The organism is Halomonas sp. E14 (assembly GCF_052568415.1).
Genome location: NZ_CP199423.1, coordinates 2,417,911 through 3,316,596 on the forward strand (window position 1 = coordinate 2,417,911; position 898,686 = coordinate 3,316,596).

The 898,686-nt window shown below is 66.5% G+C and carries 834 protein-coding genes, 12 tRNA genes, 3 rRNA genes, 1 other RNA gene, 3 pseudogenes and 2 riboswitches (2 of these 855 cut by a window edge); of the genes and pseudogenes, 318 read left to right on the forward strand and 535 right to left on the reverse strand.

Going from position 1 to position 898,686, the window contains the following annotated elements:
* The 12 genes from murC to rsmI all read right to left on the reverse strand — a co-directional run.
* Positions 1-924: the 5' portion of a UDP-N-acetylmuramate--L-alanine ligase gene (gene murC / locus ACT7B3_RS11270; RefSeq protein WP_445158008.1), read on the reverse strand. It extends 489 nt beyond the left edge of the window; only the first 924 of its 1,413 coding nucleotides appear in the window; it begins with the start codon at positions 922-924; its stop codon lies off the left edge, out of view.
* A 58-nt stretch (positions 925-982) separates the two neighbouring features.
* Positions 983-2,038 (reverse strand): undecaprenyldiphospho-muramoylpentapeptide beta-N-acetylglucosaminyltransferase, encoded by a 1,056-nt coding sequence (gene murG / locus ACT7B3_RS11275; protein ID WP_445158009.1) that lies wholly within the window; start codon positions 2,036-2,038, stop codon positions 983-985.
* Positions 2,039-2,067: 29 nt separating this feature from the next.
* Positions 2,068-3,294: a putative lipid II flippase FtsW gene (gene ftsW / locus ACT7B3_RS11280; RefSeq protein ID WP_445158873.1), complete on the reverse strand. Its 1,227-nt coding sequence runs from the start codon at positions 3,292-3,294 to the stop codon at positions 2,068-2,070.
* Positions 3,295-3,305: 11 nt separating this feature from the next.
* Positions 3,306-4,688: a UDP-N-acetylmuramoyl-L-alanine--D-glutamate ligase gene (gene murD / locus ACT7B3_RS11285; protein ID WP_445158010.1), complete on the reverse strand. Its 1,383-nt coding sequence runs from the start codon at positions 4,686-4,688 to the stop codon at positions 3,306-3,308.
* A gap of 38 nt (positions 4,689-4,726) precedes the next feature.
* Positions 4,727-5,809, reverse strand: coding sequence for a phospho-N-acetylmuramoyl-pentapeptide-transferase (gene mraY, locus ACT7B3_RS11290; RefSeq protein ID WP_445158011.1), 1,083 nt, complete (start codon positions 5,807-5,809; stop codon positions 4,727-4,729).
* A 9-nt stretch (positions 5,810-5,818) separates the two neighbouring features.
* Complete coding sequence (locus tag ACT7B3_RS11295) at positions 5,819-7,186, reverse strand: UDP-N-acetylmuramoyl-tripeptide--D-alanyl-D-alanine ligase (protein WP_445158012.1); 1,368 nt, start codon at positions 7,184-7,186, stop codon at positions 5,819-5,821.
* Positions 7,179-8,693 (reverse strand): UDP-N-acetylmuramoyl-L-alanyl-D-glutamate--2,6-diaminopimelate ligase, encoded by a 1,515-nt coding sequence (locus tag ACT7B3_RS11300; RefSeq protein ID WP_445158013.1) that lies wholly within the window; start codon positions 8,691-8,693, stop codon positions 7,179-7,181. The genes ACT7B3_RS11295 and ACT7B3_RS11300 overlap by 8 nt, the downstream gene beginning before the upstream one ends.
* 31 nt (positions 8,694-8,724) lie before the next feature.
* Positions 8,725-10,431: a peptidoglycan D,D-transpeptidase FtsI family protein gene (locus ACT7B3_RS11305; RefSeq protein WP_445158014.1), complete on the reverse strand. Its 1,707-nt coding sequence runs from the start codon at positions 10,429-10,431 to the stop codon at positions 8,725-8,727.
* Positions 10,428-10,757, reverse strand: a complete 330-nt coding sequence (gene ftsL / locus ACT7B3_RS11310; protein ID WP_444677300.1) for a cell division protein FtsL — start codon at positions 10,755-10,757, stop codon at positions 10,428-10,430. The genes ACT7B3_RS11305 and ftsL overlap by 4 nt, the downstream gene beginning before the upstream one ends.
* Positions 10,758-10,765: 8 nt before the next feature.
* Positions 10,766-11,722 (reverse strand): 16S rRNA (cytosine(1402)-N(4))-methyltransferase RsmH, encoded by a 957-nt coding sequence (gene rsmH / locus ACT7B3_RS11315; protein WP_445158015.1) that lies wholly within the window; start codon positions 11,720-11,722, stop codon positions 10,766-10,768.
* 71 nt (positions 11,723-11,793) lie between these two features.
* Positions 11,794-12,161: RNase P RNA component class A (gene rnpB, locus ACT7B3_RS11320), an RNA gene on the reverse strand.
* 53 nt (positions 12,162-12,214) lie between these two features.
* Positions 12,215-13,072 (reverse strand): 16S rRNA (cytidine(1402)-2'-O)-methyltransferase, encoded by an 858-nt coding sequence (gene rsmI, locus ACT7B3_RS11325; RefSeq protein ID WP_445158016.1) that lies wholly within the window; start codon positions 13,070-13,072, stop codon positions 12,215-12,217.
* Positions 13,073-13,177: 105 nt separating this feature from the next.
* On the opposite strand from rsmI, the gene ACT7B3_RS11330 reads away from it, so the two are divergent.
* The 4 genes from ACT7B3_RS11330 to ACT7B3_RS11345 are packed head-to-tail and all read left to right on the forward strand — an operon-like array spanning position 13,178 to position 16,497.
* Positions 13,178-14,932: a penicillin-binding protein activator gene (locus ACT7B3_RS11330; RefSeq protein ID WP_445158017.1), complete on the forward strand. Its 1,755-nt coding sequence runs from the start codon at positions 13,178-13,180 to the stop codon at positions 14,930-14,932.
* Positions 14,916-15,284: a YraN family protein gene (locus ACT7B3_RS11335; RefSeq protein ID WP_444677297.1), complete on the forward strand. Its 369-nt coding sequence runs from the start codon at positions 14,916-14,918 to the stop codon at positions 15,282-15,284. The genes ACT7B3_RS11330 and ACT7B3_RS11335 overlap by 17 nt, the downstream gene beginning before the upstream one ends.
* Before the next feature lie 35 nt (positions 15,285-15,319).
* Positions 15,320-15,913: a phosphoheptose isomerase gene (locus ACT7B3_RS11340; RefSeq protein WP_444677296.1), complete on the forward strand. Its 594-nt coding sequence runs from the start codon at positions 15,320-15,322 to the stop codon at positions 15,911-15,913.
* Between the two features lie 5 nt (positions 15,914-15,918).
* Entirely contained in the window at positions 15,919-16,497 is a 579-nt protein-coding gene (locus tag ACT7B3_RS11345; RefSeq protein ID WP_444677295.1) for a BON domain-containing protein, read from the forward strand.
* A gap of 141 nt (positions 16,498-16,638) precedes the next feature.
* Here ACT7B3_RS11345 and ACT7B3_RS11350 read toward each other — a convergent pair whose 3' ends face one another.
* The 8 genes from ACT7B3_RS11350 to zapE (ACT7B3_RS11385) all read right to left on the reverse strand — a co-directional run bounded on the left by ACT7B3_RS11350 (position 16,639) and on the right by zapE (ACT7B3_RS11385) (position 22,939).
* Positions 16,639-17,097 (reverse strand): ClpXP protease specificity-enhancing factor, encoded by a 459-nt coding sequence (locus ACT7B3_RS11350; RefSeq protein ID WP_444677294.1) that lies wholly within the window; start codon positions 17,095-17,097, stop codon positions 16,639-16,641.
* A gap of 57 nt (positions 17,098-17,154) precedes the next feature.
* Positions 17,155-17,781, reverse strand: a complete 627-nt coding sequence (gene sspA / locus ACT7B3_RS11355; RefSeq protein WP_444677293.1) for a stringent starvation protein SspA — start codon at positions 17,779-17,781, stop codon at positions 17,155-17,157.
* A 159-nt stretch (positions 17,782-17,940) separates the two neighbouring features.
* On the reverse strand, positions 17,941-18,708 hold the full coding sequence (locus ACT7B3_RS11360; protein ID WP_444677292.1) for a cytochrome c1: 768 nt from the start codon (positions 18,706-18,708) through the stop codon (positions 17,941-17,943).
* Positions 18,708-19,967, reverse strand: coding sequence for a cytochrome b (locus tag ACT7B3_RS11365; RefSeq protein WP_444677291.1), 1,260 nt, complete (start codon positions 19,965-19,967; stop codon positions 18,708-18,710). The genes ACT7B3_RS11360 and ACT7B3_RS11365 overlap by 1 nt, the downstream gene beginning before the upstream one ends.
* The gene (petA, locus tag ACT7B3_RS11370) at positions 19,967-20,557 is read right to left on the reverse strand and encodes a ubiquinol-cytochrome c reductase iron-sulfur subunit (protein ID WP_444677290.1); all 591 of its coding nucleotides are present in this window, start codon (positions 20,555-20,557) and stop codon (positions 19,967-19,969) included. The genes ACT7B3_RS11365 and petA overlap by 1 nt, the downstream gene beginning before the upstream one ends.
* 210 nt (positions 20,558-20,767) lie before the next feature.
* Positions 20,768-21,157 (reverse strand): 30S ribosomal protein S9, encoded by a 390-nt coding sequence (gene rpsI, locus ACT7B3_RS11375; protein ID WP_444677289.1) that lies wholly within the window; start codon positions 21,155-21,157, stop codon positions 20,768-20,770.
* Positions 21,158-21,170: 13 nt separating this feature from the next.
* Entirely contained in the window at positions 21,171-21,599 is a 429-nt protein-coding gene (gene rplM, locus ACT7B3_RS11380; RefSeq protein WP_444679308.1) for a 50S ribosomal protein L13, read from the reverse strand.
* A 155-nt stretch (positions 21,600-21,754) separates the two neighbouring features.
* The gene (gene zapE / locus ACT7B3_RS11385) at positions 21,755-22,939 is read right to left on the reverse strand and encodes a cell division protein ZapE (protein ID WP_445158018.1); all 1,185 of its coding nucleotides are present in this window, start codon (positions 22,937-22,939) and stop codon (positions 21,755-21,757) included.
* Positions 22,940-23,134: 195 nt separating this feature from the next.
* Here zapE (ACT7B3_RS11385) and ACT7B3_RS11390 point away from each other — a divergent pair, with 195 nt between their 5' ends.
* Entirely contained in the window at positions 23,135-23,584 is a 450-nt protein-coding gene (locus ACT7B3_RS11390; protein ID WP_444677288.1) for a ZapG family protein, read from the forward strand.
* Between the two features lie 47 nt (positions 23,585-23,631).
* Here the strand turns inward: ACT7B3_RS11390 and ACT7B3_RS11395 are convergent, their stop codons facing one another.
* Positions 23,632-24,393, reverse strand: coding sequence for a Nif3-like dinuclear metal center hexameric protein (locus ACT7B3_RS11395; protein ID WP_445158019.1), 762 nt, complete (start codon positions 24,391-24,393; stop codon positions 23,632-23,634).
* 98 nt (positions 24,394-24,491) lie between these two features.
* Between ACT7B3_RS11395 and ACT7B3_RS11400 the strand changes: the two genes are divergently transcribed.
* Positions 24,492-25,712, forward strand: coding sequence for a Do family serine endopeptidase (locus ACT7B3_RS11400; protein WP_445158020.1), 1,221 nt, complete (start codon positions 24,492-24,494; stop codon positions 25,710-25,712).
* Between the two features lie 92 nt (positions 25,713-25,804).
* Here ACT7B3_RS11400 and hisD read toward each other — a convergent pair whose 3' ends face one another.
* From hisD to ACT7B3_RS11445, 9 genes are all read right to left on the reverse strand, one after another.
* Positions 25,805-27,136 carry a histidinol dehydrogenase gene (hisD, locus tag ACT7B3_RS11405; RefSeq protein WP_445158021.1) on the reverse strand — a complete coding sequence of 444 codons (1,332 nt, stop codon included), beginning with the start codon at positions 27,134-27,136 and terminating at the stop codon, positions 25,805-25,807.
* Positions 27,137-27,194: 58 nt separating this feature from the next.
* Positions 27,195-27,854 (reverse strand): ATP phosphoribosyltransferase, encoded by a 660-nt coding sequence (gene hisG, locus ACT7B3_RS11410; RefSeq protein WP_445158022.1) that lies wholly within the window; start codon positions 27,852-27,854, stop codon positions 27,195-27,197.
* Between the two features lie 36 nt (positions 27,855-27,890).
* Positions 27,891-29,153, reverse strand: coding sequence for a UDP-N-acetylglucosamine 1-carboxyvinyltransferase (gene murA, locus ACT7B3_RS11415; protein ID WP_445158023.1), 1,263 nt, complete (start codon positions 29,151-29,153; stop codon positions 27,891-27,893).
* Between the two features lie 13 nt (positions 29,154-29,166).
* Positions 29,167-29,436, reverse strand: coding sequence for a BolA family protein (locus ACT7B3_RS11420; protein ID WP_445158024.1), 270 nt, complete (start codon positions 29,434-29,436; stop codon positions 29,167-29,169).
* A gap of 153 nt (positions 29,437-29,589) precedes the next feature.
* A complete protein-coding gene (locus tag ACT7B3_RS11425) occupies positions 29,590-29,928 on the reverse strand; it encodes an STAS domain-containing protein (protein ID WP_444677285.1) in 339 nt (112 codons plus the stop codon).
* The gene (locus ACT7B3_RS11430; RefSeq protein WP_444677284.1) at positions 29,925-30,578 is read right to left on the reverse strand and encodes an MlaC/ttg2D family ABC transporter substrate-binding protein; all 654 of its coding nucleotides are present in this window, start codon (positions 30,576-30,578) and stop codon (positions 29,925-29,927) included. Before ACT7B3_RS11430 ends, ACT7B3_RS11425 begins: the two co-directional genes overlap by 4 nt.
* Positions 30,579-30,620: 42 nt before the next feature.
* Positions 30,621-31,085 (reverse strand): outer membrane lipid asymmetry maintenance protein MlaD, encoded by a 465-nt coding sequence (gene mlaD / locus ACT7B3_RS11435; protein ID WP_445158025.1) that lies wholly within the window; start codon positions 31,083-31,085, stop codon positions 30,621-30,623.
* A gap of 37 nt (positions 31,086-31,122) precedes the next feature.
* Entirely contained in the window at positions 31,123-31,905 is a 783-nt protein-coding gene (gene mlaE, locus ACT7B3_RS11440) for a lipid asymmetry maintenance ABC transporter permease subunit MlaE (protein ID WP_444677282.1), read from the reverse strand.
* Positions 31,902-32,714 (reverse strand): ABC transporter ATP-binding protein, encoded by an 813-nt coding sequence (locus ACT7B3_RS11445; protein WP_445158026.1) that lies wholly within the window; start codon positions 32,712-32,714, stop codon positions 31,902-31,904. The genes mlaE and ACT7B3_RS11445 overlap by 4 nt, the downstream gene beginning before the upstream one ends.
* Before the next feature lie 140 nt (positions 32,715-32,854).
* On the opposite strand from ACT7B3_RS11445, the gene ACT7B3_RS11450 reads away from it, so the two are divergent.
* The 11 genes from ACT7B3_RS11450 to ACT7B3_RS11500 all read left to right on the forward strand — a co-directional run bounded on the left by ACT7B3_RS11450 (position 32,855) and on the right by ACT7B3_RS11500 (position 40,976).
* On the forward strand, positions 32,855-33,802 hold the full coding sequence (locus ACT7B3_RS11450; RefSeq protein ID WP_445158027.1) for a calcium/sodium antiporter: 948 nt from the start codon (positions 32,855-32,857) through the stop codon (positions 33,800-33,802).
* A 32-nt stretch (positions 33,803-33,834) separates the two neighbouring features.
* Positions 33,835-34,851, forward strand: a complete 1,017-nt coding sequence (locus ACT7B3_RS11455; protein ID WP_445158028.1) for a KpsF/GutQ family sugar-phosphate isomerase — start codon at positions 33,835-33,837, stop codon at positions 34,849-34,851.
* Positions 34,852-34,871: 20 nt separating this feature from the next.
* Positions 34,872-35,429 (forward strand): KdsC family phosphatase, encoded by a 558-nt coding sequence (locus ACT7B3_RS11460; protein ID WP_444677280.1) that lies wholly within the window; start codon positions 34,872-34,874, stop codon positions 35,427-35,429.
* 8 nt (positions 35,430-35,437) lie between these two features.
* On the forward strand, positions 35,438-36,046 hold the full coding sequence (lptC, locus tag ACT7B3_RS11465; protein ID WP_445158029.1) for an LPS export ABC transporter periplasmic protein LptC: 609 nt from the start codon (positions 35,438-35,440) through the stop codon (positions 36,044-36,046).
* Positions 36,043-36,552, forward strand: coding sequence for a lipopolysaccharide transport periplasmic protein LptA (gene lptA / locus ACT7B3_RS11470; RefSeq protein ID WP_445158030.1), 510 nt, complete (start codon positions 36,043-36,045; stop codon positions 36,550-36,552). The genes lptC and lptA overlap by 4 nt, the downstream gene beginning before the upstream one ends.
* A 1-nt stretch (position 36,553) precedes the next feature.
* Positions 36,554-37,285 (forward strand): LPS export ABC transporter ATP-binding protein, encoded by a 732-nt coding sequence (gene lptB, locus ACT7B3_RS11475; protein WP_444677277.1) that lies wholly within the window; start codon positions 36,554-36,556, stop codon positions 37,283-37,285.
* A gap of 154 nt (positions 37,286-37,439) precedes the next feature.
* A complete protein-coding gene (locus tag ACT7B3_RS11480) occupies positions 37,440-38,849 on the forward strand; it encodes an RNA polymerase factor sigma-54 (protein WP_445158031.1) in 1,410 nt (469 codons plus the stop codon).
* A 108-nt stretch (positions 38,850-38,957) separates the two neighbouring features.
* Positions 38,958-39,266 (forward strand): ribosome hibernation-promoting factor, HPF/YfiA family, encoded by a 309-nt coding sequence (gene hpf / locus ACT7B3_RS11485; RefSeq protein WP_444677276.1) that lies wholly within the window; start codon positions 38,958-38,960, stop codon positions 39,264-39,266.
* A gap of 6 nt (positions 39,267-39,272) precedes the next feature.
* A complete protein-coding gene (gene ptsN, locus ACT7B3_RS11490; protein ID WP_445158032.1) occupies positions 39,273-39,743 on the forward strand; it encodes a PTS IIA-like nitrogen regulatory protein PtsN in 471 nt (156 codons plus the stop codon).
* Between the two features lie 40 nt (positions 39,744-39,783).
* Entirely contained in the window at positions 39,784-40,704 is a 921-nt protein-coding gene (gene rapZ / locus ACT7B3_RS11495; RefSeq protein ID WP_445158033.1) for an RNase adapter RapZ, read from the forward strand.
* A 2-nt stretch (positions 40,705-40,706) separates the two neighbouring features.
* Complete coding sequence (locus ACT7B3_RS11500) at positions 40,707-40,976, forward strand: HPr family phosphocarrier protein (protein ID WP_445158874.1); 270 nt, start codon at positions 40,707-40,709, stop codon at positions 40,974-40,976.
* On the opposite strand, the gene pmbA is transcribed toward ACT7B3_RS11500, so the two are convergent.
* Positions 40,973-42,313: a metalloprotease PmbA gene (gene pmbA / locus ACT7B3_RS11505; protein ID WP_445158034.1), complete on the reverse strand. Its 1,341-nt coding sequence runs from the start codon at positions 42,311-42,313 to the stop codon at positions 40,973-40,975. The genes ACT7B3_RS11500 and pmbA overlap by 4 nt on opposite strands.
* Positions 42,314-42,445: 132 nt before the next feature.
* On the opposite strand from pmbA, the gene yjgA reads away from it, so the two are divergent.
* Positions 42,446-42,952 carry a ribosome biogenesis factor YjgA gene (gene yjgA, locus ACT7B3_RS11510; protein WP_445158035.1) on the forward strand — a complete coding sequence of 169 codons (507 nt, stop codon included), beginning with the start codon at positions 42,446-42,448 and terminating at the stop codon, positions 42,950-42,952.
* 72 nt (positions 42,953-43,024) lie between these two features.
* On the opposite strand, the gene tldD is transcribed toward yjgA, so the two are convergent.
* From tldD to ACT7B3_RS11545, 7 genes are all read right to left on the reverse strand, one after another.
* Positions 43,025-44,479: a metalloprotease TldD gene (gene tldD, locus ACT7B3_RS11515; protein WP_445158036.1), complete on the reverse strand. Its 1,455-nt coding sequence runs from the start codon at positions 44,477-44,479 to the stop codon at positions 43,025-43,027.
* Positions 44,476-48,306, reverse strand: a complete 3,831-nt coding sequence (locus ACT7B3_RS11520) for a YhdP family phospholipid transporter (RefSeq protein ID WP_445158037.1) — start codon at positions 48,304-48,306, stop codon at positions 44,476-44,478. The genes tldD and ACT7B3_RS11520 overlap by 4 nt, the downstream gene beginning before the upstream one ends.
* An 8-nt stretch (positions 48,307-48,314) precedes the next feature.
* Entirely contained in the window at positions 48,315-49,778 is a 1,464-nt protein-coding gene (gene rng / locus ACT7B3_RS11525; RefSeq protein WP_445158038.1) for a ribonuclease G, read from the reverse strand.
* Positions 49,779-49,830: 52 nt separating this feature from the next.
* On the reverse strand, positions 49,831-50,421 hold the full coding sequence (locus ACT7B3_RS11530) for a Maf family protein (RefSeq protein WP_444677272.1): 591 nt from the start codon (positions 50,419-50,421) through the stop codon (positions 49,831-49,833).
* Entirely contained in the window at positions 50,418-50,918 is a 501-nt protein-coding gene (gene mreD, locus ACT7B3_RS11535) for a rod shape-determining protein MreD (protein WP_445158039.1), read from the reverse strand. Before mreD ends, ACT7B3_RS11530 begins: the two co-directional genes overlap by 4 nt.
* Positions 50,918-51,796, reverse strand: a complete 879-nt coding sequence (mreC, locus tag ACT7B3_RS11540; RefSeq protein WP_444677270.1) for a rod shape-determining protein MreC — start codon at positions 51,794-51,796, stop codon at positions 50,918-50,920. The genes mreD and mreC overlap by 1 nt, the downstream gene beginning before the upstream one ends.
* Before the next feature lie 72 nt (positions 51,797-51,868).
* A complete protein-coding gene (locus ACT7B3_RS11545) occupies positions 51,869-52,906 on the reverse strand; it encodes a rod shape-determining protein (protein WP_444677269.1) in 1,038 nt (345 codons plus the stop codon).
* Positions 52,907-53,089: 183 nt separating this feature from the next.
* Between ACT7B3_RS11545 and gatC the strand changes: the two genes are divergently transcribed.
* The 5 genes from gatC (at position 53,090) to ACT7B3_RS11570 (ending at position 58,890) form a co-directional block, all read left to right on the forward strand.
* Positions 53,090-53,377, forward strand: a complete 288-nt coding sequence (gene gatC / locus ACT7B3_RS11550; protein ID WP_444677268.1) for an Asp-tRNA(Asn)/Glu-tRNA(Gln) amidotransferase subunit GatC — start codon at positions 53,090-53,092, stop codon at positions 53,375-53,377.
* 85 nt (positions 53,378-53,462) lie between these two features.
* Positions 53,463-54,923, forward strand: coding sequence for an Asp-tRNA(Asn)/Glu-tRNA(Gln) amidotransferase subunit GatA (gene gatA, locus ACT7B3_RS11555; protein WP_444677267.1), 1,461 nt, complete (start codon positions 53,463-53,465; stop codon positions 54,921-54,923).
* On the forward strand, positions 54,923-56,377 hold the full coding sequence (gatB, locus tag ACT7B3_RS11560) for an Asp-tRNA(Asn)/Glu-tRNA(Gln) amidotransferase subunit GatB (protein ID WP_445158040.1): 1,455 nt from the start codon (positions 54,923-54,925) through the stop codon (positions 56,375-56,377). Before gatA ends, gatB begins: the two co-directional genes overlap by 1 nt.
* A gap of 54 nt (positions 56,378-56,431) precedes the next feature.
* Complete coding sequence (locus tag ACT7B3_RS11565; protein ID WP_444677265.1) at positions 56,432-56,983, forward strand: cupin domain-containing protein; 552 nt, start codon at positions 56,432-56,434, stop codon at positions 56,981-56,983.
* A 209-nt stretch (positions 56,984-57,192) separates the two neighbouring features.
* Positions 57,193-58,890, forward strand: a complete 1,698-nt coding sequence (locus ACT7B3_RS11570) for a methyl-accepting chemotaxis protein (RefSeq protein WP_445158041.1) — start codon at positions 57,193-57,195, stop codon at positions 58,888-58,890.
* Between the two features lie 25 nt (positions 58,891-58,915).
* On the opposite strand, the gene ACT7B3_RS11575 is transcribed toward ACT7B3_RS11570, so the two are convergent.
* The 4 genes from ACT7B3_RS11575 to ACT7B3_RS11590 all read right to left on the reverse strand — a co-directional run bounded on the left by ACT7B3_RS11575 (position 58,916) and on the right by ACT7B3_RS11590 (position 64,101).
* On the reverse strand, positions 58,916-60,292 hold the full coding sequence (locus tag ACT7B3_RS11575) for a DNA recombination protein RmuC (protein ID WP_445158042.1): 1,377 nt from the start codon (positions 60,290-60,292) through the stop codon (positions 58,916-58,918).
* An 81-nt stretch (positions 60,293-60,373) separates the two neighbouring features.
* Entirely contained in the window at positions 60,374-61,879 is a 1,506-nt protein-coding gene (locus ACT7B3_RS11580; RefSeq protein WP_445158043.1) for an aldehyde dehydrogenase, read from the reverse strand.
* A complete protein-coding gene (locus ACT7B3_RS11585; protein ID WP_445158044.1) occupies positions 61,876-63,291 on the reverse strand; it encodes an aspartate aminotransferase family protein in 1,416 nt (471 codons plus the stop codon). Before ACT7B3_RS11585 ends, ACT7B3_RS11580 begins: the two co-directional genes overlap by 4 nt.
* A gap of 24 nt (positions 63,292-63,315) precedes the next feature.
* On the reverse strand, positions 63,316-64,101 hold the full coding sequence (locus ACT7B3_RS11590; RefSeq protein ID WP_445158045.1) for a gamma-glutamyl-gamma-aminobutyrate hydrolase family protein: 786 nt from the start codon (positions 64,099-64,101) through the stop codon (positions 63,316-63,318).
* A 241-nt stretch (positions 64,102-64,342) separates the two neighbouring features.
* On the opposite strand from ACT7B3_RS11590, the gene ACT7B3_RS11595 reads away from it, so the two are divergent.
* Positions 64,343-65,719: a glutamine synthetase family protein gene (locus ACT7B3_RS11595; protein ID WP_445158046.1), complete on the forward strand. Its 1,377-nt coding sequence runs from the start codon at positions 64,343-64,345 to the stop codon at positions 65,717-65,719.
* Positions 65,720-65,895: 176 nt separating this feature from the next.
* Entirely contained in the window at positions 65,896-67,809 is a 1,914-nt protein-coding gene (locus tag ACT7B3_RS11600) for a Na+/H+ antiporter NhaC family protein (protein WP_445158047.1), read from the forward strand.
* 130 nt (positions 67,810-67,939) lie between these two features.
* Here the strand turns inward: ACT7B3_RS11600 and ACT7B3_RS11605 are convergent, their stop codons facing one another.
* From ACT7B3_RS11605 to hemA, 13 genes are all read right to left on the reverse strand, one after another.
* A complete protein-coding gene (locus tag ACT7B3_RS11605) occupies positions 67,940-68,527 on the reverse strand; it encodes a glycine zipper 2TM domain-containing protein (protein ID WP_445158048.1) in 588 nt (195 codons plus the stop codon).
* Between the two features lie 192 nt (positions 68,528-68,719).
* On the reverse strand, positions 68,720-70,012 hold the full coding sequence (locus tag ACT7B3_RS11610; RefSeq protein ID WP_445158049.1) for an NAD(P)/FAD-dependent oxidoreductase: 1,293 nt from the start codon (positions 70,010-70,012) through the stop codon (positions 68,720-68,722).
* A gap of 22 nt (positions 70,013-70,034) precedes the next feature.
* Positions 70,035-70,871, reverse strand: a complete 837-nt coding sequence (locus ACT7B3_RS11615; protein WP_444677260.1) for an ABC transporter permease subunit — start codon at positions 70,869-70,871, stop codon at positions 70,035-70,037.
* Positions 70,872-70,873: 2 nt separating this feature from the next.
* Positions 70,874-71,782, reverse strand: a complete 909-nt coding sequence (locus tag ACT7B3_RS11620) for an ABC transporter permease subunit (RefSeq protein ID WP_445158050.1) — start codon at positions 71,780-71,782, stop codon at positions 70,874-70,876.
* 56 nt (positions 71,783-71,838) lie between these two features.
* Positions 71,839-73,020: an ABC transporter ATP-binding protein gene (locus ACT7B3_RS11625; RefSeq protein WP_445158051.1), complete on the reverse strand. Its 1,182-nt coding sequence runs from the start codon at positions 73,018-73,020 to the stop codon at positions 71,839-71,841.
* 55 nt (positions 73,021-73,075) lie between these two features.
* Positions 73,076-74,179, reverse strand: a complete 1,104-nt coding sequence (locus tag ACT7B3_RS11630) for a polyamine ABC transporter substrate-binding protein (RefSeq protein WP_445158875.1) — start codon at positions 74,177-74,179, stop codon at positions 73,076-73,078.
* A gap of 134 nt (positions 74,180-74,313) precedes the next feature.
* Positions 74,314-75,660: a glutamine synthetase family protein gene (locus ACT7B3_RS11635; protein WP_445158052.1), complete on the reverse strand. Its 1,347-nt coding sequence runs from the start codon at positions 75,658-75,660 to the stop codon at positions 74,314-74,316.
* Positions 75,661-75,695: 35 nt separating this feature from the next.
* Positions 75,696-76,991 (reverse strand): NAD(P)/FAD-dependent oxidoreductase, encoded by a 1,296-nt coding sequence (locus ACT7B3_RS11640; RefSeq protein WP_445158053.1) that lies wholly within the window; start codon positions 76,989-76,991, stop codon positions 75,696-75,698.
* A 396-nt stretch (positions 76,992-77,387) separates the two neighbouring features.
* Positions 77,388-78,137 (reverse strand): HesA/MoeB/ThiF family protein, encoded by a 750-nt coding sequence (locus ACT7B3_RS11645; RefSeq protein WP_444679306.1) that lies wholly within the window; start codon positions 78,135-78,137, stop codon positions 77,388-77,390.
* 5 nt (positions 78,138-78,142) lie between these two features.
* Complete coding sequence (locus ACT7B3_RS11650; protein WP_444677258.1) at positions 78,143-78,643, reverse strand: Lrp/AsnC ligand binding domain-containing protein; 501 nt, start codon at positions 78,641-78,643, stop codon at positions 78,143-78,145.
* 180 nt (positions 78,644-78,823) lie between these two features.
* Positions 78,824-79,660, reverse strand: coding sequence for a peptide chain release factor N(5)-glutamine methyltransferase (gene prmC / locus ACT7B3_RS11655; RefSeq protein WP_445158054.1), 837 nt, complete (start codon positions 79,658-79,660; stop codon positions 78,824-78,826).
* Positions 79,660-80,748 carry a peptide chain release factor 1 gene (gene prfA / locus ACT7B3_RS11660; RefSeq protein ID WP_445158055.1) on the reverse strand — a complete coding sequence of 363 codons (1,089 nt, stop codon included), beginning with the start codon at positions 80,746-80,748 and terminating at the stop codon, positions 79,660-79,662. The genes prmC and prfA overlap by 1 nt, the downstream gene beginning before the upstream one ends.
* Positions 80,749-80,759: 11 nt before the next feature.
* A complete protein-coding gene (gene hemA / locus ACT7B3_RS11665) occupies positions 80,760-82,025 on the reverse strand; it encodes a glutamyl-tRNA reductase (RefSeq protein ID WP_445158056.1) in 1,266 nt (421 codons plus the stop codon).
* Positions 82,026-82,227: 202 nt separating this feature from the next.
* Here hemA and ACT7B3_RS11670 point away from each other — a divergent pair, with 202 nt between their 5' ends.
* The 8 genes from ACT7B3_RS11670 to ACT7B3_RS11705 all read left to right on the forward strand — a co-directional run bounded on the left by ACT7B3_RS11670 (position 82,228) and on the right by ACT7B3_RS11705 (position 89,279).
* A complete protein-coding gene (locus ACT7B3_RS11670; RefSeq protein ID WP_445158057.1) occupies positions 82,228-84,024 on the forward strand; it encodes a tetratricopeptide repeat protein in 1,797 nt (598 codons plus the stop codon).
* Positions 84,021-84,644 (forward strand): lipoprotein insertase outer membrane protein LolB, encoded by a 624-nt coding sequence (gene lolB, locus ACT7B3_RS11675; protein WP_445158058.1) that lies wholly within the window; start codon positions 84,021-84,023, stop codon positions 84,642-84,644. Before ACT7B3_RS11670 ends, lolB begins: the two co-directional genes overlap by 4 nt.
* Positions 84,637-85,488, forward strand: a complete 852-nt coding sequence (gene ispE / locus ACT7B3_RS11680; RefSeq protein ID WP_445158059.1) for a 4-(cytidine 5'-diphospho)-2-C-methyl-D-erythritol kinase — start codon at positions 84,637-84,639, stop codon at positions 85,486-85,488. The genes lolB and ispE overlap by 8 nt, the downstream gene beginning before the upstream one ends.
* Positions 85,489-85,584: 96 nt before the next feature.
* Entirely contained in the window at positions 85,585-86,526 is a 942-nt protein-coding gene (locus tag ACT7B3_RS11685) for a ribose-phosphate pyrophosphokinase (RefSeq protein ID WP_444677253.1), read from the forward strand.
* A gap of 126 nt (positions 86,527-86,652) precedes the next feature.
* A complete protein-coding gene (locus ACT7B3_RS11690; protein ID WP_444677252.1) occupies positions 86,653-87,282 on the forward strand; it encodes a 50S ribosomal protein L25/general stress protein Ctc in 630 nt (209 codons plus the stop codon).
* An 81-nt stretch (positions 87,283-87,363) separates the two neighbouring features.
* On the forward strand, positions 87,364-87,948 hold the full coding sequence (gene pth / locus ACT7B3_RS11695; RefSeq protein WP_444677251.1) for an aminoacyl-tRNA hydrolase: 585 nt from the start codon (positions 87,364-87,366) through the stop codon (positions 87,946-87,948).
* A 100-nt stretch (positions 87,949-88,048) separates the two neighbouring features.
* The gene (gene ychF, locus ACT7B3_RS11700) at positions 88,049-89,140 is read left to right on the forward strand and encodes a redox-regulated ATPase YchF (protein WP_445158060.1); all 1,092 of its coding nucleotides are present in this window, start codon (positions 88,049-88,051) and stop codon (positions 89,138-89,140) included.
* Positions 89,141-89,202: 62 nt separating this feature from the next.
* Positions 89,203-89,279: transfer RNA gene (locus tag ACT7B3_RS11705), tRNA-Met, on the forward strand.
* 50 nt (positions 89,280-89,329) lie between these two features.
* Here ACT7B3_RS11705 and ACT7B3_RS11710 read toward each other — a convergent pair.
* Positions 89,330-90,628, reverse strand: coding sequence for a M18 family aminopeptidase (locus tag ACT7B3_RS11710; RefSeq protein ID WP_445158061.1), 1,299 nt, complete (start codon positions 90,626-90,628; stop codon positions 89,330-89,332).
* A gap of 126 nt (positions 90,629-90,754) precedes the next feature.
* On the opposite strand from ACT7B3_RS11710, the gene ACT7B3_RS11715 reads away from it, so the two are divergent.
* Together ACT7B3_RS11715 and ACT7B3_RS11720 are read left to right on the forward strand one after the other, a co-directional pair.
* Positions 90,755-92,818 carry a carboxy terminal-processing peptidase gene (locus ACT7B3_RS11715; protein ID WP_445158062.1) on the forward strand — a complete coding sequence of 688 codons (2,064 nt, stop codon included), beginning with the start codon at positions 90,755-90,757 and terminating at the stop codon, positions 92,816-92,818.
* Between the two features lie 389 nt (positions 92,819-93,207).
* The gene (locus ACT7B3_RS11720) at positions 93,208-95,826 is read left to right on the forward strand and encodes an EAL domain-containing protein (RefSeq protein WP_445158063.1); all 2,619 of its coding nucleotides are present in this window, start codon (positions 93,208-93,210) and stop codon (positions 95,824-95,826) included.
* 105 nt (positions 95,827-95,931) lie between these two features.
* Here ACT7B3_RS11720 and ACT7B3_RS11725 read toward each other — a convergent pair.
* From ACT7B3_RS11725 to ACT7B3_RS11740, 4 genes are all read right to left on the reverse strand, one after another.
* Positions 95,932-96,007, reverse strand: a tRNA-Asn gene (locus tag ACT7B3_RS11725).
* Between the two features lie 45 nt (positions 96,008-96,052).
* Positions 96,053-96,128, reverse strand: a tRNA-Asn gene (locus ACT7B3_RS11730).
* A gap of 31 nt (positions 96,129-96,159) precedes the next feature.
* Positions 96,160-96,235, reverse strand: a tRNA-Asn gene (locus ACT7B3_RS11735).
* Positions 96,236-96,354: 119 nt separating this feature from the next.
* Positions 96,355-96,431 (reverse strand) — tRNA-Met (locus tag ACT7B3_RS11740).
* 257 nt (positions 96,432-96,688) lie between these two features.
* On the opposite strand from ACT7B3_RS11740, the gene ACT7B3_RS11745 reads away from it, so the two are divergent.
* Positions 96,689-99,136 (forward strand): acyl-CoA dehydrogenase, encoded by a 2,448-nt coding sequence (locus tag ACT7B3_RS11745; RefSeq protein WP_445158064.1) that lies wholly within the window; start codon positions 96,689-96,691, stop codon positions 99,134-99,136.
* An 86-nt stretch (positions 99,137-99,222) separates the two neighbouring features.
* On the opposite strand, the gene ACT7B3_RS11750 is transcribed toward ACT7B3_RS11745, so the two are convergent.
* The 3 genes from ACT7B3_RS11750 to ACT7B3_RS11760 form a co-directional block, all read right to left on the reverse strand.
* On the reverse strand, positions 99,223-101,097 hold the full coding sequence (locus ACT7B3_RS11750) for an SLC13 family permease (protein ID WP_445158065.1): 1,875 nt from the start codon (positions 101,095-101,097) through the stop codon (positions 99,223-99,225).
* Positions 101,098-101,290: 193 nt separating this feature from the next.
* A complete protein-coding gene (locus ACT7B3_RS11755) occupies positions 101,291-101,854 on the reverse strand; it encodes a carboxymuconolactone decarboxylase family protein (protein WP_445158066.1) in 564 nt (187 codons plus the stop codon).
* 10 nt (positions 101,855-101,864) lie between these two features.
* Entirely contained in the window at positions 101,865-103,193 is a 1,329-nt protein-coding gene (locus ACT7B3_RS11760; protein ID WP_445158067.1) for an aspartate aminotransferase family protein, read from the reverse strand.
* Between the two features lie 128 nt (positions 103,194-103,321).
* On the opposite strand from ACT7B3_RS11760, the gene ACT7B3_RS11765 reads away from it, so the two are divergent.
* Entirely contained in the window at positions 103,322-104,227 is a 906-nt protein-coding gene (locus tag ACT7B3_RS11765; RefSeq protein ID WP_445158068.1) for a MurR/RpiR family transcriptional regulator, read from the forward strand.
* 108 nt (positions 104,228-104,335) lie between these two features.
* Here ACT7B3_RS11765 and ACT7B3_RS11770 read toward each other — a convergent pair whose 3' ends face one another.
* A complete protein-coding gene (locus tag ACT7B3_RS11770; RefSeq protein ID WP_445158069.1) occupies positions 104,336-105,313 on the reverse strand; it encodes an NADPH:quinone reductase in 978 nt (325 codons plus the stop codon).
* Positions 105,314-105,395: 82 nt separating this feature from the next.
* Positions 105,396-105,956 carry a hypothetical protein gene (locus ACT7B3_RS11775; RefSeq protein ID WP_445158070.1) on the reverse strand — a complete coding sequence of 187 codons (561 nt, stop codon included), beginning with the start codon at positions 105,954-105,956 and terminating at the stop codon, positions 105,396-105,398.
* A 149-nt stretch (positions 105,957-106,105) separates the two neighbouring features.
* Between ACT7B3_RS11775 and ACT7B3_RS11780 the strand changes: the two genes are divergently transcribed.
* Positions 106,106-106,876 carry a glycerophosphoryl diester phosphodiesterase gene (locus ACT7B3_RS11780; protein ID WP_445158071.1) on the forward strand — a complete coding sequence of 257 codons (771 nt, stop codon included), beginning with the start codon at positions 106,106-106,108 and terminating at the stop codon, positions 106,874-106,876.
* A 12-nt stretch (positions 106,877-106,888) separates the two neighbouring features.
* Here ACT7B3_RS11780 and glsA read toward each other — a convergent pair whose 3' ends face one another.
* The gene (gene glsA, locus ACT7B3_RS11785) at positions 106,889-107,740 is read right to left on the reverse strand and encodes a glutaminase A (protein ID WP_444677243.1); all 852 of its coding nucleotides are present in this window, start codon (positions 107,738-107,740) and stop codon (positions 106,889-106,891) included.
* A 196-nt stretch (positions 107,741-107,936) separates the two neighbouring features.
* Here glsA and nadE point away from each other — a divergent pair, with 196 nt between their 5' ends.
* Positions 107,937-109,280 (forward strand): ammonia-dependent NAD(+) synthetase, encoded by a 1,344-nt coding sequence (gene nadE, locus ACT7B3_RS11790; protein ID WP_445158072.1) that lies wholly within the window; start codon positions 107,937-107,939, stop codon positions 109,278-109,280.
* An 86-nt stretch (positions 109,281-109,366) separates the two neighbouring features.
* On the opposite strand, the gene ACT7B3_RS11795 is transcribed toward nadE, so the two are convergent.
* The 16 genes from ACT7B3_RS11795 to ACT7B3_RS11870 form a co-directional block, all read right to left on the reverse strand.
* Positions 109,367-110,779, reverse strand: a complete 1,413-nt coding sequence (locus ACT7B3_RS11795) for a xanthine/uracil/vitamin C permease (RefSeq protein WP_444677242.1) — start codon at positions 110,777-110,779, stop codon at positions 109,367-109,369.
* Positions 110,780-111,163: 384 nt separating this feature from the next.
* Positions 111,164-112,615, reverse strand: coding sequence for a cobyric acid synthase (locus ACT7B3_RS11800; RefSeq protein ID WP_445158073.1), 1,452 nt, complete (start codon positions 112,613-112,615; stop codon positions 111,164-111,166).
* Positions 112,616-112,619: 4 nt separating this feature from the next.
* Complete coding sequence (cobO, locus tag ACT7B3_RS11805; protein WP_445158074.1) at positions 112,620-113,231, reverse strand: cob(I)yrinic acid a,c-diamide adenosyltransferase; 612 nt, start codon at positions 113,229-113,231, stop codon at positions 112,620-112,622.
* A 9-nt stretch (positions 113,232-113,240) separates the two neighbouring features.
* Positions 113,241-114,572, reverse strand: coding sequence for a cobyrinate a,c-diamide synthase (locus tag ACT7B3_RS11810; protein WP_445158075.1), 1,332 nt, complete (start codon positions 114,570-114,572; stop codon positions 113,241-113,243).
* 1 nt (position 114,573) lies between these two features.
* The gene (locus ACT7B3_RS11815; protein WP_445158076.1) at positions 114,574-115,341 is read right to left on the reverse strand and encodes an ABC transporter ATP-binding protein; all 768 of its coding nucleotides are present in this window, start codon (positions 115,339-115,341) and stop codon (positions 114,574-114,576) included.
* A complete protein-coding gene (locus ACT7B3_RS11820; protein ID WP_445158876.1) occupies positions 115,341-116,315 on the reverse strand; it encodes a FecCD family ABC transporter permease in 975 nt (324 codons plus the stop codon). Before ACT7B3_RS11820 ends, ACT7B3_RS11815 begins: the two co-directional genes overlap by 1 nt.
* A gap of 13 nt (positions 116,316-116,328) precedes the next feature.
* Positions 116,329-117,198 (reverse strand): cobalamin-binding protein, encoded by an 870-nt coding sequence (locus ACT7B3_RS11825; RefSeq protein ID WP_445158077.1) that lies wholly within the window; start codon positions 117,196-117,198, stop codon positions 116,329-116,331.
* Between the two features lie 46 nt (positions 117,199-117,244).
* On the reverse strand, positions 117,245-119,083 hold the full coding sequence (locus tag ACT7B3_RS11830) for a TonB-dependent receptor domain-containing protein (protein ID WP_445158078.1): 1,839 nt from the start codon (positions 119,081-119,083) through the stop codon (positions 117,245-117,247).
* 128 nt (positions 119,084-119,211) lie between these two features.
* Positions 119,212-119,434: riboswitch (cobalamin riboswitch) on the reverse strand.
* Positions 119,435-119,486: 52 nt separating this feature from the next.
* Positions 119,487-119,915 (reverse strand): bifunctional adenosylcobinamide kinase/adenosylcobinamide-phosphate guanylyltransferase, encoded by a 429-nt coding sequence (locus tag ACT7B3_RS11835; protein ID WP_445158079.1) that lies wholly within the window; start codon positions 119,913-119,915, stop codon positions 119,487-119,489.
* Entirely contained in the window at positions 119,867-120,508 is a 642-nt protein-coding gene (locus ACT7B3_RS11840; protein WP_445158080.1) for a histidine phosphatase family protein, read from the reverse strand. Before ACT7B3_RS11840 ends, ACT7B3_RS11835 begins: the two co-directional genes overlap by 49 nt.
* Positions 120,460-121,218, reverse strand: a complete 759-nt coding sequence (gene cobS, locus ACT7B3_RS11845; RefSeq protein ID WP_445158081.1) for an adenosylcobinamide-GDP ribazoletransferase — start codon at positions 121,216-121,218, stop codon at positions 120,460-120,462. The genes ACT7B3_RS11840 and cobS overlap by 49 nt, the downstream gene beginning before the upstream one ends.
* Positions 121,215-121,772: a bifunctional adenosylcobinamide kinase/adenosylcobinamide-phosphate guanylyltransferase gene (locus tag ACT7B3_RS11850; protein ID WP_445158082.1), complete on the reverse strand. Its 558-nt coding sequence runs from the start codon at positions 121,770-121,772 to the stop codon at positions 121,215-121,217. Before ACT7B3_RS11850 ends, cobS begins: the two co-directional genes overlap by 4 nt.
* The gene (cobD, locus tag ACT7B3_RS11855; protein ID WP_445158083.1) at positions 121,769-122,869 is read right to left on the reverse strand and encodes a threonine-phosphate decarboxylase CobD; all 1,101 of its coding nucleotides are present in this window, start codon (positions 122,867-122,869) and stop codon (positions 121,769-121,771) included. The genes ACT7B3_RS11850 and cobD overlap by 4 nt, the downstream gene beginning before the upstream one ends.
* A 16-nt stretch (positions 122,870-122,885) precedes the next feature.
* Complete coding sequence (gene cbiB, locus ACT7B3_RS11860; RefSeq protein ID WP_445158084.1) at positions 122,886-123,881, reverse strand: adenosylcobinamide-phosphate synthase CbiB; 996 nt, start codon at positions 123,879-123,881, stop codon at positions 122,886-122,888.
* A 10-nt stretch (positions 123,882-123,891) separates the two neighbouring features.
* Positions 123,892-124,947 (reverse strand): nicotinate-nucleotide--dimethylbenzimidazole phosphoribosyltransferase, encoded by a 1,056-nt coding sequence (cobT, locus tag ACT7B3_RS11865; RefSeq protein WP_445158085.1) that lies wholly within the window; start codon positions 124,945-124,947, stop codon positions 123,892-123,894.
* Between the two features lie 57 nt (positions 124,948-125,004).
* Positions 125,005-127,254, reverse strand: a complete 2,250-nt coding sequence (locus ACT7B3_RS11870; RefSeq protein WP_445158086.1) for a heavy metal translocating P-type ATPase — start codon at positions 127,252-127,254, stop codon at positions 125,005-125,007.
* Positions 127,255-127,371: 117 nt separating this feature from the next.
* Here ACT7B3_RS11870 and ACT7B3_RS11875 point away from each other — a divergent pair, with 117 nt between their 5' ends.
* On the forward strand, positions 127,372-128,454 hold the full coding sequence (locus tag ACT7B3_RS11875; RefSeq protein ID WP_445158087.1) for a PA0069 family radical SAM protein: 1,083 nt from the start codon (positions 127,372-127,374) through the stop codon (positions 128,452-128,454).
* 4 nt (positions 128,455-128,458) lie between these two features.
* Here ACT7B3_RS11875 and ACT7B3_RS11880 read toward each other — a convergent pair whose 3' ends face one another.
* The 16 genes from ACT7B3_RS11880 to ACT7B3_RS11955 form a co-directional block, all read right to left on the reverse strand.
* Positions 128,459-129,454 carry a zinc-dependent alcohol dehydrogenase family protein gene (locus ACT7B3_RS11880; RefSeq protein ID WP_445158088.1) on the reverse strand — a complete coding sequence of 332 codons (996 nt, stop codon included), beginning with the start codon at positions 129,452-129,454 and terminating at the stop codon, positions 128,459-128,461.
* A 75-nt stretch (positions 129,455-129,529) separates the two neighbouring features.
* The gene (locus ACT7B3_RS11885; protein WP_445158089.1) at positions 129,530-130,393 is read right to left on the reverse strand and encodes a DUF2797 domain-containing protein; all 864 of its coding nucleotides are present in this window, start codon (positions 130,391-130,393) and stop codon (positions 129,530-129,532) included.
* On the reverse strand, positions 130,377-130,661 hold the full coding sequence (locus ACT7B3_RS11890) for a YeaC family protein (RefSeq protein WP_086511675.1): 285 nt from the start codon (positions 130,659-130,661) through the stop codon (positions 130,377-130,379). Before ACT7B3_RS11890 ends, ACT7B3_RS11885 begins: the two co-directional genes overlap by 17 nt.
* A gap of 45 nt (positions 130,662-130,706) precedes the next feature.
* Positions 130,707-131,549, reverse strand: a complete 843-nt coding sequence (locus ACT7B3_RS11895) for a rhomboid family intramembrane serine protease (RefSeq protein WP_445158090.1) — start codon at positions 131,547-131,549, stop codon at positions 130,707-130,709.
* A 312-nt stretch (positions 131,550-131,861) separates the two neighbouring features.
* A complete protein-coding gene (locus ACT7B3_RS11900; RefSeq protein WP_445158877.1) occupies positions 131,862-132,848 on the reverse strand; it encodes a metallophosphoesterase in 987 nt (328 codons plus the stop codon).
* Between the two features lie 19 nt (positions 132,849-132,867).
* Positions 132,868-133,764: an NAD(+) kinase gene (locus ACT7B3_RS11905; RefSeq protein WP_445158091.1), complete on the reverse strand. Its 897-nt coding sequence runs from the start codon at positions 133,762-133,764 to the stop codon at positions 132,868-132,870.
* Positions 133,765-133,828: 64 nt separating this feature from the next.
* Positions 133,829-134,698, reverse strand: a complete 870-nt coding sequence (locus tag ACT7B3_RS11910) for an EamA family transporter (protein WP_445158092.1) — start codon at positions 134,696-134,698, stop codon at positions 133,829-133,831.
* Positions 134,699-134,776: 78 nt separating this feature from the next.
* Positions 134,777-136,441, reverse strand: coding sequence for an FAD-dependent oxidoreductase (locus tag ACT7B3_RS11915; RefSeq protein ID WP_445158093.1), 1,665 nt, complete (start codon positions 136,439-136,441; stop codon positions 134,777-134,779).
* Positions 136,442-136,582: 141 nt separating this feature from the next.
* A complete protein-coding gene (locus tag ACT7B3_RS11920; RefSeq protein ID WP_444677232.1) occupies positions 136,583-138,319 on the reverse strand; it encodes an ABC transporter substrate-binding protein in 1,737 nt (578 codons plus the stop codon).
* 80 nt (positions 138,320-138,399) lie between these two features.
* The gene (locus tag ACT7B3_RS11925; protein WP_444677231.1) at positions 138,400-138,672 is read right to left on the reverse strand and encodes a DUF2160 domain-containing protein; all 273 of its coding nucleotides are present in this window, start codon (positions 138,670-138,672) and stop codon (positions 138,400-138,402) included.
* A gap of 16 nt (positions 138,673-138,688) precedes the next feature.
* Entirely contained in the window at positions 138,689-139,582 is an 894-nt protein-coding gene (locus tag ACT7B3_RS11930; RefSeq protein ID WP_444677230.1) for a carbohydrate ABC transporter permease, read from the reverse strand.
* Between the two features lies 1 nt (position 139,583).
* Positions 139,584-140,468, reverse strand: a complete 885-nt coding sequence (locus ACT7B3_RS11935; protein WP_444677229.1) for a carbohydrate ABC transporter permease — start codon at positions 140,466-140,468, stop codon at positions 139,584-139,586.
* On the reverse strand, positions 140,465-141,562 hold the full coding sequence (locus ACT7B3_RS11940) for an ABC transporter ATP-binding protein (protein ID WP_445158094.1): 1,098 nt from the start codon (positions 141,560-141,562) through the stop codon (positions 140,465-140,467). The genes ACT7B3_RS11935 and ACT7B3_RS11940 overlap by 4 nt, the downstream gene beginning before the upstream one ends.
* The gene (locus ACT7B3_RS11945) at positions 141,562-142,650 is read right to left on the reverse strand and encodes an ABC transporter ATP-binding protein (protein WP_445158095.1); all 1,089 of its coding nucleotides are present in this window, start codon (positions 142,648-142,650) and stop codon (positions 141,562-141,564) included. The genes ACT7B3_RS11940 and ACT7B3_RS11945 overlap by 1 nt, the downstream gene beginning before the upstream one ends.
* A gap of 85 nt (positions 142,651-142,735) precedes the next feature.
* On the reverse strand, positions 142,736-144,250 hold the full coding sequence (gene glpK, locus ACT7B3_RS11950) for a glycerol kinase GlpK (RefSeq protein ID WP_444677227.1): 1,515 nt from the start codon (positions 144,248-144,250) through the stop codon (positions 142,736-142,738).
* Positions 144,251-144,766: 516 nt separating this feature from the next.
* Positions 144,767-145,285 (reverse strand): YqaE/Pmp3 family membrane protein, encoded by a 519-nt coding sequence (locus ACT7B3_RS11955; RefSeq protein WP_445158096.1) that lies wholly within the window; start codon positions 145,283-145,285, stop codon positions 144,767-144,769.
* A gap of 227 nt (positions 145,286-145,512) precedes the next feature.
* Here ACT7B3_RS11955 and ACT7B3_RS11960 point away from each other — a divergent pair, with 227 nt between their 5' ends.
* The 6 genes from ACT7B3_RS11960 (at position 145,513) to putP (ending at position 152,749) form a co-directional block, all read left to right on the forward strand.
* Positions 145,513-145,920: a CBS domain-containing protein gene (locus ACT7B3_RS11960; RefSeq protein WP_444677224.1), complete on the forward strand. Its 408-nt coding sequence runs from the start codon at positions 145,513-145,515 to the stop codon at positions 145,918-145,920.
* Positions 145,921-146,384: 464 nt separating this feature from the next.
* A tRNA-Gly gene (locus ACT7B3_RS11965) sits at positions 146,385-146,458 on the forward strand.
* A 158-nt stretch (positions 146,459-146,616) separates the two neighbouring features.
* Positions 146,617-146,991, forward strand: a complete 375-nt coding sequence (locus tag ACT7B3_RS11970; protein ID WP_444677223.1) for a hypothetical protein — start codon at positions 146,617-146,619, stop codon at positions 146,989-146,991.
* A 61-nt stretch (positions 146,992-147,052) separates the two neighbouring features.
* On the forward strand, positions 147,053-147,862 hold the full coding sequence (locus ACT7B3_RS11975; RefSeq protein WP_444677222.1) for a helix-turn-helix domain-containing protein: 810 nt from the start codon (positions 147,053-147,055) through the stop codon (positions 147,860-147,862).
* Positions 147,863-148,034: 172 nt separating this feature from the next.
* On the forward strand, positions 148,035-151,226 hold the full coding sequence (putA, locus tag ACT7B3_RS11980) for a bifunctional proline dehydrogenase/L-glutamate gamma-semialdehyde dehydrogenase PutA (RefSeq protein WP_445158097.1): 3,192 nt from the start codon (positions 148,035-148,037) through the stop codon (positions 151,224-151,226).
* A gap of 44 nt (positions 151,227-151,270) precedes the next feature.
* Positions 151,271-152,749, forward strand: a complete 1,479-nt coding sequence (gene putP / locus ACT7B3_RS11985) for a sodium/proline symporter PutP (protein WP_445158098.1) — start codon at positions 151,271-151,273, stop codon at positions 152,747-152,749.
* Between the two features lie 74 nt (positions 152,750-152,823).
* On the opposite strand, the gene ACT7B3_RS11990 is transcribed toward putP, so the two are convergent.
* Complete coding sequence (locus ACT7B3_RS11990) at positions 152,824-153,093, reverse strand: hypothetical protein (RefSeq protein ID WP_444677220.1); 270 nt, start codon at positions 153,091-153,093, stop codon at positions 152,824-152,826.
* Positions 153,094-153,428: 335 nt separating this feature from the next.
* Between ACT7B3_RS11990 and ACT7B3_RS11995 the strand changes: the two genes are divergently transcribed.
* Entirely contained in the window at positions 153,429-154,031 is a 603-nt protein-coding gene (locus tag ACT7B3_RS11995) for an OmpW/AlkL family protein (protein ID WP_444677219.1), read from the forward strand.
* A gap of 220 nt (positions 154,032-154,251) precedes the next feature.
* On the forward strand, positions 154,252-154,881 hold the full coding sequence (locus tag ACT7B3_RS12000) for an OmpW/AlkL family protein (protein ID WP_445158099.1): 630 nt from the start codon (positions 154,252-154,254) through the stop codon (positions 154,879-154,881).
* 96 nt (positions 154,882-154,977) lie between these two features.
* Here ACT7B3_RS12000 and ACT7B3_RS12005 read toward each other — a convergent pair whose 3' ends face one another.
* The gene (locus ACT7B3_RS12005) at positions 154,978-155,310 is read right to left on the reverse strand and encodes a YqcC family protein (protein WP_445158100.1); all 333 of its coding nucleotides are present in this window, start codon (positions 155,308-155,310) and stop codon (positions 154,978-154,980) included.
* Positions 155,311-155,601: 291 nt separating this feature from the next.
* Here ACT7B3_RS12005 and ACT7B3_RS12010 point away from each other — a divergent pair, with 291 nt between their 5' ends.
* The 4 genes from ACT7B3_RS12010 (at position 155,602) to ACT7B3_RS12025 (ending at position 158,587) form a co-directional block, all read left to right on the forward strand.
* Positions 155,602-156,633, forward strand: a complete 1,032-nt coding sequence (locus tag ACT7B3_RS12010; RefSeq protein ID WP_445158101.1) for a DUF3549 family protein — start codon at positions 155,602-155,604, stop codon at positions 156,631-156,633.
* 23 nt (positions 156,634-156,656) lie between these two features.
* Entirely contained in the window at positions 156,657-157,094 is a 438-nt protein-coding gene (locus tag ACT7B3_RS12015) for an ATP-dependent zinc protease family protein (protein ID WP_445158102.1), read from the forward strand.
* 30 nt (positions 157,095-157,124) lie between these two features.
* Positions 157,125-158,033, forward strand: coding sequence for a 30S ribosomal protein S6--L-glutamate ligase (gene rimK / locus ACT7B3_RS12020; protein WP_445158103.1), 909 nt, complete (start codon positions 157,125-157,127; stop codon positions 158,031-158,033).
* 110 nt (positions 158,034-158,143) lie between these two features.
* A complete protein-coding gene (locus ACT7B3_RS12025) occupies positions 158,144-158,587 on the forward strand; it encodes a hypothetical protein (protein WP_444677217.1) in 444 nt (147 codons plus the stop codon).
* Positions 158,588-158,596: 9 nt separating this feature from the next.
* On the opposite strand, the gene ACT7B3_RS12030 is transcribed toward ACT7B3_RS12025, so the two are convergent.
* The 8 genes from ACT7B3_RS12030 to ACT7B3_RS12065 form a co-directional block, all read right to left on the reverse strand.
* Positions 158,597-159,322 (reverse strand): SanA/YdcF family protein, encoded by a 726-nt coding sequence (locus ACT7B3_RS12030; protein WP_445158104.1) that lies wholly within the window; start codon positions 159,320-159,322, stop codon positions 158,597-158,599.
* A 64-nt stretch (positions 159,323-159,386) separates the two neighbouring features.
* Entirely contained in the window at positions 159,387-159,959 is a 573-nt protein-coding gene (sufT, locus tag ACT7B3_RS12035) for a putative Fe-S cluster assembly protein SufT (RefSeq protein WP_445158105.1), read from the reverse strand.
* Positions 159,960-159,961: 2 nt separating this feature from the next.
* Positions 159,962-161,221, reverse strand: a complete 1,260-nt coding sequence (locus ACT7B3_RS12040) for a cysteine desulfurase (protein ID WP_445158106.1) — start codon at positions 161,219-161,221, stop codon at positions 159,962-159,964.
* A 15-nt stretch (positions 161,222-161,236) separates the two neighbouring features.
* On the reverse strand, positions 161,237-162,607 hold the full coding sequence (gene sufD / locus ACT7B3_RS12045) for a Fe-S cluster assembly protein SufD (RefSeq protein ID WP_445158107.1): 1,371 nt from the start codon (positions 162,605-162,607) through the stop codon (positions 161,237-161,239).
* On the reverse strand, positions 162,604-163,356 hold the full coding sequence (gene sufC / locus ACT7B3_RS12050; protein WP_444677213.1) for a Fe-S cluster assembly ATPase SufC: 753 nt from the start codon (positions 163,354-163,356) through the stop codon (positions 162,604-162,606). The genes sufD and sufC overlap by 4 nt, the downstream gene beginning before the upstream one ends.
* Positions 163,357-163,554: 198 nt before the next feature.
* Positions 163,555-164,997, reverse strand: a complete 1,443-nt coding sequence (sufB, locus tag ACT7B3_RS12055; RefSeq protein ID WP_445158108.1) for a Fe-S cluster assembly protein SufB — start codon at positions 164,995-164,997, stop codon at positions 163,555-163,557.
* A gap of 69 nt (positions 164,998-165,066) precedes the next feature.
* Positions 165,067-165,531, reverse strand: coding sequence for an SUF system Fe-S cluster assembly regulator (locus tag ACT7B3_RS12060; protein ID WP_444677212.1), 465 nt, complete (start codon positions 165,529-165,531; stop codon positions 165,067-165,069).
* Positions 165,532-165,834: 303 nt separating this feature from the next.
* Positions 165,835-167,568: a putative bifunctional diguanylate cyclase/phosphodiesterase gene (locus ACT7B3_RS12065; protein ID WP_445158109.1), complete on the reverse strand. Its 1,734-nt coding sequence runs from the start codon at positions 167,566-167,568 to the stop codon at positions 165,835-165,837.
* A gap of 244 nt (positions 167,569-167,812) precedes the next feature.
* Here ACT7B3_RS12065 and ACT7B3_RS12070 point away from each other — a divergent pair, with 244 nt between their 5' ends.
* Both ACT7B3_RS12070 and ACT7B3_RS12075 read left to right on the forward strand, forming a co-directional pair.
* The gene (locus tag ACT7B3_RS12070) at positions 167,813-168,301 is read left to right on the forward strand and encodes an Lrp/AsnC family transcriptional regulator (protein ID WP_445158110.1); all 489 of its coding nucleotides are present in this window, start codon (positions 167,813-167,815) and stop codon (positions 168,299-168,301) included.
* Positions 168,302-168,337: 36 nt separating this feature from the next.
* Positions 168,338-169,240 carry a complex I NDUFA9 subunit family protein gene (locus ACT7B3_RS12075; protein WP_444677208.1) on the forward strand — a complete coding sequence of 301 codons (903 nt, stop codon included), beginning with the start codon at positions 168,338-168,340 and terminating at the stop codon, positions 169,238-169,240.
* Between the two features lie 152 nt (positions 169,241-169,392).
* Here ACT7B3_RS12075 and ACT7B3_RS12080 read toward each other — a convergent pair whose 3' ends face one another.
* The 4 genes from ACT7B3_RS12080 to ACT7B3_RS12095 all read right to left on the reverse strand — a co-directional run bounded on the left by ACT7B3_RS12080 (position 169,393) and on the right by ACT7B3_RS12095 (position 172,496).
* Complete coding sequence (locus ACT7B3_RS12080) at positions 169,393-170,070, reverse strand: phosphate signaling complex PhoU family protein (protein WP_444677207.1); 678 nt, start codon at positions 170,068-170,070, stop codon at positions 169,393-169,395.
* Positions 170,071-170,094: 24 nt separating this feature from the next.
* Positions 170,095-171,303, reverse strand: a complete 1,209-nt coding sequence (locus tag ACT7B3_RS12085; RefSeq protein ID WP_445158111.1) for a Na/Pi symporter — start codon at positions 171,301-171,303, stop codon at positions 170,095-170,097.
* 127 nt (positions 171,304-171,430) lie between these two features.
* A complete protein-coding gene (locus ACT7B3_RS12090; RefSeq protein ID WP_445158112.1) occupies positions 171,431-171,868 on the reverse strand; it encodes a nucleoside deaminase in 438 nt (145 codons plus the stop codon).
* Between the two features lie 91 nt (positions 171,869-171,959).
* Positions 171,960-172,496, reverse strand: a complete 537-nt coding sequence (locus tag ACT7B3_RS12095) for a hypothetical protein (protein WP_444677204.1) — start codon at positions 172,494-172,496, stop codon at positions 171,960-171,962.
* Between the two features lie 263 nt (positions 172,497-172,759).
* Here ACT7B3_RS12095 and ACT7B3_RS12100 point away from each other — a divergent pair, with 263 nt between their 5' ends.
* A complete protein-coding gene (locus ACT7B3_RS12100; RefSeq protein ID WP_445158113.1) occupies positions 172,760-172,957 on the forward strand; it encodes a hypothetical protein in 198 nt (65 codons plus the stop codon).
* A gap of 129 nt (positions 172,958-173,086) precedes the next feature.
* Here the strand turns inward: ACT7B3_RS12100 and ACT7B3_RS12105 are convergent, their stop codons facing one another.
* Both ACT7B3_RS12105 and ACT7B3_RS12110 read right to left on the reverse strand, forming a co-directional pair.
* Positions 173,087-173,989, reverse strand: coding sequence for a ribose-phosphate diphosphokinase (locus ACT7B3_RS12105; RefSeq protein WP_444677202.1), 903 nt, complete (start codon positions 173,987-173,989; stop codon positions 173,087-173,089).
* On the reverse strand, positions 173,989-175,581 hold the full coding sequence (locus tag ACT7B3_RS12110) for a thymidine phosphorylase family protein (RefSeq protein WP_445158114.1): 1,593 nt from the start codon (positions 175,579-175,581) through the stop codon (positions 173,989-173,991). The genes ACT7B3_RS12105 and ACT7B3_RS12110 overlap by 1 nt, the downstream gene beginning before the upstream one ends.
* 217 nt (positions 175,582-175,798) lie before the next feature.
* Between ACT7B3_RS12110 and ACT7B3_RS12115 the strand changes: the two genes are divergently transcribed.
* Positions 175,799-176,731, forward strand: a complete 933-nt coding sequence (locus tag ACT7B3_RS12115; protein ID WP_445158115.1) for a 2-dehydropantoate 2-reductase — start codon at positions 175,799-175,801, stop codon at positions 176,729-176,731.
* Positions 176,732-176,797: 66 nt separating this feature from the next.
* Here ACT7B3_RS12115 and thpD read toward each other — a convergent pair whose 3' ends face one another.
* On the reverse strand, positions 176,798-177,709 hold the full coding sequence (thpD, locus tag ACT7B3_RS12120) for an ectoine hydroxylase (RefSeq protein WP_445158116.1): 912 nt from the start codon (positions 177,707-177,709) through the stop codon (positions 176,798-176,800).
* A 258-nt stretch (positions 177,710-177,967) separates the two neighbouring features.
* Positions 177,968-178,444, reverse strand: a complete 477-nt coding sequence (locus ACT7B3_RS12125; protein ID WP_444677197.1) for a YbhB/YbcL family Raf kinase inhibitor-like protein — start codon at positions 178,442-178,444, stop codon at positions 177,968-177,970.
* Between the two features lie 75 nt (positions 178,445-178,519).
* Here ACT7B3_RS12125 and ACT7B3_RS12130 point away from each other — a divergent pair, with 75 nt between their 5' ends.
* Positions 178,520-178,981 (forward strand): flavodoxin family protein, encoded by a 462-nt coding sequence (locus tag ACT7B3_RS12130; RefSeq protein WP_445158117.1) that lies wholly within the window; start codon positions 178,520-178,522, stop codon positions 178,979-178,981.
* A 118-nt stretch (positions 178,982-179,099) separates the two neighbouring features.
* Here the strand turns inward: ACT7B3_RS12130 and ACT7B3_RS12135 are convergent, their stop codons facing one another.
* From ACT7B3_RS12135 to fadB, 3 genes are all read right to left on the reverse strand, one after another.
* Entirely contained in the window at positions 179,100-179,288 is a 189-nt protein-coding gene (locus tag ACT7B3_RS12135) for a CCGSCS motif protein (RefSeq protein WP_444677195.1), read from the reverse strand.
* Positions 179,289-179,452: 164 nt separating this feature from the next.
* Positions 179,453-180,631, reverse strand: coding sequence for an acetyl-CoA C-acyltransferase FadA (gene fadA / locus ACT7B3_RS12140; protein WP_444677194.1), 1,179 nt, complete (start codon positions 180,629-180,631; stop codon positions 179,453-179,455).
* Positions 180,632-180,659: 28 nt separating this feature from the next.
* Positions 180,660-182,837: a fatty acid oxidation complex subunit alpha FadB gene (fadB, locus tag ACT7B3_RS12145; RefSeq protein WP_445158118.1), complete on the reverse strand. Its 2,178-nt coding sequence runs from the start codon at positions 182,835-182,837 to the stop codon at positions 180,660-180,662.
* Between the two features lie 302 nt (positions 182,838-183,139).
* On the opposite strand from fadB, the gene slyA reads away from it, so the two are divergent.
* Positions 183,140-183,583: a transcriptional regulator SlyA gene (gene slyA, locus ACT7B3_RS12150; protein WP_444677193.1), complete on the forward strand. Its 444-nt coding sequence runs from the start codon at positions 183,140-183,142 to the stop codon at positions 183,581-183,583.
* Positions 183,584-183,655: 72 nt separating this feature from the next.
* On the opposite strand, the gene ACT7B3_RS12155 is transcribed toward slyA, so the two are convergent.
* Positions 183,656-184,192: a preprotein translocase subunit YajC gene (locus ACT7B3_RS12155; protein WP_444677192.1), complete on the reverse strand. Its 537-nt coding sequence runs from the start codon at positions 184,190-184,192 to the stop codon at positions 183,656-183,658.
* A gap of 100 nt (positions 184,193-184,292) precedes the next feature.
* Between ACT7B3_RS12155 and ACT7B3_RS12160 the strand changes: the two genes are divergently transcribed.
* On the forward strand, positions 184,293-184,748 hold the full coding sequence (locus ACT7B3_RS12160) for a universal stress protein (protein WP_444677191.1): 456 nt from the start codon (positions 184,293-184,295) through the stop codon (positions 184,746-184,748).
* A 135-nt stretch (positions 184,749-184,883) separates the two neighbouring features.
* Here ACT7B3_RS12160 and ACT7B3_RS12165 read toward each other — a convergent pair whose 3' ends face one another.
* Entirely contained in the window at positions 184,884-186,809 is a 1,926-nt protein-coding gene (locus tag ACT7B3_RS12165; protein ID WP_445158119.1) for an ATP-binding cassette domain-containing protein, read from the reverse strand.
* A gap of 100 nt (positions 186,810-186,909) precedes the next feature.
* On the opposite strand from ACT7B3_RS12165, the gene ACT7B3_RS12170 reads away from it, so the two are divergent.
* Positions 186,910-187,803: a TatD family hydrolase gene (locus ACT7B3_RS12170; RefSeq protein WP_445158120.1), complete on the forward strand. Its 894-nt coding sequence runs from the start codon at positions 186,910-186,912 to the stop codon at positions 187,801-187,803.
* A gap of 1 nt (position 187,804) precedes the next feature.
* Entirely contained in the window at positions 187,805-188,281 is a 477-nt protein-coding gene (locus ACT7B3_RS12175) for a hypothetical protein (RefSeq protein WP_444679302.1), read from the forward strand.
* On the opposite strand, the gene ACT7B3_RS12180 is transcribed toward ACT7B3_RS12175, so the two are convergent.
* Positions 188,267-189,355, reverse strand: coding sequence for an ACP S-malonyltransferase (locus tag ACT7B3_RS12180; RefSeq protein WP_445158121.1), 1,089 nt, complete (start codon positions 189,353-189,355; stop codon positions 188,267-188,269). The two genes, ACT7B3_RS12175 and ACT7B3_RS12180, sit on opposite strands and share 15 nt — an antisense overlap.
* Entirely contained in the window at positions 189,352-191,580 is a 2,229-nt protein-coding gene (locus ACT7B3_RS12185; protein ID WP_445158122.1) for a thiamine pyrophosphate-dependent enzyme, read from the reverse strand. The genes ACT7B3_RS12180 and ACT7B3_RS12185 overlap by 4 nt, the downstream gene beginning before the upstream one ends.
* A 96-nt stretch (positions 191,581-191,676) precedes the next feature.
* Here ACT7B3_RS12185 and ACT7B3_RS12190 point away from each other — a divergent pair, with 96 nt between their 5' ends.
* Positions 191,677-192,528, forward strand: a complete 852-nt coding sequence (locus ACT7B3_RS12190; RefSeq protein WP_445158123.1) for a LysR family transcriptional regulator — start codon at positions 191,677-191,679, stop codon at positions 192,526-192,528.
* On the opposite strand, the gene ACT7B3_RS12195 is transcribed toward ACT7B3_RS12190, so the two are convergent.
* Positions 192,486-193,070: an elongation factor P hydroxylase gene (locus tag ACT7B3_RS12195; protein ID WP_445158878.1), complete on the reverse strand. Its 585-nt coding sequence runs from the start codon at positions 193,068-193,070 to the stop codon at positions 192,486-192,488. The genes ACT7B3_RS12190 and ACT7B3_RS12195 overlap by 43 nt on opposite strands.
* A 136-nt stretch (positions 193,071-193,206) precedes the next feature.
* On the opposite strand from ACT7B3_RS12195, the gene ACT7B3_RS12200 reads away from it, so the two are divergent.
* From ACT7B3_RS12200 to ACT7B3_RS12210, 3 genes are all read left to right on the forward strand, one after another.
* Positions 193,207-194,655: an MATE family efflux transporter gene (locus tag ACT7B3_RS12200; protein ID WP_445158124.1), complete on the forward strand. Its 1,449-nt coding sequence runs from the start codon at positions 193,207-193,209 to the stop codon at positions 194,653-194,655.
* Complete coding sequence (locus tag ACT7B3_RS12205) at positions 194,627-195,679, forward strand: DUF3080 family protein (RefSeq protein WP_445158125.1); 1,053 nt, start codon at positions 194,627-194,629, stop codon at positions 195,677-195,679. The genes ACT7B3_RS12200 and ACT7B3_RS12205 overlap by 29 nt, the downstream gene beginning before the upstream one ends.
* A 135-nt stretch (positions 195,680-195,814) precedes the next feature.
* Positions 195,815-196,528, forward strand: coding sequence for a hypothetical protein (locus ACT7B3_RS12210; RefSeq protein ID WP_445158126.1), 714 nt, complete (start codon positions 195,815-195,817; stop codon positions 196,526-196,528).
* A 24-nt stretch (positions 196,529-196,552) separates the two neighbouring features.
* On the opposite strand, the gene tusA is transcribed toward ACT7B3_RS12210, so the two are convergent.
* Complete coding sequence (gene tusA, locus ACT7B3_RS12215; RefSeq protein WP_444677181.1) at positions 196,553-196,804, reverse strand: sulfurtransferase TusA; 252 nt, start codon at positions 196,802-196,804, stop codon at positions 196,553-196,555.
* 30 nt (positions 196,805-196,834) lie between these two features.
* On the opposite strand from tusA, the gene ACT7B3_RS12220 reads away from it, so the two are divergent.
* Complete coding sequence (locus ACT7B3_RS12220; RefSeq protein ID WP_444677180.1) at positions 196,835-197,122, forward strand: antibiotic biosynthesis monooxygenase family protein; 288 nt, start codon at positions 196,835-196,837, stop codon at positions 197,120-197,122.
* Positions 197,123-197,149: 27 nt separating this feature from the next.
* Here the strand turns inward: ACT7B3_RS12220 and rlmM are convergent, their stop codons facing one another.
* Complete coding sequence (gene rlmM / locus ACT7B3_RS12225; protein ID WP_445158127.1) at positions 197,150-198,235, reverse strand: 23S rRNA (cytidine(2498)-2'-O)-methyltransferase RlmM; 1,086 nt, start codon at positions 198,233-198,235, stop codon at positions 197,150-197,152.
* A 279-nt stretch (positions 198,236-198,514) separates the two neighbouring features.
* On the opposite strand from rlmM, the gene gdhA reads away from it, so the two are divergent.
* Positions 198,515-199,867 (forward strand): NADP-specific glutamate dehydrogenase, encoded by a 1,353-nt coding sequence (gdhA, locus tag ACT7B3_RS12230; protein WP_445158128.1) that lies wholly within the window; start codon positions 198,515-198,517, stop codon positions 199,865-199,867.
* Between the two features lie 100 nt (positions 199,868-199,967).
* Here the strand turns inward: gdhA and sugE are convergent, their stop codons facing one another.
* From sugE to ACT7B3_RS12290, 12 genes are all read right to left on the reverse strand, one after another.
* Positions 199,968-200,282, reverse strand: coding sequence for a quaternary ammonium compound efflux SMR transporter SugE (gene sugE, locus ACT7B3_RS12235; RefSeq protein WP_444677177.1), 315 nt, complete (start codon positions 200,280-200,282; stop codon positions 199,968-199,970).
* A gap of 132 nt (positions 200,283-200,414) precedes the next feature.
* Positions 200,415-200,530: ribosomal RNA gene (gene rrf, locus ACT7B3_RS12240) — 5S ribosomal RNA — on the reverse strand.
* An 81-nt stretch (positions 200,531-200,611) separates the two neighbouring features.
* Positions 200,612-203,501: ribosomal RNA gene (locus tag ACT7B3_RS12245) — 23S ribosomal RNA — on the reverse strand.
* A 223-nt stretch (positions 203,502-203,724) separates the two neighbouring features.
* Positions 203,725-203,800: transfer RNA gene (locus ACT7B3_RS12250), tRNA-Ala, on the reverse strand.
* A gap of 86 nt (positions 203,801-203,886) precedes the next feature.
* Positions 203,887-203,983, reverse strand: a tRNA-OTHER gene (locus ACT7B3_RS12255).
* A 16-nt stretch (positions 203,984-203,999) separates the two neighbouring features.
* A tRNA-Ile gene (locus ACT7B3_RS12260) sits at positions 204,000-204,076 on the reverse strand.
* 93 nt (positions 204,077-204,169) lie between these two features.
* Positions 204,170-205,710: ribosomal RNA gene (locus ACT7B3_RS12265) — 16S ribosomal RNA — on the reverse strand.
* Together the 16S, 23S and 5S rRNA genes with 3 tRNA genes alongside form the textbook arrangement of a ribosomal RNA operon.
* Before the next feature lie 694 nt (positions 205,711-206,404).
* Entirely contained in the window at positions 206,405-207,583 is a 1,179-nt protein-coding gene (prpF, locus tag ACT7B3_RS12270; protein WP_445158129.1) for a 2-methylaconitate cis-trans isomerase PrpF, read from the reverse strand.
* A gap of 67 nt (positions 207,584-207,650) precedes the next feature.
* Positions 207,651-210,266 (reverse strand): Fe/S-dependent 2-methylisocitrate dehydratase AcnD, encoded by a 2,616-nt coding sequence (gene acnD / locus ACT7B3_RS12275; RefSeq protein ID WP_445158130.1) that lies wholly within the window; start codon positions 210,264-210,266, stop codon positions 207,651-207,653.
* A gap of 75 nt (positions 210,267-210,341) precedes the next feature.
* Positions 210,342-211,469, reverse strand: a complete 1,128-nt coding sequence (prpC, locus tag ACT7B3_RS12280) for a bifunctional 2-methylcitrate synthase/citrate synthase (RefSeq protein WP_444677175.1) — start codon at positions 211,467-211,469, stop codon at positions 210,342-210,344.
* Positions 211,470-211,518: 49 nt separating this feature from the next.
* Positions 211,519-212,424: a methylisocitrate lyase gene (gene prpB, locus ACT7B3_RS12285; RefSeq protein WP_444677174.1), complete on the reverse strand. Its 906-nt coding sequence runs from the start codon at positions 212,422-212,424 to the stop codon at positions 211,519-211,521.
* A gap of 32 nt (positions 212,425-212,456) precedes the next feature.
* The gene (locus ACT7B3_RS12290) at positions 212,457-213,167 is read right to left on the reverse strand and encodes a GntR family transcriptional regulator (RefSeq protein ID WP_445158131.1); all 711 of its coding nucleotides are present in this window, start codon (positions 213,165-213,167) and stop codon (positions 212,457-212,459) included.
* Between the two features lie 237 nt (positions 213,168-213,404).
* Between ACT7B3_RS12290 and pabB the strand changes: the two genes are divergently transcribed.
* Entirely contained in the window at positions 213,405-214,763 is a 1,359-nt protein-coding gene (gene pabB, locus ACT7B3_RS12295; RefSeq protein ID WP_445158132.1) for an aminodeoxychorismate synthase component I, read from the forward strand.
* A 110-nt stretch (positions 214,764-214,873) separates the two neighbouring features.
* Complete coding sequence (locus ACT7B3_RS12300) at positions 214,874-215,620, forward strand: phosphoadenylyl-sulfate reductase (protein WP_445158133.1); 747 nt, start codon at positions 214,874-214,876, stop codon at positions 215,618-215,620.
* 92 nt (positions 215,621-215,712) lie between these two features.
* On the opposite strand, the gene cysB is transcribed toward ACT7B3_RS12300, so the two are convergent.
* The 3 genes from cysB to fdhF all read right to left on the reverse strand — a co-directional run bounded on the left by cysB (position 215,713) and on the right by fdhF (position 220,333).
* The gene (gene cysB / locus ACT7B3_RS12305; protein WP_445158134.1) at positions 215,713-216,684 is read right to left on the reverse strand and encodes an HTH-type transcriptional regulator CysB; all 972 of its coding nucleotides are present in this window, start codon (positions 216,682-216,684) and stop codon (positions 215,713-215,715) included.
* A 197-nt stretch (positions 216,685-216,881) separates the two neighbouring features.
* Positions 216,882-217,367 carry a DUF1641 domain-containing protein gene (locus ACT7B3_RS12310; protein ID WP_444677171.1) on the reverse strand — a complete coding sequence of 162 codons (486 nt, stop codon included), beginning with the start codon at positions 217,365-217,367 and terminating at the stop codon, positions 216,882-216,884.
* Complete coding sequence (gene fdhF / locus ACT7B3_RS12315; protein WP_445158135.1) at positions 217,367-220,333, reverse strand: formate dehydrogenase subunit alpha; 2,967 nt, start codon at positions 220,331-220,333, stop codon at positions 217,367-217,369. Before fdhF ends, ACT7B3_RS12310 begins: the two co-directional genes overlap by 1 nt.
* A 469-nt stretch (positions 220,334-220,802) precedes the next feature.
* Between fdhF and trxA the strand changes: the two genes are divergently transcribed.
* On the forward strand, positions 220,803-221,126 hold the full coding sequence (trxA, locus tag ACT7B3_RS12320) for a thioredoxin (protein WP_444677169.1): 324 nt from the start codon (positions 220,803-220,805) through the stop codon (positions 221,124-221,126).
* A 71-nt stretch (positions 221,127-221,197) separates the two neighbouring features.
* Here trxA and ACT7B3_RS12325 read toward each other — a convergent pair whose 3' ends face one another.
* Positions 221,198-222,343, reverse strand: a complete 1,146-nt coding sequence (locus ACT7B3_RS12325; RefSeq protein ID WP_445158136.1) for an AI-2E family transporter — start codon at positions 222,341-222,343, stop codon at positions 221,198-221,200.
* A 146-nt stretch (positions 222,344-222,489) separates the two neighbouring features.
* On the opposite strand from ACT7B3_RS12325, the gene ACT7B3_RS12330 reads away from it, so the two are divergent.
* A complete protein-coding gene (locus ACT7B3_RS12330; protein WP_445158137.1) occupies positions 222,490-223,254 on the forward strand; it encodes an SIMPL domain-containing protein in 765 nt (254 codons plus the stop codon).
* On the opposite strand, the gene serS is transcribed toward ACT7B3_RS12330, so the two are convergent.
* Positions 223,232-224,521 carry a serine--tRNA ligase gene (serS, locus tag ACT7B3_RS12335; protein ID WP_445158138.1) on the reverse strand — a complete coding sequence of 430 codons (1,290 nt, stop codon included), beginning with the start codon at positions 224,519-224,521 and terminating at the stop codon, positions 223,232-223,234. The genes ACT7B3_RS12330 and serS overlap by 23 nt on opposite strands.
* A 182-nt stretch (positions 224,522-224,703) precedes the next feature.
* On the opposite strand from serS, the gene ACT7B3_RS12340 reads away from it, so the two are divergent.
* Together ACT7B3_RS12340 and ACT7B3_RS12345 are read left to right on the forward strand one after the other, a co-directional pair.
* On the forward strand, positions 224,704-227,976 hold the full coding sequence (locus ACT7B3_RS12340) for an FAD-binding and (Fe-S)-binding domain-containing protein (protein WP_445158139.1): 3,273 nt from the start codon (positions 224,704-224,706) through the stop codon (positions 227,974-227,976).
* An 85-nt stretch (positions 227,977-228,061) separates the two neighbouring features.
* Positions 228,062-228,262 (forward strand): DUF2905 domain-containing protein, encoded by a 201-nt coding sequence (locus ACT7B3_RS12345; RefSeq protein ID WP_444677168.1) that lies wholly within the window; start codon positions 228,062-228,064, stop codon positions 228,260-228,262.
* Between the two features lie 21 nt (positions 228,263-228,283).
* Here ACT7B3_RS12345 and trpC read toward each other — a convergent pair whose 3' ends face one another.
* From trpC to ACT7B3_RS12360, 3 genes are read right to left on the reverse strand one after another with little or no spacing between them, the layout of a single operon-like run.
* Positions 228,284-229,084 carry an indole-3-glycerol phosphate synthase TrpC gene (gene trpC, locus ACT7B3_RS12350; protein ID WP_444677167.1) on the reverse strand — a complete coding sequence of 267 codons (801 nt, stop codon included), beginning with the start codon at positions 229,082-229,084 and terminating at the stop codon, positions 228,284-228,286.
* A gap of 43 nt (positions 229,085-229,127) precedes the next feature.
* Positions 229,128-230,147, reverse strand: a complete 1,020-nt coding sequence (trpD, locus tag ACT7B3_RS12355; protein WP_444677166.1) for an anthranilate phosphoribosyltransferase — start codon at positions 230,145-230,147, stop codon at positions 229,128-229,130.
* Positions 230,148-230,173: 26 nt separating this feature from the next.
* A complete protein-coding gene (locus ACT7B3_RS12360; RefSeq protein WP_444677165.1) occupies positions 230,174-230,758 on the reverse strand; it encodes an anthranilate synthase component II in 585 nt (194 codons plus the stop codon).
* Between the two features lie 339 nt (positions 230,759-231,097).
* Here ACT7B3_RS12360 and ACT7B3_RS12365 point away from each other — a divergent pair, with 339 nt between their 5' ends.
* On the forward strand, positions 231,098-232,084 hold the full coding sequence (locus tag ACT7B3_RS12365; RefSeq protein WP_444677164.1) for a metal ABC transporter solute-binding protein, Zn/Mn family: 987 nt from the start codon (positions 231,098-231,100) through the stop codon (positions 232,082-232,084).
* 110 nt (positions 232,085-232,194) lie between these two features.
* Here the strand turns inward: ACT7B3_RS12365 and trpE are convergent, their stop codons facing one another.
* Genes trpE through rpe form a run of 4 tightly spaced genes read right to left on the reverse strand, consistent with a single transcriptional unit; the run spans position 232,195 to position 235,368 of the window.
* Positions 232,195-233,682 (reverse strand): anthranilate synthase component I, encoded by a 1,488-nt coding sequence (gene trpE, locus ACT7B3_RS12370; RefSeq protein WP_445158140.1) that lies wholly within the window; start codon positions 233,680-233,682, stop codon positions 232,195-232,197.
* Positions 233,679-234,380 carry a phosphoglycolate phosphatase gene (locus tag ACT7B3_RS12375; RefSeq protein ID WP_444677163.1) on the reverse strand — a complete coding sequence of 234 codons (702 nt, stop codon included), beginning with the start codon at positions 234,378-234,380 and terminating at the stop codon, positions 233,679-233,681. The genes trpE and ACT7B3_RS12375 overlap by 4 nt, the downstream gene beginning before the upstream one ends.
* Positions 234,365-234,658, reverse strand: a complete 294-nt coding sequence (locus ACT7B3_RS12380) for a GIY-YIG nuclease family protein (protein ID WP_445158141.1) — start codon at positions 234,656-234,658, stop codon at positions 234,365-234,367. Before ACT7B3_RS12380 ends, ACT7B3_RS12375 begins: the two co-directional genes overlap by 16 nt.
* Positions 234,655-235,368, reverse strand: coding sequence for a ribulose-phosphate 3-epimerase (rpe, locus tag ACT7B3_RS12385; protein WP_444677161.1), 714 nt, complete (start codon positions 235,366-235,368; stop codon positions 234,655-234,657). The genes ACT7B3_RS12380 and rpe overlap by 4 nt, the downstream gene beginning before the upstream one ends.
* 211 nt (positions 235,369-235,579) lie before the next feature.
* On the opposite strand from rpe, the gene cysP reads away from it, so the two are divergent.
* From cysP to ACT7B3_RS12405, 4 genes are read left to right on the forward strand one after another with little or no spacing between them, the layout of a single operon-like run.
* On the forward strand, positions 235,580-236,593 hold the full coding sequence (gene cysP / locus ACT7B3_RS12390) for a thiosulfate ABC transporter substrate-binding protein CysP (protein ID WP_445158142.1): 1,014 nt from the start codon (positions 235,580-235,582) through the stop codon (positions 236,591-236,593).
* A gap of 21 nt (positions 236,594-236,614) precedes the next feature.
* Complete coding sequence (gene cysT / locus ACT7B3_RS12395; protein WP_444677159.1) at positions 236,615-237,478, forward strand: sulfate ABC transporter permease subunit CysT; 864 nt, start codon at positions 236,615-236,617, stop codon at positions 237,476-237,478.
* Positions 237,478-238,305, forward strand: a complete 828-nt coding sequence (gene cysW, locus ACT7B3_RS12400; RefSeq protein ID WP_444677158.1) for a sulfate ABC transporter permease subunit CysW — start codon at positions 237,478-237,480, stop codon at positions 238,303-238,305. The genes cysT and cysW overlap by 1 nt, the downstream gene beginning before the upstream one ends.
* Positions 238,302-239,399 (forward strand): sulfate/molybdate ABC transporter ATP-binding protein, encoded by a 1,098-nt coding sequence (locus ACT7B3_RS12405; protein ID WP_444677157.1) that lies wholly within the window; start codon positions 238,302-238,304, stop codon positions 239,397-239,399. Before cysW ends, ACT7B3_RS12405 begins: the two co-directional genes overlap by 4 nt.
* 15 nt (positions 239,400-239,414) lie before the next feature.
* Here ACT7B3_RS12405 and ACT7B3_RS12410 read toward each other — a convergent pair whose 3' ends face one another.
* Positions 239,415-239,855 carry a GNAT family N-acetyltransferase gene (locus ACT7B3_RS12410; protein ID WP_445158143.1) on the reverse strand — a complete coding sequence of 147 codons (441 nt, stop codon included), beginning with the start codon at positions 239,853-239,855 and terminating at the stop codon, positions 239,415-239,417.
* A gap of 158 nt (positions 239,856-240,013) precedes the next feature.
* Here ACT7B3_RS12410 and ACT7B3_RS12415 point away from each other — a divergent pair, with 158 nt between their 5' ends.
* Entirely contained in the window at positions 240,014-240,604 is a 591-nt protein-coding gene (locus ACT7B3_RS12415) for a YajG family lipoprotein (RefSeq protein WP_445158144.1), read from the forward strand.
* Between the two features lie 19 nt (positions 240,605-240,623).
* Here ACT7B3_RS12415 and ACT7B3_RS12420 read toward each other — a convergent pair whose 3' ends face one another.
* The 3 genes from ACT7B3_RS12420 to ACT7B3_RS12430 all read right to left on the reverse strand — a co-directional run bounded on the left by ACT7B3_RS12420 (position 240,624) and on the right by ACT7B3_RS12430 (position 242,401).
* Entirely contained in the window at positions 240,624-241,256 is a 633-nt protein-coding gene (locus tag ACT7B3_RS12420) for a thiopurine S-methyltransferase (RefSeq protein ID WP_445158145.1), read from the reverse strand.
* A 19-nt stretch (positions 241,257-241,275) separates the two neighbouring features.
* A complete protein-coding gene (locus ACT7B3_RS12425; RefSeq protein WP_444679299.1) occupies positions 241,276-241,872 on the reverse strand; it encodes a TIGR04211 family SH3 domain-containing protein in 597 nt (198 codons plus the stop codon).
* A 199-nt stretch (positions 241,873-242,071) separates the two neighbouring features.
* Positions 242,072-242,401, reverse strand: a complete 330-nt coding sequence (locus tag ACT7B3_RS12430) for a DUF1820 family protein (RefSeq protein ID WP_445158146.1) — start codon at positions 242,399-242,401, stop codon at positions 242,072-242,074.
* Between the two features lie 277 nt (positions 242,402-242,678).
* On the opposite strand from ACT7B3_RS12430, the gene miaB reads away from it, so the two are divergent.
* The 5 genes from miaB (at position 242,679) to lnt (ending at position 248,088) form a co-directional block, all read left to right on the forward strand.
* On the forward strand, positions 242,679-244,022 hold the full coding sequence (gene miaB / locus ACT7B3_RS12435; RefSeq protein WP_444677155.1) for a tRNA (N6-isopentenyl adenosine(37)-C2)-methylthiotransferase MiaB: 1,344 nt from the start codon (positions 242,679-242,681) through the stop codon (positions 244,020-244,022).
* Positions 244,023-244,086: 64 nt separating this feature from the next.
* Positions 244,087-245,178 (forward strand): PhoH family protein, encoded by a 1,092-nt coding sequence (locus tag ACT7B3_RS12440; RefSeq protein WP_444677154.1) that lies wholly within the window; start codon positions 244,087-244,089, stop codon positions 245,176-245,178.
* A complete protein-coding gene (gene ybeY, locus ACT7B3_RS12445) occupies positions 245,175-245,705 on the forward strand; it encodes an rRNA maturation RNase YbeY (protein WP_444677153.1) in 531 nt (176 codons plus the stop codon). The genes ACT7B3_RS12440 and ybeY overlap by 4 nt, the downstream gene beginning before the upstream one ends.
* Complete coding sequence (locus tag ACT7B3_RS12450; RefSeq protein WP_444677152.1) at positions 245,702-246,577, forward strand: HlyC/CorC family transporter; 876 nt, start codon at positions 245,702-245,704, stop codon at positions 246,575-246,577. The genes ybeY and ACT7B3_RS12450 overlap by 4 nt, the downstream gene beginning before the upstream one ends.
* Before the next feature lie 29 nt (positions 246,578-246,606).
* A complete protein-coding gene (lnt, locus tag ACT7B3_RS12455) occupies positions 246,607-248,088 on the forward strand; it encodes an apolipoprotein N-acyltransferase (protein ID WP_445158147.1) in 1,482 nt (493 codons plus the stop codon).
* Positions 248,089-248,188: 100 nt separating this feature from the next.
* Here lnt and phaC read toward each other — a convergent pair whose 3' ends face one another.
* The 5 genes from phaC to prmB all read right to left on the reverse strand — a co-directional run bounded on the left by phaC (position 248,189) and on the right by prmB (position 253,347).
* Positions 248,189-250,030, reverse strand: coding sequence for a class I poly(R)-hydroxyalkanoic acid synthase (gene phaC / locus ACT7B3_RS12460; RefSeq protein WP_445158148.1), 1,842 nt, complete (start codon positions 250,028-250,030; stop codon positions 248,189-248,191).
* Positions 250,031-250,239: 209 nt separating this feature from the next.
* Positions 250,240-250,677: a phasin family protein gene (locus ACT7B3_RS12465; RefSeq protein ID WP_444677151.1), complete on the reverse strand. Its 438-nt coding sequence runs from the start codon at positions 250,675-250,677 to the stop codon at positions 250,240-250,242.
* Positions 250,678-250,821: 144 nt separating this feature from the next.
* Positions 250,822-251,226: a DUF6489 family protein gene (locus ACT7B3_RS12470; protein ID WP_445158149.1), complete on the reverse strand. Its 405-nt coding sequence runs from the start codon at positions 251,224-251,226 to the stop codon at positions 250,822-250,824.
* Between the two features lie 51 nt (positions 251,227-251,277).
* Positions 251,278-252,363, reverse strand: a complete 1,086-nt coding sequence (gene aroC, locus ACT7B3_RS12475; protein WP_445158150.1) for a chorismate synthase — start codon at positions 252,361-252,363, stop codon at positions 251,278-251,280.
* 30 nt (positions 252,364-252,393) lie between these two features.
* Complete coding sequence (prmB, locus tag ACT7B3_RS12480; RefSeq protein WP_445158151.1) at positions 252,394-253,347, reverse strand: 50S ribosomal protein L3 N(5)-glutamine methyltransferase; 954 nt, start codon at positions 253,345-253,347, stop codon at positions 252,394-252,396.
* A 119-nt stretch (positions 253,348-253,466) separates the two neighbouring features.
* Between prmB and ACT7B3_RS12485 the strand changes: the two genes are divergently transcribed.
* Positions 253,467-254,042: a Smr/MutS family protein gene (locus ACT7B3_RS12485; protein ID WP_445158152.1), complete on the forward strand. Its 576-nt coding sequence runs from the start codon at positions 253,467-253,469 to the stop codon at positions 254,040-254,042.
* Positions 254,043-254,052: 10 nt separating this feature from the next.
* Here the strand turns inward: ACT7B3_RS12485 and ACT7B3_RS12490 are convergent, their stop codons facing one another.
* Genes ACT7B3_RS12490 through ACT7B3_RS12500 form a run of 3 tightly spaced genes read right to left on the reverse strand, consistent with a single transcriptional unit; the run spans position 254,053 to position 256,807 of the window.
* Entirely contained in the window at positions 254,053-255,108 is a 1,056-nt protein-coding gene (locus ACT7B3_RS12490) for a patatin-like phospholipase family protein (RefSeq protein ID WP_444677149.1), read from the reverse strand.
* Between the two features lie 29 nt (positions 255,109-255,137).
* Positions 255,138-255,995, reverse strand: a complete 858-nt coding sequence (locus tag ACT7B3_RS12495) for an alpha/beta hydrolase (protein ID WP_445158153.1) — start codon at positions 255,993-255,995, stop codon at positions 255,138-255,140.
* Positions 255,992-256,807, reverse strand: a complete 816-nt coding sequence (locus tag ACT7B3_RS12500) for an alpha/beta fold hydrolase (RefSeq protein ID WP_445158154.1) — start codon at positions 256,805-256,807, stop codon at positions 255,992-255,994. The genes ACT7B3_RS12495 and ACT7B3_RS12500 overlap by 4 nt, the downstream gene beginning before the upstream one ends.
* A gap of 227 nt (positions 256,808-257,034) precedes the next feature.
* Between ACT7B3_RS12500 and ACT7B3_RS12505 the strand changes: the two genes are divergently transcribed.
* A complete protein-coding gene (locus ACT7B3_RS12505; RefSeq protein ID WP_445158155.1) occupies positions 257,035-257,982 on the forward strand; it encodes an AEC family transporter in 948 nt (315 codons plus the stop codon).
* Between the two features lie 8 nt (positions 257,983-257,990).
* On the opposite strand, the gene ACT7B3_RS12510 is transcribed toward ACT7B3_RS12505, so the two are convergent.
* The 8 genes from ACT7B3_RS12510 to ACT7B3_RS12545 form a co-directional block, all read right to left on the reverse strand.
* Positions 257,991-258,299: an antibiotic biosynthesis monooxygenase family protein gene (locus ACT7B3_RS12510; RefSeq protein ID WP_444677147.1), complete on the reverse strand. Its 309-nt coding sequence runs from the start codon at positions 258,297-258,299 to the stop codon at positions 257,991-257,993.
* A gap of 13 nt (positions 258,300-258,312) precedes the next feature.
* Positions 258,313-258,783, reverse strand: a complete 471-nt coding sequence (gene sixA / locus ACT7B3_RS12515; RefSeq protein ID WP_445158156.1) for a phosphohistidine phosphatase SixA — start codon at positions 258,781-258,783, stop codon at positions 258,313-258,315.
* Complete coding sequence (locus ACT7B3_RS12520; RefSeq protein ID WP_445158157.1) at positions 258,780-259,853, reverse strand: NAD(P)H-dependent glycerol-3-phosphate dehydrogenase; 1,074 nt, start codon at positions 259,851-259,853, stop codon at positions 258,780-258,782. Before ACT7B3_RS12520 ends, sixA begins: the two co-directional genes overlap by 4 nt.
* A 119-nt stretch (positions 259,854-259,972) precedes the next feature.
* Positions 259,973-261,415, reverse strand: a complete 1,443-nt coding sequence (locus ACT7B3_RS12525; protein ID WP_445158158.1) for an NAD(P)(+) transhydrogenase (Re/Si-specific) subunit beta — start codon at positions 261,413-261,415, stop codon at positions 259,973-259,975.
* A gap of 16 nt (positions 261,416-261,431) precedes the next feature.
* Entirely contained in the window at positions 261,432-263,003 is a 1,572-nt protein-coding gene (locus tag ACT7B3_RS12530; RefSeq protein WP_445158159.1) for a Re/Si-specific NAD(P)(+) transhydrogenase subunit alpha, read from the reverse strand.
* Positions 263,004-263,260: 257 nt separating this feature from the next.
* Positions 263,261-265,165 carry a molecular chaperone HtpG gene (gene htpG / locus ACT7B3_RS12535; protein WP_444677145.1) on the reverse strand — a complete coding sequence of 635 codons (1,905 nt, stop codon included), beginning with the start codon at positions 265,163-265,165 and terminating at the stop codon, positions 263,261-263,263.
* 92 nt (positions 265,166-265,257) lie between these two features.
* The gene (locus ACT7B3_RS12540) at positions 265,258-265,728 is read right to left on the reverse strand and encodes a PaaI family thioesterase (protein WP_445158160.1); all 471 of its coding nucleotides are present in this window, start codon (positions 265,726-265,728) and stop codon (positions 265,258-265,260) included.
* Entirely contained in the window at positions 265,721-266,239 is a 519-nt protein-coding gene (locus tag ACT7B3_RS12545) for a PaaI family thioesterase (RefSeq protein WP_445158161.1), read from the reverse strand. The genes ACT7B3_RS12540 and ACT7B3_RS12545 overlap by 8 nt, the downstream gene beginning before the upstream one ends.
* Positions 266,240-266,435: 196 nt before the next feature.
* Here ACT7B3_RS12545 and ACT7B3_RS12550 point away from each other — a divergent pair, with 196 nt between their 5' ends.
* Positions 266,436-268,388 (forward strand): transglycosylase SLT domain-containing protein, encoded by a 1,953-nt coding sequence (locus ACT7B3_RS12550; protein ID WP_445158162.1) that lies wholly within the window; start codon positions 266,436-266,438, stop codon positions 268,386-268,388.
* A 28-nt stretch (positions 268,389-268,416) separates the two neighbouring features.
* Here the strand turns inward: ACT7B3_RS12550 and ACT7B3_RS12555 are convergent, their stop codons facing one another.
* Positions 268,417-269,058 carry a LysE family translocator gene (locus tag ACT7B3_RS12555; RefSeq protein WP_444677142.1) on the reverse strand — a complete coding sequence of 214 codons (642 nt, stop codon included), beginning with the start codon at positions 269,056-269,058 and terminating at the stop codon, positions 268,417-268,419.
* 344 nt (positions 269,059-269,402) lie between these two features.
* Here ACT7B3_RS12555 and ACT7B3_RS12560 point away from each other — a divergent pair, with 344 nt between their 5' ends.
* Positions 269,403-269,609 (forward strand): cold-shock protein, encoded by a 207-nt coding sequence (locus ACT7B3_RS12560; RefSeq protein ID WP_238977855.1) that lies wholly within the window; start codon positions 269,403-269,405, stop codon positions 269,607-269,609.
* 219 nt (positions 269,610-269,828) lie between these two features.
* On the opposite strand, the gene ACT7B3_RS12565 is transcribed toward ACT7B3_RS12560, so the two are convergent.
* The 3 genes from ACT7B3_RS12565 to ACT7B3_RS12575 form a co-directional block, all read right to left on the reverse strand.
* Positions 269,829-270,515, reverse strand: coding sequence for a hypothetical protein (locus tag ACT7B3_RS12565; protein WP_445158163.1), 687 nt, complete (start codon positions 270,513-270,515; stop codon positions 269,829-269,831).
* 133 nt (positions 270,516-270,648) lie between these two features.
* Positions 270,649-272,610, reverse strand: a complete 1,962-nt coding sequence (locus ACT7B3_RS12570; protein WP_445158164.1) for a M48 family metalloprotease — start codon at positions 272,608-272,610, stop codon at positions 270,649-270,651.
* A gap of 32 nt (positions 272,611-272,642) precedes the next feature.
* Complete coding sequence (locus ACT7B3_RS12575) at positions 272,643-273,239, reverse strand: LemA family protein (protein ID WP_444677139.1); 597 nt, start codon at positions 273,237-273,239, stop codon at positions 272,643-272,645.
* 238 nt (positions 273,240-273,477) lie between these two features.
* On the opposite strand from ACT7B3_RS12575, the gene ACT7B3_RS12580 reads away from it, so the two are divergent.
* From ACT7B3_RS12580 to ACT7B3_RS12595, 4 genes are read left to right on the forward strand one after another with little or no spacing between them, the layout of a single operon-like run.
* Positions 273,478-274,971: a DUF1538 domain-containing protein gene (locus ACT7B3_RS12580; protein WP_445158165.1), complete on the forward strand. Its 1,494-nt coding sequence runs from the start codon at positions 273,478-273,480 to the stop codon at positions 274,969-274,971.
* Positions 274,968-275,318 carry a P-II family nitrogen regulator gene (locus tag ACT7B3_RS12585; protein WP_445158166.1) on the forward strand — a complete coding sequence of 117 codons (351 nt, stop codon included), beginning with the start codon at positions 274,968-274,970 and terminating at the stop codon, positions 275,316-275,318. The genes ACT7B3_RS12580 and ACT7B3_RS12585 overlap by 4 nt, the downstream gene beginning before the upstream one ends.
* A gap of 22 nt (positions 275,319-275,340) precedes the next feature.
* Positions 275,341-275,727: a CBS domain-containing protein gene (locus ACT7B3_RS12590; protein ID WP_444677135.1), complete on the forward strand. Its 387-nt coding sequence runs from the start codon at positions 275,341-275,343 to the stop codon at positions 275,725-275,727.
* A 13-nt stretch (positions 275,728-275,740) separates the two neighbouring features.
* Entirely contained in the window at positions 275,741-276,028 is a 288-nt protein-coding gene (locus tag ACT7B3_RS12595) for a hypothetical protein (protein ID WP_445158167.1), read from the forward strand.
* Between the two features lie 140 nt (positions 276,029-276,168).
* On the opposite strand, the gene pepN is transcribed toward ACT7B3_RS12595, so the two are convergent.
* The 5 genes from pepN to ACT7B3_RS12620 all read right to left on the reverse strand — a co-directional run bounded on the left by pepN (position 276,169) and on the right by ACT7B3_RS12620 (position 281,165).
* The gene (pepN, locus tag ACT7B3_RS12600; protein WP_445158168.1) at positions 276,169-278,802 is read right to left on the reverse strand and encodes an aminopeptidase N; all 2,634 of its coding nucleotides are present in this window, start codon (positions 278,800-278,802) and stop codon (positions 276,169-276,171) included.
* A 95-nt stretch (positions 278,803-278,897) separates the two neighbouring features.
* Positions 278,898-279,302 (reverse strand): YbaN family protein, encoded by a 405-nt coding sequence (locus ACT7B3_RS12605; protein ID WP_444677133.1) that lies wholly within the window; start codon positions 279,300-279,302, stop codon positions 278,898-278,900.
* Between the two features lie 143 nt (positions 279,303-279,445).
* Positions 279,446-279,976, reverse strand: a complete 531-nt coding sequence (locus tag ACT7B3_RS12610; protein WP_444677132.1) for an Hsp20/alpha crystallin family protein — start codon at positions 279,974-279,976, stop codon at positions 279,446-279,448.
* Between the two features lie 168 nt (positions 279,977-280,144).
* Positions 280,145-280,630, reverse strand: coding sequence for a YajQ family cyclic di-GMP-binding protein (locus ACT7B3_RS12615; RefSeq protein ID WP_444677131.1), 486 nt, complete (start codon positions 280,628-280,630; stop codon positions 280,145-280,147).
* Between the two features lie 67 nt (positions 280,631-280,697).
* Positions 280,698-281,165, reverse strand: a complete 468-nt coding sequence (locus ACT7B3_RS12620; protein WP_444677130.1) for a GNAT family N-acetyltransferase — start codon at positions 281,163-281,165, stop codon at positions 280,698-280,700.
* 175 nt (positions 281,166-281,340) lie between these two features.
* Here ACT7B3_RS12620 and ACT7B3_RS12625 point away from each other — a divergent pair, with 175 nt between their 5' ends.
* Positions 281,341-282,837, forward strand: a complete 1,497-nt coding sequence (locus ACT7B3_RS12625) for a RimK family protein (protein ID WP_445158169.1) — start codon at positions 281,341-281,343, stop codon at positions 282,835-282,837.
* Between the two features lie 89 nt (positions 282,838-282,926).
* Here the strand turns inward: ACT7B3_RS12625 and ACT7B3_RS12630 are convergent, their stop codons facing one another.
* From ACT7B3_RS12630 to ACT7B3_RS12680, 11 genes are all read right to left on the reverse strand, one after another.
* Positions 282,927-284,222, reverse strand: a complete 1,296-nt coding sequence (locus ACT7B3_RS12630; RefSeq protein ID WP_444677128.1) for an adenylosuccinate synthase — start codon at positions 284,220-284,222, stop codon at positions 282,927-282,929.
* A 104-nt stretch (positions 284,223-284,326) separates the two neighbouring features.
* On the reverse strand, positions 284,327-285,502 hold the full coding sequence (locus ACT7B3_RS12635; protein ID WP_445158170.1) for an ATP phosphoribosyltransferase regulatory subunit: 1,176 nt from the start codon (positions 285,500-285,502) through the stop codon (positions 284,327-284,329).
* Between the two features lie 174 nt (positions 285,503-285,676).
* The gene (gene hflC, locus ACT7B3_RS12640; RefSeq protein WP_444677127.1) at positions 285,677-286,561 is read right to left on the reverse strand and encodes a protease modulator HflC; all 885 of its coding nucleotides are present in this window, start codon (positions 286,559-286,561) and stop codon (positions 285,677-285,679) included.
* On the reverse strand, positions 286,562-287,806 hold the full coding sequence (hflK, locus tag ACT7B3_RS12645) for an FtsH protease activity modulator HflK (RefSeq protein WP_444677126.1): 1,245 nt from the start codon (positions 287,804-287,806) through the stop codon (positions 286,562-286,564). It lies immediately after the preceding gene.
* 147 nt (positions 287,807-287,953) lie between these two features.
* Positions 287,954-289,270: a ribosome rescue GTPase HflX gene (gene hflX / locus ACT7B3_RS12650; protein ID WP_444677125.1), complete on the reverse strand. Its 1,317-nt coding sequence runs from the start codon at positions 289,268-289,270 to the stop codon at positions 287,954-287,956.
* Between the two features lie 9 nt (positions 289,271-289,279).
* The gene (hfq, locus tag ACT7B3_RS12655) at positions 289,280-289,531 is read right to left on the reverse strand and encodes an RNA chaperone Hfq (protein WP_444677124.1); all 252 of its coding nucleotides are present in this window, start codon (positions 289,529-289,531) and stop codon (positions 289,280-289,282) included.
* Between the two features lie 123 nt (positions 289,532-289,654).
* On the reverse strand, positions 289,655-290,593 hold the full coding sequence (miaA, locus tag ACT7B3_RS12660; RefSeq protein ID WP_445158171.1) for a tRNA (adenosine(37)-N6)-dimethylallyltransferase MiaA: 939 nt from the start codon (positions 290,591-290,593) through the stop codon (positions 289,655-289,657).
* Between the two features lie 12 nt (positions 290,594-290,605).
* On the reverse strand, positions 290,606-292,537 hold the full coding sequence (gene mutL / locus ACT7B3_RS12665) for a DNA mismatch repair endonuclease MutL (RefSeq protein ID WP_445158172.1): 1,932 nt from the start codon (positions 292,535-292,537) through the stop codon (positions 290,606-290,608).
* Entirely contained in the window at positions 292,534-293,916 is a 1,383-nt protein-coding gene (locus tag ACT7B3_RS12670) for an N-acetylmuramoyl-L-alanine amidase (RefSeq protein WP_445158879.1), read from the reverse strand. The genes mutL and ACT7B3_RS12670 overlap by 4 nt, the downstream gene beginning before the upstream one ends.
* Positions 293,917-294,014: 98 nt before the next feature.
* Positions 294,015-294,515, reverse strand: a complete 501-nt coding sequence (tsaE, locus tag ACT7B3_RS12675) for a tRNA (adenosine(37)-N6)-threonylcarbamoyltransferase complex ATPase subunit type 1 TsaE (RefSeq protein WP_444677121.1) — start codon at positions 294,513-294,515, stop codon at positions 294,015-294,017.
* A gap of 5 nt (positions 294,516-294,520) precedes the next feature.
* Positions 294,521-296,047 carry an NAD(P)H-hydrate dehydratase gene (locus ACT7B3_RS12680; protein WP_445158173.1) on the reverse strand — a complete coding sequence of 509 codons (1,527 nt, stop codon included), beginning with the start codon at positions 296,045-296,047 and terminating at the stop codon, positions 294,521-294,523.
* Positions 296,048-296,148: 101 nt separating this feature from the next.
* Here ACT7B3_RS12680 and queG point away from each other — a divergent pair, with 101 nt between their 5' ends.
* Complete coding sequence (gene queG, locus ACT7B3_RS12685) at positions 296,149-297,249, forward strand: tRNA epoxyqueuosine(34) reductase QueG (RefSeq protein ID WP_445158174.1); 1,101 nt, start codon at positions 296,149-296,151, stop codon at positions 297,247-297,249.
* Between the two features lie 153 nt (positions 297,250-297,402).
* On the opposite strand, the gene orn is transcribed toward queG, so the two are convergent.
* Positions 297,403-297,987, reverse strand: a complete 585-nt coding sequence (orn, locus tag ACT7B3_RS12690; protein WP_444677120.1) for an oligoribonuclease — start codon at positions 297,985-297,987, stop codon at positions 297,403-297,405.
* 88 nt (positions 297,988-298,075) lie between these two features.
* Between orn and rsgA the strand changes: the two genes are divergently transcribed.
* Genes rsgA through asd form a run of 3 tightly spaced genes read left to right on the forward strand, consistent with a single transcriptional unit; the run spans position 298,076 to position 300,870 of the window.
* On the forward strand, positions 298,076-299,110 hold the full coding sequence (rsgA, locus tag ACT7B3_RS12695) for a small ribosomal subunit biogenesis GTPase RsgA (RefSeq protein ID WP_445158175.1): 1,035 nt from the start codon (positions 298,076-298,078) through the stop codon (positions 299,108-299,110).
* Between the two features lie 37 nt (positions 299,111-299,147).
* On the forward strand, positions 299,148-299,978 hold the full coding sequence (locus tag ACT7B3_RS12700) for a sulfurtransferase (RefSeq protein WP_445158176.1): 831 nt from the start codon (positions 299,148-299,150) through the stop codon (positions 299,976-299,978).
* Positions 299,979-300,009: 31 nt separating this feature from the next.
* The gene (gene asd / locus ACT7B3_RS12705; protein ID WP_445158177.1) at positions 300,010-300,870 is read left to right on the forward strand and encodes an archaetidylserine decarboxylase; all 861 of its coding nucleotides are present in this window, start codon (positions 300,010-300,012) and stop codon (positions 300,868-300,870) included.
* Positions 300,871-300,876: 6 nt separating this feature from the next.
* Here asd and epmA read toward each other — a convergent pair whose 3' ends face one another.
* Complete coding sequence (epmA, locus tag ACT7B3_RS12710) at positions 300,877-301,863, reverse strand: EF-P lysine aminoacylase EpmA (protein WP_445158178.1); 987 nt, start codon at positions 301,861-301,863, stop codon at positions 300,877-300,879.
* Positions 301,864-302,046: 183 nt separating this feature from the next.
* A complete protein-coding gene (efp, locus tag ACT7B3_RS12715; RefSeq protein ID WP_149327530.1) occupies positions 302,047-302,613 on the reverse strand; it encodes an elongation factor P in 567 nt (188 codons plus the stop codon).
* Between the two features lie 102 nt (positions 302,614-302,715).
* On the opposite strand from efp, the gene epmB reads away from it, so the two are divergent.
* Positions 302,716-303,762 (forward strand): EF-P beta-lysylation protein EpmB, encoded by a 1,047-nt coding sequence (epmB, locus tag ACT7B3_RS12720; RefSeq protein WP_445158179.1) that lies wholly within the window; start codon positions 302,716-302,718, stop codon positions 303,760-303,762.
* A gap of 141 nt (positions 303,763-303,903) precedes the next feature.
* On the opposite strand, the gene leuA is transcribed toward epmB, so the two are convergent.
* The 5 genes from leuA to ACT7B3_RS12745 all read right to left on the reverse strand — a co-directional run bounded on the left by leuA (position 303,904) and on the right by ACT7B3_RS12745 (position 308,228).
* On the reverse strand, positions 303,904-305,619 hold the full coding sequence (leuA, locus tag ACT7B3_RS12725; protein WP_445158180.1) for a 2-isopropylmalate synthase: 1,716 nt from the start codon (positions 305,617-305,619) through the stop codon (positions 303,904-303,906).
* A gap of 40 nt (positions 305,620-305,659) precedes the next feature.
* Positions 305,660-305,806, reverse strand: coding sequence for a hypothetical protein (locus tag ACT7B3_RS12730; RefSeq protein ID WP_445158181.1), 147 nt, complete (start codon positions 305,804-305,806; stop codon positions 305,660-305,662).
* Between the two features lie 145 nt (positions 305,807-305,951).
* Positions 305,952-306,293, reverse strand: a complete 342-nt coding sequence (locus tag ACT7B3_RS12735) for a protealysin inhibitor emfourin (protein WP_445158182.1) — start codon at positions 306,291-306,293, stop codon at positions 305,952-305,954.
* The gene (locus tag ACT7B3_RS12740) at positions 306,290-307,333 is read right to left on the reverse strand and encodes a M4 family metallopeptidase (protein WP_445158183.1); all 1,044 of its coding nucleotides are present in this window, start codon (positions 307,331-307,333) and stop codon (positions 306,290-306,292) included. Before ACT7B3_RS12740 ends, ACT7B3_RS12735 begins: the two co-directional genes overlap by 4 nt.
* Before the next feature lie 64 nt (positions 307,334-307,397).
* On the reverse strand, positions 307,398-308,228 hold the full coding sequence (locus ACT7B3_RS12745) for an ion transporter (protein WP_444677112.1): 831 nt from the start codon (positions 308,226-308,228) through the stop codon (positions 307,398-307,400).
* A 252-nt stretch (positions 308,229-308,480) separates the two neighbouring features.
* Here ACT7B3_RS12745 and ACT7B3_RS12750 point away from each other — a divergent pair, with 252 nt between their 5' ends.
* Positions 308,481-309,335 (forward strand): SDR family oxidoreductase, encoded by an 855-nt coding sequence (locus ACT7B3_RS12750; RefSeq protein WP_445158184.1) that lies wholly within the window; start codon positions 308,481-308,483, stop codon positions 309,333-309,335.
* 79 nt (positions 309,336-309,414) lie between these two features.
* Here the strand turns inward: ACT7B3_RS12750 and ACT7B3_RS12755 are convergent, their stop codons facing one another.
* The 6 genes from ACT7B3_RS12755 to pgi all read right to left on the reverse strand — a co-directional run bounded on the left by ACT7B3_RS12755 (position 309,415) and on the right by pgi (position 317,782).
* The gene (locus ACT7B3_RS12755; RefSeq protein ID WP_086511902.1) at positions 309,415-309,675 is read right to left on the reverse strand and encodes a TIGR02647 family protein; all 261 of its coding nucleotides are present in this window, start codon (positions 309,673-309,675) and stop codon (positions 309,415-309,417) included.
* 85 nt (positions 309,676-309,760) lie between these two features.
* Complete coding sequence (gene serB, locus ACT7B3_RS12760; protein ID WP_445158185.1) at positions 309,761-310,981, reverse strand: phosphoserine phosphatase SerB; 1,221 nt, start codon at positions 310,979-310,981, stop codon at positions 309,761-309,763.
* Positions 310,978-313,230 (reverse strand): DNA topoisomerase IV subunit A, encoded by a 2,253-nt coding sequence (gene parC, locus ACT7B3_RS12765; protein ID WP_445158186.1) that lies wholly within the window; start codon positions 313,228-313,230, stop codon positions 310,978-310,980. Before parC ends, serB begins: the two co-directional genes overlap by 4 nt.
* Before the next feature lie 238 nt (positions 313,231-313,468).
* Positions 313,469-315,349 (reverse strand): DNA topoisomerase IV subunit B, encoded by a 1,881-nt coding sequence (parE, locus tag ACT7B3_RS12770; protein WP_445158187.1) that lies wholly within the window; start codon positions 315,347-315,349, stop codon positions 313,469-313,471.
* Between the two features lie 90 nt (positions 315,350-315,439).
* Positions 315,440-316,063, reverse strand: coding sequence for a YqiA/YcfP family alpha/beta fold hydrolase (locus ACT7B3_RS12775; RefSeq protein ID WP_444677110.1), 624 nt, complete (start codon positions 316,061-316,063; stop codon positions 315,440-315,442).
* Between the two features lie 39 nt (positions 316,064-316,102).
* Positions 316,103-317,782 carry a glucose-6-phosphate isomerase gene (gene pgi / locus ACT7B3_RS12780; RefSeq protein WP_445158188.1) on the reverse strand — a complete coding sequence of 560 codons (1,680 nt, stop codon included), beginning with the start codon at positions 317,780-317,782 and terminating at the stop codon, positions 316,103-316,105.
* 210 nt (positions 317,783-317,992) lie between these two features.
* On the opposite strand from pgi, the gene cmoA reads away from it, so the two are divergent.
* Together cmoA and cmoB are read left to right on the forward strand one after the other, a co-directional pair.
* Positions 317,993-318,736, forward strand: coding sequence for a carboxy-S-adenosyl-L-methionine synthase CmoA (cmoA, locus tag ACT7B3_RS12785; RefSeq protein WP_445158189.1), 744 nt, complete (start codon positions 317,993-317,995; stop codon positions 318,734-318,736).
* Position 318,737: 1 nt separating this feature from the next.
* On the forward strand, positions 318,738-319,730 hold the full coding sequence (gene cmoB / locus ACT7B3_RS12790) for a tRNA 5-methoxyuridine(34)/uridine 5-oxyacetic acid(34) synthase CmoB (protein ID WP_445158190.1): 993 nt from the start codon (positions 318,738-318,740) through the stop codon (positions 319,728-319,730).
* 71 nt (positions 319,731-319,801) lie between these two features.
* On the opposite strand, the gene ACT7B3_RS12795 is transcribed toward cmoB, so the two are convergent.
* The 9 genes from ACT7B3_RS12795 to ACT7B3_RS12835 all read right to left on the reverse strand — a co-directional run bounded on the left by ACT7B3_RS12795 (position 319,802) and on the right by ACT7B3_RS12835 (position 327,512).
* The gene (locus ACT7B3_RS12795; RefSeq protein ID WP_445158880.1) at positions 319,802-320,476 is read right to left on the reverse strand and encodes a zinc metallopeptidase; all 675 of its coding nucleotides are present in this window, start codon (positions 320,474-320,476) and stop codon (positions 319,802-319,804) included.
* 87 nt (positions 320,477-320,563) lie between these two features.
* Entirely contained in the window at positions 320,564-321,049 is a 486-nt protein-coding gene (locus ACT7B3_RS12800) for a 20S proteasome subunit A/B (RefSeq protein ID WP_444677108.1), read from the reverse strand.
* A gap of 144 nt (positions 321,050-321,193) precedes the next feature.
* Complete coding sequence (locus tag ACT7B3_RS12805) at positions 321,194-322,291, reverse strand: App1 family protein (protein WP_445158191.1); 1,098 nt, start codon at positions 322,289-322,291, stop codon at positions 321,194-321,196.
* 108 nt (positions 322,292-322,399) lie between these two features.
* Entirely contained in the window at positions 322,400-323,842 is a 1,443-nt protein-coding gene (gene cysN, locus ACT7B3_RS12810; protein ID WP_445158192.1) for a sulfate adenylyltransferase subunit CysN, read from the reverse strand.
* Positions 323,842-324,807, reverse strand: a complete 966-nt coding sequence (cysD, locus tag ACT7B3_RS12815) for a sulfate adenylyltransferase subunit CysD (protein ID WP_445158193.1) — start codon at positions 324,805-324,807, stop codon at positions 323,842-323,844. The genes cysN and cysD overlap by 1 nt, the downstream gene beginning before the upstream one ends.
* Before the next feature lie 144 nt (positions 324,808-324,951).
* Positions 324,952-325,686, reverse strand: a complete 735-nt coding sequence (locus ACT7B3_RS12820) for a phosphodiesterase (protein ID WP_445158881.1) — start codon at positions 325,684-325,686, stop codon at positions 324,952-324,954.
* Between the two features lie 2 nt (positions 325,687-325,688).
* The gene (locus tag ACT7B3_RS12825) at positions 325,689-326,135 is read right to left on the reverse strand and encodes a DUF1249 domain-containing protein (protein ID WP_444677105.1); all 447 of its coding nucleotides are present in this window, start codon (positions 326,133-326,135) and stop codon (positions 325,689-325,691) included.
* A 1-nt stretch (position 326,136) separates the two neighbouring features.
* On the reverse strand, positions 326,137-326,775 hold the full coding sequence (locus ACT7B3_RS12830) for an NUDIX domain-containing protein (protein ID WP_445158194.1): 639 nt from the start codon (positions 326,773-326,775) through the stop codon (positions 326,137-326,139).
* A gap of 101 nt (positions 326,776-326,876) precedes the next feature.
* On the reverse strand, positions 326,877-327,512 hold the full coding sequence (locus tag ACT7B3_RS12835; protein WP_445158195.1) for a hypothetical protein: 636 nt from the start codon (positions 327,510-327,512) through the stop codon (positions 326,877-326,879).
* A gap of 163 nt (positions 327,513-327,675) precedes the next feature.
* Here ACT7B3_RS12835 and greB point away from each other — a divergent pair, with 163 nt between their 5' ends.
* A complete protein-coding gene (gene greB, locus ACT7B3_RS12840) occupies positions 327,676-328,221 on the forward strand; it encodes a transcription elongation factor GreB (protein ID WP_444677103.1) in 546 nt (181 codons plus the stop codon).
* Here greB and ACT7B3_RS12845 read toward each other — a convergent pair.
* Genes ACT7B3_RS12845 through ACT7B3_RS12865 form a run of 5 tightly spaced genes read right to left on the reverse strand, consistent with a single transcriptional unit; the run spans position 328,194 to position 335,961 of the window.
* Entirely contained in the window at positions 328,194-329,198 is a 1,005-nt protein-coding gene (locus ACT7B3_RS12845; RefSeq protein ID WP_445158196.1) for a methyltransferase, read from the reverse strand. The genes greB and ACT7B3_RS12845 overlap by 28 nt on opposite strands.
* On the reverse strand, positions 329,188-330,000 hold the full coding sequence (locus tag ACT7B3_RS12850) for a methyltransferase domain-containing protein (RefSeq protein WP_445158197.1): 813 nt from the start codon (positions 329,998-330,000) through the stop codon (positions 329,188-329,190). The genes ACT7B3_RS12845 and ACT7B3_RS12850 overlap by 11 nt, the downstream gene beginning before the upstream one ends.
* Positions 330,001-330,034: 34 nt before the next feature.
* Positions 330,035-331,543 (reverse strand): amidase, encoded by a 1,509-nt coding sequence (locus tag ACT7B3_RS12855; RefSeq protein ID WP_445158198.1) that lies wholly within the window; start codon positions 331,541-331,543, stop codon positions 330,035-330,037.
* A gap of 27 nt (positions 331,544-331,570) precedes the next feature.
* Positions 331,571-334,708 carry an efflux RND transporter permease subunit gene (locus tag ACT7B3_RS12860; protein WP_445158199.1) on the reverse strand — a complete coding sequence of 1,046 codons (3,138 nt, stop codon included), beginning with the start codon at positions 334,706-334,708 and terminating at the stop codon, positions 331,571-331,573.
* Complete coding sequence (locus ACT7B3_RS12865; RefSeq protein ID WP_445158200.1) at positions 334,705-335,961, reverse strand: efflux RND transporter periplasmic adaptor subunit; 1,257 nt, start codon at positions 335,959-335,961, stop codon at positions 334,705-334,707. The genes ACT7B3_RS12860 and ACT7B3_RS12865 overlap by 4 nt, the downstream gene beginning before the upstream one ends.
* A 174-nt stretch (positions 335,962-336,135) precedes the next feature.
* Between ACT7B3_RS12865 and ACT7B3_RS12870 the strand changes: the two genes are divergently transcribed.
* Together ACT7B3_RS12870 and ACT7B3_RS12875 are read left to right on the forward strand one after the other, a co-directional pair.
* A tRNA-Arg gene (locus ACT7B3_RS12870) sits at positions 336,136-336,212 on the forward strand.
* Between the two features lie 172 nt (positions 336,213-336,384).
* Positions 336,385-336,642 carry a hypothetical protein gene (locus tag ACT7B3_RS12875; protein WP_444677095.1) on the forward strand — a complete coding sequence of 86 codons (258 nt, stop codon included), beginning with the start codon at positions 336,385-336,387 and terminating at the stop codon, positions 336,640-336,642.
* Positions 336,643-336,786: 144 nt separating this feature from the next.
* On the opposite strand, the gene fnr is transcribed toward ACT7B3_RS12875, so the two are convergent.
* From fnr to ACT7B3_RS12930, 11 genes are all read right to left on the reverse strand, one after another.
* Entirely contained in the window at positions 336,787-337,536 is a 750-nt protein-coding gene (gene fnr / locus ACT7B3_RS12880) for a fumarate/nitrate reduction transcriptional regulator Fnr (RefSeq protein ID WP_445158201.1), read from the reverse strand.
* 212 nt (positions 337,537-337,748) lie between these two features.
* A complete protein-coding gene (locus ACT7B3_RS12885; protein ID WP_445158202.1) occupies positions 337,749-338,918 on the reverse strand; it encodes a porin in 1,170 nt (389 codons plus the stop codon).
* Between the two features lie 409 nt (positions 338,919-339,327).
* Complete coding sequence (locus ACT7B3_RS12890; protein WP_445158203.1) at positions 339,328-340,314, reverse strand: ProQ/FINO family protein; 987 nt, start codon at positions 340,312-340,314, stop codon at positions 339,328-339,330.
* A 107-nt stretch (positions 340,315-340,421) separates the two neighbouring features.
* The gene (locus tag ACT7B3_RS12895; RefSeq protein WP_444677091.1) at positions 340,422-340,970 is read right to left on the reverse strand and encodes a dihydrofolate reductase; all 549 of its coding nucleotides are present in this window, start codon (positions 340,968-340,970) and stop codon (positions 340,422-340,424) included.
* A complete protein-coding gene (locus tag ACT7B3_RS12900; protein ID WP_444677090.1) occupies positions 340,967-341,806 on the reverse strand; it encodes a thymidylate synthase in 840 nt (279 codons plus the stop codon). Before ACT7B3_RS12900 ends, ACT7B3_RS12895 begins: the two co-directional genes overlap by 4 nt.
* Positions 341,807-341,869: 63 nt before the next feature.
* A complete protein-coding gene (gene lgt, locus ACT7B3_RS12905; protein WP_445158204.1) occupies positions 341,870-342,658 on the reverse strand; it encodes a prolipoprotein diacylglyceryl transferase in 789 nt (262 codons plus the stop codon).
* 7 nt (positions 342,659-342,665) lie between these two features.
* Positions 342,666-343,460 carry a sulfite exporter TauE/SafE family protein gene (locus ACT7B3_RS12910; RefSeq protein ID WP_444677089.1) on the reverse strand — a complete coding sequence of 265 codons (795 nt, stop codon included), beginning with the start codon at positions 343,458-343,460 and terminating at the stop codon, positions 342,666-342,668.
* The gene (locus ACT7B3_RS12915) at positions 343,457-344,839 is read right to left on the reverse strand and encodes a response regulator (RefSeq protein WP_445158205.1); all 1,383 of its coding nucleotides are present in this window, start codon (positions 344,837-344,839) and stop codon (positions 343,457-343,459) included. Before ACT7B3_RS12915 ends, ACT7B3_RS12910 begins: the two co-directional genes overlap by 4 nt.
* A gap of 45 nt (positions 344,840-344,884) precedes the next feature.
* Positions 344,885-345,706 (reverse strand): NRDE family protein, encoded by an 822-nt coding sequence (locus ACT7B3_RS12920; RefSeq protein WP_445158206.1) that lies wholly within the window; start codon positions 345,704-345,706, stop codon positions 344,885-344,887.
* A 6-nt stretch (positions 345,707-345,712) separates the two neighbouring features.
* Positions 345,713-347,974, reverse strand: coding sequence for a phosphoenolpyruvate--protein phosphotransferase (gene ptsP, locus ACT7B3_RS12925; RefSeq protein ID WP_445158882.1), 2,262 nt, complete (start codon positions 347,972-347,974; stop codon positions 345,713-345,715).
* A gap of 142 nt (positions 347,975-348,116) precedes the next feature.
* Entirely contained in the window at positions 348,117-348,608 is a 492-nt protein-coding gene (locus ACT7B3_RS12930; RefSeq protein WP_444677086.1) for an RNA pyrophosphohydrolase, read from the reverse strand.
* Between the two features lie 205 nt (positions 348,609-348,813).
* On the opposite strand from ACT7B3_RS12930, the gene ACT7B3_RS12935 reads away from it, so the two are divergent.
* Positions 348,814-349,470 carry an HAD family hydrolase gene (locus tag ACT7B3_RS12935; RefSeq protein ID WP_445158207.1) on the forward strand — a complete coding sequence of 219 codons (657 nt, stop codon included), beginning with the start codon at positions 348,814-348,816 and terminating at the stop codon, positions 349,468-349,470.
* Between the two features lie 190 nt (positions 349,471-349,660).
* On the opposite strand, the gene ACT7B3_RS12940 is transcribed toward ACT7B3_RS12935, so the two are convergent.
* Positions 349,661-350,635: a malate dehydrogenase gene (locus tag ACT7B3_RS12940; protein ID WP_444677084.1), complete on the reverse strand. Its 975-nt coding sequence runs from the start codon at positions 350,633-350,635 to the stop codon at positions 349,661-349,663.
* Positions 350,636-350,857: 222 nt separating this feature from the next.
* Here ACT7B3_RS12940 and ACT7B3_RS12945 point away from each other — a divergent pair, with 222 nt between their 5' ends.
* Both ACT7B3_RS12945 and ACT7B3_RS12950 read left to right on the forward strand, forming a co-directional pair.
* Positions 350,858-351,964, forward strand: a complete 1,107-nt coding sequence (locus ACT7B3_RS12945; protein WP_445158208.1) for an efflux RND transporter periplasmic adaptor subunit — start codon at positions 350,858-350,860, stop codon at positions 351,962-351,964.
* Position 351,965: 1 nt separating this feature from the next.
* Positions 351,966-355,097: an efflux RND transporter permease subunit gene (locus tag ACT7B3_RS12950; protein ID WP_445158209.1), complete on the forward strand. Its 3,132-nt coding sequence runs from the start codon at positions 351,966-351,968 to the stop codon at positions 355,095-355,097.
* Between the two features lie 50 nt (positions 355,098-355,147).
* Here ACT7B3_RS12950 and rsd read toward each other — a convergent pair whose 3' ends face one another.
* The gene (gene rsd / locus ACT7B3_RS12955; protein ID WP_444677079.1) at positions 355,148-355,636 is read right to left on the reverse strand and encodes a sigma D regulator; all 489 of its coding nucleotides are present in this window, start codon (positions 355,634-355,636) and stop codon (positions 355,148-355,150) included.
* A 316-nt stretch (positions 355,637-355,952) separates the two neighbouring features.
* On the opposite strand from rsd, the gene ACT7B3_RS12960 reads away from it, so the two are divergent.
* The 5 genes from ACT7B3_RS12960 to ACT7B3_RS12980 are packed head-to-tail and all read left to right on the forward strand — an operon-like array spanning position 355,953 to position 360,509.
* Positions 355,953-357,095, forward strand: a complete 1,143-nt coding sequence (locus ACT7B3_RS12960; RefSeq protein WP_444677078.1) for an ABC transporter substrate-binding protein — start codon at positions 355,953-355,955, stop codon at positions 357,093-357,095.
* 60 nt (positions 357,096-357,155) lie between these two features.
* Complete coding sequence (locus tag ACT7B3_RS12965; protein ID WP_445158210.1) at positions 357,156-358,076, forward strand: branched-chain amino acid ABC transporter permease; 921 nt, start codon at positions 357,156-357,158, stop codon at positions 358,074-358,076.
* Complete coding sequence (locus tag ACT7B3_RS12970) at positions 358,069-359,091, forward strand: branched-chain amino acid ABC transporter permease (RefSeq protein WP_444677076.1); 1,023 nt, start codon at positions 358,069-358,071, stop codon at positions 359,089-359,091. Before ACT7B3_RS12965 ends, ACT7B3_RS12970 begins: the two co-directional genes overlap by 8 nt.
* Positions 359,084-359,827, forward strand: a complete 744-nt coding sequence (locus ACT7B3_RS12975; RefSeq protein WP_445158211.1) for an ABC transporter ATP-binding protein — start codon at positions 359,084-359,086, stop codon at positions 359,825-359,827. The genes ACT7B3_RS12970 and ACT7B3_RS12975 overlap by 8 nt, the downstream gene beginning before the upstream one ends.
* 1 nt (position 359,828) lies before the next feature.
* Positions 359,829-360,509, forward strand: coding sequence for an ABC transporter ATP-binding protein (locus ACT7B3_RS12980; RefSeq protein WP_444677074.1), 681 nt, complete (start codon positions 359,829-359,831; stop codon positions 360,507-360,509).
* A gap of 76 nt (positions 360,510-360,585) precedes the next feature.
* On the opposite strand, the gene ACT7B3_RS12985 is transcribed toward ACT7B3_RS12980, so the two are convergent.
* The 7 genes from ACT7B3_RS12985 to yrfG form a co-directional block, all read right to left on the reverse strand.
* Positions 360,586-361,119: a disulfide bond formation protein B gene (locus ACT7B3_RS12985; protein ID WP_444679295.1), complete on the reverse strand. Its 534-nt coding sequence runs from the start codon at positions 361,117-361,119 to the stop codon at positions 360,586-360,588.
* Positions 361,119-362,738 carry a glutamate--cysteine ligase gene (gene gshA / locus ACT7B3_RS12990; RefSeq protein ID WP_445158212.1) on the reverse strand — a complete coding sequence of 540 codons (1,620 nt, stop codon included), beginning with the start codon at positions 362,736-362,738 and terminating at the stop codon, positions 361,119-361,121. The genes ACT7B3_RS12985 and gshA overlap by 1 nt, the downstream gene beginning before the upstream one ends.
* A gap of 115 nt (positions 362,739-362,853) precedes the next feature.
* Positions 362,854-365,199: a Tex family protein gene (locus ACT7B3_RS12995; RefSeq protein WP_445158213.1), complete on the reverse strand. Its 2,346-nt coding sequence runs from the start codon at positions 365,197-365,199 to the stop codon at positions 362,854-362,856.
* Between the two features lie 253 nt (positions 365,200-365,452).
* Complete coding sequence (locus ACT7B3_RS13000) at positions 365,453-367,009, reverse strand: phosphoenolpyruvate carboxykinase (protein WP_444677073.1); 1,557 nt, start codon at positions 367,007-367,009, stop codon at positions 365,453-365,455.
* Between the two features lie 312 nt (positions 367,010-367,321).
* On the reverse strand, positions 367,322-368,197 hold the full coding sequence (gene hslO / locus ACT7B3_RS13005) for an Hsp33 family molecular chaperone HslO (RefSeq protein ID WP_445158214.1): 876 nt from the start codon (positions 368,195-368,197) through the stop codon (positions 367,322-367,324).
* A 39-nt stretch (positions 368,198-368,236) separates the two neighbouring features.
* Positions 368,237-368,623, reverse strand: coding sequence for an RNA-binding S4 domain-containing protein (locus ACT7B3_RS13010; RefSeq protein WP_445158215.1), 387 nt, complete (start codon positions 368,621-368,623; stop codon positions 368,237-368,239).
* Positions 368,616-369,326, reverse strand: a complete 711-nt coding sequence (gene yrfG / locus ACT7B3_RS13015) for a GMP/IMP nucleotidase (protein WP_445158216.1) — start codon at positions 369,324-369,326, stop codon at positions 368,616-368,618. The genes ACT7B3_RS13010 and yrfG overlap by 8 nt, the downstream gene beginning before the upstream one ends.
* Before the next feature lie 109 nt (positions 369,327-369,435).
* On the opposite strand from yrfG, the gene nudE reads away from it, so the two are divergent.
* Positions 369,436-370,023 (forward strand): ADP compounds hydrolase NudE, encoded by a 588-nt coding sequence (gene nudE, locus ACT7B3_RS13020; RefSeq protein WP_445158217.1) that lies wholly within the window; start codon positions 369,436-369,438, stop codon positions 370,021-370,023.
* 90 nt (positions 370,024-370,113) lie between these two features.
* Here nudE and ilvD (ACT7B3_RS13025) read toward each other — a convergent pair whose 3' ends face one another.
* From ilvD (ACT7B3_RS13025) to ACT7B3_RS13040, 4 genes are all read right to left on the reverse strand, one after another.
* A complete protein-coding gene (gene ilvD, locus ACT7B3_RS13025) occupies positions 370,114-371,958 on the reverse strand; it encodes a dihydroxy-acid dehydratase (protein ID WP_445158218.1) in 1,845 nt (614 codons plus the stop codon).
* A gap of 112 nt (positions 371,959-372,070) precedes the next feature.
* Positions 372,071-372,616: a hypothetical protein gene (locus ACT7B3_RS13030; RefSeq protein ID WP_445158219.1), complete on the reverse strand. Its 546-nt coding sequence runs from the start codon at positions 372,614-372,616 to the stop codon at positions 372,071-372,073.
* Positions 372,617-372,711: 95 nt separating this feature from the next.
* Positions 372,712-374,517: a TRAP transporter permease gene (locus ACT7B3_RS13035; protein WP_445158220.1), complete on the reverse strand. Its 1,806-nt coding sequence runs from the start codon at positions 374,515-374,517 to the stop codon at positions 372,712-372,714.
* A gap of 62 nt (positions 374,518-374,579) precedes the next feature.
* Positions 374,580-375,557 carry a TAXI family TRAP transporter solute-binding subunit gene (locus ACT7B3_RS13040; protein WP_444677066.1) on the reverse strand — a complete coding sequence of 326 codons (978 nt, stop codon included), beginning with the start codon at positions 375,555-375,557 and terminating at the stop codon, positions 374,580-374,582.
* Positions 375,558-375,681: 124 nt separating this feature from the next.
* On the opposite strand from ACT7B3_RS13040, the gene ACT7B3_RS13045 reads away from it, so the two are divergent.
* On the forward strand, positions 375,682-376,410 hold the full coding sequence (locus ACT7B3_RS13045) for an SDR family NAD(P)-dependent oxidoreductase (RefSeq protein ID WP_445158221.1): 729 nt from the start codon (positions 375,682-375,684) through the stop codon (positions 376,408-376,410).
* 17 nt (positions 376,411-376,427) lie between these two features.
* Here the strand turns inward: ACT7B3_RS13045 and lon are convergent, their stop codons facing one another.
* The 10 genes from lon to ACT7B3_RS13095 form a co-directional block, all read right to left on the reverse strand.
* Positions 376,428-378,863, reverse strand: a complete 2,436-nt coding sequence (lon, locus tag ACT7B3_RS13050; protein WP_445158222.1) for an endopeptidase La — start codon at positions 378,861-378,863, stop codon at positions 376,428-376,430.
* A 233-nt stretch (positions 378,864-379,096) separates the two neighbouring features.
* Positions 379,097-380,338, reverse strand: coding sequence for a DUF945 family protein (locus tag ACT7B3_RS13055; protein ID WP_444677064.1), 1,242 nt, complete (start codon positions 380,336-380,338; stop codon positions 379,097-379,099).
* A 43-nt stretch (positions 380,339-380,381) separates the two neighbouring features.
* Positions 380,382-380,855 carry a phosphatidylglycerophosphatase A family protein gene (locus tag ACT7B3_RS13060; RefSeq protein ID WP_445158223.1) on the reverse strand — a complete coding sequence of 158 codons (474 nt, stop codon included), beginning with the start codon at positions 380,853-380,855 and terminating at the stop codon, positions 380,382-380,384.
* Positions 380,852-381,805 (reverse strand): thiamine-phosphate kinase, encoded by a 954-nt coding sequence (thiL, locus tag ACT7B3_RS13065; protein ID WP_445158224.1) that lies wholly within the window; start codon positions 381,803-381,805, stop codon positions 380,852-380,854. Before thiL ends, ACT7B3_RS13060 begins: the two co-directional genes overlap by 4 nt.
* Before the next feature lie 12 nt (positions 381,806-381,817).
* Complete coding sequence (gene nusB / locus ACT7B3_RS13070) at positions 381,818-382,324, reverse strand: transcription antitermination factor NusB (RefSeq protein WP_445158225.1); 507 nt, start codon at positions 382,322-382,324, stop codon at positions 381,818-381,820.
* Positions 382,321-382,815 (reverse strand): 6,7-dimethyl-8-ribityllumazine synthase, encoded by a 495-nt coding sequence (ribH, locus tag ACT7B3_RS13075; RefSeq protein ID WP_445158226.1) that lies wholly within the window; start codon positions 382,813-382,815, stop codon positions 382,321-382,323. The genes nusB and ribH overlap by 4 nt, the downstream gene beginning before the upstream one ends.
* Positions 382,816-382,867: 52 nt before the next feature.
* Positions 382,868-384,022, reverse strand: coding sequence for a bifunctional 3,4-dihydroxy-2-butanone-4-phosphate synthase/GTP cyclohydrolase II (gene ribBA, locus ACT7B3_RS13080; protein ID WP_445158227.1), 1,155 nt, complete (start codon positions 384,020-384,022; stop codon positions 382,868-382,870).
* 261 nt (positions 384,023-384,283) lie between these two features.
* Positions 384,284-385,432 (reverse strand): bifunctional diaminohydroxyphosphoribosylaminopyrimidine deaminase/5-amino-6-(5-phosphoribosylamino)uracil reductase RibD, encoded by a 1,149-nt coding sequence (gene ribD, locus ACT7B3_RS13085; protein WP_445158228.1) that lies wholly within the window; start codon positions 385,430-385,432, stop codon positions 384,284-384,286.
* Between the two features lie 43 nt (positions 385,433-385,475).
* The gene (nrdR, locus tag ACT7B3_RS13090; RefSeq protein ID WP_444679294.1) at positions 385,476-385,967 is read right to left on the reverse strand and encodes a transcriptional regulator NrdR; all 492 of its coding nucleotides are present in this window, start codon (positions 385,965-385,967) and stop codon (positions 385,476-385,478) included.
* 153 nt (positions 385,968-386,120) lie between these two features.
* Positions 386,121-386,600, reverse strand: coding sequence for a copper chaperone PCu(A)C (locus tag ACT7B3_RS13095; protein ID WP_445158229.1), 480 nt, complete (start codon positions 386,598-386,600; stop codon positions 386,121-386,123).
* Positions 386,601-386,836: 236 nt separating this feature from the next.
* Here ACT7B3_RS13095 and dsbG point away from each other — a divergent pair, with 236 nt between their 5' ends.
* Complete coding sequence (gene dsbG, locus ACT7B3_RS13100) at positions 386,837-387,610, forward strand: thiol:disulfide interchange protein DsbG (protein WP_445158230.1); 774 nt, start codon at positions 386,837-386,839, stop codon at positions 387,608-387,610.
* 102 nt (positions 387,611-387,712) lie between these two features.
* Here the strand turns inward: dsbG and ACT7B3_RS13105 are convergent, their stop codons facing one another.
* The 6 genes from ACT7B3_RS13105 to ACT7B3_RS13130 all read right to left on the reverse strand — a co-directional run bounded on the left by ACT7B3_RS13105 (position 387,713) and on the right by ACT7B3_RS13130 (position 393,227).
* On the reverse strand, positions 387,713-388,123 hold the full coding sequence (locus tag ACT7B3_RS13105; RefSeq protein WP_444677057.1) for a DUF6691 family protein: 411 nt from the start codon (positions 388,121-388,123) through the stop codon (positions 387,713-387,715).
* Entirely contained in the window at positions 388,120-388,581 is a 462-nt protein-coding gene (locus ACT7B3_RS13110) for a YeeE/YedE family protein (RefSeq protein WP_444677056.1), read from the reverse strand. Before ACT7B3_RS13110 ends, ACT7B3_RS13105 begins: the two co-directional genes overlap by 4 nt.
* 32 nt (positions 388,582-388,613) lie before the next feature.
* Positions 388,614-390,380: a SulP family inorganic anion transporter gene (locus tag ACT7B3_RS13115; protein WP_445158231.1), complete on the reverse strand. Its 1,767-nt coding sequence runs from the start codon at positions 390,378-390,380 to the stop codon at positions 388,614-388,616.
* Between the two features lie 9 nt (positions 390,381-390,389).
* Positions 390,390-391,259: an MBL fold metallo-hydrolase gene (locus ACT7B3_RS13120; RefSeq protein WP_444679293.1), complete on the reverse strand. Its 870-nt coding sequence runs from the start codon at positions 391,257-391,259 to the stop codon at positions 390,390-390,392.
* Positions 391,260-391,442: 183 nt separating this feature from the next.
* Positions 391,443-391,634: a YgaP family membrane protein gene (locus tag ACT7B3_RS13125; RefSeq protein WP_444677055.1), complete on the reverse strand. Its 192-nt coding sequence runs from the start codon at positions 391,632-391,634 to the stop codon at positions 391,443-391,445.
* Between the two features lie 183 nt (positions 391,635-391,817).
* Positions 391,818-393,227: an MBL fold metallo-hydrolase RNA specificity domain-containing protein gene (locus tag ACT7B3_RS13130; RefSeq protein WP_445158232.1), complete on the reverse strand. Its 1,410-nt coding sequence runs from the start codon at positions 393,225-393,227 to the stop codon at positions 391,818-391,820.
* A 287-nt stretch (positions 393,228-393,514) separates the two neighbouring features.
* Positions 393,515-393,589: riboswitch (cyclic di-GMP riboswitch) on the forward strand.
* 106 nt (positions 393,590-393,695) lie between these two features.
* Between ACT7B3_RS13130 and ACT7B3_RS13135 the strand changes: the two genes are divergently transcribed.
* Entirely contained in the window at positions 393,696-394,961 is a 1,266-nt protein-coding gene (locus ACT7B3_RS13135) for a calcium-binding protein (RefSeq protein WP_445158233.1), read from the forward strand.
* Positions 394,962-395,051: 90 nt separating this feature from the next.
* Here the strand turns inward: ACT7B3_RS13135 and glyA are convergent, their stop codons facing one another.
* The 4 genes from glyA to ACT7B3_RS13155 form a co-directional block, all read right to left on the reverse strand.
* Positions 395,052-396,317: a serine hydroxymethyltransferase gene (glyA, locus tag ACT7B3_RS13140; protein WP_444677050.1), complete on the reverse strand. Its 1,266-nt coding sequence runs from the start codon at positions 396,315-396,317 to the stop codon at positions 395,052-395,054.
* Between the two features lie 122 nt (positions 396,318-396,439).
* Positions 396,440-397,849 (reverse strand): hypothetical protein, encoded by a 1,410-nt coding sequence (locus ACT7B3_RS13145; RefSeq protein ID WP_445158234.1) that lies wholly within the window; start codon positions 397,847-397,849, stop codon positions 396,440-396,442.
* Between the two features lie 104 nt (positions 397,850-397,953).
* A complete protein-coding gene (locus ACT7B3_RS13150) occupies positions 397,954-400,578 on the reverse strand; it encodes an ABC transporter permease (RefSeq protein ID WP_445158235.1) in 2,625 nt (874 codons plus the stop codon).
* Complete coding sequence (locus tag ACT7B3_RS13155) at positions 400,575-401,327, reverse strand: ABC transporter ATP-binding protein (protein WP_445158236.1); 753 nt, start codon at positions 401,325-401,327, stop codon at positions 400,575-400,577. Before ACT7B3_RS13155 ends, ACT7B3_RS13150 begins: the two co-directional genes overlap by 4 nt.
* On the opposite strand from ACT7B3_RS13155, the gene ACT7B3_RS13160 reads away from it, so the two are divergent.
* Positions 401,326-401,994, forward strand: a complete 669-nt coding sequence (locus ACT7B3_RS13160) for an arylesterase (RefSeq protein WP_444677045.1) — start codon at positions 401,326-401,328, stop codon at positions 401,992-401,994. The two genes, ACT7B3_RS13155 and ACT7B3_RS13160, sit on opposite strands and share 2 nt — an antisense overlap.
* Here the strand turns inward: ACT7B3_RS13160 and ACT7B3_RS13165 are convergent.
* Positions 401,985-402,872, reverse strand: a complete 888-nt coding sequence (locus tag ACT7B3_RS13165; protein ID WP_445158237.1) for a DMT family transporter — start codon at positions 402,870-402,872, stop codon at positions 401,985-401,987. The genes ACT7B3_RS13160 and ACT7B3_RS13165 overlap by 10 nt on opposite strands.
* 26 nt (positions 402,873-402,898) lie before the next feature.
* Complete coding sequence (locus ACT7B3_RS13170; RefSeq protein ID WP_444677043.1) at positions 402,899-403,168, reverse strand: SelT/SelW/SelH family protein; 270 nt, start codon at positions 403,166-403,168, stop codon at positions 402,899-402,901.
* Between the two features lie 54 nt (positions 403,169-403,222).
* Here ACT7B3_RS13170 and ACT7B3_RS13175 point away from each other — a divergent pair, with 54 nt between their 5' ends.
* From ACT7B3_RS13175 to ACT7B3_RS13195, 5 genes are all read left to right on the forward strand, one after another.
* Positions 403,223-404,539, forward strand: a complete 1,317-nt coding sequence (locus ACT7B3_RS13175; protein WP_444677042.1) for an MFS transporter — start codon at positions 403,223-403,225, stop codon at positions 404,537-404,539.
* A 113-nt stretch (positions 404,540-404,652) separates the two neighbouring features.
* Positions 404,653-405,087, forward strand: a complete 435-nt coding sequence (locus ACT7B3_RS13180) for a PAS domain-containing protein (RefSeq protein WP_444677041.1) — start codon at positions 404,653-404,655, stop codon at positions 405,085-405,087.
* A 291-nt stretch (positions 405,088-405,378) separates the two neighbouring features.
* Positions 405,379-405,591 carry a PA3496 family putative envelope integrity protein gene (locus ACT7B3_RS13185; RefSeq protein WP_444677040.1) on the forward strand — a complete coding sequence of 71 codons (213 nt, stop codon included), beginning with the start codon at positions 405,379-405,381 and terminating at the stop codon, positions 405,589-405,591.
* 145 nt (positions 405,592-405,736) lie between these two features.
* On the forward strand, positions 405,737-407,398 hold the full coding sequence (ettA, locus tag ACT7B3_RS13190; protein WP_445158238.1) for an energy-dependent translational throttle protein EttA: 1,662 nt from the start codon (positions 405,737-405,739) through the stop codon (positions 407,396-407,398).
* Between the two features lie 97 nt (positions 407,399-407,495).
* Complete coding sequence (locus ACT7B3_RS13195; RefSeq protein WP_445158239.1) at positions 407,496-408,839, forward strand: DUF2254 domain-containing protein; 1,344 nt, start codon at positions 407,496-407,498, stop codon at positions 408,837-408,839.
* Positions 408,840-408,847: 8 nt separating this feature from the next.
* Here ACT7B3_RS13195 and ACT7B3_RS13200 read toward each other — a convergent pair whose 3' ends face one another.
* From ACT7B3_RS13200 to ACT7B3_RS13265, 14 genes are all read right to left on the reverse strand, one after another.
* Positions 408,848-409,009, reverse strand: coding sequence for a DUF1328 domain-containing protein (locus tag ACT7B3_RS13200; RefSeq protein ID WP_444677038.1), 162 nt, complete (start codon positions 409,007-409,009; stop codon positions 408,848-408,850).
* 89 nt (positions 409,010-409,098) lie between these two features.
* Complete coding sequence (gene lpxL, locus ACT7B3_RS13205; RefSeq protein ID WP_445158240.1) at positions 409,099-410,058, reverse strand: LpxL/LpxP family Kdo(2)-lipid IV(A) lauroyl/palmitoleoyl acyltransferase; 960 nt, start codon at positions 410,056-410,058, stop codon at positions 409,099-409,101.
* A gap of 38 nt (positions 410,059-410,096) precedes the next feature.
* The gene (alr, locus tag ACT7B3_RS13210; RefSeq protein WP_445158241.1) at positions 410,097-411,212 is read right to left on the reverse strand and encodes an alanine racemase; all 1,116 of its coding nucleotides are present in this window, start codon (positions 411,210-411,212) and stop codon (positions 410,097-410,099) included.
* A 170-nt stretch (positions 411,213-411,382) separates the two neighbouring features.
* On the reverse strand, positions 411,383-412,816 hold the full coding sequence (locus tag ACT7B3_RS13215) for a TolC family outer membrane protein (protein WP_445158242.1): 1,434 nt from the start codon (positions 412,814-412,816) through the stop codon (positions 411,383-411,385).
* A 112-nt stretch (positions 412,817-412,928) separates the two neighbouring features.
* Positions 412,929-413,915: an RNA polymerase sigma factor RpoS gene (gene rpoS, locus ACT7B3_RS13220; protein ID WP_445158243.1), complete on the reverse strand. Its 987-nt coding sequence runs from the start codon at positions 413,913-413,915 to the stop codon at positions 412,929-412,931.
* 146 nt (positions 413,916-414,061) lie between these two features.
* Positions 414,062-415,183 carry a peptidoglycan DD-metalloendopeptidase family protein gene (locus ACT7B3_RS13225; RefSeq protein WP_445158244.1) on the reverse strand — a complete coding sequence of 374 codons (1,122 nt, stop codon included), beginning with the start codon at positions 415,181-415,183 and terminating at the stop codon, positions 414,062-414,064.
* A complete protein-coding gene (locus ACT7B3_RS13230) occupies positions 415,176-416,162 on the reverse strand; it encodes a DUF368 domain-containing protein (RefSeq protein ID WP_444677034.1) in 987 nt (328 codons plus the stop codon). The genes ACT7B3_RS13225 and ACT7B3_RS13230 overlap by 8 nt, the downstream gene beginning before the upstream one ends.
* Positions 416,159-416,839 carry a protein-L-isoaspartate(D-aspartate) O-methyltransferase gene (locus ACT7B3_RS13235; RefSeq protein ID WP_445158245.1) on the reverse strand — a complete coding sequence of 227 codons (681 nt, stop codon included), beginning with the start codon at positions 416,837-416,839 and terminating at the stop codon, positions 416,159-416,161. Before ACT7B3_RS13235 ends, ACT7B3_RS13230 begins: the two co-directional genes overlap by 4 nt.
* Positions 416,826-417,572, reverse strand: a complete 747-nt coding sequence (surE, locus tag ACT7B3_RS13240; RefSeq protein ID WP_445158246.1) for a 5'/3'-nucleotidase SurE — start codon at positions 417,570-417,572, stop codon at positions 416,826-416,828. The genes ACT7B3_RS13235 and surE overlap by 14 nt, the downstream gene beginning before the upstream one ends.
* Positions 417,573-417,614: 42 nt before the next feature.
* The gene (gene truD, locus ACT7B3_RS13245) at positions 417,615-418,694 is read right to left on the reverse strand and encodes a tRNA pseudouridine(13) synthase TruD (RefSeq protein WP_445158247.1); all 1,080 of its coding nucleotides are present in this window, start codon (positions 418,692-418,694) and stop codon (positions 417,615-417,617) included.
* On the reverse strand, positions 418,687-419,178 hold the full coding sequence (ispF, locus tag ACT7B3_RS13250) for a 2-C-methyl-D-erythritol 2,4-cyclodiphosphate synthase (RefSeq protein WP_445158248.1): 492 nt from the start codon (positions 419,176-419,178) through the stop codon (positions 418,687-418,689). The genes truD and ispF overlap by 8 nt, the downstream gene beginning before the upstream one ends.
* 1 nt (position 419,179) lies before the next feature.
* The gene (gene ispD, locus ACT7B3_RS13255; RefSeq protein WP_445158249.1) at positions 419,180-419,917 is read right to left on the reverse strand and encodes a 2-C-methyl-D-erythritol 4-phosphate cytidylyltransferase; all 738 of its coding nucleotides are present in this window, start codon (positions 419,915-419,917) and stop codon (positions 419,180-419,182) included.
* Positions 419,910-420,266, reverse strand: coding sequence for a septum formation initiator family protein (locus ACT7B3_RS13260; protein ID WP_445158250.1), 357 nt, complete (start codon positions 420,264-420,266; stop codon positions 419,910-419,912). Before ACT7B3_RS13260 ends, ispD begins: the two co-directional genes overlap by 8 nt.
* Positions 420,267-420,322: 56 nt before the next feature.
* Positions 420,323-421,456: a GNAT family N-acetyltransferase gene (locus ACT7B3_RS13265; RefSeq protein WP_445158251.1), complete on the reverse strand. Its 1,134-nt coding sequence runs from the start codon at positions 421,454-421,456 to the stop codon at positions 420,323-420,325.
* A 111-nt stretch (positions 421,457-421,567) separates the two neighbouring features.
* On the opposite strand from ACT7B3_RS13265, the gene ACT7B3_RS13270 reads away from it, so the two are divergent.
* The 4 genes from ACT7B3_RS13270 to ACT7B3_RS13285 all read left to right on the forward strand — a co-directional run bounded on the left by ACT7B3_RS13270 (position 421,568) and on the right by ACT7B3_RS13285 (position 426,905).
* Positions 421,568-422,962: a coniferyl aldehyde dehydrogenase gene (locus ACT7B3_RS13270; RefSeq protein WP_445158252.1), complete on the forward strand. Its 1,395-nt coding sequence runs from the start codon at positions 421,568-421,570 to the stop codon at positions 422,960-422,962.
* A 113-nt stretch (positions 422,963-423,075) separates the two neighbouring features.
* Positions 423,076-424,962 (forward strand): phosphogluconate dehydratase, encoded by a 1,887-nt coding sequence (gene edd / locus ACT7B3_RS13275; protein WP_445158253.1) that lies wholly within the window; start codon positions 423,076-423,078, stop codon positions 424,960-424,962.
* The gene (glk, locus tag ACT7B3_RS13280) at positions 424,959-425,927 is read left to right on the forward strand and encodes a glucokinase (RefSeq protein ID WP_445158254.1); all 969 of its coding nucleotides are present in this window, start codon (positions 424,959-424,961) and stop codon (positions 425,925-425,927) included. The genes edd and glk overlap by 4 nt, the downstream gene beginning before the upstream one ends.
* Before the next feature lie 15 nt (positions 425,928-425,942).
* Complete coding sequence (locus ACT7B3_RS13285; protein ID WP_445158255.1) at positions 425,943-426,905, forward strand: aldose epimerase family protein; 963 nt, start codon at positions 425,943-425,945, stop codon at positions 426,903-426,905.
* Between the two features lie 63 nt (positions 426,906-426,968).
* Here ACT7B3_RS13285 and ACT7B3_RS13290 read toward each other — a convergent pair whose 3' ends face one another.
* Positions 426,969-427,646 carry an ArsR/SmtB family transcription factor gene (locus tag ACT7B3_RS13290; RefSeq protein ID WP_444677029.1) on the reverse strand — a complete coding sequence of 226 codons (678 nt, stop codon included), beginning with the start codon at positions 427,644-427,646 and terminating at the stop codon, positions 426,969-426,971.
* 103 nt (positions 427,647-427,749) lie between these two features.
* Here ACT7B3_RS13290 and ACT7B3_RS13295 point away from each other — a divergent pair, with 103 nt between their 5' ends.
* Both ACT7B3_RS13295 and ACT7B3_RS13300 read left to right on the forward strand, forming a co-directional pair.
* Entirely contained in the window at positions 427,750-428,094 is a 345-nt protein-coding gene (locus tag ACT7B3_RS13295) for a DsrE/DsrF/TusD sulfur relay family protein (protein WP_445158256.1), read from the forward strand.
* Positions 428,095-428,134: 40 nt separating this feature from the next.
* Positions 428,135-429,334: an MFS transporter gene (locus ACT7B3_RS13300; RefSeq protein ID WP_445158257.1), complete on the forward strand. Its 1,200-nt coding sequence runs from the start codon at positions 428,135-428,137 to the stop codon at positions 429,332-429,334.
* 110 nt (positions 429,335-429,444) lie between these two features.
* Here the strand turns inward: ACT7B3_RS13300 and ACT7B3_RS13305 are convergent, their stop codons facing one another.
* The 3 genes from ACT7B3_RS13305 to zwf form a co-directional block, all read right to left on the reverse strand.
* Positions 429,445-430,107 carry a bifunctional 4-hydroxy-2-oxoglutarate aldolase/2-dehydro-3-deoxy-phosphogluconate aldolase gene (locus ACT7B3_RS13305; RefSeq protein ID WP_445158258.1) on the reverse strand — a complete coding sequence of 221 codons (663 nt, stop codon included), beginning with the start codon at positions 430,105-430,107 and terminating at the stop codon, positions 429,445-429,447.
* 68 nt (positions 430,108-430,175) lie between these two features.
* Positions 430,176-430,853 carry a 6-phosphogluconolactonase gene (gene pgl, locus ACT7B3_RS13310; protein WP_445158259.1) on the reverse strand — a complete coding sequence of 226 codons (678 nt, stop codon included), beginning with the start codon at positions 430,851-430,853 and terminating at the stop codon, positions 430,176-430,178.
* Position 430,854: 1 nt separating this feature from the next.
* The gene (zwf, locus tag ACT7B3_RS13315; protein ID WP_445158260.1) at positions 430,855-432,363 is read right to left on the reverse strand and encodes a glucose-6-phosphate dehydrogenase; all 1,509 of its coding nucleotides are present in this window, start codon (positions 432,361-432,363) and stop codon (positions 430,855-430,857) included.
* A 189-nt stretch (positions 432,364-432,552) separates the two neighbouring features.
* Here zwf and ACT7B3_RS13320 point away from each other — a divergent pair, with 189 nt between their 5' ends.
* From ACT7B3_RS13320 to ACT7B3_RS13335, 4 genes are all read left to right on the forward strand, one after another.
* Positions 432,553-433,416, forward strand: a complete 864-nt coding sequence (locus tag ACT7B3_RS13320) for a MurR/RpiR family transcriptional regulator (RefSeq protein WP_445158261.1) — start codon at positions 432,553-432,555, stop codon at positions 433,414-433,416.
* Positions 433,417-433,486: 70 nt separating this feature from the next.
* Entirely contained in the window at positions 433,487-434,344 is an 858-nt protein-coding gene (locus ACT7B3_RS13325) for a putative selenate ABC transporter substrate-binding protein (protein ID WP_445158262.1), read from the forward strand.
* On the forward strand, positions 434,344-435,108 hold the full coding sequence (locus ACT7B3_RS13330; protein ID WP_445158263.1) for an ATP-binding cassette domain-containing protein: 765 nt from the start codon (positions 434,344-434,346) through the stop codon (positions 435,106-435,108). The genes ACT7B3_RS13325 and ACT7B3_RS13330 overlap by 1 nt, the downstream gene beginning before the upstream one ends.
* A complete protein-coding gene (locus tag ACT7B3_RS13335; protein WP_445158264.1) occupies positions 435,105-436,628 on the forward strand; it encodes a PhnE/PtxC family ABC transporter permease in 1,524 nt (507 codons plus the stop codon). The genes ACT7B3_RS13330 and ACT7B3_RS13335 overlap by 4 nt, the downstream gene beginning before the upstream one ends.
* 11 nt (positions 436,629-436,639) lie before the next feature.
* Here ACT7B3_RS13335 and ACT7B3_RS13340 read toward each other — a convergent pair whose 3' ends face one another.
* The 8 genes from ACT7B3_RS13340 to ACT7B3_RS13375 form a co-directional block, all read right to left on the reverse strand.
* On the reverse strand, positions 436,640-437,014 hold the full coding sequence (locus ACT7B3_RS13340) for a RidA family protein (protein ID WP_445158265.1): 375 nt from the start codon (positions 437,012-437,014) through the stop codon (positions 436,640-436,642).
* Positions 437,015-437,066: 52 nt separating this feature from the next.
* Complete coding sequence (locus tag ACT7B3_RS13345; RefSeq protein ID WP_444677022.1) at positions 437,067-437,921, reverse strand: universal stress protein; 855 nt, start codon at positions 437,919-437,921, stop codon at positions 437,067-437,069.
* A 16-nt stretch (positions 437,922-437,937) separates the two neighbouring features.
* Entirely contained in the window at positions 437,938-439,428 is a 1,491-nt protein-coding gene (locus tag ACT7B3_RS13350; protein WP_444677021.1) for a SulP family inorganic anion transporter, read from the reverse strand.
* Between the two features lie 329 nt (positions 439,429-439,757).
* Positions 439,758-440,666, reverse strand: a complete 909-nt coding sequence (locus ACT7B3_RS13355; RefSeq protein ID WP_445158266.1) for a DMT family transporter — start codon at positions 440,664-440,666, stop codon at positions 439,758-439,760.
* A 62-nt stretch (positions 440,667-440,728) separates the two neighbouring features.
* Complete coding sequence (locus tag ACT7B3_RS13360; RefSeq protein WP_444677019.1) at positions 440,729-441,538, reverse strand: slipin family protein; 810 nt, start codon at positions 441,536-441,538, stop codon at positions 440,729-440,731.
* A 49-nt stretch (positions 441,539-441,587) separates the two neighbouring features.
* Complete coding sequence (locus ACT7B3_RS13365; RefSeq protein ID WP_445158267.1) at positions 441,588-443,075, reverse strand: NfeD family protein; 1,488 nt, start codon at positions 443,073-443,075, stop codon at positions 441,588-441,590.
* Positions 443,076-443,252: 177 nt separating this feature from the next.
* Positions 443,253-444,647 (reverse strand): hypothetical protein, encoded by a 1,395-nt coding sequence (locus tag ACT7B3_RS13370; protein WP_445158268.1) that lies wholly within the window; start codon positions 444,645-444,647, stop codon positions 443,253-443,255.
* Between the two features lie 48 nt (positions 444,648-444,695).
* Positions 444,696-445,697 carry an SDR family oxidoreductase gene (locus tag ACT7B3_RS13375; RefSeq protein WP_445158269.1) on the reverse strand — a complete coding sequence of 334 codons (1,002 nt, stop codon included), beginning with the start codon at positions 445,695-445,697 and terminating at the stop codon, positions 444,696-444,698.
* Positions 445,698-446,333: 636 nt separating this feature from the next.
* Between ACT7B3_RS13375 and glgA the strand changes: the two genes are divergently transcribed.
* The 10 genes from glgA (at position 446,334) to ACT7B3_RS13425 (ending at position 466,784) form a co-directional block, all read left to right on the forward strand.
* The gene (glgA, locus tag ACT7B3_RS13380) at positions 446,334-447,923 is read left to right on the forward strand and encodes a glycogen synthase GlgA (protein ID WP_445158270.1); all 1,590 of its coding nucleotides are present in this window, start codon (positions 446,334-446,336) and stop codon (positions 447,921-447,923) included.
* On the forward strand, positions 447,920-449,731 hold the full coding sequence (gene treZ, locus ACT7B3_RS13385; RefSeq protein WP_445158271.1) for a malto-oligosyltrehalose trehalohydrolase: 1,812 nt from the start codon (positions 447,920-447,922) through the stop codon (positions 449,729-449,731). The genes glgA and treZ overlap by 4 nt, the downstream gene beginning before the upstream one ends.
* A gap of 24 nt (positions 449,732-449,755) precedes the next feature.
* On the forward strand, positions 449,756-451,873 hold the full coding sequence (gene malQ / locus ACT7B3_RS13390; protein ID WP_445158272.1) for a 4-alpha-glucanotransferase: 2,118 nt from the start codon (positions 449,756-449,758) through the stop codon (positions 451,871-451,873).
* The gene (gene treY / locus ACT7B3_RS13395) at positions 451,866-454,640 is read left to right on the forward strand and encodes a malto-oligosyltrehalose synthase (RefSeq protein WP_445158273.1); all 2,775 of its coding nucleotides are present in this window, start codon (positions 451,866-451,868) and stop codon (positions 454,638-454,640) included. Before malQ ends, treY begins: the two co-directional genes overlap by 8 nt.
* A gap of 18 nt (positions 454,641-454,658) precedes the next feature.
* The gene (locus ACT7B3_RS13400) at positions 454,659-455,393 is read left to right on the forward strand and encodes a DUF2934 domain-containing protein (RefSeq protein ID WP_444677008.1); all 735 of its coding nucleotides are present in this window, start codon (positions 454,659-454,661) and stop codon (positions 455,391-455,393) included.
* 42 nt (positions 455,394-455,435) lie between these two features.
* The gene (glgX, locus tag ACT7B3_RS13405) at positions 455,436-457,649 is read left to right on the forward strand and encodes a glycogen debranching protein GlgX (protein WP_444677007.1); all 2,214 of its coding nucleotides are present in this window, start codon (positions 455,436-455,438) and stop codon (positions 457,647-457,649) included.
* Between the two features lie 60 nt (positions 457,650-457,709).
* Entirely contained in the window at positions 457,710-459,719 is a 2,010-nt protein-coding gene (locus ACT7B3_RS13410; RefSeq protein ID WP_445158274.1) for an alpha-1,4-glucan--maltose-1-phosphate maltosyltransferase, read from the forward strand.
* 31 nt (positions 459,720-459,750) lie between these two features.
* On the forward strand, positions 459,751-463,101 hold the full coding sequence (gene treS / locus ACT7B3_RS13415) for a maltose alpha-D-glucosyltransferase (RefSeq protein WP_445158275.1): 3,351 nt from the start codon (positions 459,751-459,753) through the stop codon (positions 463,099-463,101).
* On the forward strand, positions 463,094-465,310 hold the full coding sequence (gene glgB / locus ACT7B3_RS13420) for a 1,4-alpha-glucan branching protein GlgB (RefSeq protein WP_445158276.1): 2,217 nt from the start codon (positions 463,094-463,096) through the stop codon (positions 465,308-465,310). The genes treS and glgB overlap by 8 nt, the downstream gene beginning before the upstream one ends.
* 79 nt (positions 465,311-465,389) lie before the next feature.
* A complete protein-coding gene (locus ACT7B3_RS13425) occupies positions 465,390-466,784 on the forward strand; it encodes an MFS transporter (RefSeq protein WP_445158277.1) in 1,395 nt (464 codons plus the stop codon).
* A gap of 10 nt (positions 466,785-466,794) precedes the next feature.
* On the opposite strand, the gene ACT7B3_RS13430 is transcribed toward ACT7B3_RS13425, so the two are convergent.
* The 8 genes from ACT7B3_RS13430 to doeA form a co-directional block, all read right to left on the reverse strand.
* Positions 466,795-467,484, reverse strand: coding sequence for a haloacid dehalogenase type II (locus ACT7B3_RS13430; protein WP_445158278.1), 690 nt, complete (start codon positions 467,482-467,484; stop codon positions 466,795-466,797).
* Positions 467,485-467,560: 76 nt separating this feature from the next.
* Positions 467,561-468,520 (reverse strand): cyclodeaminase, encoded by a 960-nt coding sequence (locus ACT7B3_RS13435; protein ID WP_445158279.1) that lies wholly within the window; start codon positions 468,518-468,520, stop codon positions 467,561-467,563.
* Between the two features lie 32 nt (positions 468,521-468,552).
* Entirely contained in the window at positions 468,553-469,551 is a 999-nt protein-coding gene (gene eutB, locus ACT7B3_RS13440) for a hydroxyectoine utilization dehydratase EutB (RefSeq protein ID WP_445158280.1), read from the reverse strand.
* A 127-nt stretch (positions 469,552-469,678) separates the two neighbouring features.
* Positions 469,679-471,103 carry an aminotransferase gene (locus ACT7B3_RS13445; protein WP_445158281.1) on the reverse strand — a complete coding sequence of 475 codons (1,425 nt, stop codon included), beginning with the start codon at positions 471,101-471,103 and terminating at the stop codon, positions 469,679-469,681.
* 196 nt (positions 471,104-471,299) lie between these two features.
* Positions 471,300-472,799 carry an NAD-dependent succinate-semialdehyde dehydrogenase gene (locus ACT7B3_RS13450; RefSeq protein ID WP_445158282.1) on the reverse strand — a complete coding sequence of 500 codons (1,500 nt, stop codon included), beginning with the start codon at positions 472,797-472,799 and terminating at the stop codon, positions 471,300-471,302.
* Positions 472,800-472,988: 189 nt separating this feature from the next.
* On the reverse strand, positions 472,989-473,462 hold the full coding sequence (locus ACT7B3_RS13455) for an Lrp/AsnC family transcriptional regulator (RefSeq protein ID WP_445158283.1): 474 nt from the start codon (positions 473,460-473,462) through the stop codon (positions 472,989-472,991).
* Between the two features lie 64 nt (positions 473,463-473,526).
* Positions 473,527-474,540 (reverse strand): N(2)-acetyl-L-2,4-diaminobutanoate deacetylase DoeB, encoded by a 1,014-nt coding sequence (doeB, locus tag ACT7B3_RS13460; protein ID WP_445158284.1) that lies wholly within the window; start codon positions 474,538-474,540, stop codon positions 473,527-473,529.
* Positions 474,541-474,654: 114 nt separating this feature from the next.
* Positions 474,655-475,854, reverse strand: coding sequence for an ectoine hydrolase DoeA (gene doeA / locus ACT7B3_RS13465; protein ID WP_445158285.1), 1,200 nt, complete (start codon positions 475,852-475,854; stop codon positions 474,655-474,657).
* 208 nt (positions 475,855-476,062) lie between these two features.
* On the opposite strand from doeA, the gene ehuR reads away from it, so the two are divergent.
* The gene (gene ehuR / locus ACT7B3_RS13470) at positions 476,063-477,469 is read left to right on the forward strand and encodes a MocR-like ectoine utilization transcription factor EhuR (protein WP_444676996.1); all 1,407 of its coding nucleotides are present in this window, start codon (positions 476,063-476,065) and stop codon (positions 477,467-477,469) included.
* Between the two features lie 41 nt (positions 477,470-477,510).
* On the forward strand, positions 477,511-478,446 hold the full coding sequence (locus ACT7B3_RS13475; RefSeq protein ID WP_444676995.1) for a 2-hydroxyacid dehydrogenase: 936 nt from the start codon (positions 477,511-477,513) through the stop codon (positions 478,444-478,446).
* A 58-nt stretch (positions 478,447-478,504) separates the two neighbouring features.
* Here the strand turns inward: ACT7B3_RS13475 and ACT7B3_RS13480 are convergent, their stop codons facing one another.
* A complete protein-coding gene (locus tag ACT7B3_RS13480; protein ID WP_445158286.1) occupies positions 478,505-480,493 on the reverse strand; it encodes a methyl-accepting chemotaxis protein in 1,989 nt (662 codons plus the stop codon).
* 436 nt (positions 480,494-480,929) lie between these two features.
* On the opposite strand from ACT7B3_RS13480, the gene ACT7B3_RS13485 reads away from it, so the two are divergent.
* Positions 480,930-481,622 (forward strand): hypothetical protein, encoded by a 693-nt coding sequence (locus tag ACT7B3_RS13485; protein WP_445158287.1) that lies wholly within the window; start codon positions 480,930-480,932, stop codon positions 481,620-481,622.
* Between the two features lie 107 nt (positions 481,623-481,729).
* Here the strand turns inward: ACT7B3_RS13485 and ACT7B3_RS13490 are convergent, their stop codons facing one another.
* Positions 481,730-483,790: a methyl-accepting chemotaxis protein gene (locus ACT7B3_RS13490; RefSeq protein WP_445158288.1), complete on the reverse strand. Its 2,061-nt coding sequence runs from the start codon at positions 483,788-483,790 to the stop codon at positions 481,730-481,732.
* A 353-nt stretch (positions 483,791-484,143) separates the two neighbouring features.
* Here ACT7B3_RS13490 and ACT7B3_RS13495 point away from each other — a divergent pair, with 353 nt between their 5' ends.
* The 6 genes from ACT7B3_RS13495 (at position 484,144) to ACT7B3_RS13520 (ending at position 492,555) form a co-directional block, all read left to right on the forward strand.
* Positions 484,144-485,070 (forward strand): lysine exporter LysO family protein, encoded by a 927-nt coding sequence (locus ACT7B3_RS13495; protein ID WP_445158289.1) that lies wholly within the window; start codon positions 484,144-484,146, stop codon positions 485,068-485,070.
* Positions 485,071-485,166: 96 nt separating this feature from the next.
* Positions 485,167-486,441, forward strand: a complete 1,275-nt coding sequence (locus ACT7B3_RS13500) for an efflux RND transporter periplasmic adaptor subunit (protein WP_445158290.1) — start codon at positions 485,167-485,169, stop codon at positions 486,439-486,441.
* Complete coding sequence (locus ACT7B3_RS13505; RefSeq protein ID WP_445158291.1) at positions 486,438-489,563, forward strand: efflux RND transporter permease subunit; 3,126 nt, start codon at positions 486,438-486,440, stop codon at positions 489,561-489,563. The genes ACT7B3_RS13500 and ACT7B3_RS13505 overlap by 4 nt, the downstream gene beginning before the upstream one ends.
* Complete coding sequence (locus tag ACT7B3_RS13510; protein ID WP_445158292.1) at positions 489,560-490,987, forward strand: ATP-binding protein; 1,428 nt, start codon at positions 489,560-489,562, stop codon at positions 490,985-490,987. The genes ACT7B3_RS13505 and ACT7B3_RS13510 overlap by 4 nt, the downstream gene beginning before the upstream one ends.
* 13 nt (positions 490,988-491,000) lie before the next feature.
* Positions 491,001-491,720, forward strand: coding sequence for a response regulator (locus ACT7B3_RS13515; RefSeq protein WP_445158293.1), 720 nt, complete (start codon positions 491,001-491,003; stop codon positions 491,718-491,720).
* Between the two features lie 175 nt (positions 491,721-491,895).
* The gene (locus ACT7B3_RS13520) at positions 491,896-492,555 is read left to right on the forward strand and encodes a hypothetical protein (RefSeq protein WP_445158294.1); all 660 of its coding nucleotides are present in this window, start codon (positions 491,896-491,898) and stop codon (positions 492,553-492,555) included.
* A 124-nt stretch (positions 492,556-492,679) separates the two neighbouring features.
* Here ACT7B3_RS13520 and ACT7B3_RS13525 read toward each other — a convergent pair whose 3' ends face one another.
* The 13 genes and pseudogenes from ACT7B3_RS13525 to pedF form a co-directional block, all read right to left on the reverse strand.
* Positions 492,680-493,999: a TRAP transporter large permease gene (locus ACT7B3_RS13525; protein WP_444676984.1), complete on the reverse strand. Its 1,320-nt coding sequence runs from the start codon at positions 493,997-493,999 to the stop codon at positions 492,680-492,682.
* The gene (locus ACT7B3_RS13530) at positions 493,996-494,592 is read right to left on the reverse strand and encodes a TRAP transporter small permease subunit (RefSeq protein WP_444676983.1); all 597 of its coding nucleotides are present in this window, start codon (positions 494,590-494,592) and stop codon (positions 493,996-493,998) included. Before ACT7B3_RS13530 ends, ACT7B3_RS13525 begins: the two co-directional genes overlap by 4 nt.
* A gap of 115 nt (positions 494,593-494,707) precedes the next feature.
* Positions 494,708-495,937 (reverse strand): annotated as a pseudogene (locus tag ACT7B3_RS13535) (TRAP transporter substrate-binding protein).
* A 308-nt stretch (positions 495,938-496,245) separates the two neighbouring features.
* Complete coding sequence (locus ACT7B3_RS13540) at positions 496,246-496,665, reverse strand: secondary thiamine-phosphate synthase enzyme YjbQ (RefSeq protein ID WP_444676982.1); 420 nt, start codon at positions 496,663-496,665, stop codon at positions 496,246-496,248.
* A gap of 14 nt (positions 496,666-496,679) precedes the next feature.
* Entirely contained in the window at positions 496,680-497,591 is a 912-nt protein-coding gene (locus ACT7B3_RS13545; protein ID WP_444676981.1) for an NAD(P)/FAD-dependent oxidoreductase, read from the reverse strand.
* Positions 497,592-497,703: 112 nt separating this feature from the next.
* The gene (locus tag ACT7B3_RS13550) at positions 497,704-498,861 is read right to left on the reverse strand and encodes an iron-containing alcohol dehydrogenase (RefSeq protein ID WP_445158295.1); all 1,158 of its coding nucleotides are present in this window, start codon (positions 498,859-498,861) and stop codon (positions 497,704-497,706) included.
* A 137-nt stretch (positions 498,862-498,998) separates the two neighbouring features.
* Entirely contained in the window at positions 498,999-500,519 is a 1,521-nt protein-coding gene (exaC, locus tag ACT7B3_RS13555; RefSeq protein ID WP_444676979.1) for an acetaldehyde dehydrogenase ExaC, read from the reverse strand.
* A gap of 145 nt (positions 500,520-500,664) precedes the next feature.
* Complete coding sequence (locus ACT7B3_RS13560; protein ID WP_444676978.1) at positions 500,665-501,264, reverse strand: cysteine hydrolase family protein; 600 nt, start codon at positions 501,262-501,264, stop codon at positions 500,665-500,667.
* Between the two features lie 72 nt (positions 501,265-501,336).
* Positions 501,337-503,118 (reverse strand): PQQ-dependent methanol/ethanol family dehydrogenase, encoded by a 1,782-nt coding sequence (locus ACT7B3_RS13565; protein ID WP_445158296.1) that lies wholly within the window; start codon positions 503,116-503,118, stop codon positions 501,337-501,339.
* Positions 503,119-503,451: 333 nt separating this feature from the next.
* Complete coding sequence (locus ACT7B3_RS13570) at positions 503,452-504,396, reverse strand: quinoprotein relay system zinc metallohydrolase 1 (protein ID WP_445158297.1); 945 nt, start codon at positions 504,394-504,396, stop codon at positions 503,452-503,454.
* 1 nt (position 504,397) lies between these two features.
* Positions 504,398-505,246, reverse strand: coding sequence for a quinoprotein dehydrogenase-associated SoxYZ-like carrier (locus ACT7B3_RS13575; protein WP_445158298.1), 849 nt, complete (start codon positions 505,244-505,246; stop codon positions 504,398-504,400).
* A 16-nt stretch (positions 505,247-505,262) separates the two neighbouring features.
* Positions 505,263-506,225: a substrate-binding periplasmic protein gene (locus tag ACT7B3_RS13580; protein ID WP_444676974.1), complete on the reverse strand. Its 963-nt coding sequence runs from the start codon at positions 506,223-506,225 to the stop codon at positions 505,263-505,265.
* Between the two features lie 71 nt (positions 506,226-506,296).
* The gene (gene pedF, locus ACT7B3_RS13585; RefSeq protein ID WP_445158299.1) at positions 506,297-506,752 is read right to left on the reverse strand and encodes a cytochrome c-550 PedF; all 456 of its coding nucleotides are present in this window, start codon (positions 506,750-506,752) and stop codon (positions 506,297-506,299) included.
* A 353-nt stretch (positions 506,753-507,105) separates the two neighbouring features.
* Here pedF and ACT7B3_RS13590 point away from each other — a divergent pair, with 353 nt between their 5' ends.
* The 5 genes from ACT7B3_RS13590 (at position 507,106) to ACT7B3_RS13610 (ending at position 511,387) form a co-directional block, all read left to right on the forward strand.
* Positions 507,106-507,591, forward strand: a complete 486-nt coding sequence (locus ACT7B3_RS13590; RefSeq protein ID WP_445158300.1) for a copper-binding protein — start codon at positions 507,106-507,108, stop codon at positions 507,589-507,591.
* Positions 507,592-507,657: 66 nt separating this feature from the next.
* On the forward strand, positions 507,658-508,842 hold the full coding sequence (locus ACT7B3_RS13595; RefSeq protein WP_445158301.1) for an ABC transporter substrate-binding protein: 1,185 nt from the start codon (positions 507,658-507,660) through the stop codon (positions 508,840-508,842).
* A 33-nt stretch (positions 508,843-508,875) separates the two neighbouring features.
* Positions 508,876-509,859 (forward strand): YVTN family beta-propeller repeat protein, encoded by a 984-nt coding sequence (locus tag ACT7B3_RS13600; protein WP_445158302.1) that lies wholly within the window; start codon positions 508,876-508,878, stop codon positions 509,857-509,859.
* Positions 509,856-510,584 (forward strand): ATP-binding cassette domain-containing protein, encoded by a 729-nt coding sequence (locus tag ACT7B3_RS13605; RefSeq protein WP_444676969.1) that lies wholly within the window; start codon positions 509,856-509,858, stop codon positions 510,582-510,584. The genes ACT7B3_RS13600 and ACT7B3_RS13605 overlap by 4 nt, the downstream gene beginning before the upstream one ends.
* Positions 510,581-511,387 (forward strand): ABC transporter permease, encoded by an 807-nt coding sequence (locus ACT7B3_RS13610; protein WP_445158303.1) that lies wholly within the window; start codon positions 510,581-510,583, stop codon positions 511,385-511,387. Before ACT7B3_RS13605 ends, ACT7B3_RS13610 begins: the two co-directional genes overlap by 4 nt.
* A gap of 22 nt (positions 511,388-511,409) precedes the next feature.
* Here the strand turns inward: ACT7B3_RS13610 and ACT7B3_RS13615 are convergent, their stop codons facing one another.
* From ACT7B3_RS13615 to ACT7B3_RS13625, 3 genes are read right to left on the reverse strand one after another with little or no spacing between them, the layout of a single operon-like run.
* Positions 511,410-512,078: an ABC transporter ATP-binding protein gene (locus tag ACT7B3_RS13615; RefSeq protein WP_445158304.1), complete on the reverse strand. Its 669-nt coding sequence runs from the start codon at positions 512,076-512,078 to the stop codon at positions 511,410-511,412.
* Entirely contained in the window at positions 512,071-512,832 is a 762-nt protein-coding gene (locus ACT7B3_RS13620) for an ABC transporter permease (protein WP_445158305.1), read from the reverse strand. The genes ACT7B3_RS13615 and ACT7B3_RS13620 overlap by 8 nt, the downstream gene beginning before the upstream one ends.
* A complete protein-coding gene (locus ACT7B3_RS13625) occupies positions 512,829-513,809 on the reverse strand; it encodes an ABC transporter substrate-binding protein (protein ID WP_445158306.1) in 981 nt (326 codons plus the stop codon). The genes ACT7B3_RS13620 and ACT7B3_RS13625 overlap by 4 nt, the downstream gene beginning before the upstream one ends.
* Before the next feature lie 215 nt (positions 513,810-514,024).
* Between ACT7B3_RS13625 and ACT7B3_RS13630 the strand changes: the two genes are divergently transcribed.
* Together ACT7B3_RS13630 and ACT7B3_RS13635 are read left to right on the forward strand one after the other, a co-directional pair.
* Entirely contained in the window at positions 514,025-514,651 is a 627-nt protein-coding gene (locus ACT7B3_RS13630) for a rhodanese-like domain-containing protein (RefSeq protein WP_445158307.1), read from the forward strand.
* A gap of 25 nt (positions 514,652-514,676) precedes the next feature.
* Positions 514,677-515,354 (forward strand): response regulator, encoded by a 678-nt coding sequence (locus tag ACT7B3_RS13635; RefSeq protein WP_444676961.1) that lies wholly within the window; start codon positions 514,677-514,679, stop codon positions 515,352-515,354.
* On the opposite strand, the gene ACT7B3_RS13640 is transcribed toward ACT7B3_RS13635, so the two are convergent.
* The 5 genes from ACT7B3_RS13640 to pqqA form a co-directional block, all read right to left on the reverse strand.
* A complete protein-coding gene (locus tag ACT7B3_RS13640) occupies positions 515,351-517,912 on the reverse strand; it encodes a NahK/ErcS family hybrid sensor histidine kinase/response regulator (RefSeq protein WP_445158308.1) in 2,562 nt (853 codons plus the stop codon). The genes ACT7B3_RS13635 and ACT7B3_RS13640 overlap by 4 nt on opposite strands.
* Positions 517,902-519,092, reverse strand: a complete 1,191-nt coding sequence (gene nosP, locus ACT7B3_RS13645) for a nitric oxide-sensing protein NosP (protein ID WP_445158309.1) — start codon at positions 519,090-519,092, stop codon at positions 517,902-517,904. The genes ACT7B3_RS13640 and nosP overlap by 11 nt, the downstream gene beginning before the upstream one ends.
* A gap of 157 nt (positions 519,093-519,249) precedes the next feature.
* Entirely contained in the window at positions 519,250-520,977 is a 1,728-nt protein-coding gene (locus tag ACT7B3_RS13650; RefSeq protein WP_445158310.1) for an ATP-binding protein, read from the reverse strand.
* Positions 520,978-520,999: 22 nt separating this feature from the next.
* Complete coding sequence (gene ercA, locus ACT7B3_RS13655; protein ID WP_445158311.1) at positions 521,000-522,163, reverse strand: alcohol dehydrogenase-like regulatory protein ErcA; 1,164 nt, start codon at positions 522,161-522,163, stop codon at positions 521,000-521,002.
* A 191-nt stretch (positions 522,164-522,354) separates the two neighbouring features.
* Entirely contained in the window at positions 522,355-522,426 is a 72-nt protein-coding gene (gene pqqA, locus ACT7B3_RS13660) for a pyrroloquinoline quinone precursor peptide PqqA (protein ID WP_445158883.1), read from the reverse strand.
* 201 nt (positions 522,427-522,627) lie between these two features.
* On the opposite strand from pqqA, the gene ACT7B3_RS13665 reads away from it, so the two are divergent.
* Together ACT7B3_RS13665 and ACT7B3_RS13670 are read left to right on the forward strand one after the other, a co-directional pair.
* Positions 522,628-523,044, forward strand: coding sequence for a tetratricopeptide repeat protein (locus tag ACT7B3_RS13665; protein ID WP_445158312.1), 417 nt, complete (start codon positions 522,628-522,630; stop codon positions 523,042-523,044).
* A 105-nt stretch (positions 523,045-523,149) separates the two neighbouring features.
* Positions 523,150-524,406, forward strand: a complete 1,257-nt coding sequence (locus tag ACT7B3_RS13670; protein WP_445158313.1) for a PQQ-dependent sugar dehydrogenase — start codon at positions 523,150-523,152, stop codon at positions 524,404-524,406.
* 138 nt (positions 524,407-524,544) lie between these two features.
* Here ACT7B3_RS13670 and ACT7B3_RS13675 read toward each other — a convergent pair whose 3' ends face one another.
* Entirely contained in the window at positions 524,545-524,982 is a 438-nt protein-coding gene (locus ACT7B3_RS13675; RefSeq protein WP_445158314.1) for a cytochrome-c peroxidase, read from the reverse strand.
* Positions 524,983-525,098: 116 nt separating this feature from the next.
* Here ACT7B3_RS13675 and tnpA point away from each other — a divergent pair, with 116 nt between their 5' ends.
* The 3 genes from tnpA (at position 525,099) to tnpC (ending at position 527,428) form a co-directional block, all read left to right on the forward strand.
* The gene (gene tnpA, locus ACT7B3_RS13680; protein WP_008175582.1) at positions 525,099-525,476 is read left to right on the forward strand and encodes an IS66-like element accessory protein TnpA; all 378 of its coding nucleotides are present in this window, start codon (positions 525,099-525,101) and stop codon (positions 525,474-525,476) included.
* Entirely contained in the window at positions 525,473-525,808 is a 336-nt protein-coding gene (gene tnpB, locus ACT7B3_RS13685; protein WP_008175580.1) for an IS66 family insertion sequence element accessory protein TnpB, read from the forward strand. The genes tnpA and tnpB overlap by 4 nt, the downstream gene beginning before the upstream one ends.
* A 75-nt stretch (positions 525,809-525,883) precedes the next feature.
* On the forward strand, positions 525,884-527,428 hold the full coding sequence (gene tnpC / locus ACT7B3_RS13690; RefSeq protein ID WP_008175578.1) for an IS66 family transposase: 1,545 nt from the start codon (positions 525,884-525,886) through the stop codon (positions 527,426-527,428).
* A gap of 250 nt (positions 527,429-527,678) precedes the next feature.
* Here the strand turns inward: tnpC and ACT7B3_RS13695 are convergent, their stop codons facing one another.
* The 7 genes and pseudogenes from ACT7B3_RS13695 to ACT7B3_RS13725 all read right to left on the reverse strand — a co-directional run bounded on the left by ACT7B3_RS13695 (position 527,679) and on the right by ACT7B3_RS13725 (position 533,958).
* Entirely contained in the window at positions 527,679-528,242 is a 564-nt protein-coding gene (locus ACT7B3_RS13695; RefSeq protein WP_001097412.1) for a chlorite dismutase family protein, read from the reverse strand.
* A gap of 23 nt (positions 528,243-528,265) precedes the next feature.
* A complete protein-coding gene (locus tag ACT7B3_RS13700) occupies positions 528,266-528,628 on the reverse strand; it encodes a cupin domain-containing protein (RefSeq protein WP_001201003.1) in 363 nt (120 codons plus the stop codon).
* A 201-nt stretch (positions 528,629-528,829) separates the two neighbouring features.
* A pseudogene (locus tag ACT7B3_RS13705) lies at positions 528,830-529,266 on the reverse strand (IS66 family transposase); the annotation flags it as partial.
* Positions 529,267-529,515: 249 nt separating this feature from the next.
* On the reverse strand, positions 529,516-530,100 hold the full coding sequence (locus tag ACT7B3_RS13710; RefSeq protein ID WP_445158315.1) for a cytochrome c peroxidase: 585 nt from the start codon (positions 530,098-530,100) through the stop codon (positions 529,516-529,518).
* Positions 530,101-530,280: 180 nt separating this feature from the next.
* Positions 530,281-532,494, reverse strand: a complete 2,214-nt coding sequence (locus ACT7B3_RS13715; RefSeq protein ID WP_445158316.1) for an ATP-binding protein — start codon at positions 532,492-532,494, stop codon at positions 530,281-530,283.
* 25 nt (positions 532,495-532,519) lie between these two features.
* A complete protein-coding gene (locus ACT7B3_RS13720; RefSeq protein WP_445158317.1) occupies positions 532,520-533,038 on the reverse strand; it encodes a molybdopterin-dependent oxidoreductase in 519 nt (172 codons plus the stop codon).
* 104 nt (positions 533,039-533,142) lie between these two features.
* Positions 533,143-533,958 (reverse strand): DUF2189 domain-containing protein, encoded by an 816-nt coding sequence (locus ACT7B3_RS13725; protein ID WP_445158318.1) that lies wholly within the window; start codon positions 533,956-533,958, stop codon positions 533,143-533,145.
* 301 nt (positions 533,959-534,259) lie between these two features.
* Between ACT7B3_RS13725 and ACT7B3_RS13730 the strand changes: the two genes are divergently transcribed.
* The 4 genes from ACT7B3_RS13730 to soxZ all read left to right on the forward strand — a co-directional run bounded on the left by ACT7B3_RS13730 (position 534,260) and on the right by soxZ (position 537,893).
* Positions 534,260-534,637 (forward strand): c-type cytochrome, encoded by a 378-nt coding sequence (locus tag ACT7B3_RS13730; protein WP_445158319.1) that lies wholly within the window; start codon positions 534,260-534,262, stop codon positions 534,635-534,637.
* Between the two features lie 11 nt (positions 534,638-534,648).
* Positions 534,649-535,965 carry an FCSD flavin-binding domain-containing protein gene (locus tag ACT7B3_RS13735; protein WP_445158320.1) on the forward strand — a complete coding sequence of 439 codons (1,317 nt, stop codon included), beginning with the start codon at positions 534,649-534,651 and terminating at the stop codon, positions 535,963-535,965.
* Positions 535,966-536,050: 85 nt separating this feature from the next.
* Positions 536,051-537,073: a YeeE/YedE family protein gene (locus tag ACT7B3_RS13740; RefSeq protein WP_445158321.1), complete on the forward strand. Its 1,023-nt coding sequence runs from the start codon at positions 536,051-536,053 to the stop codon at positions 537,071-537,073.
* 19 nt (positions 537,074-537,092) lie between these two features.
* The gene (soxZ, locus tag ACT7B3_RS13745; protein ID WP_445158322.1) at positions 537,093-537,893 is read left to right on the forward strand and encodes a thiosulfate oxidation carrier complex protein SoxZ; all 801 of its coding nucleotides are present in this window, start codon (positions 537,093-537,095) and stop codon (positions 537,891-537,893) included.
* 85 nt (positions 537,894-537,978) lie between these two features.
* On the opposite strand, the gene ACT7B3_RS13750 is transcribed toward soxZ, so the two are convergent.
* From ACT7B3_RS13750 to ACT7B3_RS13765, 4 genes are all read right to left on the reverse strand, one after another.
* Complete coding sequence (locus ACT7B3_RS13750) at positions 537,979-538,407, reverse strand: universal stress protein (RefSeq protein ID WP_445158323.1); 429 nt, start codon at positions 538,405-538,407, stop codon at positions 537,979-537,981.
* A 12-nt stretch (positions 538,408-538,419) separates the two neighbouring features.
* Complete coding sequence (locus ACT7B3_RS13755) at positions 538,420-541,017, reverse strand: TRAP transporter permease (protein WP_445158324.1); 2,598 nt, start codon at positions 541,015-541,017, stop codon at positions 538,420-538,422.
* A 135-nt stretch (positions 541,018-541,152) separates the two neighbouring features.
* Positions 541,153-542,133: a TAXI family TRAP transporter solute-binding subunit gene (locus ACT7B3_RS13760; protein ID WP_444676943.1), complete on the reverse strand. Its 981-nt coding sequence runs from the start codon at positions 542,131-542,133 to the stop codon at positions 541,153-541,155.
* Positions 542,134-542,492: 359 nt separating this feature from the next.
* The gene (locus tag ACT7B3_RS13765) at positions 542,493-542,720 is read right to left on the reverse strand and encodes a DUF2798 domain-containing protein (protein WP_445158325.1); all 228 of its coding nucleotides are present in this window, start codon (positions 542,718-542,720) and stop codon (positions 542,493-542,495) included.
* Positions 542,721-542,960: 240 nt separating this feature from the next.
* Here ACT7B3_RS13765 and ACT7B3_RS13770 point away from each other — a divergent pair, with 240 nt between their 5' ends.
* Positions 542,961-543,491 carry a macro domain-containing protein gene (locus ACT7B3_RS13770; protein ID WP_445158326.1) on the forward strand — a complete coding sequence of 177 codons (531 nt, stop codon included), beginning with the start codon at positions 542,961-542,963 and terminating at the stop codon, positions 543,489-543,491.
* On the opposite strand, the gene ACT7B3_RS13775 is transcribed toward ACT7B3_RS13770, so the two are convergent.
* The 3 genes from ACT7B3_RS13775 to ACT7B3_RS13785 all read right to left on the reverse strand — a co-directional run bounded on the left by ACT7B3_RS13775 (position 543,488) and on the right by ACT7B3_RS13785 (position 546,339).
* Positions 543,488-544,792: a TRAP transporter large permease gene (locus ACT7B3_RS13775; protein ID WP_445158327.1), complete on the reverse strand. Its 1,305-nt coding sequence runs from the start codon at positions 544,790-544,792 to the stop codon at positions 543,488-543,490. The genes ACT7B3_RS13770 and ACT7B3_RS13775 overlap by 4 nt on opposite strands.
* Complete coding sequence (locus ACT7B3_RS13780) at positions 544,782-545,261, reverse strand: TRAP transporter small permease (protein WP_445158328.1); 480 nt, start codon at positions 545,259-545,261, stop codon at positions 544,782-544,784. Before ACT7B3_RS13780 ends, ACT7B3_RS13775 begins: the two co-directional genes overlap by 11 nt.
* Positions 545,262-545,322: 61 nt before the next feature.
* Positions 545,323-546,339: a DctP family TRAP transporter solute-binding subunit gene (locus tag ACT7B3_RS13785; RefSeq protein ID WP_444676940.1), complete on the reverse strand. Its 1,017-nt coding sequence runs from the start codon at positions 546,337-546,339 to the stop codon at positions 545,323-545,325.
* Positions 546,340-546,518: 179 nt separating this feature from the next.
* Here ACT7B3_RS13785 and ACT7B3_RS13790 point away from each other — a divergent pair, with 179 nt between their 5' ends.
* Complete coding sequence (locus tag ACT7B3_RS13790) at positions 546,519-547,379, forward strand: DMT family transporter (protein ID WP_445158329.1); 861 nt, start codon at positions 546,519-546,521, stop codon at positions 547,377-547,379.
* On the opposite strand, the gene ACT7B3_RS13795 is transcribed toward ACT7B3_RS13790, so the two are convergent.
* From ACT7B3_RS13795 to puuE, 13 genes are all read right to left on the reverse strand, one after another.
* Positions 547,362-547,904 carry a DUF192 domain-containing protein gene (locus tag ACT7B3_RS13795; RefSeq protein WP_445158330.1) on the reverse strand — a complete coding sequence of 181 codons (543 nt, stop codon included), beginning with the start codon at positions 547,902-547,904 and terminating at the stop codon, positions 547,362-547,364. The two genes, ACT7B3_RS13790 and ACT7B3_RS13795, sit on opposite strands and share 18 nt — an antisense overlap.
* Complete coding sequence (locus ACT7B3_RS13800; protein ID WP_445158331.1) at positions 547,901-549,052, reverse strand: ABC transporter ATP-binding protein; 1,152 nt, start codon at positions 549,050-549,052, stop codon at positions 547,901-547,903. The genes ACT7B3_RS13795 and ACT7B3_RS13800 overlap by 4 nt, the downstream gene beginning before the upstream one ends.
* The gene (gene modB, locus ACT7B3_RS13805) at positions 549,045-549,713 is read right to left on the reverse strand and encodes a molybdate ABC transporter permease subunit (RefSeq protein ID WP_445158332.1); all 669 of its coding nucleotides are present in this window, start codon (positions 549,711-549,713) and stop codon (positions 549,045-549,047) included. Before modB ends, ACT7B3_RS13800 begins: the two co-directional genes overlap by 8 nt.
* Positions 549,713-550,570, reverse strand: coding sequence for a molybdate ABC transporter substrate-binding protein (modA, locus tag ACT7B3_RS13810; protein WP_445158333.1), 858 nt, complete (start codon positions 550,568-550,570; stop codon positions 549,713-549,715). The genes modB and modA overlap by 1 nt, the downstream gene beginning before the upstream one ends.
* Before the next feature lie 100 nt (positions 550,571-550,670).
* Positions 550,671-551,405 (reverse strand): GntR family transcriptional regulator, encoded by a 735-nt coding sequence (locus ACT7B3_RS13815; RefSeq protein ID WP_445158334.1) that lies wholly within the window; start codon positions 551,403-551,405, stop codon positions 550,671-550,673.
* 121 nt (positions 551,406-551,526) lie between these two features.
* A complete protein-coding gene (gene pyk, locus ACT7B3_RS13820) occupies positions 551,527-553,014 on the reverse strand; it encodes a pyruvate kinase (RefSeq protein WP_445158335.1) in 1,488 nt (495 codons plus the stop codon).
* Positions 553,011-554,315 carry a glycerate kinase type-2 family protein gene (locus ACT7B3_RS13825; RefSeq protein WP_445158336.1) on the reverse strand — a complete coding sequence of 435 codons (1,305 nt, stop codon included), beginning with the start codon at positions 554,313-554,315 and terminating at the stop codon, positions 553,011-553,013. Before ACT7B3_RS13825 ends, pyk begins: the two co-directional genes overlap by 4 nt.
* A gap of 217 nt (positions 554,316-554,532) precedes the next feature.
* The gene (locus tag ACT7B3_RS13830; RefSeq protein WP_445158337.1) at positions 554,533-555,417 is read right to left on the reverse strand and encodes a 2-hydroxy-3-oxopropionate reductase; all 885 of its coding nucleotides are present in this window, start codon (positions 555,415-555,417) and stop codon (positions 554,533-554,535) included.
* Positions 555,418-555,720: 303 nt separating this feature from the next.
* On the reverse strand, positions 555,721-556,500 hold the full coding sequence (gene hyi, locus ACT7B3_RS13835) for a hydroxypyruvate isomerase (protein WP_445158338.1): 780 nt from the start codon (positions 556,498-556,500) through the stop codon (positions 555,721-555,723).
* A gap of 92 nt (positions 556,501-556,592) precedes the next feature.
* Positions 556,593-558,368, reverse strand: a complete 1,776-nt coding sequence (gene gcl / locus ACT7B3_RS13840; protein ID WP_445158339.1) for a glyoxylate carboligase — start codon at positions 558,366-558,368, stop codon at positions 556,593-556,595.
* 158 nt (positions 558,369-558,526) lie between these two features.
* Positions 558,527-559,012, reverse strand: a complete 486-nt coding sequence (locus ACT7B3_RS13845; protein WP_445158340.1) for an ureidoglycolate lyase — start codon at positions 559,010-559,012, stop codon at positions 558,527-558,529.
* 300 nt (positions 559,013-559,312) lie between these two features.
* Positions 559,313-560,146 carry a bifunctional allantoicase/(S)-ureidoglycine aminohydrolase gene (locus tag ACT7B3_RS13850; protein ID WP_445158341.1) on the reverse strand — a complete coding sequence of 278 codons (834 nt, stop codon included), beginning with the start codon at positions 560,144-560,146 and terminating at the stop codon, positions 559,313-559,315.
* Positions 560,147-560,391: 245 nt separating this feature from the next.
* Entirely contained in the window at positions 560,392-561,324 is a 933-nt protein-coding gene (gene puuE, locus ACT7B3_RS13855; protein WP_445158342.1) for an allantoinase PuuE, read from the reverse strand.
* 632 nt (positions 561,325-561,956) lie between these two features.
* Between puuE and ACT7B3_RS13860 the strand changes: the two genes are divergently transcribed.
* From ACT7B3_RS13860 to ACT7B3_RS13870, 3 genes are all read left to right on the forward strand, one after another.
* Entirely contained in the window at positions 561,957-562,697 is a 741-nt protein-coding gene (locus ACT7B3_RS13860; protein WP_445158343.1) for an aspartate/glutamate racemase family protein, read from the forward strand.
* Positions 562,698-562,817: 120 nt separating this feature from the next.
* A complete protein-coding gene (locus ACT7B3_RS13865; RefSeq protein WP_445158344.1) occupies positions 562,818-564,197 on the forward strand; it encodes an NCS1 family transporter in 1,380 nt (459 codons plus the stop codon).
* Positions 564,198-564,306: 109 nt separating this feature from the next.
* Positions 564,307-565,107, forward strand: coding sequence for an aspartate/glutamate racemase family protein (locus ACT7B3_RS13870; RefSeq protein ID WP_445158345.1), 801 nt, complete (start codon positions 564,307-564,309; stop codon positions 565,105-565,107).
* Between the two features lie 110 nt (positions 565,108-565,217).
* On the opposite strand, the gene ACT7B3_RS13875 is transcribed toward ACT7B3_RS13870, so the two are convergent.
* The 3 genes from ACT7B3_RS13875 to uraH all read right to left on the reverse strand — a co-directional run bounded on the left by ACT7B3_RS13875 (position 565,218) and on the right by uraH (position 567,717).
* On the reverse strand, positions 565,218-565,961 hold the full coding sequence (locus tag ACT7B3_RS13875; protein WP_445158346.1) for a GntR family transcriptional regulator: 744 nt from the start codon (positions 565,959-565,961) through the stop codon (positions 565,218-565,220).
* Positions 565,962-566,091: 130 nt separating this feature from the next.
* Entirely contained in the window at positions 566,092-567,294 is a 1,203-nt protein-coding gene (locus ACT7B3_RS13880) for a urate hydroxylase PuuD (RefSeq protein ID WP_444676924.1), read from the reverse strand.
* Between the two features lie 69 nt (positions 567,295-567,363).
* A complete protein-coding gene (uraH, locus tag ACT7B3_RS13885; RefSeq protein WP_445158347.1) occupies positions 567,364-567,717 on the reverse strand; it encodes a hydroxyisourate hydrolase in 354 nt (117 codons plus the stop codon).
* Between the two features lie 171 nt (positions 567,718-567,888).
* Between uraH and uraD the strand changes: the two genes are divergently transcribed.
* The 3 genes from uraD to ACT7B3_RS13900 all read left to right on the forward strand — a co-directional run bounded on the left by uraD (position 567,889) and on the right by ACT7B3_RS13900 (position 570,992).
* Positions 567,889-568,416: a 2-oxo-4-hydroxy-4-carboxy-5-ureidoimidazoline decarboxylase gene (gene uraD / locus ACT7B3_RS13890; protein ID WP_444676922.1), complete on the forward strand. Its 528-nt coding sequence runs from the start codon at positions 567,889-567,891 to the stop codon at positions 568,414-568,416.
* A 369-nt stretch (positions 568,417-568,785) separates the two neighbouring features.
* Positions 568,786-570,168 (forward strand): uracil-xanthine permease family protein, encoded by a 1,383-nt coding sequence (locus tag ACT7B3_RS13895; protein WP_444676921.1) that lies wholly within the window; start codon positions 568,786-568,788, stop codon positions 570,166-570,168.
* A 212-nt stretch (positions 570,169-570,380) separates the two neighbouring features.
* Positions 570,381-570,992: a phosphoribosyltransferase gene (locus ACT7B3_RS13900; protein WP_444676920.1), complete on the forward strand. Its 612-nt coding sequence runs from the start codon at positions 570,381-570,383 to the stop codon at positions 570,990-570,992.
* Between the two features lie 80 nt (positions 570,993-571,072).
* On the opposite strand, the gene ACT7B3_RS13905 is transcribed toward ACT7B3_RS13900, so the two are convergent.
* The 3 genes from ACT7B3_RS13905 to ACT7B3_RS13915 form a co-directional block, all read right to left on the reverse strand.
* Complete coding sequence (locus ACT7B3_RS13905; RefSeq protein ID WP_444676919.1) at positions 571,073-571,420, reverse strand: phasin family protein; 348 nt, start codon at positions 571,418-571,420, stop codon at positions 571,073-571,075.
* A gap of 116 nt (positions 571,421-571,536) precedes the next feature.
* The gene (locus ACT7B3_RS13910) at positions 571,537-572,226 is read right to left on the reverse strand and encodes a glutathione binding-like protein (protein ID WP_445158348.1); all 690 of its coding nucleotides are present in this window, start codon (positions 572,224-572,226) and stop codon (positions 571,537-571,539) included.
* 19 nt (positions 572,227-572,245) lie between these two features.
* Positions 572,246-572,953, reverse strand: coding sequence for a glutathione S-transferase N-terminal domain-containing protein (locus tag ACT7B3_RS13915; protein ID WP_444676918.1), 708 nt, complete (start codon positions 572,951-572,953; stop codon positions 572,246-572,248).
* Positions 572,954-573,311: 358 nt separating this feature from the next.
* Here ACT7B3_RS13915 and ACT7B3_RS13920 point away from each other — a divergent pair, with 358 nt between their 5' ends.
* Complete coding sequence (locus ACT7B3_RS13920) at positions 573,312-575,150, forward strand: L-lactate permease (RefSeq protein ID WP_445158349.1); 1,839 nt, start codon at positions 573,312-573,314, stop codon at positions 575,148-575,150.
* A gap of 96 nt (positions 575,151-575,246) precedes the next feature.
* On the opposite strand, the gene glcC is transcribed toward ACT7B3_RS13920, so the two are convergent.
* On the reverse strand, positions 575,247-576,023 hold the full coding sequence (glcC, locus tag ACT7B3_RS13925) for a transcriptional regulator GlcC (protein ID WP_444676917.1): 777 nt from the start codon (positions 576,021-576,023) through the stop codon (positions 575,247-575,249).
* 196 nt (positions 576,024-576,219) lie between these two features.
* Here glcC and glcD point away from each other — a divergent pair, with 196 nt between their 5' ends.
* The 5 genes from glcD to ACT7B3_RS13950 all read left to right on the forward strand — a co-directional run bounded on the left by glcD (position 576,220) and on the right by ACT7B3_RS13950 (position 581,240).
* A complete protein-coding gene (glcD, locus tag ACT7B3_RS13930; RefSeq protein WP_445158350.1) occupies positions 576,220-577,716 on the forward strand; it encodes a glycolate oxidase subunit GlcD in 1,497 nt (498 codons plus the stop codon).
* A gap of 11 nt (positions 577,717-577,727) precedes the next feature.
* A complete protein-coding gene (glcE, locus tag ACT7B3_RS13935; RefSeq protein WP_445158351.1) occupies positions 577,728-578,819 on the forward strand; it encodes a glycolate oxidase subunit GlcE in 1,092 nt (363 codons plus the stop codon).
* An 18-nt stretch (positions 578,820-578,837) separates the two neighbouring features.
* On the forward strand, positions 578,838-580,085 hold the full coding sequence (glcF, locus tag ACT7B3_RS13940) for a glycolate oxidase subunit GlcF (protein ID WP_445158352.1): 1,248 nt from the start codon (positions 578,838-578,840) through the stop codon (positions 580,083-580,085).
* Between the two features lie 216 nt (positions 580,086-580,301).
* The gene (locus ACT7B3_RS13945; protein WP_444676915.1) at positions 580,302-580,703 is read left to right on the forward strand and encodes a GlcG/HbpS family heme-binding protein; all 402 of its coding nucleotides are present in this window, start codon (positions 580,302-580,304) and stop codon (positions 580,701-580,703) included.
* 285 nt (positions 580,704-580,988) lie between these two features.
* Positions 580,989-581,240 carry a hypothetical protein gene (locus ACT7B3_RS13950; RefSeq protein ID WP_444676914.1) on the forward strand — a complete coding sequence of 84 codons (252 nt, stop codon included), beginning with the start codon at positions 580,989-580,991 and terminating at the stop codon, positions 581,238-581,240.
* Between the two features lie 181 nt (positions 581,241-581,421).
* Here the strand turns inward: ACT7B3_RS13950 and ACT7B3_RS13955 are convergent, their stop codons facing one another.
* Positions 581,422-581,844, reverse strand: coding sequence for a hypothetical protein (locus ACT7B3_RS13955; protein WP_445158353.1), 423 nt, complete (start codon positions 581,842-581,844; stop codon positions 581,422-581,424).
* A gap of 221 nt (positions 581,845-582,065) precedes the next feature.
* On the opposite strand from ACT7B3_RS13955, the gene ACT7B3_RS13960 reads away from it, so the two are divergent.
* Positions 582,066-582,965 (forward strand): DMT family transporter, encoded by a 900-nt coding sequence (locus tag ACT7B3_RS13960; RefSeq protein ID WP_445158354.1) that lies wholly within the window; start codon positions 582,066-582,068, stop codon positions 582,963-582,965.
* Positions 582,962-583,534, forward strand: coding sequence for a gamma-glutamylcyclotransferase (locus ACT7B3_RS13965; RefSeq protein WP_445158355.1), 573 nt, complete (start codon positions 582,962-582,964; stop codon positions 583,532-583,534). Before ACT7B3_RS13960 ends, ACT7B3_RS13965 begins: the two co-directional genes overlap by 4 nt.
* A 9-nt stretch (positions 583,535-583,543) precedes the next feature.
* On the opposite strand, the gene ACT7B3_RS13970 is transcribed toward ACT7B3_RS13965, so the two are convergent.
* The 5 genes from ACT7B3_RS13970 to ACT7B3_RS13990 all read right to left on the reverse strand — a co-directional run bounded on the left by ACT7B3_RS13970 (position 583,544) and on the right by ACT7B3_RS13990 (position 588,841).
* The gene (locus tag ACT7B3_RS13970; protein ID WP_445158356.1) at positions 583,544-584,311 is read right to left on the reverse strand and encodes a MauE/DoxX family redox-associated membrane protein; all 768 of its coding nucleotides are present in this window, start codon (positions 584,309-584,311) and stop codon (positions 583,544-583,546) included.
* Positions 584,312-584,362: 51 nt separating this feature from the next.
* A complete protein-coding gene (locus ACT7B3_RS13975; protein ID WP_445158357.1) occupies positions 584,363-585,205 on the reverse strand; it encodes a carbohydrate ABC transporter permease in 843 nt (280 codons plus the stop codon).
* Positions 585,206-585,213: 8 nt separating this feature from the next.
* A complete protein-coding gene (locus ACT7B3_RS13980) occupies positions 585,214-586,074 on the reverse strand; it encodes a carbohydrate ABC transporter permease (protein ID WP_234270427.1) in 861 nt (286 codons plus the stop codon).
* 158 nt (positions 586,075-586,232) lie between these two features.
* Complete coding sequence (locus tag ACT7B3_RS13985; protein ID WP_444676908.1) at positions 586,233-587,567, reverse strand: ABC transporter substrate-binding protein; 1,335 nt, start codon at positions 587,565-587,567, stop codon at positions 586,233-586,235.
* Positions 587,564-588,841 carry an ABC transporter ATP-binding protein gene (locus ACT7B3_RS13990; protein WP_445158358.1) on the reverse strand — a complete coding sequence of 426 codons (1,278 nt, stop codon included), beginning with the start codon at positions 588,839-588,841 and terminating at the stop codon, positions 587,564-587,566. The genes ACT7B3_RS13985 and ACT7B3_RS13990 overlap by 4 nt, the downstream gene beginning before the upstream one ends.
* Before the next feature lie 205 nt (positions 588,842-589,046).
* Here ACT7B3_RS13990 and ACT7B3_RS13995 point away from each other — a divergent pair, with 205 nt between their 5' ends.
* Complete coding sequence (locus ACT7B3_RS13995) at positions 589,047-590,618, forward strand: GNAT family N-acetyltransferase (protein WP_444676907.1); 1,572 nt, start codon at positions 589,047-589,049, stop codon at positions 590,616-590,618.
* A gap of 4 nt (positions 590,619-590,622) precedes the next feature.
* A complete protein-coding gene (locus tag ACT7B3_RS14000; protein ID WP_444676906.1) occupies positions 590,623-591,453 on the forward strand; it encodes a zinc-dependent peptidase in 831 nt (276 codons plus the stop codon).
* A 21-nt stretch (positions 591,454-591,474) separates the two neighbouring features.
* Here ACT7B3_RS14000 and ACT7B3_RS14005 read toward each other — a convergent pair whose 3' ends face one another.
* Positions 591,475-592,416, reverse strand: coding sequence for a LysR family transcriptional regulator (locus ACT7B3_RS14005; protein ID WP_445158359.1), 942 nt, complete (start codon positions 592,414-592,416; stop codon positions 591,475-591,477).
* A gap of 104 nt (positions 592,417-592,520) precedes the next feature.
* On the opposite strand from ACT7B3_RS14005, the gene ACT7B3_RS14010 reads away from it, so the two are divergent.
* Entirely contained in the window at positions 592,521-593,402 is an 882-nt protein-coding gene (locus ACT7B3_RS14010) for an alpha/beta fold hydrolase (RefSeq protein ID WP_445158360.1), read from the forward strand.
* A 24-nt stretch (positions 593,403-593,426) separates the two neighbouring features.
* Entirely contained in the window at positions 593,427-594,500 is a 1,074-nt protein-coding gene (locus ACT7B3_RS14015; RefSeq protein ID WP_444676904.1) for a tartrate dehydrogenase, read from the forward strand.
* 102 nt (positions 594,501-594,602) lie between these two features.
* On the opposite strand, the gene ACT7B3_RS14020 is transcribed toward ACT7B3_RS14015, so the two are convergent.
* Positions 594,603-595,253: a cytochrome b/b6 domain-containing protein gene (locus tag ACT7B3_RS14020; RefSeq protein WP_445158361.1), complete on the reverse strand. Its 651-nt coding sequence runs from the start codon at positions 595,251-595,253 to the stop codon at positions 594,603-594,605.
* Position 595,254: 1 nt separating this feature from the next.
* The gene (locus ACT7B3_RS14025) at positions 595,255-596,814 is read right to left on the reverse strand and encodes a tetrathionate reductase family octaheme c-type cytochrome (RefSeq protein ID WP_445158362.1); all 1,560 of its coding nucleotides are present in this window, start codon (positions 596,812-596,814) and stop codon (positions 595,255-595,257) included.
* Positions 596,815-597,164: 350 nt separating this feature from the next.
* Between ACT7B3_RS14025 and ACT7B3_RS14030 the strand changes: the two genes are divergently transcribed.
* The gene (locus tag ACT7B3_RS14030; protein ID WP_444676901.1) at positions 597,165-598,070 is read left to right on the forward strand and encodes a PRC-barrel domain-containing protein; all 906 of its coding nucleotides are present in this window, start codon (positions 597,165-597,167) and stop codon (positions 598,068-598,070) included.
* A 94-nt stretch (positions 598,071-598,164) separates the two neighbouring features.
* On the opposite strand, the gene wrbA is transcribed toward ACT7B3_RS14030, so the two are convergent.
* Positions 598,165-598,761 carry an NAD(P)H:quinone oxidoreductase gene (wrbA, locus tag ACT7B3_RS14035; RefSeq protein ID WP_445158363.1) on the reverse strand — a complete coding sequence of 199 codons (597 nt, stop codon included), beginning with the start codon at positions 598,759-598,761 and terminating at the stop codon, positions 598,165-598,167.
* Positions 598,762-598,913: 152 nt separating this feature from the next.
* Positions 598,914-599,801, reverse strand: coding sequence for a class I SAM-dependent methyltransferase (locus tag ACT7B3_RS14040; RefSeq protein ID WP_445158364.1), 888 nt, complete (start codon positions 599,799-599,801; stop codon positions 598,914-598,916).
* 107 nt (positions 599,802-599,908) lie between these two features.
* Here ACT7B3_RS14040 and ACT7B3_RS14045 point away from each other — a divergent pair, with 107 nt between their 5' ends.
* The 6 genes from ACT7B3_RS14045 to ACT7B3_RS14070 all read left to right on the forward strand — a co-directional run bounded on the left by ACT7B3_RS14045 (position 599,909) and on the right by ACT7B3_RS14070 (position 604,865).
* Positions 599,909-600,457, forward strand: a complete 549-nt coding sequence (locus ACT7B3_RS14045) for a lipocalin family protein (RefSeq protein ID WP_444676899.1) — start codon at positions 599,909-599,911, stop codon at positions 600,455-600,457.
* A 103-nt stretch (positions 600,458-600,560) separates the two neighbouring features.
* Positions 600,561-601,547: a succinylglutamate desuccinylase gene (locus tag ACT7B3_RS14050; protein ID WP_445158365.1), complete on the forward strand. Its 987-nt coding sequence runs from the start codon at positions 600,561-600,563 to the stop codon at positions 601,545-601,547.
* 211 nt (positions 601,548-601,758) lie between these two features.
* Positions 601,759-602,529, forward strand: a complete 771-nt coding sequence (locus tag ACT7B3_RS14055) for an ABC transporter ATP-binding protein (protein ID WP_444676897.1) — start codon at positions 601,759-601,761, stop codon at positions 602,527-602,529.
* A 10-nt stretch (positions 602,530-602,539) separates the two neighbouring features.
* Positions 602,540-603,241, forward strand: coding sequence for an ABC transporter permease (locus tag ACT7B3_RS14060; protein ID WP_444676896.1), 702 nt, complete (start codon positions 602,540-602,542; stop codon positions 603,239-603,241).
* Between the two features lies 1 nt (position 603,242).
* Entirely contained in the window at positions 603,243-603,974 is a 732-nt protein-coding gene (locus ACT7B3_RS14065; protein ID WP_444676895.1) for an ABC transporter permease, read from the forward strand.
* Positions 603,975-604,097: 123 nt separating this feature from the next.
* On the forward strand, positions 604,098-604,865 hold the full coding sequence (locus tag ACT7B3_RS14070) for a transporter substrate-binding domain-containing protein (protein WP_444676894.1): 768 nt from the start codon (positions 604,098-604,100) through the stop codon (positions 604,863-604,865).
* A 44-nt stretch (positions 604,866-604,909) separates the two neighbouring features.
* Here the strand turns inward: ACT7B3_RS14070 and ACT7B3_RS14075 are convergent, their stop codons facing one another.
* Both ACT7B3_RS14075 and cadR read right to left on the reverse strand, forming a co-directional pair.
* Positions 604,910-605,527: a C39 family peptidase gene (locus tag ACT7B3_RS14075; protein ID WP_445158366.1), complete on the reverse strand. Its 618-nt coding sequence runs from the start codon at positions 605,525-605,527 to the stop codon at positions 604,910-604,912.
* A gap of 13 nt (positions 605,528-605,540) precedes the next feature.
* Entirely contained in the window at positions 605,541-605,996 is a 456-nt protein-coding gene (cadR, locus tag ACT7B3_RS14080; RefSeq protein ID WP_445158367.1) for a Cd(II)/Pb(II)-responsive transcriptional regulator, read from the reverse strand.
* Positions 605,997-606,237: 241 nt separating this feature from the next.
* Here cadR and ACT7B3_RS14085 point away from each other — a divergent pair, with 241 nt between their 5' ends.
* Complete coding sequence (locus ACT7B3_RS14085) at positions 606,238-608,526, forward strand: heavy metal translocating P-type ATPase (protein WP_445158368.1); 2,289 nt, start codon at positions 606,238-606,240, stop codon at positions 608,524-608,526.
* On the opposite strand, the gene ACT7B3_RS14090 is transcribed toward ACT7B3_RS14085, so the two are convergent.
* Together ACT7B3_RS14090 and ACT7B3_RS14095 are read right to left on the reverse strand one after the other, a co-directional pair.
* Positions 608,436-609,638 carry a cation:proton antiporter gene (locus ACT7B3_RS14090; protein WP_445158369.1) on the reverse strand — a complete coding sequence of 401 codons (1,203 nt, stop codon included), beginning with the start codon at positions 609,636-609,638 and terminating at the stop codon, positions 608,436-608,438. The genes ACT7B3_RS14085 and ACT7B3_RS14090 overlap by 91 nt on opposite strands.
* Positions 609,625-610,356 (reverse strand): glutamine amidotransferase-related protein, encoded by a 732-nt coding sequence (locus tag ACT7B3_RS14095; protein WP_445158370.1) that lies wholly within the window; start codon positions 610,354-610,356, stop codon positions 609,625-609,627. The genes ACT7B3_RS14090 and ACT7B3_RS14095 overlap by 14 nt, the downstream gene beginning before the upstream one ends.
* A gap of 146 nt (positions 610,357-610,502) precedes the next feature.
* Between ACT7B3_RS14095 and ACT7B3_RS14100 the strand changes: the two genes are divergently transcribed.
* Positions 610,503-611,300, forward strand: coding sequence for a TraX family protein (locus ACT7B3_RS14100; protein WP_445158371.1), 798 nt, complete (start codon positions 610,503-610,505; stop codon positions 611,298-611,300).
* Here the strand turns inward: ACT7B3_RS14100 and ACT7B3_RS14105 are convergent.
* The 3 genes from ACT7B3_RS14105 to ACT7B3_RS14115 form a co-directional block, all read right to left on the reverse strand.
* A complete protein-coding gene (locus tag ACT7B3_RS14105; protein WP_445158372.1) occupies positions 611,226-613,643 on the reverse strand; it encodes a putative bifunctional diguanylate cyclase/phosphodiesterase in 2,418 nt (805 codons plus the stop codon). The genes ACT7B3_RS14100 and ACT7B3_RS14105 overlap by 75 nt on opposite strands.
* Before the next feature lie 152 nt (positions 613,644-613,795).
* Positions 613,796-614,152, reverse strand: a complete 357-nt coding sequence (locus ACT7B3_RS14110) for a cytochrome b5 domain-containing protein (RefSeq protein ID WP_445158373.1) — start codon at positions 614,150-614,152, stop codon at positions 613,796-613,798.
* Complete coding sequence (locus tag ACT7B3_RS14115; RefSeq protein WP_445158374.1) at positions 614,149-615,444, reverse strand: ferredoxin reductase family protein; 1,296 nt, start codon at positions 615,442-615,444, stop codon at positions 614,149-614,151. The genes ACT7B3_RS14110 and ACT7B3_RS14115 overlap by 4 nt, the downstream gene beginning before the upstream one ends.
* A 220-nt stretch (positions 615,445-615,664) precedes the next feature.
* Between ACT7B3_RS14115 and ACT7B3_RS14120 the strand changes: the two genes are divergently transcribed.
* The gene (locus ACT7B3_RS14120; protein WP_445158375.1) at positions 615,665-617,686 is read left to right on the forward strand and encodes a PhoX family protein; all 2,022 of its coding nucleotides are present in this window, start codon (positions 615,665-615,667) and stop codon (positions 617,684-617,686) included.
* Between the two features lie 64 nt (positions 617,687-617,750).
* On the opposite strand, the gene ACT7B3_RS14125 is transcribed toward ACT7B3_RS14120, so the two are convergent.
* From ACT7B3_RS14125 to ACT7B3_RS14165, 9 genes are all read right to left on the reverse strand, one after another.
* Entirely contained in the window at positions 617,751-618,890 is a 1,140-nt protein-coding gene (locus tag ACT7B3_RS14125; protein ID WP_444676879.1) for a 5-(carboxyamino)imidazole ribonucleotide synthase, read from the reverse strand.
* Positions 618,891-618,929: 39 nt separating this feature from the next.
* Entirely contained in the window at positions 618,930-619,451 is a 522-nt protein-coding gene (gene purE / locus ACT7B3_RS14130; RefSeq protein WP_444676878.1) for a 5-(carboxyamino)imidazole ribonucleotide mutase, read from the reverse strand.
* Between the two features lie 113 nt (positions 619,452-619,564).
* Positions 619,565-621,586 carry a TRAP transporter permease gene (locus tag ACT7B3_RS14135; RefSeq protein ID WP_445158376.1) on the reverse strand — a complete coding sequence of 674 codons (2,022 nt, stop codon included), beginning with the start codon at positions 621,584-621,586 and terminating at the stop codon, positions 619,565-619,567.
* 10 nt (positions 621,587-621,596) lie between these two features.
* Positions 621,597-622,064, reverse strand: a complete 468-nt coding sequence (locus tag ACT7B3_RS14140; protein ID WP_445158377.1) for a DUF1850 domain-containing protein — start codon at positions 622,062-622,064, stop codon at positions 621,597-621,599.
* Positions 622,065-622,125: 61 nt separating this feature from the next.
* Entirely contained in the window at positions 622,126-623,085 is a 960-nt protein-coding gene (locus ACT7B3_RS14145) for a TAXI family TRAP transporter solute-binding subunit (protein WP_445158378.1), read from the reverse strand.
* A gap of 229 nt (positions 623,086-623,314) precedes the next feature.
* On the reverse strand, positions 623,315-624,529 hold the full coding sequence (locus ACT7B3_RS14150) for an NnrS family protein (RefSeq protein WP_445158379.1): 1,215 nt from the start codon (positions 624,527-624,529) through the stop codon (positions 623,315-623,317).
* An 11-nt stretch (positions 624,530-624,540) separates the two neighbouring features.
* Positions 624,541-625,533: an ABC transporter substrate-binding protein gene (locus ACT7B3_RS14155; RefSeq protein ID WP_445158380.1), complete on the reverse strand. Its 993-nt coding sequence runs from the start codon at positions 625,531-625,533 to the stop codon at positions 624,541-624,543.
* A complete protein-coding gene (locus ACT7B3_RS14160; RefSeq protein WP_445158381.1) occupies positions 625,530-626,273 on the reverse strand; it encodes an ABC transporter ATP-binding protein in 744 nt (247 codons plus the stop codon). The genes ACT7B3_RS14155 and ACT7B3_RS14160 overlap by 4 nt, the downstream gene beginning before the upstream one ends.
* Position 626,274: 1 nt before the next feature.
* Positions 626,275-627,066 (reverse strand): ABC transporter permease, encoded by a 792-nt coding sequence (locus ACT7B3_RS14165; RefSeq protein WP_445158382.1) that lies wholly within the window; start codon positions 627,064-627,066, stop codon positions 626,275-626,277.
* A gap of 194 nt (positions 627,067-627,260) precedes the next feature.
* Here ACT7B3_RS14165 and ACT7B3_RS14170 point away from each other — a divergent pair, with 194 nt between their 5' ends.
* Both ACT7B3_RS14170 and ACT7B3_RS14175 read left to right on the forward strand, forming a co-directional pair.
* Complete coding sequence (locus ACT7B3_RS14170) at positions 627,261-629,363, forward strand: TonB-dependent receptor (protein WP_445158383.1); 2,103 nt, start codon at positions 627,261-627,263, stop codon at positions 629,361-629,363.
* Positions 629,364-629,524: 161 nt separating this feature from the next.
* Entirely contained in the window at positions 629,525-629,800 is a 276-nt protein-coding gene (locus ACT7B3_RS14175) for an XRE family transcriptional regulator (protein WP_445158384.1), read from the forward strand.
* 99 nt (positions 629,801-629,899) lie between these two features.
* On the opposite strand, the gene ACT7B3_RS14180 is transcribed toward ACT7B3_RS14175, so the two are convergent.
* Positions 629,900-630,088: a hypothetical protein gene (locus ACT7B3_RS14180; RefSeq protein WP_445158385.1), complete on the reverse strand. Its 189-nt coding sequence runs from the start codon at positions 630,086-630,088 to the stop codon at positions 629,900-629,902.
* Between the two features lie 90 nt (positions 630,089-630,178).
* Positions 630,179-631,867 carry a dihydroxy-acid dehydratase gene (gene ilvD, locus ACT7B3_RS14185; RefSeq protein ID WP_445158386.1) on the reverse strand — a complete coding sequence of 563 codons (1,689 nt, stop codon included), beginning with the start codon at positions 631,865-631,867 and terminating at the stop codon, positions 630,179-630,181.
* A 210-nt stretch (positions 631,868-632,077) separates the two neighbouring features.
* Here ilvD (ACT7B3_RS14185) and ACT7B3_RS14190 point away from each other — a divergent pair, with 210 nt between their 5' ends.
* Positions 632,078-632,752, forward strand: coding sequence for a hypothetical protein (locus ACT7B3_RS14190; RefSeq protein WP_445158387.1), 675 nt, complete (start codon positions 632,078-632,080; stop codon positions 632,750-632,752).
* 68 nt (positions 632,753-632,820) lie between these two features.
* Here the strand turns inward: ACT7B3_RS14190 and ACT7B3_RS14195 are convergent, their stop codons facing one another.
* From ACT7B3_RS14195 to ACT7B3_RS14205, 3 genes are all read right to left on the reverse strand, one after another.
* Positions 632,821-633,408, reverse strand: coding sequence for a peroxidase-related enzyme (locus ACT7B3_RS14195; RefSeq protein WP_444676860.1), 588 nt, complete (start codon positions 633,406-633,408; stop codon positions 632,821-632,823).
* A gap of 75 nt (positions 633,409-633,483) precedes the next feature.
* Positions 633,484-635,340: a sensor domain-containing diguanylate cyclase gene (locus ACT7B3_RS14200; RefSeq protein ID WP_444676859.1), complete on the reverse strand. Its 1,857-nt coding sequence runs from the start codon at positions 635,338-635,340 to the stop codon at positions 633,484-633,486.
* Between the two features lie 128 nt (positions 635,341-635,468).
* Entirely contained in the window at positions 635,469-636,968 is a 1,500-nt protein-coding gene (locus ACT7B3_RS14205) for a CoA-acylating methylmalonate-semialdehyde dehydrogenase (protein WP_445158388.1), read from the reverse strand.
* A 182-nt stretch (positions 636,969-637,150) separates the two neighbouring features.
* Here ACT7B3_RS14205 and ACT7B3_RS14210 point away from each other — a divergent pair, with 182 nt between their 5' ends.
* Positions 637,151-638,083: a LysR family transcriptional regulator gene (locus ACT7B3_RS14210; protein WP_445158389.1), complete on the forward strand. Its 933-nt coding sequence runs from the start codon at positions 637,151-637,153 to the stop codon at positions 638,081-638,083.
* Between the two features lie 51 nt (positions 638,084-638,134).
* Here the strand turns inward: ACT7B3_RS14210 and ACT7B3_RS14215 are convergent, their stop codons facing one another.
* Positions 638,135-638,920 (reverse strand): GntR family transcriptional regulator, encoded by a 786-nt coding sequence (locus ACT7B3_RS14215; RefSeq protein ID WP_445158390.1) that lies wholly within the window; start codon positions 638,918-638,920, stop codon positions 638,135-638,137.
* Positions 638,921-639,294: 374 nt separating this feature from the next.
* Here ACT7B3_RS14215 and ACT7B3_RS14220 point away from each other — a divergent pair, with 374 nt between their 5' ends.
* The 10 genes from ACT7B3_RS14220 to ACT7B3_RS14265 all read left to right on the forward strand — a co-directional run bounded on the left by ACT7B3_RS14220 (position 639,295) and on the right by ACT7B3_RS14265 (position 649,959).
* Positions 639,295-640,272, forward strand: a complete 978-nt coding sequence (locus ACT7B3_RS14220; protein WP_445158391.1) for a Bug family tripartite tricarboxylate transporter substrate binding protein — start codon at positions 639,295-639,297, stop codon at positions 640,270-640,272.
* Positions 640,273-640,284: 12 nt separating this feature from the next.
* A complete protein-coding gene (locus ACT7B3_RS14225) occupies positions 640,285-640,734 on the forward strand; it encodes a tripartite tricarboxylate transporter TctB family protein (RefSeq protein ID WP_445158392.1) in 450 nt (149 codons plus the stop codon).
* A gap of 19 nt (positions 640,735-640,753) precedes the next feature.
* Complete coding sequence (locus ACT7B3_RS14230; RefSeq protein ID WP_445158393.1) at positions 640,754-642,271, forward strand: tripartite tricarboxylate transporter permease; 1,518 nt, start codon at positions 640,754-640,756, stop codon at positions 642,269-642,271.
* Positions 642,261-642,875, forward strand: a complete 615-nt coding sequence (locus ACT7B3_RS14235) for a cysteine hydrolase family protein (protein WP_445158394.1) — start codon at positions 642,261-642,263, stop codon at positions 642,873-642,875. Before ACT7B3_RS14230 ends, ACT7B3_RS14235 begins: the two co-directional genes overlap by 11 nt.
* Positions 642,876-642,900: 25 nt before the next feature.
* A complete protein-coding gene (locus ACT7B3_RS14240) occupies positions 642,901-643,761 on the forward strand; it encodes a LysR family transcriptional regulator (RefSeq protein ID WP_445158395.1) in 861 nt (286 codons plus the stop codon).
* A 363-nt stretch (positions 643,762-644,124) separates the two neighbouring features.
* The gene (locus ACT7B3_RS14245) at positions 644,125-645,048 is read left to right on the forward strand and encodes an isocitrate lyase/PEP mutase family protein (RefSeq protein WP_445158396.1); all 924 of its coding nucleotides are present in this window, start codon (positions 644,125-644,127) and stop codon (positions 645,046-645,048) included.
* A 68-nt stretch (positions 645,049-645,116) separates the two neighbouring features.
* Positions 645,117-646,124: a TAXI family TRAP transporter solute-binding subunit gene (locus ACT7B3_RS14250; protein ID WP_445158397.1), complete on the forward strand. Its 1,008-nt coding sequence runs from the start codon at positions 645,117-645,119 to the stop codon at positions 646,122-646,124.
* Positions 646,125-646,126: 2 nt separating this feature from the next.
* A complete protein-coding gene (locus ACT7B3_RS14255) occupies positions 646,127-648,067 on the forward strand; it encodes a TRAP transporter permease (RefSeq protein ID WP_445158398.1) in 1,941 nt (646 codons plus the stop codon).
* Positions 648,064-648,720, forward strand: a complete 657-nt coding sequence (locus ACT7B3_RS14260) for a cysteine hydrolase family protein (RefSeq protein ID WP_445158399.1) — start codon at positions 648,064-648,066, stop codon at positions 648,718-648,720. Before ACT7B3_RS14255 ends, ACT7B3_RS14260 begins: the two co-directional genes overlap by 4 nt.
* A 150-nt stretch (positions 648,721-648,870) precedes the next feature.
* Positions 648,871-649,959 (forward strand): TauD/TfdA family dioxygenase, encoded by a 1,089-nt coding sequence (locus ACT7B3_RS14265; protein WP_445158400.1) that lies wholly within the window; start codon positions 648,871-648,873, stop codon positions 649,957-649,959.
* Between the two features lie 87 nt (positions 649,960-650,046).
* Here the strand turns inward: ACT7B3_RS14265 and ACT7B3_RS14270 are convergent, their stop codons facing one another.
* Genes ACT7B3_RS14270 through ACT7B3_RS14295 form a run of 6 tightly spaced genes read right to left on the reverse strand, consistent with a single transcriptional unit; the run spans position 650,047 to position 655,577 of the window.
* Entirely contained in the window at positions 650,047-651,459 is a 1,413-nt protein-coding gene (locus tag ACT7B3_RS14270; protein WP_445158401.1) for an FAD-dependent oxidoreductase, read from the reverse strand.
* A gap of 11 nt (positions 651,460-651,470) precedes the next feature.
* Positions 651,471-652,406 (reverse strand): polysaccharide deacetylase family protein, encoded by a 936-nt coding sequence (locus ACT7B3_RS14275; protein ID WP_445158402.1) that lies wholly within the window; start codon positions 652,404-652,406, stop codon positions 651,471-651,473.
* Between the two features lie 3 nt (positions 652,407-652,409).
* Positions 652,410-653,360 carry a polysaccharide deacetylase family protein gene (locus tag ACT7B3_RS14280; RefSeq protein ID WP_086508308.1) on the reverse strand — a complete coding sequence of 317 codons (951 nt, stop codon included), beginning with the start codon at positions 653,358-653,360 and terminating at the stop codon, positions 652,410-652,412.
* A 17-nt stretch (positions 653,361-653,377) separates the two neighbouring features.
* Positions 653,378-654,052, reverse strand: a complete 675-nt coding sequence (locus tag ACT7B3_RS14285) for an isochorismatase family protein (RefSeq protein ID WP_445158403.1) — start codon at positions 654,050-654,052, stop codon at positions 653,378-653,380.
* Positions 654,053-654,083: 31 nt separating this feature from the next.
* Entirely contained in the window at positions 654,084-654,959 is an 876-nt protein-coding gene (locus tag ACT7B3_RS14290) for an isocitrate lyase/PEP mutase family protein (RefSeq protein WP_445158404.1), read from the reverse strand.
* 45 nt (positions 654,960-655,004) lie between these two features.
* Positions 655,005-655,577 (reverse strand): nuclear transport factor 2 family protein, encoded by a 573-nt coding sequence (locus ACT7B3_RS14295; protein WP_445158405.1) that lies wholly within the window; start codon positions 655,575-655,577, stop codon positions 655,005-655,007.
* A gap of 156 nt (positions 655,578-655,733) precedes the next feature.
* Here ACT7B3_RS14295 and ACT7B3_RS14300 point away from each other — a divergent pair, with 156 nt between their 5' ends.
* The 6 genes from ACT7B3_RS14300 (at position 655,734) to ACT7B3_RS14325 (ending at position 661,702) form a co-directional block, all read left to right on the forward strand.
* Positions 655,734-656,561 carry a GntR family transcriptional regulator gene (locus tag ACT7B3_RS14300; protein WP_445158406.1) on the forward strand — a complete coding sequence of 276 codons (828 nt, stop codon included), beginning with the start codon at positions 655,734-655,736 and terminating at the stop codon, positions 656,559-656,561.
* Positions 656,562-656,682: 121 nt separating this feature from the next.
* On the forward strand, positions 656,683-658,080 hold the full coding sequence (leuC, locus tag ACT7B3_RS14305; RefSeq protein WP_445158407.1) for a 3-isopropylmalate dehydratase large subunit: 1,398 nt from the start codon (positions 656,683-656,685) through the stop codon (positions 658,078-658,080).
* A gap of 13 nt (positions 658,081-658,093) precedes the next feature.
* The gene (gene leuD / locus ACT7B3_RS14310; RefSeq protein ID WP_445158408.1) at positions 658,094-658,732 is read left to right on the forward strand and encodes a 3-isopropylmalate dehydratase small subunit; all 639 of its coding nucleotides are present in this window, start codon (positions 658,094-658,096) and stop codon (positions 658,730-658,732) included.
* A 68-nt stretch (positions 658,733-658,800) separates the two neighbouring features.
* Positions 658,801-659,802, forward strand: coding sequence for a TRAP transporter substrate-binding protein DctP (gene dctP / locus ACT7B3_RS14315; protein ID WP_445158409.1), 1,002 nt, complete (start codon positions 658,801-658,803; stop codon positions 659,800-659,802).
* Positions 659,803-659,882: 80 nt separating this feature from the next.
* Positions 659,883-660,389 carry a TRAP transporter small permease gene (locus ACT7B3_RS14320; protein ID WP_445158410.1) on the forward strand — a complete coding sequence of 169 codons (507 nt, stop codon included), beginning with the start codon at positions 659,883-659,885 and terminating at the stop codon, positions 660,387-660,389.
* Positions 660,389-661,702: a TRAP transporter large permease gene (locus ACT7B3_RS14325; protein WP_445158411.1), complete on the forward strand. Its 1,314-nt coding sequence runs from the start codon at positions 660,389-660,391 to the stop codon at positions 661,700-661,702. Before ACT7B3_RS14320 ends, ACT7B3_RS14325 begins: the two co-directional genes overlap by 1 nt.
* Positions 661,703-661,709: 7 nt before the next feature.
* On the opposite strand, the gene ACT7B3_RS14330 is transcribed toward ACT7B3_RS14325, so the two are convergent.
* Positions 661,710-663,188, reverse strand: coding sequence for a protein adenylyltransferase SelO (locus tag ACT7B3_RS14330; protein WP_445158412.1), 1,479 nt, complete (start codon positions 663,186-663,188; stop codon positions 661,710-661,712).
* Positions 663,189-663,375: 187 nt separating this feature from the next.
* On the opposite strand from ACT7B3_RS14330, the gene ACT7B3_RS14335 reads away from it, so the two are divergent.
* From ACT7B3_RS14335 to recD, 5 genes are all read left to right on the forward strand, one after another.
* Positions 663,376-664,329, forward strand: a complete 954-nt coding sequence (locus ACT7B3_RS14335) for a D-2-hydroxyacid dehydrogenase family protein (RefSeq protein ID WP_445158413.1) — start codon at positions 663,376-663,378, stop codon at positions 664,327-664,329.
* Between the two features lie 19 nt (positions 664,330-664,348).
* Positions 664,349-664,624: a hypothetical protein gene (locus tag ACT7B3_RS14340; protein WP_445158414.1), complete on the forward strand. Its 276-nt coding sequence runs from the start codon at positions 664,349-664,351 to the stop codon at positions 664,622-664,624.
* A gap of 82 nt (positions 664,625-664,706) precedes the next feature.
* Positions 664,707-668,357 (forward strand): exodeoxyribonuclease V subunit gamma, encoded by a 3,651-nt coding sequence (recC, locus tag ACT7B3_RS14345; RefSeq protein WP_445158415.1) that lies wholly within the window; start codon positions 664,707-664,709, stop codon positions 668,355-668,357.
* The gene (gene recB / locus ACT7B3_RS14350; protein WP_445158416.1) at positions 668,354-672,136 is read left to right on the forward strand and encodes an exodeoxyribonuclease V subunit beta; all 3,783 of its coding nucleotides are present in this window, start codon (positions 668,354-668,356) and stop codon (positions 672,134-672,136) included. Before recC ends, recB begins: the two co-directional genes overlap by 4 nt.
* Complete coding sequence (gene recD / locus ACT7B3_RS14355) at positions 672,133-674,487, forward strand: exodeoxyribonuclease V subunit alpha (protein ID WP_445158417.1); 2,355 nt, start codon at positions 672,133-672,135, stop codon at positions 674,485-674,487. Before recB ends, recD begins: the two co-directional genes overlap by 4 nt.
* Positions 674,488-674,757: 270 nt before the next feature.
* Here the strand turns inward: recD and ACT7B3_RS14360 are convergent, their stop codons facing one another.
* Positions 674,758-675,423, reverse strand: coding sequence for an RloB family protein (locus tag ACT7B3_RS14360; protein ID WP_445158418.1), 666 nt, complete (start codon positions 675,421-675,423; stop codon positions 674,758-674,760).
* 4 nt (positions 675,424-675,427) lie between these two features.
* The gene (locus ACT7B3_RS14365; RefSeq protein WP_445158419.1) at positions 675,428-676,714 is read right to left on the reverse strand and encodes an AAA family ATPase; all 1,287 of its coding nucleotides are present in this window, start codon (positions 676,712-676,714) and stop codon (positions 675,428-675,430) included.
* A gap of 743 nt (positions 676,715-677,457) precedes the next feature.
* Here ACT7B3_RS14365 and ACT7B3_RS14370 point away from each other — a divergent pair.
* Together ACT7B3_RS14370 and ACT7B3_RS14375 are read left to right on the forward strand one after the other, a co-directional pair.
* Positions 677,458-678,267 carry a potassium channel family protein gene (locus ACT7B3_RS14370; RefSeq protein ID WP_445158420.1) on the forward strand — a complete coding sequence of 270 codons (810 nt, stop codon included), beginning with the start codon at positions 677,458-677,460 and terminating at the stop codon, positions 678,265-678,267.
* A gap of 18 nt (positions 678,268-678,285) precedes the next feature.
* Positions 678,286-678,411 (forward strand): DUF4236 domain-containing protein, encoded by a 126-nt coding sequence (locus tag ACT7B3_RS14375; RefSeq protein WP_445158421.1) that lies wholly within the window; start codon positions 678,286-678,288, stop codon positions 678,409-678,411.
* A gap of 23 nt (positions 678,412-678,434) precedes the next feature.
* Here the strand turns inward: ACT7B3_RS14375 and ACT7B3_RS14380 are convergent, their stop codons facing one another.
* A complete protein-coding gene (locus tag ACT7B3_RS14380) occupies positions 678,435-678,797 on the reverse strand; it encodes a HepT-like ribonuclease domain-containing protein (RefSeq protein WP_445158422.1) in 363 nt (120 codons plus the stop codon).
* Positions 678,790-679,080 (reverse strand): nucleotidyltransferase family protein, encoded by a 291-nt coding sequence (locus tag ACT7B3_RS14385; RefSeq protein WP_445158423.1) that lies wholly within the window; start codon positions 679,078-679,080, stop codon positions 678,790-678,792. The genes ACT7B3_RS14380 and ACT7B3_RS14385 overlap by 8 nt, the downstream gene beginning before the upstream one ends.
* A gap of 218 nt (positions 679,081-679,298) precedes the next feature.
* Here ACT7B3_RS14385 and ACT7B3_RS14390 point away from each other — a divergent pair, with 218 nt between their 5' ends.
* Together ACT7B3_RS14390 and ACT7B3_RS14395 are read left to right on the forward strand one after the other, a co-directional pair.
* Complete coding sequence (locus ACT7B3_RS14390; RefSeq protein WP_445158424.1) at positions 679,299-679,700, forward strand: antitoxin Xre-like helix-turn-helix domain-containing protein; 402 nt, start codon at positions 679,299-679,301, stop codon at positions 679,698-679,700.
* On the forward strand, positions 679,697-680,377 hold the full coding sequence (locus ACT7B3_RS14395; protein ID WP_445158425.1) for an RES family NAD+ phosphorylase: 681 nt from the start codon (positions 679,697-679,699) through the stop codon (positions 680,375-680,377). The genes ACT7B3_RS14390 and ACT7B3_RS14395 overlap by 4 nt, the downstream gene beginning before the upstream one ends.
* A gap of 12 nt (positions 680,378-680,389) precedes the next feature.
* On the opposite strand, the gene ACT7B3_RS14400 is transcribed toward ACT7B3_RS14395, so the two are convergent.
* The 3 genes from ACT7B3_RS14400 to ACT7B3_RS14410 form a co-directional block, all read right to left on the reverse strand.
* A complete protein-coding gene (locus tag ACT7B3_RS14400; protein ID WP_445158426.1) occupies positions 680,390-681,277 on the reverse strand; it encodes a DUF6544 family protein in 888 nt (295 codons plus the stop codon).
* A gap of 98 nt (positions 681,278-681,375) precedes the next feature.
* Complete coding sequence (tehB, locus tag ACT7B3_RS14405; protein WP_445158427.1) at positions 681,376-681,942, reverse strand: tellurite resistance methyltransferase TehB; 567 nt, start codon at positions 681,940-681,942, stop codon at positions 681,376-681,378.
* A 216-nt stretch (positions 681,943-682,158) separates the two neighbouring features.
* Positions 682,159-682,374, reverse strand: a complete 216-nt coding sequence (locus ACT7B3_RS14410; RefSeq protein ID WP_444676848.1) for a DUF2945 domain-containing protein — start codon at positions 682,372-682,374, stop codon at positions 682,159-682,161.
* A 107-nt stretch (positions 682,375-682,481) separates the two neighbouring features.
* Here ACT7B3_RS14410 and ACT7B3_RS14415 point away from each other — a divergent pair.
* Positions 682,482-682,689: pseudogene (locus ACT7B3_RS14415) on the forward strand (thioredoxin-disulfide reductase); the annotation flags it as partial.
* A complete protein-coding gene (locus ACT7B3_RS14420) occupies positions 682,666-682,857 on the forward strand; it encodes a helix-turn-helix domain-containing protein (protein ID WP_445158884.1) in 192 nt (63 codons plus the stop codon). The pseudogene ACT7B3_RS14415 and the gene ACT7B3_RS14420, both read left to right, overlap by 24 nt.
* Here ACT7B3_RS14420 and ACT7B3_RS14425 read toward each other — a convergent pair.
* Positions 682,852-683,997, reverse strand: coding sequence for an SDR family oxidoreductase (locus tag ACT7B3_RS14425; protein ID WP_445158428.1), 1,146 nt, complete (start codon positions 683,995-683,997; stop codon positions 682,852-682,854). The genes ACT7B3_RS14420 and ACT7B3_RS14425 overlap by 6 nt on opposite strands.
* Here ACT7B3_RS14425 and ACT7B3_RS14430 point away from each other — a divergent pair.
* A complete protein-coding gene (locus ACT7B3_RS14430) occupies positions 683,996-684,664 on the forward strand; it encodes a 5'-methylthioadenosine/S-adenosylhomocysteine nucleosidase (RefSeq protein WP_445158429.1) in 669 nt (222 codons plus the stop codon). The two genes, ACT7B3_RS14425 and ACT7B3_RS14430, sit on opposite strands and share 2 nt — an antisense overlap.
* An 11-nt stretch (positions 684,665-684,675) precedes the next feature.
* Here the strand turns inward: ACT7B3_RS14430 and trxC are convergent, their stop codons facing one another.
* Positions 684,676-685,110: a thioredoxin TrxC gene (gene trxC, locus ACT7B3_RS14435; RefSeq protein WP_444676843.1), complete on the reverse strand. Its 435-nt coding sequence runs from the start codon at positions 685,108-685,110 to the stop codon at positions 684,676-684,678.
* Between the two features lie 230 nt (positions 685,111-685,340).
* Between trxC and ACT7B3_RS14440 the strand changes: the two genes are divergently transcribed.
* Positions 685,341-685,829: a pyridoxamine 5'-phosphate oxidase family protein gene (locus tag ACT7B3_RS14440; RefSeq protein WP_444676842.1), complete on the forward strand. Its 489-nt coding sequence runs from the start codon at positions 685,341-685,343 to the stop codon at positions 685,827-685,829.
* A gap of 9 nt (positions 685,830-685,838) precedes the next feature.
* On the opposite strand, the gene ACT7B3_RS14445 is transcribed toward ACT7B3_RS14440, so the two are convergent.
* Positions 685,839-686,870, reverse strand: a complete 1,032-nt coding sequence (locus tag ACT7B3_RS14445) for an Acg family FMN-binding oxidoreductase (RefSeq protein WP_445158430.1) — start codon at positions 686,868-686,870, stop codon at positions 685,839-685,841.
* 213 nt (positions 686,871-687,083) lie between these two features.
* Here ACT7B3_RS14445 and ACT7B3_RS14450 point away from each other — a divergent pair, with 213 nt between their 5' ends.
* Both ACT7B3_RS14450 and ACT7B3_RS14455 read left to right on the forward strand, forming a co-directional pair.
* Positions 687,084-687,650: a TetR/AcrR family transcriptional regulator gene (locus ACT7B3_RS14450; protein WP_445158431.1), complete on the forward strand. Its 567-nt coding sequence runs from the start codon at positions 687,084-687,086 to the stop codon at positions 687,648-687,650.
* Positions 687,647-688,840: an MFS transporter gene (locus tag ACT7B3_RS14455; protein ID WP_445158432.1), complete on the forward strand. Its 1,194-nt coding sequence runs from the start codon at positions 687,647-687,649 to the stop codon at positions 688,838-688,840. The genes ACT7B3_RS14450 and ACT7B3_RS14455 overlap by 4 nt, the downstream gene beginning before the upstream one ends.
* Before the next feature lie 58 nt (positions 688,841-688,898).
* Here the strand turns inward: ACT7B3_RS14455 and nfsA are convergent, their stop codons facing one another.
* Positions 688,899-689,630, reverse strand: a complete 732-nt coding sequence (nfsA, locus tag ACT7B3_RS14460) for an oxygen-insensitive NADPH nitroreductase (RefSeq protein WP_445158433.1) — start codon at positions 689,628-689,630, stop codon at positions 688,899-688,901.
* Between the two features lie 389 nt (positions 689,631-690,019).
* Between nfsA and ACT7B3_RS14465 the strand changes: the two genes are divergently transcribed.
* Positions 690,020-692,011 carry an acyltransferase family protein gene (locus ACT7B3_RS14465; RefSeq protein ID WP_445158434.1) on the forward strand — a complete coding sequence of 664 codons (1,992 nt, stop codon included), beginning with the start codon at positions 690,020-690,022 and terminating at the stop codon, positions 692,009-692,011.
* Between the two features lie 13 nt (positions 692,012-692,024).
* On the opposite strand, the gene ACT7B3_RS14470 is transcribed toward ACT7B3_RS14465, so the two are convergent.
* The 8 genes from ACT7B3_RS14470 to ACT7B3_RS14505 form a co-directional block, all read right to left on the reverse strand.
* The gene (locus tag ACT7B3_RS14470) at positions 692,025-693,044 is read right to left on the reverse strand and encodes a lysylphosphatidylglycerol synthase domain-containing protein (RefSeq protein WP_445158435.1); all 1,020 of its coding nucleotides are present in this window, start codon (positions 693,042-693,044) and stop codon (positions 692,025-692,027) included.
* Complete coding sequence (gene clsB / locus ACT7B3_RS14475; RefSeq protein WP_445158436.1) at positions 693,022-694,260, reverse strand: cardiolipin synthase ClsB; 1,239 nt, start codon at positions 694,258-694,260, stop codon at positions 693,022-693,024. The genes ACT7B3_RS14470 and clsB overlap by 23 nt, the downstream gene beginning before the upstream one ends.
* Positions 694,257-695,054 (reverse strand): endonuclease/exonuclease/phosphatase family protein, encoded by a 798-nt coding sequence (locus ACT7B3_RS14480; RefSeq protein WP_445158437.1) that lies wholly within the window; start codon positions 695,052-695,054, stop codon positions 694,257-694,259. Before ACT7B3_RS14480 ends, clsB begins: the two co-directional genes overlap by 4 nt.
* 232 nt (positions 695,055-695,286) lie before the next feature.
* Positions 695,287-696,132, reverse strand: a complete 846-nt coding sequence (locus tag ACT7B3_RS14485) for a PRC-barrel domain-containing protein (RefSeq protein ID WP_445158438.1) — start codon at positions 696,130-696,132, stop codon at positions 695,287-695,289.
* Between the two features lie 155 nt (positions 696,133-696,287).
* The gene (locus tag ACT7B3_RS14490; protein ID WP_445158439.1) at positions 696,288-696,674 is read right to left on the reverse strand and encodes a copper resistance CopC family protein; all 387 of its coding nucleotides are present in this window, start codon (positions 696,672-696,674) and stop codon (positions 696,288-696,290) included.
* A 7-nt stretch (positions 696,675-696,681) separates the two neighbouring features.
* Positions 696,682-697,146: a DUF3618 domain-containing protein gene (locus tag ACT7B3_RS14495; protein WP_444676831.1), complete on the reverse strand. Its 465-nt coding sequence runs from the start codon at positions 697,144-697,146 to the stop codon at positions 696,682-696,684.
* An 84-nt stretch (positions 697,147-697,230) separates the two neighbouring features.
* Positions 697,231-697,557 carry a thioredoxin family protein gene (locus tag ACT7B3_RS14500; protein WP_445158440.1) on the reverse strand — a complete coding sequence of 109 codons (327 nt, stop codon included), beginning with the start codon at positions 697,555-697,557 and terminating at the stop codon, positions 697,231-697,233.
* A gap of 95 nt (positions 697,558-697,652) precedes the next feature.
* A complete protein-coding gene (locus tag ACT7B3_RS14505) occupies positions 697,653-699,260 on the reverse strand; it encodes a BCCT family transporter (RefSeq protein ID WP_445158441.1) in 1,608 nt (535 codons plus the stop codon).
* A 226-nt stretch (positions 699,261-699,486) separates the two neighbouring features.
* Here ACT7B3_RS14505 and arfB point away from each other — a divergent pair, with 226 nt between their 5' ends.
* Positions 699,487-699,900: an alternative ribosome rescue aminoacyl-tRNA hydrolase ArfB gene (arfB, locus tag ACT7B3_RS14510; RefSeq protein WP_445158442.1), complete on the forward strand. Its 414-nt coding sequence runs from the start codon at positions 699,487-699,489 to the stop codon at positions 699,898-699,900.
* 120 nt (positions 699,901-700,020) lie between these two features.
* Complete coding sequence (locus ACT7B3_RS14515; protein WP_445158443.1) at positions 700,021-701,040, forward strand: ion transporter; 1,020 nt, start codon at positions 700,021-700,023, stop codon at positions 701,038-701,040.
* Here ACT7B3_RS14515 and ACT7B3_RS14520 read toward each other — a convergent pair.
* Together ACT7B3_RS14520 and ACT7B3_RS14525 are read right to left on the reverse strand one after the other, a co-directional pair.
* A complete protein-coding gene (locus ACT7B3_RS14520; protein WP_445158444.1) occupies positions 701,031-702,077 on the reverse strand; it encodes a proline racemase family protein in 1,047 nt (348 codons plus the stop codon). The two genes, ACT7B3_RS14515 and ACT7B3_RS14520, sit on opposite strands and share 10 nt — an antisense overlap.
* Positions 702,074-703,276: a zinc-binding dehydrogenase gene (locus ACT7B3_RS14525; RefSeq protein WP_445158885.1), complete on the reverse strand. Its 1,203-nt coding sequence runs from the start codon at positions 703,274-703,276 to the stop codon at positions 702,074-702,076. The genes ACT7B3_RS14520 and ACT7B3_RS14525 overlap by 4 nt, the downstream gene beginning before the upstream one ends.
* A 328-nt stretch (positions 703,277-703,604) precedes the next feature.
* Here ACT7B3_RS14525 and ACT7B3_RS14530 point away from each other — a divergent pair, with 328 nt between their 5' ends.
* Positions 703,605-704,534, forward strand: coding sequence for a diacylglycerol/lipid kinase family protein (locus tag ACT7B3_RS14530; RefSeq protein ID WP_445158445.1), 930 nt, complete (start codon positions 703,605-703,607; stop codon positions 704,532-704,534).
* Between the two features lie 12 nt (positions 704,535-704,546).
* Here ACT7B3_RS14530 and ACT7B3_RS14535 read toward each other — a convergent pair whose 3' ends face one another.
* Positions 704,547-705,050: a metallophosphoesterase family protein gene (locus ACT7B3_RS14535; protein ID WP_445158446.1), complete on the reverse strand. Its 504-nt coding sequence runs from the start codon at positions 705,048-705,050 to the stop codon at positions 704,547-704,549.
* 246 nt (positions 705,051-705,296) lie between these two features.
* Between ACT7B3_RS14535 and ACT7B3_RS14540 the strand changes: the two genes are divergently transcribed.
* Positions 705,297-706,181, forward strand: coding sequence for an alpha/beta fold hydrolase (locus ACT7B3_RS14540; protein ID WP_445158447.1), 885 nt, complete (start codon positions 705,297-705,299; stop codon positions 706,179-706,181).
* Here ACT7B3_RS14540 and ACT7B3_RS14545 read toward each other — a convergent pair.
* Positions 706,068-707,351 (reverse strand): acyltransferase family protein, encoded by a 1,284-nt coding sequence (locus tag ACT7B3_RS14545; protein WP_445158448.1) that lies wholly within the window; start codon positions 707,349-707,351, stop codon positions 706,068-706,070. The two genes, ACT7B3_RS14540 and ACT7B3_RS14545, sit on opposite strands and share 114 nt — an antisense overlap.
* Before the next feature lie 148 nt (positions 707,352-707,499).
* On the opposite strand from ACT7B3_RS14545, the gene ACT7B3_RS14550 reads away from it, so the two are divergent.
* Positions 707,500-711,114, forward strand: a complete 3,615-nt coding sequence (locus tag ACT7B3_RS14550; RefSeq protein WP_445158449.1) for a S41 family peptidase — start codon at positions 707,500-707,502, stop codon at positions 711,112-711,114.
* An 18-nt stretch (positions 711,115-711,132) separates the two neighbouring features.
* On the opposite strand, the gene ACT7B3_RS14555 is transcribed toward ACT7B3_RS14550, so the two are convergent.
* Both ACT7B3_RS14555 and ACT7B3_RS14560 read right to left on the reverse strand, forming a co-directional pair.
* Positions 711,133-712,365, reverse strand: coding sequence for a DUF3422 domain-containing protein (locus tag ACT7B3_RS14555; protein ID WP_445158450.1), 1,233 nt, complete (start codon positions 712,363-712,365; stop codon positions 711,133-711,135).
* Between the two features lie 70 nt (positions 712,366-712,435).
* The gene (locus ACT7B3_RS14560) at positions 712,436-713,386 is read right to left on the reverse strand and encodes an alpha/beta hydrolase (protein WP_445158451.1); all 951 of its coding nucleotides are present in this window, start codon (positions 713,384-713,386) and stop codon (positions 712,436-712,438) included.
* A gap of 128 nt (positions 713,387-713,514) precedes the next feature.
* Between ACT7B3_RS14560 and ACT7B3_RS14565 the strand changes: the two genes are divergently transcribed.
* Together ACT7B3_RS14565 and ACT7B3_RS14570 are read left to right on the forward strand one after the other, a co-directional pair.
* On the forward strand, positions 713,515-714,576 hold the full coding sequence (locus ACT7B3_RS14565) for an acyltransferase family protein (protein ID WP_445158452.1): 1,062 nt from the start codon (positions 713,515-713,517) through the stop codon (positions 714,574-714,576).
* 36 nt (positions 714,577-714,612) lie between these two features.
* Positions 714,613-715,506 carry a universal stress protein gene (locus ACT7B3_RS14570; protein ID WP_445158453.1) on the forward strand — a complete coding sequence of 298 codons (894 nt, stop codon included), beginning with the start codon at positions 714,613-714,615 and terminating at the stop codon, positions 715,504-715,506.
* Between the two features lie 9 nt (positions 715,507-715,515).
* Here the strand turns inward: ACT7B3_RS14570 and ACT7B3_RS14575 are convergent, their stop codons facing one another.
* A complete protein-coding gene (locus ACT7B3_RS14575; RefSeq protein ID WP_444679272.1) occupies positions 715,516-716,232 on the reverse strand; it encodes a DUF3581 family protein in 717 nt (238 codons plus the stop codon).
* A gap of 467 nt (positions 716,233-716,699) precedes the next feature.
* Here ACT7B3_RS14575 and ACT7B3_RS14580 point away from each other — a divergent pair, with 467 nt between their 5' ends.
* The 4 genes from ACT7B3_RS14580 to ACT7B3_RS14595 are packed head-to-tail and all read left to right on the forward strand — an operon-like array spanning position 716,700 to position 721,970.
* Positions 716,700-717,125, forward strand: coding sequence for a hypothetical protein (locus ACT7B3_RS14580; RefSeq protein WP_445158886.1), 426 nt, complete (start codon positions 716,700-716,702; stop codon positions 717,123-717,125).
* Positions 717,094-718,302 (forward strand): hypothetical protein, encoded by a 1,209-nt coding sequence (locus ACT7B3_RS14585; protein ID WP_445158454.1) that lies wholly within the window; start codon positions 717,094-717,096, stop codon positions 718,300-718,302. Before ACT7B3_RS14580 ends, ACT7B3_RS14585 begins: the two co-directional genes overlap by 32 nt.
* Positions 718,303-718,312: 10 nt before the next feature.
* Positions 718,313-721,162, forward strand: a complete 2,850-nt coding sequence (locus ACT7B3_RS14590; protein WP_445158455.1) for an EAL domain-containing protein — start codon at positions 718,313-718,315, stop codon at positions 721,160-721,162.
* Positions 721,134-721,970: a PEP-CTERM/exosortase system-associated acyltransferase gene (locus ACT7B3_RS14595; protein WP_445158456.1), complete on the forward strand. Its 837-nt coding sequence runs from the start codon at positions 721,134-721,136 to the stop codon at positions 721,968-721,970. Before ACT7B3_RS14590 ends, ACT7B3_RS14595 begins: the two co-directional genes overlap by 29 nt.
* A gap of 18 nt (positions 721,971-721,988) precedes the next feature.
* Here the strand turns inward: ACT7B3_RS14595 and ACT7B3_RS14600 are convergent, their stop codons facing one another.
* Positions 721,989-722,753, reverse strand: coding sequence for a trimeric intracellular cation channel family protein (locus ACT7B3_RS14600; protein ID WP_445158457.1), 765 nt, complete (start codon positions 722,751-722,753; stop codon positions 721,989-721,991).
* A 141-nt stretch (positions 722,754-722,894) separates the two neighbouring features.
* On the opposite strand from ACT7B3_RS14600, the gene tdh reads away from it, so the two are divergent.
* Together tdh and kbl are read left to right on the forward strand one after the other, a co-directional pair.
* Positions 722,895-723,923, forward strand: coding sequence for an L-threonine 3-dehydrogenase (gene tdh / locus ACT7B3_RS14605; protein WP_445158458.1), 1,029 nt, complete (start codon positions 722,895-722,897; stop codon positions 723,921-723,923).
* A gap of 1 nt (position 723,924) precedes the next feature.
* Complete coding sequence (kbl, locus tag ACT7B3_RS14610; RefSeq protein WP_445158459.1) at positions 723,925-725,115, forward strand: glycine C-acetyltransferase; 1,191 nt, start codon at positions 723,925-723,927, stop codon at positions 725,113-725,115.
* Positions 725,116-725,186: 71 nt separating this feature from the next.
* Here kbl and copM read toward each other — a convergent pair whose 3' ends face one another.
* Positions 725,187-725,732 carry a CopM family metallochaperone gene (gene copM, locus ACT7B3_RS14615; RefSeq protein WP_444676812.1) on the reverse strand — a complete coding sequence of 182 codons (546 nt, stop codon included), beginning with the start codon at positions 725,730-725,732 and terminating at the stop codon, positions 725,187-725,189.
* Positions 725,733-725,835: 103 nt separating this feature from the next.
* Here copM and ACT7B3_RS14620 point away from each other — a divergent pair, with 103 nt between their 5' ends.
* From ACT7B3_RS14620 to ACT7B3_RS14630, 3 genes are all read left to right on the forward strand, one after another.
* Positions 725,836-726,288 (forward strand): NfeD family protein, encoded by a 453-nt coding sequence (locus tag ACT7B3_RS14620; protein WP_444676811.1) that lies wholly within the window; start codon positions 725,836-725,838, stop codon positions 726,286-726,288.
* Positions 726,289-726,368: 80 nt separating this feature from the next.
* Positions 726,369-727,415 (forward strand): SPFH domain-containing protein, encoded by a 1,047-nt coding sequence (locus ACT7B3_RS14625; RefSeq protein WP_445158887.1) that lies wholly within the window; start codon positions 726,369-726,371, stop codon positions 727,413-727,415.
* 224 nt (positions 727,416-727,639) lie between these two features.
* Positions 727,640-727,921, forward strand: coding sequence for a hypothetical protein (locus tag ACT7B3_RS14630; RefSeq protein ID WP_445158460.1), 282 nt, complete (start codon positions 727,640-727,642; stop codon positions 727,919-727,921).
* Between the two features lie 10 nt (positions 727,922-727,931).
* On the opposite strand, the gene zapE (ACT7B3_RS14635) is transcribed toward ACT7B3_RS14630, so the two are convergent.
* Genes zapE (ACT7B3_RS14635) through ACT7B3_RS14670 form a run of 8 tightly spaced genes read right to left on the reverse strand, consistent with a single transcriptional unit; the run spans position 727,932 to position 735,970 of the window.
* Positions 727,932-729,077: a cell division protein ZapE gene (zapE, locus tag ACT7B3_RS14635; RefSeq protein WP_445158461.1), complete on the reverse strand. Its 1,146-nt coding sequence runs from the start codon at positions 729,075-729,077 to the stop codon at positions 727,932-727,934.
* Positions 729,074-729,565 (reverse strand): GNAT family N-acetyltransferase, encoded by a 492-nt coding sequence (locus tag ACT7B3_RS14640; RefSeq protein ID WP_445158462.1) that lies wholly within the window; start codon positions 729,563-729,565, stop codon positions 729,074-729,076. Before ACT7B3_RS14640 ends, zapE (ACT7B3_RS14635) begins: the two co-directional genes overlap by 4 nt.
* 56 nt (positions 729,566-729,621) lie before the next feature.
* A complete protein-coding gene (gene astB / locus ACT7B3_RS14645) occupies positions 729,622-730,977 on the reverse strand; it encodes an N-succinylarginine dihydrolase (protein WP_445158463.1) in 1,356 nt (451 codons plus the stop codon).
* The gene (locus ACT7B3_RS14650; RefSeq protein ID WP_445158464.1) at positions 730,974-731,123 is read right to left on the reverse strand and encodes a hypothetical protein; all 150 of its coding nucleotides are present in this window, start codon (positions 731,121-731,123) and stop codon (positions 730,974-730,976) included. The genes astB and ACT7B3_RS14650 overlap by 4 nt, the downstream gene beginning before the upstream one ends.
* On the reverse strand, positions 731,120-732,589 hold the full coding sequence (gene astD, locus ACT7B3_RS14655) for a succinylglutamate-semialdehyde dehydrogenase (RefSeq protein WP_445158465.1): 1,470 nt from the start codon (positions 732,587-732,589) through the stop codon (positions 731,120-731,122). The genes ACT7B3_RS14650 and astD overlap by 4 nt, the downstream gene beginning before the upstream one ends.
* Complete coding sequence (gene astA, locus ACT7B3_RS14660; protein ID WP_445158466.1) at positions 732,586-733,632, reverse strand: arginine N-succinyltransferase; 1,047 nt, start codon at positions 733,630-733,632, stop codon at positions 732,586-732,588. The genes astD and astA overlap by 4 nt, the downstream gene beginning before the upstream one ends.
* Positions 733,632-734,705, reverse strand: a complete 1,074-nt coding sequence (locus tag ACT7B3_RS14665) for an arginine N-succinyltransferase (RefSeq protein ID WP_086508151.1) — start codon at positions 734,703-734,705, stop codon at positions 733,632-733,634. The genes astA and ACT7B3_RS14665 overlap by 1 nt, the downstream gene beginning before the upstream one ends.
* 50 nt (positions 734,706-734,755) lie before the next feature.
* Positions 734,756-735,970 carry an aspartate aminotransferase family protein gene (locus ACT7B3_RS14670; protein ID WP_445158467.1) on the reverse strand — a complete coding sequence of 405 codons (1,215 nt, stop codon included), beginning with the start codon at positions 735,968-735,970 and terminating at the stop codon, positions 734,756-734,758.
* 141 nt (positions 735,971-736,111) lie between these two features.
* Between ACT7B3_RS14670 and ACT7B3_RS14675 the strand changes: the two genes are divergently transcribed.
* Positions 736,112-736,729: a class I SAM-dependent methyltransferase gene (locus tag ACT7B3_RS14675; protein WP_445158468.1), complete on the forward strand. Its 618-nt coding sequence runs from the start codon at positions 736,112-736,114 to the stop codon at positions 736,727-736,729.
* 15 nt (positions 736,730-736,744) lie between these two features.
* Here ACT7B3_RS14675 and ACT7B3_RS14680 read toward each other — a convergent pair whose 3' ends face one another.
* The 3 genes from ACT7B3_RS14680 to fabV form a co-directional block, all read right to left on the reverse strand.
* Complete coding sequence (locus ACT7B3_RS14680; RefSeq protein ID WP_445158469.1) at positions 736,745-737,719, reverse strand: GlxA family transcriptional regulator; 975 nt, start codon at positions 737,717-737,719, stop codon at positions 736,745-736,747.
* Positions 737,720-737,842: 123 nt separating this feature from the next.
* Positions 737,843-738,052 (reverse strand): hypothetical protein, encoded by a 210-nt coding sequence (locus tag ACT7B3_RS14685; RefSeq protein ID WP_444676803.1) that lies wholly within the window; start codon positions 738,050-738,052, stop codon positions 737,843-737,845.
* A 57-nt stretch (positions 738,053-738,109) separates the two neighbouring features.
* Positions 738,110-739,321, reverse strand: coding sequence for an enoyl-ACP reductase FabV (gene fabV / locus ACT7B3_RS14690; protein ID WP_444676802.1), 1,212 nt, complete (start codon positions 739,319-739,321; stop codon positions 738,110-738,112).
* Positions 739,322-739,480: 159 nt separating this feature from the next.
* Between fabV and ACT7B3_RS14695 the strand changes: the two genes are divergently transcribed.
* Positions 739,481-739,873: a DUF7079 family protein gene (locus tag ACT7B3_RS14695; RefSeq protein WP_444676801.1), complete on the forward strand. Its 393-nt coding sequence runs from the start codon at positions 739,481-739,483 to the stop codon at positions 739,871-739,873.
* Positions 739,874-739,882: 9 nt separating this feature from the next.
* Here ACT7B3_RS14695 and ACT7B3_RS14700 read toward each other — a convergent pair whose 3' ends face one another.
* From ACT7B3_RS14700 to ACT7B3_RS14715, 4 genes are all read right to left on the reverse strand, one after another.
* Entirely contained in the window at positions 739,883-740,377 is a 495-nt protein-coding gene (locus ACT7B3_RS14700) for a glutathione peroxidase (protein ID WP_445158470.1), read from the reverse strand.
* Positions 740,378-740,484: 107 nt separating this feature from the next.
* Positions 740,485-741,102, reverse strand: coding sequence for a LysE family translocator (locus tag ACT7B3_RS14705; RefSeq protein WP_445158471.1), 618 nt, complete (start codon positions 741,100-741,102; stop codon positions 740,485-740,487).
* A 37-nt stretch (positions 741,103-741,139) separates the two neighbouring features.
* Positions 741,140-741,553 carry a nucleoside diphosphate kinase regulator gene (gene rnk, locus ACT7B3_RS14710; RefSeq protein ID WP_444676799.1) on the reverse strand — a complete coding sequence of 138 codons (414 nt, stop codon included), beginning with the start codon at positions 741,551-741,553 and terminating at the stop codon, positions 741,140-741,142.
* A 146-nt stretch (positions 741,554-741,699) separates the two neighbouring features.
* Complete coding sequence (locus tag ACT7B3_RS14715) at positions 741,700-741,855, reverse strand: hypothetical protein (protein ID WP_444676798.1); 156 nt, start codon at positions 741,853-741,855, stop codon at positions 741,700-741,702.
* 191 nt (positions 741,856-742,046) lie between these two features.
* On the opposite strand from ACT7B3_RS14715, the gene ACT7B3_RS14720 reads away from it, so the two are divergent.
* Complete coding sequence (locus ACT7B3_RS14720; protein ID WP_445158472.1) at positions 742,047-742,418, forward strand: YkvA family protein; 372 nt, start codon at positions 742,047-742,049, stop codon at positions 742,416-742,418.
* Between the two features lie 98 nt (positions 742,419-742,516).
* Here ACT7B3_RS14720 and ACT7B3_RS14725 read toward each other — a convergent pair.
* Positions 742,517-742,603: transfer RNA gene (locus tag ACT7B3_RS14725), tRNA-Leu, on the reverse strand.
* 139 nt (positions 742,604-742,742) lie between these two features.
* Between ACT7B3_RS14725 and queA the strand changes: the two genes are divergently transcribed.
* From queA to secF, 5 genes are all read left to right on the forward strand, one after another.
* On the forward strand, positions 742,743-743,783 hold the full coding sequence (queA, locus tag ACT7B3_RS14730; protein ID WP_445158473.1) for a tRNA preQ1(34) S-adenosylmethionine ribosyltransferase-isomerase QueA: 1,041 nt from the start codon (positions 742,743-742,745) through the stop codon (positions 743,781-743,783).
* 100 nt (positions 743,784-743,883) lie between these two features.
* On the forward strand, positions 743,884-745,002 hold the full coding sequence (gene tgt, locus ACT7B3_RS14735) for a tRNA guanosine(34) transglycosylase Tgt (protein ID WP_444679270.1): 1,119 nt from the start codon (positions 743,884-743,886) through the stop codon (positions 745,000-745,002).
* 91 nt (positions 745,003-745,093) lie between these two features.
* Positions 745,094-745,423: a preprotein translocase subunit YajC gene (yajC, locus tag ACT7B3_RS14740; protein ID WP_444676795.1), complete on the forward strand. Its 330-nt coding sequence runs from the start codon at positions 745,094-745,096 to the stop codon at positions 745,421-745,423.
* Positions 745,424-745,576: 153 nt separating this feature from the next.
* Positions 745,577-747,427 carry a protein translocase subunit SecD gene (gene secD / locus ACT7B3_RS14745; RefSeq protein WP_445158474.1) on the forward strand — a complete coding sequence of 617 codons (1,851 nt, stop codon included), beginning with the start codon at positions 745,577-745,579 and terminating at the stop codon, positions 747,425-747,427.
* Positions 747,428-747,449: 22 nt separating this feature from the next.
* On the forward strand, positions 747,450-748,376 hold the full coding sequence (gene secF / locus ACT7B3_RS14750; RefSeq protein WP_444676793.1) for a protein translocase subunit SecF: 927 nt from the start codon (positions 747,450-747,452) through the stop codon (positions 748,374-748,376).
* Between the two features lie 92 nt (positions 748,377-748,468).
* Here secF and ACT7B3_RS14755 read toward each other — a convergent pair whose 3' ends face one another.
* Positions 748,469-749,263, reverse strand: coding sequence for an inositol monophosphatase family protein (locus tag ACT7B3_RS14755; RefSeq protein ID WP_445158475.1), 795 nt, complete (start codon positions 749,261-749,263; stop codon positions 748,469-748,471).
* Positions 749,264-749,444: 181 nt separating this feature from the next.
* On the opposite strand from ACT7B3_RS14755, the gene trmJ reads away from it, so the two are divergent.
* The 15 genes from trmJ (at position 749,445) to ACT7B3_RS14830 (ending at position 763,645) form a co-directional block, all read left to right on the forward strand.
* Positions 749,445-750,239: a tRNA (cytosine(32)/uridine(32)-2'-O)-methyltransferase TrmJ gene (gene trmJ / locus ACT7B3_RS14760; RefSeq protein ID WP_445158476.1), complete on the forward strand. Its 795-nt coding sequence runs from the start codon at positions 749,445-749,447 to the stop codon at positions 750,237-750,239.
* Between the two features lie 80 nt (positions 750,240-750,319).
* Positions 750,320-751,186 (forward strand): serine O-acetyltransferase, encoded by an 867-nt coding sequence (cysE, locus tag ACT7B3_RS14765; RefSeq protein WP_445158477.1) that lies wholly within the window; start codon positions 750,320-750,322, stop codon positions 751,184-751,186.
* A 118-nt stretch (positions 751,187-751,304) separates the two neighbouring features.
* Positions 751,305-751,772: a Fe-S cluster assembly transcriptional regulator IscR gene (iscR, locus tag ACT7B3_RS14770; protein WP_445158478.1), complete on the forward strand. Its 468-nt coding sequence runs from the start codon at positions 751,305-751,307 to the stop codon at positions 751,770-751,772.
* Positions 751,773-751,818: 46 nt separating this feature from the next.
* The gene (locus tag ACT7B3_RS14775) at positions 751,819-752,967 is read left to right on the forward strand and encodes an aminotransferase class V-fold PLP-dependent enzyme (RefSeq protein WP_444676791.1); all 1,149 of its coding nucleotides are present in this window, start codon (positions 751,819-751,821) and stop codon (positions 752,965-752,967) included.
* Positions 752,968-753,090: 123 nt separating this feature from the next.
* Complete coding sequence (locus tag ACT7B3_RS14780) at positions 753,091-753,417, forward strand: HesB/IscA family protein (protein ID WP_444676790.1); 327 nt, start codon at positions 753,091-753,093, stop codon at positions 753,415-753,417.
* 228 nt (positions 753,418-753,645) lie between these two features.
* A complete protein-coding gene (ndk, locus tag ACT7B3_RS14785; protein WP_444676789.1) occupies positions 753,646-754,071 on the forward strand; it encodes a nucleoside-diphosphate kinase in 426 nt (141 codons plus the stop codon).
* A 74-nt stretch (positions 754,072-754,145) separates the two neighbouring features.
* Positions 754,146-755,270 carry a 23S rRNA (adenine(2503)-C(2))-methyltransferase RlmN gene (gene rlmN / locus ACT7B3_RS14790; RefSeq protein WP_444676788.1) on the forward strand — a complete coding sequence of 375 codons (1,125 nt, stop codon included), beginning with the start codon at positions 754,146-754,148 and terminating at the stop codon, positions 755,268-755,270.
* A gap of 127 nt (positions 755,271-755,397) precedes the next feature.
* A complete protein-coding gene (pilW, locus tag ACT7B3_RS14795) occupies positions 755,398-756,129 on the forward strand; it encodes a type IV pilus biogenesis/stability protein PilW (RefSeq protein ID WP_444676787.1) in 732 nt (243 codons plus the stop codon).
* 41 nt (positions 756,130-756,170) lie between these two features.
* Positions 756,171-757,172 (forward strand): RodZ domain-containing protein, encoded by a 1,002-nt coding sequence (locus tag ACT7B3_RS14800; RefSeq protein ID WP_444676786.1) that lies wholly within the window; start codon positions 756,171-756,173, stop codon positions 757,170-757,172.
* Between the two features lie 10 nt (positions 757,173-757,182).
* Entirely contained in the window at positions 757,183-758,298 is a 1,116-nt protein-coding gene (gene ispG, locus ACT7B3_RS14805; RefSeq protein ID WP_445158479.1) for a flavodoxin-dependent (E)-4-hydroxy-3-methylbut-2-enyl-diphosphate synthase, read from the forward strand.
* Between the two features lie 52 nt (positions 758,299-758,350).
* The gene (gene hisS / locus ACT7B3_RS14810; RefSeq protein ID WP_444679268.1) at positions 758,351-759,637 is read left to right on the forward strand and encodes a histidine--tRNA ligase; all 1,287 of its coding nucleotides are present in this window, start codon (positions 758,351-758,353) and stop codon (positions 759,635-759,637) included.
* A gap of 48 nt (positions 759,638-759,685) precedes the next feature.
* Complete coding sequence (locus tag ACT7B3_RS14815) at positions 759,686-760,345, forward strand: YfgM family protein (protein WP_445158480.1); 660 nt, start codon at positions 759,686-759,688, stop codon at positions 760,343-760,345.
* Positions 760,342-761,508 carry an outer membrane protein assembly factor BamB gene (bamB, locus tag ACT7B3_RS14820; RefSeq protein WP_444676783.1) on the forward strand — a complete coding sequence of 389 codons (1,167 nt, stop codon included), beginning with the start codon at positions 760,342-760,344 and terminating at the stop codon, positions 761,506-761,508. Before ACT7B3_RS14815 ends, bamB begins: the two co-directional genes overlap by 4 nt.
* Positions 761,505-762,908, forward strand: a complete 1,404-nt coding sequence (gene der, locus ACT7B3_RS14825) for a ribosome biogenesis GTPase Der (protein ID WP_444676782.1) — start codon at positions 761,505-761,507, stop codon at positions 762,906-762,908. Before bamB ends, der begins: the two co-directional genes overlap by 4 nt.
* 98 nt (positions 762,909-763,006) lie before the next feature.
* Positions 763,007-763,645 (forward strand): hypothetical protein, encoded by a 639-nt coding sequence (locus ACT7B3_RS14830; protein ID WP_444676781.1) that lies wholly within the window; start codon positions 763,007-763,009, stop codon positions 763,643-763,645.
* A gap of 18 nt (positions 763,646-763,663) precedes the next feature.
* Here the strand turns inward: ACT7B3_RS14830 and ACT7B3_RS14835 are convergent, their stop codons facing one another.
* Complete coding sequence (locus tag ACT7B3_RS14835; RefSeq protein ID WP_445158481.1) at positions 763,664-764,530, reverse strand: ATP-binding protein; 867 nt, start codon at positions 764,528-764,530, stop codon at positions 763,664-763,666.
* A 119-nt stretch (positions 764,531-764,649) separates the two neighbouring features.
* On the opposite strand from ACT7B3_RS14835, the gene ACT7B3_RS14840 reads away from it, so the two are divergent.
* Positions 764,650-765,453, forward strand: coding sequence for a M48 family metallopeptidase (locus tag ACT7B3_RS14840; RefSeq protein WP_444676780.1), 804 nt, complete (start codon positions 764,650-764,652; stop codon positions 765,451-765,453).
* Between the two features lie 63 nt (positions 765,454-765,516).
* On the forward strand, positions 765,517-765,777 hold the full coding sequence (locus ACT7B3_RS14845; RefSeq protein WP_444676779.1) for a hypothetical protein: 261 nt from the start codon (positions 765,517-765,519) through the stop codon (positions 765,775-765,777).
* A 3-nt stretch (positions 765,778-765,780) separates the two neighbouring features.
* On the opposite strand, the gene aroE is transcribed toward ACT7B3_RS14845, so the two are convergent.
* The 5 genes from aroE to ACT7B3_RS14870 form a co-directional block, all read right to left on the reverse strand.
* The gene (aroE, locus tag ACT7B3_RS14850) at positions 765,781-766,593 is read right to left on the reverse strand and encodes a shikimate dehydrogenase (protein WP_445158482.1); all 813 of its coding nucleotides are present in this window, start codon (positions 766,591-766,593) and stop codon (positions 765,781-765,783) included.
* A complete protein-coding gene (gene hemF, locus ACT7B3_RS14855) occupies positions 766,590-767,528 on the reverse strand; it encodes an oxygen-dependent coproporphyrinogen oxidase (protein WP_445158483.1) in 939 nt (312 codons plus the stop codon). Before hemF ends, aroE begins: the two co-directional genes overlap by 4 nt.
* Positions 767,529-767,556: 28 nt before the next feature.
* Positions 767,557-768,108: an L-threonylcarbamoyladenylate synthase gene (locus ACT7B3_RS14860; RefSeq protein WP_445158484.1), complete on the reverse strand. Its 552-nt coding sequence runs from the start codon at positions 768,106-768,108 to the stop codon at positions 767,557-767,559.
* Between the two features lie 76 nt (positions 768,109-768,184).
* Positions 768,185-769,351: a DNA-processing protein DprA gene (gene dprA, locus ACT7B3_RS14865; RefSeq protein WP_445158485.1), complete on the reverse strand. Its 1,167-nt coding sequence runs from the start codon at positions 769,349-769,351 to the stop codon at positions 768,185-768,187.
* Complete coding sequence (locus tag ACT7B3_RS14870; RefSeq protein ID WP_445158888.1) at positions 769,348-770,403, reverse strand: LysM peptidoglycan-binding domain-containing protein; 1,056 nt, start codon at positions 770,401-770,403, stop codon at positions 769,348-769,350. Before ACT7B3_RS14870 ends, dprA begins: the two co-directional genes overlap by 4 nt.
* Before the next feature lie 333 nt (positions 770,404-770,736).
* On the opposite strand from ACT7B3_RS14870, the gene def reads away from it, so the two are divergent.
* The 9 genes from def to ACT7B3_RS14915 all read left to right on the forward strand — a co-directional run bounded on the left by def (position 770,737) and on the right by ACT7B3_RS14915 (position 783,135).
* On the forward strand, positions 770,737-771,246 hold the full coding sequence (gene def, locus ACT7B3_RS14875; protein WP_444676776.1) for a peptide deformylase: 510 nt from the start codon (positions 770,737-770,739) through the stop codon (positions 771,244-771,246).
* 106 nt (positions 771,247-771,352) lie between these two features.
* Complete coding sequence (fmt, locus tag ACT7B3_RS14880; protein ID WP_444676775.1) at positions 771,353-772,339, forward strand: methionyl-tRNA formyltransferase; 987 nt, start codon at positions 771,353-771,355, stop codon at positions 772,337-772,339.
* Positions 772,339-773,691 (forward strand): 16S rRNA (cytosine(967)-C(5))-methyltransferase RsmB, encoded by a 1,353-nt coding sequence (gene rsmB / locus ACT7B3_RS14885; RefSeq protein ID WP_444676774.1) that lies wholly within the window; start codon positions 772,339-772,341, stop codon positions 773,689-773,691. Before fmt ends, rsmB begins: the two co-directional genes overlap by 1 nt.
* Before the next feature lie 38 nt (positions 773,692-773,729).
* On the forward strand, positions 773,730-773,936 hold the full coding sequence (locus tag ACT7B3_RS14890) for a dodecin (protein WP_444676773.1): 207 nt from the start codon (positions 773,730-773,732) through the stop codon (positions 773,934-773,936).
* A gap of 102 nt (positions 773,937-774,038) precedes the next feature.
* Positions 774,039-775,412 (forward strand): Trk system potassium transporter TrkA, encoded by a 1,374-nt coding sequence (trkA, locus tag ACT7B3_RS14895; protein WP_444676772.1) that lies wholly within the window; start codon positions 774,039-774,041, stop codon positions 775,410-775,412.
* A 115-nt stretch (positions 775,413-775,527) separates the two neighbouring features.
* Positions 775,528-776,976 (forward strand): TrkH family potassium uptake protein, encoded by a 1,449-nt coding sequence (locus ACT7B3_RS14900; RefSeq protein ID WP_445158486.1) that lies wholly within the window; start codon positions 775,528-775,530, stop codon positions 776,974-776,976.
* A 225-nt stretch (positions 776,977-777,201) separates the two neighbouring features.
* The gene (locus tag ACT7B3_RS14905) at positions 777,202-778,938 is read left to right on the forward strand and encodes a methyl-accepting chemotaxis protein (RefSeq protein WP_445158487.1); all 1,737 of its coding nucleotides are present in this window, start codon (positions 777,202-777,204) and stop codon (positions 778,936-778,938) included.
* Positions 778,939-778,986: 48 nt separating this feature from the next.
* The gene (locus ACT7B3_RS14910) at positions 778,987-781,818 is read left to right on the forward strand and encodes an EAL domain-containing protein (protein WP_445158488.1); all 2,832 of its coding nucleotides are present in this window, start codon (positions 778,987-778,989) and stop codon (positions 781,816-781,818) included.
* 72 nt (positions 781,819-781,890) lie between these two features.
* Positions 781,891-783,135 carry a TraB/GumN family protein gene (locus ACT7B3_RS14915; RefSeq protein ID WP_445158489.1) on the forward strand — a complete coding sequence of 415 codons (1,245 nt, stop codon included), beginning with the start codon at positions 781,891-781,893 and terminating at the stop codon, positions 783,133-783,135.
* A gap of 36 nt (positions 783,136-783,171) precedes the next feature.
* Here ACT7B3_RS14915 and ACT7B3_RS14920 read toward each other — a convergent pair whose 3' ends face one another.
* The 3 genes from ACT7B3_RS14920 to aceK all read right to left on the reverse strand — a co-directional run bounded on the left by ACT7B3_RS14920 (position 783,172) and on the right by aceK (position 786,547).
* Positions 783,172-783,957: a tRNA-uridine aminocarboxypropyltransferase gene (locus ACT7B3_RS14920; protein WP_445158490.1), complete on the reverse strand. Its 786-nt coding sequence runs from the start codon at positions 783,955-783,957 to the stop codon at positions 783,172-783,174.
* Positions 783,958-784,026: 69 nt separating this feature from the next.
* Complete coding sequence (locus tag ACT7B3_RS14925) at positions 784,027-784,761, reverse strand: SIR2 family NAD-dependent protein deacylase (RefSeq protein ID WP_445158491.1); 735 nt, start codon at positions 784,759-784,761, stop codon at positions 784,027-784,029.
* 40 nt (positions 784,762-784,801) lie between these two features.
* Positions 784,802-786,547 carry a bifunctional isocitrate dehydrogenase kinase/phosphatase gene (gene aceK / locus ACT7B3_RS14930; protein ID WP_445158492.1) on the reverse strand — a complete coding sequence of 582 codons (1,746 nt, stop codon included), beginning with the start codon at positions 786,545-786,547 and terminating at the stop codon, positions 784,802-784,804.
* Positions 786,548-786,749: 202 nt separating this feature from the next.
* Between aceK and ACT7B3_RS14935 the strand changes: the two genes are divergently transcribed.
* Complete coding sequence (locus ACT7B3_RS14935) at positions 786,750-787,913, forward strand: glycosyltransferase family 4 protein (RefSeq protein ID WP_445158493.1); 1,164 nt, start codon at positions 786,750-786,752, stop codon at positions 787,911-787,913.
* Between the two features lie 61 nt (positions 787,914-787,974).
* Here the strand turns inward: ACT7B3_RS14935 and ACT7B3_RS14940 are convergent, their stop codons facing one another.
* A complete protein-coding gene (locus tag ACT7B3_RS14940) occupies positions 787,975-788,640 on the reverse strand; it encodes an SDR family oxidoreductase (RefSeq protein ID WP_445158494.1) in 666 nt (221 codons plus the stop codon).
* Between the two features lie 175 nt (positions 788,641-788,815).
* Here ACT7B3_RS14940 and ACT7B3_RS14945 point away from each other — a divergent pair, with 175 nt between their 5' ends.
* The gene (locus ACT7B3_RS14945) at positions 788,816-790,234 is read left to right on the forward strand and encodes a hypothetical protein (RefSeq protein WP_445158495.1); all 1,419 of its coding nucleotides are present in this window, start codon (positions 788,816-788,818) and stop codon (positions 790,232-790,234) included.
* A 33-nt stretch (positions 790,235-790,267) separates the two neighbouring features.
* Here the strand turns inward: ACT7B3_RS14945 and ACT7B3_RS14950 are convergent, their stop codons facing one another.
* A complete protein-coding gene (locus tag ACT7B3_RS14950; protein WP_445158496.1) occupies positions 790,268-790,888 on the reverse strand; it encodes a LysE family translocator in 621 nt (206 codons plus the stop codon).
* A 184-nt stretch (positions 790,889-791,072) separates the two neighbouring features.
* Positions 791,073-792,392, reverse strand: a complete 1,320-nt coding sequence (locus ACT7B3_RS14955) for a ferredoxin reductase family protein (protein ID WP_445158497.1) — start codon at positions 792,390-792,392, stop codon at positions 791,073-791,075.
* A 150-nt stretch (positions 792,393-792,542) separates the two neighbouring features.
* Between ACT7B3_RS14955 and ACT7B3_RS14960 the strand changes: the two genes are divergently transcribed.
* From ACT7B3_RS14960 to ACT7B3_RS14975, 4 genes are all read left to right on the forward strand, one after another.
* Positions 792,543-793,841 (forward strand): Glu/Leu/Phe/Val family dehydrogenase, encoded by a 1,299-nt coding sequence (locus ACT7B3_RS14960; RefSeq protein ID WP_445158498.1) that lies wholly within the window; start codon positions 792,543-792,545, stop codon positions 793,839-793,841.
* A gap of 76 nt (positions 793,842-793,917) precedes the next feature.
* Complete coding sequence (locus tag ACT7B3_RS14965) at positions 793,918-794,685, forward strand: pseudouridine synthase (protein WP_445158499.1); 768 nt, start codon at positions 793,918-793,920, stop codon at positions 794,683-794,685.
* A gap of 37 nt (positions 794,686-794,722) precedes the next feature.
* Positions 794,723-795,592: a tRNA cyclic N6-threonylcarbamoyladenosine(37) synthase TcdA gene (gene tcdA, locus ACT7B3_RS14970; protein WP_445158500.1), complete on the forward strand. Its 870-nt coding sequence runs from the start codon at positions 794,723-794,725 to the stop codon at positions 795,590-795,592.
* Positions 795,593-795,608: 16 nt separating this feature from the next.
* Positions 795,609-795,833 carry a DUF1653 domain-containing protein gene (locus ACT7B3_RS14975; protein WP_444676756.1) on the forward strand — a complete coding sequence of 75 codons (225 nt, stop codon included), beginning with the start codon at positions 795,609-795,611 and terminating at the stop codon, positions 795,831-795,833.
* A gap of 256 nt (positions 795,834-796,089) precedes the next feature.
* Here ACT7B3_RS14975 and bfr read toward each other — a convergent pair whose 3' ends face one another.
* From bfr to lptF, 5 genes are all read right to left on the reverse strand, one after another.
* Positions 796,090-796,572: a bacterioferritin gene (gene bfr, locus ACT7B3_RS14980; protein ID WP_444676755.1), complete on the reverse strand. Its 483-nt coding sequence runs from the start codon at positions 796,570-796,572 to the stop codon at positions 796,090-796,092.
* A gap of 223 nt (positions 796,573-796,795) precedes the next feature.
* Entirely contained in the window at positions 796,796-797,002 is a 207-nt protein-coding gene (locus ACT7B3_RS14985; RefSeq protein ID WP_444676754.1) for a (2Fe-2S)-binding protein, read from the reverse strand.
* Between the two features lie 109 nt (positions 797,003-797,111).
* On the reverse strand, positions 797,112-797,582 hold the full coding sequence (locus ACT7B3_RS14990; protein WP_444676753.1) for an RDD family protein: 471 nt from the start codon (positions 797,580-797,582) through the stop codon (positions 797,112-797,114).
* 52 nt (positions 797,583-797,634) lie between these two features.
* On the reverse strand, positions 797,635-798,699 hold the full coding sequence (gene lptG / locus ACT7B3_RS14995; RefSeq protein WP_444676752.1) for an LPS export ABC transporter permease LptG: 1,065 nt from the start codon (positions 798,697-798,699) through the stop codon (positions 797,635-797,637).
* Positions 798,699-799,778: an LPS export ABC transporter permease LptF gene (gene lptF / locus ACT7B3_RS15000; RefSeq protein WP_445158501.1), complete on the reverse strand. Its 1,080-nt coding sequence runs from the start codon at positions 799,776-799,778 to the stop codon at positions 798,699-798,701. Before lptF ends, lptG begins: the two co-directional genes overlap by 1 nt.
* 116 nt (positions 799,779-799,894) lie before the next feature.
* Here lptF and ACT7B3_RS15005 point away from each other — a divergent pair, with 116 nt between their 5' ends.
* The 5 genes from ACT7B3_RS15005 (at position 799,895) to ACT7B3_RS15025 (ending at position 807,432) form a co-directional block, all read left to right on the forward strand.
* On the forward strand, positions 799,895-801,415 hold the full coding sequence (locus ACT7B3_RS15005) for a leucyl aminopeptidase (RefSeq protein ID WP_445158502.1): 1,521 nt from the start codon (positions 799,895-799,897) through the stop codon (positions 801,413-801,415).
* A 152-nt stretch (positions 801,416-801,567) separates the two neighbouring features.
* Complete coding sequence (locus ACT7B3_RS15010) at positions 801,568-802,644, forward strand: branched-chain amino acid aminotransferase (RefSeq protein ID WP_444679263.1); 1,077 nt, start codon at positions 801,568-801,570, stop codon at positions 802,642-802,644.
* Between the two features lie 303 nt (positions 802,645-802,947).
* Positions 802,948-803,388: a DNA polymerase III subunit chi gene (locus tag ACT7B3_RS15015; RefSeq protein ID WP_086508068.1), complete on the forward strand. Its 441-nt coding sequence runs from the start codon at positions 802,948-802,950 to the stop codon at positions 803,386-803,388.
* A 157-nt stretch (positions 803,389-803,545) separates the two neighbouring features.
* A complete protein-coding gene (locus ACT7B3_RS15020) occupies positions 803,546-806,383 on the forward strand; it encodes a valine--tRNA ligase (protein WP_445158503.1) in 2,838 nt (945 codons plus the stop codon).
* A gap of 314 nt (positions 806,384-806,697) precedes the next feature.
* Complete coding sequence (locus ACT7B3_RS15025; protein WP_444676750.1) at positions 806,698-807,432, forward strand: phosphatase PAP2 family protein; 735 nt, start codon at positions 806,698-806,700, stop codon at positions 807,430-807,432.
* A 73-nt stretch (positions 807,433-807,505) separates the two neighbouring features.
* Here ACT7B3_RS15025 and ACT7B3_RS15030 read toward each other — a convergent pair whose 3' ends face one another.
* Genes ACT7B3_RS15030 through ACT7B3_RS15040 form a run of 3 tightly spaced genes read right to left on the reverse strand, consistent with a single transcriptional unit; the run spans position 807,506 to position 808,950 of the window.
* Entirely contained in the window at positions 807,506-807,967 is a 462-nt protein-coding gene (locus ACT7B3_RS15030; protein WP_445158504.1) for an META domain-containing protein, read from the reverse strand.
* Positions 807,968-807,985: 18 nt separating this feature from the next.
* On the reverse strand, positions 807,986-808,426 hold the full coding sequence (locus ACT7B3_RS15035) for a VOC family protein (RefSeq protein WP_445158505.1): 441 nt from the start codon (positions 808,424-808,426) through the stop codon (positions 807,986-807,988).
* 29 nt (positions 808,427-808,455) lie between these two features.
* Positions 808,456-808,950 (reverse strand): DUF411 domain-containing protein, encoded by a 495-nt coding sequence (locus ACT7B3_RS15040; RefSeq protein WP_444676749.1) that lies wholly within the window; start codon positions 808,948-808,950, stop codon positions 808,456-808,458.
* Between the two features lie 93 nt (positions 808,951-809,043).
* Here ACT7B3_RS15040 and ACT7B3_RS15045 point away from each other — a divergent pair, with 93 nt between their 5' ends.
* Together ACT7B3_RS15045 and ACT7B3_RS15050 are read left to right on the forward strand one after the other, a co-directional pair.
* Positions 809,044-809,580 (forward strand): DNA-3-methyladenine glycosylase I, encoded by a 537-nt coding sequence (locus tag ACT7B3_RS15045; RefSeq protein WP_444676748.1) that lies wholly within the window; start codon positions 809,044-809,046, stop codon positions 809,578-809,580.
* A 42-nt stretch (positions 809,581-809,622) separates the two neighbouring features.
* Positions 809,623-810,690, forward strand: a complete 1,068-nt coding sequence (locus ACT7B3_RS15050; protein ID WP_445158506.1) for a metal-dependent hydrolase — start codon at positions 809,623-809,625, stop codon at positions 810,688-810,690.
* Between the two features lie 3 nt (positions 810,691-810,693).
* Here ACT7B3_RS15050 and ACT7B3_RS15055 read toward each other — a convergent pair whose 3' ends face one another.
* Entirely contained in the window at positions 810,694-811,302 is a 609-nt protein-coding gene (locus ACT7B3_RS15055; protein ID WP_445158507.1) for an FMN-dependent NADH-azoreductase, read from the reverse strand.
* A gap of 199 nt (positions 811,303-811,501) precedes the next feature.
* The gene (locus tag ACT7B3_RS15060; protein WP_444676745.1) at positions 811,502-812,083 is read right to left on the reverse strand and encodes a superoxide dismutase; all 582 of its coding nucleotides are present in this window, start codon (positions 812,081-812,083) and stop codon (positions 811,502-811,504) included.
* Positions 812,084-812,243: 160 nt separating this feature from the next.
* Here ACT7B3_RS15060 and ACT7B3_RS15065 point away from each other — a divergent pair, with 160 nt between their 5' ends.
* Positions 812,244-812,894 (forward strand): helix-turn-helix transcriptional regulator, encoded by a 651-nt coding sequence (locus tag ACT7B3_RS15065; RefSeq protein WP_444676744.1) that lies wholly within the window; start codon positions 812,244-812,246, stop codon positions 812,892-812,894.
* Here the strand turns inward: ACT7B3_RS15065 and ACT7B3_RS15070 are convergent.
* Both ACT7B3_RS15070 and metE read right to left on the reverse strand, forming a co-directional pair.
* On the reverse strand, positions 812,873-813,616 hold the full coding sequence (locus ACT7B3_RS15070) for an MliC family protein (RefSeq protein ID WP_445158508.1): 744 nt from the start codon (positions 813,614-813,616) through the stop codon (positions 812,873-812,875). The genes ACT7B3_RS15065 and ACT7B3_RS15070 overlap by 22 nt on opposite strands.
* An 88-nt stretch (positions 813,617-813,704) precedes the next feature.
* The gene (gene metE / locus ACT7B3_RS15075) at positions 813,705-816,002 is read right to left on the reverse strand and encodes a 5-methyltetrahydropteroyltriglutamate--homocysteine S-methyltransferase (RefSeq protein WP_445158509.1); all 2,298 of its coding nucleotides are present in this window, start codon (positions 816,000-816,002) and stop codon (positions 813,705-813,707) included.
* A 102-nt stretch (positions 816,003-816,104) separates the two neighbouring features.
* Here metE and ACT7B3_RS15080 point away from each other — a divergent pair, with 102 nt between their 5' ends.
* Positions 816,105-817,019 carry a LysR family transcriptional regulator gene (locus tag ACT7B3_RS15080; protein ID WP_444676740.1) on the forward strand — a complete coding sequence of 305 codons (915 nt, stop codon included), beginning with the start codon at positions 816,105-816,107 and terminating at the stop codon, positions 817,017-817,019.
* On the opposite strand, the gene ACT7B3_RS15085 is transcribed toward ACT7B3_RS15080, so the two are convergent.
* Positions 817,006-818,622 carry an ATP-binding protein gene (locus ACT7B3_RS15085; RefSeq protein ID WP_445158510.1) on the reverse strand — a complete coding sequence of 539 codons (1,617 nt, stop codon included), beginning with the start codon at positions 818,620-818,622 and terminating at the stop codon, positions 817,006-817,008. The two genes, ACT7B3_RS15080 and ACT7B3_RS15085, sit on opposite strands and share 14 nt — an antisense overlap.
* Positions 818,623-818,625: 3 nt before the next feature.
* Positions 818,626-819,339, reverse strand: coding sequence for a winged helix-turn-helix domain-containing protein (locus ACT7B3_RS15090; protein ID WP_444676738.1), 714 nt, complete (start codon positions 819,337-819,339; stop codon positions 818,626-818,628).
* A gap of 360 nt (positions 819,340-819,699) precedes the next feature.
* Between ACT7B3_RS15090 and ACT7B3_RS15095 the strand changes: the two genes are divergently transcribed.
* From ACT7B3_RS15095 to ACT7B3_RS15110, 4 genes are all read left to right on the forward strand, one after another.
* A complete protein-coding gene (locus tag ACT7B3_RS15095; RefSeq protein ID WP_445158511.1) occupies positions 819,700-822,594 on the forward strand; it encodes a ribonucleoside-diphosphate reductase subunit alpha in 2,895 nt (964 codons plus the stop codon).
* Positions 822,595-822,781: 187 nt separating this feature from the next.
* On the forward strand, positions 822,782-824,023 hold the full coding sequence (locus tag ACT7B3_RS15100; RefSeq protein WP_086508041.1) for a ribonucleotide-diphosphate reductase subunit beta: 1,242 nt from the start codon (positions 822,782-822,784) through the stop codon (positions 824,021-824,023).
* Between the two features lie 108 nt (positions 824,024-824,131).
* Positions 824,132-825,250, forward strand: a complete 1,119-nt coding sequence (locus ACT7B3_RS15105; protein ID WP_445158512.1) for a phospholipase D-like domain-containing protein — start codon at positions 824,132-824,134, stop codon at positions 825,248-825,250.
* A 59-nt stretch (positions 825,251-825,309) separates the two neighbouring features.
* Positions 825,310-826,953, forward strand: a complete 1,644-nt coding sequence (locus ACT7B3_RS15110) for an alpha/beta hydrolase (RefSeq protein ID WP_445158513.1) — start codon at positions 825,310-825,312, stop codon at positions 826,951-826,953.
* 33 nt (positions 826,954-826,986) lie between these two features.
* Here the strand turns inward: ACT7B3_RS15110 and ACT7B3_RS15115 are convergent, their stop codons facing one another.
* From ACT7B3_RS15115 to rplU, 17 genes are all read right to left on the reverse strand, one after another.
* Positions 826,987-828,216, reverse strand: a complete 1,230-nt coding sequence (locus ACT7B3_RS15115) for a cation:proton antiporter domain-containing protein (RefSeq protein ID WP_445158514.1) — start codon at positions 828,214-828,216, stop codon at positions 826,987-826,989.
* A 125-nt stretch (positions 828,217-828,341) separates the two neighbouring features.
* A complete protein-coding gene (locus ACT7B3_RS15120) occupies positions 828,342-829,460 on the reverse strand; it encodes a pilus assembly PilX family protein (RefSeq protein ID WP_445158515.1) in 1,119 nt (372 codons plus the stop codon).
* Between the two features lie 17 nt (positions 829,461-829,477).
* On the reverse strand, positions 829,478-830,056 hold the full coding sequence (locus ACT7B3_RS15125) for a PilW family protein (protein WP_445158516.1): 579 nt from the start codon (positions 830,054-830,056) through the stop codon (positions 829,478-829,480).
* A 14-nt stretch (positions 830,057-830,070) separates the two neighbouring features.
* Positions 830,071-830,493, reverse strand: coding sequence for a type IV pilus modification protein PilV (pilV, locus tag ACT7B3_RS15130; protein WP_445158517.1), 423 nt, complete (start codon positions 830,491-830,493; stop codon positions 830,071-830,073).
* A gap of 8 nt (positions 830,494-830,501) precedes the next feature.
* Entirely contained in the window at positions 830,502-830,939 is a 438-nt protein-coding gene (locus ACT7B3_RS15135) for a GspH/FimT family pseudopilin (RefSeq protein WP_445158518.1), read from the reverse strand.
* 4 nt (positions 830,940-830,943) lie between these two features.
* On the reverse strand, positions 830,944-831,372 hold the full coding sequence (locus tag ACT7B3_RS15140; protein WP_445158519.1) for a type IV pilin protein: 429 nt from the start codon (positions 831,370-831,372) through the stop codon (positions 830,944-830,946).
* Between the two features lie 149 nt (positions 831,373-831,521).
* Complete coding sequence (gene ispH, locus ACT7B3_RS15145) at positions 831,522-832,493, reverse strand: 4-hydroxy-3-methylbut-2-enyl diphosphate reductase (RefSeq protein ID WP_445158520.1); 972 nt, start codon at positions 832,491-832,493, stop codon at positions 831,522-831,524.
* A 94-nt stretch (positions 832,494-832,587) separates the two neighbouring features.
* The gene (gene fkpB, locus ACT7B3_RS15150) at positions 832,588-833,034 is read right to left on the reverse strand and encodes an FKBP-type peptidyl-prolyl cis-trans isomerase (RefSeq protein WP_444676727.1); all 447 of its coding nucleotides are present in this window, start codon (positions 833,032-833,034) and stop codon (positions 832,588-832,590) included.
* A 41-nt stretch (positions 833,035-833,075) separates the two neighbouring features.
* Positions 833,076-833,606 carry a signal peptidase II gene (gene lspA / locus ACT7B3_RS15155; protein WP_444679259.1) on the reverse strand — a complete coding sequence of 177 codons (531 nt, stop codon included), beginning with the start codon at positions 833,604-833,606 and terminating at the stop codon, positions 833,076-833,078.
* Complete coding sequence (gene ileS / locus ACT7B3_RS15160) at positions 833,599-836,433, reverse strand: isoleucine--tRNA ligase (protein ID WP_445158521.1); 2,835 nt, start codon at positions 836,431-836,433, stop codon at positions 833,599-833,601. Before ileS ends, lspA begins: the two co-directional genes overlap by 8 nt.
* 10 nt (positions 836,434-836,443) lie before the next feature.
* Entirely contained in the window at positions 836,444-837,505 is a 1,062-nt protein-coding gene (ribF, locus tag ACT7B3_RS15165; RefSeq protein WP_444676725.1) for a bifunctional riboflavin kinase/FAD synthetase, read from the reverse strand.
* A 235-nt stretch (positions 837,506-837,740) separates the two neighbouring features.
* Entirely contained in the window at positions 837,741-839,360 is a 1,620-nt protein-coding gene (gene murJ / locus ACT7B3_RS15170; RefSeq protein WP_445158522.1) for a murein biosynthesis integral membrane protein MurJ, read from the reverse strand.
* A 135-nt stretch (positions 839,361-839,495) separates the two neighbouring features.
* Positions 839,496-839,762, reverse strand: a complete 267-nt coding sequence (rpsT, locus tag ACT7B3_RS15175; RefSeq protein WP_445158523.1) for a 30S ribosomal protein S20 — start codon at positions 839,760-839,762, stop codon at positions 839,496-839,498.
* A 196-nt stretch (positions 839,763-839,958) separates the two neighbouring features.
* On the reverse strand, positions 839,959-841,095 hold the full coding sequence (gene proB / locus ACT7B3_RS15180; protein WP_445158524.1) for a glutamate 5-kinase: 1,137 nt from the start codon (positions 841,093-841,095) through the stop codon (positions 839,959-839,961).
* Positions 841,096-841,146: 51 nt separating this feature from the next.
* Positions 841,147-842,337 (reverse strand): Obg family GTPase CgtA, encoded by a 1,191-nt coding sequence (gene cgtA / locus ACT7B3_RS15185; protein ID WP_445158525.1) that lies wholly within the window; start codon positions 842,335-842,337, stop codon positions 841,147-841,149.
* 86 nt (positions 842,338-842,423) lie between these two features.
* Positions 842,424-842,681 (reverse strand): 50S ribosomal protein L27, encoded by a 258-nt coding sequence (rpmA, locus tag ACT7B3_RS15190; protein ID WP_445158526.1) that lies wholly within the window; start codon positions 842,679-842,681, stop codon positions 842,424-842,426.
* Between the two features lie 32 nt (positions 842,682-842,713).
* Positions 842,714-843,025: a 50S ribosomal protein L21 gene (gene rplU, locus ACT7B3_RS15195; RefSeq protein ID WP_104204423.1), complete on the reverse strand. Its 312-nt coding sequence runs from the start codon at positions 843,023-843,025 to the stop codon at positions 842,714-842,716.
* Positions 843,026-843,301: 276 nt separating this feature from the next.
* On the opposite strand from rplU, the gene ispB reads away from it, so the two are divergent.
* The gene (gene ispB / locus ACT7B3_RS15200; protein WP_445158527.1) at positions 843,302-844,309 is read left to right on the forward strand and encodes an octaprenyl diphosphate synthase; all 1,008 of its coding nucleotides are present in this window, start codon (positions 843,302-843,304) and stop codon (positions 844,307-844,309) included.
* A 120-nt stretch (positions 844,310-844,429) separates the two neighbouring features.
* Positions 844,430-844,506, forward strand: a tRNA-Pro gene (locus tag ACT7B3_RS15205).
* Positions 844,507-844,779: 273 nt separating this feature from the next.
* Here the strand turns inward: ACT7B3_RS15205 and ACT7B3_RS15210 are convergent.
* The 23 genes from ACT7B3_RS15210 to ACT7B3_RS15320 all read right to left on the reverse strand — a co-directional run bounded on the left by ACT7B3_RS15210 (position 844,780) and on the right by ACT7B3_RS15320 (position 863,940).
* A complete protein-coding gene (locus tag ACT7B3_RS15210) occupies positions 844,780-845,361 on the reverse strand; it encodes a hypothetical protein (RefSeq protein WP_445158528.1) in 582 nt (193 codons plus the stop codon).
* 419 nt (positions 845,362-845,780) lie between these two features.
* Positions 845,781-845,993: a hypothetical protein gene (locus ACT7B3_RS15215; RefSeq protein WP_445158529.1), complete on the reverse strand. Its 213-nt coding sequence runs from the start codon at positions 845,991-845,993 to the stop codon at positions 845,781-845,783.
* Positions 845,983-846,261, reverse strand: coding sequence for a hypothetical protein (locus tag ACT7B3_RS15220; protein WP_445158530.1), 279 nt, complete (start codon positions 846,259-846,261; stop codon positions 845,983-845,985). Before ACT7B3_RS15220 ends, ACT7B3_RS15215 begins: the two co-directional genes overlap by 11 nt.
* A gap of 3 nt (positions 846,262-846,264) precedes the next feature.
* The gene (locus ACT7B3_RS15225) at positions 846,265-847,368 is read right to left on the reverse strand and encodes a hypothetical protein (protein ID WP_445158531.1); all 1,104 of its coding nucleotides are present in this window, start codon (positions 847,366-847,368) and stop codon (positions 846,265-846,267) included.
* On the reverse strand, positions 847,365-847,877 hold the full coding sequence (locus ACT7B3_RS15230; RefSeq protein WP_445158532.1) for a DUF1441 family protein: 513 nt from the start codon (positions 847,875-847,877) through the stop codon (positions 847,365-847,367). The genes ACT7B3_RS15225 and ACT7B3_RS15230 overlap by 4 nt, the downstream gene beginning before the upstream one ends.
* Before the next feature lie 326 nt (positions 847,878-848,203).
* Complete coding sequence (locus ACT7B3_RS15235; protein ID WP_445158533.1) at positions 848,204-848,680, reverse strand: hypothetical protein; 477 nt, start codon at positions 848,678-848,680, stop codon at positions 848,204-848,206.
* Entirely contained in the window at positions 848,677-851,541 is a 2,865-nt protein-coding gene (locus tag ACT7B3_RS15240; protein ID WP_445158534.1) for a phage tail tape measure protein, read from the reverse strand. Before ACT7B3_RS15240 ends, ACT7B3_RS15235 begins: the two co-directional genes overlap by 4 nt.
* A gap of 907 nt (positions 851,542-852,448) precedes the next feature.
* A complete protein-coding gene (gene dnaB, locus ACT7B3_RS15245) occupies positions 852,449-853,840 on the reverse strand; it encodes a replicative DNA helicase (RefSeq protein WP_445158535.1) in 1,392 nt (463 codons plus the stop codon).
* Entirely contained in the window at positions 853,837-854,772 is a 936-nt protein-coding gene (locus ACT7B3_RS15250; RefSeq protein WP_445158536.1) for a replication protein, read from the reverse strand. Before ACT7B3_RS15250 ends, dnaB begins: the two co-directional genes overlap by 4 nt.
* Complete coding sequence (locus ACT7B3_RS15255; protein ID WP_445158537.1) at positions 854,769-855,377, reverse strand: hypothetical protein; 609 nt, start codon at positions 855,375-855,377, stop codon at positions 854,769-854,771. The genes ACT7B3_RS15250 and ACT7B3_RS15255 overlap by 4 nt, the downstream gene beginning before the upstream one ends.
* Positions 855,378-855,603: 226 nt before the next feature.
* The gene (locus tag ACT7B3_RS15260) at positions 855,604-855,831 is read right to left on the reverse strand and encodes a hypothetical protein (RefSeq protein ID WP_445158538.1); all 228 of its coding nucleotides are present in this window, start codon (positions 855,829-855,831) and stop codon (positions 855,604-855,606) included.
* On the reverse strand, positions 855,828-856,040 hold the full coding sequence (locus ACT7B3_RS15265; RefSeq protein WP_445158539.1) for a hypothetical protein: 213 nt from the start codon (positions 856,038-856,040) through the stop codon (positions 855,828-855,830). The genes ACT7B3_RS15260 and ACT7B3_RS15265 overlap by 4 nt, the downstream gene beginning before the upstream one ends.
* Positions 856,037-856,693: a hypothetical protein gene (locus ACT7B3_RS15270; protein WP_445158540.1), complete on the reverse strand. Its 657-nt coding sequence runs from the start codon at positions 856,691-856,693 to the stop codon at positions 856,037-856,039. The genes ACT7B3_RS15265 and ACT7B3_RS15270 overlap by 4 nt, the downstream gene beginning before the upstream one ends.
* On the reverse strand, positions 856,690-856,875 hold the full coding sequence (locus ACT7B3_RS15275) for a hypothetical protein (RefSeq protein WP_445158541.1): 186 nt from the start codon (positions 856,873-856,875) through the stop codon (positions 856,690-856,692). Before ACT7B3_RS15275 ends, ACT7B3_RS15270 begins: the two co-directional genes overlap by 4 nt.
* 296 nt (positions 856,876-857,171) lie before the next feature.
* A complete protein-coding gene (locus ACT7B3_RS15280; RefSeq protein WP_445158542.1) occupies positions 857,172-857,471 on the reverse strand; it encodes a hypothetical protein in 300 nt (99 codons plus the stop codon).
* Positions 857,472-857,483: 12 nt separating this feature from the next.
* The gene (locus tag ACT7B3_RS15285; protein WP_445158543.1) at positions 857,484-857,825 is read right to left on the reverse strand and encodes a hypothetical protein; all 342 of its coding nucleotides are present in this window, start codon (positions 857,823-857,825) and stop codon (positions 857,484-857,486) included.
* A gap of 103 nt (positions 857,826-857,928) precedes the next feature.
* Complete coding sequence (locus ACT7B3_RS15290; protein WP_445158544.1) at positions 857,929-858,633, reverse strand: hypothetical protein; 705 nt, start codon at positions 858,631-858,633, stop codon at positions 857,929-857,931.
* A 131-nt stretch (positions 858,634-858,764) separates the two neighbouring features.
* Positions 858,765-859,049, reverse strand: a complete 285-nt coding sequence (locus ACT7B3_RS15295; RefSeq protein ID WP_445158545.1) for a type II toxin-antitoxin system RelE/ParE family toxin — start codon at positions 859,047-859,049, stop codon at positions 858,765-858,767.
* A complete protein-coding gene (gene relB / locus ACT7B3_RS15300; protein WP_445158546.1) occupies positions 859,049-859,243 on the reverse strand; it encodes a type II toxin-antitoxin system RelB family antitoxin in 195 nt (64 codons plus the stop codon). The genes ACT7B3_RS15295 and relB overlap by 1 nt, the downstream gene beginning before the upstream one ends.
* Before the next feature lie 486 nt (positions 859,244-859,729).
* Positions 859,730-861,166, reverse strand: a complete 1,437-nt coding sequence (locus ACT7B3_RS15305; protein WP_445158547.1) for a tyrosine-type recombinase/integrase — start codon at positions 861,164-861,166, stop codon at positions 859,730-859,732.
* Positions 861,167-861,493: 327 nt separating this feature from the next.
* The gene (locus ACT7B3_RS15310) at positions 861,494-862,024 is read right to left on the reverse strand and encodes a hypothetical protein (RefSeq protein WP_445158548.1); all 531 of its coding nucleotides are present in this window, start codon (positions 862,022-862,024) and stop codon (positions 861,494-861,496) included.
* A gap of 103 nt (positions 862,025-862,127) precedes the next feature.
* Entirely contained in the window at positions 862,128-863,711 is a 1,584-nt protein-coding gene (locus ACT7B3_RS15315; RefSeq protein ID WP_445158549.1) for a phospholipase D family protein, read from the reverse strand.
* Complete coding sequence (locus ACT7B3_RS15320; protein WP_444676719.1) at positions 863,698-863,940, reverse strand: hypothetical protein; 243 nt, start codon at positions 863,938-863,940, stop codon at positions 863,698-863,700. The genes ACT7B3_RS15315 and ACT7B3_RS15320 overlap by 14 nt, the downstream gene beginning before the upstream one ends.
* 132 nt (positions 863,941-864,072) lie before the next feature.
* On the opposite strand from ACT7B3_RS15320, the gene ACT7B3_RS15325 reads away from it, so the two are divergent.
* Entirely contained in the window at positions 864,073-864,870 is a 798-nt protein-coding gene (locus ACT7B3_RS15325; RefSeq protein WP_445158550.1) for a redoxin family protein, read from the forward strand.
* A gap of 130 nt (positions 864,871-865,000) precedes the next feature.
* Positions 865,001-867,943, forward strand: a complete 2,943-nt coding sequence (gene rapA / locus ACT7B3_RS15330; RefSeq protein WP_445158551.1) for an RNA polymerase-associated protein RapA — start codon at positions 865,001-865,003, stop codon at positions 867,941-867,943.
* Here the strand turns inward: rapA and ACT7B3_RS15335 are convergent.
* On the reverse strand, positions 867,927-868,841 hold the full coding sequence (locus ACT7B3_RS15335; RefSeq protein ID WP_445158552.1) for a TIGR01777 family oxidoreductase: 915 nt from the start codon (positions 868,839-868,841) through the stop codon (positions 867,927-867,929). The two genes, rapA and ACT7B3_RS15335, sit on opposite strands and share 17 nt — an antisense overlap.
* Before the next feature lie 95 nt (positions 868,842-868,936).
* Between ACT7B3_RS15335 and ACT7B3_RS15340 the strand changes: the two genes are divergently transcribed.
* From ACT7B3_RS15340 to ACT7B3_RS15380, 9 genes are all read left to right on the forward strand, one after another.
* Positions 868,937-870,010 carry an NAD(P)/FAD-dependent oxidoreductase gene (locus ACT7B3_RS15340; protein ID WP_445158553.1) on the forward strand — a complete coding sequence of 358 codons (1,074 nt, stop codon included), beginning with the start codon at positions 868,937-868,939 and terminating at the stop codon, positions 870,008-870,010.
* Entirely contained in the window at positions 870,000-870,383 is a 384-nt protein-coding gene (locus ACT7B3_RS15345) for a sirohydrochlorin chelatase (RefSeq protein ID WP_445158554.1), read from the forward strand. Before ACT7B3_RS15340 ends, ACT7B3_RS15345 begins: the two co-directional genes overlap by 11 nt.
* A 120-nt stretch (positions 870,384-870,503) precedes the next feature.
* Positions 870,504-871,418, forward strand: a complete 915-nt coding sequence (locus tag ACT7B3_RS15350; RefSeq protein ID WP_445158555.1) for a MerR family transcriptional regulator — start codon at positions 870,504-870,506, stop codon at positions 871,416-871,418.
* Between the two features lie 11 nt (positions 871,419-871,429).
* On the forward strand, positions 871,430-872,845 hold the full coding sequence (gene phrB / locus ACT7B3_RS15355; protein ID WP_445158556.1) for a deoxyribodipyrimidine photo-lyase: 1,416 nt from the start codon (positions 871,430-871,432) through the stop codon (positions 872,843-872,845).
* A gap of 37 nt (positions 872,846-872,882) precedes the next feature.
* Positions 872,883-873,323, forward strand: coding sequence for a nuclear transport factor 2 family protein (locus tag ACT7B3_RS15360; RefSeq protein WP_445158557.1), 441 nt, complete (start codon positions 872,883-872,885; stop codon positions 873,321-873,323).
* 31 nt (positions 873,324-873,354) lie between these two features.
* Positions 873,355-874,143 (forward strand): SDR family NAD(P)-dependent oxidoreductase, encoded by a 789-nt coding sequence (locus ACT7B3_RS15365; RefSeq protein ID WP_444676712.1) that lies wholly within the window; start codon positions 873,355-873,357, stop codon positions 874,141-874,143.
* Positions 874,140-875,486 (forward strand): NAD(P)/FAD-dependent oxidoreductase, encoded by a 1,347-nt coding sequence (locus ACT7B3_RS15370; RefSeq protein WP_445158558.1) that lies wholly within the window; start codon positions 874,140-874,142, stop codon positions 875,484-875,486. The genes ACT7B3_RS15365 and ACT7B3_RS15370 overlap by 4 nt, the downstream gene beginning before the upstream one ends.
* The gene (locus tag ACT7B3_RS15375; protein ID WP_445158559.1) at positions 875,483-876,256 is read left to right on the forward strand and encodes a DUF1365 domain-containing protein; all 774 of its coding nucleotides are present in this window, start codon (positions 875,483-875,485) and stop codon (positions 876,254-876,256) included. The genes ACT7B3_RS15370 and ACT7B3_RS15375 overlap by 4 nt, the downstream gene beginning before the upstream one ends.
* Positions 876,253-877,527 (forward strand): class I SAM-dependent methyltransferase, encoded by a 1,275-nt coding sequence (locus ACT7B3_RS15380; protein WP_444676711.1) that lies wholly within the window; start codon positions 876,253-876,255, stop codon positions 877,525-877,527. Before ACT7B3_RS15375 ends, ACT7B3_RS15380 begins: the two co-directional genes overlap by 4 nt.
* Before the next feature lie 19 nt (positions 877,528-877,546).
* Here the strand turns inward: ACT7B3_RS15380 and ACT7B3_RS15385 are convergent, their stop codons facing one another.
* Positions 877,547-879,406: a putative bifunctional diguanylate cyclase/phosphodiesterase gene (locus tag ACT7B3_RS15385; RefSeq protein ID WP_445158560.1), complete on the reverse strand. Its 1,860-nt coding sequence runs from the start codon at positions 879,404-879,406 to the stop codon at positions 877,547-877,549.
* Between the two features lie 250 nt (positions 879,407-879,656).
* On the opposite strand from ACT7B3_RS15385, the gene fabA reads away from it, so the two are divergent.
* Both fabA and fabB read left to right on the forward strand, forming a co-directional pair.
* Positions 879,657-880,172 carry a 3-hydroxyacyl-[acyl-carrier-protein] dehydratase FabA gene (fabA, locus tag ACT7B3_RS15390; protein WP_444676710.1) on the forward strand — a complete coding sequence of 172 codons (516 nt, stop codon included), beginning with the start codon at positions 879,657-879,659 and terminating at the stop codon, positions 880,170-880,172.
* Between the two features lie 14 nt (positions 880,173-880,186).
* On the forward strand, positions 880,187-881,404 hold the full coding sequence (fabB, locus tag ACT7B3_RS15395; RefSeq protein WP_445158561.1) for a beta-ketoacyl-ACP synthase I: 1,218 nt from the start codon (positions 880,187-880,189) through the stop codon (positions 881,402-881,404).
* A 111-nt stretch (positions 881,405-881,515) separates the two neighbouring features.
* Here the strand turns inward: fabB and ACT7B3_RS15400 are convergent, their stop codons facing one another.
* The 4 genes from ACT7B3_RS15400 to ACT7B3_RS15415 form a co-directional block, all read right to left on the reverse strand.
* A complete protein-coding gene (locus ACT7B3_RS15400) occupies positions 881,516-882,274 on the reverse strand; it encodes a lysophospholipid acyltransferase family protein (RefSeq protein ID WP_444676709.1) in 759 nt (252 codons plus the stop codon).
* Positions 882,274-883,164 carry a sugar nucleotide-binding protein gene (locus ACT7B3_RS15405; RefSeq protein ID WP_444676708.1) on the reverse strand — a complete coding sequence of 297 codons (891 nt, stop codon included), beginning with the start codon at positions 883,162-883,164 and terminating at the stop codon, positions 882,274-882,276. The genes ACT7B3_RS15400 and ACT7B3_RS15405 overlap by 1 nt, the downstream gene beginning before the upstream one ends.
* Before the next feature lie 27 nt (positions 883,165-883,191).
* Complete coding sequence (gene ssb, locus ACT7B3_RS15410) at positions 883,192-883,821, reverse strand: single-stranded DNA-binding protein (RefSeq protein ID WP_445158562.1); 630 nt, start codon at positions 883,819-883,821, stop codon at positions 883,192-883,194.
* Positions 883,822-883,897: 76 nt separating this feature from the next.
* The gene (locus ACT7B3_RS15415; RefSeq protein ID WP_445158563.1) at positions 883,898-885,283 is read right to left on the reverse strand and encodes an MFS transporter; all 1,386 of its coding nucleotides are present in this window, start codon (positions 885,281-885,283) and stop codon (positions 883,898-883,900) included.
* A 161-nt stretch (positions 885,284-885,444) separates the two neighbouring features.
* Between ACT7B3_RS15415 and uvrA the strand changes: the two genes are divergently transcribed.
* Entirely contained in the window at positions 885,445-888,306 is a 2,862-nt protein-coding gene (gene uvrA, locus ACT7B3_RS15420) for an excinuclease ABC subunit UvrA (RefSeq protein ID WP_445158564.1), read from the forward strand.
* 89 nt (positions 888,307-888,395) lie between these two features.
* Here uvrA and rplQ read toward each other — a convergent pair whose 3' ends face one another.
* The 22 genes from rplQ to rplV form a co-directional block, all read right to left on the reverse strand.
* Positions 888,396-888,788 carry a 50S ribosomal protein L17 gene (rplQ, locus tag ACT7B3_RS15425; protein WP_444676706.1) on the reverse strand — a complete coding sequence of 131 codons (393 nt, stop codon included), beginning with the start codon at positions 888,786-888,788 and terminating at the stop codon, positions 888,396-888,398.
* Between the two features lie 39 nt (positions 888,789-888,827).
* Complete coding sequence (locus ACT7B3_RS15430) at positions 888,828-889,826, reverse strand: DNA-directed RNA polymerase subunit alpha (RefSeq protein ID WP_444676705.1); 999 nt, start codon at positions 889,824-889,826, stop codon at positions 888,828-888,830.
* An 82-nt stretch (positions 889,827-889,908) separates the two neighbouring features.
* Positions 889,909-890,529, reverse strand: a complete 621-nt coding sequence (rpsD, locus tag ACT7B3_RS15435; RefSeq protein ID WP_444676704.1) for a 30S ribosomal protein S4 — start codon at positions 890,527-890,529, stop codon at positions 889,909-889,911.
* A gap of 12 nt (positions 890,530-890,541) precedes the next feature.
* Complete coding sequence (rpsK, locus tag ACT7B3_RS15440) at positions 890,542-890,928, reverse strand: 30S ribosomal protein S11 (protein WP_010626488.1); 387 nt, start codon at positions 890,926-890,928, stop codon at positions 890,542-890,544.
* 39 nt (positions 890,929-890,967) lie between these two features.
* Positions 890,968-891,324, reverse strand: coding sequence for a 30S ribosomal protein S13 (gene rpsM, locus ACT7B3_RS15445; protein ID WP_444676703.1), 357 nt, complete (start codon positions 891,322-891,324; stop codon positions 890,968-890,970).
* A 119-nt stretch (positions 891,325-891,443) separates the two neighbouring features.
* A complete protein-coding gene (rpmJ, locus tag ACT7B3_RS15450) occupies positions 891,444-891,557 on the reverse strand; it encodes a 50S ribosomal protein L36 (RefSeq protein WP_009099023.1) in 114 nt (37 codons plus the stop codon).
* A gap of 52 nt (positions 891,558-891,609) precedes the next feature.
* Positions 891,610-892,941 carry a preprotein translocase subunit SecY gene (secY, locus tag ACT7B3_RS15455; protein WP_444676702.1) on the reverse strand — a complete coding sequence of 444 codons (1,332 nt, stop codon included), beginning with the start codon at positions 892,939-892,941 and terminating at the stop codon, positions 891,610-891,612.
* Positions 892,942-893,376, reverse strand: coding sequence for a 50S ribosomal protein L15 (gene rplO / locus ACT7B3_RS15460; protein ID WP_444676701.1), 435 nt, complete (start codon positions 893,374-893,376; stop codon positions 892,942-892,944).
* 3 nt (positions 893,377-893,379) lie between these two features.
* Complete coding sequence (gene rpmD / locus ACT7B3_RS15465) at positions 893,380-893,562, reverse strand: 50S ribosomal protein L30 (protein WP_444676700.1); 183 nt, start codon at positions 893,560-893,562, stop codon at positions 893,380-893,382.
* A 5-nt stretch (positions 893,563-893,567) separates the two neighbouring features.
* Positions 893,568-894,068 carry a 30S ribosomal protein S5 gene (rpsE, locus tag ACT7B3_RS15470; RefSeq protein WP_444676699.1) on the reverse strand — a complete coding sequence of 167 codons (501 nt, stop codon included), beginning with the start codon at positions 894,066-894,068 and terminating at the stop codon, positions 893,568-893,570.
* 11 nt (positions 894,069-894,079) lie between these two features.
* Complete coding sequence (rplR, locus tag ACT7B3_RS15475) at positions 894,080-894,430, reverse strand: 50S ribosomal protein L18 (protein ID WP_104205215.1); 351 nt, start codon at positions 894,428-894,430, stop codon at positions 894,080-894,082.
* Between the two features lie 9 nt (positions 894,431-894,439).
* Positions 894,440-894,970 (reverse strand): 50S ribosomal protein L6, encoded by a 531-nt coding sequence (rplF, locus tag ACT7B3_RS15480; RefSeq protein ID WP_444676698.1) that lies wholly within the window; start codon positions 894,968-894,970, stop codon positions 894,440-894,442.
* A 9-nt stretch (positions 894,971-894,979) separates the two neighbouring features.
* Positions 894,980-895,372 carry a 30S ribosomal protein S8 gene (gene rpsH / locus ACT7B3_RS15485; protein ID WP_444676697.1) on the reverse strand — a complete coding sequence of 131 codons (393 nt, stop codon included), beginning with the start codon at positions 895,370-895,372 and terminating at the stop codon, positions 894,980-894,982.
* A gap of 32 nt (positions 895,373-895,404) precedes the next feature.
* Positions 895,405-895,710, reverse strand: a complete 306-nt coding sequence (rpsN, locus tag ACT7B3_RS15490) for a 30S ribosomal protein S14 (protein ID WP_444676696.1) — start codon at positions 895,708-895,710, stop codon at positions 895,405-895,407.
* A gap of 10 nt (positions 895,711-895,720) precedes the next feature.
* Positions 895,721-896,260 (reverse strand): 50S ribosomal protein L5, encoded by a 540-nt coding sequence (rplE, locus tag ACT7B3_RS15495; RefSeq protein WP_444676695.1) that lies wholly within the window; start codon positions 896,258-896,260, stop codon positions 895,721-895,723.
* Between the two features lie 18 nt (positions 896,261-896,278).
* Complete coding sequence (gene rplX / locus ACT7B3_RS15500) at positions 896,279-896,596, reverse strand: 50S ribosomal protein L24 (RefSeq protein ID WP_444676694.1); 318 nt, start codon at positions 896,594-896,596, stop codon at positions 896,279-896,281.
* Positions 896,597-896,610: 14 nt separating this feature from the next.
* Positions 896,611-896,982, reverse strand: coding sequence for a 50S ribosomal protein L14 (rplN, locus tag ACT7B3_RS15505; RefSeq protein WP_444676693.1), 372 nt, complete (start codon positions 896,980-896,982; stop codon positions 896,611-896,613).
* A gap of 39 nt (positions 896,983-897,021) precedes the next feature.
* The gene (gene rpsQ, locus ACT7B3_RS15510) at positions 897,022-897,282 is read right to left on the reverse strand and encodes a 30S ribosomal protein S17 (protein ID WP_444676692.1); all 261 of its coding nucleotides are present in this window, start codon (positions 897,280-897,282) and stop codon (positions 897,022-897,024) included.
* 1 nt (position 897,283) lies between these two features.
* On the reverse strand, positions 897,284-897,475 hold the full coding sequence (gene rpmC / locus ACT7B3_RS15515; RefSeq protein WP_010626474.1) for a 50S ribosomal protein L29: 192 nt from the start codon (positions 897,473-897,475) through the stop codon (positions 897,284-897,286).
* Positions 897,475-897,888 carry a 50S ribosomal protein L16 gene (gene rplP / locus ACT7B3_RS15520; RefSeq protein ID WP_444676691.1) on the reverse strand — a complete coding sequence of 138 codons (414 nt, stop codon included), beginning with the start codon at positions 897,886-897,888 and terminating at the stop codon, positions 897,475-897,477. Before rplP ends, rpmC begins: the two co-directional genes overlap by 1 nt.
* A gap of 15 nt (positions 897,889-897,903) precedes the next feature.
* The gene (rpsC, locus tag ACT7B3_RS15525) at positions 897,904-898,605 is read right to left on the reverse strand and encodes a 30S ribosomal protein S3 (protein ID WP_086507995.1); all 702 of its coding nucleotides are present in this window, start codon (positions 898,603-898,605) and stop codon (positions 897,904-897,906) included.
* Positions 898,606-898,616: 11 nt separating this feature from the next.
* Positions 898,617-898,686, reverse strand: partial view of a 50S ribosomal protein L22 gene (gene rplV / locus ACT7B3_RS15530; RefSeq protein WP_010626471.1) — the end only. Its footprint extends 263 nt past the window's final position; the window shows 70 of its 333 coding nt (coding positions 264-333); its start codon lies beyond the right edge, outside the window — the gene reads right to left on this strand; it ends in the stop codon at positions 898,617-898,619.

An 898,686-nucleotide genomic window follows, 5' to 3' on the forward strand; every position in this document is an offset into this window, starting at 1 on the left:
GGCAAAGGCCGCCAGGCCACGCACGATGGCGGCGTCGTCCACGCCGGCATCGGTCGCCACTACGATAGCAGCCAGGGCGTTGAGCGCATTGTGCCGTCCGGGCATGGCAAGGCGTACCTGGAGCGGCGCCAGGCCGTCCGGACGCAGCGCGGTGAAGCGCACTTCGCCGGCCTCTTGCACGAAGTCGGTCACCCGGTAGTCGGCATCTTCGCTGAACCCATAGGTGACAAAATGCCGGTGAACCTGGCTGAGCAGCCCGCGCACATGCTCATCATCGACGCACAGGATTGCCATGCCGTAGAACGGCAGGTTGTGCAGAAACTCGATGAAGGTGCGCCGGAGGCGATCGAAATCACCACCGTAGGTGCTCATGTGGTCGGCGTCGATGTTGGTGACGATCGACACCATCGGCTGCAGGTGCAGGAAAGAAGCGTCGGACTCGTCCGCCTCGGCAACCAGGTAGTCGCCCTCGCCCAGCCGCGCATTGGCGCCGGCGCTGGTCAGCTTACCGCCGATAACGAAGGTCGGGTCGAGTCCGCCTTCGGCCAGCAGGGTCGCGGTCAGGCTGGTGGTGGTCGTCTTGCCGTGGGTACCGGCCACGGCGATGCCGTGGCGAAAACGCATCAGTTCCGCCAGCATCTCCGCCCGTCTCACCACCGGCACACGATGCTCCTGGGCCCAGCGAATTTCAGGATTTGTCTCGTCCACCGCCGACGAGACCACTACCACGTCGGCGTCCCGGGCATGCTCGGCGGCATGGCCGATGGCCACCTGGATGCCGTGTTCGCGCAGCCGGGCCGTTACCGTGGACTCCTTCAGGTCACTGCCGCTGACCCGGTAGCCCTGGTTGGCCAGGACTTCGGCTATGCCGCACATACCGGCACCGCCGACGCCGACGAAATGGATGCTCCGTATGCGGCGCATCCCCAAGCCCCGCCCGTGGCGAGACGGCGTTGCCTGACCGGGAACCGGTCCTAGAGTGCTATCGCTCAATCGCTATCTCCATACAGCCGGCCACCATCTGCTCGACGGCGTCGAGGTGCGCGCATGCTCTCGCACGTAGCGCCATGGCAGCGAGAATATCGGGATGCAGCAGCGCCTGCAGACGTTCGGCAAGCGCCGCTGCGGTCATGGTATCCTGCGGCATCAGCTCGGCCGCGCCGGCCTCCACCAATGCCGCTGCATTAGCCGTCTGGTGGTCGTCAACGGCATGGGGGAACGGCACGAACAGCGCCGGCTTGGCCGCAGCAGCCAGTTCGGCAACGGTCAAGGCACCAGCCCGGCAGACCACCAGGTCGGCCCAGTCGTAGGCGGTTGCCATATCGTCGATGAAGTCACTCACCTCTGCGCTGACCCCGTTGGCGAGGTAACCGTCGCGAGTGGCGCTATCCTTGTCGCGTCCGGCCTGGTGCCGCACTTCGGGGCGCACGTCCTCGGGCAGCCTGGCTAGCGCCTCGGGCAGGCGTTCGTTGAGCGCCAGGGCACCGAGCGAGCCACCTATAACCAACAGCCGCAGCGGACGGTCGTGCATCGCCTGGGCGTCTCGCGGCGCTTCGCCCAGCGCGGCGATCTCCCCACGCACCGGATTGCCGACCACCACGCCGCGCCCGGGAAAGGCCTGGGCGAAGGCGGCATAGACGCGCCGCGCGAGCCGCGATAGGGCCCGATTGGTCATGCCGGCCACGGCATTCTGTTCATGGATCACCAGCGGACGTCGTAACAGCCAGGCCGCCAACCCGCCCGGGCCGCTGGCAAACCCCCCCAGTCCCACCACCAGCACCGGGTCGAGGCGGCGGATGATCCTTGCCGCCTGCCATACGGCGCGGGTCAGGTGAAAGGGCGCCGACAGCCAGCCGGCAACACCCTTACCGCGAAGGCCGGCCACCGAAATGCGATGCAACGGAAGGCCCGCCTGGGGCACCAGCCGGTTCTCGATCCCGCGTGGGCTGCCGAGCCAGTGTACCTCGACCCCTTCGGCTGCCAGTCCGCGCGCCAGCGACAACGCCGGCACCACGTGGCCGCCGGTCCCCCCCGCCATGATCAACACAGGGCGTGTCTCAGCTCGACTCACTTGTACGCTCCATGTCCGTTGATACGCGGTTCGCGTCGCTCTCCCGCGACCTCGCGTGGCGCCGTGGGACTTGCCCGGCGCAGCGCTTGGCGTGTCTCGATATCGGCCCGCAGCAGCAGCGCCACCATCATGGCACTGATCAACAGGCTGGAACCACCGTAGCTCAGCAGCGGCAGGGTCAGGCCCTTGGTGGGCAGCATTCCGGTGCTGACGGCGATGTTGATGAAGGCCTGCGCCCCGATCACCAGGGCAATGCCGTAGCTGGCGTAGGCCGCGAAGGCAAGTCCGGCAAGCTCGGCGCGCCGCCCCACCGCCATCGCGCGATAGATCAGCAGCGCGAACAACCCGACCACCGCGATGGCGCCGAACAGCCCCAGCTCTTCGGCCAGTACCGCGAAGACGAAGTCAGTGTGGGCCTCAGGCAGATAGAACAGCTTCTGAACGCTATTGCCGAGGCCCATGCCGAACCAGTGGCCGCGACCAAAGGCGATCAGCGCCTGGGTCAGCTGGTAGCCGCTGGCAAACTGATCCGCCCAGGGATCGGAGAAGCTGGTCAGGCGCGCCAGGCGATAGGGTTCGGCGATGGCGACGTAAAAGCCCAGTAGGCCAACTGCCGCCAGGATGATGACGAAGCGGCCCCAGGGTGCACCGGCCATGAGCAGCATGCCCATCACGCAGCCGGTCATCACCACCACCGCACCGTAGTCGGGCTCCAGGATCAGCAGTACGGCGATCACACCCATCACCATCAGCGGCCGCAGGAACGCCCCCCAGTAGCGACGCACATCCGGCAGGAAGCGCTCCAGGTAGCCGGCCATGTAGACGATCAGGCACAGCTTTGCCACTTCCGACACCTGCAGGTTGAAAGGGATCCCAGGGATCGAAAGCCAGCGCCGACTGCCGTTGACCTCACGACCGACCAGCAGCACCAGCACCAGCAGCGCCATGCTCACCAGCAGCAGGAGGGGACCGTTTGCCCGCCACCAGGCCAGGGGCGCGCGCAGGGTCAGCACGCCGGCCGTCATGGCCATAACCACGAAGATTGCGTGGCGCTGGCTGAAATACCAGGGGTTGCCGGTCAACCCGGCCGCCACTTCGGTGGACGCCGAGCTCACCATTACCCAGCCGATCAACATCAGTGAGACCGACGCCAGCAGCAGCCAGCCGTCGAACGGCTTGTCGGCCATCGACAGCCGTGCCCTCCATTTCGCCAAGCGTAACAGGCGCAAGCGCTTCATTGGCCTTCTCTCCCCTTGATGTGGCGACTCACCCATCGGCAGAAGGCATCGCCGCGTGCCTGGTAGTTGGCGAACTGGTCGAGGCTGGCACAGGCGGGCGAGAGCAGCACGCAGTCGCCAGGCTGGGCGATCTGGCTGGCGCGTGCCAGCGCAGCCTCCAGGTCGGCCACCACCGTGGTGGCGACCTGGCCTTCAAGCGCCTGCGCTAGGCGCTGTGCATCGCAGCCGAACAGTACCGCCTCGCGGCCGTAGCGGGCCAGCGGCGCCGCCAGCGGGCGGAAGTCCGCTCCCTTGCCCACGCCTCCTGCCAGCAGCACCAGCCGGCCGGCAAGCGTCGGCCCAATCCCGGCCAAGGCGGCCAGGGTCGCCCCGACATTGGTGCCTTTCGAATCGTTGATCCAGCGCACGCCGGCGACATCGGCCACCACCTCGCCACGATGGGGCAGGCCTTCGAAGCGGCGCAGCACGCGGCACATGGCCGCCATCGGCAAGCCCAGGCGATGACCCATGGCCAGAGCCGCCAGGGCATTGGCCTGGTTGTGCCGGCCGGCCAGGCGAACCTCGTCGGCGGGCATCAACCTCTCTTCACCGTGCATCAACCAGTCGCGCCCTGCGTGGTGGGCAATGCCCCAGGCGTCGCCTTGCGGAATCGCGGTGGTGAAGTAGTCCAGGTGCGGCAGCGGTGCCGCCGGCCAAGTCTGGGGATCTTCGGCATTCACCACGCCATGGTGGGCGCCACGGAAGATGGCCAGCTTGGCCGCCCGGTACTCGGCCATGCCGCCGTGACGGTCCAGATGGTCTTCCGAGAGGTTGAGGAAGGCGGCGCTATGCGCGCCTAACCAGGGCGTGGTATCGAGCTGGAAGCTGGACAGCTCGAGCACATAGAGCTCGGCATCCAGCTCGCTCGCCAGCAGGTCAAGTGCCGGGGTGCCCAGGTTGCCCCCCACGGCTACACGGCGCCCCGCTTCACGTGCCATCTCGCCGAGCAGGGTGGTCACCGTCGACTTGGCATTCGAACCGGTAATGGCAGCGATCGGCGCCCGGCAGGCACGCACAAACAGCGCGATCTCGCCCACCACCAGCGGTTCATCGTTCGCCGTTCGACGCCTATGGCGCAGTTCGGCCAGTCCCGGCGTACGCAGGTCGATGCCCGGACTGACGACGATTTCCTCCGCCTCGCTCATGTCGAGCGCCTCCAGGGGCCCGCAGTAAAGCGCCACCTGCGGATGCGCGGATTGGAACTCCTCAACCCCGGGCGGCGCGCTGCGTGTGTCCGCCACCATAAAGGGCACGCCAAGGCGCGCTAGATGTCGACAGATCGCACGACCCGACACACCCAGCCCTACCACCAGCGTCACGCCCTTAGGCACCTTGTGCATGCTCGCCTCCTTGTCCCGCACTGCGCCGGCGCCGGGATTCAGCGGATCTTGAGAGTGGCCAGGCCGACCAGCACCAGAATCACGGTAATGATCCAGAAGCGCACGATGACCCGCGGCTCGGGCCAGCCCTTGAGCTCATAGTGATGATGCAGCGGCGCCATGCGGAAGATGCGCCGGCCGGTCAGCTTGTAGGACGCGACCTGTAGGATCACCGAGACCGTTTCCATCACGAAGATGCCGCCCATGATGAACAGCACGATCTCCTGGCGCACAATGACCGCCACCACGCCCAGCGCGGCGCCAAGGGCCAGGGCCCCCACATCGCCCATGAAGACCTGAGCCGGATAGGTGTTGAACCACAGGAAACCGAGACCGGCACCGGCAATGGTGGCACAGAACACCGCCAGCTCCCCCGCCCCAGTGATATTGGGTATCTGCAGATAGTTGGCGAAGACCGCGTTGCCGCTGGCATAGGCGAATACCGCCAGCCCCATGGCCACCATGACCGTGGGCATGATCGCCAGGCCGTCCAGCCCATCCGTGAGATTGACGGCATTGGAGCTGCCGACGATCACGAGGTACGTCAGCACGATGTAGAACACTCCGAGGGGGATCACGATGTCCTTGAACAACGGCACGATCAGGCTGGTCTCGACCGCGCTGGTGGCGGTGACATAAAGCACCGCCGCCGTCAGCAGGCCGAACACGGATTGCCAGAAATACTTCCAGCGCGCGGGCAGGCCGCGCGGATTCTTTTCCACCACCTTGCGGTAGTCATCCACCCAGCCGATGGCGCCGAAACCCAGCGTCACCATCAGCACGATCCACACGAAGCGATTGCTCAGGTCCGCCCACAGCAGCGTGCTCGCAGCAATCGCCATCAGGATCATCGCCCCACCCATGGTGGGCGTCCCCGCCTTGGAAAGATGCGACTGCGGGCCGTCGTCGCGAACGGCCTGGCCGATCTGCCGTTCGACCAGGCGGCGAATCATCAGGGGGCCGAACCACAGGCACAGTAGCAGCGCCGTCACGGTTCCCAGAATCATGCGCAGGGTGAGATAGTTGAAGACATTGAAGGCGCTCTGGTACTGCGCCAGGAAATTCGCCAGATAGAGCAGCATGTGTTGCGTTCACCTTGATGCGTCGGCGCGCAGGGCTGCCACGACCTGTTCCATTCCTGCGCTGCGCGACCCCTTGATCAGTACGCAGGCCCCTTCGGGCAAATGGTCCAGGGCGTGGCGCAGCAGCGCCTCGCGGTCATTGAAATGGTACCCACCCACCCCGAAGGCATCGCTGGCCGGCTTCGCCAGCGCCCCGCAGGTACCGAGCACGTCGATCCCAAGTTCCCGTGCGTAGCACCCGACCTCGGCATGCAGCCGGTCGGACGCCTCTCCCAATTCCCCCATGCCGCCAAGCAGGCACCAGCGCGGCCCGGGCAATTCGGCCAGCAATGATAGGGCTGCCTTGACGGCACCAGGGTTGGCATTATACGTGTCGTTCAGCAGGCGACAGCCGCGCAAGCCCGGTTCCGGGCTCAGGCGCCCAGGCATGGGCGCAGCCGCTGCCAGCCCGGCCAGCACCTGGTCGGACGGCAGCCCAAGCGCCAGCCCGCCCGCGGCGGCAGCCAGGGCGTTGGCGACGCTGTGGCGGCCCAGCAGGCCGAGCCGCACTCGGCCCAGCGGCTGGCCGTCCAGAACAAGCGTGAAAGCATAACGCCCAAGATCATCGCAAGCTAGCTCGGTCGCCTGCACCCGCCCACCCGGCGACAGGCCGAAGTCCAGCACCGCGCGCGGCGCGGCCAGGCGTGACCAGAGCGGAAAATAGGCGTCATCGCGATTCAGCACGGCTACGCCATCCGCAGGCAGCCCGACGAGGATTTCGGCCTTGGCCTGGGCGATGCAGCCCATGCCGCCGAACTCGCCAACGTGGGCACCGGTGACATTAGTGATGACCGCCACCTGCGGCTCGGCCAGCGTGGCCGTCCAGGCGATCTCGCCCAGGTGGTTTGCGCCCAGCTCTACCACCGCCCGCACATGGCGCGGCTGCAGCGACAGCAGGGTAAGCGGCGCGCCGATGTCGTTGTTGAGATTGCCGCGGGTGGCCAGCGTGGACCCGCTGCGTCCCAGGATAAGTGCCAGCAGTTCCTTGACGCTGGTCTTGCCGCTGTTGCCGGTCACGGCGATCAGCGGCCCGGCCCAGGCGCGCCGACGCTCACGCCCCAGCAGGCCCAGCGCCAGGCGGGTATCGGCCACGACCAGCTGGGGCAACGGGTCGTCCACCGGGCGTTCGACCAGCGCGGCGCACGCGCCGGCCTCCCGGGCCTGGGTCAAAAATGCATGAGCATCGAAGCGCTCGCCGCGCAGAGCGATAAACAGCGCCCCGGGCGTCAGCTGTCGGGTATCGGTGGTGATGCCGGTGAGTGCCAGGTCGCGCTCGGGCGGCGCCAGGTTAAGCGCCTCGGCCACCTGACTCAGGGAAGCGAGGCCACAGCTATCCATTGCTGCCTCCCCGGCGACGCTCGAGCGCCTCGTTCGCCCGGCTGACATCGCAGAACGGCTGCCGCATGCCCGCGATCTCCTGATAGTTCTCGTGCCCCTTGCCGGCAATCAGCACCACGTCCCCCGCGGCGGCTTCGGCCACGACGCGGGCGATGGCCTCGCCACGTTCGCCGATCTCCCAGGCCTCAGCGCGCACCTCGGCGGGCAGCCCTGCCAGGATCTGCTGGCGGATCGCGTCGGGTGGCTCGCTGCGAGGATTGTCATCGGTCACGACGATTCGGTCGGCGTGACGCGCCGCCACGGCCGCCATCAATGGCCGCTTGCCGGCATCGCGATCCCCGCCGCAGCCGAACAGGCACCACAGCCGACCGCCGCCCGGCAGGTGCGCACGTAGCGCCGTCAGGGCATTCTCGAGAGCGTCCGGGGTGTGGGCATAGTCGACGACCACGCCGGGCCCCGCTGAAGCGGGCAACCGCTGCATGCGGCCCGGCACCGGGGTCAGCCGGGCAGCCGCCTCGAACAGTGACGTCAGCGGCGAACCCAGCCCGTACAGTGTCGCGATGGCGATCAGCACGTTGTCGAGATTGAAACGCCCCATCAGCGACAGCGCAAGGGTCATGTCGCCTTCGGGCGTCGCCACGCGGGCGACCTGCCCCGACTCGCGTGGGGTCCACTCCGCTACCCGCAGCGTGGCCGCCGGGTCGTTGCCTACCGCCAGCACGCGCACGCCCGGCGCAACGCCAGCCAGCATCAGGCGCGCCAATGGATCGTCGGCATTGACCACCGCCAGCGAAAGCTCGGGGCGGCGGAACAGGCGCGCCTTGGCGGCGGCATAGGCAGCCATGCTGCCGTGGTAGTCCAAGTGGTCGCGGCTCAGGTTGGTAAACACACCAGCGGTGATCCGGCACCCATCGAGACGCCCCTGATCGAGCGCATGGGATGAGACCTCCATGGCGATACGGCTCATGCCGTCACGCGCCATGGTGCCCAAGGCGGCCTGCAGCGCCAGCGGTCCCGGTGTGGTCAGCGCGCCCGCGGTCAGCGCGCCGGGTCGGCCATGCCCCAGTGTGCCGAGCACGCCGCTGTCTCGGCCCAGCGCCAGGCTCAGCTCGGCCAGGTAGTGGGTCACCGAACTCTTGCCATTGGTACCGGTCACGCCGATCACTTCCAGCGTTTCCGGCACCTCGAACAGGTACTGCCCCAGCTCCCCGAGCCGCTGGCGCAGGAAGGGCAGCCCGATCACCTGCGGGTGCCGCGCCATGCCCTCCGCGACATCGCTGGCCTCGAGGTGGTAGAGCACCCAGCGGGCGCCGGCGGCCAGCGCCTGGTCGAGAAATCGTCGTCCATCCACGGCGACTCCGGGCACGGCGACGAAGACATCGCCCGGCGCCACGCGCCGGCTGTCCAGCTCGAGTCGCAACGGCGTCTCGGCGGCAAGGCCGGGCATCTCCAGCCCGGGCCAACAGCGCCGCAGCGCGGCTTGAAGACGGGAGGCACTTACCTGCATCAAGAGGTCTCCGCATGGAATGGCACGGGCATCATCGGGCACGCTGGTCTGGAGGGACATCCAGCAGGCGCAGCGCACTGCCGGTCACCCGCGAGAACACCGGTGCCGCCACGGCACCGCCGAAGTAATCACCGCCTCGCGGATGGTCGATCATCACGATGGTCACGATGCGCGGGTCCGACACCGGGGCAACGCCGGCAAACAGGCTGCGGTAGGCATTCTGCTCATAGCCAGTGGCCGAGGTCTTGCGCACGGTGCCGGTCTTGCCGGCCACGCGATAACCCGGCACCGCCGCCCGCCGTCCGCCCGTACCCGGCTGCACCGATTCTTCCATGATCCGCAGCAGATCGTAGGCCACCGACGGTTCGATGGCCGGCAGGCCCGGTGGCGTGTCAGGCAGTTTCAGCAGCGAAGGCTGCATGCGCACGCCCTCATTGGCCAGGGCGGTATAGGCGCTGGCCAGCTGCAGGGCCGAAACGGAGAGACCATAGCCGTAGGAGAGTGCCGCCCACTGGCTGCGCGACCAGCGCACCGGCGCCGGCATGTGGCCGACCGCTTCGCCCGGGAAACCGGTCTCGGTACTCTGGCCGAAGCCCAGCCGACGGTAAAGGTCGGGCACCAGCGGGTCGTCGAGCGCCAGCACCAGCCGTGACATGCCGATGTTGGACGATTTCTCGAGGATCCCGGCCAGGTCCAGGCGGCCGTAGTTGCGAATATCGCGGATGGTGAAGCGGTCGATACGCATCCAGCCCGGCGATGTGTCCACCACCACGTCGCGGCTAAACTGGCCGCTCTCCATGATCGCGGCCATGGCCAGCGGCTTCATGACCGAGCCGGGCTCGAAGACGTCCACGATGGCCTGGTTACGCAGCCCGCGGGGATCCAAGCCCGCGCGGTTGTTGGGATTGTAAGAAGGCTGGTTGGCCATGGCCAACACTTCGCCGGTGCGCGCATCCATCATGACTACGACCCCGCCATCGGCCTGATGCTCAGCCACCGCGGCCTTCAACTCGCGATAGGCCATGTACTGCAGGCGCTGGTCGATGGAGAGGACCAGATCGCCTCCCGGCTGCGCCTCACGCAGCAGCGCGAGGTCGCGCACCAGGCGCCCCCGGCGATCCTTGATCACCCGACGCTGGCCCGGCGTGCCGGCCAGGTAGGGCTGATAGGCAAGCTCGACCCCCTCCTGACCCATGTCGTCGACGTTGGTCACCCCCAGCAGCTGCGCGGCCACTTCACCGGCCGGGTAGTAGCGCTTGTACTCGTGCTGGGCATAGACGCCCGTCATGCGCAGGTCAAGCACGCGCTGGGCCGCCTCCGGAGTGAGCTGGCGGCGCAAGAACATGAACTCGCGGTGGGCAAAACGCTCGAGCCTGGCATCGAGGTCGTTGAGATCCATGCCCAGCGCCTGGGCCAACATCAAGCGCTGGATACGATCCTCCGGTAACTCCTGAGGGTTGGCCCAGAGCGTGACCACGGGCGTCGAGATCGCCAGCGGCTCGCCGTGGCGGTCGGTAATCATGCCGCGGTGGGCGGTCAGTGACTCGGTGCGCAGGATCCGGGCATCGCCCTGCCCTTGCAGGAAGGTACGGTCGACCACATGCAGCGTCACGATACGCCCGGCCAGCATCAACAGGCCGATGATGACCAGCCCCAGCACCAGGGCATAGCGCGCTCCGCCCATGGGCTTAATCGGCAGGCGCCGCCGCGAGGGGCTACTGCGAACGTCGGCGCTCATGGCCGTATGACCTCGACTTCATTGACATCGGGCAGGCGCATCTCAAGCCGCTCGGTGGCCAGACGCTCGATGCGTGCGGGAGATGACCAGGCGCTCTCTTCCAGCAGCAGCTGCCCCCATTCGGTCTGCAGCTGGTCGCGCTCGCGCTCCAGCTGCTGCAGCCGGGCATATTGCTCGCGGGTGAGATGACTGGTGTTGATCACGGCCATGGCGCTGGCCAGGCACGCCAGGACCAGCGTGACCACCAGCAGCAGGCGAAAGCTCAGCAGGCGCCCAAACGGCCAGTTGGCGAGTTCCGTGCGGGTAGGCAGTCGTCCTTGCAGCATGGCGGGCCTCAGCGCAGCTTGCGCGCGGCGCGCATCACGGCGCTGCGTGCCCGGGGATTACCCGCCACTTCCTCTGCGGAAGGACGCTGCGCCTTGCCTAGCGCCTCCAGCCGCCTGGCCAGTTGGTCATCACGCAGCGGCACGCCCTTGGGTACATCGACGTCGCCTCGCACGTGCTCCCGGATGAAGCGCTTGACCCGCCGGTCTTCCAGCGAATGGAAGCTGATCACGACCAGGTGCCCGCCGGGTGCCAGGGCTTCAAGCGCGGCCTGCAGCGCGGCGTCAAGCTGGTCGAGCTCACCGTTGATGTGAATACGCAGCGCCTGGAAGGCACGGGTGGCCGGGTGCTTGCCTTTTTCCCAGGCCGGATGGGCAGTCTTGAGCACTTCCGCCAGATCGGCCGTGCGCGTGAACGGGCGCTCGGTGCGCCGGCTCACCACGGCCTTGGCCAGGCGCCTGGCGAAGCGCTCCTCGCCGTAGACCTTGAACACCCGGGCGATGTCCGCCTCGCTTGCCCGCGCCAGCCACTCGGCCACGCTCTCGCCACGGGTGGGATCCATGCGCATGTCCAGCGGCCCGTCGCGCAGGAAGCTGAAGCCCCGCTCCGGGTCGTCCAGCTGCGGCGACGAGACGCCGACATCGAGCAGCACCCCGTCCAGGCGACCATAAAGGTCATGGCGGCGTGCCAGCTCGCCTAGGCGGGCGAACTCGCCCTGCTCGATGGCAAAGCGGGGGTCGTCGATGGCGCGGGCGGCGGCAATGGCCTGGGGATCGCGATCGATGGCCAGCAGGCGCCCTTCCGGCGCCAGGCGCTCAAGAATCGCACGGGAGTGGCCTCCGCGACCAAAGGTGCCATCCAGGTAGGCACCGCGCGGATCGTTGACGAGCGCCTCGACGGCGCCATCCAACAGGACGCTGGCATGACGGAAGCCGCGGTGGGCCGGTTCAGATGCGGTCGACGACATGCGCTTCCCTGAGGTATCGGTAACGAAATTTATGCCCCGGCCTGATGACCGATATCGGGAGGTATGGAAAACAAGGGAGTCGGCCGATAAGCCGGGTTCTGTCGAGGACAGTCATTCATCTAGGAGCCGCGTCACCACGGCCCTCAAGCAACCTACCCGAACCCAGCGCGGGCCACGCCATCGGGTTCCTATTTGGTCTTGCTCCGGGTGGGGTTTACCATGCCACGCGCTGTTGCCAGCCGTGCGGTGCGCTCTTACCGCACCCTTTCACCCTTGCCGGCCTCCCGCAGGAGACGTAGGCGGTCTGCTCTCTGCTGCACTTTCCGTCGGCTCGCGCCGCCCAGGCGTTACCTGGCACCCTGCCCTATGGAGCCCGGACTTTCCTCCCTCGCCAGCCACCACGAGGATGGCAGGCAACGGCGACTGTCTGGCCGACTCCGAGCGCAAGAATACCAGTGCACCCATGGCCTCTCAATGCCTTTCCACCCTGATTCAGCGCGACGGCTTCAGCGCCTGAGCCCGCTCGTACCAGGACTTCTTGCCGCCGCCCAGCAGGCGAGCCGCGACGGCCGCGGTCTGCTTGACACCCACCCCCTCGGCAAGCAGCGCCTCGAGCAACGCTTCGGCCTCCACGCTGCCTGGCACGTCGACGCCGTTCGACTCGGCGCCGCTCACCATCACCACAAACTCGCCACGCGCCTGGTCCGGGTCGTCTTCCATGCGCGCCAGCAGCGCCAGGGCCGTGCCTTCGAGAAAGGTCTCGAAGGTCTTGGTCAGTTCGCGCGCCAGCACCAGGCGCCGCTCGCCAAGCACCACCTGGAGATCCTCGAGCGTAGCGCGAATGCGATGGGGGGATTCGTAGAATACCAGCGTCTCCGCGTGGCGCTTGAGCGCCTCGAGTCGCTGCCTGCGCGACGAGGGCTTGGCTGGTAGAAAGCCGTGGAACAGGAAGCGGTCGGTTGGCAGCCCTGCAGCGCTTAGGGCCGCCACCAGCGCGCAAGGACCAGGCACCGGAACAACACGCCTCCCGCGGGCCCGCAGCTCACGCACCAGCACGAAACCCGGGTCGCTGATCAGCGGCGTACCGGCATCGCTGACCAGCGCGATGTCATCGCCCTCGACGAGACGCACATCTAGCTGCTCTACCCTGGCTGCTTCGTTGTGGTCATGCAGCGACAACATGGGTGTCGCCAAGCCCAGGTGGCGCAGCAGCTGGCGGGTGTGGCGCGTATCCTCGGCCGCGATCAACGCCACCTCGCCCAGTACGCGCGCCGCACGCGCCCCCAGATCCTCCAGATTCCCAATCGGCGTGGCGACCACGTACAATGTACCCATACTGATGCGAGACATATCGGCTCCTCGGGAGTCTGTCGGGCTGGCTACGATCATAACGAGACAACCGGGATTGAGCGCGCTTCGCGCACACCTAGAAGCTCACCGGACAAGGAAGAATTCATGCTGAAAACGTCCCGCGGCCTGCTGGCCCTTGTACTCCTGGCGCTCCTGGTGGCCGGCTGCGCCCCGCCTGGCATCGTGGAACGGATTCCCGATGACGACCCCGGCCACCTGCTGGAGCAGGCCCGTGAGCAGGGCCCGGAGCAGGCGGCGATCAGCCGTCTCGAAGCGGCCGACATCCTAGCACAGCAGGGCCAGACGACGCAGGCGTACGAAGTTGCCGTGGCGATCGATGACGCCCGACTGCCGGGCGAGCACCGCCTACACTGGGCCATGCTGCTTTCCGAGCTTGGCGAGCAGGTCGACGAACCCTGGGCCGTCATCCAGGCCACCGAACTGCTCGACGAGATTCAACTGCCGCGCGACGCCCGCGTGATCCTCAGCGAGCGGCGCGGCCTTGCCCTCGCGCGTCTCGACGAGCATCAAGCGGCCGCCGCCCTGCTGCTGTGGGTGCAATCCCAGACCGACCGCGACACCCTCAACGACCCGATCTGGTCTTCGATCTCCCGCCTCGAGGGCAACGAACTGTCCGTCCTCGCCGACGATGCCGACGCCATCACGCTAGGCTGGATCGACCTGGCTCAGCTGATGCGCGACAGCAGCGGCGACATCGAACGTCTGTTCGTCCGCCTGGAGGAGTGGCGCGAGCGCAATGCCCGCCACCCCGCCGCCAGGCGCGTGCCGGAGGAGCTGTTGGCCCTGCGCGAACTGCGCGGCCAGACGGTGAACCATATTGCCGTCTTCCTGCCCCAGTCCGGGCCGCTAGCGAGCGTGGCCGAGGCGATTCGCGACGGCATCCGAGCACATCATGGCAGCGCGGCGGAAAGTAACGGCAACGTCCGGCTTTCCTTCATCGACGCCAGCTACGGCGATCTCGAGGCGCTCTATGCAGAAGCCCGTAACCTGGGCGCGCAGGTCGTGATCGGCCCGCTGGACAAGGACCAGGTCACCGAGCTTGAAAACCGCGACAGCGTGCCGCTGCCCACCCTGGCGCTGAACTACGGCCATGGCGACACTAACCGCGCCCAGGGCCTGTTCCAGTTCGGGCTTTCCGCCGAAGACGAGGCGCGCCAGGTGGCGCGCCGTGCACGCGAGGATGGCCACCACCGCAGCGCCATGCTGGTACCCGATAACGAATGGGGCGCACGCGTCGGCCGCGCCTTCGAGCAGGAGTGGCGTCTGCGCGACGGCATCATCACTGCGCTGGTGACCTACGACCCCCGCGGCTCAGCCACCGAAAGCACCCGCCGCGCGCTGTCCGGCGGACGCCCCGACATGCTGTTCCTGCTAGCGCTGCCCAGCTACGCGCGCCAGGTGCCACCCAACCTGGACTTCGCCGGCGCCGCCGATCTGCCGATCTATGCCACCTCCCATCTGTTCGAGGGGCGCCCCCAGCCGCTGCTGGATCACGATCTCGACGACGTCTATTTCCTCGACATCCCCTGGCAGATCCCCGACGCAGCGGTCGGAGGCGTGGAAGCCCTGCCCTACCTGGCCAGCTATCGCACCTTGCGCCAGGATAGCGACGCCTCGATCTTCCGCTTGATGGCCATGGGTGTGGATGCCTATGAGCTGGCGCGCCGCCTGCCGCAGCTGCAGCTCCTGCCGGAAAGCCAGGTCCACGGCGCAACGGGCCTGCTGGTCCCCGGCCATGATGGGCGCATCCAGCGCCGCCTGCCCTGGGCACGCTTCGAAAGTGGCGTACCCAGGCCTATCCTCTCCTTCGAAGTGCTCGGCAATGGTCAGCTCCGCTGATGCCCGCGCCAGGGGCTCGCAGATCGAGCGCCTGGCCGCCGACTGGCTCGTCGCCCGCGGCCTGGTGCTGCTGGCGGCGAACCAGCAGTGCAAGGGCGGCGAGCTCGATCTGGTCATGCGTGACGGCGAAACGCTGGTCTTCGTCGAGGTGCGCCACCGTGCCGACAGCCGCCATGGCCATCCCCTTGAAACCATCACCGCGACAAAACAGCGTCGGCTAATCCATGCCGCGCGTTTTTATCTCGCGCGCAACCGGCTATCATGTCCCTGCCGTTTTGACGCCTTGGCCGTGACAGGCACCCCACCCGCTCTCGATTTCGACTGGGTGCAGAGCGCCTTCGACGCGTTCTGACCGGTTCACAGTCCCCTGCACCAGGACTCGGTAGAATGGATTTTCAGCAACGTATACTTGGCCACTTCAACGCCAGCATCGATACCAAGACCTACGCCAGCGAGGTACTGCCGCCTTTCATCGAGGTGGCCAGTCAGATGATGGTCCAGTGCCTGGTCAACGAGGGCAAGATACTGGCCTGCGGCAACGGCGGCAGCGCCGGCGACAGCCAGCACTTCTCATCGGAACTGCTCAATCGCTTCGAGCGAGAGCGCCCGAGCTTGCCCGCCCTGGCATTGACCACCGATACCTCGACGCTGACCTCGATCGCCAACGACTACAGCTACAACGAGGTCTTCTCCAAGCAGATCCGCGCCCTGGGTCAGCCCGGCGACGTCCTGCTGGCAATCTCCACCAGCGGCAACTCCGCCAATGTCATCCAGGCGATTCAGGCCGCCCACGACCGCGACATGACCGTGGTGGCATTGACCGGCCGCGACGGAGGCAACATGGCCTCCCTGCTCGGCCAGGATGACTGCGAGATTCGCGTGCCCGCCACCTCGACGGCGCGTATTCAGGAAGTGCATCTGCTAGTCATCCACTGCCTGTGCGACCTCATCGACGAACAACTCTTCGGTAGCAGCGAGTAATCCCCATGACGTTCACGAGACTGTTGAGCCTGCTGATCATCTCTATGGCACTGACCCTCGGCGGCTGCACCACCGTCACCGGTGTCGCCAATCCTGGCACCATCGACGAGAACTACGGCAAGCGCACCCTAGGCGCCCAGGTCGAGGACGAGAGCATCGAAACCAAGATCTCTCACAACCTACGGCGGTCCGACGCGCGCCTGGGCGACGCACGGATCAATGTCGACAGCTACAACGGCATCGTGCTGCTCACCGGCCAGGTACCGAGCGAAGAGCTCAAGCGGCGAGCTACCGAAGTCGCCCTTGAGGTGCGCAACGTGCGCGACGTACATAACGAACTCTCGGTCGCCGCCAACCTGCCGGCCAGCCAGCGCATGTCAGACACCTGGATCAACACGCGTATTCGCACCAGCCTGGCTGCTGACCAGAGCATCGACACTACCCGCCTGCGCTTCGTGACCGAGAACGCCAGTGTCTATGTCATGGGCATCGTGACACGCTCGGAAGCGGACCGCATCGTCAACGCGATTGCTAACATCGGCGGCGTGCAGCGCATCGTCAAGGTCTTCGACTACCTGGATTGACCGCACTGCGCCTTGACCTGTGGCCAGCCAGGCATGACTTGAGCAAGAACACAAAGGGCCGGGGAATCTCCCCGGCCCTTTGTGTTTGGCATCGCGATAAACTTTCCTGCGTCCATCAGGCGCGCCGTGTCGCGCAGACGGTTACTTGATCACACGCAACGAAGGCTTGCCCTTGCGAGGCGTATCGGCGCCACGCTCATCACCTTGCGGTCGCGCAACGTCGCGCTCGACGCCGGTCAATTCCGCGCGCTCGGCACCATCGGTTTCGTCCTGCCCCGGACCAGGCAACACCGGCTCATGGCCGAAGACCATGCCCATGCCGTTCTCACGTGCATAGATGGCCACCAGCGCCTCACTCGGCACCTCGACCCGCATCGGCTGGCCGCTGAAACGGGCGTGGAAGCGGACGGCATCGTTGCCGATGAAAAGATCGCGCACCGCCGTTGGGCCCACGTTGAGCACGATCTGGCCGTTCTGCACAAACTGCCGCGGCACGATGACGCCAGGCTGTTCAGCATCCACCACGATATACGGGGTGAGGTCGTTGTCCAGCAGCCACTGGTAGAGGCCTCTGGCAAGATAGGGACGGCTCGACAGCATTTGGCTCTGCCCTCCTCGTTGACGTTGGCGATGCCAGGCCGCGGCCCGGCACCACGCTCAGGTACGCATTTCGCGCTCGTTCTCACTCAGCGAGGAGAGGAACGCATCGCGCTCGAAGAGGCGCTCCATGTAGGTCACCAGCGGCTTGACCTGCTTCTCGGGTAGCTCGATGCCCAGCACCGGCAAGCGCCACAGAATGGGGGCAATGCAGCAGTCGACCAGCGAGAACTCTTCGCTCATGAAAAAGGGCACGTCCTCGAAGATCGGAGAGATGCCCACCAGGCTCTCGCGCAGCTCCTTGCGCGCCCGGTCCGCCTCCTTCTTGCCGCCTTGCTCGATCTGCTCGACCATCGGGCACCACTCGCGCTCTATGCGATGCATCCAAAGCCGGCTCTGGGCCCGGGCGACAGGATAGACCGGCAGCAGCGGCGGGTGAGGAAAACGCTCGTCGAGGTATTCCATCATCACCTTGGATTCGTAGAGCACCAGATCCCGATCCAGCAGCGTCGGCACGCTGTTGTACGGATTGAGGTCGGCGAGCTCTTCGGGTCGCTGGTCACCGCTGACCTCGACGATATCTACCGCCACGCCCTTCTCAGCGAGCACGATGCGCACACGATGACTGAAGTGATCATCACTCCCTGAATAGAAGATCATCGATGATCGCTTGGCCACTACACCCATGAAACTATCCTCGCTTCAATTCGAACCCGCATGATAGCACGCCGTCATCGTCGGGTGGACGCCTGCCCTGCAGGCAATGCGGGTTCCTGGCAGAAGGAAAAGGGGCGTATGGCTATCGCCATACGCCCCTCAGGTCACGACAGACCGATTCGCAGCGAATCAGTGGATATCGCGCCAGTACTCACGCTTGAGCAGGTAGGCCAGCACGCCGAAGATAAAGATGAAGATCAGCACCTTCGGGCCAAGCACCTGGGCCTGCAGCTTGGAAGGCTCACCCACGTAGGAGAGGAAGTTGGTCAGGTCGTAGACCGCCTCCTCGAACTCGGCCGGCTCCATAGCACCCGGGCGGGTAACCTGCAGCACGTCGCACGACTGGTACTTGCCAGTGAGCGGGTCGAGCTCGGCACCCGGCACGGGGCGATCCGTCTGAGAGCAGACGCGCTCCTGTACCCCCTGCAGCGGCTCGAGCACGTTGGGCATGGCCACCATCTCAAACACCGCGTTGTTGACGCCGTTCGGACGGCTGGGGTCGCGGTAGAACGTCATGAGATAGGAGTAAATCCAATCGGTGCCGCGCAGACGTCCGTGCAGCGTCAGGTCCGGCGCCGGAGCGCCGAACCAATTGGCGCCGTCCTGACGGGTCATGGCCGTGTGCATTTGATCGTTGAATGCCAGCGACGACGAGAAGATCAGGTTCTGTTCTACCAGATCCTGGGGCATGCCGAAATCCTCGGCAGCCCGCGCGAAGCGCTGGAACTCCAGCGAATGGCAGCCCATGCAGTAGTTGACATAGAGCTGCATGCCGCGCTGCAACGACTCCTTGTTGTTCAGGTCGGGCGTCATCGAGTACGGCACATCAACAGCCGGTGCAGCCATCGCCGTGAAGGGCACCAGCGCGAAGAGCAGTGCGAGCAGTTGCTTTTTCATTAGCCAGTCACCCTTTCCGGCAGGGGTTTGGTCTTCTCCATCCTGGTGTACAGCGGCATCAGCAGGAAGAAGGCGAAGTAGATCACGGTGCACAGCTGTGCCACGGCCGTACGCATCGGCGTGGCGGGCAGTGCGCCGAGAATACCCAGGACCACGAAGCTGACCGCAAACAGCGCGAGCATGACCTTGGACATCCAGCCCTTGTAGCGCATGGAGTTCACCGGGCTACGGTCGAGCCACGGCAGTACGAACAGCACAGCGATCGCACCGCCCATGAACACGACACCCAGGAACTTGGCATCGAGGCCGAAGAGGTCGAAGGTGATCGCACGCAGGATCGCGTAGAAGGGCGTGAAGTACCACACCGGCGCGATATGGTCCGGCGTCACCATCGGGTTGGCCGGCTCGAAGTTGGGCCGCTCGAGGAAGTAGCCGCCACCCTCTGGGAAGTAGAAGACCACAGCGGCGAACACGAACAGGAACACCGCGACGCCAAAGACATCCTTGACGGTGTAATAGGGGTGGAAGGGGATGCCATCCAACGGCTTGCCGGTCTCGTCCTTCTTCGCCTTGATGTCGATGCCGTCGGGGTTGTTGGAACCCACTTCGTGCAACGCGATCAGGTGCAACACCACCAGCGCCAGGATCACGATGGGCAGCGCCACCACGTGTAGGGCAAAGAAGCGGTTCAGGGTGATGCCGGAGATCAGGAAGTCACCCCGCACCCACTGGGCCAGATCGGGGCCGATGACGGGAATGGCGGAGAACAGCGAGATGATGACCTGGGCACCCCAGTAGGACATCTGGCCCCAGGGCAGCAGGTAGCCCATGAAGGCTTCTGCCATCAGCAGCAGGTAGATGGCCATGCCGAAGATCCACACCAGCTCGCGCGGCGCCTTGTACGATCCGTACAGCAGCGCGCGGAACATGTGCAGGTAGATCACCACGAAGAAGGCCGACGCGCCGGTGGAGTGCAGGTAGCGAATGAGCCAGCCATACTCCACGTCGCGCATGATGTATTCGACGGAGGCGAAGGCGCCTTCGGCGGAGGGGTTGTAGCTCATGGTGAGCCATACCCCGGTCAGGATCTGGTTGACCAGCACCAGCAGCGCCAGCGATCCGAAGAAGTACCAAACATTGAAGTTCTTGGGCGCATAGTACTGGGACAGGTGCTCCTGCCACATCTGCGTGGCGGGGAAGCGGTCGTCGACCCAGCGCATGAAACCGCTTTCCGCCTTGACACGATTCGGGTTACCCATCACGCGGTCTCCTCATCTTCGCCGACGATGATATCGTCGCCTTCAAAGCGGTAAGGCGGAACTTCGAGGTTGGTCGGCGCCGGCACGTTGCGGAACACGCGGCCCGACAGGTCGAAGTAGGAACCGTGACAAGGGCAGAAGTAGCCGCCCGGCCAGGCCGTCATGTCCACGTCTTCCGGCTCGGGGCGGAACAGCGGGGAGCAGCCCAGGTGAGTGCAGATGCCGATCAGTACGGAGATTTCCGGGCGGATGGAGCGCAACGGGCCGGAGATGTAGGCGGGCTGCTGTGGCACCTGGGAGTCCGGATCGGCCAGGCGCGTCGGGTCGAACTGCTCAGTACGCTCGATCATTTCGGGCGTGCGTCTCACGACCCATACCGGCCGGCCACGCCATTCGACGGTCATGCGCTGCCCGTCCTCGAGCTTGGAGATATCCGCCCGAACGGGCGCCCCCGCCGCTCTCGCCCTGGCACTCGGCTGCCAGGAAGCCACAAAGGGAACCGCCACTCCTACAGCCCCCACCGCACCCACGACGGTGGTGGCTCCCAGGAGCAGTCGGCGCCGCCCTTTGTTCACGCCGTTGTCTGCCATTTTCTGGTTTCTCCCATCAGCTTACCCGTTGATCCAGCACGGGGAGGACTCCCGCGACCACGGATACCAAATCCGCCATATAGTAAGGAATCGCTCCGCTTCGCACAAGACGAAGGAGGCCTGACCAAGGTGGAATTCCGTTTGTAATTACCTGAAATAAAAATAAAAAAACCCGGGCATTGGCCCGGGTTTTTTCGTTCGACGAAGCGATTAACGCTTGGAGAACTGAGGACGACGGCGCGCCTTGCGCAGGCCGACCTTCTTACGCTCGACCTGGCGAGCGTCACGCGTGACGTAGCCTGCCGCACGCAGCGTCGGACGGAAGTCTTCATTGTACTCCATCAGGGCACGAGTGATGCCGTGACGAATGGCACCCGCCTGAGCGGAACCGCCGCCACCCTTGACGGTGACAAACACGTCGAATTGGCCGGTGGTTTCGGTCAGCTCGAGCGGCTGACGCACTACCATGCGACCGGTGACACGACCGAAATACTGGTCGAGTTCACGATCGTTCACGGTGATCTTGCCGGTGCCCGGCTTGAGGAAAACGCGAGCCGTGGAAGTCTTGCGGCGCCCGGTACCGTAGTATTGCTGAGTCATGGCAATGGTCCCTTCAGATGTTCAGTTCTTGCGGCTGCTGGGCGGCGTGCGGATGTTCGGCACCAGCGTAGACCTTGAGCTTGGAATACATGGCGCGGCCCAGCGGACCCTTCGGCAGCATTCCCTTCACGGCAGACTCGATGATCCGCTCGGGAGCGTGGTCGATCATCTTTTCGAAGGTCATGGAGCGCAGGCCACCCGGGTAGCCGGTGTGGCGATAGTAGGTCTTGGCCTTGGCCTTGTTGCCGGTGACGTGAACCTTCTCGGCATTAACGACGACGATGTAGTCACCGGTATCAACGTGCGGCGTGAACTCGGGCTTGTGCTTGCCGCGCAGACGACGCGCAATTTCGGTAGCCAGGCGACCCAGCGTCTTGCCAGTGGCATCGACGACATACCAGTCGCGCTGGACGGACTGCGGTTTGGCAGTAAACGTCTTCATGGACATCACCACAAAATATTCAAGTGTATTGGATTCCACGTCGCGGACGGCGCTGGAATCATCCCTATTCTTCTTGGTTGTATCCGCCCTGGGGAGGAGACAACGTTCGAGCGAGGCAGCATTCTACATGAATCCCTCGCCCAGGTTAAGCCATTTCACGGCTTGTGCGGTAAGGCCAGGTACTCGTGGGACTGCATCTCCTGCAGCCGGGACAGGGTCCGCTGGAACTCGAACTCGAGGCGGCCGTCGGCGTATAGCGCAGCCGCCTCGACCTCGGCCGACATCAGCAGCTTGACCCCGCGGTCGTAGAACTCGTCGACCATGTTGATGAAGCGCCGCGCCTGGTCATCGGTGGCCGCCCCCATGCGCGTCACGTTGGACACCAGCACGGTATGGTATTCGCGCGCCAGCTCGATGTAGTCGTTCTGGCTGCGCGGGCCGTCGCACAGTTCACGAAACTCGAACCATACTACGTCGTCATGCAGGCGCCGGGCATGCAGCACGCGATGATTGATCTCGATGGGCACGTCCCGCTCACCCTCGTGGCCGGCGATTTCACGGAAGCTGCGGGCCAGCTCGCGCTCGGCCGCCTCGTCCAGCGGCGCGTGGAAGATTTCGGCTCGTTCCAGCGCGCGCAGCCGATAGTCGATGCCGGAATCGACGTTGACCACGCGACAGTGGCGCTTGAGCAGGGCGATGGCCGGCAGGAAGCGCGCCCGCTGCAGACCATCCTTGTAGAGTTCGTCGGGTACGATGTTGGATGTCGCCACCAGCACGACGCCGCGCTCAAACAGTGCCTCGAGCAGGTTGGCCAGGATCATGGCATCGGTGATGTCCTTGACGAAGAACTCATCGAAGCATATCACCCGCGCCTCGGCGGCAAACTTGCCAGCGATCAGCGTCAGCGGGTTCTTTTCGCCCTTGTAATGCTGCAGCTCGTTGTGCACCCGCTGCATGAAGCGGTGGAAATGGGTGCGCATCTTGTCGGGAAACGGCAGCGACTCATAGAAGGTGTCGACCAGATAGGTCTTGCCGCGCCCCACCCCACCCCAGAAATAGAGCCCCTGAACCGCTGGCGGCTCAGGCGCTTCGGGAGGCTTCTCGCGCTTGCCGAACAGCCCTGCCATCTTCGACTTGAGACCGCGCCCGGCGGTCACCGCTCGCGGCTCGGTGCGCGGCGCCGCCAGCAAGGCGTCGTAGAGGCGCTGAAGCTCGGCTACCGCCTGCTCCTGGGCAGGGTCGTACTGAAAATCGTCTCGCTCGAGGTCGGCACGGTAGCGCGCCAGCGGCGTGGTACCTTGGGCCGAGCGAGCAGCTGCGGGGGACGCAGTCGCACACATGGCAGTTCCTTGCTGATCGGACTCTTGAGGTGCAGGCCACGTATTATACGCACCCGACGCGGCATGCGTAGAAAAATGGCCCCCGGCCCGTCGGGCCACACGTTGACCCACTCTCGCCCAGCGCCCCTATAATGGGCCGCCGGCAGGCCGCATGGCTCCCATGCGTCAAGCATGCACCTTCATCAGGAGAATTTCGTGGAATATGGCAACGTGAACTGGCTTCTGGCCATCATTAGCCTGCTCGTCGGCCTTGGGCTCGGCGCGCTGGGCTACCACCTGCTTGGCTCATCGGCCGGCACCCTGCAGCAGCTTCGCCGCCAGTCTGCCGAGAAAGAGCGCGAGCTGGCCGAGCTTCGCGAAGGGCTGGGCGAGCACTTCAGCCAGGTGGGCATGATGGTGGGCAATCTGCAGCGCGAGATGCGCACGCTCGAGCATCGACTGAAGGAAGATGCCAGCACGCTGCGCTGCGAAACCGATAAGGTGCGTCAACTGGACGCGGCGGACCAGCCGGCCCTGACGGGCCAGGCCAACGAGCCGCCGATGCCGCGCGACTACGCCGATGGCACCGGCGGCACGCTGTCTGAAAATTTCGGCCTCAAGCCGAGCGAGGAGCCGAGCCAGACGCCCCAGCCTCCGCGCTATTGAGCCAAGGCGGCACGATTCGCCTGGCGATAGCCGGGGCGACGCCCGGCTCAGGCCGGGTTGTCGATGTCGACGAAGCGATGGCATACGCCATGCTCGCGGGCCAGCCACTCCCCGAGGGCTTGCACACCATAGCGCTCGGTGGCGTGATGGCCCGCCGCCAGATAATGAATGCCAAGCTCGCGCGCCAGATGGGTGGTCCGCTCGGAGATCTCGCCGGAAATATAGGCGTCGGCTCCCGCCTCCCAGGCCTTAACGATCATGTCTTGCGCCCCGCCGGTACACCAGGCGACGCGCTTGACCGCATGCCTACCGGGCGCCTCGATCAGCAGCGGCTCACGCCCCAGCGCCTCGGCCACCTGCCCGGCGAAGGCCGCACAGGAACGCGCCTCCGCCAGCCGACCCAGCCAGAGCAGGCCCTCGCCCAGCTCGCCATCGGCACAGCCTTCCACCTCCAGCGACAGGCGTTTAGCCAGCTGAGCGTTGTTGCCGAGGCTCGGATGGGCGTCGAGCGGCAGGTGATAGGCTACCAGACTGATGTCATTGAGCAGCAGCGTGCGGATCCGCCGCTGCTTAATTCCGGTGATGGCCACCGGTTCGTTCTTCCAGAAATAGCCGTGATGGACCAGCAGCAGGTCCGCCTGCCAGGCCACCGCCTCGTCCAGCAGGGCCTGGCAGGCCGTCACACCGCTCATCACGCGCGCCACGCTGTCACGCCCGGCCACTTGAAGGCCATTGATGGTGTAGTCGTTGAAGCGTGACGTTCCGAGCATGGCATCGCATGCTTGTACCAGGGTATCGCGGGGAATCATGTCGCCTCCGGACAGCGCTTTGCCGCCAATGTTACAATGCCCCCATTGTAACGATTGCGCGGGACAGCATCGACCGCGCGCCCATCAGGAAACGCCGTATGCGTCGTTCTCTTCTCGCCTATGCACTGCCAATCGTCATCGGCGTGCTGCTGGCTATCGTACTGCTCAACGCCTTCCCACAGTTGCTGGAGCGTTCCACTCCCCCCAGCGCAGGAACCGATGCGGTTCGCCAGCCGCCGGGGGCCGACATCCGGCAAACCCCGGCGCGCCCGCTGCCCGAGATACAGCGCGCCGCGCCATTGTCGCGTCAGCAAGGGCCCGTCAGCTACTCCGAGGCGGTGGAGAAGGCTGCGCCCGCAGTCGTCAACATCTATTCTTCCCGCGTCGTGTCGCGGGAGCAGCATCCGATGATGTCGGATCCCTTTTTCCGCCAGTTCTTCGGCGACGAGCTGCCGACCCAGCAGCGCCTGCTGTCGAGCCTCGGCTCGGGCGTAATTGTGAGCGACGATGGCTACGTGCTGACCAACCACCACGTGATAGACGGCGCCGACGAGATCCAGGTCGCCCTGCGCGATGGCCGCGAGACGCTGGCCCACGTGATCGGCACCGACCCGGAGAGCGACCTCGCGGTGCTGCGTATCGACCTCGACAGCCTGCCGGTAATCGCCATCGCCAGCGATGACGATGTGGCGGTAGGCGACATCGCCATGGCCATCGGCAACCCCTTTGGCGTCGGCCAGACCGTCACCATGGGTATCATCAGCGCCACGGGGCGCAGCCACCTGGGCCTGAGTGCCTACGAGGACTTCATCCAGACCGATGCCGCCATCAACCCCGGCAACTCCGGCGGTGCGCTGATCAATGCGGAAGGCGCCCTGGTGGGCATCAATACCGCCATCTTCTCGCGCTCGGGCGGCTCACAGGGGGTCGGCTTCGCCATTCCTACCCGGCTTGCGCGCAGCACGCTTGACGCCCTCGTCACCCAGGGTCGCGTCATCCGCGGCTGGCTCGGCATCGAAGCCCAGGAGATGACCCCCGAACTTGCGGCCTCGTTCGGACTTCAGGTGGCCAGGGGAGTAGTGATTTCCGGCGTGGTACCGGACGGCCCTGCGGACCGCGCCGGCCTGCGCCCGGGCGACGTGCTGCTCGAAGTCGATGAGCGCCCCATTCTCGATGCGCGGGCCGCCATGAGCGATATCGCCGCCATTCAGCCGGGCGCCACCCTGCCGCTCACGGTGGTTCGCAGCGGTGATCCCATCACCGTCAAGCTGGAGGTCGGCGAACGGCCGCTGCCCCAGCCAAGGCGCCAGGAGCGCTAAAGGCGTTTTACAGCGCCCTCACATAGGGCGCCCTTCAGAAAAGAGCCACAAAAAAAACCCCGCCTTGGCGGGGTTCATGAGACAGCCTCCACTCAGTTGGAGGTGTCGATGATTCGGTATTCCGCCGAGCGCGCATGGGCCGTCAGCGACTCTCCCCTGGCCAATACCGACGCCACCCTGCCGAGGTTCGAGGCGCCCTGCGGCGAGCAGTGAATCAGCGAAGAGCGCTTCTGGAAGTCATACACTCCCAGCGGCGAGGAGAAACGAGCGGTCCCGGACGTCGGCAGCACGTGGTTGGGCCCCGCGCAGTAATCGCCCAGCGCCTCGGCCGTATGGCGTCCCATGAAGATGGCACCGGCATGACGCACCGCCGGCAGCAGCGCCTGCGGGTCTGCCAGGGAGAGTTCGAGGTGCTCCGGGGCGATACGGTTAATCAGCGCTACCGCTTCATCCCGGTCGCGGCAATGGATGAGTGCACCACGCCGCGCCAGCGATTCGCGCACGATCGCCTCGCGCTCAAGGGTCGGCAGCAGCCGCGCCATGGCCTGTTCGACCGCCTCCAGGTGCGCGGCATCCCAGCTCAGCAGGATGGCCTGGGCATCCTCGTCATGCTCGGCCTGGGAAAAGAGATCCATGGCCAGCCACTCCGGGTCGGTGCCCCCGTCGGACACCACCAGGATCTCCGAGGGGCCGGCAATCATGTCGATGCCGACCTGGCCAAATACCGCACGCTTGGCGGTGGCGACATAAATGTTGCCCGGCCCGACGATCTTGTCGACCTGGGGCACCGTCTCGGTGCCATAGGCGAGCGCCGCGACCGCCTGGGCCCCGCCAACGGTGAACACATGGTCCACGCCGGCCAGGTGAGCAGCGGCCAGTACCAGCTCATTGACCACGCCGTCCGGCGTTGGCACCACCATGACGATTTCCCCCACCCCCGCCACGTGGGCCGGGATGGCGTTCATCAATACCGACGAGGGGTAGGCGGCCTTTCCTCCCGGCACGTAGATGCCGGCGCGGTCCAGCGGGGTGACCTGCTGACCAAGCACCGTGCCGTCCTCTTCGACATACTGCCAAGAGCCTGACTTCTGGCGTTCATGGTAGCGGCGCACGCGCTCCGCCGCCTGAGTCAGGGCATCCTGCTGGGCTGGCGGCAGTGCAACGAAGGCTTGTTCGAGCCGCTCGGCACCCAGGGTCAGCTCTACCATGCTCGACACCGAGACACGATCGAAACGGTTGGTGTATTCGACGAGCGCTGCGTCACCACGCGCACGCACCTCGGCGATGATATCGTCGACGCGCCGCTGCACCTCGGCGTCGGAGACCCCCTCCCATGCCAGCAGGGCGTCGAGTCGGGACTGGAAATCGACCTCGCCGGTGGCAAGACGCGCGATATCGAGACTGAGGACTGGAGTTTCGCTCATCACTGCATGGCTCTCCCGCAAAAGGTGTTTCGGTGACCGCGAGCGCCCAGCGGCGCCATCACGTCGCCGTGCCGGCCGCCTTGCGCCGTGCCGCCACGGCCTCGGCCAGGCGGGCGATCAGGGGGCGAAGGCGCTCATGCTTCATGGTCATGGCCGCCTTGTTGACCACCAGGCGCGTACTGATCGGCGCGATCAGCTCACGCGGGGCCATGCCGTTGGCGCGCAAGGTGTTGCCGGTATCGACGATATCGACGATTTCGTCGGCCAGATTCATCAGCGGCGCCAGCTCCATCGCCCCATACAGCTTGATGACTTCGGCCTGGATGCCCTGCTCGGCGTAGTAGCGCCGCGCCACTTTCACAAACTTGGTGGCCACCCGCCGCCGCGCCCGGGCGGGGCTGGCACCCTCAATGCCGGCGGTCATCAGCTTGCACTTGGCGATCTCGAGATCCAGCGGCTCGTAAAGGCCTTCGGCGCCATGTTCAAGCAGCACATCCTTGCCCGCCACGCCCAGATCGGCGGCGCCGAGCTGCACGTAGGTCGGCACGTCGGTGGCCCGGATCACGACCAGCTTGACGTCGTCGAAGTTGGTATCGAAGAGCAGCTTGCGGCTCTTGCCCAGGTCTTCCGCCGGCACGATGCCGGCATCGGCCAGCAGCGGCAGGGTCTCGTCGAGAATACGGCCCTTGGAAAGCGCCAGAATCAGTTGTTTGCTCATGGTCTCGTCTATGGTCGGGAAGCGCCTGGAAACACCTCAGCCGGGGATGCGTCGGATGCGGGCACCCAGCAGCTGCAGCTTCTCCTCGATGCATTCGTAGCCCCGGTCGATGTGGTAGATACGATCCACCAGGGTCTCGCCATCGGCCATCATCGCGGCCACCACCAGGGAAGCCGAGGCGCGCAAGTCGGTGGCCATCACCGGCGCGCCGGAAAGTCTCTCCACGCCGGTGATCAGGGCGGTATTGCCCTCGAGCGCGATGTTAGCCCCCATGCGGTTCAGTTCCTGCACGTGCATGAAGCGGTTCTCGAAGATGGTCTCGACCACGCGAGAGGTACCGTCGGCCACGGCGTTGAGCGCCACGAACTGCGCCTGCATGTCAGTGGGAAAGCCTGGATAGGGGGCCGTGCGGATGTTGACCGGCGAGGGGCGCCGGCCTTCCATGTCGAGCTCGATCCAGTTCTCGCCGACGCTGATGCGCGCGCCCGCCTCTTCCAGCTTGGCCAGCACCGCTTCGAGGATATCGGCACGAGTGTTACGCACTCGCACGCGGCCGCGACTGAGAGCACCGGCCACCAGGAAGGTGCCGGTCTCGATGCGGTCCGGCATCACGTCATGGTAGGCAGCGTGCAGCCGCTCGACCCCTTCGATGATGATGTTGTTGCTGCCATGGCCGCGAATCTTGGCGCCCATCTTGATCAGGCACTCGGCCAGGTCGACCACCTCGGGCTCGCGCGCGGCGTTCTCCAGTATGGTGGTGCCTTCCGCCAGGGTAGCGGCCATCAGCAGGTTCTCGGTGCCGGTCACCGTCACCGTGTCGAAGAAGATGGTCGCCCCTTTCAGGCGCCCGTCGACGCGCGCGCGGATATAGCCGCCCTCGACGCGGATGTCAGCCCCCATGGCCTCAAGGCCGCGGATGTGCAGGTCCACCGGTCGCGAGCCGATGGCGCAGCCACCCGGCAGCGAGACATCGGCATGGCCGAAGTGGGCCAGCAGCGGACCCAGCACCAGGATCGAGGCCCGCATCTTCTTCACCAGCTCGTAGGGCGCGTGGCAGTCCTTGACCTGCGCACCGTTGAGCTGAATGCTCATCTTTTCGCCCATGACCGTCTCGACACCCATGCGCCCGAGCAGCTCCAGCGTCGTGGTGATGTCCTGAAGATGCGGCAGGTTGCCGATGGTCACCGGCTCGTCCGCCAGCAGGGTCGCGCAGAGAATGGGCAGGGCGGCGTTCTTGGCACCGCTGGCCCAGACCTCGCCGTCGATGGGGCCGTTGCCGGTAATGATCAGCTTGTCCATGGATGCTTGACCGTCAGGCCCCCTGACCGGGTGACGCCGTGTTCTCCGGCGCCTCAACCCACTGCGCCGGGGTATAGGTCTTGATGCTGACGGCGTGCACGGCCCCGGAGGCGATCTCCTCGGACAGGGCACCATAGATCAGCTGCTGGCGCTTGACCGGTGACAGGCCATTGAACACCTCACCCACGGCAATAACCTGGAAATTGCAGCCTTCACCCTGGATATGGAACTCGCAGCCCTCGATACGGGCATCGAGCAGTGCCTTGATGTCACTGGGTTGCATGAAAAGCGGAACTCCTTGAGCGAAGAGGAAGGGCATGTCGTGCCGCAAGCAGCGGCCGGCAAGTCAGGGAATCCCTACATGGTAATGAAAAGCAGCGCGCTTGGCGATGCCGGGGTTGGGCCGATGTGCCTGGAGGCGGCACGGCGAGTGGCGTCAGGCGGCCTGCGCATCGACGATCGGCAGCAGGGCGTCGAGCCCGGCCAAACGGGTCAGCCGCAGCAGCGGCGGCGAGAGCCGGACCCCGCCGATCTCGATGCCGGCCGAGCGCGCCTGGCGGGTCCATTCCAACAGCATGCTGAGCGCGGCGCTGCTGATGCGCCCCACCCCGCCGAGATCGAGGGTCACCCGAGTACCGGCAGGCTGCTGGCCCAGCCAGGCGCTGCCGGCCTGGACCAGGGGCGAGGCAATCGCGAAATCGACGTCGCCGTTGACGACCAACCCCTCGGGGCCCGCCTCCAGGGAGACCCCGTCGAGGTCGAGCAGGCGCGTCAAGCGCCCTCCTCCAGCGCCTCGGCGGCAAGTTCGGGCGACCAGTTGGAGATGACGGCGTCGTAGTCACGGTTGTGATCGCGCATCGCCTGGTCGAACTGGTTGCGGAAGGTCAGGCCGAGGTTAATCCCGTTGACGATCACATTGACCACCTTCCACTGCCCATCGGTGAGACGCAGGGTGTAGCTGACCGGAAATACCGCGCCATCCATCGCCACCACCTCCATCGACACCGAGGCCTGATCCTCGTGGCGAGGCGGCCGCTGGCTGTCGAGGACGCGCAGCTCACGATAATCGAAGGTCACCAGCCCCTTGGTGTAGGTGTCGATCAGGGTCTGGCGGAAGGTATCGACGAAACGCGAGCGCTGCTGCGGCGTGGCGTTCTGGAAGTAGCGTCCCATCACGCTGGCGCCGATGTAGCGAAAGTCGGCGATGTCGTCGAGGCTCTCGTCCACCAGTGCCTTGAGCTCATCGACATTGGCGGCGAAGTAGTCCTTGCGTCCGTCAATCTGGCTCATCAGTTCGTCGATGCTGTGGCGGATGACCTGCTCGGGGCTGCGCTCGGCCGCCGCCTGTACGGGCAGGGCGACCAGCAGCAGGCAGAGCGCCAGCGCCCACAGGCGAACGGTAGAAACGGTTATGAGAAAACGCATGGCTGGACCTCGAAAAGACGGTGGAAGAGTGAGGATCAATGATCAATCACTGACCATGTTGGACACGAATTGCTGGATGAGTTCTTCAAGCACCAGCGCTGACTGGGTATCGCGGATGGTGTCGCCGTCATGCAGCACCTCCGGGTCGCCACCGACCGTGAGACCGATGTACTGCTCGCCCAGCAGCCCGGCCGTGAGGATGGCGGCCGTGGTATCTCGCGACAGCCGCCCTTCGAGGTCGGCATTTAGTTCCAGCACAACGCGCGCATCATACCAGTCGGTGTCCAGCTCGATGGAAGCCACGCGGCCCACCGTCACGCCAGCCATGGTGACCCGGGCGCGGGGCTTGAGACCGCCGATGTTGGCAAAGTTGGCCTCGAGCCGGAAGGTGTCGCCAGGCATGGCGAAGGTCAGGCCGCTGACGCGCAGCCCCAGGAAGAGCAGCCCCAGGATGCCAGCCAGCATGAACAGGCCGACGCCCAGCTCCATCGTTCTGCTGCGTCTCATTGCATTTCTCCGAACATCGACACATAGCGTCTCATTATCAGGAAAGTCCTCCGAACATCACGGCGGTCAATACGAAATCCAGGCCCAGCACGGCCAGCGACGAATAGACTACGGTGCGGGTGGTGGCGCGGGAGATTCCCTCGGAAGTGGGCACCAGGTCATAGCCCTGGAACACGGCGATCCAGGTCACCACCACGGCGAACACCAGACTCTTGACCATGCCGTTGCCCACATCGCCGATGAAGTCGACGCTGGCCTGCATGTTGCCCCAGTAGGAGCCCTCGAAGACCCCCAGCCACTCCACGCCGACCAGGTAACCACCATAGACCCCAACGACGCTGAAGCCGACGGTCAGCAGCGGCAGGGCCACGAAGCCGGCCCACAGCCGCGGTGCAACGACGCGGCGCAGCGGGTCCACGCCGATCATCTCCATACTGGTAAGCTGCTCGGTGGCCTTCATCAGGCCGATTTCCGCCGTCAAGGCCGAGCCGGCACGCCCCGCGAACAGCAGAGCCGCTACCACAGGCGACAGCTCGCGCAGCAGCGACAGCGCCACCATCTGACCCAGCGCCTGCTCGGCGCCGAAGTCGACCAGGATGGTGTAGCCCTGCAGGGCCAGCACCATACCGATGAACAGGCCCGAAACCAGCACGATGGCCAGCGACAGCACGCCGACGAAGTGCATCTGCCGCAGCCACAGCCCCCAACCCTCGCGGGAGGGCACGCCGATTGCCGACTGCGCAAGGAACAGCGCCGAACGCCCCAAGGCCTCGAGCATGTCGCAGCCGCGGCGCCCTAGGTGGAGGAGACGGCCGATCATCGGCGCTCCTCCCCGTTGAGGATATCGCCGAAAAAGTCACGTGCCGGATAATGAAACGGCACCGGCCCATCGGGTTCGCCGTGCACGAACTGGCTCACACGAGGGTCATCGTCCACGTCCAGCAGCTCTGGAGTGCCGTGGGCCATGACCCGGCCATCGGCGATCACGTAGACGTAATCAGCAATCGACAGGGTTTCCTGAATATCGTGGGACACCACCACCGAGGTGAGGCCCAGCGCCTCGTTGAGCCGCTTGATCAACTGCACCAGCACTCCCTTGGAAATCGGATCCTGCCCCACGAACGGCTCGTCATAGAGGATCAGCTCAGGGTCGAGCGCCACCGCACGCGCCAGCGCCACACGCCGGGCCATGCCCCCCGAAAGCTCGGCAGGCATCAGTTCCCGTGCGCCACGCAGGCCGACCGCCTCGAGTTTCATCAGCACAATGTCGCGAATCATGGGCTCTGGCAGCGTGGTATGCACCCGCAGCGGAAAAGCCACGTTCTCGAACACGCTGAGATCGGAGAACAGCGCTCCGCTCTGGAACAGCATGCCCATGCGCCGCCGCAACGAGAATAGCGCCTTGCGCGATAGAGCATGCACATCGGCACCGTCGATCATGACCCGCCCGGCGTCAGGCGCCAGCTGGCCGCCGATCAGCTTGAGCAAGGTGGTCTTGCCGGTGCCGCTGGGGCCCATGATGGCCGTCACTTTGCCGCGCGGGATCGCCAGGTCTACGCCGCAGAAGATTTCCTTGTCGCCACGCGAGAAATGCAGACCCTCCACTACCACGAAAGCGGAATCGGTCATTGCGTCTTATCCATCGAAAAAATTATCGAACATCGTATCCTAACCATCCCGTCCTGCGCCAGCGCCCTACCCGTCGAGGCTTGCATAGCGCGCACCGGCCACGTCTAATATGCCCCTCCCGACGCCTCGGCCCACCTCCCATGCTGCTTGCGCTTGCCGTCATCGCCCTGTCACTCGCTGCCCTGCTATGGAGCGCCGACCGCTTCGTCGCCTCGGCGGCGGCCCTTGCCCAGCGTACCGGCATGAGCACGCTACTGATCGGCATGACCATCGTCGCCCTGGGCACGTCGGCGCCGGAGATGGTCGTAGCCGTGTTCGCCGCCCTGGACGGCATCCCCGACCTGGCCACCGGCAATGCGCTGGGCTCCAATATCGCCAACATCGGCCTGGTGCTGGGCGTCACCGCCGTGGTCCGGCCCATTCCTGTCAGCCTGTCGCTGGTGCGGCGCGAACTGCCCCTGCTTGTTGGAGCGACGGGGCTGGCCGGCTACGCCCTGGCCAACGGCATCCTCGGTCGCTTCGATGCCCTGTTTCTCGGCCTGCTGCTGATCTTTAGCCTGTGGTGGCTGGTGCGCGCCGACACGCCCGACACGCTGCCCGAAAGCCACGGGCCCACCGGCTCCCTGGCCCACACCCTGGGCTGGCTGCTCACCACGCTACTGGTCCTCACCCTCAGCTCCCGGGCGCTGGTGTGGGGTGCCGGCGAGATAGCGCGAGGCGCCGGCGTCAGCGAGTTGACCATCGGTCTGACCATTGTCGCCATTGGCACCAGCCTGCCGGAGCTTGCCGCCTGTATCGCCAGCGCTATCCGGCGTCACCACGGCCTGGCACTCGGCAACATCATCGGCTCCAACCTGTTCAACCTGCTGGCGGTGCTGCCGATTCCCGCGCTGCTGGCGCCAGGCGTCATCGACCCTTCGGCGGCCAGCCGCGACTACCCGCTCATGCTGTTGATGACGCTGGGCCTCGGCATGCTGCTGCTGTGGTATCGCGCCAGGGCGCTGGGTCGCGTTCCAGGCGCCCTATTCGCCACGGCGTACCTGGCTTACCTGGCCTGGCTGGCCACCTCGGCCGGCCCCGCCACTTGAGGGAAATCTCGCAAAGGGCAACAATCAACGCCATGACTGACGACACGACACCCACGCCCCAGGACGATACGCACACGGACGCGCCAACGCCTCTGCGCGCCAGCGCAAGGCGCACCCTGCGCATCGAGGAACAGGCCATCGCCGCGCTGGCCAACCGCCTCGACGCCCATTTCGATCGCGCCTGCGAGCTGATGCTCGGCTGTCGCGGCCGCGTGGTGGTCACCGGCATGGGCAAGTCGGGGCACATTGCCGGCAAGATCGCCGCCACCCTGGCCAGCACCGGCACCCCGGCCTTCTTCGTGCATCCCGGCGAAGCGAGCCATGGCGACCTTGGCATGATCACCCCGGGCGACGTCGTGCTGGCCCTCTCCAACTCGGGCGAAACAGCCGAAGTCACTGCCCTGCTGCCGCTGCTCAAGCGCCTCGGCACCCCGCTGATCAGCATGACCGGGCGCCCCGGCTCCACGCTGGCGAGGCATGCCGACGCCCATCTCGATGCCGGCGTGGCCCGCGAGGCCTGCCCGCTCGACCTTGCGCCCACCGCCTCAACCACTGCCGCCCTGGCGCTGGGCGACGCCCTGGCCGTGGCGCTACTGGAAGCGCGTGGCTTCACCGCCGAGGACTTCGCCCTGTCGCACCCCGGCGGTAGCCTCGGCAAGCGACTCTTGCTGCGCGTGAGCGACCTGATGCACCGGGGTGATCGCCTGCCCTGCGTGCCCCAGGGCAGCCCCCTGCGCGACGCCCTGCTTGAGATCACCCGCCAGGGCCTCGGCTTCACCTGCGTGGTGGACGAGCAGAATCGCCTGCTTGGTGTCTATACCGACGGCGACTTGCGACGCACGCTCGACCAGCACCAGGATCTCAGCCGGCTCACGGTCGACGAGGTGATGACTCGTCCGGGCAAGCGCATCGGCCCCGATCTACTGGCCGCAGAAGCAGTGCGCGTTATGGAGGACAACCTGATCACCGCGCTCGCCGTCGTGGACGACGAAGGGCACCCCATCGGCGCCCTGCACATGCACGACCTGCTGCGCAGCGGCGTCATCTGACCATCACTGAAGGAGAGCCCATGGCTCTGGCAGCCCCCGTCATCGACCCCCGACTCATCGACCGCCTGCGCAAGATTCGCCTGTTGGCCATTGACGTGGATGGCGTCCTCACCGACGGCCGTCTCTATTTCCAGGCCGACGGCGTAGAGATCAAGGCCTTTCACACCCAGGACGGACTCGGCATCAAGCTGGTGCGCCGCGCTGGCCTGCAGGTCGCCCTGCTGACCGGCCGCGAGTCGCCCATGGTCAGCCACCGCGCCGCCTCGCTCGGCATCGACCACGTCTTCCAGAGCTGCGAAGACAAGCTGGCCACCCTGCGCAGCCTGTGTTCCCGCTTGGGCCTCTCGCTCGAACAGGTCGCCTACTGCGGCGACGACCTGCCGGACCTGGCAGCCATCCAGCGCGCCGGCATTGGCATCAGCGTGCCGGGTGCACCGCCCTACATTCAGGCGCTGGCCGATTGGGTCACCGAGCGCCCCGGCGGGCATGGCGCCGTTCGCGAGATCTGCGACACGCTGCTGGAAGCGCAAGGCCATCGCGACGCCCTGGTCGATACCTACCTGCTCAGCCGCCATTGAGCGCCATCATGGCCGCGCTGAGTCGACTGCTGCGCTCGTCCTACCGCTTTTGGCTGCTGCTGTTGTTGCTGCTGCTGGGTGGGCTGCTGACCTGGCTCGACCCCTGGCGGCCAGCGCCGCCCGGGCCGGTACCCACCGACGAGGCCGGCGAGCCCGACTACTTCCTCGAGAACGTGCGCCTCACGCGTTACGACGCCCAGGGCGTGGCGCATCAGCGCCTGACCAGCCCCAGGCTGGTGCATACGCCCCACGACGACGTCACGCGCGCGCTCACGCCGCTGGCGCACCTGATTGACCGCGAAGGCCGCCTGTGGGTGGCCAGCGGCGCCACGGGACGCCTCGGCCCGGGCGGCAACCCGCTGACCTTGAGCGGCGAGGCCCGCCTGTTCGCCCCGGAAGAGCTGTGGCAGCTCGACACCGACATCCTGCACTTCGATGCCGACACCGGGCACGCCTGGAGCGACACGCCCGCCCTTCTCCAACAGCCGCCCCAGCGCATGAGCGGCGAGCGGTTCGATGCCTGGATCCATGACAACCAGGCACGTTTGACTGACAATGTGCGCGGCCATCATCCGCCCGCACGCCGCACCGCCACCAACGAGGAGTCCGATCCATGATGCGTATCGTCCCGCTGCTGACCCTCGCCCTGAGCGCGCTGTTTTCGGTCGCGCCTGCCCTGGCCCTGGAGAGCGATGCCAGCGCGCCCATCGAGGTCGAGGCCGACCGCCTCGACCTGGACAACGTGGCAGGCACGGCGATCTACACCGGCGACGTGGACATTCGCCAGGGCAGCATGCGACTCACCGGCGACCGGGTCGAGATCCGCCGCAATGCCCAGGGCGAGCTGACCCGCGCCATCGCCACCGGCGAACGCGCCTACATCCAGCAGCAGCCCGCTCCGGACGAGCCGCTGGCCCGCGGCTGGGGCCGTACCATCATCTATCACGTGGCCGAACGCCGCGTGGAGCTGATCGACCGCGCCGAACTGCAACAGGGCGGCGATACCTTCGATGGCGGCTACCTGGAGTACTTCCTCGACCGCCGCGTGGTCCAGGCCCGCGCCGAGGGAGAAGGCGTCGAAGGGCGTCAGCGCATTCGCATGACCCTGCAGCCGGAGCGCTGAGATGACGACGAAGACGCTGTACGCCAGGCACCTGGCCAAGAGCTACAAGCGCCGCCGCGTGGTGCACGACATCAGCCTGTCCATCGCCCAGGGCAGCATCGTCGGGCTGCTCGGGCCCAACGGCGCCGGCAAGACCACCTCGTTCTACATGATCGTCGGGCTGGTCAAGGCCGATGCCGGCAACGTCTGCATCGACGAGCTGGATCTCTCCAGCAGCGCCATGCATGAGCGCGCACGAGCCGGCATCGGCTACCTGCCGCAGGAGGCCTCGATCTTTCGCAAGCTGTCGGTGGCGGACAATATCCTGGCGATCCTCGAGACGCGCCGTGACCTCGACAAGCGTGGCCGCCACGCACGGCTGGAGCAGTTGCTGGAAGATTTCCATATCACCCACATTCGCGACAACCTGGGCATGAGCCTGTCTGGCGGCGAACGGCGGCGGGTCGAGATCGCCCGCGCCCTGGCGACCGAGCCCGCCTTCATCCTGCTTGACGAACCCTTCGCCGGCGTCGACCCCATTTCCGTCGGCGAGATCAAGGGCATCATTCGCCAGCTCAAGGCACGCAACATCGGTGTGCTGATCACCGACCACAACGTGCGCGAGACGCTGGATATCTGCGATACCGCCTATATCGTCGGCGACGGCCAGATCATCGCCGAAGGCGATGCCGACACCATCCTGGCCAATCGACGCGTGCGGGAAGTTTACCTCGGCGAAGATTTCCGCCTCTGACGCCCCCTTGTTCCTCACAACACACTGATGCTGCAGACTGTCAAGTGTTGGGGCATGAAATTTGCGCATGGCATGCATATTGCAGCAACACATCTTGCAACCAACGCTCAAGCGGAATAGGGTGGTTTTTTTCGGCAGATGAGCACTTTCTCTCATGGCCATGAAAGCCTCTTTGCAACTGCGAGTCGGCACCCAGCTGACCATGACGCCACAGCTGCAGCAGGCCATCGCCCTGCTCCAGCTCTCCACGCTTGATTTGCGCCAGGAAATCCAGCAGGCCCTCGAGGCCAACCCGATGCTCGAACTGGACGAGCAGTACGGCGAGACGCGGGTCGACGACGCCCCCCCGGACGACTGGAACGACGACATTCCCTTAGAGCTGACCACCGACAGCGAGTGGACGGACACCTATCCCGATCACGGCAGCGCTGGCAGCGGCGAAGGCCCTGACTTCGAGCGCCAGGCCAGCGCTCAGAGCCTGGCCGGCCACCTGACCTGGCAGCTGGCCATGACCGACCTCAGCGAACGCCAGCGGCTGATCGCCGAAAGCCTGATCGATGCCGTCGACGGTACCGGCTACCTCACCCAGTCGCTTGATGATGTGCGCGACGGGCTTCGCCAGCAGGGACTCGACGGACTGACCACCCGAGAAGTGGAGCAGGTCCTGCTGCGTCTGCAGCAATTCGAGCCGACCGGCGTTTTCGCCCGCGACCTGCGCGAATGCCTGCTGCTGCAGCTGGCCACGCTGCCCGACACCACTTCGCTGCTGCCCCAGGCGCGCCGGCTGGTGCGCCAGTTCCTCGAAGCCCTGGCCGCCGACGACCGCCGCTTGCTCAAGCGCCGCCTGGGGCTCGACGACGAAGCGCTGGAGGCTGTCATCGGGCTGATTCGCTCGCTCGACCCGCGCCCTGCCAGTGCCTACGTCGAGGTCAGCGGCAACTACGTCACGCCCGACCTGCTGGCCATCCATGACGTCCACGGCTGGCGCGTCGAGCTCAATGCCGAAGCGCTCCCTCGGCTGCGCATCCAGCCCGACTACATGTCGCTGGTGAAGCGCGCCGACAAGAGCGCCGATAATCAGTTTCTCAAGGATCACCTGCAAGAGGCGCGCTGGCTGATGAAGAGTCTTGCCAGCCGCAACGACACCCTGCTGCGGGTCGGCAGCGAGATCATGGCGCGCCAGATCGACTTTCTCGAGCAGGGCGAGGAAGCCATGCGCCCGCTTATCCTGGCCGACATCGCCCAGGCCGTTGAGATGCACGAATCGACCATTTCACGCGTGACCACACAGAAGTACATCCATACGCCGCGCGGGGTGTTCGAACTGAAGTACTTCTTCTCGAGCCACGTGGGCGGCGGCGAGGGCGATGCGCACTCCAGCACCGCGATACGTGCACGGATTCGCAAGATGGTGCAGGATGAACCTCCACGCAAGCCGCTTTCCGACAGCCGCCTGGTCGAGCTGCTCGAAGAAGAAGGCATCCGGGTCGCCAGACGTACCGTCGCCAAATATCGTGAGGCCATGGGTATCCCCTCGTCGAGCGAACGCAAGCGTTTCCGCTAGGCTTGAGAGGCGGGTTTGATCCCGGACAAATGCGGGTAGCGAGGGGGTTTGCTAGGCCCTAAAAAGGGTTACAATCGAGCCACCACTCGACGGACGAAGGAGCCTGTCATGCAAGTCAATATCACCGGCCACCATGTAGAGCTGACCGATGCCCTGCGTGACTACGTAAGCGAGAAGCTGAACCGCGTTCAGCGTCATTACGACAACATCACCAACGTCCACGTCACCCTGTCGGTAGAGAAGGAACGTATGCTGGCCGCCTGCACCCTGCACGCAGCCGGCGCCGATCTGCATGCGGAAGCCTCCGATCCCGACATGTACGCCGCCATCGACGCCCTCACCGACAAGCTCGACCGCCAGATGGTCAAGCACAAGGAAAAGGCCCAAGCCCGCGCCCAAGGCGCCGGCATTCGCTGAGACGCCATGTCACTAGAAACCATTCTGCCCCCGGAGCGCGCCCTGTTCGGCGTGCCCGGGGGCAGCAAGAAACGTGTGCTGGAGTTCTTCAGCACGTTCATCGCGCAGAATACCCCGAGCCTCGACAGCCAGGAAGTGTTTGCCCGGCTGGTGGGGCGTGAACGCCTTGGCAGCACCGGCATCGGCAACGGGGTTGCCATTCCTCACGCAAGAAGCCCGCACTGCCACAGCCCGGTAGCGGCCTTTCTGAAGCTGGCCGAGCCGATCGACTTCGACGCCATCGACGGCGAACCGGTGGATCTGGTCTTCGTGCTGCTGGTGCCCGAGGAGGCCGATGACACCCACCTGGCGCTGCTCAGCCAGGTAGCCGGCACCATGAACGACGCCGAGACCCGTGCGAGACTGCGCAAGTGCGAAAGCCAGCGCGAACTCCACGAACGACTCATCGAGGCCATACGACGACAAGCGTCACCCTGACGCCGCCCGCACGGCCCGCCATTCGCTCAGGAGATCCGCCATGCAGCTCGTGATCATCAGTGGCCGTTCCGGTTCCGGCAAATCGATCGCACTGCAGGCGCTCGAGGATATCGGCTACTACGCCATCGACAACCTCCCCGCCATGCTGCTGGGCTCTCTGGTCGACGAACTACGCGACAGCCCCGCCGGCCACTCTGCCATTGCCGTCAGCGTCGATGCGCGCAATCTCCCCCATGCACTGGAACGCTTCCCGCGTCTGCTTGAGGAGCTGCGCGAGCGCGGCGTGGACTGCCAGGTGATCTATCTCACCACCGACGCACGCATCCTGATCGAACGCTACTCGGCCACGCGGCGTCGCCACCCCCTGACCCGCGGCAGCAACATGACGCTGAAGGAAGCGATCGAGACGGAGCACGCCACGCTCAGCGGCATTCGCAACCTCGCCGACCTGGTCATCGACACCTCACGGCTTTCCGTACATGACCTGCGCGGCCGCATTGCCGACCAGGTAGCCAGCCACCGCGCCGACCAGCTGACCCTGACGGTGGAATCGTTTGGCTTCAAGGGCGGCGTGCCGCTTGACGCAGATATCGTGTTCGATGCGCGCTGCCTGCCCAACCCCTACTGGGACCCGCGGCTGCGCTCGGCGACCGGGCGCGACGCCAGCATTATTGAATTTCTCGAGCAGTACCCACTGGTCGAGGCGATGCACAGCGACATCTTGAACTGGGTGGAACGCTGGCTGCCGGCCTACCGCGACTCCCACCGCAGCTACCTGACCGTCGCCATCGGCTGTACCGGTGGCCAGCATCGCTCCGTCTACCTGGCGGAACGCCTGGCCCATCATCTCGCCCAGCAGCAGCCCGACGTGCGGCTGCGCCACCGCGAGCTGGGCATCCATACCCCCATCGGTCACGAAGCGGAGTCGCCCCAGGCGCCACCTACCAGTAAGGAATCATGAGCGTGTCCAGCCGCAAGCTCACCCTGACCAACAAGCGCGGCCTGCATGCCCGCGCCGCAACCAAGCTAGTGCAGTGCTGCCAGCGCTTCGACGCGAGGATCATCGTCAGCCGCAACGCCCAGCAGGCCGATGCGCGCAACATCATGGCGCTGCTGATGTTGGGCGCCCCCTGCGGCACCGAGCTTGAGGTCAGCGCCGAAGGGCCGGATGAAGCGGCGGCCCTGGCGGCCATCGAAGCGCTGTTCGACGCACGCTTCGAGGAAGAGGGCTAGCTGCCGGCCACGGTCAGCTCGTCGATCAGCCAACTGCCGGTATGCACGCTGCCACGGGTATCCGTATCGCTGCCCACCGCCTCCAGCCCCTTGAACATCGCCTCCAGGTTGCCGGCGATGGTGAACTCCTCCACCGGGTATTGGATCTCGCCGTTTTCCACCCAGAACCCGGCCGCGCCGCGGGAGTAGTCGCCGGTCACGCCATTGACGCCCTGCCCCATCAGCTCGGTGACCAGCAGGCCGCGCCCCATGCGTGACAGCAGCGCTTCGCGCGGCGTCAGCGGCGCGCTGATGCGCAGGTTGCGGGCGCCCCCGGCATTGCCGGTGGTCTGCATGTTCAGCCGCCTGGCGCTATAGGCCGACAGCATGTAGCTAGCCAGCCGGCCGTTCTCGATGAAGACATTGTCGCGGGTCTGCACGCCATCGTTGTCGAACGGGGAGCTGGCCATGGCACCGATCTCCAGCGGCCGCTCCCCAAGGGTGAACCACTCGGGAAACAGGGCATCGCCCAGCCGGTCGCACAGGAACGAGGACTGCCGAAACAGCGCGCCGCCGGCAATGGCATTCATCAGGTGACCGATCAGGCCGTCGGCCACGGTGGCGTCGAACAGCACCGGGAAGCGCCCCGTTGCAGGTCGGCGTGCGCCCAGGCGCTTGAGCGTGCGTTCGGCCGCCCGCCGGCCGATCACTTCGGGATCCAGCAGCGCCTGGGGGCTGCGCGCACTGCTGTACTCATAGTCGCGCTGCATGCCCTGGGCGTCTTCCGCGATCAGCATGCACGACAGCGAATGCCGACTGCCGGCCTGGGTGCCGAGAAAGCCATGACTGTTGGCATAGATGCGCACGCCTTCACCGCTTGAGAGCGAGGCCCCCTCGGACTGGCGGATGCCAGGCTCTCCGCGCCCTGCCGCCTCGCAGGCCAGCGCCAGCTCGATCGCTTCCTCGGTGGACAGCGGCCAGGGGTGATGTACGTCGAGATCGGGCAGGTGGCTCGCCATCAGTTCGCGGTCGGCAAGCCCGGCCGCCGGGTCCTTTCCGGTGTAGCGAGCGATGGCCAGCGCCTTTTCCACCACTTCCTGGATCGAACGCTCGCTGGCGTCAGTCGAGGAGGCGCTGCCCTTGTGGCCGCCCAGGTAGACCGTCACCGCGATGCCTTGGTCGCGCGATAGCTCGACGCTTTCGACCTCGCCCTCGCGTACGCTGACACCGACCCCCTGGTCGACGCTGCCACCGAACTCACAGGCATCGGCCCCCAGCCGGCGCGCCAGCGCCAGCGCCTGTTCGGCCCGGGCCTCCAGCAACGCCTGCTGCGCCTTAGCATCGAAAGCCTTTGTCATGTCATTCTCCCTTGTGTTCCGGTGCGAACCGAAGAACCGGTGTCATGTGCCGCACGGAAGCGATGTGTATACTGTGGCGGAAATTCACCTGAGCCTCGCCACCTGCGGCTGCGCTCATTGACGGACAACCGCATGACCCAGGATCTCCCTTCCTCCGCCGACGAACGGCCCAGCAAGTCCCAGCTCAAGCGCGAGATGCATGCGCTGCAGGCGCTGGGCGAGCAGATCATTGCCATGACGCCCGCCGAACGCGCGCGCTTCCCCCTCTCGGAGGACATGCTCGCCGCCGTGGAGGAGACTTCCCGCATCCGCTCCCACGAAGGGCGTCGGCGCCACATGCAGTACGTCGGCAAGCTGATGCGCCGCGAGGACCTCAACGCCATCCAGGCCGTGTTCGATGAAATCGAGCAAGAGGCCCGGCACCGCGACCTGGCCTTCCACCGCCTCGAAAAATGGCGCGACCGGCTGCTCGACGAAGGCGACGAGGCCGTCGAGGCCTTCATCGCAGACTTCCCCGACGTGGACCGCCAGGCCCTGCGCCAGCTGATCCGCAACGCCAAGAGCGAGCGCGAGCGGGGCAAGCCGCCAGCCAATGCGCGCAAGCTGTTCCGGCTGATCCGCGATACCGCGGGGCTGTGAGCGCGCGCAGGCCGACCGGTCTGCGTGCCTGACCACGCCTCCAGGGGGCGAACGCGCGCCACCGAGGGCGTCTCAGGATTGGGTTCCACCGATGGTGAGCTCGTCAAGTTTCAAGGTTGGCTGGCCTACGCCAACAGGCACGCCCTGCCCCTCCTTGCCACACACGCCGATGCCGGTGTCGAGCTCGAGGTCGTGGCCGATCATCGACACCCGACCCATCGCCTCGGGGCCATTGCCGATCAGCGTGGCACCCTTGACCGGCGCGGTGATCCGCCCGTCCTCGATCAGGTACGCCTCGCTGGCGGAGAACACGAACTTGCCCGACGTAATGTCCACCTGCCCCCCACCGAAACTGACCGCATAGAGACCGCGGCGCACGCTCTTGATGATGTCGACCGGATCGTCCTGGCCGGCCAGCATGTAGGTGTTGCTCATGCGCGGCATCGGCATGTGAGCGAAGGACTCACGGCGCGCGTTGCCGGTCGCGGCCATGCCCATCAGCCGGGCGTTGAGCTTGTCCTGCATGTAGCCCGTCAGGATCCCGTCTTCGATCAGCGGGGTGTACTGCCCGGGGGTGCCTTCATCATCCACGCTCATGGAGCCGCGCCGATCCGCCAGGGTGGCATCGTCCACCACGGTGACACCGGGCGCCGCCACGCGCTGGCCCATGCGCCCGGCGAAGGCGGAGCTGCCCTTGCGGTTGAAGTCGCCTTCCAAGCCGTGGCCGACGGCCTCGTGCAGCAGGATGCCGGGCCAGCCCGGCCCCAGCACCACGGGCAGCTGGCCGGCCGGAGCATCAACCGCGTCGAGGTTGACCAGCGCCTGGCGCACGGCCTCCTTGGCGAAGCGCTCGGCGACGTTGTCGTCCCGCAGGCGGGACATGGCATAGCGGCCGCCGCCACCGGCGCTGCCGCGCTCGCGACGGCCGTTCCTGGCGGCGATCACGCTGACGTTGAAACGCACCAGCGGGCGGACGTCGGCGGCCAGGGTGCCGTCGCTGGCCACCACCAACATGATCTCGTGCACGCCGGTGAGCGATGCGCTGACCTGGGTGACCGACGGGTCGGCGGCACGCGCCACGCGATCGGCCTGCTTGAGCAGCGCGATCTTCTCCTCGGCCGAGAGGCTGGCCAGGGGATCAATATCGGCATAACGGATATCGGCATGCGCCAGGACGCTCGGCGCCGCCTTGAGCGAGGCGCCGCTGCGCACGATGCCGGAGGCGGTGCGCCCTGTCTCGGCCAGAGCATTCGGGGTGATCTGGTTGGAGTAGGCAAAGCCGGTCTTCTCGCCGGCCATGGCGCGCACGCCGACGCCGCCATCGATGTTGTAGCCGGCCTCCTTGACCTCGCCATCCTCGAGCACCCAGCTTTCATGCCAGCTGCGCTGGAAATAGAGATCGGCATAATCGATGCCCGGGCCGAGCGCATGGCCAAGGCCCATCTCCAGGGAGCCCAGGTCGAGCCCTCCCGGTCGCAACAGGATATCGATGGCGGTATCCAGCATCGCGGGCGATTGATGTGTCATTCGGCGGTTTCCAGTTTGACGTCCGGATCGGTCCAGGGGCCGCGGACGCGATAATGAATTCGGGTGACTCGGTCGATGGCACTGCCGAACAGCCGATCGGCAATGAACAAGGCACCGCCCACCACGGGGGCGCCGGCCAGCACGGCAGCCAACGGCAGGCTGCTGCTCACTGGCACTGTGACGCCGAGGCGCTGGTCAAGTTCCTGGCGAGCCAGGTCGACCGTGCCGTCCAGCGTGAACGAGGTGGCCGGTCCGGCGATTCTGACCGGCCCACTGGTTTCCAGAATGCCACCATACAGCGTGGCGGCGCCAATCACATGGTCGAAGGCGGTGCCCTGGCCGGTGACATCGGAGAAGTCCAGGCGCAGGCGACGCAGCAGGTTGTCCACGTTGAGCAGCCCCACCACCCGAGCGGTGGGCGACTCGAGCTGCACGAAACGGCCGTCGCGCAGCTCAAGCTCGATGCTGCCGCGCGAACGCGCCAGGGCGAACTGCCAGGGTGCGCCGGGCCAGGCGAGCTGGGTACGCACCCGCGTCTCGCCGCTGCGAATGACCACCGGCTGGCCGAGGCGCTCCAGGGCGGTGCCTAGGTCGCGTCCATCCAGGTCGAGCCGCGAACGGGTCAGGGTATCCTGGTGGCCTGCCGCCTCCCAGACCACCTCGCCTCGCGCTGTGACCTGCCCTAGCGAAAGTCCCAGCGGAGCCACCGCAAGCCGGTTGGGCCCGGCCTGCCAGTAGGCCGTGAAGGGTCCGATCAGCCGCCCCTGATAGGCGATATCGGCAATGCGCAGGCGGCCGTCGGGCAGGTCGGCCACCCACGCCGGCAACGGCGCTGGTTCGGGCGGCACGTCGATCTCATCGAGCAGCCGCCCCGTTCCCTCACTGCCTGTCGGCAGCAGGCCATCCAGGCGCAGGCGGGTCAGGGCGATATCGAGAGGATCGGACAGCGCGGGGCGGTAGTCGAAATAGCCCGAGAGCAGGTCGCCCTGCAGCCCCACGCGCCATCCTCCACCGCGGTGCGGTGATGCCTCGGCGGTCATCACTCCCAGGCAGTCGTCGGGGCCCACCAGGCAAGCCGCCTCTACGCGCAGCCGGCGCAGGGGCATCTCGCCGTCGCCGCCTATGGCGCCGCCGCCATCAGCCAGCGGTGCCAGGGCCGTCCCCCATTGGGCAAGATCGAGGCGCGACTGATAGAGCTCCACCTGCCAGCCCGGCCCGTCGTGCCACACCGGGGAGTCCGGTAGGCGCCCCAGCCATGCCTGGCCCTGTCCCAGCGAGGACTCCGTCAGGCCACGCCAGCGCAGGCGCATGTCGCCCCCCATCTCGGCCTCGACCCAGCGCCGGTCGAGATCGACGTCGACCCACAGCGGGCGGGACTCCTGCGCTTGCTTGCCCAGCGGCGCGGGCAGGTCGATGGCCAATCCGCTCAGCGTGCTGTCCAGACGCAGCGTATTGCTGTGCTCACCGAGCTGGAGCCGCGCCCGCCACGGCAGGCGCCCCGACGCCAGCTCGCCGAGAGCGCCGGCATCGAACAGCTGCAGCGCCTGGTTCACCTGCACGGCGCCTTCGCCTGTCACACGCCCGGCCAGGGTGTCGATGTCGAGTCGCAGGGGGCCGCCGAGCACGCTGGCACTGATCTCGCCCGCCAGCCCGCCTTCGTCGCCGCGCTGCAGCCAGGCAAGCGGGCCGCGGACTTCACGAAACTGAAGGCCGAGCGGCAGGTAGGTTAGCCGCTCCAGCGCCACCTCGGTCTTGAGCGCCAGGGCGAGGTCGTCCGCATCGCCCAGCGTCATGGCAACGTCCAGCTTGCCCGTGGCGCTGCCTTCCCCACGCCACTCTTCTACATGGGCCATGGCATCGAGCGGTACATTGGCCAGGTAGCGACGCACGTCGGCGGCCTCCCCGGCGAGATCTCCACTGATACGCAGCAGGCCATCGCCCAGCACGACGCGACCTTCGGTTGCTTGCACTCCCAGGCTCTCGGCGTAGTGGACATCCGCCTCCAGACTGTCGATGCCGGCCCGCAGGCGCCCCTCAAGGCCCTCGATCACCGGCCACTGCGGAGCAAAGGGCAGCCTGCCCTGCTCGATATCCAGGTCGAGCTGCAGCCGCGGTGCCACGCTCGAACCCTCGCTCAACAGCGGCAGATGCAGCCGCAGCTCCCCTTGGGCCACCCGTCCGGCAATGCCGGCAGCCAGCCAGGCATCGAGCTGGTCACCCAGCACGTCGGCAGGCAGCCAGTCCATCAGCGGGCGCTCGACGGCATCCACATCGCGAAAGCGCAGGTCGAGTCCCAGGCCGCCGTGCATGCCACCGCCGATGGCCAGGCCGAAGCCACCCTCCACCTCGGCGCCCTGCCAGCCCGCCTGGAGTCCGCGCCCGCTGACAAAGGTGCGCGGGCCGTCATAGCTCCAGCGCACCTCGCCGCTGGCATGCGACAATGCCATGGGCTCCGGATAGAGCTGGGGCAGCTTGAACGCCGGCTCACCGACCCCGGCAAACTGCACGCGACCGGTGAAGTCTCGCGCTTCGACCCAGGCATCGAGCGGGCCGCCTCCGGGCACGGCATCCCAAGGCTCCACCTCGACCTGATGCACTGCGGCCTGCGCCACCCAGTGGCCGTAGCGCCGGCCGAAGCCGAGCCCCGAGACCAGGCCGCGCGGTTCGAGGGCATCCAAAGTTCGGATCAATCCTTCGGGAAGCAGCACGCGGTCTCGCCAGGCGGCCAGCGACGCCAGTTCGAAACGACTGGTCGTCAGCCACCAACCCTCGTCGCCGTAGCGCAGGTGCCAGTAGTGCGGCAGCGCGGGCTCGTCCTCCTCGCGCAGTGCAATGGGCTCGGCGCGCTCGGCGGCAGACGCATCGCCCTGCAGCCAGGCCTCCCAACCCGACTCACTGCGCAGCCATTGGCCGCGGGCACGCAGAGGCTCGAGCAGGATGATCTCGTCGTCACGGCGCAGCGCCAGCCGTGGTACATCGACATCCAGGCGCGCATCGGCAAGCGCCCCACGATGCCAGCGCCCCCATAGCCGCACGTCGCCGCTGGCATCTTCCAGCCGCAGCGGGTCGTCATGGGTGAATATCTCGACCAGGTCGATCAGGGTATCGAGCTTCATGTCGGCCTGCAGCGCCGCGCTGAAGTCGCGAAACCCGGCGGGGCCGGGCAGGATTTCCAGCACCGCCTGCAGCGATGCCTCCTCCTGGCCTTCCAGGTGCACCTCCCCCTCCAGGTGGGCCCGGCGCTCATCGCCGGTGAGCAACACGCGGGGGGCATGCAGCTCCAGGCGTCGGTCGCGGCCATGCAGTACCAAGCGCAGGTCCTCAACCCAGGCACGCTGGCGCAGCAGCGTGCCGACCCAGGCATCGAGCTCCTCCAGGTCGAAGTCGCCGTCCATCAGCATGGGCGGGATGTCGGCAGGATCGGGCCAGTGCCAGCCGCCCTGCGCGTCCTGGTAGAGATGCAGGGTCAGCCCCGATAGACGTGCCTCCTCGACCACCGGCATGCCATGGCGCAGGCTGGCCATGGTAGCCAGCCGCAGCCGCGCATGTTCGACCTCCAGCAGCGGCAGCGCATCGGGCCCGGCGTGGGTGCGTACCATGAGCCCGCCGCCCTCCACCAGCGGGTCCAGTCCCGCCAGGCGAGCGCTCAGTCGCTGCAGCTCGGCATGCGCGCCGGAGCGCGCCTCGAGCAGCGCTTCCACGCGTGGCTCCAGCGCATCCACCTGGGTCAGCGCCACCCGCACCGTCAACAGCAGCAGCGCCACCAGCGCCAGCAGCACGGCAATAAGCGTCAGCAGCCAACGGACGATCCAGCGGGCGGCAGGCATCCCGGCGCTCACATCAGCACGATGTCGTACTGCTCCTGGGAGTAGTGGCTCTCCACCTGGAAGCGTATGGTCTTGCCGATGAAGGCTTCCAGGTCAGCCACCGCGGCAGACTCCTCGTCGAGCAGGCGATCCACCACCGGCTGGGAGGCCAGCACCATGTAGGTCTCGGCGCTGTAGGCGCGCTCCTCGCGCAGGATCTCGCGAAAGATCTCGTAGCAGACCGTTTCGGCGGTCTTGAGCATGCCGCGTCCGCCGCAGGTGGGGCACGACTCGCAAAGGGTCTGTTCCAGGCTCTCGCGGGTTCGCTTGCGGGTCAGCTGCACCAGGCCGAGCTCGGTCACGCCGGTGCACTTGGTCTTGGCGTGGTCGCGCTCCAGCGCCTTCTCGAGCACGCGCAGCACCTGGCGCTGATGCTCGGGGTCTTCCATGTCGATGAAGTCGATGATGATGATGCCGCCCAGGTTGCGCAGGCGCAGCTGGCGGGCAATGGCGTTAGCCGCCTCGAGGTTGGTCTTGAAGATCGTCTCTTCGAGATTGCGATGGCCGACGTAGCCGCCAGTGTTGACGTCGATGGTGGTCATCGCCTCGGTGGGGTCGATCACCAGGTAGCCGCCCGACTTCAGCTGCACCTTGCGGCCCAGTGCCTTCTGGATCTCGTCCTCGACGCTGTAAAGATCGAAGATCGGCCGCTCCCCGGGGTAGTACTCGATGCGCGCGCTGGAGTCGGGCATGAACTCCTTCGCGAACTCGATCAGTTTGACGTAATTTTCCCGCGAGTCGATGCGCACCTTCTCGATCTCGTCGCGCATCAGGTCGCGCAGGGTGCGGATGAACAGCGGCAGGTCGTCATAAATCACGCTGGGAGCGCTGGCGGTCACCTTGCGTTCGCTGACCTTTCGCCACAGCCGCAGCAAAAAATGCATGTCGGCATAGAGCTCTTCCTTGCCCACGTTCTCGGCCGCGGTGCGCACGATGAATCCGCCGGTGACCTCGAGCTCCTGCTCCGCCTGGCACGCTTCCAGCAGCGAGCGCAGCCGCTCGCGCTCGCGCTCGTCCTCGATCCGCTGGGAGACGCCGTGATGGGGGGAGTCGGGCATGTAGACCAGGTAGCGCGACGGCACCGACAGGTGCGTGGTCAGGCGGGCACCCTTGGAGCCGATGGGGTCCTTGGTGACCTGAACCACCAGCGCCTGCCCCTCATGCAGCAGATGGCCGATGGAGACCTGCTCGTCCGGCGGGGTGCCGGGCGGCATGATCTCATGGGCATGGATGAAGGCCGCCCGGTCCAGCCCGATGTCGACGAATGCCGCCTGCATGCCGGGCAGGACGCGCACCACGCGCCCCTTGTAGATGTTGCCGACGATGCCGCGCCGCCGCGTGCGCTCGATGAGCGCCTCCTGCAAGACCCCGTTTTCCACCACGGCGACCCGGGTTTCCATCGGCGTCAGGTTGATCAATACTTCGCCGCTCATGCGGGAATCCTTGTCCAATCGAGTCTGCGCGCATTATGACATAGCGTCGCCGCTAGACTGCATCCTTCCATGGCGTCACGCCCTGCTGCGCCAGCAGCGCGGCGGTTTCGAACAGCGGCAGCCCCACCACGGCCGAATGGCTGCCTTCGATGCGTTCGACGAAGATCGCTGCCAGCCCCTGAATCGCATAGCCGCCCGCCTTGTCGGCGGGCTCGCCGGTGGCCCAGTAAGCGGCGATCTCGTGCGGGGCGATCGCGCGCAGCGTCACCCGGGTGGCCACGCAGGCCTCCCGTAGCCCGGCCGGCCCGCTCACCGCCACCGCCGTGAGCACTTCGTGGCTGCGTCCGGCAAGTGCACCCAGCATGGCGGCGGCATGCGCCTCGTCGCGCGGCTTACCGAGGATGTGCCCGTCGAGGATCACCGCCGTGTCGGCGCCCAGCACCGGCAGCGCAGCATCCTGCGCGCCGGCCAGCGCCTTCTCCCGCGCCAGGCGGCTCACGTAGGCCTCGGCAGGCTCACCGGCGCGGGGCGTCTCGTCGATGTCGACCGGGCGCACCTCGACCTCCACGCCGATCGACGCAAGCAGCTGGCGGCGGCGCGGCGAGGCGGAAGCGAGGCACAGCCGCGCGGCACGCAGCGTCATGGCGTGACGCCCCGATTGGCCAGGTGACGCTCGAAGGCCTGGAACATGGTGGCAAGCCAGGGCCACAGCGCCGCACCGATCAGCGAAGGGATAAGAAAGGCCAGGTGCATCGTGAAAGGACCAAACAGGGTGCGCAGCCACTGCTCGGCCAGTTGCACCAACCCCAGCAGCACCAGCACCAGCAGCGCCTGCTGCACCAGCGAATAGGTACGAAAACGCGGATAGACCAGCGCCGCGAGGAAGGCCAGCAGCGACAGCACCAGCGCATTCTGGCCGAGGGTGGCGCCCTCAATGAGATCAAGCAGCAGCCCAAAGACGAAGCCGTGGAAGACCCCGACCCGATCCGGCGACGCCATGCACCAGTAGATCAGCATCAGCCCGAGCCAGTCGGGGCGCCACAGCTGCCAGCCTTCGGCCAGCGGCATGACCTGCAGGCACAGCGCCAGCAGCAGCGTCAGCCAGACCCAGGGAAGCGCCGTACGATGGGAATGCGCCACTACTCCTCCTCCTCTGTATCGGCCGGCATGGGCAGCGGCATGAAGCCCAGCTCCGCAGGCAGGCCACGCTCCCAGCTATCCTCGTCGGGAATCGGCACGGGGTCGGGCGGGAAGATCAGCAGAAAATGGCGCGAGCGCTGCAGCCGCGCCACGGGGGCGGCATTGACGCGGGCAAAGGGCTGGCCGGGATCGTGCACCACCTGCGTCACCCGTGCCACGGGATAGCCGGCGGGAAAACGCCCCGCCAGGCCCGAGGTCACCAGCAGGTCGCCCACGCGAATGTCCGCCGTGTCCGGCACGTGCAGCACGCGCAGGCTATCGTACTGGCCGCTGCCCTGGAGCACGAAGCGCAGGCCGTTGCGATTGACCTGTATCGGCAGCGCGTGGCTGGCATCGGAGACCATCAGCACGCGGCTGGAATAGGCCGACACCGCCGTGACCTGGCCCACCAGCCCCGACGCATCGAGCACCGGCTGCCCCACGAAGACCCCGTTGCGGCGCCCCCGGTCGACCACCATCTGGTGGGCGAAGGGATCGGCATCGAGCGACAGCAGCTCGGCGGTGACGTAGGCGCCGTCCATCTGGGCGGCCGCCCCCAGCAGCTCGCGCAGGCGCACGTTCTCCGCCGTCAGGCTCGACATGTGCTGGACGCGGTGAGACAGGTGCAGCATCTGCTCACGCAGCCGGCGGTTCTCTTCCACCAGGGCACGCTGGTCGGAAAGCGCCAGCGTTCCCCAGGCCAGCACGTCGCTGGGCACCGCCACCAGGCGCTGGATCGGCGCGACCACCGTGGACAGGTGGGCGCGTACGTCTTCCATGCGCGTGAAGCGGTGGTCGGCAAACATCAACGCAGACGCGGCCATCGCACACAACAGCATGCGATAGCCCGGCACCGACCCGTGCGAGAACAGCGGTTTGATAGACGTCCCCTCCCGCGAGAAATGCCGACGTCAGTCGCTGGAGAGCAGCTCGAAGGTATGGCGGTCGATCATCTCCAGCGCCTTACCGCCGCCGCGCGCCACGCAGGTCAGCGGATCTTCCGCCACAATGACCGGCAGGCCGGTTTCCTCGGCGATCAGCTTGTCCAGGTCGCGCAGCAGCGCGCCGCCACCGGTCAGCACCAGGCCGCGCTCGGCGATGTCCGAGGCGAGTTCGGGCGGCGACTGCTCCAGCGCGCTCTTGACCGCGGCGACGATCTGGGAAAGTGTCTCCTGCAGGGCGTCGAGAATCTCGTGGGAATTGAGGGTGAAGCTGCGCGGAATGCCCTCCGCCAGGTTGCGCCCGCGCACGTCGATCTCGCGCAGCTCGCCGCCGGGATAGGCGCAGCCGATCTCTTCCTTGATGCGCTCGGCGGTGGCTTCACCGATCAGGCTGCCGTAGTGGCGGCGCACGTAGGCGGTGATCGCCTCGTCGAAGCGGTCGCCGCCAACGCGGATCGATTCGGAATAGACCACACCGTTGAGCGAGATAATGGCGATCTCGGTGGTCCCGCCACCGATGTCCACCACCATGGAGCCCTGGGCGTCATCGACCGGCAGGCCGGCACCGATGGCAGCGGCCATGGGTTCCTCGATCAGGAACACCTCGCGGGCGCCGGCGCCCTCGGCCGACTCCTTGATCGCCCGCCGCTCCACCTGGGTGGACATGCAGGGCACACAGACCAGCACGCGCGGGCTCGGGGTAAGGAAAGTGCTCTGGTGCACCTTGCGGATGAAGTGCTGGAGCATCTGCTCGGTGACGGTGAAGTCGGCGATGACGCCGTCCTTCATGGGCCGGATGGCCGTGATGTTGCCCGGGGTACGCCCCAGCATGCGCTTGGCATCGGCGCCCACCGCAGCCACGCTGCGCATGTTGCCGGACTGGCGAATGGCCACCACCGAAGGCTCGTCGAGCACGATACCGCGACCGCGCACGTAAATCAGTGTATTGGCTGTACCCAGATCGATGGAGAGATCGCTGGAGAACAGCCCCCTCAAGCGTTTGAACATGGACGTCGTTACCTAGTGCAGAGCGGGGGACCAGTGCGGAGGCAAACGGTATCATCGCGGCCCCTGCGCAGCAAGCGACAGCCCACCTCACGGCCCGGAAGAGTGCCCGAAATGCCCGGGATATGGTAACTTTCCCCGCTGTTCGTCACCCTCTCTTATTTTTCCTGCGAGGACATTTCGCCCATGGCGCTAGAAAAAGCAGACGTGCAGCGGGCCGCCCACCTGGCCCGGCTAGGCCTGAGCGACGAAGACGCCGCTCGCTACGTCGATGACCTCGGCCGCATTCTCGAGATGGTCGACCTGCTTCAGTCGCTCGATACCGAGGGCGTCGCCCCGCTGGCCCACCCGCTGGACGTCACCCAGCGCCTGCGTGCCGACGAAGTGACCGAAGGCAATCAGCGCGAAGCGTTCCAGCGCTGCGCCCCGGCGGTGGAAAACGGACTCTACCTGGTGCCCCGGGTCGTCGAATGAAGCCGGGCGCCCTGCCCTGAAGCCTTCGACCACGCCCAAGCACCCAAGCCCTGCCCAACGGCACGCTTTCATGGAGCCATGCCGCATGCATGACAACACTCTTGTCGAACTCGCCCGCTCGCTCGAAGCGCGTGAGTTCTCCAGCCGTGAGCTGACCCAGCACCTGCTGGGCCGCATCGAACGCCTCGACGGCAAGCTGAACAGCTTCATCACCTCGACGCCCGAGCAGGCCCTGGCCGCCGCGGATGCCGCCGATGCGGCGCGGGCCGCCGGCAACGCTGGCCCGCTCACCGGCCTGCCGCTGGCCCTCAAGGACATCTTCTGCACCCGTGGAATCAAGACCAGCTGCGGCTCGAAGATGCTCGACAGCTTCATCTCCCCCTATGACGCCACGGTGGTGGAGAAGCTCGCCGAGGCCGGCACCGTCAGCCTGGGCAAGACCAACATGGACGAGTTCGCCATGGGCTCGTCCAACGAGAACAGCCACTACGGCCCGGTGAAGAACCCCTGGGACCTCACCGCGGTGCCGGGCGGCTCCTCCGGCGGCAGCGCGGCGGCGGTGGCGGCAGGACTGGTGCCGGCCGCCATGGGTACCGACACCGGCGGTTCTATCCGCCAGCCCGCCGCCTTCTGCGGCATCACCGGCCTCAAGCCGACCTATGGACGGGTGTCGCGCTACGGCATCGTCGCCTACGCCTCCAGCCTCGACCAGGCCGGCCCCATGGCGCGCAGCGCCGAGGACTGCGCCCTGCTGCTCAACGCCATCGCCGGCCACGACCTGCGCGACTCCACCTGCGTGGCCCGCGGCGTGCCCGACTACACCGAGGAGCTCGGCACCGCGCTTTCCGGCCTCAAGATCGGCCTGCCCAGCGAGTACTTCGGCGACGGCCTGGACCCGCAGGTGGAAGCCGCCGTACGCGAGGCGATCAAGGTCTTCGAAGCGCTCGGCGCCAGCGTGCGCGAGGTGAGCCTGCCGCATACCCACTATGCGATTCCGGCCTACTACGTCATCGCTCCGGCGGAAGCCTCATCGAACCTGTCGCGCTACGACGGCGTGCGCTTCGGCCACCGCTGCGACAACCCGACCGATCTGATCGACCTCTACAAGCGTAGCCGCGCCGAGGGCTTCGGCGACGAAGTCAAGCGCCGCATCCTGATCGGCACTCACACCCTCTCCGAGGGCTTCTTCGACGCCTATTACAAGAAGGCCCAGCAGGTGCGCCGCCTGATCCGCCAGGACTTCCTCGACGCCTTCGAGGAGGTCGATGTGCTGATGGGCCCCGCCGCCCCCACCCCGGCCTTCGATCTCGGCGCCAAGAAAGACCCGGTCTCCATGTACCTGCAAGATATCTACACCATTGCGGTGAACCTGGCCGGCATCCCCGGCATGAGCGTGCCGGCCGGCTTTGCCGGCAAGCGCCCCATCGGCCTGCAGATCCTCGGCAGCCATTTCACCGAGGCACGCCTGCTCAACGTTGCCCACCAGTTCCAGCTGGCGACCGACTGGCATCGTCAACGCCCCGACTTCGCCGAGGAGACGCTCTGATGCAGTGGGAAACCGTGATTGGCCTGGAAGTCCATGTCCAGCTCGCCACCCGATCCAAGATCTTTTCCGGCGCCTCTACCGCCTTCGGCGCCGAGCCCAACACCCAGGCCTGCGCCGTCGACCTCGGCCTGCCCGGCGTGCTGCCGGTGCTCAACGAGGCCGCGGTGGCCATGGCAGTGAAGTTCGGTTTGGCGGTGCATGCCGAGATCGCCGAGGTCTCGGTGTTCGACCGCAAGAACTACTTCTACCCCGACCTGCCCAAGGGCTACCAGACCAGCCAGATGTACCAGCCCATCGTCGGGCCGGGCGTGGTCGAGATCACGCTGGAGGACGGCACCACTAAGCCGATCCGCGTGCACCATGCGCACCTCGAGGAGGATGCCGGCAAGTCGCTGCACGAGGATTTCCACGGCATGACCGGCGTGGACCTCAACCGCGCCGGCACGCCGCTGCTCGAGATCGTCTCCGAGCCCGACATGCGCTCGGCGAAGGAGGCCGCCGCCTATCTCAAGGCGATCCACTCCATTGTCACCTACCTGGGCATTTCGGACGGCAACATGGCCGAGGGCTCGATGCGCTGCGACGTCAACGTCTCGGTGCGCCCCAAGGGCCAGGAAGCCTTCGGTACCCGTGCCGAGATCAAGAACGTCAACTCGTTCCGCTTCGTCGAGCGCGCCATCGCCTACGAGGTGGAGCGCCAGGTCGAGCTGCTCGAGGATGGCGGCCAGGTGGTGCAGGAGACGCGCCTTTACGACCCCGAGCGCGACGAGACCCGCAGCATGCGCACCAAGGAGGAGGCCAACGACTACCGCTACTTCCCCTGCCCCGACCTGCTGCCGGTGGTGCTCGACCAGGCCTACATCGATCACCTGCGGGATAACCTGCCGGAGCTGCCCGCCGACAAGCGCGCGCGCTTCGAGCACGAACTGGGCCTTTCTGCCTACGATGCCAGCGTGCTCTCCGCCACCCGCGAGATGGCAGACTACTTTGAAGAGGTGAAGGAGGTCTGCGGCGATGCCAAGCAGGCCGCCAACTGGGTGCAGGGCGAACTGGCGGGCGCGCTCAACCGCGAGGGCCTGGCGATGGCCGACAGCCCGGTCTCGGCGCGCCAGCTCGGCGAACTGCTGGTGCGCGTGCTCGACGACACCATCAACGGCAAGGCTGCCAAGCAGGTGTTCCAGGCGCTGTGGAACGGCCAGGGCGCCAATGCCGACGACGTCATCGAGGCACAGGGACTCAAGCAGGTCACCGACACCGGCGCCATCGAGGCGATGATCGACCAGGTGATCGCCGACAGCCCGGCCCAGGTGGCACAGTATCGCGACGCCGAGCCGGACAAGCGCGGCAAGATGATCGGCTACTTCGTCGGCCAGGTGATGAAAGCATCACGCGGCACGGCAAACCCCCAGCAGGTCAACCAGCTGCTCAAGCAGAAGCTCGACGCGCTCTGCTGAAGGCCCACGGGCGGGACGGGACGCCGGTTCCCGCCCATCGGCTCAGGAGAAGATATGTCAGATGATGTCGGCACCCGCCTGCGTGCGCTGCGCACCCTGCGCGGCATTTCTCAGCGCGAGCTGGCCAAACGCTGCGGCGTGACCCACTCCAGCCTGTCGCTGATCGAACAGGGTAAGGTGAGCCCTTCGGTCAGCTCACTGAAGAAGATCCTCGACGCCATTCCAATCAGCGTCGGCGACTTCTTCACTCTCGAGCTGGAGAGCCGCGACCAGGTGTTCTACGGTGCCGACGAGCTGGCCGACATGGGCAGCGGCGAGGTGATCTACAAGCTGGTTGGCGCCAACCGTGCCAGCCGGGCGCTGGCTTTCATGATCGAAACCTACCCGCCCGGCGCCGACACTGGGCGCGAGATGATCGCCCACCAGGGCGAGGAAGCCGGCGTGGTGCTGGAGGGCACGATCGAGATCACCATCGGCCCCCAGACCCGCCTGCTCGGCCCAGGTGAAGCCTACTACTTCGACACCAACGTGCCCCACCGCTTCCGCAACCTCGGCAGCGAGCCCTGCCGGCTGGTGAGCTGCTGCACGCCGGCCCGCGCCTTCTAACCTTTTTGTACAAGCTCTATCCAGGCCTGCCCGAGCGGCAGGTTTTTTATGTTAGTCAGATACATGCCGTCCCCGCCCCAGGGAATGGCTATCGGCTGTATAGGATAAAAGCATTTTGCATAAATTATGTACAATAATTAGAGTACGCCTTGTACAACAATGGACCTCCCTGTGAGGCCTACCACTACACGTACAAGGGAACCAAGCACATGAAGGCTTCCTCAGCCCGCCTCGCCCGCCTGGGCATTCGCTCTCGCCTGCTCATCGGATTTTCCACCGTGCTCGCCTTGATCGTACTGCTTACCGCCATCGGTATCGTGCAGGTGAACCGCATTGATCACAGCCTCACCACCATCAACGACATCAATGGCACCAAGCAGCGCCACGCCATCGACTGGCGCGGCAGCGTGCATGACCGCGCGATTCTGCTGCGCGACATGACCCTAGTCGAATCACCTGCCGCCCTCGCCGCCTTGGAGCGCGACTACCAGGCGCTGGCAAACGATTATCAGCGCGCCGCCAGCGGGATGACGGACGCCATTCAGCTCAGCGCTTCCTCACGTGAACGCGAGCTGCTGGCAGCCATCGAGCGTCAAGCCGACGCGACACAACGACTGGCCGCCCAGGTCATGACGCATCGCGCACAGGGCAACATCGTCGGGGCACGCGACATCCTGTTGAGCGAGGCCGGCCCGGCTTTCTTTGCCTGGCTCGATCGTATCAATGACTTCATCGACCACCAGGAAGCCGAGAGCGCAGCCGATACCGCGCTGGCCCGCGACACCGCGTCCGGCTTTCAGATGCTGATGCTGGCCCTGTGCCTGGCGGCGCTGGTGGTGGGCAGCCTGATCGCCTTTCTGCTGGCGCGCCAGCTGCTGCGCGAGCTCGGCGCCGAGCCCCATGAGGTGAAAGCCTTCGCCGAGGCGATCGGCCGCGGTGAACTGGCTACCGGCGTGCGTTTGCGCGAAGGCGACCGGCGCAGCATCATGGCGTCGCAGGTGGAAATGGCACGCCAGCTCCAGGCCATCGTGGCCCAGGTTCGCGGGGCCGCCGAAGCCGTGGCCAGCAACAGTGAGCAAATCGCCGAGGGCAACACCGACCTCGCCTCACGCACCCAGCAGCAGGCCAGCGCTCTGACCCAGACCGCCTCGGCCATGGAAGAGCTGAACAGCACCGTGGTACTGAACACCGACAATGCAGCTCAAGCCAGCCGAGAAGCGGAGAGTGCCTCGCACAAGGCTCGCCAGGGGGGCATGGCGGTGGAACAGATGGCGGCTACCATGAACGAACTCGATAGCAGTGCAAGCGAGATCGCCAGCATCATCTCGACCATCGACGACATCGCTTTCCAGACCAATATCCTGGCGCTCAACGCCTCGGTGGAAGCGGCACGCGCTGGCGAGCACGGCCGCGGCTTCGCTGTGGTGGCCGCCGAGGTGCGCAAGCTGGCGCAGAAGAGCGCCGACGCCGCCAGCCATATCAATGCACTTATCACCAGCAACGTGGAGCGGGTGAAGAGCGGTAACGCCCGGGCCGCGGAGGCTCGTCAAGCCACCGAGGAGATCGTCGAGACCATCGCGCGGGTCAGCCAGTTGATGCGGGAAATCAGTCAGGCCAGCGTCGAGCAGAGCGCCGGTGTACAGGAAGCCGGAACGGCCGTGGCCGAGATGGACAGGGTCACCCAGCAGAACGCCACCCTGGTGGAGGAGAGCGCCACGGCAGCCGACAATCTGCGTCAGCATGCCCGTCAGCTGTTGAACGCCATGGCCGCCTTTCAGCTTCCACCCCCTGCTCGCAGCCACGACCGAAGCACGATCAACGCCGAGACGCTTCCCGCCCCGAAACCCATCATGCAACAGCTGCAGCTCGCCACCAGAGAGCGCCAGCCGGAGTGGGCCAACTTCTAAGCCACCTCCCCTGGCTGGGCAACTCCTAGCCTCGCCCGCCCCCGTCCGGCAGCGCCTGGCGGGGGCGGGCGGCCTCCAGCTCCAGCCCTGCCCGCTCGACCAGCTCGGCGGGCAGCTCCTTCTTCACCGCCACGCCCAGCTCCTGGAACTCGGCGGCCTGCTTGATCAGGTTGCCGCGCCCGTTGACCAACTGCCCCATGGCACGGTCGTAGCTGTCGCGGGCGCCGTCGAGCTTCGCCTGCACCTCCTGCATGCTCTCGAGGAACAGCCGCAGCTTGTTGTAGAACCGCTCGGCGCGATTGGCCAGCTCGGCGCTGTGGCGGCTCTGGTCCTCGAAGCGCCACAGCTGACGCACCACGTTGAGGCTGGTGAGCAGCGTGGTGGGCGTGGCCACCAGCACGTTGTGCTCGATGGCGCGCTGGTAAAGGGTCTCGTCGTGCTTGAGCGCCTCGACGTAGGCCGACTCCACCGGGATGAACATGATCACCACGTCCGGCGAATTGAGGCCCGGCAGGTCGTAATAGTGCTTGTCGGCCAGCTCGGCGATACGCTCGCCCACCGCCGTGGCATGGGCGGCCAGGGCCTGCCCTCTCTCCCCCTCGTCCTCGGCGTTGACGTAGCGCACATAGGCGGCAAGCGAGGTCTTGGCGTCGATCACCAGGTGGCGCCCCTGAGGCAGGTAGACCACCGCATCGGGGCGACGGCGACCCTCCGCCGTGGCGAAGCTCACCTCGCGCTGGTAATCCTTGCCGGGGCGCAGGCCGGAACCCTCCAGCACGTTCTCCAGCATCAGCTCGCCCCAGTTGCCCTGCACCTTCTTCTGCCCCTGCAGCGCCTGGGTCAGGCGCTCGGCCTGATCGGTGATCTCGCGATTGAGCGCCTGCAGGTGGCGCAGTTCCGCGCGCAGCCCGGCACGCTGCTCGGTATCGTGACGATGAATCAACTCGACCTTCTCGCGAAAGCCCTTCATTTCCGCCTGGATCGGCTGCAGCAGGCCGCTGATGCGCTGCTGGGAGAGCTCGGTGAAAGCGCGTCCCTTGCGCTCGAGAATCTCGTTGGCGAGGTTTTCGAATTCCTGGCGCAGCTGGTCGCGGCTGTCGCGCAGCAGGGCCAGCTGGGCCTCGAAGTGCTGCTGCTTCTGCTCCAGTATGGTGGCCAGTCGGGCCTCGCTCACCTGCACCTCGCCGAGCCTTTGCTTTGCGTCATCGAGCTGCTTCTCACGCTCGGCCAGCCGCACACGCAAGTCAACCAAGGCGGCTTCGTGCCGCACCGCCTCGACACGCTGACGCCGGGCGGCGAGCCAGCCGGCCAGGCCGAAGGCGAGCAGGAACGCCAGCAGCGCCGTGAGCGCCATGGCGTAGCCTAGGGGAAGCGTGGCCAGCAGCGTGGCGAGGTCGGTCAAAGGGAATTCTCCTGCAGGCGGTCGTGGCGCCAGTATACCTGCCACGACCACCGGCTCATCCCCTGCCGGATTTTGACAGGATCAGCTTGGTTGCAGCGACATCCACACGCTCTTGAGCTCGGAGTACTCCTCCAGGCTGTGATGCGACTTGTCGCGCCCGTTGCCCGACTGCTTGACCCCGCCGAAGGGCATGGTCTGGTCGCCACCCGCCCAGTTGTTGACGAACACCTGGCCCGACTGCAGCCGCCGCGTCACGCGCAGGATGCGGTCGATGTCCTGGCTCCACAGCCCTGCCGCCAGTCCGTAGGGCGTGTCGTTGGCCATGGCCACCGCCTCTTCTTCGCTGTCGAAGCCGAACACCGCCAGCACCGGACCGAAGATCTCCTCGCGGCCGATGGTCATCTGCGGCGTGACGCCGTCGAACACCGTGGGCGGGATGAACAGCCCCGGCCCCTCCAGCGCCTTGCCGCCGCTGCGCAGCCGTGCACCCTCTTCTACGCCCTGGCGGATGTAGTCGAGGATACGCCGATGCTGGGTCTCGTCGACGATGGCACCCATGAAGCTCTGCGGGTCCTGCGGATCGCCCGGCTGCATGGTCTCGGCGGCCTTGAGCACTCGCTCGACGAAGTCGTCGCGGATCGAGTTCTCCACCAGCAGCCGCGAGCCGGCGATGCACACTTCGCCCTGGTTGTGGAAGATCGCCGCGGCGGCGTGGCTGGCCACCTGGTCGAGGTCCTTGCAGTCGGCGAAGACGATGTTGGGGGATTTGCCGCCGCACTCGAGATAAACCCGCTTGAGGTTGGACTGCCCGGCGTACTGCATCAGCTGCTTGCCCACCGCGGTGGAGCCGGTGAAGGCCAGGCAGTCGACTTCCATGGAGAGCGCCAGCGCCTTGCCCACGGTGTGGCCGAAGCCCGGCAGCACCTGGAACACGCCCCTGGGCAGCCCGGCTTCCTTGGCCAGCTGGGCCAGGCGCAGCGCGGAGAGCGGCGACTTCTCCGAGGGCTTGAGAATCACGCTGTTGCCCGCGGCCAGCGCCGGGGCGATCTTCCAGGCGGTCATCATCAGCGGGAAGTTCCAGGGCACGATGGCCGCCACCACGCCGATGGGCTCGCGCAGCACCAGCGCCAGGGTCTCCTCACCGGTGGGTGCCACCTCGCCGTAGAGCTTGTCGATGCACTCGGCCTGGTAGCGAATGCAGGCGATGGCGCCGGCCATGTCGCCCAATGAGCTCGAAATGGGCTTACCCATGTCGAGGGTGTCGAGCAGCGCCAGTTCGTGCTTGTGGGCCTCCATCAGCTCGGCCAGGCGCAGCAGGGTCTTCTTGCGCTTGCCCGGCGCCAGCCGCGACCAGGCGCCGCCAGCGAAGGCCCGGCGCGCCGCCGCCACGGCGCGCGCCGCGTCGGGCTCGTCGCAGCTGGCCACCTGGGCCAGCATCTCGCCGGTGGCCGGGTTGCGCGACTCGAAGGTGGCGCCGCTTTCGGCAGCGACGAAGCTGTCGTCGATGAAGGCGCGCGACTCGAACGAAAGCTCGGCGGCGCGGGCCTGCCAGTCGGCCAGGGTGCGGGGCGATGGGGAATGGCTCACGAGCGGGTCTCCTCCAGGTAGGGGCGGTCATCCACGGCGCTGCCTGCGGCCAGGCGGCGGGCGGTCTCGTCCAGCGCCTGACGGGCCAGGCGAACCAGCTCGTCGACCTCGGCACGGCGGATCACCAGCGGCGGTGAAATGATCATCGTATCACCCACCGAGCGCATCACCAGGCCGGTTTCGAAACAGATGTCGCGGCACAGGGTGCCGACGCCGAGGGATTTGGGGAAACGCGCGCCGGTGGCCTTGTCACCGACCAGCTCCAGAGCACCGATCAACCCCAGGGAGCGCGCCTCGCCCACCAGCGGATGCTCGGCCAGGGTGGCCCAGCGCTCGGCGAGATAGGGTCCCACGTCGTCACGCACCCGCTCGACGATGCCCTCGGCCTGCATCAGCTCGAGGTTCTTCAGCGCCACCGCGGCGCACACCGGATGGCCCGAGTAGGTGAAGCCGTGGAAGAACTCACCGCCTTCCTCGATCAAGGTCTCGGCCACCCGATCGCCTACCAGCACCCCGCCGATCGGCAGGTAGCCGGACGAGAGGCCCTTGGCGATGGGCATCAGGTCGGGCTTCAAATCGTAGTGGACGCTGCCGAACCACTCCCCCAGGCGGCCGAAACCGCAGATCACTTCGTCCACCACCAGCAGGATGTCGTACCTGGCCAACACCTCCTTGACGGCCGGCCAGTAGCTCGCCGGCGGAATGATGGCGCCACCCGCGCCCTGCACCGGCTCGGCGATGAAGGCGGCAACGTTCTCCTCGCCGAGCGCCAGAATCTCCGCCTCCAGGGCCGCTGCGCACTCGCGGCCGAAGCTGTCGGGGTCACTGCCGCCCCCTTGCATGCCTCGCCCTTCCCCAAACCAATAGGGCTGTCGCACATGGGCAATCTTGGGCACCGTGGGACCGCCCTGGCCGTGCATCGGCGCCATGCCGCCAAGGCTCAGGCCGGCTACGGTGGAGCCGTGGTAGGCATTCTCACGGGCGATGATCCATTGCTTGTCGGGCTTGCCTTCGAGTGCCCAGTAGCGGCGCACCATGCGTAGCACGGTGTCGTTGGCCTCGGAGCCCGAGCCGGTGAAGAACACCCGGTTCATGTGTGCCGGCGCCAGCTGCACCAGCTTCTCGGCGAGCTTGATCGCCGGCGGATGGGTGGTCTTGAAGAAGTTGTTGTAATAGGGCAGCTCACGCAGCTGCGCGGTGGCCGCCTCGACCAGCTCCTCGCGGCCATAGCCCAGGTTGACGCACCACAGCCCGGCCATGGCGTCGAGGATGCGGTTGCCTTCGCTGTCGTGGATATAGATTCCCTCGGCATGGGTGACGATGCGGCTACCCTCCTCGCCCAGTGCCTTGAAGTCGGTAAAGGGGTGCAGGTGGTGGGCACGGTCCAGGTCCTGATAGTCACGGGTATTCATTAGCGATTTCTCCGCTCAAGGCCCTCAGGCCGGCTGGGTGGTGGAAGGGTGGGAAACGCCCTGATGGGCAATGCAGGCTGCAGCGAAGCTGCGAAATAGCGCATCGTGTAAAGGATGCTCGCGCGGCTGCCATTCCGGATGCCACTGCACGGCCAGGGCATAGGTGGCGGCCTGCGCCACCGAGACCGCCTCAATGAGCCCATCCGGAGCCCAGGCCTCGGCCACCAGGCCCTCGCCCAGGCGGTCGATGCCCTGCTGATGCAGGGAGTTGACCCGCACTTGAGACGTGCCGAGCAGACGTGCCAGGATGCCCTCGCCGCGCAGCACGAGATCATGCGCCGGGGCATACTGGGCCGCCTGGTCGGCAGCGCAAGGCTCTCGATGGTCGAGCATGCCGGGCACGCGCTGCACCGCTTGGTGCAGGCTGCCGCCGAAGGCCACGTTGAGCTCCTGGAAACCGCGACAGATCCCGAAAAGCGGCAGTTTCAGCGCCAGCGCTTCGTGAATCCAGGTCAGGGCGGCGGCATCGCGATCGCGGTCGTCACGCCGGTTCTCCGGCGCACGCTCGGCCCCGTAGCGAGCGGGTTCCACGTTGGAGTAGCTGCCGGTGAGCAGCAGCCCGTCGAGCCGGGAAAGCAGTCCCCTGGCTGCCTCAGGGTCCTGTTCCTGGTCGCTCCACACCGGCAGGATCACCGGGTTCAGCCCATACTCGCGCAAGGCGCTCAGGTACTTGTCGGTCACCATCTGGGCGGCGTGCCCTTCCACCTCGCGGCGGCAGGCGATAACCCCCACCAGGGGTCGTGTCGGCATGACGGTCTCCTTGCAGAACGACGTTGTTATGTTTTATTCAACATACTCACGTTGATTTATCTTTCCAAGCCCCATCGCAACCAAAACACGCCGAATCCCTATAAATAACTGAATTAAATAGATAAAATGATATATTGAGAAAACCGCCATGCGCATAACACGTAAAGAATTTGACAACACGAGCGCATCGAGAAAGGATGAATGTCATCAACAACGATCCTAAGACCCTCAGGTGAGCACCATGCCTTCCCACTCCCCCGATGATGTTCAGGCTTTCCTCGACCGCCATCCGCAGATCGACAGTTTCGATCTGCTGATCAGCGACCTCAACGGGGTCATCCGAGGCAAACGCATCCCTCGCGGCAACCTGGCCAAGGCCTACCATAGCGGTATCGCGCTGCCCGCCTCGGTGTTTGCGCTGGACATCAATGGCAACACCATCGAGGAGACAGGCCTGGGGCTGACCAGCGGCGACAGCGATCGCCTGTGTCGTCCGATTCCCGGCAGCCTGATGCCGGTGCCTTGGCTGCGCAACGGCCGCCAGGGCCAGCTGCTGATGTCCATGGTGGAAGCGGATGAGTCGCCTTTCTTCGCCGATCCCCGCCAGGTGCTCGCCCGGGTGCTGGGCCGACTGACCGCCATGGAGCTGACCCCGGTGGTAGCGCTTGAGCTGGAGTTCTACCTGGTCGACCGCCAGCGCACCGAGGCGAGGCTGATCCAGCCGCCGCGCTCGCCGGGCAGCGGCGAGCGCGCCACCCAGAGCCAGCTTTATTCGATGCTGGAACTGGATGAGTACGCCGACTTTTTGGAAGATATTCAAAGCGCCGCCGCGACCCAGGGCCTGCCCCTGGACACCGCGCTGAAGGAGTGCGCCCCGGGGCAGTTCGAGGTCAACCTGATCCACTGTGACGATGTGATGAGGGCCTGCGACAGCGCCGTGCTGCTTAAGCGCCTGATCAAGGGCGTGGCGCTCAAGCACGGCTTCGAGGCTAGCTTCATGGCCAAGCCTTACGGCGAGGAGGCCGGCAGCGGCACCCATGTCCACATCAGCCTGCTCGACGCCGAGGGTCACAACGTTTTCAGTGAACCCGGCGATGACGCCCTCGGTAGCCCGCACCTCAACCAGGCGGTGGCCGGCCTGCTCGAGCGCATGCCCAGCTCCATGGCGCTGTTCGCTCCCAACCTGAACTCTTTTCGCCGCTTCCAGCCGGGGCTCTATGTGCCGATGGCACCCACCTGGGGGTTCGACAACCGCTCCGTGGCGCTGCGCGTTCCCTCCGGCCCGCGCTGCGCCCGGCGCATCGAACACCGGGTCGCCGGTGCCGACGTCAATCCCTACCTGCTGCTGGCTACCCTGCTGGCGTCGCTGCACCACGGCCTCAGTCGCGAACTGACGCCGCCCCCGCCCATCGTCGGCAATGCCTACGCCCAGGTAGCGCATAGCCTGACCAATAGCTGGCAGCAGGCCCTGGACCTGCTGGAGGCGGACGAGGTGCTGGGCGAGGCACTGGGGCGCGACTTCATTCAGGTGTTCGTGGCCAACCGCCGTGCCGAGCGGGCCCAGGCCATGAAGGCGGTAAGCCAGCTGGAGTACGACTGGTACCTGCGCCACGTCTGATCGCAAGGCTCGGCGCGCCCGGGCCTGGTGAGGTGCGCACGGCAGCCAACCCTAGCCCTTCGACCGATCCTCCCAACCTCTAGAGAAGAAGCACGGCATCTCCGGCTCGTCTTGCGAGCCGGCAGGCCGGGATTTGCCCATCCCAACAACCTCCAACAACGACGAGGCAATCTCCAATGCACACCCCGCAACGCCTGTTCTGGCAGATGAGCCTGCTGTTACTACTGCTGTTCACCGGCTCCTTGCTGGCCGATGAGCGCCTTTCGCCCCCAGGCCTGATTCTTCAAGGCGTCGGCTTCGAGATCGGCGTCGACGATGGCACCGGCCTGCGCTTGACGCTGGATGGTCAGGCCCTGGCACTGTTCGAAGACGAGACGGGCCAGCGGCTCGCCGAGGCGACACTCGCCGGCAGCCGCGGGGTGCTGGAGCTGTTCGACGCCGAGGGCCAGTTGCTGGAGCGCCAGGTGCTCACCGCCATTCCCGCCTGGCTCTCGCTGGTGCCGGCACTCACCGCCATAGGCATCGCCCTGGTGTTTCGCCAGGTGATCGCCGCCCTTTTCCTGGGCATCCTGCTGGGCGGATGGATCTACCACGGCATGAGCGCCGCCGCCCTCTTCACTGCCTTCAATGAAACGGTGAGCGTACATCTGCTGGAAGCCGCCAGCGACAGCGAACACATGGCGGTAGTGCTGTTCTGCCTGCTGATCGGTGGCATGGTGGGGATCATCTCGCGCAACGGCGGCACCCAGGGGATCGCGGCGCGCATCACCCGCTATATCCGCAACCGCCGCCAGGCCCAGGCCACCACCGGCCTGCTGGGGCTGGCCATCTTCTTCGACGACTACGCCAATGCGCTGATCGTGGGCAACACCATGCGCAACATCTTCGACAGGCTGCACATTTCACGCGCCAAGCTGGCCTATATCGTCGACTGCACCGCGGCACCGGTCTCGGCGGTGCTGCTGGTGACTACCTGGATCGGCTTTCAGGTAGGCTTGATTCAGCAGGCCATGAGCGAGATCGATGGCTGGAACGAGTCCGCCTACAGCGTCTTCATCCAGGCATTGCCCTACAACTTCTATCCCTTTATGGCGGTGGCCTTCGTCTTCCTGCTGGTAGGGAGCCGACGCGACTTCGGCCCCATGCTGGTTGCCGAACGCCGGGCCCTGGCCGGTCATGCCGGCCGTTCGCCGGTCACGCCCCGGGAGGCGGTGGTGGAAGAGGCCGAGATCGAGACCAAGCCGGGGATCGCGCTGCGCGCCTCCAATGCCGTGGTGCCGATGCTCGTGCTGGTGGCCTTCACCATTGGCGGGATCTACACCACCGGTGCCGCGGAGCTGGGCCAGGGGGAACACGATATCTGGGATATCTTCGGCGAGGGCGACGCTTTCGCGGCCATGATGTGGGGATCGCTGGCGGCCTGTATCACGGCCGTGGTGATGACCCTGGCCCAGCGCCTGATGACCATGAACGAGACCACCCACTACTGGTTCGAAGGGGTCAAGTCGATGCTGCTGCCCTTGACCATCCTGATGATGGCCTGGGCCCTGGCCAATGTGAACGCCACCCTGGGCACCAGCGACTTCTTGATCGCTGCCTTGGGCGAGGCACTCTCGCCCCAGTGGCTGCCAGCGGCCATCTTCACCCTGGCAGCCTTCACCGCCTTCGCCACCGGCTCCTCCTGGGGCGTGATGGGGATCATGATGCCGCTGACCATTCCCCTGGCCTGGGCAATCCTCGACCTGCATGGCCTGGCGGGCACCGCCGAGGGCATGCCGCTGCTCTACGCCTCGGTAGCCGGCGTACTGGCCGGCGCAGTGTGGGGTGACCACTGCTCGCCGCTCGCCGAATCGACCCTGCTGGCGGCCATGGCCAGCGGCTGCGACCTGATCGAGCATGTGCGCACCCAACTGCCCTATGCCTTGCTAGTCGGCGTGATAGCGCTAGTATTCGGCAGCGTGGCGGTAGGGCACGGCCTGCCTTGGTGGCTCGGCCTCGGACTCGGGCTGCTCGTTCTGGCGCTCTGCCTGCGCCTGCTCGGCAAGCGCGCCGAGGACGGCAGCGGCGCCTCCCGGCCGGTCGCCGCCTGAGGGTAGCGGCAGGTCAACGCAATAGCGGTGGGTGTGGTGACGGCATTCCACCGATGTGACGAAGCCGCCGTCGCCCAAGGGCGGCGGCGGCTTCGTGCAATAAGGATCCCGCATGGGAGCGAGGGAGAGCTCAACCTTCGTTGGCGGCACTGGCCAGCGGCAGGTCCCAGCGCGGCTGCCCCTCGTCGAGCAGCACGCGGTTGCCCTGGGGCCGGTGATCCAGCCGCGAGACCTCGGTCAGCTCACCGTGACGCCAGGTCACGTCGTAACCCACGGTCTCCTCGGAGCTGTCCATGACGGTATGGCACTGTCGCTGCGTGGTGGTGTAGGTCTGGGTCTGGTTGGCCTCGATACGCCCCTGGATCTCGCGCCCGGCGTAGCCGCCGCCGACCGCCCCTGCCACGGTGGCCAGGGTCTTGCCGCTGCCACCGCCGACCTGATTGCCCAGCAGGCCGCCCACCACGGCCCCCGCCGCGGTGCCGGCGATGCGATGTGGATCGCGGCTGGGCGCCTGCGCCTGTTGGTGCACGACCACGTCCTCACACACTTCGCGCGGCGTTTCGACGCTGCGCGTCACCGGCTGTACCGCCACGACCTCGGCAAACTGGGGGCCGCGCTCCCGCGGCTCCTGGTCCTGCTGCACCTGCCACGCGCCCAGGGCCAGACCACCCAGGCCGAGCACGCTCAGCGTAGTTCCGATCACGATCGATTTATTCATGATACTCCTCCTGCAGGACGCAGTGCGCCCCGGGCTGACAAGGCTCGGCTCGATGCGATGTGGAGGAGAGACGCAGGGCGGCGGCTCCATGCCACCCGTGGGATACCGTCAGTATACGGCGTCGACGCACGGCCATGAGCGCAACGCAGCGGCTTTCACGTTTTTTGTCTCGGTGTCAGCCCTTGGCGACACTCACCAGCCGAGCCGGTCCCGCGTGGCGTAGTACCAGGCGCCCAGCGCCGAGAGCGGCACCCGCAGCAGCCGCCCGCCGGGAAACGGCAGGTGCGGCAAGCCGGCGAAGGCATCGAAGCGCTGGCTGTCGCCGCGTATCACCTCGGCGATCAACTTGCCCGCCAGGTGTGAGCAGGTCACCCCATGGCCCGAATAGCCCTGGGCGTAGTAGACGTTGTCGTTGAGCCGACCGAACTGAGGCAGGCGATTCAACGTCATCAAAAAGTTGCCGCTCCAGGCGAAGTCGATGCGCACCTCGGCAAGCTGGGGAAAGGTCTTGAGCATCTTGGGCCTAATCACCGCGGCGATGTCTGTCGGATCCTGGCCGCCGTAGTTGACCCCGCCGCCGTAGAGCAGACGCCCATCGGCGGTGAAGCGGTAGTAGTCGAGCAGATAGTTGCAGTCTTCCACCGCCATGTCGTTGGGGATCAGCTCGCGGCGCAGCGCCTCCGGCAACGGCTCGGTGGTAATGATCTGAGTGCCGCAGGGCATCGACTTGCTCTCCAGCTCCGGCAGCACCCCTTGCAGGTAGGCGTTGCCGGCCATCACCACGCGTTCGGCGCGCACGCTGCCCTGCGGAGTACGCAGGGTGACCCGCTCGCCGTGCTCTACCGCGATGACCGGCGTCTGTTCATGGATGACGCCACCCAGCGACGCGAAGGCGGCGGCCTGGCCGAGCACCAGGTTGAGCGGATGCAGGTGCCCACCGGAGTGATCCACCAGCGCGCCGACGTAGCGCGCGCTGCCCACCTCTCGCCGGTAAGCCTCGCCCTCCAGCAGCTCGAGTTCGTGGTTGCCGAACCGTTCCCACAGCGCCTTGTGCTCGCGCAGCCCCTCGAACTGCTTGCGATTGCAGGCGGCGAACAGATTGCCGTTCTTGAGATCACAGGCGATGGCATAGTGGCGAATGCGCTCGCGGATGATGCGATTGCCCTCGAAGGCCATATCGCCCAGGGCGCGAGCGGTCCCGGTGCCGTACTTGGCCTCGATCACGTCCATGTCGCGGCTGTAGCTGTTGACGATCTGGCCGCCGTTGCGCCCCGAGGCGCCGAAGCCTACGCGGGCGGCTTCCAGCACGACCACACGCCGACCCTGTTCCACCAGGTGCAGCGCCGACGAGATGCCGGTGAAGCCGGCGCCCACCACGCACACCTCGCACTCGATATCGCCCACCAGGGCAGCCCGCTCGGGCGACGGGTTGGACGTAGCGGCATAGTAGGACGCCACATGCTCGGCGTTGGCATTGTTCGACATCACTTCCTCACACTTACAAGGGTTATCGACCGGCGGTCATGTCCTGCAGCATCGCCTGGCGCCGTCGCGCCTCGCTGCGCCGCATCAGGTACCAGGCAAGGAAGGTGGCCAGTGACACCGCCAGGATGATCAGCGTGGCCAGGGCGTTGATCTTCGGCGAGACACCGAGGCGCACTGAAGAGAACACCACCATCGGCAGCGTGGTCGCCCCGGGGCCGGAGACGAAGCTGGCGATCACCAGGTCGTCCAGCGACAGGGTGAAGGCCAGCAGCCACCCCGCCGCCACCGCGGGCGCGATCATCGGCAGGGTGATCTGGAAGAAGGTGCGCACCGGCCGCGCACCGAGGTCCATGGCGGCCTCCTCGATGGAGAGATCCACCTCACGCAGGCGCGATGCCACCACCACGGCCACGTAGGCGCTGCAGAAGGTGGTGTGGGCAATCCAGATGGTGACCATGCCGCGATCCGCCGGCCAGCCGATGGTCTGCGCCATGTGCACGAACAGCAGCAGCAGCGACAGCCCGGTGATCACCTCAGGCATCACCAGCGGCGCGGTGACCATGCTGGAGAGCGCCGTCTTGCCGCGAAAGCGGGTGAAGCGCACCATCACGAAGGCCGCCAGCGTGCCAAGGCACACCGCCATGCTGGCCGAGAAGAAGGCGATGCGCAGGCTGGTCCAAACCGCCGACAGAATCTGCTGGTCGCGGAACAGCTCCAGGTACCAGCGTGGCGAAAAGCCCGCCCATACCGTCACCAAGCGTGACGAATTGAACGAGTAGACCACCAGCACCACCATCGGCAGGTAGAGAAACAGCAGCCCCGCCCACAGCATCAGCGTGGTGAAGGATGGCTTGCGCATGGTCACTCCTCCAGCTCGCGGGACTGGTAGCGGTGAAACAGGGCGATGGGTACGATCAGGATCGCCAGCATCACCATCGCCAGCGCCGAGGCTACCGGCCAATCGCGGTTGTGGAAAAACTCTTCCCACAACACCTTGCCGATCATCACCGTGTTGGGCCCGCCGAGCAGCTCCGGGATGACGTACTCGCCCACTGCAGGAATGAATACCAGCATCGAGCCAGCGATGATGCCCCCCTTCGAGAGCGGCAGGGTCACGCGTAAGAAGGTATTGAACTTGCGAGAGCCGAGGTCCGAGGCCGCCTCCAGCAGCGAGCCGTCGAGCCGGGTCAGGTTGGCGTAGAGTGGCAGCACCATGAACGGCAGGTAGGCATAGACGATGCCCAGGATCACCGCGAAGTTGGTATTCATCATGCGCAGCGGCGACTCGATCAGCCCCAGCCACATCAGCGTGTTGTTGATCAGCCCGTTGTTACTGAGGATACCCATCCAGGCATAGACGCGGATCAGGAAGGACGTCCAAGAGGGCAGCATGACCAGCAGCAGCAGCACCAGCTGCAGGTGGGCGGGCGCCCGTGCCATGGCGTAGGCCATCGGATAGCCGATTAGCAGGCAGATCAGCGTGGCCAGGAAAGCGATCTTCACCGAGCCCCAGTAGGCCGAGATATAGAGGGAGTCGCTCAGCAGGAACAGGTAGTTGCCGAAGGTGACCGCGATATTGAGCGTCTCGTTGGCGTAGTCGAAGATCGCGCCATAGGGGGGCACGGCGATGGCCGCCTCCGACAGGCTGATCTTGAGCACGATGCCAAACGGCAGCAGGAAGAACAGCGCAAGCCACAGCAACGGCACGGCAATCACCCAGCCACGCCCGGGCGAGGCCCAGCGCGGCAGGCGCACGAACGGCTTTTTCATCGACTTCCTCCTGTCACGCTGGCCGGCTGCAGGCGGCGCGGCGCCACGGACCTCGATCACGCATGCAGCACCACGGCCGCATGTTCGTCCCAGTACACGTAGACCGGCTCGTCCCAACCCGGACGGTCGCCGCGCCGCTCCGTGTTGGCCATGCTGGCCTTGACCAGCTCGCCCCGCTCGGTGCGCACGAAATAGAGCGAGAAGCCCCCCAGGTAGGCAATATCCTCGATCACGCCCGCCTCCCAGTTGTGGCGCTGCGTCGGTCGTTCGCGACTTAGCCAAGTCTTCTCGGGACGCAGGGCGACCCACACCCGCCGCTCGTCAGCCTGGGTGCTGATACCGTGGCCGATGCGCACCGGCCGCGTCAGAGCCGCCCCCTGGATGATGCAGTGATCGACCTCGTCGACAACAATCTCGCCTTCGAACAGGTTCACCGTGCCGACGAACTCGGCCACCATACGGCTGGCCGGACTCTCGTAGACATCCATCGGCGTGCCGACCTGGGCAATCCAGCCATCCGCCATGATCGCCACCCGGTCGGCCATGGTCATGGCCTCCTCCTGGTCATGAGTGACCATGATGCAGGTCACCCCGACCCGCTCCAGGATCTGTACCACCTCGAGCTGCATCTCGGTGCGCAGCTTCTTGTCGAGCGCCCCCATCGGTTCATCGAGAAGCAACAGCTTGGGCCGCTTGGCCAGCGAACGCGCCAGCGCCACGCGCTGGCGCTGGCCGCCGGAGAGCTGGTGCGGCTTGCGCCGGGCAAAGGCTTCCATGTGTACCAGCTTGAGCATCTCGGCCACGCGCTCATCGATCTCGCGCCGCGGCAGCCGGTCCTGCTTGAGGCCAAAGGCGATGTTCTGTGCCACCGTCATGTGCGGGAACAGCGCGTAGGACTGGAACATCATGTTGATCGGCCGCTCATAGGGCGGCATGGCGGTGATGTCCTCGCCGTCGAGCACGATCTGCCCGCTGCTGGGCTTCTCGAAGCCCGCCAGCATGCGCAGCAGGGTCGACTTGCCGGAGCCGGAGCCGCCCAGCAATGCAAAGATCTCGCCGCGCTGGATCGACAGGCTGACGTCATCCACCGCCAGCGCTTGGTCGAAGCGCTTGCTGACGCGGCGAATCTCCATCAGCGCCTCATCGCGTACGGGTCTCGGTTTGCCCACCGGCGGCGACGGCGTCGCCTCGGTGGCATGGCCCGCCGGCTGGCGGGCCTGGGTCGGGGGGTGTGGCATGGCCGCCTCCTTGTTGCCCCGGTAAAGCACGCCGGCCCTGAGGGCCGGCAGCCCCTCAGGTTCCGGATTTCACCCGGTTCCATACGCGGGTGCGAATCCGCTGCACGGCCAGCGGCTTCTCTTCGGCCACATAGAGATTGTCCATCACTTCTTGGTCGGGATAGATGGAACTGTTATTGAGGATATCCGGATCAAGGTATTCGTTCGCCGCCACGTTGGGGTTGGCGTAGACAACATACTCGGTGATCGCCGCGGCGATCTCGGGCTCCAGGATGAAGTTGATGAAAGCGTGGGCATTGTCGGGGTTGGGCGCATCGGCCGGTATCGCCATCATGTCGAACCACAGCGCCGCGCCCTCCTTGGGAATGCTGTAGGCGATGGTGATGCCGCGCCCGGCTTCCTCGGCGCGGTCGGCGGCCTGGAAGATGTCGCCCGAGTAGCCCGCCGCCACGCAGATGTCACCGTTGGCAAGATCGGAAATGTAGCGCGACGAGTGGAAGTAGGTGATGTTGTCGCGCACGGCAGCGATCAAGTCACCGGCAGCCTCCAGGTCCGCCCGCTCTTCCGAAAGCGGCGAAAGCCCCAGGTAGGCCATGGCCGGCGAGAGCATCTCATCACCTGAGTCGAGCATCGAGATACCGCAGCCGCCTTCGCGCAGCGCGGTGGTGATCTCGGGATCGAAAAGCAGCGCCCAGGAGTCCACCGGCGCCTCCTCGCCCAGGATGGCGTGAACCCGATCGACGTTGTAGCCGATGCCGTTGGTGCCCCACATGTAGGGAATGGAGTAGCGACTGCCCGGATCAACGCTTTCCAGGTCGTCCATCAGCTCCGGGTTGAGGTTGGCCATGTTGGGGAGCTTGTCGTGGTCGAGCTCCTGGTACACCCCGGCGCTGATCTGGCGGGTTAGATAGTGATTGGAGGGCACCACCACATCATAGCCGGAGCGACCGGCCAGCATCGCCGCGTCGAGCACCTCGTTGCTGTCGTAGACGTCGTAGATAACGCGAATCCCGGTCGCCTCGGTGAACCTCTGCAGGGTGTCCGGGGCAATGTAGTCCGACCAGTTGTAAATCCGCACTTCGTTGGCCTGGGCCGCCGACGTGGCCAGGGTCAGCGAACCCAGTGCCGCCGCCAGCAAACGCTTGTGTAGATGGGTCATCATGACACCTCTCTGTATCGTTGTTGTTGATGGGACCGGCGCTCTCTACCGGACACTTTCCTTGTTACCTTTCCTAAACGCCTTTCCTCGCCGCCTCGCCTGACGGGCCGATCGGAACTGCCCCGGCGCAAGCCTTACACGCTCAACAGCAGGAACTCCCGCTCCCAGGAGCTGATCACCTTTTTGAAGTTCTCATTCTCGACCCGCTTGACCGCCACGTAGCCGGTCACGAAGCGCTGCCCCATGTAGCGCTCCAGCTCGGCGCAGCTTTCCATGCGCTCCAGCGCCTGCTCCAGGGTGAACGGCAGGCGTAGGTTGCGTCTTTCGAACGCCCTGCCCTGCACCGGCGCCGAGGGGTTGAGCTGCTGCACCATGCCCAGGTAGCCGCACAGCAGGCTCGCCGCTATCGCCAGGTAGGCGTTGGCATCGGCTCCGGGTAGGCGGTTCTCCACGCGCCGGTTCTGCGGCGACGAGTCCGGCACGCGCAGCCCGCAGGTGCGGTTCTCGACGCCCCATTCGACGTTGACCGGCGCCGAGGTGTCAGGCAGGAAACGGCGAAAGGAGTTGACGTTGGGCGCCATCAGCGGCAGCGCCTCGGGAATGAAGCGCTGCAGGCCGCCAATATGGTGCAGGAACAGCTGGCTCATGGTGCCGTCGTCATTGGCAAACACGCTCCTGCCCGTGGCGGCATCCAGCACGCTTTGATGAATATGCATGGCGCTGCCGGGCTCGTTGGTAATCGGCTTGGCCATGAAGGTGGCGGCCACGTCATGCTTGAGCGCCGCCTCGCGCAGGGTACGCTTGAACAGGAACACCTGGTCCGCCAGGGTGAGGGGGTCGCCGTGACGGAAGTTGATCTCCATCTGAGCGGTACCCTCCTCGTGGATCAGGGTATCGATGTCGAGCCCCTGGATCTCGCACCAGTCGTACATGTCCTCGAACAGCGGGTCGAACTCGTTGGCGGCATCGATGGAGAACGACTGCCGTCCGGTCTCCTGGCGCCCGCTGCGACCGATGGGCGGCTGCAGCGGAAGGTCGGGATCCTCACAGCGCTTAGTCAGGTAGAACTCCATCTCTGGCGCCACCACCGGCTTCCATCCCTGCTCGGCGTACAGCGCCAGTACGCGCTTGAGCTGGTTGCGACAGGAGAGCTCGATGGGGTTGCCCATTTTGTCGTAGCAGTCGTGGATAACCTGGGCTGTGGGCTCCGCCGCCCAGGGCACCGGGTAGACCGCCGAGCCGTCGGGCCGGCACAGCATGTCGATGTCGGCAGGGTCGAGCAGCGAATAGTAGAGGTCGTCCTCCACATAGTCGCCGGTGACGGTCTGCAGCAGCACGCTCTCCGGCAGCCGCATCCCCTTTTCGGCAACGAACTTGGAAACCGGGGTGATCTTGCCACGGGCAATACCGGTGATATCACTGACCAGACACTCCACCTCGGTGATGCGTCGCTCCTTCAGCCAGCTTTCCAGGTCTTTCATGGGAACCTCGTAGCGGCCCTTTCCCGGGCATGTCGTTATAGTCGGTCGCGCAGCTTGTAGAACATGGTGGCCAGCACCAGCAACGGGGTGCGCAGGCGCCGCCCGCCCGGAAACGGCCGATGCGGCATCGCGGCAAACACATCGAAGCGCTCGCTCTGGCCGGCGACGGCATCGGCCATCAGCTTGCCGGCCAGGCCCGCCAGCGCCATGCCGTGCCCCGAATATCCCTGTGCATAATAGAGATTATTGTCGAGACGGCCGAAGTCGGGTGCGCGATTGAGCGTAATCGCCACCTCCCCGCCCCAGCGATAGTCGATGCGCACGCCCTTGAGCGCCGGAAACAGCCACGCGATCTTGGCGTCCATGCGCTGCTGCAGGCCGCGCGGCTCGCGCCCGTCGTAGCTCACCTCGCCACCGTAGATCAGCCGTCGATCCGCCGAGAGGCGGTAGTAGTCGAGCACGAAGTTGGCGTCGGACAGCGCATCGTTGCGCGGCAGCACCCGGGCCGCTCGCTCTGCGCCCAACGGCTCCGTCGCGACGATGTAGTTGGCAGCGCGCATGATGCGGCCTTCGAGTTCCGGCACCAGTCCACCCAGGTAGGCGTTGGTGCCCAGCACCACGAAATCTGCCGTCACGCAGCCGTCGCGGGTCCTGACCCTGGCCGGCTGGCCCCGCTCGATGGCTACCGCCGCGCTCTGCTCATGAAACGTCACCCCGGCCTGGCAAGCGGCCTGCGCCAGGCCTAAGGTGTAGTTCAGCGGGTGCAGGTGGCCGCCCTCACGCTCGAACAGCGCCCCCGGGTAGGCATCGGTCGCCACATGCTCGCGCAGGGCCTCCCCCTCGAGCCAGTCGAGCGCCTCATAGCCGTAGTCGCGGGCCATGCGCGCCTGAAACTCGCGCAGTTCACGCACATGGCGCGGCTTGACCGCCGCATGCAGGTAGCCCCAGCTCAGGTCGCAGGGTATGGCGTGGCGTTCAACCAGCTCGGCGGTAAGGCGCACCGCCTCGCGGCTCATTTCCCATACCTCGCGAGCGCGGTCTCGGCCCAGCGCCCGCTCCACGGTGGCGATATCGGTCCCCAGGCCGGGCAGGATCTGGCCACCGCTGCGCCCAGACGCACCAAAGCCGAGCTCGCGCGCCTCCAGGACCACCACCCGATAGCCGCGCAAGGCCAGATGCAGCGCAGCAGAGCAACCGGTGATGCCACCACCGATCACGCACACGTCCGCCCGCTGCTCGCCCTGCAGCGGTAGGCAAGGCGGCTCCATGCGCACCAGGACCGAATCGCGGTAGTAGGAAGCGGGATTGTCGAAGCGGGCGACAGTGGCCATGCAGCAGTATCCTGAACAAGGGCGGCTCGGTATCGGTAGGCAGAGCCGAGGGCGATGAGTGACGACAAGCCGTCACTACGCTTTCGCTTAGTCTGGCACCAAACCGCAGGAACCTGTCAAGTATTTCACAACGACGCTATTCAAACCGCCATCATGACGCGGCACCAAAATGGGGCATGAATGCTGCAGAACAGCCTTGAACGTGCACGAAAGCAGGATCGGCAGCGCCTTCCCGGGGGCTTCCCGGCAAAAGGAATGTTGAATAATCACCGACACCAGAATGGACTTGGCTAGCCCCACGGCCCTCCAGGCTAGGTGACAGTGCGCCCAGCACGAGGCAAAGGCGCAGGTACCGACAGGCGCGAGACAGCGCGCCTCACGGGGCCACCGCGTCGCTCAGGAGGTGCCACAGACGCGACACGCCGGATCGCGTGGCACCTGGTAGTGGCGCCACTGACCGCTCATGCCGTCGAAGGTGGACAGGCCGCGATGGGGCGTACCAGCACCGCTGAGCAGCTTGATCGCTTCCAGCGCCTGAAAGCAGCCGACCAGCCCGACCAACGGTGCCACCACGCCATTCTCCGCGCAGCGCATTTCCTCGTCGCCAGCGTCACCCGGTGGATAGAGGCAGGCGTAGCAGGGCGCCTCGGCATCGCGAGGATCGAACACCGCCAGCTGCCCGGAAAAGCGGATCGCCGCGCCGGACACCAGCGGAATGCCGGCACGCCGGCTGGCGGCGTTGATTGCATAGCGGCTGGAGAAGCGATCGGTGCAGTCCAGCACGAGGTCGACCCCGGCCATCACCCGGTCCAGCGCCGGGCCATCGAGGTGGTCGGCCAGCACCTCGATGGTGCAGTGTGGGTTGAGGGCAAGAGCCGCTTCGCGCGCCGACTCCGCCTTGTTGCGGCCAAGATCGGCCATGCCGTGGGCGATCTGGCGCTGCAGGTTGGAAAGCTCCACCTCGTCGGCATCGGCCAGCACCAGTCTTCCCACCCCTGCCGCCGCCAGATAAAGCGCAACCGGTGAGCCCAAGCCACCCGCCCCTACCACCAGTACGCCGGAAGCGAGCAGGCGCTCCTGCCCGGCGATGTCGATGGCATCGAGCATGATCTGCCGGCTATAGCGCAGCAGCGCCTCGTCATTCATGGGCTTCACTTGCCTTCCAGCTCCTCAATATCCGGCACATACAGCGAAAACTCCTCCTTGACCTCTTCCATGACCACATAGCTCTTGGACTCCTTGACCCCGGGCAGGGTCAGCACCACGTCGCCGAGCAGCTGACGGTAGGCGGACATCTCGGGGATGCGGCACTTGAGGATGTAGTCGAACTGGCCCGAGACCAGGTGGCACTCCTGGATCTGCGGCAGTCGGGCCACGGCGCGGCGGAATTCGTCGAATACCGCCGGCGACTGCGTCTCCAGGCTGATCTCGACGAATACCAGCAGGTTGGCCTTGAGCGCACGCGGGTCGAGCACCGCCTTGTAGCCGCGGATCACCCCGGCTTTTTCCAGGCGCTTGACGCGCTCCAGGCACGGCGTGGTCGATAGGCCGACCTGCGCGGCCAGGTCGACATAGGAGATACGGGCATTTTCCTGCAGGCAGCGCAGGATGTTCAGATCGATACGGTCGAGTGAGCGGGTCTTGGATTTCATTGTCGTATTTGGCGAACCGGATCAGGAGGGTAGGCGCGCCGTGTCAGCAAATTGACCTGAAAACCGTCAGGCATCGAGCCCTTCGCAGACGTTCGGTCTCGCGAACACGGCAGCTACGGGAAAAATTACCTGAACAGGTGTACCACAGCGCGCCACGGCCTCCAACACGCAATCTCAACGCTATTCTGACCAGCGCGCCCAGGTAACCCGCTCCAGGCCGCCAAGGTCGCATCGGCTGGCAATTTCCTCGTAACCGGCCGCCTGAAAAAGCGCCCTCACTGCCGCCGCCTGGTCGTGGCCATGCTCCACGGCCAGCCAGCCGCGTCCGGCCAGATAGCCACGGCTGGCATCGACCAGGTAGCGCAGGTCATCCAGCCCGTCGGCTCCGGCGACCAGGGCGCTGCGTGGCTCGAAGCGCACGTCGCCTTGCAGCAGGTGCGGGTCATCCGCGGCAATATAGGGGGGATTGGCCACGATCAGGTCGAAGCGCTCGCCGGCCAGAGCGCTGAACCAGTCGCTGGCCAGGAAGCGGGCGTTGGAGATACCCAAGCGCTTGGCATTTTCGGCCGCCAATGCGGCTGCCTCCGGCACCCGGTCGACGCCGAGCACGGACCAGTCGCCCCGCTCGCTGGCGAATGCCAGCGCAATGGCGCCGGTTCCCGTACCCAGGTCAAGCAACCGTCCGCGGCCCGCCGCCAGCGACAAGGCCACCTCCACCAGGGTTTCGGTATCCGGACGCGGAATCAGCGTATGCGGCGAGGTCGCAAGCGACAGCCCCCAGAATTCGCGCGCCTCGACCAAATAGGCCACCGGCCGGCCTTCGGCCCGCGCGGCGATCAATGCTTCATAGCGAGCCTGGTCCGACGCCGCCGCAATGCGATCGCCCCAGGTGTAAAGCCAGGTGCGCTCGACCCCCAGCACATGGCACAGCAGCACCTCGGCATCCAGGCGTGCGGTGGGCGAACCTGCCTGCGCCAGGCGCCCAGCAGCGTCGCGCAGCAGCGCATCGAGGCGCATCAGGCCTCCTGCTGCAAGGCCGCCAGCTGCTCGGCCTGGTGCTCGTGAATCAGGGGCTCGAGCACTTCGTCGAGCTCTCCGCCCATGACCTCGCCAAGCTTGTAGAGCGTGAGGTTGATGCGATGGTCGGTCAGCCGTCCCTGGGGGAAGTTGTAGGTCCGAATGCGCTCGCTGCGATCGCCTGAGCCCACCAGGCTGCGCCGCGTATCGGCCTGTTCACGCTGGCGACTCTCCACCGCGCTCTGCTTGAGCCGGGCGGCCAGCAGCGACATGGCCTTGGCCCGATTCTTGTGCTGGCTGCGCTCCTCCTGGCACTCCACCACCACCCCCGAGGGCAGGTGGGTAATGCGAATCGCAGAGTCGGTGGTGTTGACGTGCTGACCGCCGGCGCCGCTGGAGCGAAAGGTATCGACCCGCAGGTCGGCCGGGTTGATGTCGACATCGCCCACCTCGTCGGCCTCGGGCATCACCGCCACGGTGCAGGCCGAGGTGTGGATACGCCCCTGCGACTCGGTGGCGGGAACCCGCTGCACCCGGTGCGCCCCTGACTCGAACTTGAGCCGGGCATAGACGCCCTCGCCTTTCACCCGGCTGATGATCTCCTTGTAGCCGCCCTGCTCGCCATGGCTGGCGCTGACCACCTCGACCTTCCAGCCCTGCTTCTCGGCATAGCGGGAGTACATGCGGAAAAGGTCGCCGGCAAACAGCGCCGCCTCGTCGCCACCGGTACCGGCGCGAACCTCGAGGAAGACGCTGCGACCGTCGTCCGGATCGCGCGGCACCAGCAGCTGCTTGAGCCGAACCTCCAGACCCTCCAGCCGCTCGCGGCCTTCGGCCAGCTCCATCTCGGCCAGCTCGCGCATCTCGGCGTCGCTGTCGGCGGCCAGCAGCTCGGCGTCCTCCAGGTCCGCCTCGGTGGCGCGATAGTCGCGCCAGGCATCTACCAGCGGCTCGAGTTCGGCGTATTCTCGGGAGTAATCGCGGAACCGGGGCTGGTCGGTGATGACCTCGGGCTCCGCCAGCAGGGCGGCGAGCTCCTCGAAGCGCTCGATGAAGGCATCGAGGCGCTGGCGCAGGGTCGCTTTCATGGCGTGTCCTGTCAGGGTTTCGTGGAAAGGGGGTCGAGCAGCAGCGACTCGGCGGCCATCAGCAGGTCGAGACGCTCGCTGCCAGAGGCATCGCGCAGGGCCACGGTGGGCCGGTGCAGCAGGCGGTTGGTGAGCTGGTGCGCCAGGCGACGAATCACTTCTTCCGGGTCTTCGCCGCGGGCAAGCCGCGCCAGGGCCTGCTCCTCGGAAAGCTGGCGCAGCTCCACGGCCTGGTCACGGAAGCGGCGGATCAGTTCGCCGCCGTCGCGAATGCGCCGCTCGTGCAGCCATACGCTGACGCCGTGCTCGATCAGAGATTCCGCCTGGTCCGCGGCCGCCTGACGATGGCGGCGGTTCTCCTGGATGACCTCGTTGAGGTCGTCCACGGTGTAGAGAAAGACGTCGTCGAGGTCGCCGACTTCCGGCTCGATGTCGCGCGGCACAGCGATATCGACCATGAAGATGGGGCGGTGGCGGCGCTTCTTGAGCGCCCGTTCGGCCATGCCCTTGCCGAGAATGGGAAGCGGCGCCGCGGTGGAGGAGATGACGATATCGGAGCGCACCAGGGCCTCGGGGATCTCGTTCAGCGAGATCGCCTCGGCATTGAACTCCTGCGCCAGCACCTCGGCCCGCTCGCGGGTGCGGTTGGCCACGATCATGTCGCGCACCCCGGCCTCGCGCAAATGGCGCGCCACCAGCTCAATGGTCTCGCCGGCGCCGATCAGCAGCGCCCGCGAGCGTCCGAAGTCGTCGAAGATGCGGCTGGCCAGGCTCACCGCGGCATAGGCCACCGATACCGGGTTCTGGCCGATACCGGTGCGGGTGCGCACCTGCTTGGCTACCGAGAAGGTGTGCTGAAACAGCAGCTCCAGCTCGCCGCCGAGCCCGCTGGCCTGTCGCGCCGACTGGTAGGCGCCCTTGAGCTGACCGAGAATCTGCGGCTCGCCCAGCACCATCGAATCGAGCCCCACCGCGACGCGCATCAGGTGGCGGGCTGCTTCCCTATCGCGATAGTGATAGGCGCAGGGGGTCAGCTCCTGGACGGGCAGGCCATGGAACTGGCCCAGCCAGTCGAGAATGACGCGCTCACCGCTCTCCTCGGTGACGCAATAGAGCTCCGTGCGGTTGCAGGTCGACAGCACCGCTGCCTCGTGCACCTGAGGCATGCGACGCAGCTCGACCAGCGCCTGCTCCAGTTGCACGGGCGAGAAGGCGACCCGCTCGCGCACCGCGACGGTAGCCGTCTTATGATTGATTCCGAGGGCAAGAAGCGTCATGCGTTAGGCGTCTTCGCGTGATGTCGGCCGGCGGTGCCGAATGAAAAAACTGCTCTGCGGCGTCGCATTCTACCACAGGCTTTTATTCTCAGCGCATGCCCACCCCAGCCGCAATTGATGCATGACAAGAGTGGTGCTGATCGCTTTGCCCACCGCCGTCGAGCCGGTATGCTGACGGCTCGGGTAACCAGACGAGACACGCATGCCCACTCAGCTGATACGCTTTTCTCGCCACGGACTGGCGCTCCTTGGCCTGACGGTTCTCCTCGGCGGCTGCCAGGGTCTGCCCCCGTCACCCTTCGCGCTCTTCCCCGACGAAGACCCTCTCGTCGGCGCCCCTCCCATCGAGCGCGGACTCGACGCCGAAGGGCTCGCCGGCCTGCTGACCGCCGAACTGGCCGGCCAGCGCGGCCAGTATCGCCCGGCCACACTCGGCTACCTGGCCATGGCCGAACGCTACCGCGAACCTGCCCTGGCCGAGCGCGCCACCCTGGCCGCCCGCTTCAGTAACGACCCCCTGTTGCTCGAGGAAGCCGTGCGGCGCTGGCACCAGCTTGATCCCCAGGCCGAAGCTCCGCTGCGGCTGCTGGCCGGCATCGCGCTGCAGCGCGGCAATTGGGTCCTTGCGCTGGAGAAGCGCCTCCAGCTCGTCGAACAGGGCGGCCACGGCGAGCTGGCCCTGTTTACCGAGCTCGCCCTGGACGCGCAGGTCGACCCCATCCCGCTGTATGAACGCCTGAGCCGCCACCTGGCCGGCCCGGAAGCGGTGCGCCACCCGCACTATCACGACACCGCCCTGGCCATGGCGATTCTCGAGGCGGCGCTTGGCATGCGCGAGCGGGCCGAGGCGCGCCTTGAAGCGCTGTCGCGCGACCACGCCGAGCTGCCCGCGCTATGGATGACGCGTGCCCGCCTGGCGCTCGAGGCCAACGACCCCGCCCGCGCCCGAGACGCCGCCCGCCGCGGCCTGGCGATCTCGCCGGGCGACCCGCGCTTCCTGCTGCTGCTGGCGCAGTCCGAACTGGAGCTCGGCAACGTGGCCGCCGCCGAGCGACACACCGATGCGCTGCTCGACGAGCACCTCGGCAACGACGAGCTGCGTATCTCGCTGGCCAGGCTCTACCTCGAGGAAGGCCAGCTCGATGCCGCCCGACGCCTGCTACTGCCGCTGATCAGCGGCGACCAGACCCCGTCCAGCGCTTTCTTCCTGCTCGGCGCCATCGCCGAGCAGGAGGAAGAGGTCGACAACGCCCTGCTTTATTACCGCCAGGTTTCCCAGGGAGGCGACTTCCTGCGCGCCCGCCTGCGGGCGGCGCGCATGCTGATCGAGGACGACCGCCTGCTGGACGCCCGCGCCTTCCTGCGGATCGAACGCCTGCGCCATGACGCGCACTTCAGCGAACTGCTCGCCCTAGAAGTGGAGCTGCTCGACGAAGCGGGCCTCACCGCCGAGGCCGAGGCCCTGCTCAACCGCGAGCTGGCGCGCACGCCCAACGATGAACAGCTGCTTTACCTGCGCGCCATGCGCGCCTGGGAGGTAGGCAACCTCGACGCCATGGAGCGCGACCTCGGGCGCATCATCGAAGCCAACCCGGACAATGCCGCCGCCCTCAATGCCCTGGGCTATACCCTGGCGGATCTCAATATCGAGGAGCGGCTCGAGGAAGCGCGCGAACTGATCGAGCGCGCCCATGAGCTCGAGCCCGGCAGCGCGGCCATCATGGACAGCCTGGGCTGGGTCTACTACCGCCTGGGCGACCCGGAGCGCGCCCTGCCCTGGCTGGAGCGTGCCTATGCCGCCATGCCCGACCAGGAGATCGCCGCGCACCTCGCGGAGGTGCTGTGGGTGCTGGAGCGCCACGAGCAGGCCCGCCTGCTCATCGAGGAGGCCCTGCGCCGCTTCGACGACCATCCGCTCATCGACGCGCTGCTGGAGCGAATCCCCGAGCTCTCCCCAGATCGCCCACGCTCATCGGCCCCAGACGAGACGACACCATGACACGATGGAACCTGCCCCGCGCCGGGCTCTTCGGCGCCCTGCTGGCCACCGCCCTGCTGGCGGGCTGCGCCGCGCCGACCACCACGCCGCAGGGCGAGCGCAGCGCCGCCCAGTGGGAGCGCCAGCAGGCGCAGCTGGCCGCCCTGGACACCTGGATACTGGTGGGCAAGGCCGGCCTGCGCACCCCCCAGGAGACCACCAGCGCCAACCTGGACTGGAGCCAGCATCCCCACTACTACCGCATGCTCATCAGCGGCCCCTTCGGCAGCGGACGCAATCTGCTGGAAGGACGCGAGGGCCGCTTCTCGCTGACCACCGCCGAAGGCCGCTTCGTCGCCGAAACGCCCGAAGCGCTGATGCAGCAGCAGCTCGGCTGGTCGCTACCGGTCAGCGCACTGTCCGACTGGATCCGCGGCCTGCCTGCCGATCACAGCCGCCACCAGCTGAGCCACGACGCAACCGGCTTCCCCGAGCGCCTCGAACAGGATGGCTGGGTGATCGAATACCGTGACTGGATCCTGGTCGAGTCGCTGTGGCTGCCGCGCCGCCTGGTCATGGAGTACGACGACCTGCGCGTGACGCTGGTGGTAACCGAGTGGCGGCCCGCCATCGATGAATGAGACCCTGGCGCTGCCCGCCCCGGCCAAGCTCAACCGCATGCTGCATATCACCGGGCGCCGCGCGGATGGCTACCACGAGCTGCAGACGCTGTTCCAGTTCCTCGATCACGGCGACACTCTGCATCTGCAGCTTCGCGTCGACGGCGAGATCCGCCTGACTCCCGCCCTGCCCGGGCTGGCCGACGAGGACAACCTGATCGTGCGCGCAGCACGCCTGCTGCAGGCCGAGACCGGCTGCCGCCTGGGCGCCGCAATCACTCTCACCAAGCGGCTGCCCATGGGCGGCGGTCTGGGCGGCGGCAGCTCCGACGCCGCCACCGCCCTGCTCGGCCTCGACCGCCTGTGGCGGCTAAACCTTTCGCTCGACCGCCTGGCCGAACTAGGCCTTACCCTGGGCGCCGACGTACCGGTCTTCGTCCGCGGCCACGCCGCCTGGGCCGAGGGAGTGGGAGAAAGGCTCACGCCCGTGACCCTCGACACCCCCTGGTTCGTAGTCGTCAATCCCGGCGTCGAAATCGCCACCGCGGCGGTGTTCGGGGCCGCGCAATTGACACGTGACACCCCCCCGATTACCATGGCGCGCGCACTGCAGGGGGGAGCGCCAAGCTGGCACAACGACTGCGAACAGACCGTGCGACGGCTCTATCCGCAGGTAGCCGAGGTGCTTGACTGGCTCGGCGCTCGCGCACCGGCCATGCTGACGGGCACAGGGGCCTGTGTCTTCGCTCGGGTCGAGACCGACGCCGAGGCAAAGCGCATGCTAGCCGACCTGCCCCGCCACTGTTCGGCCTTCATCGCTCGCGGCTTGAACCTCTCTCCGCTACATGTCGCTCTGGGCCGATGAGCGGCACCCTGCGACAGTCCTTCGCGGGCCATGGCAGACAGGGCGACCCACCGGTCGTGTCCTGATCGCCCCTCAACACTGCATAGGTGGATGCGCGTGTCAAAATTGATGGTTTTTGCCGGGAATGCCAATCCCGAACTTGCCCAGAAGATCGCCGACAGCCTGGATAGCCGCATGGGCAACGCCACGGTCGGGCAGTTCAGCGACGGCGAGATCGCGGTCGAGATCAACGAGAACGTTCGCGGCAAGGACGTGTTCATCCTGCAGTCCACCTGCGCGCCGACCAACGACAACCTGATGGAGCTGATCCTGATGGCAGACGCGCTGCGCCGCGCCTCCGCCTCGCGGATCACCGCCGTGGTGCCTTACTTCGGCTATGCCCGACAGGACCGCCGCGTGCGCTCCGCACGGGTACCGATCTCGGCCAAGGTTGTGGCCGACATGATGGTCAAGGCCGGCGTCGACCGGGTGATGACCATGGACCTGCACGCCGACCAGATCCAGGGCTTTTTCGACGTCCCTGTGGATAACGTCTACGGCTCGCCGATCCTGCTCGATGACATCGAACGCCAGAACTACGATGACCTGGTGGTGGTCTCGCCCGACGTGGGCGGCGTGGTGCGTGCCCGCGCCATTGCCAAGCAGCTCAACGCCGACCTCGCCATCATCGACAAGCGCCGCCCCCAGGCCAACCAGGCCCAGGTGATGCACATCATCGGCGACATCGAGAATCGCACCTGTGTGGTGGTCGACGACATGATCGATACCGCCGGCACCCTGTGCAAGGCCGGCGACGCACTCAAGGCTCATGGCGCCCGCCGCGTGGTGGCCTACGCCACCCACCCGATCCTGTCAGGCCCTGCGGTCGAGAACATCACCGGCTCGGTGCTCGACGAAGTCGTGGTCACCGACACCATTCCGCTGTCCGACATTGCGCGCCGCAGCGGCAAAATTCGCCAGCTCAGCGTGGCGGGGCTGATCGCCGAGGCGATTCGCCGCGTCAGCAACGAAGAATCCGTCAGCGCCATGTTCCACTGAACCCCTTCGGGCGACATGCCCGGAGCGAGAACAGGCGCCGGAGTAGCGCCCTTCGGGGCTTTCGGGAACGCCGTCGTCAGGTCGCGGTCGGCGGTGTATCCCTTACCTTAAGCAAGAGGCAACATCATGTCCGAATTCACTCTCAATGCCAGCGTTCGTAGCGACCTGGGGAAAGGTGCGAGCCGCCGCCTGCGTCGTGCGAACCTCCAGGTGCCGGCCATCGTCTACGGCGGTGAGCAGGCGCCGCAGCCGATCTCCATCGAAAAGGCCGCCTTCTACAAGGCCATCGAGGACGAGTCGTTCTTCTCCTCGGTGCTGAACCTGGTCATCGACGGCAAGAGCGAGCAGGTGGTCGTGCGCGACCTGCAGCGTCACCCGTACAAGCCGGTGGTCACTCACGCCGACTTCATGCGCGTCGATGCCTCTCACGCCATCACCATCAACGTGCCGCTGCACGTGGTCGGCGAGGCGAAGTCCAAGGCCATTAAGGACCAGGGCGGCGAGCTGCACGTGCTTTCCAACGAAGTCCAGATCAGCTGTCTGCCGAAGGACCTGCCGGACTTCCTGGAAGTCGACATCACCGACGTCGAAATCGGCACCACGCTGCACCTTTCCGACCTCAAGCTGCCGGCCGGCGTCAGCCTGGTCGAGCTGACCCACGGCGCCGATCACGACAACGCCGTGCTGAGCATCTCCAAGCCCAAGGGCCGCAGCGATGCCGGCGAAGGCGAGGAAGGCGAAGGTTCCGCCGAGTAACCTGTGCCGTTGGGGCCGCTGCGGCGGCCCCTTTCCGACACGACCAAGCGCTACGGCGCTTGTTTTGTTTGGAGACACCGCATGTCTCAGGTGAAAGCGATCATCGGGCTGGGCAATCCCGGCGAAGAGTATGCCGAAACCCGCCACAATGCCGGCGCCTGGCTGGTGGAACTGCTGGCACGTGCGGCTGGCACCGAGCTGCGTCCGGAGAAGAAGTTTCTCGGGCTCTACGCCAAGGTGCGACTCGATGGCCAGGAACTGCACCTGCTCGAGCCCACCACCTACATGAATCGCAGCGGCGCCTCGGTGGCGGCACTGTGCCAGTTCTTCAAGCTGACGCCCGGCGAACTGCTGGTGGCCCACGACGAGCTGGACATTCCCGCCGGCTGCGCCCGCTACAAGACCGGCGGAGGCCACGGCGGACACAATGGGTTGCGCGATATCATCAGCGCCCTGGGCAACGACAAGGGCTTTCATCGGCTGCGGATCGGCATCGGCCATCCTGGCGACTCCCGCCAGGTCACGCATTACGTGCTGGCACGCCCCGGCAAGGCCGAGCTGGGCGCCATTGGCGCCGCCATCCATGAGAGCCTCCATACCCTGCCCCAGGCCATCACCGGCGACTGGGCGCGTGCCATGAGCCGCTTGCACGCCTTCAAGCCCTGAGCCGGCGGCAGGCCGTCTCGCCGGACTTACGACGACCTCGCGCTTTCCCGTAGAATAGCGATCAATCGCCACTCTCGAACATGCTTTCCAGGAAGATCCCATGGGTTTCAACTGCGGTATCGTCGGCCTGCCCAACGTCGGCAAGTCCACGCTTTTTAACGCTCTGACCAAGTCCGGCATTGATGCTGAGAACTTTCCCTTCTGCACTATCGAGCCCAACGTCGGCATCGTGCCCATGCCCGACCCGCGGCTCGACAAGTTGGCCGAGATCGTGAAGCCGCAGAAGGTAATTCCCACCACCATGGAGTTCGTCGACATCGCCGGCTTGGTGGCGGGCGCCTCCAAGGGAGAGGGCCTGGGCAACAAGTTCCTGGCCAACATCCGCGAGACCCAGGCCATCGCCCATGTGGTGCGCTGCTTCGACAACGACAACGTCATCCACGTGGCCAACCAGGTCGACCCGCGCGCCGATATCGAAATCATCAATATGGAGCTGGCCCTCTCCGATCTCGATACCGTCGAGCGCGCCATCCAGCGCCTGGTGCGCGTGGCCAAGGGGGGCGACAAGGACGCGATCGCCACCAAGGCGATACTCGAGCGCATTCAGCCACACCTGGCCGAGGGCCAGCCGCTGAGAAGCTTCGGTCTCGACGAGGACGACAAGAAGCAGCTCAAGAGTTTCGGCTTCCTCACGCTCAAGCCGACCATGTACATCGCCAACGTCAACGAGGACGGTTTCGAGAACAACCCCTATCTCGACGTGGTCAACGAGATCGCCGCCGAGGAAGGCGCCGTGGTGGTGCCGGTGTGCAACCAGCTCGAATCTGAAATCGCCGAGTTGGATGACGAAGAGCGTGCCATGTTCCTTGGCGAAATGGGCATGGAAGAGCCGGGACTCGACCGCGTGATCCGCGCCGGCTACAAGCTGCTCGGGCTGCAGACCTACTTCACCGCGGGGGTGAAGGAAGTGCGCGCCTGGACGGTGAAGATCGGCGCCACCGCCCCCGAGGCCGCCGGCGTCATCCATACGGACTTCCAGAAAGGCTTCATCCGCGCCGAAGTGATCGCCTACGATGACTTCGTCGCACTCGGCGGCGAGCAGGGTGCCAAGGATGCCGGCAAGTGGCGCCTGGAAGGCAAGGAGTACGTAGTCAAGGACGGCGACGTGGTCCACTTCCGCTTCAACGTCTGAGCCTGGTGGCAACAAGGCTTGACCTGACGGGGGCGAGTCCGTAAACTTCGCTCCCGTTGAATGGCTACGTAGCTCAGTTGGTTAGAGCACATCACTCATAATGATGGGGTCCCCTGTTCGAGTCAGGGCGTAGCCACCAGAATCAAAAAACCCGGCGCCTTGGCGCCGGGTTTTTCGTGGTCGCCCCGATCAGGCCAGCTCGGGGCGGTTGGCAAAGGCGATCAGCGCCTGGGTCAGGTGCTCCACGTCGTGACTGCCGGCCGTCTCGCGGATCGAGTGCATACCCCACTGGGGCACGCCGACATCCAGGGTCGGCACGCCGAGCTCAGTGGCGGTGATCGGCCCGATGGTGCTGCCGCAGCCCATGTCGGCGCGCGAGACGAAGGTCTGCACCGGCACGCCGGCTTCGCGGCAGAGGTCGCGGAACAGCGCGGCGGTGGCACTGTTGGTGGCATAGCGCTGGTTGGCGTTCACCTTGATCACCGGTCCGCCGTTGAGCCTGGGACCATGCGCGGCATCGTGCTTGTCGGTGAAGTTGGGGTGCAGGCCGTGGGCGTTGTCGCAGGAGATCATCCGCGAGGCCTGGATCAGGCGGATGAAGCCTTCGTCGCCGGGTTCGCCGAGCCGGGCATTGACCCGCCGCAGCACGTCGCCGAGGAACGGCCCCTGGGCACCGCAGGCGCTGGCTGAGCCGACCTCCTCATGGTCGTTGGCGACCAGCACCACACCCTGGCTGCCGTCGCACTCAAGCAGCGCCTCCAGGCCGATGAAGCACGAGAGCAGGTTGTCGAGGCGCGCACTGGCGATCAGCTCGCCCTGCACGCCGACGCGCGACGGCGGCTGGACGTCGAACAGCGCCAGCTCGAAGTCGAGCAGTTCGACGTCACGCAGGCCATGCTGTGCCGTCAGCCACTCCTGCAGCAGGCGCTGCAGGTCGGGCTTTTCGCCTCCCTGGAGGAAAACAGGCGCCATCTGGGTCTGGGCGTTGATCGCCCGGCCGTTGTTGACATCGCGGTCCAGGTGAATGGCCAGGCTCGGAATGATCGCCACCGGCTGGTCGACCTTCAGCAGCAGGCCTTCGAGCCGGCCGTCAAGGTGACGCACGTGAACCCGCCCCGCCAGGCCGAGGTCGCGGTCGAACCAGGGCGCCAGCAATACTCCGCCGTAGAGTTCGACGCCCAGCTGCAGCCAGCCGGCGCTGGATTGCGCCGGGCTGGGCTTGAGCCGAAGGCCCGGGCTGTCGGTATGCGCCCCGATCATGCGCAGCGCATCAAGGCGCTCGCGCGGGAGCTGCAGTGCCACGATCGACGAATCATTGCGGGTCACGTAGCACCGCTCGCCGGGGGCAAGCTCCCAGGGCCGGGATTCGTCCAGACAGCGGAAGCCAGCCGCCTCCAGCCGCTGCGCCATGGCCGACACGGCGTGCCAAGGAGTAGGCGAACAGTGAAGAAACTGGAGCAGACGATCAAGTCGGGCTTCCCGAGACATGGGGTTCCTCATAGAGAGTCGTGAGTGGTGCGTTAGCTGCTACAATGGGCTTTCCGCCTTAGCAACTCATGAGCCATACGCTTGTCTAGGGAAGGAAGTGTACACGAAACCAGGAGTGCTTCATTGATGAGCCTGTTAGTCGCACCTCGGCACTCAGCCATCCTGTTCACAGCGGTAATGCTGATGCTGAGCAGCCCTGCCGCGCTAGCCAAGATCGCACCGAGTGACGTGCATCGCCAGGCTGCCGTCGAGGTCGCCGAGTCGCTGCGCTACGGCCATTATGCCGATATCGCGCTGGACGACGAGTGGTCGCGCCTGGCCTTCCAGCGCTACCTGGACGTCCTCGATGGCCAGCGCTCCTTCCTGCTGGAAGGTGACGTGGAGGACTTTCGCCACCTCGAGACGCGCATCGACGACATGATCTTCGATGGCGACCTGGTGCCCGCCTACGAACTCTACCAGCGTTACCACGACCGAGCCGAATCGCGCTTCGAGTGGCTGCTCGAGCGCATCGACCACGGGCTCGACTACAGCTATGACAGCGATCTGCGCCTTGAGCTGGATCGTCGCGAAGCCTCCTGGGCCGGCAGCGAGGAGGAGCTCGATGAGCTGTGGCAGAAACGACTCAAGAACGCCGCCCTCACGCTCGACATCAGCGGGCAGGACAGCGAGCAGGTCGAGAACAACCTGCGCCAGCGCTATGAAGGGCAGCTGTCGCGGCTGCGCCAGACCAATGGCGAAGACGTCTTCGGCCTGTTCATGGCCGCCGTGACCAGCAGCATCGACCCGCACACCGAATACCTGTCGCCGCGCCAGGGCGAATCCTTCGATATCCAGATGCGTCTTTCCCTCGAAGGGATCGGCGCCATGCTGCAGTCCGACGGCGAATACGTGAAGGTCACCAGCCTGGTGCCGGGCGGCCCGGCCGATCGTGCCGGCGTGCTGGAACCCGCCGACCGCATCATTGGAGTCGGCCAAGAGGATCAGGACGGCATGGTAAATGTCGTCGGCATGCGCCTCGACGAAGTCGTCGACCTCATCCGCGGCCCCAAGGGCACCGTGGTTCGCCTCGAAGTAGTGCCCGCTGAAGTGGTCGACATGACCCGCAGCCACGAGGTCGAGATCACCCGCGACACCGTGGACCTGGAAGAGCAGGCCGCCAAGGGCGAGATCATCGAGATCAACCAGGAAGACGGCACCAAGCGCATCGGCGTGATTCGCATTCCCACTTTCTACGTGGATTTCGACGCCTGGCAGTCGGGACAGGAGGAGTTCCGCAGTACCACTCGCGATGTGGCGCGTGAAGTCGAGCGCCTCAAGGCGGAAGGCATCGACGGCATCATGCTCGACCTGCGCAACAACGGCGGCGGCGCGCTCCAGGAAGCCAACTCACTGATCGGCCTGTTCATCGACCGGGGCCCCACGGTGCAGGTTCGCGATGCTCGCGGCCGCATCAGTCTCTACGGTGACACCGAAACCGGCACGCTCTATGACGGGCCGCTGGCCGTGCTGGTTAACCGGCTCTCGGCCTCGGCCTCGGAGATCTTCGCCGGCGCCATCCAGGACTATGGACGCGGCCTGGTGCTGGGCAACGCCACCTTCGGCAAGGGCACAGTGCAGACGCTGCTCGACCTCAGCCATGGCCAGATCAAGCTGACCCGGGCCAAGTTCTATCGCATCTCCGGCAAGAGCACGCAGCATCGCGGCGTGGAGCCCGACATTCTCTTCCCCGATCTGGTCGACCCCGAGCGAATCGGCGAGAGCAGCCTGGACAATGCGCTGGAGTGGGACACCGTTCAGGCCGTGCAGTATCGCCACTATGGCGAGCCGTGGGAGTATCTCGAAACCTTGCGCTCACGCCATCAGGATCGCGCCGAGTCGCATCCGAACTTCGTCTACCTGCGCGAGCGCGTCGAACTGACACGCCGCCTGCGAGAGGAGCAGACCAGCGTCAGCCTCGATCGCGAGCAGCGTCAGCGTGAAGTGGAGCAGCGCGATGCCGAGCAGCTGGCGCTGGAAAATCGCCGCCGCATCGCCCTGGGCATGGAGCCGCTGGAAGAGCTTTTGGAAGCTCGGCTGGACGATGACGTCGAGGACGATGAGCCGGTGGAGCGAATCCAGGTCCTGGAGGCTGCGGCCATCCTAGCAGACTATGCGGAGCTGAGCCAGCGGCGGCTGGCCGCCCGCTGAGTCGCCAGACCGGGCGCTCTAACCAGCGCCCTCCTCCCGCCACCCCTTCAACCTAGCCATGCATACGACAACAGGCCCGGGAAACTCTCCCGGGCCTATTTGTTTCGCCGCTGTGGCGGCTGCGCGCCGCTGCACCGAGCCGATAAACCACGGCCGCCCGCCGCGGCGTTACTGCTGCACAAGCTCTTCGTTCAGGCGTTTCATGTAGCGGCGATTGTTCCGCCAGGTCATGCACCCTGCGCACCAAAAGTTCGTCGAATAACGTTAAGGCATTGCACGCGCCTTTGATCATGGTGTCGCATACAATGGCCTCTCCTACCAGGAAGGCAGGCCCGGCGCTTCTAGGCCCGTGAGCACGGCAGGACACGCCCCTTGAAGCAGAGGTCTGCATGATCCACCGCCGCCTGAAGCACCGAATCGAGGCTGACAGCCAGCCTTTGCCCGGCGCAGTCCACCGAGCGACATCTTCGCGCGTCCCGACCGCGGAAGCCGTACTGCTCTGGCTGCTGTGCTGCGGCGCAGCCGCCGCCACCTTTTCTATCCGCAACCCGGCGGGCCAGGCGCTGGCCACCTACAGCTTCCTGCTCACCCCGCTGCTGGTGATCGTTGCCATTCGGCTACCGCTTGCGACCAGCCTGTTCGTGGTGCTGTGCACCAGCCTCGTGGCCGTCATGGCGGATGCCCTAAGCGCAGGCGATACCCATGACAGCCTGCTCGTACTCTCGCTGTTTATGTTGATCAATCTGATGATCGTGTGGCTCCTAGGCGCGCTGATCGGCGAACGCCGCCGGGCGCTGGGCCAGGCGCAGAAAATGCGCGACATGTACGAGATGCTCAGCCACATCAACCAGACGCTGGTCAATCTCAAGCTCACCCCAGCCCAGCTGTTCGAACGCACCTGCACCACCATCACGCAGGAAACCTCCTTCTTCCAAGCGTGCATCACAGCCGATCCGCGCGCGGAAGCCTGGCCGCAGCTGGCAGGCGCCGGGCTGTTGCCCGGCACTGTCTGCGTACGCAAGGGCGCCGGCATCCTGCCGCCGACCACCGACCGAAAGCTTGAGTGCCAATTGGAGCAGCGCGTCATGCGCGAGGGCCGGTACCATATTCAGGACAGCTGCCGGGCATGCCCTGCCCTCGCACACTGCCCGCTCAATGCTTTTGCTTCCGAGCAAGGCGCCCTGGCAGCCTTCCCCATCCGCACCGAAGGTAAGCCGACCCAGGCCGTGCTTACCATCTTCAACCAGCAGGGGCGTGTGTTCGATGCCGACATGGTGCGCCTGTTCAACGAACTGGCAGGCAACATCGCCTTTGCCATGAGCATGCTTGAGGACCGCCAGCGCCTGAAGCTTACCTCCGAGGTGTTCGAGCACAGTCACGAGTCCATCATCATTGCCGACGCCGGTGGACACATACTCGACGTCAACCCCTCCTTCACCCGCATCACCGGCCATAGCCGCGACACGGTGATTGGCCAGAACCCGCGCGTGCTGCAGTCTGGCCGCCAGGACAAGGCTTTCTACCAGCAGCTATGGCGAAGCCTGCTGGAAGAGGGCTACTGGGCCGGCGAGTTCTGGAATCGGCGCCGCAACGGCGAACTCTACCCCCAGCGTGGCACCATCACGGCCGTGCGCGGCGATGACGCTGCCATCGAGCATTTCATCGCGGTGATGGAAGACGTCTCCGAGAGGGTCAAGGCCGAGGAACAGCTTCACCACTTGGCCAACTACGATACACTCACGGGTCTCCCGAACCGCCTGCTCCTGGAAAGCCGCTTCAGCCAGATCCTCGATGCCAGGAGCGCCGGCTTGCCGAAGCTGGCGGTGCTGTTCATCGACCTTGACGAATTCAAGCACGTCAACGATGCCATGGGACATCCACAGGGCGACCGGCTGCTGCGGCAGGTGGCGGACCGGCTGCGCGGTGAGCTGCGCGAAGGCGATACGCTGGCACGCTTCGGCGGCGATGAGTTCGTGGTATTGATGGAAGGCGGCCGGGAGGAGGCCCGCGCCTTGGCCAAGCGGCTGATCCGCAGCGTGCGCCGACCCTATCAGCTCGGCGCTCAGCCGGTGCATGTGGGCTGCAGCATCGGGGTAGCCCAAGCGCCTGGCGACGGTTCGCAGCTCGACGAGCTGATCCAGGCCGCGGACACGGCCATGTACCAGGCCAAGGCACGCGGACGCGGCGCCTACGTCTTCTACGCGGCGAGCATGCAGCACCTGGCCAAGAGTCGCCTGACCCTGCGCGGCGAGCTCAACGACGCTCTGCGCGACAACCAGCTGCAGGCCTGGTTTCAGCCCAAGGTATGCATTGCCGATGGGCGCGTGGTCGGTTTCGAGGCATTGGTACGCTGGCAGCACCCACAGCGAGGCATGATTTCTCCCTGCGAGTTCATTCCACTGGCCGAAAGCAGCGGCCAGATCGTGGCCATTGACCGCTGGATGCTGAAGACGGTAATCGCCCAGCTGGCAAGCTGGCGGCAGCAGGGCCACCCGCCGCTCCCCGTGGCCGTGAACGTGTCGGCCTCGCTCTTTTCCCGAGCGAACTTCGTGGCCGAACTGGCGCAGTGGTTGGAGAAGAGCACGGTTCCTCCGCAGCAGCTGGAACTCGAGGTCACCGAACACGTGGCCATGCTCGACCTGACGCATACCCTGTCGACGCTGCGCGAACTGAAGCAACTGGGCGTGACGCTTTCGATCGATGATTTCGGCACGGGGTATTCAGGTCTCTCCTACCTGCGCGACTTCCCCATCGACACTGTAAAGATCGACATGAGTTTCGTGCAGGGCGTGCAGCACGACAGGAAGAAACAGGCGATCGTGCGCGCCATCATTGCGCTGGCCAGTACGCTCGAATTGCGCACCGTTGCCGAGGGAGTGGAAACCGAGGAGGAGCGGGCGTTTCTCGCCGAACAGGGCTGCTGGGGGTATCAGGGGTATCTTTGCAGCCCCGCAGTGGCAGCCGAGAGCATCGAGCGCCGCTACCTGACAGCCGGCTCGCCGCATTAAGGCCAACACGACTCACGGAAGACAGGGTTCACAGCCGCTGACTGGATGCAAAGAAATATGCAGGGCGCAACAACAAGGAAGCGAGCTGACAAGGAAACAGAGAATTGGCTCCCGGAGCAGGACTCGAACCTGCGACCCAGTGATTAACAGTCACTTGCTCTACCGACTGAGCTATCCGGGAACGATACGAACAGGAAGGGGCTCCTTCCTTGAACTGGCGAGCCGATGGCTCCTCGAGCAGGACTCGAACCTGCGACCCAGTGATTAACAGTCACTTGCTCTACCAACTGAGCTATCGAGGAATGACGAACGTCAAGACCGGCGCTGTGTTTATGGCTCCCGGAGCAGGACTCGAACCTGCGACCCAGTGATTAACAGTCACTTGCTCTACCGACTGAGCTATCCGGGAATGGCCTGAACACGGTGCGTAGTATACGGATCGCTCTTGTCAGGTCAAGGGCAGATTCTCACACCTGCCAGGCACATAGCAGAACGCCCGCACGAGAAATCGTGCGGGCGTTCAGGATCTGGTGGCTACGCCCTGATTTGAACAGGGGACCCCATCATTATGAGTGATGTGCTCTAACCAGCTGAGCTACGTAGCCAAGCGACAGCAGGCATTGCCTGTTTGACGCGGCAAGATTATGCACGAAGCGGAACCAACAGGCAAGGCGTTCACCCTCGTCTTTGCACGCCGCCTAGGCGGCTATCGACGTCGCCACCCTGGCCGACGCTCCGCTGTCGAGGATCACCCCACCATGTGGGCGTCTCAGCCCTGCCGCAGGGCTGGCCACTCAGGGTGAGATGGGCTAGTCTGATTCGTTCAAACAACTGTTCTAAACGCGAACCAAGGGAGCGCCCCATGCTCACCCTCATCCTTCTGCTTCTCACCGTCGTCGGCCTGCTGGCCGTGATGCGCCGCGAGGCCGGCGCCATGCCGACCCTGATCCTGCTTGGCGTGCTCGGCCTGGCGGGCCTGCTGCTGGGCTCCCCCGTGCTCGGCGTGCTGCTGCTGCTCGGCGCAGTGACGGTGGCCGTGGCCGGTCTGCCTGCCCTGCGCATCCAGTGGCTTACCCCGAGGCTGTTCGCCATGTTCAAGCGCGTCTCGCCCAAGGTGTCGGCAACCGAGCGCACCGCGCTGGAAGCCGGCACCGTGGCGTGGGACGGTGAGCTGTTCTCGGGCCGCCCACAGTGGAACAAGCTGATGGCCTACCGCGACGATGGCCTGACCGAGGAGGAGCGCAGCTTCCTCGAGCATCAGTGCTCGGTGGCCGCCGGCATGTGCAATGCCTGGGAGATCGCCAAGGAGCGTGCCGACCTGCCCGAAGAGCTGTGGCAGTACCTGAAGAAGGAAGGCTTCTTCGGCATGATCATTCCCAAGGAGTATGGCGGCCTCGGGTTCTCGGCCAAGGCGCAGTCGCTGGTGCTGCAGAAGCTCTCCATCAGCGAGACGCTGATGGTCACGGTGGGCGTACCCAATTCCCTGGGCCCCGGCGAGCTGCTGCTCAAGTACGGCACCCAGGCGCAGAAGGATCACTTCCTGCCGCGCCTGGCCGACGGCCGCGAGATCCCCTGTTTCGGTCTCACCGGCCCGCGCGCCGGCTCCGACGCCACCTCGCTGCCAGACACCGGCATCGTGTGCAAGCAGATGGTCGACGGCAAGGAGGTGCTGGGCCTGCGTCTCAACTTCGAGAAGCGCTGGATCACCCTGGCGCCCATCGCCACCGTGGTGGGCCTGGCCTTCCGCCTGTTCGACCCCGACCACCTGCTGGGCGAGGAAGAGGACCGCGGCATCACCCTCGCCCTAGTACCGCGCAACACCGCCGGCATGGAGATCGGCCGCCGCCACCACCCCATCGGCAGCCCGTTCCTCAACGGCCCGATCAAGGGCAAGGACGTCTTCGTCCCGCTGGATACCATCATCGGCGGCACCGAGATGATCGGCCAGGGTTGGCGCATGCTGGTGGAGTGTCTCTCCATCGGCCGCTGCATCACCCTGCCCTCCGGCGCCAGCGGCACCATGCGCTACGCCCTGGGCTGGACCGGCGGCTTCGGCCGCATTCGCCGCCAGTTCAACGTGCCGGTGGTGGAAATGGAAGGGGTGCAGGAGCCCCTGGCGCGCCTGGCCTCGCTGGGCTATATCGCCCAGGCCGCCGTCTACCAGACTGCCAACACCATCGACCGCGGCGAGAAGCCTGCCGTGCCCTCGGCGATCCTCAAGAGCCAGCTCACCGAGTTCCAGCGCCTCGGACTCTCCGATGCCATGGACATTCACGGCGGCAAGGCGGTGACCCTGGGCCCACGCAACTACCTGGGCATCGGCTACAGCGCCAACCCGGTCTCGATCACGGTGGAAGGGGCCAACATCATGACCCGCAACCTGATGATCTTCGGCCAGGGCGCCATTCGCTGCCATCCGTTCGTGCTCAAGGAGCTGGCTGCCTCCGACAGCAACGACCTCAAGGCCTTCGACCACGCCTTCTTCGGCCATGCCGCGCTGGTCTTCGGCAACGCCGCCCGCGCCTTCACCATGGGGCTCGGCATCGGCAAGCCAAGCGTGCCCTTCGATGCGATCGCCGCACCCTATGCCAGTGACATGGCGCGCCTCTCCGCCGCCTTCAGCCTGTGCGCCGATGCCGCCATGGCCAGCCTCGGCTCGGCCCTGAAGCAGCGCGAGATGATCTCGGCGCGCCTCGGCGACGTGCTCTCCAACCTCTACCTGGCCTCGATGGTGCTCAAGCACTGGCAGGAGGGCGACAAGGTGGAGGGCGAAGCCGCCCTGCTCCACTACAGCTGCACCCACCTGCTGCAGCGCGCCGAGCAGGCCTTCGACGAGCTGTTCGACAACCTGCCCAACCGGGCGCTGGGCGGCGTGCTGCGCGCCGTGACAATGCCGACGGGACGGCGCTGGAAACGCCCTGCCGACGCCCTGACGCGAGAGATCGCCCAGGCGGTATCGCGCGACACTGCGCTGCGGGCCAAGTTGCTGCGCGAAACCTGGCAGGACAACGACGGCGCCAAGGACAACCCGCTGGCGCGCTACAACGCCCTGCTGGCCGAGTATGACCGCGCCGAGGCGCTCTACCGCACGGTCAACAAGGCGTATGCCAAGGGCGACCTGCCGCGTGAGGCGCTGCACCCCGAGGTACGCCTGGAGGCGGCCCGCGAGAAGGGCCTAGTCAGCGAGGAGGACGCCGAGTTCATGCGCCGCTTCGAAGCCGAGGTGCTCGAGCTGCTCAGCGTGGACGACTTCGAGTACGATGAGTTCGCCACCGACAAGGCCAACATCCTGCGCCACAACGCCGCGTAGCTCCTCCTCTCACTCTTCTCCTCTCCTCGCTTCACCTCCCTCGACCCCGGCCCAGCGGCCGGGGTTTTTCCGCCTTGGCCACCCGATCAAAGTGGCCAGACCAGCAGGATCATAGGCAGCGCCACGACCATCACCATCAGCGACAGCGGCAGGCCCATTTTCCAGTAGTCACCGAAACGATAGCCTCCGGGGCCCATGACCAGCGTGTTCGACTGATGGCCGATGGGGGTCAGGAAGGCGCAGGAGGCGCTGACCGCGATGATCATCAGGAACGGGTCGATCGACACGCCGAAGCCTTCGGCGAGGCTGGCGGCGATGGGCGCCATCAGTAGCGCCGCCGCCGCATTGTTGATCACGTTGGAAAGCAGCATCGACACCGCAAACAGGCCGATCAGCAGCACCAGCACGGGCCACTGCTCGCCTGCCAGGAGAAGCGAGTCGGCGATCAGCTTGGCCCCGCCGCTGGTCTCGAGCGCCTGGCCGACCGGTATCATGGCGCCAAGCAGGACGATCACCGGCCCGTCGATGGCCTGGTAGCCGTCGCGCAAGGACAGCACGCCCACCAGCAGCGCCGCCAAGGCGGCAGCGGATAGCGCCACGGCGGCCGGCAACAGGTCCGCCAGCATGGCGACCAGGGCCAGGGCAAAGATTCCTAGAGAGATCAGCAGCATGCGAGGCTGTCCCAGCGGCAGGTTGCGCCTTGCCAGGGGCAGGCAACCCAGGGTGGCCAGGCTTTCGGTGAGGTTGCTCTCGCCGCCTTGCAGCAGCAGCACGTCGCCGGGGCGAAAGCGAATATCGCGCAGCCGCTGCTTGAGGCGCCCGCCATCGCGGGCCACCGCCACCAGGTGGAGGCCATACTGGTTCTGCAGGCGCAGCTGCGTGACGGTGCGATTGACCATCATGGAGTCATTGCGCACCACGGCTTCGAGCAGCTCCAGCCCCTCGGTGTCGGTGGCTTTTCGCTCCTCCTTGCGCTCCTTCCGCTGTGCCTTTTTTTCCGCTTTCCTGCTCGCCTGGGGCTTGTCCTCGTCAGCCTTCGACGCTGCGGTTGCTTGCGGATCGCGCTGTTCATCGGCGCTCACACCCAGGCTGAGCCCGGCCTTGTCCTCGAGCAGCTTCATCTCCTCTGGCCCCGCCTCGACCAGCAGGATATCCCCCTCCTTCAGCACTCCGAGAAAGGCATGACCGGCGCGGCGCTGGTCCCCACGCAACACCGCCAGCACGGGGATGGTCTCTTCCAGCTCGCGCTGGAGCTCGCGCAGGGTCCATCCGGCCGCTTTCGAGTCCTCGGTCACCTTCATCTCGGTAAGGTAGTTGGCGGTATCGAACATCTCCTCGGTGGATGCCTTTCCCGCCCGGTCGGGCACCAGCCGCCAGCCCAGCAGCACGATGAAGGCGAGCCCCGCCAGGGCCACGACGGCGCCTACCGGAAAAAACGAGAACATGCCGAAGGTGTCGCCCGATACCGAACCGCGATAGCTGGCGATGATGATGTTGGGCGGCGTGCCGATCAGGGTCATCAGCCCACCGAGCAGGGAGCCGAAGGCCAGCGGCATCAGCAGCAGCGAAGGAGAGGTATCGTGCTCGCGGGCGAGCCGCATGGCGACCGGCAGCAGCAGCGCCAGCGCGCCCACGTTGTTCATGAAGGCCGAGAGCACCACCACCGTGGTGGTCAGCGCCACGAGCTGCAGGAACAGCCGGTCACCGACCTTGAGCACCTGCTCGGCGATCATGTCGACCACGCCGGAGCGCTCGAAGCCACGGCTGAGCACCAGCACGGCGGCCACCGTGATCACCGCCGGGTGGCCAAATCCCATGAAGGCCTGGTCGGCGGGAACCAACCCCAGCATCACCGAGACGAGCAGTGCGGAAAGCGCCACCAGGTCGTAGCGAAAGCGACCCCAGACGAACGCGGCCAGGGTGAGGCCCAGCACGATGAACACCAGCGTATGATTGGCCATATCCCTGCGGCTCTCCAGTCGACTTGAGACTCCAGCACACCAGCCAATCAAGAAAAAATCCAGCCTTTTCTTGAGCTTCCAACACAAATTGAAGAGCCGGACCAGGCAAGGCGAAGCGATGGAGGGCGGTGCGCAAGGCACCCGGCCGCAGCCGGGTGACCTTGGCGCTCATGCGCCTGGACTGGCGCCGGCCTTACGGCTCGGGGAACGGCAGGGGGGCATCGGTGTCGCGCCGGACCGCAAAGACATTCAGAGTCATGGCCACCAGGGCGTAGTAGCCGAACACGCCCACCAGCTCGACCACGGCGGGTTCACCGAAGGCCTCGACGGCCTCGGCATAGAGCGCCGCGTCGACGCGCCGGGTGGCGTAAAGCGTGGTGCCCAGGCGATAGATCAGGCGCTCGTCGTCGCGCTCGAAGAGCGGCTCCCGCCCCGCGCGCAGCGCCTCGATCACGGCATCGTCGATTCCCGCCTCGCGGGCGATAGGTGCGTGGATCTGCCACTCGGCCTGGGACTGCCACCAGGCGGCGGTGACCAGGATGGCCAGTTCAGTCAGGCGCAGCTCCAGCCGCGTGCCGTAGCGGCAGAAGGCGCCCAGCCGCTGGGCGTGATCGGCCAGGCCCGGGCTGTGGATCCAGGCCAGGAAGGGGCCGTCCAGGTTGCCGCGCGGGCCGCTGAGGATCTCCTCCAGCACGCGGCGCTGGTCGGCATCCATGCGCATCTCGTCGAGTGGGGTCAGGCGGGATTCGATGGCCATGTGCGTCTCCTTATCGGCCAGCCAGCGCACTGCGCAGAGCGGTATCAAGCTTGTCGACAATCTCGTCCAGATGGCTCTCATCAAGAATGAAGGGCGGCGCCAGCAGGATGTGATCACCCTGGCGGCCGTCGAGCGTGCCGCCCATGGGATAGCACATCAGCCCCGCCTGCATGGCGGCCTGCTTGACGCGGGCATGCACCTTGCGCTCGGGTTCGAAGGTGGCCTGGGTGGCACGGTCGGCCACCAGCTCCAGGCCCAGGAAAAGCCCCCTGCCGCGAATGTCGCCGATGTGGGGATGCTCGCCGAAGCGTTCGGCGAGACGCCGCTGCAGCCCCTCGCCCAGCTCGCGCACCCGGGGCAGCAGGTCGCGCTGCTGGATGGCGGTCTGCACCGCCAGGGCCGCGGCACAGGCGGTCGCATGGCCGATATAAGTATGGCCGTGCTGGAAGAAGCCCGAACCATTGGCAATGGCCTCGCGGATACGTCCGCTGACCAGAGTGGCGCCGATCGGCTGGTAGCCGGCCCCGAGCCCCTTGGCGATGGTGATCAGGTCGGCGGTGATGCCCTCCTGCTCGGCGGCGAACAGGCTGCCGGTGCGCCCCATGCCGCACATCACCTCGTCAAGGATCAGCAGCACGCCATGGCGGTCACACACTTCGCGGACCCGCTTGAAGTACCCCGGCACCGCGGGCACCGCGCCCATGGTGGCGCCCACCACCGGCTCGGCCACGAAGGCCATCACGTTCTCCGCGCCCAGGCGCAGGATCTCGCTTTCCAGCTCATGGGCCAGGCGTACGCCCATTTCCTCCGGGGACTCGCCCGGCTGTAGGCCGCGATAGGCGTAGCAGGGGCTGACATGGCTGACATCGATCAGCAGCGGCTCGAACTGCTGGCGCCGCCAGGCGTTGCCGCCGGTGGCGAGCGCCCCCAAGGTGTTGCCATGATAGCTCTGGCGGCGCGCAATCAGGTGCCTGCGCTGCGGCTGGCCGATTTCGATGAAGTACTGGCGCGCCAGTTTCAGGGCCGCTTCCATCGCCTCGGAGCCGCCCGAGACGAAGTAGACCGACTCGAGCCCTGCAGGAGCGCGCTCGACCAGGAAATCAGCCAGCGCTTCCATCGGCTCGGTGGTGAAGAAGGAGGTATGAGCGTAGGCCACCTTGCCTACCTGCTCGCGGATGGCCTCGATGACGGCGGCATCGCTGTGCCCCAGGCAGGAGACCGCGGCGCCACCGCAGGCATCCAGGTAGCGCCGCCCCTGGGCGTCGATCAGGTAAGGGCCGTCGCCTTTCACGGCCGTGGGGTAGCCCTGCGTCAAGCTGCGATGGAAGACGTGGCTCATGGAATCCTCCGGGTGGATAATATGCAAAATATAGATGCTCTATATTAATTTGCAATTTATATTTGCACAAATAAAGCACAAGATGCCTTTCCCAACGACGCCATCCCCGACAACTGTGAAGCGATGCCATGACAGATACCACCACGCCACCCCCGGAAACGCTGAGCGGCCTAAGGCAACGGCTCAAGGCCATCGAGGCCGGCGAAGCGGATATCCGGCTGGGCAAGCGCTCCCGGCACGTACTTGCGCTGCTGATCGAGGCACCGCAACAGGCCGCGGTCTCGTCCATCAGCGAGCTGGCGGATCAGTTGGGCGTGAATGCCTCGACGCTTTCGCGCCTGGCCCAGCGCCTGGGCTATGGCGGTTTCGGCCAGCTGCAGGACGTGTTTCGCCGTGAAGTTACCGAAGGCCAGAGCTTCTACAGCGACCAGGCCTCGCGCCTGCTCGAAGCCGGCGGCGATACCCAGGGGCTGACCCGACTGAGCCGCCTGGGTCGGCAAGAGAGCGCCAACATGGCGAGCCTGCTGGAGCGAATCGATCCAGCGGCCTTTGAGCAGACGGTGACGCTGCTGGCGAGGGCCCATCGGGTGCGCGTGCACGGCATGCGCCAGTTCCACTCCCTCGCGCTGTTCATGGCCTATGGACTGGGAATGCTGCGCCCCGATGTCGCCCCCCTCGACGCGGGCCGGCAAGGCGTCGCCGATGCCCTGGCCCAGCTCGATCCCGGCGACGTACTGGTGGTGGCAAGCTGCTTTCCCTACACGCCGAGCGTGCTGGCCACCGCCGAGGTGGCGGCCCGCCACGGGATCGTGGTCATCGCCCTGACCGATTCGGAAAGCTCTCCCCTGGCTCGGGTTGCGCGGCACAGCTTCACGGTGCCCAACCACAGTCTGTTCTACAGCAACAGCATGTGTGCCTTCCTGCTGCTCGCGCAGGGCCTGCTGAGTGAAGTGGCCAGCGTACTGGGGACGACTGGATTGGCGGCGCTGAAGCACCGCGAGACGATGATCGCCGAACTCGGCGCCTCGCTGTGATCGGAGCCGGTCGCCCACGGGGGCGACCGGCGGAGGGGCAGCGTGGTGATGCTGCGACGTCAGCGGATGGAAAAGAAAATCAGTGAAGGGGGAGCCAGTAAAGCCGCCTCAGGGCACCAGGATGGTAGAGCCGGTGGTCTGGCGCCCGGCCAGGGCGTCCTGGGCCTTGCCGGCATCGGCCAGGGCGAAGCGCTGGCCGATCTCGACCTTGACCTTGCCGCTGCCGAGCATCTCGAACAGGTCGCGGCACATCGCCTCCAGCCGTTCACGGGTGTCGGCATAGCCGTTGAGGCTGGGGCGGGTGACGAACAGCGAGCCCTTCTGATTGAGGATGCCGAGATTGACTCCCTCGACGGCGCCCGAGGCGTTGCCGAAGCTGACCATCAGCGAGCGCGGCTTGAGGCAGTCCAGCGAGGTGAGCCAGGTGTCCTTGCCCACCGAGTCGTAGACCACATCGCACATCGCGCCGCCCGTCAGCTCGCGCACCCGCTCGACGACGTCTTCTCGGGTGTAGTCGATGGTTTCCCAGGCGCCATTGGCCTTGGCCAGTGCCGCTTTCTCCGCGGAGCTGACGGTACCGATCACCTTGACGCCCAGCGCCTTGGCCCACTGGCAGGCGATAGAACCCACGCCACCCGCGGCAGCGTGCCACAGGATCGTCTCGCCGCCTTCGAGCGGGCAGGTCTGGCGCAGCAGGTACTGCACGGTCAGGCCCTTGAGCATGCTGGCCGCAGCCGTTTCCGCGTCGATGCCCTCGGGCAATGCGACCACCTTGTCAGCAGGCAGCACGTGGTACTCGGCGTAAGCGCCCAGCGGACCCTGGGCATAGGCCACCCGGTCGCCCTCCTGCAGGTGGCTGACGCCTTCGCCCACGGCGTCGACCACGCCGGCACCCTCGGTGCCGAGCCCCGAAGGCAGCCCGGGCGCCGGATAGAGGCCGGTGCGGAAGTAAATGTCGATGAAGTTGAGCCCAATAGCTTCGTTGCGGACCCGAACCTCACCGGCGGCCGGATCGGCCGGGGTCACGTCGACGAATTCAAGCACCTCGGAACCACCGGTGCGAGCAAACTGGATGCGCTTGGCCATGTCACCTTCCTTTTGTTCACTATCGTGTCAGGGGCTTCATCCAAGCGCCCTTGGCGCGGTGGGTCAAGCCCCACCGCTGCGTTCAGCCGGGAAAGGCGGCCAGGCGCTCGACGAAACAGGCCTTCTCCTGCTCGAAGAAATGCGGATCATGCTTGAAGCGCCGCACGATCGCCTCGTCGTCGAAGGCCATGGGGGCCGCCAAGTCATCCACCCGGTGGGCGGGATGACGCCGCGCCAGCCCGATGCGCCTGCCACCGGGGGCGGCGAACCAGCGGTTGACGCCGCAGCGCTGGAAGAAGGCTTCCTCGTCCTGGTCCGCTGCATCGACCCGCAGCGGCGCCTTCTGCGCCAGCTCGCGGATCAGCCGCCGCTCGCTCTCGCGGTCGCCACCGGGCGAGGCATGCAGCCACAGCGACATGCCGGTACCCGTAGCATCGAGGATCAGCAGCGCCAGCGCGCCGGGCCGGCCCTGGTCGTCTACCAGCGCCCAGAGCCGTGCGGCTTCCTGGGCGAACAGAATCTGTCGCGTACCGGTGAAGGTCACCAGGGGCGCCAGCCCCGCCTCCCTACCGTAGACGTCGGCGCACAGCCGCGCGAGCCAGGCATCGCGCTGCTCGTCGCGCTCGGGCGTGATCACCTTCATGCATTGCCTCGTTGCCTCGTGAAAGCCGGCAAGACTAGCATAGTCTCCCCCATTGCCGCCCATGCCTTGTATCGCCACATGGTCATCCGTGTCACCACGTCGTCATCGCGTTGCGCTACCCTGTCGAGAAACCGCCTCCGGAGCCTTCCATGCCAGCCGCTCACCCCGACGTTGCCCTGCCCCGCCTGATCGCCCACCGCGGCCTCTCCGCCCGGGCGCCCGAAAACACCCTGGCCGCCGTGCGCGCCGCCCATACGGCCGGCTGCCAGTGGGTGGAACTCGACGTCCAACTGCTCGGCGACGGCACGCCGGTGATCTGGCATGACAGCACGCTAAAGCGCTGTTCGGACGGCCACGGCAGGCTGGCCACGCTCGACCTGGCCAAGGCCCGCAGGCTCGACGTGGGCGCCTGGTTCGGCGACACCTTTCGCGGCGAGCGCATGGCCACGCTCGACGAGATGCTGGCGCTGCTGGTGGAGCTGGACATGGGCGTGAACATGGAGCTCAAGGTGACCAGCCGCCGCAGCGGCAGCGAGCTCGCCGAGGCCGTGATTCCGCGCCTGCTCGATGCGCTGCCGCCGCAGCGCCTGATCGTGTCCTCGTTCGATGCCGTGGCGCTGCGCCAGGCGCGCTCGCTGGCCGATGCATCGCTGCTGCCCATCGGCGTGCTGACCGAGAGCGTGCCGCAGAAGTGGCAGCCGCTGTGCGAGGGCCTCGATGCCTACAGCATCCATACCGACTGGACGCGGCTGACCGCCAAGCGCGCCGACGAAATCAAGGCCGCGGGCTATCGCCTGCTGTGCTACACCGCCAACGATCCCGCCGCCTTCGCCGACCGCTGGCGCTGGGGGGTCGACGGTGCGATCAGCGACGACCCCACCCGCTTCGCCGATATCGCCCCGCCGCCGGACCGGGCCTGAGGCGCAGCCGGTTCAGGCGAACCTACCCAACTGCCAGCGCTGCGAGAGCTGCTTCAACATTCTCAGGCCAGCTATGCTGTTGCCATGCTCGTTGAGCGCGGGGCCGATCACGCCGAAGCCCCAGCGCCCGGGCGCCACCGCCAGAATCGCCCCGGACACGCCGCTCTTTGACGGCATGCCCACTTCGAGGGCGTAGCGGCCCGACTGATCGTACATGCCGGTGGTGAACATCAGGGTCAGCACGATACGCACCGTCTCCTCGCCGATAAGGCGCTCGCCGCTCTCCGGGTCGCGCCCACCGTTGGCCAGCACCGCGGCGATGCGTGCCAGGTCCACGCAGGTGAGCTCGATGGAAGTCTGCTTGAGATAGGGCACCAGCAGGTCTTCCTCGCTGCCTTTGAATACATCGTGGCTACGCATGTAGTAAAAGAGCGACCGGTTGAGATCCTGGTCCTCGGCCTCGAACATGACCGGGTCGTAGTCAAGCGTAGGGTTGTTCGAGAGGCGCCGAAAGAATTCGCGCAGCCGCACAAAGCGCTCCTCCCCGTCGGCGCCGCGGATCATGGCCGTCGTGACAATGGCGCCGGCGTTGATCATGGGATTGGAGGGGATGCCCATTTCACCCTCCTCAAGCGTGGCGATGGAGTGATAAGGATCGCCCGAGGGCTCCATGCCGACCCGTTCGAACAGCGCCTCGGCGCCGACATCCTCCAGCGCCAGAGCCAGCGTCAGCGCCTTGGATACGCTCTCCATCGGAAAGCGCTCCTCGGCGCTACCGGCTCGGGCAGTGCTTCCATCGGCCCCTGTCATGGCGATCCCGACCCGCTCCCAGTCAGCGTCGCCCTGCTCCGTGAATGACGTCATCTCACTCTCGTGGCGATACTCGCGCTCTCGCGTCACGATCTCATTCAGCGTCCGGACTCGTTCTTGGTCGATGCATTCCATTGGCAGCGCCCACCTCCCTGGCTATCCCGATTTCCCGACTCGCCCCCCAGCGGCCTTATGACCTAGGGTTAGAGGACCTGCCTACCAGGCTAGACGCCGCTCAGGAGATGGAGCAATGGAACTGCTGAATCGCATTACGGACTATCTGATCGACAACGAACTGAAGCTGGCCACGGCCGAATCCTGCACCGCCGGGCTGATCGTCTCGGAGCTGGCCCGCGTGCCCGGCAGCGGCCAGGGCATCGACTGCGGCCTGGCCGTCTACTCGCCGCCCTCCAAGAATCGCTACCTGGGCGTCAGCTTCGCCACCATCGAACGCCATGGCCTGACCAGCGAAGCGGTGGCCAGCGAGATGGCGGCAGGCGCGCTGAACAACAACGATGCCGATGTGGCGGTTGCCAACACCGGCGTCGCCGGCCCCAGCCCCGGCGACGACGACACCCCGGTCGGCACCGTCTGCTTCGCCTGGGCCTTTCGAGTGGATAGTCACCATTACCACTTCTGCGAAACGCGCCGCTTCGACGGCGAACGCAACGAGGTGCGCCTGGCCGCCGCCCACTACGCTCTGGAACGCCTGCCGCACTACCACCAGCTTTGCCGAGAGCAGGCACGGCAGGGGCCGAGCGGGGACTCGACGTCGCGGCGCGCGGTGCAGCGCGCCATCGGCGTGGCGCTGGGCGCACGCGGCGAGATCGATCCCCAAGAGGAGATCGAGCGACGCCGCGACTTCCTGGTCGAGACCATGCAGCAAAGCGGCCAGCGGGCACTGGTACTGGGCATCAGCGGCGGTGTCGACTCCACCGTGGCGGGCCGCCTGGCGCAGCTTGCCGTGGAAAAGCTGCGCGACCAGGGTAAGTCCGCCACCTTCATCGCCATGCGCCTGCCCTATGGCGTGCAGCAGGATGCCGATGATGCCGAAAAGGCGCTGACGTTCATCCAGCCGGACGAAGTATTGGACGTGAACATTCGCGACGGCAGCGACACCCTGCTGGCCTCGCTGGAACAGGGCGGGCTCGCGTTTCAGGATGCCCACCAGCGCGACTTCGTGCTGGGCAATATCAAGGCGCGCCAGCGCATGGTGGCGCAGTACGCCGTGGCCGGCGCCCGGGGCGGGCTTGTCATCGGCACCGACCAGGCCGCCGAGGCGCTGATGGGCTTCTTCACCAAGTACGGTGACGGCGCCTGCGACGTTGCCCCCCTCACCGGCCTGAGCAAACGCCAGGTACGCCTGCTCGGCGAGCATCTGGGGGCGCCGGAGGCGCTGGTGCACAAGCCGCCCACCGCCGACCTCGAGTCGCTCGCCCCGCAAAAACTCGACGAGGTGGCCATGGGGGTCAGCTACGAGGAGATCGATGCATTCTTGGAAAACGAGGAGGTCTCAGAACAGGCCTATGAGACGATCCTGACCACCTACCGGGGCACCGCGCACAAGCGCCAGCTGCCCATCGCACCGGACTGAAACGCACCGCACGCTCAAGCCACCCATGAACGCAAGCGGGCCGGGGAATCCCCGGCCCGCTTGCGTACTGCCCGGCGCGTGGCAAATCAGCGCGTCGCCGGCTGCGGTTCGTTCTCGTCCCGCTCTACCACCATGTCGTCTTCCACCGAAATCGGCTCCTGCTCTTCCAACTCACGGGCACTGCGTGACCGGTGCTCGATCAGGAAGTAGAGGATCAGGCCGATGCCCAGGCCCCAGGCAGCGCCGTGGGTGGCCAGGACCACGCCCATGATCCCGGCCACGCCCATGGCAGTGGCGTTCTTGATCTGCTCCACGGCCACCGCGATGCACAGGTAGCCGGTGATCAGCAGCGTGATGGAGAGCGCGATGGGCAGCACTGGGCGGAAGAAGGTCACCAGCGGCAGCAGGAACAGCGCGAAGAAACCAACGATCCAGAACACCCCGGTACCGGAGTAGATGGTATCCATGGCCTTGCGCCCATAGCGGTAGCGCTCGGTCACGGTGGCCATGCCGCCGGTGAACAGCGGGCCGGCCAGGCCCGGGTAGGGGGCCAGCAGCGAGTGCATCAGGTTGCGGATGCCGGTGATCAGGTGCACCCGATCAACGTTGACTTCAATCTTCTCGTCGGGGCGCAGGTGGTCGACGCGCTTAAGCAGGGTCTGGCCGACCACGATGTCACCGAAGGCGATGATGTAGGCGATGATTGCAGTAGGAATCGCTGCCACCATCAGCTCGATCGGCGGCGCGCCGATGGAGAACGGCAGGTAGGCCCAGATGCTGGCGAAGTCGGGCACGGCGATGCCCCACTCCACCGTCGGCATGCCGTACTCGCCAACGCCCCAGCCGATCGCCATGGTGATCAGCATGCCCGGCACCATGCCGAAGGCGACGATGTTACGCGCCCAGCGGTACTTCTCGGCCAGGTCGCGGAAGGAGAGCGAGAACAGTACATAGAGAGTGATCAGGCCGCCGATGCCGAGCGAAATCGGCGTGTTGTAGAGGCGCCCTCCTTCGACGATCTCGCCGCTGATGGCGGCGATGCCCGCGCCCAACAGGATACCCGCCTTGATCGACGACGGCACATTGTTGACCAGCTTGCTGCCCAGCCGCGTCACGGCCATGAACAGGAAGATGGCGGTGACCATCAGCTGCAGCGCCACCATCGCACGCATGGCGTCGGGACCCGGCTCGTATTGGCCGATGAACAGCAGTACCACGGGAATCGCCGGGGTGATCCAGCCTGCGATGAACGGCACCCCCAGCAGCGGCGGCAAAATGAAGCCGATGCCGCACACCACCACGAAGGCCAGGCCCACTTCGTAGGGCACGCCCAGATACTGCTCGAGCAACGGGATCATGCCCAAGGAGATGACGAACATCACCATGGCCTGGATGGTTTCGGGAATGGCCCACTTGAAGTGGATAAAGGGCAGGCGGACCTTGAAAGGCCCCATCGGCCAATAGGGATGCTCCTGGCCGTATTCGCGTTTGAGCAGCACGTCGATTACCTCAGCGGTTCTGTTTTGTTGATGACGATCCTCTGGTGGATTGTTGTTTTTATTGGTTGACGCTGGTTTTACGCGCCTGCACGGAAAGCGAACATTCGACCTTGTGACGAGTGAAATGCAGCTTGGCGAGCCCTCCCTGTCGACAACTTACACGCTGCGACGCGCAGGAAGGCGCGGAACAGCGCAAAGGGGTCGTTCGAGAGACCATGAAATCGGAGAAGTTGTCGACAAGATAGCCACCACTCCTGGCAAGTTGACGTTAACGTCAACTTTCCGGCGCCGGGGCGAGAGCAGCGTCGTCGACAGGGCGTTACCCACAGCAACACAAGCGCCTGCCGCCTGGGCTAACACTAAAGAATAAGGCAGCTGAGCGGCCTAGAAGGCCAGCAGCCTGCCCAGAGCCGCCATGTCCAGATGGGCTTCGAGGCACTCCGCCAGCCGGTCCAACTCGCGCTGGCGATGCACCGCGTAGTCCACCGCCTGCCCGTTACTGACCAGGCCGCAGCGCGCCAGCAGCGCCGCACACGCCTCGGGCCGCTCGAACAGGCCGTGCAGGTAGGTGCCCATCACCTGGCCATCGCGACTGATGGCACCGTCGGGGCGCCCTTGCAGCTCGCACAGCGGCCGCCCCAGCGCCGCCCCCTTGCTGACGCCATTGTGGATCTCGTAGCCGTCGACCGGCACCCCTTCGGGTAGCAAGCGCCCACTCACGCTGCGCAGCTGCTTGCCCGCCACCATTCGCGTCTCCAGATCGAGCAGCCCGAGCCCTTCACTGGAGCCCGCTGCCCCCTCCAGGCCGTCAGGATCGTGCACCACCCGGCCCAGCATCTGGAAGCCGCCGCAGATGCCGAGCACCCGGCCGCCGTAGCGCAGGTGCCGTTGTAATGCTTCCTCCCAGCCCTGGGCGCGCAGCCAGGCGAGATCGCTGCGGGTACTCTTGCTGCCGGGCAGGATGATCAGGTCCGCCGGCGGGATCGCTCGGCCGGGCCCGACGAAGGTCAGATCGACCTGCGGGTGCAGGCGCAGCGGGTCGAAGTCGTTGTGGTTGCTGATACGCGGCAGCGCCGGTACCACGACCTTGAGCGTGCTCCCCGCCCCCACCCGCCCGCTGCGGCCGATGCTGTCCTCGGCGTCGAGCAGCAGGCCCTGCAGATAGGGCAGCGTGCCGAATACCGGCTTGCCGGTGCGCTCGGTGAGCCAGTCGAGCCCCGGCTCGAGCAGGGCGATGTCGCCGCGAAAGCGGTTGACGATGAAGCCACGGGTACGTGAGCGCTCGCTCTCGCTGAGCAGCGCCAGGGTGCCGACCAGCTGGGCGAAGACGCCGCCGCGGTCGATGTCGCCGACCAGCACCACCGGGCAGTCGACCATCTCGGCGAAGCCCATGTTGGCGATGTCGCCCTCGCGCAGATTGATCTCGGCCGGGCTGCCCGCCCCCTCGGCAACGATCACGTCGAAGCGCGACGACAGCGCCTGCCATGCCGCCAGCACGCTTTCCCGGGCGGTGCGCTTGTAGGCGTGATAGTCCAGCGCGTCCATGTGGCCGTGGACCCGCCCGCGCAGGATCACCTGGGCGCCGCGGTCGCTTTCGGGCTTGAGCAGCACCGGGTTCATGTCGCTGTGGGGCTCGACGCCTGCCGCCAGTGCCTGCAGCGCGGTGGAGCGGCCGATCTCGCCGCCGTCCACCGTCACCGCGCTGTTGAGCGCCATGTTCTGCGGCTTGAACGGCGCCACCGACACCCCTCGCCGCGCCAGCACCCGGCACAGCCCGGCCACCACCGTGCTCTTGCCAGCATCCGAGGTGGTGCCCTGAATCATCAATGTCGCCATGAGATTAGAGCTCTATTCCTCGCTGCGCTTTCACTCCCTGATCCTTGAAGGCGTGCTTGACCGCCTTCATCTCGGTGACGGTATCGGCCAGCTCGATCAGTTGCTCGGGAGCGTAGCGGCCGGTGACCACGACGTGCTGCATGGGCGGACGCGCCTGCAGGTCGTCAAGCACGCGATCGAGGTCGAGGTAGTCGTAGCGCAGAGCGATGTTGAGTTCATCGAGCAGTACCAGGTCGAAGCTGGCATCGCTGAGCATGCCGCGGGCCACCTCCCAGGCGGCCTCGGCGGCGCGGGTGTCGCGCTCGCGGTCCTGGGTATCCCAGGTGAAGCCCTCGCCCATCACGTGATACTCGACGCCAGGCACCTGACGAAAGAAGGCCTCCTCGCCGGTTTCCCGCGTGCCCTTGATGAACTGCACCACGCCTACCTTCATGCCGTGGCCAAGCGCCCGGGCCAGCATGCCGAAGCCGGAGCTGCTCTTGCCCTTGCCCGGGCCGGTGAGCACCAGCAGCAGGCCCTGCTCCTTCTGGGCCCCGGCGATGCGCGCCTGCATGATCTTCTGCTTGGCCGCCATGCGCTGGGCATGGCGCTGGGGGTCCTTGGCGTTGTCGCGCATGGCCGTCTCCTAGTTCTTGTCCTGGGTGAAACGCAGCGGTTCGCCGCGGAAGATGGCGGCGGCCAGTGCCGGCGCCGAGGGGAAGTAGCCGTGGAAGTAGCTGGCCACCAGCCTGCCCTCTACGAAGACCGGCTCCGCGGGGCTGCCGGCCAGGCGCCGGGCATGGGCGGCCGGCTCAAGAGGGGTTTCCAACAATGAGTGATGGTAGGTGTGGCCACGCAGCTCACCGGTGTCGGTCGAGAGGCTCTGCAGGCCCAGGGCGCTGAGCTTGCCGGCCATGCGGGCGGTGCCGGTCAGCAGCCCCAGCATGGCGTGCTCGCGCCTTTCACCGTCGACCAGCGACTCCATGCATGCCATCAGCCCGCCGCACTCGGCCAGGATCGGCCGCCCGGCGTCGTGGTGGCCGCGGATCGCAGCGAGCATTGGCGCGTTGGCGGCGAACTTCCCACCGTGCAGCTCCGGGTAACCGCCGGGCAGCCACAGGGCGTCGCAGCCGGGCAACTCGTTGTCGGCCAGCGGCGAGAAGAAGCGCAGCTCGGCGCCCATCTGGAGAAGCAGGTCGAGATTGGCGCGGTAGAGAAAAGCGAAGGCGTCGTCGCGGGCCACGCCGATGCGCACGCCCTCGAGCAGCCGCGGCGGCGGCTCGGGGGCCTCGGCCTCGAGCGTCACCCTGGCCGGCAGGCGGTCGAGGCCCGCCTCCTTGAGCACTTCGGCGGCGGCGTCGAGCTGGGCGTCGAGCCCCGCCAGCTCGCCGGCCTGCACCAGCCCCAGGTGGCGGTCGGGAATCTTCATCGCCTCGTGACGGGGGATGGCCCCGAGCAGCGAAAGCCCCTCAGGCATGCTCTCGGCCAGCAACCGGCCGTGACCGGGGCTACCCACGCGGTTGGCAATCACCTCGTGGATGGCGAGCTCAGGATGGTAGTTGGCCAGCCCCTGGGCCACGGCGCCGAAGGTCTGGGCCATGCCCCAGGCGTCGATCACCGGCAGCGCCGGCAGTCCGGCCAGGATCGCCAGGTCGGCGCTGGACGGGTCGCCGTCGAACAGCCCCATGGAACCCTCCACCAGGATCAGGTCGGCGTCACGGGCCGCTTCGGCCAGACGCCAGCGACACTCGTGCTCGCCGGTCATCCAGGGGTGGAGCTGGTAGACCGGCTGGCCCGAGGCCACCTCCTGGACCATGGGGTCGAGGTAGTCGGGGCCGTGCTTGAACACTCTCACCTTGCGCCCGGCATTGCGGTGCAGCCGCGCCAGCGCCGCGGTGACCATGGACTTGCCCTGGCCGGAGCCGGGAGCGGTAATCAGGGCGGCATGAGCCTCGCCGCGAATCGTCGATGTCGTCATATCACCTCACGGGTACGAAAACGGGGGCGCCGTCGATCTCGGCGGTGGCCAGGCGCTGGCCGTAGAGCCGCTCCAGGGCGGCGGGCACCAGCATGTTGCTGGCCGGCCCCCAGCACGCCTCGCCGTCGGGATAGAGCAGCAGCAGGTGATCGCACCAGCGCGCCGCCAGGTTGAGGTCGTGCAGGCACATCATCACCGCACGTCCCTCGGCGGCCTGCTCGGCGAGCAGCGCCATCACCGCGCTCTGGTGATGCAGATCGAGATGGTTGGTGGGCTCGTCGGCGAGCCAGATCTGCGGCGCCTGGGTCAGCACCGTGGCAATCGCCAGGCGCTGGCGTTCGCCCCCCGAGAGCGTGCTGACCAGGCGCTCGGCCAGGTGATCGACGTCGAGCCGTTCGAGCGCCGCCTCGGCCAGGCGCAGGTCCTTGCCACTCTCCATCTGCCACGCCGAGAGCCATGGATGCCGACCGATCAGCGCCGTCTCGCGCACCGTGGCGGGAAAGCCGTCGTGGCGATCCTGGAACACCAGGCCCAGGGTACGTGCCACCTGCCGCCGGTCCAGCGCCGCCAGCGGACGGCCATCGATCAGCACCTGCCCTGCCCGTGGCACGCGCAGCCCGGCCAGGGTGTGCAGTAGGGTGGTCTTGCCGGCGCCGTTGGGGCCTAGCACGCCCCACACCTGCCCCGGCTCGACGCTGAACGCAAGCGCCCGCCCGTCGCGCCGCCCCGGCACGTCGATCACCAGCTCGCGAGTCTCGAGGCGGTTCATCAGCGGCTCCGGTACAGCAGGAAGAGGAAGGTGGGCACGCCGAGCAGCGCGGTGATCACCCCCACCGGCAGCTGCTCCGGGGCGATCATGGTACGCGCCAGGGTGTCGGCCAGCACCAGCAGGGTGCCGCCGGCCAGGGCGCAGGCCGGCAGGATCAGGCGCTGATCGTTGCCCAGCACCAGGCGCAGCATGTGCGGCACCACCAGACCGACGAAGCCGATGCTGCCGGCGGTGGTCACCGCGGTGGCGGTCAGCACGCTGGCCACGACATAGATCGTCCACTCCAGCGGGCGCACGTTGACCCCCAGCGCCGCTGCCTGCAGCGGGCCACGCGCCATGACGTTGAGGCTACGACCCAGCGGCATCAGCAGCAGGCAGATCAGCAGCAGCAGGATCAGCGGCGGCCAGGGCGTGCGTGCATAGGAGAGGTCGCCCATCAGCCAGTAGAGCATGCCGGGCAGGCGCTCGGCGGGGCTTATCGCCAGCATCAGGGTAATCACCGCCCCCCAGCCGGCCGCCACCACCACGCCGGTGAGCAGCAGTCGCGAAGGCGTCCAGCTGCCGGTGCCGTGGGCCAGGCCGAACACCAGCAGCGTGGAGAGAAACGCCCCGGCGAAGGCTGAGCCGGTGATTACCGCCCCGCCCAGCCCCGCCAGCATCGCCGCCAGCGCCCCCACCGAGGCGCCGCCGGAGAGGCCCAGCACGTAGGGGTCGGCCAGGGGGTTGCGCAACAGTACCTGCATCAGGGCACCGGCCACGGCAAGCAGGCCGCCCACGGCAAATGCCGACAACGAACGCGGAATGCGCAGGTCGAGGATCAGCGTGCGTGCCAGAGGGCTGCCTTCGCCGCGGGCCACCGCCCAGACGTCGGCGAGCGACAGCGCGGCACTGCCCAGGGTGACCGACAGCAGCAGCGCCGCCAGCCCCACCAGGGCCAGCGCGGCAAGCGGCGGCCATAGCGAGCGCCGGGGCATGCGATCGATCACCTCAGCGCTTGGCGCGGGCACGGTCGAGCTTCTCGCAGAACAGCCGGCTGCCCTCCAGCAGCCGCGGCGTGGGGCGCTGGATCAGCGAGGGCGGAATGAAGTAGAGGTTGTCGCGCTCGACGGCGGTCAGGCTCGGGTACTGCTGCCAATGGGTCAGCCAGTCGCGGTTCTCTTCGCCCATGCCGCCGGCGAGTATTGCCTCGGGGTCGGCGACCAGCACCGACTCGTCGTCGATGCGCGGCACCAGCCGCGACAGCTCGCCGAACACATTAGCCCCGCCGCACAGGGTCAGCACCTTGCCGATCAGGTGCTCATCGTTGATGGTCATCAGCGGCTCGTCCCACACCTGGTAGAAGACAGGCACCGGCGCAGCGTCGGCGTAGCGCTCGGCCAGCGCCGCCATGCCGTCGCGGAACTCGGCCGCCACGCGCTCCCCAGCCTCTCGGGTATCGGCCAGCAGCGCCAGGCGCTCGATGGCACTGGAAACGCCCTCGAAGTCCCGCGGCTCGATGTAGAACACCGGCATGCCCAGCGCCTCGAGGGTCTCGAGCTGCTCGGGCGGGTTGCCGGTCATCCAGCCGATCACCAGGTCGGGGGACAGTGTCACCAGGGCCTCAAGATCCATGCGGGTATGGCTGCCCACCGACTGGACCTCTTGCGCCTCGGGCGGATAGTCGCTGTAGGCCACCACCGCAACCACCTTCTCCCCCGCCCCGGCGGCATAGACCAGCTCGGTGGCGCCCGGCGAGAGCGCGGCGATGCGCTGGGCAGGCTGCCCGAGGCACACCTCCCGCTCGCGGTCGTCGATGGCGCACAGCGTGCCGGCATGCGCCTCGCCGGCCACTGGCCCCGACAGGGCCAGCGTCAGCAAGGCACAGGAAAATGCAGCGGGGCCAAGGGCCCCGCTGACTAGACCCTTACTGGCCGAAGTGGACACTGACGAAGGCCGCACGGCCGGCATTGAGATAGTCATCGCCATCGAAGAACCTGGCAGTTGTGTATTCCCTATCCAGGGCATTTTCTACTGTCAAGCGAGCTGACCACAGGGGCGCGAACTGCCAGCCGGCACGCAGGTTGACGAGCCCGAAGCCGCTGAGGCGATCCGTGTTGGCGGCATCTTCGTAGCGGTGACCCTGAACGACCCAGGAGCCACCCAGCGACCACTCGCCCAACACACGATCCACGTCGAAGCGAGCACCTTCACTCGCACGGCGCCTGAGACGATTACCGGTCGCACGATCTTCTGGATCGTTGTACGTCAATGCCGCCGCCATGGTCCAGTCACCAACCTCAGCGCCAGCGCTGAACTCAACGCCACGGATACGTGTGGTGGGGATGTTCATAGTCATTCCACCACGTTGAGCCGATATAAGGTTGTCAATATCTGTCTGATAAAGTGCCGTATCCCAGAACCACTGCCGATATTGGCCCCGCACTCCAAGTTCCACGGTCTTCGATGTTTCTGCCTCTAGGTCGGGATTCCCAAAACCAGGCCAGTAGAGGTCATTGAAAGTCGGCGCTTTGAACGCCGTTCCGTAGCTGGCCCGCAGCGTATGAGCGTCATCCAGCTCATAGCCCAGTGCCAGGCTGCCGGTCACTTCGTTACCGTAGGCCTCGTTGTCGTCATAGCGAAGGCTGGCTTGCACCGCTAAAGGAGAAAAATCGAGCAATACCTGGGAAAAGGCGGCCCTATTGTTACGTTCCTCAACCTCATAGGGTCCATCCCAAGGCATGCTACCCGTGATGCTTCCAGCAACACTATCATTCAGATACTCTGCGCCAACGATAACCTCATGAGGACCAGTCCAAATTGTATTTTCCCAGCGGACCTTTCTCGTCTCAGTATCTAGGATGGAGTCATAGAAGCTGTTAACACTTTCATCTCGAGCCTCACTCAGTGTCAAACGGCTTCGCCAGTTTGTGGTAATCGGCAGCTCTCCATAGAGCCCAGCCACCTGCTGAACGTAATCTGTCGTCGCTAGTAATCCACTCTCGTCATACTCTGTTGTACCTCTGGCTCGAAGTGCCATCACGCCTATTTCGGTGCCGCCGTCGAAGGTGTGGGCAAGTCGTACCAGGCCAGTCGTATTGTCATAGCCCATATCTTCGCCATCGCGACGCACCGGCGTGCCATCGGTGGAGAAATGACTGCCGGCGAAGCTGTAGCGGGTGCCGCCGCTCTCGCCGGATAGCCCGGCGCTGTAGCGCTGGGTATTGAAGGAGCCGCCGCCAACGGAGACGCTCGGATGCGGGCCGCCCTCCTGTGCCTCATGAGTGAACAGCTGCACTACGCCGCCCACCGCATCGGCGCCGTAGAGGCTGCCGCGGGGGCCACGCACGATCTCGGCACGCTCAAACATGCGCGGGTCGAGGAACTGCCAGGCGGCACCACCGGTCGTTGCCGAGCGCAGACGGATACCGTCGACCAACAGCACATTCTGGTCATTGCTGGTACCACGGATGAAGACGCTGCTGTTCTTGCCGAAGCTGCCGTTGGTGGAGACATCCACCCCCGGCTGGCCACGCAGCAGGTCGGTCACGCTGGTGGGGTCCTGGCGACGCAGGGTGGCCTCATCGAGTACGGTCACCGAGGAGAGCGTCTCGTCGGCGGTGCGTGGTGCCAGGGTGGCGGTGACCACCATGGGATTGAGGGCGACGGTGTCGACAGCCGTGGCCTGGGCCTGAACGGCCAGGGGAAGCGCGGCCAGACCGAAGGCGGCCAGGCCCTGCGCAGCCAGATTTTGCTTGGTTTTCATTCCGATTCCCTTGCTCGCCGTGCCTACCCGCACGGTCTTCTATGCGAAGCCGGGGCGGCGTGAAGGGGTCGAGAAGGGAAGAGAGGAGAACGGCGGCTTCTACCCTGCCTCGAAGTTGCCCACCGCAACCCGGCATGTCCTCTCCGGCCGGTCTCCGGGCTGACGAGCGAAGCGAAACGCTTCAGGCCCATCGCCTTCCCATGCAGAGCACAGTGGCATGATGATGGACCCATACTCGATCACCGTTGCGGGGGCAGCGTCGGAATGCTCTTTCTCCAATTCGAAGAAAGGTCACCGACTTCCCGTTTAACCTCAAAACTGCGATGAGGCACCTGAGAGTGCGCGTACGCTATCAGCGCGGCGGGGATACGTCAATCGAGCGGCCCCACGAGACTGAGCCAGATCAACGAGTTAGCGATTTCACCAAGCCGTGCCGCACATACCAGGCCTGCTCACAGCGGGCCGCGGCATCCTGGACCAGCCAGCCGTTGAGGTCGCGCAGGCGCCGGTTCTCGCGGCCGAGCGGCACGATGCCGCGGCCCATCTCGAGCAGGATCAGCACCGCCTGGCCGCCGCGTTCGGCCTCCCAGGCCCGCAGCGCATCGAGCTCCCGCACCATGGCCTGGCGCAGCCGGCCGTCGTCGGGCTCGGCGGCGAGCCGCTCGCCGATCCAGCGCTCCCAGCCCTCCAGCACCAGGCATGCAGTGTCGGCAACCGAAGGCCACGCCTCGAGCCGGTCTCGCGCATGGGCGGAGTGCCAATGCGGGGCGTCGAAGCGCTGCCTTACGGCGTCGCGCTTGCCGGCGCAGGTACCGCCGATGAAGAGCTGCATTGCCAGCGCCCTCCGTCATGCGTGAAGGTGAATCGGCGCCCCTCGGCCTGAACGACGCCGCCCTCCCAGAAGCCGATGCCCTCGAAGCGGCGGCGCAGCTCGCGAATTACGCCGCCATGGCAGACCACCAGCACACGATGGTGGTCGTGTGGCGAGCAGCCACTCACGAGATCGGCGAACCAGTCGTCGAGCCGCTGGCGCAGCTCGGCGGTGGATTCGCCGCCGGGCGGCGGCTGCTGGCCTTCGCTGTCGATCCAGGCGCGATAGAAGGGCTGCGACTTCAGCTCATCATAGGTGCGCCCCTCGTAGTCGCCGAAGTCGAGCTCGCGCAGGCGCGCATCGAAGTGCGTCGGCCAGGCCCGCTCGCGCCCTTCGACCACGTGCGCCAGGGTCTGCCGGCAGCGGGTCAAATCGCTGCAGTGCACGGCATCGAAGGTTTGCTCCTCCAGCGCCTCGCGCAGCCGATCGAGACCAGGCAAGGCCTCGGGTAGCAGCAGCGGGATGTCGCGCTGCCCCTGGTAGCGACGCTCGCGATTCCACTGCGTCAACCCGTGACGAACGACCACCAGCTCCAGGCGACCAGCAGCAGCCATAGCTCTCCTCCCTCGATTGCGGTTCCGACGATATCGCCGTTGATGCCCTTGAAGGCGCGCAGCATGCCCCAGGCATAGAGCATCAGGAACGGCGCCAGTGCAAGGCACAGCCACACGCCTCCCGGCACCAGCGCGGCCAGCGGCAGCAGCGGCAGCGCCGCAAGCCAGAGGTCGTGCGGTGAAAGATCGCGCTTCCAGCTGGCAGCCATGCCCTCGGGCCGCGCCGCCGGGGCCAGCACCAGCAGCGCCACGGCAGAAAAGCGCCCCAGCCCCAGGATCATCACCAGCAGCAGCAGGCTGGCGCCGGCATCGAGCAGCACGAACAGCAGCGCGGTCTTCCACAGCAGCAGGAACACCAGCGCCAGGATACCGAAGCTGCCCACATGGGGATCCTTCATGATCTCCCACTTGCGCTCCAGCGGTGCGTTGCTGCCCAGGGCGTCGGCGACGTCCATCAAGCCGTCCAGGTGCAGCCCGCCGGAGAGCGCCACCCACAGCGTGAGCAGCGCTAGCGCCAGCAGCGGTGCGGGTAGCAGGTTCTCGAGCAGCGCGGCCGCCGCCGCCAGCAGGCCGCCAAGCAGCATGCCCACCAGCGGATAGCAGCGTACCGCCCAGCGCCGGGTGGCCGGCGTCCAGGGGCAGGCGAAGGGCAGCGGCAGGCGGGTGAGGAACTGCAGCGCCAGCACCAGGCCAAAGGCGGCGTCTTTCATGAGCGCTCCTCACCACGGCGTTTCCACACCTGCGGCAGCCCTGCCATCACCTGGATCACCTCGTCCGCCTCCTGCGCCACCAAGCGGTGAGCCCGCTGCAGAAAAGCCAGGTAGCGCCACACCTCGGTGTCCTCGGGGGGCATGCCCTCGTTGACGTCGTTGGAGACGATCACCAGCGCCACGTCGCGCTGCCGGGCCTCGGCCAGCAGGCGCTCGAGCATGGCGATGCCCCGCGCCTCGTCGAGCTCGCCGCCATGCTCGCTTGCATAGAGCAGCTGGCTGGCCCACAGGGTCAGGCAGTCGAGCAACAGCGTGCTGCCGGGCGCCACCCGCTCGAGGGCGGCGATGAGATCCACCGGCTCCTCCAGGGTGATCCAGCCCTCGCCCCGGGCTTGCCGATGACGGCCGATGCGGGCCTGCCACTCGTCGCTGCCGCTCATGGCGGTCGCCAGGTAGTAGCGGGCCCCGCCCCGCTCGGCCTGCCAGCGCCGCGCCAGGGCTTCGGCATGGGTGCTCTTGCCGGAGCGCGCCCCGCCGCTGATGAAAGCGATCATGGATGTCTCCAACGCGCAATGGCCTCGACCAGCGCCCGGTTCTCCGGTCGCGAGTGCACCGCCACCCGCAGCCAGGCGCCCTCGAGGCCGATGAAATGGTGGGTATGACGGACGAGAATGCCGCCGCGCGCCAGGTGTTCCAGCAGCGCCGGCATCGACCCGCCGTAAGCGTCCTGGAGCCGAACATCCCTGAACAACAGGAAGTTGGCGTGGGACGGCACGACGTCGAGCCCCCGCGCCGCGAGCTCGCCCTGCAGCCACGGGCGCTCGGCGTCGAGCCATGCGCGGGTTCGCGTCAGATAGTCCCGGTCCGCCAGCAGCGGCGCGACCAGCCCCGCCGCCAGGGCGTTGACGCTCCACGGCGGCTGCAACTCGGCAATAGCGTTTACCGCGGCGGCCGAGCCCAGCAGATAGCCCAGCCGCAGGCCGGGAATGGCATACAGCTTGGTCATCGAGCGCAGCAACAGCAGGTTGTCGAAGCGAGCCAGCAGCGGCGTGAGCCGCTCGTCCGGCGTGGCGAAATCGACGAACGCCTCGTCCACCACCAGCATGGCGCCGTGGCGCTGGCCTGTCGCCAGCAGGCGCTCGATGATCCCGCGCTCGATCAGCGTGCCGGTGGGGTTGTTGGGGCGGCACAGGAACAGCGCGCCGGCATCGCGCATGGCCTCAGCGGCACTCGCCTCATCCAGCGCAAAACTGCCCGGCGCCAGCTCGACGTGCTCCACGGCGATGCCGTAGTGGCGGCAGGCCCGCTCATACTCGCCGAAGGTGGGCTGCACAATCGCGGCCCGACGCACCCCCTGCCTGGCCAGCAGCGCCGCGGCGAGGAAGATCGCCTCGGCGCCGCCGTTGGTGAGCCTTACCTGCTCGGGCCCGAGCCCTTCGCTCATGGCGATAGCGTCTCGCGCCTCGCCATAGTCAGGGTCGGGATAGACGGCGAGTTCCGCCACGCTGGCGGCGAGCCGCTGCGCCAACCAGGGCGGCGGCCCCAGCGGGTTGAGGTTGGCACTGAAGTCGATGACCTCACTGTCGCCAGCGAGGCCGAAGCGCGGCAGCAGCTGCTCGGGGCGCCCGCCATGGCTCGGCCAGTCGCTCATGCGTCTCCCCCCTCGCTCATGCCCAGGCGCTCCGCACCCCGGCCACGGAGGCCATCAGCAGGAAGAACACGGCCCAGGCGCCATGCATGTGGCGCACGGCACGTTCGATATGGACGACCCGCAGCGGCTCGTGAGGCTCGCCCAGCCTTACCCGCTCTGAGACCCGCCCGCCGTAGGTATTGGTGCCGCCGAGCTGCACGCCGAGCAGGTACGCCATCATCGCTTCGGGCCAGCCGGCGTTGGGGCTGGGGTGGCCCGGCGCCTCGCGCCAGGTGCCGGCCAGTGCCCTCTGTCTACGCACCCCCTGCCAGCGCGCCCTCGGCAGCGCCAGGGCGGCCAGCCACATGCTCAGGGCGGTGAGCCGGGCCGGCACCCAGTTGGCCAGGTCGTCGAGCCTGGCCGAAGCGTAGCCGAAATCGGCGTAGCGCTCGCTGCGATGGCCGACCATGGAGTCCAGGGTGTTCACCGCCTTGTAGGCCAGCGCCAGCGGCGCCCCGCCGAGCAGCGCCCAGAACAGCGGCGCGGTGATGCCGTCGACCGTGTTCTCGGCCACGGTTTCCACCGTGGCCCGGGTCACGCCGGCCTCGTCGAGGGTATCGGTGTCGCGCCCGACGATCATCGCAACGGCCCGGCGCGCACCTGCGAGGTCGCCCTTGACCAGCGGGTCGGCCACCGCGAAGGCGGCATCGCGCAGCCCCTTGATCGCAAGCGCGCTGGCCAGCAGCAGCAGTTCGCCGATGCGCCCCAGCCAGGGGTGCAGCCAGGCGAGCAGCGCCAGCCCACTCCAGGCCAGCGCATAGACGAGCGCCACCACGCAACCGGTGAGCAGAAAGCCCTTGCAGCGACGGGCTCGCGGGCTGCCGTGGTTCCAGCGACGCTCCAGCACCTCGATCAGCCGCCCCATGGCGACCACCGGATGGGGAAGCCAGCGCGGGTCGCCGATCAGCAGATCCAGCGCGATGGCCCCCAGCAGCAGTGCCAGCAGGGCCAGGCTCAGCGGCTCGACGCTCATGCCTCGGCGCTCATGACTCAGGGGCAGCGCCAGCCACCCCGGCCGAATCGAAGGTGGCCATCTCGCACAGCATGCGGCAAGCGGCTTCGAGCAGCGGGAAGGCGAGCGCCGCCCCGGTGCCCTCGCCCAGGCGCAGCTGCATGTCGAGCAGCGGCTCGGCCTCGAGCAGCTCCAGCGCCACGTCGTGGCCCGGCTCGCAGGAACGGTGGCCGAAGATCAGGTAGCCGCGCAGCGCAGGCACGAGCCGGCAGGCCACTAGCGCCGCCACCGTGGCGATGAAGCCGTCGACCAGGATCGGCATGCGCCGGGCGGCCGCCCCCAGGTAGGCGCCGGCCATGGCGGCGATCTCCAGCCCGCCGAGCTTGACCAGTACTTCCATGGGCCGGGTGGGGTCGGCATCGCGAGCCGCCAGAGCGCTTTCGATCACCCCGGCCTTGTGGGCCAGGCGCGAGATATCGATGCCCGTTCCCTGCCCCACCAGGCGGGTCACCGGCCGCCCGCTCAGGGCGGCCAGCAGGGCGCTGCTGGCGGTGGTGTTGGCAATGCCCATCTCGCCGACGATCAGGCAGCGGCAGCCGGCGGTGTGGCTGCGCGCGGCGGCACGTATGCCGACCTCGATGGCGCGCTGGGCCTCGGCCAGGCTCATGGCATCCTCGCGGGCGAAGTTGGCGGTGCCGGGACGCACCTTGTCGTGGACCACGCCCTCACCTTCGACGGTACCCTTCACCCCCACATCGACGACCTCGAGCCGCGCGCCGATCTGGCGGGCGAAGACGTTGATGGCGGCGCCGCCGGTGGCGAAGTTGGCCACCATCTGCGCCGTGACCTCCTGGGGAAAGGCCGACACGCCCTCTTCGGCCACGCCATGGTCGGCGGCGAAGACGATCACCCCGGGCGGGCTCACAGCAGGCGCAGCGCTGCCGCTCAGACAGGCAAGCTGGATGACCAGCGATTCGAGACGACCCAGGCTGCCGGGGGGCTTGGTGAGGTTGTCGAGGCGTGTCTGCACGGCGGGGGCGAGAGCGTCATCGACCGGTACGATGGCGGCCAGGGTATCGGCAAGCATGAGCGTATCCTGATAGGGCGTGGGGCAGCCGCCATCTTAACAGGCTGGCTCGGCCTGTCACGGCGCCGTGCCCAGCGCTCCCACCTGCTGGCTCTGCTGTCGTACCTGGGGCTCCCGCTCGCCGGCCAGGGCCAGGCGTGCCGAATTCGCCACTACGCTGAGCGAGCTGGCCACCATGGCCAGCACCGCTATCAGAGGCGGAATCGGCATGGCCACCGCCAGCCCCAGTGCCAGCAGGTTGTAGATGCCGGAGAGCACCAGATTCTGGCGCATCACCCGGCGCGTGCGGCGCGCCAGGCGCCAGGCCACCTCGACCCCGGCCACCCCGGGCTTCAGCAGCGCCACGCTGGCGCCCTCCTGCACCGTGCTATTGGCACCCAGCGGCGCCACGCCAACACTGGCGGTGGCCAGCCCCACCACGTCGTTGAGCCCGTCGCCAACGTAGAGCGACGGCTGCGGCATGGCCGCCAGCAGCTTGGCCTTGGCCTCGGGGCTGCGCCCGGCATAGCACTCCTCCGCTTTCATGCCCACCGCATCCGCCAGCCGCCTCACCGCCGGCGCCCTGTCGCCGCTGATCAGCGCCAGCGCGAGGCCGTGACGGCGCAACTCGGCCAGCGTTTCTGCGGTGCCGGGCAGGGCCGTCTCGCCCAGGGTGAAGCGCGCCAGCAGGGAACCGTCGCAGGCCAGCAGCACTTCGCTCTCTCCCGAGTCGGCGGCCTGCTGGGTGGCAACGCCCTGCTCGGCGAGCCAGGCACGGCTGCCCAGCAGCAGCTCTCGCCCGTCGCCAAGTGAGACCCGCCGCCCGCGTCCGCCGACCTCCTCGGCCTGCACGATCTCGAGCTCCCCGCCCGCCCCGGCATCCTGGGCATCTTGAACATAGCGACGCACGGCCCGCGCCAACGGGTGCTCGCTGCCTCGCGCCGCCACCGAGGCCAGCGTCAGCAGCTCCGGTTCAGACAGGTTGGCCGCCGAGTGCATGGCCTGCACCTGCGGCTCCCCGGCGGTGAGGGTGCCGGTCTTGTCGAAGGCGGCGCTACGGATTCGCGCCAGCGTCTCGAAGGCCCCCGGGTCGCGAATCACCACGCCGCGCTCCAGGGCCTGGCCGCTGCCCGCCAGACCGGCCAGGGGAATCGCCAGGCCCACGGCGCAGGGGCAGGCCACCACCAGCACCGACAGCGCCCTCACCCAGGCCTCCTCGGTCGGCACGCCGGCCAGCCAGGTCGCCACCAGGGTAAGCAATGCCAGCACCACCGCCAGAGGACTGAGCCAGCCGGCGAAGCGGTCCGCCAGCCGCTGCAGCTCGCCCTTGCGCGCCTGCTGCCACCACATCTGCTCGCGCAGCCGGTCCAGACGACACTCGCCGGCGGGCGCGGTGACCTCGAATACCAGCGCCGCACCGAGGTTACGGCAGCCGGCCGCCACGGCATCGCCCGGCAGGCAGCGCCGCGGCGCGCTTTCGCCGGTCAGCGGTGAGAGGTCGAGCAGCGCTTCGCCATCGCGGAGGACGCCATCCAGCGGCAGGGTCTCGCCAGGCTCGACGCGCAGCCGATCCCCCACCGCCACCGCTTCCAGTGCACAGGAGTGCCAGGCATCCGCCACCCAGCGCTGTACCTGCGCCGGCGGCCGATGCAACGCCTGGAGCGCACGCAGCCCGCGATGGCGGCACAGGGTTTCCACCAGCCGACCGACCAGCAGCAGGGTGACCAACATCACCGCGGTATCGAAATAGACCTCCGGCGAGCCCAGCATCAGCAGCCACAGCGATACGCCCACCGCCGTCAGCGCGCCCAGTGCCACCAGCGCATCCATGCCGGGTCGCCATGCCCGGGTCGTGCGCCAGCCGGCACGGTAGAACGGCAGTGCCACGTAGGTGACGACCGGCAGGGCGAATGCGCCCGAAACCCAGGCCATGATCACATCCAGCTCGGCACTGGGCATGGCACCGGCATAGATCAGCAGCGAGGCGAGCATGGTCCACATGCCGAAGGCCACGGCCATGAGCAGCCGCAGGGTGAGATAGCGGCTCTCGGCATCGAGCCGCGCTTCGGCATCGCCTATCGCTTCGGGGGGACCGAGGCGGTAGCCGAGCCGGCTCACGGCGGCGGCCAGCCGCGCTTCCTCGAGCGCCGGCGGCTGCCCCTGCACCAGCAGGGTGGCACTGGGGTAGTGCACGCTGGCGGCGCTGACGCCGGGCATGCGGGCCAGCTGTGCCTCGACGGCCAGGGCGCAGCTGGTGCACCATAGCCCCTGAACCGAGTAGAGCGCCTCGCCCTGGCGCTCGGATTGACTGTCGGAGATGGCATCCATACGGCAAAGCGTAAAGGAAACCCCGGGCAAATGCCCGCCAGGTGGAGCCGTTGACGATTGGCACCTGGCCAATGCCCCACTATACTGTATATGAATACAGTTAAATGAAGGCTCGCCATGCCCCACTTCGACATCAAGCAGACGCGCAAGGGTCGCGGCGCCACCTACAACCCCAGCAACCGCTTCGCCCCCACCCACAGCGAAACGGAGGACGACGGCTGGTGGCAGGAGGAGATGCCGACGCGCCTGGCCACGGTGGTCAGCGAGGAGCGGGCGCGCAGCGCGCTGGCGTGGAACGACTCCCCGGATCTGGCCTTCGACCGCTCCCTCAACCCCTACCGCGGCTGCGAACACGGCTGCATCTACTGCTATGCGCGACCGAGCCACGCCTACTGGGACATGTCGCCCGGCATCGACTTCGAGACCCGGCTGATTGCCCGCAGCGGCCTGGTGGATCGCCTGCGCGAGGAGTTCTGCAAGCGCAGCTACGTGTGTCGCCCCATCGCCTTCTCCGGCAACACCGACTGCTATCAGCCGCTGGAGGCGGAGCGCGGCACCAGCCGCGAGATACTGGGCTTCCTGCTCGAGTGCCGCCACCCGGTGTCGATCATTACCAAGAGCGCATTGATCCTGCGCGATCTGGACCTGCTGGGGGAGCTGGCCCGCCGGCGGCTGGTGCGGGTGTCGATCAGCCTGACCAGCCTCGACACCGAGCTCAAGCGCAGCCTGGAGCCCCGGGCCGCCTCCCCCGCCGCGCGCCTGCGCACCGTGCAGCGGCTGCACGAGGCCGGTATCCCGGTGGGGGTGATGGTGGCGCCGGTAATACCGGGCCTGACCGACCATGAGCTGGACCGCCTGCTGGCAGCGGCGCGGGACGCCGGCGCCCAGTGGGCGGGCTGGACGCTGCTGCGCCTGCCGCGGGAGGTGGCGCCGCTGTTCGAGGATTGGCTGGAGGCCCACTACCCCGAGCGGGCACGCAAGGTGATGAGTCTGGTGCGGCAGAGTCGCGGCGGTGCCGACTACGACAGCCGCTTCGGCAAGCGCATGCGCGGCGAGGGGGTGTTCGCCGAACTGATCGCCCAGCGCTTCGACAAGATCTGCCGACGGCTGGGCCTCAACGACCCGGCCACCCGCGAATCGCGACAGCTCGACGTCACCGCGTTCCGCCCGCCGCGAGCGCAGGGCGACCTGTTCGAGTGACGGCTCAAGGCACGATGACGGCAGCTCCCGTCAGCCGGCCCTCGCGCAGGTCGCTCAGCGCCTGATTGGCCTGCTCCAGCGGGTAGGCGTGCGTCTCGGTGCGAATCGGCACCGTGGGGGCCAGGGCCAGGAACTCCTCACCGTCCTGCCGGGTGAGGTTGGCCACCGACTTGACGCTGCGCTCCTGCCACAGCAGGCGATAGGGGAAGGCGGGAATGTCGGACATGTGGATACCGCCGGAAACCACCGTGCCGCCCGGACGCACCTGCGCCAGGGCCAGGGGCACCAGCTCCCCCACCGGGGCGAACAGCAGTGCGGCATCGAGGGGCTCCGGCGGCGTCTGGTCGGCGTCGCCGGCCCACACGGCGCCAAGCCGCCGGGCAAAGGCCTGGGCTGCATCGTCGCCCGGCCGGGTGAAGGCGTAGACTCGCTGCCCACGCGACACGGCGAGCTGCACCAGGATATGCGCCGCGGCGCCGAAGCCGTAGATGCCGAGACGCCGGTTCTGCTCGCCCCCCGCCAGGCGCCAGGTGCGATAGCCGATCAACCCCGCACATAGCAGCGGTGCTGCGGCCTGGGCGTCCTCGGCGATCAAGGGGAAACAGTAGCGGGCATCGGCCACGCCGTACTCGGCGTAGCCGCCATCCAGGGTATAGCCGGTGAAGCGCGCGTGGGAGCAGAGATTCTCGCGACCGGCCAGGCAGGCCTCGCACTCGCCGCAGGTCCACCCCAGCCAGGGCACGCCGATGCGCATGCCCACCCCCAGGTGCTGCACGCCCGTACCCACCGCGGTGACCTCACCGACGATCTCGTGACCGGGAACCAAGGGCAGGACGGGCGAAGGCAGCTCGCCGTCCACCACATGCAGGTCGGTGCGGCACACGCCACAGGCCAGCACGCGATACTGCACCTGCCCTGCAGCGGGCGTCGGCCTGGGCACGCTTTCGAGCCGCAGCGGCTGACCGGGGGCATGCAGGCGCATGGCGCGCATCGTGCTCATGACGGCTCCCTCGCAACGACGTCTCTTCGGGGAGCATAGCGCAGCCTCTCGGCTGCGCTCAGTTCCGTGCCCAGGTCAGCTCACCGCCACCTCGTAGCCGGTGAACTTGCGCAGGTTGATCACGCCGCTGTCGAGGATCAGATACTGCCCCTTGAGGCCCAGCAGGGTGCCGGCCACCTCGGGCTGCTTGTCGAAGTTGTGCGAGACGATCTTGCGCGGATGCTCCAGCACCGGGTAGTCGAAGCTGACCGGCGGCTCGTCGAGCGGGCGAATGGCATCGGCACCGAAGCGCTGGCGCAGCTGGCCAAGCCCGCTCTCCAGACGCGCCAGCAGGCGGTCGCGCTCGGTCACGAGATCCAGCGGCTCGACCTCGCCCTTGAGCATGGCGCGCCAGTTGGTGCGGTCGGCCACCTCCTCCTTGAACAGCACCTCGACCAGACCCGACTGCTGGCGCGTGTGGACTTCGAGGATGGGTAGCGCCTGGATCGCGCCCTGGTCGAGCCAGCGCGTGGGTACCTGGGTGCCGCGGGTAATGCCCACCTTGAGGCCGGAGGAGTTGGCCAGGTAGATGACGTGGGGCTGGAAACAGTGGCGCTCGGCCCACTCCGGCTCACGGCAGGTGCCGGCGTCGAAGTGGCAGGTCTCGGGCTTGACGATGCAGGTGTCGCACTGGGCCAGCTTCTTGAAGCAGGGGTAGCAGTAGCCCTGGGCGAAGCTCTTCTTGGTCGCCCGGCCGCAGTGGGTACAGGCGATCGCGCCGGTCCACGCCAACCGCAGCGGCTGGCCGAGCCGTGCGTTCAGGTCGAGGCGGTGCTCGCCGGCACGCAGCGTGTAGCGCACCGCACCACCCTGCTCGCCGGGCGCCACGGCCATCTTGCTCAGGCAGCCCTGGACGACGGGCGCGACCTCGATCATGCCGCTATCAGTCACGTGACGCATCCCGGGCCAGCCCAGCGAGTTCGGGCGGTACGTTAGTGCCGCTGCTGGCGCTGCCGCAGGTGCGCTGCTGCAGGTAGCCCACGCGCAGCTCCTCGGGCACGTGGTTCTCGTGCTCGTAGCGAATCACCGCCTCGAGGCAGAGTTCGGTCTGCTCCGCGGTCAGCATGCGTCCGTCGGGCCATTTGCGCAGCGCCACCGCCTGCTTGAGGCTCTCGTAGATGGCCGGCGTCATCTGGCGGATCATGCGCTCGAAGGTCATATCGCTCATTGGGAACTCTCTCATAGGGGAAACGCAGCCATTAGGCAGTGTTTCCTAGCGGCGTGCACGGCCCGAATAATACCACCCCAACACCAGGCCCACGACCAGCCCACCCAGGTGCGCCTCGTTGGCCACGTTGCCAAAGCCTACCGCCGCGGCCATGTCGGTCATGGTGAAGACCATCCAGCCGAGCATGAACACCACCAGCATCTGAGGCACGAAGAAGCCGCTGTGCGGCGCGCGGCGCGACATCAGCCAGACGTAGCCGAGCAGCGCGAAATCGACCCCCGACATGCCGCCGAACAGCACGGTGCCGGTGGCGTACTGGGCCAGGTTGGCGCCGATGCCGGAGATGAGCACCAGCGCCAGCATGCGCCCGCTGCCCTGCAGGGCTTCCACCTGGCGGCCGAAGTACCACAGCCACAGCATGTTGAAAATCAGGTGCATCCAGCCGAAATGCAGGAAGGCCGGCGACAGCAGCCGCCACACCTGCCCCGAGGCCAGCGCGTCGGCCAGGCTGCCGAAGGCCAGGCTGCCGTTGACCACGCCAATGGGAACGATGGTGAGCATGGCGACCACGATGTCGCCCAGCACGGCCATCAGGGCAAAGACCAGCAGGCTCAGTGCCAGCACTGTGGCGGTGACGGGGGCCTGGCGAAAGGGAACCGCCAGCGAGGCCCCGCCCTGGCCCTGGCGCCGCTGGCGCGGCATGACCGGCTCGCCGCGCTCCCAGCGCGACAGCAGCTGCATCAGGGCGTCATGCTGCTCCAGGTTGGCCAGCCACAGTACTTGCCCCTCCTCATCTTCGGTGAAGCGATGGCCGATTCGGTGGGCCCACAGGGCACGTCGCAGCTCGCGCGTGTCGGTGTCATGGGGAAACAGCATCACACGGTACATGGCATCGTTCCGGTTCGGTTCTTTCGAATATGATGCTTGGCTGACGTCCGCATCTCAACGTTGGCGTGGCGAAGGACCGAGTGGCGCAGCCCCGGCGGGAATTCAGGCAGCGGTCCGAAATGGAGCTGGCACGGCGCCGCAAGAGGGCGTTGCCCGTCGTAAAAAGAAAAATCCGGCGGAAGGGGGGCCGCCGGATAAGAGCAAGGGATCATTCAAGGGAACACCTACTCAGATAAGCAATGCGCAGCGAAGTTCAGGACGCTTGAAAAATAATTTGTAATGTTTTGTATAGACAGCAGACGCGCCATCTCTTCAGTCAAAGTCGATCTCCCAGGGCCTGGGGCGCGCCTCTTCTTCCTGAGGCACGCGCACCCACACGAAATGGTTGGCGTCGAGGCGCCGCTCGCCGCTCCAGCGGTAGGCGACCAGGCGGCCGAACTTCACCGCGCTGTAGTCCAGGCAGGCGATGTTGGCGGTGGGCAGCGCCGGTATGCCCTCGCACCAGTAGTGGCCGATGAAGAGCGGCCGTTGGCCGAGGTCGTAGTGACTCAGTCGCGCTCGCTCCGCATCGGTGAGCATGCGATCTTCCAAGTGGCCCGGCAGGTTGTCGGGCTGAAAGATCACGTCGCCCCAGGTGCGCGGCTCCCTGGCCCAGAAGTGGGTGCGGAAGCTGCGCCGGGTGAAGCCGTCGCCGGAGTGGATCTCGATGCCTTCCGGCAGCGTCAGGTGAGAGCCGCGGGTCAGCCGATCCATGATCTGGAACGGCTGCGTGCCCGGCACCATCGAGGCCTCGAGGAAAGCTTCGTCGATGCGCCCGTCGGGATATTGCCGGCGTAGCGCCTCGATCAGCGCCTGGTCCCAGCAGGCGTGCACCACCCGCAGTTCGGGCAGTTCCAGGAACAGCGGAATCTCGAAGAACCATGCCAGCGTCTCCTCCCATTCGGCGGGATGGTCGCGGTACTGGTCGAGGGTTTCCTTGATGATACGGTTGTGGCGCGGCGTATGGTCGCGCAGCCATTCCCGCCCCAGGTGAGCCGGCGCCCGGTGGCAATAGGCCAGGGCGTTGTACTCGTGGTTGCCCATCACAATATGGGCTTCGCCCTCCTCCACCATGCGCCGCACGATGGAGACGGCCAGCCGGATGCGCGGCCCGCGGTCGATCAGGTCGCCGAGGAAGATGGCGCGTCTTCTGGGGTGGCGGTAGACCCCGCCACGCTGGTGATAGCCGAGTTTTTCCAGTAGTGCGGCCAACGTGGCGCCGCAGCCGTGCACATCGCCGATGAGGTCATAGCCTTCGATAGGTGCCTCTCCTCTCACATCAATCCCCCAGGCGGTTGCTCCAGCCCAGCTTGCTGCGCAGGACTTCGTAAAAATTGTGGCCCAGCGGATGCACCAGCTGGACACGCTGTGGCTTGCGCTTCACGACCAGCACGTCATCGGGCTTGGCCACGGCACGCGTCTGACCATCGCAGCTGATATGAGGGTAGGTCTGGTTGGTCTCGCCGATATGCACATGGATCTCGCTGGCGGCATCGATGACGATGGGCCGGCTCGACAGGGTGTGGGGGAACATGGGCACCAGCTCGATCACGTCGAGCTTGGGGTGCATGATGGAGCCGCCGCCGGAGAGCGAATAGGCGGTGGAGCCGGTGGGCGTGGCCATGATCAGGCCGTCGCTGCGCTGGCTGTAGACGAACTGCCCGTCGATGAAGAGTTCGAATTCGATCATGCGCACTGCCTTGCCCGGGTGCAGCACCACTTCGTTGAGGGCATCACCACTGCCCACCAGGGTGCCGTCGCGGTACAGCTCGGCATCGAGCAGGAAGCGCTCCTCGACCTCGTAGCGCCCCGCCAGCACCTCGCCCACGCGCTCCTCGAGCTCGTCAGGCGAGATGTCCGTGAGAAAGCCCAGGCGGCCGCGGTTGACCCCGAGCACCAGGGTGCCGCTGTGGCACAGCGTGCGTGCCGCCCCCAGCAGGCTGCCGTCGCCGCCCACCACGATCACCAGGTCGCAGAGCTCGCCGAGCGTGCGCCGGCTCGCCTCGGGGTGCCCGTGGTCGAGCAGCACGGTGGCGGTGCGATCCTCGATGATGACGTGATAGCCCTGGGCCTCGAGAAAACGCATCAGGCGCTTGAGCGTGTCGACCACCTTGGCACTGCCCAGGCGGCCGATCAGTCCGATGTTCTTGAACGCAGCGTTGTTCGGGGAATGCATGCCCTGGCCTCACGGATCGTGGCCGATCATTATGGGGGCTGCATGCAGGGTGGGCAAACTTGGCTCAGGCCGTGGCAGCCACCCGGCGGCGCAGCCACCACTCGTTGAGCAGCAGCGAAGCAACGATGATCGCCCCGCCCAGCGCCAGCCGGGGCAGGTCGGCGTCGCGGTTCCAGATCACCAGGTTGACCACCAGCCCCGCCGGAATCAGGGCGTTGTTCATGATGGCCAGCGCACCGGCATCAACGCGGGTCGCGCCGAGGTTCCACAGGTAGTAGCCCAGGCCCGAAGCCACCAGACCGAGCCAGGCGAGCACGCCCCACTGCACACCGGTAGTGGGCAGGGCCGCGGCATTGCCGAGCAGCGCGAAGGCCGGCAGCGCCACGGCCATGGCACCCAGGTAGAACCAAGCGAAGACGCTGTAGCGCGGCAGCGAGTCAGGCAGCGTGACGGACAGCCGCCGATAGCCCACCTGGCCCAGGGCGAAGCAGAGGTTGGCGCCCTGCACCACCAGGAAGCCGAGCCAGAACTCGCCGGCGATGCCCTCGTAGCGGATCACCGCCGCGCCCAGCACCGCCAGGGCAGCCGTGACCAGGTAGATCGGGGTGAAGCGCTTGAACAGGGCATCGTCCAGCAGCGCCACGTAGAACGGAGTGAAGATGGTGAACAGCAGTACCTCCGGCACTGTCAGCAGCAGGAACGACTGGTAGAAGAAGATGTACATGATGCCAAGCTGCACCGCCCCCAGCGCCATCAGCGCCAGGCGCTGGCGACCGCGCAGCAGCGCCGGGCGCAGGAACGGCAGGAAGACCAGCGTGGCCAGCGCCACCCGCACCAGCACGGCGAAGTAGCTGTCGACCTGCCCCGCCAGGTAGACGCCGATCAGCGAGAACGAGAAGGCCCACAGCGCCGTGACCCCGATCAAATACCCCATGGTCAACACCTGAAATCTGAAAAGTTGACGGCATTATACTGCCCCCCCCTGCTGCGGCAATCGTTCTCGAGCGCAGGCTCAGGCCTGGCGCGCACCCAACGACACTGGCCCCGCCGTGCCGGCCTCGCGATGAGACTCGCCGCTGGCTGCGAAATACTCCTCCAGGCGCAGGTCTGCCTGGTCACCGAAGAGGATATCGCAGGCCTCGCGCAGCCCCGGTGACTGCCGAATGCTTTTTTCAGGTACCACCAGGGCGATCTTGGAGCGTCGCCGCAGGAAATCCTCGAGGCGGGTGACCATTTCACGATGCCGCGCCTGCTCCAGCTCGACGCGCAGGTATTCGGTGCCTTCAATAAGCACCTCGGCCTGGCGCACGTCTTGGCGTATCACCTCCAGCATCTCCAGCGCCTGGGTGCCGTAGCGCCGCCACAGACGCTGGCTGAGCGGCTCGGCGGCCTGGGCCGAGGTCAGCGCATCGAGGTTCATCAGCCGCGCCTGCTGCATGAACGCCTCGCGCACGGCGGCAGCGGGCTCGCCGTACCAGCGCTGCGTCGGGAAAGGAATGGCAATGCCCAGCCCCTTCACGACCTCCACCACCTCCTCGCCGACATTGAGGCAGTCAGTGAGCTTGCCACCGAAGATGCTCAGATGACGGCGGTCGGCATCCAGGTCGATGGCATGCTTGCGCGACAGGTTGAGGAAGTCGCGTTCCTCGCCCTGGGCGGCCTTCACCGCCAGCGGCCTGACACCGCAGCGCGTGCTGATGATGTCGGATTCACCGAGCGGCTTGGCCAGGGCCAGGCGCTTGTTGATGTTGTCGAGCACGAAGCGGATATCGTCGGCGGTGGTTTCCACGTCTGGCTGCTCCACCCGCGTGTCGGTCGTGCCGATGCAGGTTCGCTGGCCCATTGGAATGACGAAGAAGGGCCGCCCGTCGTCGGCGAAGAAGGCCAGCACGCGCTTGCTGTCGGTCAGGCGCGGCACGATGAGATGGATACCCTTGGAGAATACATGCTGGTGCTGGGTGTGCTGCCCGGCACGCTGATTCAGGGCATCGACCCAGGGGCCGGCGGCATTGATCAGCACCCGCGAGCGAATCTCGAAGGTGGCATCGGTCATGCGGTCGCGCACCTGGGTGACCCACAGGTCGCCCTCGCGCCGTGCATCAAGGTATTCCACGTAGTTGGCGGCAACGCCGCCGTAATCCAGCGCACCGCGCACGAAGTTGAAGACGAAGCGGGCATCGTTGTCGTACAGGTAGGCATCGGAGTACTCGAAGCCGCCCAGGGCCGATGCGACGTCGATGACCGGCTCGCGCGCCTTGATGGCAGAAGGCTTGAGGAAATGCGGCCGCCGGGTGAAGGCGTTGCCCATCAGCCAGTAGAGCCAGGCCCCCGCCCAGGGCACCAGGGGATGGTGGCGAAAGCCGCGATTGATCGTGGTCAGGAAGCGGATCTCCCGGACCGTGGAGGGGTAGCTGCGAATCAGGTGGTTGCGGCTTTGGCACAGCTTGCGCACCAGCGCGAAATCGCCGCTCTCCATGTACTTGATACCGCCCCACACCAGGTTCGATGAGTGCATGCTGGTACTGCCGGCAAAGTCGCCGCGGTCGATCAGGGCCACGCTCACGCCCTTGCCGCTGAGCGCCGCGGCCGACGACGCGCCGTTGATGCCCCCGCCCACCACCAGCACATCGAAGCTCTGGCCTTGCAGCTTGCGCAGGTTAGCGTCTCGTAATTGCATATCTTGCCCTTCCTAAAATGCAAAGCGCCCCGCTCGGTGCGACCGAGCGGGGCCAGGGTCCCGTTCGGGCAACCGGTCACACTTGCCTTGTTCCCGGCCAGGCCGGGCGTGCGGCGGCGACTGGGTCGCCGCCGACGCGGTTCAGCGTGTGCCGGCCGCCATCCAGGCCTCCATCAGCTCGTCGTAGGGCACGGTGGTTCCCTGCGGCATCTCGTCGTCGAGCTTGGCCTTGGGCGAGCCCGGCTGCGACAGCCAGTATTCAGGGTCACGCTCTTCGTTGAGCACCGGCGGGTAGGACTCGAACACGTTGGCCCGCGCCAGGCGCGCCATGATGTTGTCGAGCGCACCGGCCAGGCTATCGAGGGCCTGCTGGGGACTGACCTCACCGCTGACGGCCGGCGCCAGGTTCTGCCACCACAGCGGCGCCATACGCGGATAGTCGGGCACGTTGGTGCCGGTCGGGGTCCACATGGACTCGTTGGGGCTGCGATAGAACTCCACCAGGCCGCCGAGCCTGGGCGCCATCTCGGTCATCTGGTCGGAGAAGATGTCGGATTCCCGAATCGGCGTGAGGCCGGCCATCAGCTTCTCCAGCGACACGGTCTTGGCGGTAGTGAACTGGGCGAACAACCAGGCAGCAGTGCGACGCTCTTCGGGGGTGGAGTTGAAGAAGGTCCACGAACCCACGTCCTGGTAGCCGACCTTCATGCCCTCTTCCCAGTACGGGCCGGTGGGCGACGGCGCCATCCGCCACTTGGGGTTGCCCTGGTCGTCGGTGACCGCCACGCTGGGGTCGACCATGTCGGCGGTGAAGGCGGTGTACCAGAAGATCTGCTGGGCGATGTTGCCCTGTGCCGGCACCGGCCCGGCCTCGCCGAAGGTCATGCCCTGGGCCTCGGGCGGCGCGTACTTGTCCAGCCATTCGACCATCTTGGTCACGGCGAACACCGAAGCCGGCGAGTTGGTGGCGCCGCCGCGGCTGACGCTGGCACCGACCGGGCGGCTCTCTTCGTCGACGCGGATGCCCCAGTCGTCCACCGGGTTGCCGAACGGGATGCCGGGGCTGCCCATGCCGGCCATGGAGAGCCAGGAGTCGTGGAAGCGCCAGCCCAGCGACGGGTCGCGGCGGCCATAGTCCATGTGGCCATAGACGCGAACGCCGTCGATTTCACCCACATGCTCGGTGAAGAACTCGGCGATGTCCTCGTAGGCAGTCCAGTTGGTCGGCACGCCCAGGTCGTAGCCGTAGATCTCGCGGAACTGCTCCTGCAGGTCCTCGCGCTGGAACCAGTCGTAGCGGAACCAGTAGAGATTGGCGAACTGCTGGGTCGGCAGCTGGTAGATGCTGCCATCCGGCCCGGTGGTGTACTGCAGGCCGATGAAGTCATCGAGATCCAGCGTCGGCAGCGTGTAGTCCGCCCACTCGTTCTCCATCGCCTGCGACAGGTTGATGGTGGCACCATAGCGGATGTGGGTGCCGATGGCGTCCGAGTCGTTGACGTAGCCATCGTAGATGTTGCGCCCGGTCTGCATCTGGGTCTGCATGTTGTCCACCACATCACCCTCGCCGATGATGTTGTGGGTGACCCGGATGCCGGTGAGCTCCTCGAAGGCGGGCGCCAGCACGTCGCGTTCCCATACGTGGGTGGTCAGCCCCTCGGCCACGGTGTTGATCTGCATGCCGCGAAACGGTTCGGCGGCCTGCGCAAACCACAGCAGCTCCTCAATCTGCTCCTCGCGGGAGAGGGTGGAGTTCTGGAAGTGCGTGTCGACCAGGCGTTCGGCGATGGCCCGGGCATTCTCGTTGGCGTGCAGCCCGGCAGATGCCAGCAGCAAGCTGCCCGCCAATGCCGTCAGTTGGAGCGTCTTGTTATTCATATTGACCTCGTTTTGATTGTCGGCGTCTTCCCTGACGCGGTTGTTTCCCTTACCACTACTTGGTTCAGCCCCAGCCCGGTTCAGCCCCAGCGCATCAGCACCAGCAACCAGAGGACGGAAGCCCCCAGGGCAAACCAAATCGAGATTTCGGTGAAGCCGACCACGGCCAGGTGGATATAGGCCGCGGAAAGCAGACCGATGAAGAGCCGGTCGCCGCGGGTGGTGGCGATCGGCAGGAAGCCGCGCCGTTCCACCGTGGGTGACGCCAGTTCCCAGGCCGTCATGCCGAGCAGGATCGCGGCGATGACGGAGAAGAAGATTGCCGTGGGCAGAGTCCAGACCATCCATTCCATCGCGGTATCCTCCCCTTCAGGTCCGGCCCAGGGCGAAGCCCTTGGCGATGTGATTGCGAACGAAGTAAACCACCACGATGCCCGGAATGATGGTCAGCACGCCGGCCGCGGCCAGGGTGCCCCAGTCGATGCCCGAGGCCGTCGAGGTCCGCGTCATGATCGAGGCGATGGGCTGGGCGTTGGTGGCGGTCAGGGTGCGGGAGAGCAGCAGCTCGACCCACGAGAACATGAACAGGAAGAACAGCGTCACGCCGATGCCCGAGCGGATCATGGGCAGGAAGATGGTCACGAAGAAACGCGGGAAGCTGTAGCCGTCGATATAGGCGGTCTCGTCGACTTCCTTGGGCACGCTGCTCATGAAGCCTTCCAGGATCCACACTGCCAGCGGGATATTGAACAGGCAGTGCGCCAGCGCCACGGCGATGTGGGTATCGAACAGGCCCACCGAGTAGTAGAGCTGGAAATAGGGCAGCAGGAACACCGCCGGCGGCGCCATCAGGTTGGTCAGCAGCCAGAAGAACAGGTGCTTGTCGCCGATGAAGCGGAAGCGGCTGAAGGCATAGGCGGCGGGCAGCGCCACGGAGATGCTGATCAGCATGTTCATCAGCACGTAGGCCAGCGAGTTGACGTAGCCCATGTACCAGTTGGCGTCGCTGAAGATGCCGATGTAGTTGCCCAGGGTAAAGTTTTGGGGCCAGAACGAGAAGCTGCCGAGAATCTCCGCGTTGGTCTGGAACGACAGGTTGAGCAGCCAGTAGATCGGCAGCATCACGAACACAAGGTAGAGGCCGAGCAGCGTGCGGCGACGCCAGCGAATGGTGGTCGATCGGGCCTTCTTGCGGCGCTTGGCGGCCATTTCGGCGGCCTGCTGGCGCACGCTGTCCGGTGTCGTCGGTACGGAGCGAGTCATGTCAGGCGCCTCCCTGGTTGGCGTTGTCTTTCTGGCTGTTCATGATCGCGGTGTAGAAGACCCAGCAGACCAGCAGAATGATGAGGAAGTAGATCAGCGAGAACGCCGCCGAGGGGCCCAGGTCCTGCTGGCCGATGGCCATGGTGGTCAGCGACTGGCTGAGGAAGGTAGTGGAACTGCCGGGGCCACCGCCGGTGAGCACGAACGGCTCGGCGTAGATCATGAAGGAGTGCATGAAGCGCAGCAGTACGCCGATCACCAGCACGTTGGTCAGCTTGGGCAGTTGGATATAGCGAAACACCGCCCACTTCGAGGCACGGTCGATGCGTGCCGCCTGATAATAGGCATCGGGGATCGAACGCAGGCCGCTGTAGCACAGCAGGGCGATCAGCGGGGTCCAGTGCCACACGTCCATCAGGATGATGGTGGCCCAGGCATCGGTGGGGTTGCGGGTGATGTTGTAGGCATAGCCCAGCTCACGGATACCCACGCCCATCAGGCCGATGTCGCCACGGGTGAAGAGCTGCCAGATGCTGCCCACCACGTTCCAAGGGATCAGCAGCGGCAGCGTGATCAGGATCAGCACCGCGGAGGCCTGCCAGCCGCGTTTGGGCATCAGCAGTGCGATACCGATGCCCAGTGGCACCTCGATCGCCAGGATGGTGAACGAGAAGGCGAACTGACGCAGCAGCGCCGCCTGCAGGGCAGGATCGTTGAGCATCACCTGGAACCACTCGGTGCCGGTGAAGAAGCGCGTGTTGGCATCGAACACGTCCTGCACCGAGTAGTTGACCACTGTCATCAGCGGAATGATGGCCGAGAACGCCACCAGCAGCAGCATGGGCAGGATCAAAAACCACGCCCGGTTGTTGTAGACCTTGTTCATTGCCCCACCTCCACGCGGAACTCGTCGATGTAAAGGTTCAGCCACGCCTCGGGAAAGCGGATGAACGCCTGACGCTCCGGCACCGCGATGTCCTCCTCCAGGCGCGCCCGAAACGGCACGCCGGCGAAGGCGAAGGAGACGATGCGGTAGGTACCGAGATCCTGCACGCTGTCGATCTGCACCGGATAGGTGCCTTCGGCGGGCGCCGGCAGCACCTCGACGAATTCCGGGCGGATGCCGAGCTTGATGTTGCGCGAGCGGGAGCGGTGGATGGCATTGCGCAGAGCGGGCGGCAGCGTCAGATCCATGGTGCCGGCACGCACGCCGCGCTCGGTGCGCGCCACCTCGATCAGGTTCATGCCGGGGCTGCCGATGAAGTAGCCAACGAAGGTGTGGGCGGGCCGCTCGAACAGCTCACGCGGGGTGCCGAACTGCACCACCTGGCCCTCGTACATCACCGCGATCTTGTCGGCGAAGGTCGACGCCTCGAGCTGGTCGTGGGTCACGTAGATCATGGTGATGTTGAAGCGCTCGTGGATCTCCTTGAGCTTGCGCCTGAGCTTCCACTTGAGCTGGGGATCGATCACCGTGAGCGGTTCGTCGAACAGGATCGCCGAGACATCGTCGCGCACCAGGCCGCGTCCCATGGAGACCTTCTGCTTTTCGTCGGCGGTGAGGTTGCGCGCCTTGCGCTTGAGCAGTGAACTGAGGTCGAGGATCTCGGCCACCTCTGCTACGCGCTCACGCACCTTGGTCTCGGGCGTGCCCACGTTGCGCAGGGGAAAGGCCAGGTTGTCGAATACCGTCATGGTGTCGTACACCACCGGGAACTGGAACACCTGGGCGATGTTGCGCTCTTCTGGCGGCAGCTCATTGACGAGCCGATCATCGAACAATACCTGGCCGTTGGAGGGCACCAGCAGCCCGGAGATGATATTGAGCAGCGTCGACTTGCCGCAGCCGGACGGCCCGAGCAGCGCATAGGCACCGCCCTGCTGCCAGACATGCTCCATTTCGCGGATGGCGTAGTCCTCGGGGCCGGCGGGATTGGGCGAATAGCTGTGCGCCAACGCCTTGAGGGTGATCTGGGCCATCAGTGCACTCCTGGCCGTGCGGGAATGTGCACGACGTCGCCATGCCGGTCGAAGGCATAGATCTTGTGGGTCGGGAAATAGACCTTGATGCGCTGGTCGACGCCGAACTCATGCACCCCCGTCAGGTGCAGCACCAGCTGGAACAGGTCGTTATGAACGTGCAGGAAGGTTTCGGAACCGCTGATCTCGGCGATGTCGACCTTCACCTCGAGCTCGAGGTCGTCCTCCGCCTGGCGCTCGAGGCCGATGTGCGATGCCCGCACGCCGAACTGGTACTGCCCCGGCGACAGGCCTGCCAGGTCACGATTCAGCGGAAAGTGCACGTTGCGATCGAAGGTCACCTCGGTGCCCGAGACGATCGCGGGCACCACATTGATCGGCGGCTCCGAGAACATTTCGGCGGTCAGCACATCGCGCGGGCGGTGATAGACATCCTCGGTGGGGCCATATTGCAGCAGGCGCCCCTGGTGCAATACCGCGGTATAGCCGCCCAGCGCCAGCGCCTCGTTGGGCTCGGTGGTGGCATACACGGCGATGCAGTTGCGCGTCTTGAACAGCTCGCGCAGCTCCTCGCGGAACTCCTCGCGCAGCTTGTAGTCGAGGTTGACCAGCGGCTCGTCGAACAGGATCAGGTCGGCGTCCTTCACCAGCGCCCGGCCCATGGCGGTGCGCTGCTGCTGGCCGCCGGAGAGCTCCGACGGATAGCGCCCGAGCAGGTGTTCGATGTGCAGCATGCGGGCCGTGTCGTGGACCCGCTCGCGGATCTCATCGCGCGGCACCCGGGCCAGCTTGAGCGGCGAGGCGATGTTGTCGAAGACCGTCAGGCTTGGGTAGTTGATAAACTGCTGGTAGACCATCGAGACGTTGCGCTTGCGCACCGACTTGCGCGTCACGTCCTCACCGTGCATCAGCACCCTGCCGCGGGTGGGCGTCTCCAGGCCGGCCATGATCCGCATCAGCGTCGTCTTGCCGGCCAGGGTACGCCCCAGCAGCACGTTGAAGGAGCCGGGCGCCAGCTCGAGGTTGACCCCCTCGATGTGCGTCGCTCCATTGACCATATGGTCGATGTTTTCAAGTATCAGAGACATGCTGAACTCGTTGTCATCGTTGTTATGTCATACGAGGACCACCCCCCTGACGGGATGGTAGCGAGGTCTGCCGCAATGGCAGTGGTCAGGCCGGCGCGGCGGCGGAAACGGCCGCCAGGTCGCTTCTCACCCGCCTGACGGCACTCTGCCAGCCGTCGTAGAGCGACTCGCGCTCCACCGCCTGCATGGCCGGCACGAAGGTGCGCTCGCAGCGCCAGAGTTTGGCCAGCTCATCCAGCGAGCAATGCCAGCCAACCCCCAGTGCGGCCAGATAGGCGGCACCGAGGGCGGTAGTTTCGAGAATCTCGGGGCGATCGACCTCCTGCCCGAGCATGTCGGCCAGGAACTGCATCAACCAGCCGTTGGCAACCATGCCGCCGTCCACCCTCAGGCGGCCGTGGCGATAGCCCACGTCCTGTTCCATGCAGCGATGCAGGTCGCGCGACTGGAAGCACACCGACTGCAGGCCGGCGGCGACGATCTCGGCAATGCCGGTGTCGCGAGTCAGGCCGAAGATGGCGCCGCGCGCCCGCGGGTCCCAGTGGGGCGCCCCCAGCCCGGTGAAGGCCGGCACCAGGTAGACGCTGTGGCCCGCTCGGGTTTGGTCGGCAAGCTGCTCGGTTTCGGCGGCGTCTGCGAACAGCTTCAGGCCGTCGCGCAGCCACTGCACCGCAGCCCCGGCAATGAAGATGCTACCTTCCATCGCATAGGTGGGCTTGCCATTCAGGCGATAGGCCAGCGTCGTCAACAGACGGTTCTGGGAGGCCACGGCCTGATCGCCGGTATTGAGCATCATGAAGCAGCCGGTCCCATAGGTGCTTTTGGCCATGCCCGGTTCGAAGCATGCCTGCCCCACCAGGGCAGCATGCTGGTCGCCCGCGACGCCGGTGATGGGCACCGCATGGCCGAACAGGGCGGGGTCGGTTGCGCCGAAATCGTCGCTGGAGTCGAGCACCTCGGGCAGCAGCGAGGCGGGAATGTCGAACAGCGAGAGCAAATTGGCATCCCACTGCTGCGTGTGGATGTTGAACAGCAGAGTACGGGAGGCGTTGGTGGCATCGGTCAGGTGACGTTGGCCGCCGGTGAGGCGCCACACCAGGAAGCTGTCGATGGTGCCGAAGGCCAGCTCGCCGCGTGCCGCCCGCGAGCGGGCGCCGCGCACGTTGTCGAGGATCCACCCAAGCTTGGTGGCGGAGAAATAGGGGTCGGTCAGCAGGCCGGTGCGCGCCTGCACGTCCTGGTCGTGGCCCGCCTGGCGCAACGCTTCACACAGGCCGGTGGTGCGGCGGTCCTGCCAAACGATGGCGGGATGCACCGGTTCGCCGGTGAGGCGATCCCATACCACGGTGGTTTCGCGCTGGTTGGTGATGCCGATGCCCGCCAGCTGGTCCGCCGTGATGCCACTGCGGCGCAGCGCTTCCTGGCTGGTGGTCAGGACGGAGTGCCAGATCGCCTCCGGGTCATGCTCCACCCAGCCATCGGCCGGATAGGACTGGGCCAACTCCTGCTGTGCAATGGCTACCGGCGTGAAGGTGCGATCGAAGACAATGGCGCGTGTACTGGTCGTGCCCTGGTCGATGGCGAGAAGGTAGGAAGACATACGCCTTATCCTGTTGTTGTTATCACGATTCTCATCAAGAGCGAAATGTTCGCTTTCAATCATCCTTAACGTCTTATGTTCGTTTCCGATAGTGAGACTAGCCCAACGCCCTGGCAGCAGCAACGGTGCACCAACACTTCAACACCTAGACTTTCGTCTATATCCTCGTGGGAAAAAGCAGCAATAGATTGTTTTTAAATAAAAAACCTTGTTGAAAACAAACTCTGAACGTAAAGAAAACTCACATCCGGCGCAAAACCTGTTCGCAAGCGAACATAAACAGAATCGAAAGCGCCTTGACGGCGAGAGATCACCCCCGACCACCTGCTCTACGCCCAGGCTCAGCAGCGAGAATCTCGAGTGAAAAGCAGCGGATGGAGCGGCATGCACGCACAGGAAGAAAAATGGATAAGTAAGGAAAGGCAGGCAACAGAACGAAAGAGAGCCGGCGCGGAGCAGGAGTCTGAGGCTAAAGCAAAGAGAGAGCGAAGAGGTAAAAGGAGGGAAAGGGCGCGTTCAAGTCGCGCCGCGTGACCTGAGCCAGGCCCAGGCATGCAGGATACCGGGCACCCAGCCCAGCAGGGTCAATAGGCAGCTGACCGTGACCCGCCGCCGCCCGCCCTCGGTCAGCCCCACGGCCAAGGGGGGCATCAGGACCGCCAGCGCCTTGAGCGCCAGCACCATGGCCGGCGACTCCTGCCGCTTCTCAGGGGGCGTCACTGCCTCGCACGTTGGTTGTCGCTGGCGAGCCGGCGCCACCTGTGCGGCATCCACTACCGTGACGGTGCGGTGCTCGTCTCGCGCAGCGCGGCGATGTGCTTCAGCAACGATCTTCTGCTGGATCGCGTCCGCCCCTTCCGTCAGCTCCTCGTGATAGCGCGTCCACTCCTCCCAGTCGTAAGGAGTTCCGGCACGCGGCTGGTGGGCGCCCGCTTCTCTGGCCCGCTCCCACGCCTTCTCTTCCAAGGTATTGGGTCTTTCTTCATCGCGCCGGCCGTCCAGCCCCTTTCTGGCCAGGTACTCTCGCGCATCCATATCGTTCTCCTTGCAGGAATGGTGGTCTGCACCCCACAGAGCGGAGCCACCTTCTTTGAGCGTCGCCCCCGGCGCATGTTCCCTGAACATGCCCCAGCCGCATGGCATGCCTGAGCCGGCGCATTGCGAAGCGTTAATTAAGTGTCGTCTGGCCAGCATGAGCGCCTTCCTGCCTCGACTATGCTGTGAGCAAGAATGACAAGTGCCACCCGACCTGGAGATGCGCCATGATCGACAAGGCCCCTACCGTCGTCCGCGAAATCATGTCTCGGGACTGCTATCGCGTCACCGCAGAAACCTCGGTCTGCACACTTGCCGAAGGCCTGGCGCTGCACCGCCTGCCCGGCGTTCCTGTGGTTGACCAGCGCGACCGCCTGATCGGCTTCATCTCCGAACAGGACGTGATCGGCAAGATCCTGCAAAGCGCCTATCTCAATGACGAGCCCCCGCTGGTCAAGGATTTAATGCGCCACGAGGTGCTGTCCGTGTCACCTAACAAGAGCATCACCGACCTGGCCCAGGAAATGCTGGGGCAAAAGCCCAAGGTGTTTCCAGTGGTCGAGCAGGAGAAACTGATCGGCATCGTCACCCGCCGCGATGTGCTTATCGCCCTGCTGCGCATGCGCAATCGCTGAAGCATTGCCGGCTCCCATTGAAGACACCCAGCCTGCGCCGGGTGTCTTGCCGTTCTGACCCTGCCAATGTCATGAAAACACAGGCCACACACAAGCGAGCACAAAAGAAAGCCGCCACATGCAAGGGCATGGGCGGCAAGATCGAAACTGCGAGCCAGAGCAACAGTGTTAGCGACTGCCATCGCTTGTTGCCTGTACCTGATCAGACAGCGGCAAGCAGGAAAGTTCTCCGGGAACGACAGTTTTTTTTGCCCTGTCAACGCCGCTTCATGCAACGATGAGCCGAGCGGCACCTGTCAGGAGACGGGCGCAGCTGCCCGGAGCCACTCCACGCTCATGGGCTTTCCCCAGGACCATCCCACCGTCAGCACTTACTCTTTCCAAATCAGCTGCTTGAAAAAAGCCCAAACAGCGCGGTACGCGCTTGAAAGGCCCGACCAGGAGAATTACCATGGGCATGCGCTGCGGGTGTAGCTCAATGGTAGAGCAGAAGCTTCCCAAGCTTAAGACGAGGGTTCGATTCCCTTCACCCGCTCCATGCCGCGTAAAACCTCCTCCGCTCCAGCTCCTTGGTCTGTCAACCCCACGTTAGCTTGCTGCCACGCGACTTGCCGAGGCCGCTCGACGCTGGGTAGACTGCCTGACCGCACGCCAGTCTGGCCCACGCCGGCGACCCGGCCTCTATCCGGATCTTACATGGCTCTGTTTCTTCTCATCTTCGCCGTCTGTCTGCTGGTGATCGGCAGCATGGTGCTGATCTTGCTGTTCTCGCGCACTCCTCGCTACCGCACCGAACCGGAGCAGCTGCTGGCTCTGTTCGACAAGGCACTGGCCGGCCAGGTCAGCGAAAACGAGTGGAACGCCATCATCCATTATCCCATTCGCCATGACGACTACCTCGACGGGGTTCGGCGGCGCGCCCAGCAGCTTATGCATGATCATGGCCGGCCCTGGCAGGTTCCCTACGGCAAGCCGCTGCTCGACCGCACCGGGCGGGAGGAGCTGGCCGCCCTGCGCACCCATCTGCTGGCCCACCATCGGCTCAGGGAGCAGCAGCGCAACCGCGAATAACCGTGGCCCATACCCAGCTATGGTATGCTGTAACAAGGTAGATACCCGGCGGGAGACTCCCATGCCCAGCGTGATTCGCCAGATTCCCCTCGACACAGCCACCCAGCACCACGCCCACGATTTCCACCAGATCGTGATTGGCCTGCAGGGGCGGGCAGAGTTCGAGATCGAGGGGCTTGGCGGGGCTATTTCGGCCTTTTCCGGCTGTATCGTGCCTTCCAATCATGTGCACTATTACGTGGGCCAGGGCGAGAACCGTCAGCTAATCCTCGACCTGCCAGCCGATGCACCCTCCCTGACAGGCCACCACCACGAACTTTCCCGACTGTTCGACGCGCCCCGCTTCTTCTCTCTGGACCTGCCACTCAAGCGCTACCTGGACTTCCTGCTGCTCGAGCAGGCTGCGTCACTGCAAGGCTTGAGCGCCGCGCACAGTGACCGACTGGCCGCCACCTTCCTGGGCTGCCTGCACGCCCGCCTGGGCGGCACGGAAGCGCTGGCCCCGCGCCGGCTCGACCTGGGCAAGCTCGATCGCTACATCGACCAGCATCTTGCCAGCCCGCTCAGTGTGGCCGACCTGGCCCAGCAGGCCTGCCTCAGCGAAGCCCATTTCCGCTCCCGCTTTCGCGACCAGACCGGACTCTCGCCCTGGCAATACGTTCGCCGCCGCCGCCTCGAAGCCGCGCGCCGCCTGCTAGAGGAGAGCCGCCTGCCGCTGTCGCAGATCGCCGTGAGCACCGGCTTTGCCCATCAGAGCGCGCTCTCCCATGCGTTTCGCAACCTGTTCGGCTGCCCGCCCAGCCAGCTGCGGCAGGCCACGCTGGAACGCAGCCGATCCACGGCGACAAACCGTCTACGTCATACGACTTAAGTCGCAATTGCAAGCCTGGGGCGGCGCATAGCCGCGAAATCGACAAATCTATCCGGGTTTTTGGCAAGCAGCCCGAGCGGCCTCCCCCTAAAGTCAAGCTATACACCGAAATCGAGCCGCGGCTCGAGAGGTGGCTTTGCCATTCGTGCCGGCCGACACCAGGGGACAACTTATGCTCAATGCCCACACCATGCTGGACGCTGCCAGCTGGCAACAGGATCTCGACACGCTGTTCGCTCGCCTCAGCGAGCATTATGTCGTCGACGAAAACACCTTCGTTCAAGAACTGATTGATGTGCTCGGCACCAGCACCGGCGATTTCCGCCGCATCGCCGGCAAGACCGCCGAGCTGGTGCGTGAAGTGCGCGAGATGGACGCCGCGGTCGACACCATCGACGAGCTGCTGCAGCAGTACAGCCTGGACACCCATGAAGGGCTGATGCTGATGTGCTTGGCCGAGGCCATGCTGCGCATTCCCGATACCGCCACCGCCGATGCACTGATCGAGGACAAGCTTGGCCCGGCCGACTGGAAGGCGCATGTCGGCCAGAGCGACTCCTGGCTGGTCAACGCCTCGACCTGGGGCCTGCTGATGACCGGCCGCGTGGTCACGCTGGACAAGCCTCGCGACGGCAAGCCTTCCGGCTTCATCAACCGCCTGGTCAATCGGATGGGCGAACCGGTCATTCGTCGCGCCATGTACGAAGCGATGAAGATCATGGGCAAGCAGTTCGTGCTCGGTCGCGATGTGGACGAAGCGCTGAAGCGCTCTCGCCCGCTGTTCGACAAGGGTTACACCTACTCCTACGACATGCTGGGCGAGGCGGCCCGCACCCGCGCCGACGCCAAGCGCTACTTCGATGACTATGCGCGTGCCATCGAGCGGGTCGGCCTGACCAGCACCAAGCTTGCCGCGCACACGCCGGCACCTTCCGTGTCGATCAAGCTGTCGGCGCTGCACCCGCGCTATGAGTTCGGCCGCCGCGAGCAGATCTTGCGCGAGCTGGTGGGCAGCGTCTCGGAGCTGGCCAGCATGGCGCGCAAGCGTGATGTGGCCTTGACCATCGACGCCGAGGAGGTCGACCGTCTGGAGCTGTCGCTGGAGGTGTTCCGTGCCGTCTACGAAAGCGAGGCCTGCCGGGGCTGGGGACACTTCGGCTTAGTGGTTCAAGCCTACTCCAAGCGCGCCCTGCCGGCGCTGCACTACCTCAACCGCCTGGCCGAGCGCCAGGGCGACGAGATTCCCGTGCGCTTGGTCAAGGGCGCCTACTGGGACAGCGAGATCAAGGAGTCGCAGCAGCTGGGGGTGGAGGGCTATCCGGTCTATACCCGCAAGGCCTGCACCGACGTGGCCTACCTGGTCTGCGCCCGCTTCCTGCTTTCCGACCAGACCCAGGGGCGGATCTTCCCGCAGTTCGCAACGCACAATGCCCACACGATCAGCTCCATTCTCGAGATGGGCAACGAGGCCGTGCGCCCGTTCGAATTCCAGCGCCTGCACGGCATGGGCGAGGCGCTCTACGAAGCGGCGCTGAAGCGCGCCCCCAAGGGTACCTACTGCCGTATCTACGCGCCGGTGGGCGCGCACAAGGATCTGCTGCCTTACCTGGTGCGTCGCCTGCTCGAAAACGGCGCCAACTCCTCGTTCGTGCATCAGCTGGTCGACCCCAAGGTCCCGGTGGAGACCCTGTGCATACACCCGGTCCAGACGCTTGGCCAGTACAAGAGCTTTGCCAACCCGAAGATCCCCCTGCCTCACGCCATCTACGGCGAAAAGCGGCGCAACTCGAAAGGCGTCAACCTCAACGTGCGCAGCCACTACGACCCGCTGATGCAGGCCATGGCGCGTTTCATGGATACCCAATACGAAGCCGCCCCGCTGCTGGCGTTCGACGTGCCCAAGGACCCGGCCAGCACCCATGACGTAGCCAGCCCCTATGACCGTCGCCAGCGCGTCGGCAGCGTGCAGTGGACCAGCCGCGACCAGGCCGCCCGCGCCCTGGACGCCGCCTGGGCCGCCTTCCCCCGTTGGGAAGCCACCCCGGTCGCCGAGCGCGCCGCCATCCTTCGCCGCCTGGGCGACCTGATGGAGGAGAACCTGGCCGAACTGATGGCGCTGTGCTCCCGCGAGGGCGGCAAGCTGCTCACCGACGGCGTCGACGAGATTCGCGAGGCGGTGGACTTCTGCCGCTACTACGCCATGCGCGCCGAGGAGCAGTTCGGCGACGCCATCACCCTGCCCGGGCCCACCGGGGAATCCAACCGCCTGATGCTCAACGGTCGCGGCGTGTTTGCCGCCATCAGTCCGTGGAACTTCCCGGTGGCCATCTTCTGCGGCCAGGTAGTGGCCGCCGCCGTGGCCGGCAACACCGTGCTGGCCAAGCCCGCCGAGCAGACCTCTATCGTGGCTCACCGCGTGATCGAATTACTGTACGAGGCCGGCATGCCGCGTGACGTGGTGCAGCTGCTGCCGGGCGATGGTCCCACCGTGGGCAGCGTGCTCACCTCCGACCCGCGTATCACCGGAGTGGTCTTCACCGGCGGCACCGACACCGCGCAGATCATCAATCGCGCCCTGGCCGCTCGGGAGAATGCTCCGCTGCCTACCCTAATCGCCGAAACAGGCGGCATGAACGCCCTGATCGTCGACTCCACCGCCCTGCCGGAGCAGGTCGTCGCCGATGTGGTGCAGTCGGCCTACCAGAGCGCCGGCCAGCGCTGTAGCGCCCTGCGCGTGCTCTACCTGCAGGAGGAGGTGGCCGATCGCGTGATCGAGATCCTGCGTGGCGCCATGGACGAACTGCACGTGGGCGACCCGCGCGACCTGGGCACAGACGTGGGCCCGGTGATCGACGAAGACGCCCGCGCCGGCCTGCTGGCGCATATTGAACGCCTCAAGGGCGAGGGGCGCCTGTTGGCCGAGACGCGCCTGGACCCCGCCCACACCGCCCACGGCAGCTTCGTGCCGCCGGTGGCCTTCCGCATTGATGCCATCGACGCCCTGGAGCGTGAGCAGTTCGGCCCCGTGCTGCACGTGGTGCGCTACAAGGCCAGCGAGATCGAGAGCGTGCTGGAGTCGATCAACGCCAAGGGGTACGGGCTGACCTTTGGCGTACACAGCCGCAATGAGTCCTTTGCCCAGCTGGTTGCGCAGAGGATTCGCGTTGGCAATGTGTACATCAACCGGAATATCATCGGCGCCGTTGTAGGCGTGCAGCCCTTCGGCGGGCTGGGCCTGTCCGGTACCGGACCCAAGGCTGGCGGGCCGCACTACCTGCTGCGTTTCGCTACCGAAAAGACCGTCACGGTCAATACCGCCGCGCTGGGCGGCAATGCATCACTGCTTGCGCTGGGAGACGAGTGATCCTTTCTCGTTCATTACCAAAACAACACTGAAGGAACCCTTTTATGGTTCAGAACAACATGGCAATCGGCTTCACCTTCGTGGTGTACCTACTGCTGATGCTCGGCATCGGTATCGTCGCCTACAAGCGCACGACCAACCTGTCCGACTACATTCTCGGGGGGCGCTCCCTCGGCCCCTGGACCTCGGCAATCTCTGCCGGTGCCTCCGACATGTCGGGCTGGCTGCTGCTGGGCCTGCCGGGCGCGGCCTATGTCAGCGGCATCTCGGCCAGCTGGATCGCAGTGGGCCTGCTGATCGGCACCTGGCTCAACTGGCTGATCGTGGCACGCCGCCTGCGGCTCTACAGCTTCAAGCTCAGCGACGCCCTGACCCTGCCCGAGTACTTCGCCAACCGCTTCCGCGACAAGTCGCAGCTGCTGCGGGTGATCTCGGCGATCTTCATCCTGCTGTTCTTCCTCTTCTATACCAGCTCCGGCCTGGTTGCCGGGGGCCGGCTGTTCGAGACGGTGTTTGGCTATGACTACACGGTGGCCGTTACCATCGGCACCATCGCGGTGATCTCCTACACTTTCTTTGGCGGCTTCCTGGCGGTCTCCTGGACCGACCTGATCCAGGGCCTGATGATGGCGGCGGCCCTGGCCATCGTGCCGATCATCGCCTTCGGTGACCTGGGCGGTACGGCGGGGGCCGGCGCTGCACTGGCCGCCGAGAGCGAGTACATGCTGGCCTGGTTCCGCGATGCCTCGACCGGCGAGGCGCTGTCCTTCATCGGTATCGTCAGCTCGCTGGCATGGGGCCTGGGCTACTTCGGCCAGCCTCACATCCTGGCGCGCTTCGCCGCCATCCGCAGCGAACGCTACATTCCCGCCGCCCGTCGTATCGCGGTAAGCTGGACCGCCATCGCGCTGATCAGCTCGGTGGCCGTGGGCCTGCTCGGCGTGGGCTTCGTGCAGCGCGACCTGGCCGACGGCGAAACCGTGTTCATGGTCATGGTCAACCTGATCTTCCACCCGGTGATCGCCGGCATTCTGCTCGCCGCCATTTTGGCCGCGATCATGTCCACCGCCGACTCGCAGCTGCTGGTCTCCTCCTCGGCGCTGACTGATGACTTCTACAAGGCGATCTTCCGCAGGGATGCCAGTCAGACCGAGCTGGTGTGGGTGGGACGCTTCGCCGTCATTGCCATCGCCATCGTCGCCTACCTGCTGGCGCTCAACCCGGACGCGACCGTACTGGACCTGGTCGCCTATGCCTGGGCCGGCTTCGGCGCCGCCTTTGGCCCGGCCCTGATCATGTCGCTCTACTGGCGCCGCATGAACAAGTGGGGCGCACTGGCCGGCATCGTGGTGGGCGGCGTCACCGTGGTGGTGTGGGCCGAGCTGTCCGGCGGCATCTTCGATCTCTACGAGATCGTGCCTGGCGTCATCCTGGCCTATATCGCCATCGTGGTGGCGAGCCTGGCCACGGAAGAGCCCGACCTGCGTGTTACCGCTGACTTCGATACCTTCGAGGAAGCCTAAACCGCAAGGCGCCGCCCAGCGGCGCCAACGCTAGCGAGAAAGCCGCCCTTGCCGGGCGGCTTTCTCGTTGCGGCTCAGGATAGCCAGATCGCGCGCAACACCACGATCACGGCAAAGGCGAACAGGGCCGCCAGGCTCGCCGGTGGACGCGTGGCGCGCCGCAGCCAGTGGCGGCGAAACTCGAGCCCCAGCGGCTGCATGAAGGCAGCCCCGAGCGCCCACACGCCCAGTCCGATGACAGGCAACCGCAGAGGCATCGGCAGACCGCCGATCAGCTCGGGGCGAAGCAGCAACCACAGCGCCAAGGCCGCTGCCACCAGCATGGCCGCAAGCGAGATCCACATCGGTCGGTCCTGAGCCTGTATCCGCATCTTTTCCCTCTTGACGGTAAGCGCCTGTCCATTAGCTTCTCTTTACCCACGTTGGACACTCTTAAATACTTAGCCGTTCGCCCCTGGACGCGCCATGCTGCTTCGCAACAAAAGCTGTACAGAAACGTGCACGATTCTTGTCATATTGGCTTCGATGAAATTAGACCTTTCTGCCATTGAGGCGATCAATAGTGCCAATGACGGCGATAACAAAATTAAACAGGACTTTTAGAAACAGTGTTCGTATATTATGTGAGACCAAAGCGGCTGGAATCTCCAGTCCAAGCCGAAACCAGGAGGACACTGACATGAAACCGACTCGCCTGATTCCTATGGTTGCCCTCGCTGCCGGCTTCACCGTTGCCAGCCAGGCGGCCCTGGCCTACAGCGCCGGCGATGTGTTCGTGCGCGGCGGCGTCGCCCAAACCGAGACCCGCTCCGATGCCGGCCAGGTCCTCGGCCAGGAACCCAGCATCGGCAATGCCCGCGGCTTTACCTACGGCGCCGGCTTCCTGTTCACCGATCAGGTGGGCATCGAGCTCAACGGCTCGGAGAAGTTCGAGCACGACGTGACACTCGGCGCAGACGACCTTTCCATCGAGCGCATGCCGGTCAACCTGATGGTCAACTACTACCCGCTGGGTGGGTTTGACTCGCGCGTGCAGCCCTATGTCGGCGCAGGCCTCAACTACACCCGCTTCTCTGGCGAGCCCGAAGGAATCAACACGCGTCGCTCCTTCGGCGCCGTGGGTCAGGTGGGCATCGACCTGGCCGTGACCGATAACTTCATGCTCAACGGCTTCGCCAACTATGCCGATGTCGATGCACGCCTTTCTCAGGATGGCGATGCCATTGGCACCGCCAAGATCGATCCGATGACCATCGGCGGCGGCGTCACCTTCCGCTTCTGACCGCTTCAATCGCATTCATCGTTCGCGTTTAACAACGACGCCGGGCCCTGGGCCCGGCGTTTTCATTAGTCGGCACTTCCATAAGTCACATTTCATATGCCTCTTTTAGTTTCAAAAGAAACTATTGCCCTGGATCAATTAATCACCACCATCCTACCGATAAACTATCGCTTACACCCGCAGCGCCATGCTGTCTTGATAAGCGACAGGAGTCGACCCCATGCAAAAACCCACTCTTACCACGCTGCTTGCCACCGGCCTGGCAGCAACGGCTCTCCTTGCCAGCAGCCAGGTACTGGCCTACAGCGCTGGTGACTTCATCACCCGTGTGGGTGTGGCGCATGTGGACCCCAAGAGCAACAATGGCAATCTGAACGACGGCACCGAGGTCGATGTCCGTAGCGATACCAACCTGGGTTTCACCCTGAGCTATCTGGTCCACGACAATATCGGCATCGAGCTGCTGGCGGCCCTGCCCTTCAAGCATGACATTCGCCTCGGCGGCGATGAAATCGCTTCTACCAAGCATCTCCCCCCGACTCTGACCGTGCAGTACTACCCGCTGGGTGGCACCGGCTCGCAGGTCCAGCCCTACGCCGGCATCGGCCTCAACTACACGCACTTCTTCAGCGAAAGCATCGATGTTGCCAACGCAGACCTGGATCTTGACAGCTCGTGGGGCCTGGCCGGCCAGCTGGGCGTGGACGTGCGCCTGGATGACCATTGGGGCCTCAACGCCGCGGCCTGGTATATCGACATCGATACCGACGCCAGCCTGAACGGTACCGACATCGGCACGGTGAACGTCGACCCCTGGGTCTTCATGGCCGGCATCAGCTATCGTTTCTGATATGTCGCCAGTCTAGCGATAGCAGCAATGAGCCCCACCGAGTGGGGCTCATTGCATTAGGAAAAGGAAGAAGAAGGTATCGCGGCGGCAGGCCGGCTAGTTTTCAGTAACGAGCCGGTCGATCTCCTCCACCGCCTTGAGCACCAGCAGTCGGTCGGTCGCCTTGACGCCCTGCTGGGCCAGGAAGGTATCTACCACCGGCGCCACCTCGCACTTCGCCGGCAGCGCCCCACGGGCCTCCACCAGGGCGTCCAGTCGGGCCACGAACACGAAGCGCAGCCATTGCGGCAGGCTCATGGTATCGACGCAGAACGGCTGCTGGCTGGCGAAGGCGGCTTCGCTTGGCCGCTCCATGCGCCACAGGTTGGCAGCCATCATGGTGGCTTCGAGGCGACGCAGGGCAACGTCGAGTTCCTGGTATATCGTCATCGCATTTTCTCTCGTCATGCCGTCATTATCCCGATCCCCAGCGGTGATGGCTACCTACGACATGCCATTCACGGCTCGGCTGCCCCCGTCAGTACAGCTGTACACAGATATCTTGCACCAGGCTGTGGATAAGCTATGGAAAGGCGTATCGGCCCTGCTCGGCTCGGGCACTTCACGGCATTGGTCGTATTTTGACCAGCCAACAAGCGGTCCACCACAGCCGAGCGCACCAAGAATGCTGACAATTCCCCGGCACGCAGGGTAGAGTGCACGCTTCGAAAGGGAGGCAGCATGCAGCCGATTCATACGCTCCACGATTTTTTCGAGCGCAGCGGAGCCGAGGTACAGGCGTTTCACCTGGGGCGCCGGGTCGAGCCCTGCCCCATGGAAACGCTGGCTAGCTTTGAAAGCGGCGACGCCCCCTGGCCTAGCCCTTGGCAGGGCCAGGCACGGCTGGGCCTGGTGTTTCGCCTCGGCAACCTGTCCGACCCCCTGGTCTGGTTTCTCGCTCTGCCCCTCGACGAGCAGGGCCTCTTGGTACCGGCCCCTCGCGATGCGTTCCTGCAGCGCCTGCTGGAAACGCTGGGCCGCAGTGCGGCCGCCGTCGACACGACACAAGCCCCCGGCGCTATCGACAATCTGATGCAGGACAATCCGCTGGCCTTCACGCCGACGCTGCCGTTCCAGGCGGTAATGCACGCCAAGGCGAGCCTGGCCATGGGCCTGCCGGCCAGCCCGCACCTGGAGCCCGTAGAGGCCTATCTCAGTGGCCAGCAAGAGCTGGACTGGCAGGCGCTGGGGCTGCAAGGACTTGCCGACTTTGCCGTGCGCCTGGATGACGCCACCGCCGCGGACCTGGAACGCCGCCTTGCCAAGCTGCCCGACGAAGTCCTGATCTCGCTGTGCTACTGTCTAGAGCATGTGCCGCTGGCAAGCGACAGCCTCGCTCACGCGCTGCGCGCGAGGGGAGAAGCGGCCGCTCAGGCAGGGAATGTCGAACTCTTCTGCGCCTGCGTACGTGCCGTGTGCGGTGCACCGACGCAATTCGTTGGCGCTTGGTTCGATGAACTGCTCGCGGACCGGGGGGCCTGTGGCCCCGATCTGCTGGCCGCCATGGCGGGCCGCGGCTGGCGGCATCTCGAAGATGCCCGGCGCCTGCCGCACTTCCTGACCCGGCTGGCTGAGTCCGACGTCATCGATTTTGCCAGTGCCGCCAGGGATCTCGCCTTGATCCCTCGCCTGCGGCTGCCGGTGCTGATGATTTTGCGAGAAGCCCAGCCGGATTCGGCGATCGGCAAGCGCCTTGCCCTTCTCGGCCATTGAGCAAGACAGTTGGAAACCAAGCAATGAAGGAACTTCCTTACACGCCCAAGGCCGTCATCGGTCGCCTGGAGATGGTCACGCTGCCGACCATCGGCATGTCCCTTTGCGCCAAGATCGATACCGGCGCTCGCACCTCGGCGCTGCATGCCGAGGATATCGAGGTGTACGAGGAAGAGGGCCACCTGTGGGTCAGCTTCACCACTCGCTGCGGGGGGCCCGAAACTCCGCCGCATAGCTACCGGACCCACCTGCACGACCGGCGTCGCGTCACCAGCTCCAACGGTCAGCGCGAATGGCGCTACGTCATCCGCACCCCCATGCAGTTGGGCAGGCTGGAGATGATGGTAGAACTGACCCTGGCCGATCGCCGTGATCTGCGTCACCCCATGTTACTCGGCCGCCGTGCCCTGAGCCGCCTACTGGTAGCCCCAGGAGTGTCGTTTCTGCACGGTGAACCCTGAGCCGATCCGGCACCGACCTCGGAGTCCACGATGCATATCGCGTTGCTGTCCCGCAATCGTAATCTCTACTCCTCCCGGCGCCTGGTGGAGGCCGCCGAGCAGCGCGGCCATACCCTTCGCGTGATCGACACCCTGCGCTGCTACATGAGTATTGCGGCCCACCACCCCTCGATCCATCTCAAAGGGGAAGAGCTCGAGCCCTTCGATGCGGTCATTCCCCGCATCGGCGCCTCGGTCACCTTCTACGGCTGCGCGGTGCTGCGCCAGTTCGAGATGATGGGTACCTACGTGCTCAACGACTCGGTCTCCATCACCCGCTCGCGCGACAAGCTGCGCTCACTGCAGCTGCTGTCGCGCAAGGGCCTGGGCTTGCCGATCACCGGTTTCGCCCACTCGCCGGACGACATTCCCGACCTGATCACCATGGTCAAGGGTGCCCCGCTGGTCATCAAGCTGCTAGAAGGCACCCAGGGCATCGGCGTGGTGCTGGCCGAGACCAATCAGGCCGCCGAGTCCGTCATCCAGGCCTTCATGGGCATGAAGGCCAACATCATGGTGCAGGAGTACATCAAGGAGGCCCGCGGCGCCGATATCCGCTGCTTCGTGATCGGTGACAAGGTGGTCGCCTCGATGAAGCGCCAGGCGGCCGAAGGCGAGTTTCGCTCCAACCTGCACCGCGGCGGCACCGCCAGCCTGATCCGCATCACCCCGGAAGAGCGCTCGACCGCCATTCGAGCCGCCAAGGCCATGGGCCTGCGCGTCGCCGGGGTCGACCTGTTGCGCGCCAATCATGGGCCGGTGATCATGGAGGTCAACTCCTCGCCGGGGCTGCGCGGCATCGAGACGGCCACCGGCAAGGACATCGCTGGAATGATCATCGAACACATCGAGAAGAACGCCAACCTGCCCCGCAAGACACCCCCTAAACCCAAGGGGTAATTGCGAGAAAAGCGGGCAAACTTGTAGAAAGAAGGCATTCTTCTACTCAAGGGGTAGTAAAACAGTGTTTCCCCAGCCACAATCAGCGTCACCGGAGGAGGTGACCGCGCATGTTTCTCGACAATCGCCAAGTGGCGATGGACAGCGTATTGGAAGCGCTGGCCGACAGCATCGACTACTTTCAGGACAATCTGGAGCGCCTGCGCCCTTCGCTGCGTGAAGCGCTGAAGCCGCACTACGAGGCGCGGGTCAAGGCCATGCGCCAGTTGCGCGAGCTCGCTCGCCGCCACCTCAACCTGCTGCCTCGGGACGCGGATGTCGAGCGCGACGACTACATGTGGCTATGGAGCCGCCTGAAGAGCTTCGTGGGCAACGAAAGCCAGGTGGTGATCGGTGAGCTGCTGGAGCAGGAGCGCGTCCTGATGCAGGCGCTCTCGACGCTCTACACCCACCCGCTGCCCGATCCTCTCGAGCCTATTGTCGAGCAGTGCTGGAAAGGGTGCCGCGAGCTGATCCGCGAGCTCTATCGCCTGCAGAAGCAGCGCCAGCGCTGACGCTGGGCGTCAGTCGACGTCCCTGGCGGGCATCTCGAAAGGCAAATCGTAGGGAAGCCGCCACGCCTGCGGGGCGATCTGCAGCGGCTCCAGAGGACCGAGGAAATAGGGCTCACGCCCCCACAGGTAGAGGTCGCCCACCGTGGCCGCCCGCGCCACCCATTCCCGTACCTGCAAACGCCACAGCCCCGCCACCGGCCGTTCCGGCGCAGCACAGCCGGTAACCTCGAGCCCCAGCGCATCGGCAATGTAAATGGCCCTTGGCAGGTGCCAGGCCTGGGTGACCAGCAGCGCCCGCTCCACGCCGAAAACGTCCCGCGCCCTGATCAGGGTATCGAAGGTGCTGAAGCCGGCGTAGTCGAGGGTCATGTCCTCGTCGCGCACGTGCTGGCGCCGCAGGTCGCGCCACATGGTGATGGGTTCATTATACTGCCGAGTGCGGTTGTCACCGGACAGCAGCAGGTGCTCGACGCGCCCCAGCCGGATCAGCCGTGAGGCCGCATTGATGCGCGCATCGAAGTGGGGGTTGCGCACGCCGCTGCGCGTCCAGCGGGACGTGCCGAAGACGATGCCCACCTGCTCGGGGCCGCATAGCGGCAGCTCATAGCCGATGCGCCCTTGCGTCTTGCCGACGACCCAGAGGTTGGTGCCCACGAACAAGAGCGCCAGCAGCAGCAGCAGCGCTCCCAGCGTCATGAGCACACCTTTGAAGATCTTCCACAGCAGTGCCTGCATCACTTGACCCGGCCTAGCTCGCTTTCCCGCATTCACCACCGACAGACCGGCGTCCTTGAGCGGGCTAGAACATCCCCAACTCCAGCTTGGCCTCGTCACTCATCATCTCACGACTCCAGGGCGGATCGAAGACGATCTCGGTATGCACCCGGCTGATCTGGGGCGCGCCGAGGATCTTGTTGCGCGCGTCGGCGGCGATCACATCGCCCATGCCGCAGCCTGGCGCGGTCAGGGTCATGCGGATGGTGACGATGCGTTCGCCACTGATCAGCCGTTCGATGCGACAGCCATAGACCAGGCCCAGGTCGACGATATTGACCGGGATCTCCGGATCGAAGCAGGTGCGCAGCTGATCCCACACGAATTGTTCGATCTGCTCCTCGGTGGCGTCTTCGGGCAGGGTGGGGCGCGGCAGCGGCTCCAGCCCCAGGGCATCGAGGTTGCTGCCCTCGATCAGGTAGAGACGCCCTTCGTAGCCGACGCTCACCGAACTGCCCTTGGCCTGCATCACGCTGACCATACTGTCCTCGGGCAGCGTGATGGTCTTGCCAAAGGGAATGGAGATCACGTCCACGTCACGCTGCAGGGGCAGCGTCTGGCCCTTGTGCAGGGTTGCTATCTGTTCGATGGCCGCCATGGTCAGCGCACCATCCCGATCACGCGCTCAAGTGCATCGACAAAGGCGTCGACCTCTTCCAGCGTGTTGTAAGCGGCAAACGAGGCGCGACAGGTCGCCGTTACGCCGAAGTGCGCGAGCAGCGGCTGGGCGCAGTGGTTGCCGGTACGAACCGCCACGCCAAGCTGGTCGATCAGCAGCGCGATGTCCTGGGAGTGCGCCCCGTCGACGACGAAGGAGAGCACGCCGGCCTTGTCCGGTGCGGTGCCGAGAATGCGCAGCCCATCGATACGCGACACTGCGGCGGTGGCCCGCTCCAGCAGCCTGGCCTCCCAGGCACCGATGGCGTCTAGGCCCACGCCGCGCACCCAGTCGAGTGCCACGCCCAAGGCGATCACCTCGGCAATCGCCGGGGTGCCCGCCTCGAATTTGTGCGGGATGTCGGCGAAGGTGGTCGGCACGTCGAAGGAGACGCTTTTGATCATTTCGCCCCCGCCCTGCCACGGAGGCATGGCTTCAAGCAGCTCGGCCTTGCCGTAAAGCACGCCGGCGCCAGTGGGCCCGTACACCTTGTGCCCCGAGAAGGCATAGAAATCGGCGTCGATTCCGCGCACGTCCACCGCCTGGTGCGGCGCGGCCTGGGCGCCGTCGACCAGAATCAATGCGCCCAGCCGGTGGGCGATCGAGGCCATCTCCTGCACCGGGTTGATGGTGCCGAAGGCGTTGGAGACATGATTGACCGCCACCAGTCGGGTGCGCTCCGTGAACAGTGCACGATAGGCGTCGAGATCGAGCACCCCGCGCTCATCCACCGGAATCACCTTGACCACAATGCCGAGCTGGCTGGACAGCAGCTGCCACGGCACGATGTTGGAGTGGTGCTCCAGCAGCGACACCAGCACTTCGTCGCCCGCCTTCAGGTTGGCCCGACCCCAGCTGTTGGCCACCAGGTTGATCGCCTCGGTGGTGCCGCGGGTGAAGATGATCTCGCGCCGGTCGGCGGCATTCAGAAAGCCGCGCACCGTCTCGCGCGTGGCTTCGTAGGCCGCCGTGGCTTCGTCGGCCAGAGTGTGCAGGCCACGATGGATGTTGGCGTTGTAGCGGCTGTAATAGTCGCGGAAGCTGTCAATCACCGCCAGCGGGGTCTGGCTGGTGGCGGCATTGTCGAGGTAGATCAGCGGCCAGCCGTGGACCTGCCGCTCGAGAATCGGGAACTGAGCGCGAATCCCGGCCACGTCAAAGGCCGGCGCGCTGAGCGGTTGCTCGGAGGCCAGATGGTGCATTCGCGCTCTCCTCGCTTAGGCGTCGTGCAGGGCCAGGGCGGCTTCCACCAGCCCGGCCAGGTTGAAGCGTTCCGGCAGCTTACCCGCCACCGCCAGCTCCACGCGCTCGGCTACGGCATCCAGCGCCACGCGGTCGAGCACTTCGCCGGCGAAGGCCAGGGTCAGCAAGCCACGCGCAGTCTGCTCGTCGATGCCGCGGGTGCGCAGGGCGTAGACCGCCTCCTCGTCGAGCTGCCCGGTGGTGGTGCCGTGGGAGCACTTGACGTCGTCGGCGTAGATCTCGAGCTCCGGCTTGGCGTCAATCTCGGCGCGGTCGGAAAGCAGCAGGTTGGCGTTGCTCTGGAAGCCCTCGATTTTCTGACTGTCGCGCTTGACCACCACCTTGCCGTTGAACACGCCGCGGGCGCGGTCGTCGAGAATACCCTTGTAGTTCTCGTTGGAATAGGTACGCGGGGCGTTGTGGTTGGCAACCGTATGGTTGTCGATGTGCTGGCGACCCTGGCCGTAGAACAGTCCGTAAAAGTTGGCCTCGGCCCCCTCACCGTTGAGCTCGCTGATCAGGTCGTTGCGCACCAGCCCGCCGCCCAGGTTCAGGTTGAACGAGGTGTAGCGGCTGTCGCGCCCCTGCTCCACATGGATGCTGGCCACGTGCAGGTCGCTCAGCGGCGCCTCCTGCAGCTTGTAGTGGGTCAGCATCGCCCCACGGTCGAGCATCAGCTCGGCCACCAGATTGGTGAAGTTGGCCGCTTCGCTCTCGCCGACATGATGCTCGATCAGCGTGGCTTGGCTGCGCGCACCGGCTTCGACCAGGATGCGCGGATGACTCATCACCGGTGCGGCGTTGGCCCGGGACAGGAACTGCAGCAGGATCGGTTTCTCCACTACGCTGCCCGGCGCCAAGCGCACCACGGCGCCCTCCTCCATGAAGGCGGTATTGAGCGCCGAAAATGGCGAGAAGTCGACGCCGGTGAGCCGACCCAGAGGGCCGCCCACGGCTTCATGGTTTTCGGCCAGCGCCTGCGACAGCGGCAGCACCGCCACCCCGCCGGGCAGCTCGCCCAGGTCGGAGAGTGCGGCCGAGAACACGCCGTCGATAAAGGTCAGCCGGTGCGCCTCGATGGGCAGCGTCAGCGCCGCCGCCGAGGCCTGCGAGAACTCGGCGCTGTCGCTCAGCGCGAAATCGCCCCGGGCGATAGCGCGCACATCGGTGTACTTCCACGCCTCGTCGCGGCGGGTGGGAAAACCGAGCGCCTCGAAGCGGGCCGCGCCGGCCTGGCGCCGCGCGGCGATCCAGGTTGGCTCAGCCCCCTGGGTTTCGCGGCGCTGGGCGCTGCGCGCCTCGAGGCACGCCAGGAAGGAGGTCACTTCACTCTGGACATCGCTCATGCAGCAGACTCCTCCACGACCCAGTCATAGCCGCGGGACTCCAGCTCCTTGGCCAGCTCGGCGTCACCGCTCTTGGCAATGCGGCCATCGACCAGCACATGCACGTAGTCGGGCACGATGTAGTCGAGCAGGCGCTGGTAGTGGGTCACCAACAGGATGGCGCGGCTGGTGTCACGCAGGCTGTTGACCCCGTCGGCCACCACCTTGAGGGCGTCGATGTCGAGTCCGGAGTCGATCTCGTCGAGCATGGCCAGCCGGGGCTGCAGCACCAGCATCTGCAGGATCTCGTTGCGCTTCTTCTCGCCGCCGGAGAAGCCCTCGTTGACGGCGCGCTGCAGAAAGCTGGCATCCATCTTCATCTGCGCCAGCTTCTCCTTGACCAGCTTGAGGAACTCCGGCGCGGGAATTTCGCCTTCCCCGCGAGCTTCACGCTGGGCGTTGAGCGCCGCCTTGAGCAGGTAGATGTTCTTTACGCCGGGGATCTCCACCGGGTACTGGAAGCCCAGCAGCAGACCCGCCTGGGCGCGCTCCTCGATCTCCATCTCCAGCACATCGCGCCCCTCGAAGGTGACCGAGCCAGAGGTGACCTCATAGCCCTCCTTGCCCGCGATCACCGCCGACAGAGTCGACTTGCCGGCCCCATTGGGGCCCATGATGGCGTGCACTTCCCCGGCGTTGATGGTCAGGCTGAGACCCTTGAGGATTTCCTTGCCTTCCACCTTGACGTGCAGATCCTTGACTTCGAGCATCGTTGAGTACCTTTTCGATTCTGGCGAGCCGCCGCGGCGACTTGCACAAATGGATTCGTTATTAAGCTGCATGGACATGCCACGCGCTTAATCTGGATGAGCGACTCCGGCGCCAAGGCTCGCGAGGGCGCGGTGGCCAAAAGCCCCTCGCTTCGCCTTGTCCCCGGCGCTCATCTCACCGGCCACTTGAAAACAGCGTTAACCGACGGCGCCTTCCAGGGTCACGTTGAGGAGCGCCTCGGCTTCGACGGCAAACTCCATCGGCAGCTCCTGGAACACGTCCTTGCAGAAGCCGTTGACGATCATGCTCACCGCGTCTTCCTCGGAAATGCCGCGGCTCTGGCAGTAGAACAGCTGATCCTCGCCGATCTTCGAGGTGGTCGCCTCGTGCTCGATGGTGGCGCTGCTGTTGCCGATCTCCTGGTAAGGGAAGGTATGCGCGCCGCACTGGTCACCGATCAGCAGCGAGTCGCACTGGGTGAAGTTGCGCGCCCCCTTAGCTCGCGGGCCGATCTTGACCAGCCCACGGTAGGACTGGTTGCTGCGCCCGGCGGAGATGCCCTTGGAGACGATGTAGGAGCGCGACCCCTCGCCAATGTGAATCATCTTGGTGCCGGTATCGGCCTGCTGGCGGCCATTGGTCACCGCTACGGAGTAGAACTCGCCGATGCTATCGCGGCCGCGCAGCACGCAAGAGGGATATTTCCAGGTGATGGCGGAGCCGGTCTCGACCTGGGTCCAGCTGATGCGCGAACGGTCGCCGCGGCAGTCGCCGCGCTTGGTGACGAAGTTGTAGATGCCGCCCTTGCCGTCCTCGTCACCGGGGTACCAGTTCTGCACCGTGGAGTACTTGATGTAGGCGTCATCCAGCGCCACCAGCTCGACCACTGCAGCGTGAAGCTGGTTCTCGTCGCGCATTGGCGCGGTGCAGCCTTCCAGGTACGAGACCTGGGCGCCCTCCTCGCAGATGATCAGGGTGCGCTCGAACTGGCCGGTGTTGGCGGCGTTGATACGGAAATAGGTGGAGAGCTCCATCGGGCAGGTCACGCCCTTGGGCACGAAAACGAAGGAGCCGTCGGTGAACACCGCAGAGTTGAGCGCGGCAAAGTAGTTGTCGGCCACCGGCACCACGGTACCCAGGTACTGCTTGATCAGCTCCGGGTAGTCGCGGATCGCCTCGGAGATCGAGCAGAAGATCACCCCCGCCTCGTAGAGCTTCTCCTTGAAGGTGGTGGTCACCGACACGGAGTCGAACACCGCATCCACCGCCACCCCGGCCAGGGCCGCCCGCTCGTGCAGCGGGATACCCAGCTTTTCATAGGTTTCCAGCAGCTTGGGGTCGACCTCGTCGAGGCTCTGCGGGCGGTCTTCCGGGCGCTTCGGCGCGCTGAAATAGGAGATCGCCTGGTAGTCGATGGGCGGATAGTCCAGATGCGCCCAGGAGGGCGGCGTCATCTTCAGCCACTGATGGTAGGCCTTGAGGCGCCACTCGAGCATCCACTCAGGCTCGCCCTTCTTCTTCGAGATGAAGGCGATAGTGTCCTCGTCGAGGCCGGGCGGCAGCGTGTCGCTCTCGATATCCGTCACGAATCCTTCTTTGTATTCGCGGCGAACCAGCTGTTCCATTTCCTCACTTGCCATGGTCTCTCCCCTCCCGGGCGGTTGGGTTGGCGAGCGCACTCGCCTCGGGTAATAAATGCGGTGTTATGGCTAGGCCGTATCGGCGGCCAGGCTCACGCTCTGTATGGGCAGCTGCACCGGCAGCTTGATCGGCGTGGCATCGGCCAGGTGGGCCAGGGTCACGCTGTCGAGCAGGGTGCGTACGGCTAGCGACACACGCTGCCAGTTGTCGGAGACGCCGCAGGTGGCGAGCAGGTCGCAGTCACCTTCGGCATGGCTGCATTCGGTCATCGCTACCGGCCCCTCAATGGCGGTGATAATGTCGATAGCTGTGATCCTCGACGCGGGGCGCGCCAGGGAGTAGCCACCCTGGGCGCCTCGTCGTGATTCCAGCAGCCCGGCCTTGACCAACATCTTGAGCGTCTTGCTGACCGTAGGGTGCGGTAGCTGTACGGTCTCGGCCAGCTCCGCCGCCGCATGGGGCTGGTCGGGATGCCGGGCGATCTGCGCCAGAATCACGGCGGCATAGTCGGTCAGCCTGGAAAGCTTGAGCATGCCTGACTCCTGATGGTCACGGTGCAAGGGCAAACGCCTGCGCTCCATTTGGGACCATTTTAGTCCTGTATGGTTTCGATGTGAAGCCCACCGTAGGAGTCGACAAGAGAAGGACCCAGATGGCGACACGTTCGCCGCCGTTATCATCAATAAAAGCAATCATTCTCATTTTTATCAGTTACCATTCCCCGCTGTTGACAGGCCACGGTTGCAGGCCAGCGGCCCACGCATCATGCGCAAGTACGCAAGGGAGAAAGCGCAAGAGACAAAGCGCACGATAGAAGGAGTGTGTTTCAAGAGAGGTCAGCGAGGCGGCAGCAGGCTGTCGATACAGGGATCTGCCCACCAGGCGTCACGGCTTGCCTCAAGCTGGGCATGGTGGCGATGCCAGGCGAGCAGCTCCACCGCCGGCAGCGCCCGAGTATAGAGGTAGCCCTGCGCCTGGTCGCATTGCAGCCCGCGCAGGATGCCATGCTGGCGGTCGGTCTCGACCCCTTCTGCCGTCACTTCCAGGCCCAGGGCATGCCCTACGTCGATCAGGCAGGCAACGAGTTTCTGCGCTCTGGGATCTTGCTCCATGCCGCGAATGAAGGCGCGATCCACCTTGAGCCCGGTAATGGGCAGGTGGCGTAGGTATTCGAAGGAGGCGAAGCCAGTGCCAAAATCATCGATGCTAACCTGCACACCCAACCCGCGCAGCCGCTCAAGCGCCTTGCTGGCGGAGACAAGATCATGCATGAAGGCACTCTCGGTGATCTCGATTTCCAGCAGCGAGGGCGCAATACCGGCTTGTTCGATCAAACGCCCCACCTCGACTAGGAGCCGCTCGTCCATCAGGTTGCGTACGGAAAAGTTCACGCTGACACGCTTTTCGAAACGCGTGATGAACCGGCAGGCTTCGCTCACCACGAAGCGTGTTACCGGGGCAATTAGGGTTGTGGTCTCGACCTTGGGCATGAACATGCCCGGGGCAAGCAGCGAACCATGCCGGTCACGCCAGCGAATGAGCCCCTCACAACCGCATACCGAGCCGTCGCTGAGGCGCAGCTTGGGCTGGTAGTGCAGTTCGAATTCCCCATGCTGCAGGCCCTCGCGCACCCTTGCAATCAGCTTGATGTTCTGCACGTTACGTCTGGCCAAGGCCGGCTGGTAGTGGCAATAAGGGCGATGCTTTTCCGACGCAGCCAGCAGCGCGGTGCGCGCCTCGCGGATCAGGCTTTCGGGTGTGTCGCCATCGCCCTGCTGCAGGCTGCTGCCGGCGATGAGCTGCACGCGCAGGGGCACGCCCAGCACTTCCAGGTTCTCTTCGCCAAGCTCGATCACCTGGCTTGCCCGCCGCTCGAGGTCGGCGACATCCTCGCACCGGAAGAGCAGCATCAGCTCTGCCCCGCTCACCCGATAGCAGCCGACTAGCGCCGGCGCCAGGCCGGCGAAGCGCGCATGCAGGGCCAAGATGAGCGCCCTCGAGGCATCGGCGCCCAGGGCCTCGAGGATGTCGTTCATGTCATCCACTCGCACCAGAATCAGGCCGATGTCACCCGACGACGGGATGGGGGGTTCGTTCAGGTGGCGGCTCAGGTCGTCTTCCAGCGCCACTTCGTTGGGAAGGCGGGTACTGAGGTCGGTGCGTGCGGCATGCTCACTGGCGAGGTGAATCTTACGCAGCTGGGAGAAGAGCGCTCCGGCAAAACCGCCGATAAGCAGATACAGCCCCAGGCGTACCAGCCAGTTGAGAGTAGTTTGTGCCTCGCCGGTTGCCACCGTGAGGGGCATGGCGGCCATTAGCAGACCGGCGACCAGGGCCGTCGCCAAGGCACCAAAGAGAAGATACCAGACCCCGGCCAGCAGCACGGGAATCAGCATCAGGTAGGGATAGGCGAAACGCGTGCCGCCCGTGGCATACACGATGAGCATGCCAAGGCCCAGCAACAGCGCCAGCACCAGCACACGACCGCCATGCCGCACAATGCCAGGAAAGGCCTGCCACTGCGACCGCAGCTCCTGCCAGGAAAGAATATCCTTCGCGACGCCTCCCATGAAGCGCTCCGATGTCAAGTGCGCGGGGTATCTCTTAGGTTAAAAGTGTATGCAGCATTGCAATCTTTTGCGCACTCCCGTTTCAACGCAGCCTGCCAACCTCGGTGTTCCATGGCTGCCAGCTGGCATGGATGCATCGAGGCGTGGCAGCCACTGGCAGGTACGGCAGGGATTCGCCAAACTTGGCTTGATGGTTAGCGTCATCCGTCAGGAAGTCACCGATTGCCACATTGACGAGGCACCCATGCGCAACCTCAAGCTCGATCGTATCGATCACCTGCTGCTGGAAGCCCTGCAACAGGATGCCCGCCTTACCACGGCAGAACTGGCCGAGCGGGTGAATCTCTCCCCGTCCCCCTGCGCCCGCCGCATACGCCGGCTTGAGCAGGCGAGCCTGATCACCCGCTATCGCGCCGAGCTGGACCGGGAACGACTGGGGCTTGCGATCACCGCTTACGTGCGGGTTCGGCTCGACCATTGCCAGCATGACGGAACGGAAGCCTTTGAAGCGGCCATGCAGGCCATGGCAGAAGTGATCGACTGCCATGCCATGTCAGGGGAGTGCGATTATCAGTTGCATGTCCTGGCCACCGACCTGCACGGCTACGAGCACTGGCTGCGCCAGCTCAAGAAGCTGGGCATGGTGAGCAGTGTGGAAAGCAGCTTCGCGATTCGCGCAGTGAAAGAGAACGGCACCCTGCCACTGCCTCATGACACCTCCACCCGACCCTGATACCGTGCTTATCGAACAGCGGAGGGAAAGGGAACCATGGCCTCTGGCCCTGTCACAGTTTTTGGCGGCACCGGGTTTCTCGGGAGCCAGATCGTGCTCGAGCTCGTGGAGGCTGGCTGTGCGGTGCGCATTGTGGCACGCCGCCCCACCTGGCCGAACTGGGCCGAGCCAGACGATCCGCTGAGCCTGGTCGAAGCCGACATTTGCAGTGAATCGGACACCCGCCAGGCCCTGCATGGGGCAGCGGGAGTAGTTAACGCGGTGAGCCTCTATACCGAGAGCCGCCAACTGCGCTTCGAGCACCTGCACGTGGAAGCGGCAGCCCAGCTGGCACGCCTGGCGCATCGCCAAGGTATCACCACCCTGATCCAGCTCTCGGGCATCGGCGCCGACCCGGCCTCCCGCTCGCCCTATATTCGTGCGCGCGGGCGCGGCGAAGTCGCCGTCATCGAGGCCTTCCCCAAAGCCGTGATCCTGCGGCCGAGCGTGATGTTCGGCCCTCACGACCGCTTTCTCTTCACCCTGGAAAGACTGACCCGGCACCGGGTGCTGCCGTTGTTTGGCAAGGGGGAAACGCTGCTGCAGCCGGTACATGTGCGGGACGTGGCACGCGCCTGCCATCGGCTGCTCAACGCCACCACGACCCAGCGTCGCCTGTTCGAACTCGGCGGCGCCGACGTGCTGCGCTACCGCGACATTCTCGGTCTGATCGCCGCCCACCTGGAGCGTGACCCGCGCATGGTGCCGATCCCGTTTCACTTGTGGCAGCTGGCCGCCTTGCTCGGCAGCTGGTTGCCCAGCCCGCCCCTGACCCGCGACCAGCTGGCGCTGATGCGCCAGCACAATGTCGTCGACCCAAGCCTGGGCACCCTGGCTGATCTCGGCATCACTCCCCGCTCGCTGCGCGAGAGCCTGCCCGACTGCCTGCCTTGCCGCTGAACGCGCCTGCCAACGACCTGGCGCAGCTGTGCCGAGCTTTGCCGGGTGTAAATAGTAAGGATTTGCTGGAAGCTGCTGCTACCTGGGAGAGCTCTGGCTTCGCTTCCCGCAGCGCAAGGAGCCGCTCGCCAGAGCGGCGAGCGGCAGGAGGGTCAGAGTTCTTCGTCGTCGGAATAGAAGTCGAGGTCTTCCAACTTGCCCAGCACCGCGGTAGCGATGTTGGCCAGGTGGGCGGCCACACGCTTGTAGTGGCGTGCCAGCAACGAGTAAGCCACGGCCTCGTGAAACTCGATCTTGGCCTCGTCACGGAACAGCTCCTGGATGAGCCTGTCGCAGTGGGCACGGATCTCTACCGCCTTGGTCAACGCCTGGCGCGCCTGGCGCTCGTCGGAGTCGCTCGTGGCCTTGATCACCATGCCGAACATGCCGGTCATCTGCGCCGCCATGGCGTTCAGCGGATCCTGGTACTTGGGCACATGGAAGCCTTCGCTGTAGAAGTGCCCGACCTCGAACACGTTCTTGCAGTAATCACCGATGCGCTCGGCGTCTTTAGCCACGCTCATGAGAGCCAGGCAAATGGCCACGTCGTGCCCCGGATTCACCGTCAGGTGGCGCAGCACCTTGCGTCGTATGGAGCGTTCCAGTTCGTTGATCGCCCGGTCCCGCTCATAGAGCGGCTGGCGCACCTCGTCGGCTGCCACCGTGCTGTGCAGCACTTCGTTGGCGCGGTCGAACATCCAGGCGCCGTGCCCGAGCATCTGGGTCAGATCCTCGAAAGCCATGTTGATGGTATTTTCCGAAGTCAGGGCGCTGTAAAGCTGACGAAACATGGAGAAAGCTCCTGAAAGCCGCGCTCAGCGCAGGCTGGTAAACAGTTCGACGGCACCGATCCCGAGCAGCGGTATCACCAGGAACACGCCGATCAGGAAGATGAAGGCATAGCGCGTCTGGCGGGCGGCGAGCTTGCCGTACCAGGTTGCCACCTTGAGCGGCACATAGCGCAGCGGATACCAGACCAGCGTGCCGGTCACGTTGAAGATGACATGAAACAGCGCCACCGTCATCGCCGCTGCCACCGGGTTGGCGGTAGCCGCCAGCACGCTGGTCACGGTGGTGCCCAAGTTGGCCCCCATCATGAACGGCAGCACCCGCCGCAGACGCACCACGCCGGCCCCGGCCAGCGGCACCATCAGGCTGCTGGTGATGGTGCTGGACTGCACCAGCACGGTGGAAACCAGCCCCACCCCGTAGGCGCGCAGGTCGCTGCGGAAGAAATAGGTGCGGAACAGGCCATCCATGTGGCGCAGCAGGGCACCCCGCAGGTTCTGCACCATGAAGCCCAGGGCAATGAACATCAGCAGCAGTCCCAGGGCGGCCACCAGCAGCCCCTGGGAGGCCGCCGTGGGTGTCAGGGCGCTGCCGATCGCATTGGCCGCGTCCACCACCGGCGCCGTGATCACCTTGACGGGGCTATTCGGACGCGCCACCTCCTCCAGGCCGATCAGCTCGGCCAGCCAGCCCGCCAGGCGGGTGAACATGCCCCGCCCGGCCTCGTGAAACAGGCCGCTGATGAATTCCAGCGGGAACACGATCAGTACGGTGAGGATATTGAAGAAGTCGTGCATCAGCGCAGCGGTAAACGAGCGCCGGAAGTTGCGCCGGATCCGCATGTTCGCCAATGCCACGATCACTCCCGTGACCGCGGTGCCGATGTTGGCCCCCATGATGGCGAACACGGCGGTGCCCAGGGTCATCTCGCCGCTGGCGACCAATGTCACGATCAGCGCCGAGGTGAAGGACGAGCTCTGCACGATCATGGTGACCAGCACGCCGGCCAGCAGGGCGATGAAGGGGTTCTCGCCATAGGCGAAGAGCTGGGCCAGAAAATCGCTGGCACGGCCAAATGTGCCAAGGCCGGCACCCAGCACGTTCAGGGCCGCCAGGAACAGGTAGAGGCAGAGCCCGGCATAGATGCCACGTAGCCAGGCAGGCACCTCGCGTACCGGTTCTCGGGACAAGGCGGCACGGCTCGATTGGCCGTCGGATCTCTCGGTCTTGGACATGGGCGGCCCGTTTTCAGGTTACACGTACTGGATGACGGAAGCGTGACGTTCTGGTGGCACTGCGCGCACGGTAACGGGCCAAGATGACAGTTTCATGACAACCGCTGCCGACACGCGTACGCCCAGGCTAGTGGCCGATATCTTCGTTCCACAGCTCTGGCGAGGCCTCGATGAAGCGTGTCATAAGTTCGACACAGTCAGGCAGCTGTAGCACCTCCACGGCCACGCCCCGCGAGGCGAGCAGCGCTTCTTCTCCGAGGAAGGTCTGGTTTTCCCCCACCACCACGCGCGGTATGCCGTAGAGCAGGATGGCGCCGCTGCACATGGCGCAGGGCGAAAGGGTGGTGTAGAGCGTGCATTCACGGTAGATCGCCGCCGGCAGGCGCCCTGCATTTTCCAGGGCGTCCATCTCGCCATGCAGGACGGTGCTGCCCGCCTGGACCCGACGGTTGTGTCCACGCCCCAGGATGCGGCCCTGGTGTACCAGCACCGAGCCGATGGGCACGCCGCCTTCCGCGAGGCCCTGGCGTGCTTCGTCTAGGGCTGCTTGCATGAATGAGTCCATCTTTGCGCTCCGCTTCCTTTCGACTGTCGAATCCTGCAGAGACCTTAGCAAAAAGTGCCCGCTTCTGCGCAGCCAGGCCAGGACCGGCTCCTCACTGCCAGCGCCAGCCGTGACGCTCCCACCAGGCCAGCGCAATCTGGCGATTCTGCGCATTGGCCTGGGGGTCAAGCACGCTTGCCAGGCGCACGTAGTCGCCCGCCGTCTGGGCCATCAACGCAGGATCCTGGGTGGCGAGCTGCAGCGCGTAGAGCACCAGCATCAGCTCGTAGTCATCGCGGCTGTCGATCAATCCATACAGCAAGGGTACGGCAGGCTCACCGATCTGTCCGAGGCGCTCGGCGGCGATGTACCAGACCCGCGGGTGCTCGTCGCCCCCATAGACGTCGACGAAATCTCGGTCGGCCAGGCGGCTAACGTGGTAATGAGCTTCATCCTGCACGGAATGGAAGTGACGGGGGACCCAGAAGCGGTCTTCGGCGCGGCTCTCGCCCTGACGGGGCGCAAGGGCCGGCTCACCGGCTTGAGCCACGGGCTGTTGCGCTGGGGACGAAGGTTCGGGCGTGCGGCCACCGCAGCCCACCAGCAGCCCCATGGTCAGCCCGAAGATAGCGATAGTACGTCGCGTCATGGCGGTACGGTTCCTGTATCGACCGAAGGGGTATCTCGCTGGCTTTTTACGCTTTTGCGTGGCCGCTGGCTAGCCCGACCGCTTCGATGCATTGTCTGCTAGAGCTAGCAACGCAGCCAGTGCCTGACGCGACCGGCTGCCAAGCACTTTCGCGAGCCCATGCCGTAGCCACATACCCATTGATGAATGGGAATCGACAAAGGCTCATCGACGCAGCACACCCACAGTATGATGAGCCTGTCCCAATAGCCAAAGTGAGCGCCATGGAACCCTTTCTCGTCGATGTGTACGCCATTCATCCCCGTGGACATGACATTCATCTCGGCGGAGGCCTGTTCCTCGCCCCCAGCGCCGAGGCAGCCGAAACCATGGCCACGGAAGAGTACTGGAAGCCACAGCTTGCCAAGCAAGGCTTCGATATCGGCTTCCACACCGACCTGCCCGGCACGGGCCCTCGCTGAGATCGCTGGCAGCGCTAAACCAACCATGGAACCACCTGCCTGTCGCAGGCTGGCAACGCCGCGGCCAGCCTAGAGGCGGCGTGCCATGACAGTAGCCACCCTGGGCTCGAGTAGCTACCCTGGGCTCGGTCAGCCCGCCGCCAGCACTTGATCCAGCGCCCCGGCCAGCAGCGGCGCCAGGAAGACGACATTGCTCTGGTGAGCGATGGCGTCCGTGCTCCAGACCTCCTTGATGCCAGCCCGGCGAAGCGCGTCGAAGGCATCGCCGGCAAAGAGCGCATGCGTCACGGCAACATCCACGCGCTCCACCCCGGCGGCCAGCAGCGCTTTTGCCGCCTGGATCAGGGTGTGGCCGGTGCTGGCGACATCGTCCAGCAGCACGACACGACGCCCAGCAAAGGGCAGTGCCGGCAGGCGGATCTCGACCTCATGATCACCATGACGCTGCTTGCTGCACACGCCATATTCCAGCCCCGCCACCCGCGCGGCACTCTTCACCCACTGCGCCGATTCTGCATCAGGCCCCAGCAGCAGCGTCTTGCCACCGCGGCGCGCCACCATCTCGCCCAGTTGCGGAGCGCCGGAGAGCGCTACGGCCTGGCGCAGCGGCACCGCCTGATCCAGCCGTTCGACGCGATGCAGGTGAGGGTCGACGGTGATCAGCGCTTCGAACAGCTCGGCCAGGAAGCCGCCGACCAGACGCTGACTCACCAGCTCGCCGGGGTGAAACGCCTTGTCCTGACGCATGTAGGCAAGATAGGGCGCCACCAGCACCAGCCGTTCGACGCCCTGCTCGCGCGCATGGCGTGCCAGCAGCATCAGCTCGACCAACTTGTCGTTGGGGCGGTCCAGACTTCGATAGATCACCACAGTCCGAGGCCAGTCCCCCGCCTTGGCAAACGGCAAAGTCAGGCACAGCTCCTCGTCGGGAAAGCGATGGCGAACGACACCATGCGCGGCAAGGCCCGCCGCCTCAGCCAATCGGCAGGCCGGTGCGGCCTCCTCGGGAAAATAGAGCAGTCCGGCTGTCATCAAAACTCCAGGTTCATTCGCGTAAGCTGGTGTTGCGATCCGATGCGGTAACCGCTGTCGCGCTCGCTGCTTTGCAGCGCAAAACCGCACTCACTGCGGAAGGCGGCATAAACGCGATACAACGGCTGTCCCTTCACTACCGTGTCGCCGAGCTGGGCAAACAGCTCCACCCCGGCATTTCTGGCTTTGGGGGCTCCTGCCAGCCGTGCGATACGCGCCATGCGCAGGTTGTCGATGGCAGTCACCACGCCATCCTCAGGGGCCAGCACATCGAAACGATGGGGGGCCAGGTCGAGGTTATCGAGGTCGAAGGGTTTTTCACCCTGGGCACGGATGATGGCCTGCATCTTCTCCAGCGCACGCCCCGAGTCGAGAATCTCGCGGGCGATGCCGAAACCATCGCCGCCGCGAATGTCGGGGTCGAACTCCAGCATGCGCCCCGCCAGGCGCAGCGACTTCTGGCGCAGGTCCATCGGTGCCTCGGGATGCAGGCTCAGTACGCGCATCACGTCGCGGGCCTCGAGCATCGGGCCGATCCCCCGCCCGACCGGCTGGCTGCCGTCGGTGATCACCACGTCGAGGGTCAGGCCCAGGCGCCCTGCCACAAACTCGAACAGCTTGCGCAAGCGCCGGGCCTCGGGCATCGAGCGCACCTTGGCATGCGGCCCCACGGGTATATCGAGCAGCAGGTGCGTGGAGCCTGCCGCCAGCTTCTTGGAAAGGATCGAGGCTACCATCTGGCCGGGCGAATCGATGGAGAGCGGCCGCTCCACCGCGATCAGCACATCGTCGGCCGGCGAGAGTTCGCTGGTGCCGCCCCAGGCGAGGCAGCCGCGATGCCGCCGCACCAGCTCCTCGAGATCGTCGAAAGGGATCTCCACCTTGGCCAGCACCTCCATGGTGTCGGCCGTACCCGAAGGCGAGGTGATCGCCCGCGATGAGGTCTTGGGGCACAGCAGGCCGTGCGCCGCAACGATAGGCACCACCAGCATGGAGGTTCGATTTCCGGGGATGCCGCCGATGCAGTGCTTATCCACCACCGGATGCTCGCGCCAGTCGAGCCGTCGCCCGACACGACACATGGCATCGCTGAGATAGAAGATCTCCTCGCGGTCGAGCTCGCCGAGCTCGCAGGTTACCACGAAGGCAGTCAGCTCGATCTTCGAGTAGCGCAGCTCGGCGATGTCCTGCACGATGGCGCGATAGTCCTCACGACTTAGCCGCTCGCCGGCGATCTTGCGATGCAACGCGGGAATGGAGGGCGGCGGCTCCGCCTGCGAGACGCTGACCGGCGTGCCCTCCTCGACCCCCAGCGAGGCGAACGCATCCTCAGAGAGACCCAGCTGGGCATGACCGACGATGGCGGCATCGTCCACCACGTTGAGGCTGGCAAGAATGCGCTTGCCGTTGGAGCGCACCTCGACCTTGGAGAGCGCCTGGAAGCCCTCGGCGCGGTAGAGGTCGCACTCGCGGTGCAGGTAGGCCACGTTCTCGCGGTAGGTATCAATGGCTACGCGGCGCAGGGCCAAGGGCAGCGCCCCTTCCTGAACCGGCTCGGCGCCGGAAGTGTGACGAGGGGAGGAAGCGGTCATGGGTCAGGTCGCATCGGCAAGGGTCATCGACAGTCTGCCTCACTTTTCTCAGGTGTGGCAGTTGCAGGAAACCCCTTCATGACCTGGCTCAAGTCAGACAAAAGGTGCGCCCAGCGCGGAGGGGATGCACCACGCCAGCAAGCCACTATCCTCAAAGACAGCAGCGACCAGAGACAAGATCACCCAGCGACATGGGCCAAGCCATAAGGGGGGCAGCATGAAATTCGCCATCATGGGCAGCGGCGGGGTCGGCGGCTACTTCGGCGCCCGCCTGGCCGCCGCCGGAGAAGAGGTCACCTTCATCGCCCGCGGTGCTCATCTTGAGGCGATGCGCCGCAATGGGCTCAGGCTGACCAGCATCAAGGGCGACCTGCATCTAGAGCGCGTGCAGACAACCGATGACCCGGCGACAATCGGCACGGTCGACTGCGTGATCATGGCGGTCAAGACCTGGCAGCTGCGTGAAGCCGCCGAAGCGATCCGCCCCCTAGTCGGTGACACCACTCTGGTGCTGCCGCTGGAGAACGGCGTGGAAGCTGCCGATACCCTGGCAGAGGTGCTGGGCGAAGCCGTGGTACTGGATGGCCTGTGCGGCATCCTGGCCTGGAAGGAAGCCCCCGGGCATATCGTCCATGCCGGCGTCGATCCTTTCGTGCGTTTCAGCGAACGGGACAACCGCAACAGCGAGCGAACCGCCCGCCTCAAGGCGGCCTTCGACCGAGCGGATGGTGTCAGTGCCGAGATCCCCGACGACATTCGCGTGGCGCAGTGGAGCAAGTTCCTGTTCATCTGCGCCCTGAGCGGAATTGGCGCAATCACCCGCGCCCCGATCGGGGTCACCCGGCAACTGCCCGAGACCCGCCAACTGATCGAGGCGATCCTGGTGGAGATAGAGGCCGTCGCCCGGGCCCAGGGGGTGGCCTTCCCCGACGATGCCGCCGAGCGCGCCATGCGCTTCATCGATGCAATGCCGGCCGAAAGCACCTCCTCGATGCAGCGCAACCTCATGGCCGGCGAGCCATCGGAGCTGGAATCCCAGAACGGTGCCGTGGTTCGGCTAGGCCGGGCTGTGGGCGTCGCCACGCCGGTCAACGAACTAATCTATGCCGCACTGCTGCCACAGGAGCTGGCGGCACGCGACACACTCTGATCGAGTCTTGCCGTGGCCACGCGGGCCACGGCATACGACACATGGGCTGAACGAAACGCCAAGACTTTACGAAACTGGCTTGAGCGGGCTCCAGTCCTTGCGGTTGGCGAGAAAGTCCGGGCGTGGGCGATTGCCACAGAACGGGTTGACCAAGCCGTTCTCGACGCTGTTGTAGACGAAGAACAGGTTGCTGCGCGGCCAGCACGACATGTTCATGTTGGAGCCGTGCATGGTGTTGCACTCGAACATCACCAAGGTGCCGGCCGGCCCCTTGGGCGCCTCGATGTCGCCCTTGAGCATCAGCTCGCGCAGGCTGGTATTGTCGGGCACACCAACTTCCTGGCTCTTAAGCGACTCCTTGTAGTTGTCGGTCGGGGTGCGGCCGACGCAGGGCACGAAGTATTTGTGCGATCCCGGAATTAGCATCAGCGGGCCATTGAACTCGCCGTTGTCGGTGAGGATGATCGAACAGCTGAGGGAGCGCATTCGCGGCATGCCATCCTCGCTGTGCCAGGTCTCGAAGTCGGAGTGCCAGTCGAAGCCCTTGCCCTTGAAGCCCGGCTTGTAGTTGATGCGCGACTGGTGGATATACACGCCCTTGCCCAGCAGCTGTTCCACCATCGCCAGCAGCCGCGGGTCGCGAGTCAAGCGACTGAAGCGCTCGGATATCTCATGGATACCGAAGATGGAGCGGATCTCCTGTCGCCCCGGCTCCAGCACGGTGCCTTCAGAAAGCTTGAGATCCTCATCCTCTTCATAGTCGCGCAGCTCCTGGATGAAGGCCTCCATTTCTTCGCGGGGAAAAAAGCCCTCGAAGGAAAGAAACCCTTTCTCTTCGTACTCCCGAACCTGCTCCTCGCTCAGCGGGCCATCGCTGCGCTCCGCCCCTTCGGTAAACACGACCGGGTCGATGCGCTCGAACATGCCGAGCTTGCGTTCCAGCCGCGTGGGAAACAGGTCCTGTACATCCTTTTTCATCGCATGCTCCTCCTTGATCTAAGCGAAACGCCCGTCTTCGGCGGGTCGCTATCCACCCTAGCCGTACGCCAAGTCGCATGCAAAGTCGCTTTGTATCGCTGCTTTATAGGATGAAACCGCCTGTAAATTTTCCTGACGCAAGGAGAAACAGACATCCTCTCGCCGCAAGGGCGGGATGTCTTCGACAGGGGGTACTGAGGGATTCGCCACCAGCGCGGCCGGCACAAGACCAGCCGCTTGGCTCCGGCACCGGGGGTTTCAGCCCCGGCGGTAGGTGCCGATCAGGCGATTCATGCCCAGCAGGTGGGGTTCGAGCTGCTTGAGCAGTTCCGCCAGCCCCAACCCTTCCGGCAGATCGGTCGGCTTGCTCAGCGCCAGCACCCAGAAGTAGTAATGGTGTGGCCCGTGCTCTTCCGGTGGCATGGGGCCGCGGTACCCTACGCTGCCGAAGTCGTTCTTGCCGCAGGTTCCGTCGCAGGTCGCCTCGTCAAGGGAGGTGGTCGAGCCCGGCAGGTTATAGAGCAGCCAGTGAACGAAACCGTAGCTGCCGTGCTGCACCAGCGGCGCGTCGGGATCGTGGCATATCACCGCATAGCCCTTGGTGCCTTCCGGGGCATCGTGCCAGTTCAGGGGCGGCGAGACGTCCTCTCCTTCCCCCGTATGGCGAGCAGGAATGGCGCCATGCGCCTGAAAGGCGGGGCTCGTCAACTGCATATCCGACAGTGCAAAGGCCATGTGCGAAATTCCTCCTGTAGACAAAATGCGGAAGGTGTCGCAACAGCGTCGGAAAAAGCCATTAGACTGTCAAACATGAAACGCTTGCTGATCGTGGCTCATACGCCCTCGCCCAATACCCAGCGCCTGCGGGACGCCGCCGAACGCGGCGCCACTCACCGCGACATCGAGGCCATCGAGGTGGTGGTGAAAGCCCCGCTCGAGGCAGGCCCGGATGACGTGCTCAACTGCGATGCCATCCTGCTTGGTACCACCGAGAACCTCGGCTATATGAGCGGCGCGCTGAAGGACTTCTTCGACCGCAGCTACTACCCGGTGCTGGCAAAACGGCAAGGCTTACCCTGCGCGCTCTATGTGCGCGCCGGGCATGATGGCACCGGCACGCGGCGTGCGGTGGAGGGTATCGTCACCGGGCTGCGCTGGAGATGGGTACAGGAACCGCTGATCCTGCGCGGCGAGTGGAAGCAGGGCTTCGAGGCTCAGGTAGAAGAACTGGGTCTCTATCTGGCAGCAGGTCTCGACGCCGGGGTGCTCTAGCGCCCCCCTTTCCGCTTAGTGTTGCCAACAACAAGACGGGCATGCCACATGGCATGCCCGTCTTGGATTCGGCGAGGGCTGGCGTACCCGGCTCGCTCGCCAGCGGCTGGTTACGGCGTCAGCCGCTGCACGAGCCGCAGCAGACGCCGGGCTCCCCATGCTTGCCTTTCTTCTCCACATCGGCGCCGGTCGCTTCGTCTGCGCTGGCATCCGCACTCGCTGCGGTTGTCGGCGCCGGCTCATATGCCTGAACGACGGGCTTGTCGTCTGCCTTGTCTTTCTTGAAGAGGGTCTTGAGCAGGCCCATGGGGATCACCTCGCAGCGGACTCATAAGAAGCATCAAACATGCATCTTATTGTTCGACGCTCAGTGCGTCAACGCTCGAAATGCAAACGGCCCTGCGACGCGAGATCGCAGGGCCGTTGCACATGCCAGAACCCGCTTGGGCAAGAACTGACTTGAGCGGGAACTTACTTGAGGCGTTCGAACACCGTCGCCACGCCCTGGCCCATGCCGATACACATGGTGGCCAGGCCAAGCGTGGTATCGCGCTGCTGCATCACGTTGAGCAGCGTGGTGCAGATTCTCGACCCCGAGCAGCCCAGCGGGTGCCCCAGAGCGATGGCACCGCCGTTGAGGTTGACCTTGTCATCCATGGCGTCGAGGAAACCGAGATCCTTGAGCACCGGGATCGCCTGGGCGGCGAAGGCCTCGTTGAGCTCCACGGTTTCGATGTCGGCTGCCGAGAGACCGGCGGCCTTGAGCGCCTTCTTCGACGCCGGCACCGGACCATAGCCCATGATCGAGGCGTCGCAGCCTGCCACGCCGGTGGAGAGCACCCGGGCGATGGGTTCGAGGCCCAGCGCCTGGGCACGCTCGTAGCTCATGATCGCCATGGCGGAAGCGCCGACCGACAGCGCCGACGAGGTACCGGCCGAGACGGTGCCGCTGCGCGGATCGAACACCGGCTTGAGCTTGGCCATCTCTTCCAGACTGGCGTCGATGCGCACCACTTCGTCATGCTTGAACAGGCGCTTGAAGCCATTGGCGTCATGCCCTTCGACGCCGACGATCTCGTTGTCGAAGTAACCTTTCTGGTTGGCCGCATAGGCGCGCTGGTGCGAACGCACGCCAAACTTGTCCTGATCCTCACGGGTGACGCCGTGCATCTTGCCCAGCAGCTCGGCGGTCAGGCCCATCATCATGGCGGCCTTGGCGGCATACTTGCTGGCCGCCGGGTTGACGTCGACACCGTGGGCCATGGGCACATGCTCCATGTGCTCGACGCCACCAATGACGTAGAAGTCGCCCATGCCTGCCTTGATGTTGGCCGCCGCGATGTGCAGCGCGGTCATCGAGGAGCCGCACAGCCGGTTGACCGTCTGGGCCGGTACCGTGCGCGGGATGCCGGTCATGATCGCGGCGTTGCGGGCGATGTTCATCGACTGCTCGAGGGTCTGGTTGACGCAGCCCCAGATCACATCGTCGACTTCGCTCGGGTCGAGGCCGGCATTGCGATCGAACAGCGCCTGCATCACCGCGGCGGAGAGGTTCTCGGCGCGCACGTTGCGGAAGGCGCCGTTCTTGGCTTTGGCCATGGCGGTGCGCACCCCGTCGACCACCACGATGTCTCTCGGATTCAAACTCATTTCAACTTACCTCCTGCTCGTGGTGGGTTCAGCCCTGGGCCTGGCTGGGATAGAAACGCTCGCCGGACTCGGCCATCTTGCGCAGCTTGTCGGTAGGGGCGTAGAGCGGCCCCAGCTCCTCGGCAAGGCCATCGGCCAGTTTGACAAACTCGCCCACACCCATGGCATCGATGTAGCGCAGCGCGCCACCGCGGAACGGCGGGAAACCGATGCCGTAGATCAGCGCCATGTCGGCTTCGGCCGGCGTCTCGACGATACCGTCCTCGAGGCAGCGCACCGTCTCCAGGCACAGCGGCACCATCATGCGCGCGATGATCTGCTCGTCGGAGAACTCCTTCGTCTCCTTGGTCACCTGCCTGACCAGCGCATAGGCCTGGTCATCGCTGACCTTCTTCGGCTTGCCCTTCTTGTCTTCCTCGTAGGCGTAGAAGCCCTTGTCGTTCTTCTGCCCCAGGCGATCGTTCTCGTACATCACCTGGATCGCCGACTTGCCGTCACGCGCCATGCGGTCGGGGAAGCCTTCGGCCATCACTTCATTGGCGTGCACCGCGGTATCCATGCCGACCACGTCGAGCAGGTAAGCGGGGCCCATGGGCCAGCCGAACTTCTCCATCACCTTGTCGACGCGCTGGAAGTCGGCGCCCTGCTCCACCAGCAGGCTGAAGCCACCGAAGTAGGGGAACAGCACGCGGTTGACGAGGAAGCCGGGGCAGTCGTTGACCACGATTGGCGTCTTGCCCATGGCGCGGGCATAGGCCACGGTCGCCGCCACGGCGGCGTCGCTGGTCTTCTCGCCGCGGATGACCTCAACCAGCGGCATGCGGTGCACCGGGTTGAAGAAATGCATGCCGCAGAAATTCTCGGGACGCTTGAGGTTCTGCGCCAGGCGGGTGATCGAGATGGTGGAGGTGTTCGAGGTGAGGATGGTGTCCTCGCTCACCAGGCCTTCCACTTCGGTCAGCACCGCGTCCTTGACCTTGGGGTTTTCCACCACCGCCTCGACGACCAGGTCGACGTGACCGAAGTCGCCATAGGAGAGCGTCGGGCGAATCAGGGTCAGTTTCTCGGCCATCTGCTCGGTAGAGAGCTTCTTGCGCTCCACCTGCTTGGCGAACAGCTTGCGAGACTCCTTGAGACCCAGCTCGATGGCCTCTTCCTTGATATCCTTCATCAGGATCGGCGTGCCCTTGGAAGCGCTCTGGTAGGCGATACCGCCACCCATGATGCCGGCGCCCAGCACGGCCGTCTGTTTGACGGCCTGAGCCTGCTTCTCGAACTTGCCCGCCTTCTTCTTGACCACCTGGTCGTTCATGAACAGGCCGACCAGATTGTAGGCCACGTCAGTCATGGCCAGCTTGACGAAGGCCTTGGCCTCGATGGCCTGGGCGCGGGCACGCTCTTCGCCGGCTCCCTTCTGGATCACCTTGATCGCCTCGACCGGGGCCGGATAGTGCGGTCCGGCCTTCCCGGCCACGAAGCCCTTGGCGGTTTCGAAGGCCATCATCTGCTCGATGGCATTGAGCTTGAGCGGGCCGCACTTCTCGGCACGGCGCGCCTGGTAGTCGAGCTCGCCGGCATTGGCCTGGGCAATGATATCGAGCGCGGCGGCCTCGAGCTTGTCGTTGGTCACCACGGCATCTACGGCACCCACCTTGAGCGCGGCATCGGCACGATTCTCCGTGCCGCCGGCGATCCACTCGACGGCATTGTCCGAACCGATCATGCGCGGCAGACGCACGCAGCCGCCCCAGCCGGGCAGGATGCCCAGTTTGGTTTCCGGCAGGCCGATCTTGGCCTTTTCGCCCATGACACGGAAGTCGGTGGTCAGCGTAACCTCACAGCCGCCGCCCAGTGCCAAGCCGTTGATTGCACTCACTGTGGGGAACGGCAGATCCTCGATGGCATTGAAGATATCGTGCACCTTCATCAGCATCGACTCGAGGAACTCGGCGCCCTTGCCGAACATGCCCTGGAATTCGGTGATGTCAGCACCGACGATGAACGACTCCTTGGCGCTGCCGATCACCAGCCCCTTGAGGCCGCTCTCGGCGCGAATCGCCTGGACGGCTTCGTCGAGCTCGGCGACCACGGCGCTGGACAGCTTGTTGATGGACTCACCTTTCAGGTCGAAGGTAAGCATGGCGACATCGTCGCCGCCGTTCTGGATACCGCGTGCCACCGTGATGGCATTGCCTTGATAGATCATCCGCGAATCTCCACACAGAGGTTGGCGTTGGAGGAGTGCCAAGTTTCATACGGCCGTTTGATTCCATCAAGCTTGGTGCACTCCAGCCGACACGTCAAGCCCCCGCCTTCCCTAATTGGCCTGATCTGGCTCCTCTCCACGCCTGGAACAGAACCCCGGCTGATGCTGCATTCAGGTGTGCTCGCACTGGTATTGGCCTGCATCAACGGGCCGAACCGTCACCCTGTCCAGTGAGACAAAGTTGCATTACACGCAAGGGGTCCGGACAATTCGGCTAATTCAACGATGAAAAGCGGAGTCCCATGCACCAGAACATCGGCTTCCGACTGTCCCGTTTGCCTCGCCTGTGGCGTGCCATCATCGATCGACGGCTGGCCCCGCTGGGTCTGACCCAGACGCGGTGGATCACGCTCTATCATCTATGGCGGCTAGGCGACGGGCAGCCGCAGTGCGACCTGGCACGTGCCATCGGCGTCGAGGCGCCTTCTCTGGTTCGCACCCTCGACCAGCTCTCGGAGCAGGGCTTGATCGAACGCTGCCCCTGCGAGCAGGACCGGCGCACCAAGCGGGTGTTCCTTACGCCGGCCGCCACGCCGCTGCTCGAACAGATCGATGAGGTAGTGACCCAGGCTAGGCGCGAGATGCTGGCAGGCTTGAGCGATACCGACATCCGCAAGCTCGATACCCTGCTGGAACATATCGAGAACAACGGCCTGGAGATCCAGACTCGGGAGAGTGAAGGCTGAACGACAGCCAGAAGACGCAAGCGCTGCCGCCCGGCCCGCGACCCGGTCGAGCTCGCCCTTCCGGCAGAGGGGCTAGCCGCGAGACTCGACGTCGCCGAAGGCACGCTTGGCCCCGGGCCGGTCGGCATGCCCTGCCAGCGCGTCACGCAGTCGCTTGAAGTCCTCGACGTAGCTGAGGAAGCGTTCGGCTGTCTGCGACTCCCACCACCACAGGGTGATGGCGAACTCGGAAGACTCGACGACCAGCGCATCCTGCGGCAGGCGCATCAATAGCGCCTCGAGAGGTTGGCGAGCCGCCTCCGGCAGGGGCCGCAGCGGTTCGATGCGCCAGCGCCAGTCAGCCACGCAGGGTGTGAGCACGTCGCTGGCCTCGCTTGCCCTCACCAGCACGAAGCGCGGGCCCGGGGCATCGCTCGGGTAGCGCCAGCGGTAGCCCGGCATGGGCGTGCCGATACCGTGCAGCGGCGGCTTCTCCATGACGACCTTGACCCCGGCTTTCATCGCCGCGTTGCGCAGCGGCGCCAGCCGGCGCTGCCGTGCACTGGGCTTGAGCCACATCACCGGCGAGATCATAAGCAAAAGCGCCGCCACGATTACTACCCAGACCATCGCTATCTCCGTTTCTTGACGCAAGTCGTTGTCTTGACTCGTCAGGCGTCCTAGAGTTAAGGCATATCAACTACATCGTGCCGCTTCGCAGGAGTCTGACATGAGCAATGAGTACCGCCACATCCTGGTCGCCGTGGACTTGACCAAGGATTCTCACAAGGTGCTCGAACGCGCCTTGCAGATCGCCGAGCGCAACCAGGCCAAGCTGTCGATCATGCATACCCTCGAACCGCTCGGCTTTGCCTACGGCGGCGACATCCCAATGGACCTGACCAGCATCCAGGATCAGCTCGACGAGCATGCCAAGCAGCGCCTGGCCGAGATTGCCGATCCGCACGTGGCCAAGGAGAACCAGCACGTCCTGGTGGGCATGCCGGATACCGAGATCCACCGCTTCGCCGAGGAGCACGGCGTCGACCTGATCGTGGTCGGCTCTCACGGGCGGCACGGCTTCGCCCTGCTGCTCGGCTCCACCTCTACCGGGGTACTGCACGGCGCCCAGTGCGACGTGCTCGCCGTCAGGGTAGGGAAGAAAGGCGAAAAAAGCGCTGAGTAAACTGCTGCGCGACCTCCGCCACTGAACCTTTACCTTCTTGATGAAGCGCTGAAATCGTGTCACCAGCGCAGATGGGTTGGCCGCCACCGGCGGCCAACCCATGCTTGACTGCTCACGCGCAGTAGCGAATCGCCCTTACTCACCCGCGGCGAGGGCTTCAAGCTCCATCCACCGCTCCATGGCGGCGTCGAGTTCGGCCTGCTTGTCGCTCATGGCCTGCAGCACCTCGGACACCACCCCCGCCTCCTGCTGATAGAACGCCGGGTCGCCCACCCTGGCTTCGTACTCCGCCACCTCGGCCTCGAGCCGCTCGATCTCGGCCGGCAGCGCATCGAGCTCGCGCTGCAGCTTGTAGGAGAGCTTGGCGGGCTTCTTGGCCGGCGGCGCTGAGGGGGCCGGGCTGGCGGGCGCCTTCTCCACCGCCTTGGCCGTGGGCTCCACCTGCTGACGTGCCGCCCCCTCCCACGGCGCCGGCGGCAGTTTTCCGCCCTGGCGCACCCAGTCGCTGTAGCCGCCTACGTACTCGCGCACCACGCCGTCGCCCTCGAAGGCCAGCACGCCGGTCACCACGTTGTCCATGAAGGCGCGATCGTGGGAGACCAGCAGCAGCGTGCCGTCGAAGTCGAGCAGCAGCTCCTCGAGCAGCTCCAGGGTCTCGACGTCGAGATCGTTGGTCGGCTCGTCGAGCACCAGCACGTTGGCCGGCTGGGTGAACAGCTTGGCCAGCAGCAGCCGGTTGGACTCGCCGCCGGAGAGCGCCTTAACCGGCTGGCGCGCCCGCTCCGGGGTGAACAGGAAGTCCTGCAGGTAGCTGATGACGTGCTTGTCCTTGCCACCCACGGCGATCCTGTCGCTGCCCTGGGCGACGTTGTCGTAGACGCTCTTCTCCGGCTCGAGGCCGGCGCGCAGCTGGTCGAAGTAGGCCACCTTGATGTTGGTACCCAGCCTTACCGTACCCTCGCTGGGCTCGAGCTCGCCGAGCAGGATCTTGAGCAGGGTGGTCTTGCCGGCACCGTTGCGCCCGATCAGGCCGATGCGGTCGCCGCGCTGGATCTCGAACGAAAGGTCGCGAACGATCGTCTCGTCGCCGAATCGGTGGGTCACGCCGACGAGTTCGACCACCCGCTTGCCGCTGCGCTCGCCGCTGTCGATGCCGAAACTGGCGCGGCCCTGCACCTCGCGGCGCTGGCTGCGCTCGCGGCGCAGCTGCTCCAGTGCCCTCACGCGGCCCTCGTTGCGGGTGCGTCGCGCCTTGATGCCCTGGCGGATCCAGGCTTCCTCCTGGGCCAGCTTCTTGTCGAACTCGGCGTTCTCCCGCGCCTCGACCTCGAGCTCGTGGGCCTTCTGCTGCTGGTACTTGGCGTAATCGCCCGGGTAGCGCCCCAGCCGCCCGCGATCGAGCTCGAGGATGGTCGTGGCCAGCTTCGACAGGAAAGCCCGGTCGTGGGTAATGAATAGCACCGCACCGTTGAAATCGAGCAGTTGTTCCTCGAGCCAGGCGATGGTGTCGAGGTCCAGGTGGTTGGTGGGCTCGTCGAGCAGCAGCAGGTCGGGCTCGGCCACCAGCGCCCGGGCCAGCGCCACGCGCCGCCGCCAGCCACCGGAGAGCGAACTCATCAGGTCGTCGGCGGGCAGCCCGAGCCGGGTCAGCACCACGTCGATGCGCTGATGAAAGGACCAGCCGTCGATGGCCTCGAGACGGCTCTGCAGGGTCGCCATGCGCTTCATGTCGGGCTCGGCCGCCTGCACCAGGTGGTGGTACTCGGCCAGCAGCTCGCCGGCCTGGGGCAGGCCCTGGGCCACCACGTCGAAGATGGTTTCCCCCGAAGCGGACGGCAGGTCCTGCTCCAGCACGCCGATCTTCAGCCCCGGCGCGCGCCAGATACTGCCGTCGTCGGGCAGGATCTCCCCTGCCACCAGCTTGAGCAGAGTCGATTTGCCGGTACCGTTGCGCCCAACCAGTGCCAGACGTTCACCCTTCTCCAGCACCAGGTCGGCGCCATTGAGCAGCACATGGGTACCATAGGCCAGTTGCAGGCCTTCCAGACGTAGCAGGGTCACACGCTCACCTCATCGTTCATCAAGGCGGCTAGTGTAACGCATGGCTGGCTCGCCGTGGCTTTGGTTACAATGCGCGAAAGCCGCAAAGGAGCGCTTCCCATTGGCTGATACCGACGCCGCCTTCGACGACTTCCTGCCTGAGGCACTGCGCTTTCGTTCGCCCGCCCCGCTGGTGGACATCGGCGCCAACCTGACCCATGACAGCTTCGCCCGCGATCTCGAAGCGGTCGTGCAGCGTTCGCGAGCCGCCAACGTCACGACGCTGATCGTGACCGGCACCGATCTCGCGCACGCCGAGCAGGCCGTGGCGCTGGCCCAGCGCTTCCCGGGCGTGTATGCCACCGCCGGCGTGCACCCCCACGATGCCAGCCGCTGGAATACCGACCTGGCGGCAGGCATGGCCGAGCTGCACCGACGCCCCGAGGTGGTGGCCGTGGGCGAGTGCGGCCTCGATTTCAACCGCAATTTCTCCACGCCGGCGGAGCAGGAACGCGCCTTCGAGGCCCAGTTGGGGCTGGCCGCGGAGAGCGGCAAGCCGCTGTTCATCCACGAGCGCGACGCCGGCCGACGCATGCGCGCGATGCTCAAGGCCTGGCGCGACGACATCGCCGATGCCGTGGTGCACTGCTTCACCGCCGATCGCGACACCCTGCACGGCTATCTCGATCTGGATCTGCATATCGGCCTGACCGGCTGGATCTGCGACGAGCGTCGCGGCCATCATCTGCGCGAGCTGGTCCAGGAGATCCCGCTCGAGCGCCTGATGGTGGAAACCGACTGCCCCTACCTGCTGCCGCGCGATTTACCTGCCAAACTCAAGGGCAGGCGCAACGAGCCTGCCCTACTGCCGTGGATCGTGCGCGAGATCGCCCACTCGCGCGGCAACGACGAAGCCGAGCTGGGCCTTGCGACCAGCGCGACGGCAAGACGCTTCTTTCGCCTTCCCTTGACCGGCGAACCCCAGGACAATGGCCGCCCCCCACAGGAGTCGTAACATGGCCGACATACCCGGATTCATCGCCGTGGAAACCGGCGCCGACAGCGATCTGCCCCTGGCCATTGCCTGGGTACTGAGCGACGGCAGGATCAAGCACACGCTGATCCAGCCCGACGACGACTGGCTCGACGACGAGTTCAACGAGCTCAACGGCTACAGCCTCGATGAGCTGCACAGCTTCGGCGCCAGCCCGCTCGACGTGATCCGGGAGCTGGAGAACGACCACTTCAACGCCACCCTGTTCACCGCCGGTGTCAGCGGCGACGAAGCCGCCCTGGCACGGCTGTTCGACACCTACGGCATCGACCCCTTCGTCGAGCTGGCCCCGGCCGACAGCCTCTACCCCGACCTCTCGGCCGGCGAGTGGAGCCGCGCCCGCAACGAGCTGTTCGGCGAGATGGGGCTCGAGCCGATGCGGCCCGAGCACGAAGTGGAAGTGATGCTGCGGCTGCACGAGCGCCTAGGCGGGGAGTGACGTCCGTCGAGACAGCAGCCACTCGCGCTGCTCCGCCAGGCCCATGCACAGCAGTTTCGGCTCCTCGGCCTGGCCGCGCTGGAAAGCGGCCTTGTCCGCCCAACCCTGCCAGCCGAGCTGGATCAGCGCCTGGGCGGTAGCCCCGCCCAGGGTCGCTCCCGGGCCGGGGATCACGATGCGATCCGGCGCAAACTCCCTCACGCCGACCCGGATCGCCGCCGTGAAGTCGTAGGGCGCGACCAGTTGCTCGCCCAGGGTGTAATCCCATAGCGCCTGCGGGTCGGTGCTCCAGGGCGTCCAGACATGGCCGCGGCCATCGATCATCGACACCTCGGGTGAGCGCAGCGGCAGGTTCGCCAGTGCGCGGCGCGCCTCGCGCTTCACCCCCTCCTGCAGCGGCGTATGGAAGGCGGCGTGCTGGTGCAGCCGCAGCGGGAAGCGCTCGCGCGGTGGCAGGCTCTCGGTCAGCCGCGCCAGCCCCGCCTCGTTGCCACCGAAGACCAGCATACCGCCCAGGTCGATCGAGAGATGGAGCTCCACCCCCTCTCGACCGTGGATGCGCTCGAGCAGCCCCAGCAGCTCACGCCGCAGCGACCAGTCCGGGCGCCAGTTCTCGTCGACCCAGGGGTAGATGACCTGCCCACCGGCCAGGGTCTCCTGCATGCGCAGCCCCATGCTGCCGATCAGGTGCAGCGCCTCGTCGGGCCCCAGCGCGCCTGCCGCCGCCAGGGCGATGTACCAGCCCATGGAGTTACCGGTCACCGCCACCACCTCGTAGCGCTCGCGGTCGATGGCCAGCAGATCGGCCCAGGCGCAGGCATAGATCAGCGGGGCAGCGTGTTCACCGCGCCCATGCAGGCTCTGGCGAAAGGGCATCTCACCGTCCAGCGCCGTGAGCGTCGGCATGCCGGCCTCGCGGCGCCTGGCATCGAAGCGTGCCAGCCACTCGCTGCCGCCCGCCAACCGGTTGAGGGTGCCCCATTCGGCGGCGTTGTAGGTACCGCGACCAGGGCAGACGATCAGCAGCCGTTCGCGGCTGCCGCTCCGGGGCTCGTTAGCGTGCCGTTGGCTCATGGGTTATCGCTCCCTGCCGTCGCCTTGCTTGGCGTCTTTGTCATTGCGCCCTCCTTCACTCCGGGAGCAACGAGGCGCAGCCCTTGCTCGACGATCGCCCGCACCGAAGGCAGCGTGACCGTGGCCGCCCGCCCCAGCGGGATGAAGCTGTCTTCGGCGGTCAGCCGGTGCAGCCTGTCGCTCGGCATGCCGCGCTCCACCAGCGCGGTGATCAGCTCCTCGCTGAGCGAGCCGCTGCGCCGGCATTCGTCGACGATCAGCACCTGGCCGCATTCGGCGACGCGACGGTGCACGGCATCGTGGTCGATGGCGGTGAGCCAGCGCAGGTCGACGATGCGCAGGTGCACGCCCTGAGCCTCCAACCTTGCCGCCGCCTGTCGCGAGAGGTAGACCCCGTTGCCGTAGGTGACGATGGCGAGCTCGCGCCCCTCGCCCCATTGGCCGAGTGCCCCCTGCGCCAGGCGATGCTCGGCCCCCGGGTCGGCGAAGCACCACTGCTGATCGCCCTCTTCATGCAGATCGCGGGTGTGGTAGAGCGCGATGGGTTCGATCACCACCACCACCCGCTGCTCCTCGTCGGCCAGGCGCACCGCCTCCTGCAACAGTCCCACGGCATCGGCGGCGTTCGACGGACAGGCCACCAGCAGGCCGGGGATGTCGCGCAGCACGGCAATGGCATTGTCGTTGTGGAAGTGGCCGCCGAAGCCCTTCTGGTAACCGAGCCCGGCGATGCGCACCACCATGGGGTTGGTGTACTGGCCATTGGAGAAGAAACTGAGCGTGGCCGCCTCGCCGCGCAGCTGATCCTCGGCGTTGTGCAGGTAGGCCAGGAACTGGATCTCGAGAATCGGCACCAGGCCGTTCTGCCCCAGCCCGATGCCGAGCCCGAGGATACTCTGCTCGTCGAGCAGGGTATCGATCACCCGGTGCGGCCCGAACTGGGCCTGCAGGCGCTGGGTGACGCCGTAGACGCCGCCCTTGCGACCGATGTCCTCGCCCGCCATCACCAGGTGCGAATAGCGCTCCATCAGACGGGCGAGCGATTGATTCAGCAGCTTGGCCATGGGCGCCGGCGTAGGGTCCACTTCGTCCTGCCAGGGGCGTGCACGGCCCGGTCTTGATGGCGGCACGATGCTGGCCATGACCTGAGCGGCCGTCTCCAGCTTGGGCCGACGTATCGCCTCCTCGGCGACATGCGCGACCCGCTCGGCCACCGAGCGGTAGAGTGCGGCGATGGCGTCGCGCCCGAGGACGCCGTGACGCTCGAGCAGTCCGGCCGTGACCAGCAGCGGGTCGCGGGTCTCGTCGGCCTTGATCCGCGCGGGAGAGAGATAGGCCTGCTGCGCATCGGAGCCGGCGTGGCCGTAGAGCCGCACACAGCGCATGTGCAAAAACACCGGCTGCCTGCGCCGCCGGGCAATACGTTCGGCCTCCCTGGCCGCCCGCCAGGTGTCGAGCAGGTCGAGGCCGTCGCAGGCCAGGTAGTGAAAGCCGGGGCGCGAACGCATGCTGGCTTCGATCCAGCCGTTCGGCGTGGGCGTGGAGATGCCGATGCCGTTGTCCTCACACACCATCACCAGCGGCAGCGGCGCCCCTTGATAGGCCGCCCAGCCGGCGGCGTTGAGCGCGCCCTGGGCGGTGGAGTGGTTGAACGAGGCGTCGCCGAAGCTGCAGATCGCCACGCCGTCAGCCGGCCACTCGCCGCCGCCGCCCAGCCACCGCCACAAGCCGAAGCTGTAGGCGGCGCCCACGGCCTTGGGCAGGTGCGAGGCGATGGTGCTGGTCTGCGGTGGCACGTGCAGCGACTTCGAGCCCAGCACCTTGTGCCGCCCGCCCGAAACCGGTTCCTCCGCCGAGGCGGCGAAGCTCAGCAGCAGATCCCATAGCGGGGTCTGCCCCGGCACACCGCGACTGCGCTGAATCAGGAACGCCGCATCGCGATAGTGCAGAAAGGCAGGATCGGTGGCACGAAAGGCGCGGGCGATGGCGGCATTGCCCTCGTGTCCGGCGCTGCCGATGGTGTAGAAGGCCTCGCCGCGAGCCTGCAGGCGCCGGGCGTGCAGGTCCAGGTGGCGGCTCATCAGTTGGGTTTCGAACAGCTCGGCGAGACCCGCGGCAGAGAGCCCGACCTCATCGAGCGACCAGTCGCGCTCGGGGGTTGGCCAGTCGCCGCTGCGCAGGGCGGTAAAGAAACGCTGCTCTTGAGGTAAGGGTTCGAGCGCCATGCTGACTCCGCAGGCAGAAGTAGATGCCTCTAGCCTAGCGCGCCCGGGAGGCAAAGCGATAATATCGATCTCCTGCCCTAGATATAGGCCATGCCTATGGATATTCGCAGCCTGCGCTACTTCATCGCCGCCTATGAGGGCGGCTCGATCAGCGCCGCCGCCCGACGCTGTCACGTGGCGCAGCCCTCGATCTCGACGGCGCTGGCTCAGTTGGAGGAACGCCTGGGTACGCCGCTGTTCGAACGCCATCGGCGCGGCATCACACCGACCGAAGAGGGCCACCGGCTCTACCCTCTGGCGCGTCAGGTCAGTGAAGACCTCAATGCCATCGGCCGGCTGTTTCGCACGCCGGCGCCATCGACGCCGGTGCGCCTGGGCCTGATGCGCTCGCTCGGCGCCAGCCGCATGACGGCACTGCTCAAGGAGTACATCGGTCAGGGCGACAACCTGGCCCTGACCCTGGTCAACCCCGAGGAGCGCTGCGACGCCCGCATCATCGGCGAACAGGATCTGGCAGCCGGCGAGGCGTTTCAGCCCATCTGGCACGACAGCTACCTGTTGGCGCTACCCGGCGGCCACCCATTGGGGCTGAAAGCGACGGTGACCTTGAGCGAACTCGACGGCCTGCCATTCATCTGGCGCCATCCCTGCGCCGCAATGGAGCAGCTGGCATCGGCGTTGAGCGATGCCGGCGTACGCTGTCAGGTCCGCGCTCGCCTGCGCACCATCGAATACACCCTGGGGCTGGTGGCGGCCGGCGTCGGTGCTTCACTGGTGCCGGCCTGGCCGGAGATCCTCGATCATCCGGACGTGCAGTGCCGGCCGCTCAGTGGCCTTGCCATTCGCCAGACCGTCGGCGTGGCCTACCCGTCGCGCCAGGCCATGCCCTCCCTCGAGCCGCTGCTTCAGCTCGGCAGGCAGGCATGGGAGTCGGCCGGCTCTGCCTGAGCCAAGCGATCGAGACCGCTGGCCACGGCACGCTCGATGGAGAGCCCCTGCCGGTAGAAGCCCTGCAGCGCGGCATGAAAGGCCGCCGCCCGGGCGGGGAGCCCCTCTCGCTCGTAGCGCGCCGCACGGGCCGTGACACGGGCCGCGAAGGCTTCGCGGTCGACCTCCACGTCTCCGCCCAGGTTGTCGACGCTGACGTGAAAGCGCAGCCCGCAGGCGTGTGAAAAAAGCGTCTCCAGCGCCTGAGGCGCCACTTCCGCTGCCTCGAAGCGGCGCTGCTGCTCGGCATCGCGCCCATCGGGCAGATACCAGTAGCCGTAGTCCTCGAGCTGGCGACGCCGCTCGCCGGCGATGCACCAATGGCTGATCTCGTGCAGAGCGCTGGCGTAGAAGCCACGGGCGAAGATGACACGGTGGTGGGGACAGGCCGTATCGGCAGGCAGATAGAGCGGCTCGTTGCCGCCGCGCACCAGCCGGGTGTTGAAGCGCGGCACGAAGAGCCCGTCGAACAGGGCGATCACGTCCTCGAGGCGATGCGTCACGCTGGCGTCCTGTGTGGCTGAACGGCGGGACAGTATAGGCGAGTCGAGCACGCAGCGAAATTCACCGGATATTGCTAACATATTCGGTTCTCCTGACGCATTGGTCAGGCTTTCGACACGCATGGAGCCTTCTGCCTTGGCAACGTTCTTCTCCGACCTGCTGAGCGTCAGCCGCACGGAAACGCGGCCGCTGATTCGTCTTGCCCTGCCCATTTGCGGCGCCCAGCTGGCCCAGGCCGGCATGAGTGTGGCCGACGTGATGATGACGGGGCGACTCAGCGCCACCGACCTGGCCGCGGTCTCGGTGGGCTCCAGCCTGTGGCTGCCGCTGATGCTGTTCATGACCGGTACCTTGATGGGGCTCACGCCCATCGTCGCTCATCTGCTCGGCGCCGGCACCACGGAGCGCATCCGCCCCAGCGTGCACCAAGCGCTGTGGGTGGCCCTCGCCCTGGGCGTGGTGGCGGCACTGTTGCTGTGGTTCACGGTAATGCCGATCTTCCGTGTGATGGACGTTCCCCCCGAGGTGGCACGCCGCTCGGCGGCCTATCTCTCGGCCGTGGCCTTCGGCATGCCGGGCGTCGCACTGTTCCAGGCGCTGCGCGCCTTCTCCGACGGCATGAACCACACCCGCCCCTCGCTGTGGATCAGCCTGGTAGGGCTCGGGGTGAACATTCCCAGCAACTACGTGTTGATCTACGGCGGCGACGGACTCACGGCGCTGTTCGGCGGCTGGCTGCCTGGCTGGATACAAGGCCTGCCGGCGCTGGGCGCACTGGGCTGCGGTATCGCCACCGCCCTCTCCATGTGGGTCATGTGCCTGACCATGATCGCCTACACGCGGCGCTCGCGGGCCTACGGCAACGTCTCGCTGTGGCACTCCCCCACCCCGCCGCGCTGGCGTCTGATCGGCGAGCTGCTCTACGTGGGCGTGCCCATCGGCGTGGCAATCTTCGTCGAGGTGACACTGTTCACGCTGATCTCGCTGTTCATCGCCAGCTTGGGTGAAGTGACGGTGGCGGCGCACCAGGTCGCGCTGAACTACACCTCGATCCTGTTCATGCTGCCGCTGGCCCTAGGCATGGCGCTGACCGTCAGGGTCGGCAACACCCTGGGCCAGGGCAAGGCCGAACAGGCACGCATGGTGGCCTGGAACGGCATACTGGTCTCGGTGCTGATCGCACTGCTCAACAGCACCTTGCTGTGGTTCACGGCAGAGCCGGTCATGGCCCTCTACACTCACGATACGGCCGTGCAACGCCTGGCCCTGTCGCTGGTCCTGCTGGCCATGCTGTATCAGGTGTCCGACTCACTGCAGGTCAATCTGGCCGGTGCTCTCAGGGGCTACAAGGACACCCGGATCATCATGGTCATCACCCTGTTCGCCTACTGGGCGGTAGGGCTGGCCGGCGGCCACTGGCTGGGTACCCGCGGCCTACCCGGCTGGAGCGAACCGCTGGGAGTGCATGGCTACTGGATCGGCCTGATCGCAGGGCTCACCGTGGCGGCGCTGCTGCTCGGCGAGCGGCTGCGGCGCAGGGCCAAGGGAGTCGCGCATGGCAAGCAGGAGATACCGCTGGAGTGAAGCGAAACGCCTGCTGACGGCAGGCATGATGGCATTGCTGGTGACAGGCTGCGGCAACGGCGAACAGGGCGATGCCAAGCTCATCGAGTACCAAAGGGCGCTCGCCGAAGCCCTGGGACAACCGGCGCCGGAGAGGACGGCGCCACCCAACATCGGCGCCTTTCCCGAACGCGATGAGCGCCTCTTCGAGGTTGCCGAAACCCGCGAGGGCATACTCAACGTCTACGCCTTGCGCGATTGCCACATTACCCAACTGGTCGCCGCCCGCAATAACCAGCTCGGCCGCGTGGCGCCACCCAGTCAGCAATGGATATATGAACTGGAACTGTGGCGCCGCCTACACGCCTGCTGGCACAGCGACGTGCCCGACAGCTTGTCGGACGCCAACCGCGAACGCCTCGAACGGCTCACGCTGATCAAGACCGAGCAACTGCCGAAAGTGAGCTGGAACAGCCTGTTTGACTCCGACGAGTGGGTGCGCAGCTTCTCGCGCGCCAGCTCCCCCCTGTCACCGAACGACACGCGCGGCATCGAGGCACAGTTCGAGGCCCTCGCGTGGCTGCACCAAGCCACCCTCAACCAGTTCAATCCAGAGTGGCAGCACGACTCGGCCATCCTAGAAAATCACTTCAAGTCGTTGCGCAGTCGCCCCCTGACCGCCGAGCTGCTGCGCGCCCTGGTGCTTGCCGGTCAGCGGTTGGCGGAAGCCAACACCCTGCTTGAGCAGAGCCTGGCCGCCCACAATACCTGCCGGGCCCTATCCGTCTCATCTAGCGAACTCAAGCGCCGGCTGGACGATACCCCGGCATCTGCCTGGCTGGATGACCTCGACCAGTTGGCCAGTCGCTGGCTGGTAGCCATCGACGCTTTGCTTGAGAGCCACCTCGAGGCACCAGCGGCGGTCGCCGAGTATCGCCGGCGCTGGCTCTCACTGGAGCAGCCGGATGCACCGCTGCCCGCACTGCGCCGAGCCCGCAGCGAACACCAGCAACACTGGCAGGCACTGAGCGCGCGCTGCCCATGAAAAAGACGCCGCCGGGCTTAACTTGTACGGCGAGTCTGTGATATTGGTTGAAGCAGTAGCTAGCAGTCGATCCCGTCAGCCTTGCCGCAGCCGTGACCTATCCGCTCGGCCCATGCAGAATCTGGAGGGAGAAACATGGGTATGTCACTGTCACCCCGCCCTGCCCGGGTCATCGACCTGGCAACGATGCGCCACAAGCTCCAGGCCAGACGCCGCCTGGTTCGCCTCTCACCCGAGCTCGACGGTCTCGAGATGGTCTACAGTCTGGCCTCGGAGCCGGATGCCCTGTTCGGCATGCCACTGCTCGCCTGGGGGCTGCGCGAAGATGGTGAAGTGGTCGGCCTGGTGCCCTGGATGGAAACCCTGACGCCTTGCCACCAGCTCGACGATCCCGAGCACGGGCGCTTCGTTGGCTACCGCGACCCCGAGACCGAAGAGCTGCTCATCTCCCCACCTCCGCACAAGGCCTGTGAGCTCGAGCACGCCGCCGCCTACTTCGACTACGAGGAAACCGCCGAAGTCACCCTCATTCAGCAGCTTCCAGACAGCCAGGGCACCCACGCCCTATGCGTCGACGAGCCTGACCAGCCCTGGCAGCTCAAGCAGGTATTCGGCTGGCGCCTCTACAGCGACGGCAATGTGGAAGCCCTGCTGGCGGATGAGTCGCGCATCGAATCGACCCCGATTCTTCCTGGCGATGCCTGCCTCTACCCCGGGCGCAGCCGGCACCACATGGTTTACTTCTTCCAACGCAGCGTTGCCAATCGCATCCGTGAGCAAGACCCCGGCACACTTGAGGCATTAGCGCTGATGGTGGCACCCGACACCTCCAGCGACGGCCGCGGATGATACCAAGGGCGGGCTGTCAGTCCATCAGCCCAAACGGATAAAGTAGAGAAAGTATCCGTCCGACTCCTCCTGAGCTATCAGGTCATGACCCAAAAAGCTGCAGAACTTAGGTACGTCACGAGTCGTGGCAGGGTCGGTGGCGATGACCTTGAGTATCTCACCAGGGCGCATGTCACGCACCTTGTTGTGCATGAGCATAATGGGCTCCGGGCAATAGAGGCCCGTCGTATCTAGTTCGACCTGATAAGCTGGCTGCGAATCGGCGGTTTGCATCATTGATCGACCTCGGCGTGGGGAAACTGCTAGATGATCAAGATCATAATCGAACGTCGTATCATGCCTGGCCTGGAACAGGAATACGAGGAAGCTGCCCGCGAAGCCATGCGCTGGTCACTGGGTGCACGGGGCTTCATCGGTGGCGAGACCCTCGTGGAGCTGGGCCACAGCGACAAACGTCTCATGATCACCAAGTGGCGCGACTTGCGCGCCTGGAAAGAGTGGTACGGAAGCGAGGAGCGGGCGCGCGTGATGCAGCGCATCTGGCCTCTGCTGACCGAAGACGAAAGCATTCGAATCTACGAGCCCTGCTACTAAGGCCCGACGCTGACTGGCCCGGCAGGGTCAGTCGAGCAGCCTGACATGCACCGTCACCTCTTCACGGTCATGGTAAAGATGGCGGCAACGCAGCTCCACAGTTACGCCGGCCTGGTCGAGCCCTTCCTGCAGCATGAGCAGACACCGCGTTACCTCCTGCCAGCGCCGCTTCATCGGCAATTTCAAGTTGAACACCGCCTCGCGGCACCAGCGCCGCTCCAGCCAGCGCAGCATCATTGCCGTCACCCTCGCGGGCTTGTCGACGATATCACATACCAGCCAGTCAAGGCGCTGCGGAGGCTCCCACACGAAACCGTCTTCACGCAGATGCTCCACCATGCCCGTAGCCAGCAGCATCTTGTCGATCGGGCCATTGTCAATAGCAAACACATGCATGCCGCGCTCCACCAGCTGCCAGGTCCAGCCGCCGGGCGCCGCCCCAAGATCGGCGGCCTGCATGCCTTCTGCCAACCGTATCTCCCATTCATCGCGCGGGATGAACTCATGCCAGGCTTCTTCAAGCTTCAGCGTCGAGCGGCTCGGCGCTCCCTTCGGGAAGCGCAAACGGCGAATGCCGCCCGGCAGCTCGCTGCGGTTGCCAGGGAAGCTCATGCCCAATTGCACGCAATCGCCATCCGTCCAGAACAGATGAAGGCGGCGCCCACCCGCCTTTCGCCGCAGCCCTCCCCGCTTACGCAAGGCTGACTCCAACGGCCGCGTCAGCGCCTTGATCAGCCCGGCCAGCGCCTTGCCTTCATTGGTGTCTGGCGTTTCGTGCCACACCGCCTCGAACGACCAGCCGGCTGCCACCAACTGTTCTACGATCGGCGCTAGCCGGTCATCACGCGACATGGTCAATGGCGGCAGCGCTACCAGGCTCTGGCGCGCAAAGATCAACCGAGCAAGCAATAGATCTCGGTGAAACTCATTGATAGGCCTGTCTTCCAACGCCACGAACTGGACAAAGCCTGACTGCGCCTGGCCTTCTGCTCGCCCTATCCAGCCCAAGGCTTCTGCCTGGGCGGTAATTTCCGATGCCATGTCCGCTTCGAAACCTGGGCGGCAATAGAACAGCAAGCGGTCGGGCAGAACCCTGTCTGCTTGTGGGGGCATGCATTTCCCTCTTCAAACCGAAGCTTACGATAAACGAACGGCAAGGCGCTGTCGCGCCATGATACCAGCACCGCCCAGGCTTGTCGGCGAGAGGTAAAATCGTTTTAATATCGTTTAATAGATAAAATTGATGCAGTGACTTGGTGCACACCTTTTTGCCTTTTAAAAGCTATTTTGCTTCATATCAATGTCTAATCCAAACATAGCCTATGCATTTGCTGCATAATGGTGCATTGAATTATAGTGGGCGCACCAACGATTACTCAGGACACGCCACAAATGACTTACGTCCATGACACCCTTGAAGGTCTGAGAAAGAGCAGCCCGGCTCAAAGTGAGTTCTACCAGGCAGCGGAAGAGGTACTGGAGTGCCTGCGCCCCGTGCTGGAAGATGTGCCCCGCTATCACAAGCACAGCATCGTCGAGCGTATTGTCGAGCCTGAGCGGCAGATCATGTTCCGCGTGAGCTGGGTCGATGACACTGGCAAGGTTCAGGTCAACAAGGGCTATCGCATCCAGTTCAACTCGGCACTCGGCCCCTACAAGGGAGGCCTGCGCTTCCACCCCAGCGTGAACGCCAGCATCATCAAGTTCCTAGGCTTCGAGCAGATTTTTAAGAACGCACTGACCGGACTGCCGATCGGCGGGGGCAAGGGCGGCTCCAACTTCGACCCCAAGGGCAAGTCGGATGGCGAGATCATGCGCTTCTGCCAGTCATTCATGAACGAGCTCTATCGCCACATTGGCCCGACTATAGACGTACCGGCTGGCGATATCGGCGTCGGGGCGCGTGAAATCGGTTATATGTATGGTCAATACAAGCGCCTGACCGGCTGCTACGAAGGGGTATTCACCGGCAAGGGACTGAACTGGGGTGGCTCCCTGGGGCGCAAGGAAGCCACCGGCTACGGTGCCGTCTATTTCGCCCAGAATATGCTGGCAGCTCGCGGCGACGGAATCGAAGGCAAGACCTGCCTGGTCTCCGGCGCGGGCAACGTGGCGATCTACACGATTGAAAAGCTGTATCAGCTTGGCGCCTTGCCCGTGACCTGCTCCGACTCTCGCGGCACGGTTCATCATCCGGCAGGGATCAACCTCGATACCCTAAAGCTGCTCAAGGAAGTAAAGCGCACTACGCTCAGGGAGTATGTCGAGCACCACCCGGATGCGACCTATATCGATGCCCAGGACTATCCGAGCGACGGTCATGCCGTGTGGCGCATCAAGGCCGATGTCGCTTTCCCCAGCGCCACACAGAACGAAGTGACCGAGGCTGATGCTCTGGCCCTGCTGAATAATGGCGTGCACTGCATCAGTGAAGGCTCGAATATGTCCTCGACAGCGACAGCCGTAGATCACTTCCTGGAAGCCAAGGTCGCCTACGGCCCCGGCAAGGCTGCCAATGCCGGCGGCGTGGCCACCAGCCAGCTCGAAATGGCACAGAACAGCAGCATGCAGCAGTGGTCAATGGACAAGGTCGACAACAAGCTGAAGGCTATCATGGCGAATATTCACCACCAGTGCGCCACCACGGCTGAAGAGTTTGGCGATCCCACCAACCTAGTCCTCGGCGCCAACATCGCCGGATTCCGCAAGGTAGCTGATGCCATGATCGACCAAGGCGTCGTATAAGCCGCTCCATTCGGCCGTCGGGCTTCCGACGGCCAAACGCGACAAAGCCCCGGCCTTCTCGGCCGGGGCTTTGCTTCATACGGGAGCTTTCTCGCGCTTTCTAAGCAGCCAGCTTCAAGCCCACCAGGCCGGCAAGAATCAGCACCAAGCTGAGCAGCCGCAGAGGCGAAGCGCTATCGCCATAGATCAGAATGCCCAGCAAGACCGTACCTATTGCGCCAATGCCTACCCAGATGGCATAGGCGGTACCTACGGGCAGTACTTTCATTGCCTGTGCCAGCAGATAGAAACTGGCCACCATGGCCAGAATCGTGAGCAGACTAGGAAGCGGCCGGGTGAAGCCGTGTGACGCCTTTAGGCCCAACGCCCACGCCACTTCGAGAAGACCGGCAACGACCAAAAATATCCAGGCCATTGAGATTTCCTTCTGAGGTCCGAGGCCGTCCCCGGGTTGGCAGCACACCATCGGGTCGTCCCGCTGGCGATTAAGGGTGTTTTCCCCCAAACGACGAAACCCCGACCAGTTGGCCGGGGTTTCTGAAGAAGTGCCTGACGATGACCTACTCTCACATGGGGAGACCCCACACTACCATCGGCGCTGAGCGGTTTCACTGCTGAGTTCGGCATGGGATCAGGTGGTTCCCACTCGCTATGGTCGTCAGGCGAAAACGGTTGGAATCATGCTGACGCGATCGTCTCGTCGTATCCGTCAATGTGCGCGATGCGCAGACCCCTTGGGGTTATATGGTCAAGCCTCACGGGCCATTAGTATCGGTTAGCTCAACGCCTTGCAGCGCTTCCACACCCGACCTATCAACCAGCTGGTCTCGCTGGGCCCTTCAGGAGGCTCAAGGCCTCGGGGAGATCTCATCTTGAAGGGGGCTTCCCGCTTAGATGCTTTCAGCGGTTATCCCGTCCGCACGTAGCTACCCGGCAATGCCACTGGCGTGACAACCGGAACACCAGAGGTGCGTCCACTCCGGTCCTCTCGTACTAGGAGCAGCTCTTCTCAAATCTCCAACGCCCACGGCAGATAGGGACCGAACTGTCTCACGACGTTCTAAACCCAGCTCGCGTACCACTTTAAATGGCGAACAGCCATACCCTTGGGACCGACTTCAGCCCCAGGATGTGATGAGCCGACATCGAGGTGCCAAACACCGCCGTCGATGTGAACTCTTGGGCGGTATCAGCCTGTTATCCCCGGAGTACCTTTTATCCGTTGAGCGATGGCCCTTCCATACAGAACCACCGGATCACTAGAACCTACTTTCGTATCTGCTCGACGTGTCTGTCTCGCAGTTAAGCACCCTTATGCTCTTGCACTCAACGCACGATTTCCGACCGTGCTGAGGGTACCTTCGTGCTCCTCCGTTACGCTTTGGGAGGAGACCGCCCCAGTCAAACTACCCACCACACACTGTCCTCGATCCGGATCACGGACCTGAGTTAGAACGCCAATGATGCCAGGCTGGTATTTCAAGGTTGGCTCCACCCGAACTGGCGTCCGGGTTTCCTAGCCTCCCAGCTATCCTACACAAGCAACATCAGCGTCCAGTGTGAAGCTATAGTAAAGGTTCACGGGGTCTTTCCGTCTAGCCGCGGGTACACAGCATCTTCACTGCGATTTCAATTTCACTGAGTCTCGGGTGGAGACAGCGTGGCCATCATTACGCCATTCGTGCAGGTCGGAACTTACCCGACAAGGAATTTCGCTACCTTAGGACCGTTATAGTTACGGCCGCCGTTTACCGGGGCTTCGATCAAGAGCTTCGCCCGAGGGCTAACACCATCACTTAACCTTCCGGCACCGGGCAGGCGTCACACCCTATACGTCCGCTTGCGCGTTTGCAGAGTGCTGTGTTTTTAATAAACAGTTGCAGCCACCTGGTATCTTCGACCGCTTCGTGCTCCGGCCGCGAGGGCCTTCACACTAGTGCGGCGTGCCTTCTCCCGAAGTTACGGCACCATTTTGCCTAGTTCCTTCACCCGAGTTCTCTCAAGCGCCTTGGTATTCTCTACCTGACCACCTGTGTCGGTTTGGGGTACGGTCCCATAGAGTCTGAAGCTTAGAGGCTTTTCCTGGAAGCGTGGCATCGATGACTTCGGCACCGTAGTGCCTTCGTCTCACCTCTCGGCCTTGGGATCCCGGATTTGCCTAAGATCCCAGCCTACTGGCTTTCACCAGGACAACCAACGCCTGGCCCACCTAGCCTTCTTCGTCCCCCCATCGCAACTCTATGAGGTACGGGAATATTAACCCGTTTCCCATCGACTACGCCTTTCGGCCTCGCCTTAGGGGCCGACTCACTCTGCTCCGATTAGCGTCGAACAGAAACCCTTGGTCTTCCGGCGGGGGAGTTTTTCACTCCCCTTGTCGTTACTCATGTCAGCATTCGCACTCGTGATACCTCCAGCAGACTTCTCAATCCACCTTCATCGGCTTACACGACGCTCCTCTACCGCTCATCCAGAGGATGAACCCGTAGCTTCGGTACCTGGTTTAGCCCCGTTACATCTTCCGCGCAGGCCGACTCGACTAGTGAGCTATTACGCTTTCTTTAAAGGATGGCTGCTTCTAAGCCAACCTCCTAGCTGTCTGAGCCTTCCCACATCGTTTCCCACTTAACCAGGATTTCGGGACCTTAGCTGACGGTCTGGGTTGTTTCCCTTTTCACGACGGACGTTAGCACCCGCCGTGTGTCTCCCACGCTGCACTCACCGGTATTCGGAGTTTGCCTCGGGTTGGTAAGTCGGGATGACCCCCTAGCCGAAACAGTGCTCTACCCCCGGCGGTGATACGTGAGGCGCTACCTAAATAGCTTTCGAGGAGAACCAGCTATCTCCGAGCTTGATTAGCCTTTCACTCCGATCCACAAGTCATCCAAATCTTTTTCAACAGATCCTGGTTCGGTCCTCCAGTTGATGTTACTCAACCTTCAACCTGCTCATGGATAGATCGCCCGGTTTCGGGTCTATTTCCAGCGACTGGTCGCCCAGTTAAGACTCGGTTTCCCTACGCCTCCCCTATACGGTTAAGCTCGCCACTGAAAATAAGTCGCTGACCCATTATACAAAAGGTACGCGGTCACATGACTAGCATGCTCCCACTGCTTGTACGCATACGGTTTCAGGATCTATTTCACTCCCCTCTCCGGGGTTCTTTTCGCCTTTCCCTCACGGTACTGGTTCACTATCGGTCAGCCAGGAGTATTTAGCCTTGGAGGATGGTCCCCCCATATTCAGTCAAGGTTTCACGTGCCCCGACCTACTCGATTTCACGACACTCAGATTTCGGCTACGGGACTATCACCCGCTATGGTCAGGCTTCCCAGCCTGTTCGCCTATCAGTTGTGCCGCTTAAGGGCTAGTCCCCGTTCGCTCGCCGCTACTAGGGGAATCTCGGTTGATTTCTTTTCCTCGGGGTACTTAGATGTTTCAGTTCCCCCGGTTCGCCTCCCAACACCTATGGATTCAGTGTGGGATACCCAGCTTGTGCTGGGTGGGTTTCCCCATTCGGAAATGCCCGGGTCACAGGTTGTTTGCCACCTCACCGAGCCTTATCGCAGGCTACCGCGTCCTTCATCGCCTCTGGCTGCCAAGGCATCCACCGTATGCGCTTAATCGCTTGACCATATAACCCGAAGGGGTCTGGTCTGCGATCACGTACGACATTGCCGGATACGCTTGAGACGTATCTTCGTTTCCTTTCCTGTCGGAAAGGAACTGTCAGCATGATTCACATTGTTAAAGAGCAGACTGTCAATCGACAGTCATAAACCGCTCATCGCGTGCTGCGAGGATGGCTTATGACTGCGGATCCGATCAGGTAAGACTGTGGATACGATGGAGCGTAATGGTGGAGCCAAGCGGGATCGAACCGCTGACCTCCTGCGTGCAAGGCAGGCGCTCTCCCAGCTGAGCTATGGCCCCGAAAGCAATTTGTGTGAGACAAGGCGCTTCGATGCGACGCATAGCCTGCTATGCGAGGTTCAAAGCAACGCCGTATCACGCAAATTTGGTGGGTCTGGGCAGATTTGAAACAAACCCGGCGACCTCACCCTTCTCTTTACAGAACTTCCGGGGGTGCGCTCTCACCAACTGAGCGACAGACCCGGTCGAAGCTCGAGAATGGTGGGTCTGGGCAGATTTGAACTGCCGACCTCACCCTTATCAGGGGTGCGCTCTAACCAACTGAGCTACAGACCCATTGGTCACGCTGGGCCTATACCCAAACAGTCTTTGCTCTGGCCGATCAGGTAATTCATTGTGAGCACTTGCCGCGAGGCGTGATATGTCGTTTAAGGAGGTGATCCAGCCGCAGGTTCCCCTACGGCTACCTTGTTACGACTTCACCCCAGTCATGAACCACACCGTGGTGATCGCCCTCCCGAAGGTTAGGCTAACCACTTCTGGTGCAGTCCACTCCCATGGTGTGACGGGCGGTGTGTACAAGGCCCGGGAACGTATTCACCGTGACATTCTGATTCACGATTACTAGCGATTCCGACTTCACGGAGTCGAGTTGCAGACTCCGATCCGGACTGAGATCAGCTTTCTGGGATTGGCTTGCTCTCGCGAGTTCGCAACCCTTTGTACTGACCATTGTAGCACGTGTGTAGCCCTACCCGTAAGGGCCATGATGACTTGACGTCGTCCCCACCTTCCTCCGGTTTGTCACCGGCAGTCTCCTTAGAGTTCCCGACTTTACTCGCTGGCAAATAAGGACAAGGGTTGCGCTCGTTACGGGACTTAACCCAACATTTCACAACACGAGCTGACGACAGCCATGCAGCACCTGTCTCTGCGTTCCCGAAGGCACCCCTTCGTCTCCGAAGGGTTCGCAGGATGTCAAGGGTAGGTAAGGTTCTTCGCGTTGCATCGAATTAAACCACATGCTCCACCGCTTGTGCGGGCCCCCGTCAATTCATTTGAGTTTTAACCTTGCGGCCGTACTCCCCAGGCGGTCGACTTATCGCGTTAACTGCGCCACAAAGTCCGCGAAGGACCCAACGGCTAGTCGACATCGTTTACGGCGTGGACTACCAGGGTATCTAATCCTGTTTGCTACCCACGCTTTCGCACCTCAGTGTCAGTGTCAGTCCAGAAGGCCGCCTTCGCCACTGGTATTCCTCCCGATCTCTACGCATTTCACCGCTACACCGGGAATTCTACCTTCCTCTCCTGCACTCTAGCCTGACAGTTCCGGATGCCGTTCCCAGGTTGAGCCCGGGGCTTTCACAACCGGCTTATCAAGCCACCTACGCGCGCTTTACGCCCAGTAATTCCGATTAACGCTCGCACCCTCCGTATTACCGCGGCTGCTGGCACGGAGTTAGCCGGTGCTTCTTCTGTGGGTGATGTCCTTCCTCGCGGATATTAGCCGCGAGGCTTTCTTCCCCACTGAAAGTGCTTTACAACCCGAGGGCCTTCTTCACACACGCGGCATGGCTGGATCAGGCTTGCGCCCATTGTCCAATATTCCCCACTGCTGCCTCCCGTAGGAGTTCGGGCCGTGTCTCAGTCCCGATGTGGCTGATCATCCTCTCAGACCAGCTACGGATCGTCGCCTTGGTGAGCCTTTACCTCACCAACTAGCTAATCCGACATAGGCTCATCCGATAGCGCAAGGTCCGAAGAGCCCCTGCTTTCTCCCGTAGGACGTATGCGGTATTAGCCTGGGTTTCCCCAGGTTATCCCCCACTACCGGGCAGATTCCTATGCATTACTCACCCGTCCGCCGCTCGCCACCAGGAAGCAAGCTTCCCGTGCTGCCGCTCGACTTGCATGTGTTAGGCCTGCCGCCAGCGTTCAATCTGAGCCATGATCAAACTCTTCAGTTTAAGATCAGTAGTCCGTTAAGCGGACCAAACTTGGCTCAAGGTTAAAGCTTCTCAAAAGACCCGAAGGTCTCGACGAGTCGCTTGCCTTGATAATGGTGTGACTTCTCACCACCTCATCGACAAGCGCCCACATGAATTACCTGATCGATTGTTAAAGAGCGGCTCCGGGCTCTATAGAGAGTGGAGCGCCTCGCTTGCTGTCGCGGCCGTCGATCCTGTGATCGAGGGGCCTCACCAGCGCCCTGCGAGGAAGGCGTATTCTACTCAAGTGCCGGAGTTTGTCAACTCTCTTCGTGGCCGTCACCGAGGTGACCCTGACCGCGAAGACCCGCCGGAGCGGGCGACCGCAAGACCGCTGCCGGACTTGCTTCCGAGTGGGGCGCATTCTACCGAATTCGCCGTGGGCGTCAAGGGCGATTTTTGCGAAGCGAATCGAAAAAATCAAAACGAGACAACCACTTACCACTCTTCCCACCGCTGATGACGTTGCCCGTCACCGGCAGCGGATGCGTACTTTACGACTAACCTGCCGAGCATGCAACCCCTGCGTCAGGAAAATATAGTCCAGCCTCTTCCGGGCGGCCATGACGGGAATCAATTTTTATCGCATCAAGACTAATCCCGTGCCGGCAGGCCAATAGCGAGACGCCCTGTGCTGCCGCACAGGGCGTTTGCCAGCTTGAGCCACCGCAACTCAGAAGCTGTCGCCGGGTACGCGTACCTGCCCTTCCATCAGCACTCGCGCACTGCGGCTCATTACCGCCTTGGTTGCCGTCCACTGCCCTGCCATCTGCGAGGCTTCCGCGCCGACTCGCAGCGTGCCCGAGGGGTGTCCGAAGTGCACCGAGTTACGCTCGCCACCGCCAGCCGCCAGGTTGACCAGGGTGCCGGGTACCGCCGCTGCCGTGGCAATGGCCACTGCCGCCGTGCCCATCATGGCATGGTGCAGCTTGCCCATGGAGAGCGCGCGCACGACGAGGTCGATATCGCCTGCCTTGATCGCCTTACCACTGGACGCGACATAGTCGGCCGGCGGCGCGACAAAGGCGACCTTTGGCGTGTGCTGACGTTCGGCCGCCTCGCTGACCTCCTTGATCAGCCCCATGCGCACCGCGGCGTGGGCACGAATGGATTCGAACATCGCCAGCGCCTTGGTATCGCCATTGATCGCCTCCTGCAGCTCGGTACCGCTATAGCCGATCGCCCCGGCGTTGACGAAGACCGTCGGAATACCGGCATTAATCATGGTGGCTTCGAGGGTTCCCACTCCTGGCACCTCGAGCTCGTCGACCAGATTGCCGGTGGGGAACATGGCACCTTCGCCGTCAGCCGGATCCATGAACTCCACCGCCACCTCGGCGGCCGGAAAGGTCACGCCGTCGAGCTCGAAGTCACCGGTTTCCTGTACATGCCCGTTAGTGATGGGTACCCGAGAGATGATGGTCTTGCCGATATTGGCCTGCCAGATACGCACCGTGGCCATGCCGTTCTCGGGGATGCGTTCCCTGTCTACCAGGCCGTTGCTGATGGCGAAGGGGCCGACAGCGGCGGAAAGATTGCCGCAGTTGCCGCTCCAGTCGACGAAGGGCTTGTCGATGGAGACCTGGCCGAACAGATAGTCGACGTCATGATCGGCGCTTTCGCTTTTCGACAGGATCACCGTCTTGCTGGTACTGGAAGTGGCCCCGCCCATGCCGTCGATCTGCTTCTGGTAGGGATCGGGGCTGCCGATCACCCGCAGCAGCAGGGCGTCGCGCGCCGGCCCAGGCTGACGAGCGGCTTCGGGAAGATCGTCCAGGCGGAAGAAGACGCCCTTGCTGGTGCCCCCGCGCATGTAGGTCGCGGGAATCTTGATCTGGGGAACATGTGCCATGAGGTTCGCTTCCTGAAATAAAGGAGCGCCCCGGGGTTTAAACCGAGGCGCTGCCGCTACGAGTAGGTCAAGCGGTTGTTTCTGCTTCGGACTCGAGGAAGTCCTGGGCGAAGCGCTGCAGCACACCGCCGGCGGAGTAGATCGTGACTTCCTCGGCGGTATCCAGGCGGCAGATCACCGGCACCCGCTCAACCTCGCCGCTGGTGCGACGAATGACCAGCTCGAGAGTCGCCCGGGGAGCCGGCTTGCCTTCCACGTCGTAGGTTTCGGTGCCATCGAGCTTGAGCGTGTGTCGCGTGGTGCCTTCCTGGAACTGCAGCGGCATTACGCCCATACCCACCAGGTTAGTGCGGTGGATGCGCTCGAAGCCCTCGGCAACGATTGCCTCGACCCCGGCCAGCGCCACGCCCTTGGCTGCCCAGTCGCGCGAGCTGCCCTGCCCGTAGTCGGCCCCGGCGATGATGATCAGCGGCTGACCGCGCTCCATGTAGGTCTCGATGGCCTCCCACATGCGCGTCACCTTGCCCTCCGGCTCGATGCGTGCCAGCGACCCCTGGATGACCTCGCCTTTCTCGTCCCGCACCATCTCGTTGAACAGCTTGGGATTGGCGAGCGTGGCGCGCTGGGCGGTGAGGTGGTCGCCGCGGTGGGTGGCGTAGGAGTTGAAGTCCTCCTCCGGCAGGCCCATCTTGTGCAGGTATTCGCCCGCCGCGCTGTCCAGCATGATGGCGTTGGAGGGCGACAGGTGGTCGGTGGTGATGTTGTCCGGCAAGATTGCCAGCGGCCGCATGCCCTTCAGCCCGCGCTCACGCGCCATGTTGCCTTCCCAGTAGGGCGGACGGCGGATATAGGTACTCTGCGGGCGCCAGTCGTAGAGCGGGCTCTTGGCCTGCTCGACCTCGTCGAGGTTGAACATCGGGATATAGACCTGCTTGAACTGCTCCGGCTTCACGAACTCGCCGACAATGGCGTCGATCTCCTCGTCGCTGGGCCACAGGTCCTTGAGCGTGACGGGGTTGCCGTTCTTGTCGTAGCCAAGCGCATCCTTCTCGATGTCGAAGCGCACGGTGCCGGCGATGGCATAGGCCACTACCAGCGGCGGCGAGGCGAGGAAGGCCTGCTTGGCGTAGGGGTGGATGCGCCCGTCGAAGTTACGGTTGCCGGAGAGCACCGCGGTGGCATAGAGGTCGCGGTCGATGATCTCCTGCTGAATCTCCGGGCGCAGCGCACCGGACATGCCGTTGCAGGTGGTGCAGGCGTAGGCGACGATGCCGAAGCCGAGCTTCTCGAGTTCCGGCAGCAGGCCGGCCTCTTCCAGGTAGAGTCGAGCCACCTTGGAACCAGGCGCGAAGGAGGACTTCACCCATGGCTTGCGCACCAGGCCCAGCTCGTTGGCCTTCTTGGCCAGCAGCCCGGCGGCCACCACGTTGCGCGGGTTGGAGGTGTTGGTACAGCTGGTAATGGCGGCGATGATCACCGCGCCGTCGGGCATCCGGCCGGCCTTCTCTTCGGCCAGGGCCTGCTCCAGGTTCACGGCGATGCCACGCTCGTGCAGAGCCGACGTGGGCAGGCGCCGGTGCGGGTTGGAAGGCCCGGCCAGGTTGCGCTCGACGCTGGAGAGATCGAAGGTGAGCACGCGTTCGTACTCGACCTCTTTCAGGCTGTCGGCCCACAGGCCGACTGTCTTGGCATAGTTCTCGACCAGTGCCACCTGCTCTGGCTCACGGCCAGTCAGTGTCAGGTAATCGGTGGTCTGCTTGTCGATGTAGAACATCGCCGCGGTGGCACCGTATTCCGGCGTCATGTTGGAGATGGTCGCGCGGTCGCCGATGGTCAGGCTGTCGGCGCCTTCGCCGAAGAACTCCAGGTAGGCACCCACCACCCGTTCCTGGCGCAGGAACTCGGTGATCGCCAGCACGACGTCGGTGGCGGTGATGCCGGGCTGGCGCTTGCCGGTGAGCTTGACGCCGATGATGTCGGGCAGGCGCATCATCGAGGGGCGACCGAGCATCACGGTTTCGGCTTCGAGGCCGCCAACGCCAATGGCGATCACGCCCAGGCAGTCGATATGCGGGGTGTGGCTGTCGGTACCGACGCAGGTGTCGGGGAAGGCAACACCGTCACGAGCCTGGATCACCGGCGACATCTTTTCCAGGTTGATCTGGTGCATGATGCCGTTGCCGGCCGGGATCACGTCGACGTTCTTGAACGCGGTGCGCGTCCAGTCGATGAAGTGGAAGCGATCCTCGTTGCGGCGATCCTCGATGGCGCGGTTCTTGTCGAACGCCTGGGGATCGTCGCCGCCGCACTCCACGGCCAGGGAGTGGTCGACGATCAACTGGGTCGGCACCACCGGGTTGACCTTGGCCGGGTCGCCGCCCTTCTCGGCGATGGCGTCGCGCAGGCCGGCCAGGTCGACCAGCGCCGTCTGGCCGAGGATGTCATGGCACACCACGCGCGCAGGGTACCAGGGGAAGTCGAGATCGCGCTTGCGCTCGATCAGCTGCTTGAGCGCATCGGTGAGCAATTCGGGCTCGCAGCGACGCACCAGCTGCTCGGCCAGCACGCGGGAGGTATAAGGAAGTGAATCGTAGGCACCGGGCTGGATCTCCTCGACGGCCGCACGCACATCGAAGTAGTCCAGCTCGGTGCCGGGAAGCGGTTTGCGATATTGAGTATTCATGAGTCGACGGTCTTCGCGTGGTGAGTTAGGCAGCGGAAAAGACGGCCCGAAGGCCGCCTTGCTCGGTAGGAAGGCTCAGTCGCGCTCCTCGATCGGCACCCATTCGCTCTTCTCCGGGCCGATGTAGTCGGCACTGGGGCGAATGATGCGGTTGTTGGCCCGCTGCTCGAAGACATGCGCCGCCCAGCCGGTCAGGCGCGAACAGACGAAGATCGGCGTGAACAGCTTGGTGGGAATGTCCATGAAGTGATAGGCGCTGGCATGGAAGAAGTCGGCGTTGCAGAACAGCTTCTTCTCGCGCCACATGACATCCTCGACGCGCACGGAAACCGGGTAGAGCACGGTGTCGCCGACGTCCTGCGCGAGCTTTTCCGACCACTCCTTGATGATGGCGTTGCGCGGGTCGGACTCGCGGTAGATCGCGTGGCCGAAGCCCATGATCTTCTCTTTGCGCTCGAGCATGCCCATGATCTCGCGCTCGGCTTCTTCCGGCGACTTCCAGTTCTCGATCATCTCCATCGCCGCCTCGTTGGCGCCGCCATGCAGCGGGCCACGCAGCGAGCCGATGGCGCCGGTCACGCAGGAGTGCATGTCGGAGAGCGTCGAGGCACACACGCGGGCAGTGAAGGTCGAGGCATTGAACTCGTGCTCGGCGTACAAGATCAGCGAGACGTTCATGACCCGGGCATGCAGCTCCGAAGGCGCCTCGCCGCGCAGCAGGTGCAGGAAGTGGGCACCCACCGACTCATCGTCGGTTTCGGTCTCGATGCGCACGCCGTCATGACTGAAGCGGTACCAGTAGCAGATGATCGACGGCAGCACGGCCAGCAGGCGATCGGCCACGTCCTGCTGCTCGTCGAAGCTCTCCTCGGTCTCGAGGTTGCCGAGCATGGAGGCGCCGGTGCGCATCACGTCCATGGGGTGGGCATTGGCCGGAATCTGCTCGAGCACGGTCTTGAGCGCCTGGGGCAGGCCGCGCAGCCCCTTGAGCTTGCTCACGTAGGCGTCGAGCTCGGCCTGGTTGGGCAGCTTACCCTTGAGCAGCAGGTAGGCCACCTCCTCGAAGCGCGCCTTCTCGGCCAGCTCCTTGATGTCATAGCCGCGGTAGGTCAGGCCCGAGCCGGTCTTGCCGACGGTGCACAGGGCGGTGGTACCGGCACTCTGACCACGCAGACCTGCGCCGCCAAGCGGTTTATCAACCATGTCGTGTCTCCTTGCTTTGACGTGTTCTTGTCGTCGTATCGGGCCGCGCTCAGGCGCCGGCGCCCTTCTCGGCCAACTGGTTCTCTGCAAACAGCGCATCGAGCTTCTGCTCGAAGGCGTGGTAGTTGAGGAAGTCGTAGAGTTCGTCGCGAGTCTGCATCAGCTCGACCACATCACGCTGATGCCCCTGCTCGAGAATGCTCCGATAGACCTTGAGCGCCGCCGCGTTCATGGCGCGGAAGGCCGACAGCGGATAGAGCACCATCTGGCAGCCCACCTCGGCCAGTTCCTGCTGCGAGAACAGCGGGGTGGCGCCGAACTCGGTGATATTGGCCAGGATCGGCGCATCGACGCGCTCGCAGAACGCCTTGTAGTCGTCCAGGGTGTGCACCGCCTCGGCGAAGATGGCGTCGGCGCCGGCTTCGATGCAGGCATTGGCACGATCGATGGCAGAATCAAGCCCTTCCTTCTGGAAGGCGTCGGTACGCGCGATCAGGTAGAACTCCGGATCGATGCGCGCATCGGCCGCCGCCTTGATGCGATCGACCATCTCCTGCCGGGAGACGATCTCCTTGTTCGGGCGATGGCCGCAACGCTTCTGCGCCACCTGGTCCTCGAGATGCACGGCGGCCACGCCGGCACGCTGCATCTCCTTGACGGTGCGCGAGATGTTGAAGGCGCCACCCCAGCCGGTATCGATATCCACCAGCAGCGGCAGGTCGGTGGCGCCGCAGATGCGATGCGCATCCTCGACTACGTCGTTCATGCTGGTCATGCCCAGGTCGGGCAGGCCGAAGGAGGCATTGGCCACACCGCCACCGGACAGATAGATCGCCTGGTGGCCGACGCGCTGGGCCATCATGGCCGTGTAGGCATTGATGGTGCCGACGATGGGCAGCGGACGATGGGTGTTGAGGGCGGCGCGGAACCGGGCGCCAGGGGTGGTTTGCGTCATGTATCGGTGCTCCTAGGTTGACCTGGCAGCCCTCAGGGGGTCGCTTCGGCTTGCTGCTTGAGAATGGCCGCGTAGCGGTCCACCACGTTCGCTCGCGAGGCGCTGACATGGCGGCGCATCAAGAGCTCGGCCAGCTCGGCATCGCCGGCCTCGATGGCATCCACGATCCGGTGGTGCTCGACGAAGGCACGCTGGGGGCGCGAACCGCTGGCACTGAACTGGGTGCGGTAGAGACGCACCAGGTAATAGAGGTCGTCGCACAGCATCGTCATCAGCATGCGGTTATGGCTGCCCTGGACGATGCGGTAGTGAAAGTCGAGATCGCCTTCGCGCTGGTAATAGGCTTCGCCGCTCTTGAGATCGGCCTGTCGCTCGTGAAGCGCCAGCACTTCACGCAGGCCGGCGATCTCCTCGTGCGTCATGTGCTCGGCGGCCAGGCGGGCGGCCATGCTTTCCAGCGCCTCACGAACGTCGAATAGCTCAAGCAGCTCCTTCATGGTCAGCTTGACCACGCGAGCCCCCACATGGGGCACGCGCTCGATCAGCCGGTGCGCCTCGAGCCGGCGCATGGCCTCTCGCAATGGGCCGCGCGAGATACCGTAGGCCTTCGACAGGCCCGGTTCGGTGATCTTGCTGCCCGGCATGAGCTCGCCTCTCACGATGGCATCCTGGAGCTCATGGAAGACCCGCTCCGCCAGCGTTCGAACCTCGGGATTTGCCTGTTCGGTTGCAACTGAGTTCATGATGATTGTCGACAATTAAGGATTGGAAAGACTTTAGACACTGTGCCTTTGTGGGTCAACCGCCCAGTCTGCCTCATTTCCTACGTCTTTGGTTGTAAACAAAACCCTCGGGGGCGCAACGGCATGTCGACAATCACCCGCCGATTCCGGCATCAAGCCACCACCGGTTAAGCGTCACCGGGACAAACCGCCTCGCGGCCCCTAGAATGGGCTGCCTGTCCGGCAAGGCCCCCTCCTATGACTGTACGACTCGAGCTTCATCCGCTCCCCTACCGAACCGATCCCCTGCGCTATTTCGAGGCCTTGCGACACAGGCCGGGAGCCGTGCTGCTCGACAGCGGGCGGCCCGCCGCCCCCGGCGGTCGCTACGACATCATGAGCAGCGATCCTCGGTGCACGATCTGCGTCGATAACCGGGGTCGCGTGTGGGCAGATGGCGTTCAGGTGGCGGCCGCCAATCCCTTTGCCGCCCAGCAGGCGCTGCTGGACCGGCTCGACCTGGAAGTACCGCACAGCAACCTGCCCTTTCTAGGCGGTCTGATCGGCTACTGGAGCTATGACCTTGGGCGAGCGCTGGAGCCGGTAGGCGAGGCAGCCCGCCAGGTCGTTGCCCTGCCGAGCAGCCGCGCAGGGTTATATGACTGGGCGCTGATCCAAGACCACGAGCGCAGTGAAAGCTGGCTGTTGGCAAGCGCAGCGCGCCGGCCGGAGGTGCTTTGCTGGCTGGAGGGGGCTGCCGAGCCGCCTCAGGCCTTCCACCTTACGGCTCCCTTTGCGGGCGAGCTGGATTACTCGGGGTATGCCCGCCGCTTCGCCAGCGTGCAGGCCTACATTCGCGCGGGCGACTGCTACCAGATCAACCTGGCCCAGCGCTTCAGTGCGCCTTACTCCGGTGACCTGTGGGCCGCCTACCGGCGCTTGCGCCAGGCTACCCCGACCCCCCATGCCGGCTACATGGCATGGCACAGCGGCGATCGTCAGCAGGGCATCCTGTCGCTCTCGCCGGAGCGCTTCTTGCGCTGCGATGCCGATGGGCGAGTGGAAACCCGACCGATCAAGGGCACCCGCCCGCGCGGCACCAACCCCGCGGAAGACCGACGGTTGGCCGACGAGTTGAGCGCCAGCCTCAAGGATCGCGCCGAGAACGTCATGATCGTGGACCTGCTGCGCAACGACCTGGGTCGCGTGTGCCGCCCCGGCAGCGTACGCGTGCCACAGCTGTGCGGGCTTGAGAGTTATGCCAACGTGCACCACTTGGTCAGCGTCGTCTGCGGCCAGCTGGCCGAAGGGCGCCGCGCGCTGGACCTGCTCGCTGCCGCTTTTCCCGGCGGTTCGATCACCGGCGCCCCCAAGGTCCGCGCCATGCAGATCATCGACGAGCTGGAGCCGAGCCGACGCAGCATCTACTGCGGCAGCCTCGGCTATGTGGACGTGCGGGGGCAAATGGACACCTCGATTGCCATTCGCACGGCCGTGGCCGATGGAGGACAACTGCATCTGTGGGGCGGGGGCGGGCTGGTAGCCGATTCCGATGTTGAAGCGGAGTATGCCGAGACGTTGGCCAAGATTCGCCATCTCATGCAAGCACTGGAATAAAAGAGAGATCCTTTAGCTCTTAAAAGTATATATGTTGCTAACAAAACGGTATTGGGGACCGCTGCGCCGCCTTTGCTAGGGTAGCGGCATCTTCAGCTACGGAGGTCGGCATGTCGCCCTTCTCTCCCACCCAGTTCATCCTCGAACACGACCAGGCCTCTCCCAAGGAGATCCTGCGCGCGGCCTATGGCGCCTTCGGTGAACTGACTCTGTCCTTCTCCGGCGCCGAGGATGTTGTCCTCATCGACCTGGCGCTGAAAATCGCACCGAAGGAGCAGGTCAAGGTGTTCTCGCTCGATACCGGACGCCTGCATGCGGAAACCTACGCCTTCATCGAGCGGGTGCGCGAGCACTACGCCATCTCGATCGACGTCCGCTTTCCCGACACCGAGGCGGTCCAGGCGCTGGTTAGGGAAAAAGGCCTATTCAGCTTCTATCGCGATGGCCACCAGGAGTGCTGCGGTATCCGCAAGGTCGCACCACTGCGCGAACGTCTTGCCGGCTTGCCCATGTGGATCACCGGGCAGCGACGCGACCAGAGCCCCGGCACCCGCTCCAGCCTGCAGATCGCCGAGCGCGACACGGCCTTTGGCAGCGAGTCGCAGCCGCTCTACAAGATCAACCCGCTCACCCATTGGCGCAGCGACGACGTGTGGAACTACATCCGCATGTTCGACGTGCCCTACAACCCGCTGCATGCGCGGGGCTTCGTCAGCATCGGCTGCGAACCCTGCACCCGGCCCACTCTGCCGCATCAGCACGAGCGTGAAGGGCGCTGGTGGTGGGAGGACCAGGCCGGCAAGGAGTGCGGGCTGCATGCGCTCAACCTCCCCGGCGACCGTCCGCAAACCGCCTAGGGAATCACGGCCAGGCGCAAGGCGCGGCGAGCGCCCTGCGCCGCGGTAACCACGCCCTGGCGTGCCGGAATCGGCAAGGGCGGGCGTGGCGCTCAGCGCACCGGCAGGGGGATGTTCTTGAACAGCTCGTGCTCGTGGCGCGGGCCGGCAGCCAAGGCGGCATCGACCAGATCGCGCTCGAGGTGGCTGGCAAAACCCTTGACGAAGTCGTACATGTAGCCACGCATGAAGGTGCCGCGACGAATGCCGATCTTGGTGACCGAGCTCTCGAACAGATGGTCGGCCTCCAGCACCTCCAGATCGCTGTCCAGCACCGGATCGTAGGCCATGTGTGCCACGATGCCGACCCCGAGCCCCAGCCGCACGTAGGTCTTGATCACATCGGCATCGGCGGCTGTCAGCACCACGTTGGGCGTGAGCCCCTTGGCACGGAAGGCGTCATCGAGCTGCGAGCGGCCGGTGAAGCCGAATACGTAGGTCACCAGTGGCTGCTCGGCGAGGCGCTCCAGCGTCAGCGCGCCATCCGCCCCCAGCGGGTGGCCCTTGGGCACCAGCACGCAGCGGTTCCAGCGATAGCACGGCAGCAGCACGAGGTCGTTGAACAGTTCGAGCGATTCCGTGCAGATGGCGAAGTCGGCCTGGCCATCGCTGACCATCTGGGCGATCTGCTTGGGCGTGCCCTGCTGCATGTGCAGCGCAACGTCCGGATACTTGCGCGTAAATGCGCCGATCACCGGCGGCAGGGCATAGCGGGCCTGGGTATGGGTGGTGGCGATCGACAGGCTGCCGCGGCGCTCGTCACTGTGCTCCTGGGCCACTTGTTTGATGTTGTCGGTCAACCGCAATACCTGCCCGGCCAGCTCGACGATAGCTTCGCCGGCCGGGGTGACGCGGGTCAGGTGCTTACCGCTGCGAGCGAAGATCTCCACGCCCAGTTCGTCCTCCAGCAGGCGGATCTGCTTGGAGATGCCGGGCTGCGAGGTGAATAGGCTCTGCGCCGTGGCCGAAACGTTGAGGTTGTGCCGGGTCACCTCCCAGACATAACGAAGTTGTTGCAGTTTCATGGCGCGCTCGGCTCCCTACCACCCAGTTTGCAATGCTGATGCTTCGATGCTTATTGGAGATTAGACTGCCCTCATCTAATCACCAAATGGCATAAAAATAAACCATCCGCAGCGCACCTCACGCTAGCCGGCTATATCCCTCCATGGCACCGCTGATCCCACTTCGGGAGGAGCCCTCCGCCCGCGCCTGCCTCGCCTCAGGGCCCGCTGGTCGGCTTGTCGAAGAAATCGCTCACCGGCTTGTCGACCGGCCTGTCGAGCCCCTCGGCAAAGGCCTTGAGCCCTTCGACCAACGGCACGATGCCACGCCACAGCGCCTCGTCGTTGAGCATGCGATAGGCCCCGCCTACCCCGGGGGCCTCCTTCTCTTGCGTGTGGGGCTGGTGCTGTCCGACACAGTCCAACGCATCCTTTAGGGCGAAGGTGACGCGGTAGAAGCGCTCCGGCGGCACCTGCGACAGCATCATGGCCAGGATCGACAGGTTCTGCAGGGCATTAAGCGTACCTTCCTTGCTCAGGCCATCGACCACCACGCCGGCGATCTTGGTATTGGCAGCCACCAAATCGTTGGCCAGACGCAGCACCCCATGCTCATGCAGCGTCTGCAGCAGCCGCTCGAGCTCTTCATGGGCACCGGGGCCAATCTTGGGTGGCGTCACGTCGTGCGAGATTCGTTCAGCCATTACATCTTCCTCGGGTTGGATTGCTGGGCGGGCGGCAGCGTGTAATCACCCCGTGCCCATTTCACTTCGACCTCGACGCCTTGGGTCGGGGTACGGCGGCCATAGCGGTAGTTGTGAGCCGGCAGCGGCGGCTCTCCGCGCCGGTCCAGCACTTCCAGCTTGACCGCCGTCTCCTTGTAGGCCGGCGTCTGCACGTCCGGGTCGTTGTGCTCACCGGTCAGCTGGTTCACCCCCGGCTTGCCGAAGTGAATAGGCAGGAACAGCGTCTTGCCTGCCACTCGGTCGGTGATCACCGCCGGCAGCTCCAGGCTGTCGCGCCGGGAGGTGATGCGCACCCAGGTGCCCTCCTCGATGCCGCGCTCGGCAGCAAGTTCTGGGCTCACCTCGACGAAGCCACCCGGCACCTGGTCCCACAGACCCGCGCTGCGGCCTGTCTGGTTGGTGCCCTGGAAGTGCTCGCGCATGCGCCCGTTGTCCAGCATCAGGTCGTATTCCTCGTCGGCGGCCTCGTCCGGCTCCTGCCACTCGAGGGGATGTAGGTTGGCCTTGCCGTCCTCATTGGGGAAACCGTCGGTATAGAGCAGCGGCGAGTCGGTACCGTCGGCCGCCACCGGCCACAGCAGCGACCGCCAGCCTTCCAGGCGCTCGTAGGTGACCCCGGCGAACATGGGCGAGATCCCGGCGCACTCGGCCATGATCTGAGAAGGGTGGGTGTAGCCCCAGTCGTGCCCCATGCGGGCGGCGAGCTCGGTAAGGATGCGCCAGTCGGGCCGGCTGTCGCCGAGCGGCTCGAGAGCCTGGTAGAAACGCTGGATGCGCCGCTCGGTGTTGACGAAGGTGCCCTCCTTTTCGACGCTGGGGCAGGCGGGCAGTACCACATCGGCGAATTCGGCCGTGCGGCTGAGGAACATGTCCTGCACCACCATGAACTCGAGCTTCTCGAAGGCGGTGTGCACATTATGGGTATTGGAGTCGGAGAACGCCGTCTCCTCGCCGATGATGTACATGGCCTTGATACGGCCCTCGTCGGCCGACTGCACCATCAGGAAGTTGCCTTCGCCGACCTCGGGCGAAAGCTGCTCGGGGTCGACGCCCCAGCCCCTGGCCCAGCGCTCGCGTGCCTCCGGGTCCGTCACCTTGTCGTAACCGGGGTACATGTTGCGCAGGCACCCGAAGTCGCTGGCGCCCTGCACGTTGTTGTGGCCGCGCATCGGGTAGCCGCCGGTACCGGGCCTGCCATAGTTGCCGGTGACCAGCAGCAGGTTGGAGAGCGCCGTGCTGGTGTCCGAGCCGTGGCTGTGCTGGGTGATGCCCATGGCCCACAGCAGGCAGACACGCTCGCCCCGGCCGATCATCTCCGCCGCCTCGCCCAATAGTTGGCGGGAGATACCCGTCTTCTGCTCGGCGAAGTCCAGGGTGAAGGGTTCCAGCGATTCGCGGTACTCGTCCACGTGACTGACCCAGCGGTCGAGGAACGCCGTGTCGGCCAGACCATGATCGAACATGTAGCGCGACAGCGCCGACGCCCAGATCAGGTCGGTGCTGGCCTTGGGCCGCAGGAAGAGATCGGCGCGCTCGGCCAGCTCATGCTTGCGCGGGTCGACCACGATCAGCTTCTGGCCATGCTGCTTTTGGGCGGCCTTGATGCGCGCCGCGATCACCGGATGGTTCTCGGCGGTATTGCTGCCCACGATCACGACCACGTCGGCCTTGGCGATGTCCGCGATGGTGCCGGCATCGCCACCGTAGCCGACGGTGCGAAACAGCCCCTTGGTGGCGGGGTTCTGGCAGTAGCGTGAGGAGTTGTCGACGTTGTTGGTGCCGATGATGCGCCGGGCAATCTTCTGGGTCAGGTAGGCCTCCTCGTTGCTCGCCTTGCTCGACCCGATGAAGCCCAGGCTATCGGCGCCGTGGCGGTCGCGCACCTCGAGCAGGCGACGCGCCACCAGCGCCAGCGCCTCGTCCCAGCTCGCCTCGCGAAAGCGCCCGTTGTCGCGAATCAGCGGCATGGTCAGGCGCTGCTTGCTGTTGACGAAGTCCCAGCCGAACTTGCCCTTGATGCAGGTAGAGATGCCGTTGGCCGGCGCTTCGGGCACCGGCTGCACCTTGAGGATATGGCGGTCGCGGGTCCAGAGCTCGAAGGCGCACCCGACCCCGCAGTAGGTGCATACGGTCTTGGTGCGCTTGATCTCGGGCTGGCGCAGGTTCATGTCGATTTCCGACAGCCCCGAGACCGGCACCGCCCCCGTGGTGGTTTCGAGCTTCTTGACGATCTCGATCATTGGTCGCTTGAGCGACCAGGGCATGGCGGTAAACGGCCCCGCCTTGCCTTCCATGCTGTTCTCGAGCAGGGCGTTGCAGGGGCACACCGTGACGCAGTGGCCGCAGTGCACGCAGCTGGAATCGTTGATCGGCTTGCCGCCGTCCCACAGCACGCGCGGATTGTCGCTAGAGAAATCGATGGAGAGCGTCTCGTTGACCTCGACATTCTGACACGCCTCGACGCAGCGGCCGCACAGGATGCACTGGTCGGGATCGTAGGTATAGAACGGGCTGGAAGTGTCCTTTTCGTAAGGCTTGCGCTGGAATTCATAACGCTGGATGGGAATCTGCATGTCCACCATGGTGTTGTGGAGGGTGCAGTCGCCGTTGTTGTTCTCGCAAACCGTGCAGTAGAGCTCGTGCTTGGCCAGCAGGCGATCCATTCCCTCTTCCCGGGCGGCCCGGGCATGCGCCTGGTCGGCGCTGATCGTGAGCCCTTCGCGGGAGCTCAGGGTACAGCCACGCTTGAGCTCGCCGTCAACCTCGACCCAGCAGGCGTCGCAGGTTTCGAGCGCCCCGAGAGAAGGGTGGTAGCAGACGTGGGGCAGCGTGATGCCGTGCGCCGCGAGAAACTCGATGAGCGGCTGATCAACCGGCCCGGTGAGCCGCTTGCCATCGTAAGTGAGGGTGCACTGTGTCGTCATGGCCAGACTTCTCCTTGCAAGGCCCAGCGACACTGGCAAAACCATAAGGTTGCGACACAGGCGATGCACCTGCTCGCGCAACCGATGTGACCTACGGCAATGCAGTCCGGAGCTGAGCCATGTCCATATACCTTCCGCTCCGTCTTGTCCTTGCCAAGCTAGTCGAGATGGCGGGTGGTGTCTAAACTCCCCTTAACAGCGGCAGGCACCGGGCAAGACACCATAGCCAGGCCCAAGCTCCCTTTCATTTCATTGTGCTACAGAAGACTACCGAGTTCGCCACCACCCTCACAGGCATCGTGCGGGCAGGTCGATACCCTGAAACGGCGACTTGCAGGACCGCCGGGGCAACAGGCAGGCCGCCTTGCATTGCCAGCATCCCTGGCGGCCGCTAACATCTGCCGGCCCAGCATGCCATTGGCGTGCCATCCGATTCGCTCGATGCAGCGCAACGTAACTGGAGAATCACATGACCAATAACGTCGATGTCACCAACGCCAACTTCGAGCAGGAAGTACTGAAAGCGGATCAGCCGGTGCTGCTGAAGTTCTGGGCCCCCTGGTGTGGACCCTGCAAGGTCATGGCCCCGGTCATCGACGAGGTGGCCGAGGAGCGTACCGGCAACCTCAAGGTGGTCAGCATCAATGTGGACGACGCCCCGGAAATTGCCGCCGAACAGGGCGTACGTGGCGTACCCACGGTCATGCTGTTCAAGTCGGGTTCCAAGGTCGCTTCACTGGTGGGCGCTCAGTCCAAGTCGCAGCTGAGCCAGTTCATCGACCAGAACGTCTAAGCGCAGGCCCCGGCGCACCAGAGCCCTTGTTGCCACCCGCCGGCCAGCCGTCACAGGCTCGTTGTTACCGTTCAGTCGTCACGCCCCGGCTCCGTCCGGGGCGTCGCGTTTTCTACCGCCCTGCCCTGCGCCTTCGGCCGGCCGGCGTCCGGCGCCACGGTATCGGAGATCGGTCGCTGCCCCGGCCCTAGCAGATGGGCGATCCAGCGCGTTTGCGGATGGCTGTCGAGGGCGATCTTGAGTGTCATGGTCAGCACCACCGAGAGCAGCATTCCCACCACCCCCAGCATCCAGCCCCACACCACCAGCGACAGGAAGGCCACGAAGGTGGAGAGCCCCAGCGCCCGCCCCATCAGCCGCGGCTCCACCAGGTTGCCAAGCACGAAGTTGATCGCCAGGTAGGCCATGGCCAGGCCGAAAGCCGGCACCAGCCCGCCGCCCTGGGCAACCAGCAGCAGCAGGACCGGCGGCAAGGCTGCGATGGCCGAACCGATGTTGGGAATGTAGTTGAGGGCGAAGGCCAGCACGCCCCACAGCAGGGGGAAATCCACGCCCGCCAGCACGCAGGCAAGCCAAGCCAGGATACCGGTGAGCAGGCTGACGAAGGTCTTGACCGCCAGGTAGCGCTTAAGGGTCAGGCTGAACTCCTGGAAGCGGCGCAGGCTGGCCTCCGGATCGTCGAGCGCCTGGGCAACCTTGCGGCGAAAATTGAGCGTCTCGAACAGCATGAAGATGACCAGCAGCGCGACCACCATGCTCTGCATCAGCAGGTTGCCGATCCCGCCCAGCAAGGCCGAGAGCCAGCCGCTCTCCTCTTCACCCTCGACCAGGCCCGCCAGGGTGTCGGGATTAATGGCAAGCCCCATGGCCGCCAGACTGTCGAGCAGGTTGAGGTATTGGTAGTAGAGCTGGTCTTCGATGCCTGGCAGGGCCTCGATGAAGGTACCGAAGGCGTTGACCGCCAGCAGCCCCACCAGCAGGAGAAACCCTCCAATTACCAGCAGGGTGATAAGGACGGCAATGGGCGGCGTGATTCCCAGCCGGCGCAGCCAGTTCACCGGCGACGTGCAGATCACCGCAATGAACAATCCCAGCAGCAGCGGAATGAGCAGGTCGGCACCGGCGCGAATGCCGGCGATGATCACCACCAGCGCGGCCAGTGAAAGCGTCAAGGTAAGCGGACGTCCGTAGCGCACGTTGTCATCACGGTAAAGCATGCCATCTATCCTTGTCTGGCGTGTCCTGCTTATCATGACCCCAAGCGGGCGGAGGCACAAACTCGCCCGACCGGCAGCTCCACAGCCTCCCGGCCGCTGCGCCTGCCGCTCCCCCTATCTGCCCCTTGTCGCCAGGAGGCCTTTCGATGATTCCGACTCCCCTTCGCTCTCTGCTGCTGGGCGGCCTGCTGGCTGCAGTGACGCTGCCCGCCATGCTGGCCCAGGCCGACCAGCCGCACGCCCGACTGGACGTGCAGGCCGAAGCCCAGCTCGATGTCGTACCCGACCGCGCCACGCTCAGCGCACGCCTGTGGGAGCGCACGCCTGCCCTGGCCTACAGCGACGAGCAGACGGACCCCGACGCCCTGCGCCAAGCCCGCGACCAACTGGAGCAGCGCGCCACGGCATTGATCCAGGCCCTAGAGGAAGCCGGGGTGGCACGCGACGACCTGAGCGCCGGCTCGCTCAACGTGCAGCCGGAATATGTGCCTGCGCCGCGTCGCGGCGATGAGGAGAGCGAGCTGCTGATGCGCACTCGGGTGGAGCGGCCCTTCCAGGTGCGCGTCGACGACCTCGAGCGCCTGCCGCGCCTGCTCGACGCCTTGACCGCCGCCGGGGTCAACGCCCTCGACGCCATCAGCTACGACCTGGCGGATCGCACTGCCGCCACCGACGAGGCGCTGGTGATGGCGCTGGAGAAGGCGCGCCACAAGGCCGAGCTGATGGCACGCACCCTGAACGTCTCGCTGGGCCCGGTGGCCACGATCAGCGAGACGCGCTCACCCGTCTATATGCCGCGCATGATGGCGATGAGCGCCGATGCCCGCGAGAGCACCGGCCAGGTCGAGTACCGCCCAGGGACGATCGTCATCGAGGCGGGGGTCAGCGTCAGCTGGGAGATCGAGAATTGAGGGTGGCGATGCCGCCGAGGTAAGGGCGCAGCGCCTCGGGCACGGTAATGGAGCCATCGGCGTTCTGATGGTTCTCCATCACCGCGATGAGGCAGCGCCCCACCGCCAGGCCCGAGCCGTTGAGGGTATGCAGCAGCTGCGGCTTCTTCTGTTCGGGGTGGCGGAAGCGCGCCTGCATGCGCCGCGCCTGGAAGTCCTCGCAGTTCGACACCGAGGAGATCTCGCGGTAGGTCTGCTGGCTCGGCAGCCACACCTCCAGGTCGTAAGTCTTGGCCGCGCCGAAGCCCATGTCGCCGGTACACAGCGTCATCACCCGGTAGGGCAGCTCCAGCGCCTGCAGGATCGCCTCGGCGTGGCCGCGCATCTCCTCCAGCGCCGCGTAGCTCTGCTCCGGCTCCACCAATTGCACCATCTCGACCTTGTCGAACTGGTGCTGGCGAATCATGCCGCGGGTGTCGCGGCCGTGGGAGCCCGCTTCACTGCGGAAACAGGGCGTATGGGCGGTGAGCTTGAGCGGCAGCGCCTTGGCGTCGAGAATCTCGTCGCGAGCGAAATTGGTCAGCGGCACCTCGGCGGTGGGGATCAGGTGGAAGCCGCGCTCGTCGTCGAGCCGGAACAGGTCCTCGCCGAACTTAGGCAGCTGCCCGGTGCCGTAGAGCGAGGCCTCGTTGACCATGTAGGGCACGTAGCACTCCTCGTAGCCGTGCTCGAGAGTCTGCTTGTCGAGCATGAACTGCGCCAGCGCTCGATGCAGACGAGCGATCTGCCCACGCAGCACGGCGAAGCGTGAGCCGGTCAGCTTGGCCGCCAGCTCGAAGTCCAGTTCACCCTTGAGCCCGCCTAGGTCGACATGGTCGCGCACGTCGAAATCGAACTCGCGCGGCGTACCCCAACGATGCAGCTCGACGTTATCTTCTTCGCCCTCGCCTTGCGGCACGCTGTCGTGGGGCAGGTTGGGAATGCCGCTGACCAGGCCGTCCCATTCGGCCTGCACCTCGGCGAGCTGCCTCTTGCCCGCCTCCAGGCGCTCGCCCAAGTCACTCACCTCGTCGAGCAGCGGCTGGATGTCCTCGCCGGAAGCCTTGGCCTTGCCGATCGCCTTGGAGCGGACGTTGCGCTCGTTCTGCAGGGACTCGGTCTCGGTCTGCAAGTCACGACGCCGGGACTCCAGCGCCTCGAGCCGTGCGGTATCGAGGGTAAAGCCACGTTTGGCCAGTCGTTGGGCGACCGAAGCAAGGTCGCTGCGCAGCAGTTTGGGATCGAGCATGGCGTCCAGCCCCTGAAAGCGAAACGGTAAAAGACGGAAAAACGGCGGAACATTGTAGGCAAAAGGCCGCCAAGGTGCCACGTCGGCAGGCCTGCGGGGTGCGCGGCACCCCCCTCTCGCGATAAAGTAGACGCCTATTCCCTGCCTGCCCGCCCGGCAGCGTCACCGAACGAATCGACACCATGATTGCACGACTGGACATCAAGGACTCGCGCCACAGCGCCGAGCTGGCGCCCCACTACCTGCGCTTCCTCGAGGCGCTCAAGGCGGCAGGCTTCGAGGGCGAGATCGCCCCCGACTACGCCAGCCGCACGGTGCTGGCCACCGACAACTCAATCTACCAGCGCCTGCCCCAGGCGGCGCTGTTCCCGCGCCATGCCGAAGACCTCGCGTTGATTGCCCGCCTCGCCGCCGAGCCTGAGCATCGCCAGGTGGCGCTCACGCCCCGCGGCGGCGGCACCGGCACCAACGGCCAGTCGCTCACCGACGGCCTGGTGGTGGACGTGTCCCGTCACATGAACCGGATACTCGATATCGACGTCGAGAACCGCCGCGTGCGGGTGCAGGCCGGGGTGGTCAAGGATCAGCTCAACGCGGCGTTGAAACCCCACGGTCTGTTCTTCGCCCCGGACCTCTCCACTTCCAACCGCGCCACCCTCGGCGGCATGATCTCCACCGACGCCAGCGGCCAGGGCAGCTGCGAGTACGGCAAGACCCGCGACCACGTGCTCGAACTCGACACCGTGCTGCTCGGCGGCGAGCGGCTGGTGAGCCGCCCGGTGGAAGACGCCGAGCTGGAGACGCTGTGCCATCACAGCGGCACGATCGGCAACGCCTACCGCACCGCGCGGGAAATCATCGACACCCAGCGCGAGCTGATCGCTGCCAAGTTCCCGCCGCTCAACCGCTGCCTGACCGGCTACGACCTGGCGCATCTCAGGGACGCGCAGGGCCGCCTCGACATGAACAGCCTGCTGTGCGGCTCGGAGGGCTCGCTGGGCTTTCTCAACGAGGCGGTACTCAACGTGCTGCCGATCCCCAAGCACTCGACCTTGGTCAACGTGCGCTATGCGGGCTTCATGGATGCCCTGCGCGACGCCAAGGCCTTGATGGCTTCTGCGGCGAAACCCACCTCCATCGAGACGGTGGACGACAAGGTGCTGCTGTTGGCCATGGAGGACTTCGTCTGGGACAGCGTGGCGGAGTTCTTTCCCAGCGAGGCGCCCCAGGGATCTGCCGAGGGCGATACCGTCACGGCCGAGCGCCAGGCGGTGGCCATCCGCGGCATCAACCTGATCGAATTCAACGACGACGACCCCGAGCGGCTTGCCGAGCGGGTGGCCGCCTTCTGTCGTCACCTGGAAGCGGATGAGAGCGTACCGCGCCTCGGCTACACCCTGGCCCAGGGGCGCGCCCAGATCCAGCAGGTCTACGGCATGCGCAAGCGCGCCGTGGGTCTGCTGGGCAATGCCAGGGTCGACGAGAAGGGCGAGAAGCGGCCGATCCCCTTCGTCGAGGACACCGCGGTGCCGCCGGAGCATCTGGCCGACTTCATCAGTGAGTTCCGCGCCGCGCTGGACACCCGCGGGCTCAGCTACGGCATGTTCGGCCACGTCGATGCTGGCGTGCTGCACGTGCGCCCCGCCATCGACATGAAGGACCCCGCACAGGAGCGGCTGATCCGTGAAGTCTCCGACGAGGTGGCCGAGCTGACCCACAAGTACGGCGGCCTGCTGTGGGGCGAGCACGGCAAGGGCGTGCGCTCCGAATATGCGCCCAAGTTCTTCGGCGAGCTCTACCCCAGCCTGCAGCGGGTCAAGGCCGCCTTCGACCCGCACAATCAGCTGAACCCGGGCAAGATCGCGACTCCCTCCATACCGCCCGACGCCGCGGAGCCCTCCATCCCGCCCGAAGCCGCGAAGCCCTCCATCCCGCCCGAAGCCGCGGGCACAGCGTCGACAACTAGCGTCAGCGAGGATACGGTGAAGTGGGTCGACCCGGGTCTGCTGACCATCGACGGCGTGCCCACCCGCGGCCAGCTCGACCGCCAGATCGACGCGCGCGCCTGGCAGGCCCACGCCGCCACGGTGTACTGCAACGGCAACGGCGCCTGCTACAACTACGACCCCGACGACGCCATGTGCCCCTCGTGGAAGGCGACCCGCGACCGCATCCACTCGCCCAAGGGACGCGCCAGCCTCGTCCGCGAGTGGCTGCGCCTGCAGGGCAAGGCCGGGATCGACCTGGTCGAGGAGTCGCGCAAGAAGAAGCGCGAGGGGGTGTGGGGCTTCATCACCTCGTTCCCGGCGCGGGCGCGCAACACCTGGCGCCGCCGCGACGAGGCCGACTTTTCCCATGAGGTCTACGACGCCATGGCGGGCTGCCTGGCCTGCAAGTCCTGCGCCGGCCAGTGCCCGATCAAGGTCAACGTGCCGGACTCGCGCTCGCAGTTCCTCGAGGTCTACCACGGCCGCTACCTGCGCCCGCTGCGGGACTACCTGATCGGCGGCATGGAGTTCTTCGTGCCTTATCTCGCCCATGCCGCGCCGCTGTACAACGCCGCGCTGAATCAGCGCCTGGTGGAACGCCTACTGTCCCAGCACGTCGGCCTGGTCGACAGCCCGCGCCTCTCTCGCGCACGGCTGGCCAAGCAGCTGCGTGCCTGGGGTGTCGCCGAGGCGACGCCGATCTCGCTGGGCCTGCTCAGCGAGGCGCAGAAGGCCAGAAGCGTAGTGCTCGTGCAGGACGCCTTCACCAGCCACTTCGAGGCAGAATTGGTGATGGACATCGTCGAGCTGCTCTCGCGCCTGGACATCAAGGTGTTCGTCGCCCCCTACACGGCCAACGGCAAGCCGCTGCACGTGCAGGGCTTCCTTGGCGCCTTCGAGCGCACCGCGGAGAAGCAGGCGCGGCGGCTGCGCGCCCTGGCCGAGTTCGGCGTGCCGCTGGTGGGCATCGACCCGGCCATGACCCTCACCTACCGCCAGGAGTACGTGAAGGCGCTGGGCCCCGCTGCCGTGCCCGAGGTGCTGATGCTGCAGGAGTGGCTGCTGGCTCAGGGCAAGCGCCTGGTGCCGCCGGCCCTGGCCCGGGAGCTCGAGAAACTCGACGACCCGAGCTTCCGGCTGCTCTCCCACTGCACCGAGAAGACCAACGCCCCGGGCAGCCCCAAGGCGTGGCAGCAGGTGTTCGCCGCCTTCGGCTTCGAGCTCGAACTCGTCGCCAGCGGCTGCTGCGGCATGTCCGGCACCTACGGCCACGAAGCGCGCAACCGGGAAACCTCGAAGACCATCTACGCCCAGTCGTGGCAGCCGGTGGTCGAGGACGCGGCCAACCGGGGCCGCCTGCTGGCCACCGGTTACTCCTGCCGCAGCCAGGCCAGCCGCCTCTCCGGCCAGGCCCTGCCGCACCCGCTGCAGGGCCTGCTGGCCCGCCTGCGCCAGCTGAGCTGGTAGATCGCGTGCAGACGAGAAAGGCCGGCGGAATCACCGCCGGCCTTTCGAATCGCACTCACTTCGAAATCACCAGAGCAGGAGCAGGATGTCTCGCACCCTGATCGTCATCGGCCTGTGTATCGTCGCCATCGGCCTGCTGTGGCCCTGGCTCTCCAGGCTACCTTTCGGCCAGCTGCCCGGCGATATCGCCATCCGCCGTGAGAATTTCTCGTTCTACTTTCCCATCACGACGATGATCCTGATCAGCCTGGCGCTGTCGGCGCTGCTGTGGCTGTTCAACCGCTGATACCTCCCTGGCTCGCGACGCTCAGTAGAATAGCCGGCGCAGCGCCTGGCCCGGCTCGGGCTCACGCATGAAGGCCTCGCCCACCAGAAAGCCGTGCACGTCGTGTTCACGCATGCGCAGCACATCGGCCTGGGTGTGGATGCCCGATTCGGTGACCACGGTGACGCCTGCCGGAATGCGCGGCAGCAGCTCCAGGGTGGTTTCCAGGCGGGTCTCGAAGGTGTGCAGGTTGCGGTTGTTGATGCCCACCAGGCCAATGCCGAGCTTGAGCGCACGCTCGAGTTCGAGGGCGTCGTGCACCTCGACCAGCACGTCCATGCCCAGCGCAACCGCCTGCTGGTAGAGGTCGGCCATGCGGGCATCCTCCAGCGCGGCGACGATCAGCAGGATGCAGTCGGCGCCGATGGCACGCGCCTCGCTGACCTGGTAGCCGTGGGTGATGAAGTCCTTGCGGATCACCGGCAACTCGCAGGCGTCGCGGGCGGCGACGAGGAAGTCCTCGTGGCCCTGGAAGAAGTCGGCGTCGGTCAACACAGAGAGGCAGGCGGCACCGCCGGCAGCGTAGCTGGCGGCAATCTCGGCGGGATGAAAGTTCTCGCGGATTACGCCCCTGGAAGGAGAGGCCTTCTTGATTTCGGCGATTACCGCCGGGTCGCCCTCGGCAATGCGCCGGTCGAGGGCCGCAATGAAGCCACGGGGCGCGCTCTGGCGCTGGGCCAGCTCCAGCAGCTCGGCTTCGGACACGGCGCGGCTACGCTCGGCCACCTCCTCGTCCTTGCGGGCCAGGATACGGGTGAGAATGGTCGGGGCATCCTTGGTCATGATGTTGTCTCATTGAGGCGGCAGCCGGCTGCCGCTTGGGGGCTCAGGAAACCAGCACGCGGGTGAAGTCCGCCAGTTCCTTCATTTTTTCCAGTGGCAGCCTTGAGGCCTGGGCATCCTGTGCCATCAGCACGCCTTCCTTCAAGGTATCGGCAATACCCGCACAGTAGAGCGCCGCCCCGGCGTTGAGGGCCACGATGTCGGCCGCCGGCCCGTCGCCCACTAGCGCCTCGCGTACCAGCCGCAGGCTGTCCTCGGCGCTGACCACCTTGAGCGGCGACAGCGCCTGGCGCTCGATGCCGAAATCTTCCGGGGCGATGGTATAGCGGCGAATCTCGCCGTCCTTGAGCTCGGCGACGTGGGTCGGCGCGGCCAGGGAGATCTCGTCCAGGCCATCCTCGGCATGAACGACCATGACGTGGCGGCTGCCCAGCTGGCGCAGCACCTCGGCCATCAGCGGCACCAGGTCGGCGGAGTAGACCCCCAGCACCTGGTTGGGGGCGCCGGCCGGGTTGGTCAGCGGTCCAAGGATGTTGAACAGCGTGCGCACGCCCATCTCGCGACGCGGGCCGATGGCGAAGCGCATGGCCGGGTGATGGTTGGGCGCGAACATGAAGCCAACTCCCACCTGCTCGATGCAACGCGCCACCTGCTCCGGCTTGAGGTCGAGATGGATGCCGGCCATGTCGAACAGGTCGGCACTGCCGGAGGAGGAGGAGACGCTGCGGTTGCCGTGCTTGGCCACATGGGCGCCGGCCGCGGCCGCCACGAAGCTGGAGGCGGTCGAGACATTGAACAGGTTGGCACCATCGCCGCCAGTACCGACAATGTCGACCACGTTCTCGGCGTGCAGGCGCACCCGCTTCATCAGCTCGCGCATGACCTGGGCGGCGGCGCCAATCTCCTCGGCGGTCTCGCCCTTCATGGCCAGGCCCACCAGCAGGCCGCCGATCTGCGCATCGGTCGCCTCACCGGTCATGATCTGCTGCATCACCGCGTGGGTGTCGTCGAAGCTCAGGTTGTCACGGCGCATCACCGCGGCGATGGCATCACGCATCTGCATGGTCAGGGTCTCCTCTTTCAGGCGGGTCAGCGGCGCTTCAGGAAATTGGCCAGCAGTTCATGGCCCTGGCGGGTCAGGATCGACTCCGGATGGAACTGCACGCCCTCGATATCCAGCTCGCGATGGCGCAGGCCCATGACCAGGCCCGGCGTCACGTCATCCTCGGTAGTCCAGGCGGTGACCTCGAGACACTCCGGCAGCGTTTCTGCCTTGACCACCAGCGAGTGATAGCGCGTGACTTCGAGCGGGTCCTCAAGGCCGGCAAACACGCCCTGCCCGCCGTGGCGAATGCGCGAGGTCTTGCCGTGCATCACCTGGGGCGCACGTACCACCTCGCCGCCATAGACCTGGCCGATGGCCTGGTGCCCGAGACAGACCCCCAGGATCGGCAGCCGACCGGCGAAGTGACGTATCGCTGCCAGGGAAATACCCGCCTCGTTGGGGGTGCACGGGCCAGGCGAGATCACCAGGTGGCTGGGCGCCAGCGCCTCGATCTCTTCCAGCGTGATGGCATCGTTGCGGTAGGTCACCACCTCGGCGCCCAGTTCGCCCAGGTACTGCACCACATTGAAGGTAAAGCTGTCGTAGTTGTCGATCATCAGCACGGACATGGCGATGAGGTCCTGTTCAAGCGAGAAAGCATCTAGGAAGTGTCAACTCGGCCAGCCGTGCGGGTCTGCTTCGGACACAAAAAAGCCGCCCCGACGGCGGCATTTTTTTCATTCGTCAGCGTGCCGCCCCTGGTCAGGAGCGCCACCACTGGGCAAAGCATGAGAGTCGATTCAAAGCGTTCATGGCTACATAGTGCCGCCGCCGAGTCCTGACTGTCAACGCGCCAGGCGGCCTGGCTAGCATCTGGCACGATACCGGTCGCCAAGAGGCGCGGCTGGCCAGCTTGGAGCCTAGCCTCTATCATCGGCCCATGCGCTTTCGCAAAAAGGAGGTTGACGATGCGCTTTACACGCCCTGCCCTTGCTTGGCTGGCCGTTCCTTTTGTTGCCATGGCAGGCAACATTCCAGCCGCAGCGGCCTCCCCCAAGGTGATTGCCTCCTTCTCAGTACTGGGCGACCTGGTGCATCAAGTCGGCGGACACCACATCGATCTGGTAGTGCTGACGCCGCCCGACGCCGAAGTTCACCAGTGGGAGCTGACGCCCCAGAACTTCATCGCGATGGAAGACGCCGACCTGGTGTTCTACAACGGCTATCAGCTCGAACAGTGGATCCGCCAGATCTATGCCACGGTAGGCAACCGTGCCCGCATCGTTCCCCTGGCCGAGGCCAGCGGTTACCCCACCCAGCCAATCATCACCGGCGAGCTGACCGGGGAACCCGATCCACACCTGTGGATGGACCCGCGGGCAGTGTCAGCCTATATCGACGTTATCGCCGAGCAGCTGAGCGAGCTCCACCCCGCCGCCGCCGAAAGCTTCCAGGCTCGCGCCGAAGCCGCCCGCAACGCCCTGGCCTCGCTGCACGAGGAGCTGCTCGAGACGCTGGCCGACATTCCCGAGTCGCAGCGCCTGCTGATCACCTCCGAAGCCGCCTTCGTCTACTTTGCCGACGCCTATGACTTCCGCCACGACAGCATCTGGGGGTCCAACGCCGAGAGCGCCAGCGCACCGCACCAGGTCATGCGGATCATGCAGCGCATCGAGCAGACCGAGCCGCCCGCGCTGTTCTGGGAAAGCACCGTATCGGATCGCTACATGCGCAGCATCGCCAGGGACACCGGCATCGAAATGGCCGGCCCGCTGTACGTGGACTCCCTCAGCGAAGCGGGCGGCCCGGCGCAGAACTATATCGCCATGATGCGCCACAATGCGCGCCTGATCCGCGATGCTCTCGGCGAGTCCGAACAGCAGCCCGAGGGGCCAACGCGCGAAGCGCAGGGGGCCAACGAAAAGAAGCCCAAGGCGACACCAGAAGCGGGCTGATCGCCTCGCTCCGAGCCGCCCTGCCAAGGGGCTTGCCAGAGGCGAGGCGTTAGCGACACACCGCTTGAGACACGTCGTGAGCGAGGGGCTGAGCTGCGGCCCCGCACCGGCTAGAGGTTGTCCAGCCCCTTCTCGGCCATCGCCACGGCGCGGAAGATGGCGCGGCCCTTGTTCAGGGTCTCCTGCCACTCGAGCTCGGGCACCGAGTCGGCCACCACGCCGGCGCCCGCCTGCACGTGCAGCACGCCGTCCTTGATCACCGCGGTACGGATCGCAATCGCCGTATCCATGTTGCCGTGCCACGAGAGGTAGCCTACCGCCCCCGAGTAGATGCCGCGCTTGACCGGCTCCAGCTCGTCGATGATCTCCAGCGCCCGGATCTTGGGCGCCCCCGAGAGGGTGCCGGCGGGGAAGGTGGCGCGCAGCACGTCCATGGCGGAGAGCCCCTCCTTCAGCCGCCCGGTAACGTTCGAGACGATATGCATGACGTGGGAGTAGCGCTCCACGCTCATCTGGTCGGTGACGCGGACCGTGCCGGTCTCGCTGATGCGCCCGACATCGTTGCGACCCAGGTCGATCAGCATCAGGTGCTCGGCCACCTCCTTGGGGTCGCCCAGCAGGTCGGCCTCGAGCGCCCGGTCTTCCTCCTCCGTGCGGCCGCGGATGCGGGTGCCGGCGATCGGACGCACGGTGACCTCGCCATCCTCGAGCCGGGTGAGGATCTCCGGCGAGGAGCCCACCACGTGGTGATCATCGAGGTTGAAGAAGAACATGTAGGGCGACGGATTGAGGCTGCGCAGGGCGCGGTAGAGGTCGAGCGGCGAGGCCTGGTAGGGAATCGACATGCGCTGCGACGGCACGCACTGCATCACGTCGCCCGCCAGCACGTACTCCTTGATCTTGTCGACCGCCGCCTTGAACCCCGCTTCGGTGAATCCGGAGGTGAAGTGCCCCTCCTCCACCGCGCTGCGCCCGGTACCGGGGCTGGCGGCCTGCGGGCTGGCGGTACGCAGGCGTCGCTCCAGCCCCTCCAGGCGGGCTACCGCCTGGGCGTAGGCCTCCTCGGCGGCCGGGTCGGCGTGGGTCCACAGCGTCAGGCGACCAGAGAGGTTGTCGAACACCACCAGCTCGTCGCAGACCATCAGCAGGATGTCGGGCACCCCCAGCGGGTCGGGCTTCTCCACGCCGCGCAGGCGTGGCTCAATGTAGCGGATGGTGTCATAGCCAAAGTAGCCGACCAGCCCCCCGTCGAAGCGCGGCTGGTCGTCGAGGCGCGGCACCCGGAAGCGCCCCTGGAACGCCTCGATCCAGGCCAGGGGGTCGGCCTCCTCGTGATCCTGCGGCGGCTCGCCCGCTTTCACATGGGTAATTCGGAAGCCGCGCACCTCGATCCGTTCCTGGCACGGCAACCCGATAATGGAATAGCGTCCCCACTTCTCGCCGCCCTGCACGGACTCCAGCAGGAAGGTCCACGGCTCGTCGGCCAGCTTCAGGTAGGTCGACAGCGGCGTGTCGAGATCGGCCAGCACCTCCCGGGTGACCGGTATGCGGTTGTAGCCAGCCTCGGCCAATTCACGGAAACGTTGAGCGGACATCATGCCCGGGTCCTCGCAGATGGATGGGGAAATGGCGTGACGAGTGCATCGAGGGTCTCAACCATGGCGTCGGGCCGGCTGTCGCGTACCGGCTCGCCGTGGTTGTAGCCGTAGGGTACCGCCAGGGTGCGAAAGCCGGCGGCGCGCCCGGCGTCGATGTCGTGGCGCGAATCGCCCACCATCAGGCAGGCATCGGGACGGATGGCAAAATGCGCCGCCGAGTGCAGCAATGGCGCCGGGTCCGGCTTCTTCTGTGGCAGGCTGTCGCCCCCCAGGCACAGCGTAAAGTGCGACTCCAGTGCGAAATGCGCCAGGATCGGCTGGATGAAGGCGAACGGCTTGTTGGTCACCAGCGTCAGGATCAGCCCCCGTTCACGCAGGGCATCGAGCGCTTCGCGCGCGCCGGGGTAGAGCCGCGTGCGCTGCACCGGCGCCAGGCCATAGTGGTGAAGGAAGCGCTCGTGCGCCTGCGCCAGGCGCTCCGCTGTCGCGGGCGGCCCATCGGCGGCGGCCAGGGCTCGCTCCACCAGCTTGCGCGAACCATTGCCGACCCAGTTGCGTACGCCGGCCTCCCCGGCCGGAGGCAGGCCGCACTCGGCCAGCACCGCGTCCACGGCCGCCGCCAGGTCGGGTACCGAATCGACGAGGGTGCCGTCCAGGTCGAAACTGACCAGCTCGATGTCCTTCAGGATGGGGTGCATGCTGTCTCCTCGCTGGGCGGCCGCCGCTGCAGCCAGGCCCGTTTCTGCGCCGCCGACAGGCGCTTGATCGCGGCTTCCAGGCGCAGCGCCTCGCCCTGGCTGCCCACGGCCTCGAAATGGCGCAGCGCCAGGGGGCCGCAGCCGCGCAGCGCCTTGGCCCCCCGCCCCGCCTCATGCTGGGCGATGCGGCGATGCACGTCGGTGGTAATACCGGTATAGAGCTTTCCCTTGGCCGTCTCGACCATATAGAGGTACCACGGCGCAGGCGCTGCACTCACGTGGTAGGAGCCTCCAGGGTGGCAAGCTGTTCGCGGAAGCGGCGCATCACGCTGTCGTAGCGGTGCGGGTCGGCGTCGCTTGCCGCTCCGAACACCGCCGAGCCCGCCACAAAGGTATCGGCTCCGGCACGAGCGACCTCGGCGATGTTCTCCACCTTAACGCCGCCATCGATCTCTAGGCGAATGGCGCGGCCGGAAGCATCGATACGCTGGCGCACCTCGCGCAGCTTGTTCAGCGTACCGGGAATGAAGGCCTGCCCACCGAAGCCCGGGTTGACGCTCATCAACAGGATCATGTCGAGCTTGTCCATCACGTAGTCGAGGCAGGCAAGCGGCGTGGCCGGGTTGAGCACCAGCCCGGCCTGGCAGCCGCCGTCGCGGATCAGCTGCAGCGAACGGTCGATGTGCTCGGACGCTTCAGGGTGGAAGGTGATATAGCTGGCACCGGCCTCGATGAAATCGCCGATCAGGCGGTCGACCGGTTTGACCATCAAGTGCACGTCGATCGGCGCCGTGACGCCATGCTTGCGCAGCGCCTGGCAGACCATGGGGCCAATGGTCAGGTTGGGCACGTAGTGGTTGTCCATGACGTCGAAATGGACGATGTCGGCACCGGCGGCCAGCACGTTGTCGACCTCCTCGCCGAGGCGAGCGAAGTCTGCAGAGAGAATCGAGGGGGCAATGAGGAAGTCGCGGGTGGCGTCGGTCATGGTCGTCCAGGCGGTCGCTCGGGAAAGAGCCCCTATGCTACCAAAAACCGCCAAGGCCGTTGACGCACTGGCGACAACAATTCGAGACACCGGCCGGGGCAGGCAAAGCGCAACAGTCATATTTCAAAATAGAATAAAAACGATAATTGTAATTCCTGCTTTGCAGCCTTACCCTTGCACCCATCACCCGAATTCCGCTGGAGATCGCCGCATGGTCCTGCTCAACACACTTCGCCGCACTGTGCTTGCCGTCGCCCTGGGCGCCGGCCTGGCCACCCCGGCACTCGCCGCCGATCGCGAACTGCTCAACTCCTCCTACGACATTGCCCGCGAACTCTTCGCCGCCATCAACCCGGCGTTCAGCAATCAGTGGCAGGCCGAGCATGGCGAGGCGGTACGCATCCAGCAGTCCCACGGCGGCTCGTCGGCCCAGGCCCGCGCCATCCTGCAGGGGCTGCGCGCCGACGTGGTCACCTACAACCAGGTGACTGACGTCCAGGTGCTCGCCGACGCCGGCCTGGTCGCCGAGGACTGGCAGCAACAGCTGCCCAACAACGCCTCGCCCTACTACTCCACCACCGCCTTCCTGGTGCGCAAGGACAACCCCAAGGGGATCGAGAGCTGGGACGACCTGGTGCGTGAAGACGTCAAGATGGTCTTCCCCAACCCCAAGACCTCGGGCAACGGCCGCTATACCTACCTGGCCGCCTGGGGCTTCGCTCAGCAGCAGTTCGACGGCGACGAGGCGCAGGTTCACGACTACATGCGCACCTTCCTGCGCAACGTGGCGGTGTTCGACACCGGCGGTCGCGGCGCCACCACCAGCTTCATCGAGCGCGGCATCGGTGACGTGCTGATCAGCTTCGAATCCGAGGTCAACAACATCCGCCAGGAGTACGGCAGCGACGACTACGAGGTCATCGTGCCGCCGGTCAGCATCCTGGCCGAATTCCCGGTCGCCGTCGTGGCCCCCAACGCCGAGCGCAACGGCAACCTGGAGCTGGCCCAGGCCTACGTGGAGTATCTCTACAGCGAAGAGGCCCAGCGCCAGCTGGCCGGCTTCAACTACCGCGTGCACCACGAAACGGTCATCGAAGAGTTCGCCGACCAATTCCCCGAAACCGAGCTGCTGCTGGTCGAGGAGATCGCGGGCAGCTGGGAAGAAGCGATGGAAACCCATTTCGGCAATGGCGGCCTGCTCGACCAGCTCCAGCGCCGCCGCTGATCCAGCAAAAGTGACCGGCTGATGACGCAACGCACCTTTTCACTCGGATTCGGCAGCACCCCCAAGCGGGTGCTGCCCGGCTTTGGCATCTCGCTGGGCATCAGCCTGACCTTCGTCTCGCTGATGCTTCTGCTGCCGATGACCGGACTGTTCGGCCAGCTGGCCGGCCTGAGCCTGGCCGAGTACTGGGCGATCATCACCGACGAGCGCGTGGTGGCGAGCTATGTCGTCACCATCGGTGCCGCCGCCTTCGCTGCCATCGTCAACGCCGCCTTCGGCCTGCTGCTGGCCTGGGTGCTGGTGCGCTACGAGTTCCCCGGCAAGCGGCTGCTCGACGCCCTGATGGACCTGCCCTTCGCCCTGCCCACCGCCGTGGCGGGCATTACGCTGGCCACGCTCTATTCCAGCAACGGCTGGATGGGCCAGCTGCTGGAACCGCTCGGGATCCAGGTGGCCTACACCTGGGTCGGCATTGCCCTGGCCATGGCCTTCACCAGCATTCCCTTCGTGGTGCGCACGGTGCAGCCGGTGCTGGAGGACATGCCGGGCGAGGTGGACGAAGCCGCCCTGACTCTGGGTGCCTCGGACCTCACCGCCTTTCGCCGCGTGATCCTGCCCCACCTGTGGCCAGCCCTGGTCACCGGTACCGGGCTCGCCTTCGTACGCTCGCTGGGCGAGTTCGGCGCCATCATCTTCATCGCCGGCAACATGCCCTACGAGACCGAGATCACCGCGTTGATGATCTTCGTGCGGCTGCATGAATACGACTATGCCGGCGCTTCCGCCATCGCCTCGGTAGTGCTGTTCGTCTCGCTGGCACTGCTGCTCGCCATCAACGTGTGGCAGGGCCGCTTCATCAAGCGTCTGCATGGAGGACACGGCTGATGCAACGGATCGGTGACGCCCCTTGGGCCCGACGCACTCTGGTCGGCGCCGCACTGGTGCTGGCCGCCCTGTTCCTGCTGCTGCCGCTGGTGGCGATCTTCGCCCAGGCCTTCGCGCAGGGCGTCGGGGTGTTCTGGGCCAATATCAGCAACGAGTACACCCTCGCGGCGATCGGCCTCACGCTGTTCATCGCGCTGCTGACCATTCCGGTGTGCCTGGTGTTCGGCGTAGCGCTGGCCTGGCTGGTAACACGCTTCCGCTTTCCGGGGCGGCGCATCCTGCAGACTCTGATCGACATCCCCTTTGCCGTGTCGCCGGTGGTGGCGGGGCTGGTCTACCTGCTCCTCTACGGCCGCACCGGCTGGCTCGGCGCCTGGCTCGACGGCCATGACATCCAACTGATGTTCGCCTGGCCCGGCATCCTGCTGGTGACCATCTTCGTCACCTGCCCCTTCGTCGCCCGCGAGCTGATCCCGCTGATGCAGGCGCAGGGCTCCCGCGAGGAGGAGGCGGCCGTCACGCTGGGCGCCCCGGGCTGGACCATTTTTCGCCGGGTGACCCTGCCCAACATCCGCTGGGCGCTGCTCTACGGCGTGATCCTGACCAATGCCAGGGCGGTCGGCGAGTTCGGTGCGGTTTCGGTGGTTTCCGGCGCCATTCGCGGCCAGACCAACACGCTGCCGCTACACCTCGAACAGCTCTATCAGGACTACAATACCGTGGGCGCCTTCGCCAGCGCGTCGCTGCTGGCCCTCATCGCCCTGCTCACGCTGGCCGCCAAGGCCGGCCTGGAATGGCGCGCCGCGCGCCGGGAGGTTGAGCCATGAGCATCCACCTGCACAACGTAGGCAAGCACTTCGGTCGCAGTCGCGCCCTCGAGCCGGTCAACCTCGAGATCCACGAGGGCGAGCTGGTCGGGCTGCTTGGCCCCTCCGGCTCCGGCAAGACCACGCTGTTGCGCATCATCGCCGGCCTGGAAACGGCCGACCGCGCACCCGGCGGACGCATCCTGTTCGGCGATCGCGACGTCACCCACCTGCACGTGCGCGACCGCCGCATCGGCTTCGTCTTCCAGCACTACGCCCTGTTCCGGCACATGACGGTGTTCGACAACGTGGCCTTCGGCCTAACCGTGATGCCGCGCAAGAGCCGCCCCTCCACCGGCGAGATTCGCCGCCAGGTCCACCGCCTGCTGGAGATGGTCAAGCTCGAGCAGCTCGCCGACCGCTATCCCGCCCAGCTCTCGGGCGGTCAGCAGCAGCGGGTCTCCCTGGCGCGTGCGCTGGCGCTGAAGCCCGACGTGCTGCTGCTCGACGAGCCGTTCGGCGCGCTGGACGCCAAGGTGCGCCAGGAGCTGCGCCGCTGGCTGCGCCACCTGCACGACGAGCTGAACTTCACCAGCCTGTTCGTCACTCACGACCAGGAAGAGGCACTGGAGCTGTCCGACCGCGTGGTCGTGATGAGCAACGGCCGCATTGAGCAGATCGACACCCCCGATACGCTTTATCGCCATCCGGCCAACCGCTTCGTGTTCGAGTTCCTGGGAGACGTCAATCATCTGGAGGGCACGGTTCGCAACGCCGTGCTGACCTGCGGCGAGGCCAGGCTCGCGGTGGAAATCCCCGATGGTACGGAGGAGCTGCTGCTGCGTCCCCACGAGATCGAACTGGCCAAGGCGCCCACTGCGGCTGCCCACCTGCCGGCCACGGTGACCGCGATCTCCCCGGTGGGGGCGGAGGTCCGGGTGGAGCTGGAAGCGAGCTGGATGGCCGAGCCCTGGCTTGCCACCATCAGCCATGCTGACTACGAGCGCCTGGCGCTGTCGCGCGGCGCACGCCTGTTCATCGTGCCGCGCCGGTGGCACCGATTTCCCGCCGAGACGCAGGTAGCCGCACCGCGGCGCCACGCCCTCGCCTCCTAGCACGCCATGGTGGCGTCAGCCCTGGGCCGGCTGACGCGACCAGGCCATCAGGGTCTCGTTTTCGCCGCTGAGCGGCTCGGGGCGCTCTTCGAGGGCCTGGAAGCCCAGCCGGCGGTAAAAAGAGACGGCGCGCACATTGCGTGAATAGACGCACAGCGTAATTCTCTCTCGCCGTGCCATGGCATGGGCCATCAGGTGAGTGCCGTGGCCAAAGCTCTGTACCTCGGGGTCGATGAACAGCGCCTCGAGGTGGTCGCCCTGGAGCGCGGCGAAGCCGATGGCGCGCCCTCCCACCTCCAGCACGTAGGTTTCGGCACCCGGCAGGTAGTGCTGCGCCATCGCCTCGGCGCGCTGGGCCCAGAACTCGGCCGGGATGAAGCCGTGCGCCTGGCGGGAAGCACGCAGCCAGATATCGACGAGACTGGGTATATCCGACGCAACGGCACAACGAATCATGGCGACTTCCCCCGGTGAAGGCTCCATTGTAGCCACGACTCGACGTTGCAAGGCAACGCTGTTGCGGCGCTGCGGCTGCCGATATACTCGCCCCTGCGTCAACGGTGGCAGCGCCATGCCCGTCTGACCTGTTCAACCTGACACCCGGGAGGCTCGGAATGAATCGACGTCATCTTCTGCGTGCCGGCGCCACGCTGCTGGCAGGCGCCCTGCTGGCCGGCTGCGCCAGCCCGCATTATCTGCAGCTCGATCCACAGCGCAGCACGCCGGTCCCGCAGGCCGGAGGCGGCCAGGCGATTACCGTCATGGCGGTCGACGACCGGCATGGTGAAGTGATCGGCACCCGCACCGGCAGCGCCATGTCCACGGCCGTGATCAGCGTCAGCGCCCACGAGCTGGTCCCGCGTCTGCAGCGCGAAGCCGAGCGCGCCGTGCGCGACATGGGCTTCTCGCCCACTACCGAGCCCGCCGACGGCCGCCCCAGCCTGACGCTGACGCTGCTGCACCTGGGCTACGAGCGGGGCGACAGCCGCCCGGTGATCGACGAGGCACGCCTGGAAGCCGTGCTGGAAGCGAAGGCGGTCAATCGCGGCAACACCTACACCGGCACCTACACCTCACGCCGCACCCAGAGCTACGCCGTACGCCCCGACCGCGAGACCAACGCGCGCATGCTCAACGACCTGATCGGCGACGCCCTGGACCGCGCCTTCAGCGACCCCGAGCTGGCCCAGCTGCTGGCACGCTAGCGCAAGGGCCCGAGGGGGTTCAGTGATTCGGCCCCCGCCGCACCAGCGCCCAGGCGCTTTCACGAAAGCCGCTGCCGGGCTCCGGGTCGCCGTCGTCCAGGTGGGTGATCTCGAAATTGGGCTCGAACAGCTCAACGACCTCGTCGGCGGCCACGCTGTAAGGCGGGCCGCCGGCATCGGGGCGCGTCAGAGTGATCAGCAGCCCCTTCGCCCCGGGTGGGATCAGCTGCGCCAGATGAAAGGCATAGCGCTGGCGCGTGGCTGGCGGCAGCGCAATCAGTGCGGCACGATCGTAGAAGGCACCGATTTCCGCCGCCTGCTCGATATGGAAGTGGAAGAAGTCGCCGCACCAGAGTTCGACGCTGCCCTGGCGACAGATCGCGAATGGTTCCTGCTGGTAGCGCGACACGGCCCCCCGCCCTTCGGCGACGAACTGCTCGATCGCCTGCTCGGCCAGCTCGATGCCCAGCACCGGGTGGTCATGGCGCGCCAGCCAGCGCATGTCGAGGCTCTTGCCACACAGCGGCACCAGCACCTTGGCGCCAGGCTTGACCCCGAGCTGCGGCCAGAAGCGCACCAGCGTCGGGTGCGTGTCCTCGCGGTGAAAGCCGATACGGCCTTCCCGCCAGCGGTCCCGCCAATCCTGTGTCATGTCGTGTTTCCTCGGCCGCTCAGAACCAGCGGTCGCGCTTGCGCCGCCTGCGCGGCAGGTGCGGCACGATCAGGCCAACCAGCAGCCCTGCACCGGCCACGCCGCCGCCATACATGAAGTAGCGCATCAGCAGATCCTCCTCCTGGGTATCGAGGCGCGCCTGCAGCTGGCGGATAGTCTGGCGGGAGCGGTCGGCTTCGCTGTCGAGCTGGCGATTGCGTGCCTCCAGTTCGGCGATGCGCTGCTCCCGGCCCTGGAGGGTTTCGGTCATCACCGACACCCGGCTCTCCCAGTTTTCGTTGATGCCCTCGAGCTCGGCCTCGAGCTCGGCGACCTGGCTGGCCAGCACCGGGAGCTGCTCGCGGGCGCTCGGGGAGTCCTGCAGCTCATCGCTGAGCACCCATACGGTGTTGCCCTGTCCATCCTCGACCCGACTGTAGCTGCCGCTCGTCTCGAGCAGCCTCACCGGCTCGCCCGCGGTCAGGGTGCCGATGATCCGATAGCCGTCCGTCGGACCGCTGCGTACGTAGGTGGTCAGCTCGTCGGAGACCCAGTGGGTATTGCCGTTCTGCTGGGCCTGCAGGGGCAGGGCGACCAGGCCCAGACACACCCCCATGCAGAGTTTCTTCAATTTCGTCATGCTGTTGTCCTGGCTGTCGAGCCGGGCGCAGCAGATGCCGCACCGCTACCGTGATGCTTTGTCGTCTATCCACAGTTCCTGTGGATAAGCTCCGGGAAAACCGCTGGAAAGGCACTGCGAGGGGCCATAGGTTCTGGCCTACGCCGTGCTGGTCGAATGATGACCAGCGGCGCGCTCAGCGCTCGCCCCTGGGCGGCGGCATTGGGCCGCGGGGGAACTCGGCCACCCGCCCCTCGCTCTTCACCGCCCGCGCCGGGCCCTCGCGCTCCACCTCATCGATGCGGATGATGGCGTTCAACGGCAGGTAGCTGCGCTTCACTCCCTCGAAGGTCAGCCGCAGCTTGTCCGCCGAGGGGTCGACCACGAGCTTCGAGCCGTCCTGGAAGACAAACTCCTCGACCTCGATGAACCCCCAAAGTTCGCTCTGGAAGATCTCGCGAGCATAGAGCTCCCACACTTCACCCTGCTGGTGAAACACCACCCGATAGACCGGTTTGGCCGCCATAAGGCCGGAATTCCTCGCTGTTGGAACTGCGTTGCTCTCGTGATGCCTCGGCCCGGTGGAGCCGGCATCGCTGCGCAAGCCTATCACACCTGGCAGGGTCGGCACGCGTCGGCGCACACGCTGGCCCGAGCCCCTCGGCTTACGTATAATAGCGCCTCCTTCGAGAAGGGCTTCACGCCCGGGCACCGGCCAAACCGGCCGACTCCGCTGAAGCCGCATTCCCGCGACACTCCACTCACCGGTGACGCACGTCGGACGACCGACCCGACCTATTCTTATGGCGAAGAAACTCTTCATCAAGACACACGGCTGCCAGATGAACGAGTATGACTCCGCCCGCATGGCGGACCTGCTCGGCGAATCCCATCAGCTCGAACTGACCGATGACGAAGGCGAGGCCGACGTCATCCTGCTCAACACCTGCTCGATTCGCGAAAAGGCCCAGGAGAAAGTCTTCCATCAGCTCGGCCGCTGGAAGAAGCTCAAGGAGGCCAACCCCGACCTGGTGATCGGCGTGGGTGGCTGCGTAGCCAGCCAGGAGGGCGAGGCACTGCGCAAGCGGGCACCCCATGTCGACATGGTGTTCGGCCCCCAGACTCTGCACCGGGTGCCAGCGATGCTCGACGCGCGCCGCCACAACCAGATCGCGATGGTGGACGTCACTTTCCCCGAGATCGAGAAATTCGACCACCTGCCCAAGCCCAGCTCGGACAGCGCCACTGCCTTCGTCTCGGTGATGGAGGGCTGCTCCAAGTACTGCACCTTCTGCGTGGTGCCCTACACCCGCGGCGAAGAGGTGTCACGCCCCTTCGAGGCGGTGATGGACGAGGTGATCCACCTGGCCGACCAGGGAGTGCGCGAGATCAACCTGCTGGGCCAGAACGTCAACGCCTACCGCGGTGAGAACCAGCTGGGCGACGAGATCGACCTGGCCGAGCTGATCGCCTGCGTGGCGGCGGTGGAGGGCATCGACCGCATCCGCTTCACCACCTCGCACCCCGTCGAATTCAGCGACAGCCTGATCGAAGCCTACGGCGAGATCCCCGAGCTCGTCAGCCACCTGCACCTGCCGGTGCAGTCGGGCTCCGACCGCATCCTCACGGCCATGAAGCGCGGCCACACCGCCGAGGAGTACGTGGCCAAGATGGAACGCATCCGCGCGCTGCGCCCCGACATCAGCTTCTCGTCGGACTTCATCATCGGCTTCCCCGGCGAAACCGAGGAGGATTTCGAAGCGACCATGAACCTGATCCATCGCATCGGCTTCGACCACTCGTTCAGCTTCGTCTACTCGGCGCGCCCCGGCACGCCGGCCGCCTCGCTGGCGGATGACACGCCGGAAAGCGTGAAAAAGCAGCGCCTGGCGATCCTGCAGGAGCGCATCAACCAGCAGGCGATGCAGATCAGCCGGCGCATGGTAGGCAGCACCCAGCGCATTCTGGTCACCGGCTTCGCGCCCAAGGACCCCGGCCAGCTCTCCGGGCGCACCGAGAACAACCGCGTCGTCAACTTCCGCGCTGCCAATCCCACCGAGCTGATCGGCCACTTCGTCGACGTGACCATCACCGAGGCCCTGCCCAACTCACTGCGCGGCGAGCTGGCCGCGCCACACCTGCATTGAGCCTGCCACCAACGTTGCCCCGGCCACCGCCGGGGCATTATGCTGGGAGCAACACTCGCCACGCATGGATCCCATTGTCTTGAGCCAGCACGCCTCTCAGGCCAACCGTATCATCACCTTGAGCCTCGAACCCAACGATCCGCAGCGCCTGGCCAACCTCTGCGGGCAGCGCGATGAACACCTCAAGCTGGTCGAGGATCGCCTCGGGGTCACGCTGCGCAACCGCGGCAACGTCTTTCAGCTGGCTGGCCCCGGGCACCGCGTCAAGGCGGCAGCCAACGTGCTCGAGCACCTCTACCGCGAAGCGGAAGCCAGCGATCTCGCCCCCGATACCGTGCACCTGTTCCTGCAGGAGTCAGGCCTCGAGGCGCTGGACGAGGAGGAAGGCCCCAGTGACGACGAGATGCTGCTGCGCACCCCCAAGCTGCTGATCAAGCCGAGGGGCCAGAACCAGCAGAACTACGTCGCAAGCATTCGCCAGCACGACATTAACTTTGGCATCGGCCCGGCCGGCACCGGCAAGACCTACCTGGCGGTGGCGGCGGCGGTGGAAGCGCTCAACCAGCAGCAGGTACGGCGCATCCTGCTGGTACGCCCGGCGGTGGAAGCTGGTGAAAAGCTCGGCTTTCTGCCCGGCGACCTGGCGCAGAAGATCGACCCCTACCTCCGCCCCCTCTACGACGCCCTCTACGAGATGCTGGGGTTCGAGCAGGTGGGCAAGCTGATCGAGCGCCAGGTGATCGAAATCGCCCCGCTGGCCTACATGCGCGGCCGCACCCTCAATAACGCCTTCATCATTCTCGACGAGAGCCAGAACACCACTCGAGAGCAGATGAAGATGTTCCTGACCCGCATCGGCTTCGGCTCCACCGCCGTCATCACTGGTGACGTGACCCAGGTCGACCTGCCGCGCGGGCAGAGCTCGGGGCTGATCCAGGTGCTCGAGGTGCTCAGGGGCACCGCCGGTATCGGCGTGACCCACTTCGCCGCCAAGGACGTGGTGCGTCACCCGCTGGTGCAGCGCATCATCGAAGCCTACGAGAGCTTCGAGGCCGACCAGGAAGTGCAGGAACGGGCTCGACGCGAAGCGCGCGAGCGCGAGCGCGAAGCCCTGCGCCAGGAGCGCGAGCGCCACAGGAGCGACGGCAGCGCATGAGTCACGGTCCGCTGATCGACCGACAGGTCGCCTGCACCGCCAACGAGCTGCCCGACCTCGCCTCCCTCAACGCCTGGGTGGCGGCGGTACTGGCGCGGTTCCCCGACGAGACGCGCCATGAGCTGACCGTGCGCTTCGTCGACGCCGAGGAAAGCCAGACGCTGAACCGCGACTACCGCGGCAAAGACCGCCCCACCAACGTGCTGTCGTTTCCGTTCGAAAACCCGCCCGGGCTGGTGCTCCCGCTGCTTGGAGACCTGGTGATCTGTCACCCCGTCGTTGCCGAGGAGGCTCAGGCTCAAGGCAAGCGGCTTTCCCATCACTATGCGCATCTGGTGGTACACGGCACCCTGCACCTGCTCGGCCATGACCACCAGGAAGAGAGCGAGGCCGAGGCCATGGAACAGCTCGAACGCGAGATTCTGACCGGCTTCGCCATCGACGATCCCTATGCCCCGGCGCAGCTCGAGGCGCCTGGGCACGACCCATCCGGCGGCGATGACGAGAACAAGAGGCGCGACCGATGAGTGACGACCGAACGACCGGCCCGGGCGGCAGGTCCTGGCTGGACAGACTGCTCGGTGCCCTGTCAGGCGACAGCGAAGGGCCCAGCTCCCGCGACGAGCTCATGGGCTTTCTGCGCGAGGCCGCCACGCGACTGAAGCTCGAGCAGGATGCGCTGACGATCATCGAGGGTGCGCTGCAGATCAGCGACCAGCAGGTTCGTGAGGTGCTGATCCCGCGCTCCCAGGTGGTGGCGATCGCCGCCGACCAGCCTGCCGAGGAGTACCTCGCGCTGATCCACGAGACGGGCCACTCGCGCTACCCGGTGGTTGGCGAGAACCTCGACGAGGTCAAGGGCCTGCTGCTGGTCAAGGACCTGCTGCGCCTGCTCAACTGCCCCGAAGAGGAGCGCGAGCGCTTTCGCCTCGAGGACGTGGTGCGACCGGTCATGTTCGTGCCCGAATCGAAGCGACTCAACAGCCTGCTCAAGGAGTTCCGCGATACCCACAACCACATGGCGGTGGTGGTGGACGAGTATGGCGGCACCGCCGGCATCGTTACCATCGAGGATATCCTGGAACAGATCGTCGGTGACATCGAGGACGAGCACGACACCGAAGAGGACGACGACATCCGCGAGCTGGGCGAAGGGCGCTACGCGATTCGCGCCCTGACGCCCATCGAGGACTTCAACGAGCGCTTCGGCACCGAGTTTTCCGACGACGAATTCGATACCGTGGGCGGCCTGGTGATGCAGCGCTTCGGCCATCTGCCGGGGCGCGGCGAGCATACCGAGCTGGGCGGCTGGCGCTTCACCGTGCTCAATGCCGATAATCGCCGGATTCGCCTGCTGGAAGCCGTGCCGGATGACGGCCACGGTACTCAGGAAGAGTGATCCCACGACACAAGGAACCACGATCTCCCATGACCGAAACGCGATTCCCCCCGGCTCTCGGTTATCTCCTGGCGCTGGTCGCTGGGGTGCTGGTCACCCTGACCGCTTCGCCCTTCGAACTCTGGTGGCTCGGCCCGGTAGCGGTCGGCCTGATGTACCTGGGCTTTCACCAACTGACCCCGGGGCAGGCGGCGCTAAAGGGCTGGCTGTTCGGCATCGGCCTGTTCGGCTCCGGCGCCTCCTGGGTGTATGTTTCCATTCACGACTATGGCTACACCGGGATGCCCCTGGCGGTGTTCCTCACCTCACTGTTCGTGGTCGCCATGGCGCTGTTCGTGGCCGTGGCGCTGTGGCTGTATCGCCTGCTGTGCGGGCCGCGCCTGGCCTTTCTCTCCTTTGCCGGCGCCTGGGTGCTGGGTGAATGGCTGCGTACCTGGCTGTTCACCGGCTTCCCCTGGCTGCTGCTGGGCAACGCCCATGTGGATTCACCCCTGGCCGCCTGGGCGCCCATCGGCGGGGTCTACGCACTGTCGTTGATCACCGCGCTATCGGGCACTCTTGGCGTCGAATTCCTGCGCCGCCGCTGGTGGGCCGCCGCCCCCGTAGCGGCACTGTGGATCGCCCCGCTGCTGCTGCCGACCGCATGGACCGAACCGGCCCGCGAACCGCTGCGCATCGCGCTGCTGCAGGGCAACCTGCCGCAAGAGATCAAGTGGACCGAGCAAGGCCGGCGCGTCGCGGCCAACACCTACCTGGAGCTGACCCGCGAGCTGCCCGACGACATCGACCTGGTGGTCTGGCCGGAGGCGGCCCTACCGATGTTCGAAGATGAGGCGGAACCGCTGCTGGCCAGAGCTCAGGCCCAGTTGGCCCCCGGCAGCGCGCTGCTCACCGGCATCCTGCAGCGCGACGATGAGGGCCGCTATTTCAACAGCGTCGTCGGCGTGGGCAACGCCGAGGGCCAGTATCGCAAGGAGCACCTGGTGCCCTTCGGCGAATACCTGCCCCTGGAGCGCTGGCTGCGTGGCACCATCGCCTTCTTCGACCTGCCGATGCCGGCCATGACGCCGGGGCCAAGCGGACAGCTGCCGATACGCGCCGCCGGCACGGTGATCGGCAACGCCATCTGCTACGAGATCATCTACGCCGACCTGGTGGCGAGGCGCGCCATCAACGCCGAGCTGCTGCTGACGGTCTCCAACGACACCTGGTTCGGCGAGTCGATCGGCCCCCTGCAGCACATGCAAATGGCACGCCTGCGCGCACTGGAGAATGGCCGCTACGTGGTGCGCGCCACCAGCAACGGCGTAACCGCCATCATCGACCCAACGGGGCGCGTCACCGCGCGGCTTCCCCAGTTCGAGACCGCCGCGCTGGTCGGTGAAGCCGTGCCCATGCAAGGCCTCACTCCGTTCACGCGCACCGGCAGCGTGCCGGTCTGGCTGCTCTCCGCCCTACTGATGCTGCTGGGCCTGCACAACAGGAAGCAGCCCCAGCCGCAGGTTCAGTGATTGCAGGCGCCCTTATAGCAGCAAGGCCCACCGCTTGGTGGGCCTTGTTTATTATGCGCTGCCGCTGCGGCTGTCGCCGCGAACGGCGCTGGCTCAGGGCTCAGGCGCCGTCCGACGCAGCCACCTCGCCGAGCACCTCGGGGATGGTCATGCGCACATAGCGCCCCGGCGCCTCTTCCAGCAGCGGCAGCTCGCCGTCACCCGGCTGGCGGGCCGGCACCCGCTTGGCCGCATCGGCATAGCCGTTGTCGGTCATCCACTGCTGCCAGTGCGGCCACCAAGAGCCCTCGTTGGCTTTCGCCCCCTCGAGCCAGGCCTCGTGGGTCTCGGGCAGTGAATCGTTGGTCCAGTAGCCATACTTGTTCTTGTGCGGCGGGTTGACGACACCGGCGATGTGACCGGAGCCGCCCAGCACGAAGGTGACCGGCCCCTTGGGCAGCAGCGCACCGTAGTAGGTACTGTTCCACTTGGCGATGTGGTCTTCACGGGTCGAGACGAAATAGCTCGGCGTGGAGATCTTGCGCAGGTCGATGCGCACGCCGTCGAGCTCGATCCCGCCGGGCTCCACCAGCCGATTCTCCAGGTACATGTGGCGCAGGTACCAGCCATGGGTGCCGGCCGGCAGGTTGGTGCCGTCGGAGTTCCAGTACAGCAGGTCGAACGGTGCCGGGTTCTCGCCCTTCAGGTAGTTGCTGACGTAGAACGACCAGAACAGGTCATTCTCGCGCAGCAGGTTGAAGGTGTAGGCCATGGAGCGGCCGTCCAGGTAGCCGGCCTCGGCCATGCGCGCCTCGAGCCCGTTGAGGATCGGTTCACTGAGCAGCACGCCGAGTTCGCCGGGGTCGCGGAAGTCCTGCAGCGTGGCCATGTAGGTCACGGACTTCACCTTGCGCGCCCGCCGGGTGCTGGTGAGATAGGCCACCGTGGAGGCGGTCAGAGTGCCGCCGATGCAGTAGCTGACCACATTGACCGACTTCTCGCCGCAGGCCTGCTCGATGGCATCCATGGCGCTGATCGGCCCCATCTGCATATAGTCGGCCCAAGTCAGGTCGCGCTGCTCGGGGCCGGGGTTGCGCCACGAGATCAGGAAGACCGTGTGGCCCTGGTCCACCAGCCACTTGACGAAGGAGTTGTCCTGGCGCAGGTCGAGGATGTAGTACTTGTTGATCCAGGGCGGCACGATCAGCAGCGGGGTCTTGAACACCGTCTCGGTGCTAGGCGTGTACTGGATCAACTGGATCAGTTCGTTCTCATAGACCACGTGCCCCGGAGTCACCGCGATGTTGCGACCGATCTCGAAGGCGCTGCGGTCGGTCATCACCACGTTGAGGCCGTCGGAGGAGTTGGCCAGGTCCTGGCGCAGCTGATTGAGGCCGCTGACCAAGTTTTGGCCCTTGGTCTCCAGCGTGCGTCGCATCACCTCCGGATTGGTGGTGATGAAGTTGGTCGGCGCCATGGCATTGACGACCTGGCGGGCATAGAACGCCAGATTGCGCTTCTGCTTCTCGGACAGGCCTTCGAGCTGTTCGACAAGCTCCTCCACCGTGCGCGAGAACAGCAGGTACTGCTGCATGATGGCGCGGTAGTAAGGGTCCTGGTTCCAGGCGTCGTCCTTGAAGCGTCGATCCCCCTTGGGCGGGGCCACCAGCGGCTCAATCGCTTCGCCCGACAGCAAGCGCAGCCCCTGCTGCCACAGCTGGTACTGGTCCTGCAGCAGGCGTGTCTGGGTCTGCCACAGCAGCTGGGGGCTGCGGGTCAGCGACTCGGCGCCGGCCTTGAATGCCTCGCACATCTCACCCTTGATGGAGTCGGCCGCCGAATCAGGGGTCATGCGTTCGAGCATCTCCTGCATCAGCGCCTGGTACTGCTGGCCGATCTCCTTGAGCTGCGTGTTCCATTCGTCCAGCTCGGCCTGGGATGTCACTTCCAACCCTGACTGCATTCTGCCCCCCTCCTGTTTCTCGATAACGCCCAGATCTTTAGCGCCGTAATCAAATAACGCCCTGATCGATAGCGCCCTGACGGGCGGCGCCACGCTACCGATGGTGCGCAGTGCCTCACGAATGCGAGCCGCCCCCATGCTCATTGTCATCGTTGGTCATGGAGGCAGCGCTGCCGCCGGCGCCTGGCCGAACGGCGGTTTCTTCGATCTCAGCTCTTGCGGGAAGCCTGGCTGTTGGCCTTGGCGGGCGCGTCGGGCTTGCTCGCCTCGTCTTCCTTGGCGGTGCCACCGCTGGCCGGTGCCTGCTCGCTGAGCTGCTGGCTGACTTCGCCGAACAGCTTTTCCAGCTCGGAGCGGAACTGCTGGCTCATTTCGCCCATGGCCTGCGCGTCTTCCATCATCTGCTGCGAGAGCTCGCGCATCATCTCTACCTGCTGCGCGCCGAACTCCTGCAGGTCGCGCACGTCCTTGATCTCAGACGCGCTGCGCATGCGCTCGGTGCCCAACTGGCTATAGCGCTTCATGGCCTCGAGCTGGTACTCGGTCATCTTTTCCATGTTGCCGAGCATGACGGAGTTCAGCTTGCGCATGGGTTCGAAGAACCGGCGAGTCTGCTGATTGAAGTTGTCGAGCATCTTGTCCTGCATGGTGGGTAACCTCCTGTGGGCCGTTGCATGCGGGCGCAGCTATCGCAGTCAAGTCGAGCGTCTCATGCTGCACCGCACAAAGCGTAGCCTGACGCCGCCTTGGCCGCAACCTCATTTCCCTACCGCGGCTGCCGCATGCAAAACCTATTCGGAGCGTCGCGACCGCGAGCGGGCACTGGCCGCCTTGGCTCGGCCTGACGCCGGCTGGTCGGCCGCGGCAGCCGACGCCTCCCCTTCCGCCGACTTCGACGCCGCCTGGCCGGAAGCGCTGCCCGCCTGGCGCAGCATGTCGAGCATCATCTGCTGGTAGGTACCGAAGCTCGCCAGGCCCTGCGAAAGCCCCTGCGACAGCCCTTGGGTCATGTTCTGCGACAGCCCCTGCTGCAGGAACGGCTGCATCAGGCTCATCGGGTCGTACCCCTCCGCCCCCGACTCCATCTGCTTGTAGATACGCTCGAGCAGATCCTTCTGGAAGGCCTCGACATCGGGCAGCCCCAGCGAGCGACGAAACTCTTCCGGGGTCAGGTCAAATTCGACGTTGATCTTCATGCCAGCTCCTGCGCAGGTGTTTCCCAACAGTGTAGCAACATACAGCCTCGCTCAACGCAAAACCGGCGTGGCGACCCGCACCTCGGCGTTCTGCGCGCGGTGGCGCAGCAGGTGATCCATCAGGGTCAGCGCCATCATCGCCTCGGCAATCGGCGTGGCGCGGATACCAACGCAAGGGTCGTGGCGTCCCTTGGTCACCACCTCGACCGGGTTGCCGTGCACGTCGATGCTGCGCCCGGGCAGCGTGATGCTAGAGGTGGGCTTGAGCGCCAGGTGCGCCACGATCGCCTGGCCACTGGAGATGCCACCGAGTACGCCACCGGCGTGGTTGGAGAGAAAGCCCTGCGGCGTCAGCTCGTCGCGATGCTCGCTGCCACGCTGCGCCACCGCGGCGAAGCCGTCACCGATCTCCACCCCCTTCACCGCATTGATGCTCATCAGGCCGTGGGCCAGCTCGGCATCGAGGCGGTCGAACACCGGCTCGCCCAGCCCCGGCGGCACGCCTTCGGCCACCACGGTGATCTTCGCACCTACCGAGTCCTGGTCGCGGCGCAGCTGATCCATAAAGGCTTCGAGTTCGGGCACGCGTGCCGGGTCGGGGCAGAAGAAAGGATTGTCGTTGACCGTCTCCCACTGCTTGAAGGCGATCTCGATGGGGCCGAGCTGGCTCATGTAGCCGCGCACGGTAATGCCCTGGCCGGCCAGGTACTTCTTGGCAATGGCGCCGGCGGCAACGCGCATGGCGGTTTCCCGGGCGCTGGAGCGTCCGCCGCCGCGATAGTCGCGGATGCCGTACTTGTGGTGATAGGTGTAGTCGGCGTGGGCGGGACGGAACTGCTCCTTGATATTGCCGTAGTCCTTGGAGCGCTGGTCGGTGTTCTCGATCAGCAGGCCGATCGAGGTGCCGGTGGTCACGCCCTCGAACACGCCGGAGAGGATGCGCACCTGGTCGGGCTCGCGGCGCTGGGTGGTGTGTCGCGAGGTGCCGGGGCGGCGACGATCGAGATCGTGCTGCAGATCAGCCTCGCTGAGCGGCAGCCCGGGCGGGCAGCCGTCGACGATGGCGCCCAGCGCCGGGCCGTGGCTCTCGCCGAAAGTGGTGACGGTGAACAGCTTGCCGAAGGTGTTGCCGGACATGGACGTGCCTCCCGATATCGTGAAGGGGGATCAGGCGAAGGACGCCGCGTGGGCGTCGAGTTCTGCGGCAGTGAGGGCGAACACGCCCTGACCGCCGCGCTCGAAGTCGAGCCACACGAAGGGCACCTCGGGGAAGGCCGCCTCCAGGTGGCGATCGGAGTTACCCACCTCGACGACCAGCACGCCGTCATCGGTGAGATACTGCCGCGCCTCACGCAGGATGCGGCGTACCACGTCGAGTCCGTCGGCACCGGCGCCCAGCGCCAGCGCCGGCTCGTGGCGATACTCAGCGGGCATGGTGGCCAGGTCGTGGGCATCCACATAGGGCGGGTTGGAGAGGATCAGGTCGTAGCGCTGGCCGGCCAGCCCCTCGAACAGGTCGGAGAGCACCGCGCGCACCCGCAGACCCAGGTCGTGGCGCTGGATGTTCTGCCGCGCCACCGCCAGCGCATCGGCGCTAACGTCGGAGAGATCCACCTCGCAGGTGGGCAGATGCAGCGCAGTGGCGATACCGATGCAGCCGGAGCCCGTGCAGAGATCGAGCACCCGCGCCGGCGGCTCCTCGGGGAACCAGGCCTCGAAACCGCTCTCGATCAGCTCGGCGATGGGCGAACGAGGAATCAGCACGCGCTCGTCGACATCGAACGGGAAACCGGCGAAAAACGCCTCGCCGAGCAGATAGGGCAGCGGCTTGCGACTGGCGATACGCTCGCGCACCAGGCCGACAATTCGCGCTCGCTCCAGGGGCAGCAGGCGCGCCTCGAGCACACCCGGGTCAATGTTCCACGGCAGGTGAAGGGCGCCCAGCGTCAGCGCCACGGCTTCGTCCCAGGGGGAATCGGTGCCGTGGCCGTGGAACAGCCCGGCCAGGTGGAACTCGCTGGCCGCCCAGCGCAGGAAGTCGCGCAGGGTGACGAGATCGCGACACAGCACGTCGTCATCCAGGGTGAGGGTCGAGCGGGAGTCGAAGGGGGAGTTGGCCACGAAAGGTCCTGCGCAGGTCGTTTAGGGTCGATGCCTCGATTGTACCCGCGGCGGCTGGCGGTTCACAGCCAGGCTCAGGCCGTTATACTGGGCCGCTCGACGACAGCAGACGAGCTACCATGACCCAGCGCCAGCCGCCCGACGATGATGACGACGCCAACGCCTTCCGCCAGGCGCTGCGCGAAGCCGGCGTGCGCCGCATTGCCGTCAACCGTGCCGACCCGGGGCGGCCGCGGCGCCATGACCCGGCGGCCGCCGAGCGTCGCGCGGCGGCGGTGGCGGCGGACACCTCCGAGAGCGCCAGCCGCACCAGCGACGGCCGCGTGGAGCCGGTGCGGCCATCGGAATTCCTCGACTTCGCCCTGCCCGACCTGCCCTACCGCACCCGCAGCCAGCTCAAGCGCGGCCAGATCGCCTGGGAGGCGGGCCTCGATCTGCACGGCTACAGCCTCGACGAGGCGCGCCTGGAGCTGGAAGGCTTTCTCAAGGAAGCGGTGGGCAGCCGCATGCGCTGCGTGCTGGTGGTGCACGGCAAGGCGTGGGGCAGCACGGCGGATTACCCGGTGATCAAGAGCCACGTCAACGCCTGGCTGCGCGAATGGCCCGCGGTGCTGGCGTTCTGCTCGGCACGGGAGATCGAAGGGGGTACCGGCGCCGTCTATGTGCTGCTGCGCCGCCGCGGGCAGAACGCTTAGCCACGTAAACCTAGCCGGTACCTCCACCCGACTGGTGGTCGGCAGGCATCTGCGGCGGCTCGACGATCATCCCGCCGCTGCCCCCATCGCCGCTGTGCGTGCGCCCCTCGTAGCGGTCCAGCGCCTCAAGGGCCAGGTGGCGTCCCAGACGAATCAACGCATCGGCGCGGTGGAACTCGAAGGCGCCGCAGACCGTCTTGGGCACCTCGATCAACACGTCCGGCGGATAGCCGGCAACCTTGTACTTGGCCAATGAGGCCTGGGTGATGTCGAACGAGGCCAGGATCATGTCGAGCCGGCCCCAGGCCCGCCCGGCGCTGGCTGCCCGGCCACGCCGACCGCCGTCAGGCTCCCCTTCGGCATCTCCTCCCAGCCCCTCGAACAGCCAGCGGGTCGCACCGCGCACGTCCATCCAACCCTTGGCCGCGGCTTCGGCTTCCATCGCGGGCTCCTCCTCGGCCGGCAGCAGATCCTCCAGCGACACCGGCCGCGCGCTGTGGGCGGTCACGTTGACGGCCAGCAGCATGTCCGCGTGGGCCGAGACCGTCGGGGTGATCGGCAAGGGGTTGAGCAGGCCGCCATCGACCAGGGTGCTGTCGCCGACATGCACCGGCGTGATGACCCCCGGAATGGCGATGGAGGCGCGAATGGCCCGCAGCAGCGAGCCCGACTGGAACCACACTTCGCGCTGGCGCGCCAGGTCGGTGGCCACGGTGGTGAGGGGAATCGGCAGGTCCTCGATCTGGATGTCGCCGACTAGCTCCTCGAGCTTGCTCATCACCTTGTTGCCGCGCATGGCCCCCATCGGGCTGAAGGTGACATCAACCAGCTTCAGCACGTCGAAATAGTCGAGCTGGCAGACCCAGTCGCGGTAGGCTTCGAGCTGCCCAGCGGCATAGACCCCAGCGATGACCGAGCCCATCGAACAGCCCGAGAGCGCGACGATCTCGTAGCCCCGCTGCTCCAGTACCTCGATCACGCCGATGTGCGCGTAGCCGCGCGCCCCGCCGCTGCCCAGGGTTAGCGCCACGCGCTTGCCCAACTCTACCGCCTGCCTGCTGCTCATTGCGCCGCTCCTTGTCGTCATGCGCTTGGCTATCGCGCCAGCCAGGCCGCCACGGCCTCGGCCACGGCCGGCGCATGGGCGGGCTCCAGGTGCAGGTGATGCCCGCCGGCCAGCACCTTCCGTGTCAGCCGCGGCACCGCCGCTCGGGCGGCCCTGGCCGGCTCCCGCTCGCCGAGGATGCCCGTTTCTCCTTCGATCAGCAAAACCGGCGCCGGGATCGCGCCGAGCAGGGCCAGGGTCTGCTCGGGGCAAAGCCGTACCGGCGAGGGCCACAGCAGCCGGCCATCGGTACGTAGGCGCACATGCCCCTCGCCATCCCGCGCCAGGTTGCGCTCGACCAGCGGCGTCGCGGTTTCGGCATCGATCGGCGTCACGCCTCCGGCCACTCGCGCTGCGACAGCCGTTCTTGCATCAGGATAGCGCGGCGCCGCCGAGCGCGGACGCCTGGCCGCTTCCAGCCCCTTGCGCAGCTGGCTGGCACAGCCCTCGGCCGGTGTGGTGACCGACCCCAGGCCGTCGATCAGCATCAGCCGCTCGACCCGCTCGGGCAGCGCCGCGGCGGTCAGGCAAGCCACCCCGGCACCCATCGAATGGGCCAGCAGCGAGAGCCGCTCAAGCCCCAGGGAGTCGGCGGCATCGAGCAGATCGTGGCAATAGTCCCACAGGGCATAGTCGCCTTCACGATGCTCGGAATGGCCATGGCCGGCGAAGTCCAGCGCGACGATGCGAACACCAAGGCGCTCGACCAGCAGCGGCGCCAGGCGCGTGAAGCTCGCCGCGTTGTCGAGCCAGCCGTGCAGCGCCAGCCAGGTCGGCGCCTCCCGGTCGCCCCAGGCCAGGCCGGCTAGCCGCCCCTGGGCCAGGCGTAGCGCTTGCGGTGCCGTCATCGTGAGGCTCCTAGCAGGTCGTCGAGGATGGCCAGCAGGGCGCTGCGGGTCTCGTCCGGGTGCTCCATGGGAAACATATGGGTACCCGGCACCAAGCGCACGGCAATGCCGTGGCGCTCGAGCCGCCGCCGTCGCTTGGGCGTGATCAGGTCCGACTCGCTGCCCGCCAGCAGGCCGAAGGGTACCTGCAGCCGCCGCGGCAGCCGGGTAAGATGATCGGGCAGGTGGCGGAAGATTTCGGTCTCGATCGCCGCGTCATAGACCAGCTCGGCGGCGCCGTCGTCGCGCAGCCGCGTGCCGCCCTCCACGTAGTCCTGCAGCGCCTCGGGCGTGAAGCGCCGGAACAGGCCGCGGCGGCGCAGGTGGTTGGCCATGGCGTCGCGGGTGGGCCAGGCGGTACGGCGCCCCTTCGACTTGCCCGCGGGCGTCACGCGGTCGACGAAGCCGAAGCGCTTGGCCAGCTTCATGCTCCAGGCATCCAGCCCCAGCATCAGCGGCGGATCGAGCATCACCACACAGCGGAACCGCTCGGGGGCCTGCTCGGCGGCCATCGCCATCAGCACACCGCCCATGGAGTGGCCGACGCCGATGACCGGGCCGCTTTCATCCATCACATGCTCAAGCAGTTCATCGCGCAGGGCCAGCCAGTTGGGCCCCACCGGGTAGCTCGGATGGTGCCCCAGCCGGTCCACCGGATGGATGTCGAAGCGCGCCCGCAGCGGGGTCAGCAGGCTACGATAGCTCATGCCGGGAAAGCCGTTGGCGTGAGCGAAGACCAGGCGTGGCCGCCCGGAACAGGCGTGTTCGTTCATGTTCAGGATTCCAGAAGGAGACGAGGCTATCGCCGGTGGCGATAGCAGGCTAACGGGTTTACTCTATCGCGCCAAGTCGACCTCCGACCCAATGTTCACCGCCCTGCCCTGGAGCTCTTGCATGTCACGTCCCCCCAAACCCCGGCGCGATACCCGCGTGCGCAATCGTGTGTTCTTCATTACCGTGATCGCCGCCCTTATCGTCGACCTGTGGCTGGCTCGCTGACATGAGTCTCTCCGCGCTCTTTCTTGCCACGCTGGAAGTCACCCTGCCGGTATTCGCCATGGTCTTCATCGGCCTGGGCCTCAAGCGACTGGGCTGGATCGACCAGGCCTTCATTGCCACCGCCTCGAGCCTGGTGTTCAAGGCCACCATGCCGACGCTGATCTTCCTCAGCATTATCAAGGCCGACCTTGACGCGACGCTCAACCCCGCCCTGCTCGGCTTCTTCGCACTGGCCACCTTGGGCAGCTTCCTGCTGGCCTGGGGCTGGGCCATCCTGCGTGTGCCCTACGTCGACCGCGGCGTCTATGTGCAGGGCGCCTTTCGCGGCAACTGCGGCATCGTCGGCCTGGCCCTGGCTGCCGGCATGTACGGTGACTACGGGCTCTCCGCCGGGGGGCTGCTGCTGGGTGTGGTGATCCTCACCTATAACGCCTTTTCGGTGATCGCCCTAGCCACCTACCAGGAGGGCAAGAGCGCCGACTGGCGCAGCATCATCCACCATATCGTGCGCAACCCGCTGATCCTATCGGTGGTCGCCGCGGTGCCGGTAGCCGCCTTGGAGCTGCGCCTGCCGGGTTGGCTGATGACCTCGGGCGAGTACTTCGCCTCGCTGACCCTGCCGCTGGCGCTGATCTGCATCGGCGCCACCCTGTCGCTGGGTTCAATCCTGGAGTCCGGGCGGCTGGCCACAGGCGCCAGCCTGATGAAGATGGTTACGCTGCCGCTGGCGGCCACTCTGGCGGCCTGGCTGGTCGGCTTCCAGGGGCGCGAGCTGGGCGTGCTGTTCCTGTTCTTCGCCAGCCCCACGGCGGCCGCCAGCTTCGTGATGGTGAAGGCGATGGGCGGTAACGCCGCGCTGTCTGCCAACATCATCGCGCTGACCACCCTGATGGCCAGCCTGACCATCACCCTCGGGGTGTTCACCCTGAAGGTGGCCGGCTGGATCTAGGAAACGGCTTAGTGGTCGGTGCGGATAATTACCTCGAACTGCTCCAGGCCGCCGCCCTCGCCGACGGCTTCCTTGGGCATGGGGTTGGCGTGGGCACGCTTGAAGTCATCGCTGCCGACCCAGGCGCGAAAGGCCTCCTGGCTCTCCCACTCGGTTTCCACGACATAAGGCGCCTGGTTGCCCAGCGGGCGCAGCACGCGCATGGCGACGAAGCCCGGCTGCTTGTCGATTTCCCCGGCACGGGCGCGAAAGCGCGCCTCGAAGTCCTCCTCGTAGCCCGGCAGGACCGCGACGCGATTATTGACGATGAAGCGCATGGTGACGTCCCTTTCAGCGAATGTCGGTAGGTGTCATGAAGCGTAGCAGGCGCGCGCAGCCTGCGGCCCACACCTCGCCTTCCAGCTCGGCCACACCGGCGGTGGGAAAGCCCAGACCACGCTCGGCGCGCCCTTCGCTCAACAGCCCGGTCAACGCCCCGACCAGCGGCATATGGCTGACCAGGATCCGCGGCAGCACCGCCTGGCCTTCCAGCAGCCAGTCGCAGACCGCCTGGGGCGGGTCGTCTGGCGTGATGATCGGCAGCGACTCGGGCTCGACGCCCAGTTCGGCGGCCAGGTGCGCCGCGGTCTGCCGCGCACGCAGGTAGGGGCTGGTGTACAGCCGCGCCCCGCCCGACAGCTCCCGTGCCAGCCAGGCGGCCATGCGCTGCGCCTCGGCATGGCCGCGTTCGCTCAGCTCGCGGGCACGGTCGGGATAGCCCGGCCCGGCATCGCCATGGCGCATCACGAACAGCCGCATCATGGCTTGGCCTCGCCCGCCTCGACGCGGCGATGGGCCTGCTGCACGGCTTCCCGCGGCAGCACGAACTCCACGTCGCTGCTCTGCTCGCCGCGCATCAGCATGCGCGCCATCTCGCGTGCCGGCACGCCCTCGAAGAGCACCTGGTAGAGCCCCTCGGCCAGCGGCATGTAGACGCCGTCCGCCCGCGCCTTGTCGCGTACCAGGCGCACGGTGTTGACCCCCTCGGCGACCTGGCCCAGGGCCGCTACTGCCTCGTCAAGGTTCTTGCCCTGGCCCAGGGCATAGCCCACGCGATAGTTGCGCGAGAGCTGCGAGGAGCAGGTCACGATCAGGTCGCCCACCCCGGCAAGACCAAGGAAGGTCATGGGGTTGGCGCCCAGGCTCACGGCGAAGCGACCCATTTCGGCCAGCGCCCGGGTCATGAGCATGCTGCGGGTGTTCTCACCCATGCCCAGCGCCGCCGCCATGCCGGCGGCGATGGCATAGATGTTCTTCAGCGCACCGCCGAGCTCGACGCCGTAGCGGTCGTTGCTGGCATAGACCCGGAAGTAGTCGCAGCTCAGCGCCTGCTGCACGCGGGTGCGGGTCAGTGCATCGTCGCTGGCCACCACGGTGGCGGTGAGCTGCTTCTGCGCGATCTCGGTGGCCAGGTTCGGGCCGGAAATCACGCCGATGTGGGCAAAGCCGGTCTCCTCCTCGAGGATCTGGCTCATTAGCTTGAAGCCTTCCTCCTGGATGCCCTTGGTGGTACTGACCAGGATCTGGTCGGCATTGAGCCATGGCCGCGCCTGGCGCACCACGTCACGAAAGGCCTGGGAGGGAATCGCCACCAGCACCAGCTCGGCGCCCTCGAGCACTTCACCCATGTCGCTGGAGGCGCGCACCGCCGGGTTGATGGCGTAGTCCGGCAGGTAGCGCGAATTGCGATGCTCGCAGTTGATCTGGGCAGCCAGCTCGGGGTCGCGCAACCACTGGCATACCCTGTTGCCATTGTCGGCGGCGATGCTCGCCAGCGCGGTACCGAAGCTGCCGCCCCCTAGAACTGCTACCCGCATGGGTTCGTCTGCCATGTCTGCCCCGCGAAATCGGTCATGAAACGGAAGAAATTGCCCTGAGTGTAACGAAGAATGCCCCCTTGCGGGGGCATTCACACCAACGCTCGGCGCGAGGTCAGGGTCTCGCGAGCGCCTCAGTCGATCAGCGACAGCAGGGAGTCGATGCTCTCTCGGGCGTCACCGTAGAACATCCGCGTGTTCTCCTTGTAGAACAGCGGGTTCTCGATGCCGGAGTAGCCGGTACCCTGGCCCCGCTTGCACACGAACACCACGCTGGACTTCCACACCTCGAGCACCGGCATGCCGGCGATGGGGCTGTTGGGGTCGTCCTGGGCCGCCGGGTTGACGATGTCGTTGGAGCCGATGACGATCACCACGTCGGTCTTAGGGAAGTCATCGTTGATCTCGTCCATCTCCAGCACGATGTCGTAGGGCACCCGCGCCTCGGCCAGCAGCACGTTCATGTGTCCCGGCAAACGCCCGGCCACCGGGTGGATGGCGAAGCGTACTTCCTTGCCGGCCGAGCGCAGCTTGCGCACCAGCTCGCTGACGGCGTTCTGAGCCTGAGCCACGGCCATGCCGTAGCCCGGCACGATGATCACGCTGTCGGCGTTGTTCAGCGTGCTCGCCACGCCGGCGGCATCGATCGCCACCTGCTCGCCCTCGATCTCGGCGGCCGGCCCCTGGGTGCCGCCGAAACCGCCCAGGATGACGCTGACGAAGTTGCGGTTCATCGCCCGACACATGATGTAGGAGAGAATCGCCCCCGAGGAGCCGACCAGCGCGCCGGTGACGATCAGCAGGTCATTGGAGAGGGTGAAGCCGATCGCCGCCGCCGCCCAGCCGGAGTAGCTGTTGAGCATCGACACCACCACCGGCATGTCGGCGCCACCGATGCCCATGATCAGGTGCCAGCCGATGAAGAACGACAGCACCGCCAGCAGCAGCAGCGTCCAGAAGCCCGCCCCGTTGAGATAGAGAATGGCCAGCAGCAGCGACAGCGCCGCGGCACCGGCGTTGAGCATGTGCCCACCGGGCAGCTGCTGCGGCTTGCCGTCGACCTTGCCCGCCAGCTTGCCGAAGGCGATCACCGAGCCGGTGAAGGTCACCGCGCCGATGAAGATGGCGAACACCACCTCGATCTGCAGGAACATCAGCTCGTCGGGGGCCTTGGTCGCCACCAGGGCGGCAAAGGCGGAAAACTCCTGGTACCCCGCACCAAGCGCCTGGGCGGCCATCACGCGGCGCCGCTCGAGATCGGCGTTCCAGGCCACGAACACCGCGGCCAGGCCGACGAAGCTGTGCAGCGCCGCCACCAGCTGCGGCATCTCGGTCATGGCCACCCGCTTGGCTACGTACCAGCCGATCACCGAACCGATTGCGATCATCGGGATCATCAGCCAGTAGTGGCCGATCCCCGGGCCCAGGGCGGTGAACAGCACCGCCACGCCCATACCGACGATGCCATACCACACCGCCCGCTTGGCCTTCTCCTGATTGCTCAGCCCGCCTAGGGAGAGCACGAAGAGGACACTTGCCGCGATAGCCGCGGCCGATACAAAACCTTGTGCCAACATGACTTGTCTCCGGCGCTCAGGATTTCTGGAACATGGCCAACATGCGGCGGGTGACCAGGAAGCCCCCCACGATGTTGATGGTGGCGATCAGCACCGACACTGCCGCCAACAGCACGACGAGCCAGTTACCTGAACCGATCTGCAGCACGGCCCCCAGGATGATGATGCCGGAGATGGCATTGGTCACCGCCATCAACGGTGTATGCAGCGAGTGGCTGACGTTCCAGATCACCTGGAAGCCGACGAAGCAGGCCAGCACGAAGACAATGAAGTGCTGCATGAACGAGGCCGGGGCGATCTGGCCCAGCAGCAGCATCAGCGCACCGCCGACCCCGAGCAGGGTCACCTGGCGCTTGGTCTGGGCCTTGAAGGCGGCATGCTCGGCGGCACGCTTCTCCTCGGGCGTCGGCTCCTTGACCTTCTCCTTGGGCTTGGCCGCGGCAATGGCCTTTACCTTCGGCGGCGGCGGCGGGAAGGTGATCTCGCCCTGGTGCGTGACGGTGGCCCCGCGGATCACGTCGTCTTCCATGTCGTGCACGATCGCGCCGTCCTTCGCCGGCGTCAGATCGGTGAGCATGTGGCGAATGTTGGTGGCGTAGAGCAGCGACGACTGGGTCGCCATGCGCGACGGGAAGTCGGTGTAACCGACAACGGTCACGCCGTTGTCGGTGACCACCTTCTCGTTCGGCACGGTGAGATCGCAGTTGCCGCCCTTCTCGGCGGCCAGGTCGACGATCACCGACCCCGGCTTCATCGCCTTGACCATCTCCTCGAGCCACAGCTTGGGCGCCGGGCGGCCCGGGATCAGCGCGGTGGTGATGACGATGTCGACCTCGGGGGCCTGCTCGCGGAACAGCGCCAGCTGCTTCTCGCGGAACTCGGGGCTCGAGGGTGCGGCGTAGCCACCGGTACCGGAGCCGTCCTGGGCCTCCTCGAAGTCGAGGAACAGGAACTCGGCGCCCATCGACTCGATCTGCTCGGCTACCTCGGGACGCACGTCGAAGGCGCGTACCACGGCACCGAGACTGGTCGCCGTGCCGATGGCGGCAAGGCCGGCCACGCCCGCGCCGATCACCAGCACCTTGGCCGGCGGCACCTTGCCCGCCGCAGTGACCTGGCCGGTGAAGAAGCGTCCGAAGTGGTTGCCCGCCTCGATCACCGCCCGGTAGCCGGCGATATTGGCCATCGACGATAGCGCGTCCATCTTCTGCGCCCGCGAGATCCGCGGCACCATGTCCATGGCCACCACGGTCGCGCCCTTGGCCCGGCAGCGCTCCAGCAGCGCTTCGTTCTGAGCCGGCCAGAAGAAGCTGATCAGGGTCTGGCCCTCGCGCAGCCGATCGGCTTCCGCCTCGTTCGGCTCGCGCACCTTGATCACGATTTCGGCGGCCTGCCACAGCGCATCCGCGCCGTCGACCACCGTCACCCCGGCATTGCGATAGGCGTCGTCATCGAACCCGGCCGCCGCGCCGGCGCCGGATTCGACAAGACATTCGTGTCCAAGCTTCTGGATGAACTGCGCACTATCAGGCGTCAGCGCAACACGCGCTTCCCCCTGGGCGAGCTCCTTGGGTGCACCAATCTTCACGTTGGATCTCCCTAATATGGTTATTGATATTTTCTATAGGCAATCCGGCTATTCTTACCTGAGCGTGCCGCATTGCACAACTGCAAAACGCGTTGTGCAAGCCATCAAAAAGCCCGGCTCATCTCATTGAAAAAAGGAAAAAATCATTAGGTGACGTTGACGTCAAGGTGAAGCACGGCGGTACAGGAGCAGACACGCCGAAGGCCGCCCGCGGGCGGCCTCCAGGGGACAGCGGCGCGCGGTGGCGCCGCATCGATTCAGGCCGTCAGCAGCGAATTGAGGCGCCGCACGTAGGCCGCCGGGTCGTCGAGATGGCCGCCCTCGGCGATGATCGCCTGGTCGAGCAGCACCAGCGCCAGCGCCTCGAAGCGCTCGCCTTCGGCGTCTTCCAGGCGCGCCACTAGCGCGTGCTCGGGGTTGAGCTCGAGGATCGGCTTGACCTCCGGAACCTTCTGTCCCGCCGCCTCCATGATGCGGCGCATCTGGAAACCCATCTCGTGCTCGGGCAGCACCACGCAGGCCGGGGAGTCGGTCAGCCGGTGGGTCACCTTGACCTCCTGCACAGCGTCGCCCAGCGCCTCTTTGACGCGCTTGACCAGTCCCTCCTTGGCCTTGGCGGTCTCTTCCTGGGCCTTCTTCTCTTCTTCGCCCTCGATGGTTCCCAGATCGAGCTCACCCTTGGCCACGTCGACGAAGCCTTTGCCATCGAAATCGTGCAGGTGGCTCATCAGCCACTCGTCGATGCGGTCATGCAGCAGCAGGACCTCGATGCCCTTCTTGCGGAAGATCTCCAGGTGCGGGCTCGACTTGGCCGCATTGAAGCCGTCGGCGACAATGTAGTAGATCTTCTCCTGCCCTTCCTTCATGCGCGACACATAGTCGGCCAGCGACTGGTCCTGGGTCGTGCTGTCGGTATGGGTGGTGGAGAAGCGCAGCAGGCCGGCAATCTTCTCGCGGTTGGCGAAGTCCTCCGCCGGGCCCTCCTTCAGCACGCTGCCGAAGGTGTTCCAGAAGGTCTGGTAAGCCTCCTTGTCCCTGGCCAGCTTGGTCAGCATGTCCAGCGCCCGCTTGGTCAGCGCGCTCTTGATCTTCTCGACCTTCGGATCCTGCTGCAGCAGTTCGCGGGAGACGTTGAGCGATAGCTCGCGGGTGTCGAGCACGCCCTTGATGAAGCGCAGGTAGAGCGGCAGGAACTGCTCGGCGTCGTCCATGATGAAGACGCGCTGCACGTAGAGCTTCACGCCGCGCGCCCCGTCGCGCTCGTAGAGATCGAACGGCGCACGCCCCGGCACGTAGAGCAGGCTGGTGTACTCCAGCTTGCCCTCGACCTTGTTGTGGCTCCAGGTCAGCGGGTCGGAGAAATCGTGGGCGACGTGCTTGTAGAACGCCTGGTACTCGTCGTCGGAGATCTCACCCTTGGGGCGCGACCACAGCGCCGTGGCCTCGTTGACGTTCTCCCAGGTGGTGACCTCGCTGCCTTCGATCGCCTTGCCTTCCTCATCCTTGGCCGCTTCCCTGCGCGGCATGCGCACCGGCACTTCGATATGGTCGGAGTACTTGCGCACCAAGCTCTTCAGGCGGTACTCATCGGCGAACTCCGTGGCGTCCTGCTTCAGGTGCAGGACGATCTCTGTGCCGTGCACCTCGCGCTCGAGGTCGGCCACGCTGAACTCGCCCTCGCCCCTGGAGCGCCACTCGACGCCCTCGGCCTTGTCGCTGCCCGCCTTGCGGGTACGCACGGTCACCTCGTCGGCAACGATGAAGCCGGAGTAGAAACCGACCCCGAACTGGCCAATCAGCCGCGCATCCTTCTGCTGCTCGCCGGAGAGCTGCTTGAGGAACTCGGCGGTGCCGCTGCGGGCGATGGTGCCGAGGTTCTGGATCACCTCGTCACGGTTCATGCCGATGCCATTGTCGCGCACGGTGACCGTGCCGGCCTTGGCGTCATGCTCGATCTCGATGCGCAGCTCGCTGTCGCCCTCGTAAAGCGCATCGTTGTCCAGCGCCGCGTAGCGCAGCTTGTCGCAGGCGTCGGCGGCATTGGAAATCAACTCGCGCAGGAAAATCTCCCGATTGGAATACAGGGAGTGAATCATCAGGTGCAGCAGCTGCTTGACCTCGGTCTGAAAGCCGAGAGTTTCCGCTTGGGTGGCAGTGGACATGGACCTTTTACCTCATGGCTGAACCAGTGGCGGCGCACTCGGCACCGCCCAACGCAGAACTGTTCAGCGATATGGGGCTGCCTGCGCCATTTTCAAGCGCTCTGCCCTTCCGGCTCTCCCAGCGCAAAGTGCAGGCGCGCCGTCGCCACCGGTTCGGTTTCGGCGCCCTGCCAGGCCTCCACCTGCACGTTGGCCATGCGCCGGCCCTCGCGCAGAAGCCGGCAGCGGGCATAGGTATCGACCACTCTCGCCGTGCGCAGGTAGTCGATGGAGAAGTCGATGATGCGCGGCAGCCGCGGTTCGCGCGTTGCCAGCATCAGGTCCAGCGAACCGGCGGTTTCCATGAAGGCAGCGACGACTCCCCCATGCAGCGCCGGAAGCAGCACGTTGCCGATGTTGTGCGGCGCCGGCGCCAGGCGATACAGCACGCCCTCACCGTCCGGGTCGGGGATGGCGTCGATGCCGATATGGCGGGCATAGGGAAGCCGCGCCAACCAGGCGTTGACGTCGCCTTCGGCTCGCGTCTTGGCCAGCCAGGCCACGTCGTGGAAATCTTCAAGCATGATCGGCCTCACTGAACAGTGCCTCGGCAAAGCCCGGCGGCGTGCTGTGGGCGTCCAGGCGCACGAAGTTGCCGATGCCGCGCGCTATGGGGCGCTCGGGCTCCTGCCACACCGTGCCTTCGGTGAAGACGACGCTTTCGGTCACGCGCAGCACCCGCGCGCCGGCCAGCAGCGGCCGCCCCGCCAGCGCCGGCCGATAGTGGTCAATGCGCAGGTCCAGCGTGGGGCACACCTCGGGTGCCGGAAGGCCGCACAGGACCGCCGACCCGCACACCGTGTCCAGCAGCATGGTCAGCACCCCGCCATGCACTAGCCCCCGCGTGGTATCGCCCAGCAGCTCGTCACGCCACGGCAGCCGCATACGTACCTCCGGCGGCGCCACCGAAAGCACTTCCAGCCCAAGCTCGCGGGTGTGGGGAATGATCGTGACAAAGCGCGATAGCGCCTGGCGCCAGGCCTCGGGGGAATGCCCCTCACCGGCGTTGGGGCCAGTGCTTTTCTGGTGTGTCACAGGGAGCCTCCGCGGCATTCTAACAAGTGTTTGAATTGTGCGCTCAGACTAGCCTGCCGCCGTCGGCAAGACAAGGCGCCAAACTTTCTTATCTCCCCACGAAAGGCAGCGGAACCCCCTGCCCGCGACCCACTCAAATATGCTCCAATGAAATCCCATCCCTGAGAAACACCATCGCCTTCCGGAGGCCGTCATCATGCGTTACCGCCACCCGGTTCGCCGCACCGCCACCTGGCTCGCCGCCGCAGCACTCAGCCTGCCCGTCCTCGCCCAGGCTCAGCCCAGCGACAGCGCGCTGCGCGACGCGCTCGCAGCCGCCCGCAACCAGCAATGGGAGCGGGTTGACGAGCGCGCCATCGAGGGCCATGTGCTGGCCGGCTACGTGGAATATCACCGCCTGCGCAACCGCCTGCCCCAGGCCGAACCGGCCCAGGTGCTCGACTTCATCGAGCGCCACCGGGATGCGCCGCTGGCGGAGTGGATACGCGGCCAGGCGATCAGCCGCTACGGCGAGGCCGGTCGCTACGCCAGCGTGCTGGCCGTGGCCGACGGCGAGCCCAGCGGCGCCGAGCGCCAGTGCCACTACTATACGGCGCTGCTGGGCAGTGCCCCCCAGGCGGCCGCCGAAGCCGGGCGCAAGCTGTGGCGCGTGGGACAGTCGCAGCCTTCGGCCTGCAATACGCTCTTCGAGCGACTCAGGGCCAGCGGCGAGATCAGCGAATTCGACGTCTGGGAGCGCAAGATGCTGGCCTGGCAGCAGGGGGAAAGCAGCCTGTCGAGCTTCCTCGGCCGCCAACTGGGCAGCCGCTGGCAGGAAGCGCGTGACGCCAAGGCGCGCCTGCAGAGCAGCTATGCCGCGGTCACCCAGGTACCTACCTGCCTCGGCCCCGAGTGCCGTGGCAGCGGCCCGCTGTTCGCCGCCGCCATGCACGGCTTTACCCGCGCCGACACCGAGGCGGCCTTCGAGGCCTGGCGCAAGATCGCCCCGCACCTGCCGATCGAGGAGGCGTACCGTCACGCCATCGAGGAGGACCTGATCTTCTATTCGCTGGTACGCAATGTGGCCAACAACCGCGGCTGGGTCGATGACGCCCTGCCACGCATCGCCACGCCGCGCGTGCTGGAGCTACGCGTCCGCCACGCCCTGGCGGGACGCGACTGGGCCGACGCGCTGCGCTGGCTGGAAATGATGCCCGAGGAGAGCCTGAGCGAAAGCCGCTGGCAGTACTGGAAGGCCCGCGCCCACGAGCAGCTGGGCGACCAGCAGCGTGCCGATGTTGCCTACGCCCTGGCCGCTCAGGGCCGCAACTTCTTCGGCTTCGCCGCCGCCGACCGCATTGGTCGCTCCTACTCGCTGAACCTGGAGCGCAGCGGCTTCGACGAACACTACCGCGAAGAAGTCGCCCGCTGGCCGGCGGTGCTGCGCACCGAAGCCCTGATGCGCATCGGCGAGGAGGGGCTGGCCAACAGCGAATGGCTGAACGCCGTGGCCACCGCCACCCCGCGCGAAGCTAGGGCACTGGCCGATTACGCCCAGCGCCGCGGCTGGCATGCACGTCTGGTGCAGACCACCATTACCGCAGGCATGTGGGACGCACTCGACTGGCGCTTCCCCGAAGCCTATCGCGAGCACTTCCTGTATTGGGGCAACCATACCGGCGTCGACCCCTTCCTGCTGATGGGCATCGCCCGCCGCGAAAGCGCCTACAACCCGGTGGCACTGTCGCCGGCCGGCGCCCGCGGGCTGATGCAGATCATGCCCGGCACCGCTACCCAGCTCAGCCGCCAGCTGGGCGTCAGCGACCCGGGACCCTACGGCATCCTCGACCCCGAGCTCAATATCCGCTTCGGCAGCGTCTACATTCGCGACATGATCGCCCGCTACCGTGGCAATCGCCTGGCCGCGGCGGCCGCCTACAACGCCGGCCCCGGACGGGTCGACCGCTGGCTGCGCGAGGCCCCTGAGGAGTTCGATCTGTTCGTCGAAACCATCCCCTTCCGCGAAACGCGTGACTACGTGCAGGCCGTGCTCTCCTACCGCGTCATCTTCGAGAGCCTCGCCAACGGCGGCAGCTCCGAAGGCGTGTCGATGCTGAGCCCGGCCGAAACCACGGTGCGCTACGATGGCTCGCTGCTGGCGCGCAACTGAGGCGAGACAGGCCGGCCAACCGGTGCGGCTAAGGCTGGCGCTCGAAGGCCAGCTTGAGCCCAAAGGCGACCAGCACGGCGCCGGTCGCGCCGTTGAGGGTAGTCGTGAAGCGTCGGCTGCCGAGCAGGCGGCCGGCGCTGCCCACGGTCATGACGATGGCGATCTGCCACAGGTTGGCGATTATGAAGTGCACCCCCGCCAGCCACAGCGACTTGAGTAGCGCCGGGTCGGTGGGCGCGATGAACTGCGGCAGGAAGGCCATGTAGAACACCACCGTCTTGGGGTTGAGCACGTTGGAGAGCAGCCCTTCGCGGATCGGGCGCCAGACGGGCAGCGCCTCGCGCCTGGCCGCCATGGCCGCCACCGGCAGCCCTTGGCCTCGTCGGGCCGCCAGCAGGCTGGTCATGCCCAGCCACACCAGGTAGCCGGCCCCGATCAGCTTCAGCAGTTGGAAGGCCCAGGCCGACTGCATCAGGATCAGCGAGATACCCAGCGCCGAGACAGTGGCATGCACGAACAGCCCGCAGCAGATCGCCACGCTGGTGAGCACCCCGTCGCGCACCCCGCCTCTCGCCGTGTTGCGGATCACCAGCAGCGTATCCACACCCGGGCTCATCGAAAGCAGCGTGATGGCGATCACGAAGGGCCAGAACTGAGCATCGAAAAACATCGGAAACTCCCGGCTGCGGGGCTAGTGAGGCGAGCGGCAATTCTATGCGAGAGGGCGCCTGCAGAACATTGCATCGCCCCTTGGGCCAGCCCAAGATTGCTGGACGCTCCGATTTTTTCTATCTACAGTGGAACAGCGGGCGACATGGCAGGCAAGGTCGATCAAACAACACCGGGCCAACCTGTCGCAACGACCGCTGCGTAGGACAGCAAGGTGAAAGTCGCCTGTTGGATTTCGAGCCATCGATACACCCGAAGCGCATTTACCTTGACTCGCCCACGCACTTCGGGCCCGGCACGGCCGAGTGCCCAGCATGATCAATCAGTAAGCAAGGAAATTCGACAATGGCAACCGGCACTGTCAAGTGGTTCAACGATACCAAGGGTTACGGCTTCATCTCCCCGGACGACGGCGGAGACGATCTGTTCGCGCACTTCTCCGAGATTCAGGCTGACGGCTTCAAGACCCTGCAGGACGGCCAGAAAGTCACTTTCGAGGTCACCCAGGGCAAGAAAGGCCTTCAGGCCTCCAACATCCGGGTTGCCAACTAAGGCCTCGGCCTGGCGCACCCCTCGGCGGGCCTGCCAGCAGGCCCGCCGAACGAAAGGCCCACCGTCAGGTGGGCCTTATTGTTTGGCAAGTCCTTAAATCAGCCTCTTGTACCGGCCCCATGTAACCGAGAACGAAGAGGCCGCGAACCAAGCAACCGAGAGCCAAGCACGATGAGCAACGGCGCTAGCTGAGCCGAGCCGAGCGCAAGCGCCCCGCGCTCACTGCGTCTCGAACGATGGCGGCGCGCTGCGGGGCTCACGGCGTTCGGCTTCCTCGAACTGCTCGTCAAGCTGCCGCTGCGCCTCTTCGAAGCGCCGCTCCGTCTCCTCCAGCAGGGCATCGATATCGGACTGGGTCACCTCACCGCGACGCTCAGCCTCTTCGTCGATGGCAGAAGTCGTGCCCGGGTCGCCGATCTGCATGGGCTCGAGCGTGGAACGAAAATCGGTCGATTCCTCCATCGGTTCCAGCGCCGTTCCCTCCTGCTCGACCTCCTCGTACTGCTCGTCGATCTCGCGCTGCGCCTGTTCGAAGCGCCGCTCCGTCTCCTCGAGGACTGCGTCGATATCCGAGCGGGTAGGTTCGCCGGGCAAGGCCCCGCCGTTGTCCAGCGTGGCCTCGGGCGAGCCGCCCAGCGTACCCGCGTCGTCCCCCGCGCCAACCTCGTCCGGCTGCGCCGGGTCACCGCCGGCCTGCGTTCCCTCCGCCGGCGGCATGGCGTCCTCATCCGCCGGCGGCGGCGTTTCAGGCTCGCTGGGCTCGGTCTCGACCTGAGGCGCGTCCGCGGGCGCCTCGTTCTGCTCCGCAGGGGCGGTCTCGGCCGGCTCCTCGGCGTCGCCACAGCCGGCCAGGCCCAGTGATAGGGTCAGCGCGACCGCTGCCGGAATCCAGGGGGTTTTCGCCATGCCTTTCTCCCTATTCATCGGTGGTGTCTCAAGGGGTGGCTGCAAAACGTGGCCGCAAAACATTGCCCCAGTAGGCACTTATTGCAGCAAACCCGCGCCTGCGCTGCAAGGGGGCGCTGCCTAGCCCTTCTTGTTACCTCGCTGCAGCCCACCCTGCAGCAGGCCTCAGCCCGGCAGCGGTCAGCGGCAGCGGGCAACCCAGCGACCAGGCCACCGCGCGCAGCAGCTCCGCCTCTGCCGCGGTCACACGTCCGTCGTGGGTGACGCAGCGCCCCATGGCCTCGATCAATAGGGCCCGCTGTTCCACGGCCAGCCGCTGACAGCCCGCCAGGGCGCGGTCAAGTTCTGCCGGCGTGGCAGGCTGCTCCAGCATTGCCGGCGCCGTGGGCAACACGGCCACCGCCTCACCATAGGCGGCCAGGGCCTGCTCGCGAGAGGTGTCGCCCGCGCCGGCCAGGCTCGACAGCAGGCAGGCCACGGCAGCCTCCTGATCGGCCAGCCGGTCGCCGCGCACACGGGCGCCACGCTGCCCTTCGATACCCGCCATGACCAGGCGATGCAACGACCACTGCAGCGCCCCGGGTTGGCGCTCCTGCGCCATCAGCGAAGCGAGGCAGGCACGGAAGCGGGCGTACTGGGTGGTGCTGAGCTGGCGCAGCACCGGCAGCGCCAGCTCGATCAGCGGCAGCCGCTGCCCCGCATCGAGCGTCTCCAGCGCCGCGCCCAGACGATCCAGCTCGGCTAACACCTCGGGCAGCGCCTGGTCGAGCAGGGCCTGACGCTGGCGCTCGCGGCTGGCCGGGTCGACGCCCATGAGGATGCCGTAGACCAGCGCCCGGGCGGCATAAGGGTCGTGGGCCGCTGCCAGCAGTCGGGCATCGAGCGCCGCCAGCACCTGCCGCGCCTGGCCGATGTCCTCCTCGCCGAGCCGGCCTATTTGTTCGCGCAGCCGTTCGGGCAGCGGCTCAGCGTTGGTAGCAGCGGGAACGGTGGCGCCACGGGGCGGTGCCAGCCCTGCGGCCCTGCTGTCCCGGGTGGCAGGCCCCGCAGGCGCCTCGTCACCCGGGGTGCGCTGGGGCGGCGGCAGCGTGCCGTCCCACTCTGGCTCGATGCGCCGAATGCGCATCGCCAGCGGCGGATGCGTAGCCGTCAAACCGCGCAGCCCCCTCACGCCGCGGCCGAAGTAGAAGTGGCTGAACTCCGAGGCCCGGGCGGCACGCAGCTCCGAGCCGCCCGCGTGCGCTGCCAGCTGCTTCAGCGCCCCGGCAATACCGGCCGGATTACGGGTGTACTGGACGGCGCTGGCATCGGCCAGGAACTCGCGCTGGCGACTCACGGCGGCCTTGATCCAGTTGCCGCACAGCGTACCGATGAACCCTATGGCCATGAGCGCAAGGCCAGCCCCCAGCAGGACAACATGGCCGTTGCCCTGACGGTTGCCGGCACGCACGCGCCGGCTGCCCGAGGCCCCGTGCAGCAGCAATCGGCCGGCTAGCCCGATCAGCAGGATGCCATGCAGCAGCGCCACGAGCCGCATATTGAGACGCATGTCGCCATGCAGGATGTGGCTGAACTCATGGGCAATGACGCCCTGCAGCTGGTCTCGGTCGAGCTGCTGCAGCGCCCCGCGGGTAACCCCGATGGCGGCGTCGTGGGCGGCGTGGCCGGCAGCGAAGGCGTTAATGGCCGGTTCATCCAGCACGTACACGGCCGGCACGGGCATACCGGAGGCGAGCGCCATCTCCTCGACCACGTTGAGCAGCCGCTGCTCGTCGGCATTCTGGCTGGTTGCATTGACCAGGCGACCGCCCAGCGCTTCGGCCACGGCACCGCCGCCGGCGCGCAGCTGGCGGTGGCGCACCAGGCTGCCAAGCCCCACCACCATGACAACGGCGACCGTCACGCTTGCCAGCAGCAGCGGGTCGAAGAGCGGGCTCGCTACGGTGCCGGGCGGTGCACTTTCATTGAACAGCGCCAACGCCAAGGTGATGACAAGCGTTGCCGCCGCCACCATGCCCACGATCGCAATGACGAGCAGGACGATGAGGCGGAGCGTCAGGCGGCGCGCCTGCGCCTGAGCACCAAAGAAATCCATGGCGTCTCCTTGCAAGCGTTCGCGCCGGCGACTCAGAACCTGACGCTCGGCGCCGCCTGGATGGCGGCACTATCCTGGAACTCCAGCAGCGCCGCGTCTTCGCGGTGGCCCAGCGGCCCGGCCAGCAGCACCGGCGGGAAGCTCTGCCGGTAGGAGTTGTAGTGCATCACAGCATCGTTGTAGGCCTGGCGGGAGAAGGCCACGCGATTCTCGGTGCTGGTCAGCGTTTCGCTGAGCTGGCGCATGTTCTCCGACGCCTTGAGATCGGGGTAGGCTTCCATGGTCACGTTGAGCCGCCCCAGGGCCGCCCCCAGCACCCCTTCCGCCCCGGCCAGCTCGGCCATCACGCCAGGCTCGCCCGGGTGTGCGGCTGCAGCCTTGAGGCCGGCCAGGGCGGCGTTGCGCGCCTCGGTGACCGCCTGCAGCGTCTCGCGCTCGTGGGCCATGTAGGCCTTGGCTGTTTCCACCAGATTGGGAATCAGATCGTAGCGCCGCTTGAGCTGCACCTCGATCTGGGCAAAGGCGTTCTGGTAGCGGTTCTTCAACGCCACCAGGCGGTTGTAAACGCTGACCCCGTAAAGCACGATCAGGCCTATAGCCACCAGCACGATGATGAGGGTGACATTCATCTCTCTGTTCTCCTTACCGGTGCACGACGAAGCTTGATTTCTATCAAACCGCACGTATTAGCGTCTGCTCAAGGTTAAAGGCCGGTGATATAGTGAGCGCGCCGTTGCCGCCCGCGCGGCAGTGACGAGTACGGCAACCACAAACCGCCGAAAGTTGACAGGCTAGCCTGTTCGCGCCCCCCGCGACAGTCCGGTACTGGCCATCGCCTCAACGCAACAGGGCTCCAGGGAGTCGGTATTGGCACAGCAATTCAAGGATTTCTATCACGCACTAATCCATGCGCTGCGCAACCTGCTGCCTATCATCGTGGTCGTGGCAGCGTTCCAGGCTTTATTGCTGCGGGAGTGGCCCGAAGGGGGCCTGAGCATGGCGGCAGGGCTGCTGATCGTGGCGGTGGGCGTGGCGATGTTCCTGCAGGGGCTCGAACTGAGCATCTTTCCGGTCGGCAAGCGGCTGGCCAACCAGTTCGCCCGGCGCGGCTCCATGCCGCTGCTGATGCTGTTCGGGTTCGCCATCGGCTTTTCCGCCGTGGTCGCCGAACCCGCCCTGATCGCCGTGGCCGAGCAGGCGGCGCTAATCAGCGAAGGACGCATCGACGCTCTCACCCTGCGCCTGATCGTGGCGACCTCCGTGGGGCTGGTGATGGCACTCGGAGTGTTTCGCATCATCCTTGGCCACCCGTTGCACTGGTACATGATCGTGGGGTACGTGCTGGTGGTGGTGGTGACCTTCTTCGCGCCCGAGGAGATCGTCGGGCTGGCCTACGACTCCGGCGGCGTGACCACCAACATCGTTACCGTGCCGCTGATAGCGGCGCTGGGCATCGGGCTGGCCGCCTCCATCCGCGGGCGCAACCCGCTGATCGACGGCTTCGGCCTGGTGGCGCTGGCGGTCATGGTGCCAATGATTAGCGTGCAGCTCTACGGCATCCTGGTCTACGCCGACCCTGACGTGGCCAACGCCGCCGCCCTGGCTCTGGTCGAGGACGACGCTCAGGCGCCCTCGGGGCTGCTGGTGCTGATCCTCGACCTGTTCGGCATGCTGCGCGACGTGCTGCCGATCATTCTGGTGATCCTGTTCTTCCAGCTGGTGGTGCTGCGGCGCCCGCTGGCCAGCCCGGTCAAGGTCGGCGCCGGCTTCGTGCTGGTGATCGTCGGGCTGTATGCCTTCGTGGTGGGCCTCAAGCTAGGCCTGTTTCCCATCGGCCAGAGCATGGCGGAACAGCTGGTCACCTTCGACAGCTGGCTATGGGTCTATCTCTTCGCCTTCTGCATCGGCTTCGCCACCACCATGGCCGAGCCCGCCCTGATCGCCGTGGGCCAGCAGGCCGAGGAAGCGGCAGCGGGCAAGATCCAGGGCAACGTGATCCGCATCCTGGTCGCGCTCGGGGTGGCCATCGGCATCACCATCGGCGTGCACCGGATCATCACCGGCGACTCCATTCACTACTACATCATTGGCGGCTACGTGCTGGTGATCCTGCTGACCGCCCTGGCACCGCGCTATATCGTGGCCCTGGCCTTCGACCTGGGCGGCGTGACCACCTCAGAGGTCACGGTGCCGCTGGTGACCGCCCTGGGCATCGGCCTGGCCAGCCAGATCGAAGGACGCAGCGTGCTGATCGACGGCTTCGGGCTGATCGCCTTCGCCTCGATCTTCCCTATCGTGACCGTAATGGTCTATGCCATTCTCATGGAAAGAGTGGCGCAGCGTGGAGGCAAGACGACATGAAGTTTTCGCTGTTGGTTGCCATCGTGCCCGAAGAGCTGGAGCAGGAGTGCATCGACGCCTCGACCGAAGCAGGCGCCGTCGGCATGACGCTGATGTCCGGCCGCGGCATCGGCGGCGAGCGCAAGAAGACCTTTTTCGGCCTGACCTTCGAGGGCAGCCAGAGCATCATGCTCATCACCCTGGAGAAGGGGCTCTCGCTCAAGGTGCTCAAGGCCATCCGTCATGTGCTCAATCCGACCGGAGAGGGCTCCAAGGGGCTGGTCATGACGCTGCCGATCGAGCACCTGGGGGGCATCGACATGGCCCAGGTGAAACGCTTCGAGGAACGCCTCAGGCATGAGGCCTGACCGATAGACGGAGAGAACCGCAATGCTGGTCAAAGACATCATGGTGCGTGACGTGGTCACGGTCTCACCCTTCGCCACCCTGCGCGATGCCCTGGGGCTGATGAAGCGCCATAACCTCAAGAACCTGGTGGTGGAACAGCAGGACCCCCACGACGCCTGGGGCCTGATCACCTACACCAACATTCTCAAAACCATCGTGGCTGAAAACGGCGATATCGACCTGATCAACGTCTACGACGTCTGTGCCAAGCCTGCCATCGGCGTCGGCGAGTCGCTGGATGTGCGCCACGTGGCCAGGCTGATGACCGACAGCATCGTCAAGCGCGTGCTGGTGCTCGAGGACAACCGGCTGCTGGGGCTGGTCACCATGGATGACATCGTCGGCACCGTGCTCGACCTGATCGAGTAGGCCACCGTTTACCATGCAGGAATTCTTCGGCTGGCTGGGCGAGACCCTGGGCGACCTCATCCGCTTCGTGGTGGATCTGCTGATCCTGTTCTTCCACAATCTGGGCGGCGCTTCGCGGGGTTTCCTGCAGGGGCTTTCCACGTCGCTGGGCATCCCCCCGACGCTGATGAGCCTGGCCACCCTGTTGGTCGGCCTGTGGCTACTCTACCTGGCGCTGCGCGCCCTGATGAGACGGCGGCTGGTAGCCACGCTGATCTGGGCGATTCTTGGCGTCACCGTACTGAGCTGGCTTATCCAGTGACGCCTTCGCAGCACAACGCGCACGTGGCGGCCTGAACCCCCAGCCTGGGGCCAAGCCCCTGGCTGCCCCCTCTTTGCCTTCCTCCGCCGCCCTGAAAAACGACAGGGTATCACCTAGCAAGGCGATACCCTGCCACAGGCTCAGGCCAGCGCCTTCTCAATCACCTCGTAGAGGTTGGGCGATAGCTTCTCGCCACGAATGCGCTCGAGCTCGCCTTTCATCAGCGCCTGACGCGCCTCATCGAAACGCTGCCAGCGCGTCAGAGGCGTGACCAGGCGGGCGGCGATCTCGGGGTTGAGGCGGTTCAGCTCGATCACCACATCGGCCAGCAGCCGGTAACCCTCGCCATCGGCACGGTGGAAGTTGATGCGATTCTGGTTGGCGAACGTTCCCACCAGGGCACGCACCTTGTTGGGGTTCTTCAGCGAGAAGGCGGGGTGGGTCATCAGGTACTTCACCCGCTCCAGCGCATCCGGCTGCGGCCGGGTCACCTGCACGGCGAACCACTGGTCCATCACCAGCGGGTCGTGGGCCCACTTCTCGCCAAAGGTGCGCAGCGCCGGGTCCGCCAGGTCGCTGCGGCTGCTGTGGGTCAGCAGCGTCAGCGCCTGTCGCACGTCGGTCATGTTGTGATCGGCCTCGAACTGGCGACGGGCAAGCTCGATGCCCTCCTCGTCCTCGATCGCCATCAGGTAGCCAAGCGCGACGTTCTTGAGGCTGCGCTCACCGATCTGCTCGGGCTCCGGCGCGTAGGGGGTGTCGCGGTGATTGTCCTGGTAGAGATGCAGGAAGTCGTCGCGCAGGGCAGCGGCCAGCGACTGCTCAACAAACCGGCGCGCAGCATGTATGGCTTCGACGTCTACCCGCGGCTGCTGTTCGGCAACATAGGCTTCGCTTGGCAGCGTCAGCATCTCGGCCAGCACGGCCTTGTCGTCGCCACCATGCGCCATCAGAGCGCGGAAGGCCTCGACCACGCGCGGGTCCATGACCTTCTCCACGCCATTACGATGCGCGGCGATCAGGTCGTCCAACGCCAGCATCGCCAGCCGCTGGCCCGCATCCCAGCGGTTGAAACCGTCGGAATCGTTGGCCAGCAGGAAGGCCAGTTCCTCACGACTGTAGGGGAAGCGCAGCTGAACCGGCGCCGAGAAACCGCGCAGCAGGGAGGGCACTGGCGATTCGGCAACCTCGGTGAAGACGAAGGTCTGCTCCTCTTCGCGCAGGTGGATGACGCCGTCGCTGCCGAGGGACTCCCCATCGAGCGTCAGCGGCAGGTCACGCCCGGTCTTGGAGCCCACCAGGCCCATGCGCACCGGGATATGCAGCGGCGCCTTCTCCGGTTGGCCGGGCGTAGCCGGTGTGCGCTGGCGCAGCGTTAGGCGATATTCGGCGTTGGCGTAGTCGTACTCGCCGTGGGCGTCGATCTCTGGCGTACCAGCCTGAGCGTACCAGCGCATGAACTGCGAGAGGTCCTGTCCCGACGCCTCGGCCATGCAGTCGACGAAGTCCTCGATGGTCACGGCCTGGCCGTCGAAGCGTTCGAAATAGAGGTCGCTGCCGCGCCGGAAGGCCTCCCAGCCCACCAGGTTGCTGAGCATGCGCACCACCTCGGCCCCCTTCTCGTAGATGGTCAGGGTATAGAAGTTGCCGATCTCGATGTAGTGGTCGGGGCGCACCGGGTGGGCAGTCGGTCCGGCATCCTCGGCGAACTGGGCGGTGCGGAAGAAAGAGACGTCCTCGATACGCTTGACCGGTGCCGAGTTGACGTCAGCGGAGAAGCACTGATCGCGAAAGACCGTGAAACCTTCCTTCAGCGAGAGCTGGAACCAGTCGCGGCAGGTCACGCGATTGCCCGACCAGTTGTGGAAATACTCGTGGGCGACGATCCCCTCGACTCTCTGGAAGGCGGCATCGGTAGCGGTATGGGGGTGGGTCAGCACCGCTGCAGAATTGAAGATATTGAGCCCCTTGTTCTCCATGGCGCCCATGTTGAAATCGTTGACCGCCACGATCATGAACAGGTCGAGGTCGTACTCGCGGCCGTAGGCCTCCTCATCCCAGGTCATGGCGCGCTTGAGCGAGGCCATGGCATGGTCGGTCTTGCCCAGGTTCTCCTCCTCGACCCAGATCTGCAGCGTGACCTCGCGCCCGCTGCGCGTGGTAAAGCGATCCTCCACCTTCTGCAGGTCGCCGGCCACCAGGGCAAACAGGTAGCTGGGTTTGGGGAAGGGATCGTGCCAGGTAACGAAGTGGCGCCCCCCGGGCAGCTCGCCCCGCTCTACCGGATTGCCGTTGGAGAGCAGGACCGGCAGGCTCGCCCGATCGCCGATCAGCGTGGTCGAGAAGGTGGCCATGACGTCGGGGCGATCGGGGTAGAAGGTGATGCGCCGGAACCCTTCTGCCTCGCACTGGGTGCAGTACATGCCGTTGGAGAGATAAAGCCCTTCGAGCGCCGTGTTCTCCTTGGGCGCGATCTCGACTTCGGTGTCCAGCCGAAAGCTGGCCGGGGGACGATGCACGGTGAGCCCGGTTTCGGTCAGCGCGTAGTCGCCTCCGCCCAGCGGCTGGCCGTCAAGGGCGATGTGCTTGAGGGTCAGCTGTTCGCCGTCGAGCACCAGTGCCTCCTGCGCCATACACTCGGGATGGCGCTCGATCTGCAGGCTTGCCTTGACTCGGGTCGCCGCTGGGTCCAGCTCGAAGCTCAGTTCGACGTGGGTGACACGGTAGGCGGGGGGGCGATAGTCGTGGAGATACGTGGGCTTAGGGTCAGACATCGTGAACGGCTCCTGTCCATGGTTGGGCACCATTGTAAGGCGCCCCGCTCCCCAAGCTCAAAGTGATGGCACAAGCGCTGGCCAACGCACCGCGTTCAGCGCCGCACGAGCCGGGCGGAGGCGGCCTCGATCCCGGCGGGTTCAGGCCGCGTGGCAATCCAGGCGCCAAGCAGGACCAGGCCGGTGATCAACAACAGCTTCAACCACACCAGGCTCAGGGTGATGCCAAGCACCAGCACCGAGAAGCCCAGCATGGCCACGGCGAGATACTTGGCGTGACGCGGGATCGCCCGCTCTCCCTCCCAGGCGACCACGGTGGGGCCGAAGCGCGGGTGCTCACGGATCCATAGGGCGAAGCGAGGCGAGCCCCGCGACGCGGCCCATACCGCCAGCAGCATGAAGCAGGTGGTCGGCATCAGTGGCACGAAGACCCCGATGACGCCCAGAGCGAAGCTGACCCAGGCCAAGACAATCAAGGCGGCGCGGCGAAGCGAAGACATGCGCTATCTCCAGCGGCAGCAAGGGAATGCCTTCATTTAAGGTCATGCTGGCAATACCAGCCAATCGGCTGTGGCTATGACGCCGTTTAGCAGGACAAACGAGCCCGCTCGGCGGGCTCGTCAACATCTACAGGGAGCGAAACTCAGCGGATGGGAATTTCGCGGCGGGTCGGTTTGGCATCGGCGCTGCGCGGCACGCGCACCGTCAGCACCCCCTGATTGAAAGACGCCAGGATCTCTTCCACCTGCGCATCCGCAGGAAGGTCCAGCACGCGCCGGAAGCTGCCGTAGGAACGTTCGATACGCTGGAAGCGATCCTCCTGGGAACTGGACTCCTGGCGCTTTTCGCCTTCGATGACCAGGCGGTGGTCATCGAGGGTCAGCTTGATATCCTTTTCGTCGACTCCCGGCACCTCGATGCTGATCACATACGCATCGTCGCGCTCGGCAATATCGAGCCTTGGCTTGAGCAGTGCCGGCATCTCGCCAAAACGGCTCTCAAGCGACGGCATGCCGAACTGACGCATGACGTTGTCCATCCAACGATCGAGTTCCTGGTGCATGCCCAGCAGCGGCGAAAGCTCGCCGTGCCGAGGCTCTACCGGCGCCGGAGCCGCTGAATCGTGGCTTTCGCTCTTGAACCAGTTCCAGGGGGAAAATTTCTGCAGATTCATACGCCACCTCCTGTTCGTTGCTCATTCGTGACGCATCGGGGCGTGCCTGAACGGCACTCGATTGCAAGAGCAGAATTGGCGGTGGCGGTAAAAATTTCAAGGCTTCCACTACGTTGATTTGAGATAGATCAAGAAATGGCCGCACGTGCTGCCGGCCATCGCCTCGCCTCAGTCGCGGAAGTTGTCGAACTGCAGGGCCAGCTCAGGGCCATCTTCCCCACGCAGCAACGCCATGACCTGCTGCAGGTCGTCACGCTTCTTGCCGGTCACCCGCACTTTCTCGCCCTGGATCTGTGCCTGGACCTTGAGCTTGCTGTCCTTGATGCGCTTGACGATATCCTTGGCTTCCTTCTGCTCAAGCCCCTGCTTGAGCACCACCTTCTGGCGGGCGCGCACGCCCGAGAGCTCAGGTTCTTGAACATCCATGCAGCGTGCGTCGATGCCGCGCGCGATAAGGCGGTTGCGCAGCACGTCGACCATCTGCTTGAGCTGGAAATCGACTTCGGCTTCGAGCTGCACCGTCTCCCCGTCGAGTTCGAAGCTGGCCGTCACGCCCTTGAAATCGAAGCGCGACTGAACCTCGCGGTTGGCCTGGTCGACGGCATTGCTGGCTTCATGTTTATCGAATTCGGAGACGATATCGAAAGAGGGCATGTGCTTGTCCTGGTGGCGATAGGGTGAGCAAAGTCTACCAGCACCGGCGCCACCCTGCGCAGCGCGATCAGTCGGTTGCCGGAAGCAGCGACTTGCTCATCTGCCAGCCGGCGCAGCCATCTTCGTAATAGGCGTCGAGCCAGCGTTCGAGCCGAAATCCCATGCGCCGATAGAGGCCAAGCGCGATGCGGTTATCCGCCCGCACCTCAAGCCCAAGCACCAGGATGCCCCGCTCGAACGCCGCTTGTTCAAGCGCCTCCAGCAACCGGCGCCCTACCCCGCCGCCACGGGCCTCCGGATGCACGCAAAAGGAGTAGAGACGTGCTCGCAGGCTGCCCTGGCGAAACAGCAGGGTGCCGTAGCCCAGCAGCTTTTCTCCCGCCTCGTCCTGTGCCACCAGCGTAAGGGCGTTCGCTCGGTTGAGCAGATGCCAGAGCTGGCGGCGGTTGAAACGGTCGCCGCTGAATGCCACCTGTTCCAGCCGAAAGAGCGCCTCCAGGTCATCGGGCGATGCCTGACGCAACGTTGTGAGCATGCTGTCCATCCACAAGGCTATTTTGTAAACGAGAGGAAGAAATGGCGCCAACGCCCCGCGCAGCCGCCGCCAACATGAAATCATTTCACCCGCCGTCACGCTTGTCGATAACCTGACGCGCGGGCATGCTGGCCGCAGTTTCGAGGCTACCCCCAACCGTTCAGGGAATCCGCCCATGTGTCCCTTGCGCATCATCGTCGACCGCCTCGAAGACTGGCGGCCCTACTATCCTTCGGAGGACCTGATCACGGCCGATCAGTTTCTTTCCTTGGATCGACGCCACCGATCGGGAGACGACCAGGACCGCTCGACCCACATCATCAACCTGAGCAGTGAGCTCGACTACCTCGGCACGGGGTACTACGTCTCGCTGCTGGCCCAGGCTCGCGGCCAGCGCGTGCTGCCAACGGTGGAAACGCTGAACGAGCTGTCGCGCAAGGCGCTGATCGACCTGCAGCTCGACTCGTTGGGCCCGCTGCTGGGCGAGTTGGCACGCCAAGGCCGCCTGACCGGCGACAGCCTGACGCTGCGCGTGCTGTTCGGCGAATGCCTGGAACCGGCCCTGGCCCGCCTGGCCCGCAAGCTTTTCGAACGCCTGCCCTGCCCGCTGCTCGAAGCTCGCCTGGTCCGGCGGCACGACCTGTGGCGTCTGTCACGCCTGAAGCCGATTCGCCTGCGCGACCTCAACGCTGAGGAACAGGACCTGTTCGCCACGGCGCTCAACCGCCATTCACGTAAGGTCTGGCGAACCCCCAAGGCGCGGCGGCGCTACCGCTTCGACCTGGCAATTCTGGTCGACCCCAAGGAGGCCCTGCCGCCGAGCAACCGCAGCGCGCTCAAGGCGTTCATTCGCGCCGGGCGCAAGCTGGGCATCGATGTCTCGCTGATCACTCGACGCGATGCCGGGCGGCTGGCCGAGTTCGACGCGCTGTTCATCCGCGAGACCACGGCACTGGACCACCATACCTATCGCATGGCCCGGCTGGCCGAGCATGCCGGCCTGGTGGTGATCGACGCACCGCAGGATATCCTGCGCTGCACCAACAAGGTGTACCTGCATGCACTGCTGCGGGCCCGTGGCGTTCCCGCCCCCGACGGCGTGCTGCTCAAGCGCCGCGACCGCCGCCCCCTGGCCGAGCAGATTACCGGGCTGGGCTTTCCCCTCGTGCTCAAGATTCCCGACGGCTCCTTTTCGCGGGGAGTGGTCAAAGTCGAGTCCCTCTCCCAGCTCGAGCGGGAGTCGACTCGGCTGTTCGACGACTCGGCCCTGCTGCTGCTGCAGGAGTGGATGCCCACCGAATACGACTGGCGCATCGGCGTGCTCGATGGCCAGGTGCTGTTTGCCAGCCGCTACTACATGGCCCGTGGCCACTGGCAGATCTATGACCACTCCGGAGCGCAGGTGAAGAGCGGCGGCTTCACCACCCACGACCCGGAGGATGTGCCACCCACCGTGATCAAGGCGGCGCTGAAGGCCACCCGCCTGATCGGTAACGGCTTCTATGGGGTTGATCTCAAGCAGAGCGGCGAGCGTGTGGTAGTCATTGAGGTCAACGACAATCCCAACGTCGACGCCGGCATCGAGGATGCCGTGCTGGGGCGGGAGCTGTACGAGCGGATCATGGCGGTGTTCCTGGCCCGCATGCAGGCCTGCGTACAGCAGGCGCGCTGAAGGCGGTACAACGCAAAAGCCGGCACTGGGTGCCGGCCTTTGCAGTGCGGTAGCAACAGCGGAGCGGCCACAGCTCCGCCGCGCGCTACTTACGCGTCGAACGGGTTGCGCAGCACGATGGTCTCGTTGCGATCCGGTCCGGTGGAGACGATGTCAATGGAGGTACCGACCTTCTCCTCGAGGAAGCTGATGTAGGAGCGGGCGTTGGCCGGCAGGTCCTCGATGCGCTTGGCGCCAAGGGTCGATTCGCTCCAGCCCGGCAGGTCCTCGTAAACCGGTTCGACCGCCTCGTAGCCCTCGGAGTCGACCGGGTTCTCCATCACTTCGCCGTCCTTGCTGCGATAGCCGACGCAGACGCGAATGTTCTCCAGGCCATCGAGCACATCAAGCTTGGTCAGGCAGATGCCCGAGACCGAGTTGATCTGCACCGCATGACGCAGCGCCACGGCATCGAACCAGCCACAGCGGCGCGGACGGCCGGTGGTGGCACCGAACTCATGGCCGCGCTCGGCCAGGTGGCGGCCATGCTCGTCGAACAGCTCGGTGGGGAACGGGCCGGAGCCCACGCGCGTGGTGTAGGCCTTGGTGATACCCAGCACGTAGTCCAGGTAAAGCGGACCCACGCCGGAACCGGTGGCGGTGCCACCCGCCGTGGTATTGGAGCTGGTCACGAACGGATAAGTGCCGTGGTCGATATCCAGCAGCGACCCCTGGGCACCTTCGAACAGGATGTTCTCGCCGGCGCGGCGCAGCTCATGCACCATGCTAACGGTGTCGCAGACCATCGGCCGCAGCTCCTCGGCCATGGCCATGGCGCTGTCGAGCACTTCCTGGAAGTCGACCGCCGCCTCACCGTGGTAGTTGACCAGCACGAAGTTGTGGTAGTCGAGCACCTCGCCGAGCTTGGAGGCAAAGCGCTCGCGGTGCAGCATGTCGCCCAGGCGCAGACCACGGCGCGCCACCTTGTCCTCGTAGGCCGGGCCGATGCCGCGACCGGTAGTGCCGATCTTGGCCACGCCGCGGGCCTTCTCGCGGGCCAGATCGAGGCGCACATGATAGGGCAGGATCAGCGGGCACGCCGGCGACAGGCGCAGACGCTCGCGCACCGGCACGCCCTTGGCCTCGAGCTCGCGGATTTCCTTGATCAGCGCCTCCGGCGAGAGCACCACGCCGTTGCCGATAACGCAGGTCTTATCCTTGCGCAGGATGCCCGAGGGGATGAGGTGCAGAACAGTCTTCTCGCCGTCGATCACCAGGGTATGGCCGGCATTGTGCCCGCCCTGGAAGCGGACCACCGCCGCTGCAGACTCGGTGAGCAGGTCGACGACCTTGCCTTTGCCTTCATCACCCCACTGAGTGCCCAGTACGACTACGTTCTTACCCATGGTGTTCTCTTCTCTTGTGTCAGCGCCTGGTGGGCGCGTCGATCATCCGGCCCGTGGGCCGCGTTCGATAACCGGCCGCCTGCCGGTGGTGTCCCGTGTCGGCGCTAGAGCGCCTCTATCTGCCATTGCCCATCGCGATGGACCAGCCTGTGGCTGCAGCGGTGCGCCTGGGGAGCGGTACCCTGCCCCGGCAAGGCCTGCACCACACGACGCCCGGCGGCACGCAGCGCCGCGATGGCCTCGCCAACGCCCTGGCCCTCGGCCGGCGCCCAGACCCCGTCGCAGGCCGGCTCGCTGTGCACCAGGGTCGCCAGCAGCTTGAGGTCCATGGAAAAGCCCGTGGCCGGACGCGCCCGCCCGAAGGCCTTACCGGTATCGTCGTAGCGGCCGCCCTTGGCCAGGGCCTGCCCGTAGCCCGGCACGAAGGCAGCGAACATCATGCCGGTGTGGTACTGGTAGCCACGCAGCTCGGCAAGATCGAAGTAGAGCGCCACCTCCGGGTGCTGCTGGGCCACGCCGCGATAGAGCGCCTGCAGCTGCGCCAGCGCCTCGCCGACCGCCGGCGGGGCGCCGGCAAATTGGTCGCGCGCCCGCTCAAGCACCTCGGGTCCACCGTGCAGATCGCCCAGGGCCAGGAACATCTCGCCCAGCGCCGGGTCGCGCACCGCCTGCGACACCTGCTCGGCCAGGGCACCCGGCGACTTCAGCTCCAGCGCTTCGAACAGCGCCCGCTCCTGCTCGGCATCGAGATCGGCCGCCTGCACCAGGCTACGGTAGATGCCGATATGCCCCAGCGCCAGGTGGACCTCTTCGGCCCCCGCCACCTTCAGGCTGGCCAGCGCCAGGTTGAGAATCTCGAGGTCGGCTTCACGTCCGCCGTGCCCGAACAGCTCCACGCCCACCTGGACCGGGCTACGTCCGCCCTGGTGCTGGTCGGCCTTGGCCCGCAGCACATTGGTGCAGTAGCACAGCCGCGCCGGCCCCTGGTGACGCATGGAGTGGGCGTCCATGCGCGCCACCTGCGGGGTGACATCGGCACTCACGCCCATCATGCGGCCGGTCAACTGGTCGGTGAGCTTGAACGTCTGCAGGTCGAGGTCGGTTCCGGTGCCGGTCAGCAGCGAATCGAGGAACTCCACCGGCGGCGGCATCACCTGGTCGTAGCCCCAGCAATGGTAAAGGTCGAGCAGCGCGCGGCGCAGCTCTTCCATGCGGCTCGCCTGCGGTGGCAGCACCTCGTCCATGCCGTCGGGCAAGAGCCAGCGGTCAGCAATGGTCATGTTGTCAGTCCTGCTAGAGGGTAGCGGTGGGCGAAAAGACACGATAAGCGGAAAGCGCCCACAAAAAAACCGGGCCACGCCCGGTTCAAGGATTCTATCACGTTTGCCGCCGGGTTGAACCCCAGACGTGGCGGTGACGGCAGGGAGGCTCGCGCCACCCTGCCGCTGCCGACTTCAGTTTTGCTGCGGCATCGCCGGTGTGCGCAGGTAGCGGAAGAAGTCGCTGGTCGGGTCGAGCACCAGCAGGTCCCGCTCGCCATCGAAGCTCGCACGATAGGCGTTGAGGCTACGCCAGAAGGAGAAGAACTCCGGGTCCTGGCTGTACGCCTCGGAGAAGATGCCGGCAGCCTCGGCGTCCCCTTCACCGCGCAGGGTCTCGGCACGCTCGGTGGCCTGAGCGAGCAGAACCTGGCGGCGACGGTCGGCGTTGGCGCGAATGCGTTCGGCCTCCTCCTGCCCCTGAGCGCGCCACTCGCGCGCTTCCCGCTCACGTTCGGAGCGCATCCGCTCGAAGACCGCCGTGGAGACGTCTTCCGGCAGGTCGATACGCTTCACCCGTACGTCGCGGATCGCGACCCCAAGCTCTTCGCGCATCAGCGAGTCGAGCTCCTGGGTGGGGCGCGTCATCAGGTCGTCGCGGCGCTCGGCGATGATTTGCTGCAGGTCGAGGCGGCCGAACTCGTTACGCAGACTCTCGTCGACCCGCGGCTGAATCAGGCGCACCGCCATCATCTCGTCACCGGCCGTGGCCTCGTAGTAGCGCGTCGGGTTGACCACCTGCCACTTGACGTAGGAGTCGACGATTACCGCCTTCTGCTCCAGGGTCAGGTAGCGGCTGGTGTCGGTATCCAGCGTCAGCACCCGGGTATCGAACTTGCGCACCGTCTGGGTGATCGGCACCTTGAAGTGCAAGCCCGGTTGGATGTTCTCCTCGATGACTTCACCGAAGCGCAGCTTCACCGCGCGCTGGGTCTCGTCGACCACATAGAGGCTGTTGCTGGCAAGCCAGGCGATGGCCGCCAGACCGCCCACGATGATCAGTGAACGATTGTTGACCATTTAGCGACCCTCCCTGCGGATACCGCTGCTGTTACTGGGCTGCGTGCTGGAAGTGGTGCGCAGCCGCTCGAGCACGCGCGGGTCCAGCTCGCCGCTCTCGCCGCGTGCAGCGTCGCCGTTGCCACCGCCCTGGGTCGCACCGCCGGGACGCTGGTCCAGCGGCAGGTACATCAGCGGCGCGTCGTCTGCGACATCGATCAGCACCTTCGGCGTCTGGCCGAAGACCTCGGCCATGGCGTCGAGATAGAGACGCTCGCGCATGATCTCCGGCGCATTGCGGTACTGGCTCAGCAGTGCATTGAAGCGGTTGGCCTGACCCTGGGCCTCGGCCACCACCGACTCACGATACCCCTGGCCCTGCTCGACCAGGCGCTGGGCCTGACCCTGGGCGGCGGGAATGATGGCATTGGCGTAGGCCATGCCTTCGTTGATGGTGCGCTGACGATCCTCGCGCGCCCGGATCACGTCGTCGAAGGCATCGATGACGGCGGCGGGTGCCGAGGTGGATTCGATGTTGATGGTCTGCAGCCGGATACCGGTGCCGTAGCTGTCCAGGTAGGTCTGCAGGCGACTGGCCACGGAGCTGCCGAGAATCTCACGGCCCGAGGTCAGGATCTCGATCATGTCGGTACCACCCACCACGTGACGCAACGCCGAATCCAGCGCGTTCTCGATGGAGAGCTGCGGATTGCGCACGTTGAGCACGAAGTCGCGCGGGTTGTTGACCTGGTACTGCGCTGAGATCTCGACCTCAACGATGTTCTCGTCGCGGGTCAGCATCGACTGGGTCTGGGTCAGGGAGCGAACGCGGGTCACGTTGACCATGCGCACGTCGTCGATCAACGGCGGGTTCCAGTGCAGGCCCGGGCCCACCACTTCCTGGAACTTGCCAAAGCGCAGCACTACGCCCCGCTCGGCCTGGTCGACCAGGTAGAAGCCCATGGCGCCCCAGATACCCAGCGCGATGATCAGCAGCAGGCCCGGCAAGGCGAAGGTATTGCGCGGCCGACCGCCGCCACCCTTACCGCCTTGCCCGCCGCCGCCCTTCCCACCACGACCACCCAGCATCGAGTTGAGCTTGTCCTGGAATTTCTTCAGGGCTTCGTCAAGATCGGGTGGTCCCTGGTTGCCCCCGCGGTTGCCACCGCCCCCGCCATTGCTGCCACCATTCCCTCCATTGCGGCGGCCTCCACCGCTCCAGGGGTCATGCTGGTTGCCACCACCACCAGGCTCATTCCAAGCCATACGTCGTCTCCACTCTGCGTTGCCTCACCGCCGACATGCCTCAGGCAGCGAGACGTCGGTTGCCATCCTGTTATCTGCGACACCATGCCAGGTGCCGGGAGTTCTAGTCTCTCGGGGACCATCCACATGCTGGGACAGCAAAAAAGCTTACTCCTCCCATACCGGACGCGAACGAAGCTCCGGTGGAAGATAATCGTCTGCGCGCTCTCCCAGCCGTGACATCAGCTGCAGGAAGTCACGGCGCGGCAGGCGTACGTCGAGGCTGACGCTGCCCTCGTCCTCGAAACGCTCCTCGCGCACGGCGTCCAGCTCATGCAGCGCCGCACGCAGGCGGCCCTGCTCGGGCGACAGGGTCAAGCTGAATCCGATGACATCATCGGCCAGGCATTCCGACAGGGCCTGCGCCAACAGCTCCAGCCCTCGCCCGTCGCGCGCCGACAGCCACACCACCTCGGGGCGACCGTGGCCGTCACGCTCGATGCGTGGGGCGCTGTCGAGCAGATCGATCTTGTTCATCACCTTGAGCATCGGCACGTCCAGCGCGCCGATCTCGTTGAGCACGCCCTCGACCTGCGTCACGTTGAGCTCCCGGTCCGGGTCGGCAGCGTCGATCACATGCACCAGCAGGGTCGCCTCGGCCGCTTCCTGCAGCGTGGCCTGGAAGGCCTCGACCAACTTGTGCGGCAGGTGGCGGATGAAACCGACGGTATCCGCCAGTACCACCGGGCCCACGTCGCCGATCTCCAGCCGACGCAGCGTAGGATCGAGCGTCGCGAAGAGCTGGTCGGCGGCGTACACCTTCGCGGCGGTCAGCGCATTGAACAATGTCGACTTGCCGGCGTTGGTATAGCCAACCAGCGACACGCTGGGTATCTCGGCCCTGGCACGCGCACGGCGGTTCTGGCTGCGCTGACTGCGCACCTTATCGAGGCGCTTGTGGATGGCCTTGATGCGGGCGCGCAGCAGGCGTCGGTCGGTCTCGAGCTGCGTCTCGCCGGGGCCGCGCAGACCGATCCCGCCCTTCTGACGCTCCAGGTGGGTCCAGCCGCGCACCAGCCGGGTCGACATGTATTCCAACTGGGCCAGCTCGACCTGCAGCTTGCCCTCGTGGGTACGCGCCCGCTGGGCGAAGATATCGAGGATCAGGCCGGTGCGATCGAGCACCCGACACTTGAGCTCGCGCTCCAGGTTACGCTGCTGGGACGGGCTCAAGCCATGGTTGAAGATCACCAGCTCCGCGCCGTGAAGGCTCAGGGCTTCGCGAAGTTCTTCCAGCTTGCCGGTGCCGATGAAGGTGCGCGAGTCCGGCCGATGCCGGCTGCCGCTGAGCAACATGGCCGGCTCGGCCCCCGCGGAACGTACCAGTTCCAGGAATTCACCCGGGTCTTCACGTTCGCGCTCGTCATGAAAATCTACATGAACCAGTACCGCCGTTTCGCCGGCGTCGGGACGTTCAAAGAACAATCAATTTCCTCACGCGTTGCTGTCCGACTGAGCGGCAGGATCCTGCGGCGGCAGGCGCACGTTGCGCGACGGCACCACGGTGGAGATGGCATGCTTGTAGACCATCTGGCTGACGGTATTGCGCAGCAGGATGACGAATTGGTCGAAGGATTCGATCTGACCCTGCAGCTTGATGCCGTTGACCAGGAAAATCGACACCGGAATGCGCTCCTTGCGCAGAATATTCAGGTACGGGTCTTGAAGGGACTGCCCTTTGGACATGTTACCTCTCCCTAAAACTTTCTCATGAGGGGTGGAAGTTGTGTTCTTGAGTTGTCTGCCAGCAGGCAAGACACCCTGCCGGCTCGGCCTGGTCACCCGGCCACTCGAAGCCATCATCTTACGCTAAGAGCTGAATTGGCGCACGAATTTCAAGACCTCACCAAGGGTATCGCCGCTCTCGGTATCGAACCAGTGTAGCTCCGGCCAGCTGCGCAGCCAGGTCAATTGGCGTTTTGCCAACTGCCGCGTGGCCACCACGGTTCGCTGCCTGAGCGACGCGATATCAGCGTCGCCATCGAGGTATTCCCACACCTGACGGTAGCCCACGCTTTTCATCGAAGGCAGACCGAGATGCAGGTCGCCTCGGGCCTTGAGTCGAGCCACCTCCTCGATCAACCCGGCCCTCAGCATCACGTCGAAACGAGCAGCGATCCGCTCATGGAGCACGCGTCTTTCGGCCGGCGCGACTCCTATCGACAACACCCTCCAGGGAAAGGTTTCCGGTTGCTGCTGTCGCCATAGCGCCGACAGCGTCTGGCCGCTGGCCCGATAGACTTCAAGCGCACGCATCAGGCGCTGGGGGTCGTTGGGATGGATGCGCCGGGCCGACTCGGGATCGACCCTGGCCAGCGCCGCATGCAGAGCCGCCAGCCCCTGCTCGCGGGCCTGCCGTTCGAGTTCGGCACGTATCGCCGGGTCTGCCGACGGCAGGTTGGCCACTCCCTCGAGCAGGCGCTTGGCATACATCATGGTGCCGCCGACGATCAGCGGTACGCGTCCCGCCGCGGTGATCTGGCGCATCTCGCGACGAGCATCCTCGCGGAACTCCGCTGCCGAATAGGGCTCGGCCGGGTCGCGGATATCGATCAGGCGGTGCGGCGCACGCGCCAGCTCCTCAGCCGAGGGCTTGGCACTGCCGATATCCATGCCGCGGTAGACCATGGCCGAATCCATGCTGATCAGCTCGCAGTCGAGCCGGTCGTGCAGCGCGATGGCCAGGTCGGTCTTGCCGGCGGCGGTCGGGCCCATCAGCAGCAGGGCAAGCGGACGACGGTCGCGCATGGGGCTAGCTCCTTACTGGCCGCGCAGGAACAGGCGGTCCAGCGCCTTCAGCGACAGCTCGGTCCAGGTGGGGCGGCCGTGGTTGCACTGGCCGCTGCGCTCGGTGCGCTCCATATCGCGCAGCAGGGCGTTCATTTCCGCTGTCGTCAGACGCCGGTTGGCGCGCACGCTGCCATGGCAGGCCATCGTCGCCAACAGCTCGTTGATACTGGCCTCGAGACGGTCGGAGCGCCCGTAACGCTCCAGGTCTTCCAGCATATCGCGAATCAGGGGCTCGACGTCGGCATCGGCCAGCAGTGCCGGCACCTGGCGCACCAGCAGCGTCTCCGGACCGGCCACGTCCAGTTCGACGCCCAGGCGAGCAAACGCCTCGCGCTCGGCCTCGGCGGTGGCCACCTCAGCATGGCTCGCTGCCAGCGAGACCGGTACCAGCAGCGGCTGCGTCTGCAGCGCGCCACCGTGAACCTGAGCCTTCATGCGCTCGTAGACGATACGCTCGTGGGCCGCATGCATGTCGACGATGATCATGCCCTGGGCGGTCTGGGAGAGGATGTAGATGCCGTGCAGCTGGGCGATGGCGAAGCCCAGGGGTGGGATGCCACTGCCCTCTTCCGAGGCGGGCAGCGCCGCTGCCTGGCCCACGCCAACGGCACCCTCCACCGGCGGCGATGCCACGGCGGCATCCGCCCCGGCCTCGGCCGGCTGCGGCGTCAGCAGGCGCTCCTCGTGCTCGGGGTGCAGCGCACGATAGCCGTTCATGAAGGCACGCACGCGATCGGCGGTGACCCGCTCCGGTGACTCGCCCGTGGCGTGCAGCGCCATGGGCTGCTGCTGCCAGCGCGGTGCAGGCTCGCGCACCTCTGCGGTATCGTCATGCTCGGCTACAGCGCCATCGGCATGGGCCTCGCGTTCCGCCGGGCGCGCCTCGGCCAGCGCCCGGTGCAGGCTGGAGAAGAGGAAATCGTGCACCAGGCGGCCATCGCGGAAGCGCACCTCATGCTTGGTGGGGTGCACGTTGACATCCACCACCGTGGGATCGACCTCCAGGTAGAGCACGAACACCGGGTGCCGGCCATGGAACAGCACGTCGCGATAGGCCTGGCGAATGGCGTGTGCCACCAGCCGATCGCGCACCACGCGGCCGTTGACGAAGAAGTACTGCTGGTCGGCCTGGGCGCGGGAATGGGTGGGTAGGCCGACCCAGCCCCATAGGCGCAGCGAGCCCGCCGCCAGGTCCAGGTGCAAGGCGTGATCGACGAAGCCCTTGCCCAGCAGCGCCGCAATGCGCCGCTCGCGGCGGGTCGGGTCGTCGCCCGCGGGTAGCTGGTGTACAGTCTTTTGGTTGTGGCGCAGCACCCAGGCGATGTCATAGCGCGACAGCGCCAGGCGGCGAAACGCCTCCTCCACGTGGCCGTACTCCGTCTTCTCGGTACGCAGGAACTTGCGCCGCGCCGGGGTATTGAAAAACAGGTCGCGAACCGTCACCGAGGTGCCACGAGGATGCGGGGCCGGGCTGACGCGCGGCTCCATGTGGCGCCCTTCGGCCACCACACGCCAGCCGCCGCGCGGGTCGTCATCGACATTGGCCACCAGCTCCAGCCGCGAGACCGAGCTGATGGAGGCGAGCGCCTCGCCGCGAAAGCCAAGGCTGGCCACGCCTTCCAGCTCCTCGAGCGACACGATCTTGCTGGTGGCATGGCGCGCCAACGCCAGCGGCAGGTCGGCCTCGCCGATGCCGCTGCCGTCGTCACGAACGCGGATCAACCGACAGCCGCCGGCCTCCAGCTCCACCTCGATGCGGCGACTGCCGGCGTCGATGGCATTCTCGACCAGCTCCTTGACCACCGAGGCGGGTCGTTCGACCACTTCGCCCGCGGCAATCTGGTTGGCCAGCCGCGGGTCGAGTACCTGGATGCGCCGCCCCTGCCCTGCCACTGCCGTCATGAGCGCGGAATCCGCAGCACCTGACCGACCCGAATGACGTCGCCATTTAGCTCATTGGCCTGCTTGAGCTGCGCCACCGGCACCCCATGCCGGGCGGCAATGGTCGACAGCGTATCCCCAGGCTGGATACGGTACTCGTTGGCCGAGGGCGTGCGCCGGTTGTCGCGCTGCCAGGCCAGCAGGCTGGCCGGCGGCGGGTTACGCCGGAAGTGTTCGCTGATACCGGCAAAGATCGACTCGGCCAGCCGCTGCTGGTGCCCCGAGTCGCGCAGGCGGCGCTCCTCGTCCGGGTTCGAGATGAATCCCGTCTCGATCAGCAGCGACGGGATGTCCGGCGACTTCAGCACCATGAAGCCGGCCTGCTCGACGCGGCTGCGATGCAGCCGGTTGACGCGCCCGAGCTGGTCGAGTACCTGGCCGCCGATGGAGAGCGAGTCGTTGAGGGTGGCGGTCATGGTCAGATCGAGCAGCACGCCGCGCAGCACCTCGTCCTTGTCGTTGAGCGACAGGTTGCCGTCGACGCCGCCGATCAGGTCGGCCCGGTTCTCGCTGGCGGCCAGCCACTGGGCGGTTTCCGAGGTGGCACCGCTTTGAGAGAGCGCATAGACCGAGCTGCCGCTGGGCCGCGGGCTGTTGAAGGCATCGGCGTGGATCGAGACGAAGAAATCGGCCTTCTGCTCACGAGCGATGCGCGTACGCTGGCGCAGGCCAACGTAGTAGTCGCCATCACGGATCATCACAGCACGGAAACCCTCGGCGTTGTCTACCAGCCGCTGCAGGCGGCGACTGATCTCCATGACCACGTCCTTCTCGCGGGTCCCACCAGGGCCGATGGCCCCCGGGTCCTCGCCGCCGTGGCCGGGATCGATGGCGATGATGATGTCGCGCCGCGGGTGGGGAGCGGCCGGCTGCTGCGTTGCCGCAATCGCCGCCTCCTGCCGCGGGCCGGCCGAGGTCTCGGCACGACGCCGTTCGGCAGCCAGCTCCTGCTCGCGAATCATTGCCTCGATGGGGTCGATGGGGTTCTGCACGGCGCTTTCGCCGGGGTACTCCATATCCACTACCAGGCGATGGCCGTACTGGTCGTTGGGGGGCAGCGTGAAATGGCGCGGCTCCACCTCGCGGGACAGCTCCAGCACCACGCGCAGGCCGTTGCCGTCGAGCTTGCCGCTGCGCACGGCAGTGATCGCGCTGCCATCCAGGTTGAGACTCGCCAGATCGGTATTGAGCCCGCTATGTTCGAGATCGATGACCAATCGCCTGGGGCCGTCAAGGGTAAAGACACTGGCTTCGGTATGACCGGACAGATCGAACACCAGCCGCGCATGGTCGGGGGCGGCCCATAGGCGGATATTGTCCACCTGCGCCGCCTGCGCCATGCCGGCCAGCCAAAGCGGCAACAGCAGCACACCGGTCAAATACCTGCGCCAGCGTGTCATCCATGTACTCGGCCCGTAGGCCCCATATCGCATCGTTATCACGGTGTTTGGCTTTCCCGCTCGGCAATAGCGTCTTTCCAGGCGGCGTCCTCGGCCAGTCTCGCCAGCACCGCCCGGCCATGTTCGGTATGGGACGTCAGAGTTACGGCACGACCCGGTTCAGCCAGCGCCAGCTCGACGGTGAGGTCCGGCAGCGGCAGCCAACCCTGCCCGCGGCTTGGCCATTCAACAATGCAGAGGGCGTCTTCGGCGAACAGATCCCGGCCACCGATGAACTCGAGCTCCTCCGGGTCACCCAGGCGGTAGAGGTCGAAATGGTAAAGCCTCCCGTTATCGAGCTCATAGGGCTCGACCAGGGTATAGGTTGGGCTCTTGACGGCGCCCTGGTGACCGTAGGCCCGCAAGATGCCGCGTGTCAGGGTGGTCTTTCCCGCGCCCAGGTCGCCTTCCAGGTAGAGGCGCCCACAGCCTTGCATGGCGGCACCGAGCGCCCGGCCAAAGGCCACCTGCCGGTCTTCGTTTTCGAGTCGCATGCGCATCGTCGTTACCTTATGAGCGGACCGCTTCCGGCGTTGATCAGGCGTCGCGCATAGGATGCCAGATCAGCCGCCAGCAGACCACGCTCGCCACCGTCGTGGGCGGCCTGGTCGGCCGCCAGGGCATGCACCATCACGCCCAGGCGGGCGGCGGTTTCAAGCTCCAGCCCTTGGGCGATCAGCGCACCGAGCATGCCGGCCAGTACATCGCCCATGCCCCCCGAGGCCATGCCAGGGTTGCCGTAGGGGCATACCGCCATGCCGGCCGGGCCGACCACCAGGCTACCGGCGCCCTTAAGCACGACCACGCCGCCGAAACGCCGCTGCAGCTCGCGCGCCGCCGCAGGGCGGTCGGCCTCCACCTCTGCCGCGCTGCAGCCCAGCAGCCGGCCAGCCTCGCCCGGGTGCGGCGTGAGGATCCAGTCATCACGCCGCTGGCCGGTGAAACGAGAGGCCAGCAGGTTGAGCCCATCGGCATCCACCACCAGCGGCTTGGCGCCAGCCAGCGCCGCCTGCAGCATGGCCTGCCCCCAGGCCCTCTGCCCCAGCCCCGGCCCCACCACCAGCACGCTGGCCTGCTGCGGCAACTCGCCCAGCTCGGCGACACCGCGCATGCCGTGCACCATCACTTCGGGCCGATAGGTCAGGCTCGCGCTCACATGTTCCGGAGCCGTGGCCAGGCTCACCTTGCCGGCGCCCAGCCGCGCCGCCGCCTCGCTGGCCAGCAGCGCCGCGCCACCGAAGCCCGGGGCGCCGCCCAGCACCAGCACATGGCCCATCGCCCCCTTGTGGGCATCACGTTCGCGCGGAGGTAGCCACACAGGCAGCAGCGTCTGGTCAAGCAGCTCCGCCACCGGTGGCAAGTCGTCATGGCGGCGCGCATCGACGCCCAGCGGGCGAAAGTGCACCTCGCCGGTCAGCGCCGGCGCACGCCCGGTGTGCAGGCCGATCTTGTCGCCGATGAAGGTCACGGTACGGGTGGCACGTACCGCCACGCCAAGCTCCGCCCCGGTGTCCGCGGCGAGCCCGCTGGGGATGTCAATGGCCAGCACCGGCAGCCCGCTGGCGTTGATCGCTTCGATGGCGGCACGGAAATCACCTCGCACTTCACCGCCGAGCCCGGTGCCAAGCAGCGCATCGACGATCACCTCGCCGGTGAGCAGCATCCCCTGGCGCCAGGGTTCGAGCGCGACGCCCACTGAGCTGGCCATGTCGGCCGCACGCGCGGCATCGCCCTCCAGCGCCTCACGCTGCCTGAGCGCGATACGCTGCACCGCCACCCCGGCGCCAGCCGCCAGTGCCGCCAGCACATGGCCATCGCCACCGTTATTGCCCCCGCCGCACAGCACCGTAATGCGCTTGATCCCCGGCCAGTGCGTCCTAAGCCTCTGCCAAGCTGCCGTGGCGGCGCGCTGCATCAGCGCGAAGCCATCGACCCCTCCCTCAATGGTGCGCCGGTCGAGCTCGCGAACCTGCTCGGCTCGGTAGAGGGGGCGCAGTTCAAACGGCGCCTGGTCGGTACGATTCCCGGACATCCGGTGTCTCCCCTGCCCGCGTTGCTTTATGATGCGAGTGTAAGCAGCGCAGCGCGCAAGCCAATCCCCCCGCCACGTTTTTACCCGGTTTTTTCTCGATCATGAGCTCCCGCACGCCCCTAGATGTCGACACCCTGGCCGAGCTGGCCGCGACCCTGAAGACCTGGGGGCGCGAGCTCGGTTTCCAGCAGGTGGGCATCACCGATGTCGACCTGGCCGAGGACGAGCGCCACCTGCAGCGCTGGCTCGATGCCGGCTACCACGGCGAAATGGGCTTCATGGCCAAGCACGGCACCAAGCGCACCCGGCCCGAGGAACTCGTGCCCGGCACGCTGCGGGTGATCAGCGTGCGGTTGGACTACCTGCCGGCCGAGGTGGAGAACGCCAAGGTGCTGGGGCAGCCGCAGACGGCCTATGTATCACGCTATGCGGTGGGCCGCGACTACCACAAGCTGATGCGCAAGCGCCTGGCCACGCTGGCCGGGTGGATCGAGCAGGAGGTCGGCCCCTTCGGCTATCGCGCCTTCGTCGACTCGGCGCCAGTAATGGAGCGCGCCCTGGCGAGCAAGGCCGGGCTGGGCTGGGTGGGCAAGAACGCCATGCTGCTCAACCCGCGGGCCGGCTCGCTGTTCTTTCTTGGCGAACTCTACGTCGACCTGCCGCTGCCCGTCGATCCGCCCTTCGACCGCGAGCACTGCGGCAGCTGCAGCGCCTGTCGCACGGCCTGCCCCACCGGCGCCATCGTCGAGGACAAGGTGGTCGACGCCCGCGCCTGCATCTCCTATCTCACCATCGAGCTGTTCGGCGCCATCCCCGAGCGCTATCGCGAGGCCATGGGCAACCGCGTGTTCGGCTGCGACGACTGCCAGTTGGTCTGCCCCTTCACCCGCTTCACCCGCGCCACGCAAGAGGAGGACTTCGCCCCGCGCCACGACCTGGATCGCGCCAGCCTGGTGTCGCTGTTCGCCTGGGGCGAGGAGGAGTTCCTCGACAAGACCGCCGGCAGCCCGATCCGCCGCATCGGCTACGAGCGCTGGCTGCGCAACCTGGCGGTGGGGCTGGGCAACGCCCCCTGGAGCGAGAGCGTGGAGGCGGCCCTGCGCGCCCGCCTCGCCTACCCCTCCGATCTGGTACGCGAGCACGTCCGCTGGGCGTTGGAGCGACAGCGTGAGAAGCGTGACCGACTGATAGCAAGCGTCTGACCTTGGTGGGACGCGGCTTTACCGGCGACAGCCCTGCGAGGAGGCGCTGTAAACCCATCCCTGGGCGCTACCTTTTCCATCCCTGGAAAAGGACCTCCTCTTCGAGCTGTCCCCGGTGCCGCTCACCCTTGGTGGTGCCAGCCAGGGGCGCTCCTACTCCTCTTCGTCGCGCTCGCTGCCGGCCAGGCGCAGAAACGTAGTGCGGTAGTGCGCCAGCTCCGCCAGCGACTCGCGGATGTCGTCCAGCGCCTGGTGGGTGTTGCGCTTGCTGAAGCCGGCCAGCGCCCCCGGGTTCCAGCGCTTGGCCAGCTCCTTGACGGTGGAGACGTCCAGGTTGCGGTAGTGAAAGAAAACCAGCAGCTCGGGCATCTCGCGCTCAAGGAAGCGCCGGTCCTGATGCACGCTGTTGCCGCACATGGGCGAGGAACCGGGCACCACGTAGCGCTTCAGAAACTCGAGAGTCTGCCGCTCGGCCTCGGCGGTATCGACTCGGCTCTGCTTCACCCGCTCGACGAGTCCCGACTCGCCGTGGGTCTTCTGGTTCCACTCATCCATCGCCGCCAGCAGGCCGTCGGGCTGGTGCACCGCGAGCACGGGCCCCTCGGCCACCAGGTTCAGATCGTTGTCGGTGACCAGGGTGGCCACCTCGATGATGCGCTCGCGCTCGGGGTCGAGTCCGGTCATCTCGAGGTCGATCCACACCAGCAGGTCCTTGCGCGGCGCGGCAGTGTCGGGCATCGGTCAGGCTCCAGAGTTGAAGGGCGCGGCAGGACAGCTCGGGCCACGCTGAGTACAATGCCCTCATTGTAACGATCTTCGGGCGCCCATGAGCAAACGCAAGTTGAGCCGCCAGCAGCGCTGGCGCATCGAGAAGATACAGGCCGAACGGGCCAAGCGCGCCGAGCAGCTCGACGCCAAGGACTCGCAGAAGCTCGCCGCCGGTGAGTACGGCCCCGAGCGGTCCGGCCGAGTCATCGCCCATTTCGGTCGTACCCTCGACGTGCAGGGGGACGGCCATGGGCCGACGGTGCGCTGCCACCTGCGCGCCAACCTCGAAGGGCTGGTGACCGGCGACCGGGTCGTGTGGCGTGCCGCCGAGGACGCCGAGGGCAACGTCAGCGAGGGCGTGGTGGTGGCGCGCAGCGAGCGCCAGAACGTGCTGGAGCGCCCCGACGCCCGCGGCCAGCTGAAGCCGGTGGCGGCCAACATCGACCAGATCCTGATCGTCTTCGCCGTTGAGCCGGCGCCGCACCCCAACCTGATCGACCGCTACCTGGTAGCGGCGGAGGCCACCGGCATCGCACCGGTGCTGGTGCTCAACAAGATCGACCTGCTGCCCGACAGCGGCGGCGAGCTGCGCGCCCTGCTGGCACGCTACGAGGCGCTCGGCTACCCGGTGGTAACCTCGACGACGGCAGGCGAAGCGGGGCTCGACGCCCTGCTGGACCGCCTGTCCGGACGCACCTCGGTGTTCGTCGGCCAGAGCGGCGTGGGCAAGTCATCGCTGATCGACCGGCTGCTGCCGGATGAGTCGCTGCGTATCGGTGCGCTGTCGAAGGACTCGCGCAAGGGCACCCACACCACTACCACGGCGCGCCTCTACCGGCTGCCGACGGCCGACGACGCCGAGCTGATCGACTCGCCCGGCATCCGCGAATTCGGCCTCGTGCATCTGGACGAACGCCAGGTCGCCGAAGGCTTCATCGAGTTTCGCGACTTCCTCGGCCGCTGCCGCTTTCGCGACTGCAGCCACCGCCACGAGCCCGGCTGCGCCCTGCTCGAGGCCGTGGAACGCGGCGACATTCATCCCCAGCGTTTTGCCAGCTATCGCCATATCGTCGATAGTCTCAACGAGACCTGATTCGGCCGCATCGCGACCATGAGATAAGGAGAGCGCCATGAGTTCCGAAGAGAATCTGCTGCCGCTGATCGTCGAACCGGAGCAGCTCGCCGAGCATCTGGACGATCCCCAGCTGTTGCTCGTCGACGTGCCGCTGAGGTCGGAGAGCTACGACGAGGGCCACGTGCCCGGCGCCGTATTCCTCGATTTTCGCCGCCTGATGCGCGGCGAGGGCGAGGTGCCCAACGAGGTGCCGAGCCCCGAGGCGCTGTCGCGGCTGTTCTCGTCGCTGGGCCTGACCCGCGATACCCACGTGGTGGCCTATGACGACGAGGGCGGCGGCTGGGCCGGACGCCTGCTGTGGACCCTGGAGCTGATCGGGCATACCCGTTATTCCTACCTCAACGGCGGCATCCACGCCTGGCGCCAGGCCGGCCAGCCCGTCTCCCATGAGCCGAGCGCACCCACGCCCAGCGAGTACGAGGCCGAAATTCTCCATCCCGAAGTCGCCATCGACCGGCTGGAGCTGCAGGAGCGGCTGGGTGAAAAGGGCTTTGCGGTATGGGATGCCCGCTCTCCGGCGGAGTATCGCGGCGAGAAGGGCGAGAACCGACAGCTCGGGCACATTCCCGGCGCGGTCAACATGGAGTGGACCGAGGCCATGGACAAGGAGCGTGCGCTGCGCATTCGCGACTACGCCGAGCTGATCACCGAACTCGAGGCGCTGGGGCTCACCCCGGACATGGAAGTGGTCACTCACTGCCAGAGTCACCACCGCAGCGGCTTCACCTGGCTGGTGGGCAAGGCGCTGGGCTTCGAGAAGATACGCGGCTACGCCGGCTCCTGGAAGGAGTGGGGCAACCGCGACGATACGCCGGTCGAGAAGTAAATACCGCTTTCATTGCCAGGAATTCCAAACCTTGTCTCTCGCCAAGTTCTTCGCCCTGATCCAGTATCCGATTCCCCATCACCTGCTCTCGCGGCTGGTGGGCTGCCTAGCCGAAACCCGCGTGGCCTGGCTCAAGAATGCGCTGATCCGCGCCTTCATCAAGGTGTTCAAGGTCGACATGGGCGAGGCCGCCGAGCCGGATCCCACCGCCTATGCCACCTTCAACGACTTCTTCACCCGTGAGCTGAAGCCGGACGCCCGCCCCCTGGGCGAGGGCCTGCTGTGCCCCGCCGACGGCAACCTGTCCCAGTTCGGCCCCGTCGAGGCCGACAAGCTGCTGCAGGCCAAGGGGCACCGCTTCTCGATGATCGACCTGCTGGGCGGCGACGCCGAGGCAGCCAAGCGCTACAGCGGCGGCAGCTATGCCAACGTCTACCTCTCGCCCAAGGATTACCATCGCGTGCACATGCCGCTGGCCGGCACCCTGACCGAGATGGTCTACGTGCCGGGGCGGCTGTTCTCGGTCAACGCCGCCACCACCGACCACGTGCCCAACCTGTTCGCCCGCAACGAGCGCCTGGTGTGCCACTTCGATACCGAGCACGGCCCCATGGCCGTGGTGCTGGTCGGCGCCATGATCGTGGCCGCCATCGAGACGGTGTGGGCCGGCCAGGTCACGCCGCTCTCGGGCCAGGTGCAGCGCATCCGCTTCGACCAGCCGGTCCACCTGGAGCGCGGCGCGGAGATGGGCCGCTTCAAGCTCGGCTCCACGGTGGTGCTGGCCTTCGGTGGCAAGGTCGATTTCGACGCCGCGCTGGCCCCCAAGACCAAGGTCAGCATGGGTCAGTCGCTGGGTGGCTTCCCGCAGCGCAATACGCCCGACTTCGTATAGTCACCTTCAGCAGCGTGGGGTGGCGAAGGCCATCACCTCCGCCACGCTCGTTTTCCCTAGCGCCAGCTGAATCAACCGGTCGATGCCCAGCGCCACGCCGCTGCCGGCCGGCATGCCGTGCTCCAGCGCGGCCAGCAGTTGCCGATCGATGTCCACTTCGGGCAGGCCCAGCTGTCGCCGGGCGGCGTTGTCCTCGGAAAAACGCTCACGCTGCTCGTCGGCATCGGTGAGCTCGTCGTAGCCGTTGGCGAGCTCCAGCCCGGCAAGATAGACCTCGAAGCGCGAGGCGACCCACTCGCCGTCCTCCGGGTCGCGGTGGCGCCGCGCCAGGGCCGCCTGGCTCGCCGGGTAGTCCACCACCACGTCGATTCCCTCGCGCCCCAGGGTGGGTTCGATGACCAGGCTCATCAGCAGGTCGAGGCAGTCGTCGCGGGCGGCATCGCCCATGTCGAGCCCACCGCGCTGGCCGGCCAATTGCCGCAGCTCACCGAGCTCGACGCCGAAGGGGTCGAGCTCCAGCGCCTCGCGGAACAACTCGCGGTAACGCCGGCGGCGCAGCGACCCTGCCTCCCTTCCCAGTGCTGTACCGAGCACCTGGCGTATCAGCGCCACGGTCTCCTCGATCAGCTCGTCGAGAGAGAAGCCCGGGCGATACCACTCCAGCATGGTGAACTCGATGTTGTGGCGCCCGCCCACCTCACCGTCGCGAAAGCTGCGCGCCAGCTGGAAGATCGGCCCGCTACCTGCGGCCAACAGCCGCTTCATGTGGAACTCAGGCGACGTCTGCAGCCACAGCCGCTCGCGCCCTGCCGGCGTGGTCGCCGCCAGCGACAGCGAGGCCAGGTGCACGTCGGTGCTGCCGCCGTGCCCTAGCACCGGCGTCTCCACCTCCAGCACACCGCGCGCAGCGAAGAACCCCCGCACCTCGGCCAGCAGCCGCGCCCGCTCACACAGCGTCTCGATACTCGCCGTGGGGCGCCAGTCGGTTGCCATGACACGGTCTCCACAATGATGAAGGCCACGCCGGAATAGCGTGGCCTACGTTGAACCGCGGCTTGGCCGGCGACAGGTCTATGAGAGGGCGCTGTAAATACATCCCTGTACGCTATTTTTGCCATCCATGGCAAAAAACCCTCTCTACGACCTGTCCCCTACGCCGCTCGTGCTCCAGTAAAATCAGGCGCGGGAGACGTATTCACCAGAGCGTGTATCGACTTTCAGCACTTCGCCCTGGTTGATGAACAGCGGCACCCGCACCACGGCGCCGGAAGAGAGCGTGGCCGGCTTGGAGCCGCCCTGGGCGGTATCGCCCTTCAGGCCCGGGTCGGTCTCGACCACTTCCAGCTCGATGAAGTTGGGCGGCGTAACGCTGATGGCGTTGTCGTTCCACAGCGTCACGGTGTAGACCACCTGCTCCTTGAGCCACTTGATGGTGTCGCCCAGCGCCTTCTTCTCCACTGCGTACTGTTCGAAGGAGCCGTCGGTCTTCATGAAGTGCCACATATCGCCGTCGGTGTAGAGATACTCCATTTCCAGGTCTACCACGTCGGCGCCTTCCAGGCTCTCGCCCGACTTGAAGGTACGCTCCCACACGCGGCCGGTGATCAGGTTGCGCAGCTTCACGCGGTTGAACGCCTGCCCCTTGCCCGGCTTGACGAATTCGTTCTCGACGATCGCGCAGGGATCGCCGTCCAGCATCACCTTCAGACCGCCCTTGAATTCGTTGGTAGAATAGCTAGCCATGTTGCCTCTCGAATGATCGGGCGCGCCGCGGTAGGCTCCGGACGCGCAACGTACCGTACGACGAGGAATCGAACCCTCGCCCCATTGTGACTGGTGTGCCGCATGATAACCCGAAGCTCCGCCCTTTTGCAGAGACCGGAAACGCCGGGCGCTGACGTGACGCCCTTGACGCTGCAGAGCGCCTGGCAGAACCAGCTGTCGCAGGCGATTCGCGACCCGCGCGAGCTATGCCGGCGCCTGGGGCTGGACGACACCTGGCTGCCCGGCGCCGAGGGCGGTCACGCGCTGTTCGAGGTGCGCGTGCCCGAGGCGTTCCTGGCGCGCATGCGCCCCGGCGATCCCCACGACCCTCTGGTGCGCCAGGTGCTGCCGCTAAGCGCCGAGGGCGAGAGCGTCCCCGGCTACGTGGCCGATCCGCTGCAAGAGGCCGCGCACACGCCGGGGCCGGGGCTGATTCACAAGTACGCCGGCCGCGTGCTGCTGATTGCGAGCCCCGCCTGCGCGGTGAACTGCCGCTACTGCTTCCGCCGTCACTTCCCCTACGACGCCAACAGTCCCTCTCGCGCGCAGTGGGAGGGCTCGCTGGACACGCTGCGCAGCGACCCGAGCATTCGGGAGGCGATCCTCTCCGGCGGTGACCCGCTGGCCGCCAGCGACCGCCAGCTGGCCTGGCTCGTCGAACGCCTCGAGGCGATTCCCCATCTCGAGCGCCTGCGCCTTCACACCCGCCTGCCGGTGGTGATCCCGGACCGCGTCGACGATGCCCTGCTCGACTGGCTCGGCAACACCCGGCTGCAGAAGGTGATGGTGCTGCACATCAACCATGCCCAGGAGATCGACCAGGCGGTAGTCGAGGCCTGCGCACGGCTGAAGGCGGCCGGGGTTACCCTGCTCAATCAGAGCGTGCTGCTGCGCGGCGTCAACGACTCGGTCGCAGCGCTGGCCGGGCTCTCGGAGCGGCTGTTCGAGGCCGGCGTACTGCCTTACTACCTGCACGTGCTCGACTCGGTGGCGGGCGCGGCCCACTTCGACGTGCCCGACGAAGAGGCCCGCGAACTGGTCGCGGGCCTGCGGACGGTACTGCCCGGCTTCCTGCTGCCGCGCCTGGTCAGGGAGATCCCCGGCGAGGCAAGCAAGACGCCGCTGTAGCCGACAACCACGGCACAAGCAGCGTCGGGGACAGGTCGGAGAGGAGGTCTTTTTCCAGGGAAGGAAAAAGTAGCGCCCAGGGATGGGTTTACAGCGCCTCCTCGTAGACCTGTCGCCGATCAAGCTGCGAGGCCAGGGCGGTTACTTTACGTCTGCCAAGCTCTCCGCCGTTACGTTGGCCGCCGCCGGCTGGGTGGAGACGTGGCGGTTGATGGCGCTCATCACCGCCTTCATCGAGGCGCTGGTGATGCTCTCATCGGTGCCCACGCCGAACACCGCCTTGCCGTCGATGCGCACTTCCACGTAGGCGATCGCCTCGGCGTCGGAGCCCTGGCCGCGGGAGTGCTCGTGGTAATCGATGATCTCCACGTCATGGCCGGCCGCGCCCAGCGCCTTGATGTAGGCTGCCAGCGGGCCGTTGCCCTCGCCGCTGATGGTGCGCCGCTCGCCGTGCTCGTCGATGCTGGCCTCGAGCTTGACCTTGGGGCTATCGGCCTCGGAAGCGAGGCGGTGATTGACCAGCGCATAGGGTGAGGTGCGCGCCAGGTACTCGTCGGCGAAGGCCTGGTAGATCATCTGCGAGGTGATCTCGCGCCCGGTACGGTCGGCCACTTCCTGCACCACCTGGCTGAACTCGATGGAGAGACGGCGCGGCAGCTCGATGCCGTGCTCCTGCTCCAGCAGGTAGGAGACCCCACCCTTGCCCGACTGGCTGTTGACGCGAATCACCGCCTCGTAGCTGCGCCCCACGTCGAGCGGGTCGATGGGCAGGTAGGGTACCTCCCACATGGCCTCCGGATTGGCGCGACGCTCGGCCATGCCCTTCTTGATGGCGTCCTGGTGGGAGCCGGAGAAGGCGGTGAAGACCAGATCGCCCACGTAGGGGTGGCGCGGATGCACGGGCAACTGGTTGCAGTACTCCACCTCACGCATGATCGGCGTGATGTTGGAGAAATCGAGCCCCGGGTGCACGCCCTGGGTGTAGAGGTTCATGGCCAGGGTGACGATATCGACGTTGCCGGTACGCTCGCCGTTGCCGAACAGCGTGCCCTCGACGCGGTCGGCGCCGGCCATCACGGTGAGCTCCGCCGCCGCCACGCCGGTGCCGCGGTCGTTGTGCGGATGCACGCTGACGATCAGGTGATCGCGGTTCTTCACGTTGCGACAGAACCACTCGACCTGATCGGCATAATTGTTGGGCGTGGCCGCCTCCACCGTGGCCGGCAGGTTGACGATCATCGGCTTCTCGGCCGTGGCGCCATAGGCCTCCATCACCGCCTCGACCACCTCCTTGGCGAAGTCCATCTCGGTAGTGGTGAACAGCTCCGGCGAGTACTGGAAGGTCCAGTTGGTTTCCGGTGCCGCCTGCATCAGCTCACGGATCTGGGTGGTGGCGTCCACCGCGATGCCGATGCACTCCTCCTTGCTGACGTTGAACACCACGCGGCGGAATACCGGATCGGTGGCGTTGTAGACGTGCACGATGGCATTCTTGGCGCCCTTGAGCGACTCGAAGGTACGCTCGATCAGGTGCGGACGCGCCTGGGTCAGCACCTGGATGGTGACGTCATCCGGTACCCGGCCGTTCTCGATCAGCGAGCGCACGAAGTCGAAGTCGGTCTGCGAGGCCGAGGGGAAACCCACCTCGATCTGCTTGAAGCCGATTCTCACCAGCAGGTCGAAGAAGCGCTGCTTGCGCTCCTGATCCATGGGATCGATCAACGCCTGGTTGCCGTCGCGCAGGTCAACGCTGCACCACAGCGGCGGGGTTTCGATGCGTCGGTTAGGCCACTGTCGGTCGGGCAGATCGACGGCGACGAAGGGGCGGTACTTGGCGGCGGGGTTGTCGAGCATCATGGCGGTGGTCTCCCTAGCTGGCGGCTCTGATAGGCGGCATTCAGAAACGACGACGCCCCGGCTGCATGGAGCATACCGGGGCGTCGTGGCGATAGACGGAACGGCGCACGCAATCTTTTACCGTCACGGCAAACACGGTCACGGCAAAACGGCGTACGTAGCGGAAAGCAATTCGGTTGGTGGACATCTCGGTACCTCGACTGACCTGGACAAAAACGCGATGCGCAGCGCATCGCCCGACGCTCAAAGGCCGGGTAGTAGTCGTAGGTTCAGGCTGAGGTAGCAAAATGTCGTGTTCATGCCCTCTAGAAAATCAGCCTGCGTGATGCTTGTCAAGGGTCGCCCTCGTTTTTGGCTTCGTCATCGGCCCGCCGCCACCACTCGATCAAAGCCGGCGGTACCGTCTCCTCGGCCACGGTGAGCCCCCAAAGAGTGGTACCGCTGGCATCCTCCACGCTCAGGCAGAAGCGGCGCCGGTCGGCACCGGGCCCCTCTTCCAGCCCCGCTCCGGCCTCTGCACAGGACAGCAGGCGCCAGAGCTCGTCGCGCTGCGCCTCACTGACGCGGGCACAGCGGATGCAGCGTGGGCGCGCCAGCCCGGGGAAATGCGCCACGCCCCCCTCCCGGCGCAGCCAAACCACACTGGCCGGTGTCAGCGGCGGAGGCTGGCTCACGGCGACACCCCCACGCGCCGCCAGCCTTCGCGCACGGCGGTCGCCTCCCGGCTTGCGGCACCATAGCGACGCTCGGCGTTGTCATGGGTCAGCGCGGCGAAGGTGACGAAGTCGCTGTCCTGAGTCAGGCGGCGATCGACGAGGGTGTCGTACCAGATCCGCCCGGCCCGCTCCCAGGCATGACCGCCCAGTGCCATGGCCACGAGATGAAAGGCGTGATTGGGAATGCCCGAGTTGATGTGCACCCCGCCATGATCCGCTTCGGTGACCACGAAAGCTTCCATGTGACCGGGCTGCGGATCGCGTCCCAGCAGCGGATCGTCGTAGGCGGTGCCTGGCCTGGCCATGGAGCGCAGGGCGCGGCCGGCGACCCGCTCGGTGAACAGCCCCTTGCCAATCAGCCAGTCCGCCTGGTCGACGCTCTGCCCCAATTCACGCTGCCGGACCAGACTGCCGAACACGTCGCATAGCGACTCGTTGAGCGCCCCAGACTGCCCCGCATAGGCCAGTGCGGCTTCGTGCTGGATGACGCCGTGGGTCAACTCGTGGGCAATGATGTCCGAGGCGATGGTGAAGCGGTTGAACAGTTCGCCATCGCCGTCACCGAATACCATCTGACGGCCGTCCCAGAAGGCGTTCTCGTAGTCACGACCATAGTGAACCGTGGCGAGCAGCGCCATGCCGGCATCGTCGATTGAGTGTCGCTCGTAGACTTCCCAGAATAGCCGGTAGGTCGCTCCCAGCCCCTGATACGCCTCGTCGACGGCAGGGTCGCCGCTCTCTTCCTGCCCTTCACGCCTCACCAGCCGGCCGGGCAGCACCTGATGCTGCTCGGCGGAGTGGACATAGCGAGCCGACTCGCCGCGCCGGGCGCTGCCCTGCGGCAGGGCAACACTGCCGGCCCGGGCGCGAAAGTGGCTGTCGGCCAGCAGGGTCTGCCGGGCGCACTGCCGCTGATGGATTGAGCCGCTGGTGGCAACGCGCTCAAGCAGATAAGGTGGCAGAAAGCTACGCACCCCCGCGGCTGAATGATCGGTCATCCCTTACTCTCCTTTTGCCACCTGGCTCGGCCATCGAGCCCCTCATTCGAGCATAGCGGAAGCGCTATTTTCCGTGCCGTTCGAGCATCGCCTCCATCCGCGTGAGCTGATCGCGTAACTCCCGCACGTCGTTGCGCAGTCCGTGCAGCTCGGCGGCCTCGCCCTCTCCGCTCTCAAGCTCGATCTGGATGCTCTCCTTCTGCATCACGTCGAGCACGATGCCGATCATCATGTTGAGGAAGATGAAGGCGTTGAGAAAGATAAAGGTGAGGAAGAAGATCCAGGCATAGGGGTAGTACTCCATGGTGGGATAGAGCACCGCCGTGGCCCAGCTCTCGAAGGTGGCGACCTGGAACAGCGTCAGCATGGCCAGCGAGATGTTGCCCCACAGCCGCTCGTCGACGTCGCTGAACAGGAAGCTGCCCACCGCAGCGTAGATGTAGAAGATGATGAACATCAGCAGCGCCACATAGCCCATGCGCGGGATCGACTTGAACAGCGCCGCCATCAGCATGCGCAGCTCGGGGATCATCGACACCAGACGCAGCACGCGGAAGATGCGCAGCAGCCGCGCCAGCAGCACCATCTCCGAGTCGTCCATGGGGATCAGGCTGGCGGTGACGATCAGGAAATCGAAGACGTTCCAGCCCTTCTTGAAGAAGTCCAGCAGGCGCCGCTCCGCCGCCATGCGGATCAGGATCTCCACCAGAAAAAACACCGTGACGGCCACGTCGAGCACCAGCAGCCATTGCTGGAATCGCGAGATCTCCTCGTAGGTTCTCGCTCCGATCAGCAGGGCTGACAGCACGATGATGGCTATCACCGTGAGTTCGAACAATTTGTTGGCACGCAGCCGCTCGAAGCGATTGCGCCAGGTATCGAAGGAAGCGCTCATTAGATTGTCTCGAAGCACTCAATAACAGGAAACGGAAAGGCCGCCTTGCACGGCTTGCCCAGGCGCCTTGGCCAGTGGCGGGCGGCGTGATGGTAGCACGAGCAAACCTCCAGGGGCGCACCCGCAGCAGGCGGCACTAGGTCACCGCTTATTACGACAGCGATACCTTTATTCACGCTCCCTGCCTTGTCCTGCTTCCCCCCTCCTGCCTACTTTCTAGTCATCACGTGCAAAGGAAAAGGAGTCCGGCACATGAGCGATGAGAAGCAACCCCCACAGGAGCAGTCCCACCAGCCCGGCGCCGAGTACAAGATGGATCCGCAGCCGGAGTACATCCGCGACAGCTACCGCGGCGCCGACAAGCTCAAGGACAAGGTGGCGATCATCACCGGCGGCGACAGCGGCATCGGTCGCGCCGTGGCGGTGCACTACGCCCGCGAGGGCGCCGACTGCGTCATCGTGCATCTGGAAGAGGACACCGACGCCCGCGACACCCAGCAACTCGTCGAGGCCGAGGGGCGTCGCTGCCTGGTGCTCAAGGGCGACGTGGGCGAGCCGTCGTTCTGCGACCATATCGTCGACAGGACGCTCGCCGAGTTCGGCAAGCTCAATATCGTGGTACACAACGCCGCCGAGCAGTACGACTGGGACGACATCACCGAGATTCCCCCGGATCAGCTGCAGCGCACTTTCCAGACCAACGTGTTCAGCCACTTCTACCTGACCAAGGCGGCCCTTCCCCACATGCACGAGGGCGACAGCTTCATCTGCACCTCGTCGATCAACGCCTTCAAGGGCAACCCGACGCTGATCGACTACACCGCCACCAAGGGCGCGATCCAGGGCCTGGTGCGCTCGCTGGCGGTGCCACTGGCCGAGAAAGGGATTCGCATCAATTCCGTGGCGCCGGGACCGGTATGGACGCCGCTGATCCCGGCCAGCTTCGACGCCGAGAAGGTTGCCTCCTTCGGCGGCCAGGTGCCGATGAACCGCGCCGGCCAGCCCTCCGAGATGGGGCCGGCCTACGTCTACCTGGCCTGCGAGGAATCCTCCTACATGAGCGGCCAGACGCTGCACCTCAACGGCGGCGTGGTGTTAAATACTTGAGCCCGAGCGCCCGAGCGCCCGACGCACGAAGGCCGCCCATTCGGGCGGCCTTCGTCGTTCTGGGCGGATCGGAGTGAGCTCAGGTGGTCAGCTCGGCAGGATCCAGCAGTCCGGTGAGTTCCTGGGCGTGGTGGGCGGCCTCGCGCCCGCGCGGGGTCAGGTAGCCACCGTCGGCCTGGGTCACCAAGCCCTTCTCATACAGCCGCTCGGCGGCAGCCACGGCGCCGGGAGATGCGCTACCGGCATGCACCTTGAGGCCTGCCTGGGTGGTATCGAGGTTGTACAGGCAGAGCAGGTTCAGCTCGTCCAGCAGCTCGGCGGAGAAATGCGCTTGGGCCATGGCGACCTCCGATTCAATGGGGTTCTTCGAAAGTACGCCACTTCCCACCGCGACACCAGTGCCCTCTCCTTACCCCTTTCGTCGCCTAACCCGCGCGACTGTCGTCCTCCAGATCCCCTTCGCGATAGCCCATCAGGTAGAGCACGGCGTCGATGCCCAGCGTCGAGATCGACTGGCGCGCCTGGCTGCGCACCAGGGGCTTGGCGCGGAAAGCGATGCCGAGGCCGGCGGCTGCCAGCATCTTGAGATCGTTGGCACCGTCGCCCACGGCGATGGTCTGCTCCATGGCGAGCCCCTCGCGGGCGGCGATCTCACGCAGCAGCTCGGCCTTGCGGCTGGCATCCAAAATCGGCTCGCTCACCTCGCCGGTGACCTTGCCATTCTCGATCAGCAGTTCGTTGGCGTGGATCTCGTCGAAGCCGAGCTTTTCTTGCAGATGCCGGGCGAAGTAGGTGAAGCCGCCGGAGAGGATCGCAGTGCGATAGCCCAGGCGCTTCAAGTGCTTCATCAGCCGCTCGACGCCATCCATCAGCGGCAATTCTTCGGCGATCTCGGCCAGCACCGCTTCGTCCAACCCCTTGAGCTTGGCCATGCGCTCGCGGAAGCTCTGCTGGAAATCGAGTTCGCCGCGCATGGCACGCTCGGTGACCGCCGCGACTTCCTCGTAGACACCGTGGCGACGGGCCAGCTCGTCGATCACCTCGGCCTGGATCAGGGTCGAGTCCATGTCGAAGCAGACCAGGCGACGGTGGCGGCGCCAGATCGAATCCTCCTGCAGGGCAATGTCGACGCCGTGCATGGCCCCCAGCGCCAGGGCCTTCTCGCGCAGGCTGTCGAGGTCGACCTCGTCGCCGCGCAGCCAGCACTCGACGCAGGAGCCGAAGCGCGGCACGCCGCCGTCCAGCGGTTCACGGCCCGAGAGACGATGGATCAGCTCCACGGTAAGGCCGTGCTCGGCGGTCAGCGCCCCCACCTCGGCCAGGATGCCGGCGGGCAGGTGCGGTGCCAGCAGCGTCAGGATCAGCCGCGGTTCACTGGCGTGGGCGCTCCAGCGCTGGTAGTCCTCGGCGCTGACCTGGATCGCCTGCACGTCGAGACCCAGGCTGTCGCCCACCTCGGCCAGGGCTCCCTCGAGGTCGCTGTCGTGGTCGAGGCCGACCAGCGCCTCCAGCGAGACCATGCCGAAGGTCACGCTCTGGTTGATGTCGAGCAGCCGCGCGCCGCTGCGCGCCATGGCCTGGCCCAGGCCGGCCAGCTGGCCGGGGCGTGCCGCGCCGGTGGCGCGAATCAGCAGTCGTCTTGTCATTCACCACTCTCCAAACGATCGACCTTCTGCAGGCCGCGGGGCAGCTTGCTGCCGCGCCGGCCGCGCTCGCCGCGATAATAATCCAGATCGGCGTCCTTGAGGGTGAGATGACGCTTGCCGGCATGCACCACCAGCGCGGCACCCGCCGGCAGCAGCACCACATCGCGCATCAGCTCCTCGCGCCGCGCGGCGCGCGCCCCGGGAATGTCGATCATCTTATTGCCTTTGCCCTTGGCCATCTCGGGCAGCTGCGCCAGCGGGAACAGCAGCAGCCGGCCCTCGTTGGAGACCGCCGCCACCCAGATCTCCTCGCCTTCCGGTACGCGCACCGGCACCATCACGCGACAGCCCGTGGGCACCGAGAGCACCGCCTTGCCCGACTTGTTCTTGCCGATCAGCTCCTCGAGCCTGGCCACGAAACCGTAGCCGCCGTCGCTGGCCAGCAGGTAGCGGCTCTCCGGCGGGGCCAGCATCAGTCCGGCCATGTGCGCACCGGCCACCACGTTGACCCGGCCGGTGACCGGCTCGCCCTGGCTGCGGGCGCTGGGCAGGTTGTGGGCGGCCAGGGTGTAGGCACGGCCGGTGTCGTCGAGCAGCACCAGCGGCTGGTTGGTCTTGCCGCGGGCGGCGAGTGCGAAGCGGTCGCCGGACTTGTAGGAGAGTCCTTCCGGGTCGATGTCGTGGCCCTTGGCGGCACGAATCCAGCCCTTCTCGGAGAGCACCACGGTGATGGGGTCGGCGCCCATCAGCTCGACCTCGGAGAGTGCCTTGGCCTCCTCGCGCTCGACGATGGGCGAACGGCGCTCGTCGCCGTGCTCGCGGGCCGCTTCGCGCAGCTCCTCCTCGATCAGGTCGGTGAGCTTGGCCTCGCTGCCGAGCAGCGCCTTGAGGCGCTTGCGCTCGGCTTCGAGCGCGTCCTGCTCGCCGCGGATCTTCATCTCCTCGAGCTTGGCCAGGTGGCGCAGACGCAGCTCGAGGATGGCCTCGGCCTGGCGGTCGGAGAGGCCGAAGGCGGCCATCAGCGCGCTCTTGGGCTCGTCCTCCTCGCGGATGATGCGGATCACCTCGTCGATGTTGAGGTAGGCGGCAAGCAGGCCCTCGAGGATGTGCAGGCGGTCCTCGACCTTGCCCAGGCGATGCTCCAGGCGCCGACGCACCGTCTTGCGCCGGAAGGTGAGCCATTCACCCAGCATGTCCGGCAGCGGCATCACCCGCGGCCGGCCGTCGAGGCCGATCACGTTGAGGTTGACGCGAATGTTCTTCTCGAGGTCGGTGGTGGCGAACAGGTGCGCCATCATCGCCTCGATGTCGACGCGGTTGGAGCGCGGTTCGATCACCAGCCGGGTCGGCTCCTCGTGGGTCGACTCGTCGCGCAGGTCGTCGACCATGGGCAGCTTCTTGGCCTGCATCTGGGCGGCGATCTGCTCGAGCACCTTGGAGCCACTGACCTGGTAGGGCAGCGCGGTGACCACCACCTTGCCCTCTTCCATCACGTAGCGTGCGCGCAGCTTCACCGAGCCGCGGCCGCTCTCGTAGAGCTTGTGCAGGTCGTCGCGGGACGTGATGATCTCCGCCGCGGTGGGAAAGTCCGGCGCCGGCAGGTGCTGCATCAGCTCGGCGGTGGTGGCCTCGGGATGGCGCAGCAGGTGGCAGGTAGCCTCGACCACTTCGTTCACGTTGTGCGGCGGGATGTCGGTGGCCATACCCACGGCGATGCCGGTGCCGCCGTTGAGCAGCACGTGGGGCAGACGCGCCGGCAGTACCACCGGCTCGTTCATGGTGCCGTCGAAGTTGGGGGTCCAGTCGACGGTGCCCTGGCCCAGCTCGGCGAGCAGCACTTCGGCAAACCTGGAGAGCCGCGACTCGGTGTAGCGCATCGCCGCGAACGACTTGGGATCGTCGGGGCTGCCCCAGTTGCCCTGGCCGTCTACCAGCGGATAGCGGTAGCTGAACGGCTGCGCCATCAGCACCATCGCCTCGTAGCAGGCGCTGTCGCCGTGGGGATGGAACTTGCCCAGCACGTCGCCGACGGTACGCGCCGACTTCTTGTACTTGGCACTGGCGTTCAGCGCCAGCTCGCGCATGGCGTAGACGATGCGCCGCTGCACCGGCTTCATGCCGTCGCCGATGTGCGGCAGCGCCCGGTCGAGGATGACGTACATCGAGTAGTCGAGGTACGCCTTCTCGGTGTATTCGCGCAGCGAGAGGCGCTCGACGTCGCCCTCCGCCACCTGAATATCCATGGTCATTGATCGACCTCTTTCTTCATCGGGTTACGCCTCCAAGAGTCTGGCAATCTCGCCGGCCTCAAACCGCGGCTTGACCGGCAACAGGCCTTCGCGGAGGCGCTGTGAACCCGTCCCTGGGCGCTACATTTGCCATCCATGGCAAATGACCTCCGCTCCGCCCTGTTCCCGGCGCCGCTCGCATCGGTCACCCCAACACCTTTTGCTGCGAGCCGCTTCGAGCGCAGAAAGGCTCATGCATTCAGACTTCGATGTCCGCCAGGTTGCCATAATCTTCCAGCCAGCTCTTGCGGTCGGCGGCGCGCTTCTTGGCCAGCAGCATGTCCATCATCTCCATGGTGCCGTCGCCGACCTCGCGGGTGAGCTGTACCAGGCGGCGGGTCTCCACCGCCATGGTGGTCTCGCGCAGCTGCAGCGGGCTCATCTCGCCGAGGCCCTTGAAGCGCTGCACGTTGGGGGTGCCGCGCTTGCCCTCGAGGCGGCGCAGGATGGCCGCCTTCTCGCTCTCGTCCAGGGCGTAGTGCACCTCCTTGCCCAGGTCGATGCGGTAGAGCGGCGGCATGGCGACGTAGACGTGGCCGGCATCCACCAGCGCCGGGAAGTGGCGCACGAACAGCGCGCACAGCAGCGTGGCGATGTGCAGGCCGTCGGAGTCGGCGTCGGCGAGGATGCAGATCTTGTGGTAGCGCAGTTGGCTGAGATCGTCGCTGCCCGGGTCCATGCCCACTGCCACGGCGATGTCGTGGACCTCCTGGGAGCCGTAGATGTCGTGGCTGTCGACCTCCCAGGTATTGAGGATCTTGCCGCGCAGCGGCAGGATCGCCTGGGTCTCGCGGTTGCGCGCCTGCTTAGCGCTGCCGCCGGCCGAGTCGCCCTCGACCAGGAACAGCTCGCTCTGGGCCGGGTCCTGGCCGGAGCAGTCGGCCAGCTTGCCGGGCAGCGCGGGGCCGGCGGTGACCCTCTTGCGCGCCACCTTCTTGGCGCTCTTCTGGCGCCGCTGGGCGGCGCTGATCACCAGCTCGGCCAGGGCCTCGGCCTGGTCGACGTGATGATTGAGCCACAGCGAGAAGGCGTCCTTCACCACGCTGGAGACGAATGCCGCCACCGTGCGCGAAGAGAGGCGCTCCTTGGTCTGGCCGGCGAACTGCGGGTCGAGCATCTTCACCGACAGCACGTAGGCGACGCGCTCCCACAGGTCCTCGGCAGTGAGCTTGACCCCCCGCGGCAGCAGGTTGCGGTATTCGCAGAACTCGCGCAGCGCCTCGAGTAGCCCCGAGCGCAGCCCGTTGACATGGGTGCCGCCCTGGGGCGTGGGGATCAGGTTGACGTAGCTCTCCATCAGCGTCTCGCCGCCTTCGGGCAGCCACTGCACCGCCCAGTCCACCGCCTGCTCGTCGTCGGCAAAATGACCGATCAAGGGCGAAGCCGGCAGCACCTCGAAGCCGTCGGTGGCCTGGGCCAGGTAGTCGCGCAGGCCGTCCTCATACTGCCACACGCTCTCGGCGCCGTCGGTTTCCACCAGGGTGACCTTGAGCCCCGGGCACAGCACCGCCTTGGCCCGCAGCAGGTGCTTGAGCCGGCCCATGGCCAGTTTCGGGCTGTCGAAGTAGGACTCGTCGGGCCAGAAGCGCACTAGGGTACCGGTGGTGCGCTTGGCCACGCTGCCGATCTCGGCCAGCTCCGAGACCTTGTCGCCGTGCTCGAAGGCCATGGCATGGCGGGCGCCGTCGCGCATCACCTCGACCTCCAGGCGCCGCGACAGGGCGTTCACCACCGACACGCCGACGCCGTGCAGGCCGCCGGAGAAGCGATAGCTGGACTGGGAAAACTTGCCGCCGGCATGCAGCCGGGTGAGGATCAGTTCGATCCCGGAGACGCCGTGCTCGGGGTGGATGTCGATCGGCATGCCGCGGCCGTCGTCGGCCACTTCGATACCGCCATCCTCCAGCAGACGCACGCTGACTTCCCGGGCGTGGCCGGCCAGTGCCTCGTCGACGCTGTTGTCGATGACTTCCTGAGCCAGGTGGTTGGGGCGGGTGGTGTCGGTGTACATGCCGGGGCGCTTGCGCACCGGATCGAGACCGGAGAGTACTTCGATTGAGCTGGCACTGTACTGTGTCATGCGTGTTCCGTCGCCGTTGCAGAGTTCGGTCGTGCTGCTAGTACGCTGCCCGGTCTTGCCGGGAGCCGGGCCGGGAGCGAACCCAGCAGCTCACGGCAGCGCGGCAGGCCGCCGGGGCAGACTGTGCCCGCCATGGGCCAGGATGGCCGGCAGGTAGTCGGCCAGCACCGTGAAGACATGATCGCCACCGGGGTGAATGACGGTACGTGCGCCCTGGTAGAGCGCAAAGGCATCGGCAGGGTCGAGCGTCGCGTCGGCGCTGCCCAGCAGCAGCAGGTAGCGCGACGGCGACACGCTGCGCGGCGTCAGCGCCTCGAGCTCCTCGCGATGCGCCGCTTCGATGACGAAGTGCTCGCCGGTGTGCTCGTTCAGGAACGCCTTGCCCATCCATTCCGCGACCAGCGCCGCCGGCGTCACCGCCGGGTTGATCAAGGCCGCCATGAGCCCGTGGCGCTCTGCCAGGCAAGTGGCCAGGAAACCGCCCATGGAGCTGCCCACCACCAGCGGCTGCGCTCCCAGCCCGGCCAGGCGGTCCTCGGCCAGGGCCAGTGCCGCCTTCGGCCGATGCGGCAGCTGCGGTGTCTCGCAGGGCAGCGCCAACTCGGCGCAGGCGGCCCGCATCAGCGCCGACTTGGGCGAACCATAGCCGCTGTTGAAGCCGTGCAGGTAGAGCACCCCGGTGGCACGCGGCGTGGACCAGGCGGCGCCTAGCATACCGAAAGCACTGTATGCATTACCAGCCCAGATCCCGCATCAGGCATGGCCTTCCTCTTCGGCCCGCCACACGGCCTCGATCAGACCACGGGTGGAGGCGTCCATGGCGTCGTGGCCGCCACGCTCGGCCAGCATGCGCTCGGTTTCCCCGGCGATCTGCTTACCAAGTTCCACGCCCCACTGGTCGAAGGGGTTGATGCCCCAGATAGTGGCCTGCACGAACACCTTGTGCTCGTAAAGGGCGATCAAGGCACCCAGAGAGGCCGGAGTGAGACGATCGAGCAGCAGCGTGGTGGAGGGCTGGTTGCCGCGGTAGCGCTTGTGCCCCGGTCGTTCGCCCGGCTCGTCGATGGCGTCGTCGCCGAGCATCAGCAGGCGCGACTGGGCGAAGCAGTTGGCCAGCGTGAGGCGGTGCTGCCCCTTGAGATGATCGCGGGTTGCCGTGTCCTCGACGTCATCATAGCGGCGCAGCGGCGCGATGAAATCGCATACCACCGGCTGAGTGCCCTGGTGCAGCAGCTGGTAGAAGGCGTGCTGGGCATTGGGGCCGAGCTGGCCCCACAGCACCGGGCAAGTGGAGTAGTCGACCAGGCGACCCTCGTGGGTGGCCGACTTGCCGTTGGACTCCATCTCCAACTGCTCGAGATAGGCGGCGAAGTGCTCCAGGCGGCCGTCGTAGGGCAGGATCGAATGGGCGCGGATGTCGAGGAAATTGACGTTCCAGATCCCTGCCAGCGCCAGCAGCACGGGCAGGTTGTCGCCGAGGGGCGCCTCGGCGAAGTGGCGGTCCATGGCGTGGGCACCCGCCAGCAGCTCGCGGAAGTGTGCCATGCCGATCAGCAGCGCAATGGGCAGGCCGATGCCCCCCCACAGCGAGTAGCGCCCCCCTACCCACTCCCAGAACAGCAGCTGGTTGGCCTCGGCGATACCCCACTCGCACATCTTGTCGGGCTTGGCCGAAACGCCGATGAAATGCTGGCGCATCACCATGGCTTCATCGACTCCCTGGATTCCGTCGTAGACCAGCCGCGCCAGCAGCCAGTCACGAGCGGTGCGGGCGTTCGACAGCGTATCGATGGTGGTGAACGACTTCGACGAGATCACGAACAGGGTGGTTTCGGGATTGAAGCGGTTGAGGTAGTCGGCAAGCTGGGAACCATCCATGGTCGAGGCGAAATGGACATCCACGTGGTGGGCATCACGCGGGCGGCAGTCGGCCAGCGCGTGGGTCACCATCAGCGGGCCGAGGTCGGAGCCGCCCACGCCAAGATTGACCACATCCTGGATCGGACGCCCAGTGGCGCCTCGCCACTGGCGGCTGTGGAAGCGCTCCACCATGCTGGCCATGCGATCCAAGGTGGCATGCACACCGGGCACCACGTCCTCCCCGTCTACCGTCAGCGACGCTTCCCGCGGCAGGCGCAGCGCCGTGTGCAGCGCGGGCCGGTCTTCGCTGACATTGACATGAGCACCGCTCAGCAGCGCCTGCACGCCCTCCTTTACCCCGGCTTGCTGCGCCAGCTCGAGCAGCAGCGCAAGCGTGGCGTCGCTCCAGCGCTGCTTGGACAGGTCGAGGGTCAGCCCTGCCGCCTGGCGCGTGAAGCCACGCCCGCGGGTCTGGTCGAGGAACAGCGTGCGCAGGTGGGTTCCCTGCATTTCACGCGCATGCTCGGCCAGCCGCTTCCAGGTGGCAGTCTGGTCGATAGGGGTGTGCTTCATGTCAATCCTCCTTGACGTCATTGCTCGGAGCGGCCGCCGGGGGGTCGGGCGGCGTGTCCATCGCCTCACAGGCTAGACCTGTTTCTGCTTGTAAATCTACAGGCGCATGCCGCCGCAACGCTTACGCTGCGAGGTGCAGGCGGTCTCATCCGTGCAGCCGACCGGCGGCACGCGTAGAATGCGTGCCTGTTCCAGGTGACCGGTTTGCCCATGAGTAACGCATCTTATCGCGACGCGATCTTTTCCACACCCCTCGACCGGGTGGCGCGCTTCTCCTTCGACGAGCAGGTGGTGGCCTGCTTTCCCGACATGATCCGCCGCTCGGTGCCGGGCTACGGCCAGATACTCGGCATGCTGGGGCTGATCGCCGACCGCCACCTGCGCCACGGCGCTCATGTCTACGACCTGGGCTGCTCGCTGGGGGCCGCCAGCCTGGCCCTGGCTGGCCAGCTGCCGCCGGACGCCTTCCGGCTGACCGCGGTGGACCTCTCCCCGGCCATGGTGGAGCGTGCCCGCGAGACCCTCGCCGCGGAGTGTCCCGAACACGCCATCGAGGTGATCGAGGGCGATATTCGCTCCCTCGACTACCGTCCCTCCGGCATGGTGATCCTCAACTTCACCCTGCAGTTCCTGCCCCCCGAGGATCGCGAAGCCCTGCTCGCTCGACTCTATGCCGCGCTGGAACCGGGCGGCGTACTGCTGCTCTCGGAAAAGGTGGTCGACCCCGACGAACGCGACAACGCCTGGCGGGTGGAGCGCTACCACGACTTCAAGCGCGCCAACGGCTACAGCGAGCTGGAGATCAGCCAGAAGCGCACGGCGCTGGAGAACGTGCTGGTGCCGGACACCCTGGAAGCCCACCATGCACGCCTGGCGCGGGCCGGCTTCCCGCGCTCTCTGACCTGGTTCCAGTACCTCAACTTCGCCTCGCTGATCGCGTTCAAGGAGGCCTGAGGTGGCGATCCCTGCCGAACACCGCCCGCTCTATCGCGCCTTCATCGATCAGGGGCTGGACTCCTGGCTCGCCCGCCTGCCGGAACAGCTGGCCCGCGGCCTCGACCGCAAGCGTCATGGCGATCTGCCGGCCTGGGAGAAGGCGGTGGCCAAGCTGCCCGACCTGCCCGAGGCTCGTGACGTCCAGCTAAACGCCGATACCGTGACGGTGGATTGCCCCCTCGACGACAGCCGGCAGCGCCAGTGCGAAAACCTGCTGCGCAAGCTCGCACCGTGGCGCAAGGGTCCCTACCGGCTCGCCGACATTCACATCGACACCGAGTGGCGCTCCGACTGGAAGTGGCGGCGGGTGGCACCGCACCTCACCGACCTGCGCGGCAGGCGGGTGCTCGACGTGGGCGGCGGCAGCGGCTACCACGCCTGGCGCATGGCCGGCGCCGGTGCCACCTTCGTGCTGGTGATCGACCCCTCGCCGCGCTTCTATTACCAGTTCCAGGCGCTGCGCCACTTCGTCGGCAATGCCGACGGCGGCCGCACCCACTTCCTGCCGGTGGGCATCGAGGACGTGCCCGAACGGCTCGAGTTCTTCGACACGGTGTTCTCCATGGGCGTGCTCTACCACCGCCCTTCCCCGCTGGAGCATCTGCTGCAGCTCAGGGACGCCCTGCGCCCCGGCGGTGAGCTGGTGCTGGAGACGCTGGTGGTGGAAGGCGACGCCACCACGGTGCTGCTGCCCGGCGAGCGCTACGCCGCCATGCCCAACGTCTACTTCCTGCCGTCGTCCCTGGCGCTGTGCCAGTGGCTCGAGCGCTGCGGCTTCATCAACGTGCGGGTGGTGGACGAAGCGTTCACCACCCTGGAGGAGCAGCGCTCTACCGAGTGGATGACCTTCCAGTCGCTGGCCGACTTCCTCGACCCACAAGACCCGACGCGAACCCGCGAGGGCTATCCGGCACCGCGCCGCGCCGTGGTTCTGGCCAACAAGCCAGGCTAGCCCAGGCGTTGCCTGCCGCTACGGCGTTCGACCGCAGGCCGCCTGGCTCAGCCGTGCCTGCCGGCAGGAAATCAGCGGCGCAGAATCACTAGCCAGCGCCCCAGATTGAGGATGCTGGCCAGCGAGGCGGCAACATAAGTGAAGGCGCAGGCGGTGAGCACGTGGCGGGCGCCGGGCATGTCGTAAGGGGGGACATATTCGCGCAGCAGCGGCAGGGCGCGATTGAAGCTGGCGTCGAACTCCACCGGCAGGGTCACCAGGTGGACCAGCGCCGCGGTGCCGAAGCTGATCACCGCCATGGCGATCACCACGGCCATGCCGCCCGGCAGGCGGGTCAGGATGAACAGGAAGGGGGCGGCCATCATCAGCAGCGCTCCCAACTTCTCGGCGCGCTGGGCCACACCGACCATGCGCGCCCGGGCGGTCAGCGGCGCGTAGCCCTCGTGGTGCTGGATGGCGTGGCCGACCTCGTGGGCAGCCACGGTCACTGCAGTGAGCGAGCGGCCTTCGTAGTGCTCGCGAGAGAGGCGCACCCGCCGCGCCTCCGGGTCGTAGTGGTCGCCCTGCTCGGTCATCTCCACCTTGACCCCCTCGATGCCCAACCGACGCAGCAGATGGTCGGCCAGCTCGGCACCGGTGCCGGGGTAGTCGTCGCGCCCCTTCGAATGGCGTGCGAGCACCCACTTCGCCCACAGGTTGGGCAGGATGAAGATGGCCAGCAGGAAGGCGATCAGCAGCACGATCATGAAGCGGCACTCCGGCAGTCGGCGAAACGGCACGTTACCCGCTTTGGACCCGGCCTGCCAGGCCGGGTTCATGCTGCCGAGCCCTGCTCAGAGCGCGGCCGGCGCCGCTTCTACCTCACGCAGCAGGGTCTTGAACGGCACGGCCGCCGACTGAACCAAGGGCACCACCGACTGCACCTCCCCACCGGTATCGTGGTCGCGGGTGGCGGCGTATTCGACCGCCTCGACGGCGCTCCTGCCGTGGTCGATGGCGGCCAGCGCCCACTTCCAGCCGGTGCCGTAGGCCACGGGGCCCTTCACCGGGATGCGCACCAGCTTGTTGAACATCTCAAAGACGCCGTCGGGCCCGGCGATGATCATCTCGACCCGCGACACATGGGGCTTGTCGTTGCGCGGCGCACCGGCATTGAGCCACTCCAGGACTTCCCACCACTCCTGCTGTTCGCCGGCAAAGGCGACCCACTCGCCGTTATCGAGCCGAAACAGCTTCTGGGCATGGTTGTAGGTCGAGCCGTTGACACTGATCAGCGAGTCCGTCGCGAGCGTCGTTCCATCCCATACGATAGTGGTCATTGCCGGTCACCTCTTGCAGCACAGGCTTGCTCCGACGCCCGCCGCGTCGGCCATATCGAGCGCAGGGTATTGTGCAAAAGCGCAAGAAATGGTCACCGACCAACAACTTTCGCTAACACCGCAACAGCGAGTCGCGGCGGGACGTCAGGCTTCCGATTCGCGCCGCACGGCTTCCAGTCCGCTCTCGGCGATAAGCCCCTGGCGCAAGGCGTGCTCCGCCATGGCCGCACTGTCGGCAGCCAGCACCAGCTCGCAGCCGGTGTGGCGAAGCTCTTCACGCAGGGCATTGATGGCGCGCTCGCGCTCGGGCTTGCGTTCGACGCGACGAATGTAGACCGCGCGAATCCGCTCAGGGAATTCATGCACGATGCGCGCATAGACCTCGGGGTCGTGCTGCCCGCTGTCGCCGATCAGCACGCACGGCAGGTCGTCGCGCATCGACAGCATCTGCTGGATCAGGTCGTACTTGTGGTCTTCGGCCCGGCGCGGCCAGGGTTTGCGCCAGGAGATGCCCCATTCGCGCAGGAACAGGATCGGGCCGACGGGGATACGATTGAGCTGAAAGAACTCCTCAAGCATCTCGTAAATGCTCCAGGGGCCGCGAGAGACATAGAGGATCGGCCGCTTGGCCTGGCCGCTTTCACCTGCATGCAGCGCCTGGTAGAACGCCGCCACGCCGGGAAAGGCCATGCGCTGGTGTGCCTGCTTGACGAACAGCCGATGCAGCATGCGCAGCTTGTTGGCCACGCCGGTGTACATCACCGTGTCGTCGATGTCGCTGATCACCAGCAGGTCGGCCTCGGGCGGCGACACATAGACCTCGACGAAGGAGGAGATGGGCGGCGCATCGGGGATGACCGCGTGCAGCTCGGCATGATGCCAGGCGGTATCCTGCGGCAGGGGGTGCACTAGCGGCAGGTGCGCATCGAAGTAGCCGTCGCGGTCGGTGGTTACGGTGGTGACGTTGTCGCCCAGGGTGATCTCGACGGTGACCTCGGGCATGCCGCGGCGCGCGATGCGCCGCGCCACGTCCGACAGGTCGCGCAGCACGCCGTAGCGTGGCACCCAACCGCCGAGCGACGACTGGCGAAACACCCGTCCCATCAGCAGGGCCTCGCCGTGGGCCCCGTACCCGCGGTAGGGGTGTACCACATAGCCACCGCGCCCGCGATCCCGCTTCATCGGCCGGGCAACGGCACGCAGCAGGCGTCTGAACATTTCCGCCAGGCCTTGTCCTAGCATCTCACTGTGTCCTCCCTGGCACTGATGACCCGGCGCGACGGCCGGGTCATGCTCCTAGTGTGGAAGAACGAAGCGTGAGATCAACCCCAAACTGGCGTGAGGCTCCACTCAGCGTGCCAGCAGGTCGCGTAGATCGCGTGCCTCCCAGTGGGGGAAGTGCTTACGCACCAAGGCGTTCAGGTCGAGCTCGAAGGCCGCCCAGTCGACCTCGCCACGCCCCGCCGCGCCCGCCTCGGCGAGGTGGCGCACCATGCCGGCGCCGACGGTGATATTGGAGAGGCGGTCGATGACGATGAAGCTGCCGGTACCCGGGCTCTGGTCGTAGGTATCGAGCGGCACCTCGGCGGTCAGCTCGACCCGGCAGCGAGCGATGGCATTGAGCTCGAGCCGGTCGGCCGGATGTCGCTCCAGGGTGTTGACGTCCACCTGGTGACGAATGGCCTCCACACGCCCTGCCACCGAGCGACCAGCCAGACGAATGTCGTACTGCCGGCCCGGCGTCAGCGGCTGCTCGTGCATCCAGACGATGTCGGCATCGAAGGCGTTGGTCAGCGTGACCTCGGCGTCCTCGGCCACGATCCAGTCGCCGCGCGAGATGTCGATCTCGTCCTCCAGGGTGACGGTCACCGCCTGGCCCGGCCACGCCGCTTCCAGATCGCCATCGAAGGTCACCACGCGCTCGACCCGGCTGGTCTTGCCCGAGGGCAGCGCCTTGATCGCCTGACCCGGGCGCAGCACACCCGCTTCAAGGGTGCCAGCATAGCCGCGGAAGTCGAGGTTGGGGCGGTTGACGTACTGCACCGGGAAGCGCAGGTCGGTGAGGTTGCGGTCGCGGCTCACCTCGACGCTTTCCAGCAGCTCCAGCAGCGCCGGGCCCTGTTCGCCTGCGACCTGGTACCAGGGCGTACGGTCGCTGCGGTTGACCACGTTGTCGCCCTCCAGCGCCGACATCGGCACGAAGCGCAGATCCGTGACCGAGAGCTGCTCGGCGAAACGCCGGTAGTCGGCGACGATCTCGTCGAAGCGCGCCTCGTCGAAGCCCACCAGGTCCATCTTGTTCACTGCGATGACCAGGTGCTTGATGCCCAGCAGGTCGGCGATGAAGCTGTGGCGCCGGGTCTGGGTCTGCACGCCGTAGCGGGCGTCGATCAGGATGATCGCCAGGTTGGCGGTGGAGGCGCCGGTGGCCATGTTGCGGGTGTACTGCTCGTGCCCCGGGGTATCGGCGATGATGAACTTGCGCTTGTCGGTGGAGAAGAAGCGGTAGGCCACGTCGATGGTGATGCCCTGCTCGCGCTCCGACTGCAAGCCGTCGACCAGCAGCGCCAGGTCCACGGCGTCGCCGGTGGTGCCGCTCTTCTTGGAGTCGCGGGTCAGCGCCGCCAGGTGATCGTCGAAGATCATCTTGGAGTCGTGCAGCAGCCGGCCGATCAGGGTCGACTTGCCGTCATCCACGCTGCCGCAGGTGATGAAGCGCAGCAGGTCCTTGTTCTCGTGCTCGTGCAGGTACTGCTCGATGTTGTCGGCGATCAGTGTCGATTGGTGTGCCATCAGAAGTACCCCTCGCGCTTCTTCTTCTCCATCGAGCCCGCCTGGTCATGGTCGATGGCCCGGCCGCTGCGCTCGCTGGTGCGGGTCAGCAGCATCTCCTGGATGATCTCGGGCAGGGTGTCGGCCTTCGACTCCACCGCGCCGGTCAGCGGGTAGCAGCCCAGGGTGCGGAAGCGCACCCAGCGCTCCTCCGGCACCTCGCCGGGGGCCAGCGGCAGGCGCTCGTCGTCGACCATCACCAGCATGCCGTCGCGCTCCACCACCGGGCGCGGCGCGGCGTAGTAGAGCGGCACGATGGGAATCTGCTCGAGGTAGATGTACTGCCAGATGTCCAGCTCGGTCCAGTTGGAGAGCGGGAAGGCGCGGATCGACTCGCCCTTGTTGACCCGGGCGTTGTACAGGTTCCACAGCTCGGGGCGCTGGCTCTTGGGATCCCAACGATGATACTTGTCACGGAACGAGAACACCCGCTCCTTGGCGCGGCTGGCCTCTTCGTCACGGCGGGCACCGCCAAAGGCGGCATCGAAGCCGTACTTGTCCAGCGCCTGCTTGAGCGCCTGGGTCTTCATCACGTCGGTGTAGCCGCTGGAACCGTGATCGAAGGGGTTGATGCCGGCGGCACGCCCCTCTTCGTTGATGTGCTCGATCAGCTCCATGCCCACCTCACCGGCCATGCGGTCGCGGAAGGCGATCATCTCGCGGAACTTCCAGGTGGTGTTGATGTGCATCAGCGGGAACGGCGGCGGCCCGGGGAAGAAGGCCTTGCGCGCCAGATGCAGCATCACCGAGGAGTCCTTGCCGATGGAGTAGAGCATCACCGGGTTGCGGAACTCGGCGGCCACCTCGCGGATGATATGGATCGATTCGGCTTCCAGCTGCTGCAGATGGGTCAGCCGCTGGGGCGACAGGGCCGCATCGGCGGCCGGCGGCGCCTGCTCACGGGCGGGTGCTTGAAGACTGGTCATCGGCCCGAATACCTCGCATGACGGTGGGCGGAGAGTTCATGCGGGACAGGGTAACGCCGGGCCGATAATAACGTAAAAGAATGATTGCCTATCTTTTTAGAACAAATAGAAATTAACACTGTGAGGAAGAAAGGAAAATCGAACCTACAGCACGACGCGTTCCACCCAGGTCATCCAGCGCGAGCCGTGGAAATCGAGAATGCGGTAGCCCGGCCTCGATGCCTCGTCCACGGCGAAGTCCGCCGACCCCGGCAGGAACTGGTCAGTGGTCGAGGGACAGCCGTACACGCAGATCGCGCCGTGCTCAGTCGTCCGCCGCTGCGCAAAGGCCTGGTGCGCGTGGCCAAACAGCAGGATCTTGAGCTGTGGAAAGGCCGCCAGCGTCTGCCACAGCTGCTCCTGATCCTGCAGCCCGATCTGATCGAGCCAGGCCGAATCCAGGGCCAGGGGGGGATGATGCATGGCCAGCAGGGTCGGCCGCTCGTCCTCGGCCAGGCGTTCGGCCAGGGCGGCCAGCCGCTCTTCGCCGGCTTCGCCGTAGGCTTGCCCGCTGACCACCGTATCCAGCGTCAGCAGCCGCCACCCGCCCAGGTCGATCGCCTCGTGAAGCTCGCGCAGGTCGCGCATCTGCGCCGGGTCGTCGTGGTTGCCGGCCAGCCAGAACCAGGGGCAGCCCAGCGACGACAGCGCCTGCTGTGCCAGCGCATAGGAGGCAGCGGTGCCGTCCTGGCTGACATCGCCGGTCACCAGCACCAGGTCGGGACGCTCCGCCTGTACTGCCCTGATCACCGCTTCAAGCTGGCGCAGCGGGAAGCCGGCGCGAGAGCGGGCCGTGGGGTCGGCCTGCAGGTGGCAGTCGCTGATCTGGATGAGTCGCAGCATCAAGGCAGTTCCGGCAGGTCGATGGCATGGCCATGGGCCAGGCCGTGGGCCAGCCATTCGCCGAGGAAGCGATTGAGCTGGAGCTTCTCGTCGGGCTGGAACATGCGCACGTTGGGATAACGGTAGCGGCCGCTGAAATGGCGCTCGCGCTGGAAGTCGGTCACTTCCGCCATGCGCACATCATGATAGAGATGCACCCGCATGCGCGGCGGCTCGATGAGGTCGTCCATCAGCCCGGACTGGCTGACCCGCACGATGGTGGTATACGGCGCCTGTTCGATCACCTCCAGGCGCAGCATGCCGAAGCGCCCATGGCGGCCGACCAGCTCCAGCTCGCGCACGTCGCCCGCGCTCATCTCGCCCAGCAGCCGGGTCAGGCGCAAGTAGTTGGCACTGCATTCGCCCTGCAGGCCCTTGAGATCGGTCACATAGGCAGGTCTCGCCATGCTAGCTCCTTGCTCGTAGTGATGCGCGTTGGCCTGCCAGCCAGTAGATGGCGATCAGGCACATGGCATTGTCGAGTCTACCTTCCTGAAGGAGTTCCCAGACACGGCTAAACGGTAGCACGTGAACACGGATATCCTCATGCTCCGCATCCAGCCCGTACACGCCGCCCAGCTCGCTGCAGTCCACCAGCGCACAGAACAGCGTGACCTGCTCGCTGCACGCGCCAGGGCTCGGATAGTAGGTGTGCAGCTCGATCAGCGCGTCGATTTCGCAGCCGGCTTCCTCCACGGCCTCGCGGCGCGCCACCTCGGCGGGGCTTTCCCCTTCCTCGACCAGGCCGGCGACGATCTCGAGTTTCCACGGCGAGACGCGATCGTTCAGCGCGCCGGCCCGAATCTGCTCGACCAGCGCCACGCTGTCGCGCTCCACATCGTACAGCAGCACGCCGACCGCAGCGTGGCGCTCATGCACTTCACGCACCACTCGGCCGCTCCAGCCGCCTTCGAAACGCCGGTGTCGCAGATGCACTTCGTCCAGGCGGAAGAAACCCTGGTGCAGGCAGCGCCGCTCGATCAGCTCGACGTCGCCGCCATCAAAGGAGGGAAGTTGGGCATCCCGGCCCGGCTGGGTATCCGTCATGAGAATCTCCCGTCGATGAATGAGACCATTATCATGACCGAAGCCGGCGGTGCCAACCGCCCGGGCCGCCGTTGGGCAGCCTGGGCGGTACGCGGTGTGCGCTACAGCTGGGCCAGCAGCGCCCTGGCCTGTTCGCGCAGCGCCTCGTCGGAGATCTGGCGATCCTCGCGCGCCGTGCCCTCGACGGCACGCTGCGCATGCTGGCGCGCCTCGTCGCGGCGCCCTTCGTCCTGGAGGAAGGCAGCGTAATAGTAATTCACGTCGATGCCGTCGGGGCGGATCTGCAGCGCACGCTTGAACATGCGCTCGGCGGTGGCGCTGTTGCCGAAGCCAACGGGGCGACCCGGCGCCCGGTCGTAGAGTGCCCCCAGCGTGACGAAGGCCGAGCCGTTGCCGCCATGACGATCGAGCTCCACGGCTCGCTCCAGGGCATCGCGTGCGCTACGGGCGCTGCCCAGCGCCCCGAGGCCGCTGCGCTCGCGGGCATGCGAGGCCTCGATGATGCCGTACCAGATCAGCGGCTGCGCCTGGTTGGGATTGGCCTGGACCAGCCGCTCCGCCTCGTCGGCGAGGGACTTCAGCGAGTCGCGGCGCTGCCCTTCGGCCCGCTGGGTGGTGATCTGCTCCCAGCGCTGCTTGAGCGACTCGACCTCGCCTTCCCAGGCCAACGCCGCACCAAGCGGGGCGAGCAGCAGGCCGGCGCCCAGGGCGGCGGCAAGTAGCTGACGTCGTAGCATGTTCATTCTCCTTCCTTCGGGAGGTTGTTGTTGTGCGCGGCAAGCCGCCGCCCCTGCACTGTAACGAACGTTTGAATTAACAGCCAGCCACACGACCGCCCTGTGGCCCGGCTCGGCGCTTTGGCGTATGTTGCCAGTCTCGATCGAAGGAGGACGCAACCGCATGAAAGGCCGCAACATGACGCGCTGGCGCGATCCGGCCAAGGATCCGCGCCAGGAGCCAAGAAGCCACCTGATCACCGCCGAGGGGGCGGCCCGCCTGCGCGGCATTCTCGATCATCTCTCGCGGGTCAAGCGGCCGGAACTCTCGGCCAAGGTGGGCGAAGCCGCAGCGCTGGGCGACCGCAGCGAGAACGCCGATTACACCTACAACAAGAAGGAGCTCAACCGGGTCATCGCGCGCATTCGCTACCTGACCAAGCGCCTTGATGAGCTGCAGGTGGTGGACCGCCTGCCGGCGGATACCGGCAAGGTGTACTTCGGCGCCTTCGTCACCCTCGAGGACGATGAGGGCGAGGAGATGCAGATCCGCATCGTCGGCCACGACGAGACCGACACGGCCAAGCGCTGGATCAGCGTCGACGCCCCGCTAGCCAAGGCACTGCTGGGCAAGGCGCTGGACGACGAGGTCACGGTAAAGGCCCCGGCGGGCGATAGCGTCTACCTCATCACCGATATTGCCTACCGGGCTCCAGTCACGGCGCGATAGACCCGAAACCGCCGGTCGTCGGCAACGATCTGGAAACCACCGAAGGCGCTCTCGAGCAGGTCGGGATAGGGCAGGAAGGCGTTGGCCACCAGCCACAATTCGCCGTCCGGCTGCAGGTGCACCGGCGCCTCGCGAATCAGCCGCCCGGCGGGGCCGTAGTCGATGCTGCGCTCCTGGTGAAACGGCGGATTGCTGATGATGGCGGCGAAGCGCCGCCCCGCCAGCGCCGAATAGACATCGCCGACCAACACCTGCCCGGCCAGGCCATTGGCCGCCAGGGTACGCCGGGTTGCTTCCACCGCAAAACCGTTGACGTCCACTGCCGTCACCGCATGGCCGCGGCGCGCCAGCCAGGCGGCGAGGATGCCGTCGCCGCAGCCCATGTCGAGTACCTCCCGCACTCGCTCCGGCCCCGGCAGGTGGCGTTCGAGCTCACCGAGCAGCAGCCGGGTTCCCTCATCGAGCTTGCCGTGGCCGAACACCCCGGGGTGACTGGCCAGGGTCAGCCCCTCGGCCTCGAAGGTGGTCCAGGCCGCATCCGGGTCGATGCCGACACGATCGAGGCGAGTCTCGAACAGCATACAGCGCCGCGCGCTGTCGAGCTTGCGACAGCCCAGCCCCAGCGCCGCCAGCACCTTGAGCACTCGCTTGATGCCGCCCTGGTTCTCCCCCACCAGTTGCAGCCGCGTGCCCGCCGGCAGATTGGCGCATAGCCACAGCAGCCACCACTCGCCCAGGGCATGGGCCTTGGGCCAGAACAGCACCGCCCCGGGCGGTTCGAGGGCCGCGTCGTCGAAGGGAGAAACGGCCACGCGGCCGCACTCCCGCCAGGCCTGGAGCACGCCATGATCGGCACTGACGACGCTGCCCTGCCCCTGCTCGAGCCAGGCATCCCGCGGCGGCGCCACCCACAGCCAGCCGCGATAGTCGGCGTCCTGACGCTGCAGCAGCTGGCAGGCCGGGGTCTCAGCACTCATGAGCGACTCCTCGCGTGGGCTGGCCATCCCGCACCAGCGTATAGAGAAGATAGCGCCCCAGGCGCCAGTGGGGCTCGGCCTGGCAGTAGCGGTGCTCCAGCGCTACCAGCTGCTGCCACTCGGCCTCGCTGGCAGGTGGCCGGCGCAGGTAGTCGTGGAACACGCGAATGCCAGCCACCGAGCGTACCGTCAGGCCCTGCGCTTGGCTCCAGGCCACGACCTGCTCGTGGCACAGCGGCGAAATGGGGGTCAGCCGCTGGCGCCTGCCGGTGCCCTCCAGGCGATCGTCCAGCGCCTTCTGCAGGTTACCCTTGACCACGTTGGAGAAGCGCAGCGCATCGCGGTTGAACACCATCAGCGACAGCTGCCCGCCCGGCGCCAGGCGCTCAGCAAGCAGGGCGAAGGCCGCCTGCGGGTCGCTCAGCCACTCGAGCACCGCGTGGCAGGCGATCAGCGACCAAGGCCCGGCGGCACGCTCGGAGAGTGCCTGCAGCGGCGCCTGCACCAAGCTCACCGGCAGGCCGTCGAGCCGCTGTCGGGCCTGCTCGAGCATGTCAGCGGAAGGCTCCAGCAAGGTGACCGCATGACCACGCCGGGCAAACCAGGCGGAAAGCTGGCCCAGGCCGCCGCCCACGTCCAGCAGCGGCTGGCCGTTGAGTTCGAGCATCTGCGGCAGCAGCGCATCGAGCAGGGCCAGGCGCAGTTCGCCGCGCGGCCCGCCGTAAAGGCTGTCGGCAAACTTGTCGGCCAGGCCATCGAAATGGCGGTCGCCGGCAGGCGAAAACATGACGGAGTCTGGCATTTCCTGACCTGAAGCGGGGTATGTGCCGCGCATTCTACCCGCCTTGCCTCCCCCGGGGCAGATGTCGCTGCCACTGCACCTCGGCTTCTACCTGAGCCGCCAGCGCCAGCAAGCGGCGCTCGTCGCCCATGGTGCCCACCACCTGCACCCCCACCGGCAGCCCCTGCGGGGTGATGTGCAACGGCAGCGACATGGCCGGCTGACCGGTGAGGTTGGCCAGTTGGGTAAAGGGGGTGCGTGCCAGAGCATCCCGCGCCAGATGCTTGAGCATGCCCGCCTTGAGCGCCAGCCCGGGCAGGCCGGGAATCGCCAGCAGCGCCATCAGGCGCTGCTGCCATGCCGGCGGATAGAGCTCGCCCAGCCGCGGCGCCGGCGCGGCAGCGACCGGCATCACCAGCACGTCGAAGCGACGGTGAAACGCCCCCATGGCCCGCGCCGCCGTGTTCCACTCGCGCCGGGCCAGCTCGTAGTCGCGCACCGGCAAGGCATGCCCGAGGCGTGCGATGGCCCAGGTAGCGGGCTCGATATCCAGTCGTGACACCGGCACGCCGGTCGCGCGCGCCATCCACGCCAGGTCGGCCCCCACCTGGCCCAGGTAGAGCGTCAGGTAGGCGTTGGCCAGCGCTTCGCCGTCGACCGCCGGCTCGGCCCACTCGACGTGATGGCCCAATCCTTCCAGCGTTTGCGCCGCCGCTTCTACCGCCAGGCGCACCTCGGGGTCGAGCCGGGTGCCGAGCGGCCTGCCCAGCGGCTCGCCCAGCGACACCGCCACGCGCAGCGGCCCGGGCGGGCGGGCCAGCGCGGCAAGAAAGCCCCCTTCACGCGGCACCGGATAGGGCCCCCCCGCGTCCATGCCGTTGATGACATCGAGCAGCGCGGCGCTGTCGCGCACCGAGCGGGTCACGGCGTGTTCCACCACCGCCCCCAGCCATACCTCGCCATGCAGCGGCCCCTGCGGCACCCGCCCGCGCGAGGGCTTAAGACCGAACAGGCCGCAGTAGCTGGCGGGAATACGGATCGAACCGCCGCCGTCACCGGCCATCGCCAGCGGCACCAGCCCAGCGGCAACCGCGGCCGCCGCACCGCCGCTGGAGCCGCCCGGCGAATGGCCCGCCCGCCAAGGGTTGACGGGGTGAGGAAAGGCGTGCGGTTCGGTGATGCCCATCAGCCCGAGCTCCGGGGTGGCCGTCTGCCCGAGCAGGGTGAAGCCGGCCTGGCGCAGGCGGGCGACCAGGGTCGAATCCTGCTCGGGCCGCCACGTCGCCAGGGCCGCACTGCCGAAGGCCAGCGGCTCGCCGGCGATCGCCATCAGCAGGTCCTTGGTCAGGGTCGGCACGCCGGCGAACGGCGCGGCGGCGGCGGCCGCATCGAGCTCGGCGCGGGCGCGCGCGAAGCGGGTGCGCACCACCGCCCCCAGGCGCGGATTGTCTCGTTCGATCAGCGTACAGGCGGCCGCGAACACCTCCTCGCGGCTCACCTCGCCCCGGCGCATCAGCTCAGCCAGGCCCAGGGCGTCGTGGCGCTGGTAGTCGGCAACGTCCATGTGGCTCTCCTCTCAGCCCTCGGTATCTCAAGCAGCGGCGGGCTGCCCCGTGCAACCGGCCCAGCGCGCCCGGCCATGCTCCAGCCACGACAGCAGCGCGGGTATCACCAGCAGCACCAGCAGGGTCGAGACCCCCAGCCCGAAGGCAATGGAGACCGCCATGGGAATCAGGAACTGGGCTTGCAGCGAAGTCTCGAACAGCAGCGGCAAGAGGCCGCCGATGGTGGTCAACGAGGTGAGCAGCACCGCCCGTACCCGCTGCACCACCGCCTCGTTGAGCGCCTCGTCGATGGCCAGGCCGCGGTCGCGCTGCAGCCGATAGAAACTGACCAGGATGATGGCATTGTTGACCACGATACCGGAAAGCCCGAACAGGCCGAACAGCGATAGGATCGTCAGGTCGATGCCCAGCAGCCAGTGACCGAGCAGCGCGCCGATCAACGAGAAGGGGATGATCGCCATGACGATCAGCGGCAGGCTCCAGGAAGCGAAGACCCAGGTCAGCACGGCGTACATCAGGCCCAGCCCCACCAGCAGCCCGGTGCGCATGTCGGCCAGCGTCTCGCGCTGGTCGGCGGCACGCCCCTCGAAGCTGTACTCGAGGTGGTAATCACGGGCCAGGTCCGGCAGCACGCCGGCCGCTAACGCCTCGCGCACCCGGTCGGCCGAGTTGACCGTGGTGTCGAGCTCGGCGGTAACCTCCACCGCCAGGCGCCCATCGGCGTGGCGCAGCGCCTCGAAGCCCTGGCGATGGCTGAGCGCCATGACCTGCTCCAGCCCCACCTGGCGCCCGTCGGGCAGCCGTACGGCGAGGCTCGTCAGGGTGGCAATGCGCTCGCGCTGCTCGCGGGGCAGCTGCACGCGCACCTCGATCTCGTCGGCCCCGGCCTGGTGGATCTGCACCACCTGGCCATCGAAGGCGGTGCGCAGTTGGCGGCCAAGCTCGGCGGTGGTCAGCCCCAGCGCCTCGCCCCAGGGGTTGACCCGGTAGATCAGCTGCTCGCGGCCCCAGGGCATGTCGTCCTGGGTGTCGAGGATTCCCGGCAGGCTGGCCAGCGACTGGCGCAGCGAATCGGCCGCCTGGCGCAGCGCCATGGCATCATCGCCGCTCAGGCGGATATTGACATCCTGGCCCGGCGGGCCGGCGGCGCGCTCGCTGATGGTGAAGCTGTCGAGCCCGGCCGGCAGCGCGATGCGCTCGCGCCAGGCGGCGATAAAGGCCGTGTTGCGTACGTCGCGATGGTCCGACGACACCAGCTCGACCATCACCGAGCCCGCCTCGTCGGCGCTGCGGCTGGGGGCACCCCCGGCGATGGTGGCGCCGTGGCGCACCACAGCCATCCTGAGCAGCTCGCCGCCGAGCGCACGATCGGTCTCTTCGAGGGTGGCCTGCAGATGATCGAGGAAGCGGTCCACCCGCGCCCGCTCGCTGCCAGCCACGAAGTTGACATTGGCGTAGAGCACGCTGGGCTCGGGTGCGGGGAAGAAATTGAAGCCGATGCGCCCCCCGGCCAGCAGGCCTGCGGTCACCAGCGCCACCGCAACCGCCATGGCCAGCGTGGCCCCCCGGTGGCGCAGCGACAGCGCCGAAAAGCGCCGGAAGGGACCTTCGCGAAAGCCCTGGAAGCCGTTCTCGAACCCCTGGCGCAGCGCGGGCAGCCCGCGTCGCGGACGCTCGGGCCGCGACGCCGCCTTTCCGGGTACGAAAGCGTTGCGCAGGTGGGCCGGCAGCACCACGAAGCACTCCAGCAGCGACGCGATCAGCACGCAGATCATGATGATCGGGATGTCACCGAGGATGTTGCCGATCACCCCGCCTACCATCAGCAGCGGCATGAAGGCCGCGATGGTGGTCAGCGACGAGGCCAGCACCGGCCACAGCATGCGCCGCGCCGCGCCGGCCGAGGCATGTCGCGGCGCCTCCCCGGCGCGGTGGTGGGCATCGGCGTCCTCGCCCACCACGATGGCGTCATCGACGATCACCCCCAGCGCCATGATCAACGCGAACAGCGACATCATGTTGATCGAACCGCCGATGCCCCAGAACACCCCGAGGGCAGCCATGAACGCGGTGGGAATGCCGATGGCCACCCACAGCGCCACCCGCGCCGGCAGGAAGAAGTAGAGCAGGATCACCACCAGCAGCAGGCCGCCCGCCCCGTTGGTGATCAGCAGTGAGATGCGATCACGGATCAGCTGCCACGACTCGTCGTGCACCTCCAGCACGACGCTCGACGGCAGCTGCGGGCGGGTCTCGGCCAGCCACTCGTCGAGCACCCTGGCGGCCGCCAGGGAGTCGCCGCTCTCGGCACGCTGCAGCAGCAGCTCCACCGCCGGCTCGCCGCGGCGGCTGATGCGCAGCTGCCCTTCCCGCGGCTCCTGGCGGATCGTGGCGATATCACCCAGGCGCAGCTGGACCCGGTCGCTGCTGAGGATCGGCAGGTCCTCGAAGGCCAGCGCATCGCGCCGCTGCTCCAGCGAGCGCAGCTCACGAGCGCTATCCTGCTGACCCAGCACGCCGGCGGGCAGGTCGCGGGACATGCCCTGGATGCGCTCACCGATCTGCTCCAGCGACAGCGCCAGGCCCTGCAGCCGCTCCGCCGGCACCTCGATGCTGATCTGCTGCTGCGCCAGCCCGCCCAGCTCCACCCGGTCGATGCCGCGCAGCAGCAGCTCGCTCTCGAAGCGGTGCACCAGCTGGCGAAGCTCGCGCTCGTCGAGCTCGCCGCGCACCAGCAGCCGCGCCACCGGCTCGTAGCGCGCCACCCGGCTCACCTCCGGCGCCTCGGCATCCGCCGGCAGGCTGGTGAAGCCATCGACCTGCTGGCGCACATCGTCCAGCGCCAGCACCGGGTCGCTGCCCTCGATGAACTCCAGGGTGATGCTGGCCACCCCCTGAGCAGAGGTGGAGGTCATGCGCTTGAGCCCGTCGAGGCTGCGCAGCCGCTGCTCCAGCGGGTTGGTGATGCCTTGTTCGATGTCCTCGGCCGAGGCGCCGCTCCACACCACGCGCACGCTGACCACATCCAGCGCAAAGCTGGGGAAGAACTGCACGTTCATCCGCGCGATGCCCAGCACACCGCCGAGCAGCATCGCCAGCATCACCAGGTTGGCGGCAACCCGATGGTGCACGAAGAAGCCGATCACCCCGCGCCGGCGGCTCATGGCTGAGGCTCAGTCATTGCTGCCGCCTGTTCGGGCTCGGCCACCTCCACCCGCAGGCCCTGCATGGCATTGGGCAGGTGGGTGACGATGATGCGCTCACCAGCGGCAAGCCCCTCAGGCCGAACCAGCGCCCAGCGCTGGCCGTCGGCAGCTAGGGTCTCGCCCAGGCGGGTCACGCGGTGGCGTCGCAGCCGGCTCTCATCGTCGATACGGTAGAGCATATCGCTGCCGTGCAGGGCGCTGAAGGGCACCGCCACGGCCTCGGCCACCGTGGGGCGCTGCAGCAGCAGCGGCACCAGCGCCCCCGGGCGCAGCCCCGCCGCCTCGCCTTCCAGCGCCAGGATCGCCTCGGTGCCGCCCGGGTCGCTCTCCCCTGCCAGGCGCTGCAGTCGGAAGTAGTGGTCACTCTCCATGGAAACTGCCGTCAGCGCTTCGCCCTGCGCCAGCCAGGCGCCCAGCTCGGCCAGGTAGCCCTGCGGCACCCTGGCGTGCACTTCCAGCCGCTCTGGCGAATAGAACGACAGCAGCGCCGCCCCGGCGCCCACTTGGTCACCCGGCGCGACCCGTACCCCGGTGACGATGCCCTCGAACGGCGCTCCGACGCGGCTGCGCAGGACGTCGCGCTGCGCCGCCTCGCGCACGGCCTCGGCCCGCGCCAGCCGCGCTTCCAGGCTCTGCAGCCTGGCGGGATGCTCGGCGATGGCGCCTTCACGGGTGGCCACCGTCAGGCGCGCCCGGGCCAAGGTATCGCTGGCGTTGTCCAGGTCGGCGCTGGAGGCCAGGTTGCGCTCGACCAGCGAGCGGGTGCGCTCCAGCTGGCGCTGGGCATTGGTGACGATATCGCGCTCCCGCGCCAGGGCGTCACGATCATTGGCGTGGCGTATCCGCTCGTTGGCGATCTGCGCCGCGATATCCGCCACCTCGGCCTCGGCCTGGCGCAGGGGCGGCAGCACGTCGGCCTCCTCCAGCGCCACCAGCAAGGTACCGGCGGCGACGCGCTGGCCTTCGCGAACCGGCCGCTCGGCGATGCGCCCCACCATGGGCGCCACCAGGCTGACCCGGTCGGGCGCCACGACCTCGCCGAACAGCGGCAGCACCGGCACCTGCTCCGCATAGGCCACCGTCATCGCCTCGACCCGCCAGCTGCGCTCCTGCGGCACCGCCTCATCAGGCTCCGGCCGCGTCAGGCGCAGCGCCACGAAGCCGGCCACGCCGATGGCCAGGATCAGCACGGGAAGGAGGCGCTTGAGCATTGAGAACCCCTGGAAGTGTCATATGACGAGCAGGAAGGAAAGCGCCCTACTATACCGCCCCAGCGGCTGGCTTGGGCACTGACGAAGCGGGGTGCGACAGCGTTACGCAGCCTGCCGCCACGGCGGCAGCGGTTTATCTCGGCGCCGCAAGCGCCTATAATGCGCAGCCGAGCGGCCCCCATAGCTCAGCTGGATAGAGCGTCCCCCTCCTAAGGGGAAGGTCTCAGGTTCGAATCCTGATGGGGGCACCATCCCGCCCGGAATCCCTTCGCCACATTTCACGCCTGCCATCTCCGGCGCAGCAACCCAGCCGAAACGACGACAATACGGCATAGACGAAAGAGGCCCCAAACCCCCTTCCGTTTCCTGCAAGGCGTGATAGGATCAAATTTCCCCCGTGAAAACATATGGCAGGAGGCCAACATGTTTAAACGCACAAGGAAAGTGCCGTGTAACGAATGCCACGGCGTGAACTACTGGAACGCCAACCCAAAGCCCACCGATGTTTTGCATTGCCGCTATTGTGATGCGGCAATCACGAACTACGAAGAGTACGTGCGAATGGCGGCGCAACAGGAAGCCGAACGCCTGCTTGCGGAGTTCGTTGAAACCGATGTTTCGCGCGACCTGGCGCACCTGAAGAGCATCCTCGCAAGCCCCGGCCAGCGCATCAGCGCCTAGCAGCTAACGCTGAAACGCCTTACCGTTCACGCCAGCGCAACGCGGCTCAGTGATCGTGTTGGTGATCGAGTAAGTGAGTGCGAGTGACCTTGTAACGAAAACGGCCGCCCAGTGGGCGGCCGTTTTCGTTACCGTGGCGAGACTTTATACGTAGGCCTGCCGCCCTACCCCATCTTCGGCGAGTGCCACCAGCGCCTCGAAGTCGTGCACAGTCAGCTCGCGGCCGGTGACCGTGAGCATGCCCTGCTCCTGGAAGCGCGCCAGCACGCGGCTGACGGTTTCCAGCGCCAGGCCCAGGTAGCTGCCGATATCCGATCGCGACATGGAAAGGTGAAAACAGTACGGCGAGTAGCCGCGGGTGCGGAAGCGCTCGGAAAGCCCAAGCAGGAAGCTCGCCAGGCGCTGGTCGGCGGTTCGCCCAGAGAGCAGGCACATCATGCGCTGGTCGTTGCGCAGCTCACGGCTCATGCAGCGGTAGAGCTGGCCGCGCAGTTCGGGCACTCGCTCGGCGAGATCCTCCAGCCGGGTGAACGGCAGCTCGCAGACGAAGGCGCTTTCCAGCGCGACCACGCTGCCGTAGCAGTGCGCCTCGCCGATGGCATCCAGCCCCACCAGCTCGCCGGGCAGGTAGAAATGGGTAACCTGGTCGCGCTGCCCTTCCAGGGCCACGGTCTGCTTCAGGCTGCCGGAGCGCACCACGTAGAGGCTAGTGAACGTATCGCCCTGGCGCACCAGCGCCGCGCCGCGCTTGAGCGGGCGGGGATGCTGGATGATGGCGTCGAAGGAAGAGAGCGCATCGAGCGCCAGCCCCAGGGGCAGGCAGCGAGCGTGCAGGGTACAGCGCGTGCAGCGGGTCGCGCTTCCCGGCTGGCACGGAACGGACTCGAGCGGCATGACCTCTCCTTGTGCACGGCGTGGCGGGCTGTCTGGCTCGATTGTGTCTCGCTCGGCCCCGCCTGTCTTGGGCCTGGCGTGACATAGGCGACATAACGCCACCTTTCATTGATATGCATCAAGCCCTTTGCCCCAATACAAAAAAACCGGCCCCGAAGGGCCGGTTCTGTCGTCGATGGCTCGACGTGTCTTGCGATTCGCTCAGGCTCGACTTAGAAGTCGTAGCGCAGGCCGACGGTAACGTACAGGTCGTCAGTCACATCTTCAACGGCGTCAGAAGAGTCGAAATCTGCGTCGTGGATCTCGGCCCAGACGTACATCGGCTTGCTGAAGCGATAGTTGGCGCCCAGAGTCCAAGCGTTACGGCTGTCAACACCGTCGATGGAAGAACGAATACGATGGTAGTCGGCGTAGATTTCGCCCATGCCGTAGTCGAACACACCCATCAGAGTCCACTGGTTGTCGACCGCACCCAGGGCATTGGTCACGTTACGCTGACCAGTGAACGGACCAGTGGTAACAAGTGAAGAGCGCTCGATCAGTTCTTCTTCGCTGAACTCGCTGGTCACGTCTTCATACTTGACGCCCACACGAACCGCCGGAGTGAACTGGTAAATAGCAGCTGCAGCCCAGATGTCTTCACCAGAAACGTTCGGCTGGCCGCCCTGATAGCGGGCACCACGCTCGAATACATCCTTATTCTGGTTATAACCTGCGGCCAGATACAGATCCTGCCACTGATAGTTGACAGCAGCCTGCCAGCTAACGGTGGAAGAGTTGTCCTCAGCACCGATAGCTGAGCCGTTACCGCTCAGGTGCTTGGCCTGAACGTGAGCCTGGAAGCCTTCCAGATTCGGGGTAGAGTACTGGAGAGAGTCACCACGGGCAGCAGTGGCACCGCCGCTCTGGGAGATGAAGCCATGCAGTTCCTGAATTTCGAACTTGCTGGTCACCGCCTGGTAGAGAACGCCATCGAAGTTACCGATGCGAACCATACCCCACTGATCGCCGCGCAGGCCGACGAAGGAGTTACGGATCTGCATGGAGTCGGTGCTCTGTGCATCCAGCAGCGGACGGAGCTCCATGTTGGCGAAGGCCTGGAGATCCGGCGCCACGTTGTGGCGAGCACGGAAACCAAAGCGAGAGAAGACATCACGGAACTCAGAGCCGCTGGTCTTGGTGCCCTGAGAAACGCTAAATTCATCAGTCGCTTCGTTGTAGTAAATAGTCTGGTTGTCTGTACCACCAGTGGTCACAGCCAGGTTGATACGGCCATAGACGTCAACTTGAGTGCCGTCCTGGTCGTAAACGGTAGCGGCCTGAGCGGCAGCGGAGACGCCCAGGGCGCCGGCAATGGCAGTCGCTAACAGTGTCTTTTTCATCGCGATAGTTCCTTTCACTAGCTTACTGTTTCGATCGTTACTGCACGAATCGGTGATCGGTGCAGGTAGCTTGCCGGGCATGGGTCCCGCCGTGCTTGGCTCGGTTCCTTCCCAGGAAGGGCCGGAGGCCGGACATGACCGCAGCGAAGCCTTGTTATAGTCCAATGCTCGCAGGTAGAACTCTATACCGGGAAAAATAGGAACGCAATAAGAAAAAACACTGTTTTCCTACCGTGCTCACTTTCCCGATGGAACTTCCGCCTGCTCATGCGGTCGTGCGCTTCCCGCCCTTCCGACCGCAGCCGCAGGCCTGTCGAAACAGTCACCTGGCAGCGATGAGCCACGACATGATGCCCGCCCGCCCCCTTGCTGGCAAGGCCGGCGGGTTAACGCAGCGAAGCGTGGGCGCTCAGTCGCCCGGCGAGCGGTTGCCGTGCTTGGCGAGCAGCGCCGAGAGCTTCGCCTCCATGCGCGCGGCGGGGTCGGCAGGTTCGACGGAAGCGGATGCCGGAACGGGGGCTGGCACCACCGGCCTGTCGCCACCCACCGCCCTTTCGGCGTCGGGGCGCCCTGGCTGGGTGTCCTGGGCGGCGGCCTGCCGTGGCGGCTTGCCGCCGTGCGCCCGGCCGGCCCTGGCGCCCGGCTTGCGCCCGCTTGCCCCATTGCCGCGGCGGCTCTCGCCCTGCAGCTGTTCCAGCTTGCGCCGGGCGTGCTCGCCGGCCTGGGCGTCGACCTCGCCGGCCGGCTGGCCTTCGAGGTCGATGCGCACCGCACCTTCGCGCACGGCTTTCAGATAACGCGGCAGGTTGACGTAGCCGGCCAGCGCCCGGCGCACCAGCTTTTCGGGCCAGGGCTCGCGGGCGGCAAGGGCGTGGTGAATGCCCACCTGCAGGGGGCGGGTGTGCCCCTTGAAGAAGGCCTTGGGGTAGCGCTGGTACCACTGGGCCAGCAGCGCTTCGGCGCTAGGCGCCTGTTCGATGGCGAGGCTGGCCTGGCGCTCGTCGTGCTGCGTTACCGCTGCCTTGTCGGCTGCCGCGGCGGGCTCGGGCTGGGAGGCCGGCGCCGGCGCATCGTCCTGAGCGGCCGGCTCCTCGCGCGGGCGATGGCCCATCAGCGCCGAAAGGCCTTGGGCGCGGCGGGCGGGGCCGGGGAACACCGGCGCCGGCTCGCCCTTGCGCAGCCGCTCGCGCAGGCGTGCGTTGTCCTCTTCCAGCTCGCGGTTCTGCTCGTCGAGCTCGCGGTTCTCTTCCATCAGCTCAAGGCGTGCCGCTTCGGCGTCGGCCAGCCGCGCCTCCAGCTGCCGCAGCTGCTCGCGGCAGGTGCGCAGCGCTTCCAGCGCATGGGCGGCACGAGCCTCCAGGGTGCTGAACAGGTGGCATGAACGCTCTTCGATCAAACCGGCATCCTCCAGGCAGGCTCACGTTGACGGCACGACAAGATGGTTGGCTTCTTGCTTCGCCAGGTGTCACATCGCACAGGGTGTGTCACAAGCGACAGTGTGTGTCACAAGCGAGGCGCTGACAAATCGTCGGCCTGGCGGCGCTGGTACTGCACGAAGCTGTAGCCGGGCTGCCCTGCCGCCGGCGTACCCGGCACGCGCTGCACTTCCTGCCACTCGCGCTCGTCCAGCTCGGGAAAGCGGGTGTCGCCCTCGACCTCGATCTCCACCTCTGTGAGATAGATGCGGCTGGCATGGGGCAGCGCCTGGGCGTAGATCTCGCCGCCGCCCATCACCATGATCTCGTCCACGGCGTCGATGGTGGCCTGCTGGTCGGCCAGGGCCAGCGCCGCGGCCAGGTCGTGACAGACGCGAATGCCAGCATGCTGGAAGGTGCTGTCGCGGGTGACGACGATGTTGAGCCGGCCCGGCAGCGGTCGACCGATGGACTGGAACGTCTTGCGTCCCATGACCAGCGGCTTGGCCTGGGTCATGCGCTTGAAGAACTTGAGATCTTCCGGCAGGTACCAAGGCAGCTTGTTGTCAACGCCTATCACGCGGTTGCGGGCGACGGCGGCGATCATGGCCACTGGCACCAGGGTCTCGTCTGTCATACGGCGACCTCGGCCTTGATATGGGGGTGAGGCTCATAGCCCTCGATGGCGATATGTTCGAAGCGGAAGTCGAACAGCGACGTGACGCTCGGTTCCAGCATCAGCCGGGGAGCCGGGCGCGGCGTGCGCGAAAGCTGCAGCTCGGCCTGCTCCAGATGGTTCAGATAGAGGTGGGCATCGCCCAGGGTGTGCACGAAGTCGCCGGGCTCGAGGCCGGCCACCTGGGCGATCATGCACGTCAGCAGCGCATAGCTGGCAATGTTGAACGGTACGCCGAGGAAGATGTCGGCGCTGCGCTGATAGAGCTGGCAGGAGAGCCGCCCCTCGGCCACGTAGAACTGGAACAGGCAGTGGCACGGCGGCAGCGCCATCTCGTCGACCAGCGCCGGGTTCCAGGCCGAGACGATCAGCCGTCGCGACTGGGGGTTGCGGCGCAGCTGTTCGAGCAGCGCGGCAATCTGGTCGACGTGGCCGCCGCGCGGGTCGGGCCAGCTGCGCCACTGGGCGCCGTAGACGGGGCCAAGGTCGCCGTTTTCATCGGCCCACTCGTCCCAGATGCTGACCCCGTTGTCCTTGAGGTAGGCGATGTTGGTGTCGCCGCGCAGGAACCACAGCAGCTCGTAGATGATCGAGCGCAGGTGCAGCTTCTTCGTCGTCACCAGCGGGAAGCCGCGGGAAAGGTCGAAGCGCATCTGGTGGCCGAACAGCGAACGCGTGCCGACCCCGGTACGGTCGTCGCGTTCCACCCCGTGCTCGAGCACCTGGCGCATCAGGTCGAGGTAGGGCTGTTCAAGGGCAGGCTGCCCCAGCGGGGCAGTGTCGCGTTCGTCAGGCATCGTCAGGCTGGCTCTGGAAGAAGACATGTCGAGCGAGAGTCTACCGCCACTCGCCCCCCATCACTACCCAACCCGAACATCCACCGGCTGGCGGCGCGACCACACGATCAAGGCGCTGCCGAAGGCGATCATCGGCAGCGTCAGCAGCATGCCCATGGTCACCCAGCCAAAGGCGATGAAGCCGATGTGCGGGTCGGGCAGGCGCACGAATTCGACGCCGAAGCGGAAGATGCCGTAGAGCAGCAGAAACAGCCCCGAAACCAGCCCGCGAGCCTGCGGCCTGGCTGAGACCCACCACAGCACGGCGAACAGCACCAGCCCTTCCAGAAAGGCTTCGTACAGCGCGGTGGGGTGACGCGGTGCCGGCCCCATGCCGGGGAACGGCATGCCCCACGGCAGCTCGGTGACCCGCCCCGGCAGCTCGCGGTTGATGAAGTTGCCGATGCGCCCGGCGCCCAGGCCGATCGGGACCAGCGGGGCGATGAAGTCGGTGAGGGTGAAGAAGGCCATGCGCTTCTTGCGCGCGAACCACAGCGCCGCCAGCAGCACGCCGATCAGCCCGCCATGGAAGCTCATGCCACCGTCCCACACGCGGAATATCCACAGCGGGTCGGCCAGCCACTGGCCCAGGCCGTAGAAGAGCGCATAGCCCAGGCGCCCCCCTGCCACCACGCCGATGGCGGCATAGAAAAGCAGATCGCCAACGTCGTCATGGGTGAGGCCGAAGCGCTCGGCGCGCTGGCGGCCGAGCCACCAGGCGCCAACAAAGCCGACCACGTACATCAGGCCGTACCAGTGGACCTGGAACGGGCCCAGGGCGATGGCGACCGGATCGATTGCGGGATAGTTCATCGACACCTCAGAGCAGGAAGCGCAGACCGACGATCGCCAGCAGCGCGGCGAACGCCAGGCGCAGGACCTTAGCCGGCAGCGCATGGGCCAGCCGCGCCCCGACGCGCGCAAACGGCACGCTGGTGATCACGATGCCGAAGAAGGCGGGCCACATGACGAAGCCTGTGGCTCCGGGCGGCAGCAGCGCATGGCCCCAGCCCATGACGATGAAGGTGGCCGCGCCAAACAGCGCAATGGGCAGGCCGCAGGCCGCCGAGGTGCCGACCGCCTGAGTCATGGTGGCACCGCAGCGCGACAGCCACGGCACGCACAGCGTACCGCCACCGATGCCAAACAGCGCCGAGATGCTGCCGATTACCGCGCCGGCGATGCCCATGCCCAGTCGGCCCGGCGCCACGCTGCCCGGCTTGGGGCCAAGACCCAGCGCCATCTTGATCGCCACCGCGATCACGAACAGGCCGAACAGGGTGCCGAGCAGCCCGGCCGACAAGGCACCGGCGACGAACACCCCCAGGATGGCGCCCAATACCAGCCCCGGCAACAGGGCCAGGAACCAGTCGCGCCGGATGCTGTTCTTCTGATAGTGCGCCCAGGCCGACGAGGAGCCAGTCACCACGATGGTGGCCAGCGAGGTACCGATGGCCAGGTGCATGGCGATGCTGGCATCCACGCCCTGCAGGCCGAAGGCAAAGACCAGCGCAGGCACGATGATCAGGCCGCCGCCCACGCCGAACAGGCCGGCCATGGTGCCGGCTGCAGCGCCGAGCGCCAGGTATCCCGCCAGGGTAAGAAAGAGTGTCATTGTGGCGTTTTTTCCTCATGGTTGCCGGGGTGCCACTGACGCAGCAGCTGAACCAGCGCCTTGGGCCCATAGGGTTTGGCCAGATAGTCGTCCATGCCGCTATCGAGAAAAGATTCCTGGTCGACTTCACTGGCATTGGCCGTCAGCGCAACCAGCACGGCGCGCTCGGCCTGTTGGCGGGCTTCCTGGTCGCGCCAGCGGCGCGCCACCTCGAGGCCGCTCATGTCGGGCATGTAGATATCCAGCAGCACCAGGTCGAAGGGCTGGCGCTGCTGCTGCTCCAGCGCCTCGTGGCCGCTGGCCACGCTGGTGACGATACAGCCCTGTTCTTCCAGCACCTGACCCGCCAGCATGCGATTGACCGGCCCGTCGTCGACGACCAGCACGCGCAGCGTCACGACCGGGTTGGCCAGATGCTCTTCGTGAGAGGTGGGCCGCTCGCCGTCGTCGACCAAGCTGCTGACCAGCAGGCTGATATCGGCCATGCGATCGTGCAGGATGGCCAGGCGTTTGTCGTTGAAGCCGCTCCGGGCAACTTCCAGGTTGCCGGCCAGCTCATCCAGCAGCGGTTCCAGCTCGCGCTGCAGCAGGGCCAGGTAGCGCGACTTCAGGCGCGAGTCCTCGCGGGCCCGCTCGCGGGACGCCACCAGATTGCCCAGCTGCGGCAGGCGCTCCGAGGTAGGCATGAAGCGCAGCAGCTGGTAGGGCGGCGCCTCCAGCCGCTCCACGCTCAGGCGGTGCCAGCTCCCTTCGACATCGCGCAGGCTCATCTCCTGCAGGCTGCCGTCCGGCCCGTGATGGGCCTGGCAGTAGTGCAGCGCATCGCACCCGCGCAGGGCCTCGATGCTCTTGCCCAGCAGCTTCTCCATGGCCAGGTTGGCGTTGACGATCTGCTCATGATGAAGCAGCAGCGACGGACGCGACGCCGAGGCCATTAGCCCCACCACGCTGGGCATCTCGTGCAGGCAGGCCTGCAGCTGAGCGGCGCTGTCCTGCAAGTGGTCGAGGCGCTCACCTGGCGAGACGTCACCGGCGACAGGCTGGGCCGGTAGCCCAAGCCAGGGCGGCAGCACCCGACCGGCAGCGAGCAGGTGGCGCTCGACGCGGCGCAGGCCATCGTTCGCCTGCCCTTCATATTCCCGCATGCGATGGCGAAGCTGCAGCAGGAAGGCCGTGGTGGTGAGGGTGGTGCCGATCAGCAGTGCCACCAGCAGCCAACCGGATGCCGCCCACGAGACGGGATCGGGCATGGCAAGCCACAGGAATAGCCCCAGCACGAGGCACAGCAGCACCAGCACGGCCTGGGCCAGCAGAAACGGCCACAGCAGTGGCCAGACGAGATACGACCAGAAGCGGTCGGTGCGCGTTGAGGTGGGCATGCGGTTCCCTATGCCTTCGTCATCCATCCTTTATATCCGCTGAGTTTACGTCGCTGCACGGCGAGAGTCACCGCAGCGCCCAGCATTGGGGGCTGGCACCACCCCGACACGCTGCAGGCTTTCGCCCAGCGCCGCCCCGCCGGGACCGAAGCGGCGCTCGCCCAGCGCCATGATGCCTGCCTCGGCGTCCCACTCCAGCCAGGTCGTGGCGCGAGTGCCGTAGCGCTCGCCGACGATGAAGGCCGGCGAAAGGCTTCGCTCCAGCGCCAGGCCGACGCCGGTATCGGGCAGGTGGGCGTCATCGGCCGGGGCCTGGTCGGCCATGGCCGCCAGGGCCTGCTGCGGCCAGCGCCGTCGACGCAGCGCTGCAAGCAGCCCCTGGCGCGCCGCGATCAGCTTGGGCCAGGGCGTGTTCAGGGTGGCGTTGGAGAGCCCATGCACGCCGGGAGCAACGGCGTTGAGCTCCAGCCGTTCGCCGCCGCGGTGCAGGTGCCACAGCCGCGCCTGGTCGCCCACCAGCAGGTTGAAGCCGGCATAGCGCCAGCCGCTGCCGCCTGCCAGGGCCTCCAGCCACGCCGTCAGGTCCGCCGCTTCCAGCGCGTCACGCACCAGTTGGCCGCGGCTTGGGGCATCGACAGCCACCTTGAGCGCCGAGTCACGCACGTTGGTCACCGCTGCGAAGCGGCCCCGCTCATGCACTGCCAGCCAGCTGCCGCCCGCCTCCAGGTCGCGCCCACCGACGATCGCCGGGGCATCCTGCCACTGGGCCAGCGGCGCCGCGGGTCGTTGGTGAAATTCGTCACGGTTGGCGACCAGCCGCAGCGGGTAGCGACTGCCCGGCGCGTAGGCGAAAACGATCAGGCACATGGCGCCTCAGTCCCGCGGCGGCAGCAGGTGCGACAGCTGCCACTCTTCCAGCCGGCCAAACAGATGGTCGCGCACCGCGCGAGGCGTGTTCAGTCCTAAGGTTTCCTGGACCAGGCCGCGGGCGGCATCCAGCGAGACCCGGCGAATGGCGGCACGCACCCGAGGCAGGCTGGGAGCGTTCATGGAGAGCGAATCGAAGCCCATCCCCAGCAGCAGCAGCGCGCCCGCCGGGTCGCCGGCCAGCTCGCCGCAGACCGAGATGGGCTTGCCGAGCCGCGCGGCCTCCTCGGCCAGACGCGACATGGCGCACAGCACGGCCGGGTGAAACGGATCATAGAGCCCCGCCACCCTGGGGTTGTTGCGATCCACCGCCAGCAGGTACTGGGTGAGGTCGTTGCTGCCCACCGAGAAGAAGTCGACCCGCTCGGCCAGCGCATCGAGCTGGTAGAGCGTCGCCGGCACCTCGAGCATCACCCCCACCCGCGGGCGGCGCACCTCGACCTGCTCCTCGCCCAGCTCGAGGATCGCACGGTCGAGCAGGCGCAGGGCATCGTCGACCTCGTCGACGTTGGTGACCATCGGCAGCAGCACCTGCAGGTTGTCGAGCCCCTGGGAAGCGCGCAGCATGGCGCGCAGCTGCACCATCAGTACTTCGGGATGATCGAGGGTAACGCGGATGCCGCGCCAGCCGAGGAAGGGGTTGGCCTCCTCGATGGGGAAGTACGGTAGGTCCTTGTCGCCGCCGATATCTAGGGTGCGCATCACCACGGGCAGCGGCGAAAAGCTTTCCAGCTGGTCGCGGTAGAGGCGGGTCTGCTCCTGCTCGCCGGGGAAGCGCTCGGCCACCATGAACGGCACTTCGGTGCGATAGAGCCCGACCCCGCTGATGCGGCGTCGCAACGAGATGGAGGTGTCGATTGCCAGGCCAGTGTTGACCATCAGCGGCATCACATGGCCGTCGCGGGTCTCGCTGGGTAGGTCCTGCTCGTGTTCGAGCACGTCGCTGAGCGCCTGCTCCTCGGCGATCAGGCTGCGATAGTGGCTTTCGAGCTCGGCCGAGGGGCGCACGAACAGCCGCCCGCGGTGGCCGTCGAGGATCACCCGCGCACCGGACAGGCGCGGCAGCGGCAGGTCGACCATGCCAAGCACGGTGGGAATACCCATGGCGCGGGCCAGGATTGCCACGTGCGAGGTGCTGGAGCCACGCACCGAGACCAGCCCCGCCAGGCGCTCGCGCGGCACTTCGCCGAGGGTGGCCACGCTGATCTCGTCGCCCACCAGCACGGCGTTGTCGGGGAAGTGGTCAAGCACCTGCGGGGACTCCTCCTGCAGGTGCGCCAGCACGCGCCGCCCCAGGTCGCGCACGTCGGCGGCGCGCTCGCGCAGGTAGTCGTCGTCGACCCGTTCGAGGTACTGCACGTGGCGGCGCACCACGTCGGCCAGCGCACCCGGCGCCCACTGCCCCTCGCGGATGCGTTTCTCGACCTCCTGCGAGAGTGCGGCCTCGCTGAGCATCTGCTGGTAGACCTCGAACAGCGCCAGCTCCTGAGCCGAGATGCGATTGGCCAGGCGCTCGCCTGCGGCGCGGATCTCCTCGCGCACCCGCTCAATGGCCTCCTTCAGGCGCACGATCTCGTACTCGACGTCGGTGGGCACGAGGTCGGGCACGCTGTTGAGATCCGCCAGGGGAGCAACCACCACCACGTTGCCGATGGCCATGCCGGGCGACGCCGCCACCCCGGTGAACTGCGCCTGCCCGCCGGGCAGCGTGGGCCGGCTGAGGCTGCCGGTGGCCAGGGCGTGGGCCAGCACGCCGGCCAACTGCGCGCCCATGGTGATCAGGAAGGCTTCGTCTTCCTCGTCGTAGCGGCGCTTCTCGCTCTGCTGTACCACCAGCACGCCGAGCATGCGCCGCTGATGGATGATCGGCACGCCGAGAAAACTCGAGAAGCGCTCCTCGCCGGTCTCCTCGAAGTAGCGGAAGCGTGGATGTGCCGGCGCGTCTTCCAGGTTGAGCGGCTCCTCGCGCTCGGCCACCAGGCCGACCAGGCCCTCGCCCACCCGCATGCTGACCTGACCGACGGCCTGGCTGTTGAGGCCGATGGTTTCCATCAGCACCAGCGCCTCGATCTCGGGATCGTAGAGATAGAAGGAGCATACGTCGGTGCGCATGGCCTTGCGGATGCGCCGCACCATGGTGGCCAGCGCCGCATCGAGGTTACGCGCTCCATTGACCTCTTGTATGACCCGGCGCAGCACCTCCAGCATGGGCGTCTTGCTTTCCATTTATTGTCGTCTCCCGCCTGGCCGAGGCATCAGTGCCGCGCCTTGTCATCAGGTTGAACGGGCCGAACCCTCGGCAGCCGCCCGGCTTCGCCGCCCTTGGCGTCGCTTGCGTGCACGGCCACGCTCAGCGGCCCTCCAGCGCCAGGCGCTGCGCGCGCAGCGACAGCTCGCTCAAGGCGCGGCGGTAGACCTCGCGCTTGAAGGGCACGACCTGGCCCAGCGGATACCAGTAGCTGACCCAGCGCCAGCTATCGAACTCCGGCTTGGCCGAGCCATCCATGCAGATGCGGCTCTCGGCACAGCGTATCCGCAGCAGGAACCACTTCTGTTTCTGGCCGATGCAGACCGGCCGTGCATTGGTGCGAATCATGCGTCGCGGCAAGCGATAGCGCAGCCATCCCCGGGTACAGGCAAGCAGATCGACATCGTCGGCCGTCAGGCCGATTTCCTCTTCCAGCTCACGATAGAGCGCCTGCTGCGGTGTCTCGGTCGCCTTGATGCCTCCCTGGGGAAACTGCCACGCATTCTGTCCTACCCGACGCGCCCAAAGTAGCTGCCCCTGCGAGTTGGCAATGATAATGCCAACGTTGGGGCGAAAGCCGTCAGCGTCGATCACGGACTTCACCTTATGAATTCGTATGAGAGTCATTCTTCCACATTGCCACAAAGCGCTTCAATACAACGAAAAGCCGTGAGTGCATTAGCCGCCATCGACACCTGACGATTGGAACGGGCTTAGCAGTGGCTCCGGTTGTCTGCCATAATCGCGACCTTTCGCGTTCTGTAGCGTTTCGTCACTCATCTACTGCAAGGGGTAAGCCGTGAGTCTGGCCATTTTCGACCTGGACAACACCCTGTTGTCCATCGACAGCGATCATGCCTGGGGCGAATTCCTGCTGGAGCAGGGCGCCGTCGATTCCGCCGCCTACCGGGAAGCCAACGATCGCTTCATGGCCGACTACGAAGCCGGCACGCTGGACATCCACGCCTTCCTCGCCGTGGCGCTCCAGCCGCTGGCCGACAACTCGCCCGAGCAGCTGGCCGCCTGGCACCAGCAGTTCATGGCCAGCAAGATCGAACCCAGCATCCTGGCCAAGGGTGAGGAGCTGCTGGCACGCCACCGCAGCCGCGGCGATACCCTGCTGATCATCACCGCCACCAACCGCTTCATCACCGGCCCCATCGCCGAGCGGCTGGGGGTGGATCACCTGATCGCGGTGGAGCCGGAAGTGGTGGATGGCCGCTACACCGGCAAGGTGAGCGGCACGCCCAGCTACAGGGAAGGCAAGGTGCACCGCCTGGAAGCGTGGCTGGCCGACAAGGACCTGACCCTGGACGACGCCTGGTTCTACAGCGACTCGCACAACGACCTGCCGCTGCTGGAGCGGGTGGACCACCCGGTCGCGGTGGACCCGGACCCCACCCTGCGCGAAGTGGCCGAACAGCGCGGCTGGCGGATCATGAGCCTGCGCGACTGAGCCCAGGCCCGCCCCGCCAAAGGCAACACCCCGAAAGCTTGGCTTTCGGGGTTTTTCATCTCTGCTCAACGCTGAGTGAATAGCCGAGCGAGATGACGCGCAAGGTGCAGCCGGTTCGCAACGCTCGGCCCAAAACGACAGCGCCCCCGGCGATCGCTCGCCGGGGGCGCTATGCTGCTGGCCTGAACGATCAGCCCAGCAGGTGCTCGACGGCGGCGCGCTCTTCGCGCAGCTCGTCTTCGGTGGCCTTCATCTTGCCACGGCTGAACTCGTTGATCTCGAGGCCCTGCACGATCTCGTAGTCGCCGTTCTGGCAGCGCACCGGGTAGGAGTAGATGATGCCTTCCTCGATGCCATAGCTGCCGTCGGAGGGAATCGCCATGCTCACCACCTTGTCGCTACCCAGCGCCCAGTCGCGCATGTGGTCGATGGCGGAAGAGGCGGCGGACGCGGCGGAAGAGGCTCCGCGCGCCTTGATGATGGCGGCGCCGCGCTGCTGCACGGTGGGGATGAAGTCGTTCTCGTACCAGTCGCGCTCGACCAGGTCGAAGGCCGCAGTGCCGGCCACCTGGGTGTGGGCCAGGTCCGGGTACTGGGTGGCGCTGTGGTTGCCCCAGATGATCATGTTCTCGATGTCGGTGACGCGCTTGCCGGTCTTCTGGGCAAGCTGGGTCAGGGCGCGGTTGTGATCCAGGCGCGTCATCGCAGTGAACTGGCGCGGGCTCAGGTCCGGCGCGTTGCACGAGGCGATCAGGGCGTTGGTGTTGGCCGGGTTGCCCACCACCAGCACGCGCACGTTGCGGCTGGCGTTGTCGTTGAGCGCCTTGCCCTGCACGGAGAAGATCGCCGCGTTGGCTTCCAGCAGGTCCTTGCGCTCCATGCCCGGGCCGCGCGGACGCGCACCCACCAGCAGGGCGAAGTCGGCATCCTTGAAGGCGACGTTGGGGTCGTCGGTGGCAACGATGTCCTGCACCAGCGGGAAGGCACAGTCGTTCACTTCCATGACCACGCCGTTCAGCGCATCCATGGCCTGCGGGATCTCAAGCAGCTGGAGAATGACAGGCTGATCCGGCCCCAGCATGTCGCCAGCCGCGATACGGAAGATAAGGGAGTAGCTGATCTGGCCAGCACCGCCGGTAATGGCAATACGAACGGGATCTTTCATCATTGCTCCTTGGTTTTTCAACGCGCGGGGTGACGCCGTGAGGCTGAGCCTGGCGGGAAACGATTACCCGCCCTGCCGAAATTCGAACCGCCAGAATGGTATGCCTGCAGCGCACAAAACTCAATCCGACCTCCGGCTAGGCCGACCCTGCGCCGCCTACTGACGATGCGCTATGCTGTGCCGGCTCCACCCGTCACCCTTGCCGACGCCAGGATAGGCCCCATGCCAAGACGCCCCCCGCTCTCCTACCTGCTGGCCGCCGCCGTACTGCTCGCCCTGCTGCTGTGGCTGCTGCTCGGCGACATGCAGCGCTTCCAGGCCACAGCCCCGGCGCCGCAGGCGCCCCCCACCGAGGCGCTGCCGCGGGTGGAGTATCGCCTCAGCGAGGCGCAGCCCTACACGCCTCGGCTGGTGACCCAGGGCCACCTGCGGGCACTGCGCGAGGTTGAATTGCGCACCCGCAGCGACGGGCGAGTGACGGGGCTGCCGGCCCGCCAGGGTGCGCGGGTGGCCGGCGGCGAAACGCTGCTGGTGCTCTCGCCCGACGCCCTGGAAGCCCAGCTCTCGCGGGCCGAGGACCAGCTCGCCCTGGCACGGGCGGAGCTGGCCGGCGCCGACGACCTGCGCCGGCGCAACCTGCTTTCGCAGCCGGAGTTGCTGCGCCTGCAGGCAAGCGCCAGCCAGGCCGCAGCCGAGGTGGCTCAACTGCGCCATGCGCTGGCCGAGACACGCCCGAGCGCGCCCTTCGACGGCGTGCTCGACCGCCTGGATGTGGAACTGGGCGACGTGCTGCAGAGCGGCGAGACCTTCGGCCGCCTGCTCGACGACCGCCGGCTGACCGCCAGCGCCTGGGTCGCCCAGCGCGATGCGCTGGCGCTGGCGCCCGGGCAAGCGGTCGAGGTGCGGCTGCTCAACGGCGAGCCGCTCAGCGGCGAGCTGGTGCACGTGGCCAGCCGCGCCGACGACGCCACCCGTTCGTTCCATGTCGAGGCCGAGCTGGACAACCCCGAGCGGCTGCGCCTGGCCGGTGCCAGCGCCACCCTCGCCATCGCATTGCCGCAGCGCCGCGTGCATGCGCTCTCCCCCGCCCTGCTGGAGCTGAATGACGAGGGCCAACTGCAGGTCAAGCATCTCGACGCAGAGGACCGCGTGGTCCGTTCGCCGGTGAGCCTGGTCGATGCCGATGCCCGCACGGCCCGGGTAGCCGGGCTGCCCGAGACGATCCGCCTAATCACCCTTGGCGGCGGCTTCGTGACCGCCGGGGATGCGGTGATTGCGGTCGCGGCCGAGGCGCCCGAGGCCACCTCACCCAGCGAGGCATCGCCCTGACATGCGCACGCTGATCGAGGCCGCCCTCAACCGCTCGCGCACCACCCTGCTGCTGCTGGTGTCGCTGCTGCTGGCGGGGCTTGCCGCTTGGCAGGCGGTGCCCAAGGAGGCCAACCCCGATATCGCCATTCCGATCATCTACGTCTCGCTGTCGCTGGAGGGGGTCAGCCCAGAGGATGGCGAACGGCTGCTGGTGCGCCCCATGGAGCAGGAGCTGCGCACCATCGAGGGCGTGAGGAAGATGACCGCCCAGTCCAGCGAGGGCCATGCCGCCATCACCCTCGAGTTCGACGCCGGCTTCGACCCTCGCCGGGCGCTGGCCGACGTGCGCGAGCGGGTCGACATCGCCAACGCCTCGCTGCCCGAGGAAGCCGACGAGCCGCGGGTCATGGAGGTCAACGTCGGGCGCTTCCCGGTGCTCACCCTTGGCCTTTCCGGGCCGCTGGAGGAGACGCAGCGGCTGGCCATTGCGCGTCGGCTACAGGAGGCGATGGAAGGCATCCCCGAGGTACTCGAGGTCGACATCGGCGGCGAGCGCGAGGAGCTGATGGAGATCGTCATCGACCCGCTGGTGCTGGATAGCTACGGCGTCGACTTCGATGAACTGTTCAACCTGATCACGCGCAACAACCGCCTGGTGGCCACCGGCAGCCTGGACACCGGCGCCGGGCGCTCGCCGGTGAAGGTGCCCGGTGTGATCGCGAGCCTGGACGATGTGCTCTCCATGCCGGTGAAGGTGGATGGCGACCGGGTGGTGACCTTTGCCGACGTAGCCTGGATTCACCCCACCTTCAAGGACCCCGAGGGCTTCGCTCGCATCGACGGCGAGCCGGCCATGGTGCTGGAGATCTCCAAGCGTGCCGGCGCCAACCTCATGGCCACCGTGGCGGGAGTGCGCGAGGTGCTCGACGAGGCGGCCCCGCTGCTGCCTGAAGCGCTCGCCATCACCACCATCATGGACCAGTCCGACACCGTGGAGCAGATGCTCTCTGAGCTGCTCAACAACGTGCTGACCGCCGTGGCGCTGGTGCTGATCGTGATCCTGGCAGTGATGGGCCTGCGCTCGGCGCTGATGGTGGGACTGACCATTCCCGGCGCCTTTCTCACCGGCATCCTGCTGATCTGGGCCATCGGCTATACCCTCAACATCGTGGTGCTGTTCGCGCTCATTCTCGTTGCCGGCATGCTGGTGGATGGCGCCATCGTGGTCAGCGAGCTGGCCGACCGCCACCTGCGCGAGGGCCAGCCGCCACGGCAAGCCTGGATCAACGCCGCGGCGCGCATGAGCTGGCCGGTGATCGCCGCCACCGCCACCACCCTGGCGGTGTTCGTGCCGCTGCTGTTCTGGCCCGGCGTGGTGGGCGAGTTCATGAAGTACCTGCCGGCCACGGTGATTCTATGCCTGCTCGCCTCGCTGGCCATGGCGCTGATCTTTCTGCCCACTCTGGGCGGCGTGTTCAGCGCCCGCCAGGCCAGGCCGCCACGCGATGAGACGCCGCAGATCAGCCTCGGCGGGCATCTGTATCGCGCCGCTCTCGCCCGGCTGCTGGCCTGGCCCGGCATGACGCTGCTGATCGCCCTGCTGCTGATCGCGCTGATCTTCGTCGGCTACGGCCGCTTCCATCACGGCGTGGAGTTCTTTCCCGACGTGGAGCCCGACAGTGCGCAGGTGGTGATTCGCAGCCGCGGCGACTTCTCGGCCATGGAGAAGGATGCGGTGGTGCAACGGGTCGAGGCGCGGCTGGCCGGCATGAGCGAGGTCCAGGCGCTCTATGCCCGCTCCTACGGCGTGCCCAACGAGCAGATCGGCAACGACGTGATCGGGGTGGTGCAGTTCCAGCTGATCGACTGGCAGCGCCGCCGCCCGGCGCGGGCGATCATGAGCGAGATGGCCGAGCGTACCGCCGACTTGCCCGGCGTGGTGCTGGAGTTCCGCGAACAGGAGCAGGGCCCCGGCGGCGGCAAGCCCATCGTGCTGGAGGTGAGCGCCCAGCAGGCGGCCGACGGCGAGGCCGCGGTGGCGACGATTCGCCGGCACATGGAGCAACTGGGCGGCTTCCGCGATATCGAGGACAACCGCAGCCTGCCCGGCATCGAGTGGCGGCTCAACGTCGACCGCGCCGCCGCCGCCCGCCTGGGCGCCGATGTCGCCGCGGTGGGCAGCGCCGTGCAGTTGGTCACCACCGGCCTGCAGGTGGCCACCTACCGCCCCGCCCATGCGCCCGATGAGGTGGACATCCGCGTACGCCTGCCCGAAGCCTGGCGCAGCCTCGACCAGCTCGAGCGGCTTACGCTCAACACCGCGCGCGGCCAGGTGCCGGTCTCGCACTTTGCCAGCCTGGAGCCGGCGCCCAAGGTCGGCACCCTGCACCGCATCGACGGCCGGCGCGCCATCACCCTGGAAGCCGACGTAGCCGAGGGCCATCAGCCCGACGAACGCCTGCGCGCCCTGCTGCAGGCCGTGGGCTCATTGCCCGAGGGGGTGGTGGTCAACGTCGCCGGGGAGCAGGAGGAGCAGGCGGAGGCCAGCCGCTTCCTGGTCACCGCCTTCCTGGTGGCGATCGGCCTGATGGCAATCATCCTGGTGACTCAGTTCAACAGCCTCTACCAGGCGGCGCTGGTGCTCTCGGCGATCGTCTTCTCCACCGCCGGGGTGCTGATGGGCCTGCTGGTCAACGGCCAGCCGTTCGGCATCGTCATGGTGGGCATGGGCATCATCGCCCTGGCGGGCATCGTGGTGAACAACAACATCGTGCTGATCGACACCTACAACGAGCTGCGCCGCGAGGGACTGGCGCCCGTCGAGGCGGCGCTGGAAGCGGGCGGCCTGCGCCTGCGCCCGGTGCTGCTCACGGCGATCACCACGGTGCTGGGGCTGATGCCCATGGTGCTTGGAATCAACGTCAACCTGTTCGCCCCGAGCCTGGGCTTCGGCGCCCCTTCCACGCAATGGTGGACGCAGCTTTCCAGCGCCATTGCCGGCGGGCTGGTGTTCGCCACCGGCCTGACGCTGCTGCTGACCCCTTGCATGCTGGTGCTCGGGCGCCGCGGCGATGCCGGGAACCATGCCAACAGCCATGACCCAGGCCATGTCGGGGAGCATGGCGAGGCGCCTCGCCACCCCAGCGGATAGCAGGACGGCCGCCCGCCGGCAACTCGCCGGTGGGTGCCGTCAGCGGGAGATTATTGGGTGGCCGCCGCGACGCGCGGCGCGTGAGCGGCGTGCAGGCGGTCGATCAGCTGGTCTTCCAGGGCGAAGCGTTCGGTCAGCCCCGTGGCCAGGCGATCGAGCCAGGCCGGCAGGCGCGGCAGGTAGTGCTGGCAGCGCACCGGCGTGGCGAAGTCGGCGTCGAAGGCCAGTACCATCTCGGTGGAAAGATCCAGCCGCTCCAGCAGCTTGCTGGCGATGGCCAGCGCCTGATGGTCCTCGAAAGCAAGCGCCTCCTCGCGCAGCTGGGGATAGATCTCGAAGTGGCCGGCGCTGATGTAATCCATCAGCAGCTCGCTGAAGCGATCGATCTGCGGCTTGCTCACGGCTTCCAGCTCGCTGTCACATGCTTCCTTGAGCTCGATGAACGCCACCAGCAGCTCGCGCCGCTCGTCCAGCCAGCGGTCGATGATCTGATGGACGCCTCCCCAGCGCTCCCGAGCGGTCTTGCACTCTTCCAGCATGTTAGCCTCCTTCCCTTGTGAAGCCGTGTATGGTCTACGGTCGGAACAGGGCCGAGCATCCCTTTCTCGACGCCTCCAGACTCACCCCTGGCAGCACGACTGTCAATCCTGCGCCGCGGCAAAAGCACGGCGCCTTTTCGCCCCGAAGTGCCGTTGGCGGTACTTCAACGCACGCAATGACGCTATCATCGTCTGCCCCGACCCAGGCCTTGCCAGGGCGGGCGCAGAAAGGTCGCCCGTGACGTCACAGGGCGGCAGGAGCGGGCTGGACACCACGCTCACGAACACAACAAGCGAGAACAAAGAGGGTAATCGAATGAAGCGACTCGCCACTCTCGGCATGAGCCTGCTGTTGACCACGGCCATGGCCGCCAGCCACGCCGACGAGGTGAAGATCGGCATGATCACCACCCTGTCCGGCGGCGGCTCCCACCTGGGCGTCGACGTGCGCGACGGCTTCCTGCTGGCCATGGAGCGTGCCGGTCGCGACGACGTCCGCGTGCTGGTGCAGGACGACGCCAACCGGCCCGACCTGGCGCGCAGCCTGGCCAACGAATTCATGCAGCGCGACCGGGTCGACATCCTCACCGGGATCATCTTCTCCAACCTGGCCATGGCAGTGGTGCCGGCCGCCGTGCGCCAGGGCACCTTCTATCTCTCGCCGAATGCCGGCCCGTCGGATCTCGCCGGGCGCATGTGTCACGAGAACTACTTCAACGTGGCCTACCAGAACGACAACCTGCACGGCGCCATGGGCGCCTACATGCGCGAACAGGGCTTCGAGCGGCCGATCCTGCTCGCCCCCAATTACCCCGCCGGCACCGATGCCCTGGCCGGGTTCAAGCACCTCTATGAGGGCGAGGTGGCCGGCGAGATCTACACCCAGATGGGCCAGACCGACTACGCCGCCGAGATCGCCCAGATCCGCGCCAGCAACGCCGACAGTCTGTTCTTCTTCCTGCCCGGCGGCATGGGCATCTCCTTCATGAAGCAGTGGGAGAACTCCGGCGTCGAGCTGCCGGTGTTCGGTGCCGCCTTCTCGTTCGACGAGATCATCATCAAGGCGGTGGGCAGCGCCGCCATCGGCGCCATGAACACCTCACAGTGGGCCTACGACCTCGACAACGAGGCCAACCACGCCTTCGTCGCGGCCTTCCGCGACACCTACGGCCGCACCCCGACGCTGTATGCGGCCCAGGGCTACGACACCGCCAACCTGATCCTCAGCGCGCTGGAGAAGGCCCACCCCAGCGAGCAGGACGCCTTCCGCGAAGCGCTGCGCGAGGCCGACTTCGACTCGGTGCGCGGCGAGTTCCGCTTCGGCCCCAACCACCATCCGATCCAGAACATCTACGTGCGCGAGGTGGTGGCGGGCGACGACGGCCAGCCGACCAATCGCCTGGTCGGTATCGCAATCGAGGACATCCAGGACGTCTACCACACCGAGTGCCGGATGTAGGCATGACCGCCGGGCCCTGGCCGCCCGGCGTTTCTATCTTTTGCTGCAAGGATGTCCGCCGTGTCCGTGACCCTGCTTATCGAGCAACTCATCAACGGCCTTCAGCTCGGCACCATGCTGTTTCTGATGGCCAGCGGGCTGACCCTGGTGTTCGGCGTGATGGGCCTGATCAACCTGGCCCATGGCTCTTTCTACATGGTGGGCGCCTACGCCACCGCGGTGGTGACCGCCGCCACCGGCTCGTTCCTGGTCGGCCTCGCCGCCGGGATGATCGCCGCCGCCGCGGTCGGCGCGCTGGTGGAGCTGATCGTGATCCGGCGGCTTTACCATCGCCCGCATCTCGACCAGGTGCTGGCCACGTTCGCCCTGATCCTGGTGTTCTCCGAAGGCACCCGCTGGCTGTTCGGCTCCTCGCCGCTGTGGCTCAACCCGCCGCCGCTGCTCTCCGGCTCGGTCACCCTGCCCGGCGGGCTGCGCTATCCGCTCTACCGGCTGATGATCATCGCCGTGGGGATCGCCGTGGCGGTGGGCCTGTATCTGGTGATCACGCGCAGCCGGCTCGGCATGCGCATCCGCGCGGGCGAAAGCGACCGCGAGATGATCGGCGCCCTGGGGGTCAACATCGCCCGGCTCTACACCCTGGTGTTCGCCATGGGCGCCGCGCTGGCCGGACTGGCCGGCGCGCTGGTCGGGGCACTGCAGTCGGTGCAGGTGGGCATGGGCGAGCCGGTGCTGATCCTTGCCTTCGTGGTGATCGTGATCGGCGGCATCGGCTCGATCAAGGGCGCGCTGTACGGTGCCATTCTGGTCGGCGTGGTGGATACCCTGGGCCGGGTACTGCTGCCACTGTTCTTCCGCCAGTTCCTGCCTCCTTCCGAGGCCGCCGGGGTCGGTGCCGCCCTGGCCGCCATGCTGATCTACATCCTGATGGCCGTGATTCTCGCGTTCAAACCCAAGGGGCTGTTTGCCGCCAATGACTAACGCCACCAAGACCCCAAGGCTGGCCGCGGCCTGGCACGACCGCCAGGCCACGGTGCAGTTGACCCTGCTGACTCTGCTGCTGGTGCTGCCGCTAGCTGCCTATCAGCTTGACCACATCTACTACGTCAACCTGGCCTCGCGCCTGACCCTGGTCGCCATGGCGGCGGTGGGCCTCAACCTGGCCATCGGCTACGGCGGCATGGTCAGCTTCGGCCACGCTGCCTACTTCGGGCTGGGCGGCTACGTGGCCGGCATCAGTGCCTACCACGCCTTCGACTTCACCCCGGCAATTGCCTGGCCGGTGACCATTCCCGGCAGCGACAGCATGCTGGCGATCTGGCTCGCGGCAGTCGTGCTGTGCGGCCTGCTGGCGCTGGCCATCGGCGCCATTTCGCTGCGCACCACCGGGGTCTACTTCATCATGATCACCCTGGCCTTCGCCCAGATGCTCTATTACTTCGCCAACTCCTGGCCCACCTACGGCGGCGAGGACGGCCTGCCGATCTACTTGCGCAACTCGCTGCCATGGGTCGACACCAACGATGCCCGCACCTTCTTCCTGATCTGCTTCGGCGGCCTGGTATTGTCGCTCGCGCTGACCTCACGCCTGATGAAGTCGCGCTTCGGCGCCGCCCTGACCATGGCCCGGCTCAACGAGACCCGGCTGGCCACCGCCGGCATCGCGCCCTACCCCATTCGCCTGGCGGCCTTCGTCATCTCGGCGATGATCACCGGACTGGCCGGGGCGCTCTACGCCGACCTCAACGGTTTCGTCAGCCCCACCCTGCTGAGCTGGCACATGTCGGGCGAGCTGATGGTGATCGTGATTCTCGGCGGCGTGGGGCGGCTGTACGGGCCGCTGGCCGGCGCCGCACTGTTCGTGATGATGGAAACCCTGCTGGGCGGGCTGACCGAATACTGGAAGCTGTTCCTCGGCCTGGTGCTGCTGTTCGTGGTGCTGTTCGCCAGGCACGGCGTGATGGGCTGGCTGGCCGGGAGGGAGCGCCATGAGTGACGCCGTGCTCCGGCTTTCTCACCTCAACAAGCGCTTCGGCGCCCTGCAGGCCACCCGCGATGTCTGCCTCGACCTGCGCCCGGGCGAGATCCACGCCCTGATCGGCCCCAACGGTGCCGGCAAGTCGACCCTGATCGGCCAGATCGCCGGCAGCCTCAGGCCCGATTCCGGCAGCATCCACCTGGCCGGCCGCGAGGTCACCTCGCTCAGCGTGGCCCAGCGCGCGCGACTGGGGCTCGGGCGCAGCTTCCAGGTCTCGTCACTGGCCGAGCCGCTGTCGGTGAGGCGCAACGTGATGATCGCCGTGCAGGCGCTGCAAGGGCACAGCTTCCGTTTCTGGAAGCCGGTGAACCGCGACGAGAGCCTGCTCGCCCCGGCCCAGGAGGCCCTGGCACGCATGGGGCTGACCCGGCGCGCCGACACCCCGGTGGCCGAACTCTCCCACGGCGAGCGACGCCAAGTGGAAATGGCCTGCGCGCTGGCGCTGAAGCCGCGGGTGCTGCTGCTCGACGAGCCCATGGCGGGGCTCGGTCCCGAGGGCACGGCACATCTCACCGAGCTGCTCGAGGCACTCAAGCACGAGGTGCCGATCCTGCTGATCGAGCACGACATGGACGCCGTGTTCCGCCTGGCCGACCGCATCTCGGTGCTGGTGGCCGGCGCCGTGATCGCCCACGGCGACGCCGCCGCGATCCGCACCAACCCGCACGTCCGCGAAGCCTACCTGGGGGAGTGAGATGCTCAACGTCACCGCGATCGAGGCCTTCTATGGCCCGTCACAGGCGCTGTTCGGCGTCGACCTTCGCATCGAGGCCGGCGAGATGGTGGCGCTGATGGGGCGCAACGGCATGGGCAAGAGCACCACCATCCGCGCCATCTTCGGGCTGACGCCGCCGCGTCGCGGCAGCATCACCTTCGAAGGCCGGGAGTTGAGCCGCCTGCCGGCGTTCCGCATCGCCCAGCTCGGCCTAGGCCTGGTCCCCGAGGGGCGGCGCTGCTTTCCCAACCTCTCGGTGCGCGAGAACCTGCTGGTCACGGCTCGCCCGGGCGAATGGCACCTGGCCCGCGTGGAAGCGCTGTTCCCGCGGCTGGCCGAGCGCCGCAGCCAGATGGCCAGCACCCTCTCCGGCGGCGAGCAGCAGATGCTGGCCATCGGCCGCGCGCTGCTGACCAACCCCCGCCTGCTGGTGCTGGACGAAGCCACCGAAGGGCTCGCCCCGGTCATCCGCCAGGAGATCTGGGCCGCCATTCGGCTGTTCAAGGCCCAGGGGCAGTCGACGCTGATCGTCGACAAGTCGCTGGCCGAGCTGCTGCCCATTGCCGACCGCTGCACGATCCTGGAAAAGGGGCGCAGCGTGTGGACGGGCATCCCCGCCGACTTGGACGAGCCCCTGCGCGACCGCTATCTCGGCGTGTAGCGACTCGACCCACAAGCCGCAGTAGGACCGGCGACCGGCCGCTTGCGGTTCAAGCAGCGAACCGCAAGCGGCGCTGTCAATGAGCCGCCAGCGGGCGGGCCCGGGTGCGCAGGAAGGCGCTGGCGAACATGCCCAGCGGCGCCAGGGCCAGCACCAGGAAGCCGATCAGCGTCCAGCCCGGCAGCGAGATGCCAAGCAGCAGGAAGTCGATCTCGGCGCACTCGCCGGAGCCGGAGAGCACCATGGCGACCACGTCGCGCATGGGCAGGATGTCCATCATGTAGTCGAGCCCCGGGCCGCAGCTCGGCACCTGGTCAGGTGGCAGCGACTGCAGCCACAGGTGGCGCCAGGCCACGCCGATGCCGCCGATCACCGCAGCCAGCGACAGCCCGCCGTAGATCGCTGCACCAACCCGCCCGCGGGGGTTGTGGATGGCGGCGATCGTGAAGACCGCCGCCGCCGCCAGTACTGCCACACGCTGGAAGATGCATAGCGGACAGGGCTCCAGCCCGCCGATATGCTCGAGCCCCAGGGCCACCAGCATCATCAGCGTGCAAAAGGCGAGCCCAGCCAGGCTCCAGCGGCGCACGTCCCACTGCATTGGCCGCATCACTGCGCGGCTCCCGAATCAACCGTGGCTGCCCGCGACTCTCGGGCGCTGGCGAAATAGCGGGCGAGGAAAGTATCGAAATCGACCAGATCGGCGGCCTCGATCTCGCGCTGCTGCTGGTGGGAGGTGCCCACCAGCTCGTCGAACAGCGCCGCGCGGGCCGGGTCCATCGGCGCTTCGCGCATCTGCTCGGCCTGCTCGCGGGCGATCGCCAGGATCGCCTCGAGGAACTCCTCGCCGCTCGACTCCAGGCGCGCCAGCAGGCGACCGGAGGGCGTCAGTGCGGGGTCGGTCAGCCAGGGCACCAGCGCTGCGACGGCGTCGGCATGGGGGGTACCCGTTTCAAGCGCATCGAGCAGCGCGGCGGCCTGGGCGATCTCACCCATGATCTCGCCGCCCCAGTCGGCGATGGAGCGTTCGCGCCCCTGCTGCAGCAGGCGCAGCGCCGGGTCGCGCCCGCGCTCGACCACCAGCCGACGGTTGTCGTCCAGCCGGTTGCACTCGTCGTCGGGAATCCAAGGGCTCTCGGAGAGCAGGCACCACATCAGGAAGGCATCGATGAAGCGCAGCCGCGCCTCGTCGATGCCCAGCGGCAGGAACGGGTCGAGGTCGAGGCAGCGCACCTCGATGTACTCCACGCCGCGCGCCTCCAGCGCCTGGCTCGGCGTCTCGTTGTGCCGGGTGACCCGCTTAGGCCGTATGTCGCTGTAATACTCGTTCTCGATCTGCAGGATGTTGGCATTGAGCTGCCGCCAGTCGCCGCGCTCGTTCACGCCCAGCGCCTGGTAGGCGGGCCAGGGTGTAGAAATGGCATGGCGCAGGGTACCCACGTAGTTCGACAGCGTGTTGAAGCAGATCTTGAGCTGCGCCTGCACCTTGTTCTGGTAGCCCAGGTCGGACATGCGCAGGCTGGTAGCATAGGGCGAGATCAGGGTGTCGCGGCCGTGGGCCTGCAGCTTGTCGGGCCGTTCTCCCGCCGGCAGGAAGCTGCGGTCCAGCGCCGGCGAGGCACCGAACAGGTAGAGCAGCAGCCAGCTGTGGCGGCGGAAGTTGCGGATCAGGCCGAAGTAGCGCTCGGAACGGAAGTCGTCCACCGACATGACCTGGCGTCCGTCGCGGGCCTGCAGCAGCGTCCAGAGTTCGTCGGGCAGCGAGACATTGTAGTGGATACCGGCGATCGACTGCATGATGCGGCCGTAGCGCACGTCCAGCCCCTTGCGGTAGACGTGCTTCATGGTGCCGACGTTGGAGCGGCCGTAATCGGCGATGGTCACGCTGTCGTTGCCGTCGAGCCGGGCCGGCATGCTGGCCGGCCAGATCAGCTCGTCGCCCAGGTGGCGATAGCTGAAGCGGTGCAGGTCGGCCAGAAAGTCGATGGCGTCACCCGGCCGGCAGTAGACCGGCGTGATGTATTCGAGCAGCGCTTCGGAGTAGTCGGTGGTGATATGCGGGTGGGTCAGCTTCGACCCCAGCGCCTGGGGATGCGGCGTGCTGGCGATATGTCCGCGGCGGTCGACCCGCAGGCCTTCCTTTTCCAGGCCGCGGCGCAGGCGCCCAAAGGCGCCCTGGCGGGCCGCCTGCTGCAAGGACGCGATGAGGGTGGCGAAGGTTTCAGACAAGATGGTCACCCCATGTCTAGGAAAGCGGGCGCTGCCGGCGCCCGTGAACCCGGATTATGACGCCCGAGGGCGACGATTCAAAGGTTAGCCGGCTTTGCTTCCCAGCCGTACCGGCTCAATGTTTCTGCCTGGCCTTGAGCAGCGCCGCACCCAGCGCGCCCAGCTGACCACCTTCTGCCGGTGCCGCTTTCTGGCCGCCACGGCGCGGCGGCTTGCCGCCCTGCCGGGGAGCCTTCTCGCCACGCGTGCGCGCTCCCTCGTCCTGCCCCGGCGTGTCGTCCAGGCGCATCGAAAGGGCAATGCGCGAGCGGGCCAGGTCCACGCTCATCACCTTGACCTTGACGATGTCGCCGGCCTTCACGACGCTGCGCGGGTCCTCGATGAATTTATCGGAGAGCGCCGAGATATGCACCAGCCCGTCCTGGTGCACGCCGATGTCGACGAAGGCGCCGAAGTGGGTGACGTTGGTCACGCTGCCCTCGAGGATCATGCCCGGCTCCAGGTCCTTGAGCGTCTCCACGCCCTCGCGGAACTCGGCGGCCTTGAACTCGGGGCGCGGGTCGCGGCCCGGCTTGTCGAGCTCCTTGAGGATGTCGCTGATGGTCGGCACGCCGAAGCGCTCGTCGGCGAACTCGGCGGGCTTGACCGCCTTCAGCGTAGCGCTATCGCCGATCAGGCTTGCCACCGGGCGGCCGCTGCGGCTGGCGATGCGCTCCACCACCGGGTAGGCCTCGGGGTGCACGGCGCTGGCATCGAGCGGGTTGTCGCCGTTCATGATGCGCAGGAAGCCGGCGCACTGCTCGAAGGTCTTGGGCCCCAGGCGGCTGACGTCGAGCAGCTCGCGGCGACTCCTGAAGGCGCCCTCGGCGTTGCGCCGCGCAACGATGTTCTCGGCCAGCGCCGGGTTGAGCCCGGCCACCCTCGAGAGCAGCGCACTCGACGCCGTGTTGAGATCGACACCCACAGCGTTGACGCAGTCCTCGATCACCGCTTCCAGGCTCTTCGACAGCTGCAGCTGCGAGACATCGTGCTGGTACTGACCCACGCCGATGGACTTGGGTTCGATCTTGACCAGCTCAGCCAGCGGGTCCTGCAGGCGCCGGGCGATGGAGACCGCCCCGCGAATGGTGACGTCGAGGTCGGGCAGTTCCCTGGAGGCATACTCCGAGGCGGAGTAGACCGAGGCGCCGGCCTCGCTGACCATCACCTTGGCGAGCGGTTTCTTGCCGGCGAACAATTTGAGCAGGTCGCCGGCCAGCCTGTCGGTCTCGCGGCTGGCGGTGCCGTTGCCCACGGCGATCAGCGCCACGTCGTGCTTGTCCACCAGTTTGGCCAGCTCGGCCAGCGACGCGTCCCAGGCGTTGCGCGGCGCGTGCGGGAAGATGGTGGCATGCTCGAGGAACTGGCCGGTGGCGTCCACCACCGCCACCTTGCAGCCGGTGCGCAGGCCCGGGTCGATGGCCAGCGTCGCCTTCTGCCCCGCAGGGGCGGCCAGCAGCAGATCCTTCAGATTGGCGGCGAAGACCTCGATGGCCTCGAGCTCGGCGCGCTCGCGCAGCCGCCCCATCAGCTCGGTTTCCAGATGGGTGTAGAGCTTGACCCGCCAGGTCCAGCGCACCACGTCGGCCAGCCACTTGTCGGCGGGACGCCCCTCGTCGCGGATACCGAAGTGCCTGGCGATGGCCACCTGGGCCGGATGAACCGGCGCCTCGTCCTCGCCGGGCAGGCGAATGGCCAGCATCAGCGCGCCTTCGTTGCGGCCGCGGAACATCGCCAGCGCGCGGTGCGAGGGCACCTTGGCCAGCGGCTCGTCGTGCTCGAAATAGTCGGAGAACTTGGCCCCCTCGTGCTCCTTGCCGGTCATCAGGCGGGAACTGAGCTCGCCCTCCTGCCACAGCCGCTCGCGCAGCGCGCCGACCAGCTCCGGGTCCTCGGCGAAGCGCTCCATGAGAATCTGGCGGGCGCCGTCCAGCGCCGCCTTGGCATCCTCGATGGCGGGGATATCGCCCTCGGCGGGGCGAAGATAGTTGGCGGCCACGGCCTCGGGGTCGAGGGTGGGATCGGCCAGCAGCGCATCGGCCAGCGGCTCGAGGCCGGCCTCGCGGGCGATCTGCGCCTTGGTGCGGCGCTTCTTCTTGTAGGGCAGGTAAAGATCTTCCAGGCGCTGCTTGGTATCCGCGGCCTGGATCTGCCCGGCGAGCACCGCCGTCAGCTTGCCCTGCTCGTCGATGGCGGCGAGCACGGCGGCACGCCGCTCCTCGAGCTCGCGCAGGTAGCGCAGGCGCTCGTCGAGGTTGCGCAGCTGGGTGTCGTCGAGCCCGCCGGTGACTTCCTTGCGATAGCGAGCGATGAAGGGCACGGTGGCGCCGCCGTCGAGCAGTTCCACGGTGGCGGAAACCTGCTGCGGGCGAACGGCGAGCTCCTCGGCGAGGCGCGAGATGATCCGGGTCGTGGCGTCCATGACTTCCTTGGTATTGCGACTACGAAAGATCGCGCCAAGGTACCATAAAGGAAGGGGGCGCGGCAGACAGTACCCGCCGCGCCCCCTCGGCGCCTGAGCGTTTTGGTCAGGCAGCGCCCCGCCTTCGACCGCGCCGAGCAGGCGCAGGCAAGCCAAGCCACCTGAGTTGCCAACCGAACAACGACACCCCTGCCATGCAAAACGGGGAAGAGACCCAGGTCTCTTCCCCGTTCAGCTTGCCGCCGGCCTGGCCTCAGGTCAGGCTGGGCCCGGCCTTAACGATGGCCTCATTGACGCCGTCGAACTTCTTGAAGTTGTCGACGAACTTGGCCGCCAGGTCGCGCAGCTTGCGATCGTAGGCGTCTTTGTCTTCCCAAGTCTCGCGCGGGTCGAGCAGGCGCGACTCCACGCCCGGCACCATGGTCGGCACGTCGAGGTTGAGGCCGTCGATGCGCTTGGTCTCGACCTCGCGCAGTACGCCGGTCTGGATGGCGCTGATGATGGCGCGGGTGGTCGGGATCGAGAAGCGCGAACCGCCTTCGCCGTAGGCGCCGCCGGTCCAGCCGGTATTGACCAGGTAGACCTGGGCGTCCTTTTCCTTCACGCGGCGGATCAGCAGGTCGGCGTACTCGCGCGCCGGGCGCGGGAAGAACGGCGCCCCGAAGCAGGTGGAGAAGGTCGCCTCCAGGCCGGAGGAGGAGCCCATTTCGGTGGAGCCCACCTTGGCGGTGTAGCCGGACAGGAAGTGGTAGGCCGCCGCTTCCTTGGACAGCACGGAGACCGGCGGCAGCACGCCCGACATGTCGCAGGTCAGGAACACGATGGCGTTCGGCTCGCCGGCGCGGTTCTCGGGCACGCGCTTGTCGACGTGCTCCAGCGGGTAGGCGGCACGGGAGTTCTGGGTCAGGCTGTCGTCGGTGTAGTCGGGCTCACGGCGGTCGTCGAGGACGACGTTCTCGAGCACGGTGCCGAACTTGATGGCATTCCAGATCACCGGCTCGTTCTTCTCGGAGAGGTCGATGCACTTGGCATAGCAGCCGCCCTCGATGTTGAACACGGTGCCCGGGCCCCAGCCGTGCTCGTCGTCACCGATCAGGTAGCGTGCCGGGTCGGCCGAGAGGGTGGTCTTGCCGGTGCCGGAGAGACCAAAGAACAGGCAGGTTTCGCCGTCCTCGCCCACGTTGGCCGAGCAGTGCATGGGCAGCACGTCGGACTCGGGCAGCAGGAAGTTCTGCACCGAGAACATGGCCTTCTTCATCTCGCCCGCATAGCGCATGCCGGCGATCAGCACCTTCTTCTGGGCGAAGTTGATCACCACGGTGCCGTCGGAGTTGGTCCCATCGCGGCTCGGGTCGCACTCGAAGAAGGGGGCGTTGAGGATGGTCCACTCATCCTTGGCGGAGGGGTTGTAGCCCTCCGGACGCACGAACATGGTGCGGCCGAACAGGTTGTGCCAGGCGGTTTCGGTGGTCACGCGCACCGGCAGGTAATGTGTCGGGTCGCTGCCCACATGGAGTTCGGAAACGAACCGCTCGCCGCTGGCCAGGTAGTCATCGACGCGGGCCCAGAGCGCATCAAACTTCTCGGCGGGGAAGGGGCGGTTGACGCTGCCCCAGTCGATCTGGCCACTGGTCGAGGGCTCATCAACGATGAAGCGGTCCTTGGGAGAACGGCCGGTACGCTGGCCAGTATTCACCACCAGGGCGCCGTTGGCGGCCAGGCGGCCTTCACCGCGGGCCACGGCACGCTCGATGAGCTCTGCACTGCTGAGATTGACGTGTTCTTTGGGAGCGGCTTGAGGTGTGGTCATGTCGTTTCCTGGGCCTTGCGGCCGGTTCTCTCTCGTGTGCCAGGCGCTGTCACGCCCTGTTCGGTGAGGTGTCCGATCGTCCGTGCGGATGGATGCCGTCTTGTCATGCGGCGATCGACCTAAGGCGGGCGTCATTATGGCAAAAAGGTAGCCACCAGGAAACGATAACGTTGGCCGAAGTTCTTGTAGTTTTACTACTACATCGGGGCATATTGCTGCAGATTGACGGTCGTCATTCTTGTGCGATGCAGCATCTCGTCACCCGCGGCGACACGGCATGAGACCGCATCCCCCGCGGGCGTGCCGGGCCGCTCAGTGCAAGGTGGGAGGTGGGCCATCCTCGGCGCCCAGCAGGGCGTCGATCTCGGCCGCACCGAAGCGGTAGCGGGTGTGGCAGAAGTGGCACTGGGTCTCGATCTCGCCCTGCTCGGCCAGCACCTCGCGCAGCTCGGCGGCGCCCAGGGTGAGCAGCGCCTCACCGATCCGCTCCCGCGTGCAGGTGCAGCCGAAGCGCAGCGGCTTGGGCTCGAACACCCGTACGGTCTCTTCGTGATAGAGCCGGTACAGCAGATCTTGCGGCGCCAGCCCCAGCAGCTCCTCGGCCTTCACGGTACGCGCCAGGTGAACGGTACGCTCCCAGGCGTCGTCGTCCTGATTCTGCGACTCGTCGGGCAGGCGCTGCAGCAGCAGGCCGCCGGCACGCGCGCCATCGGCCTCAAGCCACAGCTGCGTGGGCAGCTGTTCGGACTGCGAGAAGTAGGCTTCGAGGCAGCCGGCCAGGGTGTCGTGGTCGAGCGCCACGATGCCCTGGTAGCGGTTGCCCTCGCGCGGGTCGAGGGTGATCACGATGTGCCCCTCGCCCACCAGCTCGCGGAAGCCGGCGCCGCCATCGGGCAGCGTGGCATCCTCGTTCAGTCGGGCGATGGCGCGCAGTTCGCCGCCGGGGTTGGATTCCGCCATCAGCAGCGAAAGCGGCCCCTGGCCGCGCACCTCGATGCTGAGGATGCCGTCGAGCTTGACGGTATCGGTGAGCAGCGCGGCCGCGGCCAGCAGTTCGCCCAGCAGTCGATTGACCGACGGCGGGTAGCCATGGCGGTCGAGCACGTCGACGTAGGCGCGCTCCAGCGTGACGATCTCGCCCCGCACGTTGCTACGCTCGAAAAGAAAGCGCTGTATCTGATCGGTCATGTCGTTTCCGGTTGAAGTCGTTCACTGCGGCGCCGGACGTCAGTCGTCCTGCTGGCGCTGGAAGCGCTGGATGTCGCGGCGCTGCTTCTTGTCGGGCCGCTTCAGCGGGTGCTGCATGGCCTGGTTGACCAGCCGCCGCTCGTCGCTCTCCCGCGCCCGCCGCGCCGCGCTCTCGGGCGTTTCGCGGTACAGCTCGCGGGCCTCCGCCGCGCCGCGCCGCTGGTCGGACAGAGCCATCACCTCCACCTCCCAGGTGTCCCAGCCCTGGGGCACCCGGATCAGCGCACCGACCTCGACGTTCTTGCTGGTCTTGGCGCGCCCGCCGTTGTAGTGCACCTTGCCGCCTTCGATGGCCTTCTTGGCCAGGGCGCGGGTCTTGAAGAAGCGTGCCGCCCACAGCCACTTGTCGAGCCGTACGTTATCCACCCTGCCCTCCTGGTCCGGCGGGCCTTCCCGGCACCCGTATCTCCGAGGGTAGCGCGTCGGGCAGGATCGTGGCGAAGCGGTCCAGGGCGATGAACTCCTCGAGCTCTTTTTCCGGGCGGGTGCTGTCGGGCTGCTTGATGCCGAGCAGGTGGCGAATGCCGAACCTGCGGGCGCTCTCCAGCACCTCGGGGTTGTCGTCGATGAACAGCGTGCGGGCGGGGTCGAACGGCTCGATCGCCTGCAGCGCAGGCCAGAATGCCTGTTCCTCCTTGGGCACGCCAAGGTCGGCCGAGGAGACAATGGCGTCCAGGTACGCCTCAAGACCGGTCAACGGCAGCTTGAGCTCCAGGCTCTCGCGATCGGCGTTGGTGGCCAGCACCACCCTGGGGTGGGCCGTCTTGAGCCACTTGAGGAAGTCCAGCGCATCGCCGCGCAGGCCGACCAGGTGCTGCACCTCGCGCTTGAGGGCGACGATGTCCACCCCCAGCTCACGGCTCCAGTAGGCCAGGCTGTACCAGTTGAGGGTGCCCCGCTCATGCAGGATGCGCGAACGCACCACTTCCTGGGTGGCTTCGTCGAGACGATGCAGCTCCACGTAGCGCCTGGGCAGGTGCTCCAGCCAGAAATGGCTGTCGAAGTGCAGGTCAAGCAGGGTGCCGTCCATGTCGAGCAGGACGGTGTCGATGGCGCGCCAATCGATCATTGCGACTCCGGTGGGCCTGTGCATGACGAGGCGTGGTATTGTACCCAATGGTTCGCCGCGACGCATGCCCGCCGGCGCGGCGCCACGCCCGCATGCAATCGGAGCCTTCATGACCCAGCCCCCGCCCACTCATAAGCCCCAGGTGCTGTCGCGCCACTCCGTGGCGAAGAGCCGCCTGTTCCATATCGAATCGCTGGAGCTGCGCTTCTCCAACGGCGCCGAGCGCACCTTCGAACGGCTCAGCGGCAGCGACCAGGGTGCCGTCATGATCATCGCCATGCCCGACCCCGACCATGTGCTGCTGATCCGCGAGTACGCTGCCGGCTTCGAGGACTACGTGCTCACCCTACCCAAGGGCTTGGTCGACCCCGGCGAGGACATCATCACCGCCGCCAACCGTGAGCTGATGGAAGAGTGCGGCTTCGGCGCGCGCCTGATCGAGCCGCTGGTGGAGCTGTCGCTGGCCCCCAACTACATGCGCCACCGCATGCAGGTGCTGCTGGCCACCGACCTCTACCCCAAGCGGCTGCCCGGCGACGAGCCAGAGCCGCTGGAGGTCGAGACCCACGCCCTGGAGGAGCTGCCCGCCCTGCTGCTGCGCGACGATTTCCACGAGGCGCGAGCCATCGCCGCGCTCTACATCGCCCGTGACACCCTGCGCGCCAGGCGCCGCGGCGAGCCCTCGCTGGGCTGGTAGCCGTCCGCCACACGCTTCCAAGGTGTACGAAGCCGCCCCAGAACGCACGAAACCGGCCAGCGGCCGGTTTCGTACGCATAACGGAAGACCTCAGTCGAGCTTCGACAGGTCGCGCACTGCGCCCTTGTCGGCGGAGGTGGCCAGCAGCGCATAGGCCTTGAGCGCCGCCGAGACCTTGCGCACGCGCTCGATGCGCGGCTTCCAGGCCTCGCTGCCGCGCGCCTCTTCCTCGGCACGCCGCGCCGCCAGCGCCTCGTCGGAGAGCGCCACGTCGATGCTGCGCTTGGGGATGTCGATACGGATGATGTCGCCCGAGCGCACCAGGCCGATGGCACCGCCCGCCGCCGCCTCCGGCGAGACATGCCCGATGGAGAGCCCCGAGGTGCCGCCGGAGAAGCGACCGTCGGTGAGCAGCGCACACGCCTTGCCCAGCCCCTTCGACTTCAGGTACGAAGTGGGATAGAGCATCTCCTGCATGCCCGGCCCGCCCTTCGGCCCCTCGTAGCGGATGACGACGACCTCGCCCTCCTTCACCTGGCCGGCCAGGATGTGCTCCACCGCCTGGTCCTGGGACTCGACCACGTGGGCCGGCCCTTCGAACACAAGAATGGAGTCGTCGACGCCCGCGGTCTTCACCACGCAGCCGTCCACGGCGATGTTGCCGTAGAGCACCGCGAGACCACCCTCCTTCGAGAAGGCATGGTCGAGGTCGCGGATACAGCCGTTGGCCCGGTCGCCGTCGAGGGTCGGCCAGCGCGCGCTCTGGGAGAAGGCCACCTGGGTCGGCACGCCGCCGGGGCCGGCACGGTAGAACTCCACCACCTCGGGAGTGGGGCTGCGCATGATGTCCCACTCGTCCAGCGCCTGCTTGAGGCTGTCGCCGTAGACGGTGGGCACACGGGTATCGAGCACCCCGGCACGGTCCAGCTCGCCGAGGATCGCCATGATGCCGCCGGCACGGTGCACGTCCTCGATGTGGTACTTCTGGGTATTGGGCGCCACCTTGCACAGCTGCGGCACCTCACGCGACAGCCGGTCGATGTCGGCCATGGTGAAGTCGACCTCGGCCTCCTGGGCGGCGGCCAGCAGGTGCAGGATGGTGTTGGTGGAGCCACCCATGGCGATATCCAGGGTCATGGCGTTCTTGAACGCCGCCTTGGAGCCGATGGCGCGCGGCAGCAGGTGCACCTCGTCGCCCTCGTAGTAGCGCTTGGCCAGCTCGACGATGCGGTGACCGGCGGTCTCGAACAGGCGGCGACGGTCGGCGTGAGTGGCCAGCACCGTGCCGTTGCCCGGCAGCGCCAGGCCCAGCGCTTCCATCAGGCAGTTCATCGAGTTGGCGGTGAACATGCCGGAGCAGCTGCCGCAGGTGGGGCAGGCGCTGCGCTCGACCTCGGCCAGGGTCTCGTCGTCCACCGAGTCGTCGGTGGCCATGACGATGGCGTCGACCAGGTCGAGGCCATGATCGAGCAGCTTGGTCTTGCCGGCCTCCATGGGGCCGCCGGAGACGAAGATCACCGGAATGTTGAGGCGCATGGCGGCGTTGAGCATCCCCGGGGTGATCTTGTCGCAGTTGGAGATGCATACCAGGGCATCGGCGCAGTGGGCGTTGACCATGTACTCGACGCTGTCGGCGATGAGGTCGCGGCTCGGCAGCGAATAGAGCATGCCGTCGTGGCCCATGGCGATGCCGTCGTCCACGGCGATGGTATTGAACTCCTTGGCCACCCCGCCGGCCTTCTCGATCTCCCGCGCCACCAGCTGGCCCATGTCCTTGAGGTGCACGTGCCCGGGCACGAACTGAGTGAAGGAGTTGGCCACGGCGATAATCGGTTTGTGGAAGTCTTCGTCCTTCATGCCGGTGGCGCGCCACAGGGCGCGGGCGCCGGCCATGTTGCGACCGGCGGTAGTGGTACGGGAGCGATATTGGGGCATGGTGTCCTCTTCGTGCGCATTGCGCTATATGGTTCACGCCGTCTTTGCCACCCATGGGCGACGGTCTAGGTATCGAGTCTGCCCCGATTCTGTCATGCACGCGCCGAAGCGGCTAGACCACGAGGGGATGAGCGTCCGAAAGCGGCTCGGTGCCGTAGAGCACCCAGACATCCAGCGCCGGCCCCAGCTCCTCGACCAGGCGCAGCTGGTCCGGGTGGGCTTCCAGGGTCTGGCGGGCACAGATGCCCGCCTCGAAGCGCCCTTCCAGCAACCCCTCGGCCACCGCCACGGTGGTGGGCGCGTCGATCTCCTCGGCGAAGCCCGAGAGATCGGTGTAGTAGCGGGTGGCCGGCTGACGCGCCACCTGGCGCGGCGTGGCGAGGTCGCGTTGCGCCAGCAGCACCAGCGGGTGGCTGCCGGCGACGAAGACATCCACCGGAAAGGCGCGGTGCATGTATCGCCCTACACAGTCGGCGTGGCTGAAGTGGGCCGTGCACTGCAGTACCCGGTCCACCTCGCCCGCCACCAGCGCCGCGAAGGCCGTCGGGAAATCGTCGTAGAACTTCATCTCGGCGTCGGCCAGGCCGCGAGCTTCGAGGTAGCGGCCCAGCACCAGCACATGGTTGTTTCCCTCGGGCCCCAGCGTGGCAATAATCATGACGTGACTCCTCAGGCATCGACTCAAGATCAGTGACTCAAGGCCAGTGATGCAAGGCCAGTGATGCAAGGCCAGTGATTCAATAGTTCAGCGGCTCAAAAGGCGAAGATCACCAGCGCCCCGACAATCATCAGCACCACCCTCAGCCAGGCCGCGCGCCGTGCAATCACGCCGTAGGAAATCGCCATCAGGCCCAGCGCGATCTTCACCGCATCGAAGATGGCGCCGAACGGGTCGAAGGCCAGACGAATCACATCGGGATTGGCGACCATGGCCAGCGGGATGATATAGAGCCCGATGCCCAGCGCCATGGCCTTCAGCGCCACCTTGAGCCAGTTCTCCCCGACCATGCCGGCGGCGATGAACACCCCGCCGCACACCGGCGGCGTGATGGTCGAGAGCAGCGCGAACCAGAACACGAACAGGTGGGCCAGCAGCGGCTCGAGGCCCAGCGCGGTGAGCGCGGGCCCCGCCACCGAGACGCAGATCACGTAGGCCGCCGTGGTCGGCACCTCCATGCCCAGCACCAGGCAGGCCAGGGCCGTGAGCAGCAGCGCCGGCCACAGCATCTCGTTGGAGAGCGACAGGATGCCGGAGGTGATCTTGACCCCTAGCCCCGTCAGCGAGAGCACCCCGATCACCAGCGAAGCGCAGATAATGATGGCGCCGATCACCGCTACCTGACGCCCGGCGGTGACCATGGCCTCGGCCATCCGCGAGGCGAAGCCGCGCAGGGAGAAGGTGAGCGTCACGTCGAAGAACAGCAGCAGCATGCCGGCAAAGATGGCGATGCTGGCGGCGTACTGGGGCGTGTAGCCGCCGAGGAAGATGCGCTCGAGCAGCAGCACGAAGGGCACGGCGAAGAACAGCGAAGTGATCGCCACCTCCTTGCCGCTGGCGCGGTCCTCCGCCGCCATGGGGCGCAGGTCGTGGCGAGTGGCGTAGGCGTTGATGCCCATCCACACGGTAGCGAAGTAGAGGATCGCCGGCAGCAGCGCCGCCGCCATGATCTGGGTGTAGGGCGTGCCGGTGAGCTCCACCATGACGAAGGCGCCCGCCCCCATCAATGGCGGCATGATCTGTCCGCCCGAAGAGGCCACCGCCTCGACGCCGCCGGCCAGGGTGCGCGGATAGCCCAGGCGCACCATGGAGGGAATGGTGATGGCGCCGGTGGAAGCCACGTTGGCCGAGGCGGAGCCGGAGATGGAGCCCATCAGCGCCGAGGAGATCACCGAGACCTTGGCCGCGCCGCCGGTCAGGCGTCCGGCGCAGGCGCTGGCCATGTTCATGAAGCCGCGCCCCGCCTCGCCGGCGTTGAGCACCGCACCGAAGATGACGAAGATCGCCACCACGCCGACGCTGACCCCGGTGAGCGAGCCCCACAGGCCGCTCTCGGCGATGGTCAAGGTGCCGACGAAACTCTGCATCGGCAGCCCCGGATGCCCGAACTGGCCGGGGATGTGCTCGCCGAACACCGCGTAGGCCAGCGCCGCCACCGCCACCAGCGGCAGCGGCCAGCCGATGGCACGCCGCGCGGTCTCCAGGGTCAGCACGATCAGGAAGACCCCCAGCGCCATCTGAAAATTGTTGTCGATGAAGCCGTACTGGTTGGCCAGCGCCTCCTCGTTGAAGGCGATGTAACCGCAGGCGGCGATGCCGAGCACCGTCAGCAGCCAGCCGCTCCAGCGCTCGAAGGGGGTGCGGGCGGCCAGGATGAGTATCCACGGCAGCGCCAGCGCCAGGTGAATGGGCCGGCTGACCAGCGCCGGGGTCAGGCCGTAGAAGATCAGCCCGAGATGAAAGCAGACCGTGACGGCGCCGAGCACCACCCAGGCGGGGTGCAGGCGAGGTACGCCCTCGGCGCCGCCGGCTGTCGTTGAAGAAGCGAGTGTCGATAGCATGAAAATGGGGATGCCTTGCGACCGCGGCGGGGCCTTCCCTGGCCCCGCACTACGGACGTGGGTTAACGCAGCTCGTCGGGAATCTCGATGCCGGCTTCGTCGTAGTAGCGCACGGCACCGGGATGCAGGGTGCCGGCGATCTGGCCGATCATGTCGTGGGTGATGCCGCCCCACCAGGCGGTCTCATCCGCCATGGCGTCGCGCCGCTCCCAGAAGGTCTTGGTCAGGGTGTAGGCGGTCTCCTCGTCCATGCCGGTCGTGGTGTAGGCGATAACCGGCAGCGAGGTGGTCTCGACATCCTGCTCAACGCCGGGATAGGTGCCGGCCGGAATGGTCTGTCGCGCCGCGCCGGTCTGCTCGATCTGCTCGTCGGTGAGGCTGACCAGGCTGATCGCCATGCTGGCGGCGGTTTCGATCACGTTGGGCGTGGGGAAGGAGCTGGCCGTGACAAAGGCATCGATCTGGCCGTTCTTCAACGCATCAGGGCCGCTGCCGATCTCGGCGTTGGCCACGCGGACCCTGTCCAGCAGCTCGAACAGTTCCAGGTAGCGCTCCGCCTCACGGGCGCCGAAGGTCCCCCGCCCGATCAGGATGTGCTTGCCTTCGAGATCCTCGAGGCCGATGACGCCATCGCCACCGGCCACCACGAAGTGCATGGTGATGGAGGGAATCGGGAACAAGCCGCGAATCTCCTGGAAGCGCGGATTCTGCCGCTCGGCGAAGGGCCCCTCGCCGGCCATGGCCTGTTCGACCAGCCCCGGCGGCGTGGTGAACACATAGTTGCCCTGGCGCGCCATCACTTCCATGACGTTCTGCACCGAGCCTTGGCTCTCCTCCAGGGTGATGACAATCTCGCCCTGGGTGCCCCTGCGCATGGCCTCGGAGAGTTCGACCCCCATCTGGTAGTAGGCGGTGCCTGCCGAAGCCGACTTGTAGGTGACCCGAGTCTCGGCCTGGGCGGAAAGCGCGGCGGCGCCCAGCAGTACGGCGGTGGCCGAAGCCAGCAGCGTGCGGGTGAAGGTGGGCTTGCGAATCGTCATGTGAAGACTCCCTTGAGTGTCCAGAATCGCGTTGCGATCTCGTTGTTGTGGTCGGAATGACGTTGTTATGAGGAAACGTCGATATAATGCAGGTTTTTGGGCTGAAGGGAAAATCGGACACCTCATGCGTACCACGGCCGTGCTCGGCGGTGCCGGAGGCATCGGCAGCGCCATCGCTACTACCCTGCTGCAGTCGGGAGATCACGTCTATCTGCTGGACCGGGAAGCTCAGCGGGAAACGGCAAGCACGCTGGTGGCCGCCTGGCCCCGGCGCTGCACCTTCCTGTCCTGCGACCTCGCCAACCCCGACAGTATCGCCCACGCCTTCGCCACCATCGAGGCGGCAGGTACGGGGCTTGCCGTCTGCATCAACGCAGCTGGAGTGATTCAACGGGGGCGCTTCGTCGACGTCAGCGTCGCAAGCCTTGGGGAAATGCTGGCGGTGAACATCAGCGGCGCCTACATCGCGCTGCAGGCCGCCGCCCGCCAGATGATCGCCGACGGCGGTGGACGCATCGTGATCGTCGCCTCGGCCCATGGCCTGCGCACCACCGCCGAGCGCTCGGCCTACGCCATGTGCAAAGGCGCCATGCTGTCGCTTGCCCGGGCGCTGGCGGTGGAACTCGGCCCCCACGGCATCCTGGTCAACGCCGTGGCGCCGGGCCCGGTCAGCGCCGGGATGCAGGACGCCGAGTCCGAGTCACGCAGGCGCTGGCAGGCGGCTACCCCGCTCGGCCGGGTGGCCAGCGCCGACGAAGTGGCGCGCACGGTCGCCTTCCTGGCCTCGGCCGACAACACCTTCATCAGCGGCGAAACGCTGGTGGTCGACGGCGGCGCCAACGTGTCCCTGTAGCGCCGCCGCCGCCATCGTCAGATGGCGAATGCCACCCTGGCTACGTCCTTGTAACGCTTGGCGAAGTGCACGGTGAAGCCCTCCTTGAGGAAGTCGGGCAGCTCGTCGTAGTCGCGGCGGTTGGCCTCGGGCAGGATCACTTCGAAGATCTTGCTGCGCCGGGCGGCGATGATCTTCTCGCGAATGCCGCCCACCGGCAGCACCTGCCCGGTGAGGGTCAGCTCGCCGGTCATCGCCAGCGGCCGGTCGATGGCCTGGTGGCGGGCCAGCGACAGCAGCGCCGTGGTCATGGTCACCCCGGCCGAGGGGCCGTCCTTGGGCGTGGCGCCTTCCGGCACGTGCAGGTGCACGAAGGCCGAATCGAAGAAGTCGGCATCGGCACCGTACTCGGCCAGATGCCCCAGCGTGTAGCTGTAGGCGATGTTGGCCGACTCCTGCATCACCTCGCCGAGCTTGCCGGTGAGCTTGAAGCCGCGAGTCAACGAGTGCACCTTGCCAGCCTCCACCGGCAGCGTGGCGCCACCCATCGAGGTCCAGGCCAGTCCGGTGACCACCCCCTCTCCCTTGAGCACCTGCTCCTGGCGGAACAGCGGTGCCCCGAGGTACTCCTCCAGATTCTTGACCGAGATGCGCACCGACTCCTGGCCACCTTCCAGCAGCTTCACCGCCGCCTTGCGCACAATGCTGTGGAGCTGCTTCTCGAGCTGGCGCACCCCGGCCTCGCGGGCGTAGCCCTCGATCACCTGACGCAGCGCCGCCTCGGTGAGGTTGATGCGCCGCCGCGGGATCCTGTCGCGTTCGAGCAGCTTGGGCCAGAGATGATTCTTGGCGATCGCCACCTTCTCCTCGGCGATATACCCCGACAGGCGAATCTGCTCCATGCGGTCGAGCAGCGGCCCCGGGATCGAGTCGAGGGTGTTGGCGGTGCACACGAACAGCACCTTGGAGAGATCCAGGCGCACGTCGAGGTAGTGATCGAGGAAGTCGACGTTCTGCTCAGGGTCGAGCACCTCGAGCAGGGCCGAGGCGGGGTCGCCCTGGAACGACTTGCCCAGCTTGTCGATCTCGTCGAGCATGATCACCGGGTTCTCGACCTCGACCTCCTTGAGCGCCTGCACCAGCTTGCCGGGCATGGCGCCGACGTAGGTGCGCCGGTGGCCCTTGATCTCGGCCTCGTCGCGCATGCCACCCACCGAGAAGCGATAGAACTCCCGCCCCAGCGCCTCGGCAATAGAGCGCCCGACGGAGGTCTTGCCCACCCCGGGCGGGCCGACCAGCAGCAGGATCGAGCCGCCCACATCGCCCTTGAAGGTGCCTTCGGCGAGGAACTCGATGATGCGCTCCTTGACGTCCTTGAGGCCGTCGTGGTCGCGGTCGAGCACCGTGCGCGCATGCGCCAGGTCGAGCTGGTCCTGGCTGCGTACGCCCCACGGCATCGAGGTGAGCCAGTCGAGGTAGTTGCGCGTGGTGCCGTATTCCGGCGAGCCGGTCTCCAGCACCGAGAGCTTGTCGAGCTCCTCCTCGATGCGGGTCAGCACCTTGGGCGGCACGACGAGGCCCTCGAGACGGTCGCGGAAGGTGTCGACGTCGTTCTCGCGGTCGTCCTTGGAGATGCCCAGCTCGCGCTGGATCACCTTGAGCTGCTCGCGCAGGAAGAACTCGCGCTGGCGCTCCTGCATCTGGGCGTTGACCTGCTCGCTGATCTCGCTCTGCAGCTGAGCGACGTCGATCTCCTTGCGCAGCAGCGGCAGCACCTTCTCCATGCGCGTCTGCACCGGCAGGGTCTCGAGCACGGTCTGCAGCTCGCGGCCCTTGGCCGAGGTGATGGCGGCGGCGAAGTCGGTCAGCGGCCCCGGCTCGTGGGGGCTGAAGCGGTTGAGGTAGTGCTTGAGCTCCTCGCCGTACAGCGGGTTGATCGGCAGCAGCTCCTTGATGCCGTTGATGATCGCCATGGCGTAGGCACGGGTCTCATCCTCGTCGGCCTTGACCGGCTCGCGGGGGTAGCTGACCTCGACCAGGTAGGGCGGCTTCTTCGACAGCCAGCGCTGGATGCGGAAGCGGCGCAGGCCCTGGGCGATGAACTGCAGCTGCCCCTCCTCGCCGTGCAGCTTGTGCACCTTCACCGCCGTGCCGATCTCGGGAAAGTGGTCGTGGCCCAGCTCGTCCACCGCGGTATCACCGACGAACGCCACCCCCAGCGTGTGGTGCGGCGTGTTGCCGACGCGGCGCATGGTCTCCTCCCAGCGCTCGCGGTTGATCACCAGCGGCTGGACCTGGGCCGGGAAGAACGGGCGATTGTGGATGGGCAACAGATAGATACGCTCGGGCAGATACTCGCTGGCCGGCACCACGGCATGGGCCAGCTCCTCGATCTCACCGTCGGAGCGCAGGCTGTCATCCGCGTCTCCTCTCGCCTGGGGTGCGTTGCGCTCGTCCTGCTCGTGATCGCTCATGAAGTCCTCGTGCTGACGCAATGGAAGCCGATGCTCATGGCACAGGGAATGCGGGCGAAGGGGCCCGACTTCAAGTCATCGAGGCCGGCCGAAAGGCCGCAAGAGAAGGCCACCTGCCCGAGCGCCCCACGCCCGCGTGGGCCTGCAGCCTGTCGTGAGGCCTGCCATGTAGCCCTGCATGCAGCCCTGCACGAAGTCCCACGCGGTGACAGCCGGGCGATAGGCGGGGTCGCTCAATGGCGCCAGAGCGGCGGCAGCGGGCGGCTGTTGACGCGCACCTGGCCGCGGCCGATGTCGATCTCCAGGGTACGAGTATCCAGCGGCAGGCCGAGCCACAGCGCCGCCACGGTGGGCAGCTCGTGCCAGGTAAAGTCGCCGTCGAGGCGGCGCCGCCAGCGCTGCTGCATGTCCGGGTCATCCAGCGCCAGCAGGCTCAGCTCGTCGAGCCGGCGCGCGTCGAGGAACAGCGCGCCGTCGAGGCGGGCCGCTAGCCCCATCATCGGGCTCTCCAGCTCCAGCCGTGACAGGTCGAGGCGCGGCGAGTCCTGCAGCACTTGCAGCAGCTGCGGTTCGAGGTCCGCCAGCAGGTCATCTCGCCCGACCTCATGGTGGCCGCTCGCCGCCAGCTCACGCAGCCGCTTCATGGTGGCGCGGAGCGCGTCGGCGTTGAGGCGCGACAGCTCGGCGCTCAGCTGGCCGGTCAACAGCACCTGCTCAGCGGTATGCACCTCGCCGAGATCGAGGTCCAGGCGCATCCGCAGCTCGCGGTCGTCGAGCACGATGCGGTTGGCCAGCTGCAGGTTGCTGGCATCGAGCCGCAGTTGGGGCTGCTGCCAGGTCAGCGAGGCGAGCTGGAGGAAGTCCTCCTGGGTGAACGAGTAGGCACCTTCGGTGTAGGCGTAGTGGCTGTTGAGCGTGGCAGGGCCGATCTCGAGCTGGGCCACGCCATCGGAGAGCCGCCAACCGTCGAGCTGGGCGCGCAGCCGCCAGTTGCCCTGCTCACCGCTGAAGCGCAGCCGTCCGCCGGCGAACACGAGCTCGCGCTCCTGCTGGGTGATGCGCAGCGGCGCGAGTTGCAGGCCACCCTCCAGGGTGCCGCTCAGGGTGCGGTAGCTGGCTTCCCACAGCGGCGGCGTGGTGGGCAGCGAGTCGCCGAACAGGCGCACGCCGTCGGGGCCATGGCGCACCACCGCCTCGCCGTCCAGGTGGGTGCTGAGCACGCCGTGGCTGGCCCGGTAGCTCAGCTCGAGGTGCCAGAGCTCGCCCAGCAGCGGCGCCAGGTGGATCAACCCGCTGGAGGTCCACCACCCCTGCTCCACCTCCGAGCGCAGCACGCCAAACTCCCCGCGTGCATCGAGGTCGCTGAGCAGGCGCCGCATCTCACGTTCGAAAACCCAGCTAGAGATGGCCTGGCCGATCAGCCAGAGCAAGAGCACGACCGCCAGCAGCGGGACGATGAGACGTTCCTTGCGCATTGCTCGGCCTCCTAGAAGTTAACCGCCGGCCACCCCTTATACCCTAATGCAGCCAGAGCCACAGGTGCATGGTGCTCCAGGCATAGATGCCCGCCAGCACATCGTCGATCATGATGCCGAAGCCGCCCGCCACGCGCCGATCCGCCCAGCGAATCGGCCAGGGCTTGACGACATCGAAGATGCGAAAGAGCACGAATCCCCACAGCGCCGCTTCCCACGAGAACGGCACCGCCGACATGGTGATCCAGTAGCCGACGAATTCGTCCCACACGATGCCGGAATGGTCGTGCACGCCCAGGTCGCGGGAAGTCTTGTCGCACAGCCAGACGCCAACCACGAAGGAGACCGCCACCAGGCCGAGGTACCAGGTGAGCGGCAGTTCGGAGATCAGCCAGAAGAAGGGAATGGCCGCCAGGGTCCCGAAGGTACCCGGCGCCCAGGGCACGGCACCGCTGCCGAGCCCGAAGGCGAAGAAGTGAACCGGGCGTCGCCAGACGCTCTGGGGGGCACGATTCATGGGGCCTCTCCGAAGTGCTGCCAGCCGCCCAGGCCAGGCGCCGCGACCCCGCGCAGCCCCGGCTCGGCGGTGACCCGGCCGATCGGCGTCAGGCTCAGCCCCAGCGCCGCCAGGGCCTGAGTGGCGCTGGCGAGGTACGCCTGCGGCAGGCTCACCAGCAGCTCATAGTCGTCGCCGCCGGCCAGTACCGCACGTCGCGCTGCCGCCTCACCCAGCGCCTCGCCGAGCCCCTCGGCTGCGGGCAACGCCGCCTCGTCCAGCGTGGCGCCCACGCCGGAGGCCACCAGTACGTGGCCAAGGTCGGCCAGCAGGCCGTCGGAAACGTCGATGGCCGCCGAGGCCAAGCCCACCAGCGCCTGGCCAGCCGCCAGCCGCGGCTGGGGCAGCAGGTAGCGGCGCAGCAGCGGATGGGCAAGATCACGCTCGCCGCGCTGCCACAGGGCCAGGCCGCCGGCGCCGCCCCCCAGCGCGCCGGTCACCGCCAGCACCTCGCCGGGACGTGCGCCACCACGGGTCAGCGCACCCACGGCCGGCACTTCGCCCAGCACGGTCACGCCCACGGCCAGCTCGCCGCGGGTCACATCGCCCCCCACCAGCGCGGTACCGGTGGCGTCGCACAGGGCGTGGAAACCTTCGGAGAACGCCGCCACCCAGGCTTCGTCGGGTGCCTCGAGGGTCAGCGCCATCAGGCACCAGCGGGCTGTGGCGCCCATCGCCGCCAGGTCGCTCAGGCTGACCGCCAGGGCACGATGCCCGATGGCCGCGGGCGGCGCTTCGGCGGGAAAATGCACGCCGGCCACCGAGGTATCGACGCTGGTCGCCAGCTGCTGCCCCGGCTGCGGGGCCAGCAGCGCACAGTCGTCGCCCACGCCTAGCGCCACGCCCGCCGCCGCGGACGGTGGGGCAGGCGTGAGGTAGCGTGCGATCAGGTCGAACTCCCCGGCGGCCACTGGGCGGCTTCCTCAGCGACGCCGGGCGCTCACCTCGGCGCTGCGCAGCCGGGTGGCCAGCTTGTCGAGGATGCCATTGACGTACTTGTGGCCATCGGTGGCGCCGAAGGACTTGGCCAGCTCGACCCCTTCATTGATCACCACGCGATAGGGCACCTCCATGCGGCGCGACAGCTCGTAGGTGCCCAGGCGCAGGATGGCCAGTTCGATGGGATCGAGATCCTGGAGGCGACGGTCGAGCAGCGGCGAGATGGCCGCATCGAGGTCGCTGCGCAGGCGCACCACGTTGTGCAGCAGCTCGTGGAACAGGGCCAGGTCGGCGATCTGCATCACCTTGGCCCAGTTCTCGTGATCCTCCAGGTCGTCGTCGGGCACCTGGCTGCGGAACTCAGCCTCGATGGAGGTGACCGACTTGCCGGTCAGCTGCCATTGATAGAGCCCCTGCACGGCCAGCTCGCGCGCGGCGCGGCGCGCCTGCTGGCCGGCGGAAGGGGCGCGCTGCGGGCGCGATGTGCTCATGCCTCTTCCCCGCTGTCATCGGCGAAGCCGCGCAGCAAGGACACCATCTCCATGGCGGCCATGGCGGCTTCGGCGCCCTTGTTGCCGGCCTTGGTGCCGGAGCGCTCGATAGCCTGCTCGATAGAGTTGACCGTCAGCACGCCGTTGGCGATGGGGGTGTCGAACTCGAGCTGCAGGTTGCCCAGCGCCGCGTTGCAGCCGCCGGCCACGTATTCGAAATGCGGCGTGCCGCCGCGAATCACCGCACCCAGGGCGATCACCGCGTCCGGGCGCGCCACCTGCAGCGCGCGCTTCACCGCCAGCGGTAGCTCCCAGGCGCCCGGCACGTGAACGATGTCGATATTCGTCGCGTCCACGCCGTGACGCACCAGACTGTCCACGGCGCCTTCCACCAGGCTATCGACCACATGGTGATTGAAGCGGCCCACCACGATCACGTAGCGTCCATCGACGTCGACGAAGTTGCCTTCCAGTTGAGACAGGGTATGCATGAGATTCTTCCTGCTGAAACGGTTGAGACCTGCGCTGGCGTGCCGGAGCCGCCTAGCCGTCTTCGCTGGCCGACGCGGCGTCAGGCGAGATGAGTTCCACCACCTCGAGATCGAAGCCGGAAAGGGCCGAGAACTTCCACGGCGAGCTGAGCAGCCGCATGCGACCGACGCCAAGGTGACGCAGGATCTGCGAACCGGTGCCGATCGTCAGGTAGTTGCCGGCGCCGTCGGAGTCGCTGGTGCGCGGCAGGCGGCGGCGTTCGAGAAAGACTTCGAGCTGGTCGCGGAAATCCTGGTGCGGGCGGCCATCGTCGAGCAGCACGAACACGCCGTGCTCGGCACGGGCCACCTCTTCCAGGGCGCTGTGGGTGGTCCAGTTGCGGCTGGCACCCTTCTGCAGCCCCAGCAGGTCGCGCATGGTGTCGGCCAGGTGCACCCGCACCGTGGTGAGGGCTTCCGGCGAAGGCTGACCCTTGACCAGCGCCACGTGGTGGGCGCCCTGTATCCTGTCGCGGAACACATGCAGCGTGAGCTCGCCCACCGCCGTGTGTACCGGGGTCGACTCCACCGGCTCGATGGTCTGCTCGTTGTGGATGCGGTAGTGGATCAGGTCAGCGATGGTGCCCATCTTCAGGCCATGCTCGGCGGCGAAGCGCTCGAGCTCGGGCCGGCGGGCCATGCTGCCGTCGTCGTTCATGATCTCGCAGATCACGCCGCTGGGGTCGCAGCCGGCCAGGGCGGCGAGGTCGCAGGCCGCCTCGGTGTGGCCCGCCCGGCGCAGCACGCCGCCCGGCTCGGCCATCAGCGGGAAGATGTGGCCCGGCTGCACGATGTCCTCGGCGCGGGCGTTGCGCGCGGCGGCCACCTGGACGGTGCGAGCACGATCGGCGGCGGAAATGCCGGTGGTCACCCCTTCGGCCGCCTCGATGGAGAGCGTGAACTTGGTGCCGAAGCCGGAGCCGTTGTCACTGACCATAAGCGGCAGCTTGAGCCGCTCGCAGCGCTCGCGGGTCATGGGCATGCAAATCAGGCCACGCGCATGGCGTGCCATGAAGTTGATGTGCTCCGCCGTGACCTTCTCGGCGGCCATGATGATGTCTCCCTCGTTCTCACGATCCTCATCGTCCATGAGGATCACCATCTTGCCCTGACGAATATCCTCGACCAGGTCCTCGATGGGCGCCAGGCCCCCGCGGGAAGAATACATGGAAACTCCGAATGATCAGCTTGGGAATGGGCGATGCTGGCTCGCCGTGAGGCGCGCTGACGTCGACACCCCGCCTCGAATGGGCGTCAGGGTACCTTGGCGCGGCTTCGGGCGCCAGTAGGGAGCACCTTGGCGCGGCTTCGGGCGCCAGTAGGGAGCACCTTGGCGCGGCTTCGGGCGCCAGTAGGGAGCACCTTGGCGCGGCTTCGGGCGCCAGTAGGGAGCACCTTGGCGTGGCTTCGGGCGCAGTTGAGAAGCCTCCTAACGCCTCGGCGATTCAGCCTGACCTGCAGGCCGCGCCGTGATCCGCCAGTCGCGTCCGAAGGCGCGAATGTCGAGTATCTCCAGCGGGCGCTGCTGGGCCATGCGCGTCAGCCCCGGCAGGGCGAACAGCGGGCGCGCCTCGCCGCCGAGCAGGGTCGGCGCCACGAACAGCTGCATCTCGTCGACCAGACCGGCGTCCAGCATGGCCCCGGCCAGGGTCGCGCCCGTCTCCAGCAGCACCTCGTTGGCCTGCTCGTGCTCCGCCAGGTGCTCTAGCAAGGCATGCAGGTCCACGCGCCCGCCCTGATCGCTGGGCATGACCACCACCTCGGCCCCGGCAGCCTCCAGCCGCCTACGCCGCTGCGGGTCATGGCCGGAGACGGTGGCCACCAGGGTGCGCCCCGGTTCGCGCAGGCAGGCGGCAGCCTGGGGCAGGCGCAGGTGCGTATCGACCACCACCCGCAGCGGCTGGCGGCTGGCAATGGCCTCCGCGTCGGCCAGGTCCAGCTGGTCGGGCCGCACGGTCAGGCGTGAATTGTCGAAGATCACCGAATCGACCCCGGTAAGGATTGCGCTTGCGCGCGCCCGCAGGCGCTGCACCGCACTGCGCGCCTGGGGGCCGGTGATCCACTGCGACTCGCCCGACTCCATGGCGGTACGGCCATCTAGGCTCATGGCCATCTTCAGCCGCACGAAGGGGCGCCCCAGGGTCATGCGCGAGATGAAGCCGGAGTTCAGCGCTCGCGCCTCTTCTTCCAGCAGCCCCACCTCAACCTCGATGCCCGCCTCGCGCAGCATGGCGATGCCACGACCGGCGACCTGCGGATTGGGGTCCTGCATGGCCACCACTACCTTGCTCACGCCGGCATCGATCAGCGCCACCGCGCAGGGGCCGGTGCGGCCATGGTGGGAGCAAGGTTCCAGGGAGACGTAGGCAGTGGCCAGCCGGGCCGCCTCGCCGGCCATGCGCAGGGCGTGCACCTCGGCATGAGGCTCGCCGGCGCGCTCATGCCACCCTTCGCCCACCAGGCGGCGCTGCTTGACCAGCACACAGCCGACCCGCGGGTTGGGATGGGTGGTATAGAGGCCGCGGCGGGCCAGGGCTATCGCCCGGGCCATCCAGGCGGCGGGTGTCGGCGTCGACATGGCGTATCCTGCGAGTCAGGCGGGTTCAGGGCAAGGGGGCGGCTCAGCGCTCCGGCTCGTCGACATGGCCCGACGAGAACCCGGGCTCCTGGGAGAGCCGGTCGATCTCGGCGCGAAACTCGTCGACATCCTGGAAGCGGCGGTACACCGAGGCAAAGCGGATGAAGGCCACCTGGTCGAGGCGCTTGAGCGCCTCCATGACGGCCTCGCCGATGTCGCGCGCCTGGATCTCGCGCTCGCCGCTGGCGCGCAGCCGCTGGCGAATACGCTCGACGGCGGCCTCGATCGCCTCCGCGCTGACGGGACGCTTCTCCAGCGCCCTTAGCATGCCGGCACGCAGCTTCTGCTCATTGAAGGATTCGCGCGAGCCGTCGGCCTTGACCACCCGCGGCATCACCAGCTCGGCGGTTTCATAGGTGGTGAAGCGCTCGCCGCAGGCGGTGCACTGGCGGCGACGGCGAACCTGGTCGCCTTCGGCCACCAGGCGGGAGTCGGTCACGCGTGTGTCATGGGCGCCACAGAAGGGGCAGTGCATGGTTTCGATCCGAACGCTGAGCGGGGCGACGTATGCGTCGCGCAGGGCTACGGCTATCAAGTGTTCCGCATTGTACCTGCTCGCCCGCTATGCGCCCAGTTCTGACCCGGCCATCCCTTCTCGCGCCCTACCCTGCCGGCTATGAGGTGGCGATTAGTGGGCGTGGCCGTGGTGAGCGTGGGCCGCGTCGTCCACGGCCTGCACGGAAACACGGGCCACCGGGGCGTCCAACGCCTGGCGCCGGCCATCCTCGAACACCAGCTCGATAGCCACCGGCTCCCCTTCCACCAGGGGCTGCGTCAGGCCGATCAGCATCAGGTGCAGCCCGCCCGGAGCCAGCGTGGCCGAACCGCCGGGGGGGATCGTGATGTCGGCGATGCGGCGCATCTGCATGACGCCGTCCACGTCGACATGGTGGTGCAACTCCAGCGCCGCGGCGGCGGGCGACGCTGCCTCCACCAGCCGGACCTCGGCGTCGCCCGGGTTGTGCAGCACCATGAAGGCCGCCGAGGCTTCGGCCCCCGGCGGAACGGCGCGTACCTGGGCCTGCTCGATAGCCAGCGGCTCAGCCAGCACGGGCAGCGAGAGCAGGGAAAGGCCGAGCGCGGCCAGCAGCGAACGAGGCTTCATCATGCAGGGTTCCTGTGTGGTAACGTGGCGCCAGTCGGCCAGGCGATAGCATCGAGAAGTCGTGCCCAGCCCGGCCTGTAGAAGCTTACCCATGACGGCCGCCAGGCGCACCAGGGTGCGTCATGTCGCCACAGCGTGCCACACCAGGATTCCGGCCAGGTTGACGGCCCTGCCGGCCAGCAAGCCGGGCGCTGCCGCTTCGTTCAGGTTCACGTACACGCACACCACGAGGACACTCCATGGCCCTACGCCCCACGCTGCTTGCCGCCACGCTGGCGGCACTCGCCCTGCCGATCACGCTTCCCATGGCCATTTCCGCGCATGCCGAGAGCTGGCCCGCGCCGATCCAGGCCCTGGTCGACGAGGGCCTGCAGATCCATGGCGAATTCGACGCGCCGGAGGGGCTGCAAGGCTACGCGGCCAGCCACCAGGGGAGCGAGATGACGCTCTTCCTCACCGCCGACGGCGAGCATGCCATCGTCGGCACCCTGGTCGACGCCGAAGGCAACGACCTCTCGGAAGCCCCCCTCGAGACGCTGGTGCGCGCGCCCCTTGATGCGCAGCTATGGCAGGACCTGGAGCAGAGCCACTGGATCCAGGACGGCGATCCGGCGGCGCCCCGGGTCCTCTACACCTTCACCGACCCCAACTGCCCCTACTGCGTGCGGTTCTGGGAGATGGCCCGCCCCTGGGTCGAGGCAGGCGAGGTGCAGCTGCGCCATGTCATGGTCGGCATCCTGCAGCCAAACAGCCCGGCCAAGGCGGCGGCGCTGCTTGGCGCCGACGACCCGGCCGCTGCGCTGCACAACCACAGCGAGGGCGAGAGCATCGCCCCCTCGGCGCAGCCCCGCGAGATCGAGGACCAGGTCTACCGCAACAACCAGCTGTTCGACGCCCTGGCCCTGCTCGCCACCCCGACCACCTTCTATCGCGACGGCACGCGGGTGGAGGTGCTGCAGGGCATTCCCGACTCCCAGCGCCTGCACGAGGCCATGGGCGGCGAGCAGCCCTGACGAGAAGCGCCCCGCCCGGGCGCGATGGCTCGGGCGGGGCGGCTATCAGCCAGTCGAAGCGGCTGGTGGGGTTAAGGGCAAGGCGTCATGGATGGGACGGGATCAACGAGCGGGAATTGCCCGGGCCAGGAACCAGCCGGCCACCATGGTGACCAGCATGGCCAGCAGCGGCGCGGTAAGCCCCGCCACCGAGGCGATGGCAGGCCCCGGGCAGTAGCCGGAAAGCCCCCAGCCGATGCCGAACAGCGCGGCGCCGCCGATCAGCCGGCCGTCCAGGTCCTGGCGGGTGGGCAGCTGGAAGGTTTCGCCGAACATTGGCCGCTCCTGGCGGAACACCAGCCGATAGCCGATGAAGGTGGTCACCACGGCACCGCCGAGCACGAACATCAGGGTTGGATCCCAGGCACCGAAGAGATCGAGGAAACCGAGCACCCGGGCGGGATCGGTCATGCCGGCGAGCGCCAGCCCCAGGCCGAACAGCAGCCCGGCGATATACCCCATGACGGTTTTCATGCGCCACCTCCCAGCACGTGCCGTACGACATAGACGGTGACGATGGCGCACACCAGGAACGTCAGCGTGGCCACCATCGAGCGCGGCGAGAGCCTGGCCAGGCCGCATACGCCGTGGCCGCTGGTGCAGCCGCTGCCCAGGCCGGTGCCCACGCCGACCAGCAGCCCGGCCAGCAGCATCAGGGGCACGCCGCCCGCCGGCTGGCCCACCACCGCACCGGGCTCGCCGGCCACGTTGCCAAGCTGCCCGCCCAGCAGCATCAACAGCAGCGGGCCGCTGACCAGGCCCAGCACGAAGGCCAGGCGCCAGGCGCTGTCGCCCTTGGGCAGGGCCGTTACCAGGCCGCCAACGATGCCGCTGATACCGGCAATGCGGCCAAGGGTGGCCATCAGCCATACGGCCGACAGCCCGATCATCACGCCGCCTAGCAAACCTTGCAGGCTTGAACTCCAGTCCATGCTCACTCCTTCTGTTTCGGTCAAAGTCAGGATTAGGTGGGGATTTCCGCCGTGCCCCGTGCGACCTGGCCGCAGCGGCTCCCCAGTGCCGTGTTGTCGCGCAGCGCGCGCCAGGCGTCGTAGGTGCTCAGGAAGACCTGCCCGGTCAGGGCTTGGCAGAAGGCGGTGTGCTGCAGGCGGTCCATCACCGGCCCCTTCACCTCGGCCAGGTGCAGGCGCACGCTGGCGTCCTTCAGGCGCGCATTGATCGCCTCCAGGCTCTCCAGCGCCGAGGCGTCGATCACGTTCACCGCCTGGCAGGCCAGCACGATGTGCTCGAGGCCCGGCTGGCGCGCGGCAAGCTCCATCACGGTGTCCTCCAGGTAGCGCGCATTGGCGAAATAGAGGCTTTCGTCGACCCGCAGGATCGCCAGGCGCGGGTCGGTCTCGACACGGTGCCGCTGCACGTTGCGAAAGTGCTCGGTGCCCGGCACGCGGCCCACGATCGCGCTGTGCGGACGACTGGTGTAGTAGAGGTGCAGCGCCAGCGAGAGCCCCACCCCGGCCAGGATGCCGCTTTCCACCCCGTGCGCCAGGGTGACGCCGAGGGTGGCCAGCATGGCGGCCGCATCGCAGCGCGAGTAGGCCCAGGTCCGCTTGATGGCCGGCAGGTCCACCAGCGAGAGCACCGCCACGATGATGGTCGCGGCCAGGGTGGCGATGGGCAAGTACGCGATCAGCGGCGTCAGCAGCAGCGCTGCCAGGGCGATGCCCACCGCGGTGAAGGCCCCTGCCGCCGGCGTTTCGGCACCGGCGTCGAAATTGACCACCGACCGGGCGAAGCCCCCCGTCACCGGCATTCCCCCGGTGAAGGACGCGGCGATATTGGAGGTGCCCAGCCCCACCAGCTCCTGGTCCGGGTCGATACGCTGGCGCCGCTTGGCGGCCAGGGTCTGGCCCACCGAGACCGACTCGACGAAACCGACGAGGCTGATCAGCAGTGCCGCCATGAACAGCTCGCGCCACAGCCCGATATCGCCACCGGGGAGGGTGAGCGGCGGCAGGCCCGCCGGCACCGTCCCCACCACGGCCACCCCGAGGGCATCGAGCCCCAGCCCCCAGGTCGCCAGGGTGGTCACGAGCACGGCGAGGATCGGCGCGGCCTTGGTCAGCATGTCCGCCGGGCGTGGCGCCACCCCCAGGCGCAGCAAGGCCGGCTTCAGCCAGCGGCGTGCCGCATACAAGAACGCCAGCACGCCAAGCCCGATCGCCAGAGTCGGGCCGTTGAACCCAGGCACGCTGCCGGCCAGGCTTGTCGCCAGTTCCAGCAGGTTGTGGCCGGAGGCCTCCACGCCCAGCACGTGCTTGAGCTGGCTGGCCGCGATGATCAGCCCCGAGGCGGTGATGAACCCCGAGATCACCGGATGGCTCAGGAAGTTGGCCAGAAAGCCCAGCCGCGCCAGCCCCATCAGCGTGAGGATCAGCCCCGACAGCAGCGCCAGCACCAGGGCGGCACCCAGGTACTCGGGCGAACCCTGGGGGGCGACCTGGCCCACCGCGGCTGCGGTCATCAGCGACACCACCGCTACCGGCCCCACCGCCAGGGTTCGGCTGGTGCCGAACACGGCGTAGGCCAGCAGCGGGGCAATGCTGGCGTAGAGGCCGACTTCCGGCGGCAGCCCGGCCAGCATGGCGTAGGCCAGCGACTGCGGAATCAGCATGATCGTGACGATCACCGCCGCCAGCAGGTCGCGGGACAGGGCGAGCCGGCCGTAGCCGGGCAGCCACTGCAGGATCGGGAAGTAGCGCTTCGGGTTCATGCCGCGTCCTCAGAACCGGTTGATCGGCACCTTGAGGTAGACCTGGCCGTTCTCCTCGGGCGGCGGCAGGTGCCCGGCGCGCATGTTCACCTGCACCGACGGCAGGATCAGCTTCGGCATGTCGAGGGTTTCATCGCGCTCGGTGCGCATCTTGACGAACTCATCCTCGCTGATGCCTTCGTGGACATGCACGTTGTGCGCACGCTGCTCGGCCACGCTGGTGACGTGGCGATACTCCTCCCGGCCAGGCGCCTTGTAGTCATGGCACAGGAAAAGGCGCGTCTCGTCCGGCAGCGCCAGCACCTTCTGGATGGATCGGTAGAGCGTGCGGGCATCGCCGCCAGGGAAATCGCAGCGGGCGGTGCCGTAGTCGGGCATGAACAGGGTGTCGCCGACGAAGGCGGCATCGCCGATCACATAGGTCAGGCACGCCGGGGTATGCCCCGGGGTATGCAGCACGCGCCCTTCCAGGCTACCGATGGCGAAGGTATCGCCCTCTTCGAACAGGCGGTCGAACTGGCTGCCGTCGCGGGCGAACTCGCTGCCGGCGTTGAAGGCCTTGCCGAAGATCTCCTGCACCTCGACGATCCTGGCGCCGATGCCGGTCTTGCCGCCCAGCGCCTCGTGAAGGTAGGGCGCGGCGGAAAGGTGGTCGGCATGTACGTGGGTTTCGAGAATCCACTCGACGGTGAGCCCCTCGTGCCGGATGAAGGCGATGATCTCATCGGCCGAACGCACGTCGGTGCGACCGGCGGCGTAGTCGAAGTCCAGCACCGAGTCGAGGATGGCGCAGGCCTTGCTATCCGGGTCTTGCACCACATAGCTGAAGGTGTTGGTGGGCTCGTCGAAGAAGGCGGTGACGATGGGGCTTGCAGACATCGGTTGGGTCATGGGTCGCTCCTCCATAAAAAATGGGCCACTCATGGAGACAGCTTATCATGGGATTGGTTCTAACGTTATTCTATATAGAAATATTACGAATGCAGATATGGACGAAATGAGCATGCCTAGTACGACGAAGCCCGCTGCAGGAGCGGGCTTCGTTGTAAAGGCACGTGTGCCTCAGCGCTTCAGCTTGCAGGTATTGATACCCAGCAGCTGGTACGCGGGGCAGAAGTTGAACAAGCCGGTGGCCAGCGGCAGCACACCGATCCAGCCCCAGGCGCCGATGACGCCCGTGATGGCCAGGCCGATCAATACGGCACCAACCACGATCCGCAGGATCTTGTCGATACCGCCTACGTTGGTCTTCATGCGATGCACCTCACAAGGTTGGCGTTCAGAAGCTGAACAAGGCTCTTCGGATCGCGCATCATTTCGGCGATCGTCCCAGCGGCCAGAATCAGGGTCGTCTTGATTTTAGAATACTTCACGAACCCCTTGCCGACCTGCGGCAAGGGGTCGCAGCTTGATTTGCATCAAGCCATAGGAAGGTCGTTAGAGTATCACCTGGTCACCGAAGGCAGGCACTTCGGCGTCGATGCCGCTTTCGGCCAGGGCGGCCTTGAGCACCGCCTGGGCCATTGGCTCACCGTGCACCAGGTAGAAGCGCGGCTGGTTGCGGAAGGCACCGGCCCAGCCGATCAGCTGGCTCTGCCCGGCATGGGCTGAGAAGCCGCCGATAGTATGCAGCCTGGCCTTCACCTGCAGCTCCTTGCCCAGCACCCGCACCTTCTCGGCCCCATCGACCAGCTGGCGGCCCAGCGTGCCGGCGGCCTGGAACCCGACAATCACCAGGCGGGTATTGGGCTTCTCCAGGTTATAGCGGAAGTGATGCACGATACGCCCGCCGCTGCACATGCCGGCCCCAGCGATGATGATCGCTCCACCATGGATGCGGTTGATCGCCATCGACTCCTCCACCGTGCGGGTCATTCGCAGGATCGGCAGGTAGCGGCTGATGTCGCCGCTAGCAGCGATGTTGAGCACCTTGAGGTCGTCGGGGTCCAGCCACTTGCGCGCCCGCTGGTAGAGCTCGGTGACCTTGATCGCCATGGGGCTGTCGAGAAAGACCATCTGTTGGCGGAGCCGGCCCTCGTGGTAGAGCACGCTGAGGTGATAGAGAATCTCCTGGGTACGCCCCACGGCGAAGGCGGGAATCAATACGTTGCCGCCCGCCTCATGGGCCTCCTCCAGCACCTTGGCGAACTCCGCGAGGGTCTCCTCAAGGGGGCGATGGTCTCGGTCGCCGTAGGTGCTCTCCATCAGTACCAGGTCGGCTTCGTAGAGCTTTTCCGGCTCTTTCATCAGCACCGAGCTGGGGTTGCCCAGATCGCCGGAAAACACTAGGCGCTTCGTCTGCCCCCCGGAAGGAATCGCCAGTTCGACAATCGCCGAACCCAGGATATGGCCCGCATCGCGGAATACCAGCGTCACGCCCCCGGGCAGTTGAACGGGCTGGCCATAGCCCTGCGACTTGCACCGTCTCAGGGTGCGCTCCACGTCCTCCATCTCGTAAAGAGGTTCGATCAGCGGTTTGTCGTTGCGCTTGCGCCACTTGTTCTCCCATTCGACGTCCTTGGCCTGGATGAAGGCGGCATCCGCCAGCATGATGTCGAGCAGGTCGCGCGTTCCTCGAGTGCAGTAGATGGGGCCGTCGTAGCCCTCGCGGACCAGCTTGGGCAGCAGCCCGGCATGGTCGAGATGGCCATGGGAGATGACCACCGCATCGAGCTGTTTCGCCAGGCCGGCGAAAGACGCCTCGTTGGCTTCGTCCGCCTCCTTGCCCCCCTGGTGGAGGCCGCATTCCAGCAGTATTCGGTAGGTTCGCTCCGCCCCCTCGACCTCGATCAGGTAACGAGAGCCGGTGACCTCCCCCACGGCACCTTGAAACGTCAACGTCGACATCATCCCTTCCTTATCAGAGCCCTGCGGGTTCTAGTGAGGATACCCCAATGCCATCATCTTGCTACCGGCAAAAACATGGCCTCGGTCAACCCTTGGGACGGTTAGCGTGACACACCTCACACACAGCCTATGAGCGCTCTACTGCCAGGCCGACCCCTTTTCACCAACGACTTACAAGCGAAAGCGTAACTCTCACCCCACTTCGATGTTGCAAAACTTTACAAACGGGCAAATGATTGTGCCAGGGCCAACCTGCAGCAGCAGCCAGGCCCTTCGCAATGCTGCGCCAACAGTACCGCCAAACCTGCAGTGATGCAGGGACGGAAAGCCACGGGTCTCACCGAGACAGCCGGGCTGCCTGAAAAGGGCGCCTTGAAAAATGAAGAAAAATACAAGGCGGCGGACGGGCATCGAGTCGACTCATGCCTGTTTCACCTGTACGCATCAGGCATATGAGGATCTAACGAAATGACTTCCTTTTCAGCGTTTCTCGGCGACACCTCGCTGGCTAGCCAAAACGTCTTCTCCAAGGAATACACGGCGTGGCTCAGCGGTGTCGTACTCGACGACCCAGGCGTCATCGCCTGGCTGCAGACCCAGCTCGACGACGGCCAGCTCGAGGCCTTCCAGCAAGGCGAGTTCAAGGTGGAGCTCAATCAAAACAGCACCGACGGTGCCCCCTATCTCACTTTCGGTGAGCTTGGCAGCTACGCTCTGACAGAGCTGTTCAGCGGCGACAAGAGCTCCATGGAATGGACGAAGGGAAAGGCCACCCAAGAGCGCTGGTTCTTCGAAAGCTATTCCGTGCCCGGCGGCGAGGCTGAGAATCAGGCGCCGACCGATATTCGGTTGACCCTGGACCTGGATTTTGCTCAAGCCTTGTCGGGCTCGAACCCGAACGACAAGACACCGACAGGCGCCATCATCGGTAGCCTCTCCGCTGTCGATCCCGATGCGGGAGATACCCACAGCTTCCAGATCGTCGGCGGGGACGATCGCTTCGAGATCGTCCAGGGCGACCAGTTGAAGCTGAAGGACGGCGCCGCCATCAGCGAAAACGATGGCACGCTGGAAGTCACCATCGAAGTGACGGACAGCGAGTTCAATACCTACTACGAAACCTTCACCTTCACCGCGGGTTCAGCGGGCCAAGGCGGACCGTCGCGCGATAACGAGATTTCAGGCACCGAAGCCTCGGGAGACGGCCAGGAAGCAAGCCCGGTACTTGGCGACGATGTCATCTTCGGGTTCCGTGGAGAAGACACCCTCCAGGGCGGCAGCGGCGACGATATCCTGATCGGCGGCCATGGGAACGACATCCTGATCGGCGGAGCAGGCAACGACCAGCTGTTTGGCGGCAACGGCAGCGATACGCTCATCGGCGGCGCCGGCGACGACATCCTCTGGGGCGGCGCGGGCGCCGATACTTTCAAATGGATGCTGAACGACCAGGGCAGCGTTGACGCTCCCGCCGTCGATACGGTCATGGACTTCAGCAAGGTGGAAGGCGACAAGATCGACCTCAAGGACCTGCTAGGTGGCGATGCCGAGCTGCTCTTCACCGAAGTGGACGGCAAGGCCGAACTGCATATCGCAACCCAGGGCAGCGGCGTCGATCAGAAGATCGTTTTCGACAACGCCTCGCTTGCCGACCTGCAGCAAGCCTTCGGTGCCGCGGATGCAGCCAGCCTGGTGAACCACATGATCGAAAGCGGCAATCTTATCGTCGACTAAGCCAGCGGCTTGGCTTTCACTTTCGCGCATCAACAAAACGCCCCGCACCGTCTTCACGGTGCGGGGCGTGTCTTTCCAGAAGCTGGATGATCAGCGATAGACCGGGAAGCGCGCGCAGACGGCCTCGACCTTGCCCTTCACCTCGCCTTCAATACCAGCGGTATCCTCGCCCTTGGCCATGGTATCGAGAATGTCGCAGATCCAGCCGGCCAGGTCGCGGCACTCGGCTTCGCCAAAGCCACGCGTGGTCACGGCCGGGGTGCCGATGCGCAGGCCGGAGGTGACGAAAGGACTCTGCGGGTCGCCGGGCACGGCGTTCTTGTTGACGGTAATGTGGGCGCGACCCAGGGCGGCGTCCGCGTCCTTGCCGGTCAGGCCCTGCTTGATCAGCGAAAGCAGGAACAGGTGGTCTTCGGTGCCGCCGGACACCACGTCGTAGCCGCGCTCGATGAACACGCCGGCCATGGTCTGGGCGTTCTTCACCACCTGCTGCTGGTAGCGCTTGAAGCCAGGCTCCATGGCTTCCTTGAAGCACACCGCCTTGGCGGCGATGACGTGCTCCAGCGGGCCGCCCTGGCCACCGGGGAACACGGCGGACTGCAGCTTCTTCTCGATCTCGGCGTCGCCCTCGGCGGAGAGGATCAGGCCGCCACGCGGGCCACGCAGGGTCTTGTGGGTAGTGGTGGTGACCACGTGGGCGTGGGGCAGCGGGCTCGGGTAGATGCCGGCGGCCACCAGGCCGGCGATGTGGGCCATGTCGACCAGCAGATAGGCGCCCACCTCGTCAGCGATCTCGCGGAACTTGCTCCAGTCGATGATCTGGGAGTAGGCCGAGAAGCCGGCGATGATCATTTTGGGCTGGTGCTCGCGGGCCAGGCGTGCGACTTCCGCGTAATCGATGCGCCCGCTCTCGTCGATGCCGTACTGCACGGCATTGTAGTGCTTGCCGGAGAAGTTGGGCTTGGCGCCGTGAGTCAGGTGACCGCCGGCGTCGAGGCTCATGCCCAGCACGGTATCGCCCGGCTTGACCAGCGCCTGGAACACGGCGCTGTTGGCCTGTGAGCCGGAGTGTGGCTGCACGTTGGCGTAGCTGGAGCCGAACAGCTGGTTGGCGTAGTCGATGGCCAGCTGCTCGACGATGTCGACGTACTCGCAGCCGCCATAGTAACGCTTGCCGGGGTAGCCTTCCGCGTACTTGTTGGTCAGCTGGCTGCCCTGGGCCTCGAGCACGCGGGGGCTGGCGTAGTTTTCGGAGGCGATCAGCTCGATGTGAGCCTCCTGGCGCGCGACTTCCTTCTGCATCGCATCGAACAGGGCATCATCGAAACCGGCAATCGTCATGTCACGGCTGAACATCGGCGGAAAACCTCGTATCACGGGGAGAGTCAGATGCGCCATGATACCCCAGCCCATGACGCCTTTCACATGAAAGGCCATCATGGTGGGTTGCAGAAATACTCAAGCGAGGTTTAGCCGCTTCAGCGGGTCTCGACGCTCACCTGGAGCCGGGCGGGCAGGCCGAGCGGGTCGTCAAGCCAGCTGGCCAGCTGGCTCTCGGGCGGCAGCGTCAGGCGCAGCTCCAGCTCCTCGGCGCTGCCCTCCAGCAGGCTCACCAACCCCAGCAGCAGCTCCCGCACTTCGGGGCCGAACATCATGCCGAAGCCCTGGGCCTGGGTGCGTGCCTGCTCGATGTACTGGGCTTCGGTGACGCCTTCGAATGCCGCACCCAGGGTCGCCAGGCGCGTGAACAGGCCGCCATCGGCGAGATTCAGGCGCAGGTCGCCGCCCAGCAGCGTGGCCGCTTCCAGCCACTCCAGGTCGGCAAACAGGTCGGCGGGCGCGACCCCGTCGGGCAGGACCAGCGGCAGACGAACGTCGAAGGCCAGCCGCAGGGCGTCCCGCACGCTGAGCTGGCTGTCGCTGACCAGCACGCCATGCTCGCCCTGGGCCTGCCAGTTGGCCAGGAAGGCGGCGTCCAGCCGCAGCTCGCCGCTACCGTCGGTGAGCACGTTGCTGATCATGCGCAGCTGGGTGCGCTCCTCTTCCGGCGCCAGCGCGATCATTCGGGCCAGGTCGAGAAACAGCGACTCGACCTGCACGCCCCCCTTGCCGTCGCTGAAGTCGCCGTCCATGTCCAGGCGTGCCAGAGAGGCGGCCAGCGAATCGGTCAGCAGATCGAGGCCACGCAGCTCGAGCCTGGCCAGCTGTTCGTCACCGTCGCTGTCCAGGCCGGTCAATCCCTCGATGCGCAGCGACTCGAGGGTGAAGGAGGCGCTGCCGAGCTCGTCGACCTCGCTCAGTGTGCCCGCCACCCCGGCCACCTCGAACAGTTCGATAGCGGTGCCGGACAGGGATTTGCCGCGCACGCTGTCGACGGTGAGGCGCCCCTGGCCGCCGTACATCGGAGTGGCATAGAACAGATCGTCGGCCAGCTCGGAGCCGAGATCGAGCGCGATGCCGTCGATGGCGAGGCTGCCGATGCGCACCGCTTCGGCGGCCAGCGCGTCGTCCAGGGCGAAGACGGCGCGCGAGGGCTCGCCCAACACGATGCGCTCGGCGCTCATTAGCGTGAAGTCGGTCAACGCATCCTCGAGGCGCAGGCCTTCCAGCGTGACCTCGTCGGGTCGGTCGTAGTCGCCGCTGACCACGTAGCGGTCGATGAGCAGCCGCTCGCCTTCCGGCGTCTCGAAGCGAATGTCGTGGGCGCTGAGGCGCGAGCGCAGCAGCGCGCTGGAGACGTCGCCGATGGCCAGCGTTCCGTGGGCCCCGAACATGGCGCGCAGGTCGGCTTCCAGCCGCTTGGCATCGGCCGCCGCCAGGTTGGGCGCCACCAGCATGACCGCAGCGAGAGCGAGGCCGAACCTCGCCCTCTGATAGGGTGCCTTCATTGACGCCACCTCCCGTTCGACGTCGGTTGAGCGATACGGGAGGCGCAGCCGCACTCCCTTACCGACTGTAACAGATCGCTCGTGAGCGCGGCGACGCCGAAGGCCTATGTCTCACCCAGCAGCCCCAGGCTTGCCGCCGGGGCCTGGCGGCGCAGGCTGCGCGACAGCAGGTGGCCGATAGTGCCGATCAGCAGCGCTCCACCTAACGGCAGCACCACCCACAGCCACAGGTGCAGGCGCGGCGGCAGATCGAGCCAGAGCGCATAGATGCCGGCGCTGGCCAATTCGGCCAGCAGCGCCCCCATCAGCCCGCTGGCCAGCCCGAGAATGGCGAATTCGGCCCCCTGCACCCGCGAGATCAAGCGGTTCCCGGCACCGAACACCCGCAGCAGGCCGCTCTCGTGGGCGCGGGCCGGGCGGCTGGCGGTCAGGGCGGCATACAGCACGCTGACCCCGGCCAGTAATACCAGCAGCAGCACCAGTTCCACGGCGCGGGTCACCTGGGTGATCACCTCGCGAACCTGTGCCAGGATGGCATCCACGTTGAGCAGCGAGACCCCAGGGAATTCCTGCACCAGTCGGCGCAGGGTGTCGCCGCGGTCGCCGTCGAGATGGAAGGCGGTGATGTAGCTGTGGCCGAAGCGTTCCAGCACCTCGGGTGGGAAGATGACGAAGAAGTTGGGCCGGAAGCTGTCCCAGTCCAGGTCACGCAGGCTGGTGATCTCGCCGACCACCTCCTCGCTGCCGATGGTGAAGGTGAGCCGGTCGCCCAGCGACAGGCCGAGGCGTTCGGCCAGCCCCTGCTCGACCGAGATCGGCGCCAGAGCCGCCTCCGCCGCCACCTCGCCCACCCAACCTGGCTGCGCTTGAGCATCGACAGGCCCCTGGTCAGGCGCTGCGAACCATTGCCCCGCCACCACCCGGTTGCCTTCCGGCAGCTCGGCCTGCCAGGTCAGGTTGAGCTCGCGGCGCAGCGAGTTGTCGCCCCGCGACTCGGGCGGCACCACCTCGCGCGGGGGCTGGTCGTTGATCGCCGTCAGGCGGCCGCGCACCATCGGATAGAGCGCGGTGCGGTCATCCGCCGCGGCGTCGAGCACCGCCATGAAGTCGGTCCGCTCAGCGGGCTGGATGTTGATGGCAAAGTAGTTCGGCGTGTCGTCGGGGAGCTGGTCCTGCCAGGTGGCCAGCAGGTCGCCGCGCACCAGGGCGATCATCGCCATGGCAAAGAAGGTCACCGCGAAGGCCAGCAGCTGCCCGAGACTGGCGCTGCGGCGGCGGGCCAGCTGGCGCCCCCCCAGGCGCAGCGCCTGGTACAGCTCGCCTTGCCGGCCGCCACGCTGCGGCAGACGGGCCGCCAGGCGCAGCACCAGGCCGAGCAGTAGCGCACCGAGCCCCCACAGCACCAGCAGCATGACCAGCCCCCCCACCAGCAGCGCCGCGGCCAGCCCCGGGTCGCCGGAATAGAGCCACAGCAGGGCGCCGAACACCAGGCTGGCCACCAGTACCACCAGCCAGGCCGACGCCGGCAGCGGGTCGAGCTCGCGGCGCAGCACCTTCAGCGCACTCACCCGCTTGAGGCGCAGCAGGGTCGGCCCGGCAAACCCCACCAGCACGGCCAGCGCGGTCAGCACGCCAAGCCACAGCGGCAGCATGCCGGGCGACGGCAGGTCGAGCGGCAGGAAGGTGGCCAGCAGCGCCAGCAGCGCCGCCTGCCCCACCAGCCCCAGCAGCGCACCCAGCGCCGAGGCGGCCAGCGCCAGCCACAGCAGCTGCAGCGCGAACAGCCGCGTGAGGTCGCGCTGGGTGGCACCGAAGCAGCGCAGCAGCGCGGCGGTATCGAGGTGTCGCTCCACGTAGCGGCGGGTGGCCATGGCCACCGCCACCCCGGCCAGCAGCACCGCCGCCAGTCCGGCCAGGCTCAGGTAGCGCTCGGCACGCTCCAGCGCATTGCCGAGCTGCGGCCGGTCGAGCCGCACGTCGCGCACCTCGACGCCGTCGCGGGACAGCTCGCGCAGGCGCGGCGCCAGCGCGTCGAGTATCGCCAGGTCGCCCGCACCCAGCAGCGTGTGGCTGACCCTGGCCCCCGGCTGCACGAGATTGCTGGCCGCCAGGTCGTCGACGTGGATCATCAGCCGCGGGTTGAAGTTGCTGAAGCCGCCCTGCTGGTCGGGCTCGCGTTCGATGAAGCCAGCAACGACCAGCTCGGTCTCGCCGACCTGGATACGGTCGCCAAGTTCGGCCTCCAGCAGCAGCCCCAGGCGCGGCGCCAGCCATGCCTCACCCGGGGCCGGGCCGCGCGCCACCACGTCGCCGCCTTGGCCCAGGTCGACATGCACCCCGCCGTAGAGCGGGTAGCGGTCGTCCACCGCCTTCAAGCTCGCCGGCTGGAAGGCGCTGCCGTGGCTAACCATGGTCACCATGCCGACCTGGTCGCTCAAGATCAGCCCGGCCTCCTCCAGGGTGCGACGCAGCTCGGCATCGAAGGGGCGGCCCTGCTCGAGCACCAGGTCGCCGCCGAGCAGCTGCCCCGCCTGGCGAGTCAGGCCGCGGTCGAGCCGGTCGAGGAAGAAGCCGATCATGGTGGAGGCCGCCACGGCCAGGGCCAGGGCCACGAACAGGGCGCGCACGTCGCCGGCACGCAGGTCGCGCAGCAGGCCGCGGGTCGACAGCCGCAGCAGCTGGTGCGGCGCGGCGCCATTGGCGGAAACCGCGGTGTGGCCTGCGGTCATGCTTCCACCTCGCTGCGATCGAGCTCTACCAGCCGCCCCTCCTCGAGGCGCAGGCAGCGGTCGCAGCGGCGCGCCAGGGCATGGTCATGAGTCACCAGGATCAGCGTGGTGCCGGCTTCATGGTTGAGCTGGAACAGCAGCTCGATGATCCTGGCCCCGGTGGTACGGTCGAGATTGCCGGTGGGCTCGTCGGCGAACACCAGCTCGGCGCCGGTCACAAAGGCCCGCGCCAGCGCCACGCGCTGTTGCTCGCCGCCGGAAAGCTGCTTGGGCAGGTGGTCGAAGCGTTCGCCCAGGCCCACCCTGGCCAGCCACTCCTTGGCCCGCAGCGTGGCGTCCGGCAGCGGCGAGAGCTCGAGCGGCAGCAGCACGTTTTCCAGCGCCGTGAGGGTGGGCAGCAGCTGGAAGTTCTGAAACACGAAGCCCACCCGGCCGGCGCGCAGCCAGGCGCGGCCATCCTCGTCGAGACTACCTAGCGATTCGCCGAACAGCGCCAGCTCACCCTGGCTCGGTTCGTCGAGGCCGGCCAACAGCCCGAGCAGGGTCGACTTGCCCGCGCCGCTCTGACCGAGAATCGCCACGCTCTCGCCGGGGAACACGGAAAGGCTCAAGCCACTCAGAATGGTGAGCTGCCGTTCACCGCTGACCACCTGCTTGGCCAGGCCGGCGGCATGTAGAATCGGTGTGATCTTTCCAGCGACCGACGCGGTGCGCGTCGTGTTGTCATCTCGTGTAGAGGAGTGGGACATGGTGAAAGGCTTCCCTGTTCGTTGGCTGCAAAGCGCTTGGCTAATCGCCCTGCTATGGCTGTTGGCCGCGTCTCCGGCGCTGGCCGCGAATGCGCCGCGCATGCTGGTCATGGGCGACAGCCTGAGCGCCGCCTACGGGATCGACGCGCAGGCGGGCTGGGTCAGTCTGCTGCAAGCGCGGCTCGACGAAAAGGCAGAGGTGATCAATGCCAGCATCAGCGGCGAGACCAGCGGCGGCGGCGCCAGCCGCCTGCCCGCGCTTCTCCGACAGCACCAGCCCGACATCGTTCTGATCGAGCTGGGCGGCAACGATGGCCTGCGCGGCCTGCCGCCGCAGCAGATGGAGCGCAACCTGGCCAGCATGATCGAGGCCAGCCAGGCCAGCGGCGCCGAAGTGCTGCTGCTCGGTATCGACATCCCGCCCAACTACGGGCAAGCCTACCGCAGCGCCTTCACCGGGGTGTACACCCAGCTGGCCGAACGCTACGACGTTCCCCTGGTGCCCTTCCTGCTGGAAGGGGTGGCGCTGGAAGCAGGCATGATGCAGGCCGACGGCATCCACCCCACGGCGCAGGCACAGGCGGTGATCCTCGACAATGTCTGGCCGGCGCTCGAGCCGCTGCTGGAAGAGCACCGGGCCCAGCGGGGCGGCGCCGCTCAGGGCTGAGCGTCCGACGGGCTCCGCTGCCACTGCTGCAGGCCCAGCCCGGCGAGGATCAGCGCCAGGCCGGCCAGGGTGGAGGCGAGGATTGGCTCGCCTACCACCAGGTAGAGCAGCAGCAGCGACACCGGCGGTGAAAGGAAGATCAGGTTGGAGACCTTGGCCGTACGCGACACCCGGTGCATGGCGAGTTGCCACAGCACAAAGGCCACGCCCATCTCGAACAGGCCGACGTAGACCCCGGCGCCCAGGGCCGCCCAGCCATGCCAGGTGAAGCCGGGGCCGACCAGCATCAGCAGCGTGAGCACCGGCAGCGCCACGGCAAAGTTCTGCCACTGGGCGACCAGCGGCGGGCGGGCGTCGCGCACGTTGAGCAGCCAGTAGAGCGCCCACAGCAGGGTCGAGGCCAGCGCCATTGCCACCCCCAGCGGGTCGGCGAAGGCCACGTCGAAGACCCGCCCGCGCGTGGCGATCACCCACACCCCGGCATAGGCCACCAGCCCCGCCGCCACGTCGGTGCGGGTCAGCCGCTGGCCGAGCAGCGGCACGGCGAGAAAGGCCATGGCCAGCGCCCAGGTGTAGTTGAGCGCCATGGCCTCCTGGCCGGGCAGCCGGTCGTAGGCGCCGAACAGCACCAGGTAGTAGGCCACCGGGTTCATCAGCCCGGCCCAGGCGGCGGTGCGCCAGCCATGGCGCAGGGCGTCGCCCAGCTGGCCCTGGCGCACCACCAGCGCCCCCATCAGCAGCCAGGACACCAGCGCCGCCAGCCACATCAGCTCCAGCGGCGACATGTAGCCCAGCGCCACCTTGAAGGCGGTGGCGACGGTCGACCACAGCGCCACCGCCCCCAGGCCGAAGAGCATCGCCTGACGGTCCTGACGCACTATCTCCACACTCGTCAGCGCCGTCCTCATCGATCGATATGGCCCAGATCGCGCTCGGGGTCGAGCCGGTCGCGCACCCGCTGCTTGAGCTGCTTCACGTCGGGAAAGCCGCCGTCGCGCTTGCGCTCCCATAGCGATTCGTCGTCGTAGAAGATCTCGAAGTAGCCGCCGTGGGAGGGTGCCAGGGCCACCTCCTCCAGCGCCTCGCCGAAGGTCGACAGCAGCTCTTGGGCGTACCAGGCGCTGCGCAGCAGCCAGTTGCACTGGGTGCAGTAATGAATGCGGATACGTGACATGCCGAGCCCCTGTCGCAACAATGAAAAGCCGATGATAGCAGCCACGGAGCCGCCATGAGTGAACGCCAGATCAGCCAGTCCCGGCTGTACGAGTGGTTGACCGGCGACGACGACAGCCGCCTGTGCCAGGACATTCCCGAGGCCGCCTGCGACGAGCAGCCGCGCAACGCCCTGCTGCATGTGCTGGCGTCGCTCGGCAACAAGCTGGCCGATGAGCTTTCCAGCGCTCGCCTGGTACTGCCGTGGTTACTGGGAGTGATCGGCGCCCCGCTGTGGATGGTCGGCCTGCTGGTGCCGATCCGGGAAGCCGGCGCGCTGCTGCCGCAGCTGTTCGTGGCTGGCTTCATCCGCCTCAGACCGCAGCGCAAGTGGGCCTGGGTGGCCGGCGGGCTGCTGCAGGCCCTGGCGGCGGCGGGCCTGGCGCTGCTGGCGCTGTTCGGGCATGGCAGCGTCGGTGGCGCGCTGGTGCTGGCCACGCTGATGTCGCTCTCGCTGGCTCGCGGCATCTCCTCCATCGCCACCAAGGACGTGCTGGGCAAGACCATCGCCAAGCGCCGCCGCGGCCGCCTGATGGGCTGGAGCGGCAGCGTGGCGGGCGGCGTGACGCTGCTGGCCGGGGCGGTGCTGATGCTGTTCGACGACCGCCCCGGCGAGCTGGCCCTGGCCGCCCTGCTCGGCATCGCCGCGCTGGGCTGGTCGCTCAACGCCCTGTGCGCAGCACGCATTCGCGAGACGCCGGGCGCCGTGGAAGGCGGCGCCAGCCTCGCCGGCAGCCTGGCGCTGGGGCTGCGCCTGCTGCGCGACGACCGAGATTTTCTGCACTTCAACCTATCGCGCGCCCTGCTCATGGCCAGCGCTCTCGCCCTGCCCTACGTGGCCCTGCTCGGCCAGCAGCAGAGCGGCGCCGAACTGGGCGGGCTGGGGGTGCTGATCGTGGTCTCCGGCCTGGCCGGCATGGTGGCAAGTCCCGTCTGGGGCAAGCGCGCCGATGCCTCTAGCCGCCGGGTACTGCGCGACACGGGCCTTGGCACTGCAGCCTGCTGCCTGCTCGGCGTCGGCTTCGCCTGGCTGCCCGGCGCCTGGACTGCCACCGTATGGCCCTATGCCCTCGTCTATGCGCTGCTGGTGATCGTGCACGCCGGGGTGCGCCTGGGGCGCAAGACCTACCTGGTGGACATGGCCGGCCAGGACCGGCGGGCGCTGTACGTGGCGCTCTCCAACACCCTGACCGGGCTGCTCATGCTGGTCGTGGGCGGCGCGACCGGCCTGCTGGCACAGTTCCTCGGCACCCCCTGGCTGCTGGCCACGCTCGCGCTCATGGCGCTGGCCGCCGCCGCTAGCGCCGCCAGGCTGCGGGAAGTGCAGCAGTAGGCCTGCCAATGGCGTTGTCAAGCTGACGTGGGCTGGCCATGATATGGCATAGTGAAAAATCGTTAACGCGCCCAAGCAGGCAAACGCGCCAGCACCCGACAGGAAGGCCGTGCATGAAACGCAAACCTCTGATCAGCCCAGAACTGCTGGAGCGAATCGTCGATGCCTCCGAAGACGGCATTGTGGTCGCCGAGCAGGAGGGGGATGAAAACATCCTGATCTACGTGAACAAGGGCTTCGAAAGGCTTACCGGCTACAGCGCCGATGAGATTCTCTACCAGGACTGCCGCTTCCTGCAGAACGACGACCGCGACCAGCCCGGGCTGAACAACATCCGCCAGGCGCTGGCCGAGGGTCGCCCTTGCCGCGAGGTGCTGCGCAACTACCGCAAGGACGGCACCCTGTTCTGGAACGAGCTTTCGATCACCCCGGTCTACGACGCCGACGACAACCTGACCTACTACATCGGCGTACAGAAGGATGTCACCGAGCGCGTCGAGCTGCAGCTGAAGCTCGAGCGCCTCAGGCAGGAGCAGGGCTTCGAGTAGTGACGGCACACGCGGTGCGTCATGCTGTCGCACCCGCCGCGCCGCCGCGGACGTCCAGGCGCGGCGGGGCTGCCTGCCGCCTTGGCAACTTGAAGGTGCCGGCGCCGCAGGAGAAAGCCGCAGGAGAAAAAATCGCCCCGAGGGGTTGCACCGGCCCGACATGGACGATATATAGCCGTCAGGTGCCTTTCGGGCATCGATGGCGCTTCCCGTCCGTCGCTTCGGACAAGAAGCGGATGTGCGACATGTCGATCGCCACACGGTCGACGCCGGGCCATGGGAGGATTTCGCATGAGCCATGAACCCCTTGTCAGCGACGCTCACGAAGACGAGCAGGACTTTCTCGAAGCGGTCAACGACGACGATTATGTCCGCCCCCGGGCAACCAGCCGCGCCGACACGCTGCGTGCACGCCGCCGGGTCGAAGCCCTGCTGGAAGAGCGCCGCCTGAAGCGCGCCATCGAAGACGACTGGATGTCGCTTGGCGAGGAAGAGGAAGAGTAAGGCCTCGCACTCCCCCCTGCCACGCCGTTTCAGGGTGCCGGCCGGCACCCTGGGCCGCACTCGCCAGACCCGCCGCGGCACTGGCCTTTGTCTCCTTCGGCCACTATCATCGGGGCCACTGAAACCCTCAACTCTGTGGAATCCCATGGCGCAATACGTCTTCACCATGAATCGGGTGGGCAAGGTCGTTCCGCCCAAGAAACAGATTCTCAAGGACATCTCGCTGTCCTTTTTCCCCGGCGCCAAGATCGGCGTGCTGGGCCTCAACGGCGCCGGCAAGTCGACCCTGCTGCGGATCATGGCCGGTGTCGACAAGGAGTACGAGGGCGAAGCGCGCCCCATGCCCGGGATCAACGTCGGCTACCTGCCACAGGAGCCGCAGCTCGACGACGACAAGAACGTGCGCGAGACCGTCGAGGAGGCGCTGGGCGAGATCAAGGACGCCCAGGCCAAGCTCGATGCCGTCTATGCCGCCTATGCCGAACCGGACGCCGACTTCGATGCCCTGGCCGCCGAGCAGGCGCGCCTGGAGAACATCATCGAGGCCGCCGACGCCCACAACCTCGAGCGCAAGCTGGAAGTGGCCGCCGAGGCGCTGCGCCTGCCGCCCTGGGACGCCCGTGTCGGCCACCTCTCCGGAGGCGAGCGCCGCCGCGTGGCCCTGTGCCGGCTGCTGCTCTCCAGCCCCGACATGCTGCTGCTCGACGAGCCCACCAACCACCTGGACGCCGAATCGGTGGCCTGGCTCGAGCGCTTCCTGCACGACTACCCCGGTACCGTGGTGGCCATCACCCACGACCGCTACTTCCTCGACAACGTCGCCGGCTGGATCCTCGAGCTCGACCGCGGCCATGGCATCCCCTTCGAGGGCAACTACTCCCAGTGGCTGGAATCGAAGGAGAAGCGTCTGGAGCAGGAGGCCAAGCAGGAAGCCTCGCGCCAGAAGGCGATCAAGCACGAGCTGGAGTGGGTGCGCAGCAACGCCAAGGGCCGCCAGGCCAAGAGCAAGGCGCGCCTCAACCGCTTCGAGGAGATGCAGTCCGGCGACTTCCAGAAGCGCAACGAGACCAACGAGATCTACATTCCGCCCGGCCCGCGCCTGGGCGACAAGGTCATCGAGTTCCATGGCGTGTCCAAGCGCTTCGAGGACAAGCTGCTTTATGAGGATCTCTCCTTCACCGTGCCCAAGGGCGCCATCGTCGGCATCATTGGCGGCAACGGCGCCGGCAAGTCGACGCTGTTCAAGCTGATCACCGGCAAGGAGCAGCCCGACAGCGGCGAGGTGGTGATCGGCGACACCGTCGACATCGCCTACGTCGAGCAGCTGCGCGATGCGCTGGAAGACAAGCACACGGTGTGGCAAGCGGTCTCCGACGGCCAGGACATCCTCAACATCAATGGCTACGAGGTCTCCTCACGCGCCTACGTCGGTCGCTTCAACTTCAAGGGCAACGACCAGCAGAAGTTCCTCAAGGACCTCTCCGGCGGCGAGCGCGGCCGCCTGCAGCTGGCCCAGACCCTGAAGCAGGGCGCCAACGTGCTGCTGCTCGACGAACCGTCCAACGATCTCGACATCGAGACCCTGCGCGCACTGGAAGAGGCGCTGCTCGCCTTCCCCGGCTGCGCTCTGGTGATCTCCCACGATCGCTGGTTCCTCGACCGCATCGCCACCCATATCCTGGCGTTCGAGGGCGACTCCCACGTGGAATTCTTCGAGGGCAACTATACCGACTACGAAGCGGATCACCGCAAGCGGGTCGGTAACGACACCCCGCACCGCATGAAGTACAAGCGCATCGACGCGTAGGAGGTCACTCGACTCGCCTGACCACAAGCCCCGCCTTTTCACCGGCGGGGCTTTTTGGTTCTATCGAACCATGCCTCATCGCTGAAAAGGATTTCCGATGATTACCGCACTCTTCTACCCCATCAAGCTGGCCAAGTCGTACCGGCAAAGCATCGCTTACATTCCCAGCCTGCTGGCACTGGGATACTTCCTGGTGGGACTGGCAGCCGTGGTGCCGGAGGATGGTCTGTTTCCCCTGCCGGTCGAACTCGAATTTGCTCACTTCACCGACACCGAGACGCGACGCACGCTGTTGTCCACCTTGATTACCGGCATGGTCTCGTTGATGGTCTTCAGCTTCTCGATGGTGATGTCGGTGCTCTCCCAGGCCGGCGGCAACTTTTCCCACAAGCTCGTCTTCGGATTGGTGACCAAGCGGCACCATCAATGGGTGCTTGGGCACTATCTCGGCACCATCCTGTATGTACTGATGCTGCTGATGATGCCCGGCAGCGAGGATTCGCCAGGCCTGTGGCGCTCCTTGCATGCCTACCTGGCGGCAGTGATGGTCATGCACTGCCTTGCGCTGTTCGTCTATTTCATCCACAAGGCGTCGCAGTCCGTGCAGGTCAACTCGGTGGCCGCCAGCCTGCACCAGGCCACCAGCCATGCGCTGCACCATCTGCAAGCCCGCCAGCAAGCCGCACGGTATACGCATTTACCCCAGCCCCCGTCCCTTTCCGTCAGGCACCAGGTCATCGCATCGAACCAGACGGGCACGATCCAGCGAGCCGACGTCGAAAAGCTGGCGGAACTGGCCTGCCACAAGGATGCCGTCATCCATTTCAACGTCGCCATTGGCGACTTCGTGCTGGAGGGCTACCCCTTGCTGCATGTCGAAGCACCCCACCAGTTGGACGACACCTGGACCCAGGAAGTGCTCGCGCAGATCGTCCACGGCCAAGCCGAGTCGATCAGCGACTCGCATGTGCACGGGTTGACCCAGCTGATGGAAATTGCGGTGAAGGCGCTCTCACCGGGGGTAAACGATCCCGGCACGGCGCAGCTGTGCATCAACCAGCTGACGGACCTGTTGCGCCAGCGGCTTGGCGTCACGCCTTGCAATGCCCTGCTCGACGAGCAGAACAGCGTGAGAGTCATCTGGCCGACGGAGGAGTTTTCCGCCCTGCTCTACCGCCTTTTCACGCCCATGATTCACTACGGCAAGCGCGACCTGTCGATCGGACTGAGCCTGCTCGAAGCGCTCAAGAAGCTTTCGCTCTTTGCCGGCATCACACAGCGGGAAAGCATTCAGCAACAGGCCGAACGAGTGATCGAGATGCTGAACCAGGCGGCCCAGCATCATCTCGATAGGGAATACATCAATGGAAAGCTCAATGGCGGCGAGCACAGGCTGCGACTGCCAGCCTCGCTACCCACCGCCCCCTGTCATGGCGCCTGACTCAGGCGCTATGGTTTTCCCCGCCCCGTGATCAGCGAAACGATGAAGAGCACGATGAACAGGAAGAACAGGATCTGAGCAATGGTGGTTGCCGCACCCGCGATGCCGGTGAACCCCAGCACGCCAGCGATGATGGCGATGATCAGAAACAGCATGGCATTACCGAGCATAACAGACCTCCTTGACTGTCATGACGCGAAGCGTCGGAACTCCTTCTCTGGTAATGACAAGCGTTGCGTGAACCCAACGAACCGTCAAGTTACCGCCCGTGACCGCTTGTATCCACAGCACCGCCAGGCGCCCTTCCGTAGGGGTCGGGCTCGCCTTCCGGGCGAGTCTTGAAGCGGCGGTGTAGCCACATGTACTGCTCCGGGTGCTTGCGGATGGCGCGCTCGATGAAGGCGTTTACCTGGGTCGCATCGCTCACCTCGTCCTTGCTGGGGAAATTCTCCAGCGCCGGGTGGCACTCGATGGTGTAGGTGCGATCGTCAGGGTTGCGATGGAACATCAAGGGCACCACCGGCGCCCCGGTCATGCGAGCGATTTTGGCGGTGAGGCGGATGGTCGCTGCCTCGACGCCGAACAGCGGCGCAAACACGCTCACGTCACGGCCAAAGTCCTGGTCGGGCGAATACCAGACGATATGCCCCGCCTTGATCCGGCGCACCACGCCGCGCAGGTCGTGGCGGTCGATGGCTTCGCCGAAGATGCGGCTGCGCGAGCGGGTCATGAAGCGGTCGAACAGCGGGTTGTTGTGGGGACGATAGACCACGTCGGAGGGGAAGTAGAGCGAGTGCAGCGCCCCGCCCAGGTCCAGCGTGGAGAAGTGGATGCCCACCACCAGCACGCCCTTGCCCTGCGCGTAGGCATGCTCGAGATGATGGCGCCCCTTGTAGGTGACGCGATGGCGTAGGTGACGCGGGTCGCGGCACCAGCCGGTGGCGGTTTCCAGGATGCCGATGCCGTTGGCCTTGAAGGTCTCGCGCACCAGCCGCTCGCGCTCGCGCTCGCCAAGCTCCGGGAAGCACAGCTGCAGGTTGGTGTCGACAATGTGCCGCCGGCGCGGCACAACGCGCCAGGCCAGCAGCCCCAGGCCGCGGCCTAGCGTCAGCTTGAGCCGCCACGGCAGCCAGGCCCCGACCCGCATGGCCCCGATGGCAAGCCAGGCGGGCCAGAATCGGGGATGGGCGAAGGAAGCGGGCCAGTTGCGCTTGGACATGCGATTTCCTGTTCGATTCAAGTACGTGGCGGAGGCTGTCAGGACTGGCGGTAGCGTCTCGGCACCCGCGGCAGTACGCCCGTCAGCAGGGTGTAGCTGATGGTGTCGCAGCAGCGCGCCACCTCGTCCACCGACAACACCGCCCCGCCCGTCGCACGGCCCCACAGCACCACCTCGGTCCCGATGCGGGCCTCGGGCAGGTCGGTGAGATCGACCATCAGCATGTCCATCGAGACCTTGCCGGTGATCACGCTGCGCTGCCCGCCCACCAGCACCGGCGTGCCGTCCACGGCATGGCGGTCGTAGCCGTCACCGTAGCCGCAGGCCACCACGCCGATGCGCGAGGGGCGCGGGGCTCGCCAGCGCCCGCCATACCCCACCGGCTCGCCTTCGGCCAGCTCGCGGGTGGCGATGATCTCGGAGCGCAGCGTCATCACCGGCGCCAGGCGCCGACTGGCCTCGTTCGGCACCTCCAGCGGGTCGCTGCCGTAGAGCATCACGCCGGGACGCACCCAGGCGCCATGGGCGCCCGGCCGTGCCAGCGTGGCCGGGGAGTTGGCCAGGCACAGCGGCGCGCCGAGCCGCTGCGAAAGCGAAATCATGCTCTCGAACTGATGCTGGAAGTAGGCCGTATCGGCCGCATCGGCGGTGGCGAAGTGGCTCATCAGGTGCAGATCGGAGGCGTGCTGCGGTGCCGCCTGCAGCCGCTCCCAGACATCGGCGGCCTCGTGCAGCGGGAAGCCCAACCGGTGCATGCCCGAATCGACCTTGAGCCAGACCGGGATCGGCTTGGCCGGGCGATAGCTGAGCAGCGCCTGGACCTGCCATTCGCTGTGCACCGCCAGCCACAGCCCCAGCGCCTCGACGCGAGCCAGCTCCGTGGCCTCGAAGATCCCTTCGAGCAACACGATGGGCGTCTGGATCCCGCCTTCGCGAAGCGCCTCGGCCTCCTCGATGCTGGCTACCGCGAAGGCCGGCGGACGCTCATGCTCGGGCAGCCCTTCCAGCGCCCGGGCGCACGCCACGGCGCCGTGGCCGTAAGCATCGGCCTTGAGCACCGCCAGCGCCTGACTGTTCGGGGCAAGCGAGCGGGCCAGGCAGTAGTTGTGACGCAGCGCGTCGAGATCGATCACAGCGACCAGGGGCCTGGCCATGGAGCTCCTCCGCATTGGCGAACGGCGGCGGCAGCCTGCCGCCGCATGACGTTATGAAATGACAACCGCAGCGCCGCACGAGCCGGTAGCACCTGTGGGTTGTCCACACGCAGAAAACCACCGGGTTGCGGTGGTTTTCTTGGGCCCGGTGACGCTGGCCGGCACCACCGTCAGGAGGGCGCCTGGGGCCGCAGGCCGATGTTCATCACGGCGTCGCTCGGCGCATCCGGCAGCTCCAGGGAGACCGCCTCACGCTCCGAGAGCCAGGCATTGACCGCCTGAATCGAGTCCGGCCCCAGCAGCCCCGCCTGCAGCTGCAACTCAAGCAGGCTGAGAACATAGTCGTAGCGCGCCTCGGCGTGATTGGCGATGGCGTTGAACAGGTTCTGCTCGGCGTTGAGCACATCGACGATGTTGCGCGTGCCGACCTCGTAGCCAGAGCGAGTAGCTTCCAGCGCGCTCTGGTTGGAGACGATGGCCTGCCGACGCGCCTCGACGGTCTCGACGTTGTTGTTGACCAAGGTGAACAAGGAGCGAACCTGCTGCACGGTATTGCGCCGCTGGGCCTCGAAGTCGTACTGGCTGACCTCCAGCGCAAAGCCGCTCTGGCGAATCTGCGCCTGGGTCGTGCCGCCAGTGTAGAGCGGCACGCTGGCACGCAGCCCGACCTGGCTCTCCGACTGGTAGTCGGCACCGGTACGGTCGCTGTCGGCCCAGCCGTAGCTGGCGAAGGCGGCCACCACCGGGCGCTGCCCTGCCCGCGCCACGTCGACGGTGCTGCGCGCCACCTCGATGCCGGCTTCGGCCATTTGCACCATGGGGCTGTTGGTCATGGCCAGCGCCACCCACTGCTCGCGGTCGGCGGGCTCAGGGCCGGTGATGGGCACATCCTCCTGCAGCGCGTCGATGCTGTCGTAGCGATGCCCGGTGAGGCGCTCCAGGGTCTCGAAGCTGACCTGCATGGCCCCTTCCGCGGCGATGCGTTGGGCGCGCGCCAGGTCGAACGAGGCCTGGGCCTCGTGCACGTCGGTGATGGCGATCAGGCCGACCTCGAAGCGCTCGCGGGCCTGCTCCAGCTGGCGGCTGATGGCGGTTTCCTGGGCGCGGCGGGCGCTGAGGATGTCGTGTGCGCGCAGGATCTCGAAGTAGGCATTGGCCACCTGGTACAGCAGGTTCTGGGTGGCGGCGTCCAGCGCCAGGGCGTCGCGGACGATCTCACGCTCGGCCTGCTCCAGTTGGGCACGACGCGCAGGGTTGTAGAGCGCCTGCTCGGCGTCCAGGCTCAGGCCGATGGTATTGACCGTATCGTCGTCCGGCTGCCCTGATAGATTTCGACCTGCTGGTGTCCCAGAGTTGTAGACGCGTGAGTGTGCGGCATTGCCCCCCACGGAGACCTGCGGCAACAGCGTACCGCGCTGGATGTCGCGCCCGGCCTCGGTGACCTGGAAGCCGGCACGCGCGGCAGCGAGGTCGGCGTCGTTCGCCAGGGCGTCTTGGGTGATGGTCCAGAGATCGGCGGCCTGGGCGTTGCCGGCCATGGCCAGGCCGACGACGACCGCCAGAGCGCGGCGCGCAAGGCGCCGAGTTGTTGGTGAGCGATGCATCGATCGTTTCCCTTTTCATCCCTGCATTATGAGGACGCTAATGATAACGCATCAGCATGCAGAAAATATGCAGCCGCACCAGCGAGGTGGGCTGCATATTTGACTACGGGGCTCACTCGTTGAAGATGTTTTCCATCGACAGCCCCTGCTTTTCCAGTACCCGGCGCAGTTTCTTGAGCGCCTCGACCTGGATCTGGCGCACCCGCTCGCGGGTCAAGCCGATCTCGTCGCCCACCTCTTCCAGCGTAGCCGCCTCATGGCCGCGCAGGCCGAAGCGACGCACCACGACCTCCATCTGCTTGTCGGTCAGCTCCGCCAGCCATTCGTCGACATGCTGTTTGACGTCGATATCGACCAGCGACGACTCCGGGCCCTGCTCGTTGTCGTCGGCCAGGGTCTCGATCAGCGGCTTGTCGCTCTCGCCACCCATCGGGTAGTCCACCGAGGAGACACGCTCGTTGAGCCCCATCATCTTCTTCACCGACTCGACCGGCTTGTCGAGATAGTCGGCGATCTCCTCCGCGGTCGCCTCGTGGTCGAGCTTCTGGGTCAGCTCGCGCGCGGCGCGCAGGTAGATGTTGAGCTCCTTGACCACATGGATCGGCAGGCGGATCGTGCGGGTCTGGTTCATCAGCGCCCGCTCGATGGTCTGGCGAATCCACCAGGTGGCGTAGGTGGAGAAACGGAAGCCGCGCTCGGGGTCGAACTTCTCGACCGCCCGGATCAGGCCGAGGTTGCCCTCCTCGATCAGGTCAAGCAGCGTCAATCCGCGGTTGAGGTAGCGCCGGGCGATCTTCACCACCAGGCGCAGGTTGGACTCGATCATGCGCGCACGCCCCGCCGGATCGCCCTTCTGGGCGAGGCGGCCGTAGTAGACCTCCTCTTCCGGTGTCAACAGCGGCGAGAAACCTATCTCGTTGAGATAGATCTGCGTGGCATCCAGGCTGTGGTGGTAGTGCTTGTCCTCGCGGCTCAGCGCCTTTTCGAACGCATCGTCGTCGTCGCTATCCGACGTCTCCGGGTCATCACCGAGCTCCTGGTCAACCCCTGCGACTTCCTCGAGATCCACATCCTGAAGGTCCCGTTCAAGCATGCTCATCGGTTGCTACCCCGTTTTCGTCCTTAGGTGTCGGTCAACACCTGGCATCGTCATTCAGCACGCACTGTGATTATTGTTATGGCTCTGCTGGCGCCCCGACGGGACGCCAACGACCACCATGACGCCCCGGGGGGAGCCGCCTGCGCTCAGCGCTGCGGCAGGTATTTAAGGGGGTCTTGAGGCTGGCCATCCTTGCGCACCTCGAAATGCAGCCTGGGGCTTTCGGCGTCGCTGTCGCCCATGGTGGCGATCACTTCACCGGCCTCGACCACATCGTTCTCGGTTACCCGAAGCGTATCGTTGTGGGCATAGGCGCTCAGGTACTGATCGTTATGCTTGAGCAGGATGAGGTTGCCATACCCTCTCACCCCGCTGCCGGCATAGACCACGATACCAGGTCCGGCTGCTCTGACAGGTTGCCCCTTTTGCCCGGCGATATCAATGCCGGCGGTGATACTACCGCCTTCGCCGAAGCGGCCGATCAGCTGCCCCTCGGTCGGCCACTGCCAGGGCACCTCGGCCACCGGCGTATAGGTGCGCCCTGAACGCTCGGGCTGACGCGGCGGCTCGCCCGCCACCTGGGTGCCGGCATCGGGCGCGGGGGCCGCCGCCGGCTGCGGCGCGGGCTCGGGTTCCGGCTCGGGGGCGGCGGCCACCGCCAGCGCGGGCTCCTCCCTGACCTCGGCGGGACGCTCGGGCTCGGGTTGGCGCATCGGCTCGGGCTCAGGCTGGCGAACCGGCTCCAGGTCGCGCTCGGGCGGCCGCTCGGCGGCGGCCACCTGCTCGGCGCTGGCCAGCGCCGCCTGGGAGGGCGCAGCCGCCCCCGCGTCCAGGGGCTCGGCGGTGAGGCGGCGATTGCGCTCGATGGCGCTCTCGTCCGGCATCAGCCAGTCGCTGCCGCCGGTAGCCTGAGGCTGCGCCGAGGGGCCGCCCAGGGCGATCGCCGTGGCTACCTGGCTGTCGCCCAGCGGCTGCTGGGCAACCTGGCGCGGCGGCTCGCCCGCGCCTTCGCCCAGGCGCAGCTGCTGCCCAGGCTGGATACGGTACGGCGGGCCGATCTGGTTGAGCCGCGCCAGGTCGCGGAAGTCCATGTCATGGCGCCAGGCGATCCCGTAGAGGGTATCGCCGGCGGCAACCGTATAGTGGCTGGCCGGTGTGCGTTCACGACTGGCGGAAAGGTCACGCACCTGCGGCGCGTGGTACTCCTGAGGAGCGACACACCCGGCCATGGCCAAGGCAATGGCAGAAACCAGTAACACCTTACGCATTGGAGCCATCCTCCTTGTCAGGAGCCGATTGAGAGGGGTTGTTCACGCTGCCGCTCGTGCTGCGCTGTTGAAAGCGACCCAGCCCCAGCACCAGGGCGGCACCCAGCAGCATGGTGAGCGCCACCGGCACCATCAGCCCGGGTTCGCCGGTCAGGTTGGCGTAGTCGTCGGGGGTCAGGTAGCGATAGTTGAGCGGAATCATCTGGCCTTCGGGGCCAAGCTGGTAGCGCACCAGCTCGCGCCACGGCCACAGCACCGGCAGCGAACCGACGATGAAACCGATCAGCAGCTGCAGCGTGGCCGTATGGTAGTGGCGCAGCAGCCACGACAGCAGGCGCGAGAAGCCGAACAGGCCGATCAGGCAGCCCACCGCGAAGGTGCTGAGCAGCGCCACGTCGAAGCTGCGGATGCCCTGCATGACGGTGCCGTAGAGGCCCATCGACAGCAGCAGGAAGCTACCCGACACCCCCGGCAGCAGCAGTGCGCTGATGGCGATGGCGCCGGCTACGATCAGCGTCAGCGAAGGGTTGCCGAGCAGCGTGATCATCGGCATCAGCGAAGGCAGGCCGTGGGCCAGCAGCAGGCCGAGCAGCAGCGGTACCACGTGCCACAGCTTCCAGTCGGACGGGTGGCGACTCACCACCAGCGCCGAGGCCGCCACCAGGCCGAAGAAGAAGCCGTTGAGCAGCAGCGGGTGGTCGTCCATCAGCCACACCACCAGGTGCGCCACGCTGATCAGGCTGGCGGCAATACCCAACAGCAGCGGAATGGCGAAGGCCAGGTTGAGGTGCGTGATCAGCAGCGGTATGCCGCCGCGCCGCCAGGCGACGAAGGCGCTGGGGCCGAACTGCTTGATGGTATGAATCAGCTCTTCATAGATCCCTGTGATGAAGGCAATGGTGCCACCGGAAACTCCCGGTACGGCGTCTGCCGCCCCCATCCCGGCTCCCTTCAGGAAAACACTGAGTTGGCGCTTCAACGAATCACTCCTTGCAGCAGCGGCACGAAGCGTACGCGCTCCAGCCGCTGCACCTTGTATTGGTTGCCCACACGACGCACCCGGGTCAGCCACTGCTCCCCTTCGGCATCGGCCAGCGGAAGAATCATCACCCCACCCTCGCCGAGCTGTGACACCAGCGCCGCGGGCAGCTCATGGGCACAGGCGGTAAGCAGGACAACATCGAACGGCGCCGCCTCGGGCCAGCCATGCCCACCGTCGGCCAGTCGCAGGCGCACGTTGTGGATCTGCAGCAGGCGCAGCCGCGCCTGGGCGCGGTGATGCAGGGCATTGATCCGCTCCAGCGACCAGAGTTCCGGCACCAGCCGCGCCAGGATCAGCGTCTGGTAGCCGGAACCGGTGCCGATCTCCAGCACGCGCTCGGGCGCTTCGCTGAGCACCAGCTCGGTCATGCGTGCCACCATCCACGGCTGCGACAGGGTCTGGCCGTGGCCGATGGGCAGCGCGGTGTCCTCGTAGGCACGGTGCGCCAAGGCTTCGTCGAGGAACAGGTGGCGCGGCTCGCTGGCCATGACGCTCAGTACCCGTTCGTCGGCGATGCCCTGGTCGGCGAGCCGTGCCACCATGCGGTCACGGGTGCGCTGGGAGGTCATGCCCACGCCGCGCAGCAGCTCGGGAAGTCGTTCAGGTAAATGCATCCAGCCAGCCTTGCACATCCGCGATGGCCGCATGCCGAGTCAGGTCGGTCTGCAGCGGCGTGATCGATACATAGCCCGCCTCGACGGCGGCAAAGTCGGTGTCGGGCCCATCATCGGCGTTCTGTCCGGCAGCTGCAATCCAGTAGCGCAGGCGGCCGCGCGGGTCGCGCACTTCCATCGGTCGTTCGGCCGGACCGCGGTAGCCCATGCGCGTCACGCGGAAGCCCTGGATCGCCTCCCACGGCAGGTCCGGCACGTTGACGTTGAGCAGGCTGCGCGGCGGCAGCGACAGCTGGTCGGCCGCCCCCACCAGGGTCGCCGCCACGCGCCCGGCGGTATCGAAGTGGCGCGAACCCACCAGCGACATGGCGATGGCCGGCATGCCGAGGTTGCGCCCCTCCATGGCGGCTGCCACCGTGCCGGAATAGAGCACGTCGTCACCCAGGTTGCCGCCGTGGTTGATGCCCGAGATCACCAGGTCGGGGCGCTCGTCCCACACTCCGTTGACGCCGAGGTAGACGCAGTCGGCGGGCGTGCCGTCGACGCAGTGAAAGCCGTTGTCCAGCGCCGTCAGCGACAGCGGCCGGTTCAGGGTCAGCGAATTGCTCGCCCCGCTGCGGTCGCGGTCGGGGGCCACCACGCGCAGCCGGGCGTGAGCCACCAGCGCATCGTGAAGGGCGCGAAGCCCCGGGGCATGCACCCCGTCGTCGTTCGAAAGCAAGAGTCTGCGCATCACGTACGGCCTCCTGATCGGCAGGTGATCGTCACCAGGGGCTCAGCCCCCCGGCGTCAGGGCATCCAGCGTGGGGTGCGTCATCAGCTCGCGCAGCACCGCCGTGGCGAAGCTGCCGCGCGGCAGCCGGAAGTCGAGCCGCAGCCGCCCGGCAGACCGCGTCAGCTGCGGCTGTTCGAGGCGCAGCCGCAGCGGCCGGTGGGCCAGCCGCACCTCGGCGCGCTCGAGTCCCTGGCACAGCGCCAGGTGGCGTTCGCGCAGCTGCGCCTCGAACTCGGCCGCCTCGCCGCCGGCGCGGGACTCCCCCGCCCCCCACAGCACGCCGCTGGGGTGCAGGTCGAGGCCTTCGGCACGCGCGACGAGGGCGTCATCCACCGCCTCGACCACGAACTGGCTGGCGCTGCCGTCGAGGAAGGCCAGCTCGCCGGGCAGCAGGCGGTTCCAGGTGCCCGCCGCCATGCGCTGCGCCAGCAGGTCGTTGAACAGGAAGCTGCGCGCGGCGGACAGCAGCATGCCCTCGCGGTCGTCGCGCTTGCGCCAGCCGCGCGCCAGTACGGCGCGGGCCCGGGCCAGGTTGCGCCCCTCGGGGCCGAAGCGCTGCGGGCCGAAGGCGTTGGGCACACCGTGCTGACACAGCCAGCGCCAGCGCGCCTCGATCTCCGGCGCCTCGACCACCGGCCCGGAGAGCATCAGGGTGAAGCGGTTGGCGCGGTGCACGCCGCGCTTGAGCTTGCGCGGATGGCGGCACTGCGCGAGCACTTGCAGCCCGCGCTCGGCCAGCCGCGCCGCAAGATCCACCGGCGCTTCGCGGCCCGGCAGGTGCACCGAGAGCCACTGGCGCGTCACCGCGATGCGATCCTTCATGCCGGCGTAGCCCACCGCGCGCGGCGCCACGTCGCAGCAGCGGGCCAGCTCGCGCACCGCCTCGAGCGTGGTGGCGCCGCGCTTCTCGACCCATAGCCAAAGGTGCTCGCCGCCGCCTTCCGGGGCGAAGCCGAGCACCTCCTCGACCACGAAGTCCTCGGGCGCGGCGCGGTAGTCGCCGGGCGCGACGGGGCCGAACAGCGCCTCTGTCACGCGCAGCCGGCAGCCGGCAGTCGGCGCTGCGTCCGCCTCACGCATCTACGCCGCTCCGCTGCGCCAGCAGCACCACGGCCTCGGCGGCGATACCTTCACCGCGGCCGGTAAAGCCAAGCCGTTCGGTGGTGGTCGCCTTGACGTTGACGGCGCCGGCCTCCAGCGCCAGGTCGGCGGCGATGTTGGCCGCCATGGCGGCAACATGCGGCGCCATTCTGGGCGCCTGGGCCATCAGCGTGGCATCCACGTTGACCACCCGGTAGCCGGCCGCCGCTACCAGCGCCATCACCCGGCGCAGCAGGTCGCGGCTGTCGGCGCCGGCCCAGGCGGCGTCGGTGTCGGGGAAGTGGCGCCCGATATCGCCCATGGCACAGGCGCCGAGCAGGGCATCGCTGAGGGCATGCAGCAGCACATCGCCATCGGAGTGGGCGACGAAGCCGTGGGCAAAGGGAATGGCGACCCCGCCGATCATCAGGTGATCGCCGTCACCGAAGCGATGTACGTCGAAGCCGTGGCCTATCCTGAACATCTCACTGCGTCTCCCTGAGAGCCGTGTCGCGGCCGGACTCGCCTTCCGCCTGCTGGGCGGCCAGAATCTGGGCGGCCAGGGCGAGGTCTTCCGGATGGGTGATCTTGAGGTTGTCGCGCCGCCCCGGCACCAGCCGCGGCGTCTCGCCCAGCGCCTCGACGGCCGAGGCTTCATCGGTGACGGCGACGCCGGCCTGCTGCGCCGCCGCCAACGCCCGGTGCAACAGGCCATAGCGAAAGCCCTGGGGGGTCAGCGCATGCCACAGACCTGCGCGCGGCTCGGTGCGCGCCACCCGACCCTGGCCATCGTCACGCTTCATGGTGTCGGCCGCCGGCGCGGCCAGCAGCCCGCCCACCGCATCGGCCCGCAGGGCGGCGTGCAGCCGCCTGAGGTCAGCCACGGTGACGCAGGGGCGCGCCACGTCATGCACCAGAACGAGGTCATTCTCGCCGGCCTGCCCCGCCAGTGCCGCCAGCGCATGGCGCACGGAATCGGCCCGCTCGGCGCCGCCGGCAACACGCTGCCAGCTGGCGAAGGGTACCCAGGCGGGATCGAAATAGGCGTCTTGCGGGTCGAGGCACAGGCACAGGCGCGCCGAGGGAAAGGCCAGGTGCAGCCGCGCCAGCGTCTGAGCCATCACCGTGCGCCCGGCCAGCGGCAGGTACTGCTTGGGGCGCTGCGCGCCCATGCGCCGGCCCTGCCCCGCCGCCGGCACGACCAGCCACAGCGCCTCACTCACGGCCATTCACCGTGGCGCCGGGCGCCGCCTTGCCGACCAGGCTGGCGTTGGCCTCGATCATGCTGGCTTCGATCACCACCCCGGGCACCCAGTAGAACTGTTCGTCGGTGCGCACCATGCCGATATCGCTGCGCGAGCGCTCCTCGATGGCGTCCAGGCCGGTCTTGAGATCGACCACCTCGGCGGCCAGACGCGCGTTGCGATCGCGCAGGGGCTTGTTGGCCGAGTCGAGCATGACCACCCGCTCGCGAATTTCGCCAAGCTCCTGAATGCCGCCATCGCCGAACCAGAGGCGATACTGCAGCAGCGCCAGCAGCAGCAGCAGCGCGACGGCGAGCCCCTTGAGCATGTCTTTCCCCTGTGCGGAACGAGCAGCCGGCATTATGCCACTTTCCCCCCGCCGGCTCACGCCTTGAACGGCAGGGCACGCTGCGCTGCCTGGCAGTAGACGTCGAGGTGACGGCGCTCCTCGGCGCAGAAGCGCGCCACGCCAGCTCGCAGGCCGGGGTCGGCCAGGTAGTGCAGCGAGCGCAGCCGGCGCGGCGCGAAGCCGCGCGCCAGCTTGTGCTCGCCCTGGGTACCCGGATCGAAGCGCGTCAGTCCGCGTGCCAGGCAGTGCTCGATGCCCTGGTAGTAGCAGGCTTCGAAATGCAGGCTATCGGCCAGCACCTCGCTGCCCCAGTAGCGCCCATACAGGGTACGGCTTCCCTGCAGGCACAGCGCGGCGGCCACCGGCCGTCCCTCGAGCCGCGCCTGGACCAGCAGCAGCGAATCGGCCAGCGTACGCCGCAGGCGCTGGAAGAAGTCGAGGTTCAGGTAGCCGTGGCGCCCGCGCTCGAGGTAGGTGATCTCGTAGCAGCGAAAGAAGTGGGCCAGCGCGGCGTCGTCGATGGCGTCGCCCTCCAGGCGATGCAGGCTCAGCCCCTGCTCGGCCACCAGCCGCCGCTCGCGGCGGATCGCCTTGCGCCGCTTCGAGGTCAGCGCGGCCAGGAAGCCCTCGAAGTCGCCGTAACCCGCATCGTTCCACTGGAACTGCACGCCGTGGCGCGCCACCAGCGCAGGGCAGGCCGCCTGCCAGGCCTCCACCTCGCCCTCCTCGGCGAACAGCAGGTGCCAGCTCGACAGCTCCGCCTGCTCCCAGGCGGTGGCCAGCGAGCGCCGCGCGGCCAGCGCGTCCTCGCCGTCGGCCAACGCCAGGCGCGGCCCGGGCGCGGGCGTGAAGGGAATCGCCGTCAGCCCCTTGGGGTAGTAGCGCCCGCCGGCGCGCTCCCAGGCATCGGCCCAGGCCCAGTCGAATACGTACTCCCCGGCGGAGTGATGCTTGTGGTAGTGCGGCATGACGCCGACGAGCCGCGCACCGCGCCACAGGGTCAGGTGGCGCGGCGCCCAGCCCGTGGCAGGGCTGGCGGCGCCGCTCGCCTCAAGGGCGTGCAGGAACTCATGGCGCAGGAAGGGGTGGTCGTCGCCCACTAGGGCGTTCCACTGCCGGGCCTCGACCGCCTCGATGGTGGAAAGCTCGGTCACGCGCAGCTCGGCCATGGGCTCCTCGCTTGCAGTTGGCACGGGGGCAGCTGACAAGCCGCCGGGAAACGGCCTACATTGTGCCCAGAGCCCGCCGCCCCTTTCCATCTCCCGTACAGGATGACGCGAATGGCCGATGCCAGCCCGCTCGCAGCACGCTTCGATCTCCAGCGTCGCGCCTTCGCCGCCGACCCGCACCCGAGCCGCACCGTACGGCACGACAGGCTGAAGCGCCTCGCGCTGATGACGCGCCAGCATCGCCGCGAGATCGTCGCGGCCATCCAGCAGGACTTCGGCCACCGCGCCGAGGCGGAAACCCGCCTGGCGGAAGTCGCCACGGTGCTGCAGGCCGTGCACCATGCGCGCCGCCACCTGCGCCGCTGGATGCGCCCGAGCCGGGTGCCGGTCCCCTGGCGCCTATGGCCCGCCAAGGCGCGGATTTATCGCCAGCCGCTGGGCGTGGTCGGCATCATCTCTCCGAGCAACTACCCGTGGAACCTGGCGCTGCTGCCCACGGTGGATGCGCTGGCCGCCGGCAACCGGGTCATGCTCAAGCCAAGCGAGAAGACGCCCGCCACCAGCGCCCTGCTGGCGCGCCTGGCCGCGCGCTACTTCGTGCCCGAGGAGCTGGATGTGGTGGTCGGCGACGCCGACACCGGAAGGGCCTTCGCCGACCTGCCCTTCGACCACCTGCTGTTCACCGGCCATGCCGAAGTCGGCCGCCAGGTGGCCCTGGCCGCCGCCCGCCACCTCACGCCCGTGACGCTGGAGCTGGGTGGCAAGACCCCTGCCCTGGTGTGTGCCGATGCCGACCTGAACCGGGCCGCCGAACGCATCGCTTTCGGCAAGTGGCTCAACGCCGGGCAGACCTGCATCGCCCCGGACTATGTGCTGGTGCACGAACCTCACCTGAACCGCTTCATCGCCGCCCTGCAGGCCACCCTGCAGCGCTTCCACCCCAAGGGCGCGGCAAGCCACGACTACACCGCAGTGCTCGGCGAGGCCCCGCGAGCCCGCCTGCGGGCCATGCTGGACGAAGCCCGGGACCACGGCTGCCGAGTGATCCCACTGGGCGAGCCGGACCCGCAGGACGCCACCAAGCTGCCCCCCACGCTGATCGTCGATCCTCACACGGAGCTTACGCTGATGCGCGACGAGATCTTCGGTCCCTGGCTGCCGGTCATCGGCGTTCGCGACCTCGACGCCGCGCTGCGTGTCATTCGCTCGCGGCCGCGGGCCTTGGCGCTGTATGCCTTCACCCAAGATGCAGCACAGCAGCGGCGCATCCTCGAGGAGACCCACACCGGCGGCGTGGTCTTCAACGACACCCTGTGGCACAACGCCGTGCCGGCGCTGCCTTTCGGCGGTGTAGGGGATAGCGGCATGGGCAGCTACCAGGGCGAGGCGGGCTTCCTGCGTTTCAGCCACCAGCGCAGCGTGTTCGAGCAGTCCCGCCACGCCCAGGTCAAGCGTCTCAACCCGCCCTACCGGCGCTGGCTGCTGCGCCTGCTGCGGCTTTGGTGAGCCTCGATGCTGCGTGAAAAAACGTTTTTCAACAACAATTACGCCAATAAAAAGGGAATTTTGCCCATCAAGAAAGTAAACTTTATAAAATTAATTTGACGCGAGGTGCTTCCATGGCTCGCCCCACCGCACTGAATTCCACCGTCGAGCAGGTGACCGCCCGCATTCGCGAGCGCTCGCGGGGCCGCCGCAAGCTCTATGAAGCGCACATGGCCGCCCAGCACCAGCAGGGCGTGCATCGCGGCGAGCTCTCCTGCGGCAACCTGGCTCACGGCTTTGCCGGCTGCGACCATGCCGGCGACAAGGATCACCTCAAGCTGACCAACAGCGCCAACCTGGCCATCGTTTCGTCCTACAACGACATGCTCTCGGCCCATCGGCCCTTCGAGAGCTACCCCGAGGTCATCAAGCAGGCCGCCCGCGGCATGGGCAGCACCGCCCAGTTCGCCGGCGGCGTACCGGCCATGTGCGACGGGGTCACTCAGGGCATGCCGGGCATGGAGCTATCGTTGTTCTCCCGCGACGTGATCGCCATGGCCACCGCCGTGGCACTGTCCCACAACATGTTCGATGCCGCCCTCTACCTGGGCATCTGCGACAAGATCGTGCCGGGGCTGTTCATCGGGGCGGCGCGCTTCGGCCATCTGCCGGCGATCTTCGTGCCCGGCGGGCCCATGCCCAGCGGCCTGCCCAACGACGAGAAGGCCCGCATCCGCCAGCTCTACGCCGAGGGCAAGGTGGGCCGCGAAGAGCTGCTCGAGGCGGAATCGCGCTCCTACCACAGCCCCGGCACCTGCACCTTCTACGGCACCGCCAACTCCAACCAGTTGATGATGGAGATGATGGGCCTGCACCTGCCGGGCGCTTCCTTCGTCAACCCGGGCACCCCGCTGCGCGAGGCGCTGACCCGCTACGCCACCGAGCAGGCCATCCGCAACACCGAGCAGAGCGGCAACTACCGGCCCTTCTACCGCCAGATCGACGAGCGCGCCATCGTCAATGCCATGGTCGGTTTGCTGGCCTCGGGCGGCTCGACCAACCATACCCTGCACCTGGTGGCGATGGCCGCCGCCGCCGGCATCACCATCGACTGGAACGACTTCAACGACCTCTCGGCGGCGGTGCCGAGCCTGACCCGGATCTACCCCAACGGCAGCGCCGACGTGAACCACTTCCAGGCCGCCGGGGGCATGAGCCTGCTGATCCGCGAGCTGCTCGACGCCGGCCTGATCCATGGCGACATTCCCACCGTGTTCGGCACCGACCTGACCGCCTACACCCAGGAGCCGTTCCTCGAGGACGGCAAGCTCACCTGGCGCGAGGGGCCGACGGAGAGTCTCGACAGCGACGTGCTGCGCCCGGTCTCCAACCCCTTCGCCGCCACCGGCGGCCTGGTGGTAATGGAGGGCAACCTCGGCCGCGGCGTGATCAAGATCTCGGCGGTCAAGCAGGCCAATCGCGTGGTGGAAGCGCCGGTGCGCACCTTCGACGACCAGAACCAGGTCAAGGCCGCCTTCGAGTCGGGGGAGCTCGACCGCGACGTGGTGGTGGTGGTGCGCTTCCAGGGGCCCAAGGCCAACGGCATGCCCGAGCTGCACAAGCTCACCCCCTTCCTCGGCGTGCTGCAGGACCGCGGCTACAAGGTGGCGCTGGTCACCGACGGGCGCATGTCCGGCGCCTCGGGCAAGGTGCCCGCCGCCATCCACGTCACGCCGGAAGCGGTGGACCGCGGCCCGCTGGCGCGCCTGCGCGACGGCGACGTGGTGCGCCTCGACGCCGAGCGCGGTGAGCTGACCGCGCTGGTCGACGCCGCCGAGTTCGCCGGGCGCGGCATCGTCGAGCCCAGCCTGGAGCGCTACCACTTCGGCATGGGCCGCGAGCTGTTCGGCGGCTTCCGCCACCTGGCCGCCGGCGCCGAGCAGGGCGCCGGGGTGTTCGGCGGCTTCGAGGAGGAGGTGCTCTCCCGCGAGCTCGAGAAGATCGCCCAGGAGGACCAATGACGCGACCGGCCCTGATCGGCGACATCGGCGGCACCAACGCCCGCTTCGCCCTGGTCACGCCGGGCGAGCACGCCCCCCGCGAGAGCATCGCCCTGCCCTGCGCCGACTATCCCGGCCTGGTGGAGGCGGTGCGCGACTACCTGGCCCGGGTCGGCCTGGATGCCGACACCGCGCCACGGGAAGCCTGCCTGGCTTTCGCCTGCCCCACCCACACCGACCGCATTCAGCTGTCGAACAACCCCTGGCACTTCTCGCGCCGCGAGGTGCAGGCAGCGCTCGGCCTTACCCGACTCAAGGTGATCAACGACTTTATCGCCCAGGCGCTCAGCGTGAGCCACCTGGGCGCCGACGAGCTGGTGGAGATACATCCAGGCATACCGCAGCCCGCAGGGCCCCGCCTGGCCATCGGCCCCGGCACCGGGCTCGGCATGGCCGGCCTGATCCCCACCCGCCACGCCTGGCGGCCGCTCGGCAGCGAAGGCGGCCACGCCACCTTCGCCCCCACCGACGAGCGCGAGCAGAACCTGCTGCGGCATTTCCGCCATCGCTATGGCCGGGTCTCCGTGGAACGCATCCTGTGCGGCCAGGGGCTGCTCGATCTCTACCTGGCCCACTGCTCGCTGAAAGGCGCCAATCCCAGCTGCCGGACCCCGCCCGAGGTGACGGCCGCCGCCGCGGGCGGTGACGCCATCGCTCGTGATACCCTGCTGCGGTTTCTCAAGATCCTCGGCGACGTCTGCGGCGACGCTGCCCTGACCCTGGGCGCCCGCGGCGGCGTCTACTTGTGCGGCGGCATCCTGCCGCGGCTGCTGGAGTGGCTGCCCCAGAGCCGCTTCGTCGAAGCCTTTACCGCCAAGGGCCGCATGAGCGACTACAACCGCGCCATCCCGGTGCGGGTGGTCACCGCGCCCTGGCCGGGGCTGCTGGGCGCCGCCGAGGCCCTGCACAACGAAGAAGTGGAATGACGTGAAGGAGCGCGAATGATCCCGCAAAGCCTGCGAGCCCTGCTCGACGAGACCGACGGCCGCCGCGAGTGCGAGTGGGCCGACCGCCGCGTGTGGCTGGCCCGCGAAGCCTGGGGCGAACTGGCGGTGTGTTTGCAGGGCGCCCAGGTGCTTCACTTTTTACCGGCGTCCGACGCCGCGCGTACTGATCTTCCCGCGTCCGACGCCACGCGCGACAGCAGTGGCGGCGCTTCCAGCACGGACGGAGAAGAGGCGCTGGTGCCCGGCGGCTGGCTGTGGGTTACGCCCACACCCCAGGCGCTGCCCGGCGCTGTTCGCGGCGGCATTCCGCTGTGCTGGCCGTGGTTCGCCGACGAGCGCGGCGCGGATGAATCGCCGGATCGCTCCGGCCCCTTTCACGGCCCAGCGCGCAAGGCCAGCTGGCAACTGGAAGCAGTCGACGAGCACGAGGGCGGCGTGGAGCTGCACCTAGCGCCTGCCGAACGCCTGCACAGCCAGCTGATCCCACGGGTGGTGGTCCAGGCCAACGCCCGGCGCCTGCACGTGGAGCTGATCACCGAGCATGTCGGCGAGACCCCGGTCAAGCTCAGCGGCGCCCTGCACAGCTACCTGGCCGTGGCCGACAGCTTCGCCTGCCGCCTCACGGGGCTGTCCGGCGCCCGCTACCTGGACAAGCCGGCCGGCTTCGCCGAGCGCCAGCAGCAGGGCGAGCTCGCCGTACGCGGGGGGCTCGACCGCATCTACCACAGCAACGCCGAGCTGCTGCTCGACGACGGCAGCCGGCGCCTGCGCATCGCCCGCCAGGGCAGCGACTCGGCGGTGGTGTGGCACCCCGGCGCCGAACTGCCCGAGGACACCTCGCCGGCCGCCGCGCGGCGCTTCCTCTGCGTGGAGTCGGCCAACACCCGACTCGACCCGGTGTGGCTGGTGCCCGGCGCTCAGCACCTGCTCGGCACCACCCTGTCACTGGCCGACTGAGCCGGGTTCTCGCCGCTCCTGCCGCCGCCTCGGGCGCTTGCCCAAGGAGACGACGCCCCGGCGTCAGGAAAGGCCGTCCCCTGCCGCCGTCACCGGCAGACCGGCGGCCTTCCACTCCGGGAAACCCTCCTCGAAGCGCCGAATGCGGTAGCCCAGGCGACGCAGTCGCTGCACGGCCTCATGCGACAGCACGCAGTAGGGGCCACGGCAGTAGGCGACGATCTGCCTGTCGTGGGGCAGGCGGTCGAGCATCGCCTCCAGCTGCTCCAGGGGAATGTTGATCGCCTCCGGCAGGTGCCCGGCGCGGTACTCCTCCTCGGGGCGCACATCGAGCAGCGCCACCTCGCCACGCGCAAGCCCCGCCATCAGCTCGCTGCGCGTCACCGCTTCCAGCGCCTGCGAGGCATCGTCCTCGCTGAACAGCTGACCGACCAGGCGCTCCATCTCGGCCAGGTTGGTTTCAGCCACCTGGCGCAGCAGGCCCAGCAGGCTGACGATCCGCTCGTCGGTCAGGCGGTAGATCATCTGCTTTCCCGAGCGGCTGGCGGTGACCAGCCCGGCGCGGCGCAATTGCTGCAGGTGCTGGGAGGCGTTGCCGACGGAAAGTTCGGTGGCGCTCGCCAACGCCTCGACGGCGGCGCTGGACTGCGCCAGCCGCTCGAGCAGCGCCAGGCGGTGGCCGTTGCCCAGCGCACGCGCCACCTGCGCCAGCGTATCGAAAAGATCCTGCTGTGAGGTCATGGCAATCCTCCGGTAGGGCACGCCAGGGTAACCAACCGCTTGACGGGAGGCCAACTTATTCCCAATATTCTATTGTTTAATAGAATGAATGAAAGAGGCCTCCATGCAGACCCTGATTCTCATCAACGACCCGCCTTACGGCACCGAGCGCCTCTATAACGGCCTGCGGCTGGCCCATGCCTTGCTCCAGCGCGAGGCAGACGTCACCGTGTTCCTCATGGGAGATGCGGTTTCCGCCGCCAAGAGCGGCCAGCGAACGCCGGATGGCTTCTACAATACCGAGCGCATGCTTCGGCGTGTCACCCGCCGCGGCAAGGTGCTGCTCTGCGGCACCTGCATGGACGCCCGCGGCCTAGCCGACGACGAGGTGGTTGAGGGTGCCCAGCGCAGCACCATGGAGGCGCTGGCCGAAGCGACCGAGCAGGCCGACAAGGTACTGATCTTCTGATATTGCATTGACCCCACGGCCTGCACAGGAGCCCCTGCCGATGGCAACCTTGCCGCACGAAAGAGCCAACGTGGCCATCCTGGTCACCAGCCAGACCCTATTCATGATCGCCATGGTCACGGTCATGACGCTGAGTGGCATGGTCGGGCAGCAGCTCAGCCCCGACCCGGCCCTGGCCACCCTGCCGATTGCCATGACGATGCTGGGCACGGTGGCCTCGACGCTGCCCGCCTCCCTGTTCATGAAGCGGGTCGGCCGGCGCCTCGGCTTCATCACCGGTGCCATCCTGGGCGGCGTGGGCGGCGGCCTGGTCAGCTTCGTCGGCATTGCCCTGGGCAGCTTCTGGCTATTCTGCGCGGGCAACCTGCTGCTCGGTCTCTACCAGGGCTTCGCCATGTATTACCGCTTCGCGGCGGTGGATGTGGCCAGCCCGGCGTTCCGCAGCCGGGCCATCTCCTTCGTGATGGCCGGCGGGGTGGTGGCCGCCTTCCTCGGCCCGTGGAACGCCAGCGCCGCTCAGCACTGGATCGCCGCCGCGCCGGCGGGCGGCCCATACCTGGTAATCGCCCTGCTGGCCCTGGTGGCGGTGGGCCTGCTGAGCTGGCTGCGCGTGCCGGCCAGCCCCACGGCGCAGGCCGTCGACGTCGCGCGCTCCTTGGCGGAAATCGCCGCCCAGCCCAGCTTCCGCGTGGCCTTGCTGGCGGGCGCCATCGGCTACGCCGTGATGATCCTGGTGATGACCGCCACCCCGCTGGCCATGCGTGCGCATGGCTTCTCGATGGGCCAGGTGGTGTTCATCATGCAGTCCCACGTGCTGGGCATGTTCGCGCCGTCGTTCTTCACCGGCGGCCTGATCGCGCGCTTCGGCGTGGATCGCGTCGTGCTGGCCGGCACCGCGCTGCTGGCGGCCGCGGCGCTGGTCGCGGCCAGCGGGGCCGGCCTCGTCAACTTCTGGCTGGCCCTGGTGCTGCTGGGCGTCGGCTGGAACTTCCTTTTCATCGGCGGCAGCGCCCTGCTCTCGACCGTGCACTCCGCAGCCGAGCGCGGCAAGGTACAGGGGGTCAACGACCTGGTCATCTTCGCCCTGGTGGCGATCGGTTCGCTGCTGGCCGGGCAGCTGCTGCATCGCCTGGGCTGGGAGGCACTCAACCTGGCGATGCTGCCCCCGGTGCTGCTGGTGGCGCTGGCCACCCTATGGTGGCGCCAGCGGCGGGTAGCGACCGCCTCCCGCCAGGCCTAGGCCAAGCCGCCCCTCCCACTTGGAAAAGAGCAAAAAAACCCGGCCTGGCGGCCGGGGAAAGGGACAGCGCCTGGCTGTCGAGAGAGCAGGTGAAAAACCGTTGGCACCGCTCAGCGGTGGAAGCGCTGGGCCGCCTCCCGCGCCAGCTGGCGGATGCCGTTCCAGTCTTCGGCGTCGATCAGCGACTTCGGCGTCAGCCAGGAGCCCCCGATGCACATCACGTTCTTCAGCGCCAGGTACTCCTCGGCGTTGTCGAGGTTGATGCCGCCGGTGGGACAGAAGCGGGCATCGGGCAGCGGGCCGGCGAAGGCCTTGAGCGCCTGCACGCCGCCACTGGCCTCGGCGGGAAAGAACTTGAAGCGGCGGTAGCCGTACTGCCAGCCGGTCATCAGCTCGGATACCGTGGCCACCCCCGGCAGCATGGGCACCGGGCTGGTGACCCCATAGCGGTAGAGCGCCTCGGTGGTGCCCGGAGTGACCACGAAGTCGACGCCCGCCTGTTCACTCAGGCGATACTGGGCCGGGGTCAGCACGGTGCCGACGCCGATGCTGGCCTGGGGCAGCGCCTGCTTGAGCCTCCGCGCCGCTTCCAGCGCGCAGTCGGTGCGCAGGGTCACCTCCAGCACCGAGAGCCCGCCTTCGACCAGGGCGCGCCCCAGGGGAACGGCGTCCTCGATGCGTTCGATCGACAGCACCGGGATCACCTCGGTCTTGAAGCAGATGCTGTCGAGCTCGGTGGTGCGGGTGGACGGCAGCTGTTTGTCGATGGTCATGGGCAAGACTCCGGCAAGGGTTTCTGGGGGCCCGCCAACCAGGGAGGTCGGTGGGCCCGGCAAAAGGCTCAGGGGGCCCAGTAGACGGCCAGCGGGCAGGAAAGAAAGGCACGGATCGGCAGTTCGCGCGAATCGTCGCCGGACATGGCCCGGGCCAGTACGCTGCGCTTGTCGTCGCCGGTGATATGCAGTGCGTGGCGGCGCGCCTGGTGCAGTCGGTCGGCGCTGAGCGTGATGCGCGGCTGGGGCTGGCTGGGGGTGCGTGCGGCCAGCACCGGCGCATCGGTGGTCAGGCCCAGCTCCAGCTCGCGGCTGTCGGGGAACAGCGAGGCGGTGTGGCCGTCGCCACCCATGCCCAGCACCACCAAGCTGGCGGGCCAGGTCAGCGCCTCGATGCGCCGGGTGACGGCCTCGACGCCCTGCTCGGGCGTCTCGTCGTCGGTGGTCAGCGCAACGAAGCTGGCTGCGGCAGCCTTGCCCTGCAGCAGATGGCGGCGCACCAGGCGCGCATTGCTCGCCTCGTCGCTCTCGGGCACCCAGCGCTCGTCGGCCAGGGTCACCTCGACTCGCGCCCAGGGCAGCGGACGTTCGGCTAGCGCCTGGAAGAACGGCACCGGGGTGGCGCCGCCGGACACCACCAGCAGCGCCCGCTCCTGTGTCTCGAGATCGTGGCGCAGCGCCTCGGCCGCCGCTTCGGCCAGCTGTCGCGCCAGGTGGTCACGCGGCGATAACGTCCTGTCGGTCATGTCAGTAGTCCTCGTACCAGCTGCGTCCATCCTGGGTGATCATGGCGATGGAGGCCACCGGCCCCCAGGAGCCGGCCGGGTAGCGTCGCGGCGGCTCGCCCTGCTCCTTCCACGAGGCAATCAGCCGATCGCACCAGTGCCAGGCATGTTCCACTTCGTCGCGGCGCACGAACAGGTACTGGCGCCCCTTCATCACTTCCAGCAGCAGGCGCTCGTAGGCATCGGGGATGCGCGTCTGGGGAAAGGCGCTGCCGAAGTCCAGGTGCAGCGGGCCGCGGCGCAGGCGCATGCCGCGATCCAGGCCGCTGTCCTTGGTCAACACTTCCAGCGCGATGCCCTCATCGGGCTGCAGGCGGATGACCAGCTTGTTGGCCGCCAGATTGCGCTGGTCCGGGTCGAAGATGTAGTGGGCCTGCTGGCGAAAGTGGATGATGATCTGCGACAGCTTGTCCGGCATACGCTTGCCGGTGCGCAGGTAGAACGGCACGCCGGCCCAGCGCCAGTTGGCCACGCCGGTCTTCATGGCGACGAAGGTTTCGGTCTCGCTGTGGGGGTTGGCCCCCTCCTCTTCCAGGTAGCCCGGCACCGCCTTGCCGCGAATGGTGCCGGCAATGTACTGGCCGCGCACCACATCGCGGTTGAGCCGGTCCACGCTGAACGGCTGCAGCGCCTTGAGCACCTTGACCTTCTCGTCGCGGATGGCGTCGGCATCGAGGTTGGCCGGCGGATCCATGGCGATCAGGCAGACCAGCTGCAGCAGGTGGTTCTGCACCATGTCGCGCAGCTGGCCGGCGCGGTCGAAATAGCCCCAGCGGCCCTCGATGCCGACCTGCTCGGCCACGGTGATCTCGACGTGGGAGATATGGTTCTGATTCCACTGGGTGCCGAACAGCGGGTTGGCGAAGCGCAGCGCGATAAGGTTCTGCACAGTCTCCTTGCCCAGATAGTGATCGATACGGTAGATCCGCGACTCCGGGAACACCTCGCCGATGGCGTCGTTGATGTCGCAGGAAGTGTCGAAGTCGTAGCCGATGGGCTTTTCCACCACCACCCGAGAGAGCTCGTCGAGACACGCCGCGCCCTGCAGGTGGCGGCAGATCTCGCCATATAGGCTGGCCGGCACGGCCAGGTAGACCACCAGGGGGGAGATCACGGTGTCGTGGCGCACGGCGCTGCGCCAGCGTGCGATGCCTTCGTAGCCTGCGGCATCGGCGAAGTCGAGCTGCAGGTATTCCAGGCGGCCCGCGAAGCGCTTTCGCGTCGCATCGTCGAGTTCGTCGCGCTTGACGTGCTGTTCCAGCGCCTGGTTGACGCGCTGACGGTAGCTGTCAGTGGTCAGCTCCTGGCGCGCCAGCCCCAGGATGCGCGTGTCCTCGTGCAGCAGGCCTTCGCGATCCAGGTGGAACAGCGCTGCGTAAAGCTTGCGCAGCGACAGGTCGCCCAGGGCGCCGAACAGCGCCAGGTCGATGACCGGTCGAGACTCTTCGTCGGGCCGCTTGTATGCGCTCATACTCGCCCACCTTGTTGATTTACCAAAAAAGGTATCCAAGATTAGCATGAATGGCAATTATTTTAGTAATATTACCTTCTATTCACCCTTGCCTAATCCACCATTCGCACCTGTCCCAACGGGCACGGTAATATGTTCCGCTAATGTTGTTAAATCACGACATCAACGATTTGGAGACCTTCCCCCCTCATGGCCACTCACGACCTGCTACAGCGCATTCGCCAACGCCTGGATGAGCTCAACCGCTCCGAGCGCAAGGTAGCAGACGTCATCCTGGCCGACCCAGCGCGCGCCACCGGGCTGAGCATCGCCAGCCTGGCCCAGGCGGCCTCGGTCAGCGAGCCCACGGTGAACCGCTTCTGCCGCAGCTTCGAGGCCAAGGGATACCCCGATTTCAAGATCAAGCTAGCCCAGAGCCTGGCCGGGGGCACGCCCTACGTGAGTCAGTCCGTGGAGCCCGGCGACCAGGCGGTGGACTACACCCAGAAGATCTTCGGCGCCACCATCGCCGCCCTCGACGAGGCCAGCCGCGAGATCGATCCGGCGCGCATCGAGCGGGTCGTCGACTACCTGATCCAGGCCAAGCAGATCCACTTCTTCGGCCTCGGCGCCTCCGGGGCGGTGGCCCAGGATGCCCACCACAAGTTTTTCCGCTTCAACCTGCCGGTCACCTCCTACGTTGACGTGCTGATGCAGCGCATGGTGGCCTCGGCCTGCCATACCGGCGACGTGGTGGTGGTGATCTCCTGGACCGGCCGCACCCGCGAGCTGGTCGACATCGCACGCCTGGCCCGCGACAACGGCGCGGTGGTGCTGGGGCTTACGGCACCCGGCTCGCCGCTGGCCCGCGAGTGCACCGAAACCCTGGAAGTGGCTACCCCCGAGGACACCGACGTCTACATGCCGATGACCTCGCGCATGATCCAGCTCACCCTGATCGACGTGCTGGCCACCGGCGTGACCCTGCGCCGCGGCGAGGACTTCCTACCCCACCTGAAGAAGATCAAGGACAGCCTGCTGGAGACCCGCTACCCGGCGGGGCGCCAGGACTAGCCGCGCCGGGGTTGCCAGCCCGACGCTGCAGCACAACAATAGCGCCTCACTTTTCCCAGAGATGAGCGACATGCGCCGTATCGCCCTGACCGCCCTCGCCTTCGCCCTGTTCGCGCAGGGTGCCGCCGCCGAGACCTTCCGCTTCACCGCCATTCCCGACGAGGACCAGGCGCGTCTGGTCGAGCGCTTCGGCAAGGTGGCCGACTACCTCGAGCAGCGCCTCGGGGTCGAGGTGGAGTACGTGCCGGTGAAGTCCTACAGCGCCGCGGTCACCGCATTCCGTAACGACCAGGTCCAGCTGGCCTGGTTCGGCGGCCTTTCCGGCGTGCAGGCCAGGCGTCTGGTCCCGGGCTCCCAGGCGCTGGCTCAGGGCAGCGAGGACGATGCCTTCATGAGCTACTTCATCGCTCACGCATCCACCGGTCTCGCGCGTGCCGACGAGCTGCCCGACGCGCTGGAAGGCATGCGTCTGACCTTCGGCTCGCGCACTTCGACCTCCGGGCGCCTGATGCCGGAGCACTTCTTCCGCGAGCGTTTCGACGACGTCGCCCCGGCGCGCTTCTTCTCCCGCGTCGGTTACTCCGGCGATCACTCGCGCACCATCGCGCTGGTCGAAGCCGGCACCTACGACATCGGTGCGGTCAACTACACCGTGTGGGAAGCCGCCGTCGAGGATGGCCGGGTCGATACCGATCGGGTCCGGGTGATCTGGGCCACGCCGCCCTACCCCGACTACAACTGGACCCTGCGCGGCGACGCCGACGAGCGCTTCGGCGAAGGCTTCACCGAGAAGGTACGGGCCGCCTTCCTCGAGATGGACGACCCGGAGCTGCTCGCCTCCTTCCCCCGTGAGGCGTTCATTGCCGCCGACAACGAGCTCTATGCGCCCATCGAGGAGGTGGCCGAAGCGCTCGGCCTGCTGCGCTGATGGTGGGCGAGCAACGTCGTCTGCTGATCCGCTTCGAGGGCGAGGACCTCGGTCACGGCGCGCATGTCGTGCTGCCGCGCCTGACCCTTGCCCTGCACGAAGGCGAGCGGGTCGCCCTGCTCGGCCAGAGCGGCGCCGGCAAGTCGACGCTGCTCGGCGAGCTGCGCGCCCGGCTGGGGCGCCAGGCCGCCTGGTGCCCCCAGCATCACGGCCTGGTGCCGCAGCTCGCCGTCTATCACAACGTCTTCATGGGACGCCTGCCGGAACACTCGGCGCTGGCCAACCTGTGGAACCTGGTGCGCCCGCTGCGCGGACCGTGGCGAGAGGTGGCCGCGCTGTGCGACGAACTGGGCCTGGCCGGCCTGATGCGCCGTCCGGTGGGCGAGCTTTCCGGCGGCCAGCGCCAGCGGGTGGCCATCGCCCGCGCCCTGTATCAGGCCCGCCCGCTGTTCCTGGGTGACGAGCCGGTGGCCAGCGTCGACCCCCACCAGGCGCTGCGGCTGCTGGACCTGATCGACTCCCGCCACACCACCTCGGTGGTGGCGCTGCACCAGCGCGAGCTGGCACTCTCCCACTTCGACCGGGTGTGGGGGCTGCGCGACGGCCGCCTGGCGATCGACGCCCGTGCCGATGCGCTGACCCTGGCCGAGCTCGATGCGCTCTATCCCGATGCCGCGGAGCCGAACCGTCGCCCGCCGCCCGATGGCAGCGACGCCGCCATGCCGAGCCCCGAGGCGCTGCCCTGCGCCCGAGGGCGGCCATGAGCGACGCCCTGGTCGACAGCCGTCCCCCCTCGGCACGCAGCTGGTGGCGCGGCGGCTCCCCCGGCCTGCGCCTGGCCCGCCATAGCCTGGGCCTGGTGGCGCTTGCCGTGCTGCTGGTGCCCTTCGCCGACCTGGCCATCCACACCCGCGACCCCTGGGGCGAACTCGGACGCATGGCCGCCGGGCTGGCCTGGCCCGCCTGGGGCGCGCTGGAATCGCCCTTGGCGGCCCTGGGCCTGACCGTGGCGGTGGCCTTGTGGGGCACCCTGGCCGGCGTGGTGCTGGGCTTTCCCCTGGCGCTGCTGTTCGCCCGCTCGCGCCTGGTGCGCGCCGCCTGCGCCTTCGTGCGTGCCATTCACGAGCTGTTCTGGGCGCTGCTGTTCCTGCAGGTGTTCGGCCTCTCGGCGCTCACCGCCCTGGCGGCGCTGGCGATTCCCTATGCCGGCATCTTCGCCAAGGTCTACGCCGAGATCCTCGAGCAGACGCCGCGCGCACCGCGCGACGCCCTGCCACCCGGCAGCGGACGGCTGGCACGCTTCGTCTACGCCGAGCTGCCGCTGGCCTGGTCTCAGCTCGCCGCCTATACCCGCTATCGCTTCGAGTGCGGCCTGCGCGCCAGCGTGCTGCTCGGCTTCGTCGGCCTGCCCACGCTGGGCTTCCACCTGGAGACCGCATTCCGCGAAGGGCGCTACCACGAGGCGGGCGCGCTGCTGTGGCTGTTCTACCTGCTGATCGCCAGCCTGCCGTGGTGGGGCCACAAGCGGCTGATCCCGCTGCTGCTGGTGGGGGGCGTCTGGCTGCTGGGGCCGTGGCCCAGCGTGGACGGCGCGCTGCTGTGGCGCTTCGTCTCCGAGGATATCTGGCCGGCGGCGCTGCTGGTCGGCGACTGGGCGGGGCTGTTCGAGTGGCTGGCGCGGGTACCGGCGCTGGGCCCGGCCATCGGCAATACCCTGCTGCTGGGGCTGCTCGGCAGCGTGGGGGCGCTACTGGTAGCGCTCGTGCTGTGGCCGCTGGCCAGCCGCCATTTCGGCAACCGTGCCACCCGCCTGGCCGGGCACGGCGTGCTGATCTTCCTGCGCTCGACGCCGGAGCTGATGCTGGCGTTCGTCTTCCTGCTGCTGCTCGGCCCCTCGCTGCTGCCCGCCTGGCTGGCCCTGGCGCTGCACAACGGCGCCCTGATCGCCTTTCTGGTGGCACGCCACGCCGATGCCATCACCCCCGGCATGCCGGGCCTGCCGGCCAGCGGGCGGCTGGCCTACGAGCTGCTGCCGCGGGTCTATCCGGGGCTGCTGGCGCTGCTCTACTACCGCGCCGAGGTGATCCTGCGCGAAACGGCGATACTGGGCATGCTGGGGGTGGCCACGCTGGGGTTCTATATCGAAGAGGGCTTCGACTACCTGATGTTCGACGTGGCCTTCTTCCTGCTGCTGATCACCGCCGCGCTCAACATCGCCGTGGACGCCCTCTCGCGACGGCTGCGGCCGCGAGAGGCGCCCCTCGACGACCCTTGTGTGAGATAGGCAGGCGCTGCTCAATAGCTGTAGTCGCCGCCGACAACCGCCGCCGTGACGGTGATCTCCACCTTGAGCTCGTCGGCGGGCATCGGCGCACAGACGCAGGTGCGCGCCGGGGCATGGCCGGTGGGTACCCAGGCGTCCCACACCGCGTTCATGGCGGCGAAGTCATGACCGTCCTTGAGATAGATGGTGGCCGTCAGCAGGTGCTCGCGGTCGGAGCCGATCTCGGCCAGCAGTGCATCGACCCGCGCCAGCATGCTTGCGGTCTGCTCGGTGATATCGCCGTGGCGCGCCTCGGGGCCGGCCACCTGGCCGCACAGATAGGCGATGCCGCCGTGGATGACGGCGCGGCTCATGCGTGCCTTGGTGTCATGACGAACGATGGTCATGGCTTGCTCCTCAGGTCGTTGGTGAAAAAGTGTCGTGCCAGGCGCCGCACGGCTAGCGTAGCAGCAGCACCGGTACGCTGGCCCGGCGTAGCATGGCGGTGGTGGTGCTGCCTACCAGCAGGTGACGAATGCGCGAGTGGCCATAGGCACCCATCACCAGCAGGTCGATGCCGTGCGCTTCCTTATAGGCGCGCAGGGTCTCCTCCACCTCGCCGGCGCAGATCGCGCCTTCGGCCTCGTGGCCGGCGTCACGCAGCATGGCCAGCGCCCAGTCGAGCAGCGAGCGATTGTCGCCGGTCTCGGCACCAACAATCACCACATGTACGGGAATGCCGTTGAACAACGGGCTTCGGGCCAGCATCTCCACGCCCTTGCGGGTGGTCTTGCTACCGTCGAAGGCCAGCATCACCCGCTGCGGGCGGGTGAAGGCTTCCGGCACCATCAGGATCGGACGGTGCAGGGTGCGCACCACCCGCTCCAGGTTGGAGCCCAGGTGCTCGCTGGCCTGGTGGGCGGTTTCGCCGCGCTTGCCGATCACCAGCAGGCGTATCTCGCCCTGCAGCTCGTCAAGGGTTTCCACCAGGGTGCCGTTACGCTGGCGCATGGCAGGCATCGCCAGGCCACCGTCGGCGGCACGCTCGCAGGCGGCCTTGAGCAGCAGCCGACCCTGCTCCTGGGCCACCTTGGCGCGCCTTTCTTCAAGCTGAGAGAGTTCTTCAAGCAGGTGCTCACGGGAGCCCAGGCCAATATGGCCGGAGAGATCCGCCTCGGCGGTCTGGGGGTGGTTGTCCACCACGTGCAGGAAGGTCAGCGGCGCACCGAGCGCCAGGCTGGCCCAGGCGGCGTAGTCGCACACCCCGGTGGAGAACTGCGAGCCGTCGATGGCGGCCATTACCTGTTCGGTCATGTCTAGCTCCTCGATCTTAGTGTCCGCCCATGAGCTTCTCGACAGCGGCTGGATCATCATGGATGGCATGGCGGTCGACGATGGTGGCGCTGGCCTCGTTGAGGCCGATCAGCGCCACCTCGGTACCCTCGCGGCGGAACTTGATCACCACGCGGTCCAGGGCCTGCACGGCGGTGATGTCCCAGAAGTGGGCGCGGGAGAGGTCGATGGTGACCCTCGCCACGGTCTCCTTGAAGTCGAAGGCGCTGCCGAAGCGCTCGGAGGAGGCGAAGAACACCTGGCCCACCACGCGGTAGATGCGACGGCTGCCGTCGTCGGCCTCTTCGGAACCGATATAGAGAATATTGCCCACCTTGTTGGCGAAGAACATCGCCGCCAGCAGCACACCGACGAACACGCCGATCGCCAGGTTGTGGGTGCCCACGGTCACCGCCACGGTAGCCAGCATGACGATGTTGGTGCTCAGCGGATGCTTTTTCAGGTCGCGGATCGAGGCCCAGCTGAAGGTGCCGATGGAGACCATGATCATCACCGCCACCAGCGCGGCCATGGGAATCTGCGACACCCAGTCGGAAAGGAACACCACCATCACCAGCAGCACCACGCCGGCCACCAGCGTGGAGAGCCGCCCGCGCCCGCCCGACTTCACGTTGATCACCGACTGGCCGATCATCGCGCAGCCGGCCATGCCGCCCAGCAGGCCGGAGCCGATGTTGGCGATGCCCTGCCCCTTGCACTCGCGGTTCTTGTCGCTCGGCGTGTCGGTCAGGTCGTCGACGATGGTGGCGGTCATCATCGACTCCAGCAGGCCCACCACGGCGAGCATCACCGCGTAGGGCAGGATGATCCACAGCGTCTCTAGGTTGAGCGGCACGTCGGGCCACAGGAACACCGGCAGGGTATCGGGCAGTTCGCCCATGTCGCCCACGCTGCGGATCTCCATGCCGCTGAGGAGATAGACCGCGGTGAGCACCACGATGCACACCAGCGGCGAGGGAATCGTCTTGCCGACCCTGGGCACGTAGGGAAAGAGATAGATGATCGCCAGGCCGGCCACGGTCATGGCGTAGACGTGCCAGGTCACCCCGGTGAGCTCGGGCAGCTGGGCCATGAAGATCAGGATCGCCAGGGCATTGACGAAGCCGGTGACCACCGAGCGCGAGACGAAGCGCATCAGCTCCGCCAGCCTGAGGTAGCCGGCGACGATCTGCAGTACCCCGGTGAGCAGGGTGGCGGCCAGCAGGTACTCGAGGCCGTGCTCGCGCACCAGGGTGACCATCAGCAGCGCCATGGCGCCGGTGGCGGCCGAGATCATGCCCGGGCGACCACCGGTGAAGGCGATGATCACGGCGATGCAGAAGGAGGCGTAGAGGCCGACCTTGGGGTCGACGCCGGCGATGATGGAGAAGGCGATTGCCTCGGGAATCAGGGCCAGCGCGACCACGATGCCGGCGAGGGTGTCGCCCTTGAGATTGGAGAACCACTCTTGCTTGATGGATCGGAACATTCTCGGGTCCAGTGGGTGGGGGTTCTGCCTGCAGGCCATGGCCCGAGGCGCGTCATGGAGTAAGCCGCACGCGTACCGGCGTCGGGGAGACGCGGCTGTGGCGAACGAGATGGTGAAGTTGGCGACAGACGGACAAGCAGCCCGCTACATCATCGAGATGGCGAGCACTGGCGTGCCGGCAACGGCATCACCGAGGAGGGGGTAGCGCTAGGGCGGCGTGGCCAGCCCGGCAAGAGGAATCAGCACGTGACGTTGGGTCCAAGGTCAGGTCAGTCGGGTCGCCTGGCGCGATGGCGGCGTTCCGCAATGAGCGGCGGATTCTATCAGTTTCACTGCTGCCCTGCACGCCGGGCCCGCAGGCGCAGCTCGAGGCGACGCTCGTAGAGCCCCTTGGCCAGCAGCGTGCCGAGCACCAGGGCACCGCCCAGCAGGGCAACCGGCGCCGGGCGTTCGGCCAGGATCCACCACACCCACAGCGTGCCCACCACCACTTCCAGCAGCATCAGCAGCCCCACCTCGGCGGCAGGCAGGTAGAGCGGCCCGCGCTGGATCAGGGAGAAGCCCAGCGGCAGCAGCACCAGGCACAGCAGGACCAGCAGCAGCAGGCTGTCGGCGGGTGGCAGGGCAATGCCGCCGCCGGCCAGGCCGAACAGCCCCACCGTGGCCGCCACGATCAGCCCGGACAGCGTGAGCATGGGGCTCATGTCCACCCCGGGCCGGGTACGGCAGAGGGTGAAGTTGGCCGCCAGGGCCGTCGCCGCCAGCAGGGCGAAGCCGTTGCCGACCCACGAGCCCGAGCCGGCATCGTCGAGCACGATCAGCGAGGTGCCCGCCAGGCACAGCCAGATCGCAAGCCAGGTGTGGCGCGCCAGCCGCTCGCCGAGAAACAGCCGCGACAGCAAGGCAGCGATCAGCGGCGCCCCGGCCAGGATCATCAGCACGTTGCCGCCCTTGGTGTACTGATTGCCGAGCACGAAGCCGAAGGTGGAAAGGCTGAACAGCAGCGCCACGCCGATGCCGGTCCAGCCGCAGCGGCGGTAGGCCGCAAGGGTACCGGCACCGTGGCGGGCCAGCATGATGGCAATGAAGCCCAGCGCCGTCAGCAGGCCCCGCCACAGCAGGATCTCGCCGTCGGGCAGGCCGATCAGCTTGATCAGCAGGGCGTCGGGGGAAATGATCAGCGCACCGCCGCCGGTAAGCAGCAGCCCCTGCTGGCGGTGCGAAAGAGAGTGGATCAAGGCGACCTCGCTGTGCGTCAGGTCGCCTCAGCATGCCACGGCGGCGCCGCCGCGGCATCCGTTCAGGCGTCTGGCGTCGGCGGCTCTTTCGCGGCATTGCCGTCGCTTCTGGCCTGGGCGGCAGGCGAGGCCTTCAGGTGGCGGAACGCCTCCATGATGTCCATCGGCAGCGGGAAGATGATGGTCGAGGCGTTCTTGTTGCTCATGTCGCTCATGGTCTGCAGGTAGCGCAGCTGCAGCGCCGCGGAGTTCTCGGCCATGACGTTGGCCGCCTCGACCAGCTTTTGCGACGCCTGCAGCTCGCCCTCGGCGTGGATCACCTTGGCCCGGCGCTCGCGCTCGGCCTCGGCCTGGCGGGCGATGGCGCGAATCATGGTCTCGTTGAGGTCCACATGCTTGATCTCGACGTTGGCCACCTTGATGCCCCAGTCTTCGGTCTGGGCGTCGATGATCTCCTGGATGTCGTCGTTGAGCTTGTCGCGCTCGGAGAGCATCTCGTCGAGGTCGTGCTTGCCCAGCACCGAACGCAGCGTGGTCTGGGCCAGCTGGCTGGTGGCCACGGTGAAGTTTTCCACCTGGATGATCGCCTTCTCGGGGTCGACCACGCGGAAGTAGAGCACCGCGTTGACCTTCACGGTGACGTTGTCCTGGGAGATGACGTCCTGCTCCGGCACGTCCATGGTGATGACGCGCAGGTCGACCACGCTCATCTGCTGGATGCCGGGGATCACCAGGATCAGCCCGGGCCCCTTCACCGCCTGGAAGCGGCCGAGAAAGAAGATCACGCCGCGCTTGTATTCCGGCAGGATGCGGATCGAGGCGGCGACCAGCATGAACAGCAGGATGAGCGGTACCAGGTAGGGAAGTATCATGAGCGGACTCCTTGAGTGACGTCGATATGTTGCGCTTCGTTGGGCGCCTTCAGGGCGCCGGCCGTTCGGGTTCGACCACCAGGGTGAGGCCCTCGACCGCGGCCACCCGCACCGTTTGCCCACGGCGCAGGGCGACCGGGCTGCGGGCATTCCAGCGCTCGCCGCCCAGGCGCACGTGCCCGCGCAGGGGGAAGTCCTCGAGCACCACGGCCTGGCTGCCGATGAGGTGTTCCATGCCGCTTCGCGCCGGCCGCCGGCGCAGGCGCACCAGGCGGGTGATGACCCACAGCATCAGCCCGGCCGAGAGCAGCGCGATGCCGCCGATCATCGGCAGCGACACCGTGAGGTTGTCGGCATCCATCAGCATCACCGAGCCGATCACGAAGGCGACGACACCGCCCATGCCCAATATCCCGAAGCTCGGCATCAGCGCCTCGCCCACGATCAGCCCCAGGCCGACCAGGATCAGCGCCAGCCCGGCGTAGTTGATCGGCAGCAGCTGGAAGGCGAACAGCGCCAGCAGGAGCGAGATGACACCGATGGTGCCCGGCACCAGGCTGCCGGGGCTGGAAAGCTCGAAGATCAGCCCGTAGAAGCCGATGATCATCAGGAAATAGGCCACGTTGGGGTTGGTGATCACCTGCAGGAACTGGGTGCGCCAGTCGGGATCGAAGCGCTCGAGGGCGAGCTCGGCGGTGACCAGGGTGCGCGTGCCGCGCTCCATGACCACCTCACGGCCGTCGACCTGCGCCAGCAGGTCCTCGATGTCGCTGGCCACCACGTCGATCACGTTGCGTTCGAGCGCCTCGCGCGCGGTCAGGTTGACCGCTTCGCGCACCGCCTCCTCGGCCCAGTCGGCGTTGCGTCCGTGGCGTTCGGCCAGGCCGCGAATGTAGTAGACGGCGTCTTCCAGCACCTTGCGCTCCATGGCGGTTTCGCCGCGGCGGCGCGTATCGGCGGGAACGGCGCCTTCGGTGTCCGCCGCCTCGTCGTTGGCCCCTTCGCCATCGGCCTCCCGCCCGGCCTCGTCATCCGCGCCGGCGCCGCCCTCTTCGGCTCGGGCATCGTCTTCGCCGTCGCGCTCCTCCATGCCGGGAAAGCCGCCGCCTCCCATCTGTACCGGCGTGGCGGAGCCCAGGTGGGTGGAAGGCGCCATGGCGGCGACATGGCTGGCATAGAGCAGGTAGGTGCCGGCGCTGGCGGCGCGCGCCCCGCCGGGCGAGACGTAGATCGCCACCGGCACCGTGGAAGAGAGCATGGCGCGGATCATGCTGCGCATGGAGGCATCGAGCCCGCCCGGCGTGTCCATCTGCACTACCACGATCTCGGCGTCGCGTGCCTCGGCCTGGCGCAGCCCGCGCTCGAAATAGTCGCCGGTGGCGGGGCCGATGGCGCCGTCCACCGTCATCACCAGGGCGATGCGCTCGTTCTGCTGGGCCTGGGTCTGCCAGGCCAGCAGACCCCCGCCAATCACCAGGCACAGGAAGGCGAACCACAGCACAAGACGGTGAAGCCAGGCGACACGGCGCACGCTCATGACAGACTTACCTCACGTCGTGATAGGGATATGCTGTTGGGACCCTGTTTGTGGTGGTTCAGTTTCTCCTTAAATCAGGTTAGCAGGCCTGGCCCGCCGATGCCGGTCAGGACAGGCCGGCTGTCGCCCCAGGCCGGCTAACAGCCTGCGACGACAGTGACGCCGGCGAGCCCTCGGTCAGGCGTCGCGCAGCTCCACCGCGTAGCGCTCGCCATGCTGCGCCATGAAATCCCACAGCCGCTGCAGCGGCAGCGGCCCCGGCAGCGGGTAACGCGCCTTGATCTTTTGCTTGGTCTCGATGTAATAGCGCCCGAGCGAGCCGAAGTCGCGCGGGTGGAGCTCCTCGCTGACGCCGATGAACTGGCCCTGGCGGCTTGCCCGTGCCAGCACCTGCTTCCAGCGTTCGATCTGCGGGAAGCCCACCGCCTCGACGCCGTTGTTGAACAGCATCAGGTTGATCTCGTCGTAGGCCTCGTGGGAGTCGAGGTAGCGCTCGATGGTGTCCACCGAGGGGTCCATGTTGAACTTCATCCAGAACGGCACCGAGCCGGTGCGCAGCGCCCAGTAGGGCTCGAGCATGATGAAGGACTCGACCAGCAGGCGGTTGCCCTTCATGCCGCGCCGGCGATACCAGTCGCGGTAGAAGTCGGCCACCAGCGGGCTTAGGTCGTCGGGCTCGGTAAAAAGCAGCCGCTTGACCTTGTAGCCGCGCCGGGCGGCGAAGCGCAGGATGTCCTCGCGCAGCGCTTCCTCGAAGCCCCACTCCGCCTCGGGGCTCTCGCCGTCGGGCTCGGGCGAAGGCCAGCGCCGCACCGACGAATCGTAGCGTTCCAGGTACTCCTCGACCCGCTCGCTGCCATGCAGGAACTCCTCCTCGGTGGCGCCGCCCAGCGCGCCGTGCTGGAACACGTGGCGCTCGCCGATGCGGGTCGTCGGCCACTTGCGCTGGCACTCGGTCACAATGATGGTGCCGCCGGGCTCGAGCGTCTCCTCGAGGAAGCGCTCGTAGGCCTTGCCCAGCGTCCGCCGCTTGACCCGGAAGTAATCCATGTACTCCACCATCAGGCGGTCCTGGTTGCCGTCATGCATGTGGTGCAGCTGCAGCTCCGGGTTGGCCTCGAGCAGCAGCGGGCCGTAGCGGCGCCCGAACTCCATGGCATCCACCGGGTCGTCGTTGTCGCCCGAGAGGTGGCGCACCGGCACGAAGAAAGTCTGCGGCAGCCACGGGATGTCGAAGGCCGCCGAGAGATGGGTCAGGGCGCCGCTGGCCGAGCCGACCATGACGGCCTGGTAGCGGCGCAGGGGATAGCGCGCGGTGATCCACTCCGCCACCTTCTCGGCATCGACCTGGTGCAGCTTGTTCGGCGCGTGCCCTTCCGTCACGCCGCCGATGGCATAGACCTGCTCGCGGGCCGACTGCGGCAACCAGTTGGCCGCCTGCACCACCCAGCCCATGGCGTGCCCCTTGCCCAGCGCGGGGTAGTCCTTGCCATGCAGGTAATTGGAGGTGGCGCGCAGCATGCCAGTGGCGGAATCGAAATCGGCGATATAAGAGGGGGAACTCGGTCGCATGAGAGGCTCCTTCGTCTCAGTCCATTGATCGGCAGGAAGCGTGCCGCGCTAGGCACCACGCTGCTTGTGATACGCATAGCAGGCCAGGGGAAGCGCCACCGCCAGCCCAGCCAGCAGCCCCCCGAGGGGCAGTGCCGAAGTGTGGTCGTGGTCGTGGCCGTGCTCGCGCTCGATCCAGCCGCCGCGCACGCTGCCCCGGCCTTGCGATTCGAACAGGTTGCCCGGGTTCGGCTCGACGGGCAGGCCCTGGGCGAAATGGTCGCTGTTGACCTTGCGCTCCATCAGCTTCTCGCCCAGCGGCGGCGCCAGAGTGCGCAGGGCGGCCATCATGCGCCCGGCGTTGCCGACGAAGCATTCGCGCGCGGGGTGCCGGGCGGCCTGCACGATCGCCGCCGCCACCTGCTCGGGCGGGTAGACGGGCGTCATCGCCTTGGCCGGATGTCCCACGTAGTTGGCGCCGTTCTGGAACAGCGGCGTATCGATGGAGGCTGGCAGCAGGGTAGAGACATGAATGTGCAGCGCGTCGGCCAGCTCCATGCGCAGGCACTCCGAGAGGCCACGGATGGCCCACTTCGAGGCCACGTAGGCGCTGGTGAAGGGCTGGCCGGCATGCGCCACCATGGAGGCGACCTGGATCAGCCGCCCCTGCCCCTGCTCGCGGAACTGGCGTATGGCCGCCCTGGCCCCGTTGACGTAGCCGATCAGGTTGGTCTGGATGACCTTCTCGAAGGCTTCGCGCGGCGTCTCTTCCAGGCGACCGAACAGCGTGACCGCGGCGTTGTTCACCCAGACGTCGACCCGCCCGAACTGTGCCACGGCACGCTCGCAAAGACGTTCGACCTGGTCGGCGTCGCAGACGTCGGTGGGCACCACGATGCCCCGGCCGCCCAGGCGTTCGCACTCGGCCAGCGCCTCCTGCAGCGCGCCCTCTCGCCGTGCCGCCAGCACCAGCGAAGCGCCGGCACGGGCAAAGGCATGCGCGGCGGCCCTGCCAATGCCGCTGGAAGCCCCGGTGATTACCACGACCTTGTCCTTCAGGTTTCGGCTCATGTCACTCCTCCTTGTTCCATGGATGGCTGGTTCATGCTTATCCTTCGCTTCGTATCGAATTGCCTCTTTATGTCACTTTCTTTATCAAAACTTCAGCGTCTTAAATTCCACTTTCAGCCGCTCATTCCCTCCATGCTCAATACAGGCTTTCCTCTTTTTTCATTCACAATGTAACGGATACGCTGTTTTTTATTTCCAATTATTGAAACCTAAATTAAAATCAATTCCCCTGCAAAAAAAAGACTTCACGCCAATCATTCACTGACCAAAGATGTAGCAAACACAAGGCATATCGACAAATTTTAGCCGCCTATTAAATTCATTTTAAACAGCTCTTCCTCGGCAATATTCGACAGCATTTCGTAAAAAATGGCTGGAAAATAATATTTTCCATATTCCCTCTTTTCATAACACAGGTTATGCATGTTCATCGGTTCGCTTTCATATGATCCATCGTCTATAACTGCAAAAGTACTTTCCAGAAGCAGAGCTGCGGGCAGGGTTGCCGAAGGCTTAGGAAAGCACGGCGTCGGGCAGGTGTTGTCCAGGCACTTCGCTTGACACCGTTGACCATGACATCCAGGGAGGTCAGGCATGGGCAATGTAGCTTTGCGTGGTATCGACACGAGCACCCGTGTGAGATGGGACACATCAGGCGGTGCGGAGCCTGATGTCATTGAACCATTCAGTCGTATCCGGCCGCGTGACGTCTCCCGCCGCGCGGACAGTGGCAAGACACGCCCCGGCGCACCGCCTTCCGGCCGTCGCGTCCTCTTCGTCACCCCGGAAATGGCCGATTTCGTCAAGGCCGGCGGGCTGGGCGACGTCTCCTCCGCCCTGCCGCGTGCGCTGGCGGCCCACCACGACGTGCGCGTGCTGATCCCCGGCTATCCGCAGATCCTCGACGCGGGCCATGCCCTGCGCCGGGTCGGCCACCTGCCCACGCATGCCGCCATTCCGGCCTGCGATATCGGCGAGCTGACCTGCGAAGACGGCCTCGTCATCTACGTGCTGCTGTGCCCCGAGCTCTACGAACGGGAAGGCACGCCCTATGGCAACGGTCACGCTGCCTACTCCACCGGCGGCGGCGACGGCTGGGAGGACAACGACATCCGCTTCGCCCGGCTGTCGCTGGCCGCGGCCGAGATTGCCACCGGGCGGGCCGGCCTGGCGTGGCAGCCCGACCTGATGCATCTCAACGACTGGACCTGCGGCCTGGCCCCGGCCTATCTGCATTGGCGCGGAGAGGACGTCCCCACCATCTTCACCATTCACAATCTCGCCTACCAGGGGCTGTTCGACCACGACTGCCTGGCACGCCTCGGCATCCCCGCCGACGCCTTCCACATCGAAGACGTCGAGTACTACGGCAAGCTCTCCTTCATGAAGGCCGGCATCGTACATGCCACCCATGTCACCACCGTCAGCGCCACCTATGCCCGCGAGATCACCACCCCTGAATACGGCTGCGGCCTCGAAGGACTGCTCGCCTGCAAGGCCGAGCAGGGCAAGCTCAGCGGTATTCCCAACGGCATCGACGACTCCTGGGACCCGCGCACCGACGCCCATCTGGTGCAGGCCTTCTCCGCCAACGACTGGCGCGGCAAGCGCGCCAACGCCGACCACGTGCGCAAGCGCTTCGGCCTGGCGCCCGGCCAGGGGCCGCTGTTCGCCATCGTGTCGCGGCTGGTGCACCAGAAGGGCATCGACCTGACCCTAGAGGCGGCGGCGTCCATCGTCTGGGCCGGGGGGCAGTTGGTGTGCATCGGCAGCGGCGACCCCCAGGTCGAAGCCGCGCTCACCGAGCTGGCGGAGCGCTTCCCCGGCGCGGTCGGCGTCTTCATCGGCTATGACGAGTACGAGGCGCGCTGCATCTTCGCCGGCAGCGACTTCCTCTTGATGCCGTCACGCTTCGAGCCCTGCGGTCTGAGCCAGATGTACGCCCAGCGCTTTGGCTCGCTGCCGATCGCCCACCGCACCGGCGGGCTGGCCGACACCATCGAGGATGGCGTCACCGGCTTCCTGTTCGACGAGATGACCCAGGCCAGCTACATGCGTGCCATCCAGCAGGCCTTCGCCGTATACCAGTCGAAGGCGCTGTTCCATGCCATGCGGCGGGCGGCCATGGTGGGGCGCTATCACTGGCGGCAGTCGATCGCCCCCTATAGCCAGCTCTACAGCCAGGTGTGCGAGGCCGTCGACCGCGCCGTCCAGGGTGGGCCATGAGCGCAGCGACGAATGCTCACGGCCTGGGTGCGCACGTCATTACCCCTGACCGCACGCGCTTCGCGCTCTGGGCGCCGAGCGCCGAGCGCGTGACGCTGGAGGTCGAAGGCCTGCCCCCCCAGACGATGGCGGACCAGGGCGAAGGCCGCTTCGTCGCCGAGGCACCCTGTGGGCACGGCGCCTGCTACCGCTACCGCGTGTTCACCGCCGGCGAGCCCGACGGCCTCGCCGTGCCCGACCCCGCCGCCCGCAGCCAGGCGGGCGGCATCGAGGGGCCAAGCCGGGTCATCGACGCCGAGCGCTACGCCTGGCGCCACCCCGACTGGACGGGTCGCCCGTGGCACGAGACGGTGCTCTACGAGCTGCACCTGGGGGCACTGGGCGGCCTGGAGGAACTGCGCCGCCAGCTGCCGCGGCTGGCCGCGCTCGGCATCACCGCCATCGAACTGATGCCAGTGGCGGAGTTTCCCGGCTCGCGCAACTGGGGCTATGACGGCGTGCTGCCCTATGCCGTAGCCAATGCCTACGGCGAGCCCGAGGCGCTCAAGGCGCTGGTCGACGAGGCCCACGGCCACGGGCTGATGGTCTTTCTCGACGTGGTCTACAACCACTTCGGCCCGGACGGCAACTACCTCGGCCTCTACGCCGAGCCCTTCTTCCGCGCCGACCAGGCCACCCCCTGGGGGCCGGCCATCGACTTCCGCCAGCCCATGGTGCGCCGCTACTTCATCGACAACGCGCTGATGTGGCTCGAGGAGTACCGCTTCGACGGCCTGCGCCTCGACGCCGTGCACGCTATCGGCGAGCGCGACTTCCTCGTCGCCCTGGCCCAGACGGTGCGCTCGCGCCTCGGCTCCCGCCGCCACGTGCACCTGATCCTCGAGAACGAGCACAACGATGCCGGCCTGCTGGAAAACGGCCTCTACACCGCCCAGTGGAACGACGACTGGCACAACGTCATGCATGTGCTGCTCACCGGCGAACGCGAGGGCTACTACGCCGACTTCGCCGAGGCCCCCATGGACAAGCTGGTGCGCTGCCTCGGCGAGGGCTTCATCTACCAGGGCGAGGCCACCCGCCGCGGCGAGCCGCGCGGCATGCCCAGCGCGCACCTGCCGCCCACCGCCTTCGTCAACTTCCTGCAGAACCACGACCAGACCGGCAACCGCGCCCTCGGCGAGCGGCTGACCCGACTATGCCCGGCCGAGACCCTGCAGGCCGCCACCCTGCTGTTGCTGCTCTCGCCCATGGTGCCGCTGCTGTTCATGGGCGAGGAGTGGGCCAGCCAGCGGCCGTTCCTATTCTTCACCGACCACCGCGACGCGCTGGCCGAGGCGGTGCGCGAAGGCCGGCGCGCCGAGTTCGCCGACTTCAGCGACTTTCAGGACCCCGCTCGGCGCGAGGCCATACCCGACCCCAACGCCGCGGCCACCTTCGAGGCCTCGCGCCTCGACCCGGCCGAAGCCGACGCCCAGGCCCACCGCGACTGGCTGGCGTTCGTGCAGCGGCTGCTGGCGATCCGCCACGGTGAGATCATGCCGCGCCTCGACGGCGCCCGGGCGCTGGGCGCCGAGGCCCTGGCGGAGCGCACCGTGATCGCCCGCTGGTGCATGGGCGACGACACCCAGCTGGTGATCGCCGTCAACCTCGGCGATGACGCTGCCGCCACGCCCGCCCTGGGCGTGGGGCGCTGTCTACACGAGACCCGCGTCGGCGTGGCGGTGGCCGCAGAGAGTGGGCGCCTGGCGGCGCGCAGCGCCGCCGCCTGGCTTCACACCAACCCGGGGGCGGAAACGCTGAGCGGATAATCGACACAGGGAGCTGAGCGAAACATGCCAACGAGCGATACCCCCCTGCAGCAGCTGGCGGCCGCCGCCGGACTGCTGCTGGAGTGGCTGGACAGCGAAGGCGAACGCTGCCGGCTGGAACCCCAGGTGCAGCGCCACCTGCTCGGCTGCCTGGGGTTTGCCACCGACAGCGATGCCGCCGTCGCCGCCGAGCTCGAGCGCCTGCGCACGCCGCCAACGCTCGACGACTGGCCGCCGCTGATCACCGCCGAGCGTGGGGCGGCCACCGCGCTACCGTCGGCGCTGCCGGGCGGCACCCCCTTTCAGCTGCGGCTGGAACAGGGCGACCTGCTGCACGACCGCCTCGACGACCAGGGCCGGCTGCCACCGGTCGGCGTGGTTGGCTACCACCGGCTGACCCTCGCCGAGCGCGACCTTACCCTGGCGGTGGCCCCGCCGCGCTGCTTCACCCTGGCCGACGCCTGCCAGGAGGCCGCCCCCCGCCGCTGGGGAATGGCCGTGCAGCTCTATGCGCTGCGCCGTCCCGGCGACGGTGGCATCGGCGACACCCTGGCGCTGGAAGCCTTCGCCCGCCACGCCGCCCAGGCCGGCGCCGCGGCCCTGGCCGTGAGCCCCACCCATGCCATGTTCAGCGCCGACCCCGAGCGCTACAGCCCCTATTCGCCCTCCAGCCGGCTCAACTACCACGCCCTGCACGCCGCCCCCGAGGCGCAGCTCGGCGCCGAGGCGGTGCAGGCGGCGATCGCCCGCGGCGGGCTGAGCGAGACCCTGGCGCAGCTGGAGCGCGACGAGCTGCTCGACTGGCCGAGTGCGGCCCGCGCCAAGCTGAGCTGGCTGCGCATCCTGCACGACGACCTGCGCCAGCGCGACGACGCCCCGGCGCGCCAGGCCCGCGAGGCGCTGGCGGCGTTTCGCCGCCAAGGCAGCGACGCCCTGGCCACCCACTGCCGCTTCGAGGCCCTGCAGCAGCAGCTCGACGAGCCCGACTGGCGCCGCTGGCCGGAGGCGCTGCGCGACCCGGCCAACCCGGAAGTGGCCCGCTTCGTCGAGGCCCACCAGGACGAGATCGAGTTCCACGCCTTCCTGCAGTGGCTGGCCGCCGACGGGCTCGCCCGCGCCCAGCGCACCGCCCGCGAGGCCGGCATGCCGGTCGGCCTGATCGCCGACCTGGCGGTGGGCGCCGATGCCGCCGGCAGCCAGGCCTGGAGCCGGCAGGAGGAGATGCTCGAGGGTGTCTCGATCGGCGCGCCCCCCGACACCTTCAACGTGCACGGCCAGGACTGGGGCCTGGTGCCCTTCTCTCCGCGGGGGCTGGTACGCTCCGGCTTTCGCAGCTTCATCGACATGCTGCGCGCCGGCTTCGCCCACGCCGGCGGGCTGCGCATCGACCATATCCTCGGCCTGCTGCGCCTGTGGCTGGTGCCCCACGGCGCCTCGCCGGCCGAAGGCGGCTACCTGCGCTATCCCTTCGACGACCTGCTGCGGCTGGTGGCGCTGGAGTCCTGGCGCCATCGCGCCATCGTCATCGGCGAGGATCTCGGCACCGTGCCGCCGGGGCTGCGTGACCGCCTGGCCGATGTCGGCATCCTCGGCATGCGGGTGCTATGGTTCGAGCGCGACGAGCAAGGCACCTTCCTGCCGCCCGGCGAGTGGGCCAGCAGCGCCATCGCCACCACCTCGACCCACGACCTGCCGACGGTGGCCGGCTGGTGGGCGGGGCGCGACATCGAGTGGCGCAGCCGCCTCGGCCTGCTGGCCGACGACCAGGATGCCGACCAGGAGCAGGCCCAGCGCCGCCGCGATCGCGCACAGCTGGCCAAGGCGCTCAAGCTGATCGACGGCCACGCCCCCGCCGCGGCGCTCAACGCCGCCGACCTGCCCGCCTCCGAGGTGCTCGATGCCTGCGCGCGGCGGCTCGGCCTCACCCCGGCCCCGCTGGCGCTGCTGCCGGTGGAGGATGCGCTGGGGCTTGAGGAGCAGGCCAACCTGCCGGGCACGCTGGACGAGCACCCCAACTGGCGGCGGCGCTGGAGCGACGACGCCGAGCGGCTGCTGGACTCACCCGAGGTGCGCCAGCGCCTGGCCAGGCTCGACGAGGCACGCCGCCTGCCCACGCCCCAAGGAGGGAGCGCGCATGAGTGAGATCCGCGCCACGGTACGCCTGCAGTTCCACCGCGGCTTCACCCTGGACGACGCCGCCGAGTGGGTCGACTACTACGCCCGGCTCGGCATCAGCCATGTCTACGCCTCGCCGCTGCAGGCCTCGCGCGGCGGCTCGCCGCACGGCTACGATGGCGTCGACCCGACTCGCATCGACCCGGAGCTGGGCGGCGAGCCGGCGCTGGAGCGGCTGGTCGCCCGGCTGCGCGAGCACGGCATGGGGCTGATCCTCGACATCGTGCCCAATCACGTGGCGGTGGGCGGCTCGGAGAACCGCTGGTGGCAGGACGTGCTCGCCTGGGGCCAGGACAGCCCCTTCGCCGACTATTTCGACATCGACTGGCACAGCCCCGACCCGCTGCTGACCGGCAAGCTGCTGCTGCCCTTCCTCGGCGCCCCCTATGCCGACACGCTGGCCTCGGGCGAACTGGCACTGTGCCACCGCCCCGAGTCGATGAGCTTCCACGTCGCCTACCACGAGCACCATTTCCCCATCGACCCGCGCTGCTACGGCGAGATCCTGCGCCTGGCCGAGCACGAGGCGCTGTGGGACCTGGCGCCGCACTTCGATGCCCTGCAGCAGGGCAACGACGCCTACACCGCGGTGGCCGAGCTGCGCCGGCGCCTGCACGAGGCGCTGGAACACCGCGACGCCCGCGATGCGCTGGCCCAGGCGCTGGCGCTGTTCGATGGCGCCGACGCCACCGGGGCCATTCGCCTGCACGACCTCCTGGAACACCAGCACTATCGCCTGGCCTGGTGGCGCACCGCCGCCGACGAGATCAACTGGCGGCGCTTCTTCGACGTGACCGAGCTGGGCGGGCTGCGCATCGAGCAGCCCGAAGTATTCGACGCAGTGCACGCCCTGCCGCTGCGGCTGGTCGAGCAGGGCTGGATCGACGGCCTGCGCATCGACCACATCGACGGCCTGGCCGACCCGCGCGGCTACTGCCACCGCCTGCGCGCCGAGGTCGGCAAGCGCCAGCAGCGCCGCCCGCCGGGCGTGGTACGCCATGTGGCGATCTTCGTCGAGAAGATCCTTGCCGCCGAGGAGACCCTGCACCGCGACTGGGGCGTGGACGGCACCACCGGCTACGAGCTGATGAACGCGGTGTCCGGGCTACAGCACGACCCCGCCGGGGCAGCCCCGCTGCGTGAGCTGTGGCATGTGGTCAGCGGCCGTAGCGCCGACTTCCTCGACGAGGTGCACCAGGCCCGCCGCGAGGTGCTCAACGGCATCCTCGCCAGCGAGTTCGACGCCTGCGCGCGCGCCCTGCATGCCGTTGCCCGCCACCGCCTGGCCAGCCGCGACATCAGCCTGGCCGCGATTCGCCGCGCCCTGGAAGCGCTGGTGGTGCACTTCCCGGTCTATCGCACCTATGCCGACGACGGCGGCCGCCCCGAGCTCGATGCCCCCTTCTTCGACCAGGCCATGGCCGGCGCCCGCGCCGAACTCGCGCCCCCCGACGCTGGCGTGCTGGAACGGCTGGAACAGTGGCTGGGCGGCCAGGCGCCGGCCGACCTCGGCGACGATCAGGAGCGCTGGCTGCGCCAGCGGGCGCTGGTGCGCTTCCAGCAGCTCACCTCGCCGGTGGCAGCCAAGGCGGTGGAGGACACCGCCGGCTACCGCAGCGCAGCGCTGATCTCGCGCAACGATGTCGGCTTCGACGGCGAACACTTCAGCCACTCGCCGCGGCGCTTCCACGCCTTCAACGCCTGGCGTGCCCGCCATTTCCCCCACGGCCTGGTCGCCACCGCCACCCACGACCACAAGCGCGGCGAAGACGTGCGCGCGCGGCTGGCCGCTCTCAGCGAGTTCGCCCCGGCCTTCGCCGAGCGCGTGCAGCGCTGGCAGCAGCGCACGCCCCCGTTGTGCCGCGCCCTGCCGGGCGGCCCCGCCCCCGCCCCAGGCGACGCCCTGGTGCTCTACCAGCTGCTGCTCGGCGCCTGGCCGCCCGGGCTCGAGCACGACAACGCCGAGGCCATGCGCTGGTTCACCGAACGGCTGGCCCAGTGGCAGCAGAAGGCGCTGCGCGAAGCCAAGCTGCGCAGCCATTGGCTGTGGCCCGACGAGGCCTACGAAACCGCCTGTCGCGAGTTCCTCGAGGGGCTGCTGGCCTGGCCCGAGCTGTGCACGGAGCTCGCCGCCGCGGCCCGCGAGCTCGACCTGCCGGGGGCGCTCAACGGCCTGGTGCAGGCCACGCTGCGGCTGACCGTGCCCGGCGTGCCGGACCTCTACCAGGGCACCGAGTTCTGGGACTACAGCCTGGTCGACCCCGACAACCGCCGCCCGGTGGACCACGCCGCCCGCCGCGCCGCCCTGGAGGCAGGCCACGCGCCGCATGAGCTGCTGCCCGGCTGGCGCGACGGCCAGGTCAAGCAGGCCGTGATCCAGCGCCTGCTGGCGCTGCGCCAGGCCCGCCGCGAGCTGTTCGTGCACGGCGACTATGCCGAGATCGCGGTCGACGGCGAGCACCGCGAGCGCCTGGTGGCCTTCCAGCGCCAGCACGGCGACCAGCGCCTGATGGTGGTGGTGCCGCGCCTGGCCGCCGCCCTGCTGGCGGGCGCCGACACCCCCCAGGTGCCCGCCGAACGCTGGGGCGACACCCGCCTGGTGCTGCCGGAAGGGGGGAACGGGACTTGGCAAAACGCGCTGACGGGTACCACGCTGAAGTGGGAGCAGGACACCGCCACGGCGACCGCCCTGCTGAGGGAGCTTCCGGTCGGCGTCTATGTACGAGACAGCTAAAGCACAGGGAGAGTCAGGATGGCTGATGAAGATCGTGTACGTGAACTGGCCTACAGCATCTGGGAATCCGAAGGGCGGCCCGAAGGGCAGCAGCAGCGTCACTGGGACATGGCACTGAAGATCGTCGCGGCGGAACAGGCGGCGGGCCACGAGGCCGAGCTCGACGAGCTGGGCGAGCCGATCGACGAGGCGCCCATCCTCGAGGACGACCTGCCGCTGGAGGACGACGAGATCGGCATCCAGGAGAACCGCCTGCCCCTCGACCCGCCCGACGGCGAGCCGGATTTCGACGAGCTGCCCTACCGCGACGACCGCCTGGCCGGCAGCGATACCCCGGTGCACGACCGCGCAGCGCCCGGCACCGCCGGCTCCGACGAGGTGCCGACGGCGGCTTCCACCCGCGCGCTGCCGGTGGAAGAGGCCACCGGCAGCGGCGCCCAGGCGGAGCTCGATGCCAATCGCGGCGGCGCCGACGCCCCCGCCGGCTCGCCCGGGCCGGGAGCGGGGCCGATGGAGCCGCTGCCCGCGCAGTCCGCCACCGCCAGGCGCGCGCGCCAGCCGCGCCGAGAGGAGGACGGCCTGACCCAGCCGGACCCTACCGACACCGCCCAGGTGCCGGGCAAGACGGCCAAGCGCAGCACCAAGCGCAGCGCCAAGAGCGAAACGAGTACCGCCAAGCCCGACGCCGGCACCAAGAGCACCAAGACCCCCAAGAGCACGGGGCGCAGCAGCCGCACCAAGCCCAAAGGCTAACCCGACGGCGCCAGGCGCCGGCCGCAGCCAAGGATGGAGACGATGGACACTAAGGAAGGACCGCAACAGAGCGCCCGGGCGGTGGCCATCGACGAATCGCCCGGAGTGATTCGTCGCTCGCGCATTCGCGAAGGCCTACCGTTCCCGCTAGGCGCGACCTGGGACGGGCTGGGCGTCAACTTCGCCCTGTTCTCAGCCCATGCCACCAAGGTGGAGCTGTGCCTGTTCGACGACACCGGTCGCCAGGAGCTCGAACGCATCGAGCTGCCGGAATACACCGACGAGGTGTGGCACGGCTACCTGCCCGATGCCCGGCCAGGCCAGCTCTACGGCTACCGGGTCCACGGGCCCTACGAGCCCGAGGCGGGGCACCGCTTCAACCCCAACAAGCTGCTGCTCGACCCTTATGCCAAGCAGATCGTCGGCGAGCTGGCCTGGGACGAGGCGCTGTTCGGCTACACCATCGGCCACCCCGACGGCGACCTGAGCTTCGACGAACGCGACAGCGCACCGTACATGCCGCGCTGCCGGGTGATCGACCCCGCCTTCACCTGGGGGCGCTCGCGTGACGTGCAGCTGCCGTGGGATCGCACCATCCTCTACGAGACCCACGTGCGCGGCTACACCATGCGCCATCCCTCGGTGCCGGACTCGCTGCGCGGCACCTTCTCGGGGCTGATGGTCAACGAGGTGGTGGACTACATCCAGTCGCTGGGGGTCTCCTCGGTGGAGCTGCTGCCGGTCCACGCCTTCGTCGACGACCAGCACCTGCTCGAACGCGGACTGCGCAACTACTGGGGCTACAACACCCTGGGCTTCTTCGCGCCCCATTCGCGCTACCTCTCGGGCGACAGCATCAACGAGTTCAAGCAGATGGTGGCGCGCTACCATGCCGCCGGGCTCGAGGTGGTGCTCGACGTGGTCTACAACCATACCGCCGAAGGCAACGAGCTGGGCCCCACCCTGTCGCTCAAGGGCATCGACAACGCCTCCTACTACCGCCTGCTGCCCGACCAGCCGCGCTACTACATCGACGACACCGGCACCGGCAACACCCTCAACCTGAGCCACCCGAGGGTGCTGCAGATGGTCACCGACTCGCTGCGCTACTGGGCCACCGAGATGCGCGTCGACGGCTTCCGCTTCGACCTGGCCACCATCCTCGGCCGCGAGCCCCACGGCTTCGACGAGGGCGGCGGCTTTCTCGACTCCTGCCGTCAGGACCCGGTACTGAGCCAGGTCAAGCTGATCGCCGAGCCGTGGGACTGCGGGCCGGGCGGCTACCAGGTCGGCGGCTTCCCGCCGGGCTGGGCGGAGTGGAACGACCGCTTCCGCGACACCACCCGCGCCTTCTGGCGCGGCGACGAAGGCCAGCTGGCCGACTTCGCCTCGCGGCTGATGGGCTCCGCCGACCTGTTCGACCGCCGCGGCCGGCGCCCCTTCGCCTCGGTCAACTTCGTCACCGCTCACGACGGCTACACCCTGCATGACCTGGTGGCCTATCAGGACAAGCACAACGCCGCCAACGGCGAGGACAACCAGGACGGCCACGACCACAACCTGTCCTTCAACCACGGCGTGGAAGGCCCTACCGACGACCCCGAAGTCCAGGCGCTGCGCCTGCGCCAGATCCGCAACTTCCTGGCCACGGTGCTGTTCGCCCAGGGCACCCCGATGCTGCTGGCCGGCGACGAGCTGCTGCGCACCCAGCAGGGCAACAACAACGCCTACTGCCAGGACAACGAGATCAGCTGGCTCGACTGGAACCTGAACGGCGAGGCCCACGCCCTGATCGAGTACGTGCGCACCCTGATCCGGCTGCGCCTGCGCTATCCCATCCTGCGTCGCGGGCGCTTCCTGTCCGGCGAATACAACGAGGAGATGGGGCTCAAGGAGGTGACCTGGCTGGCCGCCGACGGCAGCGAGATGGACGTGGAGCGCTGGGAGGACCCCGCCACGCGCAGCCTGGGGCTGCTGCTCGACGGCCGGGCACGCCCCTCGGGCATTCGCCGCGCCGGCGACGACCGTTCGCTGCTGCTGCTGTTCAATGCGCAGCCCGAGCCGCTGGTCTTCCTCCTGCCCGACGTGCCGCGCGGCAGCGGCTGGATATGCCGGCTCGACACCTGCCTCAGCAAGACGCAGGTGCCCGAGCCGTGGCCGTTCGGCGAGCGCTATCAGATGGAGGGCCGCTCGCTGACCCTATTCGAGCTGGTGCAGGAACCCGACCGGCACCCCGATGCGGGGTCCGAAGCTTGAGCCTTACGCCCTGAGCCCCTGGGCCTCGGCCAGTGGCCGCGACGCCAAGAGGAACATGCGATGACAACACCCCCTACTCCCGCCAATGCATCGACCGCCCACGAGGCGGTGATGGCGGCCATTCATGCACCGCGTATCGCCATCGAGGCCGTACAGCCGTCGCTCGACCACGGGCGCTTCGCGGCCAAGGCCAGCGTCGACGAACCGGTGACGGTGAGCGCCGTCATTTTCGCCGACGGCCATGACGTGCTGGCTGCCGCGGTGTGCTGGCACGACGACCTCGGCCAGCAGCAGCGCGTGCCGATGCAGCTGGTCAAGCCGCTGGGCCGCGACCTGTGGGAAGCCCGCTTCACGCCGCGGCGCATCGGCAGGCACGGCTTCATCATCGAGGCCTGGTGGGATCTCTACGGCACCTACCGTCACGAGCTGGCCAAGAAGCACCAGGCCGGCGTGCCGGTGGAGCTCGAGCTGGAGGAAGGCCGGCGCCTGGTGGTGGCCGCCGCCGAACGCAGCGAAGGCGAACTGAAGGCGGCGCTGGAGGCGCGGCTAGACCGCTTCGCGTCGCTCGATGGCGACGACACCCGGGTGGCACTGCTGCTCGACGAGGAGACGCTGCAGCTGATGCAGGCGGCCGATGAGCGCCCCCACCTGGCCCGCAGCGACGCCCACTACCCGCTCGACGTGGAGCGCCTGGCGGCCCGCTTCGCCAGCTGGTACGAGCTGTTCCCGCGCTCGGAAACCGACCACCCGAGTCGCCACGGCACCTTCGACGACGTGCGCAAGCGCCTTCCGGCGATCCGCGACATGGGCTTCGACGTGCTCTATTTTCCGCCGATCCACCCCATCGGTCGGACCCACCGCAAGGGCCCCAACAACACGCTGACGGCCGGGCCGGACGACCCCGGCAGCCCCTACGCCATCGGCAGCCACGAAGGGGGGCACGAGGCGATTCACCCCGAGCTCGGCAGCCGCGAGTCGTTTCGTGAGCTGGTCGCCGACGCCGCCGACCACGGCCTGGAGATCGCGCTGGACTTCGCCATCCAATGCTCGCCGGACCACCCCTGGCTCGCCGAGCACCCCGGCTGGTTCTCCTGGCGTCCCGACGGCTCGATCCGCTACGCCGAGAACCCGCCCAAGAAGTACCAGGACATCGTCAACGTCGACTTCTATGCCGAGGACGCGCTGCCGGCACTGTGGCTGGCACTGCGCGACGTGGTGCAGGGCTGGGTCGACGAAGGCGTGAAGATCTTTCGCGTCGACAACCCCCACACCAAGCCGCTGCCGTTCTGGGAGTGGCTGATCGCCGACATCCGCGCCCGCGACCCGGCGGTGATCTTCCTCTCCGAGGCCTTCACCCGCCCGGCGATGATGCTGCGCCTCGGCAAGCTGGGCTTCACCCAGGGCTACACCTACTTCACCTGGCGCCACACCAAGGCCGAGCTGACGGAGTACTTCACCCAGTTGAACGCGCCGCCGCTGCGCGACGGCTTTCGCCCCAACTTCTTCGTCAATACCCCCGACATCAACCCCTATTTCCTGCAGTCCTCCGGCCGGCCGGGGTTCCTGATCCGGGCCGCGCTGGCCACCCTGGGCTCGGGGCTATGGGGCATGTACTCCGGCTTCGAGCTGTGCGAGGGCGCGCCGCTGCCGGGCAAGGAGGAGTACCTCGATTCCGAGAAGTACGAGATTCGCCCGCGCGACTACAGCGCCCCGGGCAACATCCGCTACGAGATCACCCAGCTCAACCGCATCCGGCGCGAGAACCCGGCCCTGCAGACCCACCTGGGACTGGCCTTCCACCCCGTGCACAACGACAAGCTGCTGTTCTTCAGCAAGCGCACCCCCGACCAGACCAACGTGATCCTGGCGCTGGTATCGCTGGACCCGTTCGAGGCTCAGGAGGGCACGCTGGAGCTGCCGCTATGGGAGTTCGAGCTGGGCGACGACGCACCGCTGCAGGTGGAGGATCTGATGCGCGGATACCGCTGGACCTGGCACGGCAAGTGGCAAACGGTGCGCCTCACCCCCGAGCAGCCGTTTGCCGTGTGGCGCATTCATCCGCTGCGCTAAGCCTATCGACGACAGCAGGGAGACACAGCCGATGATGGATACCCGCAGCGAGAGTCAGCCCGTGGCGGCCGCCGACTTTCTCACCGACCCGCTCTGGTACAAGGACGCGGTGATCTACCAGGTGCACGTCAAGTCCTTCTTCGATGCCAACAACGACGGCATCGGCGACTTCGAGGGCCTGATCCAGAAGCTCGACTACATCGAGAGCCTGGGCGTGAACACGATCTGGATCCTGCCCTTCTACCCCTCGCCGCGCCGCGACGACGGCTACGACATCGCCGAGTACACCGGCGTGAGCCCCGACTACGGCACCCTGGCGGACGCCCGGCGCTTCATCGACGAGGCGCACCGCCGCGGCCTGCGCGTGGTGACCGAGCTGGTCATCAACCACACCTCCGACCAGCACGAGTGGTTCCAGCGTGCGCGCCAGGCGCCGCCGGGCTCGCCCGAGCGCGACTTCTACGTGTGGTCCGACACCGACCTGAAGTACCCCGGCACGCGCATCATCTTCCTCGACACCGAGACCTCCAACTGGACCTGGGACCCGGTGGCGGGCGCCTACTACTGGCACCGCTTCTACTCCCACCAGCCGGACCTGAACTTCGACAACCCCCAGGTGCTCGACGAAGTGCTCAAGGTGATGGCGTACTGGCTCGACCTGGGGGTCGACGGCCTGCGCCTGGACGCCATTCCCTACCTGGTCGAGCGCGAGGGCACCAACAACGAGAACCTGCCCGAGACCCACGTGGTGCTGAAGCAGATCCGCGCGGTGATCGACGAGCGCTACCCCGACCGCATGCTGCTGGCCGAGGCCAACCAGTGGCCGGAGGACACCCGGCCCTACTTCGGCGAGGGCGACGAGTGCCACATGGCGTTCCATTTCCCGCTGATGCCGCGCATGTACATGGCGCTGGCCCAGGAGGACCGCTTCCCGATCACCGACATCCTGCGTCAGACGCCGGAGATTCCCCCCAACTGCCAGTGGGCGATCTTCCTGCGCAACCACGACGAGCTGACGCTGGAGATGGTCACCGACCGCGAGCGCGACTACCTGTGGAACCACTACGCCGCCGACCGCCGCGCGCGCATCAACCTCGGCATTCGCCGCCGCCTGGCACCGCTGCTGGAGCGCGACCGGCGGCGCATCGAGCTGCTCAACAGCCTGCTGCTGTCGATGCCGGGCACGCCGGTGCTCTACTATGGCGACGAGATCGGCATGGGCGACAACATCTACCTCGGCGACCGCGACGGCGTGCGCACGCCGATGCAGTGGTCGGTGGACCGCAACGGCGGCTTCTCCCAGGCCGATCCGGCGCGCCTGGTGCTGCCGCCGATCATGGACCCGCTGTACGGCTACCAGGCGGTCAACGTCGAGACCCAGCAGCGCGACCCCCATTCGCTGCTCAACAGCATGCAGCGGCTGCTCGCGGTGCGCCGCCAGCATCGCGCCTTCAGCCGCGGCGCCATGCGCCTGCTCTACCCGGCCAACCGCCACATCCTGGCCTACCTGCGGGTGATGACCGATGCGAGCGGCGAGCCGGAAACGCTGCTGTGCGTGGCCAACATGGGGCGCAGCGCCCAGGCGGTAGAGCTCGATCTCTCGGCCCATGCCGGCCAGGTGCCGGTCGAGATGGTCGGCGGCAGCGCCTTCCCGCCGATCGGCCAGCTGCCCTACCTGCTCACGCTGCCGCCCTACGGCTTCTACTGGTTCCAGCTCGCCCCGCCCTCGGCCATGCCCGAGTGGCACCAGCCCACCCCGGAGCCGATGCCGGAGTACGCCACCCTGGTGATCAAGCGCCACCTCGAGGAGCTGCTCCAGCCCGCCTCGCGCCGGCTGCTGGAGACCGAGACCCTGCCCAGCTACCTGCCCAAGCGCCGCTGGTTCGCCGCCAAGCAGTTTGCCATCGAGGGCGTTCGCCTGCTCTACGTCACGCGTCTGGAGCCGAGCCAGCACATGATGCTGCTGTGCGAACTGGAGGTCGACCACGCCCAGGGCAGCGAGCGCTACCAGCTGCCGCTGGCGTTCCTCGGCGAGGAGGCGCTGAACGGCGCCCTGCCCCAGCAGCTCGCCCTGGCCCGCGTGCGCCGCTTCCATGAGGTGGGCCTGCTGACCGACGCCCTGACCCTGGACGAGTTCCCGCTCGCCGTGCTTGCCGCCCTGCGCGAGGCCGCCAGCCTGCCCTGCGGCGACGGCGAGCTGCGCTTCGTGCCCACCCCCTCGCTGGCCGGGATCGAGCTGCCCGAGCAGCCCGAGGTGCTGCGCCAGGCGGCGGAGCAGTCCAACACCTCGGTGATCATTCACCAGCAGCTGGTACTGAAACTGTTTCGCCGCCTCGAACCGGGGCTGCACCCCGAGGCCGAGATCGGCCGCTTCCTGAGCGAGCGGGGCTATCGCAATACCGCACCGCTGCACGGCGAGGTGACCCGCTTCGACGCCGACGGCAACCCCCAGACGCTGATGATCCTGCAGGGCTTCATCGACAACCAGGGCGACGCCTGGGCCTGGACCCGTGCCACCCTCGAGCGCGCCATCCGCGAGGCCGGCGGCTATCGTGCCCTGGAGCCGGAGCCGAGCGGCGAGGCCCTTGGCTATGGCGCCATCGACGAACTCAAGACCTTCGCCGCCACCCTCGGCCGCCGCCTGGGCGAGCTGCACAGCGTGCTGGCCGGGCCCAGCGACGACCCCGCCTTCACCCCCGAAGTGGCAGGCCCGGAACGCGTGTCGCTGTGGACCCAGCGCGTGACGGCACGGCTGTCGGAAGCGCTGGCGCTGCTCGAAGGCCACCGCGACGAGGTCGACGAGGCCGACCAGCCGCTGGTCGACCTGGTGCTGCACGAGCGCGACACCCTCGAGCAGGCCATCACGCAGATGGCCGCCATGGCCGAAGGCAGCCTGGTCACCCGCATTCACGGCGATCTCCACCTGGGCCAGGTGCTGGTGGCCCACGACGACGCCTACATCATCGACTTCGAAGGCGAGCCGGCGCGTCCGCTGGAAGAGCGGCGCGCCAAGGACAGCCCGCTGCGCGACGTGGCCGGCATGCTGCGCTCCTTCGCCTACGCCTACGCCAAGATCGAAGCGTCGCGCCCCGGCCAGGAGGCCGGCGAGGCCCAGGCGGAAGCCAGCCACGAGGTCACCGAGCGCTTCCTGATCCTGAGCCGCCAGGAGTTTCTCAACGCCTACTGGCAGGCCACCCTGGAGCTGCCCCACGAATGGCTGCGCCCGAGCGGGGCGGCGGCCGCCGTCGATCTCTTCGTGCTGGAGAAGACAGCCTACGAGATCGCCTATGAAGCAGCCAACCGCCCGGCCTGGCTGAGCGTGCCCCTGCGCGGCCTGGCCGCCATTGTCGAGCAACTGCAGACGGGAGACTCCCATGACTGACCTGACCGCCTCCCCCGTGCGCGACCGGGCGCTATGGCTGTCGCCGGACGACGCCGAGGCGCTGGTCCGCGGTACCCACGGCAACCCCTTCGCGGTGCTCGGTATCCATGCGCCCGACGACGGCGCCCCGCTGCTGCGCGTGTTCCTGCCCGGGGCGCTGGGCGTCGATGTGCTCGATCGCCACAGCGGCGCGGTGCGCTGCCACCTCACCGCGCTGCAGGTGCCGGGACTGTTCGCCGCCCGCCTGCCGCATGCCGCCCCCTACGCGCTGCGCATTCGCTGGCCGCAGGGCGAGCAGCTCACCGAGGACCCCTACAGCTTCGGCCTGCTGCTGGGCGAGATGGACCTCTACCTGATCGGCGAGGGCAACCATCGCCGCCTCGGACACTGCCTGGGCGCCCAGGCCATGGAGGTGGAGGGCGTGCCCGGCGTGCGCTTCGCCGTGTGGGCACCGAACGCCCGGCGCGTCTCGGTGGTGGGCCAGTTCAACAGCTGGGACGGGCGCCGCCATGTCATGCGCCTGCGCCATCCCGCCGGGGTGTGGGAGCTGTTCGTGCCGCGCCTGGCGCCCGGTGAGCCGTACAAGTACGAGATCTGTGACGTCAACGGCGAGCTCGGGCTGCGCGCCGACCCGGTGGCGCTGGCGACCGAAGCGCCACCGCGCACCGCCTCGGTGGTGGCCGACCCCACGCCCTTCGCCTGGCACGACGAGGCCTGGATGGCGCAGCGCGGCGAGCGCCAGGGCAAGGACCGGCCGATCAGCGTCTATGAGGTACACGCCGCCTCGTGGCGCAAGCACGGCGGCGACAACGGCGAGTTCTACCACTGGCGCGAGCTGGCCGAGCACCTGATCCCTTACGTCAAGGCGCTGGGCTTCACCCACCTCGAGCTGCTGCCGATCATGGAGCACCCCTTCGGCGGCTCCTGGGGCTACCAGCCGCTGGGGCAGTTCGCTCCCAGCGCCCGCTTCGGCAGCCCGGCCGACTTCGCCGCCTTCGTCGACGCCTGCCACCAGGCCGAGCTCGGGGTGATCCTCGACTGGGTGCCGGCCCACTTCCCCACCGACCCCCACGGCCTGGCGCGCTTCGACGGCACCGCGCTGTACGAGTACGCCCACCCCTTCGAGGGCTTCCACCAGGACTGGGATACCTACATCTACAACCTGGGCCGGCGCGAGGTGCACGGCTTCATGCTCGCCTCGGCGCTGCACTGGCTGAGGCACTTCCACGTCGACGCGCTGCGCGTGGATGCGGTGGCCTCGATGCTCTACCGCGACTACTCGCGCCAGGACGGCGAATGGATACCCAACCGCCACGGCGGCCGCGAGAACCTCGAAGCCATCGACTTCCTGCGCCACCTGAACGAGGTGGTGGCCGAGGAAGCGCCGGGCGCAGTAGTGATCGCCGAGGAGTCCACCGCCTGGCCCGGCGTCACCCAGCCAACCGAGGAGGGCGGCCTGGGGTTCGCCTACAAGTGGAACATGGGCTGGATGCACGACACCCTGGAGTACATCGCCAGGGACCCGGTGTATCGTGCCTACGCCCACCACGAGATGACCTTCCCCATGGTCTACGCCTTCTCGGAGCGCTACGTGCTGCCGATCTCCCACGACGAGGTGGTGCACGGCAAGGGCTCGCTGCTCGGCAAGATGCCCGGCGACGACTGGCAGAAGTTCGCCAACCTGCGCGCCTACCTCGGGGTGATGTGGACCCAGCCCGGCAAGAAGCTGCTGTTCATGGGCTGCGAGTTCGGCCAGTGGCGCGAGTGGAGCCACGACCGCGAGCTCGACTGGTGGCTGCTCGACGAGCCTCGTCATGCCGGCATTCACCGTCTGGTGGGAGACCTCAACCGGCTCTATGCCACGCAGCCCGCACTGCACTCCCTCGACTGCGAGCCGACCGGCTTCACCTGGGTGATCGGCAACGACGAGACCAACAGCGTGTTCGCCTGGCTGCGTACCGACAGCGCGGGCGAGCCGCTGCTGGTGGTAGCCAACATGACCCCGGTGCCGCGCCAGGGCTACAGCATCGGGGTGCCGCGCGGCGGCGACTGGGAGGAGCTGTTCAACAGCGACGCCGAGTGCTACGGCGGCAGCAATCTCGGCAACCTGGGGCGGCTGACGGCCGGCGAGGCGCCGCTGCACGGCCAGGCCGCCCATCTCACCATGATCCTGCCGCCGCTGGCTGTGCTGATCCTGCGCCCGTGCTGAGCGCTGCGGCAAACCTACGACTCGGGGTGGCGCCATGCCACCCCGACGCCATTTCTGCTGGACAAGGAGAGTGATGCAAATGTGGACGCTTCTGCATCCGATTCGCTCACTGCTATGGAGTGTTGCCCTGCTGCTGCTCGGCAACGGGCTGATCAATACCCTGCTGACCCTGCGCGGCACCGACGAGGGTTTCTCGTCGACGGTGGTGGGCCTGATCATGTCGGCCTACTTCATCGGCTTCACCTGCGGCACCTGGGTCAGCGGCCGGCTGATCCGGCGTGTCGGGCATATCCGCGCCTTCGCCTTCTGCGCCGCGCTGTGCGCCTCGGGCGCGCTGCTGCACATCATCTTCGTCGACCCCTGGGTGTGGGTCGTGCTGCGCTTCTTCTACGGCCTGGCCTTCGTCACCCTGATGACGGTGGTCGAGAGCTGGCTCAACGGCCAGGCGGCCAGCCACCAGCGCGGACGCATCTTCGCCGTCTACATGCTGGTCAACCTGGGGGCAATCGCCGCGGCCCAGCAGATCCTGCGCCTGGATACGCCTGGCGGCTTCCTGCTGTTCGCCGTCACCGCGATCCTGATCAGCTGGGCGCTGCTGCCGATCACCCTAACCCGCCGCCAGCAGCCGGCGGTGCCCGAAACCGCCACCAGCAGCCTCAAGGCGCTGATCGGCTTCGCACCGCTGGCGGTGGCGGCCTCGGTGCTCTCGGGGCTGGCCATGGGCGCCTTCTGGGGCATGGCGCCGCTCTATGCACGCCAGCTGGGCTGGAGCGCCGGTGACGTGGGCATGCTGATGAGCGTGACCATCCTCGGCGGGGCGCTGCTGCAGCTGCCGATCGGGCGCTTCTCCGACAAGCACGACCGCGCGCAGGTAATGACCTGGGTGGTGGTCGCCGCCGCGGCGCTGGCCGCACTGATGCCCTTCGCCCCCAACCAGACGGCGCTGCTGGGGCTGTTCTTCCTGTGGGGCGGGGCCTCGTTCGCCATCTACCCGCTGGCGGTGGCGCAGCTGATCGACCAGCTGCGCCCCGAGGAGGTGGTCTCGGCCTCGACGGACATGCTGGTGACCCAGGGGGCGGGCAGCGCGCTGGCGCCGATCCTTGCCGGCGCGCTGATGGGCGCACTCGGCCCCCAGGCGCTGCCGCTCTACATCGCCGCGGTGCTGGCGCTGCTCGGTGTCTATGCGCTTTTCCGCCGGCGGCACGTCTCCGCGCTGGTCTACGGCCACCCCGCCCACTTCGAGCCGATGACCCAGACCAGCCCGCTGGCGCTGGAGATGATGTATGACGACGCCCAGCCCGACCTGTTCGATGAGCCGTTCAATGACGTAGACGATCACCGATCTGGTGCAGGCGGTCGAGGCGCCGACAGCGATGACGATGACAGCGACGACCTCGGCAGCGCCGCCTTCGCCAAGCCCGGCGTCGACGAGGTGCCGCCGCGGCCCTCTCCCAGCGCCCGCCGGCACGAGTGACCGCGCCGGTTCAGCCCAGCCGGTTCGCCAGCGCTACCAGGTCGGGAACGGTCAGGTCCGGCTCGATGCCCCAGGGGTCGAAGGGGGCATCGAGGCTGCGCCGCACCCAGGCGGCGTGCAGCCCGGCGTGGCGGGCACCGATCACGTCGAAGGGGTTGCTGGAGATCAGCCAGGTGTCGCCGGGGGCGACGTCAAGGCGGTTGCGCAGATACGCATAGACGGCGGGGTCGGGCTTGAAGCGCTTGACCTCGTCGACGCTGATCACGTCCTCGAAGCGCTCGCACAGCCCGGCCTGTTCGAGCAGGCCGTCCACCGCCTCGAAGGTGCCGTTGGAAAAGGCCACGCAGCGCATGCCGGCCGCCGACAGCCGCGCCAGCGCCTCGGTAGCCTCGGGGAAGGCCGGCAGCCTTGCGTAGACCGCCATCAGGTGCTCCTTGTCGACGTCTGCGAGCTGGGCCTGCAGTGCCCGGTCGGTGAAGTCCAGCGCCTCGCGGGTGCACTGCCCGAAGGGCACATAGGCGCCCATCAGGCCGCGGCGAAAGCTGTACTCCAGCTGCTTGTCGCGCCAGCGTCGCGAGAACTCGGCGGCCATGCCTTCCTTGCCGCTGCGCCCGAGCCGGGCTTCCAGTTCGGTGACGACCCCGTGGGTGTCGATCAGGGTGCCGTAGACATCGAAGGCCAGAACCGTCGTCGCTGCCATCTGCTTTGCTCCTGGTGCAAGGACTCAGCGCACAGCATGGGCGCTACCGCGCCGGGGCTCAAGCCGGCGCGTGCGCTCAGGCCCGGTGACCCGCCAGCTGCGCCAGGGCGAAGCTGGCGATGGCGGTGTCCTGCACGCCGGTGCCGGTGAGGTCGCACAGGGTAATGGCCGCCTCGGCGTTTCGCAGCCGCTCACCCCGTTCGATCACCCGGCCCAGCTCATGCACCGCAAACGGCGGCTCGCGTCCCGCGTTGGCAAAGACCTTAAGCTCACCGTTGTGCTCACTCTGGGCGCGCGTATCGCAGACGACGGCGTCGGCGCGGGTCAGCACCGATTCATCGAGCTCGCGCTTGTCGGGGCTGTCCGAGCCCATGGCGGTAACGTGCACGCCCTCGGGCAGGTCGCGGGCGTGTAGCAGCGGCTGCCGCGAGGGCGTGGTGGTGACGATGATGTCGGCCCGGGCGCAGGCGGCGTGCACGCTGTCGTGCACGGTGACCTCGAAGCCCTGGCCGCGCATCGTCCCGGCATAGGCCTCGGCCGCTTCGCGGCGACGCGCCCAGACGTCCAGGGTGTCGACGTTGCGCACCAGGCGCAGCGCCTCGACCTGATGCCTGGCCTGCTCGCCGGCGCCGAGCACCGCCACGCGGCGGCTCTCCTGGCGGGACAGATGCTTGGCGGCGATCGCGCCGGCCAGGGCGGTGCGCACCAGGGTCAGGTAGCCCTCGTCGAACAGCACCGCCTCGACCCGGCCGGTCTCGGCGGAGAACAGCATCATCAGCCCGCTCAGGCTTGGCAGGCCGCGCTTGGGATTGTCGAAGGCGCCGCTGCTGACCTTGATCGCGTAGTGCGGCCAGCCGCGGATATGCGCGGTCTTGACGTCGACCTCGCTGTTGAACTCCTCCATGGCCATCGACAGGATCGGCGGCTGCACCGCCTCGCCGCGCCCCAGCGCGGCAAAACCCTGCTCGACCTGGCGCAGCGCCTCGGCGTCGATGCCCACCGCAGCCTCGATCTCATCGCGTCGATAGAGCTTCATCCCTTCCTCCTGGTTGGTCTGTGCTGTTCGCCTCAGCGCCCGCACAGGGCGCGCGCCCTGTCCAGCGTCTCCAGCGCCACGCCGTTGCCTGAGAGCACCAGCGCCACCCGCTGGCCGCGCACGTCGATGCCCCCTTCGCACAGGGCGGCCAGCCCCACCGCCGCGGCCCCTTCCACCAGCAGCTTCTCATGCTCGAGGAGGTCGACCATGGCGCGGGCGATGGCCGCCTCCGAGACCTGGTGGTGCTGGTCCATCACCTCGCGCACCAGCGCGAAGGTGCAGCAATTGTCGAGGCCGATGCCGCCGCCCAGCGAATCGGCCAGGCTTTCGACCTCCTCCACCGCCACGGGGCGCCCCGCCTGCAGGCTCTGCCACATGGCCGCGCCGCGGGAGAGGCTGACGCCGGTGAGGCGGGTCTCGGGGCGGATGGCCTTCACCGCCGCGCCGATGCCGCCCAGCAGCCCGCCGCCGGAAAGCGCCACCACCACCCGGTCGAGATCCGGCGCATCCTCCATCAGCTCCAGGCCGATGGTGCCCTGCCCGGCCGCGATCAGCGGATCGTCGAAGGGCGGAATCAGCGTCATGCCACGCTCGCGGATCAGCCGCTCGACCTCGCCGAAGGCCTCGTCCTGGCTCTCGCCCACGCGCCTGACCTCGGCGCCCAGCGCCTCGATGGCGGCGACCTTGTTGGCCGGTACCAGGCGCGACAGACAGACCGTCGCCGGCACGCCGAGCCGCGCCGCCGCGTACGCCACCGCGCGGCCGTGGTTGCCGGTGGACGCGGTGACCACGCCGACGGCCAGGGCCTCGCGACCATGGCGCTCGACCAGCGCGGCGATCATGTTGGCGGCACCACGCAGCTTGAAGGCGCCGGTGGGCTGTAGGGTTTCCAGCTTGAGCAGGATCTCGGCATCGAAGCGACGCGACAGGGCCTGGGAGCGGACCAGCGGGGTACGAACCGCCTGGCCGGCGATACGGCGGCGGGCCTGGTAGATCGAGGCGAGGGAAACCGCGTGCTCGGAATGGGTCATGGGAAGTCTCGCAGGTCGCCGTGGTGCCCTCATGGCCGATGCCCTTCAGCCTAGACAATCGGCCGGGCCAAAGAAAACAAGGCCACGGGGTTGCCCCCGTGGCCTTGGCGGGATTGCTCCGGCGCGCTCAGCTCAGCGACATGGCGGCCTTGACCACGCCTTCGCGCACCAGCTGGTCGGTGACCTTGTTCACCGCGCGCTCGGCGCGGGCGACGATCTCGTCGACCTCGGCGCGGGTCGTCACCAGCGGCGGGGCAAAGCCGAGGATGTCGCCCTGGGGCATGGCGCGGGCGATCAGGTTCTCGTCCAGCGCCGCCGCGGCGATGCGCGGGCCGACCTTGTGCGCGGCGTCGAAATGCGCGCGCTTGGCCGGGTCGACGGAGAACTCCAGTGCCGCCAGCATGCCCACGCCGCGCACGTTGCCGACGATGGGGTGCTCGCCGAAGGCGGCCTGCATCTGCTGCTGCAGGTAGGCGCCGGTTTCGGCGGCGTTGGCGGTCAGGCCTTCACGCTCGATGATCGCCAGATTGGCCAGCGCCGCGGCGCAGCCGAGTGCGTGGCCGGAGTAGGTCCAGCCGTGGCCGATGGGGCCGTACTGGCCGGTGCCCTGCTCCAGCACCTTCCATACGCGGTCGCCGACGATCACGCCGGAGAGCGGCTGGTAGGCGCTGGTCAGGCCCTTGGCCACGGTGATCAGGTCGGGCTTGATACCGTAGTAGTGGCTGCCGAAGTCGGCGCCGATACGGCCGAAGCCGCATACCACTTCGTCGGCGATCAGCAGCACGTCGTACTTGGCCAGCACCGCCTGGATCGCCTCCCAGTAGCCTTCCGGCGGCGGCACGATGCCGCCGGTGCCGAGCACCGGCTCGCCTATGAAGGCGGCCACGGTATCGGGACCTTCGGCCAGGATCATCGCTTCCAGCTGCTGCGCGCAGAACTGCGAGAACTCGCGCTCGCTCAGGCCCTGCTGCTCGGCGGCGCGCTGGTAGTAGTGCGGCGCCTCGGTGTGCAGGATACCGGCCAGCGGCAGGTCGAACTGGTCGTGGAACGCCTTGAGGCCGGTCAGCGAGCCGGTGGCCAGGCCCGAGCCGTGGTAGCCGCGCTGGCGCGAGATGACCTTCTTCTTCTGCGGGCGACCGAGCACGTTGTTGTAGTAGCGCACGATCTTGAGCTGGGTCTCGTTGGCGTCACTGCCGCCCAGACCGTAGTAGACCTTGGACATGCCGGGGCCGGCGAGCGCGAGGATCTTCTCGGACAGCGCGATCTGCGGCTCGTTGGAGTGGCCCACGTAGGTGTGGTAGTAGGAGAGCTCCAGCGCCTGCTGGTAGATCGCCTCGGCCACCTCGGTGCGGCCGTAGCCGATGTTGACGCAGTACAGCCCGGCGAAGCCGTCGATGAACTCGCGGCCGTCCTTGTCGACGATGTGGATGCCCTTGCCGCCGGTGATCACCCGGCCCGGCGCGTCGCCGTGGGCGAAGTCGCGCAGATGGGTGGAGGCGTGGAAGGTGACCTTGCGGTCGCGCTCGATCAGATCGCGGTGCTGCTGGTTCATTAGGCTCTCTCTTCTCCAATGCCCCGCCGCAGCGGGGAGATGTTCAATTCGTTTCTATTGCTCAAGGTTGGGCTGCCGAGCCGGGAGCTCTGCGAGCAAAGGCCTGGCTAGGCGAAGCGCTGCCGGGAACGCGGAGTGGACTTTAGTCCATGAGCAGTTCACGGTAGCGGTTCAACAACGCCAGGCCGAAGCGCAGCTAGCTCCCAGAAACAGACCCCAAAGCCCCCAGGCAGTAATACTTGGTCTCGAGATACTCATCGATCCCCGTGATGCCGCCCTCGCGGCCCAGCCCCGACTGCTTGACGCCGCCGAAGGGCACCGGCGGGCCGGTCATCTTCACCGAATTGACGCTGACCATGCCGTACTCCAGCGCCCGCAGCAGCTTCCAGATGCGACGAATGTCGTGGGTGTAGACATAGGCCGCCAGACCGTACTCGGTGTCGTTGGCCATCTCGATCACTTCGTCGTCGTCGCGGTAGGCGGTCACGCCGGCCACCGGGGCGAAGTTCTCCTCGCGCCAGACTTTCATCTCGGGCGTTACGCCGGTGAGCAGCACGGGCATGAAGAAGTTCTCGCCCGGGGCCTCGGCCTGGTCGCCGGCTACCAGCGTCGCGCCGCGGGAGATGGCGTCGTCGACGATGGCCGCCGCCTTCTCCACCGCCTGGCGATGGATCAGCGGGCCCAGGTCGATCTCGCTCTCCAGGCCATTGCCGACGGTGAGCGCCGCCATGCGCTCGGCAAAGTGTTCGACGAACTCATCGTGGATCGACTCGTGCACCAGGATGCGGTTGGCCGCCAGGCAGTCCTGGCCGGCGGTCTGGAACTTGGCCGCCACCGCGGCCAGGGCCGCCTCCTTGGGGTCCATGTCGGGGCCGACGATGAACGGCGCGTTGCCGCCCAGTTCCAGCGAGACGCGCTTGACCGTCTGGGCGCTCTGCTCCAGCAGCAGCCGGCCGACCCGGGTGGAACCGGTGAAGGATAGCGCCTTGACGCGCTCCTCGGCACACAGAATTCGGGAAACTTCCGCCGGCTCGCCCAGCACCACGTTGAAGACGCCCGCGGGAATGCCGGCACGCTCGGCCAGCTCGGCCAGCGCCAGCGCCGAGAACGGCGTCTCGCCGGCCGGCTTGACGATCACCGTGCAGCCGGCGGCCAGGGCGGCGGCGGCCTTGCGGGTGATCATCGCCAGCGGGAAGTTCCACGGCGTGATCAGCGCGGCGATGCCCACCGGCTCCTTGAGCGTGCCCAGGGCGGCATTGGGGATGTGGCTGGGAATGGTCTCGCCGAAGGTGCGCTTGCCCTCCTCGGCGAACCAGCGCACGAAGCTGGCGCCGTACTCCACCTCACCGCGGGCATCGGGCAGCGGCTTGCCCTGCTCCAGGGTCATGATGCGTGCGAGATCCTCGCGGTTGGCCTGCAGCAGGTCGTGCCAGGCCATGAGCCGTTCGGCACGCTCGTCGGCGCGCAGCGCCCGCCAGTGCTTGAAGGCGACATCGGCGGCATCCACCGCCTCGCGGACCTGGTGCGCTTCGAGCCAGGGAATGTGGCCAATGGCATCGCCGGTAGCGGGATCGAACACGGCTTCCTCGCGGCCGCCTTCGCCGTGGGTCCACCTGCCGTTCACGTAGGCGTGCTGCCGGAACAGGCGTGGATCGTCAAGCATGGTGGACAGCGTCCGGAACAGCTTCATGTTCATGCAGCACCTCCCCTAGACTCGGCGCATCCTCTGCGTCGCCGAGCGTGGCAAAAACGAGCGAGCAGCCGGCGGCTGCTCGATGGGTACAGGGTAAGGGGAAGCGGCGGGGAGGACTTTTCGATCGCCGCCGTGGGCGATGCGGTTTTTTTTGTCCTTTCGGACAAAGTGAGCGTTTTTTCTGGCGCCCGCTCAGGCCAGGCTTTCGGGGCTGAGGAAGGGGGTCTTCTGCTTGACCGCCTTGGTCACGATATAGGTGAAGTAGCGCTCGATGCCGACATCGGAGGTCAGCCACTCGTCGATCAGCCGCTGGTAGGCGTCGACGGAGTCGGCCTCGACCTTCAGCAGGTAGTCGACCCCGCCACCCACCGCCACGCACTCGGTGACCTCGGGGGTGTCGCGCACCAGCGCCTCGAAGCGGGCAAAGCTCTCGGCATTGTGCTGCTTGAGTTCGATCTGCACCCATACCGGGGTACGCTTGACCAGCGCATCGGGGTTGAGGCGCGCGCTGTAGCCCTGGATGACGCCGGCCTGCTCCAGCCGCCGCACCCGCTCCCAGCAGGGGCTGACCGAGAGGTTGATCGCCTCGGCCAGCTTCGATTTGGTGATGCGCCCGTCGCGGGACAGGATCTCGAGAATCTTCAGGTCGTATCTGTCGAGCTTCATCGGTCTCTCTTTCTCATCGGGCCTGGCTTTCCGCCAGGCCCGTGGCCTTGCACGCCGCCGCGGCCTAGCCCAGCGAATCGACGACGTCGGCGATCACGGCGATGGTGTCGCCCATGTTGACCAGCGCCGGGAAGCGCCGCGCCGCCAGGATGCCGTCGCGCCCGGCGCGGTACTCCACCGGTGCGGCGCCGCTGCGGGTGAGGTCGTAGACCCGCGCGATCACCTGGCCTTTTGCCACCCGGTCGCCCAGCGCCAGGGTCAGCTCCAGCAGGCCGGTATGCTCGCTCTGCACGTAGCAGCTGGCATCCGGCATGTCGAGATAGACCTGCGGCTCGGCGGGCATCTCCACCTCGCCCTCGATGAGGCCGAAGTGGATCAGGAAGTTGCGCACGCCGCGCTCGGTGAGGGCCAGGCTCTCGGGGGTCGAGGTGCCGCCGCCGCCCAGCTCGGTGGCCACGAACACCTTGCCCTGGCTCTCCACCGCGGTGTCGAACAGCGCCGCGGCATCGAGTTCGAACATCATCATGGCGTAGGGGGCGCCGAACGCCTTGGCCCCTTCCAGGGCCTGGCGCTGCTGCTCGGGGTCATCGAGCACGTGGGAGGCGCCGAACGGGATGATGTCCAGGGTGCGCCCGCCGGAGTGCAGGTCGAGCACCACGTCGGCCAGCGGCACCAGCTCGCGAGTGAAGTAGTCGGCGATCTTCTCGGTCACCGTGCCGTCGGGGTCGCCGGGGAAGCTGCGATTGAGGTTGCCGCCGTCCATCGGCGAGGTGCGCCGGCCGGCCATGGCCGCCGGCATGTTCATCATCGGCACGATGATCACGCGCCCGCTCACCTCTTCGGCGCGCAGGGTGTTGGCCAGCTTCAGCAGCGAGGTGATGCCCTCGTACTCGTCGCCGTGGTTGCCGCCGGTCAGCAGCGCCGTGGGGCCCGCGCCGTTCTTGACCACGGTGACCGGGATCATTACCGCCCCCCAGGCCGACTCGTCGGTGGAGATCGGCAGCTTGAGGAAGCCGTGCTGAACGCCGTCGGCCTCGAAGTCGACGGTGGCGCTGATCGGACTGGGTCGCTTGGTCATTTTCCTGGAACTCCTTGTGCTATGGGCAACTGCTCGGGGCGGTTCCGGCAACAGGCCTAACGCCTCTTCGGCTCGTCCCCGGCGCCTTTCGCGCTGGCAGTTGTCGCTTGCTTCTCAGCGCACGAACAGCTGGCGGGGAAAGTTGGCCAGCGCTTCGCAGCCGGTCTCGGTGATCAAGATACTCTCGGTGATCTCGAGCCCCCAGTCGTCCTGCCACAGGCCCGGCATGAAGTGGAAGGTCATGCCGGGTTCGAGGATGGTCTCGTCCGAGGGGCGCAGGCTCATGGTGCGCTCGCCCCAATCCGGTGGATAGCTGATCCCGATCGGGTAGCCGCAGCGTGCGCCGCCGCGGTCGAAGCCGTACTTGTCCATGGCCGCGCCCAGCGCCATGGCGATGTCGGCGGTGCGGTTGCCGGGCTTGGCCACGGCCAGGCCGTTCTCGATGCCTTCGAGCAGCGCCGATTCGGCGCGCACGAAGTCCTTCGGCGGCCGCCCGAGAAACACCGTGCGCGACAGCGGCGCGTGGTAGCGCTTGAACACGCCGGCGATCTCGAAGAAGGTGCCCTCACCCTCGCGGAAGGGGGTGTCGTCCCAGGTCAGGTGGGGGGCGGCGGCATCCTTGCCGGTGGGCAGCATGGGCACGATGGCCGGGTAGTCGCCGCCATAGACCTTACCGTTCTCGTCGACCCAACCTTCGATGCCGACCCGATAGATCTCCGACACCAGCTTGCTCTTGGGCAGGCCCGGCTCGATCACTTCGAGGATGCGCGAGTGCATGCCCTCGACGATCTTGCCGGCGATGCGCATGTAGGCGATCTCCTGGGGCGACTTGATCTTGCGGCACCAGTTGACCAGCGAGTTGGCATCCAGGAAGCGCGCATGGGGCAGCTCGCGCACCAGGCTCTGGTAGGCCTTGGCCGAGAAGTAGTAGTTGTCCATTTCCAGCCCCACCACGCCCTGATGCCAGCCGCGATCGGGCATGATCGACTGGGCCAGGTAGTCCATGGGGTGCATGTCCGGGTTCTGGACATAGTAGTCGGGGTAGTAGGTGATGTTGGCGGGGTCGAGCCAGCAGGTGCGCAGCGCCCCGTTGGCGTCCATCCTCCGCCCGTACCAGACCGGCTCGCCTTCCAGGCCCACCAGCACGCATTGATGCACATAGAAGGACCAGCCGTCGTAGCCGGTCAGCCAGGCCATGTTGGAAGGGTCGCTGATCACCAGCACGTCGATTCCGCGGCTGGCCATTTCGGCCCGCACCTTCCAGAGTCGGCTTGCGTATTCCTCACGAGTGAAGGGCAGGGATACCTGAGTCATTTGGCCACTCGCCATCGCATCACCAATAACCGGCCGTCTCCAGGGGAGAGGGCCGGGCCAAGGGGCGGTCGCCGGGTGGTGCGAAGCCAGGCTGCCGCACCAGATTGTCCTGACCTTAAATCGCCAAAACCATGACAATCTGCGAACAAAACCGCTAAGCTGATAGTAGCACCGGCTATTGGCAGGCCGTCAAAGGCTTTATTGAATCATGACAATTGACCTGACCCCGTACCTGACGGATACGGGCCCCAAGTACCTGGCCATTGCTCGCGCCCTGTCGGAGGCGGTGCGTCAGGGCGAGCTCGTCCCCGGCACCCGGCTGCCGACCCACCGTCAGCTCGCCGAGGCGCTCGGCGTAAGCGTGCAGACGGTGTCGCGGGCCTACGCCCAGGCCGAGAAGATGGGCCTGGTCCAGGCGCGGGTCGGCAGCGGCACCTGGATCAACGCGCTGGACGACGCCCGCGAATCGGCCTATCTGCGCGCCCACGAGGCTCGCCACGAGGCGCCGCTGATCGATCTCTCCATCGCCCATGCGGTTTGCCCGCCCGGCCACCACCTGCGCTTTCGCCAGGCGCTGGCGGAGCTGGCCGAGTCGGCCAGCTCTGAGGTGATCAGCGCCTGTCGGCCCATCGCCGGCCTGCCCCACCAGCGCGAACGCGCCAGCGCCTGGCTGCAGTCGCGCCTGCACGTGCCCGGCGAGATGGACGACCGCATCCTCTGCAACGGCGCCGCCCACGGCTTGATGCTGGCGATCTCCAGCGTGGTGCAGCACGGCGACCTGGTGCTGACCGAGGCGCTGACCGACCACGGCCTGATCGCGCTGTCGCGCACGCTCGGTTTTCAGCTGCGCGGCATCGCCATCGACGCCGAGGGCATTGTGCCGGAAGCGCTGGAACTGGCCTGCCAGCGCTTCAAGCCGCGCGCGCTCTACCTGACGCCGACCCAGCTCAACCCCACCGGGGCGACCATGGGCGAGGCCCGGCGCGACGCCGTGGCCGAGGTGCTGGCGCGCCATCGGGTGTGGCTGATCGAGGATGACGTCCACGCCCTGCTGGAGTCGCCGGGGCTGACCCCCATCGCAGCGCGAATCCCGCAGCTGAGCTTTCATGTCACCAGCCTGACCAAGGTCACCGTACCGGGCCTGCGCGCCGGCTACCTCACCGTGCCCCGCGGCCAGCTGCACCACGTGCTGCCGCGCATGCGTGCCACCACCTGGATGGCCACACCGCTGATCTTCGAGCTGGCCGACCGCTGGCTGGCCGACGGCAGCGTCGAGGCCATGGCCGCCGAACAGCGCGAGCTGCTCGGCCAGCGCCAGCGCCTGGCCGCGCGCCTGCTGCGCCAGCATGCGCTGGAATCGCGGCCCACCAGCCTGCATGTGTGGATCACCCTGCCCGACGCCTGGCGCGCCGAGGAGCTGCAGCAACTGGCCGAACAGGAGGGGCTGGCGATCACCACGGCGGTACCGTTCATGGTCGAGCAGACCCCGCCGCCCCGGCGGATCCGCGCAAGCCTGGGGGCGGAGCAGGACATCGTCCGCCTCGAGGAGGGGCTGCGGCGCCTGGCGGGCCTGCTCGACGAAGCGCCGCCGCCCATGATGCAGATCGTCTATTGACGGGCCTGCCCACCGAACACACCAGCGAACGAGGAGCCGCCATGCGAGTCCTGCTGCACATTGACGACATCGAAGCCTGGCGCGACGCCCTGGCCGAACGCTTGCCCGAGGCCAAGATTGTCACCGCCGACGATCCCGCCGACCAGCGCCGCGACGCCGACTACCTGGCGGTGTGGAAGCCGCCGCAGGCGCTGCTGGCCGAGCAGACCCGCGCTCGCGGCATCGTCAACCTGGGGGCCGGCGTAGATGCCCTGCTGAACAACCCGGCCCTTCCCGAGGGCGTGCCCATCGTCAAGCTGCGCGACGCCGGCATGGCCGAGCTGATCGGCGACTACGTGCGCTACGGGGTGCTGCACTTCCAGCGCGACTTCGACCGCTACCGGCGCCAGCAGGCCAGCCGCGAATGGCGCGAGCATGCCGTCACCGCCAAGCGCGACTGGCCGGTGGGCGTGCTCGGCCTTGGCGCCATCGGCAGCAAGGTGGCCGCCATGGTCGCCGCCGACGGCTTCCCGGTGCACGGCTGGAGCCGCTCGCCCAAGACGCTCGAGGGCATTAGCTGCCACCACGGCGACGCGGGCCTGGCCGAGCTGCTCGGCCAGGTGCGCACCCTGGTGCTGCTGCTGCCGGGCACAGCATCGACCCGCCATATCATCGACACCCGGGCGCTGGCCGCCCTGCCCGAAGGCGCCAGCCTGGTCAACCCCGGTCGCGGCAGCCTGATCGACGAGGCGGCGCTGCTTGCGGCGCTGGGTGAAGGCGAGCGGGAGGGCCGGCTGCGCGGCGCCATCCTCGACGCTTTCCCCGAGGAGCCGCTGCCCGAGGCGAGCCCGCTATGGTCACACCCACGCCTCTGGGTGACGCCGCACATGGCCGGCCCCACCCCGCTGCATGAAGCGGTCGACCAGGTGGCCGAGGCGATCCGCGCCTTCGAGGCCGGCGACACGCTGGAAACCGTCGACCCCGAGGCGGGTTACTGACGCCCCAACGCCAGCGGCGGGCCTGAGCCCGCCGCTATGTCCCGTCGTCTGCCTGAGCTCAGGCAAGCTGTGCCAGTCGCGGGGCAGGATCGCGGCTCAATGCCACCACCGGGCCTGACACGATCGACGCTCTCGCACCGCTGACCCGGAAGCGCGAGGTCAGCTCGGCCATGACGCCGGCCTGCTCATCCAGCGAGCGGCTGGCTGCCGCCACTTGCTCCACCAGCGCGGCGTTCTGCTGGGTGGTCTCCTCAAGCTGGGCCACCGCCTGGTTGATCTGCTCGATACCCGCCGACTGCTCGGTGGTGGCCGCCGACATGTCGGACACCAGGTTGGCCACATGGCGCACGCTGCGGGTGATTTCCGCCAGCGCCTCGTGGGTCTGTCCCACCAGGCCGTTGCCCACCTCGACGCGCTTGGCATTGTTGCTCACCAGCTGGCGAATGCGCTCGGCCTCCTCGGCGCTGCGGCTGGCCAGCTTGCGCACCTCGCCCGCTACCACCGCGAAGCCGCGGCCATGCTCGCCGGCCCGCGCCGCCTCCACCGAAGCGTTGAGCGCCAGCAGATTGGTCTGGAAGGCGATGCTGTCGATCGCCTCGACGATGGCGGTGATCTGCCGGTTGGCCTCGAAGATCCCCTGCATCGCCTGGCGCGCCTGGTCCGCCACCTGGCTGCCCTGCTCGGCGCGGGCCGCGGCCTCCTCGGTCATGCTCTGCGCCTGGCGCGCGCTGTCGGCCGACTGGCGCACCGTCGAGGTGATCTGCTCCATGCTGGTGGCGGTTTCCACCAGCGAGGAGGACTGCTCCTCGGTGCGGCTGGCTAGGTCCTCGTTGCCCTGGGCGATCTCGCTGCTGGCGCTGCCGACCCCCAGCGCACCCCGCTGGATATTGGCCACCAAAGCTTCCATGTGGGCGGTGGATTCGTTGAAGCCGGCGTAGAGCTGCGAAAGCTCGTCGCTGCCGGGCACCGCCAGCCGCTGTGTCAGGTCGCCGTCGCGGGTCTGGATCGAGGTCAGCGCGGCGCGTAGCGGCAGTACGATGCTGCGCACGATAGCCACCGAAAACGCCACCGCCGCCAGCACGCTGAGCAGGGTCGCGACCACGTAGAGGATCAGCGCATTGCGGGCCGCCGCGCTCAGCTCGGCCGCCTGTTCGCGCACGCTGGCGATCTGCGTCACTGCTACGTCGTTCAGCCGGTTGATCTTGCGCGTCTGGGTCTCGAACCAGCGCTGCGGGTCCAGCGAATAGCCGCCGTTGATGCCGCGGGTGAGCGCTATGCGACGCATCATCTCGAGCAGCGCCGCCTCTTCATGCGTCATGGCCGCAGCCAACAGCTCGACCAGGGCATCGTTGGCCAGCGCCTGGAAGCTCTTCATGAAGGCTTCCTCTTCTCCCAGCAGCAGCACGAACTGCTGGTAGGCTTCGTTGGACATGGCGTTGCTGGAGAAGGCCTGGGTCAGCACCGCCCGCTCCACGCCGGCCGTCTCCTTGAGCGACTGCAGGGCATGGTAGGCCGCCAGGCGGCTCGACACCCGGCCCTCGTTGGTAAACGAGGAAATCCTTCCCACCAGGCCCAGCAGCCCTTCCACCAGGCCGGTATAGGTCTCGATGACCTCGGCCTGGTTTACTTCCAGGCGGTCGATGCCGGGCCGCAGGCGAACGATGTCGGCCAGCCGCTGCTCGATCGCCCGGACATAGTCGGCCACCCGGGGGTCGGCGCTCATGGCCTCGGTTTCAGCTGCAAAGGAGCGAAAGCTCGCCAGCCGGCCATCGACCTGGGAGCGCTGCTCTGGCAGCTGTGTCGCAAAGCGCTCGCCGCGGCTGGAGAGGAAGCCGACCGACATGCCGCGCTCGACCTGCAGCTCATGGACCAGGCTGCCGCTGGCATAGGCCAGGTCCGTGAGTCGCTGCATGTCGGCCATGTTGCTGGCGAACTGCTGGCGCTCGAGAATGCCGCTGCCGGCCAGCCACAGCAGCACCAGCAGCGGCAGGGCCAGGGCCAGCACGAACTTGCGCGACATGGGAATACGGTGGAGTAGGTTTTTCATGATCGTTGTCCTGCCGAACTCACTGATATCTGGTAGGGGAATCAACGGGACGAGGCATGTCGGCATGCCATTGTTGTTGTGATATCCGTCGGCCGTAGCAACAGGCGCACGGCACCCGAAAGGAAGTGCCTGCCGCCTTCCCCACTACTTTCGGCGCAAAGATCCAGGGCTTGAGGTCGCCAGCCGGCGTTTAGGCACCCTTTCGTCAGCATTTGGCGATTTTTTGACCAGCGTCACGCTTCGCGCCTGTCGGCCGCAGGTGTCGCCTAAAAGCGTTGACGAGCCGTGAATTCGCCGTTCAACCCGTTCGATCGTTTTACCTTCGCCAGGCCAGCCTGCGGCACGAGCCAAGCGAGGAACTGCACAGCAAGGGGGAACCCTGGCCCGCCGGCGGGTTCCCAGCAGTGCCACTCCTCTTCTTTTCAGGTAGCCCGACATGATGCGATTTCGACGCCGCCTTGCCCTGCTGGCCCTGGCCGTGCTGGCGCCGGCCCTTGGCCTCGGCGCCGCCCAGGCCGACGACGCGACGCTCACGCCATTCAGCGCCAGCTACCGGCTGGAGGTGAAGGGCTGGCCCAATGCCTCCATCGACCATCGCCTGAGCCGTGAAAGCGGGCACTGGCAGAGCCGCATGGAAGCCGCCATCGCCGTGGCACGAGGCAACGAGCAAAGCCGCTTCATCGTGACGCCGAAAGGCGTGCGTTCGGTGAACTATGCCAGCGGCTATTCGCTACTCGGCGTGCGGGGCAGCTATCGGCTGGGCAGCGACGAGCTGGGCGAACGCCTCGACCGCCAGGCGGCGCTGGTGGAGCTGTCGCGACGCGCGGCCAATGGCGGCTGCCAGGCCACGTGTCGCTTCGTCTACCAGGACCATCGCGGCCGTGAGGAGAGCGTCGACTATCGGATCGTCGAACGTGCCCCGCTCACGCTGCCGGCCGGGCGCTTCGACGCCGTCAAGGTGGAGGTGGTGGACCCCGAGACCCCGGATCGACAGCTGCTGTTCCACTTCCACCCCGAGATGCCGGGGCTGCTGCTGGCGGCGGAGTACCACCGCGAAGGCGAGCGGCGCAGCCGGTTGACGCTGCGCGCACTGGAAACGGAAGCGCCTGATCCTTTCAGCTGCCGCTAGCGCTTAGGCAGCCATACCAGGGGGTGACGGAACGTGCGCAGCCGGCACTTGGGCAGCCAGAACGTGGGCAGCCGGAACGTGGACCAACGCGAGCACTCGGGCTGGCGCTAGAACTCGGTCCACTCGTCCGCGTTCCTGCGCCCCGGCGCGCCGAGAGCCAGCGGTGCGGCGGCGGGAAGCCGCCGCTGCGAGGCCTCGCCCGAGGCCGGCAGCACCACGCCCAACCGTCCGGCGTCGCGGCTTTCCTGGCCGAGGATGAAGGTGCCGACCAGCTCATGCAGCTGCGTGGCCTGGCGGTTCATCTCCGCCGCCGCCGAGCGGTTCTGCTCCACCAGGGTGGCATTGTGCTGGGTCATGGCGTCCATTTCCGCCACGGCCCGATTGACCTCCTCGATACCGTTCGTCTGTTCGTGGATGCCCGAGTCGATCTCGTTCATCACCGTGGCGACCTGGGTCACATCACGCAGGATCTCCCGCATCGCCTGTCCCGCCTGCTTGACAATCTCGCTGCCGTCCTCGACCTGGCTCACCGACTGCTTGATCAGGCTGCCGATTTTCTGCGAGGCTTCGGCCGACTTGTTGGCCAGGGTGCGCACCTCCTGCGCCACGACGGCAAAGCCGCGCCCGTGCTCGCCGGCCCGGGCCGCTTCAACCGAGGCGTTCAGCGCCAGGAGGTTGGTCTGGAAGGCGATCGAATCGATCAGCGAGATGATGGCTTCGATCTCCTGCGCCGAGCGGCTGATCTCCTCCATCGTGACCTCGACCTTGTCCATCGCCTGGGTACCGCGCTGCACAGTGCCCTGGGTGGCCACGGAGAGCCGCCTGGCCTGCGCCGTCAGGTCCTGGCTATGCTTGGCGGTGGCGGCGATCTCCTCCATGGCCGAGGCGGTTTGCTGAAGGCTGGCGGCCGCCTGTTCGGTGCGCGAGGCCAGGTCCTCACCGCCCCTCGCCACCTCGCCGGAGGCCAGGTTCACCGAACCCGCGCTCGCCCGCACCTCGCGCAGGGTCGTCTGCATGCGCTGGGCGAATTCGTTGAAGCGCTCCGCCACGTTGCCGATCTCATCCTGCGACTTCACCGGGATCCGCTTGGTCAGGTCGCCCTCGCCCTGGGCGATATCGCGCATGGCGTCGGCCGTGTCACGCAGCGGCAGCACGATACGCCGCGAAATGAAGGTGGCCAGGCTTCCCGTCGTCAGCACGGCGACCAGCATCACCACCAGATAGCCCAGCAGCGAGCGACGTGCGCTGTGGCTCAGCTGCTCGGCCCGCAGGGTGATGCCCACCCCGACCGCATCGCCCACCTCCTTCATGCGATCGATCTTGACCGTCTGCCAGTCGAACCACTGGGTGGGGTCCACGCCGTAGTTACCGCCGGTCCCTGCCTGCATGAAGCGCTGGCGCAGGGTTTCCACTCGGTCGATTTCCGGGCCGCTCAGGCGCTCGTCAAGCAGCCCGCGTATCTCGGCGTTGAAGAACGCCCGGGCATTGCTGATGGCACCGTCGATTTCACCGGCCAGCTGGCGATACTGGCTGTAGCCCTGCTGGTCGATGGTGTCGTTGCCGAAGGCGCCTGACAGCATGGCCCTCTCGATGCCGGAGAGTTCCTGGGCACGCATCAGGGCGTAGTAGCCGTTGAGGTCGCGCGCCACGCCCGCCTGGTTGACGAGGTGAGCGAGCCGGCCGATGGTGTCCAGCAGGGTCGCATTCAGCTGCGTGTAGTAACGGGTGCTTTCGCTGGTCGCGATGCGCAGCCCGTCGACGCTGCCGCGCAGGGCCTCCAGCCCTTGGATACGCTCCCTGGCCTCCGCGGCCAGGCGCGAAAAGACGGCATCGTCGACCGTATCGTTTACCACAGCCAGCTGGCTCAGCATCAGCGCCAGCGCCTGGTCCGTACTGCCGCGCTGCTGGATGAGCTCCTGTGCATAGGAGGTGCCGCCCGTGGAGAGGAACACCGCCGTTCGGCCCCGCTCGCGCTGCGTCTCCGCCAGCACCTGGCCCGACAGCTCGGCCATGTTGGCCATCATCTCGAGCTGCCTGGCCTCCTGGCCGACCTGAAAGCGGTTCAGCGACTCGTTGACCATGACCAGCAGCAAGATCAACAACGGTAGGGCGACGATGACGGCGACCTTACGTCCAACGGAAAGGTGGATCATTTTCGAGCGGAGCATGCACCCTCCTGGGTGGCGGTATGCCGAGGCAACTTCAGCGTGACCTTCTGTGTTCATTCCGTTTCCAATTGTAATATTTGATATGCATCAAATCACTCATCCACCTCCCGCAGCGGGGGACTGATTGACTCAGGTCAACCAATAGCAAGCTATTGATACAAGGATAAAAACCGGGCTACCGAAGCACGCCGCAGCTCGCGCAACGCGGCCTGACGGCCGCGTCGGCAGCGGCTCTCAGAGCGGCCAGCTCTTCCCGCCAGGGGGTTACCGCAAGCCGCGGAAATCAGGGAAGAATCCTGCTAAGGTAAGCGGCTTTCGCCGCGCAACGCGGCCACGGGACAAGGGCGTCGAGAATGTTATCCGGCTTGCTGATCGTGCTGCTGCCACTGCTGCTGGGCTATCTGGTGCCGGTTCGCCATGCCGGGCTGATGCACCTGATCAACCGTGGGGTCAATGCTTCGGTCTACCTGATCCTGCTGCTGATGGGCATCAGCCTGGCCGGCCTCGACGACCTGCTGGCCGAGCTGTCGCGCATGGGCAGCCAGGCGCTGCAGCTTTTCCTGGTCATCACCTGTGCCAACCTGCTGGCGCTGTGGTGGCTGTCGCGGCGCCTGGCGCTGCGCATCGAGCATTCGCCGATCGTGGCCGGCGCACCCACCACCAAGCTGGCGGCCATGCTTGGCTCGCTCGCCCTGGTCGGCGTGGTGCTGGGCGGGGTCCTGCTGGGCCTGGGGCTGGGCTGGTTGGGCGGCGATGCCGTCTACGGCCATGCCGAGACGCTGGCCGAGTGGACCCTGTATGCGCTGCTGGCGCTGATCGGCTGCCAGCTGCGCAATTCCGGCATGCCGCTGCGCCAGATCCTACTCAACCGCCACGGCCTGGCGATCGCGGTCACCGTGGCCGTCAGCTCACTGCTCGGCGGGCTGGCGGCGGCTCCGCTGCTCGACCTGCGCTGGAACGAAGGGCTGGCCATGGCCTCGGGGTTCGGCTGGTACTCGCTGTCGGGGATCCTGGTGGGCGACCAGCTCGGCCCAGTGCTCGGGGGCGTCGCCTTCTTCAACGATCTCGCCCGCGAACTGCTGGCCTTCGTGCTGATCCCGCTGCTGATTCGCTACCATACACCGCTGGCGATCGGCTACGGCGGGGCCACCTCCATGGACTTCACGCTGCCGGTGATCCAGCAGCACGGCGGCGTGGCCTGCGTGCCGCTGGCCGTGGTCAGCGGCTTCCTGCTGTCGCTGCTGTCGCCGCCGCTGATCCTGTTCTTCCTGACCCTGTGACCCCGCCTCGCTTGCACACTGCTTGCACGCTTCATGCCCATTGACTGCATGCCGGCGGGTGATACTGGCAAGGCCGCCTGCCGTGACGAGTCCCTCATGCCGCCATCCGTCGTTGCCCTACCCCACTCCCGCTCATTCATCCGCGCCCGCCAGGCCGGGCGCGTCTCCGTGGGGGCGCTGCTCGCCCTGGTGGTGCTGGCCGCCGGCCTGGCCACCGCCTGGTGGCTGATCAATCAGCCGCCGCGGGTGGAGCGCCGCGCCCCGCCGCCCGCGCCGCCGCCGCTGGTGGAAGTGGTCAGCGCACAACCGCGCAGCGTGGCCCCGCGCCTGCACGGCTTCGGCCGCGTGGTGGCCGAGCGCGAGGCACGCCTGGCCAGCCGGGTAGCGGGGCGGCTGCTGGAGTTTGCCCCCGAGGCCCTGCCCGGGCAGGTGATGGAGGCCGGGGCCACCGTGGCCCGCCTGGACGACGCCGACCTGCGACTGGCGCTGCGCGACACCGAAGCCACGCTGGCGCAGGCCGAAGCCGCGCTGGCCATGGAGCGCGGCGAACAGCAACGCGCTCAGGCCGAGTATCAGAGCTTCGGCCGCGAACTGACCGCAGAGCGCCGCGCCCTGGTGCTGCGCGAGCCGCAGCTGCGGCAGGCCGAGGCGGAAGTGGAGCGGGCGCGCACCGCGCGGGACCGCGCCCGGCTCGACCTCGAACGCACCACGCTGACCGCCCCCTGGCGCGGCATGGTGCAGGCGCGCCTGCTGGGTGCCGGCAGCGAGGTCGCCAGCGGCACCGAGCTGCTGCATCTGGTCGATGTATCGCGCTTCTGGGTACGCGTCTCGCTGCCCGTCGATGCCCTGGCGTGGCTGGAGCCGGCCGGCGACGAACGCCCAGGCAGCGCGGTGACGCTGACCAGCCGCAGCTGGCCCGCGGATCAGGCGCGCCGGGGCGAGCTGATCGCCGTGCTGCCGGCGCTGGAAGAGAACGGGCTGATGGCACAGCTGCTGGTGGCCGTGGACGACCCGCTCGGCCTCGAGGCGCCCGACCCCGCTGCAAACACGGCGGCTATCCCGGCCCTGCGGCTGGGCGACTTGGTGCAGCTTGAGTTCGCCGCCCGCCCCCGCGACGGCCTGATCGAGCTGCCCACCGCCGCGCTGCGCCCCGGCGATGAAGTGTGGCTGCTCGACGACGACGACCGCCTGCGCCGCCGCCGCGTCGAGGTGGTCCACCGCGGCGACGCCCACGTGCTGGTCGGCGCCGGCCTGGCCGAAGACGAGCGCGTGGTGGTCTCCCAGCTCGGCCAGCCCCGCGAAGGCATGGCGCTGCGCCCGCGGGGCGGCGTCGCCGAACGCCCGCAGGCCAGCGGCGGAGCGCAGTCATGATGCGCCGCGGGCCGATCGCCTGGATGGTCCATCACGGCGTGGCGCCACACCTGCTGATGGTACTGCTGATCGTCGGCGGCCTGATGGCCTCCACCGCGATCAAGAAGGAGGTCTTTCCCGACTTCGAGCTGGAGATCATCCACGTCGCCATCGGCTACCCCGGCGCCACGCCCGAGGAGGTCGAGCGCAGCCTGCTGCTGCCGATGGAGGCGGCGCTGGCCAACGTCGACGGCATCGACGAACTGACCGCCACGGCCCACGAGGGCGCCGGGCGGGTCGCCGTTACCCTGATCGACGGCGTCGAGGTGATGCGGGTCTACCAGGAGATCCAGCAGGCCATCAACGCCATCACCAACCTGCCGGCGGCCGCCGATCCGGCGCGCTTCAGCCTCGCCGGGCGCTCGCGCAGCGTCATGAGCCTGCAGCTGCACGGCTGGGTCGACGAACACCTGCTGCATGAAGTGGCGGAACACGTGCGCGCCGAGCTGCAGGGTGCGCCCGGCATCTCGCGGGTCGAGCTGGCCGGCAACCGGGCGCGGGAATTCCAGGTGCTGCTCGACGAGGAGGCGATGCGCCGCTACGGACTGGATCACCGCCAGCTGGCCAGCCGCATCAGCGACGAGGCCCTGGACCTGGCCAGCGGGCGTCTGACCACCCAGGAGGGCGAGTGGCTGATTCGCTACCAGGGCCGCCGCGACGAGGCGCGCGAGTTCGCCGACCTGCCGATCCTGGGCACCCCCGACGGCGCCCAGCTGCGCCTGGGCGACATCGCCCGGGTGGTGGACGGCTTCGCCGAGAGTGACCGCGAGGTGCTGTTCAATGGCGCCCCCGCGCTCAGCCTGGAGATCTACCAGGTCGGCAACCAGACGCCGATCGGCATCTCCGACGCCGTGCACGCCCAGCTCGAGCGGCTGCGCACGGAGCTGCCCGAGGGGCTCAGCCTGAGCGTGTCGCAGGACAGCTCGGAGCTCTACCGCGACCGCCTCGACCTGCTGCTGAAGAACGCCTGGATGGGCCTGGCGCTGGTGCTGGTGCTGATGGCGCTGTTCCTGGAGGCGCGCCTGGCGTTCTGGGTCACGCTGGGCATTCCCACCGCCTTCCTCGGCGCCATGCTGTTCCTGCCGTGGATGGGGGTGTCGATCAACATGATGTCGATGTTCGCCTTCATCATTGCGCTGGGCATCGTGGTCGACGATGCCATCATGGTCGGCGAGAACATCCACAGCTACCGCGAGCAGGGCCATTCGCTGCGCGATGCCGCCGTACGCGGCGCACGCGAGATGGCGGTGCCGATCAGCTTCGCCATCCTCTCCAACATCGTTGCCTTCCTGCCGCTGCTGTTCCTGCCGGGCTTCCTCGGCATGATCTTCGCGGTGATCCCGGTGGTGGTGATCACGGTGTTCCTGGTCTCGTGGGTGGAAGCGCTGTTCATCCTGCCCGCTCACCTTGCCCACCGTGCCGGCGGCCGCGAGGGCAGCCCCTGGCTGCGCCCGCTGGACCGCCTGCGCCGCCGCCTGCAAGGAGGGCTGGCCCACTTCACCCAGCACGGCTTCGAGCCGTTCCTGCAGCGCACCCTGGACCAGCGCCTGCTGACCGTCAGCCTGGCCGTGGCCGTGCTGGCCGTGGCCATCGCCTGGAGCATGAGCGGACGCATGGGCTTCTCGCTGATGCCGCGGGTCGAGTCTGACCGGGTGCAGGCCAGCGTCACCCTGCCCATCGGCAGCCCCCTCGCCGAGGACCGCCGCCTGCGCGACCGCCTGCTCGACGCCGCCCTGGTCCTTGAAGAGCGGGAAGAGCGGCTGGCCTTCAGCGCCACCCGGGCGCAGATCGACGGTGACCGCCTTACCGTGCGCCTCACCCTGGAGCGCGACAGCCTCGATGCCTGGCCGCCGTCGCGGGTGGCACGCGCCTGGCGCGAGGAGGTCGGCGAGCTGGTCGGCGCTCAGGCGGTGCGCTTCGAGTCCGACGTTGGCGGCCCCGGGGCCGGCGCCGCGCTCACCCTGCGCCTGTCGCACGCCGACAGCCGCGCGCTGGAGGCCGCCGCCACCCGGCTGGCCGACGAGCTGGCCGAGTTCGACGGCATCACCGACATCGACAGCGGCCTGGCCGACGGCAAGCCGCAGCTGGAGATTCGCCTGTCGCCGGAAGGGCGTGCCCTGGGGCTGAGCGGCGCCGACCTTGCTGCCCAGCTGCGCGGGCCGCTGCAGGGGGTAACGGCGCTGGAGCAGTTCGTCGGGCGCCACGAGATCAGCGTCGAGGTGCGCCTGCCGCCAGAGTCGCGCGACAGCCTGGGCGATCTCTACCGGCTGCCGATCCGCACGGCCGGAGGACTCGAGGTTCCGCTGGAGCGCGTGGCGCTGATCAGCGTGGGCCGCGCCGCCACGGCGCTGGAGCGCATCGACGGCCGGCGCATCATCCACGTGACCGCCGACGCCGCCGGCGAGCAGACCCTCAACCAAGTGGTGGGCACCCTGCAGGCCGATACCTTCCCCGCCCTGCAGGCCGGCTGGCCGGGGCTCGAGATCAGCCTCGGCGGCCGCCAGCAGGAGACCGCCGAGAACGTCTCGGCGCTGACCCAGGCCACCTGGCTGACGCTGATCGCCCTCTATGCGCTGCTGGCCATCCCCTTCCGCAGCTACCTGCAGCCGCTGCTGGTGCTCGCCGCCATTCCGTTTGGCGTCATCGGCGCCATGGCCGGACACCTCATCATGGGCTACGGCCTGTCGGTGATCAGCCTGATGGGCATGCTGGCGCTGTCGGGGGTGGTGATCAACGACGCCCTGGTGCTGATCGACTACGCTAACCGCCGCCGCCGCGAGGGCTTCGGTGCGCGTGAGGCCATCGTCGCGGCGGCCACCCGGCGCCTGCGCCCGATCATGATGACTACCCTGACCACCTTCCTGGGGCTGGCGCCGATGATCTTCGAGACCTCGCGGCAGGCCCGCTTCATCATCCCCATGGCCGTCTCGCTGGGCTTCGGCATGCTGTTCGCCACGGTGATCCTGCTGGTGCTGGTACCCTGTCTGTACCTGATGCTGGAGAACCTGCGCGAGCGCCTTGCCGGCCACACTCCCCGTACCGCCACCGAGCCACGCACCGCCACCGAGGAGCCGAGCCGATGACGTTCCGCCTACCCCGCCTGCCCTTCTCGCACCTCGGCATCAAGCTGTTCGTGATCATCCTCTCGGTCAACGTGGTGATCGCCGGGCTGGTGTTTCTCGGCGTCTCGCGCAGCCTTGACCGCGGCTTTCTCGAATACCTGGAGACGACTCAGGCCAGCCGGGCCGAAACCCTGGCCGAGGGGCTCGGCCAGGAGTGGGCGCGTCGCGGCGACTGGCAGTGGCTGCGCGATTCGCCGCCGGCCTGGCACCGCCTGGTGCGCCAGCAGCTGTGGCCCGGCGAGGGCATGCCGCCCCACGGCATCGAACGCCGCCTGGGTGATGCGCGTGACTTCGTGCTGCACGATGCCGGCGGGCTGCCGGTAATCGGCCTGCCGCCCGACGACGAGGCCATGGCGGCCGAGCTGCACTGGCTGCCCATCGAGCACAACGGCGAGCGCGTCGGCACCCTGGGCTATCGCCCACCGCAGCACCTGATGGCACGCATGGACCGCATCTTCCTTTCGCGCCAGCAGCGCAACCTCGGCATCATCGTCGCCGCCCTGGGCGTGGCCTCGCTGCTGCTGGCCGGGGGGCTGGCCTGGTGGCTGGGGCGGCGCACCCGCAGCATGGCGCTGGCCACGCGGCGGCTGACCGAGGGCGACTACAGCGCCCGCCTGCCCGAGCGCGGCCGCGACGAGCTGGCCCGCCTGGCCCGGGACTTCAACACCCTGGCCGCCACCCTGGAGGCGAGCCGCGAGGCGCGCGAGCGCTGGGTCACCGACATCGCCCACGAACTGCGCACGCCGCTGGCGGTGCTGCGCGGCGAGATCGAGGCCATGCAGGACCGCATTCGCCCCCTCAACGAAGACAGCCTGCACTCGCTCTCGCAGGAGGTGGGTCAGCTCGAACGGCTGGTAGCCGACCTGCGCCTGCTCTCGCAGAGCGACGCCGGAGCCCTGGAGGTGCAGCTGGCACCGCTCGACCTGGCCGCACACCTTTCCGCACGCCTGGACGAGGCCGGCGGCTGGCTCGACGACTGTGGCATGGAGGTGGTGCGGCATATCGAGCACCCCGCCTGGATTCGCGGCGACGCGCAGCGTCTGCGCCAGCTGTGGACCAACCTGCTCGATAACAGCTGCGCCTATACCGCCCCGCCGGGCTGTCTGGAAGTTCGCCTGAGCGTCGAGCCGCAGGGCGTGCGCGTGGTCTGGCAGGACAGCCCCCCGGGCGTTCCGGAAGAGGCCCTGGACCGGCTGACCGAGCGCCTCTACCGGGTCGAGGGCTCGCGCAGCCGTGCCAGCGGCGGCAGCGGGCTCGGGCTCTCGATCGCCAGCGCACTAGTCAAGAGCCACGGCGGTACCATGCAGGCCTCGGCCTCGCCGCTGGGTGGGTTATGCTGGACCATCGAATTCCCCGCCCTGGAAGAAGATCATCGTAGCCAATAAGGAAACGGCATCCATGCATGAACCCACTGCGCCACGCGACGCCCTGCTGATCGTTGAGGATGAGCCCAAGATCGCCCGCCTGGTGGCCGACTACCTGGAGGGCAGCGGCTTTTCCACGCATGCCATCGCCCATGGCGACGAGGTACTGCCCTGGCTCAAGGAGCACATGGAGCACGAGGGGGCGCCCGCGCTGGTGCTGCTCGACCTGATGCTGCCTGGCACCGACGGACTGACCCTGTGCCGCGAGATTCGCCAGCGCTGGCCGGGCCTGGCGGTGATCATGCTGACCGCTCGGGTCGAGGAGGTCGACCGCCTGCTCGGCCTGGAGCTCGGCGCCGACGACTACATCTGCAAGCCATTCAGCCCGCGTGAGGTGGTGGCGCGGGTCAAGGCGGTGCTGCGCCGCAGCCAGGCCGCCCCCGCATCCGGCGAGGCCCCGCTCGGCGCCCTGACCCTCGACGACGAAGGCTGGCGGGCGCTGGCCGACGGCAACGACCTGGGGCTTACCGCGGTGGAATACCAGCTGCTCAAGGTGATGATGCAGTCGCCGGGGCGCATCTTCTCCCGCGACCAGCTGATGGATCGCATGTACCGCGACCACCGCATCGTCTCCGAGCGCACCGTCGATAGTCACGTGAAGAAGCTGCGACGCAAGATCGCCGACGTCTGGCCCGAGCGCGAGATCATTCGTTCGGTCTACGGCGTGGGCTACAAGTACCAGCCCGAGGCATGAGCTTTGGCGCTTGGCTCGGCGAGGGCCGCCGTGAATGACTATAGTGGGGGTCAGCGCCCTGTCGGAACGCATGAAGCCACACAGTTGTTACACGTTTCCTGCATGGTGAGTGCACAAGGGTGAACGACACTGACACCATCAACCCACCCCCCGAAGTCTCGGAAGGAGAGAGTCAATGCGTCGCTTACCGACCCGCAAGCTGTTCATGCCCGCCCTGCTGGCCCTGGCCATCGCCCCGCTGTCGCTGACGGCCACCGCTCAGCCCGCCCAAGGCGCCAACGGCTGGAACGAGCAGCGCCACGAGCGCTTCCAGGAGCGTCGCCAGGCGCTGTTCGAGCGCGCCGGGCTCGACGAAGAGACCCGCAGCGCCCTGGAAGAAGCCCACAGCGAACACATGCAGGCCCTGCGCGAGCTGCACGAGCAGCACCGCGAGCGCATGGACGAAATCCTCGACGAGGAGCAGCGTGAAGCCCTGCGCGACGCCAAGCGCGAGATGCGCCAGGAGCACATGCAGTCCAAGCGCGGCGGCCAGGCAGCCGGCGGCATGCAGGCGCGGCTCACCGCGCTGGTGGATAGCTGGGACCTGTCCGACGAGGAGCGCGAACGGCTGACCGAGCTGCGCGAATCGCTCTACGCCGACATGCAGGAACTGCGCGGCCAGTCGTTCGACTCCCGCGAGGAGCGCCGCGAAGCCTGGCAGGCGCTGCGCGACGAGCACCATGAGGCCTTGAGCGAGCTGCTGACCGACGAACAGATCGCCGAGATGCGGGAGGTGATGCAGGGCAACCACCCGAAAGGCTACGGCGCGCCCCGCGGCGAACGTCGCAGCAACTGATCTCGGCGACGGCTAGTCGCCGGGCAGCTGTCAAGATATAGCGCGCAAGAGCGGGCCCGACCACCAGGTCGGGCCCGCTTGCGTGGAAAGGCTGCGTGGGAAGGGTTCGCCCACTGGGGTGGGCTCAGTTGTAGAGCACGCCCGGCAGCCAGAAGACGATGCTCGGCACCAGGTAAAGTATCGCCATGGCCACGAACACCATCAGCAGGAACGGCGCGATGCCGATGAAGATATCGCCCAGCTCGATCCCCTTGGGGGCAATGCCCTTGAGATAGAAGGCCGACATCGCCATGGGCGGCGTCAAGAACGAGGTCTGGATGTTGAGCGCCACCAGCACGCCGAAGAACAGCGGGTCGATGCCGAACAGGTGCAGCAGCGGCAGGAAGATCGGCACGAAGATGATGATGATCTCGGTCCATTCCAGCGGCCAGCCGAGGATGAAGATCATCAGCTGGGCCAGCAGCAGGAACTGCAGCGGCGTCAGCGACAGCCCGCTGATCCAGTGTTCGATCAGCGAGTGCCCATCGAGCAGCGAGAACACCGACGAGAAGATCCACGAGCCGACGAACAGCCAGCACACCATGGCACTGGTGCGCGCGGTGAGGAACACCGCCTCGCGCAGCCGCGCCAGGGTCAGCTGACGGTAGGCCGCCGCCAGCAAAATGGCACCCAGCGCGCCGATGCCGGCGGCTTCGTGAGGCGTGGCCAGGCCGAACAGGATCGCTCCCAGCACCGACATGATCAGTACGAACAACGGCACGAACGACGTCAGCAACCCCCAGTAGACCTCGCCCAGCGGCACGTTGAGCTTCTCCGCCGGCAGCTTGGGCGCCACCTTCGGGTTGATCATCGCCCGGCCCATCACGTAGACGATGTAGAGCCCCGCCAGCAGCAGACCCGGGATCAGCGCCGCGGCATACAGGCGTACCACCGAGACCCCGGCCATCGCCCCGTAGAGGATCAGCATGATGCTCGGCGGAATCAAAATGCCGAGGCAGCCCCCGGCGCAGATCACCCCGCTCGACATGCGCTTGTCGTAGCCCGCGTTGAGCATGGCGGGCAGCGCCAGCAGCCCCATCAGGGTCACCACCGCGCCGACGATGCCGGTGGCGGTGGCAAACAGCGCGCAGGTGATCAGGCTGGCAACCGCCAGCGAGGCCGGCATGCCGCGCGCCGCAAGCTGCAGGCTGGCGAACAGCCGGTCGAGAATATTGGCCCGTTCCACCATGTAGCCCATGAACAGGAACAGCGGCACCGCGATCAGCACGTCGTTGGACATCACGCCATAGGCGCGCTGCACCAGCAGCGAGAAGATGATGTCGCCGATGGCGAAGTAGCCGAAGGCGATGCCCATGGCGATCAGCGTGAAGGCGATGGGAAAGCCGAGCATGATCAGCACGATCAGCATGCCCAGCATCATGATGCCGATTTCCGGTTCGCTCATGGGCGGGGCTCCTCTGACTGTTCCTGGGCGGCCTTGATCTCCGCCTGCTTGTTGATGGGGATCGCAATCTCCTCCACGTCACCCAGCCGGCGCGGCCACTTGCCGTGCCTGAGACACAGCACGCAGCGGCTCACTTCCGCCACGCCCTGCAGGGCGAGCAGGGCCGCACAGGCGGGAATCACGAACTTGTAGGGCCAGATGGGCGGGCCGCCCGGCGTGTAGGAGCTGTGTTCGTTCTGGCGGTAGGAGACGGCGAAGAAGTCCCAGCCATAGAACAGCAGCGCGAAAATGCCCGGATAGAAGAACAGCAGGTAGAGCGCAAGCTCCAGCCCCGCCTGAACGCGAGTCGGGAAGAAGCGTGATACCACGTCGGCCCGCACATGAGCGTTATGGGCCAGGGCGTAGGCCCCGCTCATCATGAACAGCGTGCCATAGAGCATGTAGCTGGTGTCGTAGGCCCAGGTGGTCGGCGACCCCAGGGCATAGCGCATGAAGACCTCATAGCTCACCACGAAGGTGAGAATGAGGATCGCCCACGCAAAGGCCTTGCCCACCCAGGTACTGACATGGTCGATGAAAAAGATGAAACGCATGGCCACCCCTCACCATCCTGCACCGCCCACCGGGGCGGCGCAGCGTGAAACACGAACCCGGCGGCGTCCTGCTCCGGGGCACGGGCACACCGGGCCCGTGATGGGCCCGGCGGATTCACAGAAGGGTGGAGGTGTCGGTGGGCTCCCTGCCGAAGAAGTGCACAAAGGCCGGCGTCTTGGGCGTGGTGTGCTCCAGGTGGAAGCCGACCACCCGCTCGCAGTACTCGCGCTGATGGTCGACGACCTTCTTGAAGAAGGCGTCGCGGGACTCGTTTTCGATCACCGTGTCCCAGGCATCGAGCTGAGCCTGCAGTACCGAATCCGGCGTGATGAAGGTCTGCACGCCCTGCTCCTGGCGCATGGCGTTGAGGTCGCGCGGGTAGCGCTCCATGGCTTTCCAATACATCTCCGACGAGGCCGCCTTGGCAGCGTACTGCAGGATCGCCTGGAACTCCTCGGGCAGGCTATCGTGCCTGCGCTTGTTGAAGATGATCTCGAACGCTTCGCAGTCCTGGTGGTAGCTGCGCAGCATCCAGGTTTTGCTGACGTCGGGGAAGCCGAGCAGGCGATCCGATGAAGGGTTGTTGAATTCGGCGCCGTCGAGCAGGCCGCGGTCCATGGCCGGCACGATGTCACCGCCGCCCATGATGGTGACCGCCGCGCCGAACTCGCGCATCACGTCCGCCGCCAGGCCTACGGTGCGGTACTTGAGCCCGCGCAGGTCGTCGGCGCTGGCGATCGGCTGCTTGAACCAGCCCAGCGCCTGGGTCGGCATCGGGCCGGTCTGGTAGCCCACCAGGGGCAGTTCGAGATTGGCCAGCAGCTCGTTGTAGAGCTCCTTGCCGCCGCCGGTCCAGAACCAGGCGAGGAACTGGTGCGCATCCCAGCCGAAGGGCGGCGGCGTGCCGAACAGCGAGAAGGCCTTGTGCTTGCCTTACCAGTAGGCCGTCACGCCATGGCCACCGTCGAGCGCGCCCGAGATCACCGCATCCTGCAGCTGCAGCGCGCCGACGACGGCGCCGGCCGGCAGCAGATTCAGGCGCAGCCGTCCGCCCGACATCTCGTTGACGATGCGCACGTAGTCGGCGGCAAACTCGTGAAAGATGTCCTGGTTGGGCCAGGTGCTCTGGAAACGCAGCGTGGTGGTCTGTGCCACGGCAATGCTGGGGAAGCCGACCGCCGCCGCGGCACCGGCTCCCACCGCGGCCGCCGTGCCGGTGAGGAAGCGACGGCGTGACGAACTGGGAAGCAGGGCCTCGGTGCCGCCCTGGTCGTCGGGGCTGCCTTGGTCTTCGAGACTGCGCTGGGCTGCGTGCTGGTCAGCAGGTGTCTTGTGGTGGGCCATCGGTGTCTCCGCAATTGTTATCGTTGTATCGCGTGCGCCCTGAGCTGACTGGTCGGGCGAAACTCCCGAAATCTTCCTGTCGGCGCTTTCACGCGGCCTTCCCTGCCACCGCCGTCGGTAACATCAGGTATAGCTTGCGTTAGCAAGGGTGCAACCTCACCGCTCGCTTTCCGTTAACGCTAGCTGTCGATTCTGTTAACGCAGGGGGATGGGGCGTGGGGCGCGCCTGGTGTGGCTGGCGGCGGTCGACGGGTCATCACGGCACGGCGTGCAGGCGATACCCTGGCAACGGCCGCTTGCGGCGCGGCCTATTCGCCCTGCAGCGTGGCGAGCAGCCGCCGCGCGCCGCCATGCTCGCGGTGTTCGCCGAGCCACAGACCCTGCCAGGTGCCCCGCGCCAGGCGCCCGTCGCGAACCGCCAGGGTCAGCTGGGTGCCGAGCAGGCTAGCGCAGATGTGGGCGGGCATGTCGTCCGGCCCTTCCAGGGTGTGGCGGAAATAAGGTAGGTCGCCCGGGATGCGCTCGCGCAGGAAGGCGTCGAGGTCGTGGCGCACATCGGGGTCGGCGTTCTCGTTGAGGGTCAGCGAGGCCGAGGTGTGCAAGAGCTGCAGGTGCAGCAGCCCCGCGCGCACCCGGGCCAGCTCGGCCAGCGCCGCGGTGACCTCGTCGGTGATCAGGTGAAAACCCCGCGCACGGGGCGCGAGGCGCAGTTCCTGCTGGTACCACATGGCTTGGCCCTCGTTCAGCGGCGTTGCTGCAGTCGGTTGTGTATGGCGGTGGCGGCGATCGATGCCTGGCCGACGGCGACCGCGATCTGGCTCAGCTGGTTGGTCATGTCGCCGGCGGCATACAGCCCTTCGATGCCGGTCTGCATATGGGCATTCACCACCAGGTGGTTGCCGGGATTGCGCAGCGCACCCAGTTCGAGGCCGAGTTCGCTGCGCACCTGTGTGCCGAGAGCACAGTACAGCACATCGAACACCTGCTCACTGCCATCGGCCAGGTACAGGTGAACACGATCGGCCTCATCGCAGTACAGGTGGCTGACCGGCGCCTGCACCAGCGCCATGCCCTCCTGCGCCAGGCGCTGCCGGGCCGCGAGGTCGAGCCAGGCGCCCTGGGCCAGGTCGATCACGGTCAGGTCCGCGCTGAATCGCTTGATGAAGGCGGCCTCGATGACGCCGTGGGCATCCCTGGCGAGGATGCCGATGCGCTCGGCGGTATATTCGTAGCCGTCGCAGATCGGGCAGTAGCGGATCAGGCCGCGCCCCTTCGCCTCGGCAAAGCCTTCGAGCTCGGGTTCGATGTCCACCACACCGGTGGCCAGCAGCACCGTCCGCGCGTGCACGATCTCGCCCGCCGTCACCACGCCAAACAGACCGTCGTCGCTGCGTTCGAGCCGCTCGACTCGCCCGGGCGTGACCGCGCCTCCATTGGCCTCGAGCTGGATCCGCAGCCGTTCGAGCAGGGCCGTGCCGCTGATCCCTTCATTGAATCCGGGGTAGTTGTGGGTGCGGGGAATGAGGGCCGCACGGCTGAGGCCCTCGTCGATGATCCGCACGCGGCGCAGGAACCGCTGCAGGTTGATGCCTGCCGCCAGCCCGGCCGGGCCTGCCCCGACGATCACGCAGTCGTAAGCGTCCGCTTCTTCCATGTCGGTCTCCTTGGAACGACGAATCCATCGTCGCTCCAAGGAGACTAGAAGGTTTTGCGCCGGAAAGGGAAAGGCGCGGCCATGGCCGCGCCTGGTACAGACAGGAAGTGCCTTACAGCGCCGCACGATAGATGGCGGCCACCTCGTTGTCGGTGAGCCGGCGCGGGTTGGTCAGCCCGCAGACGTCCTTCTGGGCGTTGCCGACCATCACCGGGATGTCCTCTTCCTTCACGCCGAGTGCGGCCAGGCTCTTGGGAATGCCCACGTCGGTCGAGAGGCTGCGGATGGCCTCGATCGCCAGCAGCGCCGCCTGGCGCAGTGGCAGCCCCTCGGTGACCTCGCCCAGCGCCTCGGCGATATCGACGAAGCGCTCCTGGCGCGCCATCAGATTGGCTTCGCACACATGCGGCAGCAGCAGCGCGTTGCAGACCCCGTGGGGCAGGTTGTAGAAGCCGCCCAGCTGGTGGGACATGGCGTGCACGTGGCCCAGGCTGGCGTTGTTGAAGGCCATGCCCGCTAGGTACTGGGCGTACGCCATGCGTTCGCGGGCCTCCATGTCCTCGCCGCGCGCCACGGCGCGACGCAGGTACTGGCCGATCAGGGTAATGGCCTGCAGCGCGCAGGCGTCGGTGATCGGCGTGGCGGCGGTAGAAACATAGGCTTCCACCGCGTGGGTCAGGGCGTCCATGCCGGTCGCCGCGGTTAGCGCGGGCGGCATGTCGACCATCAATTCGGGGTCGTTGACCGCCACATCCGGCGTGACGCGCCAATCGACGATGGCCATCTTCACATGGTTGGAGGTGTTGGTGATGATGGTGAAGCGCGTCATCTCGCTGGCGGTACCCGCCGTGGTGTTGATGGCGATGTAGGGCGGCAGCGGCTGCTTGGCCTGGTCCAGGCCCTCGTAGTCGTGGATGGTGCCGCCGCTGGTGGCCACCAGGCCGATGCCCTTGCAGCAGTCGTGGGCGCTGCCGCCGCCCAGCGACACCAGCATGTCGCAGCCTTCGCGTACGTAGACCGCCAGGCCATCGGCCACGTTGGTATCCGTGGGGTTGGGCACGGTGTCATCGAAGACCACCGAGGCGATGCCGGCCTGGCCCAGCAGCTCGGTGAGTTTGGCCGTATAACCCAAGGCGGTCATCCCCTTGTCGGTTACCACCAGGGGCTTCTTGCCACCCAACATCTGGATTCGCTCCGGCAGCGTCTTGAGGGCGCCGGCTCCCATCAGCGAGACAGTGGGCACAAAGAAAGCTTGGACAGTTTGGCTCATTGCATTTTTCCTGCTCTGACAGTTGGTAGGTTGGCGTCGCCGACCACTGGGATGGCTTCTTCTCGTGGCAACGTGGTTGGCAAGCCGGGCGGCCATGGCCGCCCGGTACCTTCGTCAAGGGGTAGGAAAGCCGGGCATCAGAAGAAGCCGAGCGGGTTGATGTCGTAGCTGACCAGCAGGTTCTTGGTTTGCTGGTAGTGCTCGAGCGCCACCTTGTGGGTCTCGCGGCCGACGCCGGACTTCTTGTAGCCACCGAAGGCGGCATGCGCCGGGTACTGGTGGTAGCAGTTGGTCCACACGCGGCCGGCCTGGATGCCGCGGCCCATGCGGAAGGCAACGTTGATGTCGCGGCTCCACACGCCGGCGCCAAGCCCAAACTCGGTGTCGTTGGCGATAGCCAGCGCCTCGGCCTCGTCCTTGAAGGTGGTCACCGCTACCACCGGGCCGAAGATCTCCTCCTGGAACACGCGCATCTTGTTGTGGCCCTTGAGCAGCGTCGGCTGGATGTAGTAGCCCTTATCGTAGGCCGGATCGAAGCTCTCCTTGTCGCCGCCGGTGAGGAACTCGGCGCCCTCTTCACGGGCGATGTCCATGTAGGACATGATCTTGTCGAACTGCTCCTGGGAGGCCTGAGCGCCGACCTGCACGTCGGTGTCGAGCGGATTGCCGCGCTTGATCTTGCCCACCCGCTCCATGACCTTGGCCATGAAGGCGTCGTAGATGTCTTCCTGGATCAGCGCCCGCGACGGGCAGGTACACACCTCGCCCTGGTTGAAGAATGCCAGCACCATGCCCTCGGCAGCCTTCTCGATGAACGCCGGCTCGGCGTCCATGATGTCGGCGAAGTAGATGTTGGGCGACTTGCCACCCAGCTCCACGGTGGAGGGAATGATGTTGTCGGCGGCACACTTGAGGATGTGGGCACCCACCGGGGTGGAGCCGGTGAAGGCGATCTTGGCGATGCGCTTGCTGGTGGCCAGCGCCTGGCCCGCTTCGGCACCGTAGCCGTTGACCACGTTGACCACGCCCGGCGGCAGCAGGTCGCCGACGATCTTCATCAGTTCGAGCACCGAAGCCGGGGTCTGTTCGGCGGGCTTGAGCACCACGCAGTTGCCGGCGGCCAGGGCCGGGGCCAGCTTCCACACCGCCATCAGCAGCGGGAAGTTCCACGGAATGATCTGCCCCACCACGCCCAGCGGCTCATGGAAGTGATAGGAGACGGTATTGGCGTCGATGTCGGCGGCGGTGCCTTCCTGAGCGCGGATACAGCCGGCGAAGTAGCGGAAGTGGTCGACAGCCAGCGGAATGTCGGCGTTCAGCGTCTCGCGTACCGCCTTGCCGTTGTCCCAGGTCTCGGCCACGGCCAGCTTTTCCAGGTTCTGCTCGATGCGATCGGCCATCTTGAGCAGGATGTTGCTGCGTTCGGCGGCGGAGGTCCGGCCCCAGGCGGGAGCGGCGGCATGGGCGGCGTCCAGCGCCTTCTCGATATCCTCGGCGGTGGAGCGCGGGATCTGGCAGAACACTTCGCCGTTGACGGGGCTGACGTTGTCGAAGTACTGCCCTTGCACCGGGGGCACGAACTCGCCGCCGATGTAGTTGCCGTAGCGCTGTTCGAAGGTGATGACGGAGCCGGACTGGCCGGGGTTCGCGTAGATCATGACATGACTCCTGACGGCTGTTGTTGTAGGAGGGTTCGGTCTGGCGGTGTGCCATGCGCCACGAACCTGACTCCAAGAGTAGAGAAGTTATTCAGCGGCACTATGCTGCGATGGACTCGGCCACCAGGGCCTTTGGTAGTAGAACTCAGGGCAAGGCCGCCACCGAGTCGACGACGCTGGCATACAGGTCGCGCGTCGCGGCCAGCGCGGCCAGGTGCACGTCCTGGGCGGGCATGTGCTGCCCGGTGCCCGTGTCGAGGGCGCGCGACGCCGTGGCGCTGGCCACCACGGTGGGGGCGTAGCCAAGGTTGAAGGCACCGTGGGCGGTCGAATTGACGCACATGTGGGTCATGAAACCTGCCAGCACCAGCTGCGTGGCGCCCAGCGACTTGAGGGTGGCGTCGAGTTCGGTACCCACGAAGGAGTTGGGGTAGTGCTTGGTGATGACCGTTTCCCCGGCGATCGGCGCCACGCAGTCGGCGATGGCGCCGATCTCGGCCTCGACGTCGTAGGGCGACCCCGGCCCGGCGTCATGGCGAATGTGGATCACGGGCACCTTCAGCTCCCGCGCGCGCTCGAGCAGGCGCTGCGCCTCGCCCAGCGCCTCCTCGACGCCTTCCAGGCGCATGACGCCGGTGCGGTAGGTGTTCTGGCAGTCGATCAGGATCAGCGCTGAATCCTGCAGCCGGGCGGGCGCGTGGCCAAGCCCCATCAGGTCTCGCAGCGTGGTGGTGTCTTGCGACATGTGGCCTCCTCTTTCCTTGCGATAGCGTTCCTGCGCTCGTGCCCGGCAGCCGCCGGGCACGAGCGCCGTGACTCACTGCCCAGCGTATTCCTGCGGCAGCTTGAAGGTCCACAGCATGCCGCCCTGGTTGAAGTCCTTGATCACCTCGGCGACCTCACCACCCCACAGCGGCACCGCGCCGCCCCAGCCCGACACCACCGAGACGTACTGCTCGCCGTCCATCTCCCAGGTAATCGGCGTGGCCACCACGCCGGAGCCGGTGTTGAAGCGCCACAGCTCCTCGCCGGTGGTGGCATCGAACGCCTTGAGGAAGCCCTCGGGCGTGCCGGTGAACACCAGGTTGCCGGCGGTGGTCATCACGCCACCCCACAGCGGTGCGCGGTTCTCGTGGCGCCAGACCTCTTCACCGGTGCGCGGGTCGACCGCCCGCAGCACGCCGATGTAGTCGTCGTTGGCGGGGCGTATGGTGAAGCCGGCGCCCAAATAGGCCGCCCCCTTGCGGTAGGAGACCGGCTCGTTCCAGATATCCATCATCCACTCGTTGGAGGGGATGTAGAACAGCCCGGTATCCTGGCTGTAGGCCATGGGGTTCCAGTTCTTGGCGCCCAGGAAGGCGGGATAGGCCGCGACCGCCTCGCCGCGATCGCCCTCGACGTCGGCCGGATTGCCCGGACGTCCCTCGGGGTTGAAGAGCGGCCGGCCGTTCTCGTCCAGGCCTTCCGCCCAGGTGATCTTGTCGGCAAACGGGAAGCCGCGGATGAACTCGCCGTTCTCGCGGTTGAGCACATAGAAGAAGCCGTTGCGGTCCGCCGTGGCGGCGGCCTTGATGACGCTGCCGTTGTCCTCGTAGTCGAACGAGATCACCTCGTTGACGCCATCGTAGTCCCAGCCGTCGTTGGGTGTGGCCTGAAAGTGCCACTTGATGGTCCCATCGTCGGGATTGATGGCCAGCCGAGACGAGGTGTAGAGGTTGTCGCCGGGGCGCAGGTGGGAATTCCACGGCGCCGGGTTGCCGGTGCCGATCAACAGTGTGTGCGTATCCGCATCGTAGAAGCCGCCCAGCCAAGGCGCGCCGCCACCCTGCTCCCACATGTCGCCGGGCCAGGTCAGCCCGGCCTCGCCACCGGTGATGCCGTGCTCCACCGCTTCGCCGTTCTGGTAGACATAGCCCATGTGGCCCTCGACGACGGGGCGGGTCCACAGCTCGTCGCCGGTTTCGGCATCGAAGGCGAACACGGTGCCGACCACGCCGAACTCACCCCCGGCCACCCCGGTGATCAGCTTGCCGTCGATGATGATCGGCGCAGCAGTGATGGCATGTCCGCCCTGGTAGTCGGCCACGCGCTTGATCCACTGCACGCGGCCGGTCTCGCGGTCGAGCGCCACCAGGCGGGCGTCCAGCGTGCCGAAATAGACCTTGTCGCCATAGATGGCCGCACCGCGGTTGACCACGTCGCAGCACGGCATGATGCCGTCGGGCAGACGCGCCTCGTACTGCCAGATCTGCTCGCCGGTATAGGCATCCACCGCCCAGATGCGGGAATAGGAGCCGGTGACGTACATCACGCCGTCCTTGACCAGCGGCTGGGACTCCTGGCCGCGCTGCTTCTCTCCGCCGAAGGAAAAGGCCCAGACCGGACGCAGCTGATGGACGTTATCGGTGTTGAGCGTGGTCAGCGGGCTGTAGCGCTGGCCGTGCAGGCCCATGCCATTGGTCACCACCTGGTCCGTGGTCAGGTGGTCGTTGAGCATGTCGTCGAAGGTGACGGCCTGGGCGTGGGCAGCAATGCCCAGCGCGATGGCGCTTAGCGCCAGGGGCCTGGCCAGCTTGCCAAAGGGGGTGGACTGGGTCATGACGGTCTCCAGAGGGGGCAAGGATCCAACAGCGTTGTTGTTCGGGTGTCAGCGCCGACTCGCGCTCCTCCCAATCTGGTGGATCAGCGTGTGCTCAACCATGGCCAACAGGGACGACATTCCCTCCTCTCTTGGTCGTACGACCCACCCGCGCCGGGGGCGTAGCGCACGGCCGAACCCCGGCCGCCGTGGCGTCAGCGGCATTCCCTCCCCCGCATTCACGACCACGGCACACAAAAAAGCCACCCGTTCACAGCACGTGAGCCGGGTGGCAAAGGCCATGCCTGACGATGACAGGGCATGACGATGACGGGACATGACAATGACAGGGCCTCACCCCCCTTCGGCGAGCAGCGCCAGCGCGTCGCGCTCATAGCCCCCGTAGAGGTGGGTCACGCTGCGGATCAGCTCATGGCGCGCCACCGCCACCTCGTCGAATCGCGCGGGAATGGGAAGCGCCATGACCTCACTGGCTGTCAGCCCCTGGCGAGCCGCGTCGCGCAGGGTATCGTCCAGCCAGGCGAGGTAGTCGTGCATCTGGTCGAAGGGCGCCGTGCCCTCCGCCACCGGGCCATGGCCGGGCACCAGGTAGTGAAAATCCAGGGCTTCCAGCTCGCGCAGCTCCTCTCGCCACACCTCAAGGCCGGGGGTGTGCGGGGTGGTGGGGGCGCGCCGATAGAAGACCATGTCGGCGGCAAGCAGCACGCCGGACGCATGGTCGAGCAGCACCAGATCGGCACCCGAATGCCCGCTCATGGCGATCAGCTCGATCTCGCGCCCACCCAGGGTGATGCGCCCAGGGCTGACGCGCTGCGTGGGCAGCACGACCTCGGTTCCCCGCATCCAGTCGCCCAGCGTGCGGTAGAGGTTTTCTGTGAAATCGTCGCCCTGGGCGCGCAGCAGCGCGATGGTGCCCTCCAGGGCGTACAAGGTGTCGGGCGCGAAGGCCTGGTTGCCAAACACATGGTCGGGGTGATGATGCGACAGGAATACGTGGGTGACGGGCAGGTCGGTGATCGAGGCGATGACCTCGCGCATCTGCTCGCCGTAGCGGCGCGAAGGGCCGGTGTCGAACACCACCACCCCCTCCTCGGTGAGGATGAACGCGGTATTGACGATGTTGCCGCCGTTGTCGCGCGCAAAGTCTTCCCGAACCCCTTCGAGGACCCACACATCCGGCACAATTTCCACCGGTTCGAGCGAGTATCGGTAGCTGTCGGCGGAAGCGGCACCGGCGCCCAGCAGCAGGCTGGCTAGGATCAGCGTTGCATTGCGCATGTCAGCCCCCCAGGCGGCTCTCGAAGACATTGCCCCCATTGTCACGCATCCACAGCACGATCCCGCCATGCTGCGCCGCCCGCTTCAGGTCGAAGACGAACAGAGGGTTTTCCGAGGCGGATTCGGAGAGCGTCATGCTGGCCAGGCGCACCAGATCGGCGCTGCCCCTCAGTTCGACGACCTCGATATTGAAACGCGGGATATTGCCTACCATGCCGGAATCCATGGGATGCATGATCTGCACCTTCAGGCGGGTCGCGGCCGGTGCATCGACCGGCGAGAACAGAGCGCCGTGCATCCGCCCAAGGCTCGCGGCCCAGTCGGGATTGCTGGCGGTAACGCTGGGCGCGGTGCAGCCCCCGCCGGCGGCATCCACCTGAGCGCTGCCGATGTGCCAAACCCCCTGCGCATCACGCACCGCGGCGCGCACCGTGGAGGCCTGCTGAATGCGAAAGTTCAGCGCAATGGCCCGCACCTCGGCGGCTTCCGGCTGGAAGGTGAAGAGGTGCGGCACGGGGTTGAGGTCCACCCAGGTGATCACCTCCTTCACCTCGGCGGCGAAGCCCGACAGATCCACCGTCAAGGGCACCTGGGTGGCATCCTCGGCAAAGTGCGGCACCTTGAGCACTACCGCGTCGCTGTGCCGAACCGTCGCCGCCTCGCCCAGGTAGCGGTTGAGGTTGTAGTGCCACATGGGCGAACGAAAGGGATCGTCCGGCGCCGCCGCCGCTGCCATGCCGGTAGCACTGGCGGTGGCGGCCACCGTCAGCAGCCAGCATGCCGCCAGGCCAAGCCACCAGCGATGCCCTTCGCGGATTGCGGGCGACGCATGCGTAAATGGGGTCGTCAATGGCTGTCTCATGGCGTCACTCCGCGTTGCCGAGGATCTCGGCATAGAAATCGGGCATGCGGTAGTCCAGCGCATGGGCCTCGAACAGGGCCGCCAGGCTGCCGTCGCGTACGCGTCGATCGACGATCGCCTCCACCGCATAGCCCAACTGGCGATGGCTGTCGCGAACCGCCATCCCGATGTCCCACTGCTGCCGGGAAATTCCCGGAAAGCTGGCCTCGGCAATGCGGAACGCCTGCTCCGGGTAGCGCGCCATGAAGTACTCGATCTCGCCCCGCATGGCCATTACGCCGGCCACTTCGCCACGGGCCATGGCGGCAAAGGCATCGTCTACATTGCGAAAGTGGCGCACATTGTCGCGCAGTTGCCCGCCCAGCACGGCGGTCAGGTAGGTCGCCGGCAGAGTGTTGTACTCCGCCCCGATGCGCCGCTGGCGAAAGCTGCCCAGCGTCGCCTCGTCGTCAAGCTGGGCGGCATCGTAGGCCAGGCCCCACTCTTCGCGCTGGTAGGTGCCGAACATCACCACGCTCTTGTTGATGTATTCGCCGGTGGAATCGCGCATGTACGAGAACTGCCGATCGTAGGGCACCCGCAGCATCACATCGGCCACCTGAGTGGGGCGCAGGTAGTGCCCGCGCGAGACATTGTTGCCCAGGTCGCGCCCCAGGCTGCTGCCGGGCTTGATCCAGAAGGGCCGAAACTCCAGGCCCAGCCCCTCGGCAATGGTGCGGCCGATCTCGACATCGATCCCCTGCGCCTCGCCCGTCTCGTCTCGGTAGGAGTAGGGCGGGAAGTCCTCGTAGAGCCCGATATTGATATAGCCCGAGGCCGTGACCTCATCGAGGTCGCGCAGCGCCGGGCGGCGGAACAGCTCAGCGCTGGGGTTGCCTCCTGCCACCTCGGCCACGGCGGCGCGCAGCGCGTCCGTCGCCAGCCCTTCGCCCCAGGCCGGCGCCTGAAACAGTAGGAGCCCCCACAAGATCAAGCTTCGTGCCCACATAATGCCTACCCTCCCGATGGTGTGGCGACAGCGGAATCGTCATGCCAGGCTCATGGCGATACCGATTCGATATAGCTCTTGATCGCCCACATCGCGGTCTGATCAAGGTTCTCGCGAAACGCCGGCATGCCCCGCTCGGTGCCGCTGGTCACCCGCTGCAGGTAGAACTCGTCGTCCCACTCCTCGAGCTTGCGCAGGTCCGGGGTCAGCCCACCGGACATCGCCTGGATGCCGTGGCAAACGGCACAGTTGCCGGCGTAGCCGCGCTCGCCAATCTGCACCGCAAGCTCGTGGTACTCGTCGTGCTGGTTGCCGGGGCGGAAGGGGTTTTCCATCAGCGGCGCTTCGCCGAGATCGGGCAGACCCTGGGTATCGACTCCCTGGGGGGTGACATCGCCATGGCCCAGGGCCGCACCGGAAGCGCCCAGCAGCAGGCAGGCCAGCGAGGCGGCAACGGCACGCCGCGACGAGATCAGGGAGGAGGCAAGGAACGGAGTGGATCGCATGGGAACACCTTTCTTGGGATTGTTGTGAACTGTCGCTGGGTAGACCGTCGCTGCCTGCCGCTGCGTGAATCTCATTGAGCGTGTGTCACCCTGACGCCGCATGGTCAGGCAGATGCCGCGTTCCTGCGGCGAGATGACTGGAGTCTGGAAGCGCGGCCGCGGTTGTGCATCGCCACTTTCCGCCTCTTCAACGTCCTCCCTTGGTACTAGTTCGCTCTCCCCCAATGCTCCCGTCGTACGTCTTTGGAACGAGAACAAGGGCCCGATGGTGGCATGGGAGGCCCGCAAGCGAAGTGCTGAACTGGTGCCAGGGCCTTCTCGCCAGAGGCTTTCATCATAAGGAGAACAACAACATGCCCCTTGCTCCCTCGCAGCGCACCGCTGCCGCGCCCACCACCCGCTGCACCCCGCACCGCCCTGCCGCCAAGGCGCTACTGGCGCTCGGTCTGAGCCTGGCAACCACCGCGGCACTTGCCGCCGGCGACCTGGCCAACCGTCCCGAACGTCTGGAGCGGCTGGTGATCGGGACCGGTGAAAGCATGCTCGGCGTCTCGGTGCGCGACTTCCAGCTTGAAACCGGCCAGGCCTACCGGCTGGTGATCGAAGCCACCGGCATGCAGGCCTGCGCCTGGGTCGCGCCCGGCTTCTTCAAGAACGCCTGGCTGCGCAAGATCGAAGTGGGCAACGTCGAGATCAAGGCGCCCACCCTCACCGAGCTGGAGTTCGAGCGCGAGGGCGAGGCCGAGCTGTTCTTCGTGCCCATCCGCCCGGGCACCTACGAGTGGGCCTGCGCCGGCCTTGAGGAGCGGGGCGTGAGCGGCACCTTCGTGGTGCAGTGACGCGGCCAACCGCCGCTTCGACCCATCACGGCCCGGCGCCGCGATCCGGCGCCTTGAGGAGTTGCCATGACCCTATCCCTGTCCCTTCGACCCCTTCTCTGCGGGCTGGCGCTGGGCGCCTGCCTTGCCACCTTGCCGGCCCATGCCGATGAGCTCGGCGTGCGCTACGGCTACCTGCAGTGGCAGCCCGACCGCGGCCCGGCCCTGGCCCTGCTGACCCCCGAGCCAGAGGATTCGGGCCTGCAGGGCGCCCGCCTGGGCATCAGCGACAACATGAGCAGCGGGCGTTTCCTTGGCCAGCGCCATGAGCTCGAGAGCACGATCGCCGCCAGCGAAGAGGCCTTGCTGGAGGCGCTCGCCGCCATGCTCGAGGACGACATTCGCCTCATCGTGCTCAATGTCCCGGCACAGACCCTGCGCCGGGCTCTGGAAATCAGCGGCGACCAGGCGCTGCTGTTCAACGCCGGCGCCCGCGATGTCGCCCTGCGCCTGGACGACTGCTCCCCCTACCTGCTGCACACCGCCCCCAGCCACGCCATGCTGACCGATGCCCTGGCCCAGTGGCTCAACCTGCGACGCTGGCGCTCGGTGTTCCTGATCAGCGGCCAGCATGAAGACGACCAGGCCTGGGCCGAGGCCTTCCGCCGCTCGGCGCAGAAGTTCGCCGTGAACGTGGTCGCCGACAAGGCCTGGACCTTCGAGGCCGACATGCGCCGCAACGCCTCGGCCGAGCTGCCGCTGTTCACCCAGGGGCCCGAGTACGACGTGGTGGTGGTGGCCGACGAGCGCAACGACTTCGGCGACTTCGTGCCCTTCAACACCTGGCTGCCGCGCCCGGTGGTCGGCACCCAGGGCATGGCCGCCGACGCCTGGCACCCGGCCGTGGAGGCATGGGGCGCGGCCCAGCTGCAGAACCGCTTCCAGCGCCAGGCCGAGCGCCCCATGACCGGCACCGACTACGCCGCCTGGGCGGCGGTACGCGCGGTGGGCGAGGCGGTGACGCGCACCGAGAGCGCCGACATGCCGGTGCTGCGCGACTACCTGCTGGGCGACGACTTCGAGCTGGCCGCGTTCAAGGGCCGCCCGCTCAGCTTTCGCGACTGGAACGGACAGCTGCGCCAGCCGATCCCGCTGGCCCACCCCAACAGCCTGGTGGCGATGGCCCCCTTCGAAGGCTTCCTGCACCAGCACACCGAACTCGACACCCTGGGCTACGACCGCCCCGAAAGCCGCTGCCGCATCAGCGACTGACCGACATCCCCTGCCGATTCCAAGGAGCCGAACATGACATTCACCGCACGCCTCGCCGCCCTCGGCCTGACGCTCTGCCTTTCCACGCCGCTCTGGGCCCAAAGCCTGGCCTACGTCTCCAACGAGCGCGACAACACCATCTCGGTGATCGACATGGCCTCGCTGGAAGTGATCGACACCATCCCGGTAGGCCAGCGCCCGCGCGGCATCCTGCTGTCGCCCGACGAGAGCCTGCTCTACGTCTGTGCCAGCGACGACGACGCCGTGCAGATCCTCGACCTGGCGACCCGCCAGGTGATCGACACGCTGCCCTCCGGCGAAGACCCGGAACAGTTCGCCCTGCACCCCAACGGCCGCCATCTCTATATCGCCAACGAGGACGACGCCCTGGTCACCGTGCTGGACGTGGAGACCAAGCGCGTGCTGGCGCAGATCGAGGTCGGCATCGAGCCCGAAGGCATGGGGGTGAGCTACAACGGCCGCTGGGCGGTGAACACCAGCGAGACCTCCAACATGCTGCACTGGATCAACACCGAGACCTTCGAGATCGAGAAGAACATCGTCATCGGTGCCCGCCCGCGCCACGTAGAGTTCACCCACGACGACGCCCTGCTGTGGGCCTCGGCGGAGATCGGCGGCACCGTGCACATCATCGACGTGGAGCGCCTCGAAGAGATCCACACCATCGACTTCCGCATTCCCGGGGTGAACCAGGACCGCGTGCAGCCGGTCGGCATCCAGCTCACCTCCGACGGCCGCTACGCCTTCGTCGCCCTGGGGCCGGCCAACCACGTCGCCGTGGTCGACGCCCAGACCTTCGAAGTGCTCGACTACCTGCTGGTCGGCGCCCGGGTCTGGCAGGTGGCGCTGAGCCCCGACGAGAAGACGCTGCTCACCACCAACGGCGTGAGCGGTGACGTGTCGGTGATCGACGTCGACAGGCTGGAAGTGGTCAAGAGCATCGACGTGGGCCGCTTCCCCTGGGGCGTGCGCATCACCTCGGGCGGCGAGTCATGATCATGGAGGCCCAGGGCGTCGGGTATCGCTACCGGCGCCAACCGGTGCTGCAGGAGGTCAGCTTCACGCTGGCCTCCGGCCGTTTCCATGCCCTGCTGGGCCCCAACGGGGCGGGCAAGTCGACGCTGTTCGGCCTGATGACCCGCCTGCTGGCGCTGCAGCAGGGCGACCTGCGCCTGGGCGGACGCTCGCTCAAGCACCAGCCCGCCGCCGTGATGCGCCACCTGGGGGTGGTGTTCCAGCAGAACGCCCTGGACCTGGACCTCAGCGTGACGCAGAACCTGCAGTACCACGCCGCCCTGCACGGCATGTCGCCGCGTGACGCACGAAGGCGCTGCGCCGAGGAGCTTGAGCGCCAGCAGCTCCTCGAGCACGCCCGGGTGCCGGTGCGCAGGCTCAACGGCGGCCACCGGCGGCGGGTGGAGATCGCCAGGGCGCTGCTGCATCGCCCCTCACTGCTGCTGCTCGACGAGCCCACCGCCGGGCTCGACCTCGACAGCCGGGCGGCGCTCAACCACCACGTGCGCCAGCTTTGCCGCGAGCGTGAGCTGACCGTGCTGTGGGCCACCCACCTGATCGAGGAAGTCACCCCCGAGGACCAGGTGCTGGTGCTGCATCGCGGGCGCCTGCTGGCCGACGAGCCGGGCGAGGCACTGTGTCGCCGCCACGGCGGCGGGAGCCTTACCGAAACCTTCAACGCCCTGACCCGGGAGGCCCTGGCATGACGCCACGCGACTACTGGTACTGCTTCATCGGCGTACAAAAGCGCGAGTGGCTGCGCTTCTGGCAGCAGCGCACGCGGTTCGCCAGCGCCCTGGTGCGCCCGCTGCTGTGGCTGGTGGTGTTCGCCGCCGGCTTCCGCATGGTGCTGGGCGTGTCGATCATCCCGCCCTACGTCACCTACATCACCTACGAAACCTACATCGTGCCCGGCCTGTGCGGCATGATCATCCTGTTCAACTCCATGCAGGGCGCACTCTCGATGGTCTACGACCGCGAGCTGGGCTCCATGCGCGTGCTGCTCACCAGCCCTCTGCCGCGCCCCTACCTGCTGCTGACCAAGCTGTTGGCCATGGGCAGCGTGTCGGTACTGCAGGTCTATGTGTTCCTGCTGATCGCGCGCTGGGGCGTGGGCGTGCGCCCGCCGCTGGAGGGCTACCTGGCGGTGCTCCCCGCCCTGCTGCTGGCCTCGCTGATGCTGGGCGCGCTGGGGCTGCTGATCGCCACCTGGGTCAAGCAGCTGGAGAACTTCGCCGGGGTGATGAACTTCGTCATCTTTCCAATGTTCTTCCTCTCCTCGGCGCTCTACCCGCTGTGGCGCATGCAGGAGGCCAGCCCCTGGATCTACCAGCTGTGCCTGCTCAACCCTTTCACCCATGCGGTGGAAATGCTGCGCTTTGCGCTGTACCTGAAATGGAACGGCGAGGCGATCGCCATCACCCTGGGCGTGACGCTGGTGCTGGCCACGCTGGCCATCGGCGGCTTTCGCCCCCAGCGCACGCGCCTGCTGGGCGCGCACATCCCCTAGCCGGCCAGCGCCAGGCCGAGGCTCAGTCGGGCAGCCCGGCCTCGGCGGTGGCGGCACGCCCCAGTACTTCCAGGCGGTTACCAAGGGCGGCAAGCCCGTCGCGGGCCTTATCCAGCGTTTCGTCATAGCGTAGCCGGGCGGGGCGTCCCGCCAGGTACCAGACGCGGTTGGCCAGCGCCGCAGCGTCTCGCACCTCGTGGGTCACGCAGATCATCGCCATGCCCGGCGTGTCGTCGAGCAGCGCGCGGATCAGCGCCTGAAGCTCGGTCGCTCGCTGCGGGTCGAGGGAAGCGAAGGGCTCGTCCAGCAGCAGCAGCTCGGGGCGCACCGCCAGGCAGCGAGCCAGGGCGGCGCGGCGCGCCATGCCCAGCGAGAGCTGGTCGGGAAAGTGATCGGCATGGCCGGAGAGCCCGACCCGGGCCAGCAGTGCCGGTACCGCGCTGCCGGCCACGCCGACCAGGCGCAGGTTGTCGCGCAGCGTGCGCCACGGCAGCAGCCGGTGCTCCTGGAACAGGTAGCCGATACGCAGCGCCGGGCGAGCCTGGCCCGGCTCCAGCCCGGCCAGACGGTTGAGCAGCGTGGTCTTGCCGGTGCCGGAGGGCCCCAGCAGGCAGATCCGGTCGCCGCAGCCAATGCGCAGCGTGGCGGGCGCCAGCACCGGGTGCCCGTCGGGTACCTGACACTCAAGCATGAGCGACGCCCGAACGCCGCCAGCGCGAGGCACGGCGCTCCAGCGGCTGCAGCACCACAAGTTCGATCAGCTGCACCACGCCGATGAAGGCGAAGCTGTAGGCCAGCAGCGCGGCCACGTCGAAGACTTGGAAGGCCAGGTGCAGCTGGAAGCCGACCCCGTCGGAGCGGCCCAGCAGCTCGACCACCAGCACGATCTTCCAGATCAAGGCCAGGCCGCCGCGCGTGGCCGCCATCAGGTAAGGAAACAGCTGCGGCACCCACACATGCCACAGCCGCCGAAGCGTGGAGAAGTCGTAGATGCGTGCCATCTGCTCCAGCCGCGGGTCGAGGCTGCGTGCGCCTTCGCGCAGCGTGACGGCCACGTTGGGGATCTTGTTGATCACCACCGCCATGATCGCCGCCGCCTCCACCAGCCCGAACCACACGTAGAGCAGGATGATCAGCACCAGCGCCGGCAGGTTGAGCAGCAGCACCAGCAGCGGGTCGAGCAGTGCATTGACCAGCGCCAGCCGCCCCATGGCGATGCCGACCAGGCAGCCCAGCGCCATGGCCAGCGCGAAGCTGAGCGCCACCCGCCGCAGGGTCACGGCCAGGTGACGCTGCAGTTCGCCGCTGGCGGCCTCCTGCTGCAGCGTGGCGAGCACCGCCGACGGCGTGGGCAGCAGCGAGGTGTCCAACTGCCAGGCCAGCAGCCACCACAGCGCGAGCAGCAGCGGCAGGGCCGCCCAGGAGGCGAGCGGCGTGGCCTTCACTGCGCCGTCTCGGGAGTCAGGACGAACAGCCCGGCCGGCATCACCGCGTCCGACGGCGCACCGGCCAGCACCAGCAGCCGCTGCAGCGCCTCGATGCGGGCATCGTCCAGCGGCTCGGGAATGCCCTGCACGTAGCCCCGCCGCAGCGCCTCGAAGTGGGCGTCGTCCTCGGCTCGCATCAGCGGGCGCAGCGCCGCCCAGTGCGCTGGCTCGTCGCGCAGCGCCCGCTTGGTCTGCGCCACGGCGGCGGCGAAGCGGGTCACCAGCGCGGCGTTGTCCTCGGCCCAGCGCGCCGGGAAGGCGTAGCCAAGGATCGGCAGCCCGGTGGGGATCTGCAGGCTGGCCAGCAGGTCGGGCATGGCCAGCGCCACTTCGGCCTCCCCCGCCGCCGTCAGCTCGGCGGCAAAATGCCAGAAGGTCACCAGCACATCGAGCTGGCCGCGCTTGAGCGCCTGGCTAAGCAGCGGCGGCGCCCCGAACTGGACGGTGGCGACCTCGGTCAGTTCGATGCCCTGCCGGCGTGCCGCCTGAGTCAGCAGGATCCAGCCCTTGCTGTCGGGACCACCGGCCACGCCGATGCGCTTGCCGCGCAGCGCCTCGATGCCGTCGATGGCAAGCCCGGGAGCCGCCAGCACGTCGCCCATCTGCGAGGAGTAAGGCAGGTAGCGGAAGTCCTGGCCCGCCGCATGACGCGCCTGGGCCCAGGTCAGGTCGACCACGGCGGCGTCGGCATCGCCACTGGAGAGCGCGATGCGCGAAGCCGGCAGGTTGGCCACCAGGCGCACCTCCAGCTCGAAGCCCGCCTCGCGGTCGAGCCCGTGGCGCTTGAGATGGTCGAGCTCCCAATGGGCGGTGCCGAACTGCAGCACGCTGAGCCGCAGCACGGCAGGTTCGGCGTGGAGAGCTTGGGCACCTGCCAGCAGCAGCACGACGATCAGGCTGCGCAGCAGTGCCAGGGACCTGGGCAGGGTTCGCATGGTCAGGACTCCTGTGGCCAGGACTTGGCCAGACATGGCTCGTGTGGCCTGGGCTTGGGAGGTGTGGACTTGGCGCGTGTGGTCATGGCTCCAGCCTAGGGAGGCCCAGGACCCGGCAGAATAGTACTTTCGTGCCTGTCAGCTCACGACAAAGGTGCAATTCCGGACCAGGCCGAAAGACGGTCCCATGGGGGACGACTTCCCAAGGGGCCTGCATGTCGCTCGCGTACCGGTGTCTATTCACGCTGTTGACGGTGGTGCCATGGCTGGCAGTGGCGCTGTGGCCGGTACCGGCCATGGCCGTGCCGCCCGGCCACGACCCCCTGCTGTTCTCCGAGCAGGGCTATCGCATCGACCGCTACCGCAGCCCGACCCCGGAAACCGTCCCCGGCGCCACCACGGTAGACACGCAGCACGTGGCCGGCCTGCTGGACGCAACGCCGCCGGCGCTGGTGGTCGACGTGATCAACCTCACCTTCCTCCACGGTCGCTTCCTGCAGACCGAGCCGCACTTCACGCTGCCCGGGGCGCTGTGGCTGCCCAACACCGGCCTTGGCCACCTCAGCGACGACTGGTACTACAGCCGCCATGACTGGGTGGGCTACCTGGTGGCCGAGGTCGCCGCCGCCAGCGGCGGCGACCCCACCTTGCCGATCGTGGTGATCTGCCGGTCCGACTGCTGGCTCTCCTGGAACGCCGTGAAACGCCTGGCCGAGGCGGGTTTCGAACGGCTTTACTGGTATCGTGACGGCATCGACAGCTGGGAAGCGGCCGGCCATCCGCTGGAGATCGCCACGCCACGCACGCCGCCGTTCGCCTCGGCCGCTGCCGAACCCCATTGATGAGTGTCACGAGGATAACAACAAGATGGACCAGCACCCCGCCTTCCGAATACTGATCGCCGACGACCATCCGCTGTTTCGCGATGCCATCACCCGGGTGGTCGGCGACGGCTTTCCCGGCAGCGAGCTGCTGGAAACGGAGAATCTCGACGACACCCTGGCCCTGACCGCCCAGGTGGAGGACCTCGACCTGATCCTGCTCGATCTCAACATGCCCGGCATGAGCGGGCTGACCGGCCTGATCCAGCTGCGCAACGAGGCCCCTACCGTGCCGGTGGCAATCATCTCCGCCGAAGAGGACAAGAACGTCATGCTGCAGGCGGTCTCCTGCGGCGCGGTGGGCTTTTTGACCAAGTCATCGCCCAAGGAGCAGCTGGTCAAGGCCATCGCCCAGATCCTCGAGGGCAACATCTACCTGCCCTCGGACATCATGCGCACCACCAGCAGCCGGCCCCAGGAGTCGACCGAGCGCACCATCACCGCCGAGCAGCTCGAGACCCTGACCCGCAAGCAGCTTCAGGTGCTCGAACATATGACCCGCGGCGAGTCGAACAAGATGATCGCCTACCATCTCAACATCGCCGAGACCACGGTCAAGGCCCACGTCTCGGCGATCCTGCGCAAGCTCGGCGTTAGCAACCGGGTCCAGGCGATCCTCTCGGCCAGCGACATCGACTTCAGCCGCTACCTGCGCAAGCCCTAGCTCAGCTGCGCCGGCGCCTCCGCCACCAGCTGCTGCAGGGTGGTACGCAACCGCAGCGGCTTGACCGGCTTGTTGAGCAGCAGGAAGCCGAGCTCGCGCACCTGTTGGCGCAGCTCGCGGCTGTGGTCGGCGGTGATCACCAGCACCGGCAGCGGCTGCCGGCGCTGCGCGTTGAGGCGCTCGGCCAGCGCCACGCCGCTGCGCTCGTGGTCCAGGTGATAGTCGACGATCAGGGCATCGACCGTCGCCTCGGCCAGGCAGACCTGCTGCGCCAGGCGCTCCTCGTCCTCGGCCACCACCACCTCGCAGCCCCAGCGCTGCAGCAGGTGGCGCATGGCGAGGCAGATGGCGGGGTCGTTGTCCACCACCCACAGCCGGGTGCCGACCAGTTCGCGCCCCGCCCCGGTGACCGCCGGCAGCCGCGGCTCGTCGGCCGGCAGCTGTCGCGCATAGGGCAGCAGCACGCTGAACAGCGTGCCGTGCCCGACCCGCGAACGCACCCGCACCGGCTGGTTGAGCATGCGTGAAATCTTGTCGACGATGGAGAGCCCGAGCCCCAGGCCGCGATCGCGGGCCGCGGCCGTGTGCAGGCGGCGAAACTCTTGGAAGATCAGCTCGCGCTCGTGGTCGGCGATGCCGCAGCCGGTGTCCAGCACCTGGATCTCCAGGCCATCGCGGCGGCGGCGGCAGCCCAGCAGCAGTCGACCGCCGGGGGTGTAGCGCACCGCATTGCTGAGCAGGTTGCGGATCACCCGCGCCAGCAGCGAGATATCGCTGCTGACCAGCGCCGAGGAAGCCACGTAGCGAAAGCCCAGCCCCTCGCTGGCGGCGACCTGACGGTATTCGCGCGCCAGGCCATCGAGCAGCTCGCGGATAGCGAACGGGGCGATCTCGGGCACCACCACGCCGGCATCCAGCTTGGAGATGTCGACCAGGGTGCCGAGCAGCGTCTCGACGTCCTTCAGCGAGTGGCCCACCTGCTGGATCAGCTCCAGGTTGGCCGCCGACATCTCCTGCTCGACCAGCGCCCCGACGAACAGCCGCGCCGCATTGAGCGGCTGCAGCAGGTCGTGGCTCACCGCCGCCAGGAACTTGGTCTTGGAGAGGTTGGCCGCTTCGGCCTCGGTCTTGGCATCGCGCAGCTGGCATTCGGCCGCCAGGCGCTCCTCGATCTCCTCGCGCAGCTGCCCGTTGACGCGGGTCAGCTCCACCGTGCGCTCGCGCACGCGCTGCTCGAGGTTCTGGTAGGCATGGTGCAGCGCCTCGGCGGTTCTGCGCTGCTCGGTGATGTCGCGGATCAGCACGAAGAAGCCGATCACGCTGCCGTCGTTGTCGCGGTGCGGCACGTAGGAGCGCAGCAGCACCCGGTGCTCGCCGCCAGCATTCTGCTCCGGCAGCTCGAAGCTGATGCGTTCACCCGCCAGCACCCGCTTGAGGTAGGGCATCAGCCGGGCCACGTGATCGGGCGCATGCAGCGCGCTCAGCGACGAGCCCAGCAGCAGGTCATGCGGCCAGCCGTACCACGCCTCGTAGACCCGATTGGTGAAGACGTAGTGCAGCTCGCGGTCGAGGTAGGCGATCATCGCCGGCACCTGGTCGGTGATGGTACGGATCCAGCGCTCGCGCTCGGCCAGCGTCTCGGCCTGGCGAATACGCTCGGTGATGTCGGTGTAGGTCAGCACCTGGCCGCCGCCCGGCATGGGGTGGCCGCGCACCTCCACCACGCGGCCGTCGCTTAGGCGGCGCTCGCAGGCCGGCAGCACTCCGTCGGCATCGGCCGGCTGCACCAGCTCGCTGTTGCCGCCCAGCGCCGACAGCGCCACCGGCAGGCCCAGGTCGGCCAGGCCGGTCAGCTCCGAAAAGCGCTGATTGTGCATCTCCAGCAAGCCGCTGCGGGTGATCACCGCCACGCCCTGGGAGAGGCTGTCCAGGGTCGCCTGCAGCAGCCGCGACTTCTGTGCCAGGGCATGCTCGCGCTGGGCGTGCTCCTGGCGCTTGAGCTCGGTGATGTCGACGTAAAGGAACACCCGCCCGCCGCCGCGGATCGGCCGCTGGTGGATCTGCACCCAGCGCCCGTCGTGCAGCTGGTAGACGGTGCGCCCCTGGCGCTGGCGGAGCTGTTCGCTGACCACCAGGCCGGAGGTGAGCGCCAGGCGCTTGAGTTCGTCCAGCGACATGCCGGCGCGGATCTCGATCCCCGCCGGTCGCCAGAAGTCGGCGAAGCGGCTGTTGAAGCGCTGGATGCGCTGCTCGCCGTCGAACAGCACGAAGGCGTCGGTGATGCTCTCGATGGCATCGACCAGATACTGATTGGCCTGCTCGGCACGCTCCCTGGCCTCGCCCAGCAGACGGTTGCTGGCACGCAGCTCGTGCATGGTCTGGTTGAGCGCGCGAGTTCTCTCGCGCACCTGCTCCGCCAGCAGCGCGGCATGCTCGAAGGCGGCATAGGGCGCGGTGCGCGGCAGGTTGCTCGCCTCCACCCGCTCGATCAGCGCGGCATTGATGCGCTTGAGCTTGGCGACCTGGCGTTCCAGCTCGCGCTCACGCTCAGTGGTCACGGCGATACTGCCCGATGTAGACCCCGCTGAACGTCTGGTTGAGGTGCAGGCCGCTGCAGTGCTCACCGTAAGTGTTGAAGCCGATCACCCGCTGCTCGCGGTAGAAGTCGCGCGCGCGGGTCGCAAGGCCGGCCTGCTCCAACTCCAGCCGGCGCAGAAAGCAGTCGCAGCCGAGGACGCATTCGGCGGGCCCCAGCCGGTCGGCAATGGCGGCGATCTCGCCCCCAAGGTCCTCGAGCAGGTCGGACTCCTGCATGGCGGTCAGCACGATGCCGGTCTCCACCGCGCAGTAGAAGCTCAGGCTGAGGTCGGGGTTGACGCTCTGGATGGCACGCACGTAGGTCTTGTCGTGCAGCTTCACCGCCAGCGGGTGGCGGGCAAACACCTCGGGGCCCAGCGCCTCGGGCGCGCAGCCGACCAGCCGGGCGTACTCCAGCGCCGCCGGCTCGGCGTTCAGCTCCAGCACCCGGCGGCGCTCGCAGTCGGCCGCGGTCACCACCAGCTTCTCGCCGCTGGGGCGCAGGTGGTGGGTCGAGAAGACCTCGAAGTCGAGCGCAGTGTTCACCATCAGCACCACCGCGGCGCGGTCGTGGAAGGCGCCCTCGCCGTAGACGTAGGTGCCGGTCAGGCGATTGTCGTCGCCGGCGCTGCCGCCGAAGTGGGGTATGCCGGCCAGCACCGAGGTCAGCGTAAGCAGCACCTGCTCCTCGCAGGCCGAGAGGCCGTCGAGCAGGGTCATGGCGAAGGTATGGCCCTTGATCGGCGCCACCCCCGAGTGCGTGCAGTGCTCCATCAGCTGGTCGGTGATGCGCTGGGCATCGAGCAGCGAGAAGGTATCGAGCTCGCGGATCAGCCGGTAGTCGAAGGAGAAGGCGCGGCGGTCGAATCCCAACGCCAGGACCGAGCCGCGCGCGTAGCCGTCGACCCCCAGCTCGCCGGCGGTGGTGCAGCCGCACAGCTTGACCCCGCCCAGGTGCGCCTCCAGGGCCGCGGCCAGGGCGGGCAGGTCGTACTCCGCCGAGCAGAAAAACAGCACGCCTTCCAGATAGGGGCTCAGCAGCCGGCTGGCCAGCTGCTGGGCGGCCTGCTCCGGATCGCGCTGGGATGACTGGGCGACTCGCAGCGGGGCATCCAGCGAAAGGGTCTCTTCCATCCTTGATACCGCTAATGGCACTGACATGGCAGCCTCGCGCGCAGGTCGGGTAACTGCTGTCAGTCTAGGCCTTGATGCAAAGCAGCAACATAGCACTTGAGTGTTGATGGCCGTACGCCGAACCAGAACGAAGGTCGTAGATCGCGCGCCGGGCCGGCTGAGCTGGCGCCTTGCGGCTGCGGCGTCACTGGCGCAGCAGCTGGCTCAGCACGGCGCGCAGCCGCCCTGGCCGGAGCGGCTTGTGCAGCAGCGGAATGTTGCCGTCGGCCAGGCGCCGACGCCAGGCATCGGAGCGATCCGCGGTGATCACCACCGCCGGCAGGCGAGGCAGCTGCCAGTGGCGGCGCAGCTTGGCGACCAGCTGGTCGCCGGTCTCGCCCGCATCCAGGTGCAGGTCGACCAGCAGCGCATCGGGCGGGGGCAGGTCCAGCATCAGCACCTCTTCCAGATCATGGGCCACGTCGCACTGCATCCCCCACTGCTCCAGCAGCGCCTGCATGCCCACCAGGATACTGCTGTCGTTGTCCACCACCAGCAGGCGCCGGCCCTGCAGCGGCCCGGCCGGCAGCAGCAGTTCGGGGCGCTGCCAATGTTCGGCCTGCGGCGCGCAGATCGGCACCCGCACGGCGAAGCAGGAGCCGCGCCCGGGGGTCGAGGTCACGCTGATCGCCAGCCCCAGGCGCTCGCAAATGCGCTCGACGATTGCCAGGCCCAGCCCCACGCCCTGGCGATGGCGGGCGCGTTCGGCGTTGAGCTGGTGGTATTCGCGGAAGATCGCCTGCAGCTGGTCGGCAGGAATACCGGGGCCAGTGTCATGCACTTCGATGGAGGCCATGGCGCCGATGCGACGCACCCCCAGCAGCACGCCGCCCGACTCGGTATAGCGGCAGGCGTTGGAGAGCAGGTTGCGCAGCACCCGCCCGAGCAGGCGAAAGTCGCTGTTGAGGCACACCGAACTCTCGACGCAGCGAAAGCGCAGCGCCTTGCGCTGGGCCCGCGGGGCATATTCGGCCACCAGGCCGCACAGCATGCGCGAGATCGGGAAGCACTCGTGCTGCGGCTGGATGCGCTCCTGGTCGAGCCGAGCGATATCGAGCAGGTCCGTCAGCAGCTCCTCGGCGCCCTCCAGCGACAGGTGGATGCTGTTGACCAGGCGCAGCGAATCGGCGTCGAGCTCCCGCTCGCGCAGCGTCGACACCAGCAGCCGCGCGGCATTGAGCGGCTGCAGCAGGTCATGGCTGGCCGCCGCCAGGTAGCGGTCCTTGCTGCGGTTGGCCTCCTGGGCGAGGTCGCGGGCGGCGCGCAGCTGCTGCTCCATCAACCGCCGCTCGGCCACTTCGCCGGCCAGGTCGGTATTGAGCTGTTCGAGGCGCTGGGTGCGCTCGCGCACCCGCGCCTCGAGCCGGGCGTTGAGCGCCAGCAGCTCCTGGCGCGCCCGCTCGCGCTCGGTGATATCGGCGACGAAGCCCTCGACCAGGATCTCCTCTCCCTGGTTGGGCTTGCGCAGCAGCGTCAGCGCCACCGGTACGCGCCGCCCGTCGCTGCCGGCCAGCCAGGTCGTATGCCCCTGCAGGTGGCCATGGCGGCGCAGCAGCGCGGCCACCCCCTCGGCCTCCTCGGGCTCGGCGAACAGTGCGGCCAGGCTGCCGCAGCGCGCCAGGGTCACCTCCACCGTGGCATCACCGAGCATCGCCGCCAGCGCCGGGTTGGCGGTCAGCAGGGGGCCGTCCAGCACCGCCTGGAAGATGCCGTGCAGGGCATTCTCGAACAGCCACTTGTAGCGGTTGCGCTCGGCCTCGAGCTCGGCCATGCGTGCCGTCAGCTCGGGGTAGTAGCTCTTGCGCGCCGACTGCTGGCCAAGCCCCAGCAGCTGGCTGACCGAGAAACCGTCGGGGTCGGTGACCTTCTTCATCGGGCCACCCGCGCCGGCCGCATCACAGCGCTTCCTCGTAGACCACCTGCACATCCCGCGGACCGGAGCGGCGCGGGTTGGTCAGGATGCAGGGGTCCTGCAGCGCATGGCGAGTGAGGAAGGGGACGTCGCTGCTGCTGACCCCTACCCGGCCCAGCGTTCCCGTCAGGCCGACCGCCCCCTTCAGCGCGACCAGGTGCTCGACCAGCCGCGCGCGCACCTCACGGGCAGTCAGCCCGCGGCAGTCGATGCCAAGGGTTTCGGCGATGCGCGTGAAGCGCTCCGGGGCGGCCTCGAAGTTGTAGGCCACCACGTGCTCGAGCAGCAGCGAGTTGCACAATCCATGGGGCAGGTCGAGGAAGCCGCCCAGGCTGTGCGACATGGCGTGGACCGCGCCGAGGATGGCATTGGAAAAGGCCAGCCCGGCCTGCATGCTGCCGAGCATGACCTGGGAGCGCAGCTCCAGGTTCTGCGGGTCGGCCACCAGCGCCACCAGGTGCCCGTTGATCAGCCGCATCGCCTCCAGGGCATGGGCATCGGTGAGCGGCCCGCTGCCGGTGGAGACGAAGGCCTCGATGGCATGCACCAGGGCATCCACGCCGGTGCAGGCCGTCAGGAAGGGGCTCATGGTCAGGGTGACCTGGGGGTCGATCAGCGACACGTCCGGCACCACCGACTTGCTGACGATGGAGAACTTCATGCGTCGCTGCTGATCGGAAAGGATCGCGAACTGCGAGATGTCCGCCGAGGTGCCCGCCGTGGAGGGCACGAAGATCAGCGGCGGGATCGGCACGCTAAGGGTGTCGACCCCTTCGAAGTCGAGGATGTGGCCATTGTGTGCGACCACGATGCCGATGCCCTTGGCACAGTCCATGGGGCTGCCGCCGCCGATGGCCACGATGGCCTGGGCGCCCATCTCGCGATAGGCCTCGGCGCCCGCCATGACCTCCTCGCTGCGCGGGTTGGGCGACACCGAGGTGAAGCGCCGGCAGGCGATGCCCTGGGCCGCCAGGTCCGCTTCCACTTCCGCCACCCAGCCGGCCAGGACCACGCCGGGGTCCGAGACCAGCAGCACCCGCTCGGCGCCGAAGGTACTGACGTAGTTGGCGACGGCGCGGCGCGCGCCTTCGCCGAAGATGATCTCGGGGGCCACGAACTTGCGCAGCCGGGTGATGCTGGATGACATTCAGGGTACTCCCGCTGGTCGCCGCCCGCCTCAAGGCAGGCCGAGGGCAGCGGCTATTGTTATCGTGTCGTCTCGGGATGACGTGCCTCCCATGGTATGGGGCGACCGGGCCGGGTGCCCTACGCCCTTGGTCGGGTATGGGTGCCGTGAGCGCGAACGGGGCCAGCCAGGCCCCGTTGCGACCGGCTCGCTCAGCGGTTGGCGATATACAGCGTCACTTCGAAGCCGAGGCGCAGGTCACGATAGCAGGGCTTGGTCCACATGGGAGTCTCCTTGAACTGGGGAATGGACAGGCCCGCCCCGGGCAGGCCTGCCATTCCAGTAAAGCACCTCCTGGCGCCGGCGGGGCGCTACTTTGGAAGGAAGACGTCCCCTTCCATGGGCCCAAACGGCGCCTAGGCGCTGGCAACCCGAGGGCACCCCGGCTAGCCTCGAAGGTCCCTCCCCCCGCAGCGAGACTCCCCATGCCACGCCACCTCCTGCTGCTGCTCGCGTTCGTGCTGCTGGTGTCGGCGGCCCAGGTTCAGGCCCAGGCGGAACCGGCGTCGCCGCGTTCGCCCCAGGCACGCATGATCGACGGCTACCTGGCCTATGGCCAATTCAAGATGGGCCGCTACGCGCAGGCCTTCGAGATCTGGCAGCGCCTGGCCGAGGAGGGCGATGCCGACGCCGCCTTCCAGCTCGGCGTGATGCTGGAGGATGGCCGCGGCCAGCCCGCCGACCTGGAGCAGGCACTGACGTACTACCGCCAGGCCAGCGACGCCGGCAGCCAGCGAGCCGCCCACCGCCTGGCCGCGCTCTATGCCGCCGGCGCCCCCGGCCTGCCCGCCGACCCGACGCTGAGCCGCCACTACCAGGCGCTGGCCGACACTGACGACTGAAGGCTGCCGCCCTCGTCTTGTGACCCCCGGCGGGTTTTCCTACGCTGGGAAGGACGTCGCCTCACGGCGCCCTCCCCCCGTCTCGCCTGCAAGGAGCCACGCGATATGCAACGACAAGGAACCCCAACCCAGCGCCGCTTTCCCCTCACCCCGCTTGCCGCCGCCCTTGGCCTGGGCACCTTCGGCATGGCCCACGCCGCCCCCGAGGTCACCGAGCAGGAGATCCAGGCCGCCATTGAAACCGAAGAGGGCAACCTGCGCCTGGTCCAGGTGGTCGGCGGGCTGGAGCATCCCTGGGCGGTGGCCTGGCTGCCCGATGGCCGCATGCTGATCACCGAGCGCCCGGGAAATCTCTACCTGGTCGACGACGACGAGATCACCGAGGTCGGCAACCTGCCCCGCATCGATGCCGAAGAGGACCAGCAAACCGCGCCCGAGGGTGGTAACCAGGGCGGCTTGATGGATGTCGCCGTGCACCCGGACCATGACGACAACGGCTGGATCTACTTCACCTATTCCAGCCCCGGCGATGACGACTCGGTGATGGGCGACGACGAGTACGGCACCGGCACGGCGCTGGCCCGCGCCCGCCTGAGCGACGACGGCAGCGAGCTCACCGACCTCGAGACGATCTACGCCCAGGTGCCGCGCACCGCGCCCGGACGCCACTACGGCTCGCGCATCGTCTTCCCCGGCGACGGCAGCGTGATGTTCTCGATCGGCGACCGCGGCATTCGCTACCCCTCCCAGGACCTGACCGACCCGGGCGGCTCGATCATCCGCCTCAACGAGGACGGCGGCGCCTTCGAGGGCAACCCCTTCATCGGCGTCGAGCCGGGCAACCTGCGTCCCGAGATCTTCTCCTACGGCCATCGCAACAACCAGGGCCTGGCCCTGCACCCCGACACCGGAGCGCTGTGGGCCATCGACCACGGCCCCAACCAGGGCGGCGAGCAGCTCTACGTCGCCGAGGCCGGCAGCAACCACGGCTGGCCCCAGGTATCCTTCGGCACCGAATACGATACCGATGAGTTCATCGGCATCGGCCGCGAGGCGCCTGGCGCCAAGCCGCCCGTTCACGTCTGGGACGAGACCCTGGCGCCCTCGGGCCTGGCGTTCTACACCGGCGAGGAGTTCCCCGGCTGGCAGGGCAACCTCTTCGTCGGCGCGCTCTATGCCGAGCGGCTGCACCGGCTGGTGCTGGACGGCGAGTCCATCGCCCATGAAGAGATCTTGCTGGAGAACGAGGTGGGCCGCATCCGCGACGTGCGCCAGGGCCCCGACGGCATGCTCTACGTGCTGACCGACGAGAGCGACGGCGGCCTGTATCGCCTCGAGCCCGTGTTCGAGTCCGAGCCGTGACGGCTCTCGCCTAGCCAGGCGTACTGCACGAGCCAGGCGTACTGCACGAGCCAGCCGCCCCTGGTGCCATCGCTGGGCGCAAACGCAGCGGGGCCGATCATCACGATCGGCCCCGCTGGCAACCGGCGACTGTCTGGCTCAGTTGGCCTCGACGCCTTCCGGCAGCTCGAAGGGAACCCCTTCGGGCGCGTGGAAGTTCACCGGAATCTCGCCGGTCAGCGCTTCCTGGAAGGCCACCAGCTCGTCCAGCGCCTCGCTGTCGAGGTCCTGGCCCAGCTGCACACGCGCCATGATGGCGGTGGCGCGACGCAGGTTGTCGACCGAACCGTCGTGGAAGTAGGGGCCGGTCTTGGCCACGTTGCGCAGCAGCGGCACGCGGAAGAAGAAGCGGTCGCGCTCTTCGCCGGTCACCGTCATCAACCCGGACATGATCTCGGGCGAGCCGGTGTGCTCCCAGTAGTTCTCCATCACGCCGAAGCGCTGCAGCATGGTGCCGCCGACCAGGTTGCCGCTGTGGCAACCCACGCAGCCCACGCTCATGAAGCGGTCCAGGCCGCGCACCTGCAATTCGCTCATGGCGTCGTCGTCGCCTTCCAGCCACGCATCGAACGTAAGCGTCCGGTGATCCCATCTTGAGCCTGGCGCTGCCGTCGTCAGGATAGTGTCCACTTATTTTCTAGTGGACACTTAACATGAACGAATTAAGCGTAACCAAACCCTGCCAACGCCGTCGCCGGTTTTCCCGGGAATTCAAAGCCGGGATTGTCGCCCAGTGCCGAGATCCGGGCGCATCCGTCTCCCGGATCGCTCTGTGTAATGGCCTCAACGCCAACATGGTCCGACGCTGGATCAAGGAGGCGCGACGAGTGCCTAAAGCACCAGCGACAACGCCGGAGTTCGTGCCGGTCAATCTGCCAGCAGCAACTTCAGCACGGAGCCACCACTCGGTCTCGGACAAGCGTAGCACCATCCGCATCGAGATTCCCCGCGCCAGTGGCGCGGTTGTCGTGGAGTGGCCTGCGGAGCAGGCCCACCAGTGTGCCGCCTTGTTGCGGGATCTGTTGGGATGATCCGCATTGATGAGATCTGGCTGGCCACCGAACCGCTGGACATGCGGGCGGGACCGGATAAAGCTCTGGCACGAGTCGTTCAGGTCTTCGGTTCGGCCAGACCCCATTGCGCCTACCTGTTTGCCAACAAGCGAGGCAACCGGATGAAGGTGCTGATCCATGATGGCCTCGGCATCTGGCTGTGTGCCCGTCGTCTAAACCGGGGCAAGTTCCACTGGGGCGAATCCTGGCGAGGCAAACAGTTATGTCTGACCGAAGAACAGTTATCCGCCCTCGTTCAGGGCCTGCCATGGCAACGTATTGGGGCCGATGGCGTCATCTCAATCCTGTAACCACAAGCTGAGCAATACCGCCATAGCCAGAACTGCGAATCGCTTGCAGTACAAGGGCTTGGCATACTAAGGGGCATGACTCAGCGCCCCGACATCAACCAACTCTCTGCCGGTCAGCTCCGTGCTCTCGCTACGGAACTGTTTGATCGTGTTGATAACAAAGAGCGGGCTCTGGTGCACCGTGATGCGGTCATCGAGAAGCTGACCCACGAAGTGGCCATTCTCAAGCGCCATAAGTACGCCCGGCGTAGCGAGCAGCTGGACGCGGTTCAGGGAAAACTGCTGGACGAACTGATCGACAGCGACCTGGCCTCCATCGAGGTCGAACTGGAACAGGCGATGACCGAGGAGCAGAAAGCCGCTCGGCCAAAGCAGCAACCCAAACGCACACCGCTGCCACCGGAACTGCCCCGCACCCTGATCCACCACGAGCCAGAAAATACTCAATGCCAGTGTGGCTGCCAGCTCAAGCGCATTGGCGAAGACGTCAGCGAGAAGCTGGATTATGTCCCGGGTGAGTTCACCGTTGAACGTCACATCCGGGGCAAATGGGCCTGCGACAGCTGCGAGACGTTGATCCAGGCACCGGTGCCACCGCAGGTGATCGACAAAGGCATCCCCACCGCTGGCCTGCTGGCCCAGGTGCTGGTGGCCAAGTATGCCGACCATCTGCCGCTGTACCGTCAGGAACGCATGTTCGGCCGTGCCGGCCTGGAAATCCCGCGCTCCACCCTGGCCGAATGGGTGGGTGCCTGTGGTGTGCAGTTGCAGCCGCTGGTGGATGCGTTGAGAAATACTCTGCTGGAACACAGTGTTCTGCATGCCGATGAAACCCCGGTCAGCATGCTGGCCCCGGGCAAGAAGAAAACCCACAAGGCCTACGTCTGGGCCTACTGCACCACACCGTTTGCCGACCTGAAGGCAGCTATTTACGACTTCGCACCCAGCCGTGCAGGCGAACACGCCCGAACCTTCCTGGGTGACTGGCGGGGCAAGCTGGTCTGTGATGATTACGCTGGCTACAAGGCCGGGTTCGGCAACGGCATTACCGAAATCGGCTGTATGGCCCACGCCCGGCGCAAGTTCTATGACCTGCACGAGGCCAACAAGAGCGAATTGGCGGCCAAGGCCTTGGAATACATCGGTGGACTCTACGAGATCGAGCGGGAAACCAAAGATCTGCCACCGGATATGCGGCGGGAAATCCGGCAAACCAAAGCCAAACCCCTTGCCGATGCGCTGCATCAGTGGATGCTGGCCCATCGCCAGAAAGTGCCGGATGGCTCCGGCACGGCCAAAGCCCTGGATTACAGCCTCAAACGTTGGGAAGCGCTGACGCGCTACCTGGACGATGGCGCTGTGCCCATCGACAACAACTGGGTGGAAAACCAGATCCGACCCTGGGCGCTGGGGCGCAGCAATTGGCTGTTTGCGGGTTCACTGCGCAGTGGTCAACGTGCGGCTGCGGTCATGACCCTAATACAGTCAGCGAAGCTGAATCGGCATGATCCCTATGCCTACCTGAAGGATGTGCTGACTCGCCTGCCGACACAGAAGAACAACGCCATCGACGAGCTATTGCCCCACAACTGGAAACCGGCCATACCTAACAAGGTGTAGGCCGGACGTGTATGGAGAGCCTTCTTCGAAAGCTGGACAAGGTGCCAACTCTAGACGGCAGGATATGCCCTGGGAGATCGATGAGAGAAAGAGGAGGCCATAAGTAGAAAATTTCCCAAGCGACTGGTGGCTCGCTAGGCATACGTGTCGTGTTACTCCTAAGTTATTAGACACACTAGATTTTCCGGGCTTTGCTGGGCTGCGGGTGTCGCAGGTGTATGCCGCACGGAGATCGCAGTTAAACCTGATACTAGGCCGGCTCATGCACTAGCCGGATGTCGATTTCTCTGTCGACATACTTCCACTCCACCGAGGCCCGGAGTTCGGCCAAAAGCCTGTTAAAGCCCGGCTCATCAGACGGGGAATATTCGAACCACGTCAAGAAGTCGAAGGGTTCGCTCTCGCCCAGGTCCCGACAATGGTGGAGACGACGGGCCACAGCAGGGAGATATTGGAGCCCAATGTGAATGTGACGGGACTGCTCCTCAAAAATCTTCCGGCGTTCGTCTTGAGCCAGTCCCCACCATGAGGGGTTTTTCCGGATAGGGATCAGGGCGGCACAGGTGGCCTCTGCTCGACCCAAACTTGGCTGCTTCGCCACGAGACGATCCTTCTCTTCACGCACGACATAACGCTCGTTACTCGTTATCCCGCGAAGAAGCCATTTGGTGCCCAAAGGCTGCGGCGAAACAGAGCCAGCGGCTACGTCGAGCCGGGGGATTCCAGGGAGAGGGGCTCCCGCCACGGCATCCATCCGAACAACGCGCCAAACACCCGTTTCTCCACCAGCGAACGTAAATAATCGTGTATTCATCAGTTTCCTCTCAGGCCTTTCGCCTATTTCTCAGCCAACGCAAAACCGGCATTGCCCGGCGCAACCACTGAAACAAATATAAAAGGTTCGGGGCCAGAGTTCATTGCACCATGTACCTGCCCAGGTTTTGCGATCGCAATATCTCCAGCTTTAAGATGAGTGACTATGCCGTTACCTTGATGATATTCGGCTTCACCTGAGATAACCGTCCAAGTATCTTGGCCGTGAGGATGTACATGGGAAGCTATTTCCTGCCCAGGGTGGGCGTGCCAAACAACGACGACAGAGTCATTGGTTTCCAGAACAACCGAACGAATCGGTTCGCCGTTAGACGGACGAACATATTCATCCACCGAAAAAATCCGCGATTCAGTTTCTGCTCTCATGTTCACACCCATTTAAAACTGATTGGACACGTACTCTAAACGCAACTGCGCCTGGACAGCACATGAAGATATGTACCTAAGCGCCCTTCGGGAAAACTATGCTCTGGCGCACAGAGACCGTCAATACTCCGTCGTGGGTAGGCATGACATAACGGGAGGAGACGGGCGACGCTTTGGTCATATGTACATGAGAAGGTGGCTCGCCCGCTCGGCAGGGTTGTTGTCGATGGGCAGGTGTCCCCCTTTCGATGTAGCGGATCAGCTTTAACCAGTTGCTCGCAAGGCAATTGATTGCTTGCCCAAGGCACTTTGACGACGTGACCTGGGGAGGGGTTTTGTCCAGCCTAGCTTTCAGTTGCTCCAGGAAAGCCTGGCTTTGCGACTGGCGCGTCTGGTATCGCTGGGCATCGCCCGCCTCTTCCATGTCGCGCTCGATGCCGTAGAGCTTGTTGATAAGAGTCAGTGCCATCTCCGCTCGGCCGATCTTGCCCTTGGATTGAGTTTTCTGATGAACTTGCGCCGCGCATGCCCAGCAACCTATACGCTCGACGCCTTTCTGCCTCCAGGAGGCGCTGCGGCACCTCCTGGGTACGGCTAGCGGTGTAATTGAACAGGATGACCGGAAGATTTGGTGGGCCACCGCGATCTCCTCAGTAGCTATAGCCAAACAGGTTGGGTATGAGAAGTTCAAGGGGGGGCGAGCAAAGCCCCCGTTCCAATTGATTCTCTATTCCACACAAATGGCGATATAAGCCGGCGGGTGATGACGACCCTGGAAGCTCTGGCATCGAGAGTGGATGTCTACTCCATCGACGAGGCGTTTCTGGATCTGACCGGAATCGACCGGGTGGTAAGCTTCGAGCCTTTTGGTCGGCAGGCGATTTGGCTCAAGGTGGAATCACCGGACGGTTACCATCGAACGGGGCCGGGGTGCGCAGGGTCGTCTGGTAGAATTCCAGCGCCTGGCCGTAGTTCTCGACCGAAACCGGCTCCGGGTCATTGGGGAAGGCGGCCTGGAACAGCTCCTCGTAACCGTGTTCGATCAGCACCGGCAGGATATCGGTACGCTGGTCGAAGCCCATCGAGCCGGTGATGGAGCCCATTGCCTGGGCGGCGCCGTTTTCACGATCGGCCAGCCAGCGCAGCCCGGGGGTTTCCATCGAGTGAAAGACCGTCTGCGACTGCATGGTGCGCCCGCCCCGTGCGTTGATCGAACGCTCGCGGCTGTCGGAGCCCCAGTTCTCCTGGAAGTGACAGCTGGCACAGGCCACCTTGCCGTTGGAGGAGAGGCGCATGTCCCAGAACAGCGCTTGCCCCAGCTGGGCGACGGGATTCTCGATATCCTCGGCCGGTGTCGCCTGCACGCTGCCCAGCACCCGGTTGGCGCGATCGCGGATCTCGTCGTTATCCACGGCCCAGGCGGTGCCAAGCGTCATCGCGCCCGCTACCGCGGTGGCCAGTAGTGTCTTCATTGCCATTTCTTGTTCCCCTCGGTCATGACCCGCCAGGCGGTCCCACAGTTGCCTTGACAGTCGTCAAGCCCAACCTAGCGGAAGCGCAACCGCCGCGACAAGACGCCGCACCCTGCTACCGGGCTTGTCCTTGACGATGGTCAATCGCAAGTCACTTATTTTGGCCGGCGCTGCGCCGGCTCAACCCTGCCGTGGCGAGGCCGGCACATGGACGGCCAGCCAGAGATCGAGCGCCTGCAGGGTGGGGGCCATGCACGCCTCCAGGGCCTCGAATTGGCCACGCGCCGCATCCTGTTGCCCTTCGCGCGCCAGCGTCTCGAGCCGGCGCGCCGCGTCTGCCAGCGCCACGCCGCCAAGGCTAGCCGACTCGCCCTTGGTGCGGTGGGCGGCTGCCGCCACGCCCTCCAGGTCGTGCTGCGCCAGGGCCTGGGCCATGGCCTGGCGATAGTTCGCCAGCTGTTCGCGGTGCAGCGCCACCAGCGTCGCCAGGGGGCCGGGGCCGAGGGTTTCCAGCAGCTCGGCCAGCGCCTGCGGATCGAGCAGCCCGGTGTCGACCTGGCGGGACGCATCAATGGCGACATCGCTGCCGGGGGCGGCGGCAGGATCGGTGGCCTGGGCCACCCGCTGCAGGCAGCGGGCCAGCGCCATGCGGTCGAGCGGCTTGGTCAGGTAGTCGCTCATGCCGGCCTTGAGGCAGCGCTCACGATCCGCGCCGGGGCCGGCCGCGGTCATCGCCACGATCGGCACCTGCGCCTGCCAGCCGCCCAGCGCACGCAGCCGGCGCGTGGCCTGCAGGCCATCCATGCCGGGCATCTGCACGTCCATGAAGATCAGGTCGAAGCTCGCCTGCTCGACGCGCTCGAGCGCCTGCGGCCCGCTGCCGACCACCTGCACGCGGCAGCCGAGCCGCTCCAGCATGGCCACGGCGACCTGCTGGTTGACGGCATTGTCTTCGACCAGCAGTACCTGCGCCCCGGCCGCCTGCGGCAAGGGCCTCGGCTTGCCCCGCTCCGCTTCGGGCTCCGGCTCCCCTTCCGCCGCCTCCAGCGGCAGCTCGAACCAGAAACGGCTGCCCACGCCCGGTCGACTGTCGACCCCGATGCTGCCGCCCATGGCGTAGGTCAGGCGGCGGCAGATCGCCAGCCCCAGCCCGGTGCCGCCATAGTGGCGCGAAATGGAGGCGTCGGCCTGCAGGAAGGGCTCGAACAGGCGGTCGTGCAGCGCCTCGGGAATACCGGGGCCGGTATCGTAGACGCTCAGCTTCAGCCGGCCCTCATCGGTCAAGGCGGCCTCGACGCGCACTTCGCCCAGCTCGGTGAACTTGATGGCATTCGCCAGCAGATTGAGCAGCACCTGGCGCAGGCGCGAGGGGTCACCCATCAACAGCGGCGGCAGCTGCGGTGAGAGGTGGTAAGTCAGCGCCAGCCCCTTGGCCTCGGCGCGAGGGGCGAACAGGCGGCAGGCATCCTCCACCATGGAAGCCAGCGGCACCGGGCGGCGCTCAAGCTCGAGCCGCCCCGACTCGATCTTGGAGAAGTCGAGAATGTCGTTGATGAGTTCCAGCAAGCGTTCGGCGCTGAGATGAAGCGTGCGGGCATAGTCGCGCGAGCGCGAGTCGAGCGGCTGGTCGAGCAGCAGGTCGCTCATGCCGATGACCCCGTTGAGCGGGGTGCGGATCTCATGGCTGACCGTGGCGAGGAACTCCGACTTCGACTGGCTGGCCGCCTCGGCACGATGGGCCGTGGCCTGCAGCTCGCGGCTTAGGGTCTCGAGGGAACTGCGCGCCGCCGCATTCTCCCTCACTTCGCGAAAGAGGAAGATCGCGACCAGCAAGCCGGCCAGCGACATGGCCATGATCAGTGCCAGCAGCAGAGCGTAGAGGCTCTGCAGCGCCTGGCGCTCGTGCGTAGCCGCCTCGGCGATATGGCCGTTGATCGCCACCACCAGCTGCTCGCTGTAGCTGCCGATGCGCTGCAGCCGGTCGTTCACCACCCAGCGTACGCCTTGGTCGAGCCTGGTCAGCTCATCGAGCAGCCGGTCGATGTCGTCCATGTAGCCGAACAACGACGGCATCAGGCGGGCAGCGGCCGGGATCTGCTCGAGCACCCCGGCGACATCGCCCCGCCGGGACAGGCTGAGGCGACTGGCGATCAGGTCGAAGCGCAGCCGCAGGGCTTCCAGCGACTGCCCGCTTCCGCTGCCCAGCGCCAGGTCGCTGCGCAGCTGCACGATGTCGCGGTCGAGCTTGTAGGCATACCAGGCTGCATCGGCCACCACGCCCTGGTGCAGGCCCTCCTGGCGCCAGGCCGCCAGGCCCACCACCACCAGGGCGGCGGCAAAGAAGAGCAGCGTGGCGGCGGCACCCAGCTTCAGCCTGAGGGGAAAACGCAACATGCGCGGGCTCCGAAATCAACAGCCTTCAGGGAGCATGGATCTCGCTGGCATGCCACACCGAGCGAAAGCGCACGGCATGGGTCAGCAGCTCCGGGTGGTCGTCGAAGGGGTAGAGCACGAACACCGGGCCGAGCTCGCGTACCGAGAGCGGTTCGCCATCGCGCATGACCGCGAGGATGACCCCATAGTCGTGCAGTTCGGATACCGGCACGGTGGCCCCGAAACCATCCAGCGAAGAGACGCGGACTTCGCTGGCCTGGACGCCGGCGGCCTCGAGCACGGCGCGGAACAACGGTCCCTCGAAATGCCCTTCGCCTTCGGTCCAGGGGGTATGGGTGATCACTAACGTGGGCGACAGGCCCATCATCAGCGCCCGGTCGAGGTGCAGCTCCGCCCCCACGTTGGGGTATGCCACCGCCCCGGTGACGCGCAGGATGACCTCGTCCGAGGGCGGCGGCAGCGCCGCGGCAAGGGCCGGCAGGCTGGACAGCATCAGGCCACTGCTGAGAAGCACGTGGCGCACGCAGGCAGGTCGAATCTTCATGGCTGTCCGCTATGGCTGGAAAACGCCGACAGCGTACGCGAAATGCCACGAAAGGTCAGTCGGATTTGGTGGCCGCAGGGGGATTCCCTGCGGCGGGACGGGTCTCAGGTGGCGAGCTTGTCCAGCGGCTCGCAGCGCACCAGGTCCTCGTAGGCGTGCCAGCTGGCATGCCCCAGCACGGGGAGGATGAGGGCCAGGCCGATGTAGAAGGTGAGCACCCCGACCAGCACGCAGCCGGTGAGGATGGCCGCCCACAGCAGCATGGGACGGAAATTGCGCGCCACGGCACGCACGCTGGCCTCGATGCCCTCCATGAAGGTCAGGTCCTGGTCCATCAGGGTGGGGATGGCCACGACGCTGATGCTGAAGGCACCGAAGGCGAGCACGGCCCCCACCGCCGTGCCGACGGCGATCAACCCGAGCCCCTGCGGGGTGGTCAGCAGCGAGGCATACAGCGCCGCGGCGCTGGGCGCCTCGAAGCCGTAGAACAGCGCGAAGAGCAGCGTGGCCAGGCGAATCCAGGCCAGGAAGAAGATCATCATCATCACGCCCATCATCGCCAGTTGGCCGGCATGCGGCTTCCAGGCGCTGAAGGCGTCGCCGAGATGCGGGGCGCGGTTGGCCTCCAGGGCTCGGCTGATGCCGTAGGAGCCAACGGCCACCAGCGGGCCGATGAACATGAAGCCGGCGATCAGCGGCAGCAGCCAGTGCCACAGGTCGAGCATCAGCGCACCCACGGTCACGGCGATGCTGATGCCGACCCAGAACATGCCGTAGGCCAGGCTGACCGCGGTGGCGCGGCGGAAGTCCTCGATGCCCGCCGCCAGCCATGCCTTGGGCCTGTCCATGCCGACCGGGTTGATGATGATCTTGACGGAAGGCGCGGCTGAATGCGGATTGGATCTTGTCGTTGCGTTCATTGTCTTACCCCATGTCGCCGAGAGAGGGTGAGGCGCCCTGGGCGGCACGCTGGCCGTGGAGCGTCTTGTTGTTGTCCTGCTTCGTCACTGTAGTTGACCTGGCGCAAGCTTGCCGCCGTAGATGGTCAACGCACCAGCCCACGACGGCAGCAGCGCGGAGCCATGCGCCCGCTTACCTTTGGGCATAAAAAGCTTACTTTATAAAACAAAAGGAATATAAGAATGCAAAAGCGTTCCTTCTGACCCGCCACCCCCCGCAGTACCATGCGAGCTGTACGAGAAACGAACCACGGAGCCCAACATGAACCGGTTATCAGGCATGGCAGCCCTGCCGCTGGTCGGCTTGCTGCTGTCGGCCGGCCTGCCCCAGGCGGCAATGGCCGAGGCCACCTTTTCGCAAGCCCAGCTCGAGGTGATGGCGGGCAGCTGCGCCAACTGCCATGGCACCGATGGTCGCCTTGCCGGCATCGTGCCGGCCATCGCCGGGCGCCCAGCCGCAGCGCTGGAGTCTCGCCTGCTGGCGTTCAAGCACGGCCAGGCCACCGACACCACCATCATGGACCGCATCGCCAAGGGCTTCACCGACGAAGAGCTTGGTGCCTTGGCACGCCATTTTGCCGCCATCGACCTGCGGGACGATGACGCGACCGACGCCGAAGATCAGCCGACACAAGAGTGAGGAAGCGCCACATGAGCCACGACGTTATTCGCAGCGGCCTGTCGCGCCGCCAGCTGATCAAGGGCCTGGGCGCCGCTTCGCTGCTGCCGCTGGCCGCCGGTGCTGCCCCGTTCGCCATCGGCGGCCAGAGCGCCGGCCAGGTCATCGTGGTCGGGGGCGGGTTCGGTGGCGCCACGGCGGCCAAGTACCTGAAGCGCGCCAACCCGGCCATTGAGGTGATCCTGGTCGAGCCCGCCGAAACCTTCTACACCTGCCCATTCAGCAACCTCTTCCTGGGCGGCCTGCGCGACATGCGCAGCATCGCCCACGGCTACGATGAGCTCACCGACCGCTACGGCGTACGCGTGATCCACGCCACCGCCGAGGACATCGATTCGGCGGCGCGCAAGGTAACGCTGTCTACCGGACGCGTGCTGGAGTACGACCGCCTGGTGCTTTCGCCCGGCATCGACATCCGCTGGAACGCCCTGGAGGGCTACGACGAGGCAGCCGCTGAAAAGGCGCCTCACGCCTGGAAGGCCGGCGCTCAGACGGAGCTGCTGCGTCGACAGCTCGAAGAGATGGAGGATGGCGGCACCTTCGTCATGGTGGCTCCGGCCAACCCCTTCCGCTGCCCGCCCGGGCCCTACGAGCGGGCCAGCCTGATCGCGCACTATTTCTCGGAGTACAAGCCGAAGTCCAAGGTGCTGATCCTCGACGCCAAGGACAACTTCTCCAAGCAAGGGTTGTTCATGGAGGGCTGGGAGCGGCTTTACGGTGATCGCATCGAGTGGGTCGGTCTGTCCGACGACGGCCGCGTCACCCGGGTGGATGCCGACACCCTGGAAGTCGAGACCGAGTTCGGCACCGTGCACCGCGCCGACGTGCTCAACGTGATTCCGCCGCAGAAGGCGGGCTGGATCGCCGAGCGGGCGGGGGTCGTCGACGCCTCCGGCTGGGTACCGGTGAAGGCGGAGACCTTCGAGTCCCAGCAGGTCGAGCACATCTACGTGGTGGGCGATGCTACCGTGGCGGCGCCGATGCCCAAGTCCGGCTTCTGCGCCAATGCGCAGGCCAAGGTGGTGGCGGCCGCCATTGCCGCCTCGTTGGAGTCACGCTCCGCGCCGCAAGCCTACTGGACCAACACCTGCTACAGCCTGGTGGGCCCGGACTACGGCATCTCGGTGGCCGGTGTCTACCGCGTGCAGGAGGGCGTCATCGCCGAGGTGGAGGGGGCCGGCGGCGTCAGCCCGGCGGATGCCCCCAGTGCCACCCGAGCGCTGGAAGCCGAATATGCCGTGGGCTGGTACAACGCCATCTGCCAGGACACCTGGGGAACGCAGCTCTGACACCCGGCCTCGTTCACCCGGTATACTCTTGGGCCGCCCACTGGGGCGGCCCAACGACTTTGACGGCACGAGGAATCACGACACCATGAGCCATACCGAGCTGGTTGCCTGGTCGGGCTTGCTCATCGGCCTGGTTTTCGGCGCCACCGGCCAGGCCACGGGCTTCTGCCTGCTGCGGGGGTTCGTCCACCGCTGGCGCCACGGCGATGGACGCCGCCTCAGGGCATTTGCCATTGCCATGGCCGTGGCCCTGCTCGGCAGCCAGGCGCTGGCGAGCGCCGGCCTGGTCAATCTGAATGCCTCGCTCTACCCCGCGCCGAACCTGGCCTGGCTCGCCGTTCCCCTGGGCGGGGTGCTGTTCGGCTACGGCATGGCCCTGGCTAACGGCTGCGGCGCCCGCGCCCTGGTCCTGCTCGGCAGCGGCAACCTGCGCAGCTTCGTGGTGCTGGTCTGCCTGGGGCTTGCCGCCTACATGACGCTTTCTGGGGTGCTGGCGTCGCTGCGCCTGTGGCTGGAAGGCTTCACCCTCGCCCTGCCGGCCCGGGACCTGCCGCACCTGCTGGGCCTGCCCCCGCTGTTGCCGGCGCTGTTGCTGGGGGGGGCGCTGCTGGCCTGGGCCTTTGCCAGCGCGCCCTTGCGCGGCTCACCGCGCGACTGGCTGAGCGGCGTCATCATCGGCAGCCTGATACCGGCGAGCTGGTACGCCACCGGCGTGCTCGGCTTCGACGACTTCGAGCCGGTGCGCCTGGCCAGCCTCACCTTCGTCGCTCCCATCGGCGAGGCGCTGCAGTACCTGATGCTCTCCACCGGCTCGCGCCTCGGCTTCGGGGTCAGCGTGGTGGCCGGCGTGGTGCTCGGCGCGCTGCTGATGGCACTGGCGCGCCGCGACTTCGTGCTGTGCGCCTTCGACGGCCCTACGCACATGCTGCGCGGCATGGCCGGCGGGGCGCTGATGGGCGTCGGCGGTGTCATGTCGCTGGGCTGCTCCATCGGCCAGGGGCTGTCGGGCTTCTCGACGTTGTCGCTGGCCACCTTTGCCGCACTGGCGGGCATTGCCCTGGGTGCCCGCCTGGGAATCACCGGCCCCTTGGCGCTGTCCAAGGGCTGACCGACTTTCTGGAGGAGTCATGCGCCCATCCCGCCCCACCCCCACTTTCGCGGCCCGCCGCCTGCCGCTCAAGCTGGCAATCGCCGCACTCGGCTTCGGTCTGATCGGGCCGGCGCTGGCCGGCCCCTGGCAGCAGCTCGATGCCGCCCAGCAGCTGCTGGCAGGCGAGGAGCCCCACACCAAGGGGCTGGTGCTCGAGCTGCCCCACGTCTCCGAGGATGGCTCCGCGGTGCCACTCACGGTCAGCTTCGACGGCCAGCTGGCCGAAGGCGACCGGATCGAGCGTATCGACCTGTTCGCCACCGCCAACCCCTACCCGGAGATCGCCACCTTCCTGCTGACCCCGCTGAGCGGCAAGCCGGAGGTCTCGACCCGGGTACGCCTCAACGAGACCCAGCAGGTTATTGCGATCGCCACCAGCCAGGCGGGCGAGCGCTTCGCCACGGCCCGCGAGGTGCGCGTCACGGTCAGCGGCTGCCTGCTGCGCAGCGGCGACGATGCCCCCGAGCCACTGGCCAATCCGCGCGTCAGCGTCGGCAGCGGGCAGCCGGCCGAGGTGCGCACCCTGATCAGCCACCCCATGGAAACGGGGTTGCGCGAGGCGGAGAACGGCGAGACGCTGCCGCGGCATATCATCGAACGCTTCACCGTCTCGCTGGATGGCGACATCGCCTTCGAGGCCGAGCTGCACCAGGCCGTTTCGGCCAACCCCTACCTGCGCTTCTACCTGACCCCCGAAAGCGACGCCGAGGCGCTGTTCGAATGGCATGACGACAGCGGCAACAGCGCGCGCCACAGCACCGACCTCGGCGCATCCTGAGGCTGCGCCAAGTTCGCAACGAACCTGAAACGATGTCGCCCCGCCCCGGCAAGCCGGGGCGGGGCGATTGCATGGCTGGGAAGGCTCAGCGCACGATCATCACCGACACCTTGGCATGGTGCACCACATGCTCGGCGTTGGGGCCGAGCACGTAGTCGGCGAACTTGCGCTTGTTGTGCGAGGCCATCACGATCAGGTCAACCTCGAGCTTCTTGGCTACCTTGATGATCGCCTCCCAGGGCGAGCCATCGGCGATCACCGACTGCACCTTGATGTCTTCCGGTACGTGCTCCTCGATGAAGCGGTGCTGCGCCTGCGACACCGCCTCGTGCGCCTTCTTCGAGAAATCCCGCGGAAAGTAGGAGCCGACCAGCGGCATGTGGTAGTCCGGCATCACCGTCACTAGGTGCAGCGACGCCCCGAAGGTGCGACACAGGGTGACGGCCGTGGGCAGTGCCTTGGACCAGGAGCTCTGCTCGTTGAGATCTACTGATAGCAGTATCTTGTGGTACATGCCTCATCCTCCTCAGGTGGCACCTGCCGCGGCAGGCTCGCGCCCGCGGCGGCGTTGCTGCAGCAGCAGCACCAGGCCAAACAACAGGAAGCCAGGAATCCACATCCACTCCTTGGCCCAGCGATCCACCGGCGCTAGCACCTCGATGATCTCCTGGTCGAAGTCGAAGCCGAGGTCCGCCGCCAGGCTGCCGAACTGGACGAAGTCGACCGTGGCCTGGTCGCCGTCGATCCACAGCTCCATACCCAGGCGCTCCATGCGCTCCTCGGCGCTGTCGCCACGCGGCACCGGCACCAGCACATAGGTGGTCATGGGGTCGCCGAAGGCATCTTCGCCGGCAATCTGGACGCGCAGCTGGCTACCGTCGTCCACCTCGCCGAGCGCTTCGGCGAACTGGGCCGGCGGAATCGACTCGTACGGGTCGTGGATGCGATCCATCCAGTAGCCGGGGCGGAACAGGGTGAAGGCCACCAGCAGCAGCAGCAGGGACTCATACCAGCGGCTGCGCACCAGCAGGTAGCCCTGGGTTCCCGCGGCGAAGATCAGCATGGCGATGGTCGCGATAATGAATATCACGATGCCCTGCAGCCAGCCGACGTCGATCAACAGCAGGTCGGTATTGAAGATGAACAGGAACGGCAGCGCCGCGGTGCGCAGGCTGTAGTAGAAGGCCTGGAAGCCGGTGCGCAGCGGGTCGCCGCCGGAGACCGCCGCCGCGGCGAACGAGGCCAGCCCCACCGGCGGCGTCACGTCAGCCATGATGCCGAAATAGAACACGAACAGGTGCACCGCGATCAGCGGCACGATCAGGCCGTTCTGCTGGCCCAGCAGCACGATCACCGGCGCCATCAGCGCCGATACCACGATGTAGTTCGCCGTGGTGGGCAGACCCATGCCGAGGATCAGGCTGAGTACCGCGGTGAGCAGCAGGATCAGCATCAGGTTGCCCATGGCCAGTATCTCGACCACGTCGGCCAGCACCAGGCCGACACCGGTCTGCGAGACGGCACCCACCACCACGCCCGCGGTGGCGGTGGCGATGCCGATGCCGATCATATTGCGAGCGCCGGCTACCAGGCCGTCCCACAGGTCGAGGAGGCCCTCCTTGATGTCGGCCACAATGCGGCTGCGGCCGCGGAAGAAGGCCATGATCGGACGCTGCGTTACCATGATGAAGATCATGAACATCGTGGCCCAGAACGCCGACAGCCCCGGCGACAGGCGCTCGACCATCAGGCACCACACCAGCACCACGACCGGCAGGATGTAGTGCAGCCCCACCATCACCGTGGGCCGGGTCTGAGGCAGCACCACCACCTTGGAGGTGGGGTCGTCGAGCTCGAGTTCGGGATAGTAGGAGCCGAGCTTGAGCAGGCCCACGTAGACCACGGCCAGGCCCACGCCGACGACCCAGGGCGTGGCATCGCCCAGCACGGGCTTGAGCCAGCCGAGGCCGTAGTAGACGGCAAACGACAGCGCCATCAGCAGGATCAGGCCGGTGAGGAAGCCGATCACCTTGTTGAGCAGTGGCCGCGCCGGATTGCTCGACGGCAGCCCGGTCATGTTGGCCTTCAGCGCCTCGAGGTGGACGATGTAGATCAGCGCGATATAGGAGATCACCGCCGGCAGGAAGGCGTGGCGGATGACCTCCACGTAGGGGATGCCGACGTACTCGACCATCAGGAAGGCCGCGGCGCCCATCACCGGCGGCATGATCTGGCCGTTGACCGACGAGGACACCTCCACCGCGCCCGCCTTCTCGGAGGAGAAGCCGACCCGCTTCATCATCGGGATGGTAAAGGTACCGGTGGTCACGGTATTGGCGATGGAGGAACCCGAGATCAGCCCGGTCATGCCGGAAGCCACCACGGCCGCCTTGGCCGGCCCACCCTTGTAGTGGCCGAGCATGGAGAAGGCGACCTTGATGAAATAGTTGCCGGCGCCCGCCTTGTCGAGCAGCGCGCCGAACAGCACGAAGAGGAACACGAAGCTGGTGGACACGCCCAGCGCGATGCCGAACACGCCCTGGGTGGTCAGCCACTGGTGGTTGACCAGCCCGTTCAGGCTCACCCCGCGGTGCGCCAGGATGCCCGGCATGTAGGGGCCGAACAGCGAGTAGGCGATGAAGACGGCGGCGACGATCATCAGCGGCGGGCCGAGCGCTCGGCGCGTCGCTTCCAGCAGCACCAGGATGCCCACCACGCCGACAATCACGTCCTGCAGGATCGGCGAGCCCGGGCGATCCGAGAGCTCGGCGTAGAAGAGGAAGATGTAGGCGGCACAGAAGGCCCCGACCAGCGCCAGCACCCAGTCCTGGATGGGGATGCGATCGCGCGGCGAGCGCTTGAGCGCGGGATAGGCCATGAAGGCCAGGAACATCGCGAAGGCCAGGTGGATGGAGCGCGCCTCGGTGGCATTGAACACCCCGACGCGGAAGATGAAGGGCAGCGGCGACGCAATCCAGAGCTGGAACAGCGACCAGGCGGCAGCCACGCCGACCAGCAGCTTGCCCGGTGCGCCAAGCGGCTTGCGTGCCCCGGTATCGCTCGAGGCGACCATATCCTCCAGGTCGACATCACTCGAACGAGGCGTCGTCTTGTTATCCGTCATGAGAGACCTGCCCAAGGTTGGTTGACATGAAGCACCCTGTTTGCAGCGGTTGATGAACCGTAAACAGATGCGCGGACCCCTTGTGGGCGTCCGCGCATCATCAGTGGAGGGGAAGCCCCCTCGCGTTAACCGACCTTACTCGAGCCAGCCGCGCTCGCGGTAGTAGCGAGCGGCGCCATCATGCAGCGGAGCGGTCAGGCCGTCGGAGATCATGTCCTCTTCGTTGAGGTTCTCGAAGGCCGGATGCAGGCGCTTGAAGCGGTCGAAGTTCTCGAATACCGCCTTGACGGTCTCGTAGACGACTTCTTCGTCGACTGCGGTGGAGGTCACGAAGGTGGCCGCCACGCCGAAGGTCTCGACGTCCTCATCGTTGCCGCGGTAGAGGCCGCCGGGGATCACCGAACGGGTGTAGTAGGGATACTCCTCGACCAGGGCGTCGATTTCGTCGCCGGTCACCGGAATGATGCGGGCGTCGATGGTGGTGGTGGCTTCCTGAATGGAGCCGTTGGGATGCCCGACCACATAGACCATGGCGTCGATATTGTTATCGGACAGCGCCGCGGCCTGCTCGGCGGCATCCAGCTGCGAGGCCAGCGAGAAGGTGCTGGTATCCCAGCCCATGGCGTCCATCACCACGTTCATGGTATTGCGCTGGCCGGAGCCCGGGTTGCCGATGTTGACCCGCTTGCCGGGGAAGTCGGTGAAGTGCTGGATGCCGGAGTCGGCGCGGGCGACCACGGTCAGCGGCTCGCCGTGCATGGTGAACACCGCACGCATGTCTTCCCAGGCGCCGTCGGATTCGAAGTTGGCTTCGCCGTTGTAGGCACGGTACTGGACGTCGGACTGCACCACGCCCATGTCCAGCTCGCCGCTGCGCATGCCGTTGACGTTAGCCACGGAGCCCCCGGTGGACGGCGCGTTGCAGCGAATGTTGTGCTCGTCACTGCCGCGATTCACCATGCGACAGACGGACTGGCCTACCACGTAGTAGACGCCGGTCTGGCCGCCGGTACCGATGGTGATGAAGCGATCCTGGGCCACGGCAGGCGCAGAGAACATCGCAGCACCCAGAAGAGCCCCGGAAAAAGCGGCTGCGGAGAATGCATGGCGTTTCATGAACACACCTCTTGACGTTATTGGCAAGCTGATGTTGCAAAAGCAGAATACCGGCCGACTCACGGCCGGCCGCCGGCGGTTTAACCGCCTCTCTCTACTTTAGCGAAAAAACGTCACCTTGAAGGTGACTTTCTCAACATCGTGAATTCTAGCCGTTTTGTAACGTTAAGGGGGCGTTAATTTTTCTTTGTAGCGCCGAAAAAAGTGGTTTACGCCAGTCTTCCCGCCCACAAATACCGCGTTGCACAAAAAAAACCTCGGCCTGCAGGCCACTCCACAGGTTTTTGGGCAAGGCGCCATCAGGGCTTTGCCGGCGCACTGCGCTGAGTCTTTCCGGCTTTTCCAGGCAGCTCGCCCCGCTACCCCTTCTTCACCAGACGACCGACCAGGCGCTGCAGGCGCGGGGCGCCCGCCAGGATCAGCACAAAGGCAATCGGCCAGGCAATGTAGAAGGCCCTCCACCAGCGTGCCATGAAGCCTTCGTCGAGGCCGGTATTGACCCAGGTGATCACGAAGGTCATCAGCGTGACCATATAAATCGACATCAGCAGGGAAAAGGCCAGCGGGGCATAGCGGGGGGACAGCATGGGTCATCTCCAGCAAACAGAAACGAATAAATTTATAACCTATAGCGCATGGAGGCGATGGGAGCGGGTGCGACCCTTGCGCGCAGCGCTCCTTGTCACCCGCCGCGATGGACGACCAGAATGAAGGGAATCAACGCCAGCGCGGCGCGAATTCAGCCTGGCGCCGCAGTTCCCACGACCGCCAATAGCCGCACGAGCGCCAACAGCGACCGTGACCGCCAATAGCCAGGGAGCCTTGCCATGCCTGCCCAGAGCACGCCCGCCCAGATCGAGTGCCGCCAGGGGGATATTGCCCGACAGCCGGATATCGACGCCGTGGTCAATGCCGCCAATGCCCAGCTGCGCCCCGGTGGCGGCGTGGCCGGCGCCCTGCACCGCGCCGCCGGGCCGGAGCTCGACCGTGCCTGCCGCCCGCTGGCGCCGATCGCGCCCGGCCAGGCCGTCATCACCGAAGCCTTCGGCCTGCCCAACCGCCATGTCATTCACTGCCTGGGGCCGGTCTACGGCCGCGACACGCCGGAAGAGATACTGCTGGCCGACTGCTATCGCCACGCGCTGGAGCTGGCCGAGCGGCACGGGCTTACCAGCATTGCCTTTCCCGCCCTGTCGGCGGGCGCCTTCGGCTATCCACTGGAGGCGGCCGCCCGGGTCGCACTCAGCACGGTGAAGGCCACCCTGCCCCGCTGCCCCGGCATCGAACGGGTGCGCTTCGTGCTGTTCGATGCCGACAGCGCCGCCTGCTTCGAGCGCACCCTGGCCGACCTGGACTAGACGTTGTAACCGAGAGTGCGCGGCAGCCACAGCGCGATCCCGGGGAAGATCGCCACCAGCGCCAGGGCGCTGGCCATGGCCAGCACGAACAGCAGCGCCCAGCCCACGGTCTGTTCCAGGCGAATCCTGGCGATGTTGGTGGTCACCATCAGGTTGACCGCCACCGGCGGGGTGAACTGGCCGATGGCGATGTTCATTGCCAGCAGGATGCCGAACCACACCGGGTTCCAGCCGAAGTGCTGCATCACCGGAATCAGGATCGGCATCATGATCAGGTAGATCGAGATGGCGTCGAGCAGCATGCCGGCCAGCAGCACCGCCAGCATGATCAGGATCAGCAGCATCACGCCGTTGTCGGAGAGCCCGATGATCCACTCCGCCAGGTGGCGGAAGGTGCCGAGCATGGTGCCGGCCCAGGCGAAGATGCCGGCCAGGGCGATGATCAGCATCACCACGCCGGAGATCACCGCCGCCTCGCCGAGCAGGCTCCACAGGTCGCGCAGGCTCAGCTCACGGGTCAGGAACAGCCCCACCAGGGCGCCGTAGGCCACCGCTACCACCGCCGCCTCGGTGGGGGTGAACAGCCCCGAGCGCAGCCCGCCCAGGATCAGCACCGGTGCGAACAGCGCCGGCAGCGCCTGCTTGAAGGTCTCGCCCACCTTGAGCCGTTCCGCTCCCTCCACCGGCGTGCCGCCCTCCCAACCGTAGCGCTTCGAGACCAGCAGCGCCGGCACCAGCAGCGCCAGACCGGCCAGGATGCCGGGAAACAGCCCGGCCGCGAACAGCGCCCGCAGGTCGACCCCGGGCACCACGATGGAGTAGAGAATCAGCGCCACCGAGGGCGGAATCAGGATCGCCGTCGAGGCCGACGCGGCGATCAGCGTGGCCGAGAAGGGCTTGGGGTAGCCGGCCTTGGTCATGCTGGGCAGCATCACCATGGCCACTGCCGCGGCGTCCGCCGGCCCGGAGCCGCTCATGCCGCCCATGATCATGCACACCAGCACCGCCACCAGCGCCAGGCCGCCATGACGCGGGCCGATCAGCGCCTGGGCGAAGCGCACCAGACGCAGCGCCACCCCGGCACGCTCGAAGATCAGCCCGGTCATGATGAACAGCGGGATAGCGATCAGCGGGTACTTGGCGATGCTGTTGTAAGTATTGGTGCCAAGCGTGGCCAGCATGTCCGGCGAGAGCCCCGCCACGATGCCCACCGCCCCGGCCAGCGCCAGCGAGAACGCCACCGGCACCCCGGCGATCAGCAGGCCGGCGAAGGCCAGGATCATCCACAGGTCAGGGCTCATCGTCGAGCCTCCCGCGCAGGCGGTCGAGGGTCTGCTGCGCCAGCCGCACCAGCATGGCGGCGGACAGCAGCGGCAGCCACAGCAGGTACCACCACTGCGGCAGCCCCAGCCCCGGTGACAGCGACTCCCACTGATACTCCTCCCAGGTCAGCTTGGCGCCGTACCAGGCGATCAGCCCCAGCACGATGGCGCCGCACAGGCTCTGGAAGAGAATCAGCACGCGGCGCGGCCCGGGCGGAAGGGCGCGCTCGAGCAGGCCGACGCGAATATGGCCGTTGCGCCGCAGCGCCACCGCGGCGCCAGCAAAGGTGAGCACCACCAGCAGGAATACCGAGAACTCCTCGGTGAAGGCCAGCGAACCGCCGGTCACGTAGCGGGTGATGACGTTGCCCAGGCTGATCAGTGAAATGATCGCCAGCGCCAGCGAACCCAGCCAGCGCTCCAGCCTGGCATCGGGAGAGAACTTCATGGACGCCTCGCAGGGAAAGACCCGGCGCCGCGCAGGACGCCGGGGTTAGGCGGGAAGAGGCTCAGCGCGCGTCGATGGCCTGGCGTGCCGTGCTCACCAGCTCCTGGCCGATGCGCGGGATCCACTTGTCGTGCACGCTGCGGGTAGCGGCGACGAAGGCCTCATGCTGCGCCTCGCTCAGTTCGGTCACCTGTACGCCGCGCGACTGGATATCGGCCAGCCGCTCGCTCTCCTGCTCGCGGGTCATGGCGATCTCCCACTGGCCGGCCTCGATGGCGGTGTCGCGCAGGATCTCGCGCTCCTCTGCAGAGAGCGAATCCCACACGCGCTGGTTGACGGCAAAGATCAGCGGGTCGTTCATGTAGTTCCACAGGGTCAGATGCGCTTGACCCACCTGGTCGATGCGCGCCACGTCGAACACCGAGAGCGGGTTTTCCTGGCCATCCACAGCGCCGGTGGTCAGCGCCGGCTGGGCGTCGGTCCAGCTCATCTGGGTGGGGTCGGCGCCCAGTGCGGTAAAGGTGTCTTGGAACAGCGGCGAGCCCACCACGCGAATCTTCAGCCCGCGCAGGTCGCCCGGCTCGCTGATCGGCCCACGCGAGTTGGAGAGCTGGCGAAAGCCGTTCTCGCCCCAGGCCAGCGGCACCACGCCGCGGGCCTGGATGGCCTCGAAGATCATCTCGCCGGCCTCGCCGCCGGTCACCGCATCCACGGCCGCCTCGTCGGGCATGAAGAACGGCAGCGAGAAGAGGTTAAGCTCGGGCACCTGGGGCGACCAGTTGATGGTCGAGCCCACCGCCATGTCGATCAGGCCGGAGCGCATGGCGGAGAATTCGCGGGTCTGGTCGCCAGACACCAGCTGCGAGTTGGGATAGACGCGCAGGGTCAGCTCTCCTCCGGTGCGCTCCTCCACCAGCTCGGCCCATTTCTCGGCCGCCTGGCCCCAGGGGAAGGCGTTGGACAGTACCGTGGAGACGGAGAGTTCGCGGGCTTGCACGGTAGAAGAGAGCGAGGCGGTGAGCACGGCGGCACCGGCCAGCGCCGCGGCAAAACGTGTGAGGCGACGTGCGGAAGTCATGAGGTGTCCTTGCAGCTGAGGCCGGCGCGGGCAGCGCGGCCATGATTATCGTTTTGAAGTGGCGAGATAATTAACGCGCTACGATATTCTACGACCTTGTGCGTTGAATGGTAGCCCGGCCGAGCGCCATTTCGACGACGCCCGCACCACCTGCCGCCGTCTTCCCACAAGGAACTCCCGTGCCACTTCGTGACTTGCTGCTGGGCCTAGTGATCGTGGCCATCTGGGCCCTGAACATCATCGTCATCAAGCTCGGCGTCGAGGAGCTGCCGCCGCTGCTGCTGACCACCCTGCGCTTCCTGCTGGTCGCGGCCCTGCTGGTGCCCTTTCATCCCGTCGCCCGGCAGCATTTCGCCTTCCTGCTGCTGCTTTCCGTCACCTTCGGCAGCCTGCACTTCGCCCTGCTGTTCATCGGCCTGGGCCAGGCGGAAGCCGGCACCGGGGCACTGCTGGTACAGATGGGCACCCCGTTCGCCACCCTGCTGGCGATGGTGTTTCTCGGCGAGCGCCTGAGCGCCAAGCGCCTGGCGGGGCTCTTGCTCTCCTTCGCTGGCGTCATCATCCTCGCCGGCGGCCCCAGCCTGCCCTCGCCGCTGCCCATGGCCCTGCTGTTGCTTAGCGCCTTCGGCTGGGCGGTTTCGCAGCTGCTAATCAAGCGGGGGCCGAACCTGGCGCCCATGGCCCTGGCCGGCTGGACGGCGCTGTTCGCCGTGCCGCAGGTGGCCCTCGGCTCCTGGTGGTTCGAGCGCGACCAGCTCGGCGCCATGGCGGCGGCCGGCGTGTTCGGCTGGGGAGCGGTGTTCTATACCGCGGTGATGTCGTCGATCGTCGCCTACGGCCTGTGGTACGGCCTGCTGCGACGCCATCCGGTCAGCCGGCTGGCGCCGTTGAGCCTGCTGGTGCCGGTGGGGGCGGTGGTGCTGGGCATCGTGCTGCTGGGCGAGTCGCTCAACGCCCACGTGCTGGGCGGCGGGGCCATGGTCATCGCCGGGGTGGCGCTGATCGTGATTCGCTTTCGCAGCTTAATCGACAGCCGCTGAGTCGGTCTGGCAAGCGACCTCCCGGCCCGGCCAGCTCACGCAGGCCCCTACCTCGATGCCGTGCGCCTCGAAGTAGCCGGCGTTCACTTCCAGCGCGGCATGATAGGTTACCCCGGCCAGGGTGGTCGGGCAGTCGCGGGGGGTTGGCGAAGGGCAAGGCTGCATGGTGGCCTTGGCCGCGATGCGCCCCTCGGCGTCGAGGAAGGCGATATCGAGCGGGATGCGGGTGCGGTACATCCAGAAGCCCCCTTCGGGCGGCTGGGCCTCGTCGTAGAGAAACAGCATGCCGGCATCGGGGGCGAGATGATCGCGATCCATCAGCCCCTTCTGACGCTCGGCCGAGGTACGCGCCAGCTCCACCTCGAGCCAATGGCGCTCGCCGTCGGCGTCGATCTCGAGGGGCACCGACTCCAGCGCGGCAGGCTCCGCGGCACCGGCGGACCACTGCCAGGCCAACAGCAGCAAGGACAAGGCAGCCAGCACGACACCCTGGCGCCAGCGTGATGGATGATAGGCCATGCTCATGTCGTCATCTCCTTGGGAGCTTCCGGCAGCAGATGAATGCCCTCCGCCAGCAGGGCCAGCCTCACCTGCACGCCACGTGCCAGGGCGCCGCGCCTGGCGGCATGGGTAGAGACATCGAAACGCAGCGTCTCGCCGACCTGATCGACGCTCACCGCCAGCGAGGTGGTGCCGCCCATCACGATGACCTCACTCACCCGCCCCGCCACCACGTTGCCTCGCGAGTGGCTGTCGCAACGCAGCAGCACCACATCGGAATCGGGCAGGTACCAGGTTACCGCCTGGCCCAGCGACAGGCGCTCGAGCCCCCCGGCCACTTCCAGCATCAGCGAGCCCCACTGCAGCCGTCGCCCACGGGGAGTGTCCACCACCTGCCCGCGGAACAGGTTGTGCCGGTCGAGCAGCCGGGCCACCTCGGCGCTGGCGGGGCGCCGGAACAGCGTCTCGGCGTCGCCTATCTGCAGGCTCTTGCCACCATGCAGCACGCACAGCCGGTCAGCAAGGGCCATCGCCTCGTCCAGGTCGTGGGTAACCAGCACGATGGGAATGCGGATCTGCTCGCGCAGGCGCGTCAGCTCGCGCTGCAACCGCCTACGAGTGACCTGATCCACCGCCGAGAAGGGTTCGTCGAGCAGCAGCACACGGGGCTCGCGTGCCAGCGCTCGGGCCAGCGCCACCCGCTGGCGCTGGCCGCCGGAGAGCTGGGCCGGATAGCGCTCGCCCAGCCCGTCCAGGTGCACTCGGGCAAGCCAGCGCGCCGCCTGTTCGCTACGCTGCGCCGGCTCGAGGTGGCGCAGGGCGATGCGGATGTTGTCGCGAGCGGTGAGGTGCGGGAACAGCGCGTAGTCCTGGAAGACGAGGCCGATGCGGCGGCGCTGCGGCCCGAGGTCGACCCCGGTCGCGGTGTCGAGCCAGGCGTTCTCGCCGCAGGCGATGCGCCCCGAGCGCGGCGTCATCAGCCCGGCGATGGCGCGCAGCAGCGAGGTCTTGCCGCTGCCGGAAGGCCCTACCAGTGCCAGCAGCTCGCCGGCCTCGCAGTGGAAGCGTGCATCGAGAGGTATGGGGCCGGCCTGTTGCACGGCCACCTCCAGCCGGCCGGACGCGGGCAGCAGCGGGCCACCCTCTTGCACGGTGCGGTGAAGGTCAGACACGGCGCCACCGCCTGCGGCCCGCCAGGCCGTAGACCACTCCGATGGTGACGAAGGAGACCAGCAGCAGCATGGCCGACATGATGCCGGCGCCGCGCTCATCGAAGGCTTGCACCCGGTCGTAGATGGCAATGGCGAGAGTGCGGGTCTCACCGTCGATGGCCCCCCCCACCATCAGGATCACCCCGAACTCTCCCAAGGTATGGGCAAAGGTCAGCGCCAGCGCCGAGATCACGCCGGGCCACACCAGCGGCAGCTCGATGCGCAGGAAGGTCTGCCAGGGGGAGAGGCCGCTGCACCAGGCCGCTTCGCGCAGGTTGGCGGGCATCGCCTCGAAGGCACGCTGAATCGGCTGCACGGCGAACGGCAGGTTGGCCACCAGCGAGGCCAGCAGAATGCCGGTGAAGGTAAAGTTGAGCCCCTCGCCGGTGAGACGATGCCACAACGCACCGAACGGCGCGTCGCGGCCGAAGCTCATCATCAGGTAGAAGCCCAGCACCGTGGGTGGCATCACCAGCGGCAAGGCAACCAGCGCCTCGCACAGCGGCTTGCCGCGAAAGTGCGTCTGCGCCAGGGCGCGGCCCAGCCACAGCCCGACGGGCAGCAGGAACAGGCAGGTCAGCGCCGCCAGCTGCAGCGAGACTGACAGCGCCGTCCAATCCATCAATGCGTCTCGCTTACTGCACCAGGCGCCCCGGCATCCTCTTCGCCGCCCAGGGGCGCGTGCGCCTCGCCGGGCAGGCGGAACCCGTAGCGGGACAGGATCTCGCGCGCTTCCTCCTGCTGCAGCCAAGCATAGAAGGCCCGGGCGGTTTCCCCGGCCCCCTTGACCAGCACCATTCGCTGCACCAGCGGCGCGTGCCAGGCTTCGGGAACCAGCACGTAGTCGCTGCGTTCGGCCAGCTGCGGGGCCAGCGCCAGGGACCAGGCGACGAACCCGCCACGGGCATCATCGGAGAGCGCAAACTGGGCCGCCTGGGACACGTTCTCGCCAAGGACACGCAGCGCGGCCGACGCCTCCCACAGCCCAGCCCGCTCGAGCGCCTGCTGCGCCGCCACGCCGTAAGGGGCATGCTCAGGATTGGCCAGGGCGATGCGCGGCCGACCCTCGCCCTGGGCGTGCGCCGCCAGCGCTGCGCGCACCCCGGCCAGCGGGTCGTCCTCTGCGGGCAGGTCGTCACGTCCGGCCCGCTGCAGCCAGGCCAGCCGGCCGATGGCATAGACCACCCCTTCATCCTCGGTCAGCCCCTCTGCATGCAGCGCCAGCACGTAGGCTTCGTCGGCCGACAGGTAGAGCTCGAAGGGGGCGCCCTGGGCAATCTGGCGGCGGAAGTTGCCCGACGAGCCGAAGTTGAGTCGCAGCGCCTGGCCGCTCTCGGCCTCGAAGCGCTTCGCGGCCTCGGCCAGGGCGAACTGAAGATCGGAGGCTGCCGCCACGGTGGGCGTGGCGGCAAAGGACGCCGGCGCCACGGCCAGCAGCCATGCCGCTAGCGTCCAGCGAAGGGAAGATGTCAGTGCCATGCGTGCTCTCGACCCGAGTGAGATGACGGCATTGTCATGCAGCAGGCAGGGCCGGTAAAGCCGCCAGGGGAGGTACCCCTTCGCTGGCCGCCCAGGCCGCTCAGGGGGAGGCGGTCTCGCGCTGGCCGAGAATCGCCATCAGGTCGATGCGGGTTTCGCGGGTGCTGAGGTCGAGCAGCCCTTCCAGCGCCTGGAGATGATCGTGGATGCACGTGCGTGCCGCCTCGCCGTCGCCGCTACGCAGGTGGGCGAGCAAAGCGGGATGATCCTCAGCCAGGTAGCAGCTGGTCAGGCCCGCACGCTTGTAGAGGGCGATGACGATGGAGGTGCGCAGGATCAGGTCGGTGAGCATCGCCCCAAGCACCCGGTTGGGCGAATGCTCGGCCAGCAGATGGTGAATGGCCAGCGAGTTTTCGATGCGCGCCGCCTCGTCGCCGCGGGCATGGGCCGCAGCCTCCTGCTCGACCCGCAAAGCGATGGTGGCAAGCCTGGCCTCATCGAGCCGGCCGGCCAGCAACGCCGCGACTTCGCCCTCAACCAGGCGCCGGGCCGAGAAGGTCTCGCGGGTCTCTTCGATGCTCGGCGCGCGTACCCGGGCGACCTGGTTGGGCTGCTGGCTGACCACGTGGTCGGCGGCCAGCCGGGTCAGCGCCTTGCGCACCACCGAACGGCTGACCCCGAAGATGTCGCCGAGCGCCACCTCGGGCAGGCGCGTGCCGGGCGGCAGGCGCTGGGTCAGCACCGCCTCGCGCACCTTGTCGACGATGAAGCGATCGCTGATCCGCCCTCCCCCGCGGGTCTCGGCGGCAATTTCGTCCTGCCAGGTCGTGCTCATGGGTCGCCCTCACTCCCGTTGTTGGGCTTACCTTCGCATGTTTCGCGCAACCTGGCCACACGAACCCCGGCCTTCTGTATACAAAACCTCGTGAAAACCGACGCTAGCCGCCAGGTTTCGGTCAGGCGCTGCGGTGAGACTCGGACACGTCGAGGATCTTCAGGGTATTGGTGCCGCCGTGGGCGTTCATGTGATCGCCCCGGGTCAGGATGACATGATCCCCCGGTTCGGCAATCCCCTTCTCCACCAGCAGCGCCAGCGCCCGGTCGTTGAGCTCCGTGGCCGCCATGTCGCTGGTGTCGAACGGCAGCGAGACCACCCCGCGATACAGCGCCATGCGCCGCTGGGCCACCGGGCTGTGGGCCAGCCCGACGATGGGCAGCCCCGAGCGGATGCGCGAGGCGATCAGCGGCGTGTAGCCGGTCGAGGTCATGCAGGCGATGGCGGCCACCCCGCTGAGATGGTTGGCGGCGTACATGGCGGAGAGCGCGATGGTCTCGTCGATGCGCGAGAAGCCTTCGTGGATGCGGTGCCCCGACGCCTGAGCCACACGCTCGCGCTCGGCGCCCAGGCACACCCGGCGGATCGCCTCCAGGGTCTCCACCGGGTAGTCGCCGGCGGCGGTCTCGGCCGAGAGCATCACCGCGTCGGTGCCGTCGAGCACCGCATTGGCGACGTCGAACACCTCGGCCCGGGTGGGCAGCGGCGAGGTGATCATCGACTCCATCATCTGGGTGGCGGTGATCACCGCGCGGTTGAGCGTGCGGGCGCGCTTGATGATGCGCTTCTGCATGCCGATCAGCTTCTCGTCGCCGATCTCCACGCCGAGATCGCCGCGGGCCACCATCACCGCCTCGCTGGCCTCGATGATGCCGTCGAGGGTGGCCTCGTCGGCCACCGCCTCGGCGCGCTCGAGCTTGGCGACCAGACCGATCTCCTGGCCCGCTTCGCCAAGCAGGCGGCGTGCTTCGCGCATGTCCTCGGCCGAGCGTGGGAAGGAGACGGCGAGGTAGTCGACGCCGATCTCGATGGCGGTCTTGAGGTCGGCCTTGTCCTTGTCGGTCAGCGCCGGGGCCGAGAGCCCGCCGCCCTGCTTGTTGATGCCCTTGTTGTTGGAGAGCTTGCCGCCGGTGACCACCACGGTGTGCACCTGCTGCCCCTCGATGCGCTCGACGTCGAGCACCAGGCGGCCGTCGTCGAGCAGCAGGCGGTCGCCGGGGGCGACGTCGTCGATCAGCTGCTTGTAGTCGCAGCCGACGCGGCTGGCGTCGCCGGCGTTGCCGTCGAGCGCCATGTCGAGCACGAAGGGCTGGCCCGGGGCGAGCACCACAGGGCCGTCCTTGAAGCGGGCGATGCGGATCTTGGGCCCCTGCAAGTCGCCGAGGGCGGCCACGCTCTTGCCCAGGCGCTCGGCGATCTCGCGCACGGCGCTCAGGCGGCGGCGGTGGTCGTCGGCCGAGCCGTGGGAGAAGTTGAGGCGCACCACGTCGACGCCGGTGCGAAGCATCGCCTCCAGCACGCCCTCGCGGTCGCTGGCCGGACCCAGGGTGGCGACGATCTTGGTGCGGCGGATGGGGTCGTGGATGGGGGCATGGGGCGGAAGCGTCATGGTGTCCTCGGCAAGACCAGGATGGCACGGAAGTCGTTGACATTGGTGCGGGTCGGCCCGGTGACGATGAGCCGGTCCAATGCCTGGAAGAAAGTATACGCATCGTTGCGTGACAGGTAATCGACAGGCGTCAGGCCCTGCTCGCGGGCTCGCTGCCAGTCGTCGGGCGAGAAGTGTGCACCGGCGTTGTCCTCGGAGCCGTCGATGCCGTCGGTGTCGATGGCCAGGGCATGAATCCCTTCGGTGCCGGCCAGGGCCTCGAACAGCCCCAGCAGGTATTCCACGTTGCGCCCGCCGCGCCCGTCACCGCGTACGGTGACGCTGGTCTCACCGCCGGAAAGAATCAGCAGCGGTGCGTCTATCTCGTCGCGCGCCTCCAACGCCAGGCGCGCCTGGGCCCGGCCCAGCTCGCGGGCCTCGCCCTCCAGGTCATCGCCCAGCACCCGTACGTTCACGCCGGCCGCCTCTGCCGCTGCCCGGGCGGCCTGCAGCGCATCGCAGGCCCGCGCCAGGGTCACGCTGTCATCGCGGGCGAAGGCCGCGTCGTCGGGGGATGGCGCCCCTTGGCTCTGCTCCAGGTGGCGACGCACGTGGTCGGGCACGTCGATGGCGTAGCGCTCCAGCACCGCCAGCGCATCGGCCGGGGTCGAGCGATCCGGCAGGGTCGGCCCCGAGGCGATCTGGGTGGCCACGTCGCCGGGAATGTCGGAGATCAGCCAGGTCACCACCTGGGCGGGGTGTGCCGCCGCCGCCAGGCGTCCGCCCTTGATCGCGGAAAGGTGGCGGCGCACGGTATTCATCTGGCCGATCGGTGCGCCGCAGCGCAACAGCTCGCGATTGATCGCCTGCTTGTCGGCAAGCGAGATGCCATCGGCGGGCAGCGTCATCAGCGCCGAGCCGCCGCCGGAGATCAAGGCGATCACGCGGTCGTCCTGGCCCAGTTCCGCAACGGCCTCGAGCATGCGGCGGGCGGCCTTCTCGCCCAGGTCGTCGGGCATCGGATGGGAGGCTTCGAGCACCTCGATCACCTGGCACGCTTCAGCGTGGCCATAGCGGGTGACCACCAGGCCGCTGAGCGGCGCGTCGGGGCAACGCGCCTGCCAGGCACGCTCCAGCGCGGCGGCCATGGAGGCCGCCGCCTTGCCGGCACCGACCACCACGGTGCGCCCGGGCGGTGGATCGGGCAGCAGATCGGCCACCAGCGTCTGGGGATGCACGGCCGTCACGGCGACATCGGCAAGCCGGCACAGCCAGCCCGCCACGTCCCCCGCAGGCTCGAAGGAAGGAAGGTCGGGAATCATGAGCACACCTCGCAGCGGAAGACAGCTTCGACGGTAACAGCCGGGTACGAAAGAAAAAAGCCCGGCGGCGGGCTGGGTCCCCACTGCACCCGCCGCCGAGACAAGGACCACCGCAGTGGTCGCTCGGCAGACGACGACCCGACGCCTGCCGAAAAAGCAGCCTAGAACGTGCCGGCAGTGGCCGAACGCCGCTCAACGCTGCCCCAGGGAGCCTGGTTCAGCTGCCCACTTCGTGGGCCGCCAGCGCTTCCAGCGCGCGCAGGATGCCGGCGTGGTCCCACTCCTCCCCGCCTTGGGCGGCACAGGCCTGGAACAGCTGCTGGGCATTGGCGGTGCCGGGCAGCGCCAGGTTGAGGCTGCGCGCACCTTCCAACGCCAGGTTGAGGTCCTTCTGGTGCAGCTTGATCTTGAAGCCAGGATCGAAGGTGCGCTTGATCATGCGCTCGCCGTGCACGTCGAGGATCTTCGACTGGGCCAGGCCGCCGAGCAGCGACTCGCGCACCTTGGCCACGTCGGCGCCCGCCTTCGAGGCGAACAGCAGGCCTTCGGCTACCGCTTCGATGGTGAGTGCCACCACGATCTGGTTGGCCACCTTGCAGGTCTGGCCGGCGCCGTGGCCGCCGATATGGGTGATGGTCTTGCCCATCACTTCAAGGATCGGCCGGGCGCGCTCGAAGCCCTCCTGGGTACCGCCCACCATGATGGTCAGCGCCGCGTTGATGGCACCGCCCTCGCCGCCGGAGACCGGCGCATCAACGTACTCGCCGCCGGCGTCATGGATGCGTTTGGCGAAGCCCTGGGTGGCGATGGGCGCGATGGAGCTCATGTCGATCACCAGGGTGCCCGGCTTGAGCCCTGCGGCAACCCCTTCCTCGCCAAACAGCACCTCTTCCACGTCAGGAGTATCGGGGACCATGGTGATGATCACCTCGGCCTGCTCGGCCACGGCGCGGAGGCTGTCGACCTCGCGCATGCCCTTGTCGGCCAGGGTGGCGTCCAGCGTGCCGCGCTTGACGGTGACGAGTTCGTGGCCGGCATCCAGCAGATGCCCCGCCATGGGGCGGCCCATGATGCCAAGGCCAATGAAACCGATCTTGCTCATGATGATTCTCCTTTCAGCTTGTCTTTGTCGTTGCAGCCTTGCCCGGCGGTTGTCGCATATGACGTCGCCACTCGGGGCTGACCCGTCGACAGGCCCCGGGGCGCCGGACCGACGAGGAGGCGCTGTGAACCCATCCCTGGGCGCTACTTTTGCCCTGCTTCGCTCTCGCATCCTGCTTCGCTTGCAGGACCTGTGCGGGCCATCCATGGCCAGCCCGTTCGGAGCAGTGCTCCTCACCCATGGCAAAAGACCTCCTCTTCGGCCTGCCCCCGGCGCCCCTCGTCAAAAGGTCTGCGGCATTTTTCAGCCGCGGGCCTGATCCAGCCAGCCCAGACCTTCACGGGTTGTCGTCTTCGGCTTGTACTCGCAGCCGATCCAGCCGTCGTAGCCCAGCCGGTCGAGATGGGCGAACAGGAACGGGTAGTGGATCTCGCCGGTGCCCGGCTCATGACGCCCCGGGGTATCGGCGATCTGCACATGAGCTATGCGATCCAGGTGCTTCTCGAGGGTCGGCGCCAGATCGCCCTCCATGATCTGCATGTGGTAGATGTCGTACTGCAGCTTGAGGTTGGGGCTGCCCACCTCGTCGAAGATCGCCAGGGCCTGCTCGGTGCGGTTGAGGAAGAAGCCCGGGATGTCGCGGGTGTTGATCGGCTCGGCCAGCAGCAGGATGCCGGCGGCTTCGAGCTTCTCCGCCGCGTAGCGCAGGTTCTCCACCAGGGTGCGCCGCGCCTGCTCCAGGCTCACGCCCTGGGGCTGGATGCCGGCCAGGCAGTTGACCTGCTTGCAGCCGAGCACGGTGGCGTAGTCGATGGCCTTCTCCACGCCGGCACGAAACTCCTCGACCCGCTCCGGGTGGCAGGCGATGCCGCGCTCGCCGGCAGCCCAGTCGCCGGCCGGCAGGTTGTGCAGCACCTGGGTCAGGCCGTGCTCGTCGAGCCGCGCCTTGAGCTCGACGGCGGAATAATCGTAGGGAAAGAGGTACTCGACGCCCTTGAAGCCGGCCTCGGCGGCGGCCTTGAAGCGGTCGAGGAAATCCTCCTCGGTGAACAGCATGCTGAGGTTAGCGGCAAACTTGGGCATAGTTGTCTCCTTGGTTCGTGGCCAGGGCTCGCGTGTCTGTCATACGGGGCTGACCCGGCCTGCCAATCAATCGAAACGGTGAGTTCTCGCAGTTAAGTGAGTTGGGCGATAGAAGTCGGCGCATCCGCGCCCTCGTCGGCCAGGGCCTCGAACTCATTGATGGCATCGAGGTCGGTGCCCATGGCGATGTTGGTCACCCGCTCGAGGATCACCTCCACCACCACCGGCACACGGTATTGCTTCATCAGCTCACGCGCTTCCTTCAGCGCCGGCGCGATCTCTTCGGGCCGGGTGACGCGCAGCGCCTTGCAGCCCAGCCCCTCCACCACCGAGACGTGATCGACGCCGTACTCGTTGATCTCCGGGCAGTTGATGTTCTCGAACGAGAGCTGCACGCAGTAATCCATCTCGAAGCCGCGCTGGGCCTGGCGAATCAGCCCCAGGTAGGAGTTGTTCACCAGCACGTGGATGTAGGGCAGGTTGAACTGCGCGCCCACGGCCAGCTCCTCGATCATGAACTGGAAGTCGTAGTCGCCGGAGAGCGCCACCACTTCCGCGCTGGGGTCGGCCTTGCACACGCCAAGCGCAGCGGGAATGGTCCAGCCCAGCGGACCGGCCTGGCCGCAGTTGATCCAGTGGCGCGGCTTGTACACATGCAGGAACTGGGCGCCGGCGATCTGCGACAGGCCGATGGTACTGATATAGCGGGTATTCTTGCCGAATACCTTATTCATCTCCTCGTAGACCCGCTGCGGCTTCACCGGCACCTCGTCGAAGTGGGTCTTGCGCAGCAGGGTGCGCTTGCGCTCCTGACACGACTCGGCCCAGGCGCTGCGATCCTTGAGCGTACCCGCCGCCTTTCTCTCGCGGGCCAGTTCGACGAACAGTTCCAGCGCCGCCTTGGCATCGGAGACGATGCCGTAGTCGGGGCCGAAGATCCGCCCGATCTGGGTCGGCTCGATGTCGACATGAACGAATTTACGCCCCTTGGTATAGGTCTCGAGGTTGCCGGTGTGACGGTTGGCCCAGCGGTTGCCGATGCCCATCACGAAGTCGGATTCGAGCAGCGTGGCGTTGCCATAACGGTGTGAGGTCTGCAGCCCGACCATGCCGGCCATCAGCGGGTGGTCATCGGGCAGAGTGCCCCAGCCCATCAGGGTGGGAATGACCGGCACGCCGGTGAGCTCGGCGAACTCCTGCAGCAGCGCGCTGGCGTCGGCGTTGATGATGCCGCCGCCGGCGACGATCAGCGGCCGCTCGGCCTCGTCGAGCATGGCCATGGCCTTCTCCGCCTGGGCGCGGGAGGCGCGCGGCTTGTAGGCCGGCAGCGGCTCGTAGGTGTCCGGGTCGAACTCGATCTCGCTCATCTGCACGTCGATGGGCAGGTCGATCAGCACCGGGCCCGGCCGTGACGAACGCATCAACTGGAAGGCCTGCTGGAAGGCGCGCGGCACCTGGGCCGGCTCCAGCACGGTGATCGCCCACTTGGTCACCGGCCCGGCGATGGCCTGGATGTCGACGGCCTGGAAGTCCTCCTTGTGCAGCCGGGAACGCGGCGCTTGGCCGGTGATGCACAGGATCGGGATGGAGTCCGCGCTGGCCGAATAGAGCCCGGTGATCATGTCGGTGCCGGCGGGGCCGGAGGTGCCGATGCACACGCCGATGTTGCCGGCCTGGGTGCGGGTGTAGCCCTCCGCCATGTGCGAGGCGCCCTCGACGTGGCGCGCCAGCACATGATCGATGCCGCCGATCTTGCGCAGGGCGGAGTAGAACGGATTGATGGCAGCGCCGGGCACACCGAAGGCAACATCGATGCCCTCTTTCCTGAGCACATGAACGGCGGCTTCTGCTGCGGTCATACGAGCCATGACGGACCCTCCGAGAGTGGCTAGTTTTGTTTTTGGAAATATTTTCTATATGCCGAGACTAGAAGCAGCCGCCCGCAGCGTCAAGCGTTTGTGGAAAATATTTTCATATATTTTATGAAAAGAAAAAACCCAAGCGTAATCAGACGCTTGGGTATGGATTAAAGCACTATTCTCAGCGCCAGCGGATGCTCGTCGCAGTTGTTGCCTTCACCGCCTCGGTCCACCACCAGGAACTCCCCTTCACGATTGAGCACCGACTGGATGGCGTGCCAGGTGCCGGCGCGATAGTTCACCCCCTGGCGCCCGTCGGTGACGAAGGCGCGCACCTCGGTCGGATCGATGCTGTCGCCCGGCGGCGCCACCACGATCACGAAGCGCTCCTCGTGCAGCGGCATGAAGGCCTGGCTGCCCTGGGGGTGGCGTTCGAGGAAGTCGAGTTCCAGCGGGATCGACACCGGCTGGCTGACGAAGATACTAATCAGCGCCCTCGCCTGCTCGCCCAGGGTCTCGACCTTGGCCAGGTCGTGGTAGCGCCGGGTGCGTCCGGCGTTGATGTGAAAATAGTCCGCCGTGCGGGTGTCGATGACGTCACCGAAGGGCGCGAAGGCCTCAGGCGTCAGCGGCTCGGCTTTGAGTTCCAGCATGTTAGCCCCTCGAAATCAATCAGCAGTTAGCCCGTATCGCCGGGGCTGTTCCGGCGGCAGGCCCCGGAGCGCCGGACCGACGATGAGGCGCTGTGAACCCATCCCTGGGCGCTACTTTTGCCCTGCTTCGCTCTCGCATCCTGCTTCGCTTGCAGGACCGGTGCTGGCCATCCATGGCCAGCCCGTTCGGAGCAGTGCTCCTCACCCCTGGCAAAAGACCTCCTCTCCGGCCTGCCCCCGGCGCCCCTAACGTCGCTGAGATCGGAAAACTCGGCAACGTTACTGCAAGCCCCCTGTGTCTCAGCGAGTCCCCAGCCGCAGCGCCGCGTGACGGTTCACGTCCTTGTACAGCAGGTAGCGGAACGGCCCCGGCCCCCCGGCGTAGCACGCCTGCGGGCAGAAGGCGCGCAGCCACATGAAATCGCCCGCCTCGACCTCGACCCAGTCCTGGTTGAGATGGTAGACCGCCTTGCCCTCGAGCACGTAGAGGCCGTGCTCCATGACGTGGGTCTCGTCGAAGGGGATCACCGCCCCGGGCTGGAAGGTGACGATGTTGACGTGCATGTCGTGACGCACATCGGCCGGATCGACGAAGCGCGTAGTAGCCCAGCGACCGTCGGTTTCGGGCATCTCGTTGGGCGCGATGTCGTTCTCGTTGACCACGAAGGCCGGCGGCACCTCAATGCCCTCGACGAATTCGTAGGCCTTGCGCACCCAGTGGAAGCGCACCGGCGCCTTGGATTCATTGCGCAGCTGCCAGTGGCAGCCCGGCGGCAGGAAGGCGTAGCCGCCCGGCACCATCTCGTGGCGCTCGCCGGCGATGGTCAGGGTCATCTCGCCTTCCACCACGAACAGCACGCCCTCGGCACCGGGGTCGAGCTCGGGCTTCTCGCTGCCGCCGCCCGGCCCCACCTCCATGATGTACTGGGAGAAGGTCTCGGCGAAGCCTGAAAGCGGGCGCGCCAGGACCCACAGCCGAGTCTGCTCCCAGAACGGCAGGTTGCTGGTGACGATATCGCGCATCACGCCCTTGGGAATGAAGGCGTAAGCCTCGGTGAACACCGCCCGGTCGGAGAGCAGCTGAGTCTGGGGTGGATGCCCGCCATGGGGGGCGTAATAGGTGCGTTGGCTCATTAGGGGTCCTGCTGGTCAGTAAACGGTTCAGGAACTTCCGCGTAGCATACGATCCGGATCTGGCGACCCGGCAGCGTCGGGGTGGAACGGCCCGATAACGCAGCGAGAGGCGCCGGGAACAGGCCGAAGAGGGGGTCCGATGCCATGGATGGCATCGGTAGCGCCCAGGGAAGGGTCACAGCGCCCCCTCGCAGGCCTGTTGACGGATCAGCCTCGAGCGGTGCCCGGCTGCGACATTGATCATGTCAGCGCCCCGGTGCCGGATGATGTTCCATCCAGTGCCTGGCGATATCCACACGGCGCGTCACCCACACCCGGCCATGGGCTTCGATATGGTCGAGGAAGCGCTGCAGGGCGCGAAAGCGGCCGGGGCGGCCGAGCAGCCGGCAGTGCATGCCCACCGAGAGCATCTTGGGCGACTCCTCGCCTTCCGCGTAGAGCACGTCGAAGGCGTCACGTAGATAGGTGAAGAAGTGGTCGGCGGTATTGAAGCCCTGGGGTGCGGCGAAGCGCATGTCGTTGCTGTCCAGGGTGTAGGGCACGATCAGGTGATCGTGCTCCGCACCCTGGCTATCGGCCTGCCGGGTCCAGAACGGCAGGTCGTCGCCGTAGTAGTCGCTGTCATAGAGGAAGCCGCCCTCATCGAGCACCAGACGCCGGGTGTTGGGGCTGTCGCGGCCGGTGTACCAGCCTTGGGGTTTCTCGCCGTAGAGGCGCTGGAAGATCTCCATGGCGCGCTGCAGATGCTCGCGCTCGACGTGCTCGGGCACCTCCTGGTAGTGAATCCAGCGGTAGCCATGACAGGCGATCTCGTGGCCCAGCTCCTTGAACGCCTGAGCCACCTCCGGATGACGCTCCAAGGCCATGGCCACACCGAACACCGTCAGCGGCAGGCCGCGGCGCTCGAATTCACGCAGGATGCGCCACACGCCGGCCCGTGAGCCGTACTCGTAGATCGACTCCATGCTCAGGTGGCGATCGGGATAGGCGGCGGCACCGATGATCTCGGAGAGGAACTGCTCGGAGCCTGCGTCGCCGTGCAGTACGCAGTTCTCGCCGCCCTCTTCATAGTTGAGCACAAACTGAACGGCGATTCTGGCTCGCCCCGGCCAGTTGGCATGAGGCGGATTGCGGCCGTAGCCGACCAGATCGCGGGGGTAATCACGGCTGATGCTCATCTGCGCTTCCTCTTTGTTCTTGACCTTGCGCCGCGGCTTTCCAGGGGAGTGCAACAAAACTGGCGGAGTCAAATGTATACAATATAGAAAATAGACTGTATCCATCATTCTTGCAATATCCGCCACTCCTCCGCTTGACGAAGCGTGCTGGTGCGACTGAAGACCGAGAGGTACCCAGCGAAACAAGCGGCAACTCGGTCTCGCCTTTTTTGTATACAAAAAAACTGGCCATGGCAACCACTGACCGCACCTGACTCGCCGGGTGAGAGCGCCATAGCGTCAAGAAGAAAGCCTGCCAAGAAGGATAGCTACCAAGAGACGTCACCTTGGGCAGGTGCGCTGCCAGAAGCAGCGATGTGAAGGTGGTTAGAAGCGGTATCACAAGATCGCAACATAAATTGTATACATTTCATGAAGAGACAAGCATCCAATGCGGCCTTTCCTGCCACCAGTACTACCTAAGTCTAAACACAGAAATCACTGAAACAACCCCACAAGAAAAACATAAGCATCTGATTTAACACCAATAAAACACAGTCAGGACGGTGCCGACATGGCGCTTGCGTTCAGCGTCTGACAAGCCTATTTTGTGTACAAAGATATTTTTAATTGTCCACGAAAAAGGAATTCCCATGCGCCTGCGCATTATCAACCCCAATACCACGGCCGCCATGACTCGCAAGATCGGCGAGGCGGCCCAGCGTGTGGCTTCCCCCGGCACGCAGATAGTCGCCACCCAGCCCGCCGACGGCCCCGTCTCCATCGAAAGCCATTTCGACGAAGCCATCAGCGCCGTAGGGGTGCTTGAGGAGGTGCTGGCAGGAGAGAAGGAAGGCACCGATGCCTATGTGATCGCGTGCTTCGGCGACCCCGGCCTGCTGGCGGCACGCGAACTGACCCGCGCTCCGGTAATCGGTATTGCCGAGGCAGCCTTTCACATGGCCAGCCTGATCAGCACGCGCTTTTCGGTGGTCACCACCCTGTCGCGCACCGGCATCATCGCCGAACACCTGCTGGAGCAGTACGGCTTCCGTCATCACTGTCGCCGCGTTCGGGCCGCCGAGATACCCGTTCTCGACCTGGAGGAGAACGGCGCCACAGCGCTATCGCGCATCATCGACGAATGCCAGCGCGCCCGTGACGAGGACGGCATCGGCGCCATCGTGCTGGGCTGCGGCGGCATGGCCGACCTGACCGACACCCTGTCGCGGGAAGTGGGCCTGCCTGTGATCGAGGGCGTCACGGCGGCGGTGAAGCTGGCCGAAGCCCTGGTCGGGCTGGGACTTGGCACCAGCAAGCAGGGGGATCTGGCCTTCCCGCGCCCCAAACCCTTCAGTGGCTGCTTTGAACGCTATTCCCACTTGACGCCCTAGCCAGGCGCCATTTCCCAACCACCCCCAACAACAACAAACCGCATCAGCACGTCATGCCGCAAAAGCCCAGCGCACCGGGTATCAACACAACACCGAGCAACGACTTGCGAGGATAGAGCCATGCAACACCACACCCCTCAAAGTAACGCAGCCGAGCCGCTGGCTGCCGCCACCACCGCTGCAGCGGGCGCCACCAAGGCCCCGGGCGAAGAATCGCTGGCGCCCCAACAGACCCGCATCATGGGGCGCACCTCCTACTTCCTGGCCTGGTTCGGCGGCTGTGTCTCCATCGGCACCTTTGCCATGGGCTCCAGCGTGGTGGGCACGCTGAACCTGATCCAGGCGACCCTGGCCATCGCCATCGGCTGCTTCGTGATCGGGGTCGCACTGGCCATCAATGGCGCCGCCGGCTACAAGTACGGCATTCCCTTCATGGTGCAGGCCCGCAGTGCGTTCGGCTTCGCCGGCACGCGCATTCCCGGCCTGGTACGGGCGGTGCCGGCGGTAGTGTGGTACGGCTTCCAGAGCTGGATCGGCGCCGGTGCGCTGAACATGGTGTCAGCCACCCTGTTTGGCTTCGACAATCTGATCTTCTACTTCATCGCCTTCCAGTTCCTGCAGATCGGCCTGTCGGTGATGGGCTTCCAGGGCATCAAGTGGCTGGAAAACATCGGCAGCGTCTTCATTCTCGCCTCGCTGACCTACATGTTCTACGCCACGGTGCAGCGCTACGGCGACGAGCTCTCGGCCAACCTGCTGACCATGGAAGGCTCGTGGGGCATGCCGTTCTGGGGGGCCACCATGCTGTTCCTCGGCATCTACAGCACCATGATGCTCAACGTCAGCGACTACTCACGTGAGCACAAGCACGGCACCCGCCCCAGCCTCCTGACCACCATCTATGCCATGTCGATCCTGCCCTGCACCCTGTTCATGGGCCTGATCGGCTACATGGTCTCCGAGGCCACCGGCACCGCCGACCCCATCCAGGTGTTTGCCAACGCGGTGGACAACACCCCGCTGCTGATGACCACGCTGCTGTTCATCGCCTTCGCCCAGGTCACCACCAACGTGCTCAACAACGTGGTGCCGCCCACCTACGTGCTAATGGACGTGTTCAAGTTCAAGTTCGCCACCTCCACGGTGATCGTCGGCCTGCTGGCCTTCGCCACCTTCCCCTGGAAGCTGGTGCAGCCCGAATCCGCTGCCGGCCTGCAGCTCTTCGTGCAGACCTACTCCGCCTTCCTCGGCCCGATCTTCGCCATCCTGGTGGTGGACTACTACCTGATCCGCCGCCGCACGCTGGACCTCGGCAAGCTCTATGACGAGACCGGCCCCTATCAGGGCGTCAACTACGCCGCGCTCATCGCCACCCTGGTGGGCATCGCCGCCGCCCTCACCTTCTCCGCCGTCTCCTGGTACGCCAGCCTGATCCCGGCCGGCCTGACCTACTATCTGCTGATGAAGCACTGGGCCCCCTGCCAGCGCTTCCGTCAGTGATTCCCTGCGTCCCCGCCCGGCAGCTGCCGGGCGGGATCTATCGCTCCTGCACCTCGATGCGCTGCCATCTCTTTGCCACTCGCCCATAATCTCGTGGAGGCTCCACCCCATGCCCCAGGCTCGATTGCACTCCTCACGCCTCAAACTGGCCACCTGTTGCCTGCTGGGCGTCTTTCTTGCGACGCCGCTTGCACAGGCCAATCAAGATGCAACGAATCAGGCGACGAACGGTTCATCTCCAGTGAAGACCATCGCTCTGATCAATCCCAACTCCAACACCGAGTCCACCAGATCGATGGCCGACCTTGCCAGACTGGAAACCAGGGGGGTCGCAGAAGTGGTGGAAAGAACCAACAGGGACGCCCCACCCCTGCTCACGACACCCCAAGATATGATTGATGCCGCCCCCGGGGTTGTAACGCTGGGCGTCGAAGCCGCCAGGGATCACAACGTTGCCGCCATCATCGTCTCGGCCTTCAGTGACCCCGGGCTCGAGGAGCTGCGGGAAAGCGTCGATATCCCGGTGTTCGGCATCGGAGAGGAAGTCTTCCATGAGGCGGCGCGGGACAACAGGGTGTTCGGCATCGTGACCGTCACGCCCGACGAGGCATTGATCGAATCCTTCAGGCAAAAAGCCGCCTCCCTGGGCTACGAGCAGCTTTATCGCGGCGTCCGGGTGACCCCGGGTGATCCAACCGAGCTGGTCCAGTCACCCGACAAGCTCGATGCCGCCCTCGCCGAGGCAGTGAAGGAGTCTGTTGAAGAAGACGGAGCCCAGGCGGTGATCATGGGTGGTGGCCCGCTCTCTGCCTCGGCACTCCGGCTCCAGCCACAGTTCGATGTTCCCCTGGTCGTGGCCGTCAAGGCCGCGGCCCGTGCAGCGGTCGAGGCCATTCAGACCGCGGAGTGACCGCCTCCGGTCGGCGGCAGTTGCCAGCGGCGCCTGAGTACTGGCCGCACTGACTCAAGCCCCCGGGCCAATGGCCCGGGGGCTTGCATTTGGGAAGTCCGCGCGCGTGATCAGCCGCCGAAGATGCTATGCAGGTCCGGCGCCTCCTCCTCCTCCTCGACGATGGAGAGCGACGCCTCGATGGCCTTGAGATGACGGCTCATGAAGGCGGCCGCCCGCTCGCCGTTGCCCGCCTCCAGGTAGCCGATCAGGTCGTCGTGGTCGTGGGACTCGCAGCCCAGGTGCCCGGCGCTGCCATAGACGGCGAGGATCAGCGAGGAGCGTGAGCAGAGCTGTCCGACAAAGGCCGCCAGGGTGGCATTGCCAGAAAGCTGGGCCAGGCGCTCGTGGAAGGCGGCAGAGAGCTTGATGGCCCGGCTCTGCTCGCCCGACCTCAGCGCCTCGCGCTCGCTGCGTGCCATCTCACGCAGCTCCTCCACGTCGGCGGCGGTGATCTGGCGCGCCACCTCAGGCATCAGCCCGCACTCCACCATCTGGCGTGCATCGAACACATCCTTGGCTTCATCGGCGGTAGGCCGCGTGACGCTGGCACCGCGCCGTGGCGTCAGCGTCACCAGCTGCTCCAGCGCCAGGCGCTGCAGGATCTTGCGCACCCCGGTGCGGCTGATGCCGAACACCTCGGCCAGGGCGTCCTCGCGCAGACGAGCCCCGGGCTTCAGGCGATGTTCGATGATGGCATCGCTGATGGTGCGATAGATCGCCTCATGGCGTTCGGCCCCATCCCCGTTTTTGCCCAGGCGCCGAGGCTTTGCCTTGCTCGGGTCGCCTTCGACCAGGCGCTGCCGCTGGTTCATGATCCCCTCCTAGTCCGTCTCTCGGCTCATTGTATACGCTTCGACGCCAGACTACCGAACCAAAGACAGCGCCCTCGGCCCACCGTAAGGCGGCGCCGAGGGCGGCAGGGTCATGCCGTTGGAGCTACGGTCATTGCTGCCAGGCAGCGATCTCCTCACGCTCTTCGTCGGTCATGCCGGTCATGTTGCCCAGCGGCATGTAGCGGCTGCTCACCACCTGCTGGATCTGCGGCTTCTGCAGCAGGATTTGATCCCAGCTGTCGTAGGTGACACCGGCGGGCGGCGCGGCGAAGCCGGGCTGGGTCGGCTGGCGAGAATGACAGGCCACGCAATGCTGCTCGATCAACGACTGCACCCGCTCCTGGCTCGGCGCCTCGGCCATGCCGTCCCCGGTCGGCGCCCGCTGCGTGGGGGCCGCCAGCCAGAACGCGACCAGGATCAGTGCCACCCCGGCGACCGGGTAGGCCGGCTGGATCTTGCCGGCGTGCATCAGCACGAAGAACTGGCGGATCAGGGCGCCGGCAAAAATGAACAACGACATCAGCACCCAGGCGTATTCATGGCTGTACACGAAGGAGTAGTGGTTGCTGATCATCAGCAGCACTACCGGCAGCGTGAAATAGGTGTTGTGCACCGAACGCTGCTTGCCGCGCTTGCCGTCGAGTGGATTGGGCTGTTCGCCGGCCTTCATCGCGTTGACCATGCGCCGCTGGCCGGGGATGATCCAGAAGAAGACGTTGGCCGACATGGCGGTTGCCATGACCGCACCGGTGAGCAGGAAGGCCGCGCGTCCCGAGAACATCTGCACGCTGAGATAGGCCACCACTACCATCAGCACCGCCACCGCCAGGCTGAGTACGCCGTCACGTTCCATGTTGGGGCTGATGCGCTTGCACAGCTCGTTGTAGACCACCCAACCACCCAGCAGGAAGACCAGCGCCAGCACATTGGCCTGCCAGCCGCTCATGTTGGCGGCCCACTCCCAGGGGCTGTTGGGATTGACCAGGTAGAAGCCGGGATTGGTCATGTACAGCAGCACGAACAGGGCGAAACCGGAAAGCCAGGTGGTATAGGACTTCCAGAATGACCAGTGCAGGTCTTCGGGAAGCCGGGCCGGCGCCGTGGCGTACTTCTGGTTATGGTAGAAGCCACCCCCATGAACCGCCCACATCTCGCCGAAGACGCCTTTCTTGCGGCAAGCCTCCTCCTTAGGCGTCTTGAGGCCGTTGTCCAGCATCACGAAATAGATCGACTCACCGATCCAGGCAATCGCCGCGATGACGTGCAACCACCGCAGCATGAAATTGACGAATTCCAGCAGGTACGCTTGCATTGAGGAGCTCTCGTTCAGTGTTGTTGTTCAGCGGCCCGTGGCCGAGGGGCACGTCGGCTCAGCTCCGGCCTAGCTGCCACGATAGGTAGAGTACCCATACGGTGAGAGCAGCAGCGGCACGTGGTAGTGCTGCGACGCATCGGACACGCCGAAGCGCAGCGGGATCACATTGAGAAACAGCGGCTCGCTTGCCGCCACGCCCTGCGCGCGCAGGTAGTCGCCGGCATGGAACACCAGCTCATATTCGCCAGCCTGGAAGTCATCGTCCTCCAGGATGGGGGCATCGCAGCGGCCATCCTCATTGGTCGTGACCGTCTTCAGCGGCGTGCGCCGCTCGCCTTCCAAGCGCAGGACCTCGATGCGAATGCCCTGGCCGGGTCGGCCCTGCGCGGTATCCAGTACATGGGTGGTGAGTCGTCCCATCTCGTCGCTCCTGTGTGTGATGCTCATAGGCCAGCTGAGGGCGTCCGGCGTGCACCGGACGCTCCTTCCGATTCATGAGAACATTTTTAGCGCTTTCGGTAGTACATTTCAAAATTTTTTTGTATACACTTTCAAGAGCAACATCCATCACCGCTACCACGGAGCTACCCGATGCCCGACAACATCCTCACGCCTCGCCCCAGCACCCTCGACCGCACTACTTTCGTGTCCCGCTTCGGTGATATCTATGAACATTCGCCCTGGGTGGCCGAGCTGACCTGGGAGCGCGGGCTGACACCCGAGCACGACACCCCTGAGGGCCTGGCCAAGGCCATGGGCCATACCCTGCGAATCGCGCCGCCAGAACGCCAACTGGAAGTCATTCGCGCCCACCCCGACCTGGCCGGCAAGGCGGCCATCGCCGGTGAGCTGACCGACGATTCGACCCGTGAGCAGGCCGGCGCAGGGCTGGATCAATGCTCACCGGAGGAAATGGCACGCTTCGAGCAGCTCAATGCCGCCTATAAAGAGAAGTTCGAGTTCCCGTTCATCATGGCGGTGAAGGGCAGCGACCGGTACGCGATTCTTGCCGCCTTCGAGGCGCGCCTGGTAAACGACCGGGAGGAGGAGCGCCGCACCGCCATCGAGCAGATCAACCGGATCGCCCGCTTTCGCCTGGACGATCGCGCCTCATCCTGATCGCAACGACAGCGCCGCCCGCTCGGCGCTGTCGTTGCCTCCGGCTTCGCCCCCGCTGCCCTTCCATTCCGATTTCGCGGCACCTTCCGGCTGGCTTCCGTCTCACCGACCTTAGACTCACGCATATCAGGCTCTCTATGCACATGGAGAGCGCCCACCTTCCCGGCCAAGCGGCCCTTTAGATATGACCAAACGGTCAAAACAACGCCATCAAGCCATTGTTTTTATTTCAGTCTTCCTAGTGAGAGACAAAAATAACCGTAAATTGTCTTTTAAATAAAGATCAATTGTGTACATTAATTTCCCAGCGTGCGCACATCTCGCCACGCTAAGACAACACCAAGACAACAACAACTCGAGAGCCTGACCATGACCGACGCTGGACCCGTTTCTCAGCCCGCCAAACCCTCTCGTACCGTCAACCAGAACCCGGACGCCATGCCGCCGCTGGGCAAGGCGATTCCGCTGGGCATCCAACACATCATGGCGATGTTTGCCGGCAACGTGACGCCACCGATCATCATCGCCGGCGTCATCGGCGCCACCACCGGCGAACAGATCTTCCTGATTCAGGTGGCTCTGTTCGTGGCGGGCATCGCCACCCTGATCCAGACCATCGGCATGGGCCCCATCGGCGCCCGCCTGCCCATCGTGCAGGGCACCAGCTTCGGCTTCCTGCCGGTGGCGCTGCCGCTGGCCGGCACCTTCGGCCTCCCCGCCGTACTGGGCGCCTCCTTGGTCGCCGGCATGCTGCAGGTGGGGTTGGGGGCCTTTCTGAAGAAGATTCGCCACTGGTTTTCGCCGGTCGTGACCGGCATCGTGGTGCTGCTGATCGGCATCACCCTGATGCCGGTGGGCCTCAACTATGCCGCAGGCGGCGTGGGGGCCGATGACTTCGCCTCGCCCACCAACCTTGGCCTGGCCTTGTTTGTGCTGGTGGTCACCATCGTCGTGCATCAGTTCGGCCGCGGCTTCCTCAAGGCCGCCTCCATCCTGGTGGGCCTGGTGAGCGGCTACCTGGTAGCCATCGCGCTGGGCATGGTCGACTTCTCCAGCGTCGCCAACGCCGCCTGGTTCTCCGTTCCCAGGCCGCTGCAGTACGGCATGGAATTCCAGCTGACCGCCATCATCGGCATGACGCTGATCATGTTCGTGGTGGGGCTCGAGACAATCGGCAATATCTCCGCCATCACCATCGGCGGCGCCGGTCGCCAGGCCAAGGACCGCGAACTCTCCGGGGGCGTGATGGCCGATGGCGTGGCGACGTCGTTCGCCGCGGTATTCAATACGCTGCCCAATACCGCCTATGCCCAGAACGTGGGCCTGATCACCCTGACCGGCGTGGTCAGCCGCCACGTGGTGACCATCGGCGGCATCCTGCTGATCTGCATGGGCCTGTTCCCCAAGCTGGGCGGCCTGGTCGCGGCCATGCCCCATGCCGTACTGGGCGGCGCCGGCGTGGTGATGTTCGGCATGATCGCCTCGGCCGGGCTCAAGATCATCCAGGAGTGCGAGCTCAACCAGCGCGCCATGCTGATCATCGCCGTGGCCATGAGCCTGGGCATCGGCCTGCCGGCGGTGGAGGCCATCGCCGAGACCATGCCCGGCCAGGCCGGCCTGCTGCTGAAGTCGGGCCTGGTGCCGGCAGCCCTCGCCGCGCTGCTGCTGGATGCGGTTCTGCCGGGCAAGCCGCAGCGGAAAATGCCTGAAGAGTCGCTGGCCAAGGGCAAGGAGACGCATTCCAACGCCTGAACACAAGGCCGGCCGAGATTGCTCGGCCGGCCCACTTCCCGCTTTCCACTGGCTTGCTTCCTGCCTCGCTCTTCGCTGCACTTGCTTCCCGCTGCACTTGCTTCCCGCTGCACTTGCCTCACGCTTGCTCGAACCACCTGCCGCTGCACCCGTCCCACGGCCTTGGCGAGGCTACACTGGTGACGACACCGTCCACATAGCGAGGAAGCGACATGTTTCGCAATCGCCAGGACGCCGCCGAGCAGTTGGCATCGCGTCTTGCCCACCTACAGGGAAGCCATCCGCTGATTCTCGCCATCCCCCGCGGCGGCGTGCCGATGGGCCGCTGCCTGGCCGACGCACTGGACGGTGAGCTCGACGTGGTGCTGGTACGCAAGGTCGGCGCCCCGGGCAGCCCCGAATTCGCGATAGGCGCCATCAGTGAAGACGGCACCCTGAAGCTCGACGAGGCGGCATCGCACTTCCCGCCGGAGGCCATCGAACGCGAAGCCGAGCGACAGCGACAGCTGATCGCGACGCGCCGTCGGCGCTACACGCCAGTTCGGGCCCCGATTGCCCCGGAGGGCCGCGTGGTAGTGGTAGTCGATGACGGCAGCGCCACCGGCGCCACCATGGAAGCCGCCCTGCGAACCCTGCAGGGGCGAGCGCAGCGCCTGATCGCGGCATTGGGCACCGCCTCGCCCAGCGCCTTGGCGCGCCTCGCCGCGCTGGCCGACGAGGTGGTCTGCCTGGAGGCGCCCGAGCGCTTCATGTCGGTGGGTGAGTTCTACGCGGACTTCAGCCAGGTGGAAGAGGACGAGGTCCTGGCCCTGCTGCGGGGGTGACGTCAGGCCGACGACAAAAAAACAAGGGCCATCGCCGACGACGGCGATGGCGATGGCCCTTGGGTTCCGCGCTGCCCGCTTTACTGGCTGCTGGCGCTCTTCAGGTTCTGCTCGGCCAGCTTCTGGCCCCGCTGCAGGAATTCCTGGTTCAGGTCGACGACCTTCTTGGTGTCGCCCTGCAGACGCTCGCCAAACTCTTTGGCAGCTTTCTGCTGGGACTCGACGACCTTCTTCAGGCTGTCAGCGTCCTTGACGTCGAGCCAGCTGCGCGCCTGGGCGATACCGATTTCGCTGTAGCTACGGAAGATCTCGAACTGTGCAGAGAGAAGCTTCTCGTAGTATTCCAGCGTCAGCGAACCGTAGGCGCGAACCGGCGTGGAGAAGAAGGCTTCGAACTGCTGCTGGGTTTTCTCTTGGGTCTTGCTCATGGGTCACCTCCAGGGTTGCAATGCAAGGCGTGAAGGGCCTTGTTGCATTGCAGCATAGCAAGGAGGTTTGTGCGGCGCAACATTTTTATTGCGATGCAGCATTGTGCCCCGCGTCGCTACCGCTGACCGAACAGGTGCCGCCTTGCCTCATCGTCGATGGGCTCTCCCGCCTGGGGGTTGACCTCCTCGGCAAGTGCGTAGGCACGCACCACGGCCGGGCGCCTCGCCATCTGCTGGAACCAGCGCTCCAGGCTGGGAAACTCCTCGAGATCCTGGCCCTGGCGCTCGTGCGGCACGATCCACGGGTAGATGGCCATGTCCGCGATGGAGTAGGCATCGCCGCCGACGAACTCATGGTCGTCGAGCCGCCGGTCAAGCACACCGTAGAGCCGTGAGGTCTCGTTCATGTAGCGCTGGATGGCGTACTCGATCTTCTTCGGTGCGTAGTGGCGGAAGTGGTGGTTCTGCCCGGCCATGGGGCCAAGCCCACCCATCTGCCAATGCAGCCACTGCAGCACGACGTAGCGCTCCCGGCCCGACGCCGGTAGAAACTGGCCGCACTTGTCGGCGAGGTATTCCAGGATCGCGCCGGATTCGAACAGCGCCAGCGGCTGCCCGCCGTCGGCGGGCGCGCGGTCGAGGATGGCCGGTATCCGGTTGTTGGGCGCGACCTCGAGGAACTCGGGCAGGAACTGCTCGCCGCGGCCGATGTTGACGGGGCGCAGCTGGTAATCAAGCCCCGCCTCTTCGAGAAAGAGCGTGACCTTGTGCCCGTTGGGCGTCGTCCAGTAGTAGAGCTCGATCATCTTTCCCTCCCGGCCCGCCTCAGCGGTAGGCGCCTTCGATGTCGGAGATGCGCATGGCCTGGCGCCCCAGCCCGTCGTAGGCGTCCAACATGCGTTCGATCCAGCCGTAGACCGGGTCGGCGTTCGATACCAGGTCGGCCGTGGAGACCACCCGCGCCCACATGAAGCTGCCGAACACGAGGTAGTCGGCCCCGGCGGGCGCATCGCCGTCCAGGTAGTCCGACTCCTTCAGGCAGCCGCGCAGCGGCTCGAGGGCGGCGTCGAGCTGGGCCAGGCCCTTGGCCGGGGAGTGGAACTCCTCCAGGGTGCGGCCGAAGCGCTGCTCGCGCGAGCTGCGGAAGTAGTCGCGATCCTTGGGATGAATGGCATTGAGCAGGTCCATGACGATGGTGCGCAGCATGGCGGGTTGCAGCGAGCGCTCGGTGTAGTGCTTGAAGAAGCGGGCCCGCGCCGCGGCAAGCCCGTCGCCCAGCAGCGGGCGCTCGGGGTAGGTGCGGTCGAGGTGGCGCAGGATCTCGTAGCTGTCGGTCACGGTGGTGTCGCCGTCGACCAGCACCGGCACCTTGTCATGGTCGGCAAAGGCCAGCGCCTGCTTGTCGGTGAAGTACCAGGGGCGGGTCTCCACGTCGAGGCCCTTGTGGGCCAGGGCATAGCGCACTCGCCAGCAGTAAGGAGAGAACCGCAGCGCCTCATCGATCCCGCACAGTTCGTAGAGCACCCTCGCCATGTCGTTCTCCTGCATCCGTGGATGTTAATGAACCGATAGTGCCAGCCTTTCGGCCAGGTTGCCAATGGCTCGACCCAACGCGCTGAAAGCCGCGGCAAGGCTGTCCATTAGTCTAATTCGAGGCTATCACTGGAAACATTTTCCATTAAAATAATGGCGGCATGGGCTTGTTTTTTCGATAAAAAGCGAAATGGCAACCCCTCGCCAGGCGATATTAGATTGGTCATACCAATTACCCAAGGATGGCAAGTTTTCCACGCACTCCGTATCGTTCCGTTCCATCGACGGCGCTCAGGTCAGCCTCTCCTGCCGGCCGCTGCTCGACACCCTGCCCAACAAAAGCCTAGAGGTACGTTACATGACAGAGACGACGCTAGCTCTGCTCGCTTTCACGCCGTTGATACTGGCCGGCGTCTTGCTGATCGGTTTCCGTATGGCCGCCAAGACGGCCATGCCTATCGTCTACCTGGTCACTGCGCTGATCGCCCTGCTGGCCTGGGAGATGAGCTTCAACCGAGTGCTGGCCTCAACCCTGCAGGGTCTGATCCTGACGGTATCGATCCTGTGGATCATCTTCGGGGCCATCCTGCTGCTCAACACGCTCAAGCATTCGGGCGGCATCACGGCGATCCGTAACGGCTTCTCGGGAATCAGTCCCGACCGCCGCGTGCAGGCGATCATCGTCGCCTGGCTGTTCGGCTGCTTCATCGAGGGCGCCTCGGGCTTCGGCACGCCGGCGGCCGTGGCGGCCCCGCTGATGGTGGCGCTGGGCTTCCCGGCGCTCTCCGCCGTGGTGGTGGGCATGATGATCCAGTCCACGCCGGTCTCCTTCGGCGCCGTGGGCACACCCATCGTGGTCGGCGTGACCGGCGGCATCAACTCGGCAGGCATCACCGCCGAGCTGGAAGCCGGCGGCTACACCTGGCTCGAGTACTTCCGCCTGATTTCGGCCGAAGTCGCCATCATCCACGGTATCGCCGGCATCCTGATGCCGCTGATCATGGTGGTGATCATGGTCCGCTTCTTCGGTGCCAACAAATCTTGGAAGGAAGGTCTGTCGATCGCCCCCTTCGCCATCTTCGCCGGTGTCGCCTTCGTGGTGCCCTACGTGCTGGCGGGCGTGCTGCTGGGTCCGGAATTCCCGTCGATGATTGGCGCCATGGTCGGCCTGGCCATCGTCGTGCCTGCCGCACGCCGCGGCTTCCTGATTCCCAAGGACACCTGGGACTTCCCGGAGCGCAAGTCCTGGCCGGACGAGTGGATCGGCAAGCTCGAGATCAAACTGGATGACATCGCCGGCAAGGCGCCGATCTCCACCTTCATGGGCTGGCTCCCCTATGTGCTGCTGGCCCTGTTCCTGGTAGCGTCGCGCACCGTCGAGCCGCTGCGTCAGGCGCTCAACGCCTGGACCTTCGGCTGGAGCAACATCCTCGGTGAAGCCGGCGTTTCCGGCAGCATCGCCCCGCTCTACCTGCCCGGCGGCATCCTGCTGATGGTGGTGCTGGTCACCGCGCTGCTGCACCGCATGCGCCTGGGTGAACTCAAGGCGGCCTTCGGCGAGTCCTCCAAGACCATCCTGGGTGCCGGCTTCGTGCTGATCTTCACCATCCCCATGGTGCGGATCCTGATCAACTCCGGCGTCAACGCAGCGGACCTGGTCTCCATGCCGGTGGCCATGGCGCAGCTGGTGGCCGACAGCGTGGGCGACGTCTATCCGTTCTTCGCGCCTGCCGTGGGTGCGCTGGGTGCCTTCATCGCCGGTTCCAATACCGTGTCGAACCTGATGCTGGCCGAGTTCCAGTTCAACGTGGCCCAGGCTCTCGGTGTCTCCACCGCGATGATGGTGGCGCTGCAGGCGGTGGGTGCCGCGGCGGGCAACATGATTGCCATTCACAACGTGGTGGCCGCCTCGGCAACCGTAGGCCTGCTGGGTCGTGAAGGCATCACCATCCGCAAGACCATCCTGCCGACGCTCTACTACCTGGTTGTCACCGGCCTCGTCGCCATGATCGCCTTCTACGTGATCGGCGTGACCGACCCGCTGATGGAAGTGGCGCAGACAGAGCCGGCCGCGACCGAGCAGGTATCGGAGCCGCCGGTGGAAGACGTGGGCGTGGGCGTGGCGGATGACGCCGCCGAGGCGCCCGAGGCCCAAGCCGAGCTCGGGGAAGAAGAGGCCGAGCTCGAACAGGAGTAAGCCAGCCTCGCTATGCTGCACGAAGCCGCCCCCGGGTTCCCCCGGGGGCGGCTTCGTTGGTAGAGGGCTCCGTGTGCGAGGCGAAGTCGCAGCGCATCACTCCCACTCACCAAGGCGCATGGCCGAGCGTTCCAGGCGCTCATCCTCGGCCTCGATCTCGCGCAGCTGCGCCTCGATGCCGGTCAGGTGGTCCAGTGCCGCGCGCCTTGCCGCCTGGGGCTTGCCCTCCATCACCGCACGATAGAGCCGGGCGTGCTGGCGATTGATCATCTGCCGCGGCGCCTCGCGGTGATAGAGGTTCTTCACCGAAGCGAATACCGAACTGAGCAGCAGGTCGGTGAGCGACTGCAGCGTATGTACCAGCACCGGGTTGTGCGAAGCCTGGCAGATCGCCAGGTGAAAAGCGTGGTCGAGGTGCGCCAGCCGCTCGACGTCGACACCTTCGCGGTTCACCACGTAGTCGGCCATCGCCTCGTAGCGGCGCTGGATCAGCACCCGGTCGGCCGGCGTGGCCCGCTCCGCCGCGAGCCGGGCTGACTCGCCCTCGAGCAACGCGCGCACCTCCAGCAGGTCGAACAGGGTGCGCGGGTGGTCGCGAAACAGGTGCATCAGCGGGCTGTCGTCGCGCCCCGGCACCAGCGCCGCTACCGCCGAGCCGCGGCCCTGGCGGGTGGCGATGATGCCCTTGCTGCGCAGCACCCGCAGCCCCTCGCGCAGCGAGGTGCGCGACACGCCCAGCCGCTCGCACAGCCGGCGCTCCGAGGGCAGCAGCTGGCCCGGGCGAAACACGCCGTCGAGGATCAGCTGCTCGAGGCGCGCCGCCACCGCATCGGGGGTGCGCGTCGGCAGGACGTGGTCGTTCTCCGGGGGCATGCTTCCTCCTTGCATGACGAGCCGCCTTGACGGGCGCAGGCGAGCCCGACATGGTGTATCATGAAAACTATTTCCAATATAGTAATCAACAACTGGTCATACCAGTAGACCGCAGACTGGACAGCCTTGCCGGCTGAGCGCAAATTGGCGTTTGCACAACGCTACCTGCCGCCAAGACTCGCAACGAGGCGCCTGCATGAACATCCTCTACGACGAACGACTCGACGGCCCGGCGCCGACGCTGGACCGGGCCGCCATTCGCGACAGCCTGACTCAGGCCGTGCCGGGCATGACCCTGCTGCATCGGGAAGAGGACATGCGTCCCTTCGAGTGCGACGGGCTCTCCGTCTACCGTACCCTGCCGCTGCTGGTGGCACTGCCCGATTCGCTGGAGCAGGTTCAGAAGCTGCTGGTGGCCTGCCATCGCCTCGGCGTGCCGGTGGTGACCCGCGGCGCCGGCACCGGCCTCTCCGCCGGCGCGCTGCCGCTGGAGCACGGCGTGCTGCTGGTGATGTCACGCTTCTCGCGCATTCTCGAGATCGACCCCGAGGCGCGCATCGCCCGGGTCGAGCCCGGCGTGCGCAACCTGGCCATCTCCGAGGCGGCCTCGCCCTACGGGCTCTACTACGCCCCGGACCCCTCGTCGCAGATCGCCTGCTCCATCGGCGGTAACGTGGCCGAAAATGCCGGCGGCGTGCACTGTCTCAAGTATGGCCTCACCGTGCATAACGTGATCAAGGTCGAGGTGCTCACCATCGAGGGCGAGCGCATGACACTGGGCAGCGATGCCCTGGACGCCCCCGGCTTCGACCTGCTGGCGCTGTTCAACGGCTCCGAGGGCATGCTCGGTGTGGTCACCGAGATCACCGTCAAGCTGCTGCCCAAGCCCGAAGTGGCCAAGGTGCTGATGGCCAGCTTCGACGACGTGGAGAAGGCCGGCAACGCGGTGGGCGCCATCATCGCCGCCGGCATCATTCCCGGCGGCCTGGAGATGATGGACAAGCTGGCCATCATCGCCGCCGAGGACTTCATCGGCGCCGGCTACCCGGTGGACGCCGAAGCGATCCTGCTGTGCGAGCTCGACGGCGTCGAGGCCGACGTCGACGACGACTGCGAAACCGTGCGCCGGGTGCTGGAAAAGGCCGGTGCCACCGGCATCCGCCAGGCCCGCGACGACGCCGAGCGCGCCCGGTTCTGGGCCGGGCGCAAGAATGCCTTCCCCGCGGTGGGCCGCATGTCGCCCGACTACTACTGCATGGACGGCACCATCCCGCGCCGCGAGCTGGCCCGGGTGCTCAAGGGCATCAGCGACCTCTCCGAGCGCTACGGCCTGAAGGTGGCCAACGTCTTCCACGCCGGCGACGGCAACATGCACCCGCTGATCCTGTTCGATGCCAACCGCGAGGGCGAGCTGGCGGTGGCCGAGGCGCTGGGCGGCGAGATCCTCGAGCTGTGCGTCGAGGTGGGCGGCACCATCACCGGCGAACACGGCGTCGGCCGCGAGAAGATCAACCAGATGTGCGCCCAGTTCCGCCCCGACGAGCTGGCCACCTTCCGCGCCGCCAAGGCCGCCTTCGACCCGAGCGACCTGCTCAACCCGGGCAAGAACATCCCCACCCCGGCGCGCTGTTCGGAATTCCGCACTATCAAGAGCGCGGCAGCCGACAGCGCCCCGGCCGCACCGCAGGGCTGACTGGAGTAACCATGGCAAACGCAACGCAACCCCAAGCCCATGACGCCAGCGAGGCCCTTGCCGAGCGCATCCGCCAGGCCGGCGCCGAGGGCACGCCGCTGCGCATCGTCGGTGGCGACACCCGCTACTTCTACGGCCGCGAGGTGGAGGGCAGCGAGCTCTCCACCCGCGAGCACCGCGGCATCAGCTTCTACGATCCGGTGGAGCTGGTGGTTTCGGTGCGCGCCGGCACCCCGCTGGCGGAACTGGAGGCCGCGCTGGCCGAACAGGGCCAGATGCTCCCCTTCGAGCCACCGCGCTACGGCGAGGCCAGCACCGTGGGGGGCATGGTCGCCACCGGCCTGTCCGGGCCGCGTCGCCCCTGGGCCGGCAGCGTGCGCGACTTCGTCCTCGGCGCCCGGGTGATCAACCACGAAGGCATCGAGCAGCGCTTCGGCGGCGAGGTGATGAAGAACGTCGCCGGCTACGACCTGTCGCGGCTGATGGTGGGCGCCCAGGGCACCCTCGGGGTAATCACCGAGGTCTCGTTCAAGGTATTGCCGATTCCCGGCGCCACCCACAGCCTGCAGCTGGAGCTCACCCTCGACGAGGCCCGCCGTCGGCTGGCCGAGTGGGGTCGCGAGCCGCTGCCGATCAGCGCCGCCGCCTGGCTCGACGGCGCCCTGCACCTGCGCCTGGAGGGCGGGCCGAGCTCGGTGGCCGCCACCCGTGCACGCATCGGCGGCGACGATCTCGACGGCGGCTTCTGGAACGCCCTGCGCGACCAGCGCCTGGCCTACTTCAGCGAAGGAGGCGCCCCGCTGTGGCGGCTCTCGCTGCCCCACCGCGCTCCGGCGCTGGACCTGCCTGCCGTCGACGAGCGCGAGATGATCCACGACTGGGCCGGCGCCCAGCGCTGGCTGCGCGCCGGGCTCGACGCCGAACAGGTGCACCGCGCCTGCCAGTCCGCTGGCGGCCATGCCACCTGCTACGGCCCGCGCCCGGCCGAGGTGGACCCCTTCACGCCGCTGCCCGCGGTGCTGGTGAAGTATCACCGCAATCTCAAGGCCCAGCTCGACCCCCAGGGAATCTTCAACCCCGGCCGGCTCTACGCGGCGTTCTGAGACGCACAGGATTTCGACATGCAGACGCACTTCACTGAAGAAGCCCTCAAGCAGCCGCATATCCAGGAAGCCGACCGCGTCCTGCGCAGCTGCGTGCACTGCGGCTTCTGCAACGCCACCTGCCCCACCTACCAGCTGCTGGGCGACGAGCGCGACGGGCCGCGCGGGCGCATCTACCTGATGAAGCAGATGCTGGAAAACCCGGACGACAGCGAAAACGTCACCGAGCAGACCCGCCTGCACCTGGACCGCTGCCTCACCTGTCGCAACTGCGAGACCACCTGCCCCTCCGGCGTTGAGTACCACAAGCTGCTCGACATCGGCCGCGCCGAGATCGAGCGCCGCGTGCCGCGCAGCCGCGCCGACCGCGCCCAGCGCTACGCCCTGCGCAAGGCCCTGGTCGACCCCAAGCGCTTCCAGGCGCTGCTCAAGCTGGGCCAGACCTTCAAGCCGCTGGTGCCCGGCAAGCTCAAGGACAAGCTGCCGCCCAGCCCGGTGGACGCCGGCACGCGCCCCGACCACCAGCGCCATGCACGCCAGATGCTGATCCTCGAAGGCTGCGTGCAGCCGGGGCTCTCGCCGAATACCAACGCCGCCACCGCGCGGGTGCTCGACCGCCTGGGCATCGGCCTCACGCCGGTGGCCGAGGCCGGCTGCTGCGGCGCCATCGACTTTCACCTCAACGCCCAGGACGACGGCCGCGCCCGCGCACGGGCCAACATCGACGCCTGGTGGCCGCACATCGAGGCCGGGGCCGAAGCCATCGTGCAGACCGCCAGCGGCTGCGGCGCCTTCGTCAAGGAGTACCGCGACATCCTCAAGGACGACCCCGCCTACGCCGACAAGGCCCGGCGCGTGAGTGAGCTGGCCAAGGATCTGGTCGAGGTCCTGCGCGACGAGGAGCTGGCGAGCCTTCAGGTCAACGAGGGCCGCCGGCTGGCGTTCCACTGCCCCTGCACCCTGCAGCACGCCCAGAAGCTCGGCGGCGCGGTGGAGGGCGTGCTGGTCAAGCTCGGCTTCACCCTCACCCCGGTGAAGGATGCCCACCTCTGCTGCGGCTCGGCGGGCACCTACTCGATCACCCAGCCCGAGCTCTCAATGCAGCTGCGCGACAACAAGCTCAACGCCCTCGAGGCCGGCAACCCGGAAACCATCGTGACCGCCAACATCGGCTGCCAGACGCACCTCAACGGCGCGGGGCGCACGCCGGTCAGGCATTGGATAGAGATTGTCGATGAGGCCCTGCCAACGCCCGTAAGCAGCTAGCCTCTGCGAATAGTCGCCCAAGGCGAGGGGCGCCGGGGACAGGCCGAAGAGGAGGTCCGATGCCATGGATGGCATCGGTAGCGCCCAGGGATGGGTTCACAGCGCCTCCTCGTCGGTCCGGCGCCCCGGGGCCTGTCGCCGGAACAGCCCCGTGCTTCACCGGGAGAGCTGCTAGCTCCGCATCGCCAATGTTCTTTATTTCAAAAGGAGAGCCCCATGAAGACCAAACCCGTACTTACCCTGACCGACGTCAACGCCATCCTCGACGCGGCCCAGAAAGAAGCCGAAGCCAACGGCTGGAAAGTGACCATCGCCGTGGCCGACGACGGCGGCCACCTGCTCGGCCTGCGCCGCCTCGACGGCGCCCCGGCCATGACCCCCGACATCGCCACTCAGAAGGCGCGCAGCTCCGCGCTCGGCGCCCGCGAGACCCAGGCCTTCGAGGACATGATCAACGGCGGGCGCAACGCCTTCCTCTCCGCGCCGATGCAGGGCCTGCTGGCCGGCGGCGTGCCGGTAATGGTCGAGGGTGAAATGGCCGGCACCGTGGGCGTCTCCGGCGTCAAGCCCGATCAGGACGTACAGATCGCCAAGGCCGGTATCGCCGCCGTCGCCTGAGCCTTTCGGGCCGGCAACAAGGCCGACAACAGCGCCCCGCCCCCTTCACAAGGGCGGGGCGCTGTTGTTCTTGCTCATCGCGTCCTAGGCCGTCGTGTTCCTGGCATGGGTCGAGTTCCTTTCCCCCGCGCCCAGGCTGCCTATACTGACGGCAGCCTCGCCATTGCCTTGCGTACCGCACGCCGTTCGCGGCGTATCTCACAATGGCGAGGCTTCCAACGCAAGATCCATCAGGCCGGCCAGGGTCGGTGCCGACATGGCTGCGCCCAACGGGAGGAACCCGTCATGGTCAAGAAACTGTTTGCCGCACTGGTGCTGATGGCCTTCATGGCACCGGCCTGGGCGCACATGTGCCCTGCGCTCATGGCCGACATCGACGAGGCGTTGCAGGACGAGGATAAGGTCGCTCAGCTCAGCGAGGACGAGCTTGAGCGAGTCCGCGAACTGCGCGAACAGGGAGAGCAGTATCACAACGAGGGCGACCACGCCCAGTCGGAGGAGGCACTGAACGAAGCCAAGGAGATCCTGGACGCATGACACCCTGAATCGGCGAGCCGACAAAGGTCGTATGGCCCTTGCTTCGGCTCGCCGCAGGTTCGGCATCCAGCGTCGACTACCCGCCGCCTGCACGTGTCGCTACCCAGCAAGACAACCGCCTGCTGGCTAGCCGGCTACTGATTAGCCACCAGGGCAACCGCCAGCTTCGTTCAGGGCGGGCTCAGTCCAACTCGGCGCCTGGCTCCGGGCAGCGCTGCAGGGTCACCTCGGCGCCGTCGCGGTCCAGCCAGGTCAGAGTCAGCACCTCGTGTTCCTGCAACGCCAGGCGAATCCGCTCCTCGCTGCGCATGCCCTCGCCGCGACAATCGAGCTGTGCCATCCAGACCTCGTCACCTTCCCGCTCCACTTCCATCTCGCACAGGTTCTCGTGGCCTTCCAGGCGCGATGGTGCCAGGGTGATCGTGCGATCCTCGCCGCCGCGGGCGCACCAGGCAGGCTCCGCCGCCCAGCGCCCTACGTAGGCCACGGCATCCTGCAGCGCCGGCCCCTCCTCGGGCGCCGCCGCCTGCTGGTCGTCGCCGCAGCCGGCCAGCACCAGCGCGGCACACAGCCCCAACCCGGCACGGTGATGTCGTAATGTCATGATCTCTCCTTGAGTGCTTGGCCCTGGACTGCGTGGCTCGGTTTGCCGCAGTTCCACTTTGTCGCTAACAGCATAGGCACGATTCGCCCGTCGCCAAGCCGCCGCCTCGCTGCCGTGGCTCATTAGCCTCCTTACCAGTTGCAGCGCCGCAGCGGGCCGATATCATGGGGGCTTTGCACGGCCTCGGCACAGCGGGGCCACACCCTGCTCGAGAAACCGCCATGCCGCTGCTCTATTTCCTGCCCCCGCTGGGCGCCGTGCTGATCTGGTCGGGCAACATGACCATCAACCAGCTCACCGTGGGCGCCATCGCCCCCAGCAGCATCGCCTTCCTGCGCTGGGTGCTGGCGCTGCTGGTGCTCACGCCCTTCCTGCTGCCGGCCGCCTGGCGTCATCGCCACACCATACGCCGTGAATGGGCCAAGCTGGCCACCCTCGGCCTGCTCGGCATGGGGCTGTGGCAGGGGCTGGCCTATGTGGCGGCTGAAACCACCTCGGCCACCAACATGGGCATCCTGGCCGCCATGGTACCGCTGCTCACGGTGCTGCTCAGCGCGCTGATCCTGCGCGAGGCACCTAGCCTCGGCGGCACCGTCGGCGGGCTCGTCGCCCTGTTCGGCGTGCTGGTGCTGCTGGGTCGCGGCGACCCGCTCTCGCTGCTGGAGCTCGAGGTAGCGCTCGGCGACCTGCTGATGGTGGTGGCGGCCACCTGCTACGCCCTCTACGGCGTGATGCTCAAGCGCTGGCCGCTGGACCTGCCGCCCTGGGTACTGCTCTACGCCCAGGTGGTGTTCGCCGTGCTGTTCCTGCTGCCACCCTACCTGATGGGCCCGATGACCCCGGTGGACGCACAGAACGTCTGGCTGATCCTGTATGCCGGCATACCCGCCTCGATCATTACGACTTTCCTGTGGATGCGCGCCATCCGCCAGATCGGCGCCAGCCAGGCCAGCATCTTCATCAACCTGATGCCGCTGTTCAGCGCGCTGATCGCCATGGCCTACCTCGGCGAGCGCATTGCCCTGTTCCACCTGGTCGGCGGCGTGCTGGTACTGGCCGGGGTGCTCATGGCCCAGACCCTGACCCAACCGCTCCTCCGCAGAGCCACCCGCAGCCCATGACGCTCGATACCACACGCCTCAATCGGGAAAGAAACTTCTTCGACGCTGACCAGACCCTGTGGCTGTTCGGCTACGGCTCGCTGATCTGGAAGGCCGAGTTCCCCTACCACGAGCGCCGCCCCGCCCATATCGAAGGCTGGGCGCGACGCTTCTGGCAGGGCTCTCACGATCATCGCGGCACGCCGCAGGCGCCGGGGCGGGTGGCCACGCTGATCGAGTCGCCCGGCACGATCTGCCAGGGCATGGCCTACCGCATCGATGCCGAGGTGCTCGGCCCGCTCGACGTGCGCGAGAAGAACGGTTACCTGCGCGAGCGGGTGACGCTGCATTTCGCCGAGGGCGACCACGCCGAGGGGCTGATCTACCTGGCCACGGCGGACAATGCCGCCTTTCTCGGCGCCGCCCCGCTCGACGAGATGGCCCACCAGATCGCTGCCGCTCACGGCCCCAGCGGCGCCAACCGCGACTACCTGCTCCATCTCGCCACCGCCCTGGAAGAGCTCGGCGCCGAGGACAGCCACGTCTTCGCACTTGCCGAACGGATCAGGGCGCTCCCTGGCGACCACTAGCGCCGGTGCTCACAGGACGTACATGCGCAGCGGCATCCATAGCCCCATGGCGATCATGATCAGATTCTCGGTAAGCGACACGAAGCCCAGCGGCACCTTGCTGTCGCCACCCACGCAGGCGCACTTGAGTTCGCGCTTGTCGATGTAGACCGCCTTGAACACCGAAACGGCGCCCACCGTGCCGATGAACAGCGCCACGGGAGCGGCCAGCCAGACCAGCGCCCCGGCCAGCATCAGGATGCCTGCCAGCGTCTCGGCATAGGGATAGACGTAGCCGTAGCGCACCTGGCGCTGAGCCAGCAGATCGTAGTTGAGGAACATGGTGCTGAAGCTCTCCACGTCCTTGAGCTTCTGCAGCCCCAGCAGGGCCATGGCAATGGCCACGACGTACTCCGGCATCCTCGCGCTCAGCAAGGAACCGGTCGCGGTCCAGCTTACGGCAAGCCCCATCAGAAGTGCCGTGGCGAACAGTGCAATCACCGGTTGGTAGGTAGTTTCATCCTCGCCCGGCGAGTCCTTGCCAAAATACTCGCGCAGCTCATCGTAGCCGCCGATGCGTCGACCGTCGATAAAGGTCTGGGGCGTGGTATCGACGCCCTGCTCTTCCTTGAACGCCTCCGTCTCCTCCCGCGTGGTCAGGTGGTGATCCTCCACCTCGAAACCCTCACGTTTCAGCAGGTCCTTGCTCTTGAGGCCGAAGGGGCAAAGGTGCTCCTTCATGACCATGCGGTATAGCGTGGCCTGCTTGCCCTGCCCCGCTGGCTGTCCGTGAGCCATGGCGTCTCTCCTTGGGTCATGCATTTCCCCCAAGGGTAGCCAATGAGAACGTCAGCGAATCCCCGCCCTGAGGAACGACTGCACGAACTGGCGCTGGAACAGCAGGAAGGCGACCAGCAGCGGCGCGATGCTGAGCAGCGTGGCGGCGCTGACGGTGGCCCAGTTGACGCCGGTTTCCGGCGCCGAGAAGATGCCGAGCCCCACGGTGAGCGGGCGGCTCTCCACCGAGTTGGTGACCACCAGCGGCCACAGGAAGTTGTTCCAGTGGTGGCTGATCGAGACCAGGCCGTAGGCCAGGTAGGTGGGCTTGGCCAGGGGCACGTAGACCTTGAGCAGGATCGCCATCCAGCCGCAGCCCTCCACCCGGGCCGCCTCCTCCAGCTCGCGGGGGATGGTCTTGAAGGTCTGGCGCAGCAGGAAGATGCCGAAGGCGCTGGCCACGTAAGGCAGGCCGATGCCGGTGATGGTGTCGACCAGCCCCAGTCCACTGGCGATACGGTAGTTCTCCACGATCAGCACCTCGGGGAACACGAACAGCTGGATCAGCACCAGCATGAACAGCACGTCGCGCCCGGGAATGGGAAAGCGGGCGAAGGCGAAGGCTGCCAGGGTGCAGACCACGAACTGCGCCAGTACCACCCCGGTGACCAGCAGGAAGGTGTTGAGGTAATAGCGGGCGAACGGCGCCTGGGCCCAGGCGTTGGCGAAGTTGTCCAGCGTGATCGGAGCGAACAGATCGAAGCGCACCATGTAGGCCGGCGGATGGAAGGCGGCCCAGATGGCGTAGAGCAGCGGAAAGATCCAGATGATGGCCAGCAGCCAGGCGGCCGTGGTCTCGAGACTCGGCACGCGCAGGGCGAAGCGGCTGGCGGCGGGGCCGATGGCTCGGTTCATTGCGCGGTTCATTGATAGTGCGTCCTGCGGTCGATCACGGTGAACTTGAGCGTGGCCACCACCGCCAGCACCAGCAGGATCACCACGGTGATGGTGGCGGCATAGGTGCGGTCGAAGAACGAGAAGGCATTCTCGTAGACGTAGTAGAGCAGCAGGTTGGTGGCGTTGTTGGGCCCGCCCTTGGTCAGGATGAACAGGTGATCGACCACCCGCACGGCGTTGATCAGGGCATTGATCAGCACGAACAGCGTGGTCGGCATCAAGAGTGGGAAGGTCACCCGCCAGAAGAAGCTCCAGCGGCTGGTGCCCTCCAGGTCCGAGGCCTCCTTCAGCTCCGGCGGGATGCTCTGCAGCGCCGCCAGGTAGAAGATCATGAAGAAGCCGGCCTCCTTCCATACCGTCATCACGATCACCGAGGTCAGCGCCACGCTGGGGTCGCCCAGCCAGTTGACCCCGGAGAGCCCCAGCGCGCCGAGCAGCTTGTTGAACAGGCCGATCTGCGGTGCGTAGAAGAACATCCAGATGTTGGCCGCGGCGATCATCGGCAGGATGGTCGGGGTGAAATAGGCCATACGCACGAAGCCGCGCCCCGGCAGGCGGGCGTTGACGAACAGCGCCATGCCCAGCGCCAGGGCGATGGAAGTGGGAATGGTGCCGAGGGCATAGATCAGGTTGTTGCGCGCCACCCGCCAGAAGGTGCGGTCCTCCACCAGCATGGCGTAGTTCTCCAGCCCGACGAACTCCGGCGGCGCGCCGCGAAAGCCGGGCAGGAAGAAGCTGTTGATCAACGTCGCCACGGTGGGCAGATAGGCGAAGGTGCCGAGCAGCACCGCCGCCGGCAGCAGCAACAGCGCACCGTAGATCTGCATACGTCGGTCGGCGTTTTGAATCACTCGGGTTGGCCTCCTGGGCTGTGAACGAGCCGGGGAGAGGTCAAGCAGGAGGTCCCGCCCTGGATGGCAAATGTAGCGTCCAGGGAGGGATTCACAGCGCCTCCTCTTTGACCTTTGTCCCCGGCGAAGCCCCCTCAGCGTGAACGGGCGTAGCGGCGCAACGCCGCGTCAGCCTCCGCCTGGGCCTGCTTGAGCGCTTCCTCCGGCGACATCTGGCCGGTCAATGCCGCCTGCACGGCGTTGTCCAGCGCCCGACGCACTCGCCCGCCCTGGTAGGTGGCCAGCTCCGCGGTGGCGTGCTCGAGCTGGTCGCGGGCCACCGCCGCTGGTGCGAACTCCTCGACGTAGTTGCGCAGCGCCTCGGTCTCGTAGGCCGCCGGGCTCACGCCCATGTAGCCGGTCTCGATCGACCAGGCTGCAGCGCGCTCGGGGTCGGTCATCCAGCGAATGAAGGTCATCGCCGCGCGCTGCTCCTCCTCGCTTGAGTCCTTGAACAGGTAGAAGTTGCCGCCGCCGGTGGGGCTGCCGCGTTGGGTGTTCATGGGCAGCATGGCCACGCCGAAGTCGAAGCCGGCCTCGTTGCGCACCGCGGTGAGGTTGCCGGTGGTGTGCCACATCATGGCGGTGGCCTGCTCGATGAAGTTCTGGCGCAGCGTGCCCCACTCGATGGTGCCGTCGGGCATGGCCTGGTGCTCCTGGGAGAGTGAGACCCAGTACTCCAGCGCCTCGATGGCGGCGGGGTCGTCGAAGTAGACCTCGGTGCCCTCCTCGTTCATCAGCCGGTGGCCGTTCTGGAAGGCGAAGGCCTGGAACATCCAGTAGGGATAGCCGGTGGAGGGCACCATCACGCCCCACTGCTGGCCGTTGCTGGCCTCGCGCACCGCGGCGGCCATCTCCGCCATCTCCTCCCAGTTCTCGGGCGGCGTCTCGGGGTCGAGCCCGGCCGCCTCGAAGGCGTCCTTGTTCCAGTAAAGCACGATGGTGGAGCGCTGGAAGGGAATGCCGTAGGTCTGTCCGTCGATCTGGCCGTTCTCCATCAGCCCGGGGTAGAAGCCATCGAGCCACTCACGCTCCTCGTCGGTTTCGATCACCGAGTCGAAGGAGACGATGGCGTCCTGCTCCAGCAGGTCGAACAGGTCGATGGAGAACAGCACCGACAGCTGCGGCGCATTGCCCGCCTCGATGGCCGACATGGCACGAACCCGGGTGTCGTCATAGTTGCCGGCGTAGATGGCATTCACCGAAATATCCGGATGCTCGTTCTCGAATTCGGCCACCAGACCGTCGATCACGTCGGTCAGGGCGCCGCCCACGGCCACCGGGTAGTACAGGGTCAGCTCGGTCTGGGCCTGGGCATTCAGCGAACCGGCGGCCAACAGCCCGGCCACCGCCGCGGCACCCAGCCTGCCGCCCTTGACGAGACTGCCAGCGGCTGGACAGCCACCTGCTAGAGAGAAGCGTGCGTTCATCGGTTCACTCCTGAAGAGTCGTACCCTGCGGGATAGGACGAGGCTCGCGCCTCGCGGTCTTGCAATATCGAACCTGCCGCCTTGGAGAGCCCGGGCTCGAAGCGATGGCGCCCGGGCGGTGCGGCCAGGTCGTGCCCCGTCAGCGCCAGCCGCTGTCCATCGCTTGCATCGAAGAAGTGCGCCGTCTCGCGCCGCCACTGCAGCCGACAGGGCGAGCCGGCAGCGAGCGACGGCCTGCCGTCGAGGCGGGCGCGCAGCTGCTGGCTGCCGACCTTGAGCCGCACGATGCTGTCGGCACCGAGGTATTCGGCATCGATCACCTCGGCGGGCACACCGGGAGCGTCGGCCGGCAGCAGGCGGATCTCCTCCGGGCGCAGGCCCAGCCAGTGCCCCTTGGCCGCGTGGGGCGCCACGCTGCAGCGCGGCTCGCCGTCGATCACGGCGCCGTCCGCCGCCGCGGCGAGCGTCACCAGGTTCATCGCCGGGCTGCCGATGAAGCCGGCGGCGAAGGCACTGGCCGGGCGCTCGTAGAGTTCGCTCGGGGTGGCGTCCTGCACGATGCGGCCGTCCTGCATCAGGATCACCCGGTCGCCCATGCTCATCGCCTCGACCTGGTCGTGGGTGACGTAGATCACCGTCATGCCGAGCCGCTGCTGCAGCGCCTTGATCTCGCGACGCATCTCGCCGCGCAGGCGGGCGTCGAGGTTGGACAGCGGCTCGTCCATCAGGCAGATGGGGTGTTCGGAGATGATCGCCCGGGCCAGCGCGACCCGCTGGCGCTGGCCGCCGGAGAGCTGGGCCGGCTTGCGCTCGAGATAGGCTTCGAGGTCAACCAGTTGGGCCACTCGCGCCAGCCGCTCGCGGCGCTCGGCCTTGGGCACCTTGCGGCTGCGCAGGCCGAAGACGATGTTGTCGGCCACGCTCAGGTGGGGAAACAGCGCGTAGGACTGGAACACCATGCTGATGCCGCGGTCGCCCGGCGGCAGATGGGTGACGTCGCGCCCGCCGATCTCGATGCGGCCGGAAGAGGCCTGCTCGAGCCCGGCGATCATGCGCAGCGTGGTCGACTTGCCGCAGCCCGAGGGGCCGAGCAGGATGACGAACTGCCCCGACGCCACGTCGAAGCCGATGCCGTCGACGGCAGCGGACTCGCCCCAGCGCTTGCTCACGGCTTCGAGCCGGATGCGCGGGTGGTCTCGCGTAGCGGCCCGTGAGCCGGTTGGCTGGCGCTGCGGGTCCTGATCCTGACCCTGATTATTGTTGTCTGGGTTCATGCTGCGTCCGCGTTGCCCATGAAGGCCTGGCATGGCTGTCATCGACTCTCCCGAAACTCAGCGTAGCCGCTAAATCGACGAAGTGCGGCCATGCTGACGTCTTTCGATGACAGCAGCGTGACGAAAGCCAGACCGAGGGGTAACAGTCGGAGCGCTTCCCCAGCATGCTAGAATTCTTCTTCCACCCTGATCAGGAACGAGCGCAATGTCCCTTGACGACCTGCACCTCAATCTCCGCAACCTGACGCAGGACGATTACCCTCAGCTCAAGCAGCTGATGGATGCCGTCTACGACGACATCGGCGGGGCCTGGCCGCAGCACTCCATCGACCGGCTAATTCAGGAGTTTCCCGACGGCCAGATCGTCATCGAGGACGACGAGCGGCTGGTGGGCGTGGCGCTGACCGTGCGAGTCGACTACGACGAGTTCTCCAACCCGCACAAATACGACGACCTGGTGGGTCATCGCGACATCATCCTCAACGATCCCTCGGGCGACGCCATGTACGGGCTGGACGTGCTGATCCACCCCGACTACCGCGGCTACCGCCTGGGCCGGCGGCTGTACGAGGCGCGCAAGGAGCTGTGCCGCTCGCTCAACCTGCGGGCGATCCTGGCCGGCGGGCGCATCCCGCAGTACCACGAGCACGCCGAAGAGCTCTCGCCGACTGAGTACATCGCTCGGGTGGCGCGCAAGGAGATCCACGACCCGATCCTCTCGTTTCAGCTCGCCAACGACTTCCAGGTCAAGCGCCTGTTGCGCAAGTACCTGCCCGAAGACGAGAAATCCCAGGGTTACGCCACCCTGCTGGAGTGGAACAACATTCTCTTCGAACCCGCCGAACGGGTGCTGGAGAGCCGCCCCACCCAGGTGCGCGTGGGCGCGGTGCAGTGGCAGATGCGCGAGTGCGCCTCCATGGAGTCGGTGCTGCAGCAAGTGGAGTATTTCGTCGATGCCATCTCCAGCTATCAGAGCGACTTCGCCGTCTTCCCAGAGCTGTTCAATGCGCCGCTGATGGGCCTGCAGGACCGCGCCACCCAGCAGGACCAGCTCGCCGCCATCCGCTACCTGGCCGGCTTCACCGAGCAGTTCAAGACCGAAATCTCGCGCATGGCGGTCTCCTACAACATCAACATCATCGCCGGCTCGATGATTGAGGTGGGCGAGGACGACCGGCTCTACAACGTCAGCTACCTGTGCCACCGCGACGGCCACGTCGAGAAGCAATCCAAGCTGCACATCACGCCCCAGGAGCGCCGCGAGTGGGTGATCGAGGGCGGCGACGAGCTGCGCGTGTTCGAGACCGACGCCGGCCGTGTCGGCATCCTGATCTGCTATGACGTGGAGTTCCCCGAACTCGGCCGGCTGCTGGCCGATCAGGACATGGACATCCTGTTCGTGCCGTTCTGGACCGACACCAAGAACGGCTACCTGCGGGTGCGCCACTGCGCCCAGGCGCGGGCCATCGAGAACGAGTGCTACGTGGTGCTGTGCGGCAGCGTGGGCAACGTACCGTCGATCCGCAACCTGGACATCCAGTACGCCCAGTCGTCGGTGTTCACGCCCTCGGACTTCGCCTTTCCCCACGACGCGGTGCTCTCCGAGACCACGCCCAACACCGAAATGGTGATCTTCTCCGACCTCGACCTCACCCGGCTCACGGTGGTGCGCGCCGAGGGCTCGGTGACCAATCTCAAGGACCGGCGCAAGGATCTGTTCGACCTGCGCTGGCGCGACTGGTCGTGGAAGTCCGGCTCGCGGCAGGAAGAGAGCTGACGCCATGTTTCGCCGCCTGCGCCGCTGGCGGGCCGAGCGCTTCGAGGCCCGCCATCCGTTTCCTGCGGAAGCCTGGGCCGAGGCCCGCTCGCGCCTGCCGCTGTTGGAGCGGCTTGGCGACGAGGAGGCCGAGCGCCTGGGCCGACGCGCCTGGCACTTCCTGCATACCAAGCGCACCAGCATGCATCCCGATCTGGCCGCCCAGACCACTTTCGACGAGCCCGCCCAGCTGGCCCTGGCGGCCCAGGCCTGCCTGTTGACGCTGGGCTGGTCGGACGACGAGCACGACGAGGCGCTCGGCGGCTTCCACGAGATCCTGATCCTGCCCGAGGCCTTCCACCGCCAGGTGGAGGAGCTGGACGAATATGGCGTGATGCACGCCTACGAGGACGAGCGCGCCGGCGAGACCTCGGCCCAGGGGCCGGTGGTGGTGGCCTTTCCCGACCTGATGGAGAGCGGCGACTTCAGCGGCTTCAACGTGGTGATTCATGAGCTCGCCCACAAGCTCGACATGGGCAACTCGCTGGATATCGACGGCTTCCCGCCGCTGCCGCGCGAGATCGACCCGAAAGCGTGGCACCGTGAGTTCACCGCGGTGTGGGAGGATCTGCAGGCGCGACTCGAGCGCGGCGAGACCCCGCCCATCGACGACTACGCCGCCACCCACCCCGGCGAATGCTTCGCGGTGTGCTGCGAATATTTCTTCACCGCTCCCGACGTGCTCGCCGACGCCTACCCCGGGCTTTACGCCCTGCTCGAACGCTACTTCCGCCAGACCCCGCTACGGCGCCTGCCCGCGGCAGATGCGCCTGGCGTCGCACCCGCCGATCACTAGACCGCCTCGGCTGGCTCGGCCCTAGGCCGGCGCGGGCCCTGCCGGTCCCGCTCTGTCGTCCGGCACCCTGGCCGGCATCGCCTGCTCCAGGAAGGCGACGAAGGCGCGGATGCGCGCCGGCACGTGGCGGCGCTGCTGGTACACCGCGTGGAAGTCGGCGCGCACCCCTTGCCAGCCTGTCAGCAGCTCGACCAGCTCGCCGCTGGCCAGCAGCGGCTGAACGTCCCACCAGGAGCGCAGCGCGATGCCGTGGCCGTCGCGTGCCAGCTGCACGATCACCTCGCCGTCGTTGCTGGCCAGCGGGCCGGCGACCTTCACCGCCTGTTCGGTGGCGTCATCGTCACGGCGCCGGAAGCGCCACACCGCGTAGTCGCTGTCGTTCTCGCGCAGCACCAGACAGGGGTGCGCGGCCAGGTCGCTCGGGGTTGTCAGCGGTGCCATGCGTGCCACATAGCCGGGAGCGGCGCACAGCACCCGCCGGTTGGCCAGGATGCGCCGCGCCACCAGCCGCGAGTCGGGCGGCTCGCCGACGCGAATGCCGATGTCGACGCCCTGCTCGCCGAGGCTCAGCGGGTAGTTGGTCAGCTCCAGCACCGCCTCGATGCCGGGGTGCAGCGCGCAGAAGCGTGATAGCAAGGGCGCCACGTGGCGGCGGCCGAAGCCGAAGGTGGCGTTCACCCTGAGCGGCCCCGACAGCGCCGCCTGCTGCTCGCCCAGCGCTTCTTCGAGTTCGGCGAGCTCCTCGAGAATCGCCGCGCCGCGGGTGAGATAGCGCTCCCCTTCCGCGGTCAGGGCCAGGCGGCGCGTGGTGCGGCTGGCCAGCTCCACGCCCAGGCGCGCCTCGAGCTGCTTGAGTCGCTTGCTCACTGCGGACAGCGATAGGCCCAGCTCCCGCGCCGTGACGGTCAGGCTACCGGCGTGCGCCAGGCGCTGGAAGAACATCAGGTCGTCGAGCTGTGCCACGCAGTTCTCCACTTCAATTCAACAATGGCTTTCCATTCAGCCTGATTATCCGCACCAGGCCAAGCGCTAGACTGGAGGCACTCACGAAGCCGGAGGAAGTACCCATGTTCTCGGGATTCCGTACGTTCGATATTGCCCACGGCGATATACGCATCCACGGTCGGATCGGCGGCTCGGGGCCGCCGCTGCTGCTGCTCCACGGCCACCCCCAGAGCCATGTGATCTGGCACCGTCTGGCCGAACCGCTGGCAAGCCGCTTCACCGTGGTGGCCACCGACCTGCGCGGCTACGGCGATTCGTCCAAGCCACCCGGCGAGCCGGACCACGCCAACTACAGCAAGCGCGCCATGGCTGTCGACCAGGTTGCGGTCATGCGCGAGCTGGGCTTCGAGCGCTTCTTCCTCTGCGGCCACGACCGCGGCGGGCGCGTTGCCCACCGCCTGGCGATGGACCATCCCGCGGCGGTGGAGAAACTGATGCTGCTCGATATTGCCCCCACGCTTGCCATGTACGAACAGACCGACCGCACCTTCGCCACTGCCTACTTCCACTGGTTCTTTCTGATCCAGCCCGCGCCGCTGCCGGAGACCCTGATCGAGGCCTCGCCCGCCGACTACATCACCCGCACCATGGGCGGGCGGCATGCCAGCCTCGACGCCTTCGACCCCGCGGCCATCGCCGAGTACCAGCGGTGCCTGTCCCAGCCCGGCGCGGCGCATGCCCTGTGCGAGGACTATCGCGCCAGCAACGCCATCGACCTGGAACACGACCGCGCCGACCGCGAGGCGGGCCGACGCATCGCCTGTCCGGTCAGCGTGCTGTGGGGCAAGCACGGCATCATCGAGCGCTGCTTCGATCCACTGGCGGAATGGCGCGCCGTGGCCGAACGGGTCGAGGGCGAGGCACTGCCCTGCGGCCATTACCTCCCCGAGGAGGCGCCCGAGGCCCTGCTCGACCGTATCAACCGTTTCATGACCCGCGCCTGACCAACACCACCCGAGGAGCCCACCATGACCCATCGTATCGCCGTCATTCCCGGCGACGGCATCGGCAACGAAGTGATGCCGGAAGGCCTGCGCGTGCTCGAAGCCGTTGCCCAGCGCTTCGACCTCGACCTAGCCTTCGAGCACTTCGACTTCGCCTGCTGCGACTACTACGAGAAGCACGGCAAGATGATGCCCGACGACTGGTTCGAGCAGCTCAAGGACTTCGACGCCATCTTCTACGGCGCGGTGGGCTGGCCCGACACGGTGCCGGACCACATCTCGCTGTGGGGCTCGCTGCTGCAGTTCCGCCGCCAGTTCGACCAGTACATCAACCTGCGCCCGTGCAAGCTGCTGCCGGGCATCAAGAGCCCGCTGGCCGACCGCAAGCCCGGCGACATCGACTTCTACGTGGTCCGCGAGAACACTGAAGGCGAGTACTCCAGCGTCGGCGGCAAGATGTTCGAGGGCACCGAGCGCGAGGTGGTGATCCAGGAGACGGTGATGACCCGTCACGGCACCGACCGGGTGCTAAAGTTCGCCTTCGAGCTGGCCCAGAGCCGGCCGCGCAAGAAGCTCACCTCGGCCACCAAGTCCAACGGCATCGCCATCACCATGCCATGGTGGGACGAGCGGGTCGTGGCCATGTCGGGCCACTACCCCGAGGTCAGCGTCGACAAGTTCCACATCGACATCCTCACCGCCAACTTCGTCATGCACCCCGACTGGTTCGACGTGGTGGTGGCCAGCAACCTGTTCGGCGACATCCTCTCCGACCTCGGCCCCGCCTGTACCGGCACCATCGGCGTGGCGCCCTCGGCCAACATCAACCCCGAGGGCAAGTTCCCCAGCCTGTTCGAGCCGGTGCACGGCAGCGCCCCGGACATCGCCGGCAAGGGCATCGCCAACCCCATCGGCCAGATCTGGTCCGGCGCCATGATGCTCGAGCACCTGGGCCACAAGGCGGCTGCCAAGGCTATCGTCGACGCCTTCGAGGCGGTGCTCAGCGAGGGCGATACCAACGTATTGACACCGGACATTCGCGGCCAGGGCACCACCCAGACCCTGGGCAAGGCCATTGCCGAGCGTGTGAAGGCATAGCAAGACACGTAGCGCCGCTGGGACGGGCCCTGACGAGCCCGGCCCAGCGAGGTCTCACGCGAAATTCCTGCTTACCGAAGCGTTTGCCGACCTCGCCACCGATTAGCCGCCTTTCTTCTCCAGCCCCCGGCGCCGGCGCTCATCGAGCGCCGGGGCGTCGTGCACCTCCTCCCAGCCGGTCACCATGGCCTTGATGTGCGCCAGCGGCGTGTGGCCCGCCGTGGCGAGGTAGACGTGCAGCAGCAGGAAGGAGAGCATCAGGTAGGCGCCCAGAGCATGCAGGCCTGCCACCTGCTCCAGCCCCAGGAAGCCCGGCACGCTGTCGCGCACGCTGCCCCAGAACAGGTAGAGCAGGCCCGATACCCAGATCAGCGGGTTGATCACCAGCTTGATGCCCAGGTAGGCCAGCCGCTGCAGCGGGTTGTGCTTGCGCTCCAGGGTGATGCGGTAGGGGTGCGGCTCGCCCACGAACATGCCATAGGCGTAGTAGCGCATCATGGCCGCCAGGCGGTCCCGGGTGGGGAGGTAGTGCTTCCACTGGCCGGTGGTGAAATGCCAGAAGATGGCGAACACCCACAGCCCGATCAGCAGCCAGGCCGCCGCCTCGTGCACGCGCACTGCCGTTTCGAAGTCGGCCATGCCGTGCACGCCGCGAATGCCGAAACCGCTAAGCAGCAGCGTGATGATCAGCGCCGCCTGGGACCAGTGCCAGAAGCGCTCGAAGCGGGTGAAAAGATAGAGACGCTCGCTCATGTCAGTGCCCCTTGTGGCGGTTACGGGTGGCAAGACGCATGGCCCCATGGCCCAGCGCGCCCAGCAGGACCAGGCCGGCCAGGCCGAAGCCGAAGCGGTCGAGCAGCCGATGTCGGTCGCGGCCCGGCAACCACACCCCTTCCACGCCGGCCAGGCGGCCGCCGTCGGTGTGGCAGGAGGCGCAGTCCAGCGCCGCTTCGCTCGGCGCCACCATGTGGGTGATCGGCCACAGCATGGCGGTCTCGACGAAGTCGTACTCGCCGCTGTAGGGCTGCCCGGCCAGCTCGGTGCCCGTCGCCAGCGCCTTGTCCCAGTCGAAGTTGAACCAGAACGAGGTGTCGTTGCCGGGAATCGCCACCTGGGGCTTGAGCAGGGTGTTGTGCACGGTGTCGAAGGGCTGCTTGCCCAGCGCCAGCTTGACCGGCCAGATCCGCGAGTCGTCGCCGCCCGGCGTGCCGTGGTAGGGGTTGAGCAGCACGCGCTCGCTGGGGTCGATGACCGTTTCCCCGGTCACGAAGGTGGTCGTGCCGTTCCACCACAGGTACCGGGGCGTCACGTTCTCGTCCGGCAGGAAATCGCCCTTGCGACTGTCGTAGATGACGTGGCCAAGCTCATTGAGGCCGGTGAAGGGCTTGCCCTCCGCGTCGAGCTGCCCCGCCGTGGACCAGTCCCAGGACATGCGTGTCGGCACGCCGCCGCGGGCGAACGCCGGGATATGGCAGGTCTGGCAGGCCAGCGTGCGGGTGTGCTCGTTGAGCCGCGTGGCATGACTGCCGCCCTGGTGCGGCGTATCGCCATGGCAGGCCTGGCAGGTGGCCGGGTTGCGCTCGTGCTGGCTGCCGCGAACGATGGCGCCATGGGCATCCACGGCGGCACCCTGAATGCGGCTGCCGGGCACGTCGTGATTCTCGGTCTGGTGGCAGGTGCTGCAGCTGAAGTTGAGCCCCTCGGCGTCCATGTGCACATCGAGCTCGCGCTGCGGGTGGAACAGTGACGAGTCCAGGTCACCGTGCTTTACGCCATCGCCACCGCCGCCGTAGAAGTGACAGGTGCCGCAGGTCTGGCGTGACGTGGCGGCCACGTTCTGTGCGGCGCGCGTCAGGTCGGTCAGCGACTCGTTGGGCCAGCCGGCCCAACCGCCCTTCTTCACGTAGTCGCCGCTGTTGTGGCAGGCCAGGCAGTCGACCCGCGTCTCGGCGGTGAAGTCGAAGCTGTCGTCCTCCCAGCCGTAGCCGATATGACACGCCTGGCAGAAGCCTTCGTTGGACTGGTCGGCGATACAGAAGGTATTGAGCATGGTGCGCTTGCCCAGCGTCTCGCCGCCGTGGGGGTTCTTGTAGTCCCAGGTCCAGTGGCGGGTCGCCATTACCTGCTGCGAGGCCTCGGTGTGACAGCTCAGGCAAGCCTGGGTTACCTCCTCGGCGTTGTTGAAAGGCCCCTGCAGGGCATCGAACTGGCGGTGGTCCGCCGTGCTGGCAAGGGCTGGCGGCAGCCACGCCAGCATGGCCAGCAGCAGCCCCAGCAGCACCTGCCAGGGTCTGCTTGGTCGTAGTGTCTTCATTCCCCTGTCTCCACCGTTAGTGGTGATAGATCCTTGTCGTTATCACGCCCGAAGGCGCCGGTCCCACAGGGAAAGAATGACAGAACGTGCCCTTGCCGGGCTGACACGGATCAACAAAACCCCGCCTCATTGTCAAGAAAATGACTCAAAAAGCAGTCAATTTCGAGAAAACCTCTGACTTGCGTCAAACTGCCGCAGACCAAGGGCGAAGGTTTCCGGCGCCCTTTCCATGTTTCTGCGCGCAGTGAAATCGTTACCTTCCGTAAGCGACGGCGGCGAGAGGCGAAAGGTCGTCTACCCTGATCAGTGCAAGCTCATTAGGGCAACGCGAACGAAATGGAGGAAACGGCATGAAAAGGACAGCAATTGCCATCGCAGTCGGCGCTCTGAGCACTGGCCTGGCCCACGGTGTACTCGCACAGGATGACGATGCGCAGCAGCACCTGGGCGAGCAGCACCAGATGACCCAGGAAGGTGAACAGAACGGCCAACAGAATGATGAGGTCCGCGCTGGCGAAGGCTATGAAACCGGCTTCAATGCCCAGGGCCAGGGCGGACAGGACGCCGATACCACCGGCGACAATCAGGACCGGGCCAATAACGATGACTTCGATGTCGATGTCGAGCAGGAGCCGGCCGAGGTCAGCGTCGACCAGGAACCGGCCGAGATTCGCGTGGAACAAGAGCCGCCGGAGGTGACCGTCGAGCAGCAGGCGCCCAACGTTACCATCGACCAGCCCGACCCCGAGGTCGACGTGGACCAGGCCGAGCCTGAGGTCACCGTGGACCAGGAAGGCGAAGCCAACGTCCGCGTGGAAGAGGCCGATGAGGCGACCGCCGAGATCCGTAGCGATGACGACGATGATGCCGATCGCGAACAGCGCGAACAGCAAGGTCTGTTCGATGACGACGGCGACCGGGATCGTGACCAGGCCGGTCAGCAGGACCTGGGCAACATGCAGGTTAGCGACCTGGAAGGCCGCACCCTCGTGACCCAGGATGGCGAGGAGATCGGCGAGATCGACCGCGTGGTGCGCGACACCCAGGAGAACGCCACCTACGTCGTGGTTTCCGAAGGCGGCTTCCTGGGCTTCGGCGGTGACGAGATGGCCTATCCGCTGCAGGACATCCAGGTCCGCGACGACGACGGCGAAGTTCTGTTGCAGTCACGCAGCGGCGAACGCAACGCCGACGATTTCGATGATGATCGTTACGAAGAACTGGACGGCGACGAGCGCCTGGGCGAGGTCCGTTAAGGACGTCCCCGCCTGACGCCGTCAGGCCCGCAGCACGCCAAGGCGCGACCCCAGGGGTCGCGCCTTTTTCTTGTCGGAAGGTGAGGCACCGGAGTCAGGCGGCCAGCTTACGCGCCACTTCCGCGACGCTGCGGCCCTGCAGCCGAGCCAGCGCCAGCTCATGCTCGGTGGGCTGGCGCGAGCCGTCTGCACCGGCCAGGGTGGAGGCCCCGTAGGGCGAACCGCCCTGCACGCTCGAGATATCGAACTGCGACTCTAGGCCATAGCCGATCGGCAGGATCAGCATGCCGTGGTGCGCCAGGGTGGTCCAGGAGGTCATGACGGTGGTTTCGTTGCCGCCGCCGGTACCCGTGGAGGTGAAGACGCTGCCGACCTTGCCGCGCAGCGTTCCCTTGGCCCACAGGCTGCCGGTCTGGTCGAGGAAGGTGCGCATCTGTCCGCTCATGTTGCCGAAGCGGGTCGGGGTGCCGATGATGATCGCATCATAGTCGCCCAGCTCCTGGGGCGAGGCTTCGGGGGTGTCGAACTCCTGCCCGCCGGCCTTGGCATAGGCCTCCGGGTCCATGGTTTCCGGCACGCGCTTGACGTGCACCTCTACGCCGTCGATCTCCTCCACGCCTTCCGCCACCGCCTTGGCCAGGGTGTCGACGTGGCCATACATGGAATGGTAGAGCACAAGAACCTTGGTCATGCTTCGCCTCCGTTCAGTTAGGGTCTCCATGGCTCCGCCACAGCGAAGCCCCCTTCAGCATAGGAAGGCTGAACGAGAAGAAAAGCGAAGCCTTTCGATGCCTTGCGTCGATTCCTTGCACGTATGCCAGCGCACGCAGGCGCCGAACCGGGCTAATCGCTCCGGCAGCGCCATACGCCTGCGAGGATGCGCACCTTGCCTGCGGCCAGGTTATCGCGCAGGTTGCGCCCCATCTGGGCGAACTCGGGCCCGAAGATCAGCGCCGGGCCCGGCAGCGCGGGTGCGGCCTCGGCGCTTGCCTCACGCCGGCTGTGGACCTGGCGCCAGGCCAGGGCGGCCTCGGTGACGTCGTTTACGGCCTCGGCCTCGAAGCCTGCCGCATCGAGCGTGGCCAGCCACGCCTCACGGCCGCACAGGTGGCTGGTGCTCGCCGTTCTGGCCCATGGCACGGGCAGGGCCAGCGGTGCCGGGTTGTCGCCGGCCACGATCTCGTGCAGCAGCACCCGCCCGCCCGGCGCCAGCAGCCGCCGCCACTCCGCCAGCACCTGCTCGACGTGGGGCATGTTCATCAGCGCATGCTGGCACCAGATCACCTCAACGCTGGCGTCGGCCAGGGGCACCTGGGCGGCGTCCCCGGCCAGGAAGCGGGTGGCCTCGCCAAGGCCGGTGGCCCGGCTCAGCCATTCGGCCACCTCGATGAAGGCCGCGGTGATGTCGATCCCCGTTACCACACAGCCATACGCCTCGGCCAGCAGCCGGCTGGCACCGCCGGTGCCGCAGCCCACGTCGAGCACGCGCTCGCCCCGCTGCAGCCCGCCCAGCTCGGCCAGGGCGCGGCTGGCCTGCCGCCCACCCAGGTGCAACTGGTCGATGCCCGCCACCTCGTCGCTGCTGAGCCGCTGCGGGTCGCAGCCGGCCGCGGCGAAGGCGGCCTGCAGGCGAGCCAGCAGGGGCCGGCCGTCGGCAGCGGAAAAGGCGTCGTAGTGCGCATTGAGCGGGCAGCGGGTCTCGCCCGCTGGCGGAAGCGTGCCGGTTGGCATATCAGGCTCCTGGCCATCACAATCAAGGCACCAGCTTAGACGGTGCGGCCATCGCCCCCCATTGGCGAATGGTCATGCCTCCTGACGAGCGATGAGGGAGCCCCTGCATGAAAAGACATCTAGCCAGCCTCGCCCTGCCCGCCGCCGGCCTGCTGCTGGCCGGCTGCACCGGCCTGCCCAAGGGCACCGAAGCGGTGACCGGCTTCGAGCTGGAGCGCTATCTCGGCCAGTGGTACGAGATCGCCCGCCTCGACCACTCCTTCGAGCGCGGCCTCGACTGCGTCACCGCCGACTACTCGCTGCGCGACGACGGCGGCGTGCGCGTCATCAACCGCGGGATCAACCTCGCTACGGGCGAGGTGGACGAGGCGGAGGGCCGCGCCTACTTCGTGGCAGGCGAGGATGTGGGCCGGCTCAAGGTCAGCTTCTTCGGGCCCTTCTACGGTGGCTACAACGTACTGCAGCTGGACGACGACTACCGCTGGGCGCTGGTCTCGGGGCCCAGCCACGACTACCTGTGGATACTCGCCCGCGAGCCGACCCTGGACGCGGCGATCCAGGAGGAGCTGGTCGACTTTGCCGCCAGCAAGGCCTTCCCCGCGGACGAACTGATCGAGGTCGAGCAGGGCGAGCCCTGCGAACCCTGGCGCCGCTGAGTTTCACTATCGCACCCCGGCTTCCAAAAGCCCGACGCCACGACTTGAGAAGAAGCACCGCGCGCAGGAAGGTGGAACGCGACCTCGTGAACAGGAACAAGCCATGCTGGCGGAGTGGATCGAACTGAGCCTGGAAGGCGCGCCACCGCCCAGGCGGCAAGGGCCCATTGCGGGCGGCGACTATCGCCTGCTCGGCCCCGGGCTGCTCGAACTTTGCCCGGCAAAGAGCCGGGACAACGCCCCCGCGGTGATTCTCTCGGTCGGCATCCACGGCAACGAGACGGCGCCCATCGAACTCCTGGGCGGCTGCCTGGCGCGCCTCGAAGCGGGGCTGCTCACCCTGGGCGCCCCGGCGCTGGTGGTGCTGGGCAACCTCGAGGCCATCCGTCGCGGCGAGCGCTATGTGACCACCAACCTCAACCGACTGTTTCGCCGCGACCTGAACGAAACCGGCCGGGAACCGGACCGCGCCCGCGAGCTGATGCGCGCGGTGGACGCCTTCTATGCCCGCCACGAGGGCCGCGAGCGGCTCCACTACGATCTGCACACGGCGATTCGCGATAGCCGCTACCCACGCTTCGTCGTCGAGCCCTTCGCGGCGACCGTCACCCGGTCCGAGCAGTGGCGCTGGCTGGCCGCCGCCGACATTCAGGCCGTGCTGCACCAGCATCAGCACAGTTGGACCTTTTCCCACTATGCGAAGCACTACCATCAGGCGCAGGCCTTCACCCTGGAGCTGGGCCGCGCCCTGCCCTTCGGCCACAACGACCTCGCCCCGCTGGCACCCATGGCGCGGCTGCTCGAGGCACTGCTGGCGGGCCGCGAACCGCCCGGCGCCGACCCGGCACGCATGACGTTCTTCCGCGTGGCGCACGAGCTGATGCGCCGCTCCCGCGACTTCCGCCTCTGCTTTGCCGACGACACGCCCAACTTCACCGCCTTTGCGCCCGGCACAACGCTGGCAGAGGATGCCGAGGCTGGCCCCTTCGTCGTCGACACCGAACCGCTCCACGTGGTGTTCCCCAATGCCGCAGTGGAGCTGGGTGCTCGCGCTGCGCTGCTGGCGCGCCCGGCGCCGCCGCCTGGCTGACCCCAAGCCACACCTTCTTCCGAATTCATAACAACAAACCGGAGCCAGACATGACCCACTCGAACGCTGTCCATGCGCCCCTCGCCCTGGCGAGAACCGCTGCCCCTCTGCCCAAAGGCTCCAGGCCTGTTAGAATCGCCCCTTTTTCGTGCCTGTCTGCTTGACCCGGCGCGTCGTCTCAGGCGACCTGTCCCGACCTGGAGCCCGTCCCATGGCCGATACCCCGATCCCCCTCGAAGTGCGCAACATCAAGAAGCGCTTCGGCGATACCGAAGTTCTCAAGGGCCTGTCGCTGGCGGCCCACAAGGGTGACGTCATCACCCTGATCGGAGCCTCGGGCTCCGGCAAGAGCACCTTCCTGCGCTGCATGAACCTGCTCGAGCAGCCCGACGAGGGCGACCTGATCGTCCACGGCGAGGAGATTCGCTTCAAGCACACCCGACACGGGCGCGAACCGGAAGACTGGAAGCAGGTAGTGCGCATGCGCGCACGCCTGTCGATGGTATTCCAGAGCTTCAACCTGTGGTCGCACATGACCCTGCTCGAGAACATCATCGAGGCCCCCATCCACGTGCTGGGCAAGCCCAAGAAGGAAGCCATCGAGCACGCCCGCGCCCTGCTCGAACGGGTCGGCCTGACCGCCCGGGCGGACGCCTATCCGGCGCAGATGTCCGGCGGCCAGCAGCAGCGCGGCGCCATTGCCCGCGCGCTGGCGATGGACCCGGAAGTGATGCTGTTCGACGAGCCCACCTCGGCGCTCGATCCGGAGCTGGTCGGCGACGTGCTCAAGGTGATGCGCGACCTGGCCGACGAGGGCCGCACCATGGTGGTGGTGACCCACGAGATGGGCTTCGCTCGCGACGTCTCCAGCCAGGTGATCTTCCTGCACCAGGGCCTGGTCGAAGAGGCCGGCACGCCCCAGGACGTGCTGGTCAACCCCACCTCGCCGCGGCTCAAGCAGTTCCTGGCGCCCAAGTACTGAGGGTACCTCCATGCTCGATCTACACGGTTACGGCCCGCGGCTGGTGGAGGGCGCCGGCGTCACCCTCCAGCTCGCCGTGCTTTCCCTGATCCTGGCCCTGGCGCTGGGGCTGCTCACGGCCAGCGCCAAGATGTCGCGCAACTGGCTGCTGCACAAGGTGGCCACGCTCTACACCACGGTGATTCGCGGCGTGCCCGACCTGGTACTGATGCTGCTGCTGTTCTTCGGCGGCCAGATGGCGCTGAACGCGCTCACCGATGCCCTCTACGACCGCACCGGGCTTGACTGGTATGTCAATCTCAACGCCTTCGCCGCTGGCGTCATTACTATTGGCTTCATCTTCGGCGCCTACATGGGCGAGACCTTCCGCGGCGCCTTCATGGCCGTTGAGCACGGCCAGATCGAGGCCGGCAAGGCCTACGGCATGAGCCCCTGGCTGGTATTCCGGCGCATCCGCTTCCCGCAGATGATGCGCCACGCCCTGCCGGGCATCTCCAACAACTGGATGGTGCTGCTCAAGACCACCGCGCTGGTCTCGGTGATCGGCCTCTCGGACATGGTGCGGGTAGCCGCCGAAGCCTCCCGCGCCACCCACGAGCCGTTCACCTTCCTGATCCCGGTGGCCGCCGTCTACCTGCTGATCGCCAGCGTCTCGGAGTGGATGTTCGCCCGGCTGCAGAAGCGCTACAACGTCGGCTTCGGAGGTCACTGACATGGACAATCTGCCCTGGCTCAACGAGCTGCTCGCCGGCAACCGCATCTTCACTCCCCAGACCCTGGCCTACTACTGGGAAGGGCTGGTGACCACCACCCAGCTGGTGTTCCTGTCGCTGGTGGTCGGCCTGGTGCTGGCGATACCGCTAGCCATCGGCCGCAGCTCCGGCCGCCGCTGGATCAGCCTGCCCATCTACATCTATACCTACGTGTTCCGCGGCACCCCGCTGCTGATTCAGCTCTACATCATCTACTACGGCGTGGTGTTCTTCGACGGCATCCAGGAGACCTTCCTGTGGCCGATCCTGCGCGAGGCCTTCTATCCGGCGCTGATCGCCTTCACCCTCAACACCGCGGCCTACACCACCGAAATCTTCCGCGGCGCGATCAAGGCCACCCCGCGCGGCGAGATCGAGGCGGCCAGGGCCTACGGCATGTCGCAGAGCCTGATGATGCGGCGCATCGTGCTGCCCAGCGCCTTCCGGCGCGCCCTGCCGGCCTACGGCAACGAGGTGATCTTCATGCTGCACGCCAGCGCCATCGCCAGCGTGGTCACGCTGATGGACATCACCGGTGCGGCGCGCTTCGTCTATGCGCGCTTCTATGCCCCGTTCGAGGCCTTCCTGTTCGCCGCGGCGATCTACCTGTGCCTGACCTTCGCCATCCTCTACTTCTTCCGCTACCTGGAGAAACGCATGCTGGCCCACCTGAAACCGCTTGGCGGCGGCTAAGCCGCGTCAAACAGGCGTTGGAAAAACCCGCGCGCAGGGGTTTCGACCCCGGCAAGGCTGCGATAAATTCAGGCACGACGTCCACCGACCAGGTGGTCGAACGACAACAAAGGGAAAACCGTCATGAAAAAACTGCTGACCGTCTCTCTGCTGGGTGTGGCGCTGGCCGCCGGTAGCGCCCAGGCCCGCGACTACGACCACGTGCGCTTCGGCGTCGACGTACCCTACGAGCCGATGGAGTACCGCACCCCCGAGGGCGAGCTGACCGGCTTCGACATCGAGCTGGGCAACGCCCTGTGCGCCGAGATGGGCATCACCTGCGAGTGGATCGAGCAGGAGTGGGACGGCATCATTCCCGGCCTGCTGTCGCGCAACTACGACGCCATCATGTCGTCGATGACGATCAACGAAGAGCGCCGCCAGACCGTGCGCTTCTCCGACCCGTACATCACCATGCCCTCGGCCTGGTTCGGCCCGGCCGACCTGGACATCGAGACGGCCAACGAAGAGACCCTGGCCGGCATGACCATCGGCGTGCAGCGCGGTACCCTGCAGGACAACTATGTCACCGACATGTTCGGCCGCGTCGCCAGCGTCAGCCGCTACTCCACCGCCGACGACATGGTGCTCGACCTGCAGGCCCAGCGCCTGGATATCGTCTTCCTCGACTACCCGATCGGCCGCACCACCCTGCTCGAGAGCGAGCGCGGCGAGTTCGTGATGATCGGCGAAGCCGTCACCGAACCGGAAGAGTACTTCGGCGAAGGCTTCGGCATTGCCTTCCGCCCGCGCGACGAGGCACTCGCCGAGCGCTTCAACGAGGCCCTGGCCACGCTGAAGGAAGACGGCACCTACGACGAGATCTACCAGCGATACTTCGGCGAAGAGTGATAGCCGCCCTCCCTCGGCCGCTCGGCCGGGGGAGGTGACGTCGGCTAGCCGCGCCGTATCAGGATGCCGCGCCCGGCGAAGAAGCGCTCGAACACCGCAGGCGCAAGGCGGACATCCGCCTGATTCACTCCGGGCAGCCCGGAAGGGTTGTGAAAGCGCAGGCGTCCGCTCTCGTCGCGCCCGAAGAGATAGACCAGATGCCCGCCCCGCTGCGGCGGGTCCTGCTCGGGCGTGCGAATCGAAGGGTGCACCGAGGCGATGACGCGATGCCCCTCGTCCAACCATTCGGCAATCCGCTCGGCCTCGACGTGCTCCACGACCTCGGCCTCCAGCGCGTGACGCTCCCTCAGCAGCTGCACCAAAGGCCGATAGTAGAGGCCCTTGATGCCCGCCTCCGAAACCACATAGCCGCCAACTTCCCGGCACCTTTCGAGCAGCTCGAACAGAGTCGCCCGCTCGCCGCGCAACTCCTCGAGCAGCATCTTGGTGCAGGCCATGCCGCAGATGTGCGAGGCCCAGCGCGCGTACGTCTCGGCGCTGGGTGCACCGGACTCGGCCCAGCGGGGATCGTCGGCGGCGTGCAGGCGTCCGGCGAGCAGATCGGGAATGCGCTCGCTGGAAACCCATTGAGAGTAATAAGCAGGAACATCCCTGTTCGACATCGGTGCCTCTCGATCAATGGCCCTTGTGAGGGCCCGGCACGTGGCTTGGCTCCCGCGGCTCCACGAGCCGTTCCGCCACCGGCTGGGCCAGTTCCTGGAGAATACCGCAGTGGCTGGAGTCGGTCTCGCCGTTGCAGCGCGAGCGCAGGGTGACGAGGGCCTGGCGCAGTGCCTGAAGCTGCTCGATACGCGCCTCGACGTGGGCCAGGTGGTCGTCGATCAAGCCGTTCACCGCGTTGCAGGGCTGACGCGGCCGGTCGTGATAATCGAGCAGGGTACGGATCTCCTCCAGCGTCATGTCCAGCGTGCGGCAGTGACGGATGAAGCGCAGCCGCTCGGCATGGGGCTCCGCATAGAGGCGATAGTTGCCGCTGGAGCGGGCAGGCTCGGGCAGCAGTCCCTCGCGCTCGTAGTAGCGGATGGTTTCCACCGCACAGCCGGTGCGGGTGGCCAGCTCACCGATTTTCATGTGGGGCCTCGCATGGACTTGGGGAACGCTCTAGAAATTGGCGAGCAAGATGAAGCGCAAGGCGCCCGCAGCGCAGTAACCGGAGCCTATGCGGTATAGGTGAGGATTGCGACGGTCCGACGCATCGGCAGCGCGTAACGCAGCGATTCGCTTGCGCAGCCATTTATAGCGCGTTTCCAGCTTGACTCTATAGTGGCTACAGGGTGTGTCATCAGCCTATACGATGACACGGAGTCCTGCCATGACCGAACGCACCTGCTGCTCGAGCTGCACCGCGCCTGCCGCGCCTGCCGCGCCCGCCGCACGGAAGCGCGACCGGCTGCCGCCCGGCACGCAGTCGCTGCGCCTGCATATCGAGGCGATGGACTGCCCCACCGAAGAGGCGCTGCTGCGCCGGGCACTGGGCGACACGCCAGGCATCGAGCGGCTCGACTTCGATCTGGTCAACCGCGTGCTGACGGTGCACCACCGCAACGCGGTGGAGGAGGCGATCGAGCGCCGCATTGCCTCCACCGGCATGAGCGCACGGCGCCACGATCCGGCCCGGCGTACCCCCGCGGCGAGCAGTACGGAGAACTGGTGGAAGCTGGGTGCTGCCGCACTGCTGGCACTGGCCGCCGAAGCCAGCGACTGGCTGGCACTGGCCGAGCCGTGGCTGGCCGCCGCGCTGGCGCTGACGGCCATCGCCCTGGTCGGCCTGCCGACCTGGAAGAAGGGCTTCATCGCCCTGCGCCACCGCACGCTGAACATCAATGCGCTGATGAGCGTGGCGGTGACCGGCGCGCTGCTGATCGGCCAATGGGCCGAGGCGGCCATGGTGCTGGTGCTGTTCACCCTGGCCGAGCGCATCGAGGCGCGTTCGCTAGGCCGCGCGCGCAACGCCATCCGCGAGCTGCTCTCGCTGGCGCCGGAAAGCGCCAGCGTGCGCCAGGCCGATGGCGCCTTTCGCAGCATGCCGGCCAGCGAAGTCGTCACCGGCAGCCTGGTGCGGGTGCGGCCGGGCGAGCGCCTGGCGCTGGACGGCAGCGTGGCCGAGGGCCATCCGGCGCTGGACGAATCGCCCATCACCGGCGAGAGCCTGCCGGTGGACAAGGCACCCGGCGCGGCCGTGTTCGCCGGCAGCGTCAACCAGGGCAGCGAATTCCTCTACCGCACCACCCGGGCGGCAAGCGACACCACCCTGGCACGCATCATCCATACCGTGGAGCAGGCCCAGGCCAGTCGCGCGCCCACCCAGCGCTTCATCGACCGCTTCGCCGCCGTCTACACGCCTGTGGTATTCGGCATCGCCCTGCTGGTAGGGCTCACCTGGCCATGGCTGTTCGGCGTCAGCTGGCTGGAGGGCATCTACCGCGCCCTGGTGCTGCTGGTGATCGCCTGCCCCTGCGCGCTGGTGATCTCCACCCCGGTCACCGTGGTCAGCGGGCTGGCCGCCGCCGCCAGGGCGGGCATTCTGATCAAGGGCGGCAACGTACTCGAACAGGGGCACCGCCTGGTCACCCTCGCCTTCGACAAGACCGGTACCCTGACCCAGGGGCGCCCCTCGCAGCGGACCTGGCATCCCCTCGACAGCACGCTGGACGCGGCCGCTCGCGAGCGACTGCGCGCCCTGGCGGCGGGGCTCGCCGGGCGCTCGTCGCACCCGGTGTCGGCAGCGCTGGCACGCGCTGCCGAGGCCGATGGCGTCGACCCCATGGAAGTGAGCGAGGTGCGCGAGCTGCCCGGCCGCGGCGTGGTGGCAAGCCATGCCGGTCTCACGCTGTGGCTCGGCAACCGGCGGCTGATGCAGCAGTTCGCAGCGCCGGACGAAACCCTCGACGCGCATCTCGCCGGGCACGAGGCCCGCGGCGAGACGCTGGTGATCCTGGGGGAAGAATCGCGTCCGCTGGCGGTGTTCGCCGTCGGCGACCCGCTGCGCGAAGAGAGCCGCGAGGCCATTGAGGCGCTGCACCGGCTGGGCGTGACCACGCTGATGCTCAGCGGCGATACCCCGGCCAGCGTGGCCGCGGTGGCGGCCCAGGCCGGCATCGACGAGGCCCACGGCGCCCTGCTGCCGGAGGACAAGCTGGCAATGATCGAAGCGCGTGCTGAGCTGGGGCCGGTGGGCATGGTGGGCGACGGCATCAACGACGCCCCGGCGCTGGCGCGCGCCGACATCGGCTTCGCCATGGGCGCGCTGGGCAGCGACGCCGCCATCGAGACCGCCGACGTAGCGCTGATGGACGACGACCCGCGCCGCCTGGCCGATTTCCTGCGCCTCTCGCGGGGGACGCGCCGGGTGCTGATGCAAAACATCGCCATCGCCCTGGGCCTCAAGGCGGTGTTCATGGCGCTCGCCTTCACCGGCCACGCCACCCTGTGGATGGCGGTGTTCGCCGACATGGGCGCCAGCCTGATCGTAGTGGCCAACGGCCTGCGCCTGCTGCGCCATGGCGGCGCTCAGCGGATCACGCGCCTGACGAAGAACGGCGCGAACAGCTCGAAAACCACCGTGGAGACGACCACTGCCGACATCAACAGGGTGGCGTGATCGGGGAAGCGCTCGGTGACCAGCAGGGCCATGCCCATGGCGATGCCGGCCTGGGGCGTCATTGCCAGGCCGACCGAAGCCGGCAATGCGACCCCATGCCGCCTGGCCAGCACCACCCCGAGCAGGCCACCCAGGTAGCGCCCGGCCAGGCGCAGCAGAACATAGGCCACGGTGACACCGAGCGCCTGCCCGGCGTAGTGCAAGTCGAGGCTGGCACCGGACAGAACGAAGAAGAACACCAGGAAGGGCCACTCGATATGCTCGATCTCATTGAAGGAGCGGCGGTGATGCACAGACAGGTTGACCACCAGGGCACCGGCCAGCAAGGCAGCCAGCAGCGCCGAGACCTGCATCCAGCTCGACAGCCCCGCCAGCAGCAGAATCAGGGCGATGGCTTCCACCTGAGTGGGCTCTCCCTGCCGCAGCCGCCCCGTCAGCCAGGCGGCGGGCAGGCCGACCGCCGCCCCCAGCAGCAGCGCCCCGCCCAGCTCCCAGCCCGCCATCAGCAGAGCGGTTCCCGCGTCGTGATCGAGCTGCCAGCTCAGCAGCGCCATGGCCAGGCCGAAGACCAGGATACCCCACAGGTCGTCGATGGCGACGACGCCCATCAGCAGGCGCGCGCGCACGCTCTTGTTGCCCGTCTCGTGCAGGGTCTCGCTGACCTCGGCCGGATCGGTGGCCACCGAGATGGCCGCCAGGCTGACGGCCACCACCAGGGGGAAGCCGAGCGCCAGCAGGCCCAGGCCCACCACCGTGATCCCCACGGCCGCGATGCCAAGCGACACCATGACAATCAGCGCACCGGTGCTACGCAGGCGCTCACGGGTCAGCTCGCCGCCCATCAGAAAGGCTACCATCACCAGCGCCACCTGAATCAGCGGCTCGGTCAGCCCGCCCAAGGGCTGTCCACCGTCGTGCCCAAGCCCCCACTGCTGCACCATGGCCACGCCGACCCCCACCAGCACCAGCAGCGAGATGCGCGGCAGGCGCGTTCGGTTGGCCAGCGCATCGGCGAAGATACTCAGGGTCAGGATGGTACCCAGCAGCAGCAGGTTGGCGGTTTCCACCCCCAGCTCGCCGAACGGCGCCTGCCAGGCGTTAGCGCCCGCCATCCCCGCGTCCCCCCATGGCGCTGCGGAGGAAATTGACGATCCAGCGTGCCATCAAGGTGTCGCTGACCGGAGCCTCGAGCGAGGCCATCCCCTCTCGCACGCGCTCGTCCCCGACCCGCTCGCGGCGCAGCGCCATCAGGTCGCGGGAGTAGGCCTTGGAGAACTCCGGGTGGCCCTGTACGCCGAGGAAGTGCTCGCCGATCTGCATCAGGTAATGGGGGCAGAAATCGCTGCCGCCCACGACCATGGCCTCGGGGGGCAGCGTCTCGACCTGGTCCTGGTGGCTGACGATCAGGTCGAGGCCGGGCTGCCAGGGCTCCATCCAGGCCGCCCGCGTCGTGACGCGGTTGAACGACATGCCCACACCCCAGCCGCGCTCGCTCTTGACCACCTCGCCACCCAGCGCCTTGGCCATCAGCTGGTGGCCGAAGCAGATCCCCACCAGCGGCTTGCCGGCCCGCCATAGTCGGCGCACGAAATCGCTCAGCTCCTCGACCCAGGGCAGCCCGTCGTTGACGCCATGCTTCGAGCCGGTGGTCATCCAGGCGTCGACGGCATCAATGTCATCGGGAATCTCGCCGTCCATGCAGCGCCAGGTGCGAAACTCGAGCGAAGGCTCGACTTTCTCGAACAGCGCAGCGAACATCTCGGGATAATTTCCATGCACCCGCCGCAGTTCGGGGGCCACGTCGTCGCACTGCAACAGCCCGATACGCATCATGCTTCTCCTTTCGTTGCACACATCCTGCCGCCAGCCTGCCACCGGCAAGGCGCCTCGCCAAGCGCAGCGCACGGCGGCGGAACTCCCGGAGCAGCGCTCCGGTCAACAGACGTATCACGCGTCATCATCACAGGGAGGTCATGATGACCCTGCAGGCAACCTCCATGGCGCTGCCTGAGCGCCCCACTTCGACCTGGACCGGCTGGGGCCAATGGCTGGCGCTCGCCACCATGACCATTGATCACCTGACCCGCTATGTGCTGCCCGGACACTTGGACCTCGCCTGGGCCGGGTCGTCGCTGGGCCGCATCGCCTTCCCGCTGTTTGCCGCCATGGTGGCCTGGCATGGGTTGTTCAACACGCGCAATCCGCAGCGCTATGCCCGGCGCATCCTGATCATTGGCCTGGTGGCGCAGCTGCCCTACATGATGATGCCGCGCGCCTCCGATGCCTTCATTCTCAACGTCTGCTTCACCCTGGCGCTGGGGCTGGCCTGGGGGGCCTGGCTGCGCGACGCGCTCGGCCGCCTGCAGCAGGGCGGCACCGACCTGCACCTGCTGCTCGGCCTGGTGTTTTCGGTGGCAGCCTGGCAGGTAGCCGGGCACTGGGTGGAATACGGGCATCGCGGCCTGCTGCTGATCCCGCTGTTCATGCTGGCCATGCATCAGCTGCACGCCGCCGGGCCGGCACTGCAGCAGCGTCTGGGTGCCGCCCTGCTGGCGGCCCCCGTGCTGGTGGTAGCAGGGTTGATGAACAGCTCCGACATGGCCAAGTCGTTCACCGTGGCCACCTGCCTGGTGGTGCTGTGGCTGGCCGCCGGCGCCCATCGCCTAGCCCCGTCGGTGCCGCTGGTCATGCCCCGCCGGCTATGGCTGGGCTGGTATCCCGGCCACTTCGCCCTCATCGCCCTGTGGCTGTGGGCCAGCGGCGGGCTGGCCTGACACGACGCCCCGAAGCGCGGCAGGCTCGCCCAGCAGGCGTACGAAGGCCGCCACCGGCATCGGGCGGTGGAAATGGAAGCCCTGGAAGCGCCTGCAGCCGCGCGAAGCAAGAAAGCCCAGCTGTGCGGCGTTCTCAACCCCTTCGGCCACCACGTCGATCCCCAGGTGCTGTGCCATGGCCAGCACGGTCTGGACGATGGCGGCATCGCTTGCGTCGGTGTCGAGCTGCCCGACGAAGCTGCGATCGATCTTCAGCTCATCCAGCGGTAGGCACTTGAGGTACATCAGCGAGGAGAAGCCGGTGCCGAAGTCATCGAGCGCCAGCTGCACGCCAAATGCCTTGAGCGCCTGCATGCGCTCCACCGCTTCGCCGAGCCCATCGATCATGATGCTCTCGGTCAGCTCGATGACCAGCCGTGAGGGCACCACACCATGCCGCTCGACCACCGCCATGACGCTCTCGACGAAGCCCGGCTGGGTGAAGTGGCGAACGCTGATGTTGACCGCCAGGCGCGGCAGCACCGTCTCGGGCAGCCGCGCCAGCAGCGCGCAGCAGTGGTCGAGCAGCCACGACTCCAGCTCGACGATCAAATCGCTCTCCTCGGCGATGCCGATGAACACCTCCGGCGACACCCAGCCTTGCTCGGGATGCTCCCAGCGCATCAGCGCCTCGGCGCCGATGATCCGCCCGTCTTGGTCGAGCTGCGGCTGGAAGTGCACATCAAGCTGCCGTTCCAGGTGGGCGCGCCGCAGGGCCTGCTCCATTTCCAGCCGCCAGGCCATCTGGGCCTGCATCGCCGGCTCGTAGCCGCACACCTGCGCGCGCCCCTTCATCTTCGCCTGGTACATCGCGGTATCGGCATTGCGCAGCACGTCGCCCACATCCTCGTCGGCCAGCGGGAACAGCGTATAGCCGATGCTTGGGGTGACGCTGATGCGCTGGCCGTGCAGGTCGTAGGCCTTACGCAGGGTCGCGAGCAGATGCAAGGCCAGCGCCTCGGCCTTCGCGAGTTCGGCCTCGCGGTCGCCGCTCAGCCGCGGCAGCAGCACCACGAATTCGTCACCGCTGAGGCGGGCCGCCATTTCACCGTCGTTCATGCACTGCAGCAGCCGCAGGCTCACCTGGCGCAGCAGCTCGTCACCTACGACATGCCCCAGGGTGTCGTTGATGATCTTGAAACGGTCGAGATCGAGGAACATCACCAGGCCCAGGTGGCCATCGTCGCGACGGTCGCGGAGGGTGGAGGCCAGCGTCTCGATCAGCAGCCGCCGGTTGGGCAGTTCGGTCAGGGGATCAAAAAAAGCCTGGCGGTGAATCGTCGCCTCGGCCTGCTTGCGCTCGGTGAAATCCTCGATGATCGCCACCCCGCCCACCACCTCGCCCGCTTCGTTGCGCAGAGCGCTGTAGAAAGCCCGCAGCGGGGTCTTCTTGCCGCTGACCAGGTTGCGGTAAGTCCCCTCGAAATAGCCGGTGCCGCTCTCCAGGGCATCTTGTACCGCCTTGCTCACACGCTCGTCCTCGAGCTGAGTCAGCAGGTTGATGCCCAATAGCCGCTGGCGGCTGGTTCCCAGGATAACGAGGCACATCTCGTTGCAATCCACCACCGTGCCCTGGCGGTCGAAGTGCATCACCCCGAGCGGGGTATGGCGGAAGATTGCACGGTAGCGTGCCTCGCTCTCGCTCAGCTGCTTCTCGCGCGAGGTCACCAACAGGCGCAGCGACAGGTTGTCGGTGATGATGTGATTGAGCCGGCGGCTGCTCACCAGCACCAGGCCGATGAACAGCAGAATCATGGTGGCCAGCAGCGCGGCTAGCGGCGTGCCCTGCCACAGCAGGTGGCCCAGCAGCGGCAGCATAGCCGGCAGCACGAACAGCGGCGCCACCCACCACACCGCCGACAGCGTCGTGACGCCGCCGGCGGCGATGCCGGCCAGCACGATGGAGAGTGCGGCGAGCTGACCGTGGTGCTCCATGGTGAACATCGTCGCACCGGCCATGCCCCACAGCCCGCCGGCAATTGCCACACCCCAGGCGAAGCGGCTCAACCAGCGGCGGGGATGGCGTTGGCTCGCCGCTTCGCGGTGATAGCACCTGGCCAGCCACAGCCGGGCACCGGACGCCAGAATCAGTGCGCAGAGCCACAGCAGCAGGTGGCTGGGGGGCATGATCGGCCACATGGTCGCCACCAGCAGTACGGCCGCCAGCACGCTGGATAGCACGGGCTGCCAGAGGCGCTGATAGAGCAGACACACCTGCTCGCCGACGAGCTGACGTCGATAGGAACGGACGGCGACCGGAGCGGCATCGAACTGACGGTTCTTTCCCTGAAACGAAAGTGACATGCGAAAGGCTCTATGTAAGGTTTTGTATGCCCAGGCAAGTATCATGGCGCAAAGCCGAGCCTTTTGGCGACCTTGCGCATGTACTCTTTTATCAGCGCCCTTTGTTTCGACTTACTGGTCTTTCTTGCCTTGGCTGCCCCCTCCCGGCCGGCCTATTCGGCAAGAGGCCCAACCCGATATGCCTGCAGACGGGCCTGGGCGCGCGCGCTGTGCGGCACACCGGGGCGCTTGTTGCGCCACGCCTCGGTGGCGTCGCGCCCGCACCAGGCAAGGATCACCTCCGGATCCGTCGGGTGGGCGTCCACATAGGCAGTCACATCGTAGACCTGTCCGTCGATGGCCTTCCAGCAGCTGGCCGCCGAGTCATGCCGCGCAAGCTCAGCGGCAGTGATGCCGGCACGGGCCTCACCGTCGCCCGGCTCCTGCTCGGGCACCAGCCGATGCACGGCGATCAGCGTGAGCATGCTGGCAATGAAGGCCACGAACACGGTATAGGCCAGCTTGTTCATAGGAAATCGAACACCTCGCTGTGAATGCGGGCGGCAGGCACCCCGTGGTCGCGCAGCAGGCGGACGAGATGGGCGCTCATGGCCGGAGGCCCGCAGAGATAGACCTCGCGCTCGCGGTAGTCGGGGCAGTGCTGACGCAGGAACGCCTCGCTCATGGCACCGGCATGGCGGTAGTAGTGCGGCGTGACGGTAAAGTCACCCTGGGCTTTGGCGATCCGGCTCAGCTCCTCCAGGTAGTAGGCACGCTCGGGCGCATCGCACAGGTAGATCAAGTGGGGGCGTCCGTCGGTCGCCGCGCCCTGGGCAAAGCCTCGCGCCGCGCTGACGAAGGGGGTGATACCGATGCCACCGCCAAGCCACAGCACGTTGCGCCGCGGCGGATGCTGCGGAAGGAAGCCGCCATAGGGCCCTTCGAGCTCGACGCAGCTGCCCGGCGCGACCGTCTGCAGCGCATGGCTGGCGTCGCCCAGATCCTTGATGCCGATACGCAGGTGGCTGGCCTGGGGCGCCGAGGCCAGGGTGTAGGGGTGCTCCTCGCCGCAGCCCGCCTGCAGCGTGCCATCCCGCGGCGTCAGATAGACGAACTGGCCCGCCTCATGGATCAGCGGACGATCTTCCGGGGCCAGCTCCAGCTCGACCACGTCACGGGCCAGGCGATGCACCGCCTCGACGCGATACGACCGGCGCCCCAAGCGCTCAGCCAGCAGCTTGCGCCAGGCCACCGCCGACAGCCCCGCGAATCCCAGCATGATCCAGGGCCAGCGCTCGCCGGCCAGGGGCAGCGCATGCGCGAGCGCCAGCAGCAGCGCCACAGCGGAGACCAGATGCAGGCGCTTCCAGCGCTGGTAGTGGGGGCGTCCAAAGAAGCCGAAGGTAGGCGCAAGAAAGATCACCAAGGCCAACCAGGCAAGCCAGCCCAGCCAGAAGGCGACCTGGACCGGCGGCGGCACCAACAGCGCCACCGCCGCTTCCAGCGAGACCGGCAGCGCAGCCAGTGCCAGGGCGAGCACGTGAACCATCACCAGGATGAAGGCCCAGTAGCCCAGCCAGTGATGAACGCGCCAAAGCCGCGTGAGCCCACCGAAGGGGCGGTCGCTGCCCGGCACTCGCAGGCTTACCGCGGCCGCCAACAGCATTAGCGCCAGCGCCAGGATGCCGCTGGCATGGCCCAGCCAGCTCAGCGCAGACTCGACTCGAGCCTCGGGCATCCCCAGGCGCGGCAGCGCCGCTGCCAGCGGCAGCCCCACCAGCATCCACAGCAGCAGGTCACCACCACGACGCGGCCATTGCATTCTCTTCTCCCGGCGGGGCATCTTGCTTCAGTTTCTTCGCTTCGTTTGCATCTGCAACAGGCCAGGGCGCCGTTTGACCAAGCCTTGACTTACATCAATGAGAGCGCCATGCCCTCGCCTGAAAAAAGCTGTCATGAAACTCCCTTCATTCGTTCATGCCGATGCAACATGGCCAGCGGATAGTGGTCATCCGACACCCGCCGACGAATGCGAGAAGCCCATGACCCAGCACCAGTATCCCGGCCGCGTTGACCCCATCCTTGCTGCCGGCGACGAACCGATGAGCAATCCCTCCGCCAATGCCTACTTCGGCGATATCCTCGAGGCGCGCATGAGCCGCCGCACGCTGCTGCGCGGCAGCCTGGCGGCGGCGGTGGCTGGCGCGATGGCTGCCAGCCTGCCCTTCGGCCGCGCCCTGGCCGCGGGAACCGGTCTCCCCGGCCCCAGTCTCGGCTTCCAGGCGATTCCGATCGGCACCGGCGACAGCGTGGTGGTACCGGAAGGCTACCGGGTGCAGGCCTTCATTCCCTGGGGCACGCCGATCAGCGGCAGCATGCCGGCCTTCTCGCTGGACGCCAGCGGCGAGGACCAGGCGCACCAGATCGGCAGTCACCATGACGGCATGCACTACTTCGCCATCGACGGCAGTTCCCGCGACGGCCTGCTGGTGCTCAACCACGAATACGTCGAGCCGCGCTTCCTGCACGGGGCGGCGGCCGGGCTGGCGCTGGACGCCGACGGCTTCCCGCAGCACGAGGACGGTTCCCGCGATGCCGACCAGGTGCGCAAGGAGCTCAACGCCCACGGCGTCTCGGTGGTGCGGGTGCGCCAGGGCGACGACGGCCAGTGGCAGGTGGTAGAGGATCGCCTCAACCGTCGGGTCACCGGTCTCACGCCGATGCAGCTGGCCGGGCCGGTAGCGGGCACCGAGCACGTGGTAACGAAGTACAGCCCCGACGGCCGCATGACCCGCGGCACCCTGAACAACTGCGCCCACGGCGTCACGCCGTGGAACACCTACCTGGCCGCCGAGGAGAACTGGGCCGGCTACTTCGCCAACGAAGATGCCGAGCTCGACCGTCGCCAGAGCCGCTACGGCATCGAGACGCGCGCCGAAGGCCGCTACCAATGGCACCGCGCCCAGGGCGGCGCCGACGAGTTCGCACGCTTCGACGCCACTTCCTACGGCGCCTCGCCCAGCGAGGATTACCGCAACGAGCCCCACGCCTTCGGCTACATGGTCGAGATCGACCCCTTCGATCCGGAGAGCACGCCGGTCAAGCGCACCCACCTGGGCCGCTTCGCCCACGAGGGGGTGATCTTCGCCCCGGCGGTGGAAGGCCAGCCGGTGGTGGCCTACTCCGGCGACGACGCCCGCTTCGAGTACATCTACAAGTTCGTCTCGGCTCGCCCCTATCAGGCCGCCAGCTCCGACGGCTCGCTGCTCGACGAAGGCACCCTCTACGTGGCCAGGTTCAACGACGATGGCAGCGGCGAGTGGCTGGCGCTGGCCCCGGGCCAGAACGGCCTGACGCCGGAGAACGGCTTCGCCGACCTGGCCGACATCCTGGTCAACACCCGCAGCGCCGCCGACCATGTCGGCGCCACCAAGATGGACCGCCCCGAGTGGGGCGCCGTCGACCCCGCCACCGGCCAGGTCTACTTCACCCTGACCAACAACACCCGCCGCAGCGAAGCGCAGCTCGACGCCGCCAACCCGCGCGCCGAGAACCACTTCGGCCACATCATTCGCTGGCAGGAGGACGGCACCCATGCCGCCGAGCACTTCACGTGGGATATCTTCGTGCTGGCCGGCGATCAGGATAGCGGGCGCGACCTGGCCGGTGAGCCGCTGGGCCAGGAGGCGATCTTTGCCAGCCCCGACGGGCTGTGGATCGACCCCGATCGCCGCGTGTGGATCCAGACCGACATCAGCGAGTCGGTGATGAACACCGGCATCCACGAGGTGTTCGGCAACAACCAGATGCTCGTCGCCAACCCCGAGAGCGGCGAGATCCGCCGCTTCCTGACCGGCCCCATCGGCCAGGAGATCACCGGCGTGGTCACCACCCCGGACCAGCGCACCATGTTCGTCAATGTGCAGCACCCCGGCGCCACCACCAGCGCCGAGGCGTTCGCCGCGGGCGAGCTGGTCAGCCACTGGCCGGACGGCGGCAGCGCCATTCCGCGTTCGGCGACGCTGGTGATTACCCGAGAGGACGGCGGTATCATCGGCGCCTAAGAGAGGGGCAAAAAAACAGCGGGCCCCGCCAATGGCGGGGCCCGCTGCGTTGCGTCTTGCCGTGTTACAGGTTGCCCTGGCGGAACGCGTCCTCGAAGCTGAAGCGCGCCTCCGGCGCCTCGGGCAGCAGCCAGGCGCAGGCGTGCACTTTCTCCAGCAGTTCGCCGTGGGTCGGTGCCAGCAGGTTGACGTGGGCGAGCTTGCGCCCGGGGCGCTCGCTCTTGTCGTAGCGGTGCAGATGGGCGTCGGAGATGGCGAGTATGGCCGCCGGATCGCCCTCCTGGCCGATCACGTTGATCATGCAGGTCGGCATGCGGGCCGAGGTGTCGCCCAGCGGCAGGCCCTGGATCGCGCGCAGGTGGTTCTCGAACTGGCTGGTCACCGCGCCGTCCATGGTCCAGTGGCCGGAATTGTGCACACGGGGCGCCATCTCGTTGGCCAGCAGCTTGCCGTCACGGGTCTGGAACAGCTCCAGGGTCAGCACGCCGACGTAGTCGAGCTCGTCGAGCAGCGCGCGAATATAGCCGTCGGCGGTCTGCTGTACTGCCTCGTCGAGGTCCGGCATCGGCGCCAGCGAATAGCGCAGGATGCCGTCTACGTGCAGGTTCTCGGCCATGGGGTAGAAGGCCATCTCGCCCTCGCGGCCGCGCACGGCGATGATCGAAACCTCGCGCACGAAGTCGACGAAGGCCTCGACGATCAGCTTGGGGTGATTGATCGAACGCCAGGCCTCGGCCGCCTCGGCCGGGTCGCGCAGCACCGCCTGGCCCTTGCCGTCGTAGCCCTCGGTGACCGACTTGGCCACCACCGGCGTGCCCAGCTCGCGGGCCGCCGCTTCCAGCGCCTCGGCGCTCTCCACGATGCGGTAGGCGGGGGTGGGAATGGCCAGGCGGTCGAACAGCGCCTTCTCCTCGGCGCGGTTCTGGCAGATGCGGATCGCCTCGCTCGAGGGGTAGACCGGCTTGACCTCCTCAATGGCCTGCACCAGTGCCACGGGCAGGTGCTCGAACTCATAGGTCACCAGGTCGACCTTGGCCAGGAAGTCGTCGAGCAGGTGATGCTGGTCGGTGTAGACCATGACATCGCCGATCCCGGCGCTGGGGTGGCCGGTAGTATCGAGGAAGGTGAAGCGGTTGCCCAGCGGGTAGCCAGCCAGGGCCAGCATGCGGCCGAGCTGGCCGGCACCGAGTACGCCGATATTCATGTCGCTCTCTCCTCTCGCTGGCTCAATGGATGCGCCGGCTCATTCGTCCGCAGGGCTCGGATCGGGCCGGGGATCGGGGTTGTCGAGCACCGTCTGGGTCTGCTCGGCGCGAAACGCCTCCACGGCAGCACGCACCTTGGCATCCTGCAGGCCGACGATCTGCGCCGCCAGCAGGCCGGCATTGGTCGCCCCGGCCTTGCCGATGGCCAGCGTGCCCACGGCGATGCCGCCCGGCATCTGCACGATGGAAAGCAGCGAATCGAGCCCCTTCAGCGCCTTGGACTCCACCGGCACGCCCAGCACCGGCAGCGCCGTCTGCGAGGCCACCATGCCCGGCAGGTGGGCGGCCCCACCGGCACCGGCGACGATTACCTGCAGGCCGCGCCCGGCGGCGCTCTTGGCGTAGTCGAACAGCAGGTCCGGGGTGCGGTGCGCCGAGACCACGCGGGTCTCGTAGGCCACGCCCAGGCGTTCGAGCATCGCCACGGCGTGCTCCATGACCGGCCAGTCGGATTTCGACCCCATGATCACGCCTACGCGTGGCGGCTCGCTGGATGACATTTTGCGGTTCCCCGTGATGCTGCTGGTTGGCGAAGGGCAGGTATTCTAACGGCGCCCGCAGGCGCCGTCATCTTGACCAGCTGGGCAAGCGGCCGCGCCTGCGGCCGTAGCGATCAGCCCGCCCCGGGCGCGGCGGCGTCCACCTCGCGCCGGCTGGCCAGCCAGTTGGCGCCGATGGCCACGATCATTACCACCACCCCCGCGGCCTCGATCAAGAAGTTGGGGTAGAACACCGCCACGATGGCGCCGGATATCGCGATGCGCGGCAGCCACGACATGCGCGTGAAGAGGTACCCCTCCAGCGCCGCGGCGAAAGCGCCCAGCGCGAGTATCGCGATCACCCCGTTCCAGGCCAGCACGTGCAGCGGGCCGCCCATGATGATCTCGGGGTTGAACACCATGAACACCGGGATCAGGTAGAGCCCCTTGGCGAACTTCCACGCCTGCACCCCGGTGGCCATCGGCTTGCTGCCGGCGATGGCCGCCCCGGCGAAGCCGGCCAGGGCGATCGGCGGCGTGACGTTGGAGTCCTGCGAATACCAGAACACCACCAGGTGGGCGATCAGCAGCGGAATGCCGAACTCGGCGGTCAGCGCCGGGCCCACCAGCACGATCAGCACGATGTAGCTGGCGGTGACCGGCAGCCCCATGCCCAGCACCAGGCTGGCCAGCAGCACCATCACCAGCGCCAGCACGATGTTGCCGCCGGAGAAGGCCAGCATCATGGCGGAGAACTTGAGCCCCAGCCCGGTCAGGCCGACCACGCCGACGATGATGCCGGCCACGGCGCAGGCCATGGAGACCGCCACCGCGTTGCGCGCCCCAAGCTCCAGCCCCTCGACCAGCTTGACGACGCCGGCCCACACCACGCGGCCGGTGCGGGCCAGGGTGACCGGCTGGCCCTGCTGCGGCGCGACGAAGAAGAACCAGATGGCGTAGCGCAGCGCGGCCACCGCCACCATGGTAATCACCGCGTAGAAGCCTACCCGCATCGGCGACATGTGCATCGCCAGCAGCCACACCAGCACCGCCAGAGGCAGCAGGAAGTGCCAGCCTTCGCGCATCACGTCGCGCATCTGCGGCAGCTCGCTCCTGGGCAGGCCCTGCATGCCCTGCTTGAGGGCGATGATATGCACGAACAGGTAGACGGTAGCGAAGTACATGATCGCCGGCAGGATGCTCACCTTGACCACGTCCAGGTAGGGCGTGTTGGTGTACTCGGCGATCAGGAAGGCGCCGGCACCCATCAGCGGCGGCATGATCTGGCCGCCGGTGGAGGCCGCGGCCTCGATGCCGCCGGCCTGGTGCGGCTTGTAGCCCAGGCGCTTCATCAGCGGAATGGTGAAGGCGCCGGTGGTCACCACGTTGGCAATGGCGCTGCCCGAGATCGAGCCCATGCCGGCCGAGGCGATGACGGCGGCCTTGGCCGGGCCGCCGCGCTGGCGGCCGGTGGCGGCATAGGCCATGTCGATGAAGAACTTGCCGGCACCGGTGCTCTCGAGAAAGGCGCCGAACAGCACGAAGACGAAAATGTAGGTGGCCGCCACGCCCAGCGGCAGGCCGAAGATGCCCTCCTGTCCCAGGTAGAGCTGCCCCACCACGCGGTCGATATTGTAGCCGCGGTGTTCGAGGATGCCGGGCAGGAACTGGCCGAGCCAGGGCAGCTCCCCGCGCGGGCCGGCGAAGGCGTAGACGATGGCGATCACACCGATGATGGTCATGCCCAGCCCTACCGCGCGGCGGCTGGCTTCCAGCACCGTGACGGTGGCGATGCAGCCGACGATGATGTCGGTCTGGCTCCAGAACCCGGCGCGGCGGATGATCTCGTCGAGGTAGAGCACCAGGTAGCCGCCGGTGATCAGGGCGCCGGCCAGGAACAGCACATCGATTGCCCAGCCCAGTGCCCCGCGCCTGCGGTGCGGGCCGAACACCGGAAAGATCAGGAACGCCAGCAGCATGATCAGCATCAGGTGGATGCTGCGCTGGTAGAACAGGCCAAGCGGCTGGATGCCGGCGGAATAGAGCTGGAACAGGGAGAGCCCGACCGCCACCAGGGTGATCAACCACAGAATGGGCCGGGGCTGGATGGCATTGCCCCCGGGCACGGTGACAGGCGGGTTGGCAGCTTCGCTCATGGGCGTCTCGTCAGGATGTGGTGGCCGAGGTGCGCAGGCGGATCGTCACCCGCTCGCCGGCCGCCTTGTCGCTCAGGCTGATCCGGCGCCCCTCATGCAGCAGTCGATGATTGACCTTCGGTGAACCGACCCGAAGGCGATAGCTATTGCCGGGCACCGCTTCGTCGATATCCTCGATCCAGTAGCCGCCCTGGCCATCGGAGACCTGGCGCCCCCGCCCCGGCACATGGCCGAGCCCGGCGGAGAAGTCGGGCTGGTGGCTGCGCTCCAGCACCATGCGGCCCTGGCGGTGGCGATAGCAGTCCTGCACCCGGATGGTGGTGACGGAGTGGTTCCACTCCACACACCAGGCGTGGCCCTCGGGCATGGGCAAGGAGACAAGCAGGCGGCCGTCCTCGGCTTCCACCTCCAGGCGGGCTTCGCCGGCCACGGCGCCGCCGGCGGCCAGCAACAGCAGCGCGAGAGCCGCGCACCCCAAGGTGCGACGACTCCCGCTCAGGACAGAGGCACGCACTACCCAGTGCCTGCGCCGGTAACGCTCAGGGGCGCTGGTGGTCCGCCACCTCGGCGCCGACTTCCTCGTAGTAGCGCAGCGCGCCCGGGTGGAAGGAGATCGGCGTGGAGTTGATGCTGAACTCGACGGTGGTGTCGTTGGCCGCCGGATGCACGGCGATCAGCTCGTCGGTCTGCTCGAACAGCATCTTGGTGATCTGGTAGGCCAGCTCTTCGTCCATCTCGCTGCTCACCGCCAGCACGTTGGGAATGCTGATGGTCTGCACCGCTTCGTCCATGCCGTCGTACATGCCGGCATGCAGTTCGTAGGCGGCAAACACCGGCTCGACCTCGCGGGCGTTGGCGATCTCCTCGTCGCTGAAGCCGATCAGGCGAATGTCGCGGGTGGCCGCCAGGTTGAGGATCGAGCTGGTGGGCGGGCCCACGCTCCAGAAACCGGCATCGATGTCGCCGTCGCGGATGGCATCGGCAGTTTCGTTGAAGTTCAGGCGCTGCGGGGTGAAGTCGTCGTAGGTGATGCCGTTGGCTTCGAGCAGGGCGCGGGCGTTGAGCTCGGTGCCGCTGCCGGGGGCTCCCACTGAGACGCGCTTGCCGCGCAGGTCCTCGAGGGAGTTGATGTCGGAATTGCCCAGGGTGACGAGCTGCACGGCGTTGGGGTAGACCGAGGCCAGGGCGCGGATGTTGTCGAGCTGGCGGCCCTCGAAGTCGCCGGTGCCGCTGTAGGCCTGGTAGACGGTGTCGGCCAGGGCGAAGGCGATGTCGGAATCGCCGCGCCATACCAGCCCCATGTTTTCTACCGAAGCGCCAGTCACCTCGGCCACGGCGCTCGCGCCTTCGATATGCTTGTTGATCATCTCCGCCAGGCCACCGCCCAGGGGATAGTAGACACCGCCGGTACCGCCGGTCGCGATGGAGAGCTGCTGGGCAGCCGCCAGCGGGGCAGTCGCCAGCAGCGACGCAGCGATGGCGTAATGGAAAGCTCGCATGGAAATCCTCCGTCCTGAAACCGGTTTACTTATGGTTGTTGGTCTTGGCACCGCAAGGGGAGCGGCGCCCGTAAAAGCTAGCACGCCCCTGCAAGAGGGGCTAGCCGGCAGTGTCTACGTTTTGGCGAAGTTTCAGCAATTCCACGATGGTAGGTTGATCGCATGTTGCCGTGGGGGGCGGCGCAAGGAAAGCCAGGCGGGGACGCAGGCGGGGTAATCGCGCCGGCACTCAGCCCGGCAGTCCATCGGGGCGCGCCGTCACCAGGATGCGCAGGAAACCGACCAGGTAAAGCGCATAGGCAAGCAGCCACAGCACCGCGGGCACCAGCATGCCGGCCAGCAGGTACTGCTGCGGCCAGGCCAGCGGCACCGCGACACGCAGCGCCCCGCCCAGCAGCAGGCAGGCCAGCGCCGGCCAGATCACCCTGGGCAGCACCAGGGGGCGCCCGGTGTGGCGCAGCCCGGCGATGCAGAACACCGCCAGTACCGCCGTGCCGATGGCGCCGATGAACAGCGCGTGGCGACCGGCGTAGGCGGGCCAGCTCTCCAGCAACGCGGCCAGCCCTACCAGCGCCAGCCCCAGCGTCAGCCACACGTAGGCCAGGGTCAGCAACAGCAGATAGAGGCGCCCCATGGCCCGCCCCCAGGGCCACTCGGAGAGTCGGTCCGCCTGGGCGGCGGCCGCGGCAAGGGCGATCCAGCCGGTCACGGGGTGACCCGGCGCCAGCAGGTCCGCCACCACGAACAGGCACAGCGCCGCCACGGCGAGGTGCTCACGAGCCGGCGTCAGGCGCGGCGGCCCGGCGTGTCCGCTCTCCTTGAGCGCCGCCATGGCCACCACGCGCACGATGCGGGTGGCGGTCACCGCGATCATCACCAGCAGCAGGTTGGCCGCCAGGTTCAGCAGCGTCATCGGGGCGACGGCGCCCGGCAGCCAGCCCAGCCAGTTCAGGTAGAAGGCCAGCTGGGCCGCGGCGAAGAGCGCCAGCAGCCCGCCGAGGCTGAGATGACGACGCCCCTCGGCACCGAGCAGCGCCGGCAGCGCCCAGGCCAGCAGCACCAGCGGAAAGGCCAGGTTGATGGCGGCCACCGAGGCGCCCGGCAGGCTGTCGGACAGCCAGGCGGCGACCCGCCCGGCCAGCCATAGCGCCACCAGGGCGGCCAGGCGGCCGCCCTCCAGCGGCGCCACCTTGGCCCAGGAGGGCACGGCGGTAAGCAGGAAGCCGGCCAGCGCGGCGGACACCACGCCGAACAGCATTTCGTGGCCGTGCCAGGCCAGCAGCGGCATGCCCAACGGCAGCGAGACCCGGTGCAGCATGCCGCCCACCCAGGGCAGCAGGGCGAGCGGCGCATAGGCCGCGGCCAGCACGAAGAAAGGGCGGAAGGCGTAGGCGAGGATCGGCCAGGGGCGCGGTGGCGCGAAGCCGGTAGGCGAGTTGGACATGACGCACTCCCTCAGGGCGCGAGATCGAGGTAGAAGCCGGCGTCGGGCAGGCCGCCACCGATGAAGCCGGGCGAAAGCTCGGCCAGCGCGCCCAGGAAGCGCTCAAGCTCGGGGCGCGCCGCCGGCGCATCCAGCATCTTCAGCTGGGTGCGTCGCACCGCGGCTTCCACGACCTCAGCCGACAGCGGGGAGAGTTCGGCGCCCAGCCGCCCCGCCTCCTCGGGGTTCGCCACCGTCCAGGCCACCGCCTCCGCAATCGCCCGCTGCACGCTGCGCACCCCCTCGGGATGCGCCTCCACCAGCTCGCGGCGGCAGATCACCCCGGCCTGGGGCAGCCCCGGCGGCTCGCCGGTCACCCTCGCCCACTCCGCCTGCAGGTCGAGCTCCAGCGGCTGTAGCCCGAAGCCTGCCGCCTGCAGGCGGGTTGAGGAGCGCATCGGCTCCGGCAGCACCACCACGTCGAGCCGCTGGGCGAGGAACATCTGCACGGTCTCGAAGGGACTGGCGTGGTAGGTGATGCGCAGGTCCTTGCCCACCGTCATGCCCTGCCGGGCCAGCAGATAGCGCAGCACGAGGTCGGGCATGTCGCCGCGCCAGGGCACGCCGACATGGCGCCCGGCCAGATCCTCGATGCGGGTCAGCGGGCCCTTGGCCGCCAGCACGCCCAGGGTGCCCCAGACGTTGACGTTCATCAGCGCCACCGGCACCCCGCGGTTGTAGAGATTGGCCGCCACGTTGGTGGGCGTGGCGGTCAGCTGGATCTCGCCCCCAGCGACCCAGGCGCGCAGCTGGTCCGGGTCGCGCCAGGGGTTCAGCGTGGCCTGCTCGAACCAGGTTGCCAGCGCCTCGTCCTGCAGCGCACGGGCCAGGATCACCTGGGGCAGGCCATAGGGGGTAGCGGCACGCAGCGCGGGGCCGGCCGCGAAACCGGCGATGGGCACCGCGGCCAGGGTTGCCGCGGCGGCGGCCAGCTGCAGCAGCCGGCGGCGCTGTAGATCGATCATGAGGTGAGTTCCTCGTCCTGGCGAAATAGGAAGCTGCGGGCCACCGCGGGATGGCGCAACAGCGCCCCGGCGGCTTCGTAGAGAAAGGCGGTGTCGCGTTCGGCGAAGGGGCGCGTCACGCGCTCCTCGTGGACAATGCGCGCAGGCGACGGCGACAGCACCACCACCCGATGCCCCAGGCGCAGCGCCTCGGTGAGGTCATGGGTCACCAACAGCGAGGCGATGCCGCGCCGCGACAGCAGGTCGAGCAGCAGCGCCTGGGCCTCGCTGCGCATGCCCACGTCCAGCGCGCTGAAGGGCTCGTCGAGCAGCAGCATGTCGGCGTCCACCGCCAGGGCCCGGGCCAGCGCCACGCGCTGCTGCATGCCGCCGGACAGCTCATGGGGAAAATGGTCGAGGCGCTCGGCCAGCCCCAGCTCCTCGGCCAAAGCCCGCGCCCGTGCCAGGCGCTCGCCGCGCGGTACGCCCAGCGCCTTGAGCCCCAGGGCGATATTGTCGAGCAGCCGCCGCCAGGGCAGCAGTCGAGCCTCCTGGAACACCATGGTGCTGCGATGGAAGCTGTCGATGACGCGTCCTTCGCTCGGCGCCATCAGCCCTGCCGCCAGGCGCAGCAGCGTGGTCTTGCCGCAGCCGGACGGGCCGACCAGGCAGACCGACTCCCCCGGCGCCACGCTCAGGTCGACGCCGCCGACGATGCGCGACATTCCCAGGGTATGGCCTACCGCTTCGAGTCTCAGCATGTCAGCGCCCTCCCCGCCCGGACTGGCGCCAGGGCTCCATGCGCCGCTGCAGCGGACGCAGCAGGCCGTGCTCGGTGGCCAGCAGCAGCGCCACCACCAGCACGATCCAGGCCATGGCGGCGGCGGTATCCAGGTTGACCCGCGCCAAGGCCAGCCCCGCACCGATGCCGTCCTCGGTGGCGAACAGCTCGGCCATCACCGCCACCTTCCAGGCCACGCCCAGCGCCGTTACCAGCGCCGGAAACACGTACGAGACGATGTGCGGCAGGGTGATGTCCACCAACCGCATCAGCGCCGGCAGCTGGAACACGTCGGCCATCTCCTGCAGGCGACGGTCCAGCGTCATCGCGCCCATCTGCGCCCCGGCGAAGGTGACCGGCAGGGTGGTGGCCATCACGGTGTAGACCGTGGCCAGGGAGCCGCTGCCGAACCACAGGATCGCCAGCACGATCCAGGCGATCGGTGGAATGCCCAGCAGCACGGTGGAGACCGGCTCCAGCGCCCGCCCGACGGTTCGCGACAGCCCCGCCAGCAGCCCCAGCGAGATGCCGGCCAGCGCCGCCAGGCCGAAGCCCAGCATGGCGCGCCAGGTGGTGGCCCAGATGGCCGCCGCCGCCCCTTCGTGCCACAGGCGGCCCAGGGCCGCCAGGGCATCCCTTGGCCCGGGCAGCAGGAAGCTGCCGTAGGCCAGGCTGCCCCACTCCCACAGCGCCACGAACAGCAGCACCCCGGTCAGGCTGCCGCCCCAGCCCAGCAGCGTCGCGACGCCTCGCGCCGGTAGAGATCGTCTCATGGCCCCTCACATCAAAGAGAACGAGAATGATTGGAGTTTAATGACCTGGGCGCGACGCTGCTTTGATGGCGGTCAACCTCGGCGCATTCGTGCTCACCCCACGGCATCGATCAAGCTGACGGAAGGCTGACTCAGATCAAATAAGAATAATTATAATATGCATTAAATTTACTCCTTCCAATGGAGGAGTTCTCATGCACGCTCATCGCCCCGCTTCGCCTGCCCTGCCCTATTTCCCCTTTGCCCCCCTGGCCCTGGCTATCGGCATGGCCCTGAGCCCCACGGTACTCGCCGAAGGCGGCACGGCGCTCAGCCTGCCCAGCCTGACGGTCACGGCCAAGGGCTACGCGGCCGATGAGCTCGACACCCCCAGCGCCACGCTGCGCCTGGACGCCGCCACCGCACCCGCCACGGCCAGCGTCGGCAGCCTGTTCCGCGGCCAGCCGGGCACGGCCGTGCAAAGCGACGGCGCCTGGGGCCAGAACCCGGTGCTGCGCGGCCTGCAGAAGGAGAGCATCGTGCTGCAGGTCGACGGGGTGCGGTTCAACTCGGCGCAGCCCCAGGGCGCGCTGGCGTCGTTCGCCAGCCTCGGCCTGCTCGACAGCATCGAAGTGGTGAAAGGCCCCGGCTCCGTGCTGCACGGCAGCGGTGCCCTGGGCGGCGCGGTCAACCTGCGCACGCCGGAGGCGAGCTTCAGCGAACGGCCCTCGCTGAGCGGACGCGTCTCGGCCAACGCCGGCAGCGTCGATGACAGCCTCGGCGGCGGCGCGGTGCTGCAGCTTGCCAACGCCGACCACGCCCTGGTGCTGGGCGCCACCGGGCGCGATGTCGGCGACTACGACACCCCCCAGGGGCGCATGGAGAACACCGGCTTCGAATCGAGCGCCTTCCTGGCCAAGTACGCCTTCCGCCTGGCCGACGGCCACCGCCTGCAGCTCAACGTGCAGCAGCAGGAAGATCGCGACGTCTGGTACCCCGGCTCGACCAAGCGAGCGCCTATGCCGGCGCTGGGCATGCTGACGATTCACTCGCCGCGCCAGGAACGCGAGCTTTATGAACTGAGCTACCAGGGTGAGGTGGGGCCCGGCACGCTCGAGACCAGCCTGTACCGCCAGGAGGCGTTCCGCCAGATCCGCGGCTACTCCAGCGGCCTGGACCGCAACCAGGTATGGAACGACGTCACCTTCACCACCGACGGTGGCCGCGCCCAGTACCGCCTGCCGCTGGGCGAGCGCCACCTGCTCACCGTGGGTACCGAAAGCTGGGAGATGAGCGGCGACCCGCAGCGCTTCCAGTTCCAGGGGATCAGCAATAACGTGAATCCCAGCTCGCCGTTTCGCAACGGCAGCATCGAGAGCCGCGGCGTCTTCGTGCAGGACGAGGTGATGTTCGATGACTGGACCCTGATGCTCGGCGTCCGCTACGACAGCGTGACCGGCGATGCCGACGTCAAGGGCAACGGGCCAAACGCCACCCGCGAAGGGCTGCGCAACTCCAGCGATACCGTCTCCTGGTCCATCGGCGCCATCTACAACGCCTCCCCGATGCTCAACCCCTACGTCAACCTGGGCTCCGCCTACCGCGCCGCGGACATGCGCGAGCGCTTCGAGGACGCCGAGCGCGGCGACGGCTATTTCCACATCGGCAACCCACAGCTCGACCCCGAGCAGTCCACCAGCCTGGAGCTGGGCCTGAAGGGGCGCAGCGAGCGCGGCGAATACCAGCTGGCCGCCTTTCATACCCGCATTGACGACTATATCGCCGGGCGCGTCACCGGCATGAAGAACGCCCAGGGGCTGCCCATCAAGCGCACCGAGAACCTGGACCGGGTTGAGATCCAGGGCGTGGAGGCAGGCTTCATGGTGCCCCTCGACGGGGCGCTGGCCGGTGGCCACTGGCAGCTCGACGGCAGCCTGACCTGGCTGCACGGCACCAACAAGCAGGATAACGAGCCGCTCTACCAGATGCCCGCCGCCGAGGCCACGCTGGGCATCGGCCAGCGCCCCGAGCTGGGCTTCCACTGGCACGCCCAGGTACGCGGCGTGGCCAGCCAGGATCGCACCGCGGACCGGTTCTCCAACGGCACCGAGCCGTCCACCCCGGGCTACGCCACCGCCGACCTGAACCTCGGCTGGAGCTTCGGTCCGGCGGTCGGCTTCACCGCTCTGGAGGCGGGCCTGGCGGTGAACAACCTGTTCGACAGCGGCTACCGCGAACACCTCACCGACCAGCCCTACGGCAGCGAGCTGCTCGCCCCCGGGCGCGGCGCCGTGGCCACGCTGCGCGGACGCTTCTGACCGAGCGCCCCGCGGCAGCAGGGCGGCGCCTAGCGGCGCCGCCCTGCCCTTGCCAGCGCCTGGATCGGCTTGCCTGCCACGAAAGAATCATCGAACGGACACTGGCAAATCCGCCGAATTGCCCCCATGATGGGAAGGTCGCCACCGCCCACTGGAGCATCATGAGTACGGCACGACATTCAACCAGCGCGGAACTTCTCGACCCCCCGCGAAGGTGCCCTGACCTAGACGTCAGGGATCTGGAAAAACGCACACGCCTCATGCGCATCGTCACTCGGCTGATCGCCGTCTCCGACCTCGGTTGCCGCGACATCGCGCGCCGCGCCGGGCTACCGGCACAGAAGATCAGCGACTTGCTGGCGGGCCGTCTTGAACACCTCTCTCTCGATGAGCTGCGGCTCGTCTACCACACCATCGATCCCGACGGCGCCCTGTAGCGGCCCTGGCCAATAGCGCTGGCTGCCGCCCAGAGCGAAGCATGCCCCTGCCGCACGTTCGGCAAGGGCATGGCATGGCAGCGGCTCGATGGCGGGCGCTTACTCCTCGCGCTGCTCGTACTCCTCGGCGGCGCGAATCGCCTCCGCCTCGCTGTCATGCTCCGACACCACGATCTCATTGCTGGGGTCGGTCTCGTCGATCACGTTCCAGCCGGTCACCGGCAGGTTCATGTCCTGGGCGTCACGAATGGGTTCCACGCGCGCCTGCTTGGGTCCGCTCTTGGGCATGTTGCCTCCTTGCGCCTTGCCTTGGTCAGGGTGCCTCATCAACCTAGCCAACCCCCGCAGGAAAGCCAAACGCAGCCGGCCGCCGGCCTGTCATTCCGGCGGCAGATCGGTCATCGCCCCGGTGCTGGCAGAGCTCACCGTACGCGCGTACTTGGCCAGCACGCCGCGGGTATAGCGCGGCGCAGGCTGGTGCCATGCCGCACGCCTGCGCGCCAGTTCGGCCTCGTCGACATGCAGCTCGATGGTATCGGCCTCGGCATCGATGGTGATGGTGTCGCCGTCCTCCACCAGCGCCAGCGGCCCGCCGTCGAAGGCCTCGGGCGAGACATGCCCCACCACGAAACCGTGGCTGCCGCCGGAGAAGCGCCCATCGGTGATCAGCGCCACCGAATCCCCCAGGCCACGGCCCATGATCGCCGAGGTGGGGGTCAGCATCTCGCGCATGCCGGGCCCGCCCTTGGGCCCCTCGTAGCGGATCACCACCACGTCGCCGGCCGCCACGGTACCGTCGTTAATGCGCGCCTGGGCCTCCTCCTCGGAGCCGAACACCCGGGCGCTGCCGGAGAAGCGCGTGCCCTCCTTGCCGCTGATCTTGGCCACCGCGCCCTCCGGCGCCAGGTTGCCGTAGAGGATGCGCAGGTGGCTCTCGCGCTTCAATGGAGCCTCCAGCGGGGCAATGATCCGCTGGCCTTCCGGATAGGGCGCCACCGCGGCCAGGTTCTCGGCCAGGGTCTTGCCGGTCACGGTGAGGCAGTCGCCGTGCAGCAGGCCGGCGTCGAGCAGCATCTTCATCAGCGGCTGGATGCCGCCGATCTCGACCAGCTCGCTCATCATGTAGCGCCCGCTGGGACGCAGGTCGGCCAGCACCGGCACGCGCCGGCCGATCTCGGTGAAGTCGGAAAGCGCAAGCGGCACGCCGACGGTGGCGGCCATGGCCACCAGGTGCAGCACCGCGTTGGTGGAGCCGCCCAGCGCGATCACCACCGTGATGGCGTTCTCGAAGGCGTGGCGGGTCATGATGTCGGAGGGCTTGATGTCGCGCTCGAGCAGTTCGAGCACCGCGGCGCCGGCCGCCTCGCAGTCGGCCCGCTTGGCCTGGGAGATGGCATTCTGCGCCGAGCTGCCGGGCAGGCTCATGCCCAGCGCCTCGATGGCCGAGGCCATGGTGTTGGCGGTATACATGCCGCCGCAGGAGCCGGGGCCGGGAATTGCCGTCTCCTCGATCTGCTTGAGTTCGATCAGGTCCAGGTCGCCGCGGCTGTGGGCGCCCATGGCCTCGAACACCGAGACGATGTCGGTGCGGTTGGCGCCGGGCTGGATGGTGCCGCCATAGACGAACACGCTGGGCCGGTTGAGCCGCGCCATGCCCATCACGCAGCCCGGCATGTTCTTGTCGCAGCCGCCGATGGTCACCAGCCCGTCGAAGCCCTCGCAGCCGGCCACGGTCTCGATGGAGTCGGCGATCACCTCCCGCGACACCAGCGAATACTTCATGCCCTCGGTGCCGTTGGCGATGCCGTCGGAGATGGTAATGGTATTGAAGATCACGCCCTTACCACCGGCCCCGTCGGCCCCGTCGCGGGCGCGTTCGGCCAGCTCGTGGATGTGGCTGTTGCAAGGCGTGACCATGCTCCAGGTGGAGGCGATGCCCACCTGGGGCTTGGTGAAATCTTCGTCGCTGAAGCCCACCGCGCGCAGCATGGCACGGCTGGCCGACTTGCCGACGCCATCCACCACGGCGGCGGAATGGCGGCGGCGGGGATCCTGCTTGTCGCTCATGGGGCGATCTCCGTTGCGGTTGCACTCCCCTGAGGGTGGCCCTGCGCGGCCAAGCTGGCAAATCGGTCCGTTCAGGCCGGCGGGGCCGGTTTCGGCAATGAAATGTCACGCAGGGCCTCAAGCTGACTTGTTCCAGGCCGATATGACGGCACCCCCTGGAATGCTATAACAACGAAAAAACTAAACGCCTTCTTCCCGCAGGGAGCCGACATGCCTTTCAGCGAAGCCAAGGAACATGCCCCAGGGCGCCTTCACCACATCTTTGCCGACCCTTACACCGCCTTCGACAACCTAGTGACGGAGCGCCAGCTGCATCTGCGAATCGCCCTGCAGGCGCTGGTCCACGAGCCGCTGGCTGAGGGCCGCCTGACGCTTAGGGTCATACACGGCTGGGAGAACGGCGGTTTTGAACCTGCCGACCTGGCACACGGCGACCACCCCATCGCATCGCTGGTTGAATTCGAGGAGGTGTGCCAGCGCTATCAGCCGAGGCTGGACCGCACCTCTTCACTGCCCCGCGACGACGCCACGCTGCTCGCCGCCCCGCTGGCCGACGCCATTGCCGCTGCCAAAGCCAAGGGCCAGGCGCTGGATGACGAGACCCGCAGCATCCCCGCCCACTGGCCCGCCTTCGAGCACGGCCTGACGCTCTACACCTTCTTCAAGGTGTACTACCGGCTCACCTACGGCGAAGACGACCGCTACCGCTCGATCCGCTGCGAAACCCAGGAAGGCACCCGCGAGGTGCATGAATTCCACCTTGAAGAGGGGGAATTCGCCGTGATCCGCCCCGTCGACGGCCAACAAGGACATAGCGTACTGGCCCTGCATATCAGCCAGTTGGAACCCGTGCTGGCGCTACTGAAGGCGTGCCGCAGCACCTGAGCACCGATACCCCGCCATGGCGGTACGCCTACCAGGCTGGCGCCATGAAGCGCTCGCCGGCCGACTGCCTATTTCTCGCGGGGCACCCTGCCCAGCAGGTAGAACTCCGGGTTGGGCGGGGTGCCGGTAAGGGTAACCAGGCGGTTGGAGAGGCTGAAGAAGGCCGCGACGGCACCGATGTCCCAGATGTCGTCGTGGGTAAAGCCCACTTCGGTCAGCCGAGCCTGCCACTCGTCGGTAAGCTCACCCACCTCCAGGCCGCAGTGGAACGCGAAGTCGAGCATCACTCGGTGGCGCTCGCTGATCGGCGCGGTGTGATGGTTGATGGCCACCTGGTCGGCCAGCAGCGGGTCCTTGCTGTAGATGCGTACCAGCGCGCCATGGGCCACCACGCAGTAGAGGCAACGATTGCGGGCGCTGGTGGCAACCACGATCAGCTCTTTTTCCGCCTTGGTCAGGGTGTCGGACTCGCGCTCCATCAGCGCATCGTGATAGGCGAAGAAGGCTCGAAATTCCGCCGGGCGGTGGGCCAGCATCAGAAAGACGTTGGGTACGAAGCCGGCTTTTTCCTGAACGGCCAGGATGGCGTCGCGAATGTCCTGGGGCAGGTCGTCGAGCGACTCGGGAACGGGAAAACGGCTCAGTGGGGTGGGCATGCGAGTGGCTCCTGGCATTATCGTTATTCTGCGAATATCCAGTTAACGTTAACGTCAGCTACCTGTCCATGCGACTTAGGCCGTTGCCAGGAAGCGCTTCGCCACGATCCGATTACGCCCCTGCTCCTTGGCTTCGTACATGGCTTGATCCGCTTCACGGTAGAGCACCATGGCGTCGCGGATATGCGCCCGGCCTTGTGTGTACACCAGGCCGAAGGAGCCAGTGATCACGCCGTGGCGCGAGGCAGGGTGAACGATCTCGAGCCCTGCGAGCGCCTGGCGAAAGCGCTCCAGCGCTTGATGCCCGGCGGCAAAGGATTCGGCTTCGAGCAGCAGACCAAACTCCTCGCCGCCCAGGCGAAACAGGCGGTCGCCGGTACGCCGGAAGTGCGACCGCAGCAAGCCCGCCACTTCGACCAGCACATGGTCACCGGCCTGGTGGCCGCAGCTGTCGTTGAATAGCTTGAAGTCGTCGACATCCATCATGGCGAACAGCAGCGGCTTGCCGTCACGCTCGCGCCGCTTGAGCTCCTCGTTGATCGTCGCCTCGAAGGTGCGGCGGTTCATCAGGCCAGTCAACGGGTCTGTCTGCGCCAAGGAGGCTAGCTGCCGATTGGCCTTCTCAAGCTCCCGGGTGCGCTGTCGCACCTCCTCCTCCAGGCGCTCGTTGAGCTGACGCTGCATGTCATGGGCTTGCTGCTGGGCAAGCAGCCGATCGTTCTTGAGCCGATTGAATTTCCAGGCCAGCCCCAGCGCCAGCAGCAGGAATTCAAGGCCTGAACCGGCTTGCACCGCATATTCGGTCACCAGGTTGTAGGGCAGCAGACCCGCCACGCGCAGGAAGTAGAGCCCGACGCCCACCAGCAGCACGCTCCACGCCAGCAGGAAGATCCTTGCCAGCGTATCGCCCCGGATGCTTCGCCAGGCCGCCAACCCGAGCAACAGCAGGGCCAGTGCAATGGCGGAGGGAATCTGCCCGCGCAAGACGGGTGCGTAGTGCCCCAGCAGCGCCGGCAGTGCACTCACCAGGCACAGGCCTGCCATGCCGTACATCGCCCAAGCCAGCCGCGGCGCGTGGCGCCTCAGACCCAGGTACGCGTCGCTGAACATTGCCAGGGTAATGGCGAAAACACCGATGTTGAGCGGTACGATCTGGTTGTTGAAGGTCGGGTGGTCGGGCCACCAGTACTGGAAGGCGTAGCCGCGCGCGATGAACATCAGCAGGAAAAAGGCACCCAGGTAGACCACGTAGATCAGCAGCAGGCGCTCGCGAGTCGCGAGGTAGAGCAGCAAGTTGTAGATCAGCAGCGCCAGCAGGGCGCCGAAATAAAAGCTGAACGCCATCAGCTCGCGCTGGGCACGCTCCAGAAAGCCCAGGGGCGACATGAGATAGAGCGGCGTGGCATCGAACAGCCCGTCGTGGGTATCCAGGCGCAGTACCACCTGGCGCCTTTCACCGGGCGGCAGTTCGAGCGGCAGAACGAAGGTGCGGTGCGCCACCGGCCGCGAATCGAAGGGCAGGCGGTTGCCTGTGTGCCATGACTGGACCACCTGCCCCTGCGCGTCGACGACCCAGGCGTCGAGATAGTCGTGGAGCGGCATGGCCAGCTCCAGCAGTCGCTGCAGGGCGGCCGGCGAATCATTGAGCACCTCGAAGCGCACCCACCACGCCGATGTCGAGAAGCTGAAGTTCAGGTGGTTCTGACGGGAAGCCTGCCAGGCCAGGCCCTGCGGCGATGCCAGGATCGTCTCGATGCTCAGTTTGCGCCCGGCGTCTTCCAGGAGCCACACCTCCGGACCGAGGTTGCGCTCTCCGCTTTCCAGCGACGCGTCGATCGCGGCGCTGGCCTGCAGGGGCAACAGCATCAGTAGTAGCAACAGCCAGGAAATGGCACCCGACAGCAGGCGGGGCAAGGCGCGGTGCTTGGGCACGTTACGTCCCGTTGTCGTTGACGGAGGCGGCTACTTTAGCAGGTCTTGCAGTACGTACGCTGCGCACAGACGTGAATCGGCCCCGTCTCCGGGAAGACGGGGCCGATTTCTTACACCTCGCGTCGCTGTCAGCTCAACGAGATGGTGCTGTTGATGCCGCTGGAGACGTTCTCCGGCTCAAACCAGCGTGCGGTGACGGTCTTGGTCTGGGTCCAGAACTGGATCGCCTGCTTGCCGTTGGGGCCTAGGTCACCGAGCTTGGACGCCCGCGATCCGGTGAAGCTGAAGTAGGCCACCGGCACCGGGATCGGCACGTTGATGCCAATCTGGCCGATGTCGATGTCGGTCTCGAAGCGGCGCGCCACCCAACCGGAGTTGGTGAAGATCGAGGTGCCGTTGCCGTTGGGGTTGGCGTTGATGAATTCGATCGCCTCGTCCAGGGTCTCGACGCTCACCACGCACAGCACCGGGCCGAAGATCTCCTCGCGGTAGATGCTCATCTCCGGGGTCACGTCGGCGAATAGGGTCGGGCCAACGAAGTTGCCGTTCGGGTAGCCTTCTACCTGGTAGCCGCGGCCGTCGACCAGCAGCCTGGCGCCTTCCTTCTCTCCAGCGCTGATCAGGCGCTCCACGCGTTCCTTGGCTTGGGGGGAGACCAGCGGGCCCAGGTCCGCGTCGGTCTGGGTGCCAGGGCCCACCTTCATGCTGCGGGTGCCCTCGACGATGTCTTCCAGCCACTCGCGGGCCTCGCCTACCAGCACCACCACCGAGTTGGCCATGCAGCGCTGGCCGGCAGCGCCGTAAGCGGAGCCGAGCAGGTTGTTGATGGCCTGGCTGCGATTGGCATCCGGCATGATCACGCAGTGGTTCTTGGCACCCATCATCGACTGCATACGCTTGCCGGCGGCGGCAGCGCGGTTGTAAAGCAGTGAGCCCACGTGGGTGGAGCCGATGAACGAGAGCGCCTTGATGTCCTGGTGGTCGGCGATCTGGTTGGCCACGTCCGGGCCGCCGTGCACCACGTTGAGCACGCCGGCAGGAATGCCCGCCTCGTGCGCCAGCTCGACCAGGCGCATGGTAGAAGTGGGGTCCTGCTCGGAGGGCTTGAGCACGAAGGTGTTGCCGGTGGCAATGGCCAGCGGGAACATGAAGCAGGGCAGCATGATCGGGAAGTTGAAGGCGGTGATGCCCGCCCCCACGCCCAGCGGCTGGTTGAGGGTATAGACATCCACCTCGCTGGCCGCGTTCTCGGCCAGCTCGCCCAGCTGCAGGCTGGTGATCGAGCAGGCGTGCTCCACTACTTCCAGGCCGCGGCCCACCTCGCCCACGGCGTCGGGTAGGGTCTTGCCGTGCTCCTCGGTGATCAGCGCGGCCAGCTCGTCGGTGTGCTCGCGAATCAGCGCCTGGAGCTTGAGCATGATGCGCATGCGCTTGCCCAGCGGCGTCTTGCGCCAAGTCTTGAACGCCTCCTTGGCGCTGGCCACGGCACGATCGACTTCCTCGGCGGTGCAGAACGGCACGCGTGCTACCACTTCCTGCGTGGCAGGATTGACCACGTCACGCCACTCCTGGCTCTGGGACGGGACGGCCTGGCCGTCGATAAACATTGGGATTTCGCGGATCGACATGGCGGCAAAAGCTCCTCTACTTATTGTCATCGTGGCTGTTCAAGCGCATTAGACTTTCTGTGTAGAAATACACGAAATACGTTGAAATCGAGTCTATCCAGTCGCGCAGGGAGGTGACAACGGGTAGTTGTTCACATGCTTTGTGCAATAATGCACAAGCAGCGCGTTTATGGAGACTTCCCATGCTCGACTGGCAGGATATCCAGATCTTTCTCGAAGTGGCGCGCAGCCAGCGCCTCACCGACGCCGCCCGACGCCTGGGGGTCGACCACTCCACCCTGTCGCGCCGTACCCGACGCTTCGAGCAGAAACTCAACACCCAGCTCTTCGAGCGTAGCACCCATGGCTATCACCTGACCGAGGCCGGCCAGCAGCTGCTGGCCCACGCCGAGGAGATGGCCCGCCACGCCTTCGAGGCGGGCGAAAGCCTGGCCGACAAGAACCGTCAATTGAGCGGCCAGATCCGCCTGGGCGTAACCGAAGGCTTCGGCACCTGGGTCATCGCCCCGCTGCTTTCGGCCTTCTGCGAGCGTCATCCGGGTATCACCCTGGACCTGCTCGCCCTGCCCCGGGTGGTCAACCTGAGCCGCCACGAGGCGGATCTCGCGATCACCGTGGAGCGCCCGGCAAGCCAGGGGCTGGTGATCTCCCGGCTGTGCGACTACCGGCTCAGGCTCTACGCCAGCCCGGCCTATCTCGCCCGCCACGGGCACCCCTCGCGGCTCGCCGAGCTGAGCCATCACCGGCTGATCGGCTATGTCGACGACCTGATCTTCAGCGAGCAGCTCAACTACCTTGACCCGCTGCTCGATCCCGCGGTGGTGGGCACGGCACCGCACTTCTCGATCCGCAGCACCAGCGTCACCACCCAGCACGCCGCGGCCCTGCAGGGGGCGGGGCTTGCCGTGCTGCCCTGCTTCATGGCCGAGACCGGTGAGCGGCTCGAAAGCGTGCTCGACGACGAGGTAGAGATCGTGCGCCAGTTCTGGATTACCGCGCGCCAGGAGCAGCGCAGGCTGGCACGGGTCAGGCTGCTGTGGGATTTCCTGCGCGAGGCGCTGGAGGCCAACCGGGCGCTGCTGATGGGCGAGGCGCGGGAGCTGGTGCTGCCCTAGCGCCCGCCAGCGCACCAGCTAACCCGGGAGGTCTAGGCCGGGGCCGGCGCGTCACGCCTCCCAGAACCGCTTGTCGTCATGCGTCTTGCGACCGAGCGACATTTGGTGCTCATAGGTGTCAGGACGGTAGAACCCTTCGATGTACTCGACGGGGCGATCGTCTTCGGTGAAAACCTTGCGTCGGATGCACAGCAGGGCGTCCCCTGGCTCGACATTGAGCAGCTCGGCCTGTCCAGGCGTGGCCAACTTAGCGGTAATCGCCTGTTCCGCACTGGTCACCTTGGCGCCAGCGCGCTCCAGCAGCAAGAGCAGCGGCTGAGAGGCCAGGTCGGCCTCGGTGAAGGTACGCCCGATCGCCTCGGGTACATAGGTGATCAACAGCGAGAAAGGGGAGCCGCGATGGCTGCGAATACGTGTCGCCTTCTGTACCAGCGCTCCTGGCTCCACTCCAAGCGCCTTGGCTACCTCCACCGAGGCCGCCACATAGCCAAAATCGATGACATTCACATCCGTCTTGAGCCCCATCGCGATGAGGTTCTCGATTACCCCGGAGATGCTCGCCTGCAGCGGCGACGACTCGTTGGAAGCCACCGGGAAGGTCCCCTTGCCGCGGTAGCGAACGATCAACCCTTCTCGGTCGAGGCGCTCCATCGCCTTGCGGATGGTGATTCGCGACACTTGGAACTGCTCGGTCAGGGCTATCTCGTTAGGCAACGGTTTCTCAGGAGTGAAGTGACCCTCCAGGATTGCTTGGCGCAAGACCAGATAGACACGATGGTGTTTCGGCCATGGATCACCGGCACTGCGGTTGGGCTGGCGTTTCGAGAGGTCTGTCACTGCGCCTCCTGTACCAGGAGCATTGAAACTGCTGGCTTTGGTTGTTATTCACGTCATGTCCTATTGACATAACAAAACGTACCATGCCGCCGCATCGCAAGCCAAACGTATTTGCTATCTCCTCAGCGGCCACTGCCCGAGGCCCCGTTCGTCAAAAGCATCCGCCTGACGCCACGGCTAGGCTATCTCCGCACTGTTTCAGAGCGCTCTATGGTGTTTTTCAGAGCCAAGGCCAGAAGGCGATCGCCTCTATTTGTTCTATTGACATTACAATAAAACCATACCTAGAGTGATTGTAAGACGCACTCGGGTTCATCAATAACTACGCCCGCGCTCGTCATGGCTTCACCCAGATCAATAAAAAGGAGTTTCCGATGCGCTTGAATGCCCCTCGCCTGCTGCTGGTCACGGCCGCCCCATTGAGCCTGATGCTCGCTGGCCTGGCCGTCGCGGATGACTACCCCAGCAAACCGATCACCCTGATTGTTGGCGCCTCAGCCGGCGGCACCACTGATGCACTGGCGCGCGAGGTCGCAGAGGGCCTATCCCAGAAGTACGATGTACCGACCGTGGTCGACAATCGCCCCGGGGCAGGTGCCAATATCGCTGCCCAGGCCGTTGCCAACAGCGACCCGGACGGCTACACGCTGCTGGTGGCTTATACCAGCCATACGTTGAACGCATCTTTGTTCCACCAGTTGCCCTACGATCCGGTCGAGGACTTCTCACCGATCTCCCTGCTCGGCGAGGTTTCCAGCATCCTGCTGTCGCGCCCAGACCTAGAGGTCGAGAGCCTGCAGGGCCTGCTCGACTACGCCGCCGAACAACCCGATGGCATTACCTTCGGGGTCGGCGGACTGGGCTCCTCGCTGCACATGGAAACCCTGAAGTTCATGCAGGAATCTGGTGTGCTTGGCTACGAAATTCCCTATAACGGCACCGCGCCGGCCATCGCCGACCTGATCGGCAGCCACATGGACGTGATGTTTGCTCCCTTTGCCGCCGCCATGCCGCTGGTCGAGTCGGGCGATGCCAACGCAATCGCCGTAACCTCGCCGGAGCGCATGCCCAATCTCGACCACATTCCCTCAGTCAACGAAACCTTGAGCGACTATCCCACCACCTACGGCTGGTTCGGCTTGCTCGGCCCGGCCGGCATGGATCCCGCCATTGTCGAGCGGCTCAATGCCGACGTGACCGAGATCATGCAGGGTGAGTCAGGAGCCGACCTGCTCGAGCGCGAAGGCGCCGAGCCGATCGATATCTCCGCAGAAGCGTTTGCCACCTTCATCGCCGAAGACATCGAGCGCTGGCAGGCCATCGCCGAGGCCGGCGACATCGAAAAGCAGTGATCGACGCGACCGATGACCAAATGGACACTCAAGGTCAATCATGACCTGTTCGGTGGGCTGCTGCTGGTAGGAATAGGCGCCTTCGCTTACTACCACGGCCAGCAGTATGCCATGGGCTCCCTGGCCCGCATGGGGCCCGGCTTCTTGCCCATCCTGCTCTCGGTGGTGCTGGGCGTGATGGGAGCCATTCTCACCGTCGCATCACAGTGGAAGCCGAGCAGTCGTGTGCAAATTCAGTTCGGGCAGTTGCTGATCGTGGCTGGCAGCCTGGCACTGTTCGCCCTGCTGCTGAGGCCGGCGGGACTGCTGGTTGCCACCTTCATCAGCGTGATTGTCTCCTCCTGGGCCGACCGCCAGATCACCTGGCCTGGCAGGCTATTGCTGGCTGGCGTGGTGGCCGGCCTGGCCTCACTGATCTTCATCGTCGGGCTCGGCATGAATATGCCGCTGTGGTGGGGCTAACTACCGTGGAGATGCACCTGTGGACGTAATCGCCAACCTTGGCATCGGGCTGCAAGCCGCCCTGACCCCGACGATGCTGTGGTATTGCTTCATCGGGGTGCTGCTAGGCACCTTCATCGGGGTACTGCCGGGCATTGGCCCACTGGCCGCCATCTCCTTGCTGCTCCCGATCACCTATTACATAGGCGCCGATGTCGCCATCGTGATGTTGGCTGGGGTCTATTACGGCGCCCAGTATGGCGGCTCCACCGCCGCCATTCTGCTCAAGCTGCCGGGGACGGCATCTTCCGCCGTGGCCTGCCTCGACGGCAACCCCATGGCCCGCAACGGGCGCGCCGGGGTGGCACTGTTCATTACCACCATCGCCTCCTTCGCCGGCGCCATCACCGGCCTGATCATCCTGATCTTCTTTTCGCCCTACATCGCCAAGCTTGGCCTTAAATTCGGCTCCGCCGAGTATTTCGCGCTGATGCTCCTTGGGCTGGTGGCCGCCTGCACCTTCTCCGACTCGCCGCTGAAGGGAGGAGCCATGGTGGTACTGGGACTGCTGCTAAGCATGATCGGCACTGACGTCAATACCGGTGTGATCCGCTACACCTTCGGCTTCGCCGAGCTCTCCAGCGGCCTGAGTCTGGTCGCCCTGGCAATGGGCATCTTCGGGGTCGCCGATATCATCCGCAACATCAACACCATCGATACCACCCAGCTCAGTCAGCGCTTCACCCTGCGCTCGATGCTGCCCAGCCGCGAGGAGTGGCGCCGGTCGCTGCCCTCGATGGCACGCGGCTCGGCGATCGGCAGCTTCTTCGGCACCCTGCCGGGCACTGGCGCCTCGATCTCCTCATTCATGTCCTATGCCACCGAGAAGAAACTCTCCAAGCAGCCCGAGCGCTTCGGCCGGGGCGCCATCGAAGGGGTTGCCGCCCCCGAGGCCGCCAATAACGCCTCGGCGCAGACTGCCTTCGTACCCACCCTGACGCTCGGCATCCCCGGCGACATCACCATGGCCTTGATCCTCGGTGCACTGATCATTCATGGCATCACCCCGGGGCCCCAAATGATCACCGCTCAGCCCGAGCTTTTCTGGGGCCTGATCGTCAGCTTCATCATCGGTAATATTCTCCTGGTGCTGTTCAACATCCCGATGATCGGACTGTGGGTCAGCATGCTCAAGATTCCCTATCGCCTGCTCTACCCCACCATTCTGGTCTTCATCAGCGTGGGGGTGTTCAGCGTCAGCAACAGCACCTTCGACATCTATACCGTGGTCGCCATCGGTGTCCTCGGCTACCTGCTCGGCACGCTGCGCTTCGACCCGGCACCGCTGCTGCTCGGCTTCATCCTCGGGCCGCTGATGGAAGAGCACTTCCGGCGCGCCATGCTGCTCTCCCGCGGCAATCTGACTACCTTCATCGACCGTCCGATCAGTCTCTCCATCCTGATCATTACCGCGCTCGCCGTCGGCTTCATCATGGCCAGCAGCGTGCGTAGACGGCTCAAGGCCAACAACACCGACAAGGCATCCCATGCAAGCTGACACATCCACGGCCCAGCGCACTGCGCTGATCATCGTCGACCTGCAGAACGACTTCCTCCACCCCGAAGGCGCCTACGCCCGGGGTGGCGCCAGCAACCCAGAGGCAACGGCACTTCCCGAGCGCATCGCCCCGCTCGCCCAGCGCCTGAAGCAGGCCGGCGGCCTGGTGGCCGCCACCCGCTTCACCCTGTGGCCGGATGCCCAGGGCGAGCCGATGATCTCGCCGCACCTGAAATCGCTGCGCCCGTTTCTTGCCCGTGGCGATTTCGCGCCCGACAGCCACGGCCAGGCCAATGTCGAGGCGATTCGTCACTTCGTCGACGTCTCGGTGAACAAGGTCGCCTATTCCGGTTTTTTCAATACCCAGCTCGACTGGGTACTGAAGAAAGCCGGCATCACCACAGTGGCAGTGTGCGGAATCGTCACCAATGGCGGCGTTGCCAGCACGGTGCGCGATGCCCATATGCGCGATTACCACACTCTGGTCATCAAGGACGGCTGTGCTGCATTCAAGCGCGCCACTCACGACACCGCCATTGCCGATATGGCCAGCATCGCCACCATTACCGACTGTCAGTCGCTGCTGGAACGGCTGGACAGCTGAGCGCCCCTGGCCGCGGAGGGAAGCCATGCGAATCGACTTTCTCATCACGGTGAAGACCATCGTCGAGAAAGGCAGTTTTGCCCTGGCGGCGAAGGCCGTGAACGTTACGCCAAGCGCCGTCAGCATGCAGGTCAAGACTGTCGAGCAGTACTTTGAAAAGGCCCTGTTCAATCGGGCCGGCCAGTCGGTCACGCCAACCCCCTTCGCCCGCGACCTGTGCAACAGAGTCGGTCCGTTGCTTGAGGAGATCGAGCGACTGCGCGGTGGCCATCAGGCCTCGGTCATCGGTCGGCTCCGGCTGGGAACCATCAGCATCATGCAGCCGATCGTGCTACCACCGCTTTTCAATCGGCTCAAGGAGCTGGCTCCACAATTGGAGGTCAGCTGCACTCCAGGGCGCTCGCAGGATCTCATCGAAGCCGTAAAACAGGGCGAGCTGGACGCCGCGATCGTGGCAGAGCCCGCCACTGCCAGCCGCCGGCAGCTCCATTGGCAGCTCCTGCAAGAGGTGCCGTTCAGCTTGATCACTCCCAAGCGGACGCCAGCGGGAAACGATAAGCAAGGCCTCGAGGCATTACCCTGGATCGCTTACGACAGGTCCACCTCACTCGGAAAGATCTCACGCTGCTTGTCGCTGTCCCTCTTTGGAAACCGGCCTCCCGCACTGGAGCTGCAGTCCCTCGAAGGCGTGATCTCGATGGTTGCATCAGGATATGGTGCAGCAGTCGTCATTCTCCCCGACCCCCGCCTAAAGCACTACGACATCGACATTACATCTCTGGGCGCTAATGCTCCTTCGCTTCGTTTTTCATTGGTAAGCAGGAAGGTCGAGCATAACGACAGGCCAATAAACACCATCAGAAACATATTGAAACATCATTGTTAAAGCGACTCGAACTGACGATTAATTCATCAAAAAACCTCAACTCTAAATCAATAAAATATCGCTAGCCACCGGCTCTTTATTTGATAGCCTTTCATTGAGGAAAGACAAAAATAAAACGAGAAAAATCAACAAAACCCACTCTGACGACAAAGATAAAATTTTATGAAAACTATCACCTCCCCACAAACCGACCCGGCCAACGCTGCTGCCTCACTTCAGCCTGCTGCACCACGGCTTGCATCGTATTTGGCAAGCTGTCACCGCCTGAAATCAGCGTACTTTACCTGACCTAATCCACTCCATGCCACGCCGTGCTCTCTCGCAGGGCCGTACTTTTTCGACAGGCATGACCAGGAGACTTTCATGACTACCACCGTTACACGGCGGCCAGGCTATCCGCTTGGGCTCGCTCAGGCCCAAGGCCGAAATGCGCAACTCAGGGCGCTGATCGAACGTGATGCCCTGACCATGGCGCCCGGCTGCTTCGATTGCCTCAGCGCACGACTGGTCGCCAAGGCAGGATTCCCAGCCGCCTATATTACCGGCTCCGGAGTCTCCATGAGCGCCCTGGGAGCACCGGATATCGGGGTGATCTCATTCGCCGAGATCGCCGAGCGGGCCAGGCGCATCGCCGACGTGATCGACATCCCCATCATCTGCGATGTCGATACCGGCTATGGCGGCCCCCTCAACGTGGTGAGAACCGTACGCGAACTCGAGCGTGCCGGCGTCAGCGCCATGCAGATCGAGGACCAGGCCTGGCCCAAGAAGTGTGGCCATGAACTAGGACGCAAGCTGGTCGACATCACCGAAATGCAGGGCCGGGTCAAGGCCGCCGTGGACGCCCGCGACGATGACGACGTGATGATCATCGCGCGCACCGATGCACGCACCGGCCACGGCTTGGCCGAGGCGCTGGACCGCGCCATGGCCTACCGCGAGGCCGGCGCCGACATCATCTTCGTCGAGTCTCCCGAGAGCCAGGAGGAAATGCAGCAGATCAACCAGCGGCTGCAGTGCCCCACGCTCGCCAACATGGTGGAAGGCGGCCGCACCCCCTTCCTCGACGCCGACACCCTCGCCGCCCTCGGCTACCGCCTGGCCATCTACCCCAACTCGCTGACCCGGCTGTTCGGGTTCCAGGGCGCGCGCATGCTCGAGAGCCTGGCACAGCATGGCAGTACCGCTCCGATGCGCGAGCAGATGCTCGATCACCAGGGGCTCTGGTCACTGTTCGACTATCCCGAGTGGACGACGCTGGAAGCGCGCTTCACCGATCGCGGCTAGGACGCCGAGGACGCACATCACAACAACTTCCCCATCGCCACCGAGCGATAACAACAAGAGGCAATCCCATGACGACCCCTGCTACTCAGGTAACACGCAAGACTCCCCTGGCAGCCGGTATCGGTGCCGCCCTGCTGCTCTCGCTTCCCCTCGGGGCGCAGGCGCAGACGCAGCTCTCGATAGGCACCACCAGCCAGGCATCGTCGCTGTACGCCTATTTCGTCGCCGTCTCCCAGCTGCTCAACTCGGAGCTCGACGATGTCAACCACTCGGTGCTTGAAACCGGTGGCGGGCTCGACAACTCGCGCCGGCTGCGCGACGGCCAGGTCGACTGGGCCATGATGGCCGAGCCGGACCTCTTCGAATACTACAAGGGGCTTGGCCCCTTCGAGGGTGACCCCAGCCCCAATTTTCGCACCTTCTGGGTCACCACGCCGCTGGCCTACCTGACCGTGGTCGACGCCGCCTCCGACGTGACCTCTTACTCCGACCTCGACGGCAAGGCATTCAACGGCGGCGGCCGCGGCTCCGGCACCGAGCGCGCCACCTTCGAGGCCATGGAGGCACTCGGGGTCGAACCCAACTGGTTTCGCACCGGCATGAGCGACGCCATCACCGCTTTCCAGGATCGCCGCGTGGTCGGCTTTACCAAGGCTGGGCCGCCCAACGCTCCCGACAGCGCCATCATGGATGCCGAGACCACCCGCGACATCCGCATCCTGGGCTGGACGGACGATGAAATCGAACAGGTACAGGCCGAGTATCCTCACTTCGATTTCATGCATGTGGACGACACGCCCTACGACACCGGCCCGATGAACCTGCGCGTGGTCTTCATCACCGTCGGCACCACCACCGACCTGCCCGAGGACACCGCCTACGACATCTTCAAGACGGTGGTCGAAAACGTCGATACCGTCGCCGAATCCTACTCGGCCATCGAGGGACTCGACATCATCGAGCAGACGCTGGAGCGTGGGCAGACCCCGCTGCACGCCGGCGTAGCCCGCTACATTCTCGAACAGGGCTACGAGATCCCGGAGCACCTGATGCCGGATGAGCTTGAGGAGGGTTGATCGTGGCCACACAGCCCACCGTCTCGGCGCCCGATGAGGGTGCCGTGCGCTCGCCGATGACGCGGTTCCGCGGGCACCTGATTGCGCTACTCAGCACCACGCTGGTGCTGTTCCACCTCTACACCGGTGCCTTCGGCTCCTTTCCCGACTTGATCCAGCGCTCGCTGCACGTCGGCGGCACCCTGATCCTGGCCTTCTGTCTCTATGACATGCGGCGCGGCAACGCCCGTGATACTCCCCTGGGATTCATCGACATCGCCTTCATCCTGGGTACCGTGACCGTGATCGGACACCTGATCCTGAGCTATGACCGCATCATGGGTTTCACCTTCAGAATGAGCCAGCTGGACTTCGTCTTAGCCATCGTCGCCACCCTGTTGGTCCTTGAAGGCTGCCGCCGGGTGATCGGCTGGACCATCCCGGCCCTGGGCGTCGCCGGCCTGACCTATGCCCTGGCGGGCCCCAACCTGCCCGGCCCCCTGGCCCATGGCGGACTCGATGCGCGCTTCGCCGCCGAGGTGCTGTATCTCTCCACCCGCGGCCTGTTCGGCATGGTAACCGGCATCTCGGCCACGGTGATCGCCATGTTCGTGATCTTCGGCGCGGTACTGCTGCGCACCGGCGGTGGCCAGACCTTCATGGATCTGGCCATGGTGATCGGCGGCCGCACCACCGGCGGTGGCGCCAAGGTAGCGACGATCTCCAGCGCCATGTTCGGTAGTGTCTCGGGCTCTGCCGCCGCCAACGTCGCCACCACCGGTGCCTTCACCATTCCGCTGATGAAAAAGCTCGGCTATCGGCCCACCTTCGCCGGTGCCGTCGAATCGGTCGCCTCCACCGGCGGGCAGATCATGCCGCCCATCATGGGCGCCGGCGCCTTCATCATGGCCGAGCTGATCGGCATCTCGTACATCACCATCATGGTTGCCGCCATCATTCCCGCGGTGCTCTACTTCGCCGGCTGCCTGGCCGGCATCCACTTCGAGTCAAAGCGTCTCGGCTACAAGCCGATGACCCGTGACCAGCTGCCGCGCGCCAAGGAGGTGCTCACCCTGCGCCGAGCCGGGCCGGTATTCCTCTCGCTGGGCACCCTGATCACTCTACTGGTGCGCGGCTATTCTCCGGCCATGGCAGCCTTCACCGCCACTGCCATTCTCGTTGTGCTGTTTCTACTCGGCACCCGCAGCTGGCCGGACCTCAAGGCACGCCTCAACAGCCTGCGCGAAGGGTGCATCGATGCCGGTATCGGCCTGGTCGCCATCGCCGTGCTGATCGCCGGCGCACAGATACTGCTGGCCATGATTTCGACCACCGGCATGGGCGTAACCTTCACCTCCGCCATCATCGGCCTGGGTGAGAACCACCTGTTCATCTCGCTGCTGCTGGCCATGGTCGTTGCCATGCTGCTGGGCACCGGGCTGCCCACCGCTGCCGCCTACATGCTGGCCGCCGCCGTGGTGGCACCGGCCCTGGTACGGCTCGGCGTCGAGCCCATAGCCGCCCACATGTTCATTTTCTACTTCAGCATTATTGCTGGCCTCACGCCTCCGCTGTGCGCCACGGTCTTCATCAGCGCCAGCATGGCGAAGGCCAATTGGCTGCCCACCAGCATTACCGCCATCCGGCTCTCGCTGGTGGCGTTCATCATTCCCTTCGTCTTCGTTTTCCATCCCGAGATCTTGATGATCGGCGACGGCGTCACCATCGCCGCCTACGCCATTACCGGACTGATCGGGGTGACGCTGATCGGAGCCGCCATGTCGGGCTATCTGCTCTACCCGCTGGCGTACTGGGAGCGCCTGCTGTTCTCGCTGGCCGCGTTCGGCCTCATCGCGCCCGGCTTGGCATTGCCGCTGGCCGGCGGAGCCCTGCTGCTACTGGGGCTGACCCTGCATCTGCTGCGCGGCAAGGCCGCCTACTCCCTCGGCGAGGAGATACCATGATCACCCTGCACGGCAAGACCGTACGCCAGACCCTGGAGGAAATCCTCCTCCCCGCGTCGACGGCGCTGCTGGTCATCGACATACAAAACGACTTCTTCGACGCAAAAGGGGTCTTCGCCAACGCCGGCCGAGACATGGCCCTGGCTCAGGCACACCTGCCCAACATGCTTCGGCTGATCGCCGACTGGCAGTCCTTGGGCTTGTTCACGGTTTTCGTGCGCCAGGTCACGCTGCCCGACGGTCGCGGCGACAGCCCCGCCTGGCTCCGGCTCAAGGTACGTGACGGGAAGAGCCCGAGCTACACAATGAAAGGCTCCTGGGGAGCCGCCTTCTGCGACGGTATTGCTCCTCGCGAGCAGGATCCCATCGTCGACAAACTGCGTCCGGATGCCTTCCTGGGCACCAGTCTCGACATGCTGCTCAAGGCCAATGGCATCGACACCGCCGTGGTGATCGGTGCCAATACCGAGGGGTGCGTCGAATCCACCGTGCGCAGCTGCGCACATCACGACTACTACACTGTTGTGGCCGAAGACGCCGTGGCCAGCAGCAATGCTCAGTTTCATGATGCTTCACTGGCCTTGATGAAAGAGCGCTTTCTTGTCGCATCCTCAAGACGCATTCTCGACACCCTGAAGGAAAACCTGCACTGACACCCCTTCTCCCTGCATTTATTAGCCAGTGAAAACACTGGCTTTTTTTCACCATTTTTTCTTCATTCCACCTTTCATGAATATCGTTTTTTTCAAGGCATCGACGTTGATAGCCTGACAGTTCCCGATAACAATGAGCGAGAATATCCCATGAGCAACCTGACGAAATGCCGCCCCTGGCTCAGCCATGACGTCGAAAGAGATACCAGCTGGATTCGCTATCTTTCACAAGCGGCCATCGACGATATCGACCGTGCCCTTCGCCATGCCGTCACCACCAGGAAGTCCCTTATCGCCTTGGCTCCTGATGACTTTCCCCTTGGCAAGGCCGGCTTTGAAGAAATCACTTCCGCCTATGCCAGCACTCAGCAGGGCTGGGGGTTTTGCCTGCTCAAGGGCCTTCCCGTCGAACGCTACAGCGTTGAGGAGATCAAGACCCTCTACTGGGGCCTGGGCTTGCATGTCGGCGTGGCCAGGACACAGAACAAGCACAGCGACATCATGACCTCTGTCAAGGACACCGGCGGCCAGTACAAGGTCAATGGTGGGCGTGGCTACAACACCAATGCGGGACTCGATTTTCATGTCGACTTCTGCGACGTGGTGTCGCTGCTGTGCATTCATCCCGCCAAGGCAGGCGGCACCAGCCTGATCACCAGCTCGCTGGCGATCCACGACGAGCTCATGCGCACTCACCCCGAGCTGGAGGCTGCCTTGCGCAAGCCGTTTTATTTCAGCCTGCAGGGCGCTGGGTCGGATGACGAGCCCAACGTCTACCCTTGTCCGCTGTTTGGTGAAGCCCAGGGTTACCCGGCATTTCGCACCAACCGCAAGAACATCACCGCAGCGCAGGAATATTTCGACGACGTACCACGCCTGGAGCAGGACCAGATCGAGGCCCTCGACTGGCTGGATGAGAAGCTCAAGGACCCCAGGTACTGCTTTTCCATGAATATCGAGAAAGGCGATATTCAGTTGCTTAACAACTTCACTGTGGTGCACTCACGTACCGATTTCGAAGACCACGAGGACGAAGCACGCAAACGCCACCTGCTGCGCCTGTGGATGAGCATACCCGGCTCTCAGCCGCTTCCGGAGAGCTGGAAAGCGGCCTTCAAGGACACTCGCGCTGGTGCCGTTCGAGGCGGCAACCGAGGCAAGCATATCACCGCCGACTTCCTCGCCTACGAACGTCGCCAGGCGCGCTACCACCAGATGCACAACGTCTTCAGTGGCTGAAGGGCGCACTGAACGACGTGCAGCTGAGGGAAGAGGCGCGGGAGCTGACGCTGCCCGGCGCCTCGGTACGAGAAGGGACAAGCTGACTCAGGCGGCGGTATCGCAATTGAGCTGGCGGGCGGCTTCACGGCCGGCGATGGCACCTAGTACCACGGCGCTGAGCAGGCCATTGCCGGAAAGATAGCCGCTGTCGCCCGAACCGGAAACCCCGCGCGCCGCGCCGCCAGCAGCGAACAGGTTGGGGAAGACGGAACCGTCCTGGCGCAGCACCCGCGCCTGGGTCGTCACCTCCAGCCCGCCCTGAGTGTGGAACAGCGCGCCGGTCACCTTGATCGCATGGAAGGGCGCCACCAGCAGATCCTCGCTGCTGAAGGTGCGACCGAAGGCATCGGCCCCACCGCTCTCGGCCAGGGCCTGCATCTCGGCGAAGGTCTCGCCCAGTGCCTCCAGCGGCAGCGCCAACCCGGAGGCCATGTCCTCGAGGCTGTCGAAGGTGCGTACCGCCCCGGCGATATGGGCGTTGCGGTAGTCCTCGAACTCCAGTGCCGCCTGGTGGATGCGCCGGTCGAACAGGTTCCAGGCCATGCCGCCCGGCTGGGCCAGCACCTTGGCCGCCTGCTCCGAGTAGCCGCCGTGCTCGTTGGAGAAGCGCCGCCCCTCGGTGTTGACCTGCACCCCGCCCCGCATCATCACCGCCCAGGTAATCAAGGTCTGGTGCGGCATCGCCAGCGAGCCGTGGCCCTGGCAGGCGCCCAGGTCCTTGAGGCTCGCGCCCATCGCCTCGCCCCACAGCAGCGCGTCGCCTTGGTTACCCTCGTGGCCGAAATAAAGCGCCTCCTTCAATGCCGGCAGGTGGCGCGCCACCAGCTCGGGGTTGCCGCCGTAGCCGTTGCAGGCAAGAATCAGGGCGTCGCAGCCGATGGACTCCCGGCTGCCGTCGGGGCGTTCGAGGGTCACGCCATGCACCCGGCCGGTGTCGCTCACATGCAGGTCGACCACCCGCGCTTCGGTGAGCAGGTCGATGCCCGCCGCCTCCACCGCACTGAGCAGGCTGCCCATCAGCTCCTCCCCGGTGCGCCTTGGGGTGGCGTGCATGCGCATGCGGCTGTGTCCGGGATAGAGGAAGCCCTCCACCAGATCGAAGGGCACCCCGTGGTCGTCGGCCAGCCACTCGACCACCCTGGCGGAGGCCTCGGTCAAGGTGCGGACGATTTCCGGGTCCGCCTGGTGGTCGTTCTTGCGCTGGATGTCCTCGGCCATCAGCGCCGGACTGTCCGTCACCCCCCGCTGCTGCTGGAAGCGCGTGCCCGCCGCCGGGATGAACCCCTGGGACATGGAGGTGCTGCCCCGCGGCAAGGCATCCCGCTCCAGCACCACGGCCTCGGTACCGAACTGCCGGGCGGCGAGTGCCGCCACCAGCCCGCAGGCGCCCGCGCCGACGATCACCAGCGGCACCTGCACCTCGAACTCTTTCGCACTGCCAAAAGCCACGCTTGCCATGGCATCGCTCCTCAGTCGTTGCCTGCGCCCTGCTGGCGGTAGGCGTCGAGAATCTCCCCGGCCGGGGCCTGCCATACTTCGGCATGGCCGGCGATATGGTCGAGCACCGCCTCCAGGCAGCCGATACGGTGCGGCTGGCCGACGAGCCAGGGGTGCAGGTTGAGCGCCAGCAGCCGGCCGCCCTGCTCCCGCCCCTCCTGCAGCAGGAAGTCGAAGGCATCCGTCACCTGGCTGACCCAGCTGTCCTCCGAGTGCAGGTTCTGGCACATCACGAACTGGTCCTCGATCTCGGTGGAGAGCGGCAGCATGGTCAGCTCGCCGCGTTCGGTGGCGAAGGCGTAGGGCAGATCGTCGTTGACCCAGTCGGCGCAGTACTCGATGCCGTTCTCGGCCAGCAGCTCCGGGGTGTTCCAGCTCTGGTGCTTGGCCGGACTCAACCAGCCGCGAACGGGTTGCCCGGTCAGCTCGCGCAGCGTCGTCACCGAGCGGCGCACGATCTCGGCCTCCTCGTCGCGATCCTGGCCGCCGTAGTGCAGGTGATCCATGTTCCAGCCGTGGCACAGGAACTCGCCGCCGTAGGCTTTCAAGCGATGCAACAGGTAGGGCTGCTGCTCGGCGAGCTGGGCGTTGATCGCCCAGGTGGGACGAATGCCGCGCTGCTCGAAGGCCGCCAGCATGCGGTAGATACCCACCCGGTTGCCGTAGTCGCGCAGCGAGTAATGGCGCAGGTCCGGATAGGGCATGGTCATGCCGTTGGGCACCTTGAACGGCACGCCGCGCTGGTTGAGCGGGTAGAACTGCAGCGAGACGTTGATCCACACCGCCAGCGGCTTACCGCCGGGCCACTGGAGCGGCGGGCGCTCGCCCAGCATCGACCAGGCATAGCGCTCGTGATCGTAGCCGTGGCGTCGCCAGGGGTAGTGCAGGTATTCGGGTTCGAGGGACATCTCTCAGCTCCTCCCGGCCGTGGCGGCCTTGGCATCGATGTCGCGCAGGGCGTCGTCGTAGTGGTGGGCGAGATAGTGCCGGGCGATCTCACGGCCGGTGGCGACCCACACGTCGCTATGGCCGGTGATGTACTCCAGCGCCTCCTCGAAGGCCTTGATGCGGTGCGGACAGCTGATCTGATAGTTGTGGGTGGGGATGCACATCACCGTGCCCGACTCGGCGCCCTCGGCGTAGAGCCGGTCGAAGTGGCGCTTGAGCATGGTCAGGTAGTGGCGCGGCTCCACCTTGTTCACCGCGTAGACGATGGTGTCGTTCATCTCCAGCGAGTAGGGCATGGAGATGAAGCGCCGCCCCGAGCGCAGCCGGATCGGCGTGGGCTGGTCGTCGTGGAACAGATCGCAGGTGTAGATGCCGCCCTCCTCGCCGAACAGCTCCTGGCCCACCTCGGCGAACAGGTCGAGGGTGTGCTCCGAGTGGGACAGCGCCGGCGCCAGGTAGCCGGCGCACTTCTGCCCGGTGTGGCGATGGATCGTCTCGATGCCGTCGCGGATCATCTCCCGCTCCTGGGCCTCGCTCATGCCGTAGGTGTAGCGGGTGTTGTAGATGCCGTGGCTGAAGAACTCCCAGTCGCGCTCGCGGCACATGGCGACGATCTCGGGGTGGTGCTCGCAGAGTGCCACCGAGAGCGACACCGAGCCGCGAATGCCGTACTTGTCGAGCAGCGCCATCTGGCGCTCGTGCCCTACCCGGTTGCCGTAGTCGCGAATGCTGAAGCCCGGCACCGAAGGGTGCGGCGTGGGCCACGGCTTGCGCTGCGGGTTGGCCGGCGGGTCGAGCTCGTAGTACTCGATGTTGGGCGCCACCCAGAAGGCCACCCGCGCCCCGTTCGGCCAGGCGATCTTGGGCCGGTTCTCGTAGGGCCAGTAGTCGTAGGCATCCAGCGTCTCTTTCATCACCGCCTCCTCGCCGCTCAGGCCTTGTCGCTCGCGCGCGCCTCGAGCCAGGCCAGCACGTCGGCCACGTTCATCACGTCGGCGTACTTCAGGTGCAGGTCGGTGAGGTTGGCGTAGTGGTAGCTCTCGTGCTTGTCGGCCACGCACTCCATCGGCACGATGGTGCGATAGCCCCGCGACAGGCTGTCCACCGCGGTGGCGCGAATGCAGCCTGAGGTGGAGCCGCCGGTGACGATCACGGTGTCGACCTGATGCCACACCAGCAGCGACTGCAGCGGCGTCTCGAAGAAGGCCGAGGGCATACGCTTGGTATAGACCACGTCCCCCGGCTCGATCTCGACGCGCTCGTCGAAGGCGGCGCGGTCGGAGCCGTACTTGATGTTCTGCAGCGAATCCGGGGTGTCGGTGCGCGTGCCCCACACGCCGGCATCCTCGGCGGAGTCGAGGAAGGCCACGTGGGTCCACACCACCGGCCAGCCGAGCTTGCGAAAGCCGCGCGCCAGCTGGTTCACGTAGTCGAGCTGATTGGGGTCGGTCTCGTAGGCGGTGGTGTAGAGATCAGTGCGGGTGTAGGCCTTCTGCGGGTCGACGTTGACCAGCACCGCCTTGTTGCCGAAGCCGAACGGCACGCGCTGGGGGTTGGCCATCACCTCGAAGAAGATCTCCTTGGCGGTCTTGTCGGTCGTTATCATGCGCTCTACTCCTGTGTCTTTGTCCTTGTGATCAGCGGGCGTCGTACTTCTCGCCCAGCTCGAGCATCTTGCGCGTACCGAGCACCTCGTTGAGCTGGCCGAAGTCGAGCATACGCTCGCGGAAGGCATCGGTGGTGCCGTCGCGGCGCAGGGTGGCAAAGAACTGGCTCGCCATGTGGGTGAAGGCGCGCACCAGGGCGCCGGGGAAGATCACCAGCGAGAAGCCCTGCTCCTGCAGCGCCCGGGCGTTCTGCAGCGGCGTGTCACCCCCCTCCACCATGTTGGCCATGATCGGGATCCGGCCGCGGAATTCGGCCATGATGCTGGCGATATCATCGTCGCTGCGAATGCCTTCGATGAACAGCATGTCGACCCCGGCCTCGCGGTAGGCGTGAGCGCGCTCGATGGCCCGGGCCGTGCCCTCCACCGCCACCGCGTCGGTACGCCCGATAATCAGGGTGTCGTCATCCTGGCGGGCATCGAGCGCGGCCTTGAGCTTGCCCACCATCTCTCCCGTGGGCACCAGGGTCTTGCCACGCAGGTGACCGCAGCGCTTGGGGTAGGTCTGGTCCTCGAGCTGGATGGCGTTGGCCCCGGCTCGCTCCAGCATGCGCACGCTGCGCATCACGTTCATGGCGTTGCCGAAGCCGGTGTCGCAGTCGACCACCACCGACAGGTCGGTGCGCTCGCGAATGTGCGACATCACGTCGTTGACCTCGCTGATGCTGACCAGGCCAATATCGGGACGCCCAAGCTGGGTGTAGGCGATGCTGGCCCCCGAGAGGTAGACGGTATCGAAGCCGGCTTCGGCAGCGAGCGAGGCGCTGAGGGCGTCATAGACCCCCGGGGCGACGACGATCTCGGGAGCGTGCAGCCTGGCCTTGAGACGGCTGGGGGGAAGAGTCATGGCAATCGGGTTCCTCGTTGATGACGGAAGAAGGGACGAAGGGGCTCAACGACCGGCCAGGGCGAGGTCGTTCCAGACCTGCTGGCGCAAGATCCGGCCGTGGCGTAGCTCGAAGCGGTCGATGAAGCGCACCCCGGAGAAGGGCGTGCCTTCGGGCCACTCGCCCTCCAGCTCGCCGTGACATACCACCGTGGCTCGCCCGCCCTCGTCGAACGTATCGACGCCGGCAATGCGCTTGCGCACGTCGCGGTAGCGATGGCTGGCCCAGGCCACCAGCTCCTCCAGCCGGGTCATCTCGCCGCTTCCGGGAAAGGTCATGCGGAAGTCGTCGTCGAGCAGCCCCCGGGCACGCGCCAGGTCGCGGGCCTCCATCGCCTGGAGGAACTCGCGCACTATCGCCTCGGGTGCCGTGCCCAGCGCTTCGCTCGTTGCGCCAGCGGGGGTACGAGGGCGCCCTGCGCGCATGTAACCGTCGGGCTCGACTTCGTGCAGCATCACCGTGACCCCCTCCGGATCGACGTCGATGCTGCGGCGCACGGCCTCGGTCAGCCGCGCGCAAAGGCGCTGCTTGAGCTCTCCGGAATAGCCGCGGATCAGACTGACCTGTATGACAGGCATGAAAAGATCTCCAGGAAGCCTTTGTCGTTGTTTGGCGCTATGCTTGAGTATGCATGGCACAGCTATATGTTCTATGCATAATACATTTCTATGTCTACCCTGCGTATCGCGTCAAGCCTTGATGGCGCCCAGGACAACAAGATTCAGGACTGCACCATGAACGATACCCACGCCAACTCCGTCGGCGGCACCAAGTCCCACCGTATCTACCTGCTGCTCAAGGACGCCATTCTCAGCGGCAGGCTGGCGCCGGGGCGCAAGCTGCCCGGCGAGCTCAAGCTTGCGGAGCAGTACGGCGTGTCGCGGGTCACGGTCAGGCGCGCCATGCAGGCGCTCGACGAGGCAGGCCTGGTAGCGCGCAAGCCGGGGCTGGGCACGGTGGTACTCGAACAGCCGCTGGACGCCACGGTGATGACCGCCAGTGTCGCCAACCTGCTGCCCAACATGGTCAAGATGAGCAAGGCCTCGCGGGTGCGGCTGCTGGAGTTCTGTTACGTCAAGCCGCCGGAGCCGGTGCGCGAGAGCCTGGGGCTGCGCGACGGCGACAAGGTGCAGCGCTCCATTCGCGTGCGCATGGCCGACGACAAGCCCTTCTCCTATCTGGTCACCCACGTGCCGGAGTACATCGCCCTGCACTACAACGAGGCGGACCTGTCGCAGACCCCGCTGTTCGCCCTGCTCGAGCGTAGCGGCGTGAAGGTCGACCATGCCGCCCAGACCATTTCAGCCACCCTGGCCACCCACGAGGTGGCAGAAGCGCTGGACGTGTCAGTGGGCTCACCTCTGATCTCTCTGACGCGCGTGGTTTACGACGAGGAGGGACGCGGCGTGGAGCACCTCGACGCGCTCTACCGCCCCGACCGTTATCGCATTCAGGTGGATCTCAATCGCACCGGCGACGAAGCGGAGCGGTACTGGGAGCCGATGGCCCAAGAACCAGGACGCATAGAAACGAAGCACCACGCAAGAGCAAGATCCATATGATGTACTATTTTTAATACATTTAAAATGTCAAAAAAAATACAATTGACCTGTGACATCGACCTGGGATAGTTGTAAAAATAAAGCGACATGAAAACGATGCACCCCCTTTGAAGCGACCGACATGACAATACCAACGACCCTGTTCGACAAGGTATGGGACGCCCACGAAATCCTGCGCAGCGAGAGCGGCCAGAGCCTGCTGTGGATCGACAGGCATTTCGTTCATGAAGGCTCCTTCCATGCCTTCAACAAGCTGCGTGAGCGCGAGCTTGGCGTGGCGCGCCCCGACCTGACCTTCGGCATCGCCGACCACTATGTACCGACTCTGACCCGCCGGCTCGACGCCATCGCCGATGCCAAGGTGCGCGGCATGATCGAACAGCTCAGCGACAACACCCGCACGCACGGCATCACGCTGTTCGGCCTCGACGACCCGCGCCAGGGGATTGTCCACGTGCTGGGCCCCGAGCAGGGCCTGACCCAGCCCGGGCTGCTGATGGTATGCGGCGACAGCCACACTGCGACCCATGGCGCCTTCGGCAGCATCGCCTTCGGCATCGGCGCTTCCGAGGTGGCCCACGTACTGGCGACCCAGACCCTGTGGCAGAGCCGCCCCAAGAAGATGCGCCTCACCGTCGAGGGCGAGCTGGCGCCGGGCATCAGCGCCAAGGACATCGCGCTGACCTGGATCGCCCGCCTGGGTGCCGATGGCGCCCGGGGCCACGCCATCGAATACGCCGGCAGCGCCATTCGCGGCCTGTCGATGGAAGCGCGCCTGACGCTGTGCAACCTCTCCATCGAGGGCGGCGCCCGCTGCGGCATGATCGCCCCCGACGCGACCACCTTCGACTACCTGCGAGGCCGCCCCTTCGCCCCTCAGGGGGAGCAATGGGAGCAGGCCTTGGCCTACTGGCAGAGCCTGAAGAGCGACGAAGGCGCCCGCTTCGACCGCGAAGAGACCCTCGCCGCCGCCGAGATCGCCCCCACCGTGACCTGGGGTGTGTCGCCGGAAGAGGCTCTGCCCATCGACGCCAGCGCACCCGATCCGGCCGACCTGCAGGACGCCGCCCGCGCCCGGCAGGTGCGCGACAGCCTCGACTACATGGGGCTCGCTGCCGGCCAGAAACTGACCGACATCGTCATCGACCGAGTGTTCATCGGCTCCTGCACCAACGCCCGGCTGGAGGATCTGCGCGCCGCCGCCGACGTGCTTCGCGGCCGACGTAGCAAGGTGCCGGGCATTGTTTCGCCCGGCTCCACCCAGGTGAAGCAACAGGCGGAGGCCGAGGGGCTCGATGCAGTATTCCGCGAGGCAGGGCTGGAGTGGCGCGAATCGGGCTGTTCCATGTGCGTGGGCATGAACGGCGATCTGGTGCCGCCCGGCGAGCGCTGCGCCTCTACCACCAATCGCAACTTCAAGGGCCGCCAGGGGCCGGGAGCCAGGACCCACCTCATGTCTCCCGCCATGGTGGCCGCGGCAGCCGTGGCCGGCCGCCTGGCCGACGTGCGCGAGCTGTGACAGGAGCCGAATGATGGAACCGATCAAGATCATCGACGCCCCGGCCTGCCCGCTGCCGCTGGCCAACGTGGATACCGACCAGCTGATTCCGGCGCGCTTCATGAAGGAGCCGCGCAGCGTCGGCTACGGACGCTTCCTGCTGCATGACCTGCGCCACGACGAAAACGGCCGGCCGGTGGCGGGTTTCATCCTCAACCACCCGCAGGCGGATGAGGCGAAGACCCTGGTGGCACGGCGCAATTTCGGTGCCGGCTCGTCGCGGGAGGCCGCCGTCTACGCGCTGGTGGACTTCGGCTTTCGCTGCGTGATCGCGCCCAGCTTCGGCGACATCTTCGCCTCCAATGCGGTCAACAACGGGCTGTTGCCAGCCACGGTCAGCGAAGCGGACGCCGAGGCACTGCTCACCGCACTCGGCGAGTCACCCGGCCCACTGCGCGTTGACCTGGAGGCACAGCTCATCAGCATTGGCGGGCTGAGCGTCACCTTCACCATCGCGCCGACCTGGCGTACCAAGCTGCTCAACGGCTGGGACGACATCGACATGACCCGGCAGCACGCTGACGCCATCCAGCGGTTCGAAACCACTTATGCAAAGCTACGCCCCTGGCTCGAAGTGACAGCACCTTCCGCAGAAATCATTACACGGGGCTGAGCAGCCACTGCCCATCAGGGACAACAACAAACCACAACACGACGAACGCTGTACAAAGGAGAACAATCATGAAAAAGCCTGTCCTTACTTCCCTGAGCCTGGCCGTCCTGATGGCGTCGGGCCATGCCCTGGCCGTGGAACGCATTACCGCCGTCCACGCCTTCCCGCCATCGCTGATCTACACCCAGAGCTTCCTCGAATTCGTCGACAAGGTGAACGAGCGTGGCGAAGGCGTGGTGCAGATCACTGTACGCGGCGGCCCCGAGGTGATCGGCCTCTCCGAGCAGCCCGACGCGGTACGCAACGGCGTGGTTGACATGGCCTACACCGCGGCCAGCTTCTATGCCGGCACCGTGCCTGAGCGCGATGCCATGGTGGCCTCCAACACCAATGCCATCTATGCCCGTGAGAACGGCGGCATCGACCTGCTCAACCAAATCCACCAGGAGAAGATGGGCGTCTACTACCTGGGCTGGTTCGACAGCGGCGTGAGCTACAACCTCTATACCATCAACGAGCCGCGCCTGAACGACGACGGCAACCTCAGCGTCTCCGGACTCACTCTTCGCAGCAATCCGGTCTATGACGCCTTCTTCCAGGACTACCTGGGCGCCCAGCCGATCAGCCTGCCCACCACCGACGTCTACTCGGCGCTGGAGCGCAACGTGGTCAACGCCACCGGCTGGACCCAGATCGGCCTCAAGGACCTCAACTGGGACCGCTTCCTCAATTACCGCATCGATCCTGACTTCTTCTCCACCGACATGGGTGTGATCGTCAACCTTGACAGCTGGAACGGCCTGAGCGAGGAAGCCCGCGAGATCCTGCAGGAAGTGGCCATCGAGCACGAGCGGGCCAGCGCCGAACGCTTCGAAGTACTGGCCGAAGAGCAGCAGGCCGAGCTGGAAGCCGACGGCATGCAGGTCTTCCGTCTGGAAGGCGAGGCCGGCGAGCGCTTTTCCGAGGCCGCGCGCGAAGCCACCTGGGAGCGCATGCGCCGCCAGATGGAGCGCCATCCCATGGGGCTTGAGCACTACGACGAACTGATTGAGAAGTTCAACGACCTGTAATCGGGAGGGGCCGGCCACCCGGCTGCCCCCCCAGCATTCGGTTCGACCCTCCCTTCGTCTCTTCGCGTCCAGGTACCCCTATGCGTTACGCGAGTCGTGCCTATCTGCTGCTGCTCAACGGCATGGCCCTGGTGGCCGCCATCATGCTGGTATGGCTGATGGTGGCCATCGTGCTCTCCGTGATGATCCGCAACCTCGGGCTGCAGCCCTCGGCGTGGTTCTTCCTTTCCACCGAGTACGCCATGTTCTACCTGACCCTGCTGGGCGCACCCTGGCTGGTGCGGCACAAGGGCCACGTGCACATCGAACTGCTCACCTCGATCCTTCCGCCGCTGGCGCTGCAGGTGCTGAGTCGCCTGGTCGCCCTGCTGTGCGTGGCGGTCTGCGTGGTGCTGGCGTGGAAGGGCTATGACCTGGTGTCGATGAACATCGCGCGCAGCGACTATGACGTGCGCGCCTTCTTCGTGCCGAAATGGATTCTCACCATCGCGTACCCAGTGTGTTTCTCCATGATGGCCATTGAATTCGCCCGCTTCGTAGTGGGGCGTGACATCCTTCACAGCGGCGAAGCGGGGATCAAGGAATAATGGAATGGTATCTGGCCCTGGCCTTTCTGCTGGCCCTGATTCTCGGCTTCATGGTGATTGGCACGCCGATCGCCCTGGCCTTCCTCGCCGCCAACGTGATTGGCGCCTGGCACTTCATGGGCGGACAGAACGGCCTCATCCAATTGCTCAACAATGGCTTCGGCGCCCTCTCCAGCTTCAATCTGGTGCCGATCCCGCTGTTCCTGCTGATGGGTGAACTGTTCTTCCGCACCGGCCTGGGCATGCGCATGTTTAACGCCATCGACCGGCTGATGGGCAAGGTGCCAGGGCGGCTCTCCTACGTCACCGTGGTGGGCGGCACCGGCTTTTCGACCTTGAGCGGCTCGTCGATGGGCTCCACCGCACTGATGGGCTCGCTGCTGGTGCCGGAGATGGAGCGCCGCGGCTACCAGAAGCGCATGGCCATCGGCCCGATCCTGGGCACCGGGGGGCTGGCCATCATCATTCCCCCCTCGGCGCTGGCCGTGCTGCTGGCCACCCTGGCCAAGGTCGATATCGGCGCGCTGCTGATCGCCGGCATCCTGCCTGGCCTGGTGCTGGCAGGATTCTATATTGCCACCATCTGGATCCAGACCCGGCTAGACCCGAGCGCAGCCCCCAACTACGAGCTGGAGCCGGTGCCGCTGGGGCAAAAGCTCAAGCTGGTGATCACCGACATCCTGCCGATGATCAGCGTGATGGTGTTCATCGTCGCGCTGATGCTGATGGGCTTCGCCACACCCTCCGAAGCGGCGGCGTTCGGCGCCCTGGGCGCCATCGTGCTGGCGGTGATCTTTCGCTGTATGACCTGGGAGGCGTTCAAGCTCTCGGTCATCGGCGCACTGAAGGTCACGCTAATGGCGTACCTGATCGTGTTCGGTTCGGCGACCTTCAGTCAGCTGCTGGCCTTCTCGGGCGCTTCCAGTGGGCTGATCCAGTGGGCCACCAGCTTCGATCTGGCGCCGATTCTGATGCTGTTGGCGATGTTCGCCGTGCTGCTGGTGCTCGGTACCTTCATGGAGCAGATCTCGATCATGATGCTGACGGTGCCGTTCTTCTTCCCGCTGGCCCAGGTGCTCGGCTTCGACCCCATCTGGTTCGGCATCATCATGCTGCTGGCGCTGGAAATCAGTTTTTCCACGCCGCCGCTGGGACTGTTGCTGTTCGTGATGAAGGGTGTCGCGCCCAAGGGCACCACCATGCGCGAGATCTACGCCGCAGCGATCCCTTACATTCTCTGCTCGATGCTATTGGTCGCGCTGCTGATCGTGTTCCCCGGCATCGCCACCTGGCTGCCGGGAATGATCAACTGAGCAGCCATCACGTCCCGCAGAAGGTACGAAAGACCCGCTCGGTGGGCTCGGCCGGGAGCGTGAATTCTTCACGGCCCGGCTGGTCATCGAAAGGATGAGTCACGACCTGCAGTAGCGTCTCGAAGGGGCCGAAGTCGTTCTCGTCCATGGCCGCGGTGAGCGCCTGCTGCACGCGGTGGTTGCGCGGGATGAACGCCGGGTTGACCCAACGCATCCGCTGCGCCCTCTCGCTCTCGTTTAGCGCCTCCTGGGCGAGGCGAGCGCGCCACTCCTCCAGCCAGCCGGCGATCTCCTCGGGGCGCTCGAACAGCGCGACCAGCGCGGCTTCCGCCTCGGGGTTTTCTGCCGCAGCGGCCAGTTGGCGGAAGCTCAGGGTGAAGTCGGCGCGGCCGCGATGCATCGTCGCCAGCAGCGCCTCGATCAACGCCTTGTCGCCCGGCTGCGGCTGCTCAAGGCCGAGCTTGGCGCGCATTACCCCAAGCCATTCGGCTTCGTACTGCACGGGGAAGCGCTGCAGCATCTCGGTGGCGCGCTCCACCGCCTTGTCGCTGTCATCATCGATCAGCGGCAGCAGGGTCTCGGCCAGCCGCGCCAGGTTCCACTGGGCGATCCACGGCTGGTTGGAGTAGGCGTAGCGCCCGCCCTCGTCGATGGAGCTGAACACCATCTGCGGGTCGTACTGCTCCATGAAGGCGCAGGGGCCGAAGTCGATGGTCTCGCCGGAAATCGTGGTGTTGTCGGTGTTCATCACGCCATGGATGAAGCCCACCCCCATCCATTTGGCGATCAGCGCCGCCTGGCGCGCCTGCACCGCTTCGAGCAGGCCCAGGTAGCGCTCGCCGCCCTGCTTCGACTCGAGTTCCGGATAGTGACGCTCGATGACGTGCCCAGCCAGCTCGCGTACGCCTTCGATATCGCCGCGGGCGGCGAAGTACTGGAAGGTACCCACGCGGATATGGCTGGAGGCCACCCGGGTCAGGATGGCCCCCGGTTCGGGAATGCCGCGCATCACCCGTTCCCCGGTGGTCACCGCAGCCAGCGCCCGCGTGGCCGGTATACCCATGGCGTGCATCGCCTCGCTGACCAGGTACTCGCGCAGCACCGGACCCAAGGGCGAGCGCCCATCGCCGCCGCGGGAAAAGGGCGTGCGCCCCGCCCCCTTGAGCTGGATGTCGCGCAACCGGCCGTCGTGGTCGGTCACCTCGCCGAGCAGCACCGCCCGGCCGTCACCCAGTCGCGGCACGAAGCCGCCGAACTGGTGCCCGGCGTAGGCCTGGGCCAGCGGCTCGGCGCCACGCGGCACCACGTTACCGGCAAACCACACGGCAGCCTCTTCGGCATCGAAGGCGGCAAGGTCGAAGCCCAGCGCCTCGGCAAGAGGCCGGTTGAAGGCCACCAAGTGCGGCTCACGTACGGGCACCGGCTCGAAGCGTTCATAGAAGCGCTCGGGCAGGCGGGAATAGCAAAGGGTGAACTCGGGAAACATGACGGCTCCACTGGCGTTCCTGCCGTCACTGTAGGCCCGACATGAGCGAAAATCGAGCGACGTTGCAACCGCTTACCGCTCGCTACCCTGCGGTTGCGCGTGCCGGCGACTGGCAATACACCACGGTTCACCGCACATTAGCATCTTGACGCGACAGATGTTTCTTCAAGCCACCGGAGCCCCACCGATGAAGATCGTGATCCCCGACGACTATCAGGATTGCGTACGCGACCTGGACGCCTTTGCCAAGCTAAAAGGCCACGACGTCACTATCTACAACGATACCCTGACCGACGAAGACGCCCTGGTGGAGCGCTTCACTGACGCCGAGGCCCTGGTGCTGATTCGCGAGCGCACGCCGATTACCGCCTCGCTGCTGGCGCGGCTGCCCGGGCTGAAGGTCATCAGCCAGACCGGCGGCGGCGCGGCCCACGTCGACCTGGCCGCGTGCAAGCGCCATGGGGTCACGGTGATGGCAGGCACCGGCTCGCCGTATGCCGCCGCCGAGCTCACCTGGGGCCTGGTACTGGCCGCCATGCGTCATATTCCCGAGGAGTTCGACAACCTCAAGGCGGGCCGCTGGCAGCGCACCCTGGGCACCGGGCTCAAGGGCCGCACGCTGGGCATCTTCGGCTACGGCAAGATCGGCAAGCTGGTGGCCCGCTACGGCCAGGCCTTCGAGATGAACGTGCTGGTGTGGGGCCGCGAGGGCTCAATCAGCCGCGCCGCCGAGGCGGGCCTCGACGTGGCGGCCAGCCAGGCTGAGCTGTTCGAACGCAGCGACGTACTCAGCCTGCACCTGCGCTTGAACGACGCCACCCGCGGCATCGTCAGCGCCGAGGACCTCGCCCGCATGAAGCCCACGGCACTGCTGGTCAACACCAGCCGCGCACCGCTGATCGCCCCGGGCGCTCTGGAAGCGGCCCTGCGCAAAGGCCACCCGGGACGCGCCGCGGTGGATGTCTTCGACGAGGAGCCGGTGGCCGGCCACCCGCTGCTGGCACTGCCCAACATCCTCGCCACCCCGCACCTGGGCTACGTGGAGAAGGACAGCTACGAGCTTTATTTCAGCGATGCCTTCGACAACCTGCTGGCCTTCGACGCGGGCCGGCCGGTGAAGAACCTGGCGAGTGAATCATGAAGCAACCGGGGGATCCGACATGAACGGAAAGACGACCTGGTGGCCTGCAGAGCTCGGCTCACCCAACGCCACCGGCGAACAGAAGGGTTCACGCTATGCCTATTTTGCACAGGCTCGGCGCCTTGTTGTGCAGAGCGGAGACTGCGTCCGGGTCTATGACACCCTTGACCATCGCATCAGTGGCTTTGCCCAGCAGCAGGGAGACCAGAGCCGGTTGACGGTGACCAGCCAGCATGGGGAGATCGATCTCGCCGGCCTGCCGGTCATCTCCACCGACGGGCAGCCGCCGAATTAGATTAGCCAAGACGAATCAACGGCATTTATCCACCTACGCTTTTGCGGCACCATGAGGTCTCGCCATTCGCAGGAAGCCCGCCATGCCGTTCGCCGCCCCCCAGGAGAATGCCCTCACCCCCGGCTTCATGGTCGTTCACGGCAATCGCCTGGAGGATCTGCGCGGCGTGGCGGTGGCGTGGATGAAGCGCCACCCGCTGGCACCGCTGGAGAACGAGACGATCCTGGTGCAGAGCAATGGCATCGGCCAGTGGATGAAACTGGCGCTGGCCGCCGACGAGGCCGACGGCGGCAGCGGCATCGCCGCCGCGCTGGACGTCACCCTGCCGGCGCGCTTCCTGTGGCAGGCCTACCGCGCGGTACTCAACCATGTGGAAGGCGACCCCAACGCGGTGCCGGCCACCTCGCCCTTCGACAAGTCGCGCCTGCTGTGGCGGCTGCTGCGCCTGCTGCCGGAACTGATGCCGCGCGACGAGTTCGCCCCGCTGCGCCGCTTTCTCGAAGGCGACAGCGACCTGCGCAAGCACCACCAGCTCGCCGAGCGCCTGGCCGACCTTTTCGACCAGTACCAGGTGTACCGCGCCGACTGGCTCGAGGCCTGGTCCCGCGGCGAGGACGTGCTGATCTCCGCCCGCGGCGAAGCGCGCCCCATCGACGACACCCAGCGCTGGCAGCCGGCCCTGTGGCGTGCCGTGGTGAACAGCGTTGCCGAGGACGTGGGCGACGACGGCGTGGCCTCCAGCCGCGCCATGGTGCACCGGCGCTTTCTCGCCGCCGCCCGCGAGCTTCACGGCGGCAAGTGCCCCCCCGGCCTGCCGCGCCGGGTGATGGTGTTCGGCATCTCCTCGCTGCCGCAGCAGGCGCTGGAAGCCCTGGCCGCCATCGCCCGCTGCTGCCAGGTGGTGCTGTGCGTGCACAACCCCTGCCAGCACTACTGGGCCGACATCATCGAGCACAAGGACCTGCTCCGGGCCCAGCGTTTCCGCCAGCGGCGCAAGGCCGGCATGCCCGAGCGGCTCGACGTGCTCGGCGTTGGCGACGCCGGTGGTGACGGAGCCGAGAGCCTGCACCTGCACGCCCAGCCGCTGCTCGCCGCCTGGGGCAAGCAGGGCCGCGACTACCTGCGCCTGCTCGACGAGCACGACGACGCCCAGCAGTACGAGGCCTTGTTCCGGGCCGACTCGCTGCGCATCGACCTGTTCGAGCCCTTCGTGCGCGAGGGCGACGGCCGGCTGCTGCAGCAGTTGCAGGACGACATCCGCGAGCTGCGCCCGCTGCACGAAACCCGCGAGACCTGGCCGGCGGTGGACCCGAGCCGCGACGACTCCCTCGTCTTCCACGCTGCCCACAGCCCCCAGCGCGAAGTGGAGATCCTGCACGACCAGTTGCTCGCCGCCTTCAGCGCCGACCCGACCCTCAAGCCCCGCGACGTGATCGTGATGGTGCCGGATATCGACCACTACGCGCCGCATGTTCAGGCGGTCTTTGGCCAGATCGAGCGCGACGACCCGCGCTACGTCCCCTTCACCCTCTCCGACCAGGGCAGCCGCCACCGCCTGCCGCTGCTGATCGCGCTGGAGAAACTGCTGCGCCTGCCGGAGCTGCGCCTCTCGGTGAGCGACCTGCTCGACCTGCTCGACGTGCCCGCCCTGCGCGCCCGCTTCGGCATCGACGAGCAGGACGTGCCCACCCTGCGCCGCTGGATCGAGGGCGCCGGCATCCGCTGGGGGCTCGACGCCGGCCAGCGCGGCAGCCTCGACCTGCCCGCCGGCATGGAGCAGAACACCTGGGCCTTCGGCCTGCGCCGGCTGCTGCTGGGCTACGCCGTGGGCGAGGCCGCCAGCGGCCCGTGGCAGGGCATCGAACCCTTCGACGACATCGGCGGGCTGGAAGCGGCGCTGGCCGGCCCGCTGGCCGCGCTACTGGAAACCCTGGAACAGCAGTGGCGCCGCCTGCGCGAGCCCACCGACGTGGCCGGCTGGGTAGCGCGCCTGCGCACCCTGCTGGAGGCGAGCTTTCTGGCGGAAGCGCCGGAAGACAGCCTGATGCTGGCCCAGCTCGAACAGGCGCTGCAGAGCTGGCAGGAGAGCGCCGAAGAGGCCGGGTTGACCCGCGACCTGCCGCTCTCGGTAGTGCGCGAGCACTGGCTGGCGCAGATCGACGAACCCAGCCTGTCGCAGCGCTTCCTGGCCGGCGCGGTCAATTTCGCCACCCTGATGCCGATGCGCGCCATCCCGTTCAAGCGGGTGTGCCTGCTGGGCATGAACGACGGCGATTACCCGCGCAGCCACCCGCCGATGGACTTCGACCTGATGAACGGCGACTACCGCCCCGGCGACCGCTCGCGCCGCGAGGACGACCGCTACCTGTTCCTGGAAGCGCTGCTCTCCGCCCGGGAGCAGCTCTACGTCAGCTGGGTGGGCCGCAGCATCGTCGACAACAGCGAAAAGCCGCCCTCGGTGCTGGTCGGCCAGCTGCGCGATCATCTACAGGCCGGCTGGCGCACAAGCGATGGCAGCGACCTGCTCGCCGCCCTCACCACCGAGCACCCGCTGCAGCCGTTCAGCCGCCGCTACTTCCCCAGCGCGGCGCAGCAGGCCGAGCGCAGCGTCGCCGCCCGGCGGCTGCTCACCTTCGCCCATGAGTGGCGCGAAATTCATGGACATGCGCACGGCGAAGCGGCCCCGGCAGCGGCGCCCCTCGAGCTGACGCCATACACCCAGGACGCCCCGCTGACTATCACGCAGCTAGGGAGCTTTTTGAGAGACCCGGCCCGCGCCTTCTTCACCACGCGCCTCAAGGTCTTCCTGGAACGCGAAGGCATCGTCAGTCTCGACCACGAGCCCTTCGACCTGGACGGCCTCGCCAACTGGCAGCTACAGGACCTGCTGATCCGCGAGCAGCGCCGTGCCGTGGATGAAGGCCGCGAGCGCCTGCCCGTGCTGCTCGACACCCTCGACCGTTTGCAGGGCCAAGGCGTGCTGGCCATGGGCGCCTTCGGCGAGCGCATGCGCGAACAGCTCAGCGAACCGATGGACGCACTGTTCGAAGCCTACGAGGAAGCGCTGGACGCCTGGCCCCGCGCCATCGAGGAGCCCGAGCCGGTGCAGCTCGACGCGCCCGGCGCCCCGCCCATCGAAGACTGGCTCGACGAACTGCGCGAGAGTGAGTCGGGCGAGCGCTGCCGCCTGGTGCTCGCCAGCAGCAGCCTGGTCAAGAAGGGCAAGTACCGCTGGTCGCACATCCTGCGCCACTGGGTCGCGCACCTGGCCGGGCATCTGAACGACCGGCCCATGACCAGCCTGCTGCTTTCCAAGGCCGGCGAAGTCACCCTGCCGCCCCTCGATCCGGAAGCCGCTCGTGGCCACCTGCGCGAGATCGTCCGTACCTGGCAGGCCGGCATGCAGGTGCCGCTGCCGCTGGCCTGCGACACCGCCTTCGTGTGGCTGAGCAAGCTGGGCACCCCGGAGAGCGAGCGTGACAGCGACGCCTGGCGCGCCGCCGCCAGCACCTACAACGGCGACGCCTTCAACGCCGGCGAGGCGGGCCGCAACGCCTACCTCGCCCACCGCTGGCCCAGCTTCACCGCGCTCTATGAAGCCCGCCAGGACAGGCTCGGCTTCGCCGAACTCACCGAGCGCTTGCTCGCCCCGGTGCATCTGGCCGTGAAAGGCGACAAGAAAGAGAGTGACAAGAAACAGAGCGGGAAGAAGGCAACGGGGAGCCAGGCATGAGCGAGGTCACGCAGCTGGATCCATTGTCGTTTCCGCTTCATGGCAGCAGGCTGATCGAAGCCAGCGCGGGCACAGGCAAGACCTTCACCATCGCCCTGCTCTACGTGCGCCTGGTACTCGGCGCCCGCTCGGCCAACGACGAGGCCGCCTTCGAACGCCCGCTCACGCCGCCCGAGATCCTCGTCGTCACCTTCACCAACGCCGCCACCCAGGAGCTGCGCGAGCGTATCCGTGCGCGGCTGGTGGAGGCGGCTAATGTTTTTCTGCAACCGGCGCAAGGTGCCGAGGGCGACGATCTGCTGCTTCAATTACGCGCTCAATACGATCCCGCCTCCTGGCCCGCCTGCGCCCGGCGCCTGCAGCTTGCCGCCGAATGGATGGACGAGGCCGCCGTCTCCACCATCCACAGCTGGTGCTATCGCATGCTGCGCGAGCACGCCTTCGACAGCGGCAGCCTGTTCTCGCTCAACCTGGAAAACGACCAGAGCGAGCTGGAGCTCGAGGTGGTGCGCGACTACTGGCGCAGCTTCTACTACCCACTCAGCATCGACGAGCTGGCCAGCGTGGTGCGCCACTGGAGCACGCCCGAGCAGCTCCACGCCGCCGTGCGCGGCCTGATGCCCGAAGCCGAGGCACTGAACAAGCACGCCCCGCCCCCGGCCGAGACCATCGCCAACGCCAGCCGCGAAACCGCCGAGCGCCTGGCCCAGCTCAAGGCCCCCTGGCCCAAGTGGGTGGACGAGTGCGAGGCGCTGTTCGAAGAGGCCGCCCAGCAGAAGGCCTTCAAGGGCCAGAGCTTCAACGCCAGAAGCCGCACCAACTGGCTCGGTGCCCTGCGTGAATGGTGCCAAGGGGAGGCCACCTGGCCCGGCCTGACCGAGGCCGCCTGGAAGCGCCTCACGCCCCAGGGCATGGCCGATATCTGGCTCAAGGGCGAGCCGCCGGATCACCCGGCGCTGGCTGCGCTGGAAAAGCTCCAGGACGAACTCAACGCCCTGCCCGATCCCTACGCCGACCTGCTCACCCACGCCGTGCACTGGTGCCGGGCGCGGCTCGACCGCGAGCAGGAGCGCCGCGCCGAGATGGGCCCCAACGAGCTGCTCACCCATCTCGACCGGGCGCTCACCGGCCCCAACGGCGAGGCGCTGGGCGCACAGATCCGCCGCCAGTTCCCGGTCGCCCTGGTCGACGAGTTCCAGGACACCGACCCGGTGCAGTACCGCATCTTCGACTGCGTGTACCGCATCCGCGAGAACCGCCCGGAGTGCGGCGTCTTTCTGATCGGCGACCCCAAGCAGGCGATCTACGCCTTCCGCGGCGCCGACATCCATACCTACCTGCGCGCTCGCCGCGACACCCAAGGCCGCCACGTCACCCTGGGCACCAACTTCCGCTCCAGCCGCGAGATGGTCGAAGCGGTGAACCGCTGCTTCGCATTTGCCGAAGCGCACCCGCCCGGCGCCTTCCTGTTCAACTCGCCCGAGGGAAACCCCGTTCCTTTCAATGCGGTTGGCGCCAAAGGACGCAAGGACTCACTCACCCGCCAGGGCCAGCCGCTGCCGGCCATGACCCTGTGGCAGCTCGAATGCGACGAGCCGCTCTCCAAGACCGCCTACCAGCAGGAGATGGCCGAGCGCTGCGCCTCCACCATGGTGGAGCTGCTCAACGAGGGGCTAAGCGGCAGTGCCGGCTTCCGCAACGAGCAGGGTGAATTGCAGCCGCTCAAGCCTTCCGACATGGCGGTGCTGGTCAACGGCCTGGGCGAGGCGCGCTCGATCCGCCAGGCGCTGGCCCGGCGCGGGGTGAAGAGCGTCTACCTCTCGGACAAGGACAAGGTGTTCGCCTCGCCGGTCGCCCCCCAGCTCGACGCCTGGCTGCGTGCCTGTGCGGCGCCCGACGACGACAGGCTACTGCGTACCGCCCTGGCCACCTCGGTGCTGGGACTCGATATCGCTACGCTGGACAGGTTGAACGAAGACGAACTGGCCTGGGAAGGCCGCGTGCTGCAGTTCCGCGACTACCATCGGCTGTGGCAGCGCCAGGGTGTGCTGCCATTGGTGCGCAAGATCATCCACGACTTCGACGTGGCTACGCGTCTGCTCGCCTGGGGGCCTGCCAGCGACGGTGAGAGAGCACTTACCGACCTGCTGCACTTAGGGGAATTATTGCAACACGCCAGCCAGGAACTCGACGGTGAACACGCGCTGATCCGCTTTCTCGCCGAGGCCATCGCCAACCCCGAAGACCACGGCGACACCCATAAGCTGCGCCTGGAGAGCGACGCCGACCTGGTGCAGGTCATCACCATTCACAAGTCCAAGGGGCTGGAGTACCCGCTGGTGTTCCTGCCCTTCATCTGTAACCACCGCCCGACGAAGAAGGACGACTCGCCGCTGCGCTGGCACGACGCCGAGGGCCGCCTGCGCATCAGCCTGGAAGCCGACGAGGAGACCCTGGCCACCGTCGACCGCGAACGCCTGGGCGAGGACCTGCGCAAGCTCTACGTGGCGCTGACCCGTGCGCGCCACGCCACCTGGCTCGGCATGGCCCCGCTCAAGGGCGGCGAAGGGAGCGCCATCGGCCAGCTGCTGGCCAACGGCGACCTGCTCGGCCCCACCGGATTCAGCGAGGCGCTTATCCGGCTCAAGGGCGACTGCGCCGCCATCGAGATCGCCCCGGCGCCGCCGGCCCACGCCCAGATCGTTACCCGTACCGAGCGCGACGACGCCCTTGGCGAAGCGCGCACCCCTACGCGCCCCGCCCGGGAACACTGGTGGATTGCCAGCTACTCGGCGCTGCGACTCTCCGGTGAGATCGTCAGCGTCGAATCGGCCAGCGCCCCAGTAAGGACTGACTCACCTGTTAAGCCCCATGACAGCGAAGCGCAGCGGAGCGGCAGCCTGCCGGAACCCGCCACCGCCATGGAGGCCACCGCACTGGAGGTGCTGGAGGAGCCCCGCGACAGCGGCCAGAGCGAACCGTTGCCTTCCTTACATCGGTTCCCCAGAGGTCCCGGGCCTGGGACATTCTTGCACGGCATTCTGGAATGGGCCGGCGAGCACGGCTTCGCCCGCGTGGCCCGCGACCCGGCCCTGCGCGAGGAGACCCTGGCGCGGCGCTGCCAGGTGCGCGGCTGGCAACCGTGGCTGAACACCCTGCACGCCTGGTTCGGCACCCTGCTCGCCGCCCCGCTGCCGCTGCCCAACGGCGCGGGCAGCCTCAGGCTCGAAGCGCTGACGAGCTATCAGGTCGAGATGGAGTTCTGGTTCGCCTCGCGCCAGGTCGACACCCGTCGGCTGGACGCCCTCGTAAGTGCTTACACACTGGCAAGCCCGGATAACGGCTCGGGTGCCGGCCTGCCCCGCCCCGCGCTGGATGCCGACACCCTCAACGGCATGCTCAAGGGCTTCATCGATCTGGTGTTCGAATTTGATGGGCGCTACTACGTGGCCGACTGGAAATCGAACCACCTGGGGCCGGACGACAGCGCCTACAGCCAGGAGGCCATGCGCCAGGCGGTGGCCGCCAAGCGCTACGACCTGCAGTACGCGCTCTACCTGCTGGCCCTGCACCGGCTGCTCAAGGCGCGCCTGCCGGGCTACGATTACGACCGCCATATCGGCGGCTCGCTCACCGTCTTTCTCCGGGGCGCCAATGCGGAGAGCCGCGGCGTACACGCCGAGCGCCCCCCGCGGGAGCTGATCGAAGCGCTGGATGCACTGTTCCAGGGCGACGCCCGGGCGGCAGGCACCCGCACCACCACGGAGGCGCCGGCATGAGCAAGCGCAGCAAGCACCACGACGACGCTACCCCGGACCTGTTCGCCGATCTCGGAGAGGAACCCGCAGGCAGCCACCAGGCAGCCGACGAGGGCGCCGAACCTGAACCGCTCCAAGCCGAGCCGGAACCGCACCAAGCCACGCAGGGCAACGCCCAAGCCGCGCTTCACGACACCCAGGCGCTGTTCGCCCTGCTCGACCGCTGGGTGGAGCGCGGCTGGCTGCGCGCACTGGATCGTGCACTGGCGAGCTTCTTCCAGCGCGAGGTGAGCGACGCCCCGCCCCTGCTGCTGCTCGCCGCGGCGCTGGCCAGCCATCAGCTTGGCCGCGGCCACGTGTGCCTCGATCTCGCCCAGACTCTCGCCGCCCCCGACCTGGCGCTCTCGCTGCCGCCGGAAGGCGACGACCTGAGCGACCCGCCGCCGCTGCCCAGCGACCTGCTGGCCGAGCTGGATCTTGCCACCTGGCATGCTGCCCTGCACCACCCTGCCCTGGTGGCGGATGGAAGCGAACCACCGGGAAACACTCCGCTGGTGCGCAGCGAGCGCGACGGCAACGTGCGGCTCTACCTGCGCCGCTACTGGCAGTACGAGCAGGACATTCGCGGCCTGATCGGCAGCCGACTTACTGCCACCACCGAGGCAGAAGCCGATACCGTCACCCTGGCCCGGGCGCTGGCGGCACTCTTCACCCCGGGGCATGAACTCGACTGGCAGCAGGCCGCCTGTGCGCTGGCCAGCCGCTCGCGCTTCGCCGTGATCACCGGCGGCCCCGGCACCGGCAAGACCACCACCGTGGTCAAGCTGCTCGCCCTGCTGCAGGCCTTGGCCCTGGGCGAAACCGCACCCGCCGGCACCGCCCCGCGCCCGCTGCGCATCCGCCTGGCCGCCCCCACCGGCAAGGCCGCCGCCCGGCTCAACGAATCCATCGCCAAGCAGGTGCAGGGGCTTTCGCTGGTGGAACTGGCCGCCGCCGTGGGCCAACAGGGTGTGGATATCTCAACCCTGCGCGACAACATTCCCACCGAAGTGACTACGCTGCATAGATTGCTCGGCTCGCGCCCGGATACCCGCCACTTCCGCCATCATGCCGGCAACCCGCTGGCGCTGGACGCCCTGGTGATCGACGAAGCCTCGATGGTGGATATCGAGATGATGGCCGCCGTGCTCACCGCCCTGCCGCCCAAGGCGCGGCTGATCCTGCTCGGTGACAAGGACCAGCTCGCCTCGGTGGAGGCCGGCGCCGTGCTCGGCGACCTGTGCCAGCGCGCCGAAGGCGGCCACTACACCCCGGCCACCTGCGACTGGCTGCAACGGGTGACCGGCACGCCGATTCCAGAACGCTACCACGACGAAACCGGCCAGCCGCTGGACCAGGCCATCGCCATGCTGCGGGTGAGCCACCGCTTCGATACCAAGAGCGGCATCGGCCAGCTCGCCGAAGCGGTCAATCGCCCGCTCGGTTCCGGTCAGAATGAGAAAGAGGGCCAGAAAGAGAAGAAACGCGCGGTACGGGAGATCTTACAGCAGGGGTACGCCGACATCGCCCGCCTCGCCCTGGCGGACGCCGAAGACCCGGCGCTGGATCGCCTGGTGGTGAACGGCAACCCGGCCGGTTTCATCAACAGCGGCGAAAGCCGCCACGACCGCCGCGGCGAGCCCATCGCCCCGCCCCGAGGCTACGCCCACTACCTGGACGTGATGCAGGCGGTACGTCCCACGCAGCCCTACTTCGGCGAAGGCGAAGCGCGCCAATCCTACGACGACTGGGCCCGCCAGGTACTCGCCGCCCATGGCCATTTCCAGTTGCTGTGTGCGCTCAGGAAAGGCCCCTGGGGAATCGAAGGGCTGAACCCGCGCATCGGCCGGGCACTGCGCCGCGCCGGCTGGCTCAAGGCCAGCGACCTGGAACTGGAACAGGGCTGGTTCGAAGGCCGCCCGGTGCTCGTCACTCGCAACGACTACGGCCTGGGGCTGATGAACGGCGATATCGGAATCACCCTCGCCGTGCCCGAAGCCCGCAGCGCCACCGACACACCCGGCCGCACCCTGCTGCGCGTCGCCTTCCCCGCCAGCGACGGCAGCGGCGACATCAAGTGGGTACTGCCCAGCCGCCTGCAAGCGGTGGAAACCGTCTTCGCCATGACCGTACACAAATCTCAGGGCTCGGAATTCACCCACACCGCCCTGCTGCTTCCCGACGCCCCCAACCCCATCCTCACCCGGGAGCTGGTCTACACCGGCATCACCCGCGCAAGGGACTGGCTCACGCTGGTGGAGACGGGCCGCGGGATGCTGGATGAGGCGGTGACGAGGGAGGTGGTGAGGGTGAGTGGGTTGGGGTGGTTGTAGGTAAGCCGATGTTCCACACTAACTGAAGTGTGACGGTATTTACCTGACAGTCGGCTGCTGAAAGCAAAGTGGTCATAGTGCCCCCGGTGGGTTATAGAACGTGTGTCTGACGCTCGGCTGTAACACCTAAAAAACGACTATGGCCTGACGGGCTTTAGTGTAAACATACAAGCTAACACAATCCTTTATAAAACCACCATTTAACGAGATACAATTCCAACCAAACTACATCACCTCACATGCCACTTAAGCTCCATGCGACAAATCTCCTCACCTCTTGATATTCTGTAGAAAACTAACCAATTCATGAATATTCGTAGAGGGGTTGTCAATTTTAGCCCTTTTTGCATCTTCATAAGAACGTTTAGAAAATGCCTTTGCTTGCTCCAACTGCTCAAGCAAATCAAGGAAATATCCTTCCCCACCCTTCTTGTAATTAGGAATATATTTCTTCAGCTCTTCTTCTAACTGGACGGCAGCGCTTTTACCTTTCTGGCAAACATAAGGCTTAGTTGTGTAAACATAATGTAACAACAACCAGTATTCAAAGCAAGGAACAGAGGTAATAGCGTAAAATGTTTCTTCTGGCGATGACTCACTAATAGCCCGACAGGCATCATAATAACTCGCATGACTATCCTTATCAAAAACACAATACACTTTATCAAAAGCATCGCCTAAGTCCTTATCCTCTCTGTAGCGTTGCTGTGCAAATCGCCAAATCCCCATTGGACTCGACCCGCCCTCGCTAGTGATTTCAATATTTGCAGAACTTAGCTTGTAGTATTCCAAGATACCGCGAAAATAGTTTGGCTCGGTTTTCTCACCTTCACATACGATAAGAATTTTCTCGTATGGATCTCGCCTAGGCTTTTTTCGTGACAGATTCTTTGCCGACTTCGCCTTGCGCTTATGGAAAATATTATCTGTCCCCATGATATCAACTCGCACCGATGCCAAAGGAGTTAATCAAGCTCTTAACATAAGGCACTGCTCCGTAACGCCCCGATAGGTAAGAAATCTCAAGATTTTCCCTACCTTTTCGAGGACTAAAATCTGTAAGCGGATACAATTCAGTAGAGTAATCAGCCGTCTTCTCACAAAACCAAATCTGATCCCGCCTAAAAACATCTTGACTCAAAATAGAGGTTTCATGCGTAGTAAAAACCAGCTGCGCATTCTTAGGATTTGAAACTCCGCTATTAAAAAGATCAACTAAAAAACGCACTAACTTAGGATGCAAACTGTCATGAAGCTCATCAATAAACAGCACATACCCATTTTCAAGGCAATCAATCCATGGCCCCGCGAAGCCAAATAGCCGCTGAGTCCCATCAGATTCCTCATCAATATCAAAAGCCACATCCTTACCTTCGACCGTTTTATGAATTGTTCTAATATCAAGGATTTTTTTATCCTTCATCTCTTTAGCAATTTGCTCTTTCAACCCTTGAGGCATATCATTCGGCAAAGAATCAGGATCAAATGGATTTGCCTCCACCTTCACGTCTTCAATCCCTAAGTCCGCAGCCTTGAGGAAGTTCAAAATCTTATCTTTGTCTTCTTTTTCACACAAAGTCGCGCTATATCCTAAACCCCACCCTCCAACATCACCCATTCTTAACGTTTCTTTGAACCAATCATAAATCGGCTGCAGTTGATGGCTATTTAGCTGCACGGCTGTGGATAGAAAAAGAGCATTATCTCTGGTCGATTTTTGCCACACCTGTTTTTCGCCGAGCAAGTGTCCGCCAAACTCCCAATTATATTTTTCTCTCTTGCCATCCCATTCCCTACCGAACCATCTCTGTGCTCGCCCTCTGGGATAAGCTAATAACCATTCCTCATGAATCCTTTCTGTAGTAGCGGAAAATCCATATTGATACCTGACACCTTCTACAATAAAGACAGCCTCAAACTCACTAGGCTTATCCTTTGTTTTCTCACTTAATAAAAAAGAGGAAACAGGTAAAGGATCACCGCGCTGCTGGCTTGAGGCTGACTCCACCACTACTCTCTTCATGATTTGCAAAGCGCGAAAAAAATTAGTTTTACCGCTAGCATTTGCGCCATAAAGAACTGCGGACCTTAACAAAGAAAAATCATTGGCCGCCTTAACTTGAAAAGTATTCTTTTCAAGTAGTTCATCACCCTTTGCTTTGGTCAAGCTTAAGGTTTGCCTCTCACGCACTGAGCGGAAATTAGCCGCACTGAATTCAATTAACATACCACCCGCCCTCTAACTGGACAGCGTTTTTGACATATTTTGTCAAAAATAGCACTTAAAACCGACTTCGACCAGCCCTGAGGTCCCGGATGACTGGAGCGCGGGCCAGGCGTTTGGCCGCAAGGCTTGGGAGTCCCCACGCCGATGGGATCGTCTAACCAAGTGTGCGTGAGCCGGGTGCTGAGTGTGCCGCGGTGTTACGCCCGCAGGTATTGTCGGCCACATGGCAGGGCCGGCACCTCGGCTATGAGTGGGACGGTGAGCGGATTCGTCATGTCCTCGAGCTGCGACTGGTGGAGTGAGGCTGGGGCTCGCTACGGCATCGCAAACCGCACTTCCTCCACCCCCACCCGGAAGAAAGGAAAGTACGCATCCGTGCCGAAATGATTGCCACCATCGACTCTGGTGGGGAGGGTGAAGCCTTCGAAGTTTGGAAGTCGTCGAGATAGCCGCCGAAGGGCTGGAGTCACCACTCCTTCTCGGGGTTGGCGTCGCTCCAGCGCTGGAACTGCACCCAGCGCGGTTGGCTGTCTTCGACCCAACCCTGGCGACGAGTAGTGTGACGCTGAGCCAGAAGCGGCCTTCCGACATGCCATCCGAGCCGCATAGGGCTCGGCGGAAGCGTTGGCATAGCGCTAACTCTTGCGTATGAGCAGTATGTTAAAAAAGCTGCGTTCCCATTCGTTTTTGCAATGGGGCTGAGAGCCTTGTACTGGTCAGCTGGCGACGGGATAGGGGGACGCATGCAGCAATTAGATAGCCAGAAGGCCAGCCCCTATGCGGGTTGGCGCCGTCGCCTTTACCTGATGCTCGAGCCCACCGCTCGCCAAGCCCCTGGGCTGTCGATCACCAACCGCTTCATCGCCGTTCTGATAGTCCTCGCAACAGCACTGACCATTTTGGAGACGGAGCCAGTTGTCCGAGCGCTTGCGCCAAGCCTCTTCGTCACCGCTGAGGCAGTGCTGGCCTTGGCTTTTCTGGTGGAGTACGTCGCGCGCGTGATCGCGGCTGGTGAAGATCCTCGCTATCGAGGGCTGGCTGGGCGCTTACGCTTCATGGTCAGCCCATGGGCGATCTTCGATCTACTCGCTATCTTGCCTTTCTTCCTGACCATGGGGGCAGTCAACGCCTTCGCCTTGCGTCTGCTCAAGCTGATCCGGCTGCTCAGGCTCGCGCGCCTGGGGCGCTTCTCCAACGCGATCGGCGATCTCTATTCAGCGGTGCGCGGGCGGCGCTATGAACTCACGGTAAGCCTGATGGTGGCGGTGGCGCTGCTGATCGTCACCAGCAGCGTGATCTATGTCCTGGAAGCCAGCCACCAACCCGAGGCCTTCGGCAGCATTCCCAGGGCGCTGTGGTGGAGCGTGGCCACCCTCACTACGGTGGGCTATGGAGAAGTGACACCGATAACCGCGGCTGGGCAGCTGTTTGCAGGCCTGACCGCCATCGTCGGCATTGGCATGATTGCCATGCCGACCGGCATCCTGGCCGCAGCATTCAGCGATGTCATGCAGAAGCGTCGGGAGCAGTCTGAAAACAACAACAACAAGTGACAAGACAAGGAGCGGAGAATGGCACTTCGATTTCGTCGGCGCATCCGTATTGCGCCAGGCATAAGCCTGAACCTCAGCAAAAGCGGGATCGGGAGGAAAGGATACCAAAAGGCCGACGCCATCCATGACGATCAAGCTGCGTAGAACATGGAGCAGGCACTACACTGCTATTCGGCTTCCTTGGAGCCTTTGACTTCACGTAGCTGTTCCAATAATTCGGGAATATTGTCCTGAATGATGCTCCATACGGTATCGTCGTCAATCCCAAGATAGGCATGGATCAATCGATTTCTGGTAGCGATGATCATCCGCCAGGGAATGTCCGGATACTGCTGACGAACTGTAAGTGGGATATGGGTCGCCGCTTCGCCGATCAGTTCGAGATTTCGCAGTGTGGCGTCGTAGGTGAGGTCATGGACGGTGAAGCTATCCTGATCCAAGCCCTCAGTATAGGACAGGACCTTCTCAGCAAAGCCGATCATGTCATCGATATAGAAGCGCCATTCACGCTTGAGACGAGAATCAGACACGCACTGCCTCACGCTCCACATGGGGTCTTAGCTCAGGGCGCAGCGCCTTATCGGTCACAAGATCTACAGGATGACCTAGCAGATCCTCCAGGTAGAACTGCACACCGAAATAACGCGCCGAGGTAGCCGGGCCGTCGAAGCTCACCAGGATATCGATATCGCTGTCATCGCGAGCCTCATCACGCGACATGGAACCAAAAAGCGCCAACGAGGTGACGCCATACTCGCTGGATAGCGACGGCAGGTGTTCTCGCAACAGCTGTAACGTCTCGGTTCTGTTCATTTTGCGCTACCTCAACAGCGTTGTGCCTTCGGCAACGATAACTATGGCAGCCCATGGCTCAGCCTAGCCTAGCATGGGTGGCGGCCTAGGGCTGCTTTAGGGATAGGTTGCCGCAGCATCGTTGTCGCGGTGGCTTTCGACACCTACTCGGTCAGTGGCAGGCCATCGCCATTTGGTCGATAATCTCTTATATCCGCCATTTGGCGAAGGAGGTCATCATGGCCCTACCTCAACTACCCGCCGCAAAACGCCAGCACATGAGCGCTGCGGCGATGCGTACCTACCCCAACATCGCCAACGACTGGGGGCTGAAGGAGCAGGAAGCCGCCTTGCTGCTTGGCGTGCCGGAGTCGACCTATCGGCGCTGGCGCAAGCAGCCCACGGCGGCCCGCCTCGACGTCAATCAGCTCGAGCGCATGTCGCTGATCCTGGGGATCTACAAGGCGCTGCAGATCCTGCTGCCGCGAGCCGACGCGGCGGATTCCTGGCTGCGCCGGCCCAATCACAATCCCCTGTTTGCGGGCCAGTCGCCCCTTGATCGGCTGCGCAGCGGCCTGGTGCAGGATCTCTATGTGGTCCGCCAGCACCTCGATACGGCCCGAGGCGGGGGCCATGCGTGACGTTTCCGCTCTCCCCCGTCAGCTGGCGCCCCTGCTACCGAATCATTCCTTCGCGTTTCCCGCCTATCGACTTGTTCGAGCGCGTCGCGGCACCTGACGATTGGGAGCTGCTTCAGGAACTCGAGGGAGAAACCTCGGCACGCCTGCGAGAGCAGGCCGGGGCGATTCACCTGGTACGCGATGATGACCGCCGATACGGCCCCGGCTGGACGCCGGTGATGGCGGCGTTCTGTCACTTCAGCGAACACGGTTCCCGCTTCACCGATGGCACCTTTGGCGCCTATTACTGTGCCTTGACCGAGGCCACGGCCATCGCGGAAACCCGCTATCGTGCCGAGCGCTTCATGCAGGAATCCAATGAGCCGCCCATGCAGCTCCAGCAGCGGGTCTACCTGGCAGACCTACAGGGCGAACTCTTCGGCTTGCGCGACAACCCACCGGGGGCCGCCCCTCTGCTGGATCCTGATGACTGGAGTGCGGGCCAGGCGTTTGGCCGCAAGGCCTGGGCGTCCCATGCCGATGGGATTGTCTACCCAAGCGTGCGTGATCCGGACGGTGAGTGTGCGGCGGTGCTACGCCCACCGGTATTGTCGGCTACATGGCAGGGCCGGCACCTAGGCTACGAGTGGGACGGCGAGCGGATTCGCCATGTCCTCGAGCTGCGATTAGTGGAGTGAGGCTGGGGCTCGCTACGGCACCGAAAACCGCACCGCCTCCACACTAACCCGAAAGAACGGAAAGTACGCCTCGGTGCCGAAGTGATTGCCCGCCTCGACCTGGGTGGGCAGGGTGAAGCCTTCGAAGTTTTGGAAGTCGTCGAGGTAGCCGCCGAAGGGCTGGAGTCGCCACTCCTTCTCGGGGTTGGCATCGCTCCAGCGCTGGAACTGTACCCAGCGCGGTTGGCCGTTCTCGGCCACGGCGATCTCTATGGCTTGTTCCAGGGAGCCGTGGGTGATGATCGCACGCGCCAGATTGGGCTCGCCGGTCTCTTCCCAGCGCACTCCGGCCTCTTCCAAGCGCACTCCGTGCTGGGGCAGCAGCGCTGCCGGGGCCCAGAAGGCGGCTTCCGCCACGGCTCGGCCGAACGAGGCGCGCAGGTGGTTGTCGTCGCCCCCGGCCCTGGCGACGGGCAGCGTGGCGTTGAGCCAGAAGCGCGTCCAGGAGCGGCCGTTCGCCATGCCGTCCGAGCCACTCATTTGCATCAGGCCGGCGCCGGCTCGTTCGAGCCGCCAAATGAAGCCGTGCGGCGGGGCGAGTAGCTGGCGTGCCTGCATGGGACGATAGCCGGGTGCCTCCTTGCTACCGAGGCCGATCTCTCCCGTCATGTGGATTTCGCTGACCACGTGAAGCGGCGTACCTAGGGCGATGGTGTAGCGGAAGTAGCGCCGGGCGGCGTCGGGAAGGCCTTCCACCATGGCGGGGTCGAACACGTCGACGCTGGCAGGCGCCTGGGCTTGCAGCCATGCCCAGGAATTCTCCATCGCGCGGTTATCGGCCACTCGCCAGGCCTGCATGGCCAGTACGCCGGTGAGTACCAGCGCCAGCAGCAGGGTAACGGCCACTGCCAGATATGCCATTCGCCTGCTCCTTCGCTCCGCAGCCGTTCTCGGCGTTGCCTTCAGATTTTAGCCTTCAGCCGACGCGCCACAGGTTGAAGCGCAACAAGATAGAGCCTCTACGCCGGCTTACGCGCCAGCATGGTGGCAAACTGGAGCTTTACACCGTTGTGCATGGTGCCCAAGTCTTCGTTGTATTTGATCAGCTCCCATCCCGTGTAGGCGTCACGCAGTTGGGCTTCCTGAAGAGTAAACGGGAAAGGCACCGGGCACGGGTGCTCTTGCGTACTCATGGCACACACAATCAGGTTATAGCCGCCGGGACGAGTGTGTGCCTGCATATCGGCAAGCACGGCGGTAACGCTTGCTGGGTTGAGAAACATCAAGGTGACGGTGCAAACAATGAAGTCGTAATCCGCTTCCAACGCCGCCGTGTGGATGTCGTATACCCGAACCGAGATGTTGGCAATCGCTTCAGCGCTCACAATTTGCTGCAGCATGCTGATGGCACCGGGATTGTTGTCGACTGCCGTCACGTCAAAGCCAAGCTCGCTCAGGTATAGCGCATTACGCCCGTTGGAGCAGCCCATATCCAGGGCGCTGCATGGCGCGATCAACTTGCACGCTTCTACCACTTCGCTATGCGCAGGGCTCAGGCCATAACGGCTGTTAAGATTGGAAGTCATGATGCTCACCTGGGGCTCAATAAGAGGGCGCATGGTACTACGATGGTCACTGGCGCCGAGCGCAATACCCGAACATTTCACTCTAGTATTGTTCCATGTCATCCATTCAGCCCCACTGCGCCTGAGCCCTTCCCCACTCGCTCGACCTTGAGCATTGGGGAAGCGCAGCGCCTTGTGTGGCGATCACTTGCCTGGGACCGCCCCTCATCCCACTTGTCAGTCGTCCTTCTTGGTCAGCGCCGAGTCCTTGTGCATGGCAATGTGTTCGGTCTTGTCGCTCTTGATCTCGTATTGCGGTTCATCCTCGCTGGCGTGGCGCCGGTGTCCCTTGTACTCCGTGTCCTGGGTATGGACGCGGATGATCTTGCCGCTGACACGCCCCGCCTCGGAGTTCCAGCTCACGTGGTCACCCACCTTGAATCGCTTGGCCATGGTTCACCTCATGACGAAAAGGGTTCAACGGAGTGAAGCGTAGTTCAGGCAGCCCCCGGGCGGCACGCTTCCGGCAAACGCGACAAGGGGTTCCGCTGCGGCCGGGGGCCATCGGCCACAAGCCCAACACTGAGCTGTTTCGCGGTAGCTGGCCATGATCGACAGCAACATCCGCGTACGCAGCGGGCTTGCCGGCAACGCCACGGCCTCCTCGGTGCCCGGCGTGTTCGCGGCGGGCGACGTGACGGATCACGTCTACCGCCAGGCGACACGTCTGCCGGCATGGGCTGCATGGCCGCACTGGACGCCGAACGCGCCGCCCAGAGCCCGCTGCACATCACCCACCAGACCCTGGCCGTGGAGCTGGGCACGGCCAGGGAAGTGGTGAGCCGCCTGCTCAAGGAGTTCGAGCGCCGAGGATGGCCACACCTCTCCCGCGGGCGTATCGACATCGTCGAGGCGCCGCCGACAGGCGGCTTATAGTCCGAAGGTTTCCTTTATCTTCGCTTCGAAAGCCTTGTCGTCCATCTCCTTGCGCATGGGCACGAACAGCTCCGCCTCCTGGCCAACCTTGACGGCGATCTCGCTCTCCTCGTTCTCGATGATCGACTTCACGGCCTGCGCGATCGGCAGCGGGTCGGGGCCTTCATTGATGGCCTTGGCCACGATCGGCACGAGATGGGAGACCAGCGCCTGGTAGGGGGAGTCTTCGCCGGTCGTGCGGCTGTTGGCGACAAGGCCTTTCTTCACGAAGTTGGTGCCGAACAGGCCGGCCAGAACGGAATGTACTCGAATGCCGAAGGGGGCAACCTCGAACCTCAGCGAGTCGGTGATGCCTTCGACCGCGTACTTGCTGGCATTGTAGTGCGAGAGCAGGGGCAGGCCCATTTTGCCCAGGAAGGAGGAAATGTTGATGATCACGCCGCTGCCGGCATTGCGCATATGCGGCAGAACTTCACGGGTCGTCTTGATCAAGCCGAAGACATTCACGTCGAACTGCTTGAAGATTTCCTCGTCGGTACCTTCTTCCAGGCTGGCAAGAAGTCCGAAGCCGGCATTGTTAACCAGTACATCGAGCTTCCCTTCTTTTTCGATAACGTGCTGCACGGCGTTTCGAATCGACGCAGTCTCCTGCACATCCAGCGGAACGGTATGGACAGTCAGGCCGCGCTGGCCGGCCTCGTCGAGCAGCGCCTGGCTGTCATTACGGATGCCGGCATAGACGGTATAACCATGCTCGGCGAGCAGCAGCGCAGTGGCCTTGCCCATGCCCGACGCTGCGCCAGTGATCAAGACGGTTTTATTCACAGCACTTACCTTTTCAAGTGGGAAGCCGTGCCCAGAAGCAGGGGCGACGGGAACGAAGGGGTCAGCAACGGTGGCACGACAGGGCCAGCGCAGCCCAGGGCTTTGCCCGGCGTCGGCGAGCCTCGCCTTCGCTCGTTTATCGGCCTTTTCCCACTTGGTGATATTGATCCTTGGCAAGGTCGAGCGAGATTTGCCCACCGGGAAGGCGCCATGCATGGCCAAGCCCTGCCCGACAGCGGCATATCGCATGGCGAGCCAGTACAGTGGAACACCCACCCCCATGCCAAGGCGTACAGCGTCGATGAGCAACTCCATGACGTCAGATAACCGAACCGATGACCACGACGAGCACAGGCTGACGGCTCTCGGCAGCCGCCACGTGCTTTTCGTGATGGCGGCCGAGGCCGAGTACGGCCCACACCTCAGGCAGCGTTTCACGCCGCTCATGACCGGCATTGGCCCGGTGGAGGCGGCGGTGGAACTCACCGCGGCGTTGGCCACTCTTGCCCAGCAAGGGCGGCTGCCGGATCTGGTGGTGTCGCTGGGCTCGGCGGGCAGCCGAAAGCTGGAGCAGGCCGAGGTCTATCAGGCGACCTCCGTGGCTTACCGCGACATGGACGCCTCGCCGCTGGGCTTCGAGAAGGGCTCCACGCCCTTTCTCGACCTGCCCGCGATCGTTCCGCTGCCGCTGCGCATCCCCGGCATTGCCGAGGCCACGCTCTCCACCGGCGCCAACATCGTTTCGGGCGAGGCCTATGCCGCCATCGCCGCCGACATGGTGGACATGGAGAGCTACGCCTGCCTGCGCGCCTGCACCCGCTTCGGGGTGCTGCTGGTGGCGCTGCGCGGTATCTCAGACGGCAAGGCGGAGCTGCACCACGTGGATGACTGGACGGAGTACCTGCATGTCATCGACGAGAAGCTGGCCACCGCCGTGGACCGGCTTGGCGAGGCGCTGGCCGAAGGCCTGCTGGATCGCTGACCTTTGGGGTATCAGGCCAGGAAGGGTTTAAGCCAGTGCTTGAGCTGCGGCCCTTGCATCAGCCCGGCCTGGCGGGCGATCTCACGCCCCTGCTGGAACACGATCAGGGTGGGAATGCTGCGAATGCCGAAGCGCCCAGCCAGGGTCGGCTCCGCCTCGGTGTCGAGCTTGGCGAAGCGGATGCGCGGCTCCAGCTCGGCGGCGGCCTGGGCGAACACCGGCGCCATCATCTTGCACGGGCCGCACCAGCCGGCCCAGAAGTCCACCACCACCGGCAGCTCGCTGCGCTCGATCAGCGCCGTGTAGTTGGCGCCAGTGAGCTCAAGCGGCGCGCCGGTGAACATGGGCTGCTTGCACTTGCCACAGCGCGAGGCGGCCAGGCGCGCCGTGGCCACGCGGTTGATCGCCTGGCAGTGGGGGCAGGCCAGGTGCAGGGAGTCGGACATGGTGGGGCTCCGGATAGGTGGGATAAGTATGGATATGGAGGCTTCTGGCCGCAAAGTAAAGCCAAGCAGGGTCTTGCCGGCAGGTTCCGGTGAGCCGAACGGTAGAGGCATTCGGCGCTTCCCATGCGCCGATAGGAAGCGAATTCGATTCATTGCTCCGTTTGCCGGGGTTGGCCCGGCTAGCTAGGCTGAAACCCTGTTACCCACGCGATTCGACAGGAGGTCGACACATGTCCAGCCCGGAGCACAAACAGAAGATATGGAAGCTGATCGAGGAGATTCAGGTCGGCATGCTGGTTACCCTGGACGGCGAGATGCCGCGCGCGCGACCGATGCATCTGGTGCAGAAGGAGTACGACGGCACCCTGTGGTTCTTCACCCGGCGCAGCGCCGAAAAAGTGTCGGAAACCGACCGCGACCATGAGGTCTGCCTGAGCTTTGCCGACCCCGACAAGGGCGTGTACGTTTCGCTCTCCGGCACCGCCAACCTGACCGATGATCGCGAGCTGATCGAGAAGTACTGGAACCCGTTCGTGGCCGCCTGGTTCACCGAAGGCAAGGACGACCCGGACGTCGCCATGCTGGAGGTAAAGGTGACCATGGGCGAGCACTGGAAGGCCAAGGAGAGCAAGGTGTTCCAGCTCTATGAGTTCGCCAAGGCCAACCTCAAGAAGGACGCCAAGCCCAACGTGGGCGAGAACGAGAAGTTCGGCGGCTGAGCCCCCGCTTCATGCCATGCCCCCGGGCATGAGAACCGCTTCCACCGGTCGCCGTAGGGAGCGCGGCATTGCCTTGCCCCGGCCGAACCTCACCACCAGGTCGGGGCGCCCGCCTACGATGCCCAAGGCTTCGGCGAACGCCGGGCGTACGCTGGCCTCCTCTACCGGCTGGTTAATGAAGGCGTTGCAGATGCCGAGTGCCGTGGCCTGCAGGGCGAAACGCTGATAGCAGCGCCCGGCTTCCACCCAGTGGGCCTTGTCATCGCTCTCCGAGATGAACACGGCAATGCCGGCGGAGCTGCGTACCTGGCGGGCCACCTTGGCGCTTTCGGCGCCTTGTCGAAACAGGGCGCGGAATAGCCATCTGCCGAGCCAGCGCGGAGTCGGCGGGCTCCCCATCGCACGCGCAAAGAGCCCATCCCCGGCTTCGAGGGCCTCGCGCTCACCGAAGCGGATCCAGGCTTCTAGCTCCTCTCGGAATGCCCGGTTCGCAATTTGCCGGCCATTGGCCTGAAGCACAAAGGCTAGGACTTGCTCTATCGCCGGCCGTTCGGTCAGCAGGCTGATGGATACCCCTTTTCCTGTTCCGGCGCCCTGAAGGAGGTAGAGCTCCTGGTCGGTAACGGGCAAGCCGTCGTAGTCGCTGCGGCTGCACTGGCGGGCCGGGATAGCCTCGAACAGTGGGGAGCGCTCCGGTGGGCAGGGTGCCAACGTGACGCGTACTTCTCCATCGCCTTCTGCATGAAACGAGACCTCGCCCTGCATGCCGAGCGCCTGCGCAGCCAGGCTAAGATTCTCGGCGGCGCAGCCCAACGAAACGTAGAGATGGTGGTCGTCCGGATCGACCACTGGGGTGCGCCGCGTGAGATCCGGCAGGATGGTGATGGCCTCATCCGCGACTCTGAAGCGCCAGCACTGGGTGTTATGCCCCGAAGGGGCCAGGGTGGCATAGCGAATGAGTTCGTTCAGCCGCGCGGCTCGATCGGTTGCTTGCCCACTGCCATGACGCCACAGACTCGCCACTACCTGTTCGTAGTTCATCGCTCGTCCCACCCTGCCCACGCCGCTGCCGAAGTCCCCTGCTTGCCTCAGTTTAGCGGCTAACCACCCGGGAAAAAGACCAGAACGTCAGGCTGCTCGTCGCAGACACTCCTAGGCATGACGCTTTTGACACGCTCCCCTTCGTGGTCTTAGATAGAGTCATATTTAGATAGACCGGTCTATATAAACATTGAGAAACAGGAGCACATGCGAATGCCAGCTTCGAAGCGCGACGCGCTGCTCGCCACGGCCGAGCGACTCTTTTACGAGGAGGGATTTCACGCCACCGGCATCGACCGCATCGTGGCGGCGGCCGGAGTGGTGCGCATGACGCTCTACAATCACTTTGACTCCAAGGAGGCGCTGGTCGCGGCGGTGCTGCAGGCCCGCCATGAACGCTTCATGGCCAGCCTGGAGGCGGCCAGTGCCGCCGCACTGCCGGGCGAGGCGACCCTGGCGCTGGTCGAGGCTCACGGCCGCTGGCTGGCGCAGTGCAGCCAGCAGGGCTGCATCCTGGTCAAGGCGATGGGCGAGTTCGCCGGGCACAGCGCCGAGATCCATGCCCTGGCAACAGCCGCCAAGCGCGAGCTGCTGGCCCGCCTCGAAGTCGCGGTAGCACGCGATGGCCTGGCGCACGCCACCGACCTGGCGCGCCGTCTCTTCCTGGTGCTGGAAGGCAGCAACACGGCGGTGGTGCTGCTGGGCATGCGGGCGGGCCTGACGGACACTCGGGCAGTGGTCGACGCCCTGCTCGCCGCGGCCCGCAGCGAGACACCATGATGCGCCTCTCACCCCTCGGCATGGCGGCGCTCGGCAGCGGGATCATCGCTATCACCTATGGGCTGGCGCGCTTCGTGTTCGGCCTGTTTCTGCCTGCCATGCGCGATGAGCTGACGATCTCTTCCACCATGGCCGGAGTCATCGGCGCCCTGCCGTTTTTGAGCTTCGTCTTCGCCATCCTGGCCGCTCCCTGGGTTACCCAGCGCCTGGGGGTTCGCCGTGCCGGCATCGCCGCCGCCGGCCTGGCCGGGGTCGGGCTGGTCGCCATTGCCGTGGCACCCTCCTCGCTGCTGCTGGCCGCGGGCGTGCTGGTCTGCGGCGTCAGCACCGGCCTCTCCTCGCCGGCAATGGCACAGGCGGTATCCCGAACGGTGCCCTCCCGGCTGCGCGGGCGGGTTAATGCCACCATCAACGCTGGCACCAGTGTGGGCATTGCGCTGGCCATGCCCGCGGTGCTGATCTGGGCCGAGGCCTGGCGCAGCGCCTATCTCGGGTTTGCCGCCCTGGCGGCCCTGGGCGCCCTGGCTGCCTGCCTGCTCCTGCCCCATGAGGATCGCACAACCCAGCCACCGCGGCTTTCTCTTGCGGCCCTGCCGGTGAGCCGAGACCAGTGGCACGCCATCGCCCGGCTGAGTGGCCTGGCCGCCGGCATGGGCTGTGTGAGCGCGGCCTACTGGGTATTCGCGCCCGATGCGGCGATCGCCGCCGGCGGGCTGGGGCCGAGCCAGACCGCCTGGATGTGGCTGGCGGTGGGCGTTGGGGGGCTGGCAGGCGGCGGCGCCGGCGATCTCATCGCGCGCATCGGTCAGGCTGCCAGCCACGCGGTAGGGCTAGTGGTGCTGTCCGCCGGCCTGGTCCTGCTGGCCGTTGCGCCCGGCAGCTTCGTCCTGGCGCTGGTATCGGCGGCCCTGTTCGGCATCGGCTACATGACCCTGACCGGTTTCCACCTGGTCAGGAGCATCGAGATCATGGCCGAATCGCCCGCCTTCGGCCCGGTGCTGCCGCTGCTTGCCACGTCGGTCGGCCAGGTCATCGGTTCGCCGCTGGCCGGCTGGCTGGTCGAAGCTGAAGGCCACACCACCACCTTCTGGCTCTTCTCCGCCCTGGGGCTGGCCGTTGCCGGGCTGGGAGTGTGGTGGCTGCGCGTAGCGGGGGCGAAGTGCCGCCAGGCGAGTTGCGAGCGCCAGTGACCGCGGCCTTGGGCAGCCCGCCCAGAAGGTGCGGCAGAGAGGGTGCGGGCGGCAGCCGTCACTTCATCTCGAAGCCGCGCCTGGTCAGGAATTCGCGCATATGGGCCCGCAGCTTGCTGGTGAACAGCGGGGTGAGGCTCTTCGACCAGTTGGTGTCCTTGTTGCCCCCCTTGCGCTGGCCGTAGTAGGTCTGCATGGCGTCGTCGTAGGCGGCCACCAGCTCGCTGTCGTCGCAGTAGGCGTCCTCCTTGAGGACCGCCTCCACCGGCAGGCGCGGCTTGATGTCCGGCTCGTGCGCCGGGTAGCCGAGGCACATGCCGAACACCGGGTAAACGTGCTCAGGGAGGTGCAGCAGGTCGCTGACCGCCTGAGGGTTGTTGCGAATGCCACCGATGTAGCAGATGCCGAGCCCTTCGGATTCGGCGGCGATGGCGACGTTCTGAGCCATCAGCGCGGCGTCGATGCTGGCCACCAGCAGCTGCTCGGTCATGCCGCGCACGACATGGGCACCGATGCGCTCGGCGGCCTCGGTGGGTCGCTTCATGTCGGCACAGAACACCAGAAAATCGGAGGCGCTGGCGACATACCCCTGGCCGCCGGTCAGCTCGGCGATCTTCTCGCGGTTGACCGGGTTGGTGACGTGAATGACGCTGTAGGCCTGCACGTGGTTGGAGGTCGCCGCAGCCTGGCCGGCGCTGATCAATTCCCGCAGCAGCTCGTGGGGGATCTTGCGTTCGGTGAACTTGCGGATCGAGCGATGGGATTTCAGCAGTTCGATGGTGGGGTTCATGTCGCCTCGCGAAGTGCGTGTCGTTCATTAACCTGCTTATTATCATTCAGCCTGCGCGATATTGCATGCCTGCCGCTGAACGCTGCTGCCATGTGCTACGCTTGCCGCACAGTTAACCGGAATTTCTGCCCGTTCGACTCAGCCTCGCTGCCCACGCTGCTGACCCTTACGGCACATTCCGAAGCCTCAGCCAGCGATTGTCTCCCGCAAGGCGCCCCTTACCCATTTTTACGCAGCCACACAAAAGAGATAAAAAATTTCTAATTCTTACGCTAAAGAAGTTTTGTAACTGACGTGAAGTCGCCAGAAAAACCCCTCCCAAGGTAGCATCATCCGACCCAAAATCATCGTGAACGTCATCGGTAAACATGCTCAAGGAGGGCAGCGCTTTGCTTGCGAAAGGAGAGGACTTCACGCTCGAACGCCACTATGGTGCAGCCGGCTACCGGGAAGACATTCAGGGCCTGAGAGCCGTCGGCGCCATCACGATCATGGTGTTTCATATTTGGTTCAACAAGGTGTCCGGCGGCGTAGACATCTTCATCGTCGTCTCCGGTTTCCTGATGACCGCCCTGCTGATGCGAGGCTTCCTCGGCGAAGGGATGAGCAGCGTATGGCGCTTCTGGTCCCGAATTATCGTGAGGATCGCACCTTCGGCCTATGTCGTGCTGCTGGGTACGCTGGCGGCGGGCTTTTATCTTGTGCCGCCCTCCCTGATCAAGGGGTTCGTGAACGAAGTGATCGCGGCGATGCTGCACCTGGAGAACTTCCTGCTGATGCGGCGTTCGGTCGACTACCTGGCCTCCGATATTCCGGCCAGCCCCGTGCAGCAATTCTGGGCACTCTCCGTACAGGTGCAGTTCTATGCGCTGCTGCCCTTCGTGCTGCTGCCGCTGGCCCTGTGGGCGCGCAAGGTGCGTTCGCCCCTGCCGCTGGTGCTTGGCTTTGCGCTGCTGCTGGCCGCCTCTTTCCTCTACGCCACCGCCGCCGTGGCCCGCGACCCCGTCTCGACCTACTTCAACACCTTCGCCAGGGGGTGGGAGTTCCTGGCCGGCGGGCTGCTATTCCTGCTTTCCCCATGGGCAAGGCTGCGCAATGGGCTGGCGCCTTGGCTGAGCGTGCTGGGCCTGGCGCTGGTCGCGGCCAGCGCCGCCCTCATCCCACGGGGCGCGCATTTTCCCGGCCCGGTCGCGCTGTTCCCGGTGGCCGCCGCCCTGCTGGTGATTCTCTCGGGCCTGGGCAGCCATCGAAACAGGCTGCTGGCGTCTCGGCCGCTGGTGTTCATCGGCGGCATGTCCTTCACCCTGTACCTGTGGCACTGGCCGCTGCTGGTGTTCTACCGCGAGCTCTTCAACGCCGGCACGGTCGGCCTGGTGCCGGGCCTGCTCATCATTCTGCTCTCCTTCGGCCTGTCCTACCTGACCAAGACGCTGGTCGAAAGCCCCACCCTGCTGATACCCCGCCGCAAGGCGGTCTCTGGCTATGTCATCGGCGCGCTATTTCTCGCCCCGGTGGCTACCCTTGCCTCCTTTTACCGAAGCGAACTCAATCAGATACAAAGCAGCGTGATGGTGGCCTTGGAAAAGGGGGAGATCGCCCCTCGGGAAGAGGCCGGCATACGGCTGGAGGAAGACCCCATTGCCGTGGACCGGGCGGAGCTCATCGCCGCACGCGACACCCTGCCAGCGCCCTATGAGATGGACTGCCACCAATCGCAGGAGGATGACGAGGCGATCACCTGCGAGTTCGGTGACCTAAGCTCGGAGCGGGTAGTGGTGCTCGTCGGTGGCTCGCATGCCACCCAGTGGCTGCCGGCGCTGGAGGAGATCGGCGAGGACAACGGTTTCAAGATCGTCAACATGACCAAGTCGTCATGTCCGTTCGGCGTGGTCGAGGACTCGAACGCCTCCTGCGTGGCGTGGAACGCAAACGCCCTGGAGGCGATCGTGCAGCTGGATCCGGTGGCCGTGATCACCAACTCCACCCGCACCGAGCCCGGCGAGGAGAGCGTGCCGGAAGGCTACGTGGAAAACTGGCGTGCCCTTGCCCGGCACGGTATTCCGGTGCTCGGCATTCGCGACAACCCGCGCTTCGACTTCGACGTGCCCGAGTGTCTGCATCGCAATCGCCTCGATTATCTGGAATGCGCGGTCGCCCAGGAGGAGGTGCTCGCCGAACAGGACCCGGCGCGTGAGTATGCGGCGCTGATCACTTCGATCGACATGACGGACGCTTTCTGTGCCGACGGCCTGTGCCCCGTCACCTACGAGGGGTTTTTGATCTACCGCGACACCGACCACGTCCACGTGCCCTACGTGATGTACCTGAGCGAGATGCTGGAGCGGCGCATGGAGCGTGCCTTTCCCGAGCTGTTCGGTTAGGGCGACCGGCGGCTCAGTCGTCTTCCGCCTTGGTCTCGGCCCGGCCTGGCGCTGCCAGGGTGTCTCGCCGGGCCTCACGCTTGCGCTTGCGCCCGCGCCGTTCGAGCGCCAGGTACGCCAGGCAGGCCACAACCAGCGGCAGCAGAAAATAGAGCGCCCGGTAGCCGATCAGCGCGGCAAGCACCACGCTGGGCGCCACCTGATGCTGCAGCAGCGCCAGGAACACTGCTTCCAGCACCCCGAGACCGGCGGGTATGTGGGTAATCACCCCGGCGATGGCGCTGATCAGCAGGATGCCGAGAATGCCGGGGAAGAACAGCCCCGGCGGCAGCAGCAGGTAGATCAGCGCCGCCATCAGCGTCCAGTTCAGCGCGCCCAGGGCGGCCTGCAGCAGCGCCAGCCGCAAAGGCGGCAGTACGATCTCATGGCCGCGCACCTGCCACAGGCGCCGGCGGGAAAAGCGACAGGCAGCCAGGTAGGCGAAGGAAACGACGAGCAGCCCGACGCCGACCACCTGCAGCCCTGCGGCGCCGATCTCCCAGCTCTGCGGCAGCTCGAGCAGGCGAAACGCAAAGATCGCGCCGGCCAGAAGCATGTAGCCCAACCAGTTGGCGATCAGGCTCACGCTGAGCACCCGCGTTACGGTAGCCACACCCAGGCCCAGGCGCGTGTAGAGCCGATAGCGCATGGCCAGGCTGCCGACCCAGGCGCCCAGGTTAAGGTTGAAGGCGTAGCACACGAAGGCCACCAGCATCACCCGCCTGGCCGGCAGCGCATGGCCGGTGTAGGCCTTGCCGAGCAGGTCATAGCTGCTGAATACGAGGTAGCTGGCCGCGGCGATACCGGCACCGGCCAGCAGCGTCAGCACAGCGTAGCCGCGCAGCGTTTCCGCCACGGCGGGCCAGTCCACGTTGCGCATCAGCGTCACCAGCAGGGCCGCCACCAGCACGAAGAACACCAGGGTAACGGCGCGCTTGGCCCAGCCGAGCCAGCGCTGGCGGGTCAGTGAATTAGCCGTTGCGTTCGCTTTCATACCCCTCCTTGTCGGCGTCGTCGAGCGCCTGCTGTTTCCCTGGCGGCTTGTCGGTCAACGGTTCCAGCCGCGGCGTGTGCCCCGGCTGCCAGCCCATGCTGACGGGAAAGTGACGCAGGAAGTGGTAGCTCATGAACATCAGCGGGGCTCGCCACCAGCGCCCGCGTTCCGCCACTTCCGGGGTGATCAGGTGGCAGCTGTCGTCGATCAACCCCGTCAGGTGCGCGTGGAGCTGCCGGTTGAGTTCGGCATCGCGGATGAACAGGTTGGCCTCCAGGTTCAGCGACAGGCTCAGCGGGTCGAGATTGCTCGAGCCCACCGTGGCCCACTCCTCGTCGGCGATGGCGATCTTGGCGTGCAGCGGGCGCTCCTTGTACTCGTAGATACGGATGCCATCCTTCAGCAGGTAGCTGTAGAGCGAGCTGGAAAGCACCCGGGCCCACGGCATGTCGGGCCGGCCCTGCAGGATCAAAATGACGTCGACCCCACGACGCGCCGCCGTGCGCAGCTCGTGCCAGAGCCGGTAGCTGGGGAAGAAATAGGCGTTGGCGATCAGCAGCCGACGCCTGGCCGCACGAATCGCCGCGACATAGTGATCCTCGATATCGGTGCGGTGGCGGTAGTTGTCGCGGATGGCCAGGCGCATGGGAGCGTCGCCCGCGGGCGCAGTCTCGCCTTGGCTGTCGGGCAGGTCTTGCACGGCCTGGTGCTCCACCAGCAGCGCCCGGGCGGCACGGCGGATGTCGCCGACGATCGGCCCGCGCACGCGCACGCCGTAATCCTGCTTGCCCATGGCGTACTTCTCGGGCAGGTGGTCCCAGCCGTAGTTGATGCCACTGATGAAGGCCAGCTCGCCATCCACTACCACAATCTTGCGGTGCAGGCGGCGAAACAGGTTGGTGCGCACGCCGAGCCGCCGCGGCTGCGGGTCGTAGCTGTGCATGTGCACGCCGGCGGCAGCCAGCTCGGCGATGTAGTCGCCGTCCAGGTCCGCCGTGCCGTAGCCATCCACCGTCACTTCGATGCGCACCCCGCGCGATGCGGCATCGATCAGTGCCGCCTTGAGCGCCTGGCCGACCTCGTCATTGAAGATGATGAAGGTCTCGATCAGGATCTCTCGCCGCGCCGCCCGGATGGCGTCGAACACGGCGGGAAAGTATTCGCTTCCATTGATCAAGAGGTCGGCGCGGTTGCCTTCCTTCCATTGGAATTTCACAGGCCTATCTCTGCGATGAGGGGAACATGGTCGGACAGATGCGACCATGGCTTGCGCGAGAGGGCGCGGGGGTTGTGCACGCTGGCGTTGCGCACGTAGATGCGGTCGAGGCGCAGCAGGGGCCAGTGCGCCGGAAAGGTCTTCGCCGGGCGCCCATGGCAGTGCACAAAGGCCTCGTGCAGGCCGCACTCGGCGAGCACCGCATCGGCCCGCAGCCGCCAGTCGTTGAAATCACCCGCCACGATCACCGGCTCATCGCCCGGTAGCTCGTCAAGCAGCTGGCAAAGCAGCTTCATCTGTTCCAGGCGGTGCCCCTGACGCAGCCCCAGGTGCACGCACACGGCATGCACGGGCGGCTGGCCCGGGACATCGAGCTGACAGTGCAGCAGCCCGCGTTTCTCGGTGCCATGAATGGATACGTCGCGGTTTTCATAGTGCCGAATCGGAAAGCGCGACAGCAGCGCATTGCCATGGTCGCCATCGGGGTAGACCGCATTGCGGCCATAGGCAAACTCGGGCCACATGGTGTCGGCCAGGTATTCGTACTGGGGCACGCCCGGCCAGTCGCGAAAGCGCAGCGCGTGCTTGCGGTGTTCGCCGAGCACTTCCTGCAGGAACACCATGTCCGCCGACAGCGTGGTCACGGCATCACGCAGTTCCGGCAGGATATGGCGTCGGTTGAAGACGTTGAAGCCCTTGTGCACGTTGATCGTCATGACCTGCAGCGAACTCACCGGCGCTGCTTGGGCAATCGCCTGCTGCGGCGTCCTGTCCGTCACTTTCACTGCTGACATCCTTTTCCTGCGTTGACGATGAAGGCCTGCCTGGCCAGCCAGTCAGAAAAAGCGTAGCAGGGGATGCCGAACCATGCTTTGGCATGAAGCGGACATGACATGGCGCCATGCCCGCAGGATGAGCGCATGCCGCCCATGCACCCGCGCCGGAAACACGAAAGGCAAGGCCCCTGGCCTTGCCTTTCGTTGCCGCGATGCTTGCCGGGCAAGCGCCGCTTAACGCGGCGACTTGTCAGCGCCCGGCGGCTTCACCCAGCATCAGGTTGCCGTCAACGTCGCTGTAGCGGTCTTCGTCGTAGTCGCTGGCCATGCCGTCAAGCTCGTCTTCGCCGAGGATGTCCTGCAGCACCAGCTGCTCACCTTCCATCTGCATGTCGGCCAGCGGCAGCGCCACCTCGGAGCCGCCGAAGATCCAGAAGCCGCCCACCGTAATGATCGCATGCAGGTCGCCGGCATCATCGTGGCGCACCACATTCTCGACCCGGCCCAGGTTCTCGCCGTTCTGGTTGACCACGGTCATGCCCTCTACTTCGCTGACCATCAGCCCACTCAGCGAATCGTGCAGCTGGGCACCCTGGCCCACGTCGGCCGGACCCGTTGCCGCAAAGCCATCCGCCGCACCGGCCTGTCCCCCTTGCGCGGTTTGCCCTTCGGCACCCGGCTGGGCTGCGACGTCGTCGGCCTGTATCGCATCGTCCTGAGCAGCCGCATCATCCTCGGCCTGCCCGGCCTCGGTGTCCCCTGCGGCGTCGGCATCGGCCCGGTCGCCATCCAGGTCATCATCGACTTCCTCGTAGTCCTCGGCGTCGTCGCCCTCATCGGGCAGCTCGCTTTCGGCATCAAGGTCATCGAGGTTGGCATCCTCCTCCTCGGTATCCTGGTCGACGGCGGTCGCCTCACCCTGGTTGCCGTTATGGTCCTCCTGGCCGCCCTGAGCCTCCTGGTTGTCGAGCAGCTGCTCCTGCTGCTGCTCGTCGTTCGCAGCCTCATTCTCAGTGGCCTGAGCCAGGGCACCGCCGGCGAGACCGGCAGAAATCGCCCCAATGGCAACGGCCAGCAGGGTTCTTTTCATCTTCATGTCACTTCCTCCTTGAGTAAGCGCCCGCTTTCCGGGCCTGTACTTGCGACTGTCCCTAGCGTCTACCCTTAGCATAGGGCCGCCCCGTTTCGCTTCCAGCAACATTGCGCAGCGTTGCGTAACGAAAAGCAATTATTTGCAAGAAAGCCCCAACTTCACGGCGCAATTTCGAAGCGATAGCCACCGGCCGTCTCGGTGCCGCCGCCGGCCATGCCGCGCCAGGCGATGCGGTGCTCACCCGGTGCCAGTGGCTCGGCCGGCACGGCACGATGATGCTCGCCCAGCTGACCTTCCGGGCTTTCGCTAAGCGCCACCATCCCCCCCGGGCCAGAAACCACGAAATGAGAAAGGCGCACCGGCTCGCTGAGGCGGATCTCGAGCTGGGCAGGGGGCGCATCGAGCCGCGCACCATCTTCCGGCACGCTGTCGACCAGTTGGACACCCGCTGCCAGGGCGTTGACCGGCGGTAGCGTCAGCGCTAGCCAGGCCAGCAGGACGAGCGAGGCTCGCCCTTGGAGGACGCCCCCGCCACCACGCGCCATGGCCCGCTCAGAGTCCGGGGTGGACGTAGCCGCGCCAGCCCTGAGTGGTGCCCAGGTGCGTCGCAATCCCGATCACGTCCGGCCGATGCTGCGACATGCGCGAGCGCCCTTGCTGGGTGCCCAGGTGGGTGGCCACCATGCGTTGCGGCGCTTCCTGCCAGGCAGGGATTCTGCGGGGCTCGTAGCCCGCCTGGGCGTGGCGGGCCGGGCGCCGCTGCGACCTGAGATGGGAGACGATCAGCCAGCTCAGGCCCACCCCGGTAAGCAGCACTGGCACCGGGTTCTGCTTGATCGCCTGGCTCAGGTTGGAAAGAAACCGGCGGGAACCGCCACTGGGCAGCAGCGCCCGGGCTTCCCTTTGAAGCTGTGCCGGTGAGAGACGGTGCTCCAGCGCATGCAAGGTATCGTCGAGGTGCGCCCTTGTCGCCTGAATCTCCGCTTCGATCACTTCCGCGTTGCGTTCACGCTCCATGTCATGACCTCCTTGGCATTGCCAATGGTTAACGCTGCTCCTTCAAGCTGGCCTGCCGCTGGGCTGGCGTCAAGCGCACGCCGTTCAGGCCGCGATACGCGAAAGCGCCGCCCTGATCACGGCACTGCCAGTGGGACGTACCAGGCGTTCCAGCTCCTCGCCGTCGCGAAGAAAGACCAACGTGGGCCACAGCTTGACGCGAAAGGCCCGGCCCAGACGCCGGCCGCGACCGTCCTCGATCTTCAGGTGGAGAACCTCGTCGTACTCAGCCAGGGCCATGGCCAGCGAGGACTGCACCGAAATGCAGTAGCCGCACCAGGGCGTGCCGAATTCGAGCAGCAGCGGCCCGGCCATGGCCGTGACCTCCGCCAGGCTCGGCTCCTCGGCGAGATAGCGCTCTTGCATGGGCATGACGTCCCTCCTGCGGTGTCTCGCACACGCGTTGCTTGCCTGTGCACAACTTTAGGAGGCCATACCCGCTGCGCTCAACCCGGCCGCTGCGGGAGTCATGCACGATCGCGGCGGGCGCCGGGTTCCACCGACGCCGAACGCCCCGGGTGCTCGCATCGACGCAGACCGACATAGAGCCCGGCACACATGAGCAGCAGGATCACGGCAAACGGCAGGCCCGAGATGGTGGCCACCGCCTGCAACGCCTCCAGACCACCCGCGGTGAGCAGGATCGACGCCACCAGCCCCTCCATGATCGCCCAGAACACCCGCGTGACCCTGGATGGGTGCGGGTCGCCTCCGGAGGTGATGATGTCGATGATCAGCGAGCCGGAGTCCGACGAGGTGACGAAGAAGATCGCCACGGTGGCGATCATCAGCGTCATGCTGGTCAGCACGAGCCAGTCGGGCACCTGGAAGTTGTCGAGGAACAGAAAGAAGGCCAGCTCCGGCTCGTCGTGCACGATATTGGCCAGCCCGCTCGCCTCGTACAGCTCCCGGTAGATCGCCGAGCCCCCCATCACGGTCAGCCACAGTATCGAAGTGAGGGTCGGCACCAGCAGCACCCCCAGCAGGTATTCGCGCAGCGTGCGGCCGCGCGACACCCTGGCGATGAACAGGCCGACGAAGGGCGACCAGGAGATCCACCAGGCGAAGTAGAACAGGGTCCAGTCATTCTGCCAGCGCTCGGCATCGGGGGGATTGAAGGCCTCGGTATAGGTACCGCGGCTGGGAATCTGGTTGAGGTAACTGCCCAGGCTCTCCAGCATGGCGTTGAAGATGAATGCCGTGGGCCCAAGCACCAACACGTAGAGCACCAGCAGCGCACCGAACAGCAGCGCCAGCTTCGACAGCCGCTGGATGCCCTTGGCCAGGCCCGTCAGTACCGAGATCAGCGCTACCGAGGTGATGCCGGCAATCAGCGCAATCTGCACACCGAGGTTGGATGGAATATTGTAGGCATGCTCGAGCCCGGTGTTGATCTGGCGCACGCCCAGACCCAGCGAGACCGCAACGCCGATCAGGGTACCGGCGGCGGCCAGGGCATCGATACCGTTGCCGATCGGCCCTTCCACGCGCTTGCGCCCCAGCAGCGGCGTGAAGGCCGAGCGGATGGTCAGCGGCAGGCCCCGATTGAAACAGAAGTAGCACAGCGAAAGCCCCACCAGCCCGTACATGGACCAGCCGTGCAAGCCCCAGTGGAAGTAGCTGTGGACCAGGGCATCGCGGGCGGCCTGCTCGCTCTCGGCCTCGCCGAAGGGTGGCTCGGAGAAGAAGGAGAGCGGCTCGGCCACGCCGTAGAACAGCAGCCCTACCCCGGTACCGGCGGCAAACAGCATGGAAAACCAGCCCCAGTTGGAGAATTCCGGGCGCTCGTCCTCGCCGCCGAGCCGCACGCTGCCGTAGCGGCTGAAGATCAGATAAAGCGCCAGCACCAGGAAGGCGTTCATCGCCAGCAGGTAGAACCAGCCGAAGTAGTCGGCGATGGCCTCCTGCACCGCCTCGGCGCCCTGCTGCATCCTGTCCGGCACTGTCACCCCGACGATGACCAGCAGCAGGATGACGGCGGCGGCCGTGAGGAAGACCGCACGGTGAACGGGCACGCCCAGCAGATTGTGGCGCTTGGCGCTGCCGTAGCGATCAGCATCGGAGTGAGTCGGCATATCCATTGCCTCCTGGGTAGCGGCTTCCGCGCCGGTTGGTGACGTCCCACATTCGACGGGCCTAAGGCAACGATAGCAGCGGCTGGGCTGCGGCGCGTGGCGGCCCGCCCGGCGTTACGCTTCACTACGCAGGACTTCATTCACTTACACCGCTGCACACCCAGCCCGACCGCGGGCGAGTGTGCTAGCCTGGGGCTGGCCTTTACGGCCGGCACACGAGGACGACATGCTGCGCATTTCCAATAACGTGACGCTTGCCGCGCATGAGATCGAGATCAGCCAGATCCGCGCCCAGGGCGCCGGCGGGCAGAACGTCAACAAGGTGGCCTCGGCGGTACACCTGCGTTTCGACATTCCCGCCTCCAGCCTGCCGCCCTTCTACAAGGAGCGGCTGCTGGCGCTTTGCGACAGCCGCATCAGCAAGGAAGGGGTGGTGGTGATCAAGGCGCAGAGCTTTCGCACCTTGGAGCTGAACCGCGAGGATGCCCTGGCCAGGCTCAAGGCGCTGATCCTCGAGGCGGTGAAGACCCGCAAGTCGCGCCAGCCCACCAAGCCGAGCCGCGCCTCGCAGCGCAAGCGGGTGGATCGCAAGACCAAGAAGGGGCAGACCAAGGCACTGCGCGGCAAGGTGAAGCTCTAGGCAACTGCGAAACGCCTCGGGCAAGCGACTGCTAGGCTTAACGCAACGAGTGCGTACCCGAGCCAAGGAGCCGTCATGCCAACGCGAGCCAGGCCGTCGAGAGCCCCGTCTTCAAGCGATATGCCATCGAGCCAGACGCCATCGAGAAGCGTGGCGCGTCCGCTGAGCCCGGGGCTGGAACGCCTTCACCTGGTCTGGGACGTTGTGATCATGGTGCTGGTGGTTGCCAACCTGGCGCTACTGCTGTTCGACAGCCTGTTCCTGCTGGACCCCCTGAATGACGCCTTCGCCGCCGTGGCGCCGGGCCTGCATGCTGCCTACGACGACACTATCCACGCCAACTTCGTCCGTATCGACCTCATCTTCGTCGCCATCTTCGTGCTCGACGTGCTGCTCGGCTGGGCGGCAGCCATCGCCGAGCGGCGCTACCACCGCTGGTTCTTCTACCCCTTCGTGCACTGGTATGACGTGCTGGGCTGCATCCCGGTGGGCGGCTTCCGCCTGCTGCGCGTCCTGCGCATCATCGGGCTGCTGAACCGGCTGCAGCGGCTGGGGCTGATCGACGTACGCGGCTGGCAGCTCTACGCCTTCTACGTCAAGTACTACGACATCTTCTTCGAGGAGCTCTCTGATCGCGTGGCGATTCGCCTGCTGGGCAACATGCAGGAGCAGATCCGCTCCAACGACTCGCTCTCCACGCGGGTCGTCGATCGGGTGGTGATGCCGCGCAAGCAGCAGCTGATCCACGAAATCACCCGGCGGCTGGAGGAAATGACCGGCAACGCCTATGCGCGCAACCGCGAGGAGACCATGCGCTACGTTCGTTCGCTGGTGAACCGGACGGTGGCCGACAGCCAGGAGGTCAGGCGCCTGCGGCGCCTGCCGATGGGCGATCTGATGGCTCGCAGCATGGAGTCGAGCATCAGCGACCTGGCCTGTCGGCTGGTCCATGAAGCCATGGAGGGGCTGCGCTCGCCCGAGTTCACCGCCCTGGTGGAGCGCATGGCCGACAGCGGCATCGACACCTGGCTGCAGGTCGACGAGCACACCGATCGAGTGACCGAGCAGGTGCTCGACGACATGCTCGAGCTGGTCAAGGAGCAGATCGCCGTCAAGCAGTGGCGGCGTCGCTACGATTGATGGCGGCTGGTCAGGATGTGATGCAGCCCGCCACACTCCACCAGCGGATCGTCGCAGTTGATCACGATCTCGGAGCGCGCCAGCACGTAGCTCTTGCCGGTGATGGTGTTCTCCACCACCTGGTGCCTGCCGCCAGCTTCGCGGGCTTCGATGAACTGGCCGATGAAACCGGTTTCGCGCAGCGACACGGTTTCCAGCCGGTCGCCGGGCTTGATGGTGCCCTCGTAGTGCATCAACGCCAGCCGCGCCGAGGTGCCGGTGCCGGTGGTGCTGCGGCAGATCACGCCGGGATGCACGTAGGTGGCTGAACGCGAGCGGTAGAAATCCTCGGCGATGCGCTCCACCGGCCCCATGAAGTGGAGGAACGGCAGCGGCCCGACGTCGCCCAGCGTGTAGTGGGAGAAGCCGCTGCGCGCCTGAATCGCCTCGACGATGCGATGAGCGCATTCGGCCAGCGCCCGCTCCTCCTCGCGCTTGAGCGAAAAGCCCAGCTCGGTGGCGTCCACCAGGGCGTAGAAGCCGCCGCTGTAGGCGATGCTGTAGGTCACGTTGCCGATCGAGGGCACGTGGATGCGCTCGCGGTAGGTGTCGATGTAGCTCGGCAGGCCACCGCAGGTGATCGCCTCGACCACACCGTTCTCCACCCGCGCCTCGATCTGCACCAGCCCGGCGGGCGATTCCAGCGTGAAGTGCTGGAGACCCTCGCGCTTGGGAATCAGCCCGGTCTCGAGCAGCGCGGTGGCGGTACACAGCGTGTTGGAGCCGGAATAGATGGGGTAGCCCATCACTTCCATAATGATGTAGCCCATCTGTGCCCGCGGGTCGCAGGCCGGCACGATCAGGTCCACCGACATCTCGGGGATGCCGTAGGGCTCATTCAACAGCAGCTTGCGCAGGCCATCGGCATCGTTTTCCAGGTACTCCATCTGCTGGCGCACGGTGTCGCCCGGCAGCGGGTCGATGCCGCCGATCACGATGCGACTGACGTCGCCGCCAGCATGGGTGTCGAGCAGTTGCAGCCTGAGTTCGTGGCTCATGGAGTGTCCTTGAAAGCATCGCCCTTGGAAATATCACCCTTGGAAGCGTCGCCCTTCAGGGCAAAGCGAGCGCCATGCTCGGCCCACTGGGCATCGGGCACGATCACGATCTTGCCCAGGAAGTGGCTGCCGCGGTTGACGAAGTAGCGCTCCGCCGCGTGCAGCTCGGAAAGCGGGAACGCCGCGTGAAGCACCGGCTTGAGCTGGCCGCCGCGAATCCACTCGATGAGCTGCTCGGCCTCCTCGCGGGTGCCGTGGGAAACGCCAAAGATCTGCACCTGATAGAGGTAGATGCGCGTCCACATGATCTCGCTGAGGTTGCCGCCGCTGGCCCCGGCGATGGAGAGCCGCGGATAGGTGGTGCGCGCCTGCATGTCGCCGGTCATGGTGTCGATGAACAGGTCGGTCATCTCGCCGCCGACCAGGTCCATCACCGCGTCGATGGGCGCGCCGCCGGTCGCCTGCAGCACCCGCTCGACGAAAGTGGGCAGCTCACCACGGTCGATCACCGCTTCGGCGCCCAGCGCCAGCAGCGCTTCGGCCTTGTCGGGCTGGCTCACTGCATAGGGAATCGCCCCCACGATGCGGCACAGCTGAATCAGCGCAGTGCCTACGCCTCCGCTGGCGCCGCTGACCAGTACACGCTCGCCGGCCGCGATGTTGGCGACGGTCATCATGTGGTAACCGGTCTGGTAGGAGCACATGCCCATCGCCGCCAGCTCGGCATCGGCCAGCTCGGGGTTGGGCACATGATGGAACTGGTCCGACGGCACGGCGATGTACTCAGCGAAGCCACCGTCGGCACCGTGGCCGTAGTAGTCCGGCGTCAGGTTGATGTCGCGACGGTCGTCGGGGTAGAGGTTGAAGTCGAGCAGGCCGCGCTCGCCGATGCGCGAGGCGCTCACCCCCTCACCCACCGCCACCACGCGGCCGGCCACGTCGGCACCCTGGATGCGCGGGAAGGTCAGCGTGGCCTCGCCACCCATGGCGAAGGAGGTCACCTCACCCTTGTCCTTGGTCGGGTAGAGCCCCTCGCGGGCCTTGCGGTCGGTGTTGTTCTTGGCGGTGGCGGTGACCTGCACCAGCACGTCGCCCGGCCCGGGGCGCGGTGTGGCGACGTCGCTTCGATACACCAGCCGGTCGAGATCGCCATGGCCGGTCAACAGCATGGCGTGCATGGTGGCCGGAATCTGCGGCATGTTGTCGTTCGACACCTGGGTCCTCCTGGGCTGTAGTAACGGCTGCCTGCGCCGAGCCAGGCGCCTCGTCGCTTGTGTCCTCACCGCGTTAGGCAAGCCGGAGCGGCTGGCAGTGGGAGGAGAGGAGAGACGGCAGGCAAGCTCACGGCAATGCCAGCGATTGAAGCACGCCCAAAGCGGCGCTGCATACCGTTGATCAGTGAGCTTTTTTTCTGTTTTTCCCGGCTTGAGCGAAGGTTCTTTCTTCCTTGCTCACAGGCAAGGGAGGCGCGCTATGGCAAGGCTCACTATTCTTTCTGGCAGGACACGCCCAGGTGAAGGAGACACCATGAACTACTGGCTGATCGTCAATACCGGTGCCGGCGACGGCAGCCGCGGAGAAAGCTATTGGCGCGAGCACCTCCAGGCCGCCGGCGTCGAGGGGCTCAAGGTTCGCGATCTGGCCGATACCGAGTGGGAGGGCGACGTCGCCATCGGTGACCGGGTGCTGGTGGCGGGGGGCGACGGTTCCGTCAACCGGGTCGCAACGGTGTGCGTGGAGCGTCAGGCGGTGCTCGGCGTGCTGCCGTCGGGTACCGCCAACGACTTCGCGCGCAATCTGGACCTGCCGGACGACCCCGCGACGCTGTGCCGCATCGCCACCGGCGAGGCAACCCTGGCGGTCGATGTCGCCTGGATCAACGACTGGCTCTTTCTCAACGTGGCGCATCTCGGGCTCGGCACTCTGCCGGCCAGGGAAGCCTCACAGGAACAGAAGCGCCACCTGGGCCGCTTCAGCTACTTGCTGACCCTGGCGCAGCGCATCGGCATGCAGAACGGCATTCATGCCCGCATCGAGTGCGGCGAGCAGAGCGCCACCGGCCAGTGGCTGACGATCGCCATCGCCTCCGGCGCCTATTTCGGTGGCGGCCACACCATCGACGAAGCCTATATTGATGACGGCAAGCTGGACGTGGTGGCGGTACGCAAGCGCTCCTGGTGGCGCCTGCTGGTGGCCTTCGTCACCACCCGACTACTGCGAATGACGAGCGATACCGACGACACCCTGGTGCATTTTCAGGCACCGAGCTGTCGCGTCACCTTGAAGCACCCGCACACCCTGACGGCAGATGGCGAAGACCTGGGCCAGACGCAGCAGGTCGAAGCCTTCACCCGCCATGGCGTGCTGCAGGTCGCCGGTCGCCCGGAAGCCTCACCACGGCTACGCTTCTCGCGCCTGGAACCCTTGGCAGCCCAGCCGAGGCCTGCCCCGCTCTGAGCCCAGACGCCACTAGGCAAGCGGCAAATGCACCACCGCGCCGCGCAGCCCGCGGCGATCCGCCCACAGCTTGCCCAGGGTGATCGGCAGGCGAAACCGGCGCCGGCCGGCCGCCCCGGGGTTGAACAGCAGCCGCCCCTGCTGCCACTCGTTGCGCGGTTTGTGCGAATGACCGTGCAGCACGGCATCGCAGGGCGTGGCCTCGTCAACGTCGGCCAGCTTGTGCACCAGGAGCAGGCGCCAGCTATTGACCACCAAATCCTGCCGCAGGGGCAAGGCCTGCGCCCAGGCGGCGGTATCGACATTGCCTCGTACGGCATACAGCGCGGCACGCTCGGCCAGGCGTTCGAGAATAGCGGCATCCTGCTCCCGGGCGCCTACATCGCCCAGGTGCACGATCAGCTCGCAGCCATCCAACAGGGCCAATGCCTCATCCCGCAGCAGGCCGTGGGTATCGGCGATCACCCCGATGGGGCCCGCCACCTCCAGGGCGTCACCGCCTTTCTCGATCACCACGTCCCCGTTCCTCCTGCGTTGCCGCGGCGTGCGTGAAGGAACCATAGCGATCCCAACCCGGCGTATCAAACCGGGCGTGCCCGGGGTTTGACGCGCCCTACCCGGCTGCTAGCTTGACAAACGAGGCCCAGCCACGCCCACGCGAACAATTCAAAAGGAACGCACCATGACGAGAAGGGATTCGAGAGCCTGGCATCTGCTGGGCACACTGCCGCTGGCGGTGGTGCTCGCCGGGCAGGGCGAACCATGAACACGGCTAGCGCTGGCGACGCTCCCCACGGCTGGATCCTGCTGCGCGGTCTGGTGCGCGAGGCACGTCACTGGGAAGGGTTGCCGGAGAAGCTGGCGCTTGTGCTGCAGGCGCCGGTGTGGGCGGTGGACCTGCCGGGCAACGGCGCGCGCTGGCACGAAAGCAGCCCGACCCGCATTGATGCCATGGTCGAGGCGCTGCGTGACCAGCTGGTGAAAGCCGAACGCCCAGGGCCGCACCGGGTGCTGGCGCTTTCGCTGGGGGGCATGGTGGCGCTGCGCTGGGCCCAGCGCTATCCCGCCGAGGTGGCGGGCCTGGTGCTGGTCAACGCCAGTCTGCGCGGCGTTGCGCCTTTCTACGAGCGTCTGCGCCCACGCCAATACGGCCGCCTGCTGCTGGCCCTGGGGCCGGTGGGGCACGAGCGCCGCGAACGGCTGATCCTCAAGATGACCACCCGGCTGCAGCAGGACCCCGACAGCGTAGCGCGCCGGCACGCCCAGTGGCAGGCACAGGCGCCCGTGTCGAAGGCCAACCTGCTGCGCCAGCTGCTGGCGGCGGCACGCGGCTTCGCCCCGCCGGAGGCCGCCCCGCCCTGCCCCACGCTGCTGCTGGCCTCGCGGGCCGACCAGATGGTCTCGTGCCGCTGCTCCCAGCGCATGGCCGAACGCTGGGGCTGGCCCATCGTCTATCACGCCAGCGCCGGGCACGACCTGCCGCTGGACGCCCCTGACTGGGTCATCGAGCAGATCCGCGCCTGGCTGGCCGCCTCAGGCGGAGCGCCTCTCGCGCAGCAGCCAGGCCGCAAGCCCCACCCCCACCAGCCCGATCAGCGCCCCGGGAAAGGCGCCGAGAGCCAAGGCGGCAGCCAGCCCCAACAGTAGCGCCAGCCCGCCGCCGGCAATGGCGCCGAAGTGGCGCGTGGGAGGCACCTGGCGGCGGCGATAGCGTTCGAAGCCCACCGCCGCGAGCATGATCGGTACGGTCATCAGGGCACACAGCCCGACCCACTCCAGGCGGCCGATCCAGAATCCCGGTTCGCCCGGCATGCCGGCGTCGATCGGCCAGCCCAGCCGCTGGCCGAGCCAGGCCGCCGGCAGCTCGGCCAGCTTGTGCCACAGGTAGAGCTGCAGTCCCAGGGCGCCGGTCATCGCCATCCAGCGCCCCAAGTGGCGCCGTTCGAGAAAGCGCCGCACCGGCGTTTCGAACAGCACCACCAGCCCGGCCTGGCACCACAGCACGCCCAGCAGGGCCAGGGTGGGCGGCAGCAGGTTGGTCTCGCCGCCCACGTTACCGTTGACCATCGACGGCGGATAGCCCAACGCCACCGCCGCGACCAGCCAGGCCAGGCCAAGCAGCAGCAGGCCCGCCCCGGTGGCGCGGCCGGCCAGGCGACCCTGCCACCAGGCGATACCGAGCTGCTGGGGTAGCAGCCAGAACAGCGCGGCATTGACCCAGGCGAACAGGTCGTGGTCCTCGGTGACTCGCTGGCCCAGCGCTAGCCACTCGGCCGCTTCACCCGGACGGGCGCGCAGCAGGTCGACCAGGACGATACCCGCTACCATGGCGGCCGACACCCACAGGCCGCAGCGGCGGTCGAGCCAGACGCACAGCGGCAGCAGCAGCTGGACGCCCAGCAGTACCAGCAGGAACCAGAGGTGCACGGTCAGCGAGGCGTTGAGCGGGCCGAGCACGCCATCGCGCGTGATGAAGGCGATGCCGACGAACGCCGTCAGCACCGCCAGGTAGGTGGCGGACGGCCGCGCCAGCCCCAGCGCCCGCTCCGCCCACCAGTGGCGATGCGGCTCGGCATCGGCGAGCCGCTGTCTCACCCCATCGGCGCTGACCGCCGCCGAGACGAAGATGAATAGCGGCACGACCTGGACGATCCAGGTGAAGTAGCCGGCAGGCGCCCAGGCATCCAGGATATGGCCGGTTGCAACCAGTTGGCCGCCCTCGAGGCGCGGCAGCGTGGCCACCCAGTGGCCTAACACCACGATCAGCAGCGCCAGGGCGCGTAGCGCATCGGGATAAGGGTCGCGGGTATCGCTCAACGGCACCTCCTGCGGGGCGAGACAATGCATGCCACTGCCGCCAGTAGCCTAGCCGATGCTGAAACGGCCAACCAACGACGTTCGAACCCGGCAGGCTTAGCTGCTACGTTGGCAAGGCATGGAATTGGCAAACGGAAAGGCTTCACACATGGCAGTGACATCCACGACGCAACGCGCCCTGCGTGCCGCGGCACGTGGCGTCTCCTTCCTGGTGTTGGCAGGCACGATGGCGGGCGTGCCCGTTGCCACCCAGGCCCAGGCCGGCGAAGTCGGCCTGCCCCGCTTCCCCTCCATCAGCCCTGACGGCACGCAGCTGATCTTCAGCTGGCGCGGCGACCTGTGGCGTAGCGGTATCGAGGGCGGCCAGGCCATCCGCCTGACGCGCCACCACCTGGATGACCTGCATTCCAGCTGGAGCCCAGACGGCGAATGGGTGGTGTTCGCCTCCATGCGCGACGGCTATCTCAACCTGTGGCGCATGCGCGCCGACGGCAGCCAGCTCACCCAGCTCACCCACGGCGACCAGCACCTGCGCACGCCGGCCTTCGGCATCGGCGCCGACGGCGAGCCGGTGATCACCTTTTCCGGCATGCTCGAAGCCGACGTCTACCGCGACCAGCGCCCCTACCGGCTGTCGCCGCAGGGCGGCGATTTCACCCGCCTGCACGATGCCTTCGGCTCCGAGCCGCAGCTGTCGCCGGACGGCAGCCAGGTGGTGTTCACGCGCGGCGGCGCCTACCACGACTGGAACCGTCGTCACTACCGCGGCCCGGATGCCATGGACATCTGGCTGTACGACAAGCGCACGGAGCGCTTCACCGCGCTCACCGAGCGCGACGGTGACGACGGCCAGGCGCGCTGGCTCGACTCCGACACCCTGCTGTTCATGTCCGACCGCGAGGATCGGACGGTCAACCTCTACCGCCTGCACCTCGACGACCCCTCGAACGTCGAACGCCTGACCCACTTCAGCGAGCATGACCTGCAGCATTTCGATATCTCGCGCAACGGCACCACCGCGGTGCTGCAGGTCTGGGACCGGCTGCTCACGCTCGACCTGACCGACCCGCAGGCCGAGCCCGAGCCGCTGTCGCTGCGTGCGCCCGACGACGGCCGCGACAGCCATGCGCTGCGCCGCGTCGACCGCAACGTCAGCGAGGCAGCCCTGAGCCCTGATGGCCAGACCATGGCCTACGTCGCCTACGGGCGCGTCTATGTGCGCCATGTCGACGAACTGAGCCCGACGCTGCCGGTGACGCCCGGCTCCCATGCCCGCCACCACGGCCTGGCCTGGTCGCCGGACGGGGTTAGGCTTTACTTCACCAGCGACGCCGACGGCACCGAGTCGATCCAGGCGGCACGGGTGGCGCTGACCCGCGACGAGATTCGCCGCACCCATGAGCGCCAGTTGGCCACCGGCCGCCAGCCCGCGCGGGACTGGGACACCTCCCAGCCCAGCGCGACCTCGCCGGAGGGGGACCATCCGCAGATCCCCTACGCCGAGTCCGGCGAACCGGACATCCTCGTGCGCGGCACGGACCCTGAGGACCCCTTCGCCCCGCAGGACCCGGGGTTCATCTTCGAACCGCTGCTGCTGCCCCGGCCTGCCGCACCGATGAACGAGCCCGAGCCGGGCGCGCAGGAGCCGGCGGTGGAACTCGAGAGCATTCCGGAGGAGGCGCTCGACGAGGAGCTGCCCGACGACATGCCGACCGCCCTCGACCCCACCCGCTGGCACGATGCGGTGCAGTTCGAGATCCGCCCCGTGGTGGCCACCGAGCACAACGACCGCGACGCCTCGCCCTCACCGGACGGCAATGCGCTGGCCTTCCGTCGCGGGCGCGGCGACCTGGTGGTCCGCGACCTGCGCAGCGGCGAGGAGCGCACCCTGGTAGAAGGCTGGGATTTCTACTTGCAGTGGCGCTGGTCGCCGGACAGCCGCTACCTCGCCTACTCGCAGAATGACCTCGACTTCAGCGCCAACATCTATGTGGTGCCCGCCGACGGTTCGGCCGAGCCAGTCAACATCACCCGCCACCCGCGCAACGACCTCAACCCGCGCTGGTCGGCGGACGGTCGCAAGCTGACTTTCATCTCCAACCGTGCGGAAGAGAGCTACGATCTCTATCGCGTCTATCTCGACCGCAGCCTGCAGGGCCAGACCCCGCGCGAGCGCACCGGCTACTACCGCGATGCGCGCCAGGCCGCCGCCCAGCAGCGGCCGCTGTCACCGCTGCCGGCGGAGCGCACGCCGCGTGCCGACGATCAGGTGGCGGAGCTCGACCTGGAAAACGCCTGGCGCCGAATCGAGCGCGTGACGGCCTCGCCGTCGCACCAGAGCGCCAACGAGATGTCCCCGGGCGGCGATCGCTACGTGTTCAACGCCGGTCGCGAAGGCCTGGTGGCGATGAACTGGGACGGCGGCCAGCGTACACGCCTGGGCCCGGTGGCGGACGTGCAGCACCTAAGCCTTAGCGGCGACCAAGTGGTGTTCATCGCCAACGGCCGGGTGGGCCTGGCCAATCTGTCGGGCAGCGGCTCGCCACAGTACCTGGACATCTCCGACCGCATCCGCGTGGACCTGCAGCAAGAGGCGCTGCAGAAGTTTCACGAGGCGGCGCGAGTCATCGGCGAGCACTTCTACCGCCAGGACATGAAGGGGCTCGACTGGCCCGCCGTGGTGGAGGAGTACGCCACCCTGGTTCGGCGCTCGCGCACCCCCAGCGAATTCAGCGATATCACCAATCGCCTGATGGGCGAGCTGGCGGCATCGCACATGGGGGTCTCCAACCCCGGCCCGGTCTCGGCGCTGCGCGAGCCCTCGGGGAGGCTGGGCATCGAGCACGAGCGCATCGTCTCGCAGGAGAACGGCCGCCATGGCTATCGGGTCACCGCCATCACGCCCGAGGGGCCGGCCAGCCGCGGCCCGATGCCGCTGCGGCCCGGCGATGTGATCACCGAGATCGACCTGCAGCCCTTCGGTGAGACCGACACCCTGCGCGAACGCCTGCGCGGGCAGGTCGAGCGCGAAGTGATCGTGACCTTCGAGCGGCCCGGCAGCGACGGCTACGACGAGTTTCGCACCATGCTGCTGACGGTGGGGCTCACCGAGCTGGCGCGACTGAAATACGACGCCTTCCGGGCGCAGAGCCGCCGCTTCGTCGAAGAGCTCTCCGACGGGCGCCTGGGCTATCTGCACATCCAGGCCATGAACCAGACCTCGCTGGAAGGCTTCCAGGCCGACCTCTATGCCGCGGCGGTGGACAAGGACGGGTTGATCATCGACGTGCGCAACAACGGCGGCGGCCACACCACCGACCGCATCCTGACCTCGATCATGGCCGGGGAGCACGCCTACACGATTCCCGCCGGCGCCGATCCCGACGCCGTAGGCCATTACCCACAGGACCGCCTCGACGCACCGCGCTATACCCTGCCGATCAACATGCTGGCCAACGAGAAGAGCTACTCCAACGCCGAGATCCTGGCGCACGCGTTCACGACGCTGGAGCGCGGCAGGCTGATCGGCCAGCAGACCTACGGCGGGGTAATCTCGACCAACAGCCATACCCTGGTCGACGGCGCCACCGTGCGCCGCCCGTTCCGCGGCTGGTACCTGCCCGACGGCACCGACATGGAGCACAACGGCGCGGTGCCGGATATCCTGGTGGAGCAGCGGCCGGAGGACGAGGTGGAAGGCCACGACCGCCAGCTCGAACGGGCGGTATTCGACCTGCTCGAGCGGATCGACGGCGAGGCGTGAGCCGCCCACGGCGGCGGCTCAGTGCCGCTTCACTCGCCAGATGCGCCAGGCCAGCAGGGCGATGATCGTCGCCCCCAGCGGCCCGAGCACGGCCGCTGCGGTCGGCGGATGCACCTCGACCCCCAGGGCGCCCAGGCTCTCCAGGCCCAGCTTGAACAGGCTGAAGATGTAGTAGCTGATGACGATGATCGAGAGCCCTTCCACCGCCTTCTGGATCTTGAGCTGGCTGCTGGCGCGCTCGTTGAGGCTGCCCAGGATGCTCGAATTCTGCTCCTCGATCTCAACCTGGGCCCGGGTGCGCAGCAGGTCGTTCAGCCGGGCCGCGCTTTCGGCCAGGCTCTCCTGACGGCGATGAATGGCGGCACAGTAGTGCACCGTGGGGTGGAAGCGCCGCAGGATGAAGGTGCCGAGCTGCGGGCAGTGGTCGACTCGCTGCTCCCGCAGCTCCTCGATGCGCGAGACGACGATGCGCGCATAGGCGTCGGTCGCGCTGAAGCGCTGCCGCGAACGCGCGCCGCTGCGCTCCAGCCGCGCCGAGAGCCGGGACAGGGCGGTCAGCAGCGGGCGCGGGTTGGTGTCCTCCTGTTCGGCGTTGCGGTCCGACAGCTCGCCCAGCTCCAGCTCGTAGGCGTGCAGTTCAAGCGCCAGCTCCTTGGCCAGGGGCAGCGACAGCGAGGCCATCATGCGGTAGGTCTCGATCTCCAGCAGTCGGCGCACCATGCGCCCGAGGCGGAAGTCGTTGAGCCCGTGGTTGAGCAGCAGCAGGCGGTTGACGCCGCCTGCATCGAGGTGGAAGTCGCTCCACACCGTGGCATCGCCACCGCCCACCTGCGAGCCGGCAGGATCGATGAAGCCGTAGGCCTCGGCGCTGCCCCGCCAGCTCTCGCCGCCCTCCACCAGCACCAGCGTGGCGCTGATCAGAGTGGCATCGTAGGCCTCGACGACCTGGGCCAGCCAGGCCGGCGGTGGCAGCCAGGGATCGCTGCCCTGCCCCTTGGGTGCCATCAGGGTCAGGGTGGAGAACTCGGTATGGCGCTCCCACTTCAGCACCCCGCCGTCGAGGGTGACGATCTGCTGGACTCGCTCGGTGTCGAAGGCAAGGCCGCTGGTCTCGCTCAGCTGCAGCAGCAGGTCGGCGTGCTGCTCGGCTTCGGCCAGGAAGGCGTAGTGGTAGAGGTGGGCCGGCTCGGAGAAGTAGATCGACGGGCGGGCGTGCAGCTCGTTGTGCAGGCGTTCGCGCTGTGGGTGCATGTCAGGGGCCTGAGAAGAGTGGACCTCCGAGACTAAAGTCTGAACACCCCATCGCCAAGCCCGCTTTCGACTAGCCTGTCTCGTCGCTTGGTCGCACTGCCTCGTCGCCGTGCGCTGCCGGTGCCTGCACGGCTGTCTCCTCGATCAGCCGCTCCAGCGCCACCGGCCCCTGCAGAAAGCGGTTCATCCAGGCCAGGGCACTGGGCAGGCTGGCACGCCACACCCGCCAGGTATGCCCACCGTTGAGCACCTCCATGACCACTCGGTCCGGCTGATGCGGAGCCAGCGCCTGGCGCACCAGCCACGCATGGTGGGCGGCGTTGTAGGCATCGCGATGACCGGCGCTGAGATAGAGCGGCACCACCTCGTCGCGCTCCAGGTAAGCGGGAAGGTGGGCGGTGTAGTTGCGCCGCTGCCACAGCTCGGTATCGAAGCGCCCGGCGGCATCCAGGAAGGCCGGATGGCGCCGAGCCGCGGAGTGACGCGGCGGCAGCGGATGGTAGCTGGCAGGGCTCAGGGCCGCGGCGGCGGCAAACAGCTCGGGGCGTTCCAGGGCAAAATTGAGCGCGCCATATCCCCCGGCGGAAAGCCCGGCCACCGCTCGCCACTCACGCCGCGGCACGACCTGCCAGGTCGCCTCCACGTGGGGCAGGAGTTCCTCGAGAAAGGCCGAGCGCGCCGCCTCGTTGTGCCCGTCGATCCACCAACTGCTGCTGCCCGGCATGACGATCACCACGGGGGGAAGCCGCCCTTCGGCAATCATGCGGTCGACGGTGTGTGCGAGCCCGCCGCGCTCCACCCAGTCGCGCTCGCTGCCGGCCGAGCCATGCAGCAGGTAGAGTACCGGATAGGCCAGGTTCGACTCGCGGTAGCCTTCCGGCAGATAGAGGGCATAGGGGTAGTCCCGTCCCAGCAGCTCAGAAGCGAAGCGGTGAAAGGTCACCTCGCCCGCCGCCTGGGCCCTGCCTTCCCACAGCAGCGCCACGCCCAGCAGCGCGGCCAGGAGGTTCTTCAGCGTCATGGCACGTCTCCTTGTGCCGCCACGGCGCGGCATGGCCCCGACATCGCATGGAATCAATCCCTCTCGCCATGGTCGGACAGCGTATCGATGAGTGATGTTCCTCGAACCAGGGAAGGCGCGGAGCGTTCATGAAGCGGATCGAAGAAATCTACTGGCTGCGTTTCTACGGTTGCCTGGCCGTGTTTGCCTACCACTTCCTCGATCGCATCAACCTGCAGGTCGAGAATGTCTATCTCGACCTGGCGCGCATTCCCACCGTGCTCGGCACGCCCCTGTTCATCTTCATTTCGATCTTCTTGTTCTCGGCCCGCTACGGCAAGCAGCCGCCGCCCGGCTTCCTGCCCAAGCGCCTGCAGTACGTGATGGTGCCCTACCTGGTCTACGGGCTGATCTACGCACTGGCCAACTACGCGAGCCTTCAGCACCAGGGCACTGCCATCGGCTTTTTCGACAATCTGGTCCAGTACCTGGTGTATGCCGGCTGGCACGGCTATTTCCTGATCATCGCCATGCAGTTCTATGCGTTCTACTGGCTCTATGCCCGCCATGACCTGGAGCGCTGGCTGACGCCCGGCCCATGGCTGGTGATCAGCAGTCTCGTCGCCATCGCCTACTGGGGGCTGACCCGCCGCTTCGGCCTCGAACCGCCCGGCTATCTGCTGTGGATCGCCCCCCTCGGCTGGATCTACCTGTTCTTCCTCGCCATGCTGGTGGTGCGGCGCTACCCGCAGCTGAGCCCCGACCGGCTGCACGAGGTGCCGATCCTGCAGCGACTGGCGCACCCGGCGCTGCTGCTCGTCTACGTCGGGGTGATCGTGCTGTTCACCCTGCGTGGCTCGCTCGCCTACTCCTCCAAGGAGACCTGGGTGGTACCGCTGTTCATCCTGTTCACCCTGGTCGCCGTGACCCGGCTGCGCCAGGTGCCCGCCCCAGCGCTGGTCAAGACGATCAATCGCTATTCGTTCGGCATCTACCTGGCGCATCCAATGTTCTTCGCCCTGGTCGACGTCGGCAACGCGTACTGGCAGCTGCCGCTCTGGCTCTATGCGCTGCTGCTGGTCAGCGTGGGGATGGCCGGCTCGATCTGGCTCAATCGGGTCGCCAACCGCCTGCCCTGGGGCGGAATGCTGTTGGGCAAGACGCTGCAGGTGCCAAGCCGACGGCAGACGGCCTTCGGTCAAGTGCGTTAACCTGACGGAACGAATACGCTGCCCAGGAGATTCCCCATGAGTGAGCGCATTTCACTCGTGCTCGTGCCGGTCAACCGCTCGCCCGCGGCAGACGCCGCCACCTGCCATGCGGCCCTGCTGGCGCGCCTGCTCCAGGCGTCGCTGCAGCTAGTGCACGTCATGCCGCTCAACCCCGCCGAACTCAGCGACCTGCCGGCCAACCGGCAGACCGAGGCCGACCACGACCGAGCCCAGCGCCTGAAGGTGGCAGCCGACGCCTTCGCCCACGCCCGCCGGCTCATTGGCGACGACTTCGAGCCACCGCTGCGTGAGGTCTCGCTCGAGGAGGAGGGCTTCGTGCGCCATCCCGGACGCACCATCGCGGCGTACGCCAACCGCCAGTCGAACTGCCTGCTGGTGATCGGCGCACGGCATCTCAGCGACCTGGGCAAGTTCATTGAAGGCAGCGTCAGCGACGAGGTGGTGCACAAGGCCAACTGCCCGGTCACGGTGGTCCATCCCGAGGCGGCCCCGCGGGACATCGCCCGGATCGGCCGCGTGGTACTGCCGGTGGACGGTTCACGGCACAGCGACGAGGCGGCTTTGCTGGCCGGCGATCTGGCTCGCAGCGCCGAGGCCCCGGTCGACCTGCTGTTCTGCCGCCCCCTCACGCCCGGCTCGGGCGACACCGAGGCCCAAGTGGAGGAAGCCAGGCGGGTGCTGGACCAGGCCCGCCAGCGGCTGGGCCCGGTCGAGGCCGGTATTCGTGAGCAGGTGCTCGACGGCGACGACTATGCCGAGGCGATCGTCGGCCACGCGCATGATCAGGCGCCCTATCCGGTAATCGTGATGGGGCGGCGGGGGCTCGGGGCCTGGCGGGAGAAGCTGATGGGCAGCGTCAGCCACCGGGTCATCGACCTGGCGCACTGCCCCGTAACGGTAGTGGTGTAGCGGGACGGCTTAGGGCGTTCCGGCTTCGTAGGCGGCCTTGAGGCGATAGAACTCGGCGACGATCTCGTCCATGGCCGCATCGTCGTAGTCGCACAGGCCGCTGACCACTAGCTTCTTCGAGCCCTGACCGACGGGCTCGTCACCATCCGAGATGCGGAACTGCAGCAGCACGTCGCCGCGCTTGCCCTTGACGTCCAGCGAGGAGTCGACCAGCTCCAGCCGGGGCTGACGAAGGTCAAGCCGCTCCAGCGTGAAGCCCATGCTATCGTAGATCACCAGCGGGCGGCGCGGGTTGAACATCACGCCCTGCTCCTCCAGCAGCGGCTTGAGCACGTGCGGGAAGTTCTTGCCGGAAAAGGCGACATAGCAGCGTGAGAAGGCCTCGATCACCGCCGGGTCATGAGTACAGTCGCCCTCGCGAACGACCTCGAGGTAGCACTTGCGCTCGTCGTCCTGCACCTGCAGACCGCCGCCGTCGGGCTCGTGGAAACATAGCGGTGTGCCGTCCCCCACCATGTTGCGGAAGTGAAAATCCATGTGGTGGCAGAGCCCGAAGCGGCTCAGGACCAGCGCGAAGAGCAGGTCGCCCGGGACGCAGAAGCGGCGCGCTTCGACGTCGTGGATAGGGTTGAAGTCACCGGCAATGCGCTTGGCGAAATCACTGGCCTGCTGGGCGCTGATGTGAAGGTGCGTGTCCGTCTGCGTATGGTAGGGGTCGAGAAACATGCGTGCTCTGGCCTGTCCTGGGTGATTTGCCACGAAGGCTTCGATGATGCCACCTTCCCCAGGTCGGGGCCACTCCCGCCACCGGGCCAACGGTGGGGGCGGCAGCACGCTCACGCAAGCGGGCCTAGGTAGGCATGCGGCATATGAAGACTCGCTCACCGACGCCGGGTTGTTACACTGTAACGATCACGACACGCTTCTCATCGTTACGGTTCCTTGCGTATATTGTGCAGAGATTACACCGACCAAGAATAACGAACGCAAGAACTCGGAGCAGAAAAACGCCGGGACGCCGGCTGATACGGCAAGGGAATCTGGGGGTCAATCGTCATGCTCGATAGAGCCTGGCAGGACATAGCTGCCAAGGAGCTGGGCGCCGGTCGTACGGCATTGCCGCGCGGGGCGGGAGCCAGGCTTCGGCCGGCTGCGCCTGTTGCAACCGGCCTTGGGAAAACCATCACGTGACCATGATGCGACGCCTGCTGATGGCGCTGTTCTTGGTCATGGCACCCGGGCTTGGGGCGACAAGCGAGCGACAGGTGCTGCTTGTCGCCAATGCCGACTCGGCCGGGACGTCACTGACGCGCGATACCACGCGGGCGCTGTTTGCCATGCGCCAGCGTACCTGGCCGGATGGCCAGGCCGCGCGTGTCTTCGTGCTGCCCAACGACCATCCGGTCCATGCGCGCTTCGCCAAGGAGCGCCTCAACGTCTACCCGCACCAACTTCAACTCGCCTGGGACCGCCTGGTGTTTTCCGGCACCGGTCAGGCACCCGGGCGGGTCGACACTCAGGCCGAGATGCTGGAACGCATCGCTACTACGCCCGGTGCCTTGGGATATCTGGAAAGGGAGTACCTGGATGATCGTGTCCAAGTCATCAACATGGAGTAAGCGTGGTTCGCTCTTCCTGCTGGCCGTAGCCGTTGCCTGGACCCAGGTCGCCCGGGGGCAAGAGGTTCTGGACACGCTGCAAGTGCATGGGTTCCTGAGCCAGGCACTCGTCATCACCGACGAAAACAACTTCTTCGGCCCCAGCAGCAGCGGCAGCGGCAGCGGCAAGGGCAGCCTGCAGTACACCGAGATCGGCGCCAACGCTTCATTCCGGCCCCACCAGGACGTGCTGATCGCCGCCCAGGTACTCAGCCGGCGTGCCGGAGGCGACGGCAGCGATGCGCGACCGGCGCTGGACTACGGCATCATCGACTACCAGCCGATCTCCAATCAGCAGCGCACCCTGGGCCTGCAGGTCGGACGCTTCAAGAACCCCTTCGGCTTCTACAACCAGACCCGCGACGTCGCTTTCACGCGCTCCAGCATCCTGCTGCCACAATCGATCTACTTCGATCGAACCCGCGCCCTGGGGCTGTCCGCCGATGGCATGAGCTTCTACGCCGAGGAGCGCCTGCCAAGCGGCACGCTGCACTTCAAGGGCGGGATCGGCCTGCCCACGACCCGCGACCTCGACAGCCAGCTGTTCCCCTCCCGCCTGGGGGTGAGGCTCGATGGCAACCTCTCGTCCATCGCGCAGCTGCTGTATACCCATGGCGACGGCAACTTCACCGCCGCCGTCAGCGCCGCGGATGTCAATCTCGACCTTGGCGTTGGTGCCCATGAGGGCGAGCTCAACTTCCAGCCCGTGATTCTCTCGCTGCAGTACGACAAGGAGAAGTGGGCGCTGACCGGCGAGTATGCGCTGCGGCGGGTCTCGACCACCGAGACCGGCCCGATCCGCAGCGCCGAGACCACCGGCGAGAGCTGGTACGTGCAGTACAGCCGGCGCTTCCTCGACGACTGGCAGTGGCTGGTGCGCTACGACAGCCTGGTCAACGACCGCAGCGACCGCTCGGGCAGCCACTACGCCGCCCAGGGCCGAGGCCCCGCCCACGCCCGCTATGCCGACGACATCACCCTGGGGCTGCAGTGGCGCGTCAATCCGCGGGTGCTGCTGGCCGCCGAATACCACCACATCAATGGCACGGGCTGGCTGCCGCTGCGCGACGAGCCAGACCCCTGGGAGACGCAGCGACGCTGGAACATGCTGCTGTTGCAGCTTTCCCTGCGCTTCTGAGGCGGCCGCCATGTCCATCGCCTCGACGCCCGACCCGCGCCCCCGCCTGAGCCTGACCTGGCGGGTGCTCGCCATGAGCGGCCTGCTGCTGCTGCTGCTGGTGGCTCTGTTCACCTGGCTTGGCCACAGCAACCTGTCGCGTCAGTTCGACCAGAGCCGCTATGAGAGCAACCAGCGCGAAGCCCGGGAGATTCGCCTCGCCCTGCAGCGCTCCGAAGCCGGCCTGCAGCAGCTTGCCGCCCTGACTGCAGCCTCGCCGGAGCTGGGCCCGGCCCTAGCCGGCGGTGATACCGCCGCGCTGATCGGCTCGCTGGCCTCTCAATGGCCAACGCTGCAGCTGGAGTCGGGCGTCGACGAGGTGCTGGTGTTCGACGCCGACGGTCGCGAGCTGGCGGCCTGGGGCCACGGCCAGGCCGATCATGAGCGCCCGGTGCAGGACTGGGTGGCCAGGGTCATGGAGAGCGAACATCCGCTCTCGGTGCTGCGCTGCTCTAAGGACTGCCGCCAGTACGCCGCGGTGCCGATTCTGGAGGAGGGCCGCAGCGTCGGCCTGGCAATCCTGTCGCGTTCGCTGGCCGACGTGACGCGCCAGGTGCAGCAGGTGTCGGACAGCGCCGTGGCGCTGATGATCACCGGCGCGCTGACGGAAGAGGACATGCCGGAGCGCTGGCTGGATGCGTGGAACGGGCGCCTGGTCGCCATGACCCGCCCCGAGGAGTATCTAGCCCTGCTACAGCAGGCCAGCCGGATGACCACCCTGGACGACCTGCTCCATGCCCCGCTCCAACTGCACTTCGCCGGGCGCGACATCGAACTCTCCTCGGTACGCATGACGGAGGACGAGGATCGCCGCAACACGGGCTATTTCCTGCTGGCCACCGACATCACCGCCCAGATTCGTGCCATTCAGCACGACACGCGCGTGCTGCTGCTGGCCGGCATCGGCGGCTGGCTGGCCGCCCTGCTGCTGGTGCTGGGCATTCTGCTGCGCCCGATGGCGCGCCTGCGCCGCCTGGCCGGCGTGCTGCCGGCCCTGGCCCACGGCGGCTTTCTCAAGACGCGCCGCGCCATTCCCCTGCCCCGCCGCCGCCTGACGGATGAGATCGACGTACTCGAAGGCACCACCCTGGCGCTCTCCGACCAGCTGGAATCGCTGGAGCACGAGGTCAAGTTGCGCGGCGCCCAGCTTGCCGAGCGGGTCGAGGAGCTCGCCGAGGAGCGCGACTTCGTTGGCAGCCTGCTGAACACGGCCCGCGTACTGATCGTCACCCACGATGCCGAAGGGCGGATCACCCTCGTCAACGCCTATGCCCAGGCGATCCTGGCGCTGCAGGAGGAAAAGCTGCTCGGCCGCCTGTTCGACGATGTCTTTTCGTCGCGCAATGCCGAAGGCGATCTGCATGGCCTTGCCTCCCAGGAGGAGCGCGTTCTGGTATCGGCCGACGGTCACCAGCGCACCATCGCCTGGTATCACGCCCCGCTGCCCAGGCGCGACGCCAACCGCAGTGCGCGCATCTCGGTGGGCCTCGACGTCACCGAGCGGAAGGTGGCCGAGGCTCGCCTGACCTGGCTGGCCGAGCGCGACCCGCTCACCGAGCTCTACAACCGCCGCTACTTCCAGGAAACGCTTGGCAACGTCATGCAGCGCGGGCGTAGCGGCGCGGTGGTGCTGCTCGACCTCGACCAGTTCAAGGACGTCAACGAACTCAGCGGGCACCACAACGGCGACCGGCTGCTGCGCATGGTGGCAGATACGCTGTTCGACACCTTCGGCCACCGCGGCATGATCGCCCGGCTGGGCGGCGACGAGTTCGCGCTGCTGCTGGAGGGCGCGGATGCCAAGCAGGCGACCTGCGTGGCCAAGCAGATCATCCCCCTGCTGGAGAGCACCGGGCTCGATGCCGGCGGCCAGCGCCACCGGGCCAGGGCCAGCCTGGGCATCGCGCTGTTCCCCGCCCACGGCAGCAACCCCGCCGACCTCATGGCCAGCGCCGACCTGGCGATGTACAAGGCCAAGGAGAGCAGCGTGCAGCGCTGGCACCTGCTCTCCACGCCCGAACGCGCCAAGGACGAGCTGCAGGAGCGCGTCTACTGGGTCGAGCGAATCCGCGAGGCGATCGCAGAGGACAGCTTCGAGCTGCTGGTGCAGCCGATCGTTCGCCTGGGCGACCGCGACATTCGCCACTATGAGATCCTGCTGCGCATGCGCGGCTCCAAGGGCGCTCACATCGCCCCGGTGCACTTCATCCCGATTGCCGAGCGCAGCGGCCAGATCGTTCAGCTCGACCGCTGGGTGCTGCGCCACAGCCTGCGGGCACTGCAACAAGTCCAAGACCAAGGGATCTCGCTGGCGGTGAACCTCTCCGGTCAGACCCTTCACGATGAAGGACTCAAGCAGTTTCTCGTCGACGAGCTGCGCGCCAGCGGCGCCGACCCGCACCAGCTGGTGCTGGAGGTTACCGAAACGGCCGCGGTCACCGACTTTGCCACCGCACGCGGCGTACTGCAGGCCCTGCGCGACCTAGGCTGTCGTACCGCACTGGACGACTTCGGCGTCGGCTTCAGCAGTTTCCACTATCTGGGCGAGCTGCCGGTCGACTTCATCAAGATCGACGGCGCCTTCATCCGCAGCTTGATCACCAATCCGGAGACGCGGGTCATCGTCAAGGCCATCGCCGACATTGCCGCCGGCTTCGGCAAGCAGGCGATCGCCGAATTCGTCGATCAGGAAGAGCTCATACCGATTCTCGCCTCCTACGGCATCGCGTATGGCCAGGGCTATCACCTGGGCCGACCGATGCCACTGCTGGAGGCCTTCCCAGGAGTGCTGCATGAACACAGCCAGGACAAGCCGTCCTGAGCCAAGCCTGACAAGGTACGGCAAGGACGCCAGCCCGCACGACATCGATACCCGTATCACCGAGTTCATCGCGCAGTACCGCTTCACCCTCGCGCTGGATCATGCCAGCCGCTATCGTGCCTACGCGCTGCGCCACCAGGTGTTTCGCGAAGAGATGCACTACCGTCTCGGCGACGCCGCCGAACCCACGTTCGAGCGCGATGCCTACGACGCCGAGGCCCTGCTCTGCCTGCTGACTCACCGCGACAGCGGCCTCGACGTCGGCTGCCTGCGGGTGGTGCTGGGCGCCGACAGCGACGGCGAACCGCGCCGGTTGCCGCTGGAAGAGAGCTGCGCCCATGGATTGTCCCATCCGACCCTGCATCCTGCCGCCTTCGCCAGGAGTGAGGTCTGCGAAGTCTCTCGCCTGGCCGTGCACCGGCACTTTCGCCGCACCCCGGGAAGCGAGGTGCCAGCCTCGCCGCAGGGCGGCGAGGCACTGCCGGTGCCTTCCCCGCTGGTCAGCCTCAGCCTGTTTCTCGCCGCCACCGCGCTGGTCGGGCTTGCCGGGCGGCGTCACGTCTTCGCCATGATGGAGCCGCGCTTCGCCCGGCTGCTGCAGCTGGCCGGGCTGCGCTTCCAGCAGGCCGGAGAGATCATCGACTACTGCGGGCCGCGCGCGGCCTACTACATCGACCAGCAGCAGGCCGAACGCGACATGAAGGCCAACCTGACCCCGCTGTATCGCCACATCCAGGCGGTGCTGGTTTCGCAGCAGACCCAGACGCTGCCCGTCGTCGATGCGACGTCTCCCGGCACCACGGGCTAAGCCTCAGACGCCTGCCACCTAGCCCTGGGGCTCACTGCCGCGCTTGCGCCGCCGCTGCGGCGGGATCATGCGCACGCGAGCCTTGCCGCGCCGCCGGCGCGGCGCCTCGTCGCCGGCATTGGCTGCCGGAGCTTCGCCGGACGCAGGCGGCTCCGGCGGAGGCGGAATGATCACCCAGGCAAACACCGGCAGCGCCAGCCCCCAGTGGATGGCGGCCAGGCGCAGCCCCAGCGTGACCGCCAGCGCCAGGCCGATGGCGAAACCGACCGGCACGCCCAGGGCCCCCAGCCCCACATAGGTGATACCGCCGGCGATGGAGGCGGTGGCGTACACCTCCTCGCGCAGCACCATCGGCACACGGCGAGCCAGCACGTCGCGCACCATGCCGCCGGCCACGCCGGTCAACAGCCCCATCAGCACCGCCACCACGCCGGGCGCCTCCAGCAGCAGCGCCTTGTGCGCTCCGATCACGGTAAAAAGCGCCAGGCCGAAGGCGTCGGCCACCGGCAGGAATACCCGCGAGAGGCGATGGATATAGTGGAAGCCAACGATGGAGAGCCCCACGGTGGCCAGGATCACCCATAGGTAGGTCGGGTCGGCAACCCAGAACACCGGCCGTACGCCGAGCACCAGATCGCGCAGGGTGCCGCCACCGATGCCAGTGACAGCGGCCAGCACCAGCATGCCGAACGGGTCCATGCGCGAACGACACGCCAGGATCACACCCGACAGGGCGAACACCACCACGCCGGCCATATCCAGCCAGTACACCAGTGCCGTCACCTGCTGCCTCCTTCCACAAACATCGTTGATGCAATGCCCGCCCGTCTTCCCGGCCGTCAAGCGCATCCTGTGTATATAGTAAGTATCGTGATACGGATTGCTAGCGCCCATTGCCACCCTGGATGACAGGAAGAGAGCGATATGAAAGCACTGATCAAGAAGGAGGCCGCACCCGGCCTCTGGCTGGACGAGGTGCCCGACCCACAGGTTGGCATCAACGACGTGCTGATCAAGGTGAAGCGTACCGCCATCTGCGGCACCGACGTGCACATCTACCACTGGGACAGCTGGGCCCAGAAGACCATCCCTGTACCCATGGTGGTGGGCCATGAGTTCGTCGGCGAGATCGTCGAGGTCGGCTCCAACGTCAACGATTTCCACCCGGGGCAGATCGTTTCCGGCGAGGGGCACGTGGTGTGCGGACGCTGCCGCAACTGCCTGGCCGGGCGCCGCCACCTGTGCGCCCATACCAGCGGCGTGGGGGTCAATCGCCCGGGCGCCTTCGCCGAGTACGTCGCCCTGCCCATGTCCAACGTGTGGGAGCACAAGCCCGGCATCGACCTCGACGTGGCCGCCATCTTCGACCCGCTGGGCAACGCCGTGCATACCGCGCTGCAGTTCGACCTGCTCGGCGAGGATGTGCTGATCACCGGGGCCGGACCGATCGGCGCCATGGCCGCGGCGGTGTGTCGGCATGCCGGGGCGCGCCACGTGGTGGTCACCGACCTCAACCCAGGGCGCCTCGAGCTGGCCAGGCGCCTGGGCGCCACCCGCACCGTGGACGTACGTCACGAAACGCTCCCCGACGTGCAGCGCGAACTGGGGCTGACCGAAGGCTTCGACGTAGGCCTGGAGATGTCCGGCAGCCCCGCCGCCTTCCGCGACATGCTGGCCAACATGTGCCACGGCGGCAAGGTGGCCATGCTCGGCATTCCCACCGAGGAGATGGCCATCGACTGGAACACGGTGATCTTCAACATGCTGACGCTCAAGGGGATCTACGGCCGCGAGATGTACGAGACCTGGTACAAGATGTCGGTGATGATCGACTCCGGCCTCGACATCTCGCCGGTGATCACCCATCGCCTGCCCTACACCGAGTACCAGCAAGGCTTCGACGCCATGCTCAGCGGCGAAGCGAGCAAGGTCGTCCTCAACTGGGAGTCATGACATGTACGGAGCCTTCAAGCAGCACCTGAGGGGCGAGCTCGACGCCATTCGCCAGGCCGGGCTTTACAAGCACGAGCGCCAGCTGACCACCCCCCAGGGGGCCCATGTCGGCATCAATGCCGGCACCGAGGTGCTCAACCTGTGCGCCAACAACTACCTGGGGCTGGCCCAGCACCCCGAGGTCAACGCGGCCGCCAAAGCGGGTCTGGAAGAGTGGGGCTACGGCCTGGCCTCGGTGCGCTTCATCTGCGGCACCCAGAGCCTGCACAAGCAGCTCGAGCAGCGCCTGACCGACTTCCTCGGCACCGAGGACACCATCCTCTACCCCTCCTGCTTCGATGCCAACGGCGGGCTGTTCGAGACCCTGCTGGGCGCCGAGGACGCGGTGATCTCCGACGAGCTCAACCATGCCAGCATCATCGACGGCGTGCGGCTCTCCAAGGCGCGGCGCTACCGCTACCGCAACAACGACATGGCCGACCTGGAGGAGCAGTTGAAAGCCGCCGACCGCGACGGCGCGCGCTTCAAGCTGATCACCACCGACGGTGTGTTCTCCATGGACGGCTACATCGCCCGGCTCGACGAGATCTGCGACCTGGCCGAACGCTATGACGCCCTGGTGCACTTCGACGACTGCCACGCCACCGGCTTTCTCGGCGAGGGCGGCCGCGGCACCCATGAGTACCGCGGCTGCATGGACCGCATCGACATCACCACCGGCACCCTGGGCAAGGCGCTGGGCGGCGCCAGCGGCGGCTATACCAGCGGCAAGCGTGAGGTGATCGAGCTGCTGCGCCAGCGCTCGCGGCCCTATCTGTTCTCCAACACCGTGGCGCCGCCGGTGGTGGCCGGCGCCCTCAAGGCGATCGAGCTGGCCGCCGAGTCCCGCGAGCTGCGCCGTCGGCTCAGCGACAACACGGCCTTCTTCCGCGAGGGCCTCGAGCGGCTGGGCTTCGAGCTGCTGCCCGGCGAGCACCCCATCGTGCCGGTGATGCTGCACGACGCGGGCCTTGCCGCCCGCTTCGCCGAGGAGATGCTCAAGGAGGGCGTCTACGTGATCGCCTTCTCCTACCCGGTAGTGCCCCAGGGCAAGGCGCGCATCCGCACCCAGATGTCCGCCGCGCTAAGCCGCGACGACCTGGAGTTTGCGCTGGCCGCCTTCGGCCGGGTCAAGGAGCGCCTGGGGCTATAACCCACAGGTGCGGAAGACAACGGGACGGGCCTGGGCCCGTCCAGCCTTGGCCAGGTTGTGAGGCCAGGAGTCTATTCAGCGTCGTAGCCGTGCTTGGCCAGCCAGTCGCGCAGGAAAGCGATCTCCTCCTCCTGGGCCTCGATGATCTCGCGAGCGAGGTCGCGAATCGCCTCGTCCTCGCCGTGCATCAGGACGACATTGGCCATGTCGATGGCCCCCTGGTGATGCGGGATCATGCCGCGGGCAAAATCGGCGTCGGGGTTGCCGGTGAACTCGACTGCCATGTCCTCGTGCATACGCCGATTGACCTCACGGTAGGCCTGCACGGCCTCATTGTCGGTATGCTCGTCGGGCTCATGAACGTGGGCGTGGTCCTCCTCGGTTGCCTCCTCCTCGTCGCCGTTGACCTCATCGGCCTCGTCACCGTTGGCCTCGTCGTCATCGGCGGCTTCGTTCTCGTCATCGATCTCAGCGTCCTGCTGCGGCTCGGCCTGCTCGATCTGCTGCTGGGCCTGAGCCTCCTCTTCCGCCGCCAGGGCCGGAGCGGCCAGCAGGGCACTGCCGGCCAGCACGACGGCCAGCGCCGACCAGGTACGTATCGTGAGGATGTGCGACATGCTGCTCTCCTTTACCATGTGGGTCGTACGACTACGATAGAACCAAGCGCCGCGCAGTGCGTTGCAGCGACGCATCGGGAAACAATTCATTACCGAGGCTACCATGGACTGGAACCCCGCCTTGATCTGGCTGGCCATCGCCCTGCTGCTGGGTCTGGCCGAACTCTCCTCCGGCGGCCTGGTGCTGCTGTCGCTGGGGGTGGCCGCCGCCCTGACCTCGGCGCTGGCGGCACTCGGCCTTACGCTGCCCTGGCAGCTACTCGCCATGGGGGTGTTCTCGGGCATCTTCATCCCGCTCGCGGTCAAGGTGATCCGCCCTTGGTTCTCGCCTAGAGGGGTGGCCTACGGCACCACCGGCACGGGCGTGGAGAAAGGCCATACCTACACCACGCTCCAGCGCGACTTCGACGGCGCCAGCGGCGTCAAGATCAACGGCGACTTCTATCGCCTGCGCGTGGCCGAAACCGGCGAAACCGAGCTGCCAGAAGGCAGCCTGGTGACCTTCGAGCGCTTCGACGGCACCACCGCTATCGTCCGTCGCCCGCAGCCGCGGTAAAGCCGGCACAAGCACAGCGGGCCTGGCGCCGGCCAGCCTCACCCGTTTCATCGCACCTACTGCAAGGAGTCAACATGGACATGGACCTTCCCATCAACCCCGGGCTGCTGATCGCCCTTATCGTCGTCGTCATCGGCATCCTGATCATCGCCAAGGGGCTGGTGATCGTGCGTCAGTCGGAAGTGATGGTGATCGAGCGCCTCGGCTCGTTCAATCGCCTGCTGGAGAGCGGTATCAACATCATCATTCCGTTCATCGAGCAGCCCCGCGCCATCACCATGATCCGCTACCAGAAGCGCGGCGAGGAGTACCTTCCCATCACCACCAGCGAAGTACGCATCGACCGCCGCGAGACGGTGATGGACTTCCCCGGCCAGCCGGTGGTGACCACCGACAACGTCACCGTGCGCATCAACGGCGCACTCTACTTCCAGATCATCGACCCGCGCCGCGCCGTCTACGAGGTGGAGAACATGAGCCAGGCGGTGGAGGTGCTGGCCAAGACCACCCTGCGCTCGGTGGTGGGCAAGATGGAACTCGATAAGCTGTTCGAGTCCCGCGCCGAGGTCAACAACGAGATCCAGACCGCCATGGAGGAGCCCGCCTCCAAGTGGGGGGTCAAGATCTCGCGGGTCGAGGTGCAGGACATCGCCATGCCGGACGAGGTCGAGACGGCCATGCGCCTGCAGATGGCCGCCGAACGCAAGCGCCGCGCCACCGTGACCGAAGCCGAGGGCGAGAAGGCCGCCGCCATCGCCAAGGCCCAGGGCCAGCGCGAATCGGCGATCCTCAATGCCCAGGGCGACAAGGAGTCGGCCATTCTGCGCGCCCAGGGCGAGCAGGAGTCGATCAAGCTGGTGCTGAGCGCCATCGGCGACAGCGACGAGCACAAGCGCACCGTGGTGGGCTACCTGCTCGGCCAGAGCTACATCAAGGCGCTGCCGACCATGGCCCAGAACGGCGAGCGGGTGTTCGTGCCCTACGAATCCTCCGCCCTGCTCGGTTCCATGGGCATGTTCCGCGAAATGGCCGGCTCGCCGGAAGACACCGTGGCGAAGCACCTGCGCGACAGTGAGCGCCAGGGTGGCTTTCGCAGCGGCATCGTCGGGGGAGCGGCCAGTAGCTAGAGGCCAAGCCGGGCATCGGCTGTCAGGCCGATGTCCCGGCACCTTTCCACGACAGTGACGGGTCCACGACAGCGGCTGGCGATGGAATCTCCTCGAGATTCGTGACGATGCAATCCTGCAGGAAGCCGAACGCGAGCTGACGACCATCGCTGCCGACGGGATTCCTTTCTCTCTCCCGCCCTACGATTTTGACTATCTCAAGTCGCTGCACAGGCAACTCTTCCGTGACCTTTATCCTTGGGCCGGCGAGATCCGTGCCATCGACATTTCCAAAGGCGATACGCGCTTTTGTCATTGCGACCGCATCGAGCCGGAAGTCAGATGGCAACGGCAGGGCGCAGCGTATTCTCTTCGAGCACCTGATCATCAATTGCGGCTATGAGATTTCATGGGCCGGGCTGGATCGGGACGAGTGGATTCGAGCCAACATCGCGGCTTACTACTGCGATTACGACCTCATGGTCGCGGTTTTCAGGCAGTGTATCGGGGCACCGCTTGCCGAATGAAGAAGCCGGTTCATTCGTTTGCAGGTAGCCCACCAAACCTCGCCAGCTGCATTTCCTGCAGCCGGCTGAGGGTGCGCCGGAAGGCGAAGGCCAGGTAGCCATCGGCATAGAGTTCGTCCATGGCGACCTCGGCTTCGATATGGAGCGGCACGCGGCGGTCGTAGCACTCGTCGACCAGGGCGATGAAGCGGCGCACGCCATCGTCGCGTCGCGACAGCGGCGGCAGCTCCCGCTCCCCGGTTTCGATGCGCTCGGCGCCATCCTCGGTGCCACGGGCGATACGCCCCGCTGCGGCGACGTCGCTCAGTCGCGGCACGTCGCTGAGCAGAACGTGATCGAACTCGTCGGCCAGGGCGATGAAGTCGAGCGCGGCCAGCGGCTGCTCGCACAGCTCGGCGTAGCGACACCACACCACGCGCTGGCTGCGCCGTTCCACCGCAATGCGGCGATGGCCCAGCTCGATGGGCTCGTCGCTCGTCGGCTGGCCCTCGCTCAGGCGCGCGAAAACGCTGGTGAGGGCGCTCGGCCGGCCGGGCTCAGCCACCCAATAGCGCTGGCACCCCCGACCGGGATGCAGGCGGTGATCGAAGCCGCCGTCCAGCTCCACCACCTCCATACAGCGTTCGATGGCGGCAATGGCCGGCAGCAAGCGCTCGCGGTTGAAGCCGTCGGCATAGAGCTGGCTCGGCGCCTGATTGGAGGTGCACACCAATACCACGCCATGCTCGAAGATCGCCTGCAACAGGCGACCGAGCAGCATGGCATCGGCGATGTCGCTGACGAACAGCTCATCGAGGCAGAGCACGCGCACCTCGGATGCCAGCTCCCGCGCCAGTGCGGAGAGAGGATCGGCGGTGCCGCTCAGCTGGAACTGGCGCTGGTGCACCCAGCGCATGAAGTGATGAAAATGCAGGCGCCGGGAAGGCACGCGCAGGTGGTGGTGGAAACCGTCCATCAGCCAGGTCTTGCCGCGCCCCACCGGCCCCCATAGATAGACGCCGGGTACGACCCTGCGCGACTGCGCGCCCCCCTTGTCGTACAGCGCCTGGAAACAGGCATCGAGCCGTACCGCAGCGCGCTGCTGGGCTGCGTCCGGGGCGAAGCCTTGGCGCTCCACCGCCTCGCGATAGAGCGTCAGCGGCGAGGCCGCCGTCATGCCTCGAGCTGGCGCAGCATGATGGTGACCGCCTCACCCCGGTAGTTCAGCTCCTCGAGGTTCTGCCAGCCGAGGCGGCGATAGAGCCCCTGCTGGTCGGGGGTGTAGAGGTAGAACTGACTGAAGCCGCTGTCCACGGCTTCCTCCTCGACGCGACGAATCAGGCGGGCGGCGATGCCCTGCCCGCGCCACTCCGGCAGCACGAACACCGAGGCCAGCCAGGGGGTCAGTTCGGGCCGACTGTCCATGTCCTCGGCCAACAGCGCCGCCGTGCCTACCGGCCGATTGCCCTGCATGGCCACGAACACCGAGGGCACGCCGCCCTCGCCGCACTCGCGACGAAAGGCCTCGCGATAGGAGTCGGCGGTGCTGCCGGGGTGCAGGTGGCCCCACTCGGCGAAGGTCCAGCTCGCCACCGTATCAACGTGGTCCGACTCGGGAATCAAACGTACGATGGTGATATCGCGCATGACGACGTCCTTATCCATTGGCTCTCACTGTCGCGCCGAGCAACCAGCCCTGGGACGAAAAGCGCAGGCCTGGGCTAACCCAGTTGGAAGGGATAGACCGATCCAATCTGCAGGATGCGGGTCAGCTCGTCCAGCGCAGTGAGAGTCTCGTCGGCCAGCTGCGGGTCGGCCAGGTCGTCCGGGGCCAGGCGGTCGCGGTAGTGGCGCTCGACCCAGGCGCTGAGTTCGCCGTACAGCGCGTCGCCGAGCAGCACGCGGCCGGTCAGCGCGGCGCGCTCCTCGGCGGAGAGCACCACCCTCAGGCGCAGGCAGGCGGGGCCGCCGCCGTTGCGCATGCTCTGCTTGACGTCCTTGACGATCACCTCGCCGATGGGGTTGTGGCCGGCCAGCAGCAGGTCCTGGATGGTGCGCCACACCGCCTCGCGCTCCTGGCACTCGCCGGGCACCACCAGGGTCATGCTGCCGTCGGGGTTGCTCAGCAGCTGCGAATTGAACAGATACGACGCCACGGCATCCTCCATGCTCACCGCCTCGCTGGGCACGCGCACCGGGATCAGGGGCGTGGTCATCTTGGCGCGTAGCTCATCGAGCGTGGCCTGCTCGTCGAGGAAGGCCATCTCGTGGTAGAGCAGCACCGGCCCGTTGCCCACCGCGATCACGTCGTTGTGGAACACGCCGGCGTCGATGGCCTCGGGGTGCTGCTGGGCGAATACCGTCTGCGCCACGGCGAGCCCATGCTGACGTGCCACCGCCTGGCTCGCCTCAAGGGTCTGGCGCGCGGGGAAGCGCTTGGGCCCCACCTCGCCACCGAAAGCCTGGCGGCCATAGACGTAGAGGTGAACGCCGGCCTCGCCGTGTTCGCCGCACAGGCGGGTATGGTTGGCCGCCCCCTCGTCGGAGAAGGCCGGCGTGGCCGGCAGCGCCGGGTGGTGAGCGAAGTGCGACTCGTGGCGGAAGATCGCCGCCAGCACGCGGCCGGTGGTCTCCGGCTCCAGATAGCGATGAAAGCTCGACTGCAGGTTGGCCGGGGTGAAGTGCACGCGGCCGTCCGCGGCGTCACGACTCGGGGTCACCGTGGCGGCGTTGGCCGTCCACATGCTCGAGGCCGAGCACACCGCGCGCAGCACCTGGGGCGCTTCCTTGGCCGCCCGCGCCAGCACCTCGCGATTGCTGCCGGTGAAGCCGAGCGAGCGCAGCGCGCCGAGGTCGGGGCGCTGCTGGGGCGGCAGCACGCCCTGGGCGTAGCCGGCATCCATCAGCGCCTTCATCTTGGCCAGGCCCTGCAGCGCCGCCTCGCGGGGGTTGGAGACCAGCCCACCGTGGCGCATCGAGGCCACGTTGCCGTGGGCCAGCCCCGAGTAGTTGTGGGTGGGCCCCACCAGGCCGTCGAAGTTGACTTCCCGGTAGTCGGTGTTCGTCGCTTGGCTCATAACACCACTCCCGGCGGCAGGTTGTCGGGCAGGGTCAGGGTCTCGGCCTCCATCGAGGCCACCGGGTAGGCGCAGTAGTCGGCGGTGCCAAGTAAAGAGCGCGCTGGCAGCGCCACACGCGGCAGCGTTACAACCCTTGCGATCATAACGTGACTCCCGGCGGCAGGTTGTCGGGCAGGGTCAGGGTCTCGGCCTCCATGGAAGCCACCGGGTAGGCGCAGTAGTCGGCCGCGTAATAGGCACTGGGGCGATGGTTGCCGCTGATGCCCACGCCGCCGAAGGGCGCATCGCCGGAAGCGCCGGTGGTCTGGCGGTTCCAGTTGACGATGCCGGCGCGGATGCGCAGCAGGAAATCGTCCCAGTCGGCGCGCTCACCGCCGATCAGACCGGCGGCCAGGCCGTAACGGGTATCGTTGGCCAGGCGCAGGGCCTCATCCCAGTCGCGATAGCGGTAGACCTTGAGCAGCGGACCGAAATGCTCCTCGTCGGGCACGTCGAGCCCGGTGACGTCGATCAGCGCCGGCGACAGCAGGCTGGTGCCCTCCTCAAGACAGGCCATGCGCGCCAGCACCACACCGCCCAGCGCCTCCAGCTCGTCCTGGGCCTTGAGCAGCCCCTGGGCCGCCTCCTGGCTGACCAGGCCACCGTAGAACGGCGCCGGTTCCTCGAACTGCCCTGCCACGCGCAGGCGGGCGATGGCATCGACCAGGGCATCGAGCAGGTGATCGCCGACCTGCCCCTCGGGCACGATCAGCCGCCGTGCACAGGTGCAGCGCTGGCCGCCGGAAAGGAAGGCGGACTGCAGGATGGTCAGCACCGTGGCGTCCTGATCGTGCACGTCCTTGACCACCAGCGGGTTGTTGCCGCCGAGCTCCAGTGCCAGGATCTTCTCCAACTGGTCGGCGAACTGGCGGTTGAGCAGGCCGCCGACCCGGGCGCTGCCGGTGAACAGCAGGCCGTCGATGCCCGGGTGCGAGGAGAGCGCCTGCCCCACCGGGGCGGCCCCCTGCACCAGGTTGATCACCCCGGCGGGCAGACCCGCCTCTTGCCAGCACTGCAGGGTGAGATCGGCGGTCAGCGGGGTCTGCTCGCTGGGCTTGAACACCAGGGTATTGCCGGCCAGCAGCGCCGGCACCATGTGGCCGTTGGGCAGGTGGCCGGGAAAGTTGTAGGGGCCGAACACGGCCATCACCCCGTGGGGGCGATGGCGCAGCACGGCGGTGGTGTCGCCGAGGTCGCGGCTGCGCTCGCCGGTGCGTTCCTGGTAGGCGCGCGCCGAGATCGCCACCTTGCCGATCATGGCGCCCACTTCGGTACGCGCCTCCCACAGCGGCTTGCCGGTCTCGCCGGCAATCGCGTGGGCCAGGTCCTCGCGGTGGATCTCGAGCGCCTCGCGGAAGCGCTCCACCACGCCCAGGCGCTCGGCGAAGCCCAGCCGGGCCCAGCCCGGGAAGGCGTCGCGGGCGGCCTGCACCGCTGCCGCCACCTGGCTGTCGCTGGCCGCCGCGCCCTGCCACAGGGTCTCGCCGGAGACCGGATCGCGCTTGGTGAAGCTCATGGCATCGCCCGGCTGCCAGCGCCCGCCGATCATCAGCTGTTGCTTTGCGTTCATGATGTCTCCTCGGTATCCAGGACGCGCAGGGAGTCGCCGGCCGCCACGCCCAGCCGCTGTGCCTCCGTCTCGCTCAGGGTGAGGGTGCCCTCCTCGTCGGGGCCACAGGCCACCCAGGCAGCGCGGAACTCGGCCATGGTCGTGCTGGCCGCCAGCCAGCGCGGTCGGGCCGGCGGCGTGTCACTGCCGCTGCGGATCTCCACCCGACAGCAGTGCGACTTGCGCACCGCGCGTACGTCGTCGATATAGGCCTCCACCGTCGGTCCGCCATCGAAGATGTCGATGTAACCTTCCCAGCGCAGGCCCTCCTTCTTGAGCATGGCCAGCGCCGGGCGCGTGTCGCGGTGCACCTGGCCGATGCAGTCCCGCGCCTCGTCGGAGAGAAACGGCGTGTAGATCGGAAACTTGGGCATCAGCTCGCCGATGAAGCTCTTCTGCCCCAGCCCGGTGAGGCGATCGGCCTCGTCGAAGTCCAGGGGGAAGAAGTGGCTACCCAGACACTCCCAGAACGGACTCTTGCCACGCTCGTCGAACACCCCGCGCATCTCCGCCAACACCTTGTCGGGGAACTGGTCGCGGAACTCGGCCATGAACAGCCAGCGCATCATCGACAGCAGCGCGCCGTTGCGCTGGTGCCGGCGCTCCTTGCCACGGAAACCGGGGCGCAGGAACAGCGAGGCCACCTCGGCATCGCCGGTGTGATCGGAGCTGAGGAACAGAGTGTCGATGGTCCGGTGCAGGTCGAGCTGCACCGAGGAGTGGGCCAGCGTGCCCAGGCGGTAGTGATAGAACGGCACCTCGCGTCCCACCTGACCCTCGATGGCGCAGCAACCGGCCAGCTCGCCGCTCTGCTCATCTTCCAGCACGAAGAAGTAGTTGCGCCGGTCGGCCGGGGTACGCTGCTCGAAGGCGGCCACCGCGGCGGCGATCTTGGCCGCCAGGAACTCGCGGTTGTCGGGCAGCGAGGTGAAGCCGACCCCGGTCTCGCGGGCGATCTTCTGCAGTTCGTCCAGGTCGCCCTCGGCAATCGGTCGAATACGCATCACAGCTCCCCCTCGTCGAAGCCCGCTTCCTCTTCGCCGTTGGACGGCAGCGTCAGCGGTGCGGCCAGCACTGCCCGGCCCTCCTCCGCGCCGAGCAGCTCGGCGTGCTCCGGCGAGAGCATCAGCTGGCCGGTGGGCGACAGTGCATAGCGCGCCACCACGCAGCGGAAATCTGCCAGGCGCTGGTTGGCGACCATCGCCGGCTCGGCGTCGGGCAGCGCATGGGCCGGGCGTACCCGCACCGGATGCCAGGCGGCATGGCGGAAGGTGTGCAGGCGATTGCGCTCGCCCTTGATCACCGGGCCGGCGTCGAACAGATCGACGTGACGCGAGCGCATGAAGCCCTCGGCCAGCATCTCGGCCATGGCCGCCTCGTGGGCGGGGTGCTCGCGACCGATGGCGGCCCTGGCCTGGGGGGTGAGCAGCGCCAGGTAGAGCGGGAACTGCGGCATCACCTCGGCGATGAAGCTCTTCGAGCGCACCCCGGCCAGGTAGTTGATGTCGTGATAGTCGCGCACGAAGAAGTGGCGCCCCACGCTGTTCCAGAACGGCGATTCGCCCTGTTCGTCGAGATAGCCCGGGAACGCCATCGCCAGCACCTCGGCAAAGCGCTCCGGGTACTGGGCGATGAACATCAGCCGCGAGCGGCGCAGCAGACTCTCGGCGCTGGTGCCGCGATAGCGCGGATCCAGCGACAGCGCGCACAGCTGAGTGGTCTCGGACACCTCGTGGGAGAGCGAGAGGGTCTGCACCTCGCGGCGTACGTTGAGCTGCTGCGAGGCGTGGATCAGGGTTTCCTGGCGGTAGGTGTAGTAGGCCTCCCGCGCACCGGCTTCGGCGCGCAGGGTGGCGGTACCCACGACCTCGTCGCGCTCGAGGTCCTCGAGCACGAAGGTGTAGTGTTCGTCGCCGGGAAAGTCCACCTCGCGCCCGAACGACTGCCGCGAGCGGGCAATGCGCTCCTCGAGGCGGTCGCGATGGGCCGGCAGGTTGGTCAGGCTCGGCGTGGCCAAGCCCGCCAGCCGCTCCAGGGCCGGCAGGTCGGCCGGCCGAACGGGGCGTACGACCATCATGGCGGGATCTCCTGGTCGATGGGCGGTGTCGCGCATGGCTCGGCCAGCCTTCACCCGGCCGCCACCAGCCGCTCGATGGCACGCTCCAGCCGCGCCATGCCCTCGGCGATGTCGGCCTCGGGAATCACCAGCGACGGCGCCATGCGCAGCACGTTGGGACCGGCGATCAGCGCCATCAGGCCTTCCTCGATGGCCAGCGGCAGAATGTCCTTGGCCCGGTCCTGATACTCGGGCGTCATTTCGGCGCCGATCAGCAGCCCCATGCCGCGGATTTCCCTGAACACCCCATGCTTGCGGTTGATCGCCTCGAGATGCTCGCGGAACAGGTCGTGACGCTGCTTGACGCCGCCGAGCACGTCCGGCGTGTCGATGTGTTCCACCGCGGCCAGGGCCACCGCCGAGGCCAGGGCGTTGCCGCCGTAGGTGGAGCCGTGGGTGCCGATGGCCAGCGCCGGGGCGACCCGGTCGGTGGTGAGCATGGCACCGATGGGGAAGCCGCCGCCCAGTGCCTTGGCACTGGTGAGGATGTCGGGCGTGATGCCGTACTCCATATAGGCGTAGAGCGAGCCGGTACGGCCCACGCCGGTCTGCACCTCGTCGAAGATCAGCAGCGCATCGTGGGCATCGCACAGGTCGCGCAGGCCCTGCAGGAACTCCTGGGTGGCCGGCGTGATGCCGCCCTCGCCCTGCATCGGCTCGACCATCACCGCGCAGGTGTCGTCGTTGATCAGGTCGCGCACGCTGTCGAGATTGTTGAACTCGCCGTGGACGATGCCGCCCGGCACCGGACCGAAGCCCTGGGAGTACTTGGGCTGCCCGCCGACGCTGACGGTGAAGAAGGTGCGGCCGTGGAACGACTGGTAGAACGAGACGATGCGATGCTTGTGCTCGCCGAAGTTGTCGTGCGCCCAACGCCGCGCCAGCTTGAGCGCCGCCTCATTGGCCTCGCCGCCGGAGGAGCAGAAGTAGGCCTTGTCGGCGAAGGTGCGCTCCACCAGAGTCTTGGCCAGCTTGAGCGAGGGTTCGTTGGTGTAGACGTTGGAGAGATGCCAAAGCTTGTTGCCCTGCTCGGTGAGGGCCTTGACCAGCACCGGATGGCAGTGACCCAGGGAGTTCACGGCGATGCCGCCGGCAAAATCGATGTACTCGCGCCCTTCCTGGTCCCACAGTCGGCTGCCGTCGCCGCGCACCGGGATGACCTTCTGGGGGGAGTAGTTGGGCACCATGTACTGGTCGAAGTCGGCGCGGGTCGGGGTATGGCTCATCTCGATCTCCATTGCGGCTGGGGTGGTAGCATGTCAATCGAGTATAAGGAGCCTGGCCGGCGCCGGCTTTCAGCAATGGGACCCCGACTTCTACAAAAGGCTGTTCACGATGCCAAAGGCTGTACGAAAGGGGAGGCGGCCATGATCAACACCACCGCCTGGAATCGAATCCGCTACGGGCTCTACGCGCCCATCTACGACCTCGTAGCCGACCGCACCTTTCGCCGCGCGCGCCAGCTGTCGCTCGACGCGGTGGCATGGCAGCCCGGCATGCGGGTGCTGCTGGTAGGGGCCGGCACCGGGCTGGACCTGCCCTGGCTGCCCTGCGATGTCGAGGTGCATGCCACTGACCTCTCGCCGCGCATGGTAGGACGCATGCAGGAGCGGGCCGAGCAGCTGGGGCGCAACGCCACTTGCCGGGTCATGGACGCCGAGGCGCTCGACTACCCCGACGCCCACTTCGACGTGGTGGTGATGCACCTGATCCTGGCGGTGATGCCTCGCCCCGAGCGCGGCCTGGCCGAAGCCAGGCGCGTGCTGGCGCCAGGCGGCCAGCTCTGCGTAATGGACAAGTTCCAGTGCGACGAGCGGCCGGCCGGGCTCTTGCGCCGCCTGCTCAACGTGGCGACCAGCGCCGTGGCCACCGACATCACGCGCCAGGCCCGCCCGCTGCTGGAGCAGGCCGGCTTCGCCATCGAGCGTGATCGTCCGGTCATGCTGGGCTCGCTGTTCCGTGCGCTGCTGGCGCGCCCGGCATGACCGGCCTTCGCCGCGCTAGAGGCGCTCCTCGCGAGGCGTGACGCCAAAGTGGTTGCGATAGGCCGTGGAGAAGTGCGCGGGCGAGGAGAAGCCGGTCTTCATGGCGATCTCGCCGGCAGGAAGGTCGCTCTCGCGCAGCAGGCGCCGCGCCTCCTTCAGGCGCAGGTCGAGATAGTAGCGGCCGGGCACCGCCTGCAGGTATTTCTTGAACAGGCGCTCGAGCTGGCGCCGCGAGATACCGAGGTGCTCGGCCAGCTCGTGGGTGGCCAGGGGCTCCTCGATGTTGGCTTCCATCAGCATCACGGCGTCCACCAGCGGCGCCGGCGCATGGCCCAGCCGGGCACGCAGCGGCACCTGCTGCGGCTCGTCGGCCATGCGTACCCGCTCCATCACGAAGTGCTCGGACACTCGCTCGGCCAGCTCGCTGCCGTGGTGAGAGGCGATCAGCGTCATCATCATGTCCATCGCCGCGGTGCCACCCCCGCAGGTGAGGCGGTCGCGGTCGATCTCGAACAGCTGCTGGGTGAGGCGCACGCGGGGAAAGTCGCGGGTGAAGGCGGCAAAGCGCTGCCAGGGCAGCGTGGCACGGTGGCCGTCCAGCACCCCGGCACGGGCCAGCAGCTCGGTGCCGCCGCCCACGCCCACCAGCACCACGCCGCTGCCTCCGAGCTGGCGCAGCTTACTCGGCAGCGCACTGTCATGCATGGCAGGCAGCGGGCTCGGTGCACAGACGATCAGCATGTCCAGCTCGGTCGAGGCCAGCGCGAAGGGCGTGCAGGCCGACAGACTGAGCTCGGCCATGCTGGCCACCTCGCCGCCTTCAGGGGTAAAGGGCTGCAGCCGGTAGAGCCGCTTCCCGGCCAGCAGGTTGGCCACCACCAGTGGCTCCAGGGCACAGGCCTGGGCCAGCAGTGAAAAACCCGACAGCGTGAGCACCCCTACCCAGCGGGTCGGGGTGACATGCGGATCGAGTCGGAAAGTGTCGGGCATTGCGCAACGCCATGTGCCGGAAAGAAACGGAAATGGTACTCGATCGGCAGCGGTGGCAATACCGCAGAAACGAGCACCCCCGTGGCGAAACCACGGGGGTGCTGTACTCAACGAAGTTGCGGATCAGACCCAGGCGGCCGACATCAGCCGATATGCCAGGAACAGGCCTGCCGCAATGGCCACGCCCAGCACCAGCCAGTGCCAGCCCTTGGCGGGACGCTTGGCCTCGGGCTGCTCGGCATCCGGCTCGCGGTGCTCGAAGTCCTCGGGCATCCTCACTTCCTTCATATGCTCGTATTCTTCCTGCGGCGTCTTACTCTCCCGGGTATCCATGGGCACCTCCTTTTGACGCTGGATTCGCCCGCCGGATCGCGTTCCGTTGCAGCGGGCCTATAAGGTGACGACATCAAACTGCACGTTCGGGTTCACTTCGGCGTCGTAATCGACGTCGTCGCGCTCGAACCCGAACAGCTTCAGGAAGTCGTGCTTATAACCAGCATAGTCGGTGATGGCGAACAGGTTCTCGGTGGTCACCTGGGGCCACAGGTCCTTGCACGCCTGCTGCACGTCGTCGCGCAGCTCCCAGTCATCCAGCCGCAGGCGGCCGGCCTCGTCGGTGGTGAGTTCACCACCCTGCCCTTGAGAGGAGTAGAGGCGCTCGCCGAACAGGCGATTGAGCTGCTCGATGGTGCCCTCGTGCAGGCCCTTCTCCTTCATCACCTTGTAGACCATGGCGATGTAGAGCGGCATGACCGGGATCGCCGCGCTGGCCTGGGTCACCACCGACTTGAGCACCGCCACGTTGGCACCGCCGCCACTGGCCTTGAGCCTGGCGTCGATCTCACCGGCGGCGCGGTCGAGATCCTCCTTGGCCTTGCCCAGGGCGCCGTGCCAGTAGATCGGCCAGGTGATCTCGGTGCCGATATAGCTGAACGCCACGCTGCGCGCACCGGGGGCCAGCACGCCAGCCTTGTCCAGAGCATCGATCCACAGCTCCCAATCCTCGCCGCCCATCACCGCCTTGGTATCCTCGATCTCCTGCTCGGTGGCGGGCTCGACCTCGGCCTCGATGATGGTGTCCTTGTTGGTGTCGATGGCGGTGGCGCGGTAGGTCTCGCCGATCGGCTTGAGGCTGGAGCGCTTCAGCTCACCGCTGTCGGGCAGCTTGCGCACCGGCGAGGCCAGCGAGTAGACCACCAGGTCGACCTGGCCCAGGTCCTGCTTGATCAGCTCGATGGCCTTCTCGCGCGCCTCGTGGGAGAAGGCATCACCGTTGATCGACTTGCTGTAGAGCCCCTCGGCCTTGGCGAACTTGTCGAAGGCAGCGGCGTTGTACCAGCCGGCGGTGCCGGGCTTCGTCTCGCTGCCGGGCTTCTCGAAGAACACGCCCAGAGTATCGGCACCGTAACCGAATGCCGCGGTGATGCGCGCCGCCAGGCCATAGCCGCTGGAGGCCCCTACCACCAGCACCTTCTTCGGCCCGTTGGCCTTGTCGAACCGGCGCGCACGAGTGGCCTCGATCTGCTCGAGCACGTTCTTCTCGCAGCCGAGCGGATGGGTGGTGGTGCAAATGAAACCACGAACCTTGGGTTTGATGATCACGACAGACCTCGTTATAGGTAATGCAGCGCCGCTTCGAGCGCCTTGACGATACGAATGGGCAGTGGCGACATTCTAGCGGCCACTCGGGCGTCTGTCCGCACTTGAGCACGGGAGGCGCCTGGGGCACGATGCACCCCTGACCCCGCGCAGGAGAGAACCATGGATGCACAGACGCTGGTGGATGAACGCGGCGAACTGTGGCTGGCACTTGCCCCGCTGTGGCTCGACCGCGAGCCCAGCGAACGCCAGTACGCCCAGATGGTCGATGTGATCCAGCGCCACGACCTGACGCTGCACGAGCTGGAGTGGATCTTTCGGCTGGAGCTGGCGCCGGTGCTGGCGCGCAACCAGCTGTCGCTGGCCAGCGAATGGCGCGCCTTCGACGACTATCGGCTGATGAAGCGGCTGGTGGCGCACAACCTGCGGCTCAACGGATGGCGGCGCAAGAGCTGGGCGCTGTTCTCGGGGCTGACCACGATGATGACCCGCCACCGCTGGAACGAGCTGATCGCCCGCGTGATGATGGCCCGCGGCGAGTTGGCGAGCGATTAGCGACTCGCTTCAGCCGCCGAAAGGCTCGTCGAGCACCTGCTCGAGCACCGGCTCCAGCGCCTCGCGCTTTTCGCCCGGAGCGAAGCGGCGAATGACCCGCCCGTCCCTGCCGACCAGGAACTTGGTGAAGTTCCACTTGATGAGGGTGGTGCCCAGCATCCCCGGCGCCTGGCGCTTGAGCTCCTTGAACAGCGGGTGAGCACCGGCGCCGTTGACCTTGACCTTCTGCATCACGGGAAAAGTGACCCCGTACTGGCTGCTGCTGAAGGCGCAGAAGTCCAGCGCCGTTTCCGGCGACTGGCGCGCAAACTGATTGCAGGGGAAGGCCAGCACGGTAAAGCCGCGGTCGCGGTGCCGCCGGTACAGCCGCTCCAGCTCGCCAAGCTGAGGGGTATAGCCACAGCGGCTCGCCACGTTGACGATCAGCAGCACCTGCCCCTGCAGGGCGCCGAGATTGAAGGGTTCGCCGCGATGGGTGCGGCATTCGTGCTCATGTATGGCCATGCAGTGCCTGCCTCGGTATCGGCATTCACGATGCCACGTCGAAGCGCATGACACCACCCCGTATCCGCTTCACCGGCGCCGGCAGCTCCCCCTCCGCCCCACCGGGCTCAGCCCAGCGGGCCAATCACCACGCGCAGCGCCAAGGCCAGCAGCATCATGCCGGTAATGCGATGGAGCCAGTGGGCGCGCGCCTGCAGCCAGGGCAGCACCCGGGAGTGCGTCAGCGAGACCGCCACCAGCACGTACCAGGCCCCGTCGATAATCATGGCGGTGAGCACAATGACCGCCTTGGCGAACAGGCTCATGTCGGGGGTGACAAACTGGCTGAGCAGCGCGATGAAGAAGAGAATCAGCTTGGGATTGCCCAGCGCCACCAGCATCCCTTCGCGGGCCGCCTGGCGGCGGCTGGTGGCCATGCCGACAGCGTCGAGCACCGCCGACCGGCCGGCGCGCAGCGCCTTGATGCCGAGCCAGGCCAGGTACGCCGCGCCGGCCCAGGTAATGGCCTGGAACAGCATCGGAAAGCGCACGATCAGCGCCCCCAGCCCCAGCACCGTCAGCAGGGCATAGAAGCCCACGCCCAGCGCGTGGGACAGCGCCGCGGCAATGCCGGGGGCACGACCGCCGCCCAGCGTATGCCGCAGCACCAGCGCCAGGCTCGGCCCCGGCGACATCGCCCCCATGGCGCATACGGCGACCAGGGACATCCAAAGCGAAAGCGGCATAGTAGGCTCCTGTGGACTCGATGCGCCATGCACCGGCTCAGCGGTGGAACTGCCCTTCGCGTTCGGGCTGCCAAAGAATGGCATCGATACGCAGCCGCACCGAGGCGCCACCGGGCAGCGGCCAGTCAATCTCGTCGCCGATACGCAGCCCGATCAGCCCCGCACCGATGGGCGCCATCACCGAGATGCCATCCTCGGTGGTGGCCAGCGCATGGGGGTAGACCAGGGTGCGGATCATCTGGCGATTGCGCGTCAGATCGGTGAACTGCACCTGACTGTTCATGCTGACCACGTCCGCCGGGATCTCCTCCGGATCGATCACTTCTCCTCGTTCGAGCTCCTCCTCGAGGCAGTCGGCCACGAAGCGATCCTTGTCGCTGGCCTGGTCGATCAGGCGCTGCAGCCGCTCCGCATCCAGGCGGTTGATGATGATGGTGGGACGGGACGACATACGACCTCCTTGGCACCGTCAGCGCTGCGCACTGCCGGCCATGCAACGAAAACAGCCCTTCGCCCCGGTGGGGGAGAAGGACTGTGACTGCGCCTATCATAAGCCCAAGCTGGGAGAAAGTCAGGCCCGGCGGCCGCCAGGCAGCACTAGCTCGGGCGCCGGCCCGACGTTGCCAGCACCACCGCACCCACCACCGCCAGCGCCAGCCCCACGAACGCCGCCGGGTTCCACGCCTGCCACCCGTAGAGCGCCAGCCCCGCGCCCAGCACGATCAATGCCAAGGCAAACCCCTTCACGCCCATGTGCCGCTTCCTTGTCTTGAGAAAAGCTTGTGTATTCGGGTTCTTTTGCCAACTTCACTCAGCATGCCGCCGAAGGCAGCCTGGCATCAAGTCATGCGTAGCGCTTCGCCTGGCCGTGCCGGGGCACCGTAACAGTGAACGCTGCCAGCCCGGGCCGGTCGAAGTAGTAGCCTCTGCCAACCGGAAACAGCATGCACACCACCGACGCCTGCGAGCCGCTCACGGCCACCCTGGAAGCCAACGAACGCCACTACTCCGACACCGGCTTCTGGAACAAGATACGCCACAGCGCCGGCAAGGCGGGCAGCCGCACCCTGGAGCCCGCCTTCAAGATGTACTACTCGGCCCAGGACCCCAGCACCCCGCGCTGGGCCAAGGCCACTATCTACGGTGCGCTGGGGTACTTCATCTCCCCCATCGACGCCATTCCCGACCTCACCCCCCTGCTCGGCTACACCGACGACATGGGCGTGCTGGCCGGCGCGCTTGCCATCGTGGCCGTGCATATCAACGACACGCACCGGGAGAAGGCCCGGGCCACGCTGGCCAGGTGGTTCGGGTAGGCGCGCAGCGCTCAGACGGCGATCCAACGCGAAGGAAAGGCCACCCGGAAACGCAAACAGCCGCTCGTAAGCGGCTGTTTTAAATATCAACTTAACGATGGTACCGGCGGTCGGACTCGAACCGACAAGGGCTTGCACCCGGCGGATTTTGAATCCGCTGCGTCTACCAATTCCGCCACGCCGGCAGCGCCGAGCATTATACGTGGCCGGTGCGGCAGGTCAATCGCCGCACCTGACGCGCCGCGCGATTTTGGGTATCCTTGCCGGCTGTTTTCGGCTGCTCCGGCGGCCCTGTCGACCCCTCTATCTGCGGACCCATCAGCCATGCAGCGCGCCGACTTTCATTATGAGCTTCCCGAGGAGCTGATCGCCCGCTATCCGTCAGAGCGGCGCAGCGACTGTCGCTTGCTGTGCGTGGATGGCCAAAGCGGCGAACTGGCCCACCGCCGTTTTACCGACCTGCTGGAAATGCTCGAGCCCGGCGACCTGCTGGTGTTCAACGACACCCGGGTGATCCCGGCGCGGCTGCACGGCCACAAGGCCAGCGGCGGGAAGGTGGAGATGTTGCTGGAACGCCCGCTGGACGCCCACCGCGGCCTGGCGCACATTCGTTCCAGCAAGTCGCCCAAGCCGGGCATGGAGCTGGAACTGGAAGGGGGCGTGCGCTGCGTGGTCGAAGGCCGCCGCGAGGCGCTATTCGAGCTGCGCTTTCTGGGCGACACGCCGCTGATCGAGCTGCTGGAGCGCCACGGCCATATGCCGCTGCCGCCCTACATCGATCGCGAAGATGAACTGGCCGACCGCGACCGCTACCAGACCGTTTACGCCCGGCGCAACGGCGCGGTGGCCGCGCCCACCGCCGGGCTGCACTTCGACGAGCCGCTGCTGGAGCGCCTGGCGGCGAAGGGCATCGAAAGCGCCTTCGTCACCCTGCACGTGGGCGCCGGCACCTTCCAGCCGGTGCGTGCCGACGATATCCGCGAGCACAAGATGCACAGCGAATGGATCGAGGTGAGCGAGGAAGCCTGTGCCAAGGTGCGCGCCGCCCAGGCTGCCGGGCGCCGGGTCGTGGCGGTGGGCACCACCAGCGTGCGCAGCCTGGAAAGCGCCTGCCTGAAGAGCGCCGACGGCCAGATCGCTCCCTACAGCGGCGAAACCGACATCTACATCTACCCCGGCTACGCGTGGCGCTGTGTGGATGCCCTGATCACCAACTTCCACCTGCCCGAATCGACCCTGATGATGCTGGTCGCCTCGTTCGCCGGCTATGAGACCACCATGGCGGCCTATCGCCAAGCCGTGGCCGAGCGCTATGCCTTTTTTAGCTACGGCGATGCGATGTTCTTGCACCGCAAGCGCTCCTGAGCCGAAACGTTGCTGAACCCAAGAATGGCTGACCCGCAAGACGACCACCGAATCGTCGTCTTGCAGTAGAGAAGAGAACTCCATGCGTAACGAATGCTTCATGTCCTTCGAGCGGCTGGCCAGCGACGGCCGGGCCCGTCGCGGGCGCCTCACCTTCCCCCGCGGCACGGTGGAAACGCCGGCGTTCATGCCGGTGGGCACCTACGGCACGGTCAAGGGCATGACGCCCGCCTCGGTGGAGCAGATCGGCGCCGAGATCATCCTCGGCAACACCTTCCACCTATGGCTGCGCCCGGGCACCGAGGTGATCGAGGCCCACGGCGACCTGCATGACTTTGCCCAGTGGCACAAGCCGATCCTCACCGATTCCGGTGGCTTCCAGGTCTTCTCGCTGGGCGAGATGCGCAAGATCACCGAGCAGGGCGTGCACTTCCGCTCGCCGGTGGATGGTGCCAAGGTCTTCATGGGCCCCGAGGAGTCGATGGCGGTGCAGCGCTCACTAGGCTCGGACGTGGTGATGATCTTCGACGAGTGCACGCCCTACCCGGCCACCGAGAAGGAAGCGGAACTGTCCATGGAACGCTCGCTGCGCTGGGCCAAGCGTTCGCGGGATGCTCATGGCAGCTCGCCCTCGGCGCTGTTCGGCATCATCCAGGGCGGCATGTACCCAGAGCTGCGCCGTCGCTCGCTGGAAGGCCTGCTGGAGATCGGCTTCGACGGCCTGGCCATCGGCGGGCTCTCGGTGGGCGAACCCAAGGCAGAGATGATCGGAGTGCTGGACTACCTGCCCGAGTGGATGCCGGAGGCGACCCCGCGCTACCTGATGGGCGTGGGCAAGCCCGAGGACCTGGTCGAGGGCGTGCGCCGCGGCGTCGACATGTTCGACTGCGTGATGCCGACTCGCAATGCGCGCAACGGCCACCTGTTCACCTCAGAGGGCACGATCAAGATCCGCAATGCCAAGCACCGCCACGACACCCGCCCGCTGGAAGTCGGCTGCGACTGCTACACCTGCCAGAACTTCTCCCGCAGCTACCTGCACCACCTGGACCGCTGCGGCGAGATGCTTGGCTCGATGCTCAATACCATCCATAACTTGCGCTATTATCAGCGCCTGATGGCCGGTTTGCGCGGTGCCATCGAAGCGGGTACATTGGCTGACTTCGTGGCAGGCTTCTATGCGCAGCGCGGGCTGCCGGTACCTGACGCACCCCATTGACACTCCGGTCGGTGGCGCACTCGCTGCGCGCCGGCCGGCAACGCTTTTTTTATTCGCGACCCCACTTACCCTCTCAGGAGACACGCTTCTCATGCTGGACTTCTTCATCTCCCCGGCCATGGCCCAGGACGCAGGCGCCGCAGGCGGCGGCATGGCCCAGATCATCATGCTGGTCGGCTTCGTACTGATCTTCTACTTCCTGCTGTGGCGCCCCCAGGCCAAGCGGGCCAAGCAGCACCGCGAGCTGGTCGGCGGCCTGTCCAAGGGCGACGAAGTGGTGATCGGCGGCGGCCTGGTGGGTCGTATCACCAAGGTGAGCGACGAGTTCATCACCCTGGAAGTGGCCGACAACACCGAAGTTCACGTGCAGAAGAGCGCCGTGGCCAACGTCCTGCCCAAGGGCACCATCAAGTCCATCTGACGTCGATGCGCCTCGCCCTTGCCAGCTGGCCCCACCCGGGCCGGGTGACGGCGAGGGTTGCATGACGACCGGGCGTCCCGCCGCCTTACCGGCGGTGACGCCCGGTCGCACTGCCGTCCTGTAGCCTTCTTACGCAACCTAGGCAGGGCTCCCATGCTCAACCGTTACCCCTTGTGGAAGTATCTGCTGATACTCATCGTGCTGCTTGTCGGCCTGGTCTACTCGCTGCCCAACCTCTATCCGGAAGACCCCGCGGTACAGATCAGCAGCGCCCAGGGCGACTCCACCCTCGATGAGGCGCAGCTCGACCGCGTTCAGCAGACCCTTCGCGATGCCGGCATCGGCATCAAGGCCATCGAGCGCGACGCAGCCAGCGTGCTGATCCGCCTCGACGACGCCGACCACCAGCTGCGCACCCGCGATCTGGTCGCCGAACAGCTCGGCAACGAGTTCGTGGTGGCACTGAACCTGGCCGAGTCCACCCCGGGCTGGCTGCAGGCCCTCGCCGCCTCCCCCATGACCCTGGGCCTCGACCTACGCGGCGGCGTGCACTTCCTTTTGGAAGTCGACATGGCTGCGGCCGTGACCCAGCGCCTCGAAGTCAATGCCAGCGCCATGCGCGAACAGCTACGCAGCGAGCGCATCCGCTACCGCGGCACCGACATCGACGGCCGCACGCTGACCATCACCTTCGCCAGCGAGGAGGATCGTGACACCGCGCGGCGCTTGATCAGCCGCGAGTTCCGCGACTTCGAATACAGCAGCGCCCAGGAGGGGCGAGCCTCGCTGCTGGTGATGACGCTGAGCGAGCAGGCAGTGGCCGAGATCCAGGACTACGCCGTCAACCAGAACCTCACCACCCTGCGCAACCGGGTCGACGAGCTGGGCGTGGCCGAGCCGCTGGTGCAGCGCCAGGGCCCCGACCGCATCGTGGTCGAGCTGCCCGGCGTGCAGGACACCGTCGCCGCCAAGCGCGTAGTGGGCGCCACCGCCAACCTCGAGTTCCGCCTCGAAGCGCGCCCGGACACGCCGGACGCCGAGACCGAGACCTTCGCCTTCCGCAACAACCCGGGGCGCACCGCCGATTTGATGCGTGACGTGATCATCACCGGTGACAGCGTCTCCAGCGCCAGCCGCAGCTTCGACGAGAACGGCCGCCCCCAGGTCAATATCAACCTGGACGGCACCGGCGGCACCTTGATGAACCGCGCCACGCGCACCAACATCGGCCGCAACATGGCGGTGCTGTTCATCGAGCACAAGACCCGTGACCGCGTAGTGCTGGAGGATGGCGAGGAGGTCGTCATTCGCGAGCCCTATACCGAGCGCGGCCTGATCAGCCTGGCCACCATCCAGAGCGCGCTGGGCAACAGCTTCCGCATCACCGGGCTCGACTCGCCCACCGAGGCGGCGGAACTGGCCCTGCTGCTGCGCTCCGGCTCGCTGGCGGCACCGATCTACTTCGTGCAGGAGCGCACCATCGGCCCAAGCCTGGGCGCCGAGAACATCGCCCGCGGCGTGCTGTCGGTGCAGATCGGCCTGTTGCTGGTCGTGCTGTTCATGCTGATCCGTTACAAGGTGTTCGGCATCTTCGCCAACGTGGCGCTGGCGCTGAACCTGACCCTGCTGGTCGCCGCCATGTCGATGCTCGGGGCCACCCTGACGCTACCGGGCATCGCCGGCATCGTGCTCACCCTGGGCATGGCGGTGGATGCCAACGTGCTGATCTTCGAGCGAATACGCGAAGAGCTGCGCGGAGGGCTGTCGATCCAGCAGGCGATCCATGCCGGCTACGAGCGCGCCTTCACCTCGATCGTCGATGCCAACATCACCACGCTGCTGGTGGCGGTCATCCTGTTCTCGATCGGCACCGGGCCGGTCAAGGGCTTCGCCGTGACGCTGTCGCTGGGGATTCTCACCTCGCTGTTCACCGCGCTGCTGGTGACCCGCGCCATGGTGAACCTCACTTACGGCGGCAAACCGGTCAAGAAGCTATGGATCTAAGGCATTCCAACATGAGGTGCTTATGAAAACCCTCGTCAATCGACAGTTCGACTTCATGGGCAAGCGCCGGATCGCCTTTACGGTCTCGGCGGCGCTGATCCTGGCGTCGATCGTCTCGCTGCTGTTTCAGCAGTTGAATCTGGGGCTCGACTTCACCGGCGGCACGCTGGTGGAAGTGCGCTACGCCGTGGCGCCCTCGCTGGATGCCATTCGCCAGGTGCTCGAACAGGCCGGCTTTCGTGACGTTTCGGTGCAGACCTTCGGCGCCTCCACCGAGGTGCTGATCCGCCTGCAGCAGGCCTTCGACCCCGACGTAGGCGACCAGGTGGTCGGCCTGCTGCGCGCCGAAGGCGATGCGGTGCAGCTGGTGCGCGCCGAGTTCGTCGGCGCCCAGGTCGGCGAACAGCTGCGCGACCAGAGCGGCCTCGGCATGCTGGTGGCGCTGGGCATCGTGATGCTCTACGTGGCCTTCCGCTTCCAGTACAAGTTCGCCATCGGCGCCCTGCTGGCGCTGATGCACGACGTGGTCATCGTGGTCGGTATCTTTTCGCTGTTCCAGCTCGACTTCGATCTCACCGTGCTGGCGGCCCTGCTGGCGGTGATCGGCTATTCGCTCAACGACACCATCGTCGTCTACGACCGCATCCGCGAAACGATTCGCACCTCGCGCATCGACGACATGCCGGCGATCTTCAACGAAGCAATCAACCTCACTCTGTCGCGCACGCTGGCCACGTCTGGCACTACCCTGCTGGTGCTGCTGGCCCTGCTGCTGCTGGGCGGCGACATGATCCACTACTTCTCGATCGCGCTGATCATTGGCGTGGTGGTGGGCACCTTTTCCTCCATCTACGTGGCCGCCGCCCTGCTGCTTGCCGTGAAGCTGGAGCGCAAGGACCTGATTCCGCCGAAGAAGGAAGCACACGAGGAGGAGGAGCAGCTGCCATAAGCCCGCCGATGCACCGTTCTCTGCGCTAGAAACGACACCGCCCCCGCAGCAGCGCTGCGGGGGCGGTTGTCATTCAATGCCTGAAGCAGGACTCAGAAGTGCGGTTTGAGCTGCTGCACCAGCGCCTTGAACAGGCGCGGGCCGGCCGCCATCAGCGGGCCTTCGGTCTCGATGCCGGGCTGGCCGTCGGGGGTGCCCAGCAGCGCGCCGGTTTCCTTGAGCAGCAGGGTGCCGACCAGGCGGTCCTGCTCTTCCAGCCCGAGCACGAAGGCGAAGTCGACGCGGCCCGCGGCCAGTTCGGCCATATCGAGCAGGCCGCTGCCGGTGGCCAGCTGGGTCTCGACCTGGGGGCCGATCTGCTGGACCAGGGTCAGGTAGGCAGGCAGGTAGCGCGAGCGCTGCCAGCTTTCCGGCAGGCTCAGGGCCATCCGCGAACCGAGAATGCTGGTGGTCTTGGGCACGCGAATGCGCTTGCCGTTGTGCTGGGCACCGCGGCCGCGGCTGGTCAGGTATTCGTCGTCGCTGAAGGGGCAGATCACCACCGCATGCTCCGGACGGCCCTTCACCAGGCAGACCACCGACAGGGCAAAGCCCTTGCCGGCCACGCCCAGGCTGGAGTAGCCATGGAAGGGCTCGATCCGCCATTCGATGTCGCGACCTTCGCCTTCGCCGGCGCGGTAGGGAGTGAAGCGGCCAACCACCCCGTGCTGGGGATAGCCGCGGCTGAGCTGACGAACGATCAGGGTCTCGGCATTGCGGGCCGTATCTTCGAGCAGGCGCTCGAGGTTGTGTTCCTCGTGAGCATTTTCGATGCGCTCACGAATGCGCAAGAACTGTTCAGCGGCGCTGCGCGTGGCGCGCAGGGCGTATTGGACCATCGGATGCATGATCGGGCCTTGGAGCGTCGGTGATGTTAAAGAACGGGCGGGTTCGAGCGAAATGTCAACGCGATTCGGTCGAACGCGTGGCGCGCATCCTAGCAGAGTCGCTGCATGGGCGCCATGGCCGGTGACGGCATGGTAGACTCGCCCTCCTTTCCTGGGCATTCAACGGCAGAGGCTACATCGCATGCTCGACCGCATCCGCATCGTGCTGATCGGCACCAGCCACCCCGGCAATATCGGCGCCACCGCCCGTGCCATGCACAACATGGGCCTGACCGACCTGGTGCTGGTGGCGCCGCGCTGCGAACCGCTGACGAGCGAGAGCATCTCGCGGGCGTCCGGCGCCGATCACCTGGTGCACCAGGCCAAGGTGGTCGATACCCTCGAGCAGGCCGTGGCCGACTGCACCCTGGCCGTGGGCGCCAGCGCCCGCTCGCGCACCCTGCCCTGGCCGATGATCACGCCGCGGGCGCTGGGTGAACGGCTGCCCCAGGAGCTGGCAGGGGCCGACGCCCGCGTGGCGCTGGTGTTCGGTCGCGAGGACAGCGGCCTCTCCAACGCCGAGCTGCAGCGCTGCCACGCCCATGTGCACATCCCCACCAATCCGGACTTCAGCTCGCTCAACCTGGCCGCCGCCGTGCAGGTGCTGGCCTACGAGTGCCGCCTGGCCTGGCTCGCCGCCGCTGGAGCCGAGACGGAGCAGGAAGAGGAGCCGCACCAGCCGCTGGCCAGCCATGACGAGCTCGAGCACTACTTCGCCCACCTGGAACGCACCCTGATCGCCATCGGCTTCCATGATCCGGCGCTGCCGCGCCAGCTGATGGCCCGGCTGCGGCGCTTCACCCTGCGCGCCCGTCCCGAGCGCATGGAACTCAACATCCTGCGCGGCATCCTGGCGGCGACCGAAAAGGGAGCCGCCGCGCAGCGGCCCGACGCCGCCCCGCTGCAGTCGCCGGAGGAAGCGCGGCGGGAGCCTTGAACGCCACCCGCCGCACCCCCATATCGCAGACACTGCCTCCTGCGCCGCCCAGGCCGCTCACCGCCACCAAGGACCGCTGCATGTTTCAACGACTGCGCGAGGACATCAATAGCGTGTTCGCCCGCGACCCGGCGGCACGCAACTTCCTGGAAGTGCTGACCAACTACCCGGGCCTGCATGCGCTGCTGCTGCACCGCCTGGGCCACTGGCTGTGGCAGAAGAACCTCAAATGGCTGGCGCGCAGCCTGTCGACCTTCTCGCGCTGGCTCACCGGCATCGAGATCCATCCCGGGGCGAAGATCGGCCGGCGCTTCTTCATCGACCACGGCATGGGCGTGGTGATCGGCGAGACCGCCGAGGTAGGCGACGACGTCACGCTCTACCAGGGCGTCACCCTGGGCGGCACCAGTTGGAACAAGGGCAAGCGCCACCCCACGCTGGAAGCCGGCGTCATCGTCGGCGCCGGCGCCAAGATCCTCGGGCCCTTCACCGTTGGCGCCGGCGCCAAGATCGGCTCTAACGCCGTGGTCACCAAGGAGGTGCCGGCGGGCGCCACGGTGGTCGGCATCCCCGGCAAGATCGTCAAGCGCAGCGACCCGGACGCCGCCGCGGTGCTCGACGTGGACCCGGAGCGCCGCGAGGCGATGCGCCAGAAGTTCGGCTTCGACGCCTACGGCATCAGCGAGGACATGCCCGACCCGGTGGCGCGCTCGATCCAGGCCATGCTCGATCACATGCACGCGGTGGACGAGCGCATCGAGCGCATGTGCTCGACGCTGCGCAAGCTCGATGCCAACTACCGCGAAGGCAAACTGCCCGAGCTGCGCGACGAGGACTTCGCCGACATGCTCTCGGATATCGACGCCTGCTGCGGGCCGCACCCGAAGGGCAGCACGCCGCGCACACGCGGCACGCGGCCGGACCCCGACAGCCGCGGCAATGGTTGACCTTAATCGTCGGGTTTTACCATAATGGACGCCTGATCGCCGCGACACGCCGCCCGGCAAATGGCCGGCGCCACGGGAGTCGAGTAGTGATGTCCATCCTGCGTCTGATGAGCCCGCCATGCGTTTGACCACCAAGGGACGCTACGCCGTCACCGCCATGCTCGACCTGGCGCTCAATGCCGAAAAGGGGCCGACCAGCCTGGCGGATATCTCGCGTCGCCAGGAGATCTCGCTGCCCTACCTGGAACAGCTCTTCGCCCGCCTACGTCGTGCCAGTCTGGTCACGAGCGTGCGCGGCCCCGGCGGCGGCTACCTGCTGGCCCTGTCTCCCGCCGAAATCTCCATCGCCCGGGTCATCGACGCGGTCGATGAGAGCGTCGACGCCACCCGCTGCCAGGGGCTGTCAGACTGCCAGCAGGGCGACACCTGCCTGACCCACCACCTGTGGTGCGACCTCTCCGAGCAGATTCGCGGCTTCCTGAACAACATCACCCTGGGGCAGCTGGTCGAGCACGGCGACGTTCGCCGCATCGCCGCCCGCCAGCGCAGCCGCAGCAGCGACAACACCATCCTGACCTCACCCTGAGCCGCGACCCGCCTCGCCGCTCGGCCTGGAGACCCCCCGCGCCCCCATGAGCGATCTCGTCTATCTCGATTACGCCGCCACCACTCCGGTCGATCCTCGCGTCGCCGCGGCGATGAGCCGCTACCTGACCCCGGACGGCCTGTTCGCCAACCCCGCTTCGCGCAGCCACATGCTGGGCTGGCAGGCGGAGCAGGCGGTGGAGCAAGCGCGTCGCCAGGTCGCCGACCTGATCGGCGCCGACCCGCGCGAAATCGTCTGGACCAGCGGCGCCACCGAGGCCGACAACCTGGCCTTGATCGGCTACATGCGCGCCAACCGGGAGCGCGGCCGGCACCTGGTGACCTCGGTCATCGAGCACAAGGCGGTGGTGGACACGGCCCTGGCGCTGGAGCGCGAAGGCTTCGAGGTGACCTGGCTGACGCCCGGCGCCGATGGCCGCGTCACGCCCGAGCAGCTGCGCCAGGCGCTGCGCCCCGACACCGCGCTGGTGTCGCTGATGGCGGTGAACAACGAGCTGGGCTGCATCCACGACCTGGCGGCGCTGGCCGAGGTGGCGCATGCCGGCGGCGCGCTGTTCCATGTCGACGCAGCCCAGGCCACCGGGCGCATCGACCTCGACGTGAGTCGCCTGGGCATCGACCTGATGTCGCTGTCGGGCCACAAGGCCTACGGCCCCAAGGGCATCGGCGCGCTCTATGTGCGCAGAAGCCCCGACCTCCGCCTCGAGCCGCTGATCCACGGCGGCGGACACGAGCGCGGCATGCGCTCCGGCACCCTGGCCACGCACCAGATCGTCGGCATGGGCGAGGCCTTCGCCCTGGCCGCGACCGAAGGCAGCGCCGAGCAGGCGCGCATCCTGGCCCTGCGGAACCGCCTGCTCGAGGGGCTGTCCGAGCTGAACGGCATTCACCGCAATACGCGGGTCGAAGTGGCTGTCCCGCACATCCTCAACCTGGCGTTCGAGGGCGTGGACGGTGAATCACTGCTCATGGCCCTGCGCCGCATCGCCCTATCGACCGGCTCGGCGTGCAACTCCGCCAGCGTCGAGCCATCCTATGTACTGAAGGGGATCGGCGTGCCGCGCGCGCTGGCACTGGCCTCGCTGCGCTTCAGCTTCGGCCGCTTCACCACCGAAGCCGACATCGACGCCGCCCTCGAGGCCGTGCGCCATGCCCTGCCGGGGCTGCGGCGCTAGGGTACGACACCAGTCCTCGACGCACGCACCCGCGGGTTCGTGCATTGGCCTTACCATCGACTGGCGCAACTGCCGCACGGACGGCAGCATCGCGCCAGCCACCTTCGCTGCAGGAGAATGAACATGGCGCAACTCTCGATTACCGCCGCCGCCGCCGAGCAGATCCAGCGCGCGCTCGACGAGCGTGGCCATGGCCTGGGACTGCGCGTGACGGTCAAGCCCAGCGGCTGCTCCGGCTACAGCTACGTGCTCGACTTCGCCGACGAGGCCGCCAACGACGACGCTGTCTTCGAGGCCCACGGCGCCACCGTCTTCGTCGCCCCCGAGGCGCTTGAGATGCTCGACGGCAGCGAGGTCGACTATGTCTCGGAGGGGCTCAACCGCTTCTTCCGCTTCAACAACCCCAACGTCAAGGACCAGTGCGGCTGCGGCGAGAGCTTCACCGTCTGATACCAGGTACCAGGCCCGCCGCGCGGGACGACGATTGTTCAACGCCCACCGGCAGCGGTATACTCTGCGCCCAACGTTTTCTCGCGCTGACGCATCGCCCTGCCGGCCTGGCCGACGGGGCGATGCGACTGCACCACGATCCGCAGCGCCACGCCCTGAAAACCCGCCACGGCGGCATCATCGCAGCGTGACGCGATCCCCCTACGAACCTCAACGGAGACAGGCCCCATGGCAACCGAACGCACCCTTTCCATCATCAAGCCCGACGCTGTCGCCAAGAACGCCATCGGCGAGATCATCGCGCGCTTCGAGAAGGCCGGCCTCAAGGTCGTTGCCGCCAAGATGCTGCAGCTCGACGACGAGAAGGCCGGCGGCTTCTACGCCGAGCACAAGGAGCGTCCCTTCTTCAAGGACCTGGTCGGCTTCATGACCTCGGGCCCGGTGGTCGTTCAGGTGCTGGAAGGTGAAGACGCCATTGCCAAGAATCGCGAGCTGATGGGCGCCACCAACCCCAAGGAAGCTGCGCCGGGCACCATCCGCGCCGACTTCGCCGAGACCATCGACGCCAACGCCGTGCACGGCTCCGACTCCCCGGCTTCCGCCGAGCGTGAAGTGGCCTACTTCTTTAGCGCCGACGAGATCTGCCCGCGCTGATCGCCGCACCTGCCCTGCACTTCGCGGGGGCGCTCTCGCCCCCGCTCTCGCCCTGCCCCGACCTACGTGAAGCCATGACCACCAACACCGTCCAACGCACCAATCTGCTCGGCTTGTCCCGCGAGGAGATGGAAGCCTTCTTCCTCTCGATCGGCGAGAAGAAGTTCCGTGCCGCCCAGGTGATGAAATGGATTCATCACGAGGGGTGTGACGACTTCATGACCATGACCAACCTCTCCAAGGCGTTGCGTCAGCGGCTCTGCGAGGTGGCCGAGATCCGCGGGCCCGGCGTGGTCTACGAAGGCACCTCCAGCGACGGCACCCGCAAGTGGGTGCTGGAGGTGGAGGACGGCAGCTACGTGGAGACGGTGCTGATCCCGGCCGACAACGGCAAGCGCCGCACCCTGTGCGTGTCGTCCCAGGTCGGCTGTTCGCTCGATTGCAGCTTCTGCTCCACCGGCAAGCAGGGCTTCCAGCGTAACCTCACCGCCGCCGAGATCATCGGCCAGGTGTGGGTCGCCCAGCGCAGCGTGGGGCCACGCAAGGATACCGCCAATCGGCCGGTGACCAACGTGGTGATGATGGGCATGGGCGAGCCGCTGATGAACTACGACAACGTCGTGCCGGCCATGAAGCTGATGCTCGACGACAACGGCTACGGACTGTCCAAGCGCCGCGTCACGCTATCAACCTCCGGCGTGGTGCCGATGCTCGACAGGCTCGGCGACGAACTCGACGTGAGTCTGGCGATCTCGCTGCACGCCGCCACCGACGAGCTGCGCAGCGAGCTGGTACCGCTCAACCGCAAGTACAACATCCGCGCCCTGCTCGACGCCTGCCAGCGCTACCTGGCCAAGTGCGACGACACGCGCATGATCACCGTGGAATATACGGTGATCAAGGACGTCAACGACCAGCAGGAACATGCCACCCAGCTGGCCGAACTGCTGCGCGAACTGCCGTGCAAGATCAACCTGATTCCGTTCAACCCGTTCCCCCATTCGGGCTACGAGAAACCGTCGCGCAATCAGGTGATGCGCTTCCAGCAGTGGCTCTATGAACTTGGCTACACGGCGCCGATTCGCACCACCCGCGGCGATGACATCGACGCCGCCTGCGGCCAGCTGGTCGGCCGGGTGAAGGACCGCACCAAGCGCCACGAGCGCTACATCCGCTCGATCCAGATCGACGCGGACTGAAGCACCCGTCGCCTTGACTTCAACCCGTCACGGCGCTTTGATGGTCAGGCTTTTTTCGGGGCTGCTGCACCCGCCTGATGCCAGCAGCAACCGGCCGTTTTTTCGTAACGCCTTTCATGAGGTTGCCATGACGCGCTTCCCCTGGTTGCCTAGCCGACGCACGCCGCTGCCGCTGGTGGCCATCGTCGCCGGCTCGCTGTGGCTCGGCGGCTGCGCCGCGCAGCCGGAAGAGCGGGCGGGTGCTGCGCACGATCCGGCCGCGGCGTTCACCGAACTGGGCATCGCCTACCTCGAGCGCAACAACCTGGCCCGTGCCATGGCGGCCCTGGACCGCGCGCTGCAGTTCTCGCCGGATAACCCCGAGGCGCTGCAGGCCATGGCTATCGTCTACCAGCGGCAGGGCGAGCATGCCCTGGCCGACAGCACCTTTCAGCGCGCCCTGCAGGCCGACCCCGGCTTCAGCCGGGCACGCAACAACTATGCGGCCTTCCTCTATTCACGCGGCCAGGTCGAGAAGGCCTGCCGCCAGCTCGAGCAGGCGTCGCACGACACCCAGTACGCCAGCCGCGCCCAGCTGTTCGTCAACCTGGGCCAGTGTCAATGGGAGATGGGCCACGTGCCGCAGGCCAGGCAGAGCCTGGAGCGCGCCAAGAATCTCGACCCACGCAGCCCAGCGCCCTATTTCATGCTGGCCGAACTCGAGCTTGCCCAGGGCAATCTCGACGCGGCGCAGCAGCAGCTGAACCTTTACATCAGGCTGGCGGGCATGACGCCCGACGCCCAGGCGCTGGCCCGCGACATCGCCCGGGCCGGCGGCGACACCAGGCTTGTCACCCCCGGCCCCGACGGCCTGCGTTGACGTACCTTGACCCACGAATTCATGACGAAGGATGCTCATCCATGAGCGACAACCACGACAACGACGCCGTCGATTTCAGTTCCACGTCCTCCCCCGGGGAGCTGCTGCGCCGCGAACGCGAGACCCAGGGCCTTTCCGTGGAAGAAGTGGCGACGGCTCTCAATCTTCGCCCCGCCGTGGTGGTGGGCCTGGAAGCCGACAACTACGAGCAGGTACCCATCGCCGCCTACCGACGCGGCTACCTGCGCGCCTATGCACGCCTGCTCGGCATCGATGACGGGCCGATACTCGCCGCCTATCGCCACAGCTTCGGCGGCCAGGAGACGGAGCACCGCGTGACCCCGGTGCAAGTGACCCGGCCGCCGTCGCGCATCGCCGCCTGGCTGTTCAAGCTGGTCACCCTGCTGGTGATCGCCGGTCTGATCGGCTTGACCTTGGCATGGTGGCAGAGCCGCGACGGCACCCAGGCACCGGAGCTCGGCGACAGCGGCCCGGTATCGGTGGAGCGGCTCGACGGCACCACCGTGGTCGAGGAGGAGCCTGCAGCCGAGATCCAGGAAGCCCTGCCACCGCTGCCGGCCGAAGGCGTCGACCCGCTTCGCACGGACGCCGCGGACGCCGAGGCACCGGCCACCGAGGTCGACCCCACCGGGGCCGTAAGGCTGGTGGGAGCAGGCGAGCCGGCGCTGCAGGACGAGGCCGAGCTCGACGGTGCAGTCGTCGAGGCCGCGCCGGAACCCGAAGCGCCCGCCGCCGAGGAAGCCGCCGAGCCGGACGAGGCGCCTGCCGCCACGGCCGATCGCAGCGTGCTGCAGCTGACCTTCAACGAGCAGTCCTGGACCGAGATCTTCGATGCCAACAATCGCCGTGTCTTCGTCGGCCTGCAGGAACCCGGCACCTCCGCACGCGTCGAAGGAGAGCCGCCGTTCCGCCTGACCATCGGCAACGCCACCGGCGTCGAACTGAGCTGGGGCGGCGAGCGCGTCGACCTGCGTGCCCGTGCGGGAGCCAACAACGTGGCCCGCTTCACTCTGGGAGATTGATACCGCCGCCATGCATTCCCCATCGCCTATCATTCGCCGCAAGTCCCGTCAGATCTTCGTTGGCCAGGTGCCTGTCGGGGGCGATGCCCCCATTTCCGTACAGAGCATGACCAACACCAATACCCTGGACGTGGACGCCACCGTGGCCCAGATTCGCCGGCTCGAAGATGCTGGCGCCGACATCGTGCGCGTCTCGGTACCCTGCATGGATGCCGCCGAGGCCTTCGGCCGCATCAAGCAGCAAGTTCAGGTGCCGCTGGTTGCCGATATCCACTTCGACTACAAGATCGCCCTGCGCGTGGCCGAGCTGGGCGTTGACTGCCTGCGCATCAACCCCGGCAACATCGGCAAGGAAGAGCGCGTGCGCGCCGTGGTCGCCGCCGCCCGCGACAACGGCATCCCGATTCGCATCGGGGTCAACGCCGGTTCGCTGGAAAAGGACCTGCAGCGCAAGTACGGCGAGCCCACGCCGGAGGCGCTGGTGGAGTCGGCCATGCGCCACATCGATCACCTCGACCGCCTCGACTTCCAGGAGTACAAGGTCAGCGTCAAGGCCAGCGACGTGTTCATGGCCGTGGCCGCCTATCGCCAACTGGCCAAGCTGATCGAACAGCCGCTGCACCTGGGCATCACCGAGGCCGGCGGCCTGCGCTCCGGCACGGTGAAATCCTCCATTGGCCTCGGCATGCTGCTGATGGACGGCATCGGCGACACCCTTCGCGTCTCGCTGGCCGCCGACCCGGTGGAGGAGATCAAGGTCGGCTACGACATGCTCAAGAGCCTGCGGCTGCGCAGCAAGGGCATCAATTTCATTGCCTGCCCGAGCTGCTCACGCCAGAACTTCGACGTGATCGGCACCATGAACGCCCTCGAGGAGCGCCTCGAGGACATCATGACCCCGCTCGACGTCTCGGTGATCGGCTGCATCGTCAACGGCCCCGGCGAAGCCAAGGAGAGCGACATCGGCCTGACCGGCGGCAGCCCCAACAACCTGGTCTACATCGACGGCAAGCCGGCCACCAAGCTGACCAACGACCACCTGATCGACGACCTGGAGCGCCTGATCCGCGAGAAGGTTCGCGAGAAGGAAGCCGCCGAGCAGAATGTGATCGCCCGCGGGGCCTGACCGGCCGCCGACCCACAAGGAGCCACCGTTGAGCAAGCCCTCATCAAGCAGCATGAAGAAACTCCAGGCGATTCGCGGCATGAACGACCTGCTGCCGGACCAGTCCGCCCTGTGGCAGTACTTCGAAGGCAAGGTGGCCACGCTGCTGCGCCGCTACGGCTACGCCGAGATCCGCACGCCCATCGTCGAGCAGACTGCGCTGTTCGCCCGCTCCATCGGCGAAGTGACCGACATCGTCGAGAAGGAGATGTACACTTTCGAGGACCGCAACGGCGATAGCCTGACCCTGCGCCCCGAAGGCACGGCGAGCTGCGTACGCGCCGCCATGGAGCACGGCCTGCTGCACAACCAGACCCAGCGGCTGTGGTACCAGGGGCCGATGTTCCGCCACGAGCGGCCGCAGAAGGGGCGCTATCGGCAGTTCCACCAGGTCGGCGTGGAGGCCTTCGGCCTCGAAGGGCCGGATATCGACGCCGAAGTCATCCTCCTCTCGGCGCGGCTGTGGAAGGAGCTGGGGCTGCTCGAGCACGTCACCCTCGAGCTCAACTCGCTCGGCTCCTCCGAGGCCCGGGCCGCCTACCGCGACACCCTGGTGGCCTACTTCGAGCGCCATCGCGACCAGCTCGACGAGGACTCGCTGCGCCGTCTCACGAGCAACCCGCTGCGCATTCTCGACTCCAAGAATCCGGACATGGCGGCGATGCTCGCCGATGCCCCCAAGCTGATGGATCACCTCGACGATGCCTCCCGCGAGCATTTCGCCGGGCTCACCGCCCTGCTCGAGGCCGCCGGCATCGACTACGTGATCAATCCGCGCCTGGTACGCGGCCTCGACTACTACGGCCGCACGGTGTTCGAGTGGACCACCACCGCGCTGGGCAGCCAGGGCACCGTGTGCGCCGGCGGCCGCTACGACGGCCTGGTCGAGCAGCTCGGCGGCAAGCCGACCCCGGCGGTCGGCTTCGCCATGGGCATCGAGCGGCTGGTGCTGCTGCTCGACACCCTGGGGCTGGTCCCCAGCGCCGCACTGGCCGAGCTGGACGTCTATCTCATGGCCATGGATGATAGCGCCGAGCGCGACGCCCTGCTGCTTGGCGAAAACCTGCGCGAAGCGCTGCCCGAGCTGCGTCTGCAGCTTCACTGCGGCGGCGGCAGCTTCAAGAGCCGGATCAAGAAGGCCGACAAGAGCGGTGCCCGCCTGGCCCTGCTGCTCGGCGAAGACGAGCTGGCCAAGGGCGAGGTCACGCTGAAATTCCTGCGCGAAGCGCGCGACCAGCAGCGCCTGCCGAAGGCCACGCTGGGCCAGGCGCTCGGCGACCTGCTGTCGACCGGCGCCTGAGTCCCGAACCGAACTGCCAAGATCTTGCCGTTTTAAAGGAGGCCGCCCGTGGCGGAGCTGAGAACCGAAGAAGAGCAGCTGGATGCCATCAAGCGCTGGTGGAAGGAGAACGGCACCGCGCTGATCGCCGGGGTGGCCATTGCCATCGCTGCCGTGGTGGGCTGGAACGCCTGGCAGAGCTACCAGGAGAACCAGGCACAGGCGGCCTCGATGCGCTATCAGCACCTGGTCAACCTCACCGCCGAGGCCGAGCTGGACGCCACCCGGGTCAGCGAGGCGCAGGCACTGGTGGCCGAGATCACCGACAGCCATTCGCGCACCCTGTATGCCGACCTGGCGCGCCTGATCGACGCACGCCTGGCCGTCAGCCAGGGTGAGCTGGGACAGGCCCGCGACACCCTCGAATCACTGATCGACGCCAGCCGCCGCGACTACATCCAGGGGCTGGCCCGCCTGCGCCTGGCCCGGCTGCAGCTGGAAGAGGGCGCGGCGGAAGCCGCGCTGGACACTCTTTCCGGCGCCATCCCCTCCTCGCTCGCCGCCCAGCAGGCCGACGTGCGCGGCGACGCGCACCTGGCGCTCGGCCGCGAGGACGAAGCGCGCCAGGCCTGGCAGGACGCCCTGACTTACGCCGAGCAGCGCAACCAGCCGGTCTACGGCGTGCAGCTCAAGCTCGAAGCGCTCGGCATCGAGGAGGCCACCCTATGAACCGCGTCACGCTCCGCAGGGCCGCCTGCGCCCTTGCCGCCACCTTCGCCCTGGGCCTGCTGGCCGGCTGTGCCAACAAGGCCGAGCCTCGCTACGCCCCCAAGGATCTGCAGCGCTTCGAGGCCACGGCCACGCTGGCGACCGACTGGCGCCAACGCGTCGGCCAGGGCCTCGGGCGGGCGCACTACCCCATCGCTCCAAGCCTCGACGGCGGCACGATCTTTGCCGCCGACGAGCGCGGCCGCATCATGGCCGTGGATGCCACCAGCGGCGAGCGCCTGTGGCAGAAGGAGCTCGGCGTAGGCGTTTCCAGCGGCCTCACCGCCGTGGCCAACCAGGTCTACTTCGGCACCCGCAACGGTGAAGTGCTGGCCCTGAACCAGCGCGACGGCGAGATCGCCTGGCGCTCGCGGGTCGCCAGCGAAGTGCTGGCCCCGCCGCAGCCCAACCAGCAGCTGCTGGTGGTCAAGAGCGTCGACGGCTCCGTCACGGCGCTCGACCGCCGCACCGGCCAGGAGCGCTGGGTGCACACCACCACCGAGCCCGCCCTGACCCTGCGCGGCACCGGCACGCCGTCGGTGATCGACCCGGTCACCTTCGTCGGCCTTGCCAGCGGCCGCCTGGTCACCCTGGACAACCGCAGCGGCCAGCCGCTGTGGGAGCGCCGCATCGCCGTGCCGCGCGGGCGCAGCGAGGTCGACCGCCTGGTCGACCTCGCTGGCCAGCCGGTGCTGACGCCGGACGGTCGCCTGTTCGTCACCAGCTACAACGGCCGCCTGGTCGCGCTCGACGCCACCAGCGGCGAGACCCTGTGGGACCGCGAGCATTCCAGCCACCAGACCCCGGTCCTGGTCGGCGATCGCCTGTTCACGGTCAGCGAGGCCAGCCACGTCACCGCTTTCGACGCCCGCAGCGGCGAGGAGCTGTGGCGCAACCGCGATCTCGAAGGGCGCTGGCTGACCGCGCCGGCGTTTGCCGACGGCCAGCTGGTGGTGGGCGACTTCGAAGGCTACCTGCACCTGCTCGACATCCAGACTGGCCGCTTCACCGCTCGCACCCGTATCGATAGCTCCGGCATCAGCATCAGGCCGATGACCGACTTCCGCCGCATCTACGTGCTGGCCAACAACGGCCGCCTCGAGGCTCTGGAACTTCGCCGATGACCCCTGTGATTGCCCTGGTCGGCCGCCCCAACGTGGGCAAGTCGACCCTCTTCAACCGCCTGACCCGCACCCGCGACGCTCTGGTCGCGGACTTCCCCGGGCTCACCCGCGACCGCAAGTACGGTAACGGGTTGCTCGGCGGCAAGGCCTACACGGTGATCGACACCGGCGGCATCAGCGGCGACGAAGAAGGGATCGACGCCGCCATGGCCGAGCAGTCGCTGGTCGCCATCGACGAGGCGGACATCGTGCTGTTCATGGTGGACGCCCGTGCCGGGCTCCACGTGGCCGACGAGGCCATCGCCAACCACCTGCGCGTCAACCAGAAGAAGACCTGGCTGGTGGTCAACAAGACCGACGGCCTCGAAGAACATTCGGCTATGGCCGACTTCTGGACGCTGGGGCTGGGCGACCCTCACCCCATCGCCGCCGCCCATGGACGCAACGTCACCACCCTGATCGAGGAAGTGCTGGCGCCCTTCCCCGAGCGCGACGAGAGCATCCCGGCGGACGTCGGCACCAAGGGCATCCGCATCGGCGTCATCGGTCGGCCCAACGTGGGCAAGTCGACGCTGGTCAATCGTCTGCTGGGCGAGGAGCGGGTCGTGGTCTTCGACGAGGCCGGCACCACCCGCGACGCCATCGAGATCCCCTTCGAACGGCGCGGCAAGCCCTACGTGCTGATCGATACCGCAGGCGTCAGGCGACGCAAGAACGTCAGCCTGATCGCCGAGAAGTTCTCGATCATCAAGACCCTGGAAGCGATCAAGGAGTGCCATGTCGCGGTCATGGTGCTTGATGCCAGGACCGGGCTGGTTGAGCAGGACCTGCACCTGCTCGACTTCGTGCTGACCTCGGGACGCGCGCTGGTGCTGGCGGTCAACAAGTGGGACGGCCTGGAGAGCGAGGCCAAGGAGGACATGCGCGCCGAGCTCAAGCGGCGCCTGGGCTTCGCTGACTACGCCGAGCTGCACTTTATCTCAGCGCTGCATGGCACCGCGGTGGGCGATCTCTACCCCTCGATCGAGCGCGCCTTCGCCTCGGCCCACTCCCGCTGGTCGACCAACCGCCTCACCACGCTGCTGCAGGACGCCGTGAGCCAGCATCCGCCGCCGCTGGTGCATGGCCGCCGGATCAAGCTGCGCATGGCCCACCAGGGCGGCACCAACCCGCCGATCATCGTGGTGCACGGCAACCAGACCGAGGCGCTGCCCGAAGCCTACAAGCGTTTCCTGACCAACACTTTCCGCAAGGTACTCAAGGTGCGCGGAACGCCGATCCGCTTCGAGTTCCGCTCCGGCCAGAACCCCTTCAACCCGCTGGCCGGCGCCAGCGACCGGGAAAAGGCCAAGCAGCGCGAACTGGGACGCACCAAGGAGGCGCGCAAGAAGCGCCGCTGACCCACACCGGCCGCCCGGCCGAGCAATACCCGGTCGCCCGTCCTGGGCGATCGTGCCACCCCACCCTGACAAACCGCTTCATCCAACGGGAGGAGCCGATGTTTTCGACTCGCGTGCTGTCGTTCTTCAACCCGCGCCGCCGCTGGCGCCTGATCGCTCCGCTGAGCCTGGCGATGCTGCTTACCGGCTGCCTGGCCCTGCCCCAGACCGGGCTGTTCGCCTTCCGCCTCGCGGTGACCTCGCTGGGCGTGGAGGATGTGCGCATCGGCCCCTATTCGGTCCAGGCCGGGCTGGATACCAGCGACGTCGCCTCGCTGATCGCCTCCAGCCTCGGCATGGGCAGCCTGCCGGTGCAGGCCACCCTGGCCATGGGCCTGTCGCTGCCGGCCGGGATGCCGCCGGTGGAAATGGCGGGCTTTCGCTGGACCCTCGACGTACCCGGCGCCGAGCCGGTCAGCGGCAACTACCAGCAGGACGTGACGCTGACCTCAGGTGACGATGCCCGCCTGCGCCTGCCGGTCGCCTTCGACGTGCTGGCAACGGATCGCCGCCGCCTGGCCCCCATGGTGGAGCTGGCCAGCCAGCTCGCTAGCCAGGGCGAGCTGCCCGCCGGCAGCGAACTGGCGATCACGCCGGGCAGCCTGCGCGGCCTGGGCGTAACCCTGCCTGCCGGACTTTGGACACCGACCCTGCGCTTCGGGGTGGGTGAAAACGGCGAGCTGACACCGCAGCGCTGAGGCCGGCGCGCCTGGCGGCTACTCGCCGTGCAGCCGGCGACGGCCGATCCACTGACAGGCGAACTGCCAGGCGCCCCGCCCGCTGCGCCCGCCGCGCAGCGTGGCGTAGCGGATCGCCTCGGCGCGGGCCTCGGCGCCCCAGTCCGCCGCGCTGCCCAGTTGGGTAACCCAATGGCAGCACGCCTCCAGGTAGGTGTCCTGGCTGAATGGATAGAAGCCAAGCCATAGGCCGAAGCGGTCGGAGAGCGAAATCTTCTCCTCCACCGCATCGCCGTGGTGCAGCTCCTCTCCCACCAGGCGCGAGCCCTGGTTGTCGGCCATGGACTCCGGCAGCAGGTGGCGGCGGTTCGAGGTCGCGTAGAGCAGCACGTTGGGCGGCGGGCCGGTCAGCGCGCCGTCGAGCACGCTCTTGAGCGCCTTGTAGGCATCGTCGTGGCCCTCGAAGGAGAGATCGTCACAGTAGACCACGAAGCGCTGCGGCTGCCGGCGCAGCTGTTCGACCAGCAGCGGCAGCCCGGCCAGGTCGTGACGATCGACCTGCACCAGGCGCAGCCTCTCTTCCGCCAGGCTGTTGAGCAGCGCCCGGATCAGCGACGACTTGCCGCTGCCGCGCGAACCCCACAGCAGCGCATGGTTGGCCGGCAGCCCCTGCAGGAACGCACGGGTATTGTCGACCAGCGCCAGCTTCTGGCGCTCGATGCCCAGCAGGTCATCCAGGCTGAGCGCATCGCGCGGCGGCACCGGCAGCAGCCGGCCGCCCAGCGGATGGCGCTGCCACAGCGCCGCCACGTCGCGCTCCCAGTCCACCTCCTGCGGGGCGGGCGGCAGCCAGTGCTCCACATGATCCAGCAAGCGGCTCAGGCGTCTGCTCAGCTCGGCATCCATCGGCGTCTCCTCGAGACTTTCACGGTTCACGGTTGACCTTGTTACGCTTCGGGGTATCTTGTGGCGAACCGCCACTCCCGTCCAGGGTCTCAAGGGATCTGCTCGAAGAGGTATCGAACATGCGCTGGATTCGCTGTGTTGCCGTGGCCACCCTGGCCTTGACCCTAACCGCCTGCACGACGTCGCCGACCGGCCGCCAACAGCTCACCCTGATGTCGGATGCACAGCTCAACCAGATGGGCCGCGAAGCCTTCCAGCAGTACCAGCAGGATCTGCCGCCGGCGGGCCCGGCACAGCAGCGCTATGCGCAGTGCGTTGCCGACGCCATCATTGCCGTGCTGCCGGAGCGCGAGCGCCAGCAGGACTGGCAGATTCGCGTGTTCGAATCGGAGCAGGCCAACGCCTTCGCGCTGCCCGGTGGCTACATGGGCGTCAATACCGGGCTGCTGGCCATCGCCAGGTCCCCGGACCAGCTCGCCTCGGTGATCGGCCACGAGATCGGTCACGTGCTGGCCCGCCACGCCAACGAGCGCGTCTCGACCCAGGCTTCGACCCAGCTGGCGCTGTCGGTGCTCTCCTCGGCGGCCGGCATGCAGGGCCCTGGCGGCGAGCAGCTGATGGGCGCGCTGGGCCTCGGTGCCCAGTACGGCGTGCTGCTGCCCTTCTCGCGCCGCCACGAGAGCGAGGCCGACATCATCGGCCTGCGGCTGATGGCCGATGCCGGCTTCGACCCGCGCGCCAGCCTCGAGCTGTGGGAGAACATGAGCGCCCAGGCCGGTGGCGCCCGACCACCGGCCTGGATGTCCACCCACCCCAGCCACGGCCAGCGCATGCAGGGCCTGCAGGCCGAGATGCCCGACGCCCTGGCGCGCTACGAGCAGGCCCGCCAGGCGGGGCGTCAGCCCAACTGCCCGCGTCCCTGAGGCGCAGCCACCCTTACCGCACGCGGCGTCTGCCGCGTGCCGATCTTTCGACAGGAATCCGTGATGTTGCGTCTTGGTCTGCTGCTGCTGGTCCTGCCCCTGCTGGTGCTGATGGGGCTCTATTTCTGGGAGCTGAGCAGCGTGCGCGAGTGCACCCTGGTCCAGAATGGGCACTGGGACTACCTGGCGGGGGCCTGCCGCGACACGCCCCAGCCCTTCGTGTCTTGGATGGAGCGTATGCCCTGGCTGGTCAATGGCGGCATGCTGCTGTCGGTGGCCGGCATGGTGATGTGCATGCTCGGCCTCTACGTCAAGCGCCGCTGAGCCTTACAGAGCTCGTCTGAGCCGCTCGCGCACCGGTCCGGTGTCGGGGCGCTTGCCACGCCACTGGAAGAACGACTCGGCGGCCTGCTCGACCAGCATGCCCAAGCCGTCGAGGGTGCGCGCCCCGCGCGCTGCGGCCCAGCGCAGGAACACGGTGGGCTCGGCGCCGTACATCATGTCGTAGGCGGTGGCGTGCGGGGCGAAAAGCGCATCGGGCAGTGGCGGAAGCTCGCCCGAAAGGCTCGCGCTGGTACCATTGATCACCAGGTCGAACGGCCCGTCCAGCGTCTCGAAGCCGCCCCCCCGCACCTCGCCCAGATCGGCGAAGTCCTGCGCCAGCGCCGCCGCCTTGGCCGCGGTGCGGTTGGCGATGACCACGTAGCGGGGCTGGCCGGCCAGCAGCGGCTCAAGCACGCCGCGCACCGCCCCGCCTGCACCGAGCACCAGAATACGCGCCCCTTCCAGCGTCACCCCATGGTGCTCAAGATCGCGCACCAGGCCGACGCCGTCGGTGGTATCGCCGTAGGTGAGAGCATTCTTGCCCAGCACCAGCGTATTGACCGCGCCGGCCCGCCGGGCGCGCTCGCTCAGGGTGTCGCAGAGCCGGAAGGCCTCTTCTTTGAACGGCACGGTGACGTTGGCGCCCCGCCCGGCTTCGGCCGTGAACCTGTGCCAGGCACCGGTAAAGTCATCCAGCGGCGCGGCAATGGCGGTGTACTCGATGGCCTCGCCGGTCTGTTCGGCAAAGGCGGCATGGATCAGCGGCGACTTCGAGTGAGAGATGGGGTTGCCGAAGACGCAGTAACGGTCGGTCATGAAGAGGCTCCTCCCCCTGCCATTTCGCCCAGCCAGTCGCGAGGGCGCAGATACTCCCGATACAGCACCTCTTCGGCGCTGCCCGGTTCCGGCGTCCAGCCATAGGACCAGCTCGCCAGCGGCGGCATCGACATCAGGATCGACTCGGTGCGCCCGCCGCTCTGCAGTCCGAACAGGGTGCCGCGGTCCCACACCAGGTTGAACTCGACGTAGCGCCCGCGGCGGTAGAGCTGGAAGGTCCGCTCGCGTTCGCTCCACGGCGTCGCGCGGCGCCGCCGCACGATCGGCAGGTAGGCGTCGAGGAAGGCATCGCCCACCGCACGCTGGAAGGCGAAGCTGGCGTCGAAGTCCCACTCGTTGAAATCGTCGAAGAACAGCCCGCCTACGCCGCGGGTCTCCTCGCGGTGCTTGAGGTAGAAGTACTCGTCGCACCAGGCCTTGAAGCGCGGGTAGACTTCGTCGCCGAAGGGCGCGCAGGCGTCGCGGGCAATCCGGTGCCAGTGCACCACATCCTCGTGCACCGGGTAGTAGGGAGTGAGGTCGAAGCCGCCACCGAACCACCACACCGGCGCCTCGCCCGCCTTCTCGGCGATGAAGAAGCGCACGTTGCCGTGGCTGGTCGGCACGTGGGGATTCTCGGGGTGCAGCACCCAGGACACTCCCACCGCATGGAAGCCGCGCCCGGCCAGCTGAGGCCTTGCTGCGGTGGCCGAGGGCGGCAGCTGGTCGCCGTAGACATGGGAGAAGTTGACGCCGCCCTTCTCGAATACCCGCCCCTGCTCCATGACCCGGGAGCGGCCGCCGCCACCGCCCTCGCGCTGCCAGTGCTCCTCGCGAAACTCGGCGCCGCCATCCTCGGCGGCGAGGCCGGCGCAAAGCCGATCCTGCAGGTCGAGCAGATAGTGTTTCACCGTGTCGAGATTGGCACGCGCCATGTTCCGTCTCCCCAGGTCGTTGGCCGGTTCAGGCGCGCAGCACCTGCCCCGTGCGCAGGTCGCGAATGGTACTGGGGCGATCCAGCCCGCCGAGCTCACCCGCCAGGATGGCGTCGAGCTCATCGCCGAAGATCTCGCGCACCTCGGCGGCGCTCATGGCCGAAGGCTCGCTGGCCTTGTTGGCCGAGGTCGACACCACCGGTCCACCGTAGGCCTGGCACAGGGCCGCCACGCCGGCATGCGCACTGACGCGCAGCGCCACGCAGTCATGGGCGCCGCGCACCAGCGCGTGGGTGCGGCCGTTGTCGGGCACCAGCCAGGTGTTGGGCCCCGGCCAGCTCGCGACCAGCGGCGCATGCAGCTCGGGCGGCAGCCCCTCGAGCCAGGGAGCGAACTGCTCGATGGTGGCCGCTACCAGGATCAACCCCTTGGCGGGGTCGCGCTCCTTGAGCCGCAGCAGGCGCGCCACGGCCTCGTCGTTGTCGGGGTCACAGCCCAGGCCCCAGACGCCTTCGGTGGGGTAGGCAATTACACCGCCGGCACGCAGCGCAGCGACGGCAGCATCGAGAGAGTCGGCCACGTTGTTCAATCTCCTGCAGGGCGGTAAGCCGCTTACGCCACGGCCCGGTTGCCGCGGCGCGCTTGGGGCCGCCATGCTAGCACGCCTGGGCGTTTTCCGGCAGGCGCACCCAGCCGCCCGGCGCCTGGGCCACGCGGCCATCGAGTTCGAGTTCGAGCAGGCGGCGCTGGCATTCGGGCACGCTCAGTCCGGTCAGATGGACCAGCGCATCGAGGGGCGACGGCGCATCGCTGAGCCAGCGCAGCAGCGGGTCGACCTTGGCACTGGCGCTGGGGCTAGTGCTGGAATGGATGCCGGCGCTGAGGGCAGCACCCACCCCTGGCAACCCAAGCGCGGCCGGAGACGCCGCGGCCCACTGGCTTAGCTCCTCGAGCAGGTCGTCGAGGTGGCGCACCAGCACCGCCCCCTGGCGGATCAGCTGCAGGCAGCCACGCGCCTGGGGGTTGTGGATCGAGCCCGGCAGGGCGAAGACTTCGCGGTTCTGCTCCATGGCCAGCCGCGCACTGACCAGCGAGCCGCTCTTCTCGGCGGCCTCCACCACCAGCACCCCCAGCGAGAGCCCGGTGATGATGCGGTTGCGCCGGGGAAAGAAGCCGGGGTGGGCCCGGGTGCCGGGCGGGTGCTCGGCAAGGATCAACCCGCCTTGGCCGAGCAGCTGATGATAGAGCCGCGCATGGCGCGGCGGGTAGATGACGTCGACCGCGCAGCCCAGCACCGCCACGCTGCGCCCCCCGGCATCGAGCGCGGCCTGCTGGGCCGCCCCGTCGACGCCCAGCGCCAGGCCGCTGACCACGCACCAGTCGCGCCCGGCCAGCTCGCGGGCGAAGCGGGCGGCGTTGGCCAGACCCTCGCGGGTCGGCCGACGCGAACCGACGATGGCAAGCCCGGGCGGCTCGAGCGCCGCCAGGTCGCCCAGGCCCCACAGCAGCGGCGGCGGATCGGCGATCTGCTCCAGCAGGGCCGGCCAGGCGGGGTGACCCGGGTACAACAGGTAGCGCCCCGGTGCGGCGGCCTGCCAGGCCAGGTCGGCCTCGACCTCTGCCGTCAGCGGGCTGCGCTGCGGATGGTCGAGCCACAGCCGCAGCGACAGCGCGGCATCCCGCGGTAGGCAGGCCAACCAGCCGGCGGGCCAGGCCGGCTGGGCTGCTCTCACCTCAGCCAGCCGCGCGGCCCCCAGCCCCGGCAGGCGCACCAGCGCCAGCCAGTCGCGCAGCGCCGGTTGCACCACTGCCGCAACGCTCATCGCTGGGCCACCCCCCTCCCGCGGCCAGGCGAGTGCAGGCGGTCGCCCACCTCGAGGGTGCGGCTGGCACGCATCACCAGCCCATAGCTCATCTTTTGGTAAGGCCGGAAGACCATGACCAGGCCGGCCTCGCTGCCGGGCAGGCGCAGCGATTCGCCGGTACGCGGGTCGACCACCCGCTCGCCCAGTTGCTCGACCTGCAGCACGTGGCCCACCTCGAGGCCGTCGCGCAGGCCACGGTCCAGGGCGACCACCTGCAGCCGGCCGATGAAGCGCACGCCCCCCGGTACCGCGAGCAGGGTGCCGTCGACATCGTGCTGCGGCGCCCGGGGCAGGAAGTCGGTGGCCAGCTCGCGCGACTCCAGCGGCAGCACGATATCGTTGTTGCGGATCTCCTGGCTTGAGGAGAGCACCTCGAGCACCGCAATGCCGTCCTCCAGGCGCTCGACGCGCGCCTGGCCGAGGCTCTCCAGCTCGAGCCCCAGCAGCTCGCCCGTGACCGGGTCCTGGTAGCGCTCGCCGCGGCGGTAGATGCCGTAGCGCATGCCGCGCTGCAGTTCGCCGCGCGCATAGAGACGGTCGCCGGCACCGCTGATGATACGGCGATCGTTGCCGGCGACCACGTAGGCCAGCTCGTTAAGGGCATCGGGGTCGTCGACCACGCGGTGGTCACGCAGGAAGTGGCGCACGACGTCCAGCGGGATCGGCTCGATCGCCTCGCGGGCCGGCACGCGGCGCACCTCGGGCGAGAGCCGCACCTCGCCCTGGCCGCGCTCCAGCCCGAGGCAGGGCCGGCCGTTGCAGTCGTACAGGTAGACGACGTCGCCGGGGTAGATCAGGTGGGGATTACGGATGTGAGGATTGACCTGCCACACCTCGGGCCACTGCCAGGGCTGCTGCAGGAAGCGCCCGGAAATCCCCCACAGGGTGTCGCCGCGCACCACGGTGTAGCGCTCCGGCGCATCCGCACGCAGGCCTTGGTCCCAGCCGAGCCCCTGGGCCTGTGCCTGGGTGGCCGCCAGTAATAGCCCCATGCCTGCCAGCGCAGCCATGCCGCCGGCCCCGGCAAGGCGCCAGGCGCGCCTCGCTCGCGTGATTATTCCCGCCATGTCCCTGCCCTCGCCTTGCCTGCGGTTCGTCGCGCTCCGGTTTATCGACCCGGTTCATTGCGCTCCGGTTTATCGCGCTCCGGATCAGCACTCTCCGGTTCTTCGCGCTCTGGTTCAATGCGCTCTGGTTCAACGCACGGCGCACTGGGAACCCGCACGGCGTGTTATAGTCTCTTGCTATGAGTACGATATGAGGCCAGGCGGTTTCGCCCAGGCCTAGCGCCCTCTAGAATAAGGGCAATTCACGCATGACAGCACAACGGTGATTCCAACGCCATGGCCAAATTACCCATCCTCGAGTTTCCCGACGAGCGGCTGCGCACCAAGGCAGCACCGGTCGATGTGGTGGATGACGAGGTTCGCCAGCTGGTCGACGACATGCTCGAAACCATGTACGACGCTTCCGGCATCGGGCTGGCCGCCACCCAGGTGGACGTACACCGCCGCGTCATCGTCATGGACGTCAGCGACGACCGCGCCAGCCCGCTGGTACTGATCAACCCAAGCTACACCCCGCTCGGCGACGCCCGCGAGCTGATGTCCGAGGGCTGCCTGTCGATCCCGGAATATTACGCCGAAGTGCCGCGCGCATTGAAGGTGCAGCTCAAGGCGCTCGACCGCGACGGCAACCCCTACGAGCTGGAAGCCGATGGCCTGCTGGCCCACTGCATTCAGCACGAATACGATCACCTCGAAGGGGTTCTGTTCGTCGACTATCTGTCGCCGCTCAAGCGCGACCGGGTGCTGAAGAAGATGCAGAAGCGCCACAAGCTACAGTCGGCCTAGCCCTGCCCGCCGCTGACCGAAGGCCGACGTCGACACGTCGGCCTTCGTCGTTTGGCGCCGGCTCCGTTATCATGCAGGCATCGCCCACTGGCAAGGCCTCGCCAACATGTCTCGACCCCTGCGCGTCATCTTCGCCGGAACCCCCGACTTCGCCGCCGAAAGCCTCAAGGCGCTGCTCGCCAGCCCACACCGCACCGTCGCCGCCTACACCCAGCCCGATCGCCCCGCCGGGCGCGGGCGCAAGCTCACCGCCAGCCCGGTCAAGGCGCTGGCGCTGCAGCACGGACTGCCGGTGCTGCAGCCCGAGACGCTCAAGAGCGCCGAGGTTCAGGCCGAGCTGGCCGCCTTCGAGGCCGACATCATGGTGGTGGTAGCCTACGGGCTGCTGCTGCCCCAGGCGGTGCTGGACATTCCGCGGCTCGGCTGCCTCAACGTCCACGCCTCGCTGCTGCCGCGCTGGCGCGGCGCGGCGCCGATCCAGCGCGCCATCGAAGCCGGCGACCGCGAGAGCGGCGTGACCATCATGCAGATGGACGCCGGCCTGGACACCGGCGCCATGCTGCTGACGCGGCGCACCCCGATCACCGCGACCACCACCGGCGGCGAGCTGCACGACACCCTTGCCGCCCTCGGCGGCGAGGCCGTCGTCGAGGCGCTGGATGCGCTCGCCGCGGGCCGCCTGGCCGCCACTCCCCAGCCCGAGGCGGGCGTGACCTATGCCGCCAAGCTCTCCAAGGCCGAAGCCGAGCTGGACTTTGGCCAACCCGCCGCCGCGCTGGCCGCCAAGGTACGCGCCTTCAATCCCTGGCCGGTGGCCTGGTGCCAACTGGGCGACGAACGGCTGCGGCTGTTGATGGCCGAAGCGGCGCCGCGCCGCGCCGAGGACCCCAACGCCGCGCCGGGCACCCTGCTCGGCCACGACCCCGACGCCCTGCGCATCGCCTGCGGCGAGGCCGGCAGCGAGGTGCTGCGGGTAACCCAGGCGCAGCTGCCGGGCGGCAAGCCGCTGGCGGCCCGCGACCTGCTCAACGCGCACCGCCAGCGCCTGGCGCCGGGCGTACTGCTGGCCACCGGCCACGAGGAGAGCCGCTGATGCATCGTTCCACGCCTGCTTCCCGCGCCGCCGGCAAGGCCGTTCAGGACGGCGGCCAGGCCGTGCGCGTCAGCGCGGCACGCGCCCTGGTGCCGGTGATCACGGGCAAGGGTTCGCTGGCCGAGCTCGACGACCATCAGGTCGTCATCCGCGACCGCGCGCTGTTTCGCGCCATGTGCTACGGCGTCTGTCGCACCCTGCCGCGACTCGAGGCCCTGGCCGCGCTGCTGCTCAAGACGCCGTTCAAGAGCCGCGATGCCGACGTGCAGGCGCTGCTGCTGCTGGGCATTCACCAGCTGCTCTATCTGCGCATCCCGGCCCACGCCGCGGTGGGTGAGACCGCCGGTGCGGCCCGCCAGTTGGGCAAGGAGTGGGCGACCAAGGTACTCAACGGCTGCCTGCGCCGGCTGACTCGTGAAGCCACGGCGCTGCAGGCCGAAGTCGACCAGGATCCCGCCGTGGCCCTGCTGCATCCGCGCTGGCTGCTCAAGGCGCTGCGCCAGGCCTGGCCCGACGACTGGCGCGCCATTGCGGCGGCGAACAACGAGCCCGGCCCGATGACGCTACGCATCAACCGCCGCCACGGCGACCGCGAGGCCTACCTGGCGCGACTGGTCGAGAGCGGCATCCAGGCGCGGCTCTGCCTGCACTCACCCGACGGGCTGGTGCTGGAGAAGCCCTGCGATGTGCATGTGCTGCCGGGGTTCGCCGAGGGCGACGTCAGCGTGCAGGACGAAGCCGCCCAGCTCGCCGCCGAGCTGCTGGGGCCGGTGCTGGCCCCGCGCCCCGGCGGGCGCGTGCTGGACGCCTGCTGCGCACCCGGCGGCAAGACGGCGCATCTGCTCGAACTGTTCGACATCGAGCTGCTGGCGCTGGACAGCGACGCCGTGCGCCTGGCCCGCGTGGAGGACACCCTGGCGCGCCTCGGCCTCACGGCCACGCTGGTGCACGCCGATGCCACTCGCCGCGACTGGTGGGACGGCACGCCGTTCGACGCCATCCTGCTCGACGCCCCCTGCTCCGGCACCGGGGTGATCCGTCGCCACCCCGACATCAAGCGACTGCGCCGCTCCTCGGACATCCCCAGGCTCGCCGAGCTGCAGGCCCGCCTGCTCGACAACCTCTGGCCGCTGCTGCGCCCCGGCGGCTCGCTGGTCTACGCCACCTGCTCGGTGCTGCGCGAAGAGAACGACGAACAGCTCAAGGCCTTCCTGCAGCGCACCCCGGACGCCGAGGTCACCACCCCCCGCGAGGTGAACTGGGGGCGACCGGCCGGCGACGGGCGGCAGCTGCTGCCGGAGGCAGAGCATCACGACGGCTTCTTTTATGCCAGACTGAGGCGGCAGGGCTGAGGCCCTGTCATCGAATCGACGGACGACAAGGAGGACGCATGAGCGATCACGTCTACAAGCAGGTCGAACTGACCGGCTCATCGGAAACGAGCATCGAGGACGCCATCCAGCGGGCCATCAGCAAGGCGTCGGCCAGCCTGCACGACATGCGCTGGTTCGAGGTCACCGAGACCCGGGGGCACATCGAGAACGGCCGGGTCGCTCACTGGCAGGTAACGGTGAAGGTCGGCTTCACCCTGGACTGACACCAGGCGCGGGGCCTATGCCCCATTCGGCGGCTGGTTTATGCTAGTCGCTAATGCTGCGGCGCCATAACGGCGTCGCCAGCCGTTACGGACCCGTTAGCCATGAAGATCATCATTCTTGGCGCCGGCCAGGTGGGTGGCACCCTGGCCGAGCATCTGGCGCGAGAAGAGAACGACATCACGGTCGTCGACACCGATAGCGAGAAGCTGCGCGAACTCCACACCAAGCTCGACATCCGGACCGTGACCGGTCCCGGCTCTTACCCGGCCATCCTGCGCCAGGCCGGCTGCGAAGATGCCGACATGTTGATCGCCGTGACCAGCGCCGATGAAGTCAATATGATCGCCTGCCAGGTCGCCCACACCCTGTTTCGCACCCCCACCAAGATCGCCCGGGTCCGCGCCACCGCCTACCTCACCCGCAAGGGGCTGTTCGCCCACGAGGCGGTGCCCATCGACGTGCTGATCAGCCCCGAGCAGGTGGTCACCGACCACATCCGCCGCCTGATCGAGCACCCCGGCGCGCTGCAGGTGCTGGAGTTCGCCGGCGGCCTGGTGCAGCTGGTGGCGGTGAAGGCCTACTACGGCGGCCCGCTGGTGGGCCAGGACCTTGGCTTCCTGCGCCGCCACATGCCCAGCGTGGATACCCGCGTGGCGGCCATCTACCGCCGCAACCGACCGATCATCCCGCGCGGCGACACCGTGATCGAGGCCGACGACGAAGTCTTCTTCATCGCCGCCCGGCGCGATATCCGCGCGGTGATGAGCGAGCTGCGCCGGGTCGAGCGCGACTTTCGCCGGATCATGATCGCCGGGGGCGGCAACATCGGCGAGCGCCTCGCCGAGCATCTCGAGCACAGCCATCAGGTCAAGATCATCGAGCACGGCCTGGAGCGCTGCACCGTGCTTTCCGAGCGGCTTGACCGCACCGTGGTGCTGCACGGCAGCGCCACCAACAAGCGGCTGCTGGAAGAGGAGAACATCGAGGACTGCGATATCTTCTGCGCGCTGACCAACGACGACGAGGTCAACATCATGTCGTCGATGCTGGCCAAGCGCATGGGCGCCAAGAAGGTGCTGACGCTGATCAACAACGCCGCCTACGTCGACCTGGTGCAGGGCGGCGAGATCGACATTGCCATCTCGCCGCAGCAGGCCACCATCGGCAGCCTGCTGACCCACGTGCGCCGCGGTGACATCGTCAATGTGCACTCGCTGCGTCGCGGCGCCGCCGAGGCGATCGAGGCGATCGCCCATGGCGACAAGCAGTCGTCGAAGGTGGTGGGCCGCGCCATCGGCGAGATTGACCTGCCGCGTGGCACCACCATCGGCGCCCTGGTCCGCGGCAAGGAGGTGCTGATCGCCCACGACGACGTGGTGGTGGAGTCCGGCGACCACCTGATCCTGTTCGTGATCGACAAGCGGCGTATCCGCGAGGTGGAGCGGCTGTTCCAGGTCGGGCTGACGTTCTTCTGATGACGCGATCCTCGACCCTGTCCACGACGCTAGCCACGCCCCCGGCCACGACGCTGGCCTCGGCTCGTTGCCCGGCGCTATCTACGCTGCCAGGCGAAGCAAGGAGCGCCGCCCGATGAGCCTGCGCATCATCCTGCGTATCCTGGGACTGCTGCTGATGATGTTCAGCCTGACCATGGTGCCACCGATCCTCATCTCGCTGCTGTTCGGCGACGGCCAGTGGGACGCCTTCGCCATCGCCATCCTGATCACCGTGCTGACCGGCCTGCTGATGTACCTGCCGAACCGCCGCGCGCGCAAGGAGCTGCGCACCCGCGACGGCTTCCTGATCGCCGCGCTGTTCTGGAGCGTGCTGGGGCTGTTCGGCTCGCTGCCGCTGATGCTGACCGGCGATGCCGCACTGTCGATCACCGACGCCGTGTTCGAATCCTTCTCGGGGCTGACCACTACCGGCGCCACGGTGATCACCGGCATCGAGTTCCTGCCCGAATCGATCCTCTATTACCGCCAGCAGCTGCAGTGGCTGGGTGGCATGGGGATCGTGGTGCTGGCCGTGGCGATCCTGCCGACGCTCGGGGTCGGCGGCATGGCCCTGTACCGCACCGAAATCCCGGGGCCGCTCAAGGACTCCAAGCTGACGCCGCGCATCACCGAGACAGCCAAGGCACTGTGGTACATCTACGCCGCCCTCACCGTCACCTGCATGCTGGCCTACATGGCCGCCGGCATGAACTGGTTCGATGCCCTGGGGCACAGCTTCTCCACCGTGGCCATCGGCGGCTTCTCCACCTACGACGCCAGTATCGGCCACTTCGACAGCGCCCTGATCGAACTGATCTGCATGGCCTTCCTGATCATTTCGGCGATGAGCTTCAGCCTGCATTTCCTGGCCTGGCGCGGCAGACAGCTACGCCATTACGTGCAGGACCCGGAGGCACGCTTCCTGCTGCTGTTTCTCGCTGGGCTGGGCGTGATCACCGTGGTCTCGCTGTGGCTGACCGGCACCTACGACACCGAGCGCGGGCTGCGCCACGGCCTGTTCCAGGTGGTATCCATCGCCACCACGGCCGGCTTCGGCGTGGCCGATTTCGCCGCCTGGCCAGGCGCATTGCCCTTTTTGCTGTTCATCGCCGCTTTCATCGGCGGCTGCTCGGGCTCCACCGGCGGCGGCATGAAGGTGATCCGCATCATCCTGATCTTCAAGCAGGGCATGCGCGAGGTGATGCGCCTGATCCACCCCAACGCGGTGATCGCGGTCAAGGTGGGCCGAGTCAGCGTGCCCGACGGCATCGCCCAGGCGGTATGGGGCTTCTTCTCGGCCTACCTGATGCTGTTCTTCCTGATGCTGGTGGGAGTCATGGCCACCGGCGTCGATCAGGTCACCGCCTGGTCGACGGTGGCTTCGGCCTTGAACAACCTGGGCCCGGCCTTGGGTGAGGCCGCGGCGCACTATGGTGAACTGCCGGCGATGGCCAAATGGATCCTGGTCATGGCCATGCTGCTCGGACGCCTGGAAATTTTCACCGTGCTGGTGCTGTTCACTCCCGCCTTCTGGCGCCGCTGAGGCGCCGTCCCCTCAGCGGTGCCCCCTTCCTGTGCTGAATCACGCCCTTTTCGCCATGCCTGAGGCTGGCTAGCCCCAGGCTTGACCACCGTCAATTACATAAAGACGACAAGAAGTAAAAATTTTTTACAAGTTACTTACCTTTCTCATTCTGTTATATTAGACGACTAATTGTCCAATTATTGTATAGCCCCCCCCCCCTGACGATACCCGCTGGAGCCCCACATGACACTGACTATCAAGGCGAGGCTCTTCGTGCTGCTCGCCGTTCTCCTGGCCATGCTGACCGGCGTCGGCACCCTGGCAATCGTCGGCATGAGCCGCATGGAAGCCGCCATCGACACCATCTACGAAGACCGGCTCATTCCCACTCGCCAGCTCAGCCAGATCGACCAGCTGATGCGCGACAACATCATCCAACTGGGGCTGCTAGCCAACTTCGATCCAGTCCTAGCCGGCACCGGCACCCGGCAGGACGATGGCCTGGCCGAGACGGCCGCGCTGCTGCAGGTTATCCAGGACAATGCCGCGGAAATCACCGAACTCTGGGCCGTCTACATGGCCACCACCTTGACCGCGGAAGAGGCAATGCTCGCCGAGCGATTCATCGGCCAGCGCAGCCAGTTTGTTCAGGAAGGGCTGCAACCTGCCATGACACTCTACGAGGGCGGCCGCTTCGCCGAGGCGCGCCGGCACATCAGCCAGGCCGTGATGCCGCTGTACCGCCAGGCCAACGGCACGGCGCTGGCACTGCTCGACCTGCAGGATCGGGTAGCGCGGCAAGAGTTCACCACCGCCCAGGCCCAGGCCGATATCAGCCGCAACCTGACGCTGGCCACGCTGCTGCTGGCGCTGCTGGGCGCCCTGGCCTATGGCTACTGGCTGGTACGCTCCATCGATCGGCCACTGCAGCGCATGATGGGCTACTTCGCCGCCATGTCCGAGGGCAACCTGACCAGTCGCATCGAGATCGGGCGGCGCGACGAGATCGGCCAGACCCTCGAGAGCCTGCAGGGCACCCAGTCCAAGATCCGCGAACTGGTGGTCTCCATCCAACGTTCCGTGGACAACATCACCACCGGCGCCAGCGAGATCGCCGCCGGCAATACCGACCTGGCCCGACGCACCGAGGAACAGGCCTCCGCCCTGCAGGAAACGGCCAGCAGCATGGAGCAGGTGGCGGCCACGGTGAAACACAACACCGACAACACCACCCAGGCCAACCGACTGGCCCGGGAGGCGGCCGACTCGGCCACCGCCGGTGGGGGAAAGGCGCGCCAGGCCATGGCCAAGATGCAGGAGCTCAGCGCCAGCTCTGAGAAGATCAGCGGCATCATCAGCGTGATCGACAGCATCGCCTTCCAAACCAACATCCTGGCACTGAACGCCTCGGTGGAGGCCGCCCGCGCCGGCGAGCAGGGCCGCGGCTTCGCCGTGGTGGCCCAGGAAGTGCGTACCCTGGCACAGCGCTCGGCCGACGCCGCCAAGGAGATCCAGCAGCTGGTCAATCTCAATGCCGACATCGTCAAGGACGGCAGCCAGTTCGTTGAACAGGCCGGACACGCCATGCAGGGCATCGTCAGCGACGTCGACAAGGTCACGGCACTCATGGAGGAGGTGACCCGCGGCTCCCACGAGCAGAGCTCGGCAGTCGACCAGGTCAGCGTCGCGGTCAGCCAGATGGACCAAGCCACCCAGCAGAATGCCGCCTTGGTGGAGCAGACCGCCAACGCCTCGGCCTCGCTGGAGCGCCAGGCCAGGTCGCTCGGCCAGGCGGCAGCCTTCTTCAAGGTCGGCGAAGCCGCAACGGTGGCGCTGGCGCCACCCGCCGAAGCCGCCAACCACGAGACGGCCCAGGCCAGGCAAATCGACCCGCGTCCGGCACGCCGCGACGACCCGAGGACCTACGCGCCACAGGGCCATCGCGCACCAGCCAGGGAGCCGGAGTGGGAGGCCTTCTAAGCCTTCCCAGCGCAGCCCTGCCAACAATAGACTGCTGAGAGACCGCCCATGCTGCGCTGCTTCGATCGACTCTCGCTGGAGGCACGCTTTTTCCTCGCGTTCGCCCTGCCCCTGGTGGTGATCGCCTGGATGACGACCTTCGGCGCACTGGAGCGCCAGAAGGTCGTCGTCAACATGCGTGAACTGCAGAGCCTGACCCGCGTGGCGGTGCAGGCGGGCGGCCTGGTGCATCACCTGCAGATCGAACGCGGCATGGGGGTGGGCTTCATCGGCAGCCGGGGCGCGAACTTTGCCGAGACCCTGCCGGCCGCGCGCGAGGCCACCGATGCCCAGGCGCAACGCTTCCTGGTCCACCTGCAGCGCTTCGACCTGCCCCACCTCGAGACTCACCATCGCCAGCAGGACGCCATTCGCCAGCTTTCGCTGCCGGACGAAGCGCCGGGCACTTTCCATGAGGTATCAGGCCGCTACCTGACCACGCTGCGCGGGCTGAGCGACATCGCGGAACAGCTCCGGGAGCTGGCACCCATGCGCCAGCGCATCGACGCCCTGGCCATCGGCCACCGCGAAGCGACCGACTACTACACCCAGATCAACCTGCAACTGCATGCGCTCGTCATCCAACTGGCGCACCTTTCCCACCAGAGCGAGATCCAGCGCCAGCTGGTCGCCTACCATGCGCTGATGATGCTGAAGGAGCTGGCGGGGCTGGAGCGGGCCGCCGTTTCCCACATCCTCGCCAGCGGCGAGTTCAGCAACGAGATGCACCGCTATCTGCTGCGCCTCGCGGGGCAGCAGGAGGCTTACCACACCACCTTTCAACGCCTGGCCGACAGCCCCGTCGCCGCCCATCTCTCCACCACGCTGGAGAGCAGCAACCTGCTGCAGCTGACGACCTTTCGCGACGCGCTGCTGGCGCGCGCCAACGACGCCGAATCGCCCGGGGCGGACCTGCCGGCCAATCTCGCCCTGCCGACGCCCGAGCAGTGGTTCGCCTGGAAGAGCCGCCACATCGAGGCGATCAAGGAAGTGGAAGACGGCCTGGCCACCGCCATCATCGCCAAGGCACAGGCGCTGCAGGAGAGCGCCCGCTTCGACCTGTTCCGCTACCTGACGCTGTCACCGCTGGCCGTGGCGATCGCCCTGCTGCTCGCTTACCTGATCATTCGCCAGCTGCACGCGCGGCTGCAGATGGCCGCCACCATCTTCAACCACACCCACGACGGCATCACGGTCACCGACAGCGAGGCCAATATCCTCGAACTGAACCAGGCCTTTTCCGATATCACCGGCTACTCACGTGACGAGGTCCTGGGCCAGAACCCGCGCTTGCTGCAGTCCGGCCACCAGAGCAAGACCTTCTACAAGACGCTGTGGCAACAGCTGCTGACGTCCGGCACCTGGCAGGGCGAGATCTGGAATCGACGCAAGAACGGCGAGGTCTATGCCGAGCTGCTAAGCATCAGCGCCGTCTACGACAAGCGCGGGCAGACGCAAAACTACGTGGCGGTATTCTCCGACATCACCGAGCGCGTCAGCGAACATCAGCGCCAGCTGAAGCATAGCGCCTATCACGACCCCCTGACCGGTCTGCCCAACCGCATGCTGCTGGCCGACCGGCTCGAACATGCGCTGAACCTGAGCCGGCGCAATCAGCAGTCGGTGGTGGTGGCAGCGCTCGACCTGGACAACTTCAAGGCGCTCAACGAGCGCCACGGCCATGCCGTGGGCGATCAGGTGCTGAAGATCCTGGCCAAGCGCTTTCGCCTATCGCTGCGTGAGGGCGACACCCTGGCCCGGCTGGGTGGCGACGAATTCACGGTGGTCATCGAAGGGCTGGAGTCAAGCGAGCAGGTGGCCCTCATCATGCAGCGCCTGCAGCAGGAGGCCTGCGCCCCGCTGCACGTCGGCGGCACCACCCTGCTCTGTTCGGCCAGCATGGGCGCCACGCGGTTCCCCGAGGACGCAGGCGATGCCGACATCCTGCTGCGCCACGCCAGCCAGGCCCTGCACCTGGCCAAGCTCAACGGACGCAACCGACTGCAGTGGTTCGACCCCCAGCAGGATCGCCACCAGTCGGAGCTGTCGCAGCTGGTCAGCCGCCTGGAGGCAGCCCTGGCCGACAGCGAGCTGCAGCTCCACTACCAGCCCAAGGTCGACATGGTCAGCGGCGCACTGGTGGGCGCCGAAGCCCTGCTGCGCTGGCATGATCCCAAGCGCGGCCTGGTGCCGCCCGGCGATTTCCTGCCAGCCATCGAGCACCACCCCGTTTCGGTCACGATAGGCCAATGGGTCATTGAGACGGCGCTGGCCCAGATCAAGGCCTGGCGAGACCAGGGAGCCGACATCCGCGTGAGCGTCAATATCGGCGCCCTGCAGCTGCAGCAGCCCGATTTCATCGCCCGTCTTCGCACCAGCCTGGCAGCCTACCCCGAGCTGCCCCCCGAGGCGCTGGAGCTGGAGATTCTCGAGAGCGCCGCCATCGGCGACATACGACGTGCCGGCACCGTCATCGCCGAGTGCCGCGCCCTGGGCGTGGGAGTCTCGCTGGATGACTTCGGTACCGGCTACGCGGCGCTCGAATACCTCAAGTACCTGCCCGCCGAGCGGCTCAAGATCGACCGCACCTTCATCGGCGACATGCTGGTCGACGGCGGCGACCTGGCCATCGTCAAGGGCATCATCGCCCTGGCCGACGCCTTCGGCTACCAGGTCATCGCCGAGGGGGTGGAAAACGAGGCCCAGGGCGCCCGCCTGATCGAGCTGGGCTGCCGGCAGGCCCAGGGCTTCGGCATCGGCCGGCCGATGCCGAGCGACGCCATGCTCGCCTGGTACCAGGAGTGGCAGCCATACCCGAGCTGGCAAGCGGCAGACGCCTGAGCAGGCAGGGTTTGGTCCGACCCGGGTCATCATGGATAATCGGGCCTCTCACTCAAGCAAAGCGATGCCTCCATGACCGACCCCCAGGACCCTCTGATCGACCCGTACCGCGAAGGCGAGTTCAGCGGCCCATGCCGAGTCGTCGAGCTGAACGGCACCCGCTACACGCTGCTGGGTACCGCCCATGTCTCGGCCGAAAGCGCCGAGGACGTGCGGCGGCTGATTCGCTCCGGTGACTTCGACGCCGTGGCCATCGAGCTTTGCGATTCGCGGCATCAGAACCTCAGCAACCCGGACGCCCTGGGCCAGCAGGACCTGTTTGAGATCTTCCGCCAGGGCAAGGCCGGCATGGTGGCGGCGAGCCTGGCACTGGGCGCCTTCCAGCAGCGCCTGGCCGAGCAGTCGGGCATCGAACCCGGCGCCGAGATGCGCGCCGCCCTGGAGGAGGCCGGCCGGCACGAACTGCCGCTGCTGCTGATCGACCGCGACGTGGGCATCACGCTCAAGCGCATCTACCACAACGTGCCCTGGTGGCAGCGCTTCTCGCTATTCACCGGCCTGCTCGGCAGCCTGCTGTCACGCGAGGAGGTAAAGCCCGAGGAGATCGAGCGGCTCAAGGAGGGCGACGTACTGGAGTCCACCTTCAGCGAGTTCGCCACCGAGTCCGAGGCGCTGTTCACCCCGCTGATCACCGAGCGCGACCGCTACATGGTGCTGCGCCTGGCCGAGCAGGCCCCGCCGGGGGAGTTTCGCAACGTGCTGGTGGTGATCGGCGCCGGCCACCTGAAGGGCATGGTCGAACGGCTGGAGCAGCCGCTGCCCGCCTCGCCCCGGGCGGAGCGGGAAGCGCTGGAGGTAACGCCGCCGCCGTCGCCACTGTGGCGCGCCATCCCCTGGATCATCACCGCGCTGGTGCTGACCGGCTTCGCCATCGGCTTCTCGCGCAACACCGAGCTGGGCTGGCAGCTGGTGGGCGAATGGTTCCTGATCAACGGGGTACTGTCGGCACTGGCCACGCTCATCGCACTGGCCCACCCGGTCACGGTGGCGGCGACCTTCTTTGCCGCTCCGCTCACCTCGCTCAACCCCACCATCGGCGCCGGTTTCGTCGCCGCGGGGGTGGAGCTGTTCATGCGCAAGCCCAAGGTGCGCGACTTCGCCACCCTGCGCCATGACGTCACCGAGCTGAAAGGCTGGTGGCGCAACCGGGTCTCGCGCACCCTGCTGGTGTTCCTGCTGGCCACCCTGGGCTCGGCGGCGGGTACCTGGATCGCCGGCTTCCGCATCGCCGGCGCCCTGTTCGGTTCTGCCAACTGACCGCATGGCGCCAGCTGCGCGCACGGTGCCGCCTGGCTAGGCGGCGCCGCGCCGGGCCAGCAGCCGCTTCATCGCCGCGGTGGGCATCTCCAGCTTCTCGTAGCGCCGGCTGGCGTCGTAGCTCACGTTGAAGGCATCGAAGTAGTCGTCGAGCACCTGGGCGGCGTCTTCGTCGCCGCTCTGGCGCAGCAGTTCGGCGCCCACTTCTGCGGTGCACAGGTGCGCCGCCGAGGCCGGCTTGCGCAGGCGATAGCGCGTCAGCCGCTCGGTAGCCAGGGGCAGCACCGGCAGCCGGTCGAGGTAGGGGCTCTTACGGAAGATGCGCCGCGCCTGGCGCCAGGTGCCATCGAGCAGGATGAACACCGGGATCCGTCCCCCGGCCTTGACCTCGTGCACCGCCTCCATGCCCACCACGCGCTCGGCGTAGTCGGGCTGGTCGTCGGGGAAGATCACAAAGGGCGCGAAGCGCACGTCATCAAGCAGCGCCAGCAGGCGCGCGTCCGGTGCGGTGCGATACCAGGTGAAGACCTCGGTGGCCGGCAGCACGTCGCGGATCAGCCGCCCGGTGTTGGTGGGCTTGTGGTGCTCCAGCGGATGGGTGATCAGCCAGATGCGCGCCTCGCTCTCGGCGTCGGCCTGGTAGGGGCACAGGCAGTTGAGCACCGGCAGCTGGCAGCTGGGGCAGCGTTCGGTGAAGCTGCCCCGCGCCTTGAATTCGCGCCGCGGCGGGCGCGGATGCCCGGTGGCCGGGTCGCACGCCGTGGTGGCGTCGCAGCGGAAAAGGGACGAGTGCGGGCCGGCTTGGCCAAGATCATGCGACATGGGGCGCCACCGAACGAAAAAGGGGCGGCATTCTAACACGGGGTACGGCGCCTACGCAGGCGCCTGGACTCATGCCAGCAGCGTTTCCGGCAGCCACAGCCGCCCTTCGCGCTTCCAGTAGCGCACCAGGGCCGGCACCCCCTGGCTGGCCGGCTGGGCCAGCCGGGTCACGCCCGGCGGGGCCAGGTGTTCGGCGGCCGGGTCCACCAGCACGCTGGGAGCGTCGAGCGGCGCGTGGTCGAGCAGCGAGGCCGCCGGCATCACGGCCAGCGAAGTACCCACCACCAGCAGCAGATCGGCCTCGGTGACCAACTCACAGGCCTCCTCGAAGTGCGGCACGCTCTCGCCGAACCACACCACGTCGGGACGCAGCTGGCTGCCCTTGTCGCAGATGTCGCCCAGTTCGATTCCGCCGCGGGGCAGCGGGTACTGCATGCGGTTGTCGACCGTGGAGCGCGCCTTGAGGATCTCGCCGTGCAGGTGCAGCACGTTGCGTGAGCCGGCCCGCTCGTGCAGGTCGTCGATGTTCTGGGTGATGATGCTGACGCGAAAGCCCTGCTTCTCCAGCGCCGCCAGCGCCTTGTGGGCGGCGTTGGGTCGCGCCCGGCGCACCTGGTCGCGGCGCTGGTTATAGAAGTGCAGCACCCGCGCGGGGTCGCGCCGCCAGGCCTGGGGGGTCGCAACCTCCTCGATGGGGTGGTCGGCCCACAGCCCGTCGCTGGCGCGAAAGGTCTGGATACCGCTCTCGGCGCTGATGCCGGAGCCGGTGAAGACCACCAGATGCGGTCGCTTCGCTTCTGCCATGCTTCGCCTCGCCATCACCCACCCGTTACCGGGTTGGACATCAGTAGACCAGGCCGTTCCCCTCGCTTGCCCCGAAACGCTGCTTGTTGCGATAGGGATAGACGTCGATCACCCGTCCATCGACGATCGCCTGCTGCAGCGACTTCCAGTAGTCGGCGTCGAACAGCTCGCCGTGCAGCTGATAGAAGAGCTTGCGTAGCCTGATGTCGGCGAACAGGAACGGGCCGAATTCCTCGGGGAAAATATCATTCGGCCCCACCGAGTACCAGGGCTCGCCGGAGAGCTCCTGCTCCGGGTACATCGGCTCGGGAATGTGGCGGAAGTTGCACTCGGTGAGGTAGCACACTTCGTCATAGTCGTAGAAGATCACCCGGCCGTGGCGGGTCACACCGAAGTTCTTCAGCAGCATGTCGCCGGGGAAGATATTGGCCGCGGCCATCTGCTTGATGGCGTTGCCATAATCCTTGAGCACCGCGCGGGTCTCCGCCTCGTCGCACTGCTCCAGGTAGAGGTTGAGCGGGGTCATCATGCGCTCGGTGTAGCAGTGCCTGATGATCACCTTGTCGCCCTTGAGCTGCACGGTGGCGGGCGCCACCTCCAGCAGGTGTGCGAGGCACTCCGGGGCGAAGTGGTCCCGGCGTGCGATGAAGTTCGAGAATTCCTGGGTGTCGGCCATGCGCCCGACCCTGTCGTGGCGCTTCACCAGGCGGTACTTCTCGCGCACGGTGTCATGGCTCATCTGCTTGGAGGGGTCGAAGCGGTCCTTGATGATCTTGAACACGGTGCGCGACGACGGCAGCACGAATACCGCCATGACCATGCCGCGCACCCCGGGGGCGATGATGAACTGATCCTCGCGCTTGGCCACCTGGCGGTTGAGCGCACGGAAGAATTCGGTCTTGCCGTGCTTGAAGAAGCCGATCGCCGAGTAGAGTTCGCCCTCGGGCTTGTCGGGCATCAGCTCCTGCAGGTAATCGACAAACTCCCCGGGCACCTGCACCTCGACCTGAAAGTAGGCACGGGTGAAGGAGAAGATGATCGAGACCTCATCCGACTCGATCAGCACCGTATCCAGGTGCAGCCCCTTGCCCTCGTCGTGGAGCACCGGCAGCACCAGCGGCAGCTGCTGGCCACCGCCGCGAATCCGCCCCACCAGGTAGGCCCCCTTGTTGCGGTAGAACACGCTCTTGAGCAGCTCCGCCTCGGCGTCCGGCGCGTCGAGAATCGCCTGGGGCAGGTGGTTGCGCAGGAACTCGCCGCCCAGGCGCACGTCGCGCTCGAGATCATCGAAGGGATTCTCGAACGGCGCCTCGGTGAGCCCCCAGCGGATCACCGCCTCCCAGTCGCCGTTCACCGGCAGCCGCCGCCAGGGCTCCAGGCCCGAGTGGTGGGCCGCGGCGTCCCGCGAGCTGTAGACGAACATCCAGTCGTTGCGGATGTGGCGGTGATGGAAGATCGAGCAGAACAGCGAGTTGAAGTAGGTCTCGGCCAGCTCGTAGTCGAGCCGCTCGCTGATCAGTTGCGCGTAGTGCTGGCGTGCCTCGCGCCAGCACTCGCAGTGGGTCAGGTCCTCATCGCTCAGCGCCCGCTTGAGCCGCGCCAGGGTCTCGCCGACCTTCTCCTCGTAGAGATTGATCCGCTCCGCCGAGGCCTGCTGCGCCTCGCGCCAGGCCGCATCGCGGAAGCGCCGGCTGGCGTCGGCGGTGATCTCCTTGAAGCGGGTACGGTATTCGTCGAAGCCGTGCAGGATGGTGGCAGCGAGACGATAGGCAGGCGAGTGCTTCATGGTGGGCTCCGGGCAGCGAAGCCACTAGCTTCGCGGATTCACGCGGGCAACGCGAGCCGACCATGGTGGAGCGCATTCCAGCTCGGCGACAGGTCGCTTGTGATCTCGTTGCCAGGCCCGTCATCGACTCATCATCGCACTGCCACCACGCCGTCATTCGCGTCGCGCACACTCCTGGCAGATCCACGGACGCGAGGTTGCCATGCGCATCTGTCTTGTCAGCGAAACTTGGGCGCCCGACATCAACGGTGTCGCCCATACGCTCGACCACCTGAGCCGGGAACTGCTCGGGCGCGGCGTAGCGCTGCAGCTGATTCGGCCCCGGCCGGCTGAGGGTACGCCCGGGCGGCGCACCCCCGGCATGCAGGCCGAGCTGCAGGTGAAAGGGATTGGCATGCCCGGCTACCCCGCCGTGCGCCTGGGACTGCCCGCCACGCGGCGCATCCAGGCGCTGTGGCGACAGCAACGCCCCGACGTGGTCTACCTGGCCACCCAGGGCCCGCTGGGCTGGTCGGCTCGCCGCGCCGCACGGCGCCTGGGTATTCCCCTGGTGGCCGGCTGGCACACCAACTTCGACCACTACTGCCGTAACTACGGCGTGCCCTGGCTGGCCCCGCTGCTGCTACACGGCCTGCGCCAGTTCCACGACGCCTGCCACGCCACGCTGGTGCCTACCCAGCGCCAGGCCCAGGCGCTCGCCCGGCTCGGCTTCAAGCGCCTGGCCGTGATGGGCCGCGGCGTCGACCCCGCCCGCTTCTCGCCGACGCTGCGCTGCCAGGCGCTGCGCCAGCGCTGGGGCGCCGATGCGCATAGCCCGGTGGCGCTCCACGTCGGGCGGCTGGCCCCGGAAAAAAACCTCGGTCTGCTGTGCGAGACGCTGCACGCCATGCGCGCTGCCCGGCCCGACATGGCGCAGGTGATCGTCGGCGACGGCCCGTCGCGGCGCTCGCTGGAGAAGGCCCTGCCGCGGGCGCATTTCACCGGATTCATTCCACCGGATGCGCTGGCGCGCCACTACGCCAGCGCCGACCTGTTCCTGTTCCCCTCGCTCTCCGAAACCTGGGGCAACGTGGTGCCGGAAGCGATGGCCAGCGGTCTGGCGGTGGTGGCCTTTCGCCATGCTGCTGCCGCCGAACTGATCGAGAGCGGCGTCGGTGGCGTCACCTTGCCCATCGACGACGCCGAGGGCTTCCGCGACACCGCCGTTGCGCTATGCCAGCTGCCTGCCCGCTACGCCCAGATGGGCCGCGCGGCGCGCCTGCGCGTGCAGGCCTGCGGCTGGCCGGCCGTTGCCGACACTTTCCTTTCCACCCTCGACCAGGCTCGGGAGATGCCCCATGCGTCAGCGCGCGCCTATGGTGTTTGACTGACTCGACTTGCTGGAATGACCTTTAACTGGCCAGCTGATACCGCCTCGCACGGCAAGCCTACCAGGGCAGCGCTTCGCCGTTGCTGTGCCAGAAGCCGCCGCTGGTCTCGAGCGTCAGCGCTGCGATGCGCGCCGTGATGCCGGAGGCCGCTTCCTCGGGCGGGATCAGCCCACCGAAGTTGACCATGCGGGTCTGCACGTAGCCGGGATGGAGCTGGGCCACCGCGATGCCCCTGGGCTTGAGGTCGATGGCCAGCGACTTGCCGAAGGCGTTGAGCGCCGCCTTGGAGGCACGGTAGCCGTAGCGCCCGCCGGAGTCGTTGTCGGCGATCGAGCCCATGCGGCTGGTGACGTTGGCGACCTTGCTGCCCTGGCCAAGGTTGTCCAGCAGCGCCTCGGTCACGCGCAGCGGACCATAGGCGTTGACCTCCATCTGCTCGCGTATCGAGTCGAAGTCGAGCGTACCCAGTGACTCGTCGCGCAGCAGGCCGGCATTGTTGATCAGCAGATCGATCGCCTGCCCCCGCAACGCTTCCGCCAGCCGGGCGGCGTGCTCGGGCTGGGTCACGTCGATTCCCTCGATCACCTGGTCGGCCACCTCCTCGAGCTCGCTCGACGCGGCGCGGCACACACCGATGACGTGCCAGCCCTCATCGTGATAGTGGCGGGCCAGGGCCAGGCCGATGCCGCGATTGGCGCCGGTGATCACTACGCAGGAAGCCATGGCGTTTCCTCTGTCGCGAATGAATGTCGCTCACCAGTGTGGCCAAGCGCGCACAGAGTGCAAGCGCCGGCCGGGCGCATACCGCTCGGCGGCGGCGCGCCATATAATGGTTACACGATGTCACCTTCTGCCGGCGGGTCCGCCTCGCCCCCTGCCCTTCACCAAGGAAGCGCCCATGGCCACTCGCGCCTATTCCGTCCCCCTCGCCGCCCTGGGTGGCGCCGCCGTCGGCTTCGTCGTTGGCTGGCAGCTGCCCGCCGCCTCGCCCGCCGCCCTGCCGGTCGTCGACGAGGCCCAGGCCGAGGTTGCCTCCCCGCCGCGGCTGGTGCTCGGCGAGCGCCAGCGCGGCGAGATCACCACCGCCAGCGAACTCAACGGCAAGGACGGCAGCCGCTTCGAACGCTACCTGCTGCCGCTGGAGCGGGGCACACTGCTCGAACTCGAGCTCGACGGCCCGCTGCAGGGCGCCCTGGCGCTCTACGATGCCCACCAACAGCTGCTGGTCGCCGGCCCGGCGCAGGACAGCCATGTCGCTCCGGCCGCCACCTCACTGCGCCGGCGCATCGACGAGAGCGGCGACTACCTGGTGGTGATCAGCGGGCAGGATGTGCACAGCTACGGCCCCTACACCCTGGCCAGCCGGCAGATGACGCTCACCACAAGCGACACCCTGGCCATGCCGTCCCAGGCCGACGGCTGGCTGCAGGAGGGCGGCGACACCTATACGGTGACCATCGAGGAGAGCGGCCTGTACCAGTTCGAGATGCGTTCGAGCGACCTGGATGCCTACCTGGTGCTGGAAGGCCCCAACGGCTACCGCCGCGAGGATGACGACAGCGTCGGCCAGCTTGATGCACGCATCGCCGACTTCCTCGAAGCCGGCGAGTATCACCTCACCGCGCGCGCGGCCTATGGCCAGGCCAGCGGCCTCTACACCCTGCGGCTAGGCCCGCACGAAACCGCCTCTGGCGAAGCCCTGCGCAACAGCGGCGAGCTGCGGATCGACGAACCCCTGCACGGGTGGTTCAGCGGCTCGCCGCTAGTGTATCGCCTGGCGCTGGAGACGCCCGCCGCGGTCACCCTCGACCTGCTCTCCGCCGACTTCGATGCCTTCCTGGAGCTGCGCGGCGACGACCTCTTCGTCAGCGATGACGACGGCGGCGAAGGGCTGAACGCCCGGCTGCTGCAGCCGCTGCCGGCGGGGCGCTACGAGGTGGCGGCGCGCAGCCATAGCGGCAGCGGCAGCGGCCTGTTCGAGCTGCGCGCCGCGGCGATCCCCCTGGAGGCCCAGCCCGGCAATGGCCGGCTCGGCATCGGCAGCGCCGTTCAGGCCTGGCTCGAACCGGGCTCCCGCAGCGTCTACGAGGTAGTGATCGAGGAACCCGGCCACTATCGCCTGGACCTGCATTCGAAGGATTTCGACGCCTTCCTGGAGTTGGAAGGCGAAGGCCTAGCGCTCAGCGACGACGACGGCGGCGGCGAGCTCAACGCCCGTATCAGCGCCCACCTGGCGGCAGGCACCTACCGCACCACGGCCCGCGCCTACGGCAACAGCGAAAGCGGGCACTATACGCTGCTGCTCAGCGCGGAGTAGCGTGGGTCAACTCCGTCGGCCAACCGACCCGCCTCACCCCTTGGCGACGAGAAAAGCCCCGGCAGCCGCCATCAGCGCCCCGGCGGAGCGGTTGGCGCCCCGCATGGCGCGCTCGGTCTGCAGGAAGCGGCGGGCACCGCCGGCTCCCGCGGCCACCAGCATCAGGCCGAGCATCAGCCCGGCGAAGGTCAGGGCGACGGTCAGCGGCATGTCCCCCGCGGCCAGGGCGGTCAGGTCGACGAAGGTCGGCAGGAAGGCGATGTAGAACAGGATGACTTTGGGGTTGGAGGCGGAGATGAGGAAGCCCTGCAGGAACCCCTTCACGATGTCGCTGCGACGGGGCACCACGGCCAGCGCGGCGGCGGCGCCGACCGGCGAGCGCCACAGCTTCCAGGCCAGGTAGAAGAGGTAAGCGGCACCGGCATAGCGGATCAGCGTGAACGCCTCGCTGTAATGCTCGGCCAGCACCGCCAGGCCGTGGAAGGCCAGCAGCAGGTAGAACAGGTCGCTGAGCGTCATGCCTAGCGCCAGGGGCCAGCAGGCACGCGCCCCCGAGGCCATGCCGCGGGCCAGGATGGCGAAGATGCCGGGGCCCGGGGTCACGGCAAAGACGAAGATGGCCAGGAAGTAGAGCAGCGCGCTTTCGGGGGTCATGGGGATCTCACCGCGGGGAGCCGGGGTTTGATCATGCCCGACGCCAGCGGGTCATGGCCAGCCCGAGCCGGCGCCGTGCGGCATCATGCCGCCAACCACAGCGCCAGCGTCAGGACGATCAGCAGCAGGATCACGCTGGCCAGGGTCCCCGCCCACTTGGCAATCACATGCAGCATGGCACCTCCTAGACGATATCGAAGCGGTCGGAAAAGATGTGGGTGGGGGCCACACCCTGGGCAATCAGGGCCTTTTCGGCGGCATTCATCAGCGGCTCCGGGCCGCAGATGAAGTACTGCCGGCGCCCGTCGTCGCGTGGCAGCCGCCGTTTCACCAGCGCCTCGTCGATCTTGCCGCTCTCGCCTTTCCACTCGGGCTCGGGATCGCTGATCACATGGATGACGTCGAGGTCGAGGCACTCCTCCAGCTCAGCCAGCTCGTCGCGGAAGGTGGCGTCCTCCCAGGTCTTGTTGGCATACAGCAGCCACAGTGGGCGCGTATCGCCCTGGTCGCGCAGCGAGCGCAGGATGCTCATGATCGGGGTAACGCCGATGCCGCCGGCGATCAGCACTGCGCCGGAAGCATTCTCCGGGTCGGGCACGAAGGTGCCGTAGGGGCCTTCGACGAAGGCGCACGTACCCGGCGCCACCTCGGGCAGGGAGTTGGTGAAATCGCCTAGGCGCTTGGCGGTGAAGGCGAAGCGCTTGCCGTCACTGGCCGAGGAGGCCACCGAGAACGGGTGTTGCTGCAGCGAGAAGGGCGTGTCGCCCAGAGTGATCCAGATGAACTGGCCGGGGGCGAAGTTTAGCCGGTGGTCGCCTTCGGCCTGCAGGGTCAGGGTGGCGGCGTCGCCGCGTTCGGGCTCGTTGGCCACGATTCGCCAGGGGCGCCTGCGCAGGCGCCAGGGCCGCAACAGACGCGATTCGACGACGAGCAGCAGCGAAAGCCCCACTACCGCCCCGAGCAGCAGCGTGGCGACCGCCCCCTCGGTGTAGTGCTGCACCATGACGGCATGCCCCAGCCCGCCGGCCACGATGAACAGCGTCAGCGCGCCGTGCAGCGCGCGCCACGCTTCATAGGAGAGCCCGAAGCGAGTGCGCCACAGCGAGCTGGCCACCAGTACCAGCGTGGCCGCGACCAGCAGGATCAGCGTCACCGCACGCAGGGTGTCCTCTCGCGGGTCGAGATACTCGAGCCAGCCGGGACGCGTCGAGAGCATGACGATGGGATGCGCCAGCACCAGTAGCAGGGCGAAGATGCCGGTCTGGCGATGAAACTGCAGAAGGTTGTCGTAGCCGAGGGTCGCGGCAAACCAGCGATGGCGCCCCGAGATCACCGCCTGGCTGGCCAGTACGCCAAGGGCCAGCAGCCCCAGCAGCGCACCGAGTTCGGCACCCAGCTCACGCCCGGCGGGTGGGCGCGTGAGCAGCACCACGGCAATGGGCAGCAGTGCCAGCAGCAGATAGGCACCGCTCCAGAGCAGCGCGCTTCGAGCCAGTCGATGCATGCGGACCCTCCTTGTACGCGTGTCTGCTCAAGATAGTGCGTCAACACGCAACCAGCTGAAACATTATGTTATTCCGGCTTTTGGTCCGCCCCGCGGCGTTGCTGCTACGCTGAAGCAGGAGGCTCGTTCACCCCGCTGGAGGAGGAAGCCATGTCAGGGCAGATGGAACATGCCAACCTGTTCGAGGATGCGCGCTCGCACTTGGAGGACGTCTTCGCCGCCATCGACGTGCCTGGTGACGCCAGGGAACGCCTGATGCAGCCCAACCTGTCGCTGCAGGTCAGCGTGCCGGTGCGCATGGATGACGGCAGCCTCAAGGTCTTTCCCGGCTGGCGGGTGCAGTACGACACCACCCTGGGACCGGCCAAGGGCGGCATTCGCTTTCATCCCGACGTAAGCCAGGCCGAAGTGACCACGCTGAGCTTCTGGATGGCGGTGAAGTGCGCCGTGGTCGACCTACCCTACGGCGGCGGCAAGGGGGGCGTGAAGGTGGACCCCAAGCAGCTGTCTAAGCTGGAGCTGGAGCGGCTGGCACGCAGCTACATTCGCGCCATCGCCGATGTGGTAGGCCCTGAGCGCGACATTCCCGCACCGGACGTCAATACCAACGCCACCGTGATGGGCTGGATGGCCGACGAGTTCGATCACCTTGCGCGCGGCAAGGTGCCGGCCGCCATCACCGGCAAGCCGCCGGCGCTGGGCGGCTCGAAGGGCCGGGTAGCCGCCACCGGACGCGGCGCCCTGCACGTGCTCGACCTGTGGGCCGAGCGTGAACAGCGCAAGCCCGAACAGACCACGGTGGCCATCCAGGGCTTCGGCAACGCCGCCTACCACTTCGCCCGCCTGGCCCATGAGCGGGGCTATCGGATCGTCGCGGTGTCCGACTCCAAGGGCACGATCTACAGCCGCGAAGGCCTCGACCCCGACGCCATCATGGAGCAGAAAGAGCGCAATAAGCGGCTGCATGACATGGTCTACTGCGACGATTCCGTGTGCATCGCCGAGAACGTGGAAAAATTGGAGCGCGACGAGCTGCTCACCCTCAAGGTCGACGTGCTCGCCCTGGCTGCGCTGGAGAACCAAGTACATGAGGAGAACGTCGACCAGCTGCGCTGCGGCGCCGTGCTGGAGATCGCCAACGGCCCGGTCACCGGTCAGGCCGATGTGCGCCTGGAAGAGCGCGGCGTACCGGTGCTGCCCGACGTACTGGCCAACACCGGCGGGGTGATCGTCAGCTATTACGAGTGGGTCCAGAACCGTAGCGGCGAGCGCTGGGCCGAAGAGGATATCAACAAGCGGCTGGCCAAGCGCCTGAAGGCGCAGAGCGACAAGGTGTTCGAGCGCGCCGAGCGTGACGGCATCTCCTATCGCAAGGCCGCCTATCGCCAGGGCATCGAGCGCATCGCCCATGCCATTCAGCTACGCGGCCAGTGCCAGGACAGCGAATGAGCGCCACCCGGCGCGGGGTGACAATCCCGGGCCGGGCGGCGACAATGGCGCCCCTCGCCGACAGGAGACGGGCCCGATGGCACAAGCGCTGCCGCTGCTTTACCAGGACGACTGGCTGGTTGCCGTGCACAAGCCGGCGGGCCTGCTGGTGCATCGCTCGCCGCTGGCCGGCGGCGAGCGCGAATTCCTGCTGCAGCGCCTGCGCGACCAGCTGGGCCAACGCGTCTATCCAGTTCACCGGCTGGACCGCCCTACCTCCGGCGTGATGGTCTTTGCCCTCGAGCCCGCCACTGCGGCGCGGCTGGGCGAGGCTTTCACCGAGCGCCACGTGGCCAAGCGCTACCTTGCCGTGGTGCGCGGCGTTGGGCCCGCCCAGGAGCGGCTCGACTACGCCCTGCGCGAGGAGGACGGCCGCCGGCCCAAGGCGGAGATGCCGGCGCTGGAGGCCGTGACCGAGGTGCGCCGGCTCGACAGCGTAGAGCTGCCGGTGCAGGTGGACCGCTACCCCATGAGCCGCTATTCACTGATGGAGGTGCGCCCGCAGACCGGACGGCGCCATCAGATTCGCCGCCACCTCTCGCGGCGCGGCTATCCGATCATCGGCGATGCCAAGCACGGCAAGGGCAACCACAACCGCTTCTTCGCTGAACGCCTGGCCTGCCCGCGGCTGCTGCTGGCCGCCGTCGAACTGGGCTTCGCCCACCCGGAAAACGGCGCGTGGCTGAGCCTGAGCTGCCGCCTGGACGCGCCCATGACGGCGCTGTTCGAGCGCTTCGGCTGGGCCGGCCACCTGCCGGTCGACCGCGCCAGCTGGCCGGCAACCCCTGCGCCTTGCCCGGCCTGAGTTCACCCGTTTCAACCCGGAGACGCCCCGCACCCCCATGACCGCCCCGTCTGCCCTCCCCCCCGTTTCGCCCGCCGCGCAGGACGACCATGCGCTGCGCTTCGGCGGCATTCGCCGCCTTTACGGCAACCGCGCGTTCGAGCGCTTCCGCACCGCCCATGTGGTGGTGGTGGGCGTGGGCGGCGTCGGCAGTTGGACCGTGGAGGCGCTGGCCCGCTCCGGCATCGGCCGGCTCACGCTGATCGACCTCGACGATGTGTGTGTCTCCAACGTCAACCGCCAGCTGCACGCGCTGGACGGCCAGATTGGCCGCCCCAAGGTGGCAGTGCTGGCCGAGCGCTGCCGAGCCATCCAGCCCGGCATCGAGGTGGTGGCCGACGCCGCCTTCGTCACCCCGACCAACCTGGCCGAGCGCATCCCCGACGACGCCGACTACGTGGTCGACGCCATCGACAGCGTGGCGGCCAAGGCAGCGCTGATCGCCTGGTGCCGACGGCGCAAGCTGCCTATCGTGGTGGCTGGCGCCGCCGGCGGCCAGACCGATCCCACGCGCATCATGGTGGCCGACCTCACCCGTACCGAGCACGACCCGCTGCTGGCCAAGGTGCGCGCCCGGCTGCGCCGGGATTACGGCTTCTCGCGCAACCCCAAGCGGCGCTTCGCCGTGGAGTGCGTCTATTCCGATGAACAGCTGGTCTATCCAAGCGCGGACGGGGAAGTCTGCCTGCAGAAGCCGGCCGGCGGCGAATCGACCCGGCTCGATTGCGCCTCCGGCTTCGGCGCCGCCACCTTCGTCACTGGCAGCTTCGGCTTCGTCGCTGCCTCCCGGGTGCTGGCGCGCCTGGCACGCCAAGCTGAGAGCGTCGACGCACCTGGCAATGTCGCCCCTGACAACTTCGCCCCCTGACCTGGAGTCGTGCGTGATGTCTCACTCTCTTCCCGTTCCCGGCATCTACAGCCATTACAAGGGCAACCGCTACGAGGTGCTCGGCGTGGCCCACCACAGCGAGACCGAAGAGCCGCTGGTGGTCTACCGCGCGCTGTACGGCGATTACGGCCTGTGGGTGCGCCCGCTCGCCATGTTCACCGAGACCGTCGAAGTGCGCGGCGAGCCGGTGCCGCGCTTCGAGCTGGAAAAAGCGTTTTAGCTTCTCCCCTTGACGCTAGCCGTGATGCGACCACCCCCGTAATCTGCTTCTCCGGAATGGCACCCCCCCAAGCCCGATAGCGGGTGTCGAAGGCCGGGGCGGTGAGCGACCTGCCGGCCAGGTCGGCCGGCGACTCGATGCCGCAGTCCATGCGCACCAATACCGAGGCCGGCGTAACTGTCGTAGACAACGCAAATGAAAACGGCACCGACGAGAGCCGGTGCCGTGGGTCTTGGCAGTACGAGCGCCGGCTACGTTACTCGTCGCCGGCTTCCTGCATCTGCTTGAGCATGTAGTTCTCGATGCCGACCTTGTCGATCAGGCCGAGCTCGGTCTCGATGTGGTCGATGTGGTCTTCCTCGTCGGCCAGAATCTCGCGGAACAGGTCACGGGTGACGTAGTCCTTGACCTGCTCACAGTAGGAGATGGCTTCGATATAGTCGTTGCGGCCATCGTGCTCGATCTTGAGATCGCTCTCGAGCATCTCGCGCACGTTCTCGCCGATATGCAGCTTGCCGAGGTCCTGCAGGTTGGGCACGCCCTCGAGGAACAGGATGCGCTCGATCAGCTTGTCGGCATGCTTCATCTCGTCGATGGACTCGTCGTACTCCCACTTGGCCAGCGCCTTCAGACCCCAGTCCTTGTACATCTTGGCATGCAGAAAGTACTGATTGATCGCCACCAGCTCGTTGCCGAGGGATTTGTTGAGGTATTCGATGACCTTGGCGTCGCCTTTCATTGCTGTCTCCCATTCTTGGCTGTCTGGGTGTCTTGCCTGTTTGTGTGTCTGGCCTTCGGAGTTCCCAACACACCACGTCACGTCCAACTAGACATGTTAGACAGTATTAACGCAAGAATGCAAAAAATCCAACCGGGACAATCGGTTGGATTCTTCGAAAAAAGAACGGGAGTGATTGGCATCGCAGCGGCAGCGCACCTGCCGGAGCCGAGCGGCCGTGATGCTAGACGGCGTAAGCAAGGTCGTCGGTGGAAGCCATCAGCTCGCTCTTGATCGCCTCGCGGGCGATGGTCTTACCGACGCACGCGCATTTTCCGCATTGGGTACCGCAGCCAGTATCGCGCTGGACGTCACGCCAGCTGCGAGCGCCATCCGCCACGCTCTCGCGGATCTTGCGGTCTGACACGCCCTTGCAGAGACATACGTACATCGGCATCACCTCGCTGTGCTTACGAGGTTTAATGTAAATGATTCGCATAGCCTATCGCAAGAGAAAAGCGCTTATTTTTTGACCAGCGTCAGGGTTCGCCTCGCCGAAGTCAGCGCTTGGGCACCACCACCACCTGCGTTCCCGAGACGATATCGGGCCAGCTGCGCCGCTCGGCGTCGAGCAACACCCACAGGTAGCCCAGACCGAAGGCCGCCAGTGAAAGCCAGGCCACGAGATAGCGCACCAGGCTCTGCCCCAGCGTGATGGTGCGGCCGTCACGGGTCTGAACCCGCAGCCGCCAGGCCTGCATGCCCAGCGTCATGCCGCCACGCGTCCACGAATAGGCGAAGAACGCGAAGGCGCCCGCCAGCAGCAGCAGTTGCAGCGTGATGCGCTCCAGCACGCCGCTGCCCACCTCCTCCGCCGCCAGGCCAAGGATGAAGCGCAGGAACGCCACGTGGGCGATGCCGAGCAGGATCCAGATTGCGAGAACCAGGAAGGCGTCGTAGAGCATCGCGCCGAGCCGCCTTCCGAGTGGCGCCGGCCACACATCGTCGAGTTGGGTGAAACGTCGTTGCATCGAAACCTCGCTCAATTGCATCGCAGCGTGACGCGGCACAGGGCGCACGTCCTCATCCCGAGCGGCGCAGCAGGTAAAAGCCTACGGCCGCACACAGCACGATCGGCGACAGTACCGCCCACACCGGCGAGAAGCCGAACACGGTGGAGGCCGGCGCCAGCAGGTCCTGCAGGTACTTGAACGATAGCCCCACGATCACGCCGTAGAAGACCCGCGTCCCGGCCGCCACGGTGCGCAGCGGCCCGAACACGAACGACGCCGCCACCAGCACCAGCGAGGCCATGGTCAGCGGCATCAGCATCTTCTGCCAGAAGTAGAGCAGCGGCTGGGTGGCCTGCAGCCCCTGGCCCTGGAGGAAACGGGCATAGGCCCACAGCTCGCTGGGCGCCTGACTGTTGATCGGCAGCAGCAAGCGGTTGAGCTGGGCCGGGGTCAGGCTGGTCTCCCAGGGGTGCTGGGCACGGTGCTCCGCTTCGGTGCGGTCGTCGAAAAAGCGCGTGATGCCCACCTCTTCCAGCTGCCAGCTGCCGTCGCGCCACACGGCGCGCTCGGCTACCACGGCCTCGCGCAGCTCGCGCCCCTCGAAGCGGTAGCGGGTCAGGTCGAGCACGGTATCGTCGGCGCGGATGGCACCAAAGCGGTAGACGCTGTCGCCTTCGCGCTGCCAGCCGCCGCGCTGAGTCAGCACCGCGCCCTCGCCCTGCAGCTGTTCCAGGCGCCAGGCGCTGGCGAACTGCTCGGTGCGTGGGCTGACGTACTCCGAAGTCAACAGCACCACGGCCACCACCAGGATGATCGGCTTCATCACCCCCCACAGGATGCGGGCCAGCGAGCGGCCGGCGGCGCGCATCACCGTCAGCTCGTTGCTCGACGCCATGCTGCCCAGGCCGATCAGCGCGCCGATCAGCACTCCCACCGGGGCATACTGATAGAAGCGCCAAGGCAGGCGCATGAGCAGATAGAGCAGCACCTGGAAGGCGCCGTAGTTGCCTTCCACGTCATCCAGGTCGTTGATGTAGGAGATCACCAGATCGAGCCCCAGCAGCACCACTTGCACGACGATGATCGCCCCCAGCACGTTGCGGGCGATGTAGCGGTCGAGACGATCAGCCACCATCAACGCATCCCCCTGCGCTGGTTGTGCATCAACAGCCCAAGCCCAAGCGCCAGGAACACCAGGTGGATCGGCCACATGCCGATCGCCGCCGGCAGCGTGCCGCGCCCGATCGCGTCCAGCGCCGCCAGCAGCAGGCTGAGGTAGCAGATATGCAGGAAGATGGCGGGCAGCAGCTTGGCGAAACGCCCCTGGCGCGGATTGACCCGCGAGAGCGGCATCGCCATCAGGGTCAGGATGAACACCATCAGCGGCAGCGAGACCCGCCACTGCAGCTGGGCGCGGGCGCGGTCGGAGTCGTCGCGCAGCAGCTCCGCCGTGGTGGCGTACTCGGTGGACTCCAGCTCGCGCCGCTCGCCGCCGAGCGACAGGCGCACGGCGTAGGTGTCGAACTCCAGCCGCTCGGCCTCGAAGCGCCCCGGGTCGACGCTGTAGCGTTCGCCGTCGGCCAGCACCAGGAAGCGGCTGCCGGTGTCGGGGTCGACGGTCTGGTAGCCGCTGCCGGCGCGGGTCACGGCGGTTTCCGGCGAGCCGTCGCGGCGCCGCTGGCGCTCACTGATGAACACCTCCTGCATGCGGCTGCCGTCATCGCTGAACGACTCGGTGTAGGCGGTGCGACCGCCGCCGAAGTCCTGGAAACGCCCCGGCGCCAGGGCGGTGAAGTCGAGCCGGCTGCGCTGGTCCTCCAGCATCACCGCGTTGTGCAGCGCCCCGGCCGGGGTCAGCCACAGGCTGCACAGCCCCACCAGCAGCGCCACCAGGGTGGCCGGCACCAGGCTCACCTGGAACAGCCGGGCGGGGCTGATGCCGCAGGCCACCAGTACGGTGATCTCGCTGTTGAGATAGAGCTGCCCGTAGGCCAGCAAAATGCCGAGAAAGAAGGCCAGCGGCAGAATCAGTTCGAGAAAGCCCGGCAGGTGAAAGAGCATCAGGTTGCCGAGAATGGTGGCCGGGATGTCGCCCTCGGCGGCGTCGGTGAAGTAGCGAATGAACCGGCTGCCCATGATGACCAGCAGCAGCACGCCGGCGACGGCGGCCATGGTCAGCAGGATCTCGCGGGTCAGATATCGAAAGATGATCATGCGGCGTCTTCCATGCAATGGCGCCATGCCTTGAGTACACTGGGGTGATTCGGCAGTGGCCCGGAGCCGTGCCGGCATTATCCAGAATCCCCCATCGCTTGTCTTGTGGAGTCACCATGGAATTCCCAGTTCACACGGCCAACCCTGCCAAGGCCGAATCGGCCTGTCTCGTGGTCCCGGTCTTCAAGGGCGGCGACCTGCTGCCCGCCGCCGCCAAGCTCGACAATGCCAGCGAGGGGCTGATCGGCCAGCTGATTGCACGGGGCGACTTCGATGCCAAGCTCGGCAGTGTGCAGCTGATTCCCTTCGCCCCCGGCCTCGGCGCCGAGCGCCTGCTGCTGGTGGGCCTGGGCGAGCGCGACAAGTGTCAGGAGCGCGCCTTCATCAAGGCCCTGGACGCCGCCTTCACCGCCGTGGCCGGGCTTGCGGTGGAAGACGCCGCGGTGGCCTTTGTCGACGTGCCGGTGGCCGAGCGCGGCGTGGCGTGGAAGGCGCGCATGACCGCCGAGGCAGTACAGCGTGCGGTCTACCGCTTCGACGAGTTCAAGTCGGAAAAAGCGCCGCGCCCGCGGCTCGAGCGCGTCACCCTGCTGCTTGGCGAGGCCGATGCCGCCGACGAAACCCGCGAAGGCGCCCGCATCGGCAACGCCGTGGGCCAGGGCGTGGCCTATACCCGCACCCTGGGCAACCTGCCGGGCAACGTCTGCACACCGAGCTACCTGGCCGACCAGGCCGAGCAGCTCGGCCGTGAGTCGGGCGGCACCCTCGAGGTCGAGATCCTCGACGAAGCCGCGCTGGAGGAGCTCGGCGCCCACAGCCTGCTCTCGGTGGGCCGCGGCAGCGAGCAGCCCTCGCGGCTGATCGTGATGAAGTACCAGGGCGCCGAGAACGCCGACGAGGCCCCCCACGTACTGGTCGGCAAGGGCATCACCTTCGATACCGGCGGCATCTCGCTCAAGCCCGGCGAAGGCATGGACGAGATGAAGTTCGACATGTGCGGCGCGGCCAGCGTGTTCGGCACCGCCAAAGCTGTGCTCGGCATTCGCCCCAAGCTCAATTTGGTGTTCATCGTCGCCGCCGCCGAGAACATGCCCGACGGTCGCGCCACCAAGCCCGGCGACATCATCAAGACGCTCAAGGGCCTCACCGTGGAAGTGCTCAACACCGACGCCGAGGGGCGCCTGGTGCTGTGCGACGCCCTGACCTACGCCGAGCGCTTCGAGCCTGCCAGCGTGGTCGACATCGCCACCCTCACCGGCGCGGCGATCATCGCCCTGGGCCACCACGCCACCGGCCTGCTCTCCAATGACGACGATCTGGCGCTGGATCTGCTGGAAGCCGGCGAGGCGGCCTGGGATCGCGCCTGGCACCTGCCGCTGTGGGACGAGTACAAGGAGCAGCTCGACTCCAACTTCGCTGACATGGCCAATATCGGCGGCCGCCCGGCCGGCACCATCACCGCGGCCTGCTTCCTCTCGCGCTTCGCCGACAAGTTCCCCTGGGCGCACCTGGACATCGCCGGCACCGCCTGGACCTCGGGCAAGCAGAAGGGCGCCAGCGGCCGCCCGGTGGGGCTGCTGACCCAGTATCTGCTCGACCGCGAGGAAGAGTCGCGCCAGGTCGATGGCAACGCCTGACGCCGCCAAGGTTGCCAACACGGGCGCCAACCGTTACATCTGACGCCATGCACGCCTCGGGCCGCCGGCCCGAGGCGTCGAAGAACCCCAAGAAAACGCCGGAATCCCGGCATAGCGGAGACCCTTTTGCCGTGCCCAACGCCACCTTCAAGATGCTGCCCACGACCGTTCCCACGGCAGCCAACCTTCGCGACGACATCCTTGCCAACCCCGGCTTCGGCCGCTACTTCAGCGACCACATGGCCCACGTGCGCTGGACGGCCGAGGCCGGCTGGCACGGCCATGAAGTCCGCCCCTACGGCCCGCTGACCCTCGACCCGGCGGCCGCCGTCCTGCACTACGGCCAGGAGATCTTCGAAGGCATCAAGGCCTACCGCCACGCCGACGGCTCGATCTGGTCGTTCCGCCCGGAGAAGAACGCCGAGCGCTTCCGCCGCAGCGCCCGTCGCCTGGCGCTGCCCGAACTCAGCGACGAAGACTTCGTCGGCTCGCTCCAGGCCCTGCTCGCCCAGGACCACGCCTGGGTGCCGACACCCCGCGACGAGGCCGATGAATCCAGCCTCTACCTGCGCCCGTTCATGATCGCCAGCGAGAAGTTCCTCGGCGTGCGCCCCGCCCATGAGGTCGACTATTACGTCATCGCCTCCCCGGCCGGCGCCTACTTCAAGGGCGGTATCGCCCCAGTGTCGATCTGGCTCTCCTCGCACTACAAGCGCGCTGCCCCCGGCGGCACCGGCTTCGCCAAGTGCGGCGGCAACTACGCGGCCTCTTTGGCTGCCCAGAAGGAAGCCGAGAAGTACGGCTGCAGCCAGGTCGCCTTCCTCGACGCCACCGAGAACAAGTGGATTGAGGAGCTGGGCGGCATGAACCTGTTCTTCGTCTACAAGGACGGCCGCCTGGTCACCCCGCGCCTGACCGACACCATTCTCGAGGGCGTGACTCGCGACTCGGTGCTGACCCTCGGCCGCGACGAAGGCCTGACGCCGGAAGAGCGCGCCATCAGCATCGACGAGTGGCGCGACGGTGTGGCCTCAGGCGAGATCGCCGAGGTCTTCGCCTGCGGCACCGCGGCGGTGATCACTCCGGTGGGTCAGCTGGTCACCGAAGACGGCACCGTGCAGATGCCCGACGCCGGCAACGAGATCGCCAAGCGCCTGCGCGGCAAGCTGCTCGATCTGCAGTACGGTCGCGCCGAAGACAAGCACGGTTGGTTGACCAAGCTGATCTGACAAGGATTCCCTGCTGCGCTCGAGATCCTGGCCGCCGGCGGTGCTCACGATCCTCATTGAGCAACAGTCAACTCCGGTCGCTCCGCTCCGGCGGCGGCCAGCCTCTCATCGCTCGCGACGGGAATCCACGCTTCGTTAATGACATTTGAGTCTGCTACCTAGACGAGGGGCGTCGGGGACAGGGTGAAGAGGAGGTCTTTTGCCATGGATGGCAAAAGTAGCGCCCAGGGATGGGTTCACAGCGCCTCCTCGTAACCCTGTCGCCGGCAAAGCCCCTCTGCCACCGAGGTCAGAGAGCCTTCCATGACCCAGGTCGACTTCTACATTCTCCCCGACACCACGCTGGAAGCGCGGCTCGACTTCGCCTGTCGACTGGCCGAGACCATCGCCGGCAAGGGCTACCGGCTGCACCTGCACGCCGAGGACGAGGCCATGGCCAGTGATCTCGACGAGCGGCTGTGGACCTTCCGCCCCGAGGCCTACCTGCCCCACGCCCTGCTCGGCAGCGAGATGGCCGAGAGCGTGGCGGTGACCATCGGCTGGGAACAGCCGCCCGAGCCCAGCGCCGAAGCGCCCATGGCGCTGCTCAACCTCGACCCGGGCATCCCTGAGTGGTTCTCGCGCTTCGAGCGGGTCGCCGAGATCATCAACCAGCATCAGCAGGTGCTCGTCGCCAAGCGCGAGTGCTGGCAGACCTACAAGCAGCGCGGTTATCCCGTCAAGGCACATCAGCTCAAGGGGTGAGTCCTGCCCCCGGCGCCCCTCTGAAGTGTTAACACACCTGGCTGACGCCCACTCCCCCATCGCGCTATAATCGAGCCCATTTTTCGCACGCTTTCGACGACTTCCCGCCGCCCGGCCCACGACCCGGCGGCGATCATTTCTGGACCCGGAACGCCCCATGGACAAGACCTACCAACCCGAGCAGATCGAATCCCGCTGGTACGAGCGCTGGGAGGCCGACGGCCGCTTCGCCCCCTCGGGCGAGGGCGAACCCTACTCGATCATGATCCCGCCGCCCAACGTCACCGGCAGCCTGCACATGGGCCACGCGTTCCAGGACACCATTATGGACACGCTGATCCGCTGGCGGCGCATGCAGGGCCACAACACCCTGTGGCAGGTGGGCACCGACCACGCCGGCATCGCCACCCAGATGCTGGTCGAGCGCAAGGTCGCCGCGGAAGAGGGCAAGAGCCGCCACGACCTGGGCCGCGAGGCGTTCATCGACAGGGTGTGGGAGTGGAAGCACGAATCCGGCGGCCACATCACCCGCCAGCTGCGCCGCATGGGCGCCAGCGTCGACTGGTCGCGCGAACGCTTCACCATGGACGACGGCTTCTACAAGGCGGTGCAGGAAGTCTTCGTGCGGCTCTATGAAGAGAACCTGATCTATCGCGGCAAGCGCCTGGTCAACTGGGACCCCACCCTGCACACCGCCATCTCCGACCTCGAGGTCGAGAACCGCGAGCAGCAGGGCCAGTTCTGGCACTTCCGCTATCCGCTGGCCGACGGCGTGAAGACCGACGCCGGCCTCGACTACCTGGTGGTCGCCACCACCCGCCCCGAGACGATGCTCGGCGATACCGGCGTGGCGGTGAATCCCGAGGACCCACGCTACGCCTCGCTGATCGGCAAGTTCGTCGAGCTGCCCTTGGTCGGCCGGCGCATCCCCATCGTCGCCGACGAGCACGCCGACATGGAGAAGGGCTCCGGCTGCGTGAAGATCACCCCGGCTCATGACTTCAACGACTACGAGGTGGGTCGTCGCCACGGCCTACCGCTGATCAACGTCTTCACCCAGGACGCAGCGATCCTGCCCCAGGCCGAGGCCTTCGACATCCAGGGCCGCCCGCTGCCCGAGATCGACCCGAGCCTGCCCCAGGCCTACGCCGGCCTCGACCGCTTCGAGGCGCGCAAGCAGATCGTCGCCGACATGGAGGCCGCCGGGCTGCTCGAGCAGATCGAGACGGTCAACAATACCCTGCCCTTTGGTGACCGCTCCGGCGACGTCATCGAGCCGCTGCTCACGGACCAGTGGTTCGTCGCCGTGGAGAGCCTGGCCAAGCCCGCCATCGCCGCGGTGGAGAACGGCGACATCCAGTTCGTGCCCAAGAACTACGAGAACATGTACTTCTCGTGGATGCGCGACCTGCAGGACTGGTGCATCTCGCGCCAGCTGTGGTGGGGCCACCGCATTCCCGCCTGGTACGACGAAGCCGGCAACGTTTATGTCGCCCGCAGCGAGGCCGAGGCGCGCAAGAAGCACGGCCTTGGCGCCGACGTCGCCCTGACCCAGGACGAGGACGTTCTCGACACCTGGTTCAGCTCGGGCCTGTGGACCTTCGGCACCCTGGGCTGGCCGGAGCAGACCCCGGAGCTGGCGACCTTCCACCCCTCCAGCGTGCTGGTCACCGGCTTCGACATCATCTTCTTCTGGGTCGCGCGGATGATCATGCTGACCCTCAAGTTCATGGACGAGGTGCCGTTCAAGACCGTCTACGTGCACGGCCTGGTACGCGACGGCCAGGGCCAGAAGATGTCCAAGTCGAAGGGCAACGTGCTCGACCCCATCGACCTGATCGACGGCATTACCCTGGACGCGCTGCTGGAGAAGCGCACCGGCAACATGATGCAGCCGCAGAAGGCCAAGGCCATCGCCAAGGCCACCCGCGACGAGTTCCCCGAGGGCATCGAGCCCCACGGCACCGACGCGCTGCGCTTCACCTTCCTCTCCCAGGCCACCACCGGGCGCGACATCAAGTTCGACATGGGCCGCCTCGACGGCTACCGCAACTTCTGCAACAAGCTGTGGAACGCCTCGCGCTACGTGCTGATGAACGCCGAGGACCAGGACTGCGGTTCAGCCGGCGGCGAGGTCGAGCTGTCGCTGGCCGACCGCTGGATCGTCTCGCGGCTGCAGCAGACCGAAGCCCAGGTGACCAGGGCGATGGAGGAGTTCCGCTTCGACCACGCCTCCCAGGCGCTCTACGAGTTCGTCTGGAACGAGTACTGCGACTGGTACCTGGAGCTCTCCAAGCCGGTGCTGTGGGACGACGGCGCCAGCGAGGCGGCCAAGCGCGGCACCCGCCGCACCCTGGTGCGGGTGCTGGAGGCGATCCTGCGCCTGGCCCACCCGATGATGCCGTTCATTTCCGAGGAGATCTGGCAGCGCGTGGCCCCGCTGGCCGGCATTCAGGGCAACTCGATCATGGCGCTGCCTTGGCCGCAGCCGGAAGACGACAAGCTCGATGAGCAGGCCACCCGCGACATCGAGTGGCTCAAGGGCGTGATCGTCGCGGTGCGCAACATTCGCGCCGAGATGAACATCGCTCCGGGCAAGCCGCTCGAGGTGCTGCTGACCAAGGGCTCGGCAGCCGATCGCGAGCGCCTGGAGGCCAACCGCCTGTTCCTCGCCAAGCTGGCCAAGCTGGAAAGCGCCACCTGGCTCGACGACCCCAGCCAGGCCCCGCTGTGTGCCACGCAGCTGGTCGGCGACATGGAGGTGCTGGTGCCCATGGCCGACCTGATCGACAAGGACGCCGAGCTCGCCCGCCTGGCCAAGGAGATCGACAAGCAGGACAAGCTGATCGGCGGCATCGAGAACAAGCTCGGCAACGAGAGCTTCGTGGCCAAGGCGCCGGAGGCGGTGGTCGAGAAGGAGCGCGGCAAGCTCAAGGAGTACCAGGCGGCTCGCGCCGTACTGCTCGAACAGCGCGACAAGATCGCCGCGCTGTGACAGCGGCCCGCAACCGCCGCGTGGTGACTTTTCAGCGGCCCGCAACCGCCGCGCGGTGACTTTTCAGCGGCCCGCAACCGCCGCGTGGTGACTTTCAGCGGCCCGCAACCGCCGCAGGGTTAGCCCCCTTCCGGTCGGCCGCATACCGCGGCCGACCGGAAGCCAGGGAACGCGACCTAAGTGGCCCTTGGCAAGGCAGGCAGCGGCTATGTGCCGCTGCGGGCCACTGGCTTGATGCGCATTAGGGAACACTGTTCTGATATGCGCGTTTCGCCTAGAATGGTGGCACTCACTCATCACCTCGTGTCGTCCCGATGCCTCAGACCGATTCCACCTTAGCGCTTGGCCGCATCCTGCTGTTCAACCTTCTTGGAGCCTTTCTGGTCCTGTCGTGGCTCTCCCCGGGGCTGTTGTTCTGGACCGAACTGGACGACGCGGTCTTCTTCACCACCAACGCCTGGCTGACCGAAGAGAACGAAGCCTGGGTGCTGTTCGTGGCTGCCACCAACAATCGACTGTTCGATGTCTTCAGCCTGTTCGTGCTGCTGGCAATCTACCTCTGGGCCATCAGCCGCGATTCCAACACCCGGCATCGCCTGCTGCGCTGGGGCGGCATCGGTCTAACCATGCTGCTGTCGGCGGTCTTTATCGCCCAGGGCGTGCGCATGGCAGTGCCCTACACCCACCCGAGCCCCACCCTGGTGTATGAGAATGCCAACCTGGTGACCCAGATGGTCGACTTTGCCACCAAGGACAGCTCCGGCAGCAGTTTCCCCGGCGACCACGGCGTCAACCTGATTCTCTTCACCGCCTTCATGTGGCGCTTCGCGGGCTTCCGGGTCATGCTGGTCAGCACCCTGTTTGCCGTACTGCTCAGCGCACCGCGCATCCTCAGCGGCGCCCACTGGTTCAGCGACGTCTACTTTGCCGCCCTGGCCATCAACTTGATTGTCACACCCTGGATTTTGCTCACCCCGGTGGGGCCCGGCCTGGCAAGGCTGATCACGTCGGGCTTGATCAAGGTGCGCAACGCCCTGCCGGGGCGCTGAAACGCGGCATGCAAGCAGCAAAAAAGCGCGGAGACGATCCGCGCTTTTTTTTGGTTTTTCTGCTGGGTTTTGCTCAATTGGCCTTGCGCCAGCCTCCCAACACGCGCTGATCCGGACCGAAGAACACCAAACGGTCGTGGTCGATCAGAAAGCGATAGGCATTTTCCATCATCCCGGTGACGCGCCGGGCATCATCGAGCTGCGGGCAGGCCATGCGGGTGGTACTCAGCTGGCTGAACTGGATGCGGTTGCCCTCATCGAGCTGCACCCGGCCATTGAGCGTGTTGCAGCCGTCGCTGCCCGTCACCCGTCCATCGGGCGAGACGATGAAGTGCGGCGTACTGGGCATGGCAAGGCGCTCGTCGGTGCCGACCAGCAACAGGTTCCAGCGCTGCCCCACCACGGGATGGTCGGATGCCACCGCCGGGCCATCGCGGCGGGTCGTATCGGCAGGCTGGCTGCCGCAGGCGGCCAGGGTCGCTGCCGCCAGCACCAGCAGCAGCGCCCGGCCAAGGCGTGTCTTGGTCGTTGTCACTCAGGATTCCTTCTCGTTCTACCAGGTGCCGGTATTTTCCATGGAGGCCCAGGGCTCCCTGGGCGCTAGCGGGTCGCCCTTTTGCAGCAGCTCCACCGAGATGCCGTCGGGGCTGCGCACGAAGGCCATGTGGCCGTCACGCGGTGGGCGAAGGATGGCCACCCCACCCGCCTGCAGCCGATCGCACAGCGCATAGATATCGTCGACGCGGTAGGCCAGGTGGCCGAAGTTGCGTCCGCCGCCGTAGTGTTCCGGATCCCAGTTGTAGGTCAGCTCGAGCTCGGGAGCCTTGAGCCGCTCCGAGCGCGCCGCATCCTCGGGCGCCGCCAGGAACACCAGGGTGAAGCGGCCCTTCTCGTTCTCCTTGCGCCGCACTTCACGCAGGCCCAGCAGGTCGCAGTAGAAGTGAAGGGACGCCTCCAGGTCGCTGACGCGCACCATGGTGTGCAGGTATTGCATGGCCACCTCGTTCCGTTTCGTCGGGGGAATCAGTCGAAAGTGTACTCGCTGAAAATCTGCGGAGTACGATCCGCGTGCTGCCAGGTCAGCACCGAATAGTCATCATAGCGCCCCGTTTCCATGCCCGGCGAGCCATGCGGCATGCCCGGCACGGTGAGGCCCACCACATCGGGGCGCTCCTGCAGCAGGCGATGGATATCGGCGGCCGGCACATGGCCCTCGATCACGTAGCCGTCGACCAGCGCGGTGTGGCAAGAGGCGAGCTCCGGCGTCACGCCGTGCTCCTGCTTGATCGCTCGCATGTCGCGGGTCTTGTGCTGGCGCACCTCGAAACCCGAGTCCCTGAGGTGATCGGCCCAGTCGGTGCAGCAGCCGCAGTTGGGATCCTGGTACATCTCCACCACCAGCCCGGCCTGGGAGCTGGCACCGGGTGTAAAGGCGAGATAGAGGGCCAAGGCACCGCCGCCCAGCAGGGAGAGGACGGTCACCTTTTTCGTCTTGCGATTCATGGGTAGGCTTTTCATGCTGGGTGGCTCCTGAAGCGTTGACGCCGGATAATGGAATCGTGACAAGCCCCCGAGGGCTTGCCAATACCCACGAAGGGAAAGAGAGCGGAAATGTCGCACTATTGTGATCTGGCACCCGGCCACCCCTTTCACGGCCCCTACCACGACACGGAATACGGCTTCCCTGTCTCCCACGACCCGGCGCTGTTCGAGCGCCTGGCGCTGGAGATCAACCAGGCCGGCCTGTCCTGGCTGACCGTGCTGAAGAAGCGCGACGCTTTCTCTCGGGCCTTTGACCACTTCGACGTCGATCGAGTTGCCGACTACGGCGACGCCGAGCGCGAGCGGCTGCTGCAGAACAGCGCCATCATTCGCAACCGACGCAAGATCGAGGCCGTGATCCACAACGCCGGCGTGATACGCGAGCTACGCGAGCGCCACGGCAGCTTCGCCGCCTGGCTCGATCACCACCACCCGCTGACGAAAGAGGCGTGGGTCAAGCTGTTCCGCCGTACCTTTCGCTTCACCGGCCCGGAAATCGTCGGTGAATTCCTCATGAGCTCAGGCTACCTGCCGGGGGCTCATCGCGAGGATTGCCCCGTGCAGGCGCGAATCCTTGCCGCCGGTCCCGCCTGGTGCCGGGCCTGAAACACAAGTCGCCTTACGCAGGAACAGGAGGAGGTCTTTGGAATGGATACCTTGACACAGGCCGCGCTGGGCGCCGCCGTCGGGGGCGCCGTGCTGGGGCGGCGGCTGGGCCGCAAGGCGGTAGTGATCGGCGCGGCGCTGGGCACCCTGCCCGACCTCGACGTCTTCCTCGACTACGGCGACGCCGTGCTCAACGTCACCGAGCACAGGGGGTTCACGCACTCACTCTTCGTCCTCACCGGGCTCGGCACGCTGCTGGCACTGCTGGCGTGGCGCTTCGCCCCGGCGCGGGACATCACGCTCAGGCGCTGGTGGGCGTTCTTCGTGCTCGCCTTGGTCACCCACCCGCTGCTCGACGTGCTGACCACCTACGGCACCCAGATCTGGTGGCCGCTGGACGTGCGCCCCAGCGCCTGGCCGGTGGTCTTTATCATCGACCCGCTCTATACCCTGCCGCTACTGGTGGGCATCGGTATCGCACTGATCACCGGCAACGGTTTCCGCGCGCCGGCCTGGGGGCTGGCGCTCTCCTGTGCCTACCTGCTGTTTGCCATGGTCGCCAAGGGCGTGATCGAGCACCGACTGACGCCGGTACTGGCGGAGCGCGGGCTCGAGGATGCGCCCCGGCTGGTACAGCCTACCCCGTTCAATACCCTGCTGTGGCGAGTCACCATCATCGACGGCGACGACCACCATGAGACCCTGATCGGCCTGCTCGACGGCGATACGCCGCCGGTCGTGGAAACGTTTCGCCGCGGCGCCGAGCTCGAGCCCGCCGCCCTGGAACTGGAGAAAGGCGAGCGGCTCCACTGGTTCGCCGGGCCTTACCTGCGCTATGAAGTCCGCCAACGCGACGGCCGGGAAACCCTGGTCGCCACCGATGTGCGACTGGGGTTCCCCGGCTTCTATGCCTTCAGCTATGCGCTGGCGACCCGCGAGGGTGAGACGTGGCAGGCGCTGGCGCCCACCGAGATGATCACGCCCGATGCACGCGCCGACCTGGACGCCCTGGGCCAGCTGGCGGCCCGCATCCTGACCCCCGAGGCCAGGCTATGCACCAGCGACTTCGTCACCGACCGCTGGGTGGCAGAGGTGCCCGAGGCGTGCTGAGCCCTACAGCCCGGCCACCAGGCCATCAATGGCCTGGCGGGCCTCCTTGAGCGCGGCATCGCGCCGACCCTCGCCCATGGCAAGCCCTTCGGCATAGACCACCGACACGTCGCTGATGCCGATCATGCCCAGCATCGCCTTCAGGTGCGGGGTCTGGGTGTCGAGCGCGGTGCCGGCGTACTGGCCGCCGCGAGCGGCCAGGATCACGGCGCGCTTGCCCTGCACCAGCCCCTCGGGCCCCTGCTCGGTGTAGCGGAAGGTGACACCGGCACGCATCACGCGGTCGAACCAGGCCTTGAGCTGGCTCGGAATGCCGAAGTTGTACATCGGCACCGCCAGCACCAGCACGTCGTGGGCCTGCAGCTCATCGATCAGCGCATCGGAGCGCTGTACCAGCACCTGCTGTTCGGCGGAGCGTTCTGCGGCGGCGACCTGCCAGCTGGAGAGCTCCTCGAGCCCCAGGTGGGGCAGCGATTCGGCGGCCAGGTCGCGCTGGGTGACGGCGAGGTCGTCGCGCTCCGCCGCGCGCTGGCGGAAATGGCTGGCCAGGACGTTGGATTGGCCGTGCTCGCCGAGAATGGAAGAGGTAAGGAGCAGAATGCGGTTTGCCATGACGGTCTCCCTCGATGGGTAAGGTGATGAACGCCATGTTACGTTTATTTTTTACAACGAAAAGCGCATAGTTTTGCGTTTTTCTTTCTAAAAAAACGAAAATAAAGGCCGCAACAGCCGGGGACGCACCAGCAAAAAAGCCCCGCCGGTTGGCGGGGCCGAGCTGGCGACAGAAACGACCCGCTAACGGCGTCGTCGATCAGCCGCCGAAGTTCTGGGCGACGAAGTCCCAGTTCAGCACATTCCAGACGTTCTCGAGATACTTGGGGCGGGCGTTGCGGTAGTCGATGTAGTAGGCATGCTCCCATACGTCGATGGTCAGCAGCGGGGTCTGGCCGTGGGCAATGGGAGTGTCCGCATTGCTGGTGTTGACGATGTCGACGCCGCCGTCGGCGGTCTTGATCAGCCAGGTCCATCCGGAGCCGAAGTTGGCCACGGCATTGGCGTTGAAGGTTTCCTTGAACTTAGCGAAGGAGCCGAACTTGGCGTTGATCGCCTCGGCCAGCGCACCGCTCGGCTCACCGCCACCATTCGGCGCCAGGCAGTGCCAGTAGAAGGTGTGGTTCCATACCTGGGCCGCCTGGTTGAACAGGCCACCGGAAGAGGACTGGATGATCTCTTCCAGGGACTTGTTGGCGTCCTCAGTGCCGTCAGTCAGCTCGTTGAGCTTGGTGACATAGGCCTGGTGGTGCTTGCCGTAGTGATACTCGAGCGTCTCGGCAGAAATGTGCGGCTCGAGCGCGTTCTTCTCGTAGGGCAGTGCCGGCAGTTCAAATGCCATTGTTGTGGCTCCTTGCTGTTCACGGTGAATGACGGGGCGATCCAGGCCTGTCAGGGGCCTGGCCTGTCTCTCAGGCCAGGCCCCAATTCCCCTCGACTTGCCTGAGCGCCGCCCCGCCGGTATTTTCCAAGAAGACACTAGATTAATTCCGAGCCACGTCATGTCAAGCAACGATGAGTCCACGCCCGCCACCGACACCGCCGAGCGCCTGCTGTACCAGCTCAAGATCCGCGGCCCACAGTCGGCTGCCGCCCTGGGTGAACGGCTTGGCACTAGCGGCGAGAACGCCCGCCAGCAGCTCGCCAAGCTGGCCCGCCAAGGTCTGGTGGCCCAACGCCCGCTGCCAGGCGGCGTCGGTCGGCCGACGATCGAGTGGCGGCTCAGCGAAGCCGGTCATGCTCGCTTTGCCGATGGGCATGCAGAGCTGGCCTCGCGCCTGATCGTCAGCGTGCGCGATACCCTGGGCGACGAGGCGCTGGCACGTCTGATCGAGGCGCGCCAGGCCGAGACCCTGGCGCAGTATCGTCAGGCCCTGGCCGGCAGCGACAGCCTGGAAGCCAGGGTGCAGCGGCTGGCCGAGATTCGCTCGCGGGAAGGCTACATGGCGGAGTGGCAGCGCGAGGCGGACGGCAGCCTGCTGCTGATCGAGAACCACTGTCCGATCTGCCGTGCCGCCAGCACCTGCCCGGATCTCTGCCGCTCGGAGCTGGCGGTGTTCCGCACCGTGCTGGGAGAGAGCGCCAGCGTCGAGCGCACCGATCACGTGCTGGCCGGCGCACGACGCTGCGTCTATCGGATTGAGGAGCTTTGAGGCGCGATGCCTTGGCCACAGCCTCTGTAGGTTTGCCCTTCAAAGGTCAGCGTAACCCGGGCCGGGAACGGCTCGCCGCTCATGTCGTCGAAGCAGGCACGCGCCTCCAGGCGCAGCTCGAACGGCGCTTCGCCACGCCCGCTGGCAAGCCTGACCCGCCCGCCGGCGTTGTCCATCGCCACGACACGATAGGGCAAGGACAGCTCGCGAGCGCCATAATCAAGCACCAGCCTCAGCTCGGGGGCGTCATGTCGCAGGTTGACGTGCCAGCCCGGCTCGTTGCCACGCCCGTGAAACATCACGCCGGGGCGCTGCTCGCGGGTCAGCGCCGAACGCGCCATGGCGGCAGTACAGTCGAGTCGGCCGTTGGCGCTTTCTACCACGGCTTCTCCCCCCTTGTTCCAGAAGCTGAGCTCGCCCTGCTGGTAGCGCGCTCCGCTGGCGACCACCGCCGGCGCCAGACGATAGCCGCCGTGGGCCGACCACAGCCGCAACTCGCGCTCACCGAAGGCGGTCACCAGATCCTGCTGCGGCGTGCAGCGCCAGGCCTCGAAGCGCTCGGCACCGCCGGGAAACAGCAGCGAGGGCAGCAGCGGCGCCGTGCTGGCCCCCTGCCCGCCTGCAGAGCGCGGCCCGTCGATGGGAGCGGAAGCACAGCCGATCAGCAGCAGCGAGCCGGCGGCGAGAAGCGCCGCACGAAGGGAGGCGAACGGTCGGAGCATGGGGCTATTCCTCGAGCAGTCGGACACCACAGCATACCAGGCACCGGCCCCTGCGGGCCGGCGCCTGGTGTCAGGCGGGGTGCTGACGTCAACCGTAGCGGCGGCGCAGCTCGCGTGCCGCCTGGACCATGTTGGCCAGGGCCGGCTCCACCTCGGCCCAGCCGCGGGTCTTGAGGCCGCAGTCGGGGTTGACCCACAGCCGCTCGACGGGAATGCGCTCGGCCGCTTTCTCCATCAGCCGCACCATCCACGCCACCTCGGGCAGATTGGGGGTATGGATGTCGTAGACGCCCGGGCCGATCTCGTTGGGATAGGCGAAGTCCTGGAAGGCGTCGAGCAGTTCCATGTTCGAACGCGAAGTCTCGATGGTAATGACGTCGGCATCCAGCGCGGCGATAGCGGCGATGATGTCGTTGAACTCGGAATAGCACATGTGGGTATGAATCTGGGTGGCGTCGCGCACGCCCGATGCGGTCAGACGGAAACACTCCACCGCCCAGTCGAGATAGGCCTGCCACTCGCCCTGGCGCAGCGGCAGCCCCTCGCGCAGCGCCGGCTCGTCGATCTGGATCGCCGGGATGCCGGCAGCCTCCAGGTCGATCACCTCGTCGCGCAGGGCCAGGGCGATCTGCCGGCAGGTCAAGTCGCGCGGCTGGTCGTCACGCACGAAGGCCCACTGCAGCATGGTCACCGGCCCGGTCAGCATGCCCTTCATGGGCCGCTTGGTGAGTGACTGGGCATAGCGGCTCCAGGCCACTGTCATGGGCGCTGCACGGGCCACGTCGCCGACGATGATCGGCGGCTTGACGCAGCGCGAGCCGTAGCTCTGCACCCAGCCGTTGCGGGTGAAGGCAAAGCCGTCGAGCTGCTCGCCGAAGTACTCCACCATGTCGTTGCGTTCGGCCTCGCCGTGCACCAGCATGTCCAGCCCCAGCGCCTCCTGGCGCACCACGGCATCGGCGATCTCGGCGCGCATCTGCGCCTCGTAGGCGTCCTGGGTCAGCTCGCCCTGCTTGAAGGCGCGACGGGCGGTGCGAATCTCCGCGGTCTGTGGAAAGGAGCCGATGGTGGTGGTGGGAAACAGCGGCAGCCCGAGCGCACGCTGCTGGGCCTTCACCCGCACGGCGTAGGGGTTGTCGCGCACAAGGTCGTTGTCGCCGATGCGGCGCAACCGCTCGTCGACCTCGGGGCGATGCAGCCGGGGCGATTCGCGGCGCGCATCGAGGGCGGCCGTGGCCGCTGCCACCTGGGCGCGATCCCCGGCGGTGGCGCGCCCATCGAGAAGCCGCGCCAGGGTCACGGTCTCGTCGAGCTTCTGGCGGGCGAAGGCGAGCCAGCCTTTCAGCTCGGCGTCCAGCTCCGGCTCGGCGTCGAGATCGACCGGCACATGCAGCAGCGAACAGGAGGGCGCCAGCCACAGCCGCTCGCCCAAACGCATGCGGGCATCAGCCAGGCGCTCACGCAGCGCGGCGAGGTCGGCGCGCCAGATGTTGCGGCCGTCGATGGCGCCCACCGAGAGCACCTTGTAGCCCGGCAGGTTATCGAGCACCGTGGCCAACTGCGCCGGGGCGCGTACCGCATCGATATGAAGGCCGTCCACCGGCAGGCTTACCGCCAGCTGGAGATTGTCGCCCAGTGCGCCGAAGTAGGTGGCCACCAGCAGCTTCACCGGCGCCGAGCGCAGGGCGTTGTAGGCCGCCTCGTAGGCTTGCCGCCACGCCTGGGGCAGGTCCTGCACCAGCGCCGGCTCGTCGAGCTGCACCCAGGTCACCCCCAGGTCGGCCAGGCGGGCCAGAAGCTCGCCGTAGACCGGCAGCAAGTCGGCCAGCAGCGACAGCCGGTCGAAGCCTTCCTCTTGTGCCTTGCCCAGCCACAGCCAGGTCAAGGGGCCGGTGAGCACGACCTTGACCGCGTGCCCGGCGGCACGGGCCTCTTTCACCTCGTCGAACAGGCGGGTGCTGGCCAGACGGAAGGTCTGGCCCGGGTGCAGCTCCGGCACCAGGTAGTGATAGTTGGTATCGAAGTACTTGGTCATCTCGCAGGCGGCCGCCGGCGTGCCGCTGGGCGCGCGGCCGCGGGCCATGCGAAACAGGGTGTCGAGCGACACCTCGCCGCGAGCGAGCTCTTCCTCGGCGCCGAAGCGCGGCGGCACCGCGCCGAGCAGCAGCGAGACATTGAGTACCTGGTCATAGAAAGCAAAGTCACCCACGGTGACGAGATCGAGGCCGGCGTCACGTTGGTCCTGCCAGTGGCGCGCACGCAGCTCGCGGCCAGTTTCCAGCAGCGCGGCCTGGTCGATGTCGCCGCGCCAGTAGGCTTCCAGTGCGTGCTTGAGTTCGCGCTGGGCGCCGATACGTGGATAGCCAGAAACATGAGCCAATGTCATGATGACGCCTCTTCTGCATGAATGATGCAGTAGAGTCTCGCTTGGCCGGATCAATTGAATCAAACTAAACTTTCTAATTCAAAACATGAAAACAGCTCATTCATGATCGAACTTCGCCATTTACGCACCCTAGTCGCGCTGCGCGACGCCGGCTCCCTGGTGGAAGCTGCCGAGCGCGTGCACCTGACCCAGTCGGCGCTTTCCCATCAGATCAAGGATCTGGAAGACAGGCTGAATACACCGCTGTTCGTACGCAAGACGCGCCCGGTCGAGTTCACCCGCGCAGGCCAGCGGCTGCTGGCGCTGGCCGAACAAGTGCTGCCGCAGGTGCGGATGGCCGAGCGCGACGTGGCGCGGCTCAACGGCCAGGAGCCAGGTCGCCTGCATATGGCGATCGAATGCCATAGCTGCTTCCAGTGGCTGATGCCCACCATCGACCGCTTCCGCGATCACTGGCCGGAAGTGGAGGTCGATATTCCCGGCGGCCACCATTTCGACCCTCTTCCCGCGCTGTCCCGCGAGCAGCTCGACCTGGTGATCACCGCCGACCCCCAGCCCCTGGCCGGCGTCACCTACGAGCCGCTGTTTCGCTACCAGAGTCTGCTGGCCGTGTCGCGCCAGCATCGCCTGGCCAACCACAGCGCCGTCACCCCCGACGAGCTGGCCGACGAGACGCTGATCACTTACCCGGTGGAGCACAGTCGGCTGGATATCTTCACCCAGTTCCTGACTCCCGCCGGGGTACGCCCCCGCGAGGTGCGCACCGCGGAGCTGACGATCATGATGATGCAGCTGGTGGCCAGCGGACGCGGCGTCTGCGCCCTGCCCAACTGGGCGCTGACGGAGTATCTCGAACGCGACTACGTGAAGGCCGTCAGGCTCGGCGCGGAGGGAACCTGGGGCACGCTGTTTGCCGCCATACGCGAAGAGAGCCGCAGCCAGCCCTGGATGGAGGATTTCCTGCGCACCGCGCGGGAGACCTCCTTCGCCGTACTCGACGGCATCAGGCCCGCTTAGGCGGCACGATCGGCAGCAGCAGCGAGAACCGCGCGCCGCCCAGCTCCTGGCTGTCGTCGACCACCACGCTGCCGCCATGCCAGGCCATGACCTTCTGCACGATGGAGAGTCCCAGGCCGTAACCACCGGAGCGGCGCGTGCGGCTATCGTCCAGGCGGGCGAACGGCTTGAAGATCATCTGGCGCTCGGTGTCCGGCACGCCGGGACCGTCGTCCTCAATATCCAGGCGCACCAACCGGGTTTCCTCAGTGACCTGGACTCGCACCCGCGACTGGGCGTGACGGCAGGCGTTGGCCACCAGGTTCTGCAGGGCGCGCTGCAGGTAGCGCGGATCGGCCAGCACCTCGACGTCGGGGCCAGGTGCCAGTTCGAGCTGCAGGTGGGCATGCAGCGGCGCCAGCGTGTCGATCACGCGCATGGCCATGGCGCGACAGTCGATCCGACTGCGCTCCAGGTTGGCCCCGTTGACGATACCGCTGTCGAGGCGGGCATAGGTGAGAATCTCGTCGATCAGCTGATCGAGCTCCTCGATGTCGCCGTCGATGCCTCGCAGTTGGCGGCGAATGGCCGGGTCCTCGGTCATGTCCTCGACCATCTGCATGGCGAAGCGAATGCGCGCCACCGGCGTGCGCAGCTCATGGGAAACGGCGCGGATCATCTCCTGCTGCGAACGAAGCAGCGACTGCACCTGAGCCGCCATGGCGTTGAAGGCCATGCCGACCCGGCCGATGAAGCCGCCGCCGTCGACCTTGACCCGCGTATCGAGCCGCCCGCCCGCGATGCGCCCGGCCGCCAGCTCCAGGCGCGCCAACCGGGCTTCTACGCCGCGCACGATCAGGTAGATGATCGCCGCCAGCACGCCGAGCATGATCAACAGCACCAGCAGCAGCAGCGAGATCGGCGTCGGTTCCAGCGCCGACACTGGTCCGATCGACAGCCACTGCCGGGTACCATCCGCGGAGGGCACCGCCAGATAAACCGTGAGCGCCCAATGCCCTGGCAGCAGGCGGATCACCAGCTCGCCTTCGCGTAGCCGGGTCAATTGGTGGCTGTCCAGGCCGTCGGGGGCCAGGTGGCTGAGGCGAATCGCCAGGGCCTGGCTGGTCACGCTTTCCAGCCGCTGCTGGCGAGCCTCGCCGTCAACCTCGGCCAGCCAGTCGCCCAGCATCTGCGCCAGCCCGCGCAGCTGGCGCTCGTTGAGCCCGGAGAGCCGTGCCTCGAGAATCCGCTCTTCGCCCGGCAGCCGCAGGAACATGCGCCACGTCTCCTCACCCTCCATGACGACCAGCACGCTGCCCCGCTCCAGACGGCGCTGGGCAAACCACCCCAGGTTGGCATTGGCCGGTTCGCGCAGCGACAGCCGCATGTCAAGCAGGTCGCCCTGCTGGGTCAGCCAGTCGCCCCGGGCATTGGGCGGCAGCGCGGAAACCTTGCGGGCGAGCAACTGCATCGGGGCTTCCGCCAGCTGCTCGCGGTACTGCTCTACACGGATTCGGTCGACCAGCGCCAGGCCCATCAGGGCCAGAGCGAAGGTGAGCAGCAGCGCCAGGGCCAGGGCCAGGTAGACCCGCAGGAAGGTGCCATCAGCCAGGAACCGCTGCATGGATCAGGCGTCCTTGACGAACAGATACCCCTTGCTGCGTACCGTCTTGATGCGATGCGGATGGTTGGGGTCGTCGCCGATCTTGGGGCGTATCCGCGACACGCGCACGTCGATGGAGCGGTCCTGGCCGTCGTATTTGATGCCGCGCAGGTCGCTGAAGATCTCTTCGCGGGTGAGCACACGCCCGGCATTGCTGGCCAGCAGCCACAGCAGGTCGAATTCTGCGCTGGTGAGGTCGATCCGTTCGCCCTCGAGCCAAGCCTCTCGCGTGGCGCTGTCGACTTCCAGGTTGCCGAAGGAGAGCCGTGCATCGCCGGTCTGCTCGGTGTTGTCGGCACGCCGCAGCAGCGCCCGCATACGGGCCAGCAGCACCCGCGGCTGCACCGGCTTGGGCACGTAGTCGTCGGCGCCCATCTCCAGTCCCAGCACCTGATCCATGTCGTCGGTGCGGGCGGTCAGCATCAGTATCGGCCCCGCGTACTCGGGCCGCGCCCGGCGACAGATCGACAATCCGTCCTCTCCGGGTAGCATCAGATCGAGAATCACCAGATCCGGCTGCAGCGCCAAGATTTTTTCCACGCCGCGCGAGCCTTCGGACTCCACGGTGACCTTGAAGCCATTTCCTTCAAGGTAGTCGCGAGTGAGCTCGGCCAAGCGAACGTCATCCTCGATAATCAGCACGTGTTCCATGTCGCTGCTTTCCAGGTTGTCATCCATCCTAGTTTCCCCGTGCTGGGCATTTCTTTGTGATTCGGGACACCCTGTCCCTCCTTCGCTAAATCAAGGATACCCGAATTAGCGTAGTTCGCCTGCCCGCGATTGCATGCCGTTTGCATTCCGTTGCCGCGCGGTCAGCCAGCGAAGCATAGCTCGGTAACCAACCAACAACCAAAAAAGCCCACCGAAGAGACACAGCTCACTCACAGGTTATCCACTTGATGACGGGGGCAAACCACTCTATCTTGTGCCCACCCTCAAGATAACCACAAGATGATGTGCTCCTAGCAAGCGACTCCGCTGCTGTCAACGCCCATCGTCCACCTGACGTCTGCCCGACAGAAGAAGGGAATCCGATCCATGGAACAGCTCCAGCCCACCGCCCCCGACCTGGCCATCACCGCTCCCCGGGCTCTGCGGGTGATCAAGCGTACCGGTGACGTCGTCGCGTTCGACGCCAGCAAGATCGCCGTGGCCATGCGCAAGGCCTTCATCGCCGTGGAGGGTGATAACGCCGACGCCTCCTCGCGGGTGCGCGAGTTCGTCGACCAGGCCTGCCAGGCCATTGTGCTCGCCTTCCAGCGCCGCATGCCCGACGGCGGCACCGTCCACATCGAGGACATTCAGGATCAGGTGGAGCTGGCACTGATGCGCGCCGGCGAGCAGAAAGTGGCTCGCGCCTACGTGCTCTACCGCGAGGAGCACGCCCGCGCCCGCGCCGCCGCCGGCGGTGATATCCAGAAGCCGCATCCCACCCTCAACGTGACCCTGGCCGACGGCAGCCGCCGCCCGCTGGACCTCGGCCGCATCGAGACGCTGGTGTTCGACGCCTGCGCCGGGCTCGAGAACGTCGACCCCAACCGCATCGTCGAGGCATCGCTGAAGAACCTCTACGACGGCGTCTCGGTGGAAGGTGTCTCCCAGGCGCTGATGATGACCGCGCGCACCCTGGTGGAGAAGGAGCCCAACTACACCTACGTCACCGCGCGGCTGCTGCAGGACAGCCTGCGCCGCGAGGCGCTTTCCTTCCTCGAGATTGCCGAGGAGGCCACGTTCGGCGAGATGGCCGAACTCTACAAGCCCGCCTTCCAGGCCTATGTCGCCCGCGGCATCGAGTATGAGCAGCTCGACCCCAAGCTTGCCGAGTTCGATCTCGAACGACTCGGCGAGGCGCTGGACCACACCCGCGACAACGCCTTCACCTATCTGGGCCTGCAGACCCTCTACGACCGCTACTTCATCCACAGGGATGACGTGCGCTACGAGCTGCCCCAGGTGATGTTCATGCGCGTGGCCATGGGCCTGGCGCTGAACGAGGACGACCGCGAAGCGCGCGCCATCGAGTTCTACGAGCTGCTCTCCAGCTTCGACTACATGGCCTCGACGCCGACCCTGTTCAACTCGGGCACCGTCAGGAGCCAGCTCTCCTCGTGTTATCTCACCACCGTGCCCGACGATCTCGATGCCATCTACAGCGCCATCCGCGACAACGCCCTGCTCTCCAAGTGGGCCGGCGGCCTGGGCAACGACTGGACCCCGGTGCGCGCCCTGGGCTCCTACATCAAGGGCACCAACGGCAAGAGCCAGGGCGTGGTGCCGTTCCTCAAGGTGGTCAACGACACCGCCGTGGCGGTGAACCAGGGCGGCAAGCGCAAGGGGGCGGTGTGCGCCTACCTGGAGACCTGGCACCTGGACGTCGAGGAGTTCCTCGAGCTGCGCAAGAACACCGGCGACGACCGCCGCCGTACCCACGACATGAACACCGCCAACTGGGTGCCCGACCTGTTCATGAAGCGGGTCTTCGACGACAAGGAGTGGACGCTGTTCTCGCCCGCCACCTGTCCCGACCTGCACGACCTCTACGGCGCCGCCTTCGAGCAGCGCTACGAGGAGTACGAGGCGATGACCCGCTCGGGCCAGCTCAAGCTGTTCAAGCGCGTGCGCGCCAAGGACCTGTGGCGCAAGATGCTCTCGATGCTGTTCGAGACCGGCCACCCGTGGATCACCTTCAAGGACCCGTGCAACCTGCGCAGCCCGCAGCAGCACGCCGGCGTGGTGCACTCCTCCAACCTGTGCACCGAGATCACCCTGAACACCAGCGTCGACGAGATCGCGGTGTGCAACCTGGGCTCGATCAACCTGGCGCAGCACGTGGTCGACGGCAAGCTCGACGACGCCAAGCTCAAAAAGACCGTGCGTACCGCCGTGCGCATGCTCGACAACGTCATCGACATCAACTACTACGCGGTGCCCCAGGCGCGGAACTCCAACCTCAAGCATCGCCCGGTGGGGCTCGGCATCATGGGCTTCCAGGATGCCCTCTACGCCCAGGACATCGCCTACGCCTCCGAGGCGGCAGTGGAGTTCGCCGACCGCTCCATGGAGCTGGTCAGCTATCACGCCATCGAGGCGTCCAGCGACCTGGCCGCCGAGCGTGGCCGCTACGAGAGCTTCGAGGGCTCGCTGTGGAGCCAGGGCATTCTGCCCATCGACTCCATCGACAAGCTGGTGACGGAGCGCGGCGAGAAGTACATCGAGGTGGACACCAGCGCCACCCAGGACTGGGACCGCATCCGCAAGAAGATTGCCGAGCAGGGCATGCGCAACTCCAACGTGATGGCCATCGCCCCTACCGCGACGATCTCCAACATCTGCGGCGTGTCGCAGTCGATCGAGCCCACGTATCAGAACCTCTACGTGAAGTCGAACCTCTCCGGCGAGTTCACCGTGGTCAACGCCTACCTGGTACACGACCTCAAGGCGCGCGGCCTGTGGGACGAGGTGATGATCAACGACCTCAAGTACTACGACGGCTCGGCCCAGCCCATCGAGCGCATCCCGGAGGACCTCAAGGCCAAGTACGCCACCGCCTTCGAGGTGGAACCGAAGTGGCTGGTGGAAGCCGCCTCACGGCGCCAGAAGTGGATCGACCAGGCCCAGTCGCTGAACCTCTACATCAAGGGCGTTTCCGGCAAGAAGCTCGACGTGACCTACCGCATGGCGTGGTTCCGCGGCCTCAAGACCACCTACTACCTGCGCGCCCTGGGCGCCACCTCGGTGGAGAAGTCCACCGTGGACCGCGGCAACCTCAACGCGGTGAGCAACCAGGCGCCCCCGGTGGCCCCGGCAGCTTCCGCGACACCGGCCAGCGAGCCGCGCGGGGTGGAGGACTTCCTCACCGGCAAGGCGGGCAGCGGCTCGCGAGCGCCCAGTGCTGCGGAAATAGACGACCTGGGCTGCGAGGCCTGCCAGTAGGTTAACAAGCTGGCTGCGCTCGGCCATACGGCGTTGGAAATTGGTTCGGAATGCTCATTTACAAACACGTAAACTCCGCTTCCTTACCAATTTCCGCCTTGTCTGGCCATCGCTCGCTCAGCTTCATCCGCAACGAGATTATTCCTGATCCGAACGATATCGGATCGAGCCAAATAAAGGTGAAGCCATGCTGAACTGGGACGAGTTCCACGAGGACGAAACCACCGTCGCCGAGCAGCCGGCCAAGGCCGCGCCGGCACCTGCCGCCAAGCCACAGCCCGCACCGGCCGACGAGGTCAAGGAGTCCGGCGGCAACTACCGGGTGGCCGACAGCGACCGCCTGGCACGGGCACGCAAGTCGCTTGAAGAGCTCGACGTGGCCGCCGGTCTCGAGGAGCTGGAGATGGGCGCGGCACGCATTCAGGTCGACGACAAGCAGATGATCAACGCTCGCGCCGACCTCAACCAGCTCGTGCCCTTCAAGTACGAGTGGGCGTGGCAGAAATACCTGGACGGCAGCGCCAACCACTGGATGCCCCAGGAAGTGAACATGAACGCCGATATCGCCCTGTGGAAGAGCCAGGACGGCCTGACACCGGACGAGCGGCGCATCGTCGAGCGCAGCCTGGGCTACTTCTCCACCGCCGACTCGCTGGTGGCCAACAACCTGGTGCTGGCACTCTATCGCCTGATCACCAACCCCGAGTGCCGCCAGTACCTGCTGCGCCAGGCCTTCGAGGAGGCGATCCACACCCACGCCTACCAGTACTGCGTGGAGTCGCTGGGCATGGATGAAGGCGAGGTCTTCAACATGTACCGCGAGGTGCCGTCGGTGGCCGCCAAGTCGGCCTGGAGCCTCAAGCACACCCAGTCGCTGGCGCGCCCGGACTTCAATACCGGCACACCGGAGACCGACCAGGAGCTGCTGCGTAACCTGGTGGCCTTCTACTGCGTGACCGAAGGCATCTTCTTCTACTGCGGCTTCAGCCAGATCCTCTCCATGGGTCGGCGCAACAAGATGACCGGCGTTGCAGAGCAGTTCCAGTACATCCTGCGCGACGAGTCGATGCACCTGAACTTCGGGGTCGACATGATCAACCAGATCAAGATCGAGAACCCGCACCTGTGGACGCCCGAGTTCCAGGACGAAGTGACCCAGATGATCCTCGAGGGCACCGAGCTCGAGATCGCCTACGCCCGCGACACCATGCCCCGCGGCGTGCTGGGCATGAACGCGGCGATCATGGAGGAGTACCTGCACTTCATCTGCAACCGCCGCCTGGCCCAGATCGGCCTGAAGGAGCAGTTCCCCGGGGCGCAGAACCCCTTCCCGTGGATGAGCGAAATCATCGACTTGCGCAAGGAGAAGAACTTCTTCGAGACCCGGGTCACCGAGTACCAGGTCGGCGGCGCGCTGAGCTGGGATTGAGCCACCCGGCACATGCAAAAGGGCGGCCATGGCCGCCCTTTTGCCGCATCTCCTTTCTGCCCCTACCCTCAAGGGTGAGGATGTCCCATACGGCAAGGAGAGCCAGGGATGGAAACGACATGGAAAGAGGGCAACCGTATCACCCTTCTGCCTGACAGCCGCTGCTTCGTGCCGGCGCTGCTCGAAGCCATCGACAAGGCCGAGGAATCGGTGTGGTTCGAGCAATACCTGATCGAATCGGGACGGGTGACTCGGCGCTTCTTCGATGCCCTGACTCGCGCAGCACAGCGCGGCGTGGAGGTGCGGGTACTGCTCGACAGCTTCGGCGCCGTGGGTTTGGGCCAGCGGGATCGGGCGCGCCTCGCCGCGGCAGGCGTGGCGCTGCGCCACTACAACCCCTTCATGATGCGCCGCCTGCGCCGCAACCTTAACCGCAACCACCGCAAGCTGATCCTGGTCGACCGCCGCACGGCCTACACCGGCGGCTACTGCATGACCGACGACTACCTCGGTGACTGGTTCGATCTGGTGGTGAAGGCGCAGGGCCCCGTGGTGGAGGACTGGATCGGCCTGTTCGTCGACCTGTGGGAATCCTCCCATACCCGCGGCGACAAGGCGACGCTGCGGCGCGAGCTTCCCGCCGCCCCGTCCCTCGACGCACAGCCGCACGGCATGACGGCGCGCGTGGTACACAACGAAGGCCCCGACAACCAGACGATCCGCCACTCGCTGCATCGGCGCCTGGGCATGGCCAGGCAGCGGCTATGGATGTACACGCCCTATTTCCTGCCTTCGCGCCAGCTACGTCGATTGATCACCGATGCGGCAGCCCGCGGCGTGGACGTGCGCCTACTGGTCGCCGGCAAGGGTCATGACCATCCCAGCGTGCGCTACGCCGGGCAACGTCATTACGCCCAGCTACTGGACGCCGGCATCAAGATTTACGAATATCTGCCTCGCTTCACCCACGCCAAGTTCTGTATCGTCGACGACTGGGTCACGGTCGGCTCATGCAATTTCGACCACTGGAGCCTGCACTGGAACCTGGAAGCCAACCTTGAGGTGGAGAATGCAGACTTCGCCGCCCGCATGGTCGAACTGTTCGAACAGCACATAGGTGACAGCAAGCCGATACTCGCCAACCGCTGGGAACAGCGCCCGAAGGCCCAGCGCTATCGCGAGCGCATCTCCTCCCTGGTGAGCTCCTGGCTGGCGGGGCTTCGCTAGTCGCCCCAGGCGGGCCTTGTAGCCGCTGCGCCTGGCCATTTCGCACTTCAGGTATGGTAATGCACTCGACTCTTCGCCGAGCCCTCAGACACTTTTCCACCACCGGCCTGCTGCTGGGCACCCTGCTGTTCGCTTTCTCCCTCACGCCCAGCCTGCTGCCGCGGCCAACCTACGCCCAGGGCATCGTTTCGGGGCTCTCCTTCGGCGCCGGCTATGCGCTCGGCTTCACTGCGCACTGGCTTTGGGACTACCTGCAGCTACCTCGCCCCGGCCCCAAGGTGGAACGGATCATCAAGCTCACGGCGGCAGGAATCTGCGCCGTCATCGCCGCGCTGTTCCTGTGGCAGGCCTCGGCATGGCAGAACAGCGTGCGCGAGCTGATGGGCATGGAAGCGGTCAGCGGCATTCGCCCCATCAGCATCGCCGTGATCGCGCTGGCGCTGTTCGCCGTCCTGCTACTGCTGGTGCGCCTGTTCCGTCGAACCTTCCAGTTTCTGTCGCGCAAGATGCAGCGCTTCATTCCGCACCGCATCTCCAATCTCCTGGGGGTGATCCTGGCGGCGGCGCTGTTCTGGTCGATCATCGACGGCGTACTGTTCACCCTGGCCCTGCGCACCGCGGACAACTCCTTCCAGCAGATCGACGAGCTGATCCTCGACGACCTGGCGCCCCCCGACGACCCCATGATGGCGGGCAGCGCCCACTCCCTGATCGACTGGGAGGCGCTGGGCGGCCGAGGCCGGCGCTTCGTGACCCAGGGCCCCGGCGCGGACAGCCTCAGCGCCTTCTTCGACGCACCCACGCCGGCACCGATTCGGGTCTACGTAGGGCTGGGGGCCGCGGAGACCCCAAGGGAGCGCGCCGAACTCGCCCTGGCCGAGCTGCAGCGGGTCGGCGCCTTCGAGCGTGCCGTGCTGCTGGTGGCCACGCCCACCGGCCGGGGCTGGATCGACCCCGCAGCACAGAACACGGTGGAATACCTGCACCGCGGCGACATCGCCACCGTCGCCATGCAGTACTCCTACCTGCCCAGCCACCTCGCATTGTTGACGGAAGGCGACTATGGCGCCGAGAACGCACGCGCGCTGTTCCGCGCCGTCTATACCTACTGGACCACGCTGCCCGAGGAGAGCCGTCCGCGACTCTACCTGCACGGACTGAGCCTCGGCTCGCTGAACTCGGACCTGTCGTTCGACTTCTACGACATTATCGACGACCCCTTCCACGGCGCCCTGTGGAGCGGCCCTCCCTTTCGCAGCGAGACGTGGCGCACTGTGACCCGCGAGCGAGATCCCGGCTCCCCGGCCTGGCTGCCCACCTTCCGCGGCGGCGCCGTGGTGCGCTTCATGAACCAGCACCAAAGCCTGGATGCCCCGCCGGGCGAGTGGGGCGACTTCCGCATCGCCTACCTGCAGTACGGCAGCGATCCGATCACCTTCTTCAACCCTCGCATCCTCTATCGCGAGCCCGGCTGGATGCGTGAACCACGCGCCCCGGACGTGCTGCCCGAATTCCGCTGGTACCCGGTGGTCACCATGCTGCAGCTGCTCGGCGATCTCGCCGTAGGCCGGGCACCGCCCGGCTTCGGCCACAGCATTGCCGCAGAGCACTACCTCGACGCCTGGGTGGCGCTGACGGAGCCTGAAGGCTGGACCGAAGACGAGCTGGAGCGGCTGCGCGAGCGCTTCCGCCAGGTACGCTGACGACTGTCGGCTGTCGGCTGTCTGTCGGCCAGACTAGCGCCGCTGGCGTTGCCAGCGGCCATAGCGCCTGGCCAGGGGCGCTGCCGTCATGCCGTGCGCCAGCATCGAGGCCAGCACGATGAGGCTGCCGGCTGTCCAGGCCAGGTCCAGCCCGGTGCGGCTCGACACGAAGCTGCCGTAGTAGAGCGCCGACGCCCCAATGGGCCCGAACCAACCCATGATCCAGGTGATCGGCCAGTCGCGCAGCGACGGGAGTCCGCGGCGCAGCAACAGCAACAGCGGCAGGCGGCGCAGCAGCAGCACCAACACCGCCAGCAGCAGCCCTTCGACGCCCAGCGCCCACCACGCCGCCCAAGGCGCAATCAGGCCGAACAGCACGAACACCGGTAAGGTCAGCAGGATGTTGACCGCCTCCTGCACGTTGTCCTCCTCGCTGCGGTCCTTGCCGCCCACCTGCTGGTCGAAGGCCAGCCCAGCAGCGAATACCCCAAGAATGCTATTGGTACCGATGAGCTCTCCAACTCCCAGCACCAGCAGGGTCAAGGCCACGGTAATAGAGAGAAACGAAGGCTGGTCGAGAAACCTGTGCCTTTCGGACCAGCGCAGGGCATGGCCCGCCGCCCAGCCCATCACGCCGCCCGCCACCAGGCCGGCCCCAACCTCCCACAGCCAGACCTTGCCGAGCCAGTCGAGCCAAGCGTCCTGGCCAGGTAGCGTCATCAGCAGGATCGGCAGCAGCACCAACGGGTAGGCCAGGCCATCGTTGGCACCGGACTCGCTCGACAGCAGGTAGCGGAACGACTCGGGCAGGTTCTCCTTCGCCACCCCGCCTGTCACGATGGAGGACGCCACGACCGGATCTGTCGCACACACCGTACCGCCCACCAGCAGGGCCAGCAGCAACGGCAGGCCCAGCACCCAGTGGGTCAACAGCGAACTGATCAGGAACATAGACGGCATGCCGATGCCCAGCAGCAGCAGCAGCGAACGCCAGTGGGCGAAGGGATAGTCCGGCGGCAGCCGCAACGCGATGCCCATCAGGCTGATACCGAGGGTGATGCGTGCGGTGTGTTCAAGGATCTGCCTGGCATCGCCCCAGGCCGAAGGGTCCAGCCAGGCCGCACCATGCGGCCCCAGCAGCACACCGATGAGAAAGGCCAGCATGGGGCCCGAAAGCACGGAGCGGTCCAGCGGGCTCGACAGCAGCCCGGCCACCAGCACCAAGCCGCCCACCACGGCGAGGCCCATGTTCAGCTGATCCATGCCGACTCCTTGCGCTCCTTGCCAACCCCTTCTCTAAGCTAGGCGACACGGCGCAAGGCGTAAACCATTCAGCTCAAGGTTATAAATTAATCAACGTCTTAAAACATATAAATTGTTATAAAAAATCAGAACCAATCCATTATCTTCCTTTTACTTCCACTTGCCCCACCACCAATATTGCTCAATAAAGAAATCGCTGCACTGCTATAACGCAGACTGATATTTCCTGTAAGCTGGAGATCGTAACCACTCGACCCGTTCATTTTTATCACTGCACCATATACTCTCGGAGTGCCAGAGCTCATTTCAAAAACACCACCTTCCTCAACAGTTCCGCCCTCCTCGACAATGATTAAGCCTTCATGATGACCAGTGCCTGTCATTTTGTAGGTAGCCCCCGCCTTGACCACAATAATTCCCGAGGTATTGTGATTTGAAGAATTTGTCACCATCCCACTGGAAATTTTTATCAAGGCCGGAGAACCTCTTCCCCCGATATTGGAAGTAAAATTTTGCCCTCCAGTAAAAATCTTATCATACCCAATCTGCTCTATTGCTTGCAAATAGCTGGCCCAAGAAGCTTTTTCAGCATCGCCAGCCTCACCCGCTCCATTTTTGTGCGGATAGTAAATCCCATGCACACTCTGCCCATCAATAGCCACGCCCGTACTACAGCCACTGCCGCTACAGTTAAAATCTCCTGGCAACATATAATCGCTTCCGCTTACACTGGCATTGCCAGACACCTTGTGATCACAAAGGGTTCCAAAGCAGGTAAAAGCACCATTAACACTCGGAGGGGGTGGTAAAGTCGACCTTAGCCTTGCATAAACGGGATGACTTTTTGAAATCACCGCTCCATCACTATCCAAAACAGCCCCAAGTCCAACAATATAGCTTGCCCCATCAATCCTATACCTCCGGTAAGCGTAAGAAATACTTCCTTCGCTATAACTTCCACCATAACTTGGATGCCCAGACACAAAAGAATCCCATGAAGCTGATTCTACCAAACTTCTACTGACCGGATAAAAATTCACATCGCTACTGATGCCCTGCTCATCTTCTTTATAAGCTCTCGACACGGCTTTTTCTGCAGCCATCTGAGCCAAAGAAGAAGAACGATAGTTGCCCGCCAAGCGCTCATCTATCTGGGCTGACTGCATACCTGAAAGCCCCAGCATTAGCGACATTGCCAACATCGAAAGCACCACCACGAGTGCCGCACCTCGTTGCTTTTTCATACTTCCCACCTCGGCCTTTAAGGATCTTTGACAGCTAGCCATCGGTTGACCGCCCAAAAATAAAACGTATCAGCCTGGCTTCCATCAAGACTCGCTAACAAGTCAAACCTGATCAACCAAACACCATTTTCCTTATCGGTTTTGTCATCATCATAGCCGAACCCATTTTGTGAAAACCCAGCAACTAAAGGCTCAAAATTAGGCTCGACAGTACTTCCTTCGCATTTTTGTTTCATATTCAGGGACCAGCCTTCAAAAACGCTCACTGCGGACTCACTCAGCCTATAGGTCCGCTCCACCGCTGAGTTACAGCTTTGCATATCACCGTTATTTGGGAACTTAATGATTAATTCATTATCAACAAAGTCGATATAATTTGCTCGACGAACATCCCGTATTAATATTTCGGTTGCAAAAGTCAACGCCGCCTGCTTGTTGCTCAACAACTCAATCTGACGAAATGATTGAAACCCCATTAAAAACAGCTGCCCGGCACCCAGAATGATGATCAGGCCGATCACCAGCGCAACCATCAGCTCAATTAAGGTAAATCCTGTCTGGCGCGGCGTATTTTTAGCCGCAGGGAATGAAAACATCGAGGGACAGCCTCTCATAGCTCTGGCAGCCGGAACTGGTAAACGAAGGCATTATCACTCTCGCCATCTGAGTAGCGCCCCTCCTGCCACTCTATCGATACGGTATACTCACAATTCGAAGCACCAAGGGATAAACCACTCCCGTCATTAATCAAAATCTTTCCCGTACCGAACCATTCGCCTATCCATTCGCCTTCAATTTCCGAAAGAGTTGCGTTATCGGGACAATTCTTTGGATCTGACTCAGACAACGCAGCCCAGGCCTGCTCCTGTGCATCTATGGCAGCCAGACTCACCACTGCACGCTGATAGCCCATATGCGCGCTTTGTAGCGCTTTGACCTGCATCGCTGCCACACCCAGCAAGCCGATGGAGAGCACCAGTAGAGCGATCAGTGCTTCCACCAGCGTAAAACCCGATTGGTCGTGATGTTTCATGGCGATCCTTACCCCGTCGGCTTGCCGATGCGGCCGGTGGTGCTTACCTGCAACTCGTGACTACCAGCTTTGGCATGGGTAACAGAAATATCACAGCCGCCACTGCAACTGGCCCGGCGCCCCAGCGCATTGAAGGTGATATTCGTATTGGTAAGAGTGACCTGCTCACTCCGGCCAGAACGAATTGAGATGTCGCTACCGCCTGCTGTGGTGACTCTGTACTCCCAAGGAGTTTCCGGCATGACTCGAAATGTCACCTCCTCACGCCGCTTGATGGCCTCGCTACGAGCATGATTAAGACCTACCAATACCACGTTGTAGTCACTTGCCAACTGGTTTCTGGCCATCATGCCCTGAAAGCCCGGCACGGCTATCGTCGCTATGATGGCCATCACCGCGATGGTGACCAGCAACTCAATCAGGGTGAAGCCAGAATAATTTTTCATACCTTTACCAACAATTTTTAGGCTCCTGTTGCCCTAGCTGGTCCACAGATATTTCGCCACAGCCATCAGGATGCCTCTCAGATGCAATAAGAGTAATGGAGAAACTTGAAGCTTCGACTGTGGTTCCATCCGCATTAAGAGAGTAAGGATTACCATCGGAAATACTTAGGCTCGGCGAGAAACCCGAGTAAGAATTATTGGCGGTATAATGCCTCTCCAGTTGCCCTGCGATATGCAAAAGCGCCGACTTGGCCTCGGCCAAATTAGCCCGCTCCACATACCCCCGATAACTCGGCACCGCGATCGACGCCAGAATGCCTATCACGGCCACGGCGATCAGCAGCTCGATCAGGGTGAAGCCTCGCTCACGATGGAGCCTGGCATGCCGGGGCCGCAGTTGGTCCAGGCTGGCGCACGTCTTCACTCGGCACATCCCCACATTTGGTTACATTTGGTTTCAGTATGTCGCATGACACCGCCCCTCGCTAGGTGCGGCGACAAAAAAGCCGGACCCGAGGGTCCGGCGATTCAGCACGGGGAACGTGAGCCGGCGCTCACGCCGGAAGGCGCGCGGCGCCTGGCTCAGCCGTCGCTGGCGATCACCCGTTCGCGCAGTTCGCGGGGCATGGAGAAGGTGATGGTCTCCTCACGACCGGCCAGCTCTTCGGGGGCTTGGGCGCCCAGGCCCTGCAGGCGCTCGATCACGCCCTTGACCAGCACTTCAGGGGCGCTGGCCCCGGCGGTGATGCCTACCGCGCCGACGCCTTCAAGCCAGGCCGGGTCGATCTGGCTGGCGTCGTCGATCAGGTAGGCCGGGGTGCCGACCCGCTCGGCCAGCTCGCGCAGGCGATTGGAGTTGGAGCTGTTGGGGCTGCCCACCACCAGCAGCAGGTCGCAGCCGGCAGCCAGCTCGCGCACGGCGTCCTGGCGGTTCTGGGTGGCGTAGCAGATGTCGTCCTTGCGCGGCCCCTGGATCTCGGGAAACTTGGCGCGCAGGGCGTCGATCACCCGAGCGGTGTCGTCCATCGAAAGCGTGGTCTGGGTGACGAAGGCGAGCTGGCTTGGGTCATTGACCTCAAGCCGCGCTACGTCATCCTCGTCCTCGACCAGATAGATGGCGCCGCCATGGGACGTGTCGTAGCGCCCCATGGTGCCTTCCACCTCGGGGTGGCCAGCGTGGCCGATCAGGATGCACTCCTGGCCGCGGCGGGCGTAGCGCAGCACCTCCATGTGCACCTTGGTCACCAGGGGGCAGGTGGCGTCGAACACCTTAAGCCCGCGCCGCTCGGCATCGTCCTGCACCGCTCGCGACACGCCGTGGGCGGAGAAGATCACGATGACGTCGTCGGGCACCTCGTCGAGCTCCTCGACGAAGATGGCGCCACGGCTGCGCAGGGTATCGACCACGAAGCGGTTGTGGACCACTTCATGACGCACGTAGATGGGCGGGCCGAAGACATCCAGCGCGCTATTGACGATCTCGATGGCGCGATCGACGCCGGCGCAGAAGCCGCGGGGATTGGCCAGCCGGATTCGCACGGGGTTAGCTTGCATGGTTACGTCGCCTTGATGCGTCGGGGCATCCGATAATGGAGTCAAGTCAGGGTTATCTCGAAGCCCTTACGGCAGTCGACCCTCGCGCTGGCGGTCAATGTGTCTGCGCGGGCTTCACGTCCAGCACCTCGACCTCGAAGGTCAGGGTACGCCCCGAGAGCGGGTGATTGAAGTCCACTTCCACATGCCGCTCGTCGACCGCAACGACCACGCCCGGCAGCTCACCGCCGGCAGGGTCGGCAAACGACATCATGGTGCCCACCTCCGGCTCGATCTCCTTGAAGTCGTCGCGGCTGAGCCGCTGTACGTTCTGCGGGTTGCGCTGGCCGAAGGCGTGCTCCGGCGTGATCTCGAAGCTACCGCTCTCGCCTTTCGCCAGGCCCTTCAGCGGACGCTCGAAGCCCGGCGGCAGGTTGCCGTCGCCCACCTGAAAGGTGGCCGGCTGCTTATCGCGGGTGGAGTCGACCACGGTGCCGTCCTCCAGCTTGAGGGTGAAGTGCAGCGTCACTTCCATGCCTTCGTCGATGCGGTATTCGCTCATGATGGTGCTCTCGTTGGTGGGCTCATGCACAGGCGCCGGGCTCAGCCGCGCCGGCGAGCCTGCTTGCGCCCTTCGAAGACGGATTCCCAGATCAGGCCGATGGCGCCCAGGGTGATGCCGATGTCCGCCACGTTGAAGGCCGGGTAGTACCAGCCGGCCACGTGGAAGGAGAGAAAATCGACCACGTAGCCGTGCACCAGGCGATCGTAGAGGTTGCCGAGGGCACCGCCGATGATCAGCGCCAGCGAGGCGCCAAGCAGCTTCTCGTCGGCCTTGAGCCGGCTCATCCAGATCGTCAGGCCCACCGTGGCGCCCACCGCGATGATGGCGAAGAACCAGCGCTGCCAGCCGGGATGGCCGGCCAGGAAGCTGAACGCCGCTCCGGTGTTGTGCAGCAGCGTGAGGTTGAAGAATGGCAGCACCTCCACCGGCTGGCCGTAGCTCAGCACGCTGGACATCAGTGCCTTGGTAGCCAGGTCCAGCACCACCACCGCGGCGGCCAGCCACAGCCAGCGCAGCGGCTTGCTCATCGGCGGCACCGAAGTGCCGCTGTCATCCTGCTTGTTACGCATAGTGGCGAGTCTCACCCGGCCCCTCCGGCAGGTTGATGATGCAGCGACCACAAAGGTCGGGGTGCTCGGCGTGGCTGCCCACGTCTTCGCGATGGTGCCAGCAGCGCTCGCACTTCTGGTGCGAGCTTGCCGAGACGGCCACCTTGAGGCCGTCGAGTTCGGTGGCCTCGGCGGCGCTACCCTCGGCCAGGGGCGCCAGACGCACTTCGCTGGTCAGCATCACGAAGCGCAGCTCCTCGCCCAGCTTGGCCAGGGTGGCGTGCAGGGCGTCGTCGACGAACAGGGTCACCTCGGCGGCCAGGCTGCCCTTGATCACCTTGGCGTTGCGGGCATCCTCCAGGCACTTGTTGACCGCCTGCTTGACCTCGAGCACCTGCTCCCAGAACCCGCGGCCCAGCTCGGCGTCGGGCGCCAGCGTGGAGAGGCCGTCGTAGTAGGTCTCGAGCAGCACGCTGTCGCCCTGGCTGCCGGGAATGTGCTCGTAGATCTCCTCGGCGGTGAAACTAAGGATCGGCGCCACCCAGCGCGACATCGCCTCGACCACGTGGTAAAGCGCGGTCTGGCAGCTGCGCCGAGCCAGGGAATCGGCCGGGGTGGTGTACTGGCGGTCCTTGATCACGTCGAGGTAGAAGCCGCCGAGCTCCCGCGAGCAGAAGGTGTGCACCTGCTGGTAGACATCGAGGAAGCGATACTCCTCGTAGGCCTTCTCGATGCGCGCCTGCAGCTGGGCGGCGCGGTCCACCACCCATTGGTCCAGCGCCAGCATATTGTCAAAGGCCACCACATCACGCTCTGGGTCGAAGCCATTCAGGTTGCTGAGCAGGAACCGCGCGGTGTTGCGGATGCGGCGGTAGACGTCGGCGGTGCGCTTGAGGATCTCGTCGGAGACCGCCATTTCGCCAGAATAGTCGGTGGAGGCGACCCATAGCCGCAGGATGTCGGCGCCGAGCTTGTCCATCACCTCCTGCGGCGCCACCACGTTGCCCATCGACTTGGACATCTTGCGGCCCTGGGCGTCTACGGTGAAGCCATGAGTCAGCAGGCCGCGGTACGGCGGGTGGCCGTCGATGGCGCAGCCGGTCAGCAGCGAGGAGTGGAACCAGCCGCGGTGCTGGTCGGAGCCCTCCAGGTAGAGGTCGGCGCGCGGGCCGCCCTCGTGGCCATGCGGGTGCGAGCCGCGCAGCACGTGGCGATGGGTGGTGCCGGAGTCGAACCACACGTCCAGCGTGTCGGTGACCTTCTCGTACTGGGCCGCCTCGTCGCCCAGCAGCTCGACCGGGTCGAGACGGAACCAGGCGTCGATGCCCTCGCGCTCGACGCGCTTGGCGGCCTCTTCCATCAGCTCGACGGTGCGCGGGTGCAGCTCGCCGCTGGCCTTGTGCAGGAAGAACGGGATCGGCACGCCCCAGTTGCGCTGGCGCGAGATGCACCAGTCGGGGCGGTTGGCGATCATGGCGTGCAGGCGCGCCTGGCCCCAGGCCGGGGTGAACTGGGTGGCATGGATGCCCTCCAGCGCCCGCTCGCGCAGGGTGCGGCCGTCGTGCCCTTTCACGTCCATGCCCACGAACCACTGTGCCGTGGCGCGGTAGATCACCGGCGTCTTGTGGCGCCAGCAGTGCATGTAGCTGTGGGTGATGACCTTGTGCGCCAGCAGCGCGCCCACTTCCTCCAGCTTGGCGACGATCTGCGGGTTGGCCTTCCAGATCAGCTGGCCGCCGAAGAACGGCAGGTCGTCGGCGTAGACGCCGTCACCCTGCACCGGGCTCTTGATCTCCTCGAACGCCATGCCATGGGCGCGGCAGGTGACGAAGTCGTCGACGCCGTAGGCCGGGGCGGAGTGGACGATACCCGTGCTGCCCACCTCGGACTCGACGTAGTCGGCCAGATAGACCGGCGAGAGGCGATCGTAGAACGGGTGGCGGAACTCGATCAGGTCGAGTGCCTGGCCCTTGGCGGTGGCGATCACCTCACCCTGGAGTTCGTAGCGCTCCAGACAGCTCTCGACCAGCTCTTCGGCCAGCACCAGCAGGCGGCTGCCGGTATCGACCAGGGCATAAGTGAACTCGGGATGCACGTTGAGCGCCTGGTTGGCCGGCACGGTCCAGGGCGTGGTGGTCCAGATCACGATGGCGGCGGGCTTGGGCAGCGACGCCAGGCCGAAGGCGGCCGCCAGCTTGGCCTCGTCGGCGGCCGGGAAGGCCACGTCGATGGCGTCGGACTTCTTGTCCTGGTACTCCACCTCGGCCTCGGCCAGCGCCGAGCCGCAGTCGAAGCACCAGTTGACCGGCTTGAGCCCCTTGAACACGTAGCCGGCGGCGACCATGTCGGCCAGGGCGCGGATCTCGCCCGCCTCGTTGGCGTAGTCCATCGTGCGGTAGGGGTGGTCCCAATCGCCGATCACGCCCAGGCGCACGAAGTCGGCGAGCTGGGTCTGGATCTGCGAAGCGGCGTACTCGCGACACAGGGCCCGCGCCTGTTCGGGCTCGAGGTGCTTGCCGTGGGTGGTCTCCACCTTGTGCTCGATGGGCAGGCCGTGGCAGTCCCAGCCGGGCACGTAGGGGGCGTCGAAGCCGGCCAGGTTCTTCGACTTGACGATGATGTCCTTGAGGATCTTGTTGACGGCGTGACCGATGTGGATGCTGCCGTTGGCGTAGGGAGGGCCGTCGTGCAGCACGAAGGTCTCGCGGCCGCGGCGCTCTTCACGCAGGCGCTGGTAGAGCTTCATGTCCTGCCACTGCGACACCCGACCGGGCTCGCGCTGGGGCAGGTTGCCGCGCATGGGGAAGTCGGTTTCGGGCAGGTTCAGTGTGTGCTTGTAGTCGCTCATAGCCTGGGAGTCAGCCGTCGTCTTGGTCGGCGGAGCGTCCCGCCGAGGATTCGAAAGTCGCGGCCTCGCGCGCCAACGGCGCCGATGCCAAGGGAAGAGAGTCATCCGCCAGGTCTGGCTCCCTGGCGGCCTGGCACGGTGAGGCAAAGTAGCCCCGCGCGCGCGCCTGGTCGGCCTGGATCTGCTGCTTCAGCGCATTGAAATCATCGAACTTCACCTCGCCGCGCAGCCTGGCGCAGGGGAACACCGTGAGTCGCTGGCCGTAGAGGTCGCCGTCGAAGTCGAACAGGTGCACTTCGAGCACCGGTCGGTCGCTGCCGACCGTGGGCCGCCAGCCGATGTTGGCCACCCCGGCCAGGCATCGCCCATCGGGCAATTCGGTCATCACCGCATAGACGCCGCGCAGCGCCAGCGGCAGGCGCGGTAGCGGCAGGTTGGCGGTGGGCACGCCGATGGTGCGCCCCAGCTTCTGGTCGGCGACCACGCGGCCACCGAGGCGATAGGGGCGGCCCAGCATCCGCGCCGCCTGGGCGAAATTGCCGCTGGCCAGCAGCGTGCGTACCCGGGTGCTGGAGACCCGCTCGTCGTCGAGCGCGAAGGTGCGCGTATGTTCGACGCTGTAGCCCTCGCGGCCACGCCGCTCGCCCTCTTCGGCCAGCAGGCCGAAATCACCGCTGCGGTCGCAGCCGAAGCGGAAGTCATCACCGACCACCAGGTGGCGCACGCCAAGTCCTTCGACCAGCACGCGGTCGATGAATTCCACCGCGGTAAGGCTGCGCAGGCGGTCGTTGAACGGCAGGCAGAGCACGTAGTCCACCCCGCTCTCACCGAGCAGGCGCACCTTCTCGCGCAGCCGGGTCAGCCGCGGCGGCGCCTGGTCGCCGGCGAAGAACTCGCGTGGCTGGGGCTCGAACACCACTACCGTGACCGGCAGGCGCAGCTTCGAGGCCTGCTCGCGGCACTGGTCGAGAATCGCCTGGTGGCCGCGGTGCACACCATCGAAATTGCCGATGGTGGCCACGCAGCCGCGATGCTCGTCGCGCAGATTGTGCAGTCCTCGAATGACTTCCATCGGGTCGTCGCCATGCCTCGGGTTGAAAACAGGTAAAGGGGTGGATTATAGCGGACCCCCGCCCCCTTGACAGCAGGCTGTCCCGACTCCTCACAGCGAGGGGCGCCGAGGGCAGGTCGATGAGAAGGTCACTTGCCATGGATGGCAAATGTCGCGTCCAGGGAAGGATTCACAGCGCCTTCTCGGCGACCTTCGCCCTCGCATCAGCCCCGGCGCGTGGCTACACGCACAGCGCTCACCCTCGCATCCGGAACTGGCTCGGCCTGACGCCCAGCGCCGCCAGCCAGGCGAAGTAGACCGCCGCACCGGCCACCACCAGCAGCGCAAGCCACTGCACGCGGCTCCACACGCCCCAGCCGAGCCACTGCTGCCAGTCGGGCGACAGCCAGACCAGCCCCAGGCTCATCACCGTGCAGCCGCCAATCAGCTGCACCGCGTAGCGCCCCCAGCCGGGCTGGAACACCAGCACGCCCTGCTTGTAGAGCAGCCAGCCCAGCAGACCGGCGTTGAGGAAGGCCGACAGCGCCGTGGCCAGGGCCAGGCCGGCGTGGGCCAGCGGCCAGATCAGGATCAGGTTGAACACCATGTTGGCGACCATGGCAATGATGCCGACCTTGACCGGGGTCTTGGTGTTCTGGCGGGCGAAGAAGCCCGGGGCCAGCACCTTGATCAGCATGAAGGCGACCAGGCCGAAGGCATAGGCGCGCAGGCTCATGGCCGCCATGACGATGTCGTGCTCGGTCATGGCGCCGTAGTGGAACAGCGAGATCAGCAGCGGCTCGGCCAGGATGGCCAGCGCTAGCGCCGCCGGCAGCCCCAGCAGCAGCACCGCGCGCACCGCCCAGTCGAGCATGGCGGCGAAGTGCTGCCCCGACTGTTCGGCATGGCGCCGGGAGAGCGCCGGCAAGATCACCGTGCCGATGGCGATGCCGAACACCCCCAGCGGCAGCTCGACCAGGCGATCGGAATAGTAGAGCCAGGAGACGCTGCCGGGCGCGAGCAGCGAGGCCAGCACGGTATCCAGCAGCAGGTTGATCTGCGACACCGAGACGCCGAACAGCGCCGGCGCCATCAGCACCAGGATGCGCTTCACCCCGCTGTGGGCGAAATTGGGCCAGGGCCGCGGCATCAGCCCCAGGCGCACCAGGAACGGCACCTGGAAGGCGAGCTGGGCGACACCGGCAATCAGCACGCCCCAGGCCAGCGCCATGGCGGGCTCGCTCATCATGGGGGTGAGCAGCACGGCGGCGCCGATCAGCGACAGGTTGAGCAGCACCGGCGTGAAGGCCGGCACGGCGAAACGGTTCCAGGTGTTGAGCACGCTGCCGGCAAAGGCGGTCAGCGAGATCAGCAGCAGGTAGGGAAAGGTGAGCCTCAGCATGTCGGCGGTCAGCGCCAGCTTGGCCGGGTCGCGGCCGAAGCCCGGGGCGAAGACCCACACCAGCCAGGGTGCGGCGAGCATCGCCAGCGCAGTGATCAGCGCCAGCACCGCGGTCAGGCTGCCGGCCACGGCGTCGAGCAGCTCGCGCACCTCGCGCTTGCTGCCGCGCGTGGCGTACTCGGAGAGCACCGGCACGAAGGCCTGGTTGAAGGCGCCCTCGGCAAACAGCCGGCGCATGAAGTTGGGAATCTTGAACGCCACGAAGAAGGCATCGGCGCCGCTGCCGGCCCCGAACAGGGTCGCCACCACCACGTCGCGCGCAAGCCCCATCACCCGCGACAGCATGGTCATGGCCCCCACCACCAGACCGGAGCGCATCAGCCCGCCGGCCTTGGGCGCCACCGCCCGGTCATCGTCGGCCACCGATGGTGCGCGAGACCGGGTGCTCTTGGGCAGCTTTTCGGGTTCCGTCACCGTTTCATTTCCTCAGCCCTACCTTATGCACGGGACTCACACAGGCACAAAAAAACCGGCCGCAGCCGGTTTTTTCGAGATCGTCGCGCAGGCATCGAAGGTGATGGCGCTGGCGGGACCCCTGTGCGTCCGGCCTTATGCAGCCAGCGCCTTGATGCGCTTGTTCAGGCGGCTCTTCAGGCGAGCGGCCTTCTTCTTGGAGAGCACGTCCTTGTCGGCGATGCGGTCGATGACCGGCTGCGCCTTCTGGAACTCGGACATGGCGGTGGCGTGGTCGCCGCCGTTGATGGCCTTGAGGACGCGCTTGACGTAGGTACGCACCATGGAACGCTGACCGGCCTTCAGTACACGGCGGCCTTCTGCCTGGCGGGCACGCTTACGAGCTTGCTTGCTGTTTGCCACTGACTATCTCCTGGAAAACGTTAACGCCGCCCGGTGAGAGCGGCATCGATAACAATTTGTCCGGCCTGGAAGTTTTGCCTTCCAGCCGGCCTGGCCATTGCGCCAACGCGAAGGTTGTCGACGGGCCGTGTCTGAGAGGATGGCGCATACTATCACAGCTGCACCGCTTCATGCTACAGGCCGCGAACGGCCTGACTCACAGCACCACCAGGTTGTCCCGATGAATCAACTCCGGCGCTTCCATGTAGCCGAGGATCGCCTCGATCTGATGGCTGGGCTGGCCGAGCAGGCGGCGCGCCTCGTCGGCACCGTAGTTGACCAGTCCCTTGGCGATACGCTGGCCCTGTTCGTCGACGCACAGCACCATGTCACCGCGCACGAAGTCGCCCGACAGCGCCTTGACCCCCACCGCCAGCAGGCTCGAGCCACTGCCACGCAGCACCTTCACCGCCCCGGCGTCCAGCGTGAGGCTGCCGCGCACCTGCAGTTGGCCGGCCAGCCAGCGCTTGCGCGCCGCCATGGGCGCCTCTTCGGGACGCAGCAGCGTGCCCAGCGGCTCCCCTTCGGCCAGCCGGGTCAGCACCTCGGGCTGGCGCCCGCTGGCGATCACCGTGACGGCACCGGAGCGTGCCGCCAGGCGAGCCGCCTGGACCTTGGTGGTCATGCCGCCGCGCCCCAGCGCACCGCCGCCGCCGGCCATGGCGGCCAGCGCCGGGTCGTCGGCACGCCCTTCGCTGATGAGAGAGGCCTCGGGATTGTGGCGCGGATCGGCGTCGAACAACCCCTCCTGGTCGGTGAGGATCACCAGCGCCTCGGCCTCGAGCAGGTTGGCCACCAGCGCGCCCAGGGTGTCGTTGTCGCCGAAGCGGATCTCGTCGGTGACCACGGTGTCGTTCTCGTTGATCACCGGCACCACGCGCAGGTCGACCAGGGTGCGCAGCGCCGAGCGGGCGTTGAGGTAGCGCTTGCGGTTGGAGAGGTCGTCGTGGGTGAGCAGGACCTGCGCGGTGACCAGGCCATGGCGCGCGAAGTGATACTCGTAGCACTGGGTCAGGCCGTTCTGGCCCACCGCCGCGGCGGCCTGCAACTCATGCACCGCCGAAGGGCGCACCTGCCAGCCCAAGCGCACCATGCCGGCGGCCACGGCGCCCGACGACACCAGCACCACCTCGATGCCCTGGCGATGCAGCGCGGCAATCTGGTCCACCCAGCCGCCGATAGCCGCCTCGTCGAGCCCCCGCCCGTCGTTGGTCAGCAGCGCGCTGCCGATCTTCACCACCACCCTGCGTGCGCCACGCAGCGCATCACGACCCGGTACCCGCTCGTTGCTCACCTATGCACTCTCCAACAAGGCTGAACCTCAAACCCAGAGAAACTGAGCAGCTCACTCTACATATTCGACCTCGACGTCGTAATCATCGTCGTCGAAGTCGTCATCGTCGTCCTGATCGCGGCGCTTGCGCCGACGACCCAGGCGCGCCTCGGTGCGCGCCACCGCCTCGGCCTCCATCCGCTCGCGCATCTCGCGCTCGCGCTCGGCGGCCTCCTCGTCCTCGTTCTCCAGCCGGCGCTGCTCGGTGAGCCAGCGGTGGGCTGCCTGCACCAGGACGTCGGTGCCTTCGCCGCTGATCGCCGAGATACGAAACACCGGCCCTTCCCAGGCCAGGCCATCGACGATCGCCTGAATACGCGCCTCGCGCTCCGCTTCCGGCACCAGGTCGAGCTTGTTGAGCACCAGCCAGCGCGGGCGCTCGGCCAGGGTCGGCGAGAACTGCTCGAGCTCGAGGGCAATGGCACGCGCCACCTCCACCGGGTCGGACTCGTCGAAGGGGGCCACGTCGACCACATGGAACAGCAGGCGGGTGCGGGTCAGGTGCTTGAGGAAGCGCAGGCCTAGCCCGGCGCCGTCAGAGGCTCCTTCGATCAGCCCCGGCACGTCGGCCATCACGAAATGCTCGTGCATGCCCAGCTTCACCACGCCGAGGTTGGGCACCAGGGTGGTGAAGGGGTAGTCGGCCACCTTGGGCTTGGCCGCCGAGACGGCGCGGATCAGGGTCGACTTGCCGGCATTGGGCATGCCCAGCAGGCCGACGTCGGCCATCACCTTCATCTCCAGGCGCAGGTTGCGGCGCTCGCCGTCGGTGCCCGGCGTGGTCCGCCGCGGCGCCCGGTTGGTCGACGACTTGAAGTGGATGTTGCCAAGCCCGCGCCTGCCGCCCTGGGCCACCAGCACCTGCTGGCCGACCTCAGTGACGTCGGCGATCACCTCGAGGGTGTCCTCGTCGATCACCGTGGTGCCCACCGGCACCTTGACCACCAGGTCGCCGCCGGCACGGCCGCTCATCTGCCGGCCCTGGCCGGGGCGGCCGCTCTCGGCCTGGTAGAAGCGCTGGTACTTGAAGTCAATCAGGGTATTGAGCGCGTCGTCACCGACCAGGTAGACGCTGCCACCATGCCCGCCGTCGCCGCCATCGGGACCACCCTTGGGCACATATTTCTCGCGGCGGAAGCTCAGGCAGCCATTGCCGCCCCTGCCGGCTTCCACGATGATCGAGGCTTCGTCGACGAACTGCATGTGTGACTCTCCCGACGGTTGCTACCGTCATGATACAAGAAGGCCCCGCCTGGGCGGGGCCTTCCCTTTTACCGGCTCGAGCGGTCTCAGGCAGAGACGACGCTGACGAACTTGCGGTTCCGCGGACCCTTGGTCTCGAACTTGACCACGCCATCGCTCAGGGCGAACAGGGTGTGGTCGCGGCCGATGCCCACGCCGGTGCCGGCGTGGAAGCGGGTGCCGCGCTGACGCACGATGATGTTGCCGGCGGTGACGACCTGGCCACCGTACAGCTTGACACCAAGGCGCTTGGATTCTGAATCGCGGCCGTTACGGGTAGAGCCGGCTGCCTTCTTATGAGCCATTGCAAAGTCCTCGCTCGTTAAGGGGAAGCCGCTTAGGCGGAAATCCCGGTGATCTTGACTTCAGTGAACCACTGACGGTGGCCCTGACGCTTCATGTGATGCTTGCGACGACGGAACTTGATGATGCGGATCTTCTCGCCACGGCCGTGGGAGACGATCTCGGCGGCCACCTTGGCCCCGTCGACCAGCGGCGCACCGACGGTCACGTTGTCGCCGTCGGCTACCAGCAGCACTTGGTCGAACTCGACGGTTTCGCCGGTCGGAATCTCGAGCTTCTCGAGCTTGAGCGTCTGACCTTCCTGAACGCGGTACTGCTTACCGCCGCTCTTGATGACTGCGTACATGTCTGTCTCTCCAGAACTCATCGGGGTTGGCTCTTCGTCGGCCTGCTTCGAGTGGCACCCCTCTTGGTACCATCTGACAGGGAGCATGATGAGTGGGCCGCGCATTATAACGATGCCACCGCGCGTGTTCAAGCGCCCCTTGCGCCGGGCCGGCGCAGGCGTCCGGTACGCTCGGCATTGCTTGACGCCCCCATGGGGGCCCCATAGCATGAGCCGCAACCCAAGGCCAGAGCGACGCCACGGCGTGCCGGCCCAACCGCCCGACGACTGTGACCCATGCCAGCCAACGTCTCTTCGAATTCGCCCGCCTCATCCAGCGCCGCCTCGTCCATCCATGCGGCGGTCGCCGACGATTTCGCCGCGGTGAACCAGACCATCATGGACCAGCTGGTCTCCCGCGTCCCCCTCGTCGCCACCATTGGCCAGTACATCATTGCCAGCGGCGGCAAACGGCTGCGCCCGCTCCTGGTGCTGCTGGCGGCGCGTTCGCTGGGCTACCAGGGCGACAAGCACATCGGGCTGGCCACGCTGATCGAGTTCATGCACACCTCGACGCTGCTGCACGATGACGTGGTCGACGAATCGCACATGCGCCGCGGCAAGGCCACTGCCAACGACGCCTGGGGCAACGCCCCCTCGGTACTGGTCGGCGACTTCCTCTATTCGCGCTCCTTCCAGATGATGGTGCAGATCGGCTCGCTGAGGATCATGGACGTGCTCTCCAGCGCCACCTGCGTCATTGCCGAAGGCGAAGTTCAGCAGCTGACCAACGTCGGCAACCCCGACATCGACGAGGCGGTCTACTTCGAGACCATCCAGGGCAAGACTGCCATGCTGTTCGAAGCCGCCTCGCACAGCGGCGCCATCCTGGCCGAGGCCGAGCCCGAGCAGGAGGCCGCACTGCAGCTTTACGGCCGCTACCTGGGCCTGGCGTTTCAGCTGATCGACGACCTTCTCGACTATCAGGGCGATGCTGAGGCCATGGGCAAGAATGTCGGCGACGACCTGGCCGAAGGCAAGCCGACTCTGCCGTTGATCCAGGCGATGGTGGCCGGCACCCACGAGCAGGCCGAGACGATACGCCAGGCGATCCGCCAGGGCGGGCTGGACCATCTCGACGAAGTGCTGGCCATCGTGCGCGACACCGGCGCGCTGGACTATACCCGCGCCCGCGCCGAGGAGATGGCCGACAAGGCCCTGGCACAGCTGGATAAACTGCCTCCCAGCCGCTACCGCGACAGCATGGCCGAGCTGGCCCGACTGGCGGTGGAGCGCAAGAACTGAAGTTAAAGCGGCAGGGCTTGCATGACGTAGGCTTTTGCGTATAATGCCCATCCGTTGGCCAGAGGCCGACATCGAGCCGCTGAACAGGCAGCGTTGCGTCAGGGTTCGACAAGCAAGACACGGAGTATAGCTCAGCTTGGTAGAGCGCTGCCTTCGGGAGGCAGAGGTCGTAGGTTCGAATCCTGCTACTCCGACCAAAGAATGCAGTCAAAACCGCCACTTACGGATTATGCCGGGTGGCGGTTTTGCGTTGCCGGCCACCGGGTCAACACATGGTCAACAAGCTGCGAAAGCCTGCTCGGGGTCACCCAGCCCGAAGGGTCACATTCGAAATGGATGCCTTCGGCGCGGCGTGGCGATCAAGCGCGGGTGCGTGAAGCACAACATTCGGACCAGGACGTGGTGTGGGGTTGGATTTACGACCCAGCAGTCGCCAACCCTCCGCGGGGGGATTCCCCAGATTTGGGTCATCAGGCGAGGGCGGCAGTCACCAGCTTATCGAGCAGCGCGGCACGCATCTTCTTCTTTGCAGTCCAGGCAGCGTTCCTAAGGGCGTCACTGTCCTTGAACAGCAGTTTCCCGTTCGGGTGCCAGCCCAGCACCTGGTAAATTTTCCGCTGGTTCTCTGGCTCGGTGGCCTCGTGCGTGGGCAGCATCTGCAACGAGCGGGACCCGATGCCGGCACGGGGAATCAGAAAAGCATTGATCAACGCGGCACGCTGCTGGCGCTCACTCACCTGCGCCAGCAGCTCCAGGGCGAGAGGGCGCCATGGGTTGGTGCGTTCGAGATGCTCAGCGGCGATTTCTACTCGACTGGCGCGGTCAAATGTCGGCGATCTACTTTCGCCAGCATTGGCGATGCTGCTCCTTGAGGAGAAGCCCAGCGCCCGCTCTCCGGCAACCATGCGATGCTCAACCTCCACGACCATCAGCTCATCGAGCGCATAGGCAAGCGCGGCTTCTCCGGCCTCCGTGCTGGCATGTTCGGTGGCGAGGCGGATCAACTTCACCAGCCCCAAGCGCTTCATCCAGACGTATCGGGATTTGCTCACATAGCCTCCAGCAATAGAAGTTCGTTGGGGAATCAAGGCGGGAAAGGGAAGTCGGTGTCCACCTGTGGGGTATCGCATTTACCAGCCCATAGTGCCGGTCATCTCGCCACCCAGCGACGGAGGAGATCGATAGAACGGCCGTTCCCCTCCAGGGCCTCCGCCGGCAGCTCGAGCGCACCCTCGACCCCGACCAACTCTTTCTCGAGGCGCTCGGCATCCATGGGGTCGGCTGCGCGTGCCAGTCGGGCTCGGATCAACATCTTGCGCCTTCGCTTATCACTGTTCACTGTCGGCACATACAGTATAACCGGCTCAATCGCATAGAAAACATACGCATGCAGGATACAAAAAAGGCGCCCCGATAGGAGCGCCAATGCCCGACGAAGAGGAAGCCGGGCGCCCTGAGTTCATGGGCATCTTCAGGGTTCAGTCCAGCGGGCCTGAAGGTTCGGCGCGATACACTCGCGCCAGCGCTCCACCCGCTTTTCCAGGGTCTGCCGGTCTTCGCCGACCAGGATGCCCAGGCGGCGGCCCTTGCGGCTGTATATCTCCACCCGGCAGCAGCGTGCCAACGTCTGGGCGTGCTCCAGGTTCATCGCGGCGGGCCTGTCGGCGTAGCGGTTAACGGCCATGGGCCCCTCTCTTGCTGGCGTTCTGGCGGGCGTAGATGCGCCGAGGAGACAGCCGGGCCTCTACACTCTCCTTCTCCTCCGGCTCTTCGCCTGTGCGCTTGGCGTCTTCCAGCTCGCGCTCCAGCTCTTCGACTCGCCGGCGAGCGGAGGAAAGATCCTCTTCGATGCGCTCCGGCGTGCGCTTTTCCTCTGCTCTGATGCGATTCATGGCGGCGGCGTGGGCAGCCTTGCGATAGGAGGCGCTCTGATACGGGCTGTGCTTCAGCATGGGTTACTCCTCCCGCCCATAAGCGGTGATTGTCAGGCCCCGATTCAGCAGGTCCCGTTCGGCGTGGTGGTAGAGGTGCGGCAGCCTGATTTCGAGGAGAGCACGGCCATAGCTGCTGCCCGGGAAAGCTTCCTCCAGGTCGGCATAGATCTCGGCCAGCTTCTTGAGCCGATCGCCAGCAACTCTCTCCAGTTCGGTGACCAGCTCACTCTCCAGGGCGGCCAGCTCGGCATCACGAACGCGGGCCAGCACTTCACGATAGGAGCGATTCAGAGCGTCCAGGTGGCTGTCTGCCTGCTCCAGCTTGCGGGCCATCCCTCGGCGGGCGGCTTCCTGGCTGCGGTGCTCCGCCTGGCGCTTCTCCAGGGCCTGGCGGGCCTTCTCGGCGGCTGCCTTGGCTGCCTTCACCTCCTCGCCATCGGCCTCACCCAGCGCCAGCAGGGCCTCCGCTTCCTCGAGACGCTCGGTAGCTGCTCGCTCAGCTTCACGGGCCAGTGCCAGCGGGCTGTCATCGGCGGTGAAGTTGTCGAGCGCCGCGGCGATTCGATCACGCTCGGTGGCCACGGTGTCGCGCTCCTTGCGCAGCTCTGCAAGACCGCTGGCCGATGCCTTGGGCGCCTTCTGTTTCAGTGCTTCAAGGCGCTCCTCGACTTCAGCTCGCACCCCCTCTAGCTCTTCCACCGTGGCGGCGGCCTCTCGGATACTGGCGGCCGCCTGCCGGGAGCGAGTATCCAGAGCAATGACGCTTTCCTGATATTCCCGCGTCTGCGAGCTGAACGCCGAGAAGGAACGAACCTTGCTGGCCATTCCGGCTATCTGCCCCATCAGATCCAGCAGGGTGGCGCGGTCCTGCTCGTCAGACGTGTGGTAGAAATTGCCCATCGCTGGAGACTGATTAGCCAGGCCAATCACGAATCGAGCATGGTTCTCGGCCCGCTCCAAGTCTTTTCGGGCTTCTTCCAAGCCGGTGATCTCCTCGCGCTCGGCCTGGATCTCATCCAACTGCTTAAGCCAGGTGCTCCAGCTCGCCGCCGACTTGTTCTTGAATGCTGCCAACATCGCATCTCTCCTCTTCGGTTGCCGGCCGTGCCGGCGGTGTGCCGTCACGCCTCGGCGGCGGCTTCGTCGTCCTCATCGGCCACGATGGCCTGATACATCTGCTCTCTCAGCGCATCCGTCACGCGCTCCACCAGCTCGATAGCCTCCGGCGGTAGGCCGGCGTCCCGCTCGAGCATGTCAGCCAGGGAGTCGAGGCCGCTGGCCACGGCTTTGGCGAGACTCGCCATTTCCCGCTGTACCTCATCCACGGGCACCAAGTTGCGGAGTGCGCTCTCCAACTTCACGCGTTCGTTTTCCGACTGAAACCAGGCCTTGCGGTCCAGTGGCATCAGCTCGTCAACGTCGATGCCTCCGGCAGCTGATGGGCGGTGATCGGCGGCCAGCGCATTGACCACATCTGCCAGGCGATACACGGCATTCCCCCGGCGTGAACCGGCCGGCGAGATACCCGCGTCCTTGATCACAGCGGACACGGTGCGCCGGTCTCGGCCAATCGCTTCGGCGATGCGCGAAACGCTCCACACATACGCTTGCTCCGTGCTGACCACCTCTCCCATCGCAACCTCTCACCTGTACATCAGCGGCCTATTTCAGCGCCCCTTGATGCACAACTCGCACAGGTCGAAACTCGCGGCGCCGCTGGGATCCTGACCACCTGCGGTGGAGCAGCCAGGGACCGTGAAAATTTGTCGAATTCCGGGACTCGGCGTCCCCGTGGATGGGGGTTTGTCGCCAGGAAGGACCCGCGATTTTTTTCCAGCGGACAGGAGCAGAGCGGCGCTGTAGCGTTTCCCCTTTCGCCGTGAGGAAGTCGAGGTTCGATACTGGCAACCAGCAACTTGCCCTGCCGCACCAGGAGCCAAAGCAACTGCAGGACCGCCCATCAGTGGAGCCCCCCGGTACCGTTCTGGCCGGCCTCGAGCAGCCGCTGCGCCTGCGCCTTACAGCGCATGGCCCTCTCTTGCGCGACTTGTTCCCGCTGTACCAGCTGGGCCAGCTTTTTCATCTGCCACATCGATTGGTTGGCAAGCAGTAGAACCGCCTGCTCTTCAGCCGCACCCAAGGACTCGTGCGAACGGGCAAGCAGGGCATCCGCAAAGGCGGTAAATGGCGCATGGATACCCCCCCGGGGGGCCTTTGCTAGCGCCTGGCCAGCCTCCCTCACTTTTGGGCAGGCAATGCCAGCGCACTGACGGGCGAGCTCATGAAGTGTGGCCAGCTCCTTTTCGTACTCTGCGTGCCGGCAGCTCTGCTCGCGGTAGGCAATCCCCATCTGGACAATCAGGCGCTTCACCTCCGGTGGCCAATCCTTGGAAAACAGGGACTCGATACCCCCCGGGTACTGGCTGCTCTTCATCATGCTGCGCCTCCGTTAATACCCACCAGGAACTCGGTCGCTTCCGCATTGGCTCGGAGCTGAACCTTCTCGATGATCTGCCACATGATCATTTCGAGGGCGGGCTCAAGCCCATCGCTTGAGATTTTGATCAGGCCATCGCCGCTGCGCAGCGCATCGGTACGCGCCCTCAGGTTGTCGATCTGCGCATCAATCACTCTCTTCTGCTGCTCGGCGGCATCCTTCTGAATGTCGAGCTGCTGCTGTATCGCTCGCTCAAGGTTCCAGCGCTGGCTCATGGAGAGATCGCCCCCAGCCAGGGTGCTCCACATATCGGCGGATGCTTCGGCCAGGCTTGAGACGGTGGTACTGGTCGCACCCAGGATGGCTTCGACTTTCTTGGCGTCCGCCTCAAGTTCCGCCACCTTGATGCTGGCGGTGAACTCCATGGCCTTGATGCGTTCGTTGCTTGCCAGCTGGTTCATCTGCTTTTCGAGCTCGAATAGCTGGTCAGAGGTGAGGTCGAGCTTCTTGGCTGCGTCGTCGGCATTGCCGCCCATGATGCTGAGGGAATCGCCGGCCAGGCCGCTTTTCTTCCGCATGCCCTCCAGGGCCGCTGTCATTTCGTGGAAAGCCGCCTCATCGATCATTCCCGCCTCGAACTGACTTTTCACCTTGGCCAGGGCGGCATCGACTTCTTCGGTTCGTGTGGCTGCCTGATAGGTGTTATCGCCTACCTTCTCCCAGGCGATCGCTGTGCTTTCCAGCGAGTTGATGTAGTCCCATAGGGTGCTGCTGTTGGTGTTGATCGCGCTTTCATGGGCTTCGATTTGGATACGTGCCGTTTCGGCGGCGCGGCCCCACTCCTGAAAAGCGGTGAAGCCTTCCAGCATGGCGGCACCTGCCTCGCTTATCCCCCGATCCGCCTCTTCGGCCGCATCGCCAAAGCTGCTCACCTTAACGGCAGCATCGATCGCCTCAGCGGACACGACATTGAAGTCCCGGGCGGCGTTCTCACCCCACCCGAAATAATCGGACAGCCGGTTGTAGGCGATGGCGATTTTCTCTACTTGGAACAAGCTGTACTCGGTGGCAACTCGCTGGGCCCCGGTAGTCTTGTCGAGCTCTTCTTTCAGCTCATCGCTGAAGCCGAAGCGGAAATCATTGAACTGCTTGATCTCTTGGTAGAGTTGATAGATAGCAAAAGCAGCAGCGCCAGCACTGCCCACAAGCCCCAATCCTGATGTACCTAGTGCGGTGGTGAGATTGTTCGTTGCCGCCGTCATGGCCGGAATGGCCCCTTTGGCGCCAGCCAGGTTGTTAACGATGCTCAGTAGATTGCTGAATATTCCTAGCACAATGGTCAGCACGACAGCACCGCCGCCTAGAGTGCCCATCAGCTCCATCCACTCGGGGTCGATCTTCATAACCCACTCGGCAAGATCGGCCAGCTTCTCAATGAAAGGTCCTATGGCGCCGATAGCCCCAGCGGTGTACTGGGCGAACATGTTGAATGCGGTACCCAAGGTGCCGATGACCGAGACAAGTCCTTCGGCGCTTGTAAGATCCGCACCGCTGAAAAGCTGGGAGACGGCTTGGCGCATCGCGTTCATGCCATCCAGGAAGCCGGACCAATCAGCCATTTCTAGGGCAGCCGGCAGGTTAGCGGCCACGTCGAGCAGGGCCTGCTCAATGCTCTGGAAAACCCCCTCGAGCATCGCCACAAACTGATTGAGCTGGCCATCATTGAGTGACACGCCAATCGCGTTGAATATCTCGGCAATGGCCTGCTGGATGCCACCGAACGCATCAAGTAGCGGGTCACCCAGGTTGATCAGCGCGACGCTTACTGCGTTCCTGATTTGCTGGCTACCCCGGTCTATATCGCCGCGCATCTTCTCGACGGCTTCCGAGACCTTTCCCGCTGAGTTGGCGTTGTCATCCAATGCCTTTGAAAACTGCTCGGCAGCGTTCCCAGTCAGATCTAACGCACCAACCAAGCCTTGAGTAGTGCCGAACAGAATCGACATCTGCTCTTCACTGCCGCCAGTCGCCTCCTTGACGTCAAGCAGTACACCCTCAAGCCCCCGTGTCTTCAGCGCTGTAGCATCAAACTCAAGGCCCAAGTCTTCGGCCAGCCTTCTCGCCTGCTGTGTCGGATTGATGATTGAGCTAATGATGTTTACCAACTGCGTGAAAGCAGTGCCGGTGTCTGTGCCAACAAAAGTCAGGGCGCTAACAGAAGCTGACAGTTCGCTGAAATCAATACCGGCAGTTGATGCCAGGCCAGCGGCCTTGCTGATATGGTTGGAGAGTTCAGGAAGAGTAGTGGCGCCGTTCTGGATGGTCGAAAACAACAGATCGGAGTATTCCTGAGCCTCATCAATGCCGGCGCCGTAGGAGTTGAGCGTAGGCACCACCGCCATGAATGCTTGGTTCAGGGTTGACCCGCCAGCAATAGCAAGCTGGTCGATAACCGAAATCAACCCTAACACATCGTCACGATCGACCCCGAGAGAAAGCGCTTGGTAGACCGCATCCCCAATATCAGAAAGCGACGAAGATGAGGTGCTAGCGAAGTCCAGAATCTCACGCCTGAACCCCCCAAGCGCCTCTACCGGCTCATTGATCATCGTCGTGATCATTCGCCACTGGCTGTCGAAATCGCCGGCCACCTTGATAGCCAGGCCGGTGACAGCCACGCCGGTTGCCAGCAGTGCCGCCTCTGCCTTCAGAACAGCGGTAGTGAAGTCGGCCAGGGGTTGCGCAGCCTGTTGAACGCTTCCGCTCACGCTATCGAGCTGGCGCGTCACTGACGATACACCAGCCCCCATTTGGTCCACGCCCTCGAAGATGATGGCAACGGATTTTTCGAGATCGGCCACGGCGGCTCCTTGTCATGTTCGTTGGGCGGGGCCTACAGGCTCATGCCGTTACTTCCCACCGGCTTGCGCCAGCACTCACCAGGCGCGGGGCAGCAATAGCGCTGGCTACGCTGTCAGTCGTTTCCTCGGTTACGTCACCTGATGGCCATGGGTACCAGGCCGCTGTGCCAGCCTCGATCTCGGCGTAGCTGCTCAACGTGAACTCGACGCGGGCTTCTGTGCCGGGCACCACTGATACCGCGATGCGGTCTCGCTCAAGGCTGGGGAGAATCAAGGGGGCGCTGGTCGCATCCGATACGGTTTCGGCATGGAACCATCGAGTATCAGTGCGATGGGGCAGGCTCTCGCTTCGCATTGCGTTGTAGGCCACAGCGGCCTCCTGTCAGTCGTTGAGAGGCCGGGCGGGGGCTCGTGTAGGTTTGCTCAGCAGCAATAGCCAGCCAGCGGCATGGGGATCACCACTGCGAGCGAGCTCATCAAGCTGACGATAGAGTTCGACCCGACGGCGGCGAGATGGCCGGGCTTGAGTGCCGCGATTCTTGCTCTCTGTGATTGGCATGGTAGCTGTCCATCCATACAGTGATACCGTATATTGTATTCATCATGGACCAAATTGCCACATATTGTGCTTTTTCTATTCAGATTGCCGTTATCTGCCGCTGGAACGTCTTTAAGCGACAAAATATGGAGGCGATGAACAGCAAGGCTGGAGTGGAATGTCCCAACCTTGAGTCCTTAGTCAGGCCGCGGAGCGTTTCATAGCCCCATCAAGGTGGAAGTCCAGATTGAGCATTCGATGGTTTCTAAGCAGGGACGTGAGCGAGCTGCTCACGCCTTTCCTCGCCTGAGACTGAAAGGGTTGCCAGCAGGCCGTGGGTGCTGCCCAGTCGCTGGTGGATGTCGCGCATCAGATCATCTCCATGGCGGACTTGGGCTTGCGCATCGCCGTGTTCTTGGTCTTGGCGGCATCCATCAACTGGGAGATGCGAACGCGATCGAGGTCTTCGAAGCGGGCGTTGGCGAGCCTGGCAGCGACGTAGATCGTGCCGGTCTCGCCCTCCCGCTGCTTGGCGATGATGATTTCGGCAACGCCTTGGGTCAGCTCGTCGTCGGGTTCGTAGGCCTCGTGCCGGTACAGGAACAAAATCAAGTCAGCATCCTGCTCCAGCGAGCCGGATTCTCGTAGGTCTGCCATGAGGGGGCGCTTGTCTTGGCGGGTTTCGAGGCCGCGGTTGAGCTGCGACAGCGCCAGCACCGGGCAGTGGAGCTCCTTGGCAAGCAACTTCATCGAGCGCGACAGCTCGGAAACTTCCTGCTCTCGGCTGCCATGCTTGCGGTCGGGTCGCGCCAACTGCAGATAGTCGACCATCACCACCCCCAGGTCACCGTAGTGGTCGCGCCAGCGCTTGGCCGACCGCCTGATCTGTGCCGGGGTCATACCGGCCCGGTCATCAATGATCAACGGGGCATCCTTGAGCAGATGTATCCCTGCCATACGATCGAAGTGCTCCGGCGTCATGTGCGCCTTGGGGTCGCGGATCGCACGCAGCGGCACATCGCAGACGGCGGCGGTCATGCGATTGCGCAGTGCTCGACGATCCATTTCCATCGAGAACACCACCGCCGGACGCCGGTCGCGGACGCAACAGGCGCGTAGCACGTTCAGCGCGAAGGCAGTCTTGCCGGCGGCGGGCCGCCCGCCGACCAGGACCAACTGCCCCGGGTGCATGCCCAGCGTACGCTCATCCAGATCGGTGAGGCCGAAGGAAACCCCCATGGGGCTTTCCTCGCCGTTCCAACGCCGGTCGATCTCGTCGAGCATGTCGCCGAGGTCGGCACCGATGGCAGCACCCTGCTGGCCATCATTGCGAAGCAAGCGCAGCAGACGGTCCTGAGCGGAATCCACGATGCCGGTAAGGGTTTGCTGCTTGTCCCGGGTCATCGACTCGAGGTTGGTCAGTTCATCGAGCAGCCGACGGCGGCCGGCGAGGTCGACCACGATCTCGGCGTAGGTCATCGCATTGGCGGTGCTGGGCGTATTGCGTGCAATCTCGGCCAGGTAGGCCAAGCCGCCCACGTCGTCGCTGGCATGCTCGTGTTCCATACGCTCTGCGACGGTCACCACGTCCACGTCCTGGCCGCCAGAACGCAGGCGGGTCATCGCAGACCAGATTACCGCGTGCTCGAGGGTGTGGAAGTCCTGGTGGGTTACCGCATCGGCCAAGCGGTCAATCAGTGCATTATCGAGCAGACAGGCGCCGATGACGCTCTGCTCGGCCTCAAGGCTGTGCAGACTCATGCGTCACCCCCATGGTATTTCATGGACAGAATCTTTTCGAAGTTCTCGGCCTTGGCGACCCAGTCCAGCCCGAACCAGCTGGAGTCATCACGCATCAAGAACTCGGAGCGGCGCAGGAACCGGATGAACCGGCCCCACCACTCGATACCACTGGCTGTGTCGGTGTACAGCGGTTCTCCGGTCTGCTCGTTGAGGATCACGAACCCGGACTTCCAGCGGGCAGTCAGGTTGCGAGCCCTGGCGCTGTTAGGCCATAGGCTGCGCACCGGCTGGCGCTTGTCGGGCATGATCTCGGCCCACAGGTCGAGGATCGCCTGGTGGGGGCAGGGCGATAGGCCAGTGCGCTTGGCCGAAGCCGTTTTCGGTTTCTTAGGCTCGCCGAGGAAATCCTGGTCGACAGGGTTCGCGTCGTCGGCATCAGCCGTCGACTCTTCCCCGTAAGGGGAAGAACTGTCTTTCCTGTCTTTATATGCGTCCCCATTTTGGGGGCGTTGAACGTCCCCATCTTGGGGTCTGTGACCCTGGTTTGGCACAGGCGGCCGTTTTGGGGTCACTCGCGCCTGCTCAGCCTCGAAATTCCAGTCGTCGACGCGAGTGTTGATGCCGACCGGCGAACGGCTTCCGCCTTCACGGATCAGCACCCGCTTGCGTAGCAGGCTGTTCAGCGCTTCGCTGCAACGCTTCGGCGTCATGCCTGTCATCTTGGCCAGGGCGTCCTGTGAGAGCCGGGCCGTGGAGCGCTGCCAGCCGAAGGTGGCACGCTCCACGGCTCGCACGATGCGGGCCTCGCGACTGGTAAGCGGGGCCCGCATCAGTGCCTCGACGATCTCGTTGGCGGTGCGCACGTAGCCATGTTCCACCTGGGCCCCCTTGGGCCGAGACGGCGCCCTGGCCGCCCCGAACCGATCGCGGAGATGAATCACCTTGCTCATAGAAGCACCTCCGACCTCTGCCGAATACGCGCTTCCTCCGCCTCGAAATGCCGGCGCCAATCATCCGGCATCCCGTCAACCTCAGGCAGCACGTCGGCATCCTCGAAGAGCACCACCTCGGCCTCGTTGCGCTCGTCGGTGTAGAGCGCCGCCTCGGAGCGGTGAACCTCCCGCCTGAGCACCAGGGGATTGCCCAGACGGTCAGCGTGGCGCATGGCAAACCAGCAGGCCATAGGGCGGCTGGTCGTCCAGGATAGCCCTGCGGCGGCTTCGTGGTGGCCGATACCGGCGGTGCCCCGCCAGACAGTCAGGGTCTGTGGAAGGGCGCCTGTATCGAAGGCGGCATGCTCGAACATGGATCGCAGACGGCCGGCGTCATAATCCGCCGTTGCGAGCACGTGCTGGTGATCGTGTTCCCATGCTCCGAGGAGAAACGCGCGGTAGGCCGGGGCGGGGATCGCCATCTGCCACAGCACCGCAACGGCCTTCCCTCGCTGATCATTGCCCATGGCAGTGCATAGGCGGGACGCGGCATCAGGATCGCCGGCCAGGGTGCCTGCCAGGTGCCGCTTGCCCCATGCCGGTGTCAGCATTTCGATGGTCACCGATCCACCTCCCGGCCATCAGAGATGGCCTCGATCAGGTGGCTTCGGCCGCACCGGCCAGCTGCCGGAACTGGCCGGACAGCCGGCACAGCTTGGCCTTGCGCAAGATCACATCGCGCCAGCAGCCGGTGAACATCGGCGCCCAGTGCGCTACCCTGCTGGTGAGCCCCTGCCAAGCTCGCTTTCGGTGCCCCGCCCTTGTGGTGGGGCGCTTTCGTTTGTGGCGTCATAGCGGCCCCTCCAAGCTGGACAGAATCTGCAAGCGGTGATTGAGCAACCTTTCCAGGAAGGCGCGGAGCTCTGCTTTCTCGCGTTTCGTGAGCGCCAGCATTCCGTGGCTGGTCGCTACTTGGCCGAGGCAAGGCAGTTGCTCGCGCAGGGACCACTGCGTGCGGTCAATGGCATCTCCGAGAGATCGAGCACCAATGTCCATGGTGATGTCGGTTGGCGTCATCGCATGGCCTCCCATTCGTCCGCCATGGCTTCGGCCATCTCGTCTGCTCGAGAAGCAAGCTCTTCGAGGGCCGACATCAGGCAGCCAAGTCGATATTGGTTCAGGTAGGGCTTCCCATCCTCGCAGGCAGCGCGGCTAAGATCCTCTTGCACCAGTTGAGCAATGCCCTGCACACCACTGGCGATATTGGCGAGTGAAACGTGTCTCATGACTCACCTCCACTGCGTGCGGAGGCATCCAGATTGAGGAGAACATGGCTTAGCACGTCCCGAAGAGCGTCATTGTAATTGCCGCACCGTAGGTGGTAGTCGATGATCTGCGGCGACTCTGGATCGAATGTCACCTGAAGGGTTCGCTTGTCGGTCTGTTCAACACAGCAGGCATCGGAACGGCCAGTGTGGAGGAGGGCTTCTTGCCAAGTTGGGGCCAAAGCTTCGATGCGAGTGCCAGTGAGGGCCAGGTAGACGACGTGTGATGTCCCGACTTCCTTGCTGGGCATCGCACCGCTCTTCATGTCATCGCATGCTTCTGCAAGCCAGGGGTTCTGATTACGGCTGATGCCGCCGGGTACCGGCTCACCGCAGGGGTCTGAAAAATTGACAGGCCCTCTACTGGAAAGCTCTTGAGAATCTAGCTTCGTTCGGGCGGCCAGGTGCTGCTCAACATCTTCCAAACTCCATCCCTCGGCACAGAGAGCCAGCGCCAACCGAGTGTCCGGATGAAGCTCTATCGGGCGCCTCGGCCGGGCATTATCCAGTCCGGTACGGTTGGCGGCACGGCGGCAAAACTCGGTCACGATATGCGCCAGCAACGGGGTCAGGCTGGGGTCGTTCTGCGCGAGCTGTTCAAGGCGGGTAGTCATGACGCCACCTCCTGCTCGCTGGCGCGGGCTTCCAGGTGACGGGCTTTCTCGGTGTGGTAGTTGTATCTGCGAAGGCGGGTGCTGGCGCTGGAATCAGCGAACAGGGCGGCGCGGGCCATTGCACGATGTGCGGCGGCACGGGCAGACGGATTACGGGTAAGGAACAGGCGGAATGATGCCATGGTGGGGACTCCTTTGTGATTGGAGTCGCCCGCATCGCTGCTAATCAATGGGGGCGACTGTACGCGGGTTAGCAGACCGGACACAAAGGAACCCGGCAGGCCGAAGCCTCCCACGCACAGCCGCCATAACGGCATCAAAAAAGCGCCGAGCTGGATGGCGGCGCTTGTGCGCCTTTGTGATTCCGGGCTGCTAATCCCGGCCACCGAATTTGCGGTGGCCGATGAAGCGTAGCCCGTGCCAAACCGGCACGTCAATACCGGCTGCATGCTTTGCAAGTATGGTGATAGGGTCAGCATCAGGAAGCCCCGCCATCGTCGCGTGCCAAGCGGCGAGCCTCGAGCTGAGTCAGGGCCTCGGCGGCTGCCCCGCGATCCTCCGGCGCCAGCCAGTAGCTCTTCGCGTTGTACTCCTGCCCGTGGCGGTTGGTCAGACGGCGCCACTCGCTGCGAACCTGGATGCCGCAGCGGCGCTTCAGATCGGACACCACGGTGTTCCAGTGGCCGACTTCGAGCACACGACTGGCATATTGCCCGGTGGTCGATTCGACCTCGAGGAGATGGTGGAGGGCGCGCTCCAGTACGGTTGGGCGTGACATGTGCGGCCCTCCTCAGCGGCTTTCGCTGGCCAGGGCGGCCGCGGTGGAGGGATAGGCATCGGCACCTTCGAGCCAACTCTGAATATCACTGAAGCGGTAGCGGATCGATCGGCCACGCTTCACGAAGGCAGGAGCCGGGCTCCCGAGCAGGACACCAGTTCGGCGCGCATCGCGCCCGGTCCGAATCGAACAGGGGATCAGGTAGGGGAAGACCTGGCGCTCGGTTAGTTCGATCAGGTGCGGCGCCAGCCCCGCACGCTGCGACTCGAGGATCTCGGCGAGCACGCGGCCGCGCTCGGTCTGGTACGTTTCAGGGGTGGGGTGGGTGGTTTCGGTATGGGCTGTGGTTGCCATCTTGCCTCCAGCGTCGTGGTTGACGTTCAGGAGGAGGATGGCCGGTTGCAGTCGCAACAACATTCCCAGAAAAGTGCCACTTGCTGGGAACATCGGTGTGACGTTATAGGTGACGTCTTTTCTCGCGGGCCCTTCTGGCGAGTCGAGCTTTTAATTCGCTGCTGAGCTTATCGTTATATCGATTGAAGAGAGTCTTCGAGTTGAGGCCGTACTTCGGAGCCACGTAATCGAAAACACTTTCTCTATCAATCTCGGCAGTGTTCGGGTTCACCACATATCGCTCAGGATTTTTCCAGTACAGCATGATGCACTCTTGTATCGCCGCATCGTACTTCTGCAGCGCGTCGGCGTTCTTCAGGGTCTTTTGCTTGGCTGGCAATCCAGCCCCTTCGCCCAAGTGATGGTCAAGTCGCGCTCGATACCGGTCTACCGCCAGGTCAATGTCGCCGCGATCATAGAGACGAGGCGGGATGGGGCCGGCAGCATCCCTCATAGAGGCCAGTAGGCCCCCAGCTCGCTCTCCATATTCTTCGTGGTACTCAGCACGCCGTTGATTAGAGTCTTCGCGCGCCTCTCGCACCTCGTTGATGATCTCTGCCAGTGAGGCCAGCGGCAGGTCGCCCTGGGAGTGCTGCCGTTGGGCATAGCGATGTAGAACCGCGGCCAGGAAGTCAGCTGGCGCGGATCTTTCGTCTGACGGGTGGTTGAGGTTGAGATAAATCTCCAGCTGTTCGACTGCAGTCGAAAGCGCTTCGTCGAGTTTATCGAGTGCGGCGGACGGATCGCCGGCTTCATCGTGGTGGGCCATGTCTCACACTCCCCAGTGTGAGCCCCAGGCAGATAAGTCAGCCGGCGAGCGCTGGGGCGGCGCGTTTCGGGTGTACGGCCCTAGCCGGCTGGTGGAGTCAGCATGCCGCAATAGGCTGTGTATGCCAAGGCCTATTCGGCGGGTGGATATTGGCGGCGGGTGTGGACCACGCTTATGACCTCGATCCTGGTTGAGGTGACACGGTAGACGATCAGGTAGTTGGGGTGAGCGACAAGCTCACGAGTACCGGACACGCGGCCGGCTGGGTAGAGATAGGGGTGTTCAGACAGTGCCAGAGGGGCCGTTGCCAAGCGAGCCTTCAAACGCCGGGCTGCGCCGGGATTCTCCTCGGCAATGAAGCTGACGATGGCGGAGAGATCGGCAAGGGCGCCGTCGAGCCAAACGATTGGCAACATCAGGCACGGCCGCGCTGTCGGCGCTCGGCATCCTCAATGATCGCATCCATCATTGCCATGGCCTCATCGTGCGGCACGCCTAGGCCCGGCTCGGCCAGGCTGGCCTGGACCTTGGCGCACAGCCAATGGTCATAGGCATCTGCCTGTTCCTGAGTCTCGAATTCGGAGACGATGGGATCCAGCCGCGTGGTCATAGCATGCGCTCCAGGCCTTGGGGTTGCTGTCAGTGTAGCGCGTCGGCGCCAGCTTTATCATCTACTGGGTACCAGTAGCGCCAGCAACGGGGTTTCGCGACTGCACACGCGGAGCGATGGGGGCCAGGCACCCAAACCTCCAATCGGAGGGAGCTTGCCCAGCGCACGCAGGCTATGGGGCCAGACAGCAGCCAGGGGTGGGGGTCACCGTTTCGGTGACCCCGTTTGCCCCGCACGCGCAGGAGTGATTCGCCGGCCGTAGGGGTGAACGATTCGGTCACCCCGTTACCGGATTTTCCGGCATTGCCGCGCACGTGTGGGCGAAAGGGTGGGCAATTTGTGCCCACCCTTTCGTCATGTCTGCCCCGCGCATGTATAGATCTGCCCCCGCACGCGGAGATCGGCTTTCGTCGTCTGTAAAAGGTGGGATTTCCCCACCGATCTGCCCCCGCACGCGGAGATCGGCTGCTAGTGATCCCGGTAGCATCATCCCACGGGTGATGGCGACACCACGGGCAGCTCTACGTCAGCCGCGTTGCTCTCGACCTGGTCGTCGTGCTCCGCAGGCTTCCCAGTCAGCAGGGCCTGCGTATCGGCGGCAAAGCGCATTACGATGTCGCGCTTGTGATCGGGCGCCAGGTGGCCGTAGTGCTCAATGGTGGTCTGGATGTCGGCATGCCCCATCAGCCGGCTCACCGCCAGCAGATCGGCGCCCTTCATGATCAACTGGGAGGCGAAGTTGTGGCGCAGGGTGTAAAGATCGAGGTCGGGCGGGAGCGAGGCCTCAAGCCGGCCCTGCTCGACCAGGTTCCCGGTGTGCGCCTTGATGCGCCGCCAGGGGCCGTGAATGGCCGTCGAGGAATAACGCCCCGTGGTAACTGGGTTCGTGAAGACATAGCCACTGGCCGGCAGGTCGTGTTGCCGGTGCCATGCCTTGAGCACCTCGACCGCCTCCGGCGCCAGCGGAAAGGTCTGAGGCTCGGGGCGAGTGTGCGCGGTCTTCTCGATGACCTTGCGGATGGTACCGAAAGTCAGGTTGACGTGCTCCCAGCGCAGCCCATTCAGATCTCCCGGGCGCATACCGGTGTAGTAGAGCAGCAGGATCAGCGGAGGCGCATAGTCGACGTAGGTCGCCTGATCGAGGTCTGGCAACCAGGGCTTGCCATGGTAGCGGCTGCGGCGGCGCTCCTCGCGTCGTTGCGCCTGGTAGGCCTCGATCCCAGCGAACAGCGCCATCACCTCGGCACCCTCCAGGTACCGGCGCGAGGTGGTGGCCTCGGCCAGCTCTTCCTCGGTCAGCGCCGGCCGCTCAAGCCGGATCCCCTTCAGCGGATTCGCTGAGATGGCTCCACGCTCTGCCGCCACGTTGAGCATAGTGTTCAGCGCGCCATACGCCCGCTTCAGGGAGCTGAAGGCCAGGCCGCGGGCTTCCATCTCCGCCTGCCACCGGTCCACATCAGCGCGAGTGAGCTCACTCATCGGCTTGGCCAGCCAGGCCGCGAAGTCTCGACGGATACGCTTCAGGGTCTCGCCTCCGTTCTTGCGGCGGGCTTGGTAGAGCTTGTAGGGGCCATCGAGGTAGGCCTCGACCGTCTGCTGCTCCCGGTGCTTTTCCTGCTGCCGGGCCAACTGACGTTCCTTGACCGGATCCGCCCCCTGGTAGATCTCGCCCAGCTTCTGGTGGGCCAGCTTACGCGCCTGGTCCGCGGTGAGCCCGGGATAACGACCGAGTGTGATCGTCCGCTGCTTGCCGGCCTCTGTGCGATAGGTGACGCGCCAGCTGGTAGCCGACGCACGGCGGATGAGGTGAAAACCGCCAAGCAGCGTGTCCCAGAGGCGGTCCCCGGACTCTGCCGTGGCGTGAAAATCCGCCGCTGATCGGGCGGCAATCTTGGCCTTGTGGCGAGGCTGGCGTAGGGTCATGCAGTTTCTCCGGGTCAACACATGGTCAACAAACTGCATGATAAACCAACGTCAACGACGATTGTGAGCCGCCTCGAAAATGAACGACAAGCAGCTGATATAAAAACGCTTTTTATCGTATCATTGGCGCTCGTTGACGCTCGGCTTACAGGGCAAAAAATCCTTCGGGAGGCAGAGGTCGTAGGTTCGAATCCTGCTACTCCGACCAAAGAATACAGTCAAAACCGCCACTTACGGATCATACCGGGTGGCGGTTTTGCATTGCGCCCTCCTGGGCCAGGCCAAGCGACAATCCTAGCGCAAATGACAGCCCCGCATAGCATGCTGCTAGCTGTGCGGTCGCCTCGGCACGGCCGATGCCTCACAGAATGCCTCGAGGCGCGGCGCCTCACGCCCCCTTCCCGCAGACCGAGCCAGGCGCTCGCCGAGCCACACGGTGCTTGCCCCCCATACCAGATGGGCGGTAATCATCAAGCGGCGGCGCTGGGCCGGGTGTCGATTCGGCGGCGCCAGGATATGCAGCGCCGGAATCCAGCCGAAGTAGCTGGCCGCCCACACGAGCACGCCGTAGCCGCTGCCGTAGATCAGCGGGTGCTCCACCTTTTCGCACACGACCGGGTACAGCGCCCCGGTAATGGCGCCATAGCCAAAGTGACTGAGCAGGCTCAGCTCGCCTTGCCGCTTGTCATCTAAGGCGTCGTCCAGCCCGGCCTTGTGCAGCATATCCTCGGTGATTTCGCGTGGCGGCAGCGGGTAGCGCTCTTCGCGGGGTAGGCGCCGATAGAGCGCCTCCATCGCCAGCGTCATGGGAACGGTGGCCAGCAGCCCACCGATGGCTCCTGCCAGGTAGCGGTTCATGGCGTCCTCCTTGATGCCCAGGGTTGACACCCTTCACCATAGACGAGCCCCCGGACGAGACTCCAACCCGGGCGCGCCATGTCGAGGCTGGCGCTCCCTTGCGCTACAGCAGAGGCTCTAGCGGCAGCCACCGACTCAACCCGGCCCCCACATGGCGCCAGAAGCCGCCGGGCTCCTGGGTCAGCCGCACCGGGCCCTGGTCCCGCAAGGTTTCCCAGTAGAGTCGGCCTGTCTCGTCGCGTCCGACCCGATAGCTCAGGGTGGGTGTCTTGCCGACTTCGGCCAGGCCATGCAGCTGCGCGGCCAGCCCCGGACTTTCGACCAGCACCCCCACTTCGGTATTCCACCACACGGAGCGCGGGTCGGCGTTGGCGGAACCGACGAAGACCCGCTCCTCATCAAGGCCGAGCGCCTTGATGTGCAGGGCCGAGGCCGACATCCCCACCGCAAGGCTCGCCTCATCATCGGGCTCGAACTCGGCACGCAGCTCATAGAGCGCGACCCCGCTGGCCAGCAGCGCAGGACGATAGCGCTGGTAGGCGCCGTGGACCAGCGGCACATCGGTCGCTTCCAGCGAGTTGGTGAACACCTCCACTTCGACCCCCGACTCGGCGAGCGCTCGCAGCCACTGGCTGCCTTGGCGGCCGGGCACGAAATAGGCGGAGATCAGCGTCAGCCGCCGGGTCGGCTCGCCCGCCTGAGCCAGCAGCTGGCCCGCCATGGTATGCGCCAGCGCCGGCCGGCCCCGCCAGGCCGGCTTGCCGGGCGGGTCCCACAGCGCCACGCCCTCGCCCCAGTGCAGCCGCCCCACCAGCGGCCCCTGCGTCGCATCGGCATAGCGCTGCCTGAGATCGGCGAAATAGGGCGAGTCGGCCTCGCTGTCGAACCACTCGGCCAGCGCAGCCTGCAGCGTCTGCCAGGCGTCGTCGGTAACGGCGTGGTAGCGCCCGATCGGCTGTGCCAGGCCGTGGTTCCAGTAGAGGTGAAAGCTCTGCGACAGGGGGGCGACCACCGGGCCGAGGGCCAGCAGGTCGAGATCGGTGAAGTTGCGCGGCTCGCCGGCGCTGTAGTACTCGTCGCCCAGGTTGCGCCCGCCGACGATGCCGAGCGCCCCATCGGCCACCCACAGCTTGTTGTGCATGCGGCGATGCTGGCGGGCGGCCTGCGGCGCCGAGGCCAGCACCCGGCCGGTCAGGGTGCCCCGCGCCAACCCCAACGCATTGTAGACGCGCACCTGGATGTTGGGATGACTGTCGAGCGCCGCCAGCTGCGCACCCTGGCCCACCGCGCCGATGTCGTCGATCAGTAGGCGCACCTCGACGCCGCGCTCGGCGGCGGCCAGCAGGCGAAGCAGCAGCACGCGGGTAGTCAGGCCATCGCCCATCAGGTAGGTCTGGATATCGAGGCGGCGGTCGGCCTGCTCGGCGAGCAGCACCCGCAGGCGAAAGGCGTCCTGGCCGCGGGAGAGCAGGGTGAAGCCGCTCTTGCCGGGATACGGCGACGCGGTGACCGCCGCCCACTGGCCAAGCCAGGTGGCCTCGATCTCGGCCGGGGTCAGCGGTGCACCATGAGGACGCGCCGCAGGGTGGCCGGCACAACCGGCCAGCAGCAGGCTAGTCAGCAGCCAGACAGCCTGCCAAGTGATTTTCCTTGCCCGGTGGCGGCGGCAGGACTCAGGGGTGGTCATCGTCATCCGACAGGCGGCGATCCATCGCCTTGCGCGCCTGGTTGCGCCGATACAGTCGGGCCAGCGCGATCCCCAGGGCAAACGCGATCATCACGGCCAGCGTGACGCCCTGCCAGGGCCGGGCGGCCTCGCCGCCCATCAGGGTTTCCAGCGTGATGATCAGGATGAAGCCCAGCGCCTGGCTGGCGATGGCCAGGGCGCGCAGGGTGTCGAAGGAGGTGTTGACCATGGAGGGCTCCCGCCGGATGACAGTGCTGCCAGTGCGCAGTAGGCTTGGTCTGCCTGATGCACTGCGATGAGCAAGTGTGTGATTCTACCCGGTCTTGCCGCTTGCGCCGACCTTGTTCTTGGAGCCGAACCGATGGACGCCTTCGCCCTGGGCCCCGTACTGATCTCCCTGCCGCGCCTCTACACCATCGGCTGCGCCCTGCTGCTGCTGCTGGCGGCCTGGCTGCTGCTGGGGCTCTCTCCCACGGAGCGCGCCCGCTGGTTCAACGGCCTGGTGCTGGCCTGGGTGCTCGGCGCCCGCCTCGGCCACGTGGCCATGCATCTCGACGCCTACGCCGCCGCGCCGCTGGATGTGCTCAAGCTATGGCAGCCCGGCTACCACGGCCTGTGGGGGCTGCTGGCGGCGCTGATCTGGACCGCCTGGTCGCTGCGCGCCCGGCTGCTGAGCATGATCGGCGCCATGGGGCTCACTATCGGCGCCTCGGCGCTGTGGCTGGTGCTGGTCACGCTCTCGCCGCTGGGCGGCATGCCGCTGCAGGCGCTGCCCGACCTCACCCTGGAGAATCTCGACGGCGAGCCGGTCAACCTGCAGGCGCTGCGCGGCGAACGCGTGGTGGTCAACCTGTGGGCCACCTGGTGCCCACCCTGCCTGCGCGAGATGCCGTTGCTGGCCGAAGCCGACACCCGCGAAGGCGTCACCGTGGTGGTGGTCAATCAGGGGGAGACGCTGCTGCAGGTGGCTCGCTACCTGGACGAGCAGGGCCTGGTGTTTCGCTACCCCCTGCTCGATCCGAGCCAGTCGCTGCTGATGACGCTGGAGGCGCCGGGGCTGCCCACCACGGTGCTGTTCGACGCCTCGGGCCAGGCCGTCGAGCGCCACGTGGGAGAACTCTCACGCGCCCAGCTCGACGGCTGGCTGCGCCGCCACTGACCTCGCGCTTCATTTGCCCGCCCTGCGCCGCCGCGCTTAAGCCGCGGCGGGCTTTGCGTTAGAATCGCCCGCCCTGCTGCCGGCGCCTGAACGGCGCCGGCACACCGTGTTCCGTTTCGACCGAGGCATCATGAGCGACTTTTCACCCGGCCAGCGCTGGATCAGCGACGGCGAGGCCGACCTGGGCCTGGGCACCATCCTCAGCTGCGACAATCGCAGCGTCACCGTCCTGTTCGCCGCCAGCCAGGAAACCCGCACCTACAGCAGCCGACAGGCGCCGCTGACCCGTGTGGCGTTCGGCAGCGGCGACCGCATCCAGTCCGCCGAGGGCTGGAGCCTGACCGTCGACGACAGCAAGGAGGTCGGCGGGCTGATCGTCTACATCGGCGAGGACGACCAGGGCGAGCTGCGCGAGCTGCCCGAGGCCAAGCTGGCCGACAGCATGCAGTTCGACCAGGCCCGGGATCGCCTGATGACCGGCCAGGTGGACCGCAACGACTGGTTCGACCTGCGTTTTCGCACCCTGCATCACTACCACCGGATCGAGCAGAATCCCACGCTGGGACTCGCCGGGCCGCGCATCGACCTGATTCCGCATCAGCTCTACATCGCCGACGAAGTGGCCCGCCGCCACGCCCCGCGCGTGCTGCTGGCCGACGAGGTGGGGCTCGGCAAGACCATCGAAGCGGGGCTGATCCTGCATCGCCTGCTGCTCACCGGCCGCGCCGAGCGGGCGCTGATCCTGGTACCGGCCAGCCTGACCCACCAGTGGCTGGTCGAGCTACTACGCCGCTTCGCTCTCAACGTGACGCTGCTTGACGAACAGCAGAGCCTGGCCCAGGCCGAGAGCAACCCGTTCGAGTCGGGCCAGCTGATCCTGGCCAGCCAGGACTGGCTGTTCGCCAACCCGCGCCGGCAGGAGCAGGCTCAGGCCTGCGTCTGGGACCTGCTGATCGTCGACGAAGCCCACCACCTCGACTGGCACGAGGAGCAGGTGGGGCCCGGCTACGCCTGCGTCGAGCGCCTGGCCGGCGCCGTACCGGGGGTGCTGCTGCTGACCGCCACGCCGGAGCAGATGGGCCTGGAGAGCCACTTCGCCCGGCTGCGCCTGCTCGACCCCGACCGCTACCACAACCTGGCAGCCTTCCGCGAGGAGGAGCAGCACTACATCGAGGTGGCCGCCGCCATCGACGCGCTGGAGCGGCTGCCCGGCGGCGGCGCTGCCGACCGTGATACCGTCGGTGCCGTCATCCGCGAGCCCGACAGCCTCGCCCTGCTCGCCACCCTGGCCAACCCCGAGAGCAGTGAAGCGCAGCGCGCCAGCGCACGCGATCAGCTGCGCGACCAGCTGCTGGACCGCCACGGCACCGGCCGGGTGATGTTCCGCAACAGCCGTCGCCACGTGGGCGGCTTCCCCGAACGCCGCCTGCACCAGGCCACGCTGCCGCTGCCCTCGGCCTATCGCCGGGTACTGCGCAAGCTCGAACGCGACGAGGACTACCTCGACGAACTGCTGATCGAGACCGGCCTCGATCACCCCGACGTGCTGATCTACCCCGACGCGACCTACAGCGCTCTGTCCGACGACCCACTCAATACCGAGCCCTGGTGGCAGTTCGACCCGCGCGTGAGCTGGCTGCTCGAGCGCCTCGCCGACGACGGCGAGGACGGCTTCGCCAACGACAAGGTGCTGGTGATCGCACATGGACGCGAGACCGCCCAGGGGCTGGCCGAGGCGCTGCGCGTGCTGGGCGGGTTCCACGCGCCGGTGTTCCACGAAGGGCTCACCCTGGTGGAACGCGACCGCGCCGCTGCCGCCTTCGCCGACGAGGAAGAGGGCTGCCAGGTCCTGGTGTGCTCGGAAATCGGCTCGGAGGGGCGCAACTTCCAGTTCTGCCGCCACCTGGTGATGTTCGACCTGCCGCAGCATCCCGACCAGCTCGAGCAGCGCATCGGCCGCCTCGATCGCATCGGCCAGCGGCATGCCATCGAGATCCATGTACCGATGTTCGAAGCCAGTCCCGGCGAGCGCCTGCTGCGCTGGTTCCGCGACGGTATGGCCGCCTTCCAGGCGCCCCACGGCATCGGCAACGAACTGTTCGCTGCCTTCGGCGACGCCGTGGCCGAGGCCCTGCTCGACGAGGAGAGCCTCGACGAGATCATCGGCGAGACGCGCGCGCTATTCGAAAACCGCCTGGCCGCCCGCGACGCCGGGCGCAACCGGCTGCTGGAGCTCAACGCCTGCCGCCCGGCGCAAGCCGAGGCCGTGGCCAGGGCGATCCGCGAGCTCGACCATGACCCTGCCCTGCCGCGCTACCTGGAGCAGGCACTGGATATCTTCGGCGTCGACAGCCAGGAGCTCGGCGGCGGCCTGCTGCACCTGCAGCCCAGCCCGCAGATGCTCGACGGCCTGCCCGGCCTGGCCAAGGGCGAGGAGGGCTTCACCGCCACCCTGTCGCGGGCGCGGGCGCTGGCCCGCGACGACGTGCAGCGACTCTCCTGGGAGCACCCGCTGCTGCGCGAGATGATGGGGCGCATCCTCGACGGCACCATGGGCAATACCGCGCTGGCGCTGCTCAAGCATCCGGCCATAGCGCCCGGGCGGCTGATGGCAGAGCTGGTGTTCCGCACCCACTGCCCGGCGCCCCGGCGGCTGCACGTCAATCGCTTCCTGCCGCCCACGGCGGTACGCGTGCTGCTCGACGAGTCCGGCGCCGTGCTTACCGACAAGGTTTCCTTCACCGGACTGTCGAAGAATCTGCAGAAGGTCAAGAAGGCCATGGCGCGCGACCTGATCCGCAGCCGCCATGACCAGCTGCGCGAGCTGCTCGGCCAGGGCGAACAGGAAGCCGAGCGCGAACTGCCGAGCATCGTCGAGGCTGCTCAGGTGCGCATGCGCCGCAGCCTCGATGCGGAGCTGGCCCGGCTGGAGGCGCTGGCGCGCCTCAACCCGGCGGTGCGGGAGGAAGAACTCGAGGCCCTGCGCCGCGAACGCCGCGAACTCGACGCCGCCATCGAAGGTACCCGGCTACGGCTGGATTCGGTGCGCGTCATCGTCACCGTGGGCGACTGAAGATATCCGCCAGCGCCAGCTCGAGGGTGGGGAAGCGAAACTCGAACCCCGCCTCGAGCAGGCGCGCCGGGCGCATGTCGGCACCCGTCAGCAGCAGCCTGGCCATCTCGCCGAACGCCGTCTCCAGCACGAAGGCCGGTACCGGCAGGCAGGCGGGCCGCTTGAGCTGGCTGGCCAGGGTACGAGTGAACTCGGCGTTGGTCACCGGGTGCGGCGCGCTGGCATTGAACGGGCCGTCGAGGTCGCCGCGCTCGAGCAGGAACAGGATGCTGCGCACCAGATCCTCGCGATGCACCCAAGGCATGAATTGGCGCCCGTCGCCGAAACGCCCGCCGAGCCCCAGGCGGAACGGCGGCAGCATCTTCTCCAGGCTGCCGCCTCCCTGGTCCAGCACCAGGCCAATCCTCAGCAGAACCACGCGGGTACCGAAACCCGCCGCCTCCCTGGCGACTTCTTCCCAGCGCTGGCACAGGCGGTGGGCGAATTCATCATGGGGCGGGGTCTGCTCGGTCACCTCGCGGCTGCTCTGATCACCGTAATAGCCCATGGCCGAGCCCGAAATCATCGTTCGCGGCGCCCTGCCGTGGGTCGACTTGAGCTGTTCGCAGAGCATCACCAGGTCGCGCGTGACATTGACCCTCGACTCGATCAGGCGATGCTTCTGCGCATCGCTCCAGCGTCTGGCAGCGATCGACTCCCCGGCAAGGTTGACAATGGCATCCGGCGGCGTATCGATGAAGTCGAGCACCGAGCGGCGCACATCGGCCGACTCGGGCAGCTTGGACCTGGCGGCCTGCGGGTCACGAGATACCACCAGTAGACGATGCCCCGCCTCCTTCAGGCGCAGGCACAGCCGCTGCCCCACGAAACCGCTGCCCCCCGTGATCAGCACACGCATGGCACCCTCTCCTCTTCAGCGGCGAACAGCATTATACAATCGTTGTACACTTCTGCTATTGTAAGGGCTATTCTCCCCCTGCGCGAGGCTTGGGCATGTCCGCATCGTCAACGCTCAGTATTGCCGTCATCGGCGCCGGCATCGCTGGCCTGGCCTGTGCACGCACGCTTCAGAATGCCGGACTTGCGGTCACCGTGTTTGAGAAGTCGCGCGGCCCCGGGGGGCGCATGACCAGCCGCCGGTTCGACGAAGCCACTCTGGATCTCGGCGCCCAGTTCTTCAGCGTACGTCATGAAAGCTTTCGCCGCGAAGTGACCCGCTGGCTGGCGGCCGGCGTGGCAGCGCCCTGGCCATGGAAGCTCTGGCACATCGACGGGAAAACATGGCACTACCAGCACGACGGACGCGAGCGCTACTGCGGCCAGCCACGCATGAGCGCCATCACCCGACACCTGGCCGAAGGGGTGGCGCTGCACACCGAGTGCCGCATCGACGGCCTGAGCCGGCGCGACCACGCCTGGTGGCTGCATGACCCGCATGGCGCGTGCCATGGCCCCTTCGATTGCGTAGCTATCAGCGCTCCCTCGCCTCAGGCGCTGGCGCTAGTGGAAGACCACGACGAGACGCTAGCCGCGGCCTGCCGGTCGGTGGTACAGCGCAGCTGCTGGGCAGGCTGGGCCTGCCTGGAAACTCCCCTGCCTGCCGTGCCGGGGGTGGAGCACGACTGGCAGGCGGCCCAGCTGGCCCAAGGCCCGCTGCGCTTCGTCGCGCGCAACCAGTACAAGCCTGGACGAGCACCCCAAGGCGAAACGCTGACGCTGTTGGCCCACCCCGACTGGAGCGACCAGCACCTGGAGGACGAACCGCAGATTGTTGCATGCCGGCTGCTGGAAGCCCTGGCCCAGACCCTGCCGCCTGGCACCGCGCTGCCCCGGGTCGGTCGGCTGGGCGCCCACCGCTGGCGCTTTGCCCATCCCGAGCATTCGACGATCAACGCGCCCGCTCCGGACGGGGACTACCGCGTCACGGCAGCCGGGCTTGCGCTGTGCGGCGACGCCTGGCGCGGTCCGCGCATCGAGGACGCCTGGCTCTCGGGCCATCACCTGGGCCTGGCCCTGGCCGCACCCCACGCTCAACCCACCGCTCCGGGAGATTCCCATGACCTATAGCCTGATCCTGCTGGCCCACGGTTCCAGCGACCCCCACTGGCGCGCCCCCTTCGAGCAGCTGCACTACGCCTTGGCGCAGCGCATGCAGACCCCGCTGCGCCTGGCCTACATGGAGCTTAGCGAACCCTCGCTGGAGTCCAGCGTGGCTGAACTGGCGCAGCAGGGCGCCACGCGCGCCGAGGTGCTGCCGCTGTTCTTCGCCGCCGGCCGCCATCTGCGCAAGGATGTACCGGCTCAGATCGAAGCACTGCGCGCCGCCCATCCTGGCCTCGAGCTGACCCTGCTGCCGCCCGTGGGCGAGCATCCCGCCTTCGTCGAAGCACTAGCGGCCGTGATTGCCGAACGGGCGGGCGAAAAGAGTTCGCGTGGATGACTTCCAGGCTCGTTGTACAGCGCTCATTTTATGTACAATATTGAAGGACAAAAACCACCGATCGTCGGCTTGGCCAGCCACGACCCATGAGCCACGACCCATGAAGAGGCAAGCGCGCGCATGACCGACAAGGCGACCCACCCAGCCGACACACCGCTCTACCCCATTCGCGAGGTGTCGCGCATCACTGGCGTCAACTCGGTCACGCTGCGTGCCTGGGAGAGGCGCTATGGGCTGATCTGCCCACAGCGCACGCCCAAGGGCCACCGCCTCTACGCGCGCGATGACATCTCGCGCATCGAACGCATCCTGCAGTGGCTGAGCCGCGGCGTGCCGGTCAGCCAGGTCAAGGAGCTGCTCGACCAGCCTGTCACCGCGCCGGCCCCGGAGCCTGCTTCCGACGACTGGCCGAGCCAGTGCCGCCGCCTGGTGGCCGCGGTAGAGGCGCTGGACCTGGCACAGCTTGACGCCCTCTACGCCCAGAGCCTGGCGCTCTACCCGATCACCACCTGCCTGACCGAGCTGTGGCTGCCCAGCCTACGCGAACTCGAGGAGCGCTGGGACGACCAGCTCGGCGCGGCCCTGCAGCGCCGCTGCCTCGAATCGTTCCTGCGCACCCGCATCGGCGTGCGCCTGTACCATGCCAACCAGGTGGCCAAGGGCGCCAACCTGCTGCTCATGCCGCTGCCCGACGACCCCGGTCCGCTGTGGCTGCTGCTGGCCGCCCTGGCCGGCAGCGAGGCCGGCTATCGCATCCAGTTGCTCGACGCCCCCTTGCCCTTCAGCGAGCTGCCGCTGGCCGTCGAGCGTCTGCAGGCCAGCGCAGTGCTGCTGGTCAGCGGTCGCGCCGAGCGCACCGACCTGATCCGCCGCCAGCTGCCGCGGCTGGCCGAACAGCTAGATGCCCCCTTGGGCCTGTGCGGCCCGGTGTCGCGCATCCGCGAAGCCGACCTGGCCGACAGCCTGGTCGAGCTGCTTGGCGATGACCTGCCACAGGCGCTGGCACGGCTGCGCTCGCTGCTGCGCGACAGCTAGGGCGAGCCGAGATGACGACCCTGGTCTGGTTTCGCAGCGACCTGCGAGTGCATGACAACACCGCCCTGGCCGCAGCCGCTCGCCGCGGCCCGGTGGTGGGCGTGTTCCTGCGCTGCCTTCCGCACTGGCAACGCCATGGCCATGGCGCCAACAAGCTCGACTTCTGGCGGCGCGGAGTGGTCGCACTGGGTGACGCCCTGGCGGGACTCAACATTCTCCTGCTGCATCGTGACATCGATCATTTCGACCAGGCCCCAGCCGCCCTGCTCGCCATCGCCCGTGAGGTCGGCGCCACGGCGCTGCACTTCAACCACGAATACCCGCTCGACGAGCAGCGCCGCGACCATGCCGTACAGGCCGCCTTCCACGCCACCGGTCTTGGCGCCCTTGGTTATCACGACAGCCTGGCCTTTGCCCCGGGGGAGCTGCTGACGGGCAAGGGGGAACCCTATGGGGTCTTCACGCCGTTCTCACGCGCCTGGCATCGCCAGCTCACGGCGCAGCGCCTGGCGCTGCGCGCCAGCCCGGCGCCCCAGGCCAGACTGGCGATCAGCGCCGATGCGATACCCTCGCTGCCGCCCCTCGACACCGCCCCCGTCGAGGCGAAGCACTGGCCTGCCGGAGAGGCAGCCGCCGCCGAGCGCCTGTCGCGCTTCCTGCGCTTTCGCGCCCGCCACTACGCCGCCCAGCGCGACTTCCCCGCCACGCCGGGCACCAGCGAACTCTCGCCCTACCTGGCCCTGGGCATGCTGTCGTACCGCCAGTGCCTGCAGGCCGTGCTGAGCGACAACGACGGCAGCCTAAGCGAAGGCAATGCCGGACTGGCGTCGTGGGTCAACGAGCTGGTGTGGCGCGAGTTCTACCAGCACGTGGCTGCCGGCTTCCCGCAGGTATGCCGCCATCGGCCCTTTCAGCGCCACACCGAGGCGATGGCCTGGCGCGACGACGACACCGCCTTCCGCGCCTGGTGCGAGGGACGCACCGGCTACCCGCTGGTCGATGCCGGCATGCGCCAGCTGGTGCAGACAGGCTGGCTGCACAATCGCCTGCGCATGGTAGTCGCCATGTTCCTCAGCAAGCACCTGCTGATCGACTGGCGCCGGGGCGAGGCCTTCTTCCTGCAACACCTGGTCGACGGAGAGTTCTGTGCCAACAACGGCGGCTGGCAGTGGGCCGCCTCCACCGGCACCGATGCCGCTCCCTATTTCCGTATCTTCAACCCAACCACCCAGTCGCAGCGCTTCGACCCGGACGGCCATTTCATCGCTACCTACCTGCCGGCGTTCCAGGCCCTGCCGTCCCGAGACCGGCACGCGCCCAGCGATGCGCAGCGAGCCGCCATCGGTTACCCCCCTCCCATCGTCGACCATCGCGCCGCACGTGCGCGCGCCTTGGACGCCTTCGCGTCGCTCAAGGCGAAACTCTGACCTAACGGCGCCGCTGGCGCCTGACAGGAGGCATGGCATGAACAGGGATACCGCCCTGGCGGCATTCTGCGCCCGCTTCAATAAACTAGACAAAAACTGTACAGAAATATTGTGCGAGTTATATACTGACGACGTGATCTTCCAAGACCCCTTGCATCGGATCGAAGGGCTGGAATCGCTGGAAAAGTACTTCAAGGCATTGTACGAAAACGTGACAGGCTGTCGGTTCGAGTTCCATCAGCAGGCCCTGCAGGGCGAGGCCGCCTTCGTCAGCTGGACGATGCACCTGAGCCACCGTCGCCTGGCCAGCGGCCGGCAGATCAGCCTGGAAGGGTGCTCGGTGCTTTGCTTCCCGGCCCATGCCGAGGGGCGCGCCAGCCGACATCGGGACCACTTCGACCTGGGCGCCCTGCTCTACGAAAACCTGCCGCTGCTGGGCCCGCTGGTGAAAGGAGTGAAACGGCGAGCGGGCAGCTGAGCCCCCACGACCCCACCCCGAGGAGAGAAACATGGCGGTACTGAGCGGCACGCGACGCATCTGGCTGACCGGCGCCACGTCGGGCATCGGGCGCGCCCTGGCCGTTGCCCTGCTCGAGCAGGGCCACCATGTGGCGCTGAGTGCGCGGCGCGAGGCGCACCTGCAGGCGCTTGCAGGCCAGTACAGCAATGCCCTGCTGCTGCCGCTGGACGTACGCGACCGCGACGCCGTGCGCGAAACCGGGGCACACCTGAACGACCTCTTCGGCCAGCTGGACGTGGCCATCCTCAACGCCGGGGTATGCGAATACGTGGACGTGCGCCAGTTCGACACCCAGCTGGTGGAGCGGGTGCTGGCGGTCAACTTCTTCGGTGCACTGCACTGCATCGAGGCGGCCCTGCCGCTGCTGCGTCGCTCGAACCGCCGCCATGGCCGACCGCTGCTGGCGGCCACGTCCAGCGCGTCGGCCTACGCCGCCCTCCCGCGCGCCGAGGCCTATGGCGCCTCCAAGGCGGCCTTGAGCTATTTCCTGGAGTCGCTGCGGCTGGACCTGCACGCCGAGGCAATCGATGTCAGCGTGATCCATCCAGGCTTCGTCAAGACACCGCTGACCGACCGCAACGACTTCGCCATGCCAATGCGGTTGAGTGCGGAGCAGGCCGCCACCGCCATCCTGCGCGGGCTGGAGAAACGCCAGCTCGATATCCATTTCCCCAAGCGCCTTACCTGCGGGGTGCGCCTGCTCGGGGCGCTGCCCGCCGCCCTGCGCCACCGCCTGGGCCTGCGCCTGACACGCACCGCCGCGCCGGAGCCCCGATGAACAGCACCCTGTCAACCAGCCAACCCGTGCTGCCGATCGGGCAGCGCATCGCCGTGATCGGCAGCGGCATCAGCGGCATGGCCGCCGCCTGGTACCTGAGCCGCCGCCACTGGGTAACGCTGTTCGAATCCAGCGCGCGCCTGGGCGGGCATACGGCTACGGTGGAAGTCCCGCTCAACGGCGCCTCCTACGCCATCGACACCGGCTTCATCGTCTTCAACGACCGCACCTACCCCCATTTCCAGGGGCTGCTGGCACAGCTTGGCGTCGCCGTTCAGCCCACGGAGATGAGCTTCTCGGTACACCGGACCGATCGCGACTTCGAATACAACGGCCACACGCTGGCCAGCCTGTTCGCCCAGCGCCGCAACCTGCTGCGCCCCGGCTTCTATCGCCTGCTTGGGGAGATCCTGCGCTTCAACCGCCGCGCCACGGCCGACCTCGACGCCGGCCGCCTGCCGCTCGACCAGTCGCTTGGGGACTACCTGAAGGCCGGCGGCTACAGTGCCGACTTCATGTATCACTACCTGTTGCCGATGGGAGCGGCGATCTGGTCGGCCAGCATCCGTCAGCTGAGCGAATTCTCGGTGCTGTTCTTCGTGCGCTTTTTCCGCCACCACGGCCTGCTGGCGGTGAACGACCGCCCGCAGTGGTACACCCTGGTGGGCGGCTCCCACCGCTATATCCCGGCCTTGACGGCGCCCTATGCCAACCGCATCCGGCTCGCCTGCCCGGTAAGCGGGCTGCGTCGCTATCGCGACGGCGTGGCGATCACCTCCGCGCACGGCCAGGAGTCGTTCGACCAGGTGGTGCTGGCCTGCCATGCTGACCAGGCGCTGGCCCTGCTGGAAGACGCCTCGGCGGCGGAGCGCGAGGTGCTCGGCGCGCTGCCGTACGAGCCAAACGAGGTCGTGCTGCATACCGACACCCGCCTGCTGCCGCGCCGCCGACGCGCCTGGGCAAGCTGGAACTACCGGCTGGACGGGCGCAGCGAAGAGGCACGGGTGGCCGTGACCTACAACATGAACCTGCTGCAGCGCATCGAGGCGCCCCAGACCTTCTGTGTGACGCTCAATGACAGCGCTGCCATCGACCCGGCGAAGGTGCTGGGGCGCTACCACTACGCGCACCCCCGCTTCACCCCCGCCGGTCATCTTGCCCAGGCCCGCCACGCCGAGATCTCGGGCTACGCCCGGCGCACCCACTACTGCGGCGCCTACTGGCGCAACGGTTTTCACGAGGACGGCGTCTGGAGCGCCCTGCGGGTGGCCCAGGCGCTTGGCTGCGGCGAGACGGTGCTAGTCTCGCCCACGGATGCCACCCCCGAGGCAGCGCCCGCATGAGCACGACGCCCCGTTCTCGGGTCTATCGCGGCACGCTGCGCCATCGTCGCTTCCTGCCCCGCGCTCACGTCTTCACCTACCGGGTGTGGATGGTCTGGCTCGATCTCGATGAGTTGCCCGGCCTGTTCGACGGGGTGCCCGGCTTCAGCCTTCGGCACCCGACGCCGGCGAGATTTCGACGCCAGGACTACCTGGCACCCCACGACCAGCCCCTAGCCGAGGTGGCGCGCGACGAGGTCGCCCGCCAGTTGGGCTGGGCGCCCCAGGGCCGGGTCTGCCTGCTGACCCAGCTGCGCACCTTCGGTGCCGGCTTCAACCCCATTTCGCTCTATTACCTGCATGACCCCGACAGCGAAGGGGGCGGGCTGCGTGCGGTACTGGGCGAAGTAACCAACACGCCGTGGCGGGAGCGGGCTCGCTACGCCTGCGGCGTCGAGCCTGGGCGGCACTGGCACGCGGCACGGTTCGACAAGCGCCTGCATGTCTCGCCCTTCAACGCCATGGACATGACATACCGCTGGCGCTTCGACACCCCGGGCGAGCGCCTGTCGATGCACATGGAGGTGTGGCGCGAGCAGCAGTGCCATCTGGACGCCTCGCTACGGCTCAGCGGAACGCCCGCCACGCGTGGCGCCCTGCTCGCGGCCCTGGCACGCCAGCCCCTGATGAACCTGAAGAGCCAGGCCGCCATCCACCTGGAGGCACTGAAGCTGTGGGTCAAGGGCGTACCGATCCATGACCACCCCCTGCGCAAGGAGTCCTCGTCGTGAACACGCTTCGCACCAGCCCCCATCCGCCGCTCGCGGAGGCTACGGACGCGCTGACGCGCTGGCTCCGGCAGCGCCTGCTGGCCCAGCTCGATGCCCTGGAGGGCGGCAGAATCACGCTGATAGAAGGCAGCCAGTGCCACCACCTGGGCCAGGGCGGCCCGCTGCAGCTGACCCTGGTGGTGCGCCGCATGCGTGCGTGGCGCCGCCTATCGCTGGGCGGCAGCGTCGGCGCCGCGGAGGCCTACGTCGATGCGGACTGGGACGTGGACGACCTGGTCGGCCTGGTACGCCTGCTGGCGCGCAACCTCGAGCGGCTCAACGGGGAGCTGGAACGCGGGCCGGCGGGAATCGGACGCTGGCTGCTCGGCACCCTGCAAGGGCTAAAGCGCAATACGCAGAACCGCGCGCGACGCAACATCGCCGCCCACTACGACCTGGGCAATGACCTGTTCGCGCTATTCCTCGACCGTGAACACCTGATGTATTCGAGCGCGGTGTTTCCCCACCCCGACGCCACGCTGGAGGAAGCCTCCACCCACAAGCTCGACCTGCTGCTCGACAAGCTCGAGGTGCGCCCCGAGCATCACCTGCTGGAGATCGGCACCGGCTGGGGCGGCCTGGCGCTGCATGCCGCCCGCACCCGCGGCTGCCGCGTGACCACCACCACCCTGTCGGCCGAGCAATATGCCTATACCGCCCGGCGCATCGCCCAGGCGGGACTGGGCAAGCGCATCACATTGCTCAACCAGGACTACAGGGAGCTGCAGGGCCGCTACGACCGGCTGGTCTCGGTGGAGATGATCGAGGCCGTGGGGCACCAGTACCTCGATACCTACCTTGCCACCCTCGACCGCCTGCTAAGCGAGGACGGCCTGGCGCTGCTGCAGGCAATCACCATCCGCGACCAACGCTACGAGGCGGCCAAACGCGAGGTGGACTTCATCAAGCGCCATGTTTTTCCCGGCGGCTTCCTGCCATCCCATCACGCCATCCTGCGCGGACTGGCACGCTGCACCTCGCTCAACATGATCGGCCTGGAGGAGATCGGCCCCCACTATGCCCGCACCCTGCGCGAGTGGCGCCACCGCTTCGAAGCGCGCCTGGATACGGTGCGCCGGCTCGGCTACGACGAACGCTTCATTCGGCTGTGGCGCTATTACCTTTGCTACTGCGAAGGTGCCTTCATGGAGCGCGCCATCGGCACCTGCCAGCTGCTGCTGGCGAAGCCTGGCGCACGCCCGGCTTCGCCAGGCATGCAAGCGGCACCATGACACGCGTAGAAACGGGGGTTCAGGCGGCGGGGCTTGGACCCAGCGTGGCCGAGGCCTGCGTAGCCTCGCCCTGCCAGGTGGTCTCGAGCATCTGTGCCGACATGGGGCGGGCGAACAGATAACCCTGCACCAGGCGGCAGCCCGCCTTTTGCAGAAAGTCGAGCTGCTCCTGGGTCTCCACACCCTCGGCCACCACGTCGAGCCCCAGCCCGCGCGCCATGGCCAGCACGGCACTGACGATGGCGGCATCCGCCGCATCGCCGGGCAGGGAGTTGATGAAGGCGCGGTCGAGCTTAAGCTTGTCCAGCGGCAGATTCTTCAAATAGCTCAGCGACGAATAGCCCATGCCGAAGTCATCGATGGCGATCCGGTGCCCCTTGGCACGCAGCGCCTCAAGGCGAGGCACGATATCGCCGGCACGCTCGTCGAGCAGCACCGACTCGGTCAGCTCCAGTCCGAGCTGGCCGGGGGTAATGCCGTGGCGCGCCAGCCCCGCCGACAGCGCGGCCTCGAGCTCGCCCTGGAACATCTGAATGGCCGAGATGTTGATCCACACAGGAAGCTTGGGCATGCCCAGCTCACGCCAGCGAGCCATCTGGGCCAGCGCCTCGTCGATCACCCAGTTGCCGAGCGGCCCCATCAGGCCATGGCGCTCGGCCAGGGGAATGAAGTCGCCCGGCGAGACCATGCCATGCTCGGGGTGACGCCAGCGCAGCAGCGCCTCCATGCCCACCACCGTTCCATCCTGCACCCGATGCTGGGTCTGGTAGTGCAGCTCCAGCTGCTCGCCCTTGGCCAGCGCGTCGCGCAGGCTGTATACCAGCGCCATGTGCGGCGCATTCTGCACATCGAGCGCCGGACGAAAGCGCTGGCTGACGTTGCGCCCGTGACGCTTGGCCGAGTAGAGCGCCGACTCCAGGCGCTGGAACAGCACGCCGGAGTCGTGGCCGTCCTCGGGCGCCCGGCAGCTGCCGATGGACAGCCCCAGGCGCAACGAATGGTTGCCCACCTCGAAGGGTTCGCCCATGTGCTGGCGCAGCCCGGCAACCCACTGCTCATGGTCGTCGAAAGTGGTCGTGCGAATGACCAGGAACTCATCCCCTCCCAGCCGCCCGACGACCCCGCCGGCCACATGCCGCGCCAGGCGCTGGCCGAAGCGCGCCAGCAGACGATCGCCCTGCTCCACCCCCAGGCTATCATTAACCGACTTGAAGCCATCGATGTCGATGATGGCCATGTCGAGGCTCTCGCCAGCACGCAGGTGACGTACCCGCGAGGTCATCAGGTCATGCAGCCGGCGGCGGTTGGGCAGTCCGGTCAGCGGGTCCTCGAAGCCGATGCGCCGCAGATCCTGCTCACGGGCCTTGTGCACGGAAATATCGGTGAAGGTGCCGACATAGTGGCTGACCTTGCCGCGCGCGCCGGTTACCGCCTTGACCCGCAGCCACTCGGGAAATTCATCGCCCTGCTTGCGCCGGTTCCAGATCTCGCCCTCCCAGCGCCCCTTGCTCTCCAGGGTCTGCCAGAAGCGCTTGAAGAAGGCGGTATCATGCCGAGCCGCCGCCAGGCTAGCGGCATTGAGCCCCCGCACCTCGTCTTCGGTGAAGCCGGTGATTCGCGTGAAGGCGGGATTGACGGCCAGGATGCGGTTCTCGGCGTCGGTGATCTGCACGCCCTCCTCGGAGAGCATCAGCGCCTGCTGCATCAGCTCGGCATGCTGGCGGTCGCGCTGCACCTGGCGCCAGGCGTCGATGATGCCGAACGCGGCGATGCCGACCGCCACCAGCCTGAGGCCAGGATTGGGCAGCCAGATACAGGCCAGCAGCGCCGCCAGCGAGGCCCAGGTCAACGGGCGGTTGATCGCAAAGGAAGCCCACATGTCTTGTCCCGGTCCGACGGCTAGAAAAAAAACGAATTGTGCCCATGCGATGCATCGACCCGGTTAAGTGTATCGACACATTGACACGACACTTTAATCCGTTGCGCGCACAGCGTCATGCCTGACGTGCATTCACCGTCCTCGGCCAGTAGACTAGGCGGGGCCGCCCGGGCAGGTCGGCCGTCAGTGCCATGCCGCATTTGCGATGCGTGCGGGAAGGCTCACGATAACAGCGACTCGGAACGACTCAGTGACCAAGCAACACTCCTTCGAACGTGAAGAACTGCTGGCATGCAGCCGCGGTGAGCTCTTCGGCCCTGGCAACGCACAGCTGCCGGCTCCCAACATGCTGATGCTCGACCGCATCACCCAGATCAACGAACAGGGTGGCCAGTTCAGCAAGGGCGAGCTGATTGCGGAGCTGGATATCCATCCGGACCTGTGGTTCTTCGACTGCCACTTCCCGGGCGACCCGGTCATGCCCGGCTGTCTGGGGCTAGACGCCATGTGGCAGTTGGTGGGCTTCTATCTGGGCTGGCTCGGCCATCCGGGCCGCGGTCGCGCCCTGGGCTGCGGCGAGGTGAAGTTCACCGGCCAGATCCTGCCCGAGGCCAAGAAGGTCACCTACCATATCCATATCAAGCGCATCATCAGCCGACGTCTGATTCTCGGCATGGCCGACGGCACCGTGACGGTCGATGGGCGTGAAATCTATCAGGCTCATGACCTCCGTGTCGGCCTGTTCACCTCTACTGCGAATTTCTGATTCAGGAGGCTTCCATGCGACGAGTGGTAGTCACCGGCCTGGGCATCGTATCCTGCCTCGGCAATGACCGTCAGGCGGTCCTCGATGCCCTCAAGGACGGGCGCTCGGGTATTCGCTTCAAGGAGGAGTATGCCGAGCGCGGCTTTCGCAGCCAGGTGGCCGGCGTCGTGGACATCGACCTCGATGCGCTGATCGATCGCAAGCTGCGCCGCTTCATGGGCGACGCCGCCGCTTACGCTTACGTCAGCATGGCCCAGGCCATCGAGGACGCGGGCCTGACGCCCGAGCAGGTCTCCAGCGAGCGCACCGGCCTGATCGCCGGCTCAGGCGGCGCCTCCAGCGCCAACCAGGTTGAGGCCGCCGACGCCATGCGCGACAAAGGCCTGCGCCGCGTCGGCCCCTACCGCGTCACTCGCACCATGGGCAGCACCGTCTCCGCCTGCCTTGCCACGCCGTTCAAGATCAAGGGCGTCAACTACTCGATCTCCTCGGCCTGCGCCACCTCGGCCCACTGCATCGGCAACGCCATGGAGCAGATCCAGATGGGCAAGCAGGACATCGTCTTTGCTGGCGGCGGCGAGGAAGAGCACTGGACCTTGTCTTGTCTGTTCGATGCCATGGGCGCGCTCTCGACCCGCTACAACGACACGCCGGACAAGGCCTCGCGCCCCTACGACCAGGCTCGCGACGGTTTCGTCATCGCTGGCGGTGGCGGCATGCTGGTGCTCGAGGAGCTCGAGCACGCCCGTGCCCGCGGCGCGAAGATCTACGCCGAGCTGGTGGGCTACGGCGCCACCTCCGATGGCCATGACATGGTCGCGCCGTCTGGCGAAGGGGCTGCCCGCTGCATGCGCCAGGCCCTGGCCACCGTGGAAGGCAAGATCGACTACATCAATACCCACGGCACCTCCACGCCGGTGGGCGATGTCGCCGAACTCAAGGCGATCCGCGAGGTGTTCGGCAGCAGCACGCCGCCGATGAGTTCCACCAAATCCCTGACCGGCCACTCGCTGGGTGCCACCGGCGTGCAGGAAACCATCTACTCACTGCTGATGATGGAGAACGACTTCATCGCCGCTTCCGCCAACGTCGAAACCCTCGACGAGCAGGCGGCCGGCTTCGATATCGTCACCCAGCGCCGCGACAACGTCAGCGTCGATCGCGTGCTCTCCAACAGCTTCGGCTTCGGCGGTACCAACGCCTGCCTGGTGCTGCAGCGCTATCGCGACTAGGCGACCCCGCCCCACGCAAAAGGCGCCCCATGGGGCGCCTTTTGCGTGGCCACGACTTCCTTCACGCTAACTTACATGCACGCATAGGCCTGCCTGTGCGTAAGCCGCCGCTCACTCCGCGCCGGCCTCCACCGCGGGCTTGGCCACGGTCGGACGCGGCACCTCGGAGATCTCGGCCAGCCGCGCCTCGATCCACGCCTCGACCTCGACCAGCACCTCTTCCGGCGTGCGGCCAACGGTATCGATCGGCTGGCCCACCACCAGATGCAGCACCCCAGGATTCTTGATCCAGTGCCGTCCTGGCCAGCGCTCGCCCGCATTGTGTGCCACCGGCACCACCGGCACCCCGGCGCGGCAGGCAATCACTGCACCGCTCTTGTTGTAGCGCCGCCGCTGCCCAGGAGCCACGCGAGTCCCTTCGGGAAAGATCAGCACCGACAAGCCCTCCTGCAGCCGTGCGACGCCCTGCGACAGTACCTGCCGCATGGCGCGGGCCGGCTTCGAGCGGTCAAGCGCAATGGGATGCAGCAACCGCAGGCCCCAGCCGAACACGGGGATGCGCAGCAGCTCCTGCTTGAGCACCGTACAGACCGGTGGCTTGAGGATCTGCAGGTAGACGGTTTCCCATTCGCACTGGTGGTTGGCCAGGACCACGCAGGGCCCAGCGGGCAGGTTCTCGCGCCCGCTGATGCGATAGCGCACGCCACAGGTCCAGCGAAACCAGGCGGTGATGAAGTGGTTATAGAGATTGAGCAGGCGGTAACGGCTCGCCAGCGGCAGGAACGGCGCCACTGGCAGGAACAGTACGCCGCTGACCAGAATGGCGAAGAAATAGCCCAGGTAGAACAGCAGGCTGCGCAACAGGTTCATCACAGGGTTCCGCTATCATCATCGGGGTCGGGAGCGCAGCGCGCCTGACACCAGTCGTCGAGCAGGCGCCCCACCTCCAGCCGCCAGGGCTTCTGGTGCACACCAAAGGCCTCAAGCACCCGTCGGCAGTTGAGCACGCGACGCAGCGGCTGGTCATGGTGATGCTTGAGCGGCTTCACCTCGCCGAGCGCCACCTGCTCGCCGATTCCTTCCAGGCGGGTCAGCAGCTGCGTGCGCACCATGGAGGTGAAGGTATAGGCACTGACCGGCTCAGTGCCCGCCAGGTGATAGGAACCCCAGGCACCGGACCCGCAGCCGAGCTGGTGCAGCATGCCTACCAGCGCCATGGCCACCGCATCGGCCGAGGTGGGGCAGAAGATCACATCCTGGGCGGCACGGACATCCTCTCCACCGACCAGGCTGTCGATGATGCCGCTGAGCCAGGCATGGCCGCCTTCCAGAGCAAACAGCGGGCCCAGCCGCACGATCAGGTGGCGCGGGTGCGTGCTGCGGATGCGGTCGCCGACGGCGATCAATCGACGCAGGCTCTCGTCACGCGGCGCCGGGATGACATGCTCGTCAATGGGAACGTCGAAGCCGTCCTGGTAGAGCTGGTCGGAAACGCACCAGACCAGGGGCGTATCGGTTTCGCGACAGGCCGCCAGGCAGGCGTCGACGCCTTCGCCATGCGCCACCACGGCGGCCGGCTCGATCTCCATCGGCGCCGACAGCGGCGGGATGATGACGGCATCCGGCGCCAGCTCCCGCAGTCGCACAGCATCCAGCGACAGACCCGCCTCGATCACCAGCTCGGTGTCACTGCGCCGATGGGCCAGCCGCGCCATCGCCAGATTGAGGCAGTGGCCGGCATCCAGAATCAACAGCTTCACTCGACAGCCTCCGTGGGCCGGTAATGCCTAGAACGGGATTTCGTCATCGAAATCGTCGAAGCTACCCGGGTCCGGCGCACCGTAATTGCCCTGCCGCTGCCCTCCCTGCTGAGGCTGCTGGTGCTGTCCGCCCTGCTGCTGGGGCTGGCCAGCCGGCGCCGAACGCTGCGGCTGACCGCCGCCATGACCGCCCTGCTGGGGAGCTTGGCCGTAGCCACCGCCTTGCGACGGCGCACCATAGCCGCCGCCCTGCGGCGCCGCACCATAGCCGCCCTGCTGGCCCATGCCTGCACCGGGCTGGCCGCCGAAGTCGCCTCCGCTGCGGGAGTCGAGCATCTGCATGTCATTGCAGACAATCTCGGTAGTGTAGCGGTCCTGGCCGTCCTGCCCCTGCCACTTGCGCGTCTGCAGCCGCCCTTCGAGATAGACCCGAGAGCCCTTCTTCAGGAACTGCTGAGCGATCTCAGCCAGGCGGTTGAACAGCACCACCGAATGCCACTCCGTGCGCTCCTGGCGCTGGCCGCTCTGCTTGTCGGTCCAGGTGTCGGTCGTCGCGACGCGCAGATTGGCGACGGGACTGCCGGACGGCATGAAGCGCACCTCGGGGTCCTGCCCCAGGTTGCCGATGAGGATGACCTTGTTGACGCCGCGGGCCATAGGAGACTCCCTGTGTGTTGTCGTGAACTCGTCATGAATTCGGTGATAGTTCGTGCGCTAGCCCGGGCATAGCCGGCTAGCCTTCGTGACGGCGTGATCGAATCAAGCGACCGAGCGCTTCCTCGTCGAGATGACGACGGTCGACCTTGAGATAGGCCAGCCGCTCCTCGGGGACCACCAGCACATCTTCGACGCCGGCCACGTCGGCAAAATTTGCCATCAGTGCTTCTAGGGCATCGCCCTGGTGCTCCTCGTCGAGTGCCACCACTTCGCTCGACAGGTGCGGCGGGGTCGGCATGCCCAGCATCACCAGCCACCAGCCGCCGACCACCACGGCGCTGACGATGAACACCGCCCCCAGGCCCCACTGCTGCACGATGAAGCCGCCCAGCACGCCGCCGAGGAAGGCGCCCAAAAACTGGCTGGTCGAATAGATGCCCATGGCGGTGCCCTTCGCCCCAGCCGGCGCCAGCTTACTGAGCATCGAGGGCAGCATGGCCTCCAGCAGGTTGAAACCGATGAAGAATAGCAGCAGACAGGCAAACAGCGCCCAGATGCCATCGAGACCGGCAAGCCCGCCAAGGCTGGCCGCCATCAAGGCGATGGCCAGCAGACTCATGCCTTTCATGCGCTGGCGTTTTTCCGCAATCACTACCAGCGGCACCATGCCGATGAACGCCAGCGCCATGACACCGAGATAGGTGACACCATGCCGCTCGGCGCCGATCCCGACCTCGACCAGGCGAAACGGCACGGCCAGGAAGATCGCCATAAGCACCAAGTGCAGGGCGAAGATCGACAGGTCGAGCCGCCACAGATCGCTGCGGGTGAGGATGGTCGTCACCTGCTGGCGATCGATGCCAACGTCGCGATGACGCATCCGGCGTGGCGCGGGAGGTACCAGCTTCCACAGCACGACCAAGCCCAGGGCGGCAAGCAGGGCGGTGAACCAGAATACCGCGGCGAGGCCGAACGTCGCCGCCAGCCACGGGCCAAGCACCATGGCCACCGCAAAGGCCACGCCGATGGACAACCCGATGGTGGCCATCGCAGCCGTGCGCACCTGCTCGCGGGTCTGATCGGCCAGCAGCGCCATGATCGCCGCCGCCACCGCCCCGCTGCCCTGCAGGGCGCGGCCCAGAATGACGCCTTGGATGCTCTCCGCGCTGGCCGCGACCACGCTGCCCACCACGAAGAGCAAAAGGCCACCGGCAATGACAGGCTTGCGCCCGAGCCGATCGGACAGCACGCCGAAGGGGATCTGCAGGATGGCCTGGGTCAGCCCATAGACGCCCAATGCCAGGCCCACCATCAGCGGTGTAGCGCCCACCAGGTCATCAGCATAAAGCGCCAGCACCGGCAGCACCATGAACAGTCCCAGCATGCGCGTGGCATACAGGCTCGCCAGGCCGGTAATGGCGCGCCGTTCAGTGGCTAGCAGCAGACCCGAGACCTTGCGCATGGGGGAGAGGCTTCCATGGGTGGTAGGGCTGAGCCCCATCGAATGAATCGCCTATTCTAACGATTCCCAGCCACACAGGGAACGGCCGGACCGGTGGCGCTTTGGCGCGCGCCTCGGCTCACACGTATAATGAAGGTTTTGCCGAGCGCCATGAGGTGGGAATGGACAGGATTCTGGTCAGGGGTGCCCGCACCCACAACCTCAAGCAGATCGATGTCGAGCTGCCCCGCGACAGGCTGATCGTGGTCACCGGGCTCTCAGGGTCGGGCAAGTCATCGCTGGCCTTCGACACCCTCTATGCCGAAGGCCAGCGACGCTACGTGGAATCGCTCTCCACCTACGCCCGCCAGTTCCTGTCGATGATGGAGAAGCCCGACGTCGACCATATCGAGGGTCTGTCACCGGCGATCTCCATCGAGCAGAAATCGACTTCTCACAATCCTCGCTCCACGGTCGGCACCATCACCGAAATTTACGACTACCTGCGCCTGCTGTTCGCCCGCGCCGGCACGCCGCGCTGCCCGGAACACGACGAGGAGCTCGAGGCCAGCACCATCTCCCAGATGGTCGATCAGGTGCTGGCCCTTCCCGAGGGTAGCAAGCTGATGCTGCTGGCTCCGGTGGTCAAAGGGCGCAAGGGCGAGCATCTGCAGCTGCTTGCCGAGCTGCGCGCCCAGGGCTTCGTGCGGGTCATGATCAACGGCCAAGCGCTGGAGCTCGATGACATCGCCCCGCTGGACAAGCACAAGAAGCACGACATCAGCGTGGTGGTCGACCGGATCAAGGTTCGCGAGGGGCTGGCCCAGCGCCTGGCGGAATCGTTCGAAACCGCGCTCAACCTGGCCGACGGCATCGCCGTGGTGCACTTCATGGACGGCGATGCCGAGGACATCACCTTCTCGGCGCGCTTCGCCTGCCCGGTTTGCGGCTACGCCATTGCCGAGCTCGAGCCACGCATGTTCTCGTTCAACAACCCCGCCGGCGCCTGCCCCACCTGCGACGGCCTGGGCGTGCAGCAGGTGTTCGACCCCGACAAGCTGATCAGCCACCCTCAGCTGTCGCTGGCCGAGGGCGTGATCAAAGGCTGGGACCGGCGCAGCGTCTACTACTTCAGCCAGCTACAGGCGGTGGCCGATCACTATCGCTTCACCCTGGAGACACCTTGGCAGGAGCTTGCCCGTCACGAGCGTGAGATCATCCTGCACGGCAGCGGCGAGGACGAGATCGCCTTCAGCTACGTCAACGACCGTGGCCGCCGCGTGACCCGTGAACACGCTTTCGAAGGCGTGCTGCCCAACATGCAGCGTCGCTATCGCGAGACCGAGTCGAGCATGGTGCGCGAGGAACTGGCGCGCTACATCGCCGACCGCCCCTGCCCCACCTGCCAGGGCTCGCGCCTGCGCAAGGAGTCCCGTCATGTCTTTGTCGACGACCACACCCTACCGCAGATCGTTCAGCTGCCCATCGGCGAGGCCTGGCATTACTTTCAGCAGCTTGCCCTGCCTGGACGCAAGGGCGAGATTGCCCAGAAGGTGGTCAACGAGATCCAGGCGCGCCTGGAATTCCTCGTCAACGTCGGGCTCGACTACCTCAACTTGGAACGCAGCGCCGAGACGCTTTCCGGCGGCGAGGCCCAGCGCATTCGCCTGGCAAGCCAGATCGGCGCCGGCCTGGTCGGCGTCATGTACATCCTCGACGAGCCTTCCATCGGCCTGCACCAGCGCGACAACGACCGCCTGCTCAAGACGCTGGTTCACCTGCGCGACCTGGGCAATACGGTGATCGTCGTCGAGCACGACGAAGACGCCATCCGCGCCGCCGACCACGTGCTCGACATCGGCCCCGGCGCCGGGGTGCATGGGGGCCGCATCGTGGCCCAGGGCACGCCGGAAGCGGTGATGGCCAGTGATGACTCGCTCACCGGCCAGTACCTGTCGGGCAAGCGCCGCATCGAGGTACCCAAGTGGCGCATCCCCGGCAACCCCGAAAAGCGGCTCGTGCTCAGCGGCGCACGCGGCAACAACCTGCATGACGTCACCCTGAGCCTGCCGCTGGGGCTGTTCATCTGCGTCACCGGGGTCTCAGGTTCAGGCAAATCGACGCTGATCAACGCCACGCTGATGCCGATCGCCGCACGCGAGCTCAACCACGCCACAACCCTGACACCCGCGCCCTTCGACCGCATCGAGGGGCTCGACCAGCTCGACAAGGTAATCGACATCGATCAGAGCCCCATTGGTCGCACACCGCGCTCCAACCCGGCCACCTACACCGGCATCTTCACCCCGATCCGCGAGCTTTTCGCCGGCACCCAAGAGGCTCGCTCACGCGGCTACAAGCCGGGGCGCTTCTCCTTCAACGTCAAAGGAGGCCGCTGCGAAGCGTGTCAGGGCGAAGGCATGATCAAGGTCGAGATGCACTTCCTGCCCGATATCTACGTGCCCTGCGACGTTTGCAAAGGCAAGCGATACAACCGCGAGACGCTGGAAATCGAATACAAGGGCAAGAGCATCGACGAGGTGCTCGAGATGACCGTGGAGGAAGCGCTGGCGTTTTTCAGCCCGGTACCGGCCATCGCCCGGCGCCTGCAGACCCTGCTCGACGTCGGCCTCTCCTACATCCGGCTGGGACAGAGCGCCACCACGCTTTCCGGCGGCGAGGCCCAGCGCGTCAAGCTGGCGCGCGAGCTGGCCAAGCGCGACACCGGCAAGACCCTCTATATCCTCGACGAGCCCACCACCGGGCTGCACTTCGAGGACATACGCCAGCTGCTCGCGGTTCTCCACCGCCTGCGCGACCACGGCAATACCATCGTGGTGATCGAGCATAACCTGGACGTGATCAAGACCGCCGACTGGATCGTCGACCTCGGCCCAGAGGGCGGCTCCGGGGGCGGGCGGATCATCGCCGAAGGCACCCCCGAGCAGGTGGCGGCAATGGAAGTCTCGCATACCGGTCGCTTCCTCAAACCGCTGCTGGAGCGGGCCAAACGCAGACAGGCCGAGCCAGCAACGTCCAAGTAGGGTCGCATGCCAATAAAAAACCCGGCTTCGCGAGAAGCCGGGTTTTTCGTATTGCTACAGCACTGCCGGACCAGGCCCGCCGCCGAGGATCACTCCTCGGTAGCGACTTCCTCTGCCTCGACGACCGGACGGTCGACGAGCTCGACGAAGGCCATGGGGGCGTTGTCGCCGGTGCGGAAGCCGCACTTGAGGATACGGACATAGCCGCCCGGACGCTCGACGTAACGCGGACCCAGCTCGTTGAAGAGCTTACCGACCGCTTCCTTGGAGCGGGTGCGGCTGAAGGCCAGACGCCGGTTGGCAACGCTGTCCTGCTTGGCCAGGGTGATCAGCGGCTCGATAACGCGACGCAGTTCCTTGGCCTTGGGCAGGGTTGTCTTGATCACTTCATGCTCGATCAGCGACACGCTCATGTTCTTGAACATGGCCTGGCGATGCGAGCTGGTACGATTCAGATGACGACCACTCTTACGATGACGCATGGTTGCAATTCCTTACCAAACTGGGACTCGAATCGACGCTCACGCAGAGGCCTTGTCGTCCTTCAGGCTCGCCGGCGGCCAGTTTTCCAGCCGCATGCCAAGGGAAAGACCGCGCGCCGCCAGCACATCCTTGATTTCATTCAAGGATTTCTTGCCGAGGTTCGGGGTCTTCAGCAGCTCGACTTCTGTGCGCTGGATCAGATCGCCGATGTAGTAGATATTCTCGGCCTTCAGGCAGTTGGCGCTGCGGACGGTCAATTCGAGATCGTCTACGGGGCGCAGAAGAATCGGATCGACATGATCCTCTTCTTCCTCGATCTCCTGCTCCTTGTCGGCTTCCAGGTCGACGAACGCGGACAGCTGCTCCTGCAGGATGGTCGCGCTGCGACGGATGGCCTCTTCAGGATCCAGGGTGCCGTCGGTTTCCAGATCAATGATCAGCTTGTCGAGGTCGGTACGCTGTTCGACACGCGCGGCATCGACGGCATACGAGACACGGCGCACGGGGCTGAACGTAGCATCCAGCTGCAGGCGACCGATGGCACGTGACTCATCGTCGGCACTCAGGCGAGCATCCGCCGGCTCGTAGCCACGACCGCGCGCGACCTTGAGCTGCATCTTGAGCTCGGCACCTTCGTTGACGTGAGCGATGACGTGATCCGGGTTGACGATCTCGACATCATGATCGAGAGCGATGTCACCCGCAGTCACCACGGCCGGGCCCTGCTTGTTCAGCGAGAGCACCGCCTCGTCGCGACTGTGCATGCGGATGGCCACGTCCTTGAGGTTGAGGAGGATCTCGATGACATCTTCCTGAACACCCTCGATCGCGCTGTACTCATGCTCTACGCCGGCAATCTCGACTTCCACCACGGCACAGCCGGGCATGGACGAGAGCAGAATGCGGCGCAGCGCATTGCCCAGAGTGTGGCCAAAGCCACGCTCGAACGGCTCGAGCACGATCTTAGCGTGATGCGCACTGATCTCTTCGACCTTGATATCGCGCGGACGGAGAAACTCTGTCACTGAACGCTGCATAACTACACCTTTGAGGCTGCCTAACGGTTACTCGGTACTCTGGCCGACCCCAAGGGGGTCGGCACGGCGCATTCAGCGACGCTTACTTCGAGTACAGCTCGACGATCAGGTTTTCGTTGATGTCGGCAGACAGGTCGCCGCGTTCCGGGATAGCCTTGAAGGTGCCTTCCATCTTCTTCGCGTCCACCTCGATCCAGGCAACGTCGCCACGATTGGCCGCGATGGAAAGCGCACTCTGGATGCGCGCCTGGTTCTTCGCCTTCTCGCGAATAGTGATCACGTCACCCGGCTTCACCTGGAAGGAGGCCACGTTGACGGTACGGCCATTGACCGCAATCGCCTTGTGGCTGACCAGCTGGCGAGCTTCGGCACGCGTGGAGCCGAAGCCCATGCGGTAGACGACGTTGTCCAGTCGGGACTCCAGCAGCTGCAGAAGGACTTCGCCGGTAGCGCCGGAGCGACGGGCGGCTTCCTTGTAGTAGCTGCGGAACTGCTTCTCGAGCACACCGTAGATGCGGCGTACTTTCTGCTTCTCACGAAGCTGCAAGCCGTAGTCGGAAAGACGCTGACGGCGCTGGCCGTGCACACCCGGAATCTGCTCGGATTTGCACTTCTTCTCGAAGGGAGTCACACCGCTCTTCAGAAAGAGGTCGGTGCCTTCACGACGAGACAGTTTGCACTTCGGTCCAATATAACGAGCCATGAATCTGTCTCCTTAAACGCGGCGTTTCTTCGGCGGACGGCAGCCATTGTGGGGAATGGGCGTCGCGTCAGTGATGCTCTGCACGCGGAAGCCAGCGGCGCTCAGGGCGCGCACGGCGGATTCACGGCCAGGACCGGGGCCCTTGACCAGCACGTCGACGTTTTTCACACCATACTCGGCTGCAGCGGTCGCTGCACGTTCGCTTGCCACTTGAGCAGCGAACGGGGTGCTCTTGCGAGAACCACGAAAACCCGAACCACCGGCAGTTGCCCAGGAAAGAGCGTTGCCCTGGCGGTCTGTGATCGTCACGATCGTGTTGTTAAAAGAGGCGTGGATATGCGCAACGGCATCCACAACCTGCTTTTTAACCTTTTTACGGTTGCTACGCGGGTTAGCCATGTTGATGTCTATTCCTGTCTTTACGCCAGAACGTGCGTGTTACTTGCGGATCGGCTTACGCGGGCCCTTACGGGTACGCGCGTTAGTCTTGGTCCGCTGACCACGCAGCGGAAGACTACGACGATGACGCAGACCACGATAGCAACCCAGGTCCATGAGACGCTTGATGTTCAGCGTTACATCACGACGAAGGTCACCTTCCACGGTGTACTTACCGACTTCATTACGCAGGGTATCCAGCTCATCGCTGGACAGCTCCTGAATCTTGGTAGTCGGCGCGATGCCGGCAGCGGCACAGATGTCCTGCGCGCGCGTGCGGCCAATCCCGAAGATATAGGTCAGCGAGATCGCCGCATGCTTGTTGTCCGGGATATTGACGCCTGCAATACGGGCCATCAGCTTTCTCCGAAATTTGAGCGGCTTGCTCGATTAGTCACTACAAAAGGCGCAACAGCATACCCCTTTACCCTTTCCGGGGCAAGGGGTATGCCGGCACCGCTTTCCAGACGCCAGGTTCAGCCCTGGCGCTGCTTGTGCCGCGGCTCGATGCAGATGACGCGAACCGCGCCATTGCGGCGAATGATCTTGCAGTTGCGGCACATCTTCTTGACGGAAGCTCGAACTTTCATCGTTCCTTCTCCAAAATCGGCACGCGGCGCGCCACATCAGCGGCAGCGCAGCTCAGCGCATGATACCGCCGCTGCCGTAGCCTTTCAGGTTGGACTTCTTCATCACCGATTCGTATTGGTGCGACATGAGATGCGACTGCACCTGGGCCATGAAGTCCATGATGACCACCACAATGATCAGCAGCGCGGTACCGCCGAAGAAGAACGGCACGTTCCACGCCACGATCAAGAACTGGGGCATCAGGGAAACCGCAGTGATGTACAGGGCGCCGCACAGGGTCAGACGGGTCATGACCTTGTCGACATAGCGAGCGGTCTGCTCGCCAGGACGAATGCCCGGCAGGAAAGCCCCTGACTTCTTGAGGTTGTCAGCGACATCCTTGGGATTGAAGACCAGTGCTGTGTAAAAGAAGCAGAAGAATATCACCGCCGCGGCGAAAAGCAAGATGTACAGCGGTTGTCCCGGCCCAAGAGCCTGTGAAGCCCGCTGCAGCCACTCCATGCCGTCGCCCGCCCCGACCCATTGGCCAAGGGAGGCGGGGAACAGCAGGATACTGGAGGCAAAGATCGGCGGAATGACGCCCGCCATGTTCACCTTCAGCGGCAGATAGCTGCTCTGCCCGGCATACATCTTGTTGCCCACCTGACGCCGCGGGTAGTTCACCGTGATACGGCGCTGGCCGCGCTCGATGAACACCACGAAGGCCACGGTCGCCACACCCAGCACGGAGAGGGCCAGCAGCGGCAGCACGTTCCACGCACCTTCGTTGCGGGCCAGCTCGAACGCCTGACCCACCGCACCCGGCAGGCCGGCAACGATACCGGCGAAGATCAGCAGCGAGATGCCGTTGCCGATTCCCTTCTCGGTGATCTGCTCACCCAGCCACATCAGGAACACTGCACCCGACACAAAGGTGACGATGGCAGTGAAATAGAAGCTGAAGTCAGCGGTATAGGCGATGCCCTGGCTCGCCAGGCCCACCGACATGCCGGTGCCCTGGACGAAGGCCAGCAGCACGGTACCGTAGCGGGTGTACTGGCTGATCTTACGGCGGCCTGCCTCGCCCTCCTTCTTCAACTGCTCAAGGTGGGGCGAGACGGCAGTCAGCAGCTGCATGATGATCGACGCCGAGATGTAGGGCATGATGCCCAGCGCCATGATGCTCATGCGCTCCAGGGCGCCACCCGAGAACATGTTGAACATGCCCAGGATGGTGCCCTGCTGCTCCCTGAACAAGGCAGCAAGCTGGTCAGGATTGATACCGGGAACGGGGATATGGGCACCGATACGGTACACCACAATGGCGAGGAGCACGAAGCGCAGACGCGCCCACAGTTCACTCAGACCGCTGCCCATCGCCGGCATGTTTCCTGACTTGGCCATTTAGTCCTCTACCTTGCCACCAGCGGCTTCGATTGCGGCACGGGCACCCTTGGTGACCTTCAGACCGCGCACGGTGACCGCCTTGTTGACGTCGCCGGACAGGATGATCTTCGCGAATTGCGTGGCATCCTTCAGCACATTGGCCTGCTTCAGAGTTTCCAGGGTGACTTCCTCGCCGCTGACCTTGGCCAGTTCGCTCAGACGTACCTCTTCGGAAACCAGCGACTTGGCCGACGTAAAGCCGAACTTCGGCAGACGCCGCTGCAGCGGCATCTGACCACCCTCGAAACCAGGCTTCACGGTGCCGCCGCTGCGCGACTTCTGGCCCTTGTGGCCACGGCCGCCGGTCTTGCCCAGACCGGAACCGATACCACGACCCACGCGCTTTTCAGCATGCTTGGAGCCCGGAGCCGGGCTCAGCGTGTTGAGTTTCATGGATTACTCTCCCTCTACCCGCACAAGGTAATTGACCTTGTGGATCATGCCGCGCACGGCAGGGGTGTCTTCCAGTTCGACCGTGTGACCGATACGGCGCAGCCCGAGGCCCTTCATGGTGGCCTTGTGCGTGGGCAGGGTGCCGATGGTGCTGCGGACCTGGGTTACCTTGAGTGTTGCTGCCATGGTGGTTACCCCGTAATCGCTGCGACAGACAAACCGCGCTTGGCGGCGATGTCTTCCGGCGACTGCATGGCGGTAAGACCCTTCACGGTGGCCCGCACCACGTTGACCGGATTGGTAGAACCGTAGCACTTGGCCAGGACGTCCTGGACGCCAGCCAGCTCGAGCACGGAGCGCATGGCGCCACCGGCGATGATCCCGGTACCTTCGGAAGCCGGCTGCATGTAGACCTTGGAGGCGCCGTGACGGGCCTTGACCGGGTACTGCAGCGTATGGCCCTTCAGGCTCACCTTGACCATGTTGCGGCGGGCCTGGTCCATGGCCTTCTGGATCGCGACCGGCACTTCACGTGCTTTGCCGCGGCCGAAGCCCACACGACCATTGCCGTCGCCCACGACGGTCAGCGCGGTGAAGCCGAAAATACGGCCACCCTTGACCACCTTGGCGACGCGGTTGACCTGCACGAGCTTTTCCTGCAGATCGCCGGTGTTCTGTTCGTTCTTCGCCATCGTTAAACCCTTTAGAATTCCAGGCCGCCTTCACGTGCGGCGTCGGCCAGGGCCTTCACACGACCGTGGTACTTGTAACCGGCACGATCGAAGGCCACCTGGGTGATGCCAGCCTGCTTGGCACGCTCGGCAATCAGCGCACCCACCTTGGCGGCGGCGTCGGCATTGCCCGTGGCACCCTCGCGCAGGTCCTTGTCCAGCGTGGAAGCGCTGGCCAGCACCTTGCCACCATCCGGCGAGATGATCTGCGCGTAGATGTGACGCGGGGTACGGTTGACGCACAGGCGATACACGCCCAGCTCGCGCATCTTGGCGCGAGCACGGCGGGCACGACGGAGACGAGATTCTTTCTTCGCGTTCATAACCCTGCCTTACTTCTTCTTGGCTTCTTTACGACGCACCTGCTCGTCGGCATACCGAACACCCTTCCCCTTGTAGGGCTCAGGCGGACGGAAAGCACGAACCTCGGCGGCGACCTGGCCCAGCTTCTGCTTGTCCGCGCTTTTCAGCACGATGACGGTATTCTTCGGCGTTTCCGCCGAGACACCTTCAGGCAGGGAATACTCGACCGGGTGGGAGAAGCCCAGTGACAGATTCAGCGTCTGGCCATTTGCCTGGGCACGATAGCCGACGCCAACGATTTCGAGAGTCTTGGTGAAACCCTCGGAGACGCCGGTGACCAGGTTCTGGACCAGAGCACGAGTGGTGCCGACCATGGCCCAGGACTTAGCGGTCTCGCTCGGGGTGAAGGTCAGCTGACCATCGCCCTGGCTGATGACCACGTCCGGGTGAACGGTCAAGGACAGCGTGCCCTGACCACCCTTGGCGGTCAGCTGGTCGCCGTCGAGCTTGATCTCGACGCCGGCGGGCACTTTAACCGGATATTTGGCTACGCGGGACATTCCAGACTCCTAGAATACGGTGCAGATGACTTCGCCACCGACGCCCGCTTGGCGAGCGGCGCGGTCGGTCATCACGCCCTTGGAAGTGCTGACGATCGCCACACCCAGACCATCGGCTACCTTGGGCAGTGCATCCTTGCCCTTGTACTGGCGCAGTGAGGGCTTGGAGACCCGCTGCAGATGCTCGATGACCGGCCTGCCCTCGAAATACTTGAGGGTCACGGTCAGCTCGGGCTTGGCGCCTTCAGCAACCGCGAAGTCGGTAATGTAGCCCTCTTCCTTCAATACGCGGGCCACCTCGACCTTGAGTTTGGAAGACGGCATGGTAACCGTCTCCTTGGTGGCCATCTGCGCATTGCGGATACGGGTGAACATATCCGCCAGAGTGTCTTGCATGCTCATTTACGTTGCGCTCCTGATGTTTCCGTGGCGGCTTACCAGCTGGACTTCTTCAGCCCAGGGACCTCGCCACGCATGGCGGCTTCACGCAGCTTGTTACGGCCAAGGCCGAACTTGTTGTAGTAGCCGTGCGGACGACCGGTGATGCGACAGCGGTTACGCTGGCGTACCGGACTGGAGTCGCGCGGCAACTGCTGCAGCTTCAGCGTCGCCTCGAAGCGCTCTTCATCGGAAGAGTTCACGCTCTGGATGATCGCCTTGAGCTCGGCACGGCGGGCCGCATATTTCTCGACCAGCTTGGTGCGCTTGAGCTCACGCTCCATCATGCTTTTCTTTGCCATGATCCCACCCTTATTTCTTGAACGGGAAGTTCAGCGCGCTCAGCAGCGCACGACCTTCGTCGTCGGTGTTGGCAGTAGTGGTGATGGTGACATCCAGACCACGAATCCGATCGATCTTATCATACTCGATCTCGGGGAAGATGATCTGCTCACGTACACCCATGGAGTAGTTGCCGCGACCGTCGAAGGACTTCGGGTTGAGACCACGGAAGTCACGTACGCGGGGAATCGCGATGTTGACCAGGCGATCGAGGAAATCCCACATGCGCTCGGCGCGCAGGGTCACCTTGATGCCGATCGGCCAACCTTCGCGCACCTTGAAGCCCGCGACGGACTTGCGCGCATTGGTCACCAGCGGCTTCTGACCGGAGAGCTTCTCCAAGTCGCCGATGGCATTCTCGATCAGCTTCTTGTCGCTGGTCGCGTCACCGATGCCCATGTTGAGGGTCACCTTGGTGATCCGCGGCACCTGCATCACGTTGGCGTAGCTGAACTGCTCTTGGAGCTGAGCCACCACCTCGTTCTGATAACGTTCTTTCAAGTTCGCCATTTTGCTACCCGACTCGCGTTAGGCGTCGATCTGCGTCTGCGTCGACTTGTAGATGCGTACCTTGGTACCGTCTTCCTTCACCTGGAAGCCGACGCGATCCGCCTTACCGGTCTCCGAATTGAAGATCGCCACGTTGGACGCGTGAATCGGAGCCTCGCGCTCGACGATACCGCCCTGATTGCCCGCCATAGGATTGGGCTTGGTGTGACGCTTGATCATGTTCACACCGGACACGACGAAGCGGTCGTCCCTGAGGACGCGCTTGACGGTGCCACGCTTGCCCTTATCCTTGCCGGCGATGACGATGACTTGATCGTCACGTTTGATCTTTTGCATATCCGCCTCGCTCCTTACAGCACTTCGGGCGCCAGGGAAATGATCTTCATGAACTTCTCGTTACGAAGTTCACGGGTCACCGGCCCGAAGATACGGGTCCCGATCGGCTGTTCGTTGGTGTTGTTCAACAGAACGGCCGCATTTCCGTCGAAGCGAATCAGCGAGCCGTCGGCACGACGCACGCCACTTCTGGTGCGAACGACCACTGCCTTGAGCACCTGGCCCTTCTTGACCTTGCCACGGGGAATAGCTTCCTTCACCGTGACCTTGATGATGTCACCAACGTGGGCGTAACGGCGGTGTGAACCACCGAGCACCTTGATGCACTGCACCCGGCGCGCTCCGCTGTTGTCGGCGACATCCAGCATTGTCTGAGTCTGAATCATCGGTTTTCTCCAAACCTAATCTGACTGCTCACGCCGAGCTTAGCCCTTGGCCTGCTCAAGCACTTCGACCAAGGTCCAAGATTTCTTCTTGGACAGCGGACGGCACTCCTGAATAGCAACCAGATCGCCGGTCTTCGCCTGGTTCGCCTCGTCATGGGCGTGCAGCTTGGTGGAGCGCTTGACGTACTTGCCATAGATCGGATGACGCTCGCGACGCTCGATCATGACGACGATGGACTTCTCCATCTTGTCGCTCACCACCTTGCCGGTGAGCGTACGGGCTTTCTTTTCTTCGGCCATCTCAGTCACCTGCCTTCTCGTTGAGCACAGTCTTCACCCGGGCGATGTCCCGACGAACCTGCTTGAGCAGATGAGTCTGGCTCAGTTGGCCGGTGGCCTTCTGCATGCGCAGGTTGAACTGCTCGCGGAGGAGTTCGAAGAGCTGCTCCTGGAGCTGCTCGACTGACTTTTCACGAATTTCCTGGGCTTTCATCACATCACCGTCCGCTTCACAAAGGTGGTGGATACGGGCATTTTCTGGGCGGCGAGAGTGAAGGCTTCACGAGCCAGCTCTTCGGACACGCCTTCGATTTCATACAGGACCCGACCCGGCTGGATCTGCGCGACCCAGTACTCGACGGAGCCCTTGCCCTTACCCATACGGACTTCGAGAGGCTTCTTGGAAATCGGCTTATCAGGGAATACGCGAATCCAGATCTTGCCGCCACGCTTGACGTGGCGGGTGATTGCGCGACGGCCGGCTTCGATCTGACGCGCGGTGAGGCGGCCACGACCGGTAGCTTTGAGGCCGTATTCCCCGAAGCTGATCTTGCTTCCGCGATGGGCCAGACCGCGGTTGCGGCCCTTCATCATCTTGCGGAATTTCATGCGCTTGGGCTGTAACATCGACTCGCTCTCCCCTTACCTGGAACCTTTCTTCTTGGAGGGCGCGGCCTGCGGCTGTTGCTTGGCCTTGGCGCGGACCTCTTCGATGCCCCCGAGGATTTCACCCTTGAAGACCCAAACCTTGACACCGATGATGCCGTAGGTGGTTTTTGCTTCGTAGGTGGCGTAATCGATGTCCGCACGCAGGGTATGAAGCGGCACGCGGCCTTCGCGGTACCACTCGGTACGTGCGATTTCGGCACCACCCAGGCGACCTGACAGCATCACCTTGATACCACCTGCACCCAGGCGCATGGCGTTCTGCACGGAACGCTTCATGGCGCGACGGAACATCACGCGACGTTCGAGCTGGCCGGCGATATTCTGCGCGACGAGCTTGGCGTCGAGTTCCGGCTTGCGGACTTCCTCGATGTTGACGTGCACGGGCACGCCCATCATCGCGGTGACGTCACGACGCAGCTTGTCGACGTCCTCGCCCTTCTTGCCGATCACGATACCCGGACGGGCAGTGTGAATGGTGATACGAGCGTTGTTCGCCGGACGCTCGATGGTAATCTTACTCACCGAAGCGTTCTTCAGGCGCTCCTCGAGGAAGCGACGTACCTCGAGATCATTGTTCAGCTTGTCGGCATAAGCACCGCGTTCGGCGTACCACACCGAGGTGTGATCCTTGACGATACCCAGCCGAATACCTGTCGGATTGACTTTCTGACCCATCTGGTCGACTCCTACTTCTCGGCTACCTTGACGGTGATGTGGCAAGTGCGCTTCAGAATGCGATCCGCACGACCCTTGGCC

Bases quoted from the DNA above. Each gene is read 5' to 3' on its own strand.
- murG (WP_445158009.1), bottom strand. From the start codon at position 2,038: ATGGCGGGGGGGACCGGCGGCCACGTGGTGCCGGCGTTGTCGCTGGCG.
- murD (WP_445158010.1), bottom strand. From the start codon at position 4,688: ATGCACAAGGTGCCTAAGGGCGTGACGCTGGTGGTAGGGCTGGGTGTG.
- mraY (WP_445158011.1), bottom strand. From the start codon at position 5,809: ATGCTGCTCTATCTGGCGAATTTCCTGGCGCAGTACCAGAGCGCCTTC.
- ACT7B3_RS11295 (WP_445158012.1), bottom strand. From the start codon at position 7,186: ATGGATAGCTGTGGCCTCGCTTCCCTGAGTCAGGTGGCCGAGGCGCTT.
- ACT7B3_RS11300 (WP_445158013.1), bottom strand. From the start codon at position 8,693: ATGCAGGTAAGTGCCTCCCGTCTTCAAGCCGCGCTGCGGCGCTGTTGG.
- ACT7B3_RS11305 (WP_445158014.1), bottom strand. From the start codon at position 10,431: ATGAGCGCCGACGTTCGCAGTAGCCCCTCGCGGCGGCGCCTGCCGATT.
- ftsL (WP_444677300.1), bottom strand. From the start codon at position 10,757: ATGCTGCAAGGACGACTGCCTACCCGCACGGAACTCGCCAACTGGCCG.
- rsmH (WP_445158015.1), bottom strand. From the start codon at position 11,722: ATGTCGTCGACCGCATCTGAACCGGCCCACCGCGGCTTCCGTCATGCC.
- rsmI (WP_445158016.1), bottom strand. From the start codon at position 13,072: ATGTCTCGCATCAGTATGGGTACATTGTACGTGGTCGCCACGCCGATT.
- ACT7B3_RS11330 (WP_445158017.1), top strand. From the start codon at position 13,178: ATGCTGAAAACGTCCCGCGGCCTGCTGGCCCTTGTACTCCTGGCGCTC.
- ACT7B3_RS11335 (WP_444677297.1), top strand. From the start codon at position 14,916: ATGGTCAGCTCCGCTGATGCCCGCGCCAGGGGCTCGCAGATCGAGCGC.
- ACT7B3_RS11340 (WP_444677296.1), top strand. From the start codon at position 15,320: ATGGATTTTCAGCAACGTATACTTGGCCACTTCAACGCCAGCATCGAT.
- ACT7B3_RS11345 (WP_444677295.1), top strand. From the start codon at position 15,919: ATGACGTTCACGAGACTGTTGAGCCTGCTGATCATCTCTATGGCACTG.
- ACT7B3_RS11350 (WP_444677294.1), bottom strand. From the start codon at position 17,097: ATGCTGTCGAGCCGTCCCTATCTTGCCAGAGGCCTCTACCAGTGGCTG.
- sspA (WP_444677293.1), bottom strand. From the start codon at position 17,781: ATGGGTGTAGTGGCCAAGCGATCATCGATGATCTTCTATTCAGGGAGT.
- ACT7B3_RS11360 (WP_444677292.1), bottom strand. From the start codon at position 18,708: ATGAAAAAGCAACTGCTCGCACTGCTCTTCGCGCTGGTGCCCTTCACG.
- ACT7B3_RS11365 (WP_444677291.1), bottom strand. From the start codon at position 19,967: ATGGGTAACCCGAATCGTGTCAAGGCGGAAAGCGGTTTCATGCGCTGG.
- petA (WP_444677290.1), bottom strand. From the start codon at position 20,557: ATGGCAGACAACGGCGTGAACAAAGGGCGGCGCCGACTGCTCCTGGGA.
- rpsI (WP_444677289.1), bottom strand. From the start codon at position 21,157: ATGACTCAGCAATACTACGGTACCGGGCGCCGCAAGACTTCCACGGCT.
- rplM (WP_444679308.1), bottom strand. From the start codon at position 21,599: ATGAAGACGTTTACTGCCAAACCGCAGTCCGTCCAGCGCGACTGGTAT.
- zapE (WP_445158018.1), bottom strand. From the start codon at position 22,939: ATGTGTGCGACTGCGTCCCCCGCAGCTGCTCGCTCGGCCCAAGGTACC.
- ACT7B3_RS11395 (WP_445158019.1), bottom strand. From the start codon at position 24,393: ATGATTCCCCGCGATACCCTGGTACAAGCATGCGATGCCATGCTCGGA.
- ACT7B3_RS11400 (WP_445158020.1), top strand. From the start codon at position 24,492: ATGCGTCGTTCTCTTCTCGCCTATGCACTGCCAATCGTCATCGGCGTG.
- hisD (WP_445158021.1), bottom strand. From the start codon at position 27,136: ATGAGCGAAACTCCAGTCCTCAGTCTCGATATCGCGCGTCTTGCCACC.
- hisG (WP_445158022.1), bottom strand. From the start codon at position 27,854: ATGAGCAAACAACTGATTCTGGCGCTTTCCAAGGGCCGTATTCTCGAC.
- murA (WP_445158023.1), bottom strand. From the start codon at position 29,153: ATGGACAAGCTGATCATTACCGGCAACGGCCCCATCGACGGCGAGGTC.
- ACT7B3_RS11420 (WP_445158024.1), bottom strand. From the start codon at position 29,436: ATGCAACCCAGTGACATCAAGGCACTGCTCGATGCCCGTATCGAGGGC.
- ACT7B3_RS11430 (WP_444677284.1), bottom strand. From the start codon at position 30,578: ATGCGTTTTCTCATAACCGTTTCTACCGTTCGCCTGTGGGCGCTGGCG.
- mlaD (WP_445158025.1), bottom strand. From the start codon at position 31,085: ATGAGACGCAGCAGAACGATGGAGCTGGGCGTCGGCCTGTTCATGCTG.
- mlaE (WP_444677282.1), bottom strand. From the start codon at position 31,905: ATGATCGGCCGTCTCCTCCACCTAGGGCGCCGCGGCTGCGACATGCTC.
- ACT7B3_RS11445 (WP_445158026.1), bottom strand. From the start codon at position 32,714: ATGACCGATTCCGCTTTCGTGGTAGTGGAGGGTCTGCATTTCTCGCGT.
- ACT7B3_RS11450 (WP_445158027.1), top strand. From the start codon at position 32,855: ATGCTGCTTGCGCTTGCCGTCATCGCCCTGTCACTCGCTGCCCTGCTA.
- ACT7B3_RS11455 (WP_445158028.1), top strand. From the start codon at position 33,835: ATGACTGACGACACGACACCCACGCCCCAGGACGATACGCACACGGAC.
- ACT7B3_RS11460 (WP_444677280.1), top strand. From the start codon at position 34,872: ATGGCTCTGGCAGCCCCCGTCATCGACCCCCGACTCATCGACCGCCTG.
- lptC (WP_445158029.1), top strand. From the start codon at position 35,438: ATGGCCGCGCTGAGTCGACTGCTGCGCTCGTCCTACCGCTTTTGGCTG.
- lptA (WP_445158030.1), top strand. From the start codon at position 36,043: ATGATGCGTATCGTCCCGCTGCTGACCCTCGCCCTGAGCGCGCTGTTT.
- lptB (WP_444677277.1), top strand. From the start codon at position 36,554: ATGACGACGAAGACGCTGTACGCCAGGCACCTGGCCAAGAGCTACAAG.
- ACT7B3_RS11480 (WP_445158031.1), top strand. From the start codon at position 37,440: ATGGCCATGAAAGCCTCTTTGCAACTGCGAGTCGGCACCCAGCTGACC.
- hpf (WP_444677276.1), top strand. From the start codon at position 38,958: ATGCAAGTCAATATCACCGGCCACCATGTAGAGCTGACCGATGCCCTG.
- ptsN (WP_445158032.1), top strand. From the start codon at position 39,273: ATGTCACTAGAAACCATTCTGCCCCCGGAGCGCGCCCTGTTCGGCGTG.
- rapZ (WP_445158033.1), top strand. From the start codon at position 39,784: ATGCAGCTCGTGATCATCAGTGGCCGTTCCGGTTCCGGCAAATCGATC.
- pmbA (WP_445158034.1), bottom strand. From the start codon at position 42,313: ATGACAAAGGCTTTCGATGCTAAGGCGCAGCAGGCGTTGCTGGAGGCC.
- yjgA (WP_445158035.1), top strand. From the start codon at position 42,446: ATGACCCAGGATCTCCCTTCCTCCGCCGACGAACGGCCCAGCAAGTCC.
- tldD (WP_445158036.1), bottom strand. From the start codon at position 44,479: ATGACACATCAATCGCCCGCGATGCTGGATACCGCCATCGATATCCTG.
- ACT7B3_RS11520 (WP_445158037.1), bottom strand. From the start codon at position 48,306: ATGCCTGCCGCCCGCTGGATCGTCCGTTGGCTGCTGACGCTTATTGCC.
- rng (WP_445158038.1), bottom strand. From the start codon at position 49,778: ATGAGCGGCGAAGTATTGATCAACCTGACGCCGATGGAAACCCGGGTC.
- ACT7B3_RS11530 (WP_444677272.1), bottom strand. From the start codon at position 50,421: ATGACGCTGCGTGCCGCGCGGCTGTGCCTCGCTTCCGCCTCGCCGCGC.
- mreC (WP_444677270.1), bottom strand. From the start codon at position 51,796: ATGCTGTTGTGTGCGATGGCCGCGTCTGCGTTGATGTTTGCCGACCAC.
- ACT7B3_RS11545 (WP_444677269.1), bottom strand. From the start codon at position 52,906: ATGTTCAAACGCTTGAGGGGGCTGTTCTCCAGCGATCTCTCCATCGAT.
- gatC (WP_444677268.1), top strand. From the start codon at position 53,090: ATGGCGCTAGAAAAAGCAGACGTGCAGCGGGCCGCCCACCTGGCCCGG.
- gatA (WP_444677267.1), top strand. From the start codon at position 53,463: ATGCATGACAACACTCTTGTCGAACTCGCCCGCTCGCTCGAAGCGCGT.
- gatB (WP_445158040.1), top strand. From the start codon at position 54,923: ATGCAGTGGGAAACCGTGATTGGCCTGGAAGTCCATGTCCAGCTCGCC.
- ACT7B3_RS11565 (WP_444677265.1), top strand. From the start codon at position 56,432: ATGTCAGATGATGTCGGCACCCGCCTGCGTGCGCTGCGCACCCTGCGC.
- ACT7B3_RS11570 (WP_445158041.1), top strand. From the start codon at position 57,193: ATGAAGGCTTCCTCAGCCCGCCTCGCCCGCCTGGGCATTCGCTCTCGC.
- ACT7B3_RS11585 (WP_445158044.1), bottom strand. From the start codon at position 63,291: ATGAATACCCGTGACTATCAGGACCTGGACCGTGCCCACCACCTGCAC.
- ACT7B3_RS11590 (WP_445158045.1), bottom strand. From the start codon at position 64,101: ATGCCGACACGACCCCTGGTGGGGGTTATCGCCTGCCGCCGCGAGGTG.
- ACT7B3_RS11595 (WP_445158046.1), top strand. From the start codon at position 64,343: ATGCCTTCCCACTCCCCCGATGATGTTCAGGCTTTCCTCGACCGCCAT.
- ACT7B3_RS11600 (WP_445158047.1), top strand. From the start codon at position 65,896: ATGCACACCCCGCAACGCCTGTTCTGGCAGATGAGCCTGCTGTTACTA.
- ACT7B3_RS11605 (WP_445158048.1), bottom strand. From the start codon at position 68,527: ATGAATAAATCGATCGTGATCGGAACTACGCTGAGCGTGCTCGGCCTG.
- ACT7B3_RS11610 (WP_445158049.1), bottom strand. From the start codon at position 70,012: ATGTCGAACAATGCCAACGCCGAGCATGTGGCGTCCTACTATGCCGCT.
- ACT7B3_RS11615 (WP_444677260.1), bottom strand. From the start codon at position 70,871: ATGCGCAAGCCATCCTTCACCACGCTGATGCTGTGGGCGGGGCTGCTG.
- ACT7B3_RS11620 (WP_445158050.1), bottom strand. From the start codon at position 71,782: ATGAAAAAGCCGTTCGTGCGCCTGCCGCGCTGGGCCTCGCCCGGGCGT.
- ACT7B3_RS11625 (WP_445158051.1), bottom strand. From the start codon at position 73,020: ATGCCACACCCCCCGACCCAGGCCCGCCAGCCGGCGGGCCATGCCACC.
- ACT7B3_RS11630 (WP_445158875.1), bottom strand. From the start codon at position 74,179: ATGACCCATCTACACAAGCGTTTGCTGGCGGCGGCACTGGGTTCGCTG.
- ACT7B3_RS11635 (WP_445158052.1), bottom strand. From the start codon at position 75,660: ATGAAAGACCTGGAAAGCTGGCTGAAGGAGCGACGCATCACCGAGGTG.
- ACT7B3_RS11640 (WP_445158053.1), bottom strand. From the start codon at position 76,991: ATGGCCACTGTCGCCCGCTTCGACAATCCCGCTTCCTACTACCGCGAT.
- ACT7B3_RS11645 (WP_444679306.1), bottom strand. From the start codon at position 78,137: ATGAATGACGAGGCGCTGCTGCGCTATAGCCGGCAGATCATGCTCGAT.
- ACT7B3_RS11650 (WP_444677258.1), bottom strand. From the start codon at position 78,643: ATGAAATCCAAGACCCGCTCACTCGACCGTATCGATCTGAACATCCTG.
- prmC (WP_445158054.1), bottom strand. From the start codon at position 79,660: ATGCGCCTCGATGCGCTGCTGCGCGACGCTGCTGGGCGCCTGGCGCAG.
- prfA (WP_445158055.1), bottom strand. From the start codon at position 80,748: ATGAAAGCGACCCTGCGCCAGCGCCTCGATGCCTTCATCGAGCGCTTC.
- hemA (WP_445158056.1), bottom strand. From the start codon at position 82,025: ATGACGCTTCTTGCCCTCGGAATCAATCATAAGACGGCTACCGTCGCG.
- ACT7B3_RS11670 (WP_445158057.1), top strand. From the start codon at position 82,228: ATGCCCACTCAGCTGATACGCTTTTCTCGCCACGGACTGGCGCTCCTT.
- lolB (WP_445158058.1), top strand. From the start codon at position 84,021: ATGACACGATGGAACCTGCCCCGCGCCGGGCTCTTCGGCGCCCTGCTG.
- ispE (WP_445158059.1), top strand. From the start codon at position 84,637: ATGAATGAGACCCTGGCGCTGCCCGCCCCGGCCAAGCTCAACCGCATG.
- ACT7B3_RS11690 (WP_444677252.1), top strand. From the start codon at position 86,653: ATGTCCGAATTCACTCTCAATGCCAGCGTTCGTAGCGACCTGGGGAAA.
- pth (WP_444677251.1), top strand. From the start codon at position 87,364: ATGTCTCAGGTGAAAGCGATCATCGGGCTGGGCAATCCCGGCGAAGAG.
- ychF (WP_445158060.1), top strand. From the start codon at position 88,049: ATGGGTTTCAACTGCGGTATCGTCGGCCTGCCCAACGTCGGCAAGTCC.
- ACT7B3_RS11710 (WP_445158061.1), bottom strand. From the start codon at position 90,628: ATGTCTCGGGAAGCCCGACTTGATCGTCTGCTCCAGTTTCTTCACTGT.
- ACT7B3_RS11715 (WP_445158062.1), top strand. From the start codon at position 90,755: ATGAGCCTGTTAGTCGCACCTCGGCACTCAGCCATCCTGTTCACAGCG.
- ACT7B3_RS11720 (WP_445158063.1), top strand. From the start codon at position 93,208: ATGATCCACCGCCGCCTGAAGCACCGAATCGAGGCTGACAGCCAGCCT.
- ACT7B3_RS11745 (WP_445158064.1), top strand. From the start codon at position 96,689: ATGCTCACCCTCATCCTTCTGCTTCTCACCGTCGTCGGCCTGCTGGCC.
- ACT7B3_RS11750 (WP_445158065.1), bottom strand. From the start codon at position 101,097: ATGGCCAATCATACGCTGGTGTTCATCGTGCTGGGCCTCACCCTGGCC.
- ACT7B3_RS11755 (WP_445158066.1), bottom strand. From the start codon at position 101,854: ATGGCCATCGAATCCCGCCTGACCCCACTCGACGAGATGCGCATGGAT.
- ACT7B3_RS11760 (WP_445158067.1), bottom strand. From the start codon at position 103,193: ATGAGCCACGTCTTCCATCGCAGCTTGACGCAGGGCTACCCCACGGCC.
- ACT7B3_RS11765 (WP_445158068.1), top strand. From the start codon at position 103,322: ATGACAGATACCACCACGCCACCCCCGGAAACGCTGAGCGGCCTAAGG.
- ACT7B3_RS11770 (WP_445158069.1), bottom strand. From the start codon at position 105,313: ATGGCCAAGCGCATCCAGTTTGCTCGCACCGGTGGTTCCGAGGTGCTT.
- ACT7B3_RS11775 (WP_445158070.1), bottom strand. From the start codon at position 105,956: ATGAAGGTGATCACGCCCGAGCGCGACGAGCAGCGCGATGCCTGGCTC.
- ACT7B3_RS11780 (WP_445158071.1), top strand. From the start codon at position 106,106: ATGCCAGCCGCTCACCCCGACGTTGCCCTGCCCCGCCTGATCGCCCAC.
- glsA (WP_444677243.1), bottom strand. From the start codon at position 107,740: ATGACGTCATTCACGGAGCAGGGCGACGCTGACTGGGAGCGGGTCGGG.
- nadE (WP_445158072.1), top strand. From the start codon at position 107,937: ATGGAACTGCTGAATCGCATTACGGACTATCTGATCGACAACGAACTG.
- ACT7B3_RS11800 (WP_445158073.1), bottom strand. From the start codon at position 112,615: ATGGCGACATTGATGATTCAGGGCACCACCTCGGATGCTGGCAAGAGC.
- cobO (WP_445158074.1), bottom strand. From the start codon at position 113,231: ATGCGCGACAACGCCAAGGACCCCCAGCGCCATGCCCAGCGCATGGCG.
- ACT7B3_RS11810 (WP_445158075.1), bottom strand. From the start codon at position 114,572: ATGACGACATCGACGATTCGCGGCGAGGCTCATGCCGCCCTGATTACC.
- ACT7B3_RS11815 (WP_445158076.1), bottom strand. From the start codon at position 115,341: ATGAACCGCCTCGAGACTCGCGAGCTGGTGATCGACGTGCCGGGGCGG.
- ACT7B3_RS11820 (WP_445158876.1), bottom strand. From the start codon at position 116,315: ATGCCCCGGCGCTCGCTATGGCCGCCGCTTGCCGCGCTGGCCCTGGTG.
- ACT7B3_RS11830 (WP_445158078.1), bottom strand. From the start codon at position 119,083: ATGAAAACCAAGCAAAATCTGGCTGCGCAGGGCCTGGCCGCCTTCGGT.
- ACT7B3_RS11835 (WP_445158079.1), bottom strand. From the start codon at position 119,915: ATGCAGCTCTTCATCGGCGGTACCTGCGCCGGCAAGCGCGACGCCGTA.
- ACT7B3_RS11840 (WP_445158080.1), bottom strand. From the start codon at position 120,508: ATGGCTGCTGCTGGTCGCCTGGAGCTGGTGGTCGTTCGTCACGGGTTG.
- cobS (WP_445158081.1), bottom strand. From the start codon at position 121,218: ATGAAAGACGCCGCCTTTGGCCTGGTGCTGGCGCTGCAGTTCCTCACC.
- ACT7B3_RS11850 (WP_445158082.1), bottom strand. From the start codon at position 121,772: ATGATCGCTTTCATCAGCGGCGGGGCGCGCTCCGGCAAGAGCACCCAT.
- cobD (WP_445158083.1), bottom strand. From the start codon at position 122,869: ATGAGCGACTGGCCGAGCCATGGCGGGCGCCCCGAGCAGCTGCTGCCG.
- cbiB (WP_445158084.1), bottom strand. From the start codon at position 123,881: ATGAGCGTCGAGCCGCTGAGCCTGGCCCTGCTGGCACTGCTGCTGGGG.
- cobT (WP_445158085.1), bottom strand. From the start codon at position 124,947: ATGCTTGCCGATACCCTGGCCGCCATCGTACCGGTCGATGACGCTCTC.
- ACT7B3_RS11870 (WP_445158086.1), bottom strand. From the start codon at position 127,254: ATGGATGCCATCTCCGACAGTCAATCCGAGCGCCAGGGCGAGGCGCTC.
- ACT7B3_RS11875 (WP_445158087.1), top strand. From the start codon at position 127,372: ATGCCCCACTTCGACATCAAGCAGACGCGCAAGGGTCGCGGCGCCACC.
- ACT7B3_RS11880 (WP_445158088.1), bottom strand. From the start codon at position 129,454: ATGAGCACGATGCGCGCCATGCGCCTGCATGCCCCCGGTCAGCCGCTG.
- ACT7B3_RS11885 (WP_445158089.1), bottom strand. From the start codon at position 130,393: ATGCGTCACGTGACTGATAGCGGCATGATCGAGGTCGCGCCCGTCGTC.
- ACT7B3_RS11890 (WP_086511675.1), bottom strand. From the start codon at position 130,661: ATGAGCGATATGACCTTCGAGCGCATGATCCGCCAGATGACGCCGGCC.
- ACT7B3_RS11895 (WP_445158090.1), bottom strand. From the start codon at position 131,549: ATGTACCGTGTGATGCTGTTTCCCCATGACACCGACACGCGCGAGCTG.
- ACT7B3_RS11905 (WP_445158091.1), bottom strand. From the start codon at position 133,764: ATGCATTCCCCGAACAACGCTGCGTTCAAGAACATCGGACTGATCGGC.
- ACT7B3_RS11910 (WP_445158092.1), bottom strand. From the start codon at position 134,698: ATGGGGTATTTGATCGGGGTCACGGCGCTGTGGGCCTTCTCGTTCTCG.
- ACT7B3_RS11915 (WP_445158093.1), bottom strand. From the start codon at position 136,441: ATGCAATTACGAGACGCTAACCTGCGCAAGCTGCAAGGCCAGAGCTTC.
- ACT7B3_RS11920 (WP_444677232.1), bottom strand. From the start codon at position 138,319: ATGAATAACAAGACGCTCCAACTGACGGCATTGGCGGGCAGCTTGCTG.
- ACT7B3_RS11925 (WP_444677231.1), bottom strand. From the start codon at position 138,672: ATGGAATGGATGGTCTGGACTCTGCCCACGGCAATCTTCTTCTCCGTC.
- ACT7B3_RS11930 (WP_444677230.1), bottom strand. From the start codon at position 139,582: ATGACTCGCTCCGTACCGACGACACCGGACAGCGTGCGCCAGCAGGCC.
- ACT7B3_RS11935 (WP_444677229.1), bottom strand. From the start codon at position 140,468: ATGAACAAGGTCTACAACAACCGGGCGTGGTTTTTGATCCTGCCCATG.
- ACT7B3_RS11940 (WP_445158094.1), bottom strand. From the start codon at position 141,562: ATGGCCCAGATCACCCTCAAGGCGTTGGCGCACAGCTATTCGCCCAAT.
- ACT7B3_RS11945 (WP_445158095.1), bottom strand. From the start codon at position 142,650: ATGTCTCTGATACTTGAAAACATCGACCATATGGTCAATGGAGCGACG.
- glpK (WP_444677227.1), bottom strand. From the start codon at position 144,250: ATGTCTTCCTACCTTCTCGCCATCGACCAGGGCACGACCAGTACACGC.
- ACT7B3_RS11955 (WP_445158096.1), bottom strand. From the start codon at position 145,285: ATGGATGCGCGAGAGTACCTGGCCAGAAAGGGGCTGGACGGCCGGCGC.
- ACT7B3_RS11960 (WP_444677224.1), top strand. From the start codon at position 145,513: ATGATCGACAAGGCCCCTACCGTCGTCCGCGAAATCATGTCTCGGGAC.
- ACT7B3_RS11970 (WP_444677223.1), top strand. From the start codon at position 146,617: ATGGCTCTGTTTCTTCTCATCTTCGCCGTCTGTCTGCTGGTGATCGGC.
- ACT7B3_RS11975 (WP_444677222.1), top strand. From the start codon at position 147,053: ATGCCCAGCGTGATTCGCCAGATTCCCCTCGACACAGCCACCCAGCAC.
- putA (WP_445158097.1), top strand. From the start codon at position 148,035: ATGCTCAATGCCCACACCATGCTGGACGCTGCCAGCTGGCAACAGGAT.
- putP (WP_445158098.1), top strand. From the start codon at position 151,271: ATGGTTCAGAACAACATGGCAATCGGCTTCACCTTCGTGGTGTACCTA.
- ACT7B3_RS11990 (WP_444677220.1), bottom strand. From the start codon at position 153,093: ATGTGGATCTCGCTTGCGGCCATGCTGGTGGCAGCGGCCTTGGCGCTG.
- ACT7B3_RS11995 (WP_444677219.1), top strand. From the start codon at position 153,429: ATGAAACCGACTCGCCTGATTCCTATGGTTGCCCTCGCTGCCGGCTTC.
- ACT7B3_RS12000 (WP_445158099.1), top strand. From the start codon at position 154,252: ATGCAAAAACCCACTCTTACCACGCTGCTTGCCACCGGCCTGGCAGCA.
- ACT7B3_RS12005 (WP_445158100.1), bottom strand. From the start codon at position 155,310: ATGACGATATACCAGGAACTCGACGTTGCCCTGCGTCGCCTCGAAGCC.
- ACT7B3_RS12010 (WP_445158101.1), top strand. From the start codon at position 155,602: ATGCAGCCGATTCATACGCTCCACGATTTTTTCGAGCGCAGCGGAGCC.
- ACT7B3_RS12015 (WP_445158102.1), top strand. From the start codon at position 156,657: ATGAAGGAACTTCCTTACACGCCCAAGGCCGTCATCGGTCGCCTGGAG.
- rimK (WP_445158103.1), top strand. From the start codon at position 157,125: ATGCATATCGCGTTGCTGTCCCGCAATCGTAATCTCTACTCCTCCCGG.
- ACT7B3_RS12025 (WP_444677217.1), top strand. From the start codon at position 158,144: ATGTTTCTCGACAATCGCCAAGTGGCGATGGACAGCGTATTGGAAGCG.
- ACT7B3_RS12030 (WP_445158104.1), bottom strand. From the start codon at position 159,322: ATGCAGGCACTGCTGTGGAAGATCTTCAAAGGTGTGCTCATGACGCTG.
- sufT (WP_445158105.1), bottom strand. From the start codon at position 159,959: ATGGCGGCCATCGAACAGATAGCAACCCTGCACAAGGGCCAGACGCTG.
- ACT7B3_RS12040 (WP_445158106.1), bottom strand. From the start codon at position 161,221: ATGCACCATCTGGCCTCCGAGCAACCGCTCAGCGCGCCGGCCTTTGAC.
- sufD (WP_445158107.1), bottom strand. From the start codon at position 162,607: ATGAGCGATGTCCAGAGTGAAGTGACCTCCTTCCTGGCGTGCCTCGAG.
- sufC (WP_444677213.1), bottom strand. From the start codon at position 163,356: ATGCTCGAAGTCAAGGATCTGCACGTCAAGGTGGAAGGCAAGGAAATC.
- sufB (WP_445158108.1), bottom strand. From the start codon at position 164,997: ATGGCAAGTGAGGAAATGGAACAGCTGGTTCGCCGCGAATACAAAGAA.
- ACT7B3_RS12060 (WP_444677212.1), bottom strand. From the start codon at position 165,531: ATGCTCAAGCTTTCCAGGCTGACCGACTATGCCGCCGTGATTCTGGCG.
- ACT7B3_RS12065 (WP_445158109.1), bottom strand. From the start codon at position 167,568: ATGGGAGGCGTCGCGAAGGATATTCTTTCCTGGCAGGAGCTGCGGTCG.
- ACT7B3_RS12070 (WP_445158110.1), top strand. From the start codon at position 167,813: ATGCGCAACCTCAAGCTCGATCGTATCGATCACCTGCTGCTGGAAGCC.
- ACT7B3_RS12075 (WP_444677208.1), top strand. From the start codon at position 168,338: ATGGCCTCTGGCCCTGTCACAGTTTTTGGCGGCACCGGGTTTCTCGGG.
- ACT7B3_RS12080 (WP_444677207.1), bottom strand. From the start codon at position 170,070: ATGTTTCGTCAGCTTTACAGCGCCCTGACTTCGGAAAATACCATCAAC.
- ACT7B3_RS12085 (WP_445158111.1), bottom strand. From the start codon at position 171,303: ATGTCCAAGACCGAGAGATCCGACGGCCAATCGAGCCGTGCCGCCTTG.
- ACT7B3_RS12090 (WP_445158112.1), bottom strand. From the start codon at position 171,868: ATGGACTCATTCATGCAAGCAGCCCTAGACGAAGCACGCCAGGGCCTC.
- ACT7B3_RS12095 (WP_444677204.1), bottom strand. From the start codon at position 172,496: ATGACGCGACGTACTATCGCTATCTTCGGGCTGACCATGGGGCTGCTG.
- ACT7B3_RS12100 (WP_445158113.1), top strand. From the start codon at position 172,760: ATGGAACCCTTTCTCGTCGATGTGTACGCCATTCATCCCCGTGGACAT.
- ACT7B3_RS12105 (WP_444677202.1), bottom strand. From the start codon at position 173,989: ATGACAGCCGGACTGCTCTATTTTCCCGAGGAGGCCGCACCGGCCTGC.
- ACT7B3_RS12110 (WP_445158114.1), bottom strand. From the start codon at position 175,581: ATGACCGCTTCCTCCCCTCGTCACACTTCCGGCGCCGAGCCGGTTCAG.
- ACT7B3_RS12115 (WP_445158115.1), top strand. From the start codon at position 175,799: ATGAAATTCGCCATCATGGGCAGCGGCGGGGTCGGCGGCTACTTCGGC.
- thpD (WP_445158116.1), bottom strand. From the start codon at position 177,709: ATGAAAAAGGATGTACAGGACCTGTTTCCCACGCGGCTGGAACGCAAG.
- ACT7B3_RS12125 (WP_444677197.1), bottom strand. From the start codon at position 178,444: ATGGCCTTTGCACTGTCGGATATGCAGTTGACGAGCCCCGCCTTTCAG.
- ACT7B3_RS12130 (WP_445158117.1), top strand. From the start codon at position 178,520: ATGAAACGCTTGCTGATCGTGGCTCATACGCCCTCGCCCAATACCCAG.
- ACT7B3_RS12135 (WP_444677195.1), bottom strand. From the start codon at position 179,288: ATGGGCCTGCTCAAGACCCTCTTCAAGAAAGACAAGGCAGACGACAAG.
- fadA (WP_444677194.1), bottom strand. From the start codon at position 180,631: ATGAGTTTGAATCCGAGAGACATCGTGGTGGTCGACGGGGTGCGCACC.
- fadB (WP_445158118.1), bottom strand. From the start codon at position 182,837: ATGATCTATCAAGGCAATGCCATCACGGTGGCACGCGGTATCCAGAAC.
- slyA (WP_444677193.1), top strand. From the start codon at position 183,140: ATGCACCAGAACATCGGCTTCCGACTGTCCCGTTTGCCTCGCCTGTGG.
- ACT7B3_RS12155 (WP_444677192.1), bottom strand. From the start codon at position 184,192: ATGGTCTGGGTAGTAATCGTGGCGGCGCTTTTGCTTATGATCTCGCCG.
- ACT7B3_RS12160 (WP_444677191.1), top strand. From the start codon at position 184,293: ATGAGCAATGAGTACCGCCACATCCTGGTCGCCGTGGACTTGACCAAG.
- ACT7B3_RS12175 (WP_444679302.1), top strand. From the start codon at position 187,805: ATGGCCGACATACCCGGATTCATCGCCGTGGAAACCGGCGCCGACAGC.
- ACT7B3_RS12180 (WP_445158121.1), bottom strand. From the start codon at position 189,355: ATGAGCCAACGGCACGCTAACGAGCCCCGGAGCGGCAGCCGCGAACGG.
- ACT7B3_RS12185 (WP_445158122.1), bottom strand. From the start codon at position 191,580: ATGGCGCTCGAACCCTTACCTCAAGAGCAGCGTTTCTTTACCGCCCTG.
- ACT7B3_RS12190 (WP_445158123.1), top strand. From the start codon at position 191,677: ATGGATATTCGCAGCCTGCGCTACTTCATCGCCGCCTATGAGGGCGGC.
- ACT7B3_RS12205 (WP_445158125.1), top strand. From the start codon at position 194,627: ATGGCAAGCAGGAGATACCGCTGGAGTGAAGCGAAACGCCTGCTGACG.
- ACT7B3_RS12210 (WP_445158126.1), top strand. From the start codon at position 195,815: ATGGGTATGTCACTGTCACCCCGCCCTGCCCGGGTCATCGACCTGGCA.
- tusA (WP_444677181.1), bottom strand. From the start codon at position 196,804: ATGATGCAAACCGCCGATTCGCAGCCAGCTTATCAGGTCGAACTAGAT.
- ACT7B3_RS12220 (WP_444677180.1), top strand. From the start codon at position 196,835: ATGATCAAGATCATAATCGAACGTCGTATCATGCCTGGCCTGGAACAG.
- rlmM (WP_445158127.1), bottom strand. From the start codon at position 198,235: ATGCCCCCACAAGCAGACAGGGTTCTGCCCGACCGCTTGCTGTTCTAT.
- gdhA (WP_445158128.1), top strand. From the start codon at position 198,515: ATGACTTACGTCCATGACACCCTTGAAGGTCTGAGAAAGAGCAGCCCG.
- sugE (WP_444677177.1), bottom strand. From the start codon at position 200,282: ATGGCCTGGATATTTTTGGTCGTTGCCGGTCTTCTCGAAGTGGCGTGG.
- prpF (WP_445158129.1), bottom strand. From the start codon at position 207,583: ATGGCACATGTTCCCCAGATCAAGATTCCCGCGACCTACATGCGCGGG.
- acnD (WP_445158130.1), bottom strand. From the start codon at position 210,266: ATGAATACTCAATATCGCAAACCGCTTCCCGGCACCGAGCTGGACTAC.
- prpC (WP_444677175.1), bottom strand. From the start codon at position 211,469: ATGGTTGATAAACCGCTTGGCGGCGCAGGTCTGCGTGGTCAGAGTGCC.
- prpB (WP_444677174.1), bottom strand. From the start codon at position 212,424: ATGACGCAAACCACCCCTGGCGCCCGGTTCCGCGCCGCCCTCAACACC.
- ACT7B3_RS12290 (WP_445158131.1), bottom strand. From the start codon at position 213,167: ATGAACTCAGTTGCAACCGAACAGGCAAATCCCGAGGTTCGAACGCTG.
- pabB (WP_445158132.1), top strand. From the start codon at position 213,405: ATGACTGTACGACTCGAGCTTCATCCGCTCCCCTACCGAACCGATCCC.
- ACT7B3_RS12300 (WP_445158133.1), top strand. From the start codon at position 214,874: ATGTCGCCCTTCTCTCCCACCCAGTTCATCCTCGAACACGACCAGGCC.
- cysB (WP_445158134.1), bottom strand. From the start codon at position 216,684: ATGAAACTGCAACAACTTCGTTATGTCTGGGAGGTGACCCGGCACAAC.
- ACT7B3_RS12310 (WP_444677171.1), bottom strand. From the start codon at position 217,367: ATGGCTGAACGAATCTCGCACGACGTGACGCCACCCAAGATTGGCCCC.
- fdhF (WP_445158135.1), bottom strand. From the start codon at position 220,333: ATGACGACACAGTGCACCCTCACTTACGATGGCAAGCGGCTCACCGGG.
- trxA (WP_444677169.1), top strand. From the start codon at position 220,803: ATGACCAATAACGTCGATGTCACCAACGCCAACTTCGAGCAGGAAGTA.
- ACT7B3_RS12325 (WP_445158136.1), bottom strand. From the start codon at position 222,343: ATGCTTTACCGTGATGACAACGTGCGCTACGGACGTCCGCTTACCTTG.
- ACT7B3_RS12330 (WP_445158137.1), top strand. From the start codon at position 222,490: ATGATTCCGACTCCCCTTCGCTCTCTGCTGCTGGGCGGCCTGCTGGCT.
- serS (WP_445158138.1), bottom strand. From the start codon at position 224,521: ATGCTCGATCCCAAACTGCTGCGCAGCGACCTTGCTTCGGTCGCCCAA.
- ACT7B3_RS12340 (WP_445158139.1), top strand. From the start codon at position 224,704: ATGATTGCACGACTGGACATCAAGGACTCGCGCCACAGCGCCGAGCTG.
- ACT7B3_RS12345 (WP_444677168.1), top strand. From the start codon at position 228,062: ATGTCTCGCACCCTGATCGTCATCGGCCTGTGTATCGTCGCCATCGGC.
- trpC (WP_444677167.1), bottom strand. From the start codon at position 229,084: ATGACCAAGGATGCCCCGACCATTCTCACCCGTATCCTGGCCCGCAAG.
- trpD (WP_444677166.1), bottom strand. From the start codon at position 230,147: ATGCAGATGCGTGATGCCATCGCCGCGGTGATGCGCCGTGACAACCTG.
- ACT7B3_RS12360 (WP_444677165.1), bottom strand. From the start codon at position 230,758: ATGTCCGTGCTGATGATCGACAACTACGACAGCTTTACCTTCAATGTG.
- ACT7B3_RS12365 (WP_444677164.1), top strand. From the start codon at position 231,098: ATGCGCTTTACACGCCCTGCCCTTGCTTGGCTGGCCGTTCCTTTTGTT.
- trpE (WP_445158140.1), bottom strand. From the start codon at position 233,682: ATGATGTCCGCTCAACGTTTCCGTGAATTGGCCGAGGCTGGCTACAAC.
- ACT7B3_RS12375 (WP_444677163.1), bottom strand. From the start codon at position 234,380: ATGCACCCCATCCTGAAGGACATCGAGCTGGTCAGTTTCGACCTGGAC.
- rpe (WP_444677161.1), bottom strand. From the start codon at position 235,368: ATGACCGACGCCACCCGCGACTTCCTCATTGCCCCCTCGATTCTCTCT.
- cysP (WP_445158142.1), top strand. From the start codon at position 235,580: ATGGTCCTGCTCAACACACTTCGCCGCACTGTGCTTGCCGTCGCCCTG.
- cysT (WP_444677159.1), top strand. From the start codon at position 236,615: ATGACGCAACGCACCTTTTCACTCGGATTCGGCAGCACCCCCAAGCGG.
- cysW (WP_444677158.1), top strand. From the start codon at position 237,478: ATGCAACGGATCGGTGACGCCCCTTGGGCCCGACGCACTCTGGTCGGC.
- ACT7B3_RS12405 (WP_444677157.1), top strand. From the start codon at position 238,302: ATGAGCATCCACCTGCACAACGTAGGCAAGCACTTCGGTCGCAGTCGC.
- ACT7B3_RS12410 (WP_445158143.1), bottom strand. From the start codon at position 239,855: ATGATTCGTTGTGCCGTTGCGTCGGATATACCCAGTCTCGTCGATATC.
- ACT7B3_RS12415 (WP_445158144.1), top strand. From the start codon at position 240,014: ATGAATCGACGTCATCTTCTGCGTGCCGGCGCCACGCTGCTGGCAGGC.
- ACT7B3_RS12420 (WP_445158145.1), bottom strand. From the start codon at position 241,256: ATGACACAGGATTGGCGGGACCGCTGGCGGGAAGGCCGTATCGGCTTT.
- ACT7B3_RS12425 (WP_444679299.1), bottom strand. From the start codon at position 241,872: ATGGGGGTGTGTCTGGGCCTGGTCGCCCTGCCCCTGCAGGCCCAGCAG.
- ACT7B3_RS12430 (WP_445158146.1), bottom strand. From the start codon at position 242,401: ATGGCGGCCAAACCGGTCTATCGGGTGGTGTTTCACCAGCAGGGTGAA.
- miaB (WP_444677155.1), top strand. From the start codon at position 242,679: ATGGCGAAGAAACTCTTCATCAAGACACACGGCTGCCAGATGAACGAG.
- ACT7B3_RS12440 (WP_444677154.1), top strand. From the start codon at position 244,087: ATGGATCCCATTGTCTTGAGCCAGCACGCCTCTCAGGCCAACCGTATC.
- ybeY (WP_444677153.1), top strand. From the start codon at position 245,175: ATGAGTCACGGTCCGCTGATCGACCGACAGGTCGCCTGCACCGCCAAC.
- ACT7B3_RS12450 (WP_444677152.1), top strand. From the start codon at position 245,702: ATGAGTGACGACCGAACGACCGGCCCGGGCGGCAGGTCCTGGCTGGAC.
- lnt (WP_445158147.1), top strand. From the start codon at position 246,607: ATGACCGAAACGCGATTCCCCCCGGCTCTCGGTTATCTCCTGGCGCTG.
- phaC (WP_445158148.1), bottom strand. From the start codon at position 250,030: ATGCAGTCAGGGTTGGAAGTGACATCCCAGGCCGAGCTGGACGAATGG.
- ACT7B3_RS12465 (WP_444677151.1), bottom strand. From the start codon at position 250,677: ATGCAGGACAAGATGCTCGACAACTTCAATCAGCAGACTCGCCGGTTC.
- ACT7B3_RS12470 (WP_445158149.1), bottom strand. From the start codon at position 251,226: ATGAAGATCAACGTCGAATTTGACCTGACCCCGGAAGAGTTTCGTCGC.
- aroC (WP_445158150.1), bottom strand. From the start codon at position 252,363: ATGTCCGGCAACACCTTCGGCAAGCTGTTCACCGTCACCACTTTCGGC.
- ACT7B3_RS12485 (WP_445158152.1), top strand. From the start codon at position 253,467: ATGACCCAGCGCCAGCCGCCCGACGATGATGACGACGCCAACGCCTTC.
- ACT7B3_RS12490 (WP_444677149.1), bottom strand. From the start codon at position 255,108: ATGAGCAGCAGGCAGGCGGTAGAGTTGGGCAAGCGCGTGGCGCTAACC.
- ACT7B3_RS12495 (WP_445158153.1), bottom strand. From the start codon at position 255,995: ATGACGGCACCGCAAGCGCTACGCCTGGCCCAGGGGCGGCTAGCCGGC.
- ACT7B3_RS12500 (WP_445158154.1), bottom strand. From the start codon at position 256,807: ATGAACGAACACGCCTGTTCCGGGCGGCCACGCCTGGTCTTCGCTCAC.
- ACT7B3_RS12505 (WP_445158155.1), top strand. From the start codon at position 257,035: ATGAGTCTCTCCGCGCTCTTTCTTGCCACGCTGGAAGTCACCCTGCCG.
- ACT7B3_RS12510 (WP_444677147.1), bottom strand. From the start codon at position 258,299: ATGCGCTTCATCGTCAATAATCGCGTCGCGGTCCTGCCGGGCTACGAG.
- sixA (WP_445158156.1), bottom strand. From the start codon at position 258,783: ATGATGCGGCTGTTCGTGATGCGCCATGGCGATGCCGGGCCGGGCTAT.
- ACT7B3_RS12520 (WP_445158157.1), bottom strand. From the start codon at position 259,853: ATGGCAGACGAACCCATGCGGGTAGCAGTTCTAGGGGGCGGCAGCTTC.
- ACT7B3_RS12525 (WP_445158158.1), bottom strand. From the start codon at position 261,415: ATGTTGGCACAAGGTTTTGTATCGGCCGCGGCTATCGCGGCAAGTGTC.
- htpG (WP_444677145.1), bottom strand. From the start codon at position 265,165: ATGTCCACTGCCACCCAAGCGGAAACTCTCGGCTTTCAGACCGAGGTC.
- ACT7B3_RS12540 (WP_445158160.1), bottom strand. From the start codon at position 265,728: ATGCTTGAAGATTTCCACGACGTGGCCTGGCTGGCCAAGACGCGAGCC.
- ACT7B3_RS12550 (WP_445158162.1), top strand. From the start codon at position 266,436: ATGCGTTACCGCCACCCGGTTCGCCGCACCGCCACCTGGCTCGCCGCC.
- ACT7B3_RS12555 (WP_444677142.1), bottom strand. From the start codon at position 269,058: ATGTTTTTCGATGCTCAGTTCTGGCCCTTCGTGATCGCCATCACGCTG.
- ACT7B3_RS12560 (WP_238977855.1), top strand. From the start codon at position 269,403: ATGGCAACCGGCACTGTCAAGTGGTTCAACGATACCAAGGGTTACGGC.
- ACT7B3_RS12565 (WP_445158163.1), bottom strand. From the start codon at position 270,515: ATGGCGAAAACCCCCTGGATTCCGGCAGCGGTCGCGCTGACCCTATCA.
- ACT7B3_RS12570 (WP_445158164.1), bottom strand. From the start codon at position 272,610: ATGGATTTCTTTGGTGCTCAGGCGCAGGCGCGCCGCCTGACGCTCCGC.
- ACT7B3_RS12575 (WP_444677139.1), bottom strand. From the start codon at position 273,239: ATGAATGTCACCCTCATCATCGTGCTGGTGGCTATAGGCCTGATCGTG.
- ACT7B3_RS12585 (WP_445158166.1), top strand. From the start codon at position 274,968: ATGAAGTTTTCGCTGTTGGTTGCCATCGTGCCCGAAGAGCTGGAGCAG.
- ACT7B3_RS12590 (WP_444677135.1), top strand. From the start codon at position 275,341: ATGCTGGTCAAAGACATCATGGTGCGTGACGTGGTCACGGTCTCACCC.
- ACT7B3_RS12595 (WP_445158167.1), top strand. From the start codon at position 275,741: ATGCAGGAATTCTTCGGCTGGCTGGGCGAGACCCTGGGCGACCTCATC.
- pepN (WP_445158168.1), bottom strand. From the start codon at position 278,802: ATGTCTGACCCTAAGCCCACGTATCTCCACGACTATCGCCCCCCCGCC.
- ACT7B3_RS12605 (WP_444677133.1), bottom strand. From the start codon at position 279,302: ATGTCTTCGCTTCGCCGCGCCGCCTTGATTGTCTTGGCCTGGGTCAGC.
- ACT7B3_RS12610 (WP_444677132.1), bottom strand. From the start codon at position 279,976: ATGAATCTGCAGAAATTTTCCCCCTGGAACTGGTTCAAGAGCGAAAGC.
- ACT7B3_RS12615 (WP_444677131.1), bottom strand. From the start codon at position 280,630: ATGCCCTCTTTCGATATCGTCTCCGAATTCGATAAACATGAAGCCAGC.
- ACT7B3_RS12620 (WP_444677130.1), bottom strand. From the start codon at position 281,165: ATGCTCACAACGTTGCGTCAGGCATCGCCCGATGACCTGGAGGCGCTC.
- ACT7B3_RS12625 (WP_445158169.1), top strand. From the start codon at position 281,341: ATGTGTCCCTTGCGCATCATCGTCGACCGCCTCGAAGACTGGCGGCCC.
- ACT7B3_RS12630 (WP_444677128.1), bottom strand. From the start codon at position 284,222: ATGGGTAAGAACGTAGTCGTACTGGGCACTCAGTGGGGTGATGAAGGC.
- ACT7B3_RS12635 (WP_445158170.1), bottom strand. From the start codon at position 285,502: ATGACCATTGCTGACCGCTGGCTCTTGCCCGACGGCATGGACGAGGTG.
- hflC (WP_444677127.1), bottom strand. From the start codon at position 286,561: ATGGTCAACAATCGTTCACTGATCATCGTGGGCGGTCTGGCGGCCATC.
- hflK (WP_444677126.1), bottom strand. From the start codon at position 287,806: ATGGCTTGGAATGAGCCTGGTGGTGGTGGCAACCAGCATGACCCCTGG.
- hfq (WP_444677124.1), bottom strand. From the start codon at position 289,531: ATGTCCAAAGGGCAGTCCCTTCAAGACCCGTACCTGAATATTCTGCGC.
- miaA (WP_445158171.1), bottom strand. From the start codon at position 290,593: ATGCGCGACCGTCGTCCGCTTGCCCTGCTGCTGATGGGCCCGACCGCC.
- mutL (WP_445158172.1), bottom strand. From the start codon at position 292,537: ATGACGGCAGTGGCAGGGCAGGGGCGGCGCATCCAGGTACTCGACCCG.
- ACT7B3_RS12670 (WP_445158879.1), bottom strand. From the start codon at position 293,916: ATGGCGCAGGCGGCGCAGGTGGACAATATCCGCCTATGGGCCGCCCCC.
- tsaE (WP_444677121.1), bottom strand. From the start codon at position 294,515: ATGCGCATGCGACTCGAAAACGAAGACCGGCAGGTGGCCTTTGGCCGG.
- ACT7B3_RS12680 (WP_445158173.1), bottom strand. From the start codon at position 296,047: ATGTCCGGGAATCGTACCGACCAGGCGCCGTTTGAACTGCGCCCCCTC.
- queG (WP_445158174.1), top strand. From the start codon at position 296,149: ATGAGCTCCCGCACGCCCCTAGATGTCGACACCCTGGCCGAGCTGGCC.
- orn (WP_444677120.1), bottom strand. From the start codon at position 297,987: ATGCCCGACACTGCCGCGCCGCGCAAGGACCTGCTGGTGTGGATCGAC.
- rsgA (WP_445158175.1), top strand. From the start codon at position 298,076: ATGAGCAAACGCAAGTTGAGCCGCCAGCAGCGCTGGCGCATCGAGAAG.
- ACT7B3_RS12700 (WP_445158176.1), top strand. From the start codon at position 299,148: ATGAGTTCCGAAGAGAATCTGCTGCCGCTGATCGTCGAACCGGAGCAG.
- epmA (WP_445158178.1), bottom strand. From the start codon at position 301,863: ATGGCAACCGACTGGCGCCCCACGGCGAGTATCGAGACGCTGTGTGAG.
- efp (WP_149327530.1), bottom strand. From the start codon at position 302,613: ATGGCTAGCTATTCTACCAACGAATTCAAGGGCGGTCTGAAGGTGATG.
- epmB (WP_445158179.1), top strand. From the start codon at position 302,716: ATGATAACCCGAAGCTCCGCCCTTTTGCAGAGACCGGAAACGCCGGGC.
- leuA (WP_445158180.1), bottom strand. From the start codon at position 305,619: ATGATGCTCGACAACCCCGCCGCCAAGTACCGCCCCTTCGTCGCCGTC.
- ACT7B3_RS12730 (WP_445158181.1), bottom strand. From the start codon at position 305,806: ATGTCCACCAACCGAATTGCTTTCCGCTACGTACGCCGTTTTGCCGTG.
- ACT7B3_RS12740 (WP_445158183.1), bottom strand. From the start codon at position 307,333: ATGACCGATCATTCAGCCGCGGGGGTGCGTAGCTTTCTGCCACCTTAT.
- ACT7B3_RS12745 (WP_444677112.1), bottom strand. From the start codon at position 308,228: ATGAGCGCTTCCTTCGATACCTGGCGCAATCGCTTCGAGCGGCTGCGT.
- ACT7B3_RS12750 (WP_445158184.1), top strand. From the start codon at position 308,481: ATGAGCGATGAGAAGCAACCCCCACAGGAGCAGTCCCACCAGCCCGGC.
- ACT7B3_RS12755 (WP_086511902.1), bottom strand. From the start codon at position 309,675: ATGGCCCAAGCGCATTTCTCCGCCGAGCTGCTGGACGAGCTGAACCTG.
- serB (WP_445158185.1), bottom strand. From the start codon at position 310,981: ATGACAAGACGACTGCTGATTCGCGCCACCGGCGCGGCACGCCCCGGC.
- parC (WP_445158186.1), bottom strand. From the start codon at position 313,230: ATGACCATGGATATTCAGGTGGCGGAGGGCGACGTCGAGCGCCTCTCG.
- parE (WP_445158187.1), bottom strand. From the start codon at position 315,349: ATGACACAGTACAGTGCCAGCTCAATCGAAGTACTCTCCGGTCTCGAT.
- ACT7B3_RS12775 (WP_444677110.1), bottom strand. From the start codon at position 316,063: ATGCTAGGCGCCGCCTGGTCCACGCCGCGTGCCACCGGGGTGCTCTAC.
- pgi (WP_445158188.1), bottom strand. From the start codon at position 317,782: ATGAAGCACACCCCTATCGACCAGACTGCCACCTGGAAGCGGCTGGCC.
- cmoA (WP_445158189.1), top strand. From the start codon at position 317,993: ATGAGTAACGCATCTTATCGCGACGCGATCTTTTCCACACCCCTCGAC.
- ACT7B3_RS12795 (WP_445158880.1), bottom strand. From the start codon at position 320,476: ATGATCGTGCTGCTGATCGCCTTCCTGCTGGCCATCTTCATCCTGCCC.
- ACT7B3_RS12800 (WP_444677108.1), bottom strand. From the start codon at position 321,049: ATGACCACTATCGTATGGGATGGAACGACGCTCGCGACGGACTCGCTG.
- ACT7B3_RS12805 (WP_445158191.1), bottom strand. From the start codon at position 322,291: ATGCTAGGACAAGGCCTGGCGGAAATGTTCAGACGCCTGCTGCGTGCC.
- cysN (WP_445158192.1), bottom strand. From the start codon at position 323,842: ATGGCACACCAATCGACACTGATCGCCGACAACATCGAGCAGTACCTG.
- cysD (WP_445158193.1), bottom strand. From the start codon at position 324,807: ATGACCAGTCTTCAAGCACCCGCCCGTGAGCAGGCGCCGCCGGCCGCC.
- ACT7B3_RS12825 (WP_444677105.1), bottom strand. From the start codon at position 326,135: ATGGCGAGACCTGCCTATGTGACCGATCTCAAGGGCCTGCAGGGCGAA.
- ACT7B3_RS12830 (WP_445158194.1), bottom strand. From the start codon at position 326,775: ATGACGGATACCCAGCCGGGCCGGGATGCCCAACTTCCCTCCTTTGAT.
- ACT7B3_RS12835 (WP_445158195.1), bottom strand. From the start codon at position 327,512: ATGCTACGACGTCAGCTACTTGCCGCCGCCCTGGGCGCCGGCCTGCTG.
- greB (WP_444677103.1), top strand. From the start codon at position 327,676: ATGAAAGGCCGCAACATGACGCGCTGGCGCGATCCGGCCAAGGATCCG.
- ACT7B3_RS12845 (WP_445158196.1), bottom strand. From the start codon at position 329,198: ATGAGTGCTGAGACCCCGGCCTGCCAGCTGCTGCAGCGTCAGGACGCC.
- ACT7B3_RS12850 (WP_445158197.1), bottom strand. From the start codon at position 330,000: ATGCCAGACTCCGTCATGTTTTCGCCTGCCGGCGACCGCCATTTCGAT.
- ACT7B3_RS12855 (WP_445158198.1), bottom strand. From the start codon at position 331,543: ATGGACGTTGCCGACTACCAGCGCCACGACGCCCTGGGCCTGGCTGAG.
- ACT7B3_RS12860 (WP_445158199.1), bottom strand. From the start codon at position 334,708: ATGAGCCGCCGGCGCGGGGTGATCGGCTTCTTCGTGCACCATCGGGTT.
- ACT7B3_RS12865 (WP_445158200.1), bottom strand. From the start codon at position 335,961: ATGCTCAAGCGCCTCCTTCCCGTGCTGATCCTGGCCATCGGCGTGGCC.
- ACT7B3_RS12875 (WP_444677095.1), top strand. From the start codon at position 336,385: ATGTTTAAACGCACAAGGAAAGTGCCGTGTAACGAATGCCACGGCGTG.
- fnr (WP_445158201.1), bottom strand. From the start codon at position 337,536: ATGCCGCTCGAGTCCGTTCCGTGCCAGCCGGGAAGCGCGACCCGCTGC.
- ACT7B3_RS12885 (WP_445158202.1), bottom strand. From the start codon at position 338,918: ATGAAAAAGACACTGTTAGCGACTGCCATTGCCGGCGCCCTGGGCGTC.
- ACT7B3_RS12895 (WP_444677091.1), bottom strand. From the start codon at position 340,970: ATGACAGACGAGACCCTGGTGCCAGTGGCCATGATCGCCGCCGTCGCC.
- ACT7B3_RS12900 (WP_444677090.1), bottom strand. From the start codon at position 341,806: ATGCCTGACGAACGCGACACTGCCCCGCTGGGGCAGCCTGCCCTTGAA.
- lgt (WP_445158204.1), bottom strand. From the start codon at position 342,658: ATGAACTATCCCGCAATCGATCCGGTCGCCATCGCCCTGGGCCCGTTC.
- ACT7B3_RS12910 (WP_444677089.1), bottom strand. From the start codon at position 343,460: ATGACACTCTTTCTTACCCTGGCGGGATACCTGGCGCTCGGCGCTGCA.
- ACT7B3_RS12915 (WP_445158205.1), bottom strand. From the start codon at position 344,839: ATGCCCACCTCAACGCGCACCGACCGCTTCTGGTCGTATCTCGTCTGG.
- ACT7B3_RS12920 (WP_445158206.1), bottom strand. From the start codon at position 345,706: ATGTGCCTGATCGTTTTCGCCTACGCGCCGGGCAGTCGCTACCCGCTG.
- ptsP (WP_445158882.1), bottom strand. From the start codon at position 347,974: ATGCTGGAGGTGCTGCGCCGGGTCATACAAGAGGTCAATGGAGCGCGT.
- ACT7B3_RS12940 (WP_444677084.1), bottom strand. From the start codon at position 350,635: ATGAAAGATCCCGTTCGTATTGCCATTACCGGCGGTGCTGGCCAGATC.
- ACT7B3_RS12945 (WP_445158208.1), top strand. From the start codon at position 350,858: ATGCCAAGACGCCCCCCGCTCTCCTACCTGCTGGCCGCCGCCGTACTG.
- ACT7B3_RS12950 (WP_445158209.1), top strand. From the start codon at position 351,966: ATGCGCACGCTGATCGAGGCCGCCCTCAACCGCTCGCGCACCACCCTG.
- rsd (WP_444677079.1), bottom strand. From the start codon at position 355,636: ATGCTGGAAGAGTGCAAGACCGCTCGGGAGCGCTGGGGAGGCGTCCAT.
- ACT7B3_RS12960 (WP_444677078.1), top strand. From the start codon at position 355,953: ATGAAGCGACTCGCCACTCTCGGCATGAGCCTGCTGTTGACCACGGCC.
- ACT7B3_RS12970 (WP_444677076.1), top strand. From the start codon at position 358,069: ATGACTAACGCCACCAAGACCCCAAGGCTGGCCGCGGCCTGGCACGAC.
- ACT7B3_RS12975 (WP_445158211.1), top strand. From the start codon at position 359,084: ATGAGTGACGCCGTGCTCCGGCTTTCTCACCTCAACAAGCGCTTCGGC.
- ACT7B3_RS12980 (WP_444677074.1), top strand. From the start codon at position 359,829: ATGCTCAACGTCACCGCGATCGAGGCCTTCTATGGCCCGTCACAGGCG.
- ACT7B3_RS12985 (WP_444679295.1), bottom strand. From the start codon at position 361,119: ATGCGGCCAATGCAGTGGGACGTGCGCCGCTGGAGCCTGGCTGGGCTC.
- ACT7B3_RS12995 (WP_445158213.1), bottom strand. From the start codon at position 365,199: ATGGACGCCACGACCCGGATCATCTCGCGCCTCGCCGAGGAGCTCGCC.
- ACT7B3_RS13000 (WP_444677073.1), bottom strand. From the start codon at position 367,009: ATGACCACACCTCAAGCCGCTCCCAAAGAACACGTCAATCTCAGCAGT.
- hslO (WP_445158214.1), bottom strand. From the start codon at position 368,197: ATGACCGATCAGATACAGCGCTTTCTTTTCGAGCGTAGCAACGTGCGG.
- yrfG (WP_445158216.1), bottom strand. From the start codon at position 369,326: ATGATCGATTGGCGCGCCATCGACACCGTCCTGCTCGACATGGACGGC.
- nudE (WP_445158217.1), top strand. From the start codon at position 369,436: ATGACCCAGCCCCCGCCCACTCATAAGCCCCAGGTGCTGTCGCGCCAC.
- ilvD (WP_445158218.1), bottom strand. From the start codon at position 371,958: ATGCCCCAATATCGCTCCCGTACCACTACCGCCGGTCGCAACATGGCC.
- ACT7B3_RS13030 (WP_445158219.1), bottom strand. From the start codon at position 372,616: ATGATTATTGCCACGCTGGGGCCCGAGGGAAACAACCATGTGCTGGTG.
- ACT7B3_RS13035 (WP_445158220.1), bottom strand. From the start codon at position 374,517: ATGCTATCGACACTCGCTTCTTCAACGACAGCCGGCGGCGCCGAGGGC.
- ACT7B3_RS13040 (WP_444677066.1), bottom strand. From the start codon at position 375,557: ATGACGATTCGCAAGCCCACCTTCACCCGCACGCTGCTGGCTTCGGCC.
- ACT7B3_RS13045 (WP_445158221.1), top strand. From the start codon at position 375,682: ATGCGTACCACGGCCGTGCTCGGCGGTGCCGGAGGCATCGGCAGCGCC.
- lon (WP_445158222.1), bottom strand. From the start codon at position 378,863: ATGAGCGATCACGAGCAGGACGAGCGCAACGCACCCCAGGCGAGAGGA.
- ACT7B3_RS13055 (WP_444677064.1), bottom strand. From the start codon at position 380,338: ATGCGCAAGGAACGTCTCATCGTCCCGCTGCTGGCGGTCGTGCTCTTG.
- ACT7B3_RS13060 (WP_445158223.1), bottom strand. From the start codon at position 380,855: ATGAATCGTGCCCCCCAGAGCGTCTGGCGACGCCCGGTTCACTTCTTC.
- nusB (WP_445158225.1), bottom strand. From the start codon at position 382,324: ATGAGCACATCGCGCCCGCAGCGCGCCCCTTCCGCCGGCCAGCAGGCG.
- ribH (WP_445158226.1), bottom strand. From the start codon at position 382,815: ATGCATACCCTGTCTCAACTGGAAGGCAACTTCGTCGACGTCGATGGA.
- ribBA (WP_445158227.1), bottom strand. From the start codon at position 384,022: ATGTATTCTTCCCGCGGGGGCCTGGCGCCCATCGAGGACCTGGTCGAG.
- ribD (WP_445158228.1), bottom strand. From the start codon at position 385,432: ATGTCGACGCCGACACCCGCCGCCTGGATGGCCCGGGCGATAGCCCTG.
- nrdR (WP_444679294.1), bottom strand. From the start codon at position 385,967: ATGCACTGCCCCTTCTGTGGCGCCCATGACACACGCGTGACCGACTCC.
- ACT7B3_RS13095 (WP_445158229.1), bottom strand. From the start codon at position 386,600: ATGATGAAGCCTCGTTCGCTGCTGGCCGCGCTCGGCCTTTCCCTGCTC.
- dsbG (WP_445158230.1), top strand. From the start codon at position 386,837: ATGGCCCTACGCCCCACGCTGCTTGCCGCCACGCTGGCGGCACTCGCC.
- ACT7B3_RS13105 (WP_444677057.1), bottom strand. From the start codon at position 388,123: ATGAAAACCGTCATGGGGTATATCGCCGGGCTGCTGTTCGGCCTGGGG.
- ACT7B3_RS13110 (WP_444677056.1), bottom strand. From the start codon at position 388,581: ATGGACTGGAGTTCAAGCCTGCAAGGTTTGCTAGGCGGCGTGATGATC.
- ACT7B3_RS13115 (WP_445158231.1), bottom strand. From the start codon at position 390,380: ATGAACCCGAAGCGCTACTTCCCGATCCTGCAGTGGCTGCCCGGCTAC.
- ACT7B3_RS13120 (WP_444679293.1), bottom strand. From the start codon at position 391,259: ATGTCTGCAAGCCCCATCGTCACCGCCTTCTTCGACGAGCCCACCAAC.
- ACT7B3_RS13125 (WP_444677055.1), bottom strand. From the start codon at position 391,634: ATGAAGACCAACGTAGGCGGTATCGACAAGATCCTGCGGATCGTGGTT.
- ACT7B3_RS13130 (WP_445158232.1), bottom strand. From the start codon at position 393,227: ATGTCGACGTTGACGTTTCAAGGTGCCGTGGGGGAGGTCACCGGCTCT.
- ACT7B3_RS13135 (WP_445158233.1), top strand. From the start codon at position 393,696: ATGACTTCCTTTTCAGCGTTTCTCGGCGACACCTCGCTGGCTAGCCAA.
- glyA (WP_444677050.1), bottom strand. From the start codon at position 396,317: ATGTTCAGCCGTGACATGACGATTGCCGGTTTCGATGATGCCCTGTTC.
- ACT7B3_RS13145 (WP_445158234.1), bottom strand. From the start codon at position 397,849: ATGAAGGCACCCTATCAGAGGGCGAGGTTCGGCCTCGCTCTCGCTGCG.
- ACT7B3_RS13150 (WP_445158235.1), bottom strand. From the start codon at position 400,578: ATGACCGCAGGCCACACCGCGGTTTCCGCCAATGGCGCCGCGCCGCAC.
- ACT7B3_RS13160 (WP_444677045.1), top strand. From the start codon at position 401,326: ATGGTGAAAGGCTTCCCTGTTCGTTGGCTGCAAAGCGCTTGGCTAATC.
- ACT7B3_RS13155 (WP_445158236.1), bottom strand. From the start codon at position 401,327: ATGTCCCACTCCTCTACACGAGATGACAACACGACGCGCACCGCGTCG.
- ACT7B3_RS13170 (WP_444677043.1), bottom strand. From the start codon at position 403,168: ATGTCACGTATCCGCATTCATTACTGCACCCAGTGCAACTGGCTGCTG.
- ACT7B3_RS13175 (WP_444677042.1), top strand. From the start codon at position 403,223: ATGAGTGAACGCCAGATCAGCCAGTCCCGGCTGTACGAGTGGTTGACC.
- ACT7B3_RS13180 (WP_444677041.1), top strand. From the start codon at position 404,653: ATGAAACGCAAACCTCTGATCAGCCCAGAACTGCTGGAGCGAATCGTC.
- ACT7B3_RS13185 (WP_444677040.1), top strand. From the start codon at position 405,379: ATGAGCCATGAACCCCTTGTCAGCGACGCTCACGAAGACGAGCAGGAC.
- ettA (WP_445158238.1), top strand. From the start codon at position 405,737: ATGGCGCAATACGTCTTCACCATGAATCGGGTGGGCAAGGTCGTTCCG.
- ACT7B3_RS13195 (WP_445158239.1), top strand. From the start codon at position 407,496: ATGATTACCGCACTCTTCTACCCCATCAAGCTGGCCAAGTCGTACCGG.
- ACT7B3_RS13200 (WP_444677038.1), bottom strand. From the start codon at position 409,009: ATGCTCGGTAATGCCATGCTGTTTCTGATCATCGCCATCATCGCTGGC.
- lpxL (WP_445158240.1), bottom strand. From the start codon at position 410,058: ATGTCCAAGCGCAACTGGCCCGCTTCCTTCGCCCATCCCCGATTCTGG.
- alr (WP_445158241.1), bottom strand. From the start codon at position 411,212: ATGGCCAGGCCCCTGGTCGCTGTGATCGATCTCGACGCGCTGCGTCAC.
- ACT7B3_RS13215 (WP_445158242.1), bottom strand. From the start codon at position 412,816: ATGCATCGCTCACCAACAACTCGGCGCCTTGCGCGCCGCGCTCTGGCG.
- rpoS (WP_445158243.1), bottom strand. From the start codon at position 413,915: ATGAGCATGCTTGAACGGGACCTTCAGGATGTGGATCTCGAGGAAGTC.
- ACT7B3_RS13225 (WP_445158244.1), bottom strand. From the start codon at position 415,183: ATGCGTAAGGTGTTACTGGTTTCTGCCATTGCCTTGGCCATGGCCGGG.
- ACT7B3_RS13235 (WP_445158245.1), bottom strand. From the start codon at position 416,839: ATGCATTTACCTGAACGACTTCCCGAGCTGCTGCGCGGCGTGGGCATG.
- surE (WP_445158246.1), bottom strand. From the start codon at position 417,572: ATGCGCAGACTCTTGCTTTCGAACGACGACGGGGTGCATGCCCCGGGG.
- truD (WP_445158247.1), bottom strand. From the start codon at position 418,694: ATGCGTGAGGCGGACGCAGCGCCGACTGCCGGCTGCCGGCTGCGCGTG.
- ispF (WP_445158248.1), bottom strand. From the start codon at position 419,178: ATGTTCAGGATAGGCCACGGCTTCGACGTACATCGCTTCGGTGACGGC.
- ACT7B3_RS13260 (WP_445158250.1), bottom strand. From the start codon at position 420,266: ATGCTCAAGGGGCTCGCCGTCGCGCTGCTGCTGCTGCTGGCGCTGCTG.
- ACT7B3_RS13265 (WP_445158251.1), bottom strand. From the start codon at position 421,456: ATGGCCGAGCTGCGCGTGACCGAGCTTTCCACCATCGAGGCGGTCGAG.
- ACT7B3_RS13270 (WP_445158252.1), top strand. From the start codon at position 421,568: ATGGCCGATGCCAGCCCGCTCGCAGCACGCTTCGATCTCCAGCGTCGC.
- edd (WP_445158253.1), top strand. From the start codon at position 423,076: ATGGCTCGCCCCACCGCACTGAATTCCACCGTCGAGCAGGTGACCGCC.
- glk (WP_445158254.1), top strand. From the start codon at position 424,959: ATGACGCGACCGGCCCTGATCGGCGACATCGGCGGCACCAACGCCCGC.
- ACT7B3_RS13285 (WP_445158255.1), top strand. From the start codon at position 425,943: ATGATCCCGCAAAGCCTGCGAGCCCTGCTCGACGAGACCGACGGCCGC.
- ACT7B3_RS13290 (WP_444677029.1), bottom strand. From the start codon at position 427,646: ATGACCTCACAGCAGGATCTTTTCGATACGCTGGCGCAGGTGGCGCGT.
- ACT7B3_RS13295 (WP_445158256.1), top strand. From the start codon at position 427,750: ATGCAGACCCTGATTCTCATCAACGACCCGCCTTACGGCACCGAGCGC.
- ACT7B3_RS13300 (WP_445158257.1), top strand. From the start codon at position 428,135: ATGGCAACCTTGCCGCACGAAAGAGCCAACGTGGCCATCCTGGTCACC.
- ACT7B3_RS13305 (WP_445158258.1), bottom strand. From the start codon at position 430,107: ATGACCATCGACAAACAGCTGCCGTCCACCCGCACCACCGAGCTCGAC.
- pgl (WP_445158259.1), bottom strand. From the start codon at position 430,853: ATGACCGACAGGACGTTATCGCCGCGTGACCACCTGGCGCGACAGCTG.
- zwf (WP_445158260.1), bottom strand. From the start codon at position 432,363: ATGAGCGCATACAAGCGGCCCGACGAAGAGTCTCGACCGGTCATCGAC.
- ACT7B3_RS13320 (WP_445158261.1), top strand. From the start codon at position 432,553: ATGGCCACTCACGACCTGCTACAGCGCATTCGCCAACGCCTGGATGAG.
- ACT7B3_RS13325 (WP_445158262.1), top strand. From the start codon at position 433,487: ATGCGCCGTATCGCCCTGACCGCCCTCGCCTTCGCCCTGTTCGCGCAG.
- ACT7B3_RS13330 (WP_445158263.1), top strand. From the start codon at position 434,344: ATGGTGGGCGAGCAACGTCGTCTGCTGATCCGCTTCGAGGGCGAGGAC.
- ACT7B3_RS13335 (WP_445158264.1), top strand. From the start codon at position 435,105: ATGAGCGACGCCCTGGTCGACAGCCGTCCCCCCTCGGCACGCAGCTGG.
- ACT7B3_RS13340 (WP_445158265.1), bottom strand. From the start codon at position 437,014: ATGACCATCGTTCGTCATGACACCAAGGCACGCATGAGCCGCGCCGTC.
- ACT7B3_RS13345 (WP_444677022.1), bottom strand. From the start codon at position 437,921: ATGACCGAACAGGTAATGGCCGCCATCGACGGCTCGCAGTTCTCCACC.
- ACT7B3_RS13350 (WP_444677021.1), bottom strand. From the start codon at position 439,428: ATGTTCCGATCCATCAAGCAAGAGTGGTTCTCCAATCTCAAGGGCGAC.
- ACT7B3_RS13360 (WP_444677019.1), bottom strand. From the start codon at position 441,538: ATGATACTTCCCTACCTGGTACCGCTCATCCTGCTGTTCATGCTGGTC.
- ACT7B3_RS13365 (WP_445158267.1), bottom strand. From the start codon at position 443,075: ATGAGCGTGCGCCGTGTCGCCTGGCTTCACCGTCTTGTGCTGTGGTTC.
- ACT7B3_RS13370 (WP_445158268.1), bottom strand. From the start codon at position 444,647: ATGCGACCGAGTTCCCCCTCTTATATCGCCGATTTCGATTCCGCCACT.
- ACT7B3_RS13375 (WP_445158269.1), bottom strand. From the start codon at position 445,697: ATGAGCCGAAACCTGAAGGACAAGGTCGTGGTAATCACCGGGGCTTCC.
- treZ (WP_445158271.1), top strand. From the start codon at position 447,920: ATGAGCGCAGCGACGAATGCTCACGGCCTGGGTGCGCACGTCATTACC.
- malQ (WP_445158272.1), top strand. From the start codon at position 449,756: ATGCCAACGAGCGATACCCCCCTGCAGCAGCTGGCGGCCGCCGCCGGA.
- treY (WP_445158273.1), top strand. From the start codon at position 451,866: ATGAGTGAGATCCGCGCCACGGTACGCCTGCAGTTCCACCGCGGCTTC.
- ACT7B3_RS13400 (WP_444677008.1), top strand. From the start codon at position 454,659: ATGGCTGATGAAGATCGTGTACGTGAACTGGCCTACAGCATCTGGGAA.
- glgX (WP_444677007.1), top strand. From the start codon at position 455,436: ATGGACACTAAGGAAGGACCGCAACAGAGCGCCCGGGCGGTGGCCATC.
- ACT7B3_RS13410 (WP_445158274.1), top strand. From the start codon at position 457,710: ATGACAACACCCCCTACTCCCGCCAATGCATCGACCGCCCACGAGGCG.
- treS (WP_445158275.1), top strand. From the start codon at position 459,751: ATGATGGATACCCGCAGCGAGAGTCAGCCCGTGGCGGCCGCCGACTTT.
- glgB (WP_445158276.1), top strand. From the start codon at position 463,094: ATGACTGACCTGACCGCCTCCCCCGTGCGCGACCGGGCGCTATGGCTG.
- ACT7B3_RS13425 (WP_445158277.1), top strand. From the start codon at position 465,390: ATGTGGACGCTTCTGCATCCGATTCGCTCACTGCTATGGAGTGTTGCC.
- ACT7B3_RS13430 (WP_445158278.1), bottom strand. From the start codon at position 467,484: ATGGCAGCGACGACGGTTCTGGCCTTCGATGTCTACGGCACCCTGATC.
- ACT7B3_RS13435 (WP_445158279.1), bottom strand. From the start codon at position 468,520: ATGAAGCTCTATCGACGCGATGAGATCGAGGCTGCGGTGGGCATCGAC.
- eutB (WP_445158280.1), bottom strand. From the start codon at position 469,551: ATGACCCATTCCGAGCACGCGGTTTCCCTCGCCTCGATCTACCAGGCC.
- ACT7B3_RS13445 (WP_445158281.1), bottom strand. From the start codon at position 471,103: ATGAACCAGCAGCACCGCGATCTGATCGAGCGCGACCGCAAGGTCACC.
- ACT7B3_RS13450 (WP_445158282.1), bottom strand. From the start codon at position 472,799: ATGAACATGAAGCTGTTCCGGACGCTGTCCACCATGCTTGACGATCCA.
- ACT7B3_RS13455 (WP_445158283.1), bottom strand. From the start codon at position 473,462: ATGAAGCTCGACAGATACGACCTGAAGATTCTCGAGATCCTGTCCCGC.
- doeB (WP_445158284.1), bottom strand. From the start codon at position 474,540: ATGACCAAGCGACCCAGTCCGATCAGCGCCACCGTCGACTTCGAGGCC.
- doeA (WP_445158285.1), bottom strand. From the start codon at position 475,854: ATGACTCAGGTATCCCTGCCCTTCACTCGTGAGGAATACGCAAGCCGA.
- ehuR (WP_444676996.1), top strand. From the start codon at position 476,063: ATGACAATTGACCTGACCCCGTACCTGACGGATACGGGCCCCAAGTAC.
- ACT7B3_RS13475 (WP_444676995.1), top strand. From the start codon at position 477,511: ATGCGAGTCCTGCTGCACATTGACGACATCGAAGCCTGGCGCGACGCC.
- ACT7B3_RS13480 (WP_445158286.1), bottom strand. From the start codon at position 480,493: ATGAAAAACCTACTCCACCGTATTCCCATGTCGCGCAAGTTCGTGCTG.
- ACT7B3_RS13485 (WP_445158287.1), top strand. From the start codon at position 480,930: ATGATGCGATTTCGACGCCGCCTTGCCCTGCTGGCCCTGGCCGTGCTG.
- ACT7B3_RS13490 (WP_445158288.1), bottom strand. From the start codon at position 483,790: ATGCTCCGCTCGAAAATGATCCACCTTTCCGTTGGACGTAAGGTCGCC.
- ACT7B3_RS13495 (WP_445158289.1), top strand. From the start codon at position 484,144: ATGTTATCCGGCTTGCTGATCGTGCTGCTGCCACTGCTGCTGGGCTAT.
- ACT7B3_RS13500 (WP_445158290.1), top strand. From the start codon at position 485,167: ATGCCGCCATCCGTCGTTGCCCTACCCCACTCCCGCTCATTCATCCGC.
- ACT7B3_RS13505 (WP_445158291.1), top strand. From the start codon at position 486,438: ATGATGCGCCGCGGGCCGATCGCCTGGATGGTCCATCACGGCGTGGCG.
- ACT7B3_RS13510 (WP_445158292.1), top strand. From the start codon at position 489,560: ATGACGTTCCGCCTACCCCGCCTGCCCTTCTCGCACCTCGGCATCAAG.
- ACT7B3_RS13515 (WP_445158293.1), top strand. From the start codon at position 491,001: ATGCATGAACCCACTGCGCCACGCGACGCCCTGCTGATCGTTGAGGAT.
- ACT7B3_RS13520 (WP_445158294.1), top strand. From the start codon at position 491,896: ATGCGTCGCTTACCGACCCGCAAGCTGTTCATGCCCGCCCTGCTGGCC.
- ACT7B3_RS13525 (WP_444676984.1), bottom strand. From the start codon at position 493,999: ATGAGCGAACCGGAAATCGGCATCATGATGCTGGGCATGCTGATCGTG.
- ACT7B3_RS13530 (WP_444676983.1), bottom strand. From the start codon at position 494,592: ATGCGTTTCATCTTTTTCATCGACCATGTCAGTACCTGGGTGGGCAAG.
- ACT7B3_RS13540 (WP_444676982.1), bottom strand. From the start codon at position 496,665: ATGTGGTACCAGCAGGAACTGCGCCTCGCGCCCCGTGCGCGGGGTTTT.
- ACT7B3_RS13545 (WP_444676981.1), bottom strand. From the start codon at position 497,591: ATGGAAGAAGCGGACGCTTACGACTGCGTGATCGTCGGGGCAGGCCCG.
- ACT7B3_RS13550 (WP_445158295.1), bottom strand. From the start codon at position 498,861: ATGAGCCAAACTGTCCAAGCTTTCTTTGTGCCCACTGTCTCGCTGATG.
- exaC (WP_444676979.1), bottom strand. From the start codon at position 500,519: ATGATCTACGCGAACCCCGGCCAGTCCGGCTCCGTCATCACCTTCGAA.
- ACT7B3_RS13560 (WP_444676978.1), bottom strand. From the start codon at position 501,264: ATGTCGCAAGACACCACCACGCTGCGAGACCTGATGGGGCTTGGCCAC.
- ACT7B3_RS13565 (WP_445158296.1), bottom strand. From the start codon at position 503,118: ATGACCCAGTCCACCCCCTTTGGCAAGCTGGCCAGGCCCCTGGCGCTA.
- ACT7B3_RS13570 (WP_445158297.1), bottom strand. From the start codon at position 504,396: ATGCGCAATGCAACGCTGATCCTAGCCAGCCTGCTGCTGGGCGCCGGT.
- pedF (WP_445158299.1), bottom strand. From the start codon at position 506,752: ATGCGATCCACTCCGTTCCTTGCCTCCTCCCTGATCTCGTCGCGGCGT.
- ACT7B3_RS13590 (WP_445158300.1), top strand. From the start codon at position 507,106: ATGCCCCTTGCTCCCTCGCAGCGCACCGCTGCCGCGCCCACCACCCGC.
- ACT7B3_RS13595 (WP_445158301.1), top strand. From the start codon at position 507,658: ATGACCCTATCCCTGTCCCTTCGACCCCTTCTCTGCGGGCTGGCGCTG.
- ACT7B3_RS13600 (WP_445158302.1), top strand. From the start codon at position 508,876: ATGACATTCACCGCACGCCTCGCCGCCCTCGGCCTGACGCTCTGCCTT.
- ACT7B3_RS13605 (WP_444676969.1), top strand. From the start codon at position 509,856: ATGATCATGGAGGCCCAGGGCGTCGGGTATCGCTACCGGCGCCAACCG.
- ACT7B3_RS13610 (WP_445158303.1), top strand. From the start codon at position 510,581: ATGACGCCACGCGACTACTGGTACTGCTTCATCGGCGTACAAAAGCGC.
- ACT7B3_RS13615 (WP_445158304.1), bottom strand. From the start codon at position 512,078: ATGCTTGAGTGTCAGGTACCCGACGGGCACCCGGTGCTGGCGCCCGCC.
- ACT7B3_RS13625 (WP_445158306.1), bottom strand. From the start codon at position 513,809: ATGCGAACCCTGCCCAGGTCCCTGGCACTGCTGCGCAGCCTGATCGTC.
- ACT7B3_RS13630 (WP_445158307.1), top strand. From the start codon at position 514,025: ATGTCGCTCGCGTACCGGTGTCTATTCACGCTGTTGACGGTGGTGCCA.
- ACT7B3_RS13635 (WP_444676961.1), top strand. From the start codon at position 514,677: ATGGACCAGCACCCCGCCTTCCGAATACTGATCGCCGACGACCATCCG.
- nosP (WP_445158309.1), bottom strand. From the start codon at position 519,092: ATGTCAGTGCCATTAGCGGTATCAAGGATGGAAGAGACCCTTTCGCTG.
- ACT7B3_RS13650 (WP_445158310.1), bottom strand. From the start codon at position 520,977: ATGAAGAAGGTCACCGACCCCGACGGTTTCTCGGTCAGCCAGCTGCTG.
- ercA (WP_445158311.1), bottom strand. From the start codon at position 522,163: ATGTCATCCAGCATCACCCGGCTGCGCAAGTTCGTGGCCCCCGAGATC.
- ACT7B3_RS13665 (WP_445158312.1), top strand. From the start codon at position 522,628: ATGCCACGCCACCTCCTGCTGCTGCTCGCGTTCGTGCTGCTGGTGTCG.
- ACT7B3_RS13670 (WP_445158313.1), top strand. From the start codon at position 523,150: ATGCAACGACAAGGAACCCCAACCCAGCGCCGCTTTCCCCTCACCCCG.
- ACT7B3_RS13675 (WP_445158314.1), bottom strand. From the start codon at position 524,982: ATGAGCGAATTGCAGGTGCGCGGCCTGGACCGCTTCATGAGCGTGGGC.
- tnpA (WP_008175582.1), top strand. From the start codon at position 525,099: ATGAACGAATTAAGCGTAACCAAACCCTGCCAACGCCGTCGCCGGTTT.
- tnpB (WP_008175580.1), top strand. From the start codon at position 525,473: ATGATCCGCATTGATGAGATCTGGCTGGCCACCGAACCGCTGGACATG.
- tnpC (WP_008175578.1), top strand. From the start codon at position 525,884: ATGACTCAGCGCCCCGACATCAACCAACTCTCTGCCGGTCAGCTCCGT.
- ACT7B3_RS13695 (WP_001097412.1), bottom strand. From the start codon at position 528,242: ATGAATACACGATTATTTACGTTCGCTGGTGGAGAAACGGGTGTTTGG.
- ACT7B3_RS13700 (WP_001201003.1), bottom strand. From the start codon at position 528,628: ATGAGAGCAGAAACTGAATCGCGGATTTTTTCGGTGGATGAATATGTT.
- ACT7B3_RS13710 (WP_445158315.1), bottom strand. From the start codon at position 530,100: ATGAAGACACTACTGGCCACCGCGGTAGCGGGCGCGATGACGCTTGGC.
- ACT7B3_RS13715 (WP_445158316.1), bottom strand. From the start codon at position 532,494: ATGTTGCGTTTTCCCCTCAGGCTGAAGCTGGGTGCCGCCGCCACGCTG.
- ACT7B3_RS13720 (WP_445158317.1), bottom strand. From the start codon at position 533,038: ATGAAGATTCGACCTGCCTGCGTGCGCCACGTGCTTCTCAGCAGTGGC.
- ACT7B3_RS13725 (WP_445158318.1), bottom strand. From the start codon at position 533,958: ATGAACGCAACGACAAGATCCAATCCGCATTCAGCCGCGCCTTCCGTC.
- ACT7B3_RS13730 (WP_445158319.1), top strand. From the start codon at position 534,260: ATGAACCGGTTATCAGGCATGGCAGCCCTGCCGCTGGTCGGCTTGCTG.
- ACT7B3_RS13735 (WP_445158320.1), top strand. From the start codon at position 534,649: ATGAGCCACGACGTTATTCGCAGCGGCCTGTCGCGCCGCCAGCTGATC.
- ACT7B3_RS13740 (WP_445158321.1), top strand. From the start codon at position 536,051: ATGAGCCATACCGAGCTGGTTGCCTGGTCGGGCTTGCTCATCGGCCTG.
- soxZ (WP_445158322.1), top strand. From the start codon at position 537,093: ATGCGCCCATCCCGCCCCACCCCCACTTTCGCGGCCCGCCGCCTGCCG.
- ACT7B3_RS13750 (WP_445158323.1), bottom strand. From the start codon at position 538,407: ATGTACCACAAGATACTGCTATCAGTAGATCTCAACGAGCAGAGCTCC.
- ACT7B3_RS13755 (WP_445158324.1), bottom strand. From the start codon at position 541,017: ATGACGGATAACAAGACGACGCCTCGTTCGAGTGATGTCGACCTGGAG.
- ACT7B3_RS13760 (WP_444676943.1), bottom strand. From the start codon at position 542,133: ATGAAACGCCATGCATTCTCCGCAGCCGCTTTTTCCGGGGCTCTTCTG.
- ACT7B3_RS13765 (WP_445158325.1), bottom strand. From the start codon at position 542,720: ATGCTGTCCCCCCGCTATGCCCCGCTGGCCTTTTCCCTGCTGATGTCG.
- ACT7B3_RS13770 (WP_445158326.1), top strand. From the start codon at position 542,961: ATGCCTGCCCAGAGCACGCCCGCCCAGATCGAGTGCCGCCAGGGGGAT.
- ACT7B3_RS13775 (WP_445158327.1), bottom strand. From the start codon at position 544,792: ATGAGCCCTGACCTGTGGATGATCCTGGCCTTCGCCGGCCTGCTGATC.
- ACT7B3_RS13780 (WP_445158328.1), bottom strand. From the start codon at position 545,261: ATGAAGTTCTCTCCCGATGCCAGGCTGGAGCGCTGGCTGGGTTCGCTG.
- ACT7B3_RS13785 (WP_444676940.1), bottom strand. From the start codon at position 546,339: ATGACTTCCGCACGTCGCCTCACACGTTTTGCCGCGGCGCTGGCCGGT.
- ACT7B3_RS13795 (WP_445158330.1), bottom strand. From the start codon at position 547,904: ATGAGCATGGCCTATCATCCATCACGCTGGCGCCAGGGTGTCGTGCTG.
- modB (WP_445158332.1), bottom strand. From the start codon at position 549,713: ATGGATTGGACGGCGCTGTCAGTCTCGCTGCAGCTGGCGGCGCTGACC.
- modA (WP_445158333.1), bottom strand. From the start codon at position 550,570: ATGGCACTGACATCTTCCCTTCGCTGGACGCTAGCGGCATGGCTGCTG.
- ACT7B3_RS13815 (WP_445158334.1), bottom strand. From the start codon at position 551,405: ATGAGCACGACCTGGCAGGACGAAATTGCCGCCGAGACCCGCGGGGGA.
- pyk (WP_445158335.1), bottom strand. From the start codon at position 553,014: ATGACGCTTCCGCCCCATGCCCCCATCCACGACCCCATCCGCCGCACC.
- ACT7B3_RS13825 (WP_445158336.1), bottom strand. From the start codon at position 554,315: ATGATTCCCGACCTTCCTTCCTTCGAGCCTGCGGGGGACGTGGCGGGC.
- ACT7B3_RS13830 (WP_445158337.1), bottom strand. From the start codon at position 555,417: ATGAGCAAGATCGGTTTCATTGGCCTTGGCATCATGGGCCGCCCCATG.
- hyi (WP_445158338.1), bottom strand. From the start codon at position 556,500: ATGCCCAAGTTTGCCGCTAACCTCAGCATGCTGTTCACCGAGGAGGAT.
- gcl (WP_445158339.1), bottom strand. From the start codon at position 558,368: ATGGCTCGTATGACCGCAGCAGAAGCCGCCGTTCATGTGCTCAGGAAA.
- ACT7B3_RS13845 (WP_445158340.1), bottom strand. From the start codon at position 559,012: ATGCTGGAACTCAAAGCCGAGCCGCTGACGCCTGAGGCCTTCGCGCCC.
- ACT7B3_RS13850 (WP_445158341.1), bottom strand. From the start codon at position 560,146: ATGAGCCAACGCACCTATTACGCCCCCCATGGCGGGCATCCACCCCAG.
- puuE (WP_445158342.1), bottom strand. From the start codon at position 561,324: ATGAGCATCAGCCGTGATTACCCCCGCGATCTGGTCGGCTACGGCCGC.
- ACT7B3_RS13860 (WP_445158343.1), top strand. From the start codon at position 561,957: ATGCGCCTGCGCATTATCAACCCCAATACCACGGCCGCCATGACTCGC.
- ACT7B3_RS13865 (WP_445158344.1), top strand. From the start codon at position 562,818: ATGCAACACCACACCCCTCAAAGTAACGCAGCCGAGCCGCTGGCTGCC.
- ACT7B3_RS13870 (WP_445158345.1), top strand. From the start codon at position 564,307: ATGCCCCAGGCTCGATTGCACTCCTCACGCCTCAAACTGGCCACCTGT.
- ACT7B3_RS13875 (WP_445158346.1), bottom strand. From the start codon at position 565,961: ATGAACCAGCGGCAGCGCCTGGTCGAAGGCGACCCGAGCAAGGCAAAG.
- ACT7B3_RS13880 (WP_444676924.1), bottom strand. From the start codon at position 567,294: ATGCAAGCGTACCTGCTGGAATTCGTCAATTTCATGCTGCGGTGGTTG.
- uraH (WP_445158347.1), bottom strand. From the start codon at position 567,717: ATGGGACGACTCACCACCCATGTACTGGATACCGCGCAGGGCCGACCC.
- uraD (WP_444676922.1), top strand. From the start codon at position 567,889: ATGCCCGACAACATCCTCACGCCTCGCCCCAGCACCCTCGACCGCACT.
- ACT7B3_RS13895 (WP_444676921.1), top strand. From the start codon at position 568,786: ATGACCGACGCTGGACCCGTTTCTCAGCCCGCCAAACCCTCTCGTACC.
- ACT7B3_RS13900 (WP_444676920.1), top strand. From the start codon at position 570,381: ATGTTTCGCAATCGCCAGGACGCCGCCGAGCAGTTGGCATCGCGTCTT.
- ACT7B3_RS13905 (WP_444676919.1), bottom strand. From the start codon at position 571,420: ATGAGCAAGACCCAAGAGAAAACCCAGCAGCAGTTCGAAGCCTTCTTC.
- ACT7B3_RS13910 (WP_445158348.1), bottom strand. From the start codon at position 572,226: ATGATCGAGCTCTACTACTGGACGACGCCCAACGGGCACAAGGTCACG.
- ACT7B3_RS13915 (WP_444676918.1), bottom strand. From the start codon at position 572,953: ATGGCGAGGGTGCTCTACGAACTGTGCGGGATCGATGAGGCGCTGCGG.
- ACT7B3_RS13920 (WP_445158349.1), top strand. From the start codon at position 573,312: ATGACAGAGACGACGCTAGCTCTGCTCGCTTTCACGCCGTTGATACTG.
- glcC (WP_444676917.1), bottom strand. From the start codon at position 576,023: ATGCCCCCGGAGAACGACCACGTCCTGCCGACGCGCACCCCCGATGCG.
- glcD (WP_445158350.1), top strand. From the start codon at position 576,220: ATGAACATCCTCTACGACGAACGACTCGACGGCCCGGCGCCGACGCTG.
- glcE (WP_445158351.1), top strand. From the start codon at position 577,728: ATGGCAAACGCAACGCAACCCCAAGCCCATGACGCCAGCGAGGCCCTT.
- glcF (WP_445158352.1), top strand. From the start codon at position 578,838: ATGCAGACGCACTTCACTGAAGAAGCCCTCAAGCAGCCGCATATCCAG.
- ACT7B3_RS13945 (WP_444676915.1), top strand. From the start codon at position 580,302: ATGAAGACCAAACCCGTACTTACCCTGACCGACGTCAACGCCATCCTC.
- ACT7B3_RS13950 (WP_444676914.1), top strand. From the start codon at position 580,989: ATGGTCAAGAAACTGTTTGCCGCACTGGTGCTGATGGCCTTCATGGCA.
- ACT7B3_RS13955 (WP_445158353.1), bottom strand. From the start codon at position 581,844: ATGACATTACGACATCACCGTGCCGGGTTGGGGCTGTGTGCCGCGCTG.
- ACT7B3_RS13960 (WP_445158354.1), top strand. From the start codon at position 582,066: ATGCCGCTGCTCTATTTCCTGCCCCCGCTGGGCGCCGTGCTGATCTGG.
- ACT7B3_RS13965 (WP_445158355.1), top strand. From the start codon at position 582,962: ATGACGCTCGATACCACACGCCTCAATCGGGAAAGAAACTTCTTCGAC.
- ACT7B3_RS13970 (WP_445158356.1), bottom strand. From the start codon at position 584,311: ATGGCTCACGGACAGCCAGCGGGGCAGGGCAAGCAGGCCACGCTATAC.
- ACT7B3_RS13975 (WP_445158357.1), bottom strand. From the start codon at position 585,205: ATGAACCGAGCCATCGGCCCCGCCGCCAGCCGCTTCGCCCTGCGCGTG.
- ACT7B3_RS13980 (WP_234270427.1), bottom strand. From the start codon at position 586,074: ATGCAGATCTACGGTGCGCTGTTGCTGCTGCCGGCGGCGGTGCTGCTC.
- ACT7B3_RS13985 (WP_444676908.1), bottom strand. From the start codon at position 587,567: ATGAACGCACGCTTCTCTCTAGCAGGTGGCTGTCCAGCCGCTGGCAGT.
- ACT7B3_RS13990 (WP_445158358.1), bottom strand. From the start codon at position 588,841: ATGAACCCAGACAACAATAATCAGGGTCAGGATCAGGACCCGCAGCGC.
- ACT7B3_RS13995 (WP_444676907.1), top strand. From the start codon at position 589,047: ATGTCCCTTGACGACCTGCACCTCAATCTCCGCAACCTGACGCAGGAC.
- ACT7B3_RS14000 (WP_444676906.1), top strand. From the start codon at position 590,623: ATGTTTCGCCGCCTGCGCCGCTGGCGGGCCGAGCGCTTCGAGGCCCGC.
- ACT7B3_RS14010 (WP_445158360.1), top strand. From the start codon at position 592,521: ATGTTCTCGGGATTCCGTACGTTCGATATTGCCCACGGCGATATACGC.
- ACT7B3_RS14015 (WP_444676904.1), top strand. From the start codon at position 593,427: ATGACCCATCGTATCGCCGTCATTCCCGGCGACGGCATCGGCAACGAA.
- ACT7B3_RS14020 (WP_445158361.1), bottom strand. From the start codon at position 595,253: ATGAGCGAGCGTCTCTATCTTTTCACCCGCTTCGAGCGCTTCTGGCAC.
- ACT7B3_RS14025 (WP_445158362.1), bottom strand. From the start codon at position 596,814: ATGAAGACACTACGACCAAGCAGACCCTGGCAGGTGCTGCTGGGGCTG.
- ACT7B3_RS14030 (WP_444676901.1), top strand. From the start codon at position 597,165: ATGAAAAGGACAGCAATTGCCATCGCAGTCGGCGCTCTGAGCACTGGC.
- wrbA (WP_445158363.1), bottom strand. From the start codon at position 598,761: ATGACCAAGGTTCTTGTGCTCTACCATTCCATGTATGGCCACGTCGAC.
- ACT7B3_RS14040 (WP_445158364.1), bottom strand. From the start codon at position 599,801: ATGCCAACCGGCACGCTTCCGCCAGCGGGCGAGACCCGCTGCCCGCTC.
- ACT7B3_RS14045 (WP_444676899.1), top strand. From the start codon at position 599,909: ATGAAAAGACATCTAGCCAGCCTCGCCCTGCCCGCCGCCGGCCTGCTG.
- ACT7B3_RS14050 (WP_445158365.1), top strand. From the start codon at position 600,561: ATGCTGGCGGAGTGGATCGAACTGAGCCTGGAAGGCGCGCCACCGCCC.
- ACT7B3_RS14055 (WP_444676897.1), top strand. From the start codon at position 601,759: ATGGCCGATACCCCGATCCCCCTCGAAGTGCGCAACATCAAGAAGCGC.
- ACT7B3_RS14060 (WP_444676896.1), top strand. From the start codon at position 602,540: ATGCTCGATCTACACGGTTACGGCCCGCGGCTGGTGGAGGGCGCCGGC.
- ACT7B3_RS14065 (WP_444676895.1), top strand. From the start codon at position 603,243: ATGGACAATCTGCCCTGGCTCAACGAGCTGCTCGCCGGCAACCGCATC.
- ACT7B3_RS14070 (WP_444676894.1), top strand. From the start codon at position 604,098: ATGAAAAAACTGCTGACCGTCTCTCTGCTGGGTGTGGCGCTGGCCGCC.
- ACT7B3_RS14075 (WP_445158366.1), bottom strand. From the start codon at position 605,527: ATGTCGAACAGGGATGTTCCTGCTTATTACTCTCAATGGGTTTCCAGC.
- cadR (WP_445158367.1), bottom strand. From the start codon at position 605,996: ATGAAAATCGGTGAGCTGGCCACCCGCACCGGCTGTGCGGTGGAAACC.
- ACT7B3_RS14085 (WP_445158368.1), top strand. From the start codon at position 606,238: ATGACCGAACGCACCTGCTGCTCGAGCTGCACCGCGCCTGCCGCGCCT.
- ACT7B3_RS14090 (WP_445158369.1), bottom strand. From the start codon at position 609,638: ATGGCGGGCGCTAACGCCTGGCAGGCGCCGTTCGGCGAGCTGGGGGTG.
- ACT7B3_RS14095 (WP_445158370.1), bottom strand. From the start codon at position 610,356: ATGCGTATCGGGCTGTTGCAGTGCGACGACGTGGCCCCCGAACTGCGG.
- ACT7B3_RS14100 (WP_445158371.1), top strand. From the start codon at position 610,503: ATGACCCTGCAGGCAACCTCCATGGCGCTGCCTGAGCGCCCCACTTCG.
- ACT7B3_RS14105 (WP_445158372.1), bottom strand. From the start codon at position 613,643: ATGTCACTTTCGTTTCAGGGAAAGAACCGTCAGTTCGATGCCGCTCCG.
- ACT7B3_RS14110 (WP_445158373.1), bottom strand. From the start codon at position 614,152: ATGAACAAGCTGGCCTATACCGTGTTCGTGGCCTTCATTGCCAGCATG.
- ACT7B3_RS14115 (WP_445158374.1), bottom strand. From the start codon at position 615,444: ATGCAATGGCCGCGTCGTGGTGGTGACCTGCTGCTGTGGATGCTGGTG.
- ACT7B3_RS14120 (WP_445158375.1), top strand. From the start codon at position 615,665: ATGACCCAGCACCAGTATCCCGGCCGCGTTGACCCCATCCTTGCTGCC.
- ACT7B3_RS14125 (WP_444676879.1), bottom strand. From the start codon at position 618,890: ATGAATATCGGCGTACTCGGTGCCGGCCAGCTCGGCCGCATGCTGGCC.
- purE (WP_444676878.1), bottom strand. From the start codon at position 619,451: ATGTCATCCAGCGAGCCGCCACGCGTAGGCGTGATCATGGGGTCGAAA.
- ACT7B3_RS14135 (WP_445158376.1), bottom strand. From the start codon at position 621,586: ATGAGCGAAGCTGCCAACCCGCCTGTCACCGTGCCCGGGGGCAATGCC.
- ACT7B3_RS14145 (WP_445158378.1), bottom strand. From the start codon at position 623,085: ATGCGAGCTTTCCATTACGCCATCGCTGCGTCGCTGCTGGCGACTGCC.
- ACT7B3_RS14150 (WP_445158379.1), bottom strand. From the start codon at position 624,529: ATGTCCAACTCGCCTACCGGCTTCGCGCCACCGCGCCCCTGGCCGATC.
- ACT7B3_RS14155 (WP_445158380.1), bottom strand. From the start codon at position 625,533: ATGATCGATCTACAGCGCCGCCGGCTGCTGCAGCTGGCCGCCGCCGCG.
- ACT7B3_RS14160 (WP_445158381.1), bottom strand. From the start codon at position 626,273: ATGCTGAGACTCGAAGCGGTAGGCCATACCCTGGGAATGTCGCGCATC.
- ACT7B3_RS14165 (WP_445158382.1), bottom strand. From the start codon at position 627,066: ATGAGACGATCTCTACCGGCGCGAGGCGTCGCGACGCTGCTGGGCTGG.
- ACT7B3_RS14170 (WP_445158383.1), top strand. From the start codon at position 627,261: ATGCACGCTCATCGCCCCGCTTCGCCTGCCCTGCCCTATTTCCCCTTT.
- ACT7B3_RS14175 (WP_445158384.1), top strand. From the start codon at position 629,525: ATGAGTACGGCACGACATTCAACCAGCGCGGAACTTCTCGACCCCCCG.
- ACT7B3_RS14180 (WP_445158385.1), bottom strand. From the start codon at position 630,088: ATGCCCAAGAGCGGACCCAAGCAGGCGCGCGTGGAACCCATTCGTGAC.
- ilvD (WP_445158386.1), bottom strand. From the start codon at position 631,867: ATGAGCGACAAGCAGGATCCCCGCCGCCGCCATTCCGCCGCCGTGGTG.
- ACT7B3_RS14190 (WP_445158387.1), top strand. From the start codon at position 632,078: ATGCCTTTCAGCGAAGCCAAGGAACATGCCCCAGGGCGCCTTCACCAC.
- ACT7B3_RS14195 (WP_444676860.1), bottom strand. From the start codon at position 633,408: ATGCCCACCCCACTGAGCCGTTTTCCCGTTCCCGAGTCGCTCGACGAC.
- ACT7B3_RS14205 (WP_445158388.1), bottom strand. From the start codon at position 636,968: ATGTCGATCCGCGAAATCCCAATGTTTATCGACGGCCAGGCCGTCCCG.
- ACT7B3_RS14210 (WP_445158389.1), top strand. From the start codon at position 637,151: ATGCTCGACTGGCAGGATATCCAGATCTTTCTCGAAGTGGCGCGCAGC.
- ACT7B3_RS14220 (WP_445158391.1), top strand. From the start codon at position 639,295: ATGCGCTTGAATGCCCCTCGCCTGCTGCTGGTCACGGCCGCCCCATTG.
- ACT7B3_RS14225 (WP_445158392.1), top strand. From the start codon at position 640,285: ATGACCAAATGGACACTCAAGGTCAATCATGACCTGTTCGGTGGGCTG.
- ACT7B3_RS14235 (WP_445158394.1), top strand. From the start codon at position 642,261: ATGCAAGCTGACACATCCACGGCCCAGCGCACTGCGCTGATCATCGTC.
- ACT7B3_RS14240 (WP_445158395.1), top strand. From the start codon at position 642,901: ATGCGAATCGACTTTCTCATCACGGTGAAGACCATCGTCGAGAAAGGC.
- ACT7B3_RS14245 (WP_445158396.1), top strand. From the start codon at position 644,125: ATGACTACCACCGTTACACGGCGGCCAGGCTATCCGCTTGGGCTCGCT.
- ACT7B3_RS14250 (WP_445158397.1), top strand. From the start codon at position 645,117: ATGACGACCCCTGCTACTCAGGTAACACGCAAGACTCCCCTGGCAGCC.
- ACT7B3_RS14260 (WP_445158399.1), top strand. From the start codon at position 648,064: ATGATCACCCTGCACGGCAAGACCGTACGCCAGACCCTGGAGGAAATC.
- ACT7B3_RS14265 (WP_445158400.1), top strand. From the start codon at position 648,871: ATGAGCAACCTGACGAAATGCCGCCCCTGGCTCAGCCATGACGTCGAA.
- ACT7B3_RS14270 (WP_445158401.1), bottom strand. From the start codon at position 651,459: ATGGCAAGCGTGGCTTTTGGCAGTGCGAAAGAGTTCGAGGTGCAGGTG.
- ACT7B3_RS14275 (WP_445158402.1), bottom strand. From the start codon at position 652,406: ATGTCCCTCGAACCCGAATACCTGCACTACCCCTGGCGACGCCACGGC.
- ACT7B3_RS14280 (WP_086508308.1), bottom strand. From the start codon at position 653,360: ATGAAAGAGACGCTGGATGCCTACGACTACTGGCCCTACGAGAACCGG.
- ACT7B3_RS14285 (WP_445158403.1), bottom strand. From the start codon at position 654,052: ATGATAACGACCGACAAGACCGCCAAGGAGATCTTCTTCGAGGTGATG.
- ACT7B3_RS14290 (WP_445158404.1), bottom strand. From the start codon at position 654,959: ATGACTCTTCCCCCCAGCCGTCTCAAGGCCAGGCTGCACGCTCCCGAG.
- ACT7B3_RS14295 (WP_445158405.1), bottom strand. From the start codon at position 655,577: ATGCCTGTCATACAGGTCAGTCTGATCCGCGGCTATTCCGGAGAGCTC.
- ACT7B3_RS14300 (WP_445158406.1), top strand. From the start codon at position 655,734: ATGAACGATACCCACGCCAACTCCGTCGGCGGCACCAAGTCCCACCGT.
- leuC (WP_445158407.1), top strand. From the start codon at position 656,683: ATGACAATACCAACGACCCTGTTCGACAAGGTATGGGACGCCCACGAA.
- leuD (WP_445158408.1), top strand. From the start codon at position 658,094: ATGGAACCGATCAAGATCATCGACGCCCCGGCCTGCCCGCTGCCGCTG.
- dctP (WP_445158409.1), top strand. From the start codon at position 658,801: ATGAAAAAGCCTGTCCTTACTTCCCTGAGCCTGGCCGTCCTGATGGCG.
- ACT7B3_RS14320 (WP_445158410.1), top strand. From the start codon at position 659,883: ATGCGTTACGCGAGTCGTGCCTATCTGCTGCTGCTCAACGGCATGGCC.
- ACT7B3_RS14325 (WP_445158411.1), top strand. From the start codon at position 660,389: ATGGAATGGTATCTGGCCCTGGCCTTTCTGCTGGCCCTGATTCTCGGC.
- ACT7B3_RS14330 (WP_445158412.1), bottom strand. From the start codon at position 663,188: ATGTTTCCCGAGTTCACCCTTTGCTATTCCCGCCTGCCCGAGCGCTTC.
- ACT7B3_RS14335 (WP_445158413.1), top strand. From the start codon at position 663,376: ATGAAGATCGTGATCCCCGACGACTATCAGGATTGCGTACGCGACCTG.
- ACT7B3_RS14340 (WP_445158414.1), top strand. From the start codon at position 664,349: ATGAACGGAAAGACGACCTGGTGGCCTGCAGAGCTCGGCTCACCCAAC.
- recC (WP_445158415.1), top strand. From the start codon at position 664,707: ATGCCGTTCGCCGCCCCCCAGGAGAATGCCCTCACCCCCGGCTTCATG.
- recB (WP_445158416.1), top strand. From the start codon at position 668,354: ATGAGCGAGGTCACGCAGCTGGATCCATTGTCGTTTCCGCTTCATGGC.
- recD (WP_445158417.1), top strand. From the start codon at position 672,133: ATGAGCAAGCGCAGCAAGCACCACGACGACGCTACCCCGGACCTGTTC.
- ACT7B3_RS14360 (WP_445158418.1), bottom strand. From the start codon at position 675,423: ATGGGGACAGATAATATTTTCCATAAGCGCAAGGCGAAGTCGGCAAAG.
- ACT7B3_RS14365 (WP_445158419.1), bottom strand. From the start codon at position 676,714: ATGTTAATTGAATTCAGTGCGGCTAATTTCCGCTCAGTGCGTGAGAGG.
- ACT7B3_RS14370 (WP_445158420.1), top strand. From the start codon at position 677,458: ATGCAGCAATTAGATAGCCAGAAGGCCAGCCCCTATGCGGGTTGGCGC.
- ACT7B3_RS14375 (WP_445158421.1), top strand. From the start codon at position 678,286: ATGGCACTTCGATTTCGTCGGCGCATCCGTATTGCGCCAGGCATAAGC.
- ACT7B3_RS14385 (WP_445158423.1), bottom strand. From the start codon at position 679,080: ATGAACAGAACCGAGACGTTACAGCTGTTGCGAGAACACCTGCCGTCG.
- ACT7B3_RS14390 (WP_445158424.1), top strand. From the start codon at position 679,299: ATGGCCCTACCTCAACTACCCGCCGCAAAACGCCAGCACATGAGCGCT.
- ACT7B3_RS14400 (WP_445158426.1), bottom strand. From the start codon at position 681,277: ATGGCATATCTGGCAGTGGCCGTTACCCTGCTGCTGGCGCTGGTACTC.
- tehB (WP_445158427.1), bottom strand. From the start codon at position 681,942: ATGACTTCCAATCTTAACAGCCGTTATGGCCTGAGCCCTGCGCATAGC.
- ACT7B3_RS14410 (WP_444676848.1), bottom strand. From the start codon at position 682,374: ATGGCCAAGCGATTCAAGGTGGGTGACCACGTGAGCTGGAACTCCGAG.
- ACT7B3_RS14420 (WP_445158884.1), top strand. From the start codon at position 682,666: ATGGCCGCACTGGACGCCGAACGCGCCGCCCAGAGCCCGCTGCACATC.
- ACT7B3_RS14430 (WP_445158429.1), top strand. From the start codon at position 683,996: ATGACGTCAGATAACCGAACCGATGACCACGACGAGCACAGGCTGACG.
- ACT7B3_RS14425 (WP_445158428.1), bottom strand. From the start codon at position 683,997: ATGGAGTTGCTCATCGACGCTGTACGCCTTGGCATGGGGGTGGGTGTT.
- trxC (WP_444676843.1), bottom strand. From the start codon at position 685,110: ATGTCCGACTCCCTGCACCTGGCCTGCCCCCACTGCCAGGCGATCAAC.
- ACT7B3_RS14440 (WP_444676842.1), top strand. From the start codon at position 685,341: ATGTCCAGCCCGGAGCACAAACAGAAGATATGGAAGCTGATCGAGGAG.
- ACT7B3_RS14445 (WP_445158430.1), bottom strand. From the start codon at position 686,870: ATGAACTACGAACAGGTAGTGGCGAGTCTGTGGCGTCATGGCAGTGGG.
- ACT7B3_RS14450 (WP_445158431.1), top strand. From the start codon at position 687,084: ATGCCAGCTTCGAAGCGCGACGCGCTGCTCGCCACGGCCGAGCGACTC.
- ACT7B3_RS14455 (WP_445158432.1), top strand. From the start codon at position 687,647: ATGATGCGCCTCTCACCCCTCGGCATGGCGGCGCTCGGCAGCGGGATC.
- nfsA (WP_445158433.1), bottom strand. From the start codon at position 689,630: ATGAACCCCACCATCGAACTGCTGAAATCCCATCGCTCGATCCGCAAG.
- ACT7B3_RS14470 (WP_445158435.1), bottom strand. From the start codon at position 693,044: ATGAAAGCGAACGCAACGGCTAATTCACTGACCCGCCAGCGCTGGCTC.
- ACT7B3_RS14480 (WP_445158437.1), bottom strand. From the start codon at position 695,054: ATGTCAGCAGTGAAAGTGACGGACAGGACGCCGCAGCAGGCGATTGCC.
- ACT7B3_RS14485 (WP_445158438.1), bottom strand. From the start codon at position 696,132: ATGAAGATGAAAAGAACCCTGCTGGCCGTTGCCATTGGGGCGATTTCT.
- ACT7B3_RS14490 (WP_445158439.1), bottom strand. From the start codon at position 696,674: ATGGCGCGTGGTGGCGGGGGCGTCCTCCAAGGGCGAGCCTCGCTCGTC.
- ACT7B3_RS14495 (WP_444676831.1), bottom strand. From the start codon at position 697,146: ATGGAGCGTGAACGCAACGCGGAAGTGATCGAAGCGGAGATTCAGGCG.
- ACT7B3_RS14500 (WP_445158440.1), bottom strand. From the start codon at position 697,557: ATGCCCATGCAAGAGCGCTATCTCGCCGAGGAGCCGAGCCTGGCGGAG.
- ACT7B3_RS14505 (WP_445158441.1), bottom strand. From the start codon at position 699,260: ATGCCGACTCACTCCGATGCTGATCGCTACGGCAGCGCCAAGCGCCAC.
- arfB (WP_445158442.1), top strand. From the start codon at position 699,487: ATGCTGCGCATTTCCAATAACGTGACGCTTGCCGCGCATGAGATCGAG.
- ACT7B3_RS14515 (WP_445158443.1), top strand. From the start codon at position 700,021: ATGCCATCGAGCCAGACGCCATCGAGAAGCGTGGCGCGTCCGCTGAGC.
- ACT7B3_RS14520 (WP_445158444.1), bottom strand. From the start codon at position 702,077: ATGAGCCACGAACTCAGGCTGCAACTGCTCGACACCCATGCTGGCGGC.
- ACT7B3_RS14525 (WP_445158885.1), bottom strand. From the start codon at position 703,276: ATGCCGCAGATTCCGGCCACCATGCACGCCATGCTGTTGACCGGCCAT.
- ACT7B3_RS14530 (WP_445158445.1), top strand. From the start codon at position 703,605: ATGAACTACTGGCTGATCGTCAATACCGGTGCCGGCGACGGCAGCCGC.
- ACT7B3_RS14540 (WP_445158447.1), top strand. From the start codon at position 705,297: ATGAACACGGCTAGCGCTGGCGACGCTCCCCACGGCTGGATCCTGCTG.
- ACT7B3_RS14550 (WP_445158449.1), top strand. From the start codon at position 707,500: ATGGCAGTGACATCCACGACGCAACGCGCCCTGCGTGCCGCGGCACGT.
- ACT7B3_RS14555 (WP_445158450.1), bottom strand. From the start codon at position 712,365: ATGCACCCACAGCGCGAACGCCTGCACAACGAGCTGCACGCCCGCCCG.
- ACT7B3_RS14560 (WP_445158451.1), bottom strand. From the start codon at position 713,386: ATGACGCTGAAGAACCTCCTGGCCGCGCTGCTGGGCGTGGCGCTGCTG.
- ACT7B3_RS14565 (WP_445158452.1), top strand. From the start codon at position 713,515: ATGAAGCGGATCGAAGAAATCTACTGGCTGCGTTTCTACGGTTGCCTG.
- ACT7B3_RS14570 (WP_445158453.1), top strand. From the start codon at position 714,613: ATGAGTGAGCGCATTTCACTCGTGCTCGTGCCGGTCAACCGCTCGCCC.
- ACT7B3_RS14575 (WP_444679272.1), bottom strand. From the start codon at position 716,232: ATGTTTCTCGACCCCTACCATACGCAGACGGACACGCACCTTCACATC.
- ACT7B3_RS14580 (WP_445158886.1), top strand. From the start codon at position 716,700: ATGATGCGACGCCTGCTGATGGCGCTGTTCTTGGTCATGGCACCCGGG.
- ACT7B3_RS14585 (WP_445158454.1), top strand. From the start codon at position 717,094: ATGATCGTGTCCAAGTCATCAACATGGAGTAAGCGTGGTTCGCTCTTC.
- ACT7B3_RS14590 (WP_445158455.1), top strand. From the start codon at position 718,313: ATGTCCATCGCCTCGACGCCCGACCCGCGCCCCCGCCTGAGCCTGACC.
- ACT7B3_RS14595 (WP_445158456.1), top strand. From the start codon at position 721,134: ATGAACACAGCCAGGACAAGCCGTCCTGAGCCAAGCCTGACAAGGTAC.
- tdh (WP_445158458.1), top strand. From the start codon at position 722,895: ATGAAAGCACTGATCAAGAAGGAGGCCGCACCCGGCCTCTGGCTGGAC.
- kbl (WP_445158459.1), top strand. From the start codon at position 723,925: ATGTACGGAGCCTTCAAGCAGCACCTGAGGGGCGAGCTCGACGCCATT.
- copM (WP_444676812.1), bottom strand. From the start codon at position 725,732: ATGTCGCACATCCTCACGATACGTACCTGGTCGGCGCTGGCCGTCGTG.
- ACT7B3_RS14620 (WP_444676811.1), top strand. From the start codon at position 725,836: ATGGACTGGAACCCCGCCTTGATCTGGCTGGCCATCGCCCTGCTGCTG.
- ACT7B3_RS14625 (WP_445158887.1), top strand. From the start codon at position 726,369: ATGGACCTTCCCATCAACCCCGGGCTGCTGATCGCCCTTATCGTCGTC.
- zapE (WP_445158461.1), bottom strand. From the start codon at position 729,077: ATGACGGCGGCCTCGCCGCTGACGCTCTATCGCGAGGCGGTGGAGCGC.
- ACT7B3_RS14640 (WP_445158462.1), bottom strand. From the start codon at position 729,565: ATGGATAAGGACGTCGTCATGCGCGATATCACCATCGTACGTTTGATT.
- astB (WP_445158463.1), bottom strand. From the start codon at position 730,977: ATGAGCCAAGCGACGAACACCGACTACCGGGAAGTCAACTTCGACGGC.
- ACT7B3_RS14650 (WP_445158464.1), bottom strand. From the start codon at position 731,123: ATGATCGCAAGGGTTGTAACGCTGCCGCGTGTGGCGCTGCCAGCGCGC.
- astD (WP_445158465.1), bottom strand. From the start codon at position 732,589: ATGAACGCAAAGCAACAGCTGATGATCGGCGGGCGCTGGCAGCCGGGC.
- astA (WP_445158466.1), bottom strand. From the start codon at position 733,632: ATGCGTATTCGACCGATTGCCGAGGGCGACCTGGACGAACTGCAGAAG.
- ACT7B3_RS14665 (WP_086508151.1), bottom strand. From the start codon at position 734,705: ATGATGGTCGTACGCCCCGTTCGGCCGGCCGACCTGCCGGCCCTGGAG.
- ACT7B3_RS14670 (WP_445158467.1), bottom strand. From the start codon at position 735,970: ATGAGCCATACCCCGACCCGCGCCGACTTCGACCAGTACATGGTGCCC.
- ACT7B3_RS14675 (WP_445158468.1), top strand. From the start codon at position 736,112: ATGATCAACACCACCGCCTGGAATCGAATCCGCTACGGGCTCTACGCG.
- ACT7B3_RS14680 (WP_445158469.1), bottom strand. From the start codon at position 737,719: ATGCCCGACACTTTCCGACTCGATCCGCATGTCACCCCGACCCGCTGG.
- ACT7B3_RS14685 (WP_444676803.1), bottom strand. From the start codon at position 738,052: ATGGATACCCGGGAGAGTAAGACGCCGCAGGAAGAATACGAGCATATG.
- ACT7B3_RS14695 (WP_444676801.1), top strand. From the start codon at position 739,481: ATGGATGCACAGACGCTGGTGGATGAACGCGGCGAACTGTGGCTGGCA.
- ACT7B3_RS14700 (WP_445158470.1), bottom strand. From the start codon at position 740,377: ATGGCCATACATGAGCACGAATGCCGCACCCATCGCGGCGAACCCTTC.
- ACT7B3_RS14705 (WP_445158471.1), bottom strand. From the start codon at position 741,102: ATGCCGCTTTCGCTTTGGATGTCCCTGGTCGCCGTATGCGCCATGGGG.
- rnk (WP_444676799.1), bottom strand. From the start codon at position 741,553: ATGTCGTCCCGTCCCACCATCATCATCAACCGCCTGGATGCGGAGCGG.
- ACT7B3_RS14715 (WP_444676798.1), bottom strand. From the start codon at position 741,855: ATGGGCGTGAAGGGGTTTGCCTTGGCATTGATCGTGCTGGGCGCGGGG.
- ACT7B3_RS14720 (WP_445158472.1), top strand. From the start codon at position 742,047: ATGCACACCACCGACGCCTGCGAGCCGCTCACGGCCACCCTGGAAGCC.
- queA (WP_445158473.1), top strand. From the start codon at position 742,743: ATGCAGCGCGCCGACTTTCATTATGAGCTTCCCGAGGAGCTGATCGCC.
- tgt (WP_444679270.1), top strand. From the start codon at position 743,884: ATGTCCTTCGAGCGGCTGGCCAGCGACGGCCGGGCCCGTCGCGGGCGC.
- yajC (WP_444676795.1), top strand. From the start codon at position 745,094: ATGCTGGACTTCTTCATCTCCCCGGCCATGGCCCAGGACGCAGGCGCC.
- secD (WP_445158474.1), top strand. From the start codon at position 745,577: ATGCTCAACCGTTACCCCTTGTGGAAGTATCTGCTGATACTCATCGTG.
- secF (WP_444676793.1), top strand. From the start codon at position 747,450: ATGAAAACCCTCGTCAATCGACAGTTCGACTTCATGGGCAAGCGCCGG.
- ACT7B3_RS14755 (WP_445158475.1), bottom strand. From the start codon at position 749,263: ATGCATCCGATGGTCCAATACGCCCTGCGCGCCACGCGCAGCGCCGCT.
- trmJ (WP_445158476.1), top strand. From the start codon at position 749,445: ATGCTCGACCGCATCCGCATCGTGCTGATCGGCACCAGCCACCCCGGC.
- cysE (WP_445158477.1), top strand. From the start codon at position 750,320: ATGTTTCAACGACTGCGCGAGGACATCAATAGCGTGTTCGCCCGCGAC.
- iscR (WP_445158478.1), top strand. From the start codon at position 751,305: ATGCGTTTGACCACCAAGGGACGCTACGCCGTCACCGCCATGCTCGAC.
- ACT7B3_RS14775 (WP_444676791.1), top strand. From the start codon at position 751,819: ATGAGCGATCTCGTCTATCTCGATTACGCCGCCACCACTCCGGTCGAT.
- ACT7B3_RS14780 (WP_444676790.1), top strand. From the start codon at position 753,091: ATGGCGCAACTCTCGATTACCGCCGCCGCCGCCGAGCAGATCCAGCGC.
- ndk (WP_444676789.1), top strand. From the start codon at position 753,646: ATGGCAACCGAACGCACCCTTTCCATCATCAAGCCCGACGCTGTCGCC.
- rlmN (WP_444676788.1), top strand. From the start codon at position 754,146: ATGACCACCAACACCGTCCAACGCACCAATCTGCTCGGCTTGTCCCGC.
- pilW (WP_444676787.1), top strand. From the start codon at position 755,398: ATGACGCGCTTCCCCTGGTTGCCTAGCCGACGCACGCCGCTGCCGCTG.
- ACT7B3_RS14800 (WP_444676786.1), top strand. From the start codon at position 756,171: ATGAGCGACAACCACGACAACGACGCCGTCGATTTCAGTTCCACGTCC.
- ispG (WP_445158479.1), top strand. From the start codon at position 757,183: ATGCATTCCCCATCGCCTATCATTCGCCGCAAGTCCCGTCAGATCTTC.
- hisS (WP_444679268.1), top strand. From the start codon at position 758,351: ATGAAGAAACTCCAGGCGATTCGCGGCATGAACGACCTGCTGCCGGAC.
- bamB (WP_444676783.1), top strand. From the start codon at position 760,342: ATGAACCGCGTCACGCTCCGCAGGGCCGCCTGCGCCCTTGCCGCCACC.
- der (WP_444676782.1), top strand. From the start codon at position 761,505: ATGACCCCTGTGATTGCCCTGGTCGGCCGCCCCAACGTGGGCAAGTCG.
- ACT7B3_RS14830 (WP_444676781.1), top strand. From the start codon at position 763,007: ATGTTTTCGACTCGCGTGCTGTCGTTCTTCAACCCGCGCCGCCGCTGG.
- ACT7B3_RS14835 (WP_445158481.1), bottom strand. From the start codon at position 764,530: ATGGATGCCGAGCTGAGCAGACGCCTGAGCCGCTTGCTGGATCATGTG.
- ACT7B3_RS14840 (WP_444676780.1), top strand. From the start codon at position 764,650: ATGCGCTGGATTCGCTGTGTTGCCGTGGCCACCCTGGCCTTGACCCTA.
- ACT7B3_RS14845 (WP_444676779.1), top strand. From the start codon at position 765,517: ATGTTGCGTCTTGGTCTGCTGCTGCTGGTCCTGCCCCTGCTGGTGCTG.
- aroE (WP_445158482.1), bottom strand. From the start codon at position 766,593: ATGACCGACCGTTACTGCGTCTTCGGCAACCCCATCTCTCACTCGAAG.
- hemF (WP_445158483.1), bottom strand. From the start codon at position 767,528: ATGGCGCGTGCCAATCTCGACACGGTGAAACACTATCTGCTCGACCTG.
- dprA (WP_445158485.1), bottom strand. From the start codon at position 769,351: ATGAGCGTTGCGGCAGTGGTGCAACCGGCGCTGCGCGACTGGCTGGCG.
- ACT7B3_RS14870 (WP_445158888.1), bottom strand. From the start codon at position 770,403: ATGGCTGCGCTGGCAGGCATGGGGCTATTACTGGCGGCCACCCAGGCA.
- def (WP_444676776.1), top strand. From the start codon at position 770,737: ATGGCCAAATTACCCATCCTCGAGTTTCCCGACGAGCGGCTGCGCACC.
- fmt (WP_444676775.1), top strand. From the start codon at position 771,353: ATGTCTCGACCCCTGCGCGTCATCTTCGCCGGAACCCCCGACTTCGCC.
- rsmB (WP_444676774.1), top strand. From the start codon at position 772,339: ATGCATCGTTCCACGCCTGCTTCCCGCGCCGCCGGCAAGGCCGTTCAG.
- ACT7B3_RS14890 (WP_444676773.1), top strand. From the start codon at position 773,730: ATGAGCGATCACGTCTACAAGCAGGTCGAACTGACCGGCTCATCGGAA.
- trkA (WP_444676772.1), top strand. From the start codon at position 774,039: ATGAAGATCATCATTCTTGGCGCCGGCCAGGTGGGTGGCACCCTGGCC.
- ACT7B3_RS14900 (WP_445158486.1), top strand. From the start codon at position 775,528: ATGAGCCTGCGCATCATCCTGCGTATCCTGGGACTGCTGCTGATGATG.
- ACT7B3_RS14905 (WP_445158487.1), top strand. From the start codon at position 777,202: ATGACACTGACTATCAAGGCGAGGCTCTTCGTGCTGCTCGCCGTTCTC.
- ACT7B3_RS14910 (WP_445158488.1), top strand. From the start codon at position 778,987: ATGCTGCGCTGCTTCGATCGACTCTCGCTGGAGGCACGCTTTTTCCTC.
- ACT7B3_RS14915 (WP_445158489.1), top strand. From the start codon at position 781,891: ATGACCGACCCCCAGGACCCTCTGATCGACCCGTACCGCGAAGGCGAG.
- ACT7B3_RS14920 (WP_445158490.1), bottom strand. From the start codon at position 783,957: ATGTCGCATGATCTTGGCCAAGCCGGCCCGCACTCGTCCCTTTTCCGC.
- ACT7B3_RS14925 (WP_445158491.1), bottom strand. From the start codon at position 784,761: ATGGCAGAAGCGAAGCGACCGCATCTGGTGGTCTTCACCGGCTCCGGC.
- aceK (WP_445158492.1), bottom strand. From the start codon at position 786,547: ATGAAGCACTCGCCTGCCTATCGTCTCGCTGCCACCATCCTGCACGGC.
- ACT7B3_RS14935 (WP_445158493.1), top strand. From the start codon at position 786,750: ATGCGCATCTGTCTTGTCAGCGAAACTTGGGCGCCCGACATCAACGGT.
- ACT7B3_RS14940 (WP_445158494.1), bottom strand. From the start codon at position 788,640: ATGGCTTCCTGCGTAGTGATCACCGGCGCCAATCGCGGCATCGGCCTG.
- ACT7B3_RS14945 (WP_445158495.1), top strand. From the start codon at position 788,816: ATGGCCACTCGCGCCTATTCCGTCCCCCTCGCCGCCCTGGGTGGCGCC.
- ACT7B3_RS14950 (WP_445158496.1), bottom strand. From the start codon at position 790,888: ATGACCCCCGAAAGCGCGCTGCTCTACTTCCTGGCCATCTTCGTCTTT.
- ACT7B3_RS14955 (WP_445158497.1), bottom strand. From the start codon at position 792,392: ATGCATCGACTGGCTCGAAGCGCGCTGCTCTGGAGCGGTGCCTATCTG.
- ACT7B3_RS14960 (WP_445158498.1), top strand. From the start codon at position 792,543: ATGTCAGGGCAGATGGAACATGCCAACCTGTTCGAGGATGCGCGCTCG.
- ACT7B3_RS14965 (WP_445158499.1), top strand. From the start codon at position 793,918: ATGGCACAAGCGCTGCCGCTGCTTTACCAGGACGACTGGCTGGTTGCC.
- tcdA (WP_445158500.1), top strand. From the start codon at position 794,723: ATGACCGCCCCGTCTGCCCTCCCCCCCGTTTCGCCCGCCGCGCAGGAC.
- ACT7B3_RS14975 (WP_444676756.1), top strand. From the start codon at position 795,609: ATGTCTCACTCTCTTCCCGTTCCCGGCATCTACAGCCATTACAAGGGC.
- bfr (WP_444676755.1), bottom strand. From the start codon at position 796,572: ATGAAAGGCGACGCCAAGGTCATCGAATACCTCAACAAATCCCTCGGC.
- ACT7B3_RS14985 (WP_444676754.1), bottom strand. From the start codon at position 797,002: ATGTACGTATGTCTCTGCAAGGGCGTGTCAGACCGCAAGATCCGCGAG.
- ACT7B3_RS14990 (WP_444676753.1), bottom strand. From the start codon at position 797,582: ATGCAACGACGTTTCACCCAACTCGACGATGTGTGGCCGGCGCCACTC.
- lptG (WP_444676752.1), bottom strand. From the start codon at position 798,699: ATGGTGGCTGATCGTCTCGACCGCTACATCGCCCGCAACGTGCTGGGG.
- lptF (WP_445158501.1), bottom strand. From the start codon at position 799,778: ATGATCATCTTTCGATATCTGACCCGCGAGATCCTGCTGACCATGGCC.
- ACT7B3_RS15005 (WP_445158502.1), top strand. From the start codon at position 799,895: ATGGAATTCCCAGTTCACACGGCCAACCCTGCCAAGGCCGAATCGGCC.
- ACT7B3_RS15010 (WP_444679263.1), top strand. From the start codon at position 801,568: ATGCTGCCCACGACCGTTCCCACGGCAGCCAACCTTCGCGACGACATC.
- ACT7B3_RS15015 (WP_086508068.1), top strand. From the start codon at position 802,948: ATGACCCAGGTCGACTTCTACATTCTCCCCGACACCACGCTGGAAGCG.
- ACT7B3_RS15020 (WP_445158503.1), top strand. From the start codon at position 803,546: ATGGACAAGACCTACCAACCCGAGCAGATCGAATCCCGCTGGTACGAG.
- ACT7B3_RS15025 (WP_444676750.1), top strand. From the start codon at position 806,698: ATGCCTCAGACCGATTCCACCTTAGCGCTTGGCCGCATCCTGCTGTTC.
- ACT7B3_RS15035 (WP_445158505.1), bottom strand. From the start codon at position 808,426: ATGCAATACCTGCACACCATGGTGCGCGTCAGCGACCTGGAGGCGTCC.
- ACT7B3_RS15040 (WP_444676749.1), bottom strand. From the start codon at position 808,950: ATGAAAAGCCTACCCATGAATCGCAAGACGAAAAAGGTGACCGTCCTC.
- ACT7B3_RS15045 (WP_444676748.1), top strand. From the start codon at position 809,044: ATGTCGCACTATTGTGATCTGGCACCCGGCCACCCCTTTCACGGCCCC.
- ACT7B3_RS15050 (WP_445158506.1), top strand. From the start codon at position 809,623: ATGGATACCTTGACACAGGCCGCGCTGGGCGCCGCCGTCGGGGGCGCC.
- ACT7B3_RS15055 (WP_445158507.1), bottom strand. From the start codon at position 811,302: ATGGCAAACCGCATTCTGCTCCTTACCTCTTCCATTCTCGGCGAGCAC.
- ACT7B3_RS15060 (WP_444676745.1), bottom strand. From the start codon at position 812,083: ATGGCATTTGAACTGCCGGCACTGCCCTACGAGAAGAACGCGCTCGAG.
- ACT7B3_RS15065 (WP_444676744.1), top strand. From the start codon at position 812,244: ATGTCAAGCAACGATGAGTCCACGCCCGCCACCGACACCGCCGAGCGC.
- ACT7B3_RS15070 (WP_445158508.1), bottom strand. From the start codon at position 813,616: ATGCTCCGACCGTTCGCCTCCCTTCGTGCGGCGCTTCTCGCCGCCGGC.
- metE (WP_445158509.1), bottom strand. From the start codon at position 816,002: ATGACATTGGCTCATGTTTCTGGCTATCCACGTATCGGCGCCCAGCGC.
- ACT7B3_RS15080 (WP_444676740.1), top strand. From the start codon at position 816,105: ATGATCGAACTTCGCCATTTACGCACCCTAGTCGCGCTGCGCGACGCC.
- ACT7B3_RS15085 (WP_445158510.1), bottom strand. From the start codon at position 818,622: ATGCAGCGGTTCCTGGCTGATGGCACCTTCCTGCGGGTCTACCTGGCC.
- ACT7B3_RS15090 (WP_444676738.1), bottom strand. From the start codon at position 819,339: ATGGATGACAACCTGGAAAGCAGCGACATGGAACACGTGCTGATTATC.
- ACT7B3_RS15095 (WP_445158511.1), top strand. From the start codon at position 819,700: ATGGAACAGCTCCAGCCCACCGCCCCCGACCTGGCCATCACCGCTCCC.
- ACT7B3_RS15100 (WP_086508041.1), top strand. From the start codon at position 822,782: ATGCTGAACTGGGACGAGTTCCACGAGGACGAAACCACCGTCGCCGAG.
- ACT7B3_RS15105 (WP_445158512.1), top strand. From the start codon at position 824,132: ATGGAAACGACATGGAAAGAGGGCAACCGTATCACCCTTCTGCCTGAC.
- ACT7B3_RS15110 (WP_445158513.1), top strand. From the start codon at position 825,310: ATGCACTCGACTCTTCGCCGAGCCCTCAGACACTTTTCCACCACCGGC.
- ACT7B3_RS15115 (WP_445158514.1), bottom strand. From the start codon at position 828,216: ATGGATCAGCTGAACATGGGCCTCGCCGTGGTGGGCGGCTTGGTGCTG.
- ACT7B3_RS15120 (WP_445158515.1), bottom strand. From the start codon at position 829,460: ATGAAAAAGCAACGAGGTGCGGCACTCGTGGTGGTGCTTTCGATGTTG.
- ACT7B3_RS15125 (WP_445158516.1), bottom strand. From the start codon at position 830,056: ATGTTTTCATTCCCTGCGGCTAAAAATACGCCGCGCCAGACAGGATTT.
- pilV (WP_445158517.1), bottom strand. From the start codon at position 830,493: ATGAAACATCACGACCAATCGGGTTTTACGCTGGTGGAAGCACTGATC.
- ACT7B3_RS15135 (WP_445158518.1), bottom strand. From the start codon at position 830,939: ATGAAAAATTATTCTGGCTTCACCCTGATTGAGTTGCTGGTCACCATC.
- ACT7B3_RS15140 (WP_445158519.1), bottom strand. From the start codon at position 831,372: ATGTGCCGAGTGAAGACGTGCGCCAGCCTGGACCAACTGCGGCCCCGG.
- ispH (WP_445158520.1), bottom strand. From the start codon at position 832,493: ATGCAAGCTAACCCCGTGCGAATCCGGCTGGCCAATCCCCGCGGCTTC.
- fkpB (WP_444676727.1), bottom strand. From the start codon at position 833,034: ATGAGCGAATACCGCATCGACGAAGGCATGGAAGTGACGCTGCACTTC.
- lspA (WP_444679259.1), bottom strand. From the start codon at position 833,606: ATGCGTAACAAGCAGGATGACAGCGGCACTTCGGTGCCGCCGATGAGC.
- ileS (WP_445158521.1), bottom strand. From the start codon at position 836,433: ATGAGCGACTACAAGCACACACTGAACCTGCCCGAAACCGACTTCCCC.
- ribF (WP_444676725.1), bottom strand. From the start codon at position 837,505: ATGGAAGTCATTCGAGGACTGCACAATCTGCGCGACGAGCATCGCGGC.
- cgtA (WP_445158525.1), bottom strand. From the start codon at position 842,337: ATGCAGTTCGTCGACGAAGCCTCGATCATCGTGGAAGCCGGCAGGGGC.
- rpmA (WP_445158526.1), bottom strand. From the start codon at position 842,681: ATGGCTCATAAGAAGGCAGCCGGCTCTACCCGTAACGGCCGCGATTCA.
- rplU (WP_104204423.1), bottom strand. From the start codon at position 843,025: ATGTACGCAGTCATCAAGAGCGGCGGTAAGCAGTACCGCGTTCAGGAA.
- ispB (WP_445158527.1), top strand. From the start codon at position 843,302: ATGCCAGCCAACGTCTCTTCGAATTCGCCCGCCTCATCCAGCGCCGCC.
- ACT7B3_RS15215 (WP_445158529.1), bottom strand. From the start codon at position 845,993: ATGGCCGTTAACCGCTACGCCGACAGGCCCGCCGCGATGAACCTGGAG.
- ACT7B3_RS15220 (WP_445158530.1), bottom strand. From the start codon at position 846,261: ATGCTGAAGCACAGCCCGTATCAGAGCGCCTCCTATCGCAAGGCTGCC.
- ACT7B3_RS15230 (WP_445158532.1), bottom strand. From the start codon at position 847,877: ATGGGAGAGGTGGTCAGCACGGAGCAAGCGTATGTGTGGAGCGTTTCG.
- ACT7B3_RS15235 (WP_445158533.1), bottom strand. From the start codon at position 848,680: ATGATGAAGAGCAGCCAGTACCCGGGGGGTATCGAGTCCCTGTTTTCC.
- dnaB (WP_445158535.1), bottom strand. From the start codon at position 853,840: ATGAGTCTGCACAGCCTTGAGGCCGAGCAGAGCGTCATCGGCGCCTGT.
- ACT7B3_RS15250 (WP_445158536.1), bottom strand. From the start codon at position 854,772: ATGAGCAAGGTGATTCATCTCCGCGATCGGTTCGGGGCGGCCAGGGCG.
- ACT7B3_RS15260 (WP_445158538.1), bottom strand. From the start codon at position 855,831: ATGACGCCAACCGACATCACCATGGACATTGGTGCTCGATCTCTCGGA.
- ACT7B3_RS15265 (WP_445158539.1), bottom strand. From the start codon at position 856,040: ATGAGACACGTTTCACTCGCCAATATCGCCAGTGGTGTGCAGGGCATT.
- ACT7B3_RS15270 (WP_445158540.1), bottom strand. From the start codon at position 856,693: ATGACTACCCGCCTTGAACAGCTCGCGCAGAACGACCCCAGCCTGACC.
- ACT7B3_RS15275 (WP_445158541.1), bottom strand. From the start codon at position 856,875: ATGGCATCATTCCGCCTGTTCCTTACCCGTAATCCGTCTGCCCGTGCC.
- ACT7B3_RS15280 (WP_445158542.1), bottom strand. From the start codon at position 857,471: ATGTCACGCCCAACCGTACTGGAGCGCGCCCTCCACCATCTCCTCGAG.
- ACT7B3_RS15285 (WP_445158543.1), bottom strand. From the start codon at position 857,825: ATGGCAACCACAGCCCATACCGAAACCACCCACCCCACCCCTGAAACG.
- ACT7B3_RS15290 (WP_445158544.1), bottom strand. From the start codon at position 858,633: ATGGCCCACCACGATGAAGCCGGCGATCCGTCCGCCGCACTCGATAAA.
- ACT7B3_RS15295 (WP_445158545.1), bottom strand. From the start codon at position 859,049: ATGTTGCCAATCGTTTGGCTCGACGGCGCCCTTGCCGATCTCTCCGCC.
- relB (WP_445158546.1), bottom strand. From the start codon at position 859,243: ATGACCACGCGGCTGGATCCCATCGTCTCCGAATTCGAGACTCAGGAA.
- ACT7B3_RS15305 (WP_445158547.1), bottom strand. From the start codon at position 861,166: ATGACCCTACGCCAGCCTCGCCACAAGGCCAAGATTGCCGCCCGATCA.
- ACT7B3_RS15310 (WP_445158548.1), bottom strand. From the start codon at position 862,024: ATGAACCGCTACCTGGCAGGAGCCATCGGTGGGCTGCTGGCCACCGTT.
- ACT7B3_RS15315 (WP_445158549.1), bottom strand. From the start codon at position 863,711: ATGACCACCCCTGAGTCCTGCCGCCGCCACCGGGCAAGGAAAATCACT.
- ACT7B3_RS15320 (WP_444676719.1), bottom strand. From the start codon at position 863,940: ATGGTCAACACCTCCTTCGACACCCTGCGCGCCCTGGCCATCGCCAGC.
- ACT7B3_RS15325 (WP_445158550.1), top strand. From the start codon at position 864,073: ATGGACGCCTTCGCCCTGGGCCCCGTACTGATCTCCCTGCCGCGCCTC.
- rapA (WP_445158551.1), top strand. From the start codon at position 865,001: ATGAGCGACTTTTCACCCGGCCAGCGCTGGATCAGCGACGGCGAGGCC.
- ACT7B3_RS15335 (WP_445158552.1), bottom strand. From the start codon at position 868,841: ATGCGTGTGCTGATCACGGGGGGCAGCGGTTTCGTGGGGCAGCGGCTG.
- ACT7B3_RS15340 (WP_445158553.1), top strand. From the start codon at position 868,937: ATGTCCGCATCGTCAACGCTCAGTATTGCCGTCATCGGCGCCGGCATC.
- ACT7B3_RS15345 (WP_445158554.1), top strand. From the start codon at position 870,000: ATGACCTATAGCCTGATCCTGCTGGCCCACGGTTCCAGCGACCCCCAC.
- ACT7B3_RS15350 (WP_445158555.1), top strand. From the start codon at position 870,504: ATGACCGACAAGGCGACCCACCCAGCCGACACACCGCTCTACCCCATT.
- phrB (WP_445158556.1), top strand. From the start codon at position 871,430: ATGACGACCCTGGTCTGGTTTCGCAGCGACCTGCGAGTGCATGACAAC.
- ACT7B3_RS15360 (WP_445158557.1), top strand. From the start codon at position 872,883: ATGAACAGGGATACCGCCCTGGCGGCATTCTGCGCCCGCTTCAATAAA.
- ACT7B3_RS15365 (WP_444676712.1), top strand. From the start codon at position 873,355: ATGGCGGTACTGAGCGGCACGCGACGCATCTGGCTGACCGGCGCCACG.
- ACT7B3_RS15370 (WP_445158558.1), top strand. From the start codon at position 874,140: ATGAACAGCACCCTGTCAACCAGCCAACCCGTGCTGCCGATCGGGCAG.
- ACT7B3_RS15375 (WP_445158559.1), top strand. From the start codon at position 875,483: ATGAGCACGACGCCCCGTTCTCGGGTCTATCGCGGCACGCTGCGCCAT.
- ACT7B3_RS15385 (WP_445158560.1), bottom strand. From the start codon at position 879,406: ATGTGGGCTTCCTTTGCGATCAACCGCCCGTTGACCTGGGCCTCGCTG.
- fabB (WP_445158561.1), top strand. From the start codon at position 880,187: ATGCGACGAGTGGTAGTCACCGGCCTGGGCATCGTATCCTGCCTCGGC.
- ACT7B3_RS15400 (WP_444676709.1), bottom strand. From the start codon at position 882,274: ATGAACCTGTTGCGCAGCCTGCTGTTCTACCTGGGCTATTTCTTCGCC.
- ssb (WP_445158562.1), bottom strand. From the start codon at position 883,821: ATGGCCCGCGGCGTCAACAAGGTCATCCTCATCGGCAACCTGGGGCAG.
- ACT7B3_RS15415 (WP_445158563.1), bottom strand. From the start codon at position 885,283: ATGCGCAAGGTCTCGGGTCTGCTGCTAGCCACTGAACGGCGCGCCATT.
- uvrA (WP_445158564.1), top strand. From the start codon at position 885,445: ATGGACAGGATTCTGGTCAGGGGTGCCCGCACCCACAACCTCAAGCAG.
- rplQ (WP_444676706.1), bottom strand. From the start codon at position 888,788: ATGCGTCATCGTAAGAGTGGTCGTCATCTGAATCGTACCAGCTCGCAT.
- ACT7B3_RS15430 (WP_444676705.1), bottom strand. From the start codon at position 889,826: ATGCAGCGTTCAGTGACAGAGTTTCTCCGTCCGCGCGATATCAAGGTC.
- rpsD (WP_444676704.1), bottom strand. From the start codon at position 890,529: ATGGCTCGTTATATTGGACCGAAGTGCAAACTGTCTCGTCGTGAAGGC.
- rpsK (WP_010626488.1), bottom strand. From the start codon at position 890,928: ATGGCTAACCCGCGTAGCAACCGTAAAAAGGTTAAAAAGCAGGTTGTG.
- rpsM (WP_444676703.1), bottom strand. From the start codon at position 891,324: ATGGCCCGTATTGCAGGCGTCAATATCCCGGACAACAAGCATGCGGCG.
- rpmJ (WP_009099023.1), bottom strand. From the start codon at position 891,557: ATGAAAGTTCGAGCTTCCGTCAAGAAGATGTGCCGCAACTGCAAGATC.
- secY (WP_444676702.1), bottom strand. From the start codon at position 892,941: ATGGCCAAGTCAGGAAACATGCCGGCGATGGGCAGCGGTCTGAGTGAA.
- rplO (WP_444676701.1), bottom strand. From the start codon at position 893,376: ATGAAACTCAACACGCTGAGCCCGGCTCCGGGCTCCAAGCATGCTGAA.
- rpmD (WP_444676700.1), bottom strand. From the start codon at position 893,562: ATGGCAGCAACACTCAAGGTAACCCAGGTCCGCAGCACCATCGGCACC.
- rpsE (WP_444676699.1), bottom strand. From the start codon at position 894,068: ATGGCGAAGAACGAACAGAACACCGGCGATCTGCAGGAAAAGCTCGTG.
- rplR (WP_104205215.1), bottom strand. From the start codon at position 894,430: ATGAACGCGAAGAAAGAATCTCGTCTCCGTCGTGCCCGCCGTGCTCGC.
- rplF (WP_444676698.1), bottom strand. From the start codon at position 894,970: ATGTCCCGCGTAGCCAAATATCCGGTTAAAGTGCCCGCCGGCGTCGAG.
- rpsH (WP_444676697.1), bottom strand. From the start codon at position 895,372: ATGAGCATGCAAGACACTCTGGCGGATATGTTCACCCGTATCCGCAAT.
- rpsN (WP_444676696.1), bottom strand. From the start codon at position 895,710: ATGGCAAAGAAAAGCATGATGGAGCGTGAGCTCAAGCGCACCAAGCTG.
- rplE (WP_444676695.1), bottom strand. From the start codon at position 896,260: ATGGCGAACTTGAAAGAACGTTATCAGAACGAGGTGGTGGCTCAGCTC.
- rplX (WP_444676694.1), bottom strand. From the start codon at position 896,596: ATGCAAAAGATCAAACGTGACGATCAAGTCATCGTCATCGCCGGCAAG.
- rplN (WP_444676693.1), bottom strand. From the start codon at position 896,982: ATGATTCAGACTCAGACAATGCTGGATGTCGCCGACAACAGCGGAGCG.
- rpsQ (WP_444676692.1), bottom strand. From the start codon at position 897,282: ATGGCCGAAGAAAAGAAAGCCCGTACGCTCACCGGCAAGGTGGTGAGC.
- rpmC (WP_010626474.1), bottom strand. From the start codon at position 897,475: ATGAAAGCCCAGGAAATTCGTGAAAAGTCAGTCGAGCAGCTCCAGGAG.
- rplP (WP_444676691.1), bottom strand. From the start codon at position 897,888: ATGTTACAGCCCAAGCGCATGAAATTCCGCAAGATGATGAAGGGCCGC.
- rpsC (WP_086507995.1), bottom strand. From the start codon at position 898,605: ATGGGTCAGAAAGTCAATCCGACAGGTATTCGGCTGGGTATCGTCAAG.